The 922746-nt window shown below is 35.5% G+C and carries 834 protein-coding genes, 17 tRNA genes, 4 rRNA genes, 22 pseudogenes, 5 riboswitches and 2 other annotated features; of the genes and pseudogenes, 651 read left to right on the forward strand and 226 right to left on the reverse strand.

Translation table 11 applies throughout. The annotated features are described in order from the left end of the window. Positions 1-48 precede the first annotated feature (48 nt). The 15 genes from rrf (NSQ89_RS00005) to purD all read left to right on the forward strand — a co-directional run bounded on the left by rrf (NSQ89_RS00005) (position 49) and on the right by purD (position 14368). A 5S ribosomal RNA gene (gene rrf, locus NSQ89_RS00005) occupies positions 49-165 on the forward strand. 249 nt (positions 166-414) lie between these two features. Continuing rightward, positions 415-960 carry a DUF2179 domain-containing protein gene (locus tag NSQ89_RS00010; protein WP_047944723.1) on the forward strand — a complete coding sequence of 182 codons (546 nt, stop codon included), beginning with the start codon at positions 415-417 and terminating at the stop codon, positions 958-960. Continuing rightward, on the forward strand, positions 953-1150 hold the full coding sequence (locus tag NSQ89_RS00015) for an NETI motif-containing protein (RefSeq protein ID WP_047944722.1): 198 nt from the start codon (positions 953-955) through the stop codon (positions 1148-1150). Before NSQ89_RS00010 ends, NSQ89_RS00015 begins: the two co-directional genes overlap by 8 nt. A 110-nt stretch (positions 1151-1260) precedes the next feature. Further along, positions 1261-1362: riboswitch (purine riboswitch) on the forward strand. A gap of 123 nt (positions 1363-1485) precedes the next feature. Further along, positions 1486-1974 (forward strand): 5-(carboxyamino)imidazole ribonucleotide mutase, encoded by a 489-nt coding sequence (purE, locus tag NSQ89_RS00020; RefSeq protein WP_061801301.1) that lies wholly within the window; start codon positions 1486-1488, stop codon positions 1972-1974. Further along, positions 1961-3115 carry a 5-(carboxyamino)imidazole ribonucleotide synthase gene (purK, locus tag NSQ89_RS00025; protein WP_341132049.1) on the forward strand — a complete coding sequence of 385 codons (1155 nt, stop codon included), beginning with the start codon at positions 1961-1963 and terminating at the stop codon, positions 3113-3115. Before purE ends, purK begins: the two co-directional genes overlap by 14 nt. Before the next feature lie 3 nt (positions 3116-3118). After that, the gene (purB, locus tag NSQ89_RS00030; RefSeq protein WP_047944719.1) at positions 3119-4411 is read left to right on the forward strand and encodes an adenylosuccinate lyase; all 1293 of its coding nucleotides are present in this window, start codon (positions 3119-3121) and stop codon (positions 4409-4411) included. Positions 4412-4547: 136 nt separating this feature from the next. Beyond that, positions 4548-5267 (forward strand): phosphoribosylaminoimidazolesuccinocarboxamide synthase, encoded by a 720-nt coding sequence (gene purC / locus NSQ89_RS00035; RefSeq protein ID WP_341132050.1) that lies wholly within the window; start codon positions 4548-4550, stop codon positions 5265-5267. Beyond that, positions 5260-5514, forward strand: a complete 255-nt coding sequence (purS, locus tag NSQ89_RS00040; RefSeq protein ID WP_047944717.1) for a phosphoribosylformylglycinamidine synthase subunit PurS — start codon at positions 5260-5262, stop codon at positions 5512-5514. Before purC ends, purS begins: the two co-directional genes overlap by 8 nt. After that, on the forward strand, positions 5511-6197 hold the full coding sequence (gene purQ / locus NSQ89_RS00045) for a phosphoribosylformylglycinamidine synthase subunit PurQ (protein WP_341132051.1): 687 nt from the start codon (positions 5511-5513) through the stop codon (positions 6195-6197). Before purS ends, purQ begins: the two co-directional genes overlap by 4 nt. Further along, positions 6181-8397 carry a phosphoribosylformylglycinamidine synthase subunit PurL gene (gene purL, locus NSQ89_RS00050; protein WP_047944714.1) on the forward strand — a complete coding sequence of 739 codons (2217 nt, stop codon included), beginning with the start codon at positions 6181-6183 and terminating at the stop codon, positions 8395-8397. The genes purQ and purL overlap by 17 nt, the downstream gene beginning before the upstream one ends. Then, entirely contained in the window at positions 8382-9794 is a 1413-nt protein-coding gene (gene purF, locus NSQ89_RS00055) for an amidophosphoribosyltransferase (protein ID WP_047944712.1), read from the forward strand. Before purL ends, purF begins: the two co-directional genes overlap by 16 nt. A gap of 79 nt (positions 9795-9873) precedes the next feature. Then, positions 9874-10905 (forward strand): phosphoribosylformylglycinamidine cyclo-ligase, encoded by a 1032-nt coding sequence (gene purM, locus NSQ89_RS00060; RefSeq protein ID WP_047944711.1) that lies wholly within the window; start codon positions 9874-9876, stop codon positions 10903-10905. Positions 10906-10921: 16 nt separating this feature from the next. After that, a complete protein-coding gene (purN, locus tag NSQ89_RS00065; protein WP_047944710.1) occupies positions 10922-11503 on the forward strand; it encodes a phosphoribosylglycinamide formyltransferase in 582 nt (193 codons plus the stop codon). A gap of 43 nt (positions 11504-11546) precedes the next feature. Then, positions 11547-13082, forward strand: coding sequence for a bifunctional phosphoribosylaminoimidazolecarboxamide formyltransferase/IMP cyclohydrolase (gene purH / locus NSQ89_RS00070; RefSeq protein WP_047944709.1), 1536 nt, complete (start codon positions 11547-11549; stop codon positions 13080-13082). A 29-nt stretch (positions 13083-13111) separates the two neighbouring features. Next, positions 13112-14368, forward strand: coding sequence for a phosphoribosylamine--glycine ligase (gene purD / locus NSQ89_RS00075; protein ID WP_341132052.1), 1257 nt, complete (start codon positions 13112-13114; stop codon positions 14366-14368). A gap of 209 nt (positions 14369-14577) precedes the next feature. Here the strand turns inward: purD and NSQ89_RS00080 are convergent, their stop codons facing one another. Further along, positions 14578-15462 carry an SDR family oxidoreductase gene (locus NSQ89_RS00080; RefSeq protein ID WP_341132053.1) on the reverse strand — a complete coding sequence of 295 codons (885 nt, stop codon included), beginning with the start codon at positions 15460-15462 and terminating at the stop codon, positions 14578-14580. 114 nt (positions 15463-15576) lie between these two features. Then, on the reverse strand, positions 15577-15951 hold the full coding sequence (locus NSQ89_RS00085; protein ID WP_082138451.1) for a YgaP-like transmembrane domain: 375 nt from the start codon (positions 15949-15951) through the stop codon (positions 15577-15579). Between the two features lie 174 nt (positions 15952-16125). Between NSQ89_RS00085 and NSQ89_RS00090 the strand changes: the two genes are divergently transcribed. The 9 genes from NSQ89_RS00090 (at position 16126) to NSQ89_RS00130 (ending at position 27538) form a co-directional block, all read left to right on the forward strand. Then, entirely contained in the window at positions 16126-17871 is a 1746-nt protein-coding gene (locus NSQ89_RS00090) for an adenine deaminase C-terminal domain-containing protein (protein ID WP_047944705.1), read from the forward strand. A 134-nt stretch (positions 17872-18005) separates the two neighbouring features. Next, a complete protein-coding gene (locus NSQ89_RS00095) occupies positions 18006-19049 on the forward strand; it encodes a DUF3048 domain-containing protein (protein ID WP_061801299.1) in 1044 nt (347 codons plus the stop codon). Positions 19050-19104: 55 nt separating this feature from the next. Then, positions 19105-19419: a YerC/YecD family TrpR-related protein gene (locus NSQ89_RS00100; RefSeq protein ID WP_047944701.1), complete on the forward strand. Its 315-nt coding sequence runs from the start codon at positions 19105-19107 to the stop codon at positions 19417-19419. Between the two features lie 752 nt (positions 19420-20171). Next, positions 20172-20864, forward strand: coding sequence for a heptaprenylglyceryl phosphate synthase (locus NSQ89_RS00105; RefSeq protein WP_047944699.1), 693 nt, complete (start codon positions 20172-20174; stop codon positions 20862-20864). Between the two features lie 54 nt (positions 20865-20918). Next, the gene (gene pcrA / locus NSQ89_RS00110) at positions 20919-23150 is read left to right on the forward strand and encodes a DNA helicase PcrA (protein ID WP_061801320.1); all 2232 of its coding nucleotides are present in this window, start codon (positions 20919-20921) and stop codon (positions 23148-23150) included. A 17-nt stretch (positions 23151-23167) separates the two neighbouring features. Beyond that, complete coding sequence (gene ligA, locus NSQ89_RS00115; protein ID WP_047944697.1) at positions 23168-25192, forward strand: NAD-dependent DNA ligase LigA; 2025 nt, start codon at positions 23168-23170, stop codon at positions 25190-25192. After that, positions 25189-26304 (forward strand): CamS family sex pheromone protein, encoded by a 1116-nt coding sequence (locus tag NSQ89_RS00120; RefSeq protein ID WP_047944696.1) that lies wholly within the window; start codon positions 25189-25191, stop codon positions 26302-26304. Before ligA ends, NSQ89_RS00120 begins: the two co-directional genes overlap by 4 nt. A gap of 167 nt (positions 26305-26471) precedes the next feature. Then, a complete protein-coding gene (locus tag NSQ89_RS00125) occupies positions 26472-26930 on the forward strand; it encodes a YueI family protein (RefSeq protein ID WP_047945002.1) in 459 nt (152 codons plus the stop codon). A 179-nt stretch (positions 26931-27109) separates the two neighbouring features. Continuing rightward, positions 27110-27538: an organic hydroperoxide resistance protein gene (locus tag NSQ89_RS00130; protein WP_047945001.1), complete on the forward strand. Its 429-nt coding sequence runs from the start codon at positions 27110-27112 to the stop codon at positions 27536-27538. Positions 27539-27589: 51 nt separating this feature from the next. Here NSQ89_RS00130 and NSQ89_RS00135 read toward each other — a convergent pair whose 3' ends face one another. Continuing rightward, entirely contained in the window at positions 27590-28039 is a 450-nt protein-coding gene (locus NSQ89_RS00135; RefSeq protein WP_095259386.1) for a MarR family winged helix-turn-helix transcriptional regulator, read from the reverse strand. Between the two features lie 159 nt (positions 28040-28198). Between NSQ89_RS00135 and NSQ89_RS00140 the strand changes: the two genes are divergently transcribed. The 5 genes from NSQ89_RS00140 (at position 28199) to NSQ89_RS00160 (ending at position 33003) form a co-directional block, all read left to right on the forward strand. Next, a complete protein-coding gene (locus NSQ89_RS00140) occupies positions 28199-29029 on the forward strand; it encodes a VanW family protein (RefSeq protein ID WP_144580177.1) in 831 nt (276 codons plus the stop codon). 269 nt (positions 29030-29298) lie between these two features. Then, a complete protein-coding gene (gene gatC / locus NSQ89_RS00145) occupies positions 29299-29589 on the forward strand; it encodes an Asp-tRNA(Asn)/Glu-tRNA(Gln) amidotransferase subunit GatC (RefSeq protein ID WP_047944998.1) in 291 nt (96 codons plus the stop codon). 14 nt (positions 29590-29603) lie between these two features. Further along, positions 29604-31061: an Asp-tRNA(Asn)/Glu-tRNA(Gln) amidotransferase subunit GatA gene (gene gatA, locus NSQ89_RS00150; RefSeq protein ID WP_144580179.1), complete on the forward strand. Its 1458-nt coding sequence runs from the start codon at positions 29604-29606 to the stop codon at positions 31059-31061. Between the two features lie 12 nt (positions 31062-31073). Next, positions 31074-32501 carry an Asp-tRNA(Asn)/Glu-tRNA(Gln) amidotransferase subunit GatB gene (gene gatB / locus NSQ89_RS00155; protein WP_047944996.1) on the forward strand — a complete coding sequence of 476 codons (1428 nt, stop codon included), beginning with the start codon at positions 31074-31076 and terminating at the stop codon, positions 32499-32501. Between the two features lie 229 nt (positions 32502-32730). Continuing rightward, positions 32731-33003, forward strand: a complete 273-nt coding sequence (locus tag NSQ89_RS00160) for a hypothetical protein (RefSeq protein ID WP_341132054.1) — start codon at positions 32731-32733, stop codon at positions 33001-33003. Positions 33004-33041: 38 nt separating this feature from the next. On the opposite strand, the gene plsY is transcribed toward NSQ89_RS00160, so the two are convergent. Together plsY and NSQ89_RS00170 are read right to left on the reverse strand one after the other, a co-directional pair. Further along, entirely contained in the window at positions 33042-33662 is a 621-nt protein-coding gene (gene plsY, locus NSQ89_RS00165) for a glycerol-3-phosphate 1-O-acyltransferase PlsY (protein WP_047944994.1), read from the reverse strand. Between the two features lie 176 nt (positions 33663-33838). Beyond that, on the reverse strand, positions 33839-35515 hold the full coding sequence (locus NSQ89_RS00170; RefSeq protein WP_341132055.1) for a hypothetical protein: 1677 nt from the start codon (positions 35513-35515) through the stop codon (positions 33839-33841). A 100-nt stretch (positions 35516-35615) separates the two neighbouring features. Here NSQ89_RS00170 and NSQ89_RS00175 point away from each other — a divergent pair, with 100 nt between their 5' ends. From NSQ89_RS00175 to rlmD (NSQ89_RS00200), 6 genes are all read left to right on the forward strand, one after another. Then, a complete protein-coding gene (locus NSQ89_RS00175) occupies positions 35616-36242 on the forward strand; it encodes an RNA polymerase sigma factor (RefSeq protein WP_341132056.1) in 627 nt (208 codons plus the stop codon). Next, positions 36239-36709, forward strand: a complete 471-nt coding sequence (locus NSQ89_RS00180; RefSeq protein ID WP_047944991.1) for an anti-sigma factor family protein — start codon at positions 36239-36241, stop codon at positions 36707-36709. Before NSQ89_RS00175 ends, NSQ89_RS00180 begins: the two co-directional genes overlap by 4 nt. Continuing rightward, positions 36706-37791, forward strand: a complete 1086-nt coding sequence (locus NSQ89_RS00185) for a hypothetical protein (RefSeq protein WP_341132057.1) — start codon at positions 36706-36708, stop codon at positions 37789-37791. The genes NSQ89_RS00180 and NSQ89_RS00185 overlap by 4 nt, the downstream gene beginning before the upstream one ends. Before the next feature lie 84 nt (positions 37792-37875). Continuing rightward, entirely contained in the window at positions 37876-38793 is a 918-nt protein-coding gene (locus NSQ89_RS00190) for a hypothetical protein (protein ID WP_144545844.1), read from the forward strand. A 379-nt stretch (positions 38794-39172) separates the two neighbouring features. Next, complete coding sequence (locus NSQ89_RS00195) at positions 39173-40132, forward strand: diacylglycerol kinase (RefSeq protein ID WP_061800894.1); 960 nt, start codon at positions 39173-39175, stop codon at positions 40130-40132. A 134-nt stretch (positions 40133-40266) separates the two neighbouring features. Continuing rightward, positions 40267-41634, forward strand: a complete 1368-nt coding sequence (gene rlmD / locus NSQ89_RS00200) for a 23S rRNA (uracil(1939)-C(5))-methyltransferase RlmD (protein ID WP_251687897.1) — start codon at positions 40267-40269, stop codon at positions 41632-41634. A 65-nt stretch (positions 41635-41699) separates the two neighbouring features. On the opposite strand, the gene NSQ89_RS00205 is transcribed toward rlmD (NSQ89_RS00200), so the two are convergent. Continuing rightward, positions 41700-41831, reverse strand: coding sequence for a hypothetical protein (locus NSQ89_RS00205; protein ID WP_217275593.1), 132 nt, complete (start codon positions 41829-41831; stop codon positions 41700-41702). 440 nt (positions 41832-42271) lie between these two features. Further along, complete coding sequence (locus NSQ89_RS00210; RefSeq protein WP_341132058.1) at positions 42272-43255, reverse strand: DUF3231 family protein; 984 nt, start codon at positions 43253-43255, stop codon at positions 42272-42274. Positions 43256-44825: 1570 nt separating this feature from the next. Here NSQ89_RS00210 and NSQ89_RS00215 point away from each other — a divergent pair. From NSQ89_RS00215 to NSQ89_RS00255, 9 genes are all read left to right on the forward strand, one after another. After that, positions 44826-44969 carry a CPCC family cysteine-rich protein gene (locus tag NSQ89_RS00215; RefSeq protein WP_341132059.1) on the forward strand — a complete coding sequence of 48 codons (144 nt, stop codon included), beginning with the start codon at positions 44826-44828 and terminating at the stop codon, positions 44967-44969. A 384-nt stretch (positions 44970-45353) separates the two neighbouring features. Further along, entirely contained in the window at positions 45354-46364 is a 1011-nt protein-coding gene (locus NSQ89_RS00220) for a tRNA dihydrouridine synthase (protein WP_095259383.1), read from the forward strand. 263 nt (positions 46365-46627) lie between these two features. Continuing rightward, positions 46628-46951, forward strand: a complete 324-nt coding sequence (locus NSQ89_RS00225) for a hypothetical protein (protein ID WP_047941810.1) — start codon at positions 46628-46630, stop codon at positions 46949-46951. Positions 46952-47274: 323 nt separating this feature from the next. After that, the gene (locus tag NSQ89_RS00230; protein ID WP_047941809.1) at positions 47275-48021 is read left to right on the forward strand and encodes a phosphotransferase family protein; all 747 of its coding nucleotides are present in this window, start codon (positions 47275-47277) and stop codon (positions 48019-48021) included. Positions 48022-48112: 91 nt separating this feature from the next. Further along, entirely contained in the window at positions 48113-48316 is a 204-nt protein-coding gene (locus tag NSQ89_RS00235; RefSeq protein WP_047941808.1) for a zinc ribbon domain-containing protein, read from the forward strand. A gap of 149 nt (positions 48317-48465) precedes the next feature. Then, positions 48466-48852, forward strand: a complete 387-nt coding sequence (locus NSQ89_RS00240; protein WP_047941807.1) for a ribosomal maturation YjgA family protein — start codon at positions 48466-48468, stop codon at positions 48850-48852. Between the two features lie 94 nt (positions 48853-48946). Beyond that, the gene (locus tag NSQ89_RS00245; protein ID WP_341132060.1) at positions 48947-50887 is read left to right on the forward strand and encodes a translation factor GTPase family protein; all 1941 of its coding nucleotides are present in this window, start codon (positions 48947-48949) and stop codon (positions 50885-50887) included. A 16-nt stretch (positions 50888-50903) separates the two neighbouring features. Then, positions 50904-51356 (forward strand): GNAT family N-acetyltransferase, encoded by a 453-nt coding sequence (locus NSQ89_RS00250; protein ID WP_061800843.1) that lies wholly within the window; start codon positions 50904-50906, stop codon positions 51354-51356. Positions 51357-51574: 218 nt separating this feature from the next. Then, a complete protein-coding gene (locus NSQ89_RS00255; protein WP_047941804.1) occupies positions 51575-52735 on the forward strand; it encodes a 3D domain-containing protein in 1161 nt (386 codons plus the stop codon). Positions 52736-52999: 264 nt separating this feature from the next. Here the strand turns inward: NSQ89_RS00255 and NSQ89_RS00260 are convergent, their stop codons facing one another. The 3 genes from NSQ89_RS00260 to NSQ89_RS00270 form a co-directional block, all read right to left on the reverse strand. Next, the gene (locus NSQ89_RS00260) at positions 53000-54298 is read right to left on the reverse strand and encodes an ABC transporter substrate-binding protein (RefSeq protein ID WP_047941803.1); all 1299 of its coding nucleotides are present in this window, start codon (positions 54296-54298) and stop codon (positions 53000-53002) included. 75 nt (positions 54299-54373) lie between these two features. Beyond that, a complete protein-coding gene (locus NSQ89_RS00265) occupies positions 54374-55201 on the reverse strand; it encodes a carbohydrate ABC transporter permease (protein WP_047941802.1) in 828 nt (275 codons plus the stop codon). Further along, positions 55201-56139, reverse strand: a complete 939-nt coding sequence (locus NSQ89_RS00270; RefSeq protein WP_373694333.1) for a carbohydrate ABC transporter permease — start codon at positions 56137-56139, stop codon at positions 55201-55203. Before NSQ89_RS00270 ends, NSQ89_RS00265 begins: the two co-directional genes overlap by 1 nt. A gap of 260 nt (positions 56140-56399) precedes the next feature. Between NSQ89_RS00270 and NSQ89_RS00275 the strand changes: the two genes are divergently transcribed. From NSQ89_RS00275 to NSQ89_RS00290, 4 genes are all read left to right on the forward strand, one after another. Next, positions 56400-58205 carry a sensor histidine kinase gene (locus NSQ89_RS00275; protein ID WP_336045371.1) on the forward strand — a complete coding sequence of 602 codons (1806 nt, stop codon included), beginning with the start codon at positions 56400-56402 and terminating at the stop codon, positions 58203-58205. Next, positions 58186-59763: a response regulator gene (locus NSQ89_RS00280; RefSeq protein WP_047941799.1), complete on the forward strand. Its 1578-nt coding sequence runs from the start codon at positions 58186-58188 to the stop codon at positions 59761-59763. Before NSQ89_RS00275 ends, NSQ89_RS00280 begins: the two co-directional genes overlap by 20 nt. Before the next feature lie 51 nt (positions 59764-59814). Beyond that, a complete protein-coding gene (locus tag NSQ89_RS00285) occupies positions 59815-60414 on the forward strand; it encodes a class I SAM-dependent methyltransferase (protein ID WP_336045370.1) in 600 nt (199 codons plus the stop codon). Between the two features lie 247 nt (positions 60415-60661). Next, positions 60662-62698: a bifunctional diguanylate cyclase/phosphodiesterase gene (locus tag NSQ89_RS00290; protein ID WP_336045369.1), complete on the forward strand. Its 2037-nt coding sequence runs from the start codon at positions 60662-60664 to the stop codon at positions 62696-62698. A 115-nt stretch (positions 62699-62813) separates the two neighbouring features. Here the strand turns inward: NSQ89_RS00290 and NSQ89_RS00295 are convergent, their stop codons facing one another. Continuing rightward, positions 62814-63008 (reverse strand): hypothetical protein, encoded by a 195-nt coding sequence (locus tag NSQ89_RS00295; RefSeq protein WP_047941796.1) that lies wholly within the window; start codon positions 63006-63008, stop codon positions 62814-62816. Between the two features lie 133 nt (positions 63009-63141). Here NSQ89_RS00295 and NSQ89_RS00300 point away from each other — a divergent pair, with 133 nt between their 5' ends. Then, complete coding sequence (locus tag NSQ89_RS00300; RefSeq protein ID WP_047941795.1) at positions 63142-63372, forward strand: excisionase family DNA-binding protein; 231 nt, start codon at positions 63142-63144, stop codon at positions 63370-63372. 334 nt (positions 63373-63706) lie between these two features. Here NSQ89_RS00300 and NSQ89_RS00305 read toward each other — a convergent pair whose 3' ends face one another. Continuing rightward, a complete protein-coding gene (locus NSQ89_RS00305; RefSeq protein WP_047941794.1) occupies positions 63707-64018 on the reverse strand; it encodes a winged helix-turn-helix transcriptional regulator in 312 nt (103 codons plus the stop codon). 141 nt (positions 64019-64159) lie between these two features. Here NSQ89_RS00305 and NSQ89_RS00310 point away from each other — a divergent pair, with 141 nt between their 5' ends. Together NSQ89_RS00310 and NSQ89_RS00315 are read left to right on the forward strand one after the other, a co-directional pair. Beyond that, entirely contained in the window at positions 64160-65014 is an 855-nt protein-coding gene (locus tag NSQ89_RS00310; protein WP_341132061.1) for a VOC family protein, read from the forward strand. A 106-nt stretch (positions 65015-65120) separates the two neighbouring features. Beyond that, positions 65121-65960 carry an STAS domain-containing protein gene (locus tag NSQ89_RS00315; RefSeq protein WP_047941792.1) on the forward strand — a complete coding sequence of 280 codons (840 nt, stop codon included), beginning with the start codon at positions 65121-65123 and terminating at the stop codon, positions 65958-65960. A 266-nt stretch (positions 65961-66226) separates the two neighbouring features. Here NSQ89_RS00315 and NSQ89_RS00320 read toward each other — a convergent pair whose 3' ends face one another. From NSQ89_RS00320 to NSQ89_RS00330, 3 genes are all read right to left on the reverse strand, one after another. Then, positions 66227-66892 (reverse strand): DUF4352 domain-containing protein, encoded by a 666-nt coding sequence (locus tag NSQ89_RS00320; protein ID WP_047941791.1) that lies wholly within the window; start codon positions 66890-66892, stop codon positions 66227-66229. Positions 66893-67061: 169 nt separating this feature from the next. Continuing rightward, positions 67062-68447: an alkaline phosphatase gene (locus tag NSQ89_RS00325; protein WP_047941790.1), complete on the reverse strand. Its 1386-nt coding sequence runs from the start codon at positions 68445-68447 to the stop codon at positions 67062-67064. Positions 68448-68609: 162 nt separating this feature from the next. Next, positions 68610-69317 (reverse strand): aspartate/glutamate racemase family protein, encoded by a 708-nt coding sequence (locus NSQ89_RS00330; RefSeq protein ID WP_047941789.1) that lies wholly within the window; start codon positions 69315-69317, stop codon positions 68610-68612. 113 nt (positions 69318-69430) lie between these two features. Here NSQ89_RS00330 and pdxR (NSQ89_RS00335) point away from each other — a divergent pair, with 113 nt between their 5' ends. The 3 genes from pdxR (NSQ89_RS00335) (at position 69431) to NSQ89_RS00345 (ending at position 72339) form a co-directional block, all read left to right on the forward strand. Continuing rightward, the gene (pdxR, locus tag NSQ89_RS00335; RefSeq protein WP_341132062.1) at positions 69431-70825 is read left to right on the forward strand and encodes a MocR-like pyridoxine biosynthesis transcription factor PdxR; all 1395 of its coding nucleotides are present in this window, start codon (positions 69431-69433) and stop codon (positions 70823-70825) included. A gap of 102 nt (positions 70826-70927) precedes the next feature. Then, positions 70928-71968, forward strand: a complete 1041-nt coding sequence (locus tag NSQ89_RS00340) for a SepM family pheromone-processing serine protease (RefSeq protein ID WP_047941787.1) — start codon at positions 70928-70930, stop codon at positions 71966-71968. 182 nt (positions 71969-72150) lie between these two features. Then, a complete protein-coding gene (locus NSQ89_RS00345) occupies positions 72151-72339 on the forward strand; it encodes a hypothetical protein (RefSeq protein ID WP_047941786.1) in 189 nt (62 codons plus the stop codon). Between the two features lie 165 nt (positions 72340-72504). On the opposite strand, the gene NSQ89_RS00350 is transcribed toward NSQ89_RS00345, so the two are convergent. Genes NSQ89_RS00350 through NSQ89_RS00365 form a run of 4 tightly spaced genes read right to left on the reverse strand, consistent with a single transcriptional unit; the run spans position 72505 to position 75244 of the window. Continuing rightward, a complete protein-coding gene (locus NSQ89_RS00350; protein WP_047941785.1) occupies positions 72505-73221 on the reverse strand; it encodes a LytR/AlgR family response regulator transcription factor in 717 nt (238 codons plus the stop codon). A 2-nt stretch (positions 73222-73223) separates the two neighbouring features. Continuing rightward, positions 73224-73361, reverse strand: a complete 138-nt coding sequence (locus tag NSQ89_RS00355) for a cyclic lactone autoinducer peptide (RefSeq protein WP_082138300.1) — start codon at positions 73359-73361, stop codon at positions 73224-73226. Beyond that, positions 73358-73975, reverse strand: a complete 618-nt coding sequence (locus tag NSQ89_RS00360) for an accessory gene regulator ArgB-like protein (protein WP_095322589.1) — start codon at positions 73973-73975, stop codon at positions 73358-73360. Before NSQ89_RS00360 ends, NSQ89_RS00355 begins: the two co-directional genes overlap by 4 nt. Positions 73976-73978: 3 nt before the next feature. Then, positions 73979-75244 (reverse strand): sensor histidine kinase, encoded by a 1266-nt coding sequence (locus tag NSQ89_RS00365; protein WP_251687928.1) that lies wholly within the window; start codon positions 75242-75244, stop codon positions 73979-73981. Between the two features lie 597 nt (positions 75245-75841). Between NSQ89_RS00365 and NSQ89_RS00370 the strand changes: the two genes are divergently transcribed. The 14 genes from NSQ89_RS00370 (at position 75842) to NSQ89_RS00435 (ending at position 84088) form a co-directional block, all read left to right on the forward strand. Next, a complete protein-coding gene (locus tag NSQ89_RS00370) occupies positions 75842-76171 on the forward strand; it encodes a PadR family transcriptional regulator (protein ID WP_047941782.1) in 330 nt (109 codons plus the stop codon). Then, complete coding sequence (locus NSQ89_RS00375; RefSeq protein ID WP_095259380.1) at positions 76149-76724, forward strand: HAAS signaling domain-containing protein; 576 nt, start codon at positions 76149-76151, stop codon at positions 76722-76724. The genes NSQ89_RS00370 and NSQ89_RS00375 overlap by 23 nt, the downstream gene beginning before the upstream one ends. Then, positions 76721-77341 (forward strand): NDxxF motif lipoprotein, encoded by a 621-nt coding sequence (locus NSQ89_RS00380; protein WP_047941780.1) that lies wholly within the window; start codon positions 76721-76723, stop codon positions 77339-77341. The genes NSQ89_RS00375 and NSQ89_RS00380 overlap by 4 nt, the downstream gene beginning before the upstream one ends. 320 nt (positions 77342-77661) lie before the next feature. Then, positions 77662-78321, forward strand: a complete 660-nt coding sequence (locus NSQ89_RS00385; protein ID WP_047941828.1) for a trypsin-like serine peptidase — start codon at positions 77662-77664, stop codon at positions 78319-78321. A 21-nt stretch (positions 78322-78342) separates the two neighbouring features. Next, positions 78343-78480 (forward strand): class III lanthipeptide, encoded by a 138-nt coding sequence (locus tag NSQ89_RS00390; protein ID WP_123258863.1) that lies wholly within the window; start codon positions 78343-78345, stop codon positions 78478-78480. 62 nt (positions 78481-78542) lie between these two features. After that, positions 78543-81146 (forward strand): class III lanthionine synthetase LanKC, encoded by a 2604-nt coding sequence (gene lanKC, locus NSQ89_RS00395; RefSeq protein ID WP_061799935.1) that lies wholly within the window; start codon positions 78543-78545, stop codon positions 81144-81146. Between the two features lie 91 nt (positions 81147-81237). Beyond that, positions 81238-81360 (forward strand): class III lanthipeptide, encoded by a 123-nt coding sequence (locus NSQ89_RS00400; protein WP_201781393.1) that lies wholly within the window; start codon positions 81238-81240, stop codon positions 81358-81360. A gap of 37 nt (positions 81361-81397) precedes the next feature. Next, positions 81398-81517: a class III lanthipeptide gene (locus NSQ89_RS00405; RefSeq protein WP_201781392.1), complete on the forward strand. Its 120-nt coding sequence runs from the start codon at positions 81398-81400 to the stop codon at positions 81515-81517. A 36-nt stretch (positions 81518-81553) separates the two neighbouring features. After that, positions 81554-81673, forward strand: coding sequence for a class III lanthipeptide (locus NSQ89_RS00410; RefSeq protein WP_201781389.1), 120 nt, complete (start codon positions 81554-81556; stop codon positions 81671-81673). A 36-nt stretch (positions 81674-81709) separates the two neighbouring features. After that, entirely contained in the window at positions 81710-81829 is a 120-nt protein-coding gene (locus tag NSQ89_RS00415) for a class III lanthipeptide (protein ID WP_201781391.1), read from the forward strand. Positions 81830-81865: 36 nt separating this feature from the next. After that, positions 81866-81985: a class III lanthipeptide gene (locus NSQ89_RS00420; protein WP_201781390.1), complete on the forward strand. Its 120-nt coding sequence runs from the start codon at positions 81866-81868 to the stop codon at positions 81983-81985. Between the two features lie 36 nt (positions 81986-82021). Continuing rightward, on the forward strand, positions 82022-82141 hold the full coding sequence (locus NSQ89_RS00425) for a class III lanthipeptide (RefSeq protein ID WP_201781389.1): 120 nt from the start codon (positions 82022-82024) through the stop codon (positions 82139-82141). 36 nt (positions 82142-82177) lie between these two features. After that, entirely contained in the window at positions 82178-82297 is a 120-nt protein-coding gene (locus NSQ89_RS00430) for a class III lanthipeptide (protein WP_201781388.1), read from the forward strand. An 81-nt stretch (positions 82298-82378) separates the two neighbouring features. After that, complete coding sequence (locus tag NSQ89_RS00435) at positions 82379-84088, forward strand: ABC transporter ATP-binding protein (RefSeq protein WP_095259134.1); 1710 nt, start codon at positions 82379-82381, stop codon at positions 84086-84088. 154 nt (positions 84089-84242) lie between these two features. Here the strand turns inward: NSQ89_RS00435 and NSQ89_RS00440 are convergent, their stop codons facing one another. After that, on the reverse strand, positions 84243-84425 hold the full coding sequence (locus NSQ89_RS00440) for a hypothetical protein (protein ID WP_341132063.1): 183 nt from the start codon (positions 84423-84425) through the stop codon (positions 84243-84245). A gap of 558 nt (positions 84426-84983) precedes the next feature. Between NSQ89_RS00440 and NSQ89_RS00445 the strand changes: the two genes are divergently transcribed. Next, positions 84984-87704, forward strand: coding sequence for a tetratricopeptide repeat protein (locus tag NSQ89_RS00445; protein ID WP_341132064.1), 2721 nt, complete (start codon positions 84984-84986; stop codon positions 87702-87704). Between the two features lie 63 nt (positions 87705-87767). On the opposite strand, the gene NSQ89_RS00450 is transcribed toward NSQ89_RS00445, so the two are convergent. The 4 genes from NSQ89_RS00450 to NSQ89_RS00465 all read right to left on the reverse strand — a co-directional run bounded on the left by NSQ89_RS00450 (position 87768) and on the right by NSQ89_RS00465 (position 91773). Beyond that, complete coding sequence (locus tag NSQ89_RS00450; RefSeq protein WP_047941776.1) at positions 87768-89417, reverse strand: glutamine--tRNA ligase/YqeY domain fusion protein; 1650 nt, start codon at positions 89415-89417, stop codon at positions 87768-87770. 392 nt (positions 89418-89809) lie between these two features. Next, positions 89810-90136 carry an AzlD domain-containing protein gene (locus tag NSQ89_RS00455; RefSeq protein ID WP_047941775.1) on the reverse strand — a complete coding sequence of 109 codons (327 nt, stop codon included), beginning with the start codon at positions 90134-90136 and terminating at the stop codon, positions 89810-89812. Further along, on the reverse strand, positions 90133-90855 hold the full coding sequence (locus NSQ89_RS00460; protein WP_445668951.1) for an AzlC family ABC transporter permease: 723 nt from the start codon (positions 90853-90855) through the stop codon (positions 90133-90135). The genes NSQ89_RS00455 and NSQ89_RS00460 overlap by 4 nt, the downstream gene beginning before the upstream one ends. A 249-nt stretch (positions 90856-91104) precedes the next feature. Further along, a complete protein-coding gene (locus NSQ89_RS00465) occupies positions 91105-91773 on the reverse strand; it encodes an O-methyltransferase (RefSeq protein ID WP_341132066.1) in 669 nt (222 codons plus the stop codon). Positions 91774-91884: 111 nt separating this feature from the next. Here NSQ89_RS00465 and NSQ89_RS00470 point away from each other — a divergent pair, with 111 nt between their 5' ends. Then, on the forward strand, positions 91885-92787 hold the full coding sequence (locus tag NSQ89_RS00470; protein ID WP_341132067.1) for a LysR family transcriptional regulator: 903 nt from the start codon (positions 91885-91887) through the stop codon (positions 92785-92787). On the opposite strand, the gene NSQ89_RS00475 is transcribed toward NSQ89_RS00470, so the two are convergent. Beyond that, positions 92771-93007, reverse strand: coding sequence for a hypothetical protein (locus NSQ89_RS00475; RefSeq protein ID WP_047941771.1), 237 nt, complete (start codon positions 93005-93007; stop codon positions 92771-92773). The two genes, NSQ89_RS00470 and NSQ89_RS00475, sit on opposite strands and share 17 nt — an antisense overlap. Positions 93008-93098: 91 nt before the next feature. Next, the gene (locus tag NSQ89_RS00480) at positions 93099-94316 is read right to left on the reverse strand and encodes an MFS transporter (protein WP_047941770.1); all 1218 of its coding nucleotides are present in this window, start codon (positions 94314-94316) and stop codon (positions 93099-93101) included. A 459-nt stretch (positions 94317-94775) separates the two neighbouring features. Here NSQ89_RS00480 and NSQ89_RS00485 point away from each other — a divergent pair, with 459 nt between their 5' ends. From NSQ89_RS00485 to NSQ89_RS00500, 4 genes are all read left to right on the forward strand, one after another. Then, entirely contained in the window at positions 94776-96122 is a 1347-nt protein-coding gene (locus NSQ89_RS00485) for an aspartate kinase (RefSeq protein WP_047941769.1), read from the forward strand. A gap of 227 nt (positions 96123-96349) precedes the next feature. Next, positions 96350-97159, forward strand: coding sequence for a basic amino acid ABC transporter substrate-binding protein (locus NSQ89_RS00490; protein WP_061799928.1), 810 nt, complete (start codon positions 96350-96352; stop codon positions 97157-97159). A 162-nt stretch (positions 97160-97321) separates the two neighbouring features. After that, positions 97322-97978 (forward strand): amino acid ABC transporter permease, encoded by a 657-nt coding sequence (locus NSQ89_RS00495; RefSeq protein ID WP_341132068.1) that lies wholly within the window; start codon positions 97322-97324, stop codon positions 97976-97978. Next, positions 97975-98697: an amino acid ABC transporter ATP-binding protein gene (locus tag NSQ89_RS00500; protein ID WP_047941766.1), complete on the forward strand. Its 723-nt coding sequence runs from the start codon at positions 97975-97977 to the stop codon at positions 98695-98697. Before NSQ89_RS00495 ends, NSQ89_RS00500 begins: the two co-directional genes overlap by 4 nt. 91 nt (positions 98698-98788) lie before the next feature. Here NSQ89_RS00500 and NSQ89_RS00505 read toward each other — a convergent pair whose 3' ends face one another. After that, positions 98789-99556: a class I SAM-dependent methyltransferase gene (locus tag NSQ89_RS00505; protein ID WP_341132069.1), complete on the reverse strand. Its 768-nt coding sequence runs from the start codon at positions 99554-99556 to the stop codon at positions 98789-98791. Between the two features lie 608 nt (positions 99557-100164). On the opposite strand from NSQ89_RS00505, the gene NSQ89_RS00510 reads away from it, so the two are divergent. The 23 genes from NSQ89_RS00510 to NSQ89_RS00620 all read left to right on the forward strand — a co-directional run bounded on the left by NSQ89_RS00510 (position 100165) and on the right by NSQ89_RS00620 (position 126628). Next, the gene (locus NSQ89_RS00510; RefSeq protein WP_341132070.1) at positions 100165-101370 is read left to right on the forward strand and encodes an amidohydrolase; all 1206 of its coding nucleotides are present in this window, start codon (positions 100165-100167) and stop codon (positions 101368-101370) included. Between the two features lie 46 nt (positions 101371-101416). Next, positions 101417-102631: a M20 family metallopeptidase gene (locus NSQ89_RS00515; protein ID WP_341132071.1), complete on the forward strand. Its 1215-nt coding sequence runs from the start codon at positions 101417-101419 to the stop codon at positions 102629-102631. Between the two features lie 662 nt (positions 102632-103293). Next, positions 103294-104316, forward strand: a complete 1023-nt coding sequence (locus NSQ89_RS00520) for an ABC transporter ATP-binding protein (RefSeq protein WP_047941762.1) — start codon at positions 103294-103296, stop codon at positions 104314-104316. Beyond that, a complete protein-coding gene (locus NSQ89_RS00525) occupies positions 104313-105326 on the forward strand; it encodes an ABC transporter ATP-binding protein (protein ID WP_047941761.1) in 1014 nt (337 codons plus the stop codon). The genes NSQ89_RS00520 and NSQ89_RS00525 overlap by 4 nt, the downstream gene beginning before the upstream one ends. Before the next feature lie 15 nt (positions 105327-105341). After that, positions 105342-106292: an ABC transporter permease gene (locus NSQ89_RS00530; RefSeq protein ID WP_082138299.1), complete on the forward strand. Its 951-nt coding sequence runs from the start codon at positions 105342-105344 to the stop codon at positions 106290-106292. Positions 106293-106304: 12 nt separating this feature from the next. Further along, complete coding sequence (gene opp4C / locus NSQ89_RS00535; protein ID WP_047941760.1) at positions 106305-107228, forward strand: oligopeptide ABC transporter permease; 924 nt, start codon at positions 106305-106307, stop codon at positions 107226-107228. A gap of 51 nt (positions 107229-107279) precedes the next feature. Continuing rightward, the gene (locus tag NSQ89_RS00540; protein ID WP_053215647.1) at positions 107280-108899 is read left to right on the forward strand and encodes an ABC transporter substrate-binding protein; all 1620 of its coding nucleotides are present in this window, start codon (positions 107280-107282) and stop codon (positions 108897-108899) included. Positions 108900-109209: 310 nt separating this feature from the next. After that, a complete protein-coding gene (locus NSQ89_RS00545; RefSeq protein ID WP_047941758.1) occupies positions 109210-110967 on the forward strand; it encodes an ABC transporter ATP-binding protein in 1758 nt (585 codons plus the stop codon). Further along, positions 110930-112759: an ABC transporter ATP-binding protein gene (locus NSQ89_RS00550; RefSeq protein WP_095259140.1), complete on the forward strand. Its 1830-nt coding sequence runs from the start codon at positions 110930-110932 to the stop codon at positions 112757-112759. The genes NSQ89_RS00545 and NSQ89_RS00550 overlap by 38 nt, the downstream gene beginning before the upstream one ends. A 371-nt stretch (positions 112760-113130) precedes the next feature. After that, the gene (locus NSQ89_RS00555) at positions 113131-113799 is read left to right on the forward strand and encodes a GTP pyrophosphokinase (protein WP_047941826.1); all 669 of its coding nucleotides are present in this window, start codon (positions 113131-113133) and stop codon (positions 113797-113799) included. 217 nt (positions 113800-114016) lie between these two features. Further along, complete coding sequence (locus tag NSQ89_RS00560; RefSeq protein WP_341132072.1) at positions 114017-115174, forward strand: DEAD/DEAH box helicase; 1158 nt, start codon at positions 114017-114019, stop codon at positions 115172-115174. A 151-nt stretch (positions 115175-115325) separates the two neighbouring features. After that, positions 115326-115565 (forward strand): hypothetical protein, encoded by a 240-nt coding sequence (locus NSQ89_RS00565; protein ID WP_095259143.1) that lies wholly within the window; start codon positions 115326-115328, stop codon positions 115563-115565. Positions 115566-115686: 121 nt separating this feature from the next. Continuing rightward, complete coding sequence (locus NSQ89_RS00570) at positions 115687-116820, forward strand: GerAB/ArcD/ProY family transporter (RefSeq protein ID WP_341132073.1); 1134 nt, start codon at positions 115687-115689, stop codon at positions 116818-116820. A gap of 62 nt (positions 116821-116882) precedes the next feature. After that, on the forward strand, positions 116883-118001 hold the full coding sequence (locus NSQ89_RS00575) for a GerAB/ArcD/ProY family transporter (RefSeq protein WP_095322578.1): 1119 nt from the start codon (positions 116883-116885) through the stop codon (positions 117999-118001). Then, complete coding sequence (locus NSQ89_RS00580) at positions 117998-119590, forward strand: spore germination protein (RefSeq protein WP_341132074.1); 1593 nt, start codon at positions 117998-118000, stop codon at positions 119588-119590. The genes NSQ89_RS00575 and NSQ89_RS00580 overlap by 4 nt, the downstream gene beginning before the upstream one ends. Further along, complete coding sequence (locus NSQ89_RS00585) at positions 119587-120783, forward strand: Ger(x)C family spore germination protein (protein WP_047941751.1); 1197 nt, start codon at positions 119587-119589, stop codon at positions 120781-120783. Before NSQ89_RS00580 ends, NSQ89_RS00585 begins: the two co-directional genes overlap by 4 nt. A 163-nt stretch (positions 120784-120946) precedes the next feature. Next, complete coding sequence (locus tag NSQ89_RS00590) at positions 120947-121294, forward strand: lmo0954 family membrane protein (protein ID WP_095259147.1); 348 nt, start codon at positions 120947-120949, stop codon at positions 121292-121294. Positions 121295-121306: 12 nt separating this feature from the next. Next, entirely contained in the window at positions 121307-121957 is a 651-nt protein-coding gene (locus NSQ89_RS00595) for a PspA/IM30 family protein (RefSeq protein ID WP_047941749.1), read from the forward strand. A 96-nt stretch (positions 121958-122053) separates the two neighbouring features. Continuing rightward, positions 122054-122788 (forward strand): cell wall-active antibiotics response protein LiaF, encoded by a 735-nt coding sequence (gene liaF, locus NSQ89_RS00600; protein WP_047941748.1) that lies wholly within the window; start codon positions 122054-122056, stop codon positions 122786-122788. After that, on the forward strand, positions 122785-123831 hold the full coding sequence (locus NSQ89_RS00605; protein ID WP_047941747.1) for a sensor histidine kinase: 1047 nt from the start codon (positions 122785-122787) through the stop codon (positions 123829-123831). The genes liaF (NSQ89_RS00600) and NSQ89_RS00605 overlap by 4 nt, the downstream gene beginning before the upstream one ends. Beyond that, positions 123824-124456 (forward strand): response regulator, encoded by a 633-nt coding sequence (locus tag NSQ89_RS00610; protein ID WP_047941746.1) that lies wholly within the window; start codon positions 123824-123826, stop codon positions 124454-124456. Before NSQ89_RS00605 ends, NSQ89_RS00610 begins: the two co-directional genes overlap by 8 nt. A 201-nt stretch (positions 124457-124657) precedes the next feature. Beyond that, positions 124658-125983: an oligosaccharide flippase family protein gene (locus NSQ89_RS00615; RefSeq protein WP_047941745.1), complete on the forward strand. Its 1326-nt coding sequence runs from the start codon at positions 124658-124660 to the stop codon at positions 125981-125983. An 87-nt stretch (positions 125984-126070) separates the two neighbouring features. Beyond that, positions 126071-126628, forward strand: a complete 558-nt coding sequence (locus NSQ89_RS00620) for an RNA polymerase sigma factor (protein ID WP_047941744.1) — start codon at positions 126071-126073, stop codon at positions 126626-126628. Positions 126629-126787: 159 nt separating this feature from the next. Here NSQ89_RS00620 and NSQ89_RS00625 read toward each other — a convergent pair whose 3' ends face one another. Continuing rightward, the gene (locus NSQ89_RS00625) at positions 126788-127036 is read right to left on the reverse strand and encodes a hypothetical protein (protein ID WP_047941743.1); all 249 of its coding nucleotides are present in this window, start codon (positions 127034-127036) and stop codon (positions 126788-126790) included. 120 nt (positions 127037-127156) lie between these two features. Between NSQ89_RS00625 and NSQ89_RS00630 the strand changes: the two genes are divergently transcribed. The 3 genes from NSQ89_RS00630 (at position 127157) to NSQ89_RS00640 (ending at position 129270) form a co-directional block, all read left to right on the forward strand. After that, a complete protein-coding gene (locus NSQ89_RS00630; RefSeq protein WP_053215646.1) occupies positions 127157-128089 on the forward strand; it encodes a magnesium transporter CorA family protein in 933 nt (310 codons plus the stop codon). Positions 128090-128194: 105 nt separating this feature from the next. Beyond that, complete coding sequence (locus tag NSQ89_RS00635) at positions 128195-128698, forward strand: acyl-CoA thioesterase (protein WP_144545828.1); 504 nt, start codon at positions 128195-128197, stop codon at positions 128696-128698. Positions 128699-128985: 287 nt separating this feature from the next. After that, entirely contained in the window at positions 128986-129270 is a 285-nt protein-coding gene (locus NSQ89_RS00640) for a hypothetical protein (RefSeq protein ID WP_047941741.1), read from the forward strand. Positions 129271-129328: 58 nt separating this feature from the next. Here NSQ89_RS00640 and NSQ89_RS00645 read toward each other — a convergent pair whose 3' ends face one another. From NSQ89_RS00645 to NSQ89_RS00655, 3 genes are all read right to left on the reverse strand, one after another. Continuing rightward, entirely contained in the window at positions 129329-129967 is a 639-nt protein-coding gene (locus NSQ89_RS00645) for a Bax inhibitor-1/YccA family protein (protein ID WP_047941740.1), read from the reverse strand. 62 nt (positions 129968-130029) lie between these two features. Further along, on the reverse strand, positions 130030-130416 hold the full coding sequence (gene mscL / locus NSQ89_RS00650; RefSeq protein WP_047941739.1) for a large conductance mechanosensitive channel protein MscL: 387 nt from the start codon (positions 130414-130416) through the stop codon (positions 130030-130032). Between the two features lie 144 nt (positions 130417-130560). After that, positions 130561-130833 carry an acylphosphatase gene (locus NSQ89_RS00655; protein ID WP_061799910.1) on the reverse strand — a complete coding sequence of 91 codons (273 nt, stop codon included), beginning with the start codon at positions 130831-130833 and terminating at the stop codon, positions 130561-130563. 505 nt (positions 130834-131338) lie between these two features. Here NSQ89_RS00655 and NSQ89_RS00660 point away from each other — a divergent pair. Then, positions 131339-132457 (forward strand): DUF4309 domain-containing protein, encoded by a 1119-nt coding sequence (locus tag NSQ89_RS00660; RefSeq protein WP_047941737.1) that lies wholly within the window; start codon positions 131339-131341, stop codon positions 132455-132457. Positions 132458-132554: 97 nt separating this feature from the next. On the opposite strand, the gene NSQ89_RS00665 is transcribed toward NSQ89_RS00660, so the two are convergent. Further along, positions 132555-133787, reverse strand: coding sequence for an aminopeptidase (locus NSQ89_RS00665; protein WP_341117119.1), 1233 nt, complete (start codon positions 133785-133787; stop codon positions 132555-132557). 213 nt (positions 133788-134000) lie between these two features. Here NSQ89_RS00665 and pgmB point away from each other — a divergent pair, with 213 nt between their 5' ends. Continuing rightward, the gene (pgmB, locus tag NSQ89_RS00670) at positions 134001-134666 is read left to right on the forward strand and encodes a beta-phosphoglucomutase (protein WP_095259150.1); all 666 of its coding nucleotides are present in this window, start codon (positions 134001-134003) and stop codon (positions 134664-134666) included. Between the two features lie 149 nt (positions 134667-134815). Here pgmB and NSQ89_RS00675 read toward each other — a convergent pair whose 3' ends face one another. After that, positions 134816-136897 carry a DNA topoisomerase III gene (locus NSQ89_RS00675; protein ID WP_144580229.1) on the reverse strand — a complete coding sequence of 694 codons (2082 nt, stop codon included), beginning with the start codon at positions 136895-136897 and terminating at the stop codon, positions 134816-134818. A 306-nt stretch (positions 136898-137203) separates the two neighbouring features. Next, positions 137204-137362: a hypothetical protein gene (locus NSQ89_RS00680; protein ID WP_162837578.1), complete on the reverse strand. Its 159-nt coding sequence runs from the start codon at positions 137360-137362 to the stop codon at positions 137204-137206. A 113-nt stretch (positions 137363-137475) separates the two neighbouring features. Here NSQ89_RS00680 and NSQ89_RS00685 point away from each other — a divergent pair, with 113 nt between their 5' ends. The 5 genes from NSQ89_RS00685 to NSQ89_RS00705 all read left to right on the forward strand — a co-directional run bounded on the left by NSQ89_RS00685 (position 137476) and on the right by NSQ89_RS00705 (position 141911). Then, positions 137476-137856, forward strand: a complete 381-nt coding sequence (locus tag NSQ89_RS00685) for a DnaJ family domain-containing protein (protein WP_172867003.1) — start codon at positions 137476-137478, stop codon at positions 137854-137856. 220 nt (positions 137857-138076) lie between these two features. After that, the gene (motA, locus tag NSQ89_RS00690; RefSeq protein WP_047941732.1) at positions 138077-138877 is read left to right on the forward strand and encodes a flagellar motor stator protein MotA; all 801 of its coding nucleotides are present in this window, start codon (positions 138077-138079) and stop codon (positions 138875-138877) included. Continuing rightward, entirely contained in the window at positions 138870-139676 is an 807-nt protein-coding gene (gene motB / locus NSQ89_RS00695; RefSeq protein ID WP_341132075.1) for a flagellar motor protein MotB, read from the forward strand. The genes motA and motB overlap by 8 nt, the downstream gene beginning before the upstream one ends. A 206-nt stretch (positions 139677-139882) precedes the next feature. Then, on the forward strand, positions 139883-140998 hold the full coding sequence (locus NSQ89_RS00700; protein WP_047941730.1) for a carbohydrate kinase: 1116 nt from the start codon (positions 139883-139885) through the stop codon (positions 140996-140998). Between the two features lies 1 nt (position 140999). After that, complete coding sequence (locus NSQ89_RS00705) at positions 141000-141911, forward strand: pseudouridine-5'-phosphate glycosidase (protein WP_341132076.1); 912 nt, start codon at positions 141000-141002, stop codon at positions 141909-141911. Between the two features lie 176 nt (positions 141912-142087). On the opposite strand, the gene NSQ89_RS00710 is transcribed toward NSQ89_RS00705, so the two are convergent. Next, positions 142088-142417, reverse strand: coding sequence for a helix-turn-helix domain-containing protein (locus tag NSQ89_RS00710; protein WP_082138298.1), 330 nt, complete (start codon positions 142415-142417; stop codon positions 142088-142090). A 317-nt stretch (positions 142418-142734) separates the two neighbouring features. On the opposite strand from NSQ89_RS00710, the gene NSQ89_RS00715 reads away from it, so the two are divergent. After that, on the forward strand, positions 142735-142944 hold the full coding sequence (locus NSQ89_RS00715) for a hypothetical protein (protein ID WP_047941728.1): 210 nt from the start codon (positions 142735-142737) through the stop codon (positions 142942-142944). 192 nt (positions 142945-143136) lie between these two features. Continuing rightward, positions 143137-143222, forward strand: a riboswitch (cyclic di-GMP riboswitch). Between the two features lie 32 nt (positions 143223-143254). Further along, positions 143255-143404 (forward strand): anti-repressor SinI family protein, encoded by a 150-nt coding sequence (locus tag NSQ89_RS00720; RefSeq protein WP_341132077.1) that lies wholly within the window; start codon positions 143255-143257, stop codon positions 143402-143404. A 157-nt stretch (positions 143405-143561) separates the two neighbouring features. On the opposite strand, the gene NSQ89_RS00725 is transcribed toward NSQ89_RS00720, so the two are convergent. After that, on the reverse strand, positions 143562-143885 hold the full coding sequence (locus NSQ89_RS00725; protein WP_047941727.1) for a helix-turn-helix domain-containing protein: 324 nt from the start codon (positions 143883-143885) through the stop codon (positions 143562-143564). Between the two features lie 286 nt (positions 143886-144171). On the opposite strand from NSQ89_RS00725, the gene treR reads away from it, so the two are divergent. From treR to map, 3 genes are all read left to right on the forward strand, one after another. Continuing rightward, positions 144172-144888 carry a trehalose operon repressor gene (gene treR, locus NSQ89_RS00730; protein ID WP_172867590.1) on the forward strand — a complete coding sequence of 239 codons (717 nt, stop codon included), beginning with the start codon at positions 144172-144174 and terminating at the stop codon, positions 144886-144888. A gap of 78 nt (positions 144889-144966) precedes the next feature. Continuing rightward, complete coding sequence (locus tag NSQ89_RS00735) at positions 144967-145485, forward strand: type 1 glutamine amidotransferase domain-containing protein (protein ID WP_061799892.1); 519 nt, start codon at positions 144967-144969, stop codon at positions 145483-145485. A 261-nt stretch (positions 145486-145746) separates the two neighbouring features. Continuing rightward, positions 145747-146499, forward strand: a complete 753-nt coding sequence (gene map, locus NSQ89_RS00740; protein WP_061799891.1) for a type I methionyl aminopeptidase — start codon at positions 145747-145749, stop codon at positions 146497-146499. A 74-nt stretch (positions 146500-146573) separates the two neighbouring features. On the opposite strand, the gene NSQ89_RS00745 is transcribed toward map, so the two are convergent. Further along, complete coding sequence (locus NSQ89_RS00745) at positions 146574-146798, reverse strand: DUF1128 domain-containing protein (protein ID WP_061799888.1); 225 nt, start codon at positions 146796-146798, stop codon at positions 146574-146576. Positions 146799-146951: 153 nt separating this feature from the next. Between NSQ89_RS00745 and NSQ89_RS00750 the strand changes: the two genes are divergently transcribed. The 3 genes from NSQ89_RS00750 (at position 146952) to NSQ89_RS00760 (ending at position 148915) form a co-directional block, all read left to right on the forward strand. Then, positions 146952-147425: a low molecular weight protein-tyrosine-phosphatase gene (locus NSQ89_RS00750; protein WP_341132078.1), complete on the forward strand. Its 474-nt coding sequence runs from the start codon at positions 146952-146954 to the stop codon at positions 147423-147425. A 77-nt stretch (positions 147426-147502) separates the two neighbouring features. Then, the gene (locus tag NSQ89_RS00755; protein WP_141231691.1) at positions 147503-147868 is read left to right on the forward strand and encodes a YtxH domain-containing protein; all 366 of its coding nucleotides are present in this window, start codon (positions 147503-147505) and stop codon (positions 147866-147868) included. A gap of 225 nt (positions 147869-148093) precedes the next feature. Next, positions 148094-148915, forward strand: a complete 822-nt coding sequence (locus NSQ89_RS00760) for a YihY/virulence factor BrkB family protein (protein ID WP_047941720.1) — start codon at positions 148094-148096, stop codon at positions 148913-148915. A gap of 758 nt (positions 148916-149673) precedes the next feature. Here NSQ89_RS00760 and NSQ89_RS00765 read toward each other — a convergent pair. Further along, complete coding sequence (locus tag NSQ89_RS00765; RefSeq protein WP_095322564.1) at positions 149674-151605, reverse strand: heavy metal translocating P-type ATPase; 1932 nt, start codon at positions 151603-151605, stop codon at positions 149674-149676. A 175-nt stretch (positions 151606-151780) separates the two neighbouring features. Beyond that, entirely contained in the window at positions 151781-152956 is a 1176-nt protein-coding gene (locus NSQ89_RS00770) for an MFS transporter (protein WP_144580237.1), read from the reverse strand. 242 nt (positions 152957-153198) lie between these two features. On the opposite strand from NSQ89_RS00770, the pseudogene cax reads away from it, so the two are divergent. The 4 genes and pseudogenes from cax (at position 153199) to NSQ89_RS00790 (ending at position 156737) form a co-directional block, all read left to right on the forward strand. Continuing rightward, positions 153199-154263, forward strand: a pseudogene (gene cax, locus NSQ89_RS00775) (calcium/proton exchanger). Between the two features lie 412 nt (positions 154264-154675). Continuing rightward, a complete protein-coding gene (locus NSQ89_RS00780) occupies positions 154676-155290 on the forward strand; it encodes a YczE/YyaS/YitT family protein (RefSeq protein WP_047941716.1) in 615 nt (204 codons plus the stop codon). A 99-nt stretch (positions 155291-155389) separates the two neighbouring features. Continuing rightward, positions 155390-156214, forward strand: coding sequence for a YfkD family protein (locus NSQ89_RS00785; RefSeq protein WP_341132079.1), 825 nt, complete (start codon positions 155390-155392; stop codon positions 156212-156214). A 358-nt stretch (positions 156215-156572) separates the two neighbouring features. Further along, on the forward strand, positions 156573-156737 hold the full coding sequence (locus NSQ89_RS00790; RefSeq protein WP_328283041.1) for a hypothetical protein: 165 nt from the start codon (positions 156573-156575) through the stop codon (positions 156735-156737). A gap of 77 nt (positions 156738-156814) precedes the next feature. Here the strand turns inward: NSQ89_RS00790 and yfkAB are convergent, their stop codons facing one another. After that, positions 156815-157936, reverse strand: coding sequence for a radical SAM/CxCxxxxC motif protein YfkAB (yfkAB, locus tag NSQ89_RS00795; RefSeq protein WP_047941714.1), 1122 nt, complete (start codon positions 157934-157936; stop codon positions 156815-156817). 194 nt (positions 157937-158130) lie between these two features. Here yfkAB and NSQ89_RS00800 point away from each other — a divergent pair, with 194 nt between their 5' ends. Further along, positions 158131-158619 (forward strand): YtxH domain-containing protein, encoded by a 489-nt coding sequence (locus NSQ89_RS00800; RefSeq protein WP_047941713.1) that lies wholly within the window; start codon positions 158131-158133, stop codon positions 158617-158619. Positions 158620-158772: 153 nt separating this feature from the next. On the opposite strand, the gene NSQ89_RS00805 is transcribed toward NSQ89_RS00800, so the two are convergent. Further along, complete coding sequence (locus tag NSQ89_RS00805; RefSeq protein ID WP_047941823.1) at positions 158773-159558, reverse strand: tyrosine-protein phosphatase; 786 nt, start codon at positions 159556-159558, stop codon at positions 158773-158775. Between the two features lie 233 nt (positions 159559-159791). Between NSQ89_RS00805 and NSQ89_RS00810 the strand changes: the two genes are divergently transcribed. From NSQ89_RS00810 to NSQ89_RS00855, 10 genes are all read left to right on the forward strand, one after another. Beyond that, a complete protein-coding gene (locus NSQ89_RS00810) occupies positions 159792-160397 on the forward strand; it encodes a TetR/AcrR family transcriptional regulator (protein ID WP_095322560.1) in 606 nt (201 codons plus the stop codon). 151 nt (positions 160398-160548) lie between these two features. Beyond that, entirely contained in the window at positions 160549-160734 is a 186-nt protein-coding gene (locus NSQ89_RS00815) for an SE1561 family protein (protein WP_047941711.1), read from the forward strand. Positions 160735-160932: 198 nt separating this feature from the next. After that, on the forward strand, positions 160933-161712 hold the full coding sequence (locus NSQ89_RS00820) for an ABC transporter permease subunit (RefSeq protein ID WP_047941710.1): 780 nt from the start codon (positions 160933-160935) through the stop codon (positions 161710-161712). A 19-nt stretch (positions 161713-161731) separates the two neighbouring features. After that, a complete protein-coding gene (locus tag NSQ89_RS00825) occupies positions 161732-162427 on the forward strand; it encodes an ABC transporter ATP-binding protein (RefSeq protein ID WP_047941709.1) in 696 nt (231 codons plus the stop codon). 2 nt (positions 162428-162429) lie between these two features. Further along, positions 162430-163425: an aliphatic sulfonate ABC transporter substrate-binding protein gene (locus NSQ89_RS00830; RefSeq protein WP_047941708.1), complete on the forward strand. Its 996-nt coding sequence runs from the start codon at positions 162430-162432 to the stop codon at positions 163423-163425. A gap of 12 nt (positions 163426-163437) precedes the next feature. Beyond that, positions 163438-163950, forward strand: a complete 513-nt coding sequence (locus NSQ89_RS00835) for a thioredoxin domain-containing protein (RefSeq protein WP_047941707.1) — start codon at positions 163438-163440, stop codon at positions 163948-163950. Between the two features lie 244 nt (positions 163951-164194). Beyond that, complete coding sequence (locus NSQ89_RS00840; protein ID WP_341132080.1) at positions 164195-165733, forward strand: fumarate hydratase; 1539 nt, start codon at positions 164195-164197, stop codon at positions 165731-165733. A 94-nt stretch (positions 165734-165827) separates the two neighbouring features. Next, positions 165828-166649 (forward strand): delta-lactam-biosynthetic de-N-acetylase, encoded by an 822-nt coding sequence (gene pdaA / locus NSQ89_RS00845; RefSeq protein WP_095322565.1) that lies wholly within the window; start codon positions 165828-165830, stop codon positions 166647-166649. Between the two features lie 85 nt (positions 166650-166734). Then, entirely contained in the window at positions 166735-167601 is an 867-nt protein-coding gene (locus tag NSQ89_RS00850) for a DNA-3-methyladenine glycosylase family protein (RefSeq protein ID WP_061799863.1), read from the forward strand. A 90-nt stretch (positions 167602-167691) separates the two neighbouring features. Next, positions 167692-168564 carry a YitT family protein gene (locus tag NSQ89_RS00855; protein WP_047941704.1) on the forward strand — a complete coding sequence of 291 codons (873 nt, stop codon included), beginning with the start codon at positions 167692-167694 and terminating at the stop codon, positions 168562-168564. A gap of 44 nt (positions 168565-168608) precedes the next feature. Here NSQ89_RS00855 and hmpA read toward each other — a convergent pair whose 3' ends face one another. Further along, a complete protein-coding gene (hmpA, locus tag NSQ89_RS00860) occupies positions 168609-169817 on the reverse strand; it encodes an NO-inducible flavohemoprotein (RefSeq protein ID WP_095322558.1) in 1209 nt (402 codons plus the stop codon). Between the two features lie 170 nt (positions 169818-169987). Here hmpA and NSQ89_RS00865 point away from each other — a divergent pair, with 170 nt between their 5' ends. After that, positions 169988-170446: an RrF2 family transcriptional regulator gene (locus tag NSQ89_RS00865; protein WP_047941702.1), complete on the forward strand. Its 459-nt coding sequence runs from the start codon at positions 169988-169990 to the stop codon at positions 170444-170446. Positions 170447-170526: 80 nt separating this feature from the next. Here the strand turns inward: NSQ89_RS00865 and NSQ89_RS00870 are convergent, their stop codons facing one another. The 3 genes from NSQ89_RS00870 to NSQ89_RS00880 form a co-directional block, all read right to left on the reverse strand. Continuing rightward, positions 170527-170685: a hypothetical protein gene (locus NSQ89_RS00870; protein ID WP_341132081.1), complete on the reverse strand. Its 159-nt coding sequence runs from the start codon at positions 170683-170685 to the stop codon at positions 170527-170529. Positions 170686-170806: 121 nt separating this feature from the next. After that, on the reverse strand, positions 170807-171994 hold the full coding sequence (locus tag NSQ89_RS00875; protein WP_095322556.1) for a YhgE/Pip domain-containing protein: 1188 nt from the start codon (positions 171992-171994) through the stop codon (positions 170807-170809). A gap of 56 nt (positions 171995-172050) precedes the next feature. Continuing rightward, on the reverse strand, positions 172051-172635 hold the full coding sequence (locus NSQ89_RS00880; RefSeq protein WP_047941700.1) for a TetR/AcrR family transcriptional regulator: 585 nt from the start codon (positions 172633-172635) through the stop codon (positions 172051-172053). 353 nt (positions 172636-172988) lie between these two features. Here NSQ89_RS00880 and rlmD (NSQ89_RS00885) point away from each other — a divergent pair, with 353 nt between their 5' ends. Next, a complete protein-coding gene (gene rlmD, locus NSQ89_RS00885) occupies positions 172989-174380 on the forward strand; it encodes a 23S rRNA (uracil(1939)-C(5))-methyltransferase RlmD (protein WP_095322555.1) in 1392 nt (463 codons plus the stop codon). Positions 174381-174518: 138 nt separating this feature from the next. On the opposite strand, the gene NSQ89_RS00890 is transcribed toward rlmD (NSQ89_RS00885), so the two are convergent. Continuing rightward, the gene (locus tag NSQ89_RS00890) at positions 174519-174734 is read right to left on the reverse strand and encodes a tyrosine-type recombinase/integrase (RefSeq protein ID WP_217989373.1); all 216 of its coding nucleotides are present in this window, start codon (positions 174732-174734) and stop codon (positions 174519-174521) included. Between the two features lie 45 nt (positions 174735-174779). After that, positions 174780-175688 (reverse strand): LysR family transcriptional regulator, encoded by a 909-nt coding sequence (locus tag NSQ89_RS00895; RefSeq protein WP_082810077.1) that lies wholly within the window; start codon positions 175686-175688, stop codon positions 174780-174782. A 125-nt stretch (positions 175689-175813) separates the two neighbouring features. On the opposite strand from NSQ89_RS00895, the gene NSQ89_RS00900 reads away from it, so the two are divergent. Next, on the forward strand, positions 175814-176857 hold the full coding sequence (locus NSQ89_RS00900; protein ID WP_341132082.1) for an aspartate-semialdehyde dehydrogenase: 1044 nt from the start codon (positions 175814-175816) through the stop codon (positions 176855-176857). A 685-nt stretch (positions 176858-177542) separates the two neighbouring features. On the opposite strand, the gene NSQ89_RS00905 is transcribed toward NSQ89_RS00900, so the two are convergent. Then, positions 177543-178637: a GerAB/ArcD/ProY family transporter gene (locus tag NSQ89_RS00905; protein WP_235850134.1), complete on the reverse strand. Its 1095-nt coding sequence runs from the start codon at positions 178635-178637 to the stop codon at positions 177543-177545. A 194-nt stretch (positions 178638-178831) separates the two neighbouring features. Beyond that, a pseudogene (locus NSQ89_RS00910) lies at positions 178832-179228 on the reverse strand (ATP-binding cassette domain-containing protein); the annotation flags it as partial. A gap of 370 nt (positions 179229-179598) precedes the next feature. Here NSQ89_RS00910 and NSQ89_RS00915 point away from each other — a divergent pair. The 12 genes from NSQ89_RS00915 (at position 179599) to essA (ending at position 193031) form a co-directional block, all read left to right on the forward strand. Continuing rightward, positions 179599-179967, forward strand: coding sequence for a YwqH-like family protein (locus tag NSQ89_RS00915; protein WP_047941693.1), 369 nt, complete (start codon positions 179599-179601; stop codon positions 179965-179967). 89 nt (positions 179968-180056) lie between these two features. Then, the gene (locus tag NSQ89_RS00920) at positions 180057-180341 is read left to right on the forward strand and encodes a DUF5344 family protein (RefSeq protein WP_047941692.1); all 285 of its coding nucleotides are present in this window, start codon (positions 180057-180059) and stop codon (positions 180339-180341) included. Further along, a complete protein-coding gene (locus tag NSQ89_RS00925; RefSeq protein ID WP_341132083.1) occupies positions 180338-181765 on the forward strand; it encodes an LXG domain-containing protein in 1428 nt (475 codons plus the stop codon). Before NSQ89_RS00920 ends, NSQ89_RS00925 begins: the two co-directional genes overlap by 4 nt. Positions 181766-181795: 30 nt before the next feature. After that, the gene (locus NSQ89_RS00930) at positions 181796-182104 is read left to right on the forward strand and encodes a DUF4176 domain-containing protein (protein WP_047941690.1); all 309 of its coding nucleotides are present in this window, start codon (positions 181796-181798) and stop codon (positions 182102-182104) included. Continuing rightward, positions 182104-182445: a hypothetical protein gene (locus NSQ89_RS00935; protein WP_341132084.1), complete on the forward strand. Its 342-nt coding sequence runs from the start codon at positions 182104-182106 to the stop codon at positions 182443-182445. The genes NSQ89_RS00930 and NSQ89_RS00935 overlap by 1 nt, the downstream gene beginning before the upstream one ends. A 19-nt stretch (positions 182446-182464) precedes the next feature. Beyond that, positions 182465-183010, forward strand: a complete 546-nt coding sequence (locus tag NSQ89_RS00940; protein ID WP_341132085.1) for a hypothetical protein — start codon at positions 182465-182467, stop codon at positions 183008-183010. A 131-nt stretch (positions 183011-183141) separates the two neighbouring features. Further along, complete coding sequence (locus NSQ89_RS00945) at positions 183142-183435, forward strand: WXG100 family type VII secretion target (protein ID WP_047941688.1); 294 nt, start codon at positions 183142-183144, stop codon at positions 183433-183435. A gap of 79 nt (positions 183436-183514) precedes the next feature. Next, on the forward strand, positions 183515-183754 hold the full coding sequence (locus tag NSQ89_RS00950) for an EsaB/YukD family protein (RefSeq protein ID WP_047941687.1): 240 nt from the start codon (positions 183515-183517) through the stop codon (positions 183752-183754). 14 nt (positions 183755-183768) lie between these two features. Then, positions 183769-184995, forward strand: coding sequence for a type VII secretion protein EssB (gene essB, locus NSQ89_RS00955; RefSeq protein ID WP_047941686.1), 1227 nt, complete (start codon positions 183769-183771; stop codon positions 184993-184995). Positions 184996-185042: 47 nt separating this feature from the next. Continuing rightward, positions 185043-189530 carry a type VII secretion protein EssC gene (gene essC, locus NSQ89_RS00960; protein ID WP_341132086.1) on the forward strand — a complete coding sequence of 1496 codons (4488 nt, stop codon included), beginning with the start codon at positions 185043-185045 and terminating at the stop codon, positions 189528-189530. Next, complete coding sequence (esaA, locus tag NSQ89_RS00965) at positions 189530-192529, forward strand: type VII secretion protein EsaA (protein ID WP_144580251.1); 3000 nt, start codon at positions 189530-189532, stop codon at positions 192527-192529. The genes essC and esaA overlap by 1 nt, the downstream gene beginning before the upstream one ends. Then, on the forward strand, positions 192516-193031 hold the full coding sequence (gene essA, locus NSQ89_RS00970) for a type VII secretion protein EssA (RefSeq protein WP_341132087.1): 516 nt from the start codon (positions 192516-192518) through the stop codon (positions 193029-193031). The genes esaA and essA overlap by 14 nt, the downstream gene beginning before the upstream one ends. Positions 193032-193092: 61 nt before the next feature. Here essA and NSQ89_RS00975 read toward each other — a convergent pair whose 3' ends face one another. Then, positions 193093-194646: an ABC-F family ATP-binding cassette domain-containing protein gene (locus NSQ89_RS00975; protein WP_047941682.1), complete on the reverse strand. Its 1554-nt coding sequence runs from the start codon at positions 194644-194646 to the stop codon at positions 193093-193095. Between the two features lie 653 nt (positions 194647-195299). On the opposite strand from NSQ89_RS00975, the gene NSQ89_RS00980 reads away from it, so the two are divergent. Continuing rightward, positions 195300-196250 carry a glycoside hydrolase family 43 protein gene (locus tag NSQ89_RS00980; RefSeq protein WP_095259168.1) on the forward strand — a complete coding sequence of 317 codons (951 nt, stop codon included), beginning with the start codon at positions 195300-195302 and terminating at the stop codon, positions 196248-196250. A gap of 210 nt (positions 196251-196460) precedes the next feature. Here the strand turns inward: NSQ89_RS00980 and NSQ89_RS00985 are convergent, their stop codons facing one another. Further along, on the reverse strand, positions 196461-197051 hold the full coding sequence (locus NSQ89_RS00985; RefSeq protein WP_095259169.1) for a LysE family transporter: 591 nt from the start codon (positions 197049-197051) through the stop codon (positions 196461-196463). A 1044-nt stretch (positions 197052-198095) separates the two neighbouring features. Here NSQ89_RS00985 and NSQ89_RS00990 point away from each other — a divergent pair. Next, positions 198096-202976, forward strand: coding sequence for a 5'-nucleotidase C-terminal domain-containing protein (locus NSQ89_RS00990; protein WP_341132088.1), 4881 nt, complete (start codon positions 198096-198098; stop codon positions 202974-202976). A gap of 350 nt (positions 202977-203326) precedes the next feature. Continuing rightward, on the forward strand, positions 203327-203728 hold the full coding sequence (locus tag NSQ89_RS00995) for an LPXTG cell wall anchor domain-containing protein (protein ID WP_144545416.1): 402 nt from the start codon (positions 203327-203329) through the stop codon (positions 203726-203728). Positions 203729-204077: 349 nt separating this feature from the next. On the opposite strand, the gene NSQ89_RS01000 is transcribed toward NSQ89_RS00995, so the two are convergent. Together NSQ89_RS01000 and NSQ89_RS01005 are read right to left on the reverse strand one after the other, a co-directional pair. Beyond that, a complete protein-coding gene (locus NSQ89_RS01000; protein ID WP_341132089.1) occupies positions 204078-207497 on the reverse strand; it encodes a carbohydrate binding domain-containing protein in 3420 nt (1139 codons plus the stop codon). Between the two features lie 297 nt (positions 207498-207794). Next, the gene (locus NSQ89_RS01005; RefSeq protein WP_156485502.1) at positions 207795-207944 is read right to left on the reverse strand and encodes a hypothetical protein; all 150 of its coding nucleotides are present in this window, start codon (positions 207942-207944) and stop codon (positions 207795-207797) included. Between the two features lie 323 nt (positions 207945-208267). On the opposite strand from NSQ89_RS01005, the gene NSQ89_RS01010 reads away from it, so the two are divergent. The 4 genes from NSQ89_RS01010 (at position 208268) to NSQ89_RS01025 (ending at position 210372) form a co-directional block, all read left to right on the forward strand. Continuing rightward, positions 208268-208474 carry a hypothetical protein gene (locus tag NSQ89_RS01010; RefSeq protein ID WP_341132090.1) on the forward strand — a complete coding sequence of 69 codons (207 nt, stop codon included), beginning with the start codon at positions 208268-208270 and terminating at the stop codon, positions 208472-208474. Beyond that, a complete protein-coding gene (locus NSQ89_RS01015; RefSeq protein ID WP_341132091.1) occupies positions 208468-208740 on the forward strand; it encodes a hypothetical protein in 273 nt (90 codons plus the stop codon). Before NSQ89_RS01010 ends, NSQ89_RS01015 begins: the two co-directional genes overlap by 7 nt. 411 nt (positions 208741-209151) lie before the next feature. Beyond that, complete coding sequence (locus tag NSQ89_RS01020) at positions 209152-209646, forward strand: YehS family protein (protein WP_047941817.1); 495 nt, start codon at positions 209152-209154, stop codon at positions 209644-209646. A gap of 18 nt (positions 209647-209664) precedes the next feature. Further along, on the forward strand, positions 209665-210372 hold the full coding sequence (locus NSQ89_RS01025; protein WP_047941679.1) for a M48 family metallopeptidase: 708 nt from the start codon (positions 209665-209667) through the stop codon (positions 210370-210372). A gap of 349 nt (positions 210373-210721) precedes the next feature. On the opposite strand, the gene NSQ89_RS01030 is transcribed toward NSQ89_RS01025, so the two are convergent. Then, entirely contained in the window at positions 210722-211612 is an 891-nt protein-coding gene (locus NSQ89_RS01030) for a LysR family transcriptional regulator (protein ID WP_047941678.1), read from the reverse strand. Positions 211613-211749: 137 nt separating this feature from the next. Here NSQ89_RS01030 and NSQ89_RS01035 point away from each other — a divergent pair, with 137 nt between their 5' ends. Together NSQ89_RS01035 and NSQ89_RS01040 are read left to right on the forward strand one after the other, a co-directional pair. Further along, the gene (locus NSQ89_RS01035) at positions 211750-212838 is read left to right on the forward strand and encodes an NAD(P)-dependent alcohol dehydrogenase (protein WP_047941677.1); all 1089 of its coding nucleotides are present in this window, start codon (positions 211750-211752) and stop codon (positions 212836-212838) included. 220 nt (positions 212839-213058) lie between these two features. Continuing rightward, positions 213059-213598 (forward strand): hypothetical protein, encoded by a 540-nt coding sequence (locus NSQ89_RS01040; RefSeq protein WP_047941676.1) that lies wholly within the window; start codon positions 213059-213061, stop codon positions 213596-213598. A gap of 27 nt (positions 213599-213625) precedes the next feature. On the opposite strand, the gene NSQ89_RS01045 is transcribed toward NSQ89_RS01040, so the two are convergent. After that, the gene (locus tag NSQ89_RS01045) at positions 213626-214207 is read right to left on the reverse strand and encodes a DUF6944 family repetitive protein (protein WP_341132092.1); all 582 of its coding nucleotides are present in this window, start codon (positions 214205-214207) and stop codon (positions 213626-213628) included. A gap of 138 nt (positions 214208-214345) precedes the next feature. Next, positions 214346-214585: a hypothetical protein gene (locus NSQ89_RS01050; protein ID WP_047941674.1), complete on the reverse strand. Its 240-nt coding sequence runs from the start codon at positions 214583-214585 to the stop codon at positions 214346-214348. A 262-nt stretch (positions 214586-214847) separates the two neighbouring features. Here NSQ89_RS01050 and NSQ89_RS01055 point away from each other — a divergent pair, with 262 nt between their 5' ends. Together NSQ89_RS01055 and opuFB are read left to right on the forward strand one after the other, a co-directional pair. Continuing rightward, complete coding sequence (locus NSQ89_RS01055; RefSeq protein ID WP_341132093.1) at positions 214848-215807, forward strand: ABC transporter ATP-binding protein; 960 nt, start codon at positions 214848-214850, stop codon at positions 215805-215807. A 3-nt stretch (positions 215808-215810) separates the two neighbouring features. Next, complete coding sequence (gene opuFB / locus NSQ89_RS01060) at positions 215811-217325, forward strand: osmoprotectant update ABC transporter permease/substrate-binding subunit OpuFB (protein WP_341132094.1); 1515 nt, start codon at positions 215811-215813, stop codon at positions 217323-217325. A 64-nt stretch (positions 217326-217389) separates the two neighbouring features. Here the strand turns inward: opuFB and NSQ89_RS01065 are convergent, their stop codons facing one another. Continuing rightward, positions 217390-217581: a hypothetical protein gene (locus NSQ89_RS01065; protein WP_341132095.1), complete on the reverse strand. Its 192-nt coding sequence runs from the start codon at positions 217579-217581 to the stop codon at positions 217390-217392. A gap of 865 nt (positions 217582-218446) precedes the next feature. Between NSQ89_RS01065 and NSQ89_RS01070 the strand changes: the two genes are divergently transcribed. From NSQ89_RS01070 to NSQ89_RS01080, 3 genes are all read left to right on the forward strand, one after another. Then, positions 218447-218905, forward strand: coding sequence for a hypothetical protein (locus NSQ89_RS01070; RefSeq protein WP_341132096.1), 459 nt, complete (start codon positions 218447-218449; stop codon positions 218903-218905). Then, positions 218895-219029 carry a hypothetical protein gene (locus NSQ89_RS01075; protein WP_341132097.1) on the forward strand — a complete coding sequence of 45 codons (135 nt, stop codon included), beginning with the start codon at positions 218895-218897 and terminating at the stop codon, positions 219027-219029. Before NSQ89_RS01070 ends, NSQ89_RS01075 begins: the two co-directional genes overlap by 11 nt. 84 nt (positions 219030-219113) lie before the next feature. Further along, positions 219114-220121 (forward strand): IS1595 family transposase, encoded by a 1008-nt coding sequence (locus NSQ89_RS01080; protein ID WP_341132098.1) that lies wholly within the window; start codon positions 219114-219116, stop codon positions 220119-220121. A gap of 41 nt (positions 220122-220162) precedes the next feature. On the opposite strand, the gene NSQ89_RS01085 is transcribed toward NSQ89_RS01080, so the two are convergent. Next, positions 220163-220345 carry a hypothetical protein gene (locus tag NSQ89_RS01085; RefSeq protein WP_341132099.1) on the reverse strand — a complete coding sequence of 61 codons (183 nt, stop codon included), beginning with the start codon at positions 220343-220345 and terminating at the stop codon, positions 220163-220165. A 413-nt stretch (positions 220346-220758) separates the two neighbouring features. On the opposite strand from NSQ89_RS01085, the gene NSQ89_RS01090 reads away from it, so the two are divergent. The 26 genes and pseudogenes from NSQ89_RS01090 to NSQ89_RS01215 all read left to right on the forward strand — a co-directional run bounded on the left by NSQ89_RS01090 (position 220759) and on the right by NSQ89_RS01215 (position 250127). Beyond that, positions 220759-221391 carry a hypothetical protein gene (locus NSQ89_RS01090; protein WP_341132100.1) on the forward strand — a complete coding sequence of 211 codons (633 nt, stop codon included), beginning with the start codon at positions 220759-220761 and terminating at the stop codon, positions 221389-221391. Positions 221392-221408: 17 nt separating this feature from the next. Beyond that, positions 221409-222665: a YcaO-like family protein gene (locus NSQ89_RS01095; protein ID WP_341132101.1), complete on the forward strand. Its 1257-nt coding sequence runs from the start codon at positions 221409-221411 to the stop codon at positions 222663-222665. A gap of 14 nt (positions 222666-222679) precedes the next feature. Further along, positions 222680-223477, forward strand: coding sequence for a SagB family peptide dehydrogenase (locus NSQ89_RS01100; protein WP_341132102.1), 798 nt, complete (start codon positions 222680-222682; stop codon positions 223475-223477). Positions 223478-223540: 63 nt separating this feature from the next. Then, a complete protein-coding gene (locus NSQ89_RS01105; protein WP_341132103.1) occupies positions 223541-223696 on the forward strand; it encodes a hypothetical protein in 156 nt (51 codons plus the stop codon). Between the two features lie 117 nt (positions 223697-223813). Next, entirely contained in the window at positions 223814-225409 is a 1596-nt protein-coding gene (locus NSQ89_RS01110) for an ABC transporter ATP-binding protein (protein WP_341132104.1), read from the forward strand. Then, positions 225393-226409 (forward strand): BtrH N-terminal domain-containing protein, encoded by a 1017-nt coding sequence (locus NSQ89_RS01115; protein ID WP_341132105.1) that lies wholly within the window; start codon positions 225393-225395, stop codon positions 226407-226409. Before NSQ89_RS01110 ends, NSQ89_RS01115 begins: the two co-directional genes overlap by 17 nt. 386 nt (positions 226410-226795) lie before the next feature. Then, positions 226796-227538, forward strand: a pseudogene (locus tag NSQ89_RS01120) (transposase); the annotation flags it as partial. Positions 227539-227669: 131 nt separating this feature from the next. Then, entirely contained in the window at positions 227670-229163 is a 1494-nt protein-coding gene (gene istA / locus NSQ89_RS01125) for an IS21 family transposase (protein ID WP_341132106.1), read from the forward strand. Positions 229164-229165: 2 nt separating this feature from the next. Further along, the gene (gene istB / locus NSQ89_RS01130; protein ID WP_341132107.1) at positions 229166-229882 is read left to right on the forward strand and encodes an IS21-like element helper ATPase IstB; all 717 of its coding nucleotides are present in this window, start codon (positions 229166-229168) and stop codon (positions 229880-229882) included. A gap of 58 nt (positions 229883-229940) precedes the next feature. Further along, positions 229941-230789 (forward strand): annotated as a pseudogene (locus tag NSQ89_RS01135) (transposase); the annotation flags it as partial. Positions 230790-231431: 642 nt separating this feature from the next. Further along, on the forward strand, positions 231432-232265 hold the full coding sequence (locus NSQ89_RS01140; RefSeq protein WP_095259177.1) for a phosphate ABC transporter substrate-binding protein: 834 nt from the start codon (positions 231432-231434) through the stop codon (positions 232263-232265). A gap of 38 nt (positions 232266-232303) precedes the next feature. Continuing rightward, positions 232304-233218 (forward strand): phosphate ABC transporter permease subunit PstC, encoded by a 915-nt coding sequence (gene pstC / locus NSQ89_RS01145; protein ID WP_235844567.1) that lies wholly within the window; start codon positions 232304-232306, stop codon positions 233216-233218. 1 nt (position 233219) lies between these two features. Beyond that, positions 233220-234044: a phosphate ABC transporter permease PstA gene (gene pstA / locus NSQ89_RS01150; RefSeq protein ID WP_047941670.1), complete on the forward strand. Its 825-nt coding sequence runs from the start codon at positions 233220-233222 to the stop codon at positions 234042-234044. A 19-nt stretch (positions 234045-234063) separates the two neighbouring features. Beyond that, positions 234064-234894: a phosphate ABC transporter ATP-binding protein PstB gene (pstB, locus tag NSQ89_RS01155; RefSeq protein ID WP_095259178.1), complete on the forward strand. Its 831-nt coding sequence runs from the start codon at positions 234064-234066 to the stop codon at positions 234892-234894. 12 nt (positions 234895-234906) lie between these two features. Beyond that, entirely contained in the window at positions 234907-235566 is a 660-nt protein-coding gene (gene phoU, locus NSQ89_RS01160; RefSeq protein WP_047941668.1) for a phosphate signaling complex protein PhoU, read from the forward strand. A gap of 330 nt (positions 235567-235896) precedes the next feature. Next, the gene (locus NSQ89_RS01165; RefSeq protein ID WP_053215640.1) at positions 235897-236934 is read left to right on the forward strand and encodes a substrate-binding domain-containing protein; all 1038 of its coding nucleotides are present in this window, start codon (positions 235897-235899) and stop codon (positions 236932-236934) included. Then, positions 236935-238695 carry a sensor histidine kinase gene (locus NSQ89_RS01170; protein ID WP_047941666.1) on the forward strand — a complete coding sequence of 587 codons (1761 nt, stop codon included), beginning with the start codon at positions 236935-236937 and terminating at the stop codon, positions 238693-238695. It begins immediately after the preceding gene. Positions 238696-238706: 11 nt separating this feature from the next. Continuing rightward, the gene (locus NSQ89_RS01175) at positions 238707-240296 is read left to right on the forward strand and encodes a response regulator (RefSeq protein ID WP_341132108.1); all 1590 of its coding nucleotides are present in this window, start codon (positions 238707-238709) and stop codon (positions 240294-240296) included. A gap of 411 nt (positions 240297-240707) precedes the next feature. After that, positions 240708-241805 (forward strand): D-xylose ABC transporter substrate-binding protein, encoded by a 1098-nt coding sequence (xylF, locus tag NSQ89_RS01180; protein WP_341132109.1) that lies wholly within the window; start codon positions 240708-240710, stop codon positions 241803-241805. A 68-nt stretch (positions 241806-241873) separates the two neighbouring features. Continuing rightward, the gene (locus tag NSQ89_RS01185) at positions 241874-243415 is read left to right on the forward strand and encodes a xylose ABC transporter ATP-binding protein (RefSeq protein ID WP_341132110.1); all 1542 of its coding nucleotides are present in this window, start codon (positions 241874-241876) and stop codon (positions 243413-243415) included. After that, positions 243390-244550, forward strand: a complete 1161-nt coding sequence (locus tag NSQ89_RS01190; RefSeq protein WP_341132111.1) for a sugar ABC transporter permease — start codon at positions 243390-243392, stop codon at positions 244548-244550. Before NSQ89_RS01185 ends, NSQ89_RS01190 begins: the two co-directional genes overlap by 26 nt. 218 nt (positions 244551-244768) lie before the next feature. Beyond that, positions 244769-245752, forward strand: a complete 984-nt coding sequence (locus tag NSQ89_RS01195; protein WP_095322541.1) for a ketoacyl-ACP synthase III — start codon at positions 244769-244771, stop codon at positions 245750-245752. A gap of 246 nt (positions 245753-245998) precedes the next feature. After that, positions 245999-247213 carry an MFS transporter gene (locus NSQ89_RS01200; RefSeq protein WP_341132112.1) on the forward strand — a complete coding sequence of 405 codons (1215 nt, stop codon included), beginning with the start codon at positions 245999-246001 and terminating at the stop codon, positions 247211-247213. A 127-nt stretch (positions 247214-247340) separates the two neighbouring features. After that, positions 247341-248384 carry an ArsR/SmtB family transcription factor gene (locus NSQ89_RS01205; RefSeq protein WP_341132113.1) on the forward strand — a complete coding sequence of 348 codons (1044 nt, stop codon included), beginning with the start codon at positions 247341-247343 and terminating at the stop codon, positions 248382-248384. 74 nt (positions 248385-248458) lie between these two features. Continuing rightward, complete coding sequence (locus NSQ89_RS01210) at positions 248459-248623, forward strand: hypothetical protein (RefSeq protein WP_341132114.1); 165 nt, start codon at positions 248459-248461, stop codon at positions 248621-248623. A gap of 283 nt (positions 248624-248906) precedes the next feature. Continuing rightward, entirely contained in the window at positions 248907-250127 is a 1221-nt protein-coding gene (locus NSQ89_RS01215) for an MFS transporter (protein WP_341132115.1), read from the forward strand. 53 nt (positions 250128-250180) lie between these two features. Here NSQ89_RS01215 and fabF (NSQ89_RS01220) read toward each other — a convergent pair whose 3' ends face one another. Then, entirely contained in the window at positions 250181-251413 is a 1233-nt protein-coding gene (fabF, locus tag NSQ89_RS01220; RefSeq protein WP_047941658.1) for a beta-ketoacyl-ACP synthase II, read from the reverse strand. A 106-nt stretch (positions 251414-251519) separates the two neighbouring features. Between fabF (NSQ89_RS01220) and NSQ89_RS01225 the strand changes: the two genes are divergently transcribed. Next, entirely contained in the window at positions 251520-252353 is an 834-nt protein-coding gene (locus NSQ89_RS01225; RefSeq protein ID WP_047941657.1) for a helix-turn-helix transcriptional regulator, read from the forward strand. 42 nt (positions 252354-252395) lie between these two features. Here the strand turns inward: NSQ89_RS01225 and NSQ89_RS01230 are convergent, their stop codons facing one another. Beyond that, complete coding sequence (locus NSQ89_RS01230; protein WP_095320585.1) at positions 252396-253256, reverse strand: SDR family oxidoreductase; 861 nt, start codon at positions 253254-253256, stop codon at positions 252396-252398. Positions 253257-253428: 172 nt separating this feature from the next. Here NSQ89_RS01230 and NSQ89_RS01235 point away from each other — a divergent pair, with 172 nt between their 5' ends. After that, entirely contained in the window at positions 253429-253776 is a 348-nt protein-coding gene (locus tag NSQ89_RS01235; protein ID WP_047941655.1) for a winged helix-turn-helix transcriptional regulator, read from the forward strand. Between the two features lie 31 nt (positions 253777-253807). Here NSQ89_RS01235 and NSQ89_RS01240 read toward each other — a convergent pair whose 3' ends face one another. Further along, positions 253808-254536, reverse strand: a complete 729-nt coding sequence (locus NSQ89_RS01240; RefSeq protein WP_047941654.1) for an amino acid ABC transporter ATP-binding protein — start codon at positions 254534-254536, stop codon at positions 253808-253810. Then, positions 254523-255917, reverse strand: coding sequence for an amino acid ABC transporter substrate-binding protein/permease (locus NSQ89_RS01245; protein WP_082138302.1), 1395 nt, complete (start codon positions 255915-255917; stop codon positions 254523-254525). Before NSQ89_RS01245 ends, NSQ89_RS01240 begins: the two co-directional genes overlap by 14 nt. Before the next feature lie 536 nt (positions 255918-256453). Between NSQ89_RS01245 and abc-f the strand changes: the two genes are divergently transcribed. Continuing rightward, entirely contained in the window at positions 256454-258085 is a 1632-nt protein-coding gene (gene abc-f, locus NSQ89_RS01250) for a ribosomal protection-like ABC-F family protein (RefSeq protein WP_095259191.1), read from the forward strand. Between the two features lie 15 nt (positions 258086-258100). Here abc-f and NSQ89_RS01255 read toward each other — a convergent pair whose 3' ends face one another. Then, complete coding sequence (locus tag NSQ89_RS01255) at positions 258101-258298, reverse strand: hypothetical protein (RefSeq protein ID WP_341132116.1); 198 nt, start codon at positions 258296-258298, stop codon at positions 258101-258103. Positions 258299-258487: 189 nt separating this feature from the next. Here NSQ89_RS01255 and NSQ89_RS01260 point away from each other — a divergent pair, with 189 nt between their 5' ends. From NSQ89_RS01260 to NSQ89_RS01270, 3 genes are all read left to right on the forward strand, one after another. Continuing rightward, positions 258488-259453: a S66 family peptidase gene (locus tag NSQ89_RS01260; protein ID WP_095259192.1), complete on the forward strand. Its 966-nt coding sequence runs from the start codon at positions 258488-258490 to the stop codon at positions 259451-259453. 22 nt (positions 259454-259475) lie between these two features. After that, positions 259476-260537, forward strand: a complete 1062-nt coding sequence (locus tag NSQ89_RS01265) for a UvrB/UvrC motif-containing protein (RefSeq protein WP_341132117.1) — start codon at positions 259476-259478, stop codon at positions 260535-260537. Positions 260538-260602: 65 nt separating this feature from the next. Further along, positions 260603-261427 (forward strand): GNAT family N-acetyltransferase, encoded by an 825-nt coding sequence (locus NSQ89_RS01270; RefSeq protein WP_047941648.1) that lies wholly within the window; start codon positions 260603-260605, stop codon positions 261425-261427. Between the two features lie 48 nt (positions 261428-261475). Here the strand turns inward: NSQ89_RS01270 and NSQ89_RS01275 are convergent, their stop codons facing one another. Beyond that, positions 261476-262012, reverse strand: a complete 537-nt coding sequence (locus NSQ89_RS01275) for a CueP family metal-binding protein (RefSeq protein ID WP_095259194.1) — start codon at positions 262010-262012, stop codon at positions 261476-261478. A 254-nt stretch (positions 262013-262266) separates the two neighbouring features. Continuing rightward, positions 262267-262352, forward strand: a riboswitch (cyclic di-GMP riboswitch). 108 nt (positions 262353-262460) lie between these two features. Here NSQ89_RS01275 and NSQ89_RS01280 point away from each other — a divergent pair. From NSQ89_RS01280 to NSQ89_RS01315, 8 genes are all read left to right on the forward strand, one after another. After that, positions 262461-263432 (forward strand): sensor domain-containing diguanylate cyclase, encoded by a 972-nt coding sequence (locus NSQ89_RS01280; protein WP_341132118.1) that lies wholly within the window; start codon positions 262461-262463, stop codon positions 263430-263432. 148 nt (positions 263433-263580) lie between these two features. Next, positions 263581-265056, forward strand: a complete 1476-nt coding sequence (locus tag NSQ89_RS01285; RefSeq protein ID WP_341132119.1) for a protein adenylyltransferase SelO — start codon at positions 263581-263583, stop codon at positions 265054-265056. A gap of 248 nt (positions 265057-265304) precedes the next feature. Continuing rightward, positions 265305-266333, forward strand: coding sequence for a TFIIB-type zinc ribbon-containing protein (locus NSQ89_RS01290; RefSeq protein ID WP_141231687.1), 1029 nt, complete (start codon positions 265305-265307; stop codon positions 266331-266333). Beyond that, positions 266330-267181 (forward strand): TPM domain-containing protein, encoded by an 852-nt coding sequence (locus tag NSQ89_RS01295; RefSeq protein WP_341132120.1) that lies wholly within the window; start codon positions 266330-266332, stop codon positions 267179-267181. The genes NSQ89_RS01290 and NSQ89_RS01295 overlap by 4 nt, the downstream gene beginning before the upstream one ends. A 36-nt stretch (positions 267182-267217) precedes the next feature. Then, positions 267218-268228 (forward strand): SPFH domain-containing protein, encoded by a 1011-nt coding sequence (locus NSQ89_RS01300; protein ID WP_341132121.1) that lies wholly within the window; start codon positions 267218-267220, stop codon positions 268226-268228. 150 nt (positions 268229-268378) lie between these two features. After that, on the forward strand, positions 268379-268822 hold the full coding sequence (locus NSQ89_RS01305; protein WP_186440670.1) for a MarR family transcriptional regulator: 444 nt from the start codon (positions 268379-268381) through the stop codon (positions 268820-268822). A gap of 194 nt (positions 268823-269016) precedes the next feature. Beyond that, a complete protein-coding gene (locus NSQ89_RS01310) occupies positions 269017-270378 on the forward strand; it encodes an MATE family efflux transporter (protein WP_341132122.1) in 1362 nt (453 codons plus the stop codon). A 387-nt stretch (positions 270379-270765) separates the two neighbouring features. Continuing rightward, entirely contained in the window at positions 270766-271704 is a 939-nt protein-coding gene (locus NSQ89_RS01315; protein WP_095259202.1) for a magnesium transporter CorA family protein, read from the forward strand. Positions 271705-271742: 38 nt separating this feature from the next. Here the strand turns inward: NSQ89_RS01315 and NSQ89_RS01320 are convergent, their stop codons facing one another. Next, on the reverse strand, positions 271743-272558 hold the full coding sequence (locus NSQ89_RS01320) for an AraC family transcriptional regulator (protein WP_095259203.1): 816 nt from the start codon (positions 272556-272558) through the stop codon (positions 271743-271745). A 115-nt stretch (positions 272559-272673) separates the two neighbouring features. On the opposite strand from NSQ89_RS01320, the gene NSQ89_RS01325 reads away from it, so the two are divergent. The 3 genes from NSQ89_RS01325 to NSQ89_RS01335 all read left to right on the forward strand — a co-directional run bounded on the left by NSQ89_RS01325 (position 272674) and on the right by NSQ89_RS01335 (position 275495). Next, positions 272674-274680 carry a beta-galactosidase gene (locus NSQ89_RS01325; RefSeq protein ID WP_341132123.1) on the forward strand — a complete coding sequence of 669 codons (2007 nt, stop codon included), beginning with the start codon at positions 272674-272676 and terminating at the stop codon, positions 274678-274680. Positions 274681-275059: 379 nt separating this feature from the next. Continuing rightward, a complete protein-coding gene (locus NSQ89_RS01330) occupies positions 275060-275218 on the forward strand; it encodes a hypothetical protein (RefSeq protein WP_161798424.1) in 159 nt (52 codons plus the stop codon). Between the two features lie 100 nt (positions 275219-275318). After that, a complete protein-coding gene (locus NSQ89_RS01335) occupies positions 275319-275495 on the forward strand; it encodes a hypothetical protein (protein ID WP_161798425.1) in 177 nt (58 codons plus the stop codon). A 24-nt stretch (positions 275496-275519) separates the two neighbouring features. On the opposite strand, the gene NSQ89_RS01340 is transcribed toward NSQ89_RS01335, so the two are convergent. Further along, positions 275520-276434 carry an ArsR/SmtB family transcription factor gene (locus NSQ89_RS01340; RefSeq protein WP_047945017.1) on the reverse strand — a complete coding sequence of 305 codons (915 nt, stop codon included), beginning with the start codon at positions 276432-276434 and terminating at the stop codon, positions 275520-275522. 286 nt (positions 276435-276720) lie between these two features. On the opposite strand from NSQ89_RS01340, the gene NSQ89_RS01345 reads away from it, so the two are divergent. The 23 genes from NSQ89_RS01345 (at position 276721) to NSQ89_RS01455 (ending at position 304350) form a co-directional block, all read left to right on the forward strand. Further along, on the forward strand, positions 276721-278172 hold the full coding sequence (locus NSQ89_RS01345; RefSeq protein ID WP_095320577.1) for an alpha-N-arabinofuranosidase: 1452 nt from the start codon (positions 276721-276723) through the stop codon (positions 278170-278172). Between the two features lies 1 nt (position 278173). Next, positions 278174-278410, forward strand: coding sequence for a DUF6171 family protein (locus tag NSQ89_RS01350; RefSeq protein ID WP_047945019.1), 237 nt, complete (start codon positions 278174-278176; stop codon positions 278408-278410). A 611-nt stretch (positions 278411-279021) separates the two neighbouring features. Beyond that, the gene (nrdI, locus tag NSQ89_RS01355; RefSeq protein WP_047945020.1) at positions 279022-279423 is read left to right on the forward strand and encodes a class Ib ribonucleoside-diphosphate reductase assembly flavoprotein NrdI; all 402 of its coding nucleotides are present in this window, start codon (positions 279022-279024) and stop codon (positions 279421-279423) included. Continuing rightward, positions 279383-281476 carry a class 1b ribonucleoside-diphosphate reductase subunit alpha gene (nrdE, locus tag NSQ89_RS01360; RefSeq protein ID WP_047945021.1) on the forward strand — a complete coding sequence of 698 codons (2094 nt, stop codon included), beginning with the start codon at positions 279383-279385 and terminating at the stop codon, positions 281474-281476. Before nrdI ends, nrdE begins: the two co-directional genes overlap by 41 nt. A 65-nt stretch (positions 281477-281541) precedes the next feature. Next, positions 281542-282519: a class 1b ribonucleoside-diphosphate reductase subunit beta gene (nrdF, locus tag NSQ89_RS01365; RefSeq protein ID WP_061800619.1), complete on the forward strand. Its 978-nt coding sequence runs from the start codon at positions 281542-281544 to the stop codon at positions 282517-282519. A gap of 220 nt (positions 282520-282739) precedes the next feature. Next, positions 282740-283246 carry a sigma-70 family RNA polymerase sigma factor gene (locus NSQ89_RS01370; protein WP_047945023.1) on the forward strand — a complete coding sequence of 169 codons (507 nt, stop codon included), beginning with the start codon at positions 282740-282742 and terminating at the stop codon, positions 283244-283246. Positions 283247-283249: 3 nt separating this feature from the next. Then, positions 283250-284272 (forward strand): anti-sigma factor, encoded by a 1023-nt coding sequence (locus NSQ89_RS01375; RefSeq protein WP_341132124.1) that lies wholly within the window; start codon positions 283250-283252, stop codon positions 284270-284272. Next, entirely contained in the window at positions 284257-284565 is a 309-nt protein-coding gene (locus tag NSQ89_RS01380; RefSeq protein WP_341132125.1) for a hypothetical protein, read from the forward strand. The genes NSQ89_RS01375 and NSQ89_RS01380 overlap by 16 nt, the downstream gene beginning before the upstream one ends. A gap of 136 nt (positions 284566-284701) precedes the next feature. Beyond that, a complete protein-coding gene (locus NSQ89_RS01385; RefSeq protein ID WP_341132126.1) occupies positions 284702-286441 on the forward strand; it encodes an ABC transporter ATP-binding protein in 1740 nt (579 codons plus the stop codon). After that, complete coding sequence (locus tag NSQ89_RS01390) at positions 286438-288240, forward strand: ABC transporter ATP-binding protein (protein WP_061800626.1); 1803 nt, start codon at positions 286438-286440, stop codon at positions 288238-288240. Before NSQ89_RS01385 ends, NSQ89_RS01390 begins: the two co-directional genes overlap by 4 nt. 233 nt (positions 288241-288473) lie before the next feature. Then, positions 288474-289565, forward strand: a complete 1092-nt coding sequence (locus NSQ89_RS01395; protein WP_095320574.1) for a threonine aldolase family protein — start codon at positions 288474-288476, stop codon at positions 289563-289565. Between the two features lie 4 nt (positions 289566-289569). Beyond that, positions 289570-290001, forward strand: coding sequence for a GNAT family N-acetyltransferase (locus NSQ89_RS01400; protein WP_095259208.1), 432 nt, complete (start codon positions 289570-289572; stop codon positions 289999-290001). Between the two features lie 202 nt (positions 290002-290203). Next, positions 290204-292246, forward strand: coding sequence for an ABC transporter permease (locus NSQ89_RS01405; protein WP_341132127.1), 2043 nt, complete (start codon positions 290204-290206; stop codon positions 292244-292246). 12 nt (positions 292247-292258) lie between these two features. Continuing rightward, positions 292259-292756: a GNAT family N-acetyltransferase gene (locus tag NSQ89_RS01410; protein ID WP_047944666.1), complete on the forward strand. Its 498-nt coding sequence runs from the start codon at positions 292259-292261 to the stop codon at positions 292754-292756. Positions 292757-293174: 418 nt separating this feature from the next. Further along, positions 293175-295013, forward strand: a complete 1839-nt coding sequence (locus NSQ89_RS01415; protein ID WP_061800630.1) for a methyl-accepting chemotaxis protein — start codon at positions 293175-293177, stop codon at positions 295011-295013. A gap of 260 nt (positions 295014-295273) precedes the next feature. Further along, positions 295274-296491: an MFS transporter gene (locus NSQ89_RS01420; RefSeq protein ID WP_047944665.1), complete on the forward strand. Its 1218-nt coding sequence runs from the start codon at positions 295274-295276 to the stop codon at positions 296489-296491. Between the two features lie 114 nt (positions 296492-296605). Further along, entirely contained in the window at positions 296606-296743 is a 138-nt protein-coding gene (gene sspO, locus NSQ89_RS01425; protein ID WP_047944664.1) for a small acid-soluble spore protein O, read from the forward strand. Positions 296744-297094: 351 nt separating this feature from the next. Then, positions 297095-298375 carry a hypothetical protein gene (locus NSQ89_RS01430; RefSeq protein ID WP_341132128.1) on the forward strand — a complete coding sequence of 427 codons (1281 nt, stop codon included), beginning with the start codon at positions 297095-297097 and terminating at the stop codon, positions 298373-298375. A gap of 63 nt (positions 298376-298438) precedes the next feature. Next, on the forward strand, positions 298439-300106 hold the full coding sequence (locus NSQ89_RS01435; protein WP_082138449.1) for a sensor histidine kinase: 1668 nt from the start codon (positions 298439-298441) through the stop codon (positions 300104-300106). Then, entirely contained in the window at positions 300103-300831 is a 729-nt protein-coding gene (locus NSQ89_RS01440; RefSeq protein ID WP_047944662.1) for a LytR/AlgR family response regulator transcription factor, read from the forward strand. Before NSQ89_RS01435 ends, NSQ89_RS01440 begins: the two co-directional genes overlap by 4 nt. Before the next feature lie 150 nt (positions 300832-300981). After that, positions 300982-302214, forward strand: a complete 1233-nt coding sequence (locus NSQ89_RS01445; protein ID WP_095259212.1) for an L-lactate MFS transporter — start codon at positions 300982-300984, stop codon at positions 302212-302214. Positions 302215-302560: 346 nt separating this feature from the next. Further along, complete coding sequence (locus NSQ89_RS01450) at positions 302561-303217, forward strand: 5-bromo-4-chloroindolyl phosphate hydrolysis family protein (RefSeq protein ID WP_341132129.1); 657 nt, start codon at positions 302561-302563, stop codon at positions 303215-303217. Beyond that, positions 303214-304350 (forward strand): toxic anion resistance protein, encoded by a 1137-nt coding sequence (locus tag NSQ89_RS01455; protein WP_341132130.1) that lies wholly within the window; start codon positions 303214-303216, stop codon positions 304348-304350. Before NSQ89_RS01450 ends, NSQ89_RS01455 begins: the two co-directional genes overlap by 4 nt. Before the next feature lie 701 nt (positions 304351-305051). Here NSQ89_RS01455 and NSQ89_RS01460 read toward each other — a convergent pair. After that, on the reverse strand, positions 305052-306137 hold the full coding sequence (locus tag NSQ89_RS01460) for a sensor histidine kinase (protein ID WP_341132131.1): 1086 nt from the start codon (positions 306135-306137) through the stop codon (positions 305052-305054). Position 306138: 1 nt separating this feature from the next. Beyond that, positions 306139-306825: a response regulator transcription factor gene (locus NSQ89_RS01465; protein ID WP_095259215.1), complete on the reverse strand. Its 687-nt coding sequence runs from the start codon at positions 306823-306825 to the stop codon at positions 306139-306141. A 205-nt stretch (positions 306826-307030) separates the two neighbouring features. On the opposite strand from NSQ89_RS01465, the gene NSQ89_RS01470 reads away from it, so the two are divergent. From NSQ89_RS01470 to NSQ89_RS01480, 3 genes are all read left to right on the forward strand, one after another. Continuing rightward, a complete protein-coding gene (locus NSQ89_RS01470; RefSeq protein ID WP_336045457.1) occupies positions 307031-308035 on the forward strand; it encodes a DJ-1/PfpI family protein in 1005 nt (334 codons plus the stop codon). Between the two features lie 188 nt (positions 308036-308223). Further along, the gene (locus tag NSQ89_RS01475; RefSeq protein WP_336045458.1) at positions 308224-308442 is read left to right on the forward strand and encodes a hypothetical protein; all 219 of its coding nucleotides are present in this window, start codon (positions 308224-308226) and stop codon (positions 308440-308442) included. A gap of 43 nt (positions 308443-308485) precedes the next feature. Further along, positions 308486-309109, forward strand: coding sequence for a DUF2306 domain-containing protein (locus tag NSQ89_RS01480; RefSeq protein ID WP_095259217.1), 624 nt, complete (start codon positions 308486-308488; stop codon positions 309107-309109). A gap of 850 nt (positions 309110-309959) precedes the next feature. Here the strand turns inward: NSQ89_RS01480 and NSQ89_RS01485 are convergent. Further along, positions 309960-310448: a QueT transporter family protein gene (locus tag NSQ89_RS01485; RefSeq protein ID WP_095259218.1), complete on the reverse strand. Its 489-nt coding sequence runs from the start codon at positions 310446-310448 to the stop codon at positions 309960-309962. Between the two features lie 6 nt (positions 310449-310454). Then, positions 310455-310499: riboswitch (PreQ1 riboswitch) on the reverse strand. 359 nt (positions 310500-310858) lie between these two features. Between NSQ89_RS01485 and NSQ89_RS01490 the strand changes: the two genes are divergently transcribed. The 11 genes from NSQ89_RS01490 to NSQ89_RS01540 all read left to right on the forward strand — a co-directional run bounded on the left by NSQ89_RS01490 (position 310859) and on the right by NSQ89_RS01540 (position 322467). Next, positions 310859-311869, forward strand: coding sequence for an efflux RND transporter periplasmic adaptor subunit (locus NSQ89_RS01490; RefSeq protein WP_095323080.1), 1011 nt, complete (start codon positions 310859-310861; stop codon positions 311867-311869). Beyond that, positions 311866-312567, forward strand: a complete 702-nt coding sequence (locus tag NSQ89_RS01495) for an ABC transporter ATP-binding protein (protein ID WP_047944656.1) — start codon at positions 311866-311868, stop codon at positions 312565-312567. The genes NSQ89_RS01490 and NSQ89_RS01495 overlap by 4 nt, the downstream gene beginning before the upstream one ends. Further along, on the forward strand, positions 312564-313742 hold the full coding sequence (locus NSQ89_RS01500; RefSeq protein WP_341132132.1) for an ABC transporter permease: 1179 nt from the start codon (positions 312564-312566) through the stop codon (positions 313740-313742). The genes NSQ89_RS01495 and NSQ89_RS01500 overlap by 4 nt, the downstream gene beginning before the upstream one ends. Before the next feature lie 102 nt (positions 313743-313844). Continuing rightward, positions 313845-314534 (forward strand): response regulator transcription factor, encoded by a 690-nt coding sequence (locus tag NSQ89_RS01505; protein WP_047944654.1) that lies wholly within the window; start codon positions 313845-313847, stop codon positions 314532-314534. After that, positions 314473-315957 (forward strand): HAMP domain-containing sensor histidine kinase, encoded by a 1485-nt coding sequence (locus NSQ89_RS01510; protein WP_176473301.1) that lies wholly within the window; start codon positions 314473-314475, stop codon positions 315955-315957. Before NSQ89_RS01505 ends, NSQ89_RS01510 begins: the two co-directional genes overlap by 62 nt. Positions 315958-315977: 20 nt before the next feature. Further along, positions 315978-316499, forward strand: a complete 522-nt coding sequence (locus tag NSQ89_RS01515; protein WP_047944652.1) for an acyl-CoA thioesterase — start codon at positions 315978-315980, stop codon at positions 316497-316499. 806 nt (positions 316500-317305) lie between these two features. Further along, the gene (locus NSQ89_RS01520) at positions 317306-318499 is read left to right on the forward strand and encodes a branched-chain amino acid ABC transporter substrate-binding protein (RefSeq protein WP_341132133.1); all 1194 of its coding nucleotides are present in this window, start codon (positions 317306-317308) and stop codon (positions 318497-318499) included. Positions 318500-318717: 218 nt separating this feature from the next. Then, the gene (locus NSQ89_RS01525; RefSeq protein ID WP_047944649.1) at positions 318718-319695 is read left to right on the forward strand and encodes a branched-chain amino acid ABC transporter permease; all 978 of its coding nucleotides are present in this window, start codon (positions 318718-318720) and stop codon (positions 319693-319695) included. A 9-nt stretch (positions 319696-319704) separates the two neighbouring features. After that, positions 319705-320970, forward strand: a complete 1266-nt coding sequence (locus NSQ89_RS01530) for a branched-chain amino acid ABC transporter permease (protein ID WP_047944648.1) — start codon at positions 319705-319707, stop codon at positions 320968-320970. Further along, on the forward strand, positions 320967-321743 hold the full coding sequence (locus NSQ89_RS01535) for an ABC transporter ATP-binding protein (protein ID WP_341132134.1): 777 nt from the start codon (positions 320967-320969) through the stop codon (positions 321741-321743). The genes NSQ89_RS01530 and NSQ89_RS01535 overlap by 4 nt, the downstream gene beginning before the upstream one ends. 13 nt (positions 321744-321756) lie before the next feature. Then, the gene (locus NSQ89_RS01540) at positions 321757-322467 is read left to right on the forward strand and encodes an ABC transporter ATP-binding protein (RefSeq protein WP_047944670.1); all 711 of its coding nucleotides are present in this window, start codon (positions 321757-321759) and stop codon (positions 322465-322467) included. 57 nt (positions 322468-322524) lie between these two features. Here NSQ89_RS01540 and NSQ89_RS01545 read toward each other — a convergent pair whose 3' ends face one another. Then, positions 322525-323571: a lactonase family protein gene (locus NSQ89_RS01545; RefSeq protein WP_172865025.1), complete on the reverse strand. Its 1047-nt coding sequence runs from the start codon at positions 323569-323571 to the stop codon at positions 322525-322527. 713 nt (positions 323572-324284) lie between these two features. On the opposite strand from NSQ89_RS01545, the gene NSQ89_RS01550 reads away from it, so the two are divergent. Continuing rightward, on the forward strand, positions 324285-327179 hold the full coding sequence (locus NSQ89_RS01550) for a lipocalin-like domain-containing protein (protein WP_445668952.1): 2895 nt from the start codon (positions 324285-324287) through the stop codon (positions 327177-327179). A gap of 355 nt (positions 327180-327534) precedes the next feature. On the opposite strand, the gene NSQ89_RS01555 is transcribed toward NSQ89_RS01550, so the two are convergent. After that, entirely contained in the window at positions 327535-327651 is a 117-nt protein-coding gene (locus tag NSQ89_RS01555; protein ID WP_082138460.1) for a YfhE family protein, read from the reverse strand. A 198-nt stretch (positions 327652-327849) separates the two neighbouring features. Between NSQ89_RS01555 and recX the strand changes: the two genes are divergently transcribed. After that, complete coding sequence (recX, locus tag NSQ89_RS01560) at positions 327850-328659, forward strand: recombination regulator RecX (RefSeq protein WP_341132136.1); 810 nt, start codon at positions 327850-327852, stop codon at positions 328657-328659. A 108-nt stretch (positions 328660-328767) separates the two neighbouring features. Next, positions 328768-329088 (forward strand): YfhH family protein, encoded by a 321-nt coding sequence (locus NSQ89_RS01565; RefSeq protein ID WP_047944926.1) that lies wholly within the window; start codon positions 328768-328770, stop codon positions 329086-329088. Positions 329089-329148: 60 nt separating this feature from the next. Here the strand turns inward: NSQ89_RS01565 and NSQ89_RS01570 are convergent, their stop codons facing one another. Next, positions 329149-329298, reverse strand: coding sequence for a small, acid-soluble spore protein K (locus NSQ89_RS01570; protein ID WP_047944925.1), 150 nt, complete (start codon positions 329296-329298; stop codon positions 329149-329151). 128 nt (positions 329299-329426) lie between these two features. Here NSQ89_RS01570 and NSQ89_RS01575 point away from each other — a divergent pair, with 128 nt between their 5' ends. Beyond that, complete coding sequence (locus tag NSQ89_RS01575; protein WP_047944924.1) at positions 329427-329696, forward strand: YfhJ family protein; 270 nt, start codon at positions 329427-329429, stop codon at positions 329694-329696. 36 nt (positions 329697-329732) lie between these two features. On the opposite strand, the gene NSQ89_RS01580 is transcribed toward NSQ89_RS01575, so the two are convergent. Continuing rightward, positions 329733-330713, reverse strand: a complete 981-nt coding sequence (locus NSQ89_RS01580) for a metal-dependent hydrolase (protein WP_047944922.1) — start codon at positions 330711-330713, stop codon at positions 329733-329735. A 413-nt stretch (positions 330714-331126) separates the two neighbouring features. Between NSQ89_RS01580 and mutY the strand changes: the two genes are divergently transcribed. After that, positions 331127-332233: an A/G-specific adenine glycosylase gene (gene mutY / locus NSQ89_RS01585; RefSeq protein WP_047944920.1), complete on the forward strand. Its 1107-nt coding sequence runs from the start codon at positions 331127-331129 to the stop codon at positions 332231-332233. Between the two features lie 20 nt (positions 332234-332253). On the opposite strand, the gene NSQ89_RS01590 is transcribed toward mutY, so the two are convergent. Further along, positions 332254-332478 carry a hypothetical protein gene (locus NSQ89_RS01590; protein WP_341132137.1) on the reverse strand — a complete coding sequence of 75 codons (225 nt, stop codon included), beginning with the start codon at positions 332476-332478 and terminating at the stop codon, positions 332254-332256. Positions 332479-332596: 118 nt separating this feature from the next. Here NSQ89_RS01590 and fabL point away from each other — a divergent pair, with 118 nt between their 5' ends. The 5 genes from fabL (at position 332597) to NSQ89_RS01615 (ending at position 337089) form a co-directional block, all read left to right on the forward strand. Beyond that, positions 332597-333340, forward strand: a complete 744-nt coding sequence (gene fabL / locus NSQ89_RS01595; protein ID WP_047944930.1) for an enoyl-[acyl-carrier-protein] reductase FabL — start codon at positions 332597-332599, stop codon at positions 333338-333340. Positions 333341-333494: 154 nt separating this feature from the next. Then, positions 333495-333677: a gamma-type small acid-soluble spore protein gene (locus NSQ89_RS01600; RefSeq protein ID WP_047944917.1), complete on the forward strand. Its 183-nt coding sequence runs from the start codon at positions 333495-333497 to the stop codon at positions 333675-333677. A 232-nt stretch (positions 333678-333909) separates the two neighbouring features. Further along, entirely contained in the window at positions 333910-334173 is a 264-nt protein-coding gene (locus NSQ89_RS01605; protein ID WP_341132138.1) for a YgaB family protein, read from the forward strand. A gap of 185 nt (positions 334174-334358) precedes the next feature. Further along, entirely contained in the window at positions 334359-334889 is a 531-nt protein-coding gene (gene ntdP, locus NSQ89_RS01610; protein WP_047944913.1) for a nucleoside tri-diphosphate phosphatase, read from the forward strand. 451 nt (positions 334890-335340) lie between these two features. After that, positions 335341-337089 (forward strand): ABC transporter ATP-binding protein, encoded by a 1749-nt coding sequence (locus NSQ89_RS01615; protein ID WP_061800636.1) that lies wholly within the window; start codon positions 335341-335343, stop codon positions 337087-337089. Between the two features lie 45 nt (positions 337090-337134). Here the strand turns inward: NSQ89_RS01615 and NSQ89_RS01620 are convergent, their stop codons facing one another. Together NSQ89_RS01620 and NSQ89_RS01625 are read right to left on the reverse strand one after the other, a co-directional pair. Then, complete coding sequence (locus NSQ89_RS01620) at positions 337135-338220, reverse strand: FUSC family protein (RefSeq protein ID WP_047944910.1); 1086 nt, start codon at positions 338218-338220, stop codon at positions 337135-337137. 418 nt (positions 338221-338638) lie between these two features. Further along, positions 338639-339943 carry a glutamate-1-semialdehyde 2,1-aminomutase gene (locus tag NSQ89_RS01625; protein WP_061800640.1) on the reverse strand — a complete coding sequence of 435 codons (1305 nt, stop codon included), beginning with the start codon at positions 339941-339943 and terminating at the stop codon, positions 338639-338641. Positions 339944-340158: 215 nt separating this feature from the next. Here NSQ89_RS01625 and NSQ89_RS01630 point away from each other — a divergent pair, with 215 nt between their 5' ends. The 22 genes from NSQ89_RS01630 to NSQ89_RS01735 all read left to right on the forward strand — a co-directional run bounded on the left by NSQ89_RS01630 (position 340159) and on the right by NSQ89_RS01735 (position 349756). Continuing rightward, on the forward strand, positions 340159-340563 hold the full coding sequence (locus tag NSQ89_RS01630; RefSeq protein ID WP_047944907.1) for an ion channel: 405 nt from the start codon (positions 340159-340161) through the stop codon (positions 340561-340563). Positions 340564-340632: 69 nt separating this feature from the next. Further along, positions 340633-341103 carry a thioredoxin-dependent thiol peroxidase gene (bcp, locus tag NSQ89_RS01635; RefSeq protein ID WP_336044955.1) on the forward strand — a complete coding sequence of 157 codons (471 nt, stop codon included), beginning with the start codon at positions 340633-340635 and terminating at the stop codon, positions 341101-341103. Between the two features lie 381 nt (positions 341104-341484). Beyond that, a complete protein-coding gene (perR, locus tag NSQ89_RS01640) occupies positions 341485-341928 on the forward strand; it encodes a peroxide-responsive transcriptional repressor PerR (protein ID WP_016202777.1) in 444 nt (147 codons plus the stop codon). A 274-nt stretch (positions 341929-342202) separates the two neighbouring features. Next, on the forward strand, positions 342203-343075 hold the full coding sequence (locus NSQ89_RS01645) for a nucleotidyltransferase-like protein (RefSeq protein WP_047944904.1): 873 nt from the start codon (positions 342203-342205) through the stop codon (positions 343073-343075). 292 nt (positions 343076-343367) lie between these two features. After that, a 16S ribosomal RNA gene (locus NSQ89_RS01650) occupies positions 343368-344915 on the forward strand. Positions 344916-345129: 214 nt separating this feature from the next. Next, positions 345130-348065 (forward strand): 23S ribosomal RNA (locus NSQ89_RS01655). A gap of 159 nt (positions 348066-348224) precedes the next feature. Continuing rightward, positions 348225-348341: ribosomal RNA gene (gene rrf / locus NSQ89_RS01660) — 5S ribosomal RNA — on the forward strand. The 16S, 23S and 5S rRNA genes sit together here with 15 tRNA genes alongside, the layout of an rRNA operon. A 10-nt stretch (positions 348342-348351) precedes the next feature. Next, positions 348352-348426: transfer RNA gene (locus tag NSQ89_RS01665), tRNA-Asn, on the forward strand. A 4-nt stretch (positions 348427-348430) separates the two neighbouring features. Next, positions 348431-348522, forward strand: a tRNA-Ser gene (locus NSQ89_RS01670). Positions 348523-348540: 18 nt separating this feature from the next. Beyond that, a tRNA-Glu gene (locus NSQ89_RS01675) sits at positions 348541-348615 on the forward strand. A 21-nt stretch (positions 348616-348636) separates the two neighbouring features. After that, positions 348637-348712 (forward strand) — tRNA-Val (locus tag NSQ89_RS01680). Positions 348713-348722: 10 nt separating this feature from the next. Next, positions 348723-348796, forward strand: a tRNA-Met gene (locus tag NSQ89_RS01685). A gap of 3 nt (positions 348797-348799) precedes the next feature. Beyond that, positions 348800-348876 (forward strand) — tRNA-Asp (locus NSQ89_RS01690). 31 nt (positions 348877-348907) lie between these two features. Beyond that, positions 348908-348980, forward strand: a tRNA-Phe gene (locus NSQ89_RS01695). Between the two features lie 11 nt (positions 348981-348991). Then, positions 348992-349075: transfer RNA gene (locus NSQ89_RS01700), tRNA-Tyr, on the forward strand. Between the two features lie 7 nt (positions 349076-349082). Further along, positions 349083-349156: transfer RNA gene (locus tag NSQ89_RS01705), tRNA-Trp, on the forward strand. A 19-nt stretch (positions 349157-349175) separates the two neighbouring features. Next, positions 349176-349251: transfer RNA gene (locus NSQ89_RS01710), tRNA-His, on the forward strand. Between the two features lie 43 nt (positions 349252-349294). Continuing rightward, positions 349295-349369 (forward strand) — tRNA-Gln (locus NSQ89_RS01715). A 3-nt stretch (positions 349370-349372) separates the two neighbouring features. Beyond that, positions 349373-349447: transfer RNA gene (locus NSQ89_RS01720), tRNA-Gly, on the forward strand. A 10-nt stretch (positions 349448-349457) separates the two neighbouring features. Then, positions 349458-349531 (forward strand) — tRNA-Cys (locus tag NSQ89_RS01725). 34 nt (positions 349532-349565) lie between these two features. Then, positions 349566-349651 (forward strand) — tRNA-Leu (locus tag NSQ89_RS01730). Between the two features lie 23 nt (positions 349652-349674). Then, positions 349675-349756, forward strand: a tRNA-Leu gene (locus NSQ89_RS01735). A 701-nt stretch (positions 349757-350457) separates the two neighbouring features. Here NSQ89_RS01735 and NSQ89_RS01740 read toward each other — a convergent pair. Further along, positions 350458-351225 (reverse strand): TVP38/TMEM64 family protein, encoded by a 768-nt coding sequence (locus NSQ89_RS01740; protein WP_341132139.1) that lies wholly within the window; start codon positions 351223-351225, stop codon positions 350458-350460. 159 nt (positions 351226-351384) lie between these two features. Between NSQ89_RS01740 and NSQ89_RS01745 the strand changes: the two genes are divergently transcribed. From NSQ89_RS01745 to NSQ89_RS01760, 5 genes and pseudogenes are all read left to right on the forward strand, one after another. Continuing rightward, complete coding sequence (locus NSQ89_RS01745; protein ID WP_047943313.1) at positions 351385-352077, forward strand: response regulator transcription factor; 693 nt, start codon at positions 351385-351387, stop codon at positions 352075-352077. Continuing rightward, positions 352070-353410 carry a HAMP domain-containing sensor histidine kinase gene (locus tag NSQ89_RS01750; RefSeq protein WP_047943312.1) on the forward strand — a complete coding sequence of 447 codons (1341 nt, stop codon included), beginning with the start codon at positions 352070-352072 and terminating at the stop codon, positions 353408-353410. The genes NSQ89_RS01745 and NSQ89_RS01750 overlap by 8 nt, the downstream gene beginning before the upstream one ends. A gap of 353 nt (positions 353411-353763) precedes the next feature. Next, positions 353764-353878: pseudogene (locus NSQ89_RS25290) on the forward strand (protein rep); the annotation flags it as partial. Between the two features lie 300 nt (positions 353879-354178). Next, positions 354179-354700, forward strand: coding sequence for a CDP-diacylglycerol--serine O-phosphatidyltransferase (pssA, locus tag NSQ89_RS01755; protein ID WP_047943311.1), 522 nt, complete (start codon positions 354179-354181; stop codon positions 354698-354700). Positions 354701-354712: 12 nt separating this feature from the next. Next, the gene (locus tag NSQ89_RS01760; RefSeq protein ID WP_047943310.1) at positions 354713-356497 is read left to right on the forward strand and encodes an ABC transporter ATP-binding protein; all 1785 of its coding nucleotides are present in this window, start codon (positions 354713-354715) and stop codon (positions 356495-356497) included. A gap of 387 nt (positions 356498-356884) precedes the next feature. On the opposite strand, the pseudogene NSQ89_RS01765 reads toward NSQ89_RS01760, so the two are convergent. Further along, positions 356885-357040, reverse strand: a pseudogene (locus NSQ89_RS01765) (choline esterase); the annotation flags it as partial. 318 nt (positions 357041-357358) lie between these two features. Between NSQ89_RS01765 and NSQ89_RS01770 the strand changes: the two are divergent. Together NSQ89_RS01770 and NSQ89_RS01775 are read left to right on the forward strand one after the other, a co-directional pair. Then, complete coding sequence (locus NSQ89_RS01770; RefSeq protein ID WP_047943309.1) at positions 357359-359290, forward strand: DUF2075 domain-containing protein; 1932 nt, start codon at positions 357359-357361, stop codon at positions 359288-359290. 142 nt (positions 359291-359432) lie between these two features. Further along, positions 359433-359724 (forward strand): annotated as a pseudogene (locus NSQ89_RS01775) (transposase); the annotation flags it as partial. A 261-nt stretch (positions 359725-359985) separates the two neighbouring features. Here NSQ89_RS01775 and NSQ89_RS01780 read toward each other — a convergent pair. Together NSQ89_RS01780 and NSQ89_RS01785 are read right to left on the reverse strand one after the other, a co-directional pair. Then, positions 359986-360462: a hypothetical protein gene (locus NSQ89_RS01780; protein WP_341132140.1), complete on the reverse strand. Its 477-nt coding sequence runs from the start codon at positions 360460-360462 to the stop codon at positions 359986-359988. 13 nt (positions 360463-360475) lie between these two features. Continuing rightward, on the reverse strand, positions 360476-361255 hold the full coding sequence (locus tag NSQ89_RS01785) for a hypothetical protein (RefSeq protein ID WP_341132141.1): 780 nt from the start codon (positions 361253-361255) through the stop codon (positions 360476-360478). A gap of 571 nt (positions 361256-361826) precedes the next feature. Between NSQ89_RS01785 and NSQ89_RS01790 the strand changes: the two genes are divergently transcribed. The 28 genes and pseudogenes from NSQ89_RS01790 (at position 361827) to NSQ89_RS01925 (ending at position 392123) form a co-directional block, all read left to right on the forward strand. Further along, the gene (locus tag NSQ89_RS01790; protein ID WP_341132142.1) at positions 361827-362906 is read left to right on the forward strand and encodes a GntR family transcriptional regulator; all 1080 of its coding nucleotides are present in this window, start codon (positions 361827-361829) and stop codon (positions 362904-362906) included. A gap of 455 nt (positions 362907-363361) precedes the next feature. After that, entirely contained in the window at positions 363362-367432 is a 4071-nt protein-coding gene (locus tag NSQ89_RS01795) for a carbohydrate-binding protein (RefSeq protein WP_341132143.1), read from the forward strand. A gap of 88 nt (positions 367433-367520) precedes the next feature. Further along, positions 367521-367988, forward strand: a complete 468-nt coding sequence (locus tag NSQ89_RS01800; protein ID WP_061801213.1) for a YxiG family protein — start codon at positions 367521-367523, stop codon at positions 367986-367988. 405 nt (positions 367989-368393) lie between these two features. After that, positions 368394-369044, forward strand: a pseudogene (locus NSQ89_RS01805) (SMI1/KNR4 family protein). Positions 369045-369345: 301 nt separating this feature from the next. Then, entirely contained in the window at positions 369346-370134 is a 789-nt protein-coding gene (locus NSQ89_RS01810; protein WP_341132144.1) for a hypothetical protein, read from the forward strand. A gap of 292 nt (positions 370135-370426) precedes the next feature. Further along, complete coding sequence (locus NSQ89_RS01815; protein ID WP_047943303.1) at positions 370427-370735, forward strand: PTS lactose/cellobiose transporter subunit IIA; 309 nt, start codon at positions 370427-370429, stop codon at positions 370733-370735. 58 nt (positions 370736-370793) lie between these two features. Further along, positions 370794-371114: a PTS cellobiose transporter subunit IIB gene (locus tag NSQ89_RS01820; RefSeq protein ID WP_047943302.1), complete on the forward strand. Its 321-nt coding sequence runs from the start codon at positions 370794-370796 to the stop codon at positions 371112-371114. A 165-nt stretch (positions 371115-371279) separates the two neighbouring features. Further along, entirely contained in the window at positions 371280-371783 is a 504-nt protein-coding gene (locus NSQ89_RS01825; protein ID WP_341132145.1) for a hypothetical protein, read from the forward strand. Between the two features lie 21 nt (positions 371784-371804). After that, a complete protein-coding gene (gene celB / locus NSQ89_RS01830; protein WP_341132146.1) occupies positions 371805-373160 on the forward strand; it encodes a PTS cellobiose transporter subunit IIC in 1356 nt (451 codons plus the stop codon). Positions 373161-373317: 157 nt separating this feature from the next. After that, positions 373318-374754 (forward strand): 6-phospho-beta-glucosidase, encoded by a 1437-nt coding sequence (locus NSQ89_RS01835; protein WP_341132147.1) that lies wholly within the window; start codon positions 373318-373320, stop codon positions 374752-374754. Between the two features lie 180 nt (positions 374755-374934). Beyond that, positions 374935-376860 (forward strand): BglG family transcription antiterminator, encoded by a 1926-nt coding sequence (locus NSQ89_RS01840; protein ID WP_341132148.1) that lies wholly within the window; start codon positions 374935-374937, stop codon positions 376858-376860. Between the two features lie 169 nt (positions 376861-377029). Next, entirely contained in the window at positions 377030-377224 is a 195-nt protein-coding gene (locus tag NSQ89_RS01845; RefSeq protein ID WP_418789598.1) for a YxiG family protein, read from the forward strand. A gap of 212 nt (positions 377225-377436) precedes the next feature. Then, positions 377437-377775, forward strand: coding sequence for a PadR family transcriptional regulator (locus tag NSQ89_RS01850; RefSeq protein ID WP_341132149.1), 339 nt, complete (start codon positions 377437-377439; stop codon positions 377773-377775). A 1-nt stretch (position 377776) separates the two neighbouring features. Then, positions 377777-378118 (forward strand): DUF1048 domain-containing protein, encoded by a 342-nt coding sequence (locus NSQ89_RS01855; protein ID WP_341132150.1) that lies wholly within the window; start codon positions 377777-377779, stop codon positions 378116-378118. A gap of 278 nt (positions 378119-378396) precedes the next feature. Continuing rightward, positions 378397-379161 (forward strand): ABC transporter ATP-binding protein, encoded by a 765-nt coding sequence (locus tag NSQ89_RS01860; RefSeq protein ID WP_341132151.1) that lies wholly within the window; start codon positions 378397-378399, stop codon positions 379159-379161. Next, positions 379158-379907, forward strand: coding sequence for an ABC transporter permease (locus NSQ89_RS01865; protein WP_047943293.1), 750 nt, complete (start codon positions 379158-379160; stop codon positions 379905-379907). The genes NSQ89_RS01860 and NSQ89_RS01865 overlap by 4 nt, the downstream gene beginning before the upstream one ends. A gap of 327 nt (positions 379908-380234) precedes the next feature. Continuing rightward, positions 380235-380480: a hypothetical protein gene (locus NSQ89_RS01870; protein ID WP_095333519.1), complete on the forward strand. Its 246-nt coding sequence runs from the start codon at positions 380235-380237 to the stop codon at positions 380478-380480. Beyond that, positions 380480-381825 (forward strand): annotated as a pseudogene (locus NSQ89_RS01875) (tripartite tricarboxylate transporter permease). The gene NSQ89_RS01870 and the pseudogene NSQ89_RS01875 overlap by 1 nt, the downstream one beginning before the upstream one ends. A 41-nt stretch (positions 381826-381866) precedes the next feature. After that, on the forward strand, positions 381867-382817 hold the full coding sequence (gene mvk / locus NSQ89_RS01880; RefSeq protein WP_341132152.1) for a mevalonate kinase: 951 nt from the start codon (positions 381867-381869) through the stop codon (positions 382815-382817). 22 nt (positions 382818-382839) lie between these two features. After that, positions 382840-383829, forward strand: a complete 990-nt coding sequence (gene mvaD / locus NSQ89_RS01885; protein WP_047943289.1) for a diphosphomevalonate decarboxylase — start codon at positions 382840-382842, stop codon at positions 383827-383829. Positions 383830-383993: 164 nt separating this feature from the next. Continuing rightward, complete coding sequence (locus NSQ89_RS01890) at positions 383994-385082, forward strand: phosphomevalonate kinase (protein WP_341132153.1); 1089 nt, start codon at positions 383994-383996, stop codon at positions 385080-385082. 3 nt (positions 385083-385085) lie between these two features. Then, positions 385086-386105 (forward strand): type 2 isopentenyl-diphosphate Delta-isomerase, encoded by a 1020-nt coding sequence (fni, locus tag NSQ89_RS01895; RefSeq protein ID WP_341132154.1) that lies wholly within the window; start codon positions 385086-385088, stop codon positions 386103-386105. A 182-nt stretch (positions 386106-386287) separates the two neighbouring features. After that, positions 386288-387250, forward strand: a complete 963-nt coding sequence (locus NSQ89_RS01900; RefSeq protein ID WP_341132155.1) for a ZinT family metal-binding protein — start codon at positions 386288-386290, stop codon at positions 387248-387250. Between the two features lie 108 nt (positions 387251-387358). Further along, positions 387359-388981, forward strand: coding sequence for a metal ABC transporter solute-binding protein, Zn/Mn family (locus tag NSQ89_RS01905; RefSeq protein WP_341132156.1), 1623 nt, complete (start codon positions 387359-387361; stop codon positions 388979-388981). Positions 388982-389821: 840 nt separating this feature from the next. Further along, positions 389822-390169, forward strand: a complete 348-nt coding sequence (locus tag NSQ89_RS01910) for a YkgJ family cysteine cluster protein (protein ID WP_341132157.1) — start codon at positions 389822-389824, stop codon at positions 390167-390169. A 47-nt stretch (positions 390170-390216) separates the two neighbouring features. Further along, a complete protein-coding gene (locus tag NSQ89_RS01915) occupies positions 390217-390684 on the forward strand; it encodes a DUF6323 family protein (protein ID WP_341132158.1) in 468 nt (155 codons plus the stop codon). Between the two features lie 3 nt (positions 390685-390687). Next, positions 390688-391809, forward strand: a complete 1122-nt coding sequence (locus tag NSQ89_RS01920) for a DUF6179 domain-containing protein (protein ID WP_341132159.1) — start codon at positions 390688-390690, stop codon at positions 391807-391809. Positions 391810-391850: 41 nt separating this feature from the next. After that, positions 391851-392123: a hypothetical protein gene (locus NSQ89_RS01925; RefSeq protein WP_341132160.1), complete on the forward strand. Its 273-nt coding sequence runs from the start codon at positions 391851-391853 to the stop codon at positions 392121-392123. Between the two features lie 238 nt (positions 392124-392361). On the opposite strand, the gene NSQ89_RS01930 is transcribed toward NSQ89_RS01925, so the two are convergent. Beyond that, positions 392362-392892 carry a GrpB family protein gene (locus tag NSQ89_RS01930; protein ID WP_341132161.1) on the reverse strand — a complete coding sequence of 177 codons (531 nt, stop codon included), beginning with the start codon at positions 392890-392892 and terminating at the stop codon, positions 392362-392364. A 423-nt stretch (positions 392893-393315) separates the two neighbouring features. Then, entirely contained in the window at positions 393316-394335 is a 1020-nt protein-coding gene (locus NSQ89_RS01935) for an ABC transporter substrate-binding protein (protein ID WP_341132162.1), read from the reverse strand. Positions 394336-394501: 166 nt separating this feature from the next. Here NSQ89_RS01935 and NSQ89_RS01940 point away from each other — a divergent pair, with 166 nt between their 5' ends. From NSQ89_RS01940 to NSQ89_RS01950, 3 genes are read left to right on the forward strand one after another with little or no spacing between them, the layout of a single operon-like run. Further along, a complete protein-coding gene (locus tag NSQ89_RS01940; protein WP_341132163.1) occupies positions 394502-395506 on the forward strand; it encodes a FecCD family ABC transporter permease in 1005 nt (334 codons plus the stop codon). Next, complete coding sequence (locus tag NSQ89_RS01945; RefSeq protein WP_047943274.1) at positions 395503-396558, forward strand: FecCD family ABC transporter permease; 1056 nt, start codon at positions 395503-395505, stop codon at positions 396556-396558. Before NSQ89_RS01940 ends, NSQ89_RS01945 begins: the two co-directional genes overlap by 4 nt. A 17-nt stretch (positions 396559-396575) precedes the next feature. Then, on the forward strand, positions 396576-397385 hold the full coding sequence (locus tag NSQ89_RS01950; RefSeq protein ID WP_047943273.1) for an ABC transporter ATP-binding protein: 810 nt from the start codon (positions 396576-396578) through the stop codon (positions 397383-397385). A 280-nt stretch (positions 397386-397665) separates the two neighbouring features. Here NSQ89_RS01950 and NSQ89_RS01955 read toward each other — a convergent pair whose 3' ends face one another. Together NSQ89_RS01955 and NSQ89_RS01960 are read right to left on the reverse strand one after the other, a co-directional pair. Further along, a complete protein-coding gene (locus NSQ89_RS01955) occupies positions 397666-398646 on the reverse strand; it encodes an aldo/keto reductase (RefSeq protein ID WP_061799973.1) in 981 nt (326 codons plus the stop codon). A 42-nt stretch (positions 398647-398688) separates the two neighbouring features. Then, positions 398689-398832 (reverse strand): HPr family phosphocarrier protein, encoded by a 144-nt coding sequence (locus NSQ89_RS01960; protein WP_445668953.1) that lies wholly within the window; start codon positions 398830-398832, stop codon positions 398689-398691. Between the two features lie 301 nt (positions 398833-399133). Between NSQ89_RS01960 and NSQ89_RS01965 the strand changes: the two genes are divergently transcribed. Further along, positions 399134-400042, forward strand: coding sequence for an AraC family transcriptional regulator (locus NSQ89_RS01965; protein ID WP_341132165.1), 909 nt, complete (start codon positions 399134-399136; stop codon positions 400040-400042). Between the two features lie 172 nt (positions 400043-400214). On the opposite strand, the gene NSQ89_RS01970 is transcribed toward NSQ89_RS01965, so the two are convergent. Continuing rightward, positions 400215-401348, reverse strand: a complete 1134-nt coding sequence (locus tag NSQ89_RS01970; RefSeq protein ID WP_341132166.1) for a glycoside hydrolase family 88/105 protein — start codon at positions 401346-401348, stop codon at positions 400215-400217. Between the two features lie 186 nt (positions 401349-401534). On the opposite strand from NSQ89_RS01970, the gene NSQ89_RS01975 reads away from it, so the two are divergent. The 6 genes from NSQ89_RS01975 (at position 401535) to NSQ89_RS02000 (ending at position 408272) form a co-directional block, all read left to right on the forward strand. Beyond that, positions 401535-402332 (forward strand): helix-turn-helix transcriptional regulator, encoded by a 798-nt coding sequence (locus NSQ89_RS01975; protein WP_341132167.1) that lies wholly within the window; start codon positions 401535-401537, stop codon positions 402330-402332. Positions 402333-402924: 592 nt separating this feature from the next. Beyond that, the gene (locus NSQ89_RS01980; protein ID WP_095259454.1) at positions 402925-403629 is read left to right on the forward strand and encodes a response regulator transcription factor; all 705 of its coding nucleotides are present in this window, start codon (positions 402925-402927) and stop codon (positions 403627-403629) included. After that, positions 403626-404627, forward strand: coding sequence for a sensor histidine kinase (locus tag NSQ89_RS01985; RefSeq protein ID WP_095259455.1), 1002 nt, complete (start codon positions 403626-403628; stop codon positions 404625-404627). Before NSQ89_RS01980 ends, NSQ89_RS01985 begins: the two co-directional genes overlap by 4 nt. An 82-nt stretch (positions 404628-404709) precedes the next feature. Beyond that, the gene (locus NSQ89_RS01990; RefSeq protein ID WP_341132168.1) at positions 404710-405474 is read left to right on the forward strand and encodes an ABC transporter ATP-binding protein; all 765 of its coding nucleotides are present in this window, start codon (positions 404710-404712) and stop codon (positions 405472-405474) included. Next, positions 405449-407347, forward strand: a complete 1899-nt coding sequence (locus NSQ89_RS01995; protein WP_095259457.1) for an ABC transporter permease — start codon at positions 405449-405451, stop codon at positions 407345-407347. Before NSQ89_RS01990 ends, NSQ89_RS01995 begins: the two co-directional genes overlap by 26 nt. A 505-nt stretch (positions 407348-407852) precedes the next feature. Further along, complete coding sequence (locus NSQ89_RS02000; protein WP_341132169.1) at positions 407853-408272, forward strand: GNAT family N-acetyltransferase; 420 nt, start codon at positions 407853-407855, stop codon at positions 408270-408272. 50 nt (positions 408273-408322) lie between these two features. Here the strand turns inward: NSQ89_RS02000 and NSQ89_RS02005 are convergent, their stop codons facing one another. After that, complete coding sequence (locus NSQ89_RS02005; protein WP_095259458.1) at positions 408323-409438, reverse strand: NADH-dependent flavin oxidoreductase; 1116 nt, start codon at positions 409436-409438, stop codon at positions 408323-408325. A gap of 258 nt (positions 409439-409696) precedes the next feature. On the opposite strand from NSQ89_RS02005, the gene licT reads away from it, so the two are divergent. The 10 genes from licT (at position 409697) to NSQ89_RS02055 (ending at position 421444) form a co-directional block, all read left to right on the forward strand. After that, entirely contained in the window at positions 409697-410533 is an 837-nt protein-coding gene (gene licT, locus NSQ89_RS02010; protein WP_047943265.1) for a BglG family transcription antiterminator LicT, read from the forward strand. Positions 410534-410674: 141 nt separating this feature from the next. Further along, the gene (locus NSQ89_RS02015; protein ID WP_047943264.1) at positions 410675-412552 is read left to right on the forward strand and encodes a beta-glucoside-specific PTS transporter subunit IIABC; all 1878 of its coding nucleotides are present in this window, start codon (positions 410675-410677) and stop codon (positions 412550-412552) included. A 12-nt stretch (positions 412553-412564) separates the two neighbouring features. Next, complete coding sequence (locus tag NSQ89_RS02020; protein ID WP_047943263.1) at positions 412565-413998, forward strand: 6-phospho-beta-glucosidase; 1434 nt, start codon at positions 412565-412567, stop codon at positions 413996-413998. Positions 413999-414303: 305 nt separating this feature from the next. Next, positions 414304-415044 carry a 5-oxoprolinase subunit PxpB gene (pxpB, locus tag NSQ89_RS02025; RefSeq protein WP_236691801.1) on the forward strand — a complete coding sequence of 247 codons (741 nt, stop codon included), beginning with the start codon at positions 414304-414306 and terminating at the stop codon, positions 415042-415044. After that, positions 415032-416006: a 5-oxoprolinase subunit C family protein gene (locus tag NSQ89_RS02030; protein WP_047943262.1), complete on the forward strand. Its 975-nt coding sequence runs from the start codon at positions 415032-415034 to the stop codon at positions 416004-416006. The genes pxpB and NSQ89_RS02030 overlap by 13 nt, the downstream gene beginning before the upstream one ends. 233 nt (positions 416007-416239) lie before the next feature. Continuing rightward, on the forward strand, positions 416240-417463 hold the full coding sequence (locus tag NSQ89_RS02035) for a Bcr/CflA family multidrug efflux MFS transporter (RefSeq protein ID WP_047943261.1): 1224 nt from the start codon (positions 416240-416242) through the stop codon (positions 417461-417463). Between the two features lie 366 nt (positions 417464-417829). Further along, complete coding sequence (locus NSQ89_RS02040; RefSeq protein WP_144546634.1) at positions 417830-418294, forward strand: fructose PTS transporter subunit IIA; 465 nt, start codon at positions 417830-417832, stop codon at positions 418292-418294. Further along, positions 418291-419712, forward strand: a complete 1422-nt coding sequence (locus NSQ89_RS02045; RefSeq protein ID WP_047943259.1) for a PTS fructose transporter subunit IIC — start codon at positions 418291-418293, stop codon at positions 419710-419712. The genes NSQ89_RS02040 and NSQ89_RS02045 overlap by 4 nt, the downstream gene beginning before the upstream one ends. A gap of 1 nt (position 419713) precedes the next feature. Next, positions 419714-420574, forward strand: a complete 861-nt coding sequence (locus tag NSQ89_RS02050) for a ketose-bisphosphate aldolase (protein WP_047943258.1) — start codon at positions 419714-419716, stop codon at positions 420572-420574. A 96-nt stretch (positions 420575-420670) separates the two neighbouring features. Further along, positions 420671-421444 (forward strand): DeoR/GlpR family DNA-binding transcription regulator, encoded by a 774-nt coding sequence (locus NSQ89_RS02055; RefSeq protein ID WP_047943257.1) that lies wholly within the window; start codon positions 420671-420673, stop codon positions 421442-421444. A gap of 161 nt (positions 421445-421605) precedes the next feature. Here NSQ89_RS02055 and NSQ89_RS02060 read toward each other — a convergent pair whose 3' ends face one another. From NSQ89_RS02060 to NSQ89_RS02075, 4 genes are all read right to left on the reverse strand, one after another. Then, positions 421606-422367: an SDR family oxidoreductase gene (locus NSQ89_RS02060; RefSeq protein WP_341132170.1), complete on the reverse strand. Its 762-nt coding sequence runs from the start codon at positions 422365-422367 to the stop codon at positions 421606-421608. A gap of 250 nt (positions 422368-422617) precedes the next feature. Beyond that, positions 422618-422743, reverse strand: a complete 126-nt coding sequence (locus tag NSQ89_RS02065) for a MerR family DNA-binding transcriptional regulator (RefSeq protein ID WP_341133134.1) — start codon at positions 422741-422743, stop codon at positions 422618-422620. A 202-nt stretch (positions 422744-422945) separates the two neighbouring features. Then, positions 422946-424604 carry an ABC transporter ATP-binding protein gene (locus tag NSQ89_RS02070; protein WP_061799992.1) on the reverse strand — a complete coding sequence of 553 codons (1659 nt, stop codon included), beginning with the start codon at positions 424602-424604 and terminating at the stop codon, positions 422946-422948. Between the two features lie 57 nt (positions 424605-424661). Then, entirely contained in the window at positions 424662-425816 is a 1155-nt protein-coding gene (locus NSQ89_RS02075) for a radical SAM/SPASM domain-containing protein (protein ID WP_341132171.1), read from the reverse strand. Positions 425817-426369: 553 nt separating this feature from the next. Between NSQ89_RS02075 and NSQ89_RS02080 the strand changes: the two genes are divergently transcribed. From NSQ89_RS02080 to NSQ89_RS02090, 3 genes are all read left to right on the forward strand, one after another. Then, a complete protein-coding gene (locus NSQ89_RS02080) occupies positions 426370-427125 on the forward strand; it encodes a MurR/RpiR family transcriptional regulator (protein WP_047943255.1) in 756 nt (251 codons plus the stop codon). Positions 427126-427205: 80 nt separating this feature from the next. After that, positions 427206-428660, forward strand: a complete 1455-nt coding sequence (locus NSQ89_RS02085; RefSeq protein WP_047943254.1) for a glycoside hydrolase family 1 protein — start codon at positions 427206-427208, stop codon at positions 428658-428660. 363 nt (positions 428661-429023) lie between these two features. Continuing rightward, positions 429024-429413 (forward strand): hypothetical protein, encoded by a 390-nt coding sequence (locus tag NSQ89_RS02090; RefSeq protein WP_047943253.1) that lies wholly within the window; start codon positions 429024-429026, stop codon positions 429411-429413. 188 nt (positions 429414-429601) lie between these two features. Here the strand turns inward: NSQ89_RS02090 and NSQ89_RS02095 are convergent, their stop codons facing one another. From NSQ89_RS02095 to NSQ89_RS02110, 5 genes are all read right to left on the reverse strand, one after another. Beyond that, a complete protein-coding gene (locus tag NSQ89_RS02095) occupies positions 429602-429847 on the reverse strand; it encodes an indolepyruvate ferredoxin oxidoreductase subunit alpha (protein WP_047943252.1) in 246 nt (81 codons plus the stop codon). Between the two features lie 31 nt (positions 429848-429878). Beyond that, positions 429879-430295, reverse strand: coding sequence for a hypothetical protein (locus tag NSQ89_RS02100; protein WP_144581191.1), 417 nt, complete (start codon positions 430293-430295; stop codon positions 429879-429881). A gap of 77 nt (positions 430296-430372) precedes the next feature. Continuing rightward, on the reverse strand, positions 430373-430672 hold the full coding sequence (locus NSQ89_RS25295) for a helix-turn-helix transcriptional regulator (protein WP_445668954.1): 300 nt from the start codon (positions 430670-430672) through the stop codon (positions 430373-430375). Positions 430673-431164: 492 nt separating this feature from the next. Then, positions 431165-431746 (reverse strand): hypothetical protein, encoded by a 582-nt coding sequence (locus NSQ89_RS02105; protein ID WP_341132172.1) that lies wholly within the window; start codon positions 431744-431746, stop codon positions 431165-431167. 832 nt (positions 431747-432578) lie between these two features. After that, positions 432579-432722: a hypothetical protein gene (locus NSQ89_RS02110; RefSeq protein ID WP_341132173.1), complete on the reverse strand. Its 144-nt coding sequence runs from the start codon at positions 432720-432722 to the stop codon at positions 432579-432581. A 199-nt stretch (positions 432723-432921) separates the two neighbouring features. On the opposite strand from NSQ89_RS02110, the gene NSQ89_RS02115 reads away from it, so the two are divergent. Genes NSQ89_RS02115 through NSQ89_RS02135 form a run of 5 tightly spaced genes read left to right on the forward strand, consistent with a single transcriptional unit; the run spans position 432922 to position 437469 of the window. Beyond that, positions 432922-433830 (forward strand): ABC transporter ATP-binding protein, encoded by a 909-nt coding sequence (locus NSQ89_RS02115; RefSeq protein ID WP_341132174.1) that lies wholly within the window; start codon positions 432922-432924, stop codon positions 433828-433830. Beyond that, complete coding sequence (locus NSQ89_RS02120; RefSeq protein WP_047943248.1) at positions 433827-434573, forward strand: ABC transporter permease; 747 nt, start codon at positions 433827-433829, stop codon at positions 434571-434573. The genes NSQ89_RS02115 and NSQ89_RS02120 overlap by 4 nt, the downstream gene beginning before the upstream one ends. Positions 434574-434585: 12 nt before the next feature. Next, positions 434586-435314: an ABC transporter permease gene (locus NSQ89_RS02125; RefSeq protein ID WP_341132175.1), complete on the forward strand. Its 729-nt coding sequence runs from the start codon at positions 434586-434588 to the stop codon at positions 435312-435314. 32 nt (positions 435315-435346) lie between these two features. Continuing rightward, positions 435347-436072, forward strand: coding sequence for a response regulator transcription factor (locus NSQ89_RS02130; protein WP_061800009.1), 726 nt, complete (start codon positions 435347-435349; stop codon positions 436070-436072). Next, complete coding sequence (locus tag NSQ89_RS02135) at positions 436069-437469, forward strand: sensor histidine kinase (protein ID WP_341132176.1); 1401 nt, start codon at positions 436069-436071, stop codon at positions 437467-437469. The genes NSQ89_RS02130 and NSQ89_RS02135 overlap by 4 nt, the downstream gene beginning before the upstream one ends. 149 nt (positions 437470-437618) lie before the next feature. Here the strand turns inward: NSQ89_RS02135 and NSQ89_RS02140 are convergent, their stop codons facing one another. Continuing rightward, complete coding sequence (locus tag NSQ89_RS02140; protein WP_047943244.1) at positions 437619-437879, reverse strand: DUF4190 domain-containing protein; 261 nt, start codon at positions 437877-437879, stop codon at positions 437619-437621. 269 nt (positions 437880-438148) lie between these two features. Here NSQ89_RS02140 and NSQ89_RS02145 point away from each other — a divergent pair, with 269 nt between their 5' ends. From NSQ89_RS02145 to NSQ89_RS02155, 3 genes are all read left to right on the forward strand, one after another. After that, entirely contained in the window at positions 438149-438280 is a 132-nt protein-coding gene (locus NSQ89_RS02145) for a YuzL family protein (protein WP_095259472.1), read from the forward strand. 604 nt (positions 438281-438884) lie between these two features. Beyond that, positions 438885-439718, forward strand: coding sequence for an alpha/beta fold hydrolase (locus tag NSQ89_RS02150; RefSeq protein WP_341132177.1), 834 nt, complete (start codon positions 438885-438887; stop codon positions 439716-439718). Then, positions 439715-440926, forward strand: a complete 1212-nt coding sequence (locus NSQ89_RS02155; protein WP_047943242.1) for a SpoIIE family protein phosphatase — start codon at positions 439715-439717, stop codon at positions 440924-440926. Before NSQ89_RS02150 ends, NSQ89_RS02155 begins: the two co-directional genes overlap by 4 nt. 607 nt (positions 440927-441533) lie before the next feature. Here NSQ89_RS02155 and NSQ89_RS02160 read toward each other — a convergent pair. Further along, complete coding sequence (locus NSQ89_RS02160; protein WP_047945042.1) at positions 441534-442808, reverse strand: IS110 family transposase; 1275 nt, start codon at positions 442806-442808, stop codon at positions 441534-441536. 571 nt (positions 442809-443379) lie between these two features. On the opposite strand from NSQ89_RS02160, the gene NSQ89_RS02165 reads away from it, so the two are divergent. The 6 genes from NSQ89_RS02165 (at position 443380) to wrbA (ending at position 447921) form a co-directional block, all read left to right on the forward strand. Beyond that, positions 443380-443835 carry a MarR family winged helix-turn-helix transcriptional regulator gene (locus NSQ89_RS02165; RefSeq protein WP_047945040.1) on the forward strand — a complete coding sequence of 152 codons (456 nt, stop codon included), beginning with the start codon at positions 443380-443382 and terminating at the stop codon, positions 443833-443835. A 146-nt stretch (positions 443836-443981) separates the two neighbouring features. Then, positions 443982-444920 carry a ring-cleaving dioxygenase gene (locus NSQ89_RS02170; RefSeq protein ID WP_341132178.1) on the forward strand — a complete coding sequence of 313 codons (939 nt, stop codon included), beginning with the start codon at positions 443982-443984 and terminating at the stop codon, positions 444918-444920. Between the two features lie 18 nt (positions 444921-444938). Next, positions 444939-445550 (forward strand): flavin reductase family protein, encoded by a 612-nt coding sequence (locus NSQ89_RS02175; RefSeq protein WP_341132179.1) that lies wholly within the window; start codon positions 444939-444941, stop codon positions 445548-445550. Positions 445551-445573: 23 nt separating this feature from the next. Continuing rightward, the gene (locus NSQ89_RS02180) at positions 445574-446521 is read left to right on the forward strand and encodes a ring-cleaving dioxygenase (RefSeq protein ID WP_341132180.1); all 948 of its coding nucleotides are present in this window, start codon (positions 445574-445576) and stop codon (positions 446519-446521) included. Then, positions 446518-447129, forward strand: coding sequence for an alpha/beta hydrolase (locus tag NSQ89_RS02185; protein ID WP_047945036.1), 612 nt, complete (start codon positions 446518-446520; stop codon positions 447127-447129). The genes NSQ89_RS02180 and NSQ89_RS02185 overlap by 4 nt, the downstream gene beginning before the upstream one ends. 180 nt (positions 447130-447309) lie before the next feature. Further along, entirely contained in the window at positions 447310-447921 is a 612-nt protein-coding gene (gene wrbA, locus NSQ89_RS02190; protein ID WP_047945041.1) for an NAD(P)H:quinone oxidoreductase, read from the forward strand. Positions 447922-447975: 54 nt separating this feature from the next. On the opposite strand, the gene NSQ89_RS02195 is transcribed toward wrbA, so the two are convergent. Continuing rightward, a complete protein-coding gene (locus NSQ89_RS02195; RefSeq protein ID WP_341132181.1) occupies positions 447976-448890 on the reverse strand; it encodes a DMT family transporter in 915 nt (304 codons plus the stop codon). Between the two features lie 126 nt (positions 448891-449016). Between NSQ89_RS02195 and NSQ89_RS02200 the strand changes: the two genes are divergently transcribed. The 16 genes from NSQ89_RS02200 to NSQ89_RS02275 all read left to right on the forward strand — a co-directional run bounded on the left by NSQ89_RS02200 (position 449017) and on the right by NSQ89_RS02275 (position 464528). Continuing rightward, a complete protein-coding gene (locus NSQ89_RS02200) occupies positions 449017-449844 on the forward strand; it encodes a TrmB family transcriptional regulator (RefSeq protein ID WP_047945034.1) in 828 nt (275 codons plus the stop codon). Between the two features lie 41 nt (positions 449845-449885). Beyond that, positions 449886-450092, forward strand: a complete 207-nt coding sequence (locus NSQ89_RS02205; protein WP_047945033.1) for a hypothetical protein — start codon at positions 449886-449888, stop codon at positions 450090-450092. 323 nt (positions 450093-450415) lie between these two features. Further along, complete coding sequence (locus NSQ89_RS02210; RefSeq protein ID WP_047945032.1) at positions 450416-451672, forward strand: YeeE/YedE family protein; 1257 nt, start codon at positions 450416-450418, stop codon at positions 451670-451672. Positions 451673-452327: 655 nt separating this feature from the next. Continuing rightward, positions 452328-454424 (forward strand): 5'-nucleotidase C-terminal domain-containing protein, encoded by a 2097-nt coding sequence (locus NSQ89_RS02215; RefSeq protein ID WP_341132182.1) that lies wholly within the window; start codon positions 452328-452330, stop codon positions 454422-454424. Between the two features lie 183 nt (positions 454425-454607). Then, on the forward strand, positions 454608-455093 hold the full coding sequence (gene tnpA, locus NSQ89_RS02220) for an IS200/IS605 family transposase (protein WP_047944525.1): 486 nt from the start codon (positions 454608-454610) through the stop codon (positions 455091-455093). 438 nt (positions 455094-455531) lie between these two features. Next, positions 455532-456056: a YceI family protein gene (locus NSQ89_RS02225; RefSeq protein ID WP_047942877.1), complete on the forward strand. Its 525-nt coding sequence runs from the start codon at positions 455532-455534 to the stop codon at positions 456054-456056. An 839-nt stretch (positions 456057-456895) separates the two neighbouring features. Beyond that, positions 456896-457450: a YwhD family protein gene (locus NSQ89_RS02230; RefSeq protein ID WP_047942876.1), complete on the forward strand. Its 555-nt coding sequence runs from the start codon at positions 456896-456898 to the stop codon at positions 457448-457450. Between the two features lie 16 nt (positions 457451-457466). Beyond that, on the forward strand, positions 457467-458531 hold the full coding sequence (locus tag NSQ89_RS02235; RefSeq protein ID WP_061800068.1) for an LLM class flavin-dependent oxidoreductase: 1065 nt from the start codon (positions 457467-457469) through the stop codon (positions 458529-458531). Between the two features lie 4 nt (positions 458532-458535). After that, positions 458536-459102 (forward strand): NADPH-dependent FMN reductase, encoded by a 567-nt coding sequence (locus NSQ89_RS02240; RefSeq protein ID WP_047942875.1) that lies wholly within the window; start codon positions 458536-458538, stop codon positions 459100-459102. A gap of 72 nt (positions 459103-459174) precedes the next feature. After that, entirely contained in the window at positions 459175-459483 is a 309-nt protein-coding gene (locus tag NSQ89_RS02245; protein ID WP_061800037.1) for a hypothetical protein, read from the forward strand. Positions 459484-460034: 551 nt separating this feature from the next. Continuing rightward, the gene (locus NSQ89_RS02250; protein ID WP_095258664.1) at positions 460035-461273 is read left to right on the forward strand and encodes an MFS transporter; all 1239 of its coding nucleotides are present in this window, start codon (positions 460035-460037) and stop codon (positions 461271-461273) included. Positions 461274-461475: 202 nt separating this feature from the next. Further along, the gene (locus NSQ89_RS02255) at positions 461476-462099 is read left to right on the forward strand and encodes a lysozyme family protein (RefSeq protein WP_053215709.1); all 624 of its coding nucleotides are present in this window, start codon (positions 461476-461478) and stop codon (positions 462097-462099) included. A 15-nt stretch (positions 462100-462114) separates the two neighbouring features. Beyond that, positions 462115-463035, forward strand: a complete 921-nt coding sequence (gene cysK / locus NSQ89_RS02260; protein WP_341132183.1) for a cysteine synthase A — start codon at positions 462115-462117, stop codon at positions 463033-463035. A 220-nt stretch (positions 463036-463255) separates the two neighbouring features. Next, a complete protein-coding gene (locus tag NSQ89_RS02265) occupies positions 463256-463864 on the forward strand; it encodes a transglutaminase-like domain-containing protein (RefSeq protein WP_341132184.1) in 609 nt (202 codons plus the stop codon). 61 nt (positions 463865-463925) lie between these two features. Then, positions 463926-464099, forward strand: a complete 174-nt coding sequence (locus tag NSQ89_RS02270; protein WP_235850102.1) for a DUF6980 family protein — start codon at positions 463926-463928, stop codon at positions 464097-464099. Between the two features lie 150 nt (positions 464100-464249). After that, the gene (locus NSQ89_RS02275) at positions 464250-464528 is read left to right on the forward strand and encodes a hypothetical protein (RefSeq protein WP_061800045.1); all 279 of its coding nucleotides are present in this window, start codon (positions 464250-464252) and stop codon (positions 464526-464528) included. A 55-nt stretch (positions 464529-464583) separates the two neighbouring features. On the opposite strand, the gene NSQ89_RS02280 is transcribed toward NSQ89_RS02275, so the two are convergent. After that, on the reverse strand, positions 464584-465426 hold the full coding sequence (locus NSQ89_RS02280) for an SDR family NAD(P)-dependent oxidoreductase (protein ID WP_061800050.1): 843 nt from the start codon (positions 465424-465426) through the stop codon (positions 464584-464586). Between the two features lie 131 nt (positions 465427-465557). Between NSQ89_RS02280 and NSQ89_RS02285 the strand changes: the two genes are divergently transcribed. Continuing rightward, positions 465558-465917, forward strand: a complete 360-nt coding sequence (locus tag NSQ89_RS02285) for a MerR family transcriptional regulator (protein WP_047942863.1) — start codon at positions 465558-465560, stop codon at positions 465915-465917. 179 nt (positions 465918-466096) lie between these two features. Here the strand turns inward: NSQ89_RS02285 and NSQ89_RS02290 are convergent, their stop codons facing one another. Next, positions 466097-466480 carry a RidA family protein gene (locus NSQ89_RS02290; protein ID WP_047942862.1) on the reverse strand — a complete coding sequence of 128 codons (384 nt, stop codon included), beginning with the start codon at positions 466478-466480 and terminating at the stop codon, positions 466097-466099. A gap of 105 nt (positions 466481-466585) precedes the next feature. Here NSQ89_RS02290 and NSQ89_RS02295 point away from each other — a divergent pair, with 105 nt between their 5' ends. After that, a complete protein-coding gene (locus NSQ89_RS02295) occupies positions 466586-466924 on the forward strand; it encodes a winged helix-turn-helix transcriptional regulator (RefSeq protein WP_341132185.1) in 339 nt (112 codons plus the stop codon). 399 nt (positions 466925-467323) lie between these two features. Here the strand turns inward: NSQ89_RS02295 and NSQ89_RS02300 are convergent, their stop codons facing one another. Both NSQ89_RS02300 and NSQ89_RS02305 read right to left on the reverse strand, forming a co-directional pair. Then, positions 467324-467812, reverse strand: coding sequence for a DedA family protein (locus tag NSQ89_RS02300; RefSeq protein WP_341132186.1), 489 nt, complete (start codon positions 467810-467812; stop codon positions 467324-467326). A gap of 216 nt (positions 467813-468028) precedes the next feature. Further along, positions 468029-468289 carry a hypothetical protein gene (locus tag NSQ89_RS02305; RefSeq protein ID WP_047942859.1) on the reverse strand — a complete coding sequence of 87 codons (261 nt, stop codon included), beginning with the start codon at positions 468287-468289 and terminating at the stop codon, positions 468029-468031. Positions 468290-468485: 196 nt separating this feature from the next. Here NSQ89_RS02305 and NSQ89_RS02310 point away from each other — a divergent pair, with 196 nt between their 5' ends. The 3 genes from NSQ89_RS02310 to NSQ89_RS02320 all read left to right on the forward strand — a co-directional run bounded on the left by NSQ89_RS02310 (position 468486) and on the right by NSQ89_RS02320 (position 471248). Beyond that, complete coding sequence (locus NSQ89_RS02310; RefSeq protein WP_047942858.1) at positions 468486-468785, forward strand: phasin family protein; 300 nt, start codon at positions 468486-468488, stop codon at positions 468783-468785. Between the two features lie 13 nt (positions 468786-468798). Then, positions 468799-470457: an ABC1 kinase family protein gene (locus NSQ89_RS02315; RefSeq protein WP_336045199.1), complete on the forward strand. Its 1659-nt coding sequence runs from the start codon at positions 468799-468801 to the stop codon at positions 470455-470457. Positions 470458-470672: 215 nt separating this feature from the next. Further along, complete coding sequence (locus tag NSQ89_RS02320; RefSeq protein WP_047942856.1) at positions 470673-471248, forward strand: nucleotidyltransferase family protein; 576 nt, start codon at positions 470673-470675, stop codon at positions 471246-471248. Positions 471249-471291: 43 nt separating this feature from the next. On the opposite strand, the pseudogene NSQ89_RS02325 reads toward NSQ89_RS02320, so the two are convergent. After that, a pseudogene (locus tag NSQ89_RS02325) lies at positions 471292-471637 on the reverse strand (IS1595 family transposase); the annotation flags it as partial. Positions 471638-471854: 217 nt separating this feature from the next. Here NSQ89_RS02325 and NSQ89_RS02330 point away from each other — a divergent pair. Further along, positions 471855-472997: a zinc-dependent alcohol dehydrogenase gene (locus NSQ89_RS02330; RefSeq protein ID WP_047942855.1), complete on the forward strand. Its 1143-nt coding sequence runs from the start codon at positions 471855-471857 to the stop codon at positions 472995-472997. A 170-nt stretch (positions 472998-473167) separates the two neighbouring features. Continuing rightward, the gene (locus tag NSQ89_RS02335) at positions 473168-473590 is read left to right on the forward strand and encodes a NusG domain II-containing protein (protein ID WP_047942854.1); all 423 of its coding nucleotides are present in this window, start codon (positions 473168-473170) and stop codon (positions 473588-473590) included. Between the two features lie 245 nt (positions 473591-473835). On the opposite strand, the gene NSQ89_RS02340 is transcribed toward NSQ89_RS02335, so the two are convergent. After that, positions 473836-474624 carry a formate/nitrite transporter family protein gene (locus tag NSQ89_RS02340; RefSeq protein WP_047942853.1) on the reverse strand — a complete coding sequence of 263 codons (789 nt, stop codon included), beginning with the start codon at positions 474622-474624 and terminating at the stop codon, positions 473836-473838. Between the two features lie 404 nt (positions 474625-475028). Between NSQ89_RS02340 and NSQ89_RS02345 the strand changes: the two genes are divergently transcribed. Together NSQ89_RS02345 and NSQ89_RS02350 are read left to right on the forward strand one after the other, a co-directional pair. Next, a complete protein-coding gene (locus tag NSQ89_RS02345) occupies positions 475029-476516 on the forward strand; it encodes an MFS transporter (RefSeq protein ID WP_061800057.1) in 1488 nt (495 codons plus the stop codon). A gap of 417 nt (positions 476517-476933) precedes the next feature. Beyond that, positions 476934-477007 (forward strand) — tRNA-Gly (locus NSQ89_RS02350). Between the two features lie 117 nt (positions 477008-477124). Here the strand turns inward: NSQ89_RS02350 and NSQ89_RS02355 are convergent. Then, the gene (locus NSQ89_RS02355) at positions 477125-477790 is read right to left on the reverse strand and encodes a B3/B4 domain-containing protein (RefSeq protein WP_047942850.1); all 666 of its coding nucleotides are present in this window, start codon (positions 477788-477790) and stop codon (positions 477125-477127) included. 92 nt (positions 477791-477882) lie between these two features. On the opposite strand from NSQ89_RS02355, the gene queG reads away from it, so the two are divergent. From queG to yhbH, 6 genes are all read left to right on the forward strand, one after another. Beyond that, positions 477883-479016, forward strand: a complete 1134-nt coding sequence (gene queG / locus NSQ89_RS02360) for a tRNA epoxyqueuosine(34) reductase QueG (RefSeq protein WP_047942849.1) — start codon at positions 477883-477885, stop codon at positions 479014-479016. Between the two features lie 335 nt (positions 479017-479351). Continuing rightward, positions 479352-480230, forward strand: a complete 879-nt coding sequence (locus NSQ89_RS02365) for an amidase domain-containing protein (RefSeq protein WP_328282858.1) — start codon at positions 479352-479354, stop codon at positions 480228-480230. A gap of 80 nt (positions 480231-480310) precedes the next feature. After that, positions 480311-480784 (forward strand): tRNA (uridine(34)/cytosine(34)/5-carboxymethylaminomethyluridine(34)-2'-O)-methyltransferase TrmL, encoded by a 474-nt coding sequence (trmL, locus tag NSQ89_RS02370; RefSeq protein WP_095320213.1) that lies wholly within the window; start codon positions 480311-480313, stop codon positions 480782-480784. A 209-nt stretch (positions 480785-480993) separates the two neighbouring features. Next, on the forward strand, positions 480994-481749 hold the full coding sequence (gene nfsA / locus NSQ89_RS02375) for an oxygen-insensitive NADPH nitroreductase (protein ID WP_095320156.1): 756 nt from the start codon (positions 480994-480996) through the stop codon (positions 481747-481749). A gap of 215 nt (positions 481750-481964) precedes the next feature. Beyond that, complete coding sequence (locus tag NSQ89_RS02380) at positions 481965-483860, forward strand: PrkA family serine protein kinase (protein ID WP_047942845.1); 1896 nt, start codon at positions 481965-481967, stop codon at positions 483858-483860. A 259-nt stretch (positions 483861-484119) separates the two neighbouring features. Then, positions 484120-485295, forward strand: a complete 1176-nt coding sequence (gene yhbH, locus NSQ89_RS02385; protein WP_047942843.1) for a sporulation protein YhbH — start codon at positions 484120-484122, stop codon at positions 485293-485295. A 334-nt stretch (positions 485296-485629) separates the two neighbouring features. Here the strand turns inward: yhbH and NSQ89_RS02390 are convergent, their stop codons facing one another. Beyond that, positions 485630-485803: a hypothetical protein gene (locus NSQ89_RS02390; RefSeq protein WP_341132187.1), complete on the reverse strand. Its 174-nt coding sequence runs from the start codon at positions 485801-485803 to the stop codon at positions 485630-485632. Between the two features lie 235 nt (positions 485804-486038). After that, positions 486039-486188: a hypothetical protein gene (locus NSQ89_RS02395; protein ID WP_341133180.1), complete on the reverse strand. Its 150-nt coding sequence runs from the start codon at positions 486186-486188 to the stop codon at positions 486039-486041. A gap of 129 nt (positions 486189-486317) precedes the next feature. Here NSQ89_RS02395 and NSQ89_RS02400 point away from each other — a divergent pair, with 129 nt between their 5' ends. From NSQ89_RS02400 to NSQ89_RS02425, 6 genes are all read left to right on the forward strand, one after another. Continuing rightward, positions 486318-486791, forward strand: a complete 474-nt coding sequence (locus NSQ89_RS02400; protein WP_341132188.1) for a CBO0543 family protein — start codon at positions 486318-486320, stop codon at positions 486789-486791. A gap of 223 nt (positions 486792-487014) precedes the next feature. Next, complete coding sequence (locus NSQ89_RS02405; RefSeq protein ID WP_156485448.1) at positions 487015-487188, forward strand: hypothetical protein; 174 nt, start codon at positions 487015-487017, stop codon at positions 487186-487188. A gap of 58 nt (positions 487189-487246) precedes the next feature. Continuing rightward, entirely contained in the window at positions 487247-487639 is a 393-nt protein-coding gene (locus tag NSQ89_RS02410; RefSeq protein WP_047942837.1) for a DUF454 family protein, read from the forward strand. A 167-nt stretch (positions 487640-487806) separates the two neighbouring features. Next, positions 487807-488322, forward strand: a complete 516-nt coding sequence (locus NSQ89_RS02415) for a hypothetical protein (RefSeq protein ID WP_047942835.1) — start codon at positions 487807-487809, stop codon at positions 488320-488322. A gap of 356 nt (positions 488323-488678) precedes the next feature. After that, the gene (locus NSQ89_RS02420) at positions 488679-488939 is read left to right on the forward strand and encodes a hypothetical protein (RefSeq protein WP_341132189.1); all 261 of its coding nucleotides are present in this window, start codon (positions 488679-488681) and stop codon (positions 488937-488939) included. Beyond that, positions 488885-489583, forward strand: coding sequence for a phosphotransferase family protein (locus NSQ89_RS02425; RefSeq protein ID WP_341132190.1), 699 nt, complete (start codon positions 488885-488887; stop codon positions 489581-489583). Before NSQ89_RS02420 ends, NSQ89_RS02425 begins: the two co-directional genes overlap by 55 nt. Before the next feature lie 60 nt (positions 489584-489643). On the opposite strand, the pseudogene NSQ89_RS02430 reads toward NSQ89_RS02425, so the two are convergent. After that, positions 489644-490623 (reverse strand): annotated as a pseudogene (locus tag NSQ89_RS02430) (aldo/keto reductase). Positions 490624-490987: 364 nt separating this feature from the next. On the opposite strand from NSQ89_RS02430, the gene NSQ89_RS02435 reads away from it, so the two are divergent. The 8 genes and pseudogenes from NSQ89_RS02435 (at position 490988) to NSQ89_RS02470 (ending at position 500615) form a co-directional block, all read left to right on the forward strand. Beyond that, a complete protein-coding gene (locus NSQ89_RS02435) occupies positions 490988-491824 on the forward strand; it encodes an AraC family transcriptional regulator (RefSeq protein WP_047942830.1) in 837 nt (278 codons plus the stop codon). 110 nt (positions 491825-491934) lie between these two features. Further along, entirely contained in the window at positions 491935-493338 is a 1404-nt protein-coding gene (locus NSQ89_RS02440) for a sucrose-specific PTS transporter subunit IIBC (RefSeq protein WP_341132191.1), read from the forward strand. Between the two features lie 16 nt (positions 493339-493354). Continuing rightward, positions 493355-495598, forward strand: a complete 2244-nt coding sequence (bglX, locus tag NSQ89_RS02445) for a beta-glucosidase BglX (protein ID WP_251688648.1) — start codon at positions 493355-493357, stop codon at positions 495596-495598. Between the two features lie 431 nt (positions 495599-496029). Next, entirely contained in the window at positions 496030-496923 is an 894-nt protein-coding gene (locus NSQ89_RS02450; RefSeq protein ID WP_251688650.1) for a putative RNA methyltransferase, read from the forward strand. 461 nt (positions 496924-497384) lie between these two features. Next, positions 497385-497657 carry a hypothetical protein gene (locus NSQ89_RS02455; RefSeq protein WP_172885222.1) on the forward strand — a complete coding sequence of 91 codons (273 nt, stop codon included), beginning with the start codon at positions 497385-497387 and terminating at the stop codon, positions 497655-497657. Positions 497658-497855: 198 nt separating this feature from the next. Continuing rightward, positions 497856-498320, forward strand: a pseudogene (locus tag NSQ89_RS02460) (NUDIX hydrolase). A gap of 330 nt (positions 498321-498650) precedes the next feature. Beyond that, complete coding sequence (locus NSQ89_RS02465; protein WP_341132192.1) at positions 498651-499121, forward strand: GNAT family N-acetyltransferase; 471 nt, start codon at positions 498651-498653, stop codon at positions 499119-499121. Between the two features lie 198 nt (positions 499122-499319). Next, a complete protein-coding gene (locus NSQ89_RS02470) occupies positions 499320-500615 on the forward strand; it encodes an IS110 family transposase (RefSeq protein WP_341132193.1) in 1296 nt (431 codons plus the stop codon). A 715-nt stretch (positions 500616-501330) separates the two neighbouring features. On the opposite strand, the gene NSQ89_RS02475 is transcribed toward NSQ89_RS02470, so the two are convergent. Continuing rightward, complete coding sequence (locus NSQ89_RS02475; RefSeq protein ID WP_047942800.1) at positions 501331-501708, reverse strand: winged helix-turn-helix transcriptional regulator; 378 nt, start codon at positions 501706-501708, stop codon at positions 501331-501333. A gap of 167 nt (positions 501709-501875) precedes the next feature. Here NSQ89_RS02475 and NSQ89_RS02480 point away from each other — a divergent pair, with 167 nt between their 5' ends. Continuing rightward, on the forward strand, positions 501876-502622 hold the full coding sequence (locus NSQ89_RS02480) for an SDR family NAD(P)-dependent oxidoreductase (protein ID WP_047942799.1): 747 nt from the start codon (positions 501876-501878) through the stop codon (positions 502620-502622). Between the two features lie 671 nt (positions 502623-503293). Here NSQ89_RS02480 and NSQ89_RS02485 read toward each other — a convergent pair. Continuing rightward, the gene (locus tag NSQ89_RS02485) at positions 503294-504052 is read right to left on the reverse strand and encodes an IclR family transcriptional regulator (RefSeq protein WP_172866427.1); all 759 of its coding nucleotides are present in this window, start codon (positions 504050-504052) and stop codon (positions 503294-503296) included. A 442-nt stretch (positions 504053-504494) separates the two neighbouring features. Between NSQ89_RS02485 and NSQ89_RS02490 the strand changes: the two genes are divergently transcribed. From NSQ89_RS02490 to NSQ89_RS02500, 3 genes are read left to right on the forward strand one after another with little or no spacing between them, the layout of a single operon-like run. Next, entirely contained in the window at positions 504495-506183 is a 1689-nt protein-coding gene (locus NSQ89_RS02490; RefSeq protein ID WP_341132194.1) for a CocE/NonD family hydrolase, read from the forward strand. A gap of 44 nt (positions 506184-506227) precedes the next feature. Continuing rightward, the gene (locus NSQ89_RS02495; RefSeq protein ID WP_341132195.1) at positions 506228-507169 is read left to right on the forward strand and encodes an ROK family protein; all 942 of its coding nucleotides are present in this window, start codon (positions 506228-506230) and stop codon (positions 507167-507169) included. After that, positions 507159-508433, forward strand: coding sequence for an MFS transporter (locus NSQ89_RS02500; RefSeq protein WP_144581480.1), 1275 nt, complete (start codon positions 507159-507161; stop codon positions 508431-508433). Before NSQ89_RS02495 ends, NSQ89_RS02500 begins: the two co-directional genes overlap by 11 nt. A gap of 219 nt (positions 508434-508652) precedes the next feature. Here NSQ89_RS02500 and NSQ89_RS02505 read toward each other — a convergent pair whose 3' ends face one another. Next, positions 508653-508952, reverse strand: coding sequence for a hypothetical protein (locus tag NSQ89_RS02505; RefSeq protein WP_341132196.1), 300 nt, complete (start codon positions 508950-508952; stop codon positions 508653-508655). A gap of 153 nt (positions 508953-509105) precedes the next feature. Beyond that, positions 509106-510362: an MDR family MFS transporter gene (locus tag NSQ89_RS02510; RefSeq protein ID WP_179290048.1), complete on the reverse strand. Its 1257-nt coding sequence runs from the start codon at positions 510360-510362 to the stop codon at positions 509106-509108. 357 nt (positions 510363-510719) lie between these two features. Between NSQ89_RS02510 and NSQ89_RS02515 the strand changes: the two genes are divergently transcribed. The 10 genes from NSQ89_RS02515 (at position 510720) to NSQ89_RS02560 (ending at position 521441) form a co-directional block, all read left to right on the forward strand. Continuing rightward, positions 510720-511277, forward strand: a complete 558-nt coding sequence (locus NSQ89_RS02515) for an isochorismatase family protein (RefSeq protein WP_144581481.1) — start codon at positions 510720-510722, stop codon at positions 511275-511277. A 264-nt stretch (positions 511278-511541) separates the two neighbouring features. After that, positions 511542-511955, forward strand: a complete 414-nt coding sequence (locus NSQ89_RS02520) for a YjdF family protein (protein WP_123259047.1) — start codon at positions 511542-511544, stop codon at positions 511953-511955. 350 nt (positions 511956-512305) lie between these two features. Next, a complete protein-coding gene (locus NSQ89_RS02525) occupies positions 512306-513451 on the forward strand; it encodes an aspartyl protease family protein (RefSeq protein WP_341132197.1) in 1146 nt (381 codons plus the stop codon). Positions 513452-513790: 339 nt separating this feature from the next. Then, on the forward strand, positions 513791-514342 hold the full coding sequence (locus tag NSQ89_RS02530; RefSeq protein WP_341132198.1) for a hypothetical protein: 552 nt from the start codon (positions 513791-513793) through the stop codon (positions 514340-514342). A 69-nt stretch (positions 514343-514411) separates the two neighbouring features. Then, positions 514412-514738: an antibiotic biosynthesis monooxygenase gene (locus NSQ89_RS02535; protein WP_144581484.1), complete on the forward strand. Its 327-nt coding sequence runs from the start codon at positions 514412-514414 to the stop codon at positions 514736-514738. A 269-nt stretch (positions 514739-515007) separates the two neighbouring features. Then, positions 515008-515832 (forward strand): AraC family ligand binding domain-containing protein, encoded by an 825-nt coding sequence (locus NSQ89_RS02540; protein ID WP_144581485.1) that lies wholly within the window; start codon positions 515008-515010, stop codon positions 515830-515832. A 35-nt stretch (positions 515833-515867) separates the two neighbouring features. Next, positions 515868-516770 (forward strand): EamA family transporter, encoded by a 903-nt coding sequence (locus NSQ89_RS02545; RefSeq protein ID WP_144581503.1) that lies wholly within the window; start codon positions 515868-515870, stop codon positions 516768-516770. Positions 516771-517061: 291 nt separating this feature from the next. After that, a complete protein-coding gene (locus NSQ89_RS02550; RefSeq protein WP_341132199.1) occupies positions 517062-518927 on the forward strand; it encodes a beta-glucoside-specific PTS transporter subunit IIABC in 1866 nt (621 codons plus the stop codon). A gap of 10 nt (positions 518928-518937) precedes the next feature. After that, a complete protein-coding gene (locus NSQ89_RS02555) occupies positions 518938-520389 on the forward strand; it encodes a glycoside hydrolase family 1 protein (protein WP_445668955.1) in 1452 nt (483 codons plus the stop codon). 203 nt (positions 520390-520592) lie between these two features. Further along, the gene (locus NSQ89_RS02560; RefSeq protein WP_095258726.1) at positions 520593-521441 is read left to right on the forward strand and encodes a PRD domain-containing protein; all 849 of its coding nucleotides are present in this window, start codon (positions 520593-520595) and stop codon (positions 521439-521441) included. Between the two features lie 228 nt (positions 521442-521669). Here NSQ89_RS02560 and NSQ89_RS02565 read toward each other — a convergent pair whose 3' ends face one another. Together NSQ89_RS02565 and NSQ89_RS02570 are read right to left on the reverse strand one after the other, a co-directional pair. Then, complete coding sequence (locus NSQ89_RS02565) at positions 521670-522026, reverse strand: MmcQ/YjbR family DNA-binding protein (protein ID WP_095258727.1); 357 nt, start codon at positions 522024-522026, stop codon at positions 521670-521672. A gap of 382 nt (positions 522027-522408) precedes the next feature. Then, positions 522409-523458, reverse strand: a complete 1050-nt coding sequence (locus tag NSQ89_RS02570; RefSeq protein WP_095258728.1) for a LacI family DNA-binding transcriptional regulator — start codon at positions 523456-523458, stop codon at positions 522409-522411. Positions 523459-523811: 353 nt separating this feature from the next. Between NSQ89_RS02570 and NSQ89_RS02575 the strand changes: the two genes are divergently transcribed. The 8 genes from NSQ89_RS02575 (at position 523812) to NSQ89_RS02610 (ending at position 533621) form a co-directional block, all read left to right on the forward strand. Beyond that, positions 523812-525248 carry an L-fucose/L-arabinose isomerase family protein gene (locus NSQ89_RS02575; protein ID WP_341132200.1) on the forward strand — a complete coding sequence of 479 codons (1437 nt, stop codon included), beginning with the start codon at positions 523812-523814 and terminating at the stop codon, positions 525246-525248. A 19-nt stretch (positions 525249-525267) separates the two neighbouring features. After that, positions 525268-526098, forward strand: coding sequence for a transketolase (locus tag NSQ89_RS02580; RefSeq protein WP_445668956.1), 831 nt, complete (start codon positions 525268-525270; stop codon positions 526096-526098). After that, positions 526095-527060, forward strand: a complete 966-nt coding sequence (locus tag NSQ89_RS02585) for a transketolase family protein (RefSeq protein ID WP_047942785.1) — start codon at positions 526095-526097, stop codon at positions 527058-527060. The genes NSQ89_RS02580 and NSQ89_RS02585 overlap by 4 nt, the downstream gene beginning before the upstream one ends. Before the next feature lie 12 nt (positions 527061-527072). Beyond that, positions 527073-528557: a glycerol kinase GlpK gene (glpK, locus tag NSQ89_RS02590; RefSeq protein ID WP_095320200.1), complete on the forward strand. Its 1485-nt coding sequence runs from the start codon at positions 527073-527075 to the stop codon at positions 528555-528557. A gap of 145 nt (positions 528558-528702) precedes the next feature. Next, entirely contained in the window at positions 528703-530121 is a 1419-nt protein-coding gene (locus NSQ89_RS02595; RefSeq protein WP_341132201.1) for a PTS transporter subunit EIIC, read from the forward strand. A 110-nt stretch (positions 530122-530231) separates the two neighbouring features. After that, positions 530232-531524: an apiosidase-like domain-containing protein gene (locus NSQ89_RS02600; RefSeq protein ID WP_341132202.1), complete on the forward strand. Its 1293-nt coding sequence runs from the start codon at positions 530232-530234 to the stop codon at positions 531522-531524. A gap of 319 nt (positions 531525-531843) precedes the next feature. After that, positions 531844-532758, forward strand: a complete 915-nt coding sequence (locus tag NSQ89_RS02605) for a class I SAM-dependent methyltransferase (RefSeq protein WP_341132203.1) — start codon at positions 531844-531846, stop codon at positions 532756-532758. A gap of 158 nt (positions 532759-532916) precedes the next feature. Continuing rightward, entirely contained in the window at positions 532917-533621 is a 705-nt protein-coding gene (locus NSQ89_RS02610) for a hypothetical protein (RefSeq protein ID WP_061797777.1), read from the forward strand. A gap of 59 nt (positions 533622-533680) precedes the next feature. On the opposite strand, the gene NSQ89_RS02615 is transcribed toward NSQ89_RS02610, so the two are convergent. The 3 genes from NSQ89_RS02615 to NSQ89_RS02625 all read right to left on the reverse strand — a co-directional run bounded on the left by NSQ89_RS02615 (position 533681) and on the right by NSQ89_RS02625 (position 536593). Next, complete coding sequence (locus tag NSQ89_RS02615; RefSeq protein WP_047942777.1) at positions 533681-534280, reverse strand: response regulator transcription factor; 600 nt, start codon at positions 534278-534280, stop codon at positions 533681-533683. Beyond that, positions 534277-535410: a sensor histidine kinase gene (locus tag NSQ89_RS02620; RefSeq protein WP_047942776.1), complete on the reverse strand. Its 1134-nt coding sequence runs from the start codon at positions 535408-535410 to the stop codon at positions 534277-534279. Before NSQ89_RS02620 ends, NSQ89_RS02615 begins: the two co-directional genes overlap by 4 nt. A gap of 151 nt (positions 535411-535561) precedes the next feature. After that, positions 535562-536593 (reverse strand): fatty acid desaturase, encoded by a 1032-nt coding sequence (locus NSQ89_RS02625; RefSeq protein ID WP_061797771.1) that lies wholly within the window; start codon positions 536591-536593, stop codon positions 535562-535564. A gap of 223 nt (positions 536594-536816) precedes the next feature. Next, positions 536817-537045 (forward strand) — a binding site (T-box leader). Between the two features lie 37 nt (positions 537046-537082). Further along, positions 537083-537310, forward strand: a binding site (T-box leader). Between the two features lie 42 nt (positions 537311-537352). Here NSQ89_RS02625 and thrS point away from each other — a divergent pair. After that, positions 537353-539275 (forward strand): threonine--tRNA ligase, encoded by a 1923-nt coding sequence (thrS, locus tag NSQ89_RS02630; protein WP_341132204.1) that lies wholly within the window; start codon positions 537353-537355, stop codon positions 539273-539275. 14 nt (positions 539276-539289) lie between these two features. On the opposite strand, the pseudogene NSQ89_RS02635 reads toward thrS, so the two are convergent. Beyond that, a pseudogene (locus NSQ89_RS02635) lies at positions 539290-539676 on the reverse strand (DUF4395 domain-containing protein); the annotation flags it as partial. Between the two features lie 73 nt (positions 539677-539749). Beyond that, positions 539750-540139 carry a helix-turn-helix domain-containing protein gene (locus NSQ89_RS02640; protein ID WP_095258735.1) on the reverse strand — a complete coding sequence of 130 codons (390 nt, stop codon included), beginning with the start codon at positions 540137-540139 and terminating at the stop codon, positions 539750-539752. A 169-nt stretch (positions 540140-540308) separates the two neighbouring features. Here NSQ89_RS02640 and NSQ89_RS02645 point away from each other — a divergent pair, with 169 nt between their 5' ends. The 9 genes from NSQ89_RS02645 to NSQ89_RS02685 all read left to right on the forward strand — a co-directional run bounded on the left by NSQ89_RS02645 (position 540309) and on the right by NSQ89_RS02685 (position 552596). Then, complete coding sequence (locus NSQ89_RS02645; protein ID WP_047942767.1) at positions 540309-540530, forward strand: helix-turn-helix transcriptional regulator; 222 nt, start codon at positions 540309-540311, stop codon at positions 540528-540530. Between the two features lie 33 nt (positions 540531-540563). After that, complete coding sequence (locus tag NSQ89_RS02650) at positions 540564-540881, forward strand: hypothetical protein (RefSeq protein ID WP_047942765.1); 318 nt, start codon at positions 540564-540566, stop codon at positions 540879-540881. Between the two features lie 91 nt (positions 540882-540972). Further along, positions 540973-541788, forward strand: coding sequence for a pyrroline-5-carboxylate reductase (proC, locus tag NSQ89_RS02655; protein WP_341132205.1), 816 nt, complete (start codon positions 540973-540975; stop codon positions 541786-541788). 294 nt (positions 541789-542082) lie between these two features. Next, positions 542083-543693, forward strand: coding sequence for a response regulator (locus NSQ89_RS02660; protein WP_341132206.1), 1611 nt, complete (start codon positions 542083-542085; stop codon positions 543691-543693). A gap of 1 nt (position 543694) precedes the next feature. Next, the gene (locus NSQ89_RS02665; RefSeq protein ID WP_341132207.1) at positions 543695-544732 is read left to right on the forward strand and encodes a HEAT repeat domain-containing protein; all 1038 of its coding nucleotides are present in this window, start codon (positions 543695-543697) and stop codon (positions 544730-544732) included. A gap of 1 nt (position 544733) precedes the next feature. Continuing rightward, complete coding sequence (locus NSQ89_RS02670) at positions 544734-546146, forward strand: glycosyltransferase family 2 protein (RefSeq protein WP_341132208.1); 1413 nt, start codon at positions 544734-544736, stop codon at positions 546144-546146. Beyond that, the gene (locus NSQ89_RS02675; RefSeq protein WP_341132209.1) at positions 546143-549376 is read left to right on the forward strand and encodes a hypothetical protein; all 3234 of its coding nucleotides are present in this window, start codon (positions 546143-546145) and stop codon (positions 549374-549376) included. The genes NSQ89_RS02670 and NSQ89_RS02675 overlap by 4 nt, the downstream gene beginning before the upstream one ends. A gap of 3 nt (positions 549377-549379) precedes the next feature. Beyond that, the gene (locus NSQ89_RS02680; RefSeq protein ID WP_095320217.1) at positions 549380-549745 is read left to right on the forward strand and encodes a response regulator transcription factor; all 366 of its coding nucleotides are present in this window, start codon (positions 549380-549382) and stop codon (positions 549743-549745) included. Next, the gene (locus NSQ89_RS02685) at positions 549735-552596 is read left to right on the forward strand and encodes an ATP-binding protein (protein ID WP_341132210.1); all 2862 of its coding nucleotides are present in this window, start codon (positions 549735-549737) and stop codon (positions 552594-552596) included. Before NSQ89_RS02680 ends, NSQ89_RS02685 begins: the two co-directional genes overlap by 11 nt. A gap of 39 nt (positions 552597-552635) precedes the next feature. On the opposite strand, the gene NSQ89_RS02690 is transcribed toward NSQ89_RS02685, so the two are convergent. Beyond that, the gene (locus tag NSQ89_RS02690; RefSeq protein ID WP_047942757.1) at positions 552636-553217 is read right to left on the reverse strand and encodes a YitT family protein; all 582 of its coding nucleotides are present in this window, start codon (positions 553215-553217) and stop codon (positions 552636-552638) included. Between the two features lie 324 nt (positions 553218-553541). On the opposite strand from NSQ89_RS02690, the pseudogene NSQ89_RS02695 reads away from it, so the two are divergent. Beyond that, positions 553542-554509: pseudogene (locus NSQ89_RS02695) on the forward strand (IS1595 family transposase). A 29-nt stretch (positions 554510-554538) separates the two neighbouring features. On the opposite strand, the gene NSQ89_RS02700 reads toward NSQ89_RS02695, so the two are convergent. From NSQ89_RS02700 to NSQ89_RS02710, 3 genes are all read right to left on the reverse strand, one after another. Further along, positions 554539-555150 (reverse strand): Type 1 glutamine amidotransferase-like domain-containing protein, encoded by a 612-nt coding sequence (locus tag NSQ89_RS02700; protein ID WP_235850109.1) that lies wholly within the window; start codon positions 555148-555150, stop codon positions 554539-554541. Between the two features lie 224 nt (positions 555151-555374). Beyond that, positions 555375-556373, reverse strand: coding sequence for an inorganic phosphate transporter (locus NSQ89_RS02705; protein ID WP_047942755.1), 999 nt, complete (start codon positions 556371-556373; stop codon positions 555375-555377). A 14-nt stretch (positions 556374-556387) separates the two neighbouring features. Further along, positions 556388-557005, reverse strand: coding sequence for a DUF47 domain-containing protein (locus tag NSQ89_RS02710; RefSeq protein WP_047942753.1), 618 nt, complete (start codon positions 557003-557005; stop codon positions 556388-556390). A 390-nt stretch (positions 557006-557395) separates the two neighbouring features. Between NSQ89_RS02710 and NSQ89_RS02715 the strand changes: the two genes are divergently transcribed. The 4 genes from NSQ89_RS02715 to NSQ89_RS02730 all read left to right on the forward strand — a co-directional run bounded on the left by NSQ89_RS02715 (position 557396) and on the right by NSQ89_RS02730 (position 559874). Then, positions 557396-557557 carry a hypothetical protein gene (locus NSQ89_RS02715; protein WP_172864700.1) on the forward strand — a complete coding sequence of 54 codons (162 nt, stop codon included), beginning with the start codon at positions 557396-557398 and terminating at the stop codon, positions 557555-557557. 24 nt (positions 557558-557581) lie between these two features. Beyond that, a complete protein-coding gene (locus NSQ89_RS02720) occupies positions 557582-558421 on the forward strand; it encodes an SDR family oxidoreductase (RefSeq protein ID WP_341132211.1) in 840 nt (279 codons plus the stop codon). Positions 558422-558531: 110 nt separating this feature from the next. Further along, positions 558532-559362, forward strand: a complete 831-nt coding sequence (locus NSQ89_RS02725) for an aldo/keto reductase (RefSeq protein WP_341132212.1) — start codon at positions 558532-558534, stop codon at positions 559360-559362. A 257-nt stretch (positions 559363-559619) separates the two neighbouring features. Then, positions 559620-559874 (forward strand): GlsB/YeaQ/YmgE family stress response membrane protein, encoded by a 255-nt coding sequence (locus NSQ89_RS02730; RefSeq protein WP_061797736.1) that lies wholly within the window; start codon positions 559620-559622, stop codon positions 559872-559874. 64 nt (positions 559875-559938) lie between these two features. Here NSQ89_RS02730 and NSQ89_RS02735 read toward each other — a convergent pair whose 3' ends face one another. Then, entirely contained in the window at positions 559939-560862 is a 924-nt protein-coding gene (locus NSQ89_RS02735; protein ID WP_061797734.1) for an RluA family pseudouridine synthase, read from the reverse strand. 173 nt (positions 560863-561035) lie between these two features. Here NSQ89_RS02735 and NSQ89_RS02740 point away from each other — a divergent pair, with 173 nt between their 5' ends. Then, positions 561036-561443, forward strand: coding sequence for a DUF5365 family protein (locus tag NSQ89_RS02740; protein ID WP_144581069.1), 408 nt, complete (start codon positions 561036-561038; stop codon positions 561441-561443). 99 nt (positions 561444-561542) lie between these two features. Here NSQ89_RS02740 and NSQ89_RS02745 read toward each other — a convergent pair whose 3' ends face one another. Both NSQ89_RS02745 and NSQ89_RS02750 read right to left on the reverse strand, forming a co-directional pair. Beyond that, on the reverse strand, positions 561543-562016 hold the full coding sequence (locus NSQ89_RS02745; protein WP_061797731.1) for a thioredoxin family protein: 474 nt from the start codon (positions 562014-562016) through the stop codon (positions 561543-561545). After that, on the reverse strand, positions 562013-562459 hold the full coding sequence (locus NSQ89_RS02750; RefSeq protein ID WP_095258744.1) for a disulfide oxidoreductase: 447 nt from the start codon (positions 562457-562459) through the stop codon (positions 562013-562015). The genes NSQ89_RS02745 and NSQ89_RS02750 overlap by 4 nt, the downstream gene beginning before the upstream one ends. Before the next feature lie 213 nt (positions 562460-562672). Here NSQ89_RS02750 and NSQ89_RS02755 point away from each other — a divergent pair, with 213 nt between their 5' ends. Beyond that, positions 562673-564211: a bifunctional GNAT family N-acetyltransferase/carbon-nitrogen hydrolase family protein gene (locus tag NSQ89_RS02755; protein ID WP_095258745.1), complete on the forward strand. Its 1539-nt coding sequence runs from the start codon at positions 562673-562675 to the stop codon at positions 564209-564211. A gap of 78 nt (positions 564212-564289) precedes the next feature. Here NSQ89_RS02755 and NSQ89_RS02760 read toward each other — a convergent pair whose 3' ends face one another. Next, positions 564290-564535 (reverse strand): YhdB family protein, encoded by a 246-nt coding sequence (locus NSQ89_RS02760; protein WP_061797721.1) that lies wholly within the window; start codon positions 564533-564535, stop codon positions 564290-564292. Positions 564536-564740: 205 nt separating this feature from the next. On the opposite strand from NSQ89_RS02760, the gene NSQ89_RS02765 reads away from it, so the two are divergent. The 4 genes from NSQ89_RS02765 to NSQ89_RS02780 all read left to right on the forward strand — a co-directional run bounded on the left by NSQ89_RS02765 (position 564741) and on the right by NSQ89_RS02780 (position 568841). Beyond that, positions 564741-565745, forward strand: a complete 1005-nt coding sequence (locus NSQ89_RS02765; RefSeq protein WP_341132213.1) for a M14 family zinc carboxypeptidase — start codon at positions 564741-564743, stop codon at positions 565743-565745. A gap of 24 nt (positions 565746-565769) precedes the next feature. Then, positions 565770-566102, forward strand: coding sequence for a DUF3889 domain-containing protein (locus NSQ89_RS02770; RefSeq protein WP_123259062.1), 333 nt, complete (start codon positions 565770-565772; stop codon positions 566100-566102). Positions 566103-566248: 146 nt separating this feature from the next. Continuing rightward, a riboswitch (purine riboswitch) is annotated at positions 566249-566350 on the forward strand. 152 nt (positions 566351-566502) lie between these two features. Continuing rightward, positions 566503-567798 (forward strand): NCS2 family permease, encoded by a 1296-nt coding sequence (locus NSQ89_RS02775; RefSeq protein WP_341132214.1) that lies wholly within the window; start codon positions 566503-566505, stop codon positions 567796-567798. A 245-nt stretch (positions 567799-568043) separates the two neighbouring features. Then, positions 568044-568841, forward strand: a complete 798-nt coding sequence (locus NSQ89_RS02780) for an aminoglycoside adenylyltransferase domain-containing protein (RefSeq protein ID WP_341132215.1) — start codon at positions 568044-568046, stop codon at positions 568839-568841. Between the two features lie 294 nt (positions 568842-569135). Here NSQ89_RS02780 and NSQ89_RS02785 read toward each other — a convergent pair whose 3' ends face one another. Beyond that, the gene (locus tag NSQ89_RS02785) at positions 569136-569885 is read right to left on the reverse strand and encodes a tautomerase family protein (RefSeq protein WP_341132216.1); all 750 of its coding nucleotides are present in this window, start codon (positions 569883-569885) and stop codon (positions 569136-569138) included. Positions 569886-569995: 110 nt separating this feature from the next. Here NSQ89_RS02785 and NSQ89_RS02790 point away from each other — a divergent pair, with 110 nt between their 5' ends. The 12 genes and pseudogenes from NSQ89_RS02790 to NSQ89_RS02850 all read left to right on the forward strand — a co-directional run bounded on the left by NSQ89_RS02790 (position 569996) and on the right by NSQ89_RS02850 (position 579377). Next, positions 569996-570877: a LysR family transcriptional regulator gene (locus NSQ89_RS02790; protein ID WP_047942737.1), complete on the forward strand. Its 882-nt coding sequence runs from the start codon at positions 569996-569998 to the stop codon at positions 570875-570877. 466 nt (positions 570878-571343) lie between these two features. Beyond that, a complete protein-coding gene (locus NSQ89_RS02795) occupies positions 571344-571898 on the forward strand; it encodes a TetR/AcrR family transcriptional regulator (RefSeq protein ID WP_341132217.1) in 555 nt (184 codons plus the stop codon). Between the two features lies 1 nt (position 571899). Further along, positions 571900-572256 (forward strand): DMT family transporter, encoded by a 357-nt coding sequence (locus NSQ89_RS02800; RefSeq protein ID WP_047942879.1) that lies wholly within the window; start codon positions 571900-571902, stop codon positions 572254-572256. Positions 572257-572398: 142 nt separating this feature from the next. Continuing rightward, positions 572399-572824 (forward strand): YvaD family protein, encoded by a 426-nt coding sequence (locus tag NSQ89_RS02805; protein ID WP_341132218.1) that lies wholly within the window; start codon positions 572399-572401, stop codon positions 572822-572824. Positions 572825-572835: 11 nt separating this feature from the next. Then, a pseudogene (locus NSQ89_RS02810) lies at positions 572836-573023 on the forward strand (IS1595 family transposase); the annotation flags it as partial. A 1231-nt stretch (positions 573024-574254) separates the two neighbouring features. Further along, entirely contained in the window at positions 574255-575259 is a 1005-nt protein-coding gene (locus tag NSQ89_RS02820) for a DUF3231 family protein (protein ID WP_341132219.1), read from the forward strand. A gap of 401 nt (positions 575260-575660) precedes the next feature. Then, complete coding sequence (locus tag NSQ89_RS02825) at positions 575661-576608, forward strand: helix-turn-helix transcriptional regulator (protein WP_341132220.1); 948 nt, start codon at positions 575661-575663, stop codon at positions 576606-576608. Between the two features lie 68 nt (positions 576609-576676). Next, positions 576677-577216 (forward strand): DinB family protein, encoded by a 540-nt coding sequence (locus NSQ89_RS02830; RefSeq protein WP_341132221.1) that lies wholly within the window; start codon positions 576677-576679, stop codon positions 577214-577216. Positions 577217-577227: 11 nt separating this feature from the next. After that, complete coding sequence (locus NSQ89_RS02835) at positions 577228-577404, forward strand: hypothetical protein (protein ID WP_235850110.1); 177 nt, start codon at positions 577228-577230, stop codon at positions 577402-577404. A gap of 213 nt (positions 577405-577617) precedes the next feature. Further along, a complete protein-coding gene (locus NSQ89_RS02840) occupies positions 577618-578001 on the forward strand; it encodes a VOC family protein (RefSeq protein ID WP_061797659.1) in 384 nt (127 codons plus the stop codon). 233 nt (positions 578002-578234) lie between these two features. After that, positions 578235-578810 (forward strand): hypothetical protein, encoded by a 576-nt coding sequence (locus tag NSQ89_RS02845; RefSeq protein ID WP_369989489.1) that lies wholly within the window; start codon positions 578235-578237, stop codon positions 578808-578810. A gap of 177 nt (positions 578811-578987) precedes the next feature. After that, positions 578988-579377: a tautomerase family protein gene (locus tag NSQ89_RS02850; protein WP_095320220.1), complete on the forward strand. Its 390-nt coding sequence runs from the start codon at positions 578988-578990 to the stop codon at positions 579375-579377. A 314-nt stretch (positions 579378-579691) separates the two neighbouring features. Here NSQ89_RS02850 and NSQ89_RS02855 read toward each other — a convergent pair whose 3' ends face one another. Both NSQ89_RS02855 and NSQ89_RS02860 read right to left on the reverse strand, forming a co-directional pair. Beyond that, on the reverse strand, positions 579692-579997 hold the full coding sequence (locus NSQ89_RS02855; RefSeq protein ID WP_341132222.1) for an ArsR/SmtB family transcription factor: 306 nt from the start codon (positions 579995-579997) through the stop codon (positions 579692-579694). A 16-nt stretch (positions 579998-580013) separates the two neighbouring features. Further along, positions 580014-581243: an NADH:flavin oxidoreductase/NADH oxidase family protein gene (locus NSQ89_RS02860; RefSeq protein WP_341132223.1), complete on the reverse strand. Its 1230-nt coding sequence runs from the start codon at positions 581241-581243 to the stop codon at positions 580014-580016. A 292-nt stretch (positions 581244-581535) separates the two neighbouring features. On the opposite strand from NSQ89_RS02860, the gene NSQ89_RS02865 reads away from it, so the two are divergent. The 5 genes from NSQ89_RS02865 to NSQ89_RS02885 all read left to right on the forward strand — a co-directional run bounded on the left by NSQ89_RS02865 (position 581536) and on the right by NSQ89_RS02885 (position 588246). After that, complete coding sequence (locus NSQ89_RS02865; RefSeq protein WP_341132224.1) at positions 581536-582102, forward strand: TetR/AcrR family transcriptional regulator; 567 nt, start codon at positions 581536-581538, stop codon at positions 582100-582102. Positions 582103-582158: 56 nt separating this feature from the next. After that, complete coding sequence (locus NSQ89_RS02870) at positions 582159-585260, forward strand: MMPL family transporter (RefSeq protein WP_341132225.1); 3102 nt, start codon at positions 582159-582161, stop codon at positions 585258-585260. Positions 585261-585445: 185 nt separating this feature from the next. Next, positions 585446-585706, forward strand: coding sequence for an SDR family NAD(P)-dependent oxidoreductase (locus NSQ89_RS02875; RefSeq protein ID WP_341132226.1), 261 nt, complete (start codon positions 585446-585448; stop codon positions 585704-585706). 796 nt (positions 585707-586502) lie between these two features. Continuing rightward, entirely contained in the window at positions 586503-587831 is a 1329-nt protein-coding gene (gene ltrA, locus NSQ89_RS02880) for a group II intron reverse transcriptase/maturase (RefSeq protein WP_341132227.1), read from the forward strand. 166 nt (positions 587832-587997) lie between these two features. Beyond that, a complete protein-coding gene (locus NSQ89_RS02885; protein WP_123260425.1) occupies positions 587998-588246 on the forward strand; it encodes a hypothetical protein in 249 nt (82 codons plus the stop codon). 321 nt (positions 588247-588567) lie between these two features. On the opposite strand, the gene NSQ89_RS02890 is transcribed toward NSQ89_RS02885, so the two are convergent. Genes NSQ89_RS02890 through NSQ89_RS02905 form a run of 4 tightly spaced genes read right to left on the reverse strand, consistent with a single transcriptional unit; the run spans position 588568 to position 592026 of the window. Next, a complete protein-coding gene (locus NSQ89_RS02890) occupies positions 588568-589821 on the reverse strand; it encodes an MFS transporter (protein ID WP_341132228.1) in 1254 nt (417 codons plus the stop codon). Beyond that, complete coding sequence (locus tag NSQ89_RS02895) at positions 589818-590699, reverse strand: DMT family transporter (RefSeq protein WP_341132229.1); 882 nt, start codon at positions 590697-590699, stop codon at positions 589818-589820. Before NSQ89_RS02895 ends, NSQ89_RS02890 begins: the two co-directional genes overlap by 4 nt. A 55-nt stretch (positions 590700-590754) precedes the next feature. Beyond that, entirely contained in the window at positions 590755-591237 is a 483-nt protein-coding gene (locus NSQ89_RS02900) for a RidA family protein (protein ID WP_341132230.1), read from the reverse strand. A 12-nt stretch (positions 591238-591249) separates the two neighbouring features. Then, on the reverse strand, positions 591250-592026 hold the full coding sequence (locus NSQ89_RS02905) for a PhzF family phenazine biosynthesis protein (RefSeq protein ID WP_341132231.1): 777 nt from the start codon (positions 592024-592026) through the stop codon (positions 591250-591252). Between the two features lie 110 nt (positions 592027-592136). Here NSQ89_RS02905 and NSQ89_RS02910 point away from each other — a divergent pair, with 110 nt between their 5' ends. Then, positions 592137-593510: an aminotransferase-like domain-containing protein gene (locus tag NSQ89_RS02910; RefSeq protein ID WP_341132232.1), complete on the forward strand. Its 1374-nt coding sequence runs from the start codon at positions 592137-592139 to the stop codon at positions 593508-593510. Positions 593511-593792: 282 nt separating this feature from the next. On the opposite strand, the gene pdxR (NSQ89_RS02915) is transcribed toward NSQ89_RS02910, so the two are convergent. Then, complete coding sequence (pdxR, locus tag NSQ89_RS02915; RefSeq protein WP_341132233.1) at positions 593793-595271, reverse strand: MocR-like pyridoxine biosynthesis transcription factor PdxR; 1479 nt, start codon at positions 595269-595271, stop codon at positions 593793-593795. 120 nt (positions 595272-595391) lie between these two features. Here pdxR (NSQ89_RS02915) and NSQ89_RS02920 point away from each other — a divergent pair. From NSQ89_RS02920 to pdxT, 4 genes and pseudogenes are all read left to right on the forward strand, one after another. Next, positions 595392-596100 (forward strand): annotated as a pseudogene (locus NSQ89_RS02920) (PhzF family phenazine biosynthesis protein); the annotation flags it as partial. A 257-nt stretch (positions 596101-596357) separates the two neighbouring features. Beyond that, entirely contained in the window at positions 596358-597014 is a 657-nt protein-coding gene (locus NSQ89_RS02925) for a LysE family translocator (protein ID WP_341132234.1), read from the forward strand. Between the two features lie 60 nt (positions 597015-597074). After that, a complete protein-coding gene (gene pdxS, locus NSQ89_RS02930; RefSeq protein ID WP_341133137.1) occupies positions 597075-597959 on the forward strand; it encodes a pyridoxal 5'-phosphate synthase lyase subunit PdxS in 885 nt (294 codons plus the stop codon). A gap of 9 nt (positions 597960-597968) precedes the next feature. Next, entirely contained in the window at positions 597969-598559 is a 591-nt protein-coding gene (gene pdxT, locus NSQ89_RS02935) for a pyridoxal 5'-phosphate synthase glutaminase subunit PdxT (protein WP_341132235.1), read from the forward strand. Between the two features lie 256 nt (positions 598560-598815). Here pdxT and NSQ89_RS02940 read toward each other — a convergent pair whose 3' ends face one another. From NSQ89_RS02940 to corA, 5 genes are all read right to left on the reverse strand, one after another. Further along, entirely contained in the window at positions 598816-599796 is a 981-nt protein-coding gene (locus NSQ89_RS02940) for an ABC transporter permease (RefSeq protein WP_095330149.1), read from the reverse strand. After that, the gene (locus tag NSQ89_RS02945) at positions 599789-600703 is read right to left on the reverse strand and encodes an ABC transporter ATP-binding protein (RefSeq protein WP_341132236.1); all 915 of its coding nucleotides are present in this window, start codon (positions 600701-600703) and stop codon (positions 599789-599791) included. Before NSQ89_RS02945 ends, NSQ89_RS02940 begins: the two co-directional genes overlap by 8 nt. Then, positions 600696-601490, reverse strand: a complete 795-nt coding sequence (locus tag NSQ89_RS02950) for an SGNH/GDSL hydrolase family protein (RefSeq protein ID WP_341132237.1) — start codon at positions 601488-601490, stop codon at positions 600696-600698. The genes NSQ89_RS02945 and NSQ89_RS02950 overlap by 8 nt, the downstream gene beginning before the upstream one ends. Positions 601491-601686: 196 nt before the next feature. Beyond that, positions 601687-602532, reverse strand: a complete 846-nt coding sequence (locus NSQ89_RS02955) for a YitT family protein (RefSeq protein WP_369989488.1) — start codon at positions 602530-602532, stop codon at positions 601687-601689. Between the two features lie 175 nt (positions 602533-602707). Then, positions 602708-603655, reverse strand: a complete 948-nt coding sequence (corA, locus tag NSQ89_RS02960; RefSeq protein ID WP_341132238.1) for a magnesium/cobalt transporter CorA — start codon at positions 603653-603655, stop codon at positions 602708-602710. 232 nt (positions 603656-603887) lie between these two features. Between corA and NSQ89_RS02965 the strand changes: the two genes are divergently transcribed. After that, positions 603888-604586, forward strand: a complete 699-nt coding sequence (locus NSQ89_RS02965; RefSeq protein WP_061797625.1) for a response regulator transcription factor — start codon at positions 603888-603890, stop codon at positions 604584-604586. A gap of 268 nt (positions 604587-604854) precedes the next feature. On the opposite strand, the gene NSQ89_RS02970 is transcribed toward NSQ89_RS02965, so the two are convergent. The 3 genes from NSQ89_RS02970 to NSQ89_RS02980 all read right to left on the reverse strand — a co-directional run bounded on the left by NSQ89_RS02970 (position 604855) and on the right by NSQ89_RS02980 (position 608913). Beyond that, positions 604855-606231, reverse strand: a complete 1377-nt coding sequence (locus tag NSQ89_RS02970) for a hemolysin family protein (RefSeq protein ID WP_047945012.1) — start codon at positions 606229-606231, stop codon at positions 604855-604857. A gap of 497 nt (positions 606232-606728) precedes the next feature. Then, positions 606729-608066 (reverse strand): hemolysin family protein, encoded by a 1338-nt coding sequence (locus NSQ89_RS02975; protein ID WP_235844455.1) that lies wholly within the window; start codon positions 608064-608066, stop codon positions 606729-606731. A 298-nt stretch (positions 608067-608364) separates the two neighbouring features. Then, positions 608365-608913: a GNAT family N-acetyltransferase gene (locus NSQ89_RS02980; protein WP_061797621.1), complete on the reverse strand. Its 549-nt coding sequence runs from the start codon at positions 608911-608913 to the stop codon at positions 608365-608367. Between the two features lie 311 nt (positions 608914-609224). Between NSQ89_RS02980 and NSQ89_RS02985 the strand changes: the two genes are divergently transcribed. From NSQ89_RS02985 to NSQ89_RS03005, 5 genes are all read left to right on the forward strand, one after another. After that, positions 609225-610523 (forward strand): methyl-accepting chemotaxis protein, encoded by a 1299-nt coding sequence (locus NSQ89_RS02985; RefSeq protein WP_161798423.1) that lies wholly within the window; start codon positions 609225-609227, stop codon positions 610521-610523. Between the two features lie 237 nt (positions 610524-610760). Then, a complete protein-coding gene (locus tag NSQ89_RS02990; RefSeq protein ID WP_047943022.1) occupies positions 610761-611213 on the forward strand; it encodes a helix-turn-helix transcriptional regulator in 453 nt (150 codons plus the stop codon). Between the two features lie 484 nt (positions 611214-611697). Then, positions 611698-612987 (forward strand): MFS transporter, encoded by a 1290-nt coding sequence (locus NSQ89_RS02995; protein ID WP_047943023.1) that lies wholly within the window; start codon positions 611698-611700, stop codon positions 612985-612987. A 419-nt stretch (positions 612988-613406) separates the two neighbouring features. Continuing rightward, positions 613407-615167: an ABC transporter ATP-binding protein gene (locus tag NSQ89_RS03000; RefSeq protein WP_341132239.1), complete on the forward strand. Its 1761-nt coding sequence runs from the start codon at positions 613407-613409 to the stop codon at positions 615165-615167. Next, a complete protein-coding gene (locus tag NSQ89_RS03005) occupies positions 615164-617176 on the forward strand; it encodes an ABC transporter ATP-binding protein (RefSeq protein WP_095258774.1) in 2013 nt (670 codons plus the stop codon). Before NSQ89_RS03000 ends, NSQ89_RS03005 begins: the two co-directional genes overlap by 4 nt. A 432-nt stretch (positions 617177-617608) precedes the next feature. On the opposite strand, the gene NSQ89_RS03010 is transcribed toward NSQ89_RS03005, so the two are convergent. Next, positions 617609-618418: an alpha/beta hydrolase gene (locus tag NSQ89_RS03010; RefSeq protein WP_047943026.1), complete on the reverse strand. Its 810-nt coding sequence runs from the start codon at positions 618416-618418 to the stop codon at positions 617609-617611. Positions 618419-618545: 127 nt separating this feature from the next. Between NSQ89_RS03010 and NSQ89_RS03015 the strand changes: the two genes are divergently transcribed. The 5 genes from NSQ89_RS03015 (at position 618546) to NSQ89_RS03035 (ending at position 624122) form a co-directional block, all read left to right on the forward strand. Continuing rightward, on the forward strand, positions 618546-620165 hold the full coding sequence (locus NSQ89_RS03015; RefSeq protein WP_341132240.1) for an AraC family transcriptional regulator: 1620 nt from the start codon (positions 618546-618548) through the stop codon (positions 620163-620165). 103 nt (positions 620166-620268) lie between these two features. After that, a complete protein-coding gene (locus NSQ89_RS03020; RefSeq protein WP_336045039.1) occupies positions 620269-621225 on the forward strand; it encodes an iron-hydroxamate ABC transporter substrate-binding protein in 957 nt (318 codons plus the stop codon). 90 nt (positions 621226-621315) lie between these two features. Continuing rightward, a complete protein-coding gene (locus tag NSQ89_RS03025; RefSeq protein WP_095258887.1) occupies positions 621316-622338 on the forward strand; it encodes a FecCD family ABC transporter permease in 1023 nt (340 codons plus the stop codon). After that, positions 622322-623356, forward strand: coding sequence for a FecCD family ABC transporter permease (locus NSQ89_RS03030; protein ID WP_418789639.1), 1035 nt, complete (start codon positions 622322-622324; stop codon positions 623354-623356). The genes NSQ89_RS03025 and NSQ89_RS03030 overlap by 17 nt, the downstream gene beginning before the upstream one ends. Before the next feature lie 10 nt (positions 623357-623366). After that, positions 623367-624122, forward strand: a complete 756-nt coding sequence (locus tag NSQ89_RS03035) for an alpha/beta hydrolase (protein WP_341132241.1) — start codon at positions 623367-623369, stop codon at positions 624120-624122. Positions 624123-624174: 52 nt separating this feature from the next. On the opposite strand, the gene NSQ89_RS03040 is transcribed toward NSQ89_RS03035, so the two are convergent. Beyond that, entirely contained in the window at positions 624175-624378 is a 204-nt protein-coding gene (locus NSQ89_RS03040; RefSeq protein WP_031535675.1) for an alpha/beta-type small acid-soluble spore protein, read from the reverse strand. Between the two features lie 114 nt (positions 624379-624492). Here NSQ89_RS03040 and NSQ89_RS25300 point away from each other — a divergent pair, with 114 nt between their 5' ends. Beyond that, positions 624493-624942, forward strand: a complete 450-nt coding sequence (locus NSQ89_RS25300) for a hypothetical protein (RefSeq protein ID WP_373694325.1) — start codon at positions 624493-624495, stop codon at positions 624940-624942. Positions 624943-625007: 65 nt separating this feature from the next. On the opposite strand, the gene NSQ89_RS03050 is transcribed toward NSQ89_RS25300, so the two are convergent. The 7 genes from NSQ89_RS03050 to NSQ89_RS03080 form a co-directional block, all read right to left on the reverse strand. Then, entirely contained in the window at positions 625008-626105 is a 1098-nt protein-coding gene (locus tag NSQ89_RS03050) for an ABC transporter ATP-binding protein (protein ID WP_061797584.1), read from the reverse strand. 175 nt (positions 626106-626280) lie between these two features. After that, the gene (locus tag NSQ89_RS03055) at positions 626281-627183 is read right to left on the reverse strand and encodes a PucR family transcriptional regulator (RefSeq protein ID WP_053215718.1); all 903 of its coding nucleotides are present in this window, start codon (positions 627181-627183) and stop codon (positions 626281-626283) included. Between the two features lie 328 nt (positions 627184-627511). Continuing rightward, a complete protein-coding gene (locus tag NSQ89_RS03060) occupies positions 627512-627688 on the reverse strand; it encodes a hypothetical protein (protein ID WP_162837586.1) in 177 nt (58 codons plus the stop codon). Between the two features lie 11 nt (positions 627689-627699). Further along, positions 627700-628917, reverse strand: a complete 1218-nt coding sequence (locus tag NSQ89_RS03065) for a YheC/YheD family endospore coat-associated protein (RefSeq protein WP_095258779.1) — start codon at positions 628915-628917, stop codon at positions 627700-627702. Beyond that, positions 628914-630278 carry a YheC/YheD family endospore coat-associated protein gene (locus NSQ89_RS03070; protein ID WP_341132242.1) on the reverse strand — a complete coding sequence of 455 codons (1365 nt, stop codon included), beginning with the start codon at positions 630276-630278 and terminating at the stop codon, positions 628914-628916. The genes NSQ89_RS03065 and NSQ89_RS03070 overlap by 4 nt, the downstream gene beginning before the upstream one ends. Further along, positions 630244-631344, reverse strand: coding sequence for a YheC/YheD family endospore coat-associated protein (locus NSQ89_RS03075; protein WP_095321616.1), 1101 nt, complete (start codon positions 631342-631344; stop codon positions 630244-630246). Before NSQ89_RS03075 ends, NSQ89_RS03070 begins: the two co-directional genes overlap by 35 nt. Next, the gene (locus NSQ89_RS03080; RefSeq protein WP_341132243.1) at positions 631337-632725 is read right to left on the reverse strand and encodes a YheC/YheD family endospore coat-associated protein; all 1389 of its coding nucleotides are present in this window, start codon (positions 632723-632725) and stop codon (positions 631337-631339) included. The genes NSQ89_RS03075 and NSQ89_RS03080 overlap by 8 nt, the downstream gene beginning before the upstream one ends. Positions 632726-632977: 252 nt before the next feature. On the opposite strand from NSQ89_RS03080, the gene NSQ89_RS03085 reads away from it, so the two are divergent. Beyond that, the gene (locus NSQ89_RS03085; protein WP_047943039.1) at positions 632978-633334 is read left to right on the forward strand and encodes a YlbF family regulator; all 357 of its coding nucleotides are present in this window, start codon (positions 632978-632980) and stop codon (positions 633332-633334) included. Between the two features lie 132 nt (positions 633335-633466). On the opposite strand, the gene NSQ89_RS03090 is transcribed toward NSQ89_RS03085, so the two are convergent. Then, a complete protein-coding gene (locus NSQ89_RS03090) occupies positions 633467-633667 on the reverse strand; it encodes an alpha/beta-type small acid-soluble spore protein (RefSeq protein WP_047943041.1) in 201 nt (66 codons plus the stop codon). 280 nt (positions 633668-633947) lie between these two features. On the opposite strand from NSQ89_RS03090, the gene NSQ89_RS03095 reads away from it, so the two are divergent. The 11 genes from NSQ89_RS03095 (at position 633948) to NSQ89_RS03145 (ending at position 646991) form a co-directional block, all read left to right on the forward strand. Continuing rightward, the gene (locus tag NSQ89_RS03095) at positions 633948-634814 is read left to right on the forward strand and encodes a Cof-type HAD-IIB family hydrolase (RefSeq protein WP_047943043.1); all 867 of its coding nucleotides are present in this window, start codon (positions 633948-633950) and stop codon (positions 634812-634814) included. Between the two features lie 176 nt (positions 634815-634990). Beyond that, positions 634991-636502 (forward strand): coproporphyrinogen III oxidase, encoded by a 1512-nt coding sequence (locus NSQ89_RS03100; RefSeq protein WP_047943044.1) that lies wholly within the window; start codon positions 634991-634993, stop codon positions 636500-636502. 217 nt (positions 636503-636719) lie between these two features. Continuing rightward, positions 636720-638018, forward strand: a complete 1299-nt coding sequence (locus tag NSQ89_RS03105; protein WP_341132244.1) for an NCS2 family permease — start codon at positions 636720-636722, stop codon at positions 638016-638018. Between the two features lie 180 nt (positions 638019-638198). Then, entirely contained in the window at positions 638199-639098 is a 900-nt protein-coding gene (locus NSQ89_RS03110) for an ABC transporter ATP-binding protein (protein WP_341132245.1), read from the forward strand. Next, a complete protein-coding gene (locus NSQ89_RS03115; protein WP_095330114.1) occupies positions 639091-640338 on the forward strand; it encodes an ABC transporter permease in 1248 nt (415 codons plus the stop codon). Before NSQ89_RS03110 ends, NSQ89_RS03115 begins: the two co-directional genes overlap by 8 nt. A 129-nt stretch (positions 640339-640467) precedes the next feature. Then, positions 640468-641679, forward strand: a complete 1212-nt coding sequence (locus NSQ89_RS03120) for a metallophosphoesterase family protein (RefSeq protein WP_341132246.1) — start codon at positions 640468-640470, stop codon at positions 641677-641679. 1 nt (position 641680) lies between these two features. Continuing rightward, the gene (locus tag NSQ89_RS03125; protein ID WP_341132247.1) at positions 641681-644677 is read left to right on the forward strand and encodes an ATP-binding protein; all 2997 of its coding nucleotides are present in this window, start codon (positions 641681-641683) and stop codon (positions 644675-644677) included. A 56-nt stretch (positions 644678-644733) separates the two neighbouring features. After that, a complete protein-coding gene (gene yhaM / locus NSQ89_RS03130; RefSeq protein ID WP_047943145.1) occupies positions 644734-645681 on the forward strand; it encodes a 3'-5' exoribonuclease YhaM in 948 nt (315 codons plus the stop codon). 159 nt (positions 645682-645840) lie between these two features. Beyond that, positions 645841-646035: a sporulation YhaL family protein gene (locus NSQ89_RS03135; RefSeq protein ID WP_047943053.1), complete on the forward strand. Its 195-nt coding sequence runs from the start codon at positions 645841-645843 to the stop codon at positions 646033-646035. 694 nt (positions 646036-646729) lie between these two features. After that, entirely contained in the window at positions 646730-646813 is an 84-nt protein-coding gene (locus NSQ89_RS03140; RefSeq protein ID WP_035416275.1) for a YjcZ family sporulation protein, read from the forward strand. An 88-nt stretch (positions 646814-646901) separates the two neighbouring features. Then, positions 646902-646991: a YjcZ family sporulation protein gene (locus tag NSQ89_RS03145; RefSeq protein WP_035416274.1), complete on the forward strand. Its 90-nt coding sequence runs from the start codon at positions 646902-646904 to the stop codon at positions 646989-646991. A 104-nt stretch (positions 646992-647095) separates the two neighbouring features. Here the strand turns inward: NSQ89_RS03145 and NSQ89_RS03150 are convergent, their stop codons facing one another. From NSQ89_RS03150 to NSQ89_RS03160, 3 genes are all read right to left on the reverse strand, one after another. Then, complete coding sequence (locus NSQ89_RS03150; RefSeq protein ID WP_035416273.1) at positions 647096-647275, reverse strand: hypothetical protein; 180 nt, start codon at positions 647273-647275, stop codon at positions 647096-647098. Positions 647276-647493: 218 nt separating this feature from the next. After that, positions 647494-648048, reverse strand: a complete 555-nt coding sequence (locus NSQ89_RS03155) for a DUF3267 domain-containing protein (protein ID WP_047943055.1) — start codon at positions 648046-648048, stop codon at positions 647494-647496. 350 nt (positions 648049-648398) lie between these two features. Then, on the reverse strand, positions 648399-648968 hold the full coding sequence (locus NSQ89_RS03160) for an HTH-type transcriptional regulator Hpr (RefSeq protein ID WP_047943056.1): 570 nt from the start codon (positions 648966-648968) through the stop codon (positions 648399-648401). Between the two features lie 224 nt (positions 648969-649192). Here NSQ89_RS03160 and NSQ89_RS03165 point away from each other — a divergent pair, with 224 nt between their 5' ends. After that, positions 649193-649318: a hypothetical protein gene (locus NSQ89_RS03165; protein WP_268874801.1), complete on the forward strand. Its 126-nt coding sequence runs from the start codon at positions 649193-649195 to the stop codon at positions 649316-649318. A 122-nt stretch (positions 649319-649440) separates the two neighbouring features. Here NSQ89_RS03165 and NSQ89_RS03170 read toward each other — a convergent pair whose 3' ends face one another. The 3 genes from NSQ89_RS03170 to NSQ89_RS03180 all read right to left on the reverse strand — a co-directional run bounded on the left by NSQ89_RS03170 (position 649441) and on the right by NSQ89_RS03180 (position 651700). Beyond that, complete coding sequence (locus NSQ89_RS03170; protein WP_047943058.1) at positions 649441-649791, reverse strand: YtxH domain-containing protein; 351 nt, start codon at positions 649789-649791, stop codon at positions 649441-649443. A gap of 90 nt (positions 649792-649881) precedes the next feature. Then, positions 649882-650967, reverse strand: a complete 1086-nt coding sequence (serC, locus tag NSQ89_RS03175) for a 3-phosphoserine/phosphohydroxythreonine transaminase (RefSeq protein WP_047943059.1) — start codon at positions 650965-650967, stop codon at positions 649882-649884. A 310-nt stretch (positions 650968-651277) separates the two neighbouring features. Beyond that, complete coding sequence (locus NSQ89_RS03180) at positions 651278-651700, reverse strand: HIT family protein (RefSeq protein WP_047943060.1); 423 nt, start codon at positions 651698-651700, stop codon at positions 651278-651280. A gap of 698 nt (positions 651701-652398) precedes the next feature. Between NSQ89_RS03180 and NSQ89_RS03185 the strand changes: the two genes are divergently transcribed. The 3 genes from NSQ89_RS03185 (at position 652399) to NSQ89_RS03195 (ending at position 655194) form a co-directional block, all read left to right on the forward strand. After that, entirely contained in the window at positions 652399-653139 is a 741-nt protein-coding gene (locus NSQ89_RS03185) for an ABC transporter ATP-binding protein (RefSeq protein WP_047943061.1), read from the forward strand. Further along, a complete protein-coding gene (locus NSQ89_RS03190; RefSeq protein ID WP_047943062.1) occupies positions 653132-654352 on the forward strand; it encodes an ABC transporter permease in 1221 nt (406 codons plus the stop codon). The genes NSQ89_RS03185 and NSQ89_RS03190 overlap by 8 nt, the downstream gene beginning before the upstream one ends. Positions 654353-654474: 122 nt before the next feature. After that, entirely contained in the window at positions 654475-655194 is a 720-nt protein-coding gene (locus tag NSQ89_RS03195; protein ID WP_047943063.1) for an EcsC family protein, read from the forward strand. Positions 655195-655243: 49 nt separating this feature from the next. Here NSQ89_RS03195 and NSQ89_RS03200 read toward each other — a convergent pair whose 3' ends face one another. After that, a complete protein-coding gene (locus NSQ89_RS03200; protein ID WP_336045507.1) occupies positions 655244-656452 on the reverse strand; it encodes a M20 family metallopeptidase in 1209 nt (402 codons plus the stop codon). Positions 656453-656619: 167 nt separating this feature from the next. Here NSQ89_RS03200 and NSQ89_RS03205 point away from each other — a divergent pair, with 167 nt between their 5' ends. Continuing rightward, the gene (locus tag NSQ89_RS03205) at positions 656620-657288 is read left to right on the forward strand and encodes a phosphatase PAP2 family protein (protein WP_095320236.1); all 669 of its coding nucleotides are present in this window, start codon (positions 656620-656622) and stop codon (positions 657286-657288) included. Between the two features lie 146 nt (positions 657289-657434). Here NSQ89_RS03205 and NSQ89_RS03210 read toward each other — a convergent pair whose 3' ends face one another. After that, positions 657435-658838 carry a hypothetical protein gene (locus tag NSQ89_RS03210; protein WP_341132248.1) on the reverse strand — a complete coding sequence of 468 codons (1404 nt, stop codon included), beginning with the start codon at positions 658836-658838 and terminating at the stop codon, positions 657435-657437. 340 nt (positions 658839-659178) lie between these two features. Here NSQ89_RS03210 and liaF (NSQ89_RS03215) point away from each other — a divergent pair, with 340 nt between their 5' ends. Genes liaF (NSQ89_RS03215) through NSQ89_RS03225 form a run of 3 tightly spaced genes read left to right on the forward strand, consistent with a single transcriptional unit; the run spans position 659179 to position 661582 of the window. Next, on the forward strand, positions 659179-659913 hold the full coding sequence (liaF, locus tag NSQ89_RS03215; RefSeq protein WP_167555725.1) for a cell wall-active antibiotics response protein LiaF: 735 nt from the start codon (positions 659179-659181) through the stop codon (positions 659911-659913). Positions 659914-659922: 9 nt separating this feature from the next. Next, positions 659923-660954, forward strand: coding sequence for a sensor histidine kinase (locus NSQ89_RS03220; protein ID WP_061797529.1), 1032 nt, complete (start codon positions 659923-659925; stop codon positions 660952-660954). Continuing rightward, on the forward strand, positions 660947-661582 hold the full coding sequence (locus NSQ89_RS03225; protein ID WP_095320237.1) for a response regulator: 636 nt from the start codon (positions 660947-660949) through the stop codon (positions 661580-661582). Before NSQ89_RS03220 ends, NSQ89_RS03225 begins: the two co-directional genes overlap by 8 nt. Before the next feature lie 28 nt (positions 661583-661610). Here NSQ89_RS03225 and NSQ89_RS03230 read toward each other — a convergent pair whose 3' ends face one another. Then, complete coding sequence (locus NSQ89_RS03230) at positions 661611-662135, reverse strand: antibiotic biosynthesis monooxygenase (RefSeq protein ID WP_095320238.1); 525 nt, start codon at positions 662133-662135, stop codon at positions 661611-661613. Positions 662136-662682: 547 nt separating this feature from the next. Between NSQ89_RS03230 and hemE the strand changes: the two genes are divergently transcribed. From hemE to NSQ89_RS03260, 6 genes are all read left to right on the forward strand, one after another. Next, positions 662683-663744 carry a uroporphyrinogen decarboxylase gene (hemE, locus tag NSQ89_RS03235; RefSeq protein WP_095320239.1) on the forward strand — a complete coding sequence of 354 codons (1062 nt, stop codon included), beginning with the start codon at positions 662683-662685 and terminating at the stop codon, positions 663742-663744. Between the two features lie 67 nt (positions 663745-663811). After that, positions 663812-664756: a ferrochelatase gene (gene hemH, locus NSQ89_RS03240; protein ID WP_341132249.1), complete on the forward strand. Its 945-nt coding sequence runs from the start codon at positions 663812-663814 to the stop codon at positions 664754-664756. A gap of 279 nt (positions 664757-665035) precedes the next feature. After that, positions 665036-665620: a TetR/AcrR family transcriptional regulator gene (locus NSQ89_RS03245; RefSeq protein WP_047943077.1), complete on the forward strand. Its 585-nt coding sequence runs from the start codon at positions 665036-665038 to the stop codon at positions 665618-665620. Positions 665621-665732: 112 nt separating this feature from the next. Beyond that, the gene (locus NSQ89_RS03250) at positions 665733-667952 is read left to right on the forward strand and encodes a YhgE/Pip domain-containing protein (RefSeq protein ID WP_047943078.1); all 2220 of its coding nucleotides are present in this window, start codon (positions 665733-665735) and stop codon (positions 667950-667952) included. Positions 667953-668208: 256 nt separating this feature from the next. After that, positions 668209-669198, forward strand: a complete 990-nt coding sequence (locus NSQ89_RS03255; RefSeq protein WP_047943079.1) for a lipoate--protein ligase — start codon at positions 668209-668211, stop codon at positions 669196-669198. A gap of 222 nt (positions 669199-669420) precedes the next feature. Beyond that, a complete protein-coding gene (locus NSQ89_RS03260; protein WP_144581047.1) occupies positions 669421-670698 on the forward strand; it encodes a M48 family metalloprotease in 1278 nt (425 codons plus the stop codon). A 92-nt stretch (positions 670699-670790) separates the two neighbouring features. Here NSQ89_RS03260 and NSQ89_RS03265 read toward each other — a convergent pair whose 3' ends face one another. Continuing rightward, complete coding sequence (locus NSQ89_RS03265) at positions 670791-671021, reverse strand: IDEAL domain-containing protein (RefSeq protein ID WP_061797508.1); 231 nt, start codon at positions 671019-671021, stop codon at positions 670791-670793. Positions 671022-671208: 187 nt separating this feature from the next. Here NSQ89_RS03265 and NSQ89_RS03270 point away from each other — a divergent pair, with 187 nt between their 5' ends. After that, a complete protein-coding gene (locus NSQ89_RS03270; RefSeq protein WP_053215721.1) occupies positions 671209-671790 on the forward strand; it encodes a competence protein ComK in 582 nt (193 codons plus the stop codon). 20 nt (positions 671791-671810) lie between these two features. Here NSQ89_RS03270 and NSQ89_RS03275 read toward each other — a convergent pair whose 3' ends face one another. Further along, on the reverse strand, positions 671811-672176 hold the full coding sequence (locus NSQ89_RS03275) for a hypothetical protein (protein WP_047943085.1): 366 nt from the start codon (positions 672174-672176) through the stop codon (positions 671811-671813). Between the two features lie 242 nt (positions 672177-672418). Here NSQ89_RS03275 and NSQ89_RS03280 point away from each other — a divergent pair, with 242 nt between their 5' ends. The 6 genes from NSQ89_RS03280 to addA all read left to right on the forward strand — a co-directional run bounded on the left by NSQ89_RS03280 (position 672419) and on the right by addA (position 684572). Beyond that, entirely contained in the window at positions 672419-674404 is a 1986-nt protein-coding gene (locus NSQ89_RS03280) for a S9 family peptidase (protein WP_341132250.1), read from the forward strand. 322 nt (positions 674405-674726) lie between these two features. Continuing rightward, a complete protein-coding gene (locus tag NSQ89_RS03285; protein ID WP_047943088.1) occupies positions 674727-675668 on the forward strand; it encodes an LCP family protein in 942 nt (313 codons plus the stop codon). A 217-nt stretch (positions 675669-675885) separates the two neighbouring features. After that, positions 675886-676506 carry a TVP38/TMEM64 family protein gene (locus tag NSQ89_RS03290; protein ID WP_047943089.1) on the forward strand — a complete coding sequence of 207 codons (621 nt, stop codon included), beginning with the start codon at positions 675886-675888 and terminating at the stop codon, positions 676504-676506. Between the two features lie 36 nt (positions 676507-676542). Then, positions 676543-677097, forward strand: a complete 555-nt coding sequence (gene lepB, locus NSQ89_RS03295) for a signal peptidase I (RefSeq protein ID WP_061797496.1) — start codon at positions 676543-676545, stop codon at positions 677095-677097. Positions 677098-677353: 256 nt separating this feature from the next. Further along, positions 677354-680845, forward strand: coding sequence for a helicase-exonuclease AddAB subunit AddB (addB, locus tag NSQ89_RS03300; protein WP_341133138.1), 3492 nt, complete (start codon positions 677354-677356; stop codon positions 680843-680845). Beyond that, the gene (gene addA / locus NSQ89_RS03305; protein ID WP_341132251.1) at positions 680832-684572 is read left to right on the forward strand and encodes a helicase-exonuclease AddAB subunit AddA; all 3741 of its coding nucleotides are present in this window, start codon (positions 680832-680834) and stop codon (positions 684570-684572) included. Before addB ends, addA begins: the two co-directional genes overlap by 14 nt. An 88-nt stretch (positions 684573-684660) precedes the next feature. Here addA and NSQ89_RS03310 read toward each other — a convergent pair whose 3' ends face one another. The 7 genes from NSQ89_RS03310 to NSQ89_RS03340 form a co-directional block, all read right to left on the reverse strand. After that, complete coding sequence (locus tag NSQ89_RS03310; RefSeq protein ID WP_047943093.1) at positions 684661-684879, reverse strand: spore germination protein; 219 nt, start codon at positions 684877-684879, stop codon at positions 684661-684663. A gap of 53 nt (positions 684880-684932) precedes the next feature. Beyond that, the gene (locus tag NSQ89_RS03315; protein ID WP_047943094.1) at positions 684933-685151 is read right to left on the reverse strand and encodes a spore germination protein; all 219 of its coding nucleotides are present in this window, start codon (positions 685149-685151) and stop codon (positions 684933-684935) included. 82 nt (positions 685152-685233) lie between these two features. Continuing rightward, a complete protein-coding gene (locus NSQ89_RS03320) occupies positions 685234-685746 on the reverse strand; it encodes a spore germination protein GerPE (protein WP_082138364.1) in 513 nt (170 codons plus the stop codon). A gap of 2 nt (positions 685747-685748) precedes the next feature. After that, complete coding sequence (locus tag NSQ89_RS03325) at positions 685749-685928, reverse strand: hypothetical protein (RefSeq protein WP_047943096.1); 180 nt, start codon at positions 685926-685928, stop codon at positions 685749-685751. Beyond that, entirely contained in the window at positions 685925-686560 is a 636-nt protein-coding gene (gene gerPC, locus NSQ89_RS03330) for a spore germination protein GerPC (RefSeq protein ID WP_047943097.1), read from the reverse strand. The genes NSQ89_RS03325 and gerPC overlap by 4 nt, the downstream gene beginning before the upstream one ends. Before the next feature lie 36 nt (positions 686561-686596). Then, on the reverse strand, positions 686597-686836 hold the full coding sequence (locus NSQ89_RS03335; RefSeq protein ID WP_047943098.1) for a spore germination protein GerPB: 240 nt from the start codon (positions 686834-686836) through the stop codon (positions 686597-686599). Between the two features lie 24 nt (positions 686837-686860). Further along, the gene (locus NSQ89_RS03340; protein WP_047943099.1) at positions 686861-687082 is read right to left on the reverse strand and encodes a spore germination protein; all 222 of its coding nucleotides are present in this window, start codon (positions 687080-687082) and stop codon (positions 686861-686863) included. A 290-nt stretch (positions 687083-687372) separates the two neighbouring features. Here NSQ89_RS03340 and NSQ89_RS03345 point away from each other — a divergent pair, with 290 nt between their 5' ends. The 4 genes from NSQ89_RS03345 to NSQ89_RS03360 all read left to right on the forward strand — a co-directional run bounded on the left by NSQ89_RS03345 (position 687373) and on the right by NSQ89_RS03360 (position 690515). Continuing rightward, complete coding sequence (locus NSQ89_RS03345) at positions 687373-688278, forward strand: fumarylacetoacetate hydrolase family protein (protein WP_144581041.1); 906 nt, start codon at positions 687373-687375, stop codon at positions 688276-688278. A 65-nt stretch (positions 688279-688343) separates the two neighbouring features. Then, on the forward strand, positions 688344-688682 hold the full coding sequence (locus tag NSQ89_RS03350; protein ID WP_047943101.1) for a DUF1516 family protein: 339 nt from the start codon (positions 688344-688346) through the stop codon (positions 688680-688682). Further along, on the forward strand, positions 688666-689868 hold the full coding sequence (locus NSQ89_RS03355) for a sensor histidine kinase (RefSeq protein WP_341132252.1): 1203 nt from the start codon (positions 688666-688668) through the stop codon (positions 689866-689868). The genes NSQ89_RS03350 and NSQ89_RS03355 overlap by 17 nt, the downstream gene beginning before the upstream one ends. Before the next feature lie 2 nt (positions 689869-689870). Further along, the gene (locus NSQ89_RS03360; protein ID WP_341132253.1) at positions 689871-690515 is read left to right on the forward strand and encodes a response regulator transcription factor; all 645 of its coding nucleotides are present in this window, start codon (positions 689871-689873) and stop codon (positions 690513-690515) included. Between the two features lie 148 nt (positions 690516-690663). On the opposite strand, the gene NSQ89_RS03365 is transcribed toward NSQ89_RS03360, so the two are convergent. Both NSQ89_RS03365 and NSQ89_RS03370 read right to left on the reverse strand, forming a co-directional pair. After that, on the reverse strand, positions 690664-691503 hold the full coding sequence (locus NSQ89_RS03365) for a YitT family protein (protein ID WP_047943103.1): 840 nt from the start codon (positions 691501-691503) through the stop codon (positions 690664-690666). Positions 691504-691898: 395 nt separating this feature from the next. Then, on the reverse strand, positions 691899-693227 hold the full coding sequence (locus NSQ89_RS03370; RefSeq protein ID WP_047943104.1) for a hemolysin family protein: 1329 nt from the start codon (positions 693225-693227) through the stop codon (positions 691899-691901). Between the two features lie 197 nt (positions 693228-693424). On the opposite strand from NSQ89_RS03370, the gene NSQ89_RS03375 reads away from it, so the two are divergent. The 4 genes from NSQ89_RS03375 to NSQ89_RS03390 all read left to right on the forward strand — a co-directional run bounded on the left by NSQ89_RS03375 (position 693425) and on the right by NSQ89_RS03390 (position 697886). Next, positions 693425-694357: an ABC transporter ATP-binding protein gene (locus tag NSQ89_RS03375; RefSeq protein WP_047943105.1), complete on the forward strand. Its 933-nt coding sequence runs from the start codon at positions 693425-693427 to the stop codon at positions 694355-694357. Positions 694358-694368: 11 nt separating this feature from the next. Then, positions 694369-695625, forward strand: a complete 1257-nt coding sequence (locus tag NSQ89_RS03380) for an ABC transporter permease (RefSeq protein ID WP_047943106.1) — start codon at positions 694369-694371, stop codon at positions 695623-695625. Beyond that, on the forward strand, positions 695622-696716 hold the full coding sequence (locus tag NSQ89_RS03385) for an ABC transporter permease (RefSeq protein ID WP_095258811.1): 1095 nt from the start codon (positions 695622-695624) through the stop codon (positions 696714-696716). Before NSQ89_RS03380 ends, NSQ89_RS03385 begins: the two co-directional genes overlap by 4 nt. 408 nt (positions 696717-697124) lie before the next feature. Further along, entirely contained in the window at positions 697125-697886 is a 762-nt protein-coding gene (locus NSQ89_RS03390; RefSeq protein WP_251688845.1) for a class I SAM-dependent methyltransferase, read from the forward strand. A gap of 202 nt (positions 697887-698088) precedes the next feature. Here the strand turns inward: NSQ89_RS03390 and NSQ89_RS03395 are convergent, their stop codons facing one another. Continuing rightward, positions 698089-698943 carry a MurR/RpiR family transcriptional regulator gene (locus NSQ89_RS03395; protein ID WP_047943109.1) on the reverse strand — a complete coding sequence of 285 codons (855 nt, stop codon included), beginning with the start codon at positions 698941-698943 and terminating at the stop codon, positions 698089-698091. Positions 698944-699109: 166 nt separating this feature from the next. On the opposite strand from NSQ89_RS03395, the gene NSQ89_RS03400 reads away from it, so the two are divergent. Both NSQ89_RS03400 and NSQ89_RS03405 read left to right on the forward strand, forming a co-directional pair. Further along, positions 699110-700126, forward strand: a complete 1017-nt coding sequence (locus NSQ89_RS03400) for a Gfo/Idh/MocA family oxidoreductase (RefSeq protein ID WP_095320246.1) — start codon at positions 699110-699112, stop codon at positions 700124-700126. A gap of 1 nt (position 700127) precedes the next feature. Continuing rightward, the gene (locus tag NSQ89_RS03405; RefSeq protein WP_095320247.1) at positions 700128-701126 is read left to right on the forward strand and encodes a Gfo/Idh/MocA family protein; all 999 of its coding nucleotides are present in this window, start codon (positions 700128-700130) and stop codon (positions 701124-701126) included. A 116-nt stretch (positions 701127-701242) separates the two neighbouring features. Here NSQ89_RS03405 and NSQ89_RS03410 read toward each other — a convergent pair whose 3' ends face one another. Then, complete coding sequence (locus NSQ89_RS03410; protein WP_047943112.1) at positions 701243-702145, reverse strand: ArsR/SmtB family transcription factor; 903 nt, start codon at positions 702143-702145, stop codon at positions 701243-701245. Between the two features lie 168 nt (positions 702146-702313). Next, complete coding sequence (locus tag NSQ89_RS03415) at positions 702314-703177, reverse strand: AraC family transcriptional regulator (RefSeq protein ID WP_047943113.1); 864 nt, start codon at positions 703175-703177, stop codon at positions 702314-702316. Between the two features lie 139 nt (positions 703178-703316). Between NSQ89_RS03415 and NSQ89_RS03420 the strand changes: the two genes are divergently transcribed. After that, complete coding sequence (locus NSQ89_RS03420; protein WP_172865136.1) at positions 703317-705281, forward strand: glycoside hydrolase family 127 protein; 1965 nt, start codon at positions 703317-703319, stop codon at positions 705279-705281. Positions 705282-705703: 422 nt separating this feature from the next. Further along, positions 705704-706195, forward strand: a complete 492-nt coding sequence (locus tag NSQ89_RS03425) for a GNAT family N-acetyltransferase (RefSeq protein WP_047943115.1) — start codon at positions 705704-705706, stop codon at positions 706193-706195. Positions 706196-706274: 79 nt separating this feature from the next. Here the strand turns inward: NSQ89_RS03425 and NSQ89_RS03430 are convergent, their stop codons facing one another. Both NSQ89_RS03430 and NSQ89_RS03435 read right to left on the reverse strand, forming a co-directional pair. Further along, positions 706275-706838 (reverse strand): DUF2777 domain-containing protein, encoded by a 564-nt coding sequence (locus NSQ89_RS03430; protein ID WP_047943116.1) that lies wholly within the window; start codon positions 706836-706838, stop codon positions 706275-706277. 38 nt (positions 706839-706876) lie between these two features. After that, complete coding sequence (locus tag NSQ89_RS03435; RefSeq protein WP_156485392.1) at positions 706877-707014, reverse strand: hypothetical protein; 138 nt, start codon at positions 707012-707014, stop codon at positions 706877-706879. A 64-nt stretch (positions 707015-707078) separates the two neighbouring features. Here NSQ89_RS03435 and asnB point away from each other — a divergent pair, with 64 nt between their 5' ends. Further along, a complete protein-coding gene (asnB, locus tag NSQ89_RS03440; protein WP_095258816.1) occupies positions 707079-708926 on the forward strand; it encodes an asparagine synthase (glutamine-hydrolyzing) in 1848 nt (615 codons plus the stop codon). Positions 708927-708973: 47 nt separating this feature from the next. Here asnB and NSQ89_RS25305 read toward each other — a convergent pair whose 3' ends face one another. The 6 genes from NSQ89_RS25305 to NSQ89_RS03465 all read right to left on the reverse strand — a co-directional run bounded on the left by NSQ89_RS25305 (position 708974) and on the right by NSQ89_RS03465 (position 714526). Beyond that, positions 708974-709297 carry a GerAB/ArcD/ProY family transporter gene (locus NSQ89_RS25305; RefSeq protein WP_445668967.1) on the reverse strand — a complete coding sequence of 108 codons (324 nt, stop codon included), beginning with the start codon at positions 709295-709297 and terminating at the stop codon, positions 708974-708976. Between the two features lie 121 nt (positions 709298-709418). Continuing rightward, positions 709419-709589 carry a GerAB/ArcD/ProY family transporter gene (locus NSQ89_RS03445; RefSeq protein ID WP_172885224.1) on the reverse strand — a complete coding sequence of 57 codons (171 nt, stop codon included), beginning with the start codon at positions 709587-709589 and terminating at the stop codon, positions 709419-709421. A 255-nt stretch (positions 709590-709844) separates the two neighbouring features. Next, on the reverse strand, positions 709845-710750 hold the full coding sequence (locus NSQ89_RS03450) for a DMT family transporter (RefSeq protein WP_047943118.1): 906 nt from the start codon (positions 710748-710750) through the stop codon (positions 709845-709847). A gap of 137 nt (positions 710751-710887) precedes the next feature. Beyond that, positions 710888-712666 carry an alpha-glycosidase gene (locus NSQ89_RS03455; protein ID WP_341133139.1) on the reverse strand — a complete coding sequence of 593 codons (1779 nt, stop codon included), beginning with the start codon at positions 712664-712666 and terminating at the stop codon, positions 710888-710890. A gap of 158 nt (positions 712667-712824) precedes the next feature. After that, on the reverse strand, positions 712825-713700 hold the full coding sequence (locus NSQ89_RS03460; protein WP_047943119.1) for an SDR family oxidoreductase: 876 nt from the start codon (positions 713698-713700) through the stop codon (positions 712825-712827). A gap of 331 nt (positions 713701-714031) precedes the next feature. Next, positions 714032-714526, reverse strand: a complete 495-nt coding sequence (locus NSQ89_RS03465; RefSeq protein ID WP_047943120.1) for a YajQ family cyclic di-GMP-binding protein — start codon at positions 714524-714526, stop codon at positions 714032-714034. Positions 714527-714725: 199 nt separating this feature from the next. Between NSQ89_RS03465 and NSQ89_RS03470 the strand changes: the two genes are divergently transcribed. Continuing rightward, on the forward strand, positions 714726-715607 hold the full coding sequence (locus NSQ89_RS03470) for a CvfB family protein (RefSeq protein ID WP_047942505.1): 882 nt from the start codon (positions 714726-714728) through the stop codon (positions 715605-715607). A 258-nt stretch (positions 715608-715865) separates the two neighbouring features. Here NSQ89_RS03470 and NSQ89_RS03475 read toward each other — a convergent pair whose 3' ends face one another. Both NSQ89_RS03475 and NSQ89_RS03480 read right to left on the reverse strand, forming a co-directional pair. Continuing rightward, entirely contained in the window at positions 715866-715997 is a 132-nt protein-coding gene (locus tag NSQ89_RS03475) for a DUF3941 domain-containing protein (RefSeq protein WP_082138337.1), read from the reverse strand. Positions 715998-716087: 90 nt separating this feature from the next. After that, a complete protein-coding gene (locus NSQ89_RS03480; RefSeq protein ID WP_047942504.1) occupies positions 716088-716948 on the reverse strand; it encodes a DegV family protein in 861 nt (286 codons plus the stop codon). A 207-nt stretch (positions 716949-717155) separates the two neighbouring features. Here NSQ89_RS03480 and NSQ89_RS03485 point away from each other — a divergent pair, with 207 nt between their 5' ends. Both NSQ89_RS03485 and NSQ89_RS03490 read left to right on the forward strand, forming a co-directional pair. Beyond that, positions 717156-717980 (forward strand): YitT family protein, encoded by an 825-nt coding sequence (locus tag NSQ89_RS03485; protein WP_047942503.1) that lies wholly within the window; start codon positions 717156-717158, stop codon positions 717978-717980. A 13-nt stretch (positions 717981-717993) separates the two neighbouring features. Further along, on the forward strand, positions 717994-718356 hold the full coding sequence (locus NSQ89_RS03490) for a hypothetical protein (RefSeq protein ID WP_095258822.1): 363 nt from the start codon (positions 717994-717996) through the stop codon (positions 718354-718356). Between the two features lie 129 nt (positions 718357-718485). Here the strand turns inward: NSQ89_RS03490 and NSQ89_RS03495 are convergent, their stop codons facing one another. The 3 genes from NSQ89_RS03495 to NSQ89_RS03505 all read right to left on the reverse strand — a co-directional run bounded on the left by NSQ89_RS03495 (position 718486) and on the right by NSQ89_RS03505 (position 719778). Continuing rightward, entirely contained in the window at positions 718486-718671 is a 186-nt protein-coding gene (locus NSQ89_RS03495; RefSeq protein ID WP_047942502.1) for a DUF3813 domain-containing protein, read from the reverse strand. Further along, a complete protein-coding gene (locus tag NSQ89_RS03500; protein ID WP_162837581.1) occupies positions 718672-718824 on the reverse strand; it encodes a hypothetical protein in 153 nt (50 codons plus the stop codon). Positions 718825-718959: 135 nt separating this feature from the next. Continuing rightward, the gene (locus NSQ89_RS03505; RefSeq protein WP_047942500.1) at positions 718960-719778 is read right to left on the reverse strand and encodes a Cof-type HAD-IIB family hydrolase; all 819 of its coding nucleotides are present in this window, start codon (positions 719776-719778) and stop codon (positions 718960-718962) included. A gap of 324 nt (positions 719779-720102) precedes the next feature. Between NSQ89_RS03505 and NSQ89_RS03510 the strand changes: the two genes are divergently transcribed. The 4 genes from NSQ89_RS03510 (at position 720103) to NSQ89_RS03525 (ending at position 723824) form a co-directional block, all read left to right on the forward strand. Continuing rightward, entirely contained in the window at positions 720103-720891 is a 789-nt protein-coding gene (locus NSQ89_RS03510) for an alpha/beta fold hydrolase (RefSeq protein WP_047942499.1), read from the forward strand. Between the two features lie 120 nt (positions 720892-721011). Then, complete coding sequence (locus NSQ89_RS03515) at positions 721012-721320, forward strand: metal-sulfur cluster assembly factor (RefSeq protein ID WP_047942498.1); 309 nt, start codon at positions 721012-721014, stop codon at positions 721318-721320. 133 nt (positions 721321-721453) lie between these two features. Continuing rightward, entirely contained in the window at positions 721454-722455 is a 1002-nt protein-coding gene (gene moaA / locus NSQ89_RS03520; RefSeq protein ID WP_047942497.1) for a GTP 3',8-cyclase MoaA, read from the forward strand. 103 nt (positions 722456-722558) lie between these two features. Continuing rightward, entirely contained in the window at positions 722559-723824 is a 1266-nt protein-coding gene (locus tag NSQ89_RS03525; RefSeq protein WP_341132254.1) for a molybdopterin molybdotransferase MoeA, read from the forward strand. A gap of 54 nt (positions 723825-723878) precedes the next feature. Here the strand turns inward: NSQ89_RS03525 and NSQ89_RS03530 are convergent, their stop codons facing one another. Then, positions 723879-725564 carry an L-lactate permease gene (locus tag NSQ89_RS03530; RefSeq protein ID WP_061797477.1) on the reverse strand — a complete coding sequence of 562 codons (1686 nt, stop codon included), beginning with the start codon at positions 725562-725564 and terminating at the stop codon, positions 723879-723881. A 254-nt stretch (positions 725565-725818) separates the two neighbouring features. Between NSQ89_RS03530 and NSQ89_RS03535 the strand changes: the two genes are divergently transcribed. The 13 genes and pseudogenes from NSQ89_RS03535 to clpB all read left to right on the forward strand — a co-directional run bounded on the left by NSQ89_RS03535 (position 725819) and on the right by clpB (position 743094). Further along, positions 725819-726547: a FadR/GntR family transcriptional regulator gene (locus tag NSQ89_RS03535; RefSeq protein WP_047942493.1), complete on the forward strand. Its 729-nt coding sequence runs from the start codon at positions 725819-725821 to the stop codon at positions 726545-726547. Between the two features lie 434 nt (positions 726548-726981). Beyond that, positions 726982-727701 (forward strand): (Fe-S)-binding protein, encoded by a 720-nt coding sequence (locus tag NSQ89_RS03540; RefSeq protein WP_047942491.1) that lies wholly within the window; start codon positions 726982-726984, stop codon positions 727699-727701. Positions 727702-727719: 18 nt separating this feature from the next. Beyond that, positions 727720-729147, forward strand: coding sequence for a LutB/LldF family L-lactate oxidation iron-sulfur protein (locus NSQ89_RS03545; RefSeq protein ID WP_251688816.1), 1428 nt, complete (start codon positions 727720-727722; stop codon positions 729145-729147). Continuing rightward, positions 729147-729863, forward strand: coding sequence for a LutC/YkgG family protein (locus tag NSQ89_RS03550; RefSeq protein ID WP_047942488.1), 717 nt, complete (start codon positions 729147-729149; stop codon positions 729861-729863). The genes NSQ89_RS03545 and NSQ89_RS03550 overlap by 1 nt, the downstream gene beginning before the upstream one ends. A 547-nt stretch (positions 729864-730410) precedes the next feature. Continuing rightward, positions 730411-731445: an N-acetyl-gamma-glutamyl-phosphate reductase gene (gene argC / locus NSQ89_RS03555; RefSeq protein ID WP_095321648.1), complete on the forward strand. Its 1035-nt coding sequence runs from the start codon at positions 730411-730413 to the stop codon at positions 731443-731445. Between the two features lie 21 nt (positions 731446-731466). Further along, on the forward strand, positions 731467-732693 hold the full coding sequence (gene argJ / locus NSQ89_RS03560) for a bifunctional ornithine acetyltransferase/N-acetylglutamate synthase (RefSeq protein WP_144545354.1): 1227 nt from the start codon (positions 731467-731469) through the stop codon (positions 732691-732693). Positions 732694-732704: 11 nt separating this feature from the next. Next, complete coding sequence (argB, locus tag NSQ89_RS03565; RefSeq protein WP_047942484.1) at positions 732705-733478, forward strand: acetylglutamate kinase; 774 nt, start codon at positions 732705-732707, stop codon at positions 733476-733478. After that, positions 733475-734632 carry an acetylornithine transaminase gene (locus tag NSQ89_RS03570; RefSeq protein ID WP_144581031.1) on the forward strand — a complete coding sequence of 386 codons (1158 nt, stop codon included), beginning with the start codon at positions 733475-733477 and terminating at the stop codon, positions 734630-734632. Before argB ends, NSQ89_RS03570 begins: the two co-directional genes overlap by 4 nt. 78 nt (positions 734633-734710) lie before the next feature. After that, positions 734711-735793 (forward strand): carbamoyl phosphate synthase small subunit, encoded by a 1083-nt coding sequence (locus NSQ89_RS03575; protein ID WP_144581030.1) that lies wholly within the window; start codon positions 734711-734713, stop codon positions 735791-735793. Continuing rightward, positions 735786-738908: a carbamoyl phosphate synthase large subunit gene (locus NSQ89_RS03580; RefSeq protein WP_341132255.1), complete on the forward strand. Its 3123-nt coding sequence runs from the start codon at positions 735786-735788 to the stop codon at positions 738906-738908. The genes NSQ89_RS03575 and NSQ89_RS03580 overlap by 8 nt, the downstream gene beginning before the upstream one ends. Beyond that, positions 738905-739852 (forward strand): ornithine carbamoyltransferase, encoded by a 948-nt coding sequence (gene argF, locus NSQ89_RS03585; protein WP_095258834.1) that lies wholly within the window; start codon positions 738905-738907, stop codon positions 739850-739852. The genes NSQ89_RS03580 and argF overlap by 4 nt, the downstream gene beginning before the upstream one ends. Positions 739853-740096: 244 nt before the next feature. Continuing rightward, positions 740097-740276 (forward strand): YjzC family protein, encoded by a 180-nt coding sequence (locus NSQ89_RS03590; protein WP_047942478.1) that lies wholly within the window; start codon positions 740097-740099, stop codon positions 740274-740276. Between the two features lie 216 nt (positions 740277-740492). Further along, positions 740493-743094, forward strand: a pseudogene (gene clpB, locus NSQ89_RS03595) (ATP-dependent chaperone ClpB). 177 nt (positions 743095-743271) lie between these two features. On the opposite strand, the gene NSQ89_RS03600 reads toward clpB, so the two are convergent. After that, positions 743272-743451: a YjzD family protein gene (locus tag NSQ89_RS03600; protein WP_341132256.1), complete on the reverse strand. Its 180-nt coding sequence runs from the start codon at positions 743449-743451 to the stop codon at positions 743272-743274. Between the two features lie 296 nt (positions 743452-743747). Between NSQ89_RS03600 and NSQ89_RS03605 the strand changes: the two genes are divergently transcribed. From NSQ89_RS03605 to NSQ89_RS03655, 11 genes and pseudogenes are all read left to right on the forward strand, one after another. Beyond that, complete coding sequence (locus tag NSQ89_RS03605; RefSeq protein WP_047942475.1) at positions 743748-744485, forward strand: hydrolase; 738 nt, start codon at positions 743748-743750, stop codon at positions 744483-744485. 164 nt (positions 744486-744649) lie between these two features. After that, positions 744650-745435, forward strand: coding sequence for a hypothetical protein (locus tag NSQ89_RS03610; protein ID WP_341132257.1), 786 nt, complete (start codon positions 744650-744652; stop codon positions 745433-745435). Positions 745436-745457: 22 nt separating this feature from the next. Then, the gene (locus tag NSQ89_RS03615) at positions 745458-746468 is read left to right on the forward strand and encodes a BMP family ABC transporter substrate-binding protein (RefSeq protein ID WP_235850576.1); all 1011 of its coding nucleotides are present in this window, start codon (positions 745458-745460) and stop codon (positions 746466-746468) included. A gap of 261 nt (positions 746469-746729) precedes the next feature. Further along, positions 746730-747530 (forward strand): SDR family oxidoreductase, encoded by an 801-nt coding sequence (locus NSQ89_RS03620; RefSeq protein WP_061797462.1) that lies wholly within the window; start codon positions 746730-746732, stop codon positions 747528-747530. Between the two features lie 119 nt (positions 747531-747649). Beyond that, on the forward strand, positions 747650-749584 hold the full coding sequence (locus NSQ89_RS03625) for a BglG family transcription antiterminator (protein WP_141231636.1): 1935 nt from the start codon (positions 747650-747652) through the stop codon (positions 749582-749584). A gap of 11 nt (positions 749585-749595) precedes the next feature. After that, complete coding sequence (locus NSQ89_RS03630) at positions 749596-750045, forward strand: transcriptional regulator GutM (RefSeq protein ID WP_095320257.1); 450 nt, start codon at positions 749596-749598, stop codon at positions 750043-750045. Between the two features lie 15 nt (positions 750046-750060). After that, complete coding sequence (gene srlA, locus NSQ89_RS03635) at positions 750061-750612, forward strand: PTS glucitol/sorbitol transporter subunit IIC (RefSeq protein WP_047942468.1); 552 nt, start codon at positions 750061-750063, stop codon at positions 750610-750612. Positions 750613-750628: 16 nt separating this feature from the next. Further along, positions 750629-751650 (forward strand): annotated as a pseudogene (srlE, locus tag NSQ89_RS03640) (PTS glucitol/sorbitol transporter subunit IIB). Next, positions 751631-752074, forward strand: a complete 444-nt coding sequence (locus NSQ89_RS03645) for a PTS glucitol/sorbitol transporter subunit IIA (protein ID WP_341132258.1) — start codon at positions 751631-751633, stop codon at positions 752072-752074. Before srlE ends, NSQ89_RS03645 begins: the two are co-directional and overlap by 20 nt. 148 nt (positions 752075-752222) lie before the next feature. Beyond that, positions 752223-752900, forward strand: a complete 678-nt coding sequence (locus NSQ89_RS03650) for a transaldolase family protein (RefSeq protein WP_341132259.1) — start codon at positions 752223-752225, stop codon at positions 752898-752900. Between the two features lie 20 nt (positions 752901-752920). Continuing rightward, positions 752921-753697 carry a Cof-type HAD-IIB family hydrolase gene (locus tag NSQ89_RS03655; RefSeq protein ID WP_341132260.1) on the forward strand — a complete coding sequence of 259 codons (777 nt, stop codon included), beginning with the start codon at positions 752921-752923 and terminating at the stop codon, positions 753695-753697. Positions 753698-753761: 64 nt separating this feature from the next. Here NSQ89_RS03655 and NSQ89_RS03660 read toward each other — a convergent pair whose 3' ends face one another. Next, positions 753762-754160, reverse strand: a complete 399-nt coding sequence (locus tag NSQ89_RS03660) for a hypothetical protein (RefSeq protein ID WP_053215681.1) — start codon at positions 754158-754160, stop codon at positions 753762-753764. A 390-nt stretch (positions 754161-754550) separates the two neighbouring features. On the opposite strand from NSQ89_RS03660, the gene NSQ89_RS03665 reads away from it, so the two are divergent. The 5 genes from NSQ89_RS03665 to NSQ89_RS03685 all read left to right on the forward strand — a co-directional run bounded on the left by NSQ89_RS03665 (position 754551) and on the right by NSQ89_RS03685 (position 759711). Continuing rightward, positions 754551-755489 carry a beta-ketoacyl-ACP synthase III gene (locus tag NSQ89_RS03665; protein ID WP_047942464.1) on the forward strand — a complete coding sequence of 313 codons (939 nt, stop codon included), beginning with the start codon at positions 754551-754553 and terminating at the stop codon, positions 755487-755489. A 70-nt stretch (positions 755490-755559) separates the two neighbouring features. Further along, on the forward strand, positions 755560-756801 hold the full coding sequence (gene fabF / locus NSQ89_RS03670; RefSeq protein ID WP_047942462.1) for a beta-ketoacyl-ACP synthase II: 1242 nt from the start codon (positions 755560-755562) through the stop codon (positions 756799-756801). 269 nt (positions 756802-757070) lie between these two features. Beyond that, positions 757071-757493 (forward strand): Fur family transcriptional regulator, encoded by a 423-nt coding sequence (locus NSQ89_RS03675; protein ID WP_047942461.1) that lies wholly within the window; start codon positions 757071-757073, stop codon positions 757491-757493. A gap of 336 nt (positions 757494-757829) precedes the next feature. After that, the gene (locus NSQ89_RS03680; RefSeq protein ID WP_144581027.1) at positions 757830-758585 is read left to right on the forward strand and encodes a DUF2268 domain-containing putative Zn-dependent protease; all 756 of its coding nucleotides are present in this window, start codon (positions 757830-757832) and stop codon (positions 758583-758585) included. A 379-nt stretch (positions 758586-758964) separates the two neighbouring features. Then, positions 758965-759711 (forward strand): YjbA family protein, encoded by a 747-nt coding sequence (locus tag NSQ89_RS03685; RefSeq protein WP_047942457.1) that lies wholly within the window; start codon positions 758965-758967, stop codon positions 759709-759711. A gap of 515 nt (positions 759712-760226) precedes the next feature. Here the strand turns inward: NSQ89_RS03685 and trpS are convergent. Continuing rightward, on the reverse strand, positions 760227-761216 hold the full coding sequence (gene trpS, locus NSQ89_RS03690) for a tryptophan--tRNA ligase (protein ID WP_341132261.1): 990 nt from the start codon (positions 761214-761216) through the stop codon (positions 760227-760229). Between the two features lie 661 nt (positions 761217-761877). Here trpS and NSQ89_RS03695 point away from each other — a divergent pair. The 12 genes and pseudogenes from NSQ89_RS03695 to pepF all read left to right on the forward strand — a co-directional run bounded on the left by NSQ89_RS03695 (position 761878) and on the right by pepF (position 776855). Continuing rightward, on the forward strand, positions 761878-763491 hold the full coding sequence (locus NSQ89_RS03695) for a peptide ABC transporter substrate-binding protein (RefSeq protein WP_095321657.1): 1614 nt from the start codon (positions 761878-761880) through the stop codon (positions 763489-763491). Between the two features lie 191 nt (positions 763492-763682). Further along, complete coding sequence (locus NSQ89_RS03700) at positions 763683-764618, forward strand: ABC transporter permease (RefSeq protein ID WP_047942453.1); 936 nt, start codon at positions 763683-763685, stop codon at positions 764616-764618. Between the two features lie 2 nt (positions 764619-764620). Further along, positions 764621-765538 (forward strand): ABC transporter permease, encoded by a 918-nt coding sequence (locus NSQ89_RS03705; RefSeq protein WP_047942451.1) that lies wholly within the window; start codon positions 764621-764623, stop codon positions 765536-765538. Between the two features lie 12 nt (positions 765539-765550). Next, positions 765551-766618, forward strand: a pseudogene (locus NSQ89_RS03710) (ABC transporter ATP-binding protein). Between the two features lies 1 nt (position 766619). After that, the gene (locus NSQ89_RS03715) at positions 766620-767546 is read left to right on the forward strand and encodes an ABC transporter ATP-binding protein (protein ID WP_047942448.1); all 927 of its coding nucleotides are present in this window, start codon (positions 766620-766622) and stop codon (positions 767544-767546) included. Between the two features lie 175 nt (positions 767547-767721). Beyond that, positions 767722-768927: a putative glycoside hydrolase gene (locus NSQ89_RS03720; protein WP_341132262.1), complete on the forward strand. Its 1206-nt coding sequence runs from the start codon at positions 767722-767724 to the stop codon at positions 768925-768927. Between the two features lie 5 nt (positions 768928-768932). Then, positions 768933-769508, forward strand: coding sequence for a GNAT family N-acetyltransferase (locus NSQ89_RS03725; protein WP_061797445.1), 576 nt, complete (start codon positions 768933-768935; stop codon positions 769506-769508). Between the two features lie 586 nt (positions 769509-770094). Further along, positions 770095-770490 (forward strand): transcriptional regulator SpxA, encoded by a 396-nt coding sequence (gene spxA, locus NSQ89_RS03730; RefSeq protein WP_016204317.1) that lies wholly within the window; start codon positions 770095-770097, stop codon positions 770488-770490. Positions 770491-771008: 518 nt separating this feature from the next. After that, positions 771009-771671, forward strand: a complete 663-nt coding sequence (mecA, locus tag NSQ89_RS03735) for an adaptor protein MecA (RefSeq protein ID WP_047942445.1) — start codon at positions 771009-771011, stop codon at positions 771669-771671. Between the two features lie 294 nt (positions 771672-771965). Next, positions 771966-773483: a cardiolipin synthase gene (cls, locus tag NSQ89_RS03740; RefSeq protein ID WP_336045288.1), complete on the forward strand. Its 1518-nt coding sequence runs from the start codon at positions 771966-771968 to the stop codon at positions 773481-773483. Positions 773484-773682: 199 nt separating this feature from the next. Continuing rightward, positions 773683-774852 (forward strand): competence protein CoiA, encoded by a 1170-nt coding sequence (locus NSQ89_RS03745; protein WP_251688802.1) that lies wholly within the window; start codon positions 773683-773685, stop codon positions 774850-774852. Between the two features lie 179 nt (positions 774853-775031). Further along, positions 775032-776855 (forward strand): oligoendopeptidase F, encoded by a 1824-nt coding sequence (pepF, locus tag NSQ89_RS03750; protein ID WP_336045275.1) that lies wholly within the window; start codon positions 775032-775034, stop codon positions 776853-776855. A 332-nt stretch (positions 776856-777187) separates the two neighbouring features. On the opposite strand, the gene NSQ89_RS03755 is transcribed toward pepF, so the two are convergent. The 4 genes from NSQ89_RS03755 to NSQ89_RS03770 form a co-directional block, all read right to left on the reverse strand. Next, the gene (locus NSQ89_RS03755) at positions 777188-778060 is read right to left on the reverse strand and encodes a ClpXP adapter SpxH family protein (protein WP_047942441.1); all 873 of its coding nucleotides are present in this window, start codon (positions 778058-778060) and stop codon (positions 777188-777190) included. Beyond that, on the reverse strand, positions 778060-778467 hold the full coding sequence (locus tag NSQ89_RS03760) for a globin domain-containing protein (RefSeq protein ID WP_047942439.1): 408 nt from the start codon (positions 778465-778467) through the stop codon (positions 778060-778062). Before NSQ89_RS03760 ends, NSQ89_RS03755 begins: the two co-directional genes overlap by 1 nt. A gap of 106 nt (positions 778468-778573) precedes the next feature. After that, positions 778574-779200 (reverse strand): lytic transglycosylase domain-containing protein, encoded by a 627-nt coding sequence (locus NSQ89_RS03765; protein WP_047942438.1) that lies wholly within the window; start codon positions 779198-779200, stop codon positions 778574-778576. Between the two features lie 159 nt (positions 779201-779359). After that, positions 779360-779947 (reverse strand): CYTH domain-containing protein, encoded by a 588-nt coding sequence (locus tag NSQ89_RS03770; RefSeq protein ID WP_047942437.1) that lies wholly within the window; start codon positions 779945-779947, stop codon positions 779360-779362. A 491-nt stretch (positions 779948-780438) separates the two neighbouring features. Here NSQ89_RS03770 and NSQ89_RS03775 point away from each other — a divergent pair, with 491 nt between their 5' ends. The 4 genes from NSQ89_RS03775 (at position 780439) to NSQ89_RS03790 (ending at position 783392) form a co-directional block, all read left to right on the forward strand. Beyond that, positions 780439-780807, forward strand: a complete 369-nt coding sequence (locus NSQ89_RS03775) for a UPF0738 family protein (RefSeq protein WP_061797435.1) — start codon at positions 780439-780441, stop codon at positions 780805-780807. Positions 780808-780956: 149 nt separating this feature from the next. Further along, complete coding sequence (locus NSQ89_RS03780; RefSeq protein ID WP_047942435.1) at positions 780957-781589, forward strand: GTP pyrophosphokinase; 633 nt, start codon at positions 780957-780959, stop codon at positions 781587-781589. 78 nt (positions 781590-781667) lie between these two features. After that, positions 781668-782462: an NAD kinase gene (locus NSQ89_RS03785; protein WP_047942434.1), complete on the forward strand. Its 795-nt coding sequence runs from the start codon at positions 781668-781670 to the stop codon at positions 782460-782462. Between the two features lie 45 nt (positions 782463-782507). After that, on the forward strand, positions 782508-783392 hold the full coding sequence (locus NSQ89_RS03790; protein WP_061797851.1) for an RluA family pseudouridine synthase: 885 nt from the start codon (positions 782508-782510) through the stop codon (positions 783390-783392). A 40-nt stretch (positions 783393-783432) separates the two neighbouring features. On the opposite strand, the gene prpE is transcribed toward NSQ89_RS03790, so the two are convergent. Beyond that, on the reverse strand, positions 783433-784191 hold the full coding sequence (gene prpE / locus NSQ89_RS03795; protein WP_047942433.1) for a bis(5'-nucleosyl)-tetraphosphatase PrpE: 759 nt from the start codon (positions 784189-784191) through the stop codon (positions 783433-783435). 181 nt (positions 784192-784372) lie between these two features. On the opposite strand from prpE, the gene mgtE reads away from it, so the two are divergent. The 4 genes from mgtE to NSQ89_RS03815 all read left to right on the forward strand — a co-directional run bounded on the left by mgtE (position 784373) and on the right by NSQ89_RS03815 (position 789344). Further along, the gene (gene mgtE / locus NSQ89_RS03800; RefSeq protein ID WP_047942432.1) at positions 784373-785743 is read left to right on the forward strand and encodes a magnesium transporter; all 1371 of its coding nucleotides are present in this window, start codon (positions 784373-784375) and stop codon (positions 785741-785743) included. A 20-nt stretch (positions 785744-785763) separates the two neighbouring features. Further along, positions 785764-787617, forward strand: a complete 1854-nt coding sequence (locus NSQ89_RS03805; protein ID WP_047942431.1) for a monovalent cation:proton antiporter family protein — start codon at positions 785764-785766, stop codon at positions 787615-787617. A 263-nt stretch (positions 787618-787880) separates the two neighbouring features. After that, a complete protein-coding gene (gene fabI / locus NSQ89_RS03810) occupies positions 787881-788654 on the forward strand; it encodes an enoyl-ACP reductase FabI (protein WP_047942430.1) in 774 nt (257 codons plus the stop codon). 183 nt (positions 788655-788837) lie between these two features. Further along, positions 788838-789344 carry a CotO family spore coat protein gene (locus tag NSQ89_RS03815; protein ID WP_047942429.1) on the forward strand — a complete coding sequence of 169 codons (507 nt, stop codon included), beginning with the start codon at positions 788838-788840 and terminating at the stop codon, positions 789342-789344. Between the two features lie 392 nt (positions 789345-789736). On the opposite strand, the gene NSQ89_RS03820 is transcribed toward NSQ89_RS03815, so the two are convergent. Continuing rightward, positions 789737-790225, reverse strand: a complete 489-nt coding sequence (locus tag NSQ89_RS03820) for a CotY/CotZ family spore coat protein (protein ID WP_047942428.1) — start codon at positions 790223-790225, stop codon at positions 789737-789739. A 154-nt stretch (positions 790226-790379) separates the two neighbouring features. Here NSQ89_RS03820 and NSQ89_RS03825 point away from each other — a divergent pair, with 154 nt between their 5' ends. The 7 genes and pseudogenes from NSQ89_RS03825 to NSQ89_RS03855 all read left to right on the forward strand — a co-directional run bounded on the left by NSQ89_RS03825 (position 790380) and on the right by NSQ89_RS03855 (position 794243). Continuing rightward, entirely contained in the window at positions 790380-790742 is a 363-nt protein-coding gene (locus NSQ89_RS03825) for a DUF1360 domain-containing protein (protein ID WP_328589344.1), read from the forward strand. 382 nt (positions 790743-791124) lie between these two features. After that, positions 791125-791604 (forward strand): hypothetical protein, encoded by a 480-nt coding sequence (locus NSQ89_RS03830; protein ID WP_047942426.1) that lies wholly within the window; start codon positions 791125-791127, stop codon positions 791602-791604. A gap of 12 nt (positions 791605-791616) precedes the next feature. After that, positions 791617-792099 carry a stage V sporulation protein AC gene (spoVAC, locus tag NSQ89_RS03835; RefSeq protein WP_047942425.1) on the forward strand — a complete coding sequence of 161 codons (483 nt, stop codon included), beginning with the start codon at positions 791617-791619 and terminating at the stop codon, positions 792097-792099. Next, positions 792099-793109, forward strand: a complete 1011-nt coding sequence (spoVAD, locus tag NSQ89_RS03840; RefSeq protein ID WP_061797430.1) for a stage V sporulation protein AD — start codon at positions 792099-792101, stop codon at positions 793107-793109. Before spoVAC ends, spoVAD begins: the two co-directional genes overlap by 1 nt. Before the next feature lie 57 nt (positions 793110-793166). Beyond that, complete coding sequence (gene spoVAE / locus NSQ89_RS03845; protein WP_095258848.1) at positions 793167-793523, forward strand: stage V sporulation protein AE; 357 nt, start codon at positions 793167-793169, stop codon at positions 793521-793523. A gap of 219 nt (positions 793524-793742) precedes the next feature. After that, a pseudogene (locus tag NSQ89_RS03850) lies at positions 793743-793826 on the forward strand (YjcZ family sporulation protein); the annotation flags it as partial. A gap of 162 nt (positions 793827-793988) precedes the next feature. Continuing rightward, a complete protein-coding gene (locus tag NSQ89_RS03855) occupies positions 793989-794243 on the forward strand; it encodes a stage VI sporulation protein F (protein WP_047942421.1) in 255 nt (84 codons plus the stop codon). Between the two features lie 109 nt (positions 794244-794352). Here NSQ89_RS03855 and NSQ89_RS03860 read toward each other — a convergent pair whose 3' ends face one another. Beyond that, positions 794353-796683, reverse strand: a complete 2331-nt coding sequence (locus NSQ89_RS03860; RefSeq protein WP_341132263.1) for an ATP-dependent helicase — start codon at positions 796681-796683, stop codon at positions 794353-794355. A 161-nt stretch (positions 796684-796844) separates the two neighbouring features. On the opposite strand from NSQ89_RS03860, the gene NSQ89_RS03865 reads away from it, so the two are divergent. After that, positions 796845-797102, forward strand: coding sequence for a hypothetical protein (locus tag NSQ89_RS03865; protein WP_047942419.1), 258 nt, complete (start codon positions 796845-796847; stop codon positions 797100-797102). Between the two features lie 6 nt (positions 797103-797108). Here NSQ89_RS03865 and NSQ89_RS03870 read toward each other — a convergent pair whose 3' ends face one another. The 4 genes from NSQ89_RS03870 to NSQ89_RS03885 all read right to left on the reverse strand — a co-directional run bounded on the left by NSQ89_RS03870 (position 797109) and on the right by NSQ89_RS03885 (position 799820). Further along, positions 797109-797792 (reverse strand): YetF domain-containing protein, encoded by a 684-nt coding sequence (locus tag NSQ89_RS03870; protein ID WP_047942418.1) that lies wholly within the window; start codon positions 797790-797792, stop codon positions 797109-797111. Positions 797793-797955: 163 nt separating this feature from the next. Next, positions 797956-798381 (reverse strand): GNAT family N-acetyltransferase, encoded by a 426-nt coding sequence (locus NSQ89_RS03875; protein ID WP_095258849.1) that lies wholly within the window; start codon positions 798379-798381, stop codon positions 797956-797958. Between the two features lie 6 nt (positions 798382-798387). Continuing rightward, positions 798388-798897, reverse strand: coding sequence for a YjcG family protein (locus NSQ89_RS03880; protein WP_047942416.1), 510 nt, complete (start codon positions 798895-798897; stop codon positions 798388-798390). A gap of 197 nt (positions 798898-799094) precedes the next feature. Next, the gene (locus NSQ89_RS03885; protein WP_341132264.1) at positions 799095-799820 is read right to left on the reverse strand and encodes an alpha/beta hydrolase; all 726 of its coding nucleotides are present in this window, start codon (positions 799818-799820) and stop codon (positions 799095-799097) included. A gap of 209 nt (positions 799821-800029) precedes the next feature. Here NSQ89_RS03885 and NSQ89_RS03890 point away from each other — a divergent pair, with 209 nt between their 5' ends. Further along, positions 800030-801874 (forward strand): anaerobic ribonucleoside triphosphate reductase, encoded by a 1845-nt coding sequence (locus NSQ89_RS03890; RefSeq protein ID WP_095321666.1) that lies wholly within the window; start codon positions 800030-800032, stop codon positions 801872-801874. Further along, positions 801871-802359, forward strand: coding sequence for an anaerobic ribonucleoside-triphosphate reductase activating protein (gene nrdG / locus NSQ89_RS03895; RefSeq protein WP_047942412.1), 489 nt, complete (start codon positions 801871-801873; stop codon positions 802357-802359). Before NSQ89_RS03890 ends, nrdG begins: the two co-directional genes overlap by 4 nt. Before the next feature lie 142 nt (positions 802360-802501). Here the strand turns inward: nrdG and NSQ89_RS03900 are convergent, their stop codons facing one another. Next, on the reverse strand, positions 802502-803032 hold the full coding sequence (locus NSQ89_RS03900) for a DoxX family protein (RefSeq protein WP_047942411.1): 531 nt from the start codon (positions 803030-803032) through the stop codon (positions 802502-802504). A 268-nt stretch (positions 803033-803300) separates the two neighbouring features. Here NSQ89_RS03900 and ssuE point away from each other — a divergent pair, with 268 nt between their 5' ends. Next, positions 803301-803828 (forward strand): NADPH-dependent FMN reductase, encoded by a 528-nt coding sequence (ssuE, locus tag NSQ89_RS03905; RefSeq protein WP_047942410.1) that lies wholly within the window; start codon positions 803301-803303, stop codon positions 803826-803828. Positions 803829-803953: 125 nt separating this feature from the next. Then, a tRNA-Val gene (locus NSQ89_RS03910) sits at positions 803954-804025 on the forward strand. Positions 804026-804447: 422 nt separating this feature from the next. Here the strand turns inward: NSQ89_RS03910 and NSQ89_RS03915 are convergent. Next, a complete protein-coding gene (locus NSQ89_RS03915; RefSeq protein WP_047942409.1) occupies positions 804448-804669 on the reverse strand; it encodes a hypothetical protein in 222 nt (73 codons plus the stop codon). Between the two features lie 144 nt (positions 804670-804813). Continuing rightward, entirely contained in the window at positions 804814-806232 is a 1419-nt protein-coding gene (locus tag NSQ89_RS03920) for a polysaccharide deacetylase family protein (protein WP_061797419.1), read from the reverse strand. Between the two features lie 536 nt (positions 806233-806768). Here NSQ89_RS03920 and NSQ89_RS03925 point away from each other — a divergent pair. From NSQ89_RS03925 to NSQ89_RS03945, 5 genes are all read left to right on the forward strand, one after another. Next, positions 806769-807353, forward strand: a complete 585-nt coding sequence (locus NSQ89_RS03925; protein ID WP_095321670.1) for a TetR/AcrR family transcriptional regulator — start codon at positions 806769-806771, stop codon at positions 807351-807353. Positions 807354-807367: 14 nt separating this feature from the next. After that, positions 807368-808147 (forward strand): aminoglycoside adenylyltransferase domain-containing protein, encoded by a 780-nt coding sequence (locus tag NSQ89_RS03930; RefSeq protein ID WP_341132265.1) that lies wholly within the window; start codon positions 807368-807370, stop codon positions 808145-808147. 448 nt (positions 808148-808595) lie between these two features. Further along, on the forward strand, positions 808596-809354 hold the full coding sequence (locus NSQ89_RS03935; RefSeq protein WP_235850117.1) for an ABC transporter ATP-binding protein: 759 nt from the start codon (positions 808596-808598) through the stop codon (positions 809352-809354). Further along, positions 809351-811822, forward strand: a complete 2472-nt coding sequence (locus NSQ89_RS03940; protein WP_095321672.1) for an FtsX-like permease family protein — start codon at positions 809351-809353, stop codon at positions 811820-811822. Before NSQ89_RS03935 ends, NSQ89_RS03940 begins: the two co-directional genes overlap by 4 nt. A gap of 661 nt (positions 811823-812483) precedes the next feature. After that, positions 812484-813533 carry a C45 family autoproteolytic acyltransferase/hydolase gene (locus NSQ89_RS03945; RefSeq protein ID WP_095321673.1) on the forward strand — a complete coding sequence of 350 codons (1050 nt, stop codon included), beginning with the start codon at positions 812484-812486 and terminating at the stop codon, positions 813531-813533. Between the two features lie 103 nt (positions 813534-813636). Here the strand turns inward: NSQ89_RS03945 and NSQ89_RS03950 are convergent, their stop codons facing one another. Further along, complete coding sequence (locus NSQ89_RS03950) at positions 813637-814482, reverse strand: MurR/RpiR family transcriptional regulator (RefSeq protein ID WP_341132266.1); 846 nt, start codon at positions 814480-814482, stop codon at positions 813637-813639. A 178-nt stretch (positions 814483-814660) separates the two neighbouring features. Between NSQ89_RS03950 and gnd the strand changes: the two genes are divergently transcribed. Beyond that, the gene (gene gnd, locus NSQ89_RS03955) at positions 814661-815557 is read left to right on the forward strand and encodes a phosphogluconate dehydrogenase (NAD(+)-dependent, decarboxylating) (RefSeq protein WP_047942405.1); all 897 of its coding nucleotides are present in this window, start codon (positions 814661-814663) and stop codon (positions 815555-815557) included. A gap of 185 nt (positions 815558-815742) precedes the next feature. Beyond that, a pseudogene (locus NSQ89_RS25310) lies at positions 815743-815976 on the forward strand (TIGR04104 family putative zinc finger protein); the annotation flags it as partial. Positions 815977-816206: 230 nt separating this feature from the next. Here the strand turns inward: NSQ89_RS25310 and gntK are convergent. After that, positions 816207-817751: a gluconokinase gene (gntK, locus tag NSQ89_RS03960; RefSeq protein ID WP_341132267.1), complete on the reverse strand. Its 1545-nt coding sequence runs from the start codon at positions 817749-817751 to the stop codon at positions 816207-816209. A gap of 273 nt (positions 817752-818024) precedes the next feature. Here gntK and NSQ89_RS03965 point away from each other — a divergent pair, with 273 nt between their 5' ends. After that, positions 818025-818273 (forward strand): hypothetical protein, encoded by a 249-nt coding sequence (locus NSQ89_RS03965; protein ID WP_047942403.1) that lies wholly within the window; start codon positions 818025-818027, stop codon positions 818271-818273. Between the two features lie 3 nt (positions 818274-818276). On the opposite strand, the gene NSQ89_RS03970 is transcribed toward NSQ89_RS03965, so the two are convergent. Beyond that, complete coding sequence (locus tag NSQ89_RS03970) at positions 818277-819146, reverse strand: AraC family transcriptional regulator (protein ID WP_341132268.1); 870 nt, start codon at positions 819144-819146, stop codon at positions 818277-818279. Positions 819147-819394: 248 nt separating this feature from the next. Between NSQ89_RS03970 and NSQ89_RS03975 the strand changes: the two genes are divergently transcribed. The 3 genes from NSQ89_RS03975 to galT are packed head-to-tail and all read left to right on the forward strand — an operon-like array spanning position 819395 to position 823138. Beyond that, positions 819395-820567: a galactokinase gene (locus tag NSQ89_RS03975; RefSeq protein WP_341132269.1), complete on the forward strand. Its 1173-nt coding sequence runs from the start codon at positions 819395-819397 to the stop codon at positions 820565-820567. A 28-nt stretch (positions 820568-820595) separates the two neighbouring features. Beyond that, complete coding sequence (gene galE / locus NSQ89_RS03980) at positions 820596-821585, forward strand: UDP-glucose 4-epimerase GalE (RefSeq protein WP_341132270.1); 990 nt, start codon at positions 820596-820598, stop codon at positions 821583-821585. A gap of 35 nt (positions 821586-821620) precedes the next feature. Further along, positions 821621-823138, forward strand: coding sequence for a UDP-glucose--hexose-1-phosphate uridylyltransferase (galT, locus tag NSQ89_RS03985; RefSeq protein WP_341132271.1), 1518 nt, complete (start codon positions 821621-821623; stop codon positions 823136-823138). Between the two features lie 129 nt (positions 823139-823267). Here the strand turns inward: galT and NSQ89_RS03990 are convergent, their stop codons facing one another. After that, the gene (locus NSQ89_RS03990) at positions 823268-824815 is read right to left on the reverse strand and encodes a glycosyltransferase family 2 protein (RefSeq protein WP_341132272.1); all 1548 of its coding nucleotides are present in this window, start codon (positions 824813-824815) and stop codon (positions 823268-823270) included. A 273-nt stretch (positions 824816-825088) separates the two neighbouring features. Here NSQ89_RS03990 and NSQ89_RS03995 point away from each other — a divergent pair, with 273 nt between their 5' ends. The 4 genes from NSQ89_RS03995 (at position 825089) to NSQ89_RS04010 (ending at position 829025) form a co-directional block, all read left to right on the forward strand. Continuing rightward, positions 825089-826069 carry a LacI family DNA-binding transcriptional regulator gene (locus NSQ89_RS03995; RefSeq protein ID WP_341132273.1) on the forward strand — a complete coding sequence of 327 codons (981 nt, stop codon included), beginning with the start codon at positions 825089-825091 and terminating at the stop codon, positions 826067-826069. Between the two features lie 282 nt (positions 826070-826351). After that, positions 826352-827560 (forward strand): N-acetylglucosamine-6-phosphate deacetylase, encoded by a 1209-nt coding sequence (nagA, locus tag NSQ89_RS04000; protein WP_047942394.1) that lies wholly within the window; start codon positions 826352-826354, stop codon positions 827558-827560. After that, on the forward strand, positions 827557-828309 hold the full coding sequence (gene nagB / locus NSQ89_RS04005; RefSeq protein WP_047942393.1) for a glucosamine-6-phosphate deaminase: 753 nt from the start codon (positions 827557-827559) through the stop codon (positions 828307-828309). Before nagA ends, nagB begins: the two co-directional genes overlap by 4 nt. Next, positions 828306-829025 (forward strand): GntR family transcriptional regulator, encoded by a 720-nt coding sequence (locus tag NSQ89_RS04010; protein ID WP_047942392.1) that lies wholly within the window; start codon positions 828306-828308, stop codon positions 829023-829025. The genes nagB and NSQ89_RS04010 overlap by 4 nt, the downstream gene beginning before the upstream one ends. Before the next feature lie 561 nt (positions 829026-829586). Here NSQ89_RS04010 and NSQ89_RS04015 read toward each other — a convergent pair. Next, complete coding sequence (locus tag NSQ89_RS04015) at positions 829587-830780, reverse strand: helix-turn-helix domain-containing protein (RefSeq protein ID WP_172865657.1); 1194 nt, start codon at positions 830778-830780, stop codon at positions 829587-829589. Between the two features lie 196 nt (positions 830781-830976). On the opposite strand from NSQ89_RS04015, the gene NSQ89_RS04020 reads away from it, so the two are divergent. From NSQ89_RS04020 to NSQ89_RS04045, 6 genes are all read left to right on the forward strand, one after another. Next, complete coding sequence (locus NSQ89_RS04020; protein ID WP_341132274.1) at positions 830977-831963, forward strand: glycoside hydrolase family 3 protein; 987 nt, start codon at positions 830977-830979, stop codon at positions 831961-831963. A gap of 12 nt (positions 831964-831975) precedes the next feature. Then, positions 831976-833430 (forward strand): glycoside hydrolase family 3 C-terminal domain-containing protein, encoded by a 1455-nt coding sequence (locus NSQ89_RS04025; RefSeq protein WP_341133140.1) that lies wholly within the window; start codon positions 831976-831978, stop codon positions 833428-833430. A gap of 56 nt (positions 833431-833486) precedes the next feature. After that, positions 833487-835007 (forward strand): NAD-dependent epimerase/dehydratase family protein, encoded by a 1521-nt coding sequence (locus NSQ89_RS04030; protein WP_341132275.1) that lies wholly within the window; start codon positions 833487-833489, stop codon positions 835005-835007. A 100-nt stretch (positions 835008-835107) separates the two neighbouring features. Then, entirely contained in the window at positions 835108-836583 is a 1476-nt protein-coding gene (locus NSQ89_RS04035; RefSeq protein ID WP_303982649.1) for an MFS transporter, read from the forward strand. Beyond that, positions 836561-839140 carry an alpha-L-rhamnosidase gene (locus NSQ89_RS04040; RefSeq protein ID WP_341132276.1) on the forward strand — a complete coding sequence of 860 codons (2580 nt, stop codon included), beginning with the start codon at positions 836561-836563 and terminating at the stop codon, positions 839138-839140. Before NSQ89_RS04035 ends, NSQ89_RS04040 begins: the two co-directional genes overlap by 23 nt. Positions 839141-839332: 192 nt before the next feature. Then, a complete protein-coding gene (locus NSQ89_RS04045; RefSeq protein ID WP_341132277.1) occupies positions 839333-841591 on the forward strand; it encodes a glycoside hydrolase family 3 C-terminal domain-containing protein in 2259 nt (752 codons plus the stop codon). An 86-nt stretch (positions 841592-841677) separates the two neighbouring features. Here NSQ89_RS04045 and NSQ89_RS04050 read toward each other — a convergent pair whose 3' ends face one another. Continuing rightward, the gene (locus NSQ89_RS04050; protein WP_303982656.1) at positions 841678-842928 is read right to left on the reverse strand and encodes a helix-turn-helix domain-containing protein; all 1251 of its coding nucleotides are present in this window, start codon (positions 842926-842928) and stop codon (positions 841678-841680) included. A gap of 186 nt (positions 842929-843114) precedes the next feature. Between NSQ89_RS04050 and NSQ89_RS04055 the strand changes: the two genes are divergently transcribed. The 8 genes from NSQ89_RS04055 to NSQ89_RS04090 all read left to right on the forward strand — a co-directional run bounded on the left by NSQ89_RS04055 (position 843115) and on the right by NSQ89_RS04090 (position 854836). After that, positions 843115-845862 carry a family 78 glycoside hydrolase catalytic domain gene (locus NSQ89_RS04055; protein WP_341132278.1) on the forward strand — a complete coding sequence of 916 codons (2748 nt, stop codon included), beginning with the start codon at positions 843115-843117 and terminating at the stop codon, positions 845860-845862. A gap of 233 nt (positions 845863-846095) precedes the next feature. Then, positions 846096-847529, forward strand: coding sequence for an MFS transporter (locus NSQ89_RS04060; RefSeq protein WP_303982661.1), 1434 nt, complete (start codon positions 846096-846098; stop codon positions 847527-847529). A 110-nt stretch (positions 847530-847639) separates the two neighbouring features. Continuing rightward, entirely contained in the window at positions 847640-848632 is a 993-nt protein-coding gene (locus NSQ89_RS04065; protein ID WP_341132279.1) for an alpha/beta hydrolase, read from the forward strand. A gap of 183 nt (positions 848633-848815) precedes the next feature. Next, complete coding sequence (locus NSQ89_RS04070; protein WP_303982667.1) at positions 848816-850006, forward strand: sensor histidine kinase; 1191 nt, start codon at positions 848816-848818, stop codon at positions 850004-850006. Further along, positions 850007-850669 carry a response regulator transcription factor gene (locus tag NSQ89_RS04075; RefSeq protein WP_341132280.1) on the forward strand — a complete coding sequence of 221 codons (663 nt, stop codon included), beginning with the start codon at positions 850007-850009 and terminating at the stop codon, positions 850667-850669. A gap of 119 nt (positions 850670-850788) precedes the next feature. Continuing rightward, positions 850789-852999, forward strand: coding sequence for an MMPL family transporter (locus NSQ89_RS04080; protein ID WP_341132281.1), 2211 nt, complete (start codon positions 850789-850791; stop codon positions 852997-852999). A 202-nt stretch (positions 853000-853201) separates the two neighbouring features. Next, the gene (locus NSQ89_RS04085) at positions 853202-853966 is read left to right on the forward strand and encodes a LamB/YcsF family protein (protein ID WP_341132282.1); all 765 of its coding nucleotides are present in this window, start codon (positions 853202-853204) and stop codon (positions 853964-853966) included. Between the two features lie 378 nt (positions 853967-854344). Beyond that, positions 854345-854836, forward strand: coding sequence for an RNA polymerase sigma factor (locus tag NSQ89_RS04090; RefSeq protein ID WP_095258868.1), 492 nt, complete (start codon positions 854345-854347; stop codon positions 854834-854836). 95 nt (positions 854837-854931) lie between these two features. Here NSQ89_RS04090 and NSQ89_RS04095 read toward each other — a convergent pair whose 3' ends face one another. Then, a complete protein-coding gene (locus NSQ89_RS04095; protein ID WP_061797367.1) occupies positions 854932-856425 on the reverse strand; it encodes a peptide MFS transporter in 1494 nt (497 codons plus the stop codon). A gap of 264 nt (positions 856426-856689) precedes the next feature. Here NSQ89_RS04095 and NSQ89_RS04100 point away from each other — a divergent pair, with 264 nt between their 5' ends. Both NSQ89_RS04100 and NSQ89_RS04105 read left to right on the forward strand, forming a co-directional pair. After that, positions 856690-857478, forward strand: coding sequence for a hypothetical protein (locus tag NSQ89_RS04100; RefSeq protein WP_047942389.1), 789 nt, complete (start codon positions 856690-856692; stop codon positions 857476-857478). Beyond that, complete coding sequence (locus NSQ89_RS04105) at positions 857475-857918, forward strand: hypothetical protein (RefSeq protein ID WP_047942388.1); 444 nt, start codon at positions 857475-857477, stop codon at positions 857916-857918. Before NSQ89_RS04100 ends, NSQ89_RS04105 begins: the two co-directional genes overlap by 4 nt. A gap of 37 nt (positions 857919-857955) precedes the next feature. Here the strand turns inward: NSQ89_RS04105 and rpe are convergent, their stop codons facing one another. The 3 genes from rpe to pepT all read right to left on the reverse strand — a co-directional run bounded on the left by rpe (position 857956) and on the right by pepT (position 860624). Beyond that, positions 857956-858600: a ribulose-phosphate 3-epimerase gene (gene rpe / locus NSQ89_RS04110; RefSeq protein ID WP_047942386.1), complete on the reverse strand. Its 645-nt coding sequence runs from the start codon at positions 858598-858600 to the stop codon at positions 857956-857958. Between the two features lie 190 nt (positions 858601-858790). Next, positions 858791-859213: a hypothetical protein gene (locus tag NSQ89_RS04115; protein ID WP_047942385.1), complete on the reverse strand. Its 423-nt coding sequence runs from the start codon at positions 859211-859213 to the stop codon at positions 858791-858793. 178 nt (positions 859214-859391) lie between these two features. Continuing rightward, positions 859392-860624 (reverse strand): peptidase T, encoded by a 1233-nt coding sequence (pepT, locus tag NSQ89_RS04120; RefSeq protein ID WP_047942384.1) that lies wholly within the window; start codon positions 860622-860624, stop codon positions 859392-859394. A 214-nt stretch (positions 860625-860838) separates the two neighbouring features. On the opposite strand from pepT, the gene NSQ89_RS04125 reads away from it, so the two are divergent. The 21 genes from NSQ89_RS04125 to NSQ89_RS04225 all read left to right on the forward strand — a co-directional run bounded on the left by NSQ89_RS04125 (position 860839) and on the right by NSQ89_RS04225 (position 887512). After that, positions 860839-861444, forward strand: a complete 606-nt coding sequence (locus NSQ89_RS04125; protein WP_047942383.1) for a thioredoxin fold domain-containing protein — start codon at positions 860839-860841, stop codon at positions 861442-861444. Positions 861445-861683: 239 nt separating this feature from the next. Then, complete coding sequence (locus tag NSQ89_RS04130) at positions 861684-861899, forward strand: hypothetical protein (RefSeq protein WP_047942382.1); 216 nt, start codon at positions 861684-861686, stop codon at positions 861897-861899. Between the two features lie 160 nt (positions 861900-862059). Further along, complete coding sequence (locus tag NSQ89_RS04135) at positions 862060-864129, forward strand: bifunctional rhamnulose-1-phosphate aldolase/short-chain dehydrogenase (RefSeq protein ID WP_047942381.1); 2070 nt, start codon at positions 862060-862062, stop codon at positions 864127-864129. 375 nt (positions 864130-864504) lie between these two features. Then, the gene (locus NSQ89_RS04140) at positions 864505-865107 is read left to right on the forward strand and encodes an NDxxF motif lipoprotein (protein WP_047942379.1); all 603 of its coding nucleotides are present in this window, start codon (positions 864505-864507) and stop codon (positions 865105-865107) included. Between the two features lie 255 nt (positions 865108-865362). After that, positions 865363-866328, forward strand: coding sequence for an AraC family transcriptional regulator (locus NSQ89_RS04145; protein ID WP_053215678.1), 966 nt, complete (start codon positions 865363-865365; stop codon positions 866326-866328). Positions 866329-866497: 169 nt separating this feature from the next. Beyond that, positions 866498-867916, forward strand: a complete 1419-nt coding sequence (gene rhaB, locus NSQ89_RS04150; protein WP_341132283.1) for a rhamnulokinase — start codon at positions 866498-866500, stop codon at positions 867914-867916. A 15-nt stretch (positions 867917-867931) separates the two neighbouring features. Next, positions 867932-869185, forward strand: coding sequence for an L-rhamnose isomerase (gene rhaA / locus NSQ89_RS04155; RefSeq protein WP_061797337.1), 1254 nt, complete (start codon positions 867932-867934; stop codon positions 869183-869185). Positions 869186-869331: 146 nt separating this feature from the next. Beyond that, positions 869332-870333, forward strand: coding sequence for a substrate-binding domain-containing protein (locus NSQ89_RS04160; RefSeq protein ID WP_061797334.1), 1002 nt, complete (start codon positions 869332-869334; stop codon positions 870331-870333). 19 nt (positions 870334-870352) lie between these two features. After that, on the forward strand, positions 870353-872155 hold the full coding sequence (locus NSQ89_RS04165; RefSeq protein ID WP_047942376.1) for a cache domain-containing sensor histidine kinase: 1803 nt from the start codon (positions 870353-870355) through the stop codon (positions 872153-872155). Positions 872156-872161: 6 nt separating this feature from the next. Then, positions 872162-873388, forward strand: a complete 1227-nt coding sequence (locus NSQ89_RS04170) for a response regulator transcription factor (RefSeq protein ID WP_047942375.1) — start codon at positions 872162-872164, stop codon at positions 873386-873388. Positions 873389-873718: 330 nt separating this feature from the next. Then, a complete protein-coding gene (gene chvE, locus NSQ89_RS04175; protein WP_235850119.1) occupies positions 873719-874768 on the forward strand; it encodes a multiple monosaccharide ABC transporter substrate-binding protein in 1050 nt (349 codons plus the stop codon). Positions 874769-874797: 29 nt separating this feature from the next. Beyond that, a complete protein-coding gene (gene mmsA / locus NSQ89_RS04180) occupies positions 874798-876333 on the forward strand; it encodes a multiple monosaccharide ABC transporter ATP-binding protein (protein WP_047942373.1) in 1536 nt (511 codons plus the stop codon). 88 nt (positions 876334-876421) lie between these two features. Then, positions 876422-877534: a multiple monosaccharide ABC transporter permease gene (gene mmsB / locus NSQ89_RS04185; protein WP_235844462.1), complete on the forward strand. Its 1113-nt coding sequence runs from the start codon at positions 876422-876424 to the stop codon at positions 877532-877534. Between the two features lie 145 nt (positions 877535-877679). Then, positions 877680-878444 carry a DeoR/GlpR family DNA-binding transcription regulator gene (locus NSQ89_RS04190; RefSeq protein WP_047942371.1) on the forward strand — a complete coding sequence of 255 codons (765 nt, stop codon included), beginning with the start codon at positions 877680-877682 and terminating at the stop codon, positions 878442-878444. A gap of 252 nt (positions 878445-878696) precedes the next feature. Further along, positions 878697-879533, forward strand: coding sequence for a rhamnulose-1-phosphate aldolase (gene rhaD, locus NSQ89_RS04195; protein ID WP_095258878.1), 837 nt, complete (start codon positions 878697-878699; stop codon positions 879531-879533). Positions 879534-879608: 75 nt separating this feature from the next. After that, the gene (locus tag NSQ89_RS04200) at positions 879609-880760 is read left to right on the forward strand and encodes an iron-containing alcohol dehydrogenase (protein ID WP_341132284.1); all 1152 of its coding nucleotides are present in this window, start codon (positions 879609-879611) and stop codon (positions 880758-880760) included. Between the two features lie 377 nt (positions 880761-881137). Beyond that, positions 881138-882181: an autoinducer 2 ABC transporter substrate-binding protein gene (locus tag NSQ89_RS04205; protein WP_341132285.1), complete on the forward strand. Its 1044-nt coding sequence runs from the start codon at positions 881138-881140 to the stop codon at positions 882179-882181. Then, positions 882171-884009: a cache domain-containing sensor histidine kinase gene (locus NSQ89_RS04210; RefSeq protein ID WP_095258881.1), complete on the forward strand. Its 1839-nt coding sequence runs from the start codon at positions 882171-882173 to the stop codon at positions 884007-884009. Before NSQ89_RS04205 ends, NSQ89_RS04210 begins: the two co-directional genes overlap by 11 nt. Beyond that, on the forward strand, positions 883996-885630 hold the full coding sequence (locus NSQ89_RS04215; RefSeq protein WP_341132286.1) for a helix-turn-helix domain-containing protein: 1635 nt from the start codon (positions 883996-883998) through the stop codon (positions 885628-885630). The genes NSQ89_RS04210 and NSQ89_RS04215 overlap by 14 nt, the downstream gene beginning before the upstream one ends. Before the next feature lie 268 nt (positions 885631-885898). Beyond that, positions 885899-886222, forward strand: coding sequence for an L-rhamnose mutarotase (gene rhaM / locus NSQ89_RS04220; RefSeq protein WP_095258883.1), 324 nt, complete (start codon positions 885899-885901; stop codon positions 886220-886222). Between the two features lie 15 nt (positions 886223-886237). Beyond that, complete coding sequence (locus NSQ89_RS04225) at positions 886238-887512, forward strand: MFS transporter (protein WP_095258884.1); 1275 nt, start codon at positions 886238-886240, stop codon at positions 887510-887512. Between the two features lie 51 nt (positions 887513-887563). Here the strand turns inward: NSQ89_RS04225 and NSQ89_RS04230 are convergent, their stop codons facing one another. After that, complete coding sequence (locus NSQ89_RS04230) at positions 887564-888415, reverse strand: STAS domain-containing protein (protein ID WP_373694326.1); 852 nt, start codon at positions 888413-888415, stop codon at positions 887564-887566. A gap of 695 nt (positions 888416-889110) precedes the next feature. Here NSQ89_RS04230 and treC point away from each other — a divergent pair. From treC to rfbG, 7 genes are all read left to right on the forward strand, one after another. After that, positions 889111-890793, forward strand: a complete 1683-nt coding sequence (gene treC / locus NSQ89_RS04235; protein WP_047942368.1) for an alpha,alpha-phosphotrehalase — start codon at positions 889111-889113, stop codon at positions 890791-890793. Positions 890794-890904: 111 nt separating this feature from the next. After that, positions 890905-891378, forward strand: a complete 474-nt coding sequence (locus NSQ89_RS04240) for a PTS sugar transporter subunit IIA (protein WP_047942367.1) — start codon at positions 890905-890907, stop codon at positions 891376-891378. Between the two features lie 366 nt (positions 891379-891744). Continuing rightward, positions 891745-892491, forward strand: coding sequence for a sugar phosphate nucleotidyltransferase (locus NSQ89_RS04245; protein WP_047942366.1), 747 nt, complete (start codon positions 891745-891747; stop codon positions 892489-892491). A 24-nt stretch (positions 892492-892515) separates the two neighbouring features. Then, complete coding sequence (locus tag NSQ89_RS04250; RefSeq protein WP_341132287.1) at positions 892516-893619, forward strand: hypothetical protein; 1104 nt, start codon at positions 892516-892518, stop codon at positions 893617-893619. Positions 893620-894011: 392 nt separating this feature from the next. Then, entirely contained in the window at positions 894012-895793 is a 1782-nt protein-coding gene (locus NSQ89_RS04255) for a glycosyl transferase (protein WP_144544507.1), read from the forward strand. Between the two features lie 12 nt (positions 895794-895805). Then, on the forward strand, positions 895806-896750 hold the full coding sequence (locus NSQ89_RS04260; protein ID WP_047945048.1) for an NAD-dependent epimerase/dehydratase family protein: 945 nt from the start codon (positions 895806-895808) through the stop codon (positions 896748-896750). Positions 896751-896770: 20 nt separating this feature from the next. Further along, positions 896771-897841 (forward strand): CDP-glucose 4,6-dehydratase, encoded by a 1071-nt coding sequence (gene rfbG, locus NSQ89_RS04265; RefSeq protein WP_341132288.1) that lies wholly within the window; start codon positions 896771-896773, stop codon positions 897839-897841. Between the two features lie 166 nt (positions 897842-898007). Here rfbG and NSQ89_RS04270 read toward each other — a convergent pair whose 3' ends face one another. Both NSQ89_RS04270 and NSQ89_RS04275 read right to left on the reverse strand, forming a co-directional pair. Continuing rightward, entirely contained in the window at positions 898008-899099 is a 1092-nt protein-coding gene (locus NSQ89_RS04270) for a polysaccharide pyruvyl transferase family protein (protein ID WP_047945045.1), read from the reverse strand. After that, positions 899096-900052: a glycosyltransferase gene (locus NSQ89_RS04275; RefSeq protein WP_341132289.1), complete on the reverse strand. Its 957-nt coding sequence runs from the start codon at positions 900050-900052 to the stop codon at positions 899096-899098. The genes NSQ89_RS04270 and NSQ89_RS04275 overlap by 4 nt, the downstream gene beginning before the upstream one ends. Positions 900053-900208: 156 nt before the next feature. Here NSQ89_RS04275 and NSQ89_RS04280 point away from each other — a divergent pair, with 156 nt between their 5' ends. Together NSQ89_RS04280 and NSQ89_RS04285 are read left to right on the forward strand one after the other, a co-directional pair. Next, positions 900209-901318, forward strand: a complete 1110-nt coding sequence (locus tag NSQ89_RS04280) for a polysaccharide pyruvyl transferase family protein (protein ID WP_047945043.1) — start codon at positions 900209-900211, stop codon at positions 901316-901318. Continuing rightward, positions 901300-902235, forward strand: coding sequence for a glycosyltransferase family 2 protein (locus NSQ89_RS04285; RefSeq protein WP_053215825.1), 936 nt, complete (start codon positions 901300-901302; stop codon positions 902233-902235). Before NSQ89_RS04280 ends, NSQ89_RS04285 begins: the two co-directional genes overlap by 19 nt. Before the next feature lie 93 nt (positions 902236-902328). Here NSQ89_RS04285 and NSQ89_RS04290 read toward each other — a convergent pair whose 3' ends face one another. Further along, a complete protein-coding gene (locus NSQ89_RS04290) occupies positions 902329-902457 on the reverse strand; it encodes a hypothetical protein (RefSeq protein ID WP_341132290.1) in 129 nt (42 codons plus the stop codon). A 392-nt stretch (positions 902458-902849) separates the two neighbouring features. Here NSQ89_RS04290 and NSQ89_RS04295 point away from each other — a divergent pair, with 392 nt between their 5' ends. Next, entirely contained in the window at positions 902850-903740 is an 891-nt protein-coding gene (locus NSQ89_RS04295) for a cation diffusion facilitator family transporter (protein ID WP_047941390.1), read from the forward strand. Positions 903741-903885: 145 nt separating this feature from the next. On the opposite strand, the gene NSQ89_RS04300 is transcribed toward NSQ89_RS04295, so the two are convergent. Beyond that, entirely contained in the window at positions 903886-904683 is a 798-nt protein-coding gene (locus tag NSQ89_RS04300) for a nucleotidyltransferase domain-containing protein (RefSeq protein WP_047941391.1), read from the reverse strand. A 175-nt stretch (positions 904684-904858) separates the two neighbouring features. Between NSQ89_RS04300 and NSQ89_RS04305 the strand changes: the two genes are divergently transcribed. Next, entirely contained in the window at positions 904859-905626 is a 768-nt protein-coding gene (locus NSQ89_RS04305; protein ID WP_095257888.1) for a sugar phosphate isomerase/epimerase family protein, read from the forward strand. Between the two features lie 56 nt (positions 905627-905682). Here NSQ89_RS04305 and NSQ89_RS04310 read toward each other — a convergent pair whose 3' ends face one another. Then, a complete protein-coding gene (locus NSQ89_RS04310) occupies positions 905683-906513 on the reverse strand; it encodes a dimethylarginine dimethylaminohydrolase family protein (RefSeq protein ID WP_047941393.1) in 831 nt (276 codons plus the stop codon). 495 nt (positions 906514-907008) lie between these two features. Further along, entirely contained in the window at positions 907009-910092 is a 3084-nt protein-coding gene (locus NSQ89_RS04315) for an efflux RND transporter permease subunit (protein ID WP_341132291.1), read from the reverse strand. Positions 910093-910188: 96 nt separating this feature from the next. Between NSQ89_RS04315 and NSQ89_RS04320 the strand changes: the two genes are divergently transcribed. From NSQ89_RS04320 to NSQ89_RS04360, 9 genes and pseudogenes are all read left to right on the forward strand, one after another. After that, positions 910189-911040, forward strand: a complete 852-nt coding sequence (locus tag NSQ89_RS04320; RefSeq protein ID WP_047941395.1) for a TetR/AcrR family transcriptional regulator — start codon at positions 910189-910191, stop codon at positions 911038-911040. Positions 911041-911222: 182 nt separating this feature from the next. Continuing rightward, positions 911223-912371: a PstS family phosphate ABC transporter substrate-binding protein gene (locus NSQ89_RS04325; protein ID WP_341132292.1), complete on the forward strand. Its 1149-nt coding sequence runs from the start codon at positions 911223-911225 to the stop codon at positions 912369-912371. 565 nt (positions 912372-912936) lie between these two features. Further along, the gene (locus NSQ89_RS04330; protein WP_341132293.1) at positions 912937-916350 is read left to right on the forward strand and encodes a pullulanase; all 3414 of its coding nucleotides are present in this window, start codon (positions 912937-912939) and stop codon (positions 916348-916350) included. A 155-nt stretch (positions 916351-916505) separates the two neighbouring features. Then, positions 916506-917068: pseudogene (gene safA / locus NSQ89_RS04335) on the forward strand (SafA/ExsA family spore coat assembly protein). 293 nt (positions 917069-917361) lie between these two features. Then, positions 917362-918378: a threonine aldolase family protein gene (locus tag NSQ89_RS04340; RefSeq protein ID WP_061800301.1), complete on the forward strand. Its 1017-nt coding sequence runs from the start codon at positions 917362-917364 to the stop codon at positions 918376-918378. A 294-nt stretch (positions 918379-918672) separates the two neighbouring features. Next, positions 918673-920613: an FAD-dependent oxidoreductase gene (locus tag NSQ89_RS04345; RefSeq protein ID WP_341132294.1), complete on the forward strand. Its 1941-nt coding sequence runs from the start codon at positions 918673-918675 to the stop codon at positions 920611-920613. Between the two features lie 145 nt (positions 920614-920758). Next, on the forward strand, positions 920759-921019 hold the full coding sequence (locus NSQ89_RS04350) for a metal-sensitive transcriptional regulator (RefSeq protein ID WP_047941399.1): 261 nt from the start codon (positions 920759-920761) through the stop codon (positions 921017-921019). A gap of 95 nt (positions 921020-921114) precedes the next feature. After that, a complete protein-coding gene (locus tag NSQ89_RS04355; RefSeq protein ID WP_047941400.1) occupies positions 921115-921588 on the forward strand; it encodes a DsrE/DsrF/DrsH-like family protein in 474 nt (157 codons plus the stop codon). 31 nt (positions 921589-921619) lie between these two features. Next, the gene (locus NSQ89_RS04360; protein WP_047941401.1) at positions 921620-921916 is read left to right on the forward strand and encodes a rhodanese-like domain-containing protein; all 297 of its coding nucleotides are present in this window, start codon (positions 921620-921622) and stop codon (positions 921914-921916) included. Positions 921917-921969: 53 nt separating this feature from the next. Here NSQ89_RS04360 and NSQ89_RS04365 read toward each other — a convergent pair whose 3' ends face one another. Next, a complete protein-coding gene (locus tag NSQ89_RS04365; RefSeq protein WP_047941402.1) occupies positions 921970-922323 on the reverse strand; it encodes a hypothetical protein in 354 nt (117 codons plus the stop codon). 88 nt (positions 922324-922411) lie between these two features. Further along, positions 922412-922555: a hypothetical protein gene (locus tag NSQ89_RS04370; protein WP_156485453.1), complete on the reverse strand. Its 144-nt coding sequence runs from the start codon at positions 922553-922555 to the stop codon at positions 922412-922414. Between the last annotated feature and the right edge of the window lie 191 nt (positions 922556-922746).

Here is a 922746-nt window from a genome sequence, read left to right on the forward strand (position 1 = left end):
TTTTACTTCATAATCTAGTTTTGAGGGAATAACCTCACAAATAAATAGTCTGGTGGCGATAGCGAGAAGGTCACACCCGTTCCCATACCGAACACGGAAGTTAAGCTTCTCAGCGCCGATGGTAGTTGGGGGTTCTCCCCCTGTGAGAGTAGGACGTCGCCAGGCACTAAAAGACCTAAAAGCAATATGCTTTTAGGTCTTTTTTTCTATACTAAATATTATTTGAATTATAAATCTGATTTTAGGGATTAATTTAGATAGGAAATAAAAAAATCCTACTTTCTACTATAATATATTAATTTTTCTGATTTATCTGTCTTCTAGATGTGGATGTAAGATTGTTTACTTCTCTCTAATTAGGTAATTATAAGTATAATATAGGAATTATTAATACATCTGGGAGTGAGAAAGTACATGCTTGAAAATAGTGTTACAATGATATTGATTATTCTTGTAATTAATATTGTTTATGTTTCTTTTTTTACGATACGAATGATTTTAACTTTAAAGGGACAAAGATACTTAGCTGCCTTCATCAGTATGATTGAGGTAGTCATTTATGTTATTGGATTAGGGCTGGTTTTAGATAATTTAGATCAAATTCAAAACTTGCTTGCCTACGCTATTGGTTATGGAATAGGAGTCATTGTAGGGATGAAGATCGAGGAAAAACTGGCTTTAGGATATATAACAGTAAATGTTATTACAAAGGAATATGATCGAGATTTGCCGAAGTCCTTAAGAACACAGGGATATGGAGTAACAACGTGGACTGCACAAGGATTAGAAGGCGACCGTATGGCTTTGCAGATATTGACTCCTCGAAAATATGAATTAAAATTATATCAAACAATTAAAGAATTAGACCCAAAGGCATTTATAATTGCATATGAGCCTAAAACAATTTATGGCGGGTTCTGGGTGAAAAGTGTTAAGAAAGGAAAGTTATTTAATGAGTAAGAAAAAAAGATTTGAAGTGCAAACAAATGAGTCGATTGATGACTGTTTAGACAGAATGAAACAGGAAGGCTATATGCCAATAAAGCGGATGGAAAAGCCTGTTTTTAAAGAAGTAAAGGTAAATGGTCAAATGTCTTATGAGCCTGTGTCACAGCAAATAATCTTTGAAGCTATCCAGTTAGAAGGTTAAATCACGAACAATAGAAATAAAACTATATTAATTGTTCGACATTTAGTGTTGACAATATATAAATATGCTTGTTAAGATGGTATAGTGTTAACTAACAGATAAACGAATTAATTGTTTAATTAAATAGCCCTCATATAATAATGGGAATATGGCCCATGAGTTTCTACCCGGTAACCGTAAAATACTGGACTATGAGGGAAAGTGAATGAAAAAGAGCTGAAAAAAGTAGAAACCTACTTTATTCAGGTTTATTTAAGCTCTGGACAGAACTTTCTCTCTTTTAGTGAAGAAGTTTTCTGTCTAGGGCTTTTTAAATAGGAATCAGGGGGGAGAGCATGACCGCATCAGTTGGTATTATCATGGGGAGTAAATCAGATTGGGAAACAATGAAGCATGCTTGCAGCATATTAGATCAACTGGAAGTAGATTACGAGAAAAAGGTAGTCTCTGCTCATCGTACTCCTGACTTAATGTTTCAATATGCCGAAAGCGCGAGAGATAGAGGAATTAAAGTAATTATTGCTGGTGCAGGAGGAGCAGCACATCTTCCAGGGATGGTTGCAGCTAAGACAACTTTGCCTGTTATAGGAGTTCCTGTTCAATCAAGAGCTTTAAATGGGCTGGATTCATTATTGTCAATTGTACAAATGCCTGGAGGAGTTCCTGTAGCTACTGTAGCAATTGGAAAAGCTGGGGCAACTAATGCAGGACTTCTTGCAGCCCAAATCCTTGGTGCTTCAGATTTAGAATTAGCAGAAAGACTTTTTTCCATGAGAGAAAGAACAAAAAAAGAAGTGATGGAAAGTAGTGATGAGCTTGTCTAATCGAGTAATCTTACCAGGGCAGACGATTGGCATTATAGGTGGCGGTCAGTTAGGGCGGATGATGGCAATTGCGGCAAAAGCACAAGGGTTTAGAATTGCTGTATTAGATCCGACTGAAGACTCTCCTTGTGGGCAGATAGCTGATTATAAAATAGTAGATGCTTATGATAGTCTATCTGCTATTAAGAAGCTGGCAGAGATTAGTGATGTTATTACGTATGAATTTGAAAATATAGATGCGGTTTGTCTCAAATGGCTAACCAATAATGCGTATGTTCCTCAGGGTTCAGCTTTATTAGAAATAACGCAAGACCGGGTAAAGGAAAAAAAGGCAATCGAACAGGCTGATATTAATATAGCTCCATATGTTGTGGTAGAGAAAGCAAGGGATATTTATAATGGATTAGCAGAATTAGGCTATCCAGCTGTTTTAAAAACGGCTCGTGGAGGTTATGATGGAAAAGGCCAATATGTTATTAAAGAAAGCAGTCAAATAGCAGAAGCGGAAAAGCTTTTGAACAATGGAGTCTGTGTATTAGAAAAATGGATTTCTTTTAATAAGGAAATATCAGTTATTATCACTAGAAGTGGAAAGGGAGAAGCTACTGTTTTTCCAGTTAGTGAAAATATTCATCTTAATAATATTTTGCATGAATCAATTGTTCCAGCTCGCATTAGTGACTTAGCAAAGGACTTAGCGATAGAAAAGGCAAGTAAGCTTGCTGAAAATTTAGATTTAGTAGGAACATTAGCAGTAGAAATGTTTCTGACAGAGGATGAAGAGATTTATATTAATGAGTTGGCTCCTAGACCACATAACTCTGGGCATTATACAATTGAGGCATGCGAGACTTCACAGTTTGAGCAGCATATCCGTGCGGTGTGCAATTGGCCGTTAGCAAGCACTAGATTATTAAGACCTGCTGTTATGGTTAATATTCTCGGTCAGCACCAAGGAAAGGTAATCGAACAAATTCCTGAGTTACAGGATTGGAAGATTCATCTTTATGGAAAACAGGATCCTAAAGAAAATAGAAAGATGGGGCATGCTACTTTGCTTCGTTCTTCTGTTGAAATGGCTTTGGATGAAATCGAGAATACGCACATATGGAAGGTACAGAAAGAAAAAATCGGAGGATAAACAATGATTGATCGTTACACAAGACCCGAAATGGGAAACATTTGGACAGAGGAAAATCGCTTTAAAGCATGGTTAGAGGTAGAAATTTTAGCATGTGAGGCTTGGGTAAAGCTTGGTGAGATTCCAGAAGAGGATGTAAAAAAAATCCGTGAAAATGCTTCTTTTGATATCGAGCGTATTAAAGAAATAGAAATGGATACAAGACATGATGTTGTAGCATTTACTAGAGCTGTATCGGAAACGCTTGGAGAAGAACGAAAATGGGTGCATTATGGTTTAACTTCTACAGATGTTGTAGATACAGCACTTTCCTACTTAATTAAACAAGCAAATGAAATTTTGTTAAAAGACATAGAGAACTTTATTGAAATTCTGAAGAATAAAGCACAAGAGCATAAATACACCGTTATGATGGGGCGTACACATGGGGTGCATGCAGAACCAACTACTTTTGGTTTAAAGCTTGCTTTATGGCATGAGGAAATGAAACGTAACCTTGAGAGATTTAAGGCAGCTGCTGAAGGAATTGAATATGGCAAAATTTCTGGTGCAGTTGGAACTTATGCAAATATTGATCCTTTTGTAGAACAATATGTATGTAAAGAATTGGGGATTAAGCCAGCTCCGATTTCTACGCAAACATTACAGCGTGATCGTCATGCGGATTATATGTCAACACTAGCATTAATCGCTACATCTATTGAAAAATTTGCAGTGGAAATTCGTGGACTGCAAAAAAGTGAAACTAGAGAAGTGGAAGAGTTTTTCGCCAAAGGACAAAAAGGTTCCTCGGCTATGCCGCATAAGCGTAACCCAATTGGTTCAGAAAACATGGCAGGTCTTGCTCGTGTTATACGTGGCTATATGCTGACTGCCTATGAAAATGTTCCTCTATGGCATGAAAGAGATATTTCTCATTCATCTGCAGAGCGAATCATTATTCCTGATGCAACAATTGCCTTAAATTATATGTTAAATCGTTTTGGCAATATCGTGAAAAATTTAACTGTATTCCCAGAGAATATGAAACGTAATATGGATCGTACGCTTGGCTTAATTTACTCACAACGAGTATTACTTGCTCTAATTGATAAGGGGCTTACAAGAGAAGAGGCGTATGATACTGTACAGCCTAGAGCAATGGAATCATGGGAAAAGCAAGTACCGTTCCGTGAGCTGGTGGATAATGATGCAGTCATTTCTTCTAAGTTAACAAAAGAAGAGATTGATGATTGTTTTGATTATCACTTCCATATTAAACATGTTGATACGATTTTTGATCGTCTTGGCCTATAAAAAAATAAGAGCTGTCACATAAAATGACAGCTCTACTATAAATTATGAAAACAGAATATACCGAATTTTGAGTAAGGAATTACAAGTTAGAATTTTTCGTTTTATCCCTAATTTTTTTGATAAGGAGACTCTTCAAATGGAAAAGAGAGCTTTATTGTATGAAGGAAAAGCAAAAAGAGTGTATGAAACTTCGGATGAGAATATAGTTTGGCTGGAATATAAGGATTCCGCTACTGCCTTTAATGGAGAGAAGAAAGCAACTATTACAGGCAAAGGTCGATTAAATAATGAGATTACTAGTTTATTATTCTTAAAGTTAAAAGACTTTGGTATTCCATCGCATTTCGTGAAAAAATTGTCAGAAACAGAACAGCTTGTGAAAAAAGTAGACATTATTCCGTTAGAAGTAGTTGTTCGAAATTTAGCAGCAGGCAGTTTTTCAAAAAGATTAGGAATAAAAGAGGGGATTTCGTTATCAAAACCGCTAGTTGAGTTTTACTACAAAGATGATGCATTAGGTGACCCCATGATTACGGAGGACCATATCGAAGAATTAAAGCTTGCCTCAACGGAGGAAGTTGACATTTTAAAGAAGAAGGCATTGGAAGTAAATGAAGTATTATGCAGGTTTTTTGGAGAATTGGGAATTAACCTAGTTGATTTTAAATTAGAATTTGGCAAAGACAAAGAGGGAAATGTTCTTCTTGCTGATGAAATTTCGCCAGATACATGCCGCCTTTGGGATAAAGAAACAAATGCGAAATTAGATAAAGATGTATTTCGCCGCGATTTAGGAAATTTAACAGATGCATATGAAAATATTTTAGCGAGACTAGGGGGAAGTCAATATGTTTAAGGTTAAAGTATATATCACATTAAGAGAAAGTGTATTAGATCCACAAGGAAATGCGGTAAAAGGATCCCTACATTCATTAAATTATAAACAAGTAGAAGATGTCCGTATCGGGAAGTACTTAGAATTAACGATTGATAAATCAGAACGAAATATCGATGAACTAGTGAAGGAAATGTGCGAAAAGTTACTTGCTAATACTGTGATTGAAGATTACCGCTATGAGGTGGAGGAGGTTGTTGCACAGTGAAGTTTGCAGTAATCGTATTTCCAGGGTCCAATTGTGATGTTGATATGTTCCATGCGGTGAAAGATGAGCTTGGGGAAGAAGTAGAATACGTATGGCATGATACAGGCAGCTTAGAAGGCTTTGATGGAATTTTGCTGCCTGGGGGATTCTCATATGGTGACTATCTTCGTACAGGAGCAATTGCAAGATTCAGTAATGTAATGAAAGAAGTAGTGAAAGCAGCAGAAGCAGGCAAACCAGTTCTCGGTGTATGTAATGGATTCCAAATATTATTAGAAGCAGGTTTACTGCCTGGCGCAATGCGAAGAAATGAAAGCTTAAAGTTTATCTGTAAGCCAGTTGAACTGCAAGTAGTGAATAATCGTACAATGTTTTCTTCTGAATATGATGTAAATGAAGTAATCACAGTACCAATTGCGCATGGAGAAGGGAATTACTACTGTGATGAAAAAACATTAGCAAACTTAAAAGCAAACAACCAAATTGTCTTTACTTATAATGGTACAAATCCAAACGGAAGTTTAGAAAATATTGCGGGAATCACAAATGAAAAAGGAAATGTCCTTGGCATGATGCCACATCCAGAAAGAGCGGTAGATGAGCTATTAGGTGGAGCAGATGGTCTGAAAATATTTAAATCAATCGTTAGTCAGTGGAGGGAAGCAAATGTCGTTAATGCTTGAACCAAGTCCAGAACAAATTAAATCAGAAGAAATTTACAAACAAATGGGTGTGACGGATGAAGAGTTTGCGATGGTAGAAGGAATTCTTGGCCGTCTTCCTAACTATACGGAGATTGGGTTATTTTCTGTTATGTGGTCAGAACATTGCAGTTATAAAAATTCGAAGCCAGTATTAAGAAAATTCCCAACTACAGGATCTCAAGTGTTACAAGGGCCTGGCGAGGGTGCAGGAATTGTAGATATTGGCGATGGTCAAGCGGTTGCGTTTAAAATCGAGAGTCACAACCATCCATCTGCTATAGAACCATATCAAGGTGCTGCAACAGGCGTAGGTGGAATTATCCGTGATGTCTTCTCCATGGGAGCAAGACCAATTGCTATTCTTAACTCTTTACGCTTCGGTGAATTAGATAATGAACGGACAAAATATCTTTTTAGAGAAGTAGTTGCTGGAATTGCTGGCTATGGTAACTGTATAGGGATTCCAACAGTTGGTGGAGAAATTGCATTTGATGATTCCTATGCTGGAAATCCTCTTGTAAATGCGATGTGTGTTGGTTTAATTAATCATGAGGATATTAAAAAAGGCCAAGCGCATGGTGTCGGGAATACGGTGATGTATGTTGGAGCCAAAACAGGACGTGACGGTATTCATGGTGCGACATTTGCATCTGAGGAATTAACAGAGAACTCAGATGAAAAGCGTCCAGCAGTACAAGTTGGGGATCCATTTATGGAAAAGCTTCTTCTTGAAGCATGTCTTGAACTGATTCAATCAGATGCATTAGTTGGTATTCAGGATATGGGTGCTGCAGGACTGGCAAGCTCTAGTGCAGAAATGGCGAGTAAAGCCGGCTCTGGTATTGAAATGAATTTAGATTTAGTACCACAGCGTGAGACAGGAATGACTGCTTATGAAATGATGCTTTCTGAATCACAAGAACGTATGTTGATTGTCGTAAAAAAAGGAAGAGAACAAGAAATTAAAGATCTTTTCCATAAATATGATTTAGAAGCAGTAGCAATTGGTGTTGTAACAGATGATAAAATGCTTCGTCTTCTTCATAAAGGAGAAATAGTAGCAAATGTTCCTGCAGATGCTTTAGCAGAGGATGCTCCTGTCTATCATAAGCCATCTAGTGAACCAACATATTATCGCGAGTTCCAAGCAATGGAAAACTATATTCCTACCGTAAATAACTATGGAGAAACACTTCTTAATCTGTTAAAACAGCCTACAATTGCAAGCAAAGAGTGGGTTTATAATCAATATGACTATATGGTTCGTACGAATACAGTAGTGGCGCCAGGTTCTGATGCAGCTGTAGTACGTATTCGCGGAACGAAAAAGGCATTAGCGATGACAACGGACTGTAATGCAAGATATTTATACTTAGATCCAGAAACAGGCGGCAAGATTGCAGTAGCAGAAGCAGCACGTAATATTGTTTGTTCTGGGGCAGAACCACTTGCCATTACAGATAACTTAAATTTTGGAAATCCAGAGAAACCAGAGATTTTCTGGCAAATTGAAAAAGCGGCAGATGGAATCAGTGAAGCTTGCTTAGCTTTGAATGCACCAGTAATCGGCGGGAATGTCTCTTTATATAATGAAACAAATGGAACAGCTATCTATCCTACTCCTGTCATTGGCATGGTCGGATTAATAAAGGATACGAAAGACATTACTACACAAAGCTTTAAATCTGCTGGTGACTTAATTTATGTGCTCGGGGAAACAAAAGCAGAGTTTGGCGGAAGTGAGCTGCAAAAAATGCTTGAAGGAACTATTTCTGGCAAGGCACCTTCCTTAGATTTAGAGCTTGAAAAAACGTATCAGCAAGCAGTGCTGGAGGCAATTCGTGCAGGCGTTGTAGAATCTGCTCACGATTTAGCTGAAGGCGGGTTAGCAGTTGCTGTTGCGGAAAGCTTAATCAGCTCAAAAGGCTTAGGAGCAAAAGTAAATGTTACAGAAGATGCTGTAACAGCACTTTTTAGTGAATCACAATCACGTTTCTTGCTTTCAATTAAACCAGAAAACAAAGAGACTTTTGAAAAATTAGTTCCTGCTACACTAGTAGGAGAAGTTACAGATACAGCCGTTCTTACCATTAGCCAAGGGGAAACTATTCTAGTAAATGAGCAGGTTGATTCATTAACGAACGCCTGGAGAGGAGCAATTCCATGCTTGCTGAAATAAGAGGGTTAAATGAGGAATGTGGCATTTTTGGTGTCTGGGGACATGAGGATGCATCTCAATTGGCATATTATGGACTGCATAGCTTACAGCATCGTGGTCAAGAAGGCACTGGCATTGTAGCAACAGATGGTGAAAAATTAAAGGGAATCAAGGGAGAGGGATTAGTCTCTGAAATTTTCACGCAAGAAGCAATAAAAGAATTAAGTGGAAAAGCAGCAATAGGTCATGTGCGTTATGCAACAGCAGGAGGAGGAGGCTATGAAAATGTCCAGCCTCTTCTGTTCCACTTCCAAAGCGGAAGTATGGCACTTGCTCACAACGGAAACCTAGTAAATGCGACAGCTTTAAAAAGCCAGCTAGAAGCACAAGGAAGTATTTTTCAAACAAGCTCTGATACAGAGGTGCTTGCACATTTAATTAGAAGAGGCGGCTTTGCGGCTTTTAAGGAAAGAGTGAAAAATGCACTGACAATGATTAAAGGTGCCTATGCTTTTCTTATTTTAACGGAAACAGAATTAATGGTTGCCTTAGATCCAAATGGAATGCGTCCTCTTTCTTTAGGGAAATTAGGAGATGCTTATGTTGTTGCGTCTGAAACATGCGCCTTTGATGTCGTAGGAGCAGAGTTTGTTCGTGATATTTTGCCGGGAGAACTGTTGATCATTGATGACAATGGCTTTCGTTCAGAGATGTTTTCTGTCGCATCTAATATTGCAATGTGTACAATGGAGTATGTTTATTTTTCCAGACCTGATAGCAACATCAATGGGATCAATGTCCATACTGCGCGTAAAAATCTTGGGAAAAGATTAGCAATCGAAGCACCAATTGAAGCAGATGTAGTAACGGGAGTACCTGATTCTAGTATTTCTGCAGCAATCGGATATGCGGAAGCAACAGGAATACCGTACGAGCTTGGACTGATTAAAAATCGCTATGTTGGCAGAACATTTATTCAACCTTCGCAATCCCTTCGCGAGCAAGGTGTCAAGATGAAGCTTTCGGCTGTTCGGGGAGTGGTAGAAGGGAAAAGAGTAATAATGGTGGATGATTCTATTGTACGTGGTACAACAAGTAGACGTATTGTAACGATGCTAAGAGAAGCAGGAGCAACAGAAGTGCATGTATTAATCAGCTCTCCACCAATTAAAAATCCTTGTTTCTATGGAATTGATACATCTACTAAAGAAGAGCTAATAGCATCGAAATATTCCGTTGAAGAACTTCGTGAAATAATTGGTGCTGATTCTCTTATCTTCTTAAGCACAGAAGGAATGATTGATGCGATTGGCCGTACAGATGATGGAGAAAATAGAGGGCATTGTTTAGCTTGCTTTACTGGCAAGTACCCAACTGAAATTTATCCGAACGCTGATCATCCATATGAAAAAGTGTAACAATAACGGTAAATAAAAGAAAAGCGGCATGCGATGATGTCGCTTTTCCATTGAATTATCACAATTTAGGAGGCATAAAATGGCTGAGGCTTATAAACAAGCAGGCGTTAATATAGAAGCAGGCTATGAGGCAGTAACAAGAATGAAGAAGCATGTGAAGAAAACGATTCGCCCAGGCGTTCTGGGGGGATTAGGCGGATTTGGCGGCATGTTTGATTTATCTGTTCTAAATTTACAAAACCCCGTTTTGGTATCGGGGACAGATGGGGTAGGAACAAAGTTAATGCTTGCTTTTATGCTGGATAAGCACGATACGATTGGAATTGATGCTGTGGCAATGTGCGTAAATGATATCGTCGTCCAAGGGGCAGAACCAATCTATTTCCTTGACTATATTGCTTGTGGAAAAGCTGAGCCTAGTAAAATCGAGGCCATTGTCAAAGGAATTGCAGACGGTTGTGAGCAAGCCGGATGTGCGTTGGTTGGCGGAGAAACAGCTGAAATGCCGGGCATGTATGAGGAAGAAGAATATGATCTAGCAGGATTTGCTGTGGGAGCTTGTGAAAAAGAAAAAATTGTAACAGGTGAAAAAATCCAGGCAGGGGATGTCTTGATTGGTCTTGCTTCTAACGGTATTCATAGCAATGGCTATTCTCTAGTGCGAAAATTATTTTTCGAACAAGCGAATATGTCTTTATCTGATTATATCGAGGAATTCGGCTGTACATTAGGAGAAGAGTTAATCAAGCCGACTAGAATTTATGTAAAGCCCGTTCTTTCTGCTCTAAAAGAATTTGAAATTAAAGGTCTCGCTCATATTACTGGGGGAGGATTTATCGAAAATATTCCAAGAATGCTTCCAGATGGTTTGGGAATGGAATTGGACGAAGCTAATTGGGAAGTACCTGCTGTTTTTGAAAAAATGGAGAAAATTGGCGAAATCGATCGTAAAGAGATGTATAACATCTTTAATATGGGAACGGGAATGGTTCTTGCTGTAAGCAATGAGGACGAAGAACAGATCATTGATCACTTTACTCGAATAGGAGAAAAGGCGTATACAATTGGAAGAGTAACAGACGACGGGGAAATAAATATCATCCTCAAATAAAGGCGGAGGAATGTATATGAAGCGGATTGCTGTTTTTGCTTCTGGTAATGGATCTAACTTTCAGGCAATAATAAATGCAGTGAAACGAGGCGAATTAAATGCCTCTATTACTCTATTAGTTTCAGATAAACCAGGAGCTTATGTGATTGATAGAGCGATGAAAGAAGAAATTCCCACCTTTGTTTTTGCAGCGAAGAATTATCCAGAAAAAGCGGAGTATGAAAAAGAAATTTTAATGCATTTAGATAAGAATAAAATTGATTTAATTGTTCTTGCAGGATATATGAGATTAGTAGGCGACACACTTTTACAAGCTTATGCAGGAAAAATAATCAATATTCATCCATCTCTTCTGCCATCTTTCCCAGGCAAGGATGCCATAGGACAAGCAATAGAGGCAGGGGTCGAGCAAACGGGCATTACGATTCATTATGTGGATGCAGGAATGGATACCGGTCCCGTTATTGCGCAAGAATCCATTACCTTAACTGAAGAAGATACTAGGGAAAGCGTGCAAGAAAAAATCCAGGCGTTAGAGCACCAGTTATATCCAAAGGTAATTCAACAATTGCTCCATAAAGCAGAAGCATTTCATTAATAAGTACGTAATCAACAGGCATGAAATATCAGGAGGAATAATAATGAAAAAAAGAGCGTTAATTAGTGTTTCTGATAAAACAGGTATTACAGATTTTGCAAAAGAGCTTCATGAATTAGGTTTTGAGTTAATTTCGACAGGCGGAACAAAAAAGGCAATTCAAGATAGTGGGATTCCTGTAATGAGTGTTAGTGAAGTCACTGGCTTTCCTGAAATCCTAGAAGGTAGAGTGAAAACTTTAAATCCTTATATTCATGGAGGATTGCTTGCTAAATTCGATGAGCCTAGTCATGCTGCTCAATTAGAAGAGCATAAGATTGATCCAATTCAACTTGTATGTGTTAATTTATATCCTTTTCAACAAACGATTGCGAAGCCGGATGTAACAGTAGAAGATGCAATTGAAAATATTGATATTGGCGGACCAACAATGCTTCGTGCCTCGGCAAAAAATCATCAGTATGTAACAGTAGTGGTTGATCCTGTTGATTATCAAACGGTTATTTCGGAATTAAAGCAGAAAGCAGAAGTATCGTTTGAAACGAGACGCAGACTTGCAGCAAAGGTGTTCCGTCATACAGCTGCTTATGATGCGATGATTGCAGAATATATGACAGAGCTTACGGAAGAGGAAACACCAGAGAAATTAACGGTTACATATGAACTAAAACAATCTTTACGCTATGGAGAAAATCCACATCAAAAGGCAGCCTTTTACCGCAAGCCTTTAGGATCTGAATTTTCGATTGCAAATGCAACGCAACTGCACGGAAAAGAGCTGTCTTACAATAATATCAATGATGCAGATGCTGCTATCCAAATTGTAAAAGAATTTACAGATCCTGCTGCAGTTGCGATTAAACATAGTAATCCTTGTGGAGTTGGGACAGGCGAAGATATTTTCACAGCTTTTTCTAAAGCATATGAAGCAGATCCAGTCTCTATTTTTGGCGGGATTATTGCATTAAATAGAGAAGTAGATGCAGAGACAGCTAGGAAACTGCATGAAATTTTCTTAGAAATAGTAATTGCTCCTTCGTATTCCCAAGAAGCATTAGATATTTTACAAGCAAAGAAAAATATCCGTTTATTAACGATTCCTTTTGGAACAGGGAGCAGCAAAGAAATGAAATTCACTTCGATTGAGGGTGGATTATTAACACAAGATTTTGATCGCTATTCTCTAGAGGATGCTACCATCACCATTCCTACAGACAAGAAGCCTACAGACGAAGAGTGGGAAGCGCTGAAATTCGGATGGAAAATTGTGAAGCACGTTAAGTCAAATGCCATTGTAGTAAATAACAAAGAAATGACGCTAGGTGTCGGTGCAGGGCAAATGAATCGTGTTGGTTCTGCAAAAATTGCTTTAGAGCAAGCAGGAGAAAAAGCAGTAGGGGCAGTATTAGCATCAGATGCATTTTTCCCGATGGATGACACGGTTGAAGCGGCTGCAAAAGCGGGAGTAACAGCAATTATTCAAACAGGTGGAAGTATTCGTGACGAAGATTCCATCAAAAAAGCCAATGAATACGGAATTGCAATGGTATTAACAGGAGTAAGACATTTCAAACATTAATATCTTGAAAGCTTGGGGGATATAAAAGAATGAAAGTACTTGTTATTGGCCGCGGTGGTCGGGAGCATGCGATTTGTACAAAAGTAAGCGAAAGTGAAAAAGTTGAAACAGTTTTTGTAGCGCCAGGAAATGTAGGAATGACTGATGTGGCAGAGCGTGTTGCAATAGAAGAAACAGAGGTCGAAAAACTGGTTGATTTTGCACTTACGCAAAAGATTGATTTAACCATTGTCGGCCCAGAAGTACCGTTACTTCTGGGTGTAGTAGATGCATTTCAAGCAGCTGGCTTAAAAGTATTTGGTCCGAATCAACGTGCCGCAGAAATAGAAGGAAGCAAATCTTTTGCAAAAGATTTAATGAAGAAATATCAAATTCCAACAGGGGAATACCAAACCTTTTCGGATTATGAGGCGGCGAAAGCATATATTGAGGAAATGGGTGCACCAATTGTTATTAAAGCAGACGGATTAGCAGCAGGAAAAGGTGTAACCGTGGCTATGAACCTGGAAGAGGCACTAGAAAGCATCCAGGAAATGCTTGTTGGTGAAAAATTCGGAAGTGCATCTTCAACAGTCGTTATTGAAGAGTTTTTAGCCGGAGAAGAATTTTCTTTAATGTCCTTTGTGAATGGAGAAACTGTGATTCCGTTAGAAATTGCGCAAGATCATAAACGTGCTTTTGACGGAGATAAAGGGCCAAATACAGGGGGGATGGGGGCTTATTCTCCTGTTCCACATATTGATCCGGCAATCGTGCAAACTGCCATTGAAACAATAGTCAAACCAACTGCAAAAGCAATGATAGCAGAAGACAGAACGTTTACAGGTATTTTATACGCTGGCTTAATTGCAACAGATAAAGGTCCCAAAGTAATTGAGTTTAACGCAAGACTAGGGGACCCAGAAACACAAGTTATCTTGCCACGTATGAAGTCCGATTTAGTGGAAGTCATTTTATCTATTTTAAATGGAGAAACTCCATCGATTGAATGGTATGAAGAGGATATGCTAGGAGTAGTCATTGCGGCAAAAGGCTATCCAGGGGCATATGAAAAAGGTGCGGTTATCCAAGGATTAGATAAAATGGAGGATGTCTCTATTTTTCATGCAGGAACCGACCTAAGTGAAACTGGTGCATTTACCACGAATGGCGGACGTGTTTTGTTAGTTGCTGCTAAGAGCCGTACATTAAAAGCGGCACAGGATAAAGTATATAAGGAACTAGAGAAATTAGAAAGCGATGGTATTTTTTATCGAAAAGACATTGGCTTTAAAGCAATAAAATAAGAAGAAAACCCTGTATGCGAACTTTGTTGATTGCATATGGGGATTTTTTGTTATTTTAGTATGTTAATTGGATAACATACGTATATATAGTGAAAGGCAATAGAGAAAGGCTCTCTGTGCCCGGAAGCAGAAAAAGAAGGCTAAAAGGAAAAGAGGAAGCTCCTCTTAGTCCATTAACATAGGCAATGAAAGAACTTCCACTTTAAAATTTATGCTAATTCAATTCCGCCTGTTATACCGTATATTTGTGCGGTAACATAGCTAGATTCATCGGATGCTAAGAAAACATAAATACTAGATAGTTCGACTGGTTGTCCTGCTCGTTTTAATGGAGCTTGCTGACCGAACGTTGGGATGGCTTCACTTGGCTGTCCGCCTGTAATTTGTAAGGCAGTCCAAATTGGGCCTGGAGCAACGGAGTTTACCCGGATTCCTTTAGATGCTAATTGCTTGGCAAGTCCACGAGTAAAGCCATTGATAGCAAATTTAGATGGAGCATAATCTAGTAAATTTGGGCTAGGGTTATAGCCTTGAACAGACGTAGTTGTGATAATAGAAGCTCCCTTTGGTAAGTATGGAAGTGCTGCTTTCACTACCCAATAGAGAGAGAATACATTTACTTCGAAAGTTTTTCGTAGCTGCTCTGTAGAAAGTTCCATAATATCATCAATTGCTTGTTGTTTACCTGCAACTAAAGCTAATACATCGAGTCCACCAAGCTCATTATAGGCTTTGTCCACTAAGTCTTTACAGAAACTTTCATCACTTAAATCTCCAGGTATAAGAACAGCTTTTTGCCCTGCTGCTTCGACTAGCTTTTGTACTTCATCAGCATCTTCTTGTTCTTCTGGAAGGTAGTTAATCGCTACATCTGCACCTTCACGAGCATAAGCGATGGCAGCTGCACGCCCAATTCCAGAATCGCCACCGGTAACTAATATTTTTCGATTCTTTAATTTACCAGATCCTTGATAGCTAGTTTCTCCACAGTCAGGTTGGGGGTCCATTTTAGCTTGGACACCAGGAGGCTCCTGATATTGTTTTGGAAAGTTATCGTTATAGTATAGATCCAGTGGATTTTTCGGATTTGTCATTTGATCAGCTCCTTCGTTCATTTCTGTTATGCATTTACCACATCCAAGTAATCCTAAACCTATAATCAGTAAGAGATAAAGGCTATCCAATCTCTTGGATAGCCCATGTAGTGATTATTTTTTCATATCATCTGGGGAAAATATTTTCTCTGGACTAAATTGTTCCATCATCTCAGCAACTTCCTTAGATGACGAAGCAGATTTAGTGGTTTTACTATTACCAGATGAAGGTATATTGGAACCTTTACTTTTAGAATGGCTGTGCTCGGATTTTGGCATAATTGCATCCTTTTTCTCATAAAGAGCAACAATTGGACAATAACGAACAATCCCTTCTGCAATTTTCATTCCAGCAAGTAGAGCAATAAGTAAATAAGATTGTTTATAAGGCTTCTTGGCCATTTTTGCTGTGCTCCATGCGAGAAATGTAAAGCCGCAAGTAATTCGAATAAGCGCGTTAATCAAACTTATATTTTGTTTTGGATTCATAAGTTTCGTTCCTCCTACATAAATTTAACAAAACGGTAATATGAATTGTTACTTTATATGGTAAAATAATGTTAATCTTAGGAAATTCCATACAATTTCTTCATCAAATAAATAAAGAAAAATTGTTACATTTTTTTATATACAGGTTACAGATATGAAAAGGGAGGAAGCGTAGTGTTAGCTCAACGATATCGATGGAAAAACAAAGTTTTGCGTGACCATGTATCCATTTTGAATGGTGAAAAATCCCCTTCAATCGTTTTAAAGAATGCAACTTATTTAAATCAGGTCTTACGAAAGTGGTTTCTTGCTAATATATGGATATATCAAGATAGAATTATTTATGTGGGCAACGATATGCCCAAACAAATAGATCGAGCAGAAATTGTTGATTGCACTAATCTTTTTTTAGTTCCAGGGTACATTGAACCACATGCGCATCCTTTTCAAATTTATAATCCCCTAACATTAGCCCGATATACATCACAATTTGGAACAACGACACATATAAATGATAACTTAGTATTGGCTATGCAGTTAGAAAAAAAGAAAGCGTTTACTTTTTTGAACTTTATGAATGATATTCCTTCCACCATATTATGGTGGGGCAGGTATGATGCTCAAACAGAGTTACAAGAGGAAGAACTGGTATTTTCTCATGGGAATGTAAAAAGTTGGCTGGAGCATGAGGCAGTTATTCAAGGTGGAGAGCTAACGGGATGGCCGAGGCTTCTCGATGGTGACGATATGATGCTTCATTGGATGCAGGAGACGAAGAGATTAAGAAAAAGAATTGAGGGACATTTTCCAGGAGCATCGGAGAAAACACTGGCCAAATTGATGTTGCTCGGAGTGGATAGTGATCATGAAGCAATGACAGGGAAAGAAGTGTTAAATCGTTTGCTCCAAGGATACAAAGTTAGTCTTCGTTATTCGTCTATTCGCCCAGATTTACCGAAATTATTAAAGGAAATAAAAGAATTGGGAATTGAACATTATGATTATTTTATGTTAACAACAGATGGATCTCCTTCTTCCTTTTATGAAAATGGTCATATTGATCAGCTTATTCGGATTGCGATGAATCATGGCGTACCAGTAATAGATGCCTATAATATGGCAACCATTAATATCGCTAAATATCATGGAATGGAACATTTGCATGGGAATATTGCAACTGGAAGAGTCGCAAATATCAACTTTCTGAAGGATAAAAAAAATCCAACTCCTGTTTCTGTATTAGCCAAAGGAATTTGGGTGAAAAAAGATGGCAAAGAAATGAAAGAGGCGTATCCTCCTGTTGATTGGAAACAGTTTGATTTAAGTCCATTAGATATAAAGTGGAATGTAAATAGTCTTGATATGCAATTTTCGATGCCGTTTGGAATAAGCTTGGAAAATGCCGTCATTACAAAGCCATATTCCATTTCCATTAATGTTTCTGATACTATTCTGACAGAGGAACATGATGAATGTTATTTCATGTTGATTGACCGAGAAGGAGAATGGCGAATCAATACTTTATTAAAGGGCTTCTCCAATAGAATTGGAGGAATGGCTAGTTCTTATACAGGTGATGGAGATATTGTGTTATTAGGAAAAAGTCAAAAAGATATGATAACCGCATTTGAACGATTAAAAGAAATAGGCGGAGGGATTGTCTTAGTGAAAGACGGCAAGATTGATATAGAAATTCCTTTGCCATTAAGAGGGATGATGGCTTCCATGCCGATGGAAGAATTAATTGAAAAAGAAAAAGAACTATTCGAATATATAAAGGACAGAGGTTATCGTTATGAGGACCCAATTTATACAATTGTATTTTTTACCTCCACTCATTTACCATATATTCGAATAACCCAAAAAGGTTTATATGATGTAATGAATAAAACTGTACTCTTTCCAGCGATAATGCGTTAAAATATAAAAGAGTCCTGTTGTTTAATTAGAATATTCTGATATATTTAGTGGATAAAGTTCTATTCTCTTATAAGCAGAGTAGTTATATAGTCACAAACATTCCCATTGCACCGATAACAAAATAGGAGGGGACTATGAAAAAAAGGTGGATTGTTTCTCTAATTCTGCTTTTTATCTTAACAGCCTGCAATAGTGAACCGAAAGATGTAGGAAAACATAATGGTAATCAGACCAGCAATGGAGCGAAGGATGAAGAGGGGATAACAGATCTTTCCACTTTGTATCCACTATCTGGGCTGCCAAGTAACACAGAAAGTACGAATCGTGCAGTTTCTGTTATGATTAATAATCATCCTAAAGCGAGACCTCAAACAGGACTGACAGAAGCAGATATTGTGTATGAAGTATTAGCAGAAGGAGAAGTTACCCGATTTCTAGCGATTTTTCAAAGTTCAAACCCTAAGCTTATTGGCCCTGTCCGTAGTTCCCGAGACTATTATATCGAGCTAGCAAAGGGTTATAATAGTTTATATATTGCTCATGGATATAGTCCAGAAGCAAAAAAACTACTTACAAACGGTTATATTGATAATTTAAATGGGATGGAGTATGATGGCACCCTCTTTAAAAGGTCCCCTGACCGAGTTGCACCTCATAATTCTTACATAAGCTTTGCTAATATTGAGAAGGGGGCAAATGCAAAGAATTATTCACTTAAGGGGGCACCAGAACCTTTGTTATTTTTAAATACAAAGGGGTTAGAGGAAATCGAGGGAGAAGAGTCAAGTTCGATTAGCATTAATTATGGGGAAAATCCAAACTATAATTCACAGTTTTTATATGATCAGGATGTCCAGAAATATATTCGTTTTTCAGATGGAGAACAAACAATAGATAATGAGACTAAGGCATCTGTTGCGGTAGATAATGTTTTTATTATTGAAACCAGTCATAAGGTTGTTGATAATAAAGGAAGGAAAGACATTGATTTACTATCTGGCGGCAATGCATATTTGTTACAGCATGGAAGATGGCAGGAAGTAAATTGGAAAAATATAAACGGGCGAATTCTCCCATTTAAAGAAGATAAACAAGTTGGACTCGTACCAGGAAAGACATGGATAAATATTATTCCTTCTACCCCAGGCCTAAAGAGTGCTGTTACGTTGAAAAAATGATTAAATAGTTTTTTAATCCATGGAGTAATTCATTAAGGAAAAAATGGAGGTTCCTATGCAAATAGATAAATTAAGAGGAAGAGAGTTGGATCAATTATTTGAGTCCATTCTCTCCCTAGAGAGTTTAGAAGAATGCTATCAGTTTTTTGATGATTTATGCACAGTGAATGAAATTCAATCACTGTCGCAGCGGTTAGAAGTTGCAAGGATGCTTCGAGAGGGCAATACTTATCATACAATTGAAAAAGAAACAGGTGCAAGTACCGCAACTATATCTCGTGTAAAACGATGCTTAAATTATGGTAACGACGCGTATGAATTAGCATTATCACGAATTAAGAAAGACGAACAGACCGAAACGGAAGAATAGGATAAAGGGGTGTCCCAAAAAAGATGAAGTCTAACGATTTTCTCTTTTCGGACAACCCCTTTTTTATTTTGAAAGAATAAACTTTCTTACTTGCTTTGTGAATCATGAAACAATTGCTTTGCCGATTTCGTCCAATAGTAAAAGTACTATAAATTCTAACCGGGTGCCCTGCGCTTTTCTTGAATGTCTAGCTCCGGCGCCTACCGCCTAGCAAACTTCAGGACACCTCCCTACGATAAGTCAACATCGGTTCACTGACGTTCGCTGTGTTTCCTATATCTCAGTCGATGCCCCTCCAGTTTGTACGGCGGTAAGCAAGGCGCCTGCGCTTTTCTAATTGTCTAGCTTCGGGCACCCAGGAGCTGCTGGGCTTCGCGCCCTTTCCCTACGATAAGTCAACATCGGTTCACTGACGTTCGCCGTGTTTCCTATATTTCAGTCGATGCCCCTCCAGTTTGTACAGCGGTAAGCAAGGCGCCTGCGCTTTTCTAATTGTCTAGCTTCGGGCACCCAGGAGCTGCTGGGCTTCGCGCCCTTTCCCTACGATAAGTCAACATCGGTTCACTGACGTTCACCGTGTTTCCTATATCTCAGGAAAGGTCACTCCATCCCACACGCTCCTAACCGGGTGCCCTGCGCTTTTCTTGTCACTAAGAAAAATTTACAAGAAATTATACGGTAGGATTTCTTTTTTGATGGAATATCTAATGCTATAATGAAATGATGTAATGGTTAGAATGGAGGAAGTTTGCATGTATGATGTGCGCGAATGGCGTCATGTATTTAAATTAGACCCAAATAAGGAAATTTCAGATGAAGCATTAGAAAGTTTATGCGAATCTGGTACAGATGCAATCATCATTGGTGGAACAGATGGGATTACGTTAGATAATGTATTGAATCTCATGGCTCGTGTCCGTCGCTATACAGTTCCTTGTATATTAGAAGTGTCAACAATAGATTCGGTTTCACCCGGATTTGATTTATATTTTATTCCTACTGTTTTAAATAGCAGTGATACAAAATGGATAACTGGTCTTCATCATGAAGCAGTGAAGGAATACGGAGAACTAATGGATTGGGATGAATTTCTCATTCAAGGCTATTGTGTTTTAAACGAAGATTGTAAAGCTGCGAAATTAACGAGTGCAAAAACAAATTTATCAGAAGAAGATATTGCAGCCTATGCTTTAATGGCAGAGAAGATGTTTCATTTGCCTATTTTTTATATGGAATACAGCGGGAGTTATGGAGACCCTTCGTTTGTAAAAGCGGCTAAAAGTCAATTGAACGAGACGGTCCTGTTTTACGGTGGAGGAATTGAGACAGTAGAACAGGCAGAGGAAATGGGAAGATATGCTGATGTCATTGTAGTCGGAAACGTTATTTATAAAGACCTATCAGCCGCATTAAACACAGTTGAAATGAAAAAGAGCAAGCATTGAATAAACAATAAAGCTAGGTTAAAATAGAATATATGTTCTTATGGTGGTGAAAAGATGCAATTTTTAACAGATAAAATTTTAAATGGATTAAATCCTGAGCAAAAGGAAGCAGTAAAAGCAACAGATGGTCCTCTTTTAATAATGGCCGGGGCAGGAAGTGGTAAAACCCGAGTTTTAACACAAAGAATTGCTTATCTTATGGTGGAAAAGGGAGTCAATCCATACAATATCTTAGCAATTACGTTTACCAATAAAGCAGCGAAGGAAATGCGTCAGAGGATAGCAGCTGTTTTAGGCGGAGCAAGCGAAGAAATATGGATATCAACTTTTCACTCTATGTGTGTACGAATTTTAAGAAAAGATATTGATCGAATTGGATACAACCGTAATTTTACAATCTTGGATACAACTGATCAACAATCCGTTATTAAAGGTATTTTAAAAGACCGTAATATCGATCCGAAGAAATATGATCCCCGTGCTATTCTAGCAAGTATTAGTTCTTCCAAAAATGAACTTGTAACTCCAGAGGAATTTGCGAAGACTGCTGGCGACTACTTCTCACAAATAGTTAGTGATGTATATACAGAATATCAAAGACGTTTACGAAAGAACCAAGCATTAGATTTCGATGATCTAATTATGCAGACCATTAATTTATTTCAAAGAGTACCGGAAGTTTTGGAATACTATCAACGTAAATTTCAGTATATTCATGTGGATGAGTACCAGGATACGAATAGATCGCAATACATGCTAGTCAAGCTTCTAGCAAGTCGATTCCGCAATTTATGTGTAGTTGGTGATTCTGATCAGTCTATTTATGCATGGCGTGGTGCAGATATTTCAAATATCCTTTCTTTTGAAAAGGATTATCCAAATGCAAAAGTAGTAATGCTGGAACAAAACTATCGTTCCACCAAAAGAATTCTACAGGCTGCAAACCAGGTCATTGCTAATAACTCTAGTCGTAAAGATAAAAACTTATGGACAGAAAATGAAGATGGAAGCAAAATTTACTATTACCGAGCGGATAGCGAACAAGGGGAAGCACAATTTGTTATTGGAAAGATTCAAGAATTAAGAAGAGAAAGCTCTCTAAATTTATCAGATATAGCTATTCTGTATCGAACAAATGCACAATCTCGTGTCATGGAGGAAATGCTTCTTAAAGCCAATATTGAATATTCGATTGTTGGAGGTATAAAGTTCTATGATCGAAAGGAAATTAAGGATACGCTTGCTTATCTTCGCTTAATCGCTAATCCGGATGATGATATTAGTTTCCAACGGGTGATTAATGTTCCAAAACGTGGAATTGGCTCTAGTTCTGTTGATAAGATTGCCAATTTCGCAGCAATGCATGATATGTCTATGTATCAAGCATTAGAAGCTGTTGAATTAATTGGTTTAAGTCCAAAGATTACAAAAGCTGCCAGTGAATTCCGCGATTTGATTCAAAATTATACAAGAATGCAGGAATATTTATCTGTAACAGAACTTGTCGAAGAAGTTATTGATAAATCTGGTTATGTAGATATGCTAAAGGCAGAAAAGTCGATTGAGGCTCAAAGTAGATTAGAAAACATTGAAGAATTTATGTCCGTATCGAAGAACTTTGAGGAAGCTAATGATGATAAATCGTTAATTGCCTTTTTAACAGATTTAGCATTGGTTGCTGATATTGATAAGTTAGATGATGACGGAAATCAAGCGGATTCGGTTGTCTTAATGACCTTGCATTCTGCAAAAGGTTTGGAATTCCCGATTGTTTTCTTAATTGGTCTGGAAGAAGGTGTATTCCCTCATTCCCGTTCATTAATGGAAGAAACGGAAATGGAGGAAGAGCGTCGCCTTGCATATGTAGGCATTACGCGAGCTGAAAAGCAATTATATTTAACAAATGCACAGATGAGAACATTATTTGGACGTACCAATATGAATCCACCTTCTCGTTTTGTAAAAGAAATTCCAGAAGATTTACTAGAAGGATTAAATCCAGTTTCAAATAGGCAAAGAATGGCTTCTCCTCACAATAGTAGTCGAAGCTCTTATACACAACAACAGCCAACGAGAAAGGCTGTTATTCGTCCTGCGGCAGTTGCAACAGGTGGTGAAGGAATCGGATGGAGCATAGGCGATAAAGCGGTCCATGGAAAATGGGGCACTGGTACAGTTGTAAGTGTAAAAGGCGAAGGCGATTCGAAAGAATTAGATATTGCTTTTCCGAGCCCAGTAGGAATTAAACGATTATTGGCTAAATTTGCACCGATTCAAAAAGGATAAGGAAAGGAAAAGGATATATGGAACAAAACCTTGCAGAGAAGCGAGTAAAAGAGCTGCATAATTTATTAAATCAATATGGATATGAATATTATGTTCTGGATAATCCTTCTGTTCCTGATTCGGAATATGACGCATTATTAAATGAATTAATCCAGTTGGAGGAAAAATTCCCCAGCTTAAAAACTAATGATTCTCCATCCCAGAGAATCGGAGGAGAAGTATTGGATATGTTCTCAAAGGTTCAGCATCAAAAGCCGATGCTGAGCTTAGGGAACGCATTTAATGAAGCTGATTTACGTGATTTTGATCGGAAGGTTCGTGCAGTTATCGGTGATGACTTTTCATATGTTTGTGAATTAAAGATAGATGGGCTTGCTGTTTCTCTTCGATATGAGAATGGTTTATTTGAGCAAGGAGCCACACGAGGAGATGGGACCACTGGAGAGGATATTACAGCGAATCTCAAAACAATTCGCTCTATTCCGCTCCGATTAAATCAGGCGGTGAGTTTAGAAGTTCGCGGTGAAGCATTTATGCCGAAAAAGTCGTTTGAGGCACTGAATAAAGCGAAGGATGAAAATGGAGAAGAGCCATTTGCGAATCCACGGAATGCTGCAGCAGGCTCCTTACGCCAATTAGATCCTCGCATTGCGGCTTCTCGAAACTTGGATATTTTTCTCTATGCGATTGGAGATGCTGGACAGACTGGTATTCAATCCCATAGCGATGGCCTTGATTTATTAGACAGGCTTGGCTTTAAGACGAATAAAGAAAGAAAAAGATGTGCAACTATCGAGGATGTTTTACAATATATTGAAGGCTGGCAGGAAAAACGTCCTCACTTGCCATACGAAATAGATGGTATTGTGATAAAGGTAGACAATTTAGCACATCAAGAACAGCTTGGAACAACCGTAAAAAGTCCGAGATGGGCGATAGCGTATAAGTTTCCAGCTGAAGAAGTAATGACAAAGCTTCTAAGCATCGAACTAAATGTTGGGAGAACAGGTGTGATTACACCTACTGCAGTACTTGAACCAGTGAAGGTTGCGGGTACAACAGTTAAAAGAGCTTCCTTGCATAATGAGGACTTAATAAGAGAAAAAGATATTAAGCTTGGCGATATGGTTGTAATAAAAAAGGCTGGAGACATTATTCCAGAAGTAGTAAATGTTTTAGTAGAAAAAAGAACTGGTGAAGAAGCAGAATTTCTGATGCCAACTCATTGTCCTGAATGCGAGAGTGAACTTGTTCGTATCGAAGGGGAAGTGGCATTACGATGTATTAATCCAAAATGCCCAGCACAAATTAGGGAAGGCTTGATTCATTTTGTTTCTCGGAATGCAATGAATATAGACGGACTTGGTGAGCGAGTAATCAGCCAATTATTTTCCGAAAAACTAATCGAAGATGTGGCTGATTTATACACTTTACAATTCGACCAATTAATACAATTAGAAAGAATGGGCGAAAAATCTGTTCATAATTTATTAGAAGCAATTGAAGCATCAAAGCAAAACTCCCTTGAAAGGCTATTATTTGGTTTAGGAATTCGACATGTAGGAGCCAAGGCAGCCAAAACAATTGCGATGGAATTTAAAACAATGGACCAGCTTATGGAAGCTGCTAAAGAGGATTTAACAGCTATTAACGAAATTGGTGAAAAAATGGCTGATTCGATTGTTACTTTTTTCGAACAAGAAGAAGTAATCGAATTAATTACCGAGCTTAAAACGTATGGCGTTAATATGGAATATACCGGTCCATTACCAGTAGCAGTGGAAGAGACTGATTCAGCTTTTGCTGGCAAAACAATTGTATTAACAGGAAAGCTCGAGCAGCTTTCTCGTAATGAAGCAAAAGAACAAATTGAATTATTAGGTGGTAAAATAACAGGAAGTGTTTCAAAGAAAACAGATTTAGTAATTGCAGGGGAAGATGCAGGAAGCAAACTAACAAAAGCGGAACAGCTAGGCATTGAAGTTTGGGATGAGGAAAGACTTATGGAAGAATTGAAGAATAAAGGTGTGTTTAACGAATGAAGAAACACGTAATGATGGTGTTGGTACTAGTATTGGTTCTATCAGCTTGTGCACCAAACTTTAATAAAGAAGAAAAAGTAAAGACAGAGGATGTAGATAGTAATACGACGGAAACGGCTATTCTGCCGAACTATAAAATCTCTGATGATTATTATAAGGTAGTGGTCCCATTTAAGCCTTCAGAAGCAAGAGGATTAGTTGTAAATAATTTAAATACACGTTATGACATTGCTGAATTTGAAACAGGCCTAATGAGAATCGCACAAAATGCCTATGATCCTGAAGAATATTTTTTTCAAGAAGGTCAGTATTTAGATAAAGATACAATTTCCAACTGGCTAGGGAGAGAATCAGAAAAGAATCCTGATGGGCTAAACCCATCTGGCAAGGATAAGGGTAAAGTACCTGTTTATTTAGCTCATATACTGGAGCATGATTATTTGGTGAAAACGGATGATAAGAGCTTAAAGCTTGGTGGGATTTCCATTGGTTTAGCAATGAATTCTGTATACACCTATGAAGAAAATGGAGCGGCCAAAGAGCTTAAAATTGATCGAACAAAGCTTGAAAAAGAAGGAAAGAAAATTGCAGCAGAAGTAGTCAAAAGAATAAGAGGAGTAGAAGGCCTTGGGCAGGTTCCGATTATTATCTCTCTTTTTGAACAAAAGGAAAGCTCTTCAGTTGTACCTGGAAACTTCTTCGCTTACGCAAAGATAGCAGGAAATAGTAATAGTATTGGTGATTGGGAAAGTATTAATGAAAAATATGTATTATTCCCAAGCTCTGATACAAAATATAAATCAGAAGTAGATGCATTTTCTTATTTCAAGCAAGATATCGAGAAATATTTTCCTAACTTTAATGGTGTGGTCGGAAGAGCTTTCTATGTGAATGATAAAATGCAGAATTTAAGTATCGAGATTCCGATTCAATTTTATGGAGAAGCAGAAGCGCTTGGCTTCACACAATTTGTCGCAGGAAAGGTGATGGAGCATTTCCCTCCAAATAATTCTTCTTCTGTACAGGTTAGCATTACATCTGTTTATGGCCCAGAAGCATTAATTGTTCGTGATGTAGATGCAGAAGAGCCGTATATTCATATTTATCAATAATGATGGAGAGTGTTAAGCATCATGCTTCCCTTAAAAAAGTGGAATGAATGATGCTTGTCTCTCCTTTTTTGTATGATGACAAAAAAAGTTCAAAAAGGTACAAGGTTTTTTACTAGCAGGTTAGAGTATAGTATGGAAAGAGGAATCTATTTAAAGGAGTTGTGAGTATGTCATCAAACCCTAACTTAGATGAATATATGCAAAAGGGGATGTATGGGGCGAAGGAAACAAAGCCAGAAGAACGAAGAAAATTTCTCAGTACCCTAAGAGAAAGAGTGGTGATTGCATTAAAGCAATCACAAGTAATGGAACCAGCCCCCTATAAGGAAATATTAGATGCAATGAAACAGAATCCCGGTGCGAAGCTATATTTAAATGGTCATCTAGACTATTCGTACTTATCGAAGTATATCAAGGAAGCTAACGAAGCACATATGGAATACACGATTGTAACCAACAAAGAGGCAGACAGTGATATTGGTTTATTAATTGCTTATGATCATGCGATTAATAAAGAAGATATATATATCGGGGAGCAAAAAACGGATTTAGTTACAGGGAAATCTTCAAAAGCAGATCAGAAAAAGGGATTGCTTACGACGATTGGAAAATGGTTTAGCAAATAAGGGAATGGCCCAAAAAGAAAATCTTTTTGGGCTTTTTATTATGGATGGCATTACAGGCATGTTTACTTCTCTTGAAATAGGTAAATAAAAAAGAAAGAAAGTAAAAAATGGTTGTTTTTGTGCAATTATATTGTGTACAATATAATTGTAATGAAAATATATTATTGGAGGAATGAATCATGAGCGATACAATTCTTACAACGTCTGTTACAGCAACTGGAGGAAGAGAAGGAAGAGTAGAATCTGAAGATTATGTTATTCAATTTGATACAGCTATGCCAGGTACACAAAGAGCGAAGGAATTGGAAGACGCAACAAATCCAGAGCAATTATTTGCAGCAGGATATGCAGCATGTTTTGATGGTGCGCTACAATTAATGGCACAGAGAGAAAAAGTTAATTTTGAATCTGAAACAACAGCTAGTGTCAGCTTATTAAAGGATGAAACAGATCAAGGATTTAAACTAAGTGTTAAGTTATCTGTAAAAGGAACTGGAATTGAAAAGACAGTATTAGAGAATTTAGTACACAAAGCTCATAATTTCTGCCCGTACTCAAAAGCAACAAGAGGTAATATCGAGGTACAATTAGAAGTTGTTACAGCTTAATGTTTTTGTAAAAGAGAGAAGAAGGAAGTTGAAATTCCTCCTTCTCTCTTTTTATATTTCCTTATGTTGTTTCGTTAAATTTTCCAAAAGCAATTGAAGGGATTGCTTTAAATCATTGATTTCCTTGCTCGATTTTCCGAAAAGTTTTAGGATCTCTGTTGGAATACACTCAGCTTTTTGTTGTAAAGAAGCACCTTTTTCCGTTAATGTAATTAGTACTGAGCGTTCATCTTCAAGGGAACGTTTGCGTTCTAGCAGCTGTTGCTGTTCCATTCTTTTTAGCATCGGTGTTAATGTACCCGAATCAAGATATAAATGATGTCCCATTTCCTTTACACTAAGGCTTTTATGCTCCCAAAGTAGTAAAAGTACTAAGTACTGTGGATACGTTACATCGAGTTCTTCCAACAATGGTTTATATTTTTTCGTCAATTCACGAGAACTTGCATATAAAAGAAAACAAAGTTGATTTTCTAATTTTAATGCATCTAATTCATTCATTTTTGGTCACCTAGCTTTTTAGTCTTCTTCTAAATATAAACTATTGTAGCGGATTTTGCTTCCTTTTCCTATCTATTTGCAGAGAATAGCCTGAAAAAGAAGGAGTTTATAAGTAATTAGCGAAATAAAACAGAAAAAGGGAAAAAATGGAGAGTGTACATGGATATCACAGCGTTAAGACCAAAAAAAAGATCAGCCTTTCGTCTTTATGTCGGAAAGAAATATTATACAACCAAAAGATATGTTCAATGGATACTAGCAAGAAAACGATATGCGAAGAAAAAACAGACCGCTTTATTACCCCATTCTTATTTTACCCATAAAACAATGCTTTTAAGAGAACTAAAAGATGTAGATATGAAGCTGCAATATAATAAAATTGTTAATTTAAAAATCGCTGTTTCCAAAATAAATCAGATTGTACTTGAACCAGGAGAAACCTTTTCCTATTGGAGAACAATTGGACGGCCTACATATAAAAAAGGTTACGTTGATGGTATGGTTCTTTTTGCAGGAAGTTATCGGACGGGCGTTGGCGGGGGACTATGTCAGTTGTCTAATCTTATTTATTGGATGACCTTGCATACGCCGTTAACCGTAGTGGAAAGACATCGGCATAGTTATGATGTTTTTCCAGATTCTAACAGGACGCAGCCGTTCGGAAGTGGGGCAACCTGTTCCTACAATTATTTAGACCTGCAAATCAAGAATGAAACAGATACCCCTTTTCAACTATGCCTGAAAGTGACGGACTCTCATTTGATAGGAGAATGGAGAGGAGCATCGCCTAGTTTATACAATTATGATGTATATGAAAAGGCACATCAGATTACCCCCGCTTATTTCGGAGGTTATATCCGCCATAACCAAATTTACCGAAAAAAGTATAACAGGAGAGGAGTATTATTGGAAGAAGAGTATATTACAGAAAACCATGCATTAATGATGTATGAGCCACTCCTTACCTCTGATGAGGAAAATACTTCATAAAAAAGAAGAGAAAACCACTCTTCTTTTTTTGTATCTAAAGGAAGGGACAATCATCTTAGACAAGATGGTATAATAAGAGAAATGGTACTGTTTAAATGTAAAGATGGAATAGCTAATGGAAATTCAATTATGGTAGTGGAAAGACATTATTTTTTGTAGAAATCGCCTTCTGACAAGATATATTCCTTCTTTCGGTTGCTTTCCTATTGATTTGTTTGCTATTATCAGATTATTGTGTTGTACGTATAATGATGGAGGTGACATACATAATGTCAAGAATAACAAAGGAAGAAGTAAAACATGTTGCCAATCTTGCTAGACTTGAAATAACAGAAGAGGAAGCAGAGCTTTTTCAAAAGCAATTAGATGCTATTATTTCTTTTGCAGAAGAACTAAATGAGCTAGACACAGAGGGAATCGAGCCAACTTCCCACGTTTTAGATATGAAAAATGTGTTGCGTGAAGATGTACCAACAAAAGGTCTGCCTGTGGAGGAAGTTTTACGTAACGCACCAGATCATCAAGATGGGCAAATTAAAGTTCCATCTATTATGGAGTAAGGAGGGGAAACTACATGAGTCTTTTTGATCAAAAAATGACAGATTTACAAGAACTATTACATAAAAAAGAGATATCTGTATCAGATTTAGTGAAGGAATCGTATAGTCGCATAAAAGATGTAGATGAGAAAGTACAAGCATTTTTAACATTAGATGAAGAAAATGCTTTATCCAAAGCTAGTGAATTAGATAGTAAATTAGTGAACGGGGAATATTCGGGCAGCTTATTTGGAATGCCAATTGGTATCAAAGATAATATTGTTACGAAGAATTTAAGAACAACCTGTTCAAGCAGAATCTTAGAAAATTTCCAGCCGATTTATAATGCTACTGTGATCGACAAGCTGCAAGCAGCAGGAGCAATAACAATTGGAAAGCTTAATATGGATGAATTTGCTATGGGTTCTTCAACCGAGAATTCCTATTATCAAAAGACGAAAAACCCTTGGAATCTTGAGACTGTTCCTGGTGGATCATCAGGTGGATCGGCAGCATCTGTAGCAGCTGGTGAGGTATTATTTTCTCTTGGATCAGATACTGGTGGTTCTATTCGTCAACCAGCAGCATTTTGCGGAGTGGTCGGCTTAAAACCTACATATGGAAGAATTTCTCGTTTTGGCTTAGTAGCATTTGCCTCCTCATTGGATCAAATCGGCCCAATTACACGTACGGTAGAAGATAATGCTTTCTTACTTAATGCTATTTCTGGAGTAGATCCAATGGATTCTACGTCGGCAAATGTAGAGGTTCCTGATTTTACAAAGGGGCTTACTGGTGATATTAAGGGCATGAAAATAGCTGTGCCGAAAGAGTACCTGGCAGAGGGTGTCAGCGAAGTTGTGCGCCAATCAGTTCTAGATGCTTTGAAAGTATTGGAAAAATTAGGGGCAACATGGGAAGAAGTATCCCTGCCACATAGTAAATATGCCTTGGCAACTTACTATTTACTATCTTCTTCAGAAGCATCAGCAAACCTATCTCGTTTTGATGGAGTTCGCTATGGATATCGTACAGATAATGCGGAAACATTAATCGATCTATATAAGCGTTCTCGTGCTGAAGGGTTTGGAGATGAAGTGAAGCGTAGAATTATGCTTGGTACTTTTGCTTTAAGCTCTGGCTACTATGACGCTTATTACAAAAAAGCACAAAAGGTACGTACTCTTATTAAAAAAGACTTTGAAGATGTTTTTGAAAAATATGATGTAATTGTTGGTCCAACTACACCGACTCCTGCCTTTAAATTGGGAGAAAAGGTAGATGATCCTTTAACAATGTATGCAAATGATATTTTAACGATTCCAGTGAACCTTGCTGGAGTTCCAGGTATTTCTGTTCCTTGTGGATTCTCTAACGGTTTACCGCTTGGTTTACAAATTATCGGAAAACACTTTGATGAAGCATCTGTTTATAAAGTAGCGTATGCGTTTGAACAGGCTACAGACTATCATAAACAAAAACCAACGCTGTAAGGGGTGAAAAAAATGGAATTTGAAACAGTCATTGGGCTAGAGGTCCATGTAGAGTTAAAAACACAATCAAAAATATTTTCCGCAAGTCCTAACCATTTTGGCGCTGCACCAAATACAAACACAACAGTAGTAGATTTAGGATATCCGGGTGTACTGCCTGTTTTAAATAAAAAGGCTGTAGAATATGGCATGAAAGCTTCTATGGCATTAAATTGTGAAATAGCTACAGAAACGAAATTTGACCGTAAAAACTATTTTTATCCCGACAATCCGAAAGCTTACCAAATCTCTCAATTTGATAAGCCTATTGGTGAACATGGATGGATTGAAATTGAAGTCGATGGCTATAAAAAAAGAATTGGCATTACTCGGGTTCATTTAGAAGAGGATGCTGGAAAATTGAATCATGAAAAAGGATATTCGTTAGTGGACTTCAACCGTCAAGGAACGCCATTAATTGAAATCGTTTCTGAGCCAGATATTCGTACACCAAATGAAGCATACGCATATTTAGAAAAATTGAAATCCATCATTCAATACACTGGTGTATCTGACTGTAAAATGGAAGAAGGTTCTTTGCGCTGTGATGCCAACATTTCCATTCGTCCAGTAGGACAAGCGGAATTTGGAACAAAGACAGAGCTGAAAAACTTAAACTCCTTTAACTTTGTCCGCAAAGGATTAGAATACGAAGAGCAACGTCAAAGAGAAGTTGTTTCTTCCGGTGGTGTTATTAATCAGGAAACACGCCGCTTTGATGAAGCAACAAGTACGACATTGTTAATGCGTGTAAAAGAAGGTTCCGATGATTATCGCTACTTCCCTGAGCCGGATTTACCAGGTTTATATATTGATGAAGACTGGAAGGCAAGAATCCGTGCGGAAATTCCAGAGTTGCCAGATGCAAGACAGAAGCGCTATATGGAAGAATGGGGCTTACCTGAGTACGATGCAAAAGTATTAACTGTTACGAAGGAAATGGCTGACTTCTTTGAAGGTACTGTGGCAAATGGAGCCGAGCCAAAGTTAGCTTCTAACTGGGTAATGGGCGATGTCTCTGCTTATTTAAATGCCGAACAAAAGGAGCTGGCTGAAGTAAAGCTTACTCCAGAAAACCTTGCCGGCATGATTAAGCTGATTGGAAATGGGACAATCTCCAGTAAGATTGCGAAACAAGTTTTTAAAGAGCTGATTGAAAACGGCGGCGATGCAGAGGCCATTGTGAAAGAGAAGGGGCTAGTGCAAATCTCCGACGAAGGTGCATTGCTGAAAATTATTGGTGAAGTGTTAGATAATAATCCTCAATCCATTGAAGACTTTAAAAACGGAAAACAAAAAGCAATAGGTTTCCTTGTTGGGCAATTAATGAAAGCAACAAAAGGGCAAGCAAATCCACAAATGGTCAACAAGTTATTAGTTCAGGAAATGAATAAAAGATAATAATTAGATTTATCTTTCTAGCTGTCAGCAAATGTTCTTTGTTGGCAGCTTTTTTATGGAGAAGGGAGGATAGTATGACAAAAATCGCTTTATAAAGGTGGGATTAAGTAGATTTCTATAATAGCTGATGTTAAATGGCAGCTGAGTGAGGAGGGAATCAGCCAAAGCGAGGAGGGAATCAGCCAAAGCGAGGAGGGAATCAGCCAAAGCGAGGAGGGAATCAGCCAAAGTGAGTGGGGAATCAGCCAAAGCGAGTGGAGAATCAGCCAAAGCGAGGAGGAAATCAGCCAAAGTGAGTGGGGAATCAGCCAAAGCGAGTGGAGAATCAGCCAAAGTGAGTGGGGAATCAGCCAAAGTGAGGAGGAAATCAGCCAAACCACCTCATCCCAGCAAGCACTCCCCACCACCAAAAAACTACAAAATAATGGAGCTGCTCTCCAAAGAGCAACTCCCTTATTTGATTGCCAATCATTCGACAGTATTTCCCAGGAAAAGTTCATAATCAACAATTTTTTAAAAAAGCTTGTCCGAAGAAGGGGATTAGACAATCTTCTTCGGGTTAATTCGATCCTTTTTTATGTTTTTATCATTTACTTTAGGTTCTTTGTGATGAATAAAATTTATAATATTAGAGCGATGTAAAAAGATTAATAGTAATAAATACAAGAAAAAGAGCCAGTCATGCTGGATATCGGGTGAAAATAGTGCATATAAGAAAATGGTTATTCCAACAGAAATACTACCAAGAAACACATATTTTGTAATAAATATAACAGCAAAGAAAGCAAAATAGGAAATCAAAAATAGAGCAGGATTAGCAATGAGTAAGGTGCCGGCAGTTGTAGCGATAGCCTTTCCGCCGCGAAAACCTGCAAAGATTGGAAAACAATGACCAATAACAGCTATTAATCCAGTATACAAGGGATTAACATCTACCATTAATAAGTAGGGCAGACTTGCAGCGAGTGCTCCTTTTCCAACATCGAGCAGAAGAACAGCAATTCCGGCTTTTTTGCCTAATACGCGAATAGAATTAGTCGCTCCTGGATTATTGCTTCCATGTTTCCGAATATCAATGCCATAAAAAACTTTACCGATAATTAAGGCGGTCGGAAAAGAACCAATTAAGTAGGAAGCTAGTAGTAGAATAAGCAAATACATTACTCCTTTCCTATAAATGAAGTTTACTAGTTTAAAACACTATCTTTGTTCTCCTCTTTTATTCTATGCAGAAAGAGGGAGAAGTTTGTTCCCTTCTCCCTATATTATAAACAATAGATACTATTTTTTTGTTAAGTTCCAGTCTTTTTAGGTTCTTGCATCGGAAAAACTTTTAATTAATTTAATTCTTGATTGCTAATTTTTAATTTTTCAACCGTAACAATCATTTCTTCTGTATCCACATAATCTACGGTTAGCTGCATACCCTTTTCTAGGAAAATACTATATGGGAAATCATTTGATGAAACTTGGAAAATGGTTTTATTTCCTTCTAACATAAATTTAACAATCGTGCTATTTTCTACTTCTGCCTTATATACATAGTCGACAGTGCCAGTGATTGTTTTTTTGTCCGCGATATTGTTAGGAACTGTTTTATCATTCTTTAATAAGGTGACAAGCGCATATTTATAATCATTAAACAGCTTTGTTTTTTCTGTATGATAACTATAAACTTTTTCATCCTTGGCGTTGATTAACATAATTTCTCTTAGTACATGATTGCTGTCCATGAGCGGAACAACCCATGTGAACTGACCATAAATCGTATAGAGCAGCGGAGTGCCAGCCTCATATTTTTGAGCACGGAAGGTTTTCTCTGCAACATTTATGGCGGATTTTCCATTTAAAGATCCATTTGCCTCTGTGTAGAAGGTAAGAGCACCAGTACGAGCATTAAGCATCGAATAGCCGACCATGCTTCCACTATCTGATTTTGGACGTGTGAAGTCGGTAAACCAATGCAATTGTAATTCTTCATTAAAAACACCATTTACTTCATTCATATCTTCCCAAGCAGTTGGTAGTTTCATATCTTCTTTTGCGAATAGTGTATTCCAGAAGCCATGAATATATTTACCATACCATTCATTCCAATCTTCCGCCACACTTGTAGGAATGACATGATCAATAAAATCAGGTATATTGTCCATTCCATAATCCTTTATTTCCCCAGTAGCAGGGTCAATAATATATATTCCTTTAATATCTACTATCTCACGGAATTTATTGTACTGACCATACGGCACGACATAATATGGTTTATCATTATCGTCTGGCTCAAAGCTGGCTTCAAGTAAAATTGTATCTTTATGCTTACTTCTTACTAATCTTTTTAAGTCTTCTTGGAAGAATGCAGAGGGCACATATTTCATGGATGATTTAACCAAAATGGCATCCTCATTTTCATCCTCTGCGCTCATTTTAATAAAACCAGGTACATCCTCCCCTTTGATCCATTTGAAGAAGCCGGTATATTCAATCGGTGTTACCCAATACAGATGATCATCAATTTTTTGCAAGGTAGAGGTTCCTAAATCGTAATAGGAAGGATGAGAAACCTCTCCAAGTTTTTTCTCACTTCGATAGCGTGCGTAGCTTTCAGGAACAACGACAATATGCTTTTCATTTGTGGAAACAGCTTCTTTATCAATAACGGTTGTTTTTTCCTGAACAAACTGATATTTATCTCCAGTTATCGTTAAAGGATAAATAAATTGGACATACAGGCTAAATAAAACAAAATACAAGAATAAAACTCCAGTTATTCTGTATCCCTTTACCTTTCCAAATAGTAAGTCTAAGAGTAAGAAAAAGGCAAGGAAAATAGAGCCGAATTTAAAGAGAGCCTGTAAAGAATGATCAATTAGTTGAAAATAATCAAGACAAAATATGATAAGAATCCCAGCGAACAAGCGAGTAATTTGAAAGACAAGAAATCTTTTTTTATTAAAATGACTTTTCCATATAAATGGATTCAGTGTTAAAGCTAGTAATGCAAATAAATAATGCATGCACATTCTCCTTTTGATAATTTGCTATAGATGAAATACGAAAGTAAGGCTAAAAAGTTTCATGTAATAATGATACTATTACAAAAGAGAGTCCATAATTATGAAAAAAATAAAAAACTGTAGGGGTATGACAATCCAGTACCGTCTATTATATAGAATGGCAGGAAAGGGGGGAGAGGCCATTAGTGATCAAGTATTAATTGAAAAGATAAAAGCAGGAAATGATCACGCATTTCGTTTGTTAGTGGAAAAGCATCGAGATTACTTGTTTCGTTCGATATACAGCGTTTTAAAGGACCAAAAAGAAGCGGAAGATGCTATACAAGAAGTGTTTATTAAAATCTATACCTCTCTCCCCAAATATGAGAATCAAGGATTTAAAACATGGATAACAAGAATTGCTATCAATCATGCTATTGATATGAGAAGAAAAAAACAAAGAAGAAAAGAAGAGATGGCAGAAGAACTGGAATCCCATATAGGAGGCTCTCAGACCGATGATGTAGAATTAGAAGTGTTGAGGCGGGAACGACAAAGACTTGTGCAGAAAAGACTGGAGGAAGTCCCCGCTAATTACAGGGACGTCATTTATGGTTTTTACATTCAAGAAAAAAGTTATCAAGAAATGGCAGCAGAACAAAATGTTCAAGTGAAAACAATTGAAACGAAGTTGTATCGCGCAAGACTCTGGATCAAAACGCATTGGAAGGAGGAAGAATTTTTATGACCGCACATTATTCTAAAGATTATTGGATGAAGTATGTAAAAGATGAACTAAGTGAGAAGGAAAGATCACTGCTTGAAGATCATTTGTATACATGCGATCAATGCTTAGAATTATATATAGATGCAGTAGACAAGCAAGAGGAGACCCTTCCTTCAATTTCAGATGAAGCAGCTTTTATGAATGATATTATGCAAAAAATATCCTATGAAAATATGGAGATAAAAACAATAGAAGAAAAGAAACGGCCTTTTTATCAGTCATCCATATTCCATTATGCAATTGCCGCGAGTCTTACTTTGATTCTCATGTCGGCAGGATTTTTTCAGTCCATTGTAAAACATACAGAAACAATTCAAAAAACGGAAGTATCTTTAAAAAATGAGCCGAAATCAGGTGGCTTAGTGGATAAGACATTTGCCTGGATGGATTCATTTGATGGTAGTAAGAAGGAGGAAGTTAAAAAATGAAAAACCCGATTGTTGCGACAATCTTAGCATTTTTTCCAGGTGGCGGCCTGTTCTATATTGGAAAAAAACTGCGAGGCTTTTTTTACGGGCTAGCAGTATTTGGACTTGCGTTTGTGTCCATTGTGATGCTTAGTGCAGGTTCCCTCAATGAGTTAACATTTATAGTAGTTTTTATTGGTTTTATTATTTACTGCATCAGTTTTATCGACACCTTAATTACAACCAGCAGCTATTTAAAGAAACGAGTCAGTTTTGCTGCGGATTCTGAAACCGGGGAGGCTGCACCTATACTAGCAAAAACAACGGAGTCTGAGCGATTTTATACAATTGTTTTATCGTTTTTCCCTGGATTAGGTCATATCCAATTAGGATTAGTTTATCGTGGAATAACCCTCCTAACGACATTTTTAGGCTTAGGAATTATGATTATATTTATCGCTTTTCTGACCTATACAAATGAGTTTCTTCTATTTTTAGCGATTTTGCCAGTTATCTGGGTTTATGGGTTTTACGACGTTTCTCAGCAGTTTAATAAAAAACTAAAGGGCGAAGCATTAGAAGATATTACAATTTTTCAAGACTTTGAAAAGAACAGAGAAGAGGGAAAGAAAAGCAAATTTATTGCGACCTTCTTATCAGTGTTTCCTGGTGCAGGGCATTTATATTTAGGGTTACAGCAAAGAGGGATTCAGCTAATGGCTGCATTCTTGTTCTCTATTTTTATTCTTAACGAATTAAGATTAGGGCTATTTTTATTCGTTATTCCGATTATTTGGTTCTACAGCTTTTTTGATGGATTACAAAAGGCATCGAGAGTTGGAGAAGAGGAGTTAGAGGATATCCCTGTAATTGCTTATTTGATTAACTACCAAAAATGGTTTGGAATTGGTCTATTAGTAATTGGTTTATATTATTTAATGATTAATATTATTTTACCGATCTTTTCACCTATTATCCAAAATGTAATCAATGTGGATTTACGCTTTTTCTTTTATCAATATTTCCAGACAGGAATCGTATGTCTAGTTCTTATTATCGGTGGTATTCATCTATTAAAAGGAACGAAGAAGAAAAAAGTCTAAGTGGTTTATGGAAAGAGAGATTACGGCCTCGGTTTTTTTGAAGCTGTTTCAAATAGCTAAGGCCTTACATAAGGAGAGAAGAGAATGCGAACATGGCGAGTGGGCACTTTTTCGATGGGCTTATCATTAGTATTTCTTGGTGTATTTCTATTATTTACGCAGTTTTTTGATTGGAAAATAGTGACTGTTTTAAAAGTTTGGTGGCCAATTATTTTGGTTATTCTTGGAATAGAAATTTTATTGTACTTGTTTTCTTCTAAACAAGAGAAACCATATTTAAGCTTTGATCTTTTCAGTATAATTATAGTTGGAATAATTGGGTCAGCTGGGATTGCAATGGTATTTCTCCAATCATCAGGGGTTATGGATATAGTGGAACAAGGGTTAAAAAGAGAGGAAGTAACAAGTGATTTACCTGAATTTAATTATGCAATGAAGGATGATATTAAAAGAATTGTCATTGAATCTGACAATCAGCAAAATCCAATTACGATTGAAGGAACAAACGATGATGTCCTTTCTCTATTTGGAACCTATCGAGCTGTTCAATCGAAGAAGAAGGATGTTTTAAAGCAGGAAGATTATCTGCTCGTATCGCAAAAGGGTGATACGTTGTTTATCCGTTTAAAGCAATTGCCATATCGTGTTTCTGAATTTTACAAGGACTATGCTTCTATGAATACTACTATTCTTGTTCCAACGAGCAAAAAGTTAGATATTGTTGATTTGCAAAATGACATTACAGTAAATCCGCGTGATTTAAAAAACAATTGGACAATTAATAATGTTCCGCAAATTGATTTAATATTAGATGAAACAAAAAATGTGAAAGTCTCCGTAGATGATACACTCATTAACAATCGGGAACAGGAGGATTGGGAATTTCCAAATAAAGAAGAGAAGCATGTAGAAGAAATAACTACTGCATTTTTGCAAAAAGGGAAGGGTGGCTCATCCATTCACATTTTTGATAGTGGTACGTTAGATATAACAAATCATTAATATAAGGAGGAAAGATTGGAATCAGATGATTAATTTGAGGAAGATCTTTCTTTTTGAATAAGGCATTGTCTAGCGATTTTCTGTCTTTCTATTTTGTCAGAATTCCTCTAGAAAGGATGAATAGCTGCAAGGAAGGGCGAAAAAAAGTTAATCAAACGTTTGATTAATAGAAAAAAACAGGAATAAGAATGAGAAAAGTATGATGAACTAATAGATTGGGTTATAATGTGGGAAGATGCTTGAAACATGGACACTTATCATGAAAAAGTTACATATCATGGTAATAACTAGAGTTAAACATTGCCTAAGCAAGTAGTATCGTATATGATGATGTTATTGGTTATGGAAAAAATTGAATCTTGATTATAGGATGATGAACATGAAAAGGGCAAGAATAATATATAATCCTACTTCAGGTCGGGAAGCTTTTAAAAGACATTTACCAGAGGTGCTAAAAAGATTAGAAGAGGCAGGGTATGAAACTTCCTGTCATGCAACGACTGGACCAGAGGACGCAACATATGCAGCGAGAGTAGCCGTAGAAAGACGATTTGATCTCGTCATTGCTGCAGGCGGTGATGGAACGATTAATGAAGTTGTTAACGGAATGGCAGAACAGGAATATCGTCCAAAGCTTGGAATTATTCCAGTAGGAACGACAAATGACTTCGCAAGAGCATTGCATATTCCCAGAGATGTCATAGGTGCAGTAGATGTTATCGCAAAAGGCGATACCATTCCGATTGATATTGGAAGAATGAATGACAAATACTTCATTAATATTAGCGGCGGCGGCCATTTAACAGAAATTTCTTATGAAGTTCCTAGTAAATTGAAAACCATGCTTGGACAGTTAGCATACTATTTAAAAGGAATCGAAATGCTGCCTTTCATTAAAGCTTCGCATGTCAGAATCGAGTATGACGGCAAGTTATTTGATGGAGAAGCGATGTTGTTTCTTGTAGGCCTGACTAATTCTGTTGGCGGTTTTGAAAAGTTAGCCCCTGGCGCATCCATTAATGATGGGTTATTCTCTCTATTGATCTTAAAAAAGGCAAACCTTGCAGAATTTATTCGAATTGCGTCCCTTGCTTTACGCGGTGAACATATAAATGATCCTAATGTCATTTATACGAATGCGAACCATATAAAGGTCAGCTCAGATGAGAAAGTACAAGTAAATCTTGATGGAGAATTTGGCGGATTACTGCCAGCTGAATTTATTAATTTATATCGTCACTTTGAGTTATTTGTGCCGCTTGAAGCGATTCGTGATGAAGACCGACCAGATATCAAGGATTATAAAGAGAAGTTACAAACAGACAATAACAAGGAGTGAGAGGAAGAATCCTCTCACTTTTTGTTTTGGATAATAATTAAAGATTATGCATAGACCAATGACGCTTTCCTCATAATATGATACAATTACCACGCTTGTTTTTTTCGGAAATCTCGACGTAAAGGAAGACGATAATGAGTAAAACATTACCCGTTCAAAAGAACGATATAATAGATATAGTTTTTGAAGATTTAACCCATGAAGGTTCAGGTGTGGCAAAGATAGATGGTTATCCCCTCTTTATCCCCAATGGACTTCCAGGTGAAAAAGCAACTGTAAAAGTAATTAAAACAAATAAGAATTACGGTTTTGGCCGCCTCCTAGAGATTAAAGAAAGAAGTCCCTATCGTGTGGAAGCCCCATGCCTTATTTACAAGGAATGCGGCGGTTGTCAATTACAGCATTTAAGCTATGAAGGACAATTGAAAACAAAGCATAAACATGTGAAGGATGTGTTAGAACGAATTGGAAAAATCAAAACGATTGTACATCCAACATTGGGGATGGAAAACCCTTGGCGTTACCGTAATAAATCCCAAGTGCCAATTGGAGAACAAGAAGGTGGCCTCATCGGCGGATTTTATCAACAACGCTCTCATCAAATTATTAACATGGAACAATGCCTCATCCAACAAGAAGAAAATGATTATGTCGTAAATACAGTAAAAGATATTTGTTCAAAATATGGAGTCCGCGCATATGACGAAGCTCATCATAAGGGAGATTTACGCCATATTATGGTAAGAAGAGGGCTGGTTACGAAGGAAATCATGATTGTCTTAATTAGCCGTACACAGGATATCCCCAATCGCAAAGCAATTGTTGATGAAATTGTTCAAAAAGTACCAAATATTAAATCGATTATCCACAATGTGAATAACAAAAAAACAAATGTGATAATGGGAGATGCTACTCGCGTACTTTGGGGAGAAGAGACGATAACGGATTATATTGGCGATGTAAAATTTGCTATTTCAGCTCGTTCTTTTTATCAAGTAAACCCGGAACAAACAAAGGTGCTTTATGAGAAAGCATTGGAGTATGCTGCTTTAAGTGGAGAAGAGAAAGTAATTGATGCCTATTGTGGAATTGGCACCATTTCTTTATTTTTGGCAAAAAAAGCAAGTAAAGTATTTGGAGTCGAAATTGTGCCACAAGCAATTGAAGATGCAAGAAATAACGCTGTTTTAAATGATATCCACAATGTCGATTTTGCAGTAGGGAAAGCAGAAGTAGTTATCCCCAACTGGTATAAAGAAGGAAATGAAGCAGATGTTTTAGTAGTAGATCCACCAAGAAAAGGCTGTGACGAAGCATTGCTGCAAACAATTCTTGATATGAAGCCAAAGAAAGTTGTCTATGTGTCATGTAATCCAGCGACTTTAGCTCGTGATCTGCGCATATTAGAGGATGGTGGCTACAAGACAGAAGAAGTGCAGCCTGTGGATATGTTTCCTCAAACGATGCATGTGGAGGCAGTGGCGAGATTAACGTTGGTATAACAAGGTTTTTTAAGCAAGGTATGTACACATTGACCACATTTTGACCACATACCTTGCAAAAAAACTTATTTTGAGATGAATTTCTCAAGTAAATCAACTGTTTTTTCTTTCATTAATTCAGTGACATGTGCATAAACATCACCGGTAGTTTTTATGCTGCTATGTCCTAAGCGGTCCTGTACTTCTTTTAATGTCATACCAGCTACCAGACAAATAGTTGCGTGAGTATGTCTAGTATCACGTCATGAAAGCGAATTTTGGGAACAGTAGCAATTTTTATTGCTTTATTCAATTCAGTTGTTAACGATCTAGGATAAATGGGTTTTCGTGTTTGTGTAGCAAAAATCAAGTTAAGGGCCTCGTAACTGTTGTACGATTTGTGATAAAATAAATAATCCGAAATAATAAATAAATAAGCTCTCCATTTCAAGGAGTCAGCCAATCACCAAATATTTTCCTCATATTATGATTTATTGTATTCCTATTATTTGCAGTAGAAAATTTACTATAAAAATAATCATTTGCCCGCAACCCCACCCTCCTTGTATTACATTATGCTGAAATAGGGTTGTGGTATGAGGGTATATAAAATACAAACAGGAACACCAAGTCATTTGATGTTCCTTTTCTTTCTTATTTAGTTATTCATACTAGGAGGTTCTTCTAACCAACCTCTTTCCATCATTATTCGCGCTCCCTTTAAACCAAATGAGAGAACATCTTTCGCAAAAACTCCTGACTGAAGTATAGCATCGTTCCTCAGACAAAACACTGCTCCAAATCCTTGTCCACCTATACTAAATCCATTCAACAAATATGTGCAGAACATCATTAACTTATCTGAAAATGGAGCAGTAGTAGAAGATGTTACCTTTCTACTCACAATAGATGGTGTTAGAATATCACTGTTTAGCAGCATTTCCTCTGTTTCCAAATAAATTTTCTTTGCTAGTTCATATCCCTTTTGAAAATACTCTTTTACATCTGAATTGGCAGAAGTTTGAGCAAATCCTTTCATTAATTGCATCCCCAATACGTTTGATTCTAGTGAATGATAAAGTAATCCATACTCGACGACATTGAAGTTTCTTTTATTCCCAAAAATATTTGTTCCTTTCATATAGCTTGGATCTTCAATATAACTTTTTGAATGTGGCATATTTATTACAGGTGGATTCAACATTAATTTATGATCTAATAAATATTCCGTAAAATAATAATAATATTTCTGTGTTAACTCTGTTAAAGATCTATATAAATTAATAATGTCAGGTCGATAAGAGATGGTTGTGTGTAAAACATACATTCCCATGCTAATTTCTTTTAGGATTCTAGAAAACATAATATCAAAACCCTGCTCAAACAATACCGGAGCATCTAAATATACATCATCATTCGTAAAACCATTTGGTATTATATCACCGGCACCCTCTAATATATTTCTAATTTCGTTAACTTTAGTATTTAATTTATCATGAAGCCCTTTCATTAAATCCTTCGCTTCTGGTTCTTCTGACTTTTCAATAAAATATTGTAGAAAACACAAAATCATGGTTTTCTTTTGATAAGTCGTCCATAAAGCTCCATATTCAACAGAAGTTAAAACTTTATTATTAACCATGCTGATACCTCTTTCTTATAACATCTATTTAATATAGTTAATATTTGTAAATGCTTTTAACGCTATTCTATATTTTTATACTTTTAACTATAAATAAGAAAAAGAAGCTGACCAAAGTCTCAGCTTCTCTTTCTTATTTATATTGTTTTTTTTCATAATTTTAGGTAATATTTTTCACTTTCAACATTGTGAATTTCCCAAGTGGTTCAAGTGAGAAGCTTCATATCCTATGAAACACTCTTGATGGTAATTTGCAGGTCGCACTAGCTTGCAGACTTGAGTATTCTTAGGATCATAAAAATGAATTTTGCCAACATTAGAAGCTTTTATTACTTTATTAAATTCTTGGGTCCTCGTAGCTGAACGAAGGATTATTTTTCATTTTGTTTTGCTATGCTTTTCATTCCGTTTATCTTAATTTCCTCGGTCTTTTCAGTTTTATTGCTCATTCAAATTTAGTATTTTCTACCACTTTGACTTGATTAATTTTGTGGATAAACCATTAAGAAACAATAAAAATGGTTAGATTTTTTTCCACAAAAAAACTTTCATCTAACTGAGTAATGAAATTGTCTATTTTCAATTTACGGTTTATAAAGTACAGCTGTTATGGAGATTAAAACTCAACAAATAGCATTTTATTTAGAATGTTTTGGATCCTGATGAACGTAGAAATAGGGGTGGGGGTTACATGATAGTATCATCATAGATTAGATTTTCACTCTCCTTCTATCAGTTGGGAGAGTGAGGACAGAAGAATCCCTAATGAGATTTTTTTTTCCCGCACCTAATACAGCTATTTGAGTAATAACTAAATTTATGATTTCGTCTAAGGAAACAGATTATAGATTTAAACTTCAAGGAAACCACCTCAATCAGACTTTTTATTAAGTTTAAAATTAAGTCTTCATAAAGTAAATCAATAATGGAGAAATTGTTAAAAACAGGGAAAAAGAAGTGGTGGAAAATCAGGTATTAATGCCTTAATTAATTGTGGTAATAGGTATATTTTAGTGGATTTTTCATCAAGAATGCCGTTAAGAATCATGAGCTTTATTTTTACGGTACTTAGTGATGTCATACGCTGCTCTAAGGGAAAATCCGAGTATGGCGACCACCTTAAACCAAGTACCTAGAGTTGTGGAGTGCAAAAGGGAAAGCATACTAGATTGGTAATTAAGTTAGTTAATTCAGCTTCACAGACATCCTCACCCTTTGGATTATTTACCAGTAACACGGTTGATGGTAGAAAGTTTCATTGGAAGAAAATAAGATGCCTCTGACGGGATTCGAACCCGCACTCCTTTCGTAAGCATAGGCTAGGGGGAACACGCTTCCCTACGGACTTTCACCGGCTAGGAATTTCACCTGCCTCAGCTTTTTTGCTTTTCGGTGCTTCTGAAACCCTTGCCTTGCGACCCGGTACCAACAATGTTTTCCGGCGCTCTTCCCTTCTATAGCTACAGAGGCATATTGATATATTTTATTATATAAAGAAAGCGAATAGAAGAAAATGTTTTGATTATCAAGAATAAAACTTATCCACCGTAGATTATTATGGGAGTAAGAAATGGATATATTGATAAACAAAAGAAAAAGAATAGTTGTTTGTCCTTGTTGTGAGTATAAAATGTTAGGTGAACGTAATGATTGGGAAATATGTGTTGTTTGTAAATGGGAGGATGATTGTTTACAAGCGGATGAACCAGATTAGCTGGAGGGGCCAATCAAGAATCTTAAGAAAGGGGTAAAAGAATTTCTTGGAAATGGATGTATGCTTCAAAAAATTACTGCATTGGAAAAACCCTTCTTATTTTAAATATGAAAAGGATGTAAATTTTAGACCTTTATAAGAAGATATTTTTAGTCTTTTTCCAGTACTGAGGGGACTTATAACAGGCAAGAGATATACTGATTTGACAGAGGAATTAAAGCCTTTTAATATAGAAGACGGTATAATTTTAAAAGATTTTACTAATAAATGATAAATTTTCGATTTAAGTGATCGGATGATATAACTTGTTGAAACGAAAGGATCAAGTAGGAAGGGATATTTTTCGTTTTAATTATGAGACGAGAAGTTTAATCTTGGATCTATATGAAAGGAACTGAGTTTTATATGATAGATAATTTTTGGCGTGAATTACCACGGCCATTTTTTGTATTAGCCCCGATGGAAGATGTGACGGATGTTGTTTTTCGTCATGTAGTCAGTGAGGCGGCTAGACCTGATGTGTTTTTTACGGAGTTCACTAACACGGAGAGTTATTGTCATCCCGAGGGAACACAGAGTGTACGTGGACGTTTGACTTTTACAGAAGATGAACAGCCAATGGTTGCACATATTTGGGGAGACAAGCCTGAATATTTTCGACAAATGAGTATAGGCATGGCCAAGCTTGGTTTCAAGGGAATCGATATCAATATGGGCTGTCCTGTTCCTAATGTCGCAGCAAAAGGGAAGGGAAGCGGACTTATCCTCCGTCCAGAGGTTGCTGCGGAAATTGTGCAAGCAGCAAAAGCAGGCGGGCTGCCTGTCAGTGTTAAGACAAGACTTGGTTATACGGAGATAGAGGAATGGCAGGAATGGTTAACACATATCTTGGAACAAGATATCGCGAATCTTTCGATACATCTGCGTACAAGAAAAGAAATGAGTCAAGTGGATGCACATTGGGAATTGATTCCAGAAATCAAAAAACTTCGTGATCGTGTGGCACCAAATACACTCTTAACGATTAACGGGGATATTCCTGATCGTCAAACTGGGTTGGAGCTGGCTGAGAAATATGGAGTGGATGGTGTTATGATAGGGCGCGGTATTTTTAAAAATCCATTTGCCTTTGAAAAAGAACCGAAAGAGCATAGCAGTAAAGAACTGCTTGATCTATTACGATTACATCTGGATCTTCATGACAAATATTCACAGGAATTAGAAACACGATCTTTTAAAGCCCTTCACCGTTTTTTCAAGATTTATGTGAAAGGATTTAGAGGGGCAAGTGAATTGAGAAATCAATTGATGAGTACGCAATCTTCTGATGATGTCCGTGCTATGCTTGATGATTTTGAATCGAAGAATGCTGATGAGACAGGGATAGTAGGCTAATATAACTTAAACAATATATATTTTAAATAGTGAATTGGTTGGCATAAATCGGTAATAACCGAACTCTTGCCAGCCAATTTTTTTGCATTTCTAGCACGAGAGTGGGTTTTCATTATGTAAAAATAGGTTTATTTTCAAAATATTTGAAAATAAATATTTAATGTGATAATTTCGAATAGTATACATGTGTTTATTTTCCAGCTGTTTATGATAACTCAAGTCTTTAAGAGAGTTGAATAGATAAAAAATAGGAGGGGAATTGTATGAAAAAGCTAATAGTTATCATCATAACCATATTAATAGAGGCAACACTTATTTATGTTGTGTCCAAGTTAATAGGATGGAGGTTTTCAGATTTAGTGTTAGTAGGGAGTGTACTTATCTTTGGTGTGTACTGGTTATTTGGTCTAAATATAAATCAAACAAATAATCTATTAAACGCAGGCAATAAAGGATGGACGGGAATGGAAACAGGAAGTGTTAAGATATTCACCTTAAAAGTGAATTCTGTGATTCTAGGACAGATTATTTTCATTATTCTATCCCTTATTTTAACAGTAGCTATTTATTTTCCTTATTTTTTCTAAGCGTATTATTCTGAAACAAATTTAGTGAATTTTATTAATAATTTCTTGCGATTTTATAGGAAGCAAATATTTTATAAATTAGTATGAATTTCATCCGGAAGTTTGAACTAGCTCAAATGCATGGAATATTTTAGGTGTTTTTTTTCAAAAGGAAGCTCCTATCTATGCAACCGAATTCAATGGCTATTAAGATAAATATCTGTAATTTCCTAATACTCCTACTTTGTAATAAAATAACGTTCGTTTTTGTGTGAAAAGCCTCTTGAAATGACAACAAAATAATATCTTTGCGAGAGGCAGAATCTTAAAAAGGAGTGGGTAAGTTGAAGTTTGGGAAAGCCATTGCGACCGGAAATACGGCAACTATTTATGTAAATGATAAAACGATTATGAAAGTGTATAAAGATTATCTTCCACCTGCCGAAGCGGAAATGGAAGCAAGGAAACAAAGGTTTGCTCACGCTTGTGGGTTACCTGTTCCAAAAGTATTAGATGTGACAATGGTAGAGAACAAACAAGTTTTGATAATGGAATATATAAAAGGAAATACATTGGGGGAGCTTCTTTTTAAAAACGAAAAGAAAGCTGAATATTATATGAGCTTGTCTATTGATATCCAACAACAGATTCACCAGCATGATGGAATAGCACTTGAGCCGATATCTTACAAATGGGGAAGACAAATAGCGGACTCTCAGATTCTAGACGAAGAAAGTAAATCCCTTCTTTTAAACAAACTGAAAACAATGCCGCAGGAAACAAGGCTTTGTCATGGGGATTTGCATTTATTCAATCTTGTAAAAGCTGAGGGCAGTGTTTGGATAATCGATTGGGTGGATGCAGGAGCAGGAGATTCTCGGGCAGATGTATGCAGAACTTATCTTCTCTATGCGGAAAATCATCAGGATCTAGCAGATTTATACCTGCATATATATTGCAGCAAGACAGGCTTAACGAAAGAAGATATCCTTCAATGGATTCCAATTGTGGCAGCGGCACGATTAAGTGAAAATGTCTCGGAAGAAAATTTAGATAAACTTTTACAAATAATTCATCATTATTTGTATTGAGAGAAATGAAACTAAATATCGTATTACTTCGTAATAATAAAGGAGATGTTAAAACAGAAGCAAAGATATAACAAAAAAGGAGCGTAATAACATGGAAAGCAAAGGCTGTGTAAAATGCGGTGGAACAGATATAGGAACAAAAGATGTGGCCATGACAGGAACGGGTTTATCCAAGTTAATGGATATCCAGCATAATACATTTACGGTTGTCTTTTGCAAGAAATGCGGGTACTCAGAGTTTTATAATAAACAAGCATCGAAAGGTTCTAATATTTTAGATTTATTTTTAGGATAAGTGGCACAAAATGTTAAACAAATAGAAAATTAGTTGAATTCTAGAGACCATATCAGTAAATCGGGTCTCTTTATTTTAGGGGCAGATAGGAAAGGAGGGGGAGAGATTATCAAGCTATATTAAATAAAATATAATTGTGAGTGAAAAAAATGTATCGATTATTCTATTTTGTTTCAGCCATACTTATGCTGTTATTAGGACTATCTTCTAGAAAATTTAGTAATCATCTTCCTGATTTTATAAGCGTTCATGCAGGAGATATGATTTGGGCGATGATGGTTTACTTTGGGTTTCGGTTTCTTTTTATCAGAAATAGCCTCCTAGTTGCAGGAATACTGAGCATACTATTCAGTTTTGGAATCGAAGGCAGTCAATTATATCAAGCGGATTGGCTTAATCAGCTTCGAGATACAACAATTGGAGCGTTAATTCTAGGAAAGGGCTTCCTATTAATGGATTTAATACGCTATTCAGCAGGAATTTTACTGGCTTGTATAGTAGATACATTCTTTGTTTGGAGAAGTAAAAGAGGCTGATCTACAATTGATTTTTCTGGTAGTTATACCATCCTTATGGCCATTTCAGCTATAATGAAAGGTATAAACTAAAAAAGCAGGAGTCGCTTTCAAAATGAACAAGACAATTGGAATATTAGCACATGTTGATGCGGGAAAAACTACTTTTTCAGAGCAGCTTCTATATCATACAAATAGTATAACTAAACGAGGCCGTGTAGATCATAAAAATTCCTTTTTAGATAGTCATATAATTGAAAAGCAACGAGGGATTACGGTTTTTGCAGACCAAGGAATCATTGAACATGGAGATTCTACTTATTATTTAATTGATACTCCTGGACATATTGATTTTTCTCCAGAAATGGAAAGAGCGATTCAAGTAATGGACTTTGCTATTGTGATTATTAGTGCGGTAGAAGGGATTGAAGGGCATACCGAAACGGTGTGGAGTCTATTAAGGAAGCATCAGATTCCTACATTTTTCTTTATTAATAAAACAGATCGGACAGGAGCGGATGCAGCGCGTGTTCTGGAAGAAATTCGTTCCCAATTTACGACAGATGTATATGATATTTCCTCTTTAGATAATAGCAGTATGTCGGAAGAGCAAATAGAATTTATTGCAGAGCGGGATGAAGAGCTCTTGGATTACTATATGGATAATGGCTATCAACCGATATTGTGGATGGAAAAAATCCAAGAAATGATTATTTCGTCGCGGCTCTTTCCTTGTGGATATGGTTCAGCACTTCAGGATATTGGGATAAAGGAATTTTTCGATCAGTTTCATCAATTAACAAAAACAATATATAGGAAGGATCAACCTTTTGCAGGAAGAGTATTTAAAATTCGCTACGAGCAAGGTGGAACAAGAATTACTTTTCTAAAAGCAATAAGTGGTACTCTGCATGTCAGAGATGAACTTCCATATGGAGATGGAATGGTAGAGAAAATTACGCAAATTCGTAAATATAATGGAAAACAATTTCAACAAGTAAATGAAGTCGGTGCCGGAGAAATTTTTGCTGTAACAGGTCTTACAGAGGCAATTGTGGGAGATGGAGTCGGAGCAATGCTTGAAAAAGCAGTATATGAATTGGTACCAACGCTTCGTTCAAAAGTGGTAGTTGAAGACGGAGTAAATAAAAAAGAGGTACTAAAGCTTTTTCGGATATTAGAAGCAGAGGATCCATCTCTTCAGATAACATGGGAGGAGAAACAGCAAGATATTCACTTGCATGTGATGGGGAAAATACAATTAGAGGTTCTTCAGGAGCTAGTATTAGAAAGATTTTCTTTAAATGTGCACTTTGGTCAACCGGAAATTTTGTATAAAGAAACAATCGAAACAGCTACTGTCGGATATGGACACTTTGAACCATTACGTCATTATGCGGAGGTACATCTCCGTATAGAGCCAGGAAAAAGAAATACAGGTATTACATTTGAGAGTAGATGCCATACAGATGACTTATCTATAGCAAATCAACATCTCATCTGCCAGCATCTTTTTGAGCGAGATCATCATGGGATTTTGACTGGTTCCCCCTTAACAGATATAAAAGTGACATTATTAACAGGGAGAGCCCATAATAAACATACACACGGCGGTGATTTTCGGGAAGCTACTTTTCGAGCATTGCGCCAAGGACTAGAAAAAGTACAGAACCGGTTATTAGAGCCTTATTATGCTTTCAAAATAAAAGTAGCTATCGAACAAATGGGCAGAGTGCTGGCTGATATTCAAATGGCCCATGGAGCATTTGATACGCCCGAAACAATAGATAATAAAGCAATTATTACCGGCAAGGCTCCCGTTGCCACATTTATGGAATACAGCACAATCTTAGCCTCTTTTACACAAGGAAAAGGTCAGCTTTCCTTTACCTTTGCGGGTTATTACCCTTGTCATAATGAACAAGAAGTGATTGCTGGACTAGACTATGATAAAAATGCTGATCCAGCATATACATCCTCATCTATTTTCTGTGCGAAAGGCGCAGGATATACGGTTCCTTGGCAAGAAGCGGAAAAAATGATGCATTGTCTATAGAAAGGATGAACGATTGATGAAGATTCGTAAGCTTAGAGAAGGAGAAACTCCCCCTTTTGATTTATTATTATTAGCAGACCCATCTGAACATTTAATCAGAGAATATCTTAAAAAGGGCATTTGCTATATTGCGGAAGATAGGGATCAAACTATCGGTGTCTATGTTTTATTACCAATGGAAGAAGAAACAATAGAATTAATCAATCTTGCTGTGGGCGAAAGCTATCAAGGAATAGGCTTAGGGAAAAGGTTAGTTATGCACGCGATTGAAGAGGCGAGAAAATTAGGATATAACAGAATAGAAGTAGGGACTGGGAATAGCAGTATTTCACAACTTGCTCTCTATCAAAAATGCGGGTTTCGAATCGATCGAATTGAGAAAGATTTTTTTCTCCAGCACTATGAAGAGGAAATCTATGAAAATGGAATTCAGTGTATGGATATGATAAAGCTCAAACAGGATATATAATTCAATTTCGAAAAGGGTAAATATTAATAATTAACAGAATTATTACAAAGGTAACAAAGGGTCATTTTCCCTTCTAGACTTACAGAATGCTAGAAAATATGCGATATTTAATAGCTGGCTTGTAAACTAATTTTAAAAGGATTGACTTATTATTTTAATAGAATTGTAATTTAGAAGCCTCTTTCATGTGTTATAACAATAGAGAAAGGGGTTTTTAGATGCGTTCCTTAAAAAAACTAATGGCCATTTCGTTAAGTAGTGTCATCTTTTTGACATCAGCGATTATGGTACAAGCAGAAACGAGTCAAGAAACACTGAACAAGGCGAAAAATCAGTTGGATCAAAATCAGCAATTGATTAATGAAAAAGAAGCAGAAAAGCAAAAAACTTTAAAAGAGTTGGAAGCTGTTCAAGAGGATTTAAAATCTATTGAAACAGTAATGCAGCAAAATAAAGATAAAATAGCAAATCTGCAGGCGAAAATTGAAGAAACGCAACAACAAATAGAGAAAAAGAAAGAAGAAATTGTTGTTCTAGAAGATAAAGTATTGGCACGTAAAGACGTGATGAAAGATCGTCTCGTTTCCTTGCAGAATACAGACCAAACAAATGTTGTTTTAGAAGTGCTGTTTAATTCAAAGGACTTCGCTGACTTTATTAGTAGAGCAACAGCTATTTCGATGATTTTTGATGGTGATAAAGATATATTAGAGCAGCAGCAAGCAGATCTTCAGAAAATTGAAGAAGAAAAGGCAGCAATTGATCAGCAAGAAGAAGAATTAACAGGACAATATGATGAATTAGCGGCTACTCAAAATGAACTGCAGCAAAATGTTGCTCAAAGACAAGAGGCAGTAACGGCTGTACAGAAAAAATATGCTTCTGTTTCTAAAGAAGTAGAATTAGCTGAGAACCAGAAAAAAGCAGTACTTGATCAAATAAATGCAGCAGAGTCCGCATTGAAGAAAGAGCAAGAAGAAGCGAAGAAGAATGTCGTAAAGGTAAATAGTCCAGCTAAAAAAGCTGCTAGGGCATCGACTAACTCAAAACCTACTACGAGCAAATCACCTTCTAGTAAGTCTTCAAGCAGTAAAGATGTTATTTATGTAACCTCAACTGCTTATAGTCATCAAGATACAAAATCTGATTTTACGGCACTTGGATATAATATTAAAAAGAATAAGAATATGAAATTAATTGCAGTAGATCCAGCAGTCATTCCATTAGGTTCTAAAGTTTGGGTAGAAGGTTATGGAGAAGCTGTGGCAGGAGACACAGGCGGAGCAATTAAAGGACATAAAATAGACGTGTTAATGCCATCAACTAGCAAAGCAAAGGCTTGGGGACGGAAAACAGTCAAAATAAAAATCTTGAATTAATTTAATACTATTCTTCTTATTATATAGACTCTCAGGTGTGAAGAGTCTTTTTTTTTGCGAAAAAAAGAGGAATGCCTTTTATTTGGCACTCCTTCATACTATCTATTTTCAAGGGGGGACTTGAAAAAGAAATTTAATGACTATAGCTATATCATACCCATATATTATGAATAATATATGACAAAACTATCAATAAATCTTAAATAAATTGTTAAGATAAGATAAATGTATGAATATTAGCTAGTATCTCATATTGTGCATCTACTATTTTTTTAGTTTAGCCCAAGTATCGTCCAATGCTTTCATTGTTTCCTCGCGTGATTTTTGACTTCCTACATATGCTTGAAGACTAGCACCAAACTCCTGTCCAGCACCATCAGGATATTTCGTAAATTGCCATGTATATGTTCTGCCTTCCTGTGAGTATTTTTGAATCTCTGCGCCTAAGGGACCGATATCTTCAGCTGTGGCAGTGATTGTTTCAAATGCTGGAACATATTTGAAGTCCTTTACAATAGATTCTTTTGCGAAATCGGAAGTAACCATCCAGTTTAAGAAATCTAATGCTGCTTCTTTATCTTTTTCAGGAGCATCCTTATGAACAACCCAGTTTGTAGGCACATCCACCATTAGCTTATCCGATTTTTCCTTCTCATCACTTAATGGCATTGGGATAAAGCCTACCTCCAAGTTAGGAGAAATTTTATCAATCATCGGCTGAATCCAGTTTCCTTGCTGGATCATCGCAGCTTCACCTGTTGCAAAAAGAGTTACTTGGGTATTATAGTCTGTTGTTAATGGATTCTTATTACCATAATCAATGGTTAAATCCAGTAAATCAAAGTATTTGTCAAAATGCTCATTCCCTTCGATTTTTGCCGATCCGTCATTTAATCCTTTAATAAAGGCGTCGGCATCTTCTTGATAAGCAAAAGGAACATTTAGTCCATGGTTAGCTAAAACCCACCATTCACCATAACCAATCGAAAAAGGTGTAATTCCAGCAGCTTTTAACTTTTTAGCAGCTGCTTCTAGTTCAGAAAATGTTGTTGGTATTTCCGTAATACCTGCCTTTTTAAATAATGCTTTATTATAGGCAAATCCATATCCCTCCAGGTTAACTGGCTGGCCATAAATTTTTCCATCTACTGTCATGGGAACTAAGGCACTTTCATATGCGTCCTTTACCCATGGTTGATCTGACAAATCCTCTAATTTATCCAGCCAAGTTAAGGCCTCTTGATATCCACCATTTCCAAAAATATCAGGAGCTGTATTGGAGGCGAATTTTGCTTTTAAAGCAGCCGTTCCATCTGCTCCTCCACCGACTGTTTCAATATTAAAGGTTACATCTGGATGTTCTTTTGAGTATTGATCTGTCAATGCTTTTAATTGATCCGCAATTTCTACTTTTCCGTTAAACAAGTCCACCACTACTTTTTCTCCTTTGCTTGAAGAGGTGTTACTTGAGGCACCCTCATTTGAACAAGCACTTGCAAAGAGCAGAGAAGCAGATAAGATACCAGTTAATAAGGAATACCTTTTCATTTTGTTAAATTTCATTTGATTTCCTCCTGTTTATAGAAATAGCTTATTTATATGGAAGAGGTGGCTTTGTGAACACAGCCTCTTAGCTCCCTATTTAATAGATCCACTAGTAATCCCTTGTATAATATGCTTTTGCATCGAAAAGAAGAAGATTAACAGTGGGACAATTCCTATCATTAGTGCTGCTAGAGCGAGATCCCATTGCTTTGTGTATTGGCCAAAGAAGAAGAAAGTAGCAAGTGGTATTGTCCGCAGTTCTGGATTTTGTAAGACAAGTGATGGTAATAAGTAGTCATTCCATATCCAAAGACTATTTAAGATGATGATTGTTACGGTAATTGGTTTTAATAATGGAAAAACAATTCTCCAGAACACCCCAAAACGAGAGCAGCCATCCATAATAGCAGCTTCTTCTAGTTCAACTGGAATTCCTTTAATAAAACCATGATATAAAAAGATAGTCATCCCAGACCCAAAGCCTAAATACATAAATACTAGACCCCAAATACTATTAAGTAAGTGTAAACTTGAGGCTGTTTTAATAAGTGGAATCATAATAGATTGGAAAGGGATAATCATGGCAGCAACAAAGGCCATGAAAATAATCGTGCTAATTTTCTTTTTCGTCCGGACCAGCATATAAGCAGCCATCGAACAGAATACGACTAATACAATATTGCTAGCTATCGTTATAAGAAGAGAGTTGCTAAAAACCTTTAGGAAATTTAACTTTTCAAAAGCATTTAGATAGTTTCCAAATTCAAACGTACTTGGTAAGGAAGAGGTATTTGTTAGTATTTCTGAAAAAGGCTTGAGTGAATTAGAAATCACATAATAAAAGGGAATCAAGAATAATAAGCCTAGTATAATACCAAGCAGTTCCATTAAGAAAGTTTTGCTAGTATACCTGTTTTCCATCAAGATTCCACCTCTTTTCTCTTAGTAAGAGTAACCTGTAAAATGGAGATGGCTGCTACAACAATAAAGAAGATAAGTGCTTTGGCTTCCCCAATTCCGTAGCGATTGTTAACAAAGGCTTCGGTATAAATATTAAGAGCCAGCATTTCCGTTGATTTAAAAGGACCTCCATTTGTTAACGAAAGGTTGGCGTCGAATATTTTAAAGGAAGATGCAGTTGTTAAGAATAAGCATATTGTCACAGCAGGAGCAACAAGTGGAACTTTAATATTTCGCAGCACTTGAAAGCGGTTTGCTCCATCCATTTTTGCTGCTTCAATTAGTTCTTTTGGTATGTTTTGCAATGCAGCTATATAAATGAGCATAATATATCCTGCTCCTTGCCATACGCTGACAATTACAATTCCCCAAAAGGCGGTATTTTTATCTCCTAACCATGCTAACTCAAATAGTGGTATCCCTGTAAGTTCTCCAATAGAAGCGAATCCTCTAATAAAGATAAATTGCCAGATAAAGCCGAGTAAGAGGCCGCCGAGTAGATTAGGCATAAAAAATACAGTACGTAATAGATTGCTAGATTTTAGTTTTTGAGTAACAAGCAGTGCTAGGCTAAAACCAATGGCGTTTGTCAAAATAATCGCTACAACAGTGTAAACAGCAGTCAGCTTAAAAGATTGGAGAAACTGTTTATCGTCTGTGAAGATATACTTAAAATTATCCAATCCAACCCACTTAATCTCTCCAGTTATGCCATTCCAATCGGTAAAGGAATAATAGATGCCAGAAAAAAATGGAACAAGCACCACAATTGTAAATGCAATAAAAACAGGACCTACAAATAGAGAAAATAAACCTGCTTCCTTCCAGTTCTTCTTCTTTTTTGTAGAGAGTGGTTTTTTTCTCGTTACACTTGACTGGTGTACAGGGGGAGTTTCTATTTTTTCTATATTATTTGGATTATTCACTTTCTGCACCTCCTATTTTTATAATATAATGGTTATACCTTTTGGGTAACCGCTTACATTGACAAGGAAGGTGTAATATATTGACCACTCCTTATGTATTATTTTTATAAGGAATGGTTTGGAGAGGAGGAGAGAGAGATTAGAATAATGTCCACTTTAGGCGTATATCAAAAAAACGGAGTTTATTTAAGGCTTCTCGACCGAAAATGAAATGGGGTATTCGAAAAAAATTAATGATTTTCTTGCTTCTTGCTACTATTCTTCCTTTTGGAAGCAGTATCGTCCTTACCTATTTTCAAACCATTCATCATGTTAACAAGGAATCAGTTGCATACAATACAGAGTTAATGAAGAAGGGAAAGGAAGAGTTAGGTACGTACTTAGAGGATATTGCTTTAATGTCTACCGTATTATATCGTTATACTCCTTTCATGAATGTACTAACACAGGGAGTGGGAGAGAATAACAAGGAGAATATGGAAGAGGTACGTCGAGTGCTGGCATATGTGTACAATTCTCGTTCAGAAATAGAGCAAATGCATTTATATATTAATAAAGGGAGAGATTCTGTTACAAATTATCACTCGCGCATAAGTGGGAGAGGTGAAAATAAAAATATCTATTTTCATCCATATTATCGGAGATTAGAGGAAAGTGAAACAAATTATTCGCTTATCGAACCACCACATACGATATACAGTTATAATGGCTTATCGATTATTCCTAACTCTGAGAAATCAACTGTTCTATCCCTTCATAATAAGATTAGAAATGTGCCATCTAATGATATTTTGGGATTTATGTCTATTGATATAAATCTTTCAAAAATAGATGGGATTGTGAATAGGCTATATAAAGATAAGGAAGGTATTTCCATTATAAATGAAAATGGAACTGTAATTTACTCTTCCAATAAAGCTGTAATCGGCAAAAAAACAAAGGATAAATGGTTTTATAAAGTTCAAACAAATCCCCAACAAAATAACATAAAGTGGGAAAGTAAAGATTTTTCAGGGGTTATTTTTTATGAAAATATTGCTGTTCAGGATAATAATTGGTATATGGTAAAAAGTATCCCTTACTCTAGTCTTTATCAAGGTGCGAGGGCAACGGCATTTATGAATACGATGATTGCCTTAGTGGCTTTAATTATGGTATTAGTCATAACAATGATTATTTCCTTTAAGATTACTGCTCCAATTAAAGTTTTAATGGAAAATATGAAAAAGGTAGAGAAGGGGATTTTTGTGGCAAACTTTGAGGCGGGAGGAAATGATGAAATCGGAATGCTTGGTAGGCGTTTCAAATCGATGGTATTACAAATCAATAGATTAATAGACAAAGAATATAAACTGCAAATTGAGAATAAGTCAGCTCAATTAAAGGTATTGCAATCACAAATAAATCCCCATTTTCTATACAATAGTTTTCAGTCCATAGGCACACTTGCTCTAAAAATGAATGCAGTTCCTGTTTATACATTATTGACTTCTCTCTCGGATATGATGCGATACAGTATGGATATGAGAGAAGCTATGGTGCCGCTATCGAAAGAATTAAAACATACACAATCCTATCTGTCTCTTCAAAAACAGAGGTTTGAGGATGAGCTAAATATAATATTAATAATCGAACCGAGCACACATGAAATTGTTGTTCCGAAAATGCTGCTACAGCCAATTATTGAAAACTGCTTTAAACATGGTTTTAGTAATAAAATGGAGGGCGCAAGAATTACAATCCGTGCTTATACAGAGGATGATGATTTAGTAATTATTGTCGAGGATAATGGGATAGGAGTAAGCAGCGAAAGACTACAGACGATTCATAAAAAATTATATTATGAGGAACGAAGAAAGGAGGATAAAGAAAGAGAATCAATCGGATTAAATAATATTTACGATCGTTTGCAACTTTACTATGAGGGACAAGCAAGCTTTGTAATCGACAGTATCGAAAAGAAAGAGTTTACCGTAATGATTCGTATCCCAATAATTTCACATGAAGGAGTGAATGAAGATGAAGGCACTAATCGTTGATGATGAAAGGCATGTTCGTGAAGGAATTAAGCTTCTTGCTGATTGGTCAGGAAATGAAATTACAGACATTTACGAAGCAAGTAATGGAGAAGATGCTATTCAAATAATAGAAGCGGCAAATCCCGAAATTATTTTTTCTGATATGAAAATGCCAAAGGTCGACGGTACTCAGCTTTTAAAATGGATGGATGAGCATTACGCTCATGGGAAGACGATAGTAGTTACAGGTTATGATGATTATCATTACATGAGGAAGGCAATGCATTACGGAAGCTCAGACTATTTATTGAAGCCTATTAACCCTGAAATGCTGAATGATACATTAAGGAGGGTAGTGAACGAGTGGAAACAAGAGGAAGAGGAAAGGAAAAGGAAGCTTAATAGAACACAACTTATTAATAAAATGAAGCCAGCGTATCGTGATCACCAATTAACACAGATGTTAAATAATGATCCATTCGATAAACATGTCTTGGAGGAATTTCTTTTAACCAAAGCACAGGCCTATACAATCGGACTCTTACAAGTAAGTAATGGAATCGTGGAAGAATTTAAATGGGATAAAGATCTCACTCTTTTTACACTCTTGAATGTAATAAATGAGGAGCTTAGCAGCAATAATAAGGGAATTGCCTTTCATTATGTAACCGGAAGAGGAGAAATTGTCCTTCTTCTCTTAAGAAGGAAAGAGGAAGCGGTTGTCATCATGAGAGAAGTACATACTACTATCCTAAAGTTATTAGGAATCTCTTGTACTTTATCAATGGGATTAGAAGTTACTTCCGTTAACCAGTTGAATCTTTCTTATCAGTATGCTAAGTCTATTATGATGAATCGAGATGTTTTGGGGAATCAACAAGGAAAAATAATGACAGAGAAAAAGGAATATGAGATAAAAAGCTTAATGGGTTATTCAAGCTCGATAAAAATGGCGATTCAAACGGGAGAATTACATGCTTTTCAATCACTTATTGGGCAGATCCAAAAAGATATGATGAATAATCCACCATTATCATTAAGCCAGCTTTTGCATTTGGAGCATGAATATTTAATGATAAGTACAAGATGGTTTAAGGAGTTCAATCTCCCGATAAGAATTCCCTCCAATATTGAGGAGCGTATTTATTCATTTATGGACAAAGAGGGTATTTTTCAGTTGGAAGCATATAAAGCAAGGAAGAAAAAAGAAATAGCATTGTTTCTTCGACGAGTAAAAAGACAAAATGCCCGAAGATCGCAAAATGTTATTCACGAAATTGAAAAGTACATAAAAGCAAATTTTCATCGGGAGATTAAGCTTCAAGAAATATCGGAGCACTTTTACATCAGTAGAGAATATATTTCAAGAAAATTCAAACAAGAGTATCATGTCAATATTTCAGAGTATTTAGTTACCATCCGAATGAAAAAAGCTCAAGAATTATTGAAAAGCAGTAATTTGAAAGTTTATGATATTGCTAATATGATTGGATACCAAGATGATAAATATTTTCGCAAAGTATTTAAAAAAATCATAGGTGTTTCACCTAATGAATACCGTGAGATGGAAATAAGATAGAGTGAAAATGTATATTTGGGATTTTTTCGTTATTAAGAAACTAGATGAAAGGTGAATGCTTTGAACTACGATAAATTATTACATATTGAAACAGAAGAAATACAAGTAGGATTCCATAAGTCCTATCATTATCATCGATATGAACCAACTCCATATGAGCATTTGGAGCAATTATTTCGCGAATTTCCGCTTCGTGAGACAGATTATGTAGTTGATTTTGGATGTGGAAAAGGGCGTTTAAACTTTTATATTCATTATGTATTTCAGTCGACTGTAAAGGGAGTTGAAATCAATGAAGACTTTTATTATCAAGCGCTTCTTAATTTAGAACAATACGCAAAAAGCAGAAAGAAAAAGAAAGAAAAGATACATTTTTATTTAGGAAAGGCAGAGGATTTTTTGGTACAGCCAGAAGATAATTATTTCTATTTTTTTAATCCTTTTTCCTTGCCTATCTTTCAAAAAATTATTAGTAATATCGTGTGCTCACTGGAACAAAGTAGTCGCAAGGTCAACATTATTCTCTATTTTCCCTCAGATGAATATCGATTTTTTATGGATAACCATGCATTATTCAAAAAGAAAGGAGAGGTGAAAGTCGGGAATAGGACAGAAAAGGATACGTTTATCATTTATCAATCTCTTTATTAGGCATTGTTTCTTGCCCGTTAAATCTTTAAAGATTTAACGGGATTTAATTTATTTAAATTTTTTGGGAGATAATACCATTAATGAAAGGATTGTCTAAAGTGGATTTTTCCTTTATATTCAATTTATACAAGTAGAAAGTCTTAGGTAAAAAGTTTTAAATAACATGCGTTAATCGAAAGTGAAAAAGAGATAATCAAGAGAAATCGCTTATTAGAATATTTTTAGAGGGGAAATTACTATTTTTACATTGCCTAATGCTGATTCAGTAACTTATTTACAAGTGGAATATTCTATTCCTATTATTCTATTATCGATCTTAATCGCATGTTTAGCATCTTATACGGCGCTTTCCATGAATGAGCGGATTGTTTATAATAGTTTTTTTCATCGATATATTTGGTTAGGATTAGCGTCTATTACCATGGGGTTCGGAATTTGGTCTATGCATTTTATTGGGATGAGCGCCTCTATGCTCCCAGTAAATATGAAATATAATATTCCATTAACGATACTTTCAATAGTACCAGCTATTCTAGCTGCTTTTTTGGCTTTCAGCCTATCAAGCAAAGCTAGAAATTCTAGTAGATTAATTGTATTCGCGGGGATATTTATGGGGATTGGTATTAGTGCTATGCACTATATTGGAATGAGAGCAATGGTTATAGAGGCTAATTATGCCTATCATTTTGGCTATTTTACTTTATCTGTTGTTATTGCCGTGCTTGCTTCTTTTGCTTCCTTATTTATTTTTCTAAAGTTACAGCCATATATGAATAACTTTATTGTGAAATGTATTACCTCTCTTTTGATGGGAATTACGATATCAAGTATGCATTATACTGGAATGCATGCTGTCAGGTATTATGTGGATTCAGAAAGAGAACTTATTCATTCCCACGCAAATCATCTTAGTATAAAATCAATCATTCTCGGTATATCAATTGGTATGGCTATTCTTTTTTTATTTTCTTTTTTATCTAGCTTGCTGGATCGCTATGTCGACTATCGGTTAAATCATTTTGATGCATTAACGAAGCGCCCCAATCGCAGGCAGTTTGAAAAAGTGATAGGCTCTGCTACTTATTTAAGTGGGATAGCAATTCTTCATATTCATAATATAAATAAATGGAATAGTAAGTATGGCTACTATTTTGGTGATAAAATCATTATTTATATAGAAGAAGTGTGTAGGAAGCTAGTAGGCCATAATATAGAATTGTTCCGAATAGAAGGAAATCGTTTTGCGTTCTTAAGTAGGACAAATGAGGATCTAGAGAAATTAATTTTAGAACTTAATCGTCTAACAGCCATAATATCTAGTCCTGTAATAATTGATGATCAAATGATCAAGATAGAGACAGCTATTGCATTGTCTGTTAATGAGAAAAAGGTTTCTGCTAAACAAATATATTTAAATGCTGTAGCAGTTTTAACTCATTATTCGCTTCGCTATGAAAATGAAATAATAAAGTATGATTCAGGTAAACATAAGCGAACATTTGCTAATCATCTTGTGAGTGAGATAGAAGATGCCCTCATAAAAAAACAATTATACTTAGTGTATCAGCCTAAAGTAAATTTAAACTCAAAGGAAGTAGCAGGAGTGGAAGCTTTATTAAGATGGAAGCATCCTAGATATGGGGAGATTTCTCCAGGAGTTTTTATTCCTATTTTAGAAGCGTCTGACAAAATGTGGGAAGTTACTGACTGGATTATGGAAGAGATCTGCAAGCAAATGGCCAGATGGCAAAATCAAGATAGAAGCCTATCTGTGGCATTTAATATTCCAGGTCCTTATGTTACTTCTCGACGACTAATGAGAAACTTAAAAGCGTATGTAGAGAAATATAAGCTAAGTCCATCATTAATCGAGTTAGAGATTACTGAAACAAGCGCCGTCGGTAATATGGAAGGAGCAATTCAATCCGTGCAAGCTTATAGAAATGCAGGTTTTTCTGTTGCTCTTGACGATTTTGGTACTGGGGTATCATCTTTGTCCTATTTAAAAAGAATTCCAGTCAATACATTGAAAATAGATAAATCCTTTATTGATGAGGTTCCAGAATCGCAAAAAGATGGAGAAATTATTAAAGCTATTATTGCCTTGGCAAGTTCTTTGCATTTATGCATTGTGATAGAAGGGGTAGAAAGAGAAGAGCAAATTGAATATTTATCTACCATAAATAAATGGCCGATTATCCAAGGATATTATTATGCTAAACCGATGAATAATCTTGCTTTGGAAGAGTGGCTTTATATGTTTGAAGAAGAAAAAACAGGATAGAAGTTTGAAAAATAAGATCATCCGCTTTTAAGTTAAAAGAAAGATCCTTTTCTTTTCGTGGGATCTTTGAGATAAATAGAAATGATAAGTGAAATAGGGTGGTTGATTTGCGTGACTATTCTGCAGATAATTTAATATCTTTAGAGAAGGCTCCTGTATTTTTTGATTTACAAGAATCATTTTCTAATTTAATAGTTGGTAAAATGGGGGCATTTTCCTTTCTAGTTTTAGCAAAGAAAGACTGATAAAATATGAAAGAGAAACAACAAAAGATCATAACTAAAAATAAGCTGTTTAGAACGAAATTCATTTATTCATCCTCCTTTTGATGGTGCTGATATGGTAACTATACCGTTTATTGATGAAGGCAGTATAAAGACAGAGTTAAGTTTAAATGGAGTCAGTGTAAAGATGAATAGCAAATAGATGAAAGAGGTGTTTTTATGTATTTATCCGTGCAAGAAACCGCAGAATTGCTGTCGATTTCAGAAATGAAAGTGAAAAACCTTATTTTACAAAATCAGATTAGGGCCATTTATGATGGGACGGATTATCTTATTAACAAGGAGCAATTTAATACGCATTTTAAGCAAGTGGAAAAATATAAAACGTTTGTAGAAGAAGTATTAAGTGAGCCAATTCCTGAGGATTTAGACATTAAAGATGAGGATTAGTGTTTTTTAGTTTGTTAATAATAAGGCTGACAAACAACTAAATAAGAAGGTAAAGACGAATCAATAAATTTAAATAAATGCCTTGCTGACATCTATTCGTAAGAGCTTGCCGTCGAGGTTTAAGAGCGTCTATTCTTATTGTAGGAGTGGAGTGTCCTTATCTCCGCTCCACTTCAATTTTTTCGAAAATAATTATAGCCCAGGGAAAACGGAGTGAATCAGTTTGTAGATGATAACTAAAAACTATCTTTTTAAAGTGAATAAAAACCCAAACAATCATATGGTAACTCCGTATAATTATTCGGGTTATCATCGACCGGAAAACTTTATATGGTTATACTTCTAGCCATGAATGAGACCAATTTTCGATTTCTTTCATAATTGGTTCTAATGAACGCCCTTTTTCTGTTAGAGAATATTCAATTCTAACCGGCGTTTCAGGGTATACCTCTCGTACCACAATATCAGCTTGCTCTAAATCCTTTAATCTCTCCGATAAAAGTCTTCCGCTTATTCCAATGGAGGATTCTATAGAACAGAAACGTTGAGGACCGTTTAACAGCTGATAAATAATTAAACCAGTCCAGCGTTGGCTTAAAATACTCATTGCTTTTTCAAACCGTGGACAAATTGTTGAATGGTTCATCTTACATCCCCCCTCGTAATAATTATACAATAATTATTATTTTAAGTAAAAATATTATGAATCATAACTTGATTACTTTACAACTGTTGTTTATTAAAATAAAATTACTTACATAAAGTAACTAAAAATGGAGGAAAAAGAATGATATTTCATAACGATTCAACTATTTATGCAAAATCAATAACTTTAAAAGTATCTAATCTAGAAAAGTCTCTTTTGTTCTATACGAAAATAATTGGTTTTTCAGTTGCGAGTCAAGATAAAAGGACTGCATCTTTACGTGCAGGAACAGGGGAACCTTTTTTATTTTTAGAAGAATTAAAAGAAATCGAGCCTAAAACAGTACGAACAACAGGACTCTATCATTTTGCTATCTTGGTGCCATCAAGAGAGGAGCTAGGAATTATATTGAACCATTTGCTAGAAACAGGTTATCCATTACAAGGAGCTTCTGATCATTATGTTAGTGAAGCGATCTATCTAGCAGATCCAGATGGAAATGGGATTGAAATCTATCGAGATAGAAAGGCGACAGAGTGGGAGTGGGAAGATGGATTTGTGAAAATGGATACAGCCTATATGGATACAAAAGGAGTGCTTGCATCTGCAGGAAATCGCCAATGGAAAGGTCTTCCCGAGCAAACTATCCTTGGTCATATTCATTTACATGTTGCGGATTTAACAGATACGGTTGATTTTTATGTAAAAGGATTAGGCTTTGATGTCGTTCAAAAATATGGTTCACAAGCGTTCTTTCTTTCAACAGCACAATATCACCATCATATCGGCTTAAATATTTGGAATGGAATGGGGGCACCTGCTCCAGAAAAGAATCATGTTGGTTTAGCTTATTTTGATTTGAGTATACCTGATCACGAAAAACTAGAAGAAATTAAGCATAGAATTGTACAGCTAGGGGCATTAATTATCGAAAAAGAGGGTAAATGGTATACATGGGATCCCTCTGGAAATATGATTCATTTAACAGTTTTTTGAATATATAAAGCACTGCTTAATTTCTATTTTCTTATTAAACTTTAAATTAGAGTACATCATTTCCAAGTTGGACTATAATCAACATTTATTAGGAGTGATGCATTAGTTGTACTATAATCAAGGTGTATATCAATATTTCATCGACAATTCAGAAAGATTAACAGAAGAATGGTATAATGATTTGACAAAAAATGATCCAAAAGGTGTGTACGCAGCAACTGATCCATATGCGATTGAGACAATGAAAAAGCAAAACAATGATTTTCATCTTCGTCTTGCAGGTCTCTTTATTAAAGATAGGGAAGAGTTCCTTGAAGACATTAAGGAATGGATTTTTAAAATTGCAACCGATCAGGGGCAATTAGATACACCAATTCATTTTATTATTCGTGAATTTATTCGAACGAGGGAGCAATATTTTCAGTTGATTGAAGAATACGCGGCCAAACATCATGTCGAGCAGTCACGCGTCATTGAATGGAGCCATTCTGTTGTAAAGGTTCTCGATAAAATTATCTTGAAATATACTGAGGAACATCATAATTATTCCAATAGGCAGCTTATAGCACAACAGGATATGATTAATGAATTAAGTTCACCAGTCATTTCTTTAAGTAAATCAAGTGCACTCTTGCCTCTTGTTGGAGATATTGATACAGCGCGTGCTGCTTCTATATTAGAAAATACGATTAAGCAATGTGAAGAGAAGAAAGTATCCAGATTATTTATTGATTTATCTGGTGTAATTATTATTGATACAATGGTTGCCCATCAGATATTCCAATTGATTCATGGTTTAAGCTTAATTGGAGTGAATACGACATTATCAGGTATTCGCCCAGAAATAGCAACAACCGCAATACAGTTAGGATTACCCTTCGCGGATATTTCAATCGCTTCCACGCTTTCTAAAGCAATTGAGCAAGATGGCAACTTTGAAAAGTAAGTAAATTATGAATCAGTGAAAGGGACAAGTACTGTATATAAGGAGCCGCCAACTTCTGTTGTCCAAAATTTGTGTCCACTTGTATGCAGGTTATCATATGGAGAGACAAGCAACATGTATCTTATTATTATCGGCTTGTATATTGGTAGAAGAATTTTACGCCAGGATTACCTTGCTGGCTCACATTAAATGCCAGCTCGTCGTAAAAGGGTTTACCTGACGTACTTGATCTCTTTCAGCGATTTAGAATGTAGAGAATGTATATATTATTCTAAGTTAATGTCAATCATTTTTGCTTTTCCTAACAGGTTATCTTGTTCTGTATAGGTATCGCTTGTACTTAACTGGACTTTATTAACGGCAGAATTTTCTAAGATAAAGCCTATATTTCCTTTTTTTCGTTCTCCTGGATTTAATTCTCCATTAAGCTCTTCTAAGTAGATATCCTTTTCCCATGTAATCATTTCATCCTTATCTGTTTGGATGAAAGCAATTGGAGAGAACTTCCTAATTTCGTCCGATAGGTTTTCAAGTTCCACAGAAAACTTGATGAAAGTGAATTGTTCTTCATGTGTATAAGTATGATAAAAGTCTATTAAGCTATATGCTGGTCGATAAGCGATAAGTTTGATGTCTTTGACTGTTAGTCTTACGGAATCAACCTGAACTTCCTTGGCTTCTTTAGAAATGGCTTTTAATGTTGCTTCTCCTTTTCTATCGCGATAAAAGTCACCAGCAGCTAGTAAAGCGGCATCATCAATTACTTGCGGATTGGGAGTATAAATATCCGTTGAAACAGTTTTTCTATCTGCAGCTAGCGTGCTCGTTTCTCTTTTCTTTAAATCGTTATTCTTTGTATTAGTATTAGTTTCTTTGCTGCTACAGCCGGCTAGTAAAAGGAAGGTTAATAAATAGATAATATTTTGTCTCAATGGCGTTCCTCCTGATGGAAAAGCTCCCCTCGCGAAAATAGAGGGAAGCACTTCTTTTATTAAAGTAAAGAAAGTACAGGTTAATAGATGGAAGCAGTCCCCGTGTTTCCTATATCTCAGGAAATGTCGCACCAGCCCCGACGCTCCTAAACAGGTACCCTCCGCCATTCTATTTATCCGTTATTTTTATTTTTGCGTTTAGTAGGTTGAAGATAATTTTTGCATGATCTGTATTGTCCTTTTGTCCTGTAAAAAGGTTGCTAGAAGGTCCGTAGGCATAGACAGGAACGTCTTCACCTGTGTGTCCTCCAGTTGTCCAGCCTGTATTGGTTCGTTTATTGAAGATATCTTCAATAGCATTGTCGATAGTAGTGAGGTCCTTTGTATCAGCAGCCTTTTGAACGGTCTGAATTTCCTCTGAAGTTAGGGATAACTGAATATTATCTTTTAAGGTAGATTTTACATTCGCGCCATTTACAATTAATTCTGCCATAAAATCAGGTGTTTTCTTTGCTGCTTTGATTGGCTCGCCATACCAATTATAATCCCCATTAGCTGCAATAGAGAATCCGCCAGTTGAATGGTCTGCTGTAGCAACAACTAAAGTATTTTTATCCTTTTTAGCAAAATCAATTGCTGCTTTATATGCCTTTTCAAAATCCTCCATCTCACTCATTGCAGCGACAATGTCGTTATCATGGCCCGCCCAGTCAATTTGACTACCTTCCACCATAAGGAAAAATCCTTTCTTATTTTTGTTTAAACTATTGATAGCAGTTTTTGTCATTTCCTCTAACGAAGGTGTATCTTTATCTCTATCTATCATTTTCGGCATTCCTGCTTCCGCAAATAGACCAAGCAATTGTGTATCTTTATTCTTCAGTAAATCTTTACGATTCGTTACATAATTGTAGCCAGCCTTCTTAAATTCCTTCGTTAAGTCTCTATCCTGGCGAACGAAAAGGTCTGTCCCACCACCTAGAAGAATATCCACTTTATGCTTACCATTTATCATCTCATCAAAATAATCATCTGCAATGGCATTCATGTTTTTACGATTAATATCATGTGATCCAAAAGATGCTGGGGTTGCATGGGTAATTTCAGAAGTGGCAACAAGACCTGTGGATTTGCCTTTTTCTTTTGCAGCTTCTAAGACGGTTTTCACTTCCGAATGATCATTGTCTACAGCAATAGCATTATTGTATGTTTTAATACCAGCAGACATTGCGGTTGCGGCTGATGCAGAGTCTGTGACATTTTGTTCGGGATCTTCTGGATATGTCATTTGCTGTCCTACTAAATAAGGATCAAAATATGTGCTTTCTGCCGTTTTGGTTTTCGGATTATCTTTTAAATAGCGATATGCGGAAGTGTAAGAAACACCCATTCCATCTCCTATCAGAAAGATAACATTTTTCGGTTTTCCGTTATTGTTTCCATTTTTTTTTGCTTCTGCATCTGTTCCTGTTAATACAGTTGCTAATCCAGCAACTGTTAGAGAAGAGATTACAGCGATTGGCAGCACCTTTTTTTTCCATGATTTTAAGTTCAAATTTTTCCCCTCCATTATTTAGGCTCGCTTTATTATCATGGAAAAAAGTTAAGCTTGTTTTACAGTAGTTTAGAAAAAAAGTAAAAAAAACTAGGATAAATGTACCCTAGTTCGATAGTAATGATAGAGGTCGTTTGCCTATGGAAAAGGAAAAAGAGGTTTTTACTTTAATGCAAAATTTTTATCGAGTGCATAGGAAACGGCTGCTTGAGCATGTAAAAATGTTGTATCAAATAGCGGAATAGAACTGTCTTCTTGTTTTATAAGTAAGGGAATCTCTGTACATCCTAAAATTATCCCTTCAGCGCCTTGTGCTTGAAGTTTGTCTATAATACGCAAATAGATAGCCTTTGATTCTGGAAGGATTATCCCTTTGCATAATTCATCGAATATAATTTGATGAACTGCTTCTCTATCCTCTTTGTCAGGAATAATTGTTTCAATCTCTTGTTGTAAAAGTGCTTCTTTATAAAAGGACTGCTCCATTGTAAACATCGTTCCTAATAAGCCGACTTTTTTTAAGGTAGCTTTTTTTATTTCATATCCAGTAACATCTGCGATATGAAGTAATGGAATAGTGATAGCTGCTTGTACTTCTTTTGCCATTTTATGCATAGTATTGGTACAGATAATTACGATATCAGCACCGCCCGCTTCCAGTGTTTTAGCGGCATTTATCATTAATACAGTGGCCTCATCCCAATGTCCAGCTTTTTGCAGAGCAACAATTTCTTCAAAGTCAAAGGAATATAGAAGCGATTTAGCAGAATGTAATCCACCCATTTGTTCTTTTACGAATGTATTTATATAGCGATAATAATCAGCTGTTGATTCCCAGCTTAACCCGCCAATTAGTCCAATTGTTTTCATTAGATACTCCTTTATGTCCATTTTTTCACATCATAACATGGTATACTGGTATAGAATAGAGCCAGTAATTATATACTTTTATAGTACCAGTTTGTTTTTTAGGAGGATTCTGCATGATCTTTATTACGATTGACCGATCCAGTTCTATTTCTTTAACACAGCAAATTTATGATCAAGTTCGTAATGGAATATTGGAAAAGCAATTAAAAGAGGGAGATAGACTAGCTTCCTCAAGAGAATTAGCAAGCTCTATTGGAGTTTCGCGAAATATTGTGCTGGAGGCGTACGAGCGTTTAATTGCAGAAGGCTATTTAGAAGTAAGACCAAAGTCAGGGACTTTTGTAGCAAGAGGGACTTCTCTTTCGTTTACAGAAAATACAAGAAGAAAAGAAACTCCTAAAAAAATCGATGCGAATAAAAAGAGGTATATTGATTTTAAAGCAGGGAATCCAGCAATCGATTATTTTCCAAGGAAGAAATGGGCACAATTAACAAAGGAAATTTGTTTGCATTCTTCGGAAGCAGTCTTTGGATATGGAGAGGCCTCTGGAATGAAAGAATTAAAGAATGCCCTTGTTGACTATTTAAAAAGAGTTAGAGGGGTGCAATGCAGGGCAGAGCAAATTTTTATTACATCGGGTGCTACTCAAGGATTGAAGCTAATCACAGAAATGCTTGGGAGAGGAAATAAAACGATAGCAGTTGAGGATCCTGTGACATATGAAATGAGAAATATTTTTACTTTTAGCAATAGACAAATCATTCCTGTTCCTGTAGATGAGAATGGGATTGATCCAAGTGGATTACCAAAACAATCCCCCAGTTTTGTCTTTGTTATTCCTTCCCATCAATTTCCTTTAGGGGGTATTCTTTCTATTCAAAGAAGGCTGCAATTAATCGAGTATGCGAAAAAGATGGATTGCTATATTGTAGAAGATGATTATGACAGTGAATTTACCTATGAGGGGGCTCCTGTACCGTCTATCCAAGGAATAGCACCTAACCACGTTATATATGTAGGAACTTTTAGCAAAATTCTTTCACCAGGCTTACGGATAGGATATGTAATTTTACCAGAGGAATTAATAAGTGATTTTGAACAGCTTAAGTGGTTTTCAGACAGACATACTTCCTCTCTGGAACAATTAGTATTAGCCCGTTTTATCAGGGAAGGCTATCTAGATCGGCATGTTCGCAAAATGAAAAAAATATATAAAGAAAAACGGGAACGGTTAGTCTTAGCTATTCAGCAAAATTTTGAATATGCTACCATCATTGGTAAATCGGCAGGAATGCATTTAGTTGTCGAAATTCCAGATACAGATTTTCATTCCACCTTCATACATAAAATCGAGGAAAATGGAGTAAAGGTATATCCGATTGAACAGTATAGTTTAGTTAAAGGAAAGCATAAGAGTAGAATTGTAATGGGTTATGGTGGATTATCCCTCGAACAGATTGAAAAAGGCGTCCGATTATTGCGAGAAATCCTTGATACAGAAAAATAGTCTTTTTAATGGAAAAACTATCTGAAATTCATTTTTTTTTAATATGATATATGTAAATATAGTTTATATCAGTAAAATTAATATCCTAAGGAGTATGTAGATATGAATAAATCAAGAAAAAGCATCTTTTCAAAAAAGTGGTTAATCATACTTTTTGGGGTACTCATTATTCTCTTATTTATCCCGACCCCTTATTATTTAAATCAACCAGGCTCAATTGAAGCACTTGCATCAAAAGTGACGGTAGAGAATGGTACGAAGTCTGAAAAGGGAAGTCTGAATCTAACAACAGTTTATTCGATTAAAGCAAATAACCCCTATATCTATCTATACGGATTGGTCGCACCACATACGGAAATCCGAAAGGAAGAAGAGGTTAAGGGGAATTTAAGTGATGATGAGTACAATAAGCTGCTGCTTCATATGATGGATACATCAAAGCAAAATGCGATTATCGCTAGTCTGCATGCAGCAGGGAAAAAGGTAGAGTTTACTTATAACGGTATTTTCGTTGCTCAAGTATTAGATAACTCTAAGGCAAAATCAATTATTCAAGTCGGAGATATTATTAAAAAAGTGGATGGAAAGGCATTTACTAAAAGCGAGAAGTTAATTGCTTATTTAAAAGAAAAGCAAGCAGGAGATATAGTCCACCTTGAATTTTTACATGGCAAGAAAAAGAAAGAAGCTGATGTAGAAGTAATTGAATTAGACAAAAAGACAGGGCAGGTTGGTATTGGGATTGCTCCAGAAGATAATATGACGATCCACCCTTCTATTGATGTAAAAATTAATAGTGAAAATATTGGAGGGCCTTCCGCCGGATTTATGTTTTCATTAGAAGTCTATAATCAAATTGTCAAAGAAGATTTAACAAGAGGCTACAAAATAGCCGGTACCGGAACGATGGATGCCGAAGGAAATGTGGGGCAAATTGGTGGAATCAAGCATAAAATCGTTGCGGCACATAAAGAAGATGTGGATATATTCTTCTATCCACGCGATATAACAGAATATGATACGAATGAAAAGGAAATTAAAGAACAAGTAAAAGAAGAGGGATATACCGATATTAAGATAGTTCCTGTTAGTACGTTAAAAGAGGCAATTGAGTATTTAGAAAAGCTACCAGAGAAGAAATAAATTTATGGGTTATTAGAAATCTCCTTACATAGTAGGGAGATTTTTCTTTATTTTTATAAGAAAGGAGACAGGGAGATTCCTGTAAAATTCTAGCGTTTAGAAAATCCTGAAATGGGAAAGTTATATATAAGAAATGAAAAGCACGTATAGTCGGTAAAACGGCATTTATAAGGAGGTTCACGATGTCAGAATTTTTCAGTGGTTTTTTTAATATTCTTTATGGAGCTTTCGGAGTTCCTCTACTTTTAATCGTTCTCATTATTCTTGTTATCGTTGTTTCACAAAGAAGACGAAAAAAGAAAATGAAGCAAGAAGACTGGATGGGGCATTCGTCAGTAGAGAAAATCGAAAAAGATAATAAAAAGAAGTAGCAAAGCATTTTCCTTCCTTTAGATGAAAAAAATTTTGGCCATAAAATTCAAGTATAAGAAGAACCTGAACAATTATCCTTTTTTACATCTGGATACTTGTTCAGGTTTTGTAGGTTGTTTTGTAAAGTTTGATGCCAAAAAAGGCTGTTATCAATATCAATAAAGCTAGAAACTGAACTCACTGAATATTAAATCTTTAAGACCTTTTATCCGATGTTTGCTCACTGGTAAAGTTTCTTCAGAATCAATTAGAACCAGATTATATGAATTCATAAATTCATCTTTTTGAATTTTTTTAACTCTTTCTAGGTTGACTAAATAGGATTTATGGATACGATAAAATCCGTGCTTTGCTAATTTTGCTTCAAGAACTTCAAGTTTCTCATTACTTTCAATAAGTTCTCCAGTTGTAAGATGTATTGTGGTTTTTCGAATGGTTTTACCAATAAAGTTGATCTCATCCTTTTTAATTAATAAGTACCCAGTTGATGTCTTAACCCCTACCCGAAGGTCGTCTTTATTTACATAATTAACTCGCGTTAGTGTTTGGAATAATCTAAATACATCAACAGGCTTTACTATATAATCTAAGGGATAAAAATTATATGCATCCAATGCAAAGGATTTGTGATTACTGATGAAAACAATTTTTATATTTTTGTAATACTGATTGATATGTTCTGCTAGTTTAAATCCAGATTGAGATGCAATTTCTATATCTAATAATGCAATATCTACTTTATTCTCATTTAAAAAAATTGGAAGAGAATCACCATTTGTAGAGGTATATACTAAATTATATGGTGATTCTTTAAAAATATCTTTATATAGTTCTAATTGTATCGGGTCATCGTCTATAGCTATGATACTTAATTTAGACATTTTTATTCAGAATCATTCTTTTTGTCTTTACTAGGAAGTTCAGGTTCGTATGTAAACCAATACGATGCTAGAGTACCCTTTGAGGCCATAAAACCAACCTTACCTATAATTTTTGCTAGTACTTTCGTAAATAAGTTCATAAATAATCCACCTTTCTTGTAGTTTTTTTATCTAACCAATCGGTCATGTCATGATGCCATTTTGTAAGTGAAATCGATTGGAAGAGAACAGATAGCCAAATACTTGAGATAATACTTGATTTACCTATAGGTAATAATATCGTGAGGATGAACAGTGTTGTAATAAAAAATAATGAAATATGTTTGAATAACATTTTCTTATTGTCATTAAATAAAGCTCTAGTTTTATGTAAGACAGGAGCTTTTTTATTATAAATAAACATAGAAATTAAATAAATTATAAGGACAGCGATCATATTAAGAGCTAGAAAATGCTTGGTTGCTATCGAAAGTATAAGGATTAAAATAGTACTGTAGACCACACATTTTAAATAACTTTTAAAGTGTGCTCCTCCACCAAAAGTTCTAAGAAAAGCTCCTGTAAAAAGAGATACGGTGGCTTCAATAAAAACTCCAAATAAAACCGATAGTATTAGAATAACTGAAATTTGAATAGTTAATGAGATTATCCACTCTAGTCCGTATCGTATATACTCTTTATTATCTCTGTATTCTGGGGCATGTTTGATAACAAAATTAGTTACTTCATTACTAATTATATTAGGATTAACCATAAATTATTTCCTTTCTTTAGGTGGTATGAGGACAAACATACTTAAAGTTCGATTATTAAGTTCTGGATATATGTATCCGTTATATCTCTCTAAAGTCATCATAATATTGCTTAGTCCTAATCCATTTTCATAAGTAGTTTTTGTACTATAACCATCTTGAAATATGTTTTCCAAATCTAGCAGCTCCGGATTCACTTCATTTAACACTTCGACTATTAAATACTGATTTTTGTAAAATTTAATGACTATTTCTCTAGAAGCTGTTTCGTTTGATTTTATAAATTCATATGCATTAGAAATTAAGTTTCCGATAACATTGTTAAATTCATAAACTGGCATAGGAATGAGTTCAAATGTATCGGAGATAAAAATATTAAAATTAATACCGTCTTTTTTTAAAATCTGTTTGTATTGAATAAGTAAACCGGCTATTGACATGTAATGTAAAGGTAGAGTTTCAGAAGTTGTCTGAAACTCTTCAGTGAGTTCACTCAGATAAGCTTTTAAATCATTTATTCTATTTAGATGGACTAGAGAATTGATAGTGTTAAGTTGAAAGATAAAGTCATGCCTTTGTGCTCGTATACTTCTTAGATAAAATTTTGCACTTTTCTCTTGCTCAGTTAATAATTTTTTTTCTGCTTTAATAGTGTTTAGATAAACTAAGTACCGTGTAAGATAAATAAATGCAATACTCGAGATAATTATTAAATAAGCAGAGGTAATCGATATACCGTCATCTTGAATGACTTTAATTACAATTAACATGAATAACACAACAAATAGGGGGAAAATCCACCAAAACTTTGGGGTCTTAGCATGAGAAATGTCCTGGTTAGGTATAAGACTCCTCCTAAATGCTCTTAGAAATAATAATAGTAGAGTTAATAATGAACCGTTAACTAATCCAGAGATAAATCGTATTTGATTAAATGTTGAAGAGCCTGCAAAAAGTAGATCAAAAATAATAATATTTATCAATTGTACAATCAGTAGAAGGGTCATACTTAATAATAGGGATAATATTGAAAAAGTGAATTTCACTTTATATAGCTTGGATATAAGAAGAGCCAGAATTACTACAGCTAAAGGCAATTTAATAAAGGGATAACTTAGTGATAGTGTTAAAAATATGGCTGTTCCTAGACTTATAGAAAATAAATAAAGTATTTGTATTTTACTAAAATGAAATTTATTTAATAATTGTAGGGTTATTAAAAGCATTGGGATTGTTTCAAACAGAGCTCCAATAAAATCAATAAAAATCAAGGTCTTCTTACACTCCTATAATTAAGTATATAAAAGTTGGAAAAATTAGAAATCAAATAGCGAAAGTATTCGAGCCTATTTTTATGATAATTCAAACAATTAAGCGTTTCCCATTTTACGTATTGCCCTTTTATGTACTCTAAATGTCCTAATATGCAGCTTTTTATCCCTTTTATAATTTTCGAGGTATTTATAAACCTGTTTCATTTTATAATGGAAAATATAGGATAAAAGGGTGGTGGTTTAAATACTAAAATACATTTCTATTTATTACGGAATAAAGAAATTTAAAAAAGTAAGGAACAAATAACCTCTGAAAAAAGGTTGTATGGATTGGATTTATTTTCCTATTCTCTAAATAACAATGTAACATCAAATTTAAAATAAATCAAATTTTTTACACAAATAGTAAATAATGTTCTCGGATACTTGATGACCTTATGTAAATATATTAGTACTGTTATAATCCATATGATTCCCAGGAATTAATTACTGATAATTAATTCTTAATATTCTGATATTAGGATACAGTGTTAAGTTTAGTACCTTTTAATACACAGATAGTATTAAATAAATTATAAACGCTGGTGATAAATTATGAATGCACAGTTTAAAAAAGGTGTACTAGAATTAATAGTCTTAATAATAATAAACAAAGAGGATGAATACGGTTATTCACTAATAAAGAAGATCTCGAATAAGATCGTTATATCGGAAGGTACTGTTTATCCGATTTTAAGAAGATTAGTTAAAGAAAAGTATGTCACGACATATCATGAAGAATCAAAAGAAGGACCATTTAGGAAATACTACAGAATTACAAAGGAAGGTATAGCTAAACTTGAATCCTTAAAGATGGAATGGAATGAGTTTTTCCTAACAATAAATCGTTTTGTCGAGGAGAATGATAAACTTGAACAAAAATAATTTTTTGAAACTACTCAAAAATAGTTTGAAGTTTATGTCTGAAAAAGAAAAGAAAGATATATTAGAAGAGTATAGCATGCATTTTACGGAGGGATTAAGTGAAAATAAAAGTGAAGAGGAAATTTCTAAAGAATTAGGTAATCCTGAAGAAATCGCTAAGGAATTAAACGCTGTTTATGCGATTAATAAGGTCGAAGAAAAGAAAAGTATAAGAAGTATGCTTACAGCAATGATGTCCATAATGGGTTTAAGTTTAATGAATTGCATTATTATTATAGTGAGTTTATTCTTTATGTTATTATTAACGCCATTTATATTGGCTTATGTCATTGGTGTGCCTATAATGATCCTATCTCCCATAATTTTAATCGTAATGGGGTTTGTAGATGGTTCTACCATTGGACTTGGGGAAATTCTCGAGTCTATAAAAGGAGTTATTATAGGAGCCATTTTAGCCATCCTAGGGTATTATATAGGGAAGTCATTTATTAAATTATTTATTAAATATCTAAAATGGAACGCATCAATAGCAAGGGGGAAAAATGGATTATGAAAAAAATATTTTTTAGTATCCTATTTCTCTTTATATTAAGCGCGTGTTCAAATGAAGAAAATATTGGCACCTCTGAAAACCAAATACCCGATACAAAGAATGTAGAAATCCCTAGTATTATTTTTTCTTCTGACAAACAAAACAGTGTAATTGATGAAAAGGAAATGAAATCAAGTATAAAAACGTACCTAGACACTTATGAAGCATTACAGCTTGCTAGCTATCCATTTGAAGAAATGATCGATGAAGAAAAGGAATTGACTAAAAGTGAATTGGAGAAATTAGACCAAATTTACAGACTAACAAAAGAAAATGATGAAAATTTCTCTAATTATATTTCACAAAATACATTACCTGAAGGGTATCTAGAGGAGTCTGAAAGAATTAGCAGATATATTACAGGTGTAAATGAAATTATTTACGAAATAGATACAATGCTTAATCAACTTACAGACGACATAGAGAAAGAAGTTATTCCGACAGTAAACTTTGATTTAATAAATAAAAAAAGTGATGTAGTGAATGGAAGAGAACAGAAAAAAATAGAAGAGTTTCTCGAGAGGGAGAATATTGATACTAAAGCATTTGGGAAGAATTCACAAGGAAAAACAGAATAATTTTATAGATATAAAAAAAGATGTACCGAATTTATTTTCAGGTACATCTTTTTTTGTATGAGAAGTATTCCAGCTTAAGATTAACCTCGATATTTATACGGTAATTCCAAAGGGAAATGCGTGTAATGGCCGGGTTTTTTAGATGTTCTAGAAAGTGTGCTGCTGGGACTCAGTCTAGTTATTTCTTATTTACTATTATATATAGAATGATATTATCCTTAAAACATTACTATGAAAATAAAATATTGAATCTCTTATATTTTGGTAGTATTGTTTTTTTATACCAGTCAAAGGAATGAAGAATAATGTTTAAAGTATCTATGAATGAAAATCAAATAATGAACACAGGAATATTGAAAATAAAACAAAATAAAAACAAATTTATAAGTAATGCTTCACTAATTATGGGATTGAAATATCCATTAGTTTGTACTGCTGCACATTGTGTTTTTGATTGGTATAAGCAAACAAATGCGAATGAGATAACCTTTATAACTTATGATAACCACGAATATGAAGTGGAGGAAATCTACGTCAGTAAGGAGTGGGTTCAAAATGGAATAGTAGATTATGATACTGCTTTTCTCACTTTAAAAGAACCGCCTTTAGAAACAGACAATATAATTAAGCCTATATTTAATAACACCTCGAAAAAACAGCATGCATTAATACCTTACATACAGAAAAAATTTCTCCGGAAAAATAAAATCGAAATAATAGAAAACATAACATTTGAGGACTATATACACAATTCATCCTTGTTAGGAGTAAAAGGAAAAGCGGGAGTAGGTAGCTCAGGCAGCCCTTGGCTGTTAGAAAAAGATCGTGATTACTTCCAATTTTCAAATACAAGTTTATCTTTTAATAGTGTTAAAGATATAGTGTGGGGCCCTTATTGGGGGGAACACATAGAAAATTTATATCTACATGCCAATAAAAAAGGGAACAACTTAGAAAGTATTAAAACCTATAAATTATAAAACTAGAAAGGAGGTGTGACTATGTCTAGAACGGATGTTTTATCTCTGCAAAGTTTAAGATATAAAAAGAACGATGAGCCGCCAATTGGTTCAAATGTCAGCGTTAACTGCAAAACACATAGTGGTTTAAGCCTTTTTTTCTGTGTAGTTCCTAGATAAGAAATTCAAAAAATTAAGCACAAATTAACTTGGTTAATTTGTGCTTATAATGAGGTGAACTAATGGATAATAGATATATAAAGTACATAAATGAAGGCTATTATTATAATGTTGCTAGTGAAAACAATCAAAGATTGCTCCATTTAGACTGCCCACCAGATAACTACATAGTAATTGATGGAGAACATTGGATAAATGTTTTGGAAAGAAACATTAAACTACCTAATCAGGGCTGGAAGATTCATATTAGTACGAATATGAAAGAGGCGCAAACAACTTTAGATATTGTATCTAAGTTAATGATAGAAAGAAATATATCATTTAAGTACGTAAAAAGTATTACAGAGCTACTAATGAAAGATTCCAAATATGGCGATAGAGGTTCTTCAGGAAAGTTTATTACAATATATCCTGTAAATACTAATCAATTTATCGAGTTATTAAGTTTACTAGAGAATAGCTTATCTCATTTAAAACCTGGCCCGTATATACTAAATGATAAAAGATGGTATGATTCTAACGTCTATTTTAGATACGGTGCCTTCGCGCCAAGATTTACATTTATAGATGGAGTAAAAGTCGATGCTATAGAAAATTTACAGGGTGAACTTATTGAAGATAAAAGGGTTCCTTATTATTATCTGCCTGACTTTGTAGAAGAGCCTCCAGAAATTATAGCCATGGACAAAGCAATGGATCAAAATGATACTTATTCACCCCTTGAAAATTATGATATTAAAGAGGCACTACATTTTAGTAATGGAGGTGGCGTATATATCTGTGAGAATAAATTACAAAACAATACAAAGGTCATTCTAAAAGAGGGAAGGCCTCATGCCGCGGTAGATGCACAAGGTCGTGATGCATTTTCTAGGATTGTAAACGAAAGTGAGATACTTGATAAATTAGAAAAAACAACATTCCCAGTTAAAAAAATAAGTTCCTTTCGTGCGTGGGAGCATTATTTCATCGAAGAAGAGTATATCGAAGGCGATTCACTGTCTGAGTGGCTAGTTAAGAACTACCCTTTCAGCTCTACCCTAAAAAATGAGTCTTACACTGAAGCATGTATAAATATTATTAATCAACTTATTGAGGCTATACATGAAATTCATGAGCATAATGTAGGAATGGGCGATTTACAGCCTGCAAATGTTATAGTCACTCCCGAAGAGAAAGTAAGATTAATAGATTTTGAAACAGCAAGCACAACAAATGATTCTCTTTCTGGATTAATGACTCCTGGTTATATAGGCCATCAAGAAATGAATAAAGAACAAAGTGATTGGTTTGCATTACTAAGGATAGCAAAACAGTTATTTGTACCAATTGGAAGTGTTCAAGATATTTCCTGGAATTTGGATACCATTCATAGTAAATGGGTGCAGGTTGTATTTGGAGAAAAAGCGACTAAAATAATTGACAAAGTTAAATCGCTGTGTGACTTCTATCAATCACGTCCTATGGACGAGTTATTGAGTACAAATGGCCAGTTAAAACAAGATTTTGATTTATCTATCTTAAAATTAAAATTACGGAATTCCATATTAAAAGACGTTAAAATGGAAGATAGACTTTTACCGGGAGATATTCGTCAATATGAAATGGAAGCAGGAATAATAAATGTATTGACCGGCGGCTTTGGTACGGCAATGGCTTTACATAGAACCGGTGGAATAAATCAAACAGTAAAAGATTGGATTGAAAAACAAGAAATCAATCAATTACTTCATTTAGAAAATGGCTTATTTACTGGAAAAATGGGAATTGCTGCAGTTTTATGGGAATTAGGTTATCAAGAAAAGGCAAAAGCCCTATTTGATTCAGACATTGATATTAAAAACATGGAAGATATTTCTCTTGCAGCAGGTTTAAGTGGGATTGGGTTGGCATACTTAGGACTTAGCTACGAATATGATAATCCTAGATATCTAGATATTTGTCTCTCTATTGGAGAGATATTAATAGATAAATTAAATTCTAATGCACCTATCATTACTTTTGATTACGACGTGGTTGATAAGGGAGTCATGACAAGTTGGTCAGGAGTTTCCCTGTATTTTACTGCATTATATAAAAAAACAAAGGATCAAAAGTGGCTGGAATTATCAGAAAAGGCATTAGAAAAGGACTTGAAATTAGGGGTATTTGATGACGATGGCTTGTATCATATAGATGATGATTTTAGGATTTTACCATATCTCGCTGGTGGAGGAAGTGGACTGGCTATTCCTATAATTGAATTAGAGCTGAATGCAGACATAAAGAAATGGGATAAGGAAATTGATGGAATTTGCAAAATTTCGAAAAGTAAATGTTTTTATAACGCTGGATTATTTCAGGGAACCACTGGTATTTTAGCTATTGCAAATCTCCTAGAGCTATATACCAATAAAAACAGTTTAGTCAGCTCAGCTTTATTTACCCTTAATCTACATTTATTAGAGAATGATGACTGTATATTTGTTCCTGGGGATTCATGCTTTAGACTTTCTGGCGATATTATGTCTGGTTCTGCTGGCCTACTGTTAGTAATAAACGATATTTTAGAGAATAGAAACTACTCCTGGTTACCAATACTCAACTTAGAAAAGGTATTTAATTCTTCGATCTTAATAGGGGAAAATTCGCAAAGGAAGGTAGAACTATCCTTCTCTGGTAATTAATTGACTCTCTTGATGTAAAATATATCATTTTATGTAAATAAAAGGATTCGAAGATGATGAGGAAAATTATTTATTATAGGAGGTGATAAAAATGAAAAACGTTCTTGGTTTACAAAAAATAGGTAAGAAAGAACGGAAAAATGGAGATGTATTAAAGTCATCTGTGAGTTTAGGCTGTTCTCCATCAAGTAATACTAGCTGGTTCTTTTGTTAATTCTTAAAAAATACTATTAAGAAAGAAGGAATGGGAAATGAACAAAGTGTTATCTTTGCAAAAACAAGCTGTATCAAAAGACGTACAACTAAAAGCAAAATCACTTGCGAGTATTCAATGTAAAGGAAGTAGCAACGCAAGCTGGTTCTTCTGTTAATTCTACAAAATACTATTAAGAAAGAAGGAATGAGAAATGAACAAGGTATTATCTTTACAAAAAGAAGCGGTATCAAAAGATGTACAACTAAAAGCAAAATCCTCTAAAAGCATTCAATGCAAAGGAAGTAGTCACGCAAGCTGGTTCTTCTGTTAATTCTTAAAAAAACTATTAAGAAAGAAGGAATGAAAAATGAACAAAGTATTGTCATTACAAAAAGAAGCTGTATCAAAAGAAGTTCAATTAAAAGCGAAATCACTTGCAAGTATTCAATGTAAAGGAAGCAGCAACGCAAGCTGGTTCTTCTGCTAATTCTACAAAATACTATTAAGAAAGAAGGAATGAGAAATGAACAAAGTATTATCTTTACAAAAAGAAGCTATATCAAAAGATGTACAACTAAAAGCAAAATCCTCTAAAAGCGTTCAATGTAAAGGAAGTAGTCATGCAAGCTGGTTCTTCTGTTAATTCTTAAAAATACTATTAAGAAAGAAGGAATGAGAAATGAACAAGGTATTATCTTTACAAAAAGAAGCGGTATCAAAAGATGTACAACTAAAAGCAAAATCCTCTAAAAGCATTCAATGTAAAGGAAGTAGTCACGCAAGCTGGTTCTTCTGTTAATTCTTAAAAAAACTATTAAGAAAGAAGGAATGAGAAATGAACAAGGTGTTATCTTTACAAAAAGAAGTTATATCAAAAGATGTACAACTAAAAGCAAAGTCCCTAGCAAGTATTCAATGTAAAGGAAGCAGCAACGCAAGCTGGTTCTTCTGTTAAGACTAGTAAATGATTTCTGTAAAAGACAATAAAGTTTGGTCAATCAAGCTTTATTGTCTTAATTAATGAGGTGAATCTTAATTGAATGCGTATAAAATGCTCCTATTAGCAATTAATGATACAAAGAAGAAATTACTTTTGGTCACAATTATAATTGCATCTATTTTATTTACAGCAGCAACTTTATTTTTCCCACTTTTGGTAAAGGATATTGTTGATGAATTTTCAATGAATGAGATTAGCCTATGGATGGTTGGAGGTTTAGTTTTATTCTTAGTAATAAAATCTATAATTGAAGCAGTTAATCAGTACATAATATCTAAATTTGGTAACATGGTAATTCGCGATTTACAAAAAAATATCTACAATAAGGTTATTTATTTTAAAGTTGATTTTTTTGATGATTACCACAGCGGAGAATTATCAAGTAGAATCGTAAATGATACAGAAATTGTTAAAGATTTAATCACATATCACATCCCTAAATTAGTTACGGGAATTATAATGATACTTGGTGGATTAGCATTAACAATTATCCTCGATTGGAAACTAACGGTTGTGGTACTAATAATTGCTCCATTTATATTTGGGATTATATTTCCTCTGATGAGGAGAATGGAGAATACTGGGGATAGACAACAAAAAGAAACTTCTGTTTTTATTTCAAAAACGCAAGAGACTTTTAAAAATATAAAGATGGTGAAGGCTTCAACAGCTGAAAAACAGGAAAAATCATTAATGTTTAAGTGTATTGATAGACTATACAATGCTAACTTATATGAAAGTAAAATTTTTGCTATAGTAGCTCCTTTAGTGAATTTTTTACTTATTCTAGGCTTATTAATAGTGGTAGGATATGGGGCATATAGAATCTCAGTAGGAACATTAACTATAAGTACATTAATTGCGTTTGTAATCTATGCCTTTCAAATGATGACCCCAATGAGTTCCATTAGTGGATTTATTGGAGAGTACCATAAAGCTAATGGTGCAATTAAAAGTTTAAATAATATAATGAATAATAACGAAGTTGAATACACTGGTAATACAGAGTATAAATTTCTACATGAATTATCCTTTAATCAAATTACTTTTGGGTACAAAGATAAACCTATGCTTAGTGATATCAGCTTTACTATTAAACGAGGGGAGTCTCTAACGATTGTTGGTCCTTCAGGATCTGGGAAAACAACTTTAATTAACCTATTGGAGAAGTTTTATCATCCAGAAAGTGGTTCCATAACAATAGACAATATCAATATCAGTCATTTGAACACATATGAACTTCGAAAAAACATTGGGATAGTAAGCCAAGGTTCCTCCTTAATTAGCGGTACCATTTTAGATAATTTGCTATATGGTCTTGATGAAGACCAAATTGATGAATCAAAAATAAGAGAGGCTTTAAGGTATGCGAATTTACAAGAGTTTGTTGATAGACAGAAGGACAAACTTAATACAAATATAGGGGAGAGTGGCGACAAATTATCAGGGGGAGAAAAACAAAGATTAAATATAGCTAGGCTATTTTTGAAGAACCCGGATATAATTTTATTGGACGAACCTACCTCAAACTTAGATATAGAATCTAGAAATTTAGTATTGGAATCAATAAACAAACTTACTAAAGATAAGACAGTGATTAAAGTAACTCATAACCTAGAAGAAGTAAAACCAGGTGACAATGTATTATTCATTGAAGATGGAGAAATTGTATGTGAAGGTTCCCATGAAAGAATGAGTGAGATGAATAAAAGATATAAAGAGTTTATTTCTACAGCTGCGGTGTAGTTTGTAGTTTCGGGATTACAGTAAGTAGATTAAATGTTTATCTACTTACTGTTTTTTAGTGTTGATTTTGTGCTAATTCGAACATTTTTCCACGATCTATTCTTCCTTTTTCTTAAGCAATTTTTGCTTATTCCTTAAACTTCTAAGAGATTACTCACCTGCCATACCATCGTATTGGCATACTAATACTGTCTTTTTCGTTCTGCATAGCTCTTGCCCATTCCATTTGGAACAATATAAAAAAATCATCAACATTAGCAGAGGGACGCTCGGACTCTTTTTTTCTCGTAAAGTATGATTTATTCGTGTAATTCCCATAATCAACGACAACCTCCATGATGTTTTGAAAAACCCCCTTTCATTTCCATAAGTTAGTTTCCAGGGAATAATTTTTATTTGATTGGGGAGTTGTAGCTTCTACTCAGGATAGATGGAAAGAATAGGAAGGATGAATAGCGGTTATTTTCCAAAGAGTATGTTCCTTTAAAATCTAAGGGTCTATTGCTATTATCCTGGAATAATCCCCACTCTGTTAAAGGAGAAAGTGAACTAGGTAAAAAGACGGAGAGGATAAATAAAAAACAGGGAAGAAAGGTACGATGGACACTAGAGGATGAGGAGAAGAATCAGTAATCTTAAATATAATAGTACCTAGATTTAAAGAGGGAATATACTGCGCTTTCGCTTATATCACGAAGAAATACCCAACCATTCAGAACGATTACTTAGCCTGTTATTATATTGTAAAGAGATTGAATCGGTTTCGAAATCCATGAAATAATCTGATTTGTTACAATGAAGGATAGCCTACATAAGACATAATGATGACGGATGAGCATAAATATATTATTTAGAATGATAAAAAACCACTCTAAATGAATAGCAGGGGGAAGTTATGACATTAGAAAAAAAACTAATTGAAAAAACGTATTATGAAGGATACTTACAGGATAGAGACGAGTCGCCAATTGAAGTTTTAGGCCAATTATATATAGCGGAACAAAGAAAGAATGTTCCAGATCTAACCTCCATCCGTTTCGCACAAGGTGAATTATATTTTCAGTACCATGACTATGAAGCGGCAATTTTTAAATGGGAGAATATTAGTAATGAATTAGAGCCATGGGCAAAGAAGAATCTAGCAGACGCATACTTGGAATTAGAGGAATATTCAACAGCGGAAAGTTTTTATAAATCTGTTGTGACAGATTCAGAGCTTTTACAAACAGAAATATCTTTGCAACTATTTTCTTTATATTTCCAAAAAGGGAATCATGAAATGGCATTGGGGATTATTAATAATCTAGTTCTTACTAATCCAGACTATGCGAATATACCAACTATCGCAAAATCATATTATGAAGGACAGCAAAATTGGGAAAAGGCAGTAGAGCTTGCTGTTAAGGAAGGAAAAAGAACAGATGGATTAAAATGGTATGAAGCATTAATTCATTATAGCAACTTAGGAGTGATTCAGCAGTTTGAGCCTGCATACTTTATAGAAAGCTTAAAAAATCTTCAAGAGTTAGACTTTGCTACTTTTGAGAGATTATCTATATCATTATGGAAAAACTATGAAGACACAGCCTATTATCTAACATGGGTAACGGTATTTAATAGCATTTATGAACCTGTTCCTTGCGAAGGAGAAGAAGGATTGGCGCATATTTTGGAAGGTGCGTACGCTCATTTAATTGATGGCAGTTATTCGATTAAGGAAGTGGAAGAAATTGTTCCGGCTCTTTTATCCAATTACTTCTTATCTTCAATTGGCCAACAGACTGTATCGGCAGCATCGGCAGTTTTAGCTTGGAATGAAATGTTTAAACATTCGATGGATCAATCTGTTGTATCAAAAGCAGAGATGGTTATTAATGAAACAACAGAAACAAATATATCATTCCAGCAATTTATGAACTTATTTGAATCTATTATCGAGTGGGCAGATAAGCATGATATTCCATTAGATAAGAAGTTTGCCCAAAAGGTACACGATTTTCTTCCATCGAATCATTATCAGTTATTAATGGTAGGATCTGCTGGCAGCGGTGTAAATGCCTATATTAATGAGCTAGTAGGAGAGACTGTTTTAGCAGAAGATACAAATGCCATTTTAACGATAAAGGATAATGACTATCTAGAAATAAACGAAGTAACCAATTCTGGCTTAAAATTAATTGATACACTCACGAATTTTTATGAAGAATTGCTTGTTCAACAGGAGAGTCCGAGAGTGTTCCAGTTAGATACTCCTTCTCATTATTTAAACCAAAATAGATGGACGGTTACCACTGCTCCTTTTGTAGAAGATGCATCTTACGCAGATTATGCTATGCTTGCTGACAGTCTCTTATTTGTTATTAATGAGCAATCTGTTTTTTCTTATACGGAATATGAACAATTAAAGCAATGGAAGGAAAAATCGCCATTTTTAACACTGCAATTTTTAATTTATATCGATGATTTAGATAATGAAAAAGTAGCATCCAAGCGTTTACAAAAGGCGATGTCTGCAATTCAGCATTATTTTCCAGATAGCAAAATCTTTATTTATTCCAAGCAAGAGGAGAGAGAAGCTCAGCTAGATGAAATTAGCCGTTATTATTACCACCATTTTGCAGCTAGAAAGATGAATGAAGAACGATTGCAAAGCTGTATTTCTATCATTCAAGATTTAATTACTAATCTATTGGATAAACGATTGGATATGGAAGATAGTTTAAAAGCATCACTCCAGCTTTATGAGGAAATGGTCAGCAAGCTGACTGGAGCTAAAAATCAACTAATTGATATGGAAGCCTCTAAAAGTGAGTTAATAACAAAGCAGTTTGATGAAATCAAAATAGAAACGCAAGAAGCAATTAAAAAGGAAATTCCAGCTATTTTAAAAGGATGTAAGGATATTATAAAAGAAGATAGTGATTATAGTAAAATGCATATCTCTCTAAATAAAGAGATGAATAAACGAGTAAATGAGTACTTAAATGAAACATTATCGCCGAAAATTCATCGAAGTATTGAAGAATGGATTCAAGCAGCTCATAAACAATTAGAGGATGGCCAACTATTCCTTAATGAGCTAAGCAAAGGCTTCAATGGAATTTACAAGGAGCATCCAATAGAGCTATCTTGTGATTTTGTGATTATAGAAGATTGGAAAAGAGATGCACGCCGGTTATCAAGCGGACTTCGCATCGAACCATTAAATATTTTCAATCGTTTTAATGCATCCCAAGTATTTTTGAAGAGTGCTGGGAAGCTGCTTGGTGCAATTCAGCAAAATAACAAAATGCTTCAATCAAGATATCAAAAGTATCTGGAAACAGAGGATTTTTCTGATGTGGCAGCATCTGTTTCGACAGCAGTATTGCAGCATTTTGATTTCTATGAAAAGGGATTGGAAAATGATATTAAAATGTTCTTTGTCCGTCCAAAAAGGACATTAGAGCAATTTGCTGAGGAAAAATCAAAAGATATCGTAGAATATAAGAATTTATTAGACCGATTAAAGAATAATCCAGAATTGTTCCATGACCCATTGAAGTTATTCGAACTACGCCTCTTGCAGTATGACTGGCTTGCCAATACTACCAAGCCAGCAACAACATGGACGTAAGCCATATAAAAAGGGAGGAGAATAGTCGACTTATCGATTATTCTCCTCCCTTTATTCTATTGCTTAAAGTTTAAAGGAGCTTTTCAAGGAAACGATGCGATTAAATACCGGCTTTTCTGAAGTGGTATATTTAGGATCCACATTGAAATATCCGTGGCGGAAAAATTGGAATTTATCTTGTGGCTTAACATCCTTCATATTTGGCTCAATAAAGCCTTGAATGACTTCGAGAGAATTTGGATTTACATAATCTAAGAACGTTTTTCCTTCTTCCATTTCCTCATCTTCATCGGTAATTAGCGGTTCAAATAAACGAAACTCCGCAGGGATAGCTTGAGATGCTTCTACCCAATGCAATGTTCCTTTTACTTTTCTACCAGTAAATCCACTTCCACTTTTTGTTTCTTTATCATACGTACAATGAAGCTCGATTACATTTCCTTCTTCATCTTTAATTACTTCTTCGCACTTAATAAAGTAAGCATGCTTCAAACGCACTTCATTACCAGGGAACAAGCGGAAATATTTTTTTGGAGGATTCTCCATAAAGTCTTCTTGTTCAATATAAATTTCACGAGAGAATGGAATTTGTCTAGTGCCCATCTCCGGATTTTCTGGATTGTTTTCCGCTTCTAGCATTTCTACTTGACCTTCCGGATAGTTAGTAATAACTACTTTTAACGGATTTAGAACACCCATCGTACGAGGTGCTTTTAATTTTAAATCTTCCCGTACAAAGTGATCAAGCATGGCAGAGTCCACTGCACCAGAGCCTTTTGAAATTCCTAATTCCATACAGAAATTACGGATTGCTTCAGGGGTAACTCCTTTTCTTCTTAAGCCAGAAATGGTAGGCATGCGTGGATCATCCCAGCCATCCACATAGTTTTCGTCCACTAGAAGCTTTAATTTACGTTTGCTCATTACGGTATTCGTAATATTTAAACGGCCAAATTCGATTTGTTGTGGCGTGCTTTCCATCTCACATTCGCGAACAACCCAATCATATAGAGGACGTTGATCTTCGAATTCTGTTGTACAAAGTGAGTGTGTTACGCCCTCAATTGCATCCTCTATTGGATGAGCGAATGCGTACATTGGATAAATACACCATTTATCGCCTGTATTGTGGTGAGTAGCATGGGCAATACGATAAATAACAGGATCCCTTAAGTTAATATTAGGCGAAGCCATATCAATTTTTGCACGAAGAACCTTCTCGCCATTACCGAATTCGCCATTGCGCATTGCCTCAAATAATTGAAGATTTTCTTCCACTGTGCGATTACGATAAGGACTTTCTTTTCCTGGCTCTGTTAACGTTCCGCGATATTCGCGAATTTCATCGGCTGATAAATCATCAACATAAGCGAGCCCTTTTTTTATTAATAAGACTGCACGGTTGTACATTTCCTCGAAATAGTCAGATGCAAATAATAAATTTTCCCATTCATATCCGAGCCATTCTACATCTTCCTTAATAGAGTTTACATATTCAATGTCCTCTTTTAAAGGGTTTGTATCGTCAAAGCGTAAGTTTGTCTTACCTCCAAATTCATCTGCTAGTCCAAAGTTAATAAAAATTGACTTTGCATGACCAATATGCAGATATCCATTTGGTTCTGGCGGAAAACGCGTGATAACCGTATCATGCTTCCCAGTTTCTAAATCTTCTTTCATGATGTTTTTTATAAAATTAGAGCCCATCTCCAAGATTATAGCCACCTTTCTAATATGTATGAATACTTTTAGAATAAAATATTTAGCTTAGCCATTCGTCTCTATCGAAAATATCCAAACGATCTTAGTATGATTATATCAATAATATAACCAATATTTTATTATAAACTTCATAGAAAGGAAACGAAAGTACAATAAATTTGTTAATTTTTATGGATTTCCATGGTTTCTTGTAAGGTTATGGATATTTTTGTTAAAGTTATCCATTTTATTAAGTGGTGAATATTGTTTATAAGGCGGAGGAAAACCGAAAAAGTGGTGTTCATAAAATGATGAAAGCTGATAAGGAAGGAGTCAGAAGAAAAAAGCATTCATCATAATAAAAAGCCTCTTTTATAAACAAAAAGAAGCTTTTTATATAATAGCTACAATACCAATCTCACAACAGCCATACACACAACTCCGAATAATACAGTAGTTAATAAACTTTTACTAAGAAAAGCAACAATTATCGTAGGAATCGTCGCAAGAAGCGCTTCCCAGTTAATGCTAATACTATTGCTTTCGGTGGTTCCTATAAGACTTTCTACAATTAAGCCAGTAAAAATGCATACTGGAAGGTAGGAAAGCCACTTTTCGACAGGTGCTGAAATCGTGAAATTGCGCGCCACTAAAAATGGAATTACTCTTGGAATAAAGGTTACGATAGTACAGCCGATTAATAAAAGAAAAAAGCTCATATTGCTCATCATTTATCTGTCACCACCCCAATTGTAGCAACAATGATTGTTGATATAATGACACTTAAGCTACTTGATAAAAAAGTAGAGAAGAAAAGCATGCAGATAATCATCAATGTGATTAACAATAAATAGTGTTTCAGTTTAGTAGGTTCAATTGTTTGCAGCTGGATAATCAGCAATGCAATAAACATAGCTGGCAAGGCATAATCTAATCCGAATTGTTCAGGATCGGGAAACCACCCTCCGATATATCCTCCGACAGTACAAGCTGCAATCCAAACAAGGTAGGCAGTCAGATTTAGTCCGTTCATCCATCGATCATTAACTGGCTCTTTTCTAGCAATCTTGGTAATCGCTACTCCAAATGATTCATCTGTTACAAGACTGCCAATACCAATGTTTTTCTGTATAGAATATTGGGTGAATTTAGGTGCTAGAGCGGAACTTAACAATAAGTGACGCAAATTTACAATAAATGTTGTAAGTATAATTGCGCTGATGGGACTTGCAGCTGCAATCATTGCACAAATAATAAACTGGGAAGCCCCTGCATAAACAAATGTAGCAAGCAGGAAAATATGCAGGATAGATAAGCCGGATGATACACCGACTACTCCCATTGCGAGGCCAATGCTAATATAACCAAGTAAGGTTGGAATACAGTCTTTCACTCCATCTAAATAGGAGAGTGTGTGTTGTTCTTGTTCTGCTACTTTAATACTTTCCACGGTCAATCCCCTTTATCGCAAATTAGTAATTGCATATATTATATAAGGACGTAAAGGTTTAGGCAATGTCTTATTGTATGGGGATAATAGGGAGGGATATTCCTGATTATTCCACTCTTAACGGACAGGAAGACTCCCTCCTCAAAGAGGAAGATAGGTAGGAGTCAACTAACTGCCTGTAAAGGTCTGATTGGTTCAACTAACCATTAGTGGGGGAGGAGGAAAACCATCACTGATAGAAGTTTCACTTTATTTTACATAGCTAAGGATGAAACCATCATAGCCTTTTAACCCAACAGTTTGTATTCCAACTGACTCTACTCGGGAGTCTTTGGAAAGGATATCGATAAAGCGTCGGATTCCTAGTACTTTTTCATCTTGACTGTTTTCAGCTACTATATTTCCGTTACGAACAATATTGTCAGCAACAATCACGGCTCCCTTTCTTGCTAATTTAATGGCGTAATCAATGTATAGGGGATTATTAGGTTTGTCAGCGTCAATAAATATAAAATCGAATTCATCCATATTATTTTTTAGGAGCTCTGATAAAGAAGTAAGAGCGTTGTCTTCCATAATGGTGATTTTTTTCTCGAGACCGGATAGTTGAAAGTTTTCTTTAGCTACCTTAATATGATTATTATTATTTTCTAATGTTATTACTTTACCATCTTCAGGAAGAGCCATTGCTAGCCAAGTGGTACTATATCCTCCTAGTGTACCTATTTCAAGTATTCTGTGCGCCCCCATCATTTTAGCAAGCATCCAAAGCATTTTACCTTGAGTAGGACTTACGTCAATCTCTGGAAGATTATTATCTCTATTATTCTGAAGTAATTTTTTCATTTTGGTGTTGTGTGGTTGTAACCTATTAATTAAATAGTGATCAACTGCATTCCAAACTTGATTTTCTGTCACCTTAATCATCTCCTTGTTCTTTATAATTTTAGTATATGCTTCCATAACGTATTAATAAAATATATATATTTTATAGTTATATAAGAAATAATTATGTAAGGTTGGGGTAGGATGAATATTCACGGATTAAAATTGTTTTATCATGTTGCAAGAGATAGGAGTTTTACAAAGGCGGCAGAATTATTAAGAATTAGTCAACCAGCTGTTTCTAGTCAAATAAAGCAGTTTGAGAAAGAAATAGGTATTCCATTGTTTATAAAAGATGGAAGGAAATTTAAACTTACAGAGTTTGGATCATTATTGGCAGAACAAGCAGAAATATTATTTTCTTATGAACAGAAATTGGATGATTTTGTAGAAGATTATTATTTGTCCAGAAAAGGCAGGCTTTCTGTTGCGGCAACTTATTTGCCAGCAAATTTTGTCATTCCTGCTTGTGCTGCAGTTTTTAAAGCTGAGAATGAAGAGATTGAATTTAATTTGACTACTAGTAATTCGCATGCAGCATTTGATCAATTAATTCATTACAAGGCAGACATTGCAATGTATGCGGGAGGATGGATGGAGCATTTTCATGACAATATATTGGCTGAGGAAATAGTTGAAGATGAAATATGGTTTGTTGTATCAGCAAATCATCGATTGGCAAATAAGCAGGTCACTTTATCCGAGATTGTGAAAGAACCTTTTATAATGAGGGAAAAGGGGAGTTCTACGAGGGAAAGATTATTCTCTTTATGTCAAATATATCAAGTTCCTCCACCCAAAATTGCTCTACAATTTAATGGCATAAATGAAGCCATTCATTCTGTTTTAACGGGGTATGGTGTTAATTTTGTATCGTCAATAGTGATAAGAGATTATGTAAAGAATAAGAAGTTAGCAAGAGTATTTGTAAAGGATATTAGGGTGACAAATAAAATAGCAATATGTACGAGAAAAAACGAAAAGCGCTCCGCAATGGTGGAGAATTTTATTGAAATTTGCAGGAAATATGTCAAAGAAGAATATTAAATCCAAAAATCATTGGCAAAAAATAAAAACCATTCTCATCATATCTAGAAGAATGGTTTTGTTTATATTTCTTTTCATTTCGTGTCATGCGTTCTTTCTTTGTTTTTGTTATTTTCGTGATTGGTACAATGCTGCCCCAAGATCCTCTGCGCATCGTTGTATCAAAACCATGTTCACGCAGCACTTTGTCGCGTTTCTTTCTTGCCTTTGATTTAGCCATAGTTATCCTCCTTATGATGACAAGTATTTTTCCATTTTATTATACATCATAAAATGGAAAAATCGTTAGTATTTACACAGCCGTTAAATCGTTAAGAAATCGAATGTTTAGCTAGTTTAGGATGGCGGTGCATCATTAAAAATAGGAAAATACCGCTTGCTAATAAGAGAATACTAGTTGAAAAGAATACCATAGAGAACCCAAAGTTACCTGCAATTAGTCCACCAAGTGCAGGACCGATTATATTACCGAGAAAACGAAGACTTGTTTCATATCCCATTACTTCTCCTTGCATAGCAATAGGTACTTCTTGTCGAATATAAGCAATACGTACAGGAACCATGCCTCCGATTGCTACACCGAGAATAAAGCGGATAATCAGCAATTGCCAGTATTGATTAACAAATCCTCCCGGGAAATAGATAATTCCGGCAATAAACAAGAGAATAACAAGTACTTTAAGGTGACCAGATCGATCTCCCATTTCTCCCCATTTCCGTGCCATTAGTAAATTTCCTAAACCTGCAGCTGAGAAAGCTAGACCAGCGAAAAACGCAATATTCTCTGGACCATGCAATTTACTGACATATAAAGACAGAATAGGCTGGATGCTGAAATGGGCAATTTGTATAAAGGCTGAGATAAGCAGAACGGTAATGAATACAGGGTTTTTTAGAATATAGGCTAATACCTCTCTGCTTGTATAGCTGCTTTTCGTGCCCTTTTGAGCAGGCAGGACAAACTCTTTTGTTGTAAATACTAGAATTGCAGATATAAAGATAGCAAGAGAAGTAAATCGGAAAGTTGCCGCATAGCCGAAACTATCTGCTAATACTCCTCCAAGTAACGGACCAATCAATGCGCCAGTAATACTTCCTGTCTGTAAGGTTCCTAATACCTTACCAGCAGTTTTTTTTGGAGTTTGAGTGGAGATAAATGCTTGTGACATTGGGATAAATCCTGTGAAAAATCCCGTGAAAAAACGAAGAATAAAGACTTCCCATACAGAATTGGCAAAACTCATCAGAAAGATGGAAATGCCTAAGCCGATTGCTAAAATGATAAGAATCGTTTTTCTCCCAAATTTATCGCCAATTTTTCCCCATATCGGTGAAAACAAGAAAGCTGCTACAAAGGTCACAGAGAAACAAAGCCCCGACCAATGCTGCACAAATTCAGGTGAATATTGACCAAATGATTCAATATAAAGCGATAAAAATGGGAGAACCATAGTCATGCAGGCACTTATAAAAAAGTTAGCGAACCACATGATTCCTAAGTTTCGTTTTGAATATTTTTGGGTTTCCATTTTGTAAAACACTTCTTTCTAATATAGTAGAGATTTTATTAAGGTTTCCTCCATCTAAAACGGATGGAGTACGAAAGGAGGAATGAGGAGATTGTTGGTAAATGCACAATAAATTTCGTTTAACTAAATATTAGTTTAACGTAAAATTTACATAAATGAAAGTATTTTGGATTATTATTTCCAATAAACAACTTAAAGAAGCTCTCCATTGTTGGATAAAAGTCTTTATTAAAGCGTTAATAGCGATTATCTCAAAATGAAAAATAACATTAATTACCAGTTTTATTTTAATATTCATAGAGAAGAAGCCAAGTGAAAAAATATTATTGTTCACTCTATAAAAACAAATGTATTTTTAGAGTGGAAATGACTTGATTATTTATCATGAAATAGTGATAATAGCCATAGTGAACAATTTAGAAAATTGTTACTATTTAACAATCAGTGGGAGTTGGCGAAATGAAGGTTGTCAAATTTGGGGGTAGTTCTCTAGCTACAGGGAAGCAATTGGAAAAGGTATTACAAATAGTAAAGGCAGATAAGGAGAGAAGGATTGTCGTCGTGTCTGCACCTGGAAAAAGATATGATTCAGATACGAAGGTAACAGATTTATTAATCCAATGTGCGCAAGCAGTAGTAAATGGAAGTGATTATTCTCCTTATTTAGAGGAAGTATTAGACAGATATGCTAGTATTGCTAAAGAATTGGACTTATCGAGTGATATTATAACAAACATTAAAAACGACTTATTGGATTTAATAAATAAATACTCTAATAAAGATGCTTTTATGGAAGCAATGAAGGCCAGCGGAGAGGATAATAATGCTAAATTAGTTGCACATTTCTTTAAAACTAGAGGATTAGATGCCATTTATATTAGTCCAAAGGAAGCGGGCTTGATTGTTAGTGATGATCCCGGAAATGCTCAAGTGCTTTCTGAATCTTATGATCGGTTATATTCCTTAAGAGAAGAGAAGCGAATAATTGTATTTCCAGGTTTTTTTGGTTACAGCGAAGCGGGAGATGTAGTGACATTTTCAAGAAGTGGATCAGATATTACGGGAGCGATTCTCGCCAATGGCGTGAAAGCGGAGTTGTATGAAAACTTTACAGATGTGGATGCTGTTTACTCTGTAAATCCTTCCATTGTAACGCAGCCGAAAGAAATTAAGGAACTTACTTATCGGGAAATGCGTGAATTATCATATGCCGGCTTCTCTGTATTTCATGCTGAAGCTTTAATTCCGGCGTATCGTGCAGGTATTCCTGTTCAAGTGAGAAATACAAATAATCCATCCGCATCAGGAACTAGAATAGTCTCCTCAAGAAATAATATCAATGGTCCTGTAATTGGTATTGCTAATGATAAAGGATTTTGTTCCATCTATATTAGTAAATATTTAATGAATCGTGAAGTAGGATTTGCCAGAAAAGTTCTATCAATATTAGAGGATTATCATATTTCGTATGAACATATGCCGTCTGGAATTGATGATTTAACAATTGTTTTACGCCAAGATCAATTGACAAGAAAAAGCGAACAGGAGATTTTGACCAGAATATCCGAGGAACTACAAGTAGAAGAAATAAAAGTAGAACACGATTTAGCGCTTATCATGCTTGTAGGGGAAGGGATGCGACGTAATATCGGTACAAATGCCCGTGCATCCACAGCACTCGCGAAAGCGGGAGTGAATATTGAAATGATTAACCAAGGTTCTTCTGAAGTAAGCATGATGTTCGGAGTAAAAGAAACAGTTGTCAAAAAAGCTGTAAAAGCTTTGTATGAAGAGTTTTTTGTATAGAAAGAGAAAAAGGAGTTCCTTCTTTAAACCAGAAAGAGGGACTTCTTGTTTTATCATGAAATTTTACGAAAATTCAAATAGTTTTCTTGTATATAAATAAACAAAAAGTTATAATGAATGCATTATTAGTAATAAAGCAAATGGAAAAATTTTTATTTTAAATTAATTGAAAATTCTATATTATTTTAATATACAGTTTTCAATTAATCAAAAGAGGGGGATTTATAATGAGGAAAAACGGCATTTTATTTGCTTTATTTATATCGATTGTTCTTGTTTTAGCAGCATGTGGGACAGGTTCAGAAAAAGCAAATAGTGATGGAGATGGCAAAAAGAAATTAAGAGTCGTTACAGATGCGGCTTATGCACCATTTGAGTATATGGATAAAGACAAGATTATTGGCTTCGATGTCGATATTTTCACAGCGGCAGCAGAGGAAGCTGGCTATGACTTTGAAATTGTCAACGTTGGATGGGACCCACTCTTTGCAGAATTAGAAAATGGCACAGCGGATGTTGGTTTATCAGCCATTACAATAAACGATGACCGACTTAAATCCTATGATTTCTCTGTTCCATATTTTGAAAGTACGAATAAAATTTTGGCACCAGAAGGTACTGATATTAAGAAAGCTGCTGATCTAACAGATAAGACTGTTGCTGTTCAATCAGGAACAACAGGTGCAGATGCAGTCGATGCGCTCCTAGGAAATGGCAATGAAAAAGTAAAAAAGTTTGAAAATAATAATTTAGCTATTTTGGAAATGAAGAATCAGGGTGCTGATGCTGTTGTGGCAGATAATGCAGTATTAGAAGCATATGCTAAAAATAATCCGCAAGATAACTTTATCGTGATTGAGGATAAAGAAGGATTTGAATCAGAATATTATGGATTCATGTTCCCGAAAGATAGTGAGATGGAAGCTGATTTAAGCAAAGGTCTTAATGCTATTTTTGATAATGGTAAATATGCAGAGATATATAAAGAATGGTTTGGGCAAGATCCAGACATTGAAAATTTAAAAGCACAACAATAGAAGAGTCGCAAATGAGGAAGGTACTCAGGAGGGGCATTACCCGCTTTGACAAGGAGGGAGCACAATACTTCTTCTAGATTGTTCTTAGTGAGGGAATGTTCCTTCTGAATGCCTGTGCTGCTGAATGTCAGTCATTTTGTGGTCTTTGGAGGAGAAGAGGTAATGGATATTAATTTTACGATTATTTTAGAGTATGCTGACTTATTTAAAAAGGGGATATTAGTGACCATTCAATTATCCTTGTATGCAATAGTATTTGGAACGGTTTTAGGTTTATTAATCGGCCTTGGCAAAATAGCAAAGAATCAATGGATTGCTTTTCCTTTCCGTTGCTATATTGCTATTTTCCGCGGCACCCCTCTTTTTGTACAAATCCTAATCATTCATTTTGGATTTATCCCATTATTTTTAAATACAACCAATGCCATGATAGCAGCAATTGTTGCATTATCACTTAACGCAGCTGCTTATATTGCGGAGATTTTTAGAGCTGGAATTGAATCCATTGACCGTGGTCAGATGGAAGCAGGCAGATCCTTAGGGATGACGCATGTACAGGCAATGCGATACATAGTACTTCCTCAGTCCTTTAAACGAATGATTCCCCCGTTAGGCAATGAATTTATTGTATTAATTAAAGATTCTTCTTTAGCAGCTGTTATTGCTGCTCCAGAGTTAATGTACTATGCAAGGCTGATGATGGGACAGTATAACCGAGTTTGGGAGCCATATTTAACAGTAGCTGTTATTTATCTTGTTTTAACCTTAACATTAAGCTTCTTCTTAACTCGTTTGGAAAGAAGGTTGAAAACAGAATGATTGTTGTAGAAAAATTAAAAAAGTCCTTCGGAGATAATGAAGTATTAAAGGATATTAGTATGACTATTAACCAGCAGGAGGTCGTCGTAATTATTGGTCCTTCCGGATCAGGAAAATCAACTTTTTTGCGTTGCATCAATTTACTAGAAAGTATATCGGACGGAACGATTCATATTAATGGGAAGAATATTACGGATAAGTCCACAAATATTAATGAAGTACGTAAGGATGTAGGGATGGTGTTTCAACAGTTTAATTTATTCCCACATAAGTCAGTTCTTCAAAATATTATGCTTTCACCTATGAAAGTAAAGAAGGTCTCAAAAGAAAATGCTCGGATAAAGGCATTAGAATTATTGAAAAAAGTGGGCTTAGAGGATAAAGCAAATGTATATCCTGATTCACTCTCTGGTGGACAAAAACAGCGTGTCGCCATCGCGAGAGCACTAGCAATGGAACCAAGTATTATGTTATTTGATGAGCCGACGTCTGCCTTAGATCCAGAGATGGTAGGAGAGGTATTGGAAGTGATGAAGGAACTTGCCAAGGAAGGAATGACGATGATTGTAGTAACGCATGAAATGGGATTTGCAAGAGAAGTTGGAGATCGTGTGATTTTCATGGACGGTGGATATGTAGTCGAAGAAAATACACCAGTAGAGTTATTTACACATCCGCAAGAGGAACGTACCATTTCTTTCTTAAGTAAGATCTTATAAAGTGGCAAGAAGACAAGTGAAACTTCTATTGAAGGAGATTTACTTGTCTTTTTGTATAGGTGTGCTATCACATGTTTTTATAAGGTTAATCTTACCGATATTGTTTTCTTACAGCTTCAAAAGTAATGATTTGACTTGCATTTGATGGTTGCTTCTCGTAAACATAATCAGCGGAGCACGTAATATCAGAGAAACCGATATTCTCCAAAATAAGCTTAAATTCTTCGATTCCATACCAACGCAGCGCAAAACGTTGTAACTCGGTTTGAATCAACTTTCCTTTACGCCATTTCTCATATTTCAAGTAGGAAATAGTAAATTGATTTAGCCAATCCATTTCAATCGATTTGTTTTCCAGCGTAATCCCATCCCCGTTAGGTAGGGAAAAAGTTGAAGTAGAAATCTCTCCTGTTTTCCAATCATGAGGTAATAGAAGATCAACAATCAAGCGTCCTCCTGGAACAAGATGTTTATAAAAGCACTTCAATGCGTTTAGAGAGTCTTCTCGTTTTTCTATTAAACAAAAGGAACCTATAGGAATAATAATTGCCTTATAATTAAATGGCAATGAAAATCCCTGTAATTTATCTTCATATAAATTAGGGCTTAATCCTCTTTCTTCACAACGTTTACGACAAGAGTTCAACATTTCAGGAGAATAATCAATTCCATCAATTATATATCCCGCCTCAAGAAGTGGAATAATAAAACGTCCTGAGCCAACTGCAGCTTCTAGAATACGTCCCTGACAATTTTTTAACCGTTCTTGGTAATATTCAATATCCCCATTTAAAGAGTACCCCACAGGCTTTGTGAAATCGTAGAGCTCAGTACAAAGTGCACTATAATAACTAAACATATAGTATTTTCCTCCATTTTTGTATACGGAAAATTTTTAATTAAAGAAACTTCTAATATTAACCCCTCCGTACCCTGTATTTAATTGATAGTTGGAAAGAACGGACTGTCATAATAACTCAGTCGCTTTCAATAAGAGATAATAAAAATATAACACAATATTTTGATAATTAATCTTTTATTATGCTGAATAAAGGTATATATACATTCTTAAATCATCTCTAAATGAGGTGTCACCCTAGTATCATCGAACTTGGATAAAATTTTATTAGTTTTAGAGAAAAGTAATATTTTTCTCGTTTTGGGGAACAAGCATTTTTTACTTGATGGGCATGTGGTAGAACCCCTTAGGAGAAAGGAATTAATTTAGTAGGAGAAAAATAAATGATGTAAACGATAACAACCCTAATAAATAGGGATGATAGGAAAAATAAGAGGTTGTTAATTTATTCTGAATATTTTGATGATTAAAAAAACTTATTATACATTGCTTGAAATTACCGTTAATATAAAAGAAATCAAAATTAAGGGATATAGTTAAGCTACATTTTTTCTAACTTCTCAAGAAAGTATTCCTTATTCATAAGCAAATTTATTAGGAGGGGTAGTATGTTAAAAAAATGGCATAGTGAATTAGCCGAGATGTTTGATCAAATGGTTGAGTGGAGAAGACATTTTCATCAGTACCCAGAACTATCTTTCCAAGAGGTGGAAACACCAAGAATGATTGCTGAAATTTTAGAAGGATTCGGTATTGAAGTAAGGAGAAATGTTGGTGGTAGAGGAGTAGTTGGGAAAATATATGGAGCCAAACCTGGCAAAACGATTGCGCTGCGAGCAGACTTTGATGCATTGCCAATCCAGGATGGAAAGGATGTACCGTATAAATCGAAGGTGCCAGGAGTTATGCATGCATGTGGGCATGATGGACATACAGCTACTCTTTTAGCGGTGGCGAAAGTACTTCAAGATAATAGGGATAGTATTGCCGGGAATATTGTACTGCTTCATCAGCATGCTGAAGAATTATCACCTGGTGGAGCAAAAGCAATGATTGAAGACGATTGTTTAAAAGATGTAGATGTCGTTTATGGGGCACATCTTTCCTCATTAAATGAACTCGGAAAATATTATTATAAACCCGGATACTCGCAAGCAGCAGCAGATGCATTTGAAATTACCATTAAAGGAAAGGGTGGACATGGTTCCGCTCCTCATGAAACAGTGGATGCGATTGCGGTCGGAACGGCGCTAGTCAGCCAGCTACAATATATTGCGAGCAGACGTGTAGATCCATTAAATCCCGTTGTACTATCTGTAGGATCCTTTCATGGAGGAACGGCGCAAAATGTCATTGCTGATACTGCTGTGATGACAGGAACCGTCCGAACACTAGATAAAGATCTGCGTTTATTTATGGAAGAAGAGATCAAATTAATGGTGAATGAGATTTGTGAGAGCATGCAGGCTACTGCTGAGATTAATTATATAAAGGGATACCCAGCTGTATATAATCATGAGGAAGAAGTAGAAGTTTTTGAAAAGGTTATAGAAAATTCATTAGATAAGAATATGTTAGTTCGTTCCGTACCAATCATGGGGGCAGAGGATTTTTCTTATTATTTGCTTGAAAAGCCGGGTATGTTTTTTCATACAGGAGCAAAAGTCTCAGAGGGAAAAGCTTATCCTCATCATCATCCAATGTTTGATTTTGACGAAAGAGCAATGATTTATGCTGGAAAAGCATTTTTGAGTATTGTCGATAATTATGTATCGATCCAAGTAAAAGAAAACCTTGCTGAACCAGTTCTATAAGAAAGATCTTTTCGAAAATTAATGTAATGGGATGGGAGCGATTGAGATGCTAGAGAAATGGTATGAAGAAATTGAAGCTATGTATGAGCAAATGGTAGAGTGGAGACGATATTTACACGAAAATCCAGAGCTATCTTTTCAAGAAATTAATACAAGTAAGATGATTGGTGACCTGTTGGAAAGCTTCGGAATTGAAGTAAGACGAAATGTTGGTGGAAATGGAATTGTAGGTAAGATTTACGGTGCTAAGCCTGGAAAAACGATTGCCTTACGAGCAGACTTTGATGCCTTACCGATTCAGGATGAAAAGAATGTAGCTTTTAAATCGAAAGTTCCAGGTGTGATGCATGCATGTGGACATGATGGGCATACAGCTACATTGCTGGCAGTAGCAAAGGTTCTTCAGGATAATGCGGAAGAACTGGCTGGGAATGTAGTGCTATTACACCAGCATGCGGAGGAATCACCGCCAGGGGGAGCCATTGCCATGATTGAAGATGGCTGTTTAGATGGTGTAGATGTTGTCTATGGTGCTCATTTATCCTCTGGCAGTGAACTAGGGAGTGTCCTTTATAGAATTGGACCAGTATCCGCTGCAAGTGACGCATTTGAATTAAAAATTCAAGGGAAAGGTGGACATGGGGCATCTCCCCATCAAACAATTGATGCTGTTGCAGTTGGCGTCCAAATTGCCAATCAACTTAAACATATTGTTAGCAGAAGAGTAAACCCACAGAAGCCCGCAGTTATTTCCATTGGATCATTTCATGCAGGAAATGCGGGAAATGTCATTTCAGATACAGCTGATTTAACTGGAACCGTTCGTACATTTGATGAAGATGTACGATCATTGATTATAGAAGAAATGGAGCAGCTAATTAAAGGGGTATGTAAAGCATTCCATGCAACTTATGAATTTAATTATACAAAAGGCTATCCCTCTACTGTAAATACAGTGGATGAAACAAATATACTCGAAAAATGTTTGATAAATGCCTTGCCAGAAAGCAAGCCTGTCATAATAGAAAAACCAGGAATGGGTGGAGAAGATTTCTCTTATTATCTACAAAATCGACCTGGATGTTTCTTTTCAGTAGGGGCTAGAAACGAAGATATAGAGGCAATTTATCCTCATCATCATCCAAAGTTTACTTTTGATGAAAGGGCCATGCTCCATACAGCTAAGATATTTTTAAGTCTAGTAGATTACTACACGAATACAGAAAGGAAAGAGGCTTTGGTGAACAGCTCTACAATCTAAAGTCTAGTATTCTAACAAGCGATAAGCGCCTATCAGCTAGCAAACTTCCAATCATCTCTTTTGCGTAGTCAACATCAGTTCACTAGCGTTCACTGTGTTTCCTTTATCTTAGTCGATGATCTTCGACGTACAGGGATGTACTAGTGTCGACGTTGCAACAGGACGTTGCGTAGTTAGTCGACCAGTTTTTACGCTGATAAACAGGCGCTTACGCTTTACGAAATAACAGGGAAAAACGTTCTAAGTCAGAGAATGATCTAGCTCCAGCGCCTATCAGCTAGCAAACTTCCAATCATCTCCCTACGATAAGTCAACATCAGTTCACTAGCGTTCACTGTGTTTCCTTTATCTTAGTCGATGATTCTCCAGTTTGTACGCTGATGAGCAAGGCGCTTACGCTTTACGAAATAACAGGGAAAAACGTTCTAAGTCAGAGAACGATCTAGCTCCAGCGCCTATCAGCTAGCAAACTTCTGATCACCTCCCTACGATAAGTCAACATCAGTTCACTAGCGTTCACTGTGTTTCCTTTATCTCAGTCGGTGATCTTCGACGTACAGGGATGTACTAGTGTCGACGTTGCAACAGGACGTTGCGTAGTTAGTCGACCAGTTTTTACGCTGATAAACAGGCGCTTACGCTTTACTTGAAGGAGGGGAAGTATGGTGCGGAATATTTTAGAGGTGGAGAAATTGCAAACAGCTTTTCGAACGGATAAGGGGGAGGTTATTTCGGTAGAGGAGGTTACTTTTCAGCTTAAGCCAGGAGAGACTATTGGTATTGTAGGAGAGTCAGGCTGTGGTAAGAGTGTTACTTCCCTATCGATTATGAGACTGTTAGGAAAACATGGTTATATCAAAAAGGGAACGATAAATCTGAAGGGGAAAGAATTAACGACACTAACGGAAGCGGAGATGCGAAAAGTTAGAGGAAATGAAATTTCGATGATCTTTCAAGAACCAATGACTTCTTTAAATCCGGTTTTTACAATTGGAAATCAAATGGTGGAACTAATTCGTCTACATATGGGCTTAAATGCCAAAAAAGCAAAGAGCTATGCGGTAGAAATGCTGAAGAAAGTAGGAATTCCAAGAGCAGAGGTAATTATTGATGAATATCCACACGCTCTTTCTGGAGGTATGCGGCAAAGGGTAATGATAGCGATGGCTCTATCTTGTAAACCGAAGCTTCTAATCGCAGATGAACCAACAACAGCATTAGATGTAACCATTCAAGCACAGATTCTTGAATTAATGAAAAGTTTAAAAAACGAATCAGAGACAGCGATTATGATGATTACCCATGATTTAGGAGTTATTGCGGAAATGGCTGATAAGGTTATTGTCATGTATGCCGGGCAGGTGGTAGAAGAGGCAGATGTCTTTACTCTTTTTGATGAGCCAAAGCATCCTTACACCAAAGGCTTAATCGAATCTATTCCACATTTAGAGTATGATTCCCAAGAAAAATTATATTCTATTCCAGGCTCTGTTCCGACATTACAGCAAATGCCAAAAGGCTGTAGATTTCATACTCGCTGCCCTTACGTCACTGAAAAGTGCATTGCCGAAAAGCCTCCCCATATTAGCATAGACAATCAAGCGGATCACAAGGTTCGTTGTTGGTTGTATGAGACTCAGCAACAAGGCAACATGCTGGAAGAGGAAAGGGAGGTTAAGATATGAGTGTAGAAATCTTGTCTGAAAAAGACGGAATATTCAAAGAACAAATGCAGCCATTAGTAGAAATCCAAAATTTAAAGAAATATTATCCAATTAAGAAAGGGATATTATCGAAAACAGTTGGCCATGTAAAAGCTGTAGATGGTCTTGATTTTTCCATTTATTCTGGGGAAACAATTTCCCTTGTTGGTGAATCTGGATGTGGGAAATCCACTACTGGCAGAGCTATTGTGAAGCTAGATCCTCCGACAGATGGGAAAGTCTTATTTGAAGGAAGAGATATGGCCGCCATTCAAAATAAGGAATTAAGAAAAATTCGCACAGATATGCAAATCATCTTTCAAGATCCCTATTCTTCTCTCAATCCGCGAAAGCGAATCGGTGATTTATTGGCAGAGCCTTTAATTGCCCACAGACTTGCGACAAAAGAAGAAGCAAGTAAAAAGGTAGATCGAATGCTTGAAATAGTAGGATTAACTAAATTTCATAAAAGCAGATATCCTCATGAATTTTCTGGCGGTCAAAGACAAAGGGTAGGGATTGCTAGAGCCCTTATGCTAAACCCAAAATTGATTGTTTGCGATGAACCGGTATCAGCATTGGATGTTTCTATTCAAGCGCAAGTACTAAATTTATTAAAGGATTTACAAAAGGAATTTAATTTAACCTATTTATTTATTGCACATGGTCTAGGAGCAGTTAAGTATATTAGTGATCGAATTGCCGTTATGTATTTAGGCAAAATTGTGGAAATTGGAAAGACTGAAGAGATTTTTAAGAATCCAAAGCATCCTTATACACAAGTGTTGCTAAGTGCCTATCCGATTCCTAATCCTCATCTTCGAAATAGAGAGCGGATTGTGGTAGAAGGAGATGTTCCAAGTCCGGCAAATCCACCAAATGGGTGCAGGTTCCATACTAGATGTCCTATGGCACAAGCTATGTGTAAGGAGAAGGAGCCGCTATTAGATGGAGCAAATCATTCAGTTGCCTGTCATTTTCCACTACGTTAAAGGAGGGAGATTCATTTGTTCCAATATATTATCAGGAGATTATTGATTGCTATTCCAGTGTTGCTGGGGGTAACGGTATTTAACTTTATTATTATTAACTTGGCTCCTGGTAACCCGGTAGATATGTATATTAATCCAGATACTACTCAGGCGGATATTGATGCAAAGAAAGAAGCATTAGGTCTTAATGATCCTATTTATATTCAATACTTTAGATGGCTTGGAAATCTTTTGCAAGGAGATTTTGGATTTTCCTATACAACATATGAACCTGTATTAGATTTAGTGCTAAATCGTGTTGGCCCCACGTTGCTCCTTATGAGCACTGCCTTAGTTATTGCTTATATTATTGCCATTCCAATAGGAATTTTGAGTGCAACAAAGCAGTATTCTTGGATTGATTATTTAACTACTACTTTTTCATTTTTAGGTGTATCCATTCCTAACTTTTTCTTAGGATTAGGAAGTATTTACGTATTTGCACTTGTTTTAAATATCTTACCGACAGGTGGCATGTTTACATTGGGAAGCAGTGGAGGATTTATGGATACATTGTTTCACCTCATTATGCCAGCCGCTATATTAGGAACCGGGATTGCAGGCAGTACGGTTCGCTATGTCAGAAGCAGCATGTTGGAAGTAATGGGGCAAGATTATTTGCGGACAGCAAGAGCGAAAGGATTAAAAGAGTTTATCGTTACCAATAAGCATGGATTAAAGAATGCGTTAATTCCTATTATTACAATTATCGGAATGGAAATACCAATTTTAATAGGCGGCGCAGTAGTAACGGAGCAAATTTTTCAATGGCCAGGCTTAGGACAACTAACAATCCAGTCGATTTCCTCTCGTGACTATCCTACGTTAATGGCGATAAATTTTATTGCAGCACTTGCTGTCCTATTTTCGAATTTACTTGCTGACATTTTATATGCCGTAGTAGATCCGCGAATTAAGTATAACTAAGGAGGAGTGCATATGAGTATTCCTAATGTGAAAGTGGATACGGAATTACAAGTTAATGTGGTGATTCCTGTTCAAAATCAATTGGGGAATGAAGAAAGCTATCTAAAACTAATAACAAAACGTTTTTTTAAACATAAGTTGGCCGTTGTTGGTCTCATTATTTTTTCATTAATGGTTCTGATTGCAATCTTTGCTCCAGTAATTGCACCGCATAATCCATATTCTGTTGATGGCGAATTTGCGTCTGCTCCTTCTGCTAATAATATTCTTGGTACAGATGAAGTGGGAAGGGACTTGTTTAGCCGACTATTATATGCTGCTAGAGTCTCTTTATCAGTAGGAGTCGGAGCAGTGGCGATTTATGTTGCTATTGGTACTATACTAGGAGCGATTGCGGGGTATTTTGGAAAATGGGTGGACATGGTTATCATGCGTATTACAGATGTGTTCATGTCATTTCCGTATTTAATGGTAATTTTGGTTCTAGTAAGTATAATGGGGCCAAGTCTATTTAACGTTATTTTAGTATTAGGTTTGCTCGGATGGCCATCGATTGCAAGATTAGTAAGAGGGTGTGTATTAACAATTAAAGAAATGGATTATGTTAAAGCAGGTGTCGCTTTAGGGTATTCCACGCCAAAAATTGTTTTTCAACATATTCTTCCGAATTGCATTGCGCCGATTCTTGTTAATGCTACATTTGGCATTGCGTCTGCCATTATTATGGAAGCATCCTTGAGCTTTTTAGGGATGGGTGTTCAGCCTCCTACAGCAAGCTGGGGGAATATGCTTAATGAAGCTCAATCCATTACTGTATTGGCAACACAGCCTTGGTTATGGATTCCGCCTGGAGTCATGATATTACTTGCTGTATTATCCATAAATTTTATGGGGGACGGTTTGCGAGATGCAATGGATCCCAAGAGCCATAAATGATGAGGAGATGCATTTATTACTATTCTAGAACAATAGATGGGGGAACATTCAATGAAGAAATTTAAAACGATATTTAGTCTATTTTCCATTGTCATTTTAGTATTACTTTCAGCGTGCTCGGGTGTAAATAATCCAGCTTCAACTGGTGGTGGTGCAAAAGAAAATACGATGTATTTGGGGCTTGTAAATGCTCCAGTTAGTTTTAATCCCATTAATTCTTCTGATATTGCAGCATCATGGTTAGAAAAATTTATGTTTGATACTTTTTTAGAGATGACTGGTCCTTTGGAGTTTACACCAAAGCTAGCTGAGTCCTTTGAAACAGAGGATAATCAGACATTTACAATCAAAATTAATAAGGATGCAAATTGGACAGATGGAACACCTGTTACGTCTGCGGATGTTGCTTTTACGTTAAATTTAGTTGCTAATCCAAAGACGGAAACAGCTGTTGGAGCCTATTTAACTGTATTAGATGGATTAACAGACGATGGCAAGCTTCCAGAAGGAGAAACAGAAATACCATCTATAACCATTGTTGATGAGAAAACAATTCAATTTAAGACAAAGGCCCCAGTTGATCCAAATATGGTGAAAGAACAATTAGGTTCTAAATTTATGATTCTTCCAGAACATAAGTTAAAGAATATTGCTCCGGAAAATCTCCAAAAGGATCCTTTTATGATGAAGCCGACCGTAACGAATGGTCCTTTTAAGTTTGTTAAATATGCAAAAGATCAATATGTAGAATATGCTAGGAATGATGACTATTATTTAGGGGATGTAGAACTGGATAAACTATTTGTGAAAATCATGCCAGCAGCAAACCTTGTAGCTCAATTGCAGACAGGCGAAATTCAAATGAATGCTGCAGGAGGGATTGGAAAAATTGCAGTGCAAGACTTTGAGACAGTAAAAGGATTTGACAATGTAACAACCACAACAGATAAAACATATGGATATCAGAATATGAGTTTTAATATGGAAACCATCACAGATAAGAAAGTAAGACAAGCAATCGCTTATGCTATTGATCGTCAAAAAATTGTCGATCAATTACTAAAGGGAGAAGGAGAAATTGTAGACGGTCCGTATACATCCATCAGCCCTTATCTTGATAAAGAATTAGAAACATACACGTATGATCCAGAGAAATCGAAGCAGTTATTAGAAGAAGCAGGCTGGGATTTCAATAAGACAATAGAATTTGTTGTTCCGATTGGAAACAAAGTGCGGGAACAATCAGCCAATATTATTGCCGAAAATTTAAAAGCGGTTGGATTAAAACTAAATACAACTACGTATGATTTCCCAACGATTATGTCAAAAGCGAGAGCAGGCGACTACGATTTAATGCTAATTGGCTTCACTAATACTATTGATCCAGATTTAACAACAATCTATGGTTCTGCGGGATCAAGTAACTATACAAATTATAACAATCCAAAGGTAGATGAACTATTAGCAAAGGGGAAACAAGAACCAGATACAGAAAAGCGTAAAGAGATTTATAATGAGCTTCAAGCAATTTGGAGTGATGAACTTCCGATCTTTACATTGTATTCTGACTATGACTTTGGAGCAGTTTCTAAAGATGTAGCTGTGGGATCACCAAAGGTATTTGGTTTCCATAATGAATTATATAAATGGTCGTTAGCTGGTGTAAACTAAAAGCGATATAAGCGGCTCGAGCATAAGTATTTCCAACAAATTTAAACCTGAACAATTATACAGAGATTCTAATCTGGAATTTTTGTATAATTGTTCGGTTTTTTTTGATTTTAAGAAAGAAGGTTTGTGATAAGGAAAGGGCATGTGTACATGCAATAAAATAATACTGAATTAATTTTATTCTGAATGATGTTTTCTAACTTACTAAAAAGAGGTATGATAAAAATAATGTTTAGCAAATCTAAATAAATTTCATCGATGATTGGATATTAAGTAGTAAATTCAATTAGAGTAAAGGCTGGAGGGAATAATGTCAAAAATATTTGGTCGACTTCGAGTATATAAACTAAGTATTACAATAGCACTTATACTAATGTTAACCGAACTTGCGGTAGAACTGGTTCAACCATTGATTATGGCAAAGATAATTGATGATGGCTTGGCTCATCAAGATACAAAAGTTGTGTTAATTTGGGGAGGGTTGTTGATATTATTTTCGCTTGTAGCCTTTGCTGCTGGAATTATTAATACATTTTATTCTTCCCATGTTTGTCAGAATTTTGGCTATAGTCTTCGGAATGAGTTATATCAAATCATTCAGTATTTTACGTTTTCAAGCAGTAATGTTTTTGCAAGTTCGTCTTTGATCACTAGATTAACGAATGATATTACACAATTACAAAACACGATATTTATGGGATTGCGATTTCTATTAAGGGCACCGCTTTTAATCGTTGGTGGAATCATTATGTCCTTCTTAGTTAATGTGAAACTAGCGTTTATATTGGCGATTACGATTCCGCTTATTGTGGTTATGTTTATTTGGGTTATTAAAATAGGAAGAAGTCTGTTTCAATCTGTTCAAAAAAAACTCGATCAGGTAAACAGTGTGATGCTGGAGAATTTAACAGCAGTGAGGCTTATCCGAGCATATATCCGTAAGCAGTTTGAAAGAAATCGTTTTATGCATACAAGCGAGGATTTAAAAAATCTTACCCAAAAGGCGCTCCGAATTATGGAAACTACTGTGCCACTCTTATTATTCGCTATGAATCTATGTATTATTGCCATACTTTGGATTGGATCCGGACAAATAAACACAGGTGAGGCACAGATTGGTGAAGTAGTTGCCGTTATCAATTATACATTAAGAATCACTACATCGATTTCTGTAGTAAGTATGTTAGTAATGGTTATTTCTCGTTCAAAAGCTTCAGCTGATCGAATCCAAGAGATTATTGATAAGAAAGAACAGGATAAGGATAATCCAGATGAAAGTATGGACTCAAAACTGAAAGGGAAAATTAAGTTCCAGCATGTATCCTTTCGTTATCCATCTAATAGAAGGAATACGATAGAGAATCTGCACTTTACCATCCACCCTAAAGAAACAATTGCTATATTAGGAGCAACAGGTTCAGGAAAAACAACACTCTTCCAATTAATTCCACGTCTTTATGAACCAACAGAAGGAAGCGTTTTGATCGACGATAAACGAGTGGATTCATATTCATTAAATACGCTAAGAAAGCAAATTGGATATGTACCACAGGAATCGATGCTCTTTACGGGTACCATTCAAGAAAATATTAGATGGGGAAATCCTGATGCGACCTTTGATGAAGTAGTGCAAGCTGCAAAAGATGCCCAAATTCACGATACCATTATGTTAATGCCTCATACATATGATACGAGAATTGGACAAAAGGGAGTTAATTTATCCGGAGGACAAAAGCAACGCCTTTCCATTGCAAGAGCACTCGTCAGAAAGCCAAGTATTCTCCTGCTAGATGATAGTACAAGTGCATTAGATTTAAAAACAGAAAAAAAGCTGCTGGATGCAGTTGCAGATTATCAATGTACCCTTCTGCTCATTACGCAGAAAGTATCTACTGCGATGAAGGCAGATAGAATAATGCTGATTGAAGATGGAAAGATTGTAAGTTTTGCTTCCCATGATGAGTTATGGAAGACAAACAACCTTTATCAAAAAATAGTAGAATCACAACTAGGGGAAGGAGAGTGGGAGAATGCAAAGGGAACTAACCGATCCATTTCGCTATCCTAAACCTAAATTAAAGCCAGATCCCACAGTTGTTAAAAAAGGGAAAAAACCAAAAAATATGGGGAAGACCTTATACCGATTATGGAGCTATCTTGCACAAAAAAAGGGATTATTATTCCTTGTTTTAGTGATGGTGGCAATGAGCTGTGCATTAGGATTATTGGGACCATATGTTTTAGGAATTTCTATTGATCGTTTTATTGTCAATAGAAATTTAGATGGTTTTACAGGAATGCTAATAGCCCTTGGTGGTATTTACTTTTTTCATTCTGTTGCATTATTTTTGCAAAGTTATTGGATGGTTGGAATTTCACAAACAACTGTTTTTCGCTTAAGAGCGGATTTATTCCACCAATTTCATGAGCTGCCGATAAGTTATTTTGACAAAAAGCAGCATGGAGAATTGATGAGTCGTGTTACAAATGATATTGAAAATGTCAGTTCTACTTTAAATAGCTCTGTTATCCAAATCTTCTCTAGTATTATCACATTAGTTGGGACAGTAGTCGTTATGTTATTGCTCAGCCCGTTATTAACCGTCCTGACTTTAACTATTGTGCCAGTTATGTTTATCGGAATGAAGTGGATTACGAGTAGAACAAGTATATTGTTTAAGGAACAGCAAAAGAATTTAGGGGAGTTAAATGGATTTATTGAGGAATCTATTTCAGGACAAAAAATTGTAAAAACTTTTTCTTTAGAAGAAAAAGTGATTCATGATATGAAAGAAAAAAGTGATAAGCTTAAGAATTCTGCGTATTGGGCACAAGTCTATTCAGGCTTTATTCCAAAGTTGATGAATATGTTAAACAATGCTAGCTATGCAGTAATTGTAGGGGTTGGCGGGCTATTAGCCCTCAAATCAGGTACTGTATCTATTGGGGTTATTGTAATCTTTGTTGAATATTCCCGACAGTTCACTAGACCCTTAAATGATTTATCGAATCAATTTAATACACTGTTATCTGCCATTGCGGGTGCAGAGAGAGTATTTGACGTATTAGATGAAGAAAGAGAAGAAGTAGATGAGAAGAAAGCAGCCGTGATGGAAGAAATGAAAGGAGAAGTTCAGTTTAAGCATGTTTCTTTTTCTTATGAGGTAAATAAAGAAATTTTAAAAGATATTGATTTTAAGGCAAACCCAGGTGAAACAATTGCTTTGGTTGGACCCACTGGAGCTGGAAAAACGACTATTATCCAGCTTATCACGAGATTTTATGATGCAACCGCAGGAAATATATTAGTGGATGGACAGGAGATTACAAAAATAAAAAGAGAGAGTCTTCGTTCGCATATGGGATTTGTTCTTCAGGATAGCTATCTATTCGAAGGGACCATCCGGGAAAACATTCGGTATGGCAGGTTAAATGCTACGGATGAGGAAGTGGAGTATGCAGCAAAGCAGGCCAATGCTCATGGCTTTATTGAACATCTTCCGGAAGGATATGATACGATTCTTTCTGCTAATGGAAACGGAATTAGTCAAGGACAAAAGCAGCTATTATCCATTTCTCGAGCAATTTTAGCAGATCCATCTATTCTTATTCTGGATGAAGCAACAAGTAGCATTGATACAATCACAGAGGTGAAAATTCAAGATGCTTTAAAACGGTTGATGAAAGGGAAAACGAGCTTTGTTGTTGCTCACCGATTAAACACCATTAAACATGCGGATCTGATTCTAGTATTGGATAAAGGGATGATAGCCGAAAAGGGGTCTCACGAAGAATTATTGGAGAAAAAAGGCTTTTATTATGAACTACATCAAAACCAATTCTCAGAGACAGTTGATTAGATTATAAAAATAAAATGGGGCTGCACCGGTTGGTCAGTGTAGATAGTAGATATATAAAGAACAGCACTTCTCTCCTTAGAGCTGATATTGAAGGAATAAGGGAAGTGCTGTTTCTTATTTTATAAATAAAAAATATTTGTTTGAAATGATATTTGACTGACCGGTCATTATTGTTTACAATAAAGATAGATTCGGTGCATGTCAACCATCCGAAAATAGCTCGTTATATACAAAGGTGGATGTTGAAAGTGAAAACAATTGACCAAATTATTGAATTTTTGAAGAGTATCGGAGTAGACGCAGAAAAGGTTTATAGGAATCCAAAGGAGACATACTAGTTTATGGAAAGCGTAAAACAACTCAAGACATACATGGAAGATAATAACTTCAATTTACATGAATTATCAAATGAGCTTAATGAATGGAAAAATAGCTTAATTATTTATAACTTTGCTTTAGATGAAATAAATACGAAACTAAAAATATTAAATGAGGAATTTCAATTTATCCATAATCATAATCCAATCGAGCACATTAAATCACGAATTAAAGATCCAAAGGGTATTATGCAAAAGCTGCATCGAAAAGGGCATGCTATAACAATGGAAAATGCCAAAAAATATATACATGATATTGCAGGAGTTCGAATTACTTGTTCCTTTATTTCGGATATTTACGAAATTTATAATATTATTGAAAAACAAGCTGATATTAAAGTACTGCAGGTAAAAGATTATATTAAAAATCCAAAACCAAATGGCTATAAAAGCTTACATTTAATTATCAGTATTCCTGTTTTCTTAAGTACAGGAATGCAAGAAGTATTTGTTGAAATTCAAATAAGAACGATTGCGATGGACTTTTGGGCAAGCTTAGAACATAAAATCTATTATAAATTCGACAAAGATGTTCCTGCACATTTACTTAATGAATTAAAGGAAGCAGCAGATGCAGCCCATGAACTAGATGTAAAAATGAAGCGAATCAAAGATGGTGTCGATATCGTTCATACAGTAGGGAAGAATCAGCTATTCATATAGTTTGAAAAGGAGCTTCGCAAGAAACGAAGCTCCTTTCTTTGTAGAAACAAAGAAATCCTCGAAATCCAGCATTTATAATTTATATTCAGCGAAAAATATAATCTCCCCCCTATTGAATAAGGTTTCATATCTATTTTTTCGTAAATAATTTATAATAAGAAGATATATTTTAAGGTTAGATGCTATTTGTCTGATTTTGATGAAAAAGGAGAACGAAATGAAAGAACAGCTATTTTGGAGTACATTTAAACCGTTTATACAGGAAAATTGGGAAAAGGCACAGTTTAAACAAGCAACTTCTATTCAAGCACAATCTATCCCGCTAATATTAGAGGGAAAAGATGTAATTGCTGAATCCCCAACAGGAACAGGAAAAACATTGGCATATCTACTACCAGTCTTAAATAACTTGGATACAGAATCGAAGAATATTCAGGCAATCTGTCTTGCTTCCTCTCAAGAACTTGTTATGCAAATTTTAGGAGAAGTACAAAAATGGGGAGAGGGCAGCGGTGTTCGGGCGGCCTCTTTTATTGGAGGAGCAAATGTTAAAAGACAATTAGAAAAACTGAAAAAGCATCCTCATCTTGTCATTTGTACACCTGGAAGAGCATTAGAATTGATTAAACAAAAAAAATTAAAAATGCATGCAGTAAAAACAGTAATTTTAGATGAAGCAGATCAATTGTTAGTACCAGAGCATCTAGAATCTGTTCGTCAAATTATCAAAGCCACTTTAAAAGAAAGACAAGTCGTTTTATTTTCTGCAACATTACCAAAGCAAACAGAAAATATTGCAGCTGAACTTGTTCAAGATGTAGAAATTATTCGCATCAAAAAAGATAAGGTGATTGAAGCAGCTGAAGTAGAGCATATTTATTTTCAAGCGGAATATCGAGATAAAGTAAAGCTATTAGAACCGATCTCTCGTTTAAAGAATGCGAAGATTCTTGTGTTTGTAAAGGATATTGGAAATTTAAGTGTTATCCATGAGAAGTTAGCATTTAAAAAAATTCAAACAAGTATTTTGCATTCTGATCTAAATAAAATGGAGCGTCAAAAGTCATTAACTGATTTTCGAGATGGCAAGAGAAACATGCTTCTAGCAACAGATGTAGCCGCAAGAGGGCTTGATATTCAAAATATTACACATGTTGTTCATTATGACTTAGCTACAGATCAGACTCAGTATATCCATCGGTCTGGAAGGACGGGCAGATTTGGTGCAGCGGGAGTAGTTATTAGTTTAGTGACAGAAAGAGAAGAAAGAGAACTGAAGCAAACAGCTAAGAGGCTAAATCTTCAGTTATCGAGAAAAACCTTTTACCATGGAGAAATGGTGGATTACAAAGTGAGACAAAAAAACAATAAATAATCTTTTTAAAAGCTGGCATCAACCGTAATAGCAGGTTGATGCCGGCTTTTTTATTTGAATTAACATTCATAAATGAAAATATAAGCATAAAAATGGAGAAATTTCACAAGATAATACCATAAATAAACAAAGCACTAAAAGGAAGGGTTAAATGGTAACTTTTGCTTATCTACTAATATTTACATCTATGAGTGTTTTAACAATTGTTCTGGATATTTTTGTATTTCATGATGGATTTATGAAATGTATAAAAAGAATATACGACGCCGAAGTTGGTGCAGGAGCTATTACCATTGTTTTTACTGCAATATTAGGCTTTGTCTGGTCGGTCGTAGTGGATATTCGACTATGGAAAAATAAAAAACAAAGCAGGCAGAAAACTCAAGGATAATTACTCCATTTAGATACCAGTTGCACAACAGAGTATAGAAGTTTCTGCCAGAGCTGGCGGAATACTAATAAAGCAAAAGATGAGGCGCTTGCGCTTTTCTAAAAGGAAGTGTGTTACAGCCATGTTAAAAGAAAGCATTTCGTTAACTCAATTGGCGGCAGTTGTTTTTAATCTCCAAATCGGAAGTACGATTGTAATAGGTCTTGGATTAAAAGCAAAAGAGGATGCATGGATTGTACTTCTGATTGCTTTAGGAATAGGAATTGTCATCACCTTATTTTTTATCTATATGATTTCTTTAGCCCCAGAGAAAAACTTATTTGAGATGTTTGAATATTGCTTTAATCGGCCAATTGCAAAGGGGCTCAGTCTCGTTTATGCAGCCTATTTTTTTTATTATAGCTGTCGAATAATACGTGATTTTGGAGAGTTGATTGCAAGTACAGTGCTTCCCTTAACACCGATTGAGATTTCCACCATTATGCTAGTGTTCGTAATGGGATATATATTGTATATGGGTGTGGAGGTTCTTGCGAGAACCGCAGAGATATTCACTCCTTATGCATTTATCTTCTTCATGCTTTTATTTATTTTCTTATATGCTGGTAAAAACCTTGATTTCTCTAATATAAAACCAGTATTAGCTGACGGATTTAAGCCCTTATGGACTGCTGTGTTTCCCTATGAAATTGTACGGCCGTATGGACAATTACTCGTTTTAACCTTCATATTGAGCAATGTTTCAAATGCTAAATATAGCAAAAAGATTATTATTTATAGTGTTCTGATTTCAAGTTTATTATTGCTAGTTACATCATTGATGATTATTTTGTCTTTAGGATACGAGCTCGGATTACGTTCCAATTTCCCCTTATTAAGTGCAGCTCGACTTGTTTCTATTGGGAATTTTCTACAACGGATCGATGCTATTGTAGTTTTCTGTATGATGCTCGGAACACTTGTAAAAAGCTGTATTTATATATATGGAGGATTAAAGGCAATCGAGTACATTTTTGGTCAATCATTTCGGTATTTTTCGATTCCGATGATTTGTATTGTAGGAGTATTCACAACATTAATTGCACGAAATTATACCGATCATATGGAGGAGGGATTGCAGTCTAATCCTTTTCTGTTACATCTTCCATTACAATTTGGCCTGCCAGCATTAATGGTATTTATCATGTTAATAAAACATTGGAATAAATCTAACTCCAAGAAAAAAGCAAAAAGTGGAGGACAGAATGTGTTTTAGGAAATAGCGATGAACGAAATTTTGATTACATTAAATTAAAACCGATAAGGTGCTGAGTGATTATGTTGACAGAAAAACTATCTTTAACCCAAATATTTACGATGATTATCAATTTCCTTCTTGGAAGTTCTATCGTAATTGGCATAGGAATGGAAGCCAAAAGAGATGCATGGATAGTTGTTTTAATTGGAATGATTGTCGGCGTAATTATAATAAGTTTTTATCTTTATTTAATGTCATTACTCCCAGGGAAAAACTTATATGAGATGATGGAATATTGTTTTTCTAGAAAAGTTGCTATCACTTTAGCTCTCGTGTACTTAAGTTATTTTATCTATGTTTCTGCAAGAGTAATTAGAGACTTTGGGGAATTGATCACTTCTGCCATTCTGCCTGTGACACCTATAGAATTTACGATATTAGCGCTTATGTTAGTAATTGGCTATATCTTATATTTAGGGATTGAAGTATTAGGAAGAACAGCTGAAATATTTAGTCCCTATATGTTTTTATTTATCATCCTGCTGTTTATTTTTTTATACGCTGGAGACAAAATAAACCTCACCAATGTACAGCCAGTTTTAAGTAATGGGATAAAGCCAATAATGAAAGCGGCTATTCCATCTATCATTGCCTTCCCCTTTGGAGAGTTAATAGCATTTACGGTTATTTTCGCTCATATTGGAGAGTTTAAGGCAACGAAGAAGGTTGCCTTAATTAGTGTTATTGTTGCAAGTATCATCTTACTATCTTCCGTTTTTATCATTATAGCCACCTTAGGGGAAAATACAGCAATGCGAGCAAATTTCCCACTATTAATAGCGGCAAGACTTGTTAGTATAGGGGAGTTTTTGGAAAGGATTGATGTGCTCGTTGTGTTTATTATGATGCTGGGAATATTAATCAAAAGTTCTGTGTTTCTATATGGCGGCTTAAAAGGAATGGAGTATATTTTTCGGATACCTTACCGATATTTTGCTATGCCTGTTGCCTGTATCACAACGATATTTAGCATCTTCATTTCTTCGGATTTTTCGGACCATATTGTGGAAGGATTAAATGTAGATTTATTTCTTCTTCATATTCCACTGGAATTTATGGCACCTATTTTGATTGTGTTTGTGTTGTTAATAAAAAAATGGAAAGAACAAAGGGATGAAAAAAGGGGGTTGAAAATATGAATTATTTTAAAAAAATGATGGCTTTAAATAGCAAAAAAGAAATACCCTCTAAAGTCGTTCCGACCGAAGCGAAAGAAATAGGGATAGAAGAACTTACCTTTGAAGCATTGAGAGAAGTGATAGGTTTAACCTTTGGAAATACAGCTGATTTGCAGTCAGATGTGATTCGAGTAGGAAAAAGTGAGGGATGTATTTATTATTTAGAAACTGTAGTAAATACAGAAATGTTAAAAGAGATGTTAGGGAATACGTTAGAGAATTCAGCCGATAAAGATATTGTTGTTGATACAATTGAAGACCTACAGAGCTTAAGTAAAAAAAGCTTTGGTGTTTCAGGATATAAATTATTAAAAAAGGTTAATGAAATTGTTTCTTCTCTCCTGGAAGGACGTATTGTTATTGTTTTTAGAGGCGTTGGGCAGGCGCTTAGCTTAAATTATTTAAATAGTGAAGGCAGATCAGTAGCCGAGCCTACTACACAGACAGTCGTACGGGGACCAAAGGACTCTTTTGTAGAAGATGCCTCTACAAATATCAATTTAATAAGAAAAAGAATAAGAAACCATCAATTGCGTTTTGAAAAATTTATGATAGGAAATGAAACACGTACAAATGTATACATGGGGTATATGTATTCCATTGCAAATGAAAAAATAGTAGCAGAAGTAAGGTCTCGATTAAATAAAATTAATATTTCTGCTGTATTTGAGTCAGCGAATGTTGAAGAATTAATTGTAGATAAAAGTTTGACTGTTTTTCCGTTAGCGATGAATACAGAGCGTCCAGATGCAGTAGCTACCTATTTAATGGTTGCAAAAATTGTCATCATCATTGATGGATCACCATTTGTATTAATCGTTCCGGCTGTACTGACTGATTTTTTTACTTCTCCGGAAGATAACTATCAAAACTATTTTATGAGTAGTTTTGTTCGTTTAATTCGCTACCTATCTTTTATGATTGGTTTAATTATGCCTTCCGCTTATGTAGGAGTTTTGACCTTTCACCCAGAACTGCTGCCAACTACTTTATTACTGAGTGTTATTGCACAGCGGGAGGATGTACCTTTTCCAGCTGTAGTGGAAGTGTTTATCATGGAAATTACTTTTGAAATTTTAAGAGAAGCAGGGGTAAGAATGCCGCGGGCCGTTGGTCAGACGGTTTCGATTGTAGGAGCATTAGTTATTGGACAGGCAGCCGCTGAAGCGGGAATCATTTCTAATATTATGGTTATTATTGTCGCGATTACTGCGATTGCTAATTTCGTTTTTCCCAATTATAGCTTCGCGAACGCATCTAGACTTATTCGATTCGTTCTTATCATTGTTGCCTCTATTTTAGGGTTATATGGGGTTCTTTTAATACTTGTATTTATGGTTGCACACTTAAGTTCTCTTCGTTCCTTTGGAGTTCCATATTTAGCACCTGTTGCTCCATTTATTGTCGAAGATCAAAAAGATGTATTTGTTCGTTTTCCACTATGGTCCATTAATAAGCGTTCTTCCTATTTAAGTCCAAATGTAAAGAATAAGCAAAAGCCACAAGGGTCCCCGTCTCCGCCTAAACCGGAAAGTGGGAAGAAAAAGTGAAGAAAATTTGTGTCTTTCTATGTATATTAAACTGTTTGTTTCTATTAACTGGTTGTTGGGATCGAAAAGAATTATCAGAAATTAAATTAGTGGCAGGAATGGCCATTGATAAAGGCGAAAATGCAAAATATAAATTGACAGTAGAGGCCTTGAATGCAGTAGAATTAAATACCCAAACTGCTTCTGGAAATGCTCCGACAATAGTAGAAGGCATTGAGGGAAACACTATTTCTGAAATTACGCATCTCTTAAATGAGTACTATGCACAGTTCCTGGTTTTCTCTCATATGAAGATACTGGTAATCAGCGAGGAAATAGCTAGGTCGGGAATGCTTGATTTTATTGACTTCTTGGAAAGGAATAGGGAAATACGGGATGACTTTAATATTATTATTGCAAAAGATGGAAAGGCAGAAGATATTTTAAAAATAGTTGCCCATTATAGAAAGGCTTCCTCTTTAAAGTTATCCCCGCAATTGGATCATTTATTAGAGGATTGGGGAGGAGACCCAGGAATGAGTATTATTGAGTTTATCTCCGAATTGAACCTAGAAGGGAAAGAACCAGTGTTAGCTACTGTCCGCGTAAAAGGAGATGTAGAAAAAGGAAAGAGTATGGAAAATATCATGAAGGTGACTCCTGATGCAATAGTAGTCGTTGATTCTCTGGCGATATTTAAAAAGGGCAAATTGGTCGGTTTTCTGAGCATGGAAGATTCGAGAAATTATTTGTGGATTAGAAATAAATTAAAAACTACTTCTTTGTCCATTAAATGCAAACAGGGAGACTATAGTTCTGTGCGTGTAACAGAATCACAAACAGAAATAACTTCTAAATGGAAGAATAATAAGCCTGCTATTCATGTTGGGATAAAAGCAGAAGGATATCTGGAGGGAACACAATGCTATAAAAGTGTAGATAAGCTAGGTACCATTGAAAAATATGAAAAACTAGTGAATAAAGTTTTATCCCAAGAAATATCCAATAGCATTTCACATGTTCAAAGCCAATATGAATCAGATATTTACGGATTTGGAGAAGCAATGAGACGACAAGACTATGATTCATTTATGAAAATAAAAGACAAGTGGGATCAAGAATTTTCAAAAGCAGATATTAAAGTAGATGTAGATTTTGTTCTGAGAAGATCAGGAATTCGCTCCAAGAGCTTTTTGACAGGTACAGAAAAATAATTACTAAAGGAGAAAAACTGTTCCATTATGAACAGTTTTTTCTTTGCTTATTAGTATTAGTATTTTCTAAGACTAAAGTTGTAGAGCAAAATCAAGCTAAGGCATGTTATGAAAAAAACAGGAAGAAGGTAACATAGTAGATAAGAAAGGAGCGAAACGCAAAATGAAAAAATTTGGTTTATTTCTTATTGGGGCAGCTGCCTCTATCATCCTTTTATCACAGATAGGTCCAATACTCGGTTTAGTTATTAGTGCAGTAATTCTTTATTTTGCCTTTAAGCAATACACGAAAGCAACAAGCACATCAGGTAAGCTGGGGTGGGGGATAGCAGGAGTGATTATGCTTATTATAACAGCAAGTAACCTGCCAGCGATCATCGGATTAGCAGCCGCGTATGTATTGTATCTTGTTTACAAAAAGTGGAACAACAAGCAGACCATTATTACAAATAAAACAGCGGATGACCCTTTTGCAAATTTTGAAAAACAGTGGTCAGAATTAAATAAATAAGGAGAGGTTAATATGACAAATCTATTAGAAAGAATAAAAAATACGGTAATGGCAGACATTAATCATTTATTAGATAAGAAGGAAGAAAAAAATCCAATCGCGCTTTTAAATCAATATGTAAGAGAATGTGAGAAAGAGACAGATAAAGTAAAAAAAATGGTCGAAAGACAATATAAATTAAAAGAAGAGTTCATGAAGGAATTACAACAGGCTGAACAAATGGCGGAGAAAAGACAAAGACAGGCTGAGGTGGCTGGCAAAGCAGGAGAAGAAGAGCTTTTTGCTTATGCTAAGCAGGAGCAGACTCATTATGAAGAAAGAGTATTACGCTTAACCGAATCGTTAAAAAATACAGAGCAGCAATTGCATGAAATAGAAACGAAATATATGGATATGAAACATAAATTGAAGGATATGAAAATACGCCAGATGGAACTGATGGCAAAAGAAAATATAACAAAAGCACACCATACAATGAATAAAGTATTAGAAGAAAAACAGGCGAGTCCAACAAATCCAACACGCTTTAGCGAAATGGAACAATATATAGAAACGTTAGAAGAAAAAATAAATACAGAATATTATAAACAAACAATGGACGAAAAGTTAGCAGCATTAGAGAAAGATATGCTAAAAAAAGAAGATGACTCCATTTCCTTATAAAAAAATGGTATTCTAAAAGAGGCTGGTGTGGTAAAGCCAGCCTTCAATTATTTAAGATCTTCATCCAAATAAAATAAAGAAGGGAGAGAATAGCCAATGTTTAAACAATTAAAAGATAACTATGCAAATTGGTTTTATGTAGTTGGAGGTTTTTTGTTATTAGAAATCTTCGTCTTTAATCCCGGACTAATCTTTTCCCTTCTTGTTTCAATTGGCATGATTTATATATCAAAGAAATCACGGCAAGGCGGAGCTGGAAAGATTCTTTTTTGGATAGGGAGCCTGCTTTTAATCATTAGCATACTAAATATGGTTACAGTGAAAATTATCTTGTTTACACTCCTTGCCTATTACCTTTTTCAATTATTTCAAAAAAAGAATAATGAGGATATTATAAAACCAATCATAAAGGATAAGGAAACGGCCATACAGACAGACGAAATAAAAATAAAGAAAAAGCCCTTATTTACGAATTCTCTCTTTAGCCGTAATACCACACCAGATCACGTATATGAATGGGATGATATCAATATTCAGGGTGGCATAACGAATACTACTGTGGATCTTAGTTACACGGTGTTACCAGAAGGAGAAACAGTTATTATGATTCGAAATATTGTAGGAGATGTGAAGGTATATATCCCTTATGATATGGATGTTAGTATTCACCATTCCAGTTTATTTGGTTCCTATCAAATATTTGGTGAAGCTGAAGAAAATATATGGAATCAAAATATAAGCATTCGGACAGCTGGATATGATCAGGCTGAGACTAGAGTGAAAATTTTCACCTCATTAATTACTGGTAGCTTAGAGGTGAAAAGAATATGAGTATTATAACGAGACAAATTTTGTGGGGAGTATGTGCATCCCTTCTTTTACTTGTATTCTTTTCCATAAGCTATCTAATCGTCTTTCCGCCGGCAACCTGGAGTGCTTTGTGGGAAAAAGAGGTAATGGATGTTCCATTTATTTTATTTTTAATCAGTGTAGATATTACATTAGGTGTTTTAATTGGTTATTTATCAGGATTTTCCTGGAAAAAACAAATCCGTTCCATAGAAGAAACCTTACATACAATGGATAAAATGGAGTATTATCCAGTTCAGCCAATTGGTTCCACAGAGGAGCTCCAATCTTTAAGCTATAGAATCATTCAGCTGCAGAATCAATTAGTGGAACAAATGAAGCTATCTCAAAAACTCGTAAATGAGAAAGCGGAAGATCAAGAGGTGAAGGTTCAAACTGTCATTATTGCAGAGCGAAATCGTTTGGCCAGAGAATTGCACGATTCTGTGAGCCAACAATTATTTGCAGCATCGATGCTGTTATCAGCAATTAATGAAACAAGACCGAAAACGAATGATCATGAATCACGGCAATTACAGCTAGTAGAGGAAACGATTCAGCAGTCTCAATTAGAGATGAGAGCTTTATTGCTTCATTTACGACCAATCGCTTTAAAAGGAAAAACGTTAAAAGCGGGAATTATAGAATTATTACATGAACTACAGCAAAAGGTATCTTTGGAAATGGAAATGAAACTAGAAGATATCGATTTGGATAAAGGAATTGAAGATCATCTTTTTCGAATTCTTCAAGAATCGGTATCCAATACATTAAGACATGCAAAGGCAAGTTCCTTAGAAGTACAGCTTATTCAGAGGGAGGCATTTGTTATATTGCGAATAATCGATGATGGTGTCGGCTTTAATGTGGATAAGAGGAAAGCAGGATCTTATGGACTTCAAAATATGCACGAAAGAGCAGCTGAAATTGGCGGAGTATTAAAATTAATAAGTTTGGAAAATAAAGGAACAAGATTAGAAGTGAAAGTGCCAATTTTGGGAAGAAAGGAGGATTTAAATGATTAGAGTATTGCTAGTGGATGATCATGAAATGGTGCGGATTGGAGTCTCTTCTTATTTATCTGCACAGACAGATATTGAAGTTGTTGCAGAGGCGGAAAATGGCAGTAAAGCTGTTGAGCTTGCTCTTCAATTAAAGCCAGATGTGATTTTGATGGATTTAGTAATGGATGAAATGGATGGAATTGAGGCAACGAGGCAAATAATAGAAGCATGGCAGGAGGCAAAGATAATTATTGTCACCAGTTTTCTTGATGATGAGAAGGTATATCCTGCTTTGCAGGCGGGTGCAACAAGCTATATGCTCAAAACATCCAAGGCGAGTGAAATTGCAAGAGCTGTGCGCGAAACATATCAAGGCCAAATTGTCCTAGAGCCTGAAGTTACTGATAAAATGATGACAAAAATGCGAGAAAAGAAAACTACGCCTCTGCACGAAGAGCTAACTACCCGAGAAATGGAGATTCTCTTGTTGATGGCGGAGGGGAAAAGTAATCAGGAAATTGCAGACGAATTATTTATTGCATTAAAAACAGTGAAAACACATGTAAGTAATATATTAAGTAAACTGCAAGTACAGGATCGCACTCAGGCTGTCATTTACGCTTTTAAGCACTCACTTGTAGAATAAACAAAAAATAAAAAACCTTATATGCAAGTGAATAGGTCCCTTAATCAAACGTTTAATTAAGACATTTCTCTCTCTTCAATTAAGAAAAAGACAATCTAGGAAAATATTTTTTGAACTTGTCTCATATGATGATAAAGAAGAGAAAATAAACACACATCTTTTACTTACATGCTTGTGGAAGATAGATTGAGGGAGAGATTCATGAGTTCATTTTATAAAGGGACCTTTTTATTAATTGTTACCGCGTTTTTTGGCGAATGTATCGAATTCATTATTAATATGGTAATGGCAAGGGAACTTGGAGAGCATGGACTAGGTTTATTTATGACCATATTACCTACTATCTTTCTTATTGTACTGCTTGCTACCTTTGAATTGCCAACATCCATTTCGAAATTTATTGCTGAAAAAGATTCCAAATATCATTTATCGATGCTGCAGCAAGTATTAAAGTGGACCATTATTTTTACTATTTTTCTAACCATCATCGCATCTATCATCATACCTTTTATCCCTATTTTTTATTCCTATCATCCACTCTTGAAGTGGCTAGTTATTCTTCTATTGCCGATTATTTCCTTTACTTCTATTGCGAGAGGTTATTTTATGGGAAAACAGCAAATGGGGAAAATTGCGGCTTCTAATTTTTTGAAAAAAATTATTCAATTAGGTTTATTAGTCTTTTTGTTTCAATGGTTTTCCTTTGATTTAAATACTTCTGTATTGATTGCCTTTTTTACCATTGTAGGGAGTGATACAGTTGTATTATTGTACTTATTGCATATGTTTTTCGTGCAATATCAGCGGATTAAAAAGGGGAAAAATGAAAGCATGAATGGGAAAGTCATTTGGAAGGATTTATTATCTGTGTCTATTCCGACAACAGGTCTTCGAATATTTCATGCTCTAACACATGCCATTCAGCCTTTTCTCATCAAAGGGGCACTTGTTGCATCAGGAATAACAGCAGCAAATGCGACAGAACAGTATGGAATGCTTGCAGGGATAGCAATGACGATAGGTTTTTTTCCAGCTTTTATATCCCATAGCTTTATGACAATGCTGATACCAACTGTTTCGAAAGCGTATGTACAAAAAGACTATCCAAAACTACAAAGATTATTGCAGCAAGTGATGATCATAACAGCAATTTATGGAACCATATCTGTTGGGATTTTTTATTTTTACGCGGAAACACTTACGATGACCTTTTTTCACTCTACTCAGGCAGCTATAATTGTGCAGCTTTTATGGCCCTATTTTTTACTTCATTACTTCACCATTCCCATGCAAGCATATTTAATTGGTTTGGGCTTGTTGAAAGATGCGGTTTTTCATAGTGTGTGGGCAACATCATTCTCTTATGCAGCGATTTATTATTTAGGATCTTTAAGCCAGCTTCAAATGAGCGGAATTGCAATTGGAATGAATTTAGGAGCTGTTATATTAGCTTCCATGCATTATTTAACAATATGCAAAAAAATAGGAGTTTCAATGTGGCTGACACCAGTGAATAAATTCCAATAAAAAATTTTAAAAAAAGTGTAGGGATTCGCAGAGGAGCTAGCGTATATTAAGTAGAATCGTAAAACTGGGAAGGGGAAAAGAAAGAACATGGAATCCCTAATAAATAAAACATATACTGTGGGAAATCAAGAAGAATTATTTGAACATGTCGTGAAGGAATACGGAAAATCAATTTATATCTATATATTATCGCTTGTTAAGCATAAAGAACTAGCGGAAGATTTGTATCAAGAAGTATTAATTTCCGCTTATACCTCATTTGGCAGCTTTGAAGATCACCATAAAGTGAAAAGCTGGCTCTATAAAATTGCTCTAAATAAGTGTAGAGACTACTGGAGAAAAGAGAAAACATCAAAGAAGTTTTGGGAAGAGTCTGTTTATACATATGCAAGAGATACTTCTGTGGCATTGGAACCTGAGGAAACATTAATGAGCAAATGTGAAAAAGAAGAGATGATTGATACATTGGAAGAATTACCAAATATGTATAAAGAACCTTTACTGCTTTTTTATTACCATAATCAAACATTGGTAGAGATAAGCAACCATACAAAAACGCCATTATCAACGGTCAAAACAAGAATGAAACGTGCGAAGGATCAATTGAAGCCAAAAGTTATGAATAAAAAGATTGTTTATTTATGAGAGAAAACTTGAATCAGTTGCTTCTTCCTACTGATTCAAGTTTTCCTATTCTGTACATAAATGTCTGATTGCTTTTAACTAATTATCACTAAATGATAGGAACAGTCCAAGTAATGGAAATTCCTTATTCATTCGCAAAATTACATCGAAACTACGAAACTAATTACTATTTCTTTGTTTATTATAGTAATTTACGGAATACATCGCGCCTTCATTTACCATATTGTTGTCACCAATATCATCTGGAGCGGGATTTCCTGCTTTAGAAAGTAAGTCCTCTTGTTGCGTAGAATTGAATTTGCTTTTAAAGCGATGAAACATGTCTTTCCCTTTTGATGTGAACAGGAAAAAGCTTCCTAATCCAGCCCCGACAATTGCAAAAGTACGCATTGAATTTTTTCCAAACATGAGAGAATCCCTCCTAATTTATTCCTTCTCGTTCCATTCTATTTTTTATTTACCCTATTATAAGTTTTACAAACGTCATTCAGGGAATAATAATTGAAAAGCGATTAAGGGGGGATTCAAGTGAAAAGATATCGTTTAGAGAACTGGGAGTGGTTTCAGCTATTGGAAGAAGCGGATATACAGGAAGTGTCCTTAGAAAAGGGTCCATTAATAAATTCATGGTTTCGCGATATAAAAGGAAATCGAAGTAACTATCTTCATATTGATACGTCAGAAGAAGACCAAGAAATATTAAGTGGTTCGCTTATATACCATAGAGAAATAGATAAAAAAGAAGACTATGAAATTTTCCATTTTTTCTTATCAAGGGATACATTAATTACTTATGATTATAAGGATAATAGTTTACATATTGATAGAAACAATCTAATAAAAGAGATAAAGCATGCACAAACACCGATTGAAGGATTTATGGTTATTCTAGGAAAAGTAATGACAGATATTTTGTATCATATAGATGCTTATGAACAACAGTTAGAACAATTGATTTGGGATGTTAAACAAAGAAATAGTATAAAAACATTAGATAAAGTGTATCAGTCTAGACATGAACTTCTTGTTTGGAAGAATGTTATGATCCCTTTTCTTGAAATCAGATACTCATTAGAGGAAGCTTTTGGCGAGGAAATTACCAAAGGAAAAGTATATGCTCGTGTTACTAAGAGAATCGAAAGAGGATTAATTTTGGTGGAAGAATACCAAAAAGAATTAAATAATCTCGTTAATTTTGAAGAGGTAGTATCCCAGCATAGAGGAAACGAAATTATGAAAACCCTGACGGTATTCACTACAATATGTACACCAATTATGGCTTGGGGAGCATTATGGGGAATGAACTTTGAGATTATGCCAGAACTAAAATGGAAATTCGGCTACGTTTTTTCTTTAGCAGTGATTATTGGCTCAACGGTTGTTGTATATTTCTATCTTAAATCACGAGGGTGGATGGGGGATCTGTTAAAAGCCCGGAAGAAAAATTCTTTTTTTCGATAACCCTAATCCAAGCAATATTAGACTCTTCCTCCTAAATTAGCATATAATAAGATGGTAGATATGATAAAAAGGAAGAAAACTCCCATGAATATGCAAGGAGGAGCTATGGAAGAGTCAAAATTTTGTAGTGAGTCACTAGTAGTGAAAACAAGTATTGTTTTTCCAACAGATACCAATACTTATGGAACTTTATTTGGTGGCAAATTAATGGCCTATATTGATGATACAGCTGCTATCTCAGCGATGCGTCATGCAAGACGAGGGATTGTTACTGCTTCGACTGATTCAGTTGATTTTTTGTATCCTATTCATGAGGGAAATGCTGTGTGTCTAGAAGCTTTTGTTACCTATACTGGAACTTCCTCCATGGAGGTATTTGTAAAAGTAACGGCAGAGGATCTAATTTCTGGAGAGCGCCATTTATGCGCACTTAGCTTTCTAACGATGGTTGCCATCGATGAAAATGGAAAGCCGACAAAAGTTCCCAAAGTTATCCCAGAAACAGAAGAGGAAAAGAGCCTTTACGAATCAGCGAAGGAACGAGCGGAAGCACGAAAAAAACGGAAGAAAGAAACAGAAGAACTTGCAAAGAAATATAGAAGTTTTTGATGATGGGCAAGGGAATGCCATGTCATTCTCTTGCTTATCCTAGTAATGCATAAAATCATACTAAAGCTAATAAGTTTGTCGAAAGAAAGTCTGGGAAAAAGAGAATATTTTCATTATTGATAAAAATCGATTTTACATGCTGTCGAAATACCAAATTATTTTCCAGGAAATGATGACATTCTCCAAAATATTGTCTAATAACACTGTCTGATTTTGCAGGGGGGATAGTGTTTAATTTCGTTATCCATAATTATTCTATACTATGGGACAGGTGCTAGGAGGTAAAAGTGAAAATATTTTCTCTTTCCTATTTTGTTGTTACAAGAAAGATTGACTTGAATATGGAAATAATCGAAGAAGAAAAAAGTCTAGTTTTATGGAGTGATAGAGTTACTAGCGACGAGCAGACATTTCATTTACACACCATCCATGACATTTCCTTTAAGCCCTCGAGTAATCAATATAAAATGCTATATTTACATACAAATCGTGGAGTGTACTCTTTTGTAATAAAAGATAATCCAGAAGAAATGATTCGATTAATTAGAAGACAAATAGCGGATTATTTATAGGCATACATCTAAAAAAGGTTTGAGCAAGGAGGTTTTTGACCTCTTTACTCAAACCTTTTTAATCTCTTTCGGACAGAATTCCGAAAATACGTAAGATACTTATAAATAAATTTAGGAAATCGAGATATAAATTTAAAGCCATTAAAGGAACTTGATCTGCTGTTATACCATAATGTTTCATTCGATTAAAATCATACAACACATAGCCGCTAAATATTAGGACACCAATGAAGGAATATGCGAGCATGCCACCTGTTGCTAATGGCCAAAAGATATTGAAAATACCGATAGCAATTAAAGCGATTAGGGAAGCGAGTAACATTCCTCTTAAGAAAGAGAAGTCGCGCTTCGTTTTTGTTGCATATATAGCAACCCCAGCAAACACAATTGTCGTAGTACCCAATGCATTAATGACAACATTTCCGCCAACTGTGGATACATAATAAGAGACGATTGGAAAGGTGGTAATCCCCGAAATAAACGTAAAGGTAAATAAGAAACCATAAGATAATGATTTTCCTCTTCTTGCGAAGATGGCGATTAATAAAAGAACAACTTCTAAAATTGACAACGGTAAAAATAAATAGGATGGAACAAAATTACCAATCATTGTTCCAATGAATGCTATTCCTAGAGAAAGAGCAAAAGTTCTTAAAACAGAGGGCATATATTCGTTACTTGGGCTATATGCATACATTTTTCTTCACTCCTGTATTGTGTTTAATTTATATAGTAATACGAACAACGCGCAAAAAAGTTTCAATTTAAGCCATTTTTATCGCGAACAACATCTGCTTTCAGTAAATCACGGATTTCTTTTAATAGCTCTTCTTTAGTATCAACGGTTACTGCTTCTTCTTGTACCTCTTCCTTTTTCTTAAAGCGGTTTAAGAAGCGGATTACTAAAAAGATAGAGAAAGAAATAATGAAAAAGTCAACAATTCTTTGTATAAAGTTTCCATAATTTATACTTGAATAAGACCATGTTGAGAAATCTACGCCGACAACAAAGTGGGCGAACAGCGGCATGATCAAATCATCTACTAGTGAACTGACAATTTTGCTGAATGCCGTACCAATAATCACCCCTACTGCTAAATCTATTACGTTACCTTTTATTGCGAATGCTTTAAAGTCTTTCCACATGCGATCCTCCTAATATATGTACATCTTATTTTGTTTTTTAAAATATTATTATTCTGACATGAAAAATTATTATTATCAAGTTAATGAAAACACAATTTAGTAAAAATAGGACATGGCAGAAATCGAATATGTCCTATGAATTATTTAATAAATCACCTTAAAGCTCGAAAATAGTTCTTCTGGCTCACTTTCCTTTATTTCTATATGGTCCACTCTGGCAAAGCGATTTCCCTTTTTTACTTTTTCCATAAAAGCTCGCAGCGTTTCAGAAGAAGCTACAGCCATACATTCCACTGTTCCATCTGCTTTATTGCGAACCCAGCCGGTTACCTGATTTTCCATAGCAATCATTTGGACAAAGTATCGAAAACCTACGCCCTGAACCCTTCCTTTGATTATAAGATGTAGTTGTTTCATTTCGTCCCTCCTAATTTTAAAAATCTTTTATCTCCTTTTTAACGGGCGGTGAACTCAACAAGGAAAAAAGCATCCGAAAAGACCGAGTAAGGTGCTTATATCAGCAAGGGTGAAGAAAATCCGCACAGATTGGAGCTTTCTTTATTTTAATATATAGCAAGCTTTCTTATTAATCATCTCATATTTATTTATATTGACGCAAGTTAGGTCCTTGGATATGGGTAATGGGAGAGCGGATAGTCTATATGATGTGTGTGAAAGGTCTCGGAGAAGGGGGGAGTAGGAGCTGGAAAAAGCTAGATTTGTAGATTGGGGAGCAATTTGGTACTATTAATAAGTATATATGAAGCTCTATAAAAAAATTAGTATCTTTAGTGAGCTTTCAATAATATAACTTATGGTAGTTATGCTTGATTTTAAACAACTAGAATATGACTATCCATAAAGTGAATATCTAACTCCTCCTAAAGGAGTATAGATATGTTTGGAAAATAGGAGAAAGATAATGAAAAGAAATAAATATATCTGGCTGTTATTGGTCGTAGTCATTATAATTGCAGGGATTTTAATCACTTCTATGGTTAATTCCTATCTAACAGAGAAACATAAAAATGAGCTGGATCAAAAACATATGGTGATTAAGAAAGATTTACAATGGACGAAAGATAATGCTTATTTTGAAATAGATATGAACGTGAAAGAGAAAGAGTATGAATTATATATTATAGGAGAAGGAGAAAGGAAATATCAGCAAGTAGAAGCTACGGATCTAGGGGAAAAAGATGATACGATTGTGACTGGAGATTTTGCCTTTTACTTATGGACGAAAGAATACGGAAAGGAAGCAGTGAAACAAGATCTAGAATTACCCAATCCTATGACCTTCAATTTGTCGCAAAAAAATATAGCGACATTTCTTGTTAACCAGCAAAATATTGCGGCTGTTTACCAAGGAGAAGAAGCAAATGAGGTAATGGCCTATTTCTATACCATTCATGATGGAAAATTAGTTACCCTGACTGATTATGGAATGCGTATCTTTAGTAAAAATATCAAAAACATTCAACAAAATTATATACAGACCTTAAGGAAAAAAGATACCGACCAAATGGAATTTGATACATGGATGCTTGAACAGAAAAGCGGGAAATTAGTTAAAGTAGATGGAACTTCTATTGAAAATAAGGATATTATAAATAAATGGCTGGATGATACGGAATTTTACTATCCATATAAAAACTTATCTGTTACTTCTAGTTTAAAAAATTTAGCGGAACAAGGAATGTTGATAGGCGCCCAATATCCAATCGGAACAAATATAAAAGAGATAAAGAAAATTAATTCGAATTATACAATCAAGGATTATAATCAGAAATATAGTCAATTGGATTTTCCTGAGGTTACTTATTACTATGATAAGAAAACCGATCTTGTTACTTCTATTTCTATTCCAGGTATTCGTTTAAAAGAATCAGTACAATCGATTCAAGATACAATCGGGAAGCCAGATGATTTTGTTACGAAAGAGGATGGGTCTATAGCTACTTATACAGCAGGAAACTATAAACTAATCATCCAATTGGACTTATCTCAACGAATTAAATCGATTAGATTGGTAAAATAGGAAGATTAACAAAACAGTAAAATAAAGGATGTTCCGTGAAATGTTTCATAACATAAACATTCCATGGAACATCCTTATTGAACTTGGTTACTAAAAATTAAAATGCCCAGTCTCCATTGCGGAATACTGCTTCTACTTTTCCGTCTGTGGTAATACCGTCAATATTCATTTTGTCTGAACCTATCATAAAGTCGACATGTGTAATACTATCGTTTAGACCTTTTTCAGCTAGTTCTTCACTTGACATCTTTTTTCCCCCTTCAATACAGAATGCATATGCACTTCCGATTGCTAAGTGATTTGAAGCATTTTCATCAAATAAAGTATTGTAGTAAAGAATATTTGATTGAGAAATAGGTGAACGATGTGGTACTAAAGCTACTTCTCCAAGATAATGAGAACCTTCATCTGTTTCAACTAATTGACGAAGAATTTCTTCCCCTTCTTCTGCCTTCACATCGATAATTCGACCATCTTTAAAGGTTACGGAGAAATTATTAATAATGTTTCCGCCATAGCTTAAAGGCTTTGTGCTTGATACAGTTCCATTTACTCCTTTTTTATGTGGAACAGTGAAGACTTCTTCAGTCGGCATATTTGCCATGAATTCAAAACCTTTTTCATTGATGGATCCTGCACCGCACCATAGATGTCCTTCTGGAAGTTCAATCGTTAAATCTGTACCTGGAGCTGTATAATGAAGCTGTTTGTATGCTTTTTCATTTAAGTAATCCACTTTTGTATGAAGTTTTTTATCATGTTCTTTCCATGCTTGGATTGGATCTGCTTGATCTACTCGAATAGCCTTAAATATAGCATCCCATAGTAACTCAACTCTGCTGTTTTCAGGGGCATCTGGGAAAACAAGATTTGCCCAAGCTTTGGATGGAACAGCAATTACGGTCCAGCTTACTTTGTCGGACTGTACATATTTTCGGAATTGGCTTAAAGCTGTACCAGAAGCTTTTTGGAAGTTACTAATTCGTTCAGAATCAATCCCTTTTAAAAGGTCTGGACTAGAAGATACTACTGACATGAAGGCTGCCCCTTCTTCTGCAAGTGCAATCGTCTCTTTTGCTCTAAATTCAGGATATTCTTTAAATGCTTCATCTGGTGCCAATTCGTATTTAGTACGAGTAACGAAATCATCACTCCAATTGACTACAACATTACTTGCGCCAATTTGGTAAGCTTCTTTTACGACAAGACGAACAAACTCTGCTGATTCAATGGATGTATTAATAACAAGCGTTTGTCCATTTTGGATATTTACACCGACTTTTACTGCGAGTTCTGCATATTTTTGTAGATTTTCTTGAAATGTACTCATTTTTATTCTCCTTTTCTATAAGCGGTTAGCTCTATGTATAACATGAATCCCAATATGGAATGGATGCTGCTTCTATTGTAGCTTTTTTAGAAAGAGAAATAAACTGATTGATCATAACATTAGGATAATAATTGATCTTAGCGCGAGGGAAACAAATAATATGCATTTTTGATAGAATAGATATAATTGTTTTTTTATTTATAGGAGGTTTTTATGACTAATCGGTTACAAGCAGTTATCTTTGATTTTGATGGTGTTATAGCAGATACTGTTCCTTTATATTACGAAGCAACAAAAAAAATGGCGTTGGAGATTGGGGTCTCCTTTACTAGAGAAGATAACTTAAGATATCAAGGTGTTCCTCGAAAGGTGCTAATTGACGACTTAGTTGCACAAACAGATAAAGTATTTACGGATAAAGAAAAGGAAATATTAGGAAATCGCAAGAGTGATTATTATAAAGCTTTAATTGCAGAATTCACAGTAGAAAATATGCTGCCAGGAATGTATGAATTTTTGAAAGAACTTAGGGAAATGGGGATTAAATTTGGGATTGCATCCTCTAGCTCCAATGCACCTTTTTTATTGGAGCGTTTTGGAATAAGAGACTGGTTCGACTGCATAGTAGACCCACATTCTCTGAAAAAGGGAAAACCAGATCCAGAAATATTTTTAACAGCAGCAGATTGCTTAGGGATCGATTATCATGAGTGTGCTGCTATAGAGGATGGACAAGCAGGCTTGAGTGGTATTTTACAAACGCCTATGTTTTCTGTCGGGATAGGACAAGGAGATGTTTTTGCAAAAGCGGATTGGCAGGTTGCTTCCACTAGAGAGCTAAGTGCGAAAACTTTATTAGAAAAGTTTAATAATCGATGAAGAAAAAGAGGGAAACTTATTCATGGAAGCAAAGAGTAGTGTGAACGGCTTGTAATAGTAGCAAATTACATAAAAAATATCATCCGAATTATCCGGATGATATTGGAGTAATTAATAGCTGGAATGCGAATATAACAGCCTTATAGCTTTTAATCGTCTTTTTTCATCGCGGCTTTTAATAAATCTCCTAGACTATTTCCAAAGCTTTCGTCTTTACTGTATTTCTGAACAAGTTTCCGTTCTTCTCTTTTGTTAATGGTCTTTTTACGGTCTGTAGCTTTTTCCACAACATTGCAGTTTCTGCATTGGAAATAGGTACCGGCCACTCCATTATGGATTTCCATTTTTTTATGGCATTGTGGACAACGCTTGTTCGAAAGTTTAGGATCTTTTCTTTTACTAAAAGAACAATCCATACTGGAGCATACAAGAATTTTTCCGTTTTTTGTATTTTTTTCCTTTAGGAAAGATCCACATTCAGGACATTTGGAGCCAGTGAGATTGTGCATCTTATACGATTTCTCACTTTGTTTTATTTCTCGGACAAATCGTTTTGTCTGCTCTTTAATTTGTTCCATAAATTGATGAGGATTTGCCTTTCCTTTAGCGATATCCTCTAACTCTTGCTCCCATTTTGCCGTTAAATCGGGAGTAGTCAAATCATCATTAACGAGATTGATGAGCTGTTTTCCTTTGGAGGTAGAATGTAATTTCCCATTTTGCCTTTCTAATACCTCAGATGAAAGCAATCTTTCAATAATTTCAGCACGTGTAGCTGGAGTACCCAGTCCGAATTTTTCCATTTTCCCCAGAATATCAGCTTCTGTAAAACGAGATGGGGCTTCCGTAAATTTTTGCTCCAAATTTACAGATTGGACTTTTAATTGTTGCCCCTTTTGAAGCTGTAGACTTTTAGAAGAATCTGTTTTGCGAGAGTCTAATGCTTTAAAACCTAACTCTAATATATTTGTTTCTTGAGCGACAAATGAAGCTCCATTAATGTTTAATGTTGTAGAAATAATTTCGTACTTATATTTTGGGTAAAATAGTGTCAAAAATCTTTTTACGATTAAATCATAAATTTTTACTTCTTCATTATCTAATCGGTTTAAAAATACAGGCTGCTCAGTGGGGATAATGGCATGGTGGTCAGATACCTTATTATTATTAAACACATTATTGGCTTCGACCTTCCCCTTGTTACGTAAGACAGGTTGAACTTCTTCTTTAAATGCTCCAGAAATACTTTCGATGCGATCAATCATCGTATTCTTCATATCTGTCGTTAAATATCGTGAATCCGTTCTTGGATAGGTGACAAGTTTATGTTGCTCGTATAGCTTCTGCAGGACATTTAACGTCTTTTTGGCAGAGAAGCCGAATCGACGGTTTGCGTCTCGCTGGAGCTCTGTTAAATCATAAGGCAATGGCTGTTGTTCTGTTTTTTCTTTTACGGTTAGTGTTTCAACAACTGCTGGTTTTCCTTTAGTATTGGCGACAATTTTTTCTGCCGTTTCTTTTGAAAAGATTCTTCTCTCTTGATTCTTTTCATATTTTGCTTGTAGAGAATCTATTTGTGCAGTGATGGTCCAATATTCTTTTGGAACAAAGGATTGAATTTCTTTTTCTCTCTCTAGAACCATTGATAAAGTGGGAGTTTGAACACGCCCTGCTGACAATGGATCATTGAATTTTGTTGTTAAGGCTCTTGAAACATTTAATCCGATTAGCCAATCTGCTTGTGCTCTACACACAGCGGATTGATATAAGCGATCATAGTCTTTTCCAGGCTTTAGTTGTTTAAAGCCATCCTTTATTGCTCGGTCTGTTTGTGAAGATATCCATAAACGTTTAGTTGGTTTGTTAAATCGGATCTTTTCTAAAATCCAACGAGCAACTAATTCTCCTTCACGCCCTGCATCTGTGGCGATAATGCAATCTTTAATATCTTTTCTTTTTGCTAGTTGTTCAATGGCTTTATATTGATGACTGGTTTGCTTCATCACTTTTAATTCCATTTTTTGTGGAATAATTGGTAAATCATCTAAATTCCAATTTTTAAATTTAGGATCATAATGCTCAGGCATTTTTAATTCAATTAAATGGCCTAAAGCCCAAGTCACTATATATTTATCTGATTCTAAATAATTTTTAGTGGATTTATTGCAACCAAGCACTCTTGCAATTTCTCTAGCAACACTTGGCTTTTCACATAACACAAGAGATTTCATTTAAACACCTTCCAATAGAAATTTTAGCTGTCTTGAATAAAAGAAGTAGATTCTGTTATTCATTTTCAAGTAAGAAAGCCAACCGTATTCTTTTTGATAATCATCGTTTTATTAGTCATACGATACCTTCTAGTATAACATGAGAGAAGAAGGGGAGTGGGAAATAGTGAGCTTTTGCTGAATATAAAGGTGAAGCATATGATGACCTATTTCGAACGTATAGGAAAATAAAGGGGACCACTTTTTGGGGGAAAAGGAGGACGGCGCCCTTTTCGAATGGTCGAGAACGCCGTCTATTGCTTGGATTTATTCTTCTTCTTCGATTCGGTTTTTAAAAGCTTCCTGTGTTACGATAAATTCTTCATCGCCAGGAGCATCCTCTGTATGTGTATGTTTTCTTGTATCCTTTGGAAGCGGACCTGGATGGTGTTTCTTCTTATGATTGAAATGTTCTCCACGTGCCAATAATAACACCCCTTTCTTTTCTATTTTTTATAAAAATCGCTCATCCTATACCGACGTGAAGTGGAAATTGTATAATGGAAATAGATTTATTGAAAACAGGAGGGGATGGATGAATGGATTTTTCGTTTCTTGTTTCAGAAGATAAAATCAAAAAAGCATATAAAGACGGGGAGTTTAACCATCTTCCCGGGTTCGGAAAACCGCTCCCAAAGGATAGCTTAGCATCTGTACCAGAAGAATTGCGAATGGCTTATCGTGTTCTCAAGAATGCTGGATATTCATTAGAAGAAGATAAGATTAGACAAGAATTACTGTCCATGGAAGATTTAATTCGTTCCTGTGAGACAGAAGAAGAAAAATTAGTTTTACAAAGAAAATATAATGAAAAATTATTGCGCTTCCGTATAATGATGAAAGAACGTACAGCAGGAAGTCATTCTCAACCTTTTTCTGGATATCAGAAAAAGGTTGAGAATAAATTTTTTCCGAAATGATGATAGTAGTTACGGTTTTGATTAAAATATAGGTTTCTTAACTTATATTTCAAAAAAAGGTGATGAAAATATCACCTTTTTTTTATAAAAAGCAGGACTATCGTCATGATTCATGAAGTTTACGAAATTTACATGAAATAAAACTAAAAATTTGAAGAGAAATGTCGAAAAAAAAGGTAAGACAGAGAATCGAAATTTTGGAATAAGATAGGTGAAAATGATGGATAAAACTTCCTTGATAGGAATTATACTTGCTATTATTGCTGTTGGAGTTGGAATGGTATTTAAAGGTGTCAGTCCTGCAGTATTATTGAATCCAGCGGCTATTCTAATTATTTTAGTAGGTACAGTGGCAGCAGTAGTTATTGCCTTTCCTGCTTCAGAAATTAAACGAGTTCCAAAGTTATTCGGCATCTTGTTTAAGGAGCAGAAAGTGCAGGATACGAAAGAGTTAATTCGCTTGTTTTCAGAGTGGGCACAATTAGCTAGAAAAGAAGGACTTCTTGCATTAGAAGCAAAAACAGATGAAATTGAAGATCCATTTTTAAGAAATGGCTTATCCTTGTCTGTAGATGGACAAAGTGCAGAGTATATTAGAGATGTATTAACAGAAGAAATAGAAGCAATGGAAGAGAGACATCGTTCAGGAGCACTAATTTTTACGCAAGCAGGTACATATGCTCCTACATTGGGAGTACTAGGAGCAGTAATTGGGCTGATTGCTGCATTAGGAAATATGTCTGATGCTGAAGCACTTGGACATGCTATTAGTGCTGCGTTTGTTGCTACTTTAATGGGGATATTTACGGGATACGTTTTATGGCATCCATTTGCAAATAAACTGAAGAGAAAATCACACGTGGAAGCAAGTCAAAAATATTTGATGATAGAAGGGGTTCTTTCTATTCTAGAAGGAGAAGCGCCTAGGGTAATTGAACAAAAGCTTGCATCGTATTTACCTGTTTCAGAAAGAAGACAATTTCTGGAAGAAAGCGAAAGTAGTGTGAATACGAATGAGTAAAAAGAAAAAAAAGAAAGTACATCATGAGGAGCATGTAGACGAATCTTGGCTTGTTCCCTATGCCGATATCCTTACTTTATTGTTGGCTTTATTTATCGTTTTATATGGCATGAGTTCTGTTGACGCAAAAAAATTCTCTGAAATAGCAGAAGCTTTTAATAGAGAATTACAAGGAGGGACAGGTATTTTCGAATATCCTAGTCCTGCACCGTCAATGAATAGTGAAACTACAGATGTTGATTTGGCTGACCAAGAGAAAAAGGAAGACAAAAAGGATAAAAAAAATCTTAGTGAAAAAGAGCTAAAAGAATTACAAGAACAGCAAGATAAACAAGAATTATTAGAAATTCAACAGAAGGTAAATGCCTATATTGCTAAGAATAAATTAGGGAACAAGCTGGATACGGAACTGACGGATGAAGGTTTGCATGTTTCAATTAGAGATAATGTACTCTTTGCTTCTGGAAGTGCTGAAGTTCGAAATAAGGACAGAAAAGTTGTTTCGGAAATTGCCAATTTACTTGTGATGGATCCACCGCGAAGCATTATTATAAGTGGACATACAGACAATGTTCCAATCAGTAATTCAAGTTATGAGTCCAACTGGGAACTAAGTGTGACAAGAGCACTGAATTTCATGAAATTACTTCTTGAAAACAAGAAATTAGATCCTAAATCATTTAGTGCGAAAGGATACGGCGAGTTTCAGCCTATTGCTAATAATGATAGTTCTGCAGGAAGAGCAAAAAATAGAAGAGTAGATATTTTAATTGAACCAAGAGTTGCAAAAGAAGACTAACAATGGATAGTCTTCTTTTTTTGATCTAGAAATCTTATAAAAAAAAGATTACTAAATCAACAAATAAATAAAGTTTTCGTAAAAATGAATAAAGTCTTGTTGTTCATCAAACAAAAGTTTATAATAAAGACAAATGTTTTGTTAGAAATAGAGATAACTCATTTCTACTTCTAACCAATGGCAGTTTCACTTTATTTGAGGGGGAGATGGAAGTGAATGATAAAGAGATTTTTATTCTTCAGCTGATTAAAGAAAATCCCTTTGTTACTCAAAATGAAATAGCTGAGAAAATGGGCTTATCCCGTTCTGCGGTAGCAGGCTATATTTCTTCTTTAACAAAAGAAGGGAAACTACTAGGTAGAGCTTATGTATTACCAAAAAAGAAAGAAGTTATTTGTATTGGAGGAGCCAATGTTGATCGTAAAGTTCAAGCAGAGGAGACCATTCAGTACGGTACCTCTAATCCAGCATCTACAAGTCAGTCACCTGGTGGGGTCGCAAGAAATATTGCAGAGAATTTAGGACGATTGGGACTCGAAACTTCTTTATTTACTATTGTGGGAGATGATCATGAAGGGGAATGGCTATTAGAGAATACCAAAAACTATGCAGATATCACTCCATCTCTTTTGTCTAATCTTTATCGCACGGGGACTTATACAGCCTTATTGAAATCTGATGGTGAACTTGCCGTTGCTTTAGCAGATATGTCTATATATGACAGCATTGATAAAGATATAATCGATAAAAAGTGGGGGTATATTGCAACATCAGAATTAGTTATTCTTGACACTAATTTTTCAGCAGAAGTATTGGAGCATATTATCATCAGATGCAGGCAAGAACAAATGGCATTGTGTATTACGCCTGTATCGGCACCAAAAGTACGAAAGCTGCCAGAAGATCTGCATGGAGTTACTTGGTTGATTGCAAACAGAGATGAGGCAGAGGTACTAGCAGGAATAAAAATAAAAGAAGAAGGAGACTTCTTTAAAGCAGCTGAAATAATTCTCGAAAAAGGTGTTGAAAAAGTAGTTATTACACGGGGAGATAAAGGCCTTATCTATTTTACTAAATTGGGGGAAGCTGGTGTGATCCTACCTCCAGAAGCAGAAGTAGTCGATGTAACAGGTGCTGGTGATTCCCTTGTTTCAGGTATAATGTATTCTCATATTAAAGGCCTAAACACGGAAGATGCTTGTAAAATCGGTATTACTTGCTCAAACATAACCCTTCAATCGAATCAAACAGTAAATCCGTTATTAAATAATAAAAAATTACAAGAACTATTTGGAAAATACTTTGCAAAAAGGAGCATATAACATGAAAACAGAATGGCTAGAATTCTCAAAAGAAGTATTAGAAGCAAAGAAAAATAATCTACCGATTGTAGCCTTAGAATCGACTATTATTTCCCATGGAATGCCTTATCCTCAAAATGTGGAAACTGCTAAAGAGGTAGAAGATATTATTCGTAAAAATGGCGCAGTTCCTGCAACCATTGCAATAATAGAAGGGAAAATAAAAATTGGTTTATCAGAAGATGAAATTGAATTTTTAGCTAAAAGCGATAATATTGAGAAAGCAAGCAGACGTGATTTACCATATTTGATCGCTGGTAAAAAGAATGGGGCAACAACTGTAGCTGCTACCATGATTTGCGCAGAACTTGCAGGAATTAAAGTGTTTGTAACTGGCGGAATTGGCGGCGTTCATAGAGAAGCAGAGCATACAATGGATATTTCTGCGGATTTACAAGAACTTGCTAAAACAAGCGTAGCGGTTGTTTGCGCGGGAGCCAAATCAATATTAGATATTGGATTAACGCTAGAATATCTTGAAACATATGGTGTTCCAGTTGTAGGATATGGAACAAAGTCTCTTCCTGCTTTTTATACAAGAACGAGTCCATTTGAAGTGAATTTCTCAGTAGAAGATCCAAAAGAAGCAGCAGATATGATCCAAACAAAATGGGCATTAGGACTAGATGGCGGGGTAGTGATCGCTAATCCAATTCCAGAAAAAGATGCTCTCGATGAAAAATACATTACAGAAATTATTGAAAAGGCACTCCAAGAAGCAAAAGAAAATCATATTATAGGTAAAAAAGTAACTCCATTCTTATTAAGTCGTGTCAAAGAGTTAACAGAAGGAACAAGCCTAGTTGCTAATATTGCATTAGTCAAAAACAATGCAGAGGTGGGCTCAAAAATAGCAGTAGAGTTAAATAAATAAGAAATAAGACTATTCGAAGTAAGAATATCGCTTCCAAATCGGTAGTAGCATTCTCTTTGAATAGTCTTTTTGATGAAAGAATGTTTATTAGAAAAACAAAACAGGAAGAGTACACATAAACTCCAATGGGGGGAGGCCATTCGCTATTGCCATTAATAGAGAAGGCTTCCTTTTTTCTAGTTCTCTTGTCTTTTTTTAAATTTAACATATTCAAGAATGCCAGCAAAATCTTCTTTTGTAATTCCTTCTTCTATTGCCTCCTCTACTAAACTCATCCAGTCCTCATCGATTCCATCTATCACTGTATAATTATTGTCTAGTAGTTCCTCTACATTTGTCTCAAGAGTGTGGGCAAGTTTCGTTAATACTTGAAGAGAGGGGTTCTTTTGAATTCCTCTTTCAATATAGCTTAAATAAGATTTGGAAACACCGGATTTGTCGGAAAGTTCATTAATAGAAAAGCCCTTTTTTATTCTTAATGTCTTTATTTTTTCTCCAACCAACATAACAATATTCTCCTTATCACATAAGAAATGTAATTTCATTATAACGAACGATATTGTGAATATAAAATATGAAAAAGCTAGATAAAAGGAGTTATTGTGAGGAAAAGAATGATAATCGTTCGTTAAAAAGAAAAAACGGTTGATTTTGGAATTTTCAAAAATGATAGTTTTGCACTATACTTATGGAAAAGTTCTTTACTAAGAACATTGTTGTGTTTTATAACATTATAATTTAACTAAAGAGATAATAAATGAACTAAATCAGTAACAATTATTTCAGCATAAGAAACCAAAAAGAAAAAGGAAGAGGGTGGAAAATGTATAGAAAAAACTGTGATATATGCAATAGACCATCGTATAGTAGTAGTGAACGAGGCAGGTGGATTTGTCCTATATGCCAAAATGACTTAACGGAATATCCTTTTTTTGATGCGATTACATTTGAACAAATTCATATTAATTATTCTTTTAAAAAAGTGCTAAAAAGCTATCAAACACAATATTATGATAGAAGACAAGATAAGTAGTGCTCCTGACTTAAGAGAAATCTGTAAATAATGCATAAGTATGATTAATTCGATAAGATTCGCTGTAATCAACATTTTTTGTAGAAACAAGGAGAAATATTTTAGTAATTTATCCTAATTTTATGACAAATTACTGCATCATTTGAGGAAAAGCGATATAATGAGAAAACAGTAAAGAATACGAGAAAAGGTAAATGTAAAAGGCAAACCAATACGAAAGTTTGGGACGCAAAGTCACGGATCTAATGTCTTAAAACAATGATGGCCGGACTGCCAAAATACAAATGTATTTTTGGGAGGGAAGAATTAAGTGATTAATAGTCAACTTTTTACCGAAGAATTGGATTTAGAATGGATTCAATTAATTAATGAAGCCAAAAATATTGGAATGAATTTGCAAGAAGTAAGAGAATTTTTGCGAAGTGAGAAGGATTACTTAATTCAGGAAAATCCGAAATAAACATTTGTATATAGAAAATGATTGTCTAAAAAATGGACAAAAAAGATATCTCTACATTGAATACTTGACAATAATGGAAAAGTATTCAATGTAGATAACCTCTTTTGAAATGGAAAAAATCTAATAACTTATTTTAACCATATAAGTGGAAAACGTACTATTTTTTTTGTTCCAGTCTCCATCTGTTAAATTCCAAAAATTCACGGAATTCTTTTTTTGATACCCCGGAATCCATTGCCTCTTTTACAATTTTTAACCATTCAGAATCTAATTCATCCTTATTCTGTTGATCATTGATTAAATGATCGACTGGTATATTGAAAACAGCTGCTATTTTTTCTAAAAACTGAATCGATGGATTGGATTGTAAATTTCTTTCCAAGGAACTTAAATAAGATTTTGCAACTCCGGCTTGTTCAGCTAATTCTGATAAGGACATTCTCTTCTCTAAACGTAGCTGTTTTACACGATCCCCAATCATACGCTCACTCACTTTCACTCTTTACGGTATGTATATTTATCATAGCATTTATAGATAAAAAGTTCCATATAAAGAACGAATTGTTCTATCCATTATGCTTATAAACCATTGATGTGTAAAAGATTTTTCTAAAAGTATGTTCACAATATTGAAATATATCTTATAGTGCTTACCCTTTTCTACATACACTGAAACATTTTTTTATTCATTTTTCAATCCTTTTTAGACAATTTGTCTGAAAAAGAGTAGAATGGTAACGAATAATTTGAAAATGTTGGTGAATTTCATGTTGAATAAATATTATATGATATTCGAGGAATTAGAAGCTGCGATAAGAAATGGAAAGTATCCACCCGATACTATTTTGCCATCTGAAAATGAATTAGCTGAGCAGTATAACACATCTAGAGAAACAATTCGTAAGGCTTTAAATATTTTATCGCAAAAAGGATATATTCAAAAGCTCAGAGGTAAAGGTTCTTTAGTGCTTGATTTAGAAAAACTGCAATTTCCAATCTCCGGGCTAGTTAGCTTTAAGGAATTAGCGGATAAAATGGGACATTCCTCTGTCACAATTATTGAAAGCTTTACGAATAAACAACCATCTTCTTTTTTGCAAAAGGAAATGCAGTTAAACAAGGACGATTCTATCTGGGAAGTTTTTCGTGTAAGAGAAATTAATCAAGAACGTATCATTTTAGATAAGGATTATATTGTCGAAAAATATGTTCCGGGATTAACAGAGGAAATATGTAAAAACTCTATTTTTGATTATATTGAGAAACAGTTAAATTTAAAAATTAGCTTTGCGAAAAAAGAATTTACAGTAGAAGAGCCTACAGAAGAAGACTATAACCTATTAGATTTAGAAGGATTTCATTCGATCGTAGTAGTTAAAAACTACATATATTTTGAAAATGCTACTTTATTTCAATTTACAGAGTCGCGACATCGACCAGATAAATTCCGATTTGTTGATTTTGCAAGAAGAAACGAGGCGTGAAAAAATGGTCCTAGCATGTTTTATTTTCATTCTATGGGGAACGTTACTTATAGAAAATAGAAAAAGGAGATGCTATATATGAGTAAAAAAATTGCTACTTTAATTACTGATATGTTTGAGGACTCTGAGTACACAGAACCGGCTAAGGCTTATAAAGAAGCTGGGCATGAAGTTGTAACAATTGAACTAGAAGCTGGTAAAACAGTGGAAGGAAAACAAAAAGAAGCCTCTGTGACAATTGATAAAGGAATAGATGAGGTTTCCCCTGATGAATTCGATGCATTATTCATTCCAGGTGGATTTTCTCCTGACCAGCTCCGTGTCGATGATCGAGTTGTGGCCTTTACAAAAGCGTTTATGGATGCAAAAAAACCTGTTTTTGCAATTTGTCATGGACCGCAGCTGCTCATTACTGCTAAAGCGCTAGAAGGTAGAAATGCCACTGGCTATAAATCAATCAAAGTGGACATGGAATACGCAGGTGTTACTTTTAAGGATGAAGAGGTTGTGGTATGTGGGGACCAATTGGTAACAAGCAGAACGCCAGAAGATATCCCTGCCTTTAATCGTGAATCATTAAAGCTTTTAAATAAATAAAGAAATATAAATAATGGAAAGAGTCTGTACCTACACAGATTTATGGTAAGGGGAATATAATCTTTTTATCATGAGTTGGAGTAGGTATAGGCTCTTTTTTTGTGTTAATCTTAAGAAGAGATAAATTGTTTTTTTGGCTGCAATCAACTCATAATGTTAAGATAACATACTTAATGAACCGCTAATATAAAAAGAGGAGTAGAAAAAATTCTATTTGTGTTCATTCTTAGCGGTAATTTTAGATAGGAAGAAGGCTTGGACATGATTGTATTAAAATCAAAACGAGAAATAGAACAAATGAAGAAGGCTGGTGAGATTCTAGTTGGTTGTCATAAAATGATTGCCAAGATGATAAAACCAGGGATTACAACATTGGAAATTGATCAAAAGGTGGAAGCTTATTTAGCAGAAATGGGAGCCACTCCTGAACAAAAAGGATATCGTGATTATCCATATGCAACTTGTGCCAGTATAAATGATGAAATTTGTCACGGTTTTCCAAGAAATGAGCCTCTAAAAAAAGGAGATATCGTAACCATTGACATGGTTGTTAATTATAATGGTGCTTTGGCTGACTCTGCCTGGACATATGCAGTTGGAGAAGTATCAGCTGAATTGCAAAAACTGATGGATGTTACAAAAAAAGCCCTCTATATAGGTATTGAACAGGCGAAGGTTGGCAATCGAATCGGGGATATTGGATTCGCTATTCAACAATATGTAGAAGAACAAGGTTTTTCTGTTGTGAGAGATTTTATCGGTCATGGTATTGGCAAAGTAATACATGAAAAACCAGAAGTACCTCATTTTGGTTTAGCAGGCAAAGGGCCTCGTATCAAAGAAGGAATGGTATTTACAATTGAGCCAATGGTTAATGTTGGTGATTATAAAATGAAAATGGATAATAATGGATGGACAGCAAGAACGATAGATGGAAGGCACTCAGCACAATATGAGCATACCATTGCTATCACAAAAGAAGGTCCTGTTATACTTACCGATCAAGATGTTTAATGGTATTCGTTGTCCTATGGCATTAAAAGAAATCAGTGGGCACTCACCCACTGATTATTTTTTCTAAAATCAAGTTATTGTTTTCGCAAGTTTCCAAGCTCTTCAGCGAGTGCCTGCATTTCATTTGGACTAAAGGAGTCTCGTTTCATCACATGCTCATAAATTTCTTTAATGTCATCATATAGATCTTCATCAAAATGGGTGGATTTAATGGCACCTATGTTCAATACTTTTAATTTTTCTTTTATTTTTTCAATCATGAAATTCACATTTTCTGTTGTTTTATTATCTAAATTCATACCTTTCCCCTTTCCTGGACAATAAAGTTGTTCTATTCATCTTTTCATGCAAACATAGAAATGTCAATATAGAGATGTATCATTAAATAAAGTGCCTTTTGCGAACTGGTAAGTAAAAAAAGTATGTAAATAGAAAAATGGAGGAAAATAAAAATGAAAATACGTGTTTTATTTATTTGCTTAGGAAATATTTGCCGTTCTCCTATGGCGGAGGCAGTATTCCGTGACTTAGTCGAAAAGGAAGGATTGCAAGATAGGATTATTTGTGATTCGGCTGGAACCGGCGGCTGGCATACTGGTAATCCGCCTCACCAGGGAACAAGAGATATTCTTAAAGTGAATAAAATCAAGGATGCAGGTATTTTTGCCCGTCAATTGGCGGATAAGGATTTAGAAGAATTTGATTATCTAATTGCAATGGATAACAGTAATATAGCAAATATTAAAAAGCTTAATGAAATGTTAGACGGCACAAAAGTCCGTTTGTTAATGGATTATACAGACCACGCTGCGGGAAAAGAAGTACCAGACCCATATTATACCGGCAATTTTGAAGAGGTGTTTGCCTTAGTGAAGGATGGCTGTGAAGGTCTGTTACGAGAGATTAAGCAAAAATATTCCTTATAAGCAATAATAGCCATCCTTCAAGCTTGTTTTACAAAATTGGGGCTGTAATAGCCAAATAATTTGGAGAGGTGGCAGGGATGATGAAAATAAGTATGACAAAAGGTCTTTTTATCGGCAGTCTTATTGGAACAGCTATTAGCTTATTGGACAGACATACAAGACAACATGCGGTAACAACTTTACAGCATGCGAAAGATACTGTAACAGATTTGGATCAAATGACATCTAGCTTGAATCTAACTTCCGAAAAAATAAAGAATTCAGCCCTGAAAATTTCGGACGATGCTGCATTTGTTAAAAAACAGTTAGAAGAACTGAAAGGAATAACACCAGTCGTTGCTGGTATTATCCGAGATACAAAGGAAGCTTTCTCAAGCGGGAATACGAGAAATCAGGAAAAAACGCTTGTTTCCAGCATACAATATTTACCTAAGCCAGAATAGCCAGTAAGAATGGTTTTGACAGGGATAGCAGCCTATGTACCCATCTCTTTATTTGGAATTTTTTACATTAGAAGAGGGGAGATGCTTTAGGCTGCCTCCCATTACATACTATGAGAACATATGCTAGAAAGGGCTAATGTCTTTTCTAATTAGTGAACAGGTTTTTATTTACACGATAAAGGGCAATAGACATACATAAAAGAACTGTTAGGACGGTGATTTTGTATGGGAGGCGTAATTCCATTTATAAAGGTTCTTATCAAGAAAATTCAACAAGATAATGTATTTGATCTGGCAGCCCAATTATCCTATTATTTCCTTTTGTCAATTTTCCCATTACTTATTTTTGTGATGACTCTTCTTCCGTATCTTCCTATTACGAAGGAAGACTTATTAGGATTAGTGGAAGGATTTGCTCCTGGCGACATTATGAATACGATTGAATCTAATATTGATCAGGTACTCAGCAGAAATGTTAGTTTATTATCATTTGGTATCATTGCGACAATATGGTCTGCTTCAAACGGTTTAAATGCTATCGTAAAGGCGTTAAATAAAGCGTATGATGTGGAAGAAACAAGATCTTTTATAGTAGCAAGAGGTATGTCTATTTTACTGACACTTGGAATGATTGCTGTAGTAGTAGTTGCTTTGCTATTGCCGGTTTTTGGAGAACAAATAGGGATGTTTTTATTTTCACAATTTAATTTAACGGATGAATTTTTATCCTTATGGAATACTTTAAGATTTCTTGCATCCCCCATCATTCTATTTATTGTGTTTCTTGCTCTTTATTGGATTGCACCGAATAAAAAACTAAAATGTATTTCCGCTATTCCAGGAGCCATTTTCGCTGCAATTGGCTGGGTAGTCGCTTCTTTAGCCTTCTCTTATTATGTAGGGAACTTTAGTAATTATTCGGCAACATATGGAAGTATCGGAACGATTATAGTTCTAATGATTTGGTTCTATATAACAGGTATTATTATTATTATTGGCGGCGAGATTAATGCTTATTTCACGGAAAGAAAGAAAGAACCTTGTTAAGTGTATCCGTTATTTACCTCTATAAAAGAATGTAAAAAGAACAAACTATTAGAGGGGAAACATTTTAATAAGGGGGAATTTAAAATGACAAAACATACAAAAAAAGATGGCGGGACAAAACAAAAAGGGAAAAGCAAGCCTAAGCATAAAACATCTGGTTCTGCCAACGGATCAAACGGCTACCATTAACCAAAAGGCCTTCAAGGATTACACCTTGAAGGCCTTTTGCTTGGCGTAATAAAGGATAGCAATATAAATTGGGAAAATTAGCCAATTTTTGTTTGGTCCATTAATTCCTTTTGGTAACAATGTTAGCAGTGACGAAAACAGTGTGGGGGAATTAATGATGACTCATATACAGCTTAGCCAATTAAATGGTTCTCTTATAAAAAAAATCACTAATTGGGCTAGGAAATAGTGGATAATTGAATATATCTGGCCAATCGAGCAAGAGAATTAGCTGAAAAGTAAAAATATCAGCCAACCGGAAAGAGAAATCAGCCAAAACTAGAAAATATCAGCCAACCGGAAGGAGAAATCAGCCAAAACCAGAAAATATCAGCCAACCGGAGGAAGGAATCAGCCAAAATTAGAAAATATCAGCCAACCGGAAAGAGAAATCAGCCAAAACCGGAAAATATCAGCCAACCGGAAGGAGAAATCAGCCAAAACTAGAAAATATCAGCCAACCGGAAAGAGAAATCAGCCAAACTAGAAAATATCAGCCAACATGTATCCACATTCCTCCGCCGAGTTGCTTATCCTTTTAATAACCGCAAGCTATTTAAAATAACCAAGATGGTGCTGCCTTCATGTCCAATAACACCAAAAGGAAGGGCAACGATTTGCAGGAAGTTGGAAATAATTAAGAGCATAATGACCGAAATAGAAAAGATAATATTTTGTTTAATAATGCGATTCATCCGTTTAGATAGTTGAATGGCATCAGCAATTTTAGGTAAATCATTTTTCATTAAAACAACATCCGCTGTTTCCAAAGCAACATCTGTACCTTCGCCCATAGCAATACCGACATTTGCTGTGGCGAGAGCTGGTGCATCATTAATTCCATCTCCAACCATAGCCACGATTTCATATCGCTCTTTTAACTCTTTAATAGAGGTTACTTTCTTTTCTGGTAAGCATTCAGCAATATAGTCCTCTACATAGCTTTCTTGGGCGATGGCTTTTGCTGTTTTTTCATTATCTCCTGTTACCATAACCGTATAAATACCATTTTCCTTTAAACGGTTAATAGCTTCTTTCGATTCTTCTCTTACAATATCCTTTAATGCAATTAACGCAATCACATCGGCATCTTTTTTTATAAATACAGTTGTTTTTCCTTCTTTTGATAACTGATCATATTTTCCTTGTTGGAAAGCCTTTGCTTCCTTTTCGCCTACAAAAGCAGCTTTTCCGATCCGCCATTCGGCATTATTCAAAAGGGCTGTAACACCCCAGCCTGAATTATCTTGAATGCTTTCTGGCTGTGGGAATGTTTCTTGATATTTCAGCTTAGCGTATTGGACAATTGCTTTTGCAAGTGGGTGATTTGAATGGCTTTCAATGCTAGCTGTTATTTGAATAATTTCTTTCTCTGAAAAATGTTGATCAACCAGGACATCTGTTACAACCGGTTTTCCTTTTGTTAATGTTCCTGTTTTGTCAAAAGCAATTGCTTTTACATGCGCAAGATTTTCTAGGTGAACGCCACCTTTAAAAAGGATGCCAGCTCTTGCTCCATTAGAAATCGCTGATAATGTGGCTGGCATAATGCTTGCAACTAAGGCGCAAGGAGAGGCCACGACTAAAAAAATCATTGCTCGATAAAAAGTTTCATTCCATGACCACCCTAAAAGGAAATGGGGAAGGAACATTAATAGGACAACAATAGTTAATACAATTTTGACATAGGCACCTTCGAACTTTTCGATAAAGGCTTGCGAAGGGGATTTCTCACTTTGTGCTGATTGAATCAATGTAATAATTTTTTGGAAAAGAGTTTCGTCTGCATGTTTGGTCAGGGTGACGGTAATCGACCCGCTTATATTTACGGTACCAGCAAATACTTCATCATTAATTCCCTTAGATAATGGAATAGACTCACCGGTGATAGCTGCTTCATCAATTGCTGTAGTTCCCTTAATAATCTTTCCATCCACAGGTACTCTTTCACCTGGTTTAATTAAAATGATATCGGAGACAGAAAGAGATGATACTGGAACCACTTGCTCTTGGCCATCAGGCAGGATTCGGACAGCTTCTTCTGGCTGCAATTTCATAAGAGCAGATATTTCTTTATTGCTCTTATTCATAGTATAAGTCTCTAATGCTCCACTTACAGCAAAGATAAATATTAATATCGCTCCTTCTGCCCAATATCCAATAATAGCAGAACCAATTGCTGCAAAAATCATGAGCATTTCGACATTTAATTCTTTATTTTCAATCGTTTCGCTAATTCCCTCTTTCGCCTTTGCATAGCCGCCAATCACAAAAGCAAGTAAGTAGGCTAGGATAGACATAGAAGAATAATGAAAGTGGTGTAAAATCCAGCCGCTTACAATGAAAATTCCGCTTATCCCTGCAGCAATTAATTCGAGATGAGGAGATAGCTTGGCAAATAGAGTAGGCTCTGCTTCTAGCTTTGTTTCGATATAGGTTTTTAATTCTGTTTCTGTAGACATTCGTTTTTCCTCCTTTGTTAACCATTCTTATTGAGAGCGAGAATCAAGTTCAATACCCTTAAAAAACACGAAAGCTGCCACCTAGAAAGGTGACAGCATAAATACCCGAATAAAAATAATTTTTTGATATTTAGTTTTATAAGATAATCTTACCACATATTGTATGAACCAGGTATCATTTTGCTTCTGCTAAATATTGATTTTTCATTTCTTTTTTCCCGAAAAGGAAAATAATCAAACCAACAATAAATAAGATAACAGCAATCACTACAAAGTAGCTTATATGCTGGAAATATTGAATAAACAATCCTCCCAAATATGGACCAATGAGACTTCCAACACTAAAGGCCATTCCACAAAGAAGATTTCCAGTCGGCAGAAGATTAGATGGAACTAAATCGGTCATATAGCTAATGCCTAAAGAGAAGGTAGAGCCAACTGCCATTCCTGCGAGGAAGAGACAGATGATAAGGCCGATTAAATAAGCTTCTAATAGGCTTGCGAAAGAAAAGCAGGCAGTACCGATAATTAAAATCGTTATAAGTGTCTGTCTTCTGCCAAATTTATCACTAATCATTCCTAAAGGAAGCTGAAAGACAATGGCTCCGATCGAAAAGGCGGTAAGCAAGAGAGAAATCTGGACGACACTTAATTCAATTCTTAATCCATACACAGGAAAACTAGAGTTTAAGCTTGATTCTAAGAATCCATAGGCAAGCGGTGGAAGAAAAGCAATCCATGCATACTTCATAGCACTAGAAAAGCGTTTCATTGTATCGAGAAATGAATTGGTTTCTACTGTTTGTTCTGGAAAATCATTTTTAATCCAGAGAATAAAGATCCATGCGATAAAGCACATAATAGATGAAAGAATAAATGGCAGCGACTCATTTATTTTTACTAAGGGTGTTAACAATGGTCCCACTGCAAATCCAATCCCAAAGAATACACCGTATAGTGAAATATTGCGTCCGCGTTTCTCCTTTGGTGAAGCGGTAGTAATCCATGTTTGGGTTGCAAAATGGAGAGAGTGATCTCCAATACCAATAAATAAACGAAGAAGGAACCAGAACCAAAAGGATTTCCACACTGGAAAAAGCGCTAGTGCAACAATAACAACCAACCCGCCAAAAACGATAACGGGTTTATACCCATATTTACGCAAGGGATGTTCCATAAAAGGAGAGATTAGCAGAATCCCTATATACAGTCCCACTGCATTTAAGCCATTTAAACTGGAAGAAAGACCATCACTTTCAAAAATAACTGCTATTAATGGAAGCAGCATTCCTTGACTAAATCCAGAAATACTGACAATGCTAATTAATACGGCAAATTTTTTACTGTTCATAATATACTCCTTATTTTTTCCTTACATTGGGTTTATATTTAGTCTCCCTAAATGATGTTAAAGGGGATTGAACAGTATTGCAATAGATTTTTTTTGAGAAGTAAGAATATTATTTTTCTTTTCCTAAAGCAGTAAAATTTCTTGAAAATTGGTTATATTTAGGGAAAGTAGCTGTATAATAAGTTTAGCCTCCAGCCGGATGGGAAAAATAAATGAAGGTGATAGTGAAAGGAAGCGAAAAAATGGTTAATAAAATATTTATGATTGCAGTATTTATTGGGGTTCCATTATCGATAATAGGTTCCTTGTTACATTGGTCAAGTATTCTTATGTTTGTTATTTACTGTCTTACCATCATCGCGTTATCGAGTTTTATGGGGAGAGCAACAGAAAGCTTAGCTATTGTCGCTGGCCCTCGAATTGGTGGATTATTAAATGCTACTTTTGGGAATGCTGTAGAATTAATAATTGCTATATTTGCTTTACGTGAGGGGTTAACAGAAGTAGTATTAGCATCCTTAACTGGATCTGTGCTGGGGAATCTATTGCTTGTAGCTGGGTTGTCCTTTTTTATCGGCGGGTTAAAATATAAGAGACAGTAATTTAATGTTTTTGATGCTCGTCATAACTCAGGACTGCTGATTTTCGCCGTTATCGTTGCGTTTGTTATTCCTGAAGTTTTCACGATGAATATGGGTGAAGGAAAAACATTTTCTTTAAGTATTGGGATCGCTATTATTTTAATTGTATTGTATTTGGCAGCACTTTTATTTAAATTAGTAACTCATCGCGGGGTTTATCAAGTGGAAAAGAGTGGAGACCACGGTCATGCTCATGAGGAAACTCCAGAATGGTCTGTGAAAAAAAGTATTGCTATTTTGGCGATTGCAACACTAGCAGTTGCTTATGTGTCAGAAAACCTAGTACATACTTTCGAGGTAGTTGCAGAATCCTTTGGCTGGTCTGAGTTATTTATCGGGATCATTATTGTGGCGATTGTAGGAAATGCTGCAGAACATGCTTCTGCTGTTGTAATGGCATACAAGAACAAAATGGACATAGCGGTTGAAATTGCGATTGGTTCAACGTTGCAAATTGCGATGTTTGTTGCACCGTTATTAGTATTAATTTCCTTGTTTTTCCCAAGTGGATTATCATTAGTCTTTACGCTGCCAGAACTTATTAGTATGGTAACAGCTGTATTGCTAATGGTAAGTATTTCAAATGATGGAGAGACAAACTGGTTTGAGGGAGCAACCTTACTGGCAGCTTATGCGATTATGGGAATTGGGTTTTATTTGCTTTAAGACTATATAATTTAGAAAAACAAGGCCTAGCCGTTTTCTTTACAACGGCTAGGCCTCTTTTTCTTTATTCACCTCTTTATTTTTCGATAATAAATTTTAAGTATTCGTTGATTTAAATATGTTGTTTAGGGAATCTATCATGTCGCTTCCATCGGATCACCAACCTCTTTTCCTTTTGTAATGTGGATTACATTCTGATTGATGAATATTCAAAGGTTTATATTTTCCTCCTTTACTAAAATCCAAGCGATCTAAATAGCTGCCCTCCTTTTATTTGATGATCTTATTATACAATAATATTTAATAAATGTAAATATTCTGATTATTTATTTTTAAGGATAAAGGACAAGTTTTAAGTTTCGTATGCATATGAATGAAAGTAAGAGGATGGGTGGAGAAAGGGGTTTAATGTATGTCGTCATTGTTTTATCGATGGCTTTTGTACGTTGGCGGGCTTTTTATATTAGCGTTTGGGGCAACGTTGACTATTAAGGCTAATTTAGGAGCTGGTCCTTGGGATGCTCTTAATGTAGGCCTGTCTCATTTGGTAGGATTAACAATCGGAAGCTGGATTGTTATTGTAGGTATCCTCCTTATATTTGTTAATGCTTTTCTTTTACGAAAAAGACCAAATTTATTATCTCTTGCAACCGTGTTTATTCTTGGCTTTTTTGTTGATTTTTGGATGGCGCATCTTGTTAATCGTCTTCATTATTTTATGTTTATGAGTCAATTACTTTTACTTATTGCTGGGTTAATTATTGTTGGTCTAGGGATTGCTCTCTACTTACAGTCTGAATTTCCTTTAAATCCCATTGATGATTTTATGGTTACCATTCAGGAGAGATATGGAGTCAATCTTATGATGGCTAAGCTAATTGGAGAAATACTTGCTTTATTGTTCGCTTTTTTAGTAAAAGGACCTATTGGGCTTGGTACCTTAATCATTGCTTTTGGACTTGGTCCAGCTATTCAATTTTTCCATCCATACTGTTCTAAGCTGACGGGAAAATTTGTAATTAAATAGAAGGAAAGAAAAAAATTATTTTATAATGGATAATCTTGATGAACTCCGAAAAAAATAATCATAGTGATGGATGATTATTTGAAGGGAGTTCAAATTGCTATGTACAAGAAAATAATGATTGTGCTTTTATCTTTTTTCTTAATGCTTCCAATGTTCACATATGCGGAAAAAGCAAAAGAGAAAGAAAAAGAAGAAAATCCACCGAAATCCAAAATTATTACCATACCTAATGCAGTTATGAATATAACGAAGGAAAATACGTATCCAAACCCAACACAGGATGTGCCTAAGCTACAACCTAGTGAGTTAACACAGCAGCTTATTAATTCTTCTAAAGTGAAAATCGATAATCCAGATTTGATTCGTATGTTGAATGAGTCTACGGTTAATAGTACGCCATTTGCTCTTGGCTATAAAGCAATTGTCTATTTAGGACAATGGCCGCTTAACTATGAGTCAACAGAAACGGCGCCAAATTGGGAGTATCAGAAAATAAATACCAATTTCTATGATAATCGTGGTGGGAAATCATCCTACCAGATCCATTATGTGCAAGAATCACAGAAAAAAATTAGGGGCGGCTTAACTGCAAAAATTCCCAATGCAGAACAAGTGAAGAAAATGATGCTTGTAAAAGCAGCTCAAAATTCAGGATTATCTCTTGCATTTGAAACAGTGGTTGGAACAGGAACGAAAAAGGACCAAGTATACAATATCCCAGCTAAAAGACTTGGATATTTATTCGGTTATGCACCTGCAGTTAATGAAAAAGGAAAAGTGACATATGGTGAAGTATACATGATGCTTAAAGGTAGCAAAAAATCCATTATAGTTAAAAATGTAACTTCTCAAGGAATTGGTGCATGGATTCCCGTCCAAGATCATATTTCCTTTGAATTTAGCGCAAGCGAAAAACCGAAATAAATGGATGGATAAAAGGCTGACTATGGATGTCAGTCTTTTTTTTTGTTAGGAGAAGGTGTTGGGGAGCGAACAGGAATAGAGAGTGGATCGGAGAAAGTGGCTTTTTTATGGAGGATGAAAAGCTAAACGAGAAGGGGATAATTGGAAAAAATGGTGTTCATAAGAGAAATGAAAACCAAAAGAAGGGAAGCTAAGTGGAAAAATGGTGTTCATAGGAAGGATGAGAGCAAGAAAAGCGGAGAGGAAAGAGAAAAATGGTGTTCATAAGAGAAATGAAAACCAAAAGAAGGGAAGCTAAGCGGAAAAGTGGTGTTCATAGGAAGGATGAGAGCAAGAAAAGCGGAGAGGAAAGAGAAAAATGGTGTTCATAAGAGAAACGAAAACCAAAAGAAGGGGAGCTAAGCGGAAAAGTGGTGTTCATAAGGGATATGAAAGCCAAAAAGCGGAGGGAAGAGAGAAAAATGGTGTTCATAAGCCAAAAAGAAAAACAGCATTTCTCCTTACCGTAAACATATACCAATAGTACAAAATCATCTTGCAAAAACGCCCACAACGCACAATAAAAAGTGTCCATCAACTATCAATGGACACTACTTTTTATTATCGACTAATTACTGCTTTTCTTGTTGTAAAATCCACATCTTGATAGTAACTGTTTTTTACAAGGACATTTGGTCCAAGGCATTTAACAGCAGGACAATGACAATTTAGCGAACGAGCTAAATCAGTGGATAGCCATTTTTGGAAGATATCTTCTAAATGATCTGTTTGAATATTGCCAAGTGCTGGAGTGTCACCGAAATCAGTAACAATTACATCTCCAGTAAAAATATTAACGTTTAAACGAGAACGACCATCAGGATCATTTCGAACTGTAACATTTTTGCTAGAATAAAGGCGATTTAATAACTGTAGATCTTCTTCTTTCGTATTACACGGATAAAATGGAAGGGTACCAAATAGCATCCACACATTTTCATCGCGAATATCGAGAAGGTGATTGATGCTGTCACGAATTTCATCTAGTGATAATGTTTCTAAAGCAGAAGCGAAATCTGAAGGGTACATAGGGTGAATCTCGTGTCTTTGACATTTCATCTCTTCAACAATTTGCCGGTGGATATGCTCTAAATATGGGAGTGTACGCTTATTTAGCATGGTTTCGGCAGAGACAACTACCCCAGCTTCTACTAAAGCTCTACTATTTGTAATAATGTTGTTAAATAGCTTCCCTCTTTGTTCGTAAGTTGGTTTTCTTGTCATCATCGCAAAACCTCGTTCTGCAAATTCCTCTTCTGTTCCCCAGTTATGAGAAATATGCAGCACATCTAAATAAGGAATTACGGGTTCGTAACGGTCCAGACCTAGTGTTAAATTTGAATTTAACTGTGTTTTTACTCCGCGGCTATGTGCATATTTAAAAAGAGGGACCACATAATTTTCTACAGATTTTCGGCTCATCATTGGCTCTCCGCCAGTAATACTTAGTGAGCGTAGATGCGGAATTTCATCCAGTTTTTTTAGTAATAAATCAATCGGTAAAGCATTCGGGTCTTTTGGTTGAAGAGTATAACCAACAGCACAATGCTCGCAGCGCATATTACATAAGGTTGTTGTAGTAAATTCAATGTTAGATAAGGTTAATTTTCCATGCTGCTCCATATCCATATAAGCTTCCCAAGGATCAATGCTTGGAGAAATTATGTTTTTTTCAGTAATCATTATAAGCTCCTTTATAAAATAAATAGTTAAACTATATCTATGTGTAAAAAAGGTATAGAATGCTTTTTTCCATTGTTAGGGATAAAAGGCCCCTTGTCATTATTAAAGGAAAAATCCTATCTGTCAAACGTTTTTGTTTAAATATTACGTAGGCGGGAAAAGAATCTTTAACGAGAAGAAGGGAGATGAATGATATGTCTAATGCAGCAAATCAAGGAAATAAAATTGTAACAGGCTTAGTAATTGGAAGTGTCATTGGTGTCACAGTTTCTCTAATTGATCCAGCTACAAGAAAAAGAACGATGCAGAAATTCGAGAATTTAAAAGATGGAAGCACTCGCATTGTTCAGAGTTATAAAGATAACCCAGATGAATTTAAAAAGGATTGGAAGGAAAGATTCCATCGTTCTTCTGATGCCATGAAAGCTATTACGAATGATACTCAGAGATTGTACAAGCAAATTCAATCCACTGTGCGTGAGCGTTCCAAGGACTTAAAAGAAATTACGGAGGATTTCAGACAACTCTACTTTCAAACAAAGAGACAATATAACCAAATTACGAATAAGATAGCTACTACGAAAGATCAAATTATTGAATCGTCAGAAATGAAAGAAGGAACCCAGCTTCCTGCTGTTAGAGAAGAGATGGAAGTAAAGGAAAAGGGGACAGCCCTACAATAATGTAGAGAAAAGGAGCATCTTAAGTCTTAGAAGATGCTCTTTTTATGTAGCGGTTGTCTTTTTTTTAATAAACTTGCTGGGTAGAAAGTAATTTTCTCTAAATCCATCTTCACATGTAAAACTTCTATATTTAAGATCATAACTCATAACTTTCTATTCAATTAATAATTGTTTGAGCTTGTCTAAATTGCTTTGAGGAATATTACAAGCCACCAGAAGATAAGTTTCTATGTTTCCGTACTCTTCGATGATTTTTCTATATACGTCTTCTAAATAATCACGCTGAACTTCTAACATGGGTTTTAATCGTTCTGGCGATACTTGAAACAAACTCATCCATCTAATAAAAGTTTCGACTTTCTTCATACGAGCAGCTATTAACTGATTTGATACTAGATATTCGTTTATAACCGCTTCATATGGGACACCCACAAGTAATTGAATAATTGCTGAGACAAAGCCAGTTCGGTCTTTTCCTCCTGTGCAATGAATCAGGGCAGGAATATTTTGCTGGTTTGAAAGAAAGATAAGAATTTCGCGAATTTCCTTATGACAGCCAAATGCCATATGTTCATACATTTCTTTCATGATCTTTTCAAAATCAATGGTATTTGACTTGCTAACTAGAAATTTAAAGAATTCAAGACGGGTGAATTCTCGGCTTTTATCATGGATGGATACATTTAATAATTGAATTCTTTTTCCAGTCGGGATACGACTTACCTTTGATTTTTGCTCATTAGGTGTTCTTAAATCACAAATGGCTTTTATATTCAATTTATCGAAGGTTTCCAAATCTTTGTTGGATAACTTAGATAACTCTTCTGAACGAAATAATACACCAGCTTTCATTTTGCGCCCGTCACTGGTTGTCATGCCGCCAATATCACGAAAATTATATAATTTTTCAAATTCAAATGCTTTTTCTAAGGTCTTCATTTTCATCTCTCCATCTTTATATTCAATAGTGAAAGGAGAGGAAATAGATCTAACAATGAATTTCCCCTCCATCGTCATCTCTTTATGTGAACGAAAAAGGTCTTATAGTCATATAAATTCAAAAATATACTATTACTTATTTACTTTTATTTACAAAGAGATTAAGATAAGTATAAACATTATGTGACTAAATGTCTATAAAAAGTCATAAAAATATTAAAAGGAGATTTATCATGCCTAAATTTACAAAACAGGAAAAAGAGCATATCCATCATGCCCTTATGGAAAAAGGAAGAGAAATTTTTATACAGTATGGACTGGCTAAAACAACTATTGATGATATTGTACAGGCATGCGGGATTGCTAAGGGCTCATTCTATAAATTCTTTCAATCTAAAGAGGAGCTTTATTTCGAAATTCTAAAAAATGAAGAAGAAGTACGTGAGACAGTTCTTGCTGAGTTATTTCGTGAAGATCTTTCTCCGAAGGAATTGCTTACTTCATTTTTTCATACATCCTTCACATTTGTGGAGGAAAATCCCTTTCTTCAACGTGTGTTTCAGAGTGATGAACATGAAAGACTTACAAGAAAACTTCCGGAACAGATGGAAGAATTCTCGCGGATACATACTCAAAGAGGAATCAATGCTATCAAAGTTCTTATGGATCGTGGAGTCTTACCTAAAGAGAATCCAGAATTAACGGTAGGAGTTATCCAAGCGATTATGATGATAAGATTGCATAAAGATGAAATAGGAACAGAGCTTTTTCCTCAAGTGATGGATAGAATTATCGATTATATAGCTACAGGGTTAGGGAAGGAAAGTGTCAATAAATAAACAGAAAGGAGCATCTTGACTAGATGTTTCTTTCTTTTTCCTCTATGAATGTGTAAAAAAATAATACCTGTGCCAAGCTAAAAAGAGGAAGGTTGCCGAAAGAAGAAAAATTCGTTACGATTAAGAAGTAGTTTTGAAAGGAGAGAATACATTGGGTAGTTCAATTACAGATAAAAATGAGCAAGTTACTTTTCTAAAGACAAGATTAAATATGTTTATGGATGTGCTAGATGCCATTGATCCAGAAGAAGCTGAACTAGAGGATATTGATCGCTTAATTGAAATGATAGATGAAATTGAATCAAAATGTAATGAGTTTAAACATAGAGATTTATAAACCACTTCTTAAACTTTTTCGAGGGGATAAAGCTTCCCATCAATAAAAAATAGATTGTTTAAAAACACTCAGCAGATGGGTGTTTTTTTATAGGTTGATTTTACTGATAATTAAAAATTTTAATGTTTACAAATCCGATTGGAATTACTATAATAAAGAACGTTACGATTAATTTTACATTGTATGGAAGGTGAAAAAATGAAAAAAAGCAAAAGGTGGTATGACAATCCATATGTACCATGGATCCTTCCTATTTTCCTTATTGTACTGTGGCAAATTTTAGGACAGTTTCAGATCATTACTTCTTCTATTTTGCCAACACCAGTAGAGGTCATAAAAGCAGGAATTAGCTTATGGGGGACAGGTGATTTACAAGAACATGTATGGATAAGCACACAGCGGGCATTTATCGGTTTCGTCATTGGGGGAATATTAGGATTTATTTTAGGTTTATTTAATGGAACCATTTTATTTTTTGAAAGAGTCATTGATACATCTATTCAAATGATACGAACAATTCCACACTTAGCCTTAATTCCCCTTGTTATACTTTGGTTTGGGATTGGAGAGAGTGCCAAGATTTTCTTAGTGGGAATAGGGGTTATGTTCCCAATCTATATCAACACATTTAATGGAATTAAGAATGTTGATCGGAAATTAGTAGAAATGGGATCTGTTTATGGTTTAAATAAATGGATGCTTTTTAGAAATATTATCTTACCAGGTGCCTTGCCATCTATTTTAGTCGGAGTGCGATATGCTCTTGGAGTCATGTGGACTTCCTTAATTGTTGCGGAAACGATTGGTGCAGATGCTGGAATCGGTTTTTTGGCAACAAATGGTCGAGAATTTATGCAAATGGATATTGTTGTATTAACAATTGTTTTGTATGCCATCTTAGGTAAATTATCCGATTTTCTCGCAAAACTGCTCGAACAAAGATTTTTAAAATGGAATCCCGCTTATCGACGAGATTAAGATGGAATGAGGTGATGATATGTTCAAAATAGAATTAAAAGAGGTAGCCAAAAGTTTCGGTACAAATGAAGTACTAAGCAACATTAATCTATCACTTGAACAGGAAAGCTTTACGGCAATTGTTGGGCGTAGTGGATGTGGCAAAAGTACATTGCTTCGCGTTATTGCAAAGTTAGAACAGCCTTCAAAAGGGAGTTTACTTTTTTCTGGTGAAGGGGAGCGAGAACCTAAGATTCGCATTATGTTTCAAGATGATCGCCTGCTTCCTTGGAAAAATATTATACAAAATATTGAACTAGGTGCAGATAAAGAAAATGACGCGATAAACTCACTGGAACGGGTGGGATTAATGGAAAAGAAAAAGGATTGGCCAGATCAATTATCAGGTGGTCAAAAGCAGAGAATTGCCCTTGCCCGTGCTTTAGCGAGTAATCCTGATATTCTTCTATTTGATGAACCACTTGGAGCACTTGATGCTCTCACACGATTGGAAATGCAAAATTTAATAGAGGAAATATGGCAGCAGAGAAGATTTACTTCTCTTCTAGTAACCCATGATGTAACAGAAGCAGTCAGGTTAGCAGATCGGGTTATTGTTATCGATAAAGGGATCATTCAATTAGATGAAATTATTGAGTTGCCAAGACCTCGTGAACGCAATGATAAATTTACTTATTATGAAACAAAAATACTTAATCAGATTTTAGGGGGATAAAGATGAAAAAATTTTCACTATTTATCGTTGCTGCATTCACAGCTATTGTTTTAGCTGCATGTGGAGATACGGCTTCAACGGATTCTAATACATCGGTGGATAAGGATAAAGAAGTCATTACTATTGGCTATCAAAAAGGGAATACCTTAAATATTCTAAAGGAGCATGGGAATTTAGATAAAGCCTTAAGTGATGCTGGCTACCGAGTAGAGTGGAAGGTGTTTCCAACAGGAACTGTGTTATTAGAGGCTTTAAATACAGATAATATTGATTTCGGACATGCCTCTGATGGGAATGCCGTATTTATGCAAGCTGGTGGTCATCCGTTACATTATGTAGCCTCAGAATCTCCTTATCCAGAAGGTGTAGCTCTTATAGTCAAAGAGGACTCATCTATCCAAACAGTCGAAGATTTAAAAGGAAAAACCATTGGGGTTACCCAAGGTGGGAATCAGCACTATTTATTGCTAGTTGCATTGGAAAAAGCAGGCATTGCATTAGATGATGTAACAATAAAATTCTATAAAGACGCTGCGGAAGGATTAGCTGCATTTACTAAAGGTGAGTTTGATGTATATGGCACTTGGGATCCTTATTTAGCAATTGTCGAAAATAAGGTTAATACTCGAACAGTAATCAATGGGAAAGACCTGACAGAAAATCGGACATTCTATTTTGCAACAGAAAAATTATTAAAGGAAAAACCTGAAGTTACAAAAATAATTTTAGAAGAGTTACAAAAGGCAGATCAATGGGCAAATGAAAATAAAGACGAAGTCGCTAAAATCTTAGCTTCTGAGCTTGGATTAGAGGAGGCACCATTACAAAAGGCAAATGAAAGAAGAACCTTTGGTGTTGAAAAAATAAATGAAGATATTATTAACAGTCAACAAAAGCTTGCAGATACTTTTTATGCAGCTGAGCTACTAAAAAAGGACATTAGTATTAAAGACGCGGTAACAATGGATGATTCTATTATTCCCACTAACATAAAATAAGGAGGAAAGATCATGTCCACAATTAAAAATGCATTTTTAAGTTACGGAAGCAAAGATGCTCCAGTAAAAGTAGAGGTGTTTTTAAATTTAGCATGCCCCTACTGTGCTACTTTCTTTGCTGCAGCTGATCAAAGTTTAAAACCATATATAGAGAATGGGAAAGTACAATATGTGATTAAGCATTATGATAAACCACGTGAAATGCTATTATATGGCACATTGGCAAACTTATTTTTTGATTATAATGAGCCAGAGCGCATCTATGAAATCATGAAGGATTTATTTGCGAAGCAAAGCCAATGGAGTGAGAAGGATAGTGATTTTATTAAGCAGATGTTAACAGAAACATATGGCTTACAAGAAGAGCCGGCAACAATTGATATTAGTTTGAAAATTACAGCAGAGGCCATCGAGCGCCAAGTGAAGATGGTACCAACTGTCTTTATTAATGATAAAGAATTTCAATTCCCAGTCGAAATCGATGCACAGCAATTAATAGATGAAGTAGAAAATGCATTATCTTAATACAAGGCGTCTTTAAAGTGGCTGAGGTTTAGAAATGATGATTGTTAAGAAGAGATCTCCTCCAGATGAAGGATATCTCTTCTTTTCTATAAAGAAAACCAAAATTTATAGTAATTTTCTGTAAACGATTGCAAATCACTTCTCTATCGCCGAAGAGAAGAGTATAATTTTTTATAGGGAGTATTTGTATGTAACAAAAAATGTGCAAGGTATGCCTTGCGCTTTTCAAATGAGGGGGAGAAGCATGTATTTTGAAAATCTGAAGAAGAGTATTTACGATTTAATTGTAGAAACATCGACCAATCTTCCAAAAGATGTGCGCCGTGCAATTGCAAAAGCTACTGCATCAGAAAATGCTGGGACTCGTTCGGCGATGAGTTTAGCGACCATTACGCAAAATATTGGGATGGCAGATAAGGAAGTCTCACCTATTTGCCAAGATACAGGGCTGCCAACATTTAAAATTAAAACACCTATTGCTGTCAATCAGCTGGATATAAAAGCAGCTATTTATGAAGCGATGGAGCTTGCAACGAAAAATGGGAAGCTCAGACCAAACTCCGTTGATTCACTTACAGGGGAAAATAGCGGGAATAATTTAGGGGCAGGGACACCTGTCATAAAGTTTGAACAGTGGGAAAAGGATTATATCGATATTCGTTTAATTTTAAAAGGCGGAGGCTGCGAAAATAAAAATATCCAATACAGCCTTCCATGTGAATTAGAAGGTCTTGGCCGTGCTGGTCGTGATTTAGACGGAATTCGTAAATGTATTCTTCATTCTGTATATCAAGCACAAGGGCAAGGCTGTAGTGCTGGTTTCATTGGAGTCGGTATCGGTGGAGACCGTTCTGCAGGATATGATTTAGCGAAAGAGCAGCTATTCCGCTCTGTCGATGATACAAATGATATTCCAGAATTAGCGGCGCTAGAAGCGTACATCATGGAGAATGCGAATAAACTAGGAATTGGTACAATGGGATTCGGCGGGGAAACAACACTGTTAGGCTGTAAAATTGGCGTAATGAACCGTATTCCCGCAAGCTTCTTTGTATCCGTTGCTTACAATTGCTGGGCATTCCGCCGTTTGGCTATCTCCGTAAATCCTGATACAGGGGAAATTAAGGAGTGGCAATATCAAGAAGGAGATAAAATCGATTTCAAAGCAGATACGGAAGAAAATGAAGTAGCGGCAGCAGAGGAAGTCATTATCCTTCAAGCACCAATTAGTGAAGAGGAAATCCGTCAATTAAAAGTCGGAGATGTTGTCCAAATTAATGGAATGATGTACACAGGGCGAGATGCGATCCATAAATATTTAAGTACAAATGATGCTCCTATTGATTTAAATGGACAAATTATTTATCATTGTGGACCAGTTATGCTCAAAGATGAAGATAGAAATTGGCATGTGAAGGCTGCTGGACCAACAACAAGTATTCGGGAAGAGCCTTACCAAGGGGATATCATGAAAAAATTTGGTATCCGCGCAGTGATTGGAAAAGGTGGTATGGGTGCTAAAACATTAAAAGCATTGGAAGAGCATGGCGGTGTCTACTTAAATGCCATTGGCGGAGCGGCCCAATATTACGCTGATTGCATTAAATCGGTAGAAGGTGTAGACCTTATGCAGTTTGGAATTCCTGAAGCGATGTGGCATTTAAAGGTAGAGGGATTTAAAGCCGTGGTGACAATGGATGCTCATGGTAATTCTCTTCATCAAGATATTGAAATGTCTTCTTTAGAAAAATTAGCGCAATTTAAAGATCGTGTATACAAATAAATGTGGTGAGAACGGCTAAAAGCTTAGCCGTTTTTTTCTTTGCTTGTTATTACCAAGAATGAATTCCTCCAGTGTACAGAAAATAACAAAAGGAATGAACGGCAAAGGAGGAATTACATTGAAATTAGCAATCAAAACGTTTATTTGCTTTTCTGCTTTTTGTTTATTTGCCCTTCCTGTAGGAGCGAGTGTATCCAATAAACCGCTAAGCTGGGGATTTAAAAAGGGAGCAAATGAACAACCGGCAGAAGCAGGGCAAGAGTTAGATACTTTACTGGAAAAGTATGGTGCTTATTATAAAGATACCAGTGAAGATAAGGTACTTTATCTAACCTTTGATAATGGCTATGAAAATGGATATACAGGAAAAATTCTTGATGTTCTCAAAAAAGAAAAGGTACCTGCAACGTTTTTCATTACTGGTCATTATTTAAAAAGTGCTCCAGATCTTGTTAAAAGAATGGCTGCGGAAGGTCATATTATTGGAAACCATTCCTACCATCATCCAGATTTTACACAAGTTAGTGATGAAAAATTAAAGCAGGAGCTTGATTCCGTTCTGAAAGAAACAGAAGCACTAACAGGGAAAAAGGGAATGAGTTACTTACGTCCCCCGCGTGGTGTTTTTAGTGAGAGAACATTAAAGCTTGCTCAAGAGTTAGGATATACACAAGTGTTCTGGTCATTAGCCTTTGTAGATTGGAAGACAGACCAGCAAAAGGGTTGGAAGTATAGCTATGACAATATAATGAAACAAGTTCATCCGGGCTGTATTTTATTACTTCATACTGTTTCAAAAGATAACGCAGAAGCATTAGAACAAGCAATTAAAGATTTGAAACAAAGAGGCTATATCTTTAAAAGCTTAGACGATTTAACATTGAAGAAAGAAATGGATGAAGGAATCATGCAATAAGAATTGTAGTATGCCCAATGAGAGAATTCCTTCTCTTTATTGGGCTTTTTCATGCTATAATACAAGAAAAAAACAGGTGATCACTTTGCATACCGTTAAAATTGAAGGACCTTATAATTTTGATCTCGTCTTAAGCAGATTAGCCTTAGATCCACTACATGTACTAGATAAAGAAGCAAGATGGGTAAAAGTACCACTTCGTATCGATAACAAACCAATCGTGGTGAAGATACAAGCAACTGGAATAACGGAAAAACCAACATTTCGCTTAGAGTGGGAGGAAATAGATTCCTCATTGCATGACCTCATTTATAAAGAAATCCGCAGAATTTTCCGGTGGGATGAATCATTGCTCGCCATTCATGAACATTTTCAATCAACCAAATTAAAGCCGCTCTTTGAGGAGCATTATGGAACACCGATTGTATTAGATTTTCATCCTTACAACAGTTTAGTAAAGTGTATAATCCATCAACAGCTAAACCTAAAGTTTGCCTTCACCTTAACCCAGCGTTTTGTGACTACATATGGTTTTCAAAAAGATGGTGTCTGGTTTTACCCAGCACCAGAAACAGTAGCAAAGCTTACTGTCCAAGAATTGCGTGAACTGCAATTTAGTACAAGAAAAGCTGAGTATATTATCGATCTTTCCAATGAAATAATAAAAGGTAATTTAGATATCGCAAGTTTAGAAAAAAAGTCTGATGACGAAATTATGAAAGAATTAATCCGCTATCGAGGAATAGGCCAATGGACTATTCAGAATCTATTATTATTTGGATTAGGAAGGAATAATCTTTTTCCCATTGCAGATATAGGGATTCAAAATGCGCTGAAAAAGCTTTTACAATTGGATCAAAAGCCGACAAAAGAAGAAATGGAGGCGTTGCTCCCGGAATGGCATCCGTATTTAAGCTATGCATCCCTATACCTATGGAGAAGTATTGAGTAGCTCTTTAGCCTTATCTTTAGTTGTTAACAATTAACTATGGTAAAATATAAATAAGTTGATTATTTAAATAGTTTGAAACGAGGAAAGTAAATGGAGAAAAAGACACAGAAAAAACCAAAGAAGCTTATTATGGCTTCAAGAGCATTATTAGTTATTATTGGAGGAATTATCACTGGATATGGGCTGGAAGCAGTGCTTATTCCTAATGCAGTATCTGATGGAGGGGTTACTGGTTTAAGTATCGTTGGTTCTCAGTTAATGGGATTCCCCCTTGGAATTTTGATTGGAATACTAAATATTCCCTTTATATTTTTAGGATATAAACAGATAGGAAAAAGTTTTGCTATATATTCGGTTATCGGTATACTTTCTTTAGCTATTAGTACAAGCTTAATGCACCATGTCCCGACCATCATTGAAGGAGATACGCTTCTAATAACAGTTGTTGGCGGGATTATTATCGGTTTTGGAATGGGTTTAGCCTTGCGTAATGGTGGAGCATTAGATGGAATTGATATGTTAGCTGTATTGCTTTCAAGAAAATTACCATTTGGAACAAGTGATTTAATCTTATTTTTAAACTTGTTTGTATTTATTTTCGTATCTACGGTATTTGGTCTTCAAGGAGCTATTTTATCTGCGATTGCATACTTCATTGCCTCTAAAGTAATTCACATTGTAGAAGAAGGTTTAAGTGGATCCAAAACGTTTAAAATTATTACAGATGAACCAGAAGTAATGGTTGAAACCATTCGTGACCGCCTAGGTCGGAGTGCAACATATACACTTGCAGAAGGCGGATACTCAAATGAGCCATTTAAAGAAATTACATGTGTAGTCAGCCGGATGGAAGAAAGAAAAATGAAAGAGATTATCCATGAATTAGATCCGACAGCATTTGTCGCTATTTATGATGTATCAGAAGTAAAAGGCGGTAACTTTAAGAAACGGGATATCCATTAATAGAAAAAAGCCAGTTGTCAGCGGACAAATGGCTTTTTTCTTTCTTATAACTTCATAGAAGGACCAAAGAATTCATAATGAATATGACTATCATCAATCCCATTTTTCTTCAATCCTGTTATCACTGCTTGTAAAAATGGAACTGGGCCGCAGACATAGTAATGTCCATCTGTCGTAATGGCATTCTCTTTTAGCCAGTCTGCATCAATATAGCCAGCTTTTTGGAAGAATGGGTTTAGCTTATCTTCTTCGGAAGGATTTTCGTATATATAAGAAAGAGTGAGATTCGTAATTTTTTCTTTCAGTTGGATTAATTCCTCTTTGAATGCTTGGATGGAACCACTTCTTGCAGAATGAATAAAGTGTACCTCGCGATTGGGCTGCTCTGTTGCAATACTTCCTACCATGCTCATAAATGGGGTGATACCAACACCTCCACTGATAAAAACAATTGGGCTTTCTTCTTTTAAAAGGGTAAAGTCACCAGCTGGAACGGTAACTTCTACTAGATCATCAACATTAATATCGCTATGAAGATAATTAGAAACTTTGCCATCCGGATTTTCTACTGACGCTTCCTTTTTAACGGAAATACGGAAATATTCTTTATTGCTGGCACATGATAGGCTGTACTGACGGTTAAATAAGAATTTTTCCCCAGGAATGGATAAGCGGATGGTAATGTATTGACCTGCTTCATAGGCTGGTAACGAACTTCCGTCAGCTGGAGCTAAATAAAAGGACGTAATAACATCACTTTCATTTACTTTCTTTATCACTTTAAATTCTTTATAGTCAGACCAACCGCCATTTTGAGAAGCACTTTCTTCATACATTTCTTTTTCGATATCAATAAATACTTGTGCAATTACACCATAAGCATCAGCCCATGCTTGGATAATTTCATCTGTTGCAGCATCTCCTAGGACTTCTTTAATAGCTTTTAAAAGAAATTCCCCGACGATTGGATAGTGCTCGGCTTTCACCATTAAACTGCGGTGTTTGTGGGCGATTTGTTTTACAACTGGTATAATAGTCTCAAGCTGATCAATATTTTGTGCTGCTGCTAATACGGTATTAGCAAGAGCGGTTTGCTGGCGTCCTCGTGCTTGATTAGCATGATTGAAAATATTCAGCAGTTCAGGGTGGGCAGCAAACATATTTTTGTAGAAAACAGTAGTTATTTGTGTACCATGGACTTGTAATACTGGTACAGTAGATTTAATGATGTCAATAGTTTTTTGTGATAGCATTTTTATAACCTTCTTTTAAAGTAATATTTAAAATACATCTTTAATGATAGGATTCTGTCTCGATAAAAGCAATATTTTAAATGCATCTTTTTCACTGTTTTTAACATGTTTAACAAAATGTTCACAATTTCACTATCAGAACCGTAAAAATAACAAAAGGAGATAGAGTTATGCGGTTAACCAATTATTCTGACTACTCTCTAAGAGTATTAATCTATTTGGCAACACAAGAACAGCCAAAACTAACAAATATCAAAGAAATATCGGAAGTTTATAATATATCGAAAAACCATTTAATGAAGATTATTTTCAATCTCGGGAAATTAGGCTATATAGAAACAATCAGAGGAAGAAGCGGTGGTTTTCGCTTAGCAATGGATCCAGCAGATATTAACATTGGAGCAGTTATCCGCCAAACAGAGGAAAACTTCTATTTGGTAGAATGTTTTGATGATAATAATGCCTGTGTCATCACGCCAGTATGTTCATTAAAGCATGTTTTAAATAATGCATTGGAACAGTTTTTTAAAGTATTAGACCAGTATACACTAGCAGATATAGCAGAAAATCAGGTGATGTTAAAAGATTATTTTGCTCTGAAAAACAAAGCAAGTTCAGAAGAGGAATAATCTGCTTTTTTAGAAAATGTATATAAGAAAAAAGGCTGAACATGTTAATCAGCCTTTTTGTTGTTTCTATATTCACTTTTTTATTCTTCTTTTTCGTTCTCTGCTGGTGTTTCTGTTTCGGTATCTTCCGTTTGGTCATCTTTTTGGTCAGAGCAGCCAACTAACATTCCTGCAAAAAGCAAAGCAGTCTCATTCTCAATGTTAACTTCTTGAAATTCAAAAGAATCACACGTAGCCAAAGTATTTTTTGTATTAACTTAGTGTAGATAGTAAAAACAAGTTTTGGTGTGAAAATGGGTATATTTTATGGTCCTTTTTTAATGAGAAGGTTATTTTAAATACTTCGTTTGTGGAACAGTCTTATTGACTCATTGCACTATTTGTAGAAATGCTTTTTTTAAGTAAAGCAATTCTAAACAATGCTACAAAAAGGGTTACAGCTGATACGATTAGCAGAGCCATCATTTCAGTTGTTAAACTCTTTCCTCCAAAAATCAATGAATAATAACCATTTGAAGCATATGTTGCCGGTAAATAGGAACCAATCGTTTGATAGAAGCTAGATAACATCGTTTTTGGAATAATTACTCCTGAAGTAACAAGCTGCAATGAAAGGGCAAGGATGTTAAATAACATGCCCCCTGGTCCAAATAAAATAACAAACATCTGTGTCAAGCTTAAGAAAGAGAAATAGACAAAAATTTGGAATATTCCTGACTCTATTATGGATGTGTGTAATTCAATATTAAATATAGCAAACAATAATAATGTGATGCTAGATAAAAGAATAGATGCACCTATATTAATGATTTGTCTTACTAAGAATATCGACCATTTATTATAATTGCTTTTTATTTTTGATGAAACAATATTCATATTAAGGCTCATAATCATAGAGCCTACATATGAAGCAAGTACCATCATTAGCGGCACCATAGTAGGAGCAAATCCATCAACATTATTCGTCTTTTCAACAGTTGTTTGAACAGATTGGATGTTTAAAGATTCTAAGGCTTGAGAAATACCCTTTGAAAATTCTTGAGCGAGCTCATTCGAGGGTACGTTTTTTCCTAATTGTTCCTGTAAGTTTGACAGAATAAGTTGTTGTTTATAATTATAAACATTTTCATTAATGGATTGAGTAATATTCTTTGCTGCTCCATCCATTATTTGTTTTGCCAAAGTAGCGTTTGCTTGGTTAATGAAATAGTTAATTTCCGGTATCTCATTTTCTTGCAGTCGACTAGAAAAGATCGCAGGGATTTGCATCACCATATCTAGTTTTGATTGATTCATATCTTTTTTTGCGGAAGCAATCGATTGGTACATTTTTACTTCAAATGGTACATTTTTCACCACTTCTTTTTCAATCATGGAACCTATTTGTTGGTCCTCATTAACTAAGCCAATTTTCAGCTTGTCGATTCGATTATTAACGCCATCATATGCTGTCATCCATACACAGAAGAAAATTAATAGGAATGCAACTGCAGTGGAAATACCAATAATAGTTTCAGGATGTTTAAAAAATTGTTTTAATGTTTTCATTTAAATTCCCCTTTTTTTAAAGCAAGTACATGCTTGCATTTATAGTAAAAAAATTGCTAGGGTGTTAATCCCCTAGCAAAAAGATAAACACTGTGTTTTATAAAATCCTTTTTGGAACTTGAAATGACACTGTCACCAAAGCGAGATTTTGAAAGAAAGTAGCCGAAATTCAGCCAGATAAAATTCATCGCTTGAAAATCAATATCTGTATCTACTAGCTTCCCTCTTTTATTCATCTCATTAAAGTATAATACCATCATATCTTTTAATTGCTTTGGAATGTTAACAATCGTTTCATTAAGTTCTGGAAACAATTGTGCCTCGCTCAAACCAATCATAACTAAATCTTTGATTTTTTCCATATACGTATGGTAGCCCTCTGCGATCACCCACAAATCTTGTTCAAGATCCCAAACCATTTGTTCATTAATAACTTTTTCTAACATAGGGTGATAGGATACTGATTGAATAGCTGCTTCCATAATCCCCTTTTTATTTCCAAAATGGCGGAAAATTGTTACTTCATTCACACCTGCTTTTTCAGCAATGGCGCGGGTCGTTGTTCCTTTATACCCGTAATCACGAAATAGCTCAATAAACGCTTGAATGATTCGTTCTGATGTACTATTTATTTTTTTCATATCCCATCCAACTTTCAAGAATGAATGCAAGTGATTACTTGCATTGTTTAGAATATCTTAGAATTTACTACATGTCAATACCTTAAGGGATGTTTGACAGTAATAATTTTATAGCTGCCCCAGGAGATTTCATTAAAAAAGTAACTAGTACAATAATTTTAGCAATTGCTGCTTCACTTGTCATTAAGCTATTTACCTGAGGGAATATAGTTTTTATCAGCTGGAAATCTTTTTCAGCTTCTGGGAATAAGAGAAACTGGATATTTCTCCAAAGAAGCTTTAGTATAGGAAGAAGACAGAATGAGGAAAGATAGTAGTACCTTTTTAATAGAAGATAATAGGAGTAATTATAGATGAAAGATAAACAGCAAAATACGATAGCGAAGCTGAAGGTAGGACAAACCTTCCCATTGACAATAAAACGTTTAGGGATAAATGGAGAAGGAGTCGGCTATTTTAAAAGGCAGGTTGTCTTTGTGCCAGGTGCTCTTCCCGGAGAAGAAGTGGTAGTAGAAGCAACAAAGGTTCAGCCCAAGTTTTCAGAAGGAAAGGTAAAAAAGATAAGAAAGTCTTCGCCTTTTCGTGTACAGGCACCATGTCCTTTTTATGAACAATGTGGAGGATGTCAGCTTCAGCATTTAGCCTATGATCAGCAGTTGCAGGAAAAAAGAGATATTGTTATTCAATCATTAGAAAGACATACAAAGCTAAAAATCGATAAATTGGATATTCGGCCAACAATCGGCATGGAAGATCCATGGAACTATCGTAATAAAAGTCAATTTCAAGTGGGACAGCAAAAAAATGGTGCGGTGATTGCAGGGCTATATGGACTTGATTCCCATCGCTTAATCCCCATTCAGAATTGTATGGTACAGCATCCATTAACGAATAAAGTATCAGAAGAAGTTCGCAAAATCTTAGAAGAATTCCAAGTGCCAATCTATGATGAACGGAAACAAAAAGGGATCGTCCGCACAATTGTAACACGTGCTGGCTTTGAATCTGGAGAAGTGCAAGTGGTACTGATCACGACACAAAAAGAAATGCCAAGAAAAAAATTAGTAATGGCTGAAATTCAAAAAAGATTACCAGAAGTAAAATCTTTAGTGCAAAACATCAATGGTAACAAAACGTCTCTTATTTTTGGCGAAAAAACCATCCATTTAAGTGGGGAAGAAGTCATTCAAGAAACACTAGGTGATTTAAACTTCGAATTGTCAGCCCGTGCCTTTTTCCAATTGAACCCTGTTCAAACAGTAAAGCTGTACGATGAAGTAAAAAAAGCAGCAGCGTTAACAGGACAAGAAAAAATAGCGGATGCTTATTGTGGTGTCGGAACTATTGGCTTATGGCTAGCAGATGGCGCAAGTGAAGTCCGCGGCATGGATACAATCGAAGCTGCGATTACAGATGCACAAAAAAATGCAGATAGACACGGTATCGAAAACGCAACCTATGTAACAGGCACAGCAGAACACTGGCTGCCAAAATGGGTAGAAGAAGGCTGGCGCCCAGATGTAGTTGTCGTTGACCCGCCGAGAACAGGCTGTGATCGTAAGCTATTAGACGCAATCAAAAAAGTAAAGCCGAAAAAGTTTGTCTACGTGTCATGTAATCCCTCTACCTTAGCAAAAGATATTGATTATATGTCTAAAGATTATAAGGTGGAGTATTTACAGCCGGTGGATATGTTTCCCCATACGGCACACGTCGAATGTGTAGCTCAATTATCGTTGATATAACAAGCTTTTCATGCAAGGTATGTATACATTGACCACATACCTGCAAATAAAATTATTTAGAGATGAATTTTTCAAAGAGATCGACTGATTTTTCTTTCATTGATTCGGTGACATGAGCATAAACATCGCCAGTTGTTTTTATACTGCTATGGCCAAGACGAACTTTAAAGACATACCTGCTTCTAGGCACATGGTAGCATGAATATGCTTCAAATCATGAAAACGGATTTTTTGAACATTGGCAGTTTTCATTGCTTTATTAAACTCTGTTGTTAATGCTCGAGGGAAAATTGGTTTTCCGGTTTGTGTTGAGAAAATTAAATTATGGTCCTCGTAACTTTTGCGAAGGGCCATTTTCATTACTTTTTATGATTTTTCTATGTCATCCAGTTCTAGGATTTAATCATACAGTATATTGCTCTTCTTTTTTAATATACTAAGAAAAGACTGTAGCACTGGAGATATCCACCTGGATTTATGATAAATCACATTACTTTTAATAAGTTGTGATGATTCAATTGGCTTAAAGATTAATTCGTTATTGTTACAATTTTCTTTCACAACAATATAAGGGAGAATAGCAAGGCCCAACCCGCACAAAACTGATTGTTTAATAACTTCAATACTTGAACTTTCAAATGTTTTGTCAGGCATCTGTCCACTCATACGTATGTAGTTATCCACCATGGTTCTGTACCCACAATTTCTCTCTGTATAGATAAATTGATAATCCTTTAATATCTTTAATGGATTATCACATAAAGCTAAGTCAGCCGGTAAAACCCAACCTAAGGTCTCATCAAACAAAGTAGTCGTAATGAACTCATCGTATTCCATTGATTGTCCAATCAAAAAAATTATATCTGTTTCTCCATCTCTCAGCTTCTTAATTGCTTGTTCATTTGTTCCCGTGTCAAGTATAATATTCACTTTAGGATTTATTTGTTTATATTTTTTTAGGATATTTGGTAAACGGTAGACAGCTAGAGATTCATTCGCAGTAATAGTAAGCGTACCTTCAGGATGATTGCTGTCTTGTGGGATTTCTTGTGCTTTTTCATAAATCGCAAGTAACTCTAACGCATAAGGATGAAAATAATGCCCAGCTTTTGTTAAAAGTATTTTTTTTCCTAACCGATCGAAAAGGGGAGATTGTAAGTCGTTCTCCAAAGCCTTAATATGCGTTGTTACAGTGGATTGTGCATAGTCTAATTCGCGCGCTGCTTTTGAGAATCCACCATATTTAACGACAGCACAGAAAGTCTTAACATGTCTCATTTCCATAGTTAAACCTCTTTTTAGTATCATAATTTATGAATGATTATATCATATATTTCAATTTATCAAATAATAACTCTTCCATTATAGTAAGAGTAGGAATAAAGAAAAAAATCTATTCCACTTCTAAAATTGATTATCGGAGGAGAAATAATATGAGGAAAAAGAGCTATCATATCGCTGTTGTAGGTGCTACTGGTGCAGTTGGCCAGAAAATTATTAACTTGCTGGAGAATATAACTCAATTTGATATAAATGAAGTCACTCTTCTTTCATCGAAGCGATCTGCTGGTAAGAAAATTTCTTTTAAAGGTCGAGAAATCATAATTAAGGAAGCGAAGGAAACAAGCTTTAAGGATGTTGATATTGCATTTTTTAGTGCAGGCGGAGAAGTTTCAAGACAATTGGTAAGATCCGCGGTCGATAGTGGCGCAGTTGTGATTGATAATACTAGCGAATATCGTATGTCAACTGAAGTTCCACTTGTTGTTCCAGAAGTGAATGCACATACACTTATTAAACACAAGGGTATTATTGCAGTACCAAATTGTTCTGCTTTACAAATGGTAACAGCACTTCAGCCGATTAGAAGATTATTTGGTTTAGAGAGAATTATTGTCTCAACATATCAAGCTGTATCAGGAACTGGAATACATGCAATCAATGAGTTAAAAAATCAATCAATGAAATTACTTGCGGGCGAAGAGGTTACCGCTTCTATAATGCCTGCAAAAAAAGATAAAAAACATTATCCAATTGCTTTTAATGTAATACCGCAAGTAGATGTATTTACTGAAAATGATTACACCTTTGAAGAGGTAAAGATAATTCAAGAAACCAAGAAGATATTTGAAGATTCTAACCTAAAAATGGCTGCCACTTGTGTCAGAGTGCCAGTTGTAAGTGGGCACTCTGAATCTGTTTATATTGAATTGGAACGAGTAGCAACTGTTGATGAAATAAGAAATGTGTTATCTTCGGCACCAGGCGTTATTTTGCAGGATTCTCCAAGTAATCAACTATATCCAATGCCTATTTATGCAGCCGGAAAAACAGAAACGTTTGTTGGAAGGGTTCGAAAAGATCCTGACAATCCATATGGTTTCCACCTATGGATTGTATCAGATAATTTATTAAAAGGGGCTGCTTGGAATTCAGTCCAGATTGTATTGACAATGGTCGAAAAAGATATCATTTGATCTCAGCCTACTTGAAATGGAACAATATAAACAATAGCAGCATCAGAATCTCTTTAATTGTATAGTTTAAATAAAAGATTGAATTGGGAAAAATCCTCTTAAAGACTCGATTAGATCAAAATTAACTAGGAATTAAGTAAAAAATCTACTAAGAGAAGTATTTCACTTGGTATAGAAATATCCCCTGAATCTAATTGTGATTTAGGGGGTGTTTTTGCTTTTCTCTATTCAACTAACCTTTTAATGAAAGAAAAATTTAAAAACAACTATATTACTCTTTATTGTAAATTAAACAACTATATTATTTCTGATATTTGTAATCTGAAACTTTCAGTTAAGAAACAATATGATAATTCATTCCTAACTAAAAGGCATGTAAGAATGTATGGTTGAAGTTGCGAAGAGTTGAAACATCCATTATAACCATGAAAGAATTCTGCCCACTTGACCACATTTTAACTTTTTAAATTTGAAATAGAACGAAACATATTTTCTAAAGTTTGAGTCAAATACTGAGAATGAACATTAGAACGTACGTTTGCTTTGGGCTATGAAACTCAAACCCAAAACGGCGCACGTCGAATGTGTGGCACAATTATCGTTGATATAACAGCCTTTTTATGCAAGGTATGTACACATTGACCACATCCCCTGCCAATATAACTTTTCAAAAAAGGATACTTGTCTAAGCATCCTTTTTCTTTTTTATTAAGGCTAATACCATAAATAAGCTCGGAAGAAGAAAAAATAAAGGTAAGCTTAAAAAATAAGGAACTACGGTTTTTGATTCAGTAATATGGTCAGAAAAGTTTATGCTAATAAAAGATGAACAGATGGTTAAAATACACATCATTGGAATGACTAATACGCGATAAGGGAGCTTAAAGATATATTCCAGCCCCTTTAAGGCAGCAAAGGAAAAAATACAAATTTTAATTACTACACCTAATGCAATAATAAATATGGCGAATGCATCTACCCTTTGTAAGAAATCACCTATGCTAATTAATCTGGTTGCACTTACAAGAGGAAAAGTACTGCGAGATGCAATAGATGGTCCTAAGGAAGTTGTGACAATGAATGTACCTACTGTTAACCAGAATCCTGATGAAAGGACAGAATAAATTAGTGTGTGTCTTGCATATTGTTGTTTAGGTAAATGAGAAAATAAAAATGTTAAGGCAAATAATTGAGCATATGGTCTGATGAGCTCATATGGGAAAATGGTATTTAACAAGGGCTTAACCCCTGTAGCTAAAATAGGCGTAACTCGCTCTAATTTTATGTCATGATTACCAAATAATAGAATGGTCACAAGGATAATAAAAAGAATAGCGTATGGTGTAAATACTTCTGTTACTCTTCCAAGGACTTCCACCCCTAAATATATGATGTATGTAAGGATAATCACCAAGCTTAAGCTGCAGACTTCTATCGGAGTGTTAGGGAGAATAAAGGTTGTAACCAATTCTCCAAAATCACGAATAACCCTAGCTGCTAAATAAAAAAAATAGAGTGTATAGATATATGTAATAAAAATAGAAATGGGACGATTTAATATGTATTCAAGCATTTCGGAAAAATGTTTATTGGGCAATATTTCTTGGAAATGGTAATAAAATAATGCGATGAAAATGCCAATAATGGAAGAGCATAAAACAGCAATCCAGGCATCCTGTTTTGCATTTATCCCAATCCCGATAATAAGAGAACTCCCCAAATTAAATCCAATAACAATGTGGAATAATTGGTTTAAAGAAATTTTTTCTTTTAACACCATTTTCGAAACTCCCTTTAGGAATATAACTTCTAATCTATTTTATCATTGGTTAAAATCCTGAAAGTATTCCTATATATTGAAATTGTAAGTGTTTTTTTGCCGGCATATGATCGAACGAACTCAATATAGCCATCTATGATGATTCATGGTATTACAAATGGAAGGATGGTTTAGCTGGAACCCTTATCTTTTATTTAAAATACTTGCGTTGTCCATCCTCACAATTCCAAATATCAGTCGCGATTTTATGATAGAAATCAGGTTTGTGGGATACCATTAAGATGCTTCCGTGATATTCCTTTAAAGCACGCTTCAATTCTTCTTTTTTGTGCATCTACATATAATTGACTGGCAGCTTCGTTTAGTATTAATAAATTCGTTTCTAGGTTTAAAATTTTGCACAAGCTGACCTTGGCTTTTTTCTCCACTAGAAAGGACTTCGATTTGTTCAATATGCTTTGTTGTTAATCCACATTTTGCTAGAGCAGCACGGACTTCCGCTTGATTCATACTTGGAAATTCGCTCTAGATCTCTTCGGAAAAAGTGTTATAGTTGGACTCTTTCACTTCTTGCTCAAAGTAACCGACATGGATTGGTTCCTGCTTTTTTGATTAATAGGAAGGATAACTATACCAATTGACCTATTTTTCACTTTTTGGTTTAAAATGTGTTTAAAACTAAAAAGACAGGGTATTGGAGAAAAAACGGAATTTATTTACAGATTGAGCTATCAGCAAGCAATTAGGCTATTAGATACTTACCTATACAGAGATTCTAAGTCAATTTGATGCTATTTACCTAAGATGAATATGGAATAATTAGATAATTTTTATCATTATTCCATATTTTAGGTATGCTACAATGAAAAAGATTGAAAAAAGAAGGGGGTTTAAGAGGCGTCATCACGTAAAAAAAATACATAGTTATTAAGACGAATAGCACCAGAAAGGGTGATCTTACTTGTCTATATTCTATTATTATGGGTTGTTGCAAGAGAAGGAAGACCAGCTTCGCAGACTAAAGAATGGGAAATCTGATCTGCAGGCTATTAAACATGAAATGACAAGTTATAGTGATAATGTTGTCAAGCCAGATTTATCAGCTTCAACTTGGCATGGGACATTAGCTGTAGAATTTGAAAATATAAGAACAAAGGGAGCTTTTCAACAATATCAAGATATTGAAATAAAACAGTTACCTAATAGGCTTTCGGAAATCAGCGAAAAGATTAACAGTCTGCAAAGTGAAATGAGCAGCATAAGACATACTATCCATGAACTCGAAGAAGAAAGAGAAAAGGAAATGAGAAGAAGACAGGAAAAGAATTAGATGAAATTATTCTTCTTAAATGAGAGCATTTCCTGCAGATAATTTTATTTATTTTTTCTAAATTCTAGTAGTAAAGTTGTGGTGAAAATATGGGAGAAATAAAGTTTGATTATAGTGGGATAGAAAGTGTTTTAAAAAAAATGGATACTAACATAACTGCATTTCAAGCAAATCTGCCAGAAAATAATGCTAAGAATAATAAGTTAGATTTATTAACGGAACTAGAAGAAGTGAATGCATCATTTGTAAAAATAATAAATGAATATAAAACCCTTTTGCTGAAAAATGCCAGCACAGTAAGAAGTTCTGTAACATTGATGAGGGAAACAGATGAAGCACTGAGAGATGCTATTTCTTCAGAGGTACTAAGATGAAAGTATTAGAGGTTGCAAGTCTAGAAGAGTATTTAAGCCAAACAATAAAATCCTTTAATGAAAAGGTAGAGCAGATTCATTCTTTAGAGCAATCTGTGATGGAACTAGTAGGTTTGGATGGTTCCTTTCAAGGAAAAGGTGCTGAATCGATTAAATTCTTTTATGAATCTAGTCATAAGCCTTTTCTAGTGAAACTAAAACAAGTTATTCAAGATTATCAAGAAAAAATATCTCAATGCAGAGAGGCAATACATTCTTTTGAGCCAAATGAAGATGGAGTTATTCGGCAGGAGTTTTTACAGGGAGAGCTTTCAGAGCGCTTAACGTCCGTGCAAAACTATACAAATGATGTCATCGCAGATGGAAATAGCGTAATGGAAAAGATCGCCGATATTATTTCTTTAGCTAGTCTTGATGAGTCCATGTTTAATAGCGAGATTAAAACTGCTAAAGACAAAATAGAGGAAACCATTGATCAGCTTGAAACCATAGATCGGCAAAATGCTGATTCCTTTAATGAAATAAAAAGTGAATTAGCAATCATGCAAAGTTATTTATCAGAGCTAAACACAAAAGTTAACTTTAATCCTGAACTGATTCGTCATTTCAGTCCATATAACCTTTTAACAAGCACTAGCCATTTTTTATTGGTTTCTAGTATAAAGCCATCTAACAGCGGATTTGAAAGTAAACCTCCTTATTGTACCGATTCCTCCCAATCCATCTTTCTATTAGATGCATATGGACAATATCCATATAGCTGGCTGGGATTAAATTATACTCCATCAGAGAAGCAGGAAGTAGAGAAGGTAATTAATGAGGACGGATTTCTAGTCGGAGACAAAGTAACAAAAGGGGATCTTTCTGCAGAAGGCGGACTTGGAAAGATAGAAAATGACTGGTCTGGTTTCGATGACTTGAAAAATGGAAGTGGCCAGCTTGGCGGCGCTAGTTCTTTCAGTGGCATTCATGTTGGCATAGAACACGATACAACTATTCTGGATAGTAGCTTCAGCCAAGATATTCTATTTGCAGAAGGCCAGGCAAGTATTGGGGGGAGCAGTATTCTGCCGATTGCTAAAGCAGGCGGAGCAGTTTATACAGCACAAGTAAAATCTCAGATAGATAAAGAGGTTGACTTTGTAGGAAGCACTGGATTAGAAGCAAAAGGGGAAATTTTAAAAGCCAATGCCTTTGCCGGGGTTGATGGCAGTTCCGTTGGTCTTGGAGCAAAAGCTGCCGTTGCGGAAGGAGAAGTCTCTGGCATAGTGCCAATCCCTTTTACAGACTATACGATTAAAGGAACTGTAGGAGCTTCTGCTTTTGGAGTAGGTGGAGAGGCAAAAGTAGGTAAAGAAATTGTTCTCGACCTTCGCTTGCTATTAGGAGTAAAGCTGGGCATAAGTTTTGAAAAAGAGGAATAAAGAAATTTATTAGTAAAAGGAGAAAGTACTATGTCACAAGAGGTCAACTCATTAATCATTGATAAAGGAACTGAATTATTACCAATTGGAACAATTGTATTGCTTGACATATTTTCACAGCCTTTGATGATTTATGGGAGAATGCAGCAGCAAGCAGAAAAAAACAAAATTTGGCAATATGTGGCATGTCCTTATCCACAAGGACATATTTCTGATGAAACCAATGTTTTTTTCAATCATGAGCAAATCAAACAAGTCATCTTTAAAGGGTTTGAATCAGAGGGAGAAAAATTAATGAGAGAAAAGTTAAATTCCTTGCATCTAAGGGATGAAAAGTGATGAAAAAGATAGTTAGCTTTTTTTGGGAACCATATCACATTATATGGTCTGAATTTCATTATTTAGCTAATTTGAAGAAAGATTCAGGAACAAATACAAAGGAAAAAGGCAGAATAGCTCAGCTACAGGTCTTTAATGCTCTGCTCCTAGTAATCTACTCGCTATTTTTAGTCAGTTTCTTTGTCTATATCATTTTGCTTTTTGTCGTAAAGCTTTATGCATTATCAGGAATTATTGTCGGTCTGTTGATGATGACCATTATTAAATTGGTGCAAAAGAAGAAGTATCTAAAACGCCGTAATGCTTTCATAAAAGATGATCCTAGATTGATAGAATCATAGAATAGAGAGGTATCGCATCTTGACTAAATTATTTTACAGCATAATTACTGTAGTATTGATGCTTGTTGGCTGTAGCAATGATTCATCTACTTCAGAAAGGCAAGAGACAAAGGGAAATGTTAATAAAGAAGAACTTTCTTATAAAGACACACAAGGGGAAATTGTGGACTTTATTAATAATGACATCCAAAAAATAGTAACATATGAAACAGAAGCGAATCAGCAATTAGCGACCGTTTCTGGTGATAATTACAATTCCGATGAGGAATTATATGAGGTGCTGACAAGTAAGGTAATTCCTACTTATGAAAAAGCTGTTAACGAAGCGAAGGAACTTCAAGTGTCTGCTGAAGAGCTAGAGCCGATGAAATCAAAAATCAAAGAAGCGACTAGCACGTACTATGAAGCTTTAATACTAGAGAAAGAGGCACTAGAAAAGAAGGATAAAGGACTTATTGAAGAATCAAATAAAAAAGGACAAGAATACATTGTACTAATCAATAGCTATCATGAAGATATGAAGAATTTGGCAAGTAAATATGAAATTGACTACCAGCCAAATTAATTTTCATGCCATTAATAGATTATAAATAGTTAGTTTATAAATTTAATTAAGTTTAAAAGATTATTTAATTGTGGTAACTGCATAATGTCATTCATTGTGTGTTATATATATAAAATAAAAGGAGAGATAATATGTCAGGAATCATTCGCGTTACACCAGAAGAATTAGTAGGTATGGCCAATCGCTATTCTAGTGAAGGAAGTCAAGTGGGAGATCAAATTTCTCGCTTAGACAACATGATTCAAGAATTAGAAAGCATGTGGGAAGGTCAGTCAAGCAGAGCGTTTAGCGAACAATATCAATCGTTAAGACCATCATTTGTAGACATGCAGCAGTTGCTTGAAGAAATTTCTTCTCAATTAAACAGTACAGCAAAAGCATTGGAAGATGCAGACGCTCAAATTGCAAATCAGATTCGAGGATAAGATTGGAAGATAGAATATGGTTTATTTAAGAGCGCTTTTCTACAAATGGAGGCGCTCTTTTCTTTTAAGAGGTGATGACATGTACATTGAGGTAACGGTAGATCTTTCCAAATATAATGGAGAATATTTAGAACTTCGACTCTCTAATTATCATACAGTGAAGAAGTTAGTGGATATTGCCTGGAAGACAACTAACAGGCTAGATACACCAAGAAACGGATATTGGATAAAGGTAATGAATAAAAAGAGAGTTTTTTCTGGAGAAAAGCGGTTAGCAGATATCGGAGTAATGACAGGCGACAAGATTCAAATATTATAAAGGAGACAGCAAGTATGTCAAATGAACATGTATCATATATGGAAAAAAAGCTGGATGCTGTTATCCAGAAGGAAGACCAGCGAATTATATTTAATTTTCAAATTGAGAAAATTAAGCTGAATCATTTGCTGGAAGCAGCGTTTTTAGAAGAAATAGATAGCCAAGTTAAAAGAAAGCTTAATAAACAGGAGGATTTATTACAGATAGAGGTTCAATTGCCTAAGTCTTTTATTTATAATCAAGGAATCTTCTCTTTGAAAAAAAAGGAACAATACATAATTGCTCATCAATTGCTTGAAAATGTCCGCAATCACTCCTTATCCCGTCTTCATTTATTTATATGTCCAGAAAATATTGCTGTCGATCAAGGTTTGGCGCCTTATTTCCTCCATTATGGAGTGAAAGAAAGTATTCCTCCATATGAAGACAATAGGGAGGAAGAATGGCTGCAGCTGAAAGCAATGACAGCAGCATTGATTGATAATCAATATTCTTTTGAACAATATATTGCCTATTATGAAACATTGAAATTAAGTGAAGCAGCAGCTGAGATTATGAAAGCAAATAATTATGATGATCTGCAAGCTGTTCTTGATCAAGCTTTTTTACAGGAAAAAGAGGAATATGAACAGTTGGTCGAACTTCCGAAAAATAAGTGGAAACGGATGAGATATGCCATTTGGGCAACTAGCATTTTATTAGTACCAGCAATTATTTACTCTATCTATACCCTGTTTTTTCTCCAGCCAAAACATAACCATATATTAGACGCCCATCAACACTTTTTAGCGGATGCTTACAGTGATGTAATCAATAGCCTTGAATCATATGATATTGATAGTTTGCCGACTGTTGCGCAATATGAATTAGCAACAGCCTATATATCTGGTGCGGACTTATCCGATAAACAAAGGGATATTGTAAAAAATACAGTTACTCTTCAATCTGATTCTAATTATTATGAATACTGGATTAATATTGGAAGAGGGGATGCCGAAGCTGCCTTGGAGAATGCTCGCTTTCTAGAAGATCGCAGTCTTATCATGTATGCTTTGCTAGAGTATCAGGCTCAAGTTCAGAGAGATGATTCGCTCACCAGTAAAGAGCGTCAGCAACAAATCGATGAAATTGAAAATGAGCTAAATAAATATGAGCAAGATATGAAAGAAGAATCTTCACAAGAGGATACTCTTCTGAAAAATAATCAGACAACAAAAGATCAAGGCCAGAATCCTAAATAAAGAAGAAAGCATCAAAATAATAATTGGAACAATTGCGAGGTGATGTTATGTATACGCTGTTTCTTTTCCATGAACAAACCTATTATTCTATTAAATTAACAAAAAATAGCAGCATTACCATTGGTCCAGAATTCGGAGACAACACTACTCTTCCATCTTTCCCTTCTTCCATACTTGTAAGAGTGGGAGAAGATGACATGGCGACATATACGATAGATTCGACTGAAACTGTGATGGAAACAGAGAAGTTTTATCAACTAAGCCAGGAAAGGCAGTGCCTTACGCTGTTTATGACAAGCAGGAAGAAGCTCGAAAAAACTTACTATATTGGAAATCAGTCTGAAGTAGTATGTATGGTAGCACCAGTTTCACAGGATGAAGAATGGAATTTCGACAAAAAATCTATTTACATAAAAAAAGCGCATATGCAACATGGCGAAAAAGGGCTTTCTTTAATAAAAAATCATAATCATATGGAAATTATTTCTAGGGATTCTACTGTTTATCTAAATGGCCATTTAGTTTTAGACAAACAAAAGCTAGAGGTTGGCGATATACTCTTCTGGAATGGCATATATGTTACATTGATGGATCAGGATGTGATTCAAATAGAAAGCTTCTATGAATTTGAGTCCTCTCTAAAAGAGATTTACCTTCCTCAATCGGAGATGATGAAACGCTATCCGAATTATCGGAGGACACCTAGAATGCTGTATGAATTGCCTAAGGAGAAAGTGCAGTTATCCTTTCCTGGTCAAGAATCGATCCACTCTAAAAGAAGTCTATGGCTAATCATTCTTCCACCTTTAGTGATGCTGATTGTGATGGGACTTGTTGCTTTATTAATACCAAGAGGAATTTTTATTCTTATTTCTATCGTGATGTTCTCGATGACTATTATTACTTCCACAGTTCAGTATTTTAAAGAACAGACAACAAGAAAAGAGCAAGAAGAACGAAGAAAAAGAGTCTATTCTAATTATCTGGAAGAAAAAAGAAGTGAGCTTGAATCCTTAGCTTCAAAGCAGCGACAAGTACTGGAGTTTCATTTTCCATCTTTTGAAAGAATGAAATATTTGACAGAACAGATCTCTGACCGAATCTGGGAGCGAAGCATAGATAGTAAAGATTTTTTACAATTTCGACTGGGGACAGGGGATGTTCCTGCAAGTTACCAAATAAGTGTAAACTCTGCTGATTTATCCAATCGGGAGATGGATGAATTGCTTGAAAGGTCAAAGCATCTGCAGAAGTCCTATCAGCATGTGAAAAATCTTCCAATTACTGCGGATTTATCGAAAGGATCCATTGGTCTTATTGGTAAGATGTCCGTATTAAAGGGAGAATTGCACCAAATCATTGGGCAGCTTGCATTTTTTCATAGTTATCATGATGTACGATTCCTTTTTATTTTTCATGAGGATGAATATAAGTACTGGGAATGGATGAAATGGCTGCCTCATTTTCAAATTCCTCAATCTTTTGCTAAAGGGTTTATTTATAATGAACAAACAAGGGATCAGCTATTGTCATCTATTTATGAATTGATCAGGGAAAGAGATGTGGAAGAAACAGATGAAAAAACTCGTTTTGCTCCCCATTTTGTCTTTATTGTTACGAATCAGGAACTCCTAGCTGAACATGTAATTCTGGAATATTTAGAAGGCTCTCACAGTCATCTGGGCATATCTGCTATCTTTGCAGGTGAAGCAAAAGAAAGCTTCTCCAATAATATTCATACATTGATTCGATATGTGAACGGAAGACAGGGCGATATATTAATCCAAAATAAAGCCGCAGTGCAGATTCCTTTTAATTTAGATAATCATGCTTTAAATGGTAATGAAGAGTATGCCCGTATGCTAAAAACACTTAATCATCAGGTGGGGATTACTAATTCCATACCAGAAACTGTTTCGTTTATGGAGATGCTTAAGGTAAGAGATGTTGATGAAATACCAATTAAAGAAAATTGGCTGACAAATGAGTCTGCTAAAACATTGGCCGCTCCAATCGGACTGAAAGGTAAATCTGATATTGTCTATTTAAATCTCCATGAAAAAGCTCATGGACCACACGGATTGCTGGCAGGTACGACTGGGTCGGGGAAAAGTGAACTATTGCAAACGTATATTTTATCACTTGCAGTTCATTATCATCCACATGAAGTAGCTTTTTTGCTCATTGACTATAAAGGTGGAGGGATGGCACAGCCATTTCGAAATATGCCGCATTTGTTAGGTACTATTACTAATATTGAAGGCAGCAGAAACTTTAGTAATCGTGCTCTTGCTTCTATTAAAAGTGAACTTAAACGAAGACAGCGTTTGTTCGATAAATATGAAGTGAATCACATTAATGACTATACAAGCATGTATAAAAGGGGAGAAATTGAAGAGCCGCTGCCACATTTATTTCTTATTTCTGATGAATTTGCTGAATTAAAGAGCGAGGAGCCTGATTTCATTAAAGAATTGGTAAGTGCTGCTCGAATAGGGAGAAGTTTAGGGGTTCATCTAATATTGGCAACACAGAAGCCAGGTGGAGTAATTGATTCTCAAATCTGGAGTAATGCTCGTTTCCGAATTGCTCTTAAGGTCCAGAATGCAGAAGACAGCAGGGAGATTTTGAAGAACAGTGATGCAGCCTCTCTTACTGTTACTGGCAGGGGCTATCTGCAAGTCGGCAATAATGAAGTGTATGAATTATTCCAATCTGCATGGAGCGGTGCTAATTATCAAGAAGATTCTTCACAAATGGAAGATGAAATTGCGATTGTATCGGATCTGGGGTTAATTCCTTTATCTGAGCTATCCATACAGGAAAAAACGAAAGTGCAAGTGAACAGTGAGATTGATGTTATCGTGGGAAAAATAGAAGAGCTGCAAAAGGAGCTTCAGCTAACAAAACTATCAAGCCCATGGCTTCCACCTTTATCTCCAAGAATATATCGTCCAGATTATCAGCCTGATGAGAACTGCCGAAAAATTAATCTGGCTATGATAGATGATCCTGAAGCGCAAAGTCAATCGATCTATCCCTATACTTTGCTAGAAGATGGAAATGTTGGGGTCTTTGGCACATCTGGCTATGGAAAAACGCAGAGCTTGATTACTCTTCTTATGGGAATTGCCGAAAATTATTCTCCGGAAGAGGTCCATTTTTATTTAATGGATTTTGGCAATGGCGGATTGATGCCACTTAAGCAACTTCCTCATGTCGGTGAATTATTCTTAATGGATGAACAGCAAAAAATCAATAAGTTTATGGCTATTTTGCAGAATGAGATAAATATAAGAAAACAGCTTTTTCAGCAAACAGAAGTAAGTTCTATCTCTATGTATAATCAGCTAAGTGATGAGACGCTTCCAGTGTGGTTTATCGTGATTGATAATTACGATATTGTCAAAGAGGAAATGGCTGATTTAGAGGCACAGATAAATCAATTTGCTCGGGATGGTCAATCATTAGGAATATATATGTTCTTTGGCGCTACTCGTGTAAGTTCCATTAGACCGTCCTTGATGAATAATTTAAAGACGAAAATAGTGCATTACTTAATGGACCATACAGAAGCTTATTCTATTTTGGGAAGAATTCCTTATGAACCAGAGCCTATTCCAGGCAGGGCTATTATAAAAAAAGAAGGAATATATTTTACGCAGATTTTACTGTCTTGCATTGGTGATAATGATTTCGACCAGCTAACGGAACTCAAGGCATCCATTCAAAATCTGCGGGAGAAATATGAATCCTGCCGAACTCCTCAAAGGGTTCCAATGCTTCCAAAAGAGTTAACTAACATTAGCTTTAAAGAATATATAAAGGACGAAAATTCAGTAGGTCTCATACCTATTGGTTTAGACGAAGAATCTGTCCAGCCTGTATTTGTTGATTTTCATGCTATGAATCATTTCATGATTTTAGGTCAAGCACAAAAAGGAAAGACAAATGTCATTAAGCTACTTATGAACCATGCCATCCAACAAGGAATGGAAGGAATTGGGATATGGGATTCTATCAATCGCGGGTTAGCTTATTTAGCAGAAGGTGACCAGGTTCAATATCTAACAGATCGAGGTACCGTTGCTAAATGGCTAGAATCTACTGAAGCCCTGCTTTTAGAAAGAAATCGTCAATATGATAAGGCGATTTTAGAAGGAAAGGCACTTCCATTCTTTACTCCTTTGTTGTTTGTTATAGATGGATATGGAAGGTTACTTCAGGAAATAGACAATAGAATGCAGGAGATGATTGTGAGACTAATGAAAAATTATAGTCACTTAGGGTTTCAGATTGTAGTTTCAGGCAGTACTAATGAATTAACAAAAGGCTATGATCCGTTAACTTTAGAAATAAAGCAAATTAGGCAGGCATTGTTACTAATGAAGAAATCGGAACAATCCTTGTACACTTTGTCATATGAGCGTAAGGAACCAGAAATCCAGCCTGGCTATGGATATTATGTAAAAAATGGGCTTGAGAGAAAAATTCAAATTCCTTTAGTGCTTATGGAGAGGAAGGTATATTCTTGATGGGAAAAGTGAAATTGTGGAAGATGGTTATTGCACTGGTTGTCATAATTGGTGTTCCAGTGTTATTTTTTCAGCTGATTGGAGATCATCCATTTCTGGAGAAGCCAAATACAACCAAAACAATTGCAGTAGTAAATGAAGATGCTGGTGTTGATATTGCTGGAGAACATAAACTTTTAGGGGGAGATGTATCTTCTATTCTCTCCAACGAGTCATCTTTTCAGTGGACTGTTGTTTCTAGAAGCGCTGGAGAGAATGGATTAAGGAATAAGAAATATGATGCTGTCATCTATATTCCATCTAATTTCTCTGAACAAGTGATGGCATATGAAGAAGAGAATCCTAGTAAAGTGACATTTAAATATAATGTTCAAAGTCAGTTAAATGCGGTAAATACTGAAAAAGTAAATTTGGAGATAGAAAGGGCTACCAAACGGGCAAATGAACGTATCAGTTCCTTATATTGGAATTATGTAGCGAACGATATGGAAATGGTACGCTCTGAATTTGAAGAAATTTTGCAAAAGGAAATAGACTTTCAGCAGACTATGTTAGCTTTCTATAAACCAAGTTCCAAGAATCTTGCTGACGAGATTTTAGAACAAGAGGGCGTATTAAAGTCCATGAAGTCATCTATTGAGCAAATCGGCACGCAAAGTGATAGTCAGAATCAATCTATGAAGTCATTTTCTGAGGATTTAAGCAGTTTAGTTGACTATATCAAGGCATATGAAGAGTATCAGCAACAACAAAAACAAAAATTGACAAACTTGCAGACTACTGCTCTTTCTACAATAAAGTCAGCGACAGAAGCTTCATCTCCTTATTTTGCTGAACAGTCACTTTTTTTGTCGGAGAATAATCAACAATTAATGAGTAACGCTAATTCCGTTTATGAAAAACTAGATAACAGTAAACGGTTATTAACATTACTAAAAGAAAATAGAATATTTGCTTTGGATAAACAAAGGGAAGCAATTTATGACTACCAGAGCAGAATGCTAGATTATTACAAGCAATTAATTGATACAAAATCTTTGAATTCTTTTCAAGAAAAGATAGTGAAAACCAAAGAAAAATTGGCAGAAGGGGAAGGCAGCTTGTTACCAGAAGCACCGCCAGAAAATCCAGAATACCCTAATTTGCCGACATCTGATGATGATAAGGATAGCGACGACCAAACAGGAGAACAATTTATATTAGAAAGTATGCATGCAAAGGAAGATTCAAATACTGCTAATGGAGCAAACAGGGAAACGAAAAATTCATCTGCAGAAGAGCAGTTAGCACAAATGGAAGAATTATTGAAAAAGCTTCATGAGTATTTACAGGCAGATGAACAAATTCCGGATGAAAGTAAGAGTCAGTTCGAAATACAATTAAAGGACATTCAAAAAAAATTAGAGGATGTGAAGCAGTCACTTAAAACGAGTAACGAGGGTAATAACCAAATTATTCAGCAATTGAAAGAAAAAATTGCTGCACTTCTTACAGACAATGAAACGTTGGCAAATACGATCAAAGAGCTTACAGAAAATAAAAATTCTCTTACCGAAGAGAATAGATTGTTGAAAGAATATATAGAATCTCTCACAGAAGTAAATGATGAGCTGCGGGAACAGCTGACACTTCTTACGAATAATATGAATTCTATTATAACTAGAATAGAAGAGAAAGAAGAGGCAATTTTAGCATCACCAGCACTGTCTGGGGATAGAAAACATAGCCTTGAAACTTGGTTCCATAAGGAATTTCTTACTGGAGATATTATGGATTTGCTTTATTACTATGCTTATCTAGATCAATATGAAACGACGTTGAACAACATGCTTTCTGAGAACAACGCAAAGAGCGAAGTAATGAAAAACGAACAATTTCTTACAGAGCTTACAAGGATTTTTCAATTAACAGATGCGGAAACAACTGCTTGGACAAATGTGGAAACAGAAATGCCGACAATTGGAGATGGCTTAACAGCACTTCAAGACCAATTTGTTGTATTCTTGGCTAAATCAAAAGAAAGCCTAGACACACATCATACAGAATTAGCCCAGAATTTATCCGAGATTAAAACAGAAGGGGAGGCATTACTTCAGCAAATACAGCAAGGGGAACAAACTGCGGCGCATGAACCAGGATCGGCAAAGGGAACTCAACTGGTAGCAGTACATTCACAAATCATCGAGCAAGTAAATGCTATTCATTCTTCCATAAAAGAAGCAGGAAAGCACCAGCAGACTGTTATTGACCATACGAATGAACTGCATGATGAAGTTTCGTTTGTACAGACAGATGCAGATGCCTTAAATAATAAATGGGCTGTAAATGTAGATTCAACAAGAAAAATAAAGGATGATGTCTTTAGTGTTCTGCAAAATGCATTTATTGAAGGACGCTCTAAAGGCGACGTTTATAATTTCTTATCTAGTCCACTTCAATTAACAGCTGGTGCAAGTGAAGTGAAACAGGAAAAAAATATTCCGCCTGTGGTTATTATGTTTATTGTCTTAATTAGCAGCTTGCTAATTGGGTATACAACCTATTACTTTAAACGTATTCCATTGTGGTTCCGTGGAACAGTCTTTCTTTTACTTAATTTGATTGTCGGCTTTGTGATTAGTTTATACGGATTAAATATCTATGAACTCTCTCAAGCCAGTACGATGCAATGGACTGTATTTACTATCCTTTTATTATTAGTGAGTTCTAGTATAATTGCAGTCAGTTTTGCAGCACAAAAACTTCTTGGTTTATTCCTTACAGTCGGATTAATTATTTTATATGTAACACCACTATTAGCTTTAACAACACCGAATTTCAGTTATGATGATCCGATGTCCAAAGTTTATATGTCTATTCAATATGGAACGCAATCGTTATTTGCTCCGGCAGCGATCATTCTATTGATTGGGCTACTGCTGCTGATAGGAGTACAAATTCTTATAGAAAGATGGAAAAGCAAGGAAATAGAGGATGATTCGAGAAATGAATCGGTTTAGTAAAAAAATCTTTCTTAGTCTAATCTTATTTGTATTCATGGCTATCTTCAGTTGGCTGACCGAGCAAACGGCAAGGGCGGATTCCCTGATTGATAGATTACAGCCCAATGAATACGAAAGCAGTCGTAATCAAAAGAATACAGATTTTCTAAAAGAATCGAGTCAATCATCTAAGACAGATGCTTTAACGGCAGAAAAACGTGCTATTTCTTTTGATGGAAGCAAAGTAAATGACCATGACGAATGGAAAGGGCAGCTTTTTACACAAAAGATGGAAACAGGCAGTAGCATTACTAGGAAAGCAGAAAAACTTCAGTTATTTACTGATGATGAAGAGAATGTTCACTACAGAGTGGACAGGATAGGAGAGGAAAATTCTACAGAGCTATCGATGGCTTTATTGATAAGCATTTTAATTGGCATTTGTCTTTTGCTTCTCATTCTTATATTATTTGTCTTTTATCGGAGTAATCTGAAAGTGACAAGGAAAGGAAACCTGTAAGACAAAAAGAATATGGGGTACCCAATTGGATTTAATTCATTGGGTACCCCTCAATCATTATTTAAAACACTTTCGTTGTCCAATCTTCACAATTCCAAATATCAGTCGCAATTTCACGATAGAAATCTGGTTCGTGGGATACCATTAAGATGCTTCCGCGATATTCCTTTAAAGCACGCTTCAATTCTTCTTTTGCATCTACATCTAAGTGATTGGTAGGTTCATCTAGTATTAATAAATTCGTTTCTGTGTTTAAAATTTTGCACAAGCGAACCTTGGCTTTTTCCCCACCAGAAAGGACTTCAATTTTACTTTCAATATGCTTCGTTGTTAATCCACACTTTGCAAGAGCAGCACGAACTTCCGCCTGATTCATACTTGGGAATTCGCTCCAAATTTCTTCAATACAAGTGTTGTAGTTGGATTCTTTCACTTCTTGTTCGAAGTAACCGATGTGTTGATAATCACCGCGCTCTACTTTACCCGAAAGAGGATTAATCAAGCCGAGAATACTTTTTAAAAGTGTAGACTTACCAATACCGTTTGCCCCAACGAAGGCAATCTTTTGTCCCCGTTCCATTTTCAGATTAAGCGGGCGAGAAAGTGGTTCGTTATAACCGATAACAAGATCCTCCGTCTCGAAAATCCAGCGACTGGCTGCGCGAGCTTCTTTGAATTTAAACTCTGGTTTTGGCTTTTCTTTCCCTAATTCAATAATGTCCATTTTGTCGAGCTTCTTTTGACGAGACATGGCCATATTACGAGTCGCAACACTTGCTTTGTTACGAGCAACAAAATCTTTCAAATTAGCGATTTCTTGTTGTTGACGCTTATAAGCAGACTCTAGCTGCTGCTTTTTCATTTCATATATTTTTAAGAAGTTATCATAATCGCCAGCGTAGCGATTCAATTCTTGGTTTTCCATGTGGTAAATCAAGTTAACAACACTGTTTAAGAAGGGAATATCATGGGAAATCAAGATAAACGCATTCTCATATTCTTGTAAATAGCGCTTCAGCCATTCGATATGCTGTTCATCCAAGTAGTTTGTAGGCTCATCTAGTAATAGAATTTCAGGCTTTTCTAGTAATAGCTTAGCCAGCAGCACTTTCGTACGCTGCCCACCGCTAAGATCAGCTACATCACGATCTAGTCCGACATCGTCTAAACCAAGACCACGAGCAACTTCCTCGACTTTTGCATTAATTTGATAGAAATCGTTACTATCTAGCGTTTCTTGCAGCTCCCCCACTTCTGCAAGTAATGCATCAATATCAGCGCCTTCATCGCCCATTTTTGCATAAAGTTCATTAATCTCTGTTTCTGCATCAAAAAGATATTGAAAAGCAGTGCTTAGTGCTTCACGCATCGTCGTTCCTTTTTGAAGGACAGCATGCTGATCTAAATAACCAACACGGACTTTTCGTGACCACTCAATTTTTCCTTCATCAGGCTGCAGCTTCCCAGTAACAATATTCATGAAAGTTGATTTACCTTCACCATTTGCGCCAACTAGTCCAACGTGTTCTCCTTTTAAAAGCCGAAAAGACACATCATTAAATATTGCACGATCACCGAAACCGTGACTTAAATTCTTTACGTTTAATACGCTCATTCTTTTAACCCCTTTTCTACTATCACATGTGGATATCATACTTGATTTAGACTGGATTTTCTAACTTGAAATTTATATTGTCTAAAATGCCATTCAATTTGGAAGGTAAGGAAAGTTTACGATTTCTTCATTAATTGGATATGGAATTATTTTTTTGCTTTTTATAATAGGATAAAAATCTATTATACAATATGATAGAAGGTTTTCCCATATGGGAATAGTTGAATAAAAAATGAAATAATTGGTTGATTACTAAAAAGAAATTTAGAGGGTACATTCCATTGAAAGGCGAAAAGATAGAGCGTAAACAGATAATCTGTAATCTGCTTAACTTAAAAAAGTGCAGCCTATTCATACTCTTTGGTAATTTTAAAGGAAAAGAAAGAAATGGTAGAGAATAAATAGATTAGATAAGTAAAGAGAGAGCAGGGAGATGGTATGGAATTCGAGGATTAATGAAATTAGAAATATTCATTTAGGAGATTAATAGGATAAAGATTATAAATTTTCGGTGAAACGGGATTCTATATAAAGGGGGGATATAACGGAGAAGCAGAGTTTGCTCCTTCTCTGATTATAGCTGTTAATAGGAAAAAATGAAAACCCTTACTTTGCGGCCGGTTTCATCATAAAAAAGGTTAGAGGAGGAAACGATGAGCAAATTAACTTTTTATAACCCAATTCTAGAACCAGGGGCAGATCCTTGGGTGTATAAAGATAATAATACTTACTATTTTATGGTAACGAAAAGGACAAGACTTGATTTATGGAAGTCACCTACATTAAGTGGAATAGCAAAAGGGAGTTGTAAAACGATTTGGACTGCTCCGAGTGAAGGAATCAATTGTGCTAATATTTGGGCTCCAGAAATTCATCGGATAAATGGGATATGGTATATATATTTCACAGCGAATGACGGAATAGGTGATGATCAATCAAGGAAGATTTTTGTGTTAGAGAATTCCGCGGAAGATCCGTTTAACGGGGATTGGGTAGAGAGGGGGTATGTAAATACAGAGTACCCTGGTTTAGATGGAACGATTTTTGAACATAAAGGTCGACTTTATTTTGTTTATGCTGGATATGGGAACTTTCCTGAGTATGGATCAGCTCTCTATATAGCCGAGATGGAAAATCCGTGGACAATTACTGGTCCGAATATATTATTGTCAAAACCTGAGTATGATTGGGAGAAGCAAGGGGGAATGGCGATTAATGAGGGACCGGTAATGTTAAAGAGAAATAATAAGTTGTTTCTAATCTATTCTGCAAGTACCACTTGGTCAGATGATTATAGTTTAGGGATGTTAACAATCTCAGAGAATGAGGATGTCATGAATCCCCAAATTTGGTTTAAATCTACAGAGCCTGTGTTTAAGAAAAGTATTGAAAATAAGGTATTCGCTCCTGGCCATAACAGTTTTACACAATCCCCTGATGGTACAGAAGATTGGATTGTTTATCATGCTATCTCCGAATCAGAAGGAGGAAGCCAGCGACGAAGTACCCGGATTCAAAAATTCAATTGGAATGCCGATGGTTCTCCTAATTTTGGAATCCCATTATGTACATCAACACTGATTACCGTTCCTTCTGGTGAGTGATAAGGAGGGAACAGAGAAATTCGGGAAGAGGAAGGTCGCTGCAGTGGAAATTTCCAAAAAGATAATGATATTAAAGTGAAGGGTAATAGATGAATTTTTTCGATTGTTTTTAGAAGGAAGCGTTCAGCAAGAAAAAGTGGTCATTCCACTTTATTATTTGGAAAATTGGAGGGGGATTCACCACCCTCCTCCTTGTCGTATGTATGCAATTTAATGTAAAACAATGGAAATGGCACTATATATTAATAACAAGGCCATTATGATATTAAATGGCTTCTGATACTTTGATAATGACTTCTGAAAGATGGAGCCAAATATACTCCAACATATTGAGCTGAGAAATCCGATAATCCCTAAAAATAATGAAAAGATAAAATAACTAAAGTAAGAAGTGTAGTAAGGTAATATAAAGGTTGATACAACTGTAATCCCATACAAGATCCCTTTTGGATTAATAAATTGTATTAAAACACCTATTAAAAAAAGATTTTTGTTCGTCTCGTCATTTTTTTCGTTATTATTGATACCTTTACTGGTAAGTGTTTTATAAGCTAAGTACAGAATATAGCCGACCCCTAAAATAGTTAAAGGTATCTTTATAATAGGCAGGATACTTATAAGCAAAAGATTAAAAATACTACACATCAAGGCTAAAACAAAAAAGCCGGCTGAAACCCCCAGACTGAACTTAATAGTTTTTTTAAATCCATATTTATTAGCAAACGACATTGCCATAAAATTATTTGGACCTGGAGTAAAGCTGCTAACTAATACAAACAAAAGGAATGATAAAAAGGGCATATTTAACCTCCATTTCTACTTGATAGATTGTAATCTATGAAGATTACAATCAGACTGTAAACAAACTTCTGTATTTGGAAATAGAAGATGGAATAGAGTATATTTATTAATCTCTTTGAATCAGGTTCTTGCTTTTTGCTCCGGGGTTCGCTTTCCATGGGGCTCGCGTGATCCGCGTAACGCCTTTATCCTGCAGGGCATCAAGATGTCTCGCCAATCCACAGAATCCTCACCCCGCTATATTCCAAGCAACGCATGAAAATACAATTCTACTTCTCCAATATCTTTTTGTCGACAAACTGAATGTAATCTCTAAAGATTACAATATATCACACTTTTTATATTATACAAAGTAGTGTTTAGTGAATTTTTCTAAATATCAAAATTCGATACAATTTAGGGCTGAATTTTTAGAATTCAGCTTTTTTTAGTAGGAAGTAAATATAAATTTTTTTAAGAAATGGAGCAATGCTGGTTGATAGGAGTTTGTTACTAGTTTTTTATCTAGTTTCAAGAAACATAGAAAGAAGAAGTTTGTCTTTTTAAAGGGTTTATTTTGAATTTATGTTACAAGAAACGCTTTCTTAATTTAAAAAACCTATCCATATGACGACAAATAGCATTAAAATTCTATTTTTTTTGTAAATTCTTTATATTTTTGTAAATGAGTCTTGTTAAGCGATTTATATCATTATACAATGATTCACGGATAGGTTTGTTATATTTTAATAGTAAAAATATAACTTATTATCCGTCGATTAATTGTATAGGTGTTTAGGCCTATGACATTTTATGAGCTACAACTATATTGTCTGAAAAAGGATGTGACAAAGAAACTAGCTAATTTTGCACTGGTACAGTGGATTATGGAAAAGTTATGGGTGGGAAACTGCATATGGAAAACTACTATTCTATTAGGATAATTTTCTAACAGGACAAGGACCTTAGTAGTTCATCTTAAGAAGCTTGTATTTCAAACAAGATAGTCTCCTTTCGAGACGTCCGAATCATGAAGCTAATCTAAAAAATATGAGGAGAAAAAACATGAAAAGAAGAAATAAGAGGAATCTTAGTGTTATTACGATAATTGCTATACTTTTTAGTTTATTCTCACCAGTAGCTAATCTAAATGTAAAGGCTGAAACGGTTGTAGCTACAGATTTGATTATCTCGGAATATATTGAAGGAAGCAGCTTTAATAAGGCGATTGAGTTATATAACGGAACTGGCTCTGATCTTGATTTAAGTCAGTACAGCCTTGGAATTCATACAAATGGTGCCGAGGAAATTTCGCATAAGCTCTCCCTGAACGGCACATTAAAAAATGGCGAGACATATGTTATTTATCATGGTCAAGCCGATGAAAAAATAAAGGCAAAAGGAAATCTAGAAAATTCGACGGTGATTAATTTTAATGGTAACGATCCTCTTGTTCTATTAAAAGGAGAATCTATTATTGATTCCATTGGCCAGGTTGGCTCGAATGCTGATTTTGCTAAAGACGTTACGTTAATTAGAAATAGTGATGTTTTATCAGGTGACAAAAATGTTAAAGACAGTTTTGATCGAAATGTAGAATGGACGAACAAAGGAATTAATTACTTTGATAATCTTGGCATACATACTTTTGGTACAGCTGCTCCTGAAGAGCCTGCAGAACCGGAACCTGCTATTTCGATCGCAGATGCGCGTGAACTTGGCGCTGGCAAAACAGTTACGATAGAAGGTATTGTGACAACAAATTCAGGACTTTGGGGAAGCGAAACTTTTTATATGCAAGATTCCACTGCTGGAATGTATGTATATGCTAGTCCTAAATCTGTTAAGCCAGGAGAGAAAGTAAAAATAACGGGCGTATTGAAGACATATAAAAATGAACTGGAAATCGAACCAGAAAGCCTTGATATCGTGTCTTCAAACAATGATCTGCCAGCAGCACAGTCTGTTACGGAAGTAACTGATTCCACACAAGGTGAATTGCTTACGTTACAAAACGTTACAATTTCTGAAATGACAAAGGATAGCTATGGCACTGCTACATTCCAAGCTGTATTTGAAAGTGGAGAAAAGGTACGTGTTATTCACGATAATCGTACAGGTTCCACTTATGATGACTTAATCAAGCAATACAAAGAAGGAGATAAAGTTCATCTTACCGGAATCGGATCAATTGATGAAACGGGGTATCATCTAAAAACTACTGGTCTTAATAGCTATGATTTAGTGAACAAGCCAGCCGTTTATTCCACACAAACACCAGGGGTAGTTCCAGCTGGTACAAAGGTTGAGTTGAATTCTGGTCTAGAAGATGCTGCTATTTACTACACAACAGATGGTTCTACACCAACTGAAACAAGTGTAAAATACACACAGCCAATCGCTTTAAAAACAGGTGAAACTACGATTAAAGCAATTGCTGTAACAAATGGTACAGTAAGTGATGTATTTAGCTTTACTTTTAAAATTCTAAATACGGAAAATCTCCGTATCCATGATATACAAGGAAAAGGGCATATTTCTGAATATAATGGTTCTTCTGTTACGAACATAACTGGTGTTGTAACCCATGTATTTGGTTCAAGCAGTTTTGTTATGCAGGATGTGGATGGAGCAGATACAGATATCGAAACATCTGAAGCAATTGAAGTATACAAGTCCTCTCATGGGGTTTCTGTTGGAGACAAAGTTTCCGTTAATGGAACTGTTACAGAATATGGTGGAGGAGCTAATCTGTCTAAAACACAAATTACCGCAACATCCATTACTAAAGATGGAACGGCTGAACTACCGGCTCCACTTATTATTGGGAAAGATATTTTTCCTCCAAACAAAGTAATTGATAATGATGAAATGACATCTTTTGATCCAGATGAAGATGGGATCGACTTTTGGGAATCTCTTGAATATATGCGTGTATCATTCCCAGATGCACTAGTAGTAGGACCTCCATATTCGAATGATGTACCTATTATTGTGGAAAGCACGACGAATAATACATTAAATAATCAAGGTGGATTAAATATTGCTGAAGACGATTATAATCCAGAAAAAATCTTTTTAGATAATGTGGGAAGTGATTTCCAGCCAGGTGATAAGTTTAATGGTGACGTTGTCGGTGTCGTAACCTATTCAAGTAATGGTTATCAATTATCTGTTAATAAAAACGAATTACCTACTTTAACAAAATCCAATTTAACACAAGAAGTTACTCATATTGTCCCGGCAGAAGATAAATTAACTGTGGCTTCTTACAATATTGAGAATTTCTCTAACAATAAAGCAAACACTCCAGATGCCAAAGTAGCTAAAATTGCCAAGTCATTTGTAGAAAACATGAAATCTCCTGATATTATTACGTTAGTAGAGGTTCAGGATAATGATGGAGAAACTGATTCAGGAAATTCTGATGCATCAGAAAGTTATCAACGTTTAATCAATGCAATTGTTGCTGCAGGTGGTCCAGTATATAAATGGATAGACGTGGCTCCTGTAAATAACACAAACGGTGGAGCTCCTGGTGGCAATATTCGTGTTGGTCATCTTTACAACCCTGAACGTGTAACATTGGTTGAAGGAACGAAAGGAAAAGCAACGGAAGCAAATGGTTGGACGGAAACAGGGAACCTTACATTAAACCCAGGTGTTATTAATCCACAAGCATTTAGTAACACACGTAAACCACTTGCTGCAGAATTCGAATTTAAAGGTCAGCGTGTTGTAGTAATCGGAAACCATTTGAATTCTAAAGGTGGAGATCAATCTTTATGGGGAGCTAACCAGCCGCCTGTACTGTCTTCTGAAGCAGAGCGCATCAAGCTTGCACAAGAAGTAAACAACTTTATTAAAGAAGGGCTTGCTAAAAACCCTAACTTAAATGTGGTTGTAACTGGAGACATGAATGATTTTGAATTTACACCGGCTCTTAAGGCTTTAAAGGGTGAGATTTTAACAAATATGGTGGAAAAGGTTCCAGCTGAAGATCGTTTCTCCTACTTCTTCCAAGGTAACAACCAAGTACTAGACCATATTTTAGTAACAAATAGATTAGCAAATGTAACAACGGCTGATATGATTCATATTAACGCAAACTTTACGGAAGCAACTGGACAAGCATCTGACCATGATCCAGTAATGATTCAACTTGATTTATCTAATTTACCAGAAGTGCCTGATTTAACTATTATGCATACTAATGATATCCACTCTGCTTTGGATAACATACCGAAGACAGTTACTGCTGTAAAAGAAATAAGAGCAGCAAATCCAGATGCCCTTCTCCTTCATGCAGGAGACCAATTTACAGGGACCTTATACTTTAATGAATTCCAAGGAAAAGCTGATTTAGCGATGCTGAACTTGCTTGGCATTGATGCAATGACCTTTGGAAACCATGAATTTGATTTAGGTTCTTCTGTAGAAGGCCATCAGGCGCTAGCTGACTTTATTAAGGGAGCAAACTTCCCATTTGTCAGTGCGAACGTTGACTTTTCAAAAGATGGGAAATTTACTGGACTTCAGAACAAATCGATTGAGTCAAACAGTGAAAACGGAAAGATATATAATGGCATTGTCAAAGAAGTAAATGGAGAGAAAGTTGGGATTTTCGGATTAACGACAGCGGAAACGGCTGACATTTCTAGCCCAGGATCGATTGCTTTTGAAAACTATTTGAAAGAAGCAGAAAAGGCAGTAGAAGCTTTTGAAGAAGCAGGGGTAAATCGAATTGTTGCCTTGACCCATATTGGATATGACGATAATGCAGCAATTGATAATGATTTAATTCTTGCGGAAAAAGTAGAAGGTATTGACGTGATTGTCGGTGGTCATAGCCATACAACATTGGAGAAACCAGTAATAGTAGACGAGGATGAAACACCTACGTTAATTGTTCAAACTGGTAACTCCAACAGTAACCTTGGCGTTTTAAATGTAACTTTTGATGAAAATGATGTAGTGAAGACTTATGACGGTCACTTAGTAGCTATCGGTGCTCAAGAAGAGGATGAAGAAGCTGTTAAAGTATTGGAGCCATTTAAAGAGAAAATTAATCAAGTGGCTAAAACGGAAATCGGCGTGTCATCACCAATTGCATTAGAAAGTCCACGTACGAATGGCGATGATACAAAACCAAGTGTCCGCAAGAATGAAACGATTTTAGGAAACTTGATTACAGATGGAATGCTTGAGAAGTCAAGAACGTTCACTGGTAAAAATATTATTATGGCCCTGCAAAATGGCGGGGGAATCCGTGCAGCAATTGATAAAGGACCAATCACAGTTGGTGAAATAATCACTGTTCTTCCATTTAACAACACATTAGCAACCATGGATGTAACAGGTGCTGAGCTAAAAGAAGCGTTTGAAATTTCTCTAGGTCAGTATCCAGCAGAAAATGGTGGTTTCTTACATGTAGCGGGTGGAAAAGTAGTATATGATGAAACAAAACAACCTGGAGAGCGAATTGTATCTGTTTCCTATTTAAATGAAGCTGGTAAATATGTAGAAGTTCAAGATGATACGATGTACACAATTGCTACAAATGCGTTTACTGCTAAAGGCGGAGACAGCTATGACGTTTTTGCTAAAGCTTATGCAGAAGGCCGTGTTACAGACTTAGGGCTATCTGATTGGGAAAACTTCCGTGACCATTTAATAAGTATTGGAAGTGAAGGAATACCTACTGAAGTAGAAGGAAGAATTATTGATGTGAGTCAAGAGCCGGGTGAAGAACCAGGACAAGGGCCGGGTGAAGAGCCAGGACAAGAGCCAGGTGAAGAGCCAGGACAAGGCCGGGTGAAGAACCAGGACAAGAGCCGGGTGAAGAACCAGGACAAGAGCCGGGTGAAGAGCCAGGACAAGAGCCGGGTGAAGAGCCAGGACAAGAGCCGGGTGAAGAGCCAGGACAAGGGCCAGGAGAAGAACTAGGACAAGGGCCAGGAGAAGAACCAGGACAAGGGCCAGGAGAAAAACCAGGCAATAAGCCAGGAGAAAAACCTGGTAACTCAAATAAAATAAAAGAAATTAAACCGAAAGTAATAAAGCATGGTAACAAGTATAAGATTAATGACTCAGCTCTTGCAAATATTGCGGATAATGCTGTAGTTGTTATCAAAGTCGATAACAAAATCAATGCAACATTTACATTAACAAAAGAGCAAATCCAAGCTTTACAGAGTGCGGGAGCATCGATTGTAATAAGTAATGGAAATGTAGATGTACAAATCCCTGCTTCCATTCTTCCGTTAGCTGAAAACGTAAATATTAACGTGAAGAAAATGAAAGTAAAAGGTTCTCTTATTGCTTATGACTTTACAATAGAAGCGAATGGAAAAACGCACCATGAATTTGATGATAAAGTGAAACTCACATTCAAAGTTGATCCAAAACAAGTTAAAAACCCTAAAACTGTAAAAGTTTATTATTGGAATGAAAAAGCAAATAAATGGGAATTGATTGGTGGAGAATATAAGAACGGCAAGGTGTCTGTTTATACGGATCACTTCAGTACGTATGGCGTATTTGAAGGACAGCCGCAGTCTTCTAATATTCCAACTCAAGCTAATGAGCTTCCAGATACAGCGACAAACAACTTTAATATTTTAGTTGTAGGGTTTATATTACTTATAGTTGGTATTGGTTTGTATTTTGGGAAGAGAAGAAATTCGAGAACAAATTAATTGGTATTAATCGAGTGATTTTTATCTTCCTTAGCAAAACTAGGTAGAAGGGGAAGAACTCAGAATCCCCTAATATTAGAAAATAAAGAAATAGCGTTTTTTTAAACATTTTCGTTAAGGTATTTAAAAATAAGATAACTTTGATAAAGAAGATGATCTCCGTGAATAGGGGATCATCTTTTTACTTCTTACTTTTTAATAGAAAATCAGAAACTAAAATTTAACAATAAGTGCGGTTCTTGGAAGTTTTTCCTGATTTCTATAATTTGAATAAAGACTCTATAGATGCTAGCCTCTTTTTTTAGTCATTGGATCTATAGAGTTCATTATTGTGTTATATAGTACTTCTTTATGGGTGTCCCCTTGTTACTTGACCATTTTTAAGAATGTACTCCCCTGATTTAAAGTGATAGTTACTACCTTGATTGTTGTCCCATGAATTATTTCCATTATTAAAAGCAGCTTCAAGACCGTCTGCTGTACCAATATCCAATGTAATCACAAAGTAGCCTGGATAATCGCTTTTGGACATTTGTGTTCCAGGTAATGTACTCCAATGCCCGTCATATGGTGAATAGTGAATCCGAGGTTCATTCCATCCAGTATAATAATAAATGGTTACTTTATTAGTGGACGGAGGTTCCCCTTCTAAAAGCTGTCCATTGTCCACAGTAAAGGTGCCATTTGTAAAAGCGTAATTTTTCCCGTTGTTATTATCCCACTTTCCTTTACCATTGTTAAAGGCTGCATTTATTTTATCGGCCTCTCCTAAGGGAATGGTTGTTACATAGTAAGCTGGAATACTAGATTGCTCCATTTTCTTACCAGGTAGATGTGTCCAATCTCCATCGCCAACTTGATAATGGATGTAAGGATTCTCAACACCTTTATAATAAATCGTTACTTCATTTGTGCGAACCTCTGTTGTTGTAACAGAAATAATATTGCTGCTTTTTGATTTCCCTATATCATTGATGGCTATTACATAATATTCGTATTCTGTCTGTGGACTGACACCAGTATCCTTATAGGAGGTAGTAGATGTTTCTCCAATTTTTTCTGCATCTCGGTATACAGCATAATGAGACACGTTAGCTGATGAAGCTTCCCAATTTAGTGTTACGGAACTAGCATTCACTTCCGTTGCTTTTAAATTTTTTGGAGCTGAAGGGACAACTGGAGTAGTTGGATCACTATCATGCCATTCTCCATCAAACCATCCGCTTGTGCTTCTTATGAATCCAGGCTGATTAGGACCAGGCCACTGATTATTAGCATCCTTAAAAATTACATTCATACTCTCGGTTCCTTTAACGGTATATACATACCAATCATCTTTATAATGCTCCATCTTTGGTGCGTTATTCCAAGAAGGTTCATCAACTTTTGGTTCCGTATCATAATAATAAAGATGAGGTGTACTCCAGTTATCTGGTTTCTTAAAGTAAATAGTTAAGCCATCAATTTTTGTGAAAGTATAGGTTTTCTCTGCTTCTCCATATTGATTTTTGGCCGTTAAGGTAAGAATAATTTCATCCCCAACCGCGGTATCTGCACCCAATGAGATGGTTTTCCCTTTTGTATATGCAACTGGCTCTCCCTCGTTAATTTTATAAAATGCTTCTTCAACATTTTGATAATCCAAGGTTACATCAACTGTGTCGTCATAGAATGTACCACCAGGCGGATTAGCAGAGACTTTCGGCAATGGAGCGATTTTTTTATAAGTATACTCTTTTGCAACAGGACCTGAGTCATTTTCGGCATAGAGTTTTAGGACAAGTGTTTCGCCTATTTCTAGAGATTTTCCGATCGATAATTTATCTCCATCAACAAATGCAGTACCATTTTCACTAGGATCAGATCCATCTACTGTGTAGTAGCCTTCGGCTGTATTTTTTAAACTAAAGGATATTTCCAACTCTTCTGTATCAAATTCACTACTATTAGGAGTTACGGAAATGGATGGAAGAGCCTCTCCTTCGCGTTCTATTAATAAAACACCGTTCTTATGTGGTGTAAACGTAACCTTTCCATTGTGAACAGTAGCTGTATTGCCTGTATAGAAATCTTTCAGTTTATCTCCATCATTAAATACAGATGAAACGTCAATCGTTGTTTTGCCACTAGCTCCTACTGCAACAACAACTCGATCGTCTAATTCATTGCTGCTGAGGGTACGGCTAAATGTATAAGGGCTATTTCCAATTTGCTTATGCTCACCTGCACCAATTGCCTGGTGCCTATTTCTAAACTGCCCCATTTTTTGCCAATGAGTGAGAACTTGTTCGTTAATTGAATCCCAATTCATGGAGGATCTTGTTCCCTGATTAGGATCCGACCCTGTTGGACCGAATGGTCGGGCTGTTTCATCTCCATAAAATATTTGAATACCACCAGGTAATAACATTAAATAAGTTCCACCATCAATTAATCGATCTCTAGGATAAAGCGATGTATCATGTTGAGATAGATAGCTCAGTACATTGAAATCTGGATCGGTATTGATTTTGCTTGCATAATGTGAAAACGTATCTTCCATTGATGCTAGATTGTATGCTGGACCATTTGCACCTTCTCCTTGGAAGGTAAAATTAATAATAGAGTCAAAACCATTGTAAAAATACTCACTTTTTCCTACTCCGTGTCCCCAAACTTCACCTGTCATCCAAAAATCATCATCCCATTGCGCACCAGGGGCATCTGGATTATTGGCCCGCCATTTCCAAAGTGCATCATTGGCTTCTTCTTTTAGTTGTTTCCACCGGTGGATTTCTACATGTTTGGCTGTATCAACTCTAAATCCGTCAATTCCGAACTCTTCTACCCATGAGGATAACCATTTAGTGATGTAATCAGCAGGGGCAACTCCCAAATTTTTACGTAAATCTTTTGCAGCTGGAACAATCCAAGAATCGTATGATCCATTTTGCTCCTTATTCCATTTATTTTTTAATAAGTTAGGTAGACCTAAGTCTTGCGTAACATCTGTACGGAAATCAGGAAGTCCAGAAAGACACATATTTTTATCATCATTCCCACATTGAGTATAGCCGCCAATCCCAGCTTTTACCCAATCTCCCCACCAATTTTTCCATGCATTCGCATCGTCATAATTGATATAATTATGAACATCATGCCAGGATTGTCCAGAACCTGGTGTCCAAGTTTCAGGTACCCCTGGATTACCAAAATTGTATTCATGCATATCTTTAATAGTATTATATCCAGCATGGTTCATTACAACATCCATAATTACTCGAATGCCTCTTTCATGAGCCTTATTAACAAACTCTCTCATTTCATTTACAGTTCCCATGTTTTGGTCTACCATGGTGTAATCTAATGCATAATATCCGTGGTAAGAATAATGAGCGAAATCACCGCTATTACCCCCGCCAACCCAGCCGTGGATCTGTTCATAGGGAGCAGTAATCCATATTGCGTTGATTCCTAAATCTGTAAAGTAACCTTCGTCCAACTTATTTGTAAGCCCTTTCAAATCGCCGCCGTGAAAAGTACCGATGTTACTTCCGTTTGCATCTGTTTGCGGTCTTCCATAGGAATTATTATTAGCGGTGTTCCCATCAGCAAAACGGTCTGTCATAGCAAAATAGACTGTTGCATTATCCCAGGAAAAGTCGTTTTCTTCTAAATTAATAGTCTCTGCTTTAACTTGATGTTGTTCATTTGAACCTTGAAACGTTAATCCAGAAAAGATAGTAAGGAAAATTAAGAATAAGTAACTTATTTTTTTGAAAAAAATCATTTGATCCCTCCTATATTTGTAAAAACGTTTGCACCAAGTATTAAAGTTCACCTCCTCATTTTTTAATAGGTATTAAGTTTTAACTATGCAAACGATTTCAATGTTGGTACGAGGATATAATAGCATAAATTTATTTAATTATCTTTAATAATAGTAGAAATGAGTAAAAAGTCGGAATAGTAAGAAAAAAGATGGGAAAAAAGCAGTTTACAAGAGATAGTTTTAAGGAGAAGTGGTTAATCTATAATTCCCGATTGCCAAAATGATAATTAGTAAGGTTCATGTTGATAATCTCTTCTATCTCTGTTCTTTTACGCCTGGATAGTTTGCTGAAGATTCCTCATAGATCGTATTATAGCTTTCTTTATCAAAGGCAATCGCTACATGAGGATCTCTTAATCGCTCTGCTTTTCGATCAAAAAATGCACTAAGTTGAATAATAACCATTAAGCCAGGATTGAGTAATATTTGCTTAGTATGGTAATCACTTGTGCTTGTATCATGGTTTTAGCTTATATTGTTTCTATGATTATTTCGCTTAGGATTAAGAAAATATCTGCATATGAACTAATTACAGAATAAAGAAAAACCGTGCAATAAATATAAAGCAATAGGAATTTTATAGGAGTCCTAACTAACCAGCGGGCAATTTAATAACCAGCTCATTATCTTTATTAGAGTGATTAAATATTCTATCTTAAAGTTTAATTAAGATAAAATCCGACTTTTTGGGGAATAGTAATCTTAATGAATGATAAAGGGTGGGCACGATGAAAATAATGAAATATTCCAAGACGCTGTTGATTTTGTCGATGATCGTACCTTGGGTGACGGTACCTTTATTAGGTAAAAATACACTTAAACGATATATAGCTGCAAGCACGTTTATTGCGTTGATGGTGAGATTGACAAATATCGGTGGTGGTGGTATGAAAAAATCCATCCAAGAATACCTGGAGACATTCCGTTTATGTTAGGATCCTTTTTTGTGGGTACCATTTGGATATTAAAATGGACATACGGAAAGTTCTTTACTTATAAGGGGATCAACATGGTTATTGATTCTATATTTACCTATGTTATTGTACCTTACTTAACTAAATTTGGGATAGCATCGTTGGTGCGATTATCCAAAATGCAGATAATGTATGTGTTTACGGTTTTAGCTTTAATCTTATATGCCTTTCAATTTTTATATGAAAAGATTCAGTTTAATAGATGGAAACTAAAACATAAAGAGTAAACGAGTTTAGCAAGACCAAAACATATAATGGTATAGTAAAACGAATAGAAATGGGATTCATTATGAAGGTTGGAATTTATGGATTTCTGTAATCGTTGATCGGTTCTTTTGGATATTTTATTACTGTATTATACGGTGGATATCTAAGTCAGATAATCTCCCTAATTAAATTAAAATTCATTTAGCCCAAGAAGTTGGGTTATTTTTGTTAGAAAGGTTGATTGTTTTAAGGAAAAAGGAAGCAGTATTCATTCCTTTTTTATATGGATATATATTGAATTTATTAGTGGAAGATCCTTTGCGATCTAGAGGTACTATACTTTTTGAGGATAATTATTTATGATTAACTCTAGAACTCTACTGAAGGTAGATGAAAAGTATATAGTTGTTTTGAAAATTGGAGGGAAAATCATGGAGAATAATGATATTTTAATTCGTTTAAGATACGCGTTAGAAATAAAAAATAGTGAAATGGCTGAAATTTTTAAGCTTGGGGGAAAAGAGGTATCTGTCCCTGAAGTAGTAAGAATACTGAAGAAGGCAGATGAAGAGGCAGAAAATGATGATCAAATCAAATTGACGAATAGTATGTTAGATTCCTTTCTAAATGGCTTTATTATTTATAAGAGAGGAAAGCAGGAGCCAAAACCAGGACAATCCAGCGCACCTGAATCATCGATAAAAAACAATACGAGTGTTAATAACATTTTATTAAAGAAAGTTAAAATTGCGCTGTCATTAACGACAGAGGATATGATTGATATATTTAAAAAAGCAGGATTAAATGTGTCTAAAGGGGAATTAGGAGCTTTTTTAAGGAAAGAAGGCCATAAAAACTATAAGGTGTGTTTAGATAATTTCGCTAGAAACTTCTTAAAGGGATTAGCTATTAAATATAGAGGATAAGTAAAGGTAGGTGACGATATGCTGCATACCTACTTAGGTGAAACAATCCGTTATGAAATAAAGTATAAAAATCGTACTTCCATTGGAATAACATTAGATGGATATGGAAACATTGAAATCTTGGCTCCCAAAAAGACATCAGACGATTATGTCCATCAAGTACTGGAGCAAAATTGGAACCAAATTCAAACCAGAATAAAAGAAATGCAGACAAGAATGGCAGGCCCGCAGGAAAAGGTATATGAGAATAAGGAGAGATTTCTTTATTTAGGTAATAGCTATCCTATTGACATTATCCAAGATATAACGGTTGTTCAAGAACAGGTGAAATTCGAAGTGGACAAGCTGTGTATCTATATAAAAGAGTATGATAAGAAACAAATAAAAAAATTATTAAAAAGGTATTATTATCAGCGAAGTAAGTCTTTAGTGGAGGAGAGGGTCTCCTTCTATCAAAGTAACTTTAAAACAAAGCCTCGATCCATAAGGATTACGGATAGCAAAACCAATTGGGGCACCTGTGATTCTAATTTTCAATTAACCTTCAATTGGAGGTTAGCGATGGCTCCACTTGAGGTAATTGATTATGTTGTTGTTCATGAAATGTGTCACATGGTTCATCTTAATCATGATCGCTCTTTTTGGAGACTTGTTGGGAAGTTAATGCCTGACTACAAGGAGAAAGAGAAGTGGCTAGCTTTATCTAATTGGAAAATGACAGTCTAGTTATATGGAGAGAAAACAGAATTTGACTGGAGCATTAATCCAGTCTTTTTTGAATGACGGAGATTGATAACATAAAAGCAATAATTAATTTCTTATACTTTGGCTGATAAGTTATGTGGTTTGGCTGAAAAGAGCTGAAGTTTGGCTGATAAATCCCAAGTTTGGCTGAAAAGAGCCGAAGTTTGGCTGATAAATCTCGAATTTGGCTGAAAAGAGCTGAAGTTTGGCTGATAAATCTCGAATTTGGCTGAAAAGAGCTGAAGTTTGGCTGATAAATCTCGAATTTGGCTGATAAGCCCTCAACTTTGGCTGATATCCTAAAAAATCGTACCTCACTTTTGCCTATGTCTCAGTTCTTTTTATTAATTTCCTTAAACGATTCAATCATATGCTGCCGAAACTGTCTTGCTACATAAGAATAATGTCTATTTTTTAACCAAGCGAAACCAACCATTTGATAACAATGGGGATTCTTTAGACGAATGATTTTACTATTAGTTAGTTGTTTGCCTAAAAAAGAATATTGAGGGTAAAAGGAAATACCTTGTCCTTCGTCAACAAGCTGCAAAACTATCGATAGTTCCGTTCCTTCAAATACAATATTAGGTGTGAAGCCAGCTTGTATACAACATTGTTCAAACATACTTATAGATTCTAATCCTGATTTATAGCCAATAAATCGTTCATTTTTTACATCTTGTAAATCAATTTCATCTAAGTGTGCTAGTCGATGATTTTTTGGAACGATTAAATCCAACCGTTCTTTTAAGACAGGCAGCCATTCTATATCCGGCCCTGTTATGGGTGTATTGGAAACACATAATTCAATTTCTCCCCGCATTAACCGTTCCTTTGCAATAAAATCAGGTAATATCGATTGTTGAATCCGTACATTTGGTCTTCTTTCATAGAAACGTTTGAATATAGAAGGAAGAATGGTGGAACTCATGACACTAACCGATACTTGATCTTCCTCTATTTCAGCCATTTCTTGAATTGTTTCATGGGCATCTTCTAAGATTCTTAGAGCGTGTTCTACTTCTTTCGCATAAAACTTCCCATAATTATTCAACCGAATATTCTTCCCATTTCTATTGAATAAAGGAACACCTAAATCCTCTTCTAATCTAGCGATTGTTTTGCTTAGTGATGATTGTGAAATATCTAATTGAAGTGCTGCTTGAGACATATGCTCAGTCTTGGCAACAGTGAGAAAGTAGTGTAACTGTAATAATTGCATACGAACCCCTCTTATGAATCATAATAAATATACATATTCCTTTGCTTCTATTGTATCTATTTTCGGAAAGGATTACGATAAAAACGAATTCACAAATCTGTCACATTTAAATTAAACATATATAAGGAGTAGGTCATATGAAGATTAAAGCAGCCGTTACCCCAGGGCAAGGTGAAGATTTTCTTTTAGAAGAAGTAGAATTAGCTGCCCCAAAAGCAAATGAAGTATTAGTGAAAATTGTTGCAACTGGTGTATGTCATACAGATGCAGTTGCTCGTGATGCAGCAATTGCTCCACTACCTGCAGTACTTGGACATGAAGGAGCAGGGATTATTGAAGAAGTTGGTTCAGGCGTTACACGTCTAGCAAAAGGGGATCATGTTGTATTATCCTTTGCACATTGTGGACATTGTGAAAATTGTTTAACAGGTCATCCAACTGTTTGTGAAACATTTAATGACTTGAACTTTGGCGGTGCTCATGATGATCATACTCATCGCTTATCTAAAGATGGGAAACCACTTTCCACTTTCTTTGGTCAATCTTCCTTTGGTACATTCGCAATTGCTCATGAGCGTAACATTGTTAAAGTGGATAAAGAGGTAGATTTAGCACTTTTAGGACCTTTAGGTTGTGGAATCCAAACAGGAGCAGGTACTGTTTTAAATAAAATCAAGCCTGAATTTGGAGCTACTATTGCTATATATGGTGCAGGTGCCGTTGGCTTAAGTGCTATTATGGCTGCTAAAATAGTTGGCTGTAAAACAATCATTGCTGTTGATATTCATGATTCACGGTTAGAGCTTGCCAAAGAACTTGGTGCAACACATACATTCAACGGAACAAAAGTAGATGTTGTTAAAGAAATTAAGGAATTAACAAAGGGCGGAACAAAATATGCAGTCGATACAACTGGCTTTCCTCCAGTAGTTCGTCAATGCTTACAAGCACTGCGTCCATTAGGTGTGGCAGCAGTAGTAGGAGTTACACCTGAAATGAATATTGATGTCCATAATGATATAATGGCAGAAGGAAAAACAATGATGGGTGTCATTGAAGGGGACTCTGTACCAAATGTTTTTATCCCACAGCTAGTAGAATACTACAAAAACGGTCAATTCCCATTTGACAAATTAGTTAAATTCTATGACTTTAATCAAATTAATGAGGCTTTCGAAGCTTCTAAAAACGGAGAAGCGATTAAACCAATACTACGAATAAGTTAATAATTTAAAAATAGGAAAAGTGGCGTTAAATAGATCTATATCGACTATTGGACGCCACTTCTCTGTTCATTTATTTAAATCATTACCTCCAGCAATAAGGCCCTCAGAAACTTTCTTTTTTTATCCGACTATCTTCCTGAAAAAATTGGTGAAGGGAACTTTTTACTTTAATTATTCGTAATCCTTTTTGACTTAATAAAATATATTAGGAGGAGAATTTTTGAATTTTGTTGCCTGGATGATTGTTGCTAGTGAAATAGGCTTTTGGATTGTGATTATTTTAGGATTACTAATTAGATATGTTTTTAAAAGAGAGAAATTAGGCTTTTTCTTTTTAGCGCTAACACCAGTAATTGATTTGCTTTTATTGATTACAACAAGTTTGGATATGTATCGAGGAGCTACCGCAACCACTGCACATGCCATTGCAGCTGTTTATATTGGCGTTTCGATTGCATTTGGAAAAGACATGATTAAATGGGCGGATGAGAGATTCCGGTATTACGTTGCAAAACAAGGAGCTAAACCTATTTCATTGTTTGGGATGGCATATGCTAAGCATTACTTGAAAAGTTGGGGGAAACATGTGTTAGCTTATGCTATTGGGGCAGGGATATTACTAGGCTTAATTTTTTTCATCAAGGATACTGCTCGCACAGAAGCACTAGACGGTGTACTAAAATTATGGACAGTAGTATTAGGCATTGACCTGATTATTGCGATTTCAAATTTTATATGGCCAAAAAAGAAAAAGGATTAGAGGAAGAATTTTTCTTCCTCCATTATTTTATTCATTAATATTCAGGGCAATCTCTTCTAATTCTTCTTTAACTTGGCCAATAAGGGAAATAGCTGATCCGATGGCTTGAATCCAGTTGCCTAATACACCGATATTTTGTTGGTTAAGGTTACTTATTCCATGTAATTGTTCTGTTCCCCTTAGTGCCTGCAAAGAATTTCCAATCCCCTGAAGCAAACCACCAATTATATTTTCGATTCTTCCATTTGCTGTATGATCAAAAAATTCATCTGTAAGCCCGACAAAGCTGCCTAATGCTTGAAGCCAATTGCCTGTAATAATTAGTTTCTGCTCTGTTGGGGTGTTGCTCCATTTATAAAGAAGCAAGCCGGTTATAACCGTTGAATTTCCAATTGCCTGAATTTCATCTCCTAGTTTTTCTAATGAAATAGTCCCTTGTCCGTCAGCTTGTAATGCGCTGCCTGTTCCTTGTAATATATTGCCAAATAAACGAAGCTGATAATTTGTTTCTCTAGACAAGTGGAAAGAGGGGGTAATTCCGATAGCTGCTTGGATAGTACCAATCGTATTGATAGCTGATCCGAATATTTCTTTAAAATGACCATTCATTCCATATCAACCGCCCATTCCTTTACAATAACTAACATATTCAAAAATGTTTTAAATGGGATAAAAACGAGCTGGATATAATAAAAACAACTTGGAATAAAGTTTCCAAGTTGTTTTTTCAAACAGAAAATAATCCTTTTATTTGCTACCGAAGCTTCCAGAAAATTGCTTTACTACTGCTTGGATTTCCTCTAATCTTTCTGGTTTTATTAGACTGATCATTTTAGGCAGAAACTGTTCTATATCATTTTGGGAAAAAGTACCCTCGTCTTGTTTTCGGAAGTTATCCATTAGTATAGCCTTTGCTTCTTCTTCTTTACCCTCTTGTACTCGCTGTAAGATAAAAGCTAAAAACTTTTCTTGCCCTTGCTTGTCCATTTCGTTGTCCTCCTAATAGTATTTATCTTTGTTTATTATAAACGTAAAAGCTGTTCTCTAAAATATGAATTTCAATATAAATGAGGATAAGTAGATCAACCAATGAGATTCTAGCCAAGCTATTCTTTTTTTGGATGGACTACTTCGTGTTATTATTAGTCCTAAATATGGGTAGATATGGTTATAGAATAAGCTTCTATCTGTTAGTGAAAGAGGCGGGGTATGAGTAGTCCTACAATTTAAATAAGGAGAACTAAATGCAATGATAAAATTTGAAAATGTATCAAAAAGATACACTGATGGAACAGCAGCAGTTGATTCGGTTGAATTAGAAATTAAGCAAGGGGAATTTTTTGTTATTATCGGACCAAGTGGTTGTGGGAAAACAACGACATTAAAGATGATTAATCGTTTAATTCCTCTTTCAGATGGCACCATTTATATAAAGGGGAAAAAAATAAGCGAGTATGATATTCATGAATTACGGTGGAATATTGGCTATGTGCTCCAACAAATTGCTTTGTTTCCCCATATGACTATTGAAGAGAATATCGCAATAGTTCCTGAATTAAAACAGTGGGAAAGAGACAGAATTAAACAACGAACCGACGAGCTTTTAGAAATGGTTGGTCTCGATCACCAAACATACGCCAATCGAAAGCCTAGTGAGCTATCAGGAGGAGAACAGCAAAGAGTTGGGGTTATTCGTGCTCTTGCGGCAGATCCAGAGATTCTATTAATGGATGAACCCTTTAGTGCCTTGGATCCGCTTAGCCGTGAAAAGTTACAAGATGATATGTTGGACTTAAAGAAAAATCTAAAAAAAACGACTGTATTTGTTACACATGATATGCAAGAAGCTTTAAAACTAGCAGATAGAATTTGCATTATGAAAAAAGGGAGGGTTGTTCAGATTGGCACCCCTCAAGAACTTATTACGAATCCTGCTAATGATTTTGTGAAGAACTTTGTTGGAAATACACATGATAGCTGGAGCAATGATTTTCAACTGGAGAACTTATTAGAGCCAATTATGGAAGAAGAGGATATGCAAAAAAGTCAAGTGAGTGCACCAATTACTGCTACTATGCAAGAGATAGTAGATTTGCTAGTGGAGTATGAACAAGTAATAATCGAACGAGATGGAACGCCTATTGGATTGGTTAATCGCAGGTCAATAATGAAATATGTATCTTCTAGTCTACTTCAGAAAGGGGTGTAAGGAATGAAGGAGCTGACACAAGTATTTCAAGACAGAAAGTCCGAATTAGCGAGCGCGTTGTTTGAGCATATTCAAATATCCTTTATTGCGCTCTTTTTTGCAGTCATCATTGCTATTCCACTAGGAATTTATATTACTAGACATAGGAAGGTGGCCGAAGGGATAGTAGGAATCACATCTGTTATTCAAACAATCCCTTCTTTGGCATTATTAGGTATTTTGATTCCATTATTCGGAATTGGCAGAGTGCCGGCAATCATTGCTTTAGTTGCATATGCTTTGCTGCCAATTTTAAGAAATACATATACAGGAATTAAAGAAGTAGATCCGTCCTTAATTGAAGCGGCTCGAGCGATGGGGATGAATACAAGAAGAAGATTATTCAAGGTAGAAATTCCTCTTGCGATGCCAGTTATTATGGCAGGGATTCGGACAGCCATGGTGTTAATTGTAGGAACAGCCACTCTTGCTGCTTTAATTGGAGCTGGAGGTCTTGGCGATATTATTCTATTAGGTATTGATCGCAATAACACAAATCTAATTCTTCTAGGGGCGATTCCAGCAGCATTGCTTGCTCTTCTGTTTGACTACTTATTGAAAAAATTTGAGCAGCTATCCTATAAAAAAGCCTTTATTTCTGTTGGAGTGATTGCACTTTTATCGCTTTTAATAATTCTCATGCCATTAATAGGGCAGAAGGAGAAAGAGATTGTTATTGGGGGCAAATTAGGGTCTGAGCCAGAAGTTCTCATTAATATGTATAAAATACTTATTGAAGAAAAAACAGATCTACAAGTAGAACTGAAGCCGGGGTTAGGAAAAACCTCTTTCGTGTTTCAAGCATTGCAAACAGGAAGCATTGATCTTTATCCAGAATTTACAGGGACAGCCATTTCCGAATTTCTAAAGGAAACAGCTACTAGTACAAATCGGGAGGAAGTATATCGACAAGCAAGGGATGGTATGTTAAAAAAATATCAAATGATAATGTTAGAGCCGATGCAGTATAATAACACCTATGCATTAGCAGCTTCCAAGAGTCTTGCAGACCAATTCCAACTAGAATCAATTTCTGATCTGAAAGGGATAGAAGAGCAAATACAGGCAGGTTTTACATTGGAATTTTCAGATCGAGAAGATGGGTATCAAGGGATTCAGCATCTTTATGAACTTACCCTTCCTAATCTTGTAACAATGGAGCCTAAATTACGTTATGTAGCAGTTGAATCAGGTGAAATTAACTTAGTCGATGCATACTCCACAGATAGTGAGTTGCAGCAATATCAACTGAAGGTACTGGAAGATGACCAAAATCTTTTTCCACCATACCAAGGGGCACCATTATTGAAAGAAGAAACAGTCGAGGAACATCCTGAGATAGTTGCTGCTTTAAATCAATTAGCTGGAAAAATAACAGATGATGAAATGAGGGCAATGAATTATCAAGTAAATATAGAAGGAAAAAGTCCGAGTGAGGTTGCCCAAGGGTTTTTAGAAAAAGCGGGTTTACTTCATTAGGGAATCACTGATTGTCGTTTCTTAGTAAGAGGGTTGAGAACCCTCTTACTGCTATGACTTTGTACTATAGGAAGGATTTGTTTCGTAATAAATTTTTCTTAGACCTATCAAACACAACAAAAGTAATCAGTATTCCGAATAGTAAAAAAATAGCAGAGCATAGAATATAGATAAAACGAATCTCAAATATTTCAGCGGTTAAGCCGATTCCAGCAGTGAATAATATAATCGAAGTAGCCTCTAATATCCCTAACACACTTGAAAATCTCCCCATGATTTCTACTGGTACATTATTTTGGTAGAAAGTATAAAAACCGGTATTGGCAAATGATAACGCGAATGTTAATAAAAAGAAACCAAATGAGGCGCAAAGAAACTGGTTGGAAAAAGCGAAGATTAGATAGCCAATTGGTGTAAATTACGCCCCAAAACCTATCAAACTATTTTATGATGCTAACACCTATATATATGACTAATTAATAAGCAAAAATAAAGATCTATCCTCTAAAAAGGAGTAAATGAGGATAAAGAAGGAATGTTCCAGAACATTATACTCAAATAAAGAAGATGAAATGGAATATCTTATGAAATACATGATATAAAGGAGTTTGAACGAAAAGAAGCAGAAATTCTTTGTCTGATAATTGAAAACTAAATGCAATCGTGTTCAAAAGTAAATATGAAAATGCTGTTTGGTTGGAGCAAGAAGTAGAGGAAGTGCCTGTAAAAAACTATTTTTAGACTTTGAAGCAATGAATTTAAAAGATATTAAAGAACGAGTTTTAAAAACTACAACGAAGAAAGTAAATAGATAACGAGGGTAATCAGAGATGATGTACATAGATGTTTCAGCGACTTGTAGTGTTTGGCTTAGTTATCTAATATAGATTATAATTCAGTGGAAATTATAGGATTAATAATATTTAGTGAAAAATTTATATCTAAGTTTAAAGAAAAATATGGAAAAGATATTAGATAGGTTGATTTCTAAATTGGTGATATTTCAAGATAAGTATATCCTGGAGGTTACTTGTAATAAATGGTAAAAAATAGAATATATTTCTATTTTTTTGTTGAAAAAGTCTTATAATTATTATAAAATAATTGTTGTTAGGAGATGATTGACAATTTCGAATATAATAATATCTATTCTTTCATATCTTCTGGTAACTATAATTCATGAATTGGGTCATGCATTTTTTGTTAGAATCTATGGTGGTGAGATAAAAGGATTAGGATTTGGTGAGGGAGAAGTTCTTATAAAAGTTAAGAAATTTTTCGTTAAAAGAAAACTAATATTAATGGGAAGAATAGAATGGAAACTACCAATTAATCTAACTTCATACAAGTATATTCTAATATATTTAGGGGGAATCATCTTTAATATTATAACTGGTACGCTTGTTTGGATATTTGGTAACGTAGAATATGCAGATTATTATCGTAACTTTATAATTTTTTCTTATCTAGTATCTTTTTGTTCATTAGTTCCATTTAAATATAGTCCTAATACTGATAGTGATGGGCTAAAAGTTCTCAATATATTTATAGATAAAAGGAGTAAATTGAATGATAGATAATAAACAATTATTATTGAAGAATGATATTTTTTTTAAATACTTTGAGGAACAAGAAGAACTTATTGTTTCAACCATTGATAAAGAATTTAGCATGTCAGGAAGTCAGCAAAAGATGTTTATTTAGTTAGGCTGTTTTCGTATAGATTGTGGCTTTCTTGACCATACTGTTAAAGGGTTGATATAATAGGGTTTAAGGAGGCGTTCAAGTATGTGGGAAGATGTTTATGAAGAGTTCAGCGAATTAACCAAATCAGAGCAGATGGCGTTATTCAATGCTATGAAACAAGACTTGTTTCCTGACGAACCAGATAAAATTACCAAACTACTCAAAAGCATTCGTGAGGCTCGATTTGCTTCTGGTTTGGGTTGTGTTCATTGCGGAAGCACATCGGTAAAACGTAACGGTAAGTATCGTTCCAGACAACGCTATCTATGTAATGATTGTGGAAAGTCCTTCAACGATATGACAAACACACCGTTTTCAGGCTCTCGCTACCCAGAAAAATGGGTGAAATACATTGAACTAATGGTGGAAGGCTATACTTTGCCAAAAATCGCTGAACGCTTGAAAATTCATATATCAACCGCATTCTATTGGAGACATAAAATCTTGAACGCATTAGGTAGTCTTGGCTTTAATCAATTGCAAGGTATCATTGAGAGTGACGAAACCTTCTTTCGTGAGTCTATGAAAGGTAGCGAAATTACCCACAGAAAACCCAAGAAGCGTGGAGAAAAAGACGAGAAAAGAGGTATTTCTAACCTTAAAATCGCCGTTGTCGTTGCACAAGACCGCAATGGTAGTGTAATTGCTCGAAAGGCTGGAACAGGTCGTGTTAAAGCCGAAGAAATTGATACTGTGATAGGTGAGTATATTCACCCGTCTGCTTTGTTATGTACAGATACCGCAACAAATTATAAAAAGTTTGCCAAGATAAAGGGATTACAGCACGAAACGGTCAATGAGCGACAAAAACAGCGTGTGAAGAAGGGCATATACCATATTCAGCACGTTAATAACTTCCATAGTCGCTTAAAGACTTGGATGGAGCGTTTTCAAGGAGTTGCAACAAAATATCTTGATAACTACCTCTATTGGTTTCGATGGCTTGAACTTGGTAAGAACATAGCATTTGAAAATCGGGTTGAGCAAATGCTTATTTCAGCGTGTCAAAAATCGAACTATACTACTGTCAATTCTTTAAGGGCAATTTAGTAAGGAATAAAAAAGAGGATAGCGAATGCTACCCATCTTGTTTAAATTGCTTTTCTATTTCTCTTTGTATATCTGTATATACGCTCACAACCAATTAACACTAAAACAGCCATTACGACACCATTAAATATCATCTTGAAGGTGTAGAGTGCTTCTAAGTTGTTTACCACCACCGCAGACATTATCAGAGCAAGAACAACGAAGTTTATCGCCTTATTATTCATATGTGTTTCACCTCCTGTAAGTTAATTGCAAATATCGCTACCATTACCCATTAAAGATTATTGCTACTGCTGACACTATCAAAACAAGAGAAACGAGGTATAAAATTTTCTTACCCATATATGTTTCACCTCTTATCAGTTAATCTATCTTCTATTTCTAATTTATCATATTCAATTCTTTATACAATTACTATTTTATTCCTTCTATAATCTAATTATATCACAATATTTATTTTTGTCTTAATAAGCAACAAAGTTTACGAAAACAGCCTTTAGTTATTAATTCTTGTGACGGTAAAAGCACAGTTGAAGAAATTAGTAGAGGAACAGGTCTTTCTTTAGAATATATAGAACAAATTACTAACTTCTTAAAAGAGAAAAACATACTAAATAATAATATTTTAAAAAAATCTATGAATGATAGTCTTGAAAATCTTATACTTATTACTAAAAATGCTAGTGATATTAATAATGAAATAAATAGAATTAAGAAGACAAAAATCGGAGTAATTGGGGAAGAAAAATTAGTATCAACACTAACCAAAGATCTAGAGTGTATATTCGAAATGGTTGATATTGATGAATTGATAAATATAGGAAACGATATTGATCTTCTAGTAGTATTCAATAATTATGAAAATATTCATCTGCTAAAATTAGTTAATGAAATAGCACATGAAACTAATTTAAAGTATCTTAGAGTAAACCTCAATAAAGAGATATTGGAAGTAGGACCTTTATTTATTCCACATAAAACATCCTGTTACAACTGCTTCATAAATAGAACGATATCTAATCTTAACCATCCTGAGATTTATTTGAATTTTATAAACAATCTAGGTGCATTTGAAAGCCAAATCAAAAACTACCCAGATCTTCAATCCTTATCTAGTTCCATAATAAAAAACTATATAGTTAATTACTTTATTAATAATTCTTATAGTGAATTATTATTAGGAAAAGAAATATCTATTAATCTTTTTGACTTTGAGAAAAGTACTTCTGTAATAATGAAAGTACCAAACTGTAAATTCTGTGATATCTAATCAAAAAGGAGAATGGTATGGATTTTGAAAAATTAAATAATACAATTATTAACAATAAAAAAGGTTTAATCAGTTCTGTAATAAAAATGACAAATATTATTGGAAGTATACCTCTCCATGCTTATATGGTTCATGGTAAACCAGTAATAAATGATAGACTGGAAATAATTGTAGATAGTAGATTTGGAGGTTATGGTTATAGTTTTAATTCTCAAGACTCAGCAATGAGAAAAGCTATTGGAGAGTTCATAGAACGATACTGCTCGACAGTTATTAATACAAAGGTTATAAAAGGATCATATACCAGGTTGTCTGAATTATGTTTAGACCCTGTGAGTATAACAAGGGTTTCTAAAGAAAAAAACTTCAATTACTCTTCAAAATGTAATAGGGATACATTGTTTTATTGGGTTGAAGGTTTTAATGAGGTAAATAAAGAAAGTACTTGGATTCCAAGTGATTTAGTATACTTACTTCCTAGTAAGAATAATAAGTCTATTAGAGATATAATTTCAACAGGGTTAGCAACTGGAAATACTTTATTACAAGCAAAGTCTAGTGGATTATTAGAATGTATTGAAAGAGATGCTTTTACAATTATGTGGCAAAAGAAGCTATCCATGCCAAAAATAAATCTTAATTCAATTCAAGATGAGGATACGAAAAAAATAATTAAGCTAATAGAAGAATTAGACTTAGAGATTGAAATTATTGAAATCTCTAATGATCTTAAAGTCCCTACCTATCTATCGTTAATAAAAAATAGTGCTCCTCCATTTCTTTCTGTTGGTGCAAAAAGCCACTTTGAACCATTAACTGCATTGAAAGGATCATTGGAAGAAGCAGCTGCAACTTTTAATTCAAATGTTAATAAATATCTGAATGGATTTAATAAAGATTTAATAGTTGGCTCATTTACAGAAATGGACGAACATGCTGAGTATTATGCTTTTAATAATTTTAATAATGAAATTGGCTTTTTAACCAATGGAATAAATATTGATTTTAATCCGAATATTAGTGAATTTATCAATAATTATGATGAATTGGTAAATAAATTAAAAAGTGAAGGCATAGAAGTTTATACGGTCGATTTAACAACTATAGATGTAGCAAGTGTTAATCTTTATGTTGTAAGAACAATAGTTCCTAAATTAGCTTTCTTAGAATTGAATATTCCCATGAATGAATGCGAAAGACTTAACAATGTGCCAAGAAAGCTAGGATATACAATAGATAACTATAATAATGAATTACCACATCCATTTCCATAGAAGGTGAGTTTAAATTGAAAAATTTAAGTCAATATGGTGAATTGGCAAAATTATTTCACCTAAATACAAAAAATATAATTATTGAAAGTTCAACTCATTTATCGAATTATGAAAAATTTCCTCAAAAAAAGAAAGTTTTTACTAAAGAAAGAATAAAATTATCTTCTTCCTATGAAAATAATTCATTATATGATTCCTTAAACAACCGAAAGTCATATAAATTATTAGATTATCGAATACCTATAGATTTATATGAATTATCAGAATTGTTAGTACTTTCATATTGTGGAAGAAACACAAATGATCCTAAGTCTTCTAATTTTATTAAATCGGTTCCATCTGCAGGTGGAAGATATCCTTTAAGTTTATTTATCTTTGCTTTTAATATCATAGGAATAGAGCAAGGAATATATTATTGGGATCCTTTTGAAACTTGTATAGGTCTAGTCAAAAGAGGTGATTTTAGAGATCATTTATCAAATGCCATTAGCAATGTAAATAAAAATGATATTGAAAAGTGTTCATTTGCAATAGTAATCACTGCTAATATTGATCAAACAATAAGTAAATATGGAAATAGAGGGTATCGTCATATTTGTATGGATGTAGGGTATGTTTCTCAAAATTTATATCTAATGTCGAGTTATTTAAAAATCGCAACTCGGGCAGTAGCTGGATTTTATGATGATAAACTGGCAAATCTATTATGCAATATGAGTTCTGATGAACCTATGTTAGTTCACCTTTTTGGAAAAGAATTAACTCCAGTTCATCAGCAGTTGAATTTAAGTTCTTCTGATTTTATAAATTAATTAAACTTAAATCGTGCTAACCTTATTTTAATTAGGGACAAGTACTTGAGGGGAGGTGAAACAATGGAAAGTTCCAAAAATAATAATACTTCATCATCATTTGATATTAACGTATTAGAAAAAAGTGAAACAATAACAACATTTGCCAATGAAAACGAAGGTAGCGGCGGAGGGAATGCCTGCTGTTGCGTCGGGTGTGTAAGTTGCACTAATGGTTAAACACTAATGAATGAAGATATGTCAAATTTATAAATTTGACATATCTTCATGAAAGGTAATGATATTATGTATTCGTTTCTAAAATCATATTATATACGACAAAAAGGTAAAATAATTTTGTATATATTAATGGTAGTATCTAGCTCGATTGTGACTGCACTCATTCCATATTTTTTTAGTAATATAATAGATTATACGATGGGGAAAAATTCCATTCAAGATAAAATACTAATATATTGTCTATTGATTGGTTTTATATTTATATTAATGAGTGGCTTTAATGTAATATTAGAAAACAGTATAATTAACACAAATAATAATAATTTAAGAATTGATATAATTAATAGAGTCCAAAAATACTATATAGATGATTTTGAAAAGAATAAAGGGACTATAATTCAAGTTATAACCAATGATATTCCATCGTGTATTAACTTACTAAGTATAATTATTAATGTACTAGTTCAAATTATTTCCTTTGCTATCATATATTATATAATGTTTAACATTAATCACCAAATTAGTTTGTTACTACTTATATTTATTCCAATTTATTTCCTCATATTTAATATATTTTCAAAAAGAATAGAAATAGTCAATAAAGGTTACCTAGAAGAACGTGATAATCTTATTGATAACACTTCCAATATAATGACAAATTTAAGAATTTTAAAGAATACTAAAGCACTGAATAATTTTATTAAAGCTTATACTTTAAATACGAATAAAATTTTTTATTGGTTTAAGAAAATAGGTTATCTTGATTTTTATATAAAAACTATTTTTATGGTAATCCAGGTAGCTATAATAATATATGTTGTGATATTTGGAAGAATGTTAATAGCTGAAGGTAGTTTGAGCGTTGGGAATTACGTAGCAGTTGTAATGTATGTATTTAATTTCTTTGGACCATTACAAAGTATAATTTCATTAGGAGTTAAATTTAAGTCATCACTTGTCTCTGTAAAAAGGGTATACAATTTGTTTAATATTGAACTTGAGAAAGAACTTAGAAATTTAGAATATAATGATCAAATCAAAGATTCTTATGAAACTATTATTGTAAAAGGATTTAGGAATCCATTTATAAAGGAAGATGTTGACATTTTTAGTATGGATAGGAATGGTAACTCTTTTATTTTAATGAAAGGTAACTTAAATGTTATTTTAGGATCTAATGGTAGCGGTAAGACAACATTCCTAAACACACTGAACAAATTATATAATCCTAAGCCTTCAACAATTTTTATTGATGGAGAGGATATTTGTAATATTCCGCTAAACAAATTAAGGTCTGAAGTTGGTATAGTTTTTCAGAAGTCTGAGTTTTTTTCATATAATATAGAAGATTATACTAAAGCTATTATTGAAAATTTAAGTACTGTAGATGAAAAAATAATAAGGTTTATAAATGAAAAATTAAATAATTTAAAACATACAGAAAATGTTCAACACCTTTCTGGAGGACAAAAACAACTATTAGCATTTTTATTTGAATTATCTAGAAATGCTCAAGTAATAATTATAGATGAAGGATTTAGTAATATGGATTCAGCTACTATAAAAGATTGTTTGGATATTTTATATGAGATTAAGGATAATAGGTTGGTGATTTTTGTTACTCATGATATTTCATTATTAAATTACGAGGGAATAAAATTTGTTGAGTTTGAATCTAATATTGGAGTGAAGTTACATGAAGTTGTTAGATAACTATTCAGTAAAAAAAGGATTACATTGCGCTTCTACGTCTTTATCAGAAATTATGAATTTTAATGGCGCACAATTATCAGAGGGAATGGTGCTTGCCTTATCTAATGGTTTAGACTTTATATATTTAAATCAATATTACGAAAATCAATGCAGACTTGTTTTTACTCGTTCTCCTATGCTAGAAAACGATTTTTTCAATACTATCGGTGTTAATTTTAAATGGAATAATGGTACACCTAATTTTGATCAAGTAAAAAAAGCAATAGATCAAAATCTACCAATTTTATTTCTTACTGATCCTTCGTTGCTACCCTTTTTTAAAACAAAAATTCCTAGTGCTGCGTTACATACAATTACAGTAATAGGTTATGATGAAGGAGGAAGTGTATACGTATCAGACAGTATTAGTTCTGAAATTTTAGAATGTAGTTTTGATGAGTTGTTAAGCTCAATTAATGTGCAAAAACCCCCTTTCTATATAGAGAATTTATGGGCTATTGTTCCAAAAATTAATTTTATAGAGGATTTAAATAATAAGTTGCTTTTAGGAATGAAAAAGAATGCAATAAACATGTTAAACAGCAATAAATCAAGAGGTGTTATGGCTATAAAGAGATTATCTAAAGAAGTAACTGATTGGAAAAACTTAATTAACTATGAAGGTCTATGTAGGCATGTATATGCTTCTATTGAATTAATTGGGACAGGAGGAAGTGGATTTAGAAAAATATATTTAAGTTTTTTAAATGAGGTTATGGAACATCTACCAAATTTTAAGACAGATACATTAATTGAAAAATGTGTAGAATTAATTTCATTGTATAAAAAGTTGGCAAGGTTATTTTATCTAGAATCTATAAAAAAGGAAAAGACATATATAATTAGAATACAAGAAGTGTTAAATAATATATATGTTATTGAAACCTTTTTCTGGAAAACGATGCTGCATGAAGTTGGTAACCAGGAAAATAAATTTAAAAAGGTACTCTATAGTAAATAAGTGCAATTGGACAAATTGAGTAGGAGGGGGGACACAGCCTCCGAACAGATCTTATCTTTCTCACTTATCCTCGATGGTGTCTACTTGTATTCAGGCTACTCAGTATTTTTTTTAAATTATTACCTTATTGAAAAACACCAATCTTTTAGCAAAGAGAAAAAGCGAAATACAAAAAAGTAAAAAATAGTAAGTTATACCAGTTTAAATAAAATAATTTAGTGAAAAAAAGATGGGGCTGGGACAAAACCCTCCTCTAAGACGAAAAAAACGGTGAAATTTTACGACAAGTAAAATTTCACTGTTTTGCTTATTTACAATAAAAAATAAGGACAACTTCTGATAAAATTAAGTTACCACACAAAATCTAATCAGAAAGAAGTGTCCTTATGTTTAAAGATTATACCATGAATCAAATCGTTTACCTTTAGATTTAGAAGTAAAGTTACAAAATAATGATATTGCCTTCCATGTCCATCATTTAGTGGAAAGTATCCCTCAAGAAGCGTTTGAGCCATTTCTTCGAAATGAAGGTTGTCCTGCCTATCATCCACGCATGATGCTTAAAATTATTCTATGTGCCTACACTCAATCTGTCTTTTCGGGGCGTAAAATGGAGGCCCTATTAAAAGACAGTATCCGTATGATGTGGTTAGCTCAAGGGTATGAACCAAGCTATCGTACAATTAACCGATTTCGTGTTCAACCAGAAGTGAAAGATTTAATCCGTCAATGTTTCATCCAATTTCGCTGCCAATTGATTGAAGAGAAACTGATCGATCAAGAAGCGATATTTATCGATGGTACAAAGATTGAAGCGAATGCGAATAAATTTACGTTTGTCTGGAAGAAAGCGATTGAGAAATTTCATCAGCGTTTAATTGATAAGTCAAACCAGTTGTACAATGAGTTGCTTGAGAACGAAATCATACCCCAAATTGAACGGGAAAGTGATGAACAGCTATCATTTGGAGAGCTCACTCAAATGGTTCAAAAAGTAGACGAAGTAGTGACCGAATATGATAAACAAATAGAAGCATCTTCAGACGTTACCGAACGAAAAGCCTTACGAAGTGAACGAAAATACCCGAAACAAGTGCGTAAACAGTTGATTGATTTTATCCTAAGAAAACTGGTTATGGCATTATAAAAATGTACCTTTCGGACATTAATTTGTGCATGAAAAAACCACTTGCCAACATCATCCAATAAAAGTAAACTCCTCGTTGGACCAACAACGTTTGACAGGAGGATACATAGGAGATGTTACAAGTGGTAGAAATCAATTATATCAGACATGAAGTAAACCAAAAAGGGAAAAGTTATGCCGAGGTGGCTCGTCAAGTACAGCACGATGAACGGACAGTAAAAAAATATGCGGATCAAGAAGAATTCCCCCAAAAACACAAACAAACACGTCCCTCGCCTATCTTGGATCCAGTAAAGCATATTATTGATGGGTGGATTCGTGAGGATTTAAAGCTAAAAAAGAAGTTTCAACGTACTGCACAACGTATGTATAACCAACTAATCGAAGAGCATGATTTTCAAGGTGGGGACCGTACAGTAAGACGTTATGTTTCAGCCCGGAGAAAGGAATTAGCGAAAGAAGCAGAGGGTGCCTCTTTACCGCTGCAAACGATTCCTGGAACAGCACAAGTAGATTTCGGAAAAGCACCATTTAAATATTTAAATGAAATGATCGAACTACCGTTTCTCGTTATGTCATTTCCAGATGCCAATACCTTTTATTTTCAAGTGTTTCCTTCGGAAAATACCGAGTGTCTTCTAGAAGGATTACAACGCATTTTTCAACATATGAAGAGCGTACCGAAAACGATTCGCTTTGATAATCTATCGCCCGCTGTAAAGAAAATTCATGCCCGTGGTGAAAGAGAATTAACAGATATGTTCGAGCGATTCGTGCTGCACTTCGGTTTTGAATATGAATTCTGTAATCCAGCAAAGGGAAACGAAAAAGGACATGTAGAAAATATGGTGAAATATGTCCGGAATAATTTCTTATTGCCGGCTAATACAATTGTAGACTTGGAAGAGTTTAATCAAACTCTATGGGAAAAGGCAGAAAGAAATCGTCAACGGAAGCATTACCTAAAGCAAGAGTCGTTAGAATCCTTACACGAATTAACATGTGCAGCTCATATTTTACTGCCCGAAAAAATATTTAACTGCGCTCGTATTGTCACTGCAAAGGCTGATAAAAGTGGAATTGTACATATAGATAATAAATTGTATTCGACATCGCCACGATTTGCACAGAAGAAAGTGGTCGTCGAAGTGACATTTAATGAAGTACGTATTCTAAGTGAAACTCATGAATGTATTGTCACTCATTCTCGACTTTATGGCAGCAAGGCCAAATCAATGGTTTGGCAACCTTATCTAAAACTACTTTCTCAAAGGCCACGCGCAATTAAATATTCAGGTATTTATGATCATTTACCTGATGAGTGGAACCTGTATTTAAAAGCGTGTACAGAGGAAGAACAGAAGTCTGCTTTCTCTCTCCTATCGGAGTTAATGAAAACTAATAACCTAGATAAAATTACAGAAGCTTTACAGATAGCTCAAAAGACAGGTCATCCAAAAGCAGAGCATATTCAACAAGCTTTTAACGCACTTATCTTTGATGACAACGATTATCAAAATATAACACCAGCCATCACATTACCTGAAATGCCCGAAATCACACGTGGTGCAGATCGTTATAATGACTTCTTTAAAACGGAGGTGTGATCATGAGCGAATCGATTCAAGAATACGCAAAACGGCTAAAATTAAGCTATTTGCGAATGCATTGTGATGATCTGTCCGAAGAACAGATTGCATTCCTAAAACAGCTTTTTGAAAAAGAAATTGAACAACGCGAACAAACTCGGATTAATTTACTCTTGAAACAAGCACATCTACCGCAAGGTGGAAATGAAACGTTTGACTGGCAGCATGTTCAAATACCTAAAAGTATTTCAAAAGAGAGTATCTACGAGGGGCTATTCATTAAGGAAAAGGAAAATTTAATTTTATATGGTGGTGTGGGTGCAGGAAAAACATATTTAAGTAAACTGATTTCTTTAAATGCCATAACTAGATTTGGCCATAAAGTCCGGTTTTACACGGTTGCAGGTCTAGTGAATCAGTTAGTGGATGCCAATCAAAAGGGCCAACTAGCCAGGTTGTTGGGGCAAATTGAGAAATTAGATTTATTAGTACTCGATGAAATGGGTTATATTCCGTTAGGAAAAGAAGGAGCCGAACTGTTATTCCAAGTAATTTCGATGTGTTATGAGCGAAAAAGCATCATTATTACAACGAATCTTCAATTTGGCCAATGGAACCATGTATTTGGCAATCAAATTTTAACAGAAGCGGTTATTGATCGTCTTATTCACCATTCTCATCTGGTGATATTCACTGGTGAAAGTTATCGATATCGCAATTCTAGTATGCGAGATTAAATGAAAATAATGATGTTGGCAGTGGTTACAAAAGTAATGACCGTTTCTTGCATTTTTTGATTGCCAAATCCAAAAACGGAAGTACCAACAGGATTTTAACATCTTTGGACCACGTAATAGCTATTCTAAAACAGATCTAGATGCAACATTTATGCGAATGAAAGATGATTATATGAAAAACGGGCAATTGAAAGCTGGTTACAATGTACAAATCGCAACGGAAGGTCAATATGCGCTTGCTTATAGTCTATTTCCAAACCCAACAGATACACGTACGTTAATTCCATTTTTAGATGAGATTGAGCAACATTATTTCGAGTTACCGAAACATATAGTTGCAGATGCAGGTTATGGTAGTGAACAAAACTTTAGTGATATTCTCTCAAACAGAAACCGAGAAGCATTGATAACATATAACATGTTTTTGAAGGAACAAAAGAAAAAATACAAACAAAATACACTTAATCCTGATAACTGGGAATATGATCAAGAAACCGATACATATACGTGCCCTAATCAGAAACGTTTAGAATTTCAATATCATTCTGTCCGAACGGACGCTACAGGTTTCCAAAGGAGTTTCAAAATCTACGAGTGCGAAGACTGTTCAGGATGCCCGTTCCGTTCATTATGTACCAAGGCTAAAGAAGGCAACAATCGAAAACTAATGGTGAACGAAAAATGGGAACAGCAAAAAGAATATGTGAGAGCGAAGCTTTCAGAAGAGAAAACGAGTGTTATCTATCGAAAATGCAAAATCGATGTGGAACCAGTTTTTGGATTCTTGAAGGCTAATTTGCGTTTCACTCGATTTTCTGTACGAGGAAAATCGAAGGTAGCAAACGAAATGGATCTCGCATTAATGGCAGTGAATTTAAGAAAATTCACTGCCAGACTTCTAAGGTAATAGAAGAATTTATACCTAAAAATAAAGAAAGTGGCTGGGATAAAACAAAATATATTATGGATAAAGACGAACAATCTCTAATTTTAGTGGTGAACCCAATTCGTTTCATTTCACTCCGTTTTTAAAGATTATTTAGTTTTTAAGTAAACTAAAATTACTAGGAAAAACGGAGCAGCCTGAATACACGTAGACTCCTATGGGAGCTGCGAGAAAGTCCAAGACCCCGCAGGCACGAGGAGGCTTGGCGCTCGCCCCATGGAAAGCGAAGTGTATTCAGGCTGCGGGTGATCACCACAAACCTTCTTTCTTAAAATTAATTAAACCCCGAACAATTATACGAATTTTTTTTAGTGTATATAAATAATTGTTCGGGTTTATATTTGATTGAAATACTTATGTCCCACCCTCTTTCTCATTATTTGAAGCTAGTTATGTCCCAGCCTCATCTTTTTTGGGAATGTATTTTTCGTCATTTTCCGCTTCTAGTAATTTATTTTTACAAAAAATAACATTAGATAGATTGCTTTTAACGTTATTTACAAAACCTTTACATTCAGTCAATAGAATATTTACACTGGAGATTTATCATACTATTAGACAAGAAATGACATAAATAGTTGCTATTCTTTTTGGAGGTAAATCATGGTCATTATAAAAAAACTAAAAATAGTACTCTCGTTACTGTCTATACTCCTTTTATTATCAGCATGTTCAAGTAATGAAGAAACCGAACTATCAACAAATGACAGTAATCCAATATCGATTTCAGGATCTACTTCCGTTGGACCACTTGCTGAGAAATTAGCAGCAAAATATCATGAACACGATCAAACTAAAATTGAAATAAATCAAATTGGATCTTCCGCAGGAATTACAAATGCGATGAGTGGCGTTTCTGAAATTGGAATGTCTTCACGAGATTTAAAAGATGAAGAAAAAGGAAAATTAAAAGAAGTAGTTATTGCTTATGATGGAATAGTAGTTGTAACACATCCTAGCAATAAAGTGAAAGAATTGTCATTAGAACAAGTAAAGCAAATATTCACAGGAAAAGTGACAAACTGGAGTCAGCTTGGCGGCGATGATATGGAGATTGTGGTTGTTTCCCGTGAGGATGGCTCTGGTTCACGTGATGCTTTCCAAGAAATTGTAGGCTATAGCTCAGGTGAATTAATTAGAAACTCTATCATTGCCAGCGGAAATGGAAATATTAAAACAACAGTTGCAAATAATAAACATGCTGTTGGCTTCATTTCTTTTGAGTATATTGACGATGCTATCTCGACTATCGACATTGATGGCGTTGCTGCTACTGCTGAAAATGTATTAGAGCAAAAATATAAGTTAGCACGGCCATTTTTGTTTGTCTATAAAGATGGGAGTTTAACTGCAAATGGGCAGAAGTTCATCGATTTTATTCTAAGTGATGAAGGGCAAAAAATTGCAGCAGAGGCAGGAGCAATTCCTATTAAGTAATACCAAAATCTTTAGAAGTAATCTTGGAGGAAAATAGAGTGTCTATTCAAACAACCGAAAAGCAAGCCTCAGCAATGGGCAAAGCAAATAAGAGGAAATATATGTTTGAGAAGGTTTCGGCAAGGGTTTTCTTGTTTTGTGCCCTTCTTTCCGTAATCAGCTTAGTATTAATTATTGGGTTTGTTTTCTATAAAGGGGCCCACCCTTTTATTGCAGAAGGATTTAGTTTTTTTGATTTTCTTTTTGGAGTCGACTGGGTGCCTAGTGAAGGAAAATTCGGGATATGGCCCATGATTGTCGCATCTCTGTATGCAACCATAGGAGCACTTATTATTGGAGTTCCCATCGGATTATTCACAGCCATCTTCTTGGCGGAAATAGCATCAAAGCCAATAGCTAAAATTGTTTCACCAGCCATTCAGCTTTTAGCTGGTATTCCATCAGTTTTATATGGTGTTTTTGGCCTAGCAATTATCGTACCTTTTTTACAAAATACATTAGGGTTAGTAAAGGGACAAAGTTTATTAGCGGTTATTTTAGTATTAGCAATTATGATGCTGCCAACGATTGTAACAGTCGCGGAGACAGCGATTCGCGCTGTGCCAAGAACATACCGGGAAGGATCCCTTGCGCTTGGTGTATCAGAAATTGGAACGATCTTTAAGGTTGTTGTCCCCGCAGCGAAGTCAGGTATTATGACAGCCATTGTATTGGGCTTAGGTCGAGCGATCGGTGAGACAATGGCGGTTATTCTCGTTGCTGGTAACAGTTTGATTGTGCCAGCAAGCTTAACAGATAGTATACGCCCACTGACAACAAACATTGCATTGGAAATGGGCTATGCAGCGGGGACACATCAAGAAATGTTATTTGCAACTGGGATTGTATTATTCTCGTTTATATTAATTTTGAATTTTGTTTTAGCGAAAATTAGTGCGAAGGGTGGCAAATAAGATGAGACAAATGAAAGATAACTTGTTACGCGGACTTCTTTGGCTTTCTGCTTTCTTGTCTGTTGCTGTCCTTGTTATGATTGTTGGATATATCTTTTATAAAGGAGCGCACTTAATCAGCTTCGATTTTATTTTTGGCGACTATTCTCCAAGTGGCGGCGGTGGAATTTGGCCGATGATTGTTACAACGATTTACACGATTGTCATTTCCTTGCTGATTGCCACACCAATAGGAATATTAGCAGCCGTTTATTTACAAGAGTATGCGAAACAAGGCCGATTGGTAAAAATAATTCGCTTTGCAACAGAAAGTTTAACAGGTATTCCCTCGATTATTTATGGTTTATTTGGGGCAGTATTCTTTGTAACCACCTTGAAATTAGGAATGTCTATTTTAGCGGCATCTTTGACATTAACGATTATCGTACTGCCAGTTATTATCCGAACAACTGAGGAATCTTTAAAGACAGTTCCGCCTACTTATCGTGAAGGGTCATTAGCCCTTGGCACAACAAGATTGCAAACATTGTATAAAGTTATTTTACCAAGTGCGATGCCAGGGATTTTATCAGGAATTATCTTATCTATCGGAAGAATAGTTGGGGAGTCAGCAGCTATTTTCTTAACGGCAGGAACAGTTGCTGCCATGCCAGAGGGCCTGTTGTCCTCCGCTCGTACGCTAACGGTTCATTCCTTCTTAGTAACACAAGAGTCTGGAGATATTGAATTAGCCGCAGCAGTTGGTATTGTGCTAATCGTCATTATTCTTGCTATAAACCTTATCGCAACATTTATATCGAAAAAGCTAAACAAAGCAGACTACTAATTTTTAAAGGGGTATGTTTATGACTACAACAGTAACAGAAAAAAGTCAAAAGAAAACAGGGAAAGCATTCTTAAAGGTTGGTCAAGAAGATACAACGGGTGCATCAAAAATTAGTGTAAGTGACCTAAATTTATTTTACGGTGAAAAACAGGCTTTGTTTGGAGTAACCCTAGATATTGAAGAAAAGAAAGTAACAGCTTTAATTGGACCTTCTGGCTGTGGGAAATCAACTTTCCTAAGAACATTGAATCGAATGAATGATTTAATCGATGGCGTAAAAATTGCAGGGGATATTATTATTGATGGCGAAAATATCTATTCTTCCAATGATGTTATTAAGCTTCGTACAAGAGTCGGGATGGTTTTTCAAAAGCCGAATTTGTTCCCGATGAGTATTTATGACAATGTGGCTTATGGTCCAAGAATGCAAGGTATTAAAAATAAAAAAGAATTAAATAAAATTGTCGAAGAGAGTTTGCGTGGGGCAGCGATTTGGGACGAAGTAAAAGACCGGTTAAAGACATCTGCACTTGGCTTATCGGGTGGACAGCAGCAGCGTGTATGTATAGCTCGTGCCATTGCTATGAAGCCAGATGTTATTTTAATGGATGAGCCTACTTCTGCTTTAGATCCAATTTCTACATTGAAGGTAGAAGAGCTGATTACAAAAATGAAAAAAGATTATACAATTGTTATTGTTACACACAATATGCAGCAAGCAGCAAGGATTTCCGACAAAACAGCCTTTTTCTTAAATGGTGAAGTTGTAGAATATGATGAAACGAATAAGATTTTTTCTACACCAAGAGATCAGCGCACAGAAGATTATGTAACAGGTCGATTTGGATAATAGGAGGAACTAATGGTCATTCGAGAAAACTTTGAGAAGAAGCTAGGAGAGTTAAAAGAAAAAATCAGTGAAATGGGCGAAATGTCCATTACTCAGTTAGAAGAAGCTTTTGATGCGTTAAAGGCGCAAGATGTTGAAATTGCTTTAAATGTAATGGAAGAGGATAATGACATTGATAATTTAGAATCTGAAATTAATCATTTTGCGATTTGGCTAATGGCGAAGGAACAGCCAGTTGCAAGAGATTTACGTGTTGTAATTGGTGTGATCAAAATTTCCTCCGAAATTGAGCGTGTAGCTGATTTTGCCGTAAACATCGCTAAAGCAACTATTAAGATAGGAAAAGCAACTTCGCTTCTGGATTTAACCCATTTAGAGAAAATGAAGGAACTATCAATTGAAATGCTGCAAAAAGCAGTAAAATCCTTTATAGAGGAAGATATTGTGCTTGCAAAGGAAGTAAGTAAGTTAGAAGATAAAGTGGATGATTATTATTTAGAAACCTATAAAAAATTGACAGCCTATTTAAGTGAACATCCCGAAGAAACCAATCAGCTAGTTCAATTATTATTTATCAACCGTTATTTGGAAAGAACAGCTGACCATATAACCAATATGGCGGAAAGCACTGGGTATTTGATTAAAGGGAAGATTTATGATTTTAATTCCTAAGGGAAAAGCAATTCGAAAAAAAATAGACCTTTATCTCTTATCGATTGAGTTCTTATCCTAATATTAAAGTCACCAATTCAGAAGAATTGGTGACTTTAATATTGACAAAAACCTCATAATAAATAGAAAATATTGTTAACAATTATGTATTTCGTCATCTGTATCAAATTTCTTAAAATCAATTCATTTTCATCCAACTAAATTTGTGTCTTCTTTTTTATTTACTAACTATAATTTTGGTAGCGGTTTCATTTAGGTTGCATATGGAGTAACCTTTCTTTAATTTTATATGAGCTAGACCAATCAATGAGTAGGTTAGGGGAAGAAAGTATGAAAAACAAAGGCTATATCTTGTTAGTAATTCTGCTTATATTCGTTAGTGCATGTGAAAATAAACAGGCAACTAGCATTCGTATCAAAAGTAACTCCCATGAACAAGCGATCTATAAAGAGCCATTGTCTAATCAAGATAAGGAAAAGATAATTTCTTTTGTTACAAAGTCTCTTGATAATCCAGTTTTCATAGAAGCAAAGGAAGAAGCAGAACGAGTAAGCTCTCAGTTAGGGGTGAAAATGGAATGGTTAGCCCCGATGGTAGTAGATAGTCAGGAGCAAGAAAAAATAGTGGAGAGTTTAATCGAAAGAAAGGTAGATGGCATTGTTATCAGTGTCTTGGATACAAAGAAAATGACTCCGCTTATCAATAAAGCAGTATCACAAGGGATAAAGGTGGCTACTTTTGATTCAGATGCACCGGCAAGCAATCGGGCATTTTATGTTGGAACGAATAATTATGAACTTGGACAAGAAAGTGGAAAATCTTTGGTGAAAATAGTAAAAGAAAAAAATTTGCATCAGCGTCATCTCAGAGTTTTGATTATGACTGGGGTGAAGGAAAGTGTCAATATGCAAGAGAGAATCGAAGGATTTAAAGATGCAACGGAAGAATTAGATTTAGAGTTTGTCGATATGGTAGAATCCTATGATGACATAAATCGCGCTTCAGAGCTTCTAGAGAATTATGTGAAAAAGAATCCTCATTTTGACTTGTTTTTTAGTGCTGGAGCATGGCCGTTATTTTCTCCTCCTGAAGGGATGATTTCATATAAAAGGTGGAAAGAAAATGGCGGTATAGCTGTGATTGTTGATACATTTTATCCAATAGTATTTGCTGCCGATAAAGGATTAGCAGATGCGCTAGTTGGACAAGATTTTAAAGGGATGGGACGTCTTAGTGTTGAGAATATGTATAAATTAATTAATGGGGACGAAGTAAAAGAAACTATGATATATACGGGATTGGAATATGGCAATGTAGATAATTATGAAGATTTGTTAAAAAGAAAAAAGCCGTGGGAGATAAAATAAATGAGGAAATGGCTGAAATGGATCGATCGTTATAGTATCCGAACAAAAATGATTGTCTGCTTCTTGGCACTTAGTCTTATCCCGTTATTAATTCTTGGTTATCTTTCCTATCAATATTACATTAATGATCTCCAAAATAGTATCAATGTTTATACCAATGAAGTAATTGAACGTGTGGATAAAAATATAGAAACATACATTTTAGATATCGAGAATATTCTAGAAATCTATGATGATTATTACACAATTCAGTACTTAAGGCTGAATGAAGCAGGAGATATAGATGGAATACAGAAATATACTGTTCGTTTATGGGAAACGATAGAACTAATTAGGAATATGAAATCCGATTTGGTGGATATAAGAATCATTTCTCATACAGGAGAGACAATAAGCGCTCAAGGTGTATATTGGAGCGATATGAATGACCCTTTTTTTACGAATATGCGAAAAATAGATGAAGCGCAATTTGCAGTAAAGTCACCTTATATGGATATGTTTAATCGTAATGTTTTTTCTATTGGAAAGAAAATTTTATCTCCTAGTTTAAGTGAACCAGCTTATTTAATTATTGATATTGATGTAAATCTATTGAATCGAATTGTAAACGATATCAAATTAGGAGAGAAAGGGTATGTCTATTTTACAGATAGAACAGGGGAGGAAGAGTTTTTCCCGGAAGATACTAGTCATCCTATGTTTATAAAGGAACTAATGAACAATGATAGATTGTTAAATTCAGATAAAGGATCATTTGAAGAAGCTGTAAAGGGAAAGCATTATCTTGTTAACTTTAAACAATCTGAGATTACAGGTTGGAATATTATTGGGGTCACTTATGCAGATGAACTTAATGAAGACATAAATAAAATCCGGCAGATAACCCTTATAATTGCTGTGGGCAGTCTTCTGCTCGTTGTGCTAATAAGTGTTTATTTAACGAATATTTTAACAAATCCAATTCGTGATTTGCGCAGAACAATTAAACGGTTTGCAGATAATAATTTAGCCATTCGAGCACAAGTCAAAACGAATGATGAAATGGGGCAACTAGCAAATAGTTTTAATGAATTAATGAATCGAATTCAATGGCTTGTTCAAAAAACGATGGATGATCAAGTGAAAATCCGCAAAATAGAGATGAAAGCACTACAAGAATTAATAAAACCTCATTTTGTTTATAATACATTAGACTCGATTATTGGATTGTTAGAGCAAGAGCGGATTGAAGAAGCGCTTGATTTAATAGAAGCACTTGGCATGTTTTTTCGAACATCGTTAAGTCATGGAAAGGATGTCATTCTTATTGGTGCGGAAATCGAACATATTCGTAACTATTTTACGATTCAAAAGTTTCGCTTTTTTAATAAATTTGATACGAAAGTAGAAGTAGACGAAGAGATATTAAATTATGAAACGGTCAAGCTTATTTTGCAGCCATTGGTAGAGAATGCGATTTATCATGGAGTAAGACGGATGAAAGCGAAGGGGCTAATTGAAATTAAAGGAAAAGAAAAGGAGGGAGTAGTGGTTCTAGAAGTCAGGGATAATGGGGTGGGAATGTCAGTTGAAAAGGTAAATCACATTAATAATGTTCTAACAGGAATAGAGAAAATAGAGGATGAAAATGAATATTTTGGCATTCGAAATGTGAATGAGCGAATAAAATTAACCTATGGAATGGAGTATGGAATTTATTTTAAAAGTAAACCAGATGCGGGAACATCTGTAACAATCATTTTACCTATTGTAAAAATATGAGGAGGAATCCTATGTTTAATTTATTGGTTGTAGAAGATGAAGATATGATTCGTCACAAAATAATCAATAATACGAATTGGTTAAGTCATGGTTTCCAACAAGTATTTGAAGCGGAAAATGGTTCAGAAGCAGTAACAATTTTAGCTGAAAACCGTATTGATATTCTGATTACCGACATCAAAATGCCAGAAATGGATGGCATTCAATTAACAAAACATGTGAAAGAGTTTTATCCAGAAATAAAAGTAATCATTATTTCAGGTCATGCAGACTTTGACTTTGCAAGAAAGTCGATTACTTTAAAGGTTTGTGATTATATGCTAAAGCCTTTTCAATCTAAGAATCTATTAAAACTCGTATTAAATGTAAAGAATGATTTGATTCGGGATAAGGGAGAACAAGAAAATGTAGAAAAAATGAAAAGGCAATTGCAAGAAAATAAGCATTCTTTACGAGAAAAACTAATCCAGAATCTCCTGACCAATAGTTTTGTGGGAGATCTAGAGACTGATTTGAAATATGTGGAAATGGAACATCTTAAGGATACCCCCTTTTTTGTAGCCGTCCTAAATATTGAACAACTCCAAACAGTTCGAAGTGAAATGGAGGAAAATGAAAAGTATTTATTTAATGTATCCATCTATAAGCGACTTTCTCATCTGCTAGAAAAGAAATGGGGGCAGTTTTCTGAACGTGGTCAGATAGAAAAGGGATATATCTTAAATTATAAAATGGATCAAATTGTGTTAATTGTATTCGAAGATATCGAGCGCATTAGACATCAACTAAGCAAGTTTATTCAGAAAGAATATCAGGAAAGAGGCATCTCTTTAACAATTGGTATAGGCGATAGGTATAATCAATTACTTGATTTACATTTATCCTATGAAGAAGCTTGTTCTGCAGCTGCATTAAGTCGAATTCACGGTTCTGGTGATGTGTATTTCTATCATAATATTATCAGCAACCATACTTATTACAGCAAGCAATTACATAAAATAGTAAATCATAAAATTTATCAGGATTTAAAATCAGGTGACTTTGAAGAAGTAAAAAAGGACGTAGCGGAATTGCTTGCAGAACTTAAGAATGAAAGTATTCCATATGAAGCAGTGGCAACAGCCATTAATAATATTGTATTTATGTCCTGTAAGACAATAAATGAACAAGGGTACGATGTGAACGAAATATTCGGAGAAACGGGACTACCCATCTTTAATCAAGAGAATAATTTAACTTATAAAGAAATAGAGGATTGCTTATATTCCTTTTATTCGGCTATTCATTCCTTCATCGAATCAAAACGTGGTAATCGAACAGAAAGGCTTATTATGGAAATGAAGGAGTACATGAATGAAAACTTTGCCGAGAATATTTCCCTAACGAGCCTATCCCGTGAATTTAATATAAGTCCTAGCTATTTAAGCATATTATTTCGAGAAATCACTTCCCAACATTTCAGTGAATATTTAACAAATATACGTATCCGAAAGGGGAAAGAACTGCTCAAGAATACAGATTTACGTATTAAAGAAATTGCCGCACAAATAGGGTATAGAGATGCGTATTACTTTAGCTCCGTATTTAAAAACAGGGGTTAATCCTACTCAGTATCGGGATGAGTAAAATGGGGGGAAGGTTAACAGCAAAAGAAGTGTAGTGAAACACTATGTAAAAAAGCATTCATCCATGATGAGTGTTTTTTTATTTATTCCACTTTTAATATAGCAGTAATACTTCAACTGATGGAAGTTTTTTTATGAAGAAGAAAATAGGAAATTCAAAAAATATTAAAGGATTATCAAAAATATTCTATTTCCAATAGGGAGGAAAAAATATATTCTTTGTATGAAAGCGTTTTACAAACAGTTTGGAGGAGGGAAGAGACGAAGTCATTTCTACTCGCCTATACGTACCGAGAGCCGACTTCATATTCGGCAATCAACTTATGTCTTACTAATAGAAAAGGAATTCAATCTTATCAATTACTTAAAAATTAGGGGGATATTTTTATGAAAAAACGTAACAGTTTTCTTTCGTTTGTACTTATTCTATCTCTAATGTTCATCATGGCTGCATGTGGACAGGATGCAAATGGTACACCAGCAAATGAGAAAGGAAATAAGGACGGAGGAGGAACAGAAAAAAATAAGGTTACAATTGGTCTTTCTGTCTCTGATTTAACCTTAGAGCGTTGGCAACATGATCGTGATTTTTTTGTTGAAAAAGCAGAAGAGCTAGGAGCAAATGTGTTAGTACAATCAGCAAATGGTGATGAGGCAAAACAATTATCTCAAATACAAAACATGCTTTCACAAGGTATCGATGCACTAGTTATTATTGCTATCAATTCAGATGCCCTGTCAACAGTAGTCGATCAAGCTAAAGCCGAAGGGATTCCTGTGTTAGCATATGACCGATTAATTAATGGAACGGATATTGACGCCTACGTTTCATTCGATAATGTACGGGTTGGGGAAATGCAAGCAGAGTATCTTGTTGAAAAAGTACCTTCAGGAAAGTATTTCTTAATGGGAGGATCACCAACTGATAATAATGCCAAGATGTTTAGAGAAGGACAGTTGAATATTATTCAGCCGCTAGTTGATAAAGGTGATATTGAAATTGTCGGTGATCAATGGGCAAAAGATTGGGATGCAAATGAAGCATTGAAAATTATGGAGAACGCTTTAACTGCCAATAAGAATGATATTGATGCAGTAGTGGCATCTAATGATAGTACTGCCGGGGGAGCAATTCAAGCACTAGAAGCACAGGATTTAGCTGGAAAAGTAGTTATCTCTGGCCAAGATGCAGACTTAGCAGGAGTGCAGCGTATTGCAGAAGGTGTTCAAACAATGACCGTTTATAAACCAATTAAGGCAATTGCAACAAAGAGCGCTGAAGTAGCTGTTCAACTAGGAAAAGGAGAAAAAGTGTCATCTGATTCAACTGTTAATAATGGAAAGATAGATGTGCCATTTATAAAATTGGATCCAATTAAAGTAGGTAAAGAGAACATTGTTGACACTGTAGTTAAAGATGGATTCCATTCATATGATGATATCTATAAAAATGTTCCAGAAAATGAACGACCAGAACGTCCGTAAGCCTCAAAATATTTAATTAAAGGGAGAGCAGCTCATGCTTTCCCTGACTAATAGGTGGTGACTGAATAATGGACACATATGCACTTCAAATGAAAGGGATTGTGAAAGAATTCCCAGGTGTTAAGGCTTTAAATAATGTTACTTTTTCCGTAAAGAGGGGGGAGATTCACGCTCTTTGCGGAGAAAATGGTGCGGGAAAATCAACATTAATGAAAATCTTAAGTGGCGTTTATCCACAGGGAACTTACGAAGGAGAAATCATCATTAATGGTCAAACAGTACAATTTAAATCTATTAAAGAATCGCAGGAGGCAGGAATTGGTATTATCTATCAAGAGCTTGCGCTTGTAGGGGAAATGTCAGTAGCCGAGAATCTTTTTCTTGGTCATGAGTTAATGAGAAAAAGAATAATCAATTGGAATGAAATTTATGTAGAGGCCCAAAAGTGGCTCGATCATATTGGGTTAAATATTGATCCGCAAACAAAAGTTGCCGATTTAACAGTCGGGAAACAGCAACTGGTAGAAATAGCAAAAGCTTTAACGAAAAAAACAAGCATACTCATTTTGGATGAACCAACTGCTGCTTTAACAGAAAGTGATGTAGAAATCTTAATCAATTTATTGCAAGATCTACGTTCACAAGGAGTTACCTGCATCTATATTTCTCATAAATTAGGAGAAGTTATGTCACTTGCTGATTCGGTCACCATATTAAGAGATGGCCAGACGATAAGCACTAATTCCATTGAGGAATTATCAGAGGATAAAATAGTCACAAAGATGGTTGGAAGAGAATTAACAGAACTGTTCCCATATGAGGAGCATGCTATTAGTAAAGAAAATATTTTAGAAGTGAAAGACTATACTGTCTATGATGAGCAAGGAAATAAAATCATTAATCAAGTTTCCTTTTTACTTAAAAAGGGAGAAATCTTAGGATTTTCAGGATTAATGGGAGCTGGACGATCAGAATTATTTATTAGTCTCTTCGGTGGATTCAAAGGAAAAAAAGAAGGAAAGGTCATCATAGATGGAAAAGAAACAAATATCCAAAAACCTGCTGATGCAATTAAAGAAGGATTAGCGTATGTTTCAGAGGACCGTAAGCGCTACGGTCTTGTGTTAGGAATGGATATAACAAAAAATACGACGTTAGCGGCGTTAAATAAAGTTGTTAAGCTAAATGTTATTGATCAGGCATTAGAAGTGAAAAGTGCAACAGATATAACGGAAAAAATGAAGTTAAAAGCACCGAGCTTAGAAGCAAGAGTTGGACAACTAAGTGGTGGAAACCAACAAAAAGTAGTTCTAAGTAAGTGGCTGTTAAATAACCCGAAAATATTAGTTCTTGATGAACCGACAAGAGGAATTGACGTTGGAGCGAAATATGAAATCTATAAGATTATTAATGAACTTGTCCAACAGGGGGTCGGAATTGTTATTATTTCATCTGAACTGCCTGAAGTATTAGGAATGTCAGATAGAGTGCTAGTTATGGCTGAGGGTGAAATTTCTGGCGAATTTTTACGTGAAGAAGCTACCCAAGAAAAAATTATGACATGCGCCACAGGAGGGAAGAAAAATGAATATTCAACATCAAACAGTTGAAGAGAGCAAGAAAAGAGAAATAAGCTTTAAAGTGGATATGCAATCTTACACACTTATTATTGCTTTACTATTGATTGCATTAATATTTGGTTTTTTCACTGGAGGTGAATTTCTTTCTTCCCGAAATATCTCTAATTTATTTACGCAAATGTCCGTTATTTCCGTCCTTGCTATTGGGATGACGCTAATTATTGTTGCAGGTCATATTGATTTATCAGTTGGAGCATTAGTAGGATTAACAGGAGGAATCGCGGCAATTTTGCAAGTCTGGTATGATTGGAATACTCCTTTAGTAGTCCTTTGTGCAGTAGTCGTGGGAGCGCTTTTAGGATTATGGCAAGGATGGTGGGTTGCTTACCGAGCTGTTCCTGCCTTTATTGTTACACTTGGAGGAATGCTTATCTTCCGAGGTATACTCATTGGTATAAGTAAGGGACAAACAGTCGCACCAATGAGTGATAGTTTTAAAAAAATTGGAACTAGTTATTTTCCATACATTCCTGGATATATTCTTGCATTAGTTAGTATCGCTTTGTTATTCCTTTGGACGACCAAGCATCGTACAAAACGAAAAAATATGGGCTTAATGATCCCTGCTGCTAAGATAGACTATGGTAAGACTGTAGCCTATTCCTTTTTTATCCTGCTAGCAACCTATATGTTGAATCGGTATTTAGGTATTCCAATTCCAATCTTAATCGTTTTAGCAATAGCTGCAATCTTTATCTTTATTTCAAATAAAACACCATTCGGCCGATATGTCTATGCAATTGGGGGAAACCAAGAGGCAGCGGCATTGTCAGGGATTAATATAAAATGGAATACGCTGTGGGTGTTTATTACGATGGGAGGGCTCGCTGGTGTGGCGGGTGTTCTGTTAACAAGTAGATTAAATGCAGCAACCGTAAGTGCGGGGAATATGTATGAGCTTGATGCGATTGCTGCATGTGTTATCGGTGGAACTAGTCTGATAGGTGGAAAAGGAAAAATTGTTGGAGCACTAATTGGTGCTTTAATAATGGCTAGTATCGACAATGGAATGAGTATGATGAATATCCAAACCTTTTGGCAATATATAGTAAAAGGACTTATTTTAATTGTTGCCGTTTGGATTGATATATCAAGTAAGAAGTAAATAATAGGCTAGCTTAATGAAGTAGAAGAATCCTTACCTTGTAAAAAGGTGAGGATTTTTTGTGGTGAAAATAGGTAAAGCAAATACAACGAAAAAAACATATTCTAAAGAGAGATGAGCGAATATTTTTAAAGTAGAGAATAAAATTGCATAAAATTAGTACCAGGTAATAGTAATTGGTGTTAAAATAAAAGTAAATGAATAATGAGGTGATGTGAATGTCAATTTCCAAAGCACGTATTACAGCGATTGGTTCATACGTTCCCGAACGTATTTTAACAAATAATGATTTAGAAAAAATGGTGGAAACAAATGATGAGTGGATTGTAAAGCGAACAGGTATTAAGGAAAGAAGAATTGCGGATGAGCAGGAATTTACAAGCGATCTTAGCTATAAAGCAGTCCTTGATTTAATGGAACGATACGATAAAACAGTTGATGATGTTGATTTAATCATTGTTTGTACGATGACTCCTGAATATAAAACACCGAGTGTGGCTTCCAGCCTGCAGGCTAAGCTAGGAATAAAGAATACAGGAGCAATGGATTTAAATGCAGCCTGTGCAGGATTTACTTATGGATTATATGTAGCAAATGGACTGGTTACATCAGGACTAAATAAGAAAGTTTTGGTTGTAGGGGCGGAAACATTATCTAAAATTACAGACTTCACTGATCGTACAACATGTATTCTTTTTGGAGATGGAGCAGGGGCAGTAATGGTAGAGTATGATGAAACAAAACCAAGCTTTCTTTCTTCTCATATCGGATCAGAAGGAGAAGGGGGACAGCATTTATATTGCACCAGTCTAGCTACTCAAATGAATGGTGTTGACTTACAGGGAAATGGCTGTATTGTTCAAAATGGGAGAGAAGTCTATAAATGGGCTGTTAAAACAGTTACTAATGGGATGAAAATTGTTGCTGAAAGAGGAAATAGGACTTTAAATGAGATAGATTGGTTTGTCCCCCATAGTGCGAATTTAAGAATGCTAGAATCAATTTGCGAGAAAAGTAATTTTCCAATCGAACAAACTTTATATAGTTTAGTTAACTACGGAAATACCTCTTCTGGTACGATCCCATTGTCATTGGATATCGGAGTGAAAGAAGGGAAATTAAAGCAAGGGGATCATGTATTATTATATGGATTCGGCGGTGGTCTAGCACATGCTGGATTATTAATTAAATGGACGATTTGATAAGAAGAAACGGTGGCTTATTAGTAGAATCAAACGTTTGTTTAATCAAAAAGCTTATTTCCTTTAAAAACAGAAGCAAGAAGTTACTCCTTTATGATAAGATGAGTGTAACAAAATCTTAGAATATGCCTTATCCCCCTGGCTTATCTACTTAGAAGGAGTATGTATCAGAATGAACTGTCCAATTTAATAATCTCCGTTATTAATGAATAACTTAATTATTTTTTAATTAGCGGGGGATAAAGCATGAAATTAAATAAGAACTTTACATTATTATTGAATGGGCAGTCTTTTGCCAATATAGGGGATGTCCTCTATATGGTGAGTATTATTAATTTGATCTATACCGTAAAGGAATCAGCAACAGCGGCATCATTTGTGCCGTTTACGATTACAACTAGTATGTTTATATCAAGTATTTTAACACCACTTTTCGTGAGGAAAATTCGATTGAATCGGTTATTGGCAGGATCCCAAATAGGAAAGACCGGATTACTCTTACTACTAGGGTTTATCTTGCCAGGAATAACAGAAGCGAATTACTTTATCATCTTTATGATTATAGGTCTTATCGCATTTCTTGATGGCTGTGCCAATCCAATTACAAGAACTTTAATTCCATATTATGTTAGACCGGAAAAATTAATGAAAGCAAATGGGATGGTAGAAACAGTGACACAGCTGATTCAGGCCGGAATGTGGTTTGTAGGAAGCTTGTTTCTTCTTTTTTTAAGTCCACAGAATCTTATTTGGTTTGTTTGCTGTTTATTTTTTGTCTCAAGTTGTTTATTATGCCTTTTAGAAAACGTAGATGGGAAAACAATAGAGTCAGCGGGGAAACTAGAACAAATAAAAGCGGGCTGGAAAACACTGTTTCATACGCCTGTGTTAAGAAAAATGGCTTTAGTGGAATCTTTAGAAAGTCTCGCTGGAACGGTATGGATTGCAGCTGTTTTATACGTGTTTATTCAGGATGCTTTAAAGGTGGACCAACAGTGGTGGGGCTTTATGAATGGAACATTCTTTTTAGGATTAATTTTGGGAAGTCTCTATTGCATGAACTATTCTTCTTTTGTGGAAAGAAAATTAGGAGCGTTTTTAGCAGCAGGCTCTTTTATAAGCTTTCTACTAACGATTTTATTTAGTTTAAACAGCATTCCTATCCTTGCATTAGGTATATCATTCGGTGTTGGTATTGTTACACAAATAAAAAGTATACCACAGCAAACTGTTATTCAAACAAGCGTCCCCAAAGAACAGCTATCAACCGTGTACACTTCTTTTGGAGCAATTGGTACAGGGATTTTCGGGATAGGCTCCTTATTGATGGGGTTACTGGCAGACTTATTAGGGGTAAGGATAGTCTTCCTTTTCTCAGGTGTTCTCCTTGCATTGGTCAGTATGATTATATATAAAAATAAATCTTTATTTCGTATTCAAAGCCATTTAGAAAAAGAGTAAATGTCATTTATCGAAAACTCGACCTTAACCAATAGGTCGAGTTTTTTTGAATGAGATATTCTAAAAATATTGAATGTATAATTCGAATGATTTAGAATAAAAGAAAATAGATGGAGGTGTTTTGCTAATGAAAGTATTTAGTACAACAGGTCGGAAACAAGAAACATATCAAGTTGAAATGAATTATTCTTTATTATGGGAATGTGCATTGGGGATCGCTGCGATTACCAATGAACGTTTACTAGATTCATTAGATCAGCCGATGAGTTATTGGAAAAATGTCCGAACAAACCTTTCTCAGAATTTACAAGCGCAACTAGACTACGTAGAAGCGAATAATACATGGAAAGCATTACTGCAATTACTTCATCAACAGGATTTTGCGAGTCCGGACGTATTTACTGAATATATAAATAAACTAACGGAGAGAGAATTAATCTATCAATGTATTCCGTTTATAAGTGAAAGCCATCAACCTATCAGAGAGCAAGCAGCCGCTAGAAGCAGAGAAGCGATAGAACAGTTAAAAGAAGCTACAAAAGATAACCCTTTTTTCCCAACCTATATTTCTTTTATCTGCCAAGTTGATTCTCAGCAATTAAAGCAGCATCTCATCACCGTGATGAGTGGATGGTATGAAGCAGTTATAGAACCAGATAGAGAAAAACTCACATCCATTTTACAAACAGATGTCTCTATAAAGGAAAAAATGAGACAGAAAATGAATCCAGAAGAATTTGTAGAATGGGCTACAGGAGGAATACGATATACACCCGAGCCGAGTGTTCATAAAGTATTACTCATTCCTCAATACATCTATCGTCCGTGGAATATTACAGCAGATATAGAAGGAACAAAAGTCTATTACTACCCGGTTTCCAATGAAAGTATTACGCCGAGCGATAAATATATGCCGAGTAACTTTCTAGTTTTAAAGCACAAGGCATTGGGCGATGAAGTTCGACTAAGAATGGTAAAACTATTATTTGAACAAAGTCGAACGCTCCAAGACATAACAGAAAAATTAGAAATGGGAAAATCCACGATTCACCATCATTTAAAAATATTGAGATCAGCACAGCTAGTAGGAATAGAAGATGGAAAATATGTATTAAAAAGGAGTGCAATTACCTCATTAGCAAAAGAATTAGAGCAATACATTCAACAATAAACGATTTAAAGGAGATTAAAGAGTGAAAGGAGGGATATCTAATCTAGAGTAGGGAGAGGAGTTAGCTAAAGGAGGTGGTATATCAGCCAAAGGGAGGAGGGAATCAGCCAAACTGGGAAAATATCAGCCAAAGCGGGGAGGAAATTAGCCAAACTAGGAAAATATCAGCCAAAGCGGGGAGAGAATCAGCCAAACTGGGAAAATATCAGCCAAAGGGAGGGGGGAATCAGCCAAACTAGGAAAATATCAGCCAAAGCGGGAAGGAAATCAGCCAAACTAGAGAAATATCAGCCAAAGGGAGGGGGAAATCAGCCAAACTGGGAAAATATCAGCCAAAGGGAGGAGGAAATCAGCCAAACTGGGAAAATATCAGCCAAAGGGAGGGGGAAATCAGCCAAACTGGGAAAATATCAGCCAAAGGGAGGAGGAAATCAGCCAAACTGGAGAAATATCAGCCAAAGCATCCAAGATGAGAAGCCAAATCACCAATCAACCGACCAAACCAAAGAAAGTGGTGTTCATTTGAATATTTTTCGCAATAAATCATTCACGTTTATGTGGATTGGAAATGGGATATCGGAGTTAGCGGGAGCCTTTGGGACCTTTTGCAACTCGTTATTAATCTATGAAATTACTGGTTCATCTTGGGCGTTAGGCAGTATGTGGCTATTATATTTTCTGCCTTCTCTCATCCTTCAGCTTTTTATTGGGCCATACCTTGATCTTTGGAGTAGAAAATGGATGATGATTTTTGCTCTCTGGAGTAGAGGCATGATATTTCTTTTTCCTCTCATTGGGTTTGTAACAGACACATTAGTACCGTGGCATGTTTATATTGTTCAAGTCATCATTGGATTAATAACTCCGATTTATTCTCCTGTTAATCAAGCCATACTGCCTAATCTTGTTTCGAAAGAGCAATTAAGTAGTGCTAATGCCTATGTAGAAGGGATGGCCAGATTAATGACGTTCGCAGCGCCAGTTGTGGCAGGGATTGTCATTGAATATATCGGAATTGGCAGTACTTTATTGTTTATTTGTACGGCGCTGATGCTTAGTGGATGTCTTTTGCTGGGTATTATGGAAGTAAGAGAAGCGAAAGTGGAAAGAAAAACATGGGCAGTGGAATTTATGGAGGGGGTTCGCTACTTTTTTCAACAAAAAACGATTGTGTGGTTAGGGATTTTTTTAGCATTTGTTCAATTTGGGGTAGGGGTCACAATGGTGATTAATATTCCCTATATTAAAACAGTGCTAAATGGAAATAATGCCATGTACGGTTATTTTATGGCGGGTTTTCCTTTAGGATATATGTTTGGAACCTTACTTGTTGGCAAAATCAAAATCCAATCACGGAGACGCTTGATGCTAGGGGCACTATTAATAGGAGGAGTGACATACATTAATTTAGGAATAACAAGTTCGCTCATTTCAGCCATCGTAACGGAAATCGTTGCTGGCATCACCATGGCATTTTTCAGCATACATAATATTACGATTTGTCAGCAAACCGTTCCCAATCATTTAATGGGCAAAATTATTTCGGTCCGATCCTTTATCATTCGAGCGCTGATGCCGCTAGGCGTAATAGCAGGCGGAGCATTAAGTGAATTATGGGGGATCCGGCCTTTATACGTTTTAATTGGAGCAATAATTACTACTGTATCTTTAGTGGGACTATTGATTCCTTACTTTGCCTTTTTGGATAAAGAAAGCACCGATAAAAACAAGCTGGCTGCTTAATCTATTAAGAAAGACTAGGAAATGGATTCATTCCTTTTTCCTAGTCTTTTCTATTAATATTTCTTTAACAAAATTGCTGAGTTATGACCGCCAAAGCCAAAGGAATTAGAGAGACCAATGGATATTCCGGCTTTTCTTGCTCCTTCTGGAACATAGTCTAAATCACAGTCTGGGTCTGGAGTTTCCAAATTAGTAGTTGGCGGGATAATCCCTTCTCTCAAGCTCTGTACTAAAGCAATTGCTTCCGCTCCACCAGCAGCACCAAGCATATGACCAAGCATGGACTTATTAGCTGTCACAGGGATTTTATAGGCGTCTTCTTCAAATAATTTCTTAATTGCTAATGTTTCCGAGAGATCGCCGACAGGTGTACTAGTTGCATGTGCGCTAATCACATCTACATCAGAAGGAGAAATATTTGCTTTAGTTAATGCCCGCTTCATAGCAAGATATGCTCCTCTTCCATCTGGATGGGTAGCCACCATATGATAGGCATCTGAGCTTGCGCCATATCCAATGATTTCAGCTAAAATGGGAGCATTACGCTTTATAGCATGTTCCAAGTCTTCCACTACTAAAATAGCTGCCCCTTCACTCATCACGAATCCATCTCGATTTTTATCAAAAGGTCTACTTGCTGAAGCCGGTTCGTTATTTTTTGTCGATAATGCTCTGGCATTCCCGAAGCTTGCTAAGGAAAGATTCGTAATAGCAGCTTCCGATCCGCCTGCAAACATCACATCTGCATCACCATTTCGAATGGTATGAAAGGCTTCCCCAATCGATGTATTTCCAATGGAACAAGCTGTTACCGGAGAGAGGGAAGGACCTTGAGCTCCGAATCTAATACTAATTTGCGCTGCAGCTGCATTGGAAATCATCATCGGTACTAAGTTAGGACTGACTCGATTAGGACCTCTTTGATTTAATGTATTTACATTATCGATAAGGGTGGTCAAACCGCCGATTCCTGATCCTACATAAACACCCATTCGCTCTTTATCTATTAAATCTAAGTCTAATTGTGAATTTGTTAAGGCTTCTTCTGCTGCAGCTAAAGCAAACTGGCTAAATCGGTCCAGTTTTTTTGCTTCCTTTGCTCCCCATCTTTCATCTGGATGAAAGTCAGTTACTACTCCAGCTATTCTTGTTTTGGAATTAGATACATCTAAATGGTCGATAGAACGGATTCCTGATTCCCCTTTTAAGAGGTTCTGCCAATATTCATCCACGTTATTTCCTAACGGTGAAATAATTCCCATTCCAGTGACAACAACTCTTTTCACGATTTTTCCCCCATTCCTTTTTTCTTTATTGTATCCTTTTCTTATCCTATTACAAGTTGTAGTTTATACTAGTATAAATAGTACTAGCTTAAAAAGGAGAATGGATATGAATAGAGATATAAGGCTAGAAGCCCTCTCGGAATTTTTGAAAACAAAGCGATCTAAGATACAGCCGCAAATGGTTGGACTCCCAGCTGGAACGAGAAGAAGAACAGCAGGACTCCGCCGTGAGGAAGTGGCACAATTAGCGGGAGTAAGCACTACCTGGTATACCTGGCTAGAGCAAGGTAGAGATATTAAAGTGTCTATCTCTGTTCTCGATGCAGTAGCAGATGCGCTGCAATTAAATTCTGATGAACGAAAATATGTATACGGTTTAGCGTTTGAGGAGGGAAATTCTTTTTTTCCTAAAGAGGCAGAAGAAGAGATGATGACTCCAGCTTTAGAAAGAATTTTAAAGGAACTTCGCTACTGTCCAACTATTATAACGGATCGCCGTTCTTTTATCGTTGGGTGGAATGAAGCCGCCAAGCAAGTATTCCTAGACTTTGAAAAAATCCCATCGGAAAAGAGAAATCTCATTGAATTGCTTTTTTCCAGAAAAGAACTAAGAGCATTAGCTGTCAATTGGGAGGACTTTGTAAAAGGATTCATTTCCATCTTTCGAACATATTTAGGACAATATATGGCAGATGAGTGGTATCAAGAATTTATCGAAGACATGAAAAAGAACTATCCAGACTTTAATAGAATGTGGAATGAAAGTGAAGTAAGTTCTGCTCCTGAGGTGTTAATTGAATTTCGCCACTCGAAGGCGGGGAAAATGATTTATAATTTAACCTCCTTACAAGTCCATGGCGCGAATGATTTAAGATGCAGCATTTATACGCCTGTTGATGGAACAGGGACAGAGGAGAAGATTCAGCATTTGATGAAATGAAAGAGGGGACACAGTCGTTTATTGTGTCCCCTTCTCTATTTATTAAGAATTAGAAATAAGCTTTCTAACTCCATCCACTACAGGTGTTTCCGAACGGCCAAGTAGTTTTTCAAAATCATTGCTTTCAATATCTAATGTACCTTCGCGAATATCCTTTTGAATTGCTGCAAGCATAGGAACAACAAAATCAGGTATGCCAGCTTGTGTCATTATTTCTGCATATTTACTGTCATCTACATGTTGGACAGGTACTTCTTTTCCAATCACTTGGCTAACAGCGGCAGCGATTTCTTCTTGTGATAAAGGTTTGCCAGAAAGTTCATAAATCGTATTTTCGTGTCCTTCACCGGCTAGCACTTCTGCTGCAGCTTCTGCATAGTCCTGCTGTAAAGCCCAGCCGACCTTTCCGCTGCCAGCAGAGGTAACCCACGGTGCTCCAGCTTGAACTCCTTGAATAGTAGAAAGCTCATTTTCTAGGTACCAGTTATTACGTAAGAAGGAATAAGGGATACCTGTTTTTTGAATAGCGATCTCTGTTGCTTTATGAACTTCAGCAAGGAAGTTAGTGCTTTCCTGTGCATTCGCAATACTTGTATATGCGATAAAGGAAACACCAGCGTTTTTAGCAGCATCGACAGCATTATTGTGTTGGCGAATTCTAGTTTCTGTATCTCCATCTGCTGAAATAATTAATAGGCGATCGATTCCTTTAAAGGCAGCTGCCAAAGTTTCTGGCTGATCGAAATCTCCATGGCGAACATCTACGCCTTTTGCGCGTAAATCCTCTGCTTTTTCTGGATTGCGTACACTGACAGCAAGCTGATCAGCAGGTACTTTTGCTAATAAAACATTTACGATTTTAGATCCAAGTTTACCAGTGGCACCTGTTACTAATAGTTTCATTTGAAATTCCCTCCAATTAATGTTTTTCTTTCATTATACCCCAACGACTTTAACAAGATGTGTTGTTGGATATCCAATATAGGTATATAGTATATTCATAGTAAAAAAAATGAAAGTAGTTATTTTTTTATAACATAGTCACATAAATAGTACCATGGGAAGGAGAGAGAAAATGGCACGGTTTTTTGTTCAAAATGAATCTGTCTCAATCGATGAGGAGGGTTTTTGTCCTGTAACTTATACACAAAATTTAACGGCGGGAAGATGGAAAATTATTATCTTATGGCATTTAAGTCAGGGGACAAAACGGTTTAATGAATTGCAAAGACTATTGCCTGGCATATCAAAAGGGATTTTAACAAGGCAGTTAAGAGAATTAGAAGCAGATCAAATGGTGCACAGAGAAGTTTATAAAGAAGTGCCTCCCAAAGTGGAATATTCCTTAACAGAAAAGGGAGTTAGCTTTATTCCTATTCTTGATTTAATGGGAGAGTGGGGGAAAAAGCATTTTAAGGAATAAAAATGGGGACAAATAATTGTCCCCATTAGCTTTACAATACTTTATTCAAGAAATCTTTTGTACGCTCATTTTGTGGGTTTCCAAAAATCTCTTGTGGTGTACCCTCTTCCACGATATAGCCATTATCCATGAAGATTACGCGGTCTGCTACTTCTCTAGCGAAGCCCATCTCATGTGTAACAATTACCATCGTCATTCCTTCTTGAGCTAATTGCTTAATAACGTTTAATACTTCTCCGACCATTTCAGGATCAAGTGCACTTGTTGGCTCATCGAACAGCATAATATCAGGGTTCATCGCAAGGGCACGGGCAATGGCAACCCTTTGCTTTTGACCGCCAGATAATTTAGAAGGATTTTCATTAGCTTTATCCTTTAAGCCGACACGGTCTAATAGTTGTAAGGCTTTTTCTTTCGCTTGCTGTGGTGTTGCTTTTTTCAAATCAACTGGAGCAAGAGTGATATTTTCCAGAACCGTTAGATGCGGGAAAAGATTGAAATGCTGAAACACCATTCCGATATTTTCTCTGATTTTGTTAATATCATTTTTCTTATCTGTTAATTTAAAGTCATTTACAACAACTTCGCCACTTGTAACTTCTTCTAACATATTTAAGCAGCGAAGAAGGGTACTTTTTCCGGAGCCAGAAGGACCAATTAAACAAACAACTTCGCCCTCTGTTACCTGTAAATCAATTGATTTTAAAACTTCAAGATTACCATATGATTTTTTCAGATTCGTCACTTTAAGCTTGGCCATTTTTAATCCTTCTTTCTAATCGATTTGATACTTTTGTTAGAATCATAATAACGATAAAGTACATAATACCGACGATCAGCCACATTTGGAATGATTCTAAGTTTCTTGCAATAATAATTTTTCCGCTTTGTGTCAATTCGTTAATACCGATAATGGAAAGAATAGACGTATCTTTTAGTGTAATAACAAATTGGTTAATAAATGCTGGAATCATTAATTGGATAGCCTGTGGAAGCACTACCTTTCTCATTGCTTTTCCATAAGGAAGTCCTAGACTGCGAGCAGCCTCCATCTGTCCTTTATCAACCGATTGAATGCCTCCGCGAACAATTTCAGCCATGTAAGCACCAGCATTTAAACTTAATGTAATAAGACCGGCAGCAACAGCTGTAATTCGGAAGTCAAGAGCTGCTGGAATTCCGAAGTAAATAAAGAATGCTTGAACGATTAATGGTGTTCCTCGGAAAATATCGATGTATATACCAGCAATTGTTCGTAAAATTTTACTTTTGGCAATACGTAATAGTCCAAAGATAATTCCTAGTACAGTTGCAATTAATAGAGAAACGACTGTTAAGATAAGTGTCATTTTTAAACCAGATAATAAGCTAGGGAAGCTCTCTTTTAATAAACCAAAAAAGCCACTCTTAGCTTCTTCATCTGATCCAGTTTCTAAGTATTTATCTAATATTTCTTGATATTCTCCAGATGCCTTTAAATTGGCTAATCCAGTGTTAAACATTTCAAGAAGCTCTGTATTTTGTCCTTTAGAAACAGCGAATCCATAAGAGGCTCCTGCTTCTTTATCTGTCACAATTTTAAGGCCATTTCCTTGCTTGATTCCATATGCTAATACTGGATAATCATCAAATACAGCTACGGAATTTCCAGTTCTTACTTCTTCGTACATATTAGCAGAATCATCAAATGTTACGATGGAAAAACCATATTTGTCTTTGATGCTTTCTGCAAAGCTTGCCCCCTCTGTTCCTGTTTTAACAGCAACCTTTTGACCTTTTAAGTCTTTATAGGAGGAGACTTTATCATTATCGCTGTCGACGGCCATAATGATACCAGAATCAAAATAGGGTTCCGAGAAATCGAATTTCATTTGTCGTTCATCTGTAATGCTCATCCCGGCAATAACAGCATCCACTTGTTTTGATTCAAGTGCTTGAACAGCTGCGTTAAATCCAAGTGGCTTCATTTCATATTTGAAACCTTGATCTTTCGCAATAGCAGCCATTAAATCCATATCGATTCCGACGAAGTCCCCATTTACATCCTGAAATTCAAATGGCGCAAATGTAATATCTGTTGCAATCTGATATACTTTCTCCTTTGCTTCTGCTTTTGATATAGGAGAAATAATATTCAGCATAGTTAAGATAACTACGAAGAATAAAACTAATTTAGACATCCTTTTCTTTTCTTTCATTCGTACAACTCCTTTTCGTTTTTCTAAAGTTATAAAGTTCTGGTATAACATGTTAGATTACCTAACAAAACATAATTAAAATAATACTAAACAATTTTGATCTTGTACAGATAGGAATATAAAGAGAAAATTTACCAATTATTTTTAAGAGGGTGGAATACATAATAGCAAGTATGTTATACTAGAGTTACTTATAACGAAAGGGATGATGGGTGAACGATGAAGAACTAATCTTATTTTTCCAAAATTTGAATGAAATACATTTCAAATGGAACAAAAAATAGGATTAGTCTGCCCATTTCCATAAATCGCTTTTTCAAAGCATATCTCTAATGGTATGTGCACAATGATTGGTCGATATGCACGCTTTTTGTATATCGGTTATGTATGTTGTGAATGAGCAAATAATTAGGTACGGCTAATCCTTCCAGAGAAAATTTGGGAGGATTTTTTTCTCCCTTCTGAAAGGGTTTGATAAAATGCAAGAACTTTTAAAGTTAGTTAATATCGGATATGAAGTGCTGGATACTACTATTTTTACAAATATAAATGCAAGTGTACAGCAAGGAGAAGTTATTGGGATTATTGGTAAAAATGGTGCAGGAAAATCTACTTTACTGCAGTTAATAAATAAAGAAATTGTCCCTACAGATGGACATATCAAGTCGGTAAAGGAAGACTTATTGGTAAAAATGGTCGAACAGGAAACCGAAAACTACGACTTACAGAAAGAAACTTTTTTGGAATCGAAGCTATTAGAGAAATGGCAGGTGCCGACAAAGGACTTCCGAGTAATGAGTGGCGGGGAAAAATTAAAAGCACGTCTCGTTAAAGGCTTTGCCCACGATGCTGATTTATTACTATTAGACGAACCAACCAATCACTTAGATGAACAAAGTATGGCACTGCTGCTCGACCAAATAACAGCATATAAAGGAACCATTATAATCGTTTCCCATGACCGCTATTTCTTGGATAAAGTTACAACAAAAATCTGGTCACTTGAAAATAAACAGCTTATCGAATATAAAGGGAATTATACGAGCTATATGGAGGCACGTGAGCAAAAGAGATTATCCCAGCAGCGGGAGTATGATAAACAGCAGAAGAAGATTAAACAAGTGGAAGGACAAATGAAGGAGCTCACCTCTTGGTCTCAGAAAGCGCATGCCCAATCAACCAAACAAGAATTCCCAAAAGAATATTACCGCACAAAGGCCAAACGAATGGATGCTCAAGTCAAATCAAAGCAAAAACGGTTAGAAAAAGAGCTGGAAAAAAATAAAGTGGAACGTTTAGACGAAGAGTATACGGTAGCTTTTTCGATTGAAGCGAATAAAAAGAAGGGGAAACGCTTTTTGGAAATCAAAGATTTATCGAAAGCGTTTGACGCTAAATTGTTGTTTAAAAAGGTGAATGTAACGATTCAGCATGGGGAAAAGGTTGCGATTATGGGACCTAATGGAAGTGGGAAAACAACCTTGTTAAATATTATTTTAGGAAAAGAAAAGGCCGATGGAGAAGTTTGGATTTCACCGACAGCCACTATCGGTTATTTAACACAGGAAGTATTCGATCTTCCTTTAGAGGAAACACCGGAACAGCTGTTTTTCAAAGAAACATTTGAAGAAAGAGGAAAAGTACAAACACTGATGAAACATTTAGGATTTATGGCTTCTCAATGGAAGGAACCAATAAAAAATATGAGCATGGGAGAACGGGTAAAATGCAAATTAATGGCTTATATTTTAGAAGAAAAAGATGTGCTCATACTCGATGAACCAACAAACCATCTGGATTTACCTTCCCGGGAACAATTAGAAAAAACGCTATCCCAGTATAATGGAACGCTTATTATTGTTTCGCATGACCGTTATTTTCTAGAGCAAACAACGACAAGTAAACTAATCATAGGCGATGGAACGATTCAAAGGCAATGGACGGAGTCTCCAAAACGGGATAGAGATAATAAAGAAGAATTACGGCTAAAGCTGGAGACAGAAAGACAAGAAGTATTAGGAAAATTAAGCTTTATGACACCGAAGGATAAGGAATATGCGGAATTAGATAGAAAGTTTCTGGAATTAACAAAGCAAATAAAGGAGCTATAGGGGATTATTCCCCTTTTAATTTGTAAAATAATTAATTATTCCAGCTATTGCTAATGATACTCCCCCAATTAGAAAGGCTATTATGGAAATTTTTGCGTTTAATGTGCGATCTTGTTCGGTTTCTGTAAAATGATGATTTCTGTGCTGCCTGCCATCTGGCCATGCTCCGACCATCGTCACTGATGATTTCTGTGCTGCCTGCCATCTGGCCATGCTCCGACCATCGTCACCGCAATGAAGATCGAAATGATACCGATGATGAAAAAAAACATAAACATAGATCTTCCTCCTTTTTAAATAAGAAGCAATTTTCTTGTGTTAATTATACGTATTGTTTCAACTTAAAGTTACAGAAATATGTGATTATTTATGCTTTAATAAGAAGAAAGAGGAGGAATAGCCATGAGGATACCTGCTAAGCTACAAAAGGGTGATGAAATTAGAGTGATTGCCCCTAGTCGAAGTGCAGCAATTTTATCAGAAGAGGGAATAGAGCAAGCAAAGAAAAGATTAGAGAATCTTGGATTTATTGTGACGTTTGGGAAGCACATTTTTGAATCGGACTTACAATTCTCCTCCACGATTGAGCATCGGGTGGAAGACATTCATGATGCTTTTCGGGATCAAAATGTAAAAGGAATATTAACGGTAATTGGCGGATTTAACAGCAACGAGCTGTTGCCTTATTTAGATTTTGATTTAATAAAAGCTAACCCGAAGATACTTTGTGGGTATAGTGATATTACCGCTTTAGCAGCTGCAATTACAACCAAGGCTGATTTTATTACCTATTCTGGTCCACATTTTTCTAGCTTTCAAATGGAAAAGCTGCAGGAATACCAAACAGAATATTTTCAGAAATGCGTGATGGAAACTAGTGCGTTCATCATAGAACCTTCTGATGTATGGACAGATGATGCATGGTATTTGGATCAAGAAAATCGTCGATATGAACCTGGAGGCTGGAAGGTATACCAAGAGGGGAGTGCAAAAGGGCAATTGTTTGGTGGTAATTTATGTACCTTAAATTTACTGCAGGGAACAGAATATATGCCTAATCTTAAAGACAGCATTCTATTTGTAGAAGATGATGAATTAACTATTCCAGAAACATTCGCAAGAGATTTAACCTCCTTGCTGCAGACAGCAGGAATAATTAAAGCATTAGTAATTGGGAGATTTCAACGAGCTTCAAAAATGACTGAAGAGCAGCTTTTGTTTATTTTAGATAAACATCCTCTTTTGCAGCAAATCCCTGTCCTATATGATGTGGATTTTGGTCATATCCAACCATTCTTTACTTTCCCCATTGGGGGAGAAGTAGAGATTGATACAAAGAACCATGGAATTAAATTGACTACTTTTTAAAGGGTTCAATGGAGGAATCGACTTGGAGCTTAAAGAAAAGATAAAAAATCTACCAGCATCTCCAGGGGTGTATTTGATGAAGGATTCCTCTGGACAAATCATTTACGTTGGCAAATCCAAAACATTAAAAAATAGAGTTTCTTCATATTTTCAGCATTCGAAAAATCGGATTGGTAAAATAGAGAAATTAGTGAAGCATATAAAGGATTTTGACTTTATTGTCACAGATACAGAGTTTGAGGCATTAATGCTGGAATGTAAGTTAATAAAAGAAATCCAGCCCATGTACAATCGGATGATGAAAGCGACAAAGGCATACAACTACATCGTATTCCGATGGCAGAAGGGATCCTACCGTATGGAGATTGTAAATGAATTGGAGAAGGATGATATTCATTATTATTTTGGTCCTTTTACTAGTAAAAGAACAGTAGAAAATGCAATAAAAGGAATCCAATCATTTTATAAAATAGATTGTTCCAAAACGATAAGAAGTAATAGTCCATGTCTCAATTATACAATCGGAAAGTGTATAGGGATTTGCTTCAATCCAATAGCTGAAGAAACGTATCAACAAATTATCCATCGTCTTATCTCTTTATTTAAAAAAAAGGATACTAGAATACTAGAAGAAATGTCCGCCGAAATGAGCGAAGCTTCTAGTAATTTTGATTTTGAAAAAGCAGCGGAAATAAGAGATACCATTGCCAAAATAAAGACGATTCTGCAAACAGAGACAGTAATAAATTTTATGGTTGAAAATCTTTTTCTAGCAGTCGAGCATTTAAATAACGATCGTATAAAGCTATTTCTGATTAAACGAAATCAGATTTTGTACCGGCAAATATATGAAGCAAATCATTTTGATATGCAAGTGGTGAAGAGGCAGATTTGTACATATCTTTCAAGAAAGAATCTGCCTGTCGCTACGTTAGATAAGGCAGAAATAGACGAAGCTTATATTATTTATAACTATTTAAACAGCGGCAATTGTCGGTATGTGGTCGTAGAGGCCGAATGGCAGGGAAATAGAGAATGTGGTAATTTGGAAAACAGTCTCAGGAAAATCATTCCCTTTCATTAATAAGAAATTTTTCAGGAAATACAGATAAAAATGCAGTGACATCCTAAAATAGAGGAGAAATCAATATGCTGTCGAAAGAACAAATTAATGAAATTAGAGAGCTTAAGGATATTTGTGAGAAAAAAGAAGGTTTTGAGTTAAAGCTTAACTTTGATATGCTCGAAAATAGAAATGGAGAAAAGAAAGAGGACTTTTTTTATTATGTAGACGGCAAACTAGTTGGCTTTTTAGGGAGCTACTATTTTGGCAAAAAAGTTGAGTTGTGTGGTATGGTTCATCCACATTTTCGCCGGAACGGGATTTTTACAGCTTTGCTGGAAGAAGGCTTAGAAACAGCAAGACAGAGAGAAGCTACGAGTATATTATTGAATGCTCCTGCTGCATCGCAGAGTGCAAAAGTATTTCTAGATAAGCTACCATGTTCCTATGCCTTTTCGGAACATCAAATGAAATGGCATAAGGAAGATTTAATAGAGGATGCTGCGATTTCTTTAAGACCATATGATTATGATCAGGATAAAGAAATAGAAATAGAGCTTGATGTTTTAGGCTTTGGTATAGCTGAGGAGGATGCTCGCGATTACGTTAACACCATAACGGAGCAGGCTGGTGATAAACGCATGATTATTGAGGTAGATGGAAAAACAGCGGGGAAAATCAGAGTTTCTGAAACCGATGGAGAAGCATGGATTTACGGTTTTGTTGTTATTCCAGAGCTTCGCGGAAAAGGAATTGGCAGAAGGGCGTTATCGAAAGTGGTAAAAATGGAAAAGGAAAAAGGCCTTCCTATCTTTTTAGAAGTAGAAGCAAAAAATGCTCGAGCGCTTAAACTTTATGAGTCTTGTGGATTTCGAAGCTATCATTCACAGGACTATTATGAATATAAATAACTCTTTTGATAGAAGGTATCTAAATGTCCATCTAGATACCTTCTATCCTTATGTCAGAGGAAGAGCAGTAATACACGTATTATCATCTTTAAAAGTAGCGAGATCCGATTTAGCTGTTTTGCCATTATAGGAGATGGTTATTTTTAAATCTTTATTGCGAGGAAGCCATAAATCGATAAACCCGTTTGGCTGAGAAGTTATAAGTTCATCTACATAAACATTCCCCACGTCATCTTCAATATATACTGCGAATTCCTTATTTGCCAATTCCCCGCGGCACCCAGCTAAATTATGGATGGCACAAGGGTGAGTATCTACTAAGTAAGGAGCAACAGAAACAAAAAATTCCTCTTTGGGCAAGCGATAGAGATGCTCTTCGTTGTCGAGAGTATTCACCGTTAATGTATCAGAGGTAATGGAAGCGGCAGCTGCTGACTTCTTCCCAGAACTATAATCTTGAACAAGTTGTTTGACATCGCTATTGTCGATTTTTTCATAGCGGTTATTTTGGGTAATAATTAAAAGAATCGTTACAGCAAATAGTATGGTAATAAATATCGGAATGATAAGTTTAGTTTTTTTCATATTAATCGCATTCTCCCTTTCAAGTTTGACTGCTTATGTATAAAGATAACAAAAAAGAGCAAAAAATCATGAAAGAAAAATGGAGATTTTGTGAATTTTTTTTTAAAATCGATTTCTTTTTCATTTTTCAGAAGTTTGGTAAAAATTGTGATAAAAGTCCTTTCTTTCTCTTGTGTATCTGTCTATTTTCCTATAAAATTTGTAATAGAAACTAGAAAAAGGAAATAGAGTATTTTCATTATTTAAATATAATAAAATGATAAAGGCAAATTCATCGAAAGGTGAAGACGCAAAGCTATAGGGACTAAGATCTTGGAGATTAAGTCAGCCAGTTACCGATTTATCTTGATAAAGAAGGGCTAATCGGTCGAAGATTAGCTTTTTTCTATTATTTGGATAGCTGTAATATGTCGATGATAGTCTCACTAATGGTAAGGTGAGGAGAAAAATGGGGATATTATATTTTTGCTGCGGAGTAATGATAGGTATTTTCTTTTGGAAAAAAAATGATAAGCGTAAATATAATAAGTGGAAAGCGAAAATACAAAAAGAAGATATTATGTTCCGCCTAGTGGAAAGCTCAAAGGACATCGTTTATCGATATGAAGTGAAGCCGCAAATGAGACATTCGTATATTAGTCCTTCTGCTGATGCTGTATTAGGGGATGGCATGGTCAAGGAATTCTATCGAAATCCGTATGCCCCTTTAGACATAATTTACCCCGAGGATTATGACATTATGTACAAAAAACTTCATGGCGCAATTGATTATAGTCAGCCATTGGTTCAACGAATGAGATGTTCAGACGGTTCTTATAAATGGTTTGAGGAATATGCGACACCTATTTATGAGCATGGAGAGCTTGTAGCGATTCATGGAATCATTCGCAATATCGACGAGAAAGTAAGGCTACGCGAGAATTTGGAACATCAGCTGATTCATGATGCATTAACAGAAGTATATAATCGTTTTTACTTTGAACAAAAGATGGAAGAATTCGATACGAAAATAGATGAAGTAATTGCCATTATCCTATGTGATTTAGACGAATTAAAACAAGTTAATGATAAGTATGGTCATAAACAAGGCGATGATTTAATCAAAGCAGCTGGAAAATTATTAAACACTTTTTCTTCTCCTTATATTACGGTCTCAAGAATCGGCGGGGATGAATTTGTCTTATTAATCCTAGGAATGAAACAAGATGAAATAGAAGAGTTATACAAGAGGATGACGATGGGATTAAGTGATAAGGGAAAATGTGTAGAAGAAAATATGGTGAGAATGTCGATTGGCTATGCGTTTGGTCAAAGCTCTCTTGGAAAAATGACAGCCTTATTTACAGAAGCGGATAATCATATGTATCAAAATAAAGTCCAAAAGAAAAAGGAAAATCAACATAAAGTATTGGCAGAATAACTGGTTTTATAGCAGAGGGAAGACAGCTTTCAACTAAAGGAAAGCTGTTTTCTTTATATAGAATTGTTTTTTGCAAAATGTTATTGCATGTTCCCCACGGTGAAAAGGGTATAATAGAAATATCAAAAAGGAATGGAAGGGAGCTAATATGAGTAATAAAGAGACAAAAACAGATGCTGGCTGGAATTTTGATAATAGCTATGCTCGTCTTCCCGAAATATTTTATTCTAAGATGACAGTAAATCCAGTCATTTCCCCAAGCTTAGTGAAACTTAATGAGGATTTAGCTAAGACTCTTGGATTAAATGGGGAGCAATTGCAGCACCCTGAGATAATAGATGTATTAAGCGGGAATGAGGTTCCAGAAGGAGGCTTTCCTCTTGCCCAAGCATATGCGAGCCATCAATTTGGCCACCCGACCATGCTGGGTGATGGAAGGGCGATGTTAATCGGAGAGCAGATCACCCCATCAGGTGAACGATTCGATATTCAATTAAAAGGCTCTGGCCGAACTCCCTATTCGCGCGGTGGCGACGGGAGAGCAGCGCTTAAGCCAATGCTAAGGGAGTATATCATTAGTGAAGCGATGCATGGGCTTGGCATTCCAACTACTAGAAGCTTAGCGGTTGTAGCTACTGGCGAGACGATTGTCCGTGAAATGAATTTGCCAGGAGCTGTCTTAACAAGAGTAGCAGCAAGCCATCTTCGCGTAGGAACTTTTCAATATGCAGCTGCTCTTGAGTCGAAGCAGGATCTTAAAGCACTTGCGGATTATGCTATGGAACGGCATTTCTCAACGATTAAGAAAGATGGGAATCCGTATGTTGAAATGTTTAGAGAAGTAATGAAGCGGCAGGCTGCATTAATTGCAAAATGGCAATTAGTTGGGTTTATTCATGGTGTTATGAACACAGATAATATGACGATTAGTGGCGAGACGATTGACTATGGACCATGTGCGTTTATGGATAGCTTCCATTTAGATACTGTTTTTAGCTCGATTGATGTTCAAGGTCGGTATGCATATGGAAATCAGCCGAAAATAGCAGGGTGGAATCTGGCCAGGTTTGCTGAAAGCCTCCTGCCATTATTCCATGATGATATGGAAAAAGCAGTGGAGCTTGCTCAAGAACAATTAGATCAATTTAATCCTTTTTATCAGCAGCATTGGCTTGATGGAATGAGAGGAAAATTAGGACTAGTGGCAGCGGAAGAAGAAAAAGATGCTGAGCTGATAGAGAAGCTCCTTGGTATCATGCAAAATAATCGGGCGGACTATACAGATACTTTCCGTGCTTTAACACTAGGGGAAGTAGAAAGATTAGAACTAAATAAAAATCAAGCATTTAGCGAATGGCATAAAGCTTGGAAGGAAAGAATTGCAGGGCAAGAAGGGGGAGAAGTAGCTGCTCGTGAACGGATGAAAAAGCATAATCCAGTTGTCATCCCTCGCAATCATCGTGTCGAAGCAGCACTTGATGCTGCAGAAGCCGGAGATTTAAGTGTAATGGAAGAATTATTACAAATGCTTTCTAACCCGTATGCATATACAAAAGCACAAATGGAGTACGGCATAGCTCCAGTGAAGATCAACCCTGCTTATAAAACGTATTGCGGGACATGATGATTTTAATCTAGCAGAAATAACAACCGATAAAAAGTTTCTTGTTTCTTTTAGAACAGGGAACTTTTTTATTATGGTCGACTAAATGTTTACATCTTTGCCATCTATAAAACAAAGCATGAAAATGAAACTTTTTAAACGTTCAATCAGTATATGTATATAACGGAAATTTTTCACGGCAGCAGAGCAGCGAGTGGATAAATAAGGTATGATTAGTATAAGAAGAGATAAAAATTGAGGTGATTTACTTGATCCTTCATTATAAATGCCCAAATTGTGGGGGAGATATGAGCTTTAATGCAGATACAGGCAGTTTATCTTGCCCTAGCTGTGGAAATGAAGAGAATATTGAGAGCTATCCAGAAAATTTAATGACCGCTTCTTTTGAAGAGAATGAGGTGAAGGAATACCATTGTGACAACTGCGGGGCAGTATTACTAACAGAAGCAGACACAACGGCAACAAATTGTAGCTTTTGCGGTGCAGGCGTTGTTATTGCTGACCGATTGGCAGGAGCGCTTGCTCCTAAGAAAGTGATCCCTTTTACAATCAGTAAAGAAGAAGCTATGGCGGCTTTTCAAAAATGGTGTAGAAAGGGACTATTAACTCCAAAGGGATTTATGAATGCAGACAGGATAAAAAGTATTACTGGTATGTATGTACCATTTTGGCTTTATGATTTAAACAGTGATGTTGATGTAACTGCCCTTTGCACAAAGGTCCGGACGTATACAAGCGGTGATTATATCTATACGGAAACGAAGTATTATGAAGCATATCGAAAGATAAATTTAGATTATGCGAAAATTCCAGTTGATGCTTCTGAAAAAATGAAAGATGAATTAATGGATAAATTGGAACCTTTTCCATATGAACAGTTAAAAGATTTTAAAACACCTTATCTAGCTGGCTTTATTTCTGAAAAATATAATTATACGGACGCAGAATTATTACCGCGCGCAAAGGCTAAAGTGAGTGATTACATTGATTCCTTTGTACATTCCACTTTTGCTGGGTATCACACGATAAATTACCGGGATAGAAATATTGATACAAAAGCGGTCCGGAGTGATTATGTCTTGCTTCCTGTATGGATGGTCAGTTACGATTACGAAAGCCAAGAGCATATTTTTGCGATGAATGGACAGACAGGAAAAGTAGTCGGAAAACCGCCGATTAGTAAAGGCAAGGTAGCGTTATGGTTTAGCGGAATTGCTGGCGGCACATTCCTTGCACTAAAAGGTATCTCCGTCTTAATGGGTGGTGGCTTCTTTTGAGAAAAATTTTAAGGAAGTATAGTAGTTTACTATTTATTGCCTTGGCAATATTTACTCTGTTCTCAAGCAATGCAGTAAGTGCGGCTTCAGAAAATCAAACGCAATATATCTTTGATGATGCCCAGCTTTTAACAGATTCAGAAAAAACAGAACTGGAAAGCTTAGCAGAGGAATTAGGCGAAGAAGCCGAAACCGCCTTATTGATTCTTACGCTAGATGGTACAGATGGAAAAGATATCGAACAATATGTAGACGATTATTATGATGAAGAAGCACCAGGCTATGACCAGCCTCATGGTAATACAGCTATCTTAGCCATTGATATGGAGCAAAGGGATATTTATTTAGCAGGTTTTAAAAAAGCGGAAGATGCATTGGATAATGAAACACTAGATAATATCCGCGAAGAAATAACACCTGCTTTATCAGACGGCGATTACTTAGAGGCATTCTCCACTTTTATGCATGAATCAGCTTATTATTTAGTGGATGATCCGGCTAATTTAGAAAATGATTATGATTATAGCGACATAGATGAGGCTAGAAATGAATATAGAGAGGAAAATAATGCAAGTGGAATGCCAGCATTTTTCTTCCATTGGGGCTTTCAGCTGATTGCCTCGCTCGTGGTTGCGGGGATTATCGTGAGTATAATGGTTTTCCAATCAGGGGGGAAAGTAACCGTGGATGGCAATACGTATATGGATAATTCGAAGATTATAAATAGACAGGATCGCTTTATTCGAAAAACAGTAACAAAACAAAGAAAGCCACAAAACAACTCAGGTGGCGGTGGAGGGATTACTGGCGGTGGTCACTCCCATAGTGGAAGCAGAGGAAAATTCTAAACAAGTATTTTACTTAGTGAAAGGGGCTAAAAAAGGATGTCATTTTTTCGTAATCAATTTGCTAATGTAGTGGAATGGGAAGAATTTCGTGAAGATATGATTTTTTATAAATGGAAAAATCGTGAAATTAAAAAGGGAAGTAAATTAATTATTCGCCCAGGCCAGGATGCTATCTTTTTAAACAATGGCAATATAGAAGGAGCTTTTCAAGAGGAGGGCGAGTATGACATTGAGTCGCAAATTGTCCCATTTCTATCCACTTTAAAAGGCTTTAAATTCGGATTCAATAGTGGAATGCGAGTAGAAGTGCTATTCGTCAATACAAAGGAATTTACAGTTAAATGGGGCACGAAAAACGCAATAAATATACCAGCAGCTGGACTTCCTGGTGGAATGCCAATAAGAGCAAACGGAACCTTTCAGTTTAAAGTAAAGGATTATATATCGCTGATCGATAAAATTGCTGGGATTAAAAATCAATATTTAGTAGAAGATGTAAAAATTCGCATTATCTCTGTACTGGATCAATTATTAATGAAGTGGATAGTCACAGCAGGTAAGGATATGTTCAATCTTCAAGCAAACTCCTTTGAAATTGCCAAAGGCATTCAAGAAGATTTAAATAGCCAGATGATGGAAAGCGGGCTTGCGATTACAGGCTTCCAGATCATGAGCTTCAGCTATCCAAAAGAAGTACAGGATATGATTAATAAAAATGCCTCACACGGAATGGTTGGCAATATAGATAAGTACCAGCAAATCTCGCTGATTGATGGCATGGCTAATGGGAAAATGTCAGGCGGGGGTGCAGCGTCTGATATGGCTGGCATGATGATGGGAATGAATATGGCTAATCAAATGATGGATAAAATGAATAAGCAAAATCAAAGCCAGGGGCAAAATCAGCAGCAAACGCCGGCTCCACAACCAACACCAGAAGCAGCATCCCAGAATCAAGAGAAAAAACGGCCCAATTTTTGTCCGAATTGTGGAACGAAAACAGGGGAAGGCAATTTCTGCTCCAATTGTGGCCATAAGTTAGTATAAAAGCGACGCCAAAACGGTTTTCCATAGAGGGAAACCGTTTTGGGTTTATCGGTTGCTATTTTACAAACACAAAAAGCATTTTATTGACATTATATAGAAGGTGAGGTAAATTAGTTAGTATTCTAAGTAATTAAAAAGGAAGGAATGAAAATGAAGGAGAGGGAGTTTGAAGTAAATTTTCAATATCTTATTCGCACCATTAATCATAAAATTAAGCTAAGTGGTGATAAAAGGTTGGAAGCGCATGGGATTACATTAGAACAGGCCCGTACTATGGGTTTCATTGATGCTCATGAGGAGCAGGGGATTACGCATAAGGATTTAGAAACAAGGTTTAATCGAAAAGGTTCCTCCATCAGTAGTATCATTCATAATTTGGAAAAAAAAGATTTTATAAAACGTACAATTGATCCAAAGGATGAGCGTAGAAAGTTATTGTCTCTTTCAGAGAAAGGGAAAAAAATCGTAGGTGATTTTGAAGTTTTTTTTGCTAATGCTGAGAATATGCTGGTTGAGGGTTTTAGTGATGAAGAGAAAAAGCAGCTATTTCATTTTTTAGAACGAATGAATGTAAATGTAGACAAACAGCTTTAGCAAAGTGATATCTTACAGGGGATATCACCGTATATAGTTAGAGTTCTAAGTATATGAACTGAATTGTTTTTCGTTTTCAATACATTTAGATTAAGTACGGTTCAATGAATGAAGTCTGTTTATTACAACTAAATAGTTAGAAGTCTAATTATTTAGTTAGATTTCTAACTAAATAAAAAGAAAGTAGTGATAATATGGAAAAAGAAAATCTTTATTATTTTGAAAAAGCACCAATTACTAAAGCAGTTGCCCATTTTGCTATTCCGATGATGCTTGGTATGTCAATGACAGTAGTTTATTCGATTTTAAATGCTTATTTTATTGGCTTTTTACAGGACACTGCGATGCTTACAGCTATTACACTAGCACTTCCAGTCTTTGCTTTAATCATGGCTTTTGGAAATTTAATAGGAATGGGAGGAGGTACCTATATATCAAGGCTTCTTGGTGAAAAAAATTATTATAGAGTAAAACAAGTATCTTCGTTTTCTATTTACAGTTCTATTTTATTAGGTTTATTAATCATTATAGCTACACTTCCATTTATAGATTCGATTGTTTCATTATTGGGTAGTAGCCTCCATTCCTTTGAGTATACAAAACAATACGTAATGATGTTAATTATTGGTTCACCGTTTATTATTTTATTTTTTACTATGGAACAATTAGTTCGATCAGAAGGTGCGGCAAATGTTTCCATGATTGGAATGATACTTAGTGTAGCCATAAATATTGTACTTGATTTATTGTTTATTTTTGTTTTAAAGCTAGGAATTATGGGGGTCGCAGCAGCAACCATTCTCTCAAATATTATGGCTTGTATTTATTTTAGTTATTATATGGGAAAAAAGAGCAAATTCCTTACCTTATCTTTTCGGGATTTTTCATTCGAAAAAACTATCCTTAAGCATATTTTAACGATTGGGGTTCCGGTATTTTTGATGAATGTTTTTATGGGAGTTACAGCCCTCTTCTTTAATCACTTTATGATGATATATGGAGATAAAGCTGTTGCTGCTTATGGAATTTCCTCAAGATTACAACAGTTTCCAGAGTTTTTCATCATGGGAGTTTGTGAGGGTGTAGTGCCGTTAATAGCTTATTCCTTTACAGCAGATAGAAAGCGGATGAAAAAAGTTGTGTCGTTTACGAGTAAGCTTATACTAGGAATGGCCGTTCTTTTTGGATTAATCATCTTTTTTGCATCCAGCAACCTTATCGGTTTATTTACTAATGATATCGCATTAATTACTGTAGGAAGCTATATCTTAAAAGTAACGTTCTTATCTATGTTTTTATCTGGATTTACGTTTTTAATTATTGGGATGTTTCAGGCGACTGGTCAGGGAACTGCTGCCTTTGTTATGGCCTTTGTGCAAGGATTGGTGTTAATTCCTATTTTGTTTTTTGCTAATTTCACTTTTGGTTTTCATGGTGTCGTTTGGTCCCTGTTTTTAGCAGATAGTATTACATTCATAGTAGGCGCAGCAATACTATATGTATTAAGAAATAAATTAAATAGTCCTTCTGTGGAAGAGTTGCTGCAGGGAGAATAATACGCCAAAATAATGGATTCTTGCTTTGATAAACAAAAATGCAATATTGCTGTAATAGGGGAAGGGGAAGAAATACTACCTGTATTCTCAGCAATATTGCAGAGATAGTGTCTATTTATGTAAGGTATAAGGAGAACGAGAGAAATTTAATCTTTATCGGTTTACAATCAATAAATTATAAAGTAGTATGTAAGAGGTTTAAAGATTACAAGCAAGGAGTTGAATTTTTATGAGTACTCGAAAGTGTATGGAACCTGAACCAGAACCCACGGCCATGAAAGAGGAAGTCATATATAGCCCTTCCTTTAGAAGTTTGAATACTGATAAAGATTCAACTTTATTTGGCAGAGAATGTTGACTTCCTCTACAACAAGAGGAGGTAAAAGCATGAGAAAAATTTATATTTCAAATGAAGATGGAATGTTGCAGGAAACAGATAAAATAGTCAATGGCTGCTGGATCAATTTAATAGCACCAACAGAGCATGAGATAACAGAAATTGCAACAGGTTTAGATATTCCATTAGCGTTTATGAAAGATCCATTGGATGAAGAAGAGCGTTCAAGAATTGAAAAAGATGGGGAGAATATATTGATCATTGTCAATCTTCCGCTCGTTTCGTTTGATGAAAAAAAGACACAAATTTATGACACCATTCCATTAGGAATGATTATTTCCAAGAATTGCTTTATTACTGTCTGCTTAAAGGATAATCCTATTTTTCAACAATTTTCTGAAGGGAGAATGAAGAGCTTTTTTACGTACAAAAAAACTCGTTTTTCCTTGCAAATACTGTATAGTATGGCGACAGCTTATTTAAAATATTTAAAGCAAATCAGCAAGAAGACAGATAGCATTGAAAAAGAACTACAGCAGTCCATGAAAAATAAAGAGCTTTTCTCTTTGCTTAACATCGAAAAAAGTTTAGTGTACTTTACGACTTCTTTAAAATCGAATAATATTGTTATGCAAAAAATGCTCAAAAGTAATTATTTGAAAATGTATGAAGATGATCAAGAATTGTTAGAGGATGTTATCATAGAGAATCAGCAAGCAATTGAGATGGCTGAAACCCATATGTCGATTTTAAGTGGGATGATGGATGCCTTTGCTTCGGTTATTTCCAATAATGTTAATATGGTCATGAAGTTTCTCACATCCTTCACGATTATTTTATCCTTACCAACAATGGTTGCGAGCTTTTACGGAATGAATGTGCATATTCCATTTCAGGATATGTCCTATTCTTTCACCATTGCAATTATGATTTCCTTCCTATTATCAGGAATAACCGCTCTAGTCTTTTGGAAAAAGAAGTTCTTTTGACAATGTACAGCTCCTCCCTATGATAGGGAGGAGCTTCTTTAATAAAACGAACGAAATTCTTTCGGTGTAAACCCCGTTTCCTTTTTAAAGGTGGCAACAAAATGACTGGTGTCATTGAAGCCAGTTAAGAACGTAATGTCCTTGATTTTTATATCTCTATTGGTAACTAAGATTTCTTTTGCCTTTTTTATTCTGTATGCAAGGACATATTGATAGACAGAAACACCGACAAAGCGTCGAAAAAGCTTATTCAAATATTGTGGGGAGATATAGAGTCTCTTTGCGATATCGGCAATATCACATTTCTCTACATAGTTTGTTTCAATCCATTGGATACTTGGCCAAATATATTGCTGATATAAATCATTGGTATGGACGGTTCTATGTAAGCCATGGTCTCGTATATTTAATAAGAAGGTATACACATCAATGGAAAGCTGCTGCTGCTGGCTATTTTGGTTTTCGTTTTTTATACGGGACAACATTCTTCTCGTCCAATCACTGTAAGAAAAATCTGGGCAATCGTTGGCAAGATAGTAGGGAGCAGCTCCAAGGATATCTGCTATATTTGGAGAAAAACTACCGTTAATCGTTAAAAAATTTGTTTGCCAGCCATTGGCGGAAATAGCCTCATAGTAATGTGAAACAAATGGTGCAATCAGAATTCCTTCTGAAGGTCTTAAGCGGATTTTTTCATTTTCAATAGTGACCTCCCCTAACCCCTTTTCCGTTTGTAACCAATGGTAATACGGATAGCCATCCGCTCGCATAATCATTTCTTGCTCCCACTGATAGCCGATGCTTTCGATGGAAAAGGGGTTAGAACCATCTAATAAATTAAAATGTACTTCCATTTATATATCCCCTTACATTAGGTTCATATTTTTATATAAACTAGTTACTCTTATTATACTTTTTCTTTATTTGCCTATCTATAATGAATGTATAAAAAAAGGTGGAGGGATGAAGATGGCGAAAAAAGTCTTTAACCGTATTTTATATGGAGGAGATTATAATCCGAATCAATGGCCAAAAGATATTTGGGAAGAGGATATGCGGATATTTAAAAAGGCGGGTATTAATTCAGCGACGATTAATGTTTTTTCATGGGCAAAAATTCAACCTTCTGAAGATGAATACTACTTTGAGGAGCTAGATGACATAGTTGAAATGCTGAGCAAGGATAAATATGACATCATCCTGGCTACGTCGACAGCTTCGTTACCAGCATGGATGGTAAAAAAATATCCTGAAGTAGCTCGAACAGATTATGAGGGCAGACACCATAAATTTGGACAGAGACATAATGCCTGCCCAAATAGTCTCGTTTACCAAAAGTATGCAAGTAAACTAGCGGGGAAATTAGCAGAAAGATACGGAGATAATCCATATGTTACTTGTTGGCATATTAACAATGAATATGGCGGCGAGTGTTACTGTGAAAACTGTGAAAAGGCATTTCGAGTGTGGCTGAAAAAACGATATCAAACGATTGAAGCATTGAACCAAGCATGGAATTTGGAATTTTGGGGTCATACCATCTATGCGTGGGATGAAATCGTTCTTCCGAATGCACTAAGTGAAGGAATTGGCAGTGATAAAACCGCATTTGCTGGAATATCTATCGATTACCGCCGCTTTAATTCCGATAGTATGCTGGAAAATTACAAGATGGAACGGGATGCTATACGAAAATATGATGCCGATACGCCCATCACCACAAATTTAATGGGCACTTATAAAAATTTAGATTACTTTAAATGGGCAAAAGAAATGGATCTCGTTTCATGGGATAATTATCCAAGCTATAATACACCATTGAGCTACACAGCGATGTGTCATGATTTAATGCGCGGGCTTAAAGATGGGCAGCCGTTCATGTTAATGGAACAAACCCCTAGCCAGCAAAACTGGCAGCCTTATAATTCCTTAAAGCGACCTGGAATAATGCGGGCACAAAGTTACCAGACGTTAGCACATGGAGCAGATACGATTCAATTTTTCCAGCTGCGTCGTTCCGTCGGAGCATGCGAGAAATTTCATGGTGCTGTTATTGAGCATGTCGGCCATGAAAATACAAGAGTGTTTCGCGAGGTAAGGGAACTTGGGAATGAATTACAGAAATTAGGGGATGAATTTTTAGGCTCTACCATTCATAGTAAGGTTGGTATCATTTTTGACTGGGAAAACTATTGGGCACTTGAGTATACGAGTGGACCAAATAAAGATTTAAAATATGTTGATCAAATTCATCAATACTATCAATACTTTTATACAAAGAATATTTCAGTTGATATGATATCGGTTGATAGTGACCTTTCTAAGTATGACGTGGTCGTTACCCCAGTTCTTTATATGATGAAAGCTGGGCTGGCAGAGCGAATCACCGCATTTGTGGAAAATGGCGGACATTTGGTTACTACTTTTATGAGTGGAATAGTTAACGAATCAGATAATGTCTATCTTGGCGGTTACCCAGGGCCATTAAGAGAAATAGCAGGAATCTGGGTCGAGGAAATTGACGCATTAGCCCCAGAACAAAAGAACGGGGTTGAATTTGTGGATGGTAATGTCTATGTCTGTCAGCTGCTATGTGACATTATTCATCTAGAAGGAGCAGAGACCGTTGCTTTTTATAAAGAAGATTTTTACGGAAATACACCAGCTATTACAAAAAACACTTATGGAAAAGGGACTGTATGGTATGTTGGTACACAGGTAGAAGAGGACGGCCTTACTCATTTATTGAACCAAGTGATAGAAGGAACAGAGGCAAAGCCGATTTGTTCGCACGGAGAGGGCTTGGAAATTACCAAAAGAGATACAGACGAAGCTTCGTTTTATTTTGTCATTAACCAACAGGTAAACAAGCAGCTATTACCGAAAGATCTGGTTGGCAAAGTTAATCTACTAACTGGAGAAGTGGTGAAGGAAGCTGTGGAATTAAAGCAATTTGATGTACTTATATTGAAATAAAAATTACGTGGAGTTTGGCTACATCGAATAAGTCGATGTAGCTTTTTTATTTGGGAGGAAGGTGGATGGTATTTTACCTGATAGATGAAGGGGCGGGCGAGATGACGCTGCTGGAGGGGGGGGGAAGTCACAATTTGTGAGAGAGAAGGGAAAAGTGGTGTTCATGGAGGGGATGAAAACCACAATCCGGGGAGGCTGAGGGGAAAGTGGCGTTCATGGAGAGGATGAAAACCGAATACTGGGAGACCGAGGAAAAAATGGTGTTCATCAAGCGGATGAAAACCACAATCCAGGAAGGAAGAGGAAAAAGTGGTGTTCATCAAGCAAATGAACACCACAATGCAGGAAGACCGAGGAAAAAATGGTGTTCATCAAGGGGATGAAAGCCACAATTCAGGAAGACCGAGAAAAAAATGGTGTTCACCAGCAAATGAACACCACAATCCAAGAAGGCCGAGGAAAAAATGGTGTTCATCAAGCAGATGAAAGCCACAATCCAAGAAGACCGAGAAAAAAATGGTGTTCACCAAGCAAATGAACACCACAATCCAAGAAGGCCGAGGAAAAAATGGTGTTCATCAAGCGGATGAAAACCACAATCCAGGAAGGAAGAGGGAAAAGAGGTGTTCACCAAGCAAATGAACACCACAATCCAAGAAGGCCGAGGAAAAAATGGTGTTCATCAAGGGGATGAAAGCCACAATCCAGGAAGACCGAGGGAAAAGTGGTGTTCATTAAAAGAAGATTTAAAACAAAAAGAAAAGGTGCTTTTCTTCCAACACCTTTTCTTTAGACGTAAAGTTTTATTCTATTAATTTGTACGACTTTTATCAGATTGACTACACGGGATTACTATAATAAGTAATGAAATTTATATCTTGATCGTAATTTCCAAACCCTTTTCCAAATAAAGTAACGCCGCCAAGATTTTCTGCATCTTCTTTTACTTCTACTTTTAAATCCCACATCCCACTTTGTTCTTCGCGAAACTGATCAATGGTAGTATCGGATAATTTTTTGCCATCAGCATAAACGCCATGCTTAGTGATGCGGATAGTAAGTAAGATACCGTATTGGTTGGTATCATTTGGCCACCAGCCGGGGGTAAAACGGCCTCTTGTATCAGAGAAGTCTCCTGGACTGGTCCATGTACACAGTTCTTTACCGTTTAAAGAAAACGTAATATCAGAAGGCCAGACATTATTCGAATAAGGAAATTCAGAAGAAGCTTCCAAGACAATATCAATCATCTCTAGTTTATCTTTTTCTTTCAGAATGGAAGGAATACGATATTCAATAAATCCTTTTGTGAACCACAGGATAGCTGCTTGGTTTTTTTCTGGATCCATAAAGTATTTAGGATCATCGTATTCGCCGATAGCTTTAGCGATAGTCGCCAGGCCGCAGGTAGGGTAAACTTTAAAATTAAAATAGTGACCTACAGGAATTTCTTGTTTATAGGTTTCAAAAGCAGAGTAAATCTTTTGAGGAAATTGTATTTCGATTCGATCTACTTTTAGGATAGCAATTTTTTGCAGACCAGATTTGCCAGGGATCGTTTCAGTTTTTACTAAACCTGCATCACTCATTTTTGTAATATGTCTACTGACTATTGCACTGCTTATATTCAATTCCTTTGCGAGTTCGCCAATATTCATTTTTTTCTTGGATAATAATTTAATAATGTTTATTCGTGTAGGGCTGGATAGAACCTCGTACACAGGGATAGAATTTTCCGATATATCTAATTGCATCTTTGGTACCCCCTTTATTACTATTATATTACTACAAGAATAAATGAATAGCAAAATCAAATATTTTATATAACCAACAGGTTAATCAATATTAATATTTTTATCATAATAGTATACTAACTAGTTATTGACAACGCTTTCTTATTGTATTATATTTTAGTCATGAGTTTATCTTTTTAACTATGTAACTAGCAATAGTAGAAAGGAGGATATCGTACATAGTATTGTGAACAACTTAGTATCCTGTTATTGTTTTTCCAAAAATTGAAAATGGAGGAATCACAACATGCAAGTGAATTTATTAGTTGATAAGCAAGGACCAACAATAAGTAAATATATTTATGGACAATTTGCAGAACATCTAGGACGGTGCATTTATGAAGGTGTTTGGGTTGGTACCGACTCTGATATTCCAAATGAAAATGGAATTCGTAAAGATGTGGTAAATGCATTAAAAGAGATTCAAATTCCTGTAGTTCGTTGGCCAGGTGGTTGTTTTGCTGATGAATATCATTGGAAAGACGGGATTGGACCAATAGAGAATAGAAGTACAATAGTGAATACACATTGGGGCGGAGTAACCGAAAATAATCACTTTGGTACACATGAATTTTTTGAATTGATCCGCCAATTAGATTGTGAAGCGTATATTAATGGGAATGTAGGAAGCGGTACAGTCCAAGAAATGCAAGAATGGGTGGAGTATATGACCATGAATGGCGAATCTCCAATGGCAAACCTCCGCCGGCAAAATGGCCAGGAGGAAGCTTGGAAAGTAGCATTTTTTGGTGTAGGTAATGAATCTTGGGGCTGTGGCGGAAATATGCGTCCAGAATATTATGCGGACCTTTACCGGAGATATCAGACCTATGTTCGGAAATATGGAGAGCATAATATCTACAAAATTGCCTGTGGGGCAAATGTAGATGACTATAATTGGACAGAAGTATTAATGAAAAATGCAGCAAGATTTATGGATGGAATCAGCCTGCACCATTACTCCATTCCAACCAGAGTATGGCAGGATAAAGGCGATGCTGTAAATTTTCCAGAAGAACAGTGGTATTCTGTATTAGAGCATGCTCAGTACATGGACGAATTGATTACAAAACACAGTACAATAATGGATAAATATGATCCCGAAAAACGTGTTGGTTTAATTGTAGACGAGTGGGGAGCTTGGTATAACGTAGAACCTGGAACAAACCCTGGCTTCTTATATCAGCAAAATACTATTCGTGATGCTATGCTTGCTGCAATTACATTAAATATTTTCCATAAGCATGCAGACCGAGTTCATATGGCAAATATTGCGCAGATGGTGAACGTTTTGCAGGCAATGCTATTAACAGAAGGGGAGAAAATGATCAAAACCCCTACTTATCATGTTTTTGATTTGTATAAACATCATCAGGATGCAGAGTTAGTTGATTCTTATGGGGATGAAAGTAATCATGTAACATATACAGTTTCTAAGAAGGATGGAAAATTAACCGTTTCTCTATGTAACTATGATTTAACGGAAACGAGAGAAATTACCCTTTCCAGAGAAAAAGGGGAGTTTGAAATAGTGGAAGCAGAATATATTACGGCAGATACAATGAATGCCCATAATACATTTGAAGAACCAGAGGCTGTAGCAAAAAAAGAGTTTACTAGCTATATAGTAGAGAAAGGAACATTAAAGGTTACTTTACCGCCTATGAGTGTTGCAAGCATCATAACAAAGGAAAACTAAGATGGCTTGTGTAGGCTGCGAGCTAAAGGAACAAGTTAGTCAATTAGATGTTGATACACTTGTTCAAGAACAGCTTTCTTTCGAAGTAGATTTAGCGCGAGAGGAAATAAGAGAGCTGCGATTGAGCATATGTGCCAAATGCGAACACCTAAATCAGCATACATGTGGAAAATGCGGATGTTTTGTTCGCTTCCGTGCTAGCTTAGACAAAAAAAGCTGTCCTGATAAAAAGTGGTAGGACTAATAAGAATGAAATATCGAGTGAGATAAAGGGAGGCAGCACATTGCTGCCTTCTTTCTTTATGAATAAAAGTACAAACAAATATTTTTTAGAGAAAAAGGTGTAATCTTTTTAAGAGAAGGGAAAGAAAAAAGCAAAAAATGTATGGAAAAAAATTGGCTGCAACCTTATAATAAACTTTTGAATTTAAATGGAAAAATAAAATTTTTTTATAAGATGAACTTATGCAAAAGAGTAATAAAAATTTTTTAGCGTTTATCTAAAGACAAATATTTTTTAGGGTGATAAAAAAGTAAGAGCCTTCTTTTTAAATGAAAAGTCGAATGAAAACAGTCTGTATCAAATGTTAGTTAAATTCATTCAAAATTATTCGACAAGGAAATATAAAAATCTATCAAATTTAAGCGATAATTGTTGACAAAAAAATATAAAAGTACGTTATTGACTCTTACCTCAAAAAAGGATTATATAGTCTTAGACACAATATATTGAAACGGAATATCGACATCTATCTATATTTAGTAGACTTTGTAAGAAATGGAGCGTATTGCTTAAAATATAGCTTTTTTTCTTTTTTTTATTCAAGTCTTTGCAAGGAGGGAGAATTAGTGCTTATTGTTTATGACAGTAAGACGGGAAATGTACGAAGATTTTTTAATAAATTAGGACTTCCAGCAAATAAAGGAATCGAGATAAGCGCTGGGTTAAAAGTTCATGAACCATATATACTATTAACTTACACAACCGGGATGGGACAAGTTCCTCAAACAACTTTAGACTTCCTTAAAATAAATCATCCAAACCTTCATGCTGTAGTTGCCAGTGGAAATAAAAACTGGGGCCAGAATTTTGCTTTAAGTGCTAATAAAATATCAACCATGTACGGAGTACCAATCTTACATAAATTTGAAATGAGTGGTATGCCTGAAGATGTAGAGATAGTTAGAGAAAGGGTGCAAAGTATTAGCTATGAGACATATAGAACTAAACAACGAAGTGACACAGCTTAATGAAAAGGGGTTTTTCCGCCTCGAAAAAGATAAAGAAGCTGTTGCTGAATTTCTAGAATCTGAAATCAATCCAAAATTGATTCGTTTTGACTCTATTGAACAAAGATTTAAATATATGGTGGAAGAGGACTTCTATTATCCACAGGTTTTAGAACAATACAAGATTTCGGAAATTGAGGAAATTACAAAGCTTGTATATGCATATGAATTTGAGTTTCAATCCTATATGGCCATATCCAAATTTTATAAAGATTATGCCTTAAAAACAAATGACAAGAAGCAATACCTTGAAACATATGAGGACCGAATTATTATTGTTGCTTTATTCTTGGGACAAGGTGATTTCGAAAAAGCAAAGAAAAATGCAATCGCAATGATTGAACAGCGTTACCAGCCTGCTACACCTACTTTCTTGAATGCAGGTAGAAGTCGCCGTGGTGAGATGGTTTCTTGCTTCTTATTAGAAATGGACGACTCTTTAAATTCGATTTTCCATAATATTAATACATCTGGACAGCTATCGAAAATAGGAGGAGGCGTAGCCCTTAACCTTTCGAAGCTTCGTGCCCGCAATGAGCAAATAAAAGGAATTGATAATGCTGCATCAGGTGTAGTGCCTGTCATGAAGCTTCTAGAAGATACTTTTTCTTATGCAAACCAATTGGGGCAGCGAAAAGGCGCAGGTGCTGTCTACTTAAATATTTTCCATTGGGACATTGTGGAATACTTAGATACAAAGAAAATCAATGCCGACGAGAAGTCGCGGATCCAAACACTTTCAATCGGCTTAATTGTGGAAAATAAATTCTTCCAATTAGCGAAAGAAAACAAAGACCTATACGTATTCGCACCATTCAGTGTGTACAAGGAATATGGCATTCATATGGATGACATGAGAATGGATGAAATGTATGAGGAGCTTGTAGCTAATCCGAACGTGAAAAAACGTGTCATTATGTCTGCACGTGAAATGCTGACAAAAATCGCACAAATCCAATTGGAGTCTGGTTATCCATATTTTATGAATAAATCAAATGCCAATAAAGGACATGCTCTTAAAGATATTGGACAAATTAAAATGAGTAATTTATGTACAGAGATTTTCCAGCTTCAAGAGACATCAGAAATTACGGATTATGGACAAGAAGATATTATTCGCCGTGATATTAACTGTAACTTAGGCTCTTTAAACATCCCAAATGTGATGAAGCCAGGCGAAGTATTCAGAGATTCTGTTCATGTTGGTATTGAAGCATTAACTACTGTATCAAATATTTCAGACATTCAAAATGCTCCATCTGTTAAAAAAGCTAATGAAGAACTTCATGCAGTCGGTTTAGGGGCGATGAACCTTCATGGCTATTTAGCGAAAAACAAGATTAGCTATGAGTCAGAAGAAGCAAAAGATTTTACTGCTACTTTCTTTATGATGATGAACTTCTATTCTATTGAGAAGAGCATGTTAATAGCTAAAGAAAGAGAAGAAACATTTAAAGAGTTCGAAAAATCGGAGTATGCTAAAGGAACTTATTTTGAAAAATATAAACAAGTAAGCTTTGCTCCGAAAACAGACAAAGTAAAAGAACTATTTGCAGGTATTTATATTCCAACTTGTGAAGACTGGGCAGAATTAGCTGCACAAGTGCAAAAACATGGGATGTATAATGCGTATCGCTTGGCTGTTGCACCAACCCAGTCAATAGGGTATATCCAAAATGCGACAGCATCGGTAATGCCGGTTGTTAACCAAATTGAGTCTCGCACTTATGCTAACTCTACGACTTATTATCCGATGCCATATATGGATGAAACGAACTTCTGGTATTATAAATCAGCGTTTGATATGAACCAATTCAAGGTAATGGACTTAATCGCTGCAGCTCAAGAGCATGTTGACCAAGGGATATCAACGATTCTTTACGTAAACTCAGATGTTTCTACGAAAGAATTAGCTCGTTATTATATTTATGCAAATGAAATTGGATTAAAATCACTTTACTATACAAGAACTCGCAATCTAGCTATTGATGAGTGCATTGCATGTGCCGTTTAAGAGAAGAATGAAGAAGTAGGAGGAGGAAACTCCTCCTGTTTTCTGGAATTACTGGGGGTAATAAAATGACAAAGTATGCTGTTAACTGGAATCAGCATGAAGATGATTTCACACAAATGTTCTATACACAGAATACTAGACAGTTTTGGCTGCCAGAAGAAATCAGCCTTTCTTCTGATAAAAATACTTGGGTGGAATTGTCGAAAGAGGAGCAAGATACTTACAAAAAAGTACTTGGTGGTCTTACGCTGCTGGATACAGAGCAAGGTGGCGAGGGAATGCCGCTAATTGGCATGCACATTGAAGGATTGCAGCGTAAGGGCGTTCTTTCTTTTATGGGGATGATGGAGCAAATCCATGCTAAATCGTATTCCACTATTTTTACTACATTAGCGTCTGAGGAAGAAATTGACGAAGTATTTAATTGGGTGCATAATCACCCACAGCTACAAGCAAAGGGAAAACGTATCTCTGAATATTACCAGAAGCTGTTTAGCCCGAAAATAAACAAATATGATCTATATATGGCAATGGTTGCTTCCGTTTATTTGGAATCATTCCTTTTCTATTCCGGTTTCTTTTATCCTCTATTTTTAGCTGGACAAGGAAAGCTAACTGCTTCAGGTGAGATCATTAACTTAATCATTCGGGATGAGAGCATTCATGGGGTCTATGTTGGGCTTCTCGCTCAAGAATTATATGCACAATTGACACCAGAGGAACAAGAACAAGCTACTCGCGAAAGATTAGCATTACTAGACTCTCTATATGAGAATGAATTGGAATATACACAGGATTTATATCAGCATATCGGATTAGTCGAGGAAGTAAATAAATTTATCCGTTACAATGCCAATAAAGCTTGTATGAATCTTGGCTATGAACCTGTCTATCCTTCCGAACCAATCAACCCGATTGTTGAAAATGGCATGAAGACAGATACAAAGAACCATGACTTCTTTTCTGTAAAAGGAAATGGTTATGTCAAAGCGACAAAAGTAGAACCTATATCAGATGATGATTTTGTTTTTGATTGGAAGTAAGGCAAGCTATTAAAAAGAATAGTTTAGGTGAGTGCTAGTGCTCGATAACTACCTCGAAATCCCCTCTGCTTGCGGAGGGGATTTTTTTGCCTTCTTCTCATAAGGTTGCGCCTATATTTGACGGTTCGGTACACTGGGATAAACGTAAAATGAATTTTTTTACAAAAAGTGCAACTTTATGTATGAATGAAACGTGGTCTAGGTGAAAGGGGGAAAAAGTTTGGAGCTAGATGATGCATATCGCATGTATGTAAATGAATTATATCGTTATCTATATTCCCTTTCAAAGGACCATCATACTGCAGAGGACTTGGTACAAGATGCCTTCTACCGAGCATATAAACAATTAGATACTTATGACATTCTGGAAATCAAGCCATGGTTATTCAAAGTAGCTTATCATGCATTTATCGATTACACCCGAAAAAGAAAACGAATTGTTCTAAAGGAATCCTTTCAGGAGGAAATAAACAATTCCACACCAGAAAGTAAAATCGTGCATAAAGAAAGCTTTAATCAGCTCTTATACTATATATCCCAGCTTTCAGAGAAAGAAGCAAATGCGATTATTTTGTGTGATTTCCATCAGTTTCCTTATAAAGAAGCAGCTGCAGTGCTAAATCTAAAAGAAAATACGGTGAAGAGCCATGTCTTCCGCGGAAGAAAAAAATTGAACAGGATGGTTCAAAAGGCAGAGGAAAATAGCATGGGAAAGAAAGGCAGGTAACTTATGAAAAAAGATGGATTTAAAGAAGAAGAAGAGAAAGATTATCTAAATAAAATCCAAGAGGCAATAGATGAATTTGAAGCAGAGATCCCATTTACAGATAAGGATCAGCAATTGATTGTAAGAAGAGGGAAAGTGGAGGCAAGACTTACCAACATTTTATATAGTCTTACCATTCTCCTCCTTATCATCCCGGCTGCAACGCTAGGGAGCTATCTTTACTACGGAATAGGAAATAAGGCGAATGATTTAATTGATATCATGGACAAAACGATTTATATTACCAAACCGAATGTAAGCTTAGAAGAAGTGGAGATTGACAGCAAGATAGGCTTCTTCAATATGGATTTATCCTATGATCTATATAAAAGGGTAGGAAAAAAGGATGTTCGAATTGGAGATTCAAAGGCTCACTTCACCTTTAGTACGCCTTCTTTTCCAGATACAAGTTTTATTACAGAAAAACCATTTACTGAATACCGCGATGAGGATAAGGAAGTATTATTTCACCCCCATAGAGCCATTCCTTATACAGTTAAACAAGACGAAACGGTATTAAAAGGATTGCCGGATGGAACTGTTGCAGAGGCTTTTGTTTCATTTGACCAATTATATACAGAAAAAGAGCTTTTTAGTGAATTTCCAAAGGATATAGATTTAATTTGGTTCGCAGTTGATACAGGTTTAGAAGAGAAAAATTTAAGTGCAGATGGCGATTATATTTCCCCTATTGGATATCCGGCACAAGAAGATCCTGATAATTGGTCTCCTTTTAATAGCGATGAAATAAACAGTAAGCAATTCATGGAAATACTTACGTTGCTAAGCAAAAATCAAGAAACGGCAGAAACGATTGCGGAAAGACCCCTGGCTTTGCCCGAGAGAATCGCCTATCTGCAGAAAAATGGTATTCACATTTATGGAGCTGTTGTAACAGGTCCAAAAGAATCGCTTGTTAAGCTGCAGGACAACGATATGGTTAAAGGAATGAAGCTAGGGGAAGTGAGGTTATGGAATTGGTATTGAAAAAACAAAGAATAAGATCAACAAAAAATACATGGACTGGACTTGTTTCCTTTTTATTAAGCTTAGTTGCATTAACAGGAATAAACTTAGGGCTTATTTTTGAGGTGGATATTTTTCCTGAATTAGTCTTTACAAAAATCCCATTCATTAGTTTGCTATTAGGGATAATTGGTTTATTTACAAGAAATAGGTCAAGGGCGTTTGCGATTATAGGTATTTCTCTTAGTATTTTTATTTTCGTTTTCTTCATTATGATGTTTGGCTTAGCCTGGACAATCAATCCAAAACCATAAGCTGAAAAAAGCTACTATTAAGGTAGCTTTTTTATTTTAAAAAGAAAGAAATTTCATAATCCGAAAAATTTTTAGAAATTATGGTGAATATTTTCATTATTTGTAATACAATAACTCTTTGTGGGGAGGAGAAAGAATGAACTTATTAAGAACTACTTTACAGCATTTTAAACCATATTGGCGCAAGTTACTGATTGCCTTATTTTTCTCATTAGTTGGCGGTGCGTTTACGATTCTACCTCCAATCCTTGTCGGGAAATTGGTAGACGAAGTAATCGGTGATAAAGCGATAGCCTTTATATTATGGATTGTTTTCGGAATATTAGCAGCATTTTTAGGAAAAGCGCTATTTGAATCCTTACAAGAATTTGTACAGGTGAAGATTGGCTTTGATGTTATTACAGATATGCAGATTCGTGCCTTTAAAAGGCTTCATCGAACACCGATGTCCTTTTTCTCGAATACACCTCGTGGAGACATGTTATATCGCCTGACCCATGATGTAGAATCTATTCAGAATTTGAACAATACTGTGGTACCTCGGATTCTTCAGCAAGTGATTAGTGCGGTAGCGGCTTTTATCACCGTATTTGCAATATATTGGCCAGCAGCGATTGTGATGTTCGCAGTATTTGCTATTTATATTTTTCCATCCTTTAAATTAGGGAAGACCATGCGGAAGATGAGTGCCGTACAAAGAGACATGAGTGCAGATATGTATCAGCATCTCCAGGAAAGCATTGAGAGTGTTCGACTAGTAAGAACCTATCAAACACAAAAAGACGAAATAGCAACTCAAGAGCAGAAACTAACAAATTGGAAAAATTATTCTATCCGGGCAGCTTTAATCGGAAAAGTCAATTGGCGTCTTGGAAATTTATTTAATATTGCTACACCTGGTGTGGTGATGCTTATTGGCGGATTGGCAATTTGGCAAGGGAATATTACGGTTGGAACTCTTATTTCCTGCTTGAATTTTATTCCGATTATGTTTCAGCCAGTTCGTTCCTTAGCGGAAAATGCTTTAACGATTCAGCAGGCGATTCCTGCTTTACAACGAATCTACGAATATTTTGATCTGCCAGAAGAGCATGAACAAAATCTTCCGAATGTTGGTTCAGTCCAAGGGGAAATTGATTTACATAATATTTGGTTCTCCTATCCAGGAAGTGAGAAGCAAGTATTAAAAGGTGTGTCGGTATCGGTAGAGAAAGGAAAGCATATCGGTATTGTTGGAACGAGTGGGGGCGGAAAGAGTACACTTATTCAAATACTGCTGGGATTATATGAACCGGAGAAAGGTTCTGTCACCATCGATGGAAAAGATCTCTTTGCTTATAATCGCAATAGTTTTCGCAGACAGGTAGGTGTGGTCTCACAAGAAACCTTTCTATTAAATAGTACGCTTCGCAACAATCTTTTATATGGTAAACCAGATGCAACGATGGAAGAGCTGGAACAGGCTGTGGAAGCGGCAGGGTTAAAAGAGCTGATTGATTCTTTAGAGGATAAATATGAAACGATTGTCGGAGAACGCGGTTTAAAACTATCTGGAGGTCAAAGACAGAGGGTTGCCCTTGCACGAGCGATATTGCGCCAGCCGCCAGTATTGATTTTTGACGAAGCGACGTCATCCCTAGATGGGGAAACAGAAGAGAAGGTTCAAGAATCGCTGGAACAGTTAATTCCAGGGAGAACAACCATTACGATTGCCCATCGCTTGATAACCGTTAGAAAGGCAGATACTATCCTTTTGCTTGATCAAGGAATGGTTGCCGAACAAGGAACTCATGAAGAGCTGCTAGCGTTAAAAGGGCAGTATTACCAATTATATCGAGCACAATATAGCGAGCTAGAAAAGGAGATGATTGGATGAGTAAGCAGAAAATCTCCAACCAAAAGCAAATGGGCGACGGCAAACGTGTTATTCGATTTTTAATGCCTTATAAGAAATGGGTAATTGGCGATTCTATCGTTATTGCGATTAGCCAAGTTTTTTCTGCATTAATACCAACTTTAGCATTGAGCTGGCTCATTGATACCATCCTGCCAAGTGAGAATCATACATGGTTATGGGGATTAATGTGGTTATTGGTATTATCTGCTGTATTAGATTTAGGAATGATGATAATTGATGAGTATTTTTGCCATATTACAGCAAAGTCTGTTACAAATAGGCAAAAACTACGATTATTTGGACATCTGCAAGTACTGCCTTTTTCGTTTTATCAAAACAATTCATCTGGAGAATTGCTAGCACGAACTTCGGATGATCCAGATACCCTTCATAATTTTTTAGCATGGGAAGGGTCAACTTTTATGGCGAGTGCACAAGGGGTAGTGATTTATAGTATCGTTCTACTTTTCATTCACCCGTATTTAATGATCACAAGTGTTGTGCTTGGAATCCTTTTTTATTGGGCATCGAACTATGTTGGCGCAAGAACGAGAGCAGCATCAGCGGACGCTCGGGCAGAAGCCTCTAGATATTTAGAGAGATTAAGAGAATCTGTAACAGGTATTCATCTTTCCCGAGTAATGGGTGTTTCCGATAGTGAAGTGGAAAGTGTTATTTCCATTAGGGATTCTTTTGTGAAACATTCTCTAAAAGAATTAAAAGCAAGAATGCAATCGGTTGTAGTGATTGCAAGTTATAATGGTTTTGCATTAGGTCTAGTATATTTTATTAGTACATTACTTATTTGGAATAACGATTTAACAAGTGGTCAAATGCTTACGGCAGGTGGCTTAGTAACTATTGCAGCAAATGAAATGCAGCGACTTCTTCGGAATTGGCTTTCGGTCAGAAGAACAGGACCAGCGTTGGATCGCTCGGATATTTTGCTGTCACAACCAGTATCGGAAGCAGAAACGAAGCAAGGGTTGAAGGGAACAAGAGCAAAGGGTGACGTTCGTTTGAAAGATGTTTCCTTTGTTTACCCTGATAAAGAGGAGAATGTCTTAAAGGGTGTTTCATTTACCATTAAGGCAGGAGAAAAGATAGCGTTAGTTGGACCAAGTGGTTCAGGGAAATCAACGATTATTGACTTGCTGTTTCGATTATATGATACGACAGAAGGATCGATTGAAGTAGATGGTCGAGAAATTAAAGAATGGGATACAGATTGGCTTCGCTCCCAAATGGCCATTGTCACCCAAGATGTATTAATGCGAAGTGGGACATTAGCAGATAATTTACGAATCGGCAAAAAAGAGGCAACAGAGGAAGAATTGGATGAGGTTCTCCGTGCGAGCGGTTTAGGTGAATTAGTAGACTCCCTTCCAGATGGACTAAATACAAAAGTTGGCGAAAGAGGAAGCCTTCTCTCTGGCGGTCAAAAACAGCGTCTGTCCTTAGCAAGGGCCATTCTAAAGGATGCGCCGATTCTTGTTTTGGATGAAGCAAGTTCGGCACTAGATCCAATTACAGAGGCGAAAATTAATGAAGCGGTTTTGAAAACAACGAAGAAACAAACGATATTCATTATTTCTCACCGGTTATCAACCGTATTAGCCGCAGATCGTATTATCGTATTAGATAATGGAGTAATTGTCGAAGAAGGCACCCATACAGAACTGTTACAGAATAATAATGGAGTATACACGCGCTTATTCAAGCGGGAAACAGATATAGGAGAAGCAACCGTCAATCATACAAATGCACAGTTGCTATAATTAAAGGCAAGGAACAGTAATTTCTTATGAGAGAGATTACTGTTCTTTTTGTGGTTGGAGGAGGAGAAAAGGGAACAGAGAAATGTCGAAATACTCATTTATGAAATAGAAGTGGGCTCGGTCGCTTTTTGTAGGGAAACAAAAGAATAAACGGATAAAAAATACATCGCAGAATATAAAAGTGCTATAGTTATTCTATAGTCGAAATATTCTGAGTGGGAGTAGGGGAAAGAATGACAAATATATTAAGGGAATCCTATAACAAAACAACCTATAAACTAGGCAATCATGGCAAAAGAAATGTCCAAGTATTAAAAGAAGCGTTACAAGAAATAGATGAAAATGCAGAAAGTGATATTTACGGACAAGGAAAAATAATAGAAGACTTTCAGCAAAAAATGGCTGATCTATTAGGAAAAGAAACGGCTGTATTTTTTCCCAGTGGGACAATGGCACAGCAAATCGCACTCCGTATATGGTGTGATGAAAAAGATTTAGGAAAAGTCGCTTATCACCCATTAAGTCATTTAGAAATACATGAACAAGATGGATTAAAGAAGCTTCATAAAATAGAAACGATTCTTTTGGCCGATGAGACTAGAGTAATAGGGTTAGATGATATTAAAGAGATGGAGCGTGGAGTTGCCTGTGTGCTGTTAGAATTGCCGCAGCGAGAAATTGGGGGACAACTACCAAGCTTTGAAACATTAGAACAAATTTCATTCTATTGTAAAGAACAAGGCATTAAACTCCATCTTGATGGTGCAAGATTATTAGAGGTGCTCCCTTATTATCAAAAAACTGCTGCAGAAGTATGTGCATTGTTTGATAGTGTCTATCTGTCTTTTTATAAAGGAATTGGGGGAATTGCTGGGGCCATACTTGCGGGGAATGCTGATTTTACTAGTCAATCCAAGGTTTGGAAGCGAAGATATGGCGGTGATTTAATCAGTTTGTATCCGTATATTTTGTCTGCTGCCTATTATTATGAAAAACGCGCTTCGAAAATGGCTGAATACTATGAATCTGCTAAAGAGCTGGCCGCACTATTTAATGGGTGCGAAGGAGTTCGCACTCTTCCGGTTGTACCAGTGTCTAATATGTTCCACGTTCATTTTGAGTTGGGAAAAGAAGAAGTAGAACAAATTTTAACTGTTGTTCATGAGATAGCAGGAATTGGAATAAGCGGCTATGTGAAGGAGATTGACGAGAAAAACTCATCCTTTGAAATCAGCTTAGGGGATGCTTATCAAGAAGTTCCGAAAGAGGCTGTCAGGGAAATGTTTAGTTTATTTGCTGAAAAAATAAAGAAGAGAAGAGGATGACATAATGGAAATTATCCAGCAATGGGTTCAGGAAGATAGTGATTATATTCGAAGAAAACTGGTTGCTTATAATATGGAGCAACTACCAGAAAAATTAAAAAGCCCCTATGAAAATATTAGTTTTGTTGTAAAAGATGATGAGGGCATAATCAAGGCAGGTATTACTGGTCATATGTTTTGGCAGCATATGCATATTGATTTCTTATGGGTGGACACGAGTGTCAGAAAAAAAGGATATGGAAGCGAACTGCTGGCAAAAATGGAACAAGCTGCATTAGAAAAAGCATGTACATTTATTTACCTTGATACGTTCAGCTTTCAAGCTCCGGCCTTTTATGAGAAGCATGGCTATGAAGTATTTGGGACATTAGATAACTTTTCGGAAGGTGTTAAACAATATTTCTTGCAGAAAAGGCTGGTTGATGAGAAGAAGTAGAAGATCTGTTTGGCTGAAAAGAGCAAAGATAGGATTGAAATTCCCTCGGTTATCCAAATAAATATATAGACTTCACTTCTATTAATTAAATTAGAAGCCCCATTTTTTTATCCTATGGTTTGGAAAAAATAGGTTGATAATTGATTAATATATCCATATAATTTGAATAGTATAAATATTTAGATAGGAGAAAAGGGGATCAATGAGAAAATTCGCGAAAATTATTATCTATTATTTACTAGGAACTATTGCGATACTAGCATTAAGTGTTTTTCCAAAATACTTTCAAATGAGAGATTTTCCTGAGGGAGAGGGATATTTCTCCACTCTATTCTCCTTTTTGTCGAAGGAATTTTTTCAAAAAGAAGGCTGGGTATACACATTAAATGGTGTAGATCAAAAACCAATATTAGATGTACTCTGGCCAGCTTTTATTTATTCGATGGAAATTTTGCTTTGCGCTATTCTCCTCGGATGCTTCGTTGCTTTTATTTTATCCTTATCATCCTTTTTTCTGCCGAAGTTTCTGTTACAGCCATTAAAAAGATTTCTGGATTTAATAGAATCAATTCCAGATATTATTATTGCTACACTTTTGCAAACAATAGTAGTTGTTATCTATATGAAAACGGGTGTAGAGATATTTGCGGTGGCAAGCTACTCCAATGAAGCCTACTTAGCCCCAATTATTACGTTAGCTATTATACCTGCTGTTTCGCTATTTAAAATATTGCTTTTAATGATGGAAGAAGAATATTTAAAGGTCTACGTTACTTTTGCCAGAAGCAAAGGGATTGCCAATATTGCCATTTTACTTAAGCATATACTGCGTAATATTATTCCGATTTCCTATCACCATTTAAAGATTATTATCTGGGGGATGCTTTCTAGTCAATTTATAATGGAACGTTTGTTTAATGTTCATGGAATTACCTATTTTCTTGTAGAGAATTTTACTCCTATCACCATCGCTGTCTCGCTCTTATTAATCTTTACTCCTTTCTTTGTATTCTTTCAATTAATGGAGGAGGTTGTAAGGGAAGAAAAAGAAACAATGAAAGATGTGAAGAAAAACGCTTGGAAGTATCATTGGAGAATAAATAATCTGGTTGCATCAGTGAAAATTTATTTTAAAAATATTAGGGATTCAATAAGCCTTATAAAATGGCATACATTTTCCGTGGGGAGGCCCTTTATAAAGTTTCTTCAAGTATTTGGTTCATACATGAAAAATTGGAAGTTTGCTTTAGGTAGTTTATTTTTTATTGGTGTAATCGGCTATAGTGTAGCGTATTCTCTTATAACAGATAATCATATTGACCAAATCAGATTGTATTATGCGGATGATGGATCTACGCTAATTTCTGCTATGCCGCATGCACCAACTGAACCTTTCTTTTTTGGATCGGATAAATTAGGATACAGCTTATTTGATCAACTTGTGGTGGGTGCAAAGTATACATTGTTTTTTGCTCTCTTGATTGCTTTTTTACGCGTGATAGGAGGATTAATATTGGCTATATTTTATTCCTTCTATTTTACTAAGGGCTTGCAAAGTATTTTCGCAAAATTATCTGATTCTATACACTTTATGCCGTTGAGTCTTGTTGCTTATATACTATTAAGGCCCATACTTGTACCAACTATAGAAGGATACACAAACACTTTTACAGAGCGTATTTTATTAGAAACACTGATATTAACAATACTGGTGCTCCCGCTAACTACAGTTCTTATCGGAAAAGAAATGAACCATGTCTTGGAAAATGAATTTATAATCAGTGCAAAAGTATTAGGCGGAAATAAGCTTAAGCTTTTTACAAGACATGTTTTACCACATATAAGCGCTCGTTTGACGATTCTATTTGGGCAGCAGTTTATTCAAGTGTTGCTAATATTTATGCATCTAGGTCTTTTTAATTACTTCTTTGGCGGTACTAAAGTATCTTTTGATCCATTGTTTCCTGATCCGCCAATGTCTAGTACCTATGAGTGGTCTGGATTAATTGGACAAGTAGGAAGAAGTACAATATCCTCAGGACGCTTTTGGTATTTCTATATTTTAGTTGCTTTTATGTTATCGATTTTTGCGATGCAACTAATTATTCAAGGAGTAAAAGAAATGCAGCAGGTTAAAGTGGGAGTAACATATAAACTTCCAAAACTTCGAGGTGAGAAAAAAGCGAATGCTAGCAAATTAGAAACTTATCCGATTTCAAAATCCAGCTTTAATCAAATCAGATAGGGAGAGATCCAAATGGAAATCAGGCAATTACGCCCCGATGATGCAGAGGCTTATTTCGCCCTCAGATTAGAAGCATTGCAAATTAATCCCGAAGCATTTGGTTCTAGCTATGAGGAAGAAAAGGATTATCCGCTAAGTCGAACACAAAGCAGGCTAAGTGATCCATCGTCTTATGTATATGGGGCATTTGTGGAAAAGGATTTAGTAGGCGTTGTAACATTAATGAGAGAAACCAAGATAAAAATGAGCCATCGTGCGAATATTTACGCTGTCTATGTGACCCCTAAACGTAGAGGGAAAGGTGTGGCGAAGCAATTGCTCAAAGCCACAATAGAAAAATCACGTGATTTACAGGGAATAGAACAAGTATACTTAGCAGTTGTTGCAGAAAATACAGCTGCAAAAAAAGTATATCGAGCATTTGGATTTGAAACGTATGGAATCGATCGAAAGGCGATAAAAATAAACGGAAAATATTATGACGAAGAGTTAATGGTTCTCTATTTATAAAAAATGTAAAACAGTGATAGCTTTATGAGATAAAGCTATCACTGTTTTTATTTTGGACAGAATCACTAATTAAAGAGTTGAAAATAAAGGGAAATAATATAATAAAAAATTATTTAAATATAAACAAAAGGGTAAAAAGTCCGATAAATTATTTGTAAATAAAATTGAATTATTCTGTAAATTACATTAGTATTATACATACAAAGTAATAAAGTACCTTGCTTTATAAAGGGTCTGATTCTATTTTACTAATTACAATCATACATAGCCACAATAAAAATAGAGGCAGATAAGCAGAAAGATCGATATTTAATGAGAAGGAGGAATAAACAAAAAAACAAAAATTGCTATTTTGGAATAGAAGAGAAAAATCTCTTTAGTAGTGGAGGTTTGAAATCATCAAAGGGGAGAACTTGTGATGGCGAAAATGAAATTTAAAAAACAAAAAATAACCAGTTTAAAGAAAGAAAAAAAATCGCAGAAATCTATTTTTAGCAAACTAAATATCAGAAAGATATCAGGGAATAGAACTTTAAGAGGAGTTAATAGCCGGTTCACTAAATTTAATAATATTACAATTGGCTGGAAATATGGAATAACATTATTATTTGTTTTTGCTCTTTTAACCATTACTACAGTATTAGTAACGACGCGTTTAATCCATATTAATAATAGTATTGAGCAATTAAATAAAACAGATGAAAAAGCACTTATTATTACGGAAATGGGATCACTTACCCGAGAGAAAAGTCTTAGTATTTTAAATTATCTGGACTATCAAAACCCTACATATGTGGATGAATTTCAGGTGATTAATACTAAATTTAATGAATATGAAGAACAAATAAAAAAAGATCTTCGAAATAAAGATGAAAAAGCGTTATTCGATGAAGTGGTAGATCGCAATAAACAAATGAATGACTTATTCTTAGAGCAGATTATTCCTGCGATTGAAGCAAACGATCGATCGGCGGTTAATTCCTTAAGTTTAACCAATACAACTATTCGCAATAGAACAATTACTGCTTTAAATAAAATGCAAGAACAGGTACAAGTTAGTCGGACAGAGGCAGCGGTAGACGCAATCGCTAGTGGAAGTGTTGCAACCAAGACTTTAATTATCTCTATGATTACAGCATTGCTAATTGGTACGGTGCTAATTATTATTATCAGCAGCAGAATTACACGTAACTTAAAGAAAGTAGTAGAGGTTAGTGATACGATTGCACAAGGAGATTTAACGGTAGAAGAGGTTAACTACAAAGGTAAAGATGAAATTGGCCAATTAGCTCAGTCCATGAATAAAATGAGCAATAATTTACGAATGGTCATTCAAAAAATATCAGAAGTATCGATTACAGTAAACAAGCAGAGTGAGAACCTATCCCAATCTACTAATGAAGTAACTGCTGGAAGTCAGCAAGTTGCAACGACCATGCAAGAGCTATCGTCAGGAGCAGAAAGTCAAGCAAATACAGCTACTGATTTAGCATCATCAATGGAATCTTTTTCTGGCACAATCGGTGATGCTTATAATCAAGGGGAACTAATTTATCAATCATCAAATAAGGTATTAGGCATGACAAATGATGGCAGTCGCTTAATGGGATCTTCTATTGAACAAATGAATGTAATTAATCAAATTATGAAGGAAGCTGTAGATAAAGTGCGTGGCTTGGATACCCAATCGCACGAAATATCTAAGTTAGTTTCTGTTATTAAGGGGATTGCAGATCAAACAAACTTACTTGCTTTAAATGCAGCTATTGAAGCAGCACGTGCTGGAGAGCATGGAAAAGGATTTGCGGTAGTTGCAGATGAAGTGAGGAAGCTGGCAGAGCAAGTTGCTTTCTCCGTCACAGATATTACCGATATTGTCGGAAGCATTCAAAAAGAATCAAGTGTGGTAACAGAATCCTTGCAAGGTGGTTATGAAGAAGTAATGAAGGGGGCGGAACAGATTAAGATGACTGGGGAAACATTCGAAGGTATTAAAGATGCTGTTAATGATATGGTAAATAGCATTGAAGTTGTTTCCGAAAATCTAGCATCTATCTTAGAAACAAGTAAAGAGATGAATCGTTCGATTGAAGATATCGCTGCAATTTCCGAAGAAGCAGCTGCAGGGATTGAACAAACATCCGCTTCCGTTCAACAAACAAGCAGCTCTATGCAAGAGCTCTCAGATAGCTCACATGAATTATCTAACTTAGCAGTAGAGTTAAATGGATTAGTAAAAGAATTTAAAATCAATTAAGCATTAAAAAGGTTGGGACATAAGTATTCCAATTAAATTTAATCCCGAACAATTATACGTACACACTAAAAAAATTCGTATAATTGTTTGGGTTTTTTATTTATTTTAAGAAAGAAGGTTTGTGGTAATCGCCCGCAGCCTAAATTATTCGGGAAATGGAAATTTCGGGTATAAAAATAAATGGTTGTATGCTATGATGGAGGAAATAAATCTCATTGGCTTAGTTGTTGATTGCTGATGTTTTAGGAGAGCGATACTAAATGGAAATTTGGAAGCGGAATTTGCTTGTTTTATGGATAGGGGTTTTCTTTACCTCTGCATCCTTTAACATGGTAATTCCCTTTTTACCAATTTTTCTTATTGAATTAAATGTTCATGAAAACACAGAGATTTGGGCTGGAGTACTATTTAGTGCAGCGTTTTTTGCCGGTGCGTTTGCTTCACCGTTTTGGGGAAGGCTTGCCGATAAATATGGAAGAAAACCGATGATTATTCGCGCGGGGTTTGTGCTATTTGTTGTTTATACGTTAGCTGCATTTGTTACCAATCCCTATCAGCTATTAGTACTTCGTATTCTGCAAGGATTGTTGTCTGGATTTATTCCTGGGGCGATAGCTTTAATTGGGACGAATACTCCTTCAGATAAAACTGGTTATGCATTATCAATGATTTCTACGGCATCCGCATCGGGTGGGATTATGGGTCCGTTGATTGGAGGCGTAATCTCCCAATTAGTTGGAAACCGACTTTCCTTTGCGAGTGCTGGGCTCCTTGTTTTTATTGCAACGTTTTTAATTATTTTCTGGGTAAAAGAGGATAATTTTTCGCCAAGTAAAGAAAAAGGATCTGTCAGAAATGACTTGCGGATTGCTTTTTCCAATAAACCGTTGATGCTTGTACTCTTGTTAACAATTGTTACCTCATGCTCGATCATGACGATTGAGCCAATATTGCCTCTCTATATATTAGAGGTCGGAGGTTCCATGGACAAAGCCTCCTTATTAGCAGGTATAATCTTCTCACTCCCTGGTATTGCTAGTGTCATAATGGCACCATATTGGGGTAAGTGGGCGGATAAGGTTGGATTTAACCGCGTCTTATTTATCGGATTACTGGGCGGCGGGCTTGGTACTTTTGCCCAAATCATTTTCAGTAATATTTGGGGCTTTTCAATTACTCGTTTCATTTTTGGACTCTTCTTCTGTGCAGTATTCCCAGCATTAAATGGGTTAGTTGTGAAATCAACAGCAGAGGATTTCCGTGGCAGAGCCTTTAGTTTAAATCAAACAGCCAATCAACTAGGAGGAATGTTTGGACCGATGATTGGTGGTTTCCTTGGAGGAGTTCTCCCTGCTCAGTCTGTTTTTATTGTAACAGGTATTCTGCTGATTGTAGCTACAGGGATTGCTTATAAAAAAGGGAATATATTTAGTCCAACCATGAAACAAAAAGTTAAAATAGTTACACATGGGAAATAAATTTTAAGAGACTTCCAATGCCAAATGGGGGTCTCTGTTTTATTATAAAATACACCTAAGTTCTTACATATTTCAAAAAGGAGCAAGAGAGAATAATGGGTGGAGGTGATAATCATGACAAAAAATAAAAATAAAAATGCGAAGCAAGCAGTACAAAATGATACAGCTCGTCAATATGATCATGAATTTGCCAATGAACCATTAACAGCAGCGGAGAAATTAAATAATAAAAAGACGAAAAAAAGACAATAAAGTGTTCCGAAAAGTATCCTTCAAATGAGGATACTTTTTTTCGAGCAGGAAAAAGTCAAAAGAATAGAAGGAGTATGTAACAAAAAATATCAAGCTGTTGGTATCATAGAAGAAATTTTTAGAGAGTGTGAAGAGAAGTGGAATATTTACTGAATAGCGAAGAAATGAAAAGATGTGATTTAGCGAACATAGGATGCCCAAGGGTTAAAGGAAGAAGATGTTCACCTAAGGGGCTATATTCATGGATTGGCAGGTGATACTGCAATAGCCAAAAAGGGCTGGATGGATATTGCTGGAAGATGATATATGGGATGTGATAGATTAGAAAGTGATATAAAGGAGGAGTTAAGAATGGATACAAGAATGGAAAAATTAATTAATTTAACAAGGAGACAATGGGGGTTAGAAGATTATTATTTAGGTAGACATCATTTATTTAGACAGCTTACATTGGATGGCGAGACAGTGTATTTCTTAAATATGGAATGGTTTCCGAATAAATACGCCGATTGGACAGATGAGGAGGAGAATCCGGAAGGGACTGCTTCGATTGATATAAATATACATACGGAGGAATTCGAATCTGTTATTTTTGTCCAAGGAGTAACCTATGCGAAAAATGGGGTAGTATTTCCACATAAAGATGTAAAAGAGGTAAAAAAATGGCTTGCCGAATTCACAGGCTTAAATATAGAGAAGGATTTTATTTGCAAGCAAAGAGACGAAAGAGAGTATTACTTTGAGGAACAGTGGAATGGTATTCGATTATCTCCATCCTCTTCAATAACTGTAGAGTTTAACGAAGACGGAGAGCTAACATTTTATTCGAAACATATAAGTGTGTTAACGAATAAGAAAGAGTTAGAAGAAAAATATACTTTATCGCTAGCAGATATCGAGGATATAGCGAGAGATCAAGTAGTTTTAGCTGAATTTCCTAATGAGGACGGCAAGTTAATCGTATATGGAGTGGAAGAAACGTATATAAGAAATGATCGGAAAGGAAGCCTTCCATTTATGGAGGAGAAGTTTGGTTTTCGAAAAAACATTAACAAAGAGATAAAATGGCAGGAAGGAAAAGAGGATGATTTTGATAGGAAGCCCTTAGATTGGGCGAATGAAGTAAGTGTGGAAGATGCATATTTAAAGATTCCACATCCAGATTCGCTGCCAATCACGGATGAAGACACAGAAAAATGTATCCAAGAAGTAACCAATTTTTTGCGCATGAAGTATCCGAATGATTCAGGTAAATGGATGCTTAAATATTTATATAGAGAAAATTTTAATTTGCTTGCACGGATTGAGGAAAATGTCTCTAAAAGTATATTTGCAGGAAGAATCCTTACTTTTCATGATCAAGAGGGAAAGATAGTGAATTATATGGATAAAAAAGAACTTTGGGATGAAATTCTCGATGCAAAGGAAAAGGAAGTAATTAAGAAAGAGAAGGAGATAAAAATTACTAAAGACGAAGCTTACAAAAAGCTGAAGCCATATTTCACCTTAACCCCTTATTATGTGTTTGATCCAGCTGATAAGAAATGGGTGCTATGCGGGAAGTTGGACTGTAACTACTGCGTCGATGTCGAAAGTGGAGAAATCAGTAATCTCGAGGATTCTTTTTCTTAAATTAATGATACATTACTAGTATTAAAATACACCAAAGACTGCTGAACACAAGGAGGAAGAAAAATGAACTCTTCCCTAGAATTGCAAATGCTCATTCAATTATTTGAACGAGCTGCCCTTTTACTCATTACTTTATTTTTTATGACAAGAGTACCGAAGTTTAAAGAGACCTTGCAAAAGGATCATCACTCGCCAACAGAGCTGACGTTAATTACACTAATATTTTGTGCCTTCGCTCTATTTGGAACCTATTCGGGAATTCAAGTAGAAGGTTCGATTGTCAACATCCGCACAATTGCCATTATGTCAGGTGGTATCTTGTTTGGCCCATGGGTTGGAATTGTGACCGGAATTGTTTCCGGCGTACATCGTTATTTAATTGACATTGGTGGCGTAACCTCTATTCCTTGTTTAATTACAAGTATTTTAGCAGGGATTGTATCTGGTTATATTCACCTTCGTGTGAAAAAGAGTAGTCGCTGGATTTATGGAATAGTTGCTGGAATGCTATGTGAAATGCTAACAATGATTTTGATATTATTTATGGCAGATCCTTTCGACTTAGGAATAGATATTGTTTCGATTATTGCTTTACCGATGATTTTAGGACAAGGGAGCATTGGGCTAATTGTCTTGATGATTGCCAGCGTAGAAGGAGAAAAGGAAAGAATCGCGGCACAGCAGGCACAGCTGGCCCTTAATATTGCGAATAAGACCTTGCCTTATTTTCGTTCTATTAATGGGAATTCTTTGCGAACTATTTGTACCATTATAAAAGAAGATATTCAAGCAGACGCAGTAGCTATTACGGATACTAAAGATGTTCTTGCATATGTAGGGTTTGGGGAGGAAAAATATAAGATCGGCCAAGAGATTATCAGTGATTTAACGAAAGAGACCATTCGAAGTGGCAAGATTACGATTCGGAATAATATTGCCGATCATCATACTCCGCAAATTCATTGTTTATTAATTATTCCGTTAGAGGAAAGAGGGATTGTAACCGGTACTCTAAAAATTTACTACCGAAAAGCTTATACAATTACCAATACATTGCAAACAATGGCAATTGGATTGGCGCAAATTATCTCAACCCTTATGGAAGTATCGCGAGTGGAGCAAATGAAAGAGGAAGCAAATAAGGCCGAACTGAAAGCACTACAAACAAAAATTAATCCCCATTTCTTATTTAATGCGCTAAACGCAATTGCATCCACAACCCGTCGCGATCCTGAAAAAGCACGAGAATTAATTATTAATTTATCGGGGTATATGCGCTATAACTTAGAGGTTGGAGAAGAACTTATTGATATCCAGCTCGCACTTAAGCAAGTAAGAGACTATATTCAAATTGAAAAGGCTCGTTTCGGGAACCGCCTGCAAGTGAACTATGAGATAGATGATATACATATTAAACTTCCGAGTCTTCTCATCCAGCCATTGGTCGAAAATGCGGTTGTACATGGAATTTTAAAGCGAAAAGGTCCTGGAGTTGTAACGATATCAGTCAAAGATTTAGGAGAGACAGTAAGGGTTAGTGTGCGAGATACTGGAGAAGGGATTGCTCAGGAGGTAATTGATCGTTTAGCGAAAGAAGAGGTATCCTCCAAACAAATCGGTTTAACAAATGTCCATCAACGAGTAAAATTAATGTATGGAACCGGTTTAAACATTCGTAGATTAGAGCCAGGTACGGAAGTTTATTTTGACATAACGAAGGAGATAGCATGAAGGCAATAATAGTAGAGGATGAAATTCCAGCAAAAGAAGAGTTAGAATATTTAATTCAAACCCATAGCAAAATTGATATTGTCGCCACTTTTGAAGATGGCTTAGATGTGCTTAAATTTTTGCAAGCAGAAGAAGTGGATGCCATTTTCCTGGATATTAATATACCTTCTTTAGATGGGATGCTTTTGGCAAGCAATATTAGTAAATTTGCGAAAAAGCCTTATATCATTTTTACAACTGCTTATAAAGAGCATGCAGCACAAGCATTTGAATTAGAGGCATTTGATTATATTCTTAAGCCGTATGAAGAAAAGCGGATTGCCGCAATGCTGGCAAAATTAGAAGCAGCTTTCCAAAAAGCAAGCGGTGGAGAAGAAGAAATTACGACAGAAATAAATCGTCGGATAAACTTGCGTAAAAATGAAAATATCATTGTGACAGATGTCAATGATATTTATTATGCAGAAGCGAGCGAAAAAGTAACATTAGTTTATACGAAGACAGATGAATATATGATGCCAATGAGTATCTCTGATTTTCATGATAAATTGCCGCAGGATACCTTTTTCCGCTGTCATCGCTCCTACACTGTGAATCTTTCAAAAATCCATGAAATTGTCCCATGGTTTAACCATACTTATCTGGTGAGGTTAAAGGATATTAAGGCCGAAATTCCTGTAAGCAGAAGCAAAGCCAAAGCATTTCGACAAATTATGCATCTATAAATACCATTCATTCCGAATAAAGGGCATTTCATTCTGATACCGGTTTCAAAAATGTTTCAGGCGGTATAATTTAACTATCAAAAGAAAGCATAAACAACCTTTTATAGTAAAAAATACTGTTTATAAACCGAGTAGAAAGAGGAGATCGGAATGAAAGAACGAAATGGCAATCGCTTGCTGATAGTTATTGGTACCATTATTGTGCAAATGGGATTAGGAACAATATACACATGGAGCTTGTTCAATCAACCTCTTGTTGATAAATTTGGATGGGATTTGAGCGCAACGGCTATCACTTTTTCCATTACTAGTTTTGCGCTTGCCTTCGCAACCCTTTTTGCCGGGAAAATTCAAGATAAATGGGGACTCCGCCGCTTAATTGCCTGTGCCGGAATCATGCTAGGTGGAGGATTAATGGTTACTTCACAAGTATCTTCTTTATGGATGCTTTATCTTGTAGCAGGTGTTTTTGTAGGTTTTGCAGACGGAACTGCGTACATCACGTCTTTATCTAATTTAATTAAATGGTTCCCTGAGAAAAAAGGATTAATTTCTGGTATCTCTGTAGGAGCATATGGAACCGGCAGCTTAGTTTTTAAATATATTAATACAAGCTTAATCGCAGCTTATGGTGTTTCAACAGCCTTCTTAATTTGGGGAATTATTGCTTTAGCAATGGTTGTCGGCGGATCATTCCTTTTAAAAGAAGCACAGGAAGTAGAAACAACTACAACTTCTTTAGCACCAGAGCAAAAGAATTATACAGTGAAAGAAATGCTAAAAACAAAGCAAGCATATTTACTCTTTGTTATTTTCTTTACCGCATGTATGAGTGGATTATACTTAATCGGTATTGTAAAAGATATTGGTGTCAGTCTAGCGAATCTAGATGTGGCGACAGCTGCCAATGCCGTTGCTTTAGTAGCGATATTCAATACAATCGGTCGTATTATTCTTGGAGCATTGTCTGACAAAGTAGGTCGTATAAAAGTAGTATCTGGAACATTAGTCGTAACAGCGGCAGCGGTCACTGTATTAAATGTAGTTCCATTAAGCTATCCATTATTCTTTGCTTGTGTAGCCGCAATTGCATTTTGTTTCGGAGGCGTTATCACCGTATATCCGGCTATTATCGCTGATTTCTTTGGACTGAAAAATCAAAGTAAAAACTATGGTGTAATCTATCAAGGCTTTGGATTTGGAGCTTTGGCTGGATCGATGATTGCAGCAGTACTCGGAGGATTCCATGCGACCTTTACAGTCATATCTGTTTTATGTGTCGTTTCCTTTATCATTACTTTAATCATAAAGCCGCCACATATGAAGCTGCAGCCAAAAGAACCAAAACAGCCGCAGCCTAGACTTGCAAATCGCCTTGGATAAGATAGCAAGAAAAGGACCCCGTAAATGGTAAATTCCATTTACGGGTTTTTTGCTGTAAAATAGTTGTTTCCACATCTATCCAATAAAAGAGAAAACATGAAACATGAGCCTAGATTTGATAGAATAAAAGCATCAAATCATTTTTTTATGCTTTTCCACATACACATAATGTAAGGACACATAACAAAATACGTCTTTAGTCGTAGAAAAGATTCCATTTAAGGTCTATAGCAAGAAGGAACTTGGTTACGTTAAAATAGAAGTAAATAAATCATCGATTTTTGAAACAAAAGCTGAAATGAAACGTATAAAAAATAAAGGAATACGAAGGCAGGAGTCGATTATAGTGAACTCATTTTTAATGTTTTTAGTACGAACAGGCATTTCTTTTCCTGTAGGTGCTTTAACATGGCTAATCAGTTATGTGGCATTTGACCAATATTTTATCCCATCTGTTCTATATGGAGCTGCGGCAACGGGAGTTTCTTATTTCATCACAGATGGAGTAATTAAACATCAATTAATGGTAAGGCAAGGTTTATCAAGGAAAGAATATAAATTTATTCAAACACAGCTAAAGGAAGCGAATGAGAAAATTAGTCGATTAAATCGACATGTTTTTGCTATCCGTCACTTTCCTTCTTTTAAGCAAAGAATCGATTTAATGAGAGTAACAAAGAAAATCTACCGATTAACGAAGGAAGAGCCGCGCCGTTTCTATAAAGCAGAGAAATTCTATTATTCGCATTTAGATTCATTAGTGGAAATCGCAGAAAAGTATGCCCTTTTATCTGCCCAGCCGAAGAAAAACAGAGCACTGCAGGCAACTTTAAATGATACAAGAAGAACATTAGAGCAGCTTTCTAGAACGCTGGAAGACGATCTTCATGGCATCCTATCAGATGATATTGATGATCTGCATTTTGAATTAGATGTAGTAAAGCATATTTCTAATAAGGAGAAGGACACTGATTTGTTAGATGAAAGCAGGCGGACTAAATGACAGATGAACGACAAATGAAAAACATTACAGATGATTATTTCTCCGATCCTTTAGGAGAAAGCAATAATTTGTTCATGCAAAAAGGCGAAACAGCTGAAACTGTTCGCCTTATTGATGTTTTATCTCCAGAAAATCAAAAACGAGCATATGAACTAGCCAATAAACTAGATCCAAGCAATCACCGTACGATGATTGCTTACGGGGCAGCAGCGCAGAAAAAATTACTTTCTTTTTCCCATACAATGATTGAGCATGTGCAGCGCAAAGATGTTGGGGAAGTCGGGGATATCGTTAGTGATTTAATGGAAAAATTAAATGAAATCAATCCTGATGAATTACGAGTAGAAAAGAAGGGCTTTTTCCGCCGATTATTTAGCAAGCCTTCCAAAAGTGTCCATGAAGTTCTATCAAATTATCAAAAGGCAAGTGCCCAAATAGATCGGATGAGTGTGCGTCTCGAACGCAGTAAAAACGTATTGACTGCAGATATTCATTTATTAGAACAGCTTTATGAACATAATAAAACTTATTTTGAAGATTTAAATGTATATATTGCTGCAGCGGAAATGAAATACGAAGAAATGACGAAAAAGCTTATTCCGGAGCAAAAAAAACTTGCAGAAGAGTCCGGTGATCGAATGAAACTGCAAGAGGTCAATGATTTAATTCATTTTGCGGAATTACTAGAAAAACGTATTTATGATTTAAAAGTCAGCAGAGAAATTACCATACAAACAGCTCCACAAATCCGTTTGATTCAACATACGAACCGTACGGTTATTGATAAAATCCAGTCGTCGATCATGACATCCATCCCATTATGGAGAAACCAAGTTTCCATTGCTTTAACGCTTTTAAGGCAGCGTCATGCGATTGAAACACAAGCAAAACTGAATACAAGCAGAATGGATGCCAACGCAAAAGAGATGGTACAAATCGCCAAGGAAAACCGTCCCGCAATGGTCGAAATCGATTCGCTAAAAGAAACACAGCATAAACTGATGAGCTCATTAGAAGAGACACTACATATCCAAGAAGAAGGAAAACAGAAACGTAATCAAGCAGAACAAGAGATTACGGAAAGAGAAGGTAATTTAAAACAAGTGTTAGATACGGTTGACAGTAGGTATTAAAAAAACTAGATATACGGAATTTTGTTCCTTTTTTATGGAGACCAACCACATGAAATATAAAACTAATAAGTAGACCAAATAGCATACGATTTGGTCTTTTCTTCTGCCAAAAGCGTAGTAAACTGACTAGGAAAGTTAATGAAAAAGGATATATACATATTCATAGCGAGGTTGAACTTATATGTCGTAATCCCACTTTATTAAGTGAGAAACCAGCAGGGATGAACTTTGAAGGATTATATAAAATTATTCCACACTAACTCAGCACTTGTAACGATTACTGATGTCGGTAACAACAACTTAGACAATGAGATAGTCACTGATTTATTGGAGATAGCTGATCATCTATTCATTGTTCTTGAGTTAGCCAAGTAGGCTCTATTCCAGTGATAATAGACTTCATGTAGCTTTGAAATAATGTTTGATTAAAAAATGTTATTGACTCCTTATTTAACAACGCAAACAAAAAATCCAATTTGAAGAAAGATTGATCAAAATGGATTTTCTTTTAATAACTATGTTAAATTTTTTTATAAGAAAGTTTGATAGCTATTTATTCTACTATCGCACCCATTTGTTGAATATTTTAATAACTATTTATAATCCGGTTTACTGCTAGTTTGATGGTAAACCAAAATATTTGTTAGAAAGAGCATCTAGAGAAAAGGAATCAGTTAATAATGATTGCTAAATAAGTCTTTTCAAGTATTGGAATAGAAAGAACTGTTTGCCAAGGGTATCCAGCCACTTAGGATTGCACCACCGTCTAAATGGTTACCTGCGACAAGGTTACCTTTATGTTGCGTAATAATTCTCTTTGAAATCGTCATTCCCAGCCCAATGCCCCCAGTTAAACGATTTCTCGATGCTTCCCCACGATATAATGGTTCAAAAACTCGTTGAAGCTCATCGGAAGAGAAGCCCTCACCTGTATCTTTAATAGTAAAGGCCGCATTGTTATCACTCTTATAGCACTCTACAAAAATCTTCCCATGACAAGGTGTATGTCTGACCGCATTATCCAATAAATTGTTTATGGATCGCTCCAATAAGTGTGAATCACCAAGGACCACAAACTCTTCGCCAAATTGGTTTATAATGATCGATATATGCTTCTGTTTAGCTAGCTGGCTAAAGTTGTCAATCGAATTCTGTATAACAATTGAAAGGTCTACCATATTTTCCTTGAATTCTATCTCCAATAATTCTGTCTTTGTAAATGTGAAAAGGTCTTCAACAAGTCGGTCCAATTGTACAGACTTCTCCTTACAAACCTGCAGATACTTTGCTTGTTTTTCAGGGGAGTCAGCAATACCTTGTTCTAAACCTTCCAAATAGCCCCGTAAGGCAAATAATGGTGTCTGTAAATCATGCGCAACAGCAGCAATCACAAATCTTCGTTCATTTTCTAATTCTACCTGTTTCTTAAATGATTTTTTCAAACTATCTACCATCACATGAAAACCGTCATGGACTTCAGCAATTTCTGAAATCTTTGAGGAAGGTAACTGGATATCCAAATCTCCTTCTGCAATCTGTCTAACACTTACGCTCATTTTCTCCAAAGGAATGAGAATATATCTCCGCATTGCATCGGCAACAATTAAAAAGGCTAATAGTAGACCAGTGATTATTGCAATAATTTGAGTCATTTTTGAATTGGCTTGAATGCCAAGATTGAACGATTTTGTTTCAAGAAAATGCCCCCCCACATAAAATATCCATGGGAAAATTAAGATAATAAATAAGCAGAGAATGGTGAACTTACGAATACGAATATTTTTCATTTTACTCTCCTTTGAAACGATAGCCAATACCCCATACGTTGACGATAAATTGCGGATCATTCGGATCAGCTTCAATTTTCTCCCGTAGTCGGCTTAAATGTACACGAATTGTATGTTTATCACCAATTCCCTCCCAAAATTTTTTAAGTAATTGGTCGTAAGAAAATACAAATTTCGGATGTTCTGCAAACAATTGCAGCAAATCATACTCTTTTGGTGTTAGTGAGATGGACTGCCCTTCTACAAAAACTTCTCTTGTTGACAAATCCAACAAAAGCCTTCCATAATCCAAGACCTTTCTCTTCAATTCTTGCTGAGAACTGGAGCGCCTTAATACAGCCTTCACTCTTGCAACAATCTCACCCGGAGAAGCAGTTTTGACTATATAATCGTCTCCACCAAGTGCTAAGCCGCGAATCTTATCTACATCATCACTTAAAGCACTCAAAAAAAGAATCGGTACGTTGCTTTCCATACGAATTTGCCGACATAGCTCAAAACCATTTTGTCCGGGCATCATTACATCAAGAACAATGCAATCAATAACATTTTGCTCCAGTAGGACAAGTGCCTGAGTAGTGTCATTAGCAGTATTTACATAAAAGCCTTCATTCTCTAAGAAATCCCTCAATAGATCGACAATGCTTTTATCATCGTCAACAACTAGAATCGTATGTACTTCCTTCACGAAAATCCACCTCTCCTTATATACCACCATCTAAAAACGAATCTCACAATTAAATTCTATTCTAGTTTATCATTTTTTCTTTTTAAAATAATGTTTTGTGGGGGATTGTGATTATTTTGTGATTGTTTTATACCATCTTTTGAGATATTCAAAGGATATTCTTTCCTTATCGGTCTAAATTCTATTTTTAACGGAGGAAATATGTATGCATATCCAAATTGTGTTGTTTGATGGATTTGATTTATTAGACGCTATTGCACCTTATGAAGTGTTTACTGCTGCTGCAATGTACTCAAACGAGGAAGTAATTGTTAAACTTGTATCTGCTGACGGCGAGCGTTTGGTGACAAGCGGCGTAAATCATTTACAAGTTCAAGCCAGTGATAAACTTGATTTAAGCCATAAAGGAATCATTCTTATTCCTGGAGCATCTGGGTCTGTTCATGATAATGGACCAGATTCGGTGCCATTTAAGTTAAAACAAGCAATGGAAACGGAATTAAATCATTTATTAAAAGAAGCCATGACGAAGCCAGATATTTTGCTAACCACAGTTTGCGGTGGCTCTTGCCTATTAGCTATGAGTGGTTTATTAGAGGGACGGCATGCCGTTACCCATCATATGGGAATGGAACTTTTAAGTGCCACAGGTGCTATTCCAGTTCATGCACGAGTCGTTGATGATAGTAATCTCATCACTGGGGGTGGTGTTACATCTGGATTAGATGTTGCCCTTTACTTAGTTGAACAAGAGTTAGGCTCCCAAATTGCACATGCTGTTGAGCAATTATTTGAATACGAACGAAGGGGGACTGTTTGGAAAGCTAAAGGAAATGTCCCTAATGTAAGTAAGCATGAAAATCAAGATGAAGAAACAAGAAAATCTTCCACTATTCAATCTTATGAAATATGGAATTTTCCAGGAAAATGGGATACCATCATTTCCACCCCTATAGGAAAGCTTCCTGTATTAATAGATATATCTACTAATGATGGACAAATAGTCGGAACTGCAAAGCAAGGAAAAGAGATTGTCCCTTTAGACAACCCTTTTCTTGTAGGAAATCAGTTAAAGTGGTCAATGAAAGTAACGAAACCTATGAACCTTACTTTAAAGTTTAGTGTTTCAATAGATGGAAACCAAATGGTGGGTGAGGCGAAGGCTGGTATGCTTCCTTCTTCAAAAGTAATTGGACATCGTCTTGATTAAAAGGAAATATAACTATGTATTTATTCCTTGTATTTATTCTTGTTAGGAAGCTTCCTTACTTTACCTTTTATCATTCATATGATTTTTTCTCGTACGGGCTATGAATAAAAAACAGTCCTTAAAACGACTTTGAACTTTATACGAAAAGTCATTATGCATTAGTTCTTTTGATAATTTCAGGAGGATGAATGCCCTTTGGTTATTCATCTTATCCTTCAATCTTATGGGCAGGGATTGCAATCGTGCTGCTTGTCCTGATTGGCGGCGCGATTGCAATGATACATAGAAAACTGAAAAAGATTATTCTTTCAAAGTACCTTGAGAAGAAATTAATAGAAAATGTCTCAAAGATAAATGGTATAGCTGGATTACCTTCCTATTCATCATGGTCGCTGTTTTTATTATGACTAATCGCAGTTTATTTCCTAAACAGCAATGGAGGAAGAGCTAATGAAAAAATTCATTCGAATAGCCATTTTAATCATCCCAAGCCTATGGATACTTCATACATTGTCTAAGAATTTTATGGTTGATCCTACTTTTGAAAAATTTATTTCTAGAAAGGATCTTATTCTGACAAATAAATCCCTATGGATAGTAATGATTCGTATTCATATTTTGCTGGCTATTATTGCACTGTTCACTGGCCCATTAGGTGTGATAAAAAGAATACGCATAAAGTCTATCAAGTTTCACCGTTGGAATGGACGATTATATGTCCTGTCTATCATTTTAAATTTTATTCCCGGAGTTTATGTCTCTTTCTTTGCAACAGGGGGATGGCTAAGTACAATCGGGTTTCTAATTTTAAATACATTATGGCTCAGTACAACTATACTAGGGTTTTGGTATATCAAGAGAAAAAAAGTAATCCTACACAGTCAATGGATCATGCGAAGTTTTTTTCTTTCCTTTGCGAATATGACTATTTATATAATCGTAGCCATTACTCATAATGCATTGAATATTTCCTATGGAAATGCCTATACGATATCAGTCTGGTTATGTTGGATTCTTAATCTTTTAATTGCAGAGATAACAATTAAAAAAAATATACTTAATGGAAAGAATTGATTGTAAAAAAAATCATATGCTAAACTGCATCATTTTAATTCAAAACTGGCATATGCAGTCCTCATATAGTTTTTTCTCTAATTCCGCAAAAGGATCTTATATTACTAAAGAGGTCGTCAATAGTAGTTGACCTCTTTAGTAATTCTTAAAAACTTGTTAGTCGGTTCAAATTTTAATACAAGAGATACTTCAGAATCATATGTTTTTTTGTGTGAAATCCTCCGTTTAAATTGTCTTTTTATATATTGTTCAAGTAAAAAACAAGATTTAGTGAAAAAAACAAACTTTATGATACTTCTAGTATTCTTAATAAAGATATATATTTTACAGGGAAATTAAATTATTAATTTTTCTATAAATGAACATTTATTCTTTGTAATTTTTGATGTCTCAGTGGCTGATAATAGGCGCTTTCTAAATTTTCATTTAGATATTTTCACACTTGAAACTCTGTTTGGTTCTCATACTTACTGCGGAACTTTGCCTCCTTTATAAGGTATAAATGAAGAGTCTGCTACTAGTAAATCCAATAGTGCCCTTGCTTGTTATTTATTTAAGTATAAAAATACAGAAATGGAATGTGATATTCCTATTTTATGGAACAAGGTTATTCTATGGAAAAGCCTTCAGAGATAATAGTTGAATTAATGGTTGAAGGTAAAGAAGTAAATGGGGTCAAAGTTGGAAGTTTATCGGAATTAATAGTTGAAATATAAATTCTAGTTAACGGATAATTGATTAAGAAAATAAACAAAGAATGATTGGATTATATTTCATATAGAATAAAAGTGATAAAACGAAAAAAGGTCAAAATAATCTTAAGGAGCAAGATTATTTTGATCTCTTTTAGTTAATCCATTAACTTCCCAAAGGAAATACGTTTATTTAAGAAATGCATAATAGGTATACCGATTGCCATGACAACAAATTCACCAATAGCTGTTGTTCCCCAAGTGATTAAGAAAGGGAACCCAAGTGCAAGATGCAATTGATAGGCAATAATAAACATATTAAAAGTAAATACAAGAGTGTTAATAATCATTCGTAGAAGATAACTCTTAACAAACTTGCTTATACCAATTGTGATTAACAAGCAAATAATAGAATGAGCAACTCCGAAAGTTAAATCATATAACTTAATAGTTGAAAGGAATAAGTTTGCTAAAAATACTCCTACTACAATTCCATAAATATATTTTTTGTTAAATACAACAAGATGATTAAATAATTCCGAAACACGATATTGAATGCTGCCAAAAGCAATCGGCGCAATCGCAATCGTAACAGCGACATACAATGCAGCCACTAAACCGTTCATCGCAAGTGTTTTTGTTTTCATTTTTTCTCTCCCTTAGTTTTTTTACGTGGGATGGTCTCGAACCACGTTATCCAATAACTTTCACACAATAAGTTATCATATAATAGGAGGTCTATGTTCGTCAATGGAATTTTATCCCGTGATGTTTGGAGGGATAAGGTTGGACGATTAGAGAGGTATCGGATTAATTGGATATTAATGAATAAAAGCGGAGAAAGTTAACAGAGAATCCGCCTCTATTCCCACAAACAAGCAGAAAAGCAACAGAGCCGAATCCCCTGCCCCCAAAAAACAAAATTGTAAAATCTATAAAAAAATTTCTCCCTGACTTCTTCCTGACACATAACTCTTTTATTCTATTACTTGTAAACAGCAAGACAATGAATCAAGTAAATTCATTAAAATAGAATAGAAAGAGGTTGAAGCAAAAAATGAAGAAAAGTATAAAGAAGTGGATTATTAGTGGAGTAACAGTTTTGGTAATAGGGACGGGGATTGGCTCTTATTATTATTTTAGCAATGATAATCAAACCGAAGTAAGAGCACAGGCTAGAACGCAGACAGCAACAGCAGAAGCTGGTGATGTTGAAATAGAGGTAAGTGGTACCGGAAGCATTGCAGCTATCAATAAAGAGACTTTCACTGCTGAAGGGAATGCAACGGTAGACGAGGTGTTAGTCGAAGCAGGGGATAAGGTGGAAGAAGGCGATGAGCTAGTAACGTTCGAGAATGATACGCTCGACCCAATTGTTGCAACTTTTTCTGGTGAAATCACAGCCCTAAATGTAGAGGAAGATGGCAATGTATCAATGGGAACAGAAATCGTTACCGTTACAGATTATGACAATCTAGAAATGGTAGTAAACGTAGATGAATTAGATATTTCGAAAGTAAAGGCTGGACAAGCTGTTAATGTAAAAGTGAGTGCATTGGAAGATAAAGAGTTTACTGGAAAAGTTACGAGTGTAGCAAAAGAAGCAAACAGTGACAGTACTAGTGTCGCAAAATATGCGGTTGCGGTGAAAATAACTAAGCCAAGTGGATTGCTGGTTGGGATGACAGCAGAAGCTACTATCACAACGGATAAAGCGGAAGATGTCGTGACGGTTCCTGTAGAAGCTGTACAAAAGGAAAATGATGAATATTATGTTCTAGTAGCAAATGGCACAAACACGAATGAAGATGGCACAAAGGAAACTGCCTCAACAAAACAAACGGTGGAAGTAGGATTACAAAATACTGAAGTTGCGGAGATTAAAAGTGGTTTAGAGGAAGGTACAACGGTAGTACTGCCAACATTTGAGTCATCAAGTGATAGTGAAGCACAAGGAATGTTCCCAGGTGGAGGCCAAATGCCAAATGGTGAAGGTAGAGGGCAAATGCCTGGAGGAGGCCAAGGCGGAGGAATGCCTGTTGGTGGGTTTGGAGGTAGAAATGAATGATAGAACAGCACGCAATTGTCGAAATAAAGAATGTCAAAAAGGAATATACACTTGGAGGAGAGACAGTAACGGCATTGGATAATGTAAGCTTTACAGTCAATAAAGGGGATTTTATTGCTATCATTGGGCCGTCTGGTTCAGGTAAATCAACGTTAATGAATATGATCGGTTGCTTGGATACCCCTGATTCTGGTGAATATTATTTGGACGGTCAAAATGTTTTTTCGTTAAAAAGCAAACAGTTAGCAGAAGTGAGAAATCATAAGATTGGCTTTATTTTTCAATCCTTTAACCTGCTAACAAAACAGTCTGCCTTTGAAAATGTGGAGCTGCCCTTGGTTTATCGAGGAATCGGAAGTAAGGAAAGAAAAGAAATTGCCATGCAGGCATTGAAAAAAGTAGGATTACTGGAAAGAGCGGGACATAAACCAACAGAATTATCTGGTGGACAGCAACAGCGCGTGGCCATTGCCCGAGCTCTTGCGGGGAATCCGCCAATCCTGCTTGCTGACGAGCCGACTGGAGCGTTAGACAGTAAGACAGGAGTCGAGGTAATGAATTTAATGAAAGACCTAAATAGACAAGGACATACCATAATTTTAATCACCCATGATTTACAAATCGCTAAACAGGCTAAGCGAGTTATTCGCATTCAAGATGGTCGCCTAGCAGAGACAAAGGAGGTAGTTGTCTCTTGAAATTAGGACAAGCAATCAAGATAGCTTTTAAAAATATAGCAATGAATAAATTAAGAGCAGTGCTTACCATGCTGGGTATTATCATTGGTGTGGCAGCGGTTATTGCTTTAACCTCATTAGGAATGGGAGCCTCCAATTCTGTTTCCGATGACATTGCCGGCTTAGGAACGACAACAGTTTCTGTGAATTTATCGGGAAACTCTAGTGAGGAAGAGGTTGTTGATTATGATGAACTAATGGCATTTACGGAATTTGACGAAGTAAAGGCTGTTTCACCAACAGTGACAACATCTAGTACGCTTAAAAATGGAACGACATCAAGCTCTGGAGTTACTGTTACAGGTGTTACTACTTCTTATGAAGAGGTACAGGATATTACTTTACAGTCAGGAAGAAATGTCATGGACATTGACTTGGATAATCGCAATAAAGTAGTGGTGCTGGGGTATAATATAGCATCCGAGTTATTTGGATTTACAAATCCAGTCGATAAAACCGTTCAAATTGATGGAACAACATATAAAGTAATCGGAGTACTTGCTGAAAAAGGGGAAGAGTTAACTGGATCTGTAGATGATTCTGTTCTCATTCCATTTACAACAGCACAACGCTTTATCGGTCAAACCTATGTAACTTCAGCAACAGTGCTTATGACGGATGAGGATTCAGTTGAAATGGGAATGGCAAAAATGAAGCAAGAATTATACAATCAGTTTGATGGAGATGAAACTTCTTATTCTGTGCGAAATCAATCATCTGTATCGGAGGCTCTCGATTCGGTTTCCAATACGATGACATTGTTATTAGCCGGCATAGCCAGCATTTCCTTAATCGTTGGTGGAATCGGAATTATGAATATCATGCTTGTTTCGGTTACAGAAAGAACAAGGGAAATTGGGATTAGAAAAGCGATAGGTGCTCGGAAAAAAGATATCATGCTCCAATTTTTAATTGAAGCCATTGTACTTAGTGCATTAGGCGGAATTTTAGGAGCAGCTATTGGAATCGCTAGTGCAGACATATTGTCGAGCACATTAGAGATGACTTCCCAGATTACGTGGTGGATCATCGGTGGTTCCGTTAGTTTCTCTGTATTAATTGGCATTATCTTTGGGATTTTTCCAGCGAACAAAGCATCTAACTTAAGTCCCCTTGAAGCATTAAGATATCAATAAGAGGAGTAGATCAGCTGGATAGAAGGCTGATCTATTTTTTCTCCTGATAATTATCGGTATAATGGATTTCATTAGTAAAAAATAAAGCATAAGGAAAAGATGATGAAAAAGATTCTAATTGTGGAAGATGAACTAGCAATTTCTATGGTTTTAGGAGCATATTTAGAAAATGCAGGCTATGATGTAGATTATGCTTATAATGGAGAAGAGGCTTTACAGAAGCTAGAGGAAGAAACTCCTGCCCTTATTCTATTAGATATTATGATGCCATATGTAGATGGCTGGAGCGTTCTTTCGTTTATTCGTAAGAAATCGGCATGTCCTGTTATTATGCTTACAGCTTTATCAGATACAGAGCAAAAACTAAAAGGGTTTGAAAATGGAGCGGATGATTATATTACCAAGCCGTTTGTAGGGGAGGAAGTCATCGCCCGTGTCCAAGCGGTACTAAGAAGATCCTCCCATTATCAAGAAGATGAGAGAGTGAAATACTATGGCGATTTAAAAATAAATTATGTCTCCCATCAAGTTTTTCTTAATGGAATTGAGGTTCCCTTCACTCCGCGAGATCTTTCTGTCTTTCTCTTTTTAGCAAGCAATCCAAATCAAACATTTACAAGGGATCAGCTTCTGGATCATGTATGGGGAAATGACTATGATGGAAGTGATCGGGCGGTTGATCTAGCGATTAAAAGAATAAGGAAATTATTAAATGGGTGGGATCCAAAAGATGGCGAAATTAAAACATTACGCGGATTGGGCTATCAATTTTATATTCAGGAAAAACAATAAAGAAAAAACGCCTCTTCTATATTATTGGACAAAAAGATATTTGCTGACATTATGTGGAGGTCTTTTGATTATCGGGATTATTTCAATTTTGTGGATTCGCCATAATGCTTTGGAAAATCGCTTAGAATTAACAAAATTAGTTGCCCAGGAAATAGCGGAGCATGCTAATGAAATGGGAGAAGGCAGATTGAAGGATATTCGTCTGCCATTTTTGCAGGATAGACAGAAGTTTATCAATGAAGGGCAGCCACTAGATGTTTTTCTAAAAGATGCTGCCGGTAATATACGCTCTATGAATCAGAACTTCCCACCAGACTCTCGCGAAAAACAGCAGCTAATTGAGTCTTTGCCCTTAGTCAGTGAATTAACGATTAAAAAGGTCACACTCTGGAATAATCAAAAAGCATCCGTTGTCATAGCACCTATTATTAAGGATGGGACGCCAACAGGTTCAGTCTATATTATTCAGCCGCATAATCAGCTACAGCATTTAAATAAAGAAGAATATCAATTACTGGGATTATTGCTTCTTAGTTTGGCGCTGCTAGGCTGGTTCGTTATTTATTCTTTATCTAAAAAGATGGCAAAGCCGGTTGAAGAGGTTGCCAACGCTGCTCAACAATTAATGAATGGTAACTATCATATTACATTAAATGAAGAAGTGCAGGAAAAAGAGTTACACCAATTGATGCTGTCTTTTAACGAAATGACTAAGCGGCTCTATGCATTGGAAAGTTTACGGACACAATTGCTCGCAGGAGTTACCCATGAATTAAAAACACCGATCACCTCTATCAGTGCTTTAATTCAAGCTGTCAATGACAATGTCATTCCAGAAAAGAAGAAAAGCCAATTTTTATCGATGAGTTTAAAGGAAGCTGGCAGACTGCAAAGCATGGTAGAGGATTTACTAGATTTTAATAGCTTTAGTGCTGGTTCAATTAAAGTGAATAAGGAAAAGCTGAATGTACAGGCGACTTTAAAAGAAATTATTTATCAATGGGAAATTGTCCATACGGACTCTTTGTCCTCTGCGAAACTTACCTTTATAAATCCAGAAAAGCCGATTTTCACCATGCTTGATAGTGTTCGTTTTCAACAAATTATCGTAAATTTATTAAATAATAGCTTACATGCTATCAAGGGGAAGCAGGGTGGAAAAATAACAATCCGTTTAACACATGATAATCAGAACATCAAAATTTTAGTAGAAGATAATGGCTATGGCATACCAGAAGAAGAACAGGCTTATATTTTTGAACGATTTTATCGAGGGAAAAATAAGAAAGATATCGAGCGTGGGCTCGGCTTAGGATTGCCATATAGTCTTCTCCTCGCAAAAGCACAGGGAGGACATTTATCTTTACAAAATTCAGATGGTAGATCTACAATATTTCTATTACAATTTCCAATACTTACTTAAAAAAAAGGGGGCTGTTCGGAATGACAGTTCAAGAAGAAAAATATTGCAAGGAATCATTAGTAGTAAAAACAAGCCGAATATTCCCAATTGATACAAATAATCATAATTCCTTATTTGGTGGGAAACTGATGAGTTATATAGATGATGTGGCCTCTATTTCTGCATCGAGACATTCAAGAAGCGATGTAGTCACAGCCTCAACGGACTCCGTTGATTTCCTGTTTCCTATTCGCCCGACAGATTCCGTATGTCTAGAATCCTATGTTACACATACAGGAAAATCATCGATGGAAGTTTTTGTGAAGGTAATAGCAGAAAATTTAAAAACAGGGGAAAGAAAGCTTGCTGCTACGTCTTTTTTAACCTTTGTTGCATTAGATGAGAACGGCAAGCCAAGACGGGTTCCTAAAGTAATCCCCCAGTCCGAGGAAGAAACTATGCTTTATAACACAGCAGAACAACGCGTAAAAATCCGTAAAGATAGAAGAGAGCATAGTAAAGCATTTGCAAGTGTTATTAGTACAGATATGCCTTGGGGATAAGTTGACCCTATTTTGGCTGATAACGATGTGAGTTTGGCTGATAAATGGTAAGTTTGGCTGATAAGTAATAGGGTTTGGCTGATAAGTAGTAAAGTTTGGCTGATAAATAGTAAAGTTTGGCTGATAAGCCGTAGAGTTTGGCTGATAAATGGTAAGTTTGGCTGATAAGTAGTAAAGTTTGGCTGATAAGTTGTAAGTTTGGCTGATAAGCCGTAGAGATTGGCTGATAAATCGTAAGTTTGGCTGATAAGTTGTAAGTTTGGCTGATAAGTTGTAAGTTTGGCTGATAAGCCGTAGAGATTGGCTGATAAATCGAAAAGTTTGGCTGATATCAGCCAAACTCAGACTCTCTACATTCAATTTGAGTGTAGAATTCTATTAATCTCAGAAAAAATGCTAAAAAATCACTAAAAAATCACTAAAACAACGATAAAATAGACAATTTGACAATGAAACTACCCCGTTTCCACCACACCCACAAAGCGAATGAGCTCCACTCAACCTCCCCATATTAGAAAGTAATGCCCAATCAATTGCTATCTTTCCTTTCATCCAATCCTCAAACTAAATTAAATTTCCCCCCAACAAATGTCCAATATGCTGAACAACCAATCATTCCTAATCATTTCGAAGTACGAAGAAAAGTGTCAGAATATATTAACTTTTTAGAAAATATACTGTTAAATTTTCTGACAATATAAAAGACACTTGTCTAGAAGAAGATTATAATCCAAACATGGAACAGGAGCAATTGGGAAAATATCCTGTAGTTTCATAGATAAAAAGACAATGATAGGGGGCATATTATGTTATCCAAAAAAGTACTTTCTTTCGCGATGACTGCAACATTAGCTTTAGGATTTATGAGTGGTTGTGCTTCAAACGCAAACTCGGATTCAGGGGATTCAGGAGACAAAAAAGTAATTAAAATTGTTACACAATCACCACTATCTGGAGGCAGCGCTACATTAGGGGAAGCAATTAAATTAGGAGCGCAGCTGGCTATTGATCAACAAAAGGATAAGTTTGCTGAATTAGGATTCGAACTTAAATTAGATGCACAGGATGATCAGGGAGATCCGAAGAAAGGGGTTGCGAATGCTAACTTAGTGGTTGCGGATAAATCTGTGTTAGGGGTAGTCGGTCACTTAAACTCAGGTGTTTCCATTCCAGCATCTGAAGTTTATGAAAAAAATAATCTTGTAAGTGTATCTCCGGCAAGTACAGCCACTGACTATACGGATCGCGGTTTAAAAACAGTGAGCCGTGTTGTTGCCCGTGATGATTTCCAAGGTCCTGCTGGGGCACAATATGCTGTGGAAACTTTAGGGGCAAAGAAAATTTTTGTTGTTCAAGATAAAACAGCTTACGGTTCAGGTCTAGCAGATGCCTTTAAAGAGGCAGCGGAAGATTTAGGAGCTGAAGTTGTTGGTTATGAGGGAATTACCGTTGGTGAAAAAGACTTTAACGGTGTTTTAAACCAAGTAGCCTCTAAAAAACCTGATCTAATCTATTACGGTGGCCTTTATGCAGAAGGGGGAATTTTGGTAAAGCAAGCACGTGAAAAAGGATTAGATATCCCATTCATGGGTGGAGACGGTTTAGACTCATCTACTTTTGTTGAAATCGCAGGAGATGCTGTGAAAAATACCTTCATTACTTCCGTTGCCGGTGATACAACCCAATCAGAAGAAGGAACGAAATTTGCTGAAGATTATAAAGCAGCATTCAGCAAAAACATTGAGTCCTATTCTGCCTATGCATACGACTCTGCAGCAGTTTTACTAGCAGGCATTGAAAAAGCAATTAAAGAGAATGATAACAAATTACCAACTCGTGAAGAGGTTACCAAAGCTGTGCGTGCTACACAAGATTACAAAGGGGTAGTGACAGAAGTTGGATTTGATGAGAAAGGAGATAATAAATTCGCAAAAATCTTTATTTATAAATTTGCTGAAGCCAAATACCCAGCTACATTAGATGGAGAAATTAGCCAATAAACGAGTAAATAAAAAGGACATGGATATCAACCGTCCTTTTTATTTGCAAAGAACTAAATGCCGGATATTAATCTTAGCTATTTAGTAGATAGAAATAAGCATATATGGTGATTTCGTCAATAGAAAGAATCTGTTGAGTAACCGAGCGGGAAATCTTTCATCTTATGAGGTTAAACTCTATCTACTAAAACCATTAAATCAAAAGTGTGGGGAAGAGAATGCTAACTGAAATTTTACAAACATTACCGCAAGTTTTAATTGATGGATTAACATTAGGAGCAGTGTATGCCGTTATTGCATTGGGATACACAATGGTTTATGGAATATTAGAATTGATAAATTTTGCTCATGGGGAAATATTTATGTCAGGAGCATTCATTGGCACGGCCATCTTAATTACTTTAACAAGTCTAGGATGGACTTCGATGCTGCCTGCTGTACTTTCCTTAATTGTCATGCTCCTAATTACTAGTCTCATCACAGGTTTTTTAGGAATGGGAATCGAAAGAGTGGCTTATCGTCCACTCCGAAAAGCACCAAAGCTAATTGCTCTTATCTCAGCCATTGGTATCTCCTTTTTACTACAGGATATCGTTCGATTCATCACAGAATTATTCAAAGGGAATTACATAATTACTTCGCCTAATCTATTTTCTGACAAAATAAATATCGGATCTGTTTTCGGTTCTCATGCTGCAAGTTTTAAAAGCTCGTTTTTAGTTGTTATTATAGTAGCCGTTATTTTGATGGTAGGATTAGATTTTTTTGTTAACAAAACAAAGTGGGGCATGGCGATGAGAGCCGTGGCGCAAGATAGAGACACAGCATCTTTAATGTCTATTAATGTGAACAAGGTTATCTCTGTTACTTTCTTCGTAGGATCTGCTTTAGGCGGCGCCACTGGTGTATTATTTGCTGTTCAATATGGAACAATCGATCCGTACATTGGATTTATACTAGGACTTAAAGCTTTTACTGCCGCAGTTTTAGGCGGAATTGGCAATATACGCGGAGCAATGCTCGGCGGTATGTTAATTGGACTGATTGAAATGTTCACAGCAGCGAATCTGTCGGTTATCACAGGCGGGATTATGGGAGCAGAATATAAAGATGTTGTTGCATTTGCCATATTGATTATCGTCCTTATTTTTAAACCAGAAGGCTTATTTGGCAAAGCCGTAGCAGAGAAAGTGTAGGTGGAAAAGATGGCTAACATGATTAAAACCATCCAAACAAATAAAGTTGCCCAAATTATTCTTTTCTTTGCGTATGTATTGGTGACTACTGCTGCATTGGCTTTCTCGCAAAAATCAGTGATTGCTTTTTTACTATTATTGTTATCGCTATTACTCCTATATTATATGAATCTCGGAAATAAAATGAAGTGGGGAATTGCTTTACTTATCTTAGTGATTGTTCTCCCGGTTTCAGCTAGTCAAGGACCATCCTATCAAGCATATATGGAAGTAGCAACTATGGTAGGGATTTATGTTTGTATGGCTTTAGGGCTGAATATCGTTGTTGGTCTTGCAGGGTTGCTTGATTTAGGATTTGTTGCTTTCTTTGCTGTTGGCGCCTACACATATGGCGTGTTTGCGACAGCACAAGCGAATAACTTCATGCCCTTTGGAACATATCCATTGTCCGGAAATAGCTTTTGGTTTTTTATTATCATTGGTTTATTTGTAGCGGCTCTATTTGGGGTTTTATTAGGGATTCCAGTATTAAGAGTAAAAGGAGATTATTTGGCTATTGTTACATTAGGTTTTGGGGAAATAATCCGGATTGTATTTAATAACTTAGATAAGCCAGTAAATATCACGAATGGAGCGATGGGGCTGCCAAGTATTCAACAGCCTGAATTATTTGGTATTACTTTGTCACAGCCGAACCAATTCTATTATATTGTGCTAGTTATGTTTATTATTGTAATTTATGCTGTGACTAGAATGGAACATACAAAATTAGGCCGTTCTTGGAAGGCGGTCAGAGAAAATGAGATTGCTGCACAAGCGATGGGAATTCCCCTTGTAAAAACAAAGTTGACGGCATTTGCTATTGGGGCATCGTTTTCCGGAATGATGGGAGTTGTGTTTGCCGCAAAGCAAATGTTTGTGGATCCAACAAGTTTCACTTACTTAGAATCTACGACCATTCTTGTTATGGTCATCCTTGGAGGAATGGGAAGTGTGCCAGGTGTTATTCTGGGAGCGGCAGTTGTAACGATATTAAACTTACAGGTGCTAACCGAATTAACGGGGTGGCTAAGCCAAGTAACCACTATTCCTGATGCCTTATCTCCAGCAAAAATGCAAAGATTTATCTTCGGTGCCCTTTTAATTATTATGACCTTATATCGTCCACAAGGATTAATACCGGCAAAAAATAAAAAGGTTAATGTCAAGAAATTAAAAGAGAGCATAACAGAAAAGCAGGAGTCTACTATATTGCTTAAGGAGGGGCACAAGTGAATATACTCGAAGTGAAAGGATTGACGAAAAAGTTTGGTGGACTTGTTGCGAATTCCAATATTGATATGTCTGTCGAGAAGAATTCCATCACAGCGGTAATAGGACCGAATGGAGCGGGAAAAACGACTTTTTTCAATATGATAACAGGGGTGTATAAACCGACATCTGGGGAAATTCTCCTTGACGGAAAAACAATTGCCGGGCATAAGCCGCATGTCGTAGCGAAACAAGGAATTTCCAGAACCTTTCAGAATATCCGCCTTTTCAGTGATATTACCGTATTGGAAAATGTCATGGTCGGAATGCATAACCATATCAAAGGCAGCTTGGTTGGGACATTGCTTCAATTGCCAAAGGCTAAACAGGAGGAAGAGAAAGCAATGAAAGAGGCATATCGCCTATTAGAATATGTTGGGCTTGCTGATCTATTAAATGAAGCAGCGGCAAATTTATCATATGGAGCACAACGGAGATTAGAAATTGCTCGTGCTCTAGCTACAAAGCCTAGCGTTTTATTATTAGATGAGCCTGCTGCTGGTATGAACCCGAAGGAAACAAGTCTATTAACCGGTTTAATTCAAGATATGTGTAAGAAATATGATTTGACCATTATTTTAATTGAACATGATATGAAGCTGGTGATGGAAATTTCAAACCATATCATCGTATTGGATCATGGAGAAAAAATTGCAGAAGGTGGTCCGGAAGAGATACGTTCCAATCCGAAAGTAATTGAAGCCTATTTAGGAAAAGGAGCAGTATCACTTGCTTAAAGGGGGAATCAGCATGGAAAAGATACTTGAATTAACGGATATAGAAGCTTGGTATGGAGGAATTCAGGCATTAAAAGGAATTAGTTTACATGTTGATAAAGGAGAGATCGTTACCCTCATTGGAAGTAATGGTGCTGGCAAATCGACAACCCTTAAATCTATTAGCGGCCAGGTTCCAATCAAAAAAGGCAGTATTCTTTTTAATGGAAAAGATATTGCTAATATAGCAGCACATAAGACAGCCGTTTTAGGGATTTCCCAAGTGCCAGAAGGAAGGCGGATTTTTCCTAAGCTATCTGTACGAGAAAATCTATTAATTGGCGCTTTTGCTGTAAAGGATAAACAATTAACGGAAGCAAGAATGCAAAAAGTATTTGAGTATTTTCCGAGATTGAAAGAACGAGTCGAGCAAAAAGGAGGAACAATGAGTGGTGGCGAGCAGCAAATGCTGGCAATAGGGCGAGCGCTTATGATGCAGCCAGAAGTCCTAATGTTGGATGAACCATCCATGGGCCTTGCGCCCATTATTGTCGAGCAAATTTTTGAAATTATTAAAGAGCTCAATAACCAAGGAATGACAATTTTATTAGTAGAACAGAATGCCTTTCAAGCTTTGCAAATTGCCAGTAGAGGGTATGTCATTCAAACAGGAGAAATTGTATTAGAAGGAACAGGAGCAGAGTTGATTACCAATAAACAAGTGCAGGAAGCTTACTTAGCTTAAGGACAGAGAAAAAGGAGAAGGCTTTTTACGAGACCCTTCTCCTTTTTTATGATTGAATTAATTATTTAAGAATTTTACACATACTGGTTCTGGTGCTTCTATCTCTGATTGCAATAAAGTTAGTTTTCCAGTAACTGTATCTCTTTCAAATAAAGTAAGGGTATCCGATTGTTCATTGGATGCAAGCAAGAATTGTTCTGTTGGATCTAGAACGAAATCTCTTGGCCAGTTTCCTTCTGTTGAAGTTCTGTCAATAAAGGTTAATTGACCAGTTTCCCCATTTACTTGGAAAATCGCAATTGAATTATGGCCGCGATTTCCTGCATAAACATAGTTTCCGTCTGAAGAAAGATGGATAGCACTTCCTTGGCTATTTTCCGTAAAATCAATCGGTAGTGTAGAAATGTATTGTAATTCCTCAAATGCTCCAGTTTCAGCGTTAAAAGATAATGCAATGACTTCATTGCTTAATTCTGTCATGACATAAGCAAATTTGCCATTAGGATGGAAGGCGATATGTCTTGGACCACTTCCAGGTTTAACGGATAAACTGCTAACTTCTTCTAGCTTTCCATCAACAAGCTTGTACGTATCTACTCGGTCTGTTCCTAAATCAACAGAAACAGCATATTGATCATTAGGACTGAATCCAGCAAAATGCATATGAGGTTTTTCTTGGCGAGCTGGATTTGGGCCTGTCCCTGTATGCTCGATGATAGATGCAGCACTGCTTAATGAGCCATCTGTATGTACCGGATAGGATTCGGCAGTTCCTTTATGATAGTTTGCAGATAGAACAAGCGTTTTGTCTGCATTTACACTTACATGGCAAGGAGATGCTCCTTCCGAATATTCGCTGTTAATAAGGGCAAGACTGCCATCTGAATGAATAGAGTAAGCAGAAACACCACCTAAAGAGCCTTCTTTACCGACAGCGAATAAATGCTGATTATCGATTGTAACCGTTAAATAGGTAGGGTTTTCAATTTCAGCCACTAGAGAAACATCTGTGATTTTTTTCGCTTCTGTGTCTAATACAAATGAATAAATACCTTTACTAGTCTTTTTTGTATATGTGCCAATGTAGCCAGTGAATTTTGTCATAAACAGATCTCCTTTAACATTTTTACAAAATTAATACTATTTATTAATTATAGCACGAGCCTAATCAAAACGTACAAATTAGAGTCTGTCTATTTAAATAAAAGTATTAGTTAGTTCTATTTTCCCGAAATTGCTTACTTGAAACAAGAGGGAATTTTCAGCTGTTTGAAAGGGAGCGCTTGTAAGAATGGATGCGTTTTTTGAATCTTTCATGGGATGATAGGAATAAAACAACCTTGTTTTTCCAAATGGCAGAGGAAATATAGTACTGCTACCGGTGAGGGTGTTATCTACATAAAATCAAACGAATATATAATTAATTAATATATTAATTAAATAAAGATAAAAAACATTTATTGTTTATTTTTGTAATCTAAAATAGTATTTATTAAGGGACATAAACATAGGATAGTAAGTAGATTAGTTTTGATAATTATATGAATATTACCATGAAATATGGTTTTTTTATTGTTTAAGGATTGGGAATATAGTAAGCTAATGGGGAGTAGGGTAAGATAGAAGTTAAGAAAGGGGTGGAAATATAGTTAATGTAAAAGTTAATCTTAATTAATTGATTAAATATTAGTATCATCGAAAGGCATCCATATTGTACCCCATTTTACATAAAAAATCTGAACGTTCACTTTGGTTCTGTACATCACAAGACTTCCTATCAAAAAATGTAGATAAGATGGGATTTATTATGGATAGAAATGTATGCGTTTACAAACGAAAGCAGTGAAGGGGAGAATGAAACGGTGAAGTGTGTTATAAAAAAAGGGTTATTTTTTTTGTTGGTCATAATCGTACTATTTCCATGGCCTTATGAAAAGGAGAAACAGGTAAAGGCAGAAGGCTCTCAAACTGATTCGATCGAATTTCAGCATGTTTCCGTTCACGACCCGTCCATCATTAAAGGGAATAATGGCTCTTATTATGTTTTTGGATCACATATAGCAGCAGCCAAATCAACGGACTTAATGAATTGGACTTCTCTGGTGACAAGTGAATATCAAACGCCAGAAAATAATCCAATCTATGGGAATTTGTCTGAAAATCTTGCAGAGTCTTTTAAATGGGCAGGGGAAAATGATGCAGATAGCACTGGGGGTTATTCTGTATGGGCTCCTGATATTTTTTGGAATAAAGATTATGCTTGGGATGATGGTTCAAAGGGAGCTTATATGTTGTATTATAGTGTATCTTCTACCTATATTCGTTCAGCGATAGGCATTGCTGTATCGAAGAATATAGAGGGGCCTTATGATTATAGGGATACTATTATATATTCTGGTTTTACCAATTTTGAAACGACTGATAATAAGAGTGTGATTAATAAACATTGGGAAAATACGAATATCGCAGATTTGATTGCAGACGGTACTTTAGATAATGTAAATCCAGATTGGTTTACAAGTGAGGGAAATTATAATAACGCCCTTTATACGAATGCGATTGATGCAAATATTCTCTATGATGAGAATGGAGATTTATGGATGACATATGGTTCCTGGTCAGGTGGAACGTTTATTTTGCCGCTAGATAAGAAAACTGGTGTACCCATTTATCCTGGAAAGGATGGAAAAACCTCGGATGGCAGAATAGTTGATCGATATTTCGGTACGAAGATTGCTGGGGGATATGGAAGATCTGGGGAAGGAACATATGCTGTTTACGATAAGGAAACAGGGTATTACTATCTTTACATTACGTACGGTGGATTAGCTTCTGACGGTGGTTATCAAATGAGGCAGTTTAGATCAAAAAAGATTGATGGCCCGTATGAAGACGCCGCTGGTAATGCTGCTGTTTTTCCAGAAAGCTTTAATTTAGGACCAGGGAATTTCCCGAGCAATGATGATCATAAAGAAATTGGGAATAAAATGATGGGGAATTTCTTGTTTAAAAGAGATCTTGGAGAAGAGGGCAGTGGGATAGGAACAGGATATATGTCACCAGGACATAATTCTTATTTGATAGACGAAGAACTTGGTAAAGAGTTTATTGTGACACATGCTCGATTCCCTCAGCAAGGAGAACTGCATCAAGTGCGTGTCCATCAAACCTTTAAAAACAAGGAGAAATGGCCAGTGCCAACTCCATTTCAATATGCGGGTGAAACAATAGAGACTGTGTCTGAGAAAGATATTGTTGGTGATTATAAGTATATCAATCACGGCAAAGAGATTACGGGGAAATTAACAGAATCGCAATGGATTAAATTAAATGCAGATAAGACAGTTTCCGGTGCTGTAAGTGGGACATGGAAGCTATACGATGATTACAGAGTCGAAGTTGAGATAGAAGGACAAATATACGATGGTGTATTTATTCGTCAATATGATCCTGCAGCCGCGAAATGGGTGATGACCTTTAGTGCTATGTCTGGTGAGGGAGTCGTAATTTGGGGAAGTCGTGTGGATAGTAAATCAAACCAAGAAGTGGTAGCAAGTGTGAAAGCGGAACTAATTAAGGCCATTCCGACCGAGGCAATCAAGGATATCTCCTTGCCAACTCAAGCAGCGCAAGGTACAGCCATTGTCTGGGAATCTTCACAGCCAGAAATCATTTCCAATGATGGGATTGTAACAAGACCGCCATTTGGTTCTGAAAATGCTGATGTAAAATTAACAGCAACTATTACTTTAGGGGATGCGAAAGAAACATTGTCTGTAATGGTTCATGTATTAGCAGAAGAGGAAGGGAGATTAACTGCCTATTATGACTTTAATGATGGGTTTGCAGATCGATCTGGTAATCAAGCCGATGCAATAGTAACAGGTGATCGCATTCACAATACAGGCGGGGAAGTTACGTTTGCAAAGGGTATTGCAGGGAATGCTGCTAAATTTAACGGAGAATCTGGACTTAAATTGGCAGATGGTTTAATTGCAAGTAATAAGTATTCCATATCACTTTGGATGAAACCGGAAGAAATCACGGAATTTACAACGACTTTCTTCGGTGCGAGAACAGAGAATAATTGGATTAGTCTTGTGCCGAATGCACAGAATGTGACAAAGGTATGGTCCCATAATAGTGACCAATGGTATGATGCGGTATCTGACTCTATAATCCCCAAAAATGAATGGACACATTTCGGATTTACGGTAAATGAAGGAGAAGCAAAGGTTTACATTAATGGAGAGGAAAAATTTTCTGATGGGAATTTTCCAGATGTCTTTACAACCGTTAATGCCCAATTTAGTTTAGGTGTAAACTATTGGGACATGCCCTTTAAAGGTTTAATGGATGAAGTACGCGTATATGATGGAATTGTTCTTACAGAAACCGAAATGCAATCACTTTTTGAAAATCCAGGAGCAGAAGAACCGGGAGCAGAAGAGCCAGGAGCAGAAGAGCCAGGAGCAGAAGAACCGGGAGCAGAAGAGCCAGGAGCAGAAGAACCGGGAGTAGAAGAGCCAGGAGCAGAAGAGCCGGGAACAGATAAGCCAAGTGCAGAAAATCCGCAGACTGACAACACAGGGAAAACATTACCGAACACTGCAACAAACGAATATAATTGGATAATCGGAGGATTATTCCTGTTGGTAGCGGGCTTAAGTATATCCTTGGTTATACGAAAACGGGCCATAAAAGGGGAATAAATCATGATGGACCACTTAATTTCTGCAGTGATTAAGTGGTTCTTCGTTTTTAGAATGGTAAATGGGGAAATAAAATACTCTTTCAGCATTATTTCTAGTGAAAAAGTTAAAACAAATTAGCCACAAGAGAGGGAAGCTTGTTGATGGTTTTTTCAGAAAATAATCACAATAGTGATTGTGGAAAAATGGAGAGGTTATCAACTTAATTACTAACAAGGTAAATGGCGGAAATTAAAGTATTCCACAGGGTTATCCACATTATCAACAGAATTAGGTTTTGATTATCCACAAAAATGTAAGGGTTTTAAAAAGGGAGAGGAAGAGAATGCTGTAAGCCATCTCTTCCTCTAAACGTTTATTTAGTATCTTTTCTATTAGCTGCTCGATCAGCCATTTTAAATTCATGTTGATAGGTTACGGCTTGCATACTAGATAGTGTGTGCTTTGGTTTTTGCTTTTTCTTCCCTTCCATATCACAACAATCCTTTCCATTTTTTCTACTATGTTCTTTATTCTTCCCTAGTTATATAAATTAGATTCAAAATGCGAAGGGAAATTAGTTGAGAGGCAAAAGTATGCCTTTCCACCTTTTATGTGCTACATTTGAAATAGATAAAGTTCGCATGGGATGATTTAGAGAAGGCGAAAAATAGATAATGTGGTGATTGGAATGATTATAAGCAAAATAACAAGACAGAAGGAATTGAATGACCGTTATAATATTTTTACCCTGAAGCAGGGAAAAGATGTGTATGCATTTAGCGTAGATGAAACAGTTCTAATTAAATATAAGCTGCGAAAAGGGATGGAGCTGGATTCGCTCTTATTAAATGAAATCCAATATACAGACGAAATAAGAAAAGGATATCATATGGCCGTTCGGTATTTGTCTAAGGTAAAAAGAACGGAAATGGAAGTAAGGAAGCATCTCTCCGCTAAAATGGAAAATGATGCATTGGTTGCAGAGGTAATGACAAAGTTAAAGGAAATGAAATTCATCGATGATGAGGATTACGCTTTTTCCTATGTTCGCACTCAACGGAATACGACAACCAAAGGAGCAGAAACGATTAAACGAGAATTAAGGGAAAAAGGGATCCAGCGGGAATTAATCGAACGTTCGATGGAGGAGCTTTCCTATAAGGATCAAATGCAAGCAGCGAAGAAAATTGTTGCAAAATTTTTGGCTGGCAAGAAAAAGGATTCTAAGAAGATTATCATCCAAAAATTAGAACAGACTCTTGTTAGAAAGGGATATACCTCTGATATTATCCAACAAGTAAAAAGGATGCCGGAGATTGTGGAAATGGATACAGATGAATTAGAAACCGTTCGTATCCATGGGGAGAAGGCAAGAAGAAAATTTGCCAAGTTCACTGGATATGAATTCAAGCAAAAAATGAAGCAGTTCTTATACCGTAAAGGATTCTCTATGGATCTTATCGAACAGTATTTAGACGAAATAGAAAATGAAGACTAATTAGTTATCGGCGTAGTGTTAACAACAAACTTCAGTAGAAATGAAAGCTGATTTTTTGCCGATTCTGAGGATTTTTATTAAACTAGTTGGTAGTGGAGGGGAATATAAATGCTGACAAAAAGATATAGCATGATGACAGAACACGAGCTCCGTATGGAAATATCCACTTTAAATGATCAAGCAAAAAAAGCAGAGCAGCTTGGTATGGTTAATGAATATGCTGTTTTAGAAAGAAAAGCAGTTCTTGCCAAATCGTATTTATTAAATCCTAAAGATTATAAAGCTAATGAAATATATGAAATAGAAGGCGATCCAGGAGTTCTTTTTCAAATCGATTATATGAATGGCGTTTTTGCGTGGGGAAAGCGACAAGTAGATGGAAGCCAAGAAGAGGGGATTCCAATCGCATTATTAAAGAAGAAAGCATAAGGAAAAGAGTGGAGGGACCAAAAATGGTCTCTCCCTCTTTCCTGCAGAATAAAAATCTGCTTATTTTTTTGGTTTGCGATGTGAGGAAGCATGCATTCTCTCTTGAGGATGTGTATTGATTGTGCCATTGGCTCTTTTCGAAGCGTATTCTGTTTTTGCTCTCGGTTCTCCCTCAAGCTTAACATCATTTGTATTATCTACATTTCCCATCGTCATACCTCCAAAGAATCAACTAAGTCAAAGGTAATAAACTTCAACTTTGTTTATTACAATGGATAGTATTTGTTAATTACCAGCAATCTATTAGTAAAAACAAAAAAGAAAGAAGGAATGAAATAATGCATGAAGCACAGAAGAAATTAGTGGAGCGGCTATTGGAGCTTAATTCGTTTATTTCAGTTGGCCAAGCACAAACATGGGTGGAATTATTATGGGAGGATTTTGAGGCAACCTATGCTAAAGCGGGTCGTAAATATCAGGGAGAAGAGGTAACGGAACGAGTTGTTAGTCAGTGGATTGAGAACTACGGGGGAAAGCTTCATGAATTTGTAGCTGAAAACCCAAAATATAAAGAATTCCTTGCAGATGATAAAAAGAAATTGCATTAAAAAGAGGTCGACTTTAAAAGTCGACCATTTTTCATGCTAATTGGTTAAGATATCGAGTTTCTTTTTCAGCTTATCTTCACTAAAGATCCAGCCTGTGTAGGAAGTGATGATATTCAAGTTTAGATCGAGATGAACAACGGCGACAAATGGATAGTGCCCGTTGCTTCGGTAGCGTAAATCAATGAAGCGGACTTGGTATTGGTCATCCAGCTCGATAACTTCCCACCTAAATACAGGAGAGAAGGATAGGAAAGCAGATAGGTTCTTATCTTTTTGAGCTGCGGTTAGGACTGGTGTATCTGGAACTGGAATACGATGGAACTTATCATAAATTTCAATTTCGTGCTGATGGGACCTGCCGACATAGAAGGAGTCGTCGGTCATCACAGCGATACGCCAATGGTTATATCTCATGGTTGGCGATAAAATGATTTCCTTTGCATCTGGAATTCTTTTTTTCACATTTATTTTTACCTGCCGTTGTGTAAATACCCGCAGAAGGTAATAGCCAATCAGTACGATATATAAAGTTAAAAAGGTATATCCAGGATCTGATCCAAATACCCAAAATAAGATTGCTACAATATGCATGGAGAAAATGATGGGATCAAATGTATTAATAATCCCCAATGCGACCCATTTATTTGTAAAAGGACGTAGAGCCTGTGTTCCATAGGCATTAAATATATCGACAAATACATGCAGGAAAACAGCTATAAACGTCCAAAGCCATAAATGAAACAAATTTGCCTCTGGGAAAAGCGGGTACATGACAGCAAGTATAAGTAGGGGCCACAAGAGTACTGCTGGGATGGAGTGTGTCACTCCACGATGGTTGCGTATATAAACAGCATTATTTCTTAATTTTAATACTGTATCAATATCTGGTATTTGTGAGCCGATGATAGTGGCGATTATTACACCAGTTGTTGTTGCAGGATCAGAAGCAACAACTGGGTCTAACGTGGCTAACCCGCCAAGCGCAATCCCCATAACAATATGTGTTCCTGTATCCAAAATACCAAACCTCCCTGATTTTCTCTCCGAATTATTTGGATGAAAACACCATAATTACAATAAAAATATCCTTTTCTTTTTTCTTAACAAAAGATACACTACAAACAGTTAACATATTCGCATAATGAAAAATACGGATAATGTTATTAAATAATAAATAAAGTTGGCAAACAATCGGACAAACGCGTAATTTTATCAAAAAATAGCTCTTCTATTTAAAATGAGGTAAATTTACATATTTATACTTATTATTGCTATCAAACTTGGCTATTGGTAAGAACGTGAATCATTTTGTGCTACTTTCATTCTATCCCATTCCATCCTATGATGCACACCATGTCCAATAGTAGTAAAAGAAATCTATATATTGTTATTCCCAAAAAAAATTAATAATTAACATCTGGAGGTTAATCGTGACAGATAGGCAAGAAATAATCAAAAATCAAGTAGATGTCGAGCGGTTTAGAGAAGATTTATTAAATTGGTTTACAGAGGAACAAAGGGAACTGCCATGGAGACAAGATCAAGATCCCTATAAAGTATGGGTATCTGAAATCATGCTTCAGCAAACAAAGGTAGATACGGTTATCCCTTATTTTAATCGATTCATTTCGCAATTTCCAACCATTGAGGCGTTGTCAGAGGCAGAAGAAGAAAAAGTACTGAAGGCCTGGGAAGGATTAGGTTATTATTCAAGAGCGCGTAATTTACATGCTGCTGTTAAGGAAGTGCATGAAAAGTACGGGGGCAAAGTGCCAGATACTCCGAAAGAAATTGCGTCCTTAAAAGGAGTAGGACCTTATACAGCCGGTGCAATTTTGAGTATAGCATATGGAGTTCCAGAACCTGCTGTTGATGGAAATGTAATGAGAGTTTTATCGAGGATTCTCTCGATTTGGGAAGATATTGCAAAACCAAAAACAAGAAAGACATTTGAAGAAGCAGTACGTGTGCTGATCTCGCATGAGAATCCGTCCTTTTTCAATCAAGCGCTTATGGAGCTCGGTGCCTTAATTTGTACACCAACTTCTCCTTCGTGCCTGCTTTGTCCAGTAAGAGAGCATTGTCATGCCTTTGAGGATGGGACTGTTACAGAGCTTCCTGTAAAGACAAAAACGAAGAAACAAAAGTCAATCCAGCTTGCGGCAGTCGTTTTAACAGATGAAGAGGGACGAACATTGATTCATAAACGGCCAAATACAGGATTGCTGGCAAATTTATGGGAATTTCCTAATATGGAAATTGTTCAAGTGTTAAAGAGCGAGAAAGCACAGCTTGAGGAGAAGCTGTTAGAAGACTATCAGGCTAAAGTAGAAGTTGGCGAAATGATTACTAGGATTGAACATGTTTTTTCACATTTGATCTGGAACATCAATGTATATAGCGGAAAGTTAATAGCATTAAAAGAGGAAAAGGAAGATATCAGAAGAGTAAATGCGGATGAAATTGCACCATTCCCATTCCCTGTATCTCATCAGAAGATGCTGAAATTTTTACCAGAGCAAGTGAAGAAAGGGTGACCATTTGTGGTCATCCCCTATTACTCATAGCTTACTTCTGTCCCATGTGTATAATCAGCTTCGTTTCTTTTTAACCCGCCTCTGTTTTCCATTTCCTCTATGATGCTGCAGTGAATACTGACACCTTCGCTATTGAGATAAGGCGTCATTTGCTGCAGGGAGTGATGAAAGTAGGCAAGTTCATTATCTTTCCAATCTGATTTAGCGATAAGGGCTAATTCGGTCATATCTCTGCCAACATACATGTGTTATACCTTCCTTTACTTTTCCCGTATTCTCCTCTATTGTGTGGATGTTAATTGCGAAGTATGCATGAATAGAGGTAAAATGAGAAGTAAATGGATGGGAAAGGAATTAATAAGAATGACAAACAAAGTAGCATTAATTACAGGAAGCAGTAGAGGAATCGGAAAGGCAACAGCCATTCGCTTAGCCAAAGAAGGCTATGATATTGTTATCAACTATGCAAGAAGCAAAAAAGCAGCACAAGAAACTGCTGACGAGATTACGGCGCTTGGCAGAAAAGTGCTTCTAGTAAAAGCAAATGTTGGAGATGTAGACAAAATAAAGGCGATGTTTGCAGAAGTAAAAGCAGAGTTTGGGCGCTTAGATGTATTTATTAACAACGCAGCATCTGGGGTATTACGACCAATTATGGAGTTAGAAGAATCTCACTGGAATTGGACAATGAATATTAATAGTAAAGCCTTATTATTCTGTGCGCAAGAAGCAGCGAAGCTAATGGATAAAGGCGGAAAAATCGTTAGCATCAGCTCGCTGGGAGCGATTCGTTATTTAGAAAACTATACAACAGTTGGAGTGAGTAAAGCTGCTGTAGAGGCCTTAACTAGATATTTAGCGGTAGAATTAGCACCGAAAAATATTGTAGTAAATGCTGTTTCCGGTGGAGCAGTTGATACCGAGGCATTAACACATTTTCCAAATAGAGAAGAATTGCTTCAAGCGGCAGCGGAAAAAACACCGGCTGGCAGAATGGTCGAAATGGAAGATCTCGTCAATACCGTCATGTTCTTAGTAAGCGATGATGCAAGCATGATAAGAGGACAAACGATTATTGTGGATGGCGGTATTTCGTTGCTAGTATAAGCGGGCCGGGCGGTTTGGCTTGTGGAAAAAAGGAGATTTCCTATAAAGGAGAACTCCTTTTTTCTTTCTATCGATATGGATTTTATTGGTAATAAAAAACTTTGGATAGAAACGAAGTGTCTGGGACAAATTAATAGGCGTGGAGGTGATATTCATGGCTAAAAAAGCTGGTGCTACACAAAGTGGAACTAACATTCAAGAAGTAAAACAACAAAACGCTCAAGCAGGCCAAGGTCAACAATTTGGTACTGAATTTGCAAGCGAAACAAACGCTTCAGAAGTAAGAAAGCAAAATCAACAAGCTGAATCTAGAAAATCTCAAAACACAAGCAAATAATGCAAACAAAGGGCACTTCACTTACGGGAGAGTGCCCTTTGCTTTTGTTATCGAAACTTTTTATGTTCGACAAAACTTCTTCTTTGTCTACAGAAGTAGTCAAAGGAATTAACATACATACGAAGAAATAGTAAAAGGTAGAGTTAATAGAAAAAGGGCCGTTCCCTTTTTATAAGTTGAAACATATAAATCAATACAGTACCTAAAAATGAAGAGTAGGATGTGTTTTTTCATGGATGTATTTAATGGTTTAGTTGGAGAGCAAATGCGAATTATGGAAAAACTGCTATATTTACAAGGAGAATTAGAAAGGTGTGAAGAGATAGAAACACAACTACTAATTCTCCAAAAAGAAACGGAACTAAAAGAAGTACAAATAGAAATCAGCAATATGAAGGAAGAGCTAAAGAAAATACAAAAAATCTTTGAATTACAAACAGAAAAAGTTATTAAAGTCTACCAAGAAAATGAACTGAAACTATCATCTAGTTCATAAAAATATGGAATATTTAAAACCATTGTGTAATTTCAATGGTTCTTTTGTTTTAAATTTACTAGAGAACCGTTATAATAAGAAAAAAGAGGAATCGTACTTTGTTGCCTTAAAGGAAATAATGAATCGCTTTTAGTATGTAACAGGTTACAAAGCGTCCGTAAATAGAAAGTAGGGGAGAAATAAAAATGGGTGTACCTATCGAGGGTGAACCAATACAAATTCACAGTTATAAGCATAATGGGCACATCCATCGAATCTGGGACGAAACAACAATACTTAAAGGGACGCAGAACTTAATTATAGGTGGCAATGATCGTACAATTGTTACGGAATCAGATGGAAGAACGTGGGTAACACGTGAACCGGCAATCTGTTATTTTCATTCCCAACAATGGTTTAATGTCATTGGCATGCTTAGAGAAGATGGCATTCATTATTATTGCAACCTAAGCTCACCGTTTATTTACGATGGAGAGGCACTTAAGTATATTGATTATGATTTGGACATCAAAATCTTTCCGGATATGACATTCAATTTACTAGATGAAGATGAGTATGAACGTCACCGCCAAGAAATGAAATATCCAGAGGTCATTGATCGTATTTTGAAGACGCAAGTAACGCAATTAATACATTGGATAAGACAAAGAAAAGGTCCCTTTGCACCAGATTTTGTTGATTTGTGGTATGAAAGATACTTAACGTACAGAAGTTAATATGGATGACTGAAAAAAGCATGTTGAATTTCAGCAGGCTTTTTTCTTATGCATTCGCTGCGAATAGTGATAAAATGGTTCATTGTTATTAAAACGATTAAGAGTTCGAAGATTGATGGCTCGTGGGCCGTTTTGGTTTGGGGAATGAGTGATGTTTAGAGGGGATTGATTCTGTGCCCGATTTGGTTTTGAAAGTGAGTTGAAGAAAATAGAGAGGGGCTCTCTGTTCCCGAAGCGAAAAGAAAATGCGCGAACCGAGAAGAAAGAGTGGAAAAAGGTAAAAGAGACCCGTCCCTCTGTGCCCGTTTCAAAAGAGCACAGAGCAGATCAGTCATGCTCACCAGTTTACGCGCTATCTTTCACAGTATTTTTAACAGAATGAGCTAAAATGAAGTTTTCCAAACACAAAAAAAGGAAAAAGAACAAATGCAACATAGAGAGGGGAGTATATGTGGACAGTATTAAAAGGTATATGACCTTTGTAAAGCCATACCGATGGCAAATCATTGGGACGATCATTATCGGCATTGTGAAATTTGCCATTCCGCTATTAATTCCATTGTTATTAAAATATGTAATTGATGATATTATCAATAATCCAGCCTTAGATCAGGCCACTAAAATGAGCAATCTGTGGACAATCATGATTATTATGACCATTGTCTTTATCGTGGTGAGACCACCGATTGAATACTATCGTCAATATTTCGCTCAATGGACTTCTAATAAAATTCTTTATGATATTAGAGATCAGCTTTTTATGCATCTGCAAAAATTGAGCCTGAAATATTATTCCAATACCCGTGCAGGGGAAGTTATTTCCCGTGTCATAAATGATGTGGAACAAACGAAAAACTTTATTTTAACCGGCCTAATGAATTTATGGTTAGATGCCGTAACGATTTTGATTACAATCGGAATCATGTTCACGATGGACGTAAAGCTAACATTTGTCTCTATTATTTTACTGCCGTTTTACGCGCTTTCCGTTAGCTACTTTTTTGGGAATTTACGCAAATTAACAAGAGAAAGATCCCAAGCTTTAGCAGGCGTACAAAGCTTTCTCCATGAAAGAGTCCAAGGAATTTCGGTTATTAAAAGCTTTGCGACAGAAAATCATGAACAAAAGCATTTCCAAAAGTATAATAATACCTTCTTAGAAAAAGCGGTCAATCATACGAAATGGAATGCGAAAGCGTTCGCTGTCGTCAATACGATTACCGATATTTCGCCATTGATTGTAATTGCCTATTCAGGCTACCAAGTATTGAATGGCGATATATCGCTTGGAGCGATGATGGCATTTTTTGCGTATATTGAAAGATTATATAATCCATTGAGAAGATTAGTGAATTCCTCTACGACCTTAACACAGTCTATCGCATCAATGGACAGGGTGTTTGATTTAATTGATGAAAAATACGATATTCAAGATAAACCAAATGCAGTTCCTTGTACAAATGTAAAAGGAGATATTACTTTTGAAGAAGTGGACTTTGCTTACGATACAAACGATCCGAAAGTATTAGATAATATTTCCTTACATATTAAACAAGGAGAGACAGTAGCATTTGTTGGGATGAGCGGTGGCGGTAAGTCTTCCTTGATAAGTCTTATTCCAAGATTCTTTGATGTAACAGGAGGGAGAATTCTCTTAGACGGAATAGATATCAGAGATGTGCAAGCACGTTCCTTGCGTGATCAAATTGGAATGGTTCTGCAAGAAAATATTCTCTTCAGTGAATCAATTAGGGAAAATATTATGATAGGAAAGCCTAATGCGACTGAAGAGGAAGTAATTGCCGCTGCTAAAGCTGCTAATGCTCATGACTTTATCACCCAGCTTCCGGAAGGGTATGAAACAAAAGTGGGCGAAAGAGGCGTGAAATTAAGCGGCGGCCAGAAGCAAAGAGTAGCAATTGCACGAGTATTCTTGAAAAACCCGCCAATCTTAATTTTGGACGAGGCTACTTCTGCCTTAGACTTGGAAAGTGAACAGTCCATTCAAGAATCACTAGAAGAACTGGCCAAAGACAGAACGACCCTAATTGTAGCCCATCGTTTATCTACGATTACTCATGCCGATCGCATCATTTTGATTGAACATGGAAAAATTATGGAAGATGGTACACATGAGGAACTAATGAAATTGCAAGGTCATTATCACGATCTATTTCAAATTCAGCAATTAGGAAATTAGAGATAAAAAAGGATCCAGAAGCAAGTATCTGGATCCTTTTTTATTTTACTCTTCAATCGTTACATCAGCTTCATGCTGATGATGAACTTGAATGGAAGTGATTAATGTATCTAGATGCTCTACATTCTCGTCATATTCAATAATGGCAGAAACAATTTGCATCATATGATATTGCTTTAATTCTTCTTCATTTTCAAGTACGGATGGTTCTGTCTCTTTATAGTAAAGCATTAACTCTTGGAAAAGCATATTTCGGTCAAGAGAAATGCTGCCTTCTTCAAAAACAACATTTGGCTTTACTTTTCCAATAAATTTAAGCATGACATGTTCATGATGGTGAATAAGGCAGTCAAGCTGCTGTTGAATAATATTTTGAAAATCTTCCGGCAAACTTAATAACTCATTTTCATATCGATGAATCTTTTTCAAGGTTTGAAAAGATTTCTTTAATGTGGCAATCATTTGCCGGTAAATGACTAATTTTCTCGTTTTTAATAAAGTCGTTCTTTTAAAATAATTCCGCTCTTCTTTGTACAGGATATATAACTGATCAATGCGCATTAAACGTTCCGACATTTTATCGATATCATTCTTTAACAGACTATGTTCCGATGCATGTCTAATGTTTAGGCGGATCCATTTTGTTATTTCCTCACTTAAATCGGAAAGTTGATTGTACAATTTATTTTCATACTTAGGTGGTATAAAAATCAGATTGACAGTCGAAGCAGAAAGAATTCCGAGCATTACCGTCGAGAAGCGAATAATCGCAAAGGTAATGAAATCATCTGTAGGTGATTCCATAATGGCAATCAAGGTAACTACAGATAAAGTAATTGTCTTTTCTAAGTGTAATTTTAAGTTGATTGTAATAACAATGATGGCGGCAAGTCCAATAATAAAAACGTTGTTACCAAAGCTTAATACAAAGATGACTGCGATAATAGCACCAATGATATTGCCTTGTACTTGTTCAATGATCGATAAATAAGAACGATAGACAGTTGGCTGTATAGCAAAAATGGCAGAAATTCCTGCGAAAACAGGAGTTGGTGCATTTAAAAGTTGCGCTAGAAATAAAGCTAACACGATGGCGATTCCTGTTTTCAGAACGCGCGCTCCTAATGTCATAAATAAGTGTTCCTTTCATTTAATCTTTCTAACTATTTTCTTATACCCCTTACTTTTTGCGAAAAACACGAAAAGTAAACACAATAATGTACTATACATTGATTAGATGTGAACTTCAATAGACTGATGACTGATTTTTTCTTTTTTCGAAGGATTTTAAAAAAATGGACATATTGTTGTTAAAATTGAAATGGTTTTACATAATAGTAGAGGGTGTAAAACGTTCTAATAGGGGACTGATTTCCGCTGGGGGCGCGGGGCAGGCGGGGAGTCTTCTCGGCGTTCATTCCGCTTCAATCATCTGTGGTGGAATTTTAGAGAGAGCTTATATCTATTTAATTTAAAAGAGGGAAGAGATAGTAGATCACTTTTGTGAAAATAAAAAAGGTCCAGAATTCCTCTGAACCTTTTTCTAAACTTAAAACTTATATTCTTCTTTTAATGCAGCGAACGCTTGGTCAACTGCGTGCAGGGTTGCTTCGATATCTTCTTCTGTATGCGCGATAGTGATGAACCATGCTTCGTATTTGGATGGTGCCAGCATGATTCCTTGTTCTACTAATAGCTTGAAGAAGCGGCCAAACATTTCACTGTCAGTGCTTTCTGCTTGTTTGTAGTTGTAGACCTTCTCGGTAGTAAAGAAGACAGTAAGTGCTCCTTTTAGGCGGTTAATAGTAATTGGAACATTGTATTTGGCAGCTGCTTCTAAAATGCCATTTTCTAATAATGCGCCTAATTTATCGAGATGATCGTATACGCCTTCTTGCTTTAATACTTCTAGACAAGCGATTCCAGCTTGGATGGAGGCTGGATTTCCAGCATGAGTTCCTGCTTGGTATGCTGGTCCAACTGGTGCCACTTGATCCATGATTTCTTTTCTTCCGCCATAAGCGCCGATTGGAAGACCGCCGCCGATTACTTTTCCTAAGGCAGTCAGGTCAGGGTAAACACCTAATAAATCCTGTGCTCCACCGTAAGTAAAGCGGAAAGCAGTAATTACCTCATCATAAATAACAAGTGCGCCTGCTGCGTGTGTTAAATCATTAATTCCCTGTAAAAATCCTTCCACTGGTTCAACAATTCCGAAGTTCCCAACGATTGGCTCGACAAGAACAGCGGCCACTTGATCGCCCCATTTATCCAATGCATCTTTATAGGCATCTAAATCATTGAAAGGAACCGTGATAACGTCTGCAGCAATTACTGCAGGAACACCGGCAGAATCTGGTGTGCCAAGCGTAGAAGGACCTGAACCAGCTGCAACAAGCATTGGATCAGAGTGACCATGATAGCATCCAGCGAATTTGATGACTTTATTTCTGCCAGTATACGCGCGAGCAACACGAATGGTAGTCATTACTGCTTCTGTTCCAGAATTCATAAAACGGATTTTTTCCATGGAAGGAATTGCTTCCTGCAGCATTTTCGCGAATTTCACTTCATGCGGAGTTGGCGTTCCGAATAATAGGCCAGTTTCTGCAGCGCGTGTTACTGCCTTTGTAATATGTGGATGAGCATGTCCTGTAACAATCGGACCGTATGCAGCTAAATAATCGATATATTGATTTCCGTCTACATCAAAGAAGTAAGCACCTTGTCCTCTTTCCATTACAATCGGTGATCCGCCGCCAACCGCCTTATAAGAGCGCGAAGGACTATTGACACCTCCAACAATAATCTCTAAAGCTTCTTCATGCAATCGTTCTGAATTTGTATGTAACATATAAACCTCCTATAAATCGTATCATTCTATAAAAAATACCTTCCCCCATTTTAGCACTTTTTAAAAGAAGTTAAAGGGAAACAGCTTTTTAACCTAAGAGTACCTTTCGTACGTTTTCAATAGGAGAAATGGATAAACGAATAAATAAACAAGACAAGCATAGATATTAATGATAGAGGAATCACATTTATGCAAGGAAGTAAGGAGGTAAGGAAATGTTTTATGTCTTATTAGCACTCATTCTATTTTTTATTGCAATGAGCTTAAAAACACTATTTGTTCCTTACCGCAGAAAAGAAAAATGGGTCTCATTCGAGAATTTTATGTACTTAATCTTTGTCTATATCACCATTATGATTGGCTTTGGTCTAATCTATACATTATTCCAGATGAATGGCATCCCGGTTTATAATGATGGACAGGCGCCTTCTTTAAACTATGATTTCTTTCATACACTCCATACGAGTATTTATTTTAGCGGGGTGACCTTATTTTCCGTAGGGTTTGGTGATTTAATGCCAATTGGTATGGGACGAATGGTTGTCCTTATTGAAGCATTGATTGGATACACGATTCCTGCTGCTTTTGTAGCACGAGCAGTATTTGATCTGAACAACTAGCAAACTGCTTTTCTTGATTCATGGAAGCATTTTAGGTAGGCTTGAATAAAAAAGCAAAGGCGGGATACAATGTCTGTTCATATTGGAGAAGCAGTGCCAGATTTTGAATTAGAAGCAAATAATGGAGAGAAAATAAAATTATCCGATTATCGAGGGAGGAATGTTGTCTTATATTTTTATCCGAAAGATATGACACCAGGATGTACAACAGAAGCATGTGATTTTCGCGATAATCATGAAGATTTCCAAGGATACAACGCAGTAGTACTAGGAGTCAGCCCTGATCCGATTTCAAGACATCAGAAATTTATCGAAAAGCACGAGCTGCCATTCCCATTATTATCGGATGAAAATCATGAAGTAGCGGAAAGCTTTGATGTCTGGAAACTAAAAAAGAATTTCGGAAAAGAGTATATGGGAATTGAAAGATCAACCTTCTTGATCGATAAAGAAGGGAAGCTTGTGAAGGAATGGCGCAAAGTAAAAGTCGCTGGTCATGTAGAAGAAATCAAACAAGCTTTAGAAAAAATCGAAGCCTAATTTTTAAGGTAGGGACTTTTGTCCATTCATTAAAAGCCGAAGAGCATATTGTATAGTGAGCATATACCTCCTCATATATATGTCGGTGGCCAACGAAAGCGTTCGTTGGTCTTTTTTTATGGAGAAAAGGGGAAATGGATAAAACTTCTGGTGAAAAAAGTAAGGTCTCATGCATATAATATAAGTGTATTATCAATAACATCTTAGCATCGACTATTATGTAATAGTATCTATTGTTAAATAATCATTATTGTTTATTCAGATTGTTCATACATCTAGAAAACCGCGCTCTTACAGTAACTGTGTTGACAAAACCCTCCTATTATTAGTACACTATTTATAAACATTATAAAATAAGAATATCTTTTAGAAATGGGGTGCATGTCCGTGGAACATAATGAGTTGCAAGAAGCTCTTGATAAGCTGAAAGAAACAGGAGTGCGCATTACCCCGCAGCGTCATGCGATACTTGAATATTTAATAAGCTCAATGTCACATCCGACTGCCGATGAAATTTATAAAGCACTTGAAGGCAAATTTCCAAATATGAGTGTAGCCACTGTTTATAATAATTTAAGAGTTTTTCGTGAAGTGAATTTAGTAAAGGAACTGACATACGGAGATTCCTCCAGCCGGTTTGATTTTATAACTTCTCACCATTATCATATTATCTGTAAAGAGTGTGGCAAAATAGTTGATTTCCATTATCCAGGACTTGATGAGGTAGAGCAATTTGCCAGCCATGTTTCAGGATTCAAAATCAGCCACCACCGTCTGGAAATTTACGGTACTTGTCCTGATTGTGCTCAAAAAGAAGCGCACTAATGTAGAGAATAGAAGAGGCTGTCTTTTTAAGAGTTACTTTCGTATAAACGTTGTGCGAAGGGAAATCTTAAAAAGATATCCTCTTTTTTCTGTTTAATCGTTGAAACGAGACTGAAATATTATATGGCAGAAATGATAGCAAAAAGTAATTCTATTTTTAAACAAGTTATAGTAAGATTTCATGTATGCCTTGGAAATAGGGCAGGATTTTAAGAGAAAATGTCGAAATAATACGAAACGTATAAAATTTATTCATGGAGATGGAGGAATAACGATGGAAGATATTCTTCGTCCTATATATCAAGAAAGAGCTAGCCAGACAAATACATTGGGCGTATTAATCATTGATAAGAAACAAAACGAAATGACCGTGACCGATACTTTTGATACAGTCATGCTAATTATTGTGAAAGAAGCAGAACAGCCTGTTTTTATCAAGCACTATACATATGCAGATAAGAAAGCGGCTCTACATATTGTTACAGAAAAACAATTAAGAAGCTGGATTTTATTAGGGAATAACAAAAGAATCTTTGAATGGATATACAATGGACGAGTTGTTTTTGATCGTAATGAATTTATTTATCGACTCAAAAATGAGTTGAAAGAATTTCCCGTTAATGAAAGAAAACAAAAAATGGCGCTAGAATTCGCCAAGCTTATTAAACGATATATGGATGGGAAAGCGTTCTTTGAAAATAAACATTATCTGGACGCCTATAATGATATTGTTCATTCCTTACACCATTTAGCTCGATTAGCTGTGATCGAAAATGGATTTCACCCAGAAGTAACGGTATGGAGCCAAGTAAAACAAATGGAGCCAGAAATCTATAAACTATATGTAGAATTAGTAAATAGTGATGAGCCTATTGAAAAGAGACTCGAACTATTATTCTTAGCAAGTGAATTTTTAATTCATTCAAGAATGAGAACAAGCACAAGCTATATACTCGATATATTAAAAGAAAAAGACGCTTGGACATTTAACGAACTGTTAGAAAAAGAAGAGCTGCTTATCTACGCAGTTGATTTAGGAATGTTGATCGAATACTTAATCGATAAGCATTTAATAGAAGTAGTCAACATTTCTACGAAAAGCCCAGGTGTTTATCATCGATGCTATCGTGTTTTAGAAAAAAAATAAAAAAGTTTTAGAAAAAGTGTTGACCATTATCGTAGAATAATGTTATATTAATATCCGTCGCTGAAACAACACGAACTGTTGAAGTAAACGACGGAATAGAATTTCTAAAAAACACTATTGACAATAAAGGTTGATAGATGTTATATTAGGAAAGTCGCTTCCTAAGTGACTAACTAAATTGCTCTTTGAAAACTGAACGAACAAACGTCAACAATAATCGTTTTATAACTAACGTTATAGAATGACAACAAGTAACAAAAAGCTAGAGTTTAGCAATGAGCTAATCAACTCTTTATTGGAGAGTTTGATCCTGGCTCAGGACGAACGCTGGCGGCGTGCCTAATACATGCAAGTCGAGCGGACTTTAAAAGCTTGCTTTTAAAGTTAGCGGCGGACGGGTGAGTAACACGTGGGCAACCTGCCTGTAAGACTGGGATAACTTCGGGAAACCGGAGCTAATACCGGATAATCCTTTTCCTCTCATGAGGAAAAGCTGAAAGACGGTTTACGCTGTCACTTACAGATGGGCCCGCGGCGCATTAGCTAGTTGGTGAGGTAACGGCTCACCAAGGCGACGATGCGTAGCCGACCTGAGAGGGTGATCGGCCACACTGGGACTGAGACACGGCCCAGACTCCTACGGGAGGCAGCAGTAGGGAATCTTCCGCAATGGACGAAAGTCTGACGGAGCAACGCCGCGTGAGTGATGAAGGTTTTCGGATCGTAAAACTCTGTTGTTAGGGAAGAACAAGTACAAGAGTAACTGCTTGTACCTTGACGGTACCTAACCAGAAAGCCACGGCTAACTACGTGCCAGCAGCCGCGGTAATACGTAGGTGGCAAGCGTTGTCCGGAATTATTGGGCGTAAAGCGCGCGCAGGCGGTCCTTTAAGTCTGATGTGAAAGCCCACGGCTCAACCGTGGAGGGTCATTGGAAACTGGGGGACTTGAGTGCAGAAGAGAAGAGTGGAATTCCACGTGTAGCGGTGAAATGCGTAGAGATGTGGAGGAACACCAGTGGCGAAGGCGACTCTTTGGTCTGTAACTGACGCTGAGGCGCGAAAGCGTGGGGAGCAAACAGGATTAGATACCCTGGTAGTCCACGCCGTAAACGATGAGTGCTAAGTGTTAGAGGGTTTCCGCCCTTTAGTGCTGCAGCAAACGCATTAAGCACTCCGCCTGGGGAGTACGGCCGCAAGGCTGAAACTCAAAGGAATTGACGGGGGCCCGCACAAGCGGTGGAGCATGTGGTTTAATTCGAAGCAACGCGAAGAACCTTACCAGGTCTTGACATCCTCTGACACTCCTAGAGATAGGACGTTCCCCTTCGGGGGACAGAGTGACAGGTGGTGCATGGTTGTCGTCAGCTCGTGTCGTGAGATGTTGGGTTAAGTCCCGCAACGAGCGCAACCCTTGATCTTAGTTGCCAGCATTCAGTTGGGCACTCTAAGGTGACTGCCGGTGACAAACCGGAGGAAGGTGGGGATGACGTCAAATCATCATGCCCCTTATGACCTGGGCTACACACGTGCTACAATGGATGGTACAAAGGGCAGCAAAACCGCGAGGTCGAGCAAATCCCATAAAACCATTCTCAGTTCGGATTGTAGGCTGCAACTCGCCTACATGAAGCTGGAATCGCTAGTAATCGCGGATCAGCATGCCGCGGTGAATACGTTCCCGGGCCTTGTACACACCGCCCGTCACACCACGAGAGTTTGTAACACCCGAAGTCGGTGGGGTAACCTTTTGGAGCCAGCCGCCTAAGGTGGGATAGATGATTGGGGTGAAGTCGTAACAAGGTAGCCGTATCGGAAGGTGCGGCTGGATCACCTCCTTTCTAAGGAAAATGGAATTTACATTCCATCAAAGATTGTTGACGATTTGATTGTTCAGTTTTGAGGGAGCAATTCCTCAAAATGATAGGCTGAATAAGCCTGATTGTTCCTTGAAAACTAGATTATGTAAGAACCAAGAAAGAAACCGAGTAATCGCCATCTTAGATTCTCTATTTTAAATAGAAGAATTAAAAAAACTAAGGCTTTAAGCCAATTAGTTAAGTTAGAAAGGGCGCATGGTGGATGCCTTGGCACTAGGAGCCGATGAAGGACGGGATTAACACCGATATGCTTTGGGGAGCTGTAAGTAAGCTTTGATCCAGAGATTTCCGAATGGGGAAACCCTCTATCCGTAATGGGATAGAATCTTTACCTGAATACATAGGGTACTGAAGGCAGACCCGGGGAACTGAAACATCTAAGTACCCGGAGGAAGAGAAAGCAAACGCGATTCCCTGAGTAGCGGCGAGCGAAACGGGATTAGCCCAAACCAAGAGGCTTGCCTCTTGGGGTTGTAGGACACTCTATATGGAGTTACAAAGGAACGGGGTAGACGAATCGATCTGGAAAGGTCAGTCGTAGAAGGTAAAAACCCTGTAGTCGAAACTTCGTTCCCTCTTGAGTGTATCCTGAGTACGGCGGGACACGAGAAATCCCGTCGGAAGCAGGGAGGACCATCTCCCAAGGCTAAATACTCCCTAGTGACCGATAGTGAACCAGTACCGTGAGGGAAAGGTGAAAAGCACCCCGGAAGGGGAGTGAAATAGATCCTGAAACCGTGTGCCTACAAGTAGTTAGAGCCCATTTATGGGTGATAGCGTGCCTTTTGTAGAATGAACCGGCGAGTTACGATTACATGCGAGGTTAAGTTGAAGAGACGGAGCCGCAGCGAAAGCGAGTCTGAATAGGGCGAAATAGTATGTGGTTGTAGACCCGAAACCAGGTGATCTACCCATGTCCAGGGTGAAGTCCAGGTAACACTGGATGGAGGCCCGAACCCACGCACGTTGAAAAGTGCGGGGATGAGGTGTGGGTAGCGGAGAAATTCCAATCGAACTTGGAGATAGCTGGTTCTCTCCGAAATAGCTTTAGGGCTAGCCTCAAGATTTAGAGTATTGGAGGTAGAGCACTGTTTGGACTAGGGGCCCCCATCGGGTTACCGAATTCAGACAAACTCCGAATGCCAAATACTTATTCTTGGGAGTCAGACTACGAGTGATAAGATCCGTGGTCAAGAGGGAAACAGCCCAGACCACCAGCTAAGGTCCCAAAGTATACGTTAAGTGGAAAAGGATGTGGAGTTGCTTAGACAACCAGGATGTTGGCTTAGAAGCAGCCACCATTTAAAGAGTGCGTAATAGCTCACTGGTCGAGTGACTCTGCGCCGAAAATGTACCGGGGCTAAACGTATCACCGAAGCTGTGGATTGACATCTATGATGTCAGTGGTAGGAGAGCGTTCTAAGGGCGTTGAAGCTAGACCGTAAGGACTGGTGGAGCGCTTAGAAGTGAGAATGCCGGTATGAGTAGCGAAAGATGAGTGAGAATCTCATCCACCGAATGCCTAAGGTTTCCTGAGGAAGGCTCGTCCGCTCAGGGTTAGTCGGGACCTAAGCCGAGGCTGAAAAGCGTAGGCGATGGACAACAGGTTGATATTCCTGTACCACCTTTAAATCGTTTGAGCAATGGGGGGACGCAGGAGGATAGGGTAAGCGTGCTGTTGGATTAGCACGTCCAAGCAGTTAGGCTGGTAATGAGGCAAATCCCATTACCACATAAGCGGAGCTGTGACGGCGAGGGAAATATAGTACCGAAGTTCCTGATTCCACACTGCCAAGAAAAGCCTCTAGCGAGATTTAGGGTGCCCGTACCGCAAACCGACACAGGTAGGCGAGGAGAGAATCCTAAGGTGAGCGAGAGAACTCTCGTTAAGGAACTCGGCAAAATGACCCCGTAACTTCGGGAGAAGGGGTGCTCTTGCGGGTGCAAGCCTGCGAGAGCCGCAGTGAATAGGCCCAGGCGACTGTTTAGCAAAAACACAGGTCTCTGCGAAGCCGCAAGGCGAAGTATAGGGGCTGACACCTGCCCGGTGCTGGAAGGTTAAGAGGAGGGGTTAGCACGTTAGTGCGAAGCTCTGAATTGAAGCCCCAGTAAACGGCGGCCGTAACTATAACGGTCCTAAGGTAGCGAAATTCCTTGTCGGGTAAGTTCCGACCCGCACGAAAGGTGTAACGATCTGGGCACTGTCTCAACGAGAGACTCGGTGAAATTATAGTACCTGTGAAGATGCAGGTTACCCGCGACAGGACGGAAAGACCCCGTGGAGCTTTACTGCAGCCTGATATTGAATTTTGGTACAGCTTGTACAGGATAGGTAGGAGCCTTGGAAGCCGGAGCGCCAGCTTCGGTGGAGGCATTGGTGGGATACTACCCTGGCTGTATTGACATTCTAACCCGCACCCCTGATCGGGGTGGGAGACAGTGTCAGGTGGGCAGTTTGACTGGGGCGGTCGCCTCCTAAAAAGTAACGGAGGCGCCCAAAGGTTCCCTCAGAATGGTTGGAAATCATTCGTAGAGTGTAAAGGCACAAGGGAGCTTGACTGCGAGACCTACAAGTCGAGCAGGGACGAAAGTCGGGCTTAGTGATCCGGTGGTTCCGCATGGAAGGGCCATCGCTCAACGGATAAAAGCTACCCCGGGGATAACAGGCTTATCTCCCCCAAGAGTCCACATCGACGGGGAGGTTTGGCACCTCGATGTCGGCTCATCGCATCCTGGGGCTGTAGTCGGTCCCAAGGGTTGGGCTGTTCGCCCATTAAAGCGGTACGCGAGCTGGGTTCAGAACGTCGTGAGACAGTTCGGTCCCTATCCGTCGTGGGCGTAGGAAATTTGAGAGGAGCTGTCCTTAGTACGAGAGGACCGGGATGGACGCACCGCTGGTGTACCAGTTGTCTTGCCAAAGGCATCGCTGGGTAGCTATGTGCGGAAGGGATAAGTGCTGAAAGCATCTAAGCATGAAGCCCCCCTCAAGATGAGATTTCCCATAGCGCAAGCTAGTAAGATCCCTGAAAGATGATCAGGTTGATAGGTCAGAGGTGGAAGCGTGGCGACATGTGGAGCTGACTGATACTAATAGATCGAGGACTTAACTAAAATGAAAAGCGGAAACGCCTGTTTATCGGCGATAAGCTGGACAAAATGATTACTTGTTTCTTTCTTCTTACCATAATCTAGTTTTCAGGGAATAATTTTCTAAAATTATACTTGAAAAAATCTCAAAAACATGTATAATAAAATATGTCTTGAGAAAAGTCTGGTGGCGATAGCGAGAAGGTCACACCCGTTCCCATACCGAACACGGAAGTTAAGCTTCTCAGCGCCGATGGTAGTTGGGGGTTCTCCCCCTGTGAGAGTAGGACGTCGCCAGGCATACCATTATTCCGCAGTAGCTCAGTGGTAGAGCATTCGGCTGTTAACCGAACGGTCGTAGGTTCGAGTCCTACCTGCGGAGCCATATTGGAGAGCTGTCCGAGTGGCCGAAGGAGCACGATTGGAAATCGTGTAGGCGGGTAACCCTGTCTCAAGGGTTCAAATCCCTTGCTCTCCGCCATTATAACTTTTCAAATATGGCCCATTGGTCAAGCGGTTAAGACACCGCCCTTTCACGGCGGTAACACGGGTTCGAATCCCGTATGGGTCACCAATACATACCATTATACTTTATGGAGGATTAGCTCAGCTGGGAGAGCATCTGCCTTACAAGCAGAGGGTCGGCGGTTCGATCCCGTCATCCTCCACCATTATTATTATCGCGGGGTGGAGCAGTCTGGTAGCTCGTCGGGCTCATAACCCGAAGGTCGCAGGTTCAAATCCTGTCCCCGCAATCTGGTCCGGTAGTTCAGTTGGTTAGAATGCCTGCCTGTCACGCAGGAGGTCGCGGGTTCGAGTCCCGTCCGGACCGCCATTTTTTCAAAAAATAAATAGCATTAAGTTATGGCTCAGTAGCTCAGTCGGTAGAGCAAAGGACTGAAAATCCTTGTGTCGGCGGTTCGATTCCGTCCTGAGCCACCTTTTATGTCGGAGGGGTAGCGAAGTGGCTAAACGCGGCGGACTGTAAATCCGCTCCTTCGGGTTCGGCGGTTCGAATCCGTCCCCCTCCACCATTCATCTAGGGGTATAGTTTAAAGGTAGAACGAAGGTCTCCAAAACCTTTGGTGTGGGTTCGATTCCTACTACCCCTGCCAATTTCAATTAAATATTATGGCGGATATGGCGAAGTGGTTAACGCATCGGATTGTGGCTCCGACACTCGTGGGTTCGATTCCCATTATTCGCCCCATTTATTTTGACACTTTTTTTATTTTATTGCATATATATAGTATTGGGCTATAGCCAAGCGGTAAGGCAACGGACTTTGACTCCGTCACTCGTTGGTTCGAATCCAGCTAGCCCAGCCATTCGCGGAAGTAGTTCAGTGGTAGAACACCACCTTGCCAAGGTGGGGGTCGCGGGTTCGAATCCCGTCTTCCGCTCCAATATATTTATGGCGGCATAGCCAAGTGGTAAGGCAGAGGTCTGCAAAACCTTTACCACCGGTTCGAATCCGGTTGCCGCCTCCATAATCGTTTATAATTTAAATTTGTTACATATCATGCCGGGGTGGCGGAACTGGCAGACGCACAGGACTTAAAATCCTGCGGTAGGTGACTACCGTACCGGTTCGATTCCGGTCCTCGGCATTACCCAAACAAATTATAAACGCGCCGGTGTGGCGGAATTGGCAGACGCGCACGACTCAAAATCGTGTTCCTTCTGGAGTGTCGGTTCGACCCCGACCACCGGTATCATCAGATTAATTTATGTCAAGATTAATCGCTAAATAAAGCTCGCAAATGTTGTTAAGTCAACGTTTGTGGGCTTTATTTGTTTTTAGAGCACAAGATAGAAAACGATAAGATACGATATCTTTTTACACAAGCTGTTAGTCAAAATCGAGTGATCTGGCACTTTGTAGAGCTTCTTAACGGTAGTATCAATAAGGGTATAAAAAGTATGAAATGTTATCAATAACATATTAAAAGATGCTTGCCGCTAAATAAAAAAATGTGAACTTATGTAGAATTATTAGTTGTAATTATACAATCTAGGTATGTTTATCATTCCGTATTATACATTTCTGTACCTTCATGGACCAATAGACCCTACTAATTGTGATGGCTATAATTCCTCTAATTCAACTTTTGAAAGTAGTATGAATGGGTACAGTCAGTTTTACTAAAAATTGTTGCATTATATTTTTCCTCTATTTAAAGGGTTTTCTGTACTTGCAACTATTGGGATATTATTTTTTTATATCAATTGATAAAGCCCCAAACAAGTTGGCCTAGAAATCACTTGAATAAGCATAATTAGGTATCTACAATGATTAGGGCTATTCCTTGCGTGCGTTTGTGATTCCATCGATTTTACGCTCCACCAATAATTGCAAAAATAAAAATCGGTAGGTATTCTTTCTTTGCAAAATAATTGTTTCTTTGTATTCGATTTATTCTCCTTTTTTTGTACACAAACTTTCCTTTTTGTTAATGCTGAGGTTTACCTTGGACTTGGCAGAATGACTTGTCCCTTTTGTTTTCTTCACATTGGAGAATCGATCCATCATTTTATCTTTATAGATATATCCGAGAATAAAACCAATAACAGCGATAACCGATATGATAATGGCTATGCTATATTGCTGCATATGAATGGTGGACCCCAAAGCGTCAGATGCAATAATCCACGGCAGACGACCAACTATAAGTATGGTGAAGAATCTTAATGAACTCATGGATGTAAGAGCGGCCACAAATACAAGCAGGTCTTTCGGCAAACCTGGAATCACGAAAAAGATAAATAAAAAGATAGAAAACTTTTTCTCATCCTGTATTAACGACATCCACTTATATTTTTTCTTTTGCAGTAGCTTTGAAATATAATCGCGCCCGATAAATCGAGTGAAATAAAAAGCAATCGCTGAGCCTATTATTAAGCCGATTGTAGTATATAAGGATCCTAATGTAACCCCGTAAATATAACCGCCTGCAACCTGTACGACTTCTCCTGGAATAGGCGCAACCACGATCTGAAGAATCTGAAATAAAATAAACATGACCGGTCCCCAATTACCTGTTGAATGAATAAACGCCCTAAAATTGTTCATGGACGACATAATCTTAATAATGGTAGGAGAATAATAGATCAAACCAATAGACAATATGAGAGTTAGACCTAATAGTATTGTTACGATTGTTTTTTTTGAAAGTTGTGGCATAGCTTAAAACTCCTTTATGTAATTACTTCTACCTGTTTGTAGTATAGAATGGATAAATTAAGAGTTACATACATAATTTCTGAAGAATTCTTAAGTCGACTGTATTTACTGGTAGTTGCACAAAACGACTATTATACTGATATTAGACGAGGTGATCAGATGAACAAGCAAATCTTAATTGCTGATGATAACAGTGAAATCCGAGAAATTGTAAGGATTTTGTTAGAAAGTGAGAATTATGAAGTGATTGAAGCGATAGATGGTCAGGATGCGATTAATAAAGTAAATGAAGAGACAGATCTCATTATTTTAGATATGATGATGCCCAATAAATCAGGGCTGAAGGCGTGTTTGGAAATTCGTGAAAAAACAAGCGCACCGATCTTATTTCTTACTGCGAAAACGCAGGATTCGGACAAACAATTGGCCTTCTCTTCAGGTAGTGATGACTTTTTGTCCAAACCTTTTTCTTATACAGAACTCGTTTCGAGAGTGAAGGCTTTACTGCGGAGATATTATGTCTATCGTGGCAAGGAGAAGACTGAGGAAACGGAGCATATTATCATTAAGGATCTTACGATTTACCAGGATGCAAAGACTGTATTTGTTGGAGAGAAGGAAATCACTTTGACTGAAATTGAATACCAGATTTTGCTGCTGTTAGCTAAGAAACGACGTAAGGTGTTTTCGGCAGAAAACATATATGAAAGTGTTTGGGGGCAACCCTACTTTTATACCTGTAATAACACAGTTATGGTCCATATTCGTAATTTGAGAAGTAAGCTGGAAGATGACCCGCAGAACCCTAAATATGTAAAGACTGTTTGGGGAAAGGGGTACAAAATTGAATAGATTACTAATGGGGAAAAAACTTAAGATCAAGCTCGTTTTGGCAGTTTTAATTTCCTCAGCTATTTCTTTAAGTGTTTTCGGCATTTTACAAGTCGTTGGCGAGAAAGTGTTAAATAGTTATTTAAGCAAATCCGCTTTTATGGAAAATAGGCAGCAAGACGCGCTTGAACGATTCGAAGAGTTTGTGAATAGCAAAAAAGTGTCCACTCGTGATCGGGAGCAATTGTCTGAATGGATAAATAATGAGCGATATTTGAATCTGTATATTTTTGCAAAAGAGAAATTAATTTTCTCATCAAATAAAGAGGTTGATCCTGCTATTAACGAAGAGCTACTAACTCGATTTACGCCTTCGGAAATACCTACTACCGTCCATTTTGCGGATCAAGATGCCCAGATCTACTTGGTTGGCCTTTATGAGTATCAATACTATAATCTCATTTTGTTTATTGGTATTTTCATAGCAGCCATTATATTCATTATCTCCTTCTTACTGATAATTAATAAGAAAACATCTTATATTGGAGTACTTGAACAAGAGATCAAAATACTTGAAGGTGGAAATTTAGATTATTCAATTACTATTTCTGGAAAGGATGAATTATCCTCTTTGGCCCAAAGTATTGATGAGATGAGGAAATCATTTGCCGAGCGACTCGGCAGTGAGGAGAGGATGAGGATGGCCAATCGCGAATTGATCACGGCAATTTCCCACGATTTACGCACTCCACTTACAATTTTGCTGGGGTATATGGATATCATCGAGCTTAACAAGTATAAGACTCATGAGGATTTGCTGCAATATATCCATAATAGCCGGGAAAAGGCCTATCAAATCAAAGCGCTATCGGACAAACTATTCGAATATTTTACGGTGTCCTCTGCCGCTGAAGAAGAGGAAGTGGAATTTGAATTATATGAGGGCAGAGCGCTTATCGATCAACTCATTGATGAGCAACTGGTGGTTATGGATAATTTAGATATTCAAGTTCAAGCAGATCCATATGATGAGCAATTTTTACTGGAAATCAATTTGGTCGCTATACGCCGTGTATTTGATAATATATTTTCAAATATTCGAAAGTATGCCGATCCGATGCATCCCATTCATATTCAGGTTTCCTTGAAACAACAATGGGTCGATCTTAGGTTCGAGAATAAAATTTTACGTGAAGCCGAAAAGGAAGATAGCAACAAAATTGGGCTCGTTAGTTGCCAGAAAATAATACAGAAGCACAACGGGACGTTGAACGTATCGGTACGAAAAGATACTTTTTTGCTACAGGTAACGTTACCTGTCATTTTAAATAAAACAGCACAGACTTTTGAATGATTTTGGGGCATCCAACTTGTCACTGGAACCAAAATCAGTTGTTTCCGAGTCAAGGAGGGAATGGGGCTTCACTCTCCGCTGTTTGAATTTGTATCTAAATAAATTAATCTCTAACATAAGGAGTTAAACTATTTTTTTATTGAAGCTGTGTTTATGTTCTGTATGTTTTATCTCTATGTGTTGATATATTCAATGAATTATCAGGAGATTGTTATAAAGAATAATGGTGTGTTCTTGGTAGCCTTATTCTTATTTGTTCTATACTTGTTGATAAATGTAGTGTATATAGCTTCAAAGTAGATATATAGATCCATGATGATAAAGGTGCAGAAGAAAAACAATTGAGAAAATAAATCCATAAGGGACAGAACCGTGGTGAAGCAACAGGACGGCGATCTGGTTAAGATTGCAAATGGAGCGTTCGAGGTCATGGTTTATCAGCATCCTGGCATTAAGAATTATATAATCAATAAAAGCAGACTGGTTGATGGTCTGCTTTTATTATTTCTTTCATATCAATGCTCCTTTTCCATTTATCATTCAGTTGTACTAACAAGTTGTTAAATTAGCTACCCATAAAATGTAAATACTAAGCGACTTAAGAATTCTTAAGAATTATGAACCCCCCATCTTAAGAAATCTCCCATAATCTTATATATCATAAGCAAACAGGAAAGGGTAGATTACAGTGCGAAAACGATTTAACCAGATTACCAAATATCAATAAATGGGAGTCATAATAAAATTCATTATTAGTGAGGAGAACCTATGTTTATAAAGAATATTCCCAATCTGCTTACCTTTGTAAATTTGTCATTTGGGGTACTTTCAATTGTCGAGGTTATTAATCAAAATTACTTCGCAAGTGCCATATATATTATTATTGCAGCATTTATAGATCGATACGATGGAAGAATCGCTAGACGATTAGATGTTTGTAGTGAATTCGGTAAAGAATTGGATTCCTTGTCCGATTTGGTTTCCTTTGGGATTGCTCCAGCTTTACTTGTTTATTTTAAATTTAACTTTGATGATCTTGGCAAGCTGAGACTTGTAGGTATAGTTGCTCTATTGTTATACGTCGTCAGCGGTTCATATAGATTAGCACAATTTAATATCAAAGAGTTTGAGGGTATCTTTCGTGGAATTCCAATAACCGTGGCAGGTTTTATTCTGTCCATTTACTCGGTAATTGCACCAAGCACGAATAATTTAACACTTATATCGGTGATTTCATTATTTGCTTTTTCCTATTTAATGGTATCCAGTATAAAATTTAAAAAAATATAGTAAGGAGTAATTATGAGCAATCAAGAGAAATTTACAAATATTCGCGAGCGTGACAACTCTTTAAATAAAACCGGTCTACGCTATTTAGCGAAGCTTTTATTTTCTACAGAAGTTCCCAAGCTGGTTCTAAGCATAGCCCTTATTTTAAGCATTATCAGTTCATTTGTGGGGTTGATTGTTCCGATAGCTACTGGAAAAATAATTGACCAATTTCGTTTGGAATTAATAAATGCCACTACGATTATACAGCTTGTCTTTATCTTTATTTTGCAAGCCGTATCAAGTGGATTCTCATACTATCTGTTAGCTTATGTTGGAAATAGAATGGTCAATCAATTGCGTAAAAAGCTTTGGGAAAAGATGCTTCATTTACAGATGAGTTTCTTTGATCGCTACCGCTCTGCGGATCTTATGAGTCGCATCGCAAACGATACAAATGAGATTAAATCACTCATTACCGATCACTTCATCAACTTTATTTCCAACTTGATTACAGTTATTGGTGCAGTGGCCATGTTATTTTATTTAGATTGGCAAATGACGTTAATCATTATGTTGGTATTACCTATTAGTTTAGCCGTAATGATGCCGATGGGGAATAAGATGTATGCAAATTCCGTGCGTTTACAGGAACATTTGGCAGCACTATCCTCGACGCTGTCCCAAATCATTGGGGAAATGAGACTGGTTAAGGCTTCTAACTCGGAGAGAAAAGAACTAAAAAACGGTGAAGCTAACATGGATGATTTATTTCAATCGGAAATGAAAGAAGCTCGGGTTAATGCAGTATTGATGCCATTGATGACATTAATTATGATTGTGCTACTAGTTGTAATTATCGGTTATGGCGGAGTGCGTGTTTCTTCGGGAGCTCTTACTGCAGGGAAACTTGTAGCATATATATTACTTTTGTTTCAAATTATGATGCCTGTTGAACAGTTTGGAGCATTTTTTTCGAATTTAAAAAAAGTAATGGGATCGACAGAGAGGCTAAGGCTTATCTTGGAACAGCCCCTCGAAGCTGACAACAAAAAGGATGTGATGCCGGACAAGCATAATATCTTAGAGTTTCGCGAGGTTTGCTTTGGTTATGAAAGAGATAAGCAAATCTTGCTAAATGCTTCTTTTACGATACCAGATCGTAAAGTAACTGCTTTTGTTGGTCCTAGCGGAAGCGGAAAAACAACCATTTTTTCGCTTATTGAGAGATTTTATGATCCGGAAACTGGAAACATATATTGGGGTGATACGCCAATCGACTCTTTTTCACTCCATGATTGGCGCAAAAAAATTGGTTATGTGTCTCAAGAAAGCTCTCTTATATCAGGTACAATCCGAGAAAATATTATCTATGGGCGAGAAGACGAAGTGAGTGAGTTGGAGATGATGAATGTAGCCCGACTTGCATATGCCCATGATTTCATTGACGCTTTACCAAGAAAGTATGAAACAGAGGTAGGAGAAAGAGGAATTCAGCTATCAGGCGGACAACGCCAGCGTATAGCTATTGCTCGTGCTTTGTTGCGACAACCGGATATTTTGCTGTTAGATGAAGCAACCGCTAGCTTGGACAGTGACTCAGAACATGAGGTCCAAAAGGCACTGCATTATTTGATGCAAGATCGTACAACCATTGTAATTGCACATAGATTATCGACAGTTGTACATGCGGATCAAATTATTGTATTTGAGTATGGACATGTTACAGGAGTTGGAAAACATGAAGAATTACTTCAGACACACCCTTCTTATGCTGCATGGGCAAATAAGCAATTTCAAGGTATACAGAGACTATAAACTATAAGCATGTTCGCTGAAATTTTCAAAAACCTATATTTTTACTTGGTGAAATTGCCACGGAAATCATCACTTCGCTGTTTAGGGCTGAATTAATTGATGAAAGGATTACCAAAGCCAAGAACAAGAATTTGTACTGATTACCCGAATGGATAAGAACGTGTTCTTATTGCCTATTAGACGTACTTTTGATCGTTATTTGCTTGTTAATTCATTAAACTTACGGGCAGTATTGTCAATTTGTAATTTATATTGGACATTCTTAAAACTCATTTTCCTTTAGAATAAATAAATAGACAAGAGCCGATAACTATGTAATAGTGCTATCGGCTTTGTGTCTGTACAGCTAGCTATTTGATAAGCGCTTAACTCAGCTTATCGGTTATGTCACTTATTGCTGGTCTTTTTGATTAAGTCCACGCCGTCGTATGCCAAATTTTCTAGATTCGCATCTTTCTGCAGTATGTAATGGTCAAAAAAGTTCTTAGTATAGTCTGTAACAAGATTTCGCATCTCCATAGCATCCCGTTTGCCTCTGAGTTCTTACCGATAAAATGTTCCGGGGTGCATAGACAAACTATCTAAAACCATCTTCATAGTAATATCTTCGTAAAGATTATCCTCAAAAAGATGCATAGCGCTATTAGATGCCTTGCTTCATTTAAACGAAAAATTTTTGGCATAGAATCCTCCATTATTACTTGATGTGTGAATCTATTCACACGTCAAGTAATAATGGAGTTTAGGAATTGTGTTGTAGACAAATTATTTATTCTGTTGTTTTTTCTCTAATCTAAAAGAATTCAAATTTCTATGGTAAAATATTCTCATTAATATAGAACTGTTTTCGGAGGTCCATAAATGATCGTCTATGAAGCTAATAAACAAGAATTTCTTGAACATGTTGATAAAGATGTTCTTGTTTCCCATATACTCACTCAATTTGAATTGAAACTAGGACATACAAGTGAGTCGGAAATTCGTTCTTGGGATAATTCGATGTTACATATGTATCGTGTTTTAAATGATCCATTAATCCCGAATGATGCAGGGATTGCAATTGAATATAAGATTCCCTATACATCCAAAAGAGTGGATTTTCTTTTATCTGGACATGATGGTGAGAAAGATTCTGTGGTTATTGTCGAATTGAAGCAATGGTCAGAAGTACAAAAGGTTGAGGGGAAAGAGGCTATTGTTAAAACGGCCTTAAACCGTGGTTTGCATGAAGTAACTCATCCTTCTTACCAAGCGTGGTCCTATGCTGCACTAATTGAAGATTACAATGAAAATGTACAAGAGCAATTCATTCAATTAAAGCCATGTGCATATTTACATAATTATCGAATTCGTGATAATGATCCATTAACAGATGAACATTATGATTATTATCTTAACCTTGCCCCTGTTTATGCCAAAGGGGAAGTGGAAAAGCTCCGAAATTTTATAAAGAAATATATAAAATTTGGAGATCAGAAAGAAATTCTATATCAAATGGAACAAGGGAGAATTCGACCTTCCAAATCACTTCAGGATTCATTATCGAATATGCTAAATGGTAACCCAGAGTTTGTGATGATTGATGAACAAAAGGTGTTTTATGAAACCGCACTTCAATTAGCAAAAAAGGCCATAAAGACGGATACAAAGCAAGTTATGATAATTGAAGGCGGACCAGGCACTGGGAAATCCGTATTGGCTGTCAACTTGTTAGTGGCATTGACGAATAAAACAATGACTTGTCAATATGTCACAAAAAATTCAGCCCCCCGCAATGTTTACTCTACTAAGTTGAAGGGTGACTTTAGAAAAACAAGAATTGATAATTTATTCAAAGGTTCTGGAAGCTATACAGAATCGGAAAAAGATGAATTGGATGTATTGATTGTTGATGAAGCTCATAGATTAAATGAGAAATCTGGGATGTTTCAAAATCTAGGGGAGAACCAGGTAAAGGAAATCATCCATACTGCTAGAATGTCTATATTTTTTATTGATGAAAATCAGCGAGTAACGCTGAAGGATATCGGAAGTGTTGAGATGATAATGCAATTTGCTAAAGAATACGGTGCAGAAGTTACAACAGGTGTATTATCTTCACAGTTTAGATGTGATGGCTCAGATGGATATATTGCCTGGCTAGATGATGTATTGCAAATACGTGAAACAGCAAATGCGAATGATATGGGATTAGACTATGATTTCAAAGTGTTCTCTAGTCCAAATGAAATGAAAGCAGAAATTGAGAAGAGTAATAAAATCAATAACAAATCTAGAATTGTTTCCGGATATTGTTGGGAATGGCCTAAGGATAATCGGATGAATTCCAACTTCCATGATATTAAAATTGAAGAGCATAATTTCGGAATCAGCTGGAACTTGGATAGCTCTACAACATGGGCTATTGATGAAAATTCTGTGCATGAAGCAGGATGTATACATACGTGTCAGGGATTAGAATTTGATTATGTTGGAGTTATAATTGGTGATGATTTGCGATATGAAAATGGAGAAGTTATAACGGATTATACAAAAAGAGCAAAAACAGATCAATCACTGAAGGGGATTAAGAAAATGCTTAAAGAATCTCCTGAAGAGGCTCGAGAAATAGCAGATAAAATTATTCGTAACACGTATCGCACATTAATGACTAGAGGACAAAAGGGCTGCTATATCTTTTGTACTGACAAGAAATTAGAAGAATACTTTAGAACTCGTTTGATGAGAGAAAGCGTATATAGTGAAGAGGCATATGGAAATATCAAAATTGCTGAGGAGAAGGAAAGTTATTAAAGAATAGGTAGTGGGTATCCAAAGGGCTATGGCTTTTTGGATATTTTTCATCAATCTTTTTAAACCACAGGATATGCCTGTATGCAAATGACTTGTAGAATTATACTAGAAAAAACTTCAAATAACGAGAGGAGTTCTGCTCATGTCGAGCGACAATAGTTTATTATATACAAGGTGGAACAGTAAGTATCGTATTTATTCCCAATATACAGAAAGAAAGTAGTGTATGGGAAATTTAGAAAAGATATAGGTGCTATTGTCAGAAAACTATGTGATATGAAAGATGTAGAAATGATGGAAGCACATGCAATCCATTATCATATACACACCAAAATGTCTGTATCGTATTTTATAGGATATTTAAAAGGCAAAAGTTCATTGATGATCCATAATGACATGCGAATTTAGAATATAATCATGGAAACCGAACGTTTTAGGAGAAAGGATATTACGTGAGTATGATTGAATGAAATGAATAAACAATCGCAAAGTATATTCGGAGCAAGAAGCAGGGGTTTATTGAATAGAACGATGATTTAAATTTTGTAGTTAAAGTTATAAAGCGTCTGGGAGACTATTAATCCTACTCTCATAACTTTTGGAAGAAAAAAAGAGACTCAAGAAAGTTGATAGAAGAACATTCTTAAGTCCCTTTTGGTACTTTTGTACTAGTAGTATCTTTAAATAGCTTAATTTTAGTAAAGTGATTCAGCACTTTTTTTCATAAATCTATAAACATCTTTGTGCTCAAAATCATTTTCGTTATAATTTAAGCTGTTACAAGCAAAAAATAAATGCTCTAACCAGTCTAAATCCTGTTGTTTAGTTGCTGAAATACACTCATTTTCTATATAAGGGATAGCAATTTCTTTTCCAAGTTCACGGAAAATTTCAATTGCTTCTAAAGAACCTGGCCAATTTCTGTCCTGTAACAGTCTGGCTAATTTTGGCAATGCTTTCTTATTTTTAGGATAGCCAATTTTTTTTATAACATGTACACCATTTTCCCAGCACTCTTTCCCGTATTTAGGTAAAATCATATCGGTTTTGTCTGGGGGTAAGTTAGCGAGAAAATCAATAGCTACTTCTTGATATTCTTTTGGCAATAGCCAATTTAAGTTATATACGTAATATAAAATTTCTTCATCCTCTATTTCATAACTTTTAGACATAATATATTACCCCTCAATTTTTTGATGAAACAGAAATAGCTTGTAATATACGAGTGAATTTATGTGGTTTCTCATTAGCATTATCTTTCGACTTTATCCACCCAGCCATATCTGCTGAATTTTTTGGTTTTACTGAAACATGGTTGCTACCATCAACTACTGCTTTTAATACTTTAGTATTATTCACTGCTTCTTTTGTAGTGGCAGTGAATTTTCCAGAAGGCATTTTGAGATAATATGAAAGTCCACCTGTATCGGTTTTTCTAGGCGTTAAGTTATAAGCTGTCGAAGAGCCACCTCTATATATAATAGTTGGGTTCTTTTTTTTCAATCTAGTTTCTAATTCGGCTTTTACTTTATCTTTAGATACAGCAACCACTGTTACGATTGTTGCTGCAATAGCCATAGCTACGAGGTGTTCAAAAACCCATGCTGCTACTGGAACTAAAACAATAGGAAGAGCCATAGTAGTTATACCACCAGATTCAGGAGTACTTGGTTTAATAACAACTTGTCCATTTTGCTCTTGTTTTGTCTCTAATTCTTGAATATTTAATTCGCTCCCCGAAACTACATCATAAGCATTTGCTTGATATGTACCATCTTCTTTGTAATAGGTTAGTATATATTCAATATTATCATGAATGCTAGAAAAGGTAAGAGTATTATCTTGATCCTTAAATTCAATATTGTTTTCATCTAAATATAGCTCTAATTCTTCTGTTACCTTGGTATTTTTTACTAAAGAGTCAGCCGAAACTTGAGGTACATTTTGAAATATACCCAGAAACAATATGCTAAAAACTGATAAAAATATGGCAGACCTTTTTAATATTTTCGTAGAAATTCCTCCTAATTTCCTTTTTTTGTAAATTATATTACATTTTTTAATGTGTTTGTAAATTTTATTTCGACATTATTCAGCATTTTATTTGTAAATGGAGGGTTCAAATTGATACGTTTAAAGAGAAGGGTATGAATGTTACTGTTTTTAGTATATAAACGATGTGAATCAAGAGGCATAAGGACAGCAAAAAATAAGGGGAAAAATATAGAAAAGAATTATGACTATTTTTTTGCAAACATAGCCATATCATGATGAATTCATCACCAGAACGTATTTGTTAGTAAATTTATTGTTTTTATCGCCTAAATATAGATCCATTTAAATGAATTTTTATTAAAGTAAAGTAATGATATTATTTATAAAATATAGAATAATGATGCTTGTAGTGCCTTTTTTTCTTTAAAGGTTTATAGTTCTAAAAGTAACCATCTTTCCAACCTCCCCCTTCATCTTTCACACCAAACTTAGTATAGTAGATATATATTTTCCATTATATATACAATAAAACGGCTGGAGGATGAGTACAATCAAAAACGAACCATTATATCAGCAGATTCAAAATAAGATAATAGAGCGGATAAAGGACGGGAAATGGAGAGTAGGAGATAGAGTTCCTTCTGAGAAGGATTTGATGGATGAATTTCATGTAAGCCAGATTACTACCAAGAATGCGTTGGCTGGCTTAGCGGATCAAGGAATTGTGGAGCGGATTAAGGGGAAAGGGACGTTTGTTATTGAAAGTAGTTTAACAGGTTCAATAGCAAGAAACCAAACTTCAAGTGGGTTGATTGGATTAATTATTCCAACGATGAAGACAAAGGTGGAGCAGGATTTTGTCAATTTTCTTGAACAATATGTGACGGAGCAAGGGTATAACTTAGTCATTAAGATTTCTAGAGAATCACAACTAAAAGAAGCGGAAGCTATTGAGACTTTTCGTATGATTGGTGTGGAAGGAATTATTATTTTCCCTGCAGAAAAGGAAATGTATAATGAAGCGGTTCTTCGACTGTCACTAGATAAGTTTCCCCTCGTATTGATTGACCGATATATGAAAAATATTTCTACCTATAGTGTCAGTTCCGAAAATACTCAAGGGGCGTTTGCGGCTATTTCTTATTTGTTGGATAAAGGATATGAACAGATTGGACTTATCTCTCCCTTAATAACAAACACGGTTACGGAAGAAAGAGCAAAAGGATTTGAACAAGCTTTTTTTAGAAAAGAAATTATAATTGATAAAAGCCTTTGGCTAACACTGCCATTTGATAAAATCTCCGTTCAGGAAACGCCTGCAATAATTAAACAATTTTTATTAGAAAACCCGAAGCTAGCTTGCCTATTTACGATGAATGCGGAATTGGCACAGTATGCGCATCGTGCTATTTTAGAAGTTCAAAAAGAGTCCTTGCGTCAAATAGAGTTGGTTACTTTTGATTTTCCTGGAATAGAAGGGATTACCTTTGTTCAGCAGGATATCCAGCAGTGCAGCAAGGATGCGGTGAAGTTATTAATGCAGCAGATGGCTGGAGAATACGAACCAAAACGAATATTTATCCCAGTAAATGTAGTGATTGCCGAAGAAAATAGAAAGTAAGAATGCTACCTGACTATGGTAGTTTTTTTGTTGGGAAAATATCCTCCTCACCTTTTCTCCACTTGCAGTTCTTTCCTTTTTCTTCTAATAAGTAGGACTTTTCCATCAAAAAAGTATAAAAGGTATATTATATACTAAATTTAGTATATTTTTACGAATGAGGATAATATAAGATGTTTGTAAGCGCTTTTATTTTTAAAAAACAACATTAAGTAGATAATTTTTAGATGAATCGTTTTCCTCTCTTCCTATATGATTTCTAAACAATGAGATGGTAATAGTAGATTACATTATCCAACAAAATTTAAGAGAACAGTATTTTACTAGAATATAGGTATTCAGGGTGTACAAAATCAATTTATAACTGATCAGGTATGCCCTTTTTATATAGATGGTATTTCAACAAATATGGGGAGGGGATTATCCTGAAGAAGTTAGTAAAAGTCTTACTGTGTATGAGTTTATGGCTTTCTTTACCGTATGCAGCATTGGCCTACAGTAACCCGATGGATTTACCAGAATCTTGGACATGGGATAGCGGGGAGTATTATGGAGAAGGGGATCCATATATCCTAAAGCATAATGGTATTTATTATCTCTATGTTAGTACCGTAGATGATAAAAGCGGTGTGAAGGCGTGGACATCGGAAGATTTAATGAATTGGACATATGCTGGTCTTGTTACAGAAGAACCTACTACGAAGGCTGCTTATGCCCCGGAAGTTGTTTACTGGAATGGCGATTTCTATATGTATACATCTCCAGGTGGAAATGGGCATTATGTCTATAAAAGTTCAAGCCCTCTTGGTCCTTTTAAAAAACAAACCGATAATCTTGGGATGGGGATTGATGGACATGTTTTTATTGATGATGACGGCAAATGGTATTTTTATAGTACAGGATCAAATAGAATAGATGCACGCTCTATGCCAACGCCGACAGAATTTGGCAAGGCAACGGATACAGGTGCAAAAATGAATGGCTGGACAGAAGGGGCAACCGTACTGAAAAGACATGGCAAATACTATATGACTTATACAGGAAACCATATTTGGAATAAAGCATACCGTATTGACTATGGAGTAAGTGATTCTCCTAATGTTGGTTATACAACGAATAAAGAACAGAATCCACTTTTACTAAACACAGAAGGGGAAAATGTAGGTTTAGGTCATAACACAGTTGTGCGAGGACCAGACCTTGATTCCGACTATATCGTCTATCATAGTCATGCGAACCCAGGGCGTAACATAAACTTCGACCGCATTGCATGGAATGGCGAGAAAATGCTCGTGTTAGGGCCGACAACTTCTGAACAGCCTGATCCTGCTTTACCGGATTTTAGTGATCGATTTAATCGAACCGAACTTGGAGCGGATTGGAAAAATGTAAATGGAGGGAAATGGAGTATCATGAAAGATACTTCTAATTGGCTGGAACAGAAGAAATTGGGTGATGCAAAATGGTCACGACAAGTGAGTAAGGTATCTACAGATAAGGAATATACAGCAGAATTCAATCTGAAAATGGTAGAAAAAGGGGAGAGTGAAAATCCGCGACTTGGTGTAGTTTTCTCCTATAAGGATGAAAAGAACTACGGAACAGCTGTCCTAAGCTCGAAGCATAATCGATTGGAAACTAATTTTGTTGTGGATGGTGAGGAACAAGGCTGGGAGTATGCAGATCTGCCAGAAGGCTATGATTACACAAAGCTACATCAATTGAGAGTAGAAAGGTCGGGAGATACATTTAGAATCTTTGTCGATGGCATGCAAAAGCAAACACGAGAAGTTCGAAATATTGGTGCTGGCAGCATCGGCTATACCACATCAGATGTACATGGAGCATTTGCCTATACAGCTTTTAGCAATAAAGTTGACGGCAGCAATGTCTTTGATGCGTACAAGCCTTTACCAGGGACAATTGAGGCTGTTCATTATAATGCTGGTGGTGAAGGTGTCGGCTATCATGATAAAACAAGGAAAGAAGCAGTTAATGCCTACCGCCAAGATTATGTAGATATTGCTGACGATTCTGACGGCAGTTATTACATTGAATCAAATGAAAAAGGCGAATGGCTGAAATATAATGTAAATATTGCCGAAGACGGCTTATATAATCTGGATTTACGAGTTGGCGAATCCTCCCAAGATGCCAAGATAAGAATCTTGTTAGATGGAAAGTCGGATATAACGGGGGATGTAAGTATTCCGCAATCAACGGATTGGAGAACGTTCTCAATCGAAAAGCTGAAACTACCAAAAGGAAAGCATACGCTAACGATTGAAGTGATAAAGGGTTCGTTTGATTTTTCAAGCTTTAAAGTACAAGGCTATAAAGCAGTTGATGTATTATATGACGATTTTAATGATGGGGATGCTGAAGGATGGGATGAAGTCGAGGGGACATGGAAAGTTGGTCCTTTTGAAGAGCAAAATATTGATTTCGATGAGTATAAACAGGTTCCTGGGGTAATAAATGCAGCCTATTACAATACTGGTGGGGAAGGAGTTGCCTATCATGATACGACACCAGAAAATATTGGTGGAGTATTTAGAAGAGATTCAGTAGATATCCGAACCAATCCAGAAGGCGGCGGCTATGCTGTTGGGTGGAATCAGACTGGTGAATGGCTGAAATACAATGTAAATGTTCAAGAAGCTGGCGAATACAATCTTAAGCTTTATGCTGCAACAACTTTTACAAGTGCAAAGGCGCGTCTATGGTTAGATGATAAAATAGATTTAACCGGCGTATTTGATGTTCCTGCTACTGGCGGCTGGAACAATTGGCAGGCTGTCATTAAAAATGGAATTACGTTGCCTAAGGGAAATCATACTTTGAAACTAGAATTCGTAGAAGGGGAATTTGACTTTACGAAAATGGAATTGTCTTCATTTGATGTTCATCGGCCGCTACCTGGGCTCATTGAAGCGGAAGACTATAACAACGGTGGGCAAAATGTAGCTTATTATGATAAGTCGGAAGGAAATAGTGGGGGACAGTACCGTAATGACGATGTGGACATTCGAAAAACTACCTCAGGGGATTATGCAGTTACCTCGATTGAGACGGATGAATGGTTAACATATGATGTGAATATTTTAGAAGAAGGAAGTTATGGTCTTGATTTATTTGTTTCCTCTGTAAAGGATGGATCGAAAGTAAAGCTTCTGTTAGATGATAAGCTAGATTTAACGGGAGAAATTAATCTGCCGAAAACGGGCAGCGTGGACAGTTGGAAGACTGTATCACTAGAGGATATAACCTTGCCAGCAGGGCAGCATACGTTAAAAGTAGTTGCTATAGAAGGTGGCTTTGAGCTTTCAAAATTTATGTTCCACCAATTTGATCAGTATAAAAAGCTGCCAGGCAGAATAATGGCGGCAGATTATATTACTGGTGGTGAAGGTGTTGCCTATCACGACAACACCATTGAAAATATTGGCGGAGAGTATCGCCAGGATGCAGTCGATATCCGTGTGAATCCAAAAGGTGGCTACAATGTTGGCTGGAATCAAACAGGAGAATGGCTGAAGTATAATGTCGATATCGCAGAAGAAGGCAGCTATGATTTAGCCATAAACGTAGCTACAACATTTAAAGATAGTCAAATCCGATTATGGCTTGATGATTCGATTGATTTGACAGGTGTTATTGATGTCCCTAGCACTGGCGATTGGAATAATTGGCAAAGCGTTATTAAGAAAAATGTTTCCTTACCAGCAGGACAGCATACGATTAAAGTAGAAATAGTAAAAGGCGAATTTGACTTCTATTATTTTGAATTCCTAGAGGAAATCGAAGTACCAGAGCCACAAATAATAGGCGAGTACAATGCAAGTAGCGAAACCTTTGCAAAATCAGTTATCGGTGAAAAAGAGTGGAAGGATTACATTATCGAAGCAGATGTTAAAGTGGCTGAAGGATCCGGAGACGGCGGAGTCATCTTCCGAGTAAATAATCCAGCAAACGGAATTGAGTATAGCCAAAATAATGCTGATTTTATGCAAGGATATGTGGCCTATATAAATGAAGACGGCGTCCATCTTGGAAAGCAAAATTATAATTGGGAGTATCTTGATGGTGCCTCGATCACAGACCCACAAGCTGCTTGGCATCATATGAAAATTGAAGTGATTGGGACAACAATTAAAGTATATGTGGATGATATGGCGACACCAAAGATTAATTTTACGGATAACAGCCGTACTGCCTTTACGCAAGGGAAAGTAGGGGTAAGGTCCAATTATAATAATACCAAGTTTGATCATTTCTTAGTTAGACCGTATCAAGCAGATCATACGTCCATTCAAACATTACTGGATATGTACAAGGAATCAGGTGAATTTAAGGATAGTCTTTATAAGAGCTTAAGCAATAAATTAAAGCAATCCCAAAAACACCTAGAGAAAGGAAAAAACGATCAAGCGATTAAATTTCTCCAAGATATGATCAAGCTGCTTCATAACGATAAAAAGGAAGTATTGAAGGCGGATATAGAAAGATTGATAGAGCACTTGTAAAGTGTGAAGTGGGTGTCAGGCACCGTAAAAAGACAATTGTCTTTTGATGGTGCCTGACACCATTTTATAAAGAAGAGAGGGAGCATAGGTGCAAGATAAAATGAATACAGAAAGAAAATTACAACATTTTTTTTCGGAAATAGAGTCTCTGGCTATTATTGACTTGAATATTAATTACCTGAAAGAAACTATTACCCTTAAATTAATGGGTGATAGAAATCGCAATTTGATTAATATTACGTTTAAACAAGTGTTGTCTTATTATGTATTTCAGGAACCAGCTTATGATACTTTTAGATTAAATGAGTTTGATGAAGAGTCCCATTTATTATTATCAGAATCCAGCTATTTTCCTCAAGGATTTGGTAAAATAATGATTGAAAGCCTTCATAGTGAATTAAAAGCAATAGAAACACTTTCATCAACTACAAATTTTTACTTTCAAGTTAATGATAAGGACTATTTCTTTATTGAAGCTAACGCATTAATTATTAATGAAGAAGAGTATAAAAATTTGATTATTGATGATTCAGAATTAAAAATACCAGTTGATTGAAATCCTTATTCATCGAAGTTAAGAATACTAATGTATTTTGGCTACGTACGGTGTATGAAAGGTTGGTGGGAAATTGGATTGACTTTGTTGTCAATGTCGCTTTAAGTCATTAACTCATGATTTCCGAAGACATAGGTCAAATTAAGAGAAGGTAGATATTTTGATGGAGATAAATTTATACATAAATATTATCTTTACGCACGAGCGCATTGTTACATTGGGACTTTTTGTTAGCCATCTTTGTTGAATTTTCGTCATTCCCCAATTATTTTTACATTTTCTCCTTTTGAAGAGAAATATAATAAGACCCGGATGGGCAGAACCGAATTAGCGTGAGTATTAGAAAATAACAGAAAATTCAAAATGGTTGATATGTTATATTTAAGATAAGGGTGAGATGATTAAATGGATTACGAATTAATTAGATATAGAATTGAGGCTATTACATCTAAGATTAAAGAAATTGGTTGAGAGGTTCAAGAAGTTATTATTGATGAGCCAGCTTCGCTTGAACAAATAATCAAAACAGAGGAACAACTTGGGAGAAAGTTACCTGAAAGTTTCAAGAAGGTTCTTAATGAGTTCTCAAGTAATTTCAGTTTGCGGTGGTTTTTACCTGACAATATGGAGCAACCAAAAGAATTCAGAGAAATATTCTCTGGTACTCCTCACTGGAGCTTAGAACTTCTTTCTCAGTGTGAAGAAGATCGTATGGGATGGATTGAAAATGTTTTTTCTGATCCCGAAGATGAATATGATGTAGTTTGGCATAATAAATTAGCCTTTAGTGAAGTAGGGAATGGGGATTATTTAGCATTTGATATGAGTAACATGGAAGATGCCCCAATCGTATATCTTAGTCACGATAATGGTGAAGGGCACGGTTATATATTGGCAAATAACTTTATTGAATTCCTCAATAATTGGTCAAGAATAGGGTTTGTAGGGTGTGAGGACTGGCAATGGCTACCTTTTACAACAAGTCCTGGAAGTGGAATAGTTGCGGATGGAGAGGAAGCAGGGCTTTTTAGAACTTGGCTAGGATTAGATATATAAATAGTAATAAGAGCATTAAAGTCTAACTCAATGCTCTTTCCTATATTAATTTAATGTTATAATATACTAAATTAATGGTGAATTTAAATATTTAACTTTCCACCGTAAAAAAGTTCCCCGTAAGATTATTCAAAGGCCAAAATAACTTCTTAAATCACAAATAAATCCAGAGAAGCATATACCAACTAAAAGGGATTTTCTAAAGTAAAGCTTGGATAAGACGTTCATCCTAATTGTACAATACGTTACAATAAACGTCACAAGGAATCATATAATTTAAATTAAAGAAGGTTATGTATATATGAAAATACTTTTGAGGCTTCATTTAGTATTTTATATAAGTCTACTCGCATTTATGTTGACAATTCCATATACTTCTATGGATGCTAATATATTTAAAATGATCTTATTTTTAGTAACTCTTAGTGTATTTATACTAATCCTGACTTGCTATATTGTACTTTCTTTTAATAAAGAGATTAAAGCTATTAAAAAGTATATATATGCAAATATAGTAATGATGATCATTGGAATTATTGGTTTCCTTACACTGGGACATGTGTATTACTCAGAAAATCAGGGGCCAATTTTTATGATAATTATTATTGGCGTTCTTTTTATTATATCGCATGTACTGAATCTTCAAATGAAGAGGATAGTTGAGCATTATAATATTGATGTTATTTCAGAAGTAAAATTATTCTACAAAATGGGGAAAATAATAGAAAATACACCAATTTCAAATGCGGCTACTAAGTTAGACCGGATCTCTTACGGTTTCTGTATAGTCGTTTTTATAGCAGAGAATATGGTTATCTATATTTGTGCAATAGGAATCATCTTATTGTTTTCAATAAAGTATCTTAATCAATTAAGAAGGGAGTTTCTAAAAAGTAATTTAGTATCAAAGGCAGAGACTTATTTCTCCATAGTTGCCTATGTTCTTTGCTATCTGATATCCATCTTGTGGCACTATTATTTTCAAAACATTTCTACGATTATTGTTGGACCATTAGGACTGCTTTTCTTAAAAATTTATATACAAAGAATTGCTGTCAAAATATATAGAAGTGGGTGTCAGGCACCGTAAAAAGACAGTTGTCTTTTTGTGGTGCCTGACACCCGTTTTTATGGTAATGGTTTCCGTTGCGCAAAGGAAAGAGTTTAAATTAACTTTAAATTAAATTAGGTATAGTATGTAGTTAAGCAGTTGATAGCAAGAGATGAAATCGCTAACAAACCATTTTTAGTCATCCAGATTAGTCTCTTAATCTTTTAAGCTAGCAATCGATAGAGACTTAAGTCGAATGTACTGTTAGCTTTATCTTTACTGCTAATAGGAGAATTGGTGCACATATTTTTTTACGTAAGGGTGGATTAGCATGAACTTAGAAGAAATTAGTTTTCAAATTATTTTAAATGGAGGAAATGCTCGAGGTTTAGCAATGGAAGCAATAAATGATGCTAAAAGTGGCGACTTTTCTTTAGCAGAGCAAAAACTGGATGAAGCAAATGAAGCCATGCGCGTAGCTCATCGCTTTCAAACAGATTTGATTCAAGGGGAAGCTCGTGGAGAAAAATTTGAAATTCGGTTATTGCTTATCCATGCGCAAGATCATTTAATGAATGCTATGACTGTTGTCGATATGGCAAAGGAATTCATAGAACTTCATAAGAAACTACCTAACTAAGCTGGGAATTTGTTTGATTTTAATCAAAAAATCTTATTAATTATTGGAGGAATATAAAATGAAAAAAGCCCTAATTATTTGTGCAGCTGGTATGTCATCATCACTAATGGCCAAAAAGACAACGGAGTTTTTTAAATCAAAAGGTCAGGATATTGTATTAGATGCTATATCTGCAAATGAAGGCGGTAAGATGATTGAGAAGGGTGAATTTGATCTATATTTAGTAAGCCCGCAAACAAAGATGTATTTCAATAAGCTGAAAGAAACAGGGGATCGTGTAGGAAAGCCGGTTGTTAACATACCACCACAAGCGTATGTTCCAATTCCGATGGGGATTGAAAAATTAGCAAACGTAATTTTACAAGAACTGCCGAACTAAGGGGTTAATGGATAGAAAGAGAAGGAAGCTACTTTAGTTTTTCCCTTTCTACGATGGAGTCCGTTCAATCTAATTTTCACTACAAAAAATGAAAGCGGTATCTATTAGTGGTTTGATAATAAATGAAGAAGCAAATAGCGAAGAACAAGAGAAGGAGGGATTCATATGAATGATGAACAAAGAGCCTTGCTAGAAAAGCAAAGAAAGAAACAAAGTATAAAAACGATGTATTTTAATCGGTATTTACTTGTTCGTTATGTAACTGCCCTATTCTTTTTTACCAATTTATATTGGTTTATTTCGTTGGTGCTAAGTGATTCAAAGCTGTTTTTTATTCCTTTCGTATTATTGGTCTTTATGGTAGCTAGTATTGTGGAGCAAGTGAAGATTTACAGCAGTCCTAGCCATCATCCCAAATTTACAAAATACAGTTTTACGGCTTTGCTCGCTGCAAATGTAATTTGTATAGTGCCTGCTTGTTTTTCTTCTACTTTTGCTTTGCTTTATCCGTTCTTAATTAATCAAGATGAATCTAGAGTGTTCATTCTAACTATTTTAATTTCGGGTATATTATTAGCTGCTTTCATGCTAAAACGTTTGCACAAGATTTGTCTAAATGAAGATAAACACTATAGCCGCATTAAACTATATGAGAAAGTTATTAATTAACCATGGAAAAGAGGAGTTTATATGTCAGTAGAAAATAAAGTATTTGCTCTTTTTGAAAAATATCTCATGGGTCCAATGGGGAAAGTTGCCTCCTTCCGCTTTGTGCGGGCAGTAATGGCAGCAGGGATGGCTTCCATTCCCTTTACTATCGTTGGTTCTATGTTCCTAGTATTGAATGTATTGCCGCAGACACTTACTTTTTTAGAAGGATTTTTCAATAGTACTTTCTTTAAGATTAGTGACTTGTATATGTTAGCAAATAAATCAACAATGGGAATATTAGCACTCTATTTTAACCTTGTCATCGGATATGAGTATACGAAAATTATTGCTGAAGAAGATAACTTAAATTTAAACCCGTTAAATGGGGCTTTACTATCTATGTTTGCCTTCTTTATGACCATTCCTATGCTAGTAATAGACGGTGGGAAAATCTCGCTCATTCATCAAATAGATGATGAGACAACCATTGTAAATGGCTGGCAGATGGTTGGGGATGGTGTGAGTCGGTTAGGTACTACAGGTATTTTTGCAGCAATTATTCTCGGGATTATCGCCGTGCAGTTATATAGATTGTGTGTTAAACAAAATTGGGTGATTAAAATGCCTGAAGCAGTACCGGAGGGGGTATCTAGATCCTTTACAGCATTAATTCCAGCCTTTTTAGTGGCTGTCGTTATCTTGGCTATTAATGGGGTTCTAGTTGCATTAGGTACAGATATTTTCAAAGTAGTAGCTGTTCCATTTAGCTTCGTTGTGAATTTAACAAACAGCTGGTTAGGAATCATGGTGATTTATTTCTTAATCCATGCCCTTTGGATTGTCGGAATTCATGGCGCCAATATTATTGGTGCATTCTTAACACCTATTGTTCTTTCTAATATGCAGACAAATTTAGAGGGAGGGAATATTCCCTTTGCTGGTGAATTCCAGAACTCATTTGTCATTATGGGTGGATCTGGAGCAACTATAGGATTGGTGTTCTTCATTGCCTTTTTAGCTAAGTCACAGCAATTAAAGATATTAGGAAAAGCATCGCTTGCACCTGGTATTTTCAATATTAATGAACCATTATTGTTCGGTCTGCCAATTGTTTATAATCCATATTTGGCAATCCCATTCTTCTTAGCACCAATGGCTTCGGCTTCGATTGGGTATTGGGCGATCAAGCTGAAATTTGTTGATGCGATCATTGCACAAGTACCTTGGCCATCGCCAATTGGTATTGGAGCATTTATTGGTACAGCGGGAGACTATATGGCGGTAATTGTAGCACTAATTTGCGGTATTGTAGCATTCTTGGTTTGGTTCCCATTTATTAAAATGTATGATAACAAGTTAGTAATACAAGAAAAAGGTGGAGAATCAGTATTATAATCTAATAATTAAATTTGGAGAAACGGATGCTTACACGAAAGTAGTTGTCCATCATAGCTCTAAGCATTTAACAGGAAGAAGGCGGTTCTCCAAGAAACGATAGACCGCTTTCTTTTTTTTATTAATAACTTAATATCTTAAATGGAGGAAACTCATTATGTCAAAAACAGCGTTGTCAGAAAATTTCTTATGGGGTGGAGCGGTTGCGGCTCATCAGCTTGAAGGAGGCTGGAATAAAGGGGGAAAGGGTGTAAGTGTTGCGGATGTAATGACAGCAGCAAGACATGGTGTCGCCCGTCAGATTACAGATGGTGTGCTAGAAGGATACAATTATCCAAACCATGAAGCAATTGACTTTTATTCACGCTACAAGGAAGATATTAAACTATTTGCAGAAATGGGATTTAAATGTTTCCGTACATCTATTGCTTGGACAAGAATTTTTCCAAATGGAGACGAGGCAGAACCAAATGAAGAAGGACTGCAATTCTATGATGATTTATTTGATGAGTTATTAAAACATAATATTGAACCAGTCATTACACTCTCTCACTTTGAATTACCATATCATCTTGTAAAAAAATATGGTGGATTTAGAAATAGAAAGTGTATCGATTTCTTCGTTAAATATGCGGAAACGGTATTAAAACGCTACAAAGATAAAGTAAAGTATTGGATGACATTTAATGAAATCAATAACCAAGCAGATACAAGCATGGATTTCGCGAGCTTCACTAATTCAGGAATTAAATATGAGGAAGGGGAAAATCGGGAGCAGACGATGTATCAAGCCTCTCTTTATGAACTAATTGCAAGTGCAAAGGTAGTGAAGATTGGCAGGGAAATCAACCCTGATTTTAAAATTGGCTGTATGCTTGCCATTGTACCTGTTTATCCATATTCCTGTCATCCCGATGATGTTATGTATGCGGCAGAAGCAATGCATAATCGCTGGTTCTTTGGCGATGTACATGTTAGAGGAGAGATTCCTAATTATACGAAGAAATATTGGGAACGCAATGGTTTTGAAATGGATATTACGAAAGAGGATGAAAAGATTCTCAAAGAAGGTACCGTAGATTATATTGGTTTTAGTTATTACATGTCTAAAGTAGTGAGTAGTCGTGAAGTCGAAGGCAGTGAATCTGATGGCGAATTCGGCCACGTTGTTCGCAATCCTTATGTAGAAGCGAGCGATTGGGGCTGGCAAATAGATCCCGTAGGACTTCGCTATTCATTAAATGCTCTATATGAAAGATATAATATTCCCTTATTTATTGTGGAGAATGGTCTAGGAGCAAGGGATACGGTGGAAGAAGATGGATCAATTAATGATGAGTACCGAATTCAATATTTCCGTGATCATATTGCTGAAATGAAAAAGGCAGTCGAATTAGATGGTGTTGACTTAATCGGCTATACACCATGGGGCTGTATTGATTTAGTTAGCGCGGGAACAGGTGAAATGGAAAAACGTTACGGCTTTATTTATGTAGATAAAGATAATGAAGGAAAAGGTTCCTTAGCAAGAAGTAAGAAGAAATCATTTGATTGGTACAAACACGTTATTGAAACAAATGGGGAAGAACTTTGATCTTTTTCGAAGGCATGCCTTCTGTTGTACCTATTAATCTAGCTAGTAGGTCAGGATTTGCTTTCATAGTCTAAATGGAGTTTGCTTTAAACTCCATTTTTTCCTATGTACTGAGCTTAAATGTATAATTTAGTAAGTTGAGTAAAAATGGTCCAATGATTGGACAATGAAGGGAGCTGATTGAAATTGGCTTTACTATCAAGCCGGCAGAAAGATATCTTATTTCTTTTATCAGAATCAAAGGAGCCTGTAACATCAGACTGGATGGCTAAAGAATTGGGTGTCAGTGATCGGACTATTCGAAAAGAAATAAAATTGATGCAGGACACGACAGAGTCATGCGGGACTATAATAGATTCCATTAGAGGAAAAGGCTATGTACTGAATATCGTTAATCCTGCCTTATTTTCCAATACTATTCATGAACATTTTAATGATAAAAAAAAGCTAGTGGATGATTTTGCAGATAAAAATACGAGAGTTCTCTATATTTTAAAGCGTTTATTTCTAGAAAAGGATTTTATTAAACTAGAAAACTTTACAGATGAACTGTTTATATCGATGTCTACCTTGAATAATGATTTAAAAGTAGTGAAGGAGATTCTAGATAAATATAACTTGAAATTAATAAACCGGCCACATTATGGCTCTAAAGTGCATGGTGATGAATATATGAAACGGTTATGTTTATCCAATTTCTTATTAAGTCGTAATCAAGAGACATTTGTTAAAGAAGACTCTCTGCAGCTTATTGATCAGATTCTTTTAAAAAAGATTAAAGAGGTTATCATACAAAAGGTGATTAAATATAAGATTGATATATCTGATATCTCTTTGGAAAACCTAGCTACACATATAGCGATTGCATGCAGAAGAATTCAGGAAGGCTTTGTAATAGAAGAGTTAACAGATGTTCTAGTGGAAGAGTATCCATTTGAAAAGATAGTAGCGGATGAGATTATTAGTAAAGTAGAAGAGTTTACTGGTCTAACGTTTCCTAATACAGAAATAAATTATATTATTGTTCATTTACTTGGAACGAAGCTCTTGCATAAAAGAGAGCTAGTCGAATTTAGTAAGTTTGATGAGGCGGGGACGATCATAAATGAGATGATAGAAAGACTGCGCACTGAATTGAATTGGGACTTTCGCCAAGATCGAGAGTTTATCCAAGCTTTAACCTTGCATATCCGCCCTGCCATGAATCGATTGCGTAATAAAATGAGTATACGTAATCCTTTACTAAATGATATAAAGAGGAAATACCCTGCTGCCTTTGAAGGAGCTATCATAGCCAGCAAATGTATAGAGGAGTACTTAGGGATGGAAGTGGTAGAAGATGAAATTGCTTATATCTCTCTTCATATAGGTGTTGCGCTCGAACGGTTAGAATTAGAGAAGAAGAAAAGGAAAAAAGCAATCATCGTTTGTGCATCAGGTGTGGGGAGTGCTAAGTTACTGTATTATCGCTTGCAAAATAGATTTGAACAAGAACTGGAAATAATAGATACCATTAATTATTATAATTTATCCTCATATGACCTGACGGATATTGAGTTAATTATTAGCACCATTCCGATAAGGGAAGATTTTGGGATACCAGTCCAAGTGGTGAATACTTTCTTAGAGGACAAGGATATACGATCTATTCATGACCATCTAAAAGCTGCTTCTTATAAGGTAGGGAATTACTTAGATGCATCTAGAATTTATCTTCAATTAGACCTGCAAGATAAAGAAAGCATCATAGAATTTCTAAGTAAGGAGTTATACCAATTAAATCTTGTACCAGCAGACTATATGAATCTTGTTTTAGAAAGAGAGGCAATAGCCCCGACTAGCTATGGGAATCTCGTGGCTGTTCCCCATCCCTTGGTTCCCGTAACGCAAGAAACTTTTTGGACAGTGTGCACATTGAAAAATCCAGTCCAATGGAATGAGCAGCAGATGGTTCAGTTTGTCTGCCTATTAAATATTAAAGAAGGAACACATAGTGAATTGGATGGCATGTTTAAAAAGCTAATTTCTATTATCGAAAATAAGGCGATTGTGCAAAAAATCATTAAAAGTAAAGAGGCGGATGAGTTAATAGAGTTACTAAATTGACGAATAAGATCATACTTTGTATTGGTTAATTAAAATTAATATGACGTTTAAACAAGTCATGTCTTATTATATTTATCAAGAACCAGAATCATGATACGTATAGACTGAATAACTAATTTTGATGAGTCTCATTTATTATTAACAGAATTAAGCTATTTTCCTCAAGGATTTGGAAAAAATTATGATTGAAAGCCTAAATAGTGCATTAAAAGAAATGGAAACACTTTCATCTACAACAAATTTCTATTTCCAAGTCAATAATAAAGACAACTTCTTTATTGAAGCAAGCTGTTTAAGTATAAATGGGAAAGAGTATAGAAACTTGATTACAGATGATAAAGAATTAAAGAAACTATTATATTGAATTTTTATCCTTCAGAGCTGAGATTTTCAAAATAATCTTAGCCTTTTCTTTTCATATGACATACCATCATAAAGAAATCTCTTTGCGTCTTGACAAACAAATCTAATATGTATTATTATATACCAGTAATAAGTAATACTTGATATCTGTAACACAATGTACTGATGATGCATAGTATTGAAATATAAAATAACTGTAAGTGAGGTGGAAATGTGGAAAATATTACAGAGATGTTGAAAGGAGTGCTTGAGGGGTGCGTGCTTGAGATTATAAGCCGTGGGGAAACTTACGGATATGAAATCACGCAGCAGCTGCGAGAGCTTGGTTTCACGGATGTAGTGGAAGGGACTGTTTATACGATTACCATGCGGCTGGAGAAAAACAATTTAGTTGATATCGAGAAGAAGCCGTCCAATATGGGGCCGCCAAGAAAATTTTACAGGCTGAATGCAGCTGGCCAAGAGCAGCTTAAAATGTTTTGGGAAAAATGGGAGTTTGTATCAAGCAAAATTAATGAACTTAAAACAAAAAAAACAAAGGAGATGTTGTAATATGAGTATATTTGAAAAGATAATAGGCAGTCTGGAAGAAAAACGGGAATGGAAGGCGATGGAGGCACGTGCAAAAGCACTTCCAGGTGAATATAGCAGCGCTTATAAAGCAATTCAAAAATATATATGGAATGCTGGTGGTGGTCCCACTGATTGGGAGGGCAGCAGCCGCATTTTTAACGGTATTCTCGATCTCTTCGAGGCAGGAGCAGCTGAAGGAAAGAAAGTTACTGACCTTACAGGTGCGGATGTAGCAGCTTTTTGTGACGAGCTAGTGAAGGATGAGGAAACTTGGAATGATAAGTATCGTAAAAAATTAAATGATACTATTGGTCGCGGATAACCGCAATTGTCTATTGAGGTTTAAGCTAATGATGTAAATCCTAAATTTTGGTCGGATTGGCTTCATCCGCAGTATCATGAATAAATCAACATGAAACGATTTTAGCAAGAGTAAACAAAAAGGCTATTATGGACTGGATGGTTGTTGCCAAGGTGAATTGTTAACTATTCAGTTATTTTTTTATATCGGTAGTAAGTGATACAGAATATTAGTCTGACTAAATAGCTGAATGCTGCCAATATAGTTTTAGGTAAGCACTTCTATAAGGAGGGAAAAGCATGAGTGAAACATCAATTTCTGTAAAGGGATTAAAGAAATCCTTTAAAGCCAAAGAAGTATTAAAGGGGATAGATTTTGAGGTGAGGCGTGGCGAAATTTTTGCATTGCTAGGTTCAAATGGAGCGGGCAAAACGACGATAGTTAACATTCTCTCCACGTTGATGAAACCTGATGATGGAAAAGGAAGTATAGATGGTTTTGACATCCATCGTCAACCAGATAATGTCCGTCAAAGCATCAGTCTGACAGGGCAGTTTGCAGCATTAGATGGCATGCTTACTGGTCGTGAAAATCTAATCATGGTTGCAAAGCTGCGGGGAGTTTCTAATCCAGTCCAGACTGCTGACTATTTGCTTGCTAGATTCAGCCTGACTGACACAGCCAACCGGCGGGCAGACCAATATTCGGGCGGGATGAAGCGTAGACTTGACATTGCCATGAGTTTAATCGGAAAGCCGTCTGTCATTTTTCTTGACGAACCAACGACAGGTCTTGATCCTGAGGCGCGGATGGAAGTTTGGGATACAGTCAAGGAGCTTGCGGGCGGTGGTACGACCATCTTGTTAACGACTCAGTATTTGGAGGAAGCGGAACAGTTGGCAGACCGTATTGCCATCTTGCATGGCGGAAAGATTATCACTACTGGTACTCTGACTGAACTTCAAGAGATGTTTCCATCAAGAAAAGTGGAGTATATCGAGAAACAGCCGACGTTGGAGGAAATTTTCCTCGCAATAATTGGAAAAGGAGAGAAATATAAATGAAAAGTAAAACATGGGTATTACTAGGACGGTTAATGCGCAATATTATGCGCAGCCCAGACACGATAATCACAGTGGCGCTTACGCCGATTATGATGATGCTGCTGTTTGTCTATGTATTTGGTGGTGCAATAGAAACTGGTACGGATAACTACGTCAATTATTTACTGCCAGGCATTCTGCTGATGGCAATCGCATCCGGTGTGGCTTACACTTCGCTGCGGTTGTTTACGGATGTGAAAAGCGGGCTGATGGCACGCTTTGTTACAATGCCTATTAAACGTTCTTCGATATTATGGGCGCACGTATTGACTTCAATTATTTCCAATATGCTTACTGTCGCGGTCGTTATCCTCGCTGCGCTTTTGATGGGATTTCGTTCCAATGCGGCTATTATAGATTGGGTTGTGATAGCTGGAATACTTGGACTATTTACACTTGCACTAACATGGCTAGCAGTCATTCCTGGCTTAAGAGCAGGAACTATGGAAGGAGCTACAGCTTATTCATACCCGCTGATTTTCCTGCCGTTTATCAGTTCAGCCTTTGTCCCTACCGAAACCATGCCTAAGCTTATCCGTATGTTCGCAGAGAATCAGCCTGTTACCTCCATTGTAAATGCCATTCGTGCTCTTTTGTATGAAGGCACCGTTAGAAATGATATCTGGATAGCTCTTGGCTGGTGTGTCGGTATCATGGCTATGGCTTATTTTTTCGCTAATAGAGCATTTAAACGTCAGTTAGGGTAACTAACCTAGGGAAGGGATAATGGCTGCTTGCGATTAATTAACCTTAAGAACGATGAATTCACATTAATGATTAAATGTGGTTCATCGTTTTTGTTTTTGAAAAAGAGGTTTCTTTCATATAAAAATATAGAGAAATTGGAGTATCTGAATAAATAATGGTTATAGCATTTACTATTTGTGGTATAACAACCATGAATACATATTTAATTTTCGGAATTTAATTGAGAATCATTTTCAACAGTTGGGATTTAGTGTATAATCTTCGTGGGGAAGCGGAACCTAACAGTATGCTCATTTACGCTCATTAAATACAAGGAGTTTGATTGTATGGAAAATAAACATAATCAAGAGGAAAACGATAATATTGAGGTCTGGGAGGATCTCATCAATATAAAAGATTTAGTGATCGCACTAATAATTTGTAGTATAACGACTATGGGTGCCTATTTTATTGCACCAAATGAGGCACCAAAGCCATTGTTTTTTGGACTTGGCGGTGCCATTATCGGTTTTATTATCTGTAGTTTTATCATTAAGCCAAAAAGAAACTTTGAAAGAACGGGAGAAAAGTAATGGATATCGTATTAATTATTGAGATGATTGCTGCAGCCGTTTTAGCAGCTGTATTGTATACCATAATTGGTGTAGCACCGGGGACAGACGAAACAGCTGTTTTAGCACCGGTAACGCTGGCAATTGTCCTTGCGGGGGTAGAGCCTATTGTGGTTTTAACCTTTTTTATGTCTACAATTGTTGCCAATAAAGTAACAGATTCCATTCCAGTCGCACTTGCTGGAATTCCAGGGGGAGTGATGGCGACCCCGATGGTAGAGCATGCCCTCGTGTTAAAAAAACATGGCATGCCAGATATCAGTATCCGCAAAATGGCATCTGGTTCTGTAATTGGGACGCTTGTAGCGGTTCCAGTGAGCTTATTGATGGCGCAAATCTTAATTCCATTTGCGGATGTTATCAAAGAATACGCAAATCCCCTCTTTTTCATTGGAGCTGTTTTACTGGCATTAATGACGAAAAATAAGCTGTTATCACTTCTAGTGATTCTGCCATTTGCCCTCTTAATAGAAGGCTTACGCTATCTTTATTGGGGAATTGGGGTTGTGCCTGAAGGAACGAATGTCTTCATATCCTTTTTCTTAGGAATTACCATTGGCCCTGTTATTTTGACATTGTTTGAACTATTACATAAAGAAAAACGAGCTAGTATGCCAAGATATCCAAAGAAAACGATTCGTTTTGCGGAAACGAATACCTCTAAAGGTTTTCCAAATCCTTTTAAAATATTGACCAAACAGGAAACGGGAACAAGTATGCTTGCCAGCTTTATTGGCTCTACTTTATTATGAGCCCTGTCGGCATGACGATTTTTCTTGGAGAAGTATTTTCAAGTCGCATCAAGGATCCTGTGAAAAAAGCGTCAGTAGCAATCGCTTCAATGGAAGGATTGACAAATGCTACCTATATTTCTGGAACATTGATTCCTTTGATTGCGCTCGGTATCCCGTTGTCTCCGATGGCGATTGGCCCAGCAAATGCTCTCTTTAACGCACCGCCAGTGTTTACACCAGAGCATAATTTGCATCACCTCTTATCTAATGCAGACTTTGTGTGGGCAACATTAATCGGGGCCACGATTGCTCTTGTAATCACCTATTTTGTTTCAGTGAAGTATGCCAACCAAATCTGTGCCTTTGTGTTTCGCTGGGTTCCCCATGAAGCAATTCTAGGACTATTTTTTGGACTTGTGTTATTATTAGCTTTTATGGACGCTGGTTGGATAAATATTATCGGTGTACTAGTTATCGGTTTATTTGCTGGTATGCTGCACCGCTGGGGCGTCAATTATGGCGTTCAGTTTATGATCCTTTATTCAGCACCGTGGATTATTAGTTGGTTTTAAAAAATCCTAACAGATATATTTCGATGAAAGTGGGGATATCGATGCTTGAAACTCCACAAAAAATTGCGGTAGGCCGAGCACATAGCAAGCTAATTTTAATTGGAGAGCATTCGGTTGTTTATGGACAGCCGGCCATTGCTTTTCCGTTTAAACAAATAGAAGTAAAAGTAACTGTTAAAAATATAAGGGGAAGCTCGATACAAATCGAAAGCCCTTTTTATCAAGGATCAATAGAGCAAATTCCAGAAAAGATGGAGGGAATTGGTGATTGTATTATCCAGACATTAAAGGTTTTGGAGCAGCAGTCTTGCGGTTTAGAAATTAAGATTTCCTCCACGATTCCGATTGGACGAGGACTAGGTTCAAGTGCGGCAATTGCAATCGCGCTTGTTCGCGGTCTTTTTGCCTTTTTCAATCAAAAGCTAAGCAACAGTCAATTAATGATTTTGGTGGAGCGGGCGGAAAAATTTGCGCATGGAACACCCAGTGGGATTGATATGATGACAGCTTCCAGCTCCACTCCGATTTGGTTTCAAAAACAGCAAGAGGTTGAACAAGTGCAAATTGGCGCGCCATTTCATCTGGTTATAGCAGATAGTGGCAGGATTGGCGATACCTTTGCAGCAGTTAAATCAATCCGAGATAAGTATGAAATCAAACCAGAGCAAATAGAGCAATCTATCACACTACTTGGCATATTAACACAAGAGACGCGAGTAGCACTGGCTGCAGGGGACTTTCAACAGGTTGGCGATAAATTAAATCAAGCACACCAGCATTTAGCTTTGTTAGGTGTAAGTGATTCAGGATTAGATGCTTTAGTAGACACAGCTCGATCTGCAGGAGCAGTCGGTGCAAAATTAACAGGCGGCGGCCGCGGCGGCTGTATTTTAGCATTAGTAGAAAGTGAGCAAATCGGAAAAAAAGTGGCTGATGCCTTACTGGAAGCTGGTGCTGCCCAAACATGGCAATACACAATAGCGGAATGCTAGTAATAATGGAGGAGTGTGGTTAATGGAAGCGATCGCTCGAGCTCACACGAATATTGCATTAATCAAATATTGGGGAAAGCGGAATACCCAATTATTTTTACCGACAAATAGTAGTTTGTCGATTACATTAGACCATTTTTACACAGAAACCAAGGTTCAGTTTTCTGACCAGTTTGAAAAGGATAGCTTGATATTAGATGGAAGCCAAGTTTCCGATCAGGAAATTGGGAAAATAACAGCCTTTCTTGATCATGTCCGGAACATTGCAGGCACAAAAGTTTTTGCAAAGGTAACATCGGTGAACCATGTGCCGACAGCTGCTGGCTTTGCTTCCTCTGCTTCGGGATATGCAGCGTTAGCTGCCGCAGCAAGTAAAGCATTACAGCTAGATTTAACAGGGACAGAACTCTCTGCTTTAGCCCGTCAAGGCTCTGGCTCTGCCTCACGCTCTATTTTTGGAGGATTTGTGGAATGGCAGAAAGGCGAGAAGACAGACGGAACGGATTCGTTTGCAACGCAAATTTTAGACGAAAAAGCGTGGGATATTAGTGTCCTTTCTGTTGTAGTGGAAGCTGGTCCTAAATCGGTATCGAGCCGAGACGGCATGCAGCGGACAGTGGAAACTTCTCCTTTCTATGCGGGCTGGTTAGCGACAGTAGCTGAGGATTTACAGCAGATGAAAGAAGCGATAAATGCACGTGATTTTACAAAGCTAGGTGAAATTGCCGAAGCAAATGCAATGAAAATGCATGCTACAACGTTAGGCGCAAAGCCGCCGTTTTTATATTGGCAAAGTGCAACGCTCGATGTTATGCAACAGGTGATGGAATTGCGTCAACAAGGGCTAGAGGCTTATTTCACCATTGATGCCGGACCGAATGTAAAAGTCCTCTGTAAACCAGAGCAAGAACATATAATCAAAGAAAAACTGGCAGCGGTAGCTTCTGTTCGTGATGTAGTTGTATGTCATCCAGGACCTGGAATTCAATATTTATCTGAATGGGTGGGATAATGGTAAAATAAGAAGGAAAAGGGATCGTTAAAGAAAACTTATCTCCTTCACGGAGGAAAGTGGCATTTATCGAGTCTTTACGGACAATTTATCCATACCAGCTCTTGGAGTTACGTCCAGTTAAGCGTGGTATAAATGAGGACTTTTAAAAGGAGTGAGTCCAGATGCATGAAATAAAAGTTCCGGGCAAGCTGTTTATTGCTGGGGAATATGCAGTGCTAGAACCAGGCTATCCAGCAATCGTTGTAGCAGTTGACCGATTTATTACAGCGAAAGTGACATTTAGTGAAAAACAGATGCTGTCCTTGCCGCAAATAGGTCTTCCCCATGTTGCTTGTCGATTCGAGCATGGACAAGTTGTTTTGGAAGATACTAATGCAAAATTGGAATTTATCGAAAACACATTGGCTGTGGTTCATCAGTATTTACGAGAAAAGTCTGTGCATACGAAGCCTTTTTCACTTAGTGTTACTAGCGAATTAGATGATGTTTCCACTGGTCGGAAATATGGCCTAGGATCTAGTGCAGCAGTAGTAGTTGCGGTCGTATCCTCCATTTTAGCACTGTATCAAGATCAACTAATTGTTACGAAAAAACATATTTATAAGCTCGCTGCAATCGCTCATTATCAGACACAAGGCAGTGGATCCTGTGCAGATGTAGCAGCATCGACATATGGCGGCTGGCTTCACTATGCAGCATTTAAAGCAAGCTGGTTAAAAGGAAAGCTTGCAGACCAAGTTTCTATTTCTGAATTGGTGGAAGAGAGCTGGCCATACCTCCAGATAGAACAGCTAGAAGCGCCCGAAGAATTAGTGCTTGCTGTCGGCTGGACAGGCAGTGCTGCGAAAACGGCTTCTTTAATAAAAAAGATTGAACCATTAAAGCAGCAAGATTCCCATATCTATCAAGGATTCCTTCAGAAAAGTCGTGATGCTGTTTCCGCAATGGTGAAAGGCTTTAAACAGAACGATTTAAAGCTGGCGATGGCGAGTTTATCCGCTAACCGGTCTGCTTTATTAGAGCTAAGTCGAGAAACTGGCGGGGCAATTGAAACGACGGAATTAGAAAAGTTAATTCAAATTGCTGATCGTTATGGAGCTGGAAAATCATCTGGTGCTGGCGGCGGCGATTGTGGTATTGCTTTTACAAGTATAAACAAGCTGGAACGATTACATAAAGAATGGCAGGAGGCTGGTATCGTACCTTTAGATATCCTCCCTGCAGCCAAATATAATGAGACTGGAGTTTAGAGAATGACTGATTCAATTGACAAAAGAAAAGCCCAGCATATTGAGTTGGTTTTAAATGAAAAAGTCACAGGAGATAATATTACGACTGGTCTTGAAGCGTATCGCTTTTTACATAATGCCTTGCCGGAAATTAACTTTGATGACATCACATTAAACACAGAGTTTCTCGGTAAAAAGCTGAAGACTCCTTTTTTAGTCAGCTCAATGACTGGCGGGGCTGCGATGGCGGAGACGATTAACCGAAACCTTGCAATTGCGGCAGAAGAACGAGGATGGGCCTTTGCATTAGGTTCCACAAGAGCACTGATTGAAAATGAAAAATATCGGGAATCCTTTCAAATCCGAAAATATGCACCATCCATTCCAATCATCGCCAATTTAGGAGCGGTGCAGTTTAATTATGGTTTTGGAATCGACCAGTGCAAACAAATTATCGAGATGACAGATGCAGATATGCTTGTGCTCCATTTGAATAGTATCCAAGAAATTGTGCAGCAAGAAGGTGATCGCAATTTTAAAGATCTGCTTGGAAAAATCGAGCAAGTCTGTACACAGCTAGATATTCCTGTTGGCGCAAAAGAAGTTGGTTTTGGAATCGATGGCACCATCGCGAAAAAACTGACTGATGTTGGCATCTCCTTTATTGATGTCGCAGGTGCAGGCGGTACATCGTGGAGTCAAGTAGAAAAGCTACGCTCCAAAGAGAAAATCAAGAAAATAGCAGCCGAAGCATTCAGCAGCTGGGGAATCCCAACGGCCGAATGCATTGTTTCTGTTAAGGAAGCAATTGATCAACCGATTATTGCCAGCGGTGGAATCAAAAATGGAATGGAAGCTGCTAAGGCGATAGCACTAGGATCAGATATGGTTGGTTTTGCTCGTTCCATTTTAAAAGAAGCTACTGAATCACCAGAAGATCTAATCGAATTGTTTGAGATGCGAGAACTGGAATTACAGATGACAATGTTCGGAATCGGTGCGGCTACTGTTGGGGAATTGAAGGGAACAGATCGGATTAAGTAGGGAAGCAGGGGATATTTCTTTTGCTTCTTTTTTGACTGTAGGAGGGACAAGGGGTTTGTCCCCTTGTCCCGCTAATTAAATAGATAAATACCCAAAAACCCTTGACATAAAAGTGGTGTAAATGGTAGGTTATAAAACGTAATGGTTACGATTTATTAAAATACATAGAGAAGAGGGGAAAAATGAAAAAACTGCTATTTAGCGTTTCGTGCTTATTATTATTAAGTGTGTTCTTAGCCGCGTGTCAAGGAACTAAAGAAGAGAAAGCGAATAAAGAGGAAAAAGATGCAGCACAGCTTGTGCATGAAGCTCCGGAAAGTATAAAAGTGGAAGGAATTGCTGATCACTATCATACTGGAGATAAGATTGAGTTAACAGCGGTATTAGATAAAGAAACAGATGCTGATCATTGGCATTGGTATAGTCGAGAAAGTGCCAATGACGAATGGAAAGTTGTTTCTGGTCAAGAAACAGCAACATTTACAGGTGAAGCATCTGTTAATGGTTTAGAAATAAAAGCAGGCTTATTCGATAGTGATGATAAGGCAGTTGCCCAATCAGTGCCAGCTCAAATTGTCATTGATAATCATCATGGACATGATGAAGCAAGTAAAAAAATATATCAAGGGTATTTTGATGATAACCAAGTAAAGGATCGCGAACTATCTGATTGGGAGGGAGATTGGCAGTCTGTTTATCCGTATCTTCTTTCTGGAGATTTAGATGAAGTGTTTGCACATAAAGCGGAAAATGGCGATATGACAAAAGAAGAATATAAGGAGTACTATACAGTAGGCTATAAAACAGATGTAGATCGCATTACCATTAAGGATAATGTGGTGACCTTTTTCGAAAAGGATAAAGAATATTCAGGAGAGTATAAATCAGATGGTTATGAAATACTCACCTATGAAAAAGGAAATAGAGGTGTACGCTTTATTTTTAAATTAGTAGATGGATCCAAGGAGATGCCTCGATATATCCAATTTAGTGACCATAATATTTTTCCAGTTGATTCCGCCCATTACCATCTATATTGGGGAGACGACCGAGAGAAACTGTTAGAAGAAGTGACGAATTGGCCAACGTATTATCCATCTGAATTAGATGCTGATGGGTTAGTCCGGGACATGTTAGCACATTAATATTTATTAAAAGTAACGATGTTTATTTGATTTAAATAGAATGAGAAAATACTAGTTTTTAAATCGTAATCATTACGCTTTGTTTAGGCAAATGAAAGGAAGAATAAGATGAAAAGGAATTGGTTACTAGCTATTTTTCTAGGTGTAATAATGAGTGTAGTTCTTTTAGGGTGTCAAAAGGGAGAAAGTAGTTCGGATGATAAAATTTCAGTTGTGACATCCTTTTACCCAATGTATGAATTTACTCAGCAAGTGGCAGGAGATCGGGCAAATGTGTCGTTAATGGTCTCAGATGGGCAAGATGCCCATCACTATGAACCAAGTGCTAAAGACGTAGCAAAGGTTAATAAAGCAAATGTTTTCGTCTATAGCAGCGAAGAAATGGAGTATTGGGTAAACAGCTTATTAAAATCGATAGATAACGATAATCTTGTAATAGCACGCACGGCGGATGGACTAGATGTAGAGGATACGAATGAATCAGGTCATCGTCATGAACACGATCATGAAGATACCGATGGAGAAGCAAATCAGGAAAGTGATGAAAAAATAACAATCCAAGGAAAAGCGGACCACTATCATACTGGTGACATGATTGAATTAACAGCAAAATTAGAGGGAAAAGTAGACTATGACCACTGGCATTGGTATACGAGAGAGAGTGCGGACAAGGAATGGGTAACTGTTCCGAATCAAGGCGGGCCTAAGTTTAAATATGAAGCAGCAGACGAAAGTTTCGAGGTTCGAGCAGTATTATATGATGATAATCATAATGAATTTGCCGTGTCAGCCCCGATAGAAATAGTTGTTAATAATCATGGCCACGATCATGGGGAGGAAGCTAGTCATGAGCATACTGATGGAGAAGAAGGCCATGACCATGGAGAGAAAGCCGACAAAGATCACGACCATAAAGGTGATGCAAGTGTAGAAAAAATTGAAATTGTTGGATTAGCGGATCATTATCATACAGGAGATGTTGTATCACTTGTTGCCGAGCTTAAAGAAGAGACGGATTACGATCATTGGCATTGGTATACACGAGGCAGCGAAGAGGAAGATTGGGAAGTTGTATCTGGCCAAGGAAGTGACCATTTTGAATACAAAACAACTGGGGAAAGCTTTGAAGTGAAAGCCGCACTATTTGACGAGGAGCATCATACATTTGCCGAATCCGAGCCTGTAACTGTTTTTATTAATGATCATAACAATCACGATCCACATATTTGGTTAGATCCAGTGTTAGCCCAAGAGCAAGTGAAGATTATTCGTGATGCATTGATTAAGGCTGATCCAGATGGAAAAGACATCTATGAAAAAAATACAGAAGCTTTCATTAAAGAACTTCAAGCATTGGATAAAGAATATGAAACTACTTTAAAAGATGCCAAGAACCGAGCTTTTGTCGTACAGCACCAAGCATTTGGATATCTTGCAAAGCGCTATCATCTAGAACAAATTGCCATTGGCGGCTTATCTACAGAAGTAGAACCAAGCCCATCTCGTATGGCAGAGATCGGAACACTTGTTAAGGAACATAAAGTTCCAGTTATTTATTACCAACATGGAGCAAATTCCGCAATTGCAAAAACAGTTGCTAATGAAACAGGGACAAAGACAGCTGTTTTGTATGATTTAGAGGTTTTATCTAAGGAACTGAAAGAAAAGGACTTAGGCTATCTAGATGCAATGCGCGAAAATCTGAAAGCATTACAGTTAAGTGTTAAGTAACAGAAGTTGAGTCAAGTTAAATAGACTACTCGTTAATATGGAGAAAAATATAAATAGGAAAAACGTCTCAAGGTAGAGGCGTTTTTTCTATTTTTGTCACAAGAGAATATAATTCTTAAATATTAAAAAACACACCAAAAATATTGACAAAAAAATTCATTTATGCTATAATTTACTTTTATTAAATATGATTATATAATAGGATTCTCCTGGCCAGGAGAATCCTATTTTTTTTTGTTCTAATATGAAGTATCAAGAAAGATGAGTCAAGTTTAATCTTGTTATTATCAGCTTTTGGAAATCCTATATAGTCAATTTGAAGAAAAAGGGATCCTTAGAGAGGTGAAAGTATGGTAAAAATGGCTTCAGTAAGTGGCGAACCAATGAAGTTATATTTTTCTTATGAGATGAAATGGAGAGAATGTTAGAAAAAAATCCTCTTTACTCATTTATGAACATTTATCACCTGAAAAATTAGTTAGATGTCATTTGACGATTGAAAAGATTCCTAGCCCTTGAAACTTCATTACATTCATACGATCAAGAAACATAACACAACTTTAAATGGATGTGACTGAAAAATGACCGAATAATCTGTTGTTAGTGCTTACCCTGGTAATTGTTTTTTAAATCCCTGTTGAAATTTTTATCTAATTCTTCGCAAAGCATATATATACAGTTTTTTATATTTAGTGACTAAAGAAACAACTTTATTATTGCTATTGAATAATAGAACAGCATATGAATGCCGCTTTATACTCCAATTTTGTTATTAACTAAAAAATCCATATCATTGAATGGATCTAAACACCTTACCTTTTTTAGGAGATGATTAGATTAGTGGAAAGTCTACCTTGTAATGGCTGCAAAGGAATGTGTTGCGGTCCTGTTCCTATTACAAAAGATGAGTTGAAGAAAATAAAAAAGAAGATAAAATCTATGCCTAAAAAAACACGCCTAGATTTAAAACACCAACGGCGTTATTTTGGGACCTGTATTTTCTATGACGAAATAAACGATCGGTGTGGTATTCATTCAGTACGTCCATCAATTTGTCGAGCGTTTGGTTATTATAATAATCTTATTTGTTTTCGTAATCCAAAATTAGCTTCTAGAAGAAACTATACGACCAACTCGCACCCTATCGGTATCTTAAGTGTTGATTTTACATGGAGTGACTTTATTTAGGAGAAAAGTCAAAACTTTTTAGGGGGCTAGAGGAAGGGAGAGAGCTTATGAATTTAACCGAAATTTTGAATTCCATCCAATTATCTCACATGTCCAAGACAATGATGGAACTACTTAGTTTAAATGAAAAAACGAAAGAGCGAGGTTTGGCTCTAACGCCAAATGATGTAAAAACGTTGGTGGTGTTCAGAAATAAAGTGCTGCGTGATCATGCGAGAGTTGAGCTGGACATTGGAGTGTTAAAGGAATTAATTGAGGTGTTTTCTACTTCACCCTATATGGAGCGGGAGCATTATGTTGAAACGATAAATGAACTTCAGGAGATTTTTTATTATCTTCGAAATGAAACGGAAGATAAGATTGGGGACGTACAACTTATTCAACGGATGAATGATTTTTATAACGGTCCCTGTGCAGGATCTTTAGAACTATTAAAAAGTAAAATGGAAGAACTTGCAGAGAATTTCAGAAGGGATATGATGTGTCGTGATTCTTTATTTGAAGGTGATGATTAATGCGTGGAAATAGATAAAACACAAGATCGCTCTCGCTCGATTTCTAATATTATTATCGATCGATCGCGGTTAAAACGAAGTCAATATATCCTGTCTCTTTTGCAGGAAGGTCAGAGAGTGGGGATTATTACCAATCAGAAGTCTTACCAGATACAAGTAGAGATTATGCAAGTTCTACAGCAATTGATACGGCGGTATACCCAAGGAAAAAGTACGTCGGTGACAGCGGAAACAGCGGAAGGTATCATGGCATCCCTAATGTATGCTATGGATGCCTATGCACTTCATTTTAAGGATCCTGAAGAAGCTATTGCGCATATAAATTTTGAGAATATAAAGAATATACATGCTAAAGGTGTTGAATTACTTCGCCATTACTTCGAGGACGCTAAACAGCTGTATCAAGAAGTAAAAAAGATGAAATTAGATGTGCCTGTTGATGCCTATAATATGACCATTGATGAATCATTACCTGTATTTATGAACCATTATAATATTATTTTTGAGGCCCAAAATACAATGGCGAGTATTGACTATCCTTTAGCTATTGATGATATGCGACTTCAAGGTGTTTTTTATATGAAACAATATTTAGAACGACTGCGAATGGAGACAAGATTCTGTCATTTTTTTAGTCATCAAGAATTATTGTATGTTTTGACAAATTTCGAGAAAATATGTCGCTTTAATTATCGAATTGAGCTATTCAATATATTTGAGCTTTTAGTAAATAATGCTGTTTTTTCACTATTATCCGGAGGAAAAGCTACTAATGTTAAAATTTCGGAAGTTCAATTTGGTCAGTTGAGCAGAATGTTAATAGCTTGTCATACTAATCAAAGAACTAAGTTGATTCATGAAGCGGTCGATCAATTGCAGGAAACCTTACAAACGGATCAAGCACTTACCCGTTATATCAATTTGTATCGAGATGAATTGATTCAAAGGGTAAATAATGCAGCAGAAATCGGTAGCTTCGAAACGTTGATCATCAGAGAAGTCGAAGAGCCCAAAAAAACAATGGTCTTAATGTTAAGTGAGAATGATCGAATGAGTGATATTCAAATGCGGAATTTAGTAGATCGTATTATGGAAAGTGACAACACAGAAAAAAAGTTCAACTAATTCGGAAGCATTTTGTATCATTACATGATTATCTAGATTTATTGAATTCGGGATGTCTTTATGGTGGCGAATATGATGCACTTTTTGATACTTTCGATGATATCGAATTAGCTATTTTAGCCAAAATCGTATTTTATGAGAAATTACGAGGGGGAATGCGCGATTTCTCAGACATTGTTGCTGACGGTGTTGAAACAGAGAATGAGTGGGAAACACATTATATAGGGTTTATGCAGCAGCTAGAAGACAAGTGTATCGGAGCTGTTGGACGCCTTATCCATGATATTGATTATGATGATATATCGTTTTATTGAGTAAAAATATATAAAACGACGATTATTGGTTGGATATATAAATTAAACCTATTTAAGATAATTAACTTGTGTAAGTTTAACTGCACCTTTAGTTGCCCAAGAATAAGCGATGCTTCTTTATTGAAGCATCGCACCCTATTATGTAGATCCATTAACTATAGAAACGGAAATTTGAGCAATGCAGCCCTTTTTATTAAATAATAAAAGCTAACTATTAGTTAATAACTTAGCTTAGTTATTAGCTCTGTAATTTTTGGCTTGCCTCATACCATTTCAATGATTCTCGTTCAATTTCCTTAACAAGATAATTCTTACCTTTTATGTATGACTCAATATCATAGGGGAATTGCTGAGCCAGTTTGTCTTTTAGATAAGCATATTTCTTCATATAGTCTGTATGTAAAATCAAATAATCGCGAAAAGCTAAGTGTCTTTTTATCTCATAACTTCCAGTTTGATAAATATGAACGTGATGAGTACGATTTTCCCCGCCTTTTTGAAAATATCTCCGTTTAGGTATACCGTTTTCTCCTTTCGGCTCATAGCCAATTTCTTGCATATATATATTATAATTATCAACTGTATTAATATCTCTAACGACAGGCATTATGTCTATTATTGGCTTTGCTTTTAACCCTGGAACAGAAGTACTGCCAATGTGATGAATATCTACAATTTCATTTCCGAAGATGGTTTGTAGCTTCGCTGCTTCTTCTTTAAACATTTGCTTCCATTTTTCATCGTATGAAAATATTTCTACCTTACGCAAGATAATTCCTCCAATCCATCCAAGTTTTTCATCTTTATCAAGCTATTTATTATCTAAATTATTGTTAACAGTTTGTGATATAAAAAAGAAATGTCCTATACAATAAGAAGTATACAGAATAATAACACATATTGTTTCAAATACCTCTAATATTTCTTGTTATATGCACTTTGCATATATATCTACTAAAATCTTCCTGCCGATTTTAGATTTTAGCGACACAATGGACCTCTTTAAAAAATCTCCCATTTTTTCTAACAATCTCGTATATGCTCACAAACATTAAAGCTGGCTGAGGGGGATTACCACAAGTCTTCATTTAAAACTAATAAAGCCCAATCAATTATACGAAATCACGTTAGCTTCTCCGTATAATTGCCGGGCTTTATTGGGGGTGGCTTATCGCGTCTTTCTTTAGGGTAGCTATTTATTTAGCATGATCTCTTCCAGTTCATCTAGCATTTGATTGGCTGCGATAACCCCGCCTGCTGTATTCCATACTGCATCGTTTACTTCATAAGCATTTCCTTTTTTGACGACATCTAGGTTCTTCCACAGGGAGTCGCTTGTCCATTCCTTTGCTGTATCTAAGGCTTTTTGGTCATCTTGTGGAGCATAGGTAAAGTAGAAAAGGATATCTGCATCCATTTTCGGGATAGCCTCTTTTCCTACTTCAATAGCAAGATTACCAAGCTGATTATCAGCAGTGAAAAGTGATTTTTGCTGTTTGGCACGTTTGAATCCTAATTCATCCAAAATTACACCTGAAAAGGAGTCCGTATAATATATCCGGGAAGTTCCAGCCATAAATCGAACCACAGAAACTTCTTGATTCACTTTATCCCCTAATTTTTCTTTTACTTCTGCAACATGGTCTTCAAATGCGCTAAGCACTTTTTTCCCTTCTTCTTCTTTGTTCAGTGCTTTTGCATATAATTCAAAGTTATCCTTCCAATCACCTCTTAAAGTTTCGGAAAAAACAGTTGGAGCGATAGCACGTAGTTTGTCATAGATAGCTTCTTGGCGTATCTTTGTCCCGATAATTAGGTCTGGTTTTAATGAAGCGATTTTTTCTACATTTACTTCATGTTCTACTCCAACTACTTCCACACCATCCATATCTTTTTTGATGTGATCGTACCATGGATTTCCCAGCCATGATTGGACGGCCCCAACTGGCTTAATCCCTAAAGCAAGAAGTGCTTCTGTGCCTTCATTCGTCAATACGACAACACGCTTTGGTGTCCCTTTAATTTCCGTTTTTCCCATTGCATGTTCAATTGTATAAGGTTTATTATCCGATGTGTTTGTATCGCTGGAGGTTTCTTTATTTCCTGATACTTCTTTTTCGTTATTTCCGCATCCCGCCAGCACAACAAATATAATGACCAACAGTGATACCAGCATTGGAGTAAATCGTTTTTGTTGAAAATATGTAAGCATATTTTCCTCCCCTTTTTTATTTGATAATGATTTTCAATAACAATTAGATATTATTTTATAATGAAAAATATGTCAATCATTAATTGAAAATGATTCTCATAGTCATTGACAGTCCCTATGACTTCTCCTAAACTAAAAATAGAAACTATTAGAGAGGGAAAACTACATGTTACTATTGAATAACAGAAGGAGAATCATTGGGCTTATTATTGGTTTACTATTATTATGTACTATTTTCATTTTTAGTATTGTACTAGGTTACGCCGATACGAGCTTTAAGACAGCCATACAAGCTTTTCAGCAGTTCAATGGTTCGAATGAGCATATTATTATTAAAGAAGTTCGCCTTCCTAGAGCATTAATTGGAACTATCGTTGGCAGCAGTTTAGCGATTACAGGGGCTTTATTACAGGCACTGACTAAAAATCCATTGGCTTCTCCGGATATACTGGGTATTAATTCAGGAGCCAGTTTTTTTGTCATTATAGGACTTTTCTTTTTTTCTATTAATTCATTACAAGCATTTGCTTGGCTAGCCTTTTTAGGTGCAGCCGCCGCTGGATTTATTGTTTATTTTCTAGGTTCTTTAGGTAATGAAGGACTGACACCAATAAAATTAACACTAGCCGGCGCAGCCATGGCAGCCATGTTTTCATCGTTTGCTCATGGATTTTTAGTCATGAATGAATCTGCCTTAGAAGAAGTATTATTTTGGATGGCTGGTTCCGTCCAAGGAAGAAGCTTGGAGATTTTATTTTCTGTTCTACCTTATATGATTATCGGAACTTTGCTAGCTTTTTTAATTTCTAATAAAATGAATGTTTATAGCATGGGAGAAGATGTAGCAAGAGGACTTGGCCAGCGTACAGGTACCGTCAAATTGCTGATTGGCATCTCGGTTATCCTGCTTTCGGGCTCGGCGGTTGCAGTAGCTGGTCCCATTGGCTTTATTGGTATAGTTGTTCCTCATATAGTAAAATGGCTGGTCGGTAATGACTACCGCTGGATACTACCCTTTTGCGGCATTACAGGAGGAATCTTGTTATTGTTGGCCGATATTGGTGCTCGATTAATCCTTATGCCCCAAGAAGTACCTGTTGGAATAATGACTGCCATCATTGGCACCCCTTTCTTTATATACATAGCACGAAATGGAGGAAAGTCTTCATGAAGAAATATTTATCGTTTAGAACGGCCAATGACAAGATTTCCTTTTTAATGGATCGTAGAGCATTATTCCTTACATCTATATTCCTTATCATTCTGCTAGTAGCTTTTTTCATAAGTGCAGGTATCGGGGAAGATTACATTTCTCCTTGGCAGATCATAACTATTTTATCTGGGCATGGTTCGGATTTTGACACTTTAATTGTCCAGTCGTTCCGAATGCCGCGAATTCTCTTAGCTATATTAGTGGGGATGAGTTTGGCAGTTGCTGGGGCTATAATACAAGCTGTTGTACGAAACCCTTTGGCTTCTCCTGATATTATTGGAATTACAGGTGGTGCCTCAGTAGCTATTGTCCTATTTTTGGCTTTATTTAGTGACATGAATCACTCATTAACGATAAGCATTAAGTGGATGCCTTTAGCAGCTTTTATCGGGGCATCCTTTGTAGCGTTTCTACTATATGTACTTGCATGGAAAAAAGGTGTTTCACCTGTACGTCTCGTCCTAGTTGGAATTGGTTTATGGTCGTTAACAAAGGCATTGACCAACTTGTTCATGATCTTAGGGCCTATTTATCAGGCTAGTCAAGCAAATATTTGGCTTACTGGTTCTGTCAGTACTGCCGATTGGAAAAAGATTCAGATTGCTGCACCTATTATTCTTCTATTATTGATACTATCATTTATTATGGTAAGGACTTTAAACATTCAAGATTTCGGAGAAGAAATAGTAATTGGCTTAGGTTCTAAAGTACAGCAGCAGCGCCTTTTTTTATTGCTGATTAGTACAGCTTTAATTGGCACAGCTGTAGCGTTTGCAGGTGGAATTGGCTTTGTTGGGCTGATGGCACCTCATATAGCTAGAAAATTAGTTGGTTCTTCTTTTGGTGCGCTATTGCCTTTATCTGCTTTAATTGGCGCAATTCTAGTCCTCATAGCAGATACAATCGGTCGAACTCTATTCCTTCCGATTGAAGTTCCTGCGGGAATATTTACTGCTGCTATTGGAGCGCCCTATTTCATTTTTCTTTTATATAAGCAGCGAAAAGTATAGGAAGGAGAAGTTAAACAATGGTTCTTTTAGAGACAAATTCCTTGACCTTATCTTATGGAGATACAGTCATTATAGATGATTTATATATGAAGATTCCTAAAGGAGAAATCACTGTGTTTATTGGCAGTAATGGCTGTGGAAAATCAACACTGTTACGTTCATTAGCTCGTTTATTAAAACCACAGTCTGGATCCATTTTAATTGAAGCACAAAAAATTTCTGAGCTGTCCACCAAAGAAATCGCCAAACAATTAGCAATTCTTCCGCAAGGCCCTGTTGCTCCAGAAGGGTTAACGGTTTTGCAATTAGTAAAACAAGGCCGTTATCCATATCAAAAATGGTACAGACAATGGTCGGAGGAAGATGAACAAATCGTTCATAACGCTCTTGAGGCGACTGGTATGTCTGCACTGAGCGATCGTCTGGTTGATTCGTTATCTGGAGGACAAAGACAACGTGCCTGGGTTGCAATGACCCTTGCACAAAATACCAATATTATCTTGCTGGATGAACCGACAACCTACCTGGATATGACCCACCAAATCGAGGTTCTGGACTTATTATTCGAATTAAATGAAAAAGAAAACCGTACGATTGTAATGGTTCTTCATGACTTAAATCTAGCCTGCCGCTATGCCAATAATCTGATTGCAATTAAGGATAGATCTGTTTATATACAGGGAAAACCGGAAGAAGTAATTACAGCGAAGATGGTTAAAGACGTTTTTAACCTAGAATGTGAAGTGACTGAAGATCCTCTCTTTGGGACGCCATTATGTATCCCTCATGGCAAAGGTCGCAATATAAAAAAATTGCATGATTATTAATGGCTCCATCAACCAATTGACAATTTTGCATAGTAGGGGCCCATTTTCAATTACTACATTATATAAGCCCTTCATAACAGGAGGGCTAATGTATGTTTCTTTTCTTAATTAAGTTATTATTAATTATTAGGCTGAAGGGAACATTCTGACGAAGAAATAAATATAAGATTATTTCCTAATCTATAAGGTAGTGATTTAAAACCAAAAATCAATTTACTTCTGTAAGCTGTCCGAATTTGTCTCTTTTATTTAAAGAATATGCTTCAAATGAAATCACTCATTAACTATGTCCAACTATTAAATGTGGTATATATGGCTCTTCTAGAAATGCAGCCTCATTCGCTGTTAACTTAATGGTTAGGGCACCAACGGCATCTACCAGATGAGATATTTTAGTTGCTCCAATGATAGGGGACGATACCGTTTCTTTTTGCAGCAACCAAGCAAGCGCAATCTGAGTACGGGGAACACCATATTTTTTTGCAAGTTCTGCAACTCGCTCTACCACTAATCGATCAGTATCCGCAGTTGCGTCGTATTTAGATTTTTGAATTTGATCTGTTTCTGAACGGTACGTTGTTTGCGACCAATCACGCGTCAATCTCCCTGATGCTAGTGGACTGTATGGTGTTACACCGATTCTTTCCTCCTTACAAAGTGGGAGCATTTCTCGTTCTTCTTCGCGGTAAATAAGGTTTAAATGATTCTGCATGGAGACAAATTTAGTCCAGCCATTCTTTTCTGCTACGTGTAGTGCCTTTTGAAATTGCCATGCAAACATAGCAGATGCCCCAATATATCTTACCTTACCAGCCTTTACAATATCATGTAATGCTTCCATTGTTTCTTCAATAGGAGTATGGTAATCCCAGCGATGAATAATATAAAGGTCTACGTAATCTGTTTCCAACCTGTGAAGACTTTTATCAATTTCACTCATAATTGCTTTTCGTGAAAGTCCGGATCCATTTGGTCCTTCATGGATTTGCCCATATATTTTCGTTGCTATTACCACTTCATCACGATTCGCGTATTCCTTTAGAGCTCTCCCTAGATATTCTTCACTTGTCCCTTGAGAATACACATTTGCTGTATCGAAAAAATTAATCCCCAACTCAAGTGCTTTATTGATAATAGAACGAGACTCCTTTTCACTAAGTACCCATTGGTGGATCCATTTGTTCGCATCCCCAAAGCCCATACAACCTAAACATAATCGCGATATATCTAAGCCTGTATTACCGAGTTTTGTGTATTCCATGTTAATCCCCCTCGCTGTTTGAAGTTATTTCTATCTTGCTATTTATAAATTCATCCTACCAAATTGATCCTCAATTAATTGCAGAGCCTGAACTTCATCTATTCCCACGAACCTTATGTGGAATAGATCACCAGGTCTAATATCAAGGGACATAACATCCATGATTGACTCAAGTGTATAATCCAATTCAACTGTAATCCCTTTGTATTCAACAACTACTTTTGATAGATGTTTATTAGAAAATACGTACTAATGTACTTGCTAGACGAGCCAATCCAATACTAGCGCTAAAGTGATATTGTTTTTCAATCATGACATTTACTCCTAGCTCTTTTTGAATATATTAGGCTATGTCTATTATGCAACAGATGAAAGCGTAAACGTTATCTTAATCATTTCAAGTTTTTGCTTAATCCTATCAAAATCATTTACACAATCGACAAATATAAGATAGAATGTGACTATCAAAAATGCTGGAGAATCCCATATGTCTAGAAAAATCAACTTACATCTGCAAGAACTTGCCGAACTCATTGAACGTTATTCAGAAGAGGATGGGGTTCATTCAACTGCTATCCACTCACTCTTCCTAATCCGTGAATCAATTACTTCCGAACCAATTGCCAGAGTAAACGAAACATCCTTTTGCCTTATCGTTCAAGGGGAGAAGGAAGTATTATTATCAAAGGAACGCTTTAGGTATGGTTATGGCAACTACATTGTTGCATCAGCTGACTTGCCGGTTACCGGAAGAGTAGTAAAAGCCTCTTCTGACACTCCTTATTTGGCTCTTAAGCTTGAATTTACACCTCATCAAATCGTAGAAGTATTGAGTGAAGCTGATATTCAAATGGGCATGAAGAAAAATACCAAGCGTGCTATGTATGTCAGCAAGATAGAGCCATTTCTTTTGGATGTTGTTATTAGGTTAGCTAGATTGCTAGAAAAACCGGAACATATCCCCGTACTAGCACCGTTATTTACAAAGGAAATTCTCTATTGGATTTTACATGGTCCGCACGGAGAATCTTTAGAACAAATGGCTATAGAGGGCAGCAAAGGTAAGCGAATAAGAAATGTTATTGAATATATTATCAACAATTATACTCGCTCTATTAAAATTGAGGAACTTGCAAAAATAGCTAATATGAGTAATGCTTCTCTCCATAGGCACTTCAAAGAGGTTACAGCCATGAGCCCTAATTATTTCAAAAAACAATTGAGACTCCAGGAAGCTAGGCGCTTATTATTAGCTGATTCGTCAGATATTGCTAATATCGCATTTAGGGTAGGCTATGAAAGTCCATCGCAATTTAGTCGAGATTATTCTCGTATGTTTGGTCTTCCACCAAGGGAGGATGCTAATCGAATGAGAGAGAAATCAGATAAAAGATAAATCGGGTGCTCTATGCTTTTGCTTCTTTCTATACAAAGTATCCGAGAAAACAGGACAGAAGGATAGGGGAAGAGAATTTATATTTATCATTAAGTAGAAGGGGCAATCGATAGAGTTTGCTTTTTTTAGGCTGAAAAATCGCCCCTCCACTTTATCTTGTTGGAATGTAGCTTTAACTCGCTTGCTGACCTAAAGCATGGTTCATTTCGACACACATGAGAATAAAAGCACCTGCCCCATGTAAATCGTTCTCGCTAGTAGGACGGGCAATATAGTGTTGATAGTCCCCGATTCCTGTACCAATGCAGATATTACCAATGATTAGATTTCCATTCGTATCATATTTTAATGTATCAATCACACCTTGATAGCCTTTCTGAGCAAATGGCAAATACTTGTCTTCTAGATAGCCTAAACGGACTGCTTTAGCGATGGCATGAACAAACAGGGAAGAGCAAGAGTTTTCCAGCCAGTTGTCGGATAAATGTCCTTTATCAATTACCTGATACCATAAACCGCTGTTCGAATCTTGGTATTTGGTTAAAGCAATTAACAGGTCTTGAAGCATACTTGTTAGTGCTTTTTTATCTTTATGGTCCTCAGGGAGGTATTCCAATATTTCCAAGAGAGCTGCAGGGACCCAGCCAATTGCTCTGCCCCAAAATTCTGGAGCGGTTCCAGTAATGGGGTCAGCCCACTCCGCTGCTTTGGTTTCATCCCAGCCATGATATAACAAGCCAGTTTCTGGATCCTTCGTATGTTTCTCCAGTAATAGTGCTTGGTGTGTGATCATGTCAGCATATTCTGTTTCTCCGAAGGCTTTTGCAAACTGGACGGCAATTGGGCCTCCCATATACAAACCGTCCAGCCACATTTGATTTGGATAATGTTCCTTATGCCAGAAACCGCCAGAGGGATTGCACTTTAAGGTCTTTAATAAGGGAACAATATGATAAAGTGCTTTTTTGTATCGTTCATCGCCTGTTTGTTCATAAAGATTGAAAAGAAGCACACCTGGCTGCATATCATCCAGTTCATCTACTTTTAATTTGGTGACGCTTCCATCTTCGCGAATATGGCTGTCGACCCATTTCTTTATATAAGTAAAATACTTATCCTTTTTTGTTTCTTTCCAGCATTTCTCCATCCCAGATAAAAAGACTCCTTGATGATAATGAAATCGTTCTGGTGGAAGTTGTTCAGCTTCAAATTTAGTCATTATTGTTTCGCAAGCCTTCTCCGCCCATTGGATAGGGGTTAAAGTTTCATTTGCCTTCACATAAGTGCTAGATTCAGAGAATGTCAACCTGATATTCCTCCTTCCTAAATATAAGACTAGGGTAGCACAGAATTATGTACTATTTTTGCGAGAAAATCTAAAAACTTCTTATATCTTGCAATTTTGGATACGTATAATAAAGAGGAGCAATGGGGAAGGGAGGGGAATAAACTGAGAGATATTTTATTTCATAATGCGGAGGAAACATTCATAGTGTCCCAGCGAAAAGCATTAAGCCATCATATGCCAGCTAATCATTTCCATAGTACATTTGAAATCTACTATTTAATCTCTGGCAAACGGGAATTTTTTATTAAGGATCGTACTATAGTAATTCACCAAGGAGATATTGTTATTATTTCTCCTAATATCCTCCATCGGACAACAAATACAGAAAAGCCAAAACATGAGCGGTTTATAGTTAATATTCATGAAAAACATCTTGCGCAAATAAGTCCTTCTTATCTAGATATTTATCAACCCTTGTTTGAGAATGATTACCTTATTGTTAGGTGCCCGCTGAATGAGTTACTTGCCATAGATAGTCTTTCGCAAAAGGTTATTGAAGAGATTCAAGAGCAAAGACCAGGCTATGAAATATATATCCAAACATTGGTCCTGCAGATGCTTATTATTTGCTGCCGGCATATTAAACAAAATAACACGCAGCCATTAGAATCGCCGAGCCCTATGCATGAGAGGATCTCGGAGGTTGTACGTTATCTCAACAGCCATTATATGAACAAACTTTCGCTTCAATCAGTGGCAGAGAAATTCTATATTAGTCCATACTACTTAAGTCGTTTTTTTAAAGAGGCAACAGGGTTTACCTTTGTAGAGTACTTGAACAGTGTGCGGATTAAAGAGGCGAAGAAGCTATTGGAGAGTTCTTCAATGAAAGTAAACTTAATATCCAAAAAAGTTGGCTTTGGAAGTGTTACCCATTTTGGCAGGGTATTTAAGGAAGTGACTGGGTATGTTCCATTGTATTATAGAAAAATGAAGAGATAGGAAAGGCGATGCCTGAAATGTCGGGAAAAAATTAAAAGAATGGATACCTCTGCTAAACTAAACGAGAATTATTAACGTTAACATTTTGACAGTGATTTATTATAGAAGGGATAAGATTATCTGTGCTTTTTTCGCAAGAAAATGATAACGTGAACATATTCCTCAAATACCATCGAAGGAAGGGAGACATTTTATGAGGCTAAATAAATTAGAATTTTTCTTGCGACGGATTCAACTGTCCAGAAATACGAAGATGGTAAAGGTCAAGAAGGCTAGGAGAGTTTCTTCAAAATTATTTCCCAAAAGATGTTCAAATAATGAATCATGCAATCGGAGGAAAAAGCTCGAAAACCTTTGGCTAGTAAGACAGATTAAAAAGAATAACGGAGGACATAGGTGCAGAAACAATATGAAGCAGCGATTGTCGATGGTGCAGGAGGATTTCAGCGTATCAGCTTTGAGACAGGGAGGCAGAAGTCCTTTTGCTTCTTTTTTTGTTTTCTCCCTTCCCTTCTACAAAACCTAATCTTGAACAGAATCTCCTCTTAAATTAAACTTAAACTAAATCATCAAGTCCTAGGAGAAACTAACGATGCAAAAAATCATGATTATCGAAGACGATGTAAAAATCGCAGAACATCTCAGTGCCTACATAAAGAAATATCAATATGAAGTTATCACCGCAATTGATTTTGAAACTATAATGGAGACATTTAGAAGGGAAAAACCAGACCTTGTTCTATTAGACATTAACCTTCCAAGCTTCGATGGTTACTATTGGTGCCGGCAAATTCGCAAAGAATCCCTTTGTCCGGTCATTTTCATTTCAGCAAGAACGGGCGAAATGGATCAAGTAATGGCAATTGAAAATGGTGGGGATGATTTTATTACAAAGCCATTTCATCCTGATATTGTGATGGCGAAAATTAGAAGCCAGCTCCGCCGAGCATATGGGGAATATTCCTTAAAACATGAGGAAAGAGTGCTTCGTGAAGGGGATTTGAGCTTATATCCAGAACGGTTTGAATTACGATTTAAAGACAAAGTAACGCAATTAACGAAAAAAGAAACAGACATTATCGAAAGCTTACTTGATCGCTACCCACGTGTTGCTGGCCGGCAAGATTTATTAGCAAAGCTTTGGGATGATGAAGCATATGTCGACGAGAATACATTGAATGTGAATATCACGCGTGTACGGAAAAAATTTCAAGAGCTAGGGATTGAGGAGGCAGTAGAAACAGTAAGGGGAGCGGGATATCGCTTGCGGCCGACTTGGAAAGAGGAACAAGCATGAAGCTATTTATTCGCGAGCATTTTTTATTTATTATCATACAGCTCATCCAATGTCTTTTGATTCCGTTTATATTTTGGCTGGATGGTTACCGAGGAATTAGAGTATGTCTATATGCTATTTTCTTATCAATCGTATTTTTAACAGTATTTTTACTATATCAATATGTGAGTAGAAGGAAATTTTATCAAAGGCTTGAACATTCAATCGGAACATTAGATGGTTCTTTGGATACGACGGAAGCAAAACCAATTTCGGAAGCTCTCGATCAGTTGCTAATGGTACAGTATCGTTTATACCAAGAAGAAATTCAAAAAGCAGAGGACAGACAAGATGAGCATCTCCTCTTTATGGATCGCTGGGTCCATCAAATGAAGACACCTCTTTCGATTATTGAGCTGACAGCACAAACGCTTGATGAGCCAGAATCATCGAGTATCCGGGAAGAGACAGACCGAATGCGAAACGGGCTGAATACTGTTCTTTATATGGCGAGACTTCGCACCATTGCAGAAGATTTTCAAATTAAGCCTGTCGTTCTTTCTAAGTTAATACATGAGGTGAATCAAGAAAATAAGCGTTTTTATATTCGCAATGAAGTGTATCCGCAATTTAAAGAAGAAAAGCAAGGCATTACTGTAGAGACAGATGAAAAGTGGCTATTCTTTCTCCTGACACAACTTGTTCATAATGCTGTGAAATATTCGGCAGGGAAAACAAATCATCTCATTATTTCTTTATATGAACAATCAGGAGAAGCTGTCCTGGAGGTGCAAGACTTTGGTGTTGGTATACCAATTGTAGATCAGAAGCGTATTTTTAATAAATTCTATACAGGAGAAAATGGCCGCAAATATCGAGAATCTACCGGTATGGGGCTTTATTTAGTAAAAGAAGTGGCAGAGAGATTAGAGCATCGTCTGGAATTGGAATCAAAGGTCGGAATAGGTACAACGATAAGGATTATTTTTTCGGATACACAAAACCTTACATCAATGTAAGATTGCTGAAAGCATAATCGATAGTATGCCATATCCTCTACAGGCTATACTTTTACTAGAATTGTTAGAGAGGAGAAGGATTATGCTTAAACTTACAAACGTAAGTAAGGTTTACGAAGGAAAGGTAGCTTACCGTGCCCTTACTGATATTAATTTTGAAATTGACAAAGGTGAATTTGTGGTGATTATGGGGCCGTCTGGAAGTGGAAAAACAACGCTGCTTAATATCATTTCTACGAATGATGGTCCAACTACAGGTGCTGTGGAAATAGAAGGGAAAATGCCTCATAAGCTAAAGAAAAACGAACTAGCTAAGTTTCGCAGAAATGAATTAGGCTTTATCTTTCAGGACTTTAATTTATTGCATACTTTAACAGTGGAAGAAAATATCGTTTTACCATTAACATTGGATGGCTCTCCTGTTAAGGAAATGAAGAGGAAAGCAGAAGAAATTGCTAAGGAATTGGGGATTACAACAATTCTGAATAAACGCACATATGAAATCTCAGGTGGGCAGGCGCAGCGGGTTGCTATTGCCAGAGCAATGATTCATGAACCAAAGCTATTATTGGCAGATGAGCCCACAGGAAATTTAGATTCAAAAGCAGCAAAAGATGTGATGAATATGCTTGTCTCGATTAATGAAAGGAAACAGACAAGTTTATTAATGGTAACACATGATCCCCAAGCGGCTAGTTATTCTGATAGAGTAGTCTTTATTCGTGATGGAAAGCTACATTCTGAAATACATCGAGGAGATAGTAGACAAGCATTCTTCCAAAAAATAATCGATATGCTTTCGTTGATGGGAGGCGACGGCAATGACTTTTCGTCAGTTCGCGTTTAATAACGTACTTCGTAATAAACGGCTGTATATCGCTTATTTTCTCAGCAGCATGTTTACGGTGATGGTATTCTTCACCTTTGCTATCTTTGCTTTCCATCCAGCCTTTTCTGGTCCCGACATGAATAGTAATGCACTATTTGGTATGGGTGTTGCTGGCGGAATTATTTATATCTTTTCTTTCTTTTTTGTTTTATATTCTATGAGCTCTTTCTTACAATCAAGAAAGAAGGAATTTGGCTTATTAATGATGCTTGGGGCATCTAACCGGCAGATTCGTCTTTTGGTTTTTCTAGAAAATATTCTAATCGGCTTTTTTGCCACAGTGAGTGGGATTCTCGCAGGCTTAGTATTTGCGAAGGTAATTCTTTTGATTGCCGAGAATGTATTAATTATTACAGAATCACTCCATTTTTATTTCCCTACATTGGCAATTGTGGTGACCTTTATTAGTTTTCTGATTCTCTTTTTCTTTATTTCTATCTTTGTTTCCTTTATTCTTCGTACCAATAAGTTGATTGACTTAATCAAAGGGGATAAAAAGTCAAAAGGAGAACCGAAAGCTTCATTATTTCTATCAATTTTAGCAGGATTGCTCTTACTTGTAGGATATGTTATTGCAATTTCTGTAGAGGGAATATTGGTTGTTTACGCGCTGGTTCCAGTTGTTCTCTTAGTAACACTCGGAACCTATCTCTTATTTACTCAACTGAGTGTGTATTTTATCCGCAAGATAAAAGGGAATAAGTCTATTTTTTGGAAAAAAACAAACATGCTCTTGTTTTCCGATTTATCTTTTCGCATGAAAGATAATGCAAGAACCTTTTTCTTGGTGGCGATTATATCAACAGTGGCTTTTAGCGCCATTGGAACATTATATGGTTTCCAATCCTATATAACAAAAGGAATAAAAGAAATAAATCGCTATACTTTTACTTATTCTCCATTGGAAGAGGACAGTGAAGAAGTAATTGCCAAAGATAAGAGTAAAATGAATACATTAATAGAAAATGAAAAGCTTGATGTGAGCAGTGAAGAGGCTCAATTGAATTATTACAAACTAGCTGGGGAAAAGAAGAACGTGTTAATTGCACGAGCATCTGATTACAATCGTTTTGCCGAGCTAATTGGAGAGGCGAAAATTCATCCTAAGGAAGATGAAGCCATTGTCGTAGAACAAAGTGATGCTGTCTTAAAGGAGGGCGGACAGAAACCTAGCAAAAAGCTATTGGAAACGGCCATTCCTTTAAAAGGCGGCCGAGAATTAACGCCTTCTCGAGTAATAGATGCGTCTGTTTTAACAGAAATAACGGCTTATTATGTAGTAAATGATAAAATTTATGATCAGCTGGATGATCCAATAAAAAGCAAGCTAAGTGTTGTATGGCAAGCGAAAGAAGGACAAGAAGACAAAGTCCTTGCAGTTGGGGAAAAATTGGATGAGGAATTATCCTATAAAGCTTTTTCTGTTGACTATGCCATATATCAAATCAATAAAGCGTTTGGACCTATTCTGTTCATTGGCTTGTTTATTGGGATTGTATTCTTCGTTTCTGCAGGAAGCTTCCTTTATTTCCGATTATTTACTGATTTAGAGGAAGAAAAGCGCAAATTCCAATCGATTGCTAAAATTGGATTAATGGAGACGGAGTTGAAAAGAGTCGTCAACAGACAAATAGCTCTTTTATTTTTCTCACCGATTATAGTCGCTTTAATCCATGGTTCTGTCGCACTTATTGCCTTATCCAATATGTTTGATTTTAATATTACAAGAGAGGCAGCATTGGTGTTAGGAAGCTTTGCTTTCATACAGATTCTTTATTTCTTAATCGTTCGCTATTTTTATGTAAAACAAGTGAAGAGAATGATTCTTTAATGGATATATTAGGCAGCTCCCTGAAAAGGGAGTTGTTTTTATATAAAGAAAAGGACTGTGGATTTTTGAAGATTTATCTAATTATTATCATTTATGATGTGGTAGTATATTCCATATAGGGATAAAAAGAAGTTGTTTATCTTTGATATAAATAGCTAAAAAAAGAGGATGGTGGTTGGCTTCAGGCCTTAGGAGTGACTATAATCGAAGCTTATTTCCTTGTTGGCAGCTTTTTCTGTTTTTATTACAGGCTTAAATGGAAGGATCGCACGGAATGGAATTTAATTTCCCCATCACAATTGGGATTCTACTCTTCTTATTTGCAGCTTTTAGTTATTTTGATTTTATGCTTGGCAGAATAATAGTAGGTATACCGGGGATTATTTTGATAGTGGGTAATAAGTATTTTGCGTAACTTTATAATCTTTCAACAATGTTAGTAAAATCCAAGATTTTTCTATGGAATGATTAGAGACGGAATTTGGAGGCTGTGGAGGTAAAATACTTGAAAACCTATCAGTTTGAAAACAATATCCCCACCTTAACTGAATATAGATCTTTGTGTGAATCAGTAGGATGGGCAAATTTTATGAATTTTGACGTGGCCGAAACCTCATTAAGGAATTCGCTATACTGCATTACTGTAAAGGATAAGGAACAAATTATTGGGATGGGCAGAATAGTCGGTGATGGAGCGATTTATTTTTATATTCAAGATATAGTGGTCCATCCAGATTATCAGAAAAATGGGATTGGAAAAGAAATAATGGCGCTTTTAGTTGAATATTTGAAATCGAATGCCCCAGACAAAGCGTTTGTTGGTTTGTTTGCTTCACAAGGTAAAGAAACGTTCTATGAGAAATATAATTTTAAGGACTTCTCCCCAAATATGACAGGAATGTTTACTGTGATTTCCAAAAAATAGACATCAAAAGCACCTGCTAGCAGGTGCTTTTGATAAAGCTGCATTCTTTTTTATACACCAGGGAACCAGCCGGGTGCATTGATAATGGCATTCCAGAGTGGATCTGGAATGACGAGTTCTTTTTGTTTTTCTTTATTCAGTGTTGTAGCAATTGTATCTTCTTTTCCTTCCGCTAGCTTTTGTACCCAATGTGGTTCGATAATAAGGCCTCTACCTAATGCCAGCAAAGATACTCCTGTTTGTAATGCTTTTTGAGCATCCTCTGCAGTATAAATAGAGCCAACGCCAATTAACGGTACACGATTATGGATGGTTTCAAGTAAATAGGCAATACGAGTTTTGGATATATCCTCTACTCCTCTTCTTGGTGTTGAATGGAAATCCTGTAGAGATACATGTAAGTAATCCAGTCCTTTATCGGCAAGTTTATCCACTAGAGCAAGGGTATCGTCCATGGTAATTCCAGGTGTTTCAGGCTCCTCAGGAGAAAAACGATAACCAACAATGAAAGGAGAGGCAGCATGTTTTTCAACTATACTTTTAACCTTATCAATAATGGCTAAAGAAAAAGTCATTCGTTTTTCAAGGCTTCCACCAAAGCGATCTTCACGGCGGTTAGAATGAGGAGAGAAAAATTGTTGAATAAGATATCCATTTGCTCCATGAATCTCTACTCCATCATAACCAGCTTCAATAGCACGGCGAGTTGTTTCTCCGAAAGCATCGATAATAGCTTCGACTTCAGCTTCTGATAATTCTCTTGGAATAGCATTTCCTTCTCCTTCAGCAGGAATATTACTAGCACTCACGACATCTCCATTTACTAAGTCAGGAGGGCACATTCGTCCACCGTGGAAAATTTGCAGAACTGCTTTTGCGCCTTGTTTTTTAATACTAGAAGCTAATTTTGTTAAGCTAGGAATAAATTCGTCGCTATAGGCAGCAAATTCCCCAGGAAATCCTTGACCATTACGCGTAACATTTGTACAAGCAGTAATAACCATGCTAACTCCAGCTGATCGATGTGCATAATAATCAACTTCTTCTGCTGTGACTGTTCCATCTTGATTAGAAGAGAAATTAGTCATGGGAGCCATAACGACTCGATTTTTAAGGGTTACACCATTAGGTAGTGTAAAAGAAGATAAAAGCTCATTGTTATTCATCTATTATTTTCTCCTTTTAAAAGTATTAGTGTCATTATATAGTAACAAATACTTTGGATAAATTTTTATGCTTACATAGTTTTTCCGTTTTATTTTAGGAATAAACAAAGGCAGCTTGTCTCAAGATTTTAAAAAATATCAAATTGACAGTAGAAATTACCTATGATAGACTGATTTTAAAGGATTGTTACCGCTTTATTGTGGGCTATACCTATTTTTTGTTGTAGTGAAAGAAAATAAAAGAATAGGGACTATCTTATGAACGTATGGAAAGTAATTAATAATAATATCGTATTGTCTAGGAATGATGATAATCAAGAAGTTGTCATTATGGGTAAAGGGCTTGGCTTTAAGAAAAAAGCAGGTGATGCTATTGATGAATCGAAGATTGAGAATATGTATCTCAGTTCAAAAGAGTGGAGCGTCAATAAATTAACTCAAATGCTTTCTTCTATTCCGATGGAACATATTCAAGTGGCAAATGAAATCATCAGCTTTGCAAAAGTATCGCTTGGAAAAAAATTAAGCGAAAATATCTTCTTAACATTAACCGATCATATCAGTTATGCAATTGAGCGCTATGAGAATGGCATGGAAATTAAGAATGCTCTTCTTTGGGAGATTAAAAGATTTTATAATCATGAATTCTTAATTGGGAAAGAAGCGTTATCGATTGTAAAAAACAGACTCGGTGTTGACTTGCCGGAAGATGAGGCTGGATTTATCGCCTTGCATATTGTGAATGCGGAGCTTGATATGGGTCAAGTAAGCAAAGTATCAGAAATGGCAAAGGTTATCCAGAATATTCTTAATATTGTAAAGTATCACTTCAAAATTGATTTAGACGAGTATTCCTTAAATTATGAACGATTTATCACCCACTTGAAATTTTTCTTTCAACGAATGTTTAGTGGGGTTAAATTGGATGATGCCGGAACGTCTAGTTTTATTTTCATGCTGAAGGAAAAGTATACAGATGAGTATGCTTGTGCTCTAAAAATTAGAGAGTACATTAAGAAAGAATTTGGAAGAGAATTAGAAGAAGATGAGTTAATCTACCTGACGATTCATATAAAAAGAATAACTAGTGATTAGGATTGTTACTGATAATGCAGGCTATACCTAAATGAACCTCTAACTGTTTGTGAGGTTTCATTTAGGTATTTTTTTATTCCTTTTAAACTACAACTACAACAAATATTTTTTAGCTTATAAAAATAATGGAGGGCAAACCAAATGAATTATCAAGATTTGGCTAAAGTGATTATCGATAAAGTTGGTGGTGAGGAAAATGTTAAAAGTTTAACTCACTGTGCTACACGGTTACGATTTAATTTAAAGGACGATCAGAAACCAGATGAAAAAACATTGAAAAGTACGCCAGGAATAATGGGAGTAGTTAATAAAGGTGGACAATACCAAGTCATTATTGGAAGTGATGTTGGAAATGTCTATAAAGAAATTATTACACAAACTAATATTGCTAATGATGAAGCTAAGAGTGAGGGAGAAGATAAGCGTTCTGCTTTTGCAAAGGTCATCGATACGATAACAGGAATCTTCACCCCGATTCTCCCAGCGATTACAGCGGCAGGGATGCTAAAAGCAGTACTTTCTATATTAGTAGTGTTTAAAGTTTTAACAACAGAAAGCCAAAGTTATCAGATTATTAATTTCATGGCAGATGCAGCTTTCTATTTTTTACCTATCTTACTAGCTGTCTCATCTGCTCAAAAGTTCAAAGCCAACCCATTTTTGGCGATGATGGTCGGGGGAATCTTGCTGCATCCTAACTTTGTGGCAATGGTAAATATCGCGAAAGAAGGCGGAGAAGCCATTAAACTTATGGGACTTCCTATTTCGGCCGTTTCCTATTCTTCTTCTGTTATCCCGATTATTCTTTCCGTTTGGTTTATGTCTTATATTGAACCACTTGCAGATAAAGTTTCACCGAAAGCTATTAAGTTCTTTAGTAAACCAATGATTACCATTTTTATAGTAGGAACAGCAAGTTTAGTAGTATTAGGACCAATCGGTTATTTAATCAGTGATGCTATCTCAAACGGAATCACCGCATTAGAATCTGTAAGTCCATGGATCGTGCCGTTATTGGTTGGTACATTTAGTCCATTACTTGTGGCAACTGGTACGCACTATGGTCTAGTGCCAATTGGAATTAACAATCGTATGACAACTGGTTATGATACCGTGATTTATCCAGGTATGCTTGCATCGAACGTGAGTCAAGGGGCTGCGGCTATTGGGGTTGGTGTTAAGTCAAAAGATAGTACAATTAAACAATTAGCTTATTCTGCTGGTCTAACTGGTTTGTTTGGTATTACAGAACCAGCTTTATATGGAGTAAACTTACGCTTTAAGACACCTTTATATGCTGCTATGATTGGTGGAGCAGCAGGCGGGCTATTCATGGGTATTTGTAGAGTCCGTAACTTTTCTGGCGGTTCACCTGGTCTATTAACATTACCTAGTTATATTGGAGATAATACACTAAGTTTCTTCTATTATGCATGTATTGGGGCAGCTATTAGTATTGTTGTAACATTTATTGCGACATTAATTTTATACAAAGACCCTGTTGCAGAAGAAAAAGAGGAAGCTGATGAATCAACAACAAAGGAAACACCTAATTTGAGTATCGGTGGTGCAACAATCGTATCTCCGCTGCAAGGAAATTTACACAGCTTAAAATATGTAGATGATGGTATGTTTTCTGAGGAAATATTAGGACAAGGTGTAGCCATTGAACCAGCCGAAGGGACTGTGCTTTCCCCTGTAAATGGAATAGTTAGTGCGACATTTGAATCAAAACACGCTATTGGTATTACTAGTGAAGACGGAGTGGAGCTATTGATTCATGTAGGGATCGATACGGTTCAATTGAATGGAGAAGGATATGAATATTTTGTTGAGAAAGGACAAGAAATTCAAATAGGAGACAAATTGATTCAATTTGATTTAGAGGGAATCAAAGCAAAAGGATATAAGGTAATTACACCTGTTGTTATTACAAATTCAGCAGAAGTAGGAGATATTCTAATTGCAAATGAAGGTCCCATTCACTTTGGTGAAGAAGTAATAAAAGTAATGAAATAGGAGGAACAAACAATGGGATTTAGAAAAGATTTTTTATGGGGCGGTGCGACCGCAGCGAATCAATGTGAAGGCGGATTTAATGAAGGTGGCAGAGGTCTAGCAAATGTGGACGTTATTCCAACTGGTCCTGATCGCAGAAGTATTATTACGGGTAAAAAGAAGATGTATTCTTTTGAGGAAGGTTATTTTTATCCTGCGAAAGAAGCAATTGATATGTATCATCGTTATAAAGAAGATATTGCTTTGTTCGGGGAAATGGGCTTTAAAACCTATCGATTATCGATTGCGTGGAGCCGCATTTTTCCAAAAGGGGATGAAACGGAGCCGAATGAAGAGGGACTACAGTTTTATGAAGATCTATTTAATGAATGTCATAAATATGGAATCGAACCGTTAGTGACAATTACTCACTTTGATTGCCCGATGCATTTAATTGAGGAGTATGGCGGATGGAGAAATCGAAAGCTGATTGATTTTTATAAACGTTTATGCACTGTATTATTTACTCGCTATAAAGGGCTTGTTAAATACTGGCTTACTTTTAATGAAATTAATATGATTCTGCATGCTCCGTTTCTTGGCGCAGGACTATGCTTTGAAGAAGGAGAAAATGAGGAGCAAATAAAATACCAAGCTGCCCATCATGAATTGGTAGCTAGTGCGGAAGCAACAAAAATCGCCCATGAAATTGATCCGGAGAATAAGATAGGATGTATGCTGGCAGCTGCAAGTTACTATCCTTATAGCTGCCGACCAGAAGATGTTTGGGAAGGAAAGCAAAAGGATAGAGGCAATTACTTTTTCATTGATGTTCAATCAAAAGGTGCCTACCCAGCTTATGCACTCAAAGCATTAGAGAGAAAAGGCATTGAGGTAGAAATGACTGCAGAAGATTTAGAGGTTTTGAAAAATCACACGGTTGATTTTATCTCCTTCTCTTATTATGCTTCTCGTGTTGCGGCAGCTGAAGACTCTGATGTGGAAAAGACAGCGGGCAATCTGTTCCCTACTGTTAAAAACCCCTATCTTCAATCCAGCGAATGGGGATGGCAGATTGACCCATTAGGCTTACGCATCACGATGAATGATTTATATGATCGTTACCAAAAACCTTTATTTATTGTAGAAAATGGTCTTGGTGCAGTCGATACACCAGATGAATCTGGGTATGTAGAAGACGATTATCGCATTGAGTATCTTGCTGCACATATTCAAGCGATGAAGGAAGCAGTCGACGAAGATGGTGTCGATCTGCTTGGCTACACAAGCTGGGGATGCATTGATTTGGTATCAGCAGGAACTGGCGAAATGAAAAAACGCTATGGTTTTATCTACGTGGATCGCGATAATGAAGGAAATGGCACTTTAAATAGAGCAAAGAAAAAATCGTTTCATTGGTATAAAAAAGTAATAGCTTCCAACGGGGAAGACTTAACCAACGAATAATAATGATAGTTTACAATGCGTGCAAGAATTTCTTGTACGCATTCTTTTTTTAGAAGGGAGGGAGCAGGATGGAGAGTCATAAGTAAAATAGATGATTTTCCATTCATCATACTCATATGACGAGTAAACGGGGAAAGGGAACCTAAATCAGCAATCTTCTTGCATTTTTATTTGAATATTTTAAAAATTAACACAGTTGTTATTTACAAACAATAAATAGAAGTTTATCATATCCCATATAAAGTTAATAGAAAATGAGGAGAGATCCATGTAGAGTATAAGCTTAGTGACAAGAGGTGAGTTCATTGAAACTAATACCCCCGAAAACCAAAAGAAAGATAGAATTTCTGCCAATGGGAGAACAAATTTTAATCGTCCAGTTTGAGGGAATTTTATCAATTGAAAACAACCAGATGGTGCAGCATGTGGCTGAAGTGATCAAGTCTTTAAACATTCGCGGTGTTAAAGATATTGTTAAGGGTATGTGCAATTTCTCGATATTATATGATCCGCTGCTAATAAATTTTGAGCAATTAAAAGATAAGCTTAGCGATATTGATTTTACAGAAGTTAGCGGACGAGAGCAAGAATCACGGATGGTTCATATTCCAGTCGTTTTTGATGAACAGTATGGTCTTGATTTACCTGAGTTAGCAAAGAAGTTGGCTTTAAGTGAAGAGGAAATCATCGAAATAATAACTTCAAATGCCTATTATGTCTATATGATTGGATTTATTGCAGGCTTGCCATATATGGGAAATCTAGATAAACGAATGGCTGTTCCTAGAAAATCAAATCCAAGAGTAAAAGTGCCCAAAGGTGCGGTTGCTATCGCTGACAAAATGACTTCTATTTACACAGTCGAATCTCCAGGAGGTTGGCACTTAGTCGGATGGACACCAATGGATATTTTTGATGGGACAAAGAATCCTCCTAACCTTATCAAAGCAGGAGATTATGTTAAATATGAGCCTATTTCAGCTGAAGTCGCCCAAAATTGGAACAGTCAAGTACAAAAAGAGTGGAATCAATTATGGAATATATAAAGTGTTTAAAACCAGGCTTATTAACAACCATCCAAGATTTAGGGAGACCATCTTATCAGTCATTTGGTGTTTCAGTTTCTGGTGCGATGGATCCTCTTTCCTTGAAGCTGGCTAATATTATCGTCGGCAATCCACCTGACTATGCTGCTTTAGAAATAACATTATTAGGACCAGAAATACTTTTCAAAGGAGAAGGGATTATAGCGGTTACTGGAGCAGATTTATCGCCAGCATTAAATGGAAAAGCAATCCCTATGTGGAGAGCTATCCATATCGAAGATGGAGCTATTTTGAAGTTTGGAAAAGGGAAAAATGGCTGTCGCAGCTATCTTGCTATCCTTGGCGGGATAGATGTTCCAGCAGTAATGGGAAGTAAAGCAACTTTTATTCGCGGAAGATATGGAGGAATAGAAGGAAGAGCTCTTCAAAGTAATGATTATATTCCAATAGGACCGTTCCATCCTAAGTGGATGAATGAGGTGAAAAATCGGAGAATCCCAGGCTGTTATATTCCGAATTTTTCAAATGAAGTGGTTAGATTTGTGTGGGGGCCGCATGATAGGGAATTTGAAGAAGAGTCGAAGGAGATATTTGTAAAAGGATTTTATCAAGTGACTAATCAATCAGATCGAATGGGATACCGTCTTAATGGAGATCCGCTAGTACATAAGAAGTCTGCAGATATACTTAGTGAATTTGCAGCACCAGGAACAATCCAAGTCCCGGCAAATGGTAAGCCCATTATTTTGATGGCAGATTGCCAAATGTCTGGTGGTTATACAAAAATCGGTATGGTCATAGGCACAGATATTCCCCTGGTAGCTCAGAAAAAGCCTGGTGATGCTATTAAATTTCAACCTATATCAATATTACAAGCTCAACAAGAATGGAAAAGGCAAATGAGATGGTTATCTATATTAGCTGCAAATAATCTACATTTAAACCGGAAAACAGCAATTTGAAAAATTGGGCTAGAAGATAATTTTTTGATATAAAATACACTATCCTTCATATGAATAAATGACAGTACTTTATTATAAAAAATACTTATTTTAAAAAAGTGAGCTTTATTAGTGAAATATTCCACGTTTCATAATACAATATGAAAGTATGCTTCCTTCTTTGAAAGAAGCATTTTTTTCAGGTCATTATTCAAATAAATAATAAATATTTCATATGGAAAGGCGATGAAAAGTTGAATTCATTAACCAAAACGAAACGATTACAAATTGCTTTTCTATTGGGATCTCTTTCCCTATTAGGTCCATTTACAATAGACACATATCTGCCGGCATTTCCAACAATCGTTGAGGAGTTTCATACGAATGCATCCTTAGTTCAAGTTAGTTTGACAACATGCTTGTTAGGGCTTGCTTTCGGGCAGTTAATTATTGGACCAATGAGTGATGTTCAAGGACGTCGCAAACCGTTGCTTACATTTCTTGGCTTATATTTACTATCTTCGTTAATATGTGCAATCGCACCAAATATTTATATGCTGATAGGTGCTCGCTTTATCCAAGGCTTTGCAGCAGCAGGAGGCCTTGTTATTTCAAGAGCAGTCGTTCGCGATCTTTATAGTGGAAGAGAGCTGACGAAGTTTTTCGCAACATTAATGTTAATCGGAAACCTTGGTCCAATTGTAGCACCAATTATAGGCGGAGCTATTCTTTCTTTCGCGAGTTGGAAAGTAGTTTTTCTTGTATTAACCTGTGTTGGAATTATTTTGACTTTAGTCGTTGCTTTTAAATTGGAAGAAACATTACCAGTGGAAAAGCGTGTACCAAGCAATATTAAAAAAGTAGTCTCGAATTTCGGTTCTTTACTGAAAGACCGTGAATTTGCCGGCTATGCCTTTACACAAGGTTTCACAACGGCAGGGATCTTTGCCTACGTATCTGGTATTTCCTTTGTCTATCAAAATATTTATGGCGTTTCCCCACAAGTATTTAGTTTATTGTTTGGCTTAAATGGAATTGGTTTAATTATTGGAACACAAATTGTTGGCCGCTTATCGAGATTTTCAGAGAAAACATTCTTGAAGAGTGGTTTAGCTCTTTCCATGTCTGCATCGATTTTATTAGTAATTGCTATTTTAGTGCATGCACCATTAGTGGCAGTAGCAATTCCTATTTTCCTTTTCGTTACCTCCATTAGTATTATTGGAACCTCGTCTTTTTCATTGGCGATGGAAACAAAAGGGCATATGGCTGGAAGTGCATCTGCGCTATTAGGTCTATTACCGTTCTTACTAGGCTCTTTAACAGCACCACTAGTAGGAATCGGCGGAGAACATACCGCTGTACCGATGGGAGTTATCATTTTCGCATCAAGCTTACTAGCATTCTTGTCTTATTATATATTGGTTCGTAAATCATCGGTAAAGATGAATACACCTAAACATATTACGCATAATTAGTATGTTTTCTGCAAACAGGCACCTTCAAATAGAGAGGGTGCCTGTTTTTTGTGCAGTGAATGAGATGAGGCTGTGACAATTGTATCGGAATTTCTTGATTGCTGTTTTCCGTTTTAAATAAGTTTCATCACACCATTAGCAAGGCACGATTTTATTGTTTATTTAGATTCGTTAATTTAAAAAAATGTAGTTGAGTAGATGATCATCTTGAAGAAAAAATGAACGAAAAAAATCATTTAAATGACTATTTTCTATATAAAAAAGCCATAATGTCAACTTTCGTTCATTTCATTGAACTAATTGGTGCATGGTGATAGAATCATTTCTGAAAGGTAAGCGCTTACCTATAGCGAAGGAGGAGGGACAATGGATATCTCATCCATGATAGATACGAATTGTATTTTGTTTGATTCGACGATTCAATTGAAAAAGGATTTGTTTTCCCGTCTAGCTACTATTCTTGAAAAAAGTGGTTATATATCAAGTAAGAAACGTTTTATAAAAGACTTAGAAAAAAGAGAGAAGGAGTCTCCAACTGGAATGGAAGATGGATTTGGCATACCACATGCAAAAAGTAAAACAGTAAAAAATCCTGTGATCGTTTTCGCTCATACAGGAAAAATAGTAGATTATGTTGCGCTAGATGGTTCACATGTTGATTGTGTTTTTCTGTTAGCGGTGCCTGAAAAAGCAAGTGATATTCATTTAGATATACTTAGCTATTTAGCAAGGCAACTAATGAATGATGACTTTAAATTAGAATTAAAACAAGCAAGCAATGCAAGTGATATACAAAGCTTATTAATGAATAAAGGAGGGAGCTCATTATGAAAATTGTTGGCATCACATCTTGTCCAACTGGAATTGCCCATACCTATATGGCTGCAGAAAAACTGCAAAGAACCGCATTAGAAAAAGGTTATGCAACGAAATTCGAGACACAAGGTGTAAAGACAGAGAATGTGCTTTCGGCCGCTGATATAGAAGAGGCAGATGTAGTAATACTTGCTATAGATAAGATAGTAGAATTGGATCGATTTGTTGGAAAAAAAGTGAAAAAAGTTTCTACAGCAAGAGCTATTAAGGAACCTCATCTTGTTATTGAAGAAGCTATTAATGGAAAGGGAACTTATATTCATCAACAAGAAAGTAACCAGAATACCTCACAGAATTTCCAGAATAAGAAGAGTGTGTATAACCATTTCATGAATGGTGTTAACTATATGCTCCCCTTTGTAATTGCTGGGGGAATTCTAATAGCAATAAGCTTTGCTTTTGGTATAGAAGCATCGAATCCTAACAGTGACCAATACAATGTAATGGCTGCTGCTTTGTCCAAAATAGGTGGCGATACTGCTTTTGCACTCATGGTCCCAGCCTTAGCAGCAGGAATCGCAGTTTCATTTGCAGGAAGAGCAGGATTTGCACCAGGATTAGTAGCCGGTACATTAGCTTCAGCTGGAGGTTCGGGTTTTTTAGGTGGAATGATTGGTGGAATATTAGCGGGATATATTACGGATAAAATAGCAAATAAAATCCATGTGAAAAAATCGTTTCAGGCTATCTATCAGCTCATTGTTGTCCCACTAGTAGCAATTACTGTTGTCGGTCTATCTATGGTGTTTTTAATTGATACGCCTATTTCTTGGTTATTAAATACATTAACTAGCTTTTTAAACGGATTAGGAGAAACTTCAGGACTTGTGTTTGGATTATTAATAGGATTAATGATGGCCGCAGATATGGGAGGCCCAATTAATAAATCAATTTCTACTTTTTCTATTGGATTAATGTCTGCAGGTGTAAATGCTCCAATTGCTGCATGTATGATAGCAGGAATGACACCTCCACTTGGATTAGCACTTGCTACTATATTATTTAAACAAAAGTTTAATGAGGAAGAAAGAACTTCTGGAAAGTCCTGTTGGATTTTAGGTGCTTCTTATATTACCGAAGGAGCTATTCCCTTTGCAGTCGCTGATCCCATCAGGGTGATTCCTAGTCTAATGGCTGGATCGGCTGTTGCTGCCTCTATTTCAATGGCTTCAGGAGTGACGTCAATGGCACCACATGGTGGAGTATGGGTTATGTTTATTCCAAACGTCATTAACAATCTACCAATGTATCTTCTTGCATTAGTAGCAGGTACAGTTGTTACAGCTGTGACAGTAGGATTACTAAAAAAAACACCAATTAAAAAGGAACAAAACATATCTAGAGAATTGGAAAACAAAGAAGGGATTGCATAATATGTTATATACAATGAGAGATTTACTAAAAGTGGCAAAGGAAAATCAGTTTGCGGTACCAGCGTTTAATATTTGTAGTTTTGATATGTTGAAATCTATTATGGAAGAAGTAGAAGACCAGAATGCGCCAGTAATTATTGAAATTCATCCAGATGAGATCGCTTATTTAGGAGACCGGTTTATTGCTGCTGTTCGAGAATATGCATTATATAGTAAAGTTCCTGTTGTAATCCATATGGATCATGGAGGAAATATAGATGATGTGATGCGAGCTATCAAAAATGGTTATACGTCCGTAATGATTGATGCCTCATTATCTGATTACGAAGAAAATGTGAAGATAACAAGAGCTGTGGTAGAATTGGCGCATAAGGTGAATGTTTCAGTTGAAGCAGAGTTAGGAACGATTGGAAATAATGGATCCTATGAAGGTGGCTCAAATAAAATTATCTATACTGAACCAGATCAAGCGGTTGATTTTGTTAAACGAACAGGTATTGATACTTTAGCTGTTGCAATTGGAACCGCCCATGGACTTTATCCAAAAGACGTTATTCCAAAACTCAACATTCCATTACTAAAAGAATTAAATGAACGAATAGATATTCCGTTTGTGTTACACGGTGGTTCAGGCAACCCCGATTCTGAAGTCATTGAATCAATTAAATATGGAGTAGGGAAGGTAAATTTATCTTCTGATTTAAAGAGCGTGTTTTTTCATGAGGTTCATCAAGTTTTAGCAGATAATCCAGGCATGTATGAACCAAATCAAGTGTATATTCGGCCGAATGAGAAGGTAAAGGAAGTTGTACGTCATAAATTAAATATCTTGAACACTGTAAATAAGGCTGATTTGTATTAAATGTTATTAATTGGTGTGGACGATTATGTCCATGCCTTTCATGCATTTTAACTAGATTAATAGTAAAACATAGCTTTATTGAAAGGAGGGATATGAATGACAACATCCATACAAAAGGAAAGACAAGATAAAATTGTTAATCATTTAAAAGTAGAAAATTTTATGAAGACTACTGATTTGGTTGAGTTATTAAATTATAGTGAGGCAACGATAAAGCGTGATTTAATAGAATTGGAAAATCAAGGATTAATTCGTAGAACTCGTGGCGGCGCCGTGATTATTGACCGCCGAAAGATTGATATTCCTTATTTAATGAAAGTTGATAAGTTTAATGATGATAAAGAGAAAGAAAGAATGGCAAAATTGGCAAAGGAATTGATTCAAAATGATATGAATCTATTTATTGATTCAAGCAGTACAGCATTACATTTGGTTCATCAATTAAACAAGTTTGAAGGCTTACAAGTGATTACAAATGGAGTTATTACAGCTAGTCTATTATCAGAGTACACATCAGCAAAAGTGAATATTCTAGGAGGTTCGATTGTTCCTAAGCGGTTTACAGTTAATGGGTCTAAGGCATATCATGATGCCCTAACTTATAATGTTGATCTAGCATTTGTTTCTTGTCGTGGCTTTGATTTTTCTGTAGGTGCAACAGAAACAACAGAAGGAGAAGCATTAATAAAGCAATCATTCAGAAAAGGGGCAAAAGAAGTTGTTCTGATGGTAACACATGATAAATTGAATCAGAAATACTTACATCAAAGCTTAAATTGCTCTGATATTGATTATATGATTGTAGACAAACCCTTATCAAAAATAGAACTAGAGGATTTACAAAAACATAAAATATCCGTTTTATATTAAAAAAGAAAAGTCTCTTGTACAGAAAAACTATAAAAGATGAAACACCATAAGAAGAGAAAATAAAGTTACTCAAGTAAACATTGGTTGATCGGAATAGAGGATTTAACTAGATAGACAAAAAACTCACCAAGATTATGGTGAGCTTTTTGTCCAATTCATTCTTACTCAATCGTCTTCTTCATCGCCTCATACATATTCTCCACATGCTGATCCACTTCATCACGAGACATCCGCAAGCGATCTACCGAACTGCCATAGCCTATTTCTACCTTACCTTCTTTTAACCCTTGAAATATTCCATCGGCAAACTCGTTTAAAGGCTCTCCTGCTGTATGTAACCCAGCTCCACCTAAATCGGTATTTACTGCTGGAGGGGCAACTTCAATTACTTCTATAGATGTCTCGGAAAGCTGGTGTCTTAAGCTGACAGTGAATGAATGCATCGCTGCTTTGGTTGCTGAATAAATGGGTGCAATAACCATCGGAGTAAAGGCTAAGCCGGATGTTACATTAATAATGGCCGCATTTTCTTTTTCTGAAAAATAAGGTGCAAATAGCATAGACATATGAATAGCAGCTTCCATATTAATGGTAATTTCTTTATTGAAATAGCTCCAATCATTCTTTGCATCCGCTTTTAACACATTAAACCGTTGTTGTATGCCTGCATTGTTTACTAATACGTTCACCTTTGGATAATTCGCTGTTACCCATTCAAATAATGCGATGCGGTCAGCTTCCACAGAGAGATCACTCACATATGTAATCAAGTTAGGATATTTTTCTTTTGCCTGTTGAAGTGCATCTTCCCTGCGGCCACATGCAATCACCGTATTTCCAGCGTCCATAAATCTTTCTGCAAAAGCTAAGCCGATTCCGGCATTTCCGCCTGTAATGAGAATAGTGTTATTAGAGAGTTTCATTGGGATTCCTCTTTTCCACTTATTTTATATTCTATTTAATTACTTCCTATTTTCTTTCCTCGATCTTTTCAAGTACCGTGAAATTTTCTCTTCCATTACTTTTAGGGACTCCTTCATTAACGATCTTTCAGTGATTAAAATCATGTTTGTGATTTTCTATCATGGCAAGGCTTTGCTGGATGGTGCTGTCTCCTTCGATAATCCAATCAATATATTGTTTAATTCTTTTTATCGACATATGCGTATTTTTTTAACAAATAACGGTTTCAAATAGTGCCATCTTGTTTTCTAAAAATAATCGCCTTTCAGCTTCATCGCGTTCTAGCAATGGAAGTAATCCTTGTTTTTCATAATACCTAATCGTTGATTCAGGAATATTAAATTTAGCTGATGTTTCACTGCTATTTCATTCGGAGATCTCCAATCATTGTCGACAATATTAGTATACGGTTTAAACTATGGTTTAAGTCAAGCAGGCTGATGAAAGGGCCCTCAAATCAATAAAAAAAGAGCAAATTATTATTGCCCTTTCTCTTTTCCTTAATTAAATAAATATTTATTTCTGATTTTCTTCTTAATCATGCTAAGAAATGCACATAGGAATGTGGTCTGTGCATAAGTTGTTCGAATGAGCCGAATTCTACTATATTCCCATCTATCAAAACAATAATTTCGTCATAAACAGATAAATTTTCTTTTTCAAAATGATGAGAAACAGAAACAACAGTTAGTTCTTTATCTAGTAAGACTATTTGTTCAATTTCCTTAGCAGTTTCCCTATCTAAAGAGGATGTTGCTTCATCCATAAGGAGAATTTCACGATTTCTTAGAAAGGCTCGTGCTATTTCGATACGCTGTCTCTGTCCCCCAGACAAATTCTTTCCGTCTTCTCCAACTTTATAATCTAGCCCTTTATCAAAAATTACTTCAGTTAGTCCAGCCCGAGAACAGGCATTTATAATATCTGTTTCACTGTAATTTTCTCCGAGTATTATATTATTTCGAAGCGTATCATCAAATAAGAACGGCTTTTGATTAATCATGGATATTGTTTTATAAAAAGAAATTGCATCAACATCTAGAAAGTTTACGCCATCAAGTTTTATAGTACCTTGATAATTTTGAATTCTCTTTTGAAGTATTTTCAATAAGGTACTTTTTCCTGAACCTGAAGGACCGGTAATAAGAATTTTTTTTCCTTTTTTTATTTCAAGGTTTAAATCTGAAAGAATCATTTTATCTCCTATTTTGTATGTGAGATTCTCACATGTTAATGCATCTTTAAAAGAGATTGCTTGATGATTAGCAGGTATATCGGGTGTGCTTTTTATAAAGTTTTGAATTCTATCACGAATTTTTTTGGTAGTTAATATCTTATTATACTCTTCCAATGAATCAAGCGCTGGAGCAATAATAGTATTAGAAAGCTGAATAATTGCTAGAACTGTTCCAATAGTAATAACCCCTCGAGTGGCAAGGATTATTCCATATAGATTAACAAAGAAAAAGCCACAAAGCCCAAAAAAACCTACAATATTATCTGAAAGTACACGCCAATTATTTAATGTCGCAAAACTTCTTTCAACAGTAGAATTATATGTAATATGATCATCAATCATTCGCTTTTCCATACCATATCCTCGAATAGTGTCTATACCTGTAAAAGCATCCTTTACCTTTCCAGTATAAATTTCATTTTTATTTGTCCAGTCTTCTGTTTGATTAACAATCCTTTTTTTAAATAATTGTGGGATAAGACTAGGAATAATAAACACTACTATTAATAGAATAGCCATTGTACTATTAAGAAAGAAAATAGCACTAATAGATATGAAAAAAATTATTAGGTTTAGAATAATTTTTAATAAGGAGTCATAATAGTTGGTTTGAATTAATTTTAAATCATTTAATAAGAATGAAACATAAGATGCAGTATTCTTCTCTTGGAGTAAATTATCTGAATAAATAAAAACTTTAAAAATTTTTTGTTTTAAGGCTGAAATCTTCATAAAAATTATCTGATGTACAGTAAAGTTATATAATGTTTGACTAATCATAATCAAGAAATAACCACCAATAGTAAAGATAATTAAATTTACAAGAGGAAGTTTATTTGCGGCTTCAAAATAATCGAAAACTTCTTTAAAAACAAATGCTTTAAAGGTATTTTCAAATGCTGCAAATGGTAGTAAAAAGATAAAAATAATTAACCATTTTTTATTTATATTTTTAGACAAGTAGTCACCTTCTTTTAAGTTGATTCTTTACAAAAGAATTTTGGTGTTAAAGGAAAATTAAATAATATTATGAATTCTATCTAATTTAGAAACGATATCCTCTATTCTATCATGGTGTTTTGCGATTAAATCGAAAACAATTTTTGTTTCTTCCCTTTTACTCTTACAACTAATCTCTTGATATGGATTTTCATTAGTTCTTTTACATATGACACATCTGAAGCGAGCAATACATAACTCACACTCTTTTCGTTCTTTCATTTTGGAATGAAATATTTCAGGATAACTCATAATTCTTTTCCAGACATAATTTATATCTGCGTTAACTATATTGGTGATTTTTTCAGAAGTATTAACAAATAAATGGCATGGCCAAATGTTTCCATTTGGATCGATAGATAGTAACTCTAAACCAGCTTCACAAAAGTGAAACCAATCTATTTCTTTCGAAAAGAAATAAGATAATATATCAGAAGTGTTAGTTCTCATAAAATAAGATTGTTCATTTAGAAACTCTTCAAAGTCTTCTTCAATTTCTTCTCTAACTATATTATAAACATATTTAGACGTTCCTACTTCCCATACATCATTAACTGCTATATTTGGTATACCAAAGTCACGATAGATTTGTTTAGCAATTTCTTTTTTTGAATAAAGCTGATTAGTAGAAGGAGAATAAGTTGCTTGAATGGAAAGAATTTTATCAGGATTTGTCATTTGGATTTTTTTTACATTATCTAGTATTTTTTCATACGTTGGATTATTTTTAATATCTCTTCTATACTTATCATGAATTTCTTTTGGTCCATCTATACTGACAGTAACTTTAAAATTATACTTTAAGATTAAATTCATAATAGTTGGATTTAATAAATTTGTGCCATTAGTCTGCATCATAAAAGTTAGATGAGGATATTTCTCACAGAAATATTTAATCATCTTAGGATTAAGAGTAGGTTCTCCTCCAAAAAAGGTAATTGATTTAATATTGGTAATATAGTTATCTATCAATTCTGTTACTCGATCAGCAATTATTTCCTTCATAAATAATCTATTATCACCATAATTCCCTTGCCCAGCATAACAATATGAACATCTCAAATTACAGCCATGCGAAACATTAAGCTTAATATTATCAATGCGAGGAGTAAATTTATCAAATATACTATTAACAGGATTCCTATGCTGAATATATTTTTCAATATCTGGCAAAGTTTCAAAGCTTCACCTTTATAGAGTTTAATGAAACCATTATAAAATTCTTCATTTAACTCATATATATCAAAAGTTAATAAATCAAAAAGTATGCGATTATCTTCATTAATATAAATGTTATATTTGGAGATAAACATTAATATTTCCTCCTTAAATTACAGTTGAAATAATAATTTAGATTAGGGGCGAATTATCTATATATCTGATAAATTAGTAAAACTCCCTCACGATTTCTAAAAAATTGTGAGGGAATCTTCAAAAAGGTCAATAAATTTAACCGCAATTAATTCCATTACAGTTTTTAGAACGAGTAGGTATCTCAAAGTTTTTTTTCTTCATTTAAAATTTCCTCCCTTCTAGTATATTAATGCAAATATAGAATAATTAGAAAAAAAAGTAAATAATAGAAAAAGAATATTCATAAAATATACATAAAATAAATTATTTTGAACTTTTATTGAAAGGTGGGAATCTAACATTTACTCATCATTCTTTCAAATCCCTAACCATTCTTAAAAAAATATGATACTCTCATCATGAGGTGGAAATTTTGGAACAATTAATTTATACACTTTTAGCATATATAAATAATTCTTTAGAAAAGGATATTAACTATTCCATCGCCAATAGTTTCCTGGAAAATATTCATCATATAGAAGGCTATTCTTTAGAAATGGCTGCAGAAGTATGTAATGTAGCCCCATCTACGATTAATCGTTTCTGTAAGCGCATTGGTTTCCGCAACTTTTCGAATCTCCGCAGCAGTGTAGCTTATCAAGGGGGAATGTATGAGGAAAGGGAAAAGAGCTTAACTACAGAAACATTTGAATTAAAACTAAAGGAAAATATCGAGATGATGGAAGGGATTTCTAAGGAACAACTAGACCGTATCATAAAAAAGATTCATGAGTCTAAAAGAATTGTCATACTAGGATTTGAAAAACATCAGATTCAAGCGATGGAGCTTCAAAAGCAATTATTTCTGCTTGGAAAGCTATGTGAATGCAATACGAATTTTTTTAAACAATTGGAAACAGTATCTCATTTGACAGAAGAAGATATGATTATTACGATTTCCATTGAAGGAAACATCCTGACAGAAGCGTTAGCAATCAAAGAAAAAATTAAGGCGGCAAATGGAAAGAAATTACTAATTACTTTTTCAGATCCTGAGAAGCACCAACAAATATTTGATGAGATAATACAATGTGGAAAAATTGATAATAGTGCTGTGAGTAGTTATACCTTATTACGTTTGTTTGATATTCTTATCTATCACTATCAAAAACGATATCCTTCTTTTTAACTGGTCTGAAAGAGACCAGTTTTTTCTTTTTTGTAAGCGTATCATTATAGGTAGAGATTAGAAAAGGGAGGAAACATATAATGAAGAAAAACGGATTTCCTGAAGGTTTTTTATGGGGGGGAGCTACAGCTGCCAATCAATTAGAAGGTGCGTATAATGAAGGCGGAAAGGGATTATCGATCTTTGATATGGTCACATTCGTTCCAAAGGAAGAACGTGGCGATGATATCGAGATGGATGTGAAAAGCAAAGCAGAATTAGAAGCACTATTAGCTGGCAAAGGCGGCGACAATTTTCCGAAACGTCGCGGGATTGATTTTTATCATCGCTATAAAGAAGATATTGCTCTTTTTGCAGAGATGGGCTTCAAAACATTCCGTCTGTCTATTTCTTGGCCGCGTATTTTCCCGAACGGGGATGACTTGGTGCCAAATGAAGAGGGCTTAGCTTTTTATGATCGAGTATTTGATGAGTTGGCTAAATATGGAATTGAGCCATTAGTGACGCTGTCCCATTATGAAATCCCACTAAACCTTGTTCAAAAATATAATGGCTGGGTAGATAGACAATTAGTAGATTTCTTTGTTCATTATGCTGAAACTGTCTTTAATCGCTATAAGGACAAGGTGAAGTACTGGTTAACGTTTAATGAAATTAATATCTCAACGCTATCCCCTTACATTGGTAGTGGTATTTTAATTGATGAGGTAGAGAATAAAGAACAAGCTATTTATCAAGCTTTACATCATCAATTTGTGGCAAGCTCTAGAGCAGTGAAGGCATGTCATGAGATTATTCCTGAAGCACAGATTGGCTGTATGCTGGCACGTATGGAAGTATATCCGGAAACATGTAATCCAGATGATGTATTAGCAGCATTAGAAGAGGATCAGAAGAATTTATTTTTCACAGATGTTCAAGTGCGCGGATACTATCCAAGCTTTATGCTGAACTACTTTGAGGAAAATAATATTCAGATTGAAATGCTTCCAGGGGATGAAGAGCTGCTTTTACAACATACTGTTGATTTCCTATCTTTTAGCTATTATATGTCTATGGTGGCAAGTGGAGCACCAGATAAGAAAAAAGAAAAAGGTAACTTCTTCTCTGGAGTGAAAAATCCATACTTAGAATCATCTGATTGGGGCTGGCAAATCGACCCGAAAGGATTGCGTATTACGCTAAAGAAAATGTATGATCGTTATCAAGTACCTTTATTTATCGTTGAAAATGGATTAGGTGCGCATGATAAAGTAGAAGAAGATGGTTCTATTAATGATGATTACCGTATTGAATATATGCGGGCACATATTGAGCAGATGAAAGAAGCAATTAAAGAGGGGGTAGATCTCATTGGCTACACAAGCTGGGGCTGTATTGATCTTATTTCTGCCAGCACCTCTGAAATGTCTAAACGATATGGCTTTATCTATGTAGACCAAGACGATTATGGCAATGGAACATTAAAGAGAACAAAGAAAAAATCATTCGATTGGTACAAAAATGTTATTGCGACAAATGGCGAAGAGTTATAATTTATGCCTAGATAAACAGTGCTGTCCCTTTTGGGATTCAGCACTGTTTTTTTAGACTATTTTAGAAAAGGAAGAGCGATATGATTATCAAAAATGATAGATTTTTTAGAATTAATAAACAAATCTTAATATATTGATATAATGAAAATCATGTGTTAAAATGTTCCAGTCAAGCATCTTCATTAGGAGATTTTAGAAGCTATTATGGATAAATGTTGAATAATATTCTAATTTTTCTAATAATACACAACAGTCTAAGAACTGTGGGCAACATTGTTTTTGCCCAAGTGTTTATATAGGCTACATAATACTTATGGTTTATGGAATAGTAATTATATTATATGGGTATAAGGAGAGGTTCAAATGAAATATCTTTCTCTATTTATGGCCGCGTTCCTATTCTTGCTTGCAGGATGCGGGAATTCAGCGGAAGAGAAAAAAGAGCAACCAGTAAAAGAACAAACGAATGCAAAACAAGAAACAAAAGCAAAAGAATTAACAGATGAAGATAAGAAATTTATTGCTTTATTGGAAAAAGGCGAATATCAAACAATCATTGATGAAACAATCGGTCTTGGCAGTGATGCCCAAGTGAATTTTTACTTTTTAGCAAATGCCTTTAAGGCAGTTCCTGATTATACATTAAGTAAAACATATTTGAATAAGACGAAGTATATTCCAGCTGAAATTGAAGATAAAGTAAATAAATTAAAAGAAGATATAGATGCTAACGTGGAGAAAGAGGGAGCTTAATCTCTTTAATCTCGTTAGATAGGTGCTTGACCTCAAATTAAGATGTAATGAAGAACCTTGTCAGAAGATTTCTGGCAAGGTTTTTAATACTTTGGAAAGGATAGCATAAGGCATCAATCAATACTTTTCCTAACACAAAGAAAAAAATAAAAAACAAATCAACAAAAATAAAGTTGATTTGTTTTTCGTTATCCTTCATATGATTTGTAAAAATCGATAGCCTTCTGGATATAAGGCTGTTCTTCTGGTGGTACCTCTTCTTCATGATAAATGGCGGAAACTGGACATACTGCTTCACATGCACCACAGTCAATACAAATATCAGGATCAATATAGAACTGATCTTCTCCCTTTGCGATACAATCAACAGGACAAACATCTACACAATCTCCTGCTTGTTCATGCATACATGGTGAAGTTATAACGAAAGGCATGGAATCTCCCCTCCTCTTTACTTAAATATTATTAAGATCTTATGCTGAGTAGTACTTCATTCATTCGACTTATATTTTCGCGGATTTTGGCAGCACTTAAGTAATCAATCTTATCATGATAGCTTTCAGGCTGTTCTCTTTGCTCATCAATAGACATATGCTGATATTCATCAATGCCCCCTGTTGATGCTTGATAATCCTCCATTAAGCTAGCTTCCAATTGTTGAACCATATTGTTTATTCTATCAAGACTTTGTGTCATCGAAATGGCTGTGTTGATGATTTCTTCGTCTAATTTTGGAAAGTTATCCATTTTGTTCTTCTGTTCTTGTAAATCATTCTTTACTTGCTGAAGCAAAGGATCTTTGTCAGCATCTACTTTCATATGATCAAGTATTTGTAACGTGTCGCCTATCAATATTTGCAATCTCTTGGAGGCGTTTTCCATGGAAATCCCACCTTTAAGCATTGTATCTATAAAATGGACATAATATCGGCTTTCTATACATCTTACGAGAGTTCTCGCTATTTTCTAGGCGAAATGCGAGTAATCTTTTTAAAATGGCGATGAAAGGATCGCAAATTATTGTAACCCACAGTTATGGCAATTTTGCCAATCGGCAGCTGCCTATTTTTTAACTGATAACACGCCTGTGATATTTGATAATGGGTCAAGTATTCGGTAAAGGTTATATTTGTTATATGAACAAACAGTTTGGAAAGATAAGCATAATCATATTGCAGATGCTTTGCTGCGACTTTCAATGTGCAATCTTGACTGTAGTGGCTGTCTACATAAAGCATTATTCTATAAAAAACTTTCATCTATGTTGAGTATGAAACAGGAGTTAAACGAACAATCTATTAGAACCTATTTTTTCAGTCCACCAAAAAAGGATTTGAGTTCTTTCTCTACAAAATACATCTGAAGGGAGTAAAATGACTTGGAATATAAAGATAAACATAAACAGATCAAGATTAATGCTAGAGACATTTAGGCAACATGCTCTCTAATTTCAGCAGTTGTTGGTACACTAATATTTCTAATAAAACAATTTTAGTAATAACATTTTTCTTAAATACCCCTTAGAAGTTCTTATTTGGCTTCTAATGATTTAGTTAATTTCTGAAATAAGCTTAAAACATCTTTAAAATGTTTTTAAGAAGGTTTTCCTTTTTATCAGGTTGAAATAGTAAGTTCGAACTTATTAACAGCGACTTAATTGAAAAAGCCAAAAAAGTTCAGTTTAACAACTTTCTTGGCTTTTTCTCTTATCAATAATACAATTCAGCTATCAATTTTTGAAAAATCGCTTCTCATTCGGTAGTATCTTCATCATCTAGATTTGTAGAATTTGATTCATTAGAATCAAAATTATTAAAACCATACAAATCAATAAATTTTGCAATTATATCCTTGTCTTTATCTGCAACTACAAGATTAATTTTTGAAATATTATCTTTTATTTTTTTTAACTCATCTTTATTTAATTCTAATGATTTAATAAACTGTACTGAAAATTTATTTTTATAATTTTTTGGCTTTTCTGCAATAATAAATTCACTATATCGAGAATCAAAAATATCAAATTCACTTTCAGGATATTCTAAAGCAAAGTACATAACTTGTGAACCCTTTTGTAGAATATCATAAAGATCTGTATCTATTTCATAATTCATTGTAAAAATGAGCTGTTTATTCTTATCAAGATAATCCATTTTAAAATGAGTTATATTAAACTTTGGAGGAATTATTATATTTTCCAAAGAAACAATTGAATTTTGAGACTCTGTTTTTGTACTACTATTAGAGGGAGTTGTAATTTTTTCGTCAGGAATACTACAACCAATTAAAACTAGAGTACATATTAAAATAGAAGATAGAAATTTTAAAAACATTTTTTCACCTCCTAAAAACACGAAAAATATGATTTTTCTGAAATTTAACTTGAGTTTTTAATAATTATTTTATCACTCCAAGTAGCATGCGTATAATTAGCTGTAACTGTTGTTGCCACTGGCAAATTACATGGAGGAGAAACATAATACCTTGTCCCTGTAGACTTAACCCACTTACTCCCAGCTCTTAATTCCCAAGTACCTTTAAGAACTGACCAAGTAAGTGTGAGTGTTTTACCACTATTAAAACCATATCCAACATTAGCACTAATTTTCGCTCCAGATACTAATGCATTAAAAGTAGTTTCCCCTCCTATATTTACAGTTGCAGAATGTGAAATTGAAGCCGACTTACTTACTGAGTCTGGTGAACTACTAGGATTAGTTGCAGTATGTGAAAAATCTTGTTTTGTAGAATGTAGTTTTAGATTTATATGTTGTTACATATGTTCCAACTTCTGGACATGCCAAAGGAGTTATTATACGATCATCATTTCCACTTTCTGCTTTGACATTTGTAATAGAAGACACCCCAAATATTGAAAAAAATAACCCTGTAGAAATTAAATTTTTGATAATTTCATACTTTCCTTCCTATTATTGGTATTTTTATACTTTTAATAATAGCACACTAGTATTAATTATCAATATATCTTCGTGTGTATCTTAAAAGATACACACGAAGATCATAAAAAAAAACTAACAAAAAGTCAATCTCAAAATAATTTATTCGGTACACCTTTTAAATCCTAAGGTTTTTTTAGGGTTTGGTTTTTCCTTTCATCAGGTTGAGAGAGTGAGGCTGGGGTGAATTAGCGAGAGCCAAGAGGAGTTAACCCCTCCTATCGTATGCTTCTTCTTCAAACATGGAGTGATGAACTTCGCATCCTTCTAACTCTAATTCTTCCTCGTACAATATATCGTGAAAATTTCTTGATGGTAGGTTCGCAGGTATCTTTGGTTCTTCTATTTTCATCTATACTACTCCTTTTCTATTGCATTCCCGTGTGATAACTATATGAAAAAATAACTTTAATTTAAAGACTGTATTTTTTGTTCTATTTATGTGCAGGTGAAAAATTATAGTTTTTTAAGGTTTAGTTAAGGTATGGAAAACGAACAGTTAAGATGGAGCGGCTAGAATAAATGGAAGAAAAGAAATGGAGGAGAAAGTTATGTCAGATTATATTATTGAAACAAGCAATTTAACGAAGAAATTTGGAAAGTTTTTAGCCGTTGATCAGGTGAACCTATTAGTTCCAAAGGGAGGGATTTATGGATTTCTCGGACCAAATGGAGCTGGAAAGTCGACGACGATTCGAATGCTGCTCGGACTTATTAAAGAAACAAAAGGAGAGGTGAAGGTATTTAATAAGTCGATTAAGGATGACCGCATCACTATTCTAAGCCGCATTGGCTCCATGGTAGAAACACCTTCCTATTATGGTCATTTAACTGCTTATGAAAATTTAGAAGTAACGCGAAAAATTTTAGGTGCAGAAAAAAAGGAAATAGAGCGTGTTTTAGAAATTGTAAAATTAACAGAAGTTCGTAACAAAGCAGTAAAAAAGTTTTCTTTGGGCATGAAACAACGGTTAGGAATAGCTCAAGCTCTGTTAGGAAAACCAGAATTACTGATTCTTGATGAACCGACAAATGGATTGGACCCCTCTGGCATTATCGAAATTCGGGAACTAATTAAAAGTTTGCCAAAGGATTATGGCATTACGATTTTGATATCCAGCCATATTTTAAGCGAAATAGAACTAATGGCAACCCATGTTGGGATTATTAACAAAGGAAGATTACTATTTCAAGGTTCAATGAATGATTTAAGAGAGAAACAAAAGGAGGTCATTCAACTAGAGGCGGAGCCGAGGGCAGAGGTAGAAACTTATTTAAAAAATGCTGGGATATCTTTCGAATCTGATACGAACTATTTATACCTTGAACCAAACTATCAGGCAGCGAAAGTAAATCGAGAGCTGATTATGAATGGATATGATGTACATCAATTAATGATGAAAAAGAACTCCTTAGAGGAAATATTTCTATCTATTACAGGGAAGGAGTCAGTGTTATGAAACTTGCAACCTTGATTTTGTTAGAGAGCTACAAGCAGAAAAAAGGCTGGTTGTGGTTATTTTTACTAGTTATTCCTACTGGAACGACATTGGCGATGTTCTTAGATATTAATGAGCGCTATGACTATTTACGCGATACAGCAAGTCCTGGTTATAATTCATGGGATATTCTTTTGTTAGAAAATCATAGTGTTCTTGGGTGGGGCATGTTTTTACCGATGTTTATCGGCATCATTTACTCCTTAATCTTTCAAGTGGAAGAAAGCCAAAATAATTGGAAGCAAATTCTTAGCTTACCTATCAAACGAGAAACTGTATATTTTTCTAAGTTTTTAGCAGGCCTTTTGTGCTGTATAGCGCTTATAATCCTAAATGTGCTCGGCCTTATTTTAGTAGGATATATGATGGATTTTCCTGAAGCGGTGGAATGGAGCAATTATCTTGTTTATGCGGGGAAACAAATCGTGATGATATTAGCTGTTGCTAGTTTGCATAATTGGTTAAGCTCTTATTTTAAGAATACGATCATTCCTATTGCGATTGGATTTGCTGGAGTCATTGTATCCGGTATTGTCAAGTTTCAATATCCAGAAGCAGGAAAGTTCTTTCCCTATACGTATCCTTACGTTACAGATGGACTGGTCAATAAGGAATTAGCAGAGTTTTTGCCTTATTCTCTCGTTTTTACGTTGTTATTTTTATGTTTTGGAATATGGCAATTTAAAAGAAAAGATGTTCTGTAGGAGGGGAAAACAATGTTTACATTATTAAAAGTAGAATTATATAAATTAAAGCGGTCAAAAATTTTATTAGCAACTACGATTTTTACTTTTCTTGCTCTTTATCAAGGCTGGGATTCTGCCAAATCTGGCCATGCAGAAGGGGAGGGGAATGTTTTTAAAGACTTTTTATTTCAAGGGACTGCTACTGTTTACAGCTGGATTATTTTCCCGCTTATTATCACCCTTGTTCTCGTGATGATGTCAAGAATGGAGCATAGTAATAATAGTTGGAAGTACTATCTGACATTACCAGTACACAGAGTGAAAGTATATTTAGCAAAGCTTGTTATTGGGGGCGGAATTATTTTCTATAGCTTAGTTTTACTGTTTGCGGGAATTATTTTAGCAGCTAATTTTCTGGGGTTAGAAGCAGTTCCATTGTTATGGTTAGCAAAAAGATTTGCTTTATTATTGCTTTCATCATTCGCGATAATCGGGATTGTTTTTTATTTAAGCTATCGTTTCACTCATTTTGCTGTACCTATAGCGATTGGAGCGGGACTTGCTTTTCCTTCCATGTTTGTTGCTAATTCAGAGAAGTATTGGATTTTTTATCCGTGGGATTATCCAATTGTTGCTTCGATGACTGATGTATTTGAAGTAGGTGGAAAAAATACAAGCATGCTTGTTATATCGATAAGTATCTTTCTTTTTGCAATTATTATTGGCCTTTTACGATTTCGGGCAAAAGATGTACTATAGCAATATAGAAGTGGAAAAGAAAGGGATATAATATGTCATTAACAGGATTAACAGAAAAGAAAATACTATTAGTTGATGATGAAGTCGATATTTTAAATTTACTAGAAACCGTATTGCGAAAGGAAGGCTTTAAGCGAATCGAAAAAGCAGCGACCGGTGAAAAGGGAATTAGGCTGAGTGAAACGTTTAATCCAGACATTATTATCCTCGATATTATGCTTCCTGATATGGAAGGCTATGAGGTATGTCAAAAGATGCGTAAGATAACCTTTGCGCCAATTATTTTTTTATCAGCAAAATCAGAGGAAATTGATAAATTGCTCGGACTTGGAATAGGTGGCGATGATTATGTAACAAAGCCTTTCAGCACAAAAGAATTAGTGTTTCGGATTAAGGCTCAACTCCGAAGAAGTCAATATATGATTCAAAGCCAAAATATAGATGAACAGATTACGTTTGGGGATATCATCATTTCACCGAATACTGGAGAAGTGAAAAAAGGAGAGAACTCCATACCGCTAAAAGCGAAAGAGCTGCAATTATTAGTTTATTTGGCCAAACATCCGAATCAGATTTTTAGTAAAAATAAAATCTGTGAAGCTGTGTGGGGAGAAGATTTCATTGGTTTAGATAATACTATTATGGTCCATATTCGCCGCCTTCGCGAAAAAATTGAAGAGGATCCTAGTAATCCAAAATGGATAAAAACAGTTAAAGGACTAGGCTATAAGCTGCAAGTTAGAGGAAATGAAGGATGAAGTGGAAGATTACAACGCAGTTTCTCTTTTTTATGATATTAAGTTTATTGCTTTCCATTTTTGTTTTTCTTTTGTTTAATGTATTTTTCTTCTATAGTAGCTATTTGGGAAAGGAACGTATATTCCCCTATCAGAACCCGACTTATTATACACTGGATTTTGTAGACAATATTCGATATGAAAATGATCAAGTTTCTATTGCAAAGAACAAGCTGGATGATCTCGAAGAGGGACAAATTTGGATTCAAGTTTTAGATGAAAACGGAACGGAGATATACAGTAAGTTTAAACCGGAAAAAGTGCCTACCCATTATACGCCTGCTGAAATAATCCGCTATCATAAATTTACGGGAGCACTAGAAAACTCCACTATATATGTTGGGATGCTAGAAAAAGGAAATCGTCATTTGAGCTATATTATGGGGTATCCAGAGAAAGTTATTGGAAAGGCTTATATCAATTATCGGACAGAAACACTACTGCGAGATGTTTTGCTCGTGATTGTTTCCATTGTAATTGTTGTAACGTTAATTGCTTTAATATTTGGCTACTTTTTTAGTAGAAGGCTGGCAAAGCCGATTGTTCAGCTTATTGAGGGGATTAAAAAGCTTGCGAGAGGGGACTTTTGGAGAAGAGATCAGGTGAAGGGTGTTTATAAAACAGTATTTGAGAATTTAAATGAATTATCGGATACACTTCAATCTAATGAAGCAGAGCGCAGAAAATTAGAAAAGATGAGAGAAGAATGGATTACGAATATTACTCATGATATAAAAACACCACTTTCCTCCATTAAAGGTTATTCGGAACTGCTGCAAGACTACGAGTTAGATGCTAAAGAAAAGAATCGATATGTGGATATTATCTTAAATAAATCAGCCTATATTGAGCATTTAATCGATGATTTGAACCTAACCTATAAATTAAAAGGCAATGTCTTTCTCTTGAAAAAGTCAGAAGCAAATTTGGTGGAGATCGTAAGGGAGTCCATTATTCAAATTTTGAATCATCCTTTATACGAGGAAACGAATCTTGATTTTTCAACGGAAACCGAGCAAGTTTTATTTAGCTGTGATAAAACCTTGATACAACGTGCGTTAATGAATTTAATTTATAATGCCATCGTTCATAATCCGCCCGATACCTATATTCAAGTGTTTATTGGTCAAGAAAAAGAAACGATTAAAGTATGGATAGAGGATAACGGCAATGGCATTGAAGAAGGAGAACTAGAGGATTTATTTTCTCGCTACTATCGTGGAACAAATACAGGAGAAGCACATAAAGGAAGTGGCTTAGGATTAGCTATTGCTAAGCAGATTGTCGAAGCACATGGCGGAAAGATATTTGTAGATAGCAAGTTAGGGGAAGGAACTAGAATTACGGTTATTTTCTAGAAATATATTTTTAAATAATGGAAAGGGCAGAAACGCTTTTAAAAAGTTGTTAGTAAAATGTCATAGGTACTGTCCGACGCAACATAGATATGATTCGTATATGCAAAAAAGGCTCTCCATAAAGGGGGAGCCTCACAAAAACATATAGTTTATCCAAAAGTGGCCAGTGAAAAAAACGCAATAATCCCTAACAGTACTAACAGTTGGAGAATTATTCCCGCTATGCCCGCTATTAAGCCTGCTGTCGCAAAGCCTCTCCCATTTTCGTCCGTTTTATTGATTTCATTTACTGCTTTTCTTGAAAAAATAATGCTGATAATTCCTAAGATAAGACCAATGAAGGGAATTAATACCGATAAAATACCAAATGTTAACGATATAATTGAATTAGTGTTTGTCTGATTGTTCATGACAGTCGTTCCTCCTTTCTCTTATTACTTGGCCCAGCTCAAACTCCGGAAAATTTGTCAGTTAGGGATGGGATGTATCCTTGAAGGTCGCTCCATCAGTGGTTATCACTGATAGAAGTTTTCTTTCTATACTGCGGTTGTTTGCTTTATCCTTATATAAAGTAATACGAAGAACAGCATTTAAAGTTACAATGAATATTTTTCATTCTTTACAACGATTCACATAACTTCATTTATTCATGGAAAACTAATCTGTGGAGGTGAATAGAATGACAAACAGAAAAGCAGATCCATCCACAATTGGTTTAGGTTCTAGCCAGCCAGAAGGTCAAGGAACAACTTCAAAGGAAACAGGAAAAACAAAGGCAGATTCTTCTAGAAAGAAACAAAAACGTTCTTAACCGTGAGAATATAAGAAGAAAAACAGGCGAGTAAGATTCACCTGTTTTTCTTTTAATTATAATATTATTTTCTTGAACTTAAGCTCTCCTGCTCTCCTCAGCATGAAGGGGAATACTCTAGCTCCAGCAGAAACTTTTTTTCTCTTCCTTATTTTATAAGTGTTCCAGCTATCATACTAGCGGTTATCTTTCGTTGTTTTCCTTCATTCAAAAAGAATCTTCAGAAATGCTCCCTCAAGCTCAATATATAATTGTTTGTGACTTCCCCAATAGTGTTATGTTAGATGACTAATTCTAGAGATGGGTATCGGCTTTGAACAAAAGGCGGTTTTTCCTTCTCGTTCTTTTACCAACTTTTAGAACTAAGTGGGTATACTTTCTTTATTTTGAATCAGTGATAAAATAAAGAATATAATTAATTTAAAGGACGTTATTTATAATACCAAAGTGACTTTTTGGAGTCCATTAATTGTTTATCCGTTTTACTGTATGGGGAATCGGTTGGTAATGTTTGGATAAAAATGTTGAATGAATGGTTTATTAGAAAGAGTAGGGCTTGAAAATTTTTTATAATTAATTGATAGGATAAGAAAGGAGCGTTGTTATGAACCCTAGTATCCTGAACCGAAATAATGTCAATGTTCTAGGAAATGGAGATCAAGCGATGATTTTCGCACCAGGTTTTGGATGTGATCAAACGGTGTGGAAATCTGTATCAGAGTCGTTTGAAAGCGATAAGCAAATTGTTTTATTTGATTATGTTGGGATGGGAAAATCAGATATAAAGGCATTTGATTCGGATAAATACAGCGATCTTTCCGGTTATGTTCAAGATTTGTTAGATGTTTGTTCAGCCTTAAATCTTAAAAATGCAATATTTGTTGGTCATTCCGTTTCAGGAATGATTGGTTTATTAGCATCCCTGCAACATCCGGAATATTTTTCCCATCTTATTATGGTCGGTCCTTCTCCTTGTTATCTTAATGATCTTCCTGATTATTTTGGAGGTTTTGAAAAAGAAGATCTAATAGGCTTAATTGATATGATGGATAAAAATTATATTGGCTGGGCAACTATTTTTGCTTCAACCGTTACCAATAATCCTAGTCGGCCAGATGTTGCAAAGGAGTTGGAAAATCGCTTTTGTTCTACTGATCCCGTAATTGCTCGTAAATTTGCAGAGGCTTGTTTCTTTGCGGATAGCCGGGAAGAATTGCCAAAAGTTACCGTGCCCTCTCTGATTATGCAATGCTCTGAAGATATAATTGCTCCAACTATAGTAGGTGAGTATTTGAGTCAACATGTTCCGAAAAGTAGGCTGACATACATGAAAGCAACTGGACACTGCCCGCATATGAGTCATCCAGAAGAGACGATTCAATTAATTCGAGAATATTTGGGAGAAGTTCCTAGTAAAGTTGTTGATCCCGTCTTATGAATGAGCAATTAAACAAAGCTCCTTGTGGTTTTATTACGCTTTCGAAAGAGGGTATTCTATTATCTATTAATGATACATTAGTTCAATTACTTGGTTATCGTTTAGATCAATTAATTGGACATCACATCAATATCATTCTTCCTAAGCCTTCACAGGTATTTATGCAACTTTATTTCTTTCCCTTGGTAACTGTTCAGCATCAAGTAGAAGAAATGTATCTCTCTTTTACTAATAGGAATGGAGAAGAAATACCCGTTCTGATTAACGCATCACTCAGCCAAGATAAGAATAGTCAAATTATAACTTGTGTAATTATCCCTATACAGAGAAGAAATGAATACGAAAACCAGTTAATTATGTCCAAAAAAATTACGGAGGATGCATTAAAGGAAATAAGCATTGTTAATGTAAAATTGGAGAAAGCCCTTCATAATTTGGAAGAAAATCAGAAGAAACTTTTAGAAGTGAATAAGCAGAATGAACAATTTAAAAAAGATACACATAGAGAATTGAATCTAGCAAAGAAAATACAAGAAAGATCACTGCCTGAAATAATATCTGCCGATCACATCGAAATGGAATCCTATTATTCTGCATCGAAGGAATTATCAGGGGATATTTATGGCTGTTATAAAATAAATAATCATCGATATGGAATTATTCTATTAGATGTAATGGGACACGGTATTTCATCAGCACTAATAACTATGTCTTTGCAATCTTTATTCCAAAGGTTGATTCCAAAAGGAACTGCTACTAACGAAGTGATAAAAGAATTAGATGATCATTTACATACTTTATTTCATCACAATCAAGAATCCTGGCATTATTGTACGGCTATTTATCTTGTAATTGATACCGATAAAAAAACGATAGAGTATACGAATTGTGGACATCCACCAGCTATCTTTCAGAATTCTGCAGGGAGTCAGTCAGAACTTCGAGCAACCGCACCTCCACTAGGGACATTTGAGGGGATACAGTATGAAATAGAAACATTTCATTATGATATAGGCAGCAGAATTCTTTTATACACCGATGGCGTTTCAGAACCTCTTGGCTTCCATCGGCTAGGTTCCTTGTTAATGGAGCATTCATCTGAACCATTGATAGGGTTAAAAGAAAAAGTCTTGCAATCTCTTCAAAATGAAGGAGAGGAGAAATTTAATAATGATGATCAGTGTTTTATTTTAGTTGGTTTAAAATAGATATGTAATAGAGTAAGAGAAAAGCATTTAACTATTTCGACTCTAATCCAATAAAGCATCTTTATCTGGAAAAAGGATGCTTTACATCATTTTTCTGTTATAAGCTCAACCAATAAAACATGCAATTAGTAAACAGAAAAGAACTAAAAACAAAGTGCAGCTTGTTGACAAAAGGAATTTAGGAAATGCAAATGGAATTATTATGCATTGATTGGAGTGGAAGGGGTGAGACTCCCTCGAGGAAAGTTGATATACCAACGTTTACAGCGTTATTTTTTTAGTCCAATATTTTTTTAGGAAAACTCTTTGAATCATATTTTAACTAACTATTCCATTAATTATAATATTTGGTAAGTAAGTGGACGCGACGCTAGAGCCAATAGGGATTTATTGACAAATATACACTATTAGATGCATCCGGTATCTCTACTCTTCTTATGAGGACGTACCCTCCCATGTCTCTTAGCGTCGCGCGCTTACATTCCTTCGTTTGGTCTCATCATAAGGCAGAGGCTGGCATCATGCTCCTGTATGGACTCTAAGTCGTAAGTCTCTCTAAAAGCCAGCTTTCCTGTCATCTTTTTGAATATAACCGTCTTATAGATTTTTATTTGGGTTGGAGGATAGAGAGATCTTGTCTCATTCGCTCCTTATCAAACAGTACTTCTTGCTGACAAAGTCCATGAAAAATCTTTAACATTTTATTACATAGAACGACTAATGCTTCTTTCTTCTTCAAAGGGTTTTCTTTTCTAGAGATATAATACTGATATAAATCATAAAAGGTTTCATTATTTCTAATCAAAGGCAAGACAGCACGATAGAGAAGGGCTCGCAGCTTTCTTCTCCCTCTTTTGGAGATTCGCTTTTGTCCAATCATCTTTCCAGAAGAGTTCTCTCGTAAGGTTAATCCCGCTAATTTAATAAGTTGGCGTGGATGTTTATAATGCTTGAGAGAACCCACTTCTGCTAGTAAATCTATAACGGTAGTTTCCCCAATGCCAGGGATTGATAATAAATAATGATATTCCGCTTGTTGCTCTGCTAGTGTCTTTAAACTTTCATTTACCTGTTCTAATTGCTTTGTCAGAAGTTCGTATTGAGTAATTAAAGAGTAAATTTCTATACGAGCCATATTGGAGCCTTCTGTTAATCCAATAGATTGTACCGCCACTCTCTTTAGTTGTGCTATTTTAGGTCTTGCTGGATACTTTAGTTTTTCCTTTTCCAAGTATAAAAGGACTAACTCCTCGATTTCTTTTTCCATTAAGTCTACTGGTAAAGGGGTATGTTTTAATATGGCACATGCATTCAGCCCTAAATCTTTAAATGCTACTTTAAATTCAGGAAAGTAACGATCCGTCCAGCGAATGATACGATTCTTCACTTTCGAAATGTCCTTTTTCAGATTCCACCGAATAGAGGAACCTTCTCTAAGCTCTGCTTCTATTCCTTCTATTTGACGAGGATCACTAAAGTATCCATTGGTTATTAGTTTAGCAATGACTCTCGCATCCTTCTTATCATTCTTCGTTTGTAAGTTATCATCCAACTCCTTGGAACGATTCACATGTAGAGGATTGACCATGACAAAACGAATATCATTTTGGGTAAGAAAAGCAGCTAAATTCATCCAATAGTGCCCAGTAGGCTCGAATCCAATCAATAAATCATCCTTTTGATGAATTGCCTTTAGATTTTGAAGCTTGAGATAAAATTGATGAAAACCATGATGAGACTGGTGGATAGAAAAAGAGGTACTTAACTCAACCCCTCGATCGTCCACCGCACATGCATAGTGTGTATTTTTAGCAATGTCAATTCCAATGATTAAAGTGGAAGTAGACACTTGATTTAAACGGTGATTACGGGTATTATTCATAATAGATTCTCCTTCTGACGCTGTGTTGATTGGTCTCAATATAAGCATCATAAAGGAGGATCTTTTTTTGTGCAATACCACAGAAACTAATCCCACAGGAATGCTCCTGTGGGATCTGCGAGACAGTTTGAGACCCTGCAGGCCTTAGGCCGAAGCGGCTTAGCGCGAGCCCCACGGAATGCGAACCCTGAAACGGAAATCAACTCTTATTTAAAAGAATCTATATTTATAAACTAAGACAAACTCCTAATTACTGAATTAGGAGTTTGTCGACAGTCTGAACTATAACATAGTGTTAAGGTTCTTTTTTGTGTATTTTTTTCCTTTTGATCTTTTATGGGAAACATGCAATCAAAGTACAGAGACAAGCAATAGATTTACTTAGTCAAAAAGCTCTTTATAAAGCTATTTGAAATGGGCATAATGGAAATTCGTAAGACTATATAAGCAAATGTAGATTACACCACTTTAATACACGCTTGGTATATCACTTTATGAAAAGTAGTTGACATGTACAAATAAAGTATTATATAATTATCTCGAATTCAAGATAATTGAAAGGAAGATTATCATGGATAATAAGGAAGTAAGTAAATATGAAGAAGATTTATCACTAAAGGTATTCGTTGTGTTGTCGAGAGCATTGCAATCGATAAAGAAACGAGTAGAAGAAGATATAAAATGTCTCGGGTTAAACCCTACAGAATTTTCTGTGCTGGAATTGATTTATAGCAAAGGGGATCAGCCAATTCAAAAGATTGGTGAAAAAGTTTTGATTGCAAGCAGCAGCATTACCTATGTTGTAGATAAATTAGAGAATAAAAAATTAATCAGAAGAAAACCTTGTCCAAAAGACCGCCGCATAACCTATGTGGTAATAACAGAAGAGGGAACCGAGCTTATGGACAAAGTCTTTCCAAAGCATAGAGCAGCTATGAACGAGATATGTGGCGGGTTAGACAATAAAGAAAAAGAAATACTGATTGAACAGCTCAAAAAATTAGGGCTTCATGCACAAGAGATGTGATTTTTTTTGAGGTTATATCTCGAATTAATAATATTTTAATTCGTAGTAATGAGCAAAATAGAGAATTTCTATAAATGATTTTTCTGCTTATAACAAATAGTAATTAAATAAAGCTTGCTAGAAAATTGGAATAGGAGTGAACGGGAATGACGAAGAGCACAAGTGGAATTCACCATATTACGGCAATCGTAGGCCACCCGCAAGAGAATGTTGACTTTTATGCAGGTGTATTAGGATTGCGTTTAGTGAAACAGACTGTCAATTTTGATGATCCAGGGACATATCATTTATATTTTGGAGATGAAGGCGGCAATCCAGGAACGATTATTACTTTCTTTCCATGGGCGGGAGCGCGTCAAGGAGTTATTGGAGACGGGCAAGTCGGCGTAACGTCTTATGTGGTGCCTAAAGGAGCTCTTTCATTTTGGGAAAAAAGGTTAGCAAAATTTAATATTTCTTTCACAAAAACAGAGCGTTTTGGAGAGGAATACTTAGCTTTTTCTGATCCTCATGGCTTACTGCTAGAAATAGTAGAAAGAGCAGAAGGGAAAAATAATAGCTGGCAGTTTGGTGAGGTGACACCTAAAAATGCTATTAAAGGATTTGGCGGTGCAACGCTTTTATCGAAACAACCTGCACAAACAGCAGAACTTTTAGAAAAAGTGATGGGGTTTAAAAAAGTTGGCGAAGAAGGAGAATATGTACGTTTCCGTTCCTTTAGCGATATTGGAAATGTCATCGATTTAAAATTAACTACAGGCAGAAGTGGAGAGATGGGTGTTGGGACTGTTCATCATATTGCTTTTAGAGCAGTGGATGATCTTGACCAATTAGACTGGCAAAAACATGTCTCGCAAAATGGATACCATGTAACAGTTGTTAAGGATCGAAATTATTTTAATGCCATCTATTTTAGAGAGCATGGTGAAATCCTCTTTGAAATTGCGACAGATCCTCCAGGATTTGCCATTGATGAATCTAAAGAAACACTAGGGGAGACATTAATGCTGCCAAGTCAATATGAACAATATAGAGAACAGCTTAATAGCAGATTAATACCAATTGATGTTAGAAATCTCGACTAATTTGTAAAGGATGATTTGATGCATTCCATTGATCCGAAAACCGTTTCAGAAAGAGAGAATTATAAATTTCTAATTGGAAGCATAATTCCTAGACCTATTGCCTTTGTTACTAGCTTGTCGGAAGAGGGTGTCTTAAATGGGGCTCCTTTCAGCTACTTTAATATTGTATCATCTAATCCGCCAATGATATCGTTATCCATTCAGCGTTCCAATGGGAAACCAAAGGATACGGCAAGGAACATTTTAAACAAAAAGGAATTTGTCATTCATATTGTAGATGAACAAAATGTTGATAAAATCAATCAAACGGCAGCAAGTCTTGCGCCAAGTGAAAGTGAGATTGAATTAGCAGGATTAACACCGATAGATAGCAGCGCCATCTCTGTACCGGGGATAAAGGAAGCTAAGATTCGTATGGAATGTGTATTGGAACATTCATTAGAATTGGGAGGTACCGAGGCACTTCCTGGATGTGATTTTCTAATTGGAAGAGTGGTTCATTATCACATTGATTCTACCCTGTATGAAAATGGCAGAATTGATCCAAGAGGGTTAGCAGCTGTCAGCAGATTAGCGGGAAATGACTATGCAAAAATTGGTGACATGTTTACAAAAGTAAGACCACAATAGTTCCATGAAATGGAGAGGATAAGATGCAAAAAACAGCAGGAATTCATCATATTTCAGCAATGGTAAATGATGCACAAAGAAATATTGATTTTTATGCAGGTGTCCTTGGTCTACGATTGGTAAAAAAGACAATTAATTTTGATCGCCCAGAAGTATATCATCTCTATTTTGGGAATGAAACAGGGGAACCAGGAACAATTATTACCTTCTTTCCATGGGAAAAACAGCTGAAAGGTAGAATTGGCCAAGGGCAAGTTGGTGTAACGAGTTATGTTATTCCACAAGGTAGCAGTGCATTTTGGAAAAATCGTCTTCTTTCCTTTGGTGTAGAAGTGGAAAGTGCTGCGAGATTTAACGAAAAATATTTGCAATTTGTCGATCCAGATGGCCTGCAAATCGAATTAGTGGAACGAAACGAAGGACCAGCAAGTAATTGGCAGCTAGGTTCGATCTATCCCGCTGCTGCTATTAAAGGTTTTGGCGGAGCAACATTACTTTCAGCACAACCGAACAAAACAGCAGAGGTATTAGAACATATATTGGGTCTTAAATGTGTAGGAGAAGATGCAGGGTATCTCCGTTTCTTTGCAGATGCACAGATAGGAAATGTGATAGATATCAAATTGACCCCGTCTGTTCGTGGTCTCATGGGAGCAGGAACTGTCCACCATATTGCTTGGCGGGCAAAAGATGAGACAGAGCTTCAGCAATGGAGAACGCTGCTTCAAGAAAAAGGGTATTATCCAACGGAAGTGAAGGATCGAAACTATTTTAAAGCCTTATATTTTCATGAAGAAGGCGGCATTCTATTTGAAATAGCTACTGATGGACCTGGATTTGCGGTGGATGAGCCAGTAGAACAGCTGGGAGAGAAGCTTATGCTTCCTGAGTGGTTAGAAGAAAAGCGTGATGAGTTAACAGCTGCTTTGCCTAAAGTAGAGGTTAGAATCTTAGAGGAGGAGAAGGGATGAAACATATTTTCAATAAGGGAAAAGATCCGAAAAAACCCACGTTATTGATGTTACACGGAACAGGCGGAACAGAGTTAGATTTATTGCCACTAGCGGGAATGATTGATGATGAAGCTTCAGTGCTAAGTGTCCGTGGGAATATTTTAGAGAACGGCATGCCGCGTTTCTTTAAGCGTTTAGCAGAAGGTGTATTTGATGAAGAAGATTTAATTTTTCGTACAAAGGAATTAAATGAATTTCTAGATGAAGCAGCCCAAAAATATGAATTTGATAGAGACAATATCGTGGCAATTGGCTACTCTAATGGTGCCAATATTGCTGCAAGCTTATTATTTCACTATCAGGATGCATTAAAAGCAGCTATTCTACATCATCCAATGGTTCCAAGAAGAGGAATCACGCTCCCTGACTTAACAGGAAAAGGAGTATTTATTACCGCAGGAACGAATGATCCAATTTGTTCAAAAGAAGAATCAAATGAACTACAATCAATGCTTGCTAATGCGAATGCGAATGTCGAAATGCATTGGGAAAACAGAGGCCATCAGCTAACAGCAGAGGAAGTAAAAGCAGCTTCTAAATGGTATTCGGCCTTAATGAATAACTAATCATTAAAAAGAGAAAAACCAATCATAAATTTCTACAATTGGGGAATAAGAAGAACAGCTAACATTGAAAAGACTATTTCAGTGGAGGTGATTCTTATAAGAGATCAATAAAAAAATAAAGCAGGTGTACTTATGGGATTTTTAAACAAATTATTTGGAAAATCAAAGGAGATGGAAAATATGTCAAATGTTAAAGTAGCAGTAATTTTTTATAGTATGGGTGGAACAAACTATCAACTAGCACAATGGGCAGCAGAAGGAGCAAAAGAAGCTGGCGCAGAAGTGAAAGTGGTAAAAGTACAAGAATTAGCGCCACAATCTGTTATTGACAGCAATGAAGCTTGGAAAGCAACAGTGGATGCAACAAAAGATGTACCAGTTGCATCATCGGAAGATATTGAATGGGCAGATGCGATTATTTTTAGTGTTCCAACACGTTTTGGTACAATGCCTTCTCAAATGAAGCAATTCATTGATTTACAAGGCGGTCTATGGGCAAACGGAAAAACAGTAAACAAAGTAGTTAGTGCCATGACTTCTGCGCAAAATCCACATGGTGGACAAGAAGCAACATTATTATCCTTATACACTTCTATGATGCATTGGGGCGCTATTATTGCTGCACCAGGATATACAGATCCAGTTCTTTTCGGTGCAGGTGGAAACCCTTATGGAACAAGTGTAACAGTAGGACAAGATGGAAAAATGATCGAAGACGTTCAAGGTGCAGTTAAACACCAAGCGAAACGTACTGTTACCGTTGCAGAGTGGGTTAAAAAAGGAAATCAATAATTTGTAAACATAGGAAAACCAGAAGTAGATAGCTTCTGGTTTTTTTGCATGCTGTTATTCCACAGAAGCTTCCGATGGCAGCGGTTGAGGTAATTCCTCTTTTTGAATGGAGCTTAAAATAACACCGATAATGACAATTGCTCCGCCAATAACCTGGGTCAATGTAACGATTTCCTTTAGAAGAAAAACGGAGAAGACTATCCCAAGTACAGGAACAAGATTCATAAAGGAAACGGAAGCACTTGCAGACAGTTTTTTTAATCCATAATTATATAAAATAAAGGCAGCAACGGAGCAGCCAATGCTTAAAAAGAGCAAAGAGGTTATGCTGATCACATTTGGCATTTTCCACGCTTCATCTTCCCAAAGTAAAAACGGTATAAAGCATAAAGTTCCTACAGTCATTTGATAGGATGTTATGGTCATTGCTGAATATTTCCTCGTTATATCTTTTGTAACAAAGTTGTAGCATGCCCAAACTATTCCAGCCCCTAGAAGAATAAGATTCCCCCAAAAGGATTGATTGCTTCCATCTACTTTAATTTGTGTCAAAATAGCAACACCTGTAATAGCCAGAAAGATTCCTAAAATCTTTTGTAAGGAAGGCTTGGAGCGATAAAGGAAAAATTCAAGCAGTGCAGTAATGGCAGGAAAGGACGCAACAATTAAGGCGGCATTAGAAGCAGAAGTCATTTGAACGCCTATATTCTCTAAGGTGAAATAAAGGGTAATTCCCAATAAACCACTTAAAAAAAGTCGTTTACGATCCTTGTTTCTGATTTTTTCTGTTGAATTTGTTATTTTGCGAATGATCCAGATAATAAGGGCTGCTATAAGTGTTCTTCCAGCTCCAAGCTGAATCGGCGCAAAGGTTTCGTAAGCTAATTTGGTTGTAATAAAAGAACCACTCCACAATATCACAGCACTAATACATGCTAAATAATAAATATGAATACCTTTTTCCATCATCAACACCACTTTTCAAAATAGTAGCTACAAAAGTAACTACTTAAAATAGTAGCAGAATGATTTGTGATAAAGCAATAGCTTTTGGTAAAATAATAGTTACTAAAGTAGCAACTATTCGGAGGGACTATGAAAGACAATACTTTGGAGACATTAAGAAATTTAAATTTTACGGAATATGAGGGAAAGGCTTATCTAGCTTTATTAGCGGAATCTCCCTTAACGGGCTACGCCGTTGCCAAAAATTCAGGAGTGCCGCGTTCCAAAATTTACGAAGTACTGGAAAGTCTTGTCAATCGTGGCGACATTTTTGTCAGCTATGGCAATACACCACAATACATTCCCGTACCAGCGAAAGAATTGATACGAAATCGCCGCTTAAAAGCAGAAGAGAATTTTGAACAGGCGGAAATGTTATTGGAAAAATTTGAGAATACAACAAGTGATCGCGAAAACATCTGGAACATCACTGGAAGTAAGGAGATATTGGTTAAAGTAAAAGAATGTATTGCTTCTGCTGAACAAAGGATACTGATGGAAATATGGGCAGAGGATTTCAAGGAACTAGAAATGGAATTAGAGCAGGCTGCAAATCGAGGCGTAACAATCACGATTATTGCATATGGAGAAATAGTATCAGATTTTGCTAATATATATCGCCATGATATGAGTCAAGAAATTACGGAGGAATACGGTGGTAGATGGCTAGTCTTTAGTGGAGATGATCAAGAGGTATTAGCTGGGATTATTTCCTTGGGAAAAGAAAGCCGTGCAGCTTGGACCATGCATGTTGGACTTGTAATGCCGATTACAGAAGTAATGATCCATGATTTATACTTAATGGAAATATTGGAGAAACATCGTGATATATTAGAAAACTCATTTGGGAAGAACCTTATTGATTTGCGGAGAAAATTTTCCATCTATCCTGACTTCAAAAAGCATTATGTGAAATAAATCAAATTGATATGCCAATTATATGGAAATGAGGGAAAGTAATGGAAGTGTTTTTAATAAGCTTTTTTTCAGCTGCCATTATATTTATTACCGTTTTTTATATAATAAAGGCATTAGTTGTCGCTTTTAAGAGTGATGAAATATCACTGCGAAAGTTTGTTATTTTTTCAAGTTTTTCCATTGGAATAAGTGTAAGCATTGTGTCCATATTACCCTTTGGCTATCAAAAGATATTTGATTATATTTAAAAGACAAAGTATTTTTTTTATAGAAGTGAAAGCGAGAGGACTCTGTGGGATGGCGAGAAAAACAGGCAGAGATTTAGCGCAAATCCTACGGAGTGAATCCCTCTATAGGGGAAAAGAACATCTTATTCAAAGAGAGTAGTAAAACAAAAATAAACGTCTATTTCTAAAAATTAGGGTGTATTTACAGTCGGAATGTTATTTTTTTAATTAACAAAGTTTAATATAGCTTTTTAAAAGGTAATTTTATATTGACATAAATTGAATATACCATTAAGATGATAAAAGTAATTCCGACTATATTAATAGGGAAAGGGTGTTTTGGAGTGACAACTTCAGTAAATGTTCAATCGGCTCAAAAGATAAAGAGTCAAAAAGAACAACCAAAAGGATTAAAGGCTCCACAGATGCCTTTAATTATTGGTGGACTCATTGTAGCAGCGATTCTACTAGTCTATTTATTAATGACACAAAAAAGTATGCAGCCGATATTATTAGTTTTAGGTCTCTTACTAGGATATACATTATTTCATGCTCGTTTTGGTTTTACATCCGCATTTCGCAGACTTGCTTCAGTAGGAAATGGGCAGGCGTTACGCGCTCATATGCTGATGTTAGCAGTGGCGGTAACGCTATTTGCTCCAATTTTAGCATACGGCGTTTCCTTTTTTGGAACAGGAGCTACTGGCTATGTATCACCGGTTGGTGTTAGTCTTGTCGTTGGTGCCTTTATGTTTGGGATTGGCATGCAGCTAGGGGGCGGATGTGCTTCTGGTACCTTGTATGCAGTAGGCGGCGGACGTTCTGTTGCATTTGTAACATTACTATTCTTCATTATCGGATCCACAATTGGTGCAGCTCATCTGTCGTTTTGGACAGAAGACTTACCATCTTTTGCACCAATTTCATTAGCGACATCAACTGGTCTTGGCTATGGTGGAGCTTGGATTGTATCCATTATTCTATTTGGTGTAATTGCATGGATTACATTAGTTGTGGAAAGAAAAAGAAAAGCGCCAAAAATGGCTCCTCTTCCAACAACAACTGGCTGGAAACGTATTTTCCGCGGTTCATGGCCATTATTCGCAGCAGCGATCGTGTTAGCTGTACTTAATGCTTTAACCTTAATGACACGCGGTACACCATGGGGAATCACCTCTGCCTTTGCTTTATGGGGTTCAAAAGTGGCACAATTTTTTGGTATGGATGTAGCAAGCTGGGGATTCTGGCAAGGGGCAAATGCTCAAGCTTTAGAAGCTTCTATTTTTGCAGATTCTACAACGATTCTAAACTTCGGTGTTATCCTTGGGGCCTTTTTGGCATCAGCAGCTGGCGGTCTCTTTAAATTTTCAAAAGTGACGCTTGGAAATGTGCTTGCTTCCATCATTGGCGGCTTACTAATGGGCTATGGCTCACGTCTAGCATTTGGATGTAACGTAGGTGCTTACTTTGGCGGGATTGCATCATTCAGTGTTCACGGTTATGTGTGGGGAATATTAGCATTAGCTGGGACATTTGTTGCCTTGTATCTTCGTCCATTATTTGGACTTTCTGTACCAAAGTCAAAAGATACATTTTGTTAAGAGAAAAAGCAGGTATCATTTAGATGATGCCTGTTTTTTTTGTAAAAAAACTTAACTTTTCAAAAAAACATCTAAATAGAAGATAATAATCTATCGAAATTTGAGCAAGTCTTTCTCCTTTATGTCCAAGTCTCACTTATTTCGGGAAGGTGCGAATATTTTAGTATATAAGAGGATATCTTTTTTAAGTCCTAAAGTTGGCAGGAAAAGTATTTAATATATTGAATGTTCGCCTTTTTGGGTATTTTTTTCGTCTGTTTTCTTAAAAAAATGAAAAAAATGTAGAAAATACAAACAATCTTTTCTATACTAGTTGTAAAGATAGGATTCCTGATAAAAGCTTCTACCGTTTCATTAATCGCGAAGAGGAAATTTACTTTTTTCCTGAATATGGAAGATGAGATTTTAACAGGTACTAGTAATATAGAAAAAGGTTGGGAGGTGCAATTGTCCTGTTATAGGCATTTAATGACGGGATGTAAGTTGAGAACCTATCTCAAGAAAGTATTTAATTTATGAATAAGTAGATAAGCTAGATTAACAGAGATTTACAACCGTTTCATCATAGGTTAATAGAGAATTTCTACAATAAGGGAGAAAAGTTGATTTTTATTTGCTTTAAGTCAACGAAACTAATTAGGGGGTAATTGCTTAAATGAACAGGAAGAGGCATTTTGCATTTCTTTTTAGCATCATAACAACATTAGCACTATTAGTATCTGTTATTTCACCAGCTAGTACATACGCGGAAGAGAGTAATAATCATTTTAAGTTAACGATTATGCACATGAATGATACGCATGCTCGTGCCGATTTACTGCCAAATATGATCACTGCTATTAAAGAAGTGCGGGCAGAAGATCCTAATGCATTAGTATTTAATGCAGGAGATGTTTTTTCCGGCACACTCTATTTCAATGAATATCGTGGAAAAGCAGACCTAGCTCTATTAAACATGATGAATTTGGATGGGATGATCTTTGGTAATCACGAATTTGATTTAGGTTCTAATGAGAATGGTCATAAATCATTGGCAGAGTTTGTTAAGGGTGCAAAGTTTCCATTCCTTGCAGCTAATGTTGATTTTTCTGGCGATGATTTTATGAAAGATCTGCAAAAGAATGAATTCTCTGCATCACCAGAAGACGGAAAAATTTTCAATGGTATAGTGAAAGAAATTAACGGAGAAAAGGTTGGTATTTTCGGGTTGACAACAGAAGATACAGCAAACATCTCTAGTCCGGTAAATGTAAAATTTTTAGATTATATTAAAAAGGCAGAAAATGCAGTTAAGACTTTTGAAGATATGGGGATTAACAAAATTATTGCGGTGACTCATATTGGCTATGATAGTAACCCTGATTTCGGAAATGACTTACAATTAGCCAAGTATGTAGATGGAATTGATGTAATTGTTGGTGGACATTCACATACTCAATTAGATGAGCCAACCGTTATTAAAACAGATGAGAATGGTGTGGAGAAAGATCCAACTCTTATCGTTCAAGCATACCAATATGCACAATATTTGGGAAAACTAGCGGTTGAGTTTGATGAGAATGGTGTTGTTTCTGGGCATGAAGGACAGCTAATAAATGCTTCACAAAAAGAAGCAGATCCAGAAGCTGCTGCTATATTAGCTCCATATAAAGATAAAATAACACAGCTTTCTACTCAGGAATCAGGAGCAATTGCACTAAAGACATTAGCAAACCCTCGTCTAGGTGAAGGAAGTACGGTAAGTGTACGTGCTAATGAAACAGAGTTAGGTAATCTTGTTACAGATGCCATGTTAGCAAAAGCAAAAGAGAAATATCCAAAAACAGTAATTGCCTTTCAAAATGGCGGTGGAATTCGAGCAGCAATTAATGAAGGTCCAATTACTATCGGAGAAATCATTGCAGTTCTTCCATTTGGAAACGATCCAGTGGTGTTAGAATTAACTGGTGCAGAAATCAAGCAAATTCTTGAGCAGAGTGTTAGTCAAGCTCCAGCGGAAAATGGAGGTTTCCTTCATATAGCTGGTATGAAGTATAGTTATGATAGCACTAAAGATTCCGGTTCCAGAGTTGTTTCTATGTATGTAAATATAAATGGGGAATTTCAAGAAATTCAACCAGACCAAAGATACCTTGTGACGACAAATAACTTTACTGCTAAAGGCGGTGATGGGTATCCAGTATTTGCTAATGCGTATGCAGAAGGTCGGGTACAGGACATTGGGGAAGTTGACTGGGAACAATTACGCTCTTATATGGTAGACGATTTACGTGGAGAGGTAAATCCTGTCCTTGAAGGCCGAATTGTCGATTTACGTGGAGCTGAGCCAGAAACCCCAGGAGACGAAGAAGAAATCCCAGGTGATAACGAAGAAACTCCTGGAGATAATGAAGAAACGCCAGGAGACAACGAAGAAACTCCTGGAGATAATGAAGAAACGCCTGGAGATAATGAAGAAACGCCAGGAGACAACGAAGAAACTCCTGGAGATAATGAAGAAACGCCAGGGGATAATGGAGAAACCCCGGGAGACAACGGAGGAACGCCAGGGGATAATGGAGAAACCCCGGGAGATAACGGAGAAACGCCAGGAGATAAAGGTGCAACACCAGGAACAAACAACAATGCAGATGGAAATGCTCTTCCAAATACAGCTACAAACATGTATACAATGATTGTAGCTGGGGCAATATTATTAGCTGCCGGAATTGGATTCCTGGTATTTAGAAAAGTTAAATATTCAAAGATTTAATAAAATTAATAGTTGAAAAGACCCTTTCGCAGTTGCGGAAGGGTTTTTTTTATAGAAAAGAAAACCCTGGGCTATGCCTAGGGTTCCAAAAAGCTTACAGCGTGGTATTAAAAAAACTTCCTCTTGGTGCTAAAATATTTTTTGGTTCGCCAACCGAAAATAAATAGCCAGGAGGAAGTCCTTATGTCAAAAGACAATAATAGTTTAGCACACACAACTTGGAATTGTAAGTATCACATAGTATTTGCACCAAAATATAGAAGACAAATAATTTACGGGAAAATAAAGAAAGATATTGGGCAAATCTTACGTACCTTATGTGAGAGGAAAGGCGTGGAGATAATAGAAGCAACAGCGTGTAAGGATCACGTACATATGTTAGTGAGTATTCCGCCAAAATTAAGTGTATCAGCATTCGTAGGCTATCTAAAAGGGAAAAGTAGCTTGATGATATTTGATCGACATGCACAATTGAAATATAAGTATGGAAATCGAAAATTTTGGTGTACAGGATATTATGTAGATACGGTAGGAAGAAACAAAAAGGTAATTGAAGAATATATCCGTAATCAAATACAAGATGATATAGTCGCAGAACAATTAACAATGATGGAATATATTGATCCATTTACAGGGGAAGAAGTGAAGAAAAAGAAACGAAAAAATTAGGAGAGAAGGCCTTTGAGGTCTGGCCAGTAGAAGTAGTACAATTGGCGAACCTTTCAGTAGCCCTTTAGGGTTTGGTCAGTAATAAAGGCTTTCAGCCGCAGAGAAAACCACCCGTTCTCACGGGTGGTCCTTATTGAGGAGAATTTTTAAAATAGATGATTGAATTATATTTAATGAAATTATGTCTATATTTTGGAATTAGTTTAATTTAACTCCTCTTTCAAAAATTCCGAAAAAAATTTCACAAAAGTGTAGACAAAACAAATAGATGTGTGTAAAATTATCTTTAATTAGAGATAATTTATTTCAAAGTATTTTTGATAGGAATATCTCTAATAAGTTTGCCTTAATATTCAATAAGATTGAGGGAAACTAATTTTTTTAATAAATATCTTGAATTCAAAGTAAATAATAAGAGGAAAATGGAGGAATTTTAAAATGGCAAAATGGACAGTAGATCAATCACATTCTAGTGTAGGATTTGAAGTAAAGCATATGATGGTTTCAAAAGTGAAGGGACAATTCGATTCTTACTCAGCAGACGTAGAAGCTGCAGATTTAGCAGATTTAACAACAGCTAGCATTGCATTTAAATTTGACGTAGCAAGCATTAACACACATAGTGAAGATCGCGATAATCACTTGAAATCAGCAGATTTCTTCGACACAGAAAAATACCCAACAATTGATTTTAAATCAACATCGATTACAAAAGATGGTGATGACTATAAAGTAACAGGTGATTTAACTATTAAGGGTGTTACAAAGCCAGTAACATTTGACGTAGAATACGGTGGAAAAGGCACAAACCCATGGGGCGTAGAAGTTTACGGTTTCGAAGGAGAAGCAAAAATTAACCGTGAAGACTTTGGACTTACTTGGAACGCGGTATTAGAATCAGGCGGCGTACTAGTAGGAAAAGATATCAAAATCAAAGTAGAATTAGAAGTAAACCCAGCATAAGGAAACAGAGGGAGGACGGTTCTTATGTATCCAATTGGATGCATTAGAACTGTCCTCTTTAGATAAAAAAGAAATGCACTTCTGTTTGGGAAGAAACTTACTTCTTTCTATATAAAGAGAATAATGGGCCTGCTGACATGAAGAGGATGAAAGCAAGAACCTGGTCATCAAGAGGAAAAATGGTGTTGATGAAGAGGATGAAAGCCAAAAAGCTGTCATCAAGAGGGAAAAGTGGTGTTCAGGGAGAGGATGAAAGCCAAAAGTTCGTCAGGAAGAGGAAAAAGTGGTGTTCAGGGAGAGGATGAAAGCCAAAAGTTCGTCAGGAAGAGGGAAAAATGGTGTTCATGAAGAGGATGAAAGCCGAAAAACCGTCATATAGAGGAAAAAGTGGTATTCATGAAGAGGATGAAAGCCAAAAGTTCGTCAGGAAGAGGAAAAAGTGGTGTTCATGGAGAGGATGAAAGCCGAAAAACCGTCAGCAAGAGGGAAAAGTGGTGTTCATGGAGAGGATGAAAGCCAAAAGTTCGTCAGCAAGAGGGAAAATTGGTGTTCATAAACACCTGAATTCAAAAATTCACCGACCACTGTATTCCATCCAAACTTCATACATAGCCACACTCTAAAGATGGCAAGCTATAAATTAAATGAGCATACAAAAATCCTTATTTATAGTAACAACAAACAGAATAATTGCCATAAAACGCCATTCCCCTTAATATAGCAATCAAGACAAGTCATTTTGAAGCGGTAAGTTAGTTTTCCGAAAATACCTTATCTAGTTGGTCTAAATAAGAAAAAAGCATAAGGGACTTGTATAAAAAGGAGGAACAAACTCAAATATGGACAATAAAAAGGAAGGTTCATCCAAAAAAAATGCACAATTTAATATTTTGCGAAATGATCCGACAAAAGGTGATGGCGGCTATGGTGTAGGATCTATCTCCTTAGAGAATGTAACGCCAATCATTATTGATCGAGAAAGCCAGGAAGTATTTATTGATATAGGTGCTATGCATGGCAGGAGTAAAGTGGAACAAAAAGTATTTTTTAAGAATGTGACAAAAGAAGAAGTACTAGATTTGGATCCGCATAAATATTGGGTTATTTGGATTGCGTTGGACAGAAACGAAGAGGGTGCTTATTATTCTGGTGCTGGTGCTTGCGAAATCTTGGTAGCAAAGAAAATGAAAGAAGGAAGTAGAAAACGTTTTGGCTACAAGGCGATGCCAGAGCATGTAAATAGCCTTGATAAAGCTATCAAACGAAGATTTGCGTTAGACAATATGGATTACGATTCCAAGCAGTCGTTAAAAAAGTTCCTTGTTGATTTTAACAATGATTATTGGGAGAGATCGCCTGAGGAATTAAAGAATAGTTTAAATAATGCTGAATAGAAGAAAGGTGAAGAAATTGAAAAAATACGGATTAGATCCAAGCAAAGGATTAGAGTTTGGAATCTATACATTAGGGGATCATTTACCAAACCCACTAACAGGGGAACGAATTTCTGCAGAAGAACGTGTACATGAGATTATCGAATACGCAAAATTAGCAGATCAAGCAGGACTTGATTTCTTTAGTGTTGGAGAGAGTCATCAAGAATATTTTGTTACACAAGCGCATTCAGTTGTGTTATCAGCTATTGCACAAGCTACGAAAAATATTAAAATAGCTAGTTCTTCTACTATTATAAGTACATCAGATCCGGTCAGGGTATATGAGGATTTTGCAACAATTGATTTAATTTCTAAAGGCCGTGCTGAAATTATTGCTGGGCGTGCTTCAAGAGTCGGTTTATTTGAATTGTTAGGTTACGATCTTCGTAATTATGAAGAATTGTTTGAAGAGAAATTTGAATTATTAATGAAAATTAATGAAGAGGAAGTAGTGAACTGGAATGGAGAATTCCGTGCCCCGTTAAGAAATGCCAGAGTGTTACCACGACCTAAAAAAAGTTTTATTCCGATTTGGCGTGCTGTTGGAGGGACACCAGCAAGTGCAATCAGAGCTGGAATGGCAGGAGCTCCAATGTTTATGGCACATTTAGGCGGTCCAGCATCTGTATTCAAACGAACAGTAGATGCTTATCGTGAAGCAGCTCGGAACAGCGGATTTGATCCAGTCGAATTACCAGTGGCTACAGCAGGCTTCTTCTATGCAGCAGAATCATCTCAGCAAGCTTTAAAAGATATGTACCCACATATTAATGAAGGCATGAAAAAAACAAATGGTGCTGGCTTCCCAAAACAGCATTTTGCTCAAGGGGTAGATCCGCATAACATTATGAATATCGGAAGTCCACAGCAAATCATAGAAAAAATTCTTTATCAACATGAAATGTTTAATCATCAACGCTATATTGCCCAAATTGATTTTGGTGGTATGCCATTTAAAAATGTTATGAAAAATGTGGAGATCATTGGGACGGAAATTTTGCCGGCTATTAGAAAATACACAAAAAAATCGGAGGCATAAGATTATGAAAATTGTTGGATTATCCGGATCAAAGGTCGGATCTAAAACGAGAACAGCGATGGATTACACAATGAAAGCTATTGCGGATAATTATCCCGATATTGAGATAACGTTACTCGATTTGGCGGATTATGATATCCAATTTAGTGATGGGAGAAACTATTTAGAATATGAAGGGGACACAGGGCTTGTCACCAAGACATTGATGGAAGCAGATGCGATTATTATAGGTACACCAGTTTTCCAAGCATCTATACCTGCTACGTTGAAAAACATTTTTGATTTATTGCCGCAAAATGCGTTTCGCGATAAAGTAGTTAGTATAATTGTAACGGCAGGTTCTTCTAAACATTATTTAATTGCAGAACAGCAGTTAAAACCGATTTTGGCTTATATGAAAGCGCAGATTGTTCAAACATATGTATTTATTGAGGAAAAAGATTTTCAGCGCAAAGAAATTATAGATGATGATGTGTTATTCCGCATTGAGCGATTAGTGGAAGATACAATAGTATTAACAGAGACATATACGGAAATACGAGCGAAAAAGGAAGCCCAATACGATTTTTAATAAGTGAAAATGTTTGTGAGATATTTTTTATATATTTTAGTCTAATTAGTATTTATAATTGAGGAAGAAGAAATGAAGGAATTAGAAGGAATCGTTGTCATTCAACGAGATATCGGTTCAGATGTATTAGTTATTAATAATATCCCTGTATCGCAGTATTATAGAGGCTACAATGGGAAAGAAATCATTCTTACTATTGTTTGTGCAAAGGGGAAAACTTATACATATGAAGGAACAGCTGATATTTTTTACTTTGAAGGCAAGCAGCATTACTACAGAGGAACGAAATATGTAGATGATTTTTTTATCGATGATATCGATATTAGAGAGTTATTAGAGCAGCATGAAAATGAATCTGTCAAAATAATCATTTCTAGTTGAAATCTAAAAAAGCTAGTACTTTTCGGCTGAAGAGTACTAGCTTTTCTGTTATTAAGAAGGAAAATTCTTTTGATAAGAAAAAGAAAAGTTTGGCTGAAAAGAGGACAGGTTTGGCTGATAAAAAGGAAGTTTGGCTGATAAAAGAAAAATTCAGCTGAAAAGAAACCGAATTTGGCTGATAAAAGAAAATCTTATCTCAAAAAGCAGACATGATTGGCTAATTTAATCAGCAATCATAAATAAAGAAATAAAAAATTTATTTTGTAAGCAAATTGTAGCAAAGGCGATGCATATGCTATGATTAATTGGAATATAAATGAAGCGGAGGTTTTCCTTGTGACAGCATCAATGAGACTAAGATTCCCACATTTCATCGTTAACTAAATACGTTTGGATAGTCTTCTTTTGAGAAGAAGTGGGATTGGTCTGTCTGTTTATTGGAAACCTAATAATGGTTAATAAAGAGGGGAGATACCAAGTCTTCGCTCTTTTTTCTGCTCTAATAGATAGACTTATTCACATGACAAAAAATTAGAATGTGAGGTTTATAAATGAGTACAGTTAATAATAAAGAAAATTGGTATCGGAATATTGTATTATTTCTTAGCAGCCAGACGATATCTTTGTTTGGATCATCACTTGTGCAATATGCTATTATGTGGCATATAACGTTAACCACTGAATCCGGTTTAATGATGACATTATATATCCTTTGTGGATTTCTTCCCACGTTTCTTTTGTCGCCAGTGGCTGGAGTATGGGCCGATCGCTATAACCGGAAACTCTTGATTATGATATCTGATGGATTAATTGCATTTGCGACATTAATATTGGCGCTGCTCTTTTTAATGGGATATGATTCCATTTGGCTGCTCTTTGTGATGGCAGCAGTTCGAGCGTTTGGAACAGGTGTTCAAACGCCATCTGTTGGGGCGATTTTGCCACAAATAGTGCCAAAAGATAAGCTGACAAAAGTGAATGGTGTTAATGGAAGTATTCAGGCAGTAATAATGTTTATATCTCCGATGGTTAGTGCTGCTTTATTGACGATGGCATCCATCGAAGCGATTTTTTTCATTGATGTTATAACGGCAGCTATTGCTATTTTTACCTTGCTTGCCTTTTTAAAGATTCCTGCACATCAAAAGGCATCGCTAGAACAATCGACAAGTTATTTTAGTGATTTTAAAGAAGGACTGAAGTATGTCCATAATCATGCCTTTTTGAAAAAATTCTTTATTTATTTTTCCATCTTTTTTGTGCTGATGGCACCAGCAGCATTCTTAACTCCTTTGCAGGTTACTCGCAGCTTTGGAGATGATGTCTGGCGGCTAACGGCCATTGAAATAGCTTTTTCCATTGGAATGATGGTAGGCGGAGGAGTCATTGCCGCATGGGGTGGATTTGAGAATAAAGTGAAAACAATGACCCTAGCAAGCATTATTATGGGAGTTTGCACTTTTGCACTCGGGATGATTCCATTCTTTTGGATTTATCTAGTATTTATGGCGCTATTCGGAGTGGCAATGCCCATTTTTAATACACCAACCACCGTCTTATTGCAGGAAAAAATAGAAGAAGGATTTTTAGGAAGAGTTTTCGGTGTCATGGGGATGATTTCTACCTCTATGATGCCAATTGGCATGTTAATATTTGGACCGCTTGCCGATTTTATTAAAGTCGAATGGTTATTATTAGGAACAGGAATTTTTATTATGATCCTGTCGATTTTCTTAGGAAAAGACAAAGCATTAATCGAAGCTGGAAAACCTTCTATTGAAAGAGTTTGATTCAACTGCTAGGCTTAGTGTGCGCATAGTATGTTTGCGCAGCTAAGTCTTTTTTTCTTTTAAAAGCTGGGAGAATTTAAAAGTTCTCTTACGAGGAATGAAATTCGACAGTGTTTCTTGTATAATGGATAAATGTATCGGGAAATGCAACGTTCAAAAACGAAACGCTTAATTGATATTTAAGCGTCAACGAGGGATAGGGATGAAAAGAAGAAGGAAAACTACAACAAATACAATTATTGTCTTAATATTAGTTATATATTTTGGCTATTTATTTGCTTCTACTACAATTAAGCAAAATAAAGAACAAAGATTGTTGAAATATTTACCAGAAATCGCCACTCAACTGGAAAAAAATGAATTAAATGCAGAAGAGCTGGCACCTGTTTTACTTGCTATCATGGATCAAGAAAGTCGCGGAAAAGGAAATGATCCCATGCAGTCCTCTGAATCAGCAGGGCTGAAGAGAAATGCAATTGAAGATCCATCCGAGAGCATTAAGCAAGGAGTATTTCATTTTGCAGAAGTGTACAAGTATGGGCAAAAGCAAGGAGTAGATATAGAAGCAATCATCCAAAGCTATAATATGGGACCTGGTTATATTGATTTCATTGTCAGCAATAATCAAGTCGAACATAGTGAAGAATCAGCCAAAACATACTCAGAATATATGGTCGAACGGTCACCAGACATTTATACATGTAATAATGACAAATTAAATTTTAGATATCCCTATTGCTATGGAGACTTTACCTATGCAGATAAAGTGACATCCAAGGTAGAGGAGATGAGTAATATAATTGAAAAATATGCTCGGAAATTATAGGAGGAATAAAGAAAAATGAAGCTTTACCATTCTGTACTTGAATTAATTGGCAATACACCGACTGTACGATTGAATAAAATACCTAATACTACTGGAGCAGAGGTTTTTATCAAATTAGAATCTTTTAATCCAGGGGGAAGTGTGAAAGATCGTGCGGCTTTAAATATGATTGAGCGTGCCGAAAAAGAGGGAAAGCTTATCCCGGGAAGAAGCACCATTATTGAACCGACCTCAGGTAATACAGGGATAGGAATTGCCATGGTTGCTGCCGTAAAGGGATACCGTTGTATCATTACAATGCCAGATAATGCAACAAAAGAACGTGTCCAAATATTAAAGGCATATGGAGCAGAGGTATATTTAACCCCAGGTAACAGACGAATGCAAGGGGCAATTGATGAAGCCAATCGTTTAGCTATAGATATTGCTGACAGCTTTATTCCCATGCAATTTGAAAATGCAGCAAATGCTGATGCCCATCGAGGTACTACTGCTGTTGAAATTTTTGAAGCGTTTGAAGGAAAGCTGGATGCACTTGTTTTGACAGCTGGCACAGGTGGAACAGTTACTGGTGTTGGAGGAGAATTAAAGAAAAGGATTCCAGACATAAAAATATATGTAGTAGAGCCATTTGGTTCTCCAGTATTATCAGGAGGTAAACCAGGCCCTCATAAAATTCCAGGAACAGGCCCAGGATTTATACCGAAAATCTTGAACAGAGACATTTTTGATGAAGTCTTATTAATAAAAGATCATGATGCAGAAGTCATGGCAAGACGTCTTGCAGCGGAAGAAGGAATCTTTGTAGGGGCATCGGGTGCATCTAGCGCGCATTTTGCTGTGCAAATAGCAAGTGAACTGCCATCAACTGCTAAAGTGTTATGTATCGCACCTGATACAGGAGAACGTTATTTATCTTCAGATTTATTTTCATAAAAGAATGGAAACATTGGAATAAGCTGTTCCTATCGGGGAGAAAATATTCCAACTAATACTTCTTAGCTGACCAGATCATTTGTGATTTGGTCTTTTCTTGTTCTCCAATTGGCATAATAATGTTGCGATTTTATAGTACATCTTTAACTCTGTTTTAAATCAAGTGTATAATAATACGTATATGTAAATTTTTATACATAGATTAAAGGAGATGGAGTTAATGAAATTGATTTGTGAGTCCGGCCAATTAACAGATTACTTATCTGAACAAAAGGAAGTTGATTATTCTAATCCAATCATTAAAGAGAAAAGAGAGGACCTATTTAATTCAGCGCAAACAGAAATTGAAAAAACCAAAACAGCCTTTGAATTCGTCCGTGATGAAATAGGTCACTCCTGGGATATTCAAGGGAAACGTGTGACTTGTATGGCATCCGATGTTTTGAAGTACAAAGAAGGAATTTGTTATGCAAAGTCAAATCTATTAGCAGCTTTATTACGTTCTCAGCATATTCCAACAGGCTTCTGTTATCAGCGATTGATGTTGTTTGACTCTCCAGAAAAAGGATATTGTCTACATGCTTTAAATGCCGTTTATTTAAAATCTCTAAATAAATGGATACGATTAGATGCTCGTGGAAACAAAGCTGGCATTGATGCACAATTTTCCTTAGAGGAAGAAAAGTTAGCATTTACAATTAACGAAAAAATGGATGAAAAGGACTATCCCGTTATTTATGTTCATCCAAATCCCAAAACAATAAATGTGCTAAAGGGCCATAATGATGCATTAGAAATGTACAAACATCATTTGCCTGATAGCATTTAGTACAGGTGTTTAATGGTTTGTAAGGAGATGAGAAAGAGGAAAACGCATTGCTATGGGGGGGATGGGGTATCATGCAACATTCAAGTGTGATATTCATGAAAATCCCTATGACTGTCCAGATAAATTAATTTTATTCGATGAAAAGGATCATGACTACGGATTGATTATACATGATGGTGGTACTTCAAGTATTGAAATTGAATTTTGTCCGTGGTGTGGGTCAAAATTAGCATAGTTTGTGCAGAATTACCGGAGCACAGAATACGTATTGGCCAAATATCGGTTGGAAGAATGAGAATTAGGACAGCTAAAAATTGCATAAGGTGAAACTTTTTATTCCATATAAGCGTACCATTTATTAACAAATTATTAGGGAGGTAAAGCATTGGGAATTTTACTCGACTTATTAAATCTTGCAGTTTATATACCTTTTCTAAAGGTTGATGAAGAAGAGGTATGCAGAAATGTAAAACATCTAAAAAAACATCAATGGTTCCGAAATTACCTTAATGATGAAGAGTGTAGAGGGCTAATTATTCACGATAAGGATGTCCGACAATGTATTGGGAAATTCAATAGTAGTAAACTCAATAAGCATTCTTATCAAAAAAAGTGTCAAGAAAAATTACATAAAGTTCTCCTGCAAAATGGAAATTTTGCCTAAAGCAGTTGCAGGAAAAAAGGCTGTCAAGAGAGTTTTGGCAGCCTCCTTGTTTTTTTCAAAGTGATAAATATTCCTTTTCATATACATATTGCACTTGCAGTAAAACTTGGGCTGCGTGCTGTTTAAATTTGAATTCCACAGGCTTTCCTTTTCTAAAATATAGCCCAGCTTCATGCGGAGATTTTTCTAATCCAGCAAACAACCGACCTGCCCCCACACTAGGATGTGGACCAAATAAATGGATGAATGGTTGTATAATTAGTGGCAGCCCGCCATTTCTCCCTTTGCGCATTGTATTGTTATTGCCTGGATCTATACTGATAATTGTCACACCCTCTCGCTTTAATTCTTGCGCAAAAGCATGCGTCCACAAAGTAATTGCCAACTTCGTCGATGCATAGGGACCAATCAATTTCTGAAATTTAGGCGGGTTTGCCAATTCCTCTGGTACGAAAGATTTTTTAAATTTAAATGCATCTGAACTAGTTTGTATAACAATAGCAGGCTTTCCTTTTTTTAAAAGATCAAGTAGTTCCATCGTAATGATAAAGGGAACCACAGTCTGAATTTCGTAATGCAGTTCACGCCCTTGTGGGGAAAAGACGAGCTTCGAGAAACTGCCTCCTGCATTATTGAAGAGAGCATCAAGCTTTGTTTCTTTCTCTTTTATTAGCTTCAAAGCAGACTTTAATTGCCTAAAATCAGCTATATCAGCATGATAAACTCGGATTTCTCCTGCGCGGATTTTTTGCTGCAGCATTTGCTCTTCTTTTGGAAATTCAGAGCGAATTAAAGCTGCAACTGCCCACCCATTCTCGATTAATTTCTTAGTCAGCTCAAGACCTATTCCGCTGTTCGCCCCCGTAACAAGAGCTGTTTTTCTTTCTGCTATAATCATTTTATTACCTCCTATTGGTGATGAAGGAAGTATAGAATATGAAGTTAACTCCATGTCAATAAAAAGAATTCTCCTTGACCTGGAGTTAACTCCATATCTTATAATGACTTTATAAGAAGGAGGACGAACGAATGTATACCATTAAACAGGTAAGTACTCTTACTAGACTAAGTATTGATACAATCAGATATTATGAAAAAATTGGTTTGCTTCCAAACATTAAACGGCTGCCGAATAAGCATCGAGTCTTTACGCAAGCTGATATGGATAGGCTTCAAATGATCACTTGTATGAAAAAGGCAAATCTTAGTTTAGAAGAAGTGAAATTATATCTTGGTATTGCGGAAACAAGTAAGATGACCCCTGAAATGATAGCAGGTATGCTTCAGCAAAAGGAAAAAGTAAAAAATCAGATGGCCCAATTACAGACCGTTTTGGATTTTATCGATGAAAAGTTAGCAGAAGGAACATGGTTAAAAAGAAAAGTATAAAAACGAATGTCATTCTTTTAAGGATATTTCTTAAATCAAACAGATTTTGATTTTATCATAACTAAAGTGGAAGGTAAGTGACATTAGTAATAGGAAATTTAAAATAACTATGCCCCTGTAATGATATTGCAATCAATATCATTACAAGGTACATTATTTATTTTGAAATTGTAACTTACTTAATCAGAGTGTGCGACAGCCTTGACTTCAATCAACTGCTCCGGAAACGCCAGGTAAGTTACACCGATGAGGCTGCCGGCTGGTCTGTGTTTTTCCAGGTATTCTTTGAACAGACTGATGACTGGCTCAGTGTGCTCCTGCGGGTTTGTTAGAAAGATTTCCACATAAGCGAGGTTGGACTTCGTGATACCAAATTCATTCAAAACTCGATCAAGGTTTTCTAATGTTTGGCGAGTTTGTGCCTCAATATTATCCTTGCCAACGAACATACCATCCTTATCGTGCGAAAATTGACCTGAAATGTAGATAGTACCGTTGACACTATATCCTTGGGTAATACCGTGGTCCCATAGGTTGTGATTGTAGGTTTTAATAGTAGTCATTTTTTTCTCTCCTTTATCTCGAATTAAGGTAAGTATAAAATGAATATAAAGAAAAAAATAGTACGCACTATTTAGATAGCTACTATCAGAAAGGAAAGTGTCAATATGAGTATGGCTGATTATAAAGAAAAGGGTAATATCCAAGAGACGCCTTTTGGATATACACTGACAGTTGTTGGAGGTAAATGGAAAATGCTAATTCTGTATCTCCTTTCAGAAAGTCAACCTGTTCGCTTTAATGATATGAAAAGAAGAATAGGAACAATTACCTTTAAAACATTAAGTTCGCAGCTTAAAGATTTAGAAGCAGATGGGATGATTATACGAAAGGAATATCCTCAAATTCCTCCTAAAGTGGAATACAGTCTAACACATAAAGCAGAATCGATCCTGCCTATTTTAGAACAGTTATGTGAATGGGGAGAAAAAAACCGCAATATTTAACTTCTTTTGGCAGGATAATCAGAACTCATTTGAATCAGAATGAGCTAAATTTAGTCTCTTGTATTAGAAAACAGAAAACAGTTACCTAACTGGTAGCTGTTTTCTTAGTGTGCGGGCATATTCACTAGCGAGACGGTGAAAGTTCTTATTATTCGTACTCTATAGAAATATGGTGTTCATTCGATGGATGAAAGCTAGATTTCGCCTTACTCCAGTAAAAATTGCGTTCATTCTAAGGATAAAGTCCCTTTTCACTTTACTCCAGTTTGTGTAGTCGAGCTGGATTTCCGCCACTACTTTCATCATAGTCTTGATTATTTAGGCTGAAATAAACTATTAGCAAGCTAGAAGATACAGTATATAAGCTGGAATTTCCCCTTAAAAAAAGAGTGTTCCCATTTAAAATGGAAGCACTCCCATGTAGTAACCAATAATATTAAAAAGTAAACACCAAAGAAAAGAACCGATTGCAGCAAATAACATATATTTTGATAGATTCATACCAGAAATGCCTGAAAAGTAAGATGTTAATCTTCTGACACCTGGGATGAAATTAGCAATGACTATTGTCCAAGGGCCATATTTATCAAACCAATTTTCCACGCGTTCTAATTTGCTAGGGGTGAGCTTGATCCATTTTCCGTGGGTAAGCAGAAAGGGTTTGCCAATTTTCTTGCCTAATGTGTAATTGATAACCATTGCACTAAGGGCACCAATAAAGCAAATGATATCTGCAGCTAGAAAATTCATTATGGAAATGGAAGAAAGATAGCCTACAAAGGTTAGTAATGCTTCATCGGGAACAGGAATGCCTAAACCGCTTAATGCAAAAAGCACAAAAATGGCAATGTAGCCGAATTGGGAAATGAAATGTATGGATGTACTCATCTATATTACTCCGTTCTTTATTTCTCGTTAACTAGCTAAATAATGACTGTAAAAGATTTATTTATCTTTTGAAAGAAATCCACAGTATATAGTAGTTAAGTAAAATGTGCCTATTCCATGACAAAATAGTCAAGAAATAATGCGACTTTCCTATCATACAGCGAAATAAAGAAAAATGGGAGTGAGAAGTTCTAAGAAGTTAATTTTAAGATCATTTTATGAAGAGTTGTTAACGATGTAAATAATAATAAAGCAAACAAGAATCAATGATCGTGTCCAGATTACTTTTTGGCTGAGTCCCGCTCTTTTTTCTAGGAAAAAGATATAACCGTTTATGAGAGCAAACCCTAGAATAAGAGTAGGTACAGAAAAGGAGTGCTCGGAGGACAAGAGGGCATTGGCAATAACCAGAGAGATAATCAGCATGCCGATGGAACCCCAGACTAGTTCGATATACAGACTTCTTTTATTCTCCATAATTTTGACACCTCCTTATGAAAAAGTCACCATTATTTACATTATTAAGCATATCATAAGTATGTTGGTACAAAGAAAGAAATTACACTCGAATGATTTGACTTTGAGTCATATTTGCATTACTTTAATGACAAATAGAAAAGTAGTCAATGGGAAAATGAAGCATGCTAGAAAAATATAAGGAGGTTTTTTGAGGATGAGAACAACAATTGAAAAAGCACTTTCCTTAGGTTTAGGTTTAGCGATTGCAGGTAAAGAACAAGTAGAAAAAACAGTTGAAGAATTAGTGAAAAAAGGAGAGGTAAGCAAAAATGAATCAAAAGATTTAATCAATCATTTGATTCAAAAGGGAGAGGAAATGAAAGGTCAGCTTGAAGCAGTAGCAAAAGAAAAGGTAAATGCTGCTTATGGAGAATTAAAGCTGGCTACTTTAGAGGATGTAAAGAAATTAGAAAAAAGAATAGAGGCATTAGAAAGAAAAAATCTCGACGAATAAAGTAGGTTTGTAAATGGGTGTAAGTAAACGTATTAGACAGATGAAAAGATATCGCAAAATAACGTCTATTCTCGCTCGTAACGGAATAGGCTTTTTTTCCAATAAGATCGGATTGGAGGAGAAGTTTTTCTTTCATAAAGAACATCCTCCTAAAAGCACTGGAAGACGTATCCGCTTAATACTCGAAGAACTTGGAACTACTTTTATTAAACTTGGGCAGATTGCCAGTACCCGTCCTGACTTAATTCCGCCAGAAATAATTAATGAATTAAAAGAACTGCAAGACCAAGTACCTCCCTTTACATATGGAGAAGCCGTTCAGATTTTAGAAGAAGAATTAGGTGATTCTGTCGATCATCTGTTCAAACATTTTTCTGAAACTCCATTGGCGGCAGCATCCATTGGGCAAGTGCATAAAGCAATCCTTAAAGACGGGACGCAGGTTGCTGTCAAAATACAACGTCCTAATATTCATGCTATCATCGAAACAGACTTAGAAATTATCGCCGATTTGGCCCGAATCGCGGAGAATACATGGGGTTGGGCAAAGCAGTATGGCCTTCGCGAAATTGTTGATGAACTTGCAAAAGGTCTGCTGATTGAATTAGACTATGGAATCGAAGCCAGAAATATGGAGCGTTTTCTAGAGCAGAATAAATCGATAGGATATGTTGTCATCCCGTCAGTTTACTGGGATTATTCCACAAAAAAGGTATTGACGATGGATTATATAGAGGGAATAAAGCTATCTGACCATAAGCGATTAGATGAAGCTGGAATTGATCGCGAACTGCTTGCAGAAAGATTAGCCTATACGATTTTCTATCAAATTCTAGAGGTTGGTCATTTTCATGCCGATCCTCATCCGGGAAATGTACTTGCCCTACAGGATGGGCGCATCGTTTTATTAGATTTTGGGATGGTAGGCCAGCTTTCTTCTTATACGAAAAAGAGTTTTGCTTCCTTCGTTGTGGCTCTTCGTAATAAAAGCACGAAAGGAATCATTCGCGCGATTTCTGATTTAGGCATGATTCCCGAAAATGTTGATATAAAAAAATTAACAGCTGATGTGGAAGAGTTACGCGATAAATATTATAATATTCCGCTGAAAGACGTAAGTGTGGGTGAAGCAATTAATGATTTATTTATCATTGCCTTCCGTCATAACATAAGAATTCCTTCCGAATTAACCCTTTTAGGAAAGGCGCTTATGACGATGGAGGGAGTTGTTGTAGCACTTGATCCTACTTTTAGTGTATTTGATGTGGCGGAGCCATTTGGAAGAAAGCTATTTCTTGATAAGCTCAAGCCGTGGAAAATAGTGAAAAATATAGTAGAGGAAATACCAGAATACTTTGCTTCATTAAAAGATATTCCGATTACCGCCAAACAGTTAATGGGAATTCTTCGTAAGGGAAAAGTGCAGGTGGAATTTACCTCCCCACAGTTAGATTTATTAATCAAAAAAATTGATCGATTCAGTAATCAAATCGCGTTTAGTATTGTGCTGCTGGCATTGAGTATCGTGATGGTCGGTCTCATTATTGGCGTTGCACTTAGCGGAGTACAAACCGTTCTCTGGAAATTTCCAATCATTGAAATTGGCTTTTCAATCGCCATGTTGATGGTTGCTTGGCTTATTTACTCGATTTTTCGGTCAGGCAGGTTTTAGAATAAGGAGAATGAAAAGTGTCAAAAACTCTCTATTCGAGTTTTTGACACTTTTTTTGGTCACGCCTTTGTATGGTCTTTTCGTAAACATTGTTGCTTTTTTAGATATTAAGGGTTAAATGTGTTTAAAAAACTTATGGAATATTATCCCTTCCCGCTTTGTTGTGTTAGAATAAGAATGTATGTTCGATTGTGAAAAAGGGGGATAACTTTAAGATGTTAAAGAATAGAGAAGATATAATAAAGCTAATCCAAAGCGATGAAAAAATGATGGAGATTATAAAGGTTGCGAGTTCATTGAATTTGCCTGATTGGTGGATATGTGCTGGATTTGTACGTTCAAAAATCTGGGACACATTGCACGGGTTTAAGGAAAGAACTGAGACTCCAGACGTAGATGTTATTTATTTTGATAACGCAAAAATTGATGAGAATTTTGAAAAGAAATTAGAGAATAAGTTGAAAAGTATAATGCCTAATATACCTTGGTCTGTTAAAAATGAAGCAAGAATGCACGTCATTAATAATCTTCCTCCTTATTCTTCTTCGGAAGATGCTATTTCAAAGTTTCCAGAAACTGCAACTGCTCTCGGAGTAAAGATAGACAAGGATAATAAACTGGTTCTTACTTCTCCTTGTGGAACTGATGATGTCATTAATTTAGAACTGAAACCGACTCCCTATTTTATTGAAATAAAAGAACTTGCTGCAATTTACGAGGAGCGAATTATAAAAAAGAATTGGAAGGCTATTTGGCATAAAATTAAAGTCCAACACATATTAAAAAACTAATTAGGAAATATGCCGTTTCATTTTATAGAATGGCTTTTTTATACCTAAGGTGGTGGATACCTTTTTTAACATATCCTTCTTTCCTAAGATTAATAGGCTCGTGTTTCAATGTCTTTATCAGAGCGAATTTCTTATAGGTTGTAGTATCAGCGCATAGCAAAGAAGCTGGTTCACTATCATTCCCTATAACCGCATCTATTTCTTCCGCTCGCACTCGGCCTTGATTATAACCTGCAACTACGGTTCTGAACTACCACAACAGCAATTTTAAGGTTACTAGTCTGTCTCTTCCCCCACATTTCTTTGTTTTTCTGTCTAAGGCTTACATCCTTTTAAAGACTCGTTAAAAAGGGTTCATCACTTTCCAGCATTCCTTTCAAAATTTGAAATCTTTGGGGTGTGTAGCTATATCAAGTGAATTAGTATATTTTTCCAATTTTACCCTAACCGTCACCGTCAAATCTAGTCTTTTATCGGCAGTTACGCCTAAAATTAACCGCACTTCGAATCTATTCCTGCAGTAAATAACGGAAATATTTGGATGTTTGTAGCTTCTTCTTGAAATGGTATAGATAAACAATCAACTAAAACAGGAGGAGTTTGCTGATGAAGGCTGTTACATTTCAAGGAACGAAAGATGTACAAGTAAAGGAAGTGGAAAATGCGAAGCTTAAAAAAAAGGATGATATCGTCGTTCGCATTACCTCCACGGCTATTTGTGGATCTGATTTACATATTTATCAGGGGGCATTGCCGGCTGAAAAAGACTATGTCATAGGACATGAACCTATGGGAATTGTGGAAGAAGTAGGGCCTGAAGTAACAAGAGTAAAAAAAGGAGATCGTGTTGTACTACCATTTAACATTGCTTGCGGACATTGTTACTATTGCGAGCATGATATGGAAAGCCAATGTGATAATGCTAATTCCAATAAGGACATTGCAGATACGGGAGCATATTTTGGCTTTACAGAACGGTATGGAGATTATCAAGGGGGACAAGCAGAATTGTTACGAGTTCCATACGGGAATTTTGTTCCTTTTGTTATCCCGGAGTCCTGTGAATTAGAGGATGAAGCCTTGTTATTTATGTCCGACGTCCTTCCAACGGCATATTGGAGTGTCGAAAATTCAGGCGTAAAAGAGGGCGATACGGTCGTCGTTTTAGGTTGTGGACCTGTTGGATTAATGACTCAAAAATTTGCTTGGATGAAGGGGGCAAAGCGCGTTATAGCAGTTGATAATATTCCATATCGCTTAAACCACGCTCAAAAAATGAACCAAGTGGAAATTGTTAATTTTGATAATCATGGAGATACAGGCAACTATATAAAGGAACTGACTTCTGGTGGAGCCGATGTAGTAATCGATTGTGTAGGCATGGACGGAAAGAAAACACCTATGGAAGCAATTGGTCAAAAGTTGAAGATTCAGGGCGGAACAATCAGTGCTATCGAAATTGGTATGAATGCTGTTCGTAAGTTTGGTACCATGCATTTAACAGGTGTTTATGGATCTAAATATAATATGTTCCCATTAGGAAATATTTTTGAACGAAATATTACAGTTAAAACAGGACAAGCACCAGTAATACACTATATGCCCATGTTATTTGATTGGATTACTACAGGAAAAATTGATCCAACGGAAATTATTACACATCGCATTGCATTAGATGATGCGAGCAATGCTTATCAAATGTTTAATGATCACCAGGATGAAGTAATTAAAGTTGTCCTTAAACCTTAATTGTTCGAAAAAGCCATCGAAGGAAGATGATCGATGGCTTTTCACTTCTTTATCAACCCCTTCCGAACATATGGCAATTTATCGACTATTTGACGCTATCCATATGTTTCTACTATCTAACCCTTTATAATAAAAGTGTAAACCAGCTAACACAGAGAGGGACGTTTTCGATGAGAAAATACTCCAAGATGATTAAGCCTTTTGATATTATTATGGTTGTTCTCCTCTTAATCATTTCATTTGTCCCAATGGTCGTATTTGCGATGCACCAAGGGAAGGAAGAAGAAGGGAATAAAGTCATGGCAGTCATTACACAGGACGGGAAAGTCATTCGTGAAGTAGAACTAACAGGTCATACAGAAAATGAACAATTTATGATAAAAGGAAAAGGAAAACAATATAATTTAATCGAAGTGGAAAATGAACAAATCAGAATTAAAGAAGATAATAGTCCAGACCAAATTGGCGTCAAAATGGGATGGAAAGGCATACCTGGTCAAACAATTATATGTCTGCCCCATAAAGTTTTAATCGAAATAGTAGCAGACAAACCGGAAAAGGCAGAGGAGGATGGATTGATTTTGTCGCATTAGTTAATTGTTTTGTGTGGAAAGCGGTGTTCAATCACCGCTTTCTTTTGTTTTTGTGGTGTTTGTGGTTTGGCTGAAAAAGGGTGAATTTTGGCTGATAAAGAATGGAGTTTGGCTGATATCCGCAAAATTAGCCTTTAATATACTTCCTTACAGCAAATAAAAAAAGGAAATGGTCCAAAAAATAATAAAAAACCGATTCCACACTCTGATACTCATGGAGAATCGGCTCTTTTTAATAAAAATGTTTATTTTTCGTCGTCTTCCATAAAAGGCTTATTAACGTAATAATACATAACCCCCATAAAACCAACCCCGCCGATTAAATTCCCTATTGTTACGGGCACTAAGTTACGAATAATGGCTGGGATAGTGACAGCTGGATTTTGATCTAAAACATAAGAAATAGAGAATGTTGCCATATTAGCAATGCTGTGTTCATAGCCTGAGATAAAAAAACAGAAAACGAATAAAATCATTACCGTTATTTTAGCGATATCTTCTTTTAAAGCCATAGGGATAAAGAATGCTAAACAAACAAGCCAGTTACATAAAATTCCTCGAAAGAAAAGTTCACTTATGGGTGCCTGCAATTTAGTTTCTGCAGCGTGAAGTAAAAAGTCATTGACACTAGGTGACTTAAACAGCCCGGTTAATAAAATGAAAACAGCAAAGAAAATTGCTCCGACTATATTTCCTGCATAGCTAGTTCCCCAAACTTTAAAGACATCGGTCCACTTGATTTTTTTTCTTAATGCAGCATAAGTATAGTAAAAGGTGTTTCCTGTAAATAAATCTCCGCCACCATAGGCGATAAGAATAATAGCTGCGCCGAATACTAATGCAGCCATAGGATAGGCAAAAGGAGATTCCACTGCATAGAAGAAATTCCCTGTCTTAAATGCAACAATTACTCCAAATCCAATAAACATGCTGGCGACAACGGCACGCATAAAAAAGCGAAACTTACTGCGTTTATAAATTTTTAATTTTTTTAAGGCTAATTTTTCTACTTCATAAAGAGATGCGCCTTCCATATTCCTAATCCTCCTGAAAAAAGGTTATCTTCGATTAACACTGTAGTAATGTTTCTTACTCTATTATTATCATGTTGATTTCATAAGAGGTCAATGAAATTATGTGAAAAAAATCACAATAATAATGTATATTCGAAATTTGTTCACATTTCTACCGAAAGTTAACGATCTTATTATAGTTCCCGAAATACTAAATTAAAAATATACATAAAATATGCAAGATTTTTCTGAAAATACTGTTAATATAAGATGATTCATGTATCGGAAAATAGAATAAAACGTGTAATATCAGCTTGGAATAATTTGTCGAAGAATTCATGTTATATTTTCTTACAAATGTATAGACTTTATATTTATTCAATCATAAAATAGAAGATGGAAACTAATAAGGGAGTGAAGAGCTCATGACTTCAGCATATCGCATTTCAATGCTTGTAAACGATCAGCCGGGAGTTCTGGCTCGTATATCCAGTTTATTTGGAACGCATCATGTTAATATTGAAGATATCAAAACGAAAAAATATAAACGAGAAGCAACGACGAGAATACAAATTTCTAGTTCGGCAGAGGAGAAGCAAGTACAAAACCTTATCCTAGGATTACAGGGATTAATGGATGTTGTAGAGGTAGATGCAGATGCCATTCATCAATCTGCTTTTCAGCAACGACTGCTTCAACGTACAAATACTATTCAGACCCTAAGAGAGCAAAAAACACTAAGCAAGAAAGTATCTTACTGGCTAGTTGCCTGCAGCTTGTTCTTAACATTATTCGGTACGAATATTCCTGCCTCCCTTTATTCTCTTTACCGTGTAGAATGGGGACTTACACCGGGAATGATTACCCTTGTATTTGCTATTTATGCTTTTACGGTTATTCCAGCAATTGTGATTGCGGGGCAATTATCCGATCAGATTGGAAAAAAGAAAGTACTTATCCCGGGAATTTTCTTTTCCCTTATAGGAACATTTTGCTTCACCATAGCGAATGGTCTGGGAATGCTGCTTATTGGTCGCTTATTCCAAGGATTATCTGTTGGAATTTTAAATGGGGTAGCAGTAGCTGCTTTAACGGAGCTTGATGAGAATAAAAATACAAAAAAGACTGCGTTAATATGTGCTCTTGCTGTTACCCTTGGGAATGCGTTCGGCCCCATTCTCTCCGGATTACTTGGTGATTTTGCTCCAATTCCATTGAGATTATCTTATTATGTACATTTATTATTTATCATTCCCTGCTTTATCTTCCTATTTTTCTTAAATGAAAATATTAGACCAGGTTTAAAGCCTGTTCAATTGAAGAAGCCATTTGTTCCAAAAGAGATAATGAAACCATTCTTACTAGCATCTTTTACTTCTTTTGTGGCATGGTCGATTATTAGTATGTTTATGTCGTTAATTCCATCTAATCTGTCTAGCTTTACAACTGTAAGTAGTTTAACGATATCAGGCGTAGTTGTAGCACTTGGATTAATCGCCGCTGCTTTTAATCAAATTTTATTAAAACAATTATCACTAATGAAATTAATGACAATTGGATATGTGTTCCTTGCATTGGGTCTTATCCTTCTAGTTATTACGATTGATACGAAATCACTGACCTTATTGTTGATTTCTGCTGTATTGATTGGCGGGGGAAATGGACCAGCTTATGCAGGAAGTCTAGCACTAGTTAATGAAGTAGCTCCAAGTAAAACGAAAGGGAATATTGTATCTACTTTCTTTGTCATTACTTATCTTGGTGTGAGCCTGCCAGTTATTGGTCTTGGCTATTTATCTCAGTCTTTTGGGGTAGCTGGGGCTGTAACGACTTATGTACTCATTATGGGAGCACTGTTAGTAGGAATTGCAGGCTTTGCGTGGAAAGAGGGAAAATCCATTTTTCCTAAATGAGATGTTGTAAATTAAAAGGCCGGATTTACTTATAAAAAGTAAACTGGTCTTTTTTCAACCCTGCCAACTAAAAGTAAAAGAATTGTAAAGAAATAAAAAAGTATTAATAATTATCTCGATATTGAATAGAATGTTGATGTAGAAGATTTGGCGAGGGAATCTACCTATGACATATCATAGAAACGAATTGGAAGGCCCCGAGACAGAGACGATCTAGGAGCCTAGCTTGAAGGTTTGAATAAATAAGTAGATTCCCTTAACCAATGAAAACTTTAAGCAGTAGAATCATGTAAGAAAAAGAGGCTGAAGAAAAATTAAAAAATTTGTCGAAAAGAGGTTGCTTTTTTTACATGATGATTATATAATAAAAAACATGTTAAGGACATGTTAAAAAACAGTAAAGAAAACTTAATAAATGCGGGTGTAGTTTAATGGTAAAACCTCAGCCTTCCAAGCTGATGTCGTGGGTTCGATTCCCATCACCCGCTCCATACATAGCTCACAACGCAGTGTTTCGTTTCATTAAGAACGAAGCATTGCGTTTTTTATATTTTACGAAAAAAATAGTTGGAAGAAGCGTTCTATAAAAAGCTCTTCTTCCAACCATATTATTCCACAATAGAAAATGAGGCCTCTCCTCCATGAACTTGTACAAACATTTTTAGTAGAGATTCTACCATTTGTTTGGCTTTTTCATTTGCAATAGAGGGTGGGAGATAAATAATCTGAATGGCATTTTTCGTAGATGATTGGACAGGGGCTCTGTCTGAATCGACAAAGGGGCTGCCAAATGGACCAAGTTCATCTTCTGATACAATCAAATTTTCAATGGAATTTATTCTTCCATTAAGGCCAGCGTATTGTTCGCCTTCTTTTCCGATACGTATGTTTATTTTTCCTTGAAGATTGGCACAATCATAAATACCGATCGGAATACCGTATTGAAGGGAAAAGAAGTTATTAATATCAATACTACTATTAATTGGTTCTAAGTAATTCTGTTTTTTGATGCGTCTCAGCAGGCTTTCGGCTGAATGGCGATAACGATTTGGATCTTTGCCTGTCTTTTTAAAGATTTCCCGCCATTCTTTTATAGAAGGGATATCCGTTACATTACTATCTTCTAAATCAAAAAAAATAGACTCTTGAAAAAGTCGCATCCGCCCTTTAATCATTTGCGGCGTGTCCATTACTTGCATACCTTGGTAATAAATGTAGCCAATCTTAAAATTAGGTATCCGTTCTTTAATCTCTTTTGCGATTGAAATATCCAATATATACACCTCCAATATAATAGTTGTCTATGTTATTCTATATTTTAGCGTAATCTTTATAAAAAACCAATGAAAAGGAAGGAGGGGGTCCTATGGATTACCGTGAATTCAAGAAAGATATCATTGCATATAGTAAAACGATCGGAATCGATAAAATAGGCTTTACAAGTGCGAGCACCTTTGAAGAAATGAAAGTACGACTAATAACCCAACAGGAGTTAAACTATCAATCTGGTTTTGAAGAAAAGGATATTGATAAGCGGGTAAATCCCTCCCTTCTATTACATCAGCCAAAGTCCATTATTTCGATTGCATTAGCTTATCCTTCTAAAATGAAGGAAAGAGTAGTCAGCAAAAAAGGGGAGCGCAGAGGGATTTTTTGTCGTGCTTCCTGGGGAACAGATTATCATGTTGTCTTAAAAGATCGCTTGCAGAAGCTTGAAGATTATATAAAAGAACGAATTCCAGATGCTTTGTGTAAGTCAATGGTCGATACCGGAGAATTGGTAGACCGAGCAGTTGCCCAGCGAGCGGGAATTGGTTGGTCTGGAAAAAACTGTGCAATCATTACTCCTGAATTTGGTTCGTATGTTTACTTAGGGGAGATGATTACCAATCTTCCAATCGAGCCTGATACACCGATGGAGGATCAATGTGGAACTTGTAATAAATGCATTGATGTATGTCCAACAGGTGCTCTTGTTCAAGGTGGCCAATTAAATGCACAAAGATGTATAGCGTTTCAAACACAGACAAAGGGCTTTTTAGCGGAAGAATTTAGAGAAAAGCTTGGAAATCGAATTTATGGCTGTGATACATGTCAAACGGTTTGTCCGAAAAATAAGGGCATTGATTTTCATAATCATCCAGAAATGGAACCAGACCCTGAAATAGCAAAACCATTGCTTCAACCACTTCTTTTTATCAGTAATAAAGAATTTAAAGAAAAATATGGTCATATTTCTGGTTCATGGCGTGGGAAGAAGCCGATCCAGCGTAATGCGATTATTGCACTTGCTCATTTTAAAGAAGAAGGAGCAATCAGTGATTTAATTACAGTCATGAAAAAAGATCCAAGACCAGTAATAAGAGGAACAGCCGCTTGGGCACTTGGGAAAATTGGCGGCGATGAATCAAAGACAGCCCTAGAATTAGCAAGACAACAAGAAGCCGATCACGAAGTATTAAAAGAAATGGATGATGCATTACAGCGGTTGGCAAAATAATTAATAGGAATGAACGCTGAAATTTTTCGGAGCAAGAGGAAAAGAGGCGTTCATCAGTTGGATGAAAGCCGAAATCTCGTGGAGCAAGAGGAAAAGAGGCGTTCATCAGTTGGATGAAAGCCGAAATCTCGTGGAGCAAGAGAAAAAGTGGTGTTCATAAGTCGGATGAACGTAATAATCCACAGAGCAAGCAGAAAACAGGCGTTCATTAGAAAATACTCTTTTATCATTTTAACAAATTAATACGAGATGAAAAAAGAAGGCTAGCAATGCCTTCTTTTTTTGTACACTTCTACTCTGCTTTAACATAGTTATTAATGAAGGGAGTAGATGGAATGAGACAACAATTAATGGAGTTAATCGAGAAAAGGATTCAGCAATGTGTTACAAAGGATAGGGAAGCAGTAGTGGATGAAAAATTAGAGAGAAAAAGAAATAGTATGCATAAAAGAAAGGCTGAAATTGTTCATGTGAAGGCGAAAGGGAAAATTGAAGATATGGAAAAAAAGGCGGATGAGACAGAAGAATTAGTGTATTCTGTTCATTTTCAATATTTTATCAAGCAGGGCGAGCTTTTTTTGATTGAAGAAGAGGTCGAAAATCGAAAAGCTGTTGTTTTCAAGGGGGTAATAATTGAAGATACAGAGATTCTGCCAGCTTATCCAGAAGACTATCGAGAGGTGCCATTAGCGGAAGAATGGGGAGAAACAATAGAAAGAGAGAGCCGCTATAAGTATGATCGTTTAAAGGCTGTTCAATATGCAGAAAAATGGTGGAATAGCTATAATCCGAAATACCATCAATTTGAAGTAGATTGCACCAATTATATATCTCAGTGTGTGCATGAAGGCGGGGCACCAATGAGAGGCTATCCTAATCGAAATAAAGGCTGGTGGATGCAAAATAACAATTGGAGTTATAGCTGGGCCGTAGCGAATGCGTTCCCAAGATACTTAGAAACCTCTACTGCTGGATTGCGGGCAAAGCGGGTGGATAGTGCCATGGAGTTAAAACTTGGAGATGTCATTTGCTATGATTTTGAAGGCGATGGGAAATATAATCATACAACGATTGTTACAGGGAAAGATGCGAATGGCGAGCCATTAGTAAATGCGCATACGTATAATAGTCGCATGCGTTACTGGAAATATGAAGATTCGACAGCTTATACACCGAATATTAAATACAAATTTTTTACGATTATCGATGGATAAAAAGGAGACATATCTCTTTCGCATTTCCTTTTCACAAAGTGTATAATGGAACGGAAAGTAACAGTTTAGAGGTGACAAACTTGGCAATACATATTGTTTTATACCAACCACAAATCCCTTCCAATACAGGCAATATTGCCAGAACATGTGCGGGAACAGACACGGTGCTTCATTTAATTCGTCCATTTGGATTTTCTATGGAGGATAAAGCGTTAAAGAGAGCCGGCTTAGATTATTGGGAGTTTGTTAAGATTTATTATTATGACTCTTTAGAGGAATTTTACGATAAAAATGAAGGTGGAGCTTTTTACTATGTGACGAAGGCAGGGGAATCTCCCTATGACTCCTTCGATTACAGTACGCTAAATAAAGAGCATTATTTTATTTTCGGAAGTGAAACAACAGGTCTCCCTGAAGAAGTCATTCAGAATAATGTAAATAAAACGTTACGAATTCCAATGACGGACAATATTCTTTCCTACAATCTTTCGAATACAGCAGCTGTCCTTATTTATGAGGCTTTAAGGCAGCAAAACTTCGCTCATTTAAAATAAAATGAAACCAGAAAACTGGATAAATCGAAACAAGTATACGAAGATTCTACGTATACTTGTTTATTTTTTGGAATTACAGTGAGAAAAGGCACCTAGTTTAGCAAGCAGGCTAATTCTTTTGGTCAGAAAGATTATTGGTATATTATATAGGATATAGTTACTATCAGTAATTTTGGGAGACAATAAGAAAAAACAAAGGAGAAGATCTCATGAATCAAACAATCGAAACCATACTCAATCATCATTCTGTTAGAAAATTTACAGATGAGGAGTTAACACAAGAGCAAATTCGTCTCCTTGTTGAAGCTGCGCAAAGTGCTTCTACCTCTAGCTTTGTACAAGCATATAGTATTATTGGGGTAAAGGATAAGGAGAAAAAGAAAAAACTAGCATCCTTAGCTGGAAATCAGCAATACGTAGAGAATAATGGTCATTTATTTATTTTCTGTGCTGATTTATATCGTCATACAGTTGCTGCTGAAATGGAAGGAAAGAAGGAAGCCGCTCAGGACTCCATTGAAAGCACGGAAAAGTTTATGGTAAGCCTTATTGATGCTGCGCTTGCTTCGCAAAATATGGCCATTGCTGCAGAATCATTAGGACTTGGTATTTGTTATATAGGTGGTATTCGCAATAATTTAGTGGAAGTAAGTCAGCTATTGAAAACGCCTGATCATGTACTGCCATTATTTGCTTTAGTTGTAGGTTATCCAGACCAACAAACAGAGAAAAAGCCTAGAGCTCCTTTTCATCATATTTATCATGAAGATCAATATGAGCAGGATGATGCACAATATAAAAAAGGACTACAGGAATATAATGAAGAAATCACAGCTTATTATCAGGAAAGAACAAATGGAGCAAGATCGGATACGTGGACTGCGCAAATGGCTGCTCATTTTGAGCATAAATCGCGTATGTATATGAAGGAGTTTGTGCAGCAGAAAAAATTTGATTTGAAATAAACAAAAAAACAGTGTCGGAAGTATACCGATGCTGTTTTTTATTAGTAAAATAAGAAATTAGTGATTATAAGACAGCATTTTTCCTACAAAGAAAAGGTTTTTCCTCCAATTAGTTCGCTTCACTAAAAAAACTATTCCCTCTTTTAAGCATGTTCGTATTCGCTGGTGCATAGATTATATTAATCGTCTCTGATAAAGTGACAGGGGAGGTCCATATGAGTATATTAAAGAAAATCGAGATGCATAGACAAGAAGAAGAGTTGTTGAAGTGGGAAGGGACATTTGAAGAATACCTAGAAATATTGAAGGAAAAGCCATGGGTTGGTCAATCCGCGCATTCAAGGGTTTATAACATGATTAAAGATGCAGGTATTGATGAAGTAAATGGAAAAAAACAATATAAATTTTTCTCTGATCAGCTCTTTGGTTTAGAAGAGCCGTTAGAAAGATTAGTAGAGGAATATTTCCATCCAGCTGCTAAGCGTTTAGATGTAAGGAAACGTATTTTATTATTAATGGGTCCAGTCAGTGGTGGAAAATCTACATTGGTAACCATGTTAAAAAGAGGCTTAGAAGCCTATACGTACACGGATCGTGGAGCGGTATATGCGATTAAAGGCTGCCCAATGCATGAAGATCCACTTCATATGATCCCACATAGTCTAAGAAAAGATTTTTATGATGAATATGGAATCCGCATTGAAGGAAACTTATCACCACTTAATATGATGAGACTTCAGGAAGAATATAATGGAAAAATCGAAGATGTAATCGTCGAAAGAGTATTTTTCTCAGAAGATAAGCGAACTGGAATAGGAACCTTTAGTCCATCTGATCCGAAATCCCAAGATATTGCTGACTTAACGGGAAGTATTGATTTCTCGACAATTGCTGAATATGGATCTGAATCAGATCCAAGAGCCTATCGTTTCGATGGCGAGCTGAATAAGGCAAACCGAGGGATGATGGAGTTCCAGGAGATGTTAAAATGCGATGAGAAATTCTTATGGCATTTATTATCCTTAACACAAGAAGGAAACTTTAAAGCGGGAAGGTTTGCTCTCATTTCTGCTGATGAGTTGATTGTCGCCCATACAAATGAAACGGAATATCGCTCCTTTATTTCCAATAAAAAGAATGAAGCACTGCATTCCCGGATTATTGTCATGCCAGTTCCATATAATTTAAAAGCATCAGAAGAGGAAAGAATCTATGAGAAAATGATTCGCGAAAGTGATGTTGCCGATGTTCATATTGCCCCACACACTTTAAAGATAGCCGCTATCTTTACTATTTTAACTAGATTAAAGGAGCCTAAAAAAGGTGATATTGATCTAGTGAAAAAAATGCGTCTATATGATGGCGAAAGTGTAGAAGGCTTTAGTTCGGCTGATTTAAAGGAACTGCAAAATGAATATGGGGATGAAGGAATGAGTGGCATTGACCCGCGTTATGTGATTAACCGGATTTCTTCTACCATTATTCGCAAGGATGTTACAAGCATCAATGCATTAGATGTGCTTTTATCCATAAAAGAAGGCTTGGATCAGCATTCTTCTATTACGAATGAATTAAAAGAAAAGTATTTAAATTGCATTTCCTTAGCACGGAAGGAATATGATGAAATTGCGAAGAAAGAAGTACAAAAGGCATTTGTTTATTCGTATGAAGAGTCAGCTAAAACGTTAATGGATAACTATTTAGATAATGTAGAAGCCTATTGCAATAAAAATAAGCTTCGTGACCCATTAACTGGTGAGCCGATCAATCCAGATGAAAAACTAATGCGTTCGATTGAAGAGCAAATTGGTATCTCCGAAAATGCAAAGAAATCTTTCCGTGAAGAAATCCTGATTCGCATTTCTGCCTATGCAAGAAAAGGAAAACGATTTGATTATAACTCTCATGATCGCTTACGGGAAGCCATCCAGAAGAAGTTATTCGCAGATCTGAAAGATGTTGTAAAAATTACTACATCTACTAAGACACCAGATGAACAGCAATTGAAGAAAGTAAATGAAGTGGTTGCACGTCTTATCGATGAACATGGCTATAATTCCACATCAGCAAACGAGTTGCTGCGTTATGTAGGAAGCTTATTAAATCGTTAATTAAATTGGTCAAGGAGGAACAGGCTAAAAGGCGTCTGTTCCTCTTTTGGCTTAAAGATAGAATAAGTGAATAGATGGAGCATGTCTAAAGCTATTTCTAAAAAAAGTAAAATTATCGAAATTATTAGTAAATTATTTAAGGCAACTGCATATGATAGAGTAATCACTTTATTTAGATAGAGTGATACCCAAATTAGTGTATGCGCAGAGGACTTTATATGTGCACAAAACGTAGAAAAAATTTTTTAGGAGGGGTAAAATGACCGAAAAGCAAAATAAACATCAGTTTGTAATATCCCAAGAAAATTGGTCCCTCCATCGCAAAGGCCACGATGATCAACAGCGACATCAGGAAAAGGTGCAGGAGGCCATTAAAAATAACCTCCCTGATTTAATTACAGAAGAAAACATCGTCATGTCAAATGGGCGAGAAGTAGTGAAAATTCCTATTCGTTCATTAGATGAATACAAGATTCGATATAATTACGATAAAAACAAACATATTGGGCAAGGGAATGGAGACAGTCAAGTTGGCGATGTGGTCGCACGCGATGGTTCTGGAAATCAAAAAGGCCCAGGAAAAGGGCAAGGAGCAGGAGATCAAGCAGGAGAAGATTATTTTGAGGCAGAGGTCTCTTTAATGGAATTAGAAGAAGCTCTATTTAAGCAATTAGAATTGCCGAATTTAAAACGAAAAGAACAAGATCAAATTGTTGTGGAAAATATTGAATTTAATGATATTAGAAAAGTAGGCTTAATGGGTAATATTGATAAGAAAAAAACAATGATCTCAGCATTTAAGCGCAATGCCATGTCTGGGAAACCAGCATTTCATCCCATTTATCCCGAGGATTTAAAATTCAAGACGTGGAACGAAGTGCAAAAACCAGAGTCCAAAGCAGTTGTCCTTGCGATGATGGATACGAGCGGCTCGATGGGCTTGTGGGAAAAGTATATGGCAAGAAGCTTTTTCTTCTGGATGACGAGATTTCTTCGCACCAAATATGAAACAGTAGAAATAGAATTTATTGCCCATCACACGGAGGCAAAAGTTGTGTCGGAAGAAGATTTCTTTTCTAAAGGAGAAAGCGGTGGTACGATTTGTTCCTCTGTTTACCGAAAAGCATTGGAATTGATTAATGATAAGTATGACCCAGGCAGATTTAATATTTATCCCTTCCATTTTTCAGACGGAGACAATTTAACGTCTGATAATGCTCGATGTGTCAAGCTAGTAGAAGAGCTGATGGAAGTATCCAATATGTTTGGCTATGGGGAAGTGAACCAATACAATCGCCACAGTACGCTCATGTCTGCCTACAAAAATATTCAAGATGAAAGATTCCGCTACTACTTACTAAGACAAAAAGCCGATGTGTTTAATGCTATGGCAAGTTTCTTCCGGAAAGAGGAAGAGGGACAGATGTACGCATAAAGAATAGAAGCACAACTCATTAAATGGGTTGTGTTTTTTTTGATCGGACAAGTGTGATGAAATAGGATGTCCGTGTTTTAACAACTTATTTTCTTAAGAGCACACTCTCGTTTGACCCTTATATACAGGGTGAAATATTAGATACTTTTGACAAAGTGGTATTTAAGTAGGTTTAACAAGCCTAAATGATACAAAATTTAATGATGGATACAAGTCTTTACTTTTACAAAAATTAAAACTTAGAGAAACTACTCTCTTTGTACAGCATGACTAGTAAGAAAGAGTAAAAAGGAATATTTTTGCGTTTTCTTATTTAAGCTTGTTTGTATCTTCTTCAACCGTGTTTTCTACTTTTTAATGTTTTTTTTAATGCAGAGACACCGATAAATAGCATCCAAATACTCAAAGGGATAAAGGCTATGACAAAAAGTCTATCGGTAATCATATCCATCATAAATAAAATCAGAATAAAAATTGTTAATATAGTAGCAAGAGAAAATCTATTCATTTTCATCCCCTATTCCTAAGTAGATAGTTTACCGTTTGGTAATTGATATAATACAATACTAGCAAATATTAAAAAAGATTAGATTTTACTCGATATTAAATTAATTCTTGAGAAAGAAGTGGAAAAATGACGAGTCATTATTTTATTGCTACAATGCGAGCTATTCCTGAATTTCATGAAGGGGACAATAATTACTCTTTTCTAAGTGGTGAGGCTTATAAAGAGGTATTACCTTTTACATTACCATACACAAAGCTAGGGCGATGGTCGGAACATATTTTTTCGGTATCTTTATCATCATTTTCAGTAATTGTGTCATAATCATCACTACAGGGACTGCGATGACAGCATCCCAGAAGTTTGTTTGTATCGTTGGGAAATCCATTACATCCACCACCTTTACGGTTTAGTATTCCATTTACCTTTGTAACTAATACATAATTCAAAAGTATCGAATAAACCGCTTAAGGAAGCGCATATTAATGCTGAGGTGGTATTTAAGGAGAAAAATAAAATGGAGAAACGATTTTTAAATGGATTACTTATCGGGAATTTATTGATCCTGCTGCCGATTTTATATAGAAAACCCCCAATTAGAGATTGGATTATTGTGTTTGTGTATAATGCTATTACCAATGGTTTGCTTGATATGCTTTTAACATCTCATAAAGTAATTAGATATCCAGTTCGCTTTCTGCCGACGATATTTAATATACATATATTATTTGATTTCTTAATTTATCCGACATTTACTGTTTTCTATAATCAATTAACGAAGAGAGATAAACCCTTTGCTATTTTCTATAAATTGATTTTTTTTACACTTCCCTTTTTTATTATTGAATTATGGGCTGAAAATAAGACAAAATTAATTGAATGGAATAAGTGGTGGAAATGGTACTATTCTTTTCTAAGCATAATTCTTAAGTCATTAATAACAAGATTCGTTATCGAAATGTTAAGGAAAAAGAACTTTTTGACAAAATGAGCTAATTTGCTTTCTCTAAAGTTTATGTACTTACAAACAAGGGGAAAATATTGGAGACAGACTAAATCTTTCTATCCCATTTTAAAAGAAAACATAGTTATTTCCTTCTTTTTATTGTAAAATGGCGAAGTAGAATAGTGTAACGTAGATTGTTTCATTCAATAATAGTAATTACATACTGTACGTGATTAGGATAGAAGTTAATCCTAAGAAAGGAAAGCAAATGACAAAAATCGTAAATATCATTCTGTTAATTAATGTCATTGGAATTGTTCTTTATGCAGCAGGAGTACTTGATACGGATATCTTCCGTGTGGAGTTTTTATCCTCTGGTGTAATTATGCTTCTGTTTGGTTTAAGAGATGTTGTTAGAGGGGTGAAAAGAAAAAGACGTTAGGAATTTGGCCGTTTATGAAATGGAATGTTGCTTAAAAAGGGTAGGAAGGGAGCAAAAGATGAAGCCTGTTTATCGATGGATCTATATTTTTCTAGGGACAGTTTTTTTGGTTTTAGGAATAATTGGAGCCTTTTTACCTTTGCTGCCAACTACACCTTTTTTATTATTAACATCCTTTTTCTATACACGAGGTTCTGAGCGTATTAATAAATGGTTTCGTTCTACAACGTTCTATCGTGACTATGTGAAAGGATTTCGTAAAGGCGCATTGACGAAAAAGCAGAAAATCAAAATCATTATCACGTGCTATAGCTGCTTAGCTATCAGCGCTATTCTTGTAGATCATTTTTATACTCGAATCATGCTGGGCTGTATTGCGATTGTTCAAGCCATTTCAATGTTTATCATAAAGACGAAAAAAGAGGAACCGGAAGTAATCATAAAAGAATAAGAAAAAAACAGTGGATGACCTTTTTTAAGGAATCCTTTTTTTTGTTCTTATAGGTTAATAGTTGAAAAAAATACTTGTTTAATAGTAAAATAGGATTCTAGTAATTTCCAATTAATAGCCTCAAGATAATTCCCCAGTCACACTAACATTTCCTATTGGAGGTAAAGATGAATAAAATTTCACAAGCAGAAGCAGTTAAATTAAAAAGTGTCCTTTCTAAGCGAATTCATGAACTAGAAGAGGAAATGGATAGAGTTGCATTTGTACAAGTAGAAGCAGGCAAGCCTATTCCGAAGCAAACACGAACAATCCTTGATGTTGAGCAAGAGCTAGAAGAAGTACGCACTGATTATCGATTGCTTGATAAATTAATGTATAGTGCCAATATCGAAAACGAAATAAGCTTTGAAAATACAAATATCACCATTGTGGAAGCAATTGAACTGGCGACACAGCTCCGCGCAAAAGCCCGAAAATATAAAGAGTTTGCGGCAGCGGAAAAGGAAGAATACGTCTATTCTTATAGTGAAACAGTCCAACTAATGAAGGTAGCCACCTTTGAACCAGAGGATTATCGTTTAAAAAGCTTAGAATGTGAACGAAAAGCAAACCGTTTATCCAATTTAATTAACAGTAAAAACTATCAAATTGAGCTAGAATTTGATGGGGAAAAATATTTTTAATTTTTATAGCATGCTTAACGGGCAGGCAGCAAAATTGCTGCTCCTATCTTGAAAATGCGCGAAAGGAACTCAAACTTACTTATCTATTATTGCCTTGAATAGGTGAGACTCCTATTCAAGGATAGAAGGATTTCTCTTTTTGTGTACAAAGGTACGTTTACATGGTGCTGGCTAAACCAATGACCACTAACCCATTACTCGTTTACCCTTTACCGTTTACCAATTATTGCAATGGTGGTTGAAGACCATTTAAGTCCTCTTATCCTTCTATGACGAAGCCGATCAAAGAATAGTTTTATTCTTTGGTTGGCTTTATTTTTGTTTATCATTAAAATGATTAGAAAGGAGGGAGTCTAATGCCAAATATATGGGACCCCGAATACACCATAACAAAGGAGAAAGCTGCTCAATTATTGGAGGAACAGTTTCCAATTAGTGTTCATTCTATTAGAGAAATAGGGGAGGGGTTTGATAATACAATTCTTCTCGTTAACGATTGTTATACGTTTCGTTTCCCAAGAAGAGAAATAGCGGTGAAGCTTTTAACAAGTGAATGGGAGCTATGCGGATTATTGCAGATCAGCTGCCTATCCCCATACCTAAGCCGATATATATAGGGTCAGCCAGCCGGGCCTTTCCGCGAATTTTTATAGGATATGAGTATTTACCAGGAAATACTCCAGAAGGTTTAACGAATAAGGAAAGAATACAGATGGCAGAGCAATTAGGAAGCTTCTTGAAAAAATTGCATTCTTTCTCCACCAAGCAATTCAAGCTTGTTCCATACGATGAATTTGATCGACTTCATATTGATAAAAGAAAATCCCGCTTAATCGATTCGATTAAGCAGCTGCGTATGCATGAAGATATACCTTTATTCCATTTAGCAGAAGACTATGCGAAAAAATTAACCCATATAGAAGTCCCAACTGTTCATGTCCTTACACATGGTGATCTCCATATTCGTAATATGCTTATTAATGAAAAAAAGGAATTAACGGGAATTATTGATTGGGGAGATACGCATATTGGTCATCCTGCCGTGGATTTATCGATTGCCTACAGTCTGTGCCCTTCTGAAGGGAGAAAACAATTTTTCACTAACTATGGCGAAGTAGATGATACTTCGTTGAAACTCGCTCAGTTTAAAGCAATATTTACGACAGTAACCTTGCTTATCTACAGTATAGATAAAAAAGACTGGGAACTTTATCAAGAGGGGAAAATTAGCTTATCTTTCGCTTTAATGGGAGAAAACTAATTTTTTTCCCTTTTTTAAAATAACCGGACGAACATTAATGGTTACGCCCGGTTAAAAAAATTATTTGAACCCTAGAACTGGATGTGGGACATATGGTTCTTCTAAGCTAGCGATTTCTTCTTGTGACAATTGTAAAGAAAGTGCAGCAACCGCATCTTCTAGATGATGCAGTTTCGTTGCACCAATAATTGGAGCAGTAACAGGCTCTTTTTGTAAAACCCATGCAAGGGCAACTTGGGCACGAGGCACACCGCGTTTTCTGCTATTGCTTTCACTCGCTCGACTACTTGACGGTCTGCTGCTTCTGTGTGGGAGTATAATGTTTTTGCAAAGGCATCTGTTTCTTTACGCGTACTTGTTTCTTCCCAATCTCTAGTTAAGCGGCCGCGTGCCATCGGGCTCCAAGGGATGATTCCAATCCCCTCTTCTTTGCAGAGGGGAAGCATTTCTCGTTCTTCTTCCCGGTAGAGCAGATTTAAGTAATTTTGCATGGAAACAAAACGAGTCCAGCCATTTTTCTCTGCTACATGATTTGCTTTTAAAAATTGCCATGCAAACATGGAGGATGCACCAATGTAGCGGGCTTTGCCAGCTTTGACAATATCATGTAATGCTTCCATTGTTTCTTCAATAGGTGTCTCATAATCCCATCTATGTATTTGATAGAGATCAACATAGTCGGTGCCCAGTCTTTTTAAACTATTGTCAATTTCACTCATAATTGCTTTGCGGGAAAGACCAGCTCCATTAGCACCTGGACGCATTCTTCCGTGTACCTTTGTAGCAAGAACGACCTCATCACGATTAGCAAAATCACGCAATGCCCTTCCTACTATTTCTTCACTTGAACCATCAGAGTAGACGTTAGCTGTGTCAAAAAAGTTAATGCCAAGCTCTAATGCCTTTTTGATAAAGGGACGACTATCATTTTCTGTTAATGTCCATGCATGGCCGCCACGATCGGGTTCCCCATAACTCATACAACCAAGACAAAGACGAGAGACTTCTAAACCAGTAGATCCTAATTTAACATAATCCATTTGCTACTCCTCCTTTTGTTTTATTATAAAAGAGGGGCTATTCATTATGCGAGAGAAATGAATTTAGTTTGTAAGGGAATACATTAGTGGAGGAGTTAATAATTTAGAAAAGTGGTTAGTTAAAATTACCATATGGTTCGTAATGAATTGTACTATGGAATAGAAGGATAAAGGTTATAAATGACATATTTTTTTATAAAAAACGGTATGAGCTATACGAACAAAAAATATATTTTATTCCATTTTAAATAAAAAAACTATGAATAAATTTTATTAATGCACTAACTATTTTAAATTCCATCATTTTATTAATCTGCTATAATGTATGGAAAATATTTAATAGGGGCGAAAGGATAAATTACTGATGGGTGAACTATATGAATATATTGAAATAAATCAGAAAAAAACAATAAAATTTTTCTCATTCAAAGCCAAAGATACAGAAAGAATTATCCCTATGCATTGGCATGATAGTCCTGAACTAATTTATTGTGTAGAAGGAAAGCTAAAAGTCTGGTATGAAGGAAAAATTGTTACCCTGGGAAAGGGAGATTTGCTATTAATCAATTCTAATACCCCACATTCTACCCAAAGTATAACTCATAATAATGTATGCATCATTCAGTTTCCTGGAAATTTTCTTGAAGAAGAAAATAAATCGATTCATTTAAGCACTTGCGAAAACAAATATGATGCGCAAGTAATAGACTATACTAGGAAAATAATAACTGAAATTATAGAATACCATGTATCGACGAACGAATATGACTACTTATTGGAACAGAGTAAAATACTTCATCTAAAATATTTGTTGGTAACAAATTTTTCCTCTGGAGCTAATGGGAAATGTGAAGATAATAATCGCAAACAATTAAAATTGAAGCAGCTTGAAATTGTAATAAGGCATCTCAAAAATAACTATAAAGATAATCCTAGCTTAAAAGAAATTGCCAATGCCTGTGGATATTCTGAAGCGTATCTCTCTCGATTATTTCATACAATAACTGGACAGACTTTCATAGATTTTAAAAGAAATCTTTGTTTAGAAAAAGCAATTGAGCTTATGAATACAACAGATAAAACCATTACACAAATTGCCTATGAATCAGGTTTTTCAAATGTAAAATCATTTAGAAACTATTTTCGATCAACCATGAATATTAATCCCAAATACTATAAAAGGTCAAAAAATGACCCTTAATTAGTAAGAAAATGCAACGTAATGTAAACGTATTCCTGTTATCCTTGTTTGTGTGGTTAGCTAAATTACACGTGTTTTTGATAATTAATAAACAGAAATGAGGGGGAGAAATGAGTAAAAAAAATTATAAAAATATTGCTCAAGAAGTAATACGTGGTATTGGTGGGACTGACAACATTATTTCGATGGCTCATTGTGCTACTAGGCTAAGATTAATTGTAAAAGATAGGGATATAATTGATGATGAATTGATTGAAAATATTGATTTTGCTAAAGGTTTCTTCTTTACTTCTGGTCAATATCAAATTATTTTTGGAACGGGTACAGTAAATCATGTTTATGATGCGATGTTGCAAGAAGGCGTATCGGGAACAACAAAGTCTGAATTGAAAGAGATTGCTTCAGATAAAGATGATAATATCTTTTTAAGAATGATACGTTTGTTCGGAGATGTATTCGTGCCAATTATACCGGCATTGGTAGCTACTGGGTTATTTATGGGTGTAAGAGGATTGATTTTACAACCTGATATCCTCGCAGTATTTGGTTTAACGCCAGACCATATTTCAGATAATTTTATTAAGTTTACTCAAATATTAACAGATACTGCTTTTGCATTTCTTCCTGTATTAGTTTGTTGGTCTGCTTTCAAAGTATTTGGAGGTTCGCAATTATTAGGAATTCTGTTAGGGCTAATGCTTGTACATCCAAGTCTGCCCACATCATGGGATGTTGCACAAAATGTAGCAGAGCCTTTAAAATTTTTCGGAATTATAAAAGTTGCAGGCTATCAAGGTTCTGTTCTTCCTGCATTTATTGTTGGGGCTTTGGGAGCAAAGGTGGAAGGATTTATTAGAAAAAGAGTGCCGAGTGCTCTTGATTTAATTTTATCTCCGTTCTTCACTTTATTAATCATGATAGTTTTAGCGTTTTTCTTAATTGGCCCTGTTTTTCATGAAGTAGAATTATTATTATTACATGCAGTAACATATGTTTTAGAATTACCATTTGGTATTGGTGGTTTAATTTATGGTGGGATTAATCAAATAATCGTTATAACAGGATTGCACCATCCTCTTAATTTAATTGAAATCCAAATGCTTGCTGATACAGGAAAAAATTTGGTTAACCCGATAAGTACTGCTTCGATCTGTGCTCAAGCAGGAGCAGCATTTGCAGTCGCGGTTAAATCAAAAAATGTGAAAACTAAGGCTATTGCATATCCCTCCACTATGTCTGCATTACTAGGAATTACTGAGCCAGCTATTTTTGGTGTTACATTAAGATACGGGAAGCCTTTTATTATGGGATTAATAGGGGGTGCTGCTGGTGGATTTGTAGCTGGGTTAATGCACTTATCAGCCACAGGAATGTCTATCACAGCTATTCCAGGGACTTTGCTATTTCTGAATAGTCAAATTTTTGGATATTTATTAGTATCCCTAATCGGGTTTGGTGTGGCATTTATTCTTACCTATCTTTTTGGATATAAAGATCACCCAAAAACAAAATAATAAGGAGGGAGTATCGATGCAAAAAAATGAAGTTATGGCTTTAATCGATTCTCTGTCCGTTGAGGAAAAAATCGGTCAACTTGTGCAATTAACTGGAGATTTTTTTACTAATGAAACGGAAGAAACGATAACTGGTCCAATAAAAAAATTAGGATTAAATGAAAATTATAATATTTATCATACAGGATCAATCTTAAATATTACTAATGCTCATGAAATAATTAAAATTCAAGAGAAATATTTAGAAAACTCAGGCCATAAAATCCCTTTGCTTTTTATGGCAGATATTATATATGGATTTAGAACTATCTTTCCCATTCCATTGGCACAAACTTGTAGTTGGAACTTTGATTTAATAGAAGAAGCAGCTTCCATTAGTGCTAAGGAATCCTATGAAGAAGGATTACACGTTACATTTTCTCCTATGGTTGATATTGTAAGAGATCCAAGATGGGGCCGTGTTATGGAATCTCCTGGAGAAGATACGCTTATGGCGGAATTATTTGCAGAAAGAGTAATAAAAGGACTTCAAGGTAATTCCGAGCAAAAAATACCGAAAGATAAAATTGCTGGATGTGTTAAACACTTTGCAGCATATGGAGCTCCTATAGCAGGGCGTGAGTACAATGCAGTAGATATGTCTGAGCATACATTGCGGGAGGTATATTTACCGAGTTACTTATCGGCAGTAAAAGCAAAAGTTAAGCTTGTTATGACGGCATTCAATACTTTAAATGGCGTACCTTCAACCGGTAACGAGTGGTTAAATAAAATGATATTAAGAGATGAATTTAAATTCGCGGGAGTACTTATTTCAGATTATGCAGCTGTTGAGGAATTAATTACTCATGGATATGCTAATGGACCAAAAGAAGCAGCGCAGCTAGCATTAAAAGCAACAGTAGATATTGATATGAAAACATCGGTTTTTGCTAATGAATTAGGTGCAATTGTTAATAACAATGAGCAAATGATGGATTTACTAAATAAAGCAGTTTATAGGATTTTATCCTTGAAAAATGATCTGGGCTTATTCGAAGATCCATATAGAGGATTAAAAGAAAGATCAGCAGAAAACTCTAGTATCTTATGTTCTGAGCATAAAAAGACTGCTTTAATGTTAAGTGAGGAATCGATTGTTTTATTAAAGAATAATGGTGTCTTGCCATTAGAAAAGGGCAAAAAGGCTGCAATTATTGGACCATATCACGATGAAAAATCAACACTTGGTATGTGGGCTATAAAAGGCGATATAAATGACACTATTACACTGAAAGATGGGATAAACGAGATTTTAGGGAATAATAAGAATCCCTTTTGCAGAGGATCACATTTAATAGAGAAGGAAACTGCACACTTACTTGGAAAATTTGAAGATAAAATTCCAAATGAAAGAATAAGTAATGATGAATTAATAGAAGAAGCTGTTAACTTAGCAAAGGACTCTGAAATTGTAATACTAGCATTAGGTGAAAGTATTTTTCAGAGTGGTGAAGGTGGATCACGTACAGAGATTACATTACCTAAACCTCAACAAAAATTATTCGAAGCTATAAAAAAATTAAATAAACAAATAATTACTATCATTTATAGTGGGCGTCCTTTAATTTTAACTGATGTAGAAAAACACTCAGATGCTCTTATACAGGCTTGGTTTCCTGGTATTATGGGAGGTAAGGCCTTAGCGAATATTCTCTATGGGATAAGTAATCCATCAGGAAAGCTGTCGATGTCTTTCCCAAGGAGTGTTGGACAAATACCAATCTATTATAATGAGTTAAACACAGGGAGACCAGATCTGCCAGAAAATGCTTTTTATCGCTTTGCTTCACGATATATTGATGAATCTAATAAACCATTATTCTCTTTTGGCTATGGATTATCTTATACAACTTATCAGTATAACTCTGTCTCACTTAATAAAAAGTTAATAAGGCAAAATAGCCATGATGAATTAATTATAACAGTTGAGGTTGAAAATACTGGGGATTATGACGGTTATGAGATTGTGCAGCTTTACATAAGAGACCAGTTTGGCAGTACTGCTAGACCAGTAAAGGTACTAAAAGACTTCAAAAAGGTATTTATTAGAAAAGGCGAAGTGAAAACAATCTCATTTACAATTACAGAGGAGCAATTGAATATTTATCGAAGTGATTTAAGCTTTGCTAGCGAGCCTGGTCAATTTGATGTTTATATCGGTTCTAGTAGTGAAGATTTACCTTTAAAAGAAAGTTTTGAATTAATTCAAACAAGCTAAATGAATTTATATAGAAATGCAATGAGTCTAAGGCTGGAATATAATAATGAGAAAGGTGAATTTGAAGTACTCAAATTCACCTTTCCTTATTTTTATGTATAAATTCACTGCTATTAAGAAAGAGCCATTTCGTTATCTATTTTATAATTTCACTTCTAAAACTAAAGGTAATCTTATAGATGAGAAATAGCTTTTTCTTATGTGCTTTATAGTCTTGCCAATTTTCGAAAGACTCGTTATTATTTACTGTGAGGCTTAATGCTGCACATGGAATAAAGGAGCTAGTGTCATGATTATTCAATTCATTCGCTATAGATAGAAAGGGTATAGACTAGGATAAAATCCAACTCGAATTTTCAAAAAAATTTGATGAGGGTTTATTTGTCTATGCCTTTTCATTTATCTAAAAACGAATGAATGAGGTGACTTCTTTGTTAAAAGAAAATAAAAGAATAAAGAGTGCGAAATATGTGAGTAATTTTGAAAACATTTTTGCTTGTCCAATATGTAGATCGTCTATGCAGGTTATCGATTTTAAAAGTTTAATCTGCTTAAATCACCATACATTTGATTTTGCAAGGCAAGGATATCTGAACTTGATGACTCACTCAGTAAATACTAAGTACAGCAAAGCCCTTTTTGAAGCAAGAAGAAAACTTATTACCCAAGGGGAATTTTTTACACCATTAAGCCATGCAATTGCAAAGTTTATTATGGAACATCTTGTTAAGACAAAAGAAACAATTTCTATTCTTGATACGGGATGTGGCGAAGGTTCACATCTTTCTAATATTTGTGATATTGTTCGTTCCAACTTTTTCAAAAGTGTATTAGGAGTAGGAATAGATATTTCTAAAGAAGGAATTATGGTAGCTTCTAAGAACTATTCTGATAAGATTTGGGCTGTGGCTGACCTCGCGAACACACCATTTAAATTTAAACAATTTGATGTTATCCTGAATATCCTATCACCCTCAAATTATGCTGAATTTGATAGATTGTTGAAACCAAATGGTATAGTAATCAAAATTGTACCTCAAAATAGTTACTTAAAAGAGTTGAGAGAACATCTTTTTCAAAAAAACGAAAAACAGTTTTACTCTAATGCAGAGACTATGGAGAGATTTAAGAAGAGTTTTCAATTTGTAGAATGTTCAAGATTAAGCTATACCATGAACCTTAATAAATCCTCAATTGAATGGTTGGTTCAAATGACTCCGTTGACTTGGTCAACAACAGAGGAACAAATAAAATCTTTTTTAATTAAGGATTCGGCTCAAATAACTGTTGATTTGGATATATTAATTGGTAAAAATACAATTTAGGAAAAAGACTATTAGGATGGCCTTGTGAGGGGGCAGCCCTAATAGTCTTTTCTGCAATTATTGGCTGCTTTCTAAAATAAAAAGGAAGTCTTTTTATTTTAGGGCTAACGGGCAGGTTGAACCATCTAACTTTATATTTTATACCATTTATAGTCTTATAAACATTAACATAGGTTCCTTATAACAGACAACGAAGCAGTAAGATTTTACCGAAAAAATGGATTTAAAATAACAAGTTTAGGTAAAAAAATTTCTCGGTGTAGAGCGGCTCTTATGTTACTATAGCAACACTTTGTAATATGGAGGTATCGCATTTTCTTATTGCACTAAAGGAGGTTAGTATGAGAAGGAATTAACAGTATAGAGTTAATGCATTAAAACTCAGGTATTGCTATGGTAATATAAATTTGATGGGGATAAGGAGTGTTCTAATTATTATTTAGAAAGGTGGAAGGATTCAAATGAACGAATATATGAATATGATAGAGACTGCATTGAAAGACAGTAATCCATTGAAACTTATTTTAAAAGGATGGATGGAAGAGGGGGCTGGTGTTGTCGCTGTAGTTTATGCAACTACAGATTCTAACAAAGCTAGAAGTTTTATCGAGGAAATAAATTCTGTAGTCAACGATGACAACTACTATATGGTTTACAGTGTCCCTTTTGATGTGGATTTAACCCAAATTGGGCATTACCCTTCAATAGCAATATCTAAAGAAGACTTTAAATAATTTGTTTTACATATCAGTTCCTATTTGCCTTATTATAAAAAATCCTAATGAATTTAATATTAAATCTTATTAGAAATGGAAGTTAAAAAATCATCCTTAAATAAAAGGTTAGTGGAAGACGGAAAAATATAACTTGAAATACCATTTTCTTCTATTTGGCATATAATTAACTTGTATTTTATATATAGGAGGAAATTTATGACTACATCCAGTGACTACATCGCTATATTCGTGGAAAAGTGGGACAAGATTTAATATTTCTTAATTTTGCTGGAGGTATTGTTTATAACGAACGAAATGAGATTCTTTTACAAAAAAGGGGAGATGGAAATGAGTGGGGTTTTCCAGGCGGTGGAACTAGGGGAATCTCTTGAAGAAACAACAAAACGAGAAATTCTTGAGGAGACAGAATTAAATGTTAAGGTTGAACATCTTATTGGTGTCTACTCTAAATATTCTGGTGAGTTTCCGAACGGAGATAAAGCTCAGACTATTACTCACTTTTTTCAATGTAAGCCAATTGATGGGGAACTTACTGCAGATGGTATTGAGACATTGGATTTGAAGTACTTTCCAATAAATAAAATACCGAAATTATTCACTAAACAACACGAAGATGCCTTAGAAGATTGGGTTTTCAAAAGAAAAGGTGTATATAAATAAGTTCAACTACAAAATAATTATACATAATCAATAACCGTGGCTTTCATTAAAGAAAAGAGAGGCCAATTCTATGTTGCTAAAGTGGAAAATGGCTGTGGAAAATTTGATAAACCTACAAAATGGTATGCAGATTTATAATTCCATACATCCTGTAGTTGCTATTTTCGTATTGAATTAACTGGAGTTTATGCAATATTTTAATTACAGATTAGCGATATTCTTGTGTCGCTAAAGGGGAGGTTAGTTGAACAGAAGTGAATAAAAGATGTGCTAAAATTGGTATTAGTATAGGAGTGGGTAAATATAACATACAAGGTAGGGGGATTAAAAATGGAGATTCGTTCAGTAAACAGTTTAGATTACTATGAAATCTCGCCATTACTAAATCAATGGTGGGGTGGAAGACAAATGGCTGATAAGTTACCAAAGCTCTTTTTTGATCATTTTACAGATACAAGTTTTATTGCTGAAAAAGATGGAAAAATAGTAGGGTTTCTAATTGGGTTTTTATCACAATCAAATTCTGAAGAGGCGTATATTCATTTCGTTGGAGTACATCCAGAATATAGAAAACACAGTGTAGGAAAAACACTCTATAACAGATTTTTTTATGTGGTTAAACAAAAAGGTGCTAGTATAATCCGTTGTGTAACTTCACCTATTAATAAAGTTTCAATTTCCTTTCATACTAATATGGGTTTTGATATTGAACAAGGAGATGCAGTCGTAGATGGAGTTCCCGTGTATAAGGACTATGACGGACCAAATCAAGATAGGGTTTTATTTAAAAAGAATTTATAATAAATTTGGAACCTCATTGAACTATTGGGAATTAATCCATGAAGGATTAATTCCCTTTTTTGGCTATGGTACGAACGGGGCAGCATTCCTGTAATAAGTGAAAATGCGGTTTGAAAGAAAAAAGACCTCTTGATAAGATAAATGTGTCCTAAGCCTGGCCAGCTAAAAGGGACAAAATATCTACTCGGAGGTCTCACTATGAATTATAACCAAAATCATAAAATAGCTCAAATCACACCTAAAACTCTAGTAATTGGTATTGATATTGCCAAACATCATCATGTAGCTAGAGCGCAGGATTATCGTGGAATGGAGCTAGGCTCTACTTGCTTTTTTGATAATACCCAAGAAGGATTTAAGACATTTATTGATTGGATTAATCAAATAAAAGAGTCATGCGAAATGGAGTCTGTCATTACTGGAATGGAGCCTACAGGCCATTATTGGCTTAATTTAGCTCATATTCTAAAGGAGGAACAGATTAAGTTCGTCACGGTCAATCCTTTACACGTCAAGCATAGTAAGGAGCTAGACGATAACTCTCCCACTAAAAATGATGTCAAAGACGCAAAAGTCATTGCACAACTAATCAAAGATGGTAGATACGCCGAACCAACGATACCACAAGGAGTTTTCGCGGAGCTGCGTGTGGCTAAGAAATTACGTGATCTATTAACTGTTGACTTACAGATTGTACAAGGACAAGTACACAACTGGATAGATCGATTTTTCCCAGAGTTCTTTACTGTTTTTAAAAGTTGGGAAGGGAAAGCAGCTCTTCATTTATTAAAGCTTGAAGCATTACCGGAAGAATTGGTTAGATATACAGAAGAAGAATTACTAGAATACCTTAGGCAAGCTGTGAAACGTAGTATAGGGATTAAGAAAATTCAAGCTTTAAAAGAAGCAGCCAATCGCTCGATTGGCATCCGACAGGGTGCCATGATGGCTAAAATGGAATTAAGAACCTTAATCCAAAAGTATGAACTCATTCAAGCCAAGTTCGAAGAGCTTGACCAAACTCTGGATACACTGCTTCAAGATATTCCAGGTGTTGATCAAATGTTAGAGATAACAGGTATTGGACGCGATACAGTGGCGGGTTTCTTCGCTGAAGTAGGCGATTTGAGTGAATATAATCATCCTCGTCAGATAACCAAACTGGCAGGGCTTAGCTTAAAAGAAAATACATCAGGTAAGCATAAAGGGAGGACCAGAATAACCAAACGTGGTCGAAAGAAATTACGAGCATTGTTATTCCGGGCATCTATGATTCTAGTAGCCAAGAACAAAGCCTTTAAAGCCCTACATCATTACTACACAACGAGACCTGACAATCCGTTGAAAAAGATGCAGTCTTTAATTGCTTTGTGTAATAAGCTCATCCGCATACTCTTCTCTATTGGTAAGAAACAGTTTGTGTTTCAAGAGGAGAAGATGTTGAAGGACATCCCACATATGCATGCATTTATCCAAGAACCAATAGCAGCTTAATCACTATAAAACTAACTTTTATCGACTAGATTTGAACAGATGAACAGACAAAATCAGCATGGGATTAGTCGGCAACGCAACTAACGTAAGGACAAGATCCTGTAGGGCAGCATGACCGACATCCACCTTATGGAAAGGTTGAACGAAGGAATGTAGGAGCGTAGACTCTGTGAGACTTGGGAGGGTAGACCTCCATAAGATATGTGGACATCCATTGGTGCGTACATACCTATTTATCCAACTTTTTGAAATGAACCGAAGGTTGGCTAGTTTCTTGCGCTCATTTTCTTTGTAAACTGCTTATTTATGATCTTTTCACACTAACTGAATCTATAAAGTTAAACAAGTTAGATAGCAATATGGAGAAAAACTGCGTATTTAAGAGATAAGTGTTTGTTTATTGAGGGAGGATAATTGAATAACAAGAGAAAGTTTAAGCAATGAAAATAGCCGAGTTTATCTCGACTAATTTTTAATAGTATCATCTGAAATAGTTTTTAATATATTGTTTTTCTCTTTTTGTAATTTTAGAAAATATATCAGATACACCAAACTATAAAGTTAAAATAATAATAAGAATCATCTAATCTAAAGTAGCTCCGTGTTTTTAGGTAATGCTGTATTACATTATGTAATTATATCTTGATAGTGCGTTCAAGTATTCCTAAACCTTATTCTGAAGGTATTGATTAAGATGACTAATCCCTTTAGATCTCTATGAAATTATATTATCTTGATATGAAACTTGTTCTGGTTGTACAATTTCATATTCACCTTCTGCATACTCTTGCTCCGCATAATGGCTTCCCCATTGACAGAGCTCCTGCAAGATAGGTTTAAGAGATTCTCCAAGTTCAGTGGATGAATATTCAACCTTCGGCGGTACTTGATTATACATCTTTCTGCTCACAAGTCCACTGGCTTCAAGCTCTCTAAGTGTTTGAATCAGCATTTTCTGAGTTATATTTGGGATAATGCGCTTTAATTCACTCGTTCTCTTTGGTCCATTCATTAAAAAGTATAATACAAGACCTTTCCATTTTCCGCCAATAACTTCCTTTGTCACTTCAAACCCACAACTAAATTTTTTCATGTCTAAAGCTCTCCATTCCACATTTATTACTTTTTAGTTACTATATCACAAAAAAGTGGGTACTTCCGATAATGTGCTTACTGAAGGATACTATATCTTGTAAGTTGTTCTTCAAGTACTTAAGGTACTAGACATAAAATAAAATTAATTCTAAAGGAGTGTTAAGTATGGGTAAATTTGAAGGTAAAATAGCGCTTGTAACGGGTGGAACTAGTGGGATTGGTCTTGCTACAGCACAAAAATTTGTAAACGAAGGTGCATATGTTTATATCACGGGACGTAGACAAAACGAACTTGATAAAGCTGTTAACCAAATTGGCAAGAACGTAACCGGTGTTCAAGGTGATATTTCTAAGCTTGAAGACTTAGACAAACTATATGACATTATAAAGCAGGAAAAAGGTAAGTTGGACATTCTTTTTGCTAATGCAGGCATCGGCAACTTCCTTCCATTAGGTGAAATTACTGAAGAGCAGGTTGATAGAACGTTCGACATTAACGTTAAAGGAACCATCTTTACTGTTCAAAAAGCGTTATCACTATTCCCGGACAAAGTAGGTTCTATTATTGTAACAGGCTCTACTGCTGGATCAATTGGTAACCCAGCGTTTAGTGTATATGGAGCATCTAAAGCAGCATTAAGAGCACTAGTTCGCAACTGGATTCTTGACCTAAAAGGTACTGAAATCCGTGTAAATGTGGTTAGTCCAGGAGCTATTCTTACACCTGCATACGATGAGCTTTTTGGTGATGCACTTGAAGAAGTAATGGAAAATAGCAAAAATACTGTTCCAGCTGGAAAAGTTGGGACACCTGAAGAAGTAGCAAACGCTGTATCTTTCCTTGCTTCAGACGAAAGCAGTTACTTGACGGGAGTTGAATTGTTCGTAGATGGCGGGCTAGCTCAGGTATAATTTCACAGTGCAGAGATTACATATAGTCCCTAAAAAAGGTTAATGGGGATTTACTTGAAGAAGTCGTATAAAAAAGTCGTTTTCCTTAAAGGACAGGGAATTCGACTTTTTTTATGGTTGAATTTGCTTAACGTTGTAAATTCGCATTTTCCTGGGACTACCACTAAATGACCTGTAAAAAAGATTACTTTGTGAATAAATGTGCTTAAAGTAAGGGGGGTGTTAGTACAATAAGTGGATTATATATGGAATGTCTTTAAAAAAAGACATTCCATATATAATCCGATATAAACTCAAATATAAAACGAAACAAACGTTCTTATAATGCGTATTAACGCTACAATAATTGCTAAGACGAAGCGTCTAATACCTTGATACATAAGGAATTCGACGTTTTCTTTATTATACCGTAATTAAGATTAAGAAAGATTAACGCTAAATTTACGAATTTATGCTTATTTGTAGAGGGAAAGACAAAGGCTTTATTAAGTTGCTATAGGTGGGAGGAGAGTTTAAGCGGATAACAACAGCCCTTTAAAACGTTTAGGTTATAAAGGGCTGTTAGCCGTAGATTCGGCTAGATTTTTTTAAGAGTTAGTCATGACCAACATCACTATTCGTCAAGTGTGAGTATCATATATCTAATTTCTTTGTTAGACAGTCTAATCATGTTAGCTATTTTCTTTTTGAAATCCCAAAGCAGAAGATATATTCTGGGCTACTTCTATGACACTACTAATTAGCTCATCCTTTCTTTCCTTTTTATATAAGTTAATGGGAATAGCACAAATAATACTGCCAATAACTTGATTTGTCGCATCAAACAAAGGTGCTCCAATTCCAATAGATTCATTTTTTCGCTCATTTAATGAAAAGGAAAAACCTTGATTTCTTATTTGCTCAATATCTTTCCATATATGTTTTTGTTCTTCTAGGGAAACTTTTTCTTGTTCAAATATTTCCGCAATCTCTTTTTCATCTAAGTAAGAAAGTATTGCTTTGCCACTGGCTGCTACATGAATAGGTTGTAAAGTTCCCAATTCCAATAAATATTGCAGTGCACTAGTGCTTTGGAAGCGAGAAATAAAAGATAACTTTTTATATTGTTTATGGTAAATAGCCAAATATACCGACTGGTCAAGCTCTAAAGATAGCTTTTGTAAGAAGGGATTAGCAACATTTTTTATACTTGCATTAGAACTTACCACAGAAGAAATGCGAATCCACTCGTTTCCAATAGTATATTTCTTATTAGATGGATGCATATGTAATATATCTTCTTCTTTAAGTATTTTTAGAATTCTATGTAAAGAACTGGGGGGATAGTTTAAATATCTAGCAAGTTCATTAACTCCCCATTCTGTTTGTTTATCAACAAAAGCCTTTAGAATTTCTAAAGTTTTAGATGTAACATTAGTACCATTTGCCATTAGATGACCTCCATGTAAAAGGATAAAATAATGATTGAAAAAAATGAAAGCGTATGCTAATATTTGAATTATAACAGATTTTCATTCCATTATAAAGTATATCATTCAAAATAATGGAATTAATTTTAAAGTGCTTATTAAATTTAAATAATTGGAAGGGGAGAAATCGTAAAAATTTTTCAATAAAGATAAGCAAATTTTTTTATTTTAATTATGGAATAGCATTCCGTATAATTGAATGTTCTAAAAACATTTTTTTTAGAAAAAACATTGTGCACTATTTTTAAGTAAGTATGAAACAAATTCTTAAACTCAAGTACGACATGAAATTTCTAAGAATTTGCTGCTGATAATTTCGGTAATTCACCATTAAAATTCGAAAAATTGCATAAGTGCTTAATAAATTCCTTAGAGAATTATAGAGGGAGGTAGGATTCTTAATATGAGTGAGGCGGAATTTTATGATAAAAGCAAGAAGAGCTTACCTAAAGGTCGATATACATGCAAAAATAAAGTCGTAGAATTTGTTCCGATGAGAGATGGAGTTAAGCTTGCTACTACTATTTATTTTCCCGATAAGGGGGAGGAATGGCCTGTTTTATTTACTAGAAATCCCTATCCAAATAATAAAACTGTGTTGGAGGCTATTTATACTCCTCTAGTAGAGCATGGATATTGTTTGGTTATTCAAGATTGTCGTGGAACAGGTGAATCTGAGGGTGAGTGGGAACCATTTATCAATGAACGTGAAGATGGAATTGATAGTTTAGAATGGCTATCTAAACAGCTTTGGATGAATGGAAATATTGGTACCTTTGGCCGTTCGTATTCAGGTTTTACACAGTGGATTGTTGCGGACTGTTTACCTAAAGAGGTCAAAACAATGTTTATAGAAGTATTTGGTGTAGATCGTTTTAGTCAAATCTATATGAATGGAATGTTTAGAGAAGATATTTATACATCTTGGGCATTTGCAAATTCTGGTGTGAAGAGTGAATTATCTATTGCCGATTTATATAAAAAAGCACTGGAGATACTACCTGCTAATCAGCGAGACAAAAAGTTATTAGGTACGGAACTGCCTTTTTATCAGCATTATATTAAGGAGTGCTCCGAAGATTCTTCTTATTGGCAGGATAGTATTTGGAAAAATTTAAAAGAAATACCGAGTAAAATTAAAATTCCTATTGTTATTACTGGTGGATGGGCAGATCATCATCTAGATGGCACCATGTATGCCTATGAACAATTAAATGAAGAGATAAAAGACAGAAGTAAACTCATTATTGGACCGTGGGATCATTTAGGTAATACGACAGGGAAACTTCAGTATCCAATGAGTAGTAAACATGGTTTTATGAATATTCATGCACATCTTCTGTGGTTTGATAGTCAGCTTAAAGGAGAAGAAGCAAAACTTGAATCGGAAGTATATGTTATCGGTATGAAAAAGTGGGAAAAACTTAAAACCTGGCCGCCCAAAAGCCATCAAACTAAGTTATTTTTCAGTGCAGATTATGGCTTAACAGACCAACTTTCGAAAAAGGGAAGCGTTTCATTTGACTATGATCCTAAAAATCCTGTGATGACAAATGGTGGAAGTGCGCTTTTAGCATGGATTTCCCCAGGTTTTACTAATTTACCACATGGTTTTACTAAACAAGAAGATTACGAAGACAGAAACGATGTTTTAATATTTAAGTCGGAGCCAATAGGAGAAGCTCTAACGGTTATGGGAAAAATATCAGTTAAATTGTTAGTTAGTTCTTCAGCTGAAGATACCGCATTCACAGTGAAAGTGTGTGAGGAGTTTGCTAATGGTGATTCGTATAATATAACAGATGGTATTACTTCTATTTGTTCTAACAAAAATGGGACTCATTCTAATTCCTATAAAAAATATGAAAAAGTTGCTTTAGATATTGATATGTGGGATATAGCATGGCAGTTCCAAGTGGGATCTAAAATAAGAATTGATGTTTCCTCTTCGAATTTTCCAATGTATCATATTCATTCTAATACAAAAAAACTATGGTCTACAGTAGGGGAGAGTAATATTATTGCAAAACAAACTCTTTATTGTGATATTGATGGCTGTCATTTGATGTTACCTACTGTTAAGGAAAAATAAGCGTTGTGTGAAAATATAACAATGAAAAGAATGGAGTTATGGTAATGAGACTTCAAAAAAATTATTTAGCATTTGATATAGGAGGTACATATTTAAAATACGCTTTAATAAATAGCGCAGGTACCATAATAGAAAGAAACAAAATACCTACCCCTAAGCAAGGATTAGAATATTTTAAGCTTGAAATAGAATTGATTATTCAAAAGTATCAAGAACAAATTAAAGGAATTGCCTTTAGTTGTCCAGGTAAGATTGATCAAAATAATAAAACGATTCATTTTGGTGGATCTTTACCATTTCTAGATGGTGTCCAGTTAACAAAAGCATTAAAAATAAGAGAGGATGTTCCTATTAGTATAGAAAATGATGGGAAATCTGCAGCTTTAGCTGAAATGTGGCTAGGTCAATTAAAGGATGTTTCTGAGGGAGCTGCAATTGTGCTAGGTACTGGTATTGGTGGGGGGATTATTATTAATGGTAAATTAATACAAGGAAGTCATTTCCAAGCTGGTGAATTAAGTTTTATGTTAAATGATAACGCTTCCGGAAATGAAAAGTTATTTGGTTATAATAGTTCTGCTGTCCGCATGATACAGTCAATTGCCAGGGAACTCCAATTGAAAAATATTGATGATGGGCCTGCTGTTTTTGAGGCAATTAAAGCAGGAAATCCAGTGGCATGCAAGATATTTAATGATTATTGTCGAAATATAGCTGTTTTAATTTTTAATATTCAGTCCGTTATAGATCTAAAACGTTTTGTCATTTGTGGGGGAATTAGTGAACAAACTTTAGTTGTTGACCAAATTAACTCTCAATATGATCAAATTTTGGATGAGATACCATTGGCAAAACAAACATTAACTCGTCCGGAAATATGTAACAGTGCATTCCATAATGATGCCAACTTATATGGCGCACTGTATCGTTTACTGTTAGATATAGACAATAAAAATAAATTAGGAAGTGAACAAAATGAAAACTAAAACATTTGCCAATCCATGGATTATTTTTATTGGCTGTTGCTTGATGTCATTTGTAGGTTTTGGTTTAGTAGTAAATACACATGGCTTGTATTTTGCTCCACTTACTGAAGAACTAGGTCTGAATAAGACAGAATTATCATTAACATTAACTTTACAAGCAATTGCCTGTGCCGTCACTTTAATATTCTCTGGTAGAATTATGTCGAAAGTTAATACCCAGTTACTATTAACTCTGTGTATATTAATGTTTGGTGGCGGATTTATACTATTTGCATTTTTTACATCTATAGTTCCCTTTTTGATTGTGTGGACATTAATTGGAATTGCACAAGCATTCGCTTTAGTAGTTGCGATACCTGTGCTGCTAGGAAATTGGTTTGAAAAGAAATTAGGACTTGTAATGGGAGTAGCATTAGGAGTTTCTGGCTTAGGTGGAGCATTTTTTAATCCAATGATTAGCAGTATTATAATCAATAATGGTTGGAGAACGGCTACAATTGTTTCAGGCATTTTAATTTTAGTTTGTATTTTACCATTTACTTTATTTGTTTTTCGTAGTGCTCCAAATGCGGAAAAGGGTGAACTCCCTTATGGAAGAGAACGTAACACTCTTGATAATAAAAAGGTCGTAGAAGAGGTAGTACTTGGAATAACTGCAAAAGAGGCTTATCGTACTTCATCCTTTTATTTTTATTTAATCACCATGTTTTCATTGTCGATGGTTGGCGGGATTGTACAACATGTTTCTGGCCATATAGTAAATGAAGGTTTTAATCTAACTGTAGGTGCCAGTGTTGTATCAGCAATAATGCTAGGAGCAGCTGCTGGTAAATTTTTAATAGGGATTTTATTAGATATTTTCCATGCGAATTTGGTAATTAGTTTATATGCGATATTTGGTATTGTAGGATGGGGAGGACTTATTTGGTTTTCCAGTGAAGTATCACTAGTTGGTAGTGGATTTTTATTAGGTTTAGGTCAAGGTATTTCTTTAGTAGCCATCCCTTATTTTGTAAGAAAAACATTTGGAGCTAAAGAATATAGTCAAATTTATTCTATCATAGCAATGGTAGGTTCATTTGCTTCTGCAATATCAGCAACTTTAGGAGGAGTATTTTTTGATAAATTGGGAAGTTATCACCTTCCAATAAGTACAAATCTTGTATTTTATTTAATTGCCGCCTTATGCATTTTAACTGCATATGCTCATAAAAAAAAGATTAATTCTGATACAAATGAAATTAGAGAAGAAAAACTGGTTTGAAGTCAGTTTACTAGGATATTAAACTGACCTAGTGAAACTAGAGGAAGTGAAAACAGCCATAATAAGATCTAATGGTTTTCCCTAGTTAAAATTAGTTCATTATGGGCATAAAAAGTGATCTTGATACTTTTACATGAGTTCTGCGGGCGATTTTTTAGTAGATATCTCAAATAAAGCGCAAGTCCTTTTTACAGGAAGTGCCCCGTTTAAATTAACATGTTAATACTCTTGAATTAGTTTTTCATTATAACGATAAATAAATACATCTATTTTGAAAAAACACCATGTTAGCCAGCGTAGTAAACTGATTACAGGGAAACCTAGAACAATGGTAAAAGCATAGAAAGAGAGAGGAAATCCACTCGAGTAAGTACCACCCATAAGAACGGGTGGTACTTCACTTTTATCCTTTTCTACTAGAAGAAATATTGGAACCTTCGAAAAATAGCGTTGAAAGCAGAAAAATAATAATAAAACGGGCAATAGGACATTACTGATATGGACATTAAATAATCCCATTGTGTCTGCACTATTCCCTTGAAAGTTGTCAAGCCGATTTGTAAGGTGTATAAAATCTCGTCATTTATGTATAGCGATGGTCCTAATAAATCGTTTAAGTTTATATGATTACGGAGAGAAAGGCGTAATTGGCAACTACGCCTAATCCTATGCTTAATCTTCATCCATTATCTTTAGTTTGGGAGAGTACATACGGAATAATTTAATGTATAATAGTACACCAATAAAAGAAAAAACTACAATTAAACTAAAGATGCCCATAGGTGGTGTAAAACTGGCTAGAAAGACGGTTAACGGGGCCATTGCTTTTCCTAGAGAATTTTGTAAGCTATCGGCCGCAAGGTATTGACCTCTGGCATGTTCAGGTGCATAGTGGCTAACAAAACTTTGGGTTACAGGTGTACGCACAATTTCTCCAAAAGTGAAGATAACCGTTACAAAGAATAAGTACCAGATGTTATTATTTATTCCTACTAGAAAAGTGCCTATTCCTGCTAAAAGTGATGAAAGAATGAATATATTCCGTTCTTGCCAATTCTTAAACCAGTTCGTGACAGGAAGAATAAATAAGACAAATAAGAGGCCATTTAAGCCAACAAGCCATCCGTAAATTTCATTGCTGGATAATAGGAGTGAATTACTATTCCATGTGAAGAGTGGCTGAGTTGGTATATTATTTATGATATATACCGGCAAATATAGGTCAAGCTGCATTATTGGGAATAAAGAGAAAACTCCTGCCACTACATATACCATAAAAATTTTATCTCTAAAGATTATGGTGTATCCATTCCACCTTTCTTTAAAAGAATGCTTAAGAGGGCTTGTCAAATCAAGTTCCTTTTTAGAGTTAGGTAATGTTTCATAAGTGATATAATAAATCGCCAATAAATATAGGAATAAAACTAATGCACAGGTCCAAAGAAGTTCTTGACGATAGTGGAAGAAGAAAATGGCTCCGATGACCGGACCAAGTACAGCACCAATATTATTGACTGTCATGAAAGCCGCAAATACCTGACGAAGATTCCTTTCAGGCACCAAGTCTGCAACCATTGCCGAACTTGCAGGTCGGTAGAGTGCAGAACCTAAACCAATTCCGATAAATGCAATATAATCTATCCATGGTGATGTAGATAGGGCAAACATGACAAACATCAGCATTTGAAGAAATGTGCCAAGAAGCATAACGGGCCGCCGTCCTAGAGAGTCAGCAAAATTTCCTCCAAACAAGCTCCCAATTATACTTAGTAGAGGTGGCAGAGCCATTAGTAAACCTGCAATCTGAAAGCCTAGTATTTCGCCAAAATAAACGGTGATAAAGGGGAAGTACATCCAAAAAAGCAGGTTAAAAAGGCCTTCTCCAATAAGCCGAACTTTTAAGTTCTTATCCCAAATAAATTTTCCCATAGTAATCTTCCTTTCGGCTAACGCTAATATGTGATGCCTAGGCCTAGGTATTTATAATATAGGTGATATTTTCAAAAAGATATAGACTTATATTGAGTTATGAATTATAATAATATTATGAGAAGCGAGAATAGTATGTCTTATTTGAGATGTCCCTAAAAAAGAACATACGTTTCGTTAAATGAATAATTAATATGTAAGCTAAAGATTATGTCTGATCTTTAGCTTTTTTAATTTAACAATTGGTATTGGAAGATATGTTAGGTAACTTTTTTCACGATGGAGTTTGAGGCTTATATAACTATCACAGAAAAAATTGAACTAGTGATAGGAAATGGATGCTAGGAGGAAAAATCTATGAAGGACAAGAAAAAAGCTTTAATTATAGTCGATGTGCAAAAAGCATTTGATAATAAGAAATGGGGAGAGCGAAACAACCTTAATGCAGAAGTAAACATAAGCAAGATACTACAATTCTGGAGAGAAAAAGGATGGTTAGTAATACATATACAGCATACTTCTGATAATCCTGATTCAGTATTTCATCCTAACAATGAAGGATTCGCTATAAAGGAAATCGTCGCACCCATTGATAAAGAAGTAATAATAAATAAGAAAGTAAACAGTAGCTTTATTGGTACAAATTTAGAAGACTTTTTAATAGCTAATGAAGTAACAACAGTTGTAATCACTGGTTTAACGACACCTCATTGTGTATCTACCACGACAAGGATGAGTGGTAATTTAGGTTTTGATACATATTTGATTTCAGATGCAACAGCTGCTTTTGGTATGAAGGACCAAGATGGTACATATTATGATGCAGCTGCTATCCATAATATATCTCTAGCTACATTGCACGAAGAATTTGCCACAATACTTACAACAGATAAATTGCTAAACGAGTTTTTTTAATACGCTTACGGCACTAAACGGCTTTCCTGTATTAAATAAAGAAATTCTTTTATCATAAACGTAGGAGAATAATTCAGTAAGATCAGTTACAGAGTAAAACTATCTTATTACCTCTACATAAAAAGTAAATTATTGTATAATATATTTTGGAATGAAAAAACACAATTCGGTTGGTAGTCCGAATGCATTAAAAAATTTAATGTCAGTAGCCTTCCCCTCCTCGGGATGTCCATCGTTCTAGTATAAATGGAGGAGGGACCTATAATGAAACTAACCATTTATTATGATGGTCAATTTTATATAGGGCTTATAGAAATTGTGTCTGAAAATAAACTTAAAGCCTGCCGATATATTTTCGGTAAAGAACCAAAAGATCAGGAAGTATTAGATTTTGTGAACAGAAAATTATTAAGGGTAATTGAATCTAATCAACAAATAGGGATACCTATTTGTCAGAAATCACAAAAGAAAATTAATCCTAAAAGAATTCAAAGAAAAGTCTCAAAAGAATTAAAGCAATGCTCTGTTTCTTCTAAAGCACAAGAAGCCATCAAGGCTGAATATGAACAACGGAAGAAAGCAAAATCAGCTAAAAATAAACAGCTAAGAGAAGAAAAAAAGACGTATATTAGAAATTGTAAGGTTCAAAAGGCTAAAAATAAACATAAAGGCAGGTAACATAATTTCTATTTTTTGCAGACAACTAATGTTGTCTGTTTTTATTTATATTTGTCTGTAAAGAGTTTTGGAAAAGAAGGAAGCAGAAGCATAACATTCTTGTTTAGGTAGTATGTATATCAATGTCAATAATGCAGAAATAATCAAAATAACTACGGAAAGGAAAATGTTTATGAAGAATTTTCTTGTTGATTTAATGATTTGGCGGTGTTTTTTATGCTGCTCGGTCCATTAGAAAAGTACATGTTAGATGAATTAATAAAAATCGGATGTAATATTTAGAATAATGAGTATAGTAAGTCTTGACTAGTATAAAATGAATGTTTAAGCTTTTATAGGAGGGATGAAAAATGACAATATTCAATGAATTTAGAAAATTCGATTTTGCAGAATCAGGAATGAATGATGAACAAAAAGTGTTTGTCTCTGCCTTAAAGTTATTGACTGAAGGAAAAGAAGACTTAAGTATGGATTGCTTAAAAAAACTGTATATGGAGTCAAATGATCCTTCCTTACAAAGTAGCTGTGCCAAGATATTGTTCGAGCTCTATTTCATTAACTCTGAATGGAAAGAATTAGAGGTATTAGGCCTCTTGGAAGATGAAAGCATTGATAAAAGTAATCGGATCATTGCAAAAGCTTTAAGACAGTTTGAACAGGCAACCTTCTCCTTTTCTAATGACAAAATCTGTATTCCAATGAAACGCAGCATATCTGGTTCACCAACCATTGATGTAATGATTAATGGAAGGAAGAAATGCTTTTGGTTAGATACAGGAGCGGGGATGACAGTAATTTCTGATTCTATAGTGAAAGAATGTGGCATGGCCCTTATAGAAAACGAAGACTTGGAAGTTGGCAATTCCACAAACCAAAATTTCAATTCAGATTTGGCAATCATTGATACCATTGTTATTGATGATCTGACAATTTTAAATCAGTCGACATTAGTATTAGCGAGCGATTTATTAAAGATACCAATTCCTCATTCAGCAAAAGTTATGGAGATAGACGGCATAATAGGATGGGATATCATCCAATATCTACACCTCGAGATCGATTATGGAAAAGAGAAAGTTATGATTCAGAAGCATCGACAAAAAGATGGGGAAAAGAACAATCTTTTCTTTTGTGGATACCCGATAATAAAAGTAAAAGGGAAGAACCAAGTTCCTTTGTATTTTGGCTTAGATACAGGTGCAAATAAGTCTCATTTTGGAAAAACGCTTCTTTCTAAAATCGATGAACTTAAAATAGACAAAACCATTAAATATTCTGGTGGCTTAGGTGATGTAAAAGAAAGAGAAATAGATACTATCGAAACTCTCCCTGTCTACTTAGATGAAAATCAATCTATTACTTTAAAAAATGTGAGAGAGACGTTAACAGATCTTGCGACTTTTTTTAAGTTAGATGGTGTTTTTGGGATGGATATCGCTCATAATGGAAGCTTGGTGATTGATTATCCTAATAGACAATTGGAGTTGAAATATTAATAGAGAAGATTGGAGTAAATTATTACAGGATATAAGGAATTGGGGAAGTTTACTTTAAGTAAGCAATTAGTTCCTTACTTATTCAAACAAATAGAAGAACAGGATAAACGTCTAAAATCTTGACTCATGAGGAATTAGACGTTTTTTATTATTATCCTAATGTACTTAAATAGTAATCACCCTAAAAAAAAACGATGACTTATCAAACTATCAAGGCATGGGGGGAGAAGAAGGAATATACCAAACTATATAGAATAAGTAAGTTATTGGAAAAAGAATAGTAATAAAAGCAATTAAAAGTTTGATTAAAATTAGAAATGGATTATAAGGGGTTAAACAATGAAACAGTTTAAAATCAATATCAAGAAACAATACTGGCTAGGATCAACTGATTCAGAAGAGGATCTATGCTCTCATGGAGAAATATATTTAAAGGTTAATGACACCGTTATTACTCAATCCGGAATAGATGAAGAATGGGGGATTAGTGAATCGGCATTAGCTTTGTTACGAACATTAGATAATAATTATCTTTGTGCTCCCGAGGAGGATGAAGGGTTAATTCTCCATGGATGTGGTTTACTATTGATGACGAGTTGTCCTATTTCCATTCATTGGACAGTAAAACATTGTGGGGATGACGTATTTCTTTCAGATTTTGTTAAGTTTACTAGTACCGACAATCAATCAGGCAGCATCTACTATCCCGATTTAAAGGTTAAGCTTAGTAGAAACGAATATAAATTTCAAGTTTGTCAATTTGCGATAGAGGCAAGGGAATTCTTTCGTTCTTCAAAAGAGAAACGAATTTCTGATGACTTTGATAAAAACATGTATGATGAGTTTTGGAGTGAATATAATCAATTGTTAAATAGCAATTTACCAGACTAAACGTAAAACGATATTATTAACATCTATTAATAGTGATTTTGAAAATGAGATGTATTGGAGGAATTAAAAATGAATGGGATTGCTAAAACTCCTAAACTTCCTTATTATGCGGTTATCTTTTCTTCCCAGCGAACGGAAGGCGATAAAGGTTACGGAAAAATGGCAGAAAAAATGGTAGAGTTAGCTTCACAGCAGAAAGGCTTCTTAGGTGTAGAAAGTGCACGTGATGAGGGATTGGGCATTACTGTTTCCTATTGGGATTCCTTAGAGGCAATAAAGAATTGGAAGGAAAACTCCGTCCATCTTGCTGCGCAGAAATTAGGAAAAAAAGAGTGGTACCAAAGCTTTGCGCTAAGAGTGTGCAAAGTAGAAAGAGATAACTTTTACGAAATGTAATAAAGCTAGTCTTTTAGCTAATCATTAATAGCAACGTCTGTTTGCGGAAAATGATTCTTTCATTAGAGGAACAAAAATTTTGATGATGAGTTTGAACTAAGCTATGGAAAAAGTGAGGTAACTTTTTTGATAGCAGCGTCTATTACCAGGATAAATGGTTTTGACGCTTTTTTTATTTGCTTAAAGCTTTTTTAGTCAATATCCTACAAGAACAACTAATAAAAATATGCTAAGCTATTTAAACAGAAGACAAGGGGGAGCGGTATCAGATGAGAAGGGAAGAAAGAAAAATTTGTTATGATGAAGATTTGCAAATTGAGGCCTATCGTTTTCACGGGATTATGCAAAAATTCCCCAATCACTTTCATGAATATTATGTTATTGGGTTTATCGAGAGTGGTCAAAGAAAATTGACATGCAGAAATAAAGATTATGTTATTAATAGTGGAGATCTTATCTTTTTTAATCCTTTTGATAATCATGCTTGTGAACAAATGGATGATGAGCCCTTAGATTATCGTTGTTTAAATATTACGCCAGAAGTAATGCGAAAAGTAGTTGAAGAAATCACTGGTAAAGACTATCTGCCTTCCTTTAAAGGTCCAGTCGCCTTCCGTAGTGAACATGCAGAATTATTACAGCGGCTGCATCAAATGATCATGGCTGAGTTAGGAGATCTGGAGAAAGAAGAAACTTTTTATTTCTTAATGGAACAATTGATTGAAGAATATAGTGCAATAGAGAAAAACATTAAATTGGATAAGATGGCCAAGGAAATATCAAAAGTTTGTGAATTTATTGAAAGGCACTATGTTGATCCGATTTCTCTTGATGATTTGGTGGCGGTATGCAATATGAATAAATACACCTTATTACGTTCATTTGCGCGAATTCGCGGAATTACACCTTATCGATATTTACAGACAGTGCGTATCAACAAAGCAAAGAAGCTATTAGAACAAGGGATGAAACCAACCGATGTAGCTGCTCAGACTGGTTTTGTGGATCAAAGCCATTTCAGCCATTATTTTATGGACTTTATTGGATTAACGCCTGGACAATACCGAAATATATATATAGATAGTGTAAATTAAATCGTTTCAACTAGAAGGAAAGAGTGGCGAACAAGATGAAGTTTGGACATATTTCAGCAATGATCACGATATTGATTTGGGGGACAACATACATATCTACAAAAATATTATTAACTGATTTTACTCCCATTGAGGTATTATTTTTTCGTTTTGTTATTGGAATTGTAGCCTTGAGCATCATTTATCCATATCGACTAAAAATGAAAAATAGAAAGCATCATTATTTATTTTTACTTGCGGGGTTATGTGGGGTAACACTTTATTACCTCTTAGAAAATATTGCCTTGACCTTTACTACTGCCTCTAATGTAGGAGTAATAAGTGCGATGGTGCCATTTTTCACTGCTATTCTCACTTATTATTATTTGAAAAGTGAACCCTTGCGATTAAATTTCTTCATTGGTTTTATTCTAGCTTTAATAGGAATTTTTCTCATCAGCTTTAATGGCACTGCCAATTTTAAAGTAAATCCATTAGGTGATTTACTTGCTGTTGCAGCAACTCTTATATGGGCTATCTATTCTGTTATTACGAAGAAAATTAGTAGTTATGGATATAATACGATTCAAGCTACAAGGCGGATTTTTTTATACGGTATTTTATTTATGATCCCTGCTTTATATTTGTTTGACTTTAAACTAGGAATCGAACGTTTTGCCCAGCCGATCTACTTATTTAACATCATTTTTCTAGGGTTAGGCGCATCGGCACTTTGTTTTGTTTCTTGGAATTTAGCCATTAAAAAATTAGGGGCAATTAAAGCAAGTGTATATATCTATCTTGTTCCCGTAATTACTGTTATCACGGCGATGATAGTCTTAAAGGAACCTCTAACTTGGATGGCAGCTCTTGGCACCTTGCTGACTCTAACTGGCCTTTTCGTTTCCGAAACTAAAATAATTACTAAGAAAAAAAAGGATTTGGTAAGTAGTTATTAGATGGATATACTGGCAAGTGAGATAGATTGCTTATTTATAAGAGAGGCTCTTTATAAAATGAGACTGTAAGCTATTATTCTAGAAAACGAACTCTTAAATTTTAAAAAAGATTGACTCTTTTCAAATGGGATTATATAATGTAGACAAATCTAATAAATATAATTAGACATGTGACTGGTAATGCAGGCAGGATCTATAAATGACGAATATTTTTTATTTGTCATTTTAGGTCCTGCCTTTTTGTGTTTTAAACCAGTTACATTCATCATTTGAAAAAAGGAGGAATGAAGGATGGATTACAAACAGACAGCTGCTTTAGTGTTAGAGAATGTCGGTGGAAATGAAAACGTTTCCCATTTTGAGCATTGTTCAACACGATTACGGTTTACTTTAAATGATAATAGCAAAGTAAATGTAGAAAAATTAAAAAGCATTCCAGGTGTAATGGCTGTAAAAATGAACGTGCAATGCCAGGTTGTCATTGGAAATGAAGTAGTAGAAGTATATGATGAGGTTATGAAACTCTTAGGAAAAAATATGGAATCTACAAGTACTGCTAGTAAACCAAAACAAAAGCAAAAAATTGGAAGCGTTATATTAGACTTTATCGTGGGTGTGTTTCAGCCACTAGTTCCAGCAATAGCTGGCGGCGGAATCCTAAAGTCGGTTTTATTGTTATTATCGGTTACGGGGTTAATGGATTCGACAGGACAGACCTATCAAATTTTAAACATGATAGGGGACGCACCGTTATATTTTCTTCCTTTACTGGTAGCAGTTACAACTGCTAATAAGCTGAAAGTTAATACGCTTGTTGCTCTTTCAGCAGTAGGAGCGCTGGTACTGCCAAATATGGCAGCCATGATTGGAGAAGGAGCGCAGCTTTTCAGTTTTAATATAGAGAATATTGCATACACTTATCAAGTTTTTCCAGCAATTTTAACGGTTCTTTTTTATGCACAGATAGAAAAGTTATTTACAAAGATTTCTCCAAAACCAATTAGAATCTTTTTTGTTCCGATGATGTCACTCTTAATTACTGTTCCAATTGCATTATTAGTTTTGGGACCAATTGGTTTTACATTCGGACAAGGGGTGTCTGCAGTCATTCTTTTTATTTTTGATAAAGTAGGCTGGATTGCAGTAGCACTATTGGCAGCTGTATTGCCGTTTATGGTTGCAACAGGTATGCATAAAGCAATGGTCCCTTATGCGGTTACAACTATGAGTGAACTTGGAAAAGAGCTCCTTTATTTACCAGCTTCTCTTGCACACAATATTGCAGAGAGCGGAGCTTGTTTTGCAGTTGCTTTACGAACAAAAGATAAAATATTGAAATCAACAGCTATTTCTGCAGGGATCTCCGCTCTTTTTGGAATTACTGAGCCTGCATTATATGGCGTAACTGTCCAAAATAAAAAGGTATTAGGCAGTGTAATGATTGGTGCTTTTGTAGGAGGTATTTACATTGGTATTTCTGGTTTACAGTCATTCGTTCTTGTTGGGCCAGGGTTAGCAAGCTTATCAATGTTTATTTCTGACGAATTACCAAAAAATATTATTAATGCTATTATCGGCTTGGTTATTTCGTTTCTAGTTGCATTTGTTTCTGCCTTATTATTAGGCAAAGATAAACAAATGGATAAAAAGACTCCAGAAGAACAACAAGAGAATGGGATTAAAAAAACATTAAAAGGCGAAAGTGAATTTAAAAGCCCATTGATTGGACAAATGATTGATTTATCGGATGTAAATGATGATGTTTTTTCTTCTAAAGTTATGGGAGATGGCATCGCTGTAATTCCTTCCATAGGAGAGCTATATGCCCCGGCTGATGGCAAAATCGAAATGATTTTTGAAACGAATCATGCATTGGGAATGACAACTGACAAAGGGGCTCAGATTCTTTTCCATGTTGGTCTTGATACGGTCGAGTTAGCTGGGAAGTATTTTGAACCTCAAGTTAAAGTTGGAGATGAAGTAAAAACTGGAGATCTATTATTGAAATTTGATCTAGATAGAATCAGAGAAAAGTTTGATCCAGTCACAGTTGCCATTATTACAAATAAGGAAGCTTACTCCGTCAAAGTTGCGGATATAAAGCAGGTTGAACCCGAAGATACATTGATGTATATATCACCGTTATTAGAAAACTAAAAATGAGGAGATGGTTATGATGAATAAAGGTTTTCCAGAGGGATTTTATTGGGGTGGAGCAACAGCCGCAAATCAAATTGAAGGCGCTTGGAGAGAAGATGGTAAAGGTATAAGCACTCTAGATATGTATACAGGTGGGTCGCTTCACCAAAAGAGACGAATAACACTAGAACTAGATCCTAGTGAACGATATCCAACACATGAAGCAATTGATTTCTACCATCATTATAAGGAAGATATTAAATTGCTGGCTGAACTTGGATTGAAAATGTTCCGCTTGTCAATAAATTGGACAAGAATTTTTCCTAATGGAGATGAGTTAGAGCCGAATGAAGCTGGGCTGAAATTTTATGATAGTGTATTTGAAGAATTACAGAAATATGGGATAGAACCACTTGTAACTATTGCCCATTATGAATTTCCTTTCCATTTATCTAAAACCATAAATGGCTGGGCAAGCAGAGAAATGATTGATCATTATCTTCGCTACGCAGAAGTATTATTCAAACGTTATAAAAATGTCGTGAAGTATTGGATTCCATTTAACGAAATCAATTGTTTAACCCTTGCCCAAAAGGCATATCAAGCAGGCGGAATAATTTATGATGAGACTGGAGCGCTAATTAATTTGACAAAGGATAACGCTCAACTGCGCTTCCAAGCATTACATCATCAATTTGTCGCAAATGCTCTTGCTGTGAAGAAGGGAAGAGAGATAAATCCCGATTTCCAATTTGGTTCTATGATTACACACTTAACATTTTATCCATTAACATGTAACCCAGCAGATATTATTCTTGCAACTAGAGAAATGCAGATGAAAGTTTATTATTGCGCAGATATACTGCATAGAGGATATTACCCATCTTATGCAGATCACTACTTTAAACAAGAAGGAATTGTCATTCAAAAGGAAGCTGGGGATGACGAATTATTAAAAGAAAATACGGTAGATTATTGTTCATTTAGTTACTATATGTCTGTCTGCGTTAGTGCTGATCCAAATCAAGAACAAACAGGTGGAAATCTCCTTGGTGGGGTAAAAAATCCTTACTTAGTTGAAAGTGAATGGAAGTGGCAGATAGATCCAATTGGGTTGCGCTACACACTCCATACTTTGAATGATAGATATCAAGTTCCATTAATGATTGTAGAGAATGGACTGGGAGCATCAGATGAATTGGATGAAAATGGAGAGATTCATGACGACTATCGAATTGATTACTTCAAAAGCCACTTAAAAGAAATGAAACAAGCAATTGATGAAGGAGTTCCTCTTATTGCTTACAATAGCTGGGCTTGTATTGATTCCGTTTCACTTGGTACAGGAGAAATGAAGAAGAGATATGGATTTATATATGTAGATAAACAAGATGATGGAACTGGAACAATGAAACGGATCAAGAAAAAATCTTTTGATTGGTATAAACAAGTCATTGAAACTAACGGTACAAACATATAAGCAAGTCAGGGTCTGCATATGCAGACCCTTTATGTGGAAAGAGGGAGTTATTCTATAAAGCATTTGAGAATACAAGCAGATCAACAACTAATCATCGCGCTCACTTCTTAAATGGTCAAAAAACTTAAATATCTAAAGGGGATTGAAAGTAATGGAAGACAATTGGATTAATGAATCAAACTTACTAATGGAAGGTGACTAAGGTGATAAAAATAAAAAAAGTCCTAAATTCAAGCGTAGTATTAGTAGAAAATGCGCAAAAGAAAGAATATATTCTTTTAGGCAGTGGAATCGGTTATGGAAAAAAAGTTGGTAGTGTGATTGAAGAAAACAAAGCTGATCAAATGTTTATACCGGTTGAAAATGTTAAAGTGAAGGAGTTTCTAAGTTTATTAGATGCGATGCCATCTATATTTATTGAACTGACTCAGCAAATAGTCAATTATGCAGAGCGTAAATTGAATACGAAGCTCAATACGGGTATTTACTTTACATTAATGGATCATTTGCATTTTGCTGTGGAACGATATAAAAAGAATATCAATATCACCAATCGTGTATATTGGGAAATTAAAAATTATTATACAGAAGAATTCGAAATAGGAGTTCACGCATTAAAGTTGTTGAATGAAAAGCTAAATATAGAGATGCCAATTGAAGAAGCAGCAAATATAGCATTCCATTTAGTAAATGCCCAAGGAGAAAAACAAGAATCCAAAGATGCAATGAAGACAGCCAGAATGATTGGGAGCATCGTTAACCTTGTTCGCTATACGTTGAACATCAATAGTGATGAGAAAAATGTACATTATATTCGGTTTATAACCCATGTTAAATTTTTTGTAGAACGTTTCTATAGTGATAGCATGCTTGAAGACAAAGATAATGTGCTTTTTGACCAGATTGCCAGCCTGTATCCTCAGGCTATGGATGGTGCATTTAAAATTAAGGAATATATCAAACAAGTGTATGATACAACCATTCCTAATGAGGAATTAGCATATCTTGCTGTCCATATCCACAGATTAATTTCATATAATCAGCTTAAATAACAAAAGGCGAGGTTGCCTCCTCGTCCTGCTTAATAGATAGACGAGGGATTATAATATATATAAAGGACTCTTCCTTTTTAAAAGAAGGGTCCTTTATTAATGATACTACAAATTGAGAAAACTAAAAATATAGAGGTTATTAACTAGAGAAAACTGTAGATTCATATACGGATTCATTATAATGTAAATTATCTCTTTGTAACCTTTTAAGGTTGTAGTAAACACATTTTATTTTGTTAAATGATAACTAGTATCAAGTAAATTATAGATATCATCTTTAGGGTATGGGCTGTCAAGTACGATAGAAATCCAGTGTTCCTTATTCATATGGTATGCCGGCAAGATACCCTCTTCTTTCCGAAGTTGATTTTTTAATTCAGGTTCACATTTTACATTTAAGACATCTACTACTTCTTCTCCTGATAATCCTAGTTTGTTTTTAGGAACATTCATCATTAAACCATACCATTTACCCTGATTATCATGTCTTAACACAGCATAGTTTTGGAATTTTTTCCATGGATACTCTGGATTTGTACCATACTTTTCTTTTGCATAAGAAAAAATTTCTTTTCTTGTTGTCATAAAGTTTCGTTCCTTTCTTTATCCTCTTTTATTAGATTATGGATAGCAAATTCACCGTATTTATTTTCCATTCAAGGAATGATTGTATGGCTGATATCGATTGTGCCAGGGTTTGTAATGTATAAGCAAATAATAGAAATAAACATTATAAAGTGACTTATGCTGTACATCACCTTCTTTATGGCGTTATTGCTTATAATGACAGGTTTGATACATTGGGCTGTCAATTCTATGTGATAATGTCGTTGTATGGCTGTTACAAAATTCAATCTTTATAACCGGTATGACACTGCCGATTGATGGAGGTTTCTCTTCGTATTCTGGAGTTTGATAGTCGTAAATATAATAAAAGCAGAGTCTAATTAGATTCTGCTTTTAGTTATTAGCTTAGTATCGTTTTGTGATTTGGAACTTTTACACAAGATTTCCGTTTCACTAATTCTGTATCTATAAATATTTTCATTTTATCTTCTTCGTTTTCATCTATTTCTCGAATAAGCTTCTCAACAGCTAGTGATGCAATCTTGTCTTTCTTGACATGAATAGTTGTGAGTTCTGGGCTGACAATTTGAGATTCAACAATATTATCAAATCCAATGATGGATATGTCTTCCGGTACATGGATATTTAATTCATGGAGTGATTTAATGATACTAATCGCCATGTAATCACATTCACAAAATATAGCGGATGGTAGGTTATCCTTTAACTCCATTATATTTTGTTTGAAATCCTCTTGCACAGAAAGATCGGTTGGAGACATTTTGAAAATATGTTCAGGTTTAATGGTTAATCCATTTTCACTCATTATTTTTTGAAATCCTTTTCTCCTCGCATCAAAATTATACATGCGTGAAACCGATTCTGCATATCCAATTACCTTATGACCTAACTCAATCAAATATTCCCCCGCTTGGTAAGCGCCAATGATATTATTCATCACAATGAAGTTAATATCCAAAGTTTCAAAACAAGTATCTAAAACAACTAAATTTGGCTGCAGCTTAGAAACGGTTTTAATCTGTTCTTCAGTCAGGTTGGTCCCTAACAGCAATATACCAGAAGACTGTTGCTGCATTTCAAGATTCGTTATTTCTTGCTCGAGCGAATCTATATTTATAGAGGAGATGATTAAGGAATATCCTTTTGATGAGATAGACTGGTCAATATTATTGATTAATTCCATAAAAAAAGACTGCGACTGATATTGTTCGGTAACGATACCGGTATGGGTACATGCTACAAAACGAAATATTTTAGTTGGAGAAGTATTTTTCCCTTTTGAAAAAGTTCTTGGGTTATAGCCATTTTCCTTTGCGATTTTTAATATTTTTTCTCTCGTTTCTTGACTAACACCGGGTTTTCCATTTAACGCCAAAGAAACAGCTGATTTGGATACCTCCGCTATTTGTGCAATATCATCTATCTTCATTTAAATCCTCCACCCTATATAAGTAAATAAAAATTTTCCAATGAGTACATATATTAGTTTAGTTAAAAAGTTTAGTTGTGTCAAACTAGAAAACTACTAAATGATTACTATAATGCTTATTTTATTAGGGTTTTTTACACGATTTAACTAAACTTAACTAAAAATAACGTTTACAAAATGATAAAAAATAAATAAAGTTTATATAAAATTATTGACTTTAATTTAGTTTAGGTGTTAATCTAATACCGAGAAATAAATCAAAACTTATTATGTAATTGTATAGTTTATAACGGTTTAGAAAAGTTTAGGATAGTTTAGAAAGTTTAGTAGTGAATGTCAATTGGGGGAATATCATGGAAAAGTTTAAATTAGGTTTTGCGCCAACACGGAGATTCGTGTTTAGTAAAGAGGATGCTTACAAATATAAAGAACTAATAAAAGAGAAGATAAGAAGTTTCGGCTTGGATATGGAGATTGTGGATTTAGAAGGAATCAATGAAGAAGGATTACTATATAACCGTGCAGATGAACAGGCAATCATTCAACGATTTAAAAGGGAAGATGTTGATGCATTATTCTTTCCCCATTGTAATTTCGGTACCGAAGATCTTGTTGCTAAAATTGCTAAGGCTATCGATAAGCCTGTATTAATCTGGGGACCTAGAGATGAAGCTCCTTTGGAAAATGGAATGAGACTGCGGGATACGCAATGTGGAATTTTTGCGACAGGAAAAGTATTGCGCAGGTTTAAGGTCCAATTTACTTACATAACAAACAGTAGTGTTGACTCTGAAGTTTTTGCGAGGGGTTTTAAAAACTTTATAGGGGCTGCAAATGTTGTTAAGCATTTTAGGAAACTTCGAATCCTTCAAATCTCCACAAGACCTTCTGATTTTTGGTCGGTCATTTGTAATGAAGGAGAATTGTTAGAGAAATTCGGAATTCAAATATATCCGATTACCTTAGATCAAATTAAACAGAAAACACTTAAGATTGAAAAAGAGGGCGGCGCTGAACTTGAGCAAGCAGTAGCTTATATTAAAAAAACACTTGATTGGAGTACGGTTAAGGAAGAAGATGTTCGTCGGATTGCTGCACTAAAAGTTGGTATGAAGCAATACGCGGAAGAAACAGGCAGTTCTGCTATTGCTATTCAATGCTGGTCCACTTTGCAAGACATTATTGGAATTATGCCCTGCCTTGCAAATGCGATTTTGACAGATGAGCAAATACCTGTTACTTGTGAAACCGATATTCATGGCGCAATTACTTCAATCATGGTGCAAGCAGCAACACTAAATACATTGCCAACCTTTTTTGCGGACATTACGATTAGGCATCCCGAAAATCCAAATGGAGAACTGTTATTCCATTGTGGTAATTTCCCGGTTTCTTTAAGTGTCGAAGAAAAACCGCAATTGAATAAACACTTTTTATTTGATGATCATTCACCTGGTACACATGAAGGAGAAATAAAAGGCGGCGAAATGACCATTGCTCGTTTTGATGGTGATAATGGGGAATATTCCATCTTTTTAGGAAAGGCAAGAGGGATAGAAGGACCGTATTCAAGAGGCTCCTACGTGTGGGTTGAAGTAAATGATTGGCCGCTTTGGGAAGAAAAATTAGTGAAGGGACCATATATTCACCATTCTACAGGCATTCATGCCAATGTAATACCAATAATCTATGAAGCATGTCAGTATATTCCTGGATTGACTCCCGACCCAGTTAATCCAACTGAAGAGGAAATTCGCGCATGGCTGCGAGGCAGTGACATAAATTATTGATGCAATGGAGGAGATAATTATGATAGATATAAAAAAATTAGAACGAAAAGCCGCAGAAATTAGAATGACAGTGATTGATATGGTTTATGAGGCTGGCACTGGCCACACCGGTTCATCCTTATCCAATACAGATATCTTAACCGTTCTTTTCTATGAGGTAATGAAGAATGATCCAGTTAATCCAAACTGGGAAGAACGAGATCGGTATATTCAGAGTAAAGGTCATGCTGTTGAATCCTATTGGGCTGTTTTAGCGGATAAAGGCTACTTTCCAAAAGAAGAATTAAAGACATTTTCTAAATTCAATACAAGACTTATCGGGCATCCAAACAATAAAGTTCCTGGCGTAGAAATGAATACCGGTGCATTAGGACATGGTTTATCCATATCCGTAGGAATGGCATTAGCGGCCAAAATGAATCATAAGGATTATCGAGTTTTTACATTAATGGGTGATGGAGAGCTCGCGGAAGGCTCTGTGTGGGAAGCCGCTATGGCAGCATCGCAATATAAGCTTGATAATTTAGTAGGAATAGTGGATCGAAATCGATTGCAGATTACGGGCAGTACAGATGATGTAATGAGCAATGAACCTCTTGATAAAAAGTGGGAGAGCTTTGGCTGGGACGTTATCGAAGTGGATGGCAATGATATAGCTGAATTAGTGCAAGTCTTTCATTCAATCCCGAAGACAGAAGGGAAGCCTACTATTATACTCGCAAATACAATTAAGGGAAAAGGAATTTCTTTCGCTGAAAATGAGGCTGGCTGGCATCATCATGTTCCATCTCAAGAAGAATATGAACTGGCAATGAAGGAACTTTCTAAGCGTTTGGAGGTATTAGCATGAATAACGTCATACTAAAAAAAAATACTGGCAATAAAATTGCAAACCGGACAGTGGTAAGCGATACTTTATTAGATTTAGCAATGGACAATAAGGACATTCTCGTTTTAACAAGTGATTCTAGAGGTTCGGCTTCGATGGTTCCTTTTGCAGATGCATTACCAGAACAGTTAGTGGAAGTAGGAATTGCTGAACAAAACTTGGTAGGGATTTCAGCGGGATTGGCTGCTTCTGGAAAAATACCATTTGTTGCTTCTCCAGCTTGTTTTCTGAGTATGCGTAGTATAGAGCAGGTTAAAGTGGACATCGCTTACTCAAGAACAAATGTGAAACTAATTGGAATCAGCGGTGGTATCAGCTATGGAGCGCTTGGAATGTCTCACCACTCTGTCCAAGATTTAGCGGTGACAAGAGCGATACCAGGCTTACATGTTATGATGCCGGCTGATCGTCATGAAACGAAAAAAATGATTGAAGCATTAGTGGATTATGATACACCTGTTTATATGAGAATTGGTAGAAATCCAGTAGAAGACTCTTATCAAAGTGATGAGTACGACTTTCAAATTGGCAAATCTGTTACGATGCATGAGGGCGGTGATTTAACGATTATTGCTTCTGGGGAGACGGTACGTGTTGCGCTTGATACTGCCTTTTTGCTAAAGGAAGCAGGGATTAGCTGCAGGGTCCTAAATATGCATACGATAAAACCACTAGATGAAGAAGCGATTATCAAGGCAGCTAAAGAAACGGGATACATCATTACAATCGAGGAACACAGCATATATGGCGGGCTTGGTTCTGCGGTTTCAGAAGTGACTTCCAATAAATGTCCTGTTCCCGTGAAAATAATAGGAATTCCAGATGAACCAGCAGTAGCAGGAACCACGAAAGAAGTATTTCAACATTATGGAATTAGTCCTGAGAATATTTCAAGTATCGCTAGAAAATTACTTGGTCAATAGGAGGAGACAGCGATGAGCGATAGTTACATCCTAGCAATAGATCAAAGTACTTCTGGCACAAAAGCATTACTTGTTGATGAAAAGGGTTCTATCATTGCAAAAGAAACGACAAGTCATAAGCAGCTATATCCTCAGTCGGGTTGGGTGGAACATGACCCGATTGAGATATATGATAATGTGAAGAAAGTAATAAATAGTATTGTTGATTCAAATCAATCTTTAATGAGAAAAATGAAGACCCTTACAATAACGAATCAGCGTGAGACTCTTGTTATTTGGGATAAATATACGAGTGAGCCGGTATATAACGCGATTGTGTGGCAGTGCAGAAGAACGACGTCTATGTGCTCTTCTTTGAAAGCAAAGGGCTGTGAAGAAAAGGTTCATGCGAAGACAGGACTTAAGATAGATCCATATTTCTCGGCAACGAAAGCAAAATGGATCTTAGAAAATGTCCCAGGTCTCAAAAAAAGAGCAGAAAAGGGAGAGCTTCTACTTGGGACAATTGATAGCTGGTTAATTTGGAAATTGACAAATGGAAGGGTTCACGCCACAGATGTAACGAATGCAAGTAGAACACTTTTATTTAATATTCACTCTTTATGTTGGGATGATGAATTACTGAGGATTTTTGAAATACCAAAGGAAATGCTCCCTGAAGTAAATTTTTCTGATCGTATATTTGGAATGGTCGAGGACAGTGAACTATTAATACATAAGGTGCCGATAGCGGGAGTAATAGGCGATTCACAAGCAGCTTTATTTGCGCAGCGGTGTTTTAATAAGGGGATGGCAAAAGCTACTTTTGGCACAGGTACTTCTGTAATGGTGTATACAAATGAATATGTTCAAGCAAAAGAAGGGTTAGTTACTTCAATAGCTTGGGGATTCAATGGCAATGTTCACTATGCTTTAGAGGGGATTATTAATACAACCGGTGATATTATCCGCTGGATGAAAGAGGATCTTACTCTATTCACAACTTTTGAAGAAGCCGAGATATTAGCAGAAACACTAGATAATAATGAAGGAGTATACTTAGTTCCTGCTTTTGTAGGATTAGGTGCACCGTATTGGAGTCCCAATACGAAGGCAGGAATTACTGGGATGAGCAGAAACACAAACAAGTCACATCTAGTAAGAGCAGGGTTAGAAAGTATCGTTTACCAAGTAAAAGATATTATTCAATTAATATATAAGGAAACAAACGTAGTGGTAAAAGAGTTAAGGGTGGATGGCGGTGCAACAGCTAACGAATTTCTAATGCAGTTTCTTTCTGACTTATTAGGAGTCAAAGTCATTGTTTCACATGTTTCTGAGCTGTCAGCACTAGGTTCTGTTTATCTTGGTGGTCTTGGAATGAATATGTGGAAATCAGTTGAAGAAATATCTCAGTTAAATAATGAAAAACGTATTTATAGCCCGAAAATGGATAGAGAAACGAGCGAGCGGTATTATGCGGAATGGATGAAAGCAGTGCACACTCTCTTAATCTAAGAAGATTGTAAATGAATGCGCTTTTAATTTATGTAAGGGAGGTGAATGCTCTTACAATCTATTTGAGGTTCTTGTTGTATCCCCAATTTTTAAATGCATGTTATTTAATTAACTAGTTAGGATAATGTTGATTGGAGGCCAAAAAATGAATTATGGAGCACTTGCTAAGAAGATTGTTCAAGAGGTGGGCGGGAAAGAAAATATCAATAGTGTTATACACTGTGTAACACGGTTAAGATTTAATCTGAAGGATCAATCACTTGCAAATACTGAAGTCATCAAAGATATGGATGGTGTTATGACCGTGGTTATTAGCGGAGGGCAATACCAGGTAGTGATTGGTGATCAAGTTCCTATTGTATATGCAGAAGTGGTCAATTTAATTGGGGGAGGAACTTCTCAAAATGTAGAGGCTGCGGAAGAATCGGATGAAAAAAAAGGTTTGTTTAGCAAATTTGTGTCCCTTATTTCTGGTATATTTATGCCTGTAATGGGAGCGATGGCAGCTGCTGGGATTCTAAAAGGATTTTTGGTAGCGCTGACGGTGGTTGGATGGATAGATGAAGAAATGGGAGTATATAAGATCTTATTCGCCGCATCTGATGCATTCTTCTATTTTATGCCTATCCTGTTAGGATTTTCAGCTGGTAAAGTGTTTAAAACGAATTCTTATATTACAGCAACTATTGGTGCAGCTCTTGTCTATCCGACAATGATTGAAATCTATAATGCGGGGGAAGCATTAAGTTTTCTTCAGATTCCCGTTATCCTTATGAATTATACGCAATCGGTTATTCCGATTATACTAGCTTCGTTTTTAACAGCTAAATTAGAAAAAGTGCTGCTGAAAGTAATTCCTAAATCATTGCAATTGATTTTTGTTCCTTTATTTATTACTGTCATAATTGTTCCATTATCTTTTATTATAATTGGACCAGTTTCTGTATATGCAAGTGAATTATTAGCTAAGGGAGCGATGGCTGTATACTCATTAAGCCCAGTTATTGCGGGATTACTATTAGCGGGAATTTGGCAAATTGCAGTAATGTTTGGACTGCATTGGGCCTTTATCGCAATATTTATTAATAATATCACTACATTAGGATTTGATCCTATAAATGCATTACTGTATTGTACTGTATTTGCTCAAACTGGAGCGGCTTTAGCTGTTTCCTTAAGAACAAAAGAAACAAAAATGAAATCGTTATCAACCACTGCCACCATCTCAGGATTTTTAGGAATTACAGAGCCTGCCATCTATGGAGTTAACTTACCACTGAAGAAGCCGTTTATTATGGCGTGTATCGGCGGTGGCGTTGGTGGTGCAATTGCCGGCTTCTTTAGTGCGAAAATGTATGGGGGATTTGCATCAGGGGGAGTTTTTGGGATACCGATGTTTATTGATCCAGACGGAATCAGTTCTGAATTTTATGGCTTTGCTGTTTCGTTGCTTGCAGCTCTAGTAACTGCTTTTGTACTTACTTTCTTATTTGGCTATTCCAAAAAAGTGAGTACTAAACCAGCGAAAGAGAAGTCTGCAGTAACCAGTGAGAGTAATCTATAATCATATAAAATGGATTTAGTAGGGTAATAGAATTGCGATTTAACAGAGTCGAGAGAGAAAATAGTAATGAAACTATTTTCTCTTTACTATTTAATTTGGAGGGGAATCAATTGATTAAATTAAGAGTTGCGGAGAATAAAAAATGCTTGGAAACAACCAATGGAGAAAAGTTTTTTTACCTGGCAGATACGGTTTGGAGTGCCTTTACTAATGCAGCTTTAGAAGAGTGGAATGATTATCTTGAGCTTAGAAAGACTCAAGGATTTAATGTACTTCAAATTAATATTCTTCAACAGTGGGATGCGAGTGAAACTGAGTTAAATATGAAGCCATTTGAATATAAAGAGGATGGATCATTCGATTTTTCCAAGAGAAATGAAGCATACTTTGAACGAGCAGAAAAAATGGTGCAAATGGCAGTTGAGAAAGGATTTGTTCCTGCATTGGTTTTATTATGGTGCAACTATGTACCAGAAACTTGGGGGTCAGAAATTAGTAGTGTGAATAATATGCCTTTAGATGTAGTTAAGGATTACGTAACATACGTCAATGGAAAATTTTCTAAGTATAATCCTATTTATTTAGTAAGTGGGGATACTGATTTTCCAACTGAACTTACTATTACCTATTATTCTTTAGCCTTAAATACCATTAAAAAGTTAAGTCCTCAATGTTTAACTACTTTACATGTTAGAGGGAGACTAATGGAAATACCTGATGAGCTACTATATAGTGATAGTTTGGATTTTTATATGTTTCAATCTGGTCATAATATTCAGTTTCAAAGTATGTCTTACCAGCTCGCAGAAGAGTTTAGTAATAAGCCGGTAAAAAGACCTTCTATTAATTCAGAACCATGTTACGAGCAAATGGGTTATAGCAGAAATTTATACGGAAGATTTACTAGATTTGATGTGAGAAAAGCAGCGTGGCAAAGTTTATTATCAGGAGCAGAAGCAGGGATTACATACGGAGCCCATGGTATATGGAGCTGGCACAAGAAAGGGAAAGGATTTGGCTTAGTTGGTGAGGCATTTGATAAGCCTTTTGATTGGAGAGACGCAGTGAAATTTGAAGGTGCGTGGGATTATGCTTTTGCAAAAAGTTTATTTAAATTATTTAGTCTCCATGATCTGCAGCCATTGGATATTGTGTTAAAAAATACAGAAGAAATTAGGGTTGCGAGTACTGCAGGCTTAAATAAGATAGCTATTTATATGCCAGTTAACACTACCTTGAAATTAAATAAGCTATTAGAAAACTATGAATTCACCATAATAGATTTAGAGCAAAGAAGATTTGCGGAAGCGGATGTTTCCTTTAAAGATAATATAACCGTTATTGGAATGCATAATTTTGAAGCAGATGTTGTAATTATTGGGGAGAAAAAGCTGGGAAGCTAATGGGATAGTTTTGAGAGTTAGGAATAAAACGGCGTATAAAAAATGCTAAACAAAACTCTATTGTTTGGAAAAGCCCTTGTCTACGTTTGGGAATGAGAAGGTCAGTACTAAAAGAAGTGTCTAAATCCATGTAGTATATGAGATGCGCACTTTTATTTACGTCTTTTGTTTTAAAGGTATTTCCTGGAAAATAGTTATGAGATAAGTTGAAATATTTGACAAAAAAATTAATTTGTGCTATAATTCACAATAATAAACATTGCTGATATAATAAGATTCTCCTGGCCAGGGGGGAATCTTTTTTTTTGGGGTGTTAGCGATGAAGAATAATGAATCAAGTTTAACTTCTTTAATTTCAGCATTTAGTCGAGCATATCATGTGAAAGAGGACTGCCCGATTATATTCAATGATTATATAGCGCAAGATTTCTTATCACCAGAAGAATATCAAGCCATTGCAGCAAATATGTCTAATGGCATTACTTTTTTTAGTTCTGAAATGGCTGAAAAATTAAAAGGTGATCAGGACGCAATATTAAAGTGGGTTACACAAATTCAACTATCACCAACACCACTTGCTAGAGCGGCCTACGCAGAAAATGTTGTTCGGAACGAATGTCAGCTTGGGGCTGAACAATATGTCATTATGGGTGCAGGTTTAGATACTTTTGCTTGGCGTTACGATACATTACCAAATGTTACTGTATATGAAGTTGACCACCCATCTACACAGAAATTTAAGATTAAACGGTTAGAGCAAGCGGGCTATGAAATTCCTGCTCATTTAAAGTTTGTAGCAATGGATTTCACGAAAGAGCTTTCGTTAGAAAAACTAGCTGCGGCAGGATTGGACCTATCTAAGAAAACAGTGTTTAGTTTACTTGGGGTATCTTATTATTTAACAAAAGATGTGCTTCAGCAGTTGCTGCATGGCTTTTTTAAAGACCTTTCAAAAGGAAGTTCGATTATTTTTGATTTTGCCGATGAGGGTTTGTTTACAGAACCTGGTATTTTTAATCGTGTGCAAAATATGGTCCAGATGGCACAAGCTGCCGGAGAACCAATGAAGTTTGCTGCTTCTCTTGCAGAATTAGAAGATTTACTTGCTAATGAGGAATTATTAATCTATGAACATCTATCACCACAAGAAATTCAACAGCAGTTTTTTTCTAATCGGGATGATAACCTGCAAGCATTTGAAACCATTCACTATATACATGCTGTGAAAAAATAATTATGTTCTAATCTTACCAATCCTTACCTGTTCCTATTTATGATAGGCGGGTAAGGATTTTTGCTTTTCTTTATAAAAGTAATCTTTATAATTGAGAATAATTATCATTTGTTGTATAGTAGATAGTACAATATTGTTACCGTAGAGGAGAATATAGCATGCAAATATACTGGACGAAAATAAATAAGATTATTGAGGAAAACCCAGAGGTTAAAACTTACTTGCTTGACCGTCCGCAAGACTTTACATGGGAAGAAGGTTCCCACACCCATTTCGCTTTGAGAGGTTTCAATGCCGGAGACAAACCAAACCGCAGTTTGATTCGCCATATGTCTATCTCTTCTTTACCACACGAAAATGTAATCGCAATTACAACGCGTATCAGAGAGCAGTGCTCAGAATTTAAATCGATTTTAAGAAATCTTGAAGTCGGAAATGAAGTCGCTATCTTTAAAACACATTCAAACTTACCGCTTAAAAGAGAAAACAAAAATGTTTATCTACTGTCATCAGGGGTTGGACTGGCAACTTTTCGACCGATTGTACTGGATTATTTCGACCGTGCTGACAACGTCACTCGCATTCATTCTTTGAATATTGATTCATCAAAAGCCTTTTTATTTACAGATATTTTTACATCTGTACCTGACAAAAAGTTTGAAGCCCAGTTTGTTGATAACCGTAATGATTATTATGAAGAAGTGAAAAATTTAGCTGCAGACAAGGATGGTCTATTCTATGTTGTTGGCAGTGATGACTTCTTGATACAGAACATTGAAGTACTGCGTGAACAGGGCATCAAGCCAGAACAGATTATGCTCGATAAACGTGAAGGTCAACTGCCTGAGTTTTTTGCTCAGTAAATTGGCTATGGTTAGAAATCTACTTTAAATAGAAAAGGACTGGGAATCCAGTCCTTTTTCTATTTAAACCATCCTTTTTCCTTAAATCTAGTGATGGCTTCTATGCGGTTTTTTACTTCGAGTTTATCGAGGATCATGCTGATATAGTTTCTTACAGTGCCTGTTTTAATGGAGAGCTCTTGGGCGATTTCTTTTGTGTTTTTGCCGTTCGCAACAAGCATCAGAACTTCTTTTTCCCGTTCAGTAAGAGGATTTTCTTCTTTGTAAACATCATCAACCAATTCTGGTGCGTAAATTCTTCTTCCTTCCATTACACTGCGGATGCTATTGGCTAAATCGTCGCTAGGACTGTCCTTGAGCAAATAGGCAGATACGCCAGCCTTCAATGCGCGCTGGAAATAACCAGATCTTGCAAAAGTAGTTAAGATAATGACTTTGCAAGGGTGGCTCATAAGTTCTTCCGCTGCTTCTAAGCCTGTTTTTGCAGGCATTTCGATATCCATTATACAAATATCTGGATTCTTTTCCTTGACTAGCTGAATGGCTTCTTCTCCATTGTTTGCTTTGCCGACAACTGTGATATCGTCTTCTAAATCAAGCAATGAACCTAAAGCACCTAAAAGCAGGCGCTGGTCTTCGGCAATGACAATGCGGATCATATTAATTCCTCCTTTTCTATTATTTTTCCATCACGTGGAACCGCAATTTTTACGATGGTTCCCTCCTCGGCACTAATTTCTAAAGTACCATTGATAAAATCTAATCTTTCTCTCATGCCAGCTAGTCCGTTTCCTTTGTGCATATTTTCTTCTTGAAAAGGAGTGCTTCCATTATCTTTAATTTCCATGATTGTTTCTTTTTTGTTCTGGCTGATGCTTATAGAGCAAGCGGTGGCATTACTATGTCGAACCACATTGGTAACCGCCTCTTTTAGACACATGCTGATAATGTTTTCTGCAATCGATGAAATTCTTAGATTGGAAGCTATATCGCATGTCAGGCTTATCTCTGCCGCACCTAATATTTTTTGGACAAGAAGGAGTTCGTCTTTTAATCGTATGCCGCGCATTTCAGAGACCATTTTTCGGACTTCGTTCAGCGCAGATCGAGAAGTATGCTGAATATCTTTCAATTCTATGCGGGCTTGTTCTGGGTCCTTATAGATAAGTTTTCTTGCTAAATCACTTTTTAAACCAATAAGAGATAGCTTTTGGCCGAGAGTATCATGAAGATCTCTGGCAATTCGCTGTCTTTCTTCGAGTTTCACTAAATGTGAAATACGCTTATTCGCATCTTCTAATTGTTCCTGCAGCTGATCTTTCTCTTTGCGGTTCTGGATATTCAATGGCAATAAAATTACGCCAAACCAGATGATCAGTACAAAAGGCAGCTGCTTTATCAGCAAGGCATCGCCTATTATAATTTTGAAGTAAATGGCAAATGTAGTAACTGCCAAGTGGATAAAATAAAGGATAAAAAAAGGAATCCGCTTTTTAATATTGCCAATAAAATAGGAAAGAAAAAAGGAAAAATACACATAGCTGTATGTATAAATAGCAAAGGTGGAGATTCCGATTAATAAGGACGGCCATAAATAGATTGTCCAGCCTTTTGACAGATAAGCAATTCTATAAAAAATAAAAAATAAAATGGTAAGGATGATGCCTGATATTACATCAACTGCAGAAGAGGCATGGAATATGAAATAAAATGGCAGAATGGTCAGCAATGTCCAAATATAAGGAGAGATCCCCGTGCTTTTTTTTAAAACCTCTAATCTTTTCATCATCAGTTTCTAACCTCGTTTTATTGACTGTTATTTATTCATTTTAACATAATGGAGCAGCAATTAATGGCCTAATTGCTGCTCAGATAGTTGCTTAAAGCAAACGGAATCATTTGCTTTAAAGATAGTGGACCTGACTGATAGAAGCTTTTATTTATTGCATTTCTGATCTTGCAGATATGGAAAGGGATTTCTTTTGCTTCTTCCATTCATAGAAGCTGATAAATTTTTTGTCCTTTTCGTCCCATAAACGAAACTTTAAAGAGCGAAGACTGCTTGCAAGTGTTATTGTTGGAACATTTTGCAGGGGCTCTGTCTGTTTATGGACTAGTTCTAAGTTGTAATTAGGAACCCTCGGACTTAAATGATGGACATGGTGATAGCCAATATTGCCAGTCAGCCACTGCATCCATTTGGGAAGGTGATAGAAGGAGCTTCCTTCTACAGCAGCCTTTACATAATCCCAATTTTTATCTTCTTCAAAGTACGTGTCTTCAAAAGTATGCTGTACATAAAATAACCATACGCCAACAGAGCCGGATATAAGAAAAATCGGCAGCTGTACAAGCAAGAAAGATGACCAGCCAAGCGTACTGCCAAGAAGCACAGCCAATAATACAATCGCCATATTCGTTATATAAGTATTTAGTCTTTCCTTCAATCTAGCTCCTTTACGGTTGAAGCGGTTGGCTAAAAGAAATTCATAAATTGGTCCTAGTATAAACATGATGAACGGATTACGGTATAAACGATATTGGATTTTTACCATTAAAGAGGCATTCTCGTACTCTTCTATCGTCATCATCCATAAATCGCCGACTCCTCGTTTATCCAGGTTGCTGCTTGTTGCGTGATGAATAGAATGGCTATGCTGCCATTTGCTATAGGGGAATAAGGTTAAGATTCCAGTAATTGTTCCTAAAACCTTATTAGCTTTACGGTTTTTAAAGAAAGAAAAGTGGCAGCAATCGTGAAAAATGATAAAAATCCTAACTAAAAATCCTGCGGCGGCTATGGCGAACACAAGGGTTAACAGATAAGAAATACTTAAGCTTTTAAATGCAGCAAACCAAAGTAAAACAAAGGGTAAAATGGTGTTGGCAAGCTGCCAGACACTAATTCTTACAGTGGATTTCTCAAATGGCGCTACAGCAGTTCTTAATTGTTTTAAGTTTTTTATATTCATTTTTAATTTCCCTTCTCTTAATGGATATCTATAGTATAATTATGTATCAATTAAATTGGCAGACATACATGTCATGCTTGCTATATGACATTTGTCATATAGCGATTTTTCTCGCTTCAAAAAGTCTTGTAAATGAAAGAAGAAAGCATAAAGAGATAAATAAAATAAAAAATAAGGTTGCATAATTTTTTACTTTGTAATAGAATATTTTAAAAATTGATTATAAAAAGCTTTGATAAGGACATGAGCTACTATTTCGGTTTCCAGAGAGGGAAGAATTGCTGAAAACTTCCTAACGCAGAATAAGTATCTTACCACCTTTGAGCCGTATTGGGGAATTGATAGTATCCAATACCGTAGATGCAAACGTTATTGTACCAAGCCATGAACAACACTGTGTATTTTTCATGGGAATTTGGGTGGAACCACGGGTAAACGCACTCGTCCCTTTCATTAGGGATGAGTGCGTTTTTTGTTTTTACAATTTCATAATATGCGATGAAAAGGACATGAATTATTTTTACTGTTATCAGAGAGGGAAGGATAGGTGTGAGCTTCCTAGCAAAGGAAAATAATTTACCACCTTTGAGCTATATTGGTGAACGAGAAGTAGTCAATATCGTGTATGCAGCGTTACTGCACCAAGCCATAAGAAAAGCACTGTGTTTTTTTATGGGAATTTGGGTGGAACCACGGGTGAAAACACTCGTCCCTTTCAATAGGGACGAGTGTTTTTTTTGTACCAAAAAATGATAAGGAGTGAACAAAATGATTAAGGTAGTATTAGCAGATGGGAGTAAGAAGGAATATCCAAAAGGAAGCACAGTCGCAGAAATTGCGGAGTCTATTAGTGTTAGCTTAAAGAAGAAAGCAGTTGGAGCAAAGATCAATGACGAATGGTTTGTAGATATGAGCCATCAAATAGAAGAGGATGTACATTTAGCTATCATTACAATTGATTCGGAAGAAGGTGTATCCATTATGCGCCATTCCAGTGCCCACGTCATGGCACAAGCGATAAAACGATTGTATCCCAATGTACAGTTAGCAATTGGACCAGTGGTAGAGGATGGTTTTTATTATGATATGAAACTCGCTCACAGTTTAACTTCCCATGATTTGCAAGCCATTGAAAAAGAGATGAAGAAAATTATCAAGGAAAACCTTCCTTTTACTCGCAAAGAAGTATCGTTCGAGGAAGCGCAACAGCTTTTTGAAGAGAAAGAAGAGATATTTAAATTGGAGCTCTTAGAGACTATACCAAGCAATGAATCGATTTCCCTTTATCAGCAAGGAGAGTTTATTGATTTATGTCGTGGAACTCATCTCCCTTCGACTGGTTTTATTAAAGCTTTTAAATTAATGCGTGTATCTGGTGCTTACTGGCGAGGGGATAGTGATAGGGAAGTATTGCAGCGTGTGTACGGTGTTGCCTTTTCCAGTCAACAGCAATTAGCAGAGTACTTAGAAATGATTGAAGAAGCAGCAAAACGAGATCATCGGAAGCTAGGAAAGCAATTGGAGCTGTTTATGTTCTCAGAAGAAGCACCTGGCATGCCGTTTTATTTACCAAAAGGACAAATCATCCGCAATGAATTAGAACAATTTTCAAGAGAGCTTCAAGGCGGGGCGGATTACGAAGAAGTAAGAACTCCTTTGATGATGAATGAGCGAATGTGGAAGCAGTCTGGCCACTGGGATCATTATCATGAAAACATGTACTTTTCCGAAGTGGATGAACAAAAATTTGCGTTAAAGCCAATGAATTGTCCAGGACATATGCTTATCTTCAAAAATAGTCTCTATTCCTATCGCGATTTGCCGATTCGCTTATCAGAATTTGGGCAGGTACATCGTCATGAATATAGTGGTGCACTAAACGGAATGTTACGTGTTCGTACGTTTTGCCAGGATGATGCCCATTTATTTGTAAGAGAAGACCAAATAGAAGCAGAGATTAAAAGCATTTTTCAATTGATCGATAAAGTTTACCGTACTTTTGGATTTGCATACACTGTAGAGCTCTCTACTAGACCGGATGATTCGCTCGATGGGGATGACATTTGGGAATTAGCAGAGGGAGCATTAAGAAATGTTTTAGAACAGCTAGAAATAGATTATATTCTTAATGAAGGCGATGGTGCATTTTATGGTCCGAAAATTGATTTTCATATAAAGGATGCTTTAAAAAGAAGCCATCAATGTGCAACAATTCAGCTTGACTTTCAAATGCCGAAGCTCTTTAACTTAGCTTATATCAACGAAAACAATGAAAAAGTCTGTCCAGTTGTTATTCACCGTGCTATCTATGGGTCGCTTGATCGATTCTTTGGCATACTAATTGAACATTTTGCAGGCGCCTTTCCTGTTTGGCTTGCTCCAATACAGGTGGAAATTATTCCGGTATCCAATGTTCATCTAAATTATTGTCTAGAAGTTCAATCAGTTTTAAAAGAAGCAGGAGTAAGAGTAAAGATAGACGACAGCAATGAAAAATTAGGATATAAGATCCGTGCAGGACAAATGCAAAAGATTCCCTATTTGCTTGTATTAGGGGATAAAGAAAAAGAACAAAATGCTGTAAATGTGAGAAAATATGGAGAAGAGCAGTCAAAAGGAGTTTCTTTAGAAGCATTTAAACAAATGATCGGAAAGCAGATAAAAGAAAGAAGCTTATACTGATATTTTTTCCATTGAAACCGGATAAAGCAGCCAATACAAAAACCAAGTATGGCAATAATCGAAGAAAGTCCGACCATAATAGAAAAGATATAGCCAAGAACATTCCAATCTAAGAAAAAGGAAAGGGAACCTATTGCCAAGCATATTACAGCAATTATTTGGTTAAATTGCTGCTGCTCCCAATCCTCTTGATGATATTCTCTCATGGGTTTTTTAAGAAATATACTCGCTGTTTTCATAATAGGATTCCATTGGAATAATAATCCACAGAGCCCTGCGAGAAGTGGAATTAGCATGATCCAGTATTGCTGAAAAACTAAGCTAAGTAATACAGATAGAAAAATAGTCCATTGATTTGTTCGGACTAATGGTACTGGAATTGTTTTGAGCAGATTAGTCATCAAAACCAACCTTTCTTATAAGAATTATGTATATTATACGCTCTTATAAGAAATTTGTTAAGTTAAGAAGCTCTTATTTATTTTGCTTTTCGTCCTCCAAGAAACGCCAGATCCTATATAACTGTGAAACTGTCTTTTCAGGGTTGTTAATAAGATGGTTATATAGGGTCGGGTAATTCTGCAATTGAGTTAGCAGCTCTGCTTCTTCGCTCGTCATACTATTATCCGATACTTTACTATGATAGCTAGCTCTAGTTTCCTTTGCTTCTGATCGTCCTAGGAGGTAATCAGTGCTTACATCAAAATAATCTGCTAATTTTTGTAAGGTGTCTGTATCAGGTTTGCGATTACCTGTTTCGTATCCTGAGATAGATACTTTTGTTACATTCATTGCATTCCCAAGCGTTTGTTGAGAAATGTTGGCAGATTTCCGCAATTGTCTCAATCTTTCTGGAAAATTCATCTAAACCAGCTCCTAATTTCGTTACTTCTATTATAAGTTAACGTTTAGCTAACAGTAAATAATGAATTTTTGTTAACAAATTCGGAATTATATATTGAAGTAAACCACTTGTTTACCGTATAATTTTAATAAGGAAAAAAATGAGAATGGGGAAGATGAGGTGTAAAAAATGCATCGGAATAAGCTGCGTATCATAAGAAAGCAATATGGCTATACCTATCAGATGATGGCTGATAAGTTAGGAATTACAAAGTCTTATTATTGGCAAATAGAAAATGGCAAACGAGGATTATCTTATGAGCAAGCAGTACAGATATCTAGTATTTTTTCCAAAACACCAGATGAGATTTTTCTTCCAGATTATATAGAGGTTAAAGGATGTTCGAGATAAGGATAGAATTTCAAGTGAATTAGGAGGCTTAAAGTGAAGGAGCAAATATACGTAACCGAGGAAAATCTTTTATTAATAAAAGAAGCATTGGATTTTAGTATACGAAATGCATCCAGAGGAATTCTATTCATTTTAGAAATGGTAAAGGAAAAAGTCACAACCAGTAATGACAGTATTTTGAGACTGGATGGAATGGAAATGGAGATTATTCTTGTTTCCTTAATCGAATATGGTATTAGTTTATTGTCTTTTCATTCAGATAAAGGGAATTTATGTATGGAAGAAGCAATCAGAATTGATCAAATTAAGCAGTATTATCAAAGAAAAAATGGTCCGAAAATGATGTGCTAATATTCTAAACACTAAACAGCTTAGATAGATTTGTTGATTTTCTTCTCATACTATGTAAGAGTAAAAGGACAAACATGAGAGGAAGATCAGAGTGGAAAAAAGAAAAGTTGGTTTCATTGGCTGTGGAAAAATGGCTCAAGCAATGGTAAATGGAATGCTGCAGTCTTCTTTTTTGAGTAGAGAGGATATTTTGGCTAGTACGAAATCTGCGGAAAGCGCGCAAATGGTAAGGGAAACCTTTCAAATAGAAACGACATTAGATAATAAAAAAGTAGCAAGCTTTGCAGATATACTTATTGTTGCAGTAAAACCACATTTATATGGAGAGGTCTTACAAGAAATCCTCTCTTATGTGAAGAATGAAACAATCATTGTTACAGTGGCAGCTGGAATAGAGATGGCATACATAGAATCACAGTTATCAAAAAATGCAAAGGTTATCCGCTCCATGCCAAATACTCCTTCTCTTGTCGGTGAAGGGATGACTGTATTTTGCGCAAATGAAAGAGTTACAGAGCTGGAAATTGCTTTTATAATGGAAATGTTTGCAGCATTTGGGCAAGTGGAAGTCGTGGAAGAAAGCTTAATGGACTATATTCCAGCGATTAGCGGTTCTTCTCCAGCCTATGTCTATATGTTTATTGAAGCATTGGCAGATGGTGGCGTTCGCAGTGGAATACCGCGAGAGAAAGCTTACAAGTTAGCTGCACAATCTGTTTTAGGAGCAGCAAAAATGGTCTTAGAAACAGGTAAGCATCCAGGAATATTAAAAGATGAAGTATGCACACCTGGTGGAGCGACAATTGAAGCAATTACTGCATTGGAACAAAATCAATTTAGAGGGACAATTTTGGCAGCAATGGAAAGCTGTGATCGCAAAAATCGCAGAATGAAGAAGGGAAATTAATAAGTAATAAAAGTAGAAATTAGGAAATGTTTCTCTATTATATTCTGTTTTCCTTGTATATAATATAAAAGGAAAATTTCATAATGAAGCAGAATATAATTTAATTATTCACATCTATCGAAATGGTATATTTATTGTAGCAATCAGACCAGTTTTTTGGTCTGTTTTTTTGTGCGCAATCATTTGGTTTTCCTAATATTTAGGATGAAAAGTGTATGATTAATTTTTTAATGTCGGGAAAAATATCAAAACAGTCTTAAATGGTGTGGCTAAAGAAGCGGGAGGAATTTAGTGTTGGATAAATATAAAGCAATATTTATTACGAGGATGACACAGCAGTTAAATGAATTGTTAAATAAACAAGCAACAGAGATCATAAAAAATGAAGAAGTCTATCGGTTATTACATACGATTAAAGGAACTTCTGGTACTTTAGATTTGGATTTGTTATTTCATTTAGTTTCAGGGTTAATGATAAAGGTGGAGGAGAGAGAAGGAGATTGGATTCAATCTGAATTAAAGAACTTTTTAAGTGAGTTACTTGATATTTGTGAGGAATACGAGCATTTTCACGAAGAGATTAATAAAATTCCTGATTATAGAGATATTGACGTACCGCTTATTCAGCTAATTGATGATGATGTTTCTTTATTGATTTTTTTAAAGGAAATGCTGGAACGTAAAGGCTGGATGGTAATGGCAAATTCTAATGCGGAGAAGGCGATTGAGCAATTTTACAGAATGCAGCCAGATTGTATCATTATTGATATTAACCTGCCATTTAAAACTGGTTTAGATATCTTAGATGATATTCAGATGCATACAAAGCACTCATTTGTTCCAAAGGTTATATGCAGTATTGATACTTCAAGAGAAAAGAGAATAGCTGCATATAAGAAGGGCGCAGATGATTATATGGAAAAGCCACTCGATATGGAAGAATTTCTGATTCGAATTGAGAGACATATCGAGCGAAAGAAAATCTTTGACCAGTCTGTATTAATTGATGAATTAACAGAAGTATATAATCGCAAGTTTTTAAAGGATTCGTATACTCGTTTTATTAGTGATACAGTTCGGACAAAAACTTCTGGTACGATTGCTATTGTAGATATTGATTATTTTAAACGAGTCAATGATACATATGGTCACGTTGCAGGGGATAAGGTATTAAAAGCTTTTGCCCAATTCTTGAAAACAAATATTCGAACCACAGATACTCTTTTTCGATTTGGTGGAGAAGAGTTTGTCATCCTTTTTCAACGAGCGGGAGAATCTGAAGTTATCGATGTATTAAATAGAATGCTGAAGCGTTTTTCAGGAATAGAATTCGAAGAAAGTGGTGGCAAATTTTCTTTGACCTTTTCTGCTGGTGTATTTGAAGTCATTTCAAATGATATACCATTAAATAAAGCACTTGAGAAGGCAGATGAGGCGCTTTATTTAGCCAAGGAAGATGGACGTGCTTGTATTCGAAGCACTAATAAAAGGAAGGAAGCAACGAATAAAAAATTATTAAATATTTCGATTGTTGATGATGATTCTTTCATTCGTTCTATTTTAAAAAATATATTAGATTCCATCGAGATAAATAACCTTACCATAAATGTCACAGAATATGAAGATGGGATTCAATTTTTAGAATCCAAGCGATTACAAGAGAATGGGATGCATTTTCTCATCTTGGATGGAATGATGCCTGTAATGGATGGCCTAGAGCTCCTGCAAATTATTAAAAAGACGTCTTATCAGCATAATGCTCATATTTTAATGTTGACTGGTAGAAAAAGTGAACAAGATATTGCGGAAGCATTACGGTTAGGAGCAGATGATTATGTTACAAAACCATTCAGTATTAAAGAGTTACAGGCAAGAATAACAAGGTTAATTATGAGGATGATTTAATTTGGAACAAGAGGTAAGAGTATTACAAATTGTTAGTATCATCTTATTTGCTACTTTATTATGCTTATTAACTTATTTAGTCATTAGGAAAGTAATAGAGAATAAACAAAATAACCATATTAATGAGCGAAAAAAGCAGCTGATTGGACCAATCTTTTCCTATCTTCGGGAGGGGAAGGAAAGAGTGAAGGATATAATGCAATCAAGAATAGACAAGCAGGCAATTGAACAGGTTCTCACTGATTTTTCTGAGAGAATAGAAGGGGAACAGGAAGAAGAACGGCTTCACGAACTTGCTGACTTTTTCTTGAAAGATAAATATCGGAAAGAAATAAAGTCTAGATATTGGAGTAAACGGATGAATGTCCTTTATAAAATAGAAGATTTTCATATGAAGGAAATGAAACACCAGGTGATTAGTCGATTATCTAAAAGAAATTGTCATAAAGAAGAGAAAATCCAAATCTATCGGATTTTAGCAGCCTTTCAATATGAAAACATTTGGAGCCTTATAAATAAGGATGAAGAGCTTACGGAAAAGAATTACCGTAGTATACTGCTCCGATTAAAGCCTGATAGTTTTAGGAAACTCATTCAACCTTTTTATTATTGTCGAGAAGCGTTACAATTAGCAACTTTAGACGTAATAAGCATGAAAAAGAAGGTAGAGTACATTCAGTTTTTAGAGGATGTTTTCGTAAAATATGAGGAAGAGATCAGATTAAGGGCTTTGAAGGCAATAGCTGCAATAGGCTATGTGAGAAATATGGAAGATTACGTTTTCTTGGCAGAATCTGAAGTTTGGCAGGAGAGAATGATGGTTGCCAAACTATTAGGATCTAGAAGTAGCCTCGATAAATATATTCCTTTGTTAGTAAAGCTTCTTCATGATTCTTCTTGGTGGGTGCGATCTCAAGCAGCTGAATCCATCATAAGCTTTAAAAAAGGCAGAGAAGTTTTATTAGAAGTCGTTAACGAATCAGAGGATAAGTTTGCCAAGGATATGGCCAGAGAATGGTTAAATAAAGGAGTTTATTAGCATGTTTTATCAATGGTGGTCAATTGCTGTACAAATCTTTGCCACGTTTATTGCTGTTTATATGATAATTATTATATTGTTTTATTCTGTTATTCTTTTCATTTCCATGCTTCAGCTACGAAAGGAATATAAATTAAATAGAGAAGATACATTTGATGATGTTTCAAATGAATGGTATACGAAACCTGTATCTATCATTGTTCCAGCTTATAATGAAGAAGCTGGAATCATTCCAAGTGTACGGTCCTTGTTGAGCATTAATTATCCTCAATTTGAAATCATTGTTGTCAATGATGGATCAAAGGACCAAACACTGCAGAAAATGATAGAACAATATGAGATGGTTCATATAGAAAAGGTTGTCAGGAAACAACTTACGACAAAGCCTATTAAAGGGATTTATCAATCGAAGCTGCTCCCTAAATTATATTTAATCGATAAAGAAAATGGCGGAAAAGCAGATGCTTTAAATGCAGGACTGAACTTTTCTCATTTTCCTTATATTTGTTCATTAGATGGTGATTCAGTCTTAGAAAGAGATGCTTTTTTAAAGGTAATGAAGCCTATTATGGATAGTGATGAAGAAGTGATAGCATCAAGTGGAAGTATACGCATTGCTAATGGATGTAAGATTAAGAACGGACAAGTCCTCGAGATAGGATTGTCTCGCCATCCCTTGGTTATTATGCAAATAATCGAATACTTAAGAGCTTTTTTGATGGGGAGAATTGGATTAAGTAGACATAATTTATTATTAATTATTTCTGGAGCTTTTGGTGTTTTTTCAAAAAAATGGGTCCTAAAGGCTGGAGGCTATCAAACAAATACAGTCGGCGAAGATATGGAACTCGTTGTACGAATCCATCGTTTATTAAAAGAGACAAAGGAAAAAAAGAAAATTGTTTATGTGCCAGACCCAGTCTGCTGGACAGAAGTTCCGGAAGAAATAAAATATTTAAGAAGACAGCGAAGAAGGTGGCATCGTGGATTATATGAAAGTCTTTGGAATCATAGAAAGCTAACGCTTAACCCGAAATATGGAAATATCGGGCTCATATCTTTTCCATACTTCTGGCTAATTGAGTTTTTTGGCCCCATCATTGAATTTTTAGGATATGTTTATACGATTATTGCCTTGTTTTTTGGAGGCGTATATTTAGAATTTGCTATCTTAATTCTATTACTTTCCTGTATTTATGGCTCTATTTTTTCAATGGCAGCAGTGTTATTAGAAGAATGGAGTTTACGAAAATATCCGAAGGTTTCCCATATCATTTCATTGTTCTTCTATTCGTTGACAGAATCTTTTTGGTACCGCCCGTTAACTGTTTTTTGGCGATGCGAAGGCATTTGGCAATTAATAAGAAGAGATAAGAGTTGGGGAGAAATGAGCCGTAAAGGAGTATCCGAATGAAATGGAATAAATCGATTATTTTCTTTTTACTTATTCTCTTTGGTGTAGGACTTTTAACAAGTCCTTTTTGGCTTTGGCAGTTAAAGCATTCAAAGGAATTAAATGTCTTAATTATGGATAAAACAGTGTCGGATTCCTCCTATCGGGAACATGCGGGATTGATATGGGTGTTGAATAATCAAAAATATGTGAAAACTAACCATGCTCCTTATAGCAAACAACGTGATTATGTCGGATTTAATCCCCTAAAGGAAAAACACAAGCAATTAAACCATTTGCCAAAAGATTTATCTTCCTATGATGTGATATATATGACAGATCAATATGGAATCGATAAGGAAGATGCTTCCAGAATGAATTCGAAGCATATGGAAGGCGGATTAGCGTTAGAAGATGTTGAAAGGGTAGAGTCAGCTTTGTTTCAAAACACCAATAAAACATTGATTGCTGAATTTAATACCTTTGCAGATCCAACTAGTGATCAAGCTCGTGAAAAAATAACAAATCTTCTCCAACTTTCATGGAGTGGCTGGATTGGCAGATATTTTTCTGACATGGAAAGCGAGGAAATTCCTATATGGGTCAAAGAAAGATATGAGCACATCTATGATGACAAGTGGTCATTTAAAGGATCAGGGTTAATCTTGATTAATAGCGATGATCATCTCATTGTATTGTCAGATCAAGAACTTAATAGCGGAGCCCTTCAATTTTCGACTACTGATAAAGGAAAAGATTTGTTCAATCAGCCTATTAAATCGAATTATGGTTATTGGTTTGATATAGTTGCTGCAAAGGATGAGACCGATATTCTTGCTACGTATACACTTCCAGTAAATGGAAAAGGGAAAGCGGTCTTATCAGAATATGGCTTACCTAGTCAGTTTCCAGCAGTCATTCAATACAAGAATAAACTATACACGTCTTATTATTTTGCAGGTGACTATGCAGATGAAGCAGAGGTACCAGCACTTTATAAAACAGTCGGGTTTGATACGTGGAAAAGATCTATTACTTATCGCCACTCCTTTTATTGGAACAGTTATGTACCTATTATGAAAGGGATTCTAAAGAATGGTTTACATTCCGCTGATCATGCAAGTACAAATGTGGAAACAACAACTGTGAATCATTTGAAGATAAATACGAAAACAGATGATACGTATATTCAGGTGTTGAAAGACAATAAGTGGACAAATCTCCTTGTCAAAGGAGTTAATATGGGGATTGCAAAGCCAGGAAGTTTTCCAGGAGAAACAGCGATAACGAAGGATGAGTATTTTCGCTGGTTTAAAGATATTGGCGCCATGCATGCCAATGCAATTAGGGTGTATACCTTGCATCCACCCGCTTTCTATCAAGCATTGTATGAATATAATCAGTTGGCAGAGGAGCCTTTATATCTTTTTCATGGTGCATGGATTAATGAAGAGACTCTCCTAGAAAAACAGGATGCTTACGCGAAGGAAGTGGATAATGATTTTGATCGAGAGTTGAAGAATATGATAGATATCATTCATGGGAATGCATCTATAGCTGCTGCCCCTGGCCATGCTTCCGGTGAGTATACATATGATATATCAAAATATGTATTAGGCATTATGATCGGAATCGAATGGGATCCAGAGGTAGTACAGAATACAAATGAGAAACATAAACGCATAGCTTCTTATGATGGAACTTACTTTGAAACAAAAGATGCTTCTCCTTTTGAAAGTTGGCTTGCGCAGAAGATGGATGAAACGGTGAAATATGAGGTTGATAAATATGACTGGCAGCATACAATGAGCTTTACCAATTGGGTAACAACGGACTTGCTTAAACATCGTTATGAGCCGGATCCAAAAGAAGATATGGCCATCGTAAATCCCAATTATATAAAGACGACAGAGAATTTTCATGCGGGATTCCTTGCTTCCTATCATGTCTATCCGTATTATCCAGATTTCTTAAACTATGAGCCTGCATATAAAGGCTATATAAATAAACAAGGGAAGCAGAGTAATTATGGAGCTTATTTACAGGAGTTAAGAGAAGCACATGATATGCCAGTTCTAATTGCTGAATTTGGTGTACCCGCATCGAGAGGAAAAACGCATGAGAATGTAAATGGAATGACACAAGGGTTTCTTTCCGAACAAGAACAAGGAAATTTCGATAAAGAAATGTTTCAAATGATTGTCGATGAAAATTATGCAGGTGGGCTACTATTTGCTTGGCAGGATGAATGGTTCAAGCGAACATGGAATACGATGGATTATGATAATCCTGATAGAAGACCATATTGGTCCAATCTACAAACAAATGAACAGCATTTTGGCTTACTCAGCTTTGATCCTGGAAAATATGAGTCGCCCATTTATATAGATGGAAAGAAAAAGGACTGGGAAAAACTCGGCATTTCTCCTTTGTATGAAGATAGAAGGGAACAAAAAGGAATAGAGTCTATATATGTAACAAGTGATGAACAGCAGGTCAACTTGAGAATTGATTATCACCAGCCAATAGACTTACAAACAGATACAACCTATCTATTGTTTAATACCATTGAGAAGCAAGGCCAAAAAACAATTGCACTTAAAAACAAAACAATTAAATCAACGTTTGGCGTTGACTTTCTTGTTAAAATAGCGAATGAACACAATTCGCAAATATTAGTTGATAGTTATTATGATTCCTTCCATTATCATTATGGATCCATTTTGCATATGATCAAAGAAGAAGCTTATGCAAAGAAAAAGGATAATGGAGTATTTCATCCTATTCGACTGACCTTAAATAAGAAATTAGAGCTCCCAGATACTAAAATTCCATTTCAATCTTATGTAACTGGACATCTTCTATTTGGCAATGGAAATCCTGCTAGTAAAGAATTTAATAGCTTAACCGATATAAGCGTGAGCAAAGATAAAAAAACGATTGAAGTCCGGATACCTTGGGCCTTGTTGAATATGAAAGACCCGAGCCGGAAAGAGATAATGGCTGATTTATGGCAAAAGGGATTAGAGGAAAGTGTACAGGCTAAGGGAATCCAAATAGCAGCGGTAATGGAAAAAGAGGAGGAAATAATCTCTTCCTTCCCTAAGCTTAATAGATATAATGAAATCCTAGCTGCTGATGCTAAATGGTACACGTGGGACGAATGGGAGATGCCAGCTTACCATGAACGGCTAAGGGCATCGTATTACCTCTTAAAGGATGCCTTTTTAGAAATAAATTTGGGGGATTAAATGGTGAAAAGAATTTTATTAGCAGAAGATGAAGAAGTATTAAGAATGTTGATAGTTGATACATTGGAAGATGAGTACATCGTGGATGAAGCACAAGATGGAGAAGAAGCATTTCAGTTAATTCAAGAGAACCAATATGATTTACTAATCCTTGATTATATGATGCCAATTATGACCGGCTTAGAAGTCATTGAAAAAGTAAGAGCAGATAAAGAGAGAGAGCATCTTAAAATTATGATGCTCTCTGCCAAAAGCCAAGCGAGTGAGCAACATGAAATTATGGGAGCAGGAGCAGATTATTTTATGGCAAAGCCATTTAGCCCGCTTGCTTTATTAGACAAAGTAGGAGAAATATTGAATGAAAATTAAAGATTATTTTGGTAAAAGCATATCAAGACAGTTTGTAGCTTTACTGTTTTTTTTTAGTTTGCTTTTCCTTATGGGCTGTGCCTTCCTTGCACTCAGTCAAAAGCAATTGAATGATCGCTATGCAGAAGAAAGGGAAGTGATCCTTGAAAAAATATCAATCACTAGAGAATTACAAGATATGCTAGAAAATGCTTTATCAGAAGCAAGAGGATACTTCGCGTTTAATAATCCCGATATGCGTTCATCCGCTTTAAAAATGGATGCCAAGACAAATGAATTGATTCAACAGCTAAAAGCTGTTGCTACAACAGATGAAGATGCAGTGTTAGTAGAAGAGATAGCAAATTTTCATTCTTATTATTTTCAGGATATCCTCCCCAAAGCATTAAACTACTTTGATGAAGGAGAAATCGACAAAGTGGTGAAACTCTCAGATGATGGGGGAGCAGATCGAATTAGTCATATAAAGGGTTCGTTACATAACTATTTACAATCGATGACGAATGAACTGAATAATTTGGTAAATGAACTAGATAAAAATATCATCATTTTTCAAATCAGCTTTCTTGTCTATATTATTTTCATTATGATGGTTATTTATTTTATAGGGCGGGCTGGATTAAAAAAAATTGGCAAACCGTTAGCCGATTTATCAGTTGCGGCAAATGAAATTGCGAAAGGAAATGATGCACAGATAAAGATAGACACCAAGCGAGCTGATGAGATAGGGAAACTCTCTGCTGCTTTTTATCAAATGTATCAAAGTGTTCAAGATAAAGAACAAAACTTATTGGCGCAAAATGAGGAATTACTTGCACAGCAGGATGAACTGCATGCACAACAAATAGAATTAGAAGAGGTCTTAGAGACAGTTAGAGCAAATAGGGAATCATTAAGGCGAAGAAATGAATTAATTAATAGCATTTCGAATTCATTAGATAAAAATGAAGTATTAGAGAGTATTATTACCCATCTAGCAGCAATTCTACAGGCAGACAGAGGAATTATCTTACTATTAAAGGATCAAGCATATGCATCCTACGGAATTGTCGAAGAAGGAGCAGAGCAATTTAAAAATTATGTATGGCAAGGAATGCTCGATCGACTAAAAAAAGAGAAAGACCCATTTATTATTTCAAGAGAAATGGTATTGGCCGAAAAAGGCTATCACCTTGAAAAAGGATTTACACATGATTTGTATATTCCTGTCTATAATTCGGATGATGAAATAACAGCAGTGATGATGCTGAGTCGTTTTAGCGATCCTTACTCGGTGTTTGATAAGGAAGAATTTATTGCGTTGGCAAAACAAATAAGTATTTCTTTAGATAAAATTGAATTATTTGAGCAAACAGAAAATGATCGTGTATTAAACTACGATATCTTAAATACCATTCAAGAGGGTATTCAGGTAGTATGTGGAATAGGTGAAATAATATTCGTGAATGAAAAGCTTGAAGAAATGATTGGGGACACAAAGGAAACAATATTTTATCCTGGCTGTAGATGGGATGAATGGAAGCAGCCATTAACAGCTCATTTTATGGATGAAGAAGGGTTGCTTCAATATATAGAAGCATCCATTAAGGAAAAACAGACGGATTCCTATAGTGCCTTTATGAAAGATGGACGAGTAATTAATATCTATGCGGAGGAACTTTATAGAGGAAACACTAAGTTCGGCACCATCCTTGTTTATAGGGATATAACAAAAGAATATGAAGTGGATAGAATGAAGTCTGAGTTCGTAAGCACAGTGAGTCATGAGCTGCGAACACCGTTAGCAAGCATACTTGGATTTACAGAATTAATGATAAATCGAGAATTAAAAGTGGAAAAGCAGAAAAAGTACTTACAAACAATATATGGTGAAGCAAAGAGGCTGACCTCCTTAATAAATGATTTCCTAGATATTCAACGAATGGAAGCAGGAAAGCAAACCTATGAGAAGAAGTACATTGATTTAATGCCAATAGTAGAGAGAGTCAAGGAAAAACTATCCATTAATACTAGTTCTCATCGAATCGAAATAAATCAGTTGATAGAGGAAACCATGATTATTGGTGATAAAGCGAAGATTGAACAAGTGCTGGCGAATCTTCTAAGTAATGCTATTAAGTATTCCCCCGATGGAGGGACAATAGAGATTAATATTTATAAAGAGAACGGGCAGCTGCGAGTATCGTTTAAAGATGAAGGCCTAGGAATCCCAAAAGCGGAGATCAGTAAATTATTTACTAAGTTTTATCGAGTAGATAATACGGACCGAAGAAAGATTGGTGGTACGGGCCTTGGACTGTCTATTGTTCAAGAAATCATGATTGCCCATGATGGCCAAGTGGCAGTAGAATCAGATTATGGGAAGGGAAGTACGTTTACGCTTATTTTTCCCCTTGTCCATAAAATGGAGGCTTCTGATGAAGTATCTATAGAAAATAAGCAAACTTACTCGATCATGGTGATAGAAGATGATATTAGCCTGGGAGAATTAATTGTTCATGAATTGCAAGATAACGGCTTCCAAGTTGTGTATTATAAAAATGGTCAAGAGGCAATGCAAATGTTAGAAAAGCTCCCGACAGATGCAGTGGTGCTTGATATCATGCTCGAAGATGAAAATTTTGATGGTTGGAAAATCTTGAATCATATCAAAGAATCAGAAAAACTCAGAAATATTCCGGTTATCGTATCATCTGCATTAGATGAAAAAGAAAAGGGATTATCACGAGGAGCGATGGATTATCTCGTAAAACCATACCAAACTAGCCAACTTTCTAAAACGATTATGCAAACCTTATTAAAGATGGGGAAAGTGGGCCAAGTATTGATACCAGAACAAGATAAAGAGTGAAAAGTCGCATTTAAAGTCAAGTGGAAGGAGAGGTAATAGCTACCTCTCCTTCCTTATAGGGGAGTTTTTGGATAATAAAGTCGTAAACACAGCCACACAGAAAATAGTTAAGAAAGAAGCTAAAAAAGTTGTCAGCCCAATTATTTTATAGCCGCTGGCTAAAACGATTCCATCTATTAGAAAAATGATGAGACCTACCTGAATAGAAAGTATCTTTGACAGGACTTGGGCAAGGAGATCCGTCCCTCCAGTGCTGGTCTCAAATCGAAGCATGAGGCCAATTCCTACGCCAATAATCACTCCGCCCAAAATCGCACTTAATACAAGCTTCAATGAAAATAAATCACGTAAAAAAGATAGGAAATCAATAGAGATGGAAGAAGCAAGGAAGCCAATTATGCCATAAAAAAAGTACTCCCTATTATAAAACCACACCAGTATATATAAGGGAATGCTTAAAAGAATCATAGACAGACCTGTCGGAACCTCGTAGTGATAGTGCAAAATAAGGCCGATTCCAATTATGCCCCCATCTAACAGATGATGTGGGACTAAAAATCCATTTACCCCCATGCCTATTAATAAGCTCCCGACAAATATCGCCGCTATTTTTTCTATCATTAAACATCATCCTATCTATTCCTTGTCCATTCTTCTTATACATATGTGTAAGAGTATAAACATAGAAGAACATAATTGACTTAGGAGGATGAAAATTGATTGAGCAAGTGGGCTATTGAAGTTAGAAGTAAGATAGGTAAAAGTACTACTTTTGCTATTAAATTCTATAAACTGGTGATTTAGCGAAATTAAGTAACAGAAGATTGCGAGCATTTATTTGCTGCAAGGAAAAACGGTGTTCATAAAGGGAAGGAAAGCCAGAATGCGCTCGGCTGTAAGAAAAAGTGGTGTTCAACCAAAGAATGTGCACAAGCTCATCATAAAATACACACAAAAAGCTACGAAGCAATGAAACAAGACTTATTCCCTGAAGAACGAGAAGATATTGCGAAGATGCTAAAAGATATTCGTGAAACTCGTTTTTCTGGCGGTTTGGCTTGCCTCCATTGTGGAAGCGTATCGGTCAAGAAGAATGGCAAATATCGTGCGAGGCAACGATATTTGTGCAAGGACTGTGGGAAGACCTTTAACGATATGACCAATACTCCGTTGGCAGGTTCTCGATACCCTCATAAATGGGTTAAATATTTTGAAATGATGGTAGAAGGCTATACGCTACCTAAAATCTCTGATACTTTAGAAATCCATATTTCTACGGCTTTTTACTGGCGACATAAAATCTTGAATGCTCTCCGTTCATTAGGCAATCAAACTTTAAAAGGGATTGTTGAAAGCGATGAAACCTTTTTTTTGGAAGTGACAAAGGGAAGAAGTCTATTACTCATAGAAACCCTCGTAAGCGTGGCGGTGTCGCAACAAAACGAGGTATCTCAAAGGAACAGGTCTGTGTTCTTGTAGCACAAGATCGAAATGGACAAGTCATCTCTCAAATGGCTGGAAAAGGGCGTATTAAATCAACAGATATAGATAAGGTATTAGGTGCCTTTATCGACACCTCTGCTTTGTTATGTTCAGATGCAGCTACGAACTATAAAAAGTTAGCCGAAGATAAGGGATTACAGCACGAAATGGTGAATTTGCGGAAAGGGATTTATGTGAAAAAATCTATCTTCCATATTCAACACGTTAATGCTTATCACAAACGACTAAAACAATTTATGGACCGTTTTCAAGGTGTGGCAACCAAATATCTTGATAACTACCTGTTTTGGTTCAGATACCTTGAACAAAGCACAAAGGTGGCTCACAAAGAACGAGTGAAGCAACTTTTATTTAGTGCTGTCCATAAATCAAACTATACGACAGTTGAGATGTTTAGAAGAAGTGCATAATAAAAGCCCTCTAATTCGAGGTCAATAAATTACTTTTCTACTGTGATATATTCATAATCCTTTAATCTCGTAACTTCGCATCCTTCAAGGATTTCAAATTCTTTTAGTCTATCTTCAATTGTCTTGCTTGTACTATCCTTGAACAAATCTTCTCGGTCATAGTGAGGAAAAACAAGTTTGTCCGTTAGGTCTAATGCAGAAAAATCCTTAGTATTTAGTACATTCATTTGCGGTGTGAAGAAATGAACGACTTTAATGTTTGGACCAAGTATAACAGCACCAGCACTTACACCTACAATAACAACATTTTTGGTAACTAACTCTCGTAGGATACTATCTGCCCCACTCTGTTTAGTATGGAATAATAAGTTAAATGGATTTCCACCATTGATGTATATGACATCTTTATGTGCAAGACTTTTTGGGTTATCAAACTCTATATCAATGAAATCTATGTTTTGAAACCCCATATCCTTAAAGTTCTCTTTCGCCTTCTGAGCAAATCTATTTTTATCCTTTTGCGGCGATGCAGTTGTGATAATAGCAACGTCCAGTTCGTTTGGTTCGCCGTTAATGAGTTTTAAAAATTGCTCTTTAATAGCATCATTGTAAAAACCGTTAGAGGTTAATAGCAATTTCAATATAATCAACCCCATTCTATTCTCTATTTCGTATTAGATATATCCTTATTTTAACAGAAAAATAGGAAATCAGGAATTTTCACCTAAAAACAACAATCTTAACGAAAACAGCGTTAAAAAAAGATTGGCTACCCTTTAAAATAAGAAAAACATCTTTACCCAATTGGGTGAAGATGTTTTTCTTATGGCCTTATTTATTAAGCCGTATATGATAATCCTTCTACTTAAAAAAAGAAATGCAGGATATAGTAACAAATTGCAGCGATACTTGCTGAAATTGGCAATGTAATAACCCATGTAATAATCATTCGTTGTGCTGTTCCCCATTTAACTCCTTTTAAACGATGTGCAGAACCAACACCGAGAATAGAAGAAGAGATAACATGGGTTGTACTAACTGGAAGGTGAATTAAGGTGGATCCGAAAATGATCATAGCTCCTGATAAATCAGCAGCTACCCCATTTACTGGTCGAATTTTCATAATATTTCCACCAACGGTTTTGATAATTCTCCAACCACCTACAGAAGTCCCTAGTCCCATTGCAGTAGCACAGGCAAATTGTACCCAAAATGGCACCTCGCTTGTTGAAACATAATTATTAGCTAATAAAGCCATCGTAATAATCCCCATGGCTTTTTGAGCATCATTTGTACCATGCGTATAAGACTGCAATGCTGCAGTGAATATTTGGAAATAGCGGAAACGTCTATTTGTTTTTGTTAAATTTAAATCCCTAAAAAAGAATTTAAAAATGGAGTAAATGGTAAATCCAACAATAAAAGCGATGATAGGCGAAAGAATCAATGCCTCAATGATTTTAATAAACCCAGTGTAATTAAGAGAGGAGAAACCAGAAGAAGCAATTGCTGCTCCAGCGATTGATCCAATAATTGCATGGGAAGAACTACTTGGAATTCCAAAATACCAAGTGACTAAATTCCAGATGATAGCAGAAATCAATGCTGCAAGGATAACGAGAGAACCATTTGTTAATTGAAAAGGATCTACGATTCCTTTTGTAATTGTCTTTGCCACACCAGTAAAGGTCATCGCACCAATAAAGTTCATACATGCTGCCATAATAATGGCATGCTTCGGTTTTAGTGCTTTTGTTGATACTGCAGTAGCAATGGAATTGGCTGTGTCATGAAAGCCATTAATAAAATCAAATGCTAGGGCAAAGACAACGATTAAAATTGTAAGTATTAATAATGTATTCATTGGAAAAAGACTCCTTATGCGTTCTTCATAATGATACTTTCAAGTGTGTTGGCAACACTTTGACAGTAATCAGCGATATCCTCAAGATTTTCATACACTTCTTTATATTGGATAATACGAATCGGATCTTTTTCTACAGAGAAAAGGTTTTTAATCGATTGACGTAAAATGCCATCACATTTTGATTCGTGATCTTTAATTCTAATTGCATACTCTCTAATTTTAGGTAATTTTTTAGTTGTAAGCAGATCTACTGCTTTATCAATTTCTACTGCACAGTTTTTGATTTCTTCCACAAAACGAAGCATATATTCATCTGCACTAATGATATTGTACATTTCGAAAAGTGCAGAAGTACTCTCAAGACCGTCTAAAACATCATCCATACTCATTGTAAGAGCTAGAATGTCTTCTCTTTCAATCGGCGTAATAAAGGCTTTATTTAATTCTGTGATAACTTCATGAACATATGTATCACCTTTTGTTTCAATTTCCTTCATTGTTTCAGAAAAAGTTTTTAAATCGCTAACATTTGTTAGTTTATAGTCAGCAAAAAAGTCTGCTCCTTCTTTTAAATTTGAAGCAATATTTTTTAACATAACAGCAAACTTATCTTGTTTTTTAAAAACCATTATGGTTACCTCCATTAATATATAACAAATTATGACTAAGCCTTACATATTTTATAGGAAAGTTGTCGAATAGCATAGTATTTTGAAACGAAATTTACAAAAACTTAATATTTGCTTTACAAAGTTTTAAGAAAACTACATTACTTTTTTACAATATTTGCACGGATTTAATATTTTTCTCCAGAGAATGGAGTGTGTTTTTCCATATCTCCATCCTATATTGTGTCCAATTCTATTTATGATAATAAAGTAAGAGTAGAATGTCCAAAAAAGAAGGGAGAGCCACTGTTAATGGATGAAATTTTTATTGGAGAAAGTTGGCTTATGGGAAGAGAACAGGATCCCATAAACTAGTTCTATATATTACAATGGACTTAAGGAACGAACAATATGATTATCGAGAAGAAAGCAGATTTCTTATTAGGTGGGGGAGATTATGCCCAATCCACTCTATGCAATCAAAAGGCTTTAAGAATAGAAGAATTACAACGAGAAGTGTTAACACGAACAACAATCAATATAATGTCCATGTTAAGAAGGGAATATGAATAATATGTGGCAGGAAAAGGGGAAAAAGTGGAAAAAAAAGTAGTACTAATAACTGGAGCGAATAGTGGATTTGGGAAATGGATGACACTAGAATTTGCAAAAGCGAACTATACAGTTATAGCATCGATGAGAGATACGAATAAAAGTGGGCAATTAGTAGAGGAAGCAACAAGAATGGGGATAATTTCTAATATAGACATAGTTTCTTTAGATATTACTTCAGACCAATCTGTAGAAAACTTAAGTTTATATGTACAGAAAATAGGCCAAGTTGACTTACTGATAAATAACGCTGGCTATGCGGGAGCGGGTTTTTCAGAGGAGATATCGATCGGTGAATATCAACGACAGATGGATACAAATTTTTTGGGAGCCATTCGTGTAACGCAATGTATTCTTCCGCTTATGAGGATGCAGCGGAGAGGAATGATTATTAATATAAGCAGCATAAGTGGCGAAATTGGATTTCCAGGCCTATCTCCATATGTTTCCTCTAAATTTGCATTAGAAGGATGGAGTGAGGCCCTAAGATTAGAGTTAGCTCCTTTTTCTATTCCAGTCGTTCTGGTAGAGCCTGGTTCTTTTCAAACAAATATTTGGACAACAGGGAAGCAAATTGCTGAAAAATCTACCTTGCCTTCTTCTCCTTATTCTTCTTATATGAAACAGCTCGATACATATTTACATAATAGCAGTAAAAAAAATGGAGATCCAAGGGTAGTGGCTGAAAAGATAGTTTCCATCGCAAAGAAAAAGCATCCAAGACTGCGTTATATAGTCGGAAAAGGAACAAAAGGTACATTTCTTTTTAAGCATATTGTGCCATGGAAATGGTGGGAGAAAATCGTTCTATTTATTTTAAAATAAAAATATATTAGGAAGCAGGCGATTTTTTAAAAGGATTAATTCATATTTATAGAGAAGTATTCCAATAAGTGTTATTATATGGATAATTCTGATTTTTGGAGGTGTTTTGTTTGGTCAATAGCATCGAACAGAAAGTGAAGCTGCATAATGGAGTAGAAATACCACAATTAGGAATTGGTGTTTTTAAAGTAGAAGAGGGAGACACCGTTTTCCATACAGTAAAAACTGCTTTGGATCTTGGTTATCGTTCTATTGATACTGCTGCCATTTATAAGAATGAAGAAGGAGTAGGCAGAGCGATAAAAGAAAGCGCTATCCAAAGACAGGAGTTATTTGTTACTACTAAAGTATGGAATGATGATCAAGGATATGATTCCACTTTAAGAGCATTTGAAACGAGTTTGAAAAAATTAGATTTAGACTACCTAGATTTATATTTAATTCATTGGCCGGGAAAAGATAAATATGTGGAAACATGGAAAGCACTTGAGAAATTATATGAAGAAGGATTAGTTAGAGCAATTGGTGTAAGTAATTTTCATGAACATCATTTAGATCATTTACTTGCTAATGCAAATGAGAAGCCAACTGTTAACCAGATCGAATTACATCCAAGACTTTCCCAAGAGAGCGTAAGAGAATATTGTAAGAAGAAAGATATAAAAGTGGAAGCATGGTCGCCAATTGCCAAAGGTCGGTTAGTAAATGAACCGACACTTAATTATATTGCAAAAAAACATGAAAAAACTCCTGTTCAAGTTATTTTACGCTGGCATCTGCAACATGGAAATATTATTATTCCAAAGTCTGTTCATCCAGAAAGAATCAAAGAAAATGCAGAGATATTTGATTATCAACTAAGCTTAGTGGAAATGGATCAAATCGATCGCTTAAATATGAATGAAAGACTTGGCAGTAATCCAGATGAATTATTATTTTAATAAATTTAAGGACTATAAAACGAAACAAACAAAAGGTCTGCGCCTAATTAATTAGGCGTAGATTTTTTGTTAGGAAGCACTTGAATGAATCTTTTTAAAACAATGAATGTAATAGATATGTTTAAAAGACTCAAAGGGTGGTAAATATAAGTACAAGCAGATAGTGAAAATAAACCGTACGGGAAAATCATAGCTGCAGCATGTTTTTCACTATCTCATTGAAAACTATCAACACTATAAGAAAAGGAGTGTTAAATATGGGATTTTTATGGTCATTAATAATAGGTGGTATTATAGGATGGTTAGCAGGATTAATTACTGGTAAGGATATTCCTGGCGGAGTTATTGGTAATATTATTGCCGGTTTTGTTGGAGCTTGGTTAGGATCATTAATTTTAGGAGATTGGGGTCCATCCATTGCTGATTTCGCCATTATTCCGAGCATTATCGGCGCTGTCGTGCTAGTATTTATTCTAAGCTTGATTATGCGTGGAATGCGTAAAACAACATAAAGATAGAGAAAAAAGGAAATGAGCTTTTTTAAGCCATTTCCTTTTTTTGTTGAAAACATATCCTTCAACTTAATAACGATTCCCAATCTTCATCAGGGAAAATCGGCGGGGTGTCTAATGGTGGAGCAAAGACTGTAATTTGTTCCTGAGAGATAGGATGGGTGAATTGGATTTTCGCCGCATGAAGTGCTTGTCGATGGAACATAGGTTTTCCGCCATAAAGTTTGTCTCCAGCAAGAGGATGATTTATGGAGCTTAAATGGACTCTAATCTGATGTGTTCTGCCAGTGTCTAAAGTACAAGAGATAAGCGTTAAATCATCGAAGGGCAGCCGCTTGATTCGTTTAAAATGGGTGATTGCCTGCTGTCCTGTCTCTGAAATTCTTCTACGGCTGCCATGATGTCGATCCTTCCCAATCGGCTTATTAATCGTTCCTTTTTTCTGTGCTAAAAATCCCTCAATAAGAGCGATATACGTTCTTTTAATTTTTCTTTCTCTTAAAAGATAATCAAGCATGTTAGCAACTAAATCGTGTTTAGCAAAAAGTATACAGCCGGTAGTATCCCGATCCAATCGGTGGATATGCTTTAATTGTCTTTCTTCTCCACTTAATAATAAATAATAGGCCACACCATTTAATAAGGAAGAAGTATCTTCAGAAGAATGAGGGTGGGTATCGATGGAATCAGGTTTATTTACGACTAAAAGGAAATCATCTTCATAAAGAATAGTGAGATCCATATAGGTTGGAATAATGTCATTTGGCTGCTGCTGAAAGAGCTTAATTTTTAAAATATCTTCCTGCTTAAGTAGGGAATTCCATGGTACATTTTGGTTATTTAATTGAACTTTTTTCTCCATTTTAAACAAATGAATCTGCTTTTTCGAAGCTAGTAATACTCGCGAAAAGAACTCCTCAATTGATAATCCTTCCCATTGTAAAGGGATTTTAAGGAAAAGCCAGTCACCCTTTCTTTCAAATAACATACATAAAATCTCCTTTGTTTTTTATAAGAATGAATAATAAAAGTGTCTTAAATATAACTTAGTTATCATATCATGGTTTTAATTACCACAGAAATGGTTTTTAGGGATATGTTAGACTATGGGTAACAGATAGGTTGTGTAAATTTATAGAAATAAAGAGGGTGTTTCGTTTTATGAAAGTCGTTTTTGCATCAACCCAAACCCAAGAGGAAAGAATTGATGAGTTGATTCAAACCTTTTATTCAAAGGTTTTTCCTTTCTATTTTTCAGATGAGGAAATTAATCAATTCGAGCGCTTAAAGGTTCTAACTATTACTCCGGAAAAAGCACAGTTATTAAGCACATTAAAAACAGCTTATCAAGTAATTGCCAGTCTTCAAACCCTTGTGAATATATTGGAAGATCCAGAGAATAAGCATAAATATAAACATCTTTTTGCAAAAAATGTCCATATTCTCGAGGAATTGGACATATTCTTTCCATTCGATTTAGATAATTTTAAATCCAGCAGCAACGGGGATTCCTGCGATCAAGCGAATTTTAGTATGTATGCAGAGGCGAACAATTCATACTTACTATAATTTTTTCTAATTTTCCTATTCCTTATTCTTAGGAAAGACAAAAGGCCATCACAGTCAATTGAAAGACGATGGCCTTTTTGGATACAATTTTTAACGACTTTATTTTTTTACACTATATTTTTCGAGCCATTGTTTAAAGACTGCAGGTTCGTTGTAGCCGATAGTTCTGCTTACTTCTTTTCCATTTTTGTATTGAACAATGGTTGGAGTTGATTCGATATTGTATTTATCCCAGCCTTCTTGAAATTCCAATAAATTATATTGATCAATAGATACATTTAATTCTTTTGCAAGCGGCATTAATTCAGGAGTAGTTTTTAAGCAATATTGACATTCAGAGCTAAAGAAATAAACTGTCACGTCTTCCTCTGTTTTTAATTTTTCCTCGAGTTCATCAGGAAGGATGATATTTTGGTAATTCGGATTATCTAATAATTCGACTGTAGCTGGCCTCAAATCTGCTTTCTTATAGAGATTGCCTTCCACAGCTTTTTCCTTTTTCATATGAGATAGAAAAGCTACCCCAGCAAATAAAATAATAATAAAGACCAGAAAAAACAGAATTTTTTTCATTGATTCATCTCCTTTGTTTTTTTCCAAATAATAATGCTGCAAGTAAAGATAATAATAAATCCAATTAGTGCCATAAAAGGGATCGTGATAAATCCTAACCAATTTATGTATTCACCTGTGCAAGAAACTGGTCCGCAGGCTGATGATGTTTCAAAGATGCTAGCTAACTTTTGGATGGAGTAGTGATAAATGGAAATACATGCGCCAATCCCAGAAAGAATCATGGTATAAAAGCTGATTTTATAATCTTTTCGGATTACCGCAATTCCTAAAATAATCACAAACGGGTACATTAAGATCCGCTGATACCAACACAAAGTACATGGAATAAAGTCTCTAATTTCAGAAAAGTAGAGACTGCCAAACATACTGAGGACAGCTGCAATCCATGCTAAATATAAAATGTTTTCCCGGGAGTCCTTTTGCTTTGTTTCTTCTTTCATACGATTCTCCTTTATTGTGTTTATTGAATTCTAAAAATTGATAGGAATATTTTCACTATAGAAAAAGTATAAAGGTAAACGGAATTGATGTAAACAAACTAGAATTCCAAAAGGAGAGAGATTATATCTAAAAAAAATGGGGAAATGTAGAAATAGTAAATAAAATGTAAGAGTATGGGTTAAGAAGATCATACATAAAGGGAGTAAAATAATATGCCAAAATTGGATTTATCGAAATTTGAAAAAAAACTCATTATCCGAAACACAGAATACCAGGATATTGATAAAATCATGAAGCTTCAAGCGGAGTGCTTTCCAGGCATGGATCCTTGGACAAAGGATCAATTAAGAAGCCATATTGAGATTTTCCAAGAGGGACAATTTGTTGCAGAATATGATGGGGAAATTATTGGATCATGCTCTAGCTTAATTATAAATTTTGACGAATATGATGCCCGCCATACGTGGGATGAAGTGACAGACGGCGGATATATCACAAATCATAACCCCCATGGCTATAATCTTTATGGAATTGAAGTCATGGTAGATCCAGAATACCGAAGAATGAAAATAGGACATCGTCTTTATGAAGCAAGAAAAGAGTTAGTGCGTCAGTTAAATTTACAAAGTATAATCATTGGCGGCAGAATTCCAAATTATTATAAATATGAAGATCAAATGACAGCAAGAGAATATGTTCAAGAAGTTTTGCATCATAAAATATATGATCCAGTACTGTCCTTTCAATTACTAAATGGTTTCACGTTAATGCGGATTAACCCTAATTACTTACCAGATGATGCACAGTCGAAAAGCTATGCAACGATTATGGAATGGAACAATGTGGAATACATGCCAAAATCCAAACGTTTTTTCAAAAGCAGCTATCCTGTGCGAATTTGCGTTGTTCAATATAAGATGAGACAAATAAAGAGCTTTGAGGATTTTGCCAATCAAGTAGAGTATTATACAGATGTAGCTTCCAATGCGGAATCGGATTTTGTTGTGTTCCCTGAATTGCTTACATCGCAATTAATGTCGTTTTTAGATGAACGTGTTCCAAGTACGGCTATTAGAAAGGTTACAGAATACACAGAGCAGTATATTGAGCTTTTTACTAATTTAGCGATTCGATATAATATTAATATTATCGGTGGTTCTCATTTTGTAAAAGAAGATGATGAAGAAATTTATAATATTGCTTATCTTTTTAGACGTGATGGTACGATTGAAAAACAATATAAATTACATATAACGCCGAATGAGCGGAAATGGTGGGGAATAAGACGAGGAGATGCCATTAGGGTTTTTGATACAGATTGTGGGAAAATTGCGATTCAAATTTGCTATGATATTGAATTTCCAGAACTAGCCCGGATTGCAACAGATATGGGGGCAAAAATTATTTTTACCCCGTTTTGTACAGAAGATCGTCAAGGCTATTTACGTGTACGCTATTGTGCACAAGCTCGAGCTGTAGAAAACCAGGTTTACACGGTGATTGCTGGGACTGTCGGGAATTTACCGCAAACAGAAAATATGGATATTCAATATGCCCAATCGGCTATCTTTGCGCCATCTGATTTTGAATTTGCCCGAGATGGGATTGTTGGGGAAACAAACCCTAATATAGAAATGGTTATGATCGGGGATGTAGATTTAGAAATACTAAGAAGACAGCGACAAAGAGGAACAGTCCGCCAATTAAAAGATAGACGCTTTGATGTATACCGAATTGAATATAAAAAGTAATCAATCATAGATGTAATATGAATGAAAAGGTAAAAACCACGACAGAAGAGTCGTGGTTTTTTGGTGGGATTCTATCTATTACATGGTAGTTGTGTGAATCCATTCTTCTTCGGCTAAATCGTTGGCGTGATCGATGTAGCGTAATAAGGAATATAAATGTTTTTCTATGACAGAATAATCATGTTCAAAGTTGTAGGCATGCAGAAATTGTTCAATTTTTTTTGAGAGAAAGTTATCATGGGTTCTTACCATCAATATGAGAAGATTATCCCACTCTGATCGATGAGTATAGTATAGGGCTCGATCATAATCTGTTTTGTTCATCTTAATGCCTCCTTTTGTGGGAAGGAGATGATTATATTATATGGATAAAGGTAAGAATGTTACCCACTAAAAGTTGGCTATATTGATTTCAAAGGATTTTCTATTTTTACCTGTATAAATTCTTATGGCTTCATTGAAGATAAATTCAACGCAATATGAATAAGGACTCCTGCATATCCACAATATAAAGAAAAAAGGGGTTATTATGAAAAGGCGACTTATTATTATTTTAACTGCAATTTCAGTCTTTCTTTGTGTAAATACAAAGGAGTCCTACGCGAAATCAGTTGTAGATGCGAGTGAAGTGTATACATATGAAAACTTTCAAGACGATGTCTGGATTTTAAAAAGTAAATATAAGAAACAGCTCCAAGTCCATGCGATTGGGAAATCAGAATTTGGCCGAAAAATTTATGCGATCCAAATAGGGACAGGAAAGAAAAGTATCCTTTTGTCAGGTGCACATCATGGAAGGGAATGGATTACTTCTTTATTAACCATGAAAATGGCAGAGGATATTGCAAGGACAATAAAGAATGGAGACAATTTTCTTGGTTCCTATTCGATTTGGATTGTACCGATGATCAATCCAGATGGAGTCACCATTCAACAGGGGAAAATCAACAAATTTCCGTTTTTCTCGAAAAGAAAAATAAAGAAGATGAATGGCGGCCTAAATGATTTTACGCGTTGGAAAAGTAATGGGCTAGGAGTGGATCTAAATCGACAATATCCTGCTGGATGGGAGTATATAAAGGATTCCAAAAAAGAACCTTTTTATAAAAATTATAAAGGGAAAGCTCCATTTGAAGCAAAAGAGGTACAAGCCATTGTCGAGTTAACAGAAAAAATAAAACCAACGATTGCGGTTGCTTACCATTCTTCTGGTCAGGAGATTTTTTGGCAATATAATAATGGAGTGAATGAGGACAGAGATCGGATGATTGCAGAAGTTCTTGCAAAAGAAACTGGGTACAAGCTTGGGGTTCCACCTAAAGACGCCGTAGGGGGTGGATTTACAGATTGGTTTATTACGACCTATCATTTACCCGCATATACAATTGAAATATGTCCATTGGTAGATGAGCGCCACCCTTCCTTGACAAACTTTTCTAAAGAATGGGCCAGAAATAAAACCATTCCCAGAACGCTGATTGAGGAAGCCAAAAAAATAGATGCGATACATAAAAAAATGCTGGGAGACTCATAATAAGAAAAAACATTGGAGGTAAATATGAAGACTAAATCTTTATCCGTTCTTATTGTTACCATATCAGTATTAGTTATGGCATTTATGTTTCCATCCCATCATTTAGCTGTCCAAGAGTTAGATTATAAGAAATTTGGGTCTGTTGCAATGGCTGTAGTAAAGGCAGATTATCCAGAAGAGTCTGTTACTGATTATAAATATTTAGGACGCAAAAAAATATCTCCGCAAGAAGAACAAGATTCCTTTCAATTTCTTGTAAAAGAGGGTGGAAAGGAAAAAACAGTTATTGTTGCGGTGAATCATAATACAAAAAATGATAAATTCATCTCCTTAGTAGTAGAAGAAGCAAAGCCATAAAAAAGACCGAAATGGTCTTTTTTATGGCTTTTTCCGAGTTGGTTTGCTTTCAATTCTCAGTATTTTGCATTTGTTACTAGACAATTCTATTCCAATTTATACTATTGACATAATAAATTAATCTTGTTATCATTCTCCTATTGTTTTTAAAAAGAATAGATAGACCTTGTATAAATTCAAGAATATGGCTTGAAAGTTTCTACCAGCTACCAATAAATAGCTTGTCTACAAGGAATGGGAATTTTATAACATTTTTATTCCGTTTTGTAGAAAAGCTTTGACCAAATAAGGGTCAAAGTTTTTTTTATTATCTAATGGGAAAATAAAATGAATTAGTGGTAAAACTAATCTTAGAATCACTCCCTATCGATCTATAATTTAGCAAATAGGAGACTACAACATGAGAGACTTTTTTAAATTTGCAGAACGGAACACTTCTTATGCGCAGGAAACACTTGCAGGAATAACAACTTTCCTATCGATAGCATATATATTAGTTGTAAATCCAATTATCTTAAGCCAATCCGGAATGGATAGCGGTGCTGTATTCACAGCAACTGCGCTCACGGCGATTATCGGAACATTACTTATAGGTTTACTTGCTAACTTTCCAATCGCAATTGCACCTAGTATGGGCCTGAATTCGTTCTTCACTTTTTCTGTATGTATTGGAATGGGAATAGAATGGCAGGTCGCTTTAACGGGTGTTTTTGTTGCAGGAATCATTTTTATGTTATTAAGTTTAATGAAAATCCGCGAGAAGATCATTAATATCATTCCAGCGAGTTTAAAGCATGCAATCGCTGCTGGAATTGGATTTTTCATTACGTTTATTGGGTTGAAAAATGGCGGAATTATTATTGGCAATCCAGATACATTTGTCTCGATTGGTGATTTAACGTCCCCTATGACCCTGCTGGCAATTATAGGTCTTGTCATTACAATTGTTATGTTAGTACGCGGCATTAACGGCGGGATTTTTTATGGCATGGTCATTACTACGATTGTGGGAATGATTTTTGGATTAATAGAAGTTCCTTCTTCGGTTGTTGGAGATATACCAAGCCTTAAACCAACATTTGGTGTTGTATTTTCTCATTTAGATGAGATTTTTACGCCAGAAATACTGACAGTTATCTTTACCTTTTTAATTGTTGCCTTCTTTGATACTGCAGGTGCATTAATTGCCTTAACTAGTCAAGCTGGAATGATGAAGGATAATAAGATTCCTAATATCGGTAAAGGGCTGCTTGCCGATTCTGCTGCCGGTGCCATTGGGGCTATTTTAGGCACATCGACACCTGCAACGAGTGTTGAATCTTCGGCAGGTATTGCTGTCGGAGGAAGAACAGGCTTTACGTCTGTCGTCATTGCAGCTTGTTTTGTAATCGCATTGTTCTTTTCACCACTTGTTGCCGTTATTTCAGTGGAAGTTACAGCTGCTGCATTAATTGTGGTAGGGGCATTAATGGCCATGGAAATTAGGAGAATAGACTGGACGAAGTTAGAAATTGTCATTCCATCCTTTTTAACAATTATTATGATGCCTCTTACTTCTAGTGTGGCAATCGGGATTGGATTAGGATTTGTTTTTTATCCAATATGTTTAGTATCACAAAAGCGTTATAAAGAAGTTCATCCAATTATGTATGTACTTTGCTTGTTACTTATTTTATACTTTGCTTTTATCGTGTGAAGCTTTAAGTAGGGAAGGATGATAAAATATCATACAGTATATGCATTGAAAGAAAAAGGATAGAAGAGTGGAAGGAATTCGCTCTATCTATCCTTTTTTTGTACGATATTCTTATTTCCCCACAGAACAGCAATATGATAGTTGTAAATGTTTACATTGGCGATAGTTAGTATTAATATTAACTAAAATTACTATTTTTAACAAATAAGCATATTGGTAACGGAGTAAAAACAGGGGGGAGAAAGATGGGGGATGTTTGGAAAACATGTTCTTCAGAAGTGAAGGATTTTGTCTTTCATCTAAACAAAAGTATGAAGGAAATTATAAAAGACAATTACCTTGGTTTTTATATACATGGTTCTTTGGCTATGGGAGGATTTAATCCTAAAAGCAGCGATGTGGATGCTTTGGTTATTACGCATCAGTCATTAGAAGTAGAAGATAAAAGAAAATTAGCGCGGTTCTTATTAGGTTATTCCAATTCTCCATATCCCATTGAAATAAGTTTTCTAAATACGGATCAATTACGGCATTGGCAGCATCCATCTGCATTTGACTTCCATTATAGTGAGTTTTGGAGAGAACGCTTCGAAAGAGATTTGTTAAATGGTACCTATCAGTATCTAAATAGTGACATTCATTCAGATGCCGATTTAGCAGCTCATTTAACGATTACTTATCAAAGAGGCATTTGTGTAGAAGGTAAACCTATAAAGGAAGTATTTCCTTTAGTTCCAAGCGCAGATTATATATCGTCCATACTAGGTGACTATTACGATTGTTTGGAAAATATCGAAAAAGACCCCATTTATTGTTCGTTAAATTTAATAAGAGTATTTTGGTTTCTTAAAGAAGGAGTCGTTTCCTCCAAGCAAGAAGCTGGTAATTGGGGGCTTAAAACATTTCCGAAGAATGTAAGGACCATCATTCGTAAAGTCGTCGATTCTTATAAAAATGGAAATGGTACTAAGACTTTTGAGAAAGACGAACTTATCTCATTAAGAGATTATATTGCCGATAAGGTTCAAAAACTATTAAACTAACGGATGTTTATATGGGAAATTAACTGCTAATCAAGCATCTTCGATTATGTTATACAAAATGAAAATATCTTTGGATACATAGGAAAAGAATGGGGAACTTTAGCTATAAAAAAAACTATTAAGTTACGTTATTGATAAGAGCTAATTGGTAGCAGGATTATAATTTCCAATGGAGAATCTTACAAATAATCAATCTAGCAAAATAGATAAAATAAGTATGGCTTTTTTATAAAATAGAATGTTTACAGTAAAAGTGTGTTGAACTATGCTCAACACACTTTTAGCCAATACAGATTATGATGAAAATACTTTTTTGGCTGCATCCAGTGCAGAAGCTGCCTTAGGCCAACCAGTATAGAAGGCAAGGTGCGTAATTAACTCGATTATTTCATCTTCTTTGATTTTATTTTCCATCGCTAAATTGATATGAAATGGTAATTGTTCTATGTTACCTGCTGTAATTAAGGAAGAAAGCGTAATTAGACTTCTATCTCGCATCGATAAGTTTTTTCTCTTCCATAAATCACCGAAAAGCACACTTTCAGTATAGTCTACAAATGCAGGAGCTAAATCTCCTAGCGTACTTCTAATATTTGATTTTATTTCTTTCTTAGATAAATGATTTTCTTTTATTATGGTAGTAGCAGCGTTCCAATTAGTAACCATCTGTGCTTCTCCCATACCAAATGACCAATTTTCCAATGGAGTCTCATTAAGAATGATAAAAACATTTTCTTTAGTGACAATATTTTTTTCACTAAGATTATCAGTTAGTGTATGGTATAGATTCCTCTTTTGCTCAATAGTTCTGCCTATTCCGCATGTAATTTGAATATACAAAAGTTTTTTAGTTCTTTTGGCATTGATTAAATAGTGGGAATTGAAATGGAACTGTTCTTTTTTGTGTGAATCAAATACTTGAAAAAAATCATCATCTGGGACATTAAATTCTTTGATTAGAGAATTCATTATTTGTGTACTAATAAATTGTAATTCCTTCTTATTATATTGCTCTTCAAGATAACTAATTTTAATAAATGGCATATTATATCCTCCTCTATCTTATTAATATCATTGTAGTTTATAACTCTTGATCTATATAATTGAATTAATTAAATAACATAATTCGATAATTTCGATGAAGAGGGAAGATAATGGATTTAAAAGAACTAATTACTTTTCAAACGATACTAAGACAAGGGACATTTTCAAAAGCTGCAGAATCACTGCATTATGCACAATCAACAATTACGAATCAAATTCAAAGATTAGAAAAGGAATTGGGAATTAGCCTTTTTTATAGAGGATGGGAGGCTGAGTTAACACCTGCTGGGAAAATATTTGCGGAAGAAGTTGATGATCTTATCAACCATTGGAAGTTTGTTACGGAGCAGGCAAAGGCAATACAAAAAGAAGAAGTTGGAACTATTAATATAGGGATTATTGACTCAATAACGAATATAGTACCAAGTATTCTAGCTCGATTTAGTAGGGAAAAGCCTAAAATCGTTTGCAACTTTGTTGTAGGAAATACAAATTCTTTAGCAGCAGCTCTGGAGAAAAATGAAATAGACTTTGCCATATGTGCAGAAATTGCTGGACAGTTTCCATACACATTTGAATCTTTATATGAAGAGAAGCTAGCATTTATAGTCTCCAATATACACCCTTTCGCTAATAAAAGTAGAATGTACAGCTTAGAAGAGCTGTGCGATTATCCAATTGTTACAGGAGGAAAGAACTGCATTTATCAGTTAAAGTTAGAAAAAGAATTACTAACTATTTCTAAAAAGCCCTTTTGCTATACAATTAGCCAATTATCGATAATCCCACAGTTTATTATATCAATAGATGGAGCAATAGGCGTAATTGTCTCTTCCATGCCTATTCCCGACAACTGTAAAAAATTAGATGTAGAGATTAACAATTCAGATATTAAGATAGGTATTATGAGAAATTTGAGGTATGATAACATGACTTCTTCCAAACAATTACTTTTAAACTACTTAATAGAAAGCCTTTCAAGAGTTAAATAAAGGGAGAGGTGCGTTTAAAGATAATCATTCACTTAATATGATGAGATAATTAGTATTTTTTAAGGTATTTCTTTATTAACAAATAAAGAAATCCGTACATGATAAATAACTGTTCTTTATATATTCAAGGGATAATAATTGCAAATATGAACAAGGGACCATCTAATATTTGATGGTTTCTTTTAATGATCAAATTTGATTAGCTATTAAGATAGTTTTTAACTGAAGGTGGATTGTACGATTGAAATTGTTCTATGAAGACGCTGGCTCAGAATCATTCATAAGTAGAAGTTCTTGTTTATTTATTTGACTAAATAATGCAGCGCCTCTCATTCCGGAAATAGAGTTCGAGTATCTGTCATTATTACATTTTATAACAAAAACTATTGTGCAATTTTAGATATTATACTATACTGGTACCAATAAAACCGAATGAGTTTCATTCGTATTGGTAGGAGGTCTGTTTTTGCATAATAGAATTATTGATGAAACAATTAGATTGATTCAAGTAAAAGGATTTAGTTTTACAGTGAGTGAGTTAGCTGCTAATTTAGGAACAAGCAAACGAACAATTTATCAATACTTTTCTTCAAAAGATCAGATTGTTGACGAGATTATCGAAAAACTTATTCATAGTATAAAGCAAAATGAACAAGAGATTGTTATGGATGAGAATACAAATGTGTTAAATAAGATTAAACTTATCCTTTGTAGTACTCCTGAAGAGTTCGGGATTATGGATATTCGCTTATTGTCCGATTTAAAAAAGCACCATTTTCAACAATGGGAGAAATTAGATATTTTCCTAAGAGAAGAATGGTCAACTGTTCTTACTTTGATGAAGCAAGGGATAAAACAAGGAAACCTTCGAGATATTAATCTAGATATCTTTATTGAGTTGTATCTAGGTGCTATTAATCAAATTTATGCTTCGCAAAGCTCATTAACAATTAAAGAAAAATTAGAAGCAGTTATGGATATATTGTTGAATGGCATTTCGAAATATAAGGAAGGTGATTAATATTTCTTGGCTATATTTATGTTTGGCAATAGTATTTGAGGTTGCTGGTACAACAAGTATGAAATTATCTGAAGGCTTAACAAAGTTATTACCAAGTATTTTATTAATATTCTTCTATCTAAACAGTTTAGTATTTTTAACGTTGGCATTAAAGACGATCGAAATCTCTGTGGCTTATGCAATCTGGTCAGGTATAGGAATCCTAATTATTTCAATTATTGGAGTATATTATTTTAATGAGAGTTTAAGTCTTGTGAAAATTACTGCGATTTTTCTTATTATAATCGGCGTTGTAACTCTTAACTTTACTGTCGATCATAGTGAAGCATCTGATCACAAGTCTCAGATGAGCGAGTAGTCATACTAGTTATTCAAATTTTATCCTATTTTACTTCTATTACCTGTAGGAATGAACTCTTATAATTGTTTATTTTAACTGTGACTACATTTGGTCTTATTTCAGCAGTAAAGAAATATTTAAATAAGAAAGGATTTTGTTAATGAAATATTTAAAGCCTTTTTTTCTCGTCACCGATATAGGCTTTATCATATATTGGATTATTACATATTTCAGTCTTATTCCTATAGAATGGGCCTTTAAGGATTATGATAATCCCATTATTATTGCTTGGAACTGGTCGTTTTTTCCTTTAGATATTTTCATCTCAGCAACAGGGCTCTATAGCTTATACTTATATAAGAAAACAAGTGCAAAATGGAAGCCGTATGCCTTAATTTCATTAGTGCTGACCTTTTGTTCGGGTTTGCAGGCTATTGCATTTTGGGGATTTAGTTTAGAGTTTGATATAAGCTGGTGGGCAGTAAATTTGTATTTAATGATTTACCCACTGTTATTTATTCCCTTTTTTATTAATAGTGACAAATCAACTTCTAAAGAGTTGCCTTGTAAAGTAGATACAGTGTAATTAATACCTACACCAAGGGTCTATATCACATCAAGAACGTCAACAACTACCACCGAAGACTGAAAGGTTGGATACAGCTTTTTAACGGCGTGGCGACCACGTATCTGAACAACTTTTTGCGTGGTTTCAAGTGTTAGAGAGCAATCATCATCAGCAAAATGAAGTCACTATGAACGATATGATAGTAAAAGGGAATTAAATTCCAAATGCAGAAACATATGATAAACTTAGATTATTTAAGCTTACTGTATAAAGGGCTTTTCTTTTATTCAACTATGGGTCAGTTTTTATCTCATTCTTGGGGAAGTTTTGTTTCTTTATTCTATATACTTAATTATCCTAAGAAAGTGCTGGTAACATTATTAAAGGTATGTACTATGAAAAACTCCCTAATAACTTAAATATCTTATTACTCCGTGCAACCCTTCCTAAGTCACAAGATACGTATAGGGATATAACTTCAGGCATCTTTGCACAAAAAACAGGAGCAACTGTAAATTTAGTACCTAATATTTCTCATATGTTACATTGGGATAATCCAGAAGTTGTCATAAAAGAAATTAGAGAAAGATGGTAGTTAGGTTATTCAACGATTGGGTGCGTTAGTTCAATAAGACAATAAAATCAAATAGAAGTTCCATTTTTATGGAACTTCCGTTATTTCTATTAATATCAACATTAAGCTTTAACAGAGGCTTAATTAAAAATCTTTGATTAAAAACACTTTTATTATTGTGCTAAAAGATGCTTTCCTGAATGAAGGAAAGCATCTTTTTATGGTTTTGAAAGCTCGTGGCTATACCGGGATTCCAGAGCTTCTAGCGAGTTAATAAAAAACCTCTTTTCACATGTATTTCCCGACCATTTTCTCTCTTTTTTTATTGTATCGATTATCATTTGAACAGTTTTTGCGCTATCTGCATTATTATATAATCCAACTCGAGATTGAGTTGGTTCTTTCCATTCTAGGCACCTAGTTTCCATCGCTTATTTTAGAGTCTCTTTATTCCAGTTTATTAATTCTGAAAGTCAGTTCACTATATAAAGACGGAGTACTCAAGAAAATGTTGAACAAATTATGCAATTGTTCGTGGTATCCATATAGAGGGGCTTGGAGGAGTAAAGTTATCTTTAAGCATAGACAGTTAGGCAGAGGGCCGAAACCATATTTTTAAAGGGATGGATTTCCATAAACTTTTGTTAACTGTGAGGGTTGTTGTCTTTTACATGCGGCAGAAAGAAACGATCTTTAAATCAGTAGATATACTGTTATTATTCAGCTCATTTACATGATTAATGCTTACTATTTGAAAGAAGTGTATAGTTGGCAGAACAGGAATGATGTTATGGCAACTCGATCTCACGGTATATATAGCTTTGAACTGAGCATACTTAAATTAGAAAAAATTTTATTGAAAAGGAGATTTTCAATGGAGCCAAAACATTCAGTAGGCTTATCATCAACTGAAATTGCAGGTTTATGGGGAACTTATATATCTGATAGCTTGTCTATCTGTCTTACAAAGCATTTCTTACATCATTCGAACTACACAGATGTTAACCCTCTAATTCAACTAACTTTAGATATATCTAATAAACATATAGAAGAAATAGAAAGCATATTTAAAAGTGAAGGCTTCCCTATTCCAAAGGGATTTTCAGATGATGATCTTGACCTCACAGCACCACCTTTGTTTTTTGATTTATTTTCAGTAAGCTATATCTATGGTATGAGTCGGATAGGTTTAATGAACTATAGTATTCAGCTTTCTAATGTTGCAAGAGAAGATATTAGAACTTTTTTCTCTAATTGTTTGACTTCTTCATTAGACCTTTATAATAAATCAGTTGATCTGATGCTATCTAAAGGAATATATGATAGACCAACAATGATTCCATATCCTGATTCAGTCGAGTTTGTTACTAAAGAAGGCCTACTGTCTAAATTTATTGAACCAAAACGGCCACTAAATGTAATTGAAATTTCTGAAATGTTTTTTAACATTGAAAGGAACTATTTTGGTTTAATCTTACTCACAGCTTTTATTCAAGTTGTAAAAGATAAAGAGATAAAAAATTATTTAATTAAAGGAAAAGAGTTAGCTAAAAAACAAATACGCTTTCTGAATGATGCCTTAATTAAAGATGATTTACTTGGCACTATCATGATTAATACCGAAGTTTCAACCTCTACTATATCTCCATTTTCGGAAAGGTTAATTATGAACCTTGTAACCACGCTTAATACGCAAGGGTTGACCTATATTGGGCATGCATTATCTATCACATCACGAATTGACCTGTCTACTGAATATTTGAAATTAATTCCTGAAATTTTGAAGTTTGGAAAGGATGGGGCTGATATTTTAATGGACAGGGGATGGATGGAGGAACCACCACATGCCCCAAATAGAAAAGAATTAGGGGGATATTAAAACCAGGAGCGTTGTTGATCTCAGTTCAACAACGCTTTTGTTAATGTAAGCTGCATCATTTTTCCTTATTGGACTAACGGGGCATTTAGTACAAAACTTTTTATGATATTATAAGAAATAAATCTGCAAATTGAGGATAGAGATGATTAATTCTGCTGAAGAATATTTGTTAGATTAAGAATTGGTGAACATGGATGGAAACCAGAGAGTTGCTATGGGGAATTTTAGTTGGATAGCGAAATTTAGAATCGTTACGAGGCAACAAATCGAAGCATTTAGCGCGTATACATTGCAAAGTGGATCCTTTTTTAGAAATCTGCATGCTGCTATTCAACTATTGGGCGGGAACTTTGATTGAATTAATAGATTTTTGAAAGATAAACTGTGGAGGACAGCAAAAAATGAACAAAACCGAGCGGCAGCTTGCAATCACGCTTGAATTACAGCGAAGCAAAACGCTGAGGGCAGAAGATTTAGCTTCTCAATTTGAGACAAGTGTGCGTACGATATATAGGGACATTCAAGCACTAAGTGAGGCTGGGGTTCCGATTTTAGGCGCTCCTAGTCTGGGTTATTCCTTAATGGAAGGATATTTTCTGCCCCCGGTTAGTTTTACAGCAGAAGAGGCAGTATCTCTGCTCATGGGAGCTGATTTTATTGAACAAAGGTTGGATACTGATTACGGTATTTATGCTAAGACTGCTAAAAGAAAAATCGAGGCTACTTTATCGGAATCAGTTCGCAACCAGTCAACACTTGTTCGGGAAACCATGCGACTGCTTCATGTAGGTGAACCATCAACTGAAGATAGGGTAAGAACTTATCTTAATCAAGTTCGTGACGCAATATTGAAACAATGCAAAATCAGTTTTGTGTATATCAAAAATATGCCAGGAAATGATGGGAAGCGGAAAAATAAGCGTAAGGTTTCTCCATATGGATTAACACTAGTCCATGGAAATTGGATATTAATCGCACACTGTGATTTGAGACAAGATATACGTCATTTTCGCTTGTCACGGATGACCGAACTTTCTGTGTTGGAGGAACGATTTCTTTTACCAAATAATTTTGACCTAAGCAGCTATCGGCCACCTGACAATCGAGATGAAAAAATCTTAATTAGGGCAATCCCAGAAATCGCCGACAAGATTATAGAGGCAGTTAATTTTTATATTGATACCATTGAAGAGCGGGAGAAGGAGGTTATCTTTCAATTTCGTGTTCGATATCCGGAGGAAATATTGCATTTTTTACTTGGCTTTGGCGGAGATATTGAGGTGATTGAACCGAAATCTTTGCGTCACAAGGTTCGAGAAGTAGCGAGAAAAATTTTAGAACACTACTGACATACACCTGTCAGTAGTGTTTTTTTTATACTATGAATATATCAAAATGATGAGGAGTTGCTAGAAGGATGAGTAGTACAAAGGAAGTTTTGAAGTCATTTGAAATTACAGTAGAAAGATATTTGGCAGAACTAAAAAAATTTAATATGGAGAAATTAAATAGAAAGTTGAACGAGGATGATTGGTCCATTGGACAGATGTATGTACATTTAATTCAATCAGCTTTTATTCATCTGCATAATGCCGAGCAATGTTTAGATGGCAGCGAATCGACATTGAATCCAGCGATGGAAAAAACGGAGCAGGGGAAGGCAGTGTTTAAAATAGAACAATTTCCTGCCGTTCGTATTAAGGTCCCTGCTTCGCCGAATTATACTCCGCAACCACCTGAGAGCATGGAGTACCTGGTAGATGGGCTTCATAGGGTTGTAGAACGGATGAGGAATATGGAGTCAATCTTACATCAATCGGTCGTAAGTAATAAGATGCTTCATCCGGCATTTGGTGCATTAAACGCACAGGAGTGGTTTTTGTTGATTGTAATGCATTACAGACATCATTTCTTACAACTAGATCGGTTGAAAATGAGTTTAGCATTTGAGGAGTAGGGGATTGAGTCATGGCGGATCTAACAAGTCAGAATAGCAGATATTGGATTGGTGTTGAATCCGCCTCTTATAAAAATTTAGCCATAGAAGGTGGGTTTGCAAAGCTGTGTCACGGTATGGCAGCCAATCACTTTTGCGTCAAATGTCTGCAGGTGATTGGCTGCTATATTACATTTATTGATATCTAATGTAAGAAGCAGAGTAAAAGAAGGAATTTACAAGTGTACACTAACTGCAAATGAATATTTTTTATGTAACTATAGGTTCAGGTTTATTGTAGAGAGAACCATTGTTTCTCCCAAAAATTGAGCTGACTTTATTATTCGCTCTTAATAGTATAATATAAATAGTTAATGAGACTAGAGCAACATACATTTCAATATCAAAGGAGGCAAAGAAATATGAAAATCATTGTTACCAGTATATTCGTACAAGATCAAGACAAGGCACTTGAGTTTTATTCAGAAACCTTGGGCTTTGTAAAAAAGCATGACGTTCCAGCAGGAGAATATAGGTGGATAACGCTTGTTTCTCCCGAAGACAAAGAAGGTACCGAGCTTTTGCTCGAACCTAATAACCATCCGGCCGCTAAAGAGTATCAAAAGAAACTGTTTACCGAAGGCATCCCGGTAACAATGTTTGGCGTGGCAGATATTCGTAAAGAGTATGAACGATTATTGGAAAACGGCGTGAAGTTTACAATGGAGCCGAAAAAAATGGGCGAAGTAACAATAGCTGTCTTCGACGATACATGCGGCAACCTTATTCAGATAATGCAGGAGTAACTTTATGATAGAATATATTATCCAATAATGTGTTTTTTCTAAACAATTTAACAACAACTTTATGACCCCTGTCTTAATTTTAGGACAGGGGTATCGCATTTTTTATTGAGGGAGGTTAGTTAAACAAGAAGATAAGGTATCATTGAGTTATATAAATCAATAAAGGAAGTGTACAAGTGTTTTATTTTTCAAAAAAGAAGAAAATACGAGGTTGGAAAAGACATAAAAGAAAAATCGAAAGATGGAAGCAAAATGCAATGAATTTAGATATGGACTACTTAAGGAATTATCAAAGACAATACGAAAAATTATGGATTAATCCTTTTTATAAATTAGAACGAAGAAATCCTCCTAATTGGTATAAAAGCCTTTTACTTGATGCAATGATCGAAGTTTACCTAGAGTGGCATCAAAAAATGAAAAAAGAAGATGAAGACTTTTATTTGAAACTCTGGCTTTATGACCCTCATTTTATTAATTCACAAATTGTTGTCGCATATAGAAATTGTCTTGATTTTTATGATGAAACCTTCAAAAGAAGGCAAGAAAATAAGGGGTTTCCATTTGATAAATTTCATTCTTTGAGAGACAAGTTAGAACAATTTGAATGGGATTTGCATATAGAGAGTGATTATTACGATGAAAATGACTTAAATGAATGGTTAGAAGAAGGTGCTTTAACCGAAAAAGAAGTATCAAGGATTAAGGGAAAAGCCTATGATGCCGTAAGAATTAAAGATGAAGATGGGAGTTTCCTGCAATATAGTCTCGACAAGGGTGATGTTTGGATAGGGACTTTAAAGAGATAAGATAATACACTAGTTCTTTAGCTAACTGTTGCATTGATTCAAGAAGGATGAATGCACTTTTATCTATTAAGGTATTAAAGGAGCAGGATAGTTGAAGAAGGATTTTTATAAAGTTTATTGAATATCTTTTAATTAAGTCAGATGAGTTTAGAGTAGATAAGGAAGGATGAATCGAGAATGGCACAAATTAGAGTGTTTGGTCTCAAAGAAAGTTTAAACCCAATTAAAAAACAATTATCTGAGGTAATACATTCTTGTGTTATGGATGCATTTCAGTATCCATCAGAAAAGAGGTTTCATCGCTTCTTTCCTATGGATAAAGATGATTTTTTATTTGCGGACGGAAGAACAGAGGATTATACCATAATTGAAATAAGTATATTTGAAGGTAGGACAATAGAAAGTAAGAAGAAGTTGATTAATTTACTGTTCAAACGAATTAAAAACGAGTTAAACATAACCTCTCAGGATGTGGAAATCACCATATATGAAACCCCTAAACATAATTGGGGAATTAGGGGATTACCAGGTGATGAACTTACACTAAATTATAAAGTGAATATTTGAAAATAAGATGGTCAGCTGATTGTTCAACTAACAAGTGCTGAGCACAAGAGGATTCGCTGCGGCGTTCCTTTTTTGTTATGGGGCTAACGGGGCAGGATAATGGTATAAGAATTGGTGTAGCAGTTGCTGTTCTGTTTATCTAGTGTAGTAAAAGAAGAAACGTAGCTTTTCTATTAGCTACGTAATTATAAACCTGCATTTCTTTAAGGAGAGGAATTCCTCTTAGTCATATAAATATAAACAAAGTCATGTTAGAGCATCCTTTATAAAAGCATCTACGCTTTTAAATAAGATTAGATAAAGTACGATATTATTTAAAGATCTCGTTGTAAGGAATCTACTAATTCCTGTAATTTTAAGATAGAAGGTTGTAAAACTGCTTTATAAATTCGCTGAGTACCTATTTTATCAAATGTGACTAAATCACTTTGTAGCAATAGTTTTAAGTGATGCGAAATCGCTGGACGGGATAGGTCAGATAATTCAACAATTTCATTGACAGTTAACGGTCCTTTCTCAGTTAAATGTACCAATATTTGTTGACGTTGCCTGTCCTTAAGCATTTCAAAGACAGGTATACATTCATTTAATATATCTAAACTACATTTAAAATTTGTCATGTGGATTTTCTCCTTTTTATTTTGAACGACGTGGTAAGAGTGCAGTCGGACCATGCAACATTAGTGTATGGAATAATGGACTCCAGCCATTTTGATGTCTTTTGGGTTTTTTTCCTTTTGCAATTCGCTTCATTTGTTGTTCATAATAACTATTTCCGATAAGTGCACCTAGCTTTTTATCCAATGCTTTAAAACCAGTTGTTAATCTCTGTGTATTAACCGTTATATATCGTCCTTCCAAAATTTGATTCGGAATATCTGGGACTAAAGCAAGTGGACGTGCAATACCAATCATCGACGTTTTATTATTCATTAATGCTTCTTCCATACTATCTTTTGACCTAAAACCACCAGTAACAACAATTGGCACATCAACCATGGATTTTATTTTTTTTGCATAATCAAGAAAAAAAACTTCATCACTTCCTTCACCTGTACCTGAAGACATTTTAGGATTTTCGTAACTACCTCCTGATACCTCAATTAAATCAATCCCTAGTTCAGCTATCTTTTTCACAACTTTAATAGAATCTTCTTCGGTAAATCCACCATCTTTGAAATCAGTTGAGTTTAATTTTAACCCTATTGGAAAATCTGAACCAAGAGATTCACGCATTCCTGTATAGATTTCTACTAAAAATCTCATCCTATTTTCTAATGTACCACCATACTCATCAGTTCTTTGGTTATCATGAGGAGATAAGAATTGATTCACTAAATATCCATGAGCTCCGTGGATTTGAACGCCAGTAAAACCTGCTTTTTTAGCGATTTTAGCTGTAGTAATAAACCGAGTAACTAACTCTTTCACTTCAGTGGTAGTTAAAGCTCTGGGATTATTAAATACACTTCCATAACTGCCTCCTACTGGAATAGCACTCGGTGCTACAGGTTCTTTTGAAAGAGTACGTGGTGATTGCTTGCCGGGATGATTAATTTGCATCCAAATTTGTGTATTATTAGCTGTGCCTGCCTTTGCCCATTGTTTTAAAACATCCATGTCTCTTTCATCTTCGACAACAACATTACCAGGTTCACCTAATGCACTACGATCAACCATCACATTACCTGTCACCAAGATACCTGTACCACCACTTGCCCATTCACGATATAAATTAACATGAAGTTGATTAGGTTGATTTTTACGGTTCGCCATAGTTTCACTCATAGCTGATTTAAAGAAACGATTTTTTATTATTGTTCCATTTGGCAGCGTTAAAGTTTCTGCCACTTTTAGTTTTTTCATTATTACTCTCCTTTACGTTTATATGTTTAAGAGTTTAAACTTATGGATTTAATATACCTAATTTTTTTAATATAGTCAAATGAGAACAAAGTGGATTCATCAAAATTTGTTAAGAAATTCAATAGTAAAAAACATTCAAACAAAAATGAAACAAGACTTATACATCAAGAATAAATTTCTATCATTATTATCTAATAAAGAAAAATTATTTTAGGGAACTTGACATTTTAGCGATTTGTTTATTATTATAACTCGAGAATGAATATTCATTCCTTTGGGAGGGGGTGAAAAAATGCCTAATAATAAACAAGAAAATATCTATGAAGCAGCAATGCAATTATTTGTGGAACGAGGTTATGATGGAACGACCGTGCCAATGATAGCTAATAGGGCGAAAGTGGGTGCTGGAACTATATATCGATATTTTGAAAATAAAGAATCCCTTGTTAATTCTTTGTTTGTAAAATGTGTTCTTAGGTTTTCTGAAGCCATAAAATTGGATTTCCCTTCTAAATCCAACATACGTGAACAATTTAGCTACATTTTTAATAGATTGTTTGAATTTGCAAGACATAATGTTAATGCTTTTCTTTTTTTCAATTCTCATCATAAAGGTTATTACCTGGATGAAAATAGTAAAAGAACGTTTAAGGAATTTCTTGAATTTTTTATTAGTGTTATAGAGGATGGAAAAGAAAATGGTTTTATTCGCCAATTACCATCACCTGCTTTAATTGCGATTGTATATGAACCAGTTGTAATGTTGGTTCAGATGATGGAAACAGGAGAATTAACGTATTCTCCAGACTTGGTAAAAGAGTTGGAAGACAGTTTTTGGAATGCTATTAGAATCATTTGATTCAATAGCCTCAAGTGATAGGAATGAATATTCATTCCGAAGAAAGGGGAACAAGTATGAAAAAACTGAAAAGCTGGAGAAGTCTCTTCTTTGTTTTATGGTGTATTATTACTTTTGTAATGTTAACGACCATGCCCGATATGGATAAATTAGTTAGTGAAAAAGGGCAAATTGAACTCCCTGATACTGAACAAAGCGTTCTAAGTGACGAGATTTTAAAACAAATGGATAAAGAGAATGGTGAGACCTATGAAATTATAGCTGTCTTTAACAGTGGAAGTGAAAAGGTTTTAACAAATAAGCAAAAAGAGGAAATTACCTCAATTATCAATGAATTAAAGGACAAAGAAAAAGAATTAGGTATTACATCACTTGTTACTCATTTAGATAGTGCAGCATTAGAAGAAAAACTGGTTTCTAAAGATAAAACAACTATTTTGACACAAATCTCGGTTGATAAAGGCAAAGGTGAAATTTCAGAAATTGCGAATCAACTAAATGATGTGATCGAATCAAATGACGTGAAGACTTTTTTAACAGGAAGTAAATTGATAGAAAATGATTTTGAAAATTCAACACAAGAAGGAGTAAAGAAGACTGAAGTTATTGCTGTTGTCTTTATTCTTGCCGTATTAATACTTGTTTTCCGTTCCCCAATTGTACCGATTATTTCACTCTTAACAGTGGGGGTTTCTTATTTAGTTTCAATGGGAGTAATCGCACAAATTGTAGATAAGTTAAATTTTCCTTTCTCTAACTTTACACAAGTGTTCGTTGTTGTCGTATTGTTTGGGATAGGAACGGATTATAATATTTTATTATATACAAGATTTAAAGAGGAATTGAGTAAACAGGAAAATGCCCTTGCAGCTGTAAAAGTAACGTTTGCAACGGCAGGGAAAACAGTTTTATACAGTGGGTTAGCTGTCTTAATTGGGTTTACTTCACTTGTTTTGGCAAATTTTAAATTGTACCAAGCTACTTCAGGAGTGGCTATTGGAGTTCTTGTTTTACTCCTTGTCTTGGTTACTTTAAATCCCTTTTTTATGGTTTTGTTAGGAAAAGGAATGTTCTACCCAATCAAAAAATTTAAAGGGCACGGAGATAGTCGCATATGGGGATTTTTGGTGGAAAATTCAGTGTTTAGCCCCATTATATCTTTAGTTATTGTGTTAATAATTTCCCTACCTTTCATCTTTAACTATTCAAATAAGCTTAACTTTAACGACCTATGGGAAGTTCCTGATAAATACGAATCAAAACAAGGTATAAGTGTCATTGAGGAACATTTTCCACCGGGATTCTCTTCTCCAGCAACATTGGTCATTCAATCAGATGATAGTTTAGCTAACCAAGGTAGTTTACAGGTGTTAGATGAATTGACGGAAAAGATTGAAGGGATTGAGGGTGTATCAGAGGTGAATTCACCGACAAGACCAACTGGGGATAAAATTAAGGGGTTGTATATCAATGATCAGGCAGATGATCTCAATCAGGGATTAGGAGATGCCAATTCTGGAATTGAAGAAATCAATGAAGGTTTATCTACTGCGGAAGACCAATTGAAAAAAAGTGACACAAACGGTGCTGCGAATGTTCAGAGACTAATTGATGGAACAAAGGAAGTAGAAAATGGCGTAAAAGCGTTGGATAATGCTATGAACCAATTAACAAAAGGGATAAATAGCGGTGCAACTGGAGCTCAGGAAATTGAAGACGGGTTAGCATCATTAAATGAGAACGTTCATACGCTTTCTGGTGCTACATCCCAACTGCATTCTGGTTATAGTCAATTACAAGAAGGGTTAAGCTCATATGACCAATATTTTGAGAGTATAACTAAAGCAATTGATGGTGCAAAAGCAGGGTATCAAAATATTGGGATATTAATGAATAAATATGTTGAAACAAATCCAGAATCAGCCAATGATCCTAACATCCAAAAAACTCTAGAAATTTCTTGGTCTGCTCAAGAACAATTAAATCAATTATCAACACAATTGAATGAATTAAGAACAGAACACCAATTTGCTATGACTTCATTTAAAGAGGCAAACAATTCATTAGCAGAATTGAATAATGGTTTGAATCAAGTCAAGGTCGGTGTAGATCAACTACAAAACGGCACTACAGAGTTGAGAAAAGGTTTGAATGAAGGAGCTAGTGGTTCAACGCAAATTGCAAGTAAAACACAGGAACTACAATCAGGTATAGCCCGAATTAATAATGGTCAGGAAGAACTATTAAATGGGCTCAATGACTTACAAGAAAAAATGAGAGAATTACAATCTGGACTATCTGCGAGTACAGAAGGACTTGATGAAGTAAGCAGTGGTTTTGAGGATGCTCAATCTTACTTAAATGGACTAAGTGAATCGAACAGTTCTGAGAAATTTTTCATTCCAAAAAAGGTATTGGATAGTGATGATTTCCAAGAGGCTTTGAATACTTATATGTCAGAAGACAGGAAAATTGCAAAAATGACCATTATTCTAGATGTAAATCCATACTCGAGAGAAGCCATGCCAATCATTAAAGACATTAATGAACAAGTAAGAGCAGAATTAAATGGTACAAAGCTAGAAAATGCTAAAGCTGCCATTTCGGGGATAACTGCTAGAAATACAGATTTACAAGATCTATCTCAGGCAGATTTCTTGCGTACAGCCTCAATAATGCTAATTGGTATTGCCCTTGTATTAGTGTTCATCACAAAATCTATATCTAATTCAATATTTATTGTCGGCTCATTAATCTTAGTGTATTTTACCTCATTAGGGATTGGTGAACTCATTAGTACACACATTTTAAATTATGAACTGTTAAGTTGGAATGTTCCATTCTTTAGTTTTATTATGATTGTTGCATTGGGAGTAGATTACAGCATTTTCTTGATGATGCGGTATAATGAGATTGAAGGAGATATTGCGACTAGGATTGTAGAATCGTCTCGACACATCGGTGGAGTAGTATTATCAGCTGCTCTCATTCTCGGTGGTACATTTGCAGCATTAATCCCTTCAGGCGTATTGACACTTATTCAGGTTGCAATTGTTGTAATAGTAGGACTTTTGTTCTTGAGTTTAATTGCCCTGCCTATCTTTTTACCGGCTTTGATTAAATTAACTAACAAATTAAATCGTTTTGCTAAGAAGTAAGTAAAAAAGAACCAGTCATTGTTTTTAGCAATGTCTGGTTCTTTTTTGCATTAATGTGAAGTATCCTTCTTCAACGAAAGGGCGCTTATCTGAGTAATTAAAGCTTAATTTCTCATCTATAACACCTGAGAAATTAGGCTTTTTATATTTGTATTTCCTTAACGTTGTAAATCCGCGTATTGCTGGTGGTACCCCAAAAAGTATCTAGAACTAAAAAAGATGGCCGAATTATAAATCTTGTTTCTGGTGGACCTGATCCTAATAATTTGGCGTATATTGCTACAAAAGGAATGATTATTGCGATAACAGAACCATTATCCGTAGCATTTGCGCCTAATGGAATTAGGGTAAATTCCATTAATCCAGGGCCAACTGATTCAGGTTGGATAAATGAAGATATAAAGGACTATTTATTAGCCCAGTTTCCAACTGGTCGCTATATATGACATTTGTTAGTATAAATCATGACATATTTATAATATAAATTCATTAATAATTGGTCGTTTCATATGACAAGATATAATATAATTCACAGGTCAATTATAGTATGGCTTGTCATAATACCAGTATTAACAAACTATTGTTAATACTGGTTTTTTTATTTATATTGGTGTTCACGAATAATAATGTCCCTTTAAACAACTATATAGTTGTTTAATAAACAATAAAGTTATTTAAAAACGAATAGTATTCATCGTAATCTTGCCAGTTCTTCTAGAACTAACGGGGCAGGTGTGCGGCCGAGCCTAGGTCGTATCATATAGCGGGTGGGATTCCCGCCGAGTAAGAATTAGCCATTCGCTCGTAGCGAGTCTTGGAGGATTAAAGGTAACTTTAATCTTTAAGCGTAGACAGTGAGGTAGCGGGCCGAAAGCCATATGGTTGAAGGGATTGAGCTCCATAAACGTTAGTAAACCGAGAGGGCTGATGCCTTACCTGCGTGCAGAAAGCAACATTTTATCCTTTGTTAAAGGCAAGAAGGATAAAACCTCTTTGGAGTCAGAGACCTTGGCACGTTATACATCGATATGATACGGCAACTCGGGAGACCCTATCGGTCTCTTCTTTATAGAAGAGTATGGTGTACAAGCGATAATAAGCAAGGAAACCAAATGCTGTTTAGGGAGTCGGATAGCAGCGTAGTACCAATGAAGTTGGGTAATACCGATGGAGGAAAGGCTAGCTACCAGTTATCACTCTTATTAGGGAAACATTTACTACACACAGAGGTAGGGATAAGAAATGGAAACAAAACTACTAAGGATAGCAGAATTAGCAAAATCTAATACCAAAATGAAATTTACATCTCTTGCGCATCTATTAAACGAACAATCACTCACTCATTGTCATTTTGAGCTGCCGAACAAGAAGGCAACCGGTGTGCATGGTACAACTAAAGAACAGTACACCGAGAATCTGGAAGAAAACATAATGGACTTGGCAAGTAGACTGAAAAGCAAAAGTTATCGCCCTGTCCCAGTTAGACGAATGTATATCCCAAAGCTTAATTCTGACAAGAAAAGACCATTGGGGATACCCGAACACGAGGACAAAATCGTACAAAAAGGTATTGCCAAAGTACTTAATGCGATTTATGAGAATGACTTTCTAAATTGTTCATTTGGGTTTCGGCCAAATAGAAACTGCCACGATGCGTTGAAAATACTAAACTTTTATATTGAAAAGAGAGCAGTAAGCTATGTAGTAGATGTAGATATTAAAGGTTTCTTTGATAATGTTGATCATAAATGGATGATGGAGTTCTTGAAACATAGAATAGCCGACCCAAACCTTCTGAGAATAATCAGTAGGTTTCTAAAAGGTGGATATATGGAAGAAGGTAGGAGATACAAAACGGAAACTGGTACACCTCAAGGTGGAGTAGTATCGCCTATCTTAGCAAATATTTATCTCCATTATGTTCTCGACTTATGGTTTGAGAAAGTGGTTAGGAAGCAATGTGAAGGACAGGCTTATATAGTAAGGTATGCAGATGACTTTGTATGTTGTTTTCAACACAAAAGAGAAGCTCAACAATTTTATGAGTCTTTAAAGTCGAGATTAAAGAAATTTAATTTGGAGATAGCAGAGGATAAAACGAAGGTCATTCCCTTCGGGAGGTTTGCGGAACATAACGCAAAAAGAATAGGAAATAGCAAACCAGCAACCTTTGATTTTCTTGGATTTACCCATTATTGCAGCAAAAGTAAACAAGGGAAATTTCGTGTAAAACGGAAGTCGAGCAGGAAGAAAGTCCAAGGTAAACTCAGAGAGACTAAAGAATGGTTGAAGACTAATAGGAATAAATCTATTCATTTAATCATGGATAGATTTAAAAGGTCACTTATAGGTTATTACAACTATTACTGCATTACAGACAATACGCAAACTGTAAATGGTTTTAAAGAGAAGATTGAAGAACTACTATATAAATGGCTAAATAGAAGAAGTCAGAGGAAATCCTTTACCTGGGATAAATTTAGACTCTTTCTACAGAAGTTTCCACTTCCAACTCCAAGAATTAAAGTAAACATTTATGAATTAAGAAAAGAGATTAGCTATATTCTGTAAAAGATAATTAGGAGGAGCCGTGTGCGTTAATTGCGCAAGCACGGTTCTGTGAGGGGGGAGAGTACAATTTACCATAAGGTAGAAAGGCTCTCTTCTACTCGACTAATTGATAACGAGTTTACTAAATGTGGAAATATATGTTAGATTGGATTAAGGAGGGAAGAAAATGAGTAAAACGTTACATCTATTTAATATAATTGCAGGAATAATTATTTTATCTTCAATGATAATAACACTTGTATCTGGAAGCAACAATCTACCATATGCCATTATATTGATATATGTCCTATGTTATTGGTTGCAAAAGGTTAATTATAAGGGGATAACCAAGTTTATTGGGTTAATAGTTAACATTTTACTTCTTATCTGGTCTTTATTCCCTTTGTTAGATTTTATTTTTCCTTTTGCACCATAGGAATGTAGGTATAAACAATGTTATTCCACTACCATGTAAGAACCTAATTTTCTTACAATTTCTGTGGCGAAGCGCTCTTAATGGTTAGCTAACCGGTAGCATTAGTCTAAGAAGGATTAATGCTTTTTTTGTTGAAGTTATTAAACTAAAGGGGCAGGATTGTTTAAGTACATTTATTCACAAAGTCACAGAAAAAGCCATTTATTTAATTGAGAAGTGCTTTTACTTAAAAGTTAACGCTAAGTTTCTTCGTGAAAAGAGATAAGTGTTTGTTTATTGGGGAGATTTGATGAAGAAGAATTCTAAAAACAGCAAGTCCTTTTATGAGGCTTGCTGTTTTTTATTAAGGGTTTTATTACCTTCTTGTTCAGGGAGAATATAAGTTAATATAGTAGAAACAATCAATATAACTATGGAAAGATAGAATGCTAAAGAATATTCTCCATGGTGACTATACATTAAGCCTGGTATGTAGGAACCAAGCGCAGAACCTATTTGATGACTTAAAAAGAGCCATCCTATAATATATCCTACTGAATAATTTTTAAATAGTTTAGTCGCAAGTAATTGAGTAGGAGCGACAGTAGCGAAATCTACCAAACCAAATATAATGGCAAAAATGATTAATAATGTGGCATTGTGGCTCATCAATAGAATAATAAAAGAAATGGATCGAATGAAGTAAAAGATAATAAGCATTTTCCTGCTACTCCAACGATCTGCTAAGTAACCAGAAAGCAATATACCAATTATATTAAAAGCAGCTAAAGTGCTTACGGCCGTACTGGTAACACTGGTAGAAAATCCATGGTCATGAGAAAAGGGAATAAGATGTGTGTCCATTAAACCGGTTGTAGTAAAGCCGCAAATAGTAAAAGGTAAAATTAATAACCAAAAATTCCTTTGGAAAAAAATACTATTTACAGGAACAGTGGCTGTATCACTCTGATGTTCCTTAAATATCTCTTTACCATCATTATATGGCTCTAGTCCTTTATCTGCTGGAGAATCCTTCAATAACCACATGATAAGTGGAATAATAATTAATAATAGAAATGCTCCTAATGCTAAAACGGTCCCTTTCCAGCCTAAGTCTTGAATAAGTATTAAGGATAAAGGGACCAAAATCATTTGACCTGCACCAAATCCTGCTTCTACTATTCCTAATGCAAGACCTCGTTTGGATTGAAACCATTTCGTTACAATAACTGCTGCAGCTACATTCGAACTACCACCAACTCCCAATGAAACGAATATGCCATAAAGCAAGAATAGTTGCCATGGTTCATTAACGAATTTGGTCAATGTGATACTGATGGAGACTAATACCGTACTAAAAAGTATTATTTTACGAGCACCAAAAATATCAACAAGTTTACCAATAATCGGTTGTGAAATACCATAAGTAATAAAACTTAGTGTAGAAATAAGCGAAATTTGACTTCTATCCAAAGAAAACTGTTTTTCCCAAGGAATGATAAAGGCACCAAAGGATAGTCTGACTCCTTGAACGGCGAGTAGGGCAATAAAAGTAGCGAAGACAATAATCCACGCATAGTGAGGTCTGTTTTTCAATTTTCAATCGCTCTTTTCTTAGGTTTTAGTGTGGTGATTAAGGCCCCAATAATCGTTACTAAACCACCTATAATAGTAAAAATAGTGGCACTTTCTTTTAAGATGACGATACCTAACAATACTGTCCATACAGGTAGTAAATTAATAAATGGTGCGGAAAGACTTGCTCCAATCATTTTTACACCAGTATTCCATGCTAAATAAGCTAGTACGGAAGCAAAGGTGCTTACATAAATAATACATATCCAAGAAATAGGACTTAATTGAATGGCATTTAGTTGAACAGTACCTATACAACTTAAAGCACTAAAAATAGTTCCATATAAAGCTGCCCCCGTGGTTAAAGTTAAAGGGTCTGAATCTTTGCCGAATTTTTTACCTAAAACTGTATAAATCCCCCATGAAATACATGATAGAATAATCTCAATTTCACCGATTAAGGAACTTCCTGAAGTATTTGTTTGTTTACCTTTAATTAATATGAAAACCCCAATTAAAGATAGAATTGCTCCTATCCAGGCAAATCGATTAATTTTTTCCTTTAGAAATATAGGGGATAGAAGAAGAATAATGACAGGTATTCCTGCTGATATCATTCCAGCCTGTGAAGCATTTATTTCTTTTAGTCCTAAATAATTTAAAGTAGAGAAGGCAAATACACCGAAAAAACCTAGAAGGGTAAACTCTCTCCATTTTGATATAATTGGAAATTTAAACTTTTTCAGGTATAGCAATATTATTAAAATTACACTAGATATGGCCCAACGTACTGTATTTAATAATGGTGCTGGTAAAGCTGGTGCTAAATATCTTCCACATACATAGTTTCCCGCCCAAAATAGGGTTGCTATAACTAATAGAGTAATACCTTTCTTCAATTCATATCACCTCAAAAAGTAGCTTTTAAGCAAAGAAACAAACAGAGAGTATATCTTACTCTCTGTTTGCAAGCGATGCAGGATCGATTTCTACAATAGCTTCAATTTCAACAGTAATGTTAAACGGTAACTGACTTACACCTACTGCTGTGCGGGCGTGTCTTCCTAAATCTCCAAATACGTTATAAAGGAGATTTGAGGCCCCATTAGTAACAATATGGTGCTTATCAAAATTTTCCGAACAATTAACGAATGAAGTTAACTTAATAAAGTTCGTTATTGCATCTAAATTACCGGTAAATTCTTTAAGTACAGCAAGAATATTTAAAGCACAAATTTCAGCTGCTTTTTGAGCTTCTTCTAATGATTTGTCAATCTCTACTTTACCCGAGTAAAAATCATTTTCGCTTAAGAAAGGGCCCTGACCCGAGACAAATAGGAGGTTACCTACTTGCTTAACTGGAACATACATGGCTTTTGGAGTAGAGTTTGAAGGTAAGGAATATCCTAATTCTAAAAGCTTTGCTTCTATACTCATATTTATCACCTCTTAAAGTTGTAGTTCTGCTATAGAATACAGAGTAGCATAACCACTGATACTAACTCTTTCTTGATCTAACCTGCAAAATAAAGTCCCACCACGTTCAGATACTTGTCTTGCTGCCATTTCATTTTTTCCCAATTGCTCCGACCAGTAAGGGATAAGTTGACAATGTGCAGAACCACAGACTGGATCTTCATTAACATTTAATTTTGGAAAAAATGCTCTTGAAACAAAATCGAACTCCTTGCTTTTTGCTGTCAGAATTACACCCAAACCATCGTTAAGTTCTTTTAAGGCAGAAAAGTTCGGCTTAGCATTGATAACTTGTGTTTCATCATCGAGAATAAACATGAGATCTCTTCCTAGAAATGCTTCCAGAGGTTTAATCTCAAGTGCTCGTTCCATCTCATCAGTAACATTCACCTTTACTGGCATTCTACTTGGAAAATCCATTTCGTAGAGTTCTTCTTTTTTTACAACAGTTAAATCTCCGCTTAATGTTTTAAAGGTAAATTGTTTTTCCTCTTGATCATAAAAATTTGATAATACATAAGCAGTTGCTAAAGTAGCATGTCCACAAAGATCAATCTCACCACCTGGGGTAAACCATCTTAAATGATATTTATCCCCATCTTTTACCGCAAAAGCAGTTTCAGATAAGTTGTTTTCCTTAGCAATTAACTGCATTTTGTTATCAGATATCCAAGCCTCCATAATACAAACAGCAGCAGGGTTTCCTTCAAATACTTGTTCAGCAAAAGCATCTACAATATAACATTTCATATTTTAACCTCCTAAAAAATTGAATATCTATTAACAATAAATTATCATGTACATTGTATGCGTTCAACATTAAAATTGTATGCAAGACAATTTTGAGGGGGGATCTTTAATTGCCAGTAAATTCATTTGAAGATTACTTTATGTCATGGAAACCAGATCGAAAAAAATTACAATCTCCTTATTATCGCTCCATAGCCAGTTTACTTGAATACGACATAATAAATGGATATCTAAAACCGAATACAAAATTACCACCACAACGAGAGTTAGCTGATTTTCTGGATGTTAATCTAAGTACGATAACGAGGGCTTTTAAGATTTGTGAGTTAAAAGGGTTGATTTATGCAGTTACAGGTAGAGGAACTTTTGTTGCATCTGGTACTGAATTTGCTATAACAAAAGCAGAAAGAGATGAGAACGATCCTATAATCGAAATGGGAATGGTGGAACCCCTGGATACTAGTAATGACGTAGTTGCGGAGACAACAAGAGATATTGTGCAGAGAGACTATTTAGAGAAATTATTAAATTATAGCAACCCATTAGGTATGCCATATCATCGTATGGCGGCAAAACAATGGATGAACCATTTTAATATGGATGCTGATATCGAGAATATTTCCATTACATCAGGAGGACAAAATTCATTATCACTTATTCTAATGTCCTTGTTTAATTCAGGTGACAAAATTGCAGTGGATAAGTATACCTATCCCAATTTCATCGAATTAGCTACCATGTTAAATATTAGTCTTGTGCCTATTGAATCAGATATTTTTGGAATGTCAGCAGATGAATTAGAGATGGTTTGTAAAATCAATGAAATTCAGGGGATTTATTTAGTACCTTCTTGTAGTAATCCCACTTCCATAACAATGAGTATGGAACGCAGAGATCAAATTGCTAAAGTGATTAACTCCTACCAATTAATTTTAATTGAAGACGATATTTTTTCTTTTTTAGCCCCTGAACATTATTTGCCAATTTCTCATTTTGTTCCTAATAATTATGTCTATAGCCTAAGTGTTTCAAAGTCGCTTAGTTCGGGATTAAGAGTCGGTTTTATCACATATTCAAAGCGATTTGCCGGGAAAATTAGACATGGGATTTTTAACATCAATATAAAAACATCATCCCTAAATGCTGAAATCATCACAGAATTAATCAATTCAGGTAAGGCAATAGATATTATACAGAAAAAGAAAATAATAGCGGAAGAAAGGAACGCAGTTTATAGGCAGTATTTTCAAGTCAACAAGCATGAAAATCCATTAAGTTTCTTCCGTTGGTTACCTATAGAAAATAAGTACGATGCTGTTCTTTTTGAGAAAAGTGCAATGGAAAAAGGAATTTATATTTATCACTCTGATCGATTTTCTGTAAAAAAAGAAGAAAACCAAGCCTTTATTCGAGTTTCACTTACTTCCGTTAAAAGTACCGAAGAATTGGAACAGGGATTAAAGTTATTGAAAGACTTTTTATAGGTTTTGTATAATTTGCACCTGCCTAAAACACTAAAAATATAAATAGGTATTAAATGGTAGATTATTTCTGTTACTTAAAGGATAAATTTGATTAACATATGGCTAATACGCTTAAAGTAAATATTACTCATTGCACATTGAATAAGAAATCATGACAACTTCTAATAGCTTCGGAAATAAAAAAAGGTGGCGCCTATTTCTGAATAGTATCCACCTTTAAGCTTATTATTTAGTTTGTAGTATCTTTCATAAAGGCGCTCTTTTAAATTTTAATAATTCTGTTTAAAAATTTGGCGTAGAATCACTTGTTTTTCTTGATGCAATTTCTTTTTGAAGGATATTGCATAATATAGTAATTCCTTGTTTTAATAGTTGTTCGTTCATATAAGAGTAACTAATTCGCAAATGATTATTTTCTTGCTCTATAGGATAACAAGTTGATCCAGGCAAAAAGCTTAGATTCTGCTTTTTTGCCTCTAATAAAATAATATTACTATCAATCCAGGTTGGAAGGCTGATCCATATATTTAATCCTCCCTCTGGAATAATCCATGATACTCCATTTGGCATTTGTTGAGAAAGTAACTCCAAAACCAAATCTCGGCGAATTCTAAGCGCAGTTCTTAACTTTTTCAAATGGTCCATCGTTCTTTTGGAATTAATAAAGGATAAAATAGCTTTTTGTGTTAGTAACGGACTTCCCAAGTCAGAATTTGCCTTTGCAGCCATTAATCGATTAAAAATGGAGCCAGTCGCTGCCAATATGCCAATTCTACAACCAGGCGCAAGTGTTTTGCTTAACCCCTTCAAGTAAATCACATGCCCATTATAATCCAAACTTTTTATAGAAGCAGGAGGCTTTCTATCTAAGTAAATCTCACTGCATGGGTCATCTTCAATAATAAGACACTGGATACTTTGGGCTATTTTAAGAATTTGTCTTCTCCGTTTTAATGTCATAACAATACCTGTTGGGTTATGAAAATTAGGAACAGTATATATTACTTTTGGTTTATATTTATCACATATATTTTGGAGAATATCTACTCGCAAACCATCCTTATCAACAGGAACAGTAAGGATTGTAGCTCCCCTTCCTCGAAAAACATCGATAGCTCCAGGATAAGTAGGAGCCTCCAGTACAACCACATCCCCAGGTCCTACGAAAGTACGTGTTACAAGATCAATTCCTTGTTGTGAACCACTTGTAACTAATATGTTATCAGGCGTAGAAGGAACTTCTAGCTCATTTAAATATTCACTCATAGCTATTCGAAGTTGTTCATCCCCTTGGATTTCTCCATATTGAGAAACAATTCTTGGGTTATCGGAAAGCATTCTAATAATCGATTGCTCTATAAGCCGATTAGGAAGTAACCCAGGATCTATCATGGAGGAAGAGAGGTGAATTTTCTCCGGGACCATATGAAAACGTGCAAACTGAGATCTTGGCAAATAATCTTGAACAGATAACTGCCAATCATATGAGTGAATCTCTTCTACATCAGGTACTTCACCACTGTTTTTAACTCTTATAAAAGTTCCCTTACCTTGGATAGACTTAACAAGTCCTTCATGTTCCAATAACTGGTACGCCTTTACTACTGTTACCAAACTTACTCCAAGTTGTTTAGATAAATCACGCACAGATGGTAACTGGGCATCTTCTTGTAAAAGACCGGAACGAATCCTATCAACTATTGATTGATATATTTGCTTTGATAGTGGAACCTCACCATTTCGTTGAATTTCAATTTGCATGGTTTAACTCCTTTAAGTGTTATATTACTTCCTTGAGTGTTATATTCCATTTGATATAAAATGCATTCATATTAACTAAAACATCATAACACATGGAGGGATTAAACGATATGAAGTGTTTTTGTAGTCGATGCTTTTGCAGAAAAAGTTTTTGAAGGTAACCCAGCTGCAGTTTGTATTTTAGATGATTGGATTTCCAAAGAAACAATGCAAAAAATAGCTATTGAAAATAATTTATCGGAAACAGCGTTTGCAGTAAAAGAGCAAGAGGGATATCGTCTAAGGTGGTTTACACCTGGTGGAGAAATTGATCTCATAAAATTAAATTTCAGACAATGAGTGGTGAGCTTGTTGTGGTAAAAAATGATGAACTTTACGAGATGGATTTTCCCAATAGGGTGCTTGAATCTACTCCTTTAACAGATCAAATGGTGGAAGCGCTTGGTATTAAACCTGTAGAAGCCTACCTGGGAAGGGACTTAATGTTAGTGTTAGAAACAGAAGAAGAAGTAAAAAATGCCTCCCCAGACTCTTCTAAATTGGAAAAATTACCTGATGGTCAAGGCGTTTTAATTACTGCAAAGAGTAAAAGCTTTGATTTTGTTTCTAGATGTTTCTTTCCAAAGCTGAAAGTAAATGAAGATCCAGTATGCGGTTCTGCACTTGTAATTTTATTCCTTTTTGGGCGGAACGTTTGGGTAAAAATCATATGGTAGCAAGACAACTTTCTAGCAGAGGTGGAACATTATACTGCCAATTGGTAGATGATAGAGTAAAAATCAGCGGAACAGCAGTATTATATTCCATTGCAGAACTGCAAGTAAATTGATACGGTGCAGAGCTGTACCTAAAATAACGTAAATAAAATCTTTTTGTATCAGACCAAGGATCATTTGTTAACGAAAACACTTTTTATTGTATAAATGGGTGTAGGTTTTAGGAGGTTTACTTGGAGCCACATTCTAAGGAAGTTCGAGTTTTGGTAACAAATACACTATCCAAGCACTCTTATATTAGAAGGATGAACTCATAATAATCACCCTAACCATTTTAAATAAAACCCATTAAGGTTGGGAGGAGTTTTATATGTCACATTATTATATGTTTATATTAGTTTCCCTTATTATTATTATGACCCCAGGGCCAGATTTTATCTTGATTACTAAAAATGCACTTACCATTAATAAACATATGGGGCGGATGACTTCTTATGGAGTTGTTACAGGTCATATTATTTATGCAATAGCTTCAATACTTGGTTTAACCGCCCTTATTGCAAAGTCCTTAGTGCTCTTTGAAGTCATAAAATATGCTGGTGGTGTCTACCTTCTTTATCTAGGAATTAAAGCATTATTGTCTAGTATAAAAAATAAAAAGACTGAAAGTATAGAATCTGAAATGAATTTAGTAGACGGATCACACATTACTCCTAAAAGGTCAAAAGAAAATAAAAATTGTTATCTGCAAGGATTAGCAAGTACACTTTTAAATCCTAAGGCAATTATTTTTTATATTTCTTTTCTTCCCCAGTTTATTGATATGAAAGGGAATGTAATCCTTCAATCAGTTATACTTGCAGGACTTTTTATCTTGACTGTTCTAGTGTGGTTTACTTTATATCTTTATATTCTTGACTATATGAGTTCATGGTTTAAAAAACCTACTGTTGAAAAAAACTTTGACAGAATAACTGGTATTGCTCTTATCTATTTAGGAATAAAGCTAGCTTTTGAGAACGTTTAATTTTTAAATTTTTCATTATCGTTGAGAAAAATGAAAAGTATATCGAATTATAGGAGGAGAATCATGGAAATTGGAACTGAACGAGTTAAACGTGGAATGGCTGAAATGCAAAAGGGTGGCGTTATTATGGACGTTATTAATGCCGAGCAAGCAAAGATTGCTGAAGAAGCAGGAGCAGTAGCAGTAATGGCACTTGAAAGAGTACCTTCTGACATTCGTGCTGCAGGTGGGGTAGCACGAATGGCTGACCCTACTATTGTAGAGGAAGTAATGAATGCTGTAACAATACCTGTTATGGCAAAAGCACGTATTGGTCATATTGTAGAAGCAAGAGTGTTAGAAGCTATGGGCGTGGATTACATTGATGAAAGTGAAGTACTAACACCAGCCGATGAAGAATATCACTTAAATAAAAATGAATATACTGTTCCATTTGTTTGCGGTTGTCGTGATTTAGGAGAAGCAGCAAGAAGAATTGGCGAAGGTGCGTCTATGCTTCGTACGAAAGGAGAGCCAGGAACAGGTAACATTGTAGAAGCAGTTCGACACATTCGTAAAGTGAATGCACAGGTCCGTAAAGTAATCTATATGAATGAAGATGAGATTATGACAGAAGCAAAATTACTAGGCGCACCATATGAACTTCTTTTAGAAATTAAAAGATTAGAACGTCTACCTGTAGTTAATTTTGCAGCTGGAGGTGTTGCAACACCAGCGGATGCAGCTCTCATGATGCAATTAGGTGCAGATGGTGTATTTGTTGGTTCGGGTATTTTTAAATCAGAAAACCCTGCTAAATTTGCTAGGGCAATAGTTGAAGCAACTACTCATTATCAAGATTATAAATTAATAGCTGAAATTTCTAAAAATATTGGATTAGCTATGAAAGGGATAGAGATTGCTACTTTATCACCAGAAGCACGTATGCAAGAACGCGGATGGTAGGTGAAAAGGATGCGTGATATAAAAATTGGTGTACTTGGCTTACAAGGAGCTGTAAGAGAACATGTAGCTGCCATAGAAGCTAATGGAGCAGGGGCTGTTGTAGTAAAAAATCTGGAACAATTAAAAGAAATTGACGGGTTGATTATACCAGGCGGGGAAAGTACTACTATGCGTCGGCTAATTGATAAATATGATTTTATGGACCCACTAAAGGAGTTTGCTATATCTGGTAAGCCGATGTTTGGAACATGTGCGGGACTTATTCTTTTAGCAAAGTCAGTTGAGGGATACGAAGAGCCTCATATTGGTGCAATGGATGTTCACATAGAACGCAATTCATTTGGTAGGCAAAAGGAAAGTTTTGAAGTAGATTTAGATATTTCTGGAGTTGCCAATGGATTTCCATCTGTATTTATTCGGGCACCACATATTGTCAGAGTAGGAAAGAATGTTGAAATACTAGCAATGCATAATAACCGAATTGTGGCAGCAAGAGAAGGTCAGTTTTTAGGATGTTCTTTCCATCCTGAGTTAACTAAAGATCATCGGTTCAATTCTTATTTTATTAATATGGTCAGAAAGCAGAAAGATTATTATTAATAAATACACTAAAAGGACTTTTCTTAGATAAGAAAACTTACAAATATAGAGAAATTCATAAATTATTTTGATATAGGATGGACTGTTGTAATTTGGCAGTCCTATTTTTATTTTAAAGTGAAATCATTATATAATGTGAATAGTTTCACTTAAACTATTGGGGGCGTTAGTCAAACAAGCTGAAAGTATATAAGCAAAAACGGAACGTCTCCCAAAATGGGAAGTTCCGTTTTTATGCGTATAACAACATTAAACTTTAGTAAACATCCCTTCTTGTAAAGACAAGGAAGGAGATAATAATCCCGGCAAGTCCCCAAATAGATAGTACCATCAGGGAAAATGGAAGAGACATGCCTTCTATTGGCGGTATATTCCCTTGGAGATAATCTGTTAGACGCAAGTTTACCATAAAAAAGTATTTGGCTGATTCCCATGAAGAAGCGATCGAACTAATGATAGTACCAGAAATCAAGAATGCGAGCATAGCGCCCATTCCTGCTGCTGTACTTTTAATAAGGACAGAGAACATAAAGGAGAGCGTCCCTACGACAACAGACACAAACCAGCCGAGTCCAAAAATCATGAGAATGTATTGCCATTGTGGGACTAAATGGACATTGGCAGTATTTAATTCACCAGCCTCCACGGTAAATCCAGTTAGCACTGGTGCAGTCCATCCCGTATATCCAAAGAATAATCCGGAAATGAGATAAGAAAATAGCCCGAACATAAGTAAGATAAAGGAAACCGAGAGAATAAGCGTAATATATTTGCTTAAAAGGATTTTCCAACGCCGTACCGGTCTTGTCAGCAACAGCTTAATGGTCCCTAAACTTTTTTCCGAAGAAACCATATCAGCTGAAATAATCATTACCATTAACGGTAGCAGCAGCTGGATGGAATTATCGAGAAACACGCGCAAAAAGGTGGGAGCACCTGGATCTTGCGGGTTGATGTTATGGTCGAGATAATACTGACTTTGGTCGATGCGAACTTTTAACTGGGAGCGGAATTCTTCGGAAATCCCGCTTGAACCGATTCTGTTTTGCATATCGACAATTGATTGCTGCAGGGTGACGCGCCAGTCTGTATCGCCAATTCTTTTTTTGACATTTTCCATTTCACGATGCTGTGCATAGGTAAACATCATGATCATTATTCCGATGATAATCGTCACAACCAATAAGCGTTTACTTTTCACGAGCTTTAGCATTTCATTATAGATGAGTTTATTCACCGACAGAATCACCTCCTGTCAGCTCTAAGAATAGATGCTCAAGCGAAGGGATTTGCCGATTCATTTCTTTTATAGCGACATTGGCTTCCATCAATGAACGACTCCACTTAGAAACTTCTTCTTCTATATAGGGGGTAATCACCATTTCTTCCTGGACTGTGACAGATGGAGCAAGTTTATTCAAGATTTCTATTCCCTTTTCTAACGGGGTAAATCGCCAAATTAATTTTTCCTTTTGCGTCAGTAAAGTATGTACTGATTCAGTATGGATGATTTTACCGTCTAAAATAATGGATACACGATCACATAAGAGCTGAATCTCACTTAATAAATGGCTGGAGACTAATACACTTAGACCTTCTTCTTTTGCCAGAAAACGAATGAACTGCCTCATTTCTCTTATCCCAGAAGGGTCTAATCCATTGGTTGGTTCATCTAGTATCAAAACTTTCGGCCTGCTTAATAATGCCTGTCCAATTCCAAGACGCTGGCGCATTCCTAGGGAATAAGTTTTTACTTTGTCATGAATACGCTCCGTTAATCCTACTAACTCTACAACTTCTGTTATTCGCTTATCATCTGCATTTGTCAGCATTCGGGCAAAGTATTTTAAGTTTTCCCATCCGGTCAAATAAGGATAAAGCTCTGGATTTTCCACAATACAGCCTAAGCGTTCCATTGCTTTGGCAAAATCTTTTTTGACATCATAGCCGCAAATGGATATTTGACCAGAGGTAGGTTTGATTAATCCAACAAGCATCCGGATGGTTGTTGTTTTCCCAGCACCATTTGGTCCAAGAAAACCAAATACTTCTCCGCTTTTTAATTCAAAGCTAATGTCTTTAATAATAGCCCGCTTTCCGATTTTTTTCGTTAAATGCGAAACTGATAACGTAATGTCACTCATTGTCATTTACCTCCCAGGAAATAAGGGATGCTACCCGTTCAGCCATCAGCTGATAGCCCTTTTTATTTGGATGGAAATGGTCAGAATATAAATATTGCTGAACATTTTGCTGAAAAATATCATAGGTTGGAACAAAAATAGTTTGCGGATAATTAGCACATATTTCAGCAGTCGCATTATTCCAAGTGCGGACTACCTGGGAAGTTAAAGCACTATTGTCTAAATCATTAAAAGGATTATATAAGCCCATTAAATAGATGGGGATGTCTTTATTAATGGATCGAATCGATGTAAGTACCGCCTGCAATTGTTTGGAATAAGCTTTCATTAATTTGTTTATAGAATCTTCATTGAGTTCAGATAAGGATTCTCCCCCTTGAAAAAGATCGTTCCCGCCAATTGTTATAAAGAGAAGATCAGCATGAGTTATTTGTCTTTGTACTTCGTCTTCTTTTACTTGTTCGGCCAATTTATCGGTCGTTAATCCTTTGATCCCATAGTTGGTAATAGTGATATCTTCCTCTGTTTTTTCTTCTAGAGCATCAGAAAGATAACCAACATAACCCTTCCCAGTATCATCGCCGGTTCCACGGGTAAGGGAATCACCTAGAGCTAAAAGGCGTATGTCATCTTTCTCCATTTCTTTTATTTTCTCTTCACTAGCTATTTTGGCGCTTCTTTCAGGCTGAATGTTATAGTCGATTAATACCCAGCCTAAGCCAATTAGCCAAAGTAAACAAACAAAGCTTGAGCCGATTATAATCGATAATGTTATGTTTTTCCGCAAATCATAACCTCCTATCAAATGAAATTTTTCACAAAAAAGAAGAGAAATAAACCTAGGAATAGTTTTGATTTTCTATTTTCCTGACTAAGTATGGAGTTATTTGGAAGGTTCCAAAGTGCCCATAGAAGGAAGATTGCGTAGAAAGAGGGAGCCTAAAAAATGTTTAGCTTTTTAGGCAATAACAAAGAGAAAAATATTAATGAATATCTTTTTTCTTAAACCTGCCTCCGCGAACTTCCGAGATGTTGGCAACGGCAAGAAAGGCAGCAGGGTCCAACTCTTCAATAATTGTTTTAAGTTTTGCTTCTTCGAGACGGTTAATGACACAGAAAATGACTTTTTTCGTGTCACCAGTATAGGCACCTTCACCCTTTAGATATGTAACGCCGCGCCCAAGTCTTGCTAATATCGTTTCTCCGATGATTTCTGAATGATCGCTAATAATCCAGACTGATTTTGATTCATCCAGACCAGCTATAACAATATCAATGACCTTAAAAGCAATAAAATAGGCAATTAGTGAATACATTGCTCGATTCCACGAGAAAACAAATCCAGCACTAATAAAGATGAAGACGTTAAAAAACATAATGATTTCGCCAACAGAAAAGGGGCTTTTTTTACTGAAAAGGAGAGCTAATACCTCTGTTCCATCAAGGGAGCCGCCGAAACGGAGGACAATTCCCACACCAATGCCGAGGATAATACCACCAAATACCGTTGCGAGAAGTAAATCAGATGTAAATACAGGTACATCGTGTAATAAAATTGTAGTAAGAGAAAGGACTGTGATACCTAGCATAGTGGAAAGAGTAAAGGTCTTGCCAATTTGCTTGTAGCCGATATAGAAGAAGGGAATATTAAGTAAAAAGATAAAATAGCCTAATTTCGCACCAGATAAATGGGAGAGAATGATAGAAATTCCGACAATTCCTCCATCTAGTATTTTATTAGGAACAAGAAACTCCTCAATGCCTATTCCCATTAAAATACTGCCGATAATAATGAAAATTATTCTCTTTGCTAAAACTCTTTTCGGCATAATCTTATGCTGTGGTTTTTCTAGGATAGCCTCTGTTTGAAAATTTGATGACTCCATCGTTAATCCCCCCAAATTCTATGTAATAATCCTATATGGTGAAAATAGTGATAATTCTATTTTATCATAATAGTTTTGAAATATAGCTAATCAATGCTCTGCATTTAATAACAGAATATTATTTAAACCATCCTTTTCTTTTGAACAATATAAACATGCCCACTCCTATGCTGGCCATAACAAATAATAGAAGGAAGTATCCATATTGCCAGTGCAGCTCCGGCATATTTAAAAAGTTCATCCCATATAAGCCTGCTAAGAAACTTAGTGGCATAAAAATAGTTGTAATAACAGTAAGGATTTGCATAATTCGATTGGAATGATGAGAATTATAGGATAGATAACTATCCCTTATGTCTGTTGTTAATTCACGATTGGATTCAATTAATTCACTGATTTTTAATAAATGGTCATAGATATCAGAATAATATTCTCTTTTCATTAAGAGAGCAGCCAGTTTTTCCGTATTAATCATTTGATGTAATAAATCTTTCATTGGGACGACTGTATGTCGCAAGGAAAGCAGCTGGTGCCTAGTAGAAAATAATTCATCCAGCAATGCTTCCATCGTTTTATTAGTAGGATTTTCATCGATTTCTGCGAGAGAATCCTCAATTTCATAGACAATAGGAAAATAATTATCTACAAGGTGATCGAGTAGCTGATAAAGAACCGTGTATTGTGTCCATGCTGCAGTTTCCTCTTTTAGTAACATTTCTTTTACGGCATTGACTTCCACAGAGGCATGATGATGGAAAGTAACGATAAAATTGTTCCCCAAAAAAATATTAAGCTCGTCCTTCTTCACTGTTTTAGGATTTAAACAATGAGTGACAAAAAAGGTATAGGTTTCAAAATAATCAATTTTAGGCCTTTGTAAATTATGAAGACAATCTTCAATAGATAAGGGGTGAAAATTAAAAGGATGATGTAATTTTTCAATTTCTTCATCGATTGGCTGATCAAAGTCAACCCAAAACCATTCATAATCACCTGCAACTAGCTCTTCAACGGAAAGATTAGTGAGTAGCTGCTTCTCTTTATTTATAGCGAGAGAATGAATCATATCAATAACTCCTTTATAGGTGGTGTTATTAACTAGGATAGTTCATTTTATTAGTTTACTACAATTAAAAAACTTTTTATGCAGAAATATTGGATGAATCGTTTAGAGTTTTGGTTGTTTCAAATAAAGACACTATTTTTCTTCCTTTTCGCTAGCTGGAAATGAAACTTGCACATTACATCTGCTATAATAAGTAGCAAAGAAGGAATGCTAGAAAATAGGAAGTGTTAGGATGAAAATACTTGTAATCGAAGATAATGAGAGTGTTTGCTCCATGCTGGAAATGTTTTTCTTAAAAGAAGGATATGAAGGGAATTTTATTCACAATGGAAAAGAAGCTTTAGACTTTTTCCTAGAAAATCAAAACTGGGATATTATCATTATTGATTGGATGCTGCCAGGAATGGAAGGCGTTACGATTTGCCGTAAGATTAGAGAAGTTAGTTCTGTTCCGATTATTATGCTTACTGCAAAAGACAGCGAATCAGATCAAGTGCTTGGCCTGGAGATGGGGGCAGATGATTACGTAACAAAACCATTCAGCCCGTTGACATTGATGGCAAGAATTAAAGCGGTAACGAGAAGATACCAAAAAGAAACAACGAACCAGGTTGAAGACAAGTTTCTTACAACAGAGCATTTTAAAATAAGCAAGGAAACAAGAGAAGTCATCTATAATAATAAAGTAATGACTAATTTAACACCGAAAGAATTTGATCTACTCTATTATTTAATCAGTAATCCAAAACAAGTTTTCACAAGGGAACAGCTATTAGATCGAGTGTGGGGCTATCAGTTCTATGGGGATGAGAGAACGGTAGATGTCCATATCAAACGGTTAAGAAATAAGATTGGCACAAAGGAACAACCTTTTATTCATACTATTTGGGGTGTAGGTTATAAATTTGATGAGTCAATGGTGAATGACTAAAGAAGAGAAAATTTATTTCCATTCTGCTTCAATCAGCTACGGCCATTGAATGAAATCTCTTAGAAGGAGAACATAGCCTTAACGAGTACCCTATCGAAAGCGAAGTGTATTCAGGCTGCGGTGATCACCACAAACCTTCGTTCTTAAATTTAATTAACCCCCGAACAATTATACGAGTATTTTTTAGTGTGTACGTATAATTGTTCGGGGGTATATTTGATTGAAATACTTATGTCCCACCCTCTATTTAAAGTTGGTATTAAATGTTTTAGGACACAATCTCAGCCTCAGATGAAGGAGAGGGAATGGATTGCTGCACCGTAATATGCTTTGTTTGCTGTACCGGGACATCGGATAATTTTTTTACTTCGACGTATTTAATATGATGGTCTTCCATTTCCACAATTTTAAAAGCGTAAGATTTGAACATAACTGTGTCTCCTTCTGACGCTTCGTAATTAGAAGTGAGAATCCAGCCGCCTAATGTATCGATGACTTCATCGTTTATGTCTATTTGCAGTAAAGCATTTACTTCATTTATTAACACCTTAGCATCCAAGATATAATGATTTTCCTTTATAGTGCGTACAGTAGGGACCTCTTCCTGATCAAATTCATCCCATATATCGCCAACAATTTCCTCAATAATATCTTCCACTGTAACTAATCCAGATGTTCCACCATATTCATCCATTAAGATGGCCATATGAATACGATCTTTTTGCATTTTTAACAATAGATCTTGAATAGGATAGGTTTCAATTACACGGATGACAGGCCTTATATATGGCTTTAATGTTTTAGTCGTTAGATCTCTTGATTTAAGTAACTCTGTCATGATTTCTTTTACATTAATCATGCCGATAATATGATCTTTATCCCCATCTGTAATTGGATATCGAGTAAATTGCTCTTTTTGGATAAGGTTAAGCAACTCCTCTAATGTACTTGATTGTTCAAGAGAAGCAATTTCTGTTCGTGGTACCATAATTTCTTTAGCTATTCGATCATCAAAATCAAAAATATTATTTACATATTTAAACTCCGATTGGTTGATTTCACCATTTTTATAACTTTCAGAAACAATAATGCGAAGTTCTTCTTCTGTATGTGCTAACTCATGCTCAGAAGCAGCCTTTATTCCAAACATTCTTGTAATAATTCTAGAAGAGCCATTCAAAGTCCATATAAAGGGATAAAGCAGTTTATAAAATAGGATTAATGGTTTTGCTGCCCATAAAGTAATTTGTTCTGCCTTATGAATGGCGAATGTTTTGGGAGCAAGTTCACCAACTACTACATGTAAAAAAGTAATGAAGGCGAATGCTAAAGAGAAGGATAAGACGGTTATTGCTGTATCAGGAACATGGATAATTTGTAGTAATGGTGCTAAAACGTGCTGAACTGTTTCTTCGCCAATCCAACCAATACCGAGCGCTGTAACAGTTATCCCTAATTGGCAGGCAGATAAGTATTCATCGAGATTGCTAGTAACCTTTTTGGCGGAAAGGGCATTTTTATGACCTTCCTCTATAAGCTGATTAATCCTTGAACTACGAACTCTAATAATAGCAAACTCTGAAGCTACAAAAAAAGCAGTCAAAGCAATTAAAATGGCTATTATAACCAAGTTAAATATGTCCAAATAAATTTCCTTATCTCGTTTACCGAGTAAGGAGTCACCTCCTGATTAATTCAGATTGAAATGAGCGAAATCTCTATCGAGTACAATCTAGTAATAAAGTTCTTTATTTTCTACACATAATCACAGTTTTTCCAGCCATGAGGATGCACCAGTGATTTATATTTTATAAAAAAATTACATTTATAAAGCAGGTTCGATGCGGAAGCTAGTATAATAAACGTTTGTATGAAAGAAGCAGTATGAAGTTTCTTTATTTAGATAAACAATCCCATTATACCACCTCGCAATTGTTTAGTTTTACTAATTATTATACGGTAAGCCAAACTATCCAGTCAAACTTGATAGCGATTACTTTTTTAATTTTCTGTCTATAAAATAAATATATGAGAAAAGAGAAATTTCATGTTAATTGTCTTATATCCAAGATATGAAAGAAGAGGGAACAAAAATAGTACGATGAACCGTTCTTACACATAAAACGGCTCATCGTACAAAATTTATTTATCTTCTGCTAAGGGTGCAGGTATTTTTTGAACATCAAAGCTAAAAATATGCTGTCGAATCATTTTATCAATCTTGAATAAGTAGCCATTATATTCGATTGTTTCCCCTTTTTTTAAATTCGGATTTTGATATAAAATCCATCCACCAAGTGTATGAATATCTTCTCGATCGATTGATAGCGATAAAACCTCGTTTACCTCTGTCAGGGGAAGCTTGGAATCAAGAATATAGTGATGATCATTAATTTTTTGAATAAGAGGCGTTTCCTCTTCGTCAAATTCATCTCTAATCTCGCCAACGATTTCTTCTAAGATATCTTCCGCAGAAATTAGACCAGCTGTTCCACCGAATTCATCATGAAGAATGGCAATAGACGTTCTTTCCTTCTGCATCTTTAAGAAAACAGCTTGAATTGGAGTTGTTTCGATTATATGAATAATCGGTTGTGCATACTCCAATAATGATTTATTTTCATAACCTTCATTTTTTAACCAGTCCGTTAGTAATTGTTTAATATGGATAAAGCCAATAATGCTGTCTTTATCATCATTTTTGGTAAGTGGATACCTCGTATAGCGTTCTTTTTGAATGATATTTATTGCTTCATCAATGGATAAATGGTCTGATAAAGTAACCATTTCTGTTCTTGGAATCATAATTTCATTTGCTAGCCGGTTATCAAAAGCAAAAATACGATTAACATAGTTGTATTCAGATAAACTAATTTCCCCATTATTGTAACTTTCCTTTAGTACAATCTGCAGTTCTTCTTCTGACAAGGCGTCACTATTGGTTGTAGGATTGGTAATTCCCCATAACTTCGCTACTTGTCTAGATGATTTGTTGAGAATCCATATAAAAGGATACATAATGTTATAAAACCAGATTAATGGTTTACTCACTAATAAAGAGACCTTCTCTGTAAGGATAATAGCAACAGACTTCGGAAAGAGCTCTCCAATCACTACATTAATATATGTAATAATAGAAAAAGATAAAACAAAGGCTAAACCTTGTGATAAAGCAGCTGGTACAGCCAACTCATTCATTAAAGGCTGAATCAATTTCAAAATAGTAGGTTGTCCCAACCATCCTAATCCTAAAGACGTAATAGTAATTCCTAATTGGCAAGCCGAAAGATAAGCATCAATATTTTCAATGATTTTTTTTACAGTACGCGCATTTTTGTGGCCTTCCTCTGCAAGTTGCTCAATTCTTGCAGGTCGCACACGAACAATAGAAAATTCTGTTGCTACAAAAAAAGCAGAAAAAGCAGTCAGTATGACAATTAATAGTAGTTGCATTCCAATCATTATTTCGTTCATCACCATTCTTTTGTTCTCAAGGCAGTATTAGTTTACAATCTTTTTGTATCCTAAAACTTCTATTTTCTTATATTATACCTTTTCTTACATAAAATAAAATCGTGGAAGATAAAGAGAGGAAGAGGATTCAAGCGATTCTTTGTTATTATTCCACTCTTAACGGGCAATAAAACGGCTAAAATAGAAAATGTGTGTTAGCGAAATTTGCCCGTAAAGTAGTTAAGTGCATAAACCTCCAGTAAGATGAGAAATACGTCCTGCAGATAAAAAATTCTTTCTTCTCGTGTACATGTGGAATAGAAATCTAATATTTGGCTGCCCATTCTCTGGCCAGCATGCTATAGGAATATAGGTCATGGAAATGGTCATAAAGAAATTCGCCATCTCTGATAATTCCTTCTTTTTTAAAGGAAAGTTTCTCAGGAATTGCTTGGCTTTTGCTATTTTTTACCCCACATTGTATTTCGATTCTGTTTAGCTTTAAATAGTAAAACGCATAATTTAAGATAGCAACAACACATTTTGTCATAATGCCATGCCCTTGTGCATCTTCAGCTAAAAAATAGCCGATGCTAGCTTTGCGGCTTGCCCAATCAATTTGTTGTAATGTAACCATTCCTACTAATCTGCTATTAAAAAAAATACCTGCATTTAGTTCTGTTTGCTCTGTGAAAAGTTGATTCCATATGGGAATGATTGTTTGATATTGATAAGGAGAAGTTATTTGATCCACCCATGGAAGCCATTTTCTTAAATACTTCCTATTTTTATTCACTAATTGAAATAGTTCATGAGAGTCCGTCCGCTCTAATAAACGTAATTTAATCTGTTGATCTACAAATATATTAAACAACATCAGTCATCCTTTCTAATTTTCTAAGAAGGAGATATCGTTGTATTTTATGCTTAGAAAAAAATTTGGCTCGTAAACTTTCCGATTCTTACGTGAATGAAAAAAAAATTAGGCATTTCTCCTATTTTTATTTCTGTAAAAAAATTTATAAAAGAATTACAAATAAAGGCTAAAAAATGGGTAAAAATTACCGATATTAAAGACATAGAGAGAGAACAAAGTTATTATATGTGAAAGCGTTTTAAGGATATTTAAAGGTGTTGCTAGGAAATGGCTCCTTATTATGGACGGCGGAAGAGAGGATGTTACGAATGAAAAAGAAAGATAATTTTAAAGGGAAATCGCTTATTGGGTTTAATGTGCTTCTCCTTATTACTACTTGTATTAGTGCTTTTAGCGGGTTTTTTATTGCTAAAAACGAAAATTTGCAAGGCTTGTTATCCTTCACTTATAGCGATTATTTAATCATAGTAGCTTCAGTAATTATTCTTACTATATTAAGCGCACTGGTTTTTAATGTGCTAATGAAGGGGAAATTAAAAGCCATATCCCGTCTTAATGACAAGGTACATAGGTTGGCACATGGTGATTTATCTGTTGAATTCAATGATAAATCGAAAGATGAAATTGGCCAGCTGAATCGTTCTATTAGCGAATTGCAAGAAAAGTTTGCCTTCCTTGTTTCAAGCTTGAAAAATGTAAATGAAACTGGAATAAGTCAAGCTAGTGATGTATCTGTAATTGCTGAAGAAACATTGGCTAGTGCAGAAGAAATTGGTAGAGCAATGGCTGAAATTGCTGAGGGAGCTGTTAGCCAGGCTTCCGAATTAGAAGAAGTGAAAAGAGAGATAGATAGCTTAACCAATTCCATCGATAATATGGAAGGGAAAAATCAAATCATTAAGAAAGCAACTGAAAATGCTCAAGAAGCATCACATAATGGACAAAAGACTATTAATACTTTAAAAATTTGTAATGAAAATGCTAGCAAATCAACGAATGAAGTAAGTATTGGAATTAGTGGCTTATATCAAAAAGTCTTAGATATCTCTAAAATTACTTCTACAATTAATAGAATAGCAGAACAAACAAACCTGCTTGCTTTAAATGCAAGCATTGAAGCTGCTAGAGCCGGTGAGCATGGAAAAGGCTTCTCAGTTGTTGCCAATGAAGTTCGTAATTTAGCAGAAGAGACAAATTCGGCTACTAAACAGATTCAAGATATGATTCAAAATATCGAGAAAGAAATGGAAAGCACGGTTATGTCCATTTATGAAACAACTAATCAAACCGCTGAATTAGATACTGCCGTAAAGGATACAGAAAAAGAATTTACAGCAATTGCTAGGGCTGTAGTAAATAGTATTGAGGCAGTGAAAGAAATGACAGTAGAGCTAAACCGAGTTGTAGAGCAAAATAATCATATTTCTAGCTCTATTGCAAAAGTATCAGAAGTATCAGAGTCAGTTGCAGCGGCAGTGGAACAAATTGCTTCTAGTACAGATGAACAAACTTCTGCTATTGGAAATGTGGCAAAAACAGCAGAAATAATGAAGAGCAGTAACGAGGAATTAAAGGATTCGCTAACACAATACAATCTAGCAAAATAATAAATAGGAAAGCCTTGTTTTCATGGAGAACATAGGCTTTTTTTATTTTTATTTCGCTTCTGCCATTACTAGTTCCTTTTTTAGGAAGTAAAGCAAATATTTAGTCAAATAAAGTTGGAGAATAAAAATAAATTTTAAATAACAAATAGTTTTAAATTGAAATTTGTCTAAAGGAAGCTTATAATATAGTAAATATGGTGTAAAATTACACATAACTAATAAGGGAATGAAGAAACTTTGACTAGAGAAGAAATTATTGAGAGTGTATCAGAAAAGATGAGATTAATACGCACAGAAGCGGGATATACCCAAGATAAGATGGCAGAGGTTATTGGCTTGTCAAAAAAGACGTTAGTGCAAATTGAGAAAGGTAGGCTATATGCTGGCTGGTCTACTGTAGTAGCAGTTTGCGCACTCTTTAGAGAAACTGAAACAGTGCGCTTCTTATTTGGTAATGAACCTTTAGAGGTGTTGGAGACCGTTGCTCGTGATGGAATGGATTACCGAAAAGAGAAAACATTGGGCGGAAAAGTATGGTGGAGAGAAGTAGAAAAAAAGAACGGATTTATTCTGCAGCAGAATATCATTAGTCAGCATTTTCGTATTATTGACGAAGATCATTTCCGGATTTTTTCTAGCTTTGACGAAAAAGAATCAAAGGATCGTTTTAATGAACTTTTAGGCGAATAAGCACCGTGAAATAAGATATAGGCTGTTTTTAAATTAATCTTGAATGACTGACCAATTCAAGATTAATTTAGGGACAGCCTATTTGTTTTGGAGAAAAGGTATATGTCCGTGCAAGTTTTGCTTGCTACTTGCTAAGGGGACAGAAGCGTTCTTTGAGCCCGAGAGGAAGAGAAGTCAAGGGAAAAGGGAAAAGGGAAAAGAGGACGGGTCACTGTACCGAAAGAAAGCAGAACAAAGAAAGAAGAGAACAGTGAGAGCATAGAGCCTCCCATCCTGCTGATATAGTTAATAAGTAACAACAGAGCAATCTCTATTTTTCATCGGAAGAGAACCCTCACTTCCTTACTGAAATGGAGGAGCATCAGCCTTTATAATGGAATTTCTTTCCGTCTGTAGACCGACGAAGAAACCATCGGATGAATGTTCTTATTCCAAAGGAAGAAAGCTAAAATGAACTCATCAACTAAAGGATGAGGGATAATAGATGAAGAAATTTGCAGAAATATTCAAAAATACGAGCTTTACTAGACTCTTTATTGCCAATGTCACTTCCCAAATGGGCAGTGTTATTGGTTTAACGGCTTTTATGTTTTATATTCTCGATCGTTTTTCTGAGCAGCCTGCTTATGCAACAGTGACTGAATTAATGTTTTCTTTGCCAACTTTAGCCGTGTTTTTTTTAGTCGGAGTTGTAGCAGATCGGATGGACCGCCAAAAGATTGCCTATTATTGTGAGATGATTGCAGCTGTATTGTCACTATTTGTGTTGGGGGCAGTTCTTATTGGCTGGATGCCACTTATTTTTATGATGTTGTTTTTAAGAAGTGCCGTTCAAAAATTCTTTTTCCCAGCGGAACAAGGTATTCTGCAAGGCGTATTAAAAAAAGATGATTTTACAACCGCAGCAGGATTAAATCAATTAGTGAATAGTATCTTTATGTTATTTGGTAATGCGATTGGAATATTTGTTTATTGGACACTAGGCATTTATGGCGCAATCTTAGTGGATGTAGCAACCTTAACTATTAGCGGATTGCTTATTAAATCAATGAAGCTGGATGAAACTGTTCGAAAGCCTAATGGCAGTCATACTTTAAAGGAATTAAATATTCGCTTTATATGGAGTGACTTTATGATTGGCTTAAAATATATATTGACCAATAAGTTATTGATGGCATTAATATATGGATTTATTGCCTTTGGAGTGGTCAATGGTGGATTTAGCGTCATGCAGGTCTTTATTTTGAAATATAAACTAGCACCTGATAATTACGAACAAGTATCGATTTATTTTGGAATTGTCTTTGGAGCAGGGGTTATGATTGGAAGTTTCCTTTCCTCTCTTCTTGCACAGAAGGTTAAATTGTATAAGTTGATTATCACTGGCGCATTTTATATTGCCATAATGACTATTTTGGCATCTTATTCACCGAATATCTTAGTCTTCTTAACCATCTGTTTCTTCTTAGCACTGGGGCTTCCGCTGATTAATATTGCAATAGGAGGCTGGATGCCGACGATTATTGAGCCGAAGATGATGGGAAGAGTTCAAGGGTGGATAACCCCGTTAATGATGCTGTCACAGTCTATTACATTAGGACTTATCTCTATTGGTTATCCTAAATGGTTTTCTATTGAAATAATATACTGGTTTGTCGGTGCTTGCTTTCTTTTAGTCGGTTTTTATTACAGCCTAGTATTACCTAAATTAGCAAAAGAAAAGGAGGCAAAAGACGCAATAGCTGGAAAAGAAGAAGTTCAATTAAATTATTAAAAATCTTTAATTTTCGGAATAATGGCAATTGACATTATAAAATCTACATGTTAATCTCAATTATATTGGAAAATAAATGTAGAGAAAGGAGGAGTTACCGATGAGAAGACTAAATAGACATGATGTATTTATAACTTCATATGTCGGTAACCTTCTGCTTTCTTTTCGATCATTTTAGTGCGGATGTAGATGGTTGCCATATAGGTAGCCTGTGTAGTTTTCTGTCATAAAAGAGATAGATCGCATGGTTGCGGTCTGTCTCTTTTTTTGTGGAAAAATTCTTAATTGGGTGATCAACATTTGTTTTCAAAAAATAAAGGAGGAGAAGGTAATGATTGTTATGATCAAAGAAGCAAGAAAGGCATTAAAGGATTTAGAAAGTGGCTAGTTGCAGATGAAGAGAGACAGGGGATGAGTGAATGTTTTCGATATTTTTTAAATTAAAATGGTTTTTTAAAGAACATTGGAAGAGTTATACAATAGCTATTATTCTTTTAATTTTTGTAGGGTTTATAGAAGTGTTACCGCCCAGAATCCTCGGCATGTTTATTGATGAACTAACGATTGGATCATTAACGAGCAATAAGACATTGATCTATATACTTGGGGTGGCAGGGATCACCATAAGTACGTATATTATCACTTATTTTTGGATGTATAAGCTATTTGGTGGAGCCAATATTTTAGAATTGAAGTTAAGAAGTAAATTTATGAATCATCTATTTAAGATGACGCCAACTTTTTTTGAAAAAAATAAAACAGGCGATCTAATGGCCAGAGCAACCAATGATTTAAAGGCTGTTTCCGTTACAGCAGGATTTGGAATTTTGACATTGGTTGATTCTACGATTTTTATGCTGACGATTTTAATTACAATGGTGATTACCGTAAGCTGGAAATTAACATTGGCAGCAATTCTTCCACTGCCTATTATGGCCATTATCATGCAAATATATGGGGAGAGAATCCATAAACGCTTTATGGAAGCACAGGATGCATTTGGTGATATGAATGATAGTGTTCTTCAGTCTATTTCAGGAGTCCGAGTAATCCGTGCTTATGTTTTGGAAAAAGAAGAACAAAAACAATTCCATCATTTCACAGAAGATGTCTATAAGAAGAATTTACATGTGGCTAAAATAGATTCTTTATTTGATCCAACTGTTCGAATTCTTGTTGGTTTAAGCTATCTAATTGGACTTGGATATGGTGCTTACTTAGTGTTTCAACAGCAGTTGACAATTGGGCAGCTTGTTACATTCAATGTTTATTTAGGAATGATTGTTTGGCCAATGTTCGCTGTTGGTGAATTAATGAATATTATGCAGCGAGGCAACGCTTCTTTAGATCGGGTCCAGGAAACATTGAGTTACAAGGCGGATGTAAGTAATCCGGAGAATGGAAAAACAGAAGAAGTTCCTGAAATTATTCAGTTCAAAGATGTGCAATTTCAATATCCATCGTCTAAACAAGAGAATCTTCGTGACATCTATTTGACTATTAGAAGAGGAGAAACAGTTGGGATTGTTGGGAAAACAGGTAGTGGAAAGACAACGATAATTAAACAGTTGCTTCGAGAATATCCGAAAGGGGAAGGGAAGCTGGTGATTAATGGGAATAGCATTGATTCCATTGATTTGCATACATTAAGAGGCTGGATTGGCTATGTTCCCCAAGATCATGTCCTTTTTTCAAAAACAGTGAGAGAAAATATCTTATTTGGAAAAGAAGGTGCTGCTGAAGGAGAATTAGAAGAAGCAATTCGTCTTGCCTCTTTTGACCAGGATATCGAAATGCTTCCAGAGGGGTTAGAAACACTTGTAGGGGAAAAAGGAGTAGCTTTGTCTGGGGGACAAAAGCAGCGGATATCGATTGCGAGAGCACTTATCCGTAAACCAGAAATTCTCATTCTAGATGATTCTTTATCAGCGGTAGATGCAAAAACAGAACAAAAAATTATCACGAATATAAAGAAAGAACGACAAGCAAAAACAACGATTATTTCAACTCATCGAATGACTGCTGTTCAGCATGCCGATCATATTATTGTGATGGAAGATGGCCATATTGCAGAACATGGAACACATGAGGAGTTAATGAAACAAAATGGCTGGTATAAGGAACAATATATAACGCAACAGACAAAAGTGGAGGCAGATGAAGCGGAGGTGAAAGCATGACTACTGGTAAACGATTATTTCAATATGCATTAAAATTCAAAGGTATTATTATTGCTGCGTTAATCATGCTGACAATTGCTGTTATCGCCGATCTGGCTGGTCCATTTGTTGCTAAAAAGGTAATTGATGATCATATAACGGGGATTGAATCACAATGGTATCAAACAGAATCAACAAAAGAGGCAGTAAAATATAAGGGGAATTTCTACAAAAAAGCAGCGTATCTTGATTCCGATGAAGAAAAGCTTGCAGAAGTAAGAATCCTCCAAGTGGGAAGACAATTTCTTTTTGTGGAAGGGAAGATTTCATTTGATGGAAGTCGCGAGTTTCATGACGGAACATTGACTATAAGAAAAGGGACAGACGTAGAAACATATCCTGCCACGCTGTTATCAAATGCGGAAGTATTTGATTTCTATAAACCCGAGATTACGCCTATTTTAAAGCTGTTATCTTTTTATTTTGGATTAGTCATTATTTCTGCCATTTTCCAATATGGCCAGCACTATTTATTACAAAAGTCAGCCAACCGAATTATTCAGAAAATGCGCGAAGATGTATTTGCCCAAATTCAGCGGTTGCCTATCAAATATTTCGATAATCTTCCTGCAGGTAAAGTAGTTGCTAGAGTAACAAACGATACAGAAGCAATTAGGGAACTATATGTAACAGTCCTATCCAACTTCTTCTCTAGTGGAATTAATATTATTGGAATCTATATTGCCTTATTTATCTTAAATCCACCACTTGCGGCAATATGTTTAATTTTACTGCCGATTTTATATATATGGATGATCGGATATCGCAAATTTGCTTCCCGATACAATCATGTTATTCGAGCGAAAATTAGTGATATTAATGGAATGGTTAATGAATCTATTCAAGGGATGCATATCATTCAGGCGTTTAGCAAAGAAAAACAAACGAGAAAAGAATTTGAGAATTTAAATAACGAGCATTTTCGCTATCAAAATAAGATGCTTCGATTAAACAGTCTTACTTCCCATAACTTAGTGAACGTGTTAAGAAACATCGTATTTGTTGTTTTCATCTGGTATGTTGCTGGTCAGTCTTTATCAGCAGCTGCAGCACTTTCTCTTGGAATGCTCTATGCCTTTGTTGATTATATAAACCGACTATTCCAGCCAGTACAAGGTATTGTCAATCAATTGGCCAATTTAGAACAAGCACTTGTTGCAGGGGAACGAGTATTTGAATTATTGGATGAAGATGGAATAGATGTGAAAGATGTTACATTAGAAAGATATAAAGGAAATGTCACCTTTGATCAAGTTAACTTTGCCTATAAAGATAACGACTATGTGTTAAAGAATATTTCCTTTGAAGCAAAACAAGGTGAAACAGTTGCATTGGTTGGTCATACGGGATCTGGAAAGAGCTCGATTATGAATCTTTTATTCCGTTTTTATGATATTCAATCAGGAAAGATTAAGATAGATGGAAAAGATATTATGTCATTTTCAAAGCAAGATCTTCGTAAATATATGGGAATTGTTCTCCAAGATCCTTTTCTATTTACAGGAACTATCGCGTCCAATGTAACCTTAAACGATCCTTCTATTTCACGAGAAGCTGTGGAGAAAGCATTGAAGGATGTTGGGGCAGATAGAGTATTAAAGCATTTAGAAAAAGGATATGATGAGCCTGTGATAGAAAAGGGAAGTACTTTATCCAGCGGACAAAGACAGCTCATTTCCTTTGCAAGAGCTCTGGCCTTTGATCCAGCAATCCTAATTCTAGATGAAGCAACAAGCAGTATTGATACAGAAACAGAACAAATAATTCAACATGCAATGGAAGTCCTAAAAGAAGGCAGAACGACTTTTATTATAGCCCATCGTTTATCAACGATTCGCAATGCGGATCAAATACTTGTCCTTGATCATGGGGAGATAGTAGAAAAAGGGAACCATGACGAATTAATGGCAAGAAAGGGCAAGTATTATCAAATGTATCAGTTGCAGCAAGGGGCAAGTTTAGTAAGTTAGGAAAAGTTAATTATTGTGGAGAAATAGGAACACCCGAGATTTGCCGCATTCGTTTTATATGGCAAGCCTCGGGTGTTTTTTTGCTGTAAACTTTAACTATTCTATTATTTTGCAAACGCTAGTACCATTTTTTAGTTATGGGAAGACTTCCTTAACTTAGTATGCTATTTTTATAAAAATAGCGATATCAAAACGGATTAAATTGACTTCTCCGCAGTTTAAACAAAATGGTATAAATTTTATTTGCGCTATTTATAGACATTTTGTTTGTTTTAAAGGCCATAAAGTCTGTACCTTCTGTACATTCACTTCTTCCGCATTTAAGTTCATTTTTATTTTGATAATAACCACGCCTCCATCTCTTCTATCCGATTTAACCTCCAAAAAAGGGATTAGCCCACCTGATTGCTTTAAAACCTTTTTTAGTAAAATTCATTTATCATTTATAAAACGTATCGTTTTATTGATTAATGGCAGTAATACAGTAAGATGATCTTCTTCTTTAAATTCATGAAAAATATGCTGGAAGGAAGGAGAATGATAATACTGCAATTTCTCAGAGAGAGTAATTGCCTTTTGATGCATTTGTGTAAAATGTGATTTCTCTTTTTCTCCAACGGTAAGCAGCAATTTATTTGTGTCTAGATTGTTTAGCCTTTTGGGAAAGAAGTCTAGCTCTTTTAATAGCTGCTCTTCGTTCCAATGGATGGATGGGCTGCTTGCCAGATAATATTGAAACGAAGAAGGGACGGTGAAGAGTGTATAAAGAACAAAAAGACCTCCGAGTGAATGACCAGCAATCATTTGCTTTTTTGTGTTTATTGGAATGTTTTGCGCTACTAATGGCTTTAATTTCTGTTCGATAAAGGAAAGAAATTGTCTGCCGCCGCCAAGAGGAGGCCATTGTGTGCCAGTTGGATTTTTAGGAAGCTGTGTCTGGTCTGCATGAAAAGTAAAGTCGAAATATCTTTCCTCACTATAAGGTTCAGTAGTTTCATAGCCTATACCAATGATAACAGCAGGATGTAATCCGGTTTTTTCTCGTGTTCTAGTCTGCAAGCGTACCGCTTCTACATAACTACCAAAATTAGCGTTGCCGTCCAAAAGATAGAGGACAGGAAATCCATCTTCAGGAACGGGAATATTTGGGATATAGACAAAGAGTTTATATTTTTTTGTCTCATCAATAGAATATGTCCAAATTTCTGTATTGGGAATATAAAAGCTTTCTTTCCATTTCATCAAGAATATCGCCACCTATTTCTTTCTATGCAATAATTTGGTAAAATAAGTGATAATGATTATCAATATTAATTAGGTGAATATATTGTACATATAAATAAAGAAAATAACAAGAGAGGAAAATGAGATGATTCATAACTGGGAGAGTATGGAATTAGACTATGGCCGTATAGAACGATTATATGACAAGAAGATAGAGCGAGTTTTATCAACTAGTTATCTATTTATTTATATTAATAGGGGAGAAGGGATGCTATCGATTGATATCGATAAGTTTCTCTTCAGTAAAGGGGATCTTTTATTTATTCCAGCGGATAGCACCTATCAACTTCAATTTAAAAAAACTTGCAGTGCTGACTATTATTTGCTGCCATTTCAATTGTATCAAAAGAAAGCGATAAATAGGGATACATATACAAAAGTAGTGCTAAAGAATGAGAAAAGTATCTTGAAATCATTTGTTTTTCAGTCAGCTGACACAATTCAGCCTATAATGGAGGACCTGTTCAAATTAGAACAAGATGAATCAATAAATAATCATTTTCTAAAAAAGGCAAAACGTTCGATGATTTTTCATTATTTTGTGACCAATCAACAGCAAAAAATTCCAAAAGATACAATGATTGCGATAGAAGAGACCAAAAGATATATGGAGAAGCATTATGCTGATGCGATTTCTACCGCTTTATTAGCAAAAAGAGCGGGGCTAAGCCCTAAATACTACTCCCAGCTTTTTAAAAAAGAGTATGGAATAGGTGTGCAGGATTTTTTAACAGAAATCCGTATACGCGGGGCAAAAGAATTACTAATCAAAACATCGAATAGCTTGCGAGTGATTGCAGCAAGCGTTGGTTATACGGATGAATTTTATTTAAGTAGAGTGTTCAAAAAAATCGTTGGAATACCGCCAACGATTTATAGGAAGAAGCGAGAGGTGAAGATTGCATCTTATGATTTTTCGACTACCGGTCATTTACTTGCACTTCAGATAATTCCCTATGCAGCTCCACTGCATCCTAAATGGACCAATTATTATTATCAGAATTTTCGAGATGATATTCTTATCCATTTAAATACCTACAAGATTCATTCAGAATGGGAAAACAACATACAAAAACTGTCTGCAGTGAAACTAGATAAAATAATCGCGAAGGATGATATATCAGCTGAAGAGAAGCAGGAACTCGAAAAAATTGCACCAGTCTATTATTATTCATTCAAAAATAGCAGTTGGAAAAACCAATTGTTAGAAATAGCGACCTATATTAATTGCGAAACAGACGCAGAAAACTTTTTAAAAATATATGAAGATAAAGTAAAGGAAACAAGAAAGTTATTGAAGGAATCATTGCAGAACGAAGCTGTGTTAGTAGTAAGCCTATTTAAAAATACAATAGTCCTCAATCGTTCTAGAACAGCTATTGAGCTTGTGTATAAAGATTTAGGATTTACGTCAGCACAGCCTGAAGAAGATATTCAATTAAGCGAAGCCATTACACTTTCTGACTTAGTAAGCTTAAATCCAACTTATTTATTTGTTAATATTCGCCAGGATATGGAGACAATTGACGCTTGGGACAAATTGAAATGCTCAATAGAATGGAATTGTATAGCAGCAGTTAAAAATAGGAAAGTTGCTTTTATCCATTCAGATCCATGGAATGAGTATTCTGCAAGTTCCCATTTAAGAGTTCTTGATAATCTCCGAGAGCTGATGATAGAAAAGGAAAAAGTACAAGCATATTAGCGGAAATTATCCATGTTATAATCAGAGCTTTTTTCAGTATAATTCTAATTGATAAAGGTTATCAATCTCAATTAGGGTTATATAGAGAAAGGAAAGAGAGTATATGAAAAAGAATTTATTTTTTATTTTCCTAGCGGCTTTTTTATTATTAACAGCTTGTAGTCAAACGGGAGAAAAAAATACATCTTCATCGATAAAAGATAGTAAAGGGGACGGACAAAGTACGACACAAGAGGTTACCTATTTAGGGGAAAAATACGAAATTCCTGCAAAAGTGGAGACAATTGTAACAGCAAGCCAAGAAGCGATGGAAGATGCAGCGATGCTGGGGATTAAACCAGCAGGTGCCATTGCAACAGCTGGAAAATTCCCTGCTTATCTAGGCGACTCGATGTCGGAAGCAGAGCAAATTGGCGAAAAAATGCAGCCAAGTGTAGAAAAGCTCTTGCAGCTAAAACCAGATGTTATTCTGGGCACAAGTAAATTTCAACCAGAGGTGGCGGACAACCTAAATAAAGTTGCACCAATGATTCCTGTTTCTCACATTTCAACAAACTGGAAAGCTAATTTAATATTACTAGGGCAATTGACAAATAAAACAGAAAAGGCAGAAACAATCATTGCGGATTATGAAAAAAACGTTACAGAGACAAAAGAAGGCATTCAAGATAAGCTGGCTGAGAAAAAAGTTGTTATGCTGAGATTAAGAGGCGGCAGCTTATATATTTATCCTGAAACGGTATATTTTAACCCCGTTCTATATGGAGACCTTGGCCTTGATGTTCCTGAAGAAGTAAAAAAAGCAAAAGCACAGGAAATGATTTCATTAGAGAAATTAGCGGAAATGAATCCAGATTACTTATTTATTCAGTTTGAGGAAACAGAAAACACCGATAGTCCAACAGCATTAGCTGATTTAGAGAATAATTCTATTTGGAAGAGCCTTGATGCTGTTAAAAATAATCAAGTGTATGAAAATGTAGTCGATCCATTGGCAGCTGGGGGAACTGCATGGAGTAAAACAACTTTTCTTAAAGCTTTTGCTGGTTTATTTAAATAAGAGAGCGAACAAGGAAACGGAATTATCCCCACCTCATTTCTCCATCTTGGTGGGGGTCTTTTTTTGAAAGGAGGTTCATTCGATCAGGTGATGTCAAATTTGGATAAAGAGACAGTAAGAGCATATGCGATTATATATAGTGCGCCTTTTTTATGTGTTGCAGTTATTCTTTTATCTATTTCGTTAGGGACAATGAATATTTCATTAAAGGAAGTCTTTGATGCCTTTTTTAATTTTGATGCAGAAAATGTGGAGCATACCATTATCCGGACAGCCAGATTTCCTAGAGCAGCAGGAACATTATTAATAGGCGGCCTTTTGGCAATGTCCGGAGCTATGATGCAGGGAATGACAAGGAATTATTTAGCATCGCCGTCCATAATGGGAGTTTCGGATGGTGCAGCATTTATGATAACACTTGCTTTTGTATTTTTTCCAGGATTGAACTCCTTTCAAATGGTTGCTTTTTCTTTTCTCGGATCTGCCTTAGGTGTTTTCTTAGTTTTAGGTTTAGCTTCCGTTGTGAAGAATGGTTTTTCTCCTTTAAGACTTGCTATTATAGGCACCGTTTTTGGATCTTTTTTAAGCAGTTTATCTTCTGCCATTGCCTCCTATTTTCAAGTATCCCAAAATATGAGCTTCTGGTATAATGCCCGCTTGCACCAGCTTAATAATGATCTATTGCTTATTTGCTTTCCTATAGCCATTATTGGAATTGTTTTGGCATTATCGCTTTCCAAATCGATTGCTATTTTATCGTTAGGAAAAGAAATTGCTACATCCCTTGGTCAGAAAACATTCATTATTCAACTTTTAACGATGACAGCAGTTGTAGTGATGACGGGGATCTCTGTTTCGCTGGCGGGAAAAATAGGTTTCGTCGGTTTAATTATTCCCCATATTACAAGAATGATAGTTGGAGTTGACTATCGAAAAATAATTCCATGCTCTGGAATGATAGGGGCCATATTTCTCGTTATATGTGATACTCTCAGTCGCTTCATTAATTACCCTTTTGAATCGCCAATTGGAATCGTAACAGCCTTCTTAGGTGTTCCTTTCTTCTTGTATTTAATAAAGACAAAGGGAGGAGGGAATACTCAACGTGGATAATGAAAGAAAAAGAACCTATGTATCGATCTATGTATTAATTGCTTTATGTCTCATCATCATGATCATTAGTTTATCCAAAGGAGAATATATTCTTTCTTTTCAAGATATAGGAAGGAGTATTTTTCGTTATCATCCTGATGCTAATACGGATCTAGTTATATTTGAGTTCCGTCTGCCTAGAATTATTTTGGCCATTTTTGTTGGCTTCGGATTGGGGATTGCAGGTTCTATCCTGCAGAGTATAACGAAAAATGGTCTTGCGGATCCTGGAATATTAGGAATTAACAGTGGAGCCGGAGCTGCGATTGTTACCTATATGTTTTTCTTTCAAGGAGTGCTTAATCTTAATAAGGATAGCTTATGGATTGTGTTAAGTATGCCGCTTATTGGCTTAGTTGGAGGATTTATTGCTGCATTTGTTATTTTTTTATTAGCAAAAGATAGAGAAAGACTGAACTCGCAAAAACTCATTTTAACTGGAATAGCCATAAATTCTGGATTTGGTTCTTTGGCCATGTATATGTCCTTAAAAATGAAAGCACAGGATTTTGAAATGGCAGCAGTATGGCTGACTGGAAGTATTTATAATGCCAATTGGTTATTTATTCTTGCAATGTTACCATGGTTTTTACTAATCATTCCATTTATTATTCGAAAGGCGTACTCGCTTGATTTATTTCAATTGCAAGAAACAGTAATGATTGGTTTAGGAGTAAAAGTGGAAAAAGAAAAATGGCTATTATTATTATGTGCTGTTGGCATGATTGGAGCATGTGTGTCTGTTTCAGGGAGCATAGGTTTTATTGGACTAATGTCTCCACATATGGCAAGACTGTTAGTTGGATTAAAACATCGAAATTCTATGATAGTTTGTGGGTTAATTGGCAGCCTCTTCATGTTAATAGCAGATTTTATCGGCAGAACAATTGTCGCACCTGCAGAAATTTCAGCTGGGATAATTTTAAGTATAATTGGCGCACCTTATTTTGTTTATTTATTAGTAAAAGCTAAAGTGTAGAGGTAGATAAATGGATGGTCACAGAAGTAGGAAAATGAGGGGAACGTTAAGGGAGGTCCAGATACAAACTCGAACTTTGAGTATCTACCTGCCACCTTCTTATAATAAATTATCAAGTAGTTTTCCAGTAATCTACGTTCATGATGGAGGAAATCTTTTTCATCCTATCTTACATGAATTAGAAGAATTATTCTCTTTAGATATAGCAGAGGAAGTAATACTTGTAGGAATTGAACCAAAGGAGAGGCTTAATGAGTATACGCCTTGGTATTCACCTAGTCTTAATCCCACTTTGCCTCCATTTAAGGGGGAAGGAAAAGCCTATTTATCCTTTGTTACGCAAACGATTAAACCATATATTGATACAATGTTTCAAACAAAAGCAGATCGACAAAACACAGGAATGATAGGAGCCTCCTTAGGAGGGCTGATTTCTTTATATGCCATGTATGACTTTGCTGACTATTTTTCTAAATTTGGGCTCCTTTCCCCGTCACTATGGTATCCGCACAGCCTTTCCTATGTACAAAAAAATGAGATGCAGAAGGAGAATAGTGTTTTTTTGTATGTTGGTGAGGACGAGGGAAAGAGCAAGGGGAATATCCAAAGGTATATGGTTGAAAATGTTTTGCTGGTAAATGAAGTATTTTTTAAAAAACTGCCAAAGGAACAATATCAATTTATTCTGGGAGAAAGTGCGGATCATAAAAGAGAGTACTTTATTCAACAATTTCTCCATGCGATAAAGTGGTTATACACTAAATAAAGCAAGCCCCCCTAAAATTAGGAGGGCTCTAGCCATTATATTAAATTTTCAATTAGCCTTGAAATCCACCTAGTTGCTTTTCAGCCATTTGTACTAAGCGTTTTGTGATTTCTCCACCAACAGATCCGTTAGCGCGAGAAGTTGTTTCTGCACCAAGGTTTACACCAAATTCAGATGCAATTTCGTATTTCATTTGGTCTAGAGCTTGAGATACTCCTGGTACTAAAAGTTGATTTGAAGAATTGTTGTTTGCCATTGTGTTCCAGCTCCTTCTAGTTGTTTTTTTGGTTGGGTTAACTGGAATTGCACCAGTCTGTAAGATATATCTTACTACCACTAGGTATAACCCAATAATCATGGAAAGTGATAGATGCTTATGTTTGCTCTTACCTTGGTTGCTGCTTGTACTATTATTATGGTTGGATTTCATTATCTTATTCTAGAAAAAATCAAGGAAATTAATTCCTTTTATTCCTGCTGGATAGTTTCTAAATCAATAGAGAAACTAAAGGTAAGAATAAATTTAACGCATAAAAAAGATGATTTTAGGGGCGGAATCAAGAGAGGTGGATTTGAAATGGGCTCCATTTGTCCTATCTGTAATGGCTTGGAAAGTTTAGAAAGAACTTGCTCTAATTGTGGTTATCGCATAGAAGACAAGGGCAGAGTGATGGATTATTATGATGACTATAGTGCCTATATGCCGATTGATCAAATGAAGCTAGAAAACGGCTATCAGGATTTATCTGCACATTTATGCCCCCATCTTGTGCTTTGTCCACAATGTGGACAAGAAGAGGTATTGTTTATCCAGGAATAGAGGCTAACCATTAATAAAAGCTTACCATGCATCAGCAAGGTAAGCTTTGAATTTAACTTTTTTTATTAGCGAATACGAAGTTCTGTTTCTTTATCAAAGAAGTGACCTTTATTCATATCAAGTGCTAATTTTACAGATTGACCAGCTTGAAGGTCTGCTCTAGAATCTAAGCGAGCAACAAATTCCTTTCCAGAAAGAGTAGAATATACAAGACTTTCTGCACCTGTTAATTCAAACACTTCTACTTTCGCATCAAAACTTGTATTTTCTGAACTATTTAAGAATACCAATTCATCGTGAATATCTTCTGGTCGGATACCAAAAATAACTTCTTTACCGATATAATTTTGTTCACGTAATGTCTTTAATTTTCCTTCTGGAATAATGAAAGCATTATCGCCGAGTACTAATTTATTGTCTACTACTTTTCCTTCAAAGAAGTTCATTGCTGGTGAACCAATGAATCCGCCAACGAAAACATTTTCAGGTTTTTCATAGACTTCTTTTGGAGCACCAACTTGTTGGATAACTCCGTCCTTCATAACAACAAGTCTTGAAGCCATTGTCATTGCTTCTGTTTGGTCATGCGTTACATAAATAGTAGTAGTTTGAAGTCTTTGGTGAAGCTTTGAAATTTCAGCACGCATTTGCACACGTAATTTAGCATCTAAGTTTGATAATGGCTCATCCATTAAGAATACTTTTGCATCACGAACAATAGCACGGCCTAGTGCGACCCTTTGACGTTGTCCACCGGATAATGCTTTTGGTTTTCTTTTTAAATATTCTTCTAATCCTAAAATTCTTGCAGCGTTATTTACTCTTTCTTCAATTTCCGCTTTAGGGAATTTACGAAGCTTTAAACCAAATGCCATATTATCATAAACTGTCATATGTGGGTATAGAGCGTAGTTTTGGAAAACCATCGCGATATCACGATCTTTTGGTGCAACATCATTCACACGTAACTCATCAATATAGAAATCACCTTTTGAAATATCTTCAAGACCAGCAATCATACGTAGAGTTGTAGACTTACCGCAACCAGAAGGACCAACAAATACGATAAATTCTTTATCCTGAATGTGTAAATTAAAATCTTTAACCGCTTCTACTTTTTCATCATAGATTTTATAAATATTCTTTAACACTAGTTCTGCCATTTTGTTTTCCCCCTACCAATTTGATAATTCTACTTTACCATTTTTGATACCGTTTTCAAATTGGCGAAATGCATGAAAAACGCTTACAGAGTTTTGAGCAAAATGCCTAAGAACTTGTATAGAAATTTCTCCATAAAAATTTCTCCATAAAAAAAGCCAATAATGGCTTTATGAGCTACTTCCCGCTAGTGTAGAATAGGCAGGCAAGATAGGTGGTGATATAGGAATGATAATTCTTTAGGTTCAAACCTGTTTTTTCTGTAAACTTATCAAGTCGGTATTGTAAGGTATTGCGATGGATAAACAATTGTTTTGCTGTATTAGTGCTGTGTCCATTATTTTCAATAAATGTTTTGATGGTAAGCAGTAATTCTTTGTCTTCTTCAAAAATGGAAAACCATTCTTTAAATAAATCAAGTTCGTCTTCCTTCAGTCTGCTGATTAACAGGTTAGGAAGAATCGTTTCTAAGCTAAGAACGGTGGATTTCGGCATAAATGCTAAACCCTTTGAAAATAAGTTTCGTTCTTGTCCAAAAATAACCGGAATAGAACTATTAAGTTTCAGCTCTTTTCCCATGTAAAAGCAAATGGAAAAAAAGAAATCGGATTGCAAAGCTTGTGCAAGAGCGGTGAAATCTTCCTCCTCTAAATATTGTGCATTTTGCTCTATTACAGCCCCTTCATTGGAGCCGTTCCAAATAATAAGACTATTTTCATGAATAAAACCATCAAATGCCGATTCAATTAATTTTCTTTCAATAGAAGCCGTATCACCTTTAATATGAAACTGGATAAAACGTACTGTCTCCATATTTTTGAAAGAGGGCTGTTCTCCGTTAAAATATAGATATTGATTCCAAGCATATTCTTCCTTTTCTAGAGTTTCATCTGGTTGGAAAAAATCATAGCAAGCTTTCAATAATTCTAGCTGAGAGCCATCAATCTCCTGTTTTTGAATCCCAATCCAATCATCTTGAAAATCAACCTTGAACCAATAGTAATCGGAAAGCTGTGATGGTGAAGGGGGGGCTGCTTGCTCCAAACTATGTTTATAATAGGCTAATAATTTATGCTTCAATAGATGGATCCCTCCGAAATTTTTTCATAATTTTATTCTATACCGTTTTATAGAAAAGGGGCAAGTGATGATGATGGTTTATGGTGAGGAAGTTTGGCTGAAAAGAGTGGTGTTTTGGCTGATAAAATAAAAGTTTGGCTGAAAAGTCCGGTGTGTTGGCTGATAAAAAGAAAGTTTGGCTGAAAAGCCCACAGATTTGGGTGATAAAACAAAAATCTGGCTGGAAAATCCGTCACATTAGCTGACAAAATCTTAAAATCAATCGAATGAAAGCAAAAAAGCATCCCCTTTGCCAATAATAAGCGAAAGGAGGGGATGCCTAAACAGTTTATTCGATTAGATGAGGGGGTTCTTCTTCCGGTAGTTCTCTTGCTTCCTCCATATTTGTGTTATTTTCTCTATTTATTACTGCTCCACCTGCTAACCCTTCATTTATGATTCGATCAATATCTAAATAAGCTTTTTCTTTTCCCTCGTATGCGAGATCTTTTTTAGCTTTTTTCATGATAATCCCTCCTAAGTTTTAGGATGGGTCATCTCCTGCGATTTATTCTGAAAGGGGAAATTAGTTAATGAATAAAAAAGCTTTATTAGCTGCTGGCATCGTTTTTCTTCAATTTCTTTTTCGTCAAATAACATTGGTTTGGCATTAATCTCGAAAAGATAATACCGGCCATTCTTATCAACACAGGCGTCGATGGAAAATTCTCCGGTAAAACCATATTTTTGAGTTAACAAGATTCCACAGTGATCAACTATTTTTTGGAAAAATAAGTCATGCTCTTTTTGTTGTACTTCCTGATAGGAAAGTAATTTTCCGCCGGAAGGTATATGGGTTGTAACATTCTGCTGGGTTGATTGTCTCACCCCCACCCCAGTAAGGACATAGTGATTTTCTTCAAAGGTAACTAATAGGCGAAAATCATAGCGATTTCCATTGTATAAAGCTCCGTCAATTTCTTCTTGGAGCAAATACTGTCTTTGGAGCCAATCTTGCTGATACTGTTCCCAGACTTGATTTAAAGTAGAGTAGTATTTGGTCTCCTCGGTTGTACTGACATGGATAGAATCGTTTTGTTTTAATCTGATACGGTAAATATTTTTCCCCTTAAAGCCTTCTACTGGTTTTAAATAAATATTTTTATACGTAAGCAGAAAATCAGCAAAGTCTTCTTTCTGCTTTAAAAGAATGGTTTTAGGCAAATGCTCTTTTAATAAGGGAGAATCACGAAATAATTGATGAAGCTCCCATTTATTAATAAATGAAGCGTTAAAAAAGGGGATTTCTTGTTCTTTCAATAAAGATACGGCTGTCTGAAAGGGTTCCTGCTTCTCTGTTTTTCGAAAAGGAACACGATTATAGACGATGTTTGGTAACGGAGTAATCGCTTTTATCCAACTGTTTCTGCTGGAACAAAATATATATCCCGTTAGTTTTTCTGTCTGTAAGTTTTCAGGAGGAAAGATAACGATAATTCCTCCTGCATGTTGTTGAAGTTTTTCCTGTAGCTGTTTAAAGAGCTCTCCATTTCCAATTAATTTATTATGCTTATTTCTTGCAATCATAATTCCGATTAATGGACCAACCTTATTTTCGTGTGGGACAATTGGGAAAGCTGCATGGTTGGCAGCTGGCTTTGAAGTAGCTAAGCGCATGTTAGATGTCCCAAAAAAGTAAGTGTCCCGCGAGGCTGTGTACCAACATTCTTTTTCGGAATCATAAAAAATATTCATTGGTAGATATCCTCAAGACTTTTAATACTTTGATCCATTAGGAAGACTGCGTATTCGAGTGATTTTCTGCGTGTTTCTAAATCGAATTTTCTAAGAGAAGGATGCTTAAAAATACTTCTTCCCGGCTTTGCATTGGCTTCGAATAACCATACGCGTCCTTTTCGGTCCAATCCTAAATCAAAGCCGACTTCTCCGATATATCCTTCCATTTGTTTTTCCAGGGCCTTACTTATTTGCAAGGAAGCCTTAGATAGTTTATTGCTTATTTCTTCGCAATTAAGATCTGTATTGGTTAATTCCTCGATTGCTTTAACCGTACCACCATTATTAAGATGAGTGGTAACACTGCCGGTGCCTGCAATTTTTGCGGCCATTGCCGTCATTTCCCATTTGCCATCTTTATTTTTATTGGTATGCACACGGAAATCAACTGATTTTTTTTCTGAACGAATTAAGTGAATACCTTGTTGAACGATATAATGAGATAAATTCTGATTTTCAAATAAGTGATTCATTAATCCTTCTAAATGATCAAATTTCATCAAGCGATTGCCCTGCTCCTCATCTTTAAAGCGAGTATAATAGCAGCCATCCTTTTTATCAAATAGTATTTGGTAGATTCCCTTACCAAGGCTTCCATTTTTAGGCTTGATATAAACATTGCCAAAGTTGCTCAGCATTCTTTCAATGACAGAAAAATTAGTGAGTGCATGGGTTTCAGGCAAATAATCGGAAATACTGTCATCCTGAAGAAGCCGTTCATAAATATCGAGCTTGTTAAAGAAGCCAGGATTATACCAGGATATAGAATATTCTTTCTGTAATCGGGTTTTAACGGTCTGGATTCGGTGGAGATTTTCAATTCGGCGATTTGGGATACGGTCATAAACGACATTAGGAAAAGGAACCTCTACTGATTTCCAGCCATCTTCGTAAAATAGTCCATGAATCGTTCCTGTTTCCCAATTAATATGCTGCTCTCCAAATAGGAAAGCAATGACTCCAACTGTTTTTTGGACAGAAAGAAGTTTAGAAAATAGAATCGAACGATCTCCGATTGGGCGAACTTTAATTGTTGAAAAGCCTGAAGTGAATATGCCTACGAGTGGTCCAATATAGATGGTTTCGTCATCTGAAAATAAGTGCACATTTGAACTGCTGGAAGGCAGTAGTAAATCTTTAAAAAGATCGGAACTAATGCCTATCATATTTTTTGATTTTTTATGTTTTTTTATAGTGGCTTCTTTGCTGACGGCTCCAAATGCAATCATTTTCAAATTTTTATTTGTTTCAAAGTCCGTTGGTAAGTAGACAGTATGTTCGCTGTTAGAGATTATTTCGATAGGATATAGTTTCTTCATCTCGATTCCTCCTTTTTTCATCAGCAAGTTTAGCAGCATAAAGGATTGGGGCTTTATAGAGCTTTTCACATAGATGTGGATATGCTGTCATGATCACCTTTCTCCCTGGTTTTGAATTTACATCAAGAATCCATAACGACCCATTTGGTGAAATGCCAATATCTACGCCAATCTCAAATAATGCAGAGAAGGAATTTTCTAAAATAGAAGGAAGGAGAGTAAGAATTTCCTCCATCTCTTGTTTAAGAAAGCCTTTTAATGGAAAGTGAGCAGTTTGAAACCAATCTTCAAATGGGAAAATCGACGCACCAGCACTTAAATTAGAAATAATTCTTCCTTTTTCGCCAATGCGGACTCCTTTTTCGATAATGTTCCATTCTTCGTTTGGATTTTTTTGCAGAAAAGCACGAATATCAAATGGCTGGTCTTCTTTGTTAGCAAGGGGAAGATGTGCCTGCATGATATAAGCGTTTCTATTTAAAAGCTGGTCAAGCCATTTATTAAAAGTCACCCGATCCGAAAATATTTTTTCTATTGTTTTTTCTTTTTTATCTGTTCTAACTAAGATTTCATTATTTTGCTTTCTAATAAAATAAAGTCCATTTCCTTGAGAACCATTTATTGGTTTAATAATGACGGGATTTAAGTGTTGAAAATTTATTTGTTTGGCTGATTGTAAGAGAAAAGTTTCAGGAATATATGCAGAAAGTTCTGACTCGCATAATATTTGGTATAGTTTCCATTTATTTGGCAATCCATTGCCGAGAAAGGTAATTGTTGGCTGTTTTTTCAGCCACTGAATAATATTTTTGCATTGAATGGAATGTGAATCATCATGATAAAAGCAGCGATCATATAGAATAGAAGGAACTGGAAATTCTGCTTCTATCCAACTATCTGAATCTGGTATATATTGTTTTCCTTTTACGGTATGTGTAAAGGGATGATAAGTAGAAGGGACAAAATGATAAATAGTAAATCCGAAATCCCTTCCATATTTTGCGATTTGGTGAATGTAATGATTTTCATGGTCGAGGGATAATGACATGATCCCGAAATTATTCATCGTCTGATAGCTCCTTTAAACAAGGGGAAAAGGAAAGTGTAATAAAATATTCAAGTAAAGCTTTTGTGGATGGCCTTGTTTTTTCAATATGTTCCTCTAATTTCTTAGAAGGTTTAGAGTTTACCTCAATGATCCATAAGTGTCCTTGTTTATCCATACCGATGTCAATTCCAAGTTCACCTAAGTATCCATCTGTATTTTTATTGAGGAGATTGGCAATTTTGATTGCTAATATTTTTAATTCCTCTAATTTTTGTTCTGCATTTTCTGTATGCAGCAATTCATTTAACACAGCTTTTGCAGGCTTCATCTCTGCGCCTTGGGCAAGATTGGCAACAATTGCATTCTTTTGGGCAATCCTAGCAACGGTAGATGTTATCGTCCAGTTCCCGTGGTAGTTTTTGTGGCAAAGAATACGAAAGTCAAGGGCGCGCCCTTGCCATTTTTGAAAGTCTATTCCTTGCTGGCAAATATAGGATCTTCTCTTACTATAGCGTTCTAGCCATTTCCAGAGTTTTTTTTCTTCCGTGAAAAGCTGGCTTTTTCCTTTCTTTTTTCCAGAAGAAATGGTAGCAATATAATTATTGTTAATGGACTCAATATGAATGATATTTCTGCCTTGGCTTCCATGAACAGGTTTCACATAGAGAACTGGAAAATGCTTTAGCATAAAGTGTAAGTTTTCAGCAGTTAAAGGCTCCGTTACCGGTAAATGGAGAGCAGCTGCTGCATCTTTAACGAGAAGTTGATATGTTTCATCCTTTGAAAAAAATTTACTATTAAAAATAGGAATTTCTTTGTCTTCTAATATTTTTTTGAGCTTCAAAAAAGAAGTACTTGCCTCTGCCTTTCGCGAATGAAGGCGATTATAAATAACATTCGGATAAGGGAATGGTTGTTTAGACCAGGTGTTATTAGCAAAAAAATAACCGTGAACGAAATCATCTTGAACATGCTGTAATCCGAACAGATAAAAGAATCCGCCTATTTGCGTTAATTCTTCCGTCAATTCCTTGCATAGATGTTGAATAGCAGGAAAAGAAATATCCTCTTTATCGTCGTTCACTTCTGTTAATATACCAATAACAGGGCCTAAATGGATTATTTGATTCTTGTGATAATAGGGCAGAAGATAGGTGTTGATTTCTTTAGGAATGGGCAAGTTTTTTTCTAAATCTGTACTAAAAACAATATCTTGTTTTTCAAGAGAATGTGTTTGTACATTTACTGGAATAAGCATTTTAGCTATACATACATAAACGGCATCATGGAGATCCACTTGTAAAAATTTTAATAAAGAGGGACTGATTGCAATAGATAATCCTTTTAATGTTTTTTGAAAATCATCTTTTTTTGTTAGTTGCAAAAATTTCAGAGTCATCCAGATTCCCCATTTGTTTTCAAGTTATGAAGAGGCAATACGGATATTCGCCTATTTTGGTGCTGATATATCTTATGAAAGATGAGCAGAGTTGTGAAAGACATAGGAAAAAGATTTATCGATTAGATGGGAAGAACAGCATATATAAGTTTTTAGAAGCTTTCTTGAATTTCTGAAATAGAGGTATTTCTGGTATTATGATGCATAGTTTGTTATAGTGGAGTCAATTGTTAATGAAAAGGAGTTGTTTAAATGGCAGTAAATTTACATGATCCTGCTAATGCTTTAGAGAAAGCGATTCGTCAAAGTGATGAATATACAGAATTGAAAAAGATGTATGATACGGTAAATGGAGATCCTTCTGCGAAAGCAATGTTTGATAATTTCCGTAATATTCAATTACAGCTTCAGCAAAAGCAAATGTCTGGTCAGGAAATTACACAAGAAGAAGTAGAACAAGCCCAAAAAACAGTAGCACTTGTTCAACAACACGAAAGTATTTCGAAACTGATGGAAGCAGAACAACGTATGAGCGTATTAATTGGTGAATTGAACCAAATCATCATGAAACCATTAGAAGAGCTTTATGGTCCTGCTCAACAACAATAATACTGGCAAAACTCCTCTACTTTTAGTAGGGGTTTTTTTTGTAGCGGGATGACGTTTCTTTTTGCTATTTTTATAAAACAAGAGGACGGCATGGCGCCGTCCTCCATTTAGCCAAATTTATTTAATTATTACTTAGAATCTGCTGCCGCCAAGTTGTTGCTCAGCCATTTGTACTAATCTTTTAGTGATTTCGCCACCAACAGAACCGTTAGCGCGTGAAGTAGTTTCAGCTCCAAGGTTTACTCCAAACTCTGATGCAATTTCATATTTCATTTGATCCAATGCTTGAGATACTCCAGGAACTAATAATTGATTTGAATTGTTATTTGCCATGATGAATGTTTCCTCCTTGAGTAATTTAATTTGTGTTACGTTTATTATTTTAAAAAAAATGACCTATTTTATTCAAAAAAGTAAAAAGAAATTTTTTCCATAGAGATGGATACCAGAATGGATTAGATTTTACTATCTAACAACCAACCCTTACATTGCAAAATCTTACTAGAATAAATCCATACATCTTTTGTTTAATCTTCCCTCAAAAGTTCTATTATGCTTGTTTTCTACATAAATGATATATAAAGACAATACATCGAAGAAATGGGGGAAATTTATGATATATCGCTTACTAGCTTTAAATATCGATGGTACTCTCCTTCAATCAAATGGGCGCTTAACGAAAGCGACGAAAGAGGCGATTGAATATGTACAGCAAAAGGGAATTTATGTAACGCTTGTAACCGCAAGGAGCTTGCCCTCTGCGAAAAAGGTGGCAAAAGCGTTGAAATTAAATAGTTACATCGTGGCACACGAAGGAGCATTAGTGGCCAATCATGAAGATGATACTATTTTTGTTAAACGAATCGCAGAAGACCTTACATCAGATATTGTCCGATTCTTAGAAGGATTCATATGCCAAATTCGTTTAGTGCATGAAAAATTCTCACTAGCTAACAAATCAAAACTCCATCATAACATGCTTGCAAAAACGGTCTTGTCGTCTGGAGATCCAGTCTTTTATTCCCACCAATTTGTCGATGTTTTAAGTGATGTTTTATTAGAAGAACCAGTAAGTCCGCCCAAAATGGAAGTTTATTTTGAAGAGAAAAAAGACTGCCAGGATGCAAAAGAAGTGCTTGAAAAGATGTTTGACAATATCCATATTGTTCAACATAATGAGCTGCGTCTAGATATTTTACCAGCTGGTGTATCGAAACGAAGCGGGTTGTTACTTTTAGGGGAGAAGCTTGGAATAAAGAGCAGCGAAATGGTTGCCATAGGAGACGGCTTAGACGATTTAGAGGTAATTGAAGCAGTAGGTCTTGGTGTGGCAATGGGAAATGCTCCAAATCAGTTGAAAATTGCGGCTGACTGGGTAACGAGATCTAATGATCAAGAAGGGGTTGCTTATATGGTCAAGGAACATTTCCGTAAACAGCATCCCATTGATTTTTTGCGCAAGATGAATATTATAAAATAGCTATTATTTATATTTTTATAGAGGAGAAGTCATACGGAGACTTCTCCTGTTCCCTTTTTTTGAATAGCTAACAGAAAGTCTTTTGACCTTTCTAGTTATTTTTTTTACACTACAGTATAATTGGTTAAATAAAGCATGATAATATTTCAGAATAAAAGGTGAGTTGAAAAATAACGATGAAACAAATATATATAAAAGGGTTAACAGATGAACGTTATATTAGGCCGTTAGAGCACATAGGCAATTTGTTTTTTGAAGATACAAAGGTGCTTTATAGGGAACCAGAAGAAAAGGCAGACCTTCATGTTGAGTTCGAAACAGAAATTATTGGACATGAATTTATCGTAAAAGGCAAGCTCAAGGAATTAAAAGAAGAAACTATATGTAACGGCCATGCAGATCTTAGTCAATTAACGGATAAAGAAATATTTAAGCAAATGAAAAAAGCCATTTCCAAAAGTTATTTATTAATGCTGCAAGAGTATACAGGTATGGTGCAGAAATGGGGGATTTTAACGGGCATTCGCCCAACAAAACTTCTTCATCGTCATATGCAAAAGCAAACACCGATAGAAGAGGCGCATCAATCTCTTCGTGAGGAATATTTAATGTCCGATGAAAAAATCGAGCTCATGCAGAAAATCATTGATCGCCAACTAGCAGTGATTCCTGATTTATATGATTTGAAAAAAGAAGTAAGCATCTATATTGGAATTCCGTTTTGTCCGACAAAATGTGCTTACTGTACGTTCCCAGCGTATGCCATTAATGGACGACAAGGCTCTGTTTCCTCCTTTTTAGGCGGTCTTCATTATGAAATGGAAAAGATAGGGGACTGGCTGAAAGAAAAAAATATTAATATAACAACCGTCTATTATGGTGGAGGGACACCAACAAGTATTTCAGCCGAAGAAATGGACATGCTTTATGAGCGTATGCATGATTCTTTTCCAAATGTAGAAAACATTCGTGAAATCACGGTTGAAGCAGGCAGACCGGATACGATTACGCCAGATAAACTGGAAGTGTTAAAAAAATACAATATCGATCGAATTAGTATTAATCCCCAATCGTATACACAACAAACCTTAAAAGCGATTGGCAGGCATCATACAGTAGAAGAAACAATTGATAAATATCATTTAGCACGTAAGCATGGCATGAATAATATTAATATGGATTTAATTATTGGACTTCCAGGTGAAGGTGTGGAGGAATTTCAATATTCTCTTGATAAAACAGAAGAGTTAATGCCTGAATCACTGACTGTTCATACCCTGTCATTTAAACGTGCGTCTGAAATGACGCGTAATAAATCCAGATACAAGGTAGCAGATAGAGAGGAAATTCAGGAAATGATGAAGATGGCGGAAGAATGGACAGAGAAACATGATTATGTTCCTTACTATTTATACCGTCAGAAAAATATTCTAGGAAATTTAGAGAATGTCGGCTATTCGAAGAAAAACCAGGAAAGTATCTATAATATTATGATGATGGAAGAACTGCAGACGGTTATTGGTGTAGGCTGTGGAGCGTCCAGCAAGTTTATTCATCCTGTTACGGGGAAGATTACCCAATTCTCTAATCCCAAGCATCCTAAAACATATAATGAAAGTTTCGTGGAATATACAGATAAAAAAATTGCTTTGTTAAATGAACATTTTTCATTAGAAGCATCTAAATAAGGATCATTAAAAATCTATTAGAACTATTTCCGTTCTGGTAGATTTTTTTTGTTTCTGTGAATTATTTTCGTATGGAAAAGAAAGACTGGTGTCAAACTAATAAAGGTATTTCACTAAATTGCCATTTTTCGATCGAGAAAAATAGTTGCTTTTTGCAGTAAAAACGAATAACATAGATAATGTTGTTTTTAAATGTTCGTTTTTTGGAGGTTCTTTCATGTTTAAGTTAAAGGAAAATAATACAACTGTGAAAACAGAGTTAATGGCTGGATTCACAACTTTCTTAACAATGGTTTACATAGTAGTAGTCAATCCAGGAATTTTAAAAGAAGCAGGAATTCCATTTGACCAAGTATTCCTAGCAACCATCATAGCAGCTACTATCGGGACATTGTGGATGGCTTTATTTGCAAACTATCCTATTGCTATTGCACCGGGTATGGGGTTAAACGCATACTTTGCTTTTTCGGTTGTTGGAAATAATAACGTCGATTATACGGTAGCACTGTCTGCAGTATTTGTTGCCGGTATTATTTTTGTTATCTTGTCATTAACATCATTTAGAGAAAAGTTAATTCAAGCTATTCCAGATAATTTGAAACATGGAATAACAGCTGGTATTGGTTTATTTATAGCATTTATCGGGTTGAGACAAACGGGAATTATTGTTGCCAATCCAGAAAATCTAGTTGGACTAGGAGATCTTCAGTCTCCCACTGTTATAATCGCCCTTATTGGTTTAGCTATTACGATTGTTCTGTTTAGTCTGAATATGAAAGGTGCGTTATTTATTGGGATGATTGTAACAAGCATTATCGCTTACTTTACTGGTTACTTATCCTTTGAAAATGGAATTATGGCAAGCCCGCATTTACCAGAAGGCCTTATCATTAGCAATCCAATTTCAGCATTTGGCGATGTTATTCAACATGGATTGTACGCTGTCGTTTTCTCCTTTTTATTGGTAACTATTTTTGATACCACTGGTACGATGATTGGGGTGGCTGAGCAAGCTGGATTAATAAAAAATAATAAGCTTCCAAAAGCAAGGCAGGCACTTCTTGCTGATTCACTTGGAACATCTGTTGGCGCAATGTTTGGGACAAGCCCAACCACTGCTTTTATTGAATCGACATCAGGTGTTGCAGCAGGCGGCCGTACTGGTTTAACTGGTGTTACAATTGCGGTTTTATTTATTATTTCTGCCTTTTTTGCTCCTTTAGTGAGCAGCATTTCTGGTTTATCTGCTATTACAGCTCCAGCCCTAATAATTGTAGGAAGCTTGATGATCGGGGCAATAAGTGATGTGAAATGGTCAGAGTTTGATGAAGCATTCCCAGCCTTTATAGTCATCCTAAGCATGCCGCTTACATCAAGCATTGCAACAGGAATTGCCCTTGGATTTATCTCCTATCCATTATTAAAGCTAGTAAAAGGAAAAGGAAAAACGGTTCATCCACTCGTTTACGTATTTGCCGTATTATTCCTTTATCAATTAGTGTTCTTACCACATTAAAAGGAAAAAGCTGCTGTTAGACTCAATAGAGTATATAGCAGCTTTTTTTTATGAAACTCAATATACATCAGGTTCTATTCCACTCAAGTTTTAATCATTTCTTATTTCCTACAGATAATAGTAATATCCATTGAAACCTTTTACCGTTCTATTCGTATTAAAGAGTGAGGAGGGGATTTTGTGTCATTAGAGCTAAGAAACGTGACAAAAAAATTTGGTTCGTTCACAGCAGTAGATGATTTATCTATTTCGATTCCTGAAAATGAAATGTTCGGCTTTCTTGGAGGCAATGGAGCAGGAAAGACGACAACTTTTCGCATGATTTTAGGAATATTAGAAAGTACAGCAGGACAAATAACCTGGGATGGTAAGCCGATTAATTACTCAACAAGTCCATATATTGGATATCTGCCGGAAGAGCGAGGTCTATATCCTAAACTAAAAGTACGGGATCAGCTTATCTATCTAGCGAGACTTAGAGGCATGGAAAAAAAAGCAGCATTAAATGAGCTAGAATATTGGCTAAACCGCTTTAAGGTTCCTGAATACATGGATAAAAAAGTAGAGGAGCTCTCCAAAGGAAACCAACAAAAAATTCAATTTATTAGTGCTGTTTTACATAAGCCTAAATTATTAATTTTAGATGAGCCATTCAGTGGGTTAGATCCAGTAAATGTGGAGCAGTTAAAAAGTGCAGTAGTAGATTTGAAAAATAATGGAACAAGTATTGTATTCTCTAGTCACCGGATGGAGCATGTCGAGGAATTATGCCAGCATCTCTGTATTATGCATAAAGGAAAGCCTGTTGTTCATGGCTCTCTTAAGGCTATTAAGAGAAGCTTTGGGAAGAAGAATGTAACCATACACGCTGATTTTGATTTGACACATTTAATTCGCTATCCAGGCGTATTAAAATTAAAAGAAACAGCAGAAGGTGTTTCTTTGCAAATTGAAGGAGAAGAAGTTGCGGAGCGAATTCTAAATGATATAGTTGGAAAAGGCTTTATTCGCAAATTTGCATTAGAAGAGCCTTCTTTAAATGATATTTTTATCGAAAAGGTAGGTGCTTCTCTTGAATAGTTTTTGGGTTATCTTATTTCATACCTTTTTAAGTAAGTTCAAAACGAAATCATTTCTAATTACAACGGCTATTACCTTAATATTTGTGGTTGCACTAACAAATATTACTACGATTATCGATACTTTTTCTAGTGATGAAGGAAAGACGGAAGTAGCCGTAATTGATCAAAGCAACTCTTTATTACCAGCAATTCAAGAGGCAACAGAGACGTTAAATGAAGATTTAAAATTAGTTGCTTATAAGGACAGTGAAGAAGCAGCAAAACAAGAAGTGGAAGAAGGAAATTATAGTGGTTTACTAATAGTGAATATGGATGAAAGTAAATTACCTATAGCGACTTATTATACCATGGATATTGCAGAAACAACTGTTTCCGATAATATTACCAATAGTATTCAAATGGTTAAAAGTCAATTAGCAGCGAATCAACTCAATTTAACGAATGAGCAGCTTACGAAATTGAATGAACCCGTTGCATTTGAAAAAATTGCTCTTGAGAAAGATGCAAAGACAGAAGAAGAATTAAACCAGGCTAGAGGGTTAGTTTATGTTCTCTTATTCTTAATATACTTTGCCGTTATCCTATATGCCAATATGATAGCGACAGAAGTGGCGACTGAAAAATCCTCACGAGTAATGGAAATTTTAATTTCAAGTGTATCTCCAATTAAGCATATGTTTGCCAAAATTCTGGGAATCGGCTTATTAAGCTTAACTCAGCTGGCGATATTGATGCTTGTAGGTTATTTTTCATTAACTAACAATGATAGCCTAGGTTCGATGGAAGGATTCTTCGGATTTAGCGAAGTGCCTGTAAGTACCATTATCTATGCGGCGATCTTCTTTATTTTAGGTTATTTCCTATATGCTACTCTGGCTGCATTGCTAGGTTCGCTTGTAAGTAGAATTGAAGATGTGCAGCAAATGATTACGCCAATGACATTATTAATTGTGGCCGGATTTATGATTGCGATGTTCGGATTAAGCGCACCTGATACCACTTTTGTAACAATTACATCTTATATCCCATTCTTTACACCTATGCTTATGTTTATGAGAGTAGGAATGCTGAATTTGCCAGTTTGGGAACCTATTTTAGGAATTGTTGTTTTAGTGGCAACCATTATGATTCTTGCTATTTTTGGTGCAAGAGTATATAAAGGCGGCGTCCTTATGTACGGAAAATCTAACTCTTATAAAGATATAAAAAAAGCCCTGCAGCTAACGAAAAAAGAATAATTCGGAAAATGCCTCATAATAAGTGAGGCATTTTTTATGTTCCAAAACAAGCTGCAAAAAAGGATAAGAACGTGCATTCGTATTTTTTGCATGGTAGAATAGAAGCAAATAGTTTTAGGACGTGAGAGTATGGAAATATCCTTTATACATTGTGCAGATTTACATTTAGACAGCCCCATGGTTGGATTGAAGAATTTGCCCATAACAATACATAACAAACTAAAAGAAAGCACGTTTACTGCATTTAAAAAGGTTATTGATGCAGCCATCAGCAAAAAGGTAGACTTTATAATTATTGCTGGAGATATATACGATGGGGAAGATAGAAGTATAAAAGCGCAAATTCGCTTCCGAAATGAAATGCTGCGCTTAGAGGAAAATCAAATTGAAGTGTATCTGATACATGGAAATCATGATCATTTAAATGGCAGCTGGGTACAAATAGAACTTCCTCCTAATGTTCATGTTTTTCCATCGATGGTAACAGTAAAAAAATATGTGAAAAATAATTTATCGGTGAATCTTTATGGATTTAGTTATGAAACAAGACATATTAAAGAGCGAAGAATTGTTGAATACGAACGAAGCGGTGAGGCAAATTTTCATGTTGGAATTCTGCATGGCAATTTAGAGGGCTCGACTGAACATAGCGCCTATGCTCCTTTTCAAGTAAAGGATTTACTTGCTAAGAAAATGGATTATTGGGCCCTAGGACATATCCATAAACGGGAAATTTTAGAGTCTGTGCCTCCGATTGTCTATCCAGGAAACATTCAAGGACGACATAAAAAGGAAACAGAAGTAAAGGGATGCTATTATGTGGAACTAAGGGATGGGGATGCCAGTTTAGAATTTATTCCAACCTCTGAAGTAATTTGGGAAACAGTGAAAATAGATGCCAGTTTTGTCCATACATTTGATGATTTATACAAGCTCTGTCGAAAAGAAATGGATGCAGTTGGAGATAGGAAATATTCTTACCTTATATCACTAGAGATAGAGAAATTGCGTTTACAAGACTCTTTTCTAGCTTCTGATTTATTGGAGATCCTTCAGCAAGATGAGGTAGATGAGGACTCCTTTGTCTGGGTTAACTCGATAAAAGTACAGGAAAATACAGAATGGTTAAAAGAGAATTTGTTAAGGGAATCGGCATTTTATGAAGAACTATTTGCTGTAACAAAGGATTTCGAACTAGTGAATGAAGCAGTTGCACCTTTATTTCAGCATCCAAAGACCCATCGCTTTTTAGAAGAGCTTACAGCTGAAGAAAAACAAGAATTAGCGGAAGAGGCAGAAGATTTACTGCTGACTATGCTGGTGAAGAGGGGAGGCAACTAATATGGAATTAAAGAAAATAACGATTTACGGATATGGAAAGCTAGAAAATATAACGTTTTCCATTCACTCCCCTGTTCATGTGTTTTATGGCGAAAATGAGGCAGGAAAATCGACAATTATGAGTTTTATTCATAGCATCTTATTCGGATTCCCAACAAAACAGCAGACGGAATTACGCTATGAGCCAAAGCTGCAGCATAAATATGGCGGGAAATTAGACATCTATTTTCCAAAATTCGGATTAACAACAATCGAACGCGTAAAAGGAAAAGCTACAGGGGATGTGACAGTTACTTTAGCGGATGGAAGAAGAGGACAAGAGGAGCTTCTAGATGAACTATTAGCAGGAATCGATAAAGCTCTCTATCAATCAATCTTTTCTTTTAATTTACATGGATTGCAAAATGTCCAGCAATTAAGAGGAGAAGAGCTGGGGCGCTTTTTATTTTCCACTGGCGCTGTCGGATCTGACCGCTTATTGAAAGTAGAAAATGAGCTGCAGAAGGAACTAGATGTACGCTACAAGCCTAGCGGGAAGAAGCCTGTCCTTAATGAAAAACTGCAAGTTTTACGAGATAAGCATAGCCAATTAAAAAGTGCAGAGAAGGATAATAATCAATATGAACAATTACTTGCAAAGAAAAGAAAGATTGAACAAGAGAGACAGCTGACAGAAGCAGAGTTAAAAAAAGAAGAGCATGAAAAATGGTTATTGGAAGAATGGATTAAAATTAGAGGGATGGTACGTGAGCAGGAATTGTTAGAGCAAAAATTAGCTACCTGCAAAGACTTCAATTTTCCTCAAAATGGATTAATGAGATGGGAAGCCTTGAAGGAGAAATTGCTTTCTGTAGAAGCTGAAATTCGGCATATAGAAGTACGGATGGAAGAAATGGAACAAGAAATAGCAAGCATTCCTATACAGGAAGAACTTCTTATCGCTGAAAATAATATCTTACTTGCTGTTGAAAAGTTCCCCGTATATGAACAATTACAAAATCGGCAGACGCAAGTTGAAAATCAAGTTAATAAGATAGAAGAAGATATTGATAGTTTAAAGAGTAAATTGCATTTACCGATTGAAGAGAAAATGTTATTGAAGGAAAGTAATACAAGCATCTTTTTAAAAGAGCAATGTGCACAAGCTGCTTCTAAGCAACGGAGATTAAAAGAGCAGAAAGAAGAGCTTGACGAGCGGCTAAAGGCTGAGCAAACAGCTTTAGAATCCTTAGAAGAGGCAGTGAAGGAGAATAAGCAGAGGCTCTTGCCAAAAGAAGAAAGAGCTAGATTAGAAGAACGTATAAATGCAGATCATCAATATAGCTGGAACAAGGAAAAAGCAGATTTACTTTCTAGAGAAATAAATCAACTGGAAGATCAGAGGAAGTTAGAAGAGAAACGCATGAAGCATAATACAATGATAACTAGTGTTTTAACGGTGTTTCTTCTACTGGCTGGAGCGGGAGCTTTGTTTTTTGAGCAATGGTTCATAACCCTTATTTGCTTTGTTGTATGTGTTGTTTATGTGTTGTTTTTCCTGTCTGGAAGAAAACTAGCTAAAAATGAAATCAGCAAAAAAGAGAAGAGATTAGTACTTATTAAGGAAGAACGTACTCAGTTAGTCGAAAGCTTTGAAAAGGGACAAGGCATTTCTCGTTATGAAGCTCAGAAGTTTGAAGAGGATACGACGAGAAGAGAGAAATTCACACAACTCCAATTTAAATTGGAGCAGCAAAATGAAAGCTATGAGAGGGTATTAGAGGCATTTGAAAAGTGGGAAGGGGATTTTCTTTCCCATCAGAAGTTGTTAAGACAATTGGCTAATGAACTTAACATTCCATATGAACTAGCGACACAACAAATATATGATGCCTTTTTATTAATTGAAGAATGGAAAGGAAAAGATAGAGAAAGAAATTCCTATCATCAAGAATTGGAGGAGATTCATCGAGAGAGTGAGGAAATTATTAGCAAAATCAGCTATTTCTTCAAAACTTTTATAGGAGATGAGAAAGATACAATTGCTAATATGTGCTACCGTTTAAAAACGACACTAAAGGAAGAAAAAAAGAAAACGGATCGAAAAGAAGCATTACGGACAAAGCAAACAGAACTATCAGAGGATCTGGTTAAATACCAAACAGAATATAATCGCTATGCAGAAGAAAAGGCTGCGCTATTTTCCTTTGCAGATGTTACGGATGAAGAGGCATTTCGTGAAAAGGCCACCTTGGAAATGGAGAGAGCTAAATATAAAGAAAGACTTGCTGCGATTAACGTTCAATTAGAAATGACTAATATAGCAAAAGAGCATATTTCATTGTATCAACAAATTCTAAATCCTGAGCTGCAATTAGAGGAAAAGAAAAAGCGGATGGATAAATTAGCTTCTCGCTTACAGGAACTCGTAGAAGAGGCAGCAGCAACTAACTTTACCATTTCTAGAATTGAAGGCGGAGGGACATATACAGATTTATTACATTCCTTTAAACAAGCTCAGTCGGAATTTAAGGAAGATGTGAAAGAATGGGCAAAGTTTGCTATAGCAAAACAGCTGTTAGCGAAAACCGTTGAACAATATAAACAAAAACAGCTGCCCGCTATGCTGCAAAAGGCAGAGGAAAATCTCGCTTTTCTAACGGAAGGGAAATATATTCGGATTGTTCCCAAGGAGGAAGGAGCTGGGTTTTTAGTAGAGAGTCAGCATCATCTTTTTTATGAAGCGAAGGAATTAAGCCAGGGAACGACTGAACAGCTTTACTTATCCATTCGCATTGCTTTGGCACAAACATTTTATAAAAGCTTTTGTTTTCCGTTTATTATTGATGACAGCTTCGTTAATTTTGATGAAAAACGTACAGAAAAAGTGATCCAATTACTAAAGAATTGTAAGCAAAATCAGCTGATTTTCTTTACTTGTCATCGTCATCTACTAAAATATTTTCCCGCTGAAAGCTTGCATGTATTACCAGTAGAGGAAAGAGAAACAAGCTTATAAAGTTGGAATGACTTCGTGCTATACTAAATAAAGAGAAAGATAAAGGAGAGAGTGAGTTGGAGAAAAAAGGAGTACTTCAATATGAAGTTGGGGAGCAATTTGAATCTTATTTATTAATAAAGAATGCAACAAAGGCTATTGCAAGTAACGGAAAACCGTTTATGACGCTTATTTTTCAAGATAAAAGTGGAGAAATTGAAGCAAAGCTTTGGGATGCTACAGAAATGGATGAGCAGAGCTATCGCCCGGAAACGATTGTTAAAGTGAATGGAGATATTCAAAGTTATCGTGGAAAACTGCAATTAAGAATTCGCCAAATTAAGGTGGCATCAGGAGAAGAGGGCATTCGATTGGCTGATTTCCTTGAAACAGCGCCCTTAACTACAGATGAAATGTTAAGTAAAATTACACATTACATTTTTGAAATGCAGAATCCTAATATACAAAGAATAACAAGACATTTAGTAAAGAAGCATCAAGAAGCGTTTTTGCAATATCCAGCAGCAACGAAAAATCATCATGAATTTGTTTCTGGATTAGCTTATCACGTTGTTAGTATGCTTGATTTGGCGAAGGCGATTGCCTCTCTTTATCCGAGCTTGGATAAAGATTTGCTATATGGAGGGATCATTCTTCATGATCTAGGCAAAGTAATTGAATTATCTGGTCCGATTTCTACTTCTTATACTTTGGAAGGGAATTTGCTTGGACATATTTCTATTATGATTAATGAAATAGGAAAAGCAGCAGATGAATTAGGGATAAGAGGAGAAGAAGTAGTAATACTTCAACACTTAGTATTATCCCATCATGGGAAACCTGAATGGGGAAGCCCGAAAGCGCCGTTAATTAAGGAAGCAGAAATCTTACACTATATTGACAATTTAGACGCCAAAATGAATATGCTAGATCGTGTGTTAGATAGAGTGAAACCAGGTGAATTTACGGAAAGAGTATTTCCGTTAGAAAATCGTTCTTTCTATAAGCCGACTTTCCATAAATAAAACTAAGGAGGAGTTCCCATGGGTTCTCTTCCTTTTTGTGTTGGGAGATTTTAATATAGTTAACTTCCAGCTAGATAAATTATGTTCAAGGGAATAATCTAGTTTTCCTAGCATAGGATGAAATAAAAGATAGAAATTACTAGAAAGGGGAAATTTTCAATGCTAGGAATTCCACTTTGGGTTGTTCTTGTATTAGGAGGAATAGCGATTAGTGCCTTTATGGCGGTTAAAACCGGGAAAGAGGATAGAGCAGCAGAAAATGAAATAATTGAACGAGAAGGAGAGGTATACATGAAAAGGTTAGAAGAAGAGAAAAAACGTAGAGATAGGGAAGAAAGAGTATATGAAAATTAAATGGCACGTAGATATTTTAGAATTATTGAAATAGAGAAGATCGGTGCACCTTTTAGGGAAAGCGGCTGGATATCTCCAAAAAATTCAGATTATGTGTAGAAAGTAGTTGCTTTGATCTTGTAAGACTTGGTCGAAGTTAATAAGGACATCTTATGGAAATTAGAAGATGATAGGTGGGAATAAGGCCTGAAGGGTTACTTATTTAATATCACAAAGGATGACATGTATAAGATTCGTTCCTAACCAGGGGTTCATTTAGGAGGGATTTTGTAGATAGGATCCTTTGTTTTTTTTTGCGGGTAATCTAAACCCTATCTTCTTGCCCTTTCTATCCCTATAAAAAATGGGTATATGTCCTGTTCCGAAATTAGGGCAAATACATATGATAAATTGAGCTTGAAAAAGAGCTCTAAAGAATTCGCTCTTAGCAAATTCAGAAGGTTGTTACGGTTTATAGAGAAAAAAAGACAGTAAGAAGGGTGGACTATTCATAATAATGTTCCTAACAGCAATGTCTTTTATTTAGAACTAGCTTCTTAAGATGTGACCAATAGGGCCTTAGTGTGATTTATATGAGCAAACATTATGGGGCATGTATAAAAGGACTCTTAAGCTATTAAATAAAAGAATAAGAAAAACCGAAACACCATGAAATGAATGAACAAATGGTAGCAACCTTAAAGGAGGTGTTACTATGGGTAACGTTTACGGCGGAGGTTTTGCTTTAATCGTTGTATTGTTTATCTTATTAGTTATCGTTGGCGCTGCATGGCTGTAAGCTATAAGCGTATAAACGGCAATCTTACTAGGGGGTTGCCTAGATGCGCCAAAAAACAACTGGAACGATAAAGAGAGGAGGAATCTTCATGTCTGGTGGAGGAGTTTACGGTGGAGGCTTTGCTTTATTAGTAGTACTATTCATCTTATTAGTAATCATCGGAGCAGCTTGGCTATAAGTTGACCTGAAGGAATATAAAAAGAAGCAGTACGATAGTTGGTTACTTACCAACTACACACTGCTTCTTTTCTACATAGCTCTAATTAATGAAAATAGAGTTTGTTAAAAAAGAATATCTACATAGGAAGAAATCAAAAGAATCGTAATAAGAACATTTATTGTACGAAAAACTTTTGGCTGCTTTTCTTCAGGAATTTCTTTTTGTAAACACAAAGCATTTGTAAGTCTATTAATATTATATAAAATAAAAATAGCTAAAATAATAAAAATGGAGATCATCATTGATTCCCTCCTTATAAGCGGAATTTATTGTATGTTATTTACATTATCAAATAAAAGGATAAAAAGATAGTATTATAAACTTTTTTGATATAAACTTGGAGATTTTGTTCTGGAAAGAACTTAGATGACTCCTTATAATCTATCGATAAGAAAGAATAATCAACATTCCATCTAGTTTTATATCATTATATGAGCGACAAAACAATAATAGACTTCTTTTACGATAATTCACTAACATTATTTATTAATATCTCAAATCCATCCTCATTTTCTTCTACATAACAAGAGCGCGGAGAATGCCATAGATTTTTTATGCGAATAAAGTCAGGAACACAAATCCCTGTATGATAAGCGAAAAGCATTAAAAAATAATGAACATAACTTGTAAAAAGGAAACAAGATAGAAATAATACTCCACTAATGATAACAAATGGAATAATTAAAGCAAAGAGAAACTGCATTTTACCAATTGGTTCTTTAACTTGAATGTGAAGAATTGGTAAAATTTGCAAATGCTTAGTCCAAGTTTTTTTTATTTTATCGCCTAAATGAAGCATAGGTAATAAATGAAGCAGCTTGTGTAATGGATACATAAGTAAAAACATTGCCATAAATAGTAAAAAGTAATCGTCAGAAAGTTTGTTATGTGCAAAATAGCTTATAATTGGTACATATAGAAACAGAAAACAACCAATCATTGTCATAGTAGACAAAATAAATAGGCGCTGAGTTCCATATTTTTTATGGAAGTGGACAGTCTTCCAACAGTTCATGTTAATACCCTCCATAGGGAGAAATTTTTAGTTACTTGTGATGATACGTTCTTGCTTGAATAACTAATAATTGGAAGAATATCTTTTCTTTGCCTTATCTTGCGTTTTAATCAAGCGAACTCACCTTGCTACTTTACGATGAATAGAGTAAAAAATCAATAGTCTCTTTATACAAATTTATGACATTTTTTATATTTAGTAATTCTAAGAAGAAGAAAACCTATTCTCTATGTATTTTTGTTTGAATTTTCCGAAAAAAAGATAAGAAAGCAATCTGCCTTCTTATCTTTTTTACCACCGGTCTAGATTGTCCCAAACCTGGAGTCCTATTCCCCAATTTAATATTATCTCTATTTAGTAAATACTGGTTCTTTTTGCTTTAAATGTCCTTCATCCTCTTCCAAAATATCGTCAAGATTAGTAAAGGATTTCTCAAAAATTTCAATGAAATTGTCCCCATAAATATGTTTAACGATAGTCATTATGTCTAAAAGCTCCGGAAACTTTCCATATAAATTCTTGATTGGTAAGGAGGCGGATAGAGCTGAACTGTTGCTTGGATTGTATTCTTCCATAATTTGAACAAACACTTTTTTCCCTTTGTCCGTAAGGCAAATATACGTATTTCTCTTATCATTTTCTTTTTTCGAGAATTCTAGTAGTCCTCTTTCTTCTAATTTCTTCGAAAAATTAAATGCAGTTGAGACATGCATTACACCGAAATTTGCTACATCTGAAATAGAAGCGCCATTTAGCTGATAAGCAATCCAGAGTATATGGTGTTCATTAATGTTTAAATCGTATGGTTTAATCCAATTTTGCCAGTCCTTCTCAATCGCCTTCCATAATGCTTTACTAAGTTGTCCAATTCTTTGTGTGAAGAGTAAAGCGTCCTTCATAGAAATCTGACTTTCATCCATCCAAAATTCACCTACTTTTCTGTTATCTATAAACATTATGCCAATAAAACAAAAATTAATAAAGATAAAAATTAACAAAATTTTTAGAAATAAGAATTTTCCTTTTAAGAAAGCGCTTTATTGCATAAAAATGTAATATCAGAAATAAAAATTCAGAAGTTGTCTATACATTTTCTCTCAAAAATGAAAGGATAAAATAAGAATTAGAGACAAAGAGGAAACAAATGGAGGAGGGAAAAGTCCCAAAAAAAGTGAATAAAAAATTAAATTATAATAAAAGAGATGTAAAAGTGAAAAAAGAAAAAACAAAAAAAATGAGTGATGAAAAATTATATGCGAATAAGAATTAACATCAATGTGTTAAAAAATATAACATGAAAAGAAAGGACATGAGCGAATAGAAAAAAAGAGGAAATTCATGTTAGAATTCCTCCTTTTTTCTTAGCTTTTCTGTATAGTAAAAGCGATTAAATTATTTTAAATCATTTTCTAACTCATTAATCGTGGATTGTAGCCCATCTAGTTCTTTTTGAAGTATTTCTTGATGTGGTTTTACTTCTTCCCGCCATGTTTCCAAAGAAAGCTTAAGATCTTCAATAAAAGTACTAAATACCGTTTTACCTTCTACTGTAGCTGTTTTAATAGAGTCTTTTATCTCATTTAAATCTAACTTTAATTCTTGAATATGTTGAAGAAAAGCTTTTCCATTATCACTGCAGGCTTTTCTTACTTCTTTACCCGAGTAAGGAGTAGTTAATAAGGTAGTGATTCCGGCTGCGATTCCTCCAATTAAAAATCCTGATAAGAATGATTTTGCACTCATTTGCTTACACCTCGCTCTTTTTTTCATCATTATAACGTATTCAAGCCATCATTACTATTGTAAAGGGAATTCTATAGAGCTAAAGTCTTTTTATTGTTGATACTTGAGCTGAAAATCCTTCATAAATGTACTTAATGCTATTACATGTTCGAGGGGAACGGCATTATAAATAGAAGCTCGGCAGCCGCCCACAGAGCGATGCCCGTTTAGACCAACAAATCCTGCTTCCTTTGCTTCTCTTAAAAAATCCTTTGTAAGATCTTCTGACTGTAAAGTAAAAGTAACATTCATTTTAGAACGACTTGTTTTTTCTGCATGGCCGCGATAAAAACCATTGCTTTGATCGATTACTTCATATAAATGTTTTGCTTTTTCGTTATTGATGGCAGCAATACCTTCCACTCCACCATGTTTCTCTACCCATTTTAGAACAAGGGATAAAAGGTATATCCCCAAAGTTGGCGGGGTATTGAATAAAGAATTATTTTTAGCGTGTGTATGATAACTTAACATGGTTGGCAAAGCAGGATCTTCTTTGATTAAATCTTTTCGAATGATCACTACAGTTACTCCAGAGGGGCCAAGGTTTTTTTGGGCGCCAGCATAAATAACTCCAAATTGTGAAACATCAATTGGTGTGCTTAAAATATCACTCGACATGTCTGCAATTAAAGGGACAGATAAATTGCTTGGAAAGCTGCTCCATTGGGTGCCAAAAATGGTATTGTTGCTTGTGATATGGAGATATGCTGCATCATCTGGTATGTTAATCTGTTCATGGTCAGGGATATAGGTATAATTATCGTTTTTACTTGAAGTTGAAATGGCCGTATTACCGAGCTTGGAGGCTTCCTTCATGGCTTTTTCTGACCATACTCCAGTGAGAGCGTAATAAGCTGTTTGACTTTTAGGAAGCAAGTTCATTGGTATCATTGTAAATTGAAGACTTGCTCCACCTTGTAAAAAAAGAATTTCGTAATTATCTGGTATAGAAAGCAGAGATGTAAGTAGTTCCTTTGCTTCATTATGTACAGCTTCATAATCTTTGCTGCGGTGACTTAATTCCATTAAAGACATACCTGTATCATTAAAATTTAACCAATGCTCCTTTGCCTCGTGTAAAACCCATTCTGGTAAAGCTGCAGGACCTGCATTAAAGTTATATGCTCTTTTCAACGTTCTTTCCTCCTAAATTAACTTTTCAAATAGTAAAGCGTTAAAGACAAAAAGATTACCCTTATACTAACAAATTCAGCTGATTTGTACAGATGAAAAAAACACCTTTTTGAAAAAGTGAGAATTTTTCAAAAAGATGCTTTGTTTTTTCATGCTATTAGAAAAATATTTCCTTCCAGATACTAGAATCTTCGTAGTTGTTTTTTAAGGAAGGGAGCGGTATTCCAATAAAAAACGAAACTATTATTAAATAGCTTTTGAAAATATGAATTTTTTTAGAAAGTTTTTTCAAGAAAATAAGCTAATGGACTTATCTTACTTTAGAATTAATTTTTTCTGCAATCTCTGTCAGCTCTTCATTTGAATATCCATCAAAATTTGTTTTCCAAACAGCTCCAAAACCATCTCCTTTTCCATAACGTGGAATAAGGTGCATATGATAATGGAAAACAGATTGTCCGGCTTTTTCACCATTGTTGTTAAGGAGATTTAAACCAATTGGTGCATAAGCTTCTTTAATGGCAGAAGCAATACTTGGCACAACTTCAAATAGATTGCTTGCAATTTCAGGAGTTAATTCAAAGACATCCTTTACATGTTGTTTTGGTATCACCAATGTATGTCCTTTAGTAACTTGGCTAATATCTAAGAATGCCATTACATGTTCATTTTCAAAAACTTTTTTAGACGGAATTTCTCCAGCAATTATTTTGCAAAAAATACAATCACTCATAAAAATACCTTCCTTCATTATGTATTATCAATATTTTAACACAGGAACTATTTTATTGAACAACAAAAGGAAGAGGGTGCCTTGGAAAGGATCCTCTTATATGGATTGTCCAAGCGAGAAGTTTGAATAAACCTCTTTACTATGGATATACATAATAAGAATACCTTTTAAGGACACCCTCTAATGAAGGAGAGAACTTCTATTTAACGTTATTTTAGGGTTCTTCTCTTTGATAAACACCTCATTTAAAAAATGAATTGTGTTAAGCTTTAGAGAAATCGATCATTGTTCAAACGAACCATCCCCTTAAAATGTCTTTATATGTCAAAAACGTATAAAGAATGGATGACTGTCTGCGACAAACACCTCATTTCAAAGTGGAAATGAATTAGGCTGTTTTCGTAATGAAGCAGCTTGGTGTTACTGATCTTCTGTTCCTAACTTGCTTATGCAAGGCAAACATCCCCTTTTATAAACGAATGGAAGCTTTTTTAAAGAATCTGTATAGAATCTTTTGCAAACACCTCATTTAATATTGGAGTTATACTGCAATATTTCTTTGGTGCTCCCCTTCAATAAATAGAATATCCTGAACAAGATTTTATATACGAAGAAAATGAAAATTTTTCTGTGCAATCATTTTTATTTAAGGAAGAATGTTGTTAAACTATAGATAATACATATTGGAGGTACAATAGATGGCGTTGTTAGAAATAAAGAATGTTACTGGAGGGTATACACGGAATCCTGTCTTAAAGGATATTTCCTTTTCTATTCATGCGAATGAAATGGTTGGCTTAATCGGATTAAATGGTGCTGGAAAAAGTACAACTATTCGTCATATCATTGGATTGATGGAGCCGCATAAAGGAGAAATCCTTATTAATGGCAAGACGTTTGAAGGCGATAAAGAGGCATATCGAAAGGAATTTACCTTTGTACCTGAAACGCCTATTTTATATGATGAATTAACATTAGAAGAACATTTAAGAATTACTGCCATGGCATACGGCTTGTCAGAGTCTGATTATCAAAAGCGGATGGAAATATTATTAAAAGAATTTCGCATGGAAAAAAGACTAAAGTGGTTTCCGGCTCATTTTTCGAAAGGAATGAAGCAGAAGGTAATGATTATGTGTGCTTTTCTAGTGGAACCCTCTCTCTATATAGTGGATGAACCATTTGTCGGATTAGATCCGCTTGGGATTCAATCGTTATTAGATCAACTAAAGAAAATGAAGGATGGGGGAGCGGGGATTCTAATGTCTACACACATTCTTGCTACAGCCGAAAGATATTGTGATCGGATTATTATTATTCATGAAGGCCAAATAAAGAGTCAAGGAACCATGGAAGAATTAAGGACAGCCTTTAACATGCCAGCTGCAACATTGGATGATATTTATATCTATCTTACAAAGGAAGAAGAACATGTTTGAATTTAATGAGAAGCAGTTATGGAGAGAGAGAGCTGGGCAGACAGCGAAAGAATATAGTCAATATTTAAAGTATATTCTTAATGGCCATGTTGTCATCGTTTTAGTTTTTTTACTAGGGACTGGAGCCTTCTATTATCAAGCATGGTTAAAAACGATTTCGAATGACTTCCCTGTTGCGCTTATTATGAGCATTATCCTTACTCTTTTTATGACAAATAGTCCAACCTATACTTTTTTAAAGGATGCTGACCGGATCTTTTTAATTGCAGTAGAAACCAAAATGAAAAGGTATTTTCTCCAATCCATGATGATTAGTTTTGTCCTTCAAGGCTACTTGCTTGTCATCATTCTTGCTGCCTTGATGCCGTTATATGCAAAAGTACACGGTGGTGATTTTAGTCGCTTTTGGTATCTACTTATTGTGTTGTTGATAAGTAAAGGAGCTAATTTGCTGATTCGCTGGCAAATACAATACTATGTAAATGTGCGTTATCATCATATAGATAGTGTTGTACGATTTTTGATTAATTTAGCTATTTTGTATTTATTATTTGCTGACTCGTCTCCGTTATTTATTCTTGCTCTTCTTCTAATTATGGCTTTCTTGCTTATATACTTTCAGAAAGCGACAAGCAATAAAGGCGTAAAATGGGAATATTTAATTGAACAAGATGAAAAAAGACTAGCCTCTTTTTATCGCTTTGCCAATATGTTTACAGAGGTACCGAGTTTAAGAAATCGTATAAAACGAAGACGTTTTCTAGATGTATTATTCAGCCGCGTTTCTTTTGCGAGAGAAAAGGTATTTACGCATTTATACTGGAGAACCTATGTCCGTGCAGGAGATTATTTCGGCTTAACGGTTCGGCTAACATTGATAAGTGGAATTTTCATCTTTTTCTTATCTTTTGGACCTGGACAAGTATTCATAAGTGTATTATTTGTTTTCTTAACAGGCTTGCAGCTGCTGCCGCTTTGGAATGCCTATGATAATAAATTGTGGATTACAATTTATCCAGTGGCAGCCTCTGCTAGAGAAAAATCATTTAAACAAATCTTAGCTGTGATTTTAAGTTGCCAAGGAATCATTTTGTCTCTAATTATTGCTTTAAAAGGAGATTGGATGTATGCTTTGATTTCTTTAGTAGTTAATATTGTTTTTATTATCTTCTTTACTTCGTTTTATATAAATAAAAAAGTAAAAAAGGGATAAATAGAAGAGGAGCTTAAACCTTAGTGTGTATTAGAAGGGAAGCTCCTTTTTTAATAATTAACTTCAAAAAATCAGGAACTATTTTTTTTATGGAACGTAAGCATAAGCAAGGAGGAAGATAAATGAATGAATATGAACAAAGAGCGTTAAAAGAAGTAGAAGAGTGGAAACGGAAAATCCAAAAACGGTCTTCTATTTTAAATAGAGTATCCAAAAAAGCGCAAAATAAAATAAATTCTTATATACCAGATAAAGTTCATCAGACCCTTACGGAAGCAATTAAACAGATGATTCAAGCAACACTTGCCGGCAGCAATATTATCAAGAAAAAAAATCCACCTATCTTCCGTTCTTTGCAAGGAAAAGATGAAGAGTTAACGAAAAAAATAAGTCAATTTCAAAAGGTTGCTGTTGTAGAAGGTGCCGGAACGGGGGCTGGTGGGATATTGCTTGGATTGGCTGATTTTCCCTTATTGCTTTCCATTAAAATGAACTTTTTAATGGAAGCCGCAGCCACATATGGTTACGATACGGCTCAAGTGGAAGAAAGAATCTATTTGCTCTATATCTTTCAGCTAGCTTTTTCAAGTGAAGGAAAACGAAGAGAAGTTTTAGAGATAATAGAGAATTGGGAAGAAGAAAAGCTGAGAGCTGCTAGCCTTAATTGGCAGGATCTACAGCAGGAATATCGCGATTTTATTGATTTTGTAAAAATGCTGCAATTGGTGCCGGGGATTGGGGCAGCTGTGGGTGCCTACGCTAATTATAATTTAATGGATCAATTGGGAGAAGCAGCTAAGAATGTTTATCGCTGGCGTTATTTTCAGGAACAAAACAAATGAAAAAAGGAAGGATTCGTGTGTTTAGAATCTCTTTCCTTTTTTTATGATTTTATGAATTTAAGTTAGTACTAGCCTTTGCAGCGCTTAAGGAAATATTATAAGTAATAGCAGCAGAACCTAATGTTTTTGCGGCAATAAGCATAGCCTTTTCATTAATATCAAATTTAGGATGGTGGTGCGGATAAGTCGGACCATTTGTATCAGGCATTGCTCCTGTAAAGAAAAAGGCACCTTTTACATGCTGCAGATAATAAGAGAAGTCCTCGCCAGTTAATTCAGGTTCTCCCTCTAGAACGGTCACTCCTGGGACCTTTTCCGCACAATGTGCTAAAAAGGAAGTTTCCTCAGGGTGATTAACGACTGCTGGATAGCCGTCATCGTATTCATATTCATATGTACTATTTGCTGTATAGCACGTGCCTTTTATTACTCTCTCCAGCTCTTCCTTTATAAGTAATTGCGTTTCTTTATCAAACGTCCGGACTGTTCCCCCTAGGATCGCTGTGTCAGCAATCACATTAAAAGCATTACCAGATTCAAGGTAGCCTACTGTTAAAACAGCATGGTGGATAGGATTTACTTTTCTGCTGACAATTTGTTGAAGGTTAAGGACCAGTTGAGATGCGGTAACAAGAGAATCCTTCGTTTTGTGCGGCTGTGCTCCATGTCCCCCTTGACCTTGGATTTTAATTTTAAATTCATCTGCTGCTGCCATCATGGGTCCTGCTTTATAGGAAATAGTCCCTGTGGGAAGTGTCGCCCATAAATGAGTGCCAAATATAGCCTCCACATTTTCCAGGCAGCCTGCTTCAATCATCGCTTTTGCGCCACCTGGATTTGATTCTTCAGCATGCTGGTGAATAAAAACAAAATTCCCTGCTAATTCTTCTTTAAACTCATTTATTACTTTAGCAAGTATTAATAAGGTTGCAGTATGCCCATCATGACCACAGGCGTGCATGACACCTGAAACCTTTGACTTATAAGCAACATCTTTTTCATCTTGGATTGGAAGAGCGTCAAAATCAGCACGGAGCGCAACTGTTTTTCCAGGTTTTCCCCCTGATATTTTTGCGACTACTCCATTACCTCCGACGTTTCCTGTAACTTGAATTCCTAATTTTTCATAGAAAGAGATGATATATTGAGCTGTTTTAACCTCTTTGAATGATAATTCAGGGTATTGATGAAGGTATCTCCGTATTTTAACCATTTCATTATAATAGTTATCTAGTTGTTCCCATATAATTTGTAGCATATCTTCCACCTCGTTTGACTATTTAGAATATTTTTATTATAGCATGTAGTAATAAAGAAGAGAGGTGAAAAGCGGATAAACTATTATGTATCGTAAAGATTATGCCTATCCTTATAAGAGAGATGTTGTTAAAATAAGGTTAAAATGAAATTCATTTAGGAGGAATTATGGATATTAGAAAATCAAAAATGGCTTGGGGATTAATAATCCTGTCATTCTTATTGTTTATCCTGCTAATCCTAGCTGTAAATGGACAAGCAATATTAGCATTTGATACAGAACTAACCCAGTTTATACATACATTGTTTCCAGCTAGTTTTATTCCTTTTTGGGAAGGCATATCATCCATTGCAGATAAAATAGGCATTGGAATTATCGCTTTCCTATTTATTCTTTTTCTTTGGTGGAAAAAGAAAGATTTTGTAGGAATTGCAGCATTTGTCTTTTGTGTTGGACTAGGAAATGAACTGAATAAGTGGGTGAAAGATTTAGTGGCAAGACCTAGACCCATAGCTGCTGAAGCATTAGAGACAGACAGTTTTAGTTTTCCTAGCGGGCATGCAATGGTAGGATTACTTCTTTATTTGTTTATTGCACATATTCTAGCGAAAGAAATAAAAGGGAATGCAGGAAAGCTGATTTTGGCAGTTATTGCTTTTGTATTCATTTTGCTAATTGGTATAAGTAGAATTGCTTTAGAGGCCCACTATCCAACAGATGTTATTGGTGGTTATTTATTAGGAGGGATCTGGCTGTTTGTATGGGTAGGTTTCTATGAAACATTTTATGATCGATTTCATAAACAAAAAGGAGCAGGAACAAAACTAAGTAGCTAATGGATGATAAAGAAGTTATAGAAAATTTCATGGAACTTCCTTTTAAAAAGGTTTAAAACCCAAACAATATACGAACCATACATTAGTATCTTCGTATAATTATTTGGGTTTGCCAGTAAAAATAATTTTTAACTGACTATCGCTAGTTAGATGAGGAACATGGCAAAAATAGTAGTCACTACTAAGCCGATACAGACTGGAAGAAGATTTCTCCTTGCTAATTCAAATGGATCGACATTACAGATTGCAGCAGCCGGGATTAATGCCCAAGGGACTAAAGTTCCACCGCCAACCCAGATGGCAGCAATTTGCCCTAAAGCAGTTAATGTGCTTATTCCACTGCCAATTGCATGGGCAAACAACCCTGCAATAGAACCTGCTAATGAAATGCCAGAGAAGCCAGAACCATCTAAGCCGGTAATAACTCCTACAGCTGTTAGTGTAACGGCGCCAATTTCTTTCGTTAATGGAACAGTGGAAGCAAGAGCAATACCGAGATCATTGACGATTCCGTGGGACTCCTTTGGGAGAAAGTCCCCGATAATCGTACTAAAACCAGAGTCACCTAAATAAAAGAAAGCAGCGATTGGAATAACCGGTCCAAATACTTTAAAACCAAATTGGAATCCTTCGATCAAATAAGTCGTTGTTTTCTCCAAGCCTTTATTTTTGTAGCTTACTAATGTTATTAAAAGAAGAATAAAAATGGATGTTCCACCAACCAGTGCGGTAGCATCTCCCCCTTGTAAATCTAATAAAAACATTGCAACAACATCAAGAATATAGAGAATGGGAATCAGAATGGCGAACAGTTTCTTTTGTGTACTACTTAGTAGTAATTTATTTACTTGGGGAAGAATATCTGATTTATTAATAGAGGTGACACCAGTTGCAAAAGTCAGTGTTCCTCTTTTCATATCGCGTTTAATAAAATAAAATGCAGTAATAGTTGTTACAACCCCCATAACAATGACAAGGGGGATACTTGCATGCATGACGTCTTCGACAGATATGCCGGCAGCATCTGCTGTAAGTTTCGTCGCAGCTTGGATGATAAAATCTCCTGATAATGCAATCCCATGGCCGAATAAATTCATTGCCATGGCAACAGCAATTCCTGGCAGACCAACCCGTAAAGCTACTGGTAAGAGAACAGCTCCGATCAATGCTACTGCGGGGGATGGCCAGAAAAAGAAAGAAATGAGCATCATTACTATTCCGATCGTCCAATAAGCGAGTCCAGGTGAACGAATAAGTTTGGAAAAGGGAGAAATCATTACATCGTTAATACCTGTTTTCGTCAAAATTTTACTCATTGCAACAATAATAGAGATAACAACAATAGTAGGTAACAATTCTGTAATAGCAAAGATGAAACTATTGAAAATACTGCTAATCGAGGTACTTAAAGATCCGGTCGCTGTTATCGCTAATAGAAAGATTCCAACGATACAAATAAAGGTAGTATCTCTTCTCATTACCATAAAGCCGATGATAAAGACAATAAATAGTACATATATCCAATGAAGTGCTGTTAATTCGATACCCAAATAAATCCAGCTCCTTTCCCGATTTGAAGTGGAGGATGCTATAGGCATCTATCACCATTCGGTTAATACAGATTATGTAGCTGTATGTAAAAGGTGATTGGTACCTCCTTGAAATATAGTGTGTTTCACTTCATTGCTTTGGAATGGGAGGAAGGATTTATTCTAAAAATCCGGAAGAAAAATGTGCCAAAGACTCCTTCTCAAGGTGGAGAAAAAAACATCGAAAGAAGGAGCAAAAAATTACATAAAGGTAGTACAATAGATTTATAGTTGAAAAAGACTGCTTTTTAGAATTTCACAAAAATTCTATCTATAGATGTCTAGGAAAGAAGGGGAGTTTTTGAGAAGATCAATCTCCAAAATAATGTTTTCTATTAGTTTACTTATTGTAGGAGTAATCTTATTACTTGTTAATATTGGTGTCATTTCCTTGGAAATAAAAAAATTATTTGTCATAATATATCCGTTTTTGCTGCTTGTTTATGGTCTGCTTTCGCTCTATCAAATAACATTAAAACGAAAAAGCAATTTATTTTTCACCTTATTTATTCTTATTTTCTCTATTCTTCTCCTTTTGGATCGTTTTCAAGTATTAGAATTTAGATTTATCGATTTTTGGAAATTATGGCCATTAATTATTATTTTAATGGCACTAGGACTCATCAAACCTAAGTTCACTTTTGAATATGACAGTGGCGGAAAACGTTATACCAAGAAATCCTTTCGCATGGGAGATGTTAAGTATAATACAGATAATTGGGCTGTCGAACCGATGGAAATTTCTCATGGGTTAGGAGATGTCTATATTGATTTTAGCAAAGCTTTTATTCCTGAAGGAGAAACCGAGCTGTTTATCCATGCGAGGATTGGTGATGTGAAAATTATTGTTCCAGATGATCTAGCCATTTATGTTCAAGCCGAAGTAAAGATTGGAGAAGTACGAATTCTGCAGTCGGTTAAGGAGGGAATTGGAAATAGTCTGGAGCATAAATCTGCCTATTATGAAGAGGCAATAAAAAAAATAAAGCTAAATATTTTGCTTGATATTGGCGATATTACAGTGCAAAAGGTATAAGGGGGAAACATGAGACAGACAATTAGTCGTTATGGATATTATCGAAATATCATTTTAACAAGTTTGATTATTTCTTTGCTGCTATTTATAAGTATCTATTTACTTCCAAATTTTGCAACGTCTTGGATAGGGAGTTTTGCCTTAGCTGCCATCTTTTTTTTTCTGATAACAGTGGTGGGTTTTTATTTTGCTTTTAAATGGAGCGGTAAAATAAAGAAACAATTAGATGAAATATTTTGGTTTATATCATCTTTAAGGAGAGGAAAAATACCGCCAAAAATGCCGCTTGCAACAAGTGAGTATGTTTATGATGTAAAAGAAGAACTTAATCAGCTCGCTGATTATCAACAAGAGCAAATTCATTCTTTGCAGAGATTAGCAAATGAAAAAACAACGCTCGGGCAAACAGCCCACAATGCCGCAGTAATAGAAGAAAGACAACGACTGGCGAGGGACTTGCATGATGTTGTTAGTCAGCAATTATTTGCATTAAATATGATGTCTTCTGCTGCATATAAAATTTTTGACCGGGATCCTGCTTTAGCCAAGCAGCAGTTACAGGAAATTGTTTCGATTGCGGGAAAAGCGCAAGGGGAAATGCGAGCATTGCTGCTTCATCTAAGACCGATTGAATTAAGCAATGATACGTTGTGTGATGGCATAATCAAGCTTATTCAAGAGCTGAAAGAAAAAACAATGCTTCATTTTTCTGCAAGCATTGATGAAATAGATGGTCTATCTACGGCTGGACAGGAACATCTTTTTCGAATTGTTCAAGAGGCCCTATCCAATGTGCTTCGTCATTCTCATGCAGATAAAGTAAGAATCATTTTGGAAGAACGAGAAGAATATGCTTCTCTACATATAAGTGATAATGGCAAAGGCTTTGATCCGACGATAGAAAGAATTGCATCATATGGGTTAAAGACAATGAGAGAGCGCTGTGAAGAAATTGGTGGTGTGATGGAACTTCGTTCGAAAATGGGAGAAGGAACTTATATTGATATTCGAGTGCCAACAAAGGGGTGGGAAAATGATTAGAGTGGTAGTAGTAGATGATCATGAAATGGTGAGAAAAGGAATTATTTCTTACCTAATGACAGAACCCAATATTCACATTATGGGAGAGGCAAATAGTGGTCAGACGGCAGTTCAGCTTGTACTAAAGGAGAAGCCGGATATTGTGTTAATGGATTTATTAATGGAAAACGGGAATGGTATTGAAGCAACAAAGGCTATTTTAAAAGAGTATCCTAGCTGCAAAGTAATCATAATTACAAGCTTCTATGATGAAGCACAAGTCATTCCGGCAATAGAAGCAGGCGCATTTAGTTATTTATTAAAAACAGCAAGTGCTACAGAGGTCGTGCAAGCAATTAAGAAAGCCTATACTGGCGAAGCAGTGATTGAGCCAAAGGTTGCTAACGTGATGGTGAAAAAATTGCGAGCAACAGAAAGAAAGCCACATGATGATCTAACAGAAAGAGAATTAGATGTATTAATGTGTATTGGAGAAGGAATGACTAATCAGGCTATTAGTGAAGAACTATATATTGGAATCAAAACAGTAAAGACACATGTAAGCAACATCTTATCGAAATTAGCAGTAGCCGACCGAACCCAAGCTGCTGTGTATGCCAATAGGAATGGCATTATTAAAACAAGATAGTCATAAGTTCAGCTGGCTACTAGATTAATTACGCTTTTTCTTCATTTGGAATCGTTAATTGTACAAAATACGGTTTTCCATTAAAGATAGAATGCTGGGAACTATTCCAGCTTTTTTCATTACTCTTACCTATGGGAGCTTCTACATTTGCTTCTTGCTGTTTCCATTTTATATAATTCGCTTTTTCTTCCCATAGACAAAAGAGGATATAGGTGTCTCCCTTAGCAGGACGAAGGAAGCGTATAGCTGTCATTGTTTTGTTTGGGATAGATGTAAAGTACTTCATCATCTTATGCTCGAAAACAGGTTTATTTTCTTCACTTACTGGAATATGATTCATGGTAATAAACCCTTTATTTTCTAACATTCCATAACTGAATAAAATGTCATAGCTTCTTGGTTCTTGGAAGAAAGAAGGAGCTTGACTTTCGTGTAATAGTATTGCCCGATCGCTGGCTTCTTCCTGCATTAATAACAATGTTTCATTCGAAAACTTACTTTCGTATTTTTTCCCTAAATAATCATAGGTTCCGCTAGTAAGATAGATATTCACTAATCTCCCTCCAAGTCATAAGGATATTTTAAGCATACAATAGAAAGCGGAAAGTTACGATAAAACCCTCTTAAACTATTCTCATTTGTATATTAACATTAACTACCGTGTTATTCGAGATGCCTAGTTCCATTTAAAGCTTTTCCCTTATGTTCTCATGATTTAACTTTTTGTATGCGCTGCCTATAATTAGCAAAAGAGGTGTAATCTCCTTTAATTTTGGGTAAAAAATGTCTAAATTGTGACAAAGTGATAAGTTATCTATGCAAAGATAGTAAAAAAGATATATTATTGAAATATATGCATGATTGGGAAAGAAGATTTTTACATATAGTAAAAAAAAGAATGGGATGTCTAGGACAGGCATTCCTTTTTATTGGGATGGTAATAACTTGGAAACAAATGTTGTTCATAAAAAAATTTGTTTAAAAAACTTTTTACTTGCATATTGTTTATAAATATTATAACTTAATAATTATTATAAATAAAAAACGTTAATCACTATATAGAACGAAATACATACCTTTGAAAGGTGGACATCAAAAGGATGAATAAACAGATGAAAGATACATTTATTAAAGCGGCAAAAGGACAGCCCACTGAATATGTTCCGGTATGGTATATGCGACAGGCAGGCCGCTCGCAGCCTGAATACCGAGCAATTAAAGAGAAATATTCTTTATTTGAAATAACGCATCAGCCAGAGCTATGTGCTTATGTTACGAAATTGCCGGTTGATCAGTATGATGTCGATGCTGCAGTATTATATAAAGATATTATGACGCCGCTTCCGGCCATTGGGGTTGATGTGGAAATAAAATCAGGAATCGGACCTGTGATAGAGAATCCTATTCAGTCAATGGAGGATATTACAAGACTTGGTATGTTACATCCTGAGCAAGATATTAAATATGTCCTTGACACGATTAAACTGCTTACAACCGAACAATTAAATGTTCCGTTAATAGGCTTTTCCGGCGCTCCTTTTACTCTTGCTAGTTACATGATTGAAGGTGGACCATCCAAAAACTATCATAAGACAAAAGCGTTTATGTATGCTAAACCAGAAGCTTGGTATGCTTTAATGGAAAAGCTTGGTAATATGGTGGTTACCTACGTAAAGGCGCAAATTAATGCAGGTGCTAGTGCGATTCAAATATTCGATTCGTGGGTAGGTGCTTTAAATGTGGAGGACTATCGATTATTTATAAAGCCGGTCATGAATAGGATTTTTTCTGAGCTGGAGAATGAAAATGTTCCTTTCATTATGCATGGAGTCGGGGCGAGTCATTTGGCGCTTGAATGGAATGATCTTTCCTTAGATGTAGTTGGGCTAGATTGGCGCTTACCTATATCAGAAGCAAGAAAAATGGGAGTAACCAAAGCTGTACAAGGAAATTTAGATCCCGCAGTACTTCTTGCACCATGGAGTGTTATTGAGGAAAAAGCAAAGCAAATCATTGAACAGGGAATAGAGCAGCAAGGCTTTATCTTTAATTTAGGACATGGTGTGTTCCCAGATGTAGATCCAGCTGTGTTGAAAAAATTGACTGGTTTTATTCATGAATATTCCGGTGACTTACTAAGTAGTAAGCGCTCAGGCAAATAAAAGGGATTTTAAGGATAGCTAAAATCAAAAAGATACAAAATAATAGAAAGAAGCGAGGTAATGAAAAATGAGTCGAAAAAAAATGGGGCTTCTCGTTATGGCATATGGTACACCATATAAGGAAGAAGATATTGAAAGATATTATACAGATATTAGACATGGTAGAAAGCCGACAGATGAAATGCTGGCAGATTTAAAAAGTCGCTACGAAGCAATTGGCGGCATTTCTCCATTAGCAAAAATTACGATGGAACAAGCAAAGGGTTTAGAAGCACATCTTAATGAGATACAAGATGATATTGAATTTAAAATGTATTTAGGATTGAAGCATATTGAACCATTTGTAGAAGATGCAGTAAAGATGATGCATGAAGATGGAATCGAAGAAGCAGTGAGTATTGTGTTAGCCCCTCATTACTCTACCTTTAGTATTAAGGCATATAATAATCGTGCTAAAGAAGAAGCAGAAAAATTAGGGGGCTTAACCATTCATAGTATCGAAAGCTGGTATAAGGAGCCCAAATTTATTCGTTATTGGATTAATCAATTAAAACAGACATACGCTAAAATGTCACAAGAAGAACGCGAAAATGCAGCGTTAATTGTCTCTGCGCATAGTTTGCCAGAAAAAATCCTTCAATATGGAGATCCTTATCCAGACCAATTAAAGGATACAGCAGAGTTAATTGCAAAGGGAGCAGGTATATCTACTTATTATCTAGGCTGGCAAAGTGCGGGAAATACACCAGATCCTTGGCTTGGTCCAGATGTCCAGGATTTAACAAGAGATTTACATGCGAAATATGGATATAAAGCATTTGTATATGTGCCAGTAGGATTTGTAGCGGAACATCTAGAAGTCTTATATGACAATGATTACGAGTGCCTTGTTGTGACGGAAGAAGTTGGAGCAAGCTATTATCGACCAAAAATGCCAAATGCTCAGCCGGAATTTATTGACGCACTAGCAACAGTGGTTTTAAAAGAAATTGCAGTACCTATTAAAGGGTAAAGTGCCGTAAATTATTTTTTGTTGATGTTATTATATTGTAAACGGAACCAAGTGATTTTTTCGAAAATCACTTGGTTTCTTTTGTTGCAACGGGTTTAACTCTGTGATATATTCTTTTTTGTACTAACTGACCGAAATGTTATTTTAGTCAGTTTTGTGGTGAATCAATAATGAATGCATAAATGGCGAATAAGTGCGAATAAATGGTTGGAGAGAAAATCTCTTCTACATAACTGGAGAAACTGTTTTTATTCGCATGGAAAGAAAGAGGTGGAATATTTGGCTGTTGATCGTAGGAAGCTTATTTTAGAAGCGGCGACTAAATCATTTTCTATGTTTGGTTATAAAGCAACAACTATGGATCATGTCGCTAAAATTGCAAATGTAGGAAAAGGAACGATTTATACTTTTTTTAAAAATAAAGAGGAGCTCTTTTTTGAAATTGTTAATGATTTAATTAAAGAAATGAAGGAAAGAGCAGATGAGTCATTTGATCCTTCTTCTACGTTTATGGAAAATGCCCATCGTGCACTGATGAATATGCTTGAATACCGTAAAGAGCATCATCTGACGGTTAAGCTTTTTCAAGAACAGCGAGAAATTGGTACACTGGAAGTAAAGGAAGTAATTAGCCATTTAGAAAATGCGATCTTAAATTATATGAAAACACGTGTACAAGAAGCGATAGATAAAGGAGAGATTGAAACCCAGAATCCAGAGTTGACATCCTTTATTATTATTAAAGTATACTTAGCGCTTATTTTTGAGTGGGAGAAACAACATCCACCTCTTACTACAGAGGAAATAGCTTCTAGTTTTGAATTACATTTATTTCATGGATTAGCAAACCCGCTTAATAAATGAGAAAATAGTCTGTTAGTTATTAAAGTTAATAACCAGGATGTTTTTCTTTTAACTAAGCTATTAGAATTGTTTTTTAAAGGATAAATGATTGATTAAAAATGGAGGGAATTATATGAAACAAAGTTTACTAAAGGCAGAGCTGTCCTCTATTTTTAAAAATAAAATGATGCTGATCTCTGTTATCGCTATTGTGTTTGTTCCGATATTATATGCTGGTATTTATTTATGGGCCTTCTGGGATCCTTATGGAAACTTAGATAAATTGCCTGTTGCCGTTGTGAATGAAGATACTGGGACAGAGATGAATGGAAAAACATTAGATATTGGAAAAGATTTAGTGGAAAATTTAAAGGACAGCGAAGACTTTAATTTTAAATTTGTCGATAAAGAAACTGCTTATAAAAATTTAAAAAATCAGAAGTATTATATGCTGATAGAAATCCCTAAGGATTTTTCCGATAATGCGACAACATTACTTGAAGATAATCCACAAAAATTGGATCTAAAATATGTTTCTAATCCAGGATATAACTTTATTTCTTCTCAAATAGGGAATTCCGCAATTGAAAAAATAAAGCAAGGTGTTAGTAAAGAAGTGACAGAAACCTATGCGGAATCTATTTTTGAAAATATTACGGAAATGTCAGACGGCTTAAAAACAGCAAGTAATGGTGCAAAAGATTTAAAAGATGGAACAGATAAAGTAAAATCGGGTACAGAAGAAGTGTATAAAAATCTAGAAACACTTGCTGAAAAGTCTATACAATTTTCCGATGGTGTTAATAGTGCTAATAATGGAGTGAAAGAGCTTGCCAATGGAGCAGATGATTTAAAGCAAGGATTAACGCAATTGCAATCAGCCCAAGGGGAATTAAATAATGCTGCACAGAAACTGCAAGGGGGAGACCAGGCAATTCTTGATGGTGTTTCGCAAGCCAAAGATGGAATCAACACAGTTAAAGCAAATATTCCTTCGTTAATAGAAGGGACAAATAAGCTGCAAACAGGCTCCAATACTTTAACACAAGGCTTAACAGACTGGAGCGATAAATCAGAACAATTAGCTGCTGGAGCTAATCAGTTGCATGAAGGTGCAACAACCTTACAGGAAACAATTAATGCGATAATGCCCATGCTGCAAGGTTTGCCAGAAGAAAATAAGCAGCAGCTTGTAGCAGCACTTAAAGGGTTGGTGGACGGCAGTTCTTCGATTGCCACCAATACAAAAGCGTTAAGTCAAGCAGCAGACCAGCTTGCAGCCGGCGGAACAAGCTTGTCTAATGGCATAACAGACTTAAATAAAGGGCAAAAACAATTGCAAACAGGCATTAATCAGTTAAGTGATGGAAGCAGCCAGCTAGAAAATGGGGTAAAACAGCAGGTAGCTGGTCAGGAACAATTTGTGGCTGGTATGAATAAGTATGCTTCTGAATTCGCAAAAGCTGTTGATGGTTCTACTAAATTGTCTTCTGGTGCAAATACTTTAGTATCAGGGATGAATACACTTGCAACAGGATCGACTGCTTTATCAGATGGAACCAATTTGCTCAAAGATGGATCAAAAGAATTGGTAAATGGAACATCATCCTTATTAGATGGAAGCAAGGAGCTTTCGTCTAAATTATCAGACGGAGCTGAGGAAGCAAGTTCCATCCATTCTGATGAAAAAACATATGACATGATAGCTGAACCAATCTTAGTTGACCAAGACAAAGTATCGGATGTGCCAAACTATGGAACTGGCTTAGCTCCATATTTCATTTCGCTAGGACTATTTGTTGGTGCATTAATGCTCTCAATTGTGTTCTCTTTTGCAGAACCAGAAGAACAGCCAAAAAGTGGAATTCGTTGGTTCTTAAGCAAAACGATTATTTTGATTGGGGTAGGAATCTTACAGGCTTTAGTTGCCTCCTTTGTGTTGCTAGTCATCTTAGGAATGGAAGTGGAAAGTGTACCATTGTTTATCCTATTTACCATTCTAACTAGTTTAGTGTTTTTCTCGATTATTCAATTTTTGGTTACTTTATTTGGAAACCCAGGACGATTTATTATCGTCATCATCATGATTTTCCAATTAACAACAAGTGCGGGTACTTTCCCATTAGAGTTAATACCAAATGTTTTACAACATATTCACAATCTATTGCCAATGTCTTATTCAGTAGCTGGATTAAAAGCAGTTATCTCTACTGGTGATATGGACTTTATGTGGCATAATGCAGAGATTCTTGGTATTTACCCACTTGTATTCTTTGCAGGTACAGCTGTTTATTTTATTTTTAAATACAAACGGTATTATACAAATAAGGAAGTAGAAGTAACAGTAGAATAATTTGAAAAAGCTGCTAACTTTATATCTTCTTAAGTTACCTCTATTGTGCGAAACCTTGATAGAGTGTGGGGAAGATACATAGTTGCAGCTTTTTATATGGTGTCTAAAAGATCACTCCATTTCTTAAACTTTGCCAATTCGATGAAAAAAGTACAAATGAAGTGATTATTTCCCGTTTTTTCGTTATAGTATAAAAGGGTAATTAAATTCGGGAAAATTGGATATAATTCTACAAAATTATAAGGGGTGTCTTTTTATGCTGTTTATAGATAATAAAGGGATAACAGATCCACGCATTAATCTAGCAATTGAAGAGTATGCTTTGAAAAACTTAGACATAAATGAAACGTATCTTTTATTTTATATAAATGAACCTTCTATCATTATTGGGAAAAACCAGAATACGATAGAAGAAATTAATACTGATTATGTAGAGTCAAATGGCATACATGTTGTTAGAAGATTATCTGGCGGCGGTGCCGTCTATCATGACTTAGGTAATTTAAGCTATAGCTTTATCACGAAAGATGACGGGAATAGCTTTCATAACTTTAGAAAATTCACCGAGCCTGTTGTTCAAGCACTTAAAAGCATGGGAGTAAATGCTGAATTAAGTGGTCGTAATGATCTTCTTGCTGAAGGTAGAAAAATTTCTGGCAATGCACAATTTTCTACAAGAGGAAGAATGTTTACGCACGGAACATTATTATTTGATTCAGAAATGGATCATATTGTGTCAGCGCTAAAAGTGAAAAAAGACAAAATCGAATCCAAAGGGATTAAATCAGTAAGAAGCAGAGTAGCAAACATTACTGAATTTCTTCCAGAAAAAATATCCATTCAAGAATTTCGCAGCCTGTTATTAAGCTATCTTTTTGAAGGGGAAGAGAATATTCAAGAATATGTCTTAACAGCAGAAGATTGGGAAAAAATTCATCAATTATCTAAAGAAAGATATCAAAATTGGGATTGGAATTATGGCAAATCTCCTAAATTCAATTTACAGCATTCACATCGTTTCCCAGTTGGTCAAATCGATGTAAGATTTGATGTAGTAAAAGGAATTGTGAAAAACTGCAAAATTTATGGTGATTTCTTTGGAGTTGGCGATGTAGAAGATATTGAAAAACGACTGATCGGGGTCCGCTATGACCGCTCCGAATTAGAAAAGGCATTAGGTGATATTTCCATAAAGCATTATTTTGGAAATGTGACAAAAGAAGATTTTCTGCAATTGATTTATTGATTATATAGAAGAATAATTTTTAGCATCTTAAATGATAGAAGGTTTCTTCTTATTTTGGATGCTTTTTTTATACCCTTTTTGAAAGTAAGAGTGCAACGGAGAGCTGGACACGCTTTTTTTACATCAAAATAAATAGTGAAAATATCTCCTTTTAGTTCTAAAAAAATTCTTTTTGGACTACTTATTAATAATAGGTTGTACTAGGCAGGCAGGAGGGAGATTATGACTAGAAAAATTGGCTTTTATGCAGTAGTTGCCTATGTGTTATACGGTTTGTTTTTTTATTGGTATTTATTTCAATATACTAGTCCAGCTTTGCCCTTTGAATATCAAGGATCCCAAGCAGATCCAAGTACCTTTTTAAATAGCAGAGAATTAGTATTAAGTGGGGAATATTCACGGGTAAGGAACTTCTTGTTTTTTATTTCTACACCATTTGAATGGCTTTTTTACTTATTTGTTTTGTTATTTGGTTTTTCCAAAGTATTTAAAAAATGGGGAGAGGCTTCTGCGAAATATAAGTCGATACAAACGGCTATTTACTTATTTTGGCTGAATATAACTGCCTTTATTATTACCTTTCCACTTAGTTATATTAGTTATTCTGTATCGAAAACCTATCATATTTCTACCCAGAGCTTTCCTTCTTGGATGAAGGATCAATTCATTGATTTTTGGGTGAATTATGTCATTATGTTTCTTATTGTTTCCGTCTTATACTGGCTAATGAGCAAGAGTCAAAAGAGGTGGTGGCTTTATGCCTGGGTATTATCCATTCCTTTTACTTTATTTCTCACGTTTATTCAGCCTGTCGTCATTGACCCGCTATACAATGATTTCACCCCTTTAAAGGATAAAGAATTAGAGGCAGAGATATTGAAGCTTGCGAGTGCTTCTAATATTCCAGCCGAGCATGTTTTTGAAGTAAATATGTCAGATAAAACGAGGGCGTTAAATGCTTATGTTACAGGGATAGGGAGCAATGCAAGAATTGTGCTGTGGGATACTAGTTTAAAGGAATTAGATAATGACGAAATTTTATTTGTAATGGCACATGAAATGGCTCATTATGTAGAAAAACATATTTATATAGGAATAGGCATCTCCTTATTTTCCTCTTTATTTGGTTTGTATTTTATTTATAAATTGCTGCACTGGATTGTAAATCGATGGGGGACAGAACTTAAAATTGTAAAAGTAGAGGATATACAGTCCTTCCCTTTAATTCTTTTATTAATTTCGATGCTGCTATTTACTGTAAATCCATTAACTAATGTCATTTCAAGATATGAGGAAAAAAGAGCTGATCATTATGCAGTCGAATTAACAGAAAATCCAGAGGCGGGTATTGTTACATTTCAGAAGCTAGCAAAGACCGGACTGAGTGAAGTGAATCCACCTTTATTGGTAAAAATATTCCGCTATAGCCATCCGACGATGCTGGAGAGAATTAGTAAGCTGGAAGAAGAAAGCATTCGATTACAAAATCAGAAAAAATAATCCAAAAATAAAGGATGTCTTAAAAAATTTAATCATAGTAGGTGATTAGACTCTTTAAGAACATCCTTTGGCTTTAAAATAATCCATTATTATCAAGTTCCGAAGCGCTTACATAATAAATTAAATTCGCTGCTCAGTTCGTTGAATGTTTCTCTGTCATGTTCATCAATGGCTTTATCAATCAAGGACATCAAATTTGCTTTTTCATTATTTAATTGAATTTCAGAAAGCAACATTTCAATATAGAGGTCTTTTACATAAGTATTTGTGTTTTTTTTCTGGCCACTTAACTTTGTAAACTCAGTATAGGACTTATCATTCATTGTCTTTCCCTCCTGATGCCTTTTTAATATTATATGGGAGAAATGGATAATTATCAATTTGTTTTTTAAAAATTATGAAATTTGATTATAAAGTATGTCTATATTCTGAAAAATTATTTTGTCTTAAGATTCATTAGGTAAAAAGTGCTATTATAGGGGAAGATTACTAAAAAAGGAGGATTTATCGTTGGAAGAAAATTTTTTAATAGTCGATAAGTATTATATTAATTATCATACGCTTGCAGTCTTGCCTTCTATTGTAGCTAATGGCGATATCTATTCAAAGGTATATGAACATAATAATGTTTTCTTATGCAAACTTAGTCCGTTAATGATTGTGAAAGCAACATGTGGTTATCTGGGAAGTTCTTATGAAGGGAGAAGGGAGGGGACTCGCCAACTAATGACCTATTATCATAAACTTCCAATTGTAATTGATGATTTTAATTCCGTTTATTTTTTTCCCACTCATTCTCCTAGGAATAACAACTGTGCATGGATTTCTCTTCATCATATTCTTGATACCAAAAAAATAGAAGCCTCTAAGGTAAGAATAACGTTTCAAAATTTGCAAAGTGTAGAAATAGGGGTTTCGCTCTATACCCTAAGAAATCAAATAATGCGGACAAATTCTCTTAAAACATTACAGCGTTATAATCATGAAGCAAGTATTAATCCCAAGTTAACATATAAAAGTTTACTGGTGGATAAACAAAAAAAATTAGCAGAAGCTCAAATGATGTATAAAAAAAAGCAGGATAGTAATTGAACTTTTTTTATTTGTTTTTGTTAGCTAATAGTAAACCTTTTGTATAAATAATGTTCCAATAATTCTTGAACTTTATTCCGAAGGCGGGGGTTAAAGTAGTTATGATATTCTTCATAGCCGTTATAAATAAATAAAAACATGGTAAATGCTTCATCACGATTTACTTCTTGAATCTTCATTGTATGCTTATACATATAACTCTTCGTTTTTCTTAACTCCGATTGTACTACTTTCATTGCATTTTCGAGTAAATCTATATAAGGTTGTTTTAATTTTAAATTACTTATTTTGATGACCTGCAGATCTCGATTAAGTATTGTTAAAAGCATAGGAAGATAAATAGCTTTTTCCATAACATCTCTTTCTATTTCAGGAATTCTTGTCATACTCGTTACCCCTTTCCTTCAATATAAAACAGAACATTTGTTCTCTGTTTATGATCATACCTTTTTTATTTCCTATTTTCAAGTGAATAATGACAATTTTCGGGTGGGTTACAGATTTGCCTCTGTAATGTACGAGGCTCAATTGCTATCTTTGATAAAATATAGAAAAGAAAAAAGGCAGCTGAAGAAGGGAAAGTTATTTCAGATGTCGAAATATATAATTATTTTAATAAGGAAGGAAGATGGAAGTGAAAGAAAGTAAAAGAATAAATGCAGAAGATTTATATGAATTAAAATCTGTGGTGGATCCTCAAGTAAAAGGGGAAGAATGTTTGTATGTAGTCACTTCCATTTGCAAAGAGACTGATAAATATTATTCCAATATTTATCATAAAGATCTAAACACACTTGAAACAATGCAATGGACGTTTGGGAAACATCGAAATCATTCTCCAAGATGGTCACCGACTGGAGAAGAAGTTGTCTTTATTTCTAATCGTTCTGGAACAAATCAATTATTTTTATTAAGTAAAAAAGGTGGAGAAGCGGAGCAGCTTACTTCTTTAGCGAACGGAGTGAGTAATCCAGTATGGTCACCTGATGGGACAGAAATAGCTTTTCAATGCCATTTAAAAAAAGGAGAAACAGTAGAAAATAAAGAGATGAAAACAGATGAGAAGGAGGAAAAGCTCTCTGCTCTAGAAGTGACAAATATGAAATATAAATCAGACGGAAAGGGCTTTTGGGATGGCAGCTATGATCATATTGCTGTCTTAAATATTAAGAATAAAACAATCACACAACTTACTTCTGGAGAAAATAATTATTATTTGCAAAGCTGGTCACCTGATGGGCAATACATAGCAATTAGTGCAGATGAAAGCAAAGAAAAGGATTTCAGTTTTATCTCTGATATTTATCTCTATAATAGAAAAGAAGACAGTTGGAAGAAGATTACGGAAAGCAATGGAAATTACGGAAAAGCAACATGGACTCCTGATAGTAGAAGATTAGGATTAATAGGGAGCGGCAGAGAGTATGAAAATGCTACCCTATCTCAGCTATGGGTGTATGAGATAGAAACGGATTCTCTACAATGCTTAACTCCAGAATGGGATGTGAATGTTGGGGATTATGCAATCGGTGATTTTCAACAGGGAACTGTAACGCCTGGTATGCTGTGGGGAGAGGACAATGAAAGTTTTACCTTTTTAGCAACAGATCACGGAAATACAGTTGTTTATTTTGGAAATACTTCTGGAGCTATCTATCCATCTCTTATAGATAACCAGCATGTTTATGGTTTATCTACAGGAGGCAGTTTAAAAAAAGCGGTAGTGGCTATTAGCACACCTACACATCCTGGAGATTTATATACATTAAATTTAGAGACTGGCGAAACTCAGCAAATAACAAATATAAATAAGGAGTTTGCCGAAACTCATGCTTTCTCTGAAGCAGAGCCGCTTCAAATTGTGTCTCGGGATGGTTGGGAGCTTCATGGGTGGTTAATGAAGCCACAAGGTTTTAAAGAGGGCGAAAAATATCCGATGGTAGTAGAGATTCATGGAGGACCGCATGCAATGTATGCTAATTCTTATTTTCATGAATTTCAAACATTAGCCTCCAATGGTTTTGCTGTATTATTTATTAATCCGAGAGGAAGCCATGGATATGGACAGCAATTTGTAGATGCTGTACGTGGAGATTATGGTGGAAAGGATTATGAAGATATTATGGATGCCGTTGATTATACAATAGAAACATTTGATTTTATTGATGCTTCTCGCTTAGGGGTTACAGGGGGAAGCTATGGCGGCTTTATGACAAACTGGATTGTTGGACATACAGACCGTTTCAAGGCAGCTGTTACACAGCGCTCGATCTCTAATTGGATTAGTTTCTATGGGGTTAGTGATATAGGGTATTACTTCACTGATTGGCAAATAAAAGCAGATTTAAATGATATAGAAACACTGTGGAAGCATTCTCCGTTAGCCTATGTCTATAATATACAAACACCTTTACTAATATTACATGGTGAAAAAGATTATCGTTGTCCAATTGAACAGGCAGAACAGTTGTTTATTGCCTTAAAGGTACAAAAGAAAGAAACAAAATTTGTCCGTTTTCCAGAATCAAATCATGAACTTTCCAGGAGTGGCAAACCCGCACTTCGAATAGAAAGATTAAACTATATTAACAATTGGTTTTTAGAGTATATATAAGAAATTAAGAGGGCGCCGTTGGGTGCCCTCTTTTTGTTGATATAAGAATATTCTTTTGGAAGAGAAATTTTAAGAGGAGCGTATATGGAAAAAGAGAGAAAAAGGACAATGTTACCTTGCAATGTAATTTTAAGCAGAAAAAAATGTAGAATGGAGCATTTTTTGATATGATAGTAAAAAGAAAGATAATGACAAAGCAATTAAGGGGCTAGATAACAGTAGGAATTTACATGGAAAAGAAGGTCTATAAATTTTTTGCGAAGGTTACAATTAATAATGAAATAATTAAAAAATGAGATTGATATAGAAAGGATTAAAAGAAATGGGGAGAGCGGAGTATAGAAAAGGAAAGAAAAGAAGGAGATTACGAAAAGGAAGAGTCTTCTTTCTATTCCTTATTCTATTTATACTAGCTGTAACTATATATAGTATTTTTCAATTTAAGCAAGGCGAAAAGCAATCGTTAGGGAAGATAGGAATAGACGAGGTTAAATATGAATTTAATGGGGAAAAAGATAGTAATGGGGGCACGAATATTCTTTTACTGGGAAGCGATCAGCGTAAAGGCGAAAAGCAATCTAGAACAGATACAATTATGATTGCCCAATATCATCCAGATAAAGGAACATATAAAATCATATCGTTAATGAGAGACATGTATGTAGATATACCAGGATATGGACAAGGTAGAATCAATACAGCATATACGATTGACGGTCCTGAATTACTAAGACAAACCATTAAACAAAATTTTGATATAGATTTACAATATTATGCAATTGTTAATTTTGAAGGATTTGAAGCAGTAATTGATGAAGCATTCCCAAATGGTGTAGAGATCGATGTAGAAAAGCAAATGTCTAAAAATATTGGTGTGACATTAGAGCCGGGACTACAACATTTAAATGGAAAACAGTTACTGGGGTATGTACGCTTCCGACACGATGCAGAATCAGACTTTGGCAGAGTATCAAGACAACAAAAAACATTACAAGCAATCGCTGATCAAGTTTCTGCGGTTCAAACATTTGCAAAATTACCCAAATTGGCAGGAGTTATTATGCCATATATTAATACGAGCATGGATACTGGCGACATGCTATTTATCGGGAAAGATTTACTGACTTCAAAAAGTCATGAGGTAGAATCGTTAAGAGTTCCAGTAGACGGAACTTTTCAAGATATGAGAGTGAATGGGGCTGCTGTATTATCTGTCGATTTAGAAGCGAATAAAGCAGCGATAAAAGAATTTCTAGCGCAATAAATGGAGTGTTTATTAACATACTCTTTATGTTTATTAGCAATGTATGAATTAAAATGGAAAAGGCAGGGGAATTTTGGGTCTGCCGATGTTAAAATGAGAATGGCTATATAAGGAGCGGAATGATCCTTGTATTTTATTGGATTAATTAAAAAATCAACACTATTGAAAGAATACACATACGAAAAGATGCGTAAGTTATACAAGGGGTTTTGTGCTCATGGATATAAACTTAATGAAAGAATGGTTTACACTTGATAGAATAATGGATTTAATTGATAGTTATCGTTCATTTGGACCGTTGCCAGGGGTCCTGCTGCCGCTGATAGAAGCGTTTTTACCTTTTTTGCCGCTGTTTGTTTTTATTATGGCTAATGTGAACGCATTTGGATTTTGGCTGGGATTTCTCTATTCATGGGTTGGAACAATTTTAGGAGCATTGCTTGTATTCTCGATTATTAGGAAATATGGAAAAAAAAGAATGCTGAGATTTTTAAGTAATCATAAAAAAGTGCAGAAGCCAATGATCTGGATTGAAAGACATGGATTTGGTCCTTTGTTCTTGCTTTTATGTTTTCCATTTACACCATCTGCACTTGTAAATATAGTAGCTGGTTTATCGAGAATTAGTACAAGCCAATATATTCTGGCAGTAATCGCTGGTAAGCTTGTTATGATTAGTACGATTAGCTTTATTGGTTATGATTTACGATCCATGATTGCTCAGCCATTACGTACGATACCTGTTGTGATTGCTATCTTTATTCTTTGGTTTATTGGAAAAAGAATCGAAATGAAAATGAATAATGTAGGGATTGATGAGAAAGAGAGAAGCCATTAAAAAATGGTTGTAAATATTGTTTGGAGGAGATAGAGGTTGAAAGAAGCAATAAAGAAAGAAAGCATAGAATGGTTAAAGGCATTTGCTATCGGAATTATCATCTTTATTATAATTCGTGCTTTTTTCTTCTCCAATTATGTAGTGGAAGGCGAGTCGATGATGCCTACCCTGCAGGACGGAAATAAATTAGTTGTTAATAAAGTTGGTTATAAAATGACTGATTTTAATCACTTTGATATTATTGTTTTTCATGCAAATAAAAATGATGATTATGTGAAACGAGTAATTGGCATCCCTGGAGATAAAGTAGAATATAGAGATGACCACCTATTTATAAATGGGAAAAAGTATGAGGAGCCTTTCTTAGATGACTACCGCAAACAAGTTTCTTCAGGAAGGCTGACAGGGAATTTTACATTAAAAGAGATTACTGGAGAAGTTACAGTTCCGAAGGGGAAATTATTTGTATTAGGGGATAATCGATTAGGGAGCTGGGATAGCCGACATTTCGGATTTATTTCTATTGACCAAGTAGTTGGGAAAGTCAGCTTGCGCTATTGGCCATTTAATGAAATACAATTTTCCTTTTAGGGAAGAGTAGGACGTAAGCATCTTTTTTTAATTAATAAAATAGCCAAACAATTATATGAATCTGTATCTTTGTATAATTGTTTGGGTCTACCTTAAGCTGGGATACTTATGTCCCAGCATTTTTTTGTTAAAATTAACGCTTAGAAAAAGAGAAAAATTATCCAGCAGCACTTTTCTATAGAAACATGTGTTTCTATGTTATGATGATAATTACAGAGAAGAAATAATGGAGATAGAAAAAAAGGGGGGATTTTGGATGACTGTCCGCTTATTAACAGGTCGATCTGGTACTGGGAAAACAACATTCTGTATCGAAGAAATCCAAGCGAAACTTGCTGAAAATCCAGAAGGGAATCCGATTATTTATATCGTTCCAGATCAGATGACCTTTATGTCAGATCAACGTTTGTTGTCTGGCTCGAATGTTCAGGGAATGTTTCGTTCACAAGTATATAGTTTTACCCGCCTTGCATGGAGAGTGTTGCAAGAAACAGGCGGAATCAGCCGCTATCACATCAATAGTATGGGTGTAAGCATGTTGATTCGAAAAATTATAGAAGAGAATAAAAATGACCTAACTCTATTTAAAAAGGTTGCCGATAAGAACGGATTTATTGATCAGGTAGAACAATTAGTCACGGAATTTAGAAGATATACTGTTACTCCAGAGGAACTGTTAGCAACGAAAGCACAATTAGAAGGAACAAAAGAAGCAACCAAAGCTTTACAGGATAAAATCAGTGACCTTGAATTAATCTATGAAAAATTTGAAGAAAGAATAATTGGAAATTACATTGATGGTGAGGATTATTTCCGTTTGCTTGCGGAAAAGATTAGCGAGTCCTCTTATTTGCAAAATGCTGAAATTTACATTGATGGTTTTTATAGTTTTACGCCTCAAGAGTATTTAATCATTCAGCAGTTAATGCATACATGTGAAAAGGTGACGATTACGAATACATTAGATCCTTTTACTTTCCAAAATGATGACTTAAGTTTATTCCGAATGACAACAGAATCCTTCCAAACAATCCAAGCAATGGCTAAGCAGTTAGGAGTGAAAGTCGAGGTTATCAAGCTTACGGAATTCAAAAAAAATAGCCATCCATCGTTAGTTCATATAGAGAGTCATTTTGATAGTAGACCAGCTGTAGCTTTTACTAAAGATACAACTATTAAATTTGGTGAAAGCGTAAATCCGCGTGCAGAAATAGAAGGGGTTGCACGGGAAATCATAAAACTCGTTAGACATAAAAATTATCGCTATCGAGAGATTAGTTTACTCTCTCGTAATTTGTCAGCTTATCAAAATATTATAGAAACTGTTTTTAGAGATTATCATATACCAATATTTATTGATCAGAAAAGTCGAATGCATGATCATCCTTTGGTGGAGCTGATCCGTTCCTCTTTAGAAATTTTCGATACAAATTGGCGCTATGAGCCTGTGTTTCGTTCGATAAAAACAGAGTTACTATTTCCACTTCATGAACGCAAAAATAATATTAGAGAAAAAGTAGACAGGCTTGAAAACTATTGTCTTGCATATGGAATAAAGGGAAGTAAGTGGACTTCAAAAGAACGCTGGAAGTATCGAAGAATTAAGGGGCTGGAATTTGAACAAGGTGTGCAGACGGACGCAGAAAAGGAATTCGAACAAGAATTAAATGAGCTGCGTCTCTCTTTAACTGCGCCTCTAATCCGCCTTCAAAACCGCTTGAAAAGAGGGAAAAACGGCAGAGCGAAATGTGAAGCACTATATTTATTTTTAGAAGAGCTAGAAGTGCCGGTGAAGATGGAGTATTGGAAGAATGAGTTAGAAAGCAAAGGGGAGCTAGTAAAAGCTGGAGAGCATGATCAAGCATGGAACAGTATAGTAGATCTATTAGATCAATTTGTGGAGATACTAGGGGAAGAGGAATTTTCAACCAAGCAATTTGCAACGGTGATTAGTGCAGGGCTAGATACATTAAAGTTTTCTCTTGTTCCTCCAGCACTGGATCAAGTATTGATTGCTGACTTAGAACAGTCTCGTTTAAATGATATAAAGGTTGCGTTTGTTATCGGTCTAAATGAGGGTGTTTTTCCATCGAGATTTCAGGATGAGGGCATACTTGCAGACACAGATAGAGAATCATTACAACAAAAAGGGATGAAGCTTGCTCCTACAAGCAAAACAAGGTTATTAGACGAGGAGTTTCTTGCATACAAAGCATTTACAACGCCAACGGATTATCTTTATTTAACCTATCCACTGGCAAACGATGAAGGAAAGTCTATCTTGCCATCTACTTATATCAAAAGAATGCAGGATCTATTTCCAAAAGCTGAAACTGTCTATTATATGTCTGATCCGAAAGAATTGTCAGAAGAAGGCCAGCTTGATTATGTGGTTCATTTACAAACAACTTTGTCTTACCTTACTGGCCAGCTTTATTTGAAGAAAAGAGAGTATCCTATCTATGATTTCTGGTGGGATGTTTACAATGAGTATATCGAACACCCAAATTGGAGAGAACCAGCCAAAAAGGTTTTTTCTAGTTTAACTTATCAAAATAAAACCGAGAAATTATCGGAACAAACAAGCAGTGAATTGTATGGAGATACCATATCAGCAAGTGTTTCGAGAATGGAGTTATTTCATGCTTGTCCATTTTCGCATTTTGCTACCCATGGATTAAAGCTTCGTGAACGGCAGGTATATCGTTTAGAAGCGCCTGCTATTGGTGACTTATTTCATGCAGCTTTAAAATATATTGCGGAAACAGTTATGCATCAAGAGTTAATGTGGTCTAGTTTAACAAGAGAGCAATGTGAAAGTTTAGCAAGAGATGCGGTAGAAATGCTCGCACCTAAATTGCAGAATGAGATATTGCTTAGTACTAATAGACATCATTATATAAAAAGAAAGCTAGAACAAATCATTAGCAGAGCTTCTCTTATTTTAAGCGAACATGCCAAACATAGCGGTTTCTCGCCAATTGATTTAGAGCTTGAATTTGGACCAAAAGGGAAGCTGCCATCGATTTCTTTTCCGCTGAAAAACGGTACGAATATGAATCTGATTGGCAGAATCGACCGTGTTGATAAAGCAGAAGTAGGGGATGAAGTATATTTACGTGTAATTGACTATAAATCAAGCGGGCAAGAATTAAATATGAATGAAGTTTACTATGGCTTGTCCTTACAGATGCTGACTTATTTGGACTTAATTATTACAAACAGCACGATTTTGGTGGATAAGGAAGCGAGCCCGGCTGGAGTATTATATTTTCATGTTCATAATCCGATGATTTCCAGTAAAAAAATCCTCACATTAGATGAAATCGAAGAAGAGCTATTAAAGAAATTTAAAATGAATGGGTTAATGCTTGGAGAAGAACGAGTCATTCAGTTAATGGATGAAACATTGGAAAAAGGGAATTCGCCGATTGTACCGGCAGGCTTTAAAACCGATGGCACTCTTACGAAGGCATCGAAGGTAGCTACTAGAGACGACTTTAGCAAAATGCAAAAATTTGTACGTCACAAATATAGAGATTCAGGAAATAAGATTATTAGTGGGGAAGTAGGCATAGAACCTTATCGATTAAATGACAAGAAGCCTTGTACTTTCTGCTCGTTTAAGTCTGTCTGTCAATTTGATGAAGCATTAGAAACAAACCAATATAGACAATTGCCAGCCTACTCAAAAGACGAAGTACTGCAATTAATTAGAGAGGAGGCTAATACAAGTGAAAGAGATTAATATACCAGACAAGCCAGCAGATGTTACCTGGACAGATGATCAGTGGAAAGCAATTATGTCTAGTGGCCAAAATATTTTAGTCGCAGCGGCAGCTGGCTCAGGTAAAACAGCCGTATTAGTAGAAAGAATGATTCGAAAAATCGTATCCGATCAGCCAATTAATGTGGATGAATTGCTCGTTGTTACCTTTACGAACGCATCAGCAGCAGAAATGAAGCACCGGATCGGCGAAGTGCTGGAAAAGGAGATCAATGCAAATCCAGCCTCCCAGCATTTAAAAAGACAGCTGGCCCTTTTAAATAAAGCCCATATTTCTACCATTCATTCTTTCTGTTTAGAAGTTATCCGAAAATATTATTATGTCATTGATTTGGATCCAGGTTTTAGAATTGCGGATGAAACAGAAGGACAATTATTAAGAGATGAATGCTTAGAAGATCTTTTTGAAGAGGAATACGGAAAGGAAAATAATCTCGCTTTTTTTGATTTAGTAGATGCTTTTACAAATGATCGCAGTGATGATGCATTGCAGCGAATGATTCAAGAAATATATGATTTTTCCCGCTCTAATCCATTTCCGTCTGCTTATTTACAGTCTTTAATCGACATGTATGATAAGAAAGAAGATGCAGATATTACTGAATTACCATTTATGAAGCATTTAATCGATGATGTGGAGCTGCAGCTAGACGGTGTGAGAAAGCTGCTTGAGTATGGCTACGAATTGACAAAGCTTCCAGGAGGTCCCGCCCCGAGAGCGAGCAACTTCTTGGACGATTTAGAATTAGTGTCTATTTTAGAAAAGGCAAAGGCACATTCCTGGGAAACTTTATATGAGGCCATGCAGTCATTGAAATTTTCACGGGCAAAACCTTGCAAAGGAGACGAATATGATCCAGCGCTAGTGGAAGAGGGACAAAGAATCAGAGATCGTGCAAAAAAAATATTGCAAGAAATGCAAAGCGATCTTTTTACAAGAAAACCACAGAGCTTCTTAAAGGATATGGCGGCGATGAAGCCACATGTGGAGACACTTGTTTATCTAGTGGAGGCCTTTGGGCAAAGATTCCAACAAATAAAAATGGATAAAGGGTTAGTGGACTTTGCTGATTTAGAGCACTTTTGTTTAGCTATCTTAAGTCAACCCAAGGAAACCAATACGGAGCTTATTCCATCAGAAGCAGCATGGTTTTATCGAAATCAGTTTAAAGAAGTGCTTATCGATGAGTATCAGGATGTAAATTTAGTGCAGGAATCTATTTTAAAGCTAGTAACAAAGGATAGTGAATCGGAAGGAAATCTGTTTATGGTTGGCGATGTAAAACAAAGTATTTATCGCTTCCGATTAGCAGAGCCTAATCTATTCTTAGCGAAATATCTTCGGTTTCAAGAACGGGAAGATGCTGGTTATAAAATCGATTTAGCGAAAAATTTTCGCAGTAGAAAAGAAGTTTTAGAAGGAACAAACTTTCTCTTCAAGCAAATTATGGGTGTAAAAGTAGGCGAAATCGAATACGATGAAAGCGCAGAATTAAAGCTAGGTGCAAGTTATCCAGAAGAAACTCCTTATCCGATTGAAGTTGCATTAGTAAATCAGCGTGATTCAAGTGAAGACATGGAGATGGACGGAGAGTCAACGGGACTTGATGCAGCGGAACTGGAGCAATCACAATTGGAGGCAAGAGTAATTGCCGAAAAGGTAAAAGAATTATTTGAAACAAACCAAGAGGTATATGACGCAAAACAAAAAGCATATCGACCAATTCGTTTTAAGGATATGGTCATCTTATTGCGGTCTATGACATGGGCTCCGCAAATAATGGAAGAATTAAAGCAGTATAATATCCCGACCTATGCTAATTTAACAACAGGCTATTTTGAATCCACAGAAGTGGATATCATGATGTCTTTACTAAAGATTATCGATAATCCATATCAAGATATTCCGCTTGCTTCAGTTCTTCGTTCTCCCATTGTGGGATTAACGGAAGAAGAATTAAGTAAGCTGCGGATTGCCAAGAAACAAGGAGCTTTTTATGAAGCTATTCAAGCTTTTATTCAATCCAATAATCAGAAAGAAGAAGCTTTGTATGCAAAAATAAGACCATTCTTTGATAAATTTGCAGATTGGCGCGCTGAGGCAAGAAGAGGGGCGTTATCTGAACTAATTTGGAAGCTTTATCGGGAAACATATTTCTATGATTTTGTGGGGGGATTACCAGCAGGAAATCAGCGTCAGGCGAATTTGCGTGCACTTTATGACAGGGCTCGGCAATATGAAGAAACATCGTTTCGCGGGTTATTCCGCTTCCTTCGTTTTGTAGAGAGAATGAGGGACCGCGGCAATGATTTAGGTGCTGCAAGAGCTTTAACCGAACAAGAAGATGTTATTCGAATTATGACAATTCACAGCAGTAAAGGTTTAGAGTTCCCATTTGTATTTATGGCAGGATTGGGCCGTAATTTCAATACAATGGATTTAAGAAAGAACTTTTTATTGGATAAGGATTTAGGTTTTGCTACGAAATATATTGATGCAAAAAAGCGAATATCTTATCCGTCCCTCCCGCAAATTGCATTTGCTAAAAAGAAAAAGATGGAGTTGCTGGCAGAGGAGATGCGCGTCTTATATGTTGCATTAACTAGAGCAAAGGAAAAGCTGATTTTAATAGGTGCGGTGAAGGATATAGAAAAGGCAAAACAGAAATGGTCCCAAATCGCAGAACATTCCAATTGGCTTTTAAATGAGTTTGATCGTGCCCAAGCGAAGTCATACTTAGATTGGATCGGTCCAGCATTAGTGAGACATCGTGACAACAAATGGATTCATTTAGAAAGTTGGAGGGAAAAAGAGGAAATTTCTTTTCATCCATCTAATTGGGAAGTGAAAATTCTTCAAAAAGAGGAGCTTCTAAACCGATCGGTGGAGGAAGAAAATAAAGAAAATGAATGGCTTGAAATAGTATCGGAAGGAAAGCGAATGGATCGTTTCTCTGCTTATAAAGAAGACATTAAGAGAACTTTCGCATGGTCCTATTCTTCTAAGGAAAGCACCTCTCATCGCTCTAAGCAGTCTGTATCCGAATTGAAGCGCCAAGGAGAACTGCGGGATGCTCAAAGTGGGACAGACCTTGCTGAAAAATGGAAGCAAACGGTCTGGAATCGACCGAAATTCATGCAGGAAAAAAAATTAAGCCCAGCAGAAATCGGAACAGCTATGCATATGGTTATGCAGCATGTAGATGTAAAGGCAGAAGTTACGGCAGCTGGTCTAAAGCAATTATTAGAAGAGATGGTCAAAAAAGAACTATTAACGACTGAGCAGGCCGAAGTTATTGATATTTCTTCTATTTTATCCTTTTTCCAATCATCTTTAGGAAAAAGAATGCAGCAGGCACCAAAGCTTGTACGAGAAATTCCTTTTAATATTGCCTATCCAGCAAGCCGAGTATATGCAGATTGGCAGGGAGAAGAAGAGCCTGTTCTCATTCAAGGAATTATTGATGTATTCTTTGAAGATGACTTAGGTACTGTATTGCTTGATTATAAAACAGACACAATATCTGGTCGTTATAAGAGTGGATATGAAGAAGCAAAACCAATATTAGAATCACGCTATAAAGTGCAAATAGAGCTTTATACAGAAGCATTGGAAAAAATCTTAAAGCGAAAAATAGAAGAGAAATACTTATTCTTCTTTGATGGTGCACATGTGTTAAAGTTGTAAAAATTCTCGTGTCATAGTCGTATAAAAATGGCCCCCCGCAAAAATTGTGGGAGGCCAAATTAATGTAGAAAACAGAGGAGAATATTTATTAATTATTACCGGATATAGGCTGATCAATCCCGCTGCTATCTGTATAATTACTGGAATTGACTGCATTATTAGTAATTACAAATGCACCATTATTTCCAGTACCTGAGCCTATTGTTGATTTTGCATTGTCCTTTGGAGAAATAAAGAGGGAATCTCCAAATTGCACAATTCCCTCTCCTGTGTTAACAATTTGAATCGGACCTATTATAGCAGGCATAATTCTTTCCTCCTTGAAAAATATATGAACACTCGAATGAAAGGGCTTAGCAGCTAGTTATTTGCAACAACTGGTTGATCAAGTAAACTAGTATCTATATAGTTACTAGCGTTTAATCCATTATTTGTTATAATAAATGCTCCCGTATTGGAGGTACCAGAGCCTAAGGTTGCCTTTGAATTTCCTTTGGGAGAAATAAATAATGAATCCCCAAATTGCACAATTCCTTCTCCTACGTTAACAATTTGTACTGGTCCTACAATTGCAGGCATTTTTTAACCTCCTTTTGTGGTATCTATTCTAATCTGATACTAAAATATTCTTCTCGAAAAAATTTTTATCTTCCGCTTTCTATTATTCTAGACTTGTTTCTGTGTTATTAGAAAAAGGAGTTCCTATAAGATTTGTGCCAGTAATGGAAATAGGGCTTTCAGGGGTTGTAGTATTAAATTGACTAGGCTCATTTAATTGGATCAAATTATTTTCTGTTTCCGCTGCAAGTGGTTGCTCTATTTGCCGGATATGTTTAATTCTTGCTTCTGCATATAGATGACGGCAATTGCCTACTTGTAATAAGGAGGCAGAAGATATTCCAATAATATTTATATGATTTACTTTAATGATCGGTTTCCTATTTTCAAAATGACATGTTACATTTTCGATAATAGGAAGTAAGGGAATGGGTTCTGTAAACACAGAATAGTCTTCATATTCTGTTTCCGAACCATAAAAGAACTCTTTTTGTCTTTGGACTGCTAATGCCCTAGAGGCAGATTGATGGTAAGTTGCATCTCCGATTTCTACAATGGAGGAAAAGGATACGGTATTAATAGTGATTAAATCAACAACAGATGTACGCTGTAACATAGTTAAATTTTTGGATGCAGTGGAACAAAAGGGCCAATAATTAAAGATTCGGCTGGTGTATCGAAGGTGGAGGCTAATTGAATCGTTTGTGTATCTCCTATTAAGCAAATAGAGGAGCTGGCAACCCCTATAATATCAATTCTACCTACTTGAAGCTCTCGATTATATACTTGAAAATTCACTCTTTTCCACTTCCTTTCATGTTATCTGGTATATGACTTAAAAATAAATGAACTCCATTTTCCATTTCTTCCTTTAAAGCGTTGATAATTGCTTCATTAGATAAAGTGCTGCCGCTTTGCTTACGGTTAGTATTTTGTTGTAAATAATATTGAATCCTTGTTGGTAATTGCTTTGTAATATCCTCTTGAATAAAGGTGACATAGGATTCCTCTTCGGGCATATTAAGTTCTAATTGCTTTTGCCGAATGATTTCTGGCAATTCTAATTGAATAAATTGATGCATGACCTCTTCTATATCCATGGATCGATTCATCATCTGCTTAGGATCAATGGGTGGATAGAAAGGGGCCTGAGGCTGTTGGGTTGGTGAATTTGGATTAATGGCAAGTTCTTCAATGTTGCTTAAGTCTTCAGGATTAAGTCCAATATTCAAGGTTCCTTCTAACGTTTCCACTTTTAATTGGTCAAAGCTGTAATCGATACGATCAATATGGACAGTTGGCTTTTCGCTGATTGCCGTAACCTCATTCGTAAGATTGGCAACCTGTGCTTCTAAATCTTTAATTCTTTTTTCAAGCAATTGTAAATAATGACGCATATTTTCACTGTATTGATAAAAATCATAAGACATTTCTATCCCCCCTTTTTTCCTTATTGCAAATCATTCCTATTTTCGAGGAGATTGCAAGGGAACAGCAGGTGAGAAAACGGTATCTTCATCTGCTACATCCATTCCAGGTTCTTCTGGTTGAAGTTCAGGAGCTGATTCTGTAAATCCTCCCGTATTATATAAGTATGAGGCAGGTTTAATAATTCCAGCACTGCCTATCTGTAATACAGAAGAGTTAGAAATCCCCCCGATTTTAATTGAATTTATGGTTATAGATTGTTGGATAAAATAATTCATTAGACACATCACCTTTTAGTCTAATTACGCATTCGCAGCAATTGGCTGATCCAATCCATCGTTATCATACGTATTGGTAGAACTGCGGTAGTTGGTAATCTTTAATCCATCCCCTGTATTAAAAGAGCCTGATCCAGAAAAGGTTTTCGCATTAGAGATAGGCATCATTTTGTATACATCGCCAATATTAAAAATAGAGCTACCCCCAACGGATATAACTTGAGCTACTCCAACAATTGCTGGCATATACAACATCCTTTATACAATATTCTTATACATACTATGGAAAATAACGGATTAGGTGATACATTCACCTAGATAGCTTCATACTATTCTTAACTAACATATTCTTTTGAATGATTGTACTATGACAAGAAAAAGGAATAGGAGTTAATTCACTGCTATAAATAGCGATTTTTTGTCTTAGAAACGCTCAGAATGGAGGGGGGGAATTTTATTTGGAAAAATTTTTGAGAAAGTTTATAATTTTCTTAAATGTTCTAATATATATAATGATATTATAGGGGGATTAATCTATGAAGCTTGCAACGGTTGCGTGGAAGAATAAAGTTTTTATTGGAGTAGTAGAGGAAAAGAGAGTTTTACCATTAAATGATGCAGAGGAAAAGCATACGGGAAGAAGACCGTATCCAGAAGATCTTATTAAATGTATAGAACAAGAAGGATTCATGAACAAGGTAGAAAGTTTAATGCATTGGGCAGAAGAGCATTATGATAGCACAAATCTTTATATACCAATGGAAAAAGTGAAGTTTCTAGCACCGATTCCTAGACCGAGAAAAAATATCTTTTGTGTTGGCAAAAATTACGAAGAACACGCAATAGAAATGGGAAGTAAAGCGGACATTCCTGAGCATGTGATGATTTTTACGAAAGCTCCCACCACGGTTATTGGCCATATGGAGAATATTATGGAACATAAACAAGTAACAGAGCAGCTTGATTATGAAGGCGAACTAGCTGTTATTATTGGAAAAAAAGGAAAAGGAATTAAGAAAGAGAAGGCATTGGATTATATATTTGGCTATACCATCTTAAATGATATCACCGCTAGAGATCTACAGAAGAAACATAAACAATTTTTTATAGGAAAGAGTTTAGACACGACGGCGCCAATTGGACCATGGATTGTAACAAAGGATAGTATTCCCAACCCGAATGAATTAAATATTACTACTAAAGTAAATGGAGAAATAAGACAACAATCCAATACAAAGCATTTTATTTTTCCAATCGAAGAAGTAATAAGTGTATTGTCTAAAGGGATGACGTTAGAGCCTGGAGATATTATTGCCACAGGAACACCTGCAGGAGTTGGGAAAGGTTTTAACCCACCACGCTTCTTAAAGGCAGGGGATAGCATTGAAATATCGGTGGAAGGAATTGGTACCTTAATAAATCAAGTAGCAGCTGAGGAATAATAAGTCGAAAATAGAGGGATTAAAGTAATCTATGGTAAAATAATGGAGAAAAGGAGGGGATCTATATGAGTTCAACAGATGCTCATGTACTGACATGGATTATTGGGCTAATTCTATTTGCCTTGTCATTCGGTTTACATAAAGCAGGAAAAGAAAAGGGAAGTAAAATCGTACATATGGTGTTACGGGTAGTGTATATTCTGATTATTGGTTCTGGAATTGGCTTAATTGCCAAAACAGGGATGGATTTCATGCATACAATTAAGATGCTTGTAGGCATTTGGGTTATCGGTATGCTTGAAATGGTACTTATTCGCACGAAAAAATCCGAAAATACAAAAACGCTGTGGATTTTATTGGTAGTTTCTTTTGCGCTTGTGTTAGCGATTGGATACAGCATTTAATAGAAACGATCAAGAGGCTTGTAGAAGAGGTATCTTTTACAAGCTTTTTTATAAAGAAGATCAAGGAGAAAAGGGAGAAACAATGAAGGACTTTTCGATAAAAATAGTGGTTCTGTTTTTTTTATGTTTGGGCACTTTATATCAAGCATATAACATTGATGCTTGGCATTTTGCTATGCACTTATTTCTGTTTTCTATTATTATAGGATTCTATTTTCTCGTGCCTGTATTTAAAAGAAAAAGCATACCGTTTCTTACTATCATTGTTATGCTTGAAATAGTCCTCTTTACAGTAGGAAGAGAGTTATATAGCTATCTATTACTAATGCTTTTGTATTTTATGATAGTAATGAGTACTTATATATCAACTAATTTGTTTCGTATTGTCATTAGCTTGTTTCTTTTAATCAATGCTGCAATAGTTATTATAATGTTTCCCTATTTAGCTTTGGTTTGGATAAGTTTTCTTCTGTTAATTTCCTATTTACTTATTCATGTAAATGAGCTGGAGGGGGATTATCGCCAAATAAGAAATACATATGAATCTTTACTAAATGATTATCGGATACAGAAAAGACAATCTTACTATAATGAGCATGCAGCAAGAGTGGAGGAGAGAAATCTAATTGCTAGACAGATGCATGATTCCGTTGGTCATAAATTGACTGCATTAATGATGCAAATCGAACAATTTTGGATTAAGGAGAAAAAGGATCAATATTTAACTTTGAAAAATATGGCAGCTGACAGCTTAGAAGAAACAAGAAAAGCGGTACGTCTTTTACAAGTAGACGAGCCAAGAGGAATTGCTTCTATTATTACGCTGATAAAAAAATTGGAAAGTGAAAACAATATTCACGTCCATTTTACAACCAAGCAAGGGGTACTACAAGCAAACCTTAGTAATAAACAAAGTGCTGTCCTCTATCGATCTGTACAGGAAGGTATCACAAATGCGATGAAGTATGGAAGTTCGAAAGCTGTGCATATTACACTAGGTGTTTCCCCAATTGGGCATTTGACATTTGAAATCAGAAATCCCTATATACATAAGCATCCTTTTCATTTTGGTTTTGGTTTAGAGAATATGAAAAAAAGAATAGAAGAAAGACATGGAAAATTAGAGATTCTTCAATCGAATGGAGAATTTATCCTGCAAGGAAATATTCCTGTTGGGGAGGAATGAAGATGATTCGCGTGTTAATTGCGGAGGATCAAGCAATTGTTAGAAATGGTTTAAAGATGATTATTGAACAAGAAGAAGACATCAAGGTCGTTGCTGAAGCGGAAAATGGAAAAGAAGTGTTGTTTTTATTAGAAAAAACAATTGTAGACATTGTTTTAATGGATATTCGTATGCCAATTATGGATGGGATGGAAGCGACGAAAAAAATTCGTCAGCAATTTCCACATATAAAAATACTTATCCTCACTACTTTTAATGATGAAGATTATGCAATAAAGGTATTTCAAGAAGGGGCGAATGGTTTTCTGCTAAAAACAACAGATAATACTACTTTAGTAAATAGTATCAAAAGTTGTTTGGCGGGCGGCATGTCGATACATGATCAAGTTGCCGCAAAATTAATGCCAAAGCTGTTAAAAAAAGAGAACCTGCCTGAGAAAGAACTGAATCAGACAGTTGTGTTAACAACACGAGAAATAGAAATTCTCAAAAAAATAGGCCAAGGGAAAATAAATAAAGAAATTTCCCGTGAGTTATTATTATCTGTTGGAACGATTAAAAATCATATCACTCAAATTCTAGCAAAATTAGAATTAAGAGATCGAACACAATTAGCTATTTATGCGGTGCGGAATGATTATATTTGATTTCATTGCCAGCTAAGTAATAGGAAAGCGAAATAGAGTCATCTGCGGCTGCTTTCCACTAACCTTCTTTTTTTTGAAATAAAACCCGAACGATTATATAAGAGCTTTATTAGCAGCTCTGTATAATGGTTCGGGTGAAAATGCCTCACTACGCTTTAGAAAGGTGAATAAAGCCCTCGCCGAAGACGTCTCTCACATCATGAATGGTAATAAAAGCATCCTCATCTGTTTGTTTCACGATTTTCTTTAGTTTCACAACTTCTTGTTTATTAATAATAATATAGAGTATTTCCTTGTTCTCTTTTGTGTAGTAGCCATGACCTGATAGAACAGTTACGCCACGATTTAATTGTTCGTTTACTTGATCCGCAATTTCTGCAGGGTAATTGGAAATAATCGTCACTGCCTTCTTCGGATTAACGCCTTCTATGACAAATTCCATCACCTTTGTTCCAACATAGAGCATAATAATTGTCAGCATCACACCTTCTGCCTTTATTAGGAAGAAGGAGGCAAAAACAACAAGAAGATCAAAAAATAATAAGCCGTAACTTATACTCCAGCCGAGATATTTATTGGTTAGTCTTGCTAGAATAGTCGAGCCAGCTGTTGTACCGCCTACTCTTATAATTAATCCAATTCCAACTCCGGCAAATACGCCGCCGAAAATAACATTAACAAATAATTCGTCAGAATGGATTGACCATGTCTCTGTTAGATGTAAAAATAACGAGTTGAAAAAAACAGCAATAATGGTATAAATAATCATTTGTTTATTTAAAAATTTATAACCGATTATAAGCAAAATGGTGTTTAAAGCAAAGTTGACTATACCTGGAGACCATTGAAATAAGTAATAAGCTATAATGGCTAAACCGGTTACTCCTCCTTCTCCCAAATCATTAGGAATAACAAATAAATTGACAGCCAATGCAAAAAGGAAGGCTCCAAAAATAATCACTAGGATATCCTTTCCGTATTTTTTCATGAAAAAAACCTCCAATAATAACAGAAACTTAATGCAAACTATTACCAGTATAATAAAGGAAAACGCAAATTCATAGGAAAAGTTTTAAAGTAATATGATTTGGTTACTCACTCGGATAAATGTTGGTTCAGCAGGATAGCTGCGGAACATATGAAGAGGGGAATGTAAATGACACTGTAATCGGTATAAATGATAGATTTAAGAACAAAAATGTGACACCATGAAATGGATAATAAAATGAAATCGAGCAGGCGAAAGACAGGGGCTTTCATCCAGTCTAATGGAAAGAGTAGTGTATTTTAGTGTGTGGGGATAATCACATCCATTTATATTTTTGGCTGGGAAACTTATGTCCCAGCCAAAACATAAGTTTAAGTCTGTTCCTTGGAAAACACTTATGTTTCTAAAGAAGTATTTGATGGGGACTGCTCTTCGATTATTTTTGTAACCTTCACTTGACTGATTCTGCGGTCCACAATTTCTTCGACTTGAAATTCGAAATTTTTATAGAGAATGGTTGGTTTTTCATTCTCATTAGGAATATAGCCAATCCTGCTGATGAGAAAACCACTCAATGTATCATAAATTTCAATCGGCAAGGTAATTTTCAATAACTCTTGCACATCATCTAGACTGATAGTCCCTTGCAATAAATAGGTATGTTCCCCGATAATCTTAATTTCAGGAGGTTTTGGTTCATCGTATTCATCAAAAATATTGCCGACGATTTCTTCCACCAAATCCTCCATTGTCACAATACCGTCTGTTCCGCCGTATTCATCAACGACAATTGCGAAAAGGACATTATTTTTTTGCATCTGGATAAATAATTCATCAATTCTTTTTGATTCTAGTACAAAGTATGGTTCGCGAATAATCCTACTTAGTTGAAAGGAGGTATCTTCTTTACCCATATAGGCTAATAGATCTTTAGAATGTAGGATACCGATAATATTATCCATATTTCCCTCATATACAGGATAGCGAGTATACATTTCACGATTCACAAGAGCAGCTATCTCATTTAGCGTATAATGGGAAGGAATAGCTACCATATTAGAGCGATGGGTCATAATATCTGTGACATCTTTATTATCAAATTCGAAAATATTATGTATCATCATTCGCTCATCTTCATCAATACTTCCTCTTTCATTTCCTACATCAATCATCATTTTTATATCTTCTTCTGTTACTTCCTCATCTTCATCATCTGGACGAACGCCGAAAAGCCGTGCAACCAGGTTAGTGGAGAAGGTTAAGAAAGCGACAAATGGCGCTGTTATTTTAGAAAGCATTGTTAGCGGACTTGCGGCGAACATCGCAATTCCTTCTGCTTTCTTCAAAGCAACTCGTTTAGGAACTAATTCACCAAATACAAGTGTGAAATAAGATAACAGCAGCGTAATAATAATGACGGAGATAGAGTCAAGCAATCCTTTGGAGAGAGGAATACCCATACTTAAAAATAACTCTGTTAAGTGACCAGAAAAGCTGTCCGCAGCAAAAGCGCTGGCTAGAAATCCTGCTAGAGTAATCCCAATTTGGATTGTCGCCAGAAATTTACTCGGCTCTGACAGCAATTTATGCACTATTTTAGCCTTCTTGTGGCCAGTGTCAGCCATATGTTTAATTTTATTGTCATTTAAGGAAATGAGCGCAATTTCTGCAGCTGCAAAGAAAGCGTTTAAAGCAATAAGGATGACCAAGACTAGAATGCCCAATTAGTACAGCTCCTTTCCGATGATTATCTTTTATTTGTTTTACCCTTTTTAAATGAAAGTATGCTTAAATAAGCAGCAGCTATTGAATTAGCATAAAAAGATATGACTATAGTCATTTTATTTTTGGAAAAAATGACCTTTAGGTATAGGAATGGAAGAGTCTTTTCATTATGCTGTATATAGAAAGGATGATGACCTTGTTAGAAATAATAAATTTATCTAAATCATTTAAAGGGAAGCAAGTTGTGAATTCTGTCAATTTATATTTAGAACGTGGAGAAATTGTAGGCTTACTAGGACCGAATGGTGCAGGTAAATCTACAACAATATCTATGATATCTTCTTTGGTTTCTCCTCAAGAGGGAGACGTACGTTTAAATAATGAAAGTATTTTAAAAACACCGCAGGCTTTACGGAAAGTTCTTGGAGTAGTACCACAAGAACTCGCTGTTTATATGGATTTATCTGCTCGAGAAAACTTACTCTTTTTTGGTAAAATGCATCGGATTCCTAAAAAAATTTTACAGAAGAGAGTAGATGAAGTTCTTGAAATTATTGGTTTAAAAGAACGGGAAAAGGATTTGGTCAAAACCTTTTCAGGCGGAATGAAACGGAGATTAAATATTGGTGTCGCTTTAATACATGAACCGGAAATAATTATTATGGATGAACCAACTGTTGGAATTGATCCACAATCCAGAAATTATATTTTAGAAACAGTGAAAAGACTAAATGAAGAAAAGCAAATGACCGTCCTTTATACAAGTCATTATATGGAAGAAGTAGAGTTTCTTTGTAATCGGATTTATATTATGGACCATGGTGAAATCATTGCATCTGGAACGAAGGAGGATATTAAAAATATTTTATCGGCAGAAACAGCCATTAACATTAAGGTGGAAATCGTCAAACATGAATTTACAGAAGCACTCCGTCATCTTGAAAGCATTAAGAATATCTCGATTCAACAATCGGTGATTACGGTTATCGTACCAAGAGGAGTGAATTTGTTAAAAGATATATTGCGGATTGCCGAAGAACAGAAGACAAATGTACTCTCTGTAAATATTGAGGCGCCTACTTTAGAAGATGTGTTCTTGCATTTAACTGGCCGTCAATTAAGAGATTAGGAGGATTCCAGATGCTTTGGCAAATGATAAAAAAAGAATTATTACTGATTTGGAGAAGACCGCGAGAGCTGGTTGTCTTGTTGTTAATGCCGTTTGTGCTTATCACGATACTTGGCAGCGCGTTAGGGGCTTTGGATAATGATAGTGAAATAGAAGTAAAAGCGAAGCTAGCTATGGTGGTAGAGGATCAAGAACAGCAAGCCCAACAAGAAATAATAGAAAAAATAAACCAGTCTCCTCTAAGCGATCAAGAGAAAAAAGCAAAAATAGCGCATATTCAGGCTCTGCAGCCGATAGCTACATTTATGAAAGCAGTCGGGGAAAATCCTGATTTAAAGAAATTCCTTTCCGTTACGGAATATAGTGACCGGACCATAGTAAAGGAAAAGGATTTTGACGGTGTAGTATATATTCCAGAAGGATTTACTTCTGAATTTTATACAAATTTTTTAGAGGAAGAAACCGAACTTCCATCGTGGATAATAAAGACAAAAAACCAAGAGTCCCTTCAGGCAACTATTATCGAGGATATTATGACGAATTATCAAAAAGAGTGGACGTATCTAAAGACAGCCCAAGATCTTCAAATCGATTATTCGACATTAGTTAGTGAAAAGGTAAATGGACAAATCAAAAATATCGAAAAGAAAAAGGAAATCAGCGCTTTTGCTTATTATGGAGTCGGCATGTCTGTGATGTTTGTATTCTATATATCTACAACGGTAGCAGGCTTTGCTTATCAGCAAAAAGAAGAGCTTTTGTATGAACGTATCTTACTGGCAAATGTTCCAAAGTTTGTGTTTTTTGCAGGTGTTTTTACTGTAGCCTTTATTCTATCTTTTTTACAGCAGACCATTTTATTCAGCTTAATAGCAATGATTTATGGAGTCGTCTTTTCTAGTATGATAAACCAATTAGTTGTTATCTTAACGGTAAATCTAATGGCTGCAGCGTTTGCTACTATAGCAACTTCTATTTCTTTTGCTGCTAAGTCACGAAATGTGGAGAGTATTATGTCTTCCTTAATCGTACCTATTCTTGCGTTTATTGGCGGCAGCTTTTTTGATGTAAGTGCTATTGGTGGATTTATGGAAACATTAGGCGAATATTCTCCTGGAGGTGCAGCCCTTACTGCTTATTTAAAAGCATATCAAGGCTATTCATTGGCAGATTTATGGAGCCATCTTAAAGCAATCCTCCTATTTTCTATTACTTTGCTGTTGATTAGTGTGATTACCTTGAAAACAAGAGGAGGGGTTCGCCAATGAATGCAATTCTATGGGGGAAATGTAAGAAATTTATTAGACAGCCAGGTGGATTTATTGTAACCTCTTTCATTTGTATCGTTTTTGCTTATTTAGTTGGGATGTCTTCTTTCACAAAAGTAGAAGTGCCAGTTTATACAGAACAATCGGAGAAAACAACTGATATTCTAGAAGCTTTAAATCAAAGTGAAAGTTATTCGTTTGTTATTTATACAGAAAAAGAAGTAAAAGAACAGTTAGCAAAGGGAAAAACAGATATAGGAGTGTCGATAAATCCAGACACTTATACTATTTTTCGAGTAGCTGATACGTCCAATGTATTAATGGTTCAAAATTATCTTCAAACCTATTATGCGAATATGCTTAAGGAACAAGCGCTGATCAATGGAGCAGCGGATAAAGAAGAAGCTCAAAGGGTGCTTGCACATAATAAAGAGACACCAATTATACCTGTAGAAACAGAACAAACATTAACGGATAAAGAAGCAAGCTATAATCAATCACTCCAGTCGCTCTTTGGGTTTACTTTATTCTTCTGTATTTATACCGTTTCCTTTACGGTTATTGAAATTCTAAGAGATAAACAAGGTGGAATATGGGATCGATTTATTTTATCCTCTACTTCAAAAGCACAAATATATTTAGGGAATTTATTATTTAGTTTTTCGATAGGTTATATCCAAATAATAATGATTTTCCTTCTTTTCAGGTATGGATTAAATATTGATTTTAATGGGAATTTTCATTTGGTGTTTGTTCTAATCATTCCATATTTATACGCTATTGTGGCATTGACTATTCTCCTAACAGGTCTTGTGAAAACACCAAGCCAGTTTAATGCCTTTATTCCGTTGGTATCTGTAAGCTTTGCGATGCTTGGCGGAGCCTATTGGCCAATTGAAATTGTTACATCGAAAATAATGATTTTGTTATCCAAAGTTGTTCCTATTACTTATGGAATGGAACTATTAAAAAAAGGTGTTATCGACAGTGCTTCTTGGAATGATATTATGGTTCCGGCAGGGATTCTTTGTTTGATGGGAACAATTATGCTAGGTATTGGCATTCAGCTTATAGAAAAAAGACATGTATAAGAAAATATAAGGTGTAATATTTTGAAAAAATAAAAAATAGTGTATAATTAAGAGTATAGATTTCCAAGTTTAGGAAGAGGGATCTGGAACAATTGATCTGAAAAATAGTGAAAGGCTATTTAGATGTTGTTGTTCTTCCTTTGACATTTTTCATTTCTAATATTTTTGAGCCGAGTGGTAATCTTGTTCGGTTAACAAATGACACCATTAGAGATATGTAGGGTATACACACATAAATATGTTGGATAAGTATCTGTCTTGGAGTGGCAGGTACTTAGTTTCAAAGAGCTTGAAAGAACTAATAAGGGAGAAAGAGTATGAGATCACTGGAACATGAAATATAAAACCATTATTGTAGAGGACCTCCCTATTCTTTATTGAAAAATAAAAAATAGGGAGGAATAAAAAGTGACAGATATTAATTTTCATAGGTATTTAGAGGAAATAAACGAGAAATTTTCAGGATGGGACTTTTCTAGCATTTATGATACAGGCAGAATCCAAAACAGCATGATTTCTTGGTCTTACGGGAGCAAAGTAATTTCTGCAATGCAGGAAACCACAGCTGTATTGGATATGGGAACTGGGGGAGGAGAGTTTCTCTCCTTATTGAAAGGCTATTTTCCAAGTATCATTTATGCGACGGAAGGGTACAAGCCGAACGTATCGATTGCCAAAAAGAAGCTTGAGCCATTAGGAGTGAGAGTGATGGAAGTGGTTGATGATAATGAATTGCCATTTCCCGACAATCATTTTGATTTAATCATTAACAGACATGAATCTTACTCTGTAAAAGAAGTGAAAAGAATCTTAAAGCCAAAGGGTATTTTTCTTACCCAGCAAGTTGGAGGTTTAGATTGCAAGGAAATAAATGACTGGTTTGGAGTTCCGCTCAATCCTGAATTTAAAGAGTGGAAACTTTCAGCTGCTCTTAACCAGTTTTCTCTCACTGAATGGGAGGTTTTGGAGTACCAAGAGGAGTTTCCTATCCAGCGTTTCTATGACTTGGGCGCACTTATTTATTATTTAAAGGCGATTCCTTGGCAAGTTCCTGATTTTGGCGTAGAAAAGTACCAGAATGAACTCTATCGTTTGTATCAGCATATCGAGAAAACTGGCTTTTTTGATGCCAGCCAATCTCGTTTTTATCTAAAGGTGAGAAAGCAATAACGTAGAAGTTACAAAAGAAACTCAGTTAATACCTTAAAGGTTTAGCTGAGTTTTTTTGTTTTTTTCAAAAAAAGGAAAATTCATCGAAAAATAGAAGATTGTTTTGCCAGTGGATGCCAGCTGTGCAAGAAAGACTTAGCAGCTAGTGCTGTTTTAAATCCTCTAGTTTAACTATATTTAGACTAAGGGATTTTCTTATATTCTAAAAAGAAAAGCGATCTATTAATTCCGTACTTTTTCTTTGATGCTCTCTGTTCTGTGAGTAATTTATTTGATACAAGCTGGAAAATAAGACATTAAGCACATAATCAATGGATACTTGTGATGCAAAGGTAGCGATTTTGTATGTTTCTTTCTTTTCTAAAGCTGGTATGGTTAAAACAACATCTGCCATTTTGGCTAATTTACTTTCAGGAAAGGCGGTTAGCAATAAAATAGGCACCTTTCTTTCTTTTAATATACGAGCAGCAATGAAGTCTTCATTTGATTTAGCTTCATAAGTAATAAAAAAGGCGCAGTCATTTATATCAATGTTAACAGTGTTATTGGCAAATTCATTACGGGCCGTTGCGATTATGGCATATTTATTTATCTTCAAAAGTTTATTTTGAAAACTTTCGGCCCGAATTTGCGAATCTCCTACAGCATACATAAAGATACGGTTTGCATTGTATAGATACTTAGTCATTTTAAAAAGGGATTCTTCCTTTAAGAGCTCATAGCTTTCTTTGATGGCCTGTTGAGTTAAATACATCATATCCTGGCTGATTTTCATAAGAGAAGCATCATCTTCAAATGGGATATTGGGATTAATTTCAGATAAAACATGGTTTTTTTGCTCAATAGATTTAACAAGCATAATTTTAAAATCTTTAAAACCCTTCATTCCTAACTTTTGTGTAAAGCGAATGATAGAAGTATGGGAAGTAAATGTTTTTTGTGCTAACTCTTGGATTGTCATTCTCTCTATTAAGTTAGCATTCTCCAAAATATATTTTGCAATATTTTTTTCTGCTGTTGTATAATCCGTTCTATTTGCAATTTGTTTTAGCAACAAATCGGCTCACTCCTTTAAAATTGAACATTTTGTTCATTAAATCAGCTTCATTTCAGATGGAAGCTTGAACATTTTATCCTAAATCCGTTCAGGCTAAAGCTTTACATGGAATTCTCTGTTATTCCATCCTATAATGGTCCCATTAAGGAAAAAAGGAGTGTCTTTTATGCTGACAATTGGATACATAGGAAATGGCAAAAGTACAAATAGGTATCATCTTCCTTTTACTTTACAAAGAGACCATATTAAGGTGAAAACAATTTATCGTAGAAATCCAGCCCATGATACATGGAAGAAACATAAACATATTCATTATACTACGGATTTAAATGAGATACTCAAGGATCAAGAGATTCAATTAATCGTAGTAACAACATCTCATGACTCTCATTATGCATTTGCTAAGTTAGCTTTAGATCATAATAAACATGTGCTAGTGGAAAAGCCATTTATGATGTCGGTAGAAGAAGCCGAAGAAATATTCCTGTATGCAAAAGAAAAAGGACTTGTTGTTCAATGCTATCAAAACCGCCGTTATGATTCAGATTTTCTGACAACAAAAAAGGTGATAGAGAGTGGTAAATTAGGAGATTTATTAGAAGTAGAATTGAATTATGACTATTATCGACCAGAAGTGCCAGAAACAGTCCAGGTTTATAATAATTATCGCAGCTTTATGTACGGACATGGTACCCATACGATCGACCAGGTCATATCTTATTTTGGAAAACCGCAGCATGTTCATTATGATGTACGACAATTATTAGGTCAAGGACGAATGAATGACTATTTTGATTTAGACTTTTATTATGATCAGTTAAAGGTTTCAATTAAGTCAAGTTACTTCCGTCTAAAAGAAAGACCAAGCTTTGTTGTTTACGGTAAGAAGGGAAGCTTCATTAAACATTCGAAAGATAGACAAGAGGAACATTTAAAACTTTTCTATATGCCTGATGGAGAGGGTTTTGGGGTAGACCAACCAGAACATTATGGCACCCTAACTTATATAGATGAGAATGGAAATTACCATGAAGAAAAAGTTGTGTCAGAGGCAGGGGATTATGGGCGAGTGTATGATGGAATGTATAATACAATCATCTATGGGGAAGAAAAAATAATAAAAGATGAGGAAACGCTATTACAATTGGCAATTTTAGAAGAGGGAATGAAGGGATGTAAATAAAATGAAACTTGGAATAGTGGGAGCAGGAAAGATTGTTCAAGATTTATTACCTATGCTTAAATCTATACCACAAATTGACTTGGTGGCGATTTTTGGAAGACCCAATAAAAAAGAATTTTTGTTAGACTTACAAAAGGAATATCCTATAAACAAAATATATGTGGATTATAAAGAGATGCTTGCAGATACCGATATAGATGTCGTTTACATAGCATTGCCTAATCATCTTCATTATTCCTATACAAAACTAGCTTTAGAAGCCAGAAAACATGTAATTTGTGAGAAGCCTTTTACCTCTAATTTGAATGAATTGAAGGAATTAGAAAGGATTGCCCAAAAGAATGATCTTTATTTAATAGAAGCAATTACTAATCAATACAGAGGGAATTTTTTAAAAATAAAAGAATTGCTGCCTAAGCTAGGAGATATCAAGGTGGTAGAAGCAAATTATTCTCAGTACTCCTCACGTTATGATGCTTTTAAGGAGGGGAACATTTTACCAGCTTTTAATCCAGAGATGTCGGGTGGCGCCTTGATGGATATTAATAGTTATAATATTCATTTCGTTGTTGGGTTATTCGGAAAACCAATGGAGGTGCAGTATTATCCCAATTTGTCACGAGGGATTGATACTTCTGGAGTCTTGATTTTAGAGTATGAGCGCTTTAAAGCGATATGTATAGGTTCAAAAGATAGCTGGGGAGCATCATTTGCGACTATTCAAGGCGATAATGGCTTCTTGACAGTTGATGGACCTGTTAACAGTATAGATTCATTTATTATCAGCAATGCTAGTAATGTAGAAGAGAAGATAAATAAAAATGAGCATAATCATCGAATGTATGAAGAGTTCGTGGCATTTGAAAAAATAATACGCGAGAAAAACAAAAGTGAAATGCTAAAAAGACTAGAACATAGTCTTCAAGTGATGGAGATTCTTACAGTAGCGAGAAAAAGGGCAGGAATTGTTTTTGCTGCCGATAAATGGCTGAATGAATAGGTTTGAAAGAAAGTCTTCTATTAATAATAGAGGACTTTTTTATCGTTAAAGGAAGAAACGAGGAAGGTAAGGGAAACAAGTCACTGTTTCCCAACTTATTAAAGTAAATCCTTCTCTTATAAATAATAGACTTTGAAAATAATGTCCTGTGGGTGATTCCCGAATTTTTTCCCAAAAATAGTGGCACCTCCAACATATTCAGCATCTTCTTTCACTTCAATTCGAAATGTCCAGCGATCACAGTTGTCATCCAATTCATTAATGGTAATGGCGGATATCGGATCTCCATCAATATATGTACCATGGTTTGTAATTCGCAGTGTTTTAAGAAGTCCGTATTGATTTAAATTATGCGGCCACCATTCAGGAGTAAGTTTACCTCGTGTATCTGCAAAGTCGCCAGGGCTTCTCCAGGTTCCAAGTTCTAGCCCATTTAGTGAAAAGGTAATATCAGAAGGCCAATTATCATTAGAAAATGGAAATTCTGAACATACTTCTAAACTAATTTCAAATTGCTGGATTTTTTCTTCCTTTTTTAAAAAGTTTGGGATGGTGTATTGGATAAAGCCTTGAGTAAACCACAAAATTTCTGCTTCCACTCTTTTTGGATCCATAAAGAGCTTCGGTTCATCTACTCTGCCAATAAAATCCTTTTCTGAAGCTAATCCACAGGTTGGCTTTAAATCATAATCAGTATAATGACCAATTGGAACAGAAGTTTCGTAAGAAGCAAAAGAATGATAGATTTTCTTCGGAAAGTTGATTTCAATGTGGTCCACTTTTAACATGGAAATTTTCTGTAAGCCAGACTTCCCTGGAACCTTTTCGGTCTTTATTAGACCTGCATCTTCTAATTTTTTTACATGCTTTGTTACAATAGCACTGCTGATGCCCAATTCTTTGGCAAGCTCTTTTATATTCATTTTATTTTTAGACAGTAACTGAATAATTGTCATTCGAACTTCACTTGCTAAAGCTTCGTACACGACTAAAGAGGATTTATCGATCCCCAATTGCATATAGACCCCTTCTTTCAGTATGTTTAATTAACTATAAAGTTTCCTTCTTATACAAAAAATAACATGTAAATTAACCTCTGTAAATGTTTTCTTTTAGTGTAAGGGGTGATTAATATTAATGTTAATATTTTTATTGATAAAGTTTGTTAAGTTTATAGTATTGTTATCTTAAGTATTATTTAATTTAATATGCCTTAAAGCAGAACGGAAAGCAGTTGGTGTCATGTTTTCTGTTTGCTTAAATACTCTCATAAAATATTTCTCATCTTTAAAACCACAATCGGCAGCAACTTTTGTAACAGTATCATTCGTATTCAATAATAATGATTTTGCCTTCTCCATTCTAACTTGAAGAATAAATTGGCTGATCGTTGTCCCGGTATTTTTGGAAAAAGTATGTGATAAGTAAGCTTTATTATATCCAAAATGATTGGCGATCTCTTCAATTGTTAAGGGGTGATTGCTGTTCATCCGAATCCATTCTTTTACATAGTGTAAGAAACGATTATGTGGTTCCCTCTCTTCGGTATCTTCATAGACACTACGGGCTTCCTCACTAAGTTCTAGCAGAATCGCTGTTACTAAATAATCTAGAAATCCATTATTTGTTTGAGATGATTTCATGCTTGCGATTAATTGATTTAACAAAATGATGGTTTTACAAAGATTCATTTCAGATGAATACAAAGGTAAATATATTTCTGGAGTAGAGCTTTTTCGTACGAAGGGATCTGAAACAGTCTCTTTTCCTTGAGGGAGATAAAAGTGGAACCAATAAAAGGACAGGCCTTTTTCTGAGGGTTTATTACCTTTAAAAGATGTGTTGGCAGGAATGAAAAGAAATTCATTTTCTTTCAATTCATATGCGGTATTATCTACCTCTAAATAAAGAGTACCGGAAATACATAGGATAATTTCTTCATTTGGATTTCTTCTTGGTGCATGAGACCATGAAACATCTGATACAAATAAACCAGCTGAATGAAAGGGTACCGCTCCTTTTAGATGGGAATATATATACGTTGCTGGCATCTTTTTTCCTCCTTTTGAAGATATGGTAGCATGATCATCTAGTTTATGTCCACCACATCTATTTGTTATCCTACTTACATCATGAACGAAACCAGTTAAACTATTGTAAGCGATACCAGAAAAGAATGGAGGAATTAAATTGTTAAGAGAATTTGCCATAAACAAGGTGCATATAAAGGATACATTTTGGAATTATTATGTCAAAAATATTAAGAACAAGACAATTCCCTTTCAATATAAAGTGATGGATAACGATATGGATATTAATATTGAGCGGGAAAGGGAGGATGAGAGTTTACCAGCAGAAAAAAGCAATGCTCTCGAAAATTTTCGTATAGCAGCTGGATTAAAAGATGGAGAACATTACGGATGGTTCTTTCAAGATAGTGATGTGTACAAATGGCTAGAAGCAGTTTCTTACAGTTTGCAAATTTCTCCAGATAAGGAATTAGAGGAGCTTGCTGACAGTGTCATCGATTTAATTGGCAAGGCACAAGAAAAAGATGGCTATTTACAAACTTTTTTTCAAGTGAAATTTCCTAATAGAAAATATCGTGAGCTGCACTATAGTCATGAATTATATTGCGCTGGACACTTAATGGAAGCGGCTATAGGCTATACAGAAGCTACAGGGAAAAGAGAACTATTGCAGATTGCATTAAAAGTAGTAGACAATATCGCAAAGCATTTTGGTTATGAAGAAGGAAAAATACAAGGAGCTGATGGTCACCAAGAAATTGAACTGGCGTTAGCAAAGTTGTATGAGTTTACTGGGGAGAAGAAATATTTAGATTTAGCAGTCTTCTTTATAGATGTGAGGGGAAAAGATCCATTATTCTATGACAAGCAAGTAGAGCAAAACAATAAAGACGGAATAACAAATGATTATCCAAAGATTGATTTAAAGTATTTACAAGCATATACTCAGCCCAAAAAACAGACAAAAGCAGTAGGGCATGCTGTTCGAATGTTGTATATGGCAACTGGGATGGCAAGAATTGCAAAACATTCAAACGATGAACAACTATTTATGGCTTGTAAAGAAATTTGGCGGGACGTTATCTCGAAAAAGATGTATATAACTGCGGGTGTTGGTTCCACTGTACATGGGGAGGCATTTACAGGTGAATATGATTTGCCGAATGACACCATGTATTGTGAGACATGTGCATCCATCGCTCTTATTTATTTTGCGTATGAGATGTTTAAAATAGAACCAAAGGCAGAATACATAGAGATTATGGAACGAGCATTATATAATGGTGTTCTCTCTGGGGCATCTATTGAGGGGAAACATTTTTTCTATGTGAATCCACTAGAAGTATATCCGTCTATAAGTAAGAATAATCCTGGGCAAGGGCATGTGAAGTCCCAGCGGCCAAATTGGCTTGGTTGTGCTTGCTGTCCTCCAAACTTTGCTCGAACAATCGGTTCGATACAGCGTTACTTTTATACATGGGATGAAGAAGGACAAATCATTTACAGCAATCTATTTGTTGCTAGTAAGCTAGACTTTTCCGGAGGCTCTTTAGAGCAAATGACAGAATTTCCGAAGCAAAATAGAGTGAAATATCACCTCAAAACGGATGGGCAATTCGTTACTTTAAAAATTCGTATTCCCCAGTGGTTAAAAAATCCGTTACTATATGTGGAAGGAATTCCAGTCGAAATGAATTTGATTGATGGTTATGTGGAATTAAAAAGGAAGTGGAATGGAGAAATAGTGGAACTTGTCTTTGAGACACCAGTATTGGCTGTCACAGCAAATCCTAACGTAGTTGCCGATGTTAATCGTATAGCTATACAAAGAGGTCCTTTTGTTTACTGTGCAGAATCGATAGATAATGAAGAGAAATTACAAACCTATCATGTCAATCCCAAAAATCTTGGGCGGGCAAAGGTATGCTATCAGCCAGGTATATTAAATGGAATTACCCAACTTATGGTAGAAGCAGATCATGAACTAGTCGATAAAAGTTGGCAGGAAACATTATACCAATTTAATTTCAAGGGGAATATAGAAAAAAAAGAACTTACACTCATTCCTTATTATTCCTGGGGAAATAGAGGAGAATGTGAGATGGTTGTATGGCTATATAAGTAGAGTGCTTAAAGCGTAAGGATAGAATAGACTTCCTTATGCTTTTTTTGCTTTTTTGAAGAAATAATGGACACATGGGAGACGGCTACCTTCGTTTTGGAAACATGATGACTATAACAATAGCAGTTGATTTTAGAGAATGGAGTAAGCTTTTGAATTCTGATAAAATCAAGTTAATTATATTTAGAAAGAGTGCAATCAAATGAATAGGGGGGATAGGATTGAAAGAAGAAGAGAGAAAGTTTCATCGACCGTTTGGCGTGTATGGTGTTAATAAAACGATTTATCCATTCATTATGCTTCTCCACTTGTACTAAAGGCAATAGAGTGGATACAAACAGGTTCAATTGGAGTTGAAGTAACTTGGCATGAGAAATGGGAAGTGAAGAAATCCCTCCATATAGAAGGAAGAAAGGAGAGCACAGATGATTATTAGAAAAGCGAAGGATGAGGATGCCAAAAGGATTGCAAAGGTACATGTAGATAGTTGGCGCACTACTTATAAAGGAATAGTTCCAGATTTATTTTTAGAAAGGCTTAATTATGAGGAAAGAGAAGAGATATGGAAGAAAGCAATCCCGACTGGAAGTGTCTTTGTTGCTGAAAATGAAACTGGAGAAATTATAGGTTTCGCTAATGGCGGAAAAGAAAGAAGTGGACAATATCCAGGTTATGTTGGCGAGTTATACGCCATCTACCTTTTGGAAGCCTTTCAAGGACAAGGGATAGGAAGCTTGTTAGTAAAAAAAGTAATGGAATATTTAAAAGAACTCGGGCTTTTCCCGATGGTTATTTTGGCTATATCAGAGAATCCAGCTTGTAAGTTTTATGAAGCCATTGGCGGGAAAAAAATCGGAACAGAAGAAGCGGAAATTGGCGGCAAAAAATTAACAGAAGTTGTTTTTGGGTGGAAATAAGGAGACTTCTTTTTGCTCATCAGACAGTAAAAACTGTCGGCAGTCATTTATTCTGCCGACAGTCTACCCATATCACTTTTTAAGAAGTTAATTTTTCCACAATCATTCGTTTCCCAGTATTTAAAGTGAATTCAAAGCGATCTGTGCTTTTTTCATTATAAAAGAAATGATGATTAACACTACAAAGTCCTTCTTCATTATCAAAAATCATCATATTAACCCCATTCTTTCGCTTTTCCTCCTTTAAAAAAGTAAGATGATTATAACAGTATATACAATCATATATGGAGAACTTCATCGAATTTAAAGTAGTGATAAATTGATAAAAACTATCGTCGCTTAAGTCGTCTAATAATTCTTCTAAAGCAAACACAAGGTGTTTTCTTATGCGGATAGGGTCTTCATGCTCTAGAAAATGAATGGTACCAGAAACATTTACTTTGCCATCCTCCAGGAGAATACCTTTTCGCCAGCGATTGAAAGTACGAATCTCAATTTCTTGATGCAAATATTCATCCAGCATCGCTGCTTCTTCTGTTTCTTCATCAAAAAAAATCCATTGATTATTTATATATTCGACTGTACCTTTCGTAAAGGCACGTGTTTGAAATTCAATAAGTTTTGATCTATGCTGATTGTTCATTGTAAACCTCCCAAAGATTACACGCCCATAAATTCTTTTTAGACAGATAAACAAAATTTTATAACTAATCCTTCTTTTTCCTTCATTAAAACATTGAAAACGATTAATTTCTCTTTTTTGAATGGAACAAATGATAAACCTGTTATGGACAAATAACCATTTTTGATTTGGTGCATAGAATACCTCATACTGATTGATTGGTATCTAATCATAAGTTCCACGAAAGAAAGGATGATAATCATGTGTGGAATAACAGGTTGGGTTGATTACAAAAAAGATTTAAGAAACGAATCGGAAATTTTATCGGCTATGGCTGAAACATTGGCAAAAAGAGGCCCTGATGATACTAATGTTTGGACTGCATTACATGCAGGATTCGGTCATAAACGCTTAGTGGTAGTAGATCCGCTAAATGGTATTCAACCAATGACAAAAGAAAAACAAGGATTTCACTACACTATTTGCTACAATGGTGAGTTGTATAATACCGAAGACATAAGAAAAGAATTACTAATAAAAGGATATTCATTTCAAGGTCATTCTGATACAGAAGTTTTACTTACTTCCTATATTGAGTGGGGAGAAGATTGTCTGCAGTACTTAAACGGGATATTTGCCTTTGCTGTTTGGGATGAGAAACGAAACTCCTTATTTATTGGAAGAGATCGTTTAGGAGTGAAACCATTATTTTACATGGAAATTAGCACTGGTTTTATTTTTGGATCTGAATTGAAAGCATTGCTAGCCCATCCAAATGTGAAAGCAGAGCTGGATAGAGAAGGGTTAGCTGAGGTGTTTGCACTTGGACCCTCTCATACACCAGGAAGCGGTATTTTCAAAGGGATTAAAGAGCTTCGGCCAGGGCATGCATTAAAGTTTACCCAGGATGGACTGAAAGTATGGCGTTATTGGAATGTGAAGAGTGAAGAACATACGGATAGCTTTGAGGAAACGGTCGAAAAAGTGCGATTTCTTTTTAAAGATGCTGTGACAAGACAATTAGTATCAGATGTACCATTAAGCACGTTTCTTTCAGGTGGAGTCGATTCAAGTGCTATTACAGCAATTGCTTCCATGGAATATGAAAGAACAGGGAAAGGACCGCTTCATACGTATTCCATCGATTATGAAGGCAATGATAAGTTCTTTAAAGCAAATGAATTTCAGCCAAATTCAGATGGTGTCTATATAAAAAAAATGACAGATACATTTGGAACCATTCACCATAACTGTATCATCACCCAAGAAACATTGGCTGAATTTTTACATGAGGCAGTAACAGTCAGAGATGTGCCTGGTATGGCGGATGTAGATTCTTCCCTTTTATGGTTCTGCCGAGAAATAAAGAAGGATTTTGTCGTTAGTTTATCTGGGGAATGTGCAGATGAAATTTTTGGAGGCTATCCATGGTTTAGAAGAGAGGCTGATTTGCAAAGAGGAGGCTTCCCATGGATGAGATCGATTCAAGAACGACAAAACTTATTGAAAGATTCATGGAGTAATAAATTGCAATTAGAAGATTATATGATGGATAAATATAATCAAACCATTGCAGAAACACCAAAGTTAGCGGGAGAAAGTAAAGAAGATGCTAAGCGTCGAGAATTGTTTTATCTCAACCAATTATGGTTTATGACTACTTTATTAGAGCGGAAAGATAGAATGAGTATGGGAGCAAGCCTAGAGGTACGTGTCCCATTTGCTGACCATCGCTTAGTTGAATATGTGTGGAATGTACCATGGGAAATGAAGAATTACATGGGAAGAGAGAAAGGGTTATTACGGAAAGCGTTAGAAGGAATCCTCCCAGATGAAGTGCTCTATCGCAAAAAAAGTCCATATCCTAAAACACATAATCCTATTTACACAAAAACAGTAACGAATATGCTGAAAAGCGCTTTAACGGATAAAAGTTCTGTTTTATATGAGTTCTTTGATAAGGAACGTCTCACTAAAATTATTGAAACAGAAGGTTCTGCATTTAAAGAACCATGGTTTGGCCAATTGATGACAGGTCCACAATTACTTGCCCATTTAGTACAAATCCATCATTGGTTTAAAGACTATCAGATTAATATTGTCGAATAAATAGTGAATAATTAAACAATCCCTAGCTGGCAGAAATGACTCGCTATCTAGGGATTTTTTTGTGATTTAACCTTCTTGATTAATAGAACAAATAATAAAAAGCAAGGGAAAGCAAATTGTTGAGGCATATATAAGAGATACGGAATCACCACTGCACCTTCTCGAACATGGTCATTTTTTTCCATACTAATGAAAAATAGAAAACATCGAAATAGACAAATAATCGGTACAACATAGAAGCGATAGGACTGTTTAAAAATATATTCTAATCCCTTTAAGCCGGAGTAGATAAAGATAGAGTCCTTGATAACTTTTCCTAATATGATAATAAAAACAGCTAGAGCATCAATTCTCTCAATAAACTCTCCAATTGAAAGTTCTTGCGGCTAGATAAAAAATAAAGGGAATAGACAAGGGTAATAGGGATTGCGATAAATCTATTGAACCCAAACTCAATAATTTCAAACAAATTTTTAGAAGGTACTAGCTCATTTATATGTAGAAAAAAGAAGACACAATTAAGCCGGTTATGGTAGATAGAAGTATGGTAATCCATGCATCCTCTTTTGCTGTAATACCAAGCACCACCACAAGCGTTGTCCCTAAGTTAAAGCCTATAATAGTGGCAAATAACTGACTTAAAGATAGATTTTCTTTTAACATGAAAAAGGAATCTTCTAATTGGAAATTTGATAGATGCTTAAAGTAGTGTCTGCTGTTTTACTAGGAATATGCAGAAGAGGAAAAGATTTTTGCAATTTCTAAGGAATTGATTGGTGGGGTTTGGAATGAAAAAGACCGGAATAATATTCCAGCCTAAGATTTACACTATTAACTATTACACTTAAATATATTGAATAGCTCGCCTTTTATAAATTATATTTGATTATGTTTTAGTCTTACTGTTTTCTTGCTCATCTAACCAATTGGTTTTTCTTGTGTAATGGTAGATTTAGGTTGCTTTTGTAGGAGGAAAAAGAACACCCCGAACAAAACGAGTAATCCACCTAAAAGTTGTGTGAGGATTAATTGCTCATTTAATAGTAAAACAGCTAAAAGCGTAGCTCCGACTGGCTCACCGAGAATACTCATGGAAATAGTAGTTGCATTAATATAATTAAGTAACCAATTATTAATGACATGTGCAAGTGTCGGAACAATTGCAAGCAAAACAAAGATGCCCCATTCTCTGCCAGAATAGCCAGTTAACGCTTCGCCAGCCAGTAGATTATAAACGGTTAACAAACAGGCAGCAAAAAAGAAAACAGTAAAGGTATAGATCCAGTGGGTCATTTTTTTGATAATATTTTGGCCGATTAATAAGTAGCCGACTACAGCAATTACACTTAAGAAGGAAAGAAGATCCCCTATAATAGCATTGCTGTCTAATCCAATATCTCCCCAGCCAATCATCATCGCCCCAATAATGGCAATCCCCATAGTCATAATAGCTGTAGAGGTAGTTCTTTCCCGAAAGAAAATAAACCCGCCAAGGAGAGAAACAATAGGCTGTAAAGCCAATATAATCGTAGAGCTGGCTACAGTAGTAAACTTAAGAGAACTAAACCATAGGGCAAAATGTAAGGCCAAAAAAGAGCCTGAGAAAAATAAGAATGCCCAATCTCCTTTTGTTAGTTTTTTGAAATCATTTCGATGGATGTAGACCATAGGAATCATAATAAGACAGGCAAGCCACATTCTGTACATACTTAAAATAGTGGCAGGTGCTTCCGACCATTTTACGAAAATCGCAGAAAACGAGATAGCGATAATCGATATAAGGAGTGGAATCCCAATGGATTTAGGTGTTGATTGCTGATTCACTTTGTTTCCCCCTGACAATTGTAACAATTCGATATAATAGTAAATATAGTACGTTCAAAGGCAGGAAACAATCATTATTTTTCATTTCTTGGAAAAAAGAATCAGGTGATCATCTTAATCGATGTTCACCTGATAGATTACCTTATATGGATATATTTATAATTCATATTGAAACGAAGGATACTACATTCATATGGTCCTAGTATTACGGCAAGATCATCTGATTCAGCAGCATACTCTTCTTCTGTTAATAAAAGAGAGATTTTTTTTCTGCGTAATGGAAAAGGTAGAAGAAATTGTGCTTCCTTGTCACTCTTATTAATAACGGTTAAAAGAATTTCATCTTCTTCTTTTGTATAATAGGCTAAACAGGAATCAGACTGGGATAAAAAATAAAAAGTGCCATTATTGATAAGAAGGGAACTTTGTTTGCGTACTTGAATCAATCGCTTAACAAATTCTTTTAGCTCCGTATCATGTACTTCTGTATTCCAAAGCATACATTTTCGACATCCAGGATCGCTGCCGCCACCTAAGCCGATTTCATCTCCATAATATATACAAGGGGTGCCAGGGTAGGTGAAAAGAAAAGTAAATAAAAGCTTCACACGTTCTTTCCGGTAACTGCATTCATGAAGGATTCGCGGCGTGTCATGACTGCCGATAATATTAAACAATACATTATTGACTGTATCTGGATAGGCCAGTAAGGTTGTAGTCATTTCTTCCATAAATTGTTGAGGAGAAATCATATCATATGCAAAAAATTGCAATGCTTTTGTTAGTAATGGATAATTCATCACCGAATCAAATTGATCTCCTCTTAACCATGGTAAGGAATCATGCCAAATTTCCCCGAGAATAAAAATGTCAGGCTTTAATGATTTTACAACAGATCGGAAGGAACGCCAAAATTCATGGTCAATCTCATTGGCAACATCTAAGCGCCAGCCATCAATATCACATTCTGTAATCCAATATTCCGCTACATGAAGTAGATATTCTTTTACTTCTGGATTGGCTGTATTAAATTTAGGCATAGCTTCATAGAAACCGAATGTTTCATAATGCAGCATGTCATTCTCTTTTAAAGGGAATTTATGGATATGGAACCAATCTTTATAGCGTGAACGCTCTTCATTCTTTAGCACATCTTGAAAGGGCGGGAAATGATAGCCGCAATGATTAAAAACGGCATCAAGCATCACTCGAATTCCACGATTATGACATTCTTTCACAAGGTTCTTAAGCATCTCCTTATCGCCAAATTGCGGGTCTACTTCTAAATAGTTAATCGTATCGTATTTATGATTGCTTTCAGCGTGAAAAATAGGAGTAAGATAAATCCCTGTAATTCCAAGGTCTGTAAGATAGTCTAGGGCGTCCATAATGCCTTGAAGGTCTCCGCCGAAGAAATTATATAAGCCAGGTTCCTCTTGTCCCCATTGTGCAGTATCCACTGGATTTAAAGAGCTATCCCCATTGCGGAAACGCTCTGGAAAAATTTGATACCAAATCGTTTGTGATACCCAAGATGGTGGAGTAAAAACGTCTTTCAGGTGAAGATATGGCAAGCAAAAGTAAAAGCCAGCATCTTCTGGAATAAAGGGAAAGAATCCTTTTTCTGTATAAGTTACTTGCTGTTCCGAATCTCGGAGAATAAAGCCATAGCGAACTCTTTTTTTATTTGTTATCGTGCAATGCCAATAATCAAATAGAGAATCAGAACCGCTTTTTTCCATCGATAACCGCTGGGATACCCATTGATAGTCGACTATTTCGTATTGATCTCCATAGATTAATTCTATTTCAGTGACATTTGCCTTTTTTGTCCGGATCCGGATATGGAGAGCGTCTTTATTTTGTAAATAACAGTAATTATCTCCACTGCGATGGTAAATAGAGGCTAAATCAATCACTTTTCTCACACTCCCTTTGTAATCTTGCTATCTCTTTTGCCACTAGTGTTGCCAGATTAGCTAGATTTTAAAAGAAGAGAAGAGAATTGTCTGCATAGAAAGAACCGCTCGCAAAATGCATGCGAGCGGTTCTGAGTGAATTTATATGAAAAGATTTAGCCGTTAACAATCGTACCGCCGTTGACATGGATAACCTGTCCAGTTACATAGGTAGAATCATTGCTGGCTAAATATACATACGCTGGGGCAAGTTCACAAGGTTGGCCAGCGCGTTTAAAAGGAGTATTTCCTCCAAATGAAGCAACTTGCTCACTATCAAAAGTAGATGGGATAAGTGGAGTCCAAATTGGTCCTGGTGCTACCCCGTTGACTCGAATCCCTTGTTCCGCAAGAGAGCCTGATAAGGAGCGAGTGAAAGCCGTAATAGCTCCTTTTGTTGCGGAATAATCAATTAATGTCTCATTACCTTTATACGCAGTAATAGACGTTGTATTAATAATCGCATCTCCTTTTTGTAAGTGGGGCAGAGTGGCTTTTGTTAAGTGAAACATTGAGAAAATATTGGTGCGGAAAGTTTTTTCTAATTGTTCTGACGTGATATCTAGAATGCTTGATTGTGGATGTTGCTCTGCAGCATTATTTACGAGAATATTAACCTTGCCAAATTCTGAAACGGTCTTTTTTACAACCTCTTTACAGAAGCCTTCATCACCAATATCTCCAGCAAGCAGTAAGCACTTTACTCCTTCAGCTTCAACTAATTCTTTCGTCTTTTGGGCATCGTCATGCTCATCTAAGTATACGATAGTGATATCAGCACCTTCTTTTGCATAATAGATAGCAACAGAACGGCCGATTCCACTATCGCCTCCAGTGATGATAGCAGTTTTTCCTTTTAATTTTTCAGAGCCTTTATAAGAGGGATCGACATCTTTAGGTATAGGATTCATCTCTGTCTGAATGCCTGGCTGCTGATCTTGATGCTGTGGTGGAAATGTTTGTTGTAATTGTTCCTTATTACTATTAGTCAATTCAATCACTCCTTCTAATTCTGTACATGTTTACTTATTTTTCCCAAATTCTTTTAAATAAACATGGTAAAAATAGGGTTGAGTGATATGGAGTTGTGGAAAAGAAGGGGTAAGCATGATGAAAGTTTTTGATTAAAGTGGCGTTCCTTTGTTTAATGAACACCATAATTATCTTGTTTTGAAAGAAAAGTGGTGTTCATCCGCATGATGAACACCATAAATACCTTGTTTTGAAAGAAAAGTGGTGTTCATACACATGATGAACACCATAAATATCTTGTGCTGAAAGAAAAGTGGCGTTGACCAGCTTGGTGTTCGTTGTTATTTCTAATTAACGATAATTGACAAACTGTACATCAATCGTAATTTTTGATTCATCTTTCACAGCAGCAATAATTTTTTGTAAATCATCACGGCTTTTAGCAGTAACCCGAATTTGATCATCCTGTTGTTGAGTTTTCACTTTTAAGCCACTGTTTTTAATTAATGTATTAATAATTTTGGCATTATCTCTATCAATTCCCTGCACTAATTTCGCTCTTTGACGAACTGTACCGCCGGAAGCACCTTCGATTTTGCCATAATCTAAGTTTTTAATAGGAATACCACGTTTAAACATTTTGCTAATAAGGACATCTTTTAGCTGTTCTAATTTATATTCATCATCTGAAACAAGAACCAGTTCTTCTTTGTCCAGCGTCACATTACTTTTGCTCCCTTTAAAATCATAGCGATTTTGAATCTCTTTCATTGCAAGCTGGACAGCATTCGTTACCTCCGAAAAATCTACCTTGGATACAATGTCAAATGAACTTTCTTTTGCCATATTTACCTCCTGATTAATTGGAATTTAACACGAATTAAAAGCATCTGTAGTAAATCCAATTTCTTTTATGCTTGTATTATAGTAAAATTAAGCAGTTGTAACAACTTTAGGCATGAAGTATTCGTTAATAAGGGAATAATTAGGATGGCAGAATATAGAGTAAAGTTGAAAATAGACAAGAATTTAAGGAGGAAACTAAATGTCGTTAAGAGATTATATGGGGCGTGTAGAAATATTAACAGTGGCTAGGATTGCATCTTTTGGGTATTTTTTGACAATTGAAGAGGAAGACGAGGATGTGCTTTTACACTTTAGTGAAACTGATCAGAAATTTGAAGAAGGTGATGAAGTCCGCGTTTTTATTTACAGTGATTCACAGGGAAGAGCTTGCTCAAGTACCTTTATTCCATCTATTGCGGTTGGTAAATACGACTGGGTGAAAGTAACAGACCGCAAAGAAGGAATTGGCTGTTTCTTTGATATTGGGTTGAAAAAGGACATGCTGTTAGGAGAAGATGATTTACCAGTACATGAAGAGGTATGGCCAGAAGTGGGCGATATGCTTTATATAACATTAAAGGTAAATAAGAATAACTATTTATATGTAAAACCAGCAACAGATCCTGTTATTGAAGAGATGGCAGCAAAAGCAACAAGAGAAGATTTTAATAAAAATATTCATGGGTACATTTATCGAACAGCAAAAGTAGGAAGCTGGATTTATACAGCAGAAGGCTATAAAGGATTTATCCATGAATCTGAGCGAGGCAAGGAACCAAGATTAGGGGAAAAAGTAAATGGGCGCATCATAGATGTTAAGCTTGATGGAACAGTAAATGTATCGTTATTGCCAAGAAAAGAAGAAGCGCTTGATAAAGATTCCCAACTAATTTTGGATTATTTAATAACTCGAAAAGGCGCAATGCCTTATGGAGACAAGAGTATGCCAGAGGATATAAAGGAACGCTTTAATTTAAGCAAAGGTTCGTTTAAACGAGCACTTGGGAGACTAATGAAAGAAAATAAAGTATACCAAGAAGAAGGCTGGACATATTTAAAGGAAGATAATCAAAAAAATTAAAATGTAGGTTAAATAGGGGATTTCAAAGTGGTTATAGCTTTGGGATGCCCTTTTTCTTTAGAAAAGATCTAGGAATTCAGGAGGTGCTCGTCTTAGAGCCTGTTTCGACAGTAGAAGAAGTCAAAAGGGAACAAAAAACTAATTTCCATCACTTTACAGAAGATAGAGATATACAAAAACTGAACTAGAGTCTCAATCAAAAAGAACTGCCTTAAAATCTGGCAGCTCTTTTTTCGTATTCATCTAGCAACCATCTTCTTACAGATGGTCTGTCTTTTTACTATATTGATGTTTGCCTTTTTTGCGGTTTTTTTCACGCATCATGTTCTTTTCATGACGCAATGCATTATTGTCTTTTGCCTTTTTATCATTATCAGAAGTATGTGGCATTAAAAAATACTCCTTTCAACGTCAGCTTTTGTTCAATTAGAACATTGTTAGTATGAGTGAAAGGAGTAAATTTTATACTTTTTATCGTGCTTATTCAGGTAGCTTATTTAAGAAGAAAATAGCGATTGTTCCAGCACCAGTGTGCGAGCCTACAGATGCACCGATAGAGGAAATGAATACTTCTTTTGGCTGGAATTTTTCCATAATCATTTCTTTTACTTCCGCAGCTGTTGCTTCATCATCTGCGTGACTGATCGCGAACACTTGTTGATCCAGCTTATCTCCTCGTTCTGCTATTAGGTCAATCATTCTGCGCAGGAGTTTCTTTTTGCCGCGAATTTTTTCAAGAGGAACCAATTTCCCGTCTTCAACATGTAATAAAGGTTTTATATTTAGTAATCCACCAAGGAACGCAGAGGCCTTCGAAACACGTCCGCCTTTTGCTAAATATTCTAGATCTTCGACAGTAAATAAGTGCTCCATATGCTCGCATATGAATTGGAGTCGTGGTATAATTTCACTTACGTCTTTACCTTGATCGCGGAGTTTCACTGCTTCTTGAACAACTAAACCAGCACCTAATGATGCACATTTGCTATCAATGATGGTTAAAGCAAAGTCGGGATATTCCTCCTTTACTTGTTCTGAAATCATTACTGCTGTTTGGTATGTTCCAGATAATTGCGAAGAAAAAGCAATATAAATACCTTTTTCTTTATTTTGAGCCAATGTTGTAAAAACATCTTTAAATAAAGCTGGCGACACTTGTGATGTTTTTGGAACTTGTCCACTGCGTATGGCATTATAAACAGTGGCTGGTTCAATCGTTTTTAAATCCTCGTATTCTTTACCGTCTAAGTTAACCTTTAGCGGTAATAGTGTAACCTCGTTCTTCTCATAATAGGATAGAGGTAAATCACTCGCACTATCTGCTAGGATTTTAAAAGTCATATTCATTCCACTTCTTTCTTTTTTTTATAAAAACATATGGTTATTGGAGTACGGTTATGATAAATAACGATAATCTCTTTGAAAATGCCTTGTTTTTTGAAAACAAGGCATACTTATTTGTAGTTTATAAAACTTTTAGAGAAAAAACAATTGAATAGTTAAAGTAAAAATAGTAAAAATTACTATATATCGTATTGGAGGACACTTATGTATTGGTTATTAACAAAAAAATTAATCGTTGTTATCTTTGGGGCACTATTAAATGCGATTGCTATGAATTTTTTCTTGATACCTGCTGATGTATATGCCAGTGGTTTTGCAGGAGTGGCTCAGCTTATATCCAAAATAACGCCTATTTCTACAGGGGTTTTACTATTTATCCTTAATGTTCCAATCGCAATAGTTGGTTGGATTAAAGTCGGAAAATCATTTACCTTTTTTAGTTTTTTAAGTGTTGCTTTTATGTCTTTGTTTATGGAAATCATTCCGGAAACAAGCTATTCTCATGATATTTTGTTAAATGCAGTTTTTGGCGGTGTCATTGCGGCTGTGGGGGTTGGATTAACGTTAAAGTGGGGGGCCTCAACGGGTGGCATGGACATCATTGCCATGATTCTTTCACGTATGCAGGATAAGCCTGTCGGTACGTATTTCTTTATTCTAAATGGAGCTATTATTATCACAGCTGGTGCTATGTTCGGATGGGAAAAAGCGTTATATACGCTTGTGAATCTATATGCAGCAACCAAAGTGATTGATACGATACATACAGCCCATCAAAAATTAACGGTGATGATTATTACGAAGAAAACAGCTGAGCTAAAAGTAGCAATCCATGAAAAATTAGTAAGAGGAATTACGATTTTGCCAGCAAGAGGAGCATTTTCCAATGAGCCAAAGGAAATGCTAATGATTGTCGTGACTCGTTATGAGTTATTTGATATCGAACGGATTATTAAAGAAGTGGATCCACAAGCATTTACAAATGTTGTGCAAACAACAGCAGTACTCGGTTTCTTTAGAAAAGCTTAAAGGAGGAACTATATTGAAAAAAGCGACTGTCGTATTCTTATGCATGTTAATTAGCAGCTTCCTGCCGTTTCTAACCATAACAGCAGCAGCAAACTCAGGGAAAGAGCAAGTCAAGATAGAAGATGTAACTGTTAGTGGTACAAAAGGGAATTATCTTGTGAAAGGAAAAGCAATTACGACAGGGACTATTTTTTATTCTGTCGAAGATGGTCACAATGAATTCATCGCAAACCAGAAATTACAAGTTAGTAATAAGCAATTCTCGCTGAAAATTCATTTAGAGGAAAAAGATTTACCGACGAATGGAACAATCATTTTATTTTTTTCTGAAGAAGGAAAAGAGCCATATTCCGTAGTGTTAGAAACATTTTCGTAAGGGGAATAAAAACAAATGGTACTCCGGTTTATACTTTCCGTAATAAAAAGCAGCCCATAAAAGGCCCTTCTCCCAAGCATTTGCTTTTCTAGCGCTTATGGAGGCTTCCTTCTTGGACTGCTTTTTTTATTAGTGTGTCTGAATTTGTTCTAGCTCTTTTTGTAATGCAGCTAATTGGTGTTGTTCGGCTGTTGTGGTATTTGCGTAAGCAGAGCTTATCGCATTCTTTGCTTTATCCACTAAGCCATCATTCCCATTCCCATATTTAGCTGCCTCAACTGCTTGTCTGGCTTCTTGAAAAAGTCTATTTCCCATTTATTCTAATCCTCCATGAGACTGTCTTTCATTTGACATTTTATAGCTCTCGGCTTCAGCATATGTCATATGATAAGGGATACGTTCGGAATGCTTGGATACAGAATCTACTCCTTGTTGTACGAAGCGTTTCGATTTATTTCGTTTTCCCATTGAATGATCCCTCCGAGTGTTAGAGTATAATTGGAAAGACAAAAGAAGCATTGATTTTCCCGGAAACAGTAGTGACCGTTTCGCTTATAGTATGGACGTAATTTTAGTCTTTAAAGACGGTAATGATAACCAGCTTTAGAGAACACGAAGATTTAAAACTTCGTTTAAATATACAGCAATTCCGTCTTCTTCATTGGATAAAGTAACATCCTTAGCAAGGGTCTTTAGTTCCTCAATCGCATTTCCCATAGCGACACCTTTTCCAGCATACTCAATCATTTCAAAATCATTGTCTTCATCGCCGAATGCGATAATATTTCTTTGTGGGATTTGATAGTAATCAGAAACTTTTTGTAAGCCAATCGCTTTATTTATTCCTAACTTAACAATTTCGATCACATGAAAGGGATCTGCCCAACGGCGATGTTCAATTAGATCGGCATGAACCTCAGATAAATGCTTGCGAATGGCTGCAACATGTTCTTCCTCCGCATGAATAAGGATAGAAGTAGGTGCTGCTTCTAAAAATTCCAATAAATTTCCGACAGTTACTTTGGGATTCCCTAATGAAAAAATGTCAATCAATTTCTCATCATGATAATGATAATAAACCTCATCCATTACTTCCGCAATAATATTGTGAAAAGAATAATCATTGCATGCAGCGACAATATCCCTTGCTGTTTGTATATCAAGGGGAGAATGATAAAAGCCCCATTTGGTATCCTTAGGATGATGAATAAAAGCTCCATTAAAGTTAACGATAGGAGTATGTAAATTTAATTCATGATAGATCGCTTCACTTGCGCGGAAGGGTCTCCCTGTTGCAATCATTACTTCATGACCATCCTCCATTGCTTTTTGGATAACTTTTTTGGTAAGAGGAGAAATGGTTTTATCGTCTTTTAATAACGTTCCGTCAAGGTCTAAGGCAATTAGATGTTTTTCTGTCATAGTGTCTCCTTTAGTGTCAATATAGTAATTTATTTTATTCTAGCTTTAAGGGGCGTAATTTTCGAAAAAAAAGCCACTTCATGTTACACTTACTTATACATATAAAATATTATTACACTTTATTCGTTAATTCTACTTTCACTTATGTTAAGTTATGTAAAATCAATGATAGAGATAAATTTCCTTTCTATTCTTTACGCTTATGGCTTGATTAGAGGGAAATAACTGTCCTTAAAGTCCGATTGGTTTCACAAATCATCAAAGAGGAAGTTATACTTTATTTTACATGAATCATTTATTTTTTCCAAAAAGGAGGGGCGAGCGATGATTTTGGTTGAAAAATTACATATAGAGGAAATACCTGTACTGCATATTGTAAAAAAAGACCACTATGATCAAAAACGACCATATATTCAATTTACCCATGGCTTCACTAGTGCAAAGGAACACAATCTTCATTTTGCTTATCATTTAGCAGAGAAGGGATTTCGTGTTGTATTGCCTGATTGTTTGTATCATGGAGAGCGAGACCAAGGATTATCAGCGATGGAATTAAACATGCATTTTTGGAATATCGTGATGAAGACGATTGAGGAAATAGAAGTGATAAAAGATTATTTCAGCGACAAAGAGCTAATCGATGATCAATATATTGGGATCGTAGGAACAAGTATGGGGGGAATCGTTACATTAGGTGCATTAAGAAAGTATCCTTGGATTAATACGGCAGTAAGCTTAATGGGAATGCCATATTATGAGAAATTTGCCCATTATACCATTTCAGAAGTGAAGAAAAGGGGCTATGAGTTGCCGCTAAGTGATCATGAAATAGAAGATTTAATTAAACAGTTAGAGGAATTGGACCTTAGTAAGGCACCAGAAAAATTACAAAAACGTCCTCTTATGTTCTGGCATGGCAAAAAAGATGAAGTTGTACCTTATGCTTATTCCCACCAATTTTATGAGCATATAAAACCTTTATATAAAGATGCGCCAGATCGCCTAACATATCTTTCTGAAGATAATACTGGCCATAAAGTAAGCAGAAGAGCCATGCTGAAAACGGTGGAATGGTTTGAGAAACATTTAGCAGAAGGATTAATTAAAGCGTGATTCAAATCCTTTTTTCAAATCATAATTATTTGTTATAGTGTAACTATAAAGATAAAGCTTCCTTTTTTAGAAGATATTTAAATACGTTTTACCATAAATAAAAATAAGGGGTGCCTTTGAATGAATGAAGAATTAAAAGACAGTATAATGGGTGCACTAGAGCTTGTTATCGATCCAGAGCTTGGAATTGATATTGTAAACTTAGGATTAGTTTATGACTTAGAGCTGAATGAAGATGGATTATTGGTTGTAACCATGACGCTAACAGCAATGGGATGTCCACTTGCAGGCGTTATTGTGGATCAAGTAAAAGCAGCTTTAACAGATATTCCAGAAGTTAAAGACACAGAAGTAAATATCGTTTGGTCGCCAGCTTGGACAAAAGATAGAATGTCCAGATATGCAAAAATTGCCTTAGGTGTACGATAAACAGGGAGTGAAGAAGAAGGGAAACCTTCTTTTTTTCTTTGTTTTTAATATACTGTATATTATGAAAAATGGTATGATAAAAATATAAAAGTGGAATTTTGGTGAATGTATAGGAAAAGGAAGTGAGAATGATATGAAGGATCTTTTAAATCGTCCATTAAGAGATTTGCGCATTAGTGTGATTGACCGCTGCAATTTAAGGTGTCAATACTGCATGCCGAAAGAAATATTTGGTCCAGATTATCCCTTTCTTCCTCCAAGTGAATTATTAACTTATGATGAGATAGAAAGAATTGCCAAGATATTTGTAGAATTGGGAGTCGAGAAGATTCGCTTAACTGGTGGAGAACCATTGTTACGCAAGGATTTGCCAGTGCTAGTTGACAGGCTTATTCGACTGGAAGGTCTAGAGGATATTGCATTGACAACAAATGGAATCTTTCTTCCTAAATATGCCCATGATTTAAAGCAGGCTGGTCTTAAGCGCGTAAATATTAGTTTAGATAGTATAAATGATGAATTGTTTGGTCAGATGAATGGGCGCAATGTAGGAGCTGCTCCCGTAAAAAAAGGGATAGAGGCAGCCCAGAATGCTGGCTTAGGTATAAAAATCAATATGGTAATCAAAAAAGGAATGAACGATTCTGAAATAATTCCAATGGCAACCTACTGTAAAGAAAATGAGCTAGAACTTCGGTTTATTGAATATATGGATGTTGGCAGTACTAACGGATGGAAAATGAAAGATGTTATTACCAAAAAAGAAATATATGCGAAATTACAAGAGTCTTTTGAATTGGAGCCTGTAGAGGCTGATTATTTTGGGGAAGTAGCTAAAAAGTATAAATATAAGGATGCAAATGTGCTGGTCGGCTTCATTACCTCCGTTTCCGAATCGTTTTGCTCTAGCTGTACAAGAGCGCGGCTCTCTGCAAATGGCCAACTATATACCTGTCTTTTTAATGGGAATGGCCATAATATTCGTGATTTTCTTAGAGAAGGAGCGGATGATTCAGCTTTAGAAGGCTTTATAAAAAACATTTGGGAACAAAGAAGGGATCGTTATTCCGATGAAAGAACGGAAGAAACAGTAAAACAGCGAAAAAAAGTCGAAATGTCTTATATAGGCGGATAGAATGCCGCAGATTAAATGACAAAATGAACAGAAGAGATTTGGAGGAATGGTGGAAGGATATACATCATTCTTTTTGGTTCATGGAAATAAGGAGTGAAAGTCGATGACAGTGGAAAATAGAGTTCCTATCCTAATAGAAGAGGCAATAAGCAGAGTGATGGAACACAAGAGAGAAGGAGAAAAGGAATATGTTTCAATCTATCATTGCAATGGCCGTTATTTAAGTGAAGATATAAAAGCAATACATGATGTGCCTAAATTTAATCGTTCCAGCTATGATGGATTTGCATTACGAGCAAAGGATACAAATGGAGCATCATATGAAATGCCTGTTGAGTTTGAAATAATTGATGAAATTGGTGCTGGGCAAGTTTCGACCAAAAAAATAGGTGAGTACCAAGCAATCAGGATTATGACAGGAGCCATGTTACCACGTGATGCCGATGCAGTAGTCATGCTTGAGAAGACGGTAGAGCGGAAAAAAAATCGCCAATCATATATAAAAATAGATCATATGTTACATAAAGGAGAAAATATCTCTTTTCAAGGAGAGGATGTAAAAAAGGGGGAAGTCTTATTAAAAAAAGGAACTAAAATCAATCCAGGAGTAGTGGCGGTTTTAGCAACATTTGGTATAGAACAAGTTCCAGTTGCCAAAAAACCAACTATAGGTTTATTTGCAACTGGAACGGAATTATTGGAAGTGCATGAGGAACTGGAGGAAGGAAAAATAAGGAACAGCAATGCCTATATGATACTAGCACAAATTGAACGAGCAGGAGCGGTTCCTCGCTATTTCGGCAAGTTGCCAGATGTCATGGAAATAAGTTTTGAAGCTATTCGCCAAAAAATAGATTCGGTTGATATGTTGATAACAACAGGTGGTGTTTCAGTTGGCGATTATGATTTATTGCCAGAAATTTACCGTAAGCTTGGAGCAGAAGTTCTTTTTAATAAAATTGCAATGAGGCCTGGCAGTGTCACTACGGTAGCGAATTTAAATGGTAAATTATTATTTGGACTTTCAGGGAACCCATCTGCTTGCTATGTTGGTTTTGAGTTATTTACAAATCCGATCATAAAAAGCCTTTTATTTATAGAAAACCCGCGCTTACCTATTGTGGACGCGGTATTAAAAGAGAATTTCCCAGATGCCAATTCCTTTACTCGACTTATTAGAAGTAGGGTATCTATTGTAAATGGAAAGATAGAAACTCGGACTAGCGGTATGGACAAATCAAATATTGTTAGTAGTTTGGCATCTGCCAATGGGCTTACAATTTTGCCAGGAGGGGAATCTGGATACAAATGTGGGGATATAGTAAAGGTAATACTGTTGGAAGAGGTTCAGAATCAATTATTATTGTAGATCGGAAAAAGAAGAGCATTTTCATCTAAGAGACTGCTCTTCTTTTTAATTTTTTTAAGGGATCATCCAAGAAAGTACATTGTGTTGCAGGAAAGTAATGAGACATACTATTAATAGTAGGAATACACTATGTTTTAAGGTAAAGCGTAGTAGCTCGGATTCTTTACCAGCAAGACCAACAGCTGCACAAGCTACAGCGATAGATTGTGGAGATATCATTTTTCCTGTAACTCCTCCACTTGAGTTAGCTGCAATAGCAAGGACAGGATCCATACCAACAGACAATGAAGTTACTTTTTGCAGATTTCCAAACATTAAATTGGCAGATGTATCAGAACCAGTAATAAATACACCAAGCCAACCCAATACGGGAGAAAAGAATGGAAATAAAGCTCCTGTCTTAGCTAAGGTCATTCCAAGTGTTGTCGACATACCAGAGGCATTTGTTACATAGGCAAAACCGACTACAGACGAAATGGTTAAAATTGGAAATTTTAACTCGTGAAGGGTTTCCTTTGCTGTAGCATACACATCTTTCCAAGAAAGGCGGGCAATATATTTTGTTACAATACAAGAAAATAAAATGGCAGTTCCGGCAGCTCCTAACACTTCTAATTTGAAAATAGCTGCAACTGCTTCACCAGTGCCATTAATAATTTTATTGTTAAGTAATGGAACTTCTGGCAGAAAAGTCAATCGTTCCCCCAACCCATTAATACCTTTTAAAATAAAATTTGTCCCTTCATAATGGCCAGTTAGTGCATTTTTTATAACAGGTATCCCCCAAAGGGAAATGAAAGCAGTTAATACTAAAAAAGGAGACCATGCATGAAAAATCTGACCAGGAGAGTATGTAGGATCTGGAGCTTTTTTTATCTCAGCTGAAGCGGCTGTTTCTAATTCACCTTTAAATCGGAAAATTGTTTTTGGTTTCCAGAACTTTAGTAAAATAACTAATGCAAATAAGGAAACTAACGCAGATAAAATATCAGGCAATTCAGGTCCGAGGAAGTTAGAAGATAAATATTGTGTAAGTGCAAATGATATACCTGATACTAAAATAGCGGGAAGTACTTCCCATACACGTTTAAAACCCGCCATAATAATTACAAGATAAAACGGAATGAATACGGAAATAAAAGGCAATTGTCGACCAACCATTTTAGATATTTCAAAAGCCGGAATACCAGTTGGTCCCTCAACAGCAGTAATTGGGATACCTATCGCTCCGAATGCAACAGGTGCCGTGTTAGCTAATAAACAGATGCCTGCAGCATATAATGGATTAAAGCCTAATCCAGCTAAAAGAGCAGCAGAAATAGCAACAGGTGCTCCAAAGCCAGCAGCGCCTTCTAAAAATGCCCCGAATGAGAAAGCTACAAGCAATGCTTGAAGTCTACGATCCTCTGTAATAGACAAAATAAAATTTCGTATGATAGAAAATTGTCCGCTTTTCACTGTTAATTTATATAAAAGCACTGACGTGACAATAATCCAGCCAATAGGTAATAAGCCATAAACAATGCCTTGGCTCGCAGACATAATACTCATTCCAATAGGCATATTGAAAGCGGTTACGGAAAGGAGTAAAGCAAGAAGCAGGGTTGTAATTCCAGCCATATGTCCCTTCATGCGTTTGATGGCAAGTGCCCAAAAAAAATATAAGATTGGAATTACGGCAACTATCGCGGATAATGCTAAATTGTCGCCAACAGCGGTGAAGTCTTGAGTAAACGTCATTATTTCAGCCCCCTTAATTTTCTACTTACGATTTCTTTCTAATGAATGTTTGATCTAAATTATCAGATGAAGTAATCGTTATCATAAACAAATTGTAAAATATTAGGTCATCTGATGACTCGATGAACCTATTATAAAATGAGAGTTTTTAAAAAACAACATAAAATTGACAATATTATGTCTTTTTTTATGCAAAATGTAACTTTTAGCAGTATAATAACAATAAAAAGGATGAACGCGTTGGAGGTAGAACGATGGAATTTAAGCAGATCCGCCCAAAAAAAATTTATGAAGAAATTGCAGAAGCCTTGCATGAAGGAATTCGCTCAGGAGCTTTAAAGCCTGGAGAAAAGTTGGCATCTGTACAGCAGCTTGCCGAAAACTTCCAAGTAAGCCGTTCAGCCGTTAGGGAAGCACTTTCCGCATTAAAAGCTAAAGGTTTAATTGAAATGAAGCAAGGGGAAGGTACTTATGTGAAAAGGTTTGAAGCCGATCAAATTTCTTTTTCTTTTCCTACAGCAATTTTGATGAAGGAAAAAGATCTAAATCACCTCCTTGAAGTAAGAAGGATTATGGAGGTAGGTGCTGCAGCTGCAGCAGCGAATAAACGTACAAACGAAGATTTGCAAAAAATGAAACAGGCGCTAGAAGAAATGAAACAGGCAAATGGAGTAGAAGAATTAGGTGAAAAGTCAGATTTAAACTTCCATTTAGGCGTAGCAGCAGCTTCACAAAATCCTTTACTGGTAAATTTATTGCTCAACGTTTCGGATATTATGCAGGAAGCAATGAAAGAAACAAGACGTTTATGGCTGTTTTCTAAACAAACAACAACGGAACGACTTTATGAGGAACATCTTACTATTTATGAGTCTATTTTAGAAAGAAACGCGGAAAAAGCGAGTGAGGCGATGCTTTATCATTTACAAAAGGTAGAAGCAGTGCTTCAAAAGTATTTTGCTGAAAAAGAACAGAAGGTATGATCCGCTATTGGAAAATTGATATTTGCATTTTTTATTCTTGCAAATTTTAGCGACAAAGTCTATATTAATGAAAACGCTTCATGGAAATATTTATTTAAAATTACTGTAATGAGGATGGAACATAAAATATATAGGACTTGGTATAAACCGCTGTTTATTTAGACATACATAATCTCAAATGTCTCACTAATCCCAGCTGAGTATGCTTGTGTTCTGGTTGTTCTAACCTTCCAACTAATTCATTTTTCTAAAATCTACTAATTTTTGGGAAGTAGTCTAAATAAGCAAAATCAAATAGGGGGAAAGTATGTAACTCTTTTTATCTATTTATCGTGAGTCAGTCTTATTGTAAACAAGTCATCTGATGACCTGTTCATAGGAATATAAACATCAAATGGGTAGTACATTTATTCTTAAAAAGGGGGATATTTAGGATGAAAGTGACATTATTTGCTACATGTCTAGTTGATATGTTTCAAAGTGATGTGGGGAAAGCAACGGTTGAATTGTTAGAAAGACTGGGATGTGAAATCGATTTTCCTACGACACAAATATGCTGTGGGCAGCCATCTTATAATAGTGGGTATGTAAAGGAAACAAAGGAAGTGATGAAAACAATGATGAAATCCTTCCAAGATGCAGAGTATATTGTCTGCCCCTCTGGTTCTTGTGCCTATATGTTCCATGAGTATCAGCATATTTTTAAAGGGGATCCAGTATGGGAGCCGATTGCAAAAGAACTTGCCGCTAAAACTTTTGAACTAACACAGTTTATTGTAGATGTCTTAAAAGTAGAAGATGTAGGTGCAACTTTCAAGGGGAAGGTTACCTACCATACATCCTGTCATATGACGAGATTACTAGGGGTTAAAGAGGCTCCTATTAAGCTATTAAAAAATGTGAAAGGAGTAGAGTATACGGAATTACCATTAAAGGAAAATTGCTGTGGTTTTGGAGGAACTTTTTCTGTGAAAATGGGGCAAATATCTGAGCAGATGGTGGACGAAAAAGTAGCCTGTGTAGAATCAACGAATGCCGAGTATGTAGTTAGTGCAGATGCAGGCTGCTTGATGAATATTGGGGGAAGAATTGATCGAAAGGGTAAACCAATTAAAGCATTACATATAGCAGAAATTTTAAATAGTCGAGCATAACAGAGGGGATGATAAGCTATGTCGATGAAAACAAGTTCACAAAAATTTAAAGATAGAGTGTCGACAGAACTAGAAAATGACTTTATGCGTGGGGCTGTCTCCAAAGCACAGCAAACGATTCAAACGAGAAAAAATAATGTGACAGAGGCGATGGGAAACTGGGAGGAATGGCGTTCGCACGGGGAAGAAATTCGCCAGCATGTTTTAGAAAATCTGGATTATTATTTATATGAATTAAGCGAACAGGTGGCAAAACGTGGCGGTCATGTCTATTTTGCAAAAACTGCAGCAGAGGCAAGTGCCTATATTGAACAAGTGGCAATAGATAAAAACGTGAAAAAAGTAGTAAAAGCAAAGTCAATGGTAACAGAGGAAATTTCGTTAAATCAAAAGTTAGAAGAGGCAGGGTGTGAAGTAATTGAAACCGATTTAGGGGAATATATTCTGCAAGTAGATGACCATGATCCTCCATCTCATATTGTTGTTCCGGCATTGCATAAAAATAAAGAACAAATCCGGGATGTATTCACAAAAAAATTAAACTATACAAATACAGAAAAACCAGAAGAATTAGCATGGCATGCAAGACAAGTACTTCGAAATGAATATTTAACTGCAGATATGGGAATTACAGGCTGCAATTTTGCTGTAGCAGAAACAGGTTCGATTACACTCGTAACAAATGAAGGTAATGCCGATTTAGTTGCAGCTCTTCCAAAAACACAAGTTGCCGTAATGGGAATGGAGCGCATTGTTCCCACTTTTAATGAAATGGAAGTATTAGTGGGAATGTTGACAAGAAGTGCCGTTGGCCAAAAGCTTACAAGTTATGTAACAACATTAACGGGTCCAAAAGAAGCTGGGGATGTGGACGGACCAGAGGACTTTCATCTAGTGATTGTAGATAATGGACGTTCAGATATTTTAGGTGGAGAGTTTCAATCTGTTCTCCAATGTATTCGCTGTGCAGCCTGTGTAAATGTTTGCCCTGTATATAGACAGGTTGGTGGACATTCCTATGGCTCTATTTACTCTGGACCAATTGGAGCAGTACTTTCTCCACTGTTAGGCGGATACGAAGAATATAAAGAGCTTCCCTATGCTTCTACTCTTTGTGCAGCATGTACAGATGCATGCCCAGTTAAAATTCCGCTTCATGAGCTGCTCCATAAGCATCGACAAGTAATTGTGGAAAAGGAAGGGAAAGCCCCCATTTCTGAAAAAATGATATTCAAAGCATTTGGCATCGGTGCTTCTTCGCCAAAGCTGTATAATATAGGCTCGAAAATAGCACCAGCTGTGACGAAACCATTAGTAAAAGGAGACAAAATTACAAAAGGGATCGGAATGTTAAAAGAATGGACAGATATTCGTGATCTTCCTGCCCCAAATAAAGAGAGATTTCGTGATTGGTTCAAGAATCGAGAGAAGGGGGAAGGACAATAATGACAGGAACAATTCACAATAGAGATGCTTTTCTTGAAACCATTGCCTCGAGATTAGGCAGACAAAGAAAAACAAAACTTGAAAGGCCGAAATGGAATTATTACCCACAAGAAGAAGTGCTTAAAGATGCGACAAAGGATGAGTTAGTTGAAGTATTAAAATCCCAATGCACACTTATTCATACAGATTTAGTCATTACTTCACAAAAGGAATTGAAGCATACACTTCATCATTTAATAAAAGAGTTTGGCGGAGGAAAGGTTGTTACTTGGAAGGATCCACGTTATCAGCAATATGGATTAGAATCACTATTTAAAGAGAAACTGCCTGATGAAAATATCGATGTATTTGAATGGGATGCCTCTTTAGGAAAAGAAAATATTTCCAAAGCAGAACAGGCGAATATAGGGATTACCATAAGTGAACTTACGTTAGCGGAATCAGGTACAGTTGTTGTGTATAGTGGAAAAGATCGTGGCAGAACAGTCAGTTTTTTACCTATAAATAGTATTGTAATCGTTCCAAAAAGTACAATTGTGCCAAGAATGACTCAAGCAGCAAAAGTTTTACGGGAAAAAGTACAAAACGGAGAAGTACTCCCGTCTTGTATTAATTATATTACAGGGCCAAGTAACTCGGCAGATATTGAAATGGATTTAGTGGTTGGTGTCCATGGCCCTGTAAAAGCTGCCTATATTGTGGTAGAAGATCTATAGATAAGCATTTTGTGAAAATTTCTGACACCATGAGATAAAACCCTCATATGATGATGTTGTTAAATGAATTTCTATTGACGTAATTTTAGGAAGAAAATGAGAGATGAATTTTTGATTAGCATGTTTTTATAAAGTTTGCTGTTTAGTGCTAGCAGTCTGAATACACTTCCCTTTCGGTAGTCACTCGAGTATTTTCGAAGACTAGAATGTTTCTCAAGCTTACATAGGAGTCTAAGTGTATTTTGGCTGCTTTGTTTTTGATAAATTGCTTTATAAATGGCATGTATGCAAGCTAAAAAAATTTGCAATTTCTGATGTTAATATTTTTGTCTAATTCAAATCCGCTTTGTTTCTTAATTATTCTTCACCAATCAAAGAAAATATTATCCCCATATACCTTATTAATTATCAGAAAAATAAGAAAACTATTACTTTTATGAAAAAGTGTTGATTTTATATGCAGTAGTTTTTATAATAAGAGAATCTTAGATTAATAAATATAAATAAAAATGATTAAATATACATTTATAGTCGAAAGGAGGAAGTTATGAAAGTATCTATAATCGGTACAACAGGATATGGTGGTGCAGAATTAATCAGAATTTTGCATAGTCATCCTTCATTCACAATTAAGTCTGTACATACAACAAGAGATGAAGTCCCAGTATGGAATGAATATCCTCATTTATTTAATATAATGGAAAACAAACTAGAACCAATTAATCCAGAAAAAATAGCAAAAGAATGCGATATTGTTTTTTTTGCTACTCCTACAGGTGTATCTGGAAAGCTGGTTCAAGAATTCGCAGATAAAGAGATTCAAATGGTTGATTTATCTGGAGATCTTCGCTTAAGGAATACAGACGATTATCAGAAATGGTATAAAAAGGAGCCTGTTTCCATAGACCTTATTAATAGCTTTGTTTATGGGCTTTCTGAATGGAATAAAGAAAACATTGCTTCCAGTACGAGAATATCTAATCCGGGATGTTATCCGACTGCTACGCTCTTAGGATTAGCACCCCTAGTAAAAGAAAACATGATATTGCCAAATAGTATTATAGTGGATGCTAAATCTGGTATTTCTGGAGCGGGAAGGAGTCCTTCAAGGGCTAATATGTATGCTGAGATGAGCGAAAATTTAAAAATTTATAAAGTGAATGAACATCAGCATATTCCAGAAATAGAGCAGCAGTTAGCTGATTGGAATTCTGAGTCGAAAGCTATTACTTTTTCTACCCATCTTTTGCCGGCAAGCAGAGGAATAATGGCAACTATATATGCTACTTTAAGTAAAAGTGTCACAAATGAGCAAATCCATGGTTTATATACAGAAATTTATACAAACAGTCCTTTTGTACGAGTGAGACCACTTCATACCTATCCTTCGATAAAAGAAGTTACAGGCTCTAATTTTTGTGATATTGGAATAAATGTGGATGAACGGACTGGCAGGATAACGATTGTATCGGTTATTGATAATTTAATGAAAGGGGCTGCGGGTCAGGCCGTTCAAAACGCAAATATTATGAATGGCTATGAGGAAACAGCTGGTTTGCAGTTTCTGCCGCTTTACCCATAAGGAGGAGCCGACGTGCAGATTATGAATAATATTCAATCCCATATAGAAGAAATAAAGGATGGGAGTATAGTAACACCAATTGGCTATAAAGCTGCAGGTGTTCATGCTGGACTACGGTACAACAAGAAAGATATTGGCGCAATAGTAAGTGCCGTTCCAGCAAATTGTGCCGCTGTATACACAGCAAGTCACTTTCAAGCTGCACCATTAAAAGTAACGCAGGAATCTATTGCCAAAGAAAAACGAATTCAAGCAATTGTCGTAAATAGTGCTTGTGCAAATGCCTGTACAGGAGAAAAAGGCTTAAAGGATGCCTACGAAATGAGAAAAATTATGGCAACTTATCTTCAAATAAAGGAAGAATATGTGGCAGTTTCTTCAACAGGTGTAATTGGTGAATATCTGCAAATGGATAAAATAAAAGAAGGAATTAATCAATTAATCTTTCATTCCACTCCACAAAATGCAGAAGCATTTCAAGAAGCCATTTTGACAACTGATACAGTAATGAAAAAATGCTGCTTTTCTGCAACTATTGCGGGGGTAACTGTTACGATGGGAGGAACAGCAAAGGGATCTGGTATGATTCATCCTAATATGGCAACAATGCTTGGATTTATTACGACAGATGCAGCCATCCCATCGGAAGTTCTTCAAGCTGCGTTAAGTAAGGTGATTCCTACTACCTTTAATCAAATTACAGTAGACGGAGATACTTCTACAAATGATACAGTCCTTGTACTGGCAAATGGCATGGCAAAAAACGAACCTCTTACCGAAGAACATCCTGATTATCCGGTCTTTTTGGAGCTTTTATCTACAACATGTGAGAGTCTGGCTAAACAGATTGCTAAAGATGGTGAAGGGGCAACAAAGCTAATTGAAGTAAAGGTTTCAGGAAGCAATAATGACGAAGAAGCACGCGTTATTGCTAAACAAATAGTAGGATCTAATTTAGTGAAAACTGCAATTTATGGATCAGATGCTAACTGGGGAAGAATTATCACCGCTATCGGTCAAACAAAAACAGCCGTTAATCCATCAAGAGTAGACATAGCGATTGGCGATATCCTTATGCTTAAGGAAAGTGAACCACAGTCGTTTTCAGAACAAACGGCAATCGAGTATTTAAACCAAGATTTTATTCAGATATTTGTAGATTTGCATAATGGCAAAGGCGAAGGAAAAGCCTGGGGCTGCGATTTATCTTATGATTATGTCAAGATAAATGCCAGCTACAGAACTTGAGGTGATACCTAGTGAAAACCATTGTTATAAAATGTGGCGGAAGTGTAATCGATCAACTAACTTCAGAATTTTTTACTAGTTTAAAAAGGTTAAAGAATAAAGGCTATCAACTAGTTTTCGTCCATGGAGGCGGTCCCGATATCAATGAAATGCTTGATTATTTTCAAGTGAAAGCTGCCTTTCATAATGGACTCCGTAAAACGACGAAAGAGGCGTTAGAAATAGTCGAGATGGTCCTGTCAGGCAAAACAAACCGTAAGCTTGTTCAGTTATTAAGAGAACATGACTTGAATGGGATTGGCCTTAATGGAACAGATAATAATTGCATAAAAGCTTCTCTTATTGATGAAGAAAAGCTTGGACTCGTCGGGGAGGTATCCGAAGTTAATATCAGGTTGATTTCCTCCCTTTTAGAGGAAAATTTGATTCCCGTCCTAACACCATTAGGGATTACAGAAGACGGAAGAAAATTAAATATTAATGCAGATTATGTAGCATCAGCAGTTGCGAAGTATTTACATGCCGAACAATGCCTTTTTGTAACAGATGTAGCAGGAATTTTAATAGATGGAGAACTTCAAGCAAGAATGGCACAAGAGGAAATCACTCATTACATCAACACTGGACAGATCAATGGGGGCATGATTCCGAAGGTTACCTCTGCTATCGCAGCACTGGAGAGTGGATTAAATAGTGTTATGATTATATCAGGAAAAAAACAGTTTTTTGATGGCGAAGAATTAATCGGAACAAAAATTGTTGTGAAAGAAGGGATTGTAGAATGAGTCATTTATTCCCAACCTACTCAAAGTGGGAAATAGAGCCAGAATCTGCGCAGGGGAGTTATTTGTATAGTAAGAATGGTGGCGTTTATTTAGATTTTACTTCAGGAATAGGGGTATGCAATTTAGGACATTGCCATCCAGAAGTAAAAGCTGCTGTTGAGCAACAATTAAATAAATTTTGGCATGTTTCCAATCTTTTTCCATTAGCTGTGCAGGAAAAGGCAGCAGAAATATTAACGAATGCATCTGGATTGGATCTTGTTTTCTTTGCGAATAGTGGGGCAGAGGCAAATGAGGCAGCCATTAAACTGGCAAGAAAAGCAACGGGAAAAACAAAAATTCTTACTTTTAAGCAATCCTTTCATGGAAGAACCTTTGCAACAATGTCAGCAACTGGACAGGATAAAATAAAGCAAGGCTATGGGCCGATGCTGGAGACATTTGAGTATGTTCCATTTAACGATTTAAATGCATTAAAAGAACAATTAACAGAAGACGTAGCTGCCGTGATGCTTGAAGTAGTGCAAGGAGAAGGCGGTATATATGTAGCTTCTCAAGAATTTTTACAAGGTGTTGAAGCACTTTGCAAAGAAAAGGGTGTCTTGCTGCTAATTGATGAAATTCAAACAGGAATGGGCAGAACAGGAAAAGCATTTGCCTTTCAACACTTTGGTATTAAACCAGATATTATTAGTGTGGCAAAAGGAATGGCAAATGGAATTCCAACAGGAGCTATTGTGGCAGATGGAAAGCTAAAGGAATTCTTTGGTCCAGGCAGCCATGGTACCACATTTGGAGGAAATCCTTTAGCGATGGCAGCAGCTATTAAAACAATGGAAATAATCTTTGAACCAGCTTTCTTAGAAGCAGTCGAGAAAAAAAGTGAATGGGTATTTAGCCTTTTAAAAGAAAAATTAGCCGGAAATCAACATGTAAAGGACATTCGAGGTTTAGGATTGATGATTGGAATTGAATTGGATATACCCGTTGCTTCTATATTAGGAGAATTAAGAAAAGAAGGCTTAATCGTTTTAAATGCTGGGGAAAAGGTTATACGTTTATTGCCAAGTCTTAATACTTCACCGGAAGATTTTATTAAGGGAATGGAAATAATGCAAAAAAGTTTAAATATTCATGCAAAAGTAACAATCTAATGTGTATTTTTTTGCATGATAATGTATAATTATAAGAAATAAAGAGTAACTATACATTCATTATAGAGGTGTTAACAAATGGAAGGTTATCTTCACTTAAGCAATGGTGTGAAATATAAAGGCGATTTCGTTACAAATAGCGATGCCAAAGAGATAAAGGGAGAAATCGTATTTTTCACTGGAATGACAGGATATCAGGAAGTACTAACAGATCCTTCCTATAAAGACCAAATTATTGTTTTTACGTACCCGTTAATTGGAAACTATGGCATAAACAAAGAAGATTTTGAAAGTAAAAAGCCGCATGTAGCAGGTGTTATTGTATATGAATCGAATAGTGACGCATTTCATTATCAAGCTGAATATTCCTTACAGCAATATTTAAATAAATGGAATATCCCAATGCTAGCACATGTTGATACCCGTTCTATTGTAAAAAATATAAGAAAATCTGGTTCTATGCCAGCCATTATAACAGAAGAGAAAGAAGTTTCTGTACCAACATTTTCTTTAAAGGAGGATGTTAAAGTAGCAAAGGTTTCGGAAATGAACTTTCAAACGTATGGGCAGGGTGAATATCATATTGTCCTTGTTGATTTTGGAAAAAAGGAAAGTATGTTAACAGCATTATTAGAGCGTGAGTGTAAAGTAACGGTCGTTCCCTATAATACACCATTTACTAGTATTAAATCACTGCAGCCTGACGGCATTCTCTTATCAAATGGACCTGGGAATCCAAAGGAGTTAATCAGTATTTTACCAACGATTAAAGCAGTGATTAAGCATTACCCAACTCTTGGTATTTGTTTAGGACATCAGCTTGCAGCATTAGCTTTAGGGGCAGAAACTACCAAACTGTCATTTGGACATAGAGGAGCCAATCATCCTGTAATGGATCGGAAGAAAAAGAAAGTGATTATGTCCTCTCAAAATCATAGCTATGTAGTAAAAGAAGAAAGTCTATCTGCTACAGGTTGTGAAGCAAGATTTTATAATCTTCACGATGGATCAGTAGAAGGGCTGTCTCACAGCATTTATCCACTGCAGACGGTACAGTTTCATCCAGAGGCAAATCCAGGTCCTTCAGAAGGATGTTATATATTTGATGAATTTATAGAAAATGTTAAAGCAAATAATGGGAGAGTTTTTGCATATGCCTAAAGACACGACGATAAAAACCATACTTGTAATAGGCTCAGGACCAATTGTAATTGGTCAGGCAGCTGAATTTGATTATGCTGGCACACAAGCATGCATGGCTTTGAAAGAAGAAGGATATAAAGTCATCCTTGTAAATAATAATCCGGCAACGATAATGACAGATGAAACTTTTGCTGATTCGATTTATTTTGAACCATTGACAGTAGATGTTTTAGAAAAGATTATTCAAAAAGAAAAGCCTGATGGAATTCTTGCTACTTTAGGAGGGCAAACGGGATTAAATCTGGCATTTCAATTGAGTGAACAAGGCATCTTAGAAAAGTATCAAGTAAAATTGCTGGGAAGCTCTATTGAATCAATCAAAAAGGGAGAAGATAGAGAAGCATTTAGAGAATTAATGTATCAATTAAATGAACCAGTACCAGAAAGTAAAATTGTGCATAAAGTCGAAGAAGCGATAGACTTTGCAAATGAAATTGGCTTTCCTATCATTGTTCGTCCTGCCTATACCTTAGGTGGAACAGGCGGTGGTATCGCTGGGGATATGGAAGAATTCATTAGTCTAGTATCTGGCGGTTTGAAGGAAAGTGCCATTGGTCAATGCTTAGTGGAAAGAAGTATTGCTGGCTTTAAGGAAGTAGAATATGAGGTAATGCGTGACAGTATGAATACATGTATTACCATTTGCAATATGGAAAACATCGATCCAGTCGGAATTCACACGGGCGATAGTATTGTTATTGCTCCGTCCCAAACATTAACAGATGTAGAATATCAAATGCTTCGTTCTGCTTCTATTAAAATCATTTCTGCCCTAGGAATTATAGGTGGATGCAATATCCAATTTGCACTAGATCCGAACAGTAAGAAATATTATTTAATTGAAGTAAATCCAAGGGTGAGTAGATCATCCGCCCTTGCATCAAAAGCTACTGGGTATCCGATTGCTAGAATGGCTGCAAAATTGGCAGTTGGTTATTGTCTCAATGAGCTAATAAATCCAGTAACAGGAGATACATTTGCAAGCTTTGAACCGGCATTAGATTATGTCGTAGTAAAAATACCAAAGTGGCCATTTGATAAATTTCCTACTGTATCAAGAAAACTCGGCACGCAAATGAAGGCGACAGGAGAAGTAATGGGAATAGACCGCAATATGGAGCGGGCCTTGCTAAAAGCAATCCATTCTCTTGAGATAAAGGGAAATGATTTAACCCTTCCAGAATTAAAGCATATGCCAGTGGAAGTGTTATACGAGAAAATGCTGGAACAAACGGATGAAAGATTTTTTATTATTTTAGAACTAATTAGGAAAGAGGAGCCACTTGCTAAAATACATGATTTAACAAAAATCGATTTATTCTTCCTTCATCGATTTAAAAGATTGATTGAGATGGAGAAAGAAATATTCCATACTTCCCTCCAAACAGTAACAAAAGAGAGTTTACTGAAATGGAAAGAAAAGGGGTTTAGTGATGCTTTCTTAGCAAATGCGTGGAATTGCTTTGAAAAAGAGGTAAGAGAAAAACGCAAACAATTACAAGTGATGCCTATTTATAAAATGGTTGATACTTGTGCAGCAGAATTTGAAGCAAAAACTAATTACTACTATTCCAGCTATTATGGTGAAAATGAGCAAAATAAAAGTACTAAACGAAAAGTACTTGTTATCGGCAGTGGTCCCATCAGAATTGGTCAAGGGATAGAGTTCGACTATTGCTCGGTTCATGGCGTATTTGCCTTAAAAGATGAAGGTCTGGAAACAATCATTATTAATAATAATCCAGAGACCGTGAGTACAGATTTTGCCACGGCAGATCGTCTATATTTTGAACCATTAAGCGTGGAAGATATTATGAATGTTATCGAATCAGAAGGGATAGATGATGTCATTGTCCAATTAGGGGGTCAAACTGCTCTTAATGTAGCAAAAGAACTGGAATCCTATGGTGTCCATATTCTTGGAACAAACAGTGACACAATCGATGTTTTAGAAGATAGAGATTTATTTTATAAGCTATTGGAAGAAGAAGATATTCCTCATATCCAAGGAGATATCGCAGAAAATGAGCAGCAGATTATTGCTTCAGTCCAGAAGATAGGCTATCCAGTTCTTATCCGTCCATCTTATGTGATTGGCGGTAAGGGAATGGAACGGATAAATAATGAAGCAGAATTACAATCCTATTTACAAACAGAGGTACCTTACCCTGTCCTTGTTGATCAGTTTATGGAAGCTTCAGAAGCAGAGCTGGACTTAGCAACAGATGGAGTCGATATTTGTGTTCCAACGATTATGGAACACATCGAGAAAACGGGAGTACATTCAGGAGATAGTCTATCTATATTGCCTGCTAAAAATTTATCAGTAAGCGTAAAAGAAAAAATGATCACTTACGCTAAAAAGATTGTTCAGCATACAGGCTATAAAGGACTAATGAACATCCAGTATATCATCAATAAGGAAGAGGTATATGTATTGGAAGTAAATCCTCGCGCTAGTCGAACAGTACCGATTGTAAGCAAAGTAACTGGTGTACCATTAGTACAAATTGCGACAAAAATATTGCTTGGGACATATACATTGACCGAAAAAGAAAAAACATATTCGGATGATATAGAATTTACTTGTATTAAGTATCCTGTTTATTCCAATTATGCTTTAAAAGGGCTAGATTCTAAATTGGGACCAGAAATGCGTTCTACAGGAGAAGGAATTGCACTTGCAGAAACGCTAGAAGATGCGTTGAAAAAAGTATTTCACCCTACTTTAAAGAAACTGCCAAAGCAGGAGATGAAAATTGTTTTAAAAACAACAGAAGATCTAGCAGATCTTTATGATAAAGCAGACCAAGTCCAATTATCAGTTGAAATCGCTGATAACCAATCAGTAGAATCGTTACTAGCAGATAAGAGTACGGTTGCCTTTTATAATCCAACAAACTTACAAGAAGATCGACAATCTCGCGAATTAGCAACGAGAAATCGTATTATTACCTTCACGCAAAAAGAAAGTCTCGAAGCATTTATTTCCTCTTTTAAAGGAAAAGACATAACCGTTCATTCGATTCAGGAATGGCATACAAATATAAGAAAAGGAGTGAGTACAGTATGATGATTACATCTAATCTAGATTTAAAGGGAAAAGACTTATTAACATTGGCTGACTATTCAAAAGAAACAATCCTTGAATTATTAGATAAGGCGAAGGCAATAAAAGAATCCCACTTAAAGGGAGAAATAATTGCCCCTCTAAAAGGAAAAACATTAGGAATGATTTTTGAGAAATCATCAACGCGAACAAGAGTCTCCTTTGAAGCTGGGATGCTTCAGCTGGGAGGGCATGCTCTATATTTAAATAGTCGAGATCTGCAAATTGGCAGAGGGGAGACTATTTCAGACACCGCAAAAGTGTTATCCCAATATGTAGATGCCATTATGATTCGTACTTTTTCTCACGATATTGTCGAAGAATTAGCAGAGCATGCAACCATTCCTATTATTAATGGATTAACGGACTTATATCATCCATGTCAAGCATTAGCAGATTTACTTACTTTATTGGAAGTAAAAGGGAGTTTGGAAGGTCTAAAGCTTGCGTATATTGGTGATGGAAATAATGTGGCTCATTCTTTACTTATCGCTTGCTCGAAAGTAGGGGCAGATATTTCCATTGCGACACCACCAAATTATGAAGTCGATAAAAAAGTGGCGGAACTAGCTTATTCTTTTGCAAAAATAAGTGGCAGTAAAATTGTCCTTACTCATAATCCTATAGAAGCTGTTCGGGATGCCGATGCCATCTATTCAGATGTATGGACCAGTATGGGGCAAGAAGCGGAGAATGAGCAGCGTTTAAAAGATTTCCAAGGCTTTCAAATTAATGCAGAATTAGTGAACCATGCAAAATCGGATTATATTTTTTTACACTGTTTACCAGCCCATCGTGAAGAAGAAGTAACATCAGAAATTATCGATGGAAGTCATTCCTACGTCTTTCAGCAGGCCGGCAATAGATTACATGCCCAAAAAGCATTATTGGTGGAAATTTTAAAATAATTTGTATGAAGACTGTTAACAGATATATTGTTTGTTAACAGTCTTTTTAGGTTATTTTTTTAAAATAGATATGGACTTATAGCATGCTCGAATGAAAATGTATTTATTCCAATAAAAAGCCAGTCATTATTTTCCGTAATGTTCACTTTGAAAAAAGGTAATACTAATAAGCAGTTAAGTAACACATATTTGCTTCGTGTTTACTTAGCTTTTGAATTGGTAATGGATAAAGGAGGAGTTTATTTTGGGTCAAAATAGACAGTTTCGTCCAGGGCAAAAGGCACCAAATAATGGATTGTATATAGAAATTGGTGAAACCGGAAGTAACGTAAATAATCCTCAAATGCTAAAACTGAAAGCTGGAGACCGCTTTCCAGAAACATCGAATCATAATCGATTATGGACATATCAAAGAAAACCATAATAAGATAACCCCAATATTATACGATGATACCAATAAAAGGCTCGTATAATCGTTTAAAAAAGGGATTTCTCTAAAGAGTCTGCTTCATGATGATTATCTCCTTGAGATCATTGTTTTGAATTTACTCTTTGTCCAAGAGAGATCCCTTTACATATGGATAAATTATACTATAATAAAATCAAAGGTCAAAAAAGGTCAAAAAAGGAGTCTTGTAAAATGAATGTAGAGCAGATGACAGAAAGAGTCCAATCGGCCATAACCGAAGCACAATCCCTTGCAAAAAAAAGAAAGTCATCAAGAAATAGATGATATTCATTTATTTATGGCAATTCTTCATCAACAGGATAATTTAATGACGGCCATTTTAAACAAGTTAAAAAAAGATCCAAATAGAGTGAGCGATAAATTAGCGGAAGAATTAAAGAAAAAGCCACAAGTATCATATAGTGGTTCTCAACAAGGTACGGTATATATAACTGCTGGTTTGCAGCAGCTTTTAATGAAGGCAGAAGAAGAGATGCGGGAATGGGAAGATGAATACTTATCTGTAGAGCATCTTATACTGGCATCCTATAAAGTAGAATCTTCTACAGTAGGAAGAACATTGAAAGAAGAAGACATTTCATTAGCGGAAATAAAGAAAGCAATAAAAGAGATAAGGGGGACACAGAGAGTGACAAGCAAAAATCCCGAAGCGACATATGAAGTACTTAGTAAATATGGACGAGACTTAGTAGAAGAAGTAAAGTTGGGCAAGCTTGACCCAGTGATTGGCCGTGATAATGAAATTCGTAATGTAATCCGTATACTATCAAGAAAGACCAAAAATAATCCTGTTTTAATTGGAGAACCTGGGGTAGGGAAAACGGCTATTGTAGAAGGCTTAGCACAAAGGATTGTTCGAAAAGATGTCCCAGAAGGTTTAAAAGATAAAACTATTTTTTCTTTAGATATGGGTGCATTAGTGGCAGGAGCTAAATTTAGAGGCGAATTTGAAGAACGTTTAAAAGCTGTTTTACAGGAAGTGAAAAATAGTGATGGGAGAATCATCTTATTTATTGATGAATTGCATACAATTGTTGGCGCAGGAAAAACAGATGGTGCAATGGATGCAGGAAATATGCTTAAACCGATGCTGGCAAGAGGAGAACTTCACTGTATTGGTGCGACAACATTAGATGAGCATCGTCAATATATTGAAAAAGATCCTGCACTTGAGCGCCGTTTTCAGCAGGTTATAGTCTCGGAGCCGACAGTGGAAGATACGATTGCTATTTTAAGAGGACTAAAAGAAAGATTTGAAATTCATCATGGTGTAAATATTCAAGATCGTTCTATTATTGCAGCTGCAACTTTATCGGACAGGTATATAACAGAACGCTTCTTGCCGGATAAAGCGATCGATTTAATAGACGAAGCTTGCGCGATGATTCGTACAGAAATCGATTCGATGCCAATTGAAATAGATGAACTAACAAGAAAAATTATGCAGCTTGAAATTGAGGAAGCGGCATTGCATGGAGAAGAGGATGAGCAAAGTAAAGCGAGACTTGCGGTTATTGCAAAGGAATTAGCTAATCTCAGAGAACGTTCTAATGTCTTAAAAGCAAAATGGCAGCAGGAAAAGGATGCTTTACAATCCATCCATGAGAAAAAAGAACTGCTTGAACGAAAAAAGAGAGAGCTGGAGGATGCGGAAAATAATTATGATTTGAACAAAGCAGCTGAATTAAGACATGGCAGCATTCCAAAATTAGAAAAAGAAATTAAGGAGATGGAAGAAAAGACAAAAGAAGGACAGGAGAACCGTCTCCTTCGAGAAGAAGTGACAGAAGAGGAAATTGCCAATATTGTTGCAAGGTGGACTGGTATACCTGTATCCAAGCTAGTGGAGAAAGAGCGAGAAAAGTTATTACGCTTAGAAGCAATTCTGCAGGAAAGAGTGGTTGGTCAAGCAGAGGCAGTGCAGTTAGTAAGTGATGCAGTACTAAGAGCGCGAGCAGGAATAAAAGATCCGAACAGACCAATTGGCTCCTTCTTATTTTTGGGACCTACTGGTGTTGGGAAAACGGAACTTGCCAAAACCTTAGCGGCAACGCTTTTTGATAGTGAAGAACAAATGATTCGTATCGATATGTCCGAGTATATGGAAAAGCATGCAGTGTCTCGTTTAATCGGTGCTCCTCCAGGATATATAGGTTATGAAGAAGGGGGCCAATTAACAGAAGCAATCAGAAGAAAACCATATTCTGTTGTCCTATTGGATGAAGTAGAGAAAGCTCATCCAGAAGTATTCAATATTCTGCTTCAAGTTCTAGATGATGGCAGGATTACAGATTCTAGAGGTCGAACAGTGGATTTTAAAAACACAGTCATCATCATGACATCCAATATTGGTTCCCATCTTTTACTGGACACGGGAGAAACAGAGGAAATCCCCGAAGTAATAAGAGAAGGGGTTATGAATCAATTAAATGGGCATTTTAGACCAGAATTTTTAAACAGAATTGATGAAGTTATTTTATTCAAGCCTCTATCACTCGGAAATATTAAAGAGATAGTATCCAAGCTTGTTGTTCAATTGCAAGCTCGCCTTACAGATCAGCATATCACTATTGATATGACGGAAAAGGCGAAAGAATTTGTTGCAAGAAATGGGTTTGATCCAAAATTTGGAGCAAGACCACTTCGTAGATATTTGCAGAAAACAATTGAAACACTGCTGGCAAAAGATATAATTGCTGGTAAAGTAAAAGAAAATGATCATGTTTTAATTGATGAAGAAAAGGAACATATTATTTTAAAACATAAGTTGTAATTTTCGGCTATTGATAGGATGTAACAGCCTGAATACAATTGGACAAACTAGTAAATATTTGTATTCAGGCCATTTTTTATGGCTGCAATAAAAAAAGGTGATTAAACAAAATACACGAATAGAATTCCCCTATTAGTGCATATATTTAATCACCCAAACCTTACAGTATACAGACTTTTAATGAGAACCTTTTTCATGAGCAGGTTCATCTGGAATAATTGCTGATAAAATGAAAACTAGTATGGAAAAGACAGCTGTCAGAATTAGTCCCATTGAAAAATTAAAAGGAACCCCATTCATTGAACCAACAACATAAACTAACATTTGAGCAAGTAAAAATGTCCAAAAAATTGTCATTATGTAACGCAACCGAAATCACCTCTTTATAGCTTGCTTATCATAACCATCTTACCACATAGAAGCTAAATAATAAATGTGAATGATAGAGCTTTCTTAAATTCTTCACTTTTTCCATTATAAATAATATTTCCGATTATGTTAATATGTCATTCCTATAACAGAAATAGATAAAAAATCTGATTGTTTTCTGAGATGATTCCGCATTTCTTCTTGAAATATAGGCAAACTCCCTTACGTTTTAATTAAAGAGACATACATTATTAAAAGGAAAATGCTAAAAAGGAGTTTTTAAGATGGAGAACCGGAACTTCCTGTTAGATACCGAATGGAACATGATACATTATCCTCATCGACCTAATGGTTTCGGTATCTTAATAATTGGAGACGAAAGAAATTATGTAACTGACACTAATAGTTTTTGGAACCAAAATGAAGGAAAGCGGAATTTAATTGAATCGTTACGGGATAATGGATATACGATATTTTATTCCAATCTATATGGAAAGAACTGGGGCAGTGAAAAAGCTTTGCAATTGGCGAAAAGATTATATGAACATATTATTCGAACAGAAATATTGAACCAGAGAATTCATATAATTGCCGAAGGAATGGGGGCACTGACAGCGATTCAATTAATGATGGAGATGAAAGACAATATTCGATCTGTTGTTTTGTTAAACCCAATTTTATCTTTAAAAGAACATTTAGATAGAGAGAAAGAGCATAAGTTTTTTATAAAAAAGTTAACGAATGAGATAAGTATCGCTTTTAATACCAATAAGCAGGAGTTATTCGAAGTAGTAAAGGAGAAAAAGGAGTATCAGTTAGATGAGGCTGAAATCCCAACTAAAATAATTCATATTTTGCATAATGGTAGATCTTATTACCAATCAAATGGATTAAAAAAAGCTTCTGTAATTTGGGAAGAAAAAGACCTGCCTATTTTTGTATCCTATGTATTACCAGAGAAAAGGAGTGCCATTCCGAAACAAATTGCAACGTTTTTTAAGAAATATGAGAAGACACTTTGAAAGAAAAGATGGTGTTCAAGTAGCAAAGGCTATATTAGAACACCATCTTTTTTGAACTTTTCATATGAAAATGGCTTCTGAAGAAAGCTTTTATTAAGCAGATGAAATAATTGTCTTTTTTACTGCATATGATACATTAAGTAATTTTAAGGGGAGGCTTCTTCATGAAGAAAGCTGTAATATTTGGCGTTTATCAGTTTGTGGGCTTTCATATATGCTCCACCTTACTAGAAGAAGGAGAGGAAATAATCGGCATCTCCTATCCGGAAATTTCGATAGAAGATTTAGAAGATAAGAGAATGGAAATTGGGCGCAATGCGAATTTTAGTGAGAAAAGCTTGGATAAGCTCCCTTTTATTCTCCAAGATCCAAATGTACAACATATATACTTTGACCTCTATACAATAAAACAAATATCAATATACGAAAAGATCCAAAATCTGTTTTCAAATTTTCGAGACAAAGAAACGAGCTGCGGTAAAAAGTTGACATTTTTAGTGAATATTACTTCTAGAGAGGCAGAAAGAGATTTTACAACCTTTTTAAAAGATAATTTAGTTGACCATGATATACAAGTAATCCATTTACCAACACTTTATGGTCCATGGCAGCCAAGTGATTTTTTATTTCAACAGATTGTAGAGGGAAAAGAGAAGAACGATATTCAGTTAAATGTCCGCGAGTATACAATGGATGCAATTTTTATTGAAGATGCGGTAAGGGAAGTAGTAAAAATGACAACGAAAGGACAAAATAATGATATTCTATTAAAGAGTAAGGAAATAAACCATTGGCAAAGATGCTTAGAACAATTACAATGGGATATACCAAAAACAAAAAGGGTTCTGCAATTATCTCGAAATTTACAAGAAGTAATCATTGAAAACAAAGGGACAATAAAGGATAACATAGAAAAGCAAAAGAAGCATTACGTATTTAATAGAATTTAGTAGTATTATAGGAGTAAATACAATGAAAAGTGCATGGATGAACATTCGTAAATCAATAATTAGGGGAAAGATTTTTTTTATCCTTCCTCTAATGGCGTGTGTTCTTTTCCTTTTTCTATTCTTTCATACTTCACTGGAGAAACAAGGAAAATTAGAAAAAGTTGGTCTTCTTGTAGTTGGAACAGTAAATGATCAGGCATGGGGGACGCAAGGATATAAAGGATTATTAAATATACATACGAAACTTGGGGTAGATGTGTTTTATAAAGAGTCTATTGATTCTTACACAATTGCAGAAAGAGCAGTGAAGGAATTACAGGGAAAAGGGGTTAATTTAATTTTTGGCCACGGCGGAAACTTTGTGCAGTATTTTAACATTCTTTCTCAAAAATTTCCCTCCATCCATTTTGTTAGTTTAAATGGAAGAGAACCTGCAACACAATCGAATACAAGTAATATTAAACTAGAGAATTATCCGATGGGTTTTTTTAGCGGGATGGTTGCCGGTCATATGACAAGAACAAATATGGTAGGCGTTATTGGTGCATACGATTGGCAAGAGGAGGCCAATGGTTTTGAAGCAGGGGTCCACTACATCAATAAGGATGTAAAGGTCTTGAAAGAATTCGTTAATGATTGGGATAACCGTGAAAAAGCGATGAGTCTGTTAGATAAGGAGATCAGTCAAAAGGTAGACGTGGTTTATCCAGTCGGTGATGGTTTTCATGTGGGGATCATTGAAAGAATGAAAGAAAATGGTTTATACGCGATTGGATATATTTCAGATCAGTCTTCTATAGGAAAATATGCGGTCTTAACAAGCACCATTCAAGATATACCCAAGCTGTATGGGCAAATCGCTCAAGCATTTAATGAGGGGAAACTAAAGTCTGGAAATCGTGCATGTGGAATTAGAGACGATACCATTTTTCTAGGGAAATATAGTCCCAATGTTGATAAAGAGTTTATAGAACGGTTGGAGAAAGACTTAGAACGCTATAAGAACACAGGCAAATTGCCGAATGAAATTTAAATTAAAATAGAAAATCAAAAACAATTTTTCAAAAGAAAGCTTGATATCTTTTGAAAAATTGTTTTTTTTTGAACCAAAAAATTGAAAAAGTGACCAGAAATACTCACTGCTTTGGCTGAAATGGAAGGAAATCATGCATTTTTAAATTAATACAGGAGTCTGCACAATTATGTGCAAATAAAGGTATTAATGTAATAAAGAATGAGCTTTATACTAAAAACATAGTGATGAAAACGCTTAATAATGAGGAGGGAAATATAAATGAATAATTCATGGTTAGACCTGGAAGGGAAAGTTGCCATTGTAACAGGTGGATCTTCTGGGATTGGTTTTGCTATTGCAAAAGAGTTAGTTAATAATGGTGCGAAGGTGATTATCTCTGATTTAGTAGGAGAAGAGGGGCAGCAAGCAGATGGTTCTTTTCTTATAAAATGTGATGTCACCAATAAAGAAAGTGTTGATCGAATGATTAATAAAGTTATTGAACAATATGGAAAGCTTGATATTTTAGTTAATAATGCTGGGGTGAACTTACCAAGATTGCTAGTTGATATAAAAGGAGAGAAACCACAATATGAATTAAATGAAAAAGATTTTGACTTTATGGTTGCGGTTAATCAAAAAGGTCCATATCTTTGTGCACAAGCGGCAGCGAAGGAAATGCTGAAGCAAGGTAAAGGGGTAATTATTAATGTTGCTTCTGAAGCGGGTCAAGAAGGATCGGCAGGTCAGAGTTGTTATTCTGCTACCAAAGGAGCGCTAATCTCATTTTCTCGCGCATGGGCAAAAGAGTTAGGAGCATATAATATTCGCGTAGTTGCTATTGCTCCAGGAATATTAGAGAAAACAGGTTTGCGCACGAGTGCTTACAATGAAGCTTTAGCTTATACTCGAGGTGTTACTGTAGACGATTTATCAACTGATTACAGTAAATCAATTCCGATTGGCAGGGAGGGTAAATTAAAAGAGGTTGGTGATTTAGTGTCCTATCTTGCTTCAGATAGAGCTAGTTATATTACAGGGACGACCTTTAATATATCAGGTGGAAAATCACGTGGCTAATAAACTAGCCATTTAATGAATAAATCAGTTAATATACCAATGCTTTATGATATATTTAGTGAATTGAATATAAGCATAGTTCATATATGAACAACAGGATATAAGGGTGTGGTAATTAAATGACTGATTTAAATTCCAGTAGTCGCATAGGGAAAATTATAGAATTAACTGCTAAAAAAATGTATTGTCCTTTAGATTATCTTGCGCAGCAAATGGGGATAAGTGCAAGAACTGTTCGGCTAGTAATTAAGCAATTTAATAAAGAATTAGAAGGAATAGCTGAATTGATTAATGAAAGAGGGAAAGGTTTTTTTTTGAAAATTCACAATCAGGAAAAGCTTAATAGGGTTATAGAGCAGTTTAATAATCTCTCTCAAATGGTTGATTCACCTCAAAGAAGAATCGCAACTGTTATCGATATGTTATTGAATGATGATGGAATAATAACTATGGATGAAATGGCCTTTGAGTTAAATTTAGGAAGAACAACATTAGTGAATGAATTAAAAAAAGCATCAGTGGCTCTCGAAACGTATAATCTTGCCATCAAAGGAAAACAGAACAAGGGGATGTATTTAAAAGGTAGAGAAATAGATTTGCGATTTTTTATATTGGATAATTTATTTCCATATCTTTTTACCGAAGATTCATTGGATAAAGATATTAAAGAAGCAATTATAGAAGTCGCCAATCATTATGACTTTGAGATAAGTACGAAAGATAGATTGCTTCATTCTATTATTATTATGCTTGATCGTTTTTTAAAAGGTCACCCCATAAAAGAAATGGATGATAACTACCATAAGATAGTAAATTCACCTGATTTCAATATAGCCTTAGAAATAAGCAAAGTTCTTGAAAGGAAATTATCTATAAGCCTACCTAGATGTGAGATTCTTTTTATTGCATTGCCAATCGTCGGGAGAAGGACACCAATTAATAGCCATTCCATTGAAGGTGTTATAGTAACAAAGGAAATCACGAATCTTTTGGATAATAGTATCACTAATTTAGGCTTTAATTTAAATAAGGTAAAAGAAAGTGGAGATTTTTATAAGGATTTACAATATCATCTTACTTTTATGATAAATCGATTAATGTTTAATATCCAATTGAAAAATCCTTTATTAGATGATATCAAAGGAAAGTACCCCTTGGCATATCAAATGTCAGAAATAGTTGGAGAAAGTATTTTCAAAGAATATGGAATGAAAGTTTCAGCAGAAGAACTTGGATATATCGCATTATATTTTGGTGTTTTCATTGAGAATAACAAGGACAATCTTAAGAAATTAGAACAGGTAGTAGTTGTATGTGGAACTGGTAGAGGGACAGCAAAAATTGTAGCAATGCAGCTGAAAAAAATACTCGACCCCCATACTAAAATAGATATCTTTTCTGAAAATGAATTAAGTAAGAATACATTAGATAAGTATGATATTGTCTTTTCGACAGTTAATATACCCTATGCCATTCAAACGCCGTTAGTTATCATTAGTGAAATCTTTGATGAGAAAAAGGTTCTGCAACAAATCGAACATATTAGTTACTTAGATAAATTTAAAATTAAAGAAAATAGTAGTACAAGTTTCCATTCTGTTATTAAACTACTGCTAAATAAACAAAAATTCTTTATTTTAGATAAATCGTTAAGTTACTCAGAAAATCTAAATTGGATGGTTGATCAGCTAACTTTAAATGGTTATGTGGATGATGGCTTCAAACAGCGCTTGCAAATAAGAGAAGAAAAAGGGTCGATGATATTTGATAAATATATTGCACTTCCACATACCCTCAATTATCAGTCAGACAAAATAGAGCTGGCGGTAGGGATTTTTCCAGAAACAGTCTGGCAGGATAATCATGCGTTAAAGTTAGTATTTTTGTTAGCCTTACCAGAACATACAGAATATGATGCTGGTTTATTAGTGAAAATTTATGATGAAATTATTAATATATCTTCTAATACAAAATTGGTGAATAAATTGATTCAAGTTAAAAAATATGAAGATTTATGTCTTTATCTCGAGGATGGAATAGAGAAGGATATTTAGGATGTGAATGAATGGAACTAATTATAATTATGCTTTTAATAGCAGGAGCATTTGTTATTCAAATGGGATTGGGATTTTTACAGATTAAACATTTTACTAAAGGCTATACGGAACTTAGAAGAATGGGAAAAGTAGCGATTGGGAAGAAACCTGGCCGGATTAAAGCAGGCACCATTGTTTTGTTTGCAATCAATAATAATGGCAGAATCCTTGCCGCAAAAAAATTGCAAGGAGTCACCGTAATGGCGAAATTTCGAGATTTGCCAGGTTTTCTTGATAAGAATATTAGAAATTTAAAAGATGAAGATTTAAAGCATTGCAATAAATTACTAAGAGATGCAATTTTAGATGCCTCAAATAATTACAAGATAATTATGAATGGTGGAGTCGTGCCAGAAAAAGATAGTTTCTTTAAAAGAATGATGATACGAGCAGAAAATGCCGTTTCATTTAAAAAATAAGAAGAGGTGTAATTCATGGATTATATCATAAAGTTTGCTGAAGGATTTAGAAATTTATTTGATACAGGAGCAGAGACGTTCATTTCCTGGATGACAGGTATAGTTCCAGTAGTGTTATTACTACTGGTAGCGATGAATACTATCATTCAATTAATAGGTGAAAATCGTATTAATCGTTTAGCGTCGGCTTCTTCCAAAAATCCCTTATTAAGATATTTAGTTTTACCATTATTAGGGACATTTATGTTAGGTAATCCAATGGGGTTATCGTTAGGAAGATTTTTACCAGAGAAATATAAACCTAGTTATTATGCATCTGCATCTTATTTCTGTCACACAAGTAATGGGCTATTTCCTCATATTAACCCAGGAGAGCTATTTATTTTCCTAGGAATTGCCGCAGGAATAGAACAATTAGGCTTTAGCACGGCTGATTTAGCGGTTAGGTACTTCCTAGTGGGATTAGTTATGAATTTCTTCGCAGGTTGGATTACGGATTTTACAACGAAAATGGTAGAAAAACAGCAAGGAATAAAATTAAATTCCGAAGTGAAATTAAATCATTAAGATGGAGGATTCCGATATGGCATATTATCGAACGATAAAAATAAAAAAAGGAAATGGTGGATTTGGTGGTCCGCTGATAGTTACTCCAACGGAGCAAAGAAATAAAATTGTGTATATTACTGGTGGAGGAGCAAAACCAGATATAGTTGATAAAATTGTGGAATTAACTGGAGCGGAGCCGGTAAATGGATTTAAAACATCTGTACCTGATGAGCAAATTGCCATTGCAATTATAGATTGTGGTGGGACATTAAGATGTGGGATTTATCCACAAAAAAGAATACCAACGATTAATATAATGCCTACAGGAAAAAGCGGCCCTTTAGCAAAATTTATCACAGAAGACATTTATGTGTCTGCGGTAGGATTAAATCAAATTGAACTTATGGAAAACGAAGCTGTCTTGGAGAATGCGAGTTCAGTAGATAAAGAAGATAATATACCTAAGAAAGAGTATAAATATAGTACAGACAAAAAAATCTCTCAAACTTTGGCTGAAAATCATAAACAAGGACTTCTAACAAAAATAGGGCTTGGAGCAGGGAAAGTAATCAGTACTTTTTATCAAGCTGGTCGTGAAGCAGTTCAAACATTAATTAATACAATTATTCCATTTATGGCATTTGTATCATTATTAATTGGTATCATTCAAGGTTCCGGAATTGGAAACGTATTCGCTAATTTAATGTCTCCATTAGCAGGAAACATTATTGGTCTCTTATTAATTGGTTTAATATGTCTTTACCATTTCTATCACCGTTATTGGGACCTGGGGCGGTAATTGCCCAAATTATCGGAACTTTAATAGGTGTTGAAATTGGTAAGGGTAATATCCCACCAAACTTAGCGTTACCTGCAGTTTTTGCTATAAATACACAATGTGCAGCAGATTTTATTCCTGTCGGGTTAGGTCTAGCAGAGGCAGAAGCGGAAACAGTGGAAGTAGGGGTACCGTCCGTATTATATTCAAGATTTTTAATAGGGGTACCACGAGTATTCGTTGCTTGGTTAGCAAGCTTTGGATTATATAGTAATTAAGAAAGAGGATAATAAAACAACTAATGGAGGCGAATGGCATATCAATATGCCGGTTAAGATGAAAACAATTTACGAAAACACAATTAATAGTATAGGGCCATTAGCCACAAGCTTTCTAGAAGAAAAGATGATCATTCTCTTTGGAGAAGGAGCACCTAAAGAATTAGCAGAATTTTGCTACGGAATTGAAGTGGTTGGTGTCAAGGATAAGATAAAAACAGGTCAAAAAGTAATGATAAATAATGAATCATATGAAATAACATCTGTTGGTGAGATTGTAGAACAAAATTTAACATCTATGGGACATATTACATTACGCTTTAATGGGGCTACAACTCCTGAACTTCCTGGTACTCTTTATATAGATGATAAAGACATGCCAGTTTTAGAAATTGGTACGAAAATACGAATTGTTTCCGAGTAAAAAGATTCGATAGGAGATTTCCAATTAGAAATTATAATCATTGCAATGAGTTAAGTAAAAATAAGGTGCAAGTAGATAATGAATTGGGAATCTTCTATTTTTAATTTTTTGCCAAATTTTTTTAAAAAGAAAAGAGGAGAATCTTTCCGTGAGACTATATATTGATTCAGCAAATCTTGAGCAAATTGAAAGAATAAATGAATATTATCCTATTTCTGGTGTGACTACTAATCCTTCTATTCTCGTAAAGGAAAAAAAGCCCTATATTCAAGTTCTTCAAGATATTCGGAAAATTCTAGGAGAAGATAAAGAGCTTTTTATTCAAGTTATTGCAGATAATGCAAGTGAAATAGTAAAGGAAGCTGAGTATTTCCAAACAAGGATTTCAGGGAAGATAATTATAAAAATTCCTGTTACGGAAGAAGGAATAAAAGCAATAAAAGCGTTAACTGCAAAAAAAATACCAACGTTAGCCACAACCATATATACTCCATTTCAAGCGTTAATCGCGGCAAAAGCAGGAGCAAAGTATGTTGCTCCTTATGTTAATCGGATTGATGATTTATTAGGAGATGGCATTCGTGTAGTGAGTGAAATAGTTACTATGTTTACCACACATAAAATTAGTACCGAAGTATTAGCGGCAAGTTTTAAAAACGTACAACAGGTCTATGAAGCATGTTTAACTGGAGCTCATACCATAACTGTAGCTCCTGAAATAATTGAAAAATTAATTGATTTTCCAGCAACTACTAGAGATGTTAGAGTCTTTCAGAGTCAGTGGGAGGATACGTTTGGAAAGGCTGGGAATCCCCTTCTTAAGTAAATAAATGGAGCGAAACAAATATGGAAACGAACAAAATTGTATTTTTTGATTTAGATGGAACACTTCTGACTAGTAAGCTTACTGTGTCAGATAGTTCCATTGCGGCAATAAAAAAATTAAAGGAAAACGGTGTTGAGCCTATTATAGCTACAGGTAGAACATTAATGGAAATAGGATATATATTAGAAGCTACAGGTATTAATTCAGTAGTTGCTATGAATGGACAGTATGTAGTGTATAAAGGAACAACGATTTATGAAAATCCATTAGAAGTAGGTGTAGTAAAAGAACTTCATCTGGATGCAATGAAAAATAGGCATGAAATGGCGTTCTATAATGCGGAAAAGATTTGCGTTACAAATGAGGGGTCTACTTTAATTAGGAAGAATTATGAAAGAGTAGGTGGGAAATATCCTCCTATAAATGAAGGCTTGTACAATCAAGAACCCATTCATTTAATGTTAATTTTTTGTGAACCAGATGAAGAAGTCTATTATCAGGAGAAGTTCCCACATTTTCAGTTTATAAGAAATTCACCTTATGGATGTGATATCTACCCCAAAGGAAAGTCAAAGGCAACAGGCATAAAGTATTTGTTAACTCATTTAAATTGTTCTGTTGAGAATACGTATGCATTTGGAGACGGATTAAATGATTTAGAAATGTTTGAACTCGTTAAATATCCAGTTGCAATGGGAAACGCATTTGATATTGTAAAAAAATCAGCCAGCTATGTTACAACTAGTAACGACGAGGATGGTATTGTAAATGGATTACACTTATGTGGAATCATTTGATCCGTTAGTAAAAATTAAAAATCATAAAAGAGGATGGATTAACAAGTAATGATATTTTGCAAAGTTAATCCATCCATTTTTTTATAAATGGGGTAATTTTCTTAAAAATAGGTTTTAAGTCATTTGCTGATGTCATTAACAAATCAACGTTTTTTATCAGAAGTTCCAAGTCAATTTGATTTAAAAAATTTGCAACCGCATCAATATTTACATTTTCATCTTTTTCTTCTACTTGCTGTGTTTTTCCGCCACTTCTTCCAAGAATCCAATCATCCCCTTTCTCTCTTCTGCTGTAGGATGGTTGTTTGTCGTTATGCTGGAAATGTTCAACCTGCTGCTTTTTTCTAACAGATTGACGGTTTGTACCAAACATAAACATGGAAAAGTGATCAATTGCTGTCTCTTCCTCTTCTATTTTTTCATTATCTTTTTCATCATAGAATTCCTCTTTAAGATCCTCCACACTATTTCCTCCTATTTCACGATTATGGAATGATGCTCTTAATATGCTATGATAAATATCAAGGAATGCTTAGACCAATGTAATAGAAAGTAAAATATGTTGCAAAAGGGTAGAGGAATTTGATAAAATTAGTACCAAGTCATAATAATTGATAATAATATAATACTGTATGAATAATGTTTTCTTTGGAATAACAGTGAGAATAAACGAAGAAAACGGTATAAGCTTCTTTGTCTGTGAATTACCAAAGGCACCGATTTAAACTCAACAGACTGGCATCATTTAAGCAATCATTCTAATAGGATTTAATGAAAAGACTGTTTATACTAATTAACAGTCATAAACGAAACATATACCGGATAACCGGTGACTATAAAGGAGCTGAAAGCTTTGGGAACAGGAATAATTGGTATTGGCCGTGAACTTCCAGAGAAAATTTTAACAAACTTTGATTTAGAAAAAATGGTTGATACGAATGATGAATGGATTAGAACAAGAACTGGGATAGAAGAACGAAGAATTGCAGACGACAATACAGATACATCTGATATTGCATTAGCTGCAGCAAAGAAAGCAATTGATGATGCAGGTATTCACCCAGAAGATATTGATATGATTATGGTGGCAACTGTTACGCCAGATCAATCATTCCCTTCTGTTGCCTGTATGATTCAAGAAAAACTAGGAGCTAAAAAAGCAGCAGCGATGGATTTAAGTGCTGCATGTGCAGGTTTTATGTATGGGATGATAACTGCCCAACAATTTATTGATACAGGTGTTTATAAATATATACTTGTTGTTGGGGTAGAAAAGCTTTCTAAAATTACGAACTGGGAAGATCGCAATACTGCTGTTCTCTTTGGTGATGGTGCAGGAGCTGCTGTATTAGGGAAGGTTTCTGAAGGAAGAGGCATTCTTTCTTTTGAGCTAGGGGCAGATGGTTCAGGTGGAAAACATCTTTATTTAGATGAGGAAGACTATATTTACATGAATGGTAGAGAAGTTTTTAAATTTGCTGTTCGCCAAATGGGAGAAAGCAGTGAGAATGTTTTGGTGAAAGCTGGATTATCTAAAGAAGACGTAGACTTTCTTATTCCCCACCAAGCTAATATTCGCATAATGGAAGCATCCAGACAAAGATTAAACTTACCAGAAGAAAAACTATCGAAAACGGTTCATAAATATGGAAATACAAGTGCAGCATCTATTCCGATTTCATTGGTGGAGGAACTAGAAGCTGGTAAAATCAAAGATGATGATGTACTTGTAATGGTTGGTTTTGGTGGAGGTTTGACATGGGGCGCGATTGCAATGCGCTGGGGCAGATAATAAATTTCTTCCTATATAAATAGAATATACTTTTTAAGTTGATGATAATTACAAAAAAGGAGAAAAAGTCATGAGTACAAATAAAAGAGTAGTTGTTACTGGTATTGGTGCTGTAACACCGCTTGGTAATGATGCAATAACTACCTGGAAAAATATTGTTGCGGGAGTTTCTGGAATTGGCCCATTAACTAGAATAAATGCAGATGAATATCCAGCTAAAGTTGCAGCAGAAGTGAAGGACTTTAATCCAGAGGATTTTATGGATAAAAAAGATGCTAGAAAAATGGATCGCTTTACACAATATGCAGTCGCAGCTTCCTTGATGGCTGTAAAGGATGCTGAATTGCAAATCACTGATGAAAACGCACCGCGTGTTGGGGTTTGGATTGGGTCAGGTATTGGCGGAATGGAGACATTCGAAAATCAATATGAAACTTTCCAAAAAAGAGGATATAAACGAGTAAGTCCTTTCTTCGTACCAATGTTAATTCCAGATATGGCATCAGGACAGGTATCTATTACATTAGGAGCAAGAGGCGTGAATTCTTGTACAGTTACTGCTTGTGCAACGGGAACAAACTCAATCGGAGATGCCTTTAAAGTAATTCAGCGTGGCGATGCAGATGCGATGATTACTGGTGGAGCTGAAGCGCCGATTACTAAAATGTCAGTAGCAGGCTTCTGTGCAAATACGGCCTTATCCTTTAACCCAGATCCGAAAACAGCAAGCCGACCATTTGATGCAAATCGTGATGGCTTTGTTATTGGAGAAGGAGCAGGAATTGTTGTTCTAGAAGAATTAGAGCATGCATTAGCAAGAGGAGCTAAAATCTATGCAGAAATAGTTGGATATGGTTCAACTGGAGATGCTTATCATATTACTTCCCCTGCACCAGGAGGCGAAGGTGGAGCAAGAGCAATGAAAATGGCAATCAATGATGCAGGACTTACTCCAGAAGATGTTTCATATATTAATGCCCATGGTACAAGTACTGCTTATAATGATAAGTTTGAAACAATGGCTGTCAAAGAAGTATTTGGAGACTATGCTTATAAAGTACCAATGAGTTCAACCAAATCAATGACAGGTCACTTACTAGGTGCAGCAGGGGGAATAGAAGCTATTTTTAGCGTATTAGCCATAAAAGATAGCATCGTGCCACCAACGATTAATTTTGAAACAGCAGATCCAGATTGTGATCTAGACTATGTTATCAACACACATAGAAAACAAGAAGTAAATGTAGCAATGAGTAATTCCCTAGGATTCGGGGGTCATAACGCTACAATTGTGTTTAAAAAATATCAATAATTAATGGTTTTTGTTTGAAAGAGCATTTAATAAAAAACTGCTAAGCTTCATTTATAAATCGAGGCTTAGCAGTTTTTTTATTACAAAAATAAAACATCGACTCTTTATTTATAATAATTTTAAATTAATATTGACTATTATTATAAAGTGTATATAATTAAAACTATAATTCTATTATTTAACATAGAAAATTCGGAGTGAATCAGTTTAGAAAGAAAACGCTTTCTTTAGAAGGTGAACTAGCATATTACGTAGAAAGGAAGAATTCTATGCTTAGTATAGAAAGAGCTAAAAACCTCTTAAAAGAAAAAAATATACGTTTAACACCACAACGGCTAGAATTAATTAACATACTTTCTAAAGACAACAAGCACTGGACAGTAGATGAAATTTACCATGTCCTAAATGAGAATATGCCTTCGGTAAGTATTACAACTGTTTATAATAATGTCCATCTATTTACGGAATTACAGTTATTAAAAGAGATACAATTCGGAGAAGGATTAAGTAAATATGAATGGAAGAAAGAGGATCATTATCATATTGTCTGTAGCAATTGTGGAGAAATAGTGGATATTTGGTATCCTACTTTAAGGGAGGTAGAGGCATTTGCGAAATCCATATCTAAGTTCCATATCAGTTCCCACAGCCTCCAATTTTATGGAACCTGTGAGCAGTGTTCAAATGCGTGAACGAAAAAAAGAGAATATTTGTTTAGAATGTAAACAACCAATAAAAAAATTGAAGCATTCCATCCGATGTGGATGTGGAAGTAGAATATTGAAAGATTTACAGAAATAAAAGCTAGATATATAAATTTATTTCGATTACAGAGAAAAGGGATAGACAAGAAGAACTGGGAGTGGAGTTCTTTATTGTCTATCCCTTTTTGTATAGGTAGTTTTGAAAAGACTGGCTGCTATCAAGGTTAAATAGTATCATACACTGCCAGCTATGGAACCTCTAATTTTGAAATCCATATACTGTTTAAATGAATAGGAAAAAATGAGTGAAGAGGGGAAATAGCGGTGGGGGTAATCAAAACAAATAAATGGTTAGAAGATAATTTTTATGAACCAACTACAATATGTGCACATTTTCAATCAGCATTTGATGGAGATAAGCCTCAAAATATATATCGATATTTAATGAGATTTGGAATGTATAAGCCATCAAGACATTCGAGACAAGCATTTGAGAAGATGAAGGAACAAGATACGTGGAATAAATTAGAGCGGATTTTTTCAAAGTATAAAAAAAAATGGAAGGGACCAGATATACCCATATATGTATTTCCCTTTCAGTCTTCATGGAGAGGAGAAGAAAATAAATCGGGTGTATCATTTCCTGATCAGCTTTTCTTATTTATTGGTGATGTAGAAAATGAAAAAGAGCTAGAAGCCCTTTTTATTCATGAATATCATCATGTATGCCGAATTCATTACCAAAAAAAAGCTATAGAAGATTATACTTTATTAGATTCCATCATAATGGAAGGGTTAGCAGAGCTTGCGGTGAAAGAAAACTGCGGAGAAGCCTATAATGCCACTTGGTGTCACTTATATGATGAAGAAGAAATAAAGCAATTTTGGGAGACGGAGCTTAAGGAATATTTACATGTAAAAAAAACAGAAGAGAAACATGATGATTTATTGTACGGTTATAGACGCTATCCACGCCTTATTGGCTATAATACAGGTTTTTATCTTGTTAATTCATTACATTCCAAGCACAAAATCTTAGAAAAGGATCATTTCACAATTAAAAGTGAAGTTTTTTTGTAAAATCACACTACTATTTGAATGGCGAGTTTAGCAAAATGGCTCGCTATTTTTATGGAAACACGAAAGGGAATCTCCTCTTAACAAAAAGAAAAAGACATGTTAACGAAAGTTTGTACATATTATGTTAATAGGTTATAAAAAATGGCATGGATGAATCCGAAACTAACCTAGTAAAAAAAGAATCGTTCCATTTAAGGATGAACTTTGGCAATATATTTAAAGAGAAAAATGATATTCCGCTATTTATATGTCTATTACTAGAAAACTGGAATGCAAAGAGAAAATCATATGAAAAAAATAATCCTTTGAAAATAGGAATAAATTTACTAAGCTCTGACAATACTTATGGACAAACAGTTGTTGAAGTGAGGGATAAAATATGCAGTATCTTCATGATGTTTGGGTAAATTGGTTTGAAGGGGAAGAAAACGGATATAATGTATGTCACTTTCATGAATGGAGAAAAGATGATGGTGTTGAATTATTGGACCAAGTGCCACTTTTGAAAGTAGATTCATGCTTATATAATTACATAGAAAATGACTTGGCAGAAATACCGCGACAATTATTAGAAGAGATTTATCAGAAGGCATATCTACGAAAGAATCATGAACGAATTCAATTGGATTATTGTTTTGTTGTTTCTGATGGGATTGGTCTGTTAGTAGTAGATACAATCGGATACTCTGTTCCAATTCGAAAAAGCCGAATGATACCTAGACAAGAACAATTGGCTTATGAATTGCTTGAAAATCAAGAAACGATTTATTATAACTTTCAAAACACCGAAGAGAAAAAAGAGTTCCATATTCTATCACCTGATCCTCATGTGATGAATGGATTAACGAGAAAAGAAAGACAATTAAAGCAATTATTGTTTATGGCATTAGATCAATTACATTCTTCTGAAAATGTAGCAGAAGTTCGTTATTGGTACACAGAATGGAGCCCAGAACGCTATTTTGAGATTCAGCATTTAGATTTTGAACATGCGTGGAATGAACTATATGAGTGTACAAAATACGGATGGTCTAAAAAGCATGAACAGTTTTGTGAGAATATTATAAAAGGTCAGCCTTTTTTTGAAAAACTCTGGGAAATGGAGCATGGCCCGAAAGTAAATTAATAGTAACCAATTAAATAAAATTAATAGGATAAAAAAGCCAGAGTCTTAAGTATCCTAGCACTAAGTTAAACCCAAACAATTTGAGGAGATACCAAGTATATTTCCTGTGATTGTTTGGGTTTTATTCCCTTTTTAGAAGGGGGATCGTTAGGAGGACACTCAACTCCTGCGGGAAGTAGAGCAAAGCCTAAGACCCCACAGGCTTAGGTTGCTCCCCGGCGCATAGAGTGTCTGTAGCGTAATGGAACGAATTGGTTTCCCTACTAATTTAGAGATTGTTCGTCATTATCCATTAATTATTTTGTTATGTCCTACTCTCTTCTGCGAATTTTTATCAGGATAAAGTAACAGAAAGGGTTGCTCTGTTATAAAGATAAATTCACCTCGATATTAATTTTTCTCACACCTCTCATAACCCCGTGTAAACTGTAATTCCTCATCTGAAATCTTCACCCTGCTTGATTTGAAGCATAAAAAAACGATGGAGTTAGCCATCGTTTTGATAAGGGAGGAGCTTAACGTCGTTTCCGTCCTAATCCCATTGCATTTTCCATTTTTTTAATCATTTTCCCTGCCACTTTATTTGCTTTTGCCGCACCTTCGTCTAAAATGTCATCTAATTCCGTTGAATTCATTAGCTCATTGTATTTTTCCTGAATTGGTTTTAATGCATCCACTACAACGTTGGCTAAGTCAGACTTGAAATCTCCATATCCTTTTCCTTCGTACTTCTCTTCAAGGCTTTGGATACTTTCCCCTGAAAGAATAGAATAAATAGATAAAAGGTTGGAAACCCCTGGTTTATTCTCTCTATCGAATTTAACGATACCTTCAGAGTCTGTTACCGCACTTTTAATCTTCTTCGTAATCTGTGCTGGCTCGTCCAATAAAGTGATGGTTGCCTTATTATTTGTATCAGATTTACTCATTTTCTTTGTAGGATCCTGTAAGGACATAATGCGAGCTCCTACTTTTGGAATGCGTACTTCAGGAATTGTAAGAATATCATTATATTTTTTATTAAAACGCTCGGCTAGATCACGAGTTAATTCTAGATGTTGTTTTTGATCTTCTCCAACTGGAACAATATCTGTACTATATAGAAGGATGTCTGCAGCCATTAATGGTGGATAGGTTAATAATGCAGCAGAAACAGCATCTTTACCAGTTGATTTGTCTTTGAATTGTGTCATTCTTTCTAATTCGCCAATATAAGAAATACACTGCATCAACCAAGCTCCTTGGGCATGGGCTGGTACTTCTGATTGAATAAATAAAGTCGCTTTCTTAGGGTCGATTCCTACAGCTAAGTACAGAGCTGCTAAGCTGCGAATATTGTTTCGAAGTACCATGCGATCTTGAGGCACTGTAATGGCATGTTGATCCACAATACAGAAGAAACAATTGTATTCATCTTGCAGCTCCACGAATTGACTTAATGCACCTATATAATTCCCTAATGTAATGGTGCCGCTTGGTTGAATCCCAGAAAAGATAGTTTTCATCAAATACTTCCTCCAATATGTATTCTAGACCCCTGATTAGTTTATGGATGTTTCTAATCAAGCGGTTTATTCTATTTAATAGTTTATTTTAGAGCCATGTTTATCTGCAAGAGAAACAGTTTTCTTCAAGCAAATACGTTAGTACTGTTAAAAATAGAATCTAGAAACTTAATTATCAATATCATTATTATAACCATTTTAGCATGATTAGTTGATATGCAAAGGCTGTTTTCTTAAAGTTTGACAAATTTTAAGAAAAAAGAATGGATGCAAGGAATAATTTTGAATTCTGATAAATTTATATTAATATAATTATTCTGTAGATTTATATATTTCAGATTTGTTTTTATTCTACAAAATTCTACAAAATTCTTGCGTGTTGAATAATCCAACTATATAATTGTCATTGCGAATGGATTAGATAGTAATATTTCAGACTATTTAAAAACATGTAAGAATACATAAATAATTTGTAATGAATGAAAAAATTATTCCTATATAATATTTTGTGCGTTTTACCGTGCTGCTATTTTAATTGGAAACTGTCATTTGTTCTAATTGACTGACTATTTAGGAAATGACTGCTTGTGTATTCTGAGGTTTAGAGTGGGAAAGCTATTTTCGAAGTTCCATTTGAGGAAATTATTAAGGGGGTAATTACATGAGAAAAAGAATGCTTGTACTAATGAGCTTAGTGCTTACACTCAGTGCTTTTCTTGCTGCATGTGGTAATAACAAAGGTGGTAGTGATAAATCATCACAAAATCTTCGTTTAAATATTGTTTCAGAACCACCAACATTACATCCAGCATTAGCTACAGATTCAACATCTGGTGGAGTGTTAATTCAAACTTTTGAAGGGTTAACTCGAATTGATAAAGATGGAGTTCCGCAGCCAGCTATGGCAGAAAAAGTCGATATATCAGATGATCAGTTAACTTACACGTTCAAAATCCGCGAAGATGCAAAATGGACAAACGGTGATCCAGTAACAGCAGCAGACTTTGAATATGCCTGGAAATGGGCAATTGATCCTCAAAACCAATCACAGTATGCTTATCAACTATATGCCATTAAAGGTGCTGAAGCAGCAAATAATGGTAAAGGTAGTCTTGATGATGTTGCTATTAAAACAGTAAATGAAAAAACGTTAGAAGTAACCTTGGTAAACCCAACGCCATATTTCTTACAATTGCTAGCTTTCTATACTTATTTCCCAGTTAATAAAAACGTTGCAGAAGCAAATCCAGATTGGTATAAAAATGCTGGAGATGATTATGTAACGAATGGTCCTTTCAAAATGACGGAATGGAATCATAGTGAGTCTATCCTTTTAGAAAAGAACGAAGACTATTGGGATGCAGACAAGGTTAAATTAGAAACAGTAGAAATGACAATGGTAGAAGATCCAACAACAGAATTAAGCATGTTTGATAACGATGAATTAGATTGGGCTGGCTTACCTTTTGGTGCATTACCTACTGATTCTATTAAAGCTTTAAAAGATAAAGGTGACCTAAATATCAAAGCGATAGCAGGTACTTATTGGTATAAATTTAATACAAAAGAAAAGCCATTTAACAATGAAAATATTCGTAAAGCTTTAACATATGCGATAGATCGTAAAGCAATTGTTGAGCAAATTACACAAGGTGGACAAATTCCAGCAACGGCAGTTGTTCCTCCAACCATGTTTTCAGAAAACGAAAAAGGTTATTTTAAAGATAATGATATCAAAGCAGCAAAAGCAGCTCTGGAAAAAGGTTTAAAAGAGGAAGGCTATGCTAGTGTAAAAGACTTACCAAAAATCACATTATCATATAATACCGGTGAAGCACATGCTAAGATTGCACAAGCGGTTCAAGATATGTGGAAGAAAAATCTTGGAATTAATGTTGAGCTAGATAATGAAGAATGGCAAGTTTATCTAGAGAAAATTGATTCTGGTGACTACCAGGTTGGACGTATGTCATGGTCTGGTGACTATAATGATGCATTTAATTTCCTAGAATTATACCGTGATGCAAACGGAGGAAATAATGATACTGGGTGGGAAAATCCTGAATACAAAAAACTTCTTGATGCTTCACAAAAAGAAACAGATGAGGCAAAACGCAAACAATTATTACAAGATGCAGAAACTATTTTAATGAACGAACTTCCAATTGCACCTGTTTATTTCTATACAAATACATGGGTACAAAAAGATAATCTAAAAGATGTAGTCATTTCAGGTTTAGGGGAAGCACAGTTAAAATGGGCACATTTTGAATAATACAATAGTTGGCTTTGTTCATTCATCATACTATAGGAAATTCGAACTTTAATTTTTTATGAAAGTACAAAGCTAAAGAGAAAAAAGAGGCTGCCTTATTTAACGAGTGATACTTTCTAAGTAAGCTCGTTTCCTAGGGCATCCTCTTCCTTGCTAATTGGCATTGGTTTAGAAAAAATGGAGGTAAAACCATGATAAAGTACTTAACAAAACGTTTGCTGTTTATGGCGCTATCCTTATGGTTAATCATAACAGCTACGTTTTTCTTCATGAGGATGGCACCAGGTAACCCATTTACATCGGAAAAGAAAATGCCGCCTGCAATCGAAGCAAATTTAAACGCCCATTATGGACTTGATCAGCCTTGGTATGTCCAATATGGAGAGTATTTGCTAAGAGTTGTTCAATGGGATTTTGGTCCATCTTTTAAATATAAGAGCCAAACGGTGAATCAATTAATCAATGAAGGATTCCCGGTATCATTAGTCTTGGGCGTAGAAGCAATTTTTATCGCTTTAGCCATTGGTGTTACATTAGGGGTAATTGCTGCTTTAAGACATAATAAATGGCAAGATTATCTGGCGATGATTGTCGCAGTATTAGGAATATCAGTACCTTCGTTTATTATGGCAGCTTTTCTGCAATATATTTTTGCGATGAAGCTGGGGATATTCCCTGTAGCAAGATGGGGAACATTTATGCAAAGTGTCCTGCCTGCAATCGCATTAGCAGCTGGACCAACAGCATTTATTGCTCGTTTAACTAGATCTTCAATGTTAGAAGTGTTAAGCAATGATTATATTAAAACGGCAAAAGCAAAAGGAATAAGCGGCTTTAATATTACTGTAAAGCACGCCATCCGCAATGCGATTCTTCCCGTTGTTTCATACATGGGGCCCTTATCGGCGGGAATTGTTACAGGTAGTTTTGTTATTGAGAAAATCTTCGGTATTCCAGGTCTCGGATCACAGTTTGTCAAAAGTATAAATAACCGTGATTATACAGCGATTATGGGAGTAACTGTTTTCTATAGTATTATCCTGTTAGTATCTGTTCTTCTTGTCGACTTATTGTACGGATTAATAGATCCTCGAATTAAACTATCGGGCGGGAAGAAAGGAGCGTAAAGATGCAAGAAATTTCGAAAGATAAATTTGAAATAGTTGGCAATAGCAGCATAGAGTCAGAGAAAATATCCAAAGCAAGTTTGTCGTTTTGGAAAGATGTTTTTACTCGTTTTAAGAAAAATAAGCTTGCGGTTTTTGGACTTGTTCTTTTAATTCTTTTAATTGTTATGTCTTTAATAGGGCCGTTATTAACTCCGTACAATTATTATGAGAATGATTATACAAAAACGAATCAGCCTCCAAGTGCTGAACATTATTTTGGCACAGATGACCTTGGCCGAGATATGTTTGCTCGAATTTGGTATGGTGCGAAAATATCGTTATTTATTGGGGTAGCGGCAGCCTTGATTGATTTAGTTATCGGCGTAATCTGGGGAGGGATTGCAGGTTATAAAGGTGGAAAAACCGATGAAGTAATGATGCGTATAGCGGATGTATTATATGGTATTCCTTACCTTTTACTAGTAATTCTTTTAATGGTTGTTCTTGGCCAGGGAATATGGACGATGATTCTGGCAATGAGTATAACTGGTTGGATTAATATGGCGAGAATGGTCCGTGGACAAGTATTATCCTTAAAGAGCCAAGAATATATTCTTGCTTCCAGAACGTTAGGAGCAAGTGTATCAAGAATTATGAGCAAACATTTAGTCCCAAATGCAATGGGGCCAATTCTTGTGACATTAACTTTAACTGTACCTAATGCTATTTTTACAGAGGCATTTTTAAGCTATCTTGGTTTAGGATTAACTCCTCCATTAGCCAGCTGGGGAACGATGGCCAATGATGGAATCGGAGCACTGCAATATTATCCATGGCGATTATTTTTCCCTGCACTGTTTATATGTTTAACAATATTTGCCTTTAATGTTATTGGCGATGGAATCCGAGATGCTCTTGATCCAAGACTACGTAAGTAAGGAGTGAGATACATGGAAAAATTATTAGAAGTAAAGGATTTACAAGTCTCATTCCATACGTATGGAGGAGAAGTGCAGGCAGTTCGTGGAGTATCCTTTGATTTATACAAAGGGGAAACATTAGCTATTGTTGGTGAATCCGGATCAGGTAAAAGTGTTACGTCCCAAACATTAATGAAATTAATCCCGATGCCTCCTGGCCATATTAAAGGAGGACAAATTTTATTTAATGGAGAAGATATTGTTCAAAAAACGGATAAAGAGATGGAAAGTATCCGTGGGAAGGAAATGAGTATGATCTTCCAAGATCCTATGACATCTTTGAATCCGACTATGCGTATTGGTACATAAATCATGGAAGTACTGATAAAACATCAGCAAATGAACAAGGAAAAGGCAAAAAAGAAAGCTGTTGAATTGTTAAGCTTAGTTGGAATTCCTAAACCAGAGAAAAGGGTGGAACAATATCCGCATGAATTTTCTGGTGGGATGAGACAACGTGCGATGATTGCCATTGCTTTAGCTGCTAACCCACATCTATTAATTGCAGATGAACCAACAACAGCTTTAGATGTTACGATTCAAGCGCAAATTTTAGATTTAATGAAAGATTTGCAAGAGAAAATGAATACGAGTATTATCTTCATTACCCATGATTTAGGGGTAGTCGCAAATGTGGCTGATCGTGTTGCTGTAATGTATGCTGGTCAAATTGTTGAAATGGGAACAGTTGATGAAATATTCTACGATCCAAGACATCCTTATACATGGGGGCTTCTTGCATCTATGCCAAGTTTAGACAATGATAATGAAGATGAGCTTGCTGCTATTCCGGGAACACCTCCAGATTTAACGAATCCTCCTATAGGAGATGCATTTGCTGCGAGAAATCCATACGCATTAGCAATTGATTTTGAACAAGAGCCGCCAGTGTATCAAGTGTCTGAAACACATTTTGTGAAATCATGGTTACTGCATCCGAATGCGCCAGCAGTAGAACCACCAGCTTCAGTTAAAGAAAGAATAAGAACGTTACCCTCTAACTTTGAAACACCAGTATTAGTAAAGGGGGATAAATAAATTGAAAGAAAAGTTATTAGAAATAAAAAATCTGAAGCAATATTTCAATGTTGATACTCCTAATGTTGTCAAAGCAGTAGATGATATTACCTTTGATATTTTCAAAGGAGAGACATTAGGTTTGGTAGGCGAATCTGGTTGTGGAAAATCGACAACTGGCAGAACGATTATCCGCCTCTATGATGCAACAGGCGGTCAAGTTTTATTTAATGGAGAAGATGTTCATGGAAGAAAATCAAGGGCAGAATTAAAGAGATTTAATCGTAAAATGCAAATGATATTCCAAGATCCATATGCTTCTTTAAATCCTCGAATGACCGTTGCTGATATAATTGCAGAAGGCATTGATATTCACGGTTTAGCGAAAAACAAAAAAGAGAGAATGGAAAAAGTATATGAGCTGCTTCATACAGTTGGTTTAAATAAAGAGCATGCCAATCGTTATCCGCATGAGTTCTCAGGCGGACAAAGACAAAGAATTGGAATTGCACGTGCATTAGCTGTAGATCCAGACTTTATCATTGCAGATGAACCAATCTCTGCATTAGATGTTTCCATTCAAGCACAGGTTGTAAACTTGATGAAGAGGCTTCAAAAGGAAAAGGGGCTTACCTATCTATTTATTGCCCATGATTTATCCATGGTGAAATATATTAGTGATCGTATTGGTGTGATGTATTTCGGAAAATTAGTGGAAATAGCGCCTGCAGATGAATTATACAATAATCCGATTCATCCATATACACAGTCGTTATTATCAGCGATTCCTCTGCCAGATCCAGAAACAGAGCGAACAAGAAAAAGAACGGTTTATGATCCAGCAGTTCATCAATATCAAGAGGGTGAAGAGCTTAAAATGAGAGAAATTAAACCAGGACATTTTGTTTATTGCTCTGAAAGTGAATATAAAAAATATAAAGCACAATGAGAATAAGTAAATTCCAAGCCGACAATCCTTGATTGTCGGCTTTTTAGAATGGATACCTACGTACAGTTGGAAATTGCTAGATTATGCTTGTTTGTGTTTGTTACAATAAAAGGGATACATCATGGATAGAGTCTCAATAGATAATAGATACTGTATGTAGATGGGAGTTTTCACGATGAGAAAGAAAATATTATCCATTGGATTAAGCATATATTTGTTGATTCCCAATATTGCATTTGCAAAAGGGGAAAAGATAATTCCTAAACATCCAACTAAACAAGTGAAAATTATGGTAAAGCATTTACCAGCTTCTTTACCTAGAATGAAGACTCATTTCGATTTTACATACCCGGATGCTGTGAGGGGGATTTATGTAAACAGTCATTCCATTGAAGGAAACAAATGGAGTCAATTAATGGAATTAGTGAAAACAACAGATTTGAATGCTATGGTTATTGATTATAAAGAAGATCATGGTAATTTGACTTTTATGCCGGAAGCGGATTCACCTTATAGAGAAATTGGCAGCCAATCGATAAAAAATATGACAAAGCTTTTAGAGGAGCTTGAAAAGGAGAAAATTTATCCGATTGCGCGAATTGTTGTCTTTAAAGATTCTGTATTGGCTAAGGAAAAGCCCGAATGGTCTTTTGTCCAAGGAGAGAAGGTTTGGACGAATGGGAGAGGGGAAGCGTTTGTTAACCCGTTTGAAAAAAAGGTCTGGGATTATAACATTAATATTGCTATCGAGGCAGCAAAAATGGGGTTTCAAGAGATACAGTTTGATTATGTGCGTTTTCCAGAAGGATTTGAAAATAAAGGAGATATACTAAACTATACGAAAGGAGATTATCGTAAATTAGATAAGAGTGAAGGGGAGAAACGAGTAGAAGCAGTTACGGACTTTGTTCAATATGCAAAAGAAAAATTAGAGCCATATAATGTGAAGGTTTCTGTTGATATATTTGGATATACAGCAACCTTAGAAGAAGCTCCTGGAATTGGCCAGAATTTTTCAAAAATAAGCAAACATGTCGATGTTATTTCTTCTATGATTTATCCAAGTCACTGGACAAATTATTTTGGGATTGAAAAGCCAGATTTATTCCCCTATGAACTTGTAAGGGAGTATATTAAAGTAGAAAAGCAAAAATTAAATCAATTAGAGAATCCACCTATTTCAAGACCATGGCTACAGGATTTTACAGCTGCCTGGCTGGGCAAAGATAATTATCAAGTATATGGAAAAGAAGAGGTTCAAAAACAAATTGAAGCTTTGAATGATCAAGGAGTTAATGAGTTTTTATTATGGAATGCTGGGAATAATTATACAAAGAATGTCGATTATACACCGAAAAATAAAGAGAATAAAGGAGATTAAATTAGATGCATTGGTATGATAAGTTAAATCAATATTTCCCTGTGGAAGAAATGAAATCACAAGAACATATGGAAGCATTACTCAAGGACTTTCCAGAATATTATCATAAGGATGAAGGAAAGTATCATGTGTTAATGTATGTGGAAGCAGAGGATTTTGTTTTTGTCGATTATTTATTTGTCTCTGACAAAGCAAGAGGACAGGGGCTTGGTCATCAATTAGTGGAAAAGCTGAAAGAAAAGGGAAAACCTATTATTTTGGAAGTGGAACCGATAAATTATAAAGATAGTGATACTCAAAAAAGACTGAAATTTTATCAGCGTGAAGGGTTTAAGCATGCAACTTCTATTGGTTATAAACGTTTATCGTTAGCAACTAGGGAAGTGAATGCAATGGAAATTCTCTACTGGGCTCCTAATAATGAAGGAGAAGAGGTTGTTTATCAAGCATTGGTAAGAACGTATAATAAAATTCATACCTATAAAGATTTCCAATTTTACGGAGAATCGTATGAACCAGTCGATGAAGTAGTTCAATTAAATATGGAACAAAAACGAAAAAATTTATTCGATGAAATTTGATTAAAGTGTAATAAAACAGCTACCCTCAAGGTGACCGCCCTCCTACAAAATGAGCGGTCACCTTGTAACGAAGATAACTGCTGACGATAAGCTGCCATATATTTAACAAAGAGTTTTATTAAAATCTTTTTATATTTTCATTAAAATCTGCTTAATTGAGAATATATAGGGGTTTAATAGAAAGAAATAATGGGTATATAATCAGAAAATATATATTTAGAACAAATATTTTAACAGATGAGATAATTTTTTGAAACTTTTTTGGTTTTCAAACGTCTATAATGATAAGTAACAAAATAACTGAAGGATTCGTACTTTCATAACGAGTTTTTCTTACATAAAGGAGGAGAATCACAGCAATTACCTTAATTAGTAGCAGCTTATATACAGAAATTAATGATACTTGTGGATAAATTTTTTAAAACATATACCATAAAGCAAACAATTAGTGTATAATAATTAATATAAATTACTTGATTGAATTAATTATAATTTAAGAATTATCAAGAAGATAACTCAAGTTATTTATAATCATAATGAATGTAGTTAATTACATGTCTAAATAAAGGGAGCGTGAATTTGTAAAATGGTAACATTATACACTTCACCAAGTTGTACATCCTGCAGAAAAGCAAAAGCATGGTTAGAGGAACATGAAATTGCTTATAAAGAAAGAAATATATTTTCTGAACCGCTTTCTATTGAGGAAATTAAAGAAATTCTTCGTATGACGGAAGATGGAACAGATGAAATTATTTCAACAAGAAGTAAAACTTTTCAAAAGTTAAATGTGAATTTAGAAACAATGCCATTACAAGATTTGTTTGGTATTATTCAAAATAATCCAGGTCTATTAAGACGTCCTATAATCATTGACGAAAAAAGACTACAAGTAGGATACAATGAAGATGAAATTCGCAGATTCTTACCAAGAAAAGTTCGTACTTTCCAGTTAAGAGAAGCACAAAGATTAGTTAACTAATTAGGAACAAAGTATAAAAAATCTGACATAAGGCGGCACTAAATGAAAATTTAGTACCGTTCAGTCAGGTTTTTCTTTTTTATATAGTAATTAAGAAAAAACAGAGGCATTCCTATTGCTTAAGGTAGAAACCAATCTAACTTGATTAGATAGTCTGGTTAAAGTGTTAGTAATTGCCTGGACTTTTTAGTTTGAAATAATTTCTATGAGGTAATACTACTAAATATAACGGTACAGGAATATGGTATTAAAAGAACTAATTGCTGAGTTTAAATAAGGCTTCATTTATTTAGATAATTGAAAATTGTGAATGCCTTTGAATAGGCATTTAATGGTTTTTTCCATTCCCAAGATATTTTAATTCCATTTATACTGCTTTTGTCATAAAATATAAAGTACAAGGTACAATACAAGGAAAAATAAAAATTTTATTTCAGAATATTTACTTGTAAGAAATAAAACAATCTGTATGGGGGTCTCTTGTCCCTTCCATCATAGTCTGAAGGGAGTGTTAGCGTATGGAAATTGAAAGAATTAATGATCATACAGTAAAGTTTTATATTTCGTATATTGATATAGAAGAACGTGGATTTAAGCGTGAGGAGATTTGGTATAATCGGGAACGCAGTGAAGAATTGTTTTGGGAAATGATGGATGAAGTACATCAAGAGGAAGACTTCATATTTGATGGACCATTATGGATTCAAGTTCAAGCTCTAGAAAAAGGGTTGGAAATCTTGGTTACAAAAGCACAGCTTTCGAAAGACGGACAGAAATTTGAAATTTCTATTCCAGAGGATAAGCTAAAGGATTTACCAATTGATGAACGTTTTGAAGATTTAATGGATCAGCACTTTACGATTAAAGAGGGAGAAGAAGAGTTCGATGAAAGTCTCGAGTTCCTCTTAACGTTTAATGACTTTGAGGATATTATTTCTTTATCCAAGATGCAAGGGCTGGAAGGAATCGATACAAAACTTTATAACTACAATGGAAAATATTACTTATTTGTCCAATTTCTTGATGAAGAAATTGCAGAAGAGGAAGTAGAAAATGCATTAAGTATTTTACTTGAATATGCTCAAGAAGATTCTAAAATGACCATTCATGTTCTCCAAGAATATGGTAAAGTTATTATTGAGAATGAAGTCTTTATGGAATTAAGAAAGTACTTTCACTAAATTATTAGCAGTTCTAATCATATACAAAAAAATTAAAGAAGCTCTACAATGTTTGGCCGTGTCCATTCATTGTAGAGTTTCTTTGCATATTATGAGAAAAATAATCCTTCAGAATTAATAGAAACCTCTTTAAGAAAGGGCAAATTTTTAATATAAATAGAATAGTTTCTCCCCTAATAAATTGATCATGGAGCATCTGTGGAGTAATTTATGGTAATTATGGGTATATATATAGGAATAAAGAGATAACTCTAAGCTTAATGTAAGTAAATTGGGAGAATGGCGGTGTCTATTATGAATCATACTGCTAGGTTAGGCTTATTTTTTATCGTAGCAGCACTTTTTGTTTATGTGTTTAATATATTTTTCTCTATACAGGGAGGAATTTACGGACAATTAAGTTTAGTGATCAGTTTATCAGTTGTTTTTATCGGTTTGGTTATTTTCTTTGAAAATCGACATCCCACACAAACATTAACCTGGTTAATAGTCTTGGGGAGTTTTCCAATTATCGGGTTTGTCTTTTATCTATTCTTTGGCAGAAACTATCGAAAAGAAAGAATTTACCGTAAAAAATATTTTCTAGATAAAGAAGCATTTCTGAAGATTGAACAAGAAATTGGTTCTAGAAGAGAAGAAAAGAGAAAGATACTCGATGGACATCAACGCAACTTATTTCACCTAGCTGAGAAACTTGGAAATACGCCTATTTCCTTCGGTACCTCAACAGAGGTATTAACAGATGGAGAGGAAACATTTTCAGCTATTTTGAAAGAACTGAAGAAAGCAAAACATCATATTCACTTAGAATATTACATTGTAAGAGATGATGCCATTGGTCAGGAGATAAAGGATATATTAGTTGAAAAAGCAAGAGCTGGGGTCCAGGTGCGATTTTTATATGATGCAGTTGGTTCTTGGAAGCTGTCAAAAAAATTTTGTGTAGAGATGAAAGAGGCAGGGATTGAAGTTATCGCTTTTGGTCCAGTTAAAATGCCTTTTTTTAATAGTAAATTTAATTTCAGAAACCATCGTAAAATTATCATAATTGATGGCAATATTGGTTTTGTTGGCGGTCTTAATATTGGCGACGAATATTTGGGAAGAAATCCTTCGATCGGATACTGGAGGGATACTCATTTATTAGTAAAAGGAAATGCTGTTAGATCCTTACAATTAATTTTTCTGCAAGATTGGTTTTATATGACAAACCATAGCTTTTTGACAGAGGAATATTTAACGCCTATTTCTGAGGAAAACTCGCATGGTGGGGTACAGTTGATTGCGGGGGGACCTGACAATGAATGGAGCGTCATCAAAAGTATCTTTTTTAGTATGATTACTACGGCAAAAGAATCGATTTGGATTGCTACCCCTTACTTTATTCCAGATGAAGATATATTTTCTGCTATTAAAATTGCTTCATTAAGTGGTGTAGATGTGCGTATTCTCGTTCCTAGTAAACCGGATAAAAGAATTGTTTTCCATGCTTCCCGCTCTTATTTCCCAGAGTTACTAGAATCCGGCGTCAGGGTCTTTGAATATAACCGCGGATTTATGCATAGTAAAATTATTATTGTAGATGGAGAAATTGCCTCCATCGGGACATGCAATATGGATATGAGAAGCTTTCATTTAAATTTTGAAGTTAGCGCATTTTTATATAAAACAAGAAGTACGGAAAAGCTTGTAAAAGACTTTCTGGAAGATATAAATCAATCAATCGAATTAGAAGAAAAGACCTTTAATAAGAGACATTATGGCTATAGAATGCTTGAATCGACTTCAAGATTATTATCACCTTTATTATAAAGTGGTTTTGATTTTATATAAAGAGCACGTATTTATTCATTACTTATTTGAAGGTAATGGGCAAAAACGAGCTCTTTTTTCGTATGGTTACATGTTCTATAAAAAAGAAGGAAAATTCAAATAAGAAGAAAGTTTAAGAAGGGATTCTAAGAATAAACAAGAATAAGTATAGAATAAATCGAAAAGGAGGAAATTTATTTTGTTTACAGCCATAACAGAAGCTGGCGAAATAATCAACTTGTTCACTAGGAAGGAGAAAGATGATTTAAAAGGCTTACGGCAAACTCCATTATATTGTCCAGAATGTAAAGGTCGTGTTCTCTTAAAAATGGGAGAAAAAAAGATAACACATTTTGCCCATGAAAGGAAAGCATGTTGTTCAAGTAATGGAGAGGCGGAGTCTACTTATCATTTACAAGGAAAGTTGCAATTATATCAGAAATTAGCTGAATTGAATCTTCACCCCCAAGTAGAGCCTTATTATCCAGAAATAAAGCAGCGGGCAGATATTAGTTTTGTCTTTCATAAGAAGCAGTATGTGATTGAATATCAATGTGCTAAGATTTCTCCACAGTTAATAAAGAAACGTACAGAAGGTTATCGAAAAGTAAATATTCATCCTATTTGGATTATCGGCTTTTGTCATTTAAAGAAGTGGAATCCAGTCAAATTGAAACTTTCTACATTTATTTATCAGTTTTTCATCTTATACCACAACCAATATCTTCTGCCATCTTATTGTCCATATGACCGGGCATTTTATTTGATTCAAAACCCAATACCAATATCCATCTCCCAATTCTTTGTGACTACTTTTTGCTATCCTTTAGTAAAAATAGAGGGAAAGCCGCCTCTAATTCCCAGAAAAAAATGGCATTTTACTTATTGGCGAGAGATTATTCATCGGCAAAAAACAAAGGATATACATTACCAAACAAATGATCAATTTTTAAAAGAGTTGTATGTTCATGATCTGCATCCTCATTTCTTACCTCCATTTATTGGAATCCCTTTAAAGGAAGGGTTTCTCCTCGAAACAGCACCATTATATTGGCAGGCTACTATTTTTCTTGATAGCTTTAAAGAAGAGATGAAAATATACCCCCTTCAAAAGATTTATGTGAATTTCCATAAGAGAATCGATAGTAGACAAATTAAAATAAGAGATTTTCCTTTTATAAGCGAGGCAGACTGGAGAAAAGCGGTTAAACAATATTTACACATTCTGGTGGAACTGAAGGTTATAGAGGAAGTAAAACCTCATTTTTATCGGATGCTTTATAAGAAGAAAATCAGAAATTATGAAATACAGGAACAAGAAGAAGCAATGTTCTATAAACAATTAAAAAAATTGGTTAATAAGCAATAAAGATAAATGAAATAACATAAAATACATATGCTAATGTATATGTAGAAAAATTGTTCATGCATTAAAATCGGAAATAGATCGAAAATTTGGTAGAATAAGAAGGAATTGGTTTGGAAATCGGAGAATATTTAATAATGTTTATTTTCGAATTCCGAAATAAAAAGAGTGGAGGATGGAATATGTCAGGAGAAACAGGAGTAAAAAAATTACCACTGCGTAATGAAGTTCCAGTAGAAGATACTTGGAGATTAGAGGATATATTTGCAAGTGATGAAGAATGGGATAAAGAATTTGAAGAAGTAAAGAAATTATCTCAAAAAGCAACAGAGTATCAAGGGAAGCTTTCCGAAAGTGCAGATGTTCTTTATGAAGCTTTGCAATATCAAGATGAGCTTTTATCAAGACTTGGGAAATTATATACATATGCACATATGCGTTATGATCAAGATACGACTAATAGCTTCTATCAAGGCGTAGACGGACGTATTAAAAGTTTATATGCACATGCTGCAAGTGCGTTAGCTTATATGGTTCCGGAATTATTATCCATTGATGAAAAAGTTATCAATGCTTATTTAGAAGAAAATAATGAATTGAAGCTGTATAAGAAGGCTTTAGAAGAAATCAATTTACAAAGACCACATGTGTTAAATGCTGAACAGGAAGCTCTGCTTGCACAAGCATCAGAGGTATTAGATTCTTCTAGCAATACATTTGGGATGCTGAATAATGCCGATTTGGAGTTTCCAAGCATTAAGGATGAAAACGGAGAAGAAGTAGAAGTTACACATGGTCGTTATTCTCGCTTTCTGGAAAGTGCAGATCAACGTGTACGCCGCGATGCATTTATGGCTGTCTATGATACTTATGGCAAATTTAGAAATACATTTGCTTCCACATTGAGTGGAGAAGTAAAAAGTCATACATTTAATGCGAAAATAAGAAACTATAATTCGCCACGACATGCTGCACTGGCTGCTAATAATATTCCAGAACAAGTGTATGAAAATCTAGTGGAAACGATTAATAAGAATTTACCATTATTACATCGTTATGTGAAATTGCGTAAAAAAGTCCTTGGCCTAGAAAAACTGCATATGTATGACTTATATACACCACTAGTAAAAGACGTAAAAATGGAAATTCCTTATGAAGAAGCGAAAGAATTAGTAATAAAGGGCTTGGCTCCACTTGGTGAGGAATATGCGTCTATCTTAAAAGAAGGCTTTGAAAACCGCTGGGTGGATGTACATGAGAATAAAGGGAAAAGAAGTGGGGCTTATTCTTCTGGATCCTATGGAACCAATCCATATATTTTAATGAACTGGCAGGATAATGTAAACAATCTATTTACGTTAGCACATGAATTCGGGCATTCTGTGCACAGCTATTATACAAGAAAATCACAGCCATATCCTTATGGTAATTATTCCATCTTTGTTGCAGAGGTAGCCTCTACTTGCAATGAATCCTTATTGAACGATTACTTGCTAAAAACAATAACTGACAAACAAAAGCGTCTATATTTACTGAATCATTTCTTAGAGGGCTTCCGTGGTACGGTATTCCGTCAAACGATGTTTGCTGAATTTGAACAATTAATTCATGAAAAAGCAAGTAATAATGAGCCATTAACTGCTGATTTACTGACAAAGGAATACTATGCTTTAAATCAGAAGTATTTTGGGGAAGAAGATATTATTATTGATGAGGAAATTGGCTTAGAGTGGTCAAGAATTCCGCATTTCTACTATAATTTCTATGTATATCAATATGCAACTGGCTATAGTGCTGCAACAGCATTAAGTAAACAAATATTAGAAGAGGGGACACCGGCAGTGGAACGATATATTGAGTTCTTAAAGGCTGGAAGTTCTGATTATCCAATTGAAGTACTTAAAAAAGCTGGAGTGGATATGACAAGCAAAACGCCAATCGAAGAGGCATGCCAAGTTTTTGAAGAAAAATTGAATGAGATGGAAAGCTTATTAAACGAAATTTAATTGACTTAAGAATAGTAAAGCGTGTGTTAGAGGAAAACTCTATTACACGCTTTTTTTCGTTTGCGATCAGTTTGAATTTATGAAGATTTTGTGAACATCATCCCAGTTGTATTGCAGAATATAATTAAATTATGATACTATTTAGTTGTGAAGTTAATCACAAACAAACTTATACCCCTTTGTTTGACCGTGAAAAATTTCTCCCATCCCCTTTGTTCGTAAAAGTAAAAAAGGCCTTGCCTTGAGACAGCAAGTCCTTTTTTATTTTTTTCGTCTTTTCAATAATAAAAAAATAGACATGGCATCTTTATAGATTACCACATCCCCCAGTTTTAACCGATATATTTCCAAAATACCCCATATTTAGCTGGTATTTGTTCTACTAGTTGTCGTAATTGCAATTTCTTCATTTCTTTTTCAATTTCTTGAATGGATTTATTATAAACAACAGATAATTCCTTTGATGCAACAAGTTTAAAGCATTCTAAAAAGTTTTCTAGTGGAGGTGGAGCTGCTTTTTCTGGCTGAATCTGCAGCATTTCCTCGATAATTTGTACATATACCTCATATGGATAGTAACCAGTAACTTTTATGCCTTCGTCTTCAATATTCTCATTAAAGAAGACTAATGTTGGTATTTCATTTACTTCCATTTCCCGTGTAATTTTTAAATCACATTGAAAAGCTTTAGCTGCACTATTTGAATGAATATCTGATATAAATTCTATTACATCGATTCCTACACTTTTAGCACAGGACTTAAGAACTTCAAAGGTAGCAATATTCTTTTTCTCTAGAAATAATAGTTCTTGTAATTTTCGCAAGAATTTCATCCCAGATTTCCGACCCTGCAATTCTGCTGCTTTAAGTGCAATGGAAGGTAGGTGTGGGGAAACGATAGGGTTATCAAACCATAAAGAACCATCACATGACATTCCTGAACGGCTAGCGGTTTTTTCCCAAAACTCGGCAATATTCGCATGCTTGCTCTTCTTACTGCAATTTAAGGAAGATAGTCTACCGCTTAATACATGTTTAAGGGAGAAATACCGTCCATATTCAATCTGCAATTTTTTCATAATAGGCTCAAGCGCCCAGCATTCAGGACAGAGTGGGTCGATAAACATATATATTTCGAGTGGTTTTCTATCTTGGCAATTGTCATCAGCTGTTTTCGGCTTGGATATAGAAATGTCTTTTTCCATCACGTGTTATCACCTTTTTTAGTTTCAATTTCCTCCGAATTAACCATATGTTTTGCTGTCAGCACGAGTCTTGAAAAAATCTCTTCTCGTATTTCGCTATCTAAGTCTACTTCTTCCATGGCTTCATCCATACAAGATAACCATGCCAAGGCGCGCTTTTCTGTTATTGGAAAAGGTAAATGTCTCGCTCTCAGCATTGGATGTCCATGTTCATTAGAGTAAAGAGGTGGTCCACCTAAAAATTGTGTAAGAAATTGTTTTTGCTTACGAGCAGTTTCTGTTAAATCTTTTGGGAAGATAGGAGCTAGGTCAGGATGTTGACCAACACGATTGTAGAATGCATCTACAAGTTTATTTAATGTGGCTTCACCAATTTTTTCATAAGGTGTCGACATTTTCTCGACCATATTTAAAACTCCTTTAGCGTTCTTTTATAGCAGTACTTTAACTATATTGTAACAATCGATATTTCATTGTACAAATAAATAGCTTGTAAACAGGTCGAGAGGGAAATTATGCCGTATAATGCTGCGTTACTTTAGCTACATAATTCTGTGTTTCCTTAAAGGGCGGAATGCCACCATATTTATCCACATTACCAGGTCCAGCATTGTAGGCTGCTAAAGCAAGTTCAACATTTCCGTTATATTTATCTAACATTTGTTTTAAGTATTTGCTGCCACCCATAATATTGTCTAATGGGTTAAAAACATTTTGCACACCTAATGATGTTGCTGTGCTCGGCATTAGCTGCATTAATCCAGATGCCCCGGCATAGCTTGTTGCATTAGGATTGAAATTGGATTCCACTTTGATAACAGAGCTGATTAATTTTTCCGGTAAGTTATATTTTTCAGCTGCTGCTTTAATCATTTCATCGAAATCAGAAGTGGTAGTTGCCGATGAAGAAGACAGCTTTGTTAAACTTAATGGCATAAGAGAACCAGTACTTGCTAAGCCTAATGGTATGGAGGCTGCTCCTAGTGTATTATTTTCAATTGAATCCGTTAATTTTGTTTCGGATGATAACATATTACTCAGAAAATCTTGGAAGAGGGTAGATGAACTACCGGTGTTTTGTGAATTTAAACCTTGTAAAGCTTGGAGTTCAAGCATTACCTTAAACTGATCAATTTTCATTGCTTTCCTCCATTTACGAAAAATAAGACATTTGCAATTAAGTAACAACACTTTTGCAGTGAACAAAATAGAAGCAATAAAGTGGGGGAGAAACTTTATTGCTGGGTACAATGGTGTAGAATAATCTAGCAAATTAATCGTATTTTTTAATATACTAAATTACTTCTGTTTATATTTTTCTTCATAAAATCTACGTACTTTGTTTTTGGTTTTTCGAACGGGAATTTTTAAGGTGGCTAATAGCTCCTGAAAGTAAATTTCTCCTTCTTCCCGATTGCTTACTTCATATTCTAACTCATAATCTTCTTTTTTTAAATAGAAACTATGGTCCAAAACTAGTAAACCATTTCCAATTTGTTTTTCTGCCCTAATTGTTCGTAGGCTTCCAAAATATATAATAGATGCAGGATCAATGTTCATGTTTCTTAACAAACTAGAAATTTGCTCATCATTTATTTTCCCAGTAGAGAAAATATCATCGCTTTCCGCTTTGGAAAGAGTTTTATTTGTTTCTAGAAGCCCGTCTGGATGAGGTTGCTTTAATGTTAATTCATATTCTGCCTTTTTTTTACGAATTCTAAGTGCGGAGTGATTAGCTTTTAAAGCAAAATCACTTGTATCAAAATAATGATTTTCTTGTTCAAATAAATCTTCCTTTCCCACTTGAAAATGGGTTAGGAGCAGTTCATATTCTTCTTTTGTTAACATATTTTTAAATTCGATTTCAATGTTTTGATTTTTAGACATATATAGATCCTTTCTTAAACCTTCTTGTCTATTATTATAATAGGAGATAGAGAAACAAGCTATGTTCGTGTTTCCATTATCTCAGTCGTTAGTCCTCCAGTTTGTACACTGCTGACAAGGCGCTTCCGCTTTTCTATCTGTCTAGCTGCAGCGCCTAGCGGTTAGCAAATTTCAGACTACCTCCCTACGATAAGTCAACATCGATTCGCTGACGCTTATCGTGTTTCCATTATCTCAGTCGCTAGTCCTCTAGTTTGTACACCGCTGACAAGGCGCTTCCGCTTTTCTATCTGTCTAGCTGCAGCGCTTAGCGGTTAGCAAACTTCAGACTACCTCCCTACGATAAGTCAACATCGATTCGCTGACGCTTATCGTGTTTCCATTATCTCAGTCGCTAGTCCTCCAGTTTGTACACCGCTGACAAGGCGCTTCCGCTTTTCTATGATAATTCTTGTGGTTGTGGTAAAATATGCATAGTTGGAGGGTGAATAATGAAACAAAAATGGCAGATTAAAGAGACGATTAAAAAGGAAAATGAACTAGTATTTCAACTGCAAGAGGATGTCAATTTAGAAAATGCGAAGGCATGTGGTCAAATACTTGTTGATTCTGATGCTCTTGCGTTTATATATTTACTTGAAAAGGAAAATGAATATGTTTATCTAGAAATTCCGGAAAGCGTATGGAAGGATTGTAAACAGGCGTTAGAGTCAAATAGTTCATTTTTTGTAAAAGATGAGAAGGGGCATTTATTGCTTGAAAACTTCAAAGAGGAATTAGAATATTTAATTGAGAATATTCGAGGAAATGGAAATTATGGAGAGGATATGGAAAAAGGAGTTTCATCCGTTTTTCTATAATGATTTGTTAGATTGAATAGAAGCAGATTTATACATGTTTTAATGGTGTAACTCTGCCTGTTTTGAAAAAAAATAGATAGTAATCGACAAATCTTCTATAAAAGAAATGCCTCGTCTGAAAAGAACCTTGGAATTGAGGTGTTATATATATGAAACAGTGGGATCAATTTTTGGCGCCATATAAACAAGCGGTAGATGAGCTAAAGGTTAAACTCAAAGGAATGAGACGTCAATTTGATCATGAAGATGATCATTCTCCAATAGAATTTGTAACAGGACGTGTAAAACCAATAGCAAGTATATTGGATAAGGCAAATGAAAAGGGCATATCTTTAGATAAACTAGAAACAGAAATGCAAGATATCGCGGGACTTCGGATGATGTGTCCATTTGTTGACGATATTATAAGAGTTGTTGAACTATTAAGACAAAGAAATGATTTTGAGATTGTAGAAGAGAGAGATTACATCTTACATAGGAAAGAAAGCGGCTATCGTTCTTACCACGTGGTAATTGTCTATCCAGTACAAACCATAAATGGGGAAAAGAAACTATTAGTCGAAATTCAAATTCGTACGCTTGCAATGAATTTTTGGGCGACGATTGAACATTCGCTAAATTATAAGTATAAAGGCCAATTTCCCGAAGATATTAAAATGAGATTGCAAGGAGCTGCAGAAGCTGCCTTTCGATTAGATAAAGAAATGTCTTTAATCCGGGGCGAAATTCAAGAAGCACAGGCTTTCTTTAACCGCAAGAAAGAAAATGATAAGAATAAGTAGTTTTTAGTTATAAATCACAAAAGAAAATTCAAAGATATTCTGCATTTCTAAAAACTGAGAAGAGGAGCTACCAAACTTATGAAATTTGCCGTTACCTCAAAGGGTGATTCGAAATCAGAAAACTTAGTCCAAATAATAAAACAATATTTGCTTGATTTTGAATTGGAATATGATGAAGAAGAGCCGGATATTGTTGTCTCCGTAGGGGGAGATGGGACACTTCTTTATGCATTTCATCGATACAGCAATCGTTTAGATAAAACAGCCTTTGTTGGGATGCATACTGGTCATTTAGGTTTTTATGCAGACTGGACGCCAGCTGAGTTAGAAAAACTCGTCATTGCGATAGCAAAAACGCCATATAACATTATTGAATATCCAATTTTAGAAGTGATAGTTCGTTATCAAAATGAGGAGAAAGAAACGAGATATTTAGCATTAAATGAATCAACGGTGAAAAGTATGGAAGGAACCTTTGTCATGGACGTAGAAATGAGCGGCAAACATTTCGAACGATTTAGAGGGGATGGTCTTTGTGTATCTACCCCTTCTGGAAGTACTGCTTATAATAAAGCTTTAGGCGGAGCGATTGTGCATCCTTCCATTGAAGCAATACAGTTGGCAGAAATGGCTTCTATAAATAATAGAGTCTTTCGAACGGTTGGCTCCCCATTAATTTTACCGAAACATCATACATGTGTATTAAAGCCAGTAAATGAACCTAATTTTCAAATCTCTATTGATCATTTGAATCTATTACATAAAAAAGTACATTCGATTCAATATCGAGTAGCAGAAGAAAAAGTACGGTTTGCAAGGTTTCGACCGTTTCCGTTTTGGAAACGAGTACATGATTCTTTCATTTCTGAATAAGAAAGAGACAGGAGCGATAGCTTGAGCTTTACGTTAGAGTGGGTTATGCAGCAGGAAAAAGGCATGACCATTAAGGAATTTTTGAAGACTCAACAAATTTCTAAGGCAGCTATAACAGATATAAAGTTTAAGGGTGGGAAGATTCTTGTTAACGAAAAAGAAGAAAATGTTCGCTATACGTTAAAGGAAGGCGATCAATTAGTGGTTTCTTTTCCACCGGAGCTGCCTAGTAGCGGCTTAATTCCAGAACAGATCTTGTTAAACATTGTCTTTGAGGATGAGTATCTATTAATTGTACAAAAAGAATATGGGATGAATACGATACCATCAAGAGAGCATCCTAGTGGTAGTTTGGCTAATGCTTTAGTAGGCTACTATCAAAAGCAAGGAATTGAAGCAACAACCCATATTGTCACGAGATTAGATCGGGATACATCTGGATTAGTGCTGATTGCGAAACATCGTCACATTCACCATTTACTTAGTGAACAGCAAAAAGGCGGTGATGTAAAAAGAAAATATCTCGCTTTTGCTGAAGGGCAAATTTCTCCGTTAGCTGCTACCATTAATGAGCCAATTGGCAGATGCTCGGACAGTATTATTAAAAGAGAAGTAAGGAAAGATGGCCAATCAGCCATTACACAATATCGTGTATTAGCACAGGATAAGCATTTATCTCTTGTGGAATTGTCTTTAGAGACTGGAAGAACGCACCAGATTCGTGTTCATCTAGCTTATCAGGGACATCCGCTTTTAGGTGACGATTTATATGGAGGAAAACGAGATTGGATAAATCGGCAAGCTCTACATTGTTTTTATCTTAAGTTTACGCATCCTGTGACGAAACAATCGATTACTTTTACAGTTGATCTCCCTGATGATATGAAAAGGCTCGAACAGAAATTAAAAAAGAGTGAAGAATCCATTTAAAAGGAACCTTCACTCTTTTTACTTATTTTGCTAAACTGAATTAATGATTCTTTGCTGTTTCTGTATCGAATGTGCGAAATTTTTCATCTATAAGAGGCATACTGGAACACACAGATTCAACAGTTAGTTCTGGATATTGAAGTGCCGTTAATTTCCCTCCGAAGACCGCGCCGGTATCTATGTTGTATGTTCGATTCATTTCTCTTACATTTCGCACAGGGGTGTGTCCATATACAACAATCGGTTTTCCTTTATACTTTTTGGCCCAATCTCTTCTTACAGGAGAACCGTTCCCATGAACCTCTCCGGTGATATCGCCATAAAGCACAAAGGTTTTTACTTTATTATGGTACTGTCCAATATAATCTTCACGAATACCTGCATGGGCAATGACAATTTTTTGATTGTCTAAGATATGGTATAATGGTGCATTTTCGTATAACTCTTTAAACATCCTTCTTATTCTTTGTTGTTCCTTTTTATTTAATTGCTCCCATTCGGCAACAGTTGTTTCCAAGCCATGGGCAATTTTTACCTTTCTTCCTAAGAAGAAACGGTATAGTTTATCACAATGGTTTCCAGGTACATAATAAGCTAACTCTTTCTTAACTAATAAATAAACCGTTTCGATAACCGCTAAGGAAGCGGGACCTCGATCTGTTAAATCACCAACAAAGGCAAGCTTTCTTCCTGCTGGATGCAAAGGATAACCTTGGTCCCAACTATAGCCTAATTTTTCAGTTAAAAGCGTAAATTCCTCGTAACATCCATGGATATCTCCAATGATATCAAGCTTCATTAAAATCACTCCTTTACCTTTTACTATACCCAATTGCTATAATGTGCATTTTTGTTAATTGTTTCTCTATTTGGGGAATTATAAAGAGAGTAATTTGTTTATGTATAAATAAAAGACAAATCGTTTATCTTTTGTTACTATAAAAATCATATTATTTTTTTATGAGAGGAGGAAGAACTAGATGGTAGAGAAAATATTAACAAATGAAGCACAGCATGCTGTAATTCTCCATTCTTTACAAAATGAAAACTTACAAGAATTCCGAAAAAATTTCCTTGATTTACATCCATATGATCAAGCTTCATTTTTTAAGGAAATGGAGATCGAAGAAAGAGCTCAAGTTTTTGAATATTTAGCTCCAAGTGAAATTGCAGAGATGTTCGAGAACTTACAAATGGATAATTGGGAATATCAAGCGTTGTTTGCTAAACTATTACCCGATTACGTTGCAGAGACATTAGCGAATATGTCCGTTGATGATGCTGTCGATATTTTAAATGTGTTGGATAAAGAGCAAGTAGAAAGCTATTTGGCAATAATGGATCAGCCGACTACGGCACGTCTTAAAGCACTTATGCACTATGAAGAGTCTACAGCCGGGAGTATTATGACAGTTGACTACATTAGTTTATCTGCAGAACAAACGGTAGCATCTGCTATGGAGATCCTGAAAAGAGAAGCTCCTAATGCGGAAACAATCTACTATATATATGTTGTTAATGAACAAAAGCAATTAGTAGGCGTTGTCTCGTTGCGAAGTTTAATTGTTAGTGATAATCAGACGCTCATAAAGGAAATTATGAATGATCGCATTTATTCTGTTTCTGTAAGTGAAGACCAAGAGGAAGTAGCAAGAAAAATGCAAGACTATGATTTCTTGGCATTGCCTGTGGTTGATTTTCAAAAAAGGCTGCTTGGGATTATTACCATTGATGATATTGTAGACGTCATGCAAGAAGAGGCTTCGGAGGATTATTCTAAATTTGCTGCTGTTTCAAACATGGATTTCGTTGACCAGCATCCCTTTTCTGCTGCTAAAAAGAGATTGCCATGGCTAATTATCTTATTATTTCTTGGCATGTTTACTGCAAGCTTAATTGGTCGATTTGAAAAAACATTAGACCAAGTTGCTATCCTTGCTGTATTTATTCCGCTTATTGCAGGAATGGCTGGAAATACCGGAACACAAGCCTTAGCTGTAGCCGTTCGTGGGATAGCTACTGGGAATATTGGCAAAGAAAGCAGTTGGAAGTTAATAGGAAGAGAAGCGGGGACAGGGCTTATTACCGGAACAATCTGTGGGTTGCTTGTAATGGTTGTGGTGTATATATGGAAGGGTGATTTCTTTTTAGGAATGCTAGTGGGCATTTCGATTCTTGGAACACTAATTGTTGCTACAATAGCTGGGGCAATCATTCCTCTTATTATGCATAAATTTAAAATTGATCCAGCCGTTGCCTCAGGGCCGTTTATTACGACAATAAATGATATCATCAGTATTTTGATTTATTTTGGTATGGCAACAATGTTTATGAGTTATTTAACAAATTAGAAAAAAAAGGAGGGATAGTGATGGCACATGGTGCATCTTTCGCATCACTAGTTATCGTGGTGACGGTAGCTCTATTAACCCCCATTATTTTGCAGCGACTTAAATTGAATGTCATTCCGGTAGTTGTTGCCGAAATTTTGATGGGATTAATTATAGGAAAAAGCGGATTTAATCTAGTCGAACAGGATATGTGGCTAGAAACGCTATCAACATTAGGATTTATCTTTTTAATGTTTTTAAGTGGGTTAGAGATAGACTTTTCTGCTTTCTCTAGTAAGAAAAAAAGAGAGACTCTGCCTAATGGAGAATTGGAGCCAAAATCCTTTCAAACGGCAATTATTATTTTTGCAGCAATTCTCGTTCTTTCCATTGGATTAAGCTTCTTGTTTGTATTCGCTGGTTTTGTTGATAGTACTTTCTTAATGACAATAATTATTGCAACTATCTCTTTAGGAGTTGTAGTACCTACTTTAAAAGAAGCAAATATAATGAAATCAGTTATTGGGCAAATTATTTTGCTAGTGGCTGTAATTGCAGACTTAGTCACGATGATTTTGCTTGCTGTTTTTGCTTCTATCCATGAATCAGGAGGAAATACTTGGCTGCTATTAATTCTTTTTGGAGCAGGGTTAATTCTTTACTTTGTTGGTAGAAGAATAAAAAATAAAAAATTTATGGATACTCTTTCCCGAGGAACCGTGCAAATTGGTACGAGAGCAGTATTTGCACTAATCATTTTTCTTGTTGCACTTTCCGAATCTGTTGGAGCTGAGCATATCTTGGGGGCTTTCTTGGCAGGGGTCCTAGTGTCATTATTATCGCCAAATGAGGAATTGGTTCATCAGCTTGATTCCTTTGGTTATGGATTTCTAATTCCTATATTCTTTGTGATGATTGGTGTGGAGATGGATATATGGTCATTATTTACTGATCTTAAACTATTGCTATTTATCCCATTACTATTAGTGGCATTATTAGTAAGTAAGCTGCTGCCAATCTATTATTTAAAAAAATGGTATGATACTAAAACAATTGTTGCATCTGGATTTTTATTAACTTCAACCTTATCCCTTGTAATTGCAGCAGCGACAATTGGGGAACGATTGAATATTATTACTACCCAAATGAGTGGTACTTTTATTCTGGTAGCGATTATTTCTTGTATCATTACGCCAGTTGTCTTTAAAAAGCTATTCCCTAAAGAGGCTGCACGTGAAAAAGTGATAAATGTTTCTATTATTGGGGTTAATCAGGTAACCATGCAGGTTTATCAAGAGTTAAAGTCCACATTGTATGATGTTACTTTTTATCATAAAAAACAAGAAAAACATGATTTTCAAATTGCGGACTCCCTATTTGAAATCATTGAGTTGGAAAATTATTCAGAGGATATACTGCAACAAACAGATATTTATGGAGCTGATATTGTTGTTGTTTCCACAGGAGATTCTTACTTAAATGCTGAGATGAGCTTGATGATAAAAAGGGCAGGGGTAGACCGAGTTATTTGTCGTGTCGAGAACATGGAGAAAGAAGAAGTGCTGCGCAGAGAAGATATCGAAGTTTTCTCTATGCTTACTTCAACGAAGGCATTATTAACGGCATTAATTCAATCACCAAATATATTTGCCTTACTTGGTAATACGGAAACAGCATTACATGAGATTACTTTAAGAAACAAAGAATTTGAAGGGATGTCCTTGCGCTCATTCCCATTTACGGGAGACGTTATTTTCGTTCGCATTTTCAGAGGCTCTGATTTTGTTATTCCACATGGAGATACAGAATTACAGCTTAATGATCATCTTCTTGTTACAGGATCACACTCGTATGTAACAGAATTAAAACGCCAACTAGAGTTTAATTATAAGTAAGCAAGTAAACCAAGCTTTCTCTTTCTTTTGATAAAAGGAAGAGAAAGCTTTTTTCAGAGTTTGGTTCCTTTTAATGGGAATGAAAGTAGATAAAGGGAAGATGGGGTTAATGAATAGTTTTTGCTGAAAGAAATGATAGAGTTTTTTAAATAGAAGAAAATGATTAAATCGCCTATTACAACAGTGCTTTCTTTTTTTGCGTTTTTGTAGTAAAATTAGTACTAGGTACTAATAACTTGTAATAGTATATAGGAGGAATAAGAATGACTTTTTCGTTAAAAGGCAAAACCTATGTAGTTATGGGTGTTGCGAATAAAAGAAGTATTGCATGGGGAATTGCGACTTCCTTGCATAAAGCAGGTGCTCGTTTAATTTTTACTTATGCAGGGGAAAGATTAGAAAAAAGCGTTCGTGACCTTGTTGCAACTTTAGATTCAACAGATAGTATTGTTTTACCATGCGATGTTACTAATGACCAAGAGATTGCTACTTGTTTTGAAACAATAAAAAAAGAAGTAGGAACTATTCATGGCATTGCTCATTGTATTGCTTTTGCTCATAAAGAAGAGCTGCAAGGTGACTATATGAATACAACAAGAGACGGATTCTTGCTTGCCCATAATATTAGCTCTTATTCTTTAACTGCTGTAGCAAAAGAAGCTAAAGGGTTAATGACAGAAGGGGGAAGCATTGTTACACTTACTTATTTAGGCGGAGAGCGCGCTATTAGAAATTATAATGTAATGGGTGTTGCTAAAGCTTCATTAGATGCTAGTGTTCGTTACTTAGCTGCTGACCTAGGAAAAGAAGGGATTCGAGTTAACTCTATTTCTGCAGGTCCAATTCGTACATTATCAGCAAAAGGAATCAGTGATTTCAATTCCATTCTTAAAGAAATTGAAGAACGTTCTCCACTTAGAAGAACAACTACTCCAGAAGAAGTAGGCGATACAGCATTATTCTTATTCAGTGATTTAGCAAGAGGGATAACAGGAGAAAACATTCATGTTGACTCAGGTTTCCATATTGTTGGTTAATTTCATACAAGACAGCCGATCAGTTGATTGACTGTCTTTTTTTTGTTCTTTTTCTTTGCGCCAATTCTACTCTTTGTACTACCTTTCTTTTTTTGTTATTTCAAGTTACATATTAGGCGAATCATGCATACATTAGGATGAATCCTATAAATTTTGTGTTATCTGTTTTAGGAGGTGATAAAGATGTATAGTGAGAATAGTAAACCTTATCTTTCTCAGTCAGGCACAAAAACGATGAAGGGCAATATGCAAGTAAGCTATTCAGCAAATATTTCTAAACAGAAACAATACAAAGAGCTGATGGAAAAAAAGCAGAAGGAAGAGGCGCTCCAAGAAGTAAAAGCGAAAAAAGATTCTGTGAAAGAAGGAGTCGAAAAACAAGGCACTACAAATGTGCAAGAACAAATTCAAACCTATCAGGAACAGCAAGTGGAAAAAGTACCAAGAAAACCCGCCTTTAAACGATTAAAAAGCTTTAAAGAAATGGGAATTGTCGAGAAATTAGAGTACTTACTTCATTTTCCAAAACAGTTACCTCCAGTCCCATGTTTGGTTGTAACTGCTAAGGAGAAAGTTCGTGGATTTGTTGTTGATTTAAATGCAGATAAAGTCGATATAAAATTAATGGATCAGACAATCGTTACTTTAAATATAGCATCGATTGAAGAGATTAAAATGATTGGTATTTAAACATTCTTTCCCGGTTAATAGACGGTTATTTCAAATTGGATATTATGGTGTCATCAATATAATAGCGGCATTATTCACTATATTACTCGCTAGGATATATTTGTCACTATTTATCCATTTGGAATAATCTTTTTTTATTTATCGAAGTTATAAAAGCTGAATATTGTACAAGCATAAAAAATGCTTAAGAATTAGGGAGGATTTAAGGAGTAATAAACTTCACGATACAATATTCAACAAATTTGTGAACATATAGAATCAAACTCGTCTGATAACATGCCTGCTTCTTCCTATGCATAAAATATAAAGCGGAGAGAAAGGAGTAACCATAAAAACGGAGGCGTCTTAAAGACGACCTCCGAGTGTATAGCATTTACAAAGTTAGTAATTCATTAGTCACAAACATTTAAGTCAACGTCAGCGATACATTGAACAGCACAGAAGCAGTTTAAGTCAACAGTTATACAGCTTGAAGTGCGTTGGAATCCTTCTAATTCACAAATTTTGCTTAAGTCGATTCCTTTGTGTCCAACGATATCTAGAGTTTCCCCATCTTTACCAATAGGAGCAAGAACTCTCAATACTGCACAGCAGTTATCAAAAATATCTTCAACTCTGAAAAAGATGGAAACACAGTTGCAGTCATGACCTGTAAAGAATGCATGGAATGGAGAGCCATCTGCACTACTTAATACGAATACACGTGTATCTGCTTTTTTACGTTTTGTTGGAGATACAAGAGATCCTAAAGGCTCTGAGAAACAGTTAGTTTCACATTCGCAATTGTCTTCAGCGCTATCCTGGATATCTTTAATGGCACGAACCACTTCGCAAACGCAGCTGGATGTACCGTGAATATCTTCTTTTTTTCCACAACCCATAATTGTTTTCCTCCTTGTTTGTTTCTTTCTTTATGTTTCTTACATTACTAACATATTGCCGAAGAGCCTTATGGGTTACGGACAAACGCCTTTTTTCTTGAAATTTGGGCATATGACCATTCGTTTAGAATATTTTGGACAATCGGAGAGGAGAATGGAGATGGAAATCCATTGGATGGAGTTTTTTTTACTCATTTTGGCAAGCTTTCGTGTAACAAGATTGATTGTGTTTGATCAGATTACTGAATTTTTCCGGAAAATATTCTTAGAAGAAATAGAGGAACAAAATAAAGACGGGCAAACAGAAGTTTATATTATCCCTAAGTCAGGGAAAATTCGCGGCTTTATTGGTGAATTAATTAGTTGTTATTGGTGTACCGGAGTATGGGTTGCAATCTTTCTTACCATTTTATATTATTTCTTTCCAGTTATTTGTGAACCATTTGTTCTTGTCTTTGCGATAGCTGGAGGAGCGTCTTTGTTAGAATCTATTTTACAACGAGTGTTTGTTGAATAGTTACTAACTGCTAGGCTAGTTGTTTACACATACATTTTTTCCTGACATACAATGTGATAAGAACATTAAAAATTAATGTTTTTATACATGTATAAATCATCATTATTGGAGGGATTGGAGTTGCTGGGAAAAAAAGTACCTAAAGTGACTGAGCCAGTAAAGGCGCAACCGACTAAAGCAAAGAGAAAAAAATCTGGATGTAACTGTGGAAAAAAATTAGCAAAATAACAAAAAATACCCGACTTTGTGCGGGTATTTTTTATGACTTAAACCCAGTTTGTAAAAATTGGATATTTTTTGTTGTAGAAACATCTAATAATTATTGCCTAAATCGAAAAAAATAAAGATACATTAATTCATCTTTACATAGGAAGGGAAGAATATGACAAATAGAAGGCATGCATCTTATCTATTGATTTTTAGCATATGTGTATTCTTAGCTGGTTGTGCGAAGGAAACACCGAATAGCCGATGGTCAATGCTTAAAAGGATTAATCCAGCGCCAATTGCTCTTTATACAGAGACTGATGGAAACCAAGAAAAATTAGTAGAAGGAATAAAAGAAGAAACGAATACCATTTCGTCCATTTATGATGTTGCAGTAATCAAGGGGAAGAAAGATACATTAGTTGCATATAAGGTAAAGCAAATGGCCAGGTTTAAAATGAAAAGTATTGAAAAGGAATTAACGAAGAAGCTTGAAGCAAAATATCCAGATGAAAGATTCACTGTCTCTAGTGATTTTAAGATATTCTTAGAGACCATCCGCTTATGGGATAATATCCAGAAGCCGGACTATAGTAAAGAAAAAGCAGATAAACGTTTGAAAGAGATTATTCAATTGAATAATGAATTAACGTAAGGAGGGAAAAAGGTGGCGGATAGTAAGAAAAAAAACAAGACACCACAGCAGCAGCAATATGAAAAATTCGAGCAAAAATTTGAAACGAAACGACCTGTTCTTAAGAACTGCATTAAAGCATTTTTTGTAGGTGGATTTATTTGTATGATTGGTCAATTTATTTCTTACTTCTATATATATTTCTTTCATTTTACGGAACAAACATCGGGAAATCCAACTTCTGCTACCATTATATTTCTTTCGATGTTATTGACTGGATTTGGAGTTTATGACCGGTTAGGCCAGTTTGCTGGTGCTGGGAGCGCAGTTCCAGTATCAGGATTTGGTAATAGCATTATTTCTGCCGCAATTGAACATCGCACAGAGGGATTTGTGCTAGGAGTCGGAGGAAATATTTTTAAGCTAGCTGGTTCGGTTATATTGTTCGGTGTTTTTTCGGCATTTGTAGTTGCTCTTATAAAAACACTATTTATTATGATGACGGGGGGATTCTAATGCTTCAGGGAAAACAGTCCTGGGTATTTCAAAATCATCCAGTAATAAAATCTACCGGAGTATCAGGCGGTCCTTTTGAAGCAAATGGAAGATTAGCTGCTGATTTTGACGTATTACATGATGATTTATGGATGGGAAAAACCTCGTATGAACAGGCTCATCGCATTTTATTGGAAGAAGCAGCACAAACAGCCATGAAAAAAGGAGAACTCAAGCGAGAAGATATCCAGTTCTTTTTAGCAGGTGATTTAATCAACCAAATTACACCTTCCAGTTTTGCTGCAAGAGATTTGCAAATCCCTTATTTCGGATTATTTGGTGCTTGCTCCACGTCTATGGAGGGTTTAGCACTTGCTTCCTTTATGGTGAATTATCAAGGAGCTAATAATGTATTAACAGGTGCTTCTAGTCATAACGCAGCAGTCGAAAAACAGTTTCGTTATCCAACAGAATATGGTGGCCAAAAACCGCCGACTGCTCAATGGACCGTAACAGGTGCCGGTGTTGCTTTAATTACGAAGAATCAGTCAGATGAGCGACTTCCCTACACAACCTCTGCAACAATAGGGAAAGTCGTAGATATGGGATTAGCAGATCCTTTTAATATGGGTGGGGCAATGGCTCCAGCAGCTGCTGATACTATCCTTGCTCACTTCCAAGATTTACAATTAGATCCTTCTTATTATGATTTAATTGTAACAGGCGATTTAGGAAAAATCGGCAGAGAAACGGTAATAGCCCTTTTAAAGGAAAAAGGGTTAACAATTGATGAAAAAATAATGAAAGATTGTGGCTTGTTAATATATACAAATGACCAGCCTGTACAATCTGGAGGCAGCGGTGCAGGTTGTTCCGCAACAGTAATGTACGGGCATTTATTAAATGAAATGAAGAAAGGTATGTATAAAAGAATCCTCTGTGTCGCCACTGGTGCGCTTCTCTCACCGCTTACCGTTCAACAAGGGGAAACAATACCTTGTATCGCTCATGCTGTATCAATCGAAATTTAATTCAGTGCTTTTTCTTTATAGAATGCTTATTTATAAAAGAAAGAAGGAGGAATCTATATGCTCCCAATGTTTTTTTGGGCCTTTGTGATTGGTGGCATAATTTGTGTCATTGGTCAGCTTATGTTTGATGTTGCAAAGCTCACGCCTGCACATACATTAACAACATTAGTTGTGGCTGGTGCAGTTTTAGATGGATTTGGACTATACGAGCCGTTTGCTGACTTTGCAGGAGCAGGTGCGACAATACCAATTTCAAGCTTTGGGAATGCCTTAGTACATGGGGCGATGCAAGAAGCTGAAAAGCATGGCATTATCGGTGTATTAACAGGTATGTTTGAAGTGACAAGCTCTGGAATATCAGCAGCAATCGTATTTGGCTTTATAGGAGCACTACTGTTTAAACCTAAAGGATAATGCAGTATATCTTATAAAAGAAAAGCAGACACGGAAAAGTGTTGCTTAAACGGAGAAATAAATGATTAACTCTGTGACAATCGTACATTCTATTCGTTAATAGTAGCTTGCCTACACATAAACTTCAATTCCCCATATTCTGTTAAGGAGTACAAGGAGAAGCGAGGTGATGCAGGAATGTGTTATGGCGGATATGGCTATGGCGGCGGCTATGGCGGAGGAGGATATGGAATTTCTTCTTTTGCATTAATCGTTGTTTTATTTATCCTTTTAATTATCGTAGGAGCTAGCTTCTACAGCTAATTCATTTAGTCATTGGGAAAAGGAGTTCTCTTGCAAAGAGAGCTCCTTTCTTGTTTTATTTAAGCGCTTTGTTCATTTTTTGTTTTCTTTTTCTTGAGTTTTCACCTTTTATTCTTTCCTTCATAGAATATAAAGTAGCTCATCGAAGGAGGAAACACAGGTATGAACAATAATTTCTTTAAAAACATTGAGTCTAAAACTGGCGTTAATATGAAGGATATTTTAGAACTAGCGAATTCCTTACAAAATGCTAATTTTAAAGATGAAAAAACAGTAAGAAGTGTCATTCGCAGAGTATCACAAATTGCTGGAAAATCTGTTCCTAAGCAAACAGAAGATAAGATTGTTGAATCAATTATTAAAGATGGCAAACAGCTTGATTTTAATACATTATCTAAAATGATTAACAAGAAGTAAAAATGAAAAAGGGTAGCTACTCGAATTGACGATATAGTTACCCTATTTTTTTCCTGTTAAATGATTCTTGTAAGAATGTATCTCAGTAAGGCTTGAATTACTGATTCTTTTATAATAGTCGATTCTTTTCAGCTGCATTAATAGCAACCATAGTCAAGGGTGATAATAAACGCGAAGCCTTTGCTTTTTTCCCTCTTAAATACATAGGAATCGATAAATATAGTTCTTGTTGGGCCCTTGTCATCGCAACATAGAGAAGGCGACGTTCTTCTTCTATCGGCATGAAGTTATTATTGCGGAACGATTCTAATGCAAAGTCATGGGGAATGGAACCATCAACCGTACCAACAATGTAGACTGTTTTATATTCTAAACCTTTGGCGCGATGAATCGTGCTTAATGTGATTACATTATCTTCGTTTCGATATTGCTTTCGTAATTCTTCATTCATGGCAGTCATATGGTCTGTATATTGAACAAATTCTTTAATCGATTGGAACTTACGTGCAACAACCTTTAAATCGCGAATATCATCAGAGCCTTTATCCCATTGATTTCCTTCGTTTCCCCGTTTTTTTATAAATTCCTGAAAGCCTAATTCCTTTTCAATATAATTAATAGCATCTAGAGGAGAATAACGAATTAATCGTTTTACTATTTCTGGAATCTTTTTCAATCTGCTTTCTTGAAAAGCGAATCCTGTTTTAATAAAAACTAGGCAATCTAAAAAGCTGCAATCTTCTAATATACTTATTGCTTTAATATCTTGTAATACCGTTTTTTTTAAGAATAGGGTTGGGAGAATATCAGCAACTGCTTGCTGGTCATCTGGATCATGAATGAGCTTTAAATAAGCCATCATACTTTTCACAATAAACCTTTGATAGAAAGAACCTGACTCTTGTTCTAAACGAAATGGCAGACTGGAAGAAGCTAATCGCTCAAACATGGCACGGCTATTTGTATTAGTTCGAAAGAGAATCGCAAAATCCTTCGGTTCATAGCCTGTCTTTATTTTCTCCTGAATATCGGTCAAAATCATCGTAGCTTCTTCTTCCTCATCATAAGGATAAAAGGCAATGGGAGTTTGGCCAGAATAGCCAGTTATCATTTTTTTTGCTCGTCTCTTCGTATTTTTACTGATTGTAGATTTAGCGATGGATACAATTTCTTGGGAAGAGCGGTAATTATAATCAAGAATAATCGTTTTAGCATTTGGATAATCTTTTTCAAAATCTAAAAGGTATTTTGGATCACTACCACGAAAAGAATAGATAGATTGATCATCATCTCCTACTGCATAGATAGAATGAGCTGACCTTGCCATTAGCTTCATCCATTCGTACTGAACTTTATTGATGTCTTGAAATTCATCTAATAAGAAATGAGTAAAACGCTTTTGATAGGTTTCTAAAATAGCTGGATTTTCAAGAAAGAAATGATAGCCGCCCAGAAGCATATCATCAAAGTCATATAAATTTCGCTGTATTTTTTTTGTTTCATATCCACTATATAGCTGGGCAACTTTCTTTTCCCAGTCATTAAGAGGCTCTATTTCATGGGGAAGAAGCATACTATTTTTCCATGCACCGATTAATTGAAGAGCTGCATCGAAAGGGAAGTCTTTTTCATCTATTTGCCTTTCACGGGCAATTTCCTTTAACAAAAGCTCTCGCTGCCAATTACTGCTTAATAATTTATTTCGCTGCCATTTCTCCGGTTCATGAAAAATTAAAATTTGGTAGAGAATGCTATGAAAAGTCCCAGAAACAATTTTTTGCACAATCCCTTTATTCATCATTGGATAGTGCAAGAGTCTTTCCTTCATTTCATTTGCGGCTTTATTTGTGAAGGTAACGAGCATGATGGTTGACGGATCTACCTTTTTCTCCTGTATGAGATAAGCTGCTCTCATTGTTAACACTCGGGTTTTCCCACTTCCGGCCCCTGCAAGAACTAGAATGGGGCCATCATCTATTGCGACAGCCTCACTTTGTGTAATATCAAGAGAATAGCCGTTTTGTTTCAGTGTATTTAAATAAGATTCTTTTGGAAAAGTAACTGGTTGACTAGCAGCGACATCAGATGTATGGGTAATCGCCTTTATAGACATAGGCGGTTTAAAAGGAGTAATTTCTGTATGGTCTTTGGAAATATTTCTACTCTTAGGAATCCGGAACCCATTTCTTTCTTCATAATCGGTTTCAGTCATAGCAGCTTGTTCCTGTGCAACAGCAGATGCTTCTGTCATACAGGGCTGTTTAGCTGAATAGTGATAAAAATAGGGAGTACTTTTTAACCCTAAATAAAGTTTTACTGCTTCTCCACATACAGAGCATGCGAGAAATCCATTTTTGCCAGCTTCATAAATTTTCTGTAATTCTTGTCTGTCAATGGTATTTAAGGAAATAAGTCTATCATAATAAAAAGCTGTTAACATAGGAAACCTCGAATCTATTAATAAATCTGTAGCTGTACATAAGTTTGAAATAATATCTATCATATCAAAAACAGATGATTGTTTAAAGAGTAGAAAAGGGGTTTGCTTTTTGGAAAAGAAGGGAAAAGGATAAAATAATAAACTAGAAGGGACAGATTCTGATGGGATATATTCTGCCAATTTCTCATTATCAAGCCGAGCAGTACGCGGTCAGAGACATTGTAAGCAAAACACGGAATTATAAGAAAGAAGAGATTTATCCAGCGGCTAAAATCGTTAATTTTTCTAACAATCTAGAGTTAAAGTATCCTTCTCAGACGTCTTACCAGAAGAAACAAAGGCATGAAGAACAAGTAGCCAATGAGAAGTTAATTGCAGAACTAACTGGAAAAGGCACTTATTTTCATGCACAAATCTAAATTGCTTTAATTCATTTGGTAGCTTTGCACATATAAAGGCGATCCTTCCTGCCATTCGGCATAGAGGATATCTTTTGGAGATTGAACATTTTGTTTTTTCAATTCTTGCATTAATTGCTCTTCATTCCAACCGATTCGAGGTAAATTTTCTTTGATGATTTCGCCATCAAGAATAACACTTATTGGAAGAGCTGTGATTTCCAACGATAAATTCATATCTTGCTTTGTGGGATTCCTGTATGCTGATTTCTTGAGTACACTTATCGTCCCATCTGTTTCTAAAATCGCATAAGCACATTCTGCTATTGAAAAAACATCTTTTGCACGAAGTAAATGTTGTAATTGGTTAATATCCAAATGATTTTTCTGTAATTCCTTAAAATCAATCTTGCCTTTATTGATAACAATGGATGGTTTTCCTTCTAAAAGTTGTCTGGTTTTCCGAAACTTTTGGGTGATGAATTCTGTTATGTAAATTAATCCTCCCCAAACAAGAATAGAGTACATTATTTCTTTTATTCCTGTCTCTGTATCATACATAGCATTTCCGACAAGCTCTCCTAGTACTAAAACAGAAACAAAGTCAAAGGTAGTAATTTGCGTGATTTGTGTTTTTCCTAATACTTTTGTTAAAAGCAGCAATAAAATATAGCCGATAATTAGTTCGCTAAATATATGTGTGAATTCCAATTCAACTCACCCTTTCCTCCATCTATTGTAGGCAGATGGAGGAAAATTAAACCTCAAACCTCTGTTTTCGATAATTGCGGAAACAAAAAAGGCAGCTCTATGGCGGATAATCACAAGCTTTAAAGGTAAGCTGTGCTTTCAACCATTGGGCAGCCTTAAAATTTTATAAATGCTTAATCATCGTTTTATGTGGAATACCAGCATCTAGGAATTCATCCGAGATGACTTCATATCCTAGTTTGCTATAAAAGGGAATTGCCTGTGTTTGGGCATTCAGTTTTAAGGCAGGAGCCCCATTATTTAAGGCATATTCCTCGATTTTATTCATAACGGCTTTTCCAGCTCCACCTTTTCGATTAGTGGAGAGGATGCAGATTCTTTCTACCTTTCCGTATTCATCAAATGTCCGGTAACGTCCAGCACCAATAGGTTTTTTGTCGTCATCATAGAGGACAAAATGAACGCTTTCCTCTTCATATGCATCTATTTCTTCTTCTATTGGTACATTCTGCTCCTGTACAAAAACAGTTTGACGAACATAAAAGGCATCTTTTAACTCTTTATCTGTTTTAACGATAACTACTTCCACTTTCCACTATTCCTTTCCTAAACGGAATGTTTCATAGACTGTCCAAGAGCCATTTTCCAATTCATATAGCAAATGGAAACGATCCGCTGTTTCTTCAAAATGATAGTTTTGCATGCGTAAATTACTGTATAAGTCTAAATGTTCATCACTCGATAAATCCTGCCCAAGTGTAATATGCGGCACAAATGGATGCTCTGGACTAACACCCAATGTACTGATTAGTTCTTGGTGAAGATGTTCTAAGTCTGTACTTGGTTCAATCTTTAAATAAACAACATTGCTTACGGGTTTAAAAGAACTGACCTTTGTCACTTTAATGGGAATAGAATGATAATGACTTGCAATCGTTGCTAGTTTTTTACTTACTTCTTCAATTTCCTCATTATTAGCTTCAAAATCACCAATTAACGTGATATGTGGGGGAATTAAAGCGTATTTCGGGTCATATCTTTTTCGAAGTGAATTAGCTAAATCCTGCAAATCCTTACCAGGGAAAATAGCAATACCGTATTTCATTCGACGAACCTCCATTTCAAAATAAAAGAGTGTACAAAGATATAGAAGATAGACTATCTATTATTACGATTTCAATGTTCTATATGTAAGATATTATAACAAAATTAGTCATTTAAGTTCAAAGATTTCAGAAAAAATCCTAATGGTTAACGAGATACTCCGTTAGGTAATAAAAACAGTCAATCGAATGCCCTTTTTTAAGAAGGAAACATTTTCAGGAGCATTTTTGCAATATAAGGCTGCCAATATTTCCATGTATGATCCCCATTAAATTCTTCATATGAATAATCAGCATTTGTTGTTTGCAAAACATGAGATAATTCTCGGTTAGGAGTCAGAAAATCCTCTGTTGTGTTGATGGTTGTTTTTACAGCTGTTTCCCCTATACCGATAATATGATCTATTTCTAGTAAATGAAAAGAATCGAATTTACGAACAGCATCAAAGACGCCATCATTTACTAAGGGGGATTGCAACATAATTTTTCCAAAAGTATGCGGATATTTTAAAGCGGTCATGAATGATACAGTTGCACCTAATGAATCGCCAATGAGTCCACGTCCCATTCCCATTTGGAAGGTGGGAAACTGTTTATCTAAATAGGGAACAAGTTCATGTGCTAAGAAACGAATATATGCTTTATTCTGTGCGCCATCGGGATGATATTTCCTGCGACGATCATGAACAGAGGAATAGGGGATTCCAACAATAATGGTATCCGCAATTTGATGATTGCCATGTAATTCATCAGCTACTCTGCCGATTCGGCCAAATTGAAAATAATCTTTCCCATCTTGTGCAATAAGTAAATGATATTTATAAAGAGGAGAAAATGCTGGTGGGAGATAGATTAATAAAGTCACTTCTTCTCCTAATTCTTTACTAAAGATAGTTTCCTCTTTAATTGTCCCTTTTGTTGTCATAGTTATCCTTCCTTTATTACGGATGATTTTACAATTAGTTTATCAATAAAAGCACTTTGTGAATAGTATAAAGCTAGAGCGATAGGAATTTTTCTATGTTTGTATTTCTATATATTGTGTATTTTTTGTGAAATAAACACAATATATAGTGAAATGATGATTCGTTCTATTATAATGGATAAGGATTCCTTTAGAATGGAGTGAATTAAATGAGTAATGAAGTTCAACTATTAAATCAATTTGTAGAAATAATTAACAGCAACAATCAAGACTTTATCCAAGAAAATGCAAATGTAGATGGAATGTCGCCGATGAGTCATATGATGCAATTTGCTGCGACAGCTTCTAAATATTATACAATGGAACATTTATTATCGGAAAAGGTAAAACAATCACATGAAGAAGGATATATTCATATTCATGATCTAGACTTTTATTCTTCTGGTACTACAACATGCTGTCAAATCCCGTTGGCCAAAATCTTAAAAAACGGTTTTAATACTGGTCATGGATATATGAGAGAACCAAAATCAATTATGAGTGCAATGGCTCTTACTTCAATTATTTTGCAAGCTAATCAAAATCAGCAGCATGGCGGACAATCCATCCCTATGTTAGACTATGATCTTGCGCCATATATACAGAAAACATATAGAAAAAATAAAGAACGATTAAAGGAGGTAATTCAAAAAAAGGAGGAACTAGAGAAAAAGGCCTGGGAATGGACAGAAAGAGAAACCTATCAAGCTTGTGAGGCATTTATACATAATTGCAACAGCATGCACTCCCGCGGCGGTGGACAGACGCCATTTGTTTCTGTAAATTTAGGAACAGATCAATCAGTAGAAGGAAGAATGGTGACAAAGAATTTATTATTGGCAACCCAAGCAGGACTTGGGGCAGGAGAAACGCCCATTTTTCCAATTATCGTATTTAAAGTAAAAGACGGAATTAATTATCAAAAGAATGACCCCAATTATGATTTATTCCGATTAGCGATGGAGACGACAAGTAAACGATTATTTCCCAATTTTGTTTTTATAGATGCCCCATTTAATTTAGCTTATTATAATGGCACTCCTCAATCAGAAGTCGCCACAATGGGGTGTCGCACTAGAGTGATGGGAAATATCCATGGAAGTGAACAAACAATAGGAAGAGGGAATTTATCTTTCACAAGTGTTAATCTTCCTTTATTGGCTTTAGAGTCAACGACGGTAGAATCATTTTTCTGCAAACTGGATGAAACGATCGACTTGGTTATTGATCAACTCCTTGAAAGATTTTATTATCAAGGAAAGAAAAAAGTAGCGAATTTCAAGTTTTTATATGGACAAGGTGTTTGGCAAGGCGGAGAAGAACTGAATGTGGATGATCCACTAGAAGAACTTCTGAAGCAAGGTACATTATCGATTGGGTTTGTTGGTTTAGCGGAATGCCTAGTATCCTTGCTTGGTGTCCATCATGGAGAAAGTGAAAAGGCGTATGAAATTGGTTTACGTATTGTTCAGTTTATGCGCCAAAAGGCAGACAAAGCCTTGGAAAAATATCAGCTAAACTTCTCTCTTCTTGCAACTCCAGCAGAATCCTTCGCTGGAAAAGCATTAAGAGCTGCTCGAAAGAAATTTGGGATTATTAAAGGGGTGACAGATAGAGAATACTTTACGAATAGTTTTCATATTCCCGTTTATTTTCCCATTTCTATTCATGAAAAAATTCAGCGCGAAGCACCGTTTCATGCGTTAACAAATGCTGGTCATATTACGTATGTAGAATTGGACGGCGATGCCAGTAAGAATGTAGACGCTATAGAAATAATCGTACGGACGATGAAAGAGGCAGGGATTGGCTACGGAAGCATTAATCATCCAGTGGATCGATGCATGACTTGTGGACATAAAGGAATAATCGATAATGAATGCCCAAATTGTGGGGAGGAAAATGAGAACCAGATTGAAAGGATTCGGAGAATAACTGGTTATCTTGTTGGATCACTTAATCGGTGGAATAATGCAAAACGGGCAGAAGAACGGGAAAGGGTCAAACATCGATGAGAGTGTTATCGATTGTGGAAGACAGTATAGTAGATGGTCCAGGTTTGCGAACTACTATCTTTTTTGCAGGGTGTACGCATTATTGTAGAGGATGCCATAATCCAGAAAGTTGGAAAATAAATGGCGGAACAGAAATGTCGATTGACGAAATAATGAGGAAAGTAAAGCAAAATCCCTTAAACGATATTACCTTTAGTGGCGGCGAGCCCATGCTACAAATAACAGAGCTTAAGCAATTAGCTAAGGAATGTAAACAATTAAATAAAAATATTTGGTGTTATACTGGATTTCTTTGGGAAGAATTGAGAGCAGCCCAATCTGATGAATTTACCCAACTAAGTATGTATGTAGATGTTTTAGTAGATGGTCGGTTTGTGCTAGAACAAAAAGATTTAAGTTTATTATTTAAAGGAAGCTGCAATCAACGGATTATTGACTGTCAAAAAAGTCTAAAAGAGGATAGGGTTTGTTTAATTAATGAATGATAAGAGAGAGGAAGAGGCCGTGAGATAATTATTTTCACTAAATATAAAACCGAACAATTATACGTAAATGTTAAGGGAAATCGTAAATTGTTCGGTTTTTTTCTTACAGGTCATCCGCTTAAATTTCCTAGCAACTTTCTATTTATGTTAAACGAGGTTTTTTTGTAAATTCTGCATTATGATCTTCTTTTTTAAAGATTGTTTTTCTGATATATGGTAATACCCATCGATCTAATCCGTAGTAACCTGCATTTGCTCCAGCAAACATAATGATCATGCCCATTAAGATATCTGTTGGGTTATGAGAGATGGTGCCTGCAAGCAAGAAACAGAAATTCATAATGACACCAAAGAATGCTGCTGCCGTTGTTAAACAACCTAAAATTAACCCAAGACCAACTAATACCTCCCCAATTGGTACGAGCACATTAAATAGTCCAACATTTGGTAAAGCAAATCCTTCGACAAAACTTGTATACCATCCATAAACCGCGGTTCCGTCTGGTCCTGTAACTGGATTAGTAACGGCATTTGTTAAAAATCCAGAAGCGTCAAATCCTCCGCCAGTTAATTTACCAAATCCAGAAGTAAACCAAGAATAACCTAGCACCAAACGTATAATGGTTAAAAGCCCAGCTGCGACTTTATTTTCTCTTAAAAAACTCATAAACATAAAAATCATCCCTTCTTTTTTTGTTTTTATTATTTACAAGTTAAATATATCAAATACTCTTAAGAAAAAAGTGAGATTGTGATTCAATTCACAATATGTACAAAAGAATATGACGGAATTGTGAACATATTTATATGGAAAGTAATAAATATTGCATTTAATTTAGAAATCACCATTTCAGCACGGTTCTTCTTTTTCGTGTTAGAATAATGGATAAATAAAAAACATCGTTTTTATAATGGGAATTTATTATAAAGGAGAGGCTTTCATGACAACGGTAACCATCATAGCTGGTGGACATAAAATAGACTCACGATTAACAGGTATTTTACAATTTGCGGTAGATTATTTAGGAAAGAAGAATGTGGGTGTTCATATTATTCAAGTTCATCAATTACCAAGTGAGGCCTTAATTACAGCAGATTTTATGAACAAGGATATAATAGAGGCAAGACAGAAAGTAGAACAAAGTAATGGTGTCATTGTATTATCACCTGTATTTCAGGCGTCTTATTCCGGAATTATTAAGACTTTTCTTGATTTATTGCCACAAAAGAGTCTTCGAAATAAGGCAATTCTTCCGCTGATGCTAGGAGGAACTATTGCCCATCTATTAGTAATGGATTATGCTTTAAAGCCTGTATTAGCAAACCTAGGTGCTACGAATTTATTAACTGGAGCTTATGTAACAGATAATCAAATTGCGAAGCAAGACAATCAAAACTATGTTTTAGATATCGATTCAGAAGCAAGGATTACGAATCAATTAGACCAGTTACTGGAGGGAATTCAATAATTATGGAAAAGTGATGGCAGACCATCACTTTTTCTATATTTTCCTAGAATGTGGAGAGAGGACATGGTATGATAAGGACAGAAGCAGAATTTTAAAAGATGCAGGTAATAATAATCTATAATCATGACTTGTTAGCTCAGTGGGAGAGCACTTGCTTGACAGGCAAGGGGTCACTGGTTCGAACCCAGTACAGGTCATTATAAAGGAACGTAGAAAAAAGCTTCTCATTAGAGAAGCTTTCAGCTTGTTGACAAAAGGAATTTAGGAAATGTAAATGGAATTATAATGCATTGATTGGAGGGGAAGGGGTGAGACTCCTGTGGGATCTGCGAGACAGTCTGAGACCCTGCAGGCCTTTAGGCCGAAGCGGCTCAGCGCGAGCCCCGCGGAAAGCGAACCCCTGCAGCGGAAATCAACTCTTATTTAAAAGATGTATATTTATAAACTAAGACAAACTCCTAATTACTGAATTAGGAGTTTGTCGACGGTCTGAAAGCTTCTCATTAGAGAAGCTTTTTTCTTTGTAAACGTACTTCAAAATTTTATTAATTTGAATAGTCCTGCTAACCAAATACATAATAAACAGCATTTTTTAAGCAACTGGTAGATGCGGAAAATATCAATACCATGGTCCTCTATTTAACGGTACATTTGGACCTAAGTAAGGGTAATAAGCTTGAGTTCCTTGTGGCCTTGGAGCAATATAATACATTTGTCCACCAATCAGATAGTAATAAGAGTTTTCCTTTCCAAGAAGTTGTTGGTTCCATGCTCCATATGTCGGCTGGGGGAAGTTTTGATAAATTACGCCATCTAGCCCAGTGATAATGGTTGGCTGCATATGTTTGCCTCCTTTATTTTTAATTTATCTTATGTGAAGTTTGATAAATAGATAGTTGTTTCCTGGTTATAAAGAAAAAAGCACCAAAAATTTTGGTGCTTACAAAGATTGATTTTATTATAAAACAAAAAATCTATTACATTTTTATTTACTATTTCTCTCCTCCTGTACGGCCCTTAATTGAGAAATAGTTACAAGTTGATACCCTTCTTTCGTTAGCTTTTCAATGATTTCCACTGCTGCATCAGCGCTTTTTTCATATATATCATGCATAAGAATAATGCTTTCATCACTCGCTGCTTTCATAACTTTATCAACAATTTTCTTTTTCGATGGATGTTTCCAGTCTTCTGGATCAATGGTCCAAAGCACAATCTCTTTATCTAGTTCTTTTTTTAGTTCAGGCTGAATGGCTCCATAGGGCGGGCGAATAAGGGTAGGTTCCATTCCTGTTACTTTTTTTATTAAATTATCTGTATCTTGAAATTCCTTTAAGGCTCTCTTCTTATTCATTTTAGTGAGAAGCGGATGATTCCATGAGTGATTCCCTATTTCATGCCCGTTCTCAATCGTTTCCTGAAGGATGTTTGGATAATATTGAACCCGCTCACCAAGAACAAAAAACGTAGCATGGCCATTATATTTCTTTAATGCTTTGAGAATTTTTTTTGTTGGTTTATTACTTGGACCATCATCGAATGTTAAAGCAATGACTTTTTTTGATGGATCAATTTTCGCTCCTTCTGGTAATTCGGTAGCCAATTTTTTCGGTTTTGCTTCTGCAAGTAAATTTTTATTTTTCTCTTCCTCTTGATAGATTGCTAGTAATTTATCTTGTAAGATATCTTTTTTGATGGCAAGTTCTTGAACACCTAGTTTTTCTGCAGCAATTTGGTTAGAAGGAAAATAAAAAAGGATAGAATCATTTAGAATCGCAAAGTGTTGAAAGTTATTTTCATTTGGTGAAGTTCCTTGTTTTACTAACGCTTTGTCTGTTGCTAGGTCTTTATCCTTTATTAATTCGCCATAACTGATTTTTGAAAGGAGAAATAGATAATTGCTTTTTTCTTGGAAAATGTCTTTTAATGAAAGCTGTTTATGTGTCTGTAAATCAAATGTTAAACTTTCTGTTGTCAAATTCCCTTTAGGTCCTGTAATATATTCAAACGTCTCAAAAAGAATCGAGATTGTTTGTTTGCTGTAATGCGTAATCGTGTAGGAAATATGTAAGGAAGTTTCCTGCGTAACCGGAACATTTGATTTCTGAATTCGTTTATCATATTCGGTAATTTTGCTTGTAATATATTTTTTCAATGCAGCAGTGATTTCTTCATCTGGAAGGATTGGATAGCTGGTCCAGTAGCCTCCATGCTTTTCATCTTTAGTATATGAGTTTATTTCAATTGTCTTATAATTTTGATCATATTGTATTTTGACCTCTGGCTGTTTTTCTGAGGGTTCAGCAGCCTGTTTTTTGTCACTATCGAAAAATTTGAAAATAAATACTAAAAGAGTGAGGCAAATAAAAAGTATGAAAATATTTCTCCATTTTAAGCGTTTCATGTTGTTAACTCCTTACTTGAAAATAAAAGATAATGCTTTATTAATATAGACGTAATAGAAGGGGAAATGGTTTTACATTTAATTAAATTCTTCAAAAAAGATTAATGGCAATATATATTACAGTTATGTATTGAATTATATTTTTCTTTAACAACATGAATAAAAAATTTTCTTTAATATAATATTGATAAAAGAAAAAAATTCGTATAATATTCCTTTTATATGAAAACGCTTTCAAACCTAAGGGGAAAGGTGGTAATAATATGGATGCCTATTTATTGAATATTGCATTACTTTCCATTGTCATTGTTATTGTTGGAGTTTCCCTTTTAAAGTGGAAGCTTTTATTAGTTTAACAGTAGCGAGTTTATTTTTAGCATTTTTTTCAGGACTATCTTTTGAAGATCAGTTGGGTTTCTCTTGTCTAATAGATGAAAATCAACTCTATGTGTTAAAAAGTATTTACTTTCATATATAATTCATTTAAATTAAATAAATATATGTTTATTTATTTAATGTATTGTGAGGGATGATGAATGGCAAGAACAGTCAACAATCAACAGCGACTAGAGAAGCGAAATATCATATTAAAAGAGGCAAAAAGGCAATTTCCAAGTGAGGGGTTTTCTAAGACTACCCTTTCGAGTATAGGACAGGCAATAGGTATTAATCCTGCTACGATTTTACTGTATTTTCCTAGCAAAGAGGACTTGTTTGAGAATACCGTTAAAGAAGCATTTCAAGATATTAGAAAAGGACAACTTTATTTACCAGAAAGCCTAGAGCTGCCAGAACAATTAGAGCAGATGGTGAGGCATCACGTGAGGAGATATCGTGAAGATCCATCAACCCTACGAATTTTACAATATCTGTTTTCCCAATCTGGTAGGTTTCCAAAGTTAGAGCAAGAAGCAGTTTCGATTACCTACGAGTTTGTGGAGAGAATGACTGGATTGTTGAAGAAGCGTTCTAGTTTAAATGAAACCGAACAAGATCTTCGCGATAAAACATGGGCTTATTTATCTTTCCTAAGTGGATTTACGATGATTATGCTTGAACCTAAGAAATATCCATTATGGGAAGGCATTGTTAAACAAGGAGTTAAGCTAATTGAAACATAGAGGGGTTAAGAAACATGATTCATAACGAAGTCAAGAAAGTAATGATGCTTTATAGTAGCAGGTTGAACGAAATGTTTCCAAATCAAGTTCTTGGAGTCTATTTATATGGCTCAACTGTTATAGGTGCCTTTCATCCTGTAAGCAGTGATATTGATTTTGTTACAGTTTTTAGTCAGGAATTGACAGGTGAAGGGTTAATAAAACTATCGCAAATTCATAAGGAGGTTAAAGCTAAAAGTCCATTGGTCAAAAAGTTTGAATGTGAGTACTTATCTTTGGATGAGCAGAATCAATTACAGTTACATAAATCTTTCCCGTTTTTTGAGGGTACAAAGTGTAAGGGAAAAAGAAAGGTTATGAAAATTGCGGTTTATCAGCTTGTCCATGATTCATATGCTGTTTACGGTCCAAATTTTTCTACTTATTACTCCAATATAGATTGGAAGGATGTTATGCAGGAGATGGAGTACAATCTTAACCACTATATAGCGAGTAAAGCTTCCCGAAGCTATTTGTTTTTATTCGATTTTTGGATTGAGTTCATTGTATTAACCTTATGTCGAGTGTACTATACATTGAAAACAGGAAAGATTACATCAAAGGAACTGGCCTGTGCAGAAGTAATTAAGGACTTTGATTTAAGGTATTCTGACATTCTTTATGAGGCACTTAGAATTAGAGGGAGAGTTCAAACCAAGTCCAATTATAAAAATCGATGGGAACGAAAGAATGCAACGATCCATTTTATAAATTCTTTAAGAAAGTATTGTAATCAAGCTTTTTTATCTAGATAAAAAAGCTCAGTTTGTCAACAAACTGACATAAAAATAGTAGCACAAACTATGATTATGGTTTGTGCTACTATTTTTATGTAGGAGTAAAGAAGCTCTATTCGCCTCTAGAAAACTTTAAGCCCGTATTTAAACAGATCAAATTTTGTGTATAAGTAATCGAGAAGGTACTGGTGAAGTCTTCTATGATTGAAATAATGGGGTAAATTATAACTAACTTTTAATAGTCCATTTTAGATAAAGTCATTATTTCATCGGCATACTAATAAAATATCACTTAGATTAGAACCTACTAAATATTCTGATAGAATTATAGGTATTGATAAAAGGGAAGATTATGGAGGAGAGGTACATTTGAAGAATTAATAGTAAAAAAGGACTCTATTAAAAATGTACATATCTTAGTCAAATTGGTATAATGAGGAAAATAAAGCGGTGGAGGTGGAACAGATTGGTAACTAATCCAGTTCTAGTTGTTAGTAATCTTTCAAAAATCTATAAAGGTACAGGTTATGAGGTACAAGCATTAAAAAATGTTTCTTTTAAACTATATGAAGGTGAAATGATTGTTATTATGGGAACAAGTGGATCTGGTAAAAGTACTTTGTTAAATGTATTGGCTGCTCTAGATATACCTGATCAAGGAGAAATTCAATTATATGGACAAAGCCAAAAAGAAATTTACAAAGAACCTAATGCAACTTTTTATCGTCGGGATAATATTGGATTTATCTTTCAATCTTTCCACCTTTTGAAGGATTTAACAGTGGAAGAAAATATTGCTTTACCACTTGTTTTAAAGGGAGATAAGAAGACTCATATTGATGAAAAAGTGAAAGAGATGTTACAGTTTATTGGCCTTACGAATTGGAAGAGTCATCGGCCGGTTCAATTGTCAGGTGGACAACAGCAACGTGTTGCTATTGGAAGAGCCCTAATAACAGCACCACCTATAGTGTTAGCAGATGAACTAACAGGAAATTTAGACTATAACACTTCAAAAGAGATACTTCAGGTCTTAGTAAATATGAAAGAGACTTTGAAACAAAGCATAGTAGTTGTTACGCATGATCCGCACGTTGCAGCATATGCTGACCGTGTTCTTTTTTTTCATGATGGACAAATTGTGAATGAATATAAATCAGCTGGAGATCAGAAGATAGATGATATATTAGAAAAGTTCGGAAAACTATTGGAGACAAGAGTATGACGAAAACATTGCGAGGAATAGCTTTGCGTTTCTTTAAAACCAATAAGTTCATTACATGGACCTCTGTCTTTAGTACTATTCTATCGGTTTGTTTAGTAATTGTTATGGTCTCCTATGCAACAAATGCAGAACGTTCGTTAAGAGAAGAAGTTCAGAAAATGTACGGTGAGATGGATCTATCGGTTGGATATGAAGCCAAGCTAAATAAAAGTGTAAATCAAGACCTTATTAATTCCTTCCGATCGAATAAGGATATTGATATGCTATCTCCAGTAATTATAACTCACTTAAAAGTAGATACATTACAAGGGGAAATTTATTCTGTTGGTGTAGAAAATGATAATTTAGCAAAGAGTAGATATCACTTCAAACAGAATCTTCAAGAAAACTCAGTTATCATGAATAAGAGCTTAGCTGAAGCATTGCGACTAGAAATTGGTCAAAAAGTATCTATTGAGGATAATGAATTTACAGTAACGGAAATTATAGAAGACTTAAATGCAAGTGGACTTACACCAGATATACTTCTATTTACTAAACAAACAGTGCAAAAATTAGTCAAACAAGAGACAGGTGAAACGAAAGAGGCAACTTATGTTTTAATCAAAGCAAATGAGCAAGCTGATACTTTATTGCTTGCTAGTGAATTAAGGAAATATGATAATGGTTTAAGAATTGATATTGCAGAAGAAGATGAATTTTTAAAAAGTAATGTGCAATCCCTCAAGGTTTTTATTTTCTCTTTAACCTTTTTAATGTTAATCATTACAGCACTGCTAATTATTTCTAATTTCGAATTATTTTTATATAAATATAAAAACCAATTTGCGATTCTTCGCTCCATGGGGGCAACAACAAAACAGCTATCTAAAATTATATTAATTCAAAGCAGCATTATTACGGCAGCAGGAACAATTGGAGGTTTTTTACTGGCTTTAATTAGTCACCAATACATGAAGCCGTGGTTGGAGGCAATATTTTTATTTGATGTACCTAAGGTGAGTTTTAACTACATAGAAAGTTTAATCGTTGCATTCGTAAGTGGAATGATCATTCAGGTTTTTATGCTAATTCCAGCTTATAAGTGTTCGAGATTATTGCCAATTTTAATAATGCAACAAAATGAAAATCGTGATTTCGGCTATAAAAAAATTCGTAAAATTATTGGCTTTGCCCTTCTATTTATTGCCCTTTTATTAATATGTATTGGTAAAGCAATGATGGGAGTAGCGAGTGTGTTACTAGGAGCCATAATTTTGTTAATTAGTATTTATCTCCTATTTCCTATTTATATTGGAACTATCTTAACATGGTTCTTACCAGTAATTAAAAAGACGCTTGGAAATGTCTCTTATATTGCAATTAAAAATCTAGTACCACAAGTAAGAAAAAATACTTTTGTGATATTGACGGTCAGTGCTATGATGACTATAGCAGTATTTGGCTCGGTTATGTTAAAAACAATCCAACAAAATGAAGAGAATTATTTAAAGGAACAATATCCAACCACTATTGTGTTGACGAGTCGATTAGGGTATGACTCCAATATAGAGCAGGAAGATTTGAAAAAGAAGGTTCAGACAATAAGTGGTGTCATCGAGGTTAGTAGTCGAAGTACGAATAATTCAGCAGAGATAATGGATGAAGAGGGAACAAAAGCTATTGATTATTCCTTGGTGGATTTTATTAAGATGGAACAACAAGGAATTATTCCAAAAATGGAGGACGATAGTGAGAACCTGATAGTGGTATCAGAAAGATTTTTAAAAGAGAATGGTTTAAAAGTAGGAGATTCTATTGACATGGGACTCTTTTCGAATCAAAAGCAGAGGACCGATTTTGTAGATACACTTACTATAGGAGCGGTAATAACTAATCTAACTGATGCAGATGCTTATATTGACTGGAAAAATAAAAAATTTAAAAATGACTTTACAAAATTCAGTGCGATGTACATTAGCTCTGACAATGAGAAACAAACTGTTCAAGCATTAGAAACACTCAAACGGCAGTATCCTGAACTCCAGATCAATGTATATCAACAGTCTGTTGAAAAAGCGAATAAGATGTTCCTGCAAAGATGGTCTATTTTTATTGGTGTTATGGTTGTGATTCTAATATGTGTGATGCTAGGAGTATTTAGTACACTAGGAAACAACATTTATTCTAAAAGAAAAGAGTTCGCAATCTTAAGGACAATTTCTATCGATCGAAAGGGAATTAAAAAGATCATATTAACTCAAATCAATCTCTATCTATTGATAGGCTTATTGTTGGGGATAGTAGCAGGACTAATTTTTACCACAGTTATTCTATTAATAGATTCAGGTCAAATTTCGATCTATTATTCGCTAATAATAGGAATAGGAGTAACCATGTTTCTTGTAGGTAATAGTATATTTATACCTATTGCGACAAAATTGAGTAGAAAAAAGATATCTTTAGAACTTACAGAAGATAATAAATAATTGGAAGAAGAAGAGTGTTAGAAATAAGACAGCTGAAAACGGTTAGTAAGAGGAGGAGAAAAAACTAAATATAGATAAATTACTCTCTAATTTAGTAGTGAACCAATCCGTTCCAAGGGATTTTTTAAGAGCCCTTAGTTGCATTGTTTTTTCAAAAGAGATTAATACGAAGACTCTTATAGGAGTTGCAGGAAAGTCTGAGACCGAGTGACGAGGAGGTTTGGCGCTCACCCCATAGCAAGCTAAGTGTATCCGTCTACGAGTGATTACCACTAACTTCTTTCCTAAAATAATTAAGCCTGACAATTATGCGTAATTTATTAGCACTTCTGTGTAATTGTTCAGGTTTATTTTTGGTTGGAGTACATTATCCCAACTTTGTATTAAATCAATCATTGTCAACTATTTAGTAATTTGAGTTTATGGAAAGCAAAGTGATATTATTTAATTTAGACAAATTTAAACGAGCAATTTATTTGTCATTCCCCTTTGCTTCATGTACAGTAAAGCTCTCACCTTTTATGGTGAATGCGCGGAAGGTGGACATCTGTAAAACTCGAATGGTTCAACTATTCAGTTGAACTGCTAGAAGTCTTTTCCTTTCACTGAGATAGAGCATACTTCAACTCTCCATAGGGAAGCAATTAAAGGGGAAATGTTAATGAAACAAGTATATAGTGATTTCATCCAGTTTCGCGGAAATCATTATGATTTTGGATATATGCAAGGAGAATTATTAAAGGATTCACCCATTCTCCCTAATCGGATAAAGCACTGGACATCTAAGCGGAAACGTTATTTTACCATAAATGAAAAAGAATCCATCCAGCTCTTAAACAAATTTATTCCTGGAATGCTAGCAGAAATCAATGGATTAGCAGACGCTCTTCAGTGGAGAACAGAGGATGCATTACGAGAATTTGGCGGTCATTATGTAGAGTATGGAAGAAGTGGATGTTCTATTTTAGCAGGCTCCCAGTATTTAATTAGAAACTATGATAGTCATCCAGGTTCCTATGAGGGTCGTTATATGATTTATCAGCCAACTGATACGGGATATGCAGTAATCGGTCCATCTATGCAGATAACAGGAAGAATAGATGGGATAAATGAAAAAGGTCTCGCAATGGGCTATAACTTTATTAATCGAGTTGGTTCAGGGGATGGTTTTATTTGTAATATGATTGGTCGAATGATTTTAGAAACTTGTGCAAATGTAGAAGAGGCCATTGATTTATTAAAAGAAATACCACATCGAACATCCTTTAGCTATGTGTTATTAGATCCTAGTGGAGAGGCATTTGTTGTAGAAGCAACACCACGTTCGGTTATTGCCAGAAAATCTAATATTAGTACGAATCACTTTGAAATATTAAAAGAAGAAAACCGCTATCAGATGGATGAATCTATACAAAGAAAGCAGAATATTGAGAAGCAGCAGGGAAATCATTCAAATGTGTATGAGGCCTTTCGAATATTGAATGATAGAGATAAAGAGATATTTTCAACCAAGTATAATGCCTGGTCTGGAACACTGCACACCGCAGCATACCTGCCTAATGAAAGAAAAGCGTGGTTTGCGCTTGGGAGTGATCGAATGCCTGTTATCATCGATTTAGAATCTTTCTTAAAGGGAGAAAAGCTGAACTTGAAAAAAATTATAGGAAAGCTTGATTATGATACTCCCTTTATTAATATGGAGCTATTATAGCGTATATATATAAAGGAAGTTAGTGATGGTAAGAACAACCATAATTAACTTCCTTTGTTGCGTTTGCTGAAACTCTGAAGTAGGGAATATTGTTTGTCTGCCGTTAAATTCGTGTATCAGAAATGGCATTCCTTATTCTTTCTAATGACTGATTAGCAACATTTTTATTTAAAATCATTACATTAACATACAATGCATCTATTAAACTAAGCTGACCAATTCTTGATGATAAAGCTTCCGAACGATATTCTGTTTCCTCAGAGCTTGTGAACAGTGCTACATCTGTATTCTGGCCGATTGGTGATTTAGGATACCCAGTGATGCCGATTGTTTTGGCACCATTGTTTTTGGCTGTTTTCATTATGTTAATAGTATCTTTATTAGTGCCAGAGTGCGAAATGATTACAGCAACATCCTTCTCTGAAAGCTGAGAAGAGGACATCAGTTGAAAATGAGAGTCTACAAATGAAAACGCTTTAATTCCAGTTCGAACAAATTTATGAAAAGCATCCATCGCAATAACTGCTGAACCACCTGTACCATAAAATTCAACCCGATTTGCCTGTAAGAGAAATTCTACTGCTTTTTGAATCGACTGACCATTTAATATTTCTAATGTATTTTCTAGTGTACGTACATTCGACTTAAATACTTTTTCAGTAACGGTTTTTACACTGTCATTTTCATTAATTTCTTCATGTATTTGCTGAATAGGTTCAATTACTTCTGATGCTAATGCTATTTTCATCGCTTGATAGCCTTTAAACCCAATTCGTTTACAGAAACGAAAAACAGTAGCATCTGCTACTCCTAAATCCTCTGCTAATTCGTTAATGGTGGAATGAATGATTTTTTCTGGATTAACAAGAATATAATCAGCGATTTTTTTTTCTTTTTCACTTAGTCTAGCGTAATAGGAACGAATTTTCCCAAGACAATTTTGCGCCATTGACTTCTATCCTTTCCAAATTAATATAGTTGTAGTATAACACAATTAGTCTCTTGAAAAAAAATTTCTTATTAAAATAATTTTTTTCAAAAAATATTTGCAAAGGGGTATATTTTCGAAAAAATTTCTATATAATTGTATATAGAAAGAAATATTTTTTCAAAAGGAGAGGTAACGAATGAACATCGGTCTTATAGGTTTAGGAAAAATGGGCTATAGCTTGGCTTTAAATATGGTGGACCATAAGTATAGTGTAACAGCTTTTGATATAAATGAAAGCGCTGTAAAAGAAATTTCTAATAAAAATGTAACAGGAGTTAATACAATTGAAAAATTAGTAAGAAATTTGCCAGCTCCAAGAGTAATTTGGCTAATGGTTCCAGCAGGAGAAGTAACGGAAAATGTCTTACGGGAAGTAAAGAAGTATGTCGAAGCGGGGGATATTATTATCGATGGCGGGAATTCCCATTATAAAGATTCCAAAAGAAGAGGAATAGATTTAGAAGAGCTAGGAGTTTTCTATTTAGATGTTGGCACAAGCGGCGGAGTAGATGGAGCTCGAAATGGTGCATGTATGATGATTGGCGGCAATAAAGAAATATTTGATGAGGTAGAAGGATTGTTTAAGGATTTATGTGTGGAAAATGGTTATATGTATACTGGAGTATCTGGAAGCGGCCATTTTCTGAAAATGGTTCATAATGGAATTGAGTATGGCATGATGCAATCCATTGCAGAAGGATTTGAGCTGTTGGAGAAAAGCGAGTATGATTTTGATAATGAAGGAGTAGCAAAGGTTTGGAATAACGGCTCTGTCATTCGTTCGTGGTTAATGGAATTAACACAAAGTGCTTTTTCTAAGGATCCAAAGCTGGAAGGGATTAAAGGAGTAATGCATTCCTCTGGTGAAGGAAAATGGACGCTAGAAACAGCCTTAGATTTACAAACTGCTATGCCAGTTACAGCCTTATCTTTAATGATGCGTTATCGTTCGTTAGAGGAAGATACCTTCTCTGGAAAAGTGGTTGCGTCCTTACGAAATGAGTTTGGTGGACATAGTGTAGAATCAAAATAGAATGACAAGAAAATCCTTTAGCAGCTAAAAAATGCTAAAGGATTTTTTTAATAAAATCAATATAAACGGATCGGAATGTTTTTTGGCTATGGTAAGCTTACAGAAAAAGAAGGAGAAACTACATGAGAACTTGTCAGAAGTGTAATCAAAAATGGACTTATAAGAAAACTTAAAAAAACTTCTTTACATTAGATAATAAACTGATTTGCCCACATTGTGGAGAAAAGCAATATGTTACCTCTCGAACAAGAAGGATAACATTTATGGTAACTATTTTAATAATCACATTTACGCTGCTTAGTAATCTTCTTTTTGGACCTTCCTTTGTCCTTGTATTTATTCTGATAGGTTTTATCTTATTAGTTCTCGGACTATATCCTTTCTGGGTTGAACTTTCCAATAAAAAAACTGGGTCATAGCAATAGCAGCAGGCTAACTAATAAAAGGTGGAAAGATTAAATCTCTCATTTAGCAGCGAAGCCCAATTTGTTACATTACAGATTGTGGATGATCCACAAACCTTCTTTCTGAAATGGCATAAAAAATCCAAACAATTATACGAGATATTGGCAGCACCGTATAATTGTTTGGTTTGAATACGACTGAAAAACTTTATATGCAAGTAATTTTCTCAAGATGTTTGTGGTGCTTATTTAACCCATTTATTCTGAAAGGATGCTATGGCATCATATTCTTTCTCCAATACTCGAGAGATACGGATATAAATAGCGGTTAAATCCTGATAGATATCAACATTTTCTTGGATTGGCTGATGGGAATATGTACTGCCAACTAATTGTTTCATAATCGAAAAATCATCAATTTCTCCAAGTGCATACATACCTAAAACGATGGCACCAAGACAAGAGCTTTCAAAGCTTTCTGGAACGACTACTTCTTGATCAAAAATGTCTGCCATCATTTGTCTCCAAAGTTCAGAACGAGCAAAACCACCTGTTGCTTGAATTTGCTTTGGTGCTCCAATCACTTCTTGTAAGGCTAACATCACCGTATAAAGATTTAAGATAACTCCCTCTAATACGGCTCTCACCATATGTTCTTTTTTATGATGTAATCCTAGTCCAAAGAAGGATCCTCTTGCATTGGCATTCCATAAAGGTGCTCTTTCCCCAGCAAGATATGGATGGAATAATAAACCGTCCGCACCAGGTGTAACTCTAGTAGCAATCTTTGTTAAAACTTCATAAGGATCAATTCCGAGTCTCTTTGCCGTTTCCACTTCCGAGGAAGCTAATTCATCACGAACCCAGCGGAATGTCATTCCACCATTATTTACAGATCCACCAACTACCCACAGATCTTCTGTTAAGCAATAACAAAAGATTCTTCCTTTAGGATCGGTTACTGGTTTATCTGTTACAGTACGAATCGCCCCGCTTGTACCGATTGTCACAGCGACAACTCCAGGGTCAATAGCATTTACCCCAAGATTAGATAGTACGCCATCACTTGCGCCAACCACAAATGGAGTTTCAGCAGGAATTCCAAGTTCCGCTGCATATTTATCCTTCAGTCCTGTTAAATAATGGGTAGTCGGAACTGGCTTTGCCAACTGCTCAGATGTTACGCCGGCAACTTTTAACGCTTCTTGATCCCAAGTTAAGTGCTCAAGATTAAACATTCCTGTTGCAGAAGCAATTGAATAATCAATTACAAATTCGTTAAATAAGCGATAGAAAATATATTCTTTAATGCCAATAAATTTAGCTGCCTTTGTAAAAATAGCTGGTTGATCATTTCTTAGCCAAGTTAATTTAGATAAAGGAGTCATAGGGTGAATTGGCGTTCCTGTTCTACGGTATATTTCCAAGCCATTGTATTCTTCTTTGATTTTTTTTGCCCAAGAGGAAGCACGGCTGTCGGCCCAAGTAATACAGCGTGTTATTGGTTTTCCCTTTTCGTCTAATGCAATAACACTGTGCATCGCTGAACTAAAGGAGACTAATTTTATTTTACTAGCATTGACGTTCGCTTTTTTAATAGCTGTTTTCATTGTTTCCAATACAGCCTGAAAAATTTGCTCTGGATCTTGCTCTGCGATGGCTGGTGCAGGGCTATACAGCGGATATTCGACATGATGCATGCTTAATACTTTGCCAGCTTCAGCAAATAAGACAGATTTTGTACTCGTTGTACCAATGTCTACACCTAAATATAGGGATGATAATTGCATATTAAAAACTCCTTTAATAAGAATTGTGTAAAAAATATTTCATAAAATTACATTATCATAGAAAAAAAATTCTTTATTTATATTTTAAATGAAACAAAATGATTTTGAAAGTGTTTTCATTCATTATTTTAAATTAATTTCCCCTTATTCTCCCTCAAAAGATAAAATTATTGTTGATCTCTTGATTAGTAATAAATTTTTGCCCTGGCGAACATAAAAATAAAGCAAAAATATGCTAAACTTAATTTATCTTATGGGTAAGGAGTTTTTTGAATGAATAATGAGATTGAAACGACATATGAGGCTATTTATAACCAAATACTCCATTTTCAACAGCATGTGGAAGCGTTGAGTAAACAAGCAGGTACATATCAAGAAGAGGATCATGAGCAGCTAATTAGAATGTCTATTGCCCTTCAAGCCTCAAAAGATATTTTGGAGAATATGCTTACACCAGGGAAAAAGCTGAACTTTATATATGAAAAAGGAATGTTCAGCTTGGAAATGTTTGATGAAAAATAAGCATTAAAGAAGAATATCCTCGCTTGGTCGAATATTCTTCTTTCGAAATTCTCCAGGAGTGATACCAGTAGATTTCCGAAATACTTTTGTAAAATAGTTGGCATTCGCAAAACCTACTTGGACTGAAATGTCTTCAATGGAATATTTGGTTTGATATAATAACTCTGCTCCCTTTATGATACGGATATTCGTTAAATACTGAATCGGTGTAATTCCAAGTACCTTTTTAAATAAACGAGTGAAGTGGAAGCGGGAAAGCGCAGCAGCTTCTGCCATATCTTCTGGTCCGATTGGTTTATGATAGTGATTTTGAGCAAATAATGTCGCATTTAGTATACTTTCAGGAAGCTGAATGTCTCCAATATTCTTCTTATATTGATACAATTCCATTATAAAGGAATAAGCGAGACTTGAAGCTTGAAAAGCGTTATTTATCTGTTTATCTTTTGCTAGCTGATAAATACGCAGAAGGTGCTGAATGGGTCTCGAGTCCGAAGCTAATTGAATAATCGGCTGCTCGTTTTCCGTAAAAGAGTGCCAGCATTTTTTTACCGTTTCACCATATAGTGTAATAAAAATAAATTCCCAATGCTCACTAGTTGGAGGCAGATAATATCTGTATTCCTCTGAAATATCGATTAAAAATGCCTTTCCAGCTGTCAATTTATGATTTTTACCTCCGAGTTCAATAGCACCAATTCCAGATACGGTATATTGAAAAATATACATACTATCCTCTTTACGCTTTTTTCCTTTCCAATTATATAGATGGGAAGTTTGATTTTCCCATCCGATTGACCAAATTTGGGCTACCTCTTTTGTAATTTTTTCCGTAAATCTGTAAGCAAATACATTATTATCTTTTTTGGACAATAGAATGCTCCTTTCTTAGTAGAGCTGGCATTGGTAGAAACTTGCCTTGGATAAGATAGGAGTAATAGATAGAAATTAAGTGTTTGGCATAAAAATTTGAAATTTATTAGCAAATTATTACCCTTTTCCCTTTCTTATTTTACCATTGAGAGAGAAAGGTTTGAAGCATAAAATAAAATTGTAAACGGTTTAATGGAAGTCTGGAATTAAGAGTAGCATAAATATTCATATAAAAAGGAGAGATAGAAATGGCAAAAAATCTATTGGCAACTTTTACAAATATTTTTAATGAAGCAGAAACAAGCATACGTACTTTTTTTGCACCAGGACGTGTGAATTTAATAGGTGAACATACTGATTATAATGGAGGACATGTTTTTCCTTGTGCCTTATCTATTGGTACGACAGCACTTGTAAGAAAAAGATCAGATCGAGTGATTCAATTCTATTCTACAAATTTTGCGGATTTAGGTATTATTAAAGTTTCTTTAGACGATCTATCCTTTAATCAAGCAGATGATTGGGCGAATTATCCAAAGGGAGTAATAGTAACACTTGCGCAATATGGATATCAACTCGATGCTGGATTCGATGTTTTATATGAAGGAGAAATTCCCAATGGTGCTGGTTTATCTTCATCTGCATCCATTGAAGTAGTGACAGCCATTATGCTAAATGTGTTGTATTCCTTTGCAATTGATCAAGTCAGTTTAGTAAAAATGTGTCAAAAAGCAGAAAATGAATATATTGGCGTGAACTGTGGAATTATGGATCAATTTGCAATCGGAATGGGCAAAGAAAAACATGCTATATTACTAGATTGCGACACACTTGACTATGTGTATAGTCCACTAGATTTAGATGCTGCTTCCTTAATTATTGCCAATACAAATAAACGCAGGGGGTTAGCTGATTCTAAATATAATGAGAGACGAGGAGAGTGTGAAAGAGCATTAAGAGACTTGCAGGGAGAATTAGAGATTCGATCATTAGGTGAATTAACGCCAGAGGAATTCGATTCGCATGCTCATTTGATTAAGCAAGATGTCGATAGAATGAGAGCAAAGCATGCTGTGTATGAAAATGCTCGAACATTAGAAGCTGTAAAAAAACTTCAAGCAGGAGATATTGCAGGATTTGGACAATTAATGAATGCATCACATATCTCCTTACGTGATGATTATGAAGTGACCGGAAAGGAATTAGATGCATTAGTGGAAGCTGCCTGGGAACAAGCGGGCGTTATTGGATCTCGGATGACAGGTGCAGGCTTTGGAGGTTGTACGATCAGCATTGTCAACAATGAACATATTGAATCTTTTATCGAGAAGGTCGGAGCGAAATATGCGGAGCAAACAGGATTAAAGGCAGACTTTTATGTTGTTCAAGTTGGAGATGGAGCGAAGGAAATTGTTGAATAGGAACAGTTAAAAAAAGGAGAGAGAAAATATGACGATATTAGTATGTGGTGGTGCCGGTTATATCGGAAGTCATATGGTTTCTGAATTATTAGACCTAGGTGAAGAAGTAATTGTTGTTGATAATCTTCAAACTGGGCATAAAGCTGCTGTAAGAGCTGAAGCAACCCTATATATTGGGGATTTGCGGAATGAAAGCTTCTTAGAAGAGGTCTTTAAGAAACATACGATTGAAGCAGTAGTCCATTTCGCTGCTGACTCTTTAGTAGGTGAAAGTGTAACAAATCCGTTGAAATACTATGATAATAATGTAAATGGTGCGATGACTTTATTAAAAGTAATGCATGCAAATGGTGTGAAGAGAATTGTTTTCTCGTCAACTGCAGCAACTTATGGAGAGGCAAAGAATTTTCCGATTCAGGAGAGTGATGACACAATTCCAACAAATCCCTATGGAGAAACCAAACTAGCCATCGAAAAAATGCTAAAGTGGTGTGAAGCAGCATATGGGATTCATTATGTAGCTCTTCGTTATTTTAATGTAGCAGGTGCGCATATAGATGGGAGATTAGGGGAAGATCATTTTCCAGAAACGCATTTAATTCCCATTATACTGCAAGTAGCGTTAGGAAAGAGAGAAGTAATTAGTATTTTTGGAAATGATTATGAGACACATGATGGGTCATGTATAAGGGATTATATTCATGTTACTGATTTGGCCAATGCCCATATCCTTGCTTTAAAAAAATTGCAGAAAGAAGAAACAAGCGGTATTTACAATCTAGGGAGTGGAACAGGTTTCACGGTCAAAGAAGTAATTGAGGCAGCGAGAAAGGTAACAGGGCATCCTATTCCAGCAGAAATTGCTCCAAGAAGAGCAGGTGACCCGGCGCGATTAGTTGCTTCATCAGAGAAAGCGCAAGTAGAGTTAGGGTGGAATCCACAGTACACTTCACTAGAGACAATGATAGGAAGTGCCTGGAGCTGGTTCCAAGCAAATCCGAATGGCTATAAAGAATAAATGAGAATGTACTAAGAGGAAAGGAGCAATGTTAGATGACAACCACTATTTATCATCATGTTGAACAATTGCTTCATTATGGAATAGAATCAAACCTAATTACGAAATGGGATATAGATGTAGTGCGGAATAAATTACTCGAAATCTTGGAATTGGATGATTTTGTCCCATCTGAGGTTAGCGATCCAGCGGAAATAGAGTTGCGTGAACTATTAGATACTATTTTAGATTGGGCTGCAGAACATAATCTTTTGGTAGAAAATACAATAACCTATCGAGATTTATTAGATACTAAATTAATGGCTTGCTTTGTTCCATTGCCATCTGAAATAAATAATAGATTCGCCATGCTCTACAAGGATAAGGGGGCAAAGAGTGCAACTAGTTGGTTTTATGACTTTTCTAAAAAGATTGATTACATTCGCACGGATCGAATTGCTAAAAATGAAGAGTGGCTGGCACATACGAGTTATGGAGACTTAGAGATTACGATTAACTTGTCTAAGCCAGAAAAAAATCCGCAAGAAATAGCTGCTCTAAAAAAAGTAAAACAAGGCTTTTATCCTAAATGTTTATTATGTAAAGAAAATGCCGGTTATGCCGGACGAGTTAATCATCCGGCTAGACAAAATCATCGTATTATACCAGTGACTTTAGAAGGGGAACAATGGTTCCTGCAGTTTTCCCCATATGTTTACTATAATGAGCATGCCATATGTTTTTCAGAAAGGCACGAGCCAATGACCATTTCGAAAAGGACATTTACTAGATTACTAGAATTTGTTCACCAATATCCTCATTACTTTATGGGGTCTAATGCTGATCTGCCAATAGTTGGAGGGTCCATTCTTGCCCATGAGCATTTTCAAGGGGGATATCATGAATTTCCGATGGCAAAGGCTGAAATAGAAGCTGGATTTACGTTGGAGCGGTTTCCTGCTATCCATGTAGGAATTGTTAAATGGCCGATGTCTGTTTTACGTCTAAATGGAACAGACAAACAACAATTAGTGGAAGCAGCTGATTATATATTAAAAAAATGGCTGGATTATAGTGATGAAAGTGTTGATATTCTTGCATATACAAACGGTGTTCGCCATAATACCATCACACCAATTGCAAGAATGCGTAATGGCCAATATGAAATGGATTTAGTGCTCCGCAATAATCGTACAAGTGAAGAATACCCATTCGGGATCTTCCACCCACATGAGGAAGTTCATGCGATTAAACAAGAGAATATTGGCTTGATTGAAGTGATGGGGTTAGCCGTTTTGCCAGGAAGATTGAAAGAAGAAATGAGCATCCTTGCAGAGAATATCGTCAAAGTTGATTTTGAAGAACGCATTCAACAAGAGCCTGCTATTGTAAAACACTTAGCGTGGGCAAAAACAGTAAAAGAGAAAAATCCACAGATGACAAAAGAAAATGTAAGTACTATCTTACAAACAGAAATAGGAATTGTGTTTGAAACAATCTTACATCATGCAGGTGTATTTAAAAGAAATGACAATGGAACAAAAGCTTTTTATCGATTTATTGAGACACTTTAAAAAAGCTAAGGAAAAAGATTAGACTGGCTGATGCTTGAATACAAATGGGAGAAGAAAAAGGTTTCACAGAGGCCACTCGTTTTATAGGAAAACAGGTGGTCTCTATGAAATCAACTCTTAAACCTAATATTAAAGAACCTTTAGCGCCAAGTGATTGTGAATGGTTTTATAAAAATGCTGCTTATCTGTTTGCTGCTTTTTTAACCGTAGCTTAGGGTTTGGGATATGTAGTTGGACTTTATGATAATCTCTATAAGATAAATAAATAGTATAAACTGATTTTCCTAGAGGGGTAAGGAATGCTTCTGGTATCATAATTCTCTTTAAAACCCCTTCATATGGTTCAATCGGAAACATAAACTGGTTATGGATGTTGTTTCGATCGCGGAACAGGAGATGTTCAACCTCTTTTGGGTGATCACCTGCAATACGAATATCGAAACGGAAGAAACCATTCGTATATTCACAATTTATTAATTCAGCATACATAGGGACTCTAATAAAGTTATAAGGCGGGCTTAGTGGAGAAACCCAGTAAGCAGTATCGTCTTTAACTACATGTTTTTTTATTTTTTCTTGATTCATCCATCGAAATAATGTTTCGATATCCTTATAGCGTTTTTGTGAAAATAACTGATAACAAACCTTATTATAAGGATGGTAAAAATGGTCACTGATCTCATAATCCAACGAAGAAGTCGTCCGTAACATTTTTTTCATGGTGGATATATATGCTTTCCTTTTTAAAAACGCATCTAATCTTCCTTTAAACGTTTGAATATTTTCCGTTCTTAGCGTATGATACCGATTTATAAACCGATTAAAGCAATCAAACTCATACAAGCGATTAAGGACCATTCGCTTTAACTCTGAATCCATTTCTTTCTCTTTAAAGTAGTTGATTACTTTTCGATTACAGTGCATTTTATTTAATACATTCGTCTGCTTCGTCAAGGATTCGTCATTTTCATCTAAGCGATTTAAATAGTAGATAACAGCTTCTGTTGTTGAGATTTTTTTACAATTAGTCAATACTTCCATGAAAAATTGCTTATCTTCTCCATACTTCATCTCAGGAAATTGAATTTGGTTCTGCTTTATGATGCTAGATTTCATCAATCTTGCTCTAGGTCCTAAATGATGAAAAATATGTGGGATACTCGCCGGGGGGATACTTCTCCTTTCTTTCCATGATTCATGTTCGCCTACTATGGCATTTTTTTTAGACGTGACTTTAATTGTTTTTCCCACTATATAATCATCATCTGTTTCATTTAGTACACTATAGAGTTTTTCCAAGCCAGTCTTTTCAAACCAATCATCTGCATCTAAAAAAGTTAAGTAAGGGGCCGATGAAAGTTCAATGCCTAAATTTCTCGGATAGCCAGGGGTGCCTGTGTTTTTCGCAAGAAGAGCGAGTTTAATATTAGGATGCTCGTTAACAAATTTTTTTAAGATAGAACGAGTTTGATCTTTAGAGCCATCATCAACAATTATGTATTCAATCTGGGGCATTATGGATTGCTGTAAAACTGATTCAATCGTCTTCTGGATTGTTTTTTCATTGTTAAATACGGGTGTGATAACGGAAATAATCGGTTGTTTTAAATAGTTCGCACTCTGAAATAGTTCATACCTATATTTATGTTTTTGTCGAAGAGATGATATATTTTTCATTGCATTCCCTACCTTCATAATTAACACTAAAAGAAACTCTTTATAGCAATCATTATGAATCAACAAGCTAAAAGGTATACTTCCATAAATAGAAAAAATAGTTCAGACGTTATTGGTTTTTATCCTGTATAATATAGAGAGATAAGAACAAATAAGGGAATCTAGCTTTACATTAAGAAAAATGAAAAGGCTTTCTTAATTAACGGGTTTCAAAGTGTGCCTGCTCTGTAACTGATTTTTCCGGAAGAAAGCAATGTATAAGGAGGTTTATAGGTGACAACTATTAGTGATATCGCTAAACTTGCGGGCGTGGCAAAAAGTACTGTTTCTCGATACTTAAATGAAGGCTCTGTCAGCGAAGCCACGAAAAGAAAAATACAGCATATTATCAAAGAAACCGGCTATACGCCTAATGCATTTGCTCAAAGCTTAAAAGCAAAGAAAACAAATATTATCGGAACGATTGTGCCTCAATTAGATTCGTACCCTTTTTCACGAACTTTAATAGGAATAGATGAAGAGTTGAAGGCAAGGAATTACCAAATGTTAATTTCTCATTCAAATCTGGATTTGGAGCGGGAAATAGAAAATATTCATTCTTTAGTAAGACAGAAGGTTGCTGGGATAATTTTATTGGCAACAGAAATTACGAATCGTCATTTAATGATCATCAAACAACTAGGAATCCCTGTACTTATTGTAGGGCAGCAGCATGAGGAGATTCCAAGTTTAATTCATAATGATTATGATGCAGCATATGAATTAGGGAAATATATACTATCTCAAGGTCATCAAAGAATCGCCTTCCTTGGTCTCCATGAGAAAAATGTTGCAATAGGAATTGATCGAAAAGAAGGGTTTAAGAAAAGTATCGAGGAAACAGCAAATATTGATGTCCAATTTTTTGAGGTGAAGATGGATCAAGCACAAACATTTTCGATTGTTTCTGAAATAATCGATCGATTTCACCCTAGCATCATTGTATGTGCTACAGATAATATTGCCATGGGAACAATGAAAGCAATCTATTCAAAGGGGATTTCTATTCCTTGTGATCTTTCCATTACCGGATTTGGCGGGTATGAAATGACTGAGATGATACATCCAGGTTTAACCACTGCAAAGTTTTTTTATAAAGATGCTGGCAATCTAGCAGCCAGAAAGATGCTAAGTCTCATTAAAGGAGACGATACTCCCATGAAAACAGTTTCTGGGTATGAAATTATTTATCGCGAAAGTGTTAGGAAAATGTAAGTTCAAATAAATGATATCAGCTAAAAGCGGTTTTAGCCGATATCATTTATTCATATTTTTAGAAAAAGCAAGAAGGACAATAGGAACTTGACGAAAGAAAAGGAAATAACTATAATTTGATGTGAAACCGGTTATCTCTATTTAGTTTGGGGAAATAAAAAAATAGTGGATATCTGATAGGTTAATATTTAATGGATTGAAGAAGCATTGATATAAACCAACTGGTATAGACATCTAGATATATAGACGCGCATATTTTTAAGAAAAGGAGCATTTAGAATCATGCTGACGGAAGAAACAAAGGCATTAATATTAAAAAATGTATGTATTTACACAGAAACGGAAATTCATTCAAATGGGTATGTAGTAGTGAAGGAAGGGAAAATCGATGCGATTGGGTTAATGGATTCCTTCCTTGAAAAAGAATGGGAAAATGCACATATACTAGATTTTCCAAAGGGCATGAATTTAATACCAGGGTTTATTGATATTCATATCCATGGAGCAAATAATGCTGACGCAATGGATGCGTCACAGCAAGCCTTAGAAATTATGGCTGAGACATTGCCAAAAGAAGGAACAACAAGCTTTTTAGCCACCACCATGACACAAGAGGTAGAAAGTATTGAAAATGCACTCACATCTATTGCCCAGTATGTCGAGACTGCGGATCAATCAGGAAAAGCAGAAATCATCGGGATTCATTTAGAAGGTCCCTTTATCTCCGAAAAGAGAGTTGGAGCACAGCCAGTCCAATCTGTTAAAAAGCCGAATGTAGAGTTATTTAAAAAATGGCAGACATTATCCAATAATCAAATCAAACTTGTGACGATGGCACCTGAGGAAGATGAAAACTTTGAGCTTGTTCGCTATTTAAAGGCAGAGAATATCGTTCCATCAATAGGACACTCAGATGCAGTTTATGAGCAAGTATTATCAAGCATTCAAGCTGGTGTCAATCATGTTACTCATCTGTTTAATGGAATGAGAGGTCTGCATCATCGTGATCCAGGAGTTGCAGGCGCAGCCTTGCTTCATTCGGAGTTAATGGCTGAAATGATTGTCGATGGTGTTCATATTCATCCAGAAATAGTTAAACTTGCTTTTTTACAAAAGGGGGCTGATCATATCATTCTCATTACAGATAGCATGCGGGCAAAATGGCTTGAGGATGGTATTTCATCCTTAGGTGGACAAAAGGTAATTGTTCGTGATGGCAAAGCGTTATTAGAAAATGGTGCTCTTGCTGGGAGCACATTAAAAATGAAGGATGCTATCAATAATATGATGAACTTTACAGGCTGCTCTTTACAGGATGTTGTAAAGATGGCATCTTATAATCCCGCCAAGCAAATTGGTGTCTTGGATAAAAAGGGAAGTATTGCAAAAGGTAAAGATGCAGATTTAGTCGTATTAGATGAAAATAATCAAGTAGCACTAACAATATGTAAAGGGAAAATTGTATATTCGAATGGAGGATTTTCAGCATGAAATTAATTGAAGTACAAAATTATGATGAAATGAGTAAAGTAGCAGCCCAAAAAATAATAGAGCAAATACAAACGAAGCCAAATAGTGTGCTAGGACTTGCTACTGGAGGAACCCCAGTAGGAACCTATCAGTATTTAATAAAGGATTTTACGGAGAACCATACGTCCTATGAAAAAGTTATTACCGTTAATTTAGATGAATATGTTGGTTTAGAAGAGGATAACCCGCAAAGTTATAGCTATTATATGAAAGAACACTTATTTAATCATATAAATATTCCGGAAAATCAAACTCATTTGCCTTTTGCCAAAAATGTAAATGATAAAGATGCTGGTGAAAATTATGAGAAACTGATTGATTCCTTTGGTGGAATGGATCTGCAAGTTTTAGGAATTGGCGAAAATGGACATATTGGTTTTAATGAACCAGGTACTTCATTCTCTTCCACGACCGATGTGGTTCAATTAGCTGACTCGACGAGAGAGGCAAATGCTCGCTATTTTACTAGTATGGATGAGGTACCAACACATGCTATTTCAATGGGGATTTCCACTATTATGAAAAGTCGGAAAATCATATTGCTTGTGTCTGGAGTGAAGAAGGCCCCTGTTCTTAATCAGTTATTTCACTCCGATATAAAAGAGGATCTTCCTGCTTCTATTTTGAAAAAACATCCGGATGTTACAATCATCGCTGATCAGGAGGCTTTATCCATTTTGAAAGAAAATAAAGGAAGTGTGTATAGTTGATCATTAAAGATTCACATATTCCTATCTATTATCAATTAGAAATGGAGATAAAAGAAATCATTAAAGAGCTAAAACCTGGTGATCCAATTAGCTCTGAACGAGAGTTTTCCGAGAAATACGGTATTAGCAGGATGACGGTTCGTCAAGCTATTAATAACTTAGTAGCTGAAGGCGTACTTGTTCGACAAAGAGGGAAAGGGACTTTTGTTGCTGCACAAAAGGTAGAGCAAGAGCTTTCTGGATTAACAAGTTTTTCGGAGGATATGCATTCAAGAGGGTTAACACCAAAAACAAAAATTCTTGATTTTAAAACGATTCCTTGTCCAAGAGGCATCGCCAGTAAGTTGAAGATAGAAGAGGGAGACCAGGTTTATGAGGTTAGCCGATTACGGATTGCGGATGATATCCCAATGGCCCTCGAAACTTCCTACCTTCCGACGCTCTTGATTAAGGAGCTGCAGGAAGAGACTTTACATGGTTCTATATATGAATATGTGGAGCAAACTTTACATCAAAAGATTAGTCACGCTACCCAAACAATTGAATCAACTTTATCCCATAAAAATGAAAGTGCATCTCTTGGGATTAAAGAGGGGGCACCAGTGCTGCTGATGGAGCGTTTTAGTTATTTGGCCAATGGAACTCCTTTTGAATATGTGAAATCTATTTATCGCGGAGACCGGTATAAATTTATTATTGATATGAAGAGATCTTAATAAGAAAGAGTAAAAGAAGTTGAACATCGAAGAATTCTTAAGGAGAAGTACTTTTCTATTTTTAAGGCAGTTTTGTAAAGAAAACCATTTTCAAAAAAACGAGTGAAAAACTGTAAGTTCATAAAAGGAGAGCGTCCGTAAAATATAAGGTATCTAGTTCTCTTATTATTAGTAAATGTAATAATATAATTTTAACTACCACTTAAATTTTATAGGGAAAAACTAATTTTTTCTGTGGTAGAGACGGGGCTTGTCGTTCGATTAAGCGAATCTTACGAAAGCCTCGGACAATTGTATTAAGCTCTAAGTTTAAACATGGCTCTCATAATTTATCGTTAAAGAGCCAGTTCTTCCAGGAGAAACCCTATCCAAAATTCCCCCTTACACTTTAAAATTAATATTATTGCCTGCAAGTTAAAAATACAATCGTGTCCTGTGGGCTAGCACGGAACTTTTTGCTTTACTATATGGTCTTAGGCTCCACTAATTTCATTTTTTATACGAGAACGCTTACCGTACATAATAGCGGAATTAGAAGTATTCACCTTTACAGTTCATTATTTAATTTAGTTCTATCCTCATTTTTTTCCTAAATGAGACTGGAGTAATCCCATAATTTTTTTTAAAGACAGTTTGAAAATGGCTCTGACTGGAAAAGCATAGATAATTACTAATATTACTGATTGATTTATTGGTATATAATAATAAATTCTTGGCTTCTTCCAATTTGCAGACAGTGATAAAGCTACTTAATTTTATGCCCATTTCTTTTTTGAACTTGGAAGATAAATGGGTCCTACTATATCCAAAATGTTCAGCTATATTGTTCACGGTAATCATTTGATTTGTATTTTTCATAATATATTGGGTTATTTTTTTTAGATCCGGATTGTCAGTTAGGCTAAATTTTACTTCTGCTACTTTTTTTGTAAAATGGTATAAGACTTCTTGGCTCAAGTTTTGAATGGATTCAAGCGAAGTGAGCTGTTCGACCTGTTGAATATAAAGATCGGACAATTGGAAGGCAGCCTCTGTATCTAATCCTCCTCTTATAGCTGCACGTGTGATTAATGTAATTGTTACAATAGATGTGTTCTTTGCCTGGCGTAAATTATCTCTTGCCATGACTCCTTCATGTGTAATAAATGGTTGTTCAATAAATTGATCTAGCCCTTCTTTATTTCCTAACTCCACATATTTTAGCATTCTAGTTTCTACATCATATGAATTGTTGAAATAACTTATTTCTTTCTTTTCATATATATTTTTTGTTTGTTTCGTTTTGATTGAAATGTTTTCCGATCCCAGCTCTATTAAATCTATGTATTTGATTTCTTCTTCATTAATTAAAAAGTGAATGGTAACTAAATGGTTGAGAAATTGCTGTAACTGCATTGGTGGAATAGCTTTGAAAAAATCATCAAATTGCATGGAATTATGTTCAGAAATGACAAATTCCTTTTTCATCGTTCGTAAGGTATCTTTGGAATAATGGATTTGGCTAACTGGTCCAACAATAATCGAAGAGTCCGTCATATTCTTTATTTTTATAACACCATAATAGGCAAAAAAAGAAGTGGATAAGTAAGAAATTTTTTTGCTTGATTGCATCATTTTTTTTGTATATTCAACTGGTGGTAATATATAGCTTTCTTGCTCAGGAAATGAGTGTATCTTTTCATTTGATTTGTAGATATAGGAAGGGATTAATGTAGATTGATAAAGGAGTTTTAAAATAGTTGTCATTTTTTTCATTTCTAATTATCCCCCTTAAAAAAGATTTAGTTTGTAAAAATAAATGAAAGTGTTTTCTATTTATCAAAATAGCATCATAGTTGAAAAAATACAAGCTGAATTTCAAACATATTTATAATTTAGCTAACAAATATAAAATAAAAATCTGATTAATTTGGATAAAATAGCTGTAAATAGAGAAGGGAGATAGAACTTTGTGAAGACAATTAATGATTTACTTCTTAACATGACAGTTGAGGAAAAAGCAGCAATATTAGCCGGAACGGAATTTTGGAAAACAAATGATATTCCAAGGCTATCTATTCCTTCTATATATATGACAGATGGACCTTGTGGTTTAAGGAAACAAGGGGAAAAAGCAGATCATTTAGGACTAAATCAAAGTGAAGAAACTACTTCTTTTCCAACTGGAGCAACAGTAGCATCAAGTTGGAATTTAAATAATGCCCAGGAAATGGGAAGAGCGATAGCAAAAGAAAGTCAGCATTTTGGTGTTAACCTATTACTTGGTCCATCTATTAATATAAAAAGAAATCCAAGATGTGGCAGGAATTTTGAATATTATTCAGAAGATCCCCTCATTTTAGGTGAATTTGGTACTGCATTTGTAAATGGAGTACAAAAAGAAGGTGTCGGTGTTTCTGTTAAACATTTTGCAGTAAACAATAATGAAAACTATCGATTTATGGGGGATTCTGTTGTTGACGAGCGGGCTTTAAGAGAAATATATTTGAAAGCGTTTGAAATGGTTGTGAAGCGAAGTCAACCAGCCACGGTTATGTGTGCATATAACAAGGTTAATGGTACTTATTGTGCTGAGAATAAAGAATTACTGACAGAAATATTGAGGGAAGAATGGGGATTTAATGGAGCAGTTGTAAGTGACTGGGGTGCAGTATCTAATCGTGTAGAAGGCATAAAAGCTGGAATGGACTTAGAAATGCCCGGTGATTGCACTTTTTTTAGAAAACAAATTATTGACGCAGCCAATAGTGGAGAGCTATCGATGAAAGATTTAGATAAAGCTGTGTCAAATATACTACAGCTTATCCAACGAACTTCTCCAATTAAAAAAGGTGCGGAATTCAATAAAGAAGAACATCACAATCTCTCATGCGAAATTGCAACAGATGGAGCTGTACTATTGAAAAACGAAGGTAGTCTACCACTGGCCAAAAATTAGAAGTATCTTATCATCGGAGAATTATTCGATAAAATGCGATTTCAAGGTGCAGGCAGCTCTTTAGTCAATCCAACCAAGTTAATTAGCTCAAAGACTGCGTTTGATGCAAGGCAGATTAATTATGAGTTTGTCCTTGGATATCGGGAATCAGAAATAGATCCTGAGGAAGCTTATGAGAATGAGGCAATCAACATGGCAAAGAATTATGATACGATTCTTTTCTTCGGAGGACAAACAGATTATACAGAAAGTGAAGGATACGATCGAGATAATTTAGCCCTTCCTAGTAATCAACTTTCACTCTTAACTAAATTAAGAAAAATGCAGAAGAAAATCATATTTATTATGTTTAGTGGTTCACCAGTAGAGATGCCATTTGAAAAAGACATGGATGCGATATTAAATATGTATCTTCCTGGTCAAGCAGGAGGAGAAGCAACAGCGAAGTTACTTTTTGGAGAAGTCTCACCTTCAGGAAAATTAGCAGAAACGTGGATGAAGACATATAAGGATGTTCCATTTGGCGATGAATTTATTCGTAATAAAGTAGAGCTATATAAAGAATCTATATATGTTGGTTATCGCTATTTTGACAAACTTAAAGGAAAAGGTGTCAAGTATCCTTTCGGTTATGGTCTAAGTTATACACAGTTTCACTATTCAGATATTGCACATTATGAAAAAGACAACACAATATATGTCAGCTGTACTATCGCTAATATAGGAGTACATGAAGGGGCAGAAATAGTCCAATTATACGTAGCTAATCCAACTTCGGATGTATTTAAACCGGATAAGGAGCTTCGTGCATTTGCAAAAGTCTATTTGAAACCAGGTGAGACCAAACGTATAGAAATGAGTTTTACTAAACAAGATCTTGCTTATTACCATATCAAGGAAAAAAAGTGGGTTTTAGAAAATGGTGAATATTCGTTGTTAGTGGCGGCTTCTTCCGAAGATATTCGATTGCAAAGCTCATATATCATTGAGGGTGTTGAGCCTATTTCAAGTCCTTATTCTAATGAAATACTTCCTTGCTACTATAATGTGGAACGATTAAGAGAAGTTAAAATAGAAGAATTTGAACAGCTTTTAGGTAGGCAAATTCCATCACTGAATAATGGGAGCCAAAAGTATTCGCTGGATTCACGATTGGATGAGCTGCAAAATTCATTTATTGGGCGAATTTTTTATAAATCCGTTATAGGGGTTGGAAAAAAGCAGTTTAATCGCTCAAAAAGGATGGAAGAAGGACCAGAAAGAGATATGGAACGGAAAAACGGCATGTTCTTAATGAAAATGTTGCCTAATAACAGTATTCGCTCTATGACTGTTTCAAGCTCAGGGCGGTTTAATTATCGGCTTGCAGAAGGGTTAATTGAAATAATTAACGGTAACCTATTCAGAGGTCTAATGCACATGTTAAAGAAAGATAAAATGCCTCCACTGCCTAAAGATAATAAATAAACGACAAGTATTGCATTTTAGAGATGTAGACAATCAAAATAGAAAGGAAAATGAATATGACTAAAAAAAGAGTTTTTATTACTGGTGGAACAGGGGGCATGGGACAAGAGAGTTTGAAGCGAATGATAAAAGATATTGATTTATATGAAATTGTTATCCTTGCTCTAGATACAGAAGAAAGTCGTACTATTTTGAAACCATATCAGGCATATAGCGAGGTAACAATCAAGTATGGAGATCTTCTGAATGAAGATTTAGTGAATGAGTGTGTGAAGGATGTCGATATTATTCTACATATCGCAGCCTTTGTATCACCAGCCGCAGATTACTACCCTAAAAAAGCAATGGAAATTAATTATGGTTCTGTAAAAAATATAGTAAATGCAATCTATGCTCATGGCCAACAAGATGTGACTAAATTAGTGTTTATAGGTACTATTGCTGAAACAGGAGACAGAATGCCGCCAATTCATTGGGGGCGTGTTGGTGATCCAATAAAAACAAGTATGTTTGATTATTATGCTGTGTCTAAAGTAGCTGCAGAGCGCTTGGTGATTGAATCTGGATTAAAATACTGGGTAAGTTTACGCCAAACTGGTATTATGGGTCCTGCAATGAGTAAGATCATGGATGCTATTATGTTCCATAACTGTTTAGATAATGTTTTAGAATATGTTTCTGATCGAGATTCAGGAAGGTTAATGAGTAATTTATGTAATTATGAATTTACGGGGAAACTACCAGCTGAATTTTGGGGGCATATCTATAATATCGGTGGTGGGGAAAGCTGTCGAGTTAGCACTTATGAAATGTATCAAGTATTATATGGAGCCATTGGTTTTAAAAATTTAGATAATGTCATTAATCCAAAATGGTATGCAACAAGAAATTTTCATGGTCAATATTATTTAGATTCGGATAAATTGGAAAACTACCTTCACTTCCGTAGAGATGGAATGGATTACTTTTACCGTGCCTATTTAGAAAATCTTGGAATGCAAGCAACTGCTTCAAAAATCATCTGTAAATTGCCATTTGGTGAAAAACTAATGGGGAAAATGATGAAAAAGATGCTTATAAAACCAGCAAGAACGGAACATGGTACAGTTCGCTTTATAGAGGAGAATGTGGAAGAACATATTGATGCATATTGGGGAAGCAGAGAAGCGTGGGAAGAAATCCCTGAAAAGCACAGTGATTTTCAACACTTTCGAGATTGGGACAAGGTGATACCTATCGATCATGGATATGACGAGGACAAACCGGAGAGTCAATTGGATTTAAAGGATGTAAAAGGAGCAGCTAAATTTCGTGGTGGTGAGTGCTTATCTGAAACAATGGAAATGGGTGATTGGAAATCAAAATTAACCTTTAAATGTGCATTTTCACATACTTTTGATGCTAGTCCACGCTTAGTGCTAGAAGGTGGGCATTGGTGCCCAGAATGTGAGCGCAAGAGCTGGAATTATGGAGAAAGAGCAAAAGTAGATCCGTTTTTTGCTCAAGTTTGGAAACCGTTACATGCTCCGACAGAAATGAGAGAATATAAGAAAATAGTATCAGAATTAGATATTTAAAAGAATAGCAGATAAGTAAATTTTTGAGGTGGAATAAAGTAGGATACGAAGAGAATAGTAGACTTTCAATAAACTATTCCCTATTTAAGGAGAAAATGTCATGAGGCATTTAAGTGGAATTTTAAAATTTGACCTATTCAATTCGAGAGTGAATGAGTTAGATACTACAAAAAAAGAGCGTTTCTTAGGCTATTTAATAGGTCCTGCAGGTGCGTTGTTATTAAATGCAATTCTTGCGACTTATTTAAATGTATACTATACAGATGTATTAGGATTAACTACTGTCTGGAATGGAACATTTTTAGTAATATTTCCAATCGTATCAAAGCTATTAGATGTTATTGTTAATATTGTTATGGGATATGTAATAGATAGAACGAAGACTAGACAAGGAAAGGCGAGACCTTGGCTATTATTGTCAGCGCCATTGGTCTCTCTCTCTGGCATTCTTTTGTTAACCGTTCCAGAATCAAATATTCATTTAAAAATTGCTTGGATTATGCTATCGTACAACTTATTTTATGCCTTCTCTTATACCATCTATAATATGAGTCATAATTTAATGGTACCCCTTTCAACTAGAAATACGACACAAAGAGGGCAATTGTCAGTATTTAATCAGATCACAACAATTATGATGAGTGGAATAATTGTTGCTTTAATATTTCCAATGGTTATAATGCCGGTGATTGGAGTTAATAAAGAACTGTGGATAACAGTTATTGGAGCTCTTTCTATACTAGTATTGCCATTTACTCTATTAGAATATTATTTTACTAAAGAACGAGTTACAGAAGAAGGATTAAATTCTACCATAGAACAAGTTTCTTTTAAGAAGCAATTAAAAATAATCTTTACGGATAAATATATGCTTGTTATTTTTGGTTATTTCTTTCTCTTTACCATTGGTGCTTCTGTAAAAAATTTAAGCCTCGTTTATTACAGTAACTATGTATTGGGAACATATAATGATGGATATACCCAGATGATGGTATCCGCTATTGGAGGTATACCAATGGGGATTGGCATGTTCTTGGTATGGCCGTTAGCAAAAAAAATGGGGAAAAGAAATCTGACGATGCTAGGTTTGACTTTATTTTTTATCGGAGGAGTAATATGTTGGTTATTTCCCTACGATATGAGTTTAGTGCTTGTGGGCCAATTTATTAAGAATATAGGTGGTTTACCGAGTGCATATGTATTTATGGCATTGTTTGCTGATACGCTGGATCATATAGAATGGAAGGCAGGGGTCCGATGTGATGGGGTAGCAATGTCCATATATAATATTATTGCAGTTACTATGGTAGGGGTTTGTACAGGGATTTTTAATGGGTTGCTATCCTATTCCGGTTATGTGGCACCATATCAAAATCAATTAGGAGAATTAATTGCGGTGCAATCACCCCCTGTCCAAAATGCTATTACGTTTGGATTTGTAGGGTTAGAAGTAATGATTAGTGTGTTACTACTTATTATGTTATCCATGCTTAATGTGGAAAAGGATATTGAAAAGAAACAGGCTGAAATTCTAGCTAGACGGGAGGAAAATAATGCTAAAAATAGCGTCTATTAAAGTGGAAGGTGTAACAAATGGATGTGTTACAGATAGAAAGCCAAATATTTCATTTTCTTTAGAATCAACTAATTTAGGAGAGTCACTTCAAAATGCAACAATTACAGTGGGGAATTGGAAAATTGAAACTACAGACCAATTGAATAATTTATATGATGGAGAAATGAGACCGTTTACTGAATATAAAGTTCATATTTTGGCTATTGGAACAAGTGGTGAACAAGCAGAAGCTGTCACTTATTTTACAACGGGAAGAATTGATACACCGTGGAGAGCGAAGTGGATCACGGATGGAGATTATGATTTTCCAAAAAAAGTTTCACCAAAACCAATGACATTTCGCTATCGTTTTTCTATACAAAAACAGATTCGAAGAGCTTGGATAAATTCTACTGCATTAGGAATCTATGAATTAATGCTTAACGGAGAAAAGGTAGGAGAAGATTACTTTGCTCCAGGACTAACTTCTTATTATCATCAAATCCAGTATCAAACTTATCCGGTGGAAAAACAGCTTCAAAGTAATAATACCTTGATTGCAGTAGTCGGTGGTGGTTGGGCTGCAGGTTCATTCAATTACAAGCGAAAAAATAAAATTAGTGCAGATCGTCAGGCGTTAATTTGTGAGCTACATATAGAGTATATGGATGGAACTTCCGAAATTATATGTACAGACGAGTCATGGCAAGTAACAGAAGATGGGAATTATCAAATGGCAGAATGGTATGATGGAGAGCATTATGATGCAACGGTAGATTTAAATTCTGTAATTTGGAACCAAGCAACGATAACAGCTCCTCGGAAAAACCCTAAATTGTTGGCTCAATATGGACTGCCAGTTCGAGTGAAAGAAGTAATGTATCCATTAGATTATAATATATCACCAAGCGGGGAAATTATCTATGATTTTGGACAGAATTTTGCAGGGGTTATAGCAGCAAAAATACGGGGAAAGAAAGGTAAGACTATCCTATTCCGCCATGCTGAAGTATTAGTGGATGGCGAATTATTTGTTAAATCATTACGTACTGCAAAAGCATCTGCAACGTATGTGTGTAAAACAGGAGAGCAAAGTTATTCCCCTAAATTAACGTATATGGGCTTTCGATATGTGGGGGTAAGCGGAATAGAACCTGACGATATAGAATTGACTGCTTACGTACTTCATTCAGACTTTGAGGAAATCGGTAGTTTTGAATGTTCCAATGAATTAATTAATCAATTACATAGTAATATTCGTTGGGGAGGACGTTCGAATTTTATTGACATTCCAACCGATTGTCCACAAAGGGATGAACGGCAAGGCTGGACAGGGGATATTGCTGTATTTGCTTCAACAGCTTGCTATCATTTTGATCTTAGTCGCTTTTTTGATAAATGGCTAATGGATATGCGTGCAGAACAAGGGCAAGGTGGTGGAATTCCCATGGTTATTCCACAGGCAGGTGATAGTTGGCCAATTATGGCTAATTCTTGTTGGGGTGATAGCTGTATTTTAGTTCCCTGGGCCGAATACTTGGCTAGAGGAGATAAACAATTACTTATTCGGCAGTATCCAACAATAAAAAAATTTCTAAAGGCAGCAAAATGGTGGTCGTCCTTTATGTCAGTAACGCCACATGGACGTCATATTTGGCGATTTCCATTCCATTTTGGAGATTGGTGTGCACCAGATGAAACGGTTCAGCAATGGATGAAGAAAGGAAAATGGGTTGCAACTGCTTATTTTGCTAATTCATGTAATCTTGCTGCACAAATTGCTGAAATACTGAATTATTCTGATGACGCGAAACATTATCGTGATTTGCAGGAATCCATCATTAAAGCATATCGAAAAGTATTTACAGACGGAAATGGAACTTTGAAAAAAGAATTTCAAACTGCCTATGTTTTGCCGCTGCACTTTAAAATGGTGGAAGGAAAAGAGAGAAACAAAATGGTAGAAAATTTAGTTCGTCTGATTCGAGAAGCAGGGAATCATCTTACAACTGGGTTTACAGGTACCCCATATTTACTTTTTGCACTTTCTGATAATGGATATGTGGATGTTGCTTATGACTTATTATTACAAGAAGGATGTCCTTCCTGGTTATATGAAGTGAAAGCTGGAGGTGATACAATATGGGAGAGATGGGATGCATTGCGACCAGATGGTACCGTTAATATTAGTGATTTATCTGGTAATAAATCAGATGACGAATCAAATGGTGGAATGGTTTCATTTAACCACTATGCAAATGGAGCTGTGGGAGACTGGCTATATAAGCGGATGGTAGGTCTTGAGCCAATTAGTGGAGGGTATAAAGAATTTAAAATTGCTCCAGTTATTGGAGGAAATATAACGTTTGCAAAAGGAAGTATTAAAACGCCATATGGCCTTGCTAGGTCAGAATGGGAGCTGAAAGCAGGAGTATTTTCCATAAATATTGAGGTGCCTGTATCTACTACTTGTCAGCTTATTCTACCAAATGGGGAAGAATATTCCTTAGCTAGCGGTAAATATACTTATTCTTGTACTGTTCAATCTGAGGATGGAGAAGTGCTGCAAATAAATTAAGAATGTGTAAGAGGATAAATTATTATTAAGTAGAGGTAGCCATTTTTAAACGGATTGATCCCTGAAGATTCAACAGGGTGAAATTTTCCATAGTATATAAGAATAGTTATAGAAAAAATATGAAAATACCATAAAATAAGTAAGTTTTTCTTTATTCTTATATAGAGAGCGTTATTAATGGAGGGAAATAAAATGACAAGAAATGTGCAAGAAATTATAAAGGAATTAACTCTAGAAGAAAAAGTGAGTTTGTGCTCTGGTAAGGACTTTTGGAACACAGAAGCAATTGAAAGACTTAATATCCCATCGATTATGATGACAGATGGCCCACATGGTCTGAGAAAACAAGAAGGAGCTTCCGATCATTTAGGAATCAATAAAAGTATTGCTTCAACCTGTTTTCCGTCTGCTGCAGGGTTAGCCTGTTCTTGGGACAACGAAATGGTCAATAAAGTTGGGGAGGCACTTGCAGAAGAATGTCAAGCTGAAAATGTGTCTATTATTCTTGGGCCAGGTGCTAATATTAAACGTTCGCCATTATGTGGGCGAAACTTTGAATATTTTTCAGAGGATCCATATTTATCAAGTAAACTATCAACTAGTTTTATTAAAGGGGTTCAAGATAATGGAATTGGAACTTCACTAAAACATTTTGCTGTTAACAATCAAGAATATAAGCGAATGGCAATAGATGCGATTGTTGATGAACGAACATTAAGGGAAATATATCTTGCTAGCTTTGAAGGTGCAGTAAAAGAAGGGAAACCTTGGTCAGTAATGTCAGCATATAATAAAGTGAACGGTGATTATTGTTCAGAAAATAAAAAACTACTAACGGACATTTTAAAAGAAGAATGGGAATTTGAAGGAATGGTTGTTTCTGATTGGGGTGCAGTGAATGAAAGAGCTGATGGATTGGATGCTGGGTTAGATCTTGAAATGCCCTCAAGTGGAGGACTAGGCAAAAAGAAGATACTAGAAGCGATTAAGTCAGGGGAATTATCGGAAGGTAAACTGGATGAAGCGGTAGAAAGAATATTGTCTATTGTATTTAAAGCGGTGGATAATAATAAGGATATAACATATAGCAAAGAAGAGCATCATCTATTGGCTAGAGAAGTTGCAAGAGAATGTATGGTACTTTTGAAAAACGAGGACCATATTTTACCGATTAAAAAACCTACATCTATCTCGGTTATTGGTGCTTTCGCGAAAAGTCCAAGATTTCAAGGTGGCGGGAGTTCTCATATTAATCCTACAAAAGTAGATAATGTTTACGAGGAAATAGAAAAAATTACTGGTAGCTCTATCAAGCTTGATTACTCTGATGGCTATTTACTGGATAGTGATGAGATAGATGAACAATTAATTCAGGATGCGGTTAAACATGCAAAAGAAGCTGAGATTGCGGTAATTTTTGCCGGTTTACCTGAAAGATATGAATCAGAAGGATTTGACCGCAAACATATGAGAATTCCTGAAAATCATCGAGTATTGATTGAGGCCGTAGCGGCAGTTCAAGAAAATGTAATAGTTGTATTAAGTAACGGTGCCCCGGTTGAAATGCCATGGCTTAATAAGGTGAAGGCCGTTTTAGAAGGGTATTTAGGTGGCCAAGCAATCGGAGGAGCTATTGCAGATATCTTGTTTGGAGTTATAAGTCCAAGTGGAAAACTTGCTGAAACTTTTCCACAAAAGCTTGTGCACAATCCATCCTATTTAAATTTTCCAGGGAATGGAGAAACGGTAGAATACCGTGAAGGAGTTTTTGTAGGATATAGACATTATGATACAAGAGATGTAGAGCCATTATTTCCGTTTGGTTATGGCTTAAGTTATACAACCTTTGAATATAGCGATTTACAAGTAAATAAGAAACAAATGAAAGACGATGAATTCCTTACTGTATCTGTTAAAGTAACAAATACGGGAGACATGGAGGGAAAAGAAGTAGTCCAGCTATATGTGAAGGATGTAGATGCAACTATTCCTCGTCCAGAAAAAGAATTAAAGGGATTTAAAAAGGTTTTATTAAAATCTGGAGAGTCTACTACTGTTGAATTTGAATTAGATAAGAGAGCATTTGCTTATTACAATGTTACTATAAATGATTGGCATGTGGAGACAGGAGCTTTTGAAATATTAGTTGGTAAATCTTCACGTGAAATTTTGCTAAAAGAAGAGATTTATGTTGAATCAACTGTTAGTATTAAGAAAACGTTAAATCGACATTCCACATTTGGAGAATTATTGGAACATCCAATTGGAGCGGAAATTATGAAATCTATGGGGCAAGTGGACCTTGATGAAACAGCCGGCTTAGGCGCAGGTATGCAAGAGATGTTTATGGGAACCTCCATGCACAATGCAGCAGTAATGAGTAATGGACTATTTACAGAAGAAATGCTTGATCAGATTCTTGCAGCTGTAAATGGGACAAATGATAACTAATTATATGAAGTAGAATAATGAAATACCCTCTAGGGATGAAACAGAATAACCGGTTTTCTCCCCTAGAGGGGTTTTTTGTTCTCCCTCTATTTATTATCTAAATGATAATTTTCTTTGTATTGTTTTGGTGTCATTTTTGTGTGCTTTTTAAACACCTTTGTAAAATAGCTCTGATCAGAAAAATTTAATAAAGAACAAATCTCAGATAGTGGGGTATTAGTATATTCAAGCAGATTCTTCGCTTCATCAATTTTAACTTTCTGAATATACTCGCTTACTGAAAGACCAACTTCTTTTTTAAATAATACAGAAAAATAACTAGGACTTAGTTCTGCAATATTTGCTACATCCTCATGACTAATTTTTTCGTAACGATTATTATAGATATAATTTTTACATTTAGTAATAGTTTTTGAATTTTGACTTGTTTTAATCTTTAATACGTTATTGGTTAAGGCAAAAAAAGCCTCCAATTGCACTTTTTCAAGGTCTTGGATAGAATTCATGTCTTCTAATCGTTGAATAAATAAATCGCTTAAAGTAAAGGCAACCTCAGGATGAACGCCACCTTCTATGGCAGCTCTAGTGGCTAAGGTAATTCCTGCAATTCCTATGTTTTTCCGTGAACGTATATAACTTGATTTAGAAAGAACACCTGTATTTTCTACTACTAATTTTGTGAAATTTTTTAATTCCTCTATATGTCCTTCTTTAATTATGGAGAGTAACTGCTTTTCTAGTAAAGGATTATGATGCATTGCTGTAGGATCTACGGGATTGTTAGCAGTGCTTTTCACTAGATTAATATCATAGTCAATTGTTTTATGGAAAAATTGTTTGTTTTCTTCTTCAATCCATTTTATTGGTAATAAAATGTTATTAATTAAGTGGTATGCTATGGCACTTATGTTTAGTAGCCTTTCACTCTCAATAATGGGAAGTGACTTAAAATAATGAAATACTTGTTCGTTTTTTGCAAAAACGTGAAAATCATTAATTAGTCCAGTTATTGTATGTTCAAATAAAGCATAAGGGAGAGAAGGTCCAATAATGATGGTTCCCACAAATTGCTTATTGTCGATAACACTAATTAATAGATAGTTTTCATAAAGATGTGTTTTTTTTATCACTGGGAAGTTGTAATACTCTTTAGGATTAAAATCTAGTAAGGTAAAAAGTAACTGTTTATCATTTTTGTAAAGCGGATTGAGGATTCTATCACCAATCACTTCAAATGAAATATCGCCATTTGGTAGTACAAAAAAGATAGGTAAATGAAAAGATCCAGAGAGAAGGCTACAAAGATTTTTTAAAGTGCCATTAGCTTTATCAGACATGGAAGTACCGCCTTTCTGTTTTGAATAAAACAACTTATAAAAATAAATTACTAAATTTAGGAGCATATTACCATAAAAATATAAAAATTTATCTTAAAATAAGAAAGCGGTAACAAAAATGAATTGGGAATGAGATTATCTAATCATCTGTAAGTGTATTTTTACTAAAAAAAGGAGAGGTGAAAGATGATAATAGAAAATTTAACTGTTGAATACAAGAAGAATCCTTTAGGATTAGATACTAAGAAGCCAAGATTTTCATGGAAAATCGCTTCAAATGAACAAAATGTATGGCAAGAAAGCTACCGAATTATTGTACAAAATGATAGAAAAATTTGCTGGGATACTGGCATACAGGAAAGCAGTAAATCGATTTTAGTAGATTATGAAGGTTTGGAATTACAAGCCCGTACTTTATATGATGTGAAAATAGAGGTTTGGGATAATAAAGGGAACTACGCTATAGCGAATGATTCTTTTGAAACCGGATTACTCTCTGGCGTTAACTTTAGTGGAGACTTTATTACACATCAGTTACCTCCAGAAGAAACAGCATGTCCTGTTTTTGTGAAAGAGTTCACTGTGAATAAGAGTATTGAAAAAGTAAGAGTGTATGCAACAGCACTTGGAGTTTACGAAGTGAAAATTAATAGTAGAAAACTCGGAGATACCTATTTTGCACCAGGATGGACGAACTATCATAAGCGTCTTCAATATCAAACATATAACGCCGATAACATGCTACAAGAGAACAATAAAGTGGAAATAATAGTGGGAAATGGCTGGTATAAAGGCATATTTGGTTTTACATGTACTCCTAATCACTATGGAGATAAGGTGGCTGCACTAGCAGAAATTCATATTACTTATAAGGATGGATCAGAAGAGATCATTAAGACAGATGATAGTTGGAAAGTGGCTACAGGAAGTATTCGAACAAGTGAAATTTATATGGGAGAAACAATCGATACAACTTTCACAGAGTCAATCACTTCCCAAGCCGTTACTATGCCATTTGAGAAGAGTCTACTAGTGGGACAGGAAAATGAACCGGTAAGAATAGTAAAGAGACTAGAAGCTAAAGAATTATTAACTACTCCTAAAGGAGAAAAGGTAATAGACTTTGGTCAAAATCTTACAGGATTTATAGAATTGAAAATTGTTGGACAGAAAGGACAGAAGATTACTATTCGTCATGCGGAAACATTAGATAAAAAAGGGAACTTTTATGCAGAAACTCTTCGTCAAGCAATATCAGTAGATCATTTTATTTGCAATGGAGAAGAGCAAATTTTCCGTCCACATTTCACTTTCCACGGATTTCGCTATATAGCAATAGAAGGATTAGAAGCTATTCATCTCCCTAATTTTGTAGCTTGTGTATTGCATACTGATATGGAGGAAACGGGAACTTTTATTACGTCTAATCCACTAGTGAACCAGTTACAAAGTAATATTCAATGGAGTCAGCGAGGGAATTTTTTAGATATTCCAACAGATTGTCCTCAAAGAGACGAAAGGTTGGGATGGACAGGAGATGCACAAGTCTTTGCTGGGACTGCTGCCTATAATATGAATGTTGCTTCTTTCTTTACTAAATGGCTGAGAGATTTAGCTTCAGAGCAAACAGAGGAATACGGAGTTCCGCATGTTGTCCCAAATATATTAGGAAATCAAGACGGGGCAGCAGCTTGGAGTGATGCTGCAGTTATTATTCCTTGGGTAATATATCAGACCTATGGTGATAAAAGGATATTAGAAGACCAATACGAAAGTATGAAAGGATGGGTTGATTACATTTCTTCCCGCTGTGGAAGCAATGGATTATGGCAAGCTGGCTTTCAATATGGAGACTGGCTTGGGTTGGATAAAGAGGAATGTAGTACAGAAAGAACGGGAGCAACTGATCCCTATTTCGTAGCGAATGCTTATTATGCTTATTCTACACATTTATTAAAAGAGACAGCTGAAGTGTTAGGCAAAACAAACGATGCCCAAACTTATCAATCATTATATGAGTCTATTAAAAAGTCATTCAATGAGGAATATATAACACCAAATGGAAGGTTAGTTTCTGAAACCCAAACAGGTTGTGTACTGGCACTACACTTTGATTTGGTAGAAGAAAAATACCGTAAAAGAATACAAGAATCATTGGAAAAAAATATATTAAATCATAAAAATCATTTAACGACGGGATTTGTTGGAACACCGTATTTATGTCATGCTTTATCAGAAAATAATCTTCATGAATTGGCAGGTACATTATTTTTAAAAGAAGATTATCCATCCTGGTTATATGCTGTGAAAAAGGGAGCTACGACCATTTGGGAACGATGGAATTCAATATTGCCAAATGGGGATTTTGATGAATCTGGAATGAATTCATTAAATCATTATGCTTACGGAGCAATAGGAGAATGGATGTATCGAAAGTTAGCCGGGATCAATCAACTAGAGCCTGGATATAAGAAGATACTCATTAAGCCACAATTTATAAAAGGAATTACATTTGTAGAAGCATCCTTTGAAAGTATGTATGGTGCCATTAAAAGTTCTTGGTCTTGTAGGGACAATAAGATTAAAGTTGACATAGAGATACCAGCAAATACAACGGCAGTTATTTATTTACCAGAAAAAGAACAACCAATCGAAGTAGGTTCAGGCTCCTATTCTTATGAATATGCAACAGAAATAAATTTAGATAGAGAGCGTTTTACAATGGATTCCACCTTAAAGGAAATTATGGAGGAGCCTTTGGCTGTGGAAATATTCAATACTTATTCTCCAGAATTATTGAATCATCCGATGATACAATATGCATACCAATTATCAATTAGTGAAATTATTGCCACAGCTCCTAAGGAATCTTATACCTTATTTAAAATGGTGATTGATGAATTGAATAAAGAAGAAGTTACTATTGCTCAATAATAAATTTTTGGAAAAGGGAGATACAAAAAATCTTCCTTTTTTCCTTTTTATAAGCGAAAGCTTAATAATCTTATCGATAAATTAGAGGAATTATTAAATTATATTGTTAATACTGGTTAATTTAGAATTTAAATTACTAAAAAAAGAAATAAAGTACCATAATTATATCAGAAAGTGCAATAAAATAAATAAAGTAAGCGGTATCAAAAATGAATGAAGGAGGAAAGAAAGGTATGAAAATAGAACAGGAAATATTAGAAAATACTCCCGCATCGAGCGGAAAAAAGAAAATTGATTTAGGCTATGATTCACAAGGAATAAAAAAAACGATGAGATTTTATCATTATCTTGGAGATGGAGCAGCTACAGTTACATTAAATAGTATAAATGGCCTTGTTGGGATATTAACCTATTTTTATACAGATAAGGTTGGGATAGCTGCTGCAACAGTTGGTACACTTATGTTGGTAACAAGAATTTTGGATGCGGTTGCAGATTTAGTGATGGGAAAAATTGTTGATAGTACCAAGTCTAAATATGGAAAAGCGCGACCTTGGATGTTATGGATGGCAATTCCAGCTCTAGTATCCATTATATTGCTTTTTACAGTACCAGCTGAGGCCTCTTCAACAACCAAGACAATTTATGCTCTAATTACCCTAATAATAGCAACTGCTATCGTTTATGCCGCAGTTGCTATTCCATACAATAGTTTGATGGCAATGCGAACAAAAAGTTCGGAGGAACGTGGAAAGATAGGAATTACTCGTTCTATTTATGGATATATAATGGGTATGATTATAGCTATTGGATTGATTCCAATAACCAATATGCTTGGTGGAGACCAATCTGCTTGGATAAAAGTAGCTGTAGTTATAGGGATAATTTCATGTATTTCATTATTAGTTACATTTGCATCGTCTAAAGAAGAGGCAGTAGAAGCAATCAAAGGTGAAGTGGATGATAATGTTCCTTTTTTTGAAAGCATAAAACTTTTATTTAAAAATAAATATTGGGTTATGATGTTGTTTGCGCAATTATTTATAAATATGACATATATTTTATCAGGATCAACTGGAGTCTATTATACAAAGTATATACTTGGAAATGAAAATTTAGTTGGAATTATGGGAGCTGTGGGGTTAATTCCAGTGATTCTTGGATTTGCTGCAGTTGGACCAATGATAAAAAAATTCGGTCTTGCCAAAACAGCAAGAATTGGAATTGTCTTAGGGATCTTTGCTAGTTTCATTCGTTGTTTTATGCCTTATAGTTTTTCCGCTGCATTAATTCTAGGAGGAATTGGTACATTTGCAACGATACCGATGATGGCAGTAGGTGGAGTTTTAGTTAATAATACAGTTGAATATGGGGAATGGAAGTTTGGCAAAAGGTTAGTCGGGATGGTAAATAGTGCAAATAGCTTTGGGGTGAGAGTTGGAAGCGGTCTAGCAGGTGCTTTAATTGGTTGGATACTAGCATTTGGTAATTATGATGGAACGCTCGAAACACAGCCGGACTCAGCAATTTTCAGTATTTTGGTTGTAACTGTTTATCTTCCATTAATTCTATTTGTTCTTACCTATCTATTTTTGCGTAAATATGATTTGGATGGAAAATACCCTCAGATTATTAAAGAATTAGAAGCACGTAGAAATAAAAAGTAAGCGCTTAATAATATTTGGGAGTATGATTAGTAATAGGAATAGAAGCATCTAGTGGGTACTTTGAAATATGGTATAAATGGAATTGACTTTTAAGGAGAGGAAGAGAAGAATTGCTAATCAAACAAGTTAACGTTAATTCTGGAAGTTTATTAAAAGCTTATATATTGGATAATTCAGCGGAATTTGCAAACATAAGCAAAAGGCCAGCTATTTTAATTTTCCCAGGCGGAGGTTATTATGGTATTTCTGATCGTGAGGCAGAACCGATTGCAATGGCATATTTGGCGGAGGGATATAACGCATTTATCCTCCATTATTCTGTAGGGAAAGAATCTAACTTTACTAATGCGTTTAGCGATGCAGAGAAAGCTCTTTCCCTTATACATGAAAATGCCGATGAATGGAATATTGAAACGAAAAAGGTTGCTGTTATTGGGTTTTCAGCAGGTGGGCATTTGGCTGCATCATTAGGAACAATGGGTAAGCTTAGACCCAGCGCAATGTTATTAGGGTATCCGTGTATTTTAGAAAAATGGAATAGAGGTTTAGCATTCTCTGTACCATCTTTAGAAAAAGAAGTGGATAATCAAACACCGCCTGCATTTTTATTTGCTACTTTTGAAGATGAATTAGTTCCGGTTGAAAATACTATCAGCTTTATGCAAGCATTAAATGAACACAAAATTGCTTTTGAATCGCATATTTTTCAAAAGGGAGTTCATGGACTTTCACTTGCCAAAGGGCAAACGTCTTCAGGATTGAAGAAATTGGTTAATAATGATTTTTCGAAATGGTTTGCTTTAAGTGTATCTTGGTTGAAAAATATAATTGGTGATTTTCCAGCAGATAAAGACAGTAATATTCCTAATGCAAGAGATGTTAATGAGTATTCTATTGAAGTTCGAATCGAATCCCTGTTAAATAATCCAGAATGTCGAGAATTGCTGCAAACTCATCTTCCTATTTTATTAGAAGTCGAGGCTCAAGAAAGTGCGAAGGATTATTCGATAAAAATAGTGAATCAAGGTTTACCTAACGCACTATCTGAAAATCAATTGAATGAATTAAATGACCAATTAAAGAAAATAAAAGTAACGGAGTAATTTTTGTAATTAGATAGAATTCATATAACAAAGTATCTTTCGTAATCATTTTTTACAAAGGATGCTTTGTTTTTGTTTTAAAGGCCATCAAACAAATATGAATGGTTATGTGCGACTCTAATTTGTTGATTTTTCAATTTAAAGGTATAATTTGGTCTATATTAAAGATAAGGTGAATTAAAAATGAGTAAATTTCAAAAGTCATATGAGAATATCACGATTATTTTACAAGATTCAACTAAAATCCCTATTTTATTATGGATTAGTCTTGTTTATATTGCAGCTCTATTACTTCAATCGTTTGATCATTTGTCCATAATAAATAATATTATTTTTACTTGTGCTATGATAGGGCATTGTCTTGCTTATTGGTATTCAAAAACATGGAGTCGAATTTATCCCTGGCTTTATGTAATAAGCCAAGGATTTTTAATCTTCTTATCCGCATTTTGGATACCAGCAGGATCCCCAGCTATTTTAATTGGTTTACTGCCAATAATTATTGCACAGAGCATAACAGTTTTTGAAAGCAAACTAAAGATTTTTATATTTTTTATTATTTTTTATGGCCTGTTCTGTATAGAGATAGTTTTAAGTTATGGATCAGAAGAATTACCGATATTTATCCCTATTTTATTCATCATATTGACCATTGTAGTTTTTTATACGGTTATTTATAATAGGCAGGTCAATGCGAGACTGCGGATGGAATACTATTTAAAAGAGCTAGAAACGGCTCATAAGGAAGTGGAAAAACTAACACTTGCTAATGAGAGACAGCGAATGGCTAGAGATTTACACGATACATTAGCTCAAGGAATTGCGGGCTTTATTATGCAATTAGAAGCAATCCAAGTTTATATAGACAATGGAAATAAGGAAAAGTCACAGGAAATTGTTCTAAAATCTATGCAGCAAGCACGAGAAACATTAAAGGAAGCAAGAATTGTTATTGATAATTTACGATATAATTCCAATACTAGCCAAGGGGATTTTAATAGTATCGTATTGGGGAAAATTCAAAAGTATAAGGAAGCAACTTCTGCAGAGATTACTTACACAATAGATCGCTTTCCTCCATTATCAACATTTATACTGGAACACAGTGTCCATATAGTAAGTGAATGTTTGACAAATGTTATAAAGCATTCCCAAGCGACACAAGTGAAAATACATATTAACAAAGTGGAAAAGCAAATGGTTATTAAAGTAGAAGATAACGGTGTTGGTTTTGCGGCAAATATGGTTGGCAAACACACTGGGAAATATGGTTTGTTAGGTATAACGGAAAGAGTTAGATTATTAGGTGGAAAAGTGGATGTCAAAAGTATAAAAGGAAAAGGGACGACTATTTTGGTAGAAGTCCCAATCTAAATGGAAGTGAGAGGAAACGTCCTGTATAATGTACTAATTGTTGATGATCATTTAGTGGTAAGAGAAGGATTAAAATTAATGATAGAAACAAATGATATGTTTCGTGTGATAGGAGAAGCAGAAAATGGAGAAATAGCACTTCATTTAATAGAAGAACTATCACCTGACGTAATCTTAATGGATTTAAATATGCCTATCCTGAGTGGATTAGACACGATAAAAAAATTAAACGAAAGAAATATTTCCATTCCTGTGATCATTTTAACTACATATAATGAAGATAATTTAATTCTAGAAGGAATCAATTTAGGGGCAAAAGGTTATTTACTGAAAGATACTACTAGAGAAAATCTATTCAGGACTATTGAAGCTGCTGTGAAAGGGGAAACCCTTTTGCAGCCTAATATATTGAATACAATCTTAAATTTTAAGGATACTCAAAAGAATAATCAGAAATCTAGCCAATCTATCCTTACTGATAAAGAAACTTTTATTTTACAAGCCATAGCAAAAGGATTTCGAACAAAAGATGTTGCTTTTGATATGGGAATTGCAGAAAGAACAGTGAAGGCGCATTTAACAAATATTTATAATAAATTAGGAGTAAATACTAGGACAGAAGCTGTAGCAATATCTATTGAGAAAGGTTATATTCATCTATAAATTCCAAACTATGCCCAATCGTACATTCGGCAATTGCCCAAATGTACGATTTTTTTTATTTTCTTTTTCTGTAGTATAAAGGCAGAACATATGGAACTAATAGACGAAAGGGGATTTATATGGCAAAATTTCTTTATAGTATAGGCGAATGGGCCTTTAATCATAGAAAAAAAGTATTAAGTGGTTCACTGATTATCCTAGTTAGCATGGTGATTATAGCTTTAAGTGTGAAACCATCGTTTCAGAATGAAATCACTATTCCAGGTACTAAATCAGAAGCTGCAGGTGAATTATTGAAGGAGGAATTTCAGACTGGTGAATCTCCTGAAAATGGCCAAGTTCAATTAGTCATGAAGGCACCAAAAGGGAAAACTTTAGAAACAGACGAAGTAAATGAACAAATTAAAGAAACGCTCAACGATATTAAAAGAGACAAGAAAGTAACAGAAGTAGCTACACCTTCAGAGCTTGGAAATCTTAATGAATCAAAAGAAATTGGTTACGCTACAGTAACATTTAAGATTCCTGCCGATGAAGTATCAGAGGAATCTAAGGAGAATATCTTAGAAAAAATAGAGCAGACACGTGGAGAAGGGATAGAAACAGAAATTGCAGGTAATGTTGCCTTTTCGGAAATGGAAATTGGTGGAATTACTGAAGTTATTGGGGTTGCAATTGCATTTCTAGTACTAGCCATCACATTTGTCTCATTCTTGGTAGCTGGACTGCCAATTATTACAGCAGCTATTGGTTTAGGCATTGGGTTAATGATGATTATGATTGGGACAAAGTTTTTTGAGATTACCTCCTTTTCTTTATCATTAGCTGCTATGCTTGGACTTGCTGTTGGAATTGATTATGCATTATTTATCATTTCACGCTTTAGACAACAATTGCAAAAAGGCAATTCAGTTAAGAAGGCGATAGCAATTGCAACAGCTACGGCTGGTAGTGCAGTTGTGTTTGCAGGACTGACTGTTATTATTGGTTTATTGGGCTTGGCAGTAGCGAAGATTCCCTTTCTTACTGCAATGGGAATAGCAGCCGCAGTTTGTGTGTTAATCGCAATTATAATTGCAACAGTTTTGGTTCCGGCGTTATTAGCAATATATGGTGATAAAGTCCATCCTTCTAAGAAAAATAAATTAATAGGAAAATTTTCGAAAGAGAATAAGGAAAGTTCCTTAACAAGTAAGTGGGGGAAGATGCTTTCTTTACATCCAATGATCATCTCTATATTAAGCATCGCTTTTCTTCTTTTTGTTACTATTCCATTTTTTCATATGGAATTAGGATTGCCTGATAATGAAACAAAATCAGAGAAAACAACGGAAAGACGAGCATACGATTTGTTATCGGAAGCATATGGACCTGGTTATCATGCATCTTTAATTGTTATTGCTAAAGTAAGTGAAAAAACAGAGAATGCTGAACAAGCATTAACAGATGTTACAAACAAAATAAGTGAGCTAGAAAACGTGAAAGCCATTAGTCCGGCAATACCTAGTCCGTCTGGAGAAATCTTTATGATTAATGTAACACCAGAGACAGGGCCGAATGACGTCAAAACGAAGGATTTAGTTCATTCTATTCGAAATCATTTTAGTGAAATGGAAAAGGAATATTCTACAGAACTATTCGTAACAGGAGCAACGGCTGTTAATATTGATATCTCTGATAAGTTAAATGAAGCATTGCCGATCTTCTCTATACTGATAGTTGGATTAGCTTTTATATTACTAGTAGTTGTTTTTCGATCAATTCTAGTACCACTAAAGGCAGTTCTTGGTTTTATATTATCGTTGGGAGCTACTCTTGGTTTTGTGGTATTTGTAGTTCAAGATGGAAACTTTCTACAATTATTTGGATTTAATGCTGCGAATCCAGTGTTATGTTTCTTACCCGTCATTGTAATTGGAATTTTATTTGGATTAGCGATGGATTATGAAGTTTTCTTAGTAAGTAGAATTCGTGAGGAATATTCCCATTCCGGTGATGCAAAAAAAGCAGTATTAGTAGGTTTACAAGATAGCGGAAGAGTTGTTATTGCAGCTGGGTTCATAATGATGGCAGTATTTGCTGGCTTCATGCTTGCCCCTGACCCTATTATTAAGTCAATGGGATTTGCCCTTACCTTTGGAGTTCTCTTTGATGCTTTTATCGTCAGAATGACAATCGTACCAGCTATTATGATTTTAATGGGGAAAACAGCTTGGTATTTACCAAAATGGCTTGATAAGATTCTTCCAAGAATAGATATAGAAGGGGAATCCATTATGCAAGAGACGGAAGAAAAAGATGTCGAAAGTAATTTAGTGACAGATAAGTAAAGAGTAATAAACATTTATAAGAAGAGATGGAGGAATTGCTCCATCTTTTTTGCTTCCTTCTTTATTCAAAAGTAAAATAAAATCATCGTTATGTAATTTGAATTATCTAAATAGTAATAAAGCTTAGCAGGGAGAAAGTAGCTGATGTTTATATTTACTAAATTGAATATGGTTATATTAAATATTGCAAAGGAGTACTTATATGTCTATTGATATAAATTGTGATTTAGGTGAAAGCTATGGTGCTTATCGAATTGGGAATGATGAAACAATTATCTCCTATGTAACTAGTGTAAATATTGCTTGTGGTTTTCATGCAGGTGATCCAACTACCATGAGAAAAACGGTGAATCTTGCACTGGAGAATAAAGTGGCGATTGGTGCCCATCCAGGCTTTAATGATGTTCTTGGCTTCGGGAGGAGAGAAATAAATATATCACCCAATGAAGTATATGATATAGTCATTTATCAAATAGGAGCATTAGAAGCATTTGTGAAAGCAGAGGGCGGAACCTTGCAGCATATAAAGCCACATGGTGCGTTATATAATATGGCTGTGAAAGATGGACGACTGGCTGATGCGATTGCCAAAGCTATTTACAAGATAAATCCTGCGTATATTCTATTCGGTTTAGCGAACAGTGAATTGATTAGAGCGGGGAAACGCTATGGCTTAAAAACTGCTAACGAGGTATTTGCAGATCGAACTTATCAATCAGATGGAAGTTTAACACCACGTACACATAAACAAGCTCTTATCGACTGCCCTAAACAGGCAGCTAAACAGATAATTGATATGATTAAGAATAAAAAGGTTACCTCTGTACAAGGTGAAGAGATACCTATTCAAGCAGATACCATATGTATTCATGGTGATTCTACCCATGGTATATCCATTGTAAAAGAAGTAACATCTACGTTACTTCAATCGACAATAACCATCCGCAATTTTATGGAGAAAATATAAGTATTTGAATTTAGCATTGCTAAAAAACCCCCTCAACTAGGATGTTGGAAACTAACTACAATAAAAGAATTTAGTTACAATTAATGATTTAATGAAATGAATAGAAAATTAATCAATTTTTAAAGAAAAAACTGGAATTTTTATTACGTTAAGATGTATAATATATTTCATTGGTGTTACAATAAATTAGTTTTGTAATTGCTTTGTAACAAAAAAGATAAATACTTTAGGATAATAATAATTAAATGAAGAACTCGCAAGAAATACATACTTACTATTTAATAATGGAATAAAAAATGCTCTCTGGAATTTTAGTAATAGGAGTTTTTTGATTGTTATCTGTCCGTTGATTCACTGGTTTTGTTAGGGGTGGGGGAAATGGGTTCGATTGAAGAGCTCTATGAAACATATAGTCAAGAATTAATTCATTTTCTGATCTATTTAGGGGTGAAAAAGGAAGAGGCAGAAGATTTAGTACAAGAAGTTTTTATAAGACTGTTAAAAACAAAGTGTCTCTTTAAAGGAGAAAGTAGTGAACGAACCTGGCTATATACGATTGCGAAAAATATTGCCATTGATCATTTTCGAAAACAAAAAAATTCCTATACCTTTGATTGTGAAATACCTAGTCATATAAAGGATGAACAGGCACTTCCTGATGAAGTTGCGATGAAGAAAGAACAGCTTGATTGGATTAATCATTTACTTTGTTGTTGTACAGAAGATCAAAAAAAGGTAATTTATTGTAGATATTTAAAAGAAATGTCTATAGGAGAAACAGCTTTGAATTTGGGCTGGTCTGAAAGTAAAGTGAAAACGACACAGCATCGGGCTTTAAAGCTGCTGAAAAAGAGTTTAGTAAGCATATGAAATTTGCACGGTAACAGAAGGAACTAAATGACTTAGGGAGAAATTTAACTTTTCCTTACATTAAAAAAGTGGAGGATTTCCTCCACTTTTTTTGTTTATTTTATTCCTTTCATCTTGTTTTGAATCATAGGTGATAACAAGAAAAGGATAATACTTAAGATAATAGCTACTCCACCAAGAATACCGAAATATGCAACTTCAGATATTTTTGTGAATAATGGAGCGATTTGTGCATTTAGTGCTTGTGCAGCTGCACTGGATAAGAACCAAAGGCTCATTGTCTGTGCAGAGAAAGCAGCTGGTGCCAGTTTAGTTGTTGCAGACAGGCCGACTGGAGATATACATAGCTCCCCAACTACTACAAGGAAATAGCTTAATACTAACCATAATGGGCTAACTAATGTATTTACTCCGCCTAAATAGGCTGGTAACATCATAATGATAAAGGATAAACCGGCAAACAATAAAGCAATTGAAAACTTCTTAGATACAGAAGGTTGACGATTTCCAAGCTTAACCCAAATCCATGCAAATACTGGTGCAAATATAATAATGAACAATGGATTGATGGATTGGAAAATAGTTGGTGAAAGACTAAATCCGCCAAACTCTAATTGTGTTCGTTTATCAGCATAGGCGGCAAGAATGGTTGATCCTTGTTCTTGAATCGCCCAGAACATAACGGCAGCTAAAAAGAGTGGGATATAGGCAATCAGTCTTGATCGTTCATCACGAGTAGTTTTTGGACTGCGATACATAACAATGAAATAAATAGCTGGAATTAAGAAGCCGAGAATTCCGACAATTGTGACAAATGATTCGAAAGTTAAGATTTTCAATGGAATTAAAATAGCTAGAATGATGGCAAGGACCACTATGCTAATACCGATAGAAGAATATACTTTTTTCTTTTCGTTTTTAGATAATGGATTTGGCACAATTGTACCAGCAAGTCCTAAATTTTTCTTCTTTGTCATCATGAATACTATTAATCCACATAACATACCAATTGCTGCTAGTCCGAAACCAAGATGGAAACTATAATTCATTCCGATTTCTCCAACAATAATTGGTGATAGGAATCCACCCAGATTAATTCCCATGTAGAAGATACTAAAACCAGCGTCACGGCGCGCATCCTCAGGACTGTACATTTCTCCAACAATACTTGATACATTTGGTTTTAATAATCCTGTTCCGATTACAATTAAAATCATGGAAATAAAGAACATGGTAATACTACCCGGCACAGCTAATACAATATGACCAAGCATAATGAAAATACCGCCATAGAAAACGGCCTTACTTGTCCCAAATATCCTATCTGCAAACCATCCACCGATTATCCCAGACATATAAACAAGTGAACCGTAGATAGATACAATGGCAATCGCCGTACCCTCGGAAATACCTAATCCGCCTTTAGATACTTCATAGTACATATAATAAACTAGGATGGCTCTCATCCCATAGTAGGAAAATCTTTCCCAAAATTCTGTAAAGAAAAGTGTGAACAACCCTTTAGGGTGACCAAAAAATCCCTTTTGGGGAACACTGTCCACAATTTTCTGTTTATTTAAATCTGACATTAAAGAAACCTCCTCTATTATTTTAATATAATACTGAAAAGATACTAGATTTGTCAAAAAAATTTTTGTTAGAACATAAAATTGGAATAAATTGTGGCTTTTTAGAGTCTGAATTCATAATAATCATTTTATTATGAAAAATATTAATGTTTTTAATATAATTATTTTTAAACTTTAAGTAAGGAGTTTTAATTAGATACGAAGTATATGCATAAAAAATAAGCAGAAGGAAGCATACTAAAAAAAACGAGTTGGTGAGGACGGGTGCAACAATTCAATGAGCAATCATATAGATATAAAAAGATGAATATGTCTATTATTAGAACAAATTATTTAAGAGTAAACAATCCTTTGATGCCACTATGGTGGGCTCTTGCCATGCCAGGTACTGGTCATATTATGGTTGGGAAGTTTCTGATAGGAATGCTTTTATTTATATGGGAATTTTTGATTAATACACAGGCGCATTTAAATTTAGCTATTTTGTACTCCTGTATTGGTAAATTTCAATTAGCTGCTGAATCGCTGGATATAAGATGGTTTTTTTTCTATGTAGGAATTTATATTTTTAATGTATGGGATGCATACAGAATAACTACGGATATTAATCAAATTTCGCTGTTAGCTAAAGAGGAAAGATATCCACTAATGCCATTTGTTATCCATCCATTGGAAATCAATTATTTGCAGCGAGTAAATAAATGGGTTCCAGTATTTTGGTCCATCATTACTCCAGGTCTTGGTCATTTAATTCTTAGAAACTTTTTAACTGGTTTATTTTTATTAGTTAGTCATTTAATCATACTCTACCACTCAAGAGCATTAGAAGGAATTTATTTCACTTGCAGAGGATTATACGGTTTAGTTTCCTCCACCTTAAACGTAGAATGGCTTCTGTTTCTGCCGTCCATTTATCTATTTGCTGCATGTGATACATATTACCATGCCATTGAAATGAATCAACTGTTTAAACTAGAGCAGAGCCATTATCTTGAACAAAAATATTCTTTTTATCTTAAAAGAAACTTTAAAATAAAGGACAATAATCCATGAATATTATCTCCGTCTTTGATCATTCCTTAAAAGTCGAATTGGTACTACATGAATTAGAAAAGCATCATATTCGCAAGGAAGATATATTTGTATCATCTCTTAATAAAAAAGGGGTAGAGAAAAAATATATGGATCCTTTCAATGCAGATGGTTTTAATATGTTCTTTGTTGCTAGTGTGAGTATGATTATGATGCTTTTGGGTACCATCTATGGATTTGTTCTTTATTTAGGTCCAATTCTCTGGGGATTAATTGGTTTAATAGTGGGAATTTGTATTACCATTCCGGTAGATTACTTGTATAAGCGGTGGAGAAATAAAGAAAAGATAAAACCAAGTAAAGCGGAGTTAATTATCGTTATTCATTGTGAGGAGTCTAAAGCAGCTTTAATAGAAAGTCTATTGTACCAATATCATACAATTGGGTTAGTTAAAATATAAAAAAAGGAATCTAAATTTATAGACTCCTTGTTACTATTTATCCACGTATTGCTTTAATTGCTTCCTCACGGTTAGGATTGTTATAAATAAATGATCCAGCAACAAGAACATTCGCGCCTGCCTCTTTGACTAATACAGCAGTTTCAGTATTAATACCACCATCTACTTCAATATCAAGTGTTGGATTTAAAAGATCTGCTAACTGACGTACTTCTTTAATTTTAGGAAGGACATTAGGAATAAAAGCCTGTCCGCCAAAACCAGGATTAACTGTCATTAATAGAACCATGTCAATATCTTCGATAATATGCTTAATCATTTCTACTGGCGTACTTGGATTTAATACTACTCCAGCCTTTACGCCCTGTTCTTTTATTAATTGAATAGTACGATGCAAGTGGCGAGAGGCCTCTACATGTACGGTGATGATATCAGCACCAGCCTTCGCGAATGCTGGAATATAAGCATCTGGATTTTCAATCATTAAATGAACATCTAACGGCAAAGTTGTCACAGGACGAATTGCTTCCACAATAAGTGGGCCAATAGTTATATTTGGTACAAAATGACCATCCATTACATCCACATGAATGTAATCAGCGCCACCTCGTTCTACATCTTTCACTTCATCCCCTAGCTTAGCAAAATCAGCGGAGAGAATGGAGGGTGCAACCTTAATCATTTGTATGCCTCCCTTTCTTAATCTATGTATTACATCAAAATTATAGCAGATTGTGAGATATCGAACAAGCGGATTGGATGCGCTTGCTTGTTTTTATGAAAGGTGAGAATGAAAAATTGTAGCCACTTCGTTTGTATAAGAGGATAAATAGAAGTGGCTATCCATAAGTGAATCTCATCATGGAGAATAATTATAGTTTAGTTATGATTTCTTTTTGAATATCAGCTGGTGCTGCAGCGTAATTTGTTGAAATACATGTAATAAGCATTTCTTTATTCTTGTAGAAAGGTTCTTTGTTTTTATTATAATAAAAACGAACACTTTCTTCTTCTTTAAAAAATTCTTTCCCGATTTTTAATAGAGTAGTAACGGGTAGTTTCTCAAAGGAAACAGTGCTTATTTCTTCTTTTTTAGCAACTACAGGCTGTTCTTGGTCTGTATTCTTAAATTCGCTCACCAATTTTTTAAGAACTTTTTCTTGTGAGATTACTTGTTTCAAAAGTTTTTTACGAACTCTTTTTTTCTTCGATTGAAGTCCAAAAGTTTCTAATATATAGTGATGTAATTCTGTATTTTGTGTTACTTCTTCTTGCATCTTACTCATTGTATCCATTGCAAAACTCCTCTAATCTTTTCTTTCACCACTAAATCCATAGAAAATAGGGATTTGGCACTGAATCATTATATACTAAACTGTTAAAAGTACAAAATTTACTTCGGTTAACGAAATAAAAATCTATAAAAATTAGGTTGCAAATTTAGAAAAGAAGGCATCAAAAGCCTTCTTTCCTTTATCCACGTTCTTCAAATAGGCGGACAATTTCTACGATTACATTTGTCGCTTTTACCATGTTATCGACAGAAATGAACTCATATTTACCATGGAAGTTCTCTCCACCTGTAAAAATATTAGGAGTTGGCAGTCCCATATAAGATAACTGTGAACCATCTGTACCACCGCGAATTGGTTGAACAATTGGTGTAATACCGAGATTTACCATTGCTTGATAGGCTACATCCACAATTTCTTTTACGGGTTCAATTTTTTCCCGCATATTGTAGTATTGGTCGTTTAGTTCCAGTTTTACTGTTTCGGCACCATACTTTTCATTTAACTCCGCTACAATTGTCTGCAGGATTCTTTTTCTCTCTTCAAAAGAAGTACGATCAAAATCGCGGATAATATAAGCAAGCTTTGTTTCTTCCACGTCTCCCTCAAAGGATAGTAAATGATAAAAACCTTCATAGCCCTCCGTATATTCAGGTGCCTCATTTGCTGGTAAGCGGTTTTGTAATTCCATCGCTATTTTCATACTATTAACCATTTTTCCTTTTGCTGTACCAGGATGAACATTCGTTCCCTTCACTGTGATTTTTGCGCCAGCAGCATTGAAGCTTTCATATTGCAATTCGCCTAATGGCCCGCCATCAACAGTGTAAGCAAAATCAGCATTAAAGGCTTTTACATTAAATTTATGTGGACCTCTGCCGATTTCCTCATCTGGTGTAAAGGCCACTCTAATTTTACCATGTTTAATTGCTGGGTTTTCTTTTAAGTAAATAAGAGCTGTTACAATTTCAGCAATACCTGCTTTGTTATCTGCTCCTAGTAAGGTTGTGCCATCCGTTGTTAACAAAGTGTGTCCTACGTAATTTTTTAATTCTGGAAAATCTTTCGGAGATAAAACGATATGTAAATCTTCGTTTAAGATAATATCCTCCCCATCATAATTTTCCACTTTTTGTGGACGAACATTTTTACCTGTAAAATCAGTAGCGGTATCTAAGTGTGCAAGGAAGCCGATTGTCGGCACTTTTTTCTCAGTATTTGCTGGCAAAGTTGCCATCACATATCCGTTTTCATCAATCGTTACTTCTTCCATACCAATTTCTTTCAGCTCTTCCACCAATAAATTGGCTAATGTTAATTGTCCTGGTGTAGACGGACATTCTAAATTATTCTCATTTGATTGGGTATCGACAACTGCATACGATACAAAACGATTTATTATATTTTCTTTCATGCGATTCAACTCCTTTATCAGATAGTTTGATTTTATCATAGGAGGAATGAATAAGACGAATATTGTGAATTTATGCTAAAAAGTCTCCCATTTCAGTTGTCGTTGGTAAATAGGTATGTTCACAATTATGTTGAATTTAGTGGAGGATTGATGCTTTATTTACAGAGCTTTTTAGATAGAATATAGTTAATAGGTTTGAAAAAGGAGATTGAGAATGAAAAGAAAAAATAGACCGGTTATTATATTTAGTGTAATTGTGTTAATTATTATTATTGGTATCGCAGCTATATGGACACTAAAGAGTAAGGATAATGACGCGATTGAAGACATACAGAAAATAAATGCATCAGCTACTTTTAATCAACAGGAGGAAGAATATATCGTTTATTTCTGGCAAGCCACTTGTACATACTGTAAACAAATAGAAAAAGATGTTCTTTCTTTTAGCAATAATGGTGAAATACCTATTTATGTTGTAGATATGCAGGACGAAAAAAATGAATCGAGCTGGTATGACTGGGAAGAGCATCATAAAAAGTATGACCAAGTAATTGGGAAAATCGAAGACGGGAAAGAAGTATGGAATGAGGGCATAAACATAGAGAATTTCCAAAATGATAAAAATACTGCTTGGGGAATTGTCGCGAACGAAGAAAACCAAATCATTGCAACACATAATACTGCTTTCGGAAACGAAGTACCAGAAAACGCGGAAGAAATTGAGATTACAGGAACACCAACGATGATAAAAATCAAAGATGGGAAATTTGCAGCATATGCAGTCGGTGTAGAAGAAACTGTAGAACTGCTAGGAAAATAACAGTAAAGAAGCTTTAAGATAGGGTGAACCTGTCTTAAGCTTCTTTTTTGATGAAGAGCGATAAATTGCAGCATTCGGAGGGAAGTGGTGTTCATAAAAGGGATGAAAGCCAAAAAGTAGAGCGGGAAAAAGAAAAGTGGCATTCATTAAAAGGATGAAAGCCCAAAAAACAAAAACATTCAGAAAAGTAGTGTTCATAAAGGGAATGAAAGCCAAAAAGTAGGGCGGGAAAAAGAAAAGTGGCGTTCATTAAGAGGATGAAAGCCCAAAAAACAAAAACATTCGGAAAAGTAGTGATCATAAAGGGAATGAAAGTCAGAAAGAAGAAGGTAAAAGAGAAAAGTGGCGATCATCAAAAGAATGAAAGCAAAAAACAGAAGCATCCGGGGAAGGTGGTGTTCATCAAGCAAAAGAAAGCAAAAACAACCTCATTACTCACTAAAAAACAAAAATAAACGTAAGCGTAACAGAGATATACATCATATTCTTTCTCTTTTGATAGGAATAGTCTTTAAAAAAATAAATAAAAACAAATAAACTATTTCAAAAATAAACAAACATATTATATAATGTATTTGGGGTATAAAAAAACAATTTGTGAAGGGAGAAATATTAATGGTACAGAATTTATGGAATAATGAAAAGGCTTCTCAGTTAAATAAGGGATTAGAAGAACTTGTATATCGTTCTAACTTAATTGGGACAGATCGAGCAGTATGTAATTGGGGTGGCGGTAATACTTCTATGAAAACAACCGAAAAGGATTTCCGTGGAAGAGACATAGAAGTAATGTGGGTAAAAGGAAGTGGTTCAGATTTAGCAACAATGAAAGCGCATAATTTTACTGGTCTAAAGCTAGAGGATATAAAACCGTTAATGGAAAGAGAAGAAATGTCAGATGAGGAAATGGTTGCTTATCTATCTCATTGTATGATTGATAGTTCTCATCCAAGGGCATCTATTGAAACTTTATTACACGCATTTTTACCGTATAAACATGTAGATCATACACATCCCGATGCCATTATTAGTATTTGCTGTGCTGATAATGGAAAACAAATTGCCGAAGAAATATATGGGAATCGTTTCGTTTGGGTTCCGTATATTCGTCCTGGATTCACCTTATCTAAAATGATTGCAGAAGGGGTGAAGAATAATCCAAATGCAGAATTAGTATTAATGGAGAAACATGGTCTTGTTGTTTGGGGAGAAACTGCCGAAGAAAGCTATAACAAAACAATTGCGATTATTAACGAAGCGGAAAACTATATTCATAATAAAATAGAAGAGGAGCAAGTATTTGGCGGAGAACAATATCCTGCTTTAAATGAAGAAGAGGCAGAAGAAATTTTAAGCCAAGTAATGCCAGTAATCCGCGGTGCGGTTAGTGGAGAAAAACAAATGCTGTTAACCTACGATAGAGGGGCTGATGTGCTTCAATTTGTAAATAGTAAGGATGCCAAAACCTTATCACAAATTGGTGCAGCATGCCCAGATCATCTTGTACATACGAAAAGACAGCCTTTATATATTGAATGGAATCCAACAACGAAAGATATTGCTAGTTTAAAAGAAAAAATTAAATCAGGTGTAGCAGAATTTAAAAAAGAATATACATCGTATTTTGATAGAAACAAAGAGACTGGAGATCAAATTTCTGAAACTGCTCCGCGTGTTATTCTAATACCTGGCATTGGGATGGTTAATACTGGGAAGACACTAGCTATGGCAGAAGTAAGCGGTGCTTTATACCGCCGTGCAATTTCTGTTATGAAGGGAGCTACAGCCTTAGGTAATTTCGTCTCGTTGAATGAAAATGAATCATTTAAAATAGAGTATTGGCCACTAGAATTGTATAAATTATCCCTTGCCCCGAAAGAAGCTGAATTCTCTCGTAAAGTCGCATTTGTTACAGGTGGAGCTGGCGGGATAGGCAGTGAAACATGTCGACTATTTGCAGAGCAAGGGGCACATGTTGTTATTGCAGATCTTAATATAGAAGGTGCCGAAAAGGTTGCAGCAGAAATAAATGAGAAGTATGGTTCCGTGAGAGCATTAGCCGTTAAGATGGATGTCACGAAAGAAGATGCGGTGAAAGAAGCATACAAGAAAACAGCTCTTACCTTTGGAGGGGTGGATATCATCGTCAATAATGCTGGTCTTGCTACCTCTAGCCCATTTGACGAAACGTCTCTACAAGAATGGAATTTAAACTTAAATGTTCTTGGTACAGGGTATTTTCTAGTTGCAAGAGAAGCGTTCAAACAAATGAAGGAACAAGGACTAGGTGGAAGTATGGTCTTCATTGGTTCTAAAAACTCTGTCTACGCAGGGAAGAATGTTACGGCCTATAGTTCGGTAAAAGCAATGGAAGCGCATCTTGCACGATGTATTGCAGCAGAGGGAGGAGAATTCGGTATACGTGTTAATACTGTCTTACCTGATGCCGTATTACAAGGATCCGCTATTTGGGGCTCTAAGTGGCGTGAAGAGCGAGCAGCTAACTATGGAATTGAACCAGATCAACTAGAAGAACATTATAAAAAACGGACCACTTTATTGGTAAATATTTTTCCAAAGGATATAGCGGAAGCGATTTGTTATTTCTCTTCCTCCAAAGCGGAGAAAACTACTGGATGCATGCTGACAGTAGATGGAGGAGTTCCAGCAGCCTTTACTAGATAATATTGGTTGGATTATTATCCTAATTTGTTCTTTTGAGAGGCTCAAAGAGATAAAGATAAGCATAAAAGAAGTGTGATTTCCATGAAAATCACACTTCTTTTTAATGTTAAATAAGGTAATATATGTTAAAATATTCATGGATGTTTATTAAACTAACGGATAAAAATTGCTTAAAAGTTGTTTTGTATTAAGACGAGGGAAATGAGGACATCTCTTTTGAAATAGTAACTAACGAATGACTAAAATATTTTTCTAGCTAATACCAACAATTAATGGAAGGTCAATTTGATTAAGTGGACATACCATTTGTGATGTTTCTCCTATTAGTCCTCTAAAGCCAGGGAATATTATATTTACAAAGGGGAGTAGGCGTTTATGAAAAGAATATTTTATAGTATCCTAATTCTTTTTCTATTAAGTGCATGTTCAAAAGGAGGGGGAATGAAAACGGAAGAGGAAATAGTCGATACAAATAATGTGAAGATTCCTAGTACCATTTTTTATTCTGACAAACAAAATAGTGTCATTGATGAAGAAGAAATGAAATCAAGCATAAAAACATACTTAGACACCCATGAAGAATTATATCTTGCTAGTTCCCCTTTTCAAGAGATAATAGATGAAGAAAAAGAATTAACGAAAAGTGATTTAGAGAAGTTAAAGCAAATTAACAGGCTTACAAGAGAAAATGATGAAAACTTTTTAAACTATATCTCACAAAATACATTACCCCAAGGTTATCAAGAAGAATCCGAAAGAATAAGTAGATATATTATAAGTTTAAATGAGATGCTAAATGAATTAGATACAGTGCTCGACCAACTTACAGACGACCTGAATGAAGATGTCATTCCTACAGTAAACATGGCCTCTTTAAATAAAAGAAGTAATGTAGTAAACGGAAGAGAACAGAAAAAAATAGAAGAGTTTTTGGAAAATAAAAATATCAAGACTAAAGCATTTAGACAGGAGCAATAAGAAAACAGCAGATTAGAAATGGAAAGAGGGCTATCCTTTAAAATAGAATGGCAATACAGATAAAGCAGCTTAGCTTCTTTTATAGGGAGAGCTGCTTTATGTATGCACGGTTTACAGTTGAACTTTCTGTGTGCTAGCGTTAATTCCTCCCCACCTTATTTATCAAAAAATATGTACTTTTCCTCGGAATAGTTGCTAAACCATTCTGTACCTCTCATAATAATCAAAGATAGTTAAATTAGGAGGCTGACCTTCTTGGATCATGTTGTAATGGAACAATTAAGGAAGTTAACAGAGGAAGAAATAAGCATTGTTCAGCAAAAACAAGGGGTAATGAAAGACATCTATACCAGTCAAAGTAATTTTATAATAGAAAGTGAAAAGTTTTTGCGTAATGATAAAATGATAGCGGTTAGAAAGCATACACGTTTTATTGATTTTCCTAAACATAAGCATAATTATATTGAGATTAATTATGTCGTAAATGGTCAGTTGAAGCAGAAAGTCGGGAATGATGAAATCGTGCTGAAAAGAGGAGAACTCCTATTTTTAAATCAGCACATAGAACATGAAATAGAGGCATGTGATAAGGAAGATATCGTCGTTAATTTCATCATTCAGCCGCCATTTTTTCAATTTATATTTCAATATTTACATGAAGAAAATAAGCTGACAGATTTTTTAATTAGTAGTTTATTTAAACATAAAGAGAGTGGTCAGTATTTATATTACAAGGTTTCAGAGGTCATAGAAATCCAGGATATAATTGGGAAACTATTAAAAGAAGAAAGTAATAATTCCATTTTATCTGAATCGACGATGAAGCTTTATATGGGATTATTAATGATTGAACTGATAAAAAATACTGATAAGATTCAACAAAATGAAGGAGTAACACAAGATCAGTATGTAGTCATAGAGGCTTTGACTTACATTGAAGAGCACTATCAGCTAGGGACACTGAATGAACTTGCTGGACACCTTCACCAATCAACGTCTTCATTAAGTAAAAATATTAAGAAAGCAACAGGCTATACTTTTAAGGAATTGCTGCAGGAAAAGCGACTGAGCGAAGCAAAGAATCTATTAGAGACAACTGATCTTCCGATTAAGAGAATTGTAGAAGAAGTAGGGTATGATAATATAAGTTATTTCTATCGGATATTTAAAGAAAAATATGGCATGACGCCAAAAGCGTTTCGATTGAAACTAGCAAAATAGTAATTTGCTAGTTCTTTCTTTGTAATCTCATTCCTTTTATAAAACAATGAACGAGATATGGAAAATAAGGACAATAAAAAAGAAAAGTGCGTTATTTTATTTAAAAATGAAACCCGTTACAATATCCTTAAGAAAACGTTTTCTAATTCCTTTTCAAGGAGAGGTGTAAATGATTAGATATACACTGGCAGTAGATATTGGAGCCTCAAGTGGTAGGCTTATTCTCGGGTCTGTTCAATTAGAAAAATTAGAACTGAAAGAAATTCACCGTTTCGACAATAAGATGATCAAAAAAGGACAGCATTATTGTTGGGATATAGATATGATATTTTCGGAAATAAAAAAAGGAATTAAAAAATGTAATGACATAGGAATTACTCCTGAAAGTATTGGTATCGATACATGGGCAGTAGATTTTGTATTACTAGATGAAAAGGGGGAACTTTTAACAGATGCTGTTGCTTATAGGGACGATCGAACGGATGGCATGATGGAAGAAGTATTCCAGAAAATAATGAAAGAAAGATTGTATTTAGAAACGGGAATTCAATTCCAAAAATTTAATACTATTTATCAGTTATATTCGTTAAAAAAGACACAGCCAGAAGTATTCGCACAAGCGAAAACCTTTTTAATGATACCTGATTATTTACACTATTTATTATCAGGTATTGCAGTGAATGAATACACCAATGCTACTTCGACACAGTTATTAAATGCTTTCACCAAAAAATGGGATAAAACGATACTTGATATATTAGAGATCAATAAAGAAATATTCCAAGAAATTAAAAAGCCAAATACGATTCTTGGGAATTTAAGACCAGAATTAGTGGAAGAGTTTGGCTTTGATATGAAAGTGATTTTGCCAGCGACTCATGATACAGGTTCAGCAGTAATTTCAGTTCCAGCTTTTAACGATACAATCTATATCAGTTCGGGGACATGGTCATTGATTGGGGTGGAAAATAGATTTCCAATTTGTGTGACAAAGGCTTTAGATTATAACTTTACTAATGAAGGAGGAATTGATTATTGCTATCGTTTCTTAAAGAATATTATGGGACTATGGATGATACAGGAAGTCAGACGCAATTATAATAACCAATACTCTTTTGCCAAGTTTGTTGAATTAGCAAAAGAGGCACAAGGTTTTTCAAGTATTGTAAATGTAAATGATAATCGTTTTCTAAAGCCTGACAATATGGTAGAAGAAATTCAGAACTATTGTCTAGAAACAGGACAGCAAGTTCCGACAACACCTGGAGAAATAGCGAAATGTGTTTATGATAGTTTAGTAGATAGCTATGTTACAGCGATAAATGAGATAGAAGAAATTTTTGAAAAAACTTTTCCGAGTATTAATATTATTGGCGGCGGCTGTCAGAATGAAATGCTAAACCAGCTACTTGCAGAAGCGTCTCAGAAGGATGTATATGCTGGACCGATAGAAGCGACAGCAATTGGGAATATTGTTTCTCAATTCATCGCATTAGGAGAAATAGATAGTTTATCAGAGGCTAGACAAATGATAAAGCAATCATTTGAGATAAAAGCATATAAAGCTGCGGAAGATGTAATCAAATAAAAGGAGGATACAATCATGTCGGTTAAAGAAAATTTTGATCTAGCAAAAAAACAATATGAGCAATGGGGAGTAAATGTAGAAGAAGCATTAGAAAAGCTAAAGAATATTCCGATTTCCATCCACTGCTGGCAAGGGGATGACATTGCTGGATTTGAAGTAAATCAAAGAGAATTATCTGGTGGTATTGATGTAACTGGGAATTATCCTGGGAAAGCAACGAATCCGGAGGAATTAAGAAGCGATTTAGAGAAGGCGCTCTCGCTTATTCCTGGTAGACATCGCGTGAATCTCCATGCTATTTATGCAGAAACCAATGGGCTAGCCGTAGAAAGAGATGAGTTAGAGCCAAAGCATTTTGAAAATTGGGTGCAATGGGCAAAAGAAAATGGCTTAGGGCTGGATTTTAATCCGACTTTATTCTCCCATGAAAAAGCAGCTGATGGATTAACGTTAGCTCATCCAGATCAAGAAATTCGTGATTTTTGGATTCAGCATTGTATTGCTAGTCGGAAAATTGCTGAATATTTCGGGAAAGAGCTCGGAACACCGGCATTAACGAATATATGGATACCGGATGGCTACAAAGACATTCCAAGCGACCGTTTAACCCCAAGAAAAAGATTAAAGGATTCCTTAGATAAAATTTATGCTGTAGAAACAGATGAACGCTATAACTTAGATGCAGTAGAAAGCAAGGTTTTTGGAATTGGTTCGGAATCTTATGTAGTAGGTTCCCATGAATTTTACTTAGGCTATGCCTTGAAAAATAATAAATTATGCCTCATGGATACAGGCCATTATCATCCAACCGAGACTGTTTCGAATAAAATTTCTTCCATGCTTTTATTTAGCGATAAATTGGCATTACATGTATCGCGGCCAGTAAGATGGGACAGTGACCATGTTGTTATTTTAGATGATGAACTGAAAGAAATTGCTGTTGAAATAGTACGTAATGATGCATTGGATAAAGTAATTATAGGTCTTGATTTCTTTGATGCAAGCATTAACCGAGTAGCAGCATGGACAATTGGTACAAGAAATATGATTAAAGCTCTTTTAAATGCATTATTGCTTCCAAATGATAAATTAAAACAATTACAAGAGGAAGGAAATTTCACAGAGAGATTGGCATTAATGGAAGAATTTAAAACATATCCATTTGGGGCAATATGGGATTACTATTGTGAACAAATGGATGTACCAGTGCGTGAATCTTGGCTGAGTGAAGTGAAAGTGTATGAGGAAGAAGTTCTTTCCAAAAGATAAAATATAAAGGAATCGCTCTCACCATGAGAGTGGTTTTTTTATGGTTTAAAGATGGAATTGCATGTTGGATACTTGTTTTTTCTTTTCACTGTAAATGTTTCCATGTATAATGATACATACAGTTTTTTCCTTTGGAGGTGTGGTTTTTGAAGCGGTTACTGTATGTATATATGTTTGTTTTTATATTATTTGGTATTTATTTTTATTATTCTCATTTGTATAATGCTTTAGATGATAATAACGGTATGAAAAGAGAGCGCTTACAAGGTGCAGTTAATGACGAGTACGTGATGGTAACCTTTCTGGCAGGGATGGATTACTGGAAGTCGGCATTAAAGGGATTTGAGGACGCAGCTAATGAATGGAATGTGTCTGTTGCTTATAGAGGGGGAACACAATATGACCTGCATGAGCAAATTACTATATTAGAGCAAGTGATTGCCAAGAAGCCTGCAGGGATTGCTCTTTCTGCCATAAATCCAAATAATCTAAATACTACCATTGATAAAGCTGTGGAGATGGGGATTCCAGTTGTTTTGTTCGATTCTGATGCACCATTAAGCAAAGCATCAGCCTTTTTAGGCACTAACAATTATGAAGCGGGTGTAAAGGCAGCAGGTAAGCTGGCATCTCTTATAAATAAAAAGGGAAAAGTAGCCGTTATTACGCTGCCAGATCAGTTAAACCATCAAGAAAGAACAAAAGGGTTTGTGGAAACCATTAAATCAAACTATCCGAATATAGAAGTGGTGCAAGTCCGAAACGGAGAAGGCGATCAACTGAAATCGGAAAAAATAGCAAAAGAGATAATAAAAAAATATCCAGATATTAAAGGGATATTTGTAACAGAAGCGAATGGGGGAGTCGGGGTAGCAGATGCAGCAAAAGATAACAAGGAGATAAATGTAAAGATTATCAGCTTTGATGTAGACAGAAAGACATTAGATAACATAGAAAATGGAACTATATCTGCAACCATTGCTCAGGGGACATGGAATATGGGCTATTGGTCCATGCAGTTTCTCTTTAAACTGCATCAGAAGGACATCATTAGCGACCCTCATGGCCTGCCTCCTTATGTGGATACAGGAATTACCATTGTTACAAAGGATAATGTGAAAGAATATTATGCCGAATATACAAAGTAAGGAAGAAAGGTTTAGATAAATGTTCGCGAAATTAGGGAAAGTTAATGATTTTTCACTAAGAGATAAATTGATTGCTTTGTTTTTACTAATTAGTATTATCCCAGCCATTGGTCTAGGCTTATTAGTCGGTGTAACAGTGGAAAAAATTTTAGGAGAACAGGCAACAAAAAATACCTTGCAATTAATCAATCAAGTAAATACGACATTAGAGTCGTCCATAACGAATGTACAAAATGTAAGTTATCTCATTTCGATGGATGCACAAATTAAGACGTTTTTTTCCTCAGATCGAAAGGAAGGAAACGAGACGGATCAAAGTTATTCCATTCGCCAAAAAATGCAAGGGTTTACATCCTTATATCCAGAAATTGCAGGAATCCTATTAATCAATAAGGAAGGAAAATATATTAGTAATGAACTTTATGCAGAGGATAGAGTGGATTTGACAAAGGAGGAATGGTATAAAGAGGCAGTCCGGAATAAGGGGATCTTTAAAATTATTGGGAAGCCTGAAAAGCGTCATATTATCAGTCAAATTAATTACAAGGATGAAGATGTGGTGACTGTAGTGAGGGCAATTGTCGATAGAGATACACAAGAAATAACCGGTGTCTTATTAATCGATTTAAAGTTAAGAGTCATTGGAGAAGCGATGAATAATGTCCATATTGGATTATCGGGATTTTTAACTGTAATAGATGAAAATGGCAAAGAGATTTATTCTACTTCTAATAGTGAAGCACTCGAGATTCCAGAAACGATTTTATTAGAAGACGATTGGGGGGCTTATAAAAAGGTAGTAGATGGAGAGAAGATGGAGTTTATTTATCAAAGAACCCCTTTTTCCAATTGGACAACAGTTGGGATATTTCATTCGGATGAATCAGTAGCAGAAGTAAAAGAAATTCAATTGTATTTGTTCTTTTTTGTATTTTTTCTGTGTTTTGCCGGTATAACGGTGTCTTATTATTTTTCTCATTCAATTTCCAATCCGATCATTGAATTAATGACGATGATGAGAAAAATTGAAGATGGCCAGATGGAAATCCGTTATAAGGGGAAACGAAAAGATGAGATTGGCAGACTTGGAAAAACATTTAATCATATGATTACAAAGATTAATAGTTTAATAACATTAACAGAAATGCAAGAAAAACAAAAGAGAGAAGCAGAATTAAGAAGCCTGCAAGCACATATAAAGCCACATTTTCTATACAATACATTAGATACTATTAATTGGATGGCAAGAAAGCATGGGGCAAAAGATGTTGCAGAGGTAGTTGCATCATTATCTTCCTTTTTCAGAATTGGTTTAAGTAAGGGCAATGATATGATTCCCTTAAAAGACGAAATGAAGCATATTCAAAGTTATCTTATGATTCAAAAGGCAAGATATCAGGAGAAATTAAGTTATGAAATTATATATGATTCTAATTTGACAGAAGTAACAATCCTTAAGTTGGTCCTTCAGCCTATAGTGGAGAATGCCATTTATCACGGAATAAAAGAAAGAAGAGGACCTGGAAACATAAACATCTCTGCTATTCAAGAAAATGCGTGCTTACTTTTAAAAGTAACGGATGATGGAAAAGGCATGGAAGAGGAGGAGTTACATGCACTAAGAGAAAAACTAAATACGCTTGTGATCTTAAAAAAGGAAAGGAAGGAACAGATAAATTTTGGCTATGGCATGATGAATGTACAAGCAAGAATTAAACTTACATATGGAGACGCGTATGGTCTAGCAATTGATAGTGAGCATGATAAAGGAACAACAGTAGCGATAAAACTTCCCATGAATCTAGAGGAAAAGAAGGAGTGAGAATGGATGGATAAACAAATATGGAATGTGTTAATTGCTGATGATGAACCTATTATTCGGGAAGGGATACGGAATGCCATTGATTGGTCTGCACTTCAGATGAATGTTATAGCGGAAGCGGAGGATGGGGAAGAGGCGATAGAGCTTTCGCTGATGCATTCTGTCGACATCCTCCTTATAGATATAAATATGCCAATTGTAAATGGACTAATGGTGATTAAACAGGTAAAAGCAAAGCTGCCAGACTGCCAAATTATTATTATAACGGGTTATGATGAATTTAAGTATGCCCAAGAAGCCGTTCGATTAAATGTATTCGATTATTTATTAAAACCTATCGATCCAGATCATCTAATGGGATTGTTAAATAAGATTAAAATGGAGTTAGTAGAAGTAAATAAAAAAAGGGCTTTACTGGACAGAACATCCGAACAATTCACTAAAAATCTGCCGACCTTACAACATAATTTCTTCCGTGAATGGTTAGGGGGCAAATTAACGAATGAGGAAATAAAGGAACAATTAGCTTTTTACTATTTAAATACAAGTATACCTAAACAACTAGTAGTTATTTCTTGTTTAGAATTTCTCGAAAACAAGCCTATTTTAAGTGAAAAGGAAAAAGGAGAGATTCAAGAATCGTTAAAATATCATATTCTCTTATTCTTACAACACAAGGAAATAGGTTATTTTCATGATGAATCAGGACTGATTGTCCTAATTATCTGGCAAACTATCACTAATGAGGTGGCTTTACAGTTGGAGGAATCTATCAGAAAAGAACTAAAAATGTCTATTGCCACCTATATAAATAACAATGAAGTGGATTACAAACATCTCTTTTCCTTATATAAAATCTGTAAAGAAATGATCCAACAGGAAATGAATATTTCACCTATTGTGAGAAGAGCAAAGAGTATTATTGACCATCAATATGCGGATTCTTCCCTTTCACTTGAAAAAGTTGCGATCACTTTACAGGTATCTCCTGTTTATTTAAGCAGACTAATGAAGCAGGAATTAAAAGTAAGTTTCGTCCAGCTCCTTACAACGAAACGAATGAAACAGGCAATATATTTACTTCAATCAACAGATTATCCAATTATCACAATATCTCAGCTAGTCGGATATGAAACGCAGCATTATTTTAGTACAGCATTTAAAAAGATTATGGGTGTTTCCCCTAATAAATATCGCAGAAATATTATGGAGGAAACAAATAATATACAGTGAAGGAGTAGAGGCCATGAAAAAGGGGCTTCTTTTTTTATGAAATAAGACTAAACGCAGCTCGGGAAAATAGGTGGGAGATCAACTGTCCGTATAGCCAATTATTCAACTAATGATCAGTAGAGGGATAGAGAAGACAACATAGATATTATTTTCTTAATTAAAATGAAAGCGTTTTAATTTAAGTTAAAAAAGTATAAAAATAGTAAATTATTTGAAAAGACCATACTTGAGGCAGATGCTATAGTAAGTTTAGTCAAAATAAAAGCTTAAGACAAATGTAGAAAGGGGGAAGTTTGTTTGTGTAAAAAAGTGTTTACATTTATTGCTGTCATTGTACTAACATTTATTACTGCTGCATGTGGAGTTGAAAAAACTTCTGGAGAGTCAAAAGGGTTTATTGGTATTTCCATGCCTACCAAATCATCAGAAAGATGGGTAAATGATGGAGAAAATATGAAAAAACTGTTTGAAGAACTTGGCTTTAAAACAGATTTACAATATGCAGAGGATGTGATTGAGAATCAAACAGCACAAATTGAAAATATGATTACAAAAGGTGTAGATATTCTTGTCATTGCCCCCATCGATGACCGATCCGGATTAACAGGCGTTCTAGAGAGAGCACATAAGGATGGCATAAAAATTATTTCGTATGACCGTTTAATACAGCACAGTGAATATGTAGATTATTATGCAACATTCGATAATTTTAAAGTAGGAGAGCTGCAGGGTCAATATATTGAGGAGAAGTTAGGATTAAAAGATTCTGAAGGGCCATTTAATATAGAGATTTTTGCCGGATCTCCAGATGATAACAATGCATACTTTTTCTTCGATGGAGCAATGTCAGTCCTTCAGCCATATATAGATTCTGGCAAACTAGTCGTAAGAAGTAAGCAGACAAAATTTAGTCAAGGAGCGACACTCCGCTGGGATGGAGCATTAGCTCAAGCCAGAATGGATAATTTATTAAGTGCTCATTATTCCTCTGAACGGATAGATGCCGTCTTGTCTCCCTATGATGGGATTAGTATTGGGGTTATCTCGTCATTAAGGGGTGTTGGCTATGGAAGCAAAGATAAACCGATGCCGATTATAACAGGACAAGATGCAGAGCTTGCTTCTATTAAAGCAATTATAAATGGAAGACAAACGCAAACCATTTTCAAAGATACACGAGAATTAGCTAAGAAAGCAGTGGAAATGGCAAGGGCTTTACTCAATGGAGAGGAAGCAGAAGTAAATGATACGGAAACATATAACAACGGAAAAAAAGTAGTTCCTGCTTATCTTTTGAAACCGGTTTCTGTGGATATAGAAAATTATGAAGCTGAATTAGTCGATACGAATTATTATACGAAAGAGCAGCTGGGGCAGTAATAGTAAAAAAAATAGAGGTGGTGAAGGACATGGCAAATATAATTCTTGAAATGCAAAATATTACGAAGGAGTTCCCAGGGGTTAAAGCTTTAGATGATGTTAATTTAAAGGTTAAGCAAGGAGAAATACACGCCCTTTGTGGGGAAAATGGTGCTGGTAAATCAACTTTAATGAAGGTATTGAGCGGAGTTTATCCACATGGTACTTATTCTGGAGATATTTTCTTTCATAATGAGGTTTGCACATTTAAAGACATCAAACAAAGTGAAGAGCTAGGAATCGTAATTATCCATCAAGAGCTTGCATTAGTGTCGGAATTGACGATAGCAGAAAACCTCTTTTTAGGAAATGAAATCGTTAACAAAGGCGTTATTGATTGGAATAAAACAATTTTGCGTACAAGGGAATTGCTTAAAAAAGTCGGATTAAGTGAATCACCAAATACAAAGGTAAGTGATATTGGAGTAGGTAAACAACAATTAGTAGAAATCGCAAAAGCTTTATCAAAGGATGTTAAGCTGCTTATTTTAGATGAACCAACAGCTTCTTTAAATGAGAATGACAGCGAAAACTTACTAAATTTATTATTAGAACTTAAAAAACAAGGAATGTCTGCCATCATTATATCTCATAAACTGAACGAAATTGAAAAGGTTGCCGATTCTATCACCATTTTAAGAGATGGAAAAACGATTGAGACATTGGATGTAAAGAATGATCAGGTGGATGAAAACAGAATTATCAAAGGAATGGTAGGAAGAGATCTTACCAATCGTTATCCAGAGCGAATTCCCCATATTGGAGAGGTTGTTTTTGAGGTAAAAGACTGGAATGTTTACCATCCAAAGCATATGGATAGGAAAGTAATCGATAATGTCTCCTTAACGATTAGAAGGGGAGAGATTGTCGGGATTGCTGGATTAATGGGAGCTGGACGTACCGAATTAGCAATGAGCTTATTTGGAAGAGCATATGGAAAGAATATCAATGGAAAAATAATAAAAAATGGGAAAGAAGTGCAATTCAAAGATGTAACTGCAGCAATAAATAATGGACTAGCCTATGTTTCGGAAGATAGAAAAGGTAATGGTTTAATTTTAATGGAAGACATTAAACAGAATATTACGCTTGCAACGCTTGACCGTATTTCTAAACATGCTGTGTTAGATAAGAATCAAGAGATAAAGGTTGCAGAAGAATATCGGCAGAAATTCAGAATAAAAACACCAAGCATCTTTCAAAAAGCTGGAAATCTGAGCGGCGGTAATCAACAGAAAATCGTATTAAGTAAATGGGTATTTTCAGAGCCAGATATCTTAATTTTAGATGAACCTACTAGAGGAATAGACGTTGGTTCTAAATATGAAATTTATACAATCATTAATGATCTTGTCAATGAGGGAAAAAGTATTCTGATGATTTCGTCTGAATTACCAGAGCTATTAGGGATGTGTGACCGTATTTATGTAATGAATGAAGGGCGCATAACAGGAGAAGTTCTTAAAGAAGAAGCAAATCAAGAGAAATTAATGAAATATATGACCAAAAGTAAAGTAAGGGGGTAAGCGAACAATGCAGCCACAAATAAAACCAAATCCAGTAGGTTCACAAAAAAACAAATCACTTTTTCATGTTAATTTCCGTCAATATAGTATGATTATCGCTTTAGTATTCATTATGGTATTGTTTCAAATTATTACGGATGGTTTATTACTAAAACCCTTAAATATTACAAACTTAATCTTACAAAATAGCTATATATTAGTTCTGGCAGTTGGAATGTTACTTGTTATCGTCACGGGACATATTGATTTATCGGTAGGATCGATTGCCGCATTTGTTGGCGCCATCTCTGCCATTATGATGGTAAATTATGAAATGTCTCCATTTTTAGCAATCGTCATTTCTTTAGTATTAGGTGCTGTTATCGGAGCATGGCAAGGTTTTTGGATTGCGTATGTCCGTATTCCAGCATTTATAGTCACACTAGCAGGAATGCTCCTATTTAGAGGGTTGACGATGATTGTATTAGAAGGGAAATCGATTGCTCCTTTTCCTGAATCCTTTCAGAAAATCAGCTCTGGATTTATTCCTGATATAAGTGGAGGATCATTGCATCTATTAACGATTTTAATTGGTGCTGTTTTATCTATCATCATCATTTTCCTTCAATTAAAAAACAGAAGGAATCAATTAAAACATCAATTTGATGTTCAACCATTTGGGCTGTTTGTATCGAAGTTAGTAGGAATGATTTTAATTTTGAATATCTTTACCTTTGTTCTCGCAACCTATGAGGGCATCCCCAATATTTTAATTGTATTAGGTATTCTGATTGTTATCTATACATTTGTAACAAACAAAACAAAAGCAGGAAGACATATTTATGCAATTGGAGGAAATGAGAAGGCGGCTTTGCTTTCTGGGATTAAAACGAAAAAGATGACATTTATGGTGTTTGTTAATATGGGAGTACTTTCTGCATTGTCTGGTCTCTTATTCGCTGCACGTTTGAATGCGGCTACTCCAAAAGCTGGTAATCTTTTTGAACTTGATGCCATTGCAGCTTGTTTCATCGGTGGAGCTTCTGCATATGGGGGCATTGGAACCATACCTGGAGCAATTATTGGTGGTTTGGTAATGGGAATCATGAATAATGGAATGTCACTAATGGGACTTGGCATTGACTGGCAGCAAGGAATTAAAGGGCTTGTACTTTTAGCAGCTGTAGCCTTTGATATTTATAATAAAAACAAAGCACAATAGTTTGATGGAAGGGATGGAGTAAGGATTATCTTATTTCATCCTTTTTTTATGGAAGGGCTTCTTATTAAAACGAAAAATATGCTATAGTAATAAACATATATCAACTTAATCCCAAGAAAACAAAAATGGAGGGAGAACTTCGAAAGTGCTTGTAGCAGAAAGACGTAGAAAAATTGTGGAGCTTGTGAATGAAAGATTAAGTATACGCGTATCAGAATTAAGTGAAATTTTTTCGGTAACGGAGGAAACGATTAGAAGAGATTTAGAAAAATTAGAGCAGGATAAGCTTTTGATGAGAAGTCATGGAGGGGCAGTGAGTATTGAAAAAGAACCTAGCGATACTCCTTTCATGGAGAGAGAGGTTACGAACGCAGAGCAAAAGAGAGCAATAGCCCGAGAAGCGGTAAAGCGCATACAGCCTGGAGAACAAATCATCTTGGATGGTAGTACTACTGCCTGGTATATGGCGTCACAATTACCTGATATGCCTTTAACTGTGATTACTAATTCTATTAAAGTAGCTTTGGAATTAAGTAAGAAGGAACAAATTAAAGTAATATCAACAGGTGGAATGCTTTTGTCGAAATCATTATCTTATGTAGGACCACTGGCTGAACGTTCCCTTGAACAATATTATGTTAGTAAGTTGTTTCTATCATGCAAAGGAGTAGATGTGCAAAGTGGTCTAAGTGATGCTAATGAATGGCAGGCATTATTAAAGAAGCAGATGATGAATATAACATCAGAGGTTACTCTTCTTGTTGATTCAAGCAAATTCGGAGTAAAGACATTTGCTCATATTGCCAATCTAGATCAAATACAATATGTTATTACAGATGAACGTATTCCGGAAGAATATGAAAATTGGTTTCAAGAAAAAAATATCTCTTTTCAGGTCGTTCCATCATAAAAAAATCTGTTCAAGCTTACGGGCGGAAAATGAAGAAAGATAGCACCAATATTTTTGAAAATATATTGGTGCTATCTTTTTTTATTTGGAGAGAAAGTGATTTTTTAAAAAAACAAAAGAAAACAAAAATGTTTCACAGTAAATACGCATAGTTAAACTGTTTTTACTTTTGAATATGTTGACTTATTTTTGTTTAAGTCGTAAAATAAGGATGTGAAAATCAAGATTAGCAGATTAAGGGAGTGAAGAGAAATGGTTGCGATTATGCAAAAGCAAAATATTTTAGATGCTCCATTTATTAAAGAAATGTGTGAAGCAACATTTAATATGTGGAATATGGGCTGGGATGAACGGAATGGAGGAAATATCAGTTATCTTTTAGAAGAAGAGTTAGTGGAACAATATTTGGATACTGGCAAAATTATTCGGTCTATCCCTCTAAAGTTTCCAGTGTCAGAATTGGCAGGGAAGTATTTTATTGTAACAGGCTCTGGGAAGTATTTTAAAAATGTGAAAAAAGATCCTGCAAATACACTTGGTGTTTTAAAAATAGATAAGAGTGGAGAAAAAGTGCATATACTATGGGGATTTGCAGATGGGTCGAATCCTACAAGTGAGTTACCCTCCCATTTTATGAGCCATATTGCACGTTTACGAGTAGACCCTAATCATCGGATTATCATGCATAACCATGCCACAAATATACTTGCAATGACATTTATGCATGATTTAGATGAAGCAAGTTTTACAAAAACACTATGGCAAATGTGTACCGAATGTATTGTTGTTTTTCCGGATGCAATCGGGATTCTGCCTTGGATGGTTCCTGGAACAGATGAAATTGGAGAAAAAACAGCAGCGAAAATGAGAGAGCATCGTTTAGTTGTTTGGCCACATCATGGAATATTTGGTGCCGGATCCACAATGGATGAAACATTCGGGCTGATTGAAACAGCAGAAAAAGCAGCACAAATTTATACGATTATTGGGGATGCTTCAAAGATTAAGCAAACCATTACGGACCAGCAGTTACAAGACTTAGCAGATGCTTTTCAAGTAGTACCTAGAGAAGGCATATTACATCTATAAAAGAGTCAGGGCAAATCGCTCTTTCTTTATAAATAATTATGTGAATTATTGAACAAACAAAAGGAGGCAAATCAAATGTGTGCACATGTATTTTATGTTCCAAGTACAAATTTAATGGGAAGAGGCTGCTTGCGGGAAGTTGGATCCCAAATAGCAGAATTAGGATTGCAAAAAGCATTAGTGGTAACAGATGCTTTTCTCAATGCTAATGGAATTGTTGCTAGAGTAGAAAAAGTCTTAGAGGATCAGAAAATAGAGTATTGCATTTATGCAGAGGTAAAGCCGAATCCAACTACAGTAAATGTATACAAAGGAGTAGAGGTATATAAAGAAAACGAATGTGATTTTATCGTATCTGTTGGTGGAGGCTCTCCTCAAGACACCGCCAAAGCAATCGGCCTTTTTGTAACAAACGGTGGAGATATTAGAGATTATGAAGGAGTAGGAAAAACGAAAAATAAATCAGTACCAATTGTTGCGATAAATACAACTGCGGGGACTTCCAGTGAATTTACCATTAACTATGTAATTACAGACGAAGAGCGCAAAGTAAAAATGGTCATGGTGGATAAAAATAGTTTAGTAACGATATCAGTCAATGATCCTGAGTTAATGCTAGATAAGCCCGCCGCATTAACAGCAGCAACCGGAATAGATGCACTGACTCATGCGATTGAAGCAATCGTAACTCCAGGAGCATATGCAGTAACAGATGCAACTGCATTAGCGGCAGTCGAGAAAATATTTACCTACTTACCGAGGGCAGTAAAAGACGGTCATGATATAGAAGCCCGGGAACAAATGACATATGTTATGTTTTTAGCTGGTATGGCATTTAATAATGCTGGTCTCGGATTTGTCCATGCGATGGCCCATCAATTAGGAGGTGTATATGACTTACCGCATGGTGTATGTAATGCATTACTCTTGCCTATTGTGGAAAGAGAAAATGCAAAAAGAGATCCACATAAGTTTCCTGCAATCGCAAAAGCAATCGGTATCTCTGTAGAAGGAAAAACAGACAGTCAATGTGCAGAGGAAGTAATTGCAGCAATTAAAGAGCTTTGTAAAATAGTGGGCATTCCTGCTAAATTATCAGAACTTGGGGTGGAAGAGGTTGATTTGGAAAAACTAGCAAGTTTTGCATTAGTGGATGCATGTGCTCCTGGAAATCCATTTCAGCCTACGAAGGAAGAAGTAATTTCTATGTATAAAGAAATTTTGTAAAGGATATATAGTGAATTAGAAAATTTTGTATATTTCTAATAGAAGGGAGTAGTTTGTAGTTACAAGACTAGACTTCTCTCTTCTATTTTTATTTATGTAATCTATCAAACTCCCATTAGTAGAGATTACTCCACTTACATGTTGATTAGTTGCAAATAGTTGGCCATTACAGGCAATTCTATACTAGAACTATCTTTCACAAGCAAGTACATGGCTTTTCATATTTGTTGAAAGAAGGATAAAATGTGTATTAATCCAAGTGAAAAACTATAATACAAAAATAAACAAACATATATTTTTTTGTTTATTTTTTATATAATGTAAAGAAAGCAATTTTTTGCTCATCAAGCAAAGAAAAAGGGTTAGGTGAAGAAGGGATGCGGAGAAATCCAATAATAATTTTAATAGTTTTGATTATTGTAAGCGGATGCACAGTTAATTTATCTAATCAAAAATATGAAATTATTTATCAAGAGGATAATCTTTCTGCAAAGGAAGTAGGCGATTTTTCTGCGGAAAAGAAGTATACAATTGCTGTCATACCAAAAGTAAGCGGAATTCCTTACTTTAATGCAGTAGAAGAAGGAGTAATTGAGGCTGGGAAAGATTTAAATGTACATGTGTTATATTCAGGACCATTAATAGCTGATTGGCAACAGCAAGAGCAGCTTGTGAAGGAATATATAGAAAAAGGGGTTGATGCTATTGCGGTTTCAGCAAATGATCCAGAAAAATTAGGTCCTATATTAATGGAAGCAAGGCGAAAAGGAATTGTAGTGATAACATGGGACTCGGATACAAATGAAAAGTATCGGAAATATTTTGTTAGTTCTGTTGATCCGGAGACACTAGGGAGACATGTGATGGATACTCTATCTTTAAATATAAAAGAAAAGGGTTCCTATGTAATTATTACTGGTTCCGATCATGCTGCTACTTTAAAGGAATGGAGAAAATGGATGGTTATTCACCAAGAAGAAAATTATCCAGATATGGAGCTTCTAGAAGTAAGTGAATCAAATGATAACCCGCAAAAAGCGTATATGATTGCTAAAAAATTATTGGAGAATTATCCGGATTTAAAAGGGATCATTGGAAGCTCCTCCGTAGGACCTCCCGCAGCAGCACAAGCCGTAATAGATGCGAATAAGGTTGGAGAGGTTGCAGTCGTGGGTTTATCGAGTCCTAATTTAGTACGTCCCTATATAAAGAAGAACGCGATACAGGTTGGGACCCTATGGAGCCCCCAAAAATTAGGATATTTAACCGTCAGTGTAACAAAGGAGATTTTATTGGGGAATAAAGTGGCAGATAATATGTCATTTGAAAATGTTGGTGTTGTTAGAGTAAAGGACGATACGATTATTATGGGGCAGCCAATTGATTTTACAAAGGAGAATATCGATCAATATGATTTCTAACCGAGTATATCTCTTTAAGCTAGAACAAGCCCCTTTAAAGCGTAAGTTAATCATTATTTATATAATAATGACAGTTATTCCTATGGGGATATTAGGATATATTACATATAACCAAAATACAAAAGCAATAGAGGAACAAGTAGGAGAATATATTCCTAGATTATTAAATCAAGCGAATAAAAATATTGAAAATGAGTTAAACCTGTTAAATGATTTACCAAATGCCATTTACAATTCTAAAGAAATAATGTCCATTCTTAGAAGTACTCCCTACAAAGAAAAATCAGCTTTTTTACAAGAACGATATATAGTAGAAAGTTTTTTATCAAACAATTATTTAAACAGTAATCGATCTGATATTTTAGCAGCATTTTTGATAACGAATAATGGGAATTACATAAGTACAAAAGTTAAATTTAATGGAATGGATGTTGAAAACTCTATTCTTCCTTTTGGAGAATTGCATGACTTAGCTGGTGAAACGCCAATAATTTTGCCAAATAAAACAAATTTAACTTTTGAAAAGGATATCCCATTTATTTTATTAGTAAAGGAACTTACAGATTTCGAAAACAGGGAAAGTTTAGGTGCATTAATTATTGCAATAGATGTGAATTTTATTGGAAGAATAATAAATGACATTGATAAAGACAATAAGGCTACAATGTGGTTAATGGATGAGAATGGATATATTATATATCATCCTGATAAAACACAAATTGGCCAAACCGATAGTGGGGCTGCGGAATATCCTCTATTAAATGGTAGTTTTCGTACAGTTAATCATAAAAAGGAAAATATCTTGTATAGTATGAATCAATCAGTGAATAAACATTGGATTCTTGTTCATAGTATCCCAATGAAATATTTAACAGAAAGAACAGATACTGTGAAGAATTATACCCTAACCATTTTTTTGATTTTAACCATTATTACAACAGTGATTTCGATTTTTATCGCTTGGTCTGTAACTAAACCAATTAAGCAACTTGGTAAAGTAATGAAGGAAGTGGAAGGTGGCAATTTACATGTTACAATCCCTCCAATGAATAAAGATGAAGTTGGGGAGTTAGCTGAAATCTTCCGGTCCATGTTGGAGCAGTTGAGAATACTAATTCAGAAAAACTATGAAATTGAGTTACAGCAGCGAAACGCACAGATTTATGCACTACAATCACAAATAAATCCGCATTTTATGTACAATACATTAGAAACAATAGGGGCAGTTATTGAGGAAGAAGACAAGGAAACAGCTATCGTTATGGTGGAAATCCTTGGTCAAATGTTGAGGTATTCATTAAGTGGCAGTGAAAGCCTAGTGCCTATTCATATGGAACTTACTCATATTAAAAACTATTTAACATTGCAGAAAATTCGTTTTGAGGAAAGAGTCAGCTATGAAATTATAGGAGAAAATCAGCTTCCTCTATGCTATTCACCTAAATTTATTATTCAACCAATTATCGAAAACGCCTTTAAATATGGGATGAAGAAGAGGAAAAGATTAATAATCTCTATTAATCTTCTTGTTGAGGAAAAAAACTTAAAGATTATCGTAAAGGATAATGGTCCTGGTATTAACAATGAAATGCTTCAGAGCATACAAAATAATCTAAATAAGAAAGATTATTTCACAAGAGAATCAGGGCTGGGATTGGCAAATGTTCATGCAAGAATTAAAATGCTATTTGCTCAGCATAATGGAATAACAATTGAGAGCTCGGAGTCCTTTGGAACGACAGTAACGATTGTACTACCTCTGATTACGAATCCCTGTATGACTTTCGATAAAAGGGTAGAAGGTAGGGAAGAATATGGAGAGAATTAAAATTATTATTGTAGATGATGAACCGAAAATTTTAAAACGAATCGTACGGATGGTTGAAGCCCAGGGAGAAATATGGGACATTATTGGTGCCTTTTCTGATGGAATAGAAGCTATCGAAAAAATAGAACAGAAGAAACTTATCTTTGATTTACTTCTAACAGATGTTCAAATGCCAGAAATTTCAGGCCTTCAGCTTATAAATAGATTAAAAGAAAAATTTTCCTTTGAGTCTATTATTATTAGTGGATTTGATGATTTTGTCTATTTACAAACTGCTTTAGAAGAAGGTGTTTCCAATTACTTATTAAAACCTATTCATCGAGATCAGTTAAAAGATGTTTTGCTGCAAGCGCAAAAAAAAATTATAGCAAAAAGAAAAGGAGAAGAAGAAAAGGAACAGCTTTTAAGAAAAGCAAAGGAGTTAGATTATACTAAGCAATTATATTATTTAAGTCAATTACAAGGAGAGGATCATTCGGAAGAAGAAAAAAAGAAGTGGCGAGAGTTATTAGGAAAGGGATCATTTCAGTTATTATACATTTGCTTGGATCAAAATATAAAACAGGCTTGGTCTGATGAGTATACGGCTTGGTTGAAGCATGCGAACAATCATATTTTGTCCTCTTTACAGGTTACGCTAGAAGAATGGTCTCCTTCTCTCATTATTCGAAATTGGATATGGAGAGATGATTTATTTTCAATATGGATGCTAATAGAATATCGAGATTCTGAACAATTAGATAGTGATGTAGAAGCATTTTTGAGACTATGGAAAGAAAGAATTAAAAGTGTCACTAAAAATACTGTTACAATTGCTGTTAGCTCCCCGTTTACAAGCTTGGAAGAATTCGTCACAAATCAAAGGAACTTAGAAAATATGATGATGAATAGAATGATTTACGGCTGTAATAAAGTGTTTTGGCTAGAACATTTGTCTGTATATAAGGAGGAGAATAAAAAAGAAAGTTCAGAAATTATCAAATCCATTCAGCAAGTTTTATTTAGTCTAGAAAATGAGGGAAAGGAGGAAGTAATTGCAGCTCTCAAAGATTATTTTAAAAAGTTACGACTAATCAAAGCTGCAAATGTTTTAGAAGAAGCAGTTCATTTACTTGGAATTAGAATTGTGAATAGATGGGTTGAATTAGAAGGGTTCGGAGAAGAAAGAGTACTTTTTCGGGAGGTCATTTCCTTAACCAAAAATACAGCTGATTTTTATCAATTACAGGATAAAATCAAGTTTTGGGTGTTTTCTGTAATGGATAAAATTCAAGCAGCAAAAAGAAAAAATAAAAATTCTGTTCAAAAAGCGAAAGAGTATATTCAAGCACATCTAGGAGAAGCGATAACAATTAAATTAATTGCTCAACAGGTATACATGAGTCCAACTTATTTCAGTGCTTATTTTAAGGAACAGACAGGAGAAACAATCCTAGATTATATTACCAAAACAAGATTGAAAAGAGCAACGGAATTATTGGAAACAACAAATCACAAAATAGCAGATATTGCTGTTCAAATAGGCTACCAGGATACAAAATATTTTAGTAGATTGTTTAGGCAATGGTATGGATACACTCCTTCTCAATATAGAGATGCACATCGAAGAAGAGAAGGATGAATAATAACAATAGATAAAGTTTTGGCTATCGAAATCAAGTTAAAAAGGATTTCTGGTAGCCTTTTTTGATAGAAAGAATTGTGTTGATTTTCATTCCTTTTTTTCACCTTCTAATATTTCCTTTATATAAAATGAGAACCTTATTAAAAAACATTTTTTTATCCCCCTATTCTTATTATTGTCTCCTATTATGCTAAAATTCCCTGCGTTAATATGTAGATAACAGTGATGTAATTGCTTTCAAAATATAGAAGGGAGTTATTAGAAGATGCAAAATCGAACCAGAATAGCAAGCATGATGCAAGTGTACAAGAATCATTATGAAGAATATGAGAAGAGACATAATGAACTATGGCCAGAGATGGAGAAGACGTTAAAGTCTCATGGAGTGCATCATTATTCTATTTTCTTAGAAGAAGAATCAGGCCAATTATTTGCTTATTTAGAAGTTGAGGATGTAGACACTTGGGAGAAAGTATCGGAAACGGACATTTGCAAGAAATGGTGGAACTATATGGAGCCTTTAATGAAAACGAATTCAGACAAAAGTCCTGTTAGTAAGCCACTAAAAAGTGTATTTTATCTTGAATAGAAAGGAAGATCTGGGATGACTACTGCTATAAAAAAAAATAATAAAAAGGCTACGATTACAGTAGCTATGTCCAATTATCTTGAGGCGGGTTCCATTGTTGCTGGTGCTGGTGGATTGACGCTTTGGATGGAATACCTGCATTTAGATGATTTTAAGCTTGGTTTATTGGGTGCATTAAGTGCTAATGGGTTTGGCTCCGCAATAGGTGCTTTAATAGGCGGTATTTTGGTAGATAAATATGGAAGAAAATTTATCTATAAATATGACCTTCTTGTTTATATGATTGGTGTTTTATTAATTACTTTATCTTTTAACTTTCCAATGCTATTAGTTGGTTATGTTGTTACAGGTATTGCTGTAGGTGCTGCGATTCCAGCTGCTTGGACATATATTGCAGAAGAAGCACCTGATAAGGAGAGGGCAGCTAGAATAGGCTATGGTCAGTTAGCATGGTCAGTAGGACCAGCAATATCATTATTATTATCTGTATTATTAGCACCATTAGGTTTATTAGGGAGTAGAATAATATTTGCCCAACTTTTTGTAATCGCTTTAATAACGTGGGTTATGCAACAGCAAATCAATGAATCTGTTATTTGGGAAGAAGAGAAACAGAAAGAAAAAGCGCAAATACAAAATGGGGAAAAAATCGCCAATCCTATTAAAGAACTTTTCTCTATTAAAGCAAATCGTCAAGCAATCGTTCTTTTAATCGGAATTTATGTGTTCTGGAATTTAGTGGCAGGAGTGATGGGTTACTTTATGCCATATATCTACGAAACTGTTGGTGGATTAACAGCTGCGCATGCTAATTTATTACAAGCCTTCCTATGGATATTAACTGTTGCATCCACTTATTTTGTCTTTATTAAATTAGGAGATAAGGTAAATAGAAAACTACTTTATACAATTGGAGCAGTGTTAGGAATTGTTGCTTGGTTAGTATTATCTTTAGGATCTATGGGAATGTTTGAATTATTTACATTTGTAATTTTATGGGGTGTTGCAGCTGGTTTTGGAGCGCAGGCATTTTACGGCTTGTGGTCCAGTGAGTTGTTTCATACAAAATATAGAGCTAAAGCACAAGGCTTCTTATTTGCAACGGCACGTATTTCTGTGGGCTTAATTTCCCTAGTAGTACCATTAATGATTACTACTTTAGGATTTAAAACTTCTGGTTTAATTATGATTGGATTTTTGTTAATTGCCGCAATCGTGGGATTTGTTATGGCACCAGAAACGCGGGGCAAATCATTAAAGGAAATAGAAAAAGAGAGATATACAGCATAAATAATAAAGGATGTCTTAAAGAGTTAACTAACTATTTAAGACATCCTTATCTTATTCTACGACCCGCTTCAAGCCAATACTAGCTAAAGCCGTGTGTAAATTGGCACATGTGGTAATTTTGCTAAAGTCGATTCCTAATGAAATAATTGTTTGAGCAATTTCTGGTCTAATACCAGAAACGATGGATTTAACACCAATTAGGTCTAAGGCATGAACGACTTTAAATAAATTGTCTGCCACCATTGTATCGACGATTGGCACCCCTGAAATATCCAAAATGAGATATTCGATTTTTAAATTGGCAGATTCCTGCAACGCAACTTCTAAAATTAATTGAGACCGCTGTGTATCAATTTCCCCAATAAGAGGAATGATGGCCGTTTCTTTTGCTATTGGAACAACTGGAACAGACAGCTCTTCTAAAGCGGTATAAGCAAGCTTCATAATCTGCGTGTTATGCTCTTCATAAATATGCCCTATGTAAGCACTAATTTCATCGAGTATAGGATCAATAATCTTGCCAACATCCAACATGGTAATCGGCGCGAAAGATTTCTGTTCTAATTCCTCTGTGAATACGTCCCAGATTACATTTCGGTAAATCGATAAGGAACGCAGAGCAGATTGTAAGGGAATATGGTTCTTTACAAAGGCTTTCCCAGTTTTATCCGACCAATACTCAATTCCTTCCGAATCTTTCTTATCTTTTAACGCTTCAGCTAAGATAAAGAAAAGCTTAGCATTCCATTTATGCATATCTTCTTCAGCATATGGGAGAGAAAAATTAGATGTCTGCTGTTGTAAAAATTGTGAAAGCAGCCTATTTGTATTTTCAGCAAGGATGTCCTTGTTTTCTATGATTTTGTTCCCAATATAAGCTAATTCATCCTTCAAAATGCTCACTCCTAGTTTAAATCTATTAATAGTATACATGTTCCTACATTATATGTGGAGTAAATGAGCTTTTCCACCAGTGATAAATTAATAATTTCTCAGAAAAAAAGAATGGAGTTTAAGCTTTCTATGTCTTAATTAGCCCTTTCCTTCTACTTAATTTTTTCTGTTCTTTCTGTAAAGATAATGATCAACCGTTTTACATTTCTATTTAGCATTATCTATATCAATGTTTTTTTTCTATACAAGAAAGAGAATATTATTGATTAATTAAATTAAATTCTAAAAATTATAGGGATATCTTATCAAAAAAAGCAGTAAATGACCAATGGTTTTTAAGGAATTGACAAAAATCCTTCTTTTTATGGATTACAGAAAAAAGAGCGGAAAATGTAAGGAAGTTTATACGGACAAGTTAGGGGTAGGAACTAATTGGGTTTAGGACAAAGAGGTTTTGAAAACGCATTACTAATCAGTTGACAACTTGTATATACATGTTATGATGAAAGAGAATAAAAATCATTAGTCTTGTTCAAATGCCGAATCATATCGAAGTAACATTTGCTATAATGTCAAACCGATTCGTATGCCTTTTGAGGAAGTACTAGTAATTAAATAGGAAGTAAAAAAACGTAAATATTAACTGTATTGTTTTTTTACAGACAGGAAAAAGAATATAATTTTCACATCGGTGGTGTATATAGATGAAACAAGAATGGTGGCAAAAGGCAGTTGTGTATCAAATTTATCCGAAGAGTTTTCAAGATACAACAGGAAACGGAGTAGGAGATATTCAAGGGATTATTAAAAGATTAGATTATTTAAAAGAATTAGGGGTAGATGTATTGTGGTTAACACCTATTTATACTTCTCCTCAAAAGGATAATGGCTATGATATTAGTGATTATTATTCCATTCATCATGAATATGGAACGATGGAAGATTTTGATCAGCTATTAAAGGAAGCCCATCAAAAAGGTCTGAAAGTTATTATGGATATCGTTGTTAACCATACTTCAACGGAACATGAATGGTTTAAACAAGCAGCATCTTCTAAAGATAACCCATATCGTGATTTTTATATTTGGAAAGATGGAAAAGAAGATGGCAGTGAACCAACGAATTGGCAATCTAAATTTGGCGGAAATGCATGGCAGTATGATGAAAAAACAGGCCAGTATTATTTACACCTTTTTGATGTAACGCAAGCTGATTTAAATTGGGAAAATGAGAAGCTTCGTAATGAAGTGTATAAAATGATGCAATTTTGGTTTGAAAAAGGTGTAGATGGTTTCCGTCTTGATGTCATTAATTTGATTTCAAAAAATCAAGATTTCCCAGATGATGACGGTTCCGCAGCGCCTGGAGATGGAAGGAAATTTTATACAGATGGACCTCGTGTGCATGAGTTTATCCATGAAATGAATCAAGAAGTATTTTCCAAATATGACAGTATGACAGTTGGAGAAATGTCTTCTACAACACTAGAGCATTGCGTTAAATATACAAAGCCTGAGCGAAATGAGTTAAGTATGACTTTTAATTTCCACCATCTAAAGGTTGATTATCCCGACGGAGAGAAGTGGGAAATTGGCGAAATGGATTTTCAGGCTCTGAAACAAATTTTATCTAAATGGCAAGTTGGTATGAATGAAGGGGGAGGATGGAATGCCCTTTTCTGGTGTAACCATGATCAGCCACGTATTGTTTCCCGTTATGGGAATGATGGGGAATTCCATAAGGAATCTGCAAAAATGCTTGCTACTACCATCCACATGATGCAAGGCACTCCTTATATTTACCAAGGAGAAGAATTTGGCATGACAGATCCTAAATTTACTTCGATTGATCAGTATAGAGATGTGGAATCTTTGAATATGTATAATATTTTACAAGCAAACGGTAAATCAGAAGAAGAAATTCTCGAAATTTTGCGCAGAAAATCTCGTGATAACTCTCGTACACCTGTTCAGTGGAACGGTGAGAAAAATGCTGGATTTACGGATGGAACGCCATGGATTGAAACGGCTCGAAATTATCGAGAGCTAAATGCAGAAAATGCATTAAAGGATAAAGAGTCTATTTTCTATCACTATCAAAAACTTATCCAGCTGCGGAAAGAATACAATATCATTACAGACGGAGATTATGAACTACTTGCTCCTGAAGATGATAAAATATTTGCCTATTTACGCAGTACAGATAAAGAGAAATTATTAGTCGTTAATAATTTCTATGAAGATGAAGTGACATTTACTTTACCAGAACACATTGATTGGACAGGATTAACGGGTACTATTCTTCTATCTAATTATCCTGATTCCGATTCCATGAGAGAAAGTATAAAGCTAAGAGCATATGAGTCTATTGTCTATTATATAAAGTAATAACATTTCGTGCAGATATAGGCTTTTAGAAATATTATTTATTAGATTTATGGGAAAATTTTTGTTATTAAGTTAAAATAGGAAGTGAATCTTTTATTGGAGGGTGCTACCTTGTTTAAAAATCTATTTAAGAGAAATAAGGAAGAAAAAACGAATACGACTCAAACTTATATTCAACCATTAGAAGGAAAGCTATTAAGCATTACAGAAGTTCCAGATCCAGTATTTGCGCAAAAAATGATGGGAGACGGCATAGCGGTTGATCCATCCAATGGCGTATTAGTTGCTCCAGCAGACGGACAAATTATGAATGTGTTTCCAACAAAGCATGCAGTAAGCATGACTGATAACAATGGAAAAGAAATCTTAATTCATGTTGGATTAGATACAGTTAGTTTAAAAGGGGAAGGGTTTACTTCTTTTGTTAAAGATGGAGATAAAGTAAAACAAGGACAAAAATTAATGGAAATTGATTTTGATGCAATTAAAACAAAGGTTCCTTCCATCATTACACCAATGGTATTTACTAACCTTGAAGAGAATGAAAAAGTGATAGTAGAAGGTAATGAGATTAGAATAGGATAAGATAATAAAAAAGCTATGAGGTAAATTTGCCTTATAGCTTTTTTATTCAGAAAAGGGATAAACACAGCCTACAGGTAAAACTGTAGGATTTTTTATATGTGTTTGAAATTCCCCCTTATCCAGAAAAAATTATAATTTCTCCTCTTTCTTTAGATATAAATTTATAAAAAGTATTTTTTTGTCTTCGCTACAGTAATAAGCGTAAAGAACAATAATATCCTCCAAAAAAGGGACAGTCTTATAAGTTTCTCCTCCAAATTACTCAAAAATGCGCCTATATCTTACTAAACCTAAGGAAACAACCTATGCATCATTAGTAGCCTGTACATATAATGGCATGAAAATACTAAGAGAAGAGGTGAAAGAATGAAAGTTGTAATTTTATGTGGGGGCAAAGGAATGAGAATGAGAGGCTTAACAGAGAATATACCAAAAGCCTTAGCTGATGTTAATGGGAAGCCGATTATATGGCATATTATGAAGCATTATAGTGAATATGGTCATCAAGAGTTCATTTTGCCAGTGGGCTATAAAGGAGACCAGATAAAAGATTACTTTGTTAATTCAGCCTGGAGAAACAATAATATACAAATTGATTTAGCAAACAATCAATATACCATTCTAGAAAAAACAGAGCCATGGACAATAACTTGTATAGATACTGGTCAAGATACAATGACTGGAGCACGAATTAAACAGTTAGAACCATATATGGATGATGATATCTTTCTATTAACCTACGGGGATGGTTTGTCTGATATTGATTTAGATAAACTTATTGCCTTTCACAAAGAAAAAGGAAAAGCAGTTACACTTACAGGCATCAAAAAAAATAATCAATATGGAGTACTTGATATAGAAGATGGAATTGCTAATCGCTTTTCCGAAAAGCCGATTTTAGATGACTGGATTAATGGGGGATTTTTTGTTTGTAATAAGGAGTTCTTTCAGTATCTATCAGCCCAGCCAGATTGTGTGTTAGAGGAAGAGCCATTAAGAAAGTTAATTGAAAAGAGAGAACTTGCTGTCTATTTGCATGAAGGAACATGGATATCTATTGATACGCCAAAGGATTTGGAAGACGCAAGAAAGATTTGGAAAAAAGAACAATAGATATAAGGGAGAGAGAGGATTGCCATGAAATGGCTAAAAAGAAATATCATATCAGACTTTTTAAAAGCATTGTCGAGTAATGAGAAACAAGAAAAGTCAGCCACGTTAAATATTCAACTATTTTCAAAAGAGATTTCGGTGAAGTTTCACATTGATAATTTAGTTGACGTCGTAAATGGTGCTAAAAAAAATAATAAGGTGTTAGCTTTACCTTCTCCAAAGAAAGAGATTACATCAGAAAATAATGCGGATGCAAAAAGTAGTATAATTTGTGAAACGAATAATAGTTCTCCAAGAAGTAAGGAGAAATTAGCGCAAGAAGAAGCATTATCTCAAGAAAAGGTCCAAGAAGAAGCATTATTTCAAGAAAAGGCCCAAGAAGAAGCATTACCTCAAGAAAAGGCCCAAGAAGAAGCATTATCTCAAGAAAAAGCGCAAGAAGAGGTATTAGCGAAGGAAAAAGCGAAACAAGCAGCATTAGTGAAGGAAAAAGCGAAACAAGCAGCATTAGTGAAGGAAAAAGCGAAACAAGCAGCATTAGTGAAGGAGAAAGCGAAACAAGCGGCATTAGCGAAGGAGAAAGCGAAACAAGTAGCATTAGCAAAGGAAAAAACGAAACAAGGAGCATTAGCCCAAGTAAAAGTAATAGAAGAAGCCTTAGCGAAGGAAAAAGCGAAACAAGCAGCATTAGCAAAGGAGAAAGCGAAACAAGCGGCATTAGTAAAGGAACAAGCAAAACAAGCAGCATTGGCGAAGAAAAAAGCGAAACAAGCAGCATTAATAAAGGAAAAAGCGAAACAAGCAGCATTAGCCCAAGAAAAAGCAAAGCAAGCCGCACTAGCGAAGGAAAAAGCAAAGCAAGAAAAGCTAGCTCAAGAAAAAGCAAAACAAGAAGCATTAGCAAAGGAAAAAGCAAAACAAGAAAAGCAAAGAAAGGAAAAAGCGAAACAAGCAAAGCAAGAAGCACTAGCGAAGGAAAAAGCAAAACAAGAAGGCAAAGAAAAAGCAAAACAAGAAGCATTAGCAAAGGAAAAAGCAAAACAAGAAGCATTAGCAAAGGAAAAAGCAAAACAAGGAAAAAGCAAAACAAGAAGCAAGCAAAGGAAAAAGCAAAACAAGAAGCATTAGCAAAGGAAAAAGGAAAAGCATTAGCAAAAAAAGCAAGAAGAGCATAGCAAAGGAAAAAGCAAAACAAGAAGCGTTAGCGAAGGAAGAACGTACAAAGCAAGCAATTACAAGAAAAGGCAAAGCAAGAAGCATTAGCGAAGGAAAAAGCAAAGAGGCAGAAAAAGCAAAGCAAGAAAAAGCGTCAAGAAAAAGCAAAACAAGAAGCGTTAGCGAAGGAAGAACGTACAGCAATTACACGAACAGAGGAGAAAAAATCATCCCTCTCTGAACCAATTGCAGCAACAAACCAAAATTTCTGTGTCATTGCCGGCAAAGAATATTGCATTAAGATTATGGCGGTTTATGAGTCTCTTGCTAAAAATAGTGATAACTTCAACTTATGGGTGTGTTGTATGGATGCTATTACGCACAAATTTTTAAATGAAAAAAATCTTAAAAATATGCATCTTATTAGAGTAGAAGAAATAGAGAATGATCAATTAAGAGCAGTTAAACAAGAACGAATGATTAATGAATATTGCTGGACATTAAAATCTTTCTTAATTGAATATATCTTAAAAAATAATGATATTGAGCAAGTATTATACTGCGACGGAGATATTTATTTCTTCTCTAATCCAGCAAGTATTTTTAATGAGTGGGGTTCTGCTTCCATCTTTTTGACTCCACAAAGAGATCTAGAGTGGGTAGAACAAAAATATGGAAAGTACCAAGCAGGTATTATTGGATTTAGAAAAGATGCAATTGGATTGTCAGCTGTTCAATGGTGGAAGGATCGCTGCATTGAATGGTGCGGAGTAGTTGAGAGCAATGGACGTTTTGGAGATCAAAAGTATTTAGATCAATTGCCGAAAATGTATGATAACGTGCGCATATCTTCTAATTTAGGAGTAAATGCTGCACCTTGGAATATTATCTACAATAATGATTTCAACGTTTCTTTACAAGGAGATAAAGTTTTTATCAATAATGATCCACTTGTTGCTTATCATTTTTCCTGTATAACCATATATGATAGTGATAAATATGATTTATGGAGTATGCATCAAATAAATATTCAAAAGGAAATTATGAATTATATTTATGTTCCATACCTTGATCTTTTAGAAAAGCTAATCAAAAACTATCAAAATAGTTATCCTGGTATTATTAAGGCAACATTATCAACAAAAGACTTTCTTCAAGCGAAGACAAAATACCAATCAACAAAATTGAAAAAAAGAATGATTAAATACGATAATTATTTATTATTAACCTCCATATTTAGTAAAGAATATTTAGTTAAAGGACTTGCAATGTATCACTCGCTTAGCAGACAAATAGATAATTTTCACATGTGGATTTGTACAATGGATTCAGAAACCTATGATGTCTTATCCAATCTAAACTTAAAAAATGTCACGCTAATACCAGTAGAGTCCTTTGAAACTTCACAATTAAAAGAGATAAAACAACAACGAACGCTGCAAGAATATTGTTGGACAATAAAAGCGACGTTACTGGAACACTTACTATCCACACACGCAGAGATTGACCATCTCTTCTATTGTGACAGTGATTTATATTTCTTCTCCAACCCACTTTCTGTAATTGATGACTTTGGTAGATTTTCTGTTTATTTATGTCGTCAACGCGGAACGGATATACTGGAACATTTCCATGGACAATATCAAGCAGGATTTATCGGCTTCAAAAACGAACGTAATAGCCGAAAAATTCTAAATTGGTGGAAGAAGAAGTGTTTAGAAGAATGTTCAGAGGTTTATAACGATAAACGTAAATCATGGGGAGATCAATTGTATTTAGACCGCATCCCTGAATTATTTGAAAATATTAAAGTGAATCAAAACCCAGGAATTAACGCTGCTCCATGGAATCTTATTTTGAATAATACAGAACAAGAAGTAACCATGAGGGAGAATAATGTATATATTGACAATAACCCATTGATATTTTATCATTTCGGAAGTCTGCTGATCTTAAATGAGAATGAATTTGATTTGTGGAAGCTAGAAAAAGTAGATATTTCTTCCTCCACTTTAACGTATATTTATCATCCGTATTTAACGAAAGTAAGGGAGATATTGAGCAGCTTATCTAATGACGCCCAATTCTTTGCTAATCTTCCTAGCGGATATATAGCCAAAAATCCTTATTCCATTGCCTCATTATAAGAGGTGGGTGATATGAAGTTAAAAAATAAAAAAGTGTTAGTCACAGGTGCTTATGGTTTTATTGGATCCCATCTTATTAAACAGCTTGTGAAAGAAAATGCGTCCATCGCTGTCATTGTTCGGGAACATTCCAATCCTTGGAGAGTACAGGAATATTTGCCTCATTTAAAAAAATATGAGGCAGATATTCAAAATCGCTCAGACATATGTCGAATTATCCATGAATTTAAACCAGATTATATTTTTCATTTAGCAGCTTATGGAACAAACCCAAGTAATAGAAATGACTTACTTGCATATGAAACTAATATTGTTGGAACGATGAATATTTTATTTGCAGCCAAAGATACCAATTGTAAAAAAATTATTTGTCTTGGCAGTAGTTCTGAATATGGAGATAAAAAGGAAAAGATTCATGAAGATATGTTATTAGAACCAGTTGATATCTATGGAAGTACAAAAGCATCATCTACTATTATTTCCCATCAGTTAGCACAGGAATATAAGCTTCCCATTATCACCTTACGGGCATTTAATATTTTTGGGGAAGCAGAAGATAATCATAAATTATTCTCTCATATAATTGGAAAAGTACTGCGTGGTGACGAGGTGAAATTAACGTCATGTGATCAATACCGTGATTATAGTTATGTCGGCAATATCGTCGATGGCTTAATCCTTGCAGCCACATATGAAGGAAGTAATAATACGATATTAAATATAGCTTCTGGAAATGCCTATCCTTTACGATATTTTGTTGATTTGATTTATCACCATTTAGGTACAAAGCAAGTACCATTATATGGCGCCATTCCCAAAAGGGAGAATGAAAGAAATGCGCCTATCCCTGATATTACAAAGATTCAAAAAGTGCTTGGATGGACTCCAGCTGTTTCCATAGAAGAGGGGATAAAGAAAACCATTGCCTGGTATAAAAGTTATTATCATTTTCATTAGTGGGAATGGAGGTGTTAGTTATGACAACTGATTGGCGAAAAATTTATAAAAATAAAACGGTTCTAATAACTGGTCATACTGGTTTTAAAGGTTCCTGGCTAGCTATTTGGTTAATGAAGCTTGGCGCGAATGTAATTGGTTATTCTTTAGATCCAATTGGAGAAGAGAGTTTATTTAAATTAGCAAAACTGAACAATAAAGTGAAGGATATTAGGGGAGATATTCGTGATGCTGCTAAACTACAAGCAGTTTTTGAAGAATATCAACCTGAAATCGTCTTTCATTTGGCAGCACAGCCATTAGTGAAGCAATCTTATCAAGACCCTGTCTATACGTATGAAGTGAATGTAATGGGGACAATGCAAGTGTTAGAAGCAATCAGAAAGTCACCTTCTGTAAAAGCAGGTGTAATGGTAACGAGTGATAAGTGTTATGATAATAAAGAATGGGTATGGGGCTATCGTGAAACAGACCCGATGGGAGGATATGATCCGTATAGTTCCAGTAAAGGATGCTGTGAACTATTAATCTCTTCTTATCAGCATTCCTTCTTTCCAATTGAGTCATATTCTAAGCATGGTAAGTTAATTGCTTCTGTACGAGCAGGAAATGTAATAGGAGGAGGGGATTGGTCGGAAAATCGCATTATTCCTGATAGCGTTCGTTCCTTAATGTCTGATCAAGCGATTAAATTACGCTCTCCTCATTCTGTTCGTCCGTGGCAGCATGTATTAGAGCCGCTTTCAGGTTATTTAAAAATTGGTGCCTATCTATACGAGGGAAAAACACAATACGCGGAAAGCTGGAATTTTGGACCAGAATCAGATAGTGAGATAACCGTACAACAGCTAGCCGAAAAAATTGTGGAACACTGGAATGGTGGCACATGGGAAGCAGAACCTTCTTATTCCGCAGAACATGAAGCAAAGCTTCTTAGTTTAGATATAAATAAAGCAAAGTATTATTTAGATTGGCATCCCAAATGGAATATTGATCAGACTGTTTATTATACAGTGGAATGGTATAGATTGTATCAAAAAGTGGACGTTTACGAGCTATGCTTAAAACAGATAAATGATTATGAAAAATAAAATCAGCCGATTAATAGAAGCTTTCCTTCCCTTTATTAGAGAATGGCTCCATAAAAGGGAAAGGTTTAAAGAGCTTCTATTTTATTTTTTTGTTAATCATCGGTTATACGCAACTTTTTATATGTATAAAAGGGATGTTCCGCAGAAAAGGAACATCCCTTTTAAATTACTTTTTTAATGACAAGATAAAGTCTTTATGTCTTGCGACAATTCTCTCTTTTGCTAATCTAAGCTTTTTTCGGTTTTTATTGCTTGTTAAATAAAATTCTTTGTTTTCAATCGTTTCAGCTAGTTTCTCCGTATTGGTTAGTAACGTATAAGGTAATTGGTGGACAGAGGCGGCGAAATCTACACCCTTTGAGCGATAAGCTAATTGGAAGAACGGGGTACCGCTTGATGCAGAAAGTACATTTGCATGCAGCTTTAAGTTAAGAGAAAAGTGGCAAAGCGATAAGAAAGAATAAATTTGTGAAGCTGTGCAAACTTCTGGAATGAATGTGACTTTTCCTTTCTTCTTTATGCTCTCATATAGTTCCTTGCAGTGAGGGACATCTAAATCCCACATTGGAAAAATAACAATTTGATATCCTTTTTTTAAAAGATTGGTACATGCTTTAATAATTTGATTTTTAAGTTTATATTCATCGTAGCCAAAAAGGATGTTTTGGGTGGTTCCCCAATTGACCGCAATTATTTTTTTATCCTGATCCTGCAAGTATTTACTTTTTATATAGTCGTCTTCTTGGGGTGTAAATAGCATCCCAGAGTCACCAATTATCTGGTAATTACTCGTTGGCGAAGGATTTAAAGTCTTTATATACTTCTGTGTAAGTGGTCCTCTAAGACCTGCGAATGTGGAGTATTCAATCACTTTTTTTATTTTATCTCTATTAATCTCTTTATTATTGAAGGTGGTGGAGGATAACTGAAATTCACCCCTTTTAAAGGATTCAACTGTTTCTTCCGTCATATAATCAATGCCTGTTCCATAGCAATATAGAGGAAGTTTCATTTCGATTGCCTCTAATGCCAAATCGATAAAGAAATTGCCTTGAAATAAAGAGCCTCCTCCTAGAATAACGATATCAAATGGTTTTTCTCCATATAATTCTTTTAGGGTTTTAGAAGAATTAATTGGGTAGGAAAATAAAGTATAGTCTTCGTGAAGCCATCTTTTGCAAGCTTGAGCGAATGCTTCATAACAAACTTCATCTCCAATGTTATTAACGCCCAAATAACCAAGATATAATATTCTCATTGTTCATTGCCCCCTTCCTTAGCAAGAATCTCTTCAATATGATCAAGGAGCTGCTGCGCTCGAACTTGTACAGAATGTTTTTTTCTTACCATTTTATAGCCATTTAAAGCAATTTTTTTCCCTAATGTTTCATAATTTCTTAAATGATATTGTGCCTTTCGCATAAAATTCTCCTCATCGATTTCAATGAAATGAACACCAGGAATGAATCCTAAATCTTTAATCTCTTTTGTGCAAGAAGCTAGTAATAAAGTATTACAAGCTAAAGTCTCATAATATTTCATTACAGGATAATGATAAATGGAATCACAAGTAAAAAAAATCTTTGCTTTGTTCAGTTCTTGTGCAAAGCTGCTCGCTACTTTGAACGATTTCTCATCATACTGTTGGTGTAAATAGCCAGGATGCTCATGATAGGTGAAATTTGATAAACTTTTCATTTGATCAAGAATTTTTTGACGTAATGGATAAATAGTAGGATGGACAGCACCCATCATTAAATAATCAATTGTTTTCGGTTGCTTGAAGTCACTAAATACATCAATATTTACATAATGGGGAAACCATATCATTTTATCTTTAAATTCTGGATACCATTCCAAAAAAGAATCTCTATAATGGGTAAAAATATATTTCACATTATTTTCTTTAATGAATGCTCTTCTTTGATCCATTTGGTATTTTAAATCATGCATGATAATCCCGAACGGAATATTGCAGTCCTTTAGTCCAGTTACTTTTGGTGATCGGGTAGGTCGTAAATCATTTACTAGGATAAAGTCAGGCTGAAAGTTCATTTTCTGTAATGTTTCACTTATATTACCGTCTTCCTCCCAGGTTCTTATATCAACGTATTTTTTTAATTCTTTTGTTAAATAATACGTATTTCTTTCTATCCCATTTTCCCAATTTTTTGTAATAAAAAGTATCTTTTTTTTCTTCTTTAATGTCATCAGCATCATGTCCTTTCCCTAATGTTTACTATATATACTATTCTTGTCCCCCATAAATCGGACCATAGCAAATGGTCCAAATGTTAACTGCTAGTCACCATTTTATGGATTGTCCATATACTATTAAGAGATATGAGAGGTAGGAGGAGCACTTAGATGAGTAAGATTATTCTTTCAGGTTATTATGGAGAACAGAATGGCGGAGATGATGCATTGTTACTAGTATCCTCTTGGGGAAGCCGGAAATTTCTATCTGGGGATAAAATCTATGGGACATGTATACAAAAGCCTGTTCTGCCATTGAATGCAGAAATGGAAGCACTTTTTGTTCAAGAAGAACAAGAACGTAATGAAAACTTACTTCGTTTGTACAGGCATTGTTATGAGAGTGATTTTATTTTATTTGGCGGCGGCTCTGTTTTTCATTCGACAGATAAAATGACAAGAGATAGCGATTTAATCGATTTAAATAGAGGGAAAGGAGCAGCTGCAATTGGGGTATCCTTTGGACCATTTAGAGATTCGGCTGCTGAAGGTGCATGTAAAAAGCTTATCGAAAAATTTAATTATATTGGCTGTAGAGATGAAGAAAGCTATGAATTAATTCGTTCTTTCTCTTCCGATATAAATGTAGAATTAACATTTGATTTAGCAGTCCTTTTACCACTTGTAGTTGGTGAAAATTTTAATGGGTTGCATGCTAGAAAAGGTTTAGGAATTTCCTTATGTCACTATGAGAGATATATTGGTGGAGATACAAGTATTGAAAAGACGAGAATGAAAAAAATAGTCAATGTTTTAAATGGACTTAACCAGGAGGAAATAGAAGAGTTAGTCTTTATTGATTTTAATGGCCATCCTCTTTTTGGAGATCAAGACATTCACCGTGAAGTCATCGACCAATTACACACAAAAATTCCTATTAAGCATCTGTCTTATGATAAGGATCCAATAAACACTCTTCGAACCATTGCCTCCTTAAAAGGATTGATTGGGATGAGACTTCATAGCTCTGTATTTGGCTATATTACAAATACACCGACGATCATTCTTTCTTATCATCCTAAATGTGATGGATGGGCCAAGCAAATTCAAGCAGATAAAGAGTATATTATTCCATCCCATTCCTTTGAAGAGGAAAGTATATGGCATGCTCTTGAACAAATTATAGCTGGCCAATATAGGTATCCAAAACTATCGATAAAGGCTGCACAATCACTAGCGATGAAAAATTGGGAGGGTGCAAGATGGTCGCTGTCTCAGTAGTTATTCCGCTATATAATAAAGAACAATATATTGAACGAACAATTATATCCATTCTTTCGCAAACATTTCAAGATTTTGAGATTATTATTGTAGATGATGGTTCAACAGATGGCAGTGTTGAAAGAGCGGAAACTTGGGCCGACGATCGGATTAAGGTACTTAAGATGGAACACAAAGGTGCCTCAGCAGCTAGAAACAAGGGGATACTTGCCGCTACCGCTGAATTAATTACGTTTATTGATGCAGATGATGAGTGGAAACCTGGTTTTCTTGAGAAAATTATATATTTAAAAGATAAATATCCTGAATGCGGTGCTTATGCAACAAGCTATGAAATCGTTCTGCCGACAAAAAAGAAAATAATCCCATCTATTTATCAAACGCCTGAAAAGTGGGAAGGGATATTTACAAACTATGTTGAAAAAACATTAAAGGATTTACCAATCATTTCTTCTGCAATCGCAGTCCGAAAGCAAGTTTTTGATAAAATAGGTTTATTTAAAGAAGGAGAGCCTCTTGGAGAAGATCAAGATATGTGGTTACGAATTGGGATGAACTATTCGATTGCCTATATCAATGAAAGCTATGCCATTTATTATCGCGGGTTAGAAAACAGTGTATGTATGGATTTGACCATATTAAATCGCTATCCGATCATTTATTCGTTAGAGAATTTGCTTCATAAAGAAGAAGTTCCTTATATCGATTTGTATTTGTCAAAATTAAAATTGGACTATAGTAAAAGATTACTAGAGGCAAATAAATTAGATTCTGCTTGGCAAGAATTGCAGTATACAAAAGCAAATATATATAAATGGCAAAAAATAAAACTTTGGTTATTCTACTATTGGAAAAAAATCAGCAATAAATATAGTTTTACCCAAAAAAATATAATAAAAAATGCCCGTAAGTTGTAATCTAAGGAAAGAGAAGCCCCATGCTAAAATAAGCAGGGGCTAGTAGTTATTTATGGTAATTGCTGAAAAATTGGGAGTTTGGCTGAAATTATCTTAGTTTGGCTGATATCCCTGCAGTATTGGCTGATATTTTTCAAGTTTGGCTGATTCCACCCGCGCTTTGGCTAATAAATTCCATAGTTTGGCTGAAAAGCCGCTCGCAGAGGCTGAAATCCGTCTCACATTAGCTATTAAATCCAAAGCGGCTGATAAATTCCTCACTTTGACTGATATAATATTATATTTTGGTTTATTGACCGTATATAAACCAACTTGAATTTAAATGTTAGCTTCATTCATCGCAACATAACTATCCAAAAATAATCATCCATAAAGAATCATCCAAAAATAATCATCCATAAAGAATATAACTTAGAAAACAATCTATCTTATAACTTATTTTCTTACTTTGATTTATTCCACAAACGAATACATTCGTAAAGAAAAGTAAATGATTAATTTGTAAGAAGGCAACTTTTTTTCTCTAGACCCACTGCTTTCTTTTCTGCTAATATGTTTAAGTTGACTTTTTAAGTGTATTGAAATTTTTGGAAAATAAAAGAGGTTGATGAGATTTGGGATCGAGAGAATTGCTAGCCAAACGAGTAGCTTGGATTAGTGTAATTAGTAATATTATTTTAACAATTGGGAAAATAATAGTGGGTTGGATAGGGAATAGTGATGCGGTTTTTGCCGATGGGATTCACTCAGCTGCAGATGTGTTTGCCTCTGTTCTTGTTTTAGTCGTTATTAAAATTGCGAATAAACCGGCAGATCAGGAACACCCATATGGACATGGTAAGGCAGAAATAATTGTATCTGGTATTGTTGGTATGATTCTTTTATGTGTCTCTATCTACTTGGTATATGAAGTAATAATTGGGTTATTCCATCCCATCACAACACCAAGTATGATTGCAATGTGGGTTGCTGTTATTTCTTATATTTCGAAAGTGCTATTATATCGATATAGTAAGAGGATTGCGAAGGAACAAAGCAGTAAAGCAATTGAAGCAATTGCTTATGATCATAAGGCTGATATTGTGGCATCCATTGCAGCAGCAATAGGTGTTCTTTTCTCTATCCTTGGAGAAAAGTTGAATATACATTTATTTCTTTATGGAGATAAGATGGCAACGATCATTGTTGCTTATTTGATTTTTAAAATTGCGAAGGAAATGGTAAGTGAAGCTTTTGATATTTTACTGGAGCGGAATATAGATTTGGCAATTTTAGCAGAGTATCATGACATAATTTCTTCATTTGCTGAAGTAAAGCGAATTGACCGACTCCGTGCTAGAGAACATGGTCACTATATATTAGTCGATTTACGTATCTCAATCGATTACGATAAAACCATTAAGGAAGGTCATGATTTATCTAGAAAAATAAAAAAGAAATTAATGGCAAAGCACGATAATATTAATGAAGTGCTAATTCATTTGAATCCATATTTTAAGGACTAGCATTCAGTTGTTCCTTTATATTTAGCTTTCATATTAACCACTTGCATATGCAAAAGCAATTACTTTTTAAATAGAACTAGGTAGTAACTAAACAAGGTCATGAAAAAGTGTTGTTCTCACATAAACGCTTTTTCAATGACCTCTTTTAATAATTCCAGACTTCTTTTAATGAAAATCGAAATAGTTCATTTAATTGTTCGGTTGGATCTTCCGAATTTTTTTGCAACCCTTTTGCGTACGCTTCTAGCTGGTAAATCTCACTTTCTAAGAATGTATTAATAAGATTGATTCGTGGTTCGAGTGATAATTCTTCGCCAGATTTTTTTCTTTCTAATAAAGTTATAATACTTGTAAGAAGGTCACCAGCAGGGATAAGTTCTTGTACTAATGTTTCGAATTCCATTGGCGGAACCGTTTGGTATATTTGAGTCCACTTTGCTGCTAAAATTGGCCTCAATACATAAAAATATTTTTTGATTTTAACTGTATCTCCTTGTAGGTATTCTCGAAAATTTCCTTTTGCCATATTTAAATAATGATAGATAATGGAAGCAGGCGAGAATATTTCTTTTTCTAGTTCTTTCATTTTATCGATGGTTGAAAAACGCTGATAATATACCATATTAGAGCGTAACCATTCTAATAACGGGGGATTGGACTTGCGAAAAAGCTTAAGCGTTTTAGTTAGTTCCCAGCCGCTCATATCTAATAAGGGATCAACAGGGATTGATAATGAATCATGGTTTGGAATCTCGATTACATCTCGGCCGCGATCAATCGATAAGTACCAGTTTGGCTGATGAATATAAATAAACCGCACATCATAATCACTATCCTTGGATGGAAAGCCCCATGCCCGACTTCCGGATTCACATGCATAAAGCACCTTTATGTTAAATTCCTTTTCCGTTTGGTCAATCACTTTTCTGATATGGTTTTCCAAAGGCATATACCTCCAATTGATTTTTGCTCATTTTACCAAAAAAATCAGCGATTTACCATATTAATCTGCAAAATGATAACGTTCTCATGTACAATGATAGGGAGTGCTTATTTTGTCTGACTATCCCTTTAGGGAGTAGTTGGGGGAAAGGAATAACAAGGAGGAGGAAGTACAAGTGAGGAATATACCGATTGCCATCCAAATGTATACGTTAAGAAATGAGTGTGAGAAGGATTTTCGCGGAACCCTCCGTAAAGTGGCGGATCTTGGATTTCAAGGAGTAGAGCTTGCTGGATATGGGGGAATTCCTGTAGCAGAATTAAAGGAATTATTGGATGAACTAAATTTACGAGTAGCAGCATGCCATGTACCATTAGTTGATTTGGAGAGCGATCTTTCTCAGGTTATTCAAGATCAATTAGTATTAGGGAGTAAATTTTTAGTATGTCCCTATCTTTTACCAGACAAAAGAACAGAAGCGGATTATCAATCACTAATTGCTTTCTTGAATATGGCAGGAGCAGAATGTCGAAAAGCAGGGATATCTCTTTGTTATCATAATCATGATTTTGAATTAGATACATTGCGTGATGGAAGAACGGCATTAGCCACGATAATGGAAGATACAGATCCTACATTAGTTTTTGCAGAACCAGATGTATACTGGCTTTCGAAGCGAGATTATGACCCAGCAAAATGGATTGATACATATAAAGATAGAATGAAGCTTATTCATTTAAAGGATATGACAACAGATGAAGAACAATTCTTTGCTGAGGTAGGTACAGGAAGTATTGATTTTCAAGCAATTCTTGAAAAAGGAGAGGACGCAGATATCCAATGGTGGATTATTGAACAGGATGCAACTAGAAGAACTCCATTGGAAAGCATTGAAATTAGTTTGCGAAATCTAAAGGAAATGTTAACGGACCGGAAGATATAAACTTAACTAGAATAAATCAGCGGGGATTTTTCCCCACTGATGAAATTTACCTTTACCTATTCTCTAAGTAAGGGCATGGAACAACAACGAAAGGACCCACCAGATTTAATGATTTCGGAAAAATCAACCTCGAGTACTTCATACCCTCTTTTTTGCAATTCTTTATTAACCCCTTCATTCATAGGTAAACTAATTACCTTTTTGTTGCCAATGGATAATACATTTGTACCTAATGTTTCTTGCTCTTTAGCGCTTACGTGAATAAAATCATATCGTTCTCGCAGTAATTTTTCTTTTTCTTTATGAAATTCTCCTGGAAAAATTAATCCCTCTGTAGGAGAAAGAATATTAAAGACACAATCTAGATGGAGATATGTATCCGTAAACGGGACAGCTATGACATCATAAGAAGGCATCAAGGTCTGCAAATGGCGGATAGCTGCTTCATTTGTACGCTGACTGATGCCTGCAAAAATTGTTTTCCCGTCAATAATCACATCGCCGCCTTCAATAAAATTGCCTTTAATATCTGTATAAGTGATTTCTTTTTTCTTTAAATAATCTATTAAAACTCTTTCTTCTCCGTGTCTAGCATCTCGTGCCATTTCTGCCACAAAGATCTGACTTCCTAAGGTGAATCCGATATCTCTTGTAAAAACCTGTTCATGGTATTTTTCTTCTGCTGGAAGAAGGATTATTTCCACTCCATTTTTTTGCAGAGTTTCTATAAACATTTCATGCTGTTTTACAGCAAGTTTTTTATCAATATTTTTCTTTGCATGTTTTTTTTGAATATCATTTATAGGGACTTTAATAGCCATATATTCAGGAGAAACTAAGACTACTGTTTTTAATGGATCATATTCATTGGAACAATTTATTTTCATGATAAAACCCTTTCCATTATAGTATAGAAAATAGTTTTTCCTGAATGGCTTATTTTATGAAAGAACTTGTGCAATCATTTTTTGGGGATGATGATGTTCATGAAGGAAATGAAAACTACAATTGTAAGGAAAAGCGGTAGAAATGGCATTCATAGAGGGGATGAAAACCATATTGGCAAGAAACCCTGAAGGAAGTGGTGTTCATCAGGGAAATGAAAGTCATAATTGCAAGGAAAAGCGGTAGAAATGGCATTCATAGAGGGGATGAAAACCATATTGGCAAGAAACCCTGAAGGAAGTGGTGTTCATCAGGGAAATGAAAACCAGAAATGCAAGGAAAAGCAGTGGAAGTAGCGTTCATGAAGGAAATACAAGCCATAACTACAAAAACAGCCAGTAGAAGCAGCATTCATCCCACTATAATAGCTAAATCAGAGGAAAAGAAGACAGACAAAAGCCAGTGAAGAACCCTTCACTGGCTTTTGTCATATAGCATTAGCTTTCGTCAATATCTTTACGATTTTTCTTAAATAGTTTGGAAAGAACTTCATAAACAATAGGGACGATAACAAGTGTTAACAAAGTAGAACTGATTAAACCACCAATAACAGTAATACCAAGGTCTTTAGAGATTAATCCACTACCACCAGAACCAACTGCTAATGGAATTAATGCACCAATTGTTGCAATAGCTGTCATTAGAATCGGACGAAGACGTGTTGATCCTGCTTCAAGAATCGCTTCACGCATATTCATTCCATCTCGTTCCATATGAATGATTCGGTCTACTAATACAATGGCATTCGTTACAACAATACCAATTAACATTAAGAGCCCCATCATTACCGAAACAGAAATGGTTTGACCTGATAGGAACAATCCGACAAATGAACCGATAACAGCGAATGGTAAACTGAATAGAATCGAGAATGGGGCAACCCCTTCACGGAATGTAACAACAAGGATAAAGTACACGATCGCAACAGCAGCAATCATAGCAATACCTAACTGTGTGAATGTTTCATTCATATCTGCAGTTACACCCGCAACTCCCATTGTAACGCCTTTTGGTAAGTCGATTTTATCGATTTCTTTATCTACTTCATTTGTTACTTTCGAAACATCATCACCAAGGATTTTTCCTGATACAGTTGCATAGTATTCACCTTTACTACGAGAAAGCGTATTTAGAGTAGTTCCTTCTTCTACATCCACAAGCTCTGAAAGTGGCATTGTTTGCCCTGTAGCAGTTGGAATTTCAGTGTCTAGCATATCGTCGATTGATTTCGGCTGTGCTGATTTTACTTGTTGGACAATAACATCAAGCTCCTCACCGTCTTTTTCAATCGTTGTTAATACATCTTTTGAATTGTTAGGGCTTAGTGTCGCAAGGAGCTGACCAGCTGTTAACCCATATTGTAATAATTCTTCCTGATTTACTTTAAATGTATATTCTACATAAGCATCTTCAGCTGTTGTAGTAACATCTTCTAAACCATCATTCTTTTTTAACACAGATTCTACTTTTTTCACTGATTCATTCAGCTTATCTAAATCTTCACTATAGAATGTATAGCTGACTTCATTCGTTGACATCCCGGTTGATGAGAAGTCTTGGGATTTCCATTCGCCAGATTGATCGAGATTTGTAATATATTCCTCAATTTCATCACGAACTTCAGGGAAGTTTTTCATATCTTCATCAAAGATTAGGTACATAAGTGCACCGCCAGCTCCCATGCCCATCATTGCGCTTTGTGCATCAGCTGTATCATTAATCGATAATTGAACGATATCGATATCTTTGCGGTCAAGCATTTTTTCTTCTACTTCTGTAACGTTCTTTAATGTCTCATCCTTTAGTTCACCAGTTTCTGGAGTGTAGGTGATATACATCGTTTTTTCTTCTTCACTTCCTAGGAAGCTAAAGCCGATTAAAGGAGTGAGGGCAACACTTCCAACTAATAAAATAACAGCGATAAGGGAAGTGATGATTTTATGATTAAGTGCTTTTTCGAGAATACCTTTATACCAAGTTGCCAATTTACCAGCTTCTTTATGATTACTTTCTGTTTTCTCACTATATAATTTTTTCTTAAATAAGAAATGAGAAAGTGCTGGAACGATTGTAATGGCAACAAGTAATGATGCCCCAAGAGAGAACGCCATTGTTAAGGCGAAAGGACGGAATAATTCTCCAACCATGCCTCCAACAAACATTAATGGAGCAAATACCGCAACTGTTACTAAAGTAGAAGACAGGATTGGTTTGAACATTTCAATCGTTGCTTCTCTAATAAGCGCGCGGCCAGTTAATTTTTCTTCTTTCAGGTGCAAGCGTCGATAAATATTTTCCACGACAACAATGGAGTCATCAATTACCCGCCCGATTGCCACCGTAATAGCACCTAGCGTCATAATATTTAACGTGATATCCATCCAGTTTAATAGCAGTAATGCCATGAAAATAGATACTGGAATGGAAATAATCGAGATAATCGTTGATTTAAAATCACGTAAGAATAGTAAAATAATTAATACGGCGATTAAACAACCAAATACTGCTTTTTCAACCATGGTAAACACAGATTTTTCAATCGGATCTCCTTGGTCGAGAGAAACATCAATTACTAAGCCATCAATGTTTTTTTGCTCATCTTTAATTAAATCTTTTACACTGTTAACAACATCAACAGTGTTTGCTTGTTGACCTTTGACAATTTGGATGGCGATTGCATCTTTACCATTTGTACGAGAAACTGATTCCACTTTCCCAACTACTTCAATTTTTGCAATATCGCTAAGTTTTACGAATGGGGCAGGATTTTGTTCAGATGGAGTGACAGGAATAAGCATATTCTTTAGTTCTTTTTCTGTCATAAATTTCCCGTCAATTGCAACTGCTTGTTCGCCTTCTTCAAACTCGTAAAGTCCTAAAGAAACTGCTAAGTTACTCGCTTGAATCATATCTTTAACAGTATCTTCCGTTAAATCTAATTGCGCCATTTTTTCTTTGTCATATGTTAAATCGACTTCTTCAATATGCTGACCTGTGATAGTTGCAGAAGCGACACCATCAATCTTTTCGATTTTTGGAAGAATGATATCTTCCACAGTTGATGTTAATTCGGTAATGTCTTCTTCTGTACTGCTGACACTTAACGCTACAACTGGCATCATATTCATACTGATTGCTGTAATTGTAGGTTCCTCTGCATCTTCAGGTAAGGTGACATTATCCAGAGCGGATTGTAAAGCTCGTTTTGCTTCATCCATATCTGTACCATATTCATATTCTAGTTGAACATTTGCCATGTTCGAATAAGAATTTGAATAGACAGCTTTAACATCTTCCAGATTTTCTACTACTTTTTCTATCGGCATGGATACTTCTTCCATCACCTTCTCCGGAGTAGCTCCCGGGTAAACATCCATTACGGTTAAGTATGGAATAGAGATATTTGGTATGGTTTCCATATTCATCCTTGTACCAGAATAGATACCTGATACAGTAATAATAATGGTTAGTAACCAAACCGCAAGCTTGTTACCTAACACAAAATTTACTAAACCTTTCATAATACACCTTCCCTTTATTGACTAATCTAACTCATTTACTTATAATAAATGACTAAGTAGTCATATGTCAATCAATAGTACATAGGAGAGAATGAGATGACAAAAAAACAGCTGATTATGGAAAAATCGATAGAGTTATTTGCAAAACAAGGATTTGCGGCTACTTCCGTTCAACAAATAACGGAACATTGTGGGATTTCTAAAGGGGCCTTCTATTTATCCTTTAAGTCAAAGGATGAATTAATTATGGCTTTAGTTGATTATTTTATGGAACAGTTCATCGCGAAACTTGACTACGCAGTCAATCATGTGGATGATATTCTTTATCATTTTTATTACGAAATATTATATACATTTAAGGAAAATTCTAGTTTTGCGACATTGTTTATTAAAGAGCAAGCGCTTTCGTTTAATGATGAATTTATTCGAAAGTTTACTTATTATGATCATTTACTGGAAAAAACAATCGAGCATATGATTGGAAAAGTATATGATTCATCCAAACAAGCAATCAAGTATGATTTAGTATTTAGTATTAAAGGGTTTCTTAATACTTATACGCATATTGTATTAAACCATAATAAATATATTGATTTTGATTTACACAGGCTTGCAAAATCGCTTGTAGAGAAAACAGACATTATAGCTTCATATACAGAATCACCATATTTTACAGAAAGTATCTATCAGTTGCTGCACCAGTCCGTTATTGAAGAAAGTGCGACAAAAGAGGATTTGCTGCAACATATAAAAGGGAAAATGGAAGAAGTAGATGATCATTATGTGAAAGAATCGCTTTCTTTACTTATAGAGCAGTTGGAAGAGAAAACATTGAACTCGGTTTTACTAAAAGGATTGCTTGAAAACATTCGACATCATCGTGACTGCATTTGGTTATCCTATTTATTATTCCAATATTTTCAGCTTCATCCGAGTCATAAACAATAGATATATTTTAAAGATGAGTTCTTTACAGGATTCATCTTTTTTTATTTAAAGGATTTCAAAGCAATCAAGGAATTGTAGCAAATAAAATAATTATTGATTAAAGTGAAAATATACACTAAAATTGAAATAAATCATTTGTTAAGGCGAATAAATGAGAGATTGTAATTATAAAGGAGAAAAAAATGAAAGTATTACAAGCAATTATAATGACGGTGTTTATCGTATTTATTGGATTTATTGCAACAATGGTAACCACTTTATTCACAGCTAGTACATTTTATCTATGGTTTTTACCGATTATTACTGTATTTTATATGGTAACTGTTTATCTATTAATCTTTGAATGGGGGAAGAAAAAAGCAGTCAAAAGGGCAAGGATAGTAATTTTAGTCATGAGTATCTGCGGGATAGCGGGTTATATATTTTATGAACATTTTGATAAAAATTTAGAGGTGGTTAGTAGTCAAGATACGGATTTAACAGAATATATGCCATTTTTAGAGGGAACAAAAGCTGTGTCGTTGAAAGAAGAATCAACATTTAAAATAGAAGGGGATCTTCCAAGATTAGACGGCTCTACCGCTCTTTATCCTGTATACGCAGGGTTTGTTCAAGCAGTCTATCCACAAAAAATGTATCCATTAGAGGAAAGTGAGGTAGTTTCAAGTCAAACAAGTGAGGCATTTAATCGCTTATTAAATCGTGAGGCAGACATCATATTTGTGCCAAAGCCTTCAGAGAAACAATTTAAATTGGCTGAAAGCCTTGGGGTAAAATTAAAGCTTACACCAATTGGGAGAGAGGGATTTATCTTTTTTGTTCATGCGAAAAATCCAGTGGAAACACTAAGCGTGGAACAAATACAGGATATTTATTCTGGGAAAATAAGAAACTGGAAGGAAGTCGGTGGAAAACATGAAAAAATTAGAGCATTTCAAAGACCAGAAGAAAGTGGCAGTCAATCTGCATTGTTGAGGGTTATGGATGGAAAACCGTTAATGGATCCTCCCACAAAGGATATTGTCAATGCAATGGAAGGCATAATAAGTGAAACTGCAGACTATCAGAATAAAAGAAATGCGATTGGGTTCTCTTTCCGGCATTTTTCAGAAGATATGGTGCGTAATGGAAAAATAAGAAATATTGCTGTTGATGGAATACCTCCTACAGTAGAAACAATTAAAGATGGAAGCTACCCTTTCATTAATGAATTTTATGCCATTACGCTGGAGGATAATAAATCTCCCCAAGTTGATGGATTTTTAAAATGGATGGTGTCAGAGCAAGGCCAACGGATTGTTTCGGAAACTGGCTATGTGGCAGTTGAATAGATATTAATATGTGGTAGATCTTTGTTTGGGTAACCGGCAGTATTTATTACTGGCCGAGTTACCTATTTATATGGTAAACAGCAACAAAAGAATCTTTATTTTTTGCTTATAATGGAGAAAACTAATTAATTAGATTGATAGATAGCAGTAAAAAGGGGAGAAATCAGCCAAAGCAGCGAGGGAATCAGCCAAAATAAGAAAAAATCAGCCAAAGCAGCGAGAAAATCAGCCAAAGTAAGAAAAAATCAGCCAAACGCATCCACTCCTCATAAAGATGAAAACCAAAACGCTTTATTAATGGATTTTTTCTACTCAACCTTTCTAATCCCTTTTTTTGTCTATTTTATAGGGCGGAATGCCTGTAACTATCTAGTTTGGAATTCTGTTACCGTGAACAATCAAAAGAAATATTGACACTCATAATCTAGTATATTTATAATCTCACATAGAAAGAAAGCGTTTACTTTTACATCACTAGAAGAAGTAAACGCTTATTTTTTTACATTTAGTTAGGTTTAGTAAAAGGCTCAAGTTGCTTAAAACATTTAGAACAGGAGGAACAGGAATGAATCACTGGTTAAGGAAATCACTCATTATACTAACGATATTTGTTCTTGTGTTCACGACACGAGGCTTCTCGTTCAATCAAATGAACGTAAAAGCAGAGAACACAGATGGAAAAGATATACCTGAAAACACATTAAGAATTCATTATCAAAATGAGGAAAATAAGTATCAGGATCTAGGGTTATGGCTGTGGGACGATGTAGAATCACCTACTGCTAATTGGCCACAAGGTGCTGCAGCGTTTGAAGAAAAGAAGCAAGATGAGTATGGTACATATATTGATATTCCTTTGAAAGCAGATGCTAGAAAGGTTAGCTTTCTTGTTGTAAACAGAACGAATGGAGAGAAAGAGAGCGGAGATAAGTCCGTTACGATAAACAATCCATCATTAAATGAAGTATGGATTAAAGAAGGTTCAGATAGTGTTCATCTATTTGAGCCAGTAGAACTGGCTGAAAATACTGTTAGAATTCATTATCAAAGAGATGACCAAAACTATGATAAGTTAGGGTTGTGGTTATGGGAAGATGTAGAATCACCTACTGTTAATTGGCCGACTGATGCTGTAGCATTAGAAAAAAATGATCGCTATGGTGCTTATGTTGATATAAAAGTGAAAGAGAATGCTAAAAAAATTGGCTTTCTTATTGTAAACCGTGAAAATGGTGAAAAGATTGGTGGTGACAAAGGGTTCGCTTTATTGGAAGAGTATAATCATTTATGGATTAAAAATGAAGATGATCAAGTTTATATTTCACCATACTGGGAATCACCAACTGATTTAGTTTCAGGAGAACTATTGTCTGACACAACCATCCAATTAACTTTTTCCAGTACAAAAGGACTTGTGGAAGAGGATATAGCGCAAGCATTATCTATTGTGGATAAGGACCAAGAAGTAATAGATTTTAGTGCAGTGAAAATTATTAATGAAACCACAGTGGAAATAACAGGTGTTTATGATGCGGAAAAGGGGCCTTTTACAATCTCTTATCAAGGAAGATCTGTTACAGCCAAATCTGGATGGAAAATGTTAGATGAAAATTACTTTTATGAGGGCAATGATTTAGGGGCCACATATCATAATAAGGATGCAACATTAAAATTATGGGCACCGAAAGCATCAAAGGTAACCGCCGTTTTTTATGATAAAAATGATGCAGCAAGGAAAATTGGCAGTTTAGATTTAGTACAAGGGGATCAAGGGGTATGGAGTGTCGAAGCGAAAGCAGATGATCTCGGCATCAAAGATACAAGAGGATATTATTATCAATATGAAGTAACCAATGATGGAAAAGTATCTAAAGTTTTAGATCCTTATGCTAAATCGATGGCAGCTTTTACTGTTAACACAAAGGGACAGGTTGGCAGTGATGGCGATACAGTAGGAAAAGCAGCCATTGTTGATTTAAGTCAAACCAATCCCGCTAACTTAACTAGTGTGAAGATTGATGGCTATGAAAAACGAGAGGATGCAATTATATGGGAAGCTCATATTCGTGACTTTACTTCTGATCCAACCATTCAGACAGATTTAAATGGTCGCTTTGGAACTTATAAAGCATTTATTGATAAACTGGATTATATAAAATCCTTGGGTGTTACACATGTCCAACTCCTGCCAGTTAATGCTTGGTATTGGGGAGATGAAACGAGAATGGGAGAAAGGGAATTAGAGTATTCGGCAGCAGGAAATGAATATAATTGGGGGTATGATCCTCATAACTATTTCTCACCAGATGGTGCCTATTCGGAAAATCCAAAAGATCCAGAGCTGCGCATTAAAGAATTAAAGGAGCTAATTAATGCGATTCATGCTGCTGGCATGGGAGTGGTTCTAGATGTTGTATATACACATATGTCCAATGCTAGTCTATTAAATGATATTGTTCCAGATTATTATTTTTTCCAAGACAGTAATGGTAAATTTGTGGGGGGATTTGGAAATAACTTAGCTACAAATCATAAAATGGCGGAAAAGCTAATGATAGATTCAGTGAAATATTGGTTTCGTGAATTTAAAATCGATGGCATGAGATGGGATATGATGGGGGATGCAACCTATGAAGCTGTTCAAAAAGCTTATGATGAAGCGGCAGCCATCAATCCAAATGCATTATTTATTGGAGAAGGGTGGAGAACGTTCTCGGGGCATTTAGCAGACCCATCTTTGGCAGGAAAAGGTGCAGACCAAGACTGGATGGATAAAACCGATGATGTCGGTGTTTTCTCTGATGAAATAAGAAATGAGGTAAAATCGGGTTATGGTTCAGAAGGAGAGCCGCGCTTTATCACTGGCGGAGCTCGTAATATTCAGACGATATTTAACAATATAAAAGCACAGCCATCCAATACGCCAGCAGATAATCCAGGAGACATGGTGCAATATATTGAAGCACATGATAATCTGCCGCTCTACGATATTATTGCGAAAGCTTTGAAAAAAGATCCAGCCATTCCAGAAAATGATCTAGAAATTCATAAACGTATTCGCCTTGGAAACTCATTGATTCTGACTTCACAAGGCACGGCATTTTTACATGCAGGACAAGAATATGGAAGAACCAAGCAATGGCTAGGAGAGGGAATTCCAGAACAAAAATATGATGCTTTTACAGATGAAAATGGCAATGTGTTTGGTTACTTTGTTCATGATTCCTATGATTCATCTGATGCCATTAATATGTTTGATTGGTCCAAAGCCACCAATAAGGAAGTATATCCAGTAAATAATGAAACGGTGGAATATACAAAAGGATTAATTGAATTAAGAAAATCAAGCAATGCTTTTCGACTAGGAGAAAAGGGTTTAGTCGATTCTAATGTAACCATGATTGCTGCACAAGAGATTCAGGAAGAGGATGTTGTTATTGCCTATAAAAATGAGTCAACAGACGATACAGGCAGCTATTATGTATTTATAAATGGTGATACAAAAGCTAGGGAGCTGACATTAAGTGAAGATTTAACCGAATTTAATGTAGTAGTGGATAATGATGAAGCAGGTAAAGATTCTGTTGAAGAGAAAAGTGGTTTCACTTTAACAGCAGAAAAAATAACACTTGAGCCACTTACTACTATTGTCATAAAAAATGAAAAAGAGACAGGCGGAAATCAGGATGATGGCGCCAAAGAGCCAAATGATCCAGAAAATCCAGTGGATTCAACAGATCCTAAAGCTCCAGAAAAACCAGATAAAGAAGACCCAGTTAATGCAGATAAGAATCCCAATGATAATAAGGGAGACATGGGAGATAACGGTGAGAAGGCTGACAATAACGGAAAATCAAAAAATTCCTTGCCAAATACAGCAACTAATAATGGCACATATCTACTGATTGGGATAGTTATTTTAGCAGCAGGTGTTTGTCTTTCTATCATCATTCGCAGAAAAAAAGCAGATGCAGAATAAATAAATAGATAGCAGAAGTTAGGAGTATAGCTAACTTCTGCTTTTTGTATTTAAAAAAGGGAAAGAAAGCAAAAAATAATGGACGAAGGATAAAACGAAATTTTGTGTGCACCTTATTATTCAGAAGGTGTGGTAAAATGAAGAAAATAATAGCAATGGTTAGTTTGTTTTTATGTTTAATAGCACTCCCTACGATGGTATTTGCTGATACATATACCGTTAAAAATGGAGATTCAATGTGGAAAATTGCGATGAAATATCAAATTGGCTTAAAAGAGATTATTGCTGCGAACACACAGATTTCAAATCCTAGTTTAATTTATCCAAATCAAAAATTGACTATCCCCAATATTGATTCCATTAAAACTGTAGATCGGGAAGTAATCCGACTTTGCAATATAGAACGTCAAAAAAAAGGACTTCCTGCTATAACGGAAAACTGGGAATTATCAAGAGTTGCTAGAGATAAATCGATGGATATGGCTCAAAAAAATACTTTAGTCCTACAAGTCCAACATACGGATCGCCATTTGATATGATGAAAGCCTACGGAATTGGTTATAAAGCAGCCGGGGAAAATATTGCCCAAGGCCAAACAAGCGCACAAGCAGTAGTTCAAGCGTGGATGAATTCTAGCGGTCATAGAGCCAATATACTAAGTAAAAACTTTACACAAATCGGTGTAGGATATTACCAAAATGGTAACTATTGGACGTAAATGTTTATATCAAAATAATATTCTAGTAAGGGATTACTACTTAAAATTGAGTGATAATCCCTTTATTTATGGTGATGAGATTAATGGTTTCATTTGTAACCCCCTTCTGGCTATTGACGTTTCCTCTTGAATATTCCGCCTAGCTCTCATTGAAGGCTTGCCAAACCATTTTCAACTATGATTTCCTCGTATAGTTATTCGACAACCGCGATAGAGAGGACAATTGCCAAAACATTTAGTGACAAGACGAATCTTTTTGTGAGAAAATATTTTTAAAAAGGGAGGCTATGTCCATGTATAGTTTTAATAATGATTATAGTGAAGGAGCACATCCGCGAATTTTACAAGCATTGCTAGAATCCAATCTGCAGCAAGAAATAGGATATGGGCAAGATTCCTTTACACACAAAGCAGTTGAAATATTGAAAGAAAAACTGAATTGTGAGGAGGTAGATGTTCATCTTTTAGTTGGCGGAACGCAAACTAATTTAATTGCCATCTCTGCCTTTTTAAGACCACATGAAGCAGCAATTGCCGCAGCGTCTGGACATATTTTTGTTCATGAAACAGGAGCTATCGAAGCAACTGGTCATAAAGTTCTTACTGTTGATACGGAAAATGGCAAGTTAACACCAAGTCTAATTCAACATGTACTTGATGAGCATACAGATGAACATATGGTAAAGCCAAAACTCGTATACATATCCAATTCAACTGAAATTGGAACGATTTATTCCAAAAGCGAGCTTAAACAGTTAAGTGAGTTTTGTCAGAAGAATCAATTGCTTTTCTATATGGATGGAGCACGTTTAGGGTCAGCACTTTGTGCCAAAGACAATGATCTTACGTTAAGTGATTTACCTCAACTTCTGGATGCTTTTTATATTGGCGGTACCAAAAATGGAGCATTGATGGGGGAAGCGCTTGTGATAAAGAAAGATTCCTTAAAGGAGGATTTCCGTTATCATATGAAGCAAAAAGGGGCTATGCTGGCAAAAGGCAGAGTGCTAGGAATCCAATTTTATGAGTTATTTAAGGATACTCTTTTCTTCGAATTGGCTGAACACGCTAATAAGCTGGCAGAAAGACTAACGACAGCATTAGCCGAGAAAGGTTATCGTTTTTTAACCCAATCTTCGACTAATCAGGTTTTTCCGATTGTTTCGAACGATAAGATTATAGAATTACAGAAGAATTATCAATTCAACATATGGGAAAAAATTGATAAGGAACATTCTGCGATTCGGCTTGTTACCTCTTGGGCAACAAGAGAAGAGGAAGTGGAGCAATTTATTAACGATTTAAAATAAGAATAGATAAAATTATCAATGGCATACCAGAAATAATTAGGTATGCCATTATTCGTTATTCCATAGGAAAGGTTCCGTAGAAAAGAATTTTAAGTATTGTTACAGTAAAGCGTTATAGCTAGACCGCTATATTTACTAATGAACTATTATACGAAAAAACAATAGTCTTTTATAATACCTAGCATTTTTTTCTTTACTTATTTTTGTTTGCTCTCTATAATATTCATATAAACCCCACGGGGTATATTTTTTATCGAAAATAATACCCCGTATGGTATAAAGGAGGAGCTTTTTATGAGTAAGAAAGTAATTATTATTGGTGGTGTGGCAGGTGGAGCAACAGCTGCTGCACGATTAAGAAGGATAAGTGAAGAAGTAGAAATTATCTTGATTGAAAAAGGAGAGCACATTTCTTTTGCTAATTGTGGGCTGCCTTATTATATTGGAGAAACGATTAAAGACAGAAGTAAGTTGCTTGTACAGACAGTGGAAGGAATGTCAAAAAAGTTTTTATTGGATATTAGAGTACAGAGTGAAGCAATATCGATTGATTCGAATAATAAAAAAGTCACGATTAAAAATTTACAAACAGAAGAGATATACGAAGAAACTTATGATAAGCTGTTGCTTTCACCAGGAGCAAGACCAATTATTCCCCCTATATTAGGTATAGAAAACCATCAATCACTATTTACACTAAGAAATATACCAGATACAGATCGCATAAAAGCCTTTGTTGATCAAAACGCACCAGAAAGTGCTGTAATTATAGGTGGCGGATTTATTGGTGTAGAAATGGCAGAAAACCTAGCTGCCCGTGGAATAAAGGTAATGATTGTGGAGAAGGGGCATCAAGTTTTAGGTCCACTGGATGTGGAAATGGCAGGTTCTGTTCAAACACATCTTAAGCAAAATGGAATAACGCTTATTTTAGGAAATGGAGTAAAAGAATTTAAAGGCAATGGAGATATCATAGTACTGGAAGATGGGACGGAAGTTCAAACAGATATGACCATTCTATCTATTGGAGTAAGGCCAGAAAATGAGTTAGCCAAACAAGCGGGACTAGAAATTGGAGAACAAGGTGGTATTGTTGTAAATCACTTGTTACAAACTTCTAATCAAGATATTTATGCTGTTGGGGATGCTATTGAAGTTCGTGACTATATCAATAGAAAGAAAACAATGATACCACTTGCAGGGCCAGCAAATCGCCAAGGTAGAATTGCTGCTAATAATATGATGGGAAAAAAAGAGAAGTACGAAGGAACATTAGGTACTTCAATTGTTAAAGTGTTTGACTTAACAGTAGCTACTACTGGAAATAATGAAAAAACACTCCAAAAATGGGGGATTCCTTATGAGGTGGTTCATATTCACCCAAATTCACATGCTGGTTACTATCCTGAAAGTTCTTCTATTGCTTTCAAATTGATATTTGATAAAGAATCAGGACAAATATATGGGGCACAAGCAATTGGAAGGGGAGGTGTCGATAAACGAATTGATGTCATTGCAACTGCAATTAAAGGTAATCTAACCGTAGAAGATCTAACTAATTTAGAACTATCGTATGCACCGCCATATTCATCTGCCAAGGATCCTGTAAATATGGCAGGATATGTGGCAGTAAATATTGTAGAAGGAGAATTAGAGCAAATCCAATGGCATGAGGTAGATCAGATAGTGCAAAACGGTGGCTATTTACTGGATGTAAGAGAAAGTGTTGAGCGAGAGTTTGGATATATAGAAGGGTCACTTAATATGTCGTTAGGTGAAATAAGAGAGAGAATGGCTGAATTACCAAAAAATCAACCGATTTATGTGAGCTGTCAAGTTGGTTTAAGAGGATATTTAGCTAGTAGAATATTAAAAAATAACGGTTTTAATGTAAAAAACGTTGATGGTGGATGGAAAACCTATTCTTCAGCTTTTGCGGATACAGAAATGGCAGAAAGAACGGAAGGAAGCAGCCAAACAAATGAAGAAATAAGAGAAGACGAAAGCTTTCAAATTGATACAGTACTGGATGTTTCCGGATTAACTTGTCCAATGCCAATTGTGAAATTAAAACAAGGGATGGATCAATTAGAGAGCAAGCAAGTGTTAGAGTTGCAAGCGACAGATAGAGGGGTATTAAGTGATTTGCCAGCATGGACAAAAAAAGTAGGACATCAAATTTTAAAAACGGAACAAGTAGGCTCTACCATTAAATTTTGGATTAAGAAAAAATAAAAGAAAAAAAGAATGCTCTTTAGTTAGGCATGCTATATATTCGCTTCAGCTAGTTTGACAGGCTATAATAATGATCAATAAATCATGTATAATGTAGGATAATAGTGACTAACTGAAAATATGGCAAATGGAAGGGGTATTTTCTTTGGAATATAATGATCAATTAAAAAATAGAGTTAAGCGGATGGAAGGACAATTAAGAGGAATTCTGAAAATGATGGAGGAGAATAAAGATTGTAAGGAAGTGATTACACAGTTATCAGCTGTTCGTTCAGCAGTAGACCGAACAATGGGTGTTATTGTGAGCACTAACTTAGTTGACTGTGTGGTAGAAGCCCAGGAAAACGGAGAAAGAATGGATGATGTAATTAAGGAAGCAGTAAATCTGTTAGTCAAAAGCAGATAATGAACAAAGATAAAAAGCTCTAGAACCTATAGAGCTTATAATTTTAGATGATTATATACCTATAGGGGTAAAGGTAATTAGGAAAGGGAGATAAAATGACAACGAAAACGACGATTGTGTTATTCAGTGGTGAATATGATAAAGCGATGGCTGCCTATATAATTGCTAATGGTGCAGCTGCTTATGATCATGAAGTCACTATCTTTCATACTTTTTGGGGATTAAATGCTTTAAGAAAAAAAGAGAATATAAAAGTAAATAAGGGATTGTTAGAAAAGCTCTTTGGAAAAATGATGCCGAAGGGAGCAGATAGAATGGGTTTATCCAAAATGAACTTTTTAGGATTTGGTCCTAAGATGATTAAACATGTTATCAAACAGCATCAGGCAATGACACTTCCCCAATTAATAGCAATGGCGCAGGAACAGAAGGTAAATCTTGTCGCATGTACGATGACAATGGATTTACTTGGATTAAAAGAAGAAGAGCTGTTAAAAGGGATTGATTATGCTGGTGTTGCTGCCTATTTGGCTGAAGCAGAGGATGGCCATGTGAATTTATTTATCTAAAATTAGTTTTTCGAGGGAAGGGGTAAATGAAATGAAAGAAATAACAACAACGGAATTAAATAGCAAATTACGGAGTGGAGAGAAAGTCTCGATTATTGATGTTCGGGAACCAGCGGAAGTAGCGACAGGGAAAATTCCTGAAGCAATAAATATTTCTTTGCGTCTTATTGAATTTAGATTGCATGAATTAGATAAACAAAAAGAATATTTTATTATATGTCAATCGGGAGGAAGAAGTAATCAGGCTGCTCAAATATTAAATAAATATGGATATAGGGTAGTAAATGTCATTGGTGGTATGCAAAACTGGGAAGGAAAAGTCGAATGAAAAGATTGGTAAAAACAGGAAAGTTAACTCCTTCCTGTTTTTACCCTTTTTTATCAAATCTTTGGAAATTTCACGGGAGTATTTATAGAAAGCTTGTCCTTGTATGAACGATAGGCGATCAATACTTGGTCTTTTGAACTCGCATCCAACTGTAGGATGAAATCTCCATTTGTTTCTAAATAATAACGAATGCCATTCTCTTGTAAATGACTGAAGTAATAATAATTGCCTAATAAATATTTGCTTTCTGTTTTTGTTTCCTTATTTTCTTTTATATATTTTGCCAGTTCATTTACGGACAGAGAAGTTTCACCCGTTAAGGTGAAAAGACCTTTTCGAACCGAATCAGCTGCCTGAATAATGGAATCTTTCACTTTAGTGACCATCGTATCCAAATAATTATTCATTTTTTCCTCCATACAATTGCTAATTTTCGTGCTACTTTCATTTATCTTTAAAAGTCTGATTAAATTTTGTTAATTCAGGATCTTTTTTTTATTGCTTGACATGAAATGCAGTGGTTTCAACTTCTGTATCTCTACTTATTCCTAACTGATCTCCATCAGCGTCCGCAATTACCCCTTCACGTGGACCATCCATATTTGGATCAACATTTACTTGAACTTGATTTCTAGGCATCTTGACACCTCCTAGTGATAGGATGGATAAAAAGAAAGAAAAAAATCCATGGTTTAGTGTTTTTAAAACCTTTAGTCTCTAGTAAAAATTAACAAAGCAATAGTTCTATCATTGTCGATTATTAACAATTTTTAAGCGTATAGTTTCCAGAACGTTCACCATACTAATCCTGTTGTTTAAAATCCATTTAC

The sequence above is a fragment of the Niallia sp. FSL R7-0648 genome (assembly GCF_038007005.1).
Classification (GTDB): Bacteria; Bacillota; Bacilli; order Bacillales; family Cytobacillaceae; genus Niallia; species Niallia circulans.

Excerpts from the sequence above, each read along its gene's own strand:
- NSQ89_RS00010 (WP_047944723.1), top strand. The coding sequence starts at position 415 with ATGCTTGAAAATAGTGTTACAATGATATTGATTATTCTTGTAATTAAT.
- NSQ89_RS00015 (WP_047944722.1), top strand. The coding sequence starts at position 953 with ATGAGTAAGAAAAAAAGATTTGAAGTGCAAACAAATGAGTCGATTGAT.
- purE (WP_061801301.1), top strand. The coding sequence starts at position 1,486 with ATGACCGCATCAGTTGGTATTATCATGGGGAGTAAATCAGATTGGGAA.
- purK (WP_341132049.1), top strand. The coding sequence starts at position 1,961 with ATGAGCTTGTCTAATCGAGTAATCTTACCAGGGCAGACGATTGGCATT.
- purB (WP_047944719.1), top strand. The coding sequence starts at position 3,119 with ATGATTGATCGTTACACAAGACCCGAAATGGGAAACATTTGGACAGAG.
- purC (WP_341132050.1), top strand. The coding sequence starts at position 4,548 with ATGGAAAAGAGAGCTTTATTGTATGAAGGAAAAGCAAAAAGAGTGTAT.
- purS (WP_047944717.1), top strand. The coding sequence starts at position 5,260 with ATGTTTAAGGTTAAAGTATATATCACATTAAGAGAAAGTGTATTAGAT.
- purL (WP_047944714.1), top strand. The coding sequence starts at position 6,181 with ATGTCGTTAATGCTTGAACCAAGTCCAGAACAAATTAAATCAGAAGAA.
- purF (WP_047944712.1), top strand. The coding sequence starts at position 8,382 with ATGCTTGCTGAAATAAGAGGGTTAAATGAGGAATGTGGCATTTTTGGT.
- purM (WP_047944711.1), top strand. The coding sequence starts at position 9,874 with ATGGCTGAGGCTTATAAACAAGCAGGCGTTAATATAGAAGCAGGCTAT.
- purN (WP_047944710.1), top strand. The coding sequence starts at position 10,922 with ATGAAGCGGATTGCTGTTTTTGCTTCTGGTAATGGATCTAACTTTCAG.
- purH (WP_047944709.1), top strand. The coding sequence starts at position 11,547 with ATGAAAAAAAGAGCGTTAATTAGTGTTTCTGATAAAACAGGTATTACA.
- purD (WP_341132052.1), top strand. The coding sequence starts at position 13,112 with ATGAAAGTACTTGTTATTGGCCGCGGTGGTCGGGAGCATGCGATTTGT.
- NSQ89_RS00080 (WP_341132053.1), bottom strand. The coding sequence starts at position 15,462 with ATGACAAATCCGAAAAATCCACTGGATCTATACTATAACGATAACTTT.
- NSQ89_RS00085 (WP_082138451.1), bottom strand. The coding sequence starts at position 15,951 with ATGAATCCAAAACAAAATATAAGTTTGATTAACGCGCTTATTCGAATT.
- NSQ89_RS00095 (WP_061801299.1), top strand. The coding sequence starts at position 18,006 with ATGAAAAAAAGGTGGATTGTTTCTCTAATTCTGCTTTTTATCTTAACA.
- NSQ89_RS00100 (WP_047944701.1), top strand. The coding sequence starts at position 19,105 with ATGCAAATAGATAAATTAAGAGGAAGAGAGTTGGATCAATTATTTGAG.
- NSQ89_RS00105 (WP_047944699.1), top strand. The coding sequence starts at position 20,172 with ATGTATGATGTGCGCGAATGGCGTCATGTATTTAAATTAGACCCAAAT.
- pcrA (WP_061801320.1), top strand. The coding sequence starts at position 20,919 with ATGCAATTTTTAACAGATAAAATTTTAAATGGATTAAATCCTGAGCAA.
- ligA (WP_047944697.1), top strand. The coding sequence starts at position 23,168 with ATGGAACAAAACCTTGCAGAGAAGCGAGTAAAAGAGCTGCATAATTTA.
- NSQ89_RS00120 (WP_047944696.1), top strand. The coding sequence starts at position 25,189 with ATGAAGAAACACGTAATGATGGTGTTGGTACTAGTATTGGTTCTATCA.
- NSQ89_RS00125 (WP_047945002.1), top strand. The coding sequence starts at position 26,472 with ATGTCATCAAACCCTAACTTAGATGAATATATGCAAAAGGGGATGTAT.
- NSQ89_RS00130 (WP_047945001.1), top strand. The coding sequence starts at position 27,110 with ATGAGCGATACAATTCTTACAACGTCTGTTACAGCAACTGGAGGAAGA.
- NSQ89_RS00135 (WP_095259386.1), bottom strand. The coding sequence starts at position 28,039 with ATGAATGAATTAGATGCATTAAAATTAGAAAATCAACTTTGTTTTCTT.
- NSQ89_RS00140 (WP_144580177.1), top strand. The coding sequence starts at position 28,199 with ATGGATATCACAGCGTTAAGACCAAAAAAAAGATCAGCCTTTCGTCTT.
- gatC (WP_047944998.1), top strand. The coding sequence starts at position 29,299 with ATGTCAAGAATAACAAAGGAAGAAGTAAAACATGTTGCCAATCTTGCT.
- gatA (WP_144580179.1), top strand. The coding sequence starts at position 29,604 with ATGAGTCTTTTTGATCAAAAAATGACAGATTTACAAGAACTATTACAT.
- gatB (WP_047944996.1), top strand. The coding sequence starts at position 31,074 with ATGGAATTTGAAACAGTCATTGGGCTAGAGGTCCATGTAGAGTTAAAA.
- plsY (WP_047944994.1), bottom strand. The coding sequence starts at position 33,662 with ATGTATTTGCTTATTCTACTACTAGCTTCCTACTTAATTGGTTCTTTT.
- NSQ89_RS00170 (WP_341132055.1), bottom strand. The coding sequence starts at position 35,515 with ATGCATTATTTATTTGCATTACTAGCTTTAACACTGAATCCATTTATA.
- NSQ89_RS00175 (WP_341132056.1), top strand. The coding sequence starts at position 35,616 with ATGAAAAAAATAAAAAACTGTAGGGGTATGACAATCCAGTACCGTCTA.
- NSQ89_RS00180 (WP_047944991.1), top strand. The coding sequence starts at position 36,239 with ATGACCGCACATTATTCTAAAGATTATTGGATGAAGTATGTAAAAGAT.
- NSQ89_RS00185 (WP_341132057.1), top strand. The coding sequence starts at position 36,706 with ATGAAAAACCCGATTGTTGCGACAATCTTAGCATTTTTTCCAGGTGGC.
- NSQ89_RS00190 (WP_144545844.1), top strand. The coding sequence starts at position 37,876 with ATGCGAACATGGCGAGTGGGCACTTTTTCGATGGGCTTATCATTAGTA.
- NSQ89_RS00195 (WP_061800894.1), top strand. The coding sequence starts at position 39,173 with ATGAAAAGGGCAAGAATAATATATAATCCTACTTCAGGTCGGGAAGCT.
- rlmD (WP_251687897.1), top strand. The coding sequence starts at position 40,267 with ATGAGTAAAACATTACCCGTTCAAAAGAACGATATAATAGATATAGTT.
- NSQ89_RS00205 (WP_217275593.1), bottom strand. The coding sequence starts at position 41,831 with ATGACATTAAAAGAAGTACAGGACCGCTTAGGACATAGCAGCATAAAA.
- NSQ89_RS00210 (WP_341132058.1), bottom strand. The coding sequence starts at position 43,255 with ATGGTTAATAATAAAGTTTTAACTTCTGTTGAATATGGAGCTTTATGG.
- NSQ89_RS00215 (WP_341132059.1), top strand. The coding sequence starts at position 44,826 with ATGGATATATTGATAAACAAAAGAAAAAGAATAGTTGTTTGTCCTTGT.
- NSQ89_RS00220 (WP_095259383.1), top strand. The coding sequence starts at position 45,354 with ATGAAAGGAACTGAGTTTTATATGATAGATAATTTTTGGCGTGAATTA.
- NSQ89_RS00225 (WP_047941810.1), top strand. The coding sequence starts at position 46,628 with ATGAAAAAGCTAATAGTTATCATCATAACCATATTAATAGAGGCAACA.
- NSQ89_RS00235 (WP_047941808.1), top strand. The coding sequence starts at position 48,113 with ATGGAAAGCAAAGGCTGTGTAAAATGCGGTGGAACAGATATAGGAACA.
- NSQ89_RS00240 (WP_047941807.1), top strand. The coding sequence starts at position 48,466 with ATGTATCGATTATTCTATTTTGTTTCAGCCATACTTATGCTGTTATTA.
- NSQ89_RS00245 (WP_341132060.1), top strand. The coding sequence starts at position 48,947 with ATGAACAAGACAATTGGAATATTAGCACATGTTGATGCGGGAAAAACT.
- NSQ89_RS00250 (WP_061800843.1), top strand. The coding sequence starts at position 50,904 with ATGAAGATTCGTAAGCTTAGAGAAGGAGAAACTCCCCCTTTTGATTTA.
- NSQ89_RS00255 (WP_047941804.1), top strand. The coding sequence starts at position 51,575 with ATGCGTTCCTTAAAAAAACTAATGGCCATTTCGTTAAGTAGTGTCATC.
- NSQ89_RS00260 (WP_047941803.1), bottom strand. The coding sequence starts at position 54,298 with ATGAAATTTAACAAAATGAAAAGGTATTCCTTATTAACTGGTATCTTA.
- NSQ89_RS00265 (WP_047941802.1), bottom strand. The coding sequence starts at position 55,201 with ATGGAAAACAGGTATACTAGCAAAACTTTCTTAATGGAACTGCTTGGT.
- NSQ89_RS00275 (WP_336045371.1), top strand. The coding sequence starts at position 56,400 with ATGATTTTCTTGCTTCTTGCTACTATTCTTCCTTTTGGAAGCAGTATC.
- NSQ89_RS00280 (WP_047941799.1), top strand. The coding sequence starts at position 58,186 with ATGAAGGCACTAATCGTTGATGATGAAAGGCATGTTCGTGAAGGAATT.
- NSQ89_RS00295 (WP_047941796.1), bottom strand. The coding sequence starts at position 63,008 with ATGAATTTCGTTCTAAACAGCTTATTTTTAGTTATGATCTTTTGTTGT.
- NSQ89_RS00300 (WP_047941795.1), top strand. The coding sequence starts at position 63,142 with ATGTATTTATCCGTGCAAGAAACCGCAGAATTGCTGTCGATTTCAGAA.
- NSQ89_RS00305 (WP_047941794.1), bottom strand. The coding sequence starts at position 64,018 with ATGAACCATTCAACAATTTGTCCACGGTTTGAAAAAGCAATGAGTATT.
- NSQ89_RS00310 (WP_341132061.1), top strand. The coding sequence starts at position 64,160 with ATGATATTTCATAACGATTCAACTATTTATGCAAAATCAATAACTTTA.
- NSQ89_RS00330 (WP_047941789.1), bottom strand. The coding sequence starts at position 69,317 with ATGAAAACAATTGGACTAATTGGCGGGTTAAGCTGGGAATCAACAGCT.
- pdxR (WP_341132062.1), top strand. The coding sequence starts at position 69,431 with ATGATCTTTATTACGATTGACCGATCCAGTTCTATTTCTTTAACACAG.
- NSQ89_RS00340 (WP_047941787.1), top strand. The coding sequence starts at position 70,928 with ATGAATAAATCAAGAAAAAGCATCTTTTCAAAAAAGTGGTTAATCATA.
- NSQ89_RS00345 (WP_047941786.1), top strand. The coding sequence starts at position 72,151 with ATGTCAGAATTTTTCAGTGGTTTTTTTAATATTCTTTATGGAGCTTTC.
- NSQ89_RS00350 (WP_047941785.1), bottom strand. The coding sequence starts at position 73,221 with ATGTCTAAATTAAGTATCATAGCTATAGACGATGACCCGATACAATTA.
- NSQ89_RS00355 (WP_082138300.1), bottom strand. The coding sequence starts at position 73,361 with ATGAACTTATTTACGAAAGTACTAGCAAAAATTATAGGTAAGGTTGGT.
- NSQ89_RS00360 (WP_095322589.1), bottom strand. The coding sequence starts at position 73,975 with ATGGTTAATCCTAATATAATTAGTAATGAAGTAACTAATTTTGTTATC.
- NSQ89_RS00370 (WP_047941782.1), top strand. The coding sequence starts at position 75,842 with ATGAATGCACAGTTTAAAAAAGGTGTACTAGAATTAATAGTCTTAATA.
- NSQ89_RS00375 (WP_095259380.1), top strand. The coding sequence starts at position 76,149 with ATGATAAACTTGAACAAAAATAATTTTTTGAAACTACTCAAAAATAGT.
- NSQ89_RS00380 (WP_047941780.1), top strand. The coding sequence starts at position 76,721 with ATGAAAAAAATATTTTTTAGTATCCTATTTCTCTTTATATTAAGCGCG.
- NSQ89_RS00385 (WP_047941828.1), top strand. The coding sequence starts at position 77,662 with ATGAATGAAAATCAAATAATGAACACAGGAATATTGAAAATAAAACAA.
- NSQ89_RS00390 (WP_123258863.1), top strand. The coding sequence starts at position 78,343 with ATGTCTAGAACGGATGTTTTATCTCTGCAAAGTTTAAGATATAAAAAG.
- lanKC (WP_061799935.1), top strand. The coding sequence starts at position 78,543 with ATGGATAATAGATATATAAAGTACATAAATGAAGGCTATTATTATAAT.
- NSQ89_RS00400 (WP_201781393.1), top strand. The coding sequence starts at position 81,238 with ATGAAAAACGTTCTTGGTTTACAAAAAATAGGTAAGAAAGAACGGAAA.
- NSQ89_RS00405 (WP_201781392.1), top strand. The coding sequence starts at position 81,398 with ATGAACAAAGTGTTATCTTTGCAAAAACAAGCTGTATCAAAAGACGTA.
- NSQ89_RS00410 (WP_201781389.1), top strand. The coding sequence starts at position 81,554 with ATGAACAAGGTATTATCTTTACAAAAAGAAGCGGTATCAAAAGATGTA.
- NSQ89_RS00415 (WP_201781391.1), top strand. The coding sequence starts at position 81,710 with ATGAACAAAGTATTGTCATTACAAAAAGAAGCTGTATCAAAAGAAGTT.
- NSQ89_RS00420 (WP_201781390.1), top strand. The coding sequence starts at position 81,866 with ATGAACAAAGTATTATCTTTACAAAAAGAAGCTATATCAAAAGATGTA.
- NSQ89_RS00425 (WP_201781389.1), top strand. The coding sequence starts at position 82,022 with ATGAACAAGGTATTATCTTTACAAAAAGAAGCGGTATCAAAAGATGTA.
- NSQ89_RS00430 (WP_201781388.1), top strand. The coding sequence starts at position 82,178 with ATGAACAAGGTGTTATCTTTACAAAAAGAAGTTATATCAAAAGATGTA.
- NSQ89_RS00440 (WP_341132063.1), bottom strand. The coding sequence starts at position 84,425 with ATGGAGGTTGTCGTTGATTATGGGAATTACACGAATAAATCATACTTT.
- NSQ89_RS00445 (WP_341132064.1), top strand. The coding sequence starts at position 84,984 with ATGACATTAGAAAAAAAACTAATTGAAAAAACGTATTATGAAGGATAC.
- NSQ89_RS00455 (WP_047941775.1), bottom strand. The coding sequence starts at position 90,136 with ATGATGAGCAATATGAGCTTTTTTCTTTTATTAATCGGCTGTACTATC.
- NSQ89_RS00470 (WP_341132067.1), top strand. The coding sequence starts at position 91,885 with ATGAATATTCACGGATTAAAATTGTTTTATCATGTTGCAAGAGATAGG.
- NSQ89_RS00475 (WP_047941771.1), bottom strand. The coding sequence starts at position 93,007 with ATGGCTAAATCAAAGGCAAGAAAGAAACGCGACAAAGTGCTGCGTGAA.
- NSQ89_RS00480 (WP_047941770.1), bottom strand. The coding sequence starts at position 94,316 with ATGGAAACCCAAAAATATTCAAAACGAAACTTAGGAATCATGTGGTTC.
- NSQ89_RS00485 (WP_047941769.1), top strand. The coding sequence starts at position 94,776 with ATGAAGGTTGTCAAATTTGGGGGTAGTTCTCTAGCTACAGGGAAGCAA.
- NSQ89_RS00490 (WP_061799928.1), top strand. The coding sequence starts at position 96,350 with ATGAGGAAAAACGGCATTTTATTTGCTTTATTTATATCGATTGTTCTT.
- NSQ89_RS00495 (WP_341132068.1), top strand. The coding sequence starts at position 97,322 with ATGGATATTAATTTTACGATTATTTTAGAGTATGCTGACTTATTTAAA.
- NSQ89_RS00500 (WP_047941766.1), top strand. The coding sequence starts at position 97,975 with ATGATTGTTGTAGAAAAATTAAAAAAGTCCTTCGGAGATAATGAAGTA.
- NSQ89_RS00505 (WP_341132069.1), bottom strand. The coding sequence starts at position 99,556 with ATGTTTAGTTATTATAGTGCACTTTGTACTGAGCTCTACGATTTCACA.
- NSQ89_RS00510 (WP_341132070.1), top strand. The coding sequence starts at position 100,165 with ATGTTAAAAAAATGGCATAGTGAATTAGCCGAGATGTTTGATCAAATG.
- NSQ89_RS00515 (WP_341132071.1), top strand. The coding sequence starts at position 101,417 with ATGCTAGAGAAATGGTATGAAGAAATTGAAGCTATGTATGAGCAAATG.
- NSQ89_RS00520 (WP_047941762.1), top strand. The coding sequence starts at position 103,294 with ATGGTGCGGAATATTTTAGAGGTGGAGAAATTGCAAACAGCTTTTCGA.
- NSQ89_RS00525 (WP_047941761.1), top strand. The coding sequence starts at position 104,313 with ATGAGTGTAGAAATCTTGTCTGAAAAAGACGGAATATTCAAAGAACAA.
- opp4C (WP_047941760.1), top strand. The coding sequence starts at position 106,305 with ATGAGTATTCCTAATGTGAAAGTGGATACGGAATTACAAGTTAATGTG.
- NSQ89_RS00540 (WP_053215647.1), top strand. The coding sequence starts at position 107,280 with ATGAAGAAATTTAAAACGATATTTAGTCTATTTTCCATTGTCATTTTA.
- NSQ89_RS00545 (WP_047941758.1), top strand. The coding sequence starts at position 109,210 with ATGTCAAAAATATTTGGTCGACTTCGAGTATATAAACTAAGTATTACA.
- NSQ89_RS00550 (WP_095259140.1), top strand. The coding sequence starts at position 110,930 with ATGCAAAGGGAACTAACCGATCCATTTCGCTATCCTAAACCTAAATTA.
- NSQ89_RS00555 (WP_047941826.1), top strand. The coding sequence starts at position 113,131 with ATGGAAGATAATAACTTCAATTTACATGAATTATCAAATGAGCTTAAT.
- NSQ89_RS00560 (WP_341132072.1), top strand. The coding sequence starts at position 114,017 with ATGAAAGAACAGCTATTTTGGAGTACATTTAAACCGTTTATACAGGAA.
- NSQ89_RS00565 (WP_095259143.1), top strand. The coding sequence starts at position 115,326 with ATGGTAACTTTTGCTTATCTACTAATATTTACATCTATGAGTGTTTTA.
- NSQ89_RS00570 (WP_341132073.1), top strand. The coding sequence starts at position 115,687 with ATGTTAAAAGAAAGCATTTCGTTAACTCAATTGGCGGCAGTTGTTTTT.
- NSQ89_RS00575 (WP_095322578.1), top strand. The coding sequence starts at position 116,883 with ATGTTGACAGAAAAACTATCTTTAACCCAAATATTTACGATGATTATC.
- NSQ89_RS00580 (WP_341132074.1), top strand. The coding sequence starts at position 117,998 with ATGAATTATTTTAAAAAAATGATGGCTTTAAATAGCAAAAAAGAAATA.
- NSQ89_RS00590 (WP_095259147.1), top strand. The coding sequence starts at position 120,947 with ATGAAAAAATTTGGTTTATTTCTTATTGGGGCAGCTGCCTCTATCATC.
- NSQ89_RS00595 (WP_047941749.1), top strand. The coding sequence starts at position 121,307 with ATGACAAATCTATTAGAAAGAATAAAAAATACGGTAATGGCAGACATT.
- liaF (WP_047941748.1), top strand. The coding sequence starts at position 122,054 with ATGTTTAAACAATTAAAAGATAACTATGCAAATTGGTTTTATGTAGTT.
- NSQ89_RS00605 (WP_047941747.1), top strand. The coding sequence starts at position 122,785 with ATGAGTATTATAACGAGACAAATTTTGTGGGGAGTATGTGCATCCCTT.
- NSQ89_RS00610 (WP_047941746.1), top strand. The coding sequence starts at position 123,824 with ATGATTAGAGTATTGCTAGTGGATGATCATGAAATGGTGCGGATTGGA.
- NSQ89_RS00615 (WP_047941745.1), top strand. The coding sequence starts at position 124,658 with ATGAGTTCATTTTATAAAGGGACCTTTTTATTAATTGTTACCGCGTTT.
- NSQ89_RS00620 (WP_047941744.1), top strand. The coding sequence starts at position 126,071 with ATGGAATCCCTAATAAATAAAACATATACTGTGGGAAATCAAGAAGAA.
- NSQ89_RS00625 (WP_047941743.1), bottom strand. The coding sequence starts at position 127,036 with ATGTTTGGAAAAAATTCAATGCGTACTTTTGCAATTGTCGGGGCTGGA.
- NSQ89_RS00635 (WP_144545828.1), top strand. The coding sequence starts at position 128,195 with ATGGAAGAGTCAAAATTTTGTAGTGAGTCACTAGTAGTGAAAACAAGT.
- NSQ89_RS00645 (WP_047941740.1), bottom strand. The coding sequence starts at position 129,967 with ATGTATGCATATAGCCCAAGTAACGAATATATGCCCTCTGTTTTAAGA.
- mscL (WP_047941739.1), bottom strand. The coding sequence starts at position 130,416 with ATGTGGAAAGACTTTAAAGCATTCGCAATAAAAGGTAACGTAATAGAT.
- NSQ89_RS00655 (WP_061799910.1), bottom strand. The coding sequence starts at position 130,833 with ATGAAACAACTACATCTTATAATCAAAGGAAGGGTTCAGGGCGTAGGT.
- NSQ89_RS00660 (WP_047941737.1), top strand. The coding sequence starts at position 131,339 with ATGAAAAGAAATAAATATATCTGGCTGTTATTGGTCGTAGTCATTATA.
- NSQ89_RS00665 (WP_341117119.1), bottom strand. The coding sequence starts at position 133,787 with ATGAGTACATTTCAAGAAAATCTACAAAAATATGCAGAACTCGCAGTA.
- pgmB (WP_095259150.1), top strand. The coding sequence starts at position 134,001 with ATGACTAATCGGTTACAAGCAGTTATCTTTGATTTTGATGGTGTTATA.
- NSQ89_RS00675 (WP_144580229.1), bottom strand. The coding sequence starts at position 136,897 with ATGAAATCTCTTGTGTTATGTGAAAAGCCAAGTGTTGCTAGAGAAATT.
- NSQ89_RS00685 (WP_172867003.1), top strand. The coding sequence starts at position 137,476 with ATGGATTTTTCGTTTCTTGTTTCAGAAGATAAAATCAAAAAAGCATAT.
- motA (WP_047941732.1), top strand. The coding sequence starts at position 138,077 with ATGGATAAAACTTCCTTGATAGGAATTATACTTGCTATTATTGCTGTT.
- motB (WP_341132075.1), top strand. The coding sequence starts at position 138,870 with ATGAGTAAAAAGAAAAAAAAGAAAGTACATCATGAGGAGCATGTAGAC.
- NSQ89_RS00700 (WP_047941730.1), top strand. The coding sequence starts at position 139,883 with ATGGAAGTGAATGATAAAGAGATTTTTATTCTTCAGCTGATTAAAGAA.
- NSQ89_RS00705 (WP_341132076.1), top strand. The coding sequence starts at position 141,000 with ATGAAAACAGAATGGCTAGAATTCTCAAAAGAAGTATTAGAAGCAAAG.
- NSQ89_RS00710 (WP_082138298.1), bottom strand. The coding sequence starts at position 142,417 with ATGTTGGTTGGAGAAAAAATAAAGACATTAAGAATAAAAAAGGGCTTT.
- NSQ89_RS00715 (WP_047941728.1), top strand. The coding sequence starts at position 142,735 with ATGTATAGAAAAAACTGTGATATATGCAATAGACCATCGTATAGTAGT.
- NSQ89_RS00725 (WP_047941727.1), bottom strand. The coding sequence starts at position 143,885 with ATGATTGGGGATCGTGTAAAACAGCTACGTTTAGAGAAGAGAATGTCC.
- treR (WP_172867590.1), top strand. The coding sequence starts at position 144,172 with ATGTTGAATAAATATTATATGATATTCGAGGAATTAGAAGCTGCGATA.
- NSQ89_RS00735 (WP_061799892.1), top strand. The coding sequence starts at position 144,967 with ATGAGTAAAAAAATTGCTACTTTAATTACTGATATGTTTGAGGACTCT.
- map (WP_061799891.1), top strand. The coding sequence starts at position 145,747 with ATGATTGTATTAAAATCAAAACGAGAAATAGAACAAATGAAGAAGGCT.
- NSQ89_RS00745 (WP_061799888.1), bottom strand. The coding sequence starts at position 146,798 with ATGAATTTAGATAATAAAACAACAGAAAATGTGAATTTCATGATTGAA.
- NSQ89_RS00750 (WP_341132078.1), top strand. The coding sequence starts at position 146,952 with ATGAAAATACGTGTTTTATTTATTTGCTTAGGAAATATTTGCCGTTCT.
- NSQ89_RS00755 (WP_141231691.1), top strand. The coding sequence starts at position 147,503 with ATGATGAAAATAAGTATGACAAAAGGTCTTTTTATCGGCAGTCTTATT.
- NSQ89_RS00760 (WP_047941720.1), top strand. The coding sequence starts at position 148,094 with ATGGGAGGCGTAATTCCATTTATAAAGGTTCTTATCAAGAAAATTCAA.
- NSQ89_RS00765 (WP_095322564.1), bottom strand. The coding sequence starts at position 151,605 with ATGTCTACAGAAACAGAATTAAAAACCTATATCGAAACAAAGCTAGAA.
- NSQ89_RS00770 (WP_144580237.1), bottom strand. The coding sequence starts at position 152,956 with ATGAACAGTAAAAAATTTGCCGTATTAATTAGCATTGTCAGTATTTCT.
- NSQ89_RS00780 (WP_047941716.1), top strand. The coding sequence starts at position 154,676 with ATGTCGTCATTGTTTTATCGATGGCTTTTGTACGTTGGCGGGCTTTTT.
- NSQ89_RS00785 (WP_341132079.1), top strand. The coding sequence starts at position 155,390 with ATGTACAAGAAAATAATGATTGTGCTTTTATCTTTTTTCTTAATGCTT.
- NSQ89_RS00790 (WP_328283041.1), top strand. The coding sequence starts at position 156,573 with ATGGTGTTCATAAGAGAAACGAAAACCAAAAGAAGGGGAGCTAAGCGG.
- yfkAB (WP_047941714.1), bottom strand. The coding sequence starts at position 157,936 with ATGATTACTGAAAAAAACATAATTTCTCCAAGCATTGATCCTTGGGAA.
- NSQ89_RS00800 (WP_047941713.1), top strand. The coding sequence starts at position 158,131 with ATGTCTAATGCAGCAAATCAAGGAAATAAAATTGTAACAGGCTTAGTA.
- NSQ89_RS00805 (WP_047941823.1), bottom strand. The coding sequence starts at position 159,558 with ATGAAGACCTTAGAAAAAGCATTTGAATTTGAAAAATTATATAATTTT.
- NSQ89_RS00810 (WP_095322560.1), top strand. The coding sequence starts at position 159,792 with ATGCCTAAATTTACAAAACAGGAAAAAGAGCATATCCATCATGCCCTT.
- NSQ89_RS00820 (WP_047941710.1), top strand. The coding sequence starts at position 160,933 with ATGAAAAAAAGCAAAAGGTGGTATGACAATCCATATGTACCATGGATC.
- NSQ89_RS00825 (WP_047941709.1), top strand. The coding sequence starts at position 161,732 with ATGTTCAAAATAGAATTAAAAGAGGTAGCCAAAAGTTTCGGTACAAAT.
- NSQ89_RS00830 (WP_047941708.1), top strand. The coding sequence starts at position 162,430 with ATGAAAAAATTTTCACTATTTATCGTTGCTGCATTCACAGCTATTGTT.
- NSQ89_RS00835 (WP_047941707.1), top strand. The coding sequence starts at position 163,438 with ATGTCCACAATTAAAAATGCATTTTTAAGTTACGGAAGCAAAGATGCT.
- NSQ89_RS00840 (WP_341132080.1), top strand. The coding sequence starts at position 164,195 with ATGTATTTTGAAAATCTGAAGAAGAGTATTTACGATTTAATTGTAGAA.
- pdaA (WP_095322565.1), top strand. The coding sequence starts at position 165,828 with ATGAACGGCAAAGGAGGAATTACATTGAAATTAGCAATCAAAACGTTT.
- NSQ89_RS00855 (WP_047941704.1), top strand. The coding sequence starts at position 167,692 with ATGGAGAAAAAGACACAGAAAAAACCAAAGAAGCTTATTATGGCTTCA.
- hmpA (WP_095322558.1), bottom strand. The coding sequence starts at position 169,817 with ATGCTATCACAAAAAACTATTGACATCATTAAATCTACTGTACCAGTA.
- NSQ89_RS00865 (WP_047941702.1), top strand. The coding sequence starts at position 169,988 with ATGCGGTTAACCAATTATTCTGACTACTCTCTAAGAGTATTAATCTAT.
- NSQ89_RS00875 (WP_095322556.1), bottom strand. The coding sequence starts at position 171,994 with ATGAAAACATTAAAACAATTTTTTAAACATCCTGAAACTATTATTGGT.
- NSQ89_RS00880 (WP_047941700.1), bottom strand. The coding sequence starts at position 172,635 with ATGAAAAAAATAAATAGTACATCAGAACGAATCATTCAAGCGTTTATT.
- rlmD (WP_095322555.1), top strand. The coding sequence starts at position 172,989 with ATGAAAGATAAACAGCAAAATACGATAGCGAAGCTGAAGGTAGGACAA.
- NSQ89_RS00890 (WP_217989373.1), bottom strand. The coding sequence starts at position 174,734 with ATGGCCCTTCGCAAAAGTTACGAGGACCATAATTTAATTTTCTCAACA.
- NSQ89_RS00895 (WP_082810077.1), bottom strand. The coding sequence starts at position 175,688 with ATGATACTAAAAAGAGGTTTAACTATGGAAATGAGACATGTTAAGACT.
- NSQ89_RS00900 (WP_341132082.1), top strand. The coding sequence starts at position 175,814 with ATGAGGAAAAAGAGCTATCATATCGCTGTTGTAGGTGCTACTGGTGCA.
- NSQ89_RS00905 (WP_235850134.1), bottom strand. The coding sequence starts at position 178,637 with ATGGTGTTAAAAGAAAAAATTTCTTTAAACCAATTATTCCACATTGTT.
- NSQ89_RS00920 (WP_047941692.1), top strand. The coding sequence starts at position 180,057 with ATGGGAGAAATAAAGTTTGATTATAGTGGGATAGAAAGTGTTTTAAAA.
- NSQ89_RS00925 (WP_341132083.1), top strand. The coding sequence starts at position 180,338 with ATGAAAGTATTAGAGGTTGCAAGTCTAGAAGAGTATTTAAGCCAAACA.
- NSQ89_RS00930 (WP_047941690.1), top strand. The coding sequence starts at position 181,796 with ATGTCACAAGAGGTCAACTCATTAATCATTGATAAAGGAACTGAATTA.
- NSQ89_RS00935 (WP_341132084.1), top strand. The coding sequence starts at position 182,104 with ATGAAAAAGATAGTTAGCTTTTTTTGGGAACCATATCACATTATATGG.
- NSQ89_RS00945 (WP_047941688.1), top strand. The coding sequence starts at position 183,142 with ATGTCAGGAATCATTCGCGTTACACCAGAAGAATTAGTAGGTATGGCC.
- NSQ89_RS00950 (WP_047941687.1), top strand. The coding sequence starts at position 183,515 with ATGTACATTGAGGTAACGGTAGATCTTTCCAAATATAATGGAGAATAT.
- essB (WP_047941686.1), top strand. The coding sequence starts at position 183,769 with ATGTCAAATGAACATGTATCATATATGGAAAAAAAGCTGGATGCTGTT.
- essC (WP_341132086.1), top strand. The coding sequence starts at position 185,043 with ATGTATACGCTGTTTCTTTTCCATGAACAAACCTATTATTCTATTAAA.
- esaA (WP_144580251.1), top strand. The coding sequence starts at position 189,530 with ATGGGAAAAGTGAAATTGTGGAAGATGGTTATTGCACTGGTTGTCATA.
- essA (WP_341132087.1), top strand. The coding sequence starts at position 192,516 with ATGAATCGGTTTAGTAAAAAAATCTTTCTTAGTCTAATCTTATTTGTA.
- NSQ89_RS00975 (WP_047941682.1), bottom strand. The coding sequence starts at position 194,646 with ATGAGCGTATTAAACGTAAAGAATTTAAGTCACGGTTTCGGTGATCGT.
- NSQ89_RS00980 (WP_095259168.1), top strand. The coding sequence starts at position 195,300 with ATGAGCAAATTAACTTTTTATAACCCAATTCTAGAACCAGGGGCAGAT.
- NSQ89_RS00985 (WP_095259169.1), bottom strand. The coding sequence starts at position 197,051 with ATGCCCTTTTTATCATTCCTTTTGTTTGTATTAGTTAGCAGCTTTACT.
- NSQ89_RS00990 (WP_341132088.1), top strand. The coding sequence starts at position 198,096 with ATGAAAAGAAGAAATAAGAGGAATCTTAGTGTTATTACGATAATTGCT.
- NSQ89_RS00995 (WP_144545416.1), top strand. The coding sequence starts at position 203,327 with ATGAAAGTAAAAGGTTCTCTTATTGCTTATGACTTTACAATAGAAGCG.
- NSQ89_RS01000 (WP_341132089.1), bottom strand. The coding sequence starts at position 207,497 with ATGATTTTTTTCAAAAAAATAAGTTACTTATTCTTAATTTTCCTTACT.
- NSQ89_RS01005 (WP_156485502.1), bottom strand. The coding sequence starts at position 207,944 with ATGGTTATTATTCAACTTAGTGCATTTTTTGATCGAAAAGCAGAGCGA.
- NSQ89_RS01010 (WP_341132090.1), top strand. The coding sequence starts at position 208,268 with ATGAAAATAATGAAATATTCCAAGACGCTGTTGATTTTGTCGATGATC.
- NSQ89_RS01015 (WP_341132091.1), top strand. The coding sequence starts at position 208,468 with ATGTTAGGATCCTTTTTTGTGGGTACCATTTGGATATTAAAATGGACA.
- NSQ89_RS01020 (WP_047941817.1), top strand. The coding sequence starts at position 209,152 with ATGGAGAATAATGATATTTTAATTCGTTTAAGATACGCGTTAGAAATA.
- NSQ89_RS01025 (WP_047941679.1), top strand. The coding sequence starts at position 209,665 with ATGCTGCATACCTACTTAGGTGAAACAATCCGTTATGAAATAAAGTAT.
- NSQ89_RS01030 (WP_047941678.1), bottom strand. The coding sequence starts at position 211,612 with ATGCAATTATTACAGTTACACTACTTTCTCACTGTTGCCAAGACTGAG.
- NSQ89_RS01035 (WP_047941677.1), top strand. The coding sequence starts at position 211,750 with ATGAAGATTAAAGCAGCCGTTACCCCAGGGCAAGGTGAAGATTTTCTT.
- NSQ89_RS01045 (WP_341132092.1), bottom strand. The coding sequence starts at position 214,207 with ATGAATGGTCATTTTAAAGAAATATTCGGATCAGCTATCAATACGATT.
- NSQ89_RS01050 (WP_047941674.1), bottom strand. The coding sequence starts at position 214,585 with ATGGACAAGCAAGGGCAAGAAAAGTTTTTAGCTTTTATCTTACAGCGA.
- NSQ89_RS01055 (WP_341132093.1), top strand. The coding sequence starts at position 214,848 with ATGATAAAATTTGAAAATGTATCAAAAAGATACACTGATGGAACAGCA.
- opuFB (WP_341132094.1), top strand. The coding sequence starts at position 215,811 with ATGAAGGAGCTGACACAAGTATTTCAAGACAGAAAGTCCGAATTAGCG.
- NSQ89_RS01075 (WP_341132097.1), top strand. The coding sequence starts at position 218,895 with ATGATAGATAATAAACAATTATTATTGAAGAATGATATTTTTTTTAAA.
- NSQ89_RS01080 (WP_341132098.1), top strand. The coding sequence starts at position 219,114 with ATGTGGGAAGATGTTTATGAAGAGTTCAGCGAATTAACCAAATCAGAG.
- NSQ89_RS01085 (WP_341132099.1), bottom strand. The coding sequence starts at position 220,345 with ATGAATAATAAGGCGATAAACTTCGTTGTTCTTGCTCTGATAATGTCT.
- NSQ89_RS01090 (WP_341132100.1), top strand. The coding sequence starts at position 220,759 with ATGAATGATAGTCTTGAAAATCTTATACTTATTACTAAAAATGCTAGT.
- NSQ89_RS01095 (WP_341132101.1), top strand. The coding sequence starts at position 221,409 with ATGGATTTTGAAAAATTAAATAATACAATTATTAACAATAAAAAAGGT.
- NSQ89_RS01105 (WP_341132103.1), top strand. The coding sequence starts at position 223,541 with ATGGAAAGTTCCAAAAATAATAATACTTCATCATCATTTGATATTAAC.
- NSQ89_RS01115 (WP_341132105.1), top strand. The coding sequence starts at position 225,393 with ATGAAGTTGTTAGATAACTATTCAGTAAAAAAAGGATTACATTGCGCT.
- istA (WP_341132106.1), top strand. The coding sequence starts at position 227,670 with ATGTTACAAGTGGTAGAAATCAATTATATCAGACATGAAGTAAACCAA.
- istB (WP_341132107.1), top strand. The coding sequence starts at position 229,166 with ATGAGCGAATCGATTCAAGAATACGCAAAACGGCTAAAATTAAGCTAT.
- NSQ89_RS01140 (WP_095259177.1), top strand. The coding sequence starts at position 231,432 with ATGGTCATTATAAAAAAACTAAAAATAGTACTCTCGTTACTGTCTATA.
- pstA (WP_047941670.1), top strand. The coding sequence starts at position 233,220 with ATGAGACAAATGAAAGATAACTTGTTACGCGGACTTCTTTGGCTTTCT.
- pstB (WP_095259178.1), top strand. The coding sequence starts at position 234,064 with ATGACTACAACAGTAACAGAAAAAAGTCAAAAGAAAACAGGGAAAGCA.
- phoU (WP_047941668.1), top strand. The coding sequence starts at position 234,907 with ATGGTCATTCGAGAAAACTTTGAGAAGAAGCTAGGAGAGTTAAAAGAA.
- NSQ89_RS01165 (WP_053215640.1), top strand. The coding sequence starts at position 235,897 with ATGAAAAACAAAGGCTATATCTTGTTAGTAATTCTGCTTATATTCGTT.
- NSQ89_RS01170 (WP_047941666.1), top strand. The coding sequence starts at position 236,935 with ATGAGGAAATGGCTGAAATGGATCGATCGTTATAGTATCCGAACAAAA.
- NSQ89_RS01175 (WP_341132108.1), top strand. The coding sequence starts at position 238,707 with ATGTTTAATTTATTGGTTGTAGAAGATGAAGATATGATTCGTCACAAA.
- xylF (WP_341132109.1), top strand. The coding sequence starts at position 240,708 with ATGAAAAAACGTAACAGTTTTCTTTCGTTTGTACTTATTCTATCTCTA.
- NSQ89_RS01185 (WP_341132110.1), top strand. The coding sequence starts at position 241,874 with ATGGACACATATGCACTTCAAATGAAAGGGATTGTGAAAGAATTCCCA.
- NSQ89_RS01190 (WP_341132111.1), top strand. The coding sequence starts at position 243,390 with ATGAATATTCAACATCAAACAGTTGAAGAGAGCAAGAAAAGAGAAATA.
- NSQ89_RS01195 (WP_095322541.1), top strand. The coding sequence starts at position 244,769 with ATGTCAATTTCCAAAGCACGTATTACAGCGATTGGTTCATACGTTCCC.
- NSQ89_RS01200 (WP_341132112.1), top strand. The coding sequence starts at position 245,999 with ATGAAATTAAATAAGAACTTTACATTATTATTGAATGGGCAGTCTTTT.
- NSQ89_RS01205 (WP_341132113.1), top strand. The coding sequence starts at position 247,341 with ATGAAAGTATTTAGTACAACAGGTCGGAAACAAGAAACATATCAAGTT.
- NSQ89_RS01225 (WP_047941657.1), top strand. The coding sequence starts at position 251,520 with ATGAATAGAGATATAAGGCTAGAAGCCCTCTCGGAATTTTTGAAAACA.
- NSQ89_RS01230 (WP_095320585.1), bottom strand. The coding sequence starts at position 253,256 with ATGAAACTATTAGTAACAGGTGCCACTGGTAAACTTGGATCTAAAATC.
- NSQ89_RS01235 (WP_047941655.1), top strand. The coding sequence starts at position 253,429 with ATGGCACGGTTTTTTGTTCAAAATGAATCTGTCTCAATCGATGAGGAG.
- NSQ89_RS01240 (WP_047941654.1), bottom strand. The coding sequence starts at position 254,536 with ATGGCCAAGCTTAAAGTGACGAATCTGAAAAAATCATATGGTAATCTT.
- NSQ89_RS01245 (WP_082138302.1), bottom strand. The coding sequence starts at position 255,917 with ATGCTGAATATTATTTCTCCTATATCAAAAGCAGAAGCAAAGGAGAAA.
- abc-f (WP_095259191.1), top strand. The coding sequence starts at position 256,454 with ATGCAAGAACTTTTAAAGTTAGTTAATATCGGATATGAAGTGCTGGAT.
- NSQ89_RS01255 (WP_341132116.1), bottom strand. The coding sequence starts at position 258,298 with ATGGCCAGATGGCAGGCAGCACAGAAATCATCAGTGACGATGGTCGGA.
- NSQ89_RS01260 (WP_095259192.1), top strand. The coding sequence starts at position 258,488 with ATGAGGATACCTGCTAAGCTACAAAAGGGTGATGAAATTAGAGTGATT.
- NSQ89_RS01270 (WP_047941648.1), top strand. The coding sequence starts at position 260,603 with ATGCTGTCGAAAGAACAAATTAATGAAATTAGAGAGCTTAAGGATATT.
- NSQ89_RS01275 (WP_095259194.1), bottom strand. The coding sequence starts at position 262,012 with ATGAAAAAAACTAAACTTATCATTCCGATATTTATTACCATACTATTT.
- NSQ89_RS01280 (WP_341132118.1), top strand. The coding sequence starts at position 262,461 with ATGGGGATATTATATTTTTGCTGCGGAGTAATGATAGGTATTTTCTTT.
- NSQ89_RS01285 (WP_341132119.1), top strand. The coding sequence starts at position 263,581 with ATGAGTAATAAAGAGACAAAAACAGATGCTGGCTGGAATTTTGATAAT.
- NSQ89_RS01300 (WP_341132121.1), top strand. The coding sequence starts at position 267,218 with ATGTCATTTTTTCGTAATCAATTTGCTAATGTAGTGGAATGGGAAGAA.
- NSQ89_RS01305 (WP_186440670.1), top strand. The coding sequence starts at position 268,379 with ATGAAGGAGAGGGAGTTTGAAGTAAATTTTCAATATCTTATTCGCACC.
- NSQ89_RS01310 (WP_341132122.1), top strand. The coding sequence starts at position 269,017 with ATGGAAAAAGAAAATCTTTATTATTTTGAAAAAGCACCAATTACTAAA.
- NSQ89_RS01315 (WP_095259202.1), top strand. The coding sequence starts at position 270,766 with ATGAGAAAAATTTATATTTCAAATGAAGATGGAATGTTGCAGGAAACA.
- NSQ89_RS01320 (WP_095259203.1), bottom strand. The coding sequence starts at position 272,558 with ATGGAAGTACATTTTAATTTATTAGATGGTTCTAACCCCTTTTCCATC.
- NSQ89_RS01325 (WP_341132123.1), top strand. The coding sequence starts at position 272,674 with ATGGCGAAAAAAGTCTTTAACCGTATTTTATATGGAGGAGATTATAAT.
- NSQ89_RS01330 (WP_161798424.1), top strand. The coding sequence starts at position 275,060 with ATGAAAGCCACAATTCAGGAAGACCGAGAAAAAAATGGTGTTCACCAG.
- NSQ89_RS01335 (WP_161798425.1), top strand. The coding sequence starts at position 275,319 with ATGAACACCACAATCCAAGAAGGCCGAGGAAAAAATGGTGTTCATCAA.
- NSQ89_RS01340 (WP_047945017.1), bottom strand. The coding sequence starts at position 276,434 with ATGCAATTAGATATATCGGAAAATTCTATCCCTGTGTACGAGGTTCTA.
- NSQ89_RS01345 (WP_095320577.1), top strand. The coding sequence starts at position 276,721 with ATGCAAGTGAATTTATTAGTTGATAAGCAAGGACCAACAATAAGTAAA.
- NSQ89_RS01350 (WP_047945019.1), top strand. The coding sequence starts at position 278,174 with ATGGCTTGTGTAGGCTGCGAGCTAAAGGAACAAGTTAGTCAATTAGAT.
- nrdE (WP_047945021.1), top strand. The coding sequence starts at position 279,383 with ATGAGACATATAGAACTAAACAACGAAGTGACACAGCTTAATGAAAAG.
- nrdF (WP_061800619.1), top strand. The coding sequence starts at position 281,542 with ATGACAAAGTATGCTGTTAACTGGAATCAGCATGAAGATGATTTCACA.
- NSQ89_RS01375 (WP_341132124.1), top strand. The coding sequence starts at position 283,250 with ATGAAAAAAGATGGATTTAAAGAAGAAGAAGAGAAAGATTATCTAAAT.
- NSQ89_RS01380 (WP_341132125.1), top strand. The coding sequence starts at position 284,257 with ATGGAATTGGTATTGAAAAAACAAAGAATAAGATCAACAAAAAATACA.
- NSQ89_RS01385 (WP_341132126.1), top strand. The coding sequence starts at position 284,702 with ATGAACTTATTAAGAACTACTTTACAGCATTTTAAACCATATTGGCGC.
- NSQ89_RS01390 (WP_061800626.1), top strand. The coding sequence starts at position 286,438 with ATGAGTAAGCAGAAAATCTCCAACCAAAAGCAAATGGGCGACGGCAAA.
- NSQ89_RS01395 (WP_095320574.1), top strand. The coding sequence starts at position 288,474 with ATGACAAATATATTAAGGGAATCCTATAACAAAACAACCTATAAACTA.
- NSQ89_RS01400 (WP_095259208.1), top strand. The coding sequence starts at position 289,570 with ATGGAAATTATCCAGCAATGGGTTCAGGAAGATAGTGATTATATTCGA.
- NSQ89_RS01405 (WP_341132127.1), top strand. The coding sequence starts at position 290,204 with ATGAGAAAATTCGCGAAAATTATTATCTATTATTTACTAGGAACTATT.
- NSQ89_RS01410 (WP_047944666.1), top strand. The coding sequence starts at position 292,259 with ATGGAAATCAGGCAATTACGCCCCGATGATGCAGAGGCTTATTTCGCC.
- NSQ89_RS01415 (WP_061800630.1), top strand. The coding sequence starts at position 293,175 with ATGGCGAAAATGAAATTTAAAAAACAAAAAATAACCAGTTTAAAGAAA.
- NSQ89_RS01420 (WP_047944665.1), top strand. The coding sequence starts at position 295,274 with ATGGAAATTTGGAAGCGGAATTTGCTTGTTTTATGGATAGGGGTTTTC.
- sspO (WP_047944664.1), top strand. The coding sequence starts at position 296,606 with ATGACAAAAAATAAAAATAAAAATGCGAAGCAAGCAGTACAAAATGAT.
- NSQ89_RS01430 (WP_341132128.1), top strand. The coding sequence starts at position 297,095 with ATGGATACAAGAATGGAAAAATTAATTAATTTAACAAGGAGACAATGG.
- NSQ89_RS01435 (WP_082138449.1), top strand. The coding sequence starts at position 298,439 with ATGAACTCTTCCCTAGAATTGCAAATGCTCATTCAATTATTTGAACGA.
- NSQ89_RS01440 (WP_047944662.1), top strand. The coding sequence starts at position 300,103 with ATGAAGGCAATAATAGTAGAGGATGAAATTCCAGCAAAAGAAGAGTTA.
- NSQ89_RS01445 (WP_095259212.1), top strand. The coding sequence starts at position 300,982 with ATGAAAGAACGAAATGGCAATCGCTTGCTGATAGTTATTGGTACCATT.
- NSQ89_RS01455 (WP_341132130.1), top strand. The coding sequence starts at position 303,214 with ATGACAGATGAACGACAAATGAAAAACATTACAGATGATTATTTCTCC.
- NSQ89_RS01460 (WP_341132131.1), bottom strand. The coding sequence starts at position 306,137 with ATGAAAAATATTCGTATTCGTAAGTTCACCATTCTCTGCTTATTTATT.
- NSQ89_RS01470 (WP_336045457.1), top strand. The coding sequence starts at position 307,031 with ATGCATATCCAAATTGTGTTGTTTGATGGATTTGATTTATTAGACGCT.
- NSQ89_RS01475 (WP_336045458.1), top strand. The coding sequence starts at position 308,224 with ATGCCCTTTGGTTATTCATCTTATCCTTCAATCTTATGGGCAGGGATT.
- NSQ89_RS01480 (WP_095259217.1), top strand. The coding sequence starts at position 308,486 with ATGAAAAAATTCATTCGAATAGCCATTTTAATCATCCCAAGCCTATGG.
- NSQ89_RS01485 (WP_095259218.1), bottom strand. The coding sequence starts at position 310,448 with ATGAAAACAAAAACACTTGCGATGAACGGTTTAGTGGCTGCATTGTAT.
- NSQ89_RS01490 (WP_095323080.1), top strand. The coding sequence starts at position 310,859 with ATGAAGAAAAGTATAAAGAAGTGGATTATTAGTGGAGTAACAGTTTTG.
- NSQ89_RS01495 (WP_047944656.1), top strand. The coding sequence starts at position 311,866 with ATGATAGAACAGCACGCAATTGTCGAAATAAAGAATGTCAAAAAGGAA.
- NSQ89_RS01505 (WP_047944654.1), top strand. The coding sequence starts at position 313,845 with ATGAAAAAGATTCTAATTGTGGAAGATGAACTAGCAATTTCTATGGTT.
- NSQ89_RS01510 (WP_176473301.1), top strand. The coding sequence starts at position 314,473 with ATGGCGAAATTAAAACATTACGCGGATTGGGCTATCAATTTTATATTC.
- NSQ89_RS01515 (WP_047944652.1), top strand. The coding sequence starts at position 315,978 with ATGACAGTTCAAGAAGAAAAATATTGCAAGGAATCATTAGTAGTAAAA.
- NSQ89_RS01520 (WP_341132133.1), top strand. The coding sequence starts at position 317,306 with ATGTTATCCAAAAAAGTACTTTCTTTCGCGATGACTGCAACATTAGCT.
- NSQ89_RS01525 (WP_047944649.1), top strand. The coding sequence starts at position 318,718 with ATGCTAACTGAAATTTTACAAACATTACCGCAAGTTTTAATTGATGGA.
- NSQ89_RS01530 (WP_047944648.1), top strand. The coding sequence starts at position 319,705 with ATGGCTAACATGATTAAAACCATCCAAACAAATAAAGTTGCCCAAATT.
- NSQ89_RS01540 (WP_047944670.1), top strand. The coding sequence starts at position 321,757 with ATGGAAAAGATACTTGAATTAACGGATATAGAAGCTTGGTATGGAGGA.
- NSQ89_RS01545 (WP_172865025.1), bottom strand. The coding sequence starts at position 323,571 with ATGACAAAATTCACTGGCTACATTGGCACATATACAAAAAAGACTAGT.
- NSQ89_RS01550 (WP_445668952.1), top strand. The coding sequence starts at position 324,285 with ATGTATGCGTTTACAAACGAAAGCAGTGAAGGGGAGAATGAAACGGTG.
- NSQ89_RS01555 (WP_082138460.1), bottom strand. The coding sequence starts at position 327,651 with ATGGAAGGGAAGAAAAAGCAAAAACCAAAGCACACACTATCTAGTATG.
- recX (WP_341132136.1), top strand. The coding sequence starts at position 327,850 with ATGATTATAAGCAAAATAACAAGACAGAAGGAATTGAATGACCGTTAT.
- NSQ89_RS01565 (WP_047944926.1), top strand. The coding sequence starts at position 328,768 with ATGCTGACAAAAAGATATAGCATGATGACAGAACACGAGCTCCGTATG.
- NSQ89_RS01570 (WP_047944925.1), bottom strand. The coding sequence starts at position 329,298 with ATGGGAAATGTAGATAATACAAATGATGTTAAGCTTGAGGGAGAACCG.
- NSQ89_RS01575 (WP_047944924.1), top strand. The coding sequence starts at position 329,427 with ATGCATGAAGCACAGAAGAAATTAGTGGAGCGGCTATTGGAGCTTAAT.
- NSQ89_RS01590 (WP_341132137.1), bottom strand. The coding sequence starts at position 332,478 with ATGTATGTTGGCAGAGATATGACCGAATTAGCCCTTATCGCTAAATCA.
- fabL (WP_047944930.1), top strand. The coding sequence starts at position 332,597 with ATGACAAACAAAGTAGCATTAATTACAGGAAGCAGTAGAGGAATCGGA.
- NSQ89_RS01600 (WP_047944917.1), top strand. The coding sequence starts at position 333,495 with ATGGCTAAAAAAGCTGGTGCTACACAAAGTGGAACTAACATTCAAGAA.
- NSQ89_RS01605 (WP_341132138.1), top strand. The coding sequence starts at position 333,910 with ATGGATGTATTTAATGGTTTAGTTGGAGAGCAAATGCGAATTATGGAA.
- ntdP (WP_047944913.1), top strand. The coding sequence starts at position 334,359 with ATGGGTGTACCTATCGAGGGTGAACCAATACAAATTCACAGTTATAAG.
- NSQ89_RS01620 (WP_047944910.1), bottom strand. The coding sequence starts at position 338,220 with ATGACATTAGGAGCGCGCGTTCTGAAAACAGGAATCGCCATCGTGTTA.
- NSQ89_RS01625 (WP_061800640.1), bottom strand. The coding sequence starts at position 339,943 with ATGTTACATACAAATTCAGAACGATTGCATGAAGAAGCTTTAGAGATT.
- NSQ89_RS01630 (WP_047944907.1), top strand. The coding sequence starts at position 340,159 with ATGTTTTATGTCTTATTAGCACTCATTCTATTTTTTATTGCAATGAGC.
- bcp (WP_336044955.1), top strand. The coding sequence starts at position 340,633 with ATGTCTGTTCATATTGGAGAAGCAGTGCCAGATTTTGAATTAGAAGCA.
- perR (WP_016202777.1), top strand. The coding sequence starts at position 341,485 with ATGTCCGTGGAACATAATGAGTTGCAAGAAGCTCTTGATAAGCTGAAA.
- NSQ89_RS01645 (WP_047944904.1), top strand. The coding sequence starts at position 342,203 with ATGGAAGATATTCTTCGTCCTATATATCAAGAAAGAGCTAGCCAGACA.
- NSQ89_RS01740 (WP_341132139.1), bottom strand. The coding sequence starts at position 351,225 with ATGCCACAACTTTCAAAAAAAACAATCGTAACAATACTATTAGGTCTA.
- NSQ89_RS01745 (WP_047943313.1), top strand. The coding sequence starts at position 351,385 with ATGAACAAGCAAATCTTAATTGCTGATGATAACAGTGAAATCCGAGAA.
- pssA (WP_047943311.1), top strand. The coding sequence starts at position 354,179 with ATGTTTATAAAGAATATTCCCAATCTGCTTACCTTTGTAAATTTGTCA.
- NSQ89_RS01760 (WP_047943310.1), top strand. The coding sequence starts at position 354,713 with ATGAGCAATCAAGAGAAATTTACAAATATTCGCGAGCGTGACAACTCT.
- NSQ89_RS01770 (WP_047943309.1), top strand. The coding sequence starts at position 357,359 with ATGATCGTCTATGAAGCTAATAAACAAGAATTTCTTGAACATGTTGAT.
- NSQ89_RS01780 (WP_341132140.1), bottom strand. The coding sequence starts at position 360,462 with ATGTCTAAAAGTTATGAAATAGAGGATGAAGAAATTTTATATTACGTA.
- NSQ89_RS01790 (WP_341132142.1), top strand. The coding sequence starts at position 361,827 with ATGAGTACAATCAAAAACGAACCATTATATCAGCAGATTCAAAATAAG.
- NSQ89_RS01795 (WP_341132143.1), top strand. The coding sequence starts at position 363,362 with ATGAGTTTATGGCTTTCTTTACCGTATGCAGCATTGGCCTACAGTAAC.
- NSQ89_RS01810 (WP_341132144.1), top strand. The coding sequence starts at position 369,346 with ATGAAAATACTTTTGAGGCTTCATTTAGTATTTTATATAAGTCTACTC.
- NSQ89_RS01815 (WP_047943303.1), top strand. The coding sequence starts at position 370,427 with ATGAACTTAGAAGAAATTAGTTTTCAAATTATTTTAAATGGAGGAAAT.
- NSQ89_RS01820 (WP_047943302.1), top strand. The coding sequence starts at position 370,794 with ATGAAAAAAGCCCTAATTATTTGTGCAGCTGGTATGTCATCATCACTA.
- NSQ89_RS01825 (WP_341132145.1), top strand. The coding sequence starts at position 371,280 with ATGAATGATGAACAAAGAGCCTTGCTAGAAAAGCAAAGAAAGAAACAA.
- celB (WP_341132146.1), top strand. The coding sequence starts at position 371,805 with ATGTCAGTAGAAAATAAAGTATTTGCTCTTTTTGAAAAATATCTCATG.
- NSQ89_RS01835 (WP_341132147.1), top strand. The coding sequence starts at position 373,318 with ATGTCAAAAACAGCGTTGTCAGAAAATTTCTTATGGGGTGGAGCGGTT.
- NSQ89_RS01855 (WP_341132150.1), top strand. The coding sequence starts at position 377,777 with ATGAGTATATTTGAAAAGATAATAGGCAGTCTGGAAGAAAAACGGGAA.
- NSQ89_RS01860 (WP_341132151.1), top strand. The coding sequence starts at position 378,397 with ATGAGTGAAACATCAATTTCTGTAAAGGGATTAAAGAAATCCTTTAAA.
- NSQ89_RS01865 (WP_047943293.1), top strand. The coding sequence starts at position 379,158 with ATGAAAAGTAAAACATGGGTATTACTAGGACGGTTAATGCGCAATATT.
- NSQ89_RS01870 (WP_095333519.1), top strand. The coding sequence starts at position 380,235 with ATGGAAAATAAACATAATCAAGAGGAAAACGATAATATTGAGGTCTGG.
- mvk (WP_341132152.1), top strand. The coding sequence starts at position 381,867 with ATGCTTGAAACTCCACAAAAAATTGCGGTAGGCCGAGCACATAGCAAG.
- mvaD (WP_047943289.1), top strand. The coding sequence starts at position 382,840 with ATGGAAGCGATCGCTCGAGCTCACACGAATATTGCATTAATCAAATAT.
- NSQ89_RS01890 (WP_341132153.1), top strand. The coding sequence starts at position 383,994 with ATGCATGAAATAAAAGTTCCGGGCAAGCTGTTTATTGCTGGGGAATAT.
- fni (WP_341132154.1), top strand. The coding sequence starts at position 385,086 with ATGACTGATTCAATTGACAAAAGAAAAGCCCAGCATATTGAGTTGGTT.
- NSQ89_RS01900 (WP_341132155.1), top strand. The coding sequence starts at position 386,288 with ATGAAAAAACTGCTATTTAGCGTTTCGTGCTTATTATTATTAAGTGTG.
- NSQ89_RS01905 (WP_341132156.1), top strand. The coding sequence starts at position 387,359 with ATGAAAAGGAATTGGTTACTAGCTATTTTTCTAGGTGTAATAATGAGT.
- NSQ89_RS01915 (WP_341132158.1), top strand. The coding sequence starts at position 390,217 with ATGAATTTAACCGAAATTTTGAATTCCATCCAATTATCTCACATGTCC.
- NSQ89_RS01935 (WP_341132162.1), bottom strand. The coding sequence starts at position 394,335 with ATGCTTACATATTTTCAACAAAAACGATTTACTCCAATGCTGGTATCA.
- NSQ89_RS01940 (WP_341132163.1), top strand. The coding sequence starts at position 394,502 with ATGTTACTATTGAATAACAGAAGGAGAATCATTGGGCTTATTATTGGT.
- NSQ89_RS01945 (WP_047943274.1), top strand. The coding sequence starts at position 395,503 with ATGAAGAAATATTTATCGTTTAGAACGGCCAATGACAAGATTTCCTTT.
- NSQ89_RS01950 (WP_047943273.1), top strand. The coding sequence starts at position 396,576 with ATGGTTCTTTTAGAGACAAATTCCTTGACCTTATCTTATGGAGATACA.
- NSQ89_RS01955 (WP_061799973.1), bottom strand. The coding sequence starts at position 398,646 with ATGGAATACACAAAACTCGGTAATACAGGCTTAGATATATCGCGATTA.
- NSQ89_RS01965 (WP_341132165.1), top strand. The coding sequence starts at position 399,134 with ATGTCTAGAAAAATCAACTTACATCTGCAAGAACTTGCCGAACTCATT.
- NSQ89_RS01980 (WP_095259454.1), top strand. The coding sequence starts at position 402,925 with ATGCAAAAAATCATGATTATCGAAGACGATGTAAAAATCGCAGAACAT.
- NSQ89_RS01985 (WP_095259455.1), top strand. The coding sequence starts at position 403,626 with ATGAAGCTATTTATTCGCGAGCATTTTTTATTTATTATCATACAGCTC.
- NSQ89_RS01990 (WP_341132168.1), top strand. The coding sequence starts at position 404,710 with ATGCTTAAACTTACAAACGTAAGTAAGGTTTACGAAGGAAAGGTAGCT.
- NSQ89_RS01995 (WP_095259457.1), top strand. The coding sequence starts at position 405,449 with ATGACTTTTCGTCAGTTCGCGTTTAATAACGTACTTCGTAATAAACGG.
- NSQ89_RS02005 (WP_095259458.1), bottom strand. The coding sequence starts at position 409,438 with ATGAATAACAATGAGCTTTTATCTTCTTTTACACTACCTAATGGTGTA.
- licT (WP_047943265.1), top strand. The coding sequence starts at position 409,697 with ATGAACGTATGGAAAGTAATTAATAATAATATCGTATTGTCTAGGAAT.
- NSQ89_RS02015 (WP_047943264.1), top strand. The coding sequence starts at position 410,675 with ATGAATTATCAAGATTTGGCTAAAGTGATTATCGATAAAGTTGGTGGT.
- NSQ89_RS02020 (WP_047943263.1), top strand. The coding sequence starts at position 412,565 with ATGGGATTTAGAAAAGATTTTTTATGGGGCGGTGCGACCGCAGCGAAT.
- NSQ89_RS02030 (WP_047943262.1), top strand. The coding sequence starts at position 415,032 with ATGGAATATATAAAGTGTTTAAAACCAGGCTTATTAACAACCATCCAA.
- NSQ89_RS02040 (WP_144546634.1), top strand. The coding sequence starts at position 417,830 with ATGGATATCTCATCCATGATAGATACGAATTGTATTTTGTTTGATTCG.
- NSQ89_RS02045 (WP_047943259.1), top strand. The coding sequence starts at position 418,291 with ATGAAAATTGTTGGCATCACATCTTGTCCAACTGGAATTGCCCATACC.
- NSQ89_RS02050 (WP_047943258.1), top strand. The coding sequence starts at position 419,714 with ATGTTATATACAATGAGAGATTTACTAAAAGTGGCAAAGGAAAATCAG.
- NSQ89_RS02055 (WP_047943257.1), top strand. The coding sequence starts at position 420,671 with ATGACAACATCCATACAAAAGGAAAGACAAGATAAAATTGTTAATCAT.
- NSQ89_RS02060 (WP_341132170.1), bottom strand. The coding sequence starts at position 422,367 with ATGAAACTCTCTAATAACACTATTCTCATTACAGGCGGAAATGCCGGA.
- NSQ89_RS02085 (WP_047943254.1), top strand. The coding sequence starts at position 427,206 with ATGAAGAAAAACGGATTTCCTGAAGGTTTTTTATGGGGGGGAGCTACA.
- NSQ89_RS02090 (WP_047943253.1), top strand. The coding sequence starts at position 429,024 with ATGAAATATCTTTCTCTATTTATGGCCGCGTTCCTATTCTTGCTTGCA.
- NSQ89_RS02095 (WP_047943252.1), bottom strand. The coding sequence starts at position 429,847 with ATGCCTTTCGTTATAACTTCACCATGTATGCATGAACAAGCAGGAGAT.
- NSQ89_RS02100 (WP_144581191.1), bottom strand. The coding sequence starts at position 430,295 with ATGGAAAACGCCTCCAAGAGATTGCAAATATTGATAGGCGACACGTTA.
- NSQ89_RS25295 (WP_445668954.1), bottom strand. The coding sequence starts at position 430,672 with ATGAAAGTTTTTTATAGAATAATGCTTTATGTAGACAGCCACTACAGT.
- NSQ89_RS02105 (WP_341132172.1), bottom strand. The coding sequence starts at position 431,746 with ATGTTTTTAAAATTTCTATCTTCTATTTTAATATGTACTCTAGTTTTA.
- NSQ89_RS02110 (WP_341132173.1), bottom strand. The coding sequence starts at position 432,722 with ATGAAAATAGAAGAACCAAAGATACCTGCGAACCTACCATCAAGAAAT.
- NSQ89_RS02115 (WP_341132174.1), top strand. The coding sequence starts at position 432,922 with ATGTCAGATTATATTATTGAAACAAGCAATTTAACGAAGAAATTTGGA.
- NSQ89_RS02120 (WP_047943248.1), top strand. The coding sequence starts at position 433,827 with ATGAAACTTGCAACCTTGATTTTGTTAGAGAGCTACAAGCAGAAAAAA.
- NSQ89_RS02125 (WP_341132175.1), top strand. The coding sequence starts at position 434,586 with ATGTTTACATTATTAAAAGTAGAATTATATAAATTAAAGCGGTCAAAA.
- NSQ89_RS02130 (WP_061800009.1), top strand. The coding sequence starts at position 435,347 with ATGTCATTAACAGGATTAACAGAAAAGAAAATACTATTAGTTGATGAT.
- NSQ89_RS02135 (WP_341132176.1), top strand. The coding sequence starts at position 436,069 with ATGAAGTGGAAGATTACAACGCAGTTTCTCTTTTTTATGATATTAAGT.
- NSQ89_RS02140 (WP_047943244.1), bottom strand. The coding sequence starts at position 437,879 with ATGAACAATCAGACAAACACTAATTCAATTATATCGTTAACATTTGGT.
- NSQ89_RS02145 (WP_095259472.1), top strand. The coding sequence starts at position 438,149 with ATGACAAACAGAAAAGCAGATCCATCCACAATTGGTTTAGGTTCTAGC.
- NSQ89_RS02150 (WP_341132177.1), top strand. The coding sequence starts at position 438,885 with ATGAACCCTAGTATCCTGAACCGAAATAATGTCAATGTTCTAGGAAAT.
- NSQ89_RS02155 (WP_047943242.1), top strand. The coding sequence starts at position 439,715 with ATGAATGAGCAATTAAACAAAGCTCCTTGTGGTTTTATTACGCTTTCG.
- NSQ89_RS02160 (WP_047945042.1), bottom strand. The coding sequence starts at position 442,808 with ATGAATAATACCCGTAATCACCGTTTAAATCAAGTGTCTACTTCCACT.
- NSQ89_RS02165 (WP_047945040.1), top strand. The coding sequence starts at position 443,380 with ATGGATAATAAGGAAGTAAGTAAATATGAAGAAGATTTATCACTAAAG.
- NSQ89_RS02170 (WP_341132178.1), top strand. The coding sequence starts at position 443,982 with ATGACGAAGAGCACAAGTGGAATTCACCATATTACGGCAATCGTAGGC.
- NSQ89_RS02175 (WP_341132179.1), top strand. The coding sequence starts at position 444,939 with ATGCATTCCATTGATCCGAAAACCGTTTCAGAAAGAGAGAATTATAAA.
- NSQ89_RS02180 (WP_341132180.1), top strand. The coding sequence starts at position 445,574 with ATGCAAAAAACAGCAGGAATTCATCATATTTCAGCAATGGTAAATGAT.
- NSQ89_RS02185 (WP_047945036.1), top strand. The coding sequence starts at position 446,518 with ATGAAACATATTTTCAATAAGGGAAAAGATCCGAAAAAACCCACGTTA.
- wrbA (WP_047945041.1), top strand. The coding sequence starts at position 447,310 with ATGTCAAATGTTAAAGTAGCAGTAATTTTTTATAGTATGGGTGGAACA.
- NSQ89_RS02195 (WP_341132181.1), bottom strand. The coding sequence starts at position 448,890 with ATGATGGAAAAAGGTATTCATATTTATTATTTAGCATGTATTAGTGCT.
- NSQ89_RS02200 (WP_047945034.1), top strand. The coding sequence starts at position 449,017 with ATGAAAGACAATACTTTGGAGACATTAAGAAATTTAAATTTTACGGAA.
- NSQ89_RS02205 (WP_047945033.1), top strand. The coding sequence starts at position 449,886 with ATGGAAGTGTTTTTAATAAGCTTTTTTTCAGCTGCCATTATATTTATT.
- NSQ89_RS02215 (WP_341132182.1), top strand. The coding sequence starts at position 452,328 with ATGAACAGGAAGAGGCATTTTGCATTTCTTTTTAGCATCATAACAACA.
- tnpA (WP_047944525.1), top strand. The coding sequence starts at position 454,608 with ATGTCAAAAGACAATAATAGTTTAGCACACACAACTTGGAATTGTAAG.
- NSQ89_RS02225 (WP_047942877.1), top strand. The coding sequence starts at position 455,532 with ATGGCAAAATGGACAGTAGATCAATCACATTCTAGTGTAGGATTTGAA.
- NSQ89_RS02230 (WP_047942876.1), top strand. The coding sequence starts at position 456,896 with ATGGACAATAAAAAGGAAGGTTCATCCAAAAAAAATGCACAATTTAAT.
- NSQ89_RS02240 (WP_047942875.1), top strand. The coding sequence starts at position 458,536 with ATGAAAATTGTTGGATTATCCGGATCAAAGGTCGGATCTAAAACGAGA.
- NSQ89_RS02245 (WP_061800037.1), top strand. The coding sequence starts at position 459,175 with ATGAAGGAATTAGAAGGAATCGTTGTCATTCAACGAGATATCGGTTCA.
- NSQ89_RS02250 (WP_095258664.1), top strand. The coding sequence starts at position 460,035 with ATGAGTACAGTTAATAATAAAGAAAATTGGTATCGGAATATTGTATTA.
- NSQ89_RS02255 (WP_053215709.1), top strand. The coding sequence starts at position 461,476 with ATGAAAAGAAGAAGGAAAACTACAACAAATACAATTATTGTCTTAATA.
- cysK (WP_341132183.1), top strand. The coding sequence starts at position 462,115 with ATGAAGCTTTACCATTCTGTACTTGAATTAATTGGCAATACACCGACT.
- NSQ89_RS02265 (WP_341132184.1), top strand. The coding sequence starts at position 463,256 with ATGAAATTGATTTGTGAGTCCGGCCAATTAACAGATTACTTATCTGAA.
- NSQ89_RS02270 (WP_235850102.1), top strand. The coding sequence starts at position 463,926 with ATGGGGTATCATGCAACATTCAAGTGTGATATTCATGAAAATCCCTAT.
- NSQ89_RS02280 (WP_061800050.1), bottom strand. The coding sequence starts at position 465,426 with ATGATTATAGCAGAAAGAAAAACAGCTCTTGTTACGGGGGCGAACAGC.
- NSQ89_RS02285 (WP_047942863.1), top strand. The coding sequence starts at position 465,558 with ATGTATACCATTAAACAGGTAAGTACTCTTACTAGACTAAGTATTGAT.
- NSQ89_RS02290 (WP_047942862.1), bottom strand. The coding sequence starts at position 466,480 with ATGACTACTATTAAAACCTACAATCACAACCTATGGGACCACGGTATT.
- NSQ89_RS02295 (WP_341132185.1), top strand. The coding sequence starts at position 466,586 with ATGAGTATGGCTGATTATAAAGAAAAGGGTAATATCCAAGAGACGCCT.
- NSQ89_RS02300 (WP_341132186.1), bottom strand. The coding sequence starts at position 467,812 with ATGAGTACATCCATACATTTCATTTCCCAATTCGGCTACATTGCCATT.
- NSQ89_RS02305 (WP_047942859.1), bottom strand. The coding sequence starts at position 468,289 with ATGGAGAATAAAAGAAGTCTGTATATCGAACTAGTCTGGGGTTCCATC.
- NSQ89_RS02310 (WP_047942858.1), top strand. The coding sequence starts at position 468,486 with ATGAGAACAACAATTGAAAAAGCACTTTCCTTAGGTTTAGGTTTAGCG.
- NSQ89_RS02315 (WP_336045199.1), top strand. The coding sequence starts at position 468,799 with ATGGGTGTAAGTAAACGTATTAGACAGATGAAAAGATATCGCAAAATA.
- NSQ89_RS02320 (WP_047942856.1), top strand. The coding sequence starts at position 470,673 with ATGTTAAAGAATAGAGAAGATATAATAAAGCTAATCCAAAGCGATGAA.
- NSQ89_RS02330 (WP_047942855.1), top strand. The coding sequence starts at position 471,855 with ATGAAGGCTGTTACATTTCAAGGAACGAAAGATGTACAAGTAAAGGAA.
- NSQ89_RS02335 (WP_047942854.1), top strand. The coding sequence starts at position 473,168 with ATGAGAAAATACTCCAAGATGATTAAGCCTTTTGATATTATTATGGTT.
- NSQ89_RS02340 (WP_047942853.1), bottom strand. The coding sequence starts at position 474,624 with ATGGAAGGCGCATCTCTTTATGAAGTAGAAAAATTAGCCTTAAAAAAA.
- NSQ89_RS02345 (WP_061800057.1), top strand. The coding sequence starts at position 475,029 with ATGACTTCAGCATATCGCATTTCAATGCTTGTAAACGATCAGCCGGGA.
- queG (WP_047942849.1), top strand. The coding sequence starts at position 477,883 with ATGGATTACCGTGAATTCAAGAAAGATATCATTGCATATAGTAAAACG.
- NSQ89_RS02365 (WP_328282858.1), top strand. The coding sequence starts at position 479,352 with ATGAGACAACAATTAATGGAGTTAATCGAGAAAAGGATTCAGCAATGT.
- nfsA (WP_095320156.1), top strand. The coding sequence starts at position 480,994 with ATGAATCAAACAATCGAAACCATACTCAATCATCATTCTGTTAGAAAA.
- NSQ89_RS02380 (WP_047942845.1), top strand. The coding sequence starts at position 481,965 with ATGAGTATATTAAAGAAAATCGAGATGCATAGACAAGAAGAAGAGTTG.
- yhbH (WP_047942843.1), top strand. The coding sequence starts at position 484,120 with ATGACCGAAAAGCAAAATAAACATCAGTTTGTAATATCCCAAGAAAAT.
- NSQ89_RS02390 (WP_341132187.1), bottom strand. The coding sequence starts at position 485,803 with ATGAATAGATTTTCTCTTGCTACTATATTAACAATTTTTATTCTGATT.
- NSQ89_RS02395 (WP_341133180.1), bottom strand. The coding sequence starts at position 486,188 with ATGGATTTCCCAACGATACAAACAAACTTCTGGGATGCTGTCATCGCA.
- NSQ89_RS02400 (WP_341132188.1), top strand. The coding sequence starts at position 486,318 with ATGGAGAAACGATTTTTAAATGGATTACTTATCGGGAATTTATTGATC.
- NSQ89_RS02405 (WP_156485448.1), top strand. The coding sequence starts at position 487,015 with ATGACAAAAATCGTAAATATCATTCTGTTAATTAATGTCATTGGAATT.
- NSQ89_RS02410 (WP_047942837.1), top strand. The coding sequence starts at position 487,247 with ATGAAGCCTGTTTATCGATGGATCTATATTTTTCTAGGGACAGTTTTT.
- NSQ89_RS02415 (WP_047942835.1), top strand. The coding sequence starts at position 487,807 with ATGAATAAAATTTCACAAGCAGAAGCAGTTAAATTAAAAAGTGTCCTT.
- NSQ89_RS02420 (WP_341132189.1), top strand. The coding sequence starts at position 488,679 with ATGCCAAATATATGGGACCCCGAATACACCATAACAAAGGAGAAAGCT.
- NSQ89_RS02425 (WP_341132190.1), top strand. The coding sequence starts at position 488,885 with ATGCGGATTATTGCAGATCAGCTGCCTATCCCCATACCTAAGCCGATA.
- NSQ89_RS02435 (WP_047942830.1), top strand. The coding sequence starts at position 490,988 with ATGGGTGAACTATATGAATATATTGAAATAAATCAGAAAAAAACAATA.
- NSQ89_RS02440 (WP_341132191.1), top strand. The coding sequence starts at position 491,935 with ATGAGTAAAAAAAATTATAAAAATATTGCTCAAGAAGTAATACGTGGT.
- bglX (WP_251688648.1), top strand. The coding sequence starts at position 493,355 with ATGCAAAAAAATGAAGTTATGGCTTTAATCGATTCTCTGTCCGTTGAG.
- NSQ89_RS02455 (WP_172885222.1), top strand. The coding sequence starts at position 497,385 with ATGAACGAATATATGAATATGATAGAGACTGCATTGAAAGACAGTAAT.
- NSQ89_RS02465 (WP_341132192.1), top strand. The coding sequence starts at position 498,651 with ATGGAGATTCGTTCAGTAAACAGTTTAGATTACTATGAAATCTCGCCA.
- NSQ89_RS02470 (WP_341132193.1), top strand. The coding sequence starts at position 499,320 with ATGAATTATAACCAAAATCATAAAATAGCTCAAATCACACCTAAAACT.
- NSQ89_RS02475 (WP_047942800.1), bottom strand. The coding sequence starts at position 501,708 with ATGAAAAAATTTAGTTGTGGGTTTGAAGTGACAAAGGAAGTTATTGGC.
- NSQ89_RS02480 (WP_047942799.1), top strand. The coding sequence starts at position 501,876 with ATGGGTAAATTTGAAGGTAAAATAGCGCTTGTAACGGGTGGAACTAGT.
- NSQ89_RS02485 (WP_172866427.1), bottom strand. The coding sequence starts at position 504,052 with ATGGCAAATGGTACTAATGTTACATCTAAAACTTTAGAAATTCTAAAG.
- NSQ89_RS02490 (WP_341132194.1), top strand. The coding sequence starts at position 504,495 with ATGAGTGAGGCGGAATTTTATGATAAAAGCAAGAAGAGCTTACCTAAA.
- NSQ89_RS02495 (WP_341132195.1), top strand. The coding sequence starts at position 506,228 with ATGAGACTTCAAAAAAATTATTTAGCATTTGATATAGGAGGTACATAT.
- NSQ89_RS02500 (WP_144581480.1), top strand. The coding sequence starts at position 507,159 with ATGAAAACTAAAACATTTGCCAATCCATGGATTATTTTTATTGGCTGT.
- NSQ89_RS02505 (WP_341132196.1), bottom strand. The coding sequence starts at position 508,952 with ATGGGATTATTTAATGTCCATATCAGTAATGTCCTATTGCCCGTTTTA.
- NSQ89_RS02510 (WP_179290048.1), bottom strand. The coding sequence starts at position 510,362 with ATGGGAAAATTTATTTGGGATAAGAACTTAAAAGTTCGGCTTATTGGA.
- NSQ89_RS02515 (WP_144581481.1), top strand. The coding sequence starts at position 510,720 with ATGAAGGACAAGAAAAAAGCTTTAATTATAGTCGATGTGCAAAAAGCA.
- NSQ89_RS02520 (WP_123259047.1), top strand. The coding sequence starts at position 511,542 with ATGAAACTAACCATTTATTATGATGGTCAATTTTATATAGGGCTTATA.
- NSQ89_RS02525 (WP_341132197.1), top strand. The coding sequence starts at position 512,306 with ATGACAATATTCAATGAATTTAGAAAATTCGATTTTGCAGAATCAGGA.
- NSQ89_RS02530 (WP_341132198.1), top strand. The coding sequence starts at position 513,791 with ATGAAACAGTTTAAAATCAATATCAAGAAACAATACTGGCTAGGATCA.
- NSQ89_RS02535 (WP_144581484.1), top strand. The coding sequence starts at position 514,412 with ATGAATGGGATTGCTAAAACTCCTAAACTTCCTTATTATGCGGTTATC.
- NSQ89_RS02540 (WP_144581485.1), top strand. The coding sequence starts at position 515,008 with ATGAGAAGGGAAGAAAGAAAAATTTGTTATGATGAAGATTTGCAAATT.
- NSQ89_RS02545 (WP_144581503.1), top strand. The coding sequence starts at position 515,868 with ATGAAGTTTGGACATATTTCAGCAATGATCACGATATTGATTTGGGGG.
- NSQ89_RS02550 (WP_341132199.1), top strand. The coding sequence starts at position 517,062 with ATGGATTACAAACAGACAGCTGCTTTAGTGTTAGAGAATGTCGGTGGA.
- NSQ89_RS02555 (WP_445668955.1), top strand. The coding sequence starts at position 518,938 with ATGGTTATGATGAATAAAGGTTTTCCAGAGGGATTTTATTGGGGTGGA.
- NSQ89_RS02565 (WP_095258727.1), bottom strand. The coding sequence starts at position 522,026 with ATGACAACAAGAAAAGAAATTTTTTCTTATGCAAAAGAAAAGTATGGT.
- NSQ89_RS02570 (WP_095258728.1), bottom strand. The coding sequence starts at position 523,458 with ATGAAGATAGATGATATTGCACAAATAGCGGAGGTATCCAAATCAGCT.
- NSQ89_RS02575 (WP_341132200.1), top strand. The coding sequence starts at position 523,812 with ATGGAAAAGTTTAAATTAGGTTTTGCGCCAACACGGAGATTCGTGTTT.
- NSQ89_RS02580 (WP_445668956.1), top strand. The coding sequence starts at position 525,268 with ATGATAGATATAAAAAAATTAGAACGAAAAGCCGCAGAAATTAGAATG.
- NSQ89_RS02585 (WP_047942785.1), top strand. The coding sequence starts at position 526,095 with ATGAATAACGTCATACTAAAAAAAAATACTGGCAATAAAATTGCAAAC.
- glpK (WP_095320200.1), top strand. The coding sequence starts at position 527,073 with ATGAGCGATAGTTACATCCTAGCAATAGATCAAAGTACTTCTGGCACA.
- NSQ89_RS02595 (WP_341132201.1), top strand. The coding sequence starts at position 528,703 with ATGAATTATGGAGCACTTGCTAAGAAGATTGTTCAAGAGGTGGGCGGG.
- NSQ89_RS02605 (WP_341132203.1), top strand. The coding sequence starts at position 531,844 with ATGAAGAATAATGAATCAAGTTTAACTTCTTTAATTTCAGCATTTAGT.
- NSQ89_RS02610 (WP_061797777.1), top strand. The coding sequence starts at position 532,917 with ATGCAAATATACTGGACGAAAATAAATAAGATTATTGAGGAAAACCCA.
- NSQ89_RS02615 (WP_047942777.1), bottom strand. The coding sequence starts at position 534,280 with ATGATCCGCATTGTCATTGCCGAAGACCAGCGCCTGCTTTTAGGTGCT.
- NSQ89_RS02620 (WP_047942776.1), bottom strand. The coding sequence starts at position 535,410 with ATGATGAAAAGATTAGAGGTTTTAAAAAAAAGCACGGGGATCTCTCCT.
- NSQ89_RS02625 (WP_061797771.1), bottom strand. The coding sequence starts at position 536,593 with ATGAATATAAAAAACTTAAAACAATTAAGAACTGCTGTAGCGCCATTT.
- NSQ89_RS02640 (WP_095258735.1), bottom strand. The coding sequence starts at position 540,139 with ATGAATTTTCCAGAAAGATTGAGACAATTGCGGAAATCTGCCAACATT.
- NSQ89_RS02645 (WP_047942767.1), top strand. The coding sequence starts at position 540,309 with ATGCATCGGAATAAGCTGCGTATCATAAGAAAGCAATATGGCTATACC.
- NSQ89_RS02670 (WP_341132208.1), top strand. The coding sequence starts at position 544,734 with ATGTTTTATCAATGGTGGTCAATTGCTGTACAAATCTTTGCCACGTTT.
- NSQ89_RS02675 (WP_341132209.1), top strand. The coding sequence starts at position 546,143 with ATGAAATGGAATAAATCGATTATTTTCTTTTTACTTATTCTCTTTGGT.
- NSQ89_RS02685 (WP_341132210.1), top strand. The coding sequence starts at position 549,735 with ATGAAAATTAAAGATTATTTTGGTAAAAGCATATCAAGACAGTTTGTA.
- NSQ89_RS02690 (WP_047942757.1), bottom strand. The coding sequence starts at position 553,217 with ATGATAGAAAAAATAGCGGCGATATTTGTCGGGAGCTTATTAATAGGC.
- NSQ89_RS02705 (WP_047942755.1), bottom strand. The coding sequence starts at position 556,373 with ATGAATACATTATTAATACTTACAATTTTAATCGTTGTCTTTGCCCTA.
- NSQ89_RS02710 (WP_047942753.1), bottom strand. The coding sequence starts at position 557,005 with ATGGTTTTTAAAAAACAAGATAAGTTTGCTGTTATGTTAAAAAATATT.
- NSQ89_RS02715 (WP_172864700.1), top strand. The coding sequence starts at position 557,396 with ATGATTATCGAGAAGAAAGCAGATTTCTTATTAGGTGGGGGAGATTAT.
- NSQ89_RS02730 (WP_061797736.1), top strand. The coding sequence starts at position 559,620 with ATGGGATTTTTATGGTCATTAATAATAGGTGGTATTATAGGATGGTTA.
- NSQ89_RS02735 (WP_061797734.1), bottom strand. The coding sequence starts at position 560,862 with ATGTTATTTGAAAGAAAGGGTGACTGGCTTTTCCTTAAAATCCCTTTA.
- NSQ89_RS02740 (WP_144581069.1), top strand. The coding sequence starts at position 561,036 with ATGAAAGTCGTTTTTGCATCAACCCAAACCCAAGAGGAAAGAATTGAT.
- NSQ89_RS02745 (WP_061797731.1), bottom strand. The coding sequence starts at position 562,016 with ATGAAAAAAATTCTGTTTTTTCTGGTCTTTATTATTATTTTATTTGCT.
- NSQ89_RS02750 (WP_095258744.1), bottom strand. The coding sequence starts at position 562,459 with ATGAAAGAAGAAACAAAGCAAAAGGACTCCCGGGAAAACATTTTATAT.
- NSQ89_RS02755 (WP_095258745.1), top strand. The coding sequence starts at position 562,673 with ATGCCAAAATTGGATTTATCGAAATTTGAAAAAAAACTCATTATCCGA.
- NSQ89_RS02760 (WP_061797721.1), bottom strand. The coding sequence starts at position 564,535 with ATGAACAAAACAGATTATGATCGAGCCCTATACTATACTCATCGATCA.
- NSQ89_RS02765 (WP_341132213.1), top strand. The coding sequence starts at position 564,741 with ATGAAAAGGCGACTTATTATTATTTTAACTGCAATTTCAGTCTTTCTT.
- NSQ89_RS02770 (WP_123259062.1), top strand. The coding sequence starts at position 565,770 with ATGAAGACTAAATCTTTATCCGTTCTTATTGTTACCATATCAGTATTA.
- NSQ89_RS02775 (WP_341132214.1), top strand. The coding sequence starts at position 566,503 with ATGAGAGACTTTTTTAAATTTGCAGAACGGAACACTTCTTATGCGCAG.
- NSQ89_RS02780 (WP_341132215.1), top strand. The coding sequence starts at position 568,044 with ATGGGGGATGTTTGGAAAACATGTTCTTCAGAAGTGAAGGATTTTGTC.
- NSQ89_RS02785 (WP_341132216.1), bottom strand. The coding sequence starts at position 569,885 with ATGCCATTTATTAAAATTAGTTATCTTGAAGAGCAATATAATAAGAAG.
- NSQ89_RS02790 (WP_047942737.1), top strand. The coding sequence starts at position 569,996 with ATGGATTTAAAAGAACTAATTACTTTTCAAACGATACTAAGACAAGGG.
- NSQ89_RS02805 (WP_341132218.1), top strand. The coding sequence starts at position 572,399 with ATGAAATATTTAAAGCCTTTTTTTCTCGTCACCGATATAGGCTTTATC.
- NSQ89_RS02820 (WP_341132219.1), top strand. The coding sequence starts at position 574,255 with ATGGAGCCAAAACATTCAGTAGGCTTATCATCAACTGAAATTGCAGGT.
- NSQ89_RS02825 (WP_341132220.1), top strand. The coding sequence starts at position 575,661 with ATGAACAAAACCGAGCGGCAGCTTGCAATCACGCTTGAATTACAGCGA.
- NSQ89_RS02830 (WP_341132221.1), top strand. The coding sequence starts at position 576,677 with ATGAGTAGTACAAAGGAAGTTTTGAAGTCATTTGAAATTACAGTAGAA.
- NSQ89_RS02835 (WP_235850110.1), top strand. The coding sequence starts at position 577,228 with ATGGCGGATCTAACAAGTCAGAATAGCAGATATTGGATTGGTGTTGAA.
- NSQ89_RS02840 (WP_061797659.1), top strand. The coding sequence starts at position 577,618 with ATGAAAATCATTGTTACCAGTATATTCGTACAAGATCAAGACAAGGCA.
- NSQ89_RS02850 (WP_095320220.1), top strand. The coding sequence starts at position 578,988 with ATGGCACAAATTAGAGTGTTTGGTCTCAAAGAAAGTTTAAACCCAATT.
- NSQ89_RS02855 (WP_341132222.1), bottom strand. The coding sequence starts at position 579,997 with ATGACAAATTTTAAATGTAGTTTAGATATATTAAATGAATGTATACCT.
- NSQ89_RS02860 (WP_341132223.1), bottom strand. The coding sequence starts at position 581,243 with ATGAAAAAACTAAAAGTGGCAGAAACTTTAACGCTGCCAAATGGAACA.
- NSQ89_RS02865 (WP_341132224.1), top strand. The coding sequence starts at position 581,536 with ATGCCTAATAATAAACAAGAAAATATCTATGAAGCAGCAATGCAATTA.
- NSQ89_RS02870 (WP_341132225.1), top strand. The coding sequence starts at position 582,159 with ATGAAAAAACTGAAAAGCTGGAGAAGTCTCTTCTTTGTTTTATGGTGT.
- ltrA (WP_341132227.1), top strand. The coding sequence starts at position 586,503 with ATGGAAACAAAACTACTAAGGATAGCAGAATTAGCAAAATCTAATACC.
- NSQ89_RS02885 (WP_123260425.1), top strand. The coding sequence starts at position 587,998 with ATGAGTAAAACGTTACATCTATTTAATATAATTGCAGGAATAATTATT.
- NSQ89_RS02900 (WP_341132230.1), bottom strand. The coding sequence starts at position 591,237 with ATGAGTATAGAAGCAAAGCTTTTAGAATTAGGATATTCCTTACCTTCA.
- NSQ89_RS02905 (WP_341132231.1), bottom strand. The coding sequence starts at position 592,026 with ATGAAATGTTATATTGTAGATGCTTTTGCTGAACAAGTATTTGAAGGA.
- pdxR (WP_341132233.1), bottom strand. The coding sequence starts at position 595,271 with ATGCAAATTGAAATTCAACGAAATGGTGAGGTTCCACTATCAAAGCAA.
- NSQ89_RS02925 (WP_341132234.1), top strand. The coding sequence starts at position 596,358 with ATGTCACATTATTATATGTTTATATTAGTTTCCCTTATTATTATTATG.
- pdxT (WP_341132235.1), top strand. The coding sequence starts at position 597,969 with ATGCGTGATATAAAAATTGGTGTACTTGGCTTACAAGGAGCTGTAAGA.
- NSQ89_RS02945 (WP_341132236.1), bottom strand. The coding sequence starts at position 600,703 with ATGAGTGACATTACGTTATCAGTTTCGCATTTAACGAAAAAAATCGGA.
- NSQ89_RS02955 (WP_369989488.1), bottom strand. The coding sequence starts at position 602,532 with ATGCCGAAAAGAGTTTTAGCAAAGAGAATAATTTTCATTATTATCGGC.
- corA (WP_341132238.1), bottom strand. The coding sequence starts at position 603,655 with ATGATTCATTCTCTCGCTATAAATAAAGAGAAGCAGCTACTCACTAAT.
- NSQ89_RS02965 (WP_061797625.1), top strand. The coding sequence starts at position 603,888 with ATGAAAATACTTGTAATCGAAGATAATGAGAGTGTTTGCTCCATGCTG.
- NSQ89_RS02975 (WP_235844455.1), bottom strand. The coding sequence starts at position 608,066 with ATGGTGATGAACGAAATAATGATTGGAATGCAACTACTATTAATTGTC.
- NSQ89_RS02985 (WP_161798423.1), top strand. The coding sequence starts at position 609,225 with ATGAAAAAGAAAGATAATTTTAAAGGGAAATCGCTTATTGGGTTTAAT.
- NSQ89_RS02995 (WP_047943023.1), top strand. The coding sequence starts at position 611,698 with ATGAAGAAATTTGCAGAAATATTCAAAAATACGAGCTTTACTAGACTC.
- NSQ89_RS03000 (WP_341132239.1), top strand. The coding sequence starts at position 613,407 with ATGTTTTCGATATTTTTTAAATTAAAATGGTTTTTTAAAGAACATTGG.
- NSQ89_RS03005 (WP_095258774.1), top strand. The coding sequence starts at position 615,164 with ATGACTACTGGTAAACGATTATTTCAATATGCATTAAAATTCAAAGGT.
- NSQ89_RS03010 (WP_047943026.1), bottom strand. The coding sequence starts at position 618,418 with ATGAAATGGAAAGAAAGCTTTTATATTCCCAATACAGAAATTTGGACA.
- NSQ89_RS03015 (WP_341132240.1), top strand. The coding sequence starts at position 618,546 with ATGATTCATAACTGGGAGAGTATGGAATTAGACTATGGCCGTATAGAA.
- NSQ89_RS03020 (WP_336045039.1), top strand. The coding sequence starts at position 620,269 with ATGAAAAAGAATTTATTTTTTATTTTCCTAGCGGCTTTTTTATTATTA.
- NSQ89_RS03025 (WP_095258887.1), top strand. The coding sequence starts at position 621,316 with ATGTCAAATTTGGATAAAGAGACAGTAAGAGCATATGCGATTATATAT.
- NSQ89_RS03035 (WP_341132241.1), top strand. The coding sequence starts at position 623,367 with ATGGATGGTCACAGAAGTAGGAAAATGAGGGGAACGTTAAGGGAGGTC.
- NSQ89_RS03040 (WP_031535675.1), bottom strand. The coding sequence starts at position 624,378 with ATGGCAAACAACAATTCTTCAAATCAACTTTTAGTACCAGGAGTATCT.
- NSQ89_RS25300 (WP_373694325.1), top strand. The coding sequence starts at position 624,493 with ATGCTTATGTTTGCTCTTACCTTGGTTGCTGCTTGTACTATTATTATG.
- NSQ89_RS03050 (WP_061797584.1), bottom strand. The coding sequence starts at position 626,105 with ATGGCAGAACTAGTGTTAAAGAATATTTATAAAATCTATGATGAAAAA.
- NSQ89_RS03060 (WP_162837586.1), bottom strand. The coding sequence starts at position 627,688 with ATGAAAAAAGCTAAAAAAGATCTCGCATACGAGGGAAAAGAAAAAGCT.
- NSQ89_RS03065 (WP_095258779.1), bottom strand. The coding sequence starts at position 628,917 with ATGAATATTTTTTATGATTCCGAAAAAGAATGTTGGTACACAGCCTCG.
- NSQ89_RS03070 (WP_341132242.1), bottom strand. The coding sequence starts at position 630,278 with ATGAAGAAACTATATCCTATCGAAATAATCTCTAACAGCGAACATACT.
- NSQ89_RS03075 (WP_095321616.1), bottom strand. The coding sequence starts at position 631,344 with ATGAATAATTTCGGGATCATGTCATTATCCCTCGACCATGAAAATCAT.
- NSQ89_RS03080 (WP_341132243.1), bottom strand. The coding sequence starts at position 632,725 with ATGACTCTGAAATTTTTGCAACTAACAAAAAAAGATGATTTTCAAAAA.
- NSQ89_RS03085 (WP_047943039.1), top strand. The coding sequence starts at position 632,978 with ATGGCAGTAAATTTACATGATCCTGCTAATGCTTTAGAGAAAGCGATT.
- NSQ89_RS03090 (WP_047943041.1), bottom strand. The coding sequence starts at position 633,667 with ATGGCAAATAACAATTCAAATCAATTATTAGTTCCTGGAGTATCTCAA.
- NSQ89_RS03095 (WP_047943043.1), top strand. The coding sequence starts at position 633,948 with ATGATATATCGCTTACTAGCTTTAAATATCGATGGTACTCTCCTTCAA.
- NSQ89_RS03100 (WP_047943044.1), top strand. The coding sequence starts at position 634,991 with ATGAAACAAATATATATAAAAGGGTTAACAGATGAACGTTATATTAGG.
- NSQ89_RS03105 (WP_341132244.1), top strand. The coding sequence starts at position 636,720 with ATGTTTAAGTTAAAGGAAAATAATACAACTGTGAAAACAGAGTTAATG.
- NSQ89_RS03120 (WP_341132246.1), top strand. The coding sequence starts at position 640,468 with ATGGAAATATCCTTTATACATTGTGCAGATTTACATTTAGACAGCCCC.
- NSQ89_RS03125 (WP_341132247.1), top strand. The coding sequence starts at position 641,681 with ATGGAATTAAAGAAAATAACGATTTACGGATATGGAAAGCTAGAAAAT.
- NSQ89_RS03135 (WP_047943053.1), top strand. The coding sequence starts at position 645,841 with ATGCTAGGAATTCCACTTTGGGTTGTTCTTGTATTAGGAGGAATAGCG.
- NSQ89_RS03140 (WP_035416275.1), top strand. The coding sequence starts at position 646,730 with ATGGGTAACGTTTACGGCGGAGGTTTTGCTTTAATCGTTGTATTGTTT.
- NSQ89_RS03145 (WP_035416274.1), top strand. The coding sequence starts at position 646,902 with ATGTCTGGTGGAGGAGTTTACGGTGGAGGCTTTGCTTTATTAGTAGTA.
- NSQ89_RS03150 (WP_035416273.1), bottom strand. The coding sequence starts at position 647,275 with ATGATGATCTCCATTTTTATTATTTTAGCTATTTTTATTTTATATAAT.
- NSQ89_RS03155 (WP_047943055.1), bottom strand. The coding sequence starts at position 648,048 with ATGAACTGTTGGAAGACTGTCCACTTCCATAAAAAATATGGAACTCAG.
- NSQ89_RS03160 (WP_047943056.1), bottom strand. The coding sequence starts at position 648,968 with ATGGATGAAAGTCAGATTTCTATGAAGGACGCTTTACTCTTCACACAA.
- NSQ89_RS03165 (WP_268874801.1), top strand. The coding sequence starts at position 649,193 with ATGGAGGAGGGAAAAGTCCCAAAAAAAGTGAATAAAAAATTAAATTAT.
- NSQ89_RS03170 (WP_047943058.1), bottom strand. The coding sequence starts at position 649,791 with ATGAGTGCAAAATCATTCTTATCAGGATTTTTAATTGGAGGAATCGCA.
- NSQ89_RS03180 (WP_047943060.1), bottom strand. The coding sequence starts at position 651,700 with ATGAGTGATTGTATTTTTTGCAAAATAATTGCTGGAGAAATTCCGTCT.
- NSQ89_RS03185 (WP_047943061.1), top strand. The coding sequence starts at position 652,399 with ATGGCGTTGTTAGAAATAAAGAATGTTACTGGAGGGTATACACGGAAT.
- NSQ89_RS03190 (WP_047943062.1), top strand. The coding sequence starts at position 653,132 with ATGTTTGAATTTAATGAGAAGCAGTTATGGAGAGAGAGAGCTGGGCAG.
- NSQ89_RS03195 (WP_047943063.1), top strand. The coding sequence starts at position 654,475 with ATGAATGAATATGAACAAAGAGCGTTAAAAGAAGTAGAAGAGTGGAAA.
- NSQ89_RS03200 (WP_336045507.1), bottom strand. The coding sequence starts at position 656,452 with ATGCTACAAATTATATGGGAACAACTAGATAACTATTATAATGAAATG.
- NSQ89_RS03205 (WP_095320236.1), top strand. The coding sequence starts at position 656,620 with ATGGATATTAGAAAATCAAAAATGGCTTGGGGATTAATAATCCTGTCA.
- NSQ89_RS03220 (WP_061797529.1), top strand. The coding sequence starts at position 659,923 with ATGAGACAGACAATTAGTCGTTATGGATATTATCGAAATATCATTTTA.
- NSQ89_RS03225 (WP_095320237.1), top strand. The coding sequence starts at position 660,947 with ATGATTAGAGTGGTAGTAGTAGATGATCATGAAATGGTGAGAAAAGGA.
- hemE (WP_095320239.1), top strand. The coding sequence starts at position 662,683 with ATGAATAAACAGATGAAAGATACATTTATTAAAGCGGCAAAAGGACAG.
- hemH (WP_341132249.1), top strand. The coding sequence starts at position 663,812 with ATGAGTCGAAAAAAAATGGGGCTTCTCGTTATGGCATATGGTACACCA.
- NSQ89_RS03250 (WP_047943078.1), top strand. The coding sequence starts at position 665,733 with ATGAAACAAAGTTTACTAAAGGCAGAGCTGTCCTCTATTTTTAAAAAT.
- NSQ89_RS03255 (WP_047943079.1), top strand. The coding sequence starts at position 668,209 with ATGCTGTTTATAGATAATAAAGGGATAACAGATCCACGCATTAATCTA.
- NSQ89_RS03260 (WP_144581047.1), top strand. The coding sequence starts at position 669,421 with ATGACTAGAAAAATTGGCTTTTATGCAGTAGTTGCCTATGTGTTATAC.
- NSQ89_RS03265 (WP_061797508.1), bottom strand. The coding sequence starts at position 671,021 with ATGAATGATAAGTCCTATACTGAGTTTACAAAGTTAAGTGGCCAGAAA.
- NSQ89_RS03275 (WP_047943085.1), bottom strand. The coding sequence starts at position 672,176 with ATGACAAGAATTCCTGAAATAGAAAGAGATGTTATGGAAAAAGCTATT.
- NSQ89_RS03280 (WP_341132250.1), top strand. The coding sequence starts at position 672,419 with ATGGAAGTGAAAGAAAGTAAAAGAATAAATGCAGAAGATTTATATGAA.
- NSQ89_RS03285 (WP_047943088.1), top strand. The coding sequence starts at position 674,727 with ATGGGGAGAGCGGAGTATAGAAAAGGAAAGAAAAGAAGGAGATTACGA.
- NSQ89_RS03290 (WP_047943089.1), top strand. The coding sequence starts at position 675,886 with ATGGATATAAACTTAATGAAAGAATGGTTTACACTTGATAGAATAATG.
- addB (WP_341133138.1), top strand. The coding sequence starts at position 677,354 with ATGACTGTCCGCTTATTAACAGGTCGATCTGGTACTGGGAAAACAACA.
- NSQ89_RS03310 (WP_047943093.1), bottom strand. The coding sequence starts at position 684,879 with ATGCCTGCTATAATAGGTCCGATTCAAATTGTTAACACAGGAGAGGGA.
- NSQ89_RS03315 (WP_047943094.1), bottom strand. The coding sequence starts at position 685,151 with ATGCCTGCAATTGTAGGACCAGTACAAATTGTTAACGTAGGAGAAGGA.
- NSQ89_RS03320 (WP_082138364.1), bottom strand. The coding sequence starts at position 685,746 with ATGTTACAGCGTACATCTGTTGTTGATTTAATCACTATTAATACCGTA.
- gerPC (WP_047943097.1), bottom strand. The coding sequence starts at position 686,560 with ATGTCTTATGATTTTTATCAATACAGTGAAAATATGCGTCATTATTTA.
- NSQ89_RS03335 (WP_047943098.1), bottom strand. The coding sequence starts at position 686,836 with ATGAATTATTTTATCCAACAATCTATAACCATAAATTCAATTAAAATC.
- NSQ89_RS03340 (WP_047943099.1), bottom strand. The coding sequence starts at position 687,082 with ATGCCAGCAATTGTTGGAGTAGCTCAAGTTATATCCGTTGGGGGTAGC.
- NSQ89_RS03345 (WP_144581041.1), top strand. The coding sequence starts at position 687,373 with ATGAAGCTTGCAACGGTTGCGTGGAAGAATAAAGTTTTTATTGGAGTA.
- NSQ89_RS03350 (WP_047943101.1), top strand. The coding sequence starts at position 688,344 with ATGAGTTCAACAGATGCTCATGTACTGACATGGATTATTGGGCTAATT.
- NSQ89_RS03360 (WP_341132253.1), top strand. The coding sequence starts at position 689,871 with ATGATTCGCGTGTTAATTGCGGAGGATCAAGCAATTGTTAGAAATGGT.
- NSQ89_RS03365 (WP_047943103.1), bottom strand. The coding sequence starts at position 691,503 with ATGAAAAAATACGGAAAGGATATCCTAGTGATTATTTTTGGAGCCTTC.
- NSQ89_RS03380 (WP_047943106.1), top strand. The coding sequence starts at position 694,369 with ATGCTTTGGCAAATGATAAAAAAAGAATTATTACTGATTTGGAGAAGA.
- NSQ89_RS03385 (WP_095258811.1), top strand. The coding sequence starts at position 695,622 with ATGAATGCAATTCTATGGGGGAAATGTAAGAAATTTATTAGACAGCCA.
- NSQ89_RS03400 (WP_095320246.1), top strand. The coding sequence starts at position 699,110 with ATGCTGACAATTGGATACATAGGAAATGGCAAAAGTACAAATAGGTAT.
- NSQ89_RS03405 (WP_095320247.1), top strand. The coding sequence starts at position 700,128 with ATGAAACTTGGAATAGTGGGAGCAGGAAAGATTGTTCAAGATTTATTA.
- NSQ89_RS03410 (WP_047943112.1), bottom strand. The coding sequence starts at position 702,145 with ATGCAATTGGGGATCGATAAATCCTCTTTAGTCGTGTACGAAGCTTTA.
- NSQ89_RS03415 (WP_047943113.1), bottom strand. The coding sequence starts at position 703,177 with ATGCCAGCAACGTATATATATTCCCATCTAAAAGGAGCGGTACCCTTT.
- NSQ89_RS03425 (WP_047943115.1), top strand. The coding sequence starts at position 705,704 with ATGATTATTAGAAAAGCGAAGGATGAGGATGCCAAAAGGATTGCAAAG.
- NSQ89_RS03430 (WP_047943116.1), bottom strand. The coding sequence starts at position 706,838 with ATGAACAATCAGCATAGATCAAAACTTATTGAATTTCAAACACGTGCC.
- NSQ89_RS03435 (WP_156485392.1), bottom strand. The coding sequence starts at position 707,014 with ATGCACCAAATCAAAAATGGTTATTTGTCCATAACAGGTTTATCATTT.
- asnB (WP_095258816.1), top strand. The coding sequence starts at position 707,079 with ATGTGTGGAATAACAGGTTGGGTTGATTACAAAAAAGATTTAAGAAAC.
- NSQ89_RS03445 (WP_172885224.1), bottom strand. The coding sequence starts at position 709,589 with ATGTTAAAAGAAAATCTATCTTTAAGTCAGTTATTTGCCACTATTATA.
- NSQ89_RS03465 (WP_047943120.1), bottom strand. The coding sequence starts at position 714,526 with ATGGCAAAAGAAAGTTCATTTGACATTGTATCCAAGGTAGATTTTTCG.
- NSQ89_RS03470 (WP_047942505.1), top strand. The coding sequence starts at position 714,726 with ATGTCGTTAAGAGATTATATGGGGCGTGTAGAAATATTAACAGTGGCT.
- NSQ89_RS03475 (WP_082138337.1), bottom strand. The coding sequence starts at position 715,997 with ATGCCACATACTTCTGATAATGATAAAAAGGCAAAAGACAATAATGCA.
- NSQ89_RS03480 (WP_047942504.1), bottom strand. The coding sequence starts at position 716,948 with ATGACTTTTAAAATCCTAGCAGATAGTGCGAGTGATTTACCTCTATCC.
- NSQ89_RS03485 (WP_047942503.1), top strand. The coding sequence starts at position 717,156 with ATGTATTGGTTATTAACAAAAAAATTAATCGTTGTTATCTTTGGGGCA.
- NSQ89_RS03495 (WP_047942502.1), bottom strand. The coding sequence starts at position 718,671 with ATGGGAAATAGACTTTTTCAAGAAGCCAGACAAGCAGTTGAGGCAGCT.
- NSQ89_RS03500 (WP_162837581.1), bottom strand. The coding sequence starts at position 718,824 with ATGGGAAAACGAAATAAATCGAAACGCTTCGTACAACAAGGAGTAGAT.
- NSQ89_RS03505 (WP_047942500.1), bottom strand. The coding sequence starts at position 719,778 with ATGACAGAAAAACATCTAATTGCCTTAGACCTTGACGGAACGTTATTA.
- NSQ89_RS03510 (WP_047942499.1), top strand. The coding sequence starts at position 720,103 with ATGATTTTGGTTGAAAAATTACATATAGAGGAAATACCTGTACTGCAT.
- NSQ89_RS03515 (WP_047942498.1), top strand. The coding sequence starts at position 721,012 with ATGAATGAAGAATTAAAAGACAGTATAATGGGTGCACTAGAGCTTGTT.
- moaA (WP_047942497.1), top strand. The coding sequence starts at position 721,454 with ATGAAGGATCTTTTAAATCGTCCATTAAGAGATTTGCGCATTAGTGTG.
- NSQ89_RS03525 (WP_341132254.1), top strand. The coding sequence starts at position 722,559 with ATGACAGTGGAAAATAGAGTTCCTATCCTAATAGAAGAGGCAATAAGC.
- NSQ89_RS03530 (WP_061797477.1), bottom strand. The coding sequence starts at position 725,564 with ATGACGTTTACTCAAGACTTCACCGCTGTTGGCGACAATTTAGCATTA.
- NSQ89_RS03535 (WP_047942493.1), top strand. The coding sequence starts at position 725,819 with ATGGAATTTAAGCAGATCCGCCCAAAAAAAATTTATGAAGAAATTGCA.
- NSQ89_RS03540 (WP_047942491.1), top strand. The coding sequence starts at position 726,982 with ATGAAAGTGACATTATTTGCTACATGTCTAGTTGATATGTTTCAAAGT.
- NSQ89_RS03545 (WP_251688816.1), top strand. The coding sequence starts at position 727,720 with ATGTCGATGAAAACAAGTTCACAAAAATTTAAAGATAGAGTGTCGACA.
- NSQ89_RS03550 (WP_047942488.1), top strand. The coding sequence starts at position 729,147 with ATGACAGGAACAATTCACAATAGAGATGCTTTTCTTGAAACCATTGCC.
- argC (WP_095321648.1), top strand. The coding sequence starts at position 730,411 with ATGAAAGTATCTATAATCGGTACAACAGGATATGGTGGTGCAGAATTA.
- argJ (WP_144545354.1), top strand. The coding sequence starts at position 731,467 with ATGAATAATATTCAATCCCATATAGAAGAAATAAAGGATGGGAGTATA.
- NSQ89_RS03570 (WP_144581031.1), top strand. The coding sequence starts at position 733,475 with ATGAGTCATTTATTCCCAACCTACTCAAAGTGGGAAATAGAGCCAGAA.
- NSQ89_RS03575 (WP_144581030.1), top strand. The coding sequence starts at position 734,711 with ATGGAAGGTTATCTTCACTTAAGCAATGGTGTGAAATATAAAGGCGAT.
- NSQ89_RS03580 (WP_341132255.1), top strand. The coding sequence starts at position 735,786 with ATGCCTAAAGACACGACGATAAAAACCATACTTGTAATAGGCTCAGGA.
- argF (WP_095258834.1), top strand. The coding sequence starts at position 738,905 with ATGATGATTACATCTAATCTAGATTTAAAGGGAAAAGACTTATTAACA.
- NSQ89_RS03600 (WP_341132256.1), bottom strand. The coding sequence starts at position 743,451 with ATGACAATTTTTTGGACATTTTTACTTGCTCAAATGTTAGTTTATGTT.
- NSQ89_RS03605 (WP_047942475.1), top strand. The coding sequence starts at position 743,748 with ATGGAGAACCGGAACTTCCTGTTAGATACCGAATGGAACATGATACAT.
- NSQ89_RS03610 (WP_341132257.1), top strand. The coding sequence starts at position 744,650 with ATGAAGAAAGCTGTAATATTTGGCGTTTATCAGTTTGTGGGCTTTCAT.
- NSQ89_RS03615 (WP_235850576.1), top strand. The coding sequence starts at position 745,458 with ATGAAAAGTGCATGGATGAACATTCGTAAATCAATAATTAGGGGAAAG.
- NSQ89_RS03620 (WP_061797462.1), top strand. The coding sequence starts at position 746,730 with ATGAATAATTCATGGTTAGACCTGGAAGGGAAAGTTGCCATTGTAACA.
- NSQ89_RS03625 (WP_141231636.1), top strand. The coding sequence starts at position 747,650 with ATGACTGATTTAAATTCCAGTAGTCGCATAGGGAAAATTATAGAATTA.
- NSQ89_RS03630 (WP_095320257.1), top strand. The coding sequence starts at position 749,596 with ATGGAACTAATTATAATTATGCTTTTAATAGCAGGAGCATTTGTTATT.
- srlA (WP_047942468.1), top strand. The coding sequence starts at position 750,061 with ATGGATTATATCATAAAGTTTGCTGAAGGATTTAGAAATTTATTTGAT.
- NSQ89_RS03655 (WP_341132260.1), top strand. The coding sequence starts at position 752,921 with ATGGAAACGAACAAAATTGTATTTTTTGATTTAGATGGAACACTTCTG.
- fabF (WP_047942462.1), top strand. The coding sequence starts at position 755,560 with ATGAGTACAAATAAAAGAGTAGTTGTTACTGGTATTGGTGCTGTAACA.
- NSQ89_RS03675 (WP_047942461.1), top strand. The coding sequence starts at position 757,071 with ATGCTTAGTATAGAAAGAGCTAAAAACCTCTTAAAAGAAAAAAATATA.
- NSQ89_RS03685 (WP_047942457.1), top strand. The coding sequence starts at position 758,965 with ATGCAGTATCTTCATGATGTTTGGGTAAATTGGTTTGAAGGGGAAGAA.
- trpS (WP_341132261.1), bottom strand. The coding sequence starts at position 761,216 with ATGAAAACTATCTTTTCTGGGATTCAACCAAGCGGCACCATTACATTA.
- NSQ89_RS03695 (WP_095321657.1), top strand. The coding sequence starts at position 761,878 with ATGAGAAAAAGAATGCTTGTACTAATGAGCTTAGTGCTTACACTCAGT.
- NSQ89_RS03700 (WP_047942453.1), top strand. The coding sequence starts at position 763,683 with ATGATAAAGTACTTAACAAAACGTTTGCTGTTTATGGCGCTATCCTTA.
- NSQ89_RS03705 (WP_047942451.1), top strand. The coding sequence starts at position 764,621 with ATGCAAGAAATTTCGAAAGATAAATTTGAAATAGTTGGCAATAGCAGC.
- NSQ89_RS03720 (WP_341132262.1), top strand. The coding sequence starts at position 767,722 with ATGAGAAAGAAAATATTATCCATTGGATTAAGCATATATTTGTTGATT.
- NSQ89_RS03725 (WP_061797445.1), top strand. The coding sequence starts at position 768,933 with ATGCATTGGTATGATAAGTTAAATCAATATTTCCCTGTGGAAGAAATG.
- spxA (WP_016204317.1), top strand. The coding sequence starts at position 770,095 with ATGGTAACATTATACACTTCACCAAGTTGTACATCCTGCAGAAAAGCA.
- mecA (WP_047942445.1), top strand. The coding sequence starts at position 771,009 with ATGGAAATTGAAAGAATTAATGATCATACAGTAAAGTTTTATATTTCG.
- cls (WP_336045288.1), top strand. The coding sequence starts at position 771,966 with ATGAATCATACTGCTAGGTTAGGCTTATTTTTTATCGTAGCAGCACTT.
- pepF (WP_336045275.1), top strand. The coding sequence starts at position 775,032 with ATGTCAGGAGAAACAGGAGTAAAAAAATTACCACTGCGTAATGAAGTT.
- NSQ89_RS03755 (WP_047942441.1), bottom strand. The coding sequence starts at position 778,060 with ATGGAAAAAGACATTTCTATATCCAAGCCGAAAACAGCTGATGACAAT.
- NSQ89_RS03760 (WP_047942439.1), bottom strand. The coding sequence starts at position 778,467 with ATGGTCGAGAAAATGTCGACACCTTATGAAAAAATTGGTGAAGCCACA.
- NSQ89_RS03765 (WP_047942438.1), bottom strand. The coding sequence starts at position 779,200 with ATGAAAATTGATCAGTTTAAGGTAATGCTTGAACTCCAAGCTTTACAA.
- NSQ89_RS03770 (WP_047942437.1), bottom strand. The coding sequence starts at position 779,947 with ATGTCTAAAAATCAAAACATTGAAATCGAATTTAAAAATATGTTAACA.
- NSQ89_RS03775 (WP_061797435.1), top strand. The coding sequence starts at position 780,439 with ATGAAACAAAAATGGCAGATTAAAGAGACGATTAAAAAGGAAAATGAA.
- NSQ89_RS03780 (WP_047942435.1), top strand. The coding sequence starts at position 780,957 with ATGAAACAGTGGGATCAATTTTTGGCGCCATATAAACAAGCGGTAGAT.
- NSQ89_RS03785 (WP_047942434.1), top strand. The coding sequence starts at position 781,668 with ATGAAATTTGCCGTTACCTCAAAGGGTGATTCGAAATCAGAAAACTTA.
- NSQ89_RS03790 (WP_061797851.1), top strand. The coding sequence starts at position 782,508 with ATGCAGCAGGAAAAAGGCATGACCATTAAGGAATTTTTGAAGACTCAA.
- prpE (WP_047942433.1), bottom strand. The coding sequence starts at position 784,191 with ATGAAGCTTGATATCATTGGAGATATCCATGGATGTTACGAGGAATTT.
- mgtE (WP_047942432.1), top strand. The coding sequence starts at position 784,373 with ATGGTAGAGAAAATATTAACAAATGAAGCACAGCATGCTGTAATTCTC.
- NSQ89_RS03805 (WP_047942431.1), top strand. The coding sequence starts at position 785,764 with ATGGCACATGGTGCATCTTTCGCATCACTAGTTATCGTGGTGACGGTA.
- fabI (WP_047942430.1), top strand. The coding sequence starts at position 787,881 with ATGACTTTTTCGTTAAAAGGCAAAACCTATGTAGTTATGGGTGTTGCG.
- NSQ89_RS03815 (WP_047942429.1), top strand. The coding sequence starts at position 788,838 with ATGTATAGTGAGAATAGTAAACCTTATCTTTCTCAGTCAGGCACAAAA.
- NSQ89_RS03820 (WP_047942428.1), bottom strand. The coding sequence starts at position 790,225 with ATGGGTTGTGGAAAAAAAGAAGATATTCACGGTACATCCAGCTGCGTT.
- NSQ89_RS03825 (WP_328589344.1), top strand. The coding sequence starts at position 790,380 with ATGGAGATGGAAATCCATTGGATGGAGTTTTTTTTACTCATTTTGGCA.
- NSQ89_RS03830 (WP_047942426.1), top strand. The coding sequence starts at position 791,125 with ATGACAAATAGAAGGCATGCATCTTATCTATTGATTTTTAGCATATGT.
- spoVAD (WP_061797430.1), top strand. The coding sequence starts at position 792,099 with ATGCTTCAGGGAAAACAGTCCTGGGTATTTCAAAATCATCCAGTAATA.
- spoVAE (WP_095258848.1), top strand. The coding sequence starts at position 793,167 with ATGCTCCCAATGTTTTTTTGGGCCTTTGTGATTGGTGGCATAATTTGT.
- NSQ89_RS03855 (WP_047942421.1), top strand. The coding sequence starts at position 793,989 with ATGAACAATAATTTCTTTAAAAACATTGAGTCTAAAACTGGCGTTAAT.
- NSQ89_RS03860 (WP_341132263.1), bottom strand. The coding sequence starts at position 796,683 with ATGTTAACAGCTTTTTATTATGATAGACTTATTTCCTTAAATACCATT.
- NSQ89_RS03865 (WP_047942419.1), top strand. The coding sequence starts at position 796,845 with ATGGGATATATTCTGCCAATTTCTCATTATCAAGCCGAGCAGTACGCG.
- NSQ89_RS03880 (WP_047942416.1), bottom strand. The coding sequence starts at position 798,897 with ATGAAATACGGTATTGCTATTTTCCCTGGTAAGGATTTGCAGGATTTA.
- NSQ89_RS03885 (WP_341132264.1), bottom strand. The coding sequence starts at position 799,820 with ATGACAACAAAAGGGACAATTAAAGAGGAAACTATCTTTAGTAAAGAA.
- NSQ89_RS03890 (WP_095321666.1), top strand. The coding sequence starts at position 800,030 with ATGAGTAATGAAGTTCAACTATTAAATCAATTTGTAGAAATAATTAAC.
- nrdG (WP_047942412.1), top strand. The coding sequence starts at position 801,871 with ATGAGAGTGTTATCGATTGTGGAAGACAGTATAGTAGATGGTCCAGGT.
- NSQ89_RS03900 (WP_047942411.1), bottom strand. The coding sequence starts at position 803,032 with ATGTTTATGAGTTTTTTAAGAGAAAATAAAGTCGCAGCTGGGCTTTTA.
- ssuE (WP_047942410.1), top strand. The coding sequence starts at position 803,301 with ATGACAACGGTAACCATCATAGCTGGTGGACATAAAATAGACTCACGA.
- NSQ89_RS03915 (WP_047942409.1), bottom strand. The coding sequence starts at position 804,669 with ATGCAGCCAACCATTATCACTGGGCTAGATGGCGTAATTTATCAAAAC.
- NSQ89_RS03920 (WP_061797419.1), bottom strand. The coding sequence starts at position 806,232 with ATGAAACGCTTAAAATGGAGAAATATTTTCATACTTTTTATTTGCCTC.
- NSQ89_RS03925 (WP_095321670.1), top strand. The coding sequence starts at position 806,769 with ATGGCAAGAACAGTCAACAATCAACAGCGACTAGAGAAGCGAAATATC.
- NSQ89_RS03930 (WP_341132265.1), top strand. The coding sequence starts at position 807,368 with ATGATTCATAACGAAGTCAAGAAAGTAATGATGCTTTATAGTAGCAGG.
- NSQ89_RS03940 (WP_095321672.1), top strand. The coding sequence starts at position 809,351 with ATGACGAAAACATTGCGAGGAATAGCTTTGCGTTTCTTTAAAACCAAT.
- NSQ89_RS03945 (WP_095321673.1), top strand. The coding sequence starts at position 812,484 with ATGAAACAAGTATATAGTGATTTCATCCAGTTTCGCGGAAATCATTAT.
- NSQ89_RS03950 (WP_341132266.1), bottom strand. The coding sequence starts at position 814,482 with ATGGCGCAAAATTGTCTTGGGAAAATTCGTTCCTATTACGCTAGACTA.
- gnd (WP_047942405.1), top strand. The coding sequence starts at position 814,661 with ATGAACATCGGTCTTATAGGTTTAGGAAAAATGGGCTATAGCTTGGCT.
- gntK (WP_341132267.1), bottom strand. The coding sequence starts at position 817,751 with ATGCAATTATCATCCCTATATTTAGGTGTAGACATTGGTACAACGAGT.
- NSQ89_RS03965 (WP_047942403.1), top strand. The coding sequence starts at position 818,025 with ATGAATAATGAGATTGAAACGACATATGAGGCTATTTATAACCAAATA.
- NSQ89_RS03975 (WP_341132269.1), top strand. The coding sequence starts at position 819,395 with ATGGCAAAAAATCTATTGGCAACTTTTACAAATATTTTTAATGAAGCA.
- galE (WP_341132270.1), top strand. The coding sequence starts at position 820,596 with ATGACGATATTAGTATGTGGTGGTGCCGGTTATATCGGAAGTCATATG.
- galT (WP_341132271.1), top strand. The coding sequence starts at position 821,621 with ATGACAACCACTATTTATCATCATGTTGAACAATTGCTTCATTATGGA.
- NSQ89_RS03990 (WP_341132272.1), bottom strand. The coding sequence starts at position 824,815 with ATGAAAAATATATCATCTCTTCGACAAAAACATAAATATAGGTATGAA.
- nagA (WP_047942394.1), top strand. The coding sequence starts at position 826,352 with ATGCTGACGGAAGAAACAAAGGCATTAATATTAAAAAATGTATGTATT.
- nagB (WP_047942393.1), top strand. The coding sequence starts at position 827,557 with ATGAAATTAATTGAAGTACAAAATTATGATGAAATGAGTAAAGTAGCA.
- NSQ89_RS04015 (WP_172865657.1), bottom strand. The coding sequence starts at position 830,780 with ATGAAAAAAATGACAACTATTTTAAAACTCCTTTATCAATCTACATTA.
- NSQ89_RS04030 (WP_341132275.1), top strand. The coding sequence starts at position 833,487 with ATGACTAAAAAAAGAGTTTTTATTACTGGTGGAACAGGGGGCATGGGA.
- NSQ89_RS04035 (WP_303982649.1), top strand. The coding sequence starts at position 835,108 with ATGAGGCATTTAAGTGGAATTTTAAAATTTGACCTATTCAATTCGAGA.
- NSQ89_RS04040 (WP_341132276.1), top strand. The coding sequence starts at position 836,561 with ATGCTAAAAATAGCGTCTATTAAAGTGGAAGGTGTAACAAATGGATGT.
- NSQ89_RS04045 (WP_341132277.1), top strand. The coding sequence starts at position 839,333 with ATGACAAGAAATGTGCAAGAAATTATAAAGGAATTAACTCTAGAAGAA.
- NSQ89_RS04050 (WP_303982656.1), bottom strand. The coding sequence starts at position 842,928 with ATGTCTGATAAAGCTAATGGCACTTTAAAAAATCTTTGTAGCCTTCTC.
- NSQ89_RS04055 (WP_341132278.1), top strand. The coding sequence starts at position 843,115 with ATGATAATAGAAAATTTAACTGTTGAATACAAGAAGAATCCTTTAGGA.
- NSQ89_RS04060 (WP_303982661.1), top strand. The coding sequence starts at position 846,096 with ATGAAAATAGAACAGGAAATATTAGAAAATACTCCCGCATCGAGCGGA.
- NSQ89_RS04070 (WP_303982667.1), top strand. The coding sequence starts at position 848,816 with ATGAGTAAATTTCAAAAGTCATATGAGAATATCACGATTATTTTACAA.
- NSQ89_RS04075 (WP_341132280.1), top strand. The coding sequence starts at position 850,007 with ATGGAAGTGAGAGGAAACGTCCTGTATAATGTACTAATTGTTGATGAT.
- NSQ89_RS04080 (WP_341132281.1), top strand. The coding sequence starts at position 850,789 with ATGGCAAAATTTCTTTATAGTATAGGCGAATGGGCCTTTAATCATAGA.
- NSQ89_RS04085 (WP_341132282.1), top strand. The coding sequence starts at position 853,202 with ATGTCTATTGATATAAATTGTGATTTAGGTGAAAGCTATGGTGCTTAT.
- NSQ89_RS04090 (WP_095258868.1), top strand. The coding sequence starts at position 854,345 with ATGGGTTCGATTGAAGAGCTCTATGAAACATATAGTCAAGAATTAATT.
- NSQ89_RS04095 (WP_061797367.1), bottom strand. The coding sequence starts at position 856,425 with ATGTCAGATTTAAATAAACAGAAAATTGTGGACAGTGTTCCCCAAAAG.
- NSQ89_RS04105 (WP_047942388.1), top strand. The coding sequence starts at position 857,475 with ATGAATATTATCTCCGTCTTTGATCATTCCTTAAAAGTCGAATTGGTA.
- rpe (WP_047942386.1), bottom strand. The coding sequence starts at position 858,600 with ATGATTAAGGTTGCACCCTCCATTCTCTCCGCTGATTTTGCTAAGCTA.
- NSQ89_RS04115 (WP_047942385.1), bottom strand. The coding sequence starts at position 859,213 with ATGGATACAATGAGTAAGATGCAAGAAGAAGTAACACAAAATACAGAA.
- pepT (WP_047942384.1), bottom strand. The coding sequence starts at position 860,624 with ATGAAAGAAAATATAATAAATCGTTTTGTATCGTATGCAGTTGTCGAT.
- NSQ89_RS04125 (WP_047942383.1), top strand. The coding sequence starts at position 860,839 with ATGAAAAGAAAAAATAGACCGGTTATTATATTTAGTGTAATTGTGTTA.
- NSQ89_RS04135 (WP_047942381.1), top strand. The coding sequence starts at position 862,060 with ATGGTACAGAATTTATGGAATAATGAAAAGGCTTCTCAGTTAAATAAG.
- NSQ89_RS04140 (WP_047942379.1), top strand. The coding sequence starts at position 864,505 with ATGAAAAGAATATTTTATAGTATCCTAATTCTTTTTCTATTAAGTGCA.
- rhaB (WP_341132283.1), top strand. The coding sequence starts at position 866,498 with ATGATTAGATATACACTGGCAGTAGATATTGGAGCCTCAAGTGGTAGG.
- rhaA (WP_061797337.1), top strand. The coding sequence starts at position 867,932 with ATGTCGGTTAAAGAAAATTTTGATCTAGCAAAAAAACAATATGAGCAA.
- NSQ89_RS04165 (WP_047942376.1), top strand. The coding sequence starts at position 870,353 with ATGTTCGCGAAATTAGGGAAAGTTAATGATTTTTCACTAAGAGATAAA.
- NSQ89_RS04170 (WP_047942375.1), top strand. The coding sequence starts at position 872,162 with ATGGATAAACAAATATGGAATGTGTTAATTGCTGATGATGAACCTATT.
- mmsA (WP_047942373.1), top strand. The coding sequence starts at position 874,798 with ATGGCAAATATAATTCTTGAAATGCAAAATATTACGAAGGAGTTCCCA.
- mmsB (WP_235844462.1), top strand. The coding sequence starts at position 876,422 with ATGATTATCGCTTTAGTATTCATTATGGTATTGTTTCAAATTATTACG.
- rhaD (WP_095258878.1), top strand. The coding sequence starts at position 878,697 with ATGGTTGCGATTATGCAAAAGCAAAATATTTTAGATGCTCCATTTATT.
- NSQ89_RS04200 (WP_341132284.1), top strand. The coding sequence starts at position 879,609 with ATGTGTGCACATGTATTTTATGTTCCAAGTACAAATTTAATGGGAAGA.
- NSQ89_RS04205 (WP_341132285.1), top strand. The coding sequence starts at position 881,138 with ATGCGGAGAAATCCAATAATAATTTTAATAGTTTTGATTATTGTAAGC.
- NSQ89_RS04210 (WP_095258881.1), top strand. The coding sequence starts at position 882,171 with ATGATTTCTAACCGAGTATATCTCTTTAAGCTAGAACAAGCCCCTTTA.
- NSQ89_RS04215 (WP_341132286.1), top strand. The coding sequence starts at position 883,996 with ATGGAGAGAATTAAAATTATTATTGTAGATGATGAACCGAAAATTTTA.
- rhaM (WP_095258883.1), top strand. The coding sequence starts at position 885,899 with ATGCAAAATCGAACCAGAATAGCAAGCATGATGCAAGTGTACAAGAAT.
- NSQ89_RS04225 (WP_095258884.1), top strand. The coding sequence starts at position 886,238 with ATGACTACTGCTATAAAAAAAAATAATAAAAAGGCTACGATTACAGTA.
- treC (WP_047942368.1), top strand. The coding sequence starts at position 889,111 with ATGAAACAAGAATGGTGGCAAAAGGCAGTTGTGTATCAAATTTATCCG.
- NSQ89_RS04245 (WP_047942366.1), top strand. The coding sequence starts at position 891,745 with ATGAAAGTTGTAATTTTATGTGGGGGCAAAGGAATGAGAATGAGAGGC.
- NSQ89_RS04250 (WP_341132287.1), top strand. The coding sequence starts at position 892,516 with ATGAAATGGCTAAAAAGAAATATCATATCAGACTTTTTAAAAGCATTG.
- NSQ89_RS04255 (WP_144544507.1), top strand. The coding sequence starts at position 894,012 with ATGGATGCTATTACGCACAAATTTTTAAATGAAAAAAATCTTAAAAAT.
- NSQ89_RS04260 (WP_047945048.1), top strand. The coding sequence starts at position 895,806 with ATGAAGTTAAAAAATAAAAAAGTGTTAGTCACAGGTGCTTATGGTTTT.
- rfbG (WP_341132288.1), top strand. The coding sequence starts at position 896,771 with ATGACAACTGATTGGCGAAAAATTTATAAAAATAAAACGGTTCTAATA.
- NSQ89_RS04270 (WP_047945045.1), bottom strand. The coding sequence starts at position 899,099 with ATGAGAATATTATATCTTGGTTATTTGGGCGTTAATAACATTGGAGAT.
- NSQ89_RS04275 (WP_341132289.1), bottom strand. The coding sequence starts at position 900,052 with ATGACATTAAAGAAGAAAAAAAAGATACTTTTTATTACAAAAAATTGG.
- NSQ89_RS04280 (WP_047945043.1), top strand. The coding sequence starts at position 900,209 with ATGAGTAAGATTATTCTTTCAGGTTATTATGGAGAACAGAATGGCGGA.
- NSQ89_RS04285 (WP_053215825.1), top strand. The coding sequence starts at position 901,300 with ATGGTCGCTGTCTCAGTAGTTATTCCGCTATATAATAAAGAACAATAT.
- NSQ89_RS04310 (WP_047941393.1), bottom strand. The coding sequence starts at position 906,513 with ATGAAAATAAATTGTTCCAATGAATATGATCCATTAAAAACAGTAGTC.
- NSQ89_RS04315 (WP_341132291.1), bottom strand. The coding sequence starts at position 910,092 with ATGAAAGGTTTAGTAAATTTTGTGTTAGGTAACAAGCTTGCGGTTTGG.
- NSQ89_RS04320 (WP_047941395.1), top strand. The coding sequence starts at position 910,189 with ATGACAAAAAAACAGCTGATTATGGAAAAATCGATAGAGTTATTTGCA.
- NSQ89_RS04325 (WP_341132292.1), top strand. The coding sequence starts at position 911,223 with ATGAAAGTATTACAAGCAATTATAATGACGGTGTTTATCGTATTTATT.
- NSQ89_RS04330 (WP_341132293.1), top strand. The coding sequence starts at position 912,937 with ATGAATCACTGGTTAAGGAAATCACTCATTATACTAACGATATTTGTT.
- NSQ89_RS04340 (WP_061800301.1), top strand. The coding sequence starts at position 917,362 with ATGTATAGTTTTAATAATGATTATAGTGAAGGAGCACATCCGCGAATT.
- NSQ89_RS04345 (WP_341132294.1), top strand. The coding sequence starts at position 918,673 with ATGAGTAAGAAAGTAATTATTATTGGTGGTGTGGCAGGTGGAGCAACA.
- NSQ89_RS04355 (WP_047941400.1), top strand. The coding sequence starts at position 921,115 with ATGACAACGAAAACGACGATTGTGTTATTCAGTGGTGAATATGATAAA.
- NSQ89_RS04360 (WP_047941401.1), top strand. The coding sequence starts at position 921,620 with ATGAAAGAAATAACAACAACGGAATTAAATAGCAAATTACGGAGTGGA.
- NSQ89_RS04365 (WP_047941402.1), bottom strand. The coding sequence starts at position 922,323 with ATGAATAATTATTTGGATACGATGGTCACTAAAGTGAAAGATTCCATT.
- NSQ89_RS04370 (WP_156485453.1), bottom strand. The coding sequence starts at position 922,555 with ATGCCTAGAAATCAAGTTCAAGTAAATGTTGATCCAAATATGGATGGT.